The organism is Wolbachia endosymbiont (group A) of Alloplasta piceator (assembly GCF_964028505.1).
GTDB lineage: Bacteria > Pseudomonadota > Alphaproteobacteria > Rickettsiales > Anaplasmataceae > Wolbachia > Wolbachia pipientis.
The window spans coordinates 230,686-1,153,431 of the sequence record NZ_OZ034793.1; the positions used below are offsets into that span (position 1 = coordinate 230,686).

805 protein-coding genes, 20 tRNA genes, 2 rRNA genes, 3 other RNA genes, 76 pseudogenes and 1 riboswitch (1 of these 907 only partly in view) are annotated in these 922,746 nt (G+C 35.1%); of the genes and pseudogenes, 479 read left to right on the forward strand and 427 right to left on the reverse strand.

The genetic code is table 11. The features are described 5' to 3' along the window. The 4 genes and pseudogenes from ABWU31_RS01175 to ABWU31_RS01190 all read right to left on the reverse strand — a co-directional run. Positions 1 to 807 (reverse strand): annotated as a pseudogene (locus ABWU31_RS01175) (IS66-like element ISWen3 family transposase); it reaches 576 nt to the left of the window's first position. An 87-nt stretch (positions 808 to 894) separates the two neighbouring features. Continuing rightward, entirely contained in the window at positions 895 to 1,641 is a 747-nt protein-coding gene (gene lepB / locus ABWU31_RS01180; protein WP_353271404.1) for a signal peptidase I, read from the reverse strand. 950 nt (positions 1,642 to 2,591) lie between these two features. Further along, positions 2,592 to 3,479 carry an aspartate carbamoyltransferase catalytic subunit gene (locus tag ABWU31_RS01185; RefSeq protein ID WP_006280416.1) on the reverse strand — a complete coding sequence of 296 codons (888 nt, stop codon included), beginning with the start codon at positions 3,477 to 3,479 and terminating at the stop codon, positions 2,592 to 2,594. 203 nt (positions 3,480 to 3,682) lie between these two features. Further along, the gene (locus ABWU31_RS01190) at positions 3,683 to 4,708 is read right to left on the reverse strand and encodes a Fe(3+) ABC transporter substrate-binding protein (RefSeq protein WP_006279947.1); all 1,026 of its coding nucleotides are present in this window, start codon (positions 4,706 to 4,708) and stop codon (positions 3,683 to 3,685) included. Positions 4,709 to 5,205: 497 nt separating this feature from the next. Here ABWU31_RS01190 and ABWU31_RS01195 point away from each other — a divergent pair. Further along, positions 5,206 to 5,753 (forward strand): annotated as a pseudogene (locus ABWU31_RS01195) (DUF6444 domain-containing protein); the annotation flags it as partial. Between the two features lie 16 nt (positions 5,754 to 5,769). On the opposite strand, the pseudogene ABWU31_RS01200 reads toward ABWU31_RS01195, so the two are convergent. From ABWU31_RS01200 to rsfS, 3 genes and pseudogenes are all read right to left on the reverse strand, one after another. Continuing rightward, positions 5,770 to 6,591: pseudogene (locus ABWU31_RS01200) on the reverse strand (IS5 family transposase). A 730-nt stretch (positions 6,592 to 7,321) separates the two neighbouring features. Then, complete coding sequence (gene tyrS, locus ABWU31_RS01205; RefSeq protein ID WP_007548582.1) at positions 7,322 to 8,572, reverse strand: tyrosine--tRNA ligase; 1,251 nt, start codon at positions 8,570 to 8,572, stop codon at positions 7,322 to 7,324. 231 nt (positions 8,573 to 8,803) lie between these two features. Next, positions 8,804 to 9,121: a ribosome silencing factor gene (gene rsfS, locus ABWU31_RS01210; RefSeq protein ID WP_006279567.1), complete on the reverse strand. Its 318-nt coding sequence runs from the start codon at positions 9,119 to 9,121 to the stop codon at positions 8,804 to 8,806. 179 nt (positions 9,122 to 9,300) lie between these two features. Here rsfS and ABWU31_RS01215 point away from each other — a divergent pair, with 179 nt between their 5' ends. The 6 genes and pseudogenes from ABWU31_RS01215 (at position 9,301) to ABWU31_RS01240 (ending at position 13,972) form a co-directional block, all read left to right on the forward strand. After that, positions 9,301 to 9,918 (forward strand): AAA family ATPase, encoded by a 618-nt coding sequence (locus tag ABWU31_RS01215; protein ID WP_353271269.1) that lies wholly within the window; start codon positions 9,301 to 9,303, stop codon positions 9,916 to 9,918. A gap of 34 nt (positions 9,919 to 9,952) precedes the next feature. Beyond that, positions 9,953 to 10,399: an RNA pyrophosphohydrolase gene (locus ABWU31_RS01220; RefSeq protein ID WP_007548581.1), complete on the forward strand. Its 447-nt coding sequence runs from the start codon at positions 9,953 to 9,955 to the stop codon at positions 10,397 to 10,399. Continuing rightward, positions 10,396 to 11,163 (forward strand): TatD family hydrolase, encoded by a 768-nt coding sequence (locus tag ABWU31_RS01225; RefSeq protein WP_010082353.1) that lies wholly within the window; start codon positions 10,396 to 10,398, stop codon positions 11,161 to 11,163. Before ABWU31_RS01220 ends, ABWU31_RS01225 begins: the two co-directional genes overlap by 4 nt. Positions 11,164 to 11,249: 86 nt before the next feature. Continuing rightward, a pseudogene (locus ABWU31_RS01230) lies at positions 11,250 to 12,632 on the forward strand (IS66-like element ISWen3 family transposase). A gap of 391 nt (positions 12,633 to 13,023) precedes the next feature. Then, positions 13,024 to 13,353, forward strand: coding sequence for a transposase (locus ABWU31_RS01235; protein WP_007548762.1), 330 nt, complete (start codon positions 13,024 to 13,026; stop codon positions 13,351 to 13,353). Continuing rightward, positions 13,337 to 13,972 carry a transposase gene (locus ABWU31_RS01240; protein WP_082246250.1) on the forward strand — a complete coding sequence of 212 codons (636 nt, stop codon included), beginning with the start codon at positions 13,337 to 13,339 and terminating at the stop codon, positions 13,970 to 13,972. Before ABWU31_RS01235 ends, ABWU31_RS01240 begins: the two co-directional genes overlap by 17 nt. A 246-nt stretch (positions 13,973 to 14,218) precedes the next feature. Here the strand turns inward: ABWU31_RS01240 and ABWU31_RS01245 are convergent, their stop codons facing one another. The 3 genes from ABWU31_RS01245 to ffs all read right to left on the reverse strand — a co-directional run bounded on the left by ABWU31_RS01245 (position 14,219) and on the right by ffs (position 16,267). Beyond that, entirely contained in the window at positions 14,219 to 14,551 is a 333-nt protein-coding gene (locus ABWU31_RS01245) for a YbaB/EbfC family nucleoid-associated protein (protein WP_010963017.1), read from the reverse strand. A 3-nt stretch (positions 14,552 to 14,554) separates the two neighbouring features. Beyond that, entirely contained in the window at positions 14,555 to 16,156 is a 1,602-nt protein-coding gene (dnaX, locus tag ABWU31_RS01250) for a DNA polymerase III subunit gamma/tau (protein WP_077188314.1), read from the reverse strand. Between the two features lie 21 nt (positions 16,157 to 16,177). After that, positions 16,178 to 16,267: signal recognition particle sRNA small type (gene ffs, locus ABWU31_RS01255), an RNA gene on the reverse strand. A gap of 151 nt (positions 16,268 to 16,418) precedes the next feature. Here ffs and ABWU31_RS01260 point away from each other — a divergent pair. Next, positions 16,419 to 16,730: a WPE palindromic element domain-containing protein gene (locus tag ABWU31_RS01260; RefSeq protein ID WP_186809129.1), complete on the forward strand. Its 312-nt coding sequence runs from the start codon at positions 16,419 to 16,421 to the stop codon at positions 16,728 to 16,730. After that, positions 16,727 to 17,380 carry a glutathione S-transferase family protein gene (locus tag ABWU31_RS01265; protein WP_065094500.1) on the forward strand — a complete coding sequence of 218 codons (654 nt, stop codon included), beginning with the start codon at positions 16,727 to 16,729 and terminating at the stop codon, positions 17,378 to 17,380. Before ABWU31_RS01260 ends, ABWU31_RS01265 begins: the two co-directional genes overlap by 4 nt. A 1-nt stretch (position 17,381) precedes the next feature. Here the strand turns inward: ABWU31_RS01265 and ABWU31_RS01270 are convergent, their stop codons facing one another. Beyond that, complete coding sequence (locus ABWU31_RS01270; protein WP_077188316.1) at positions 17,382 to 18,029, reverse strand: O-methyltransferase; 648 nt, start codon at positions 18,027 to 18,029, stop codon at positions 17,382 to 17,384. Between the two features lie 250 nt (positions 18,030 to 18,279). On the opposite strand from ABWU31_RS01270, the gene ABWU31_RS01275 reads away from it, so the two are divergent. After that, positions 18,280 to 18,558 carry a DUF2671 domain-containing protein gene (locus ABWU31_RS01275; RefSeq protein WP_006279425.1) on the forward strand — a complete coding sequence of 93 codons (279 nt, stop codon included), beginning with the start codon at positions 18,280 to 18,282 and terminating at the stop codon, positions 18,556 to 18,558. Between the two features lie 29 nt (positions 18,559 to 18,587). Here ABWU31_RS01275 and ABWU31_RS01280 read toward each other — a convergent pair whose 3' ends face one another. From ABWU31_RS01280 to ssrS, 3 genes are all read right to left on the reverse strand, one after another. Further along, positions 18,588 to 19,292 carry a DsbA family protein gene (locus tag ABWU31_RS01280; protein WP_077188317.1) on the reverse strand — a complete coding sequence of 235 codons (705 nt, stop codon included), beginning with the start codon at positions 19,290 to 19,292 and terminating at the stop codon, positions 18,588 to 18,590. Positions 19,293 to 19,346: 54 nt separating this feature from the next. Continuing rightward, a complete protein-coding gene (locus ABWU31_RS01285) occupies positions 19,347 to 19,826 on the reverse strand; it encodes a type II toxin-antitoxin system RatA family toxin (RefSeq protein ID WP_265029970.1) in 480 nt (159 codons plus the stop codon). A gap of 1 nt (position 19,827) precedes the next feature. Next, a non-coding RNA gene (gene ssrS / locus ABWU31_RS01290) (6S RNA) lies at positions 19,828 to 19,989 on the reverse strand. Between the two features lie 102 nt (positions 19,990 to 20,091). Here ssrS and ABWU31_RS01295 point away from each other — a divergent pair. After that, positions 20,092 to 20,682: a phospholipid-binding protein MlaC gene (locus tag ABWU31_RS01295; RefSeq protein ID WP_186809128.1), complete on the forward strand. Its 591-nt coding sequence runs from the start codon at positions 20,092 to 20,094 to the stop codon at positions 20,680 to 20,682. Next, on the forward strand, positions 20,679 to 21,968 hold the full coding sequence (locus ABWU31_RS01300) for a bifunctional folylpolyglutamate synthase/dihydrofolate synthase (RefSeq protein WP_265029969.1): 1,290 nt from the start codon (positions 20,679 to 20,681) through the stop codon (positions 21,966 to 21,968). Before ABWU31_RS01295 ends, ABWU31_RS01300 begins: the two co-directional genes overlap by 4 nt. On the opposite strand, the gene ABWU31_RS01305 is transcribed toward ABWU31_RS01300, so the two are convergent. After that, complete coding sequence (locus ABWU31_RS01305; RefSeq protein ID WP_077188321.1) at positions 21,936 to 22,898, reverse strand: J domain-containing protein; 963 nt, start codon at positions 22,896 to 22,898, stop codon at positions 21,936 to 21,938. The genes ABWU31_RS01300 and ABWU31_RS01305 overlap by 33 nt on opposite strands. Positions 22,899 to 23,083: 185 nt before the next feature. Here ABWU31_RS01305 and ABWU31_RS01310 point away from each other — a divergent pair. Next, positions 23,084 to 24,095 (forward strand): IS630 family transposase gene (locus ABWU31_RS01310; RefSeq protein WP_353271270.1). Its coding sequence is split into 2 segments (ribosomal slippage): positions 23,084 to 23,545 and positions 23,547 to 24,095, totalling 1,011 coding nucleotides; the frame shifts between segments, so codons are not numbered across the junction. A 36-nt stretch (positions 24,096 to 24,131) separates the two neighbouring features. On the opposite strand, the gene ABWU31_RS01315 is transcribed toward ABWU31_RS01310, so the two are convergent. The 3 genes from ABWU31_RS01315 to ABWU31_RS01325 form a co-directional block, all read right to left on the reverse strand. After that, a protein-coding gene (locus tag ABWU31_RS01315; RefSeq protein WP_353271062.1) for an IS5-like element ISWpi1 family transposase occupies positions 24,132 to 24,964 on the reverse strand; the annotation gives its coding sequence in 2 pieces (ribosomal slippage) (positions 24,132 to 24,595 and positions 24,595 to 24,964; 834 coding nt in all). Between the two features lie 71 nt (positions 24,965 to 25,035). Beyond that, a protein-coding gene (locus ABWU31_RS01320; RefSeq protein ID WP_353271144.1) for an IS630 family transposase occupies positions 25,036 to 26,047 on the reverse strand; the annotation gives its coding sequence in 2 pieces (ribosomal slippage) (positions 25,036 to 25,584 and positions 25,586 to 26,047; 1,011 coding nt in all). A 24-nt stretch (positions 26,048 to 26,071) separates the two neighbouring features. Next, the gene (locus tag ABWU31_RS01325) at positions 26,072 to 28,777 is read right to left on the reverse strand and encodes a peptidase M2 (protein WP_353271271.1); all 2,706 of its coding nucleotides are present in this window, start codon (positions 28,775 to 28,777) and stop codon (positions 26,072 to 26,074) included. 250 nt (positions 28,778 to 29,027) lie between these two features. Here ABWU31_RS01325 and ABWU31_RS01330 point away from each other — a divergent pair. From ABWU31_RS01330 to ABWU31_RS01340, 3 genes are all read left to right on the forward strand, one after another. Continuing rightward, a tRNA-Val gene (locus ABWU31_RS01330) sits at positions 29,028 to 29,100 on the forward strand. A 107-nt stretch (positions 29,101 to 29,207) separates the two neighbouring features. Then, entirely contained in the window at positions 29,208 to 30,023 is an 816-nt protein-coding gene (locus ABWU31_RS01335; protein ID WP_253303571.1) for a cation diffusion facilitator family transporter, read from the forward strand. 52 nt (positions 30,024 to 30,075) lie between these two features. Next, positions 30,076 to 31,896: a hypothetical protein gene (locus tag ABWU31_RS01340; RefSeq protein WP_353271272.1), complete on the forward strand. Its 1,821-nt coding sequence runs from the start codon at positions 30,076 to 30,078 to the stop codon at positions 31,894 to 31,896. On the opposite strand, the gene plsY is transcribed toward ABWU31_RS01340, so the two are convergent. From plsY to recA, 6 genes are all read right to left on the reverse strand, one after another. Further along, positions 31,891 to 32,463 carry a glycerol-3-phosphate 1-O-acyltransferase PlsY gene (plsY, locus tag ABWU31_RS01345; RefSeq protein WP_236514372.1) on the reverse strand — a complete coding sequence of 191 codons (573 nt, stop codon included), beginning with the start codon at positions 32,461 to 32,463 and terminating at the stop codon, positions 31,891 to 31,893. The genes ABWU31_RS01340 and plsY overlap by 6 nt on opposite strands. 147 nt (positions 32,464 to 32,610) lie before the next feature. After that, a complete protein-coding gene (locus tag ABWU31_RS01350) occupies positions 32,611 to 34,077 on the reverse strand; it encodes an alanine/glycine:cation symporter family protein (RefSeq protein WP_077188354.1) in 1,467 nt (488 codons plus the stop codon). Position 34,078: 1 nt separating this feature from the next. After that, on the reverse strand, positions 34,079 to 35,422 hold the full coding sequence (locus tag ABWU31_RS01355; RefSeq protein ID WP_038199325.1) for an alanine/glycine:cation symporter family protein: 1,344 nt from the start codon (positions 35,420 to 35,422) through the stop codon (positions 34,079 to 34,081). A 22-nt stretch (positions 35,423 to 35,444) separates the two neighbouring features. Further along, a complete protein-coding gene (locus ABWU31_RS01360; protein WP_015589351.1) occupies positions 35,445 to 36,215 on the reverse strand; it encodes a CDP-alcohol phosphatidyltransferase family protein in 771 nt (256 codons plus the stop codon). Beyond that, on the reverse strand, positions 36,212 to 36,904 hold the full coding sequence (locus ABWU31_RS01365; protein WP_007548750.1) for a phosphatidylserine decarboxylase: 693 nt from the start codon (positions 36,902 to 36,904) through the stop codon (positions 36,212 to 36,214). The genes ABWU31_RS01360 and ABWU31_RS01365 overlap by 4 nt, the downstream gene beginning before the upstream one ends. A gap of 187 nt (positions 36,905 to 37,091) precedes the next feature. Next, on the reverse strand, positions 37,092 to 38,159 hold the full coding sequence (gene recA / locus ABWU31_RS01370) for a recombinase RecA (RefSeq protein WP_010963008.1): 1,068 nt from the start codon (positions 38,157 to 38,159) through the stop codon (positions 37,092 to 37,094). A 583-nt stretch (positions 38,160 to 38,742) separates the two neighbouring features. Here recA and ABWU31_RS01375 point away from each other — a divergent pair. Next, positions 38,743 to 39,575 (forward strand): IS5-like element ISWpi1 family transposase gene (locus ABWU31_RS01375; RefSeq protein ID WP_353271062.1). Its coding sequence is split into 2 segments (ribosomal slippage): positions 38,743 to 39,112 and positions 39,112 to 39,575, totalling 834 coding nucleotides; the frame shifts between segments, so codons are not numbered across the junction. Positions 39,576 to 39,611: 36 nt separating this feature from the next. Here ABWU31_RS01375 and ABWU31_RS01380 read toward each other — a convergent pair. The 5 genes from ABWU31_RS01380 to ABWU31_RS01400 all read right to left on the reverse strand — a co-directional run bounded on the left by ABWU31_RS01380 (position 39,612) and on the right by ABWU31_RS01400 (position 44,311). Further along, a protein-coding gene (locus tag ABWU31_RS01380; RefSeq protein WP_353271270.1) for an IS630 family transposase occupies positions 39,612 to 40,623 on the reverse strand; the annotation gives its coding sequence in 2 pieces (ribosomal slippage) (positions 39,612 to 40,160 and positions 40,162 to 40,623; 1,011 coding nt in all). Between the two features lie 44 nt (positions 40,624 to 40,667). Continuing rightward, positions 40,668 to 41,120 carry a hypothetical protein gene (locus tag ABWU31_RS01385; RefSeq protein WP_353271273.1) on the reverse strand — a complete coding sequence of 151 codons (453 nt, stop codon included), beginning with the start codon at positions 41,118 to 41,120 and terminating at the stop codon, positions 40,668 to 40,670. A gap of 52 nt (positions 41,121 to 41,172) precedes the next feature. After that, on the reverse strand, positions 41,173 to 42,594 hold the full coding sequence (gene gatB / locus ABWU31_RS01390; protein WP_353271274.1) for an Asp-tRNA(Asn)/Glu-tRNA(Gln) amidotransferase subunit GatB: 1,422 nt from the start codon (positions 42,592 to 42,594) through the stop codon (positions 41,173 to 41,175). A gap of 768 nt (positions 42,595 to 43,362) precedes the next feature. Beyond that, the gene (locus tag ABWU31_RS01395; protein WP_082246250.1) at positions 43,363 to 43,998 is read right to left on the reverse strand and encodes a transposase; all 636 of its coding nucleotides are present in this window, start codon (positions 43,996 to 43,998) and stop codon (positions 43,363 to 43,365) included. After that, entirely contained in the window at positions 43,982 to 44,311 is a 330-nt protein-coding gene (locus ABWU31_RS01400) for a transposase (protein WP_007548762.1), read from the reverse strand. Before ABWU31_RS01400 ends, ABWU31_RS01395 begins: the two co-directional genes overlap by 17 nt. Positions 44,312 to 44,866: 555 nt before the next feature. Between ABWU31_RS01400 and ruvX the strand changes: the two genes are divergently transcribed. Then, the gene (gene ruvX / locus ABWU31_RS01405; RefSeq protein WP_077188502.1) at positions 44,867 to 45,334 is read left to right on the forward strand and encodes a Holliday junction resolvase RuvX; all 468 of its coding nucleotides are present in this window, start codon (positions 44,867 to 44,869) and stop codon (positions 45,332 to 45,334) included. A gap of 44 nt (positions 45,335 to 45,378) precedes the next feature. Here the strand turns inward: ruvX and ruvC are convergent, their stop codons facing one another. The 8 genes and pseudogenes from ruvC to ABWU31_RS01445 all read right to left on the reverse strand — a co-directional run bounded on the left by ruvC (position 45,379) and on the right by ABWU31_RS01445 (position 50,636). Next, positions 45,379 to 45,867 (reverse strand): crossover junction endodeoxyribonuclease RuvC, encoded by a 489-nt coding sequence (gene ruvC / locus ABWU31_RS01410; RefSeq protein WP_015588791.1) that lies wholly within the window; start codon positions 45,865 to 45,867, stop codon positions 45,379 to 45,381. After that, positions 45,868 to 46,695: a cytochrome c oxidase subunit 3 gene (locus ABWU31_RS01415; protein ID WP_006279354.1), complete on the reverse strand. Its 828-nt coding sequence runs from the start codon at positions 46,693 to 46,695 to the stop codon at positions 45,868 to 45,870. Between the two features lie 47 nt (positions 46,696 to 46,742). Next, positions 46,743 to 47,402 (reverse strand): TenA family protein, encoded by a 660-nt coding sequence (locus ABWU31_RS01420; RefSeq protein ID WP_010962391.1) that lies wholly within the window; start codon positions 47,400 to 47,402, stop codon positions 46,743 to 46,745. 44 nt (positions 47,403 to 47,446) lie between these two features. Then, positions 47,447 to 47,584: pseudogene (locus ABWU31_RS01425) on the reverse strand (TenA family transcriptional regulator); the annotation flags it as partial. A gap of 8 nt (positions 47,585 to 47,592) precedes the next feature. Further along, positions 47,593 to 48,604, reverse strand: a protein-coding gene (locus ABWU31_RS01430; protein ID WP_265029767.1) for an IS630 family transposase whose coding sequence is annotated in 2 segments (ribosomal slippage) — positions 47,593 to 48,141 and positions 48,143 to 48,604 — 1,011 coding nt in all. Because the reading frame shifts where the segments join, the coding sequence is not laid out codon by codon here. Positions 48,605 to 48,713: 109 nt separating this feature from the next. After that, a protein-coding gene (locus ABWU31_RS01435) for an IS5-like element ISWpi1 family transposase (protein WP_353271062.1) occupies positions 48,714 to 49,546 on the reverse strand; the annotation gives its coding sequence in 2 pieces (ribosomal slippage) (positions 48,714 to 49,177 and positions 49,177 to 49,546; 834 coding nt in all). 45 nt (positions 49,547 to 49,591) lie between these two features. Then, a pseudogene (locus ABWU31_RS01440) lies at positions 49,592 to 49,687 on the reverse strand (TIGR02217 family protein); the annotation flags it as partial. A 190-nt stretch (positions 49,688 to 49,877) separates the two neighbouring features. Continuing rightward, positions 49,878 to 50,636 (reverse strand): DsbA family protein, encoded by a 759-nt coding sequence (locus ABWU31_RS01445; protein ID WP_236514514.1) that lies wholly within the window; start codon positions 50,634 to 50,636, stop codon positions 49,878 to 49,880. A 426-nt stretch (positions 50,637 to 51,062) separates the two neighbouring features. Between ABWU31_RS01445 and ABWU31_RS01450 the strand changes: the two genes are divergently transcribed. Further along, the gene (locus tag ABWU31_RS01450) at positions 51,063 to 52,943 is read left to right on the forward strand and encodes a DUF3857 domain-containing protein (RefSeq protein WP_236514513.1); all 1,881 of its coding nucleotides are present in this window, start codon (positions 51,063 to 51,065) and stop codon (positions 52,941 to 52,943) included. A gap of 47 nt (positions 52,944 to 52,990) precedes the next feature. Beyond that, on the forward strand, positions 52,991 to 54,469 hold the full coding sequence (locus tag ABWU31_RS01455; protein WP_077188460.1) for a UbiD family decarboxylase: 1,479 nt from the start codon (positions 52,991 to 52,993) through the stop codon (positions 54,467 to 54,469). Between the two features lie 789 nt (positions 54,470 to 55,258). On the opposite strand, the gene ubiA is transcribed toward ABWU31_RS01455, so the two are convergent. From ubiA to ABWU31_RS01480, 5 genes are all read right to left on the reverse strand, one after another. Continuing rightward, on the reverse strand, positions 55,259 to 56,116 hold the full coding sequence (gene ubiA, locus ABWU31_RS01460; RefSeq protein ID WP_077188461.1) for a 4-hydroxybenzoate octaprenyltransferase: 858 nt from the start codon (positions 56,114 to 56,116) through the stop codon (positions 55,259 to 55,261). A 3-nt stretch (positions 56,117 to 56,119) separates the two neighbouring features. Next, positions 56,120 to 56,518, reverse strand: coding sequence for a ribosome-binding factor A (locus ABWU31_RS01465; RefSeq protein ID WP_006279769.1), 399 nt, complete (start codon positions 56,516 to 56,518; stop codon positions 56,120 to 56,122). 9 nt (positions 56,519 to 56,527) lie between these two features. Further along, a complete protein-coding gene (infB, locus tag ABWU31_RS01470; RefSeq protein ID WP_353271275.1) occupies positions 56,528 to 58,852 on the reverse strand; it encodes a translation initiation factor IF-2 in 2,325 nt (774 codons plus the stop codon). Positions 58,853 to 58,861: 9 nt separating this feature from the next. Beyond that, positions 58,862 to 60,433, reverse strand: a complete 1,572-nt coding sequence (nusA, locus tag ABWU31_RS01475) for a transcription termination factor NusA (protein WP_006279771.1) — start codon at positions 60,431 to 60,433, stop codon at positions 58,862 to 58,864. A gap of 88 nt (positions 60,434 to 60,521) precedes the next feature. Then, positions 60,522 to 63,587 carry an efflux RND transporter permease subunit gene (locus ABWU31_RS01480; protein WP_353271276.1) on the reverse strand — a complete coding sequence of 1,022 codons (3,066 nt, stop codon included), beginning with the start codon at positions 63,585 to 63,587 and terminating at the stop codon, positions 60,522 to 60,524. Positions 63,588 to 63,762: 175 nt separating this feature from the next. Between ABWU31_RS01480 and ABWU31_RS01485 the strand changes: the two genes are divergently transcribed. Continuing rightward, positions 63,763 to 64,386, forward strand: a complete 624-nt coding sequence (locus ABWU31_RS01485) for a hypothetical protein (RefSeq protein ID WP_338976932.1) — start codon at positions 63,763 to 63,765, stop codon at positions 64,384 to 64,386. A gap of 9 nt (positions 64,387 to 64,395) precedes the next feature. Here the strand turns inward: ABWU31_RS01485 and ABWU31_RS01490 are convergent, their stop codons facing one another. Then, positions 64,396 to 65,133, reverse strand: a complete 738-nt coding sequence (locus ABWU31_RS01490) for a glutamine synthetase (protein WP_006279775.1) — start codon at positions 65,131 to 65,133, stop codon at positions 64,396 to 64,398. A 326-nt stretch (positions 65,134 to 65,459) separates the two neighbouring features. Here ABWU31_RS01490 and dnaA point away from each other — a divergent pair, with 326 nt between their 5' ends. Then, the gene (gene dnaA / locus ABWU31_RS01495) at positions 65,460 to 66,842 is read left to right on the forward strand and encodes a chromosomal replication initiator protein DnaA (protein WP_338482679.1); all 1,383 of its coding nucleotides are present in this window, start codon (positions 65,460 to 65,462) and stop codon (positions 66,840 to 66,842) included. Between the two features lie 27 nt (positions 66,843 to 66,869). On the opposite strand, the gene ABWU31_RS01500 is transcribed toward dnaA, so the two are convergent. Continuing rightward, positions 66,870 to 68,144: a metallophosphoesterase gene (locus tag ABWU31_RS01500; protein ID WP_353271277.1), complete on the reverse strand. Its 1,275-nt coding sequence runs from the start codon at positions 68,142 to 68,144 to the stop codon at positions 66,870 to 66,872. 190 nt (positions 68,145 to 68,334) lie between these two features. Here ABWU31_RS01500 and ABWU31_RS01505 point away from each other — a divergent pair. From ABWU31_RS01505 to ABWU31_RS01540, 8 genes are all read left to right on the forward strand, one after another. Then, a tRNA-Leu gene (locus tag ABWU31_RS01505) sits at positions 68,335 to 68,422 on the forward strand. Between the two features lie 29 nt (positions 68,423 to 68,451). Further along, positions 68,452 to 69,534 carry a GTP cyclohydrolase II gene (locus tag ABWU31_RS01510; RefSeq protein WP_010082649.1) on the forward strand — a complete coding sequence of 361 codons (1,083 nt, stop codon included), beginning with the start codon at positions 68,452 to 68,454 and terminating at the stop codon, positions 69,532 to 69,534. Between the two features lie 72 nt (positions 69,535 to 69,606). Beyond that, positions 69,607 to 70,287: a type IV secretion system protein gene (locus ABWU31_RS01515; RefSeq protein ID WP_338976936.1), complete on the forward strand. Its 681-nt coding sequence runs from the start codon at positions 69,607 to 69,609 to the stop codon at positions 70,285 to 70,287. Continuing rightward, positions 70,280 to 71,074 (forward strand): P-type conjugative transfer protein VirB9, encoded by a 795-nt coding sequence (gene virB9, locus ABWU31_RS01520; RefSeq protein ID WP_353271278.1) that lies wholly within the window; start codon positions 70,280 to 70,282, stop codon positions 71,072 to 71,074. The genes ABWU31_RS01515 and virB9 (ABWU31_RS01520) overlap by 8 nt, the downstream gene beginning before the upstream one ends. Before the next feature lie 16 nt (positions 71,075 to 71,090). Then, positions 71,091 to 72,551 (forward strand): TrbI/VirB10 family protein, encoded by a 1,461-nt coding sequence (locus tag ABWU31_RS01525; RefSeq protein WP_338482684.1) that lies wholly within the window; start codon positions 71,091 to 71,093, stop codon positions 72,549 to 72,551. Between the two features lies 1 nt (position 72,552). After that, positions 72,553 to 73,545 carry a P-type DNA transfer ATPase VirB11 gene (gene virB11 / locus ABWU31_RS01530; RefSeq protein WP_065094644.1) on the forward strand — a complete coding sequence of 331 codons (993 nt, stop codon included), beginning with the start codon at positions 72,553 to 72,555 and terminating at the stop codon, positions 73,543 to 73,545. A gap of 30 nt (positions 73,546 to 73,575) precedes the next feature. After that, positions 73,576 to 75,579: a type IV secretory system conjugative DNA transfer family protein gene (locus ABWU31_RS01535; RefSeq protein ID WP_077188467.1), complete on the forward strand. Its 2,004-nt coding sequence runs from the start codon at positions 73,576 to 73,578 to the stop codon at positions 75,577 to 75,579. A 121-nt stretch (positions 75,580 to 75,700) separates the two neighbouring features. After that, a complete protein-coding gene (locus ABWU31_RS01540) occupies positions 75,701 to 76,567 on the forward strand; it encodes a P44/Msp2 family outer membrane protein (RefSeq protein WP_353271279.1) in 867 nt (288 codons plus the stop codon). Between the two features lie 156 nt (positions 76,568 to 76,723). Here the strand turns inward: ABWU31_RS01540 and prmC are convergent, their stop codons facing one another. Beyond that, positions 76,724 to 77,563 carry a peptide chain release factor N(5)-glutamine methyltransferase gene (prmC, locus tag ABWU31_RS01545; RefSeq protein WP_077188468.1) on the reverse strand — a complete coding sequence of 280 codons (840 nt, stop codon included), beginning with the start codon at positions 77,561 to 77,563 and terminating at the stop codon, positions 76,724 to 76,726. Positions 77,564 to 78,534: 971 nt separating this feature from the next. Here prmC and rpsL point away from each other — a divergent pair. The 12 genes from rpsL (at position 78,535) to ABWU31_RS01605 (ending at position 94,439) form a co-directional block, all read left to right on the forward strand. Next, positions 78,535 to 78,909, forward strand: coding sequence for a 30S ribosomal protein S12 (rpsL, locus tag ABWU31_RS01550; RefSeq protein WP_006279787.1), 375 nt, complete (start codon positions 78,535 to 78,537; stop codon positions 78,907 to 78,909). A 5-nt stretch (positions 78,910 to 78,914) separates the two neighbouring features. Next, complete coding sequence (gene rpsG / locus ABWU31_RS01555; protein ID WP_007549313.1) at positions 78,915 to 79,394, forward strand: 30S ribosomal protein S7; 480 nt, start codon at positions 78,915 to 78,917, stop codon at positions 79,392 to 79,394. Between the two features lie 21 nt (positions 79,395 to 79,415). Next, positions 79,416 to 81,491, forward strand: coding sequence for an elongation factor G (gene fusA / locus ABWU31_RS01560; protein ID WP_353271280.1), 2,076 nt, complete (start codon positions 79,416 to 79,418; stop codon positions 81,489 to 81,491). A gap of 11 nt (positions 81,492 to 81,502) precedes the next feature. After that, on the forward strand, positions 81,503 to 82,675 hold the full coding sequence (gene tuf / locus ABWU31_RS01565; protein ID WP_253303378.1) for an elongation factor Tu: 1,173 nt from the start codon (positions 81,503 to 81,505) through the stop codon (positions 82,673 to 82,675). A 13-nt stretch (positions 82,676 to 82,688) separates the two neighbouring features. Beyond that, positions 82,689 to 82,761, forward strand: a tRNA-Trp gene (locus ABWU31_RS01570). A 19-nt stretch (positions 82,762 to 82,780) separates the two neighbouring features. Continuing rightward, on the forward strand, positions 82,781 to 82,981 hold the full coding sequence (secE, locus tag ABWU31_RS01575) for a preprotein translocase subunit SecE (protein WP_022626186.1): 201 nt from the start codon (positions 82,781 to 82,783) through the stop codon (positions 82,979 to 82,981). Beyond that, positions 82,971 to 83,807 (forward strand): transcription termination/antitermination protein NusG, encoded by an 837-nt coding sequence (nusG, locus tag ABWU31_RS01580; RefSeq protein ID WP_065094731.1) that lies wholly within the window; start codon positions 82,971 to 82,973, stop codon positions 83,805 to 83,807. Before secE ends, nusG begins: the two co-directional genes overlap by 11 nt. Before the next feature lie 2 nt (positions 83,808 to 83,809). Next, the gene (locus tag ABWU31_RS01585) at positions 83,810 to 84,250 is read left to right on the forward strand and encodes a 50S ribosomal protein L11 (protein ID WP_353271281.1); all 441 of its coding nucleotides are present in this window, start codon (positions 83,810 to 83,812) and stop codon (positions 84,248 to 84,250) included. Positions 84,251 to 84,254: 4 nt separating this feature from the next. Further along, the gene (gene rplA / locus ABWU31_RS01590) at positions 84,255 to 84,908 is read left to right on the forward strand and encodes a 50S ribosomal protein L1 (protein WP_077188473.1); all 654 of its coding nucleotides are present in this window, start codon (positions 84,255 to 84,257) and stop codon (positions 84,906 to 84,908) included. A 12-nt stretch (positions 84,909 to 84,920) separates the two neighbouring features. Beyond that, positions 84,921 to 85,439, forward strand: coding sequence for a 50S ribosomal protein L10 (rplJ, locus tag ABWU31_RS01595; RefSeq protein WP_006279539.1), 519 nt, complete (start codon positions 84,921 to 84,923; stop codon positions 85,437 to 85,439). Between the two features lie 26 nt (positions 85,440 to 85,465). Beyond that, the gene (rplL, locus tag ABWU31_RS01600; RefSeq protein WP_007551887.1) at positions 85,466 to 85,867 is read left to right on the forward strand and encodes a 50S ribosomal protein L7/L12; all 402 of its coding nucleotides are present in this window, start codon (positions 85,466 to 85,468) and stop codon (positions 85,865 to 85,867) included. A 58-nt stretch (positions 85,868 to 85,925) separates the two neighbouring features. Further along, positions 85,926 to 94,439 carry a DNA-directed RNA polymerase subunit beta/beta' gene (locus ABWU31_RS01605; protein ID WP_353271282.1) on the forward strand — a complete coding sequence of 2,838 codons (8,514 nt, stop codon included), beginning with the start codon at positions 85,926 to 85,928 and terminating at the stop codon, positions 94,437 to 94,439. Between the two features lie 6 nt (positions 94,440 to 94,445). Here the strand turns inward: ABWU31_RS01605 and dusB are convergent, their stop codons facing one another. Both dusB and ABWU31_RS01615 read right to left on the reverse strand, forming a co-directional pair. Beyond that, positions 94,446 to 95,408, reverse strand: coding sequence for a tRNA dihydrouridine synthase DusB (gene dusB / locus ABWU31_RS01610; RefSeq protein ID WP_077188475.1), 963 nt, complete (start codon positions 95,406 to 95,408; stop codon positions 94,446 to 94,448). Between the two features lie 5 nt (positions 95,409 to 95,413). Next, complete coding sequence (locus ABWU31_RS01615; protein ID WP_353271283.1) at positions 95,414 to 97,345, reverse strand: Ulp1 family isopeptidase; 1,932 nt, start codon at positions 97,343 to 97,345, stop codon at positions 95,414 to 95,416. A 143-nt stretch (positions 97,346 to 97,488) separates the two neighbouring features. Between ABWU31_RS01615 and serS the strand changes: the two genes are divergently transcribed. Both serS and purD read left to right on the forward strand, forming a co-directional pair. Further along, on the forward strand, positions 97,489 to 98,766 hold the full coding sequence (gene serS / locus ABWU31_RS01620; RefSeq protein WP_353271372.1) for a serine--tRNA ligase: 1,278 nt from the start codon (positions 97,489 to 97,491) through the stop codon (positions 98,764 to 98,766). A gap of 34 nt (positions 98,767 to 98,800) precedes the next feature. Continuing rightward, positions 98,801 to 100,072 (forward strand): phosphoribosylamine--glycine ligase, encoded by a 1,272-nt coding sequence (gene purD, locus ABWU31_RS01625; protein WP_353271284.1) that lies wholly within the window; start codon positions 98,801 to 98,803, stop codon positions 100,070 to 100,072. Between the two features lie 636 nt (positions 100,073 to 100,708). On the opposite strand, the gene ABWU31_RS01630 is transcribed toward purD, so the two are convergent. The 5 genes from ABWU31_RS01630 to ABWU31_RS01650 all read right to left on the reverse strand — a co-directional run bounded on the left by ABWU31_RS01630 (position 100,709) and on the right by ABWU31_RS01650 (position 106,112). After that, positions 100,709 to 102,247 carry a hypothetical protein gene (locus tag ABWU31_RS01630; RefSeq protein ID WP_353271285.1) on the reverse strand — a complete coding sequence of 513 codons (1,539 nt, stop codon included), beginning with the start codon at positions 102,245 to 102,247 and terminating at the stop codon, positions 100,709 to 100,711. After that, positions 102,240 to 103,072, reverse strand: a protein-coding gene (locus ABWU31_RS01635) for an IS5-like element ISWpi1 family transposase (protein ID WP_353271062.1) whose coding sequence is annotated in 2 segments (ribosomal slippage) — positions 102,240 to 102,703 and positions 102,703 to 103,072 — 834 coding nt in all. Because the reading frame shifts where the segments join, the coding sequence is not laid out codon by codon here. The genes ABWU31_RS01630 and ABWU31_RS01635 overlap by 8 nt, the downstream gene beginning before the upstream one ends. Before the next feature lie 71 nt (positions 103,073 to 103,143). Continuing rightward, positions 103,144 to 104,155 (reverse strand): IS630 family transposase gene (locus ABWU31_RS01640; RefSeq protein ID WP_265029767.1). Its coding sequence is split into 2 segments (ribosomal slippage): positions 103,144 to 103,692 and positions 103,694 to 104,155, totalling 1,011 coding nucleotides; the frame shifts between segments, so codons are not numbered across the junction. 206 nt (positions 104,156 to 104,361) lie between these two features. Beyond that, positions 104,362 to 104,757 carry an EndoU domain-containing protein gene (locus tag ABWU31_RS01645; RefSeq protein ID WP_236514435.1) on the reverse strand — a complete coding sequence of 132 codons (396 nt, stop codon included), beginning with the start codon at positions 104,755 to 104,757 and terminating at the stop codon, positions 104,362 to 104,364. Positions 104,758 to 104,924: 167 nt separating this feature from the next. After that, a complete protein-coding gene (locus tag ABWU31_RS01650; protein WP_353271286.1) occupies positions 104,925 to 106,112 on the reverse strand; it encodes a phosphoglycerate kinase in 1,188 nt (395 codons plus the stop codon). 837 nt (positions 106,113 to 106,949) lie between these two features. Between ABWU31_RS01650 and ABWU31_RS01655 the strand changes: the two genes are divergently transcribed. The 7 genes from ABWU31_RS01655 (at position 106,950) to ABWU31_RS01685 (ending at position 116,295) form a co-directional block, all read left to right on the forward strand. After that, a complete protein-coding gene (locus tag ABWU31_RS01655) occupies positions 106,950 to 107,471 on the forward strand; it encodes a cytochrome b (RefSeq protein ID WP_077188404.1) in 522 nt (173 codons plus the stop codon). A gap of 5 nt (positions 107,472 to 107,476) precedes the next feature. Then, positions 107,477 to 108,505, forward strand: coding sequence for an NAD(P)H-dependent flavin oxidoreductase (locus ABWU31_RS01660; RefSeq protein WP_353271287.1), 1,029 nt, complete (start codon positions 107,477 to 107,479; stop codon positions 108,503 to 108,505). A gap of 123 nt (positions 108,506 to 108,628) precedes the next feature. Then, entirely contained in the window at positions 108,629 to 110,029 is a 1,401-nt protein-coding gene (locus ABWU31_RS01665; RefSeq protein WP_353271288.1) for a hypothetical protein, read from the forward strand. A gap of 94 nt (positions 110,030 to 110,123) precedes the next feature. Then, complete coding sequence (locus ABWU31_RS01670; RefSeq protein WP_006279398.1) at positions 110,124 to 110,498, forward strand: hypothetical protein; 375 nt, start codon at positions 110,124 to 110,126, stop codon at positions 110,496 to 110,498. Between the two features lie 44 nt (positions 110,499 to 110,542). Next, positions 110,543 to 112,897 (forward strand): type VI secretion protein, encoded by a 2,355-nt coding sequence (locus tag ABWU31_RS01675; protein WP_077188410.1) that lies wholly within the window; start codon positions 110,543 to 110,545, stop codon positions 112,895 to 112,897. Then, positions 112,878 to 115,688, forward strand: coding sequence for a hypothetical protein (locus ABWU31_RS01680; RefSeq protein WP_353271289.1), 2,811 nt, complete (start codon positions 112,878 to 112,880; stop codon positions 115,686 to 115,688). The genes ABWU31_RS01675 and ABWU31_RS01680 overlap by 20 nt, the downstream gene beginning before the upstream one ends. A gap of 121 nt (positions 115,689 to 115,809) precedes the next feature. Next, complete coding sequence (locus ABWU31_RS01685) at positions 115,810 to 116,295, forward strand: hypothetical protein (RefSeq protein ID WP_236514438.1); 486 nt, start codon at positions 115,810 to 115,812, stop codon at positions 116,293 to 116,295. On the opposite strand, the gene ABWU31_RS01690 is transcribed toward ABWU31_RS01685, so the two are convergent. Further along, on the reverse strand, positions 116,292 to 116,633 hold the full coding sequence (locus tag ABWU31_RS01690; RefSeq protein WP_010082091.1) for an SH3 domain-containing protein: 342 nt from the start codon (positions 116,631 to 116,633) through the stop codon (positions 116,292 to 116,294). The two genes, ABWU31_RS01685 and ABWU31_RS01690, sit on opposite strands and share 4 nt — an antisense overlap. A gap of 220 nt (positions 116,634 to 116,853) precedes the next feature. Here ABWU31_RS01690 and ABWU31_RS01695 point away from each other — a divergent pair, with 220 nt between their 5' ends. Further along, the gene (locus ABWU31_RS01695) at positions 116,854 to 118,218 is read left to right on the forward strand and encodes a pyruvate dehydrogenase complex dihydrolipoamide acetyltransferase (RefSeq protein WP_006280214.1); all 1,365 of its coding nucleotides are present in this window, start codon (positions 116,854 to 116,856) and stop codon (positions 118,216 to 118,218) included. A gap of 156 nt (positions 118,219 to 118,374) precedes the next feature. Further along, positions 118,375 to 119,207 (forward strand): IS5-like element ISWpi1 family transposase gene (locus ABWU31_RS01700; protein WP_353271062.1). Its coding sequence is split into 2 segments (ribosomal slippage): positions 118,375 to 118,744 and positions 118,744 to 119,207, totalling 834 coding nucleotides; the frame shifts between segments, so codons are not numbered across the junction. 23 nt (positions 119,208 to 119,230) lie between these two features. On the opposite strand, the pseudogene ABWU31_RS01705 reads toward ABWU31_RS01700, so the two are convergent. From ABWU31_RS01705 to ABWU31_RS01720, 4 genes and pseudogenes are all read right to left on the reverse strand, one after another. Further along, positions 119,231 to 120,613: pseudogene (locus ABWU31_RS01705) on the reverse strand (IS66-like element ISWen3 family transposase). A gap of 146 nt (positions 120,614 to 120,759) precedes the next feature. Next, the gene (gene ruvB / locus ABWU31_RS01710) at positions 120,760 to 121,734 is read right to left on the reverse strand and encodes a Holliday junction branch migration DNA helicase RuvB (RefSeq protein WP_077188597.1); all 975 of its coding nucleotides are present in this window, start codon (positions 121,732 to 121,734) and stop codon (positions 120,760 to 120,762) included. Continuing rightward, positions 121,731 to 122,303 (reverse strand): Holliday junction branch migration protein RuvA, encoded by a 573-nt coding sequence (gene ruvA / locus ABWU31_RS01715; protein ID WP_077188598.1) that lies wholly within the window; start codon positions 122,301 to 122,303, stop codon positions 121,731 to 121,733. The genes ruvB and ruvA overlap by 4 nt, the downstream gene beginning before the upstream one ends. Positions 122,304 to 123,165: 862 nt before the next feature. Further along, a complete protein-coding gene (locus ABWU31_RS01720) occupies positions 123,166 to 123,495 on the reverse strand; it encodes an SWIM zinc finger domain-containing protein (protein ID WP_077188599.1) in 330 nt (109 codons plus the stop codon). Between the two features lie 297 nt (positions 123,496 to 123,792). Here ABWU31_RS01720 and ABWU31_RS01725 point away from each other — a divergent pair. From ABWU31_RS01725 to ABWU31_RS01735, 3 genes are all read left to right on the forward strand, one after another. Further along, positions 123,793 to 124,625 (forward strand): IS5-like element ISWpi1 family transposase gene (locus ABWU31_RS01725; protein WP_353271062.1). Its coding sequence is split into 2 segments (ribosomal slippage): positions 123,793 to 124,162 and positions 124,162 to 124,625, totalling 834 coding nucleotides; the frame shifts between segments, so codons are not numbered across the junction. Next, on the forward strand, positions 124,622 to 124,903 hold the full coding sequence (locus ABWU31_RS01730; protein ID WP_353271290.1) for a hypothetical protein: 282 nt from the start codon (positions 124,622 to 124,624) through the stop codon (positions 124,901 to 124,903). Before ABWU31_RS01725 ends, ABWU31_RS01730 begins: the two co-directional genes overlap by 4 nt. 202 nt (positions 124,904 to 125,105) lie before the next feature. Next, positions 125,106 to 125,938 (forward strand): IS5-like element ISWpi1 family transposase gene (locus ABWU31_RS01735; protein WP_353271062.1). Its coding sequence is split into 2 segments (ribosomal slippage): positions 125,106 to 125,475 and positions 125,475 to 125,938, totalling 834 coding nucleotides; the frame shifts between segments, so codons are not numbered across the junction. Positions 125,939 to 126,085: 147 nt separating this feature from the next. On the opposite strand, the gene ABWU31_RS01740 is transcribed toward ABWU31_RS01735, so the two are convergent. Then, on the reverse strand, positions 126,086 to 126,292 hold the full coding sequence (locus ABWU31_RS01740; protein ID WP_077188452.1) for a hypothetical protein: 207 nt from the start codon (positions 126,290 to 126,292) through the stop codon (positions 126,086 to 126,088). A 376-nt stretch (positions 126,293 to 126,668) separates the two neighbouring features. Further along, on the reverse strand, positions 126,669 to 130,043 hold the full coding sequence (gene carB, locus ABWU31_RS01745; RefSeq protein WP_236514310.1) for a carbamoyl-phosphate synthase large subunit: 3,375 nt from the start codon (positions 130,041 to 130,043) through the stop codon (positions 126,669 to 126,671). A 242-nt stretch (positions 130,044 to 130,285) separates the two neighbouring features. On the opposite strand from carB, the gene ABWU31_RS01750 reads away from it, so the two are divergent. Further along, the gene (locus tag ABWU31_RS01750) at positions 130,286 to 130,459 is read left to right on the forward strand and encodes a hypothetical protein (protein ID WP_167471214.1); all 174 of its coding nucleotides are present in this window, start codon (positions 130,286 to 130,288) and stop codon (positions 130,457 to 130,459) included. A 124-nt stretch (positions 130,460 to 130,583) separates the two neighbouring features. On the opposite strand, the gene ABWU31_RS01755 is transcribed toward ABWU31_RS01750, so the two are convergent. After that, positions 130,584 to 131,339 carry an SDR family oxidoreductase gene (locus ABWU31_RS01755; RefSeq protein ID WP_006279711.1) on the reverse strand — a complete coding sequence of 252 codons (756 nt, stop codon included), beginning with the start codon at positions 131,337 to 131,339 and terminating at the stop codon, positions 130,584 to 130,586. After that, the gene (locus ABWU31_RS01760; RefSeq protein ID WP_353271291.1) at positions 131,326 to 132,141 is read right to left on the reverse strand and encodes a YihY/virulence factor BrkB family protein; all 816 of its coding nucleotides are present in this window, start codon (positions 132,139 to 132,141) and stop codon (positions 131,326 to 131,328) included. Before ABWU31_RS01760 ends, ABWU31_RS01755 begins: the two co-directional genes overlap by 14 nt. 135 nt (positions 132,142 to 132,276) lie before the next feature. Between ABWU31_RS01760 and ABWU31_RS01765 the strand changes: the two genes are divergently transcribed. Next, complete coding sequence (locus tag ABWU31_RS01765; RefSeq protein ID WP_353271292.1) at positions 132,277 to 132,606, forward strand: TrbC/VirB2 family protein; 330 nt, start codon at positions 132,277 to 132,279, stop codon at positions 132,604 to 132,606. Positions 132,607 to 132,874: 268 nt separating this feature from the next. After that, positions 132,875 to 133,018 (forward strand): hypothetical protein, encoded by a 144-nt coding sequence (locus ABWU31_RS01770; protein ID WP_341810636.1) that lies wholly within the window; start codon positions 132,875 to 132,877, stop codon positions 133,016 to 133,018. A gap of 281 nt (positions 133,019 to 133,299) precedes the next feature. On the opposite strand, the gene recF is transcribed toward ABWU31_RS01770, so the two are convergent. The 3 genes from recF to ABWU31_RS01785 form a co-directional block, all read right to left on the reverse strand. Beyond that, positions 133,300 to 134,397, reverse strand: a complete 1,098-nt coding sequence (gene recF, locus ABWU31_RS01775) for a DNA replication/repair protein RecF (RefSeq protein ID WP_353271293.1) — start codon at positions 134,395 to 134,397, stop codon at positions 133,300 to 133,302. A gap of 16 nt (positions 134,398 to 134,413) precedes the next feature. Next, positions 134,414 to 134,881, reverse strand: coding sequence for a thioredoxin-dependent thiol peroxidase (gene bcp / locus ABWU31_RS01780; protein WP_006279715.1), 468 nt, complete (start codon positions 134,879 to 134,881; stop codon positions 134,414 to 134,416). Between the two features lie 189 nt (positions 134,882 to 135,070). Then, complete coding sequence (locus ABWU31_RS01785; protein WP_353271373.1) at positions 135,071 to 136,489, reverse strand: sensor histidine kinase; 1,419 nt, start codon at positions 136,487 to 136,489, stop codon at positions 135,071 to 135,073. Between the two features lie 66 nt (positions 136,490 to 136,555). On the opposite strand from ABWU31_RS01785, the gene ABWU31_RS01790 reads away from it, so the two are divergent. The 4 genes from ABWU31_RS01790 (at position 136,556) to ABWU31_RS01805 (ending at position 139,585) form a co-directional block, all read left to right on the forward strand. Then, the gene (locus ABWU31_RS01790) at positions 136,556 to 137,731 is read left to right on the forward strand and encodes an aspartate aminotransferase family protein (RefSeq protein ID WP_353271294.1); all 1,176 of its coding nucleotides are present in this window, start codon (positions 136,556 to 136,558) and stop codon (positions 137,729 to 137,731) included. A 14-nt stretch (positions 137,732 to 137,745) separates the two neighbouring features. Further along, complete coding sequence (rimM, locus tag ABWU31_RS01795) at positions 137,746 to 138,252, forward strand: ribosome maturation factor RimM (protein ID WP_006279718.1); 507 nt, start codon at positions 137,746 to 137,748, stop codon at positions 138,250 to 138,252. A 62-nt stretch (positions 138,253 to 138,314) separates the two neighbouring features. After that, positions 138,315 to 138,881: an elongation factor P gene (gene efp / locus ABWU31_RS01800; RefSeq protein WP_006279719.1), complete on the forward strand. Its 567-nt coding sequence runs from the start codon at positions 138,315 to 138,317 to the stop codon at positions 138,879 to 138,881. A gap of 8 nt (positions 138,882 to 138,889) precedes the next feature. Next, the gene (locus tag ABWU31_RS01805) at positions 138,890 to 139,585 is read left to right on the forward strand and encodes an inositol monophosphatase family protein (protein ID WP_006279720.1); all 696 of its coding nucleotides are present in this window, start codon (positions 138,890 to 138,892) and stop codon (positions 139,583 to 139,585) included. Positions 139,586 to 139,703: 118 nt separating this feature from the next. On the opposite strand, the gene hemA is transcribed toward ABWU31_RS01805, so the two are convergent. The 3 genes from hemA to htpG all read right to left on the reverse strand — a co-directional run bounded on the left by hemA (position 139,704) and on the right by htpG (position 145,681). After that, the gene (gene hemA, locus ABWU31_RS01810) at positions 139,704 to 140,912 is read right to left on the reverse strand and encodes a 5-aminolevulinate synthase (protein WP_006279721.1); all 1,209 of its coding nucleotides are present in this window, start codon (positions 140,910 to 140,912) and stop codon (positions 139,704 to 139,706) included. A gap of 64 nt (positions 140,913 to 140,976) precedes the next feature. Next, positions 140,977 to 143,742, reverse strand: coding sequence for a hypothetical protein (locus ABWU31_RS01815; protein ID WP_353271295.1), 2,766 nt, complete (start codon positions 143,740 to 143,742; stop codon positions 140,977 to 140,979). Positions 143,743 to 143,785: 43 nt separating this feature from the next. Next, positions 143,786 to 145,681, reverse strand: a complete 1,896-nt coding sequence (htpG, locus tag ABWU31_RS01820) for a molecular chaperone HtpG (protein WP_353271296.1) — start codon at positions 145,679 to 145,681, stop codon at positions 143,786 to 143,788. Between the two features lie 633 nt (positions 145,682 to 146,314). Between htpG and ABWU31_RS01825 the strand changes: the two genes are divergently transcribed. Both ABWU31_RS01825 and ABWU31_RS01830 read left to right on the forward strand, forming a co-directional pair. Further along, positions 146,315 to 147,326 (forward strand): IS630 family transposase gene (locus tag ABWU31_RS01825; RefSeq protein WP_265029767.1). Its coding sequence is split into 2 segments (ribosomal slippage): positions 146,315 to 146,776 and positions 146,778 to 147,326, totalling 1,011 coding nucleotides; the frame shifts between segments, so codons are not numbered across the junction. A gap of 71 nt (positions 147,327 to 147,397) precedes the next feature. Further along, positions 147,398 to 147,843, forward strand: a pseudogene (locus ABWU31_RS01830) (IS5 family transposase); the annotation flags it as partial. On the opposite strand, the gene ABWU31_RS01835 reads toward ABWU31_RS01830, so the two are convergent. The 3 genes from ABWU31_RS01835 to ABWU31_RS01845 all read right to left on the reverse strand — a co-directional run bounded on the left by ABWU31_RS01835 (position 147,843) and on the right by ABWU31_RS01845 (position 150,795). Further along, positions 147,843 to 148,854, reverse strand: a protein-coding gene (locus ABWU31_RS01835) for an IS630 family transposase (protein WP_265029767.1) whose coding sequence is annotated in 2 segments (ribosomal slippage) — positions 147,843 to 148,391 and positions 148,393 to 148,854 — 1,011 coding nt in all. Because the reading frame shifts where the segments join, the coding sequence is not laid out codon by codon here. The pseudogene ABWU31_RS01830 and the gene ABWU31_RS01835 overlap by 1 nt on opposite strands. A gap of 24 nt (positions 148,855 to 148,878) precedes the next feature. Continuing rightward, entirely contained in the window at positions 148,879 to 149,244 is a 366-nt protein-coding gene (locus ABWU31_RS01840; protein WP_353271297.1) for a transposase, read from the reverse strand. A gap of 276 nt (positions 149,245 to 149,520) precedes the next feature. Next, positions 149,521 to 150,795, reverse strand: coding sequence for an APC family permease (locus ABWU31_RS01845; protein ID WP_010082345.1), 1,275 nt, complete (start codon positions 150,793 to 150,795; stop codon positions 149,521 to 149,523). A gap of 135 nt (positions 150,796 to 150,930) precedes the next feature. On the opposite strand from ABWU31_RS01845, the gene ABWU31_RS01850 reads away from it, so the two are divergent. The 7 genes from ABWU31_RS01850 (at position 150,931) to ABWU31_RS01880 (ending at position 156,654) form a co-directional block, all read left to right on the forward strand. Beyond that, positions 150,931 to 152,397 carry a hypothetical protein gene (locus ABWU31_RS01850; RefSeq protein WP_236514394.1) on the forward strand — a complete coding sequence of 489 codons (1,467 nt, stop codon included), beginning with the start codon at positions 150,931 to 150,933 and terminating at the stop codon, positions 152,395 to 152,397. Between the two features lie 276 nt (positions 152,398 to 152,673). Further along, a complete protein-coding gene (locus ABWU31_RS01855) occupies positions 152,674 to 153,840 on the forward strand; it encodes an aspartate kinase (RefSeq protein WP_077188380.1) in 1,167 nt (388 codons plus the stop codon). Positions 153,841 to 153,931: 91 nt separating this feature from the next. After that, complete coding sequence (locus ABWU31_RS01860; RefSeq protein ID WP_007549940.1) at positions 153,932 to 154,135, forward strand: IS5 family transposase; 204 nt, start codon at positions 153,932 to 153,934, stop codon at positions 154,133 to 154,135. Positions 154,136 to 154,168: 33 nt separating this feature from the next. Further along, positions 154,169 to 154,297 carry a hypothetical protein gene (locus ABWU31_RS01865; RefSeq protein ID WP_255317429.1) on the forward strand — a complete coding sequence of 43 codons (129 nt, stop codon included), beginning with the start codon at positions 154,169 to 154,171 and terminating at the stop codon, positions 154,295 to 154,297. A 17-nt stretch (positions 154,298 to 154,314) separates the two neighbouring features. Then, the gene (locus ABWU31_RS01870) at positions 154,315 to 154,551 is read left to right on the forward strand and encodes a hypothetical protein (protein ID WP_238513961.1); all 237 of its coding nucleotides are present in this window, start codon (positions 154,315 to 154,317) and stop codon (positions 154,549 to 154,551) included. Between the two features lie 187 nt (positions 154,552 to 154,738). Beyond that, positions 154,739 to 155,750 (forward strand): IS630 family transposase gene (locus tag ABWU31_RS01875; protein ID WP_265029767.1). Its coding sequence is split into 2 segments (ribosomal slippage): positions 154,739 to 155,200 and positions 155,202 to 155,750, totalling 1,011 coding nucleotides; the frame shifts between segments, so codons are not numbered across the junction. A gap of 71 nt (positions 155,751 to 155,821) precedes the next feature. Next, positions 155,822 to 156,654 (forward strand): IS5-like element ISWpi1 family transposase gene (locus ABWU31_RS01880; protein WP_353271062.1). Its coding sequence is split into 2 segments (ribosomal slippage): positions 155,822 to 156,191 and positions 156,191 to 156,654, totalling 834 coding nucleotides; the frame shifts between segments, so codons are not numbered across the junction. 36 nt (positions 156,655 to 156,690) lie between these two features. Here ABWU31_RS01880 and ABWU31_RS01885 read toward each other — a convergent pair. From ABWU31_RS01885 to der, 5 genes are all read right to left on the reverse strand, one after another. Beyond that, a protein-coding gene (locus tag ABWU31_RS01885; protein ID WP_265029767.1) for an IS630 family transposase occupies positions 156,691 to 157,702 on the reverse strand; the annotation gives its coding sequence in 2 pieces (ribosomal slippage) (positions 156,691 to 157,239 and positions 157,241 to 157,702; 1,011 coding nt in all). Between the two features lie 109 nt (positions 157,703 to 157,811). Continuing rightward, positions 157,812 to 158,644 (reverse strand): IS5-like element ISWpi1 family transposase gene (locus ABWU31_RS01890; RefSeq protein ID WP_353271062.1). Its coding sequence is split into 2 segments (ribosomal slippage): positions 157,812 to 158,275 and positions 158,275 to 158,644, totalling 834 coding nucleotides; the frame shifts between segments, so codons are not numbered across the junction. 367 nt (positions 158,645 to 159,011) lie between these two features. Continuing rightward, positions 159,012 to 159,554 (reverse strand): demethoxyubiquinone hydroxylase family protein, encoded by a 543-nt coding sequence (locus ABWU31_RS01895; RefSeq protein WP_006279362.1) that lies wholly within the window; start codon positions 159,552 to 159,554, stop codon positions 159,012 to 159,014. Then, the gene (locus ABWU31_RS01900; RefSeq protein WP_077188363.1) at positions 159,529 to 160,050 is read right to left on the reverse strand and encodes a disulfide bond formation protein B; all 522 of its coding nucleotides are present in this window, start codon (positions 160,048 to 160,050) and stop codon (positions 159,529 to 159,531) included. Before ABWU31_RS01900 ends, ABWU31_RS01895 begins: the two co-directional genes overlap by 26 nt. Next, entirely contained in the window at positions 160,047 to 161,372 is a 1,326-nt protein-coding gene (der, locus tag ABWU31_RS01905; RefSeq protein ID WP_353271298.1) for a ribosome biogenesis GTPase Der, read from the reverse strand. Before der ends, ABWU31_RS01900 begins: the two co-directional genes overlap by 4 nt. A 130-nt stretch (positions 161,373 to 161,502) precedes the next feature. Here der and ABWU31_RS01910 point away from each other — a divergent pair, with 130 nt between their 5' ends. Then, the gene (locus ABWU31_RS01910) at positions 161,503 to 161,712 is read left to right on the forward strand and encodes a hypothetical protein (protein ID WP_353271299.1); all 210 of its coding nucleotides are present in this window, start codon (positions 161,503 to 161,505) and stop codon (positions 161,710 to 161,712) included. A 9-nt stretch (positions 161,713 to 161,721) separates the two neighbouring features. Here ABWU31_RS01910 and ABWU31_RS01915 read toward each other — a convergent pair. From ABWU31_RS01915 to ABWU31_RS01925, 3 genes and pseudogenes are all read right to left on the reverse strand, one after another. Beyond that, positions 161,722 to 162,727 (reverse strand): annotated as a pseudogene (locus ABWU31_RS01915) (transposase); the annotation flags it as partial. Between the two features lie 3 nt (positions 162,728 to 162,730). After that, positions 162,731 to 163,742, reverse strand: a protein-coding gene (locus ABWU31_RS01920; protein ID WP_265029767.1) for an IS630 family transposase whose coding sequence is annotated in 2 segments (ribosomal slippage) — positions 162,731 to 163,279 and positions 163,281 to 163,742 — 1,011 coding nt in all. Because the reading frame shifts where the segments join, the coding sequence is not laid out codon by codon here. A 245-nt stretch (positions 163,743 to 163,987) separates the two neighbouring features. Next, a complete protein-coding gene (locus tag ABWU31_RS01925) occupies positions 163,988 to 165,904 on the reverse strand; it encodes an ATP-dependent helicase (protein ID WP_264705275.1) in 1,917 nt (638 codons plus the stop codon). A 392-nt stretch (positions 165,905 to 166,296) separates the two neighbouring features. Here ABWU31_RS01925 and ABWU31_RS01930 point away from each other — a divergent pair, with 392 nt between their 5' ends. From ABWU31_RS01930 to ccmE, 8 genes are read left to right on the forward strand one after another with little or no spacing between them, the layout of a single operon-like run. Continuing rightward, positions 166,297 to 166,884: an NADH-quinone oxidoreductase subunit J gene (locus ABWU31_RS01930; protein ID WP_006279581.1), complete on the forward strand. Its 588-nt coding sequence runs from the start codon at positions 166,297 to 166,299 to the stop codon at positions 166,882 to 166,884. Next, on the forward strand, positions 166,875 to 167,183 hold the full coding sequence (gene nuoK, locus ABWU31_RS01935; protein ID WP_006012916.1) for an NADH-quinone oxidoreductase subunit NuoK: 309 nt from the start codon (positions 166,875 to 166,877) through the stop codon (positions 167,181 to 167,183). Before ABWU31_RS01930 ends, nuoK begins: the two co-directional genes overlap by 10 nt. 4 nt (positions 167,184 to 167,187) lie before the next feature. Next, a complete protein-coding gene (gene nuoL, locus ABWU31_RS01940; protein ID WP_049973600.1) occupies positions 167,188 to 169,035 on the forward strand; it encodes an NADH-quinone oxidoreductase subunit L in 1,848 nt (615 codons plus the stop codon). A 3-nt stretch (positions 169,036 to 169,038) separates the two neighbouring features. Further along, entirely contained in the window at positions 169,039 to 170,481 is a 1,443-nt protein-coding gene (locus tag ABWU31_RS01945) for a NuoM family protein (RefSeq protein ID WP_006279584.1), read from the forward strand. Then, positions 170,478 to 171,842 carry an NADH-quinone oxidoreductase subunit N gene (locus ABWU31_RS01950; RefSeq protein WP_236514391.1) on the forward strand — a complete coding sequence of 455 codons (1,365 nt, stop codon included), beginning with the start codon at positions 170,478 to 170,480 and terminating at the stop codon, positions 171,840 to 171,842. The genes ABWU31_RS01945 and ABWU31_RS01950 overlap by 4 nt, the downstream gene beginning before the upstream one ends. A 17-nt stretch (positions 171,843 to 171,859) precedes the next feature. Then, entirely contained in the window at positions 171,860 to 172,825 is a 966-nt protein-coding gene (locus ABWU31_RS01955; protein ID WP_353271300.1) for a biotin--[acetyl-CoA-carboxylase] ligase, read from the forward strand. Continuing rightward, positions 172,822 to 172,959 (forward strand): hypothetical protein, encoded by a 138-nt coding sequence (locus ABWU31_RS01960; protein WP_006279587.1) that lies wholly within the window; start codon positions 172,822 to 172,824, stop codon positions 172,957 to 172,959. The genes ABWU31_RS01955 and ABWU31_RS01960 overlap by 4 nt, the downstream gene beginning before the upstream one ends. Then, on the forward strand, positions 172,943 to 173,335 hold the full coding sequence (gene ccmE / locus ABWU31_RS01965; RefSeq protein ID WP_006279588.1) for a cytochrome c maturation protein CcmE: 393 nt from the start codon (positions 172,943 to 172,945) through the stop codon (positions 173,333 to 173,335). Before ABWU31_RS01960 ends, ccmE begins: the two co-directional genes overlap by 17 nt. A gap of 74 nt (positions 173,336 to 173,409) precedes the next feature. Here the strand turns inward: ccmE and ABWU31_RS01970 are convergent, their stop codons facing one another. Next, positions 173,410 to 173,586 carry a hypothetical protein gene (locus ABWU31_RS01970; RefSeq protein ID WP_265026908.1) on the reverse strand — a complete coding sequence of 59 codons (177 nt, stop codon included), beginning with the start codon at positions 173,584 to 173,586 and terminating at the stop codon, positions 173,410 to 173,412. 75 nt (positions 173,587 to 173,661) lie between these two features. On the opposite strand from ABWU31_RS01970, the pseudogene ABWU31_RS01975 reads away from it, so the two are divergent. Then, positions 173,662 to 174,107, forward strand: a pseudogene (locus ABWU31_RS01975) (IS5 family transposase); the annotation flags it as partial. On the opposite strand, the gene ABWU31_RS01980 reads toward ABWU31_RS01975, so the two are convergent. Then, positions 174,107 to 175,118, reverse strand: a protein-coding gene (locus ABWU31_RS01980) for an IS630 family transposase (RefSeq protein ID WP_265029767.1) whose coding sequence is annotated in 2 segments (ribosomal slippage) — positions 174,107 to 174,655 and positions 174,657 to 175,118 — 1,011 coding nt in all. Because the reading frame shifts where the segments join, the coding sequence is not laid out codon by codon here. The pseudogene ABWU31_RS01975 and the gene ABWU31_RS01980 overlap by 1 nt on opposite strands. 83 nt (positions 175,119 to 175,201) lie before the next feature. Between ABWU31_RS01980 and ABWU31_RS01985 the strand changes: the two are divergent. The 3 genes and pseudogenes from ABWU31_RS01985 to ABWU31_RS01995 form a co-directional block, all read left to right on the forward strand. Next, a pseudogene (locus ABWU31_RS01985) lies at positions 175,202 to 175,600 on the forward strand (IS5-like element ISWpi1 family transposase); the annotation flags it as partial. A gap of 299 nt (positions 175,601 to 175,899) precedes the next feature. Further along, complete coding sequence (gene mraY, locus ABWU31_RS01990; RefSeq protein WP_353271301.1) at positions 175,900 to 176,880, forward strand: phospho-N-acetylmuramoyl-pentapeptide-transferase; 981 nt, start codon at positions 175,900 to 175,902, stop codon at positions 176,878 to 176,880. A gap of 6 nt (positions 176,881 to 176,886) precedes the next feature. Continuing rightward, positions 176,887 to 177,483, forward strand: a complete 597-nt coding sequence (locus ABWU31_RS01995; protein ID WP_015589381.1) for a ribonuclease HII — start codon at positions 176,887 to 176,889, stop codon at positions 177,481 to 177,483. Between the two features lie 14 nt (positions 177,484 to 177,497). Here ABWU31_RS01995 and virB9 (ABWU31_RS02000) read toward each other — a convergent pair whose 3' ends face one another. The 3 genes from virB9 (ABWU31_RS02000) to ABWU31_RS02010 all read right to left on the reverse strand — a co-directional run bounded on the left by virB9 (ABWU31_RS02000) (position 177,498) and on the right by ABWU31_RS02010 (position 179,241). After that, a complete protein-coding gene (gene virB9, locus ABWU31_RS02000) occupies positions 177,498 to 178,283 on the reverse strand; it encodes a P-type conjugative transfer protein VirB9 (protein WP_338482565.1) in 786 nt (261 codons plus the stop codon). Positions 178,284 to 178,468: 185 nt separating this feature from the next. After that, a complete protein-coding gene (gene mlaD / locus ABWU31_RS02005; protein WP_006280054.1) occupies positions 178,469 to 178,924 on the reverse strand; it encodes an outer membrane lipid asymmetry maintenance protein MlaD in 456 nt (151 codons plus the stop codon). Positions 178,925 to 178,926: 2 nt separating this feature from the next. Next, positions 178,927 to 179,241: an NADH-ubiquinone oxidoreductase subunit NDUFA12 family protein gene (locus ABWU31_RS02010; RefSeq protein ID WP_006280055.1), complete on the reverse strand. Its 315-nt coding sequence runs from the start codon at positions 179,239 to 179,241 to the stop codon at positions 178,927 to 178,929. A 64-nt stretch (positions 179,242 to 179,305) separates the two neighbouring features. Between ABWU31_RS02010 and ABWU31_RS02015 the strand changes: the two genes are divergently transcribed. From ABWU31_RS02015 to purF, 3 genes are read left to right on the forward strand one after another with little or no spacing between them, the layout of a single operon-like run. Then, entirely contained in the window at positions 179,306 to 180,772 is a 1,467-nt protein-coding gene (locus ABWU31_RS02015) for a proton-conducting transporter membrane subunit (RefSeq protein ID WP_065094850.1), read from the forward strand. A gap of 53 nt (positions 180,773 to 180,825) precedes the next feature. Then, positions 180,826 to 181,929: a rod shape-determining protein RodA gene (gene rodA, locus ABWU31_RS02020; RefSeq protein WP_353271302.1), complete on the forward strand. Its 1,104-nt coding sequence runs from the start codon at positions 180,826 to 180,828 to the stop codon at positions 181,927 to 181,929. Positions 181,930 to 181,954: 25 nt separating this feature from the next. Next, complete coding sequence (gene purF / locus ABWU31_RS02025) at positions 181,955 to 183,340, forward strand: amidophosphoribosyltransferase (protein WP_353271303.1); 1,386 nt, start codon at positions 181,955 to 181,957, stop codon at positions 183,338 to 183,340. Here the strand turns inward: purF and ABWU31_RS02030 are convergent. From ABWU31_RS02030 to ABWU31_RS02060, 7 genes and pseudogenes are all read right to left on the reverse strand, one after another. Beyond that, positions 183,322 to 183,623, reverse strand: a pseudogene (locus ABWU31_RS02030) (DNA-3-methyladenine glycosylase); the annotation flags it as partial. The gene purF and the pseudogene ABWU31_RS02030 overlap by 19 nt on opposite strands. Positions 183,624 to 183,644: 21 nt before the next feature. After that, positions 183,645 to 184,503: pseudogene (locus ABWU31_RS02035) on the reverse strand (IS630 family transposase). A 63-nt stretch (positions 184,504 to 184,566) separates the two neighbouring features. Next, positions 184,567 to 184,821, reverse strand: a pseudogene (locus tag ABWU31_RS02040) (DNA-3-methyladenine glycosylase); the annotation flags it as partial. A gap of 107 nt (positions 184,822 to 184,928) precedes the next feature. Next, positions 184,929 to 185,564: a transposase gene (locus ABWU31_RS02045; RefSeq protein WP_082246250.1), complete on the reverse strand. Its 636-nt coding sequence runs from the start codon at positions 185,562 to 185,564 to the stop codon at positions 184,929 to 184,931. Beyond that, entirely contained in the window at positions 185,548 to 185,877 is a 330-nt protein-coding gene (locus ABWU31_RS02050) for a transposase (RefSeq protein WP_007548762.1), read from the reverse strand. Before ABWU31_RS02050 ends, ABWU31_RS02045 begins: the two co-directional genes overlap by 17 nt. Positions 185,878 to 186,068: 191 nt before the next feature. Further along, a complete protein-coding gene (locus ABWU31_RS02055) occupies positions 186,069 to 186,524 on the reverse strand; it encodes a hypothetical protein (RefSeq protein WP_353271304.1) in 456 nt (151 codons plus the stop codon). 1,152 nt (positions 186,525 to 187,676) lie between these two features. Beyond that, positions 187,677 to 188,813 carry a cysteine desulfurase family protein gene (locus ABWU31_RS02060; protein WP_338482438.1) on the reverse strand — a complete coding sequence of 379 codons (1,137 nt, stop codon included), beginning with the start codon at positions 188,811 to 188,813 and terminating at the stop codon, positions 187,677 to 187,679. A gap of 155 nt (positions 188,814 to 188,968) precedes the next feature. Between ABWU31_RS02060 and ABWU31_RS02065 the strand changes: the two genes are divergently transcribed. Then, positions 188,969 to 189,667 carry an alpha/beta hydrolase gene (locus ABWU31_RS02065; protein ID WP_151808056.1) on the forward strand — a complete coding sequence of 233 codons (699 nt, stop codon included), beginning with the start codon at positions 188,969 to 188,971 and terminating at the stop codon, positions 189,665 to 189,667. Positions 189,668 to 189,905: 238 nt separating this feature from the next. On the opposite strand, the gene ABWU31_RS02075 is transcribed toward ABWU31_RS02065, so the two are convergent. Continuing rightward, on the reverse strand, positions 189,906 to 190,580 hold the full coding sequence (locus tag ABWU31_RS02075; RefSeq protein WP_353271374.1) for an ABC transporter ATP-binding protein: 675 nt from the start codon (positions 190,578 to 190,580) through the stop codon (positions 189,906 to 189,908). Between the two features lie 194 nt (positions 190,581 to 190,774). Further along, the gene (locus ABWU31_RS02080; RefSeq protein ID WP_265040754.1) at positions 190,775 to 191,230 is read right to left on the reverse strand and encodes a HesB/IscA family protein; all 456 of its coding nucleotides are present in this window, start codon (positions 191,228 to 191,230) and stop codon (positions 190,775 to 190,777) included. A gap of 47 nt (positions 191,231 to 191,277) precedes the next feature. Here ABWU31_RS02080 and ABWU31_RS02085 point away from each other — a divergent pair, with 47 nt between their 5' ends. The 3 genes and pseudogenes from ABWU31_RS02085 to tnpC all read left to right on the forward strand — a co-directional run bounded on the left by ABWU31_RS02085 (position 191,278) and on the right by tnpC (position 195,043). Continuing rightward, complete coding sequence (locus ABWU31_RS02085) at positions 191,278 to 192,477, forward strand: deoxyguanosinetriphosphate triphosphohydrolase (RefSeq protein ID WP_353271306.1); 1,200 nt, start codon at positions 191,278 to 191,280, stop codon at positions 192,475 to 192,477. Continuing rightward, positions 192,477 to 193,559, forward strand: coding sequence for a bifunctional diaminohydroxyphosphoribosylaminopyrimidine deaminase/5-amino-6-(5-phosphoribosylamino)uracil reductase RibD (gene ribD, locus ABWU31_RS02090; RefSeq protein ID WP_015589162.1), 1,083 nt, complete (start codon positions 192,477 to 192,479; stop codon positions 193,557 to 193,559). The genes ABWU31_RS02085 and ribD overlap by 1 nt, the downstream gene beginning before the upstream one ends. Before the next feature lie 112 nt (positions 193,560 to 193,671). After that, positions 193,672 to 195,043 (forward strand): annotated as a pseudogene (gene tnpC / locus ABWU31_RS02095) (IS66 family transposase). 143 nt (positions 195,044 to 195,186) lie between these two features. Here tnpC and rpe read toward each other — a convergent pair. Together rpe and ABWU31_RS02105 are read right to left on the reverse strand one after the other, a co-directional pair. Then, positions 195,187 to 195,867: a ribulose-phosphate 3-epimerase gene (gene rpe, locus ABWU31_RS02100; protein ID WP_077188290.1), complete on the reverse strand. Its 681-nt coding sequence runs from the start codon at positions 195,865 to 195,867 to the stop codon at positions 195,187 to 195,189. 102 nt (positions 195,868 to 195,969) lie between these two features. Continuing rightward, on the reverse strand, positions 195,970 to 196,398 hold the full coding sequence (locus tag ABWU31_RS02105; protein WP_236515113.1) for a zinc-ribbon domain-containing protein: 429 nt from the start codon (positions 196,396 to 196,398) through the stop codon (positions 195,970 to 195,972). A gap of 75 nt (positions 196,399 to 196,473) precedes the next feature. On the opposite strand from ABWU31_RS02105, the gene dapD reads away from it, so the two are divergent. Next, positions 196,474 to 197,304 (forward strand): 2,3,4,5-tetrahydropyridine-2,6-dicarboxylate N-succinyltransferase, encoded by an 831-nt coding sequence (gene dapD, locus ABWU31_RS02110; RefSeq protein ID WP_077188288.1) that lies wholly within the window; start codon positions 196,474 to 196,476, stop codon positions 197,302 to 197,304. 6 nt (positions 197,305 to 197,310) lie between these two features. On the opposite strand, the gene ABWU31_RS02115 is transcribed toward dapD, so the two are convergent. Further along, positions 197,311 to 197,595 (reverse strand): DUF2610 domain-containing protein, encoded by a 285-nt coding sequence (locus ABWU31_RS02115; RefSeq protein WP_010962783.1) that lies wholly within the window; start codon positions 197,593 to 197,595, stop codon positions 197,311 to 197,313. Next, on the reverse strand, positions 197,596 to 197,967 hold the full coding sequence (locus ABWU31_RS02120; protein ID WP_077188297.1) for a hypothetical protein: 372 nt from the start codon (positions 197,965 to 197,967) through the stop codon (positions 197,596 to 197,598). A gap of 101 nt (positions 197,968 to 198,068) precedes the next feature. Here ABWU31_RS02120 and ABWU31_RS02125 point away from each other — a divergent pair, with 101 nt between their 5' ends. Continuing rightward, positions 198,069 to 199,118 (forward strand): class I SAM-dependent methyltransferase, encoded by a 1,050-nt coding sequence (locus ABWU31_RS02125; protein ID WP_007549412.1) that lies wholly within the window; start codon positions 198,069 to 198,071, stop codon positions 199,116 to 199,118. Positions 199,119 to 199,513: 395 nt separating this feature from the next. Here ABWU31_RS02125 and terL read toward each other — a convergent pair. Then, positions 199,514 to 200,965 (reverse strand): annotated as a pseudogene (gene terL, locus ABWU31_RS02130) (phage terminase large subunit). Between the two features lie 161 nt (positions 200,966 to 201,126). Between terL and ABWU31_RS02135 the strand changes: the two are divergent. Continuing rightward, entirely contained in the window at positions 201,127 to 201,303 is a 177-nt protein-coding gene (locus ABWU31_RS02135; protein WP_155968847.1) for a hypothetical protein, read from the forward strand. 299 nt (positions 201,304 to 201,602) lie between these two features. Here ABWU31_RS02135 and ABWU31_RS02140 read toward each other — a convergent pair whose 3' ends face one another. Then, a complete protein-coding gene (locus ABWU31_RS02140; RefSeq protein WP_006280388.1) occupies positions 201,603 to 203,177 on the reverse strand; it encodes a penicillin-binding transpeptidase domain-containing protein in 1,575 nt (524 codons plus the stop codon). Continuing rightward, positions 203,132 to 203,971 carry a polysaccharide deacetylase family protein gene (locus tag ABWU31_RS02145; RefSeq protein WP_010962787.1) on the reverse strand — a complete coding sequence of 280 codons (840 nt, stop codon included), beginning with the start codon at positions 203,969 to 203,971 and terminating at the stop codon, positions 203,132 to 203,134. Before ABWU31_RS02145 ends, ABWU31_RS02140 begins: the two co-directional genes overlap by 46 nt. Before the next feature lie 122 nt (positions 203,972 to 204,093). On the opposite strand from ABWU31_RS02145, the pseudogene ABWU31_RS02150 reads away from it, so the two are divergent. From ABWU31_RS02150 to ABWU31_RS02180, 6 genes and pseudogenes are all read left to right on the forward strand, one after another. Then, positions 204,094 to 205,602 (forward strand): annotated as a pseudogene (locus tag ABWU31_RS02150) (YifB family Mg chelatase-like AAA ATPase). A gap of 83 nt (positions 205,603 to 205,685) precedes the next feature. After that, on the forward strand, positions 205,686 to 206,138 hold the full coding sequence (locus ABWU31_RS02155) for a hypothetical protein (RefSeq protein ID WP_353271307.1): 453 nt from the start codon (positions 205,686 to 205,688) through the stop codon (positions 206,136 to 206,138). 245 nt (positions 206,139 to 206,383) lie between these two features. After that, positions 206,384 to 207,580 (forward strand): cell division protein FtsZ, encoded by a 1,197-nt coding sequence (ftsZ, locus tag ABWU31_RS02160; RefSeq protein ID WP_010962790.1) that lies wholly within the window; start codon positions 206,384 to 206,386, stop codon positions 207,578 to 207,580. Then, positions 207,580 to 207,978 (forward strand): EVE domain-containing protein, encoded by a 399-nt coding sequence (locus ABWU31_RS02165; protein WP_077188253.1) that lies wholly within the window; start codon positions 207,580 to 207,582, stop codon positions 207,976 to 207,978. Before ftsZ ends, ABWU31_RS02165 begins: the two co-directional genes overlap by 1 nt. A 384-nt stretch (positions 207,979 to 208,362) precedes the next feature. Beyond that, complete coding sequence (ybeY, locus tag ABWU31_RS02175) at positions 208,363 to 208,815, forward strand: rRNA maturation RNase YbeY (RefSeq protein ID WP_010082473.1); 453 nt, start codon at positions 208,363 to 208,365, stop codon at positions 208,813 to 208,815. A gap of 86 nt (positions 208,816 to 208,901) precedes the next feature. Beyond that, positions 208,902 to 209,690, forward strand: a complete 789-nt coding sequence (locus ABWU31_RS02180; RefSeq protein WP_010082472.1) for a succinate dehydrogenase iron-sulfur subunit — start codon at positions 208,902 to 208,904, stop codon at positions 209,688 to 209,690. 3 nt (positions 209,691 to 209,693) lie between these two features. Here the strand turns inward: ABWU31_RS02180 and ABWU31_RS02185 are convergent, their stop codons facing one another. From ABWU31_RS02185 to ABWU31_RS02200, 4 genes are read right to left on the reverse strand one after another with little or no spacing between them, the layout of a single operon-like run. After that, positions 209,694 to 210,830, reverse strand: coding sequence for a hypothetical protein (locus ABWU31_RS02185; RefSeq protein WP_236514561.1), 1,137 nt, complete (start codon positions 210,828 to 210,830; stop codon positions 209,694 to 209,696). Positions 210,831 to 210,872: 42 nt separating this feature from the next. Continuing rightward, positions 210,873 to 211,652, reverse strand: coding sequence for a GNAT family N-acetyltransferase (locus tag ABWU31_RS02190; RefSeq protein ID WP_006280097.1), 780 nt, complete (start codon positions 211,650 to 211,652; stop codon positions 210,873 to 210,875). Continuing rightward, positions 211,642 to 212,124, reverse strand: coding sequence for a phosphatidylglycerophosphatase A (locus tag ABWU31_RS02195; RefSeq protein ID WP_006279290.1), 483 nt, complete (start codon positions 212,122 to 212,124; stop codon positions 211,642 to 211,644). The genes ABWU31_RS02190 and ABWU31_RS02195 overlap by 11 nt, the downstream gene beginning before the upstream one ends. A 19-nt stretch (positions 212,125 to 212,143) precedes the next feature. Beyond that, positions 212,144 to 213,127: an NAD(P)H-dependent glycerol-3-phosphate dehydrogenase gene (locus ABWU31_RS02200; RefSeq protein WP_006280098.1), complete on the reverse strand. Its 984-nt coding sequence runs from the start codon at positions 213,125 to 213,127 to the stop codon at positions 212,144 to 212,146. Positions 213,128 to 213,452: 325 nt separating this feature from the next. Here ABWU31_RS02200 and ABWU31_RS02205 point away from each other — a divergent pair, with 325 nt between their 5' ends. Then, complete coding sequence (locus tag ABWU31_RS02205) at positions 213,453 to 214,223, forward strand: response regulator transcription factor (RefSeq protein ID WP_353271308.1); 771 nt, start codon at positions 213,453 to 213,455, stop codon at positions 214,221 to 214,223. Positions 214,224 to 214,274: 51 nt separating this feature from the next. Here ABWU31_RS02205 and rnpB read toward each other — a convergent pair. The 8 genes and pseudogenes from rnpB to ABWU31_RS02245 all read right to left on the reverse strand — a co-directional run bounded on the left by rnpB (position 214,275) and on the right by ABWU31_RS02245 (position 221,154). After that, positions 214,275 to 214,624, reverse strand: an RNA gene (rnpB, locus tag ABWU31_RS02210) — RNase P RNA component class A. A 247-nt stretch (positions 214,625 to 214,871) separates the two neighbouring features. Beyond that, a protein-coding gene (locus ABWU31_RS02215) for an IS5-like element ISWpi1 family transposase (protein WP_353271062.1) occupies positions 214,872 to 215,704 on the reverse strand; the annotation gives its coding sequence in 2 pieces (ribosomal slippage) (positions 214,872 to 215,335 and positions 215,335 to 215,704; 834 coding nt in all). Positions 215,705 to 215,775: 71 nt separating this feature from the next. Continuing rightward, positions 215,776 to 216,787 (reverse strand): IS630 family transposase gene (locus ABWU31_RS02220; protein WP_265029767.1). Its coding sequence is split into 2 segments (ribosomal slippage): positions 215,776 to 216,324 and positions 216,326 to 216,787, totalling 1,011 coding nucleotides; the frame shifts between segments, so codons are not numbered across the junction. Positions 216,788 to 216,871: 84 nt separating this feature from the next. Continuing rightward, positions 216,872 to 217,219, reverse strand: a pseudogene (locus tag ABWU31_RS02225) (hypothetical protein); the annotation flags it as partial. A 230-nt stretch (positions 217,220 to 217,449) separates the two neighbouring features. Then, a complete protein-coding gene (locus tag ABWU31_RS02230) occupies positions 217,450 to 218,943 on the reverse strand; it encodes a DegQ family serine endoprotease (protein ID WP_077188355.1) in 1,494 nt (497 codons plus the stop codon). 3 nt (positions 218,944 to 218,946) lie between these two features. Further along, positions 218,947 to 219,819 carry a protease modulator HflC gene (hflC, locus tag ABWU31_RS02235; RefSeq protein WP_012673275.1) on the reverse strand — a complete coding sequence of 291 codons (873 nt, stop codon included), beginning with the start codon at positions 219,817 to 219,819 and terminating at the stop codon, positions 218,947 to 218,949. 2 nt (positions 219,820 to 219,821) lie between these two features. Next, positions 219,822 to 220,856 carry an FtsH protease activity modulator HflK gene (gene hflK / locus ABWU31_RS02240; RefSeq protein WP_353271309.1) on the reverse strand — a complete coding sequence of 345 codons (1,035 nt, stop codon included), beginning with the start codon at positions 220,854 to 220,856 and terminating at the stop codon, positions 219,822 to 219,824. A gap of 82 nt (positions 220,857 to 220,938) precedes the next feature. Continuing rightward, entirely contained in the window at positions 220,939 to 221,154 is a 216-nt protein-coding gene (locus ABWU31_RS02245; protein ID WP_006279848.1) for a hypothetical protein, read from the reverse strand. Positions 221,155 to 221,309: 155 nt separating this feature from the next. Here ABWU31_RS02245 and walE1 point away from each other — a divergent pair, with 155 nt between their 5' ends. The 4 genes from walE1 (at position 221,310) to ABWU31_RS02265 (ending at position 224,607) form a co-directional block, all read left to right on the forward strand. Further along, on the forward strand, positions 221,310 to 222,836 hold the full coding sequence (gene walE1, locus ABWU31_RS02250) for an actin bundler (RefSeq protein ID WP_236515162.1): 1,527 nt from the start codon (positions 221,310 to 221,312) through the stop codon (positions 222,834 to 222,836). A gap of 776 nt (positions 222,837 to 223,612) precedes the next feature. Beyond that, positions 223,613 to 223,948 carry a divalent-cation tolerance protein CutA gene (gene cutA / locus ABWU31_RS02255; RefSeq protein ID WP_353271310.1) on the forward strand — a complete coding sequence of 112 codons (336 nt, stop codon included), beginning with the start codon at positions 223,613 to 223,615 and terminating at the stop codon, positions 223,946 to 223,948. Further along, positions 223,939 to 224,013: transfer RNA gene (locus ABWU31_RS02260), tRNA-Gln, on the forward strand. Before cutA ends, ABWU31_RS02260 begins: the two co-directional genes overlap by 10 nt. 135 nt (positions 224,014 to 224,148) lie before the next feature. Next, positions 224,149 to 224,607 (forward strand): hypothetical protein, encoded by a 459-nt coding sequence (locus tag ABWU31_RS02265; RefSeq protein WP_353271311.1) that lies wholly within the window; start codon positions 224,149 to 224,151, stop codon positions 224,605 to 224,607. Positions 224,608 to 224,622: 15 nt separating this feature from the next. On the opposite strand, the gene ABWU31_RS02270 is transcribed toward ABWU31_RS02265, so the two are convergent. Then, on the reverse strand, positions 224,623 to 224,910 hold the full coding sequence (locus tag ABWU31_RS02270; protein WP_007549783.1) for a hypothetical protein: 288 nt from the start codon (positions 224,908 to 224,910) through the stop codon (positions 224,623 to 224,625). Between the two features lie 357 nt (positions 224,911 to 225,267). Between ABWU31_RS02270 and ABWU31_RS02275 the strand changes: the two genes are divergently transcribed. The 3 genes from ABWU31_RS02275 (at position 225,268) to ABWU31_RS02285 (ending at position 226,729) form a co-directional block, all read left to right on the forward strand. Continuing rightward, positions 225,268 to 225,597, forward strand: a complete 330-nt coding sequence (locus tag ABWU31_RS02275) for a transposase (RefSeq protein WP_007548762.1) — start codon at positions 225,268 to 225,270, stop codon at positions 225,595 to 225,597. Further along, positions 225,581 to 226,216 carry a transposase gene (locus ABWU31_RS02280; protein ID WP_082246250.1) on the forward strand — a complete coding sequence of 212 codons (636 nt, stop codon included), beginning with the start codon at positions 225,581 to 225,583 and terminating at the stop codon, positions 226,214 to 226,216. The genes ABWU31_RS02275 and ABWU31_RS02280 overlap by 17 nt, the downstream gene beginning before the upstream one ends. Positions 226,217 to 226,552: 336 nt before the next feature. Further along, positions 226,553 to 226,729 (forward strand): hypothetical protein, encoded by a 177-nt coding sequence (locus ABWU31_RS02285; protein ID WP_155968519.1) that lies wholly within the window; start codon positions 226,553 to 226,555, stop codon positions 226,727 to 226,729. Positions 226,730 to 227,020: 291 nt separating this feature from the next. On the opposite strand, the gene recG is transcribed toward ABWU31_RS02285, so the two are convergent. Further along, on the reverse strand, positions 227,021 to 229,042 hold the full coding sequence (gene recG, locus ABWU31_RS02290; RefSeq protein WP_209472617.1) for an ATP-dependent DNA helicase RecG: 2,022 nt from the start codon (positions 229,040 to 229,042) through the stop codon (positions 227,021 to 227,023). 296 nt (positions 229,043 to 229,338) lie between these two features. Here recG and ABWU31_RS02295 point away from each other — a divergent pair, with 296 nt between their 5' ends. Then, positions 229,339 to 230,169 (forward strand): hypothetical protein, encoded by an 831-nt coding sequence (locus ABWU31_RS02295; RefSeq protein ID WP_353271376.1) that lies wholly within the window; start codon positions 229,339 to 229,341, stop codon positions 230,167 to 230,169. Here ABWU31_RS02295 and miaA read toward each other — a convergent pair. Beyond that, on the reverse strand, positions 230,166 to 231,050 hold the full coding sequence (miaA, locus tag ABWU31_RS02300) for a tRNA (adenosine(37)-N6)-dimethylallyltransferase MiaA (protein ID WP_353271312.1): 885 nt from the start codon (positions 231,048 to 231,050) through the stop codon (positions 230,166 to 230,168). The two genes, ABWU31_RS02295 and miaA, sit on opposite strands and share 4 nt — an antisense overlap. 75 nt (positions 231,051 to 231,125) lie before the next feature. Here miaA and ABWU31_RS02305 point away from each other — a divergent pair, with 75 nt between their 5' ends. The 5 genes from ABWU31_RS02305 (at position 231,126) to ABWU31_RS02325 (ending at position 234,730) form a co-directional block, all read left to right on the forward strand. Beyond that, on the forward strand, positions 231,126 to 231,596 hold the full coding sequence (locus ABWU31_RS02305) for a hypothetical protein (RefSeq protein WP_010082479.1): 471 nt from the start codon (positions 231,126 to 231,128) through the stop codon (positions 231,594 to 231,596). 118 nt (positions 231,597 to 231,714) lie between these two features. Next, entirely contained in the window at positions 231,715 to 232,302 is a 588-nt protein-coding gene (locus ABWU31_RS02310; protein WP_006280292.1) for an L-threonylcarbamoyladenylate synthase, read from the forward strand. A gap of 17 nt (positions 232,303 to 232,319) precedes the next feature. Then, the gene (locus ABWU31_RS02315; protein ID WP_077188393.1) at positions 232,320 to 233,141 is read left to right on the forward strand and encodes an AAA family ATPase; all 822 of its coding nucleotides are present in this window, start codon (positions 232,320 to 232,322) and stop codon (positions 233,139 to 233,141) included. Positions 233,142 to 233,214: 73 nt separating this feature from the next. After that, positions 233,215 to 234,009: a hypothetical protein gene (locus ABWU31_RS02320; protein ID WP_236514295.1), complete on the forward strand. Its 795-nt coding sequence runs from the start codon at positions 233,215 to 233,217 to the stop codon at positions 234,007 to 234,009. 58 nt (positions 234,010 to 234,067) lie between these two features. Continuing rightward, the gene (locus ABWU31_RS02325; RefSeq protein WP_236514296.1) at positions 234,068 to 234,730 is read left to right on the forward strand and encodes a conjugal transfer protein TraJ; all 663 of its coding nucleotides are present in this window, start codon (positions 234,068 to 234,070) and stop codon (positions 234,728 to 234,730) included. Here the strand turns inward: ABWU31_RS02325 and ABWU31_RS02330 are convergent. The 6 genes from ABWU31_RS02330 to ABWU31_RS02355 all read right to left on the reverse strand — a co-directional run bounded on the left by ABWU31_RS02330 (position 234,727) and on the right by ABWU31_RS02355 (position 239,530). Then, on the reverse strand, positions 234,727 to 236,223 hold the full coding sequence (locus tag ABWU31_RS02330) for a proton-conducting transporter membrane subunit (RefSeq protein ID WP_077188396.1): 1,497 nt from the start codon (positions 236,221 to 236,223) through the stop codon (positions 234,727 to 234,729). The genes ABWU31_RS02325 and ABWU31_RS02330 overlap by 4 nt on opposite strands. Before the next feature lie 372 nt (positions 236,224 to 236,595). Continuing rightward, positions 236,596 to 236,967 carry a holo-[acyl-carrier-protein] synthase gene (locus tag ABWU31_RS02335; RefSeq protein ID WP_353271313.1) on the reverse strand — a complete coding sequence of 124 codons (372 nt, stop codon included), beginning with the start codon at positions 236,965 to 236,967 and terminating at the stop codon, positions 236,596 to 236,598. Then, positions 236,964 to 238,232: a proline--tRNA ligase gene (proS, locus tag ABWU31_RS02340; RefSeq protein ID WP_236514297.1), complete on the reverse strand. Its 1,269-nt coding sequence runs from the start codon at positions 238,230 to 238,232 to the stop codon at positions 236,964 to 236,966. Before proS ends, ABWU31_RS02335 begins: the two co-directional genes overlap by 4 nt. 102 nt (positions 238,233 to 238,334) lie before the next feature. After that, complete coding sequence (locus ABWU31_RS02345) at positions 238,335 to 238,727, reverse strand: hypothetical protein (protein ID WP_236514298.1); 393 nt, start codon at positions 238,725 to 238,727, stop codon at positions 238,335 to 238,337. A gap of 30 nt (positions 238,728 to 238,757) precedes the next feature. Next, positions 238,758 to 238,880 carry a hypothetical protein gene (locus ABWU31_RS02350; protein ID WP_255324038.1) on the reverse strand — a complete coding sequence of 41 codons (123 nt, stop codon included), beginning with the start codon at positions 238,878 to 238,880 and terminating at the stop codon, positions 238,758 to 238,760. Then, on the reverse strand, positions 238,877 to 239,530 hold the full coding sequence (locus ABWU31_RS02355; RefSeq protein WP_209472625.1) for a hypothetical protein: 654 nt from the start codon (positions 239,528 to 239,530) through the stop codon (positions 238,877 to 238,879). The genes ABWU31_RS02350 and ABWU31_RS02355 overlap by 4 nt, the downstream gene beginning before the upstream one ends. Before the next feature lie 935 nt (positions 239,531 to 240,465). Here ABWU31_RS02355 and ABWU31_RS02360 point away from each other — a divergent pair. Both ABWU31_RS02360 and ABWU31_RS02365 read left to right on the forward strand, forming a co-directional pair. Continuing rightward, positions 240,466 to 241,298, forward strand: a protein-coding gene (locus ABWU31_RS02360) for an IS5-like element ISWpi1 family transposase (RefSeq protein WP_353271062.1) whose coding sequence is annotated in 2 segments (ribosomal slippage) — positions 240,466 to 240,835 and positions 240,835 to 241,298 — 834 coding nt in all. Because the reading frame shifts where the segments join, the coding sequence is not laid out codon by codon here. Positions 241,299 to 241,330: 32 nt separating this feature from the next. After that, a complete protein-coding gene (locus ABWU31_RS02365) occupies positions 241,331 to 241,966 on the forward strand; it encodes a transposase (protein ID WP_082246250.1) in 636 nt (211 codons plus the stop codon). Positions 241,967 to 242,141: 175 nt separating this feature from the next. Here the strand turns inward: ABWU31_RS02365 and ABWU31_RS02370 are convergent, their stop codons facing one another. Continuing rightward, positions 242,142 to 242,594 carry a hypothetical protein gene (locus ABWU31_RS02370; protein ID WP_338482634.1) on the reverse strand — a complete coding sequence of 151 codons (453 nt, stop codon included), beginning with the start codon at positions 242,592 to 242,594 and terminating at the stop codon, positions 242,142 to 242,144. 140 nt (positions 242,595 to 242,734) lie between these two features. Between ABWU31_RS02370 and ABWU31_RS02375 the strand changes: the two genes are divergently transcribed. The 5 genes and pseudogenes from ABWU31_RS02375 to ABWU31_RS02395 all read left to right on the forward strand — a co-directional run bounded on the left by ABWU31_RS02375 (position 242,735) and on the right by ABWU31_RS02395 (position 247,799). After that, the gene (locus ABWU31_RS02375; protein WP_012673309.1) at positions 242,735 to 243,769 is read left to right on the forward strand and encodes an aspartate-semialdehyde dehydrogenase; all 1,035 of its coding nucleotides are present in this window, start codon (positions 242,735 to 242,737) and stop codon (positions 243,767 to 243,769) included. Between the two features lie 345 nt (positions 243,770 to 244,114). Next, positions 244,115 to 244,947, forward strand: a protein-coding gene (locus tag ABWU31_RS02380) for an IS5-like element ISWpi1 family transposase (RefSeq protein ID WP_353271062.1) whose coding sequence is annotated in 2 segments (ribosomal slippage) — positions 244,115 to 244,484 and positions 244,484 to 244,947 — 834 coding nt in all. Because the reading frame shifts where the segments join, the coding sequence is not laid out codon by codon here. Positions 244,948 to 244,969: 22 nt separating this feature from the next. After that, positions 244,970 to 245,146 (forward strand): annotated as a pseudogene (locus tag ABWU31_RS02385) (integrase core domain-containing protein); the annotation flags it as partial. Positions 245,147 to 245,224: 78 nt separating this feature from the next. After that, positions 245,225 to 246,607, forward strand: a pseudogene (locus ABWU31_RS02390) (IS66-like element ISWen3 family transposase). A 180-nt stretch (positions 246,608 to 246,787) separates the two neighbouring features. Continuing rightward, a protein-coding gene (locus ABWU31_RS02395) for an IS630 family transposase (RefSeq protein WP_265029767.1) occupies positions 246,788 to 247,799 on the forward strand; the annotation gives its coding sequence in 2 pieces (ribosomal slippage) (positions 246,788 to 247,249 and positions 247,251 to 247,799; 1,011 coding nt in all). A gap of 433 nt (positions 247,800 to 248,232) precedes the next feature. Here ABWU31_RS02395 and ccmA read toward each other — a convergent pair. Beyond that, positions 248,233 to 248,856, reverse strand: coding sequence for a heme ABC exporter ATP-binding protein CcmA (gene ccmA / locus ABWU31_RS02400; protein WP_006279892.1), 624 nt, complete (start codon positions 248,854 to 248,856; stop codon positions 248,233 to 248,235). A gap of 3 nt (positions 248,857 to 248,859) precedes the next feature. After that, entirely contained in the window at positions 248,860 to 249,291 is a 432-nt protein-coding gene (locus ABWU31_RS02405) for a hypothetical protein (RefSeq protein ID WP_006279891.1), read from the reverse strand. Between the two features lie 196 nt (positions 249,292 to 249,487). On the opposite strand from ABWU31_RS02405, the gene aspS reads away from it, so the two are divergent. After that, positions 249,488 to 251,290, forward strand: coding sequence for an aspartate--tRNA ligase (gene aspS / locus ABWU31_RS02410; RefSeq protein ID WP_006279890.1), 1,803 nt, complete (start codon positions 249,488 to 249,490; stop codon positions 251,288 to 251,290). Between the two features lie 61 nt (positions 251,291 to 251,351). Beyond that, entirely contained in the window at positions 251,352 to 252,614 is a 1,263-nt protein-coding gene (locus tag ABWU31_RS02415; protein WP_236514771.1) for an MFS transporter, read from the forward strand. A 7-nt stretch (positions 252,615 to 252,621) separates the two neighbouring features. Here ABWU31_RS02415 and ABWU31_RS02420 read toward each other — a convergent pair whose 3' ends face one another. Together ABWU31_RS02420 and pdhA are read right to left on the reverse strand one after the other, a co-directional pair. Then, complete coding sequence (locus ABWU31_RS02420) at positions 252,622 to 253,545, reverse strand: RluA family pseudouridine synthase (protein WP_353271314.1); 924 nt, start codon at positions 253,543 to 253,545, stop codon at positions 252,622 to 252,624. A gap of 408 nt (positions 253,546 to 253,953) precedes the next feature. Further along, positions 253,954 to 254,934: a pyruvate dehydrogenase (acetyl-transferring) E1 component subunit alpha gene (gene pdhA, locus ABWU31_RS02425; protein WP_353271315.1), complete on the reverse strand. Its 981-nt coding sequence runs from the start codon at positions 254,932 to 254,934 to the stop codon at positions 253,954 to 253,956. 55 nt (positions 254,935 to 254,989) lie between these two features. Here pdhA and hemJ point away from each other — a divergent pair, with 55 nt between their 5' ends. Further along, positions 254,990 to 255,418: a protoporphyrinogen oxidase HemJ gene (gene hemJ, locus ABWU31_RS02430; RefSeq protein ID WP_006279885.1), complete on the forward strand. Its 429-nt coding sequence runs from the start codon at positions 254,990 to 254,992 to the stop codon at positions 255,416 to 255,418. 167 nt (positions 255,419 to 255,585) lie between these two features. On the opposite strand, the gene ABWU31_RS02435 is transcribed toward hemJ, so the two are convergent. Then, the gene (locus tag ABWU31_RS02435; protein ID WP_338482257.1) at positions 255,586 to 255,774 is read right to left on the reverse strand and encodes a hypothetical protein; all 189 of its coding nucleotides are present in this window, start codon (positions 255,772 to 255,774) and stop codon (positions 255,586 to 255,588) included. 69 nt (positions 255,775 to 255,843) lie between these two features. On the opposite strand from ABWU31_RS02435, the gene ABWU31_RS02440 reads away from it, so the two are divergent. Then, positions 255,844 to 256,855 (forward strand): IS630 family transposase gene (locus ABWU31_RS02440; RefSeq protein ID WP_265029767.1). Its coding sequence is split into 2 segments (ribosomal slippage): positions 255,844 to 256,305 and positions 256,307 to 256,855, totalling 1,011 coding nucleotides; the frame shifts between segments, so codons are not numbered across the junction. Between the two features lie 71 nt (positions 256,856 to 256,926). Next, positions 256,927 to 257,759, forward strand: a protein-coding gene (locus ABWU31_RS02445; RefSeq protein WP_353271062.1) for an IS5-like element ISWpi1 family transposase whose coding sequence is annotated in 2 segments (ribosomal slippage) — positions 256,927 to 257,296 and positions 257,296 to 257,759 — 834 coding nt in all. Because the reading frame shifts where the segments join, the coding sequence is not laid out codon by codon here. Between the two features lie 174 nt (positions 257,760 to 257,933). Here ABWU31_RS02445 and murB read toward each other — a convergent pair. From murB to ABWU31_RS02460, 3 genes are all read right to left on the reverse strand, one after another. After that, the gene (gene murB, locus ABWU31_RS02450; RefSeq protein ID WP_236515092.1) at positions 257,934 to 258,821 is read right to left on the reverse strand and encodes a UDP-N-acetylmuramate dehydrogenase; all 888 of its coding nucleotides are present in this window, start codon (positions 258,819 to 258,821) and stop codon (positions 257,934 to 257,936) included. Then, the gene (hemC, locus tag ABWU31_RS02455) at positions 258,812 to 259,690 is read right to left on the reverse strand and encodes a hydroxymethylbilane synthase (protein ID WP_265013873.1); all 879 of its coding nucleotides are present in this window, start codon (positions 259,688 to 259,690) and stop codon (positions 258,812 to 258,814) included. Before hemC ends, murB begins: the two co-directional genes overlap by 10 nt. Before the next feature lie 97 nt (positions 259,691 to 259,787). Beyond that, positions 259,788 to 259,940, reverse strand: coding sequence for a hypothetical protein (locus ABWU31_RS02460; RefSeq protein ID WP_353271316.1), 153 nt, complete (start codon positions 259,938 to 259,940; stop codon positions 259,788 to 259,790). Between the two features lie 72 nt (positions 259,941 to 260,012). Here ABWU31_RS02460 and ABWU31_RS02465 point away from each other — a divergent pair, with 72 nt between their 5' ends. The 3 genes from ABWU31_RS02465 to odhB all read left to right on the forward strand — a co-directional run bounded on the left by ABWU31_RS02465 (position 260,013) and on the right by odhB (position 262,990). Beyond that, positions 260,013 to 260,342 carry a transposase gene (locus ABWU31_RS02465; RefSeq protein ID WP_007548762.1) on the forward strand — a complete coding sequence of 110 codons (330 nt, stop codon included), beginning with the start codon at positions 260,013 to 260,015 and terminating at the stop codon, positions 260,340 to 260,342. Next, a complete protein-coding gene (locus ABWU31_RS02470; RefSeq protein WP_082246250.1) occupies positions 260,326 to 260,961 on the forward strand; it encodes a transposase in 636 nt (211 codons plus the stop codon). The genes ABWU31_RS02465 and ABWU31_RS02470 overlap by 17 nt, the downstream gene beginning before the upstream one ends. An 856-nt stretch (positions 260,962 to 261,817) precedes the next feature. Next, the gene (gene odhB / locus ABWU31_RS02475) at positions 261,818 to 262,990 is read left to right on the forward strand and encodes a 2-oxoglutarate dehydrogenase complex dihydrolipoyllysine-residue succinyltransferase (protein ID WP_077188159.1); all 1,173 of its coding nucleotides are present in this window, start codon (positions 261,818 to 261,820) and stop codon (positions 262,988 to 262,990) included. 38 nt (positions 262,991 to 263,028) lie between these two features. Here odhB and ABWU31_RS02480 read toward each other — a convergent pair whose 3' ends face one another. Continuing rightward, complete coding sequence (locus ABWU31_RS02480) at positions 263,029 to 263,730, reverse strand: tetratricopeptide repeat protein (RefSeq protein ID WP_353271317.1); 702 nt, start codon at positions 263,728 to 263,730, stop codon at positions 263,029 to 263,031. Between ABWU31_RS02480 and ABWU31_RS02485 the strand changes: the two genes are divergently transcribed. Beyond that, positions 263,724 to 264,735, forward strand: a protein-coding gene (locus ABWU31_RS02485; protein ID WP_265029767.1) for an IS630 family transposase whose coding sequence is annotated in 2 segments (ribosomal slippage) — positions 263,724 to 264,185 and positions 264,187 to 264,735 — 1,011 coding nt in all. Because the reading frame shifts where the segments join, the coding sequence is not laid out codon by codon here. The genes ABWU31_RS02480 and ABWU31_RS02485 overlap by 7 nt on opposite strands. Before the next feature lie 36 nt (positions 264,736 to 264,771). Here ABWU31_RS02485 and ABWU31_RS02490 read toward each other — a convergent pair. The 3 genes and pseudogenes from ABWU31_RS02490 to ABWU31_RS02500 all read right to left on the reverse strand — a co-directional run bounded on the left by ABWU31_RS02490 (position 264,772) and on the right by ABWU31_RS02500 (position 267,865). Continuing rightward, positions 264,772 to 265,604, reverse strand: a protein-coding gene (locus tag ABWU31_RS02490; RefSeq protein ID WP_353271062.1) for an IS5-like element ISWpi1 family transposase whose coding sequence is annotated in 2 segments (ribosomal slippage) — positions 264,772 to 265,235 and positions 265,235 to 265,604 — 834 coding nt in all. Because the reading frame shifts where the segments join, the coding sequence is not laid out codon by codon here. A 151-nt stretch (positions 265,605 to 265,755) separates the two neighbouring features. Further along, positions 265,756 to 266,484 (reverse strand): annotated as a pseudogene (locus tag ABWU31_RS02495) (IS5 family transposase). A 103-nt stretch (positions 266,485 to 266,587) separates the two neighbouring features. Continuing rightward, positions 266,588 to 267,865 carry an adenylosuccinate synthase gene (locus tag ABWU31_RS02500; protein WP_353271377.1) on the reverse strand — a complete coding sequence of 426 codons (1,278 nt, stop codon included), beginning with the start codon at positions 267,863 to 267,865 and terminating at the stop codon, positions 266,588 to 266,590. 180 nt (positions 267,866 to 268,045) lie between these two features. On the opposite strand from ABWU31_RS02500, the gene ABWU31_RS02505 reads away from it, so the two are divergent. The 3 genes and pseudogenes from ABWU31_RS02505 to ABWU31_RS02515 all read left to right on the forward strand — a co-directional run. Next, the gene (locus ABWU31_RS02505; protein ID WP_410541735.1) at positions 268,046 to 269,155 is read left to right on the forward strand and encodes a hypothetical protein; all 1,110 of its coding nucleotides are present in this window, start codon (positions 268,046 to 268,048) and stop codon (positions 269,153 to 269,155) included. A 19-nt stretch (positions 269,156 to 269,174) separates the two neighbouring features. Next, a protein-coding gene (locus ABWU31_RS02510) for an IS630 family transposase (RefSeq protein WP_265029767.1) occupies positions 269,175 to 270,186 on the forward strand; the annotation gives its coding sequence in 2 pieces (ribosomal slippage) (positions 269,175 to 269,636 and positions 269,638 to 270,186; 1,011 coding nt in all). A 9-nt stretch (positions 270,187 to 270,195) separates the two neighbouring features. After that, positions 270,196 to 270,756, forward strand: a pseudogene (locus tag ABWU31_RS02515) (hypothetical protein); the annotation flags it as partial. Between the two features lie 51 nt (positions 270,757 to 270,807). Here ABWU31_RS02515 and ABWU31_RS02520 read toward each other — a convergent pair. Continuing rightward, on the reverse strand, positions 270,808 to 271,224 hold the full coding sequence (locus tag ABWU31_RS02520; RefSeq protein ID WP_006279634.1) for a GNAT family N-acetyltransferase: 417 nt from the start codon (positions 271,222 to 271,224) through the stop codon (positions 270,808 to 270,810). Between the two features lie 8 nt (positions 271,225 to 271,232). After that, positions 271,233 to 271,943, reverse strand: a complete 711-nt coding sequence (gene ccmC / locus ABWU31_RS02525) for a heme ABC transporter permease CcmC (RefSeq protein WP_006279633.1) — start codon at positions 271,941 to 271,943, stop codon at positions 271,233 to 271,235. Between the two features lie 150 nt (positions 271,944 to 272,093). Here ccmC and ABWU31_RS02530 point away from each other — a divergent pair, with 150 nt between their 5' ends. From ABWU31_RS02530 to ABWU31_RS02560, 7 genes are all read left to right on the forward strand, one after another. Continuing rightward, a complete protein-coding gene (locus ABWU31_RS02530; protein WP_353271318.1) occupies positions 272,094 to 272,924 on the forward strand; it encodes a pyruvate, water dikinase regulatory protein in 831 nt (276 codons plus the stop codon). 49 nt (positions 272,925 to 272,973) lie between these two features. After that, positions 272,974 to 273,102: a type B 50S ribosomal protein L36 gene (ykgO, locus tag ABWU31_RS02535; RefSeq protein ID WP_006279631.1), complete on the forward strand. Its 129-nt coding sequence runs from the start codon at positions 272,974 to 272,976 to the stop codon at positions 273,100 to 273,102. 49 nt (positions 273,103 to 273,151) lie between these two features. After that, positions 273,152 to 273,466 (forward strand): FtsB family cell division protein, encoded by a 315-nt coding sequence (locus tag ABWU31_RS02540; RefSeq protein ID WP_006279630.1) that lies wholly within the window; start codon positions 273,152 to 273,154, stop codon positions 273,464 to 273,466. 79 nt (positions 273,467 to 273,545) lie between these two features. Further along, a complete protein-coding gene (locus tag ABWU31_RS02545; protein ID WP_041573518.1) occupies positions 273,546 to 273,830 on the forward strand; it encodes a transposase in 285 nt (94 codons plus the stop codon). Between the two features lie 147 nt (positions 273,831 to 273,977). Continuing rightward, positions 273,978 to 274,274, forward strand: a complete 297-nt coding sequence (locus ABWU31_RS02555) for an IS3 family transposase (protein ID WP_094189604.1) — start codon at positions 273,978 to 273,980, stop codon at positions 274,272 to 274,274. Between the two features lie 48 nt (positions 274,275 to 274,322). Continuing rightward, the gene (locus tag ABWU31_RS06730; protein ID WP_406722028.1) at positions 274,323 to 274,439 is read left to right on the forward strand and encodes a hypothetical protein; all 117 of its coding nucleotides are present in this window, start codon (positions 274,323 to 274,325) and stop codon (positions 274,437 to 274,439) included. Then, the gene (locus tag ABWU31_RS02560) at positions 274,432 to 274,596 is read left to right on the forward strand and encodes an IS3 family transposase (protein WP_010082072.1); all 165 of its coding nucleotides are present in this window, start codon (positions 274,432 to 274,434) and stop codon (positions 274,594 to 274,596) included. The genes ABWU31_RS06730 and ABWU31_RS02560 overlap by 8 nt, the downstream gene beginning before the upstream one ends. A 100-nt stretch (positions 274,597 to 274,696) precedes the next feature. On the opposite strand, the gene ABWU31_RS02565 is transcribed toward ABWU31_RS02560, so the two are convergent. From ABWU31_RS02565 to ABWU31_RS06735, 5 genes and pseudogenes are all read right to left on the reverse strand, one after another. Next, the gene (locus ABWU31_RS02565; protein WP_236514883.1) at positions 274,697 to 275,779 is read right to left on the reverse strand and encodes an efflux RND transporter periplasmic adaptor subunit; all 1,083 of its coding nucleotides are present in this window, start codon (positions 275,777 to 275,779) and stop codon (positions 274,697 to 274,699) included. Positions 275,780 to 275,992: 213 nt separating this feature from the next. After that, positions 275,993 to 277,004 (reverse strand): IS630 family transposase gene (locus tag ABWU31_RS02570; protein WP_265029767.1). Its coding sequence is split into 2 segments (ribosomal slippage): positions 275,993 to 276,541 and positions 276,543 to 277,004, totalling 1,011 coding nucleotides; the frame shifts between segments, so codons are not numbered across the junction. Between the two features lie 90 nt (positions 277,005 to 277,094). After that, positions 277,095 to 278,177 (reverse strand): Fic family protein, encoded by a 1,083-nt coding sequence (locus ABWU31_RS02575; RefSeq protein WP_353271319.1) that lies wholly within the window; start codon positions 278,175 to 278,177, stop codon positions 277,095 to 277,097. 237 nt (positions 278,178 to 278,414) lie between these two features. Continuing rightward, on the reverse strand, positions 278,415 to 280,163 hold the full coding sequence (gene dnaG, locus ABWU31_RS02580) for a DNA primase (protein ID WP_353271320.1): 1,749 nt from the start codon (positions 280,161 to 280,163) through the stop codon (positions 278,415 to 278,417). A gap of 618 nt (positions 280,164 to 280,781) precedes the next feature. Continuing rightward, positions 280,782 to 280,868: pseudogene (locus tag ABWU31_RS06735) on the reverse strand (WPE palindromic element domain-containing protein); the annotation flags it as partial. Positions 280,869 to 281,063: 195 nt separating this feature from the next. On the opposite strand from ABWU31_RS06735, the gene ubiG reads away from it, so the two are divergent. Beyond that, positions 281,064 to 282,239 (forward strand): bifunctional 2-polyprenyl-6-hydroxyphenol methylase/3-demethylubiquinol 3-O-methyltransferase UbiG, encoded by a 1,176-nt coding sequence (gene ubiG / locus ABWU31_RS02590; protein ID WP_077188583.1) that lies wholly within the window; start codon positions 281,064 to 281,066, stop codon positions 282,237 to 282,239. An 11-nt stretch (positions 282,240 to 282,250) separates the two neighbouring features. On the opposite strand, the gene ABWU31_RS02595 is transcribed toward ubiG, so the two are convergent. Beyond that, positions 282,251 to 282,673 carry a TrbC/VirB2 family protein gene (locus ABWU31_RS02595; RefSeq protein ID WP_338482224.1) on the reverse strand — a complete coding sequence of 141 codons (423 nt, stop codon included), beginning with the start codon at positions 282,671 to 282,673 and terminating at the stop codon, positions 282,251 to 282,253. 157 nt (positions 282,674 to 282,830) lie between these two features. On the opposite strand from ABWU31_RS02595, the gene metG reads away from it, so the two are divergent. Together metG and ABWU31_RS02605 are read left to right on the forward strand one after the other, a co-directional pair. Next, positions 282,831 to 284,456 (forward strand): methionine--tRNA ligase, encoded by a 1,626-nt coding sequence (gene metG / locus ABWU31_RS02600; RefSeq protein WP_353271321.1) that lies wholly within the window; start codon positions 282,831 to 282,833, stop codon positions 284,454 to 284,456. Between the two features lie 105 nt (positions 284,457 to 284,561). Next, positions 284,562 to 285,573, forward strand: a protein-coding gene (locus ABWU31_RS02605) for an IS630 family transposase (RefSeq protein WP_353271270.1) whose coding sequence is annotated in 2 segments (ribosomal slippage) — positions 284,562 to 285,023 and positions 285,025 to 285,573 — 1,011 coding nt in all. Because the reading frame shifts where the segments join, the coding sequence is not laid out codon by codon here. Between the two features lie 36 nt (positions 285,574 to 285,609). Here the strand turns inward: ABWU31_RS02605 and ABWU31_RS02610 are convergent. The 4 genes from ABWU31_RS02610 to ABWU31_RS02625 all read right to left on the reverse strand — a co-directional run bounded on the left by ABWU31_RS02610 (position 285,610) and on the right by ABWU31_RS02625 (position 289,410). After that, positions 285,610 to 286,442, reverse strand: a protein-coding gene (locus tag ABWU31_RS02610) for an IS5-like element ISWpi1 family transposase (RefSeq protein ID WP_353271062.1) whose coding sequence is annotated in 2 segments (ribosomal slippage) — positions 285,610 to 286,073 and positions 286,073 to 286,442 — 834 coding nt in all. Because the reading frame shifts where the segments join, the coding sequence is not laid out codon by codon here. 20 nt (positions 286,443 to 286,462) lie between these two features. Further along, the gene (locus ABWU31_RS02615; RefSeq protein WP_353271322.1) at positions 286,463 to 287,422 is read right to left on the reverse strand and encodes a hypothetical protein; all 960 of its coding nucleotides are present in this window, start codon (positions 287,420 to 287,422) and stop codon (positions 286,463 to 286,465) included. A gap of 38 nt (positions 287,423 to 287,460) precedes the next feature. Beyond that, on the reverse strand, positions 287,461 to 287,841 hold the full coding sequence (locus ABWU31_RS02620; RefSeq protein WP_353271323.1) for a hypothetical protein: 381 nt from the start codon (positions 287,839 to 287,841) through the stop codon (positions 287,461 to 287,463). A gap of 117 nt (positions 287,842 to 287,958) precedes the next feature. Beyond that, complete coding sequence (locus ABWU31_RS02625; protein WP_006279932.1) at positions 287,959 to 289,410, reverse strand: replicative DNA helicase; 1,452 nt, start codon at positions 289,408 to 289,410, stop codon at positions 287,959 to 287,961. Between the two features lie 114 nt (positions 289,411 to 289,524). On the opposite strand from ABWU31_RS02625, the gene ABWU31_RS02630 reads away from it, so the two are divergent. Further along, a tRNA-Leu gene (locus ABWU31_RS02630) sits at positions 289,525 to 289,607 on the forward strand. Positions 289,608 to 289,631: 24 nt separating this feature from the next. After that, positions 289,632 to 290,228, forward strand: a complete 597-nt coding sequence (locus tag ABWU31_RS02635; RefSeq protein ID WP_015589093.1) for an RDD family protein — start codon at positions 289,632 to 289,634, stop codon at positions 290,226 to 290,228. 307 nt (positions 290,229 to 290,535) lie between these two features. On the opposite strand, the gene ABWU31_RS02640 is transcribed toward ABWU31_RS02635, so the two are convergent. Beyond that, on the reverse strand, positions 290,536 to 294,108 hold the full coding sequence (locus ABWU31_RS02640) for a UvrD-helicase domain-containing protein (RefSeq protein WP_353271324.1): 3,573 nt from the start codon (positions 294,106 to 294,108) through the stop codon (positions 290,536 to 290,538). An 81-nt stretch (positions 294,109 to 294,189) separates the two neighbouring features. On the opposite strand from ABWU31_RS02640, the gene ABWU31_RS02645 reads away from it, so the two are divergent. The 12 genes from ABWU31_RS02645 to ABWU31_RS02705 all read left to right on the forward strand — a co-directional run bounded on the left by ABWU31_RS02645 (position 294,190) and on the right by ABWU31_RS02705 (position 301,806). Continuing rightward, the gene (locus tag ABWU31_RS02645; RefSeq protein WP_077188591.1) at positions 294,190 to 295,056 is read left to right on the forward strand and encodes a 4-(cytidine 5'-diphospho)-2-C-methyl-D-erythritol kinase; all 867 of its coding nucleotides are present in this window, start codon (positions 294,190 to 294,192) and stop codon (positions 295,054 to 295,056) included. A gap of 3 nt (positions 295,057 to 295,059) precedes the next feature. Further along, positions 295,060 to 295,416, forward strand: coding sequence for an Mth938-like domain-containing protein (locus ABWU31_RS02650; protein ID WP_006279996.1), 357 nt, complete (start codon positions 295,060 to 295,062; stop codon positions 295,414 to 295,416). 1 nt (position 295,417) lies between these two features. Next, on the forward strand, positions 295,418 to 296,227 hold the full coding sequence (locus tag ABWU31_RS02655) for a metal ABC transporter permease (RefSeq protein WP_049973644.1): 810 nt from the start codon (positions 295,418 to 295,420) through the stop codon (positions 296,225 to 296,227). A gap of 131 nt (positions 296,228 to 296,358) precedes the next feature. After that, positions 296,359 to 296,538, forward strand: a complete 180-nt coding sequence (locus ABWU31_RS02660; protein ID WP_007548716.1) for a hypothetical protein — start codon at positions 296,359 to 296,361, stop codon at positions 296,536 to 296,538. 5 nt (positions 296,539 to 296,543) lie between these two features. Continuing rightward, positions 296,544 to 297,560, forward strand: coding sequence for a DNA polymerase III subunit delta (gene holA, locus ABWU31_RS02665; protein WP_006279994.1), 1,017 nt, complete (start codon positions 296,544 to 296,546; stop codon positions 297,558 to 297,560). 301 nt (positions 297,561 to 297,861) lie between these two features. Next, complete coding sequence (locus ABWU31_RS02670; RefSeq protein ID WP_338482322.1) at positions 297,862 to 298,743, forward strand: Rpn family recombination-promoting nuclease/putative transposase; 882 nt, start codon at positions 297,862 to 297,864, stop codon at positions 298,741 to 298,743. A 384-nt stretch (positions 298,744 to 299,127) separates the two neighbouring features. Beyond that, complete coding sequence (gene dapB, locus ABWU31_RS02675) at positions 299,128 to 299,913, forward strand: 4-hydroxy-tetrahydrodipicolinate reductase (protein WP_006279993.1); 786 nt, start codon at positions 299,128 to 299,130, stop codon at positions 299,911 to 299,913. Beyond that, a complete protein-coding gene (gene pstB, locus ABWU31_RS02680) occupies positions 299,910 to 300,668 on the forward strand; it encodes a phosphate ABC transporter ATP-binding protein PstB (RefSeq protein ID WP_065094809.1) in 759 nt (252 codons plus the stop codon). Before dapB ends, pstB begins: the two co-directional genes overlap by 4 nt. Before the next feature lie 78 nt (positions 300,669 to 300,746). Next, a complete protein-coding gene (locus ABWU31_RS02685) occupies positions 300,747 to 301,010 on the forward strand; it encodes a transposase (protein WP_265030145.1) in 264 nt (87 codons plus the stop codon). 177 nt (positions 301,011 to 301,187) lie between these two features. Further along, complete coding sequence (locus tag ABWU31_RS02695; RefSeq protein WP_410541736.1) at positions 301,188 to 301,484, forward strand: IS3 family transposase; 297 nt, start codon at positions 301,188 to 301,190, stop codon at positions 301,482 to 301,484. A gap of 48 nt (positions 301,485 to 301,532) precedes the next feature. Continuing rightward, positions 301,533 to 301,652 (forward strand): hypothetical protein, encoded by a 120-nt coding sequence (locus ABWU31_RS02700; protein ID WP_353271378.1) that lies wholly within the window; start codon positions 301,533 to 301,535, stop codon positions 301,650 to 301,652. After that, entirely contained in the window at positions 301,642 to 301,806 is a 165-nt protein-coding gene (locus ABWU31_RS02705; RefSeq protein WP_080717614.1) for an IS3 family transposase, read from the forward strand. The genes ABWU31_RS02700 and ABWU31_RS02705 overlap by 11 nt, the downstream gene beginning before the upstream one ends. A gap of 217 nt (positions 301,807 to 302,023) precedes the next feature. Here the strand turns inward: ABWU31_RS02705 and prfB are convergent. From prfB to ABWU31_RS02720, 3 genes and pseudogenes are all read right to left on the reverse strand, one after another. Further along, positions 302,024 to 303,128, reverse strand: a protein-coding gene (gene prfB / locus ABWU31_RS02710; protein ID WP_353271325.1) for a peptide chain release factor 2 whose coding sequence is annotated in 2 segments (ribosomal slippage) — positions 302,024 to 303,052 and positions 303,054 to 303,128 — 1,104 coding nt in all. Because the reading frame shifts where the segments join, the coding sequence is not laid out codon by codon here. A 186-nt stretch (positions 303,129 to 303,314) separates the two neighbouring features. Beyond that, a pseudogene (locus tag ABWU31_RS02715) lies at positions 303,315 to 303,705 on the reverse strand (PCRF domain-containing protein); the annotation flags it as partial. A 186-nt stretch (positions 303,706 to 303,891) separates the two neighbouring features. Further along, positions 303,892 to 304,282 (reverse strand): annotated as a pseudogene (locus ABWU31_RS02720) (PCRF domain-containing protein); the annotation flags it as partial. Positions 304,283 to 304,435: 153 nt separating this feature from the next. On the opposite strand from ABWU31_RS02720, the gene mgtE reads away from it, so the two are divergent. After that, the gene (mgtE, locus tag ABWU31_RS02725; RefSeq protein WP_353271326.1) at positions 304,436 to 305,800 is read left to right on the forward strand and encodes a magnesium transporter; all 1,365 of its coding nucleotides are present in this window, start codon (positions 304,436 to 304,438) and stop codon (positions 305,798 to 305,800) included. 373 nt (positions 305,801 to 306,173) lie between these two features. Here mgtE and ABWU31_RS02730 read toward each other — a convergent pair whose 3' ends face one another. After that, positions 306,174 to 307,634 carry a TrkH family potassium uptake protein gene (locus ABWU31_RS02730; protein WP_236514849.1) on the reverse strand — a complete coding sequence of 487 codons (1,461 nt, stop codon included), beginning with the start codon at positions 307,632 to 307,634 and terminating at the stop codon, positions 306,174 to 306,176. A gap of 141 nt (positions 307,635 to 307,775) precedes the next feature. Here ABWU31_RS02730 and ABWU31_RS02735 point away from each other — a divergent pair, with 141 nt between their 5' ends. Further along, the gene (locus ABWU31_RS02735) at positions 307,776 to 309,029 is read left to right on the forward strand and encodes a hypothetical protein (protein WP_353271327.1); all 1,254 of its coding nucleotides are present in this window, start codon (positions 307,776 to 307,778) and stop codon (positions 309,027 to 309,029) included. 79 nt (positions 309,030 to 309,108) lie between these two features. Here the strand turns inward: ABWU31_RS02735 and ABWU31_RS02740 are convergent, their stop codons facing one another. Continuing rightward, positions 309,109 to 310,125: a substrate-binding domain-containing protein gene (locus tag ABWU31_RS02740; protein WP_353271328.1), complete on the reverse strand. Its 1,017-nt coding sequence runs from the start codon at positions 310,123 to 310,125 to the stop codon at positions 309,109 to 309,111. A 141-nt stretch (positions 310,126 to 310,266) separates the two neighbouring features. Here ABWU31_RS02740 and dcd point away from each other — a divergent pair, with 141 nt between their 5' ends. Continuing rightward, positions 310,267 to 310,824 (forward strand): dCTP deaminase, encoded by a 558-nt coding sequence (dcd, locus tag ABWU31_RS02745; protein WP_006280485.1) that lies wholly within the window; start codon positions 310,267 to 310,269, stop codon positions 310,822 to 310,824. Between the two features lie 276 nt (positions 310,825 to 311,100). Here dcd and ABWU31_RS02750 read toward each other — a convergent pair. Beyond that, positions 311,101 to 312,112 (reverse strand): IS630 family transposase gene (locus ABWU31_RS02750; protein WP_265029767.1). Its coding sequence is split into 2 segments (ribosomal slippage): positions 311,101 to 311,649 and positions 311,651 to 312,112, totalling 1,011 coding nucleotides; the frame shifts between segments, so codons are not numbered across the junction. A gap of 235 nt (positions 312,113 to 312,347) precedes the next feature. Between ABWU31_RS02750 and ABWU31_RS02755 the strand changes: the two genes are divergently transcribed. The 6 genes from ABWU31_RS02755 to ABWU31_RS02780 all read left to right on the forward strand — a co-directional run bounded on the left by ABWU31_RS02755 (position 312,348) and on the right by ABWU31_RS02780 (position 321,205). Beyond that, on the forward strand, positions 312,348 to 315,563 hold the full coding sequence (locus ABWU31_RS02755; RefSeq protein WP_077188104.1) for a glycoside hydrolase TIM-barrel-like domain-containing protein: 3,216 nt from the start codon (positions 312,348 to 312,350) through the stop codon (positions 315,561 to 315,563). Positions 315,564 to 315,620: 57 nt separating this feature from the next. Then, positions 315,621 to 316,487, forward strand: coding sequence for a hypothetical protein (locus ABWU31_RS02760; RefSeq protein ID WP_353271329.1), 867 nt, complete (start codon positions 315,621 to 315,623; stop codon positions 316,485 to 316,487). 183 nt (positions 316,488 to 316,670) lie between these two features. After that, the gene (locus ABWU31_RS02765) at positions 316,671 to 317,834 is read left to right on the forward strand and encodes a multidrug effflux MFS transporter (protein WP_353271379.1); all 1,164 of its coding nucleotides are present in this window, start codon (positions 316,671 to 316,673) and stop codon (positions 317,832 to 317,834) included. A 132-nt stretch (positions 317,835 to 317,966) separates the two neighbouring features. Next, entirely contained in the window at positions 317,967 to 318,833 is an 867-nt protein-coding gene (locus ABWU31_RS02770; RefSeq protein WP_353271330.1) for an ankyrin repeat domain-containing protein, read from the forward strand. Positions 318,834 to 318,853: 20 nt separating this feature from the next. After that, positions 318,854 to 319,687 carry an IS5-like element ISWpi1 family transposase gene (locus tag ABWU31_RS02775; RefSeq protein ID WP_353271068.1) on the forward strand — a complete coding sequence of 278 codons (834 nt, stop codon included), beginning with the start codon at positions 318,854 to 318,856 and terminating at the stop codon, positions 319,685 to 319,687. A 114-nt stretch (positions 319,688 to 319,801) separates the two neighbouring features. Then, positions 319,802 to 321,205: an ankyrin repeat domain-containing protein gene (locus ABWU31_RS02780; protein WP_353271331.1), complete on the forward strand. Its 1,404-nt coding sequence runs from the start codon at positions 319,802 to 319,804 to the stop codon at positions 321,203 to 321,205. Positions 321,206 to 321,220: 15 nt separating this feature from the next. Here ABWU31_RS02780 and tkt read toward each other — a convergent pair whose 3' ends face one another. Next, a complete protein-coding gene (gene tkt, locus ABWU31_RS02785; RefSeq protein ID WP_353271332.1) occupies positions 321,221 to 323,293 on the reverse strand; it encodes a transketolase in 2,073 nt (690 codons plus the stop codon). A 113-nt stretch (positions 323,294 to 323,406) separates the two neighbouring features. On the opposite strand from tkt, the gene rpsD reads away from it, so the two are divergent. From rpsD to ABWU31_RS02825, 8 genes are all read left to right on the forward strand, one after another. Beyond that, positions 323,407 to 324,021: a 30S ribosomal protein S4 gene (rpsD, locus tag ABWU31_RS02790; RefSeq protein WP_010962555.1), complete on the forward strand. Its 615-nt coding sequence runs from the start codon at positions 323,407 to 323,409 to the stop codon at positions 324,019 to 324,021. Between the two features lie 9 nt (positions 324,022 to 324,030). Beyond that, positions 324,031 to 324,117, forward strand: a tRNA-Leu gene (locus ABWU31_RS02795). 30 nt (positions 324,118 to 324,147) lie between these two features. After that, a complete protein-coding gene (gene iscX, locus ABWU31_RS02800; RefSeq protein ID WP_077188100.1) occupies positions 324,148 to 324,348 on the forward strand; it encodes a Fe-S cluster assembly protein IscX in 201 nt (66 codons plus the stop codon). Positions 324,349 to 325,109: 761 nt separating this feature from the next. Then, entirely contained in the window at positions 325,110 to 325,451 is a 342-nt protein-coding gene (locus ABWU31_RS02805) for a DUF721 domain-containing protein (RefSeq protein WP_353271333.1), read from the forward strand. A gap of 37 nt (positions 325,452 to 325,488) precedes the next feature. Then, positions 325,489 to 325,803 (forward strand): 50S ribosomal protein L28, encoded by a 315-nt coding sequence (gene rpmB, locus ABWU31_RS02810; protein ID WP_353271334.1) that lies wholly within the window; start codon positions 325,489 to 325,491, stop codon positions 325,801 to 325,803. Beyond that, positions 325,796 to 326,659 (forward strand): lipoyl synthase, encoded by an 864-nt coding sequence (lipA, locus tag ABWU31_RS02815; RefSeq protein WP_353271335.1) that lies wholly within the window; start codon positions 325,796 to 325,798, stop codon positions 326,657 to 326,659. Before rpmB ends, lipA begins: the two co-directional genes overlap by 8 nt. A 53-nt stretch (positions 326,660 to 326,712) precedes the next feature. Next, positions 326,713 to 327,429: a bifunctional demethylmenaquinone methyltransferase/2-methoxy-6-polyprenyl-1,4-benzoquinol methylase UbiE gene (gene ubiE, locus ABWU31_RS02820; RefSeq protein ID WP_006279624.1), complete on the forward strand. Its 717-nt coding sequence runs from the start codon at positions 326,713 to 326,715 to the stop codon at positions 327,427 to 327,429. Continuing rightward, positions 327,426 to 328,541 carry an FtsW/RodA/SpoVE family cell cycle protein gene (locus tag ABWU31_RS02825; protein ID WP_338482340.1) on the forward strand — a complete coding sequence of 372 codons (1,116 nt, stop codon included), beginning with the start codon at positions 327,426 to 327,428 and terminating at the stop codon, positions 328,539 to 328,541. Before ubiE ends, ABWU31_RS02825 begins: the two co-directional genes overlap by 4 nt. A 194-nt stretch (positions 328,542 to 328,735) precedes the next feature. Here ABWU31_RS02825 and ABWU31_RS02830 read toward each other — a convergent pair whose 3' ends face one another. Then, positions 328,736 to 329,599: an Rpn family recombination-promoting nuclease/putative transposase gene (locus ABWU31_RS02830; protein WP_353271336.1), complete on the reverse strand. Its 864-nt coding sequence runs from the start codon at positions 329,597 to 329,599 to the stop codon at positions 328,736 to 328,738. A 790-nt stretch (positions 329,600 to 330,389) separates the two neighbouring features. On the opposite strand from ABWU31_RS02830, the gene ABWU31_RS02835 reads away from it, so the two are divergent. The 5 genes from ABWU31_RS02835 to ABWU31_RS02855 all read left to right on the forward strand — a co-directional run bounded on the left by ABWU31_RS02835 (position 330,390) and on the right by ABWU31_RS02855 (position 334,920). Continuing rightward, on the forward strand, positions 330,390 to 332,105 hold the full coding sequence (locus tag ABWU31_RS02835) for an ABC transporter ATP-binding protein (protein WP_338482343.1): 1,716 nt from the start codon (positions 330,390 to 330,392) through the stop codon (positions 332,103 to 332,105). 195 nt (positions 332,106 to 332,300) lie between these two features. Then, positions 332,301 to 332,519, forward strand: a complete 219-nt coding sequence (locus tag ABWU31_RS02840) for a hypothetical protein (protein WP_077188094.1) — start codon at positions 332,301 to 332,303, stop codon at positions 332,517 to 332,519. Between the two features lie 95 nt (positions 332,520 to 332,614). Then, entirely contained in the window at positions 332,615 to 334,321 is a 1,707-nt protein-coding gene (gene argS / locus ABWU31_RS02845) for an arginine--tRNA ligase (protein ID WP_077188093.1), read from the forward strand. A gap of 94 nt (positions 334,322 to 334,415) precedes the next feature. Next, positions 334,416 to 334,640, forward strand: a complete 225-nt coding sequence (locus ABWU31_RS02850) for a hypothetical protein (RefSeq protein ID WP_010962565.1) — start codon at positions 334,416 to 334,418, stop codon at positions 334,638 to 334,640. After that, positions 334,618 to 334,920 (forward strand): type II toxin-antitoxin system RelE family toxin, encoded by a 303-nt coding sequence (locus ABWU31_RS02855; protein WP_236717735.1) that lies wholly within the window; start codon positions 334,618 to 334,620, stop codon positions 334,918 to 334,920. Before ABWU31_RS02850 ends, ABWU31_RS02855 begins: the two co-directional genes overlap by 23 nt. A gap of 654 nt (positions 334,921 to 335,574) precedes the next feature. On the opposite strand, the gene ABWU31_RS02860 is transcribed toward ABWU31_RS02855, so the two are convergent. From ABWU31_RS02860 to ABWU31_RS02895, 8 genes and pseudogenes are all read right to left on the reverse strand, one after another. Then, positions 335,575 to 336,586 (reverse strand): IS630 family transposase gene (locus ABWU31_RS02860; protein ID WP_265029767.1). Its coding sequence is split into 2 segments (ribosomal slippage): positions 335,575 to 336,123 and positions 336,125 to 336,586, totalling 1,011 coding nucleotides; the frame shifts between segments, so codons are not numbered across the junction. 24 nt (positions 336,587 to 336,610) lie between these two features. After that, a complete protein-coding gene (locus ABWU31_RS02865) occupies positions 336,611 to 336,754 on the reverse strand; it encodes a hypothetical protein (protein WP_353271337.1) in 144 nt (47 codons plus the stop codon). A gap of 618 nt (positions 336,755 to 337,372) precedes the next feature. After that, positions 337,373 to 337,618: pseudogene (locus tag ABWU31_RS02870) on the reverse strand (PD-(D/E)XK nuclease family transposase); the annotation flags it as partial. 62 nt (positions 337,619 to 337,680) lie between these two features. Further along, entirely contained in the window at positions 337,681 to 339,510 is a 1,830-nt protein-coding gene (gene typA / locus ABWU31_RS02875; RefSeq protein ID WP_353271338.1) for a translational GTPase TypA, read from the reverse strand. Positions 339,511 to 339,615: 105 nt separating this feature from the next. Beyond that, the gene (pyrE, locus tag ABWU31_RS02880; protein WP_006279657.1) at positions 339,616 to 340,212 is read right to left on the reverse strand and encodes an orotate phosphoribosyltransferase; all 597 of its coding nucleotides are present in this window, start codon (positions 340,210 to 340,212) and stop codon (positions 339,616 to 339,618) included. A gap of 3 nt (positions 340,213 to 340,215) precedes the next feature. Beyond that, positions 340,216 to 341,400 (reverse strand): dicarboxylate/amino acid:cation symporter, encoded by a 1,185-nt coding sequence (locus tag ABWU31_RS02885; RefSeq protein ID WP_010082165.1) that lies wholly within the window; start codon positions 341,398 to 341,400, stop codon positions 340,216 to 340,218. Positions 341,401 to 341,598: 198 nt separating this feature from the next. Continuing rightward, a complete protein-coding gene (locus ABWU31_RS02890) occupies positions 341,599 to 342,924 on the reverse strand; it encodes a dihydroorotase (RefSeq protein WP_077188568.1) in 1,326 nt (441 codons plus the stop codon). 122 nt (positions 342,925 to 343,046) lie between these two features. Next, a complete protein-coding gene (locus ABWU31_RS02895) occupies positions 343,047 to 344,288 on the reverse strand; it encodes a hypothetical protein (RefSeq protein ID WP_006279654.1) in 1,242 nt (413 codons plus the stop codon). Between the two features lie 168 nt (positions 344,289 to 344,456). On the opposite strand from ABWU31_RS02895, the gene ABWU31_RS02900 reads away from it, so the two are divergent. Both ABWU31_RS02900 and ABWU31_RS02905 read left to right on the forward strand, forming a co-directional pair. After that, the gene (locus tag ABWU31_RS02900) at positions 344,457 to 346,418 is read left to right on the forward strand and encodes a heme lyase CcmF/NrfE family subunit (RefSeq protein ID WP_006279652.1); all 1,962 of its coding nucleotides are present in this window, start codon (positions 344,457 to 344,459) and stop codon (positions 346,416 to 346,418) included. Between the two features lie 173 nt (positions 346,419 to 346,591). Next, on the forward strand, positions 346,592 to 347,788 hold the full coding sequence (locus ABWU31_RS02905; RefSeq protein ID WP_353271339.1) for a hypothetical protein: 1,197 nt from the start codon (positions 346,592 to 346,594) through the stop codon (positions 347,786 to 347,788). On the opposite strand, the gene ABWU31_RS02910 is transcribed toward ABWU31_RS02905, so the two are convergent. Beyond that, positions 347,763 to 348,596: an IS5-like element ISWpi1 family transposase gene (locus ABWU31_RS02910; protein ID WP_353271068.1), complete on the reverse strand. Its 834-nt coding sequence runs from the start codon at positions 348,594 to 348,596 to the stop codon at positions 347,763 to 347,765. The genes ABWU31_RS02905 and ABWU31_RS02910 overlap by 26 nt on opposite strands. 184 nt (positions 348,597 to 348,780) lie before the next feature. On the opposite strand from ABWU31_RS02910, the gene ABWU31_RS02915 reads away from it, so the two are divergent. Continuing rightward, positions 348,781 to 349,512, forward strand: a complete 732-nt coding sequence (locus ABWU31_RS02915; protein WP_353271340.1) for a hypothetical protein — start codon at positions 348,781 to 348,783, stop codon at positions 349,510 to 349,512. Positions 349,513 to 349,693: 181 nt separating this feature from the next. Further along, positions 349,694 to 350,569, forward strand: a complete 876-nt coding sequence (gene secF, locus ABWU31_RS02920; protein WP_006279649.1) for a protein translocase subunit SecF — start codon at positions 349,694 to 349,696, stop codon at positions 350,567 to 350,569. Positions 350,570 to 350,575: 6 nt separating this feature from the next. On the opposite strand, the gene ABWU31_RS02925 is transcribed toward secF, so the two are convergent. Continuing rightward, entirely contained in the window at positions 350,576 to 351,091 is a 516-nt protein-coding gene (locus ABWU31_RS02925; RefSeq protein ID WP_006279648.1) for a TIGR02281 family clan AA aspartic protease, read from the reverse strand. Positions 351,092 to 351,225: 134 nt separating this feature from the next. On the opposite strand from ABWU31_RS02925, the gene yidC reads away from it, so the two are divergent. The 3 genes from yidC to nusB are packed head-to-tail and all read left to right on the forward strand — an operon-like array spanning position 351,226 to position 353,823. After that, complete coding sequence (gene yidC / locus ABWU31_RS02930; RefSeq protein ID WP_338482753.1) at positions 351,226 to 352,935, forward strand: membrane protein insertase YidC; 1,710 nt, start codon at positions 351,226 to 351,228, stop codon at positions 352,933 to 352,935. After that, on the forward strand, positions 352,913 to 353,341 hold the full coding sequence (locus ABWU31_RS02935; protein ID WP_353271341.1) for a 6,7-dimethyl-8-ribityllumazine synthase: 429 nt from the start codon (positions 352,913 to 352,915) through the stop codon (positions 353,339 to 353,341). Before yidC ends, ABWU31_RS02935 begins: the two co-directional genes overlap by 23 nt. Continuing rightward, positions 353,341 to 353,823: a transcription antitermination factor NusB gene (gene nusB, locus ABWU31_RS02940; protein WP_007549265.1), complete on the forward strand. Its 483-nt coding sequence runs from the start codon at positions 353,341 to 353,343 to the stop codon at positions 353,821 to 353,823. Before ABWU31_RS02935 ends, nusB begins: the two co-directional genes overlap by 1 nt. A 339-nt stretch (positions 353,824 to 354,162) precedes the next feature. On the opposite strand, the gene ABWU31_RS02945 is transcribed toward nusB, so the two are convergent. From ABWU31_RS02945 to yihA, 6 genes are all read right to left on the reverse strand, one after another. Continuing rightward, complete coding sequence (locus ABWU31_RS02945) at positions 354,163 to 354,285, reverse strand: hypothetical protein (protein ID WP_255324039.1); 123 nt, start codon at positions 354,283 to 354,285, stop codon at positions 354,163 to 354,165. A gap of 5 nt (positions 354,286 to 354,290) precedes the next feature. Next, complete coding sequence (locus tag ABWU31_RS02950) at positions 354,291 to 355,619, reverse strand: IS4-like element ISWosp9 family transposase (protein WP_353271380.1); 1,329 nt, start codon at positions 355,617 to 355,619, stop codon at positions 354,291 to 354,293. Between the two features lie 33 nt (positions 355,620 to 355,652). Beyond that, positions 355,653 to 356,228, reverse strand: a complete 576-nt coding sequence (locus tag ABWU31_RS02955) for a hypothetical protein (RefSeq protein WP_236514537.1) — start codon at positions 356,226 to 356,228, stop codon at positions 355,653 to 355,655. Between the two features lie 78 nt (positions 356,229 to 356,306). Then, the gene (gene dut / locus ABWU31_RS02960) at positions 356,307 to 356,768 is read right to left on the reverse strand and encodes a dUTP diphosphatase (protein ID WP_006279458.1); all 462 of its coding nucleotides are present in this window, start codon (positions 356,766 to 356,768) and stop codon (positions 356,307 to 356,309) included. A 400-nt stretch (positions 356,769 to 357,168) separates the two neighbouring features. Continuing rightward, complete coding sequence (gene argB, locus ABWU31_RS02970) at positions 357,169 to 358,080, reverse strand: acetylglutamate kinase (RefSeq protein WP_006279509.1); 912 nt, start codon at positions 358,078 to 358,080, stop codon at positions 357,169 to 357,171. Between the two features lie 4 nt (positions 358,081 to 358,084). Next, positions 358,085 to 358,678 (reverse strand): ribosome biogenesis GTP-binding protein YihA/YsxC, encoded by a 594-nt coding sequence (gene yihA, locus ABWU31_RS02975; RefSeq protein WP_015588868.1) that lies wholly within the window; start codon positions 358,676 to 358,678, stop codon positions 358,085 to 358,087. A gap of 98 nt (positions 358,679 to 358,776) precedes the next feature. On the opposite strand from yihA, the gene prfA reads away from it, so the two are divergent. After that, the gene (gene prfA / locus ABWU31_RS02980) at positions 358,777 to 359,856 is read left to right on the forward strand and encodes a peptide chain release factor 1 (RefSeq protein ID WP_353271342.1); all 1,080 of its coding nucleotides are present in this window, start codon (positions 358,777 to 358,779) and stop codon (positions 359,854 to 359,856) included. A 27-nt stretch (positions 359,857 to 359,883) separates the two neighbouring features. Here the strand turns inward: prfA and ABWU31_RS02985 are convergent. From ABWU31_RS02985 to ABWU31_RS02995, 3 genes and pseudogenes are all read right to left on the reverse strand, one after another. Beyond that, positions 359,884 to 360,156: pseudogene (locus ABWU31_RS02985) on the reverse strand (MFS transporter); the annotation flags it as partial. Positions 360,157 to 360,165: 9 nt separating this feature from the next. Beyond that, positions 360,166 to 361,177 (reverse strand): IS630 family transposase gene (locus tag ABWU31_RS02990; protein WP_265029767.1). Its coding sequence is split into 2 segments (ribosomal slippage): positions 360,166 to 360,714 and positions 360,716 to 361,177, totalling 1,011 coding nucleotides; the frame shifts between segments, so codons are not numbered across the junction. A gap of 109 nt (positions 361,178 to 361,286) precedes the next feature. After that, positions 361,287 to 362,118, reverse strand: a pseudogene (locus ABWU31_RS02995) (IS5-like element ISWpi1 family transposase). 41 nt (positions 362,119 to 362,159) lie between these two features. On the opposite strand from ABWU31_RS02995, the gene ABWU31_RS03000 reads away from it, so the two are divergent. The 3 genes from ABWU31_RS03000 (at position 362,160) to ABWU31_RS03010 (ending at position 364,600) form a co-directional block, all read left to right on the forward strand. Then, positions 362,160 to 363,650 carry a hypothetical protein gene (locus ABWU31_RS03000; protein WP_353271344.1) on the forward strand — a complete coding sequence of 497 codons (1,491 nt, stop codon included), beginning with the start codon at positions 362,160 to 362,162 and terminating at the stop codon, positions 363,648 to 363,650. 112 nt (positions 363,651 to 363,762) lie between these two features. Next, positions 363,763 to 364,026 carry a translation initiation factor IF-1 gene (infA, locus tag ABWU31_RS03005; RefSeq protein WP_007550159.1) on the forward strand — a complete coding sequence of 88 codons (264 nt, stop codon included), beginning with the start codon at positions 363,763 to 363,765 and terminating at the stop codon, positions 364,024 to 364,026. Further along, positions 364,004 to 364,600: a Maf family nucleotide pyrophosphatase gene (locus ABWU31_RS03010; RefSeq protein WP_007550161.1), complete on the forward strand. Its 597-nt coding sequence runs from the start codon at positions 364,004 to 364,006 to the stop codon at positions 364,598 to 364,600. The genes infA and ABWU31_RS03010 overlap by 23 nt, the downstream gene beginning before the upstream one ends. Here the strand turns inward: ABWU31_RS03010 and ABWU31_RS03015 are convergent. The 4 genes from ABWU31_RS03015 to ABWU31_RS03030 all read right to left on the reverse strand — a co-directional run bounded on the left by ABWU31_RS03015 (position 364,592) and on the right by ABWU31_RS03030 (position 371,646). Continuing rightward, positions 364,592 to 367,270, reverse strand: a complete 2,679-nt coding sequence (locus ABWU31_RS03015; RefSeq protein WP_353271345.1) for a hypothetical protein — start codon at positions 367,268 to 367,270, stop codon at positions 364,592 to 364,594. The two genes, ABWU31_RS03010 and ABWU31_RS03015, sit on opposite strands and share 9 nt — an antisense overlap. 339 nt (positions 367,271 to 367,609) lie before the next feature. Beyond that, positions 367,610 to 368,953 carry an alanine:cation symporter family protein gene (locus ABWU31_RS03020; RefSeq protein ID WP_353271346.1) on the reverse strand — a complete coding sequence of 448 codons (1,344 nt, stop codon included), beginning with the start codon at positions 368,951 to 368,953 and terminating at the stop codon, positions 367,610 to 367,612. Positions 368,954 to 369,691: 738 nt separating this feature from the next. Continuing rightward, positions 369,692 to 370,703 (reverse strand): IS630 family transposase gene (locus ABWU31_RS03025; protein ID WP_265029767.1). Its coding sequence is split into 2 segments (ribosomal slippage): positions 369,692 to 370,240 and positions 370,242 to 370,703, totalling 1,011 coding nucleotides; the frame shifts between segments, so codons are not numbered across the junction. Between the two features lie 109 nt (positions 370,704 to 370,812). After that, positions 370,813 to 371,646: an IS5-like element ISWpi1 family transposase gene (locus ABWU31_RS03030; RefSeq protein ID WP_353271068.1), complete on the reverse strand. Its 834-nt coding sequence runs from the start codon at positions 371,644 to 371,646 to the stop codon at positions 370,813 to 370,815. Positions 371,647 to 371,769: 123 nt separating this feature from the next. On the opposite strand from ABWU31_RS03030, the gene ABWU31_RS03035 reads away from it, so the two are divergent. The 3 genes from ABWU31_RS03035 (at position 371,770) to ABWU31_RS03045 (ending at position 372,715) form a co-directional block, all read left to right on the forward strand. Continuing rightward, positions 371,770 to 371,949: a hypothetical protein gene (locus ABWU31_RS03035; RefSeq protein WP_353271381.1), complete on the forward strand. Its 180-nt coding sequence runs from the start codon at positions 371,770 to 371,772 to the stop codon at positions 371,947 to 371,949. A 147-nt stretch (positions 371,950 to 372,096) separates the two neighbouring features. Continuing rightward, on the forward strand, positions 372,097 to 372,312 hold the full coding sequence (locus ABWU31_RS03040; protein WP_245836010.1) for an IS3 family transposase: 216 nt from the start codon (positions 372,097 to 372,099) through the stop codon (positions 372,310 to 372,312). A 238-nt stretch (positions 372,313 to 372,550) separates the two neighbouring features. After that, on the forward strand, positions 372,551 to 372,715 hold the full coding sequence (locus ABWU31_RS03045) for an IS3 family transposase (RefSeq protein WP_081600772.1): 165 nt from the start codon (positions 372,551 to 372,553) through the stop codon (positions 372,713 to 372,715). Positions 372,716 to 373,056: 341 nt separating this feature from the next. Here the strand turns inward: ABWU31_RS03045 and ABWU31_RS03050 are convergent, their stop codons facing one another. The 3 genes from ABWU31_RS03050 to bioB form a co-directional block, all read right to left on the reverse strand. Further along, on the reverse strand, positions 373,057 to 375,552 hold the full coding sequence (locus tag ABWU31_RS03050) for an ankyrin repeat domain-containing protein (protein WP_353271347.1): 2,496 nt from the start codon (positions 375,550 to 375,552) through the stop codon (positions 373,057 to 373,059). A 62-nt stretch (positions 375,553 to 375,614) separates the two neighbouring features. Then, a complete protein-coding gene (locus ABWU31_RS03055; RefSeq protein ID WP_353271348.1) occupies positions 375,615 to 377,342 on the reverse strand; it encodes an ankyrin repeat domain-containing protein in 1,728 nt (575 codons plus the stop codon). 566 nt (positions 377,343 to 377,908) lie between these two features. Further along, positions 377,909 to 378,853, reverse strand: coding sequence for a biotin synthase BioB (gene bioB / locus ABWU31_RS03060; RefSeq protein ID WP_410541737.1), 945 nt, complete (start codon positions 378,851 to 378,853; stop codon positions 377,909 to 377,911). Positions 378,854 to 378,877: 24 nt separating this feature from the next. Between bioB and ABWU31_RS03065 the strand changes: the two genes are divergently transcribed. After that, entirely contained in the window at positions 378,878 to 379,912 is a 1,035-nt protein-coding gene (locus ABWU31_RS03065) for an aminotransferase class I/II-fold pyridoxal phosphate-dependent enzyme (protein WP_353271350.1), read from the forward strand. On the opposite strand, the gene ABWU31_RS03070 is transcribed toward ABWU31_RS03065, so the two are convergent. Together ABWU31_RS03070 and ABWU31_RS03075 are read right to left on the reverse strand one after the other, a co-directional pair. Beyond that, positions 379,869 to 380,880 (reverse strand): IS630 family transposase gene (locus tag ABWU31_RS03070; RefSeq protein WP_353271077.1). Its coding sequence is split into 2 segments (ribosomal slippage): positions 379,869 to 380,417 and positions 380,419 to 380,880, totalling 1,011 coding nucleotides; the frame shifts between segments, so codons are not numbered across the junction. The genes ABWU31_RS03065 and ABWU31_RS03070 overlap by 44 nt on opposite strands. 44 nt (positions 380,881 to 380,924) lie before the next feature. Continuing rightward, the gene (locus ABWU31_RS03075; protein ID WP_353271351.1) at positions 380,925 to 381,062 is read right to left on the reverse strand and encodes a hypothetical protein; all 138 of its coding nucleotides are present in this window, start codon (positions 381,060 to 381,062) and stop codon (positions 380,925 to 380,927) included. 54 nt (positions 381,063 to 381,116) lie between these two features. Between ABWU31_RS03075 and ABWU31_RS03080 the strand changes: the two genes are divergently transcribed. The 6 genes from ABWU31_RS03080 (at position 381,117) to ABWU31_RS03105 (ending at position 390,188) form a co-directional block, all read left to right on the forward strand. Beyond that, entirely contained in the window at positions 381,117 to 381,773 is a 657-nt protein-coding gene (locus tag ABWU31_RS03080) for an alpha/beta hydrolase (RefSeq protein WP_353271352.1), read from the forward strand. After that, entirely contained in the window at positions 381,742 to 382,500 is a 759-nt protein-coding gene (locus tag ABWU31_RS03085; RefSeq protein ID WP_353271353.1) for a methyltransferase domain-containing protein, read from the forward strand. Before ABWU31_RS03080 ends, ABWU31_RS03085 begins: the two co-directional genes overlap by 32 nt. Beyond that, a complete protein-coding gene (gene bioD / locus ABWU31_RS03090) occupies positions 382,485 to 383,096 on the forward strand; it encodes a dethiobiotin synthase (RefSeq protein WP_353271354.1) in 612 nt (203 codons plus the stop codon). Before ABWU31_RS03085 ends, bioD begins: the two co-directional genes overlap by 16 nt. Continuing rightward, positions 383,093 to 384,376: an adenosylmethionine--8-amino-7-oxononanoate transaminase gene (bioA, locus tag ABWU31_RS03095; RefSeq protein WP_353271355.1), complete on the forward strand. Its 1,284-nt coding sequence runs from the start codon at positions 383,093 to 383,095 to the stop codon at positions 384,374 to 384,376. Before bioD ends, bioA begins: the two co-directional genes overlap by 4 nt. 282 nt (positions 384,377 to 384,658) lie before the next feature. After that, positions 384,659 to 385,492 (forward strand): IS5-like element ISWpi1 family transposase, encoded by an 834-nt coding sequence (locus ABWU31_RS03100; protein ID WP_353271068.1) that lies wholly within the window; start codon positions 384,659 to 384,661, stop codon positions 385,490 to 385,492. A 106-nt stretch (positions 385,493 to 385,598) separates the two neighbouring features. Further along, positions 385,599 to 390,188 (forward strand): NB-ARC domain-containing protein, encoded by a 4,590-nt coding sequence (locus tag ABWU31_RS03105; protein WP_353271356.1) that lies wholly within the window; start codon positions 385,599 to 385,601, stop codon positions 390,186 to 390,188. On the opposite strand, the pseudogene ABWU31_RS03110 reads toward ABWU31_RS03105, so the two are convergent. The 3 genes and pseudogenes from ABWU31_RS03110 to ABWU31_RS03120 all read right to left on the reverse strand — a co-directional run. Continuing rightward, a pseudogene (locus tag ABWU31_RS03110) lies at positions 390,179 to 390,476 on the reverse strand (integrase core domain-containing protein); the annotation flags it as partial. The gene ABWU31_RS03105 and the pseudogene ABWU31_RS03110 sit on opposite strands and share 10 nt — an antisense overlap. A 22-nt stretch (positions 390,477 to 390,498) precedes the next feature. Continuing rightward, on the reverse strand, positions 390,499 to 391,332 hold the full coding sequence (locus ABWU31_RS03115; RefSeq protein WP_353271068.1) for an IS5-like element ISWpi1 family transposase: 834 nt from the start codon (positions 391,330 to 391,332) through the stop codon (positions 390,499 to 390,501). Between the two features lie 547 nt (positions 391,333 to 391,879). After that, positions 391,880 to 392,536: an exopolysaccharide biosynthesis protein gene (locus tag ABWU31_RS03120; protein WP_264339068.1), complete on the reverse strand. Its 657-nt coding sequence runs from the start codon at positions 392,534 to 392,536 to the stop codon at positions 391,880 to 391,882. A gap of 379 nt (positions 392,537 to 392,915) precedes the next feature. Here ABWU31_RS03120 and ABWU31_RS03125 point away from each other — a divergent pair, with 379 nt between their 5' ends. After that, the gene (locus ABWU31_RS03125; protein WP_353271357.1) at positions 392,916 to 395,174 is read left to right on the forward strand and encodes a hypothetical protein; all 2,259 of its coding nucleotides are present in this window, start codon (positions 392,916 to 392,918) and stop codon (positions 395,172 to 395,174) included. A 179-nt stretch (positions 395,175 to 395,353) separates the two neighbouring features. Here ABWU31_RS03125 and ABWU31_RS03130 read toward each other — a convergent pair. After that, a protein-coding gene (locus tag ABWU31_RS03130) for an IS630 family transposase (RefSeq protein ID WP_353271382.1) occupies positions 395,354 to 396,317 on the reverse strand; the annotation gives its coding sequence in 2 pieces (ribosomal slippage) (positions 395,354 to 395,902 and positions 395,904 to 396,317; 963 coding nt in all). A gap of 302 nt (positions 396,318 to 396,619) precedes the next feature. On the opposite strand from ABWU31_RS03130, the gene ABWU31_RS03135 reads away from it, so the two are divergent. From ABWU31_RS03135 to ABWU31_RS03190, 12 genes and pseudogenes are all read left to right on the forward strand, one after another. After that, complete coding sequence (locus ABWU31_RS03135) at positions 396,620 to 397,075, forward strand: Hsp20/alpha crystallin family protein (protein WP_141456730.1); 456 nt, start codon at positions 396,620 to 396,622, stop codon at positions 397,073 to 397,075. 197 nt (positions 397,076 to 397,272) lie between these two features. Further along, entirely contained in the window at positions 397,273 to 398,355 is a 1,083-nt protein-coding gene (locus tag ABWU31_RS03140; protein ID WP_264339566.1) for a hypothetical protein, read from the forward strand. Positions 398,356 to 398,739: 384 nt separating this feature from the next. Continuing rightward, positions 398,740 to 398,955, forward strand: coding sequence for an IS1096 element passenger TnpR family protein (locus ABWU31_RS03145; RefSeq protein WP_353271358.1), 216 nt, complete (start codon positions 398,740 to 398,742; stop codon positions 398,953 to 398,955). Positions 398,956 to 399,206: 251 nt separating this feature from the next. Further along, positions 399,207 to 400,169 carry an IS481 family transposase gene (locus tag ABWU31_RS03150; protein ID WP_353271359.1) on the forward strand — a complete coding sequence of 321 codons (963 nt, stop codon included), beginning with the start codon at positions 399,207 to 399,209 and terminating at the stop codon, positions 400,167 to 400,169. Between the two features lie 164 nt (positions 400,170 to 400,333). Beyond that, a pseudogene (locus ABWU31_RS03155) lies at positions 400,334 to 401,968 on the forward strand (phage tail tape measure protein); the annotation flags it as partial. A gap of 184 nt (positions 401,969 to 402,152) precedes the next feature. Then, positions 402,153 to 403,442, forward strand: coding sequence for a hypothetical protein (locus ABWU31_RS03160; RefSeq protein WP_353271360.1), 1,290 nt, complete (start codon positions 402,153 to 402,155; stop codon positions 403,440 to 403,442). Positions 403,443 to 403,470: 28 nt separating this feature from the next. After that, positions 403,471 to 407,691 carry a hypothetical protein gene (locus ABWU31_RS03165; RefSeq protein WP_353271361.1) on the forward strand — a complete coding sequence of 1,407 codons (4,221 nt, stop codon included), beginning with the start codon at positions 403,471 to 403,473 and terminating at the stop codon, positions 407,689 to 407,691. Between the two features lie 35 nt (positions 407,692 to 407,726). Further along, entirely contained in the window at positions 407,727 to 416,873 is a 9,147-nt protein-coding gene (locus ABWU31_RS03170) for an ankyrin repeat domain-containing protein (RefSeq protein WP_353271362.1), read from the forward strand. A gap of 326 nt (positions 416,874 to 417,199) precedes the next feature. Next, positions 417,200 to 418,174 (forward strand): annotated as a pseudogene (locus tag ABWU31_RS03175) (IS66-like element ISWen3 family transposase); the annotation flags it as partial. Between the two features lie 81 nt (positions 418,175 to 418,255). After that, positions 418,256 to 419,267, forward strand: a protein-coding gene (locus tag ABWU31_RS03180) for an IS630 family transposase (protein WP_265029767.1) whose coding sequence is annotated in 2 segments (ribosomal slippage) — positions 418,256 to 418,717 and positions 418,719 to 419,267 — 1,011 coding nt in all. Because the reading frame shifts where the segments join, the coding sequence is not laid out codon by codon here. Between the two features lie 10 nt (positions 419,268 to 419,277). Beyond that, a pseudogene (locus tag ABWU31_RS03185) lies at positions 419,278 to 419,463 on the forward strand (IS66 family transposase); the annotation flags it as partial. A 57-nt stretch (positions 419,464 to 419,520) separates the two neighbouring features. Further along, positions 419,521 to 420,354 (forward strand): IS5-like element ISWpi1 family transposase, encoded by an 834-nt coding sequence (locus tag ABWU31_RS03190; RefSeq protein WP_353271363.1) that lies wholly within the window; start codon positions 419,521 to 419,523, stop codon positions 420,352 to 420,354. A 36-nt stretch (positions 420,355 to 420,390) separates the two neighbouring features. Here ABWU31_RS03190 and ABWU31_RS03195 read toward each other — a convergent pair. Beyond that, a protein-coding gene (locus ABWU31_RS03195; protein WP_353271235.1) for an IS630 family transposase occupies positions 420,391 to 421,402 on the reverse strand; the annotation gives its coding sequence in 2 pieces (ribosomal slippage) (positions 420,391 to 420,939 and positions 420,941 to 421,402; 1,011 coding nt in all). Between the two features lie 81 nt (positions 421,403 to 421,483). Here ABWU31_RS03195 and ABWU31_RS03200 point away from each other — a divergent pair. Next, positions 421,484 to 421,714, forward strand: a pseudogene (locus ABWU31_RS03200) (IS66 family transposase); the annotation flags it as partial. A 147-nt stretch (positions 421,715 to 421,861) separates the two neighbouring features. On the opposite strand, the gene ABWU31_RS03205 reads toward ABWU31_RS03200, so the two are convergent. Then, on the reverse strand, positions 421,862 to 423,184 hold the full coding sequence (locus tag ABWU31_RS03205; RefSeq protein ID WP_077188090.1) for a malic enzyme-like NAD(P)-binding protein: 1,323 nt from the start codon (positions 423,182 to 423,184) through the stop codon (positions 421,862 to 421,864). Positions 423,185 to 423,318: 134 nt separating this feature from the next. Between ABWU31_RS03205 and pgsA the strand changes: the two genes are divergently transcribed. The 14 genes from pgsA (at position 423,319) to ABWU31_RS03275 (ending at position 433,213) form a co-directional block, all read left to right on the forward strand. Beyond that, entirely contained in the window at positions 423,319 to 423,861 is a 543-nt protein-coding gene (gene pgsA / locus ABWU31_RS03210; RefSeq protein ID WP_353271364.1) for a CDP-diacylglycerol--glycerol-3-phosphate 3-phosphatidyltransferase, read from the forward strand. A 111-nt stretch (positions 423,862 to 423,972) separates the two neighbouring features. Beyond that, positions 423,973 to 424,914, forward strand: coding sequence for a hypothetical protein (locus ABWU31_RS03215; RefSeq protein ID WP_265023315.1), 942 nt, complete (start codon positions 423,973 to 423,975; stop codon positions 424,912 to 424,914). A gap of 60 nt (positions 424,915 to 424,974) precedes the next feature. Further along, complete coding sequence (locus ABWU31_RS03220; RefSeq protein WP_236514973.1) at positions 424,975 to 425,682, forward strand: outer membrane protein assembly factor BamD; 708 nt, start codon at positions 424,975 to 424,977, stop codon at positions 425,680 to 425,682. Between the two features lie 59 nt (positions 425,683 to 425,741). Continuing rightward, the gene (locus ABWU31_RS03225; protein WP_006280005.1) at positions 425,742 to 426,476 is read left to right on the forward strand and encodes a YebC/PmpR family DNA-binding transcriptional regulator; all 735 of its coding nucleotides are present in this window, start codon (positions 425,742 to 425,744) and stop codon (positions 426,474 to 426,476) included. A gap of 3 nt (positions 426,477 to 426,479) precedes the next feature. Next, complete coding sequence (locus ABWU31_RS03230) at positions 426,480 to 427,376, forward strand: M23 family metallopeptidase (protein ID WP_006280004.1); 897 nt, start codon at positions 426,480 to 426,482, stop codon at positions 427,374 to 427,376. 7 nt (positions 427,377 to 427,383) lie between these two features. After that, entirely contained in the window at positions 427,384 to 428,229 is an 846-nt protein-coding gene (locus ABWU31_RS03235) for an SPFH domain-containing protein (protein ID WP_353271383.1), read from the forward strand. A 76-nt stretch (positions 428,230 to 428,305) separates the two neighbouring features. Then, a riboswitch (TPP riboswitch) is annotated at positions 428,306 to 428,408 on the forward strand. Beyond that, positions 428,397 to 428,651: a SemiSWEET family sugar transporter gene (locus tag ABWU31_RS03240; RefSeq protein ID WP_353271365.1), complete on the forward strand. Its 255-nt coding sequence runs from the start codon at positions 428,397 to 428,399 to the stop codon at positions 428,649 to 428,651. Its footprint overlaps the riboswitch before it by 12 nt. Before the next feature lies 1 nt (position 428,652). After that, positions 428,653 to 429,222, forward strand: a complete 570-nt coding sequence (locus tag ABWU31_RS03245) for a thiamine diphosphokinase (protein ID WP_353271366.1) — start codon at positions 428,653 to 428,655, stop codon at positions 429,220 to 429,222. Positions 429,223 to 429,249: 27 nt separating this feature from the next. Continuing rightward, positions 429,250 to 430,082, forward strand: a protein-coding gene (locus ABWU31_RS03250; protein WP_353271062.1) for an IS5-like element ISWpi1 family transposase whose coding sequence is annotated in 2 segments (ribosomal slippage) — positions 429,250 to 429,619 and positions 429,619 to 430,082 — 834 coding nt in all. Because the reading frame shifts where the segments join, the coding sequence is not laid out codon by codon here. Positions 430,083 to 430,191: 109 nt separating this feature from the next. Then, positions 430,192 to 431,203, forward strand: a protein-coding gene (locus ABWU31_RS03255; protein WP_265029767.1) for an IS630 family transposase whose coding sequence is annotated in 2 segments (ribosomal slippage) — positions 430,192 to 430,653 and positions 430,655 to 431,203 — 1,011 coding nt in all. Because the reading frame shifts where the segments join, the coding sequence is not laid out codon by codon here. Between the two features lie 3 nt (positions 431,204 to 431,206). Further along, positions 431,207 to 431,662, forward strand: a complete 456-nt coding sequence (locus ABWU31_RS03260; protein ID WP_353271367.1) for a hypothetical protein — start codon at positions 431,207 to 431,209, stop codon at positions 431,660 to 431,662. Between the two features lie 30 nt (positions 431,663 to 431,692). Then, a complete protein-coding gene (pyrF, locus tag ABWU31_RS03265; RefSeq protein WP_006279404.1) occupies positions 431,693 to 432,367 on the forward strand; it encodes an orotidine-5'-phosphate decarboxylase in 675 nt (224 codons plus the stop codon). 49 nt (positions 432,368 to 432,416) lie between these two features. Further along, the gene (locus tag ABWU31_RS03270) at positions 432,417 to 432,698 is read left to right on the forward strand and encodes a hypothetical protein (protein WP_353271368.1); all 282 of its coding nucleotides are present in this window, start codon (positions 432,417 to 432,419) and stop codon (positions 432,696 to 432,698) included. Between the two features lie 38 nt (positions 432,699 to 432,736). Next, positions 432,737 to 433,213 carry a hypothetical protein gene (locus tag ABWU31_RS03275; RefSeq protein WP_353271369.1) on the forward strand — a complete coding sequence of 159 codons (477 nt, stop codon included), beginning with the start codon at positions 432,737 to 432,739 and terminating at the stop codon, positions 433,211 to 433,213. A 593-nt stretch (positions 433,214 to 433,806) separates the two neighbouring features. On the opposite strand, the gene ABWU31_RS03280 is transcribed toward ABWU31_RS03275, so the two are convergent. After that, positions 433,807 to 434,818, reverse strand: a protein-coding gene (locus tag ABWU31_RS03280; RefSeq protein ID WP_265029767.1) for an IS630 family transposase whose coding sequence is annotated in 2 segments (ribosomal slippage) — positions 433,807 to 434,355 and positions 434,357 to 434,818 — 1,011 coding nt in all. Because the reading frame shifts where the segments join, the coding sequence is not laid out codon by codon here. An 81-nt stretch (positions 434,819 to 434,899) separates the two neighbouring features. On the opposite strand from ABWU31_RS03280, the gene ABWU31_RS03285 reads away from it, so the two are divergent. The 13 genes and pseudogenes from ABWU31_RS03285 to ABWU31_RS03345 all read left to right on the forward strand — a co-directional run bounded on the left by ABWU31_RS03285 (position 434,900) and on the right by ABWU31_RS03345 (position 453,144). Continuing rightward, positions 434,900 to 435,732, forward strand: a protein-coding gene (locus ABWU31_RS03285; RefSeq protein ID WP_353271062.1) for an IS5-like element ISWpi1 family transposase whose coding sequence is annotated in 2 segments (ribosomal slippage) — positions 434,900 to 435,269 and positions 435,269 to 435,732 — 834 coding nt in all. Because the reading frame shifts where the segments join, the coding sequence is not laid out codon by codon here. 134 nt (positions 435,733 to 435,866) lie between these two features. Beyond that, entirely contained in the window at positions 435,867 to 436,661 is a 795-nt protein-coding gene (locus ABWU31_RS03290) for a baseplate J/gp47 family protein (protein WP_353271370.1), read from the forward strand. Continuing rightward, the gene (locus ABWU31_RS03295) at positions 436,661 to 437,821 is read left to right on the forward strand and encodes a phage tail protein (protein WP_353271371.1); all 1,161 of its coding nucleotides are present in this window, start codon (positions 436,661 to 436,663) and stop codon (positions 437,819 to 437,821) included. Before ABWU31_RS03290 ends, ABWU31_RS03295 begins: the two co-directional genes overlap by 1 nt. 184 nt (positions 437,822 to 438,005) lie before the next feature. After that, the gene (locus ABWU31_RS03300) at positions 438,006 to 438,731 is read left to right on the forward strand and encodes an ankyrin repeat domain-containing protein (RefSeq protein WP_208571719.1); all 726 of its coding nucleotides are present in this window, start codon (positions 438,006 to 438,008) and stop codon (positions 438,729 to 438,731) included. 33 nt (positions 438,732 to 438,764) lie between these two features. Beyond that, the gene (locus ABWU31_RS03305; protein ID WP_353271051.1) at positions 438,765 to 439,229 is read left to right on the forward strand and encodes an ankyrin repeat domain-containing protein; all 465 of its coding nucleotides are present in this window, start codon (positions 438,765 to 438,767) and stop codon (positions 439,227 to 439,229) included. A gap of 28 nt (positions 439,230 to 439,257) precedes the next feature. Then, entirely contained in the window at positions 439,258 to 439,689 is a 432-nt protein-coding gene (locus ABWU31_RS03310; protein WP_208571717.1) for a DUF2924 domain-containing protein, read from the forward strand. Between the two features lie 2 nt (positions 439,690 to 439,691). Next, the gene (locus ABWU31_RS03315) at positions 439,692 to 441,194 is read left to right on the forward strand and encodes a recombinase family protein (protein WP_353271052.1); all 1,503 of its coding nucleotides are present in this window, start codon (positions 439,692 to 439,694) and stop codon (positions 441,192 to 441,194) included. A gap of 122 nt (positions 441,195 to 441,316) precedes the next feature. After that, entirely contained in the window at positions 441,317 to 444,115 is a 2,799-nt protein-coding gene (locus tag ABWU31_RS03320; protein WP_353271053.1) for a hypothetical protein, read from the forward strand. Continuing rightward, complete coding sequence (locus ABWU31_RS03325) at positions 444,112 to 446,874, forward strand: hypothetical protein (protein WP_353271054.1); 2,763 nt, start codon at positions 444,112 to 444,114, stop codon at positions 446,872 to 446,874. Before ABWU31_RS03320 ends, ABWU31_RS03325 begins: the two co-directional genes overlap by 4 nt. 584 nt (positions 446,875 to 447,458) lie before the next feature. Next, a complete protein-coding gene (locus ABWU31_RS03330) occupies positions 447,459 to 449,372 on the forward strand; it encodes a hypothetical protein (protein ID WP_264706137.1) in 1,914 nt (637 codons plus the stop codon). 240 nt (positions 449,373 to 449,612) lie between these two features. After that, positions 449,613 to 451,877, forward strand: a complete 2,265-nt coding sequence (locus tag ABWU31_RS03335; protein WP_353271055.1) for an ankyrin repeat domain-containing protein — start codon at positions 449,613 to 449,615, stop codon at positions 451,875 to 451,877. Between the two features lie 324 nt (positions 451,878 to 452,201). Then, positions 452,202 to 452,403, forward strand: a pseudogene (locus ABWU31_RS03340) (IS256 family transposase); the annotation flags it as partial. 423 nt (positions 452,404 to 452,826) lie between these two features. Further along, positions 452,827 to 453,144 (forward strand): ankyrin repeat domain-containing protein, encoded by a 318-nt coding sequence (locus ABWU31_RS03345; protein ID WP_353271056.1) that lies wholly within the window; start codon positions 452,827 to 452,829, stop codon positions 453,142 to 453,144. On the opposite strand, the gene ABWU31_RS03350 is transcribed toward ABWU31_RS03345, so the two are convergent. Continuing rightward, a protein-coding gene (locus tag ABWU31_RS03350; protein ID WP_265029767.1) for an IS630 family transposase occupies positions 453,123 to 454,134 on the reverse strand; the annotation gives its coding sequence in 2 pieces (ribosomal slippage) (positions 453,123 to 453,671 and positions 453,673 to 454,134; 1,011 coding nt in all). The genes ABWU31_RS03345 and ABWU31_RS03350 overlap by 22 nt on opposite strands. Between ABWU31_RS03350 and ABWU31_RS03355 the strand changes: the two genes are divergently transcribed. After that, on the forward strand, positions 454,128 to 454,886 hold the full coding sequence (locus ABWU31_RS03355) for an ankyrin repeat domain-containing protein (RefSeq protein ID WP_353271057.1): 759 nt from the start codon (positions 454,128 to 454,130) through the stop codon (positions 454,884 to 454,886). The genes ABWU31_RS03350 and ABWU31_RS03355 overlap by 7 nt on opposite strands. A 289-nt stretch (positions 454,887 to 455,175) precedes the next feature. Then, complete coding sequence (locus ABWU31_RS03360; RefSeq protein ID WP_015589129.1) at positions 455,176 to 456,102, forward strand: hypothetical protein; 927 nt, start codon at positions 455,176 to 455,178, stop codon at positions 456,100 to 456,102. On the opposite strand, the gene ABWU31_RS03365 is transcribed toward ABWU31_RS03360, so the two are convergent. Further along, positions 456,091 to 457,002, reverse strand: coding sequence for an Rpn family recombination-promoting nuclease/putative transposase (locus tag ABWU31_RS03365; RefSeq protein WP_353271058.1), 912 nt, complete (start codon positions 457,000 to 457,002; stop codon positions 456,091 to 456,093). The genes ABWU31_RS03360 and ABWU31_RS03365 overlap by 12 nt on opposite strands. Before the next feature lie 568 nt (positions 457,003 to 457,570). On the opposite strand from ABWU31_RS03365, the gene ABWU31_RS03370 reads away from it, so the two are divergent. From ABWU31_RS03370 to ABWU31_RS03405, 8 genes are all read left to right on the forward strand, one after another. After that, positions 457,571 to 457,855 (forward strand): transposase, encoded by a 285-nt coding sequence (locus tag ABWU31_RS03370; protein ID WP_038198869.1) that lies wholly within the window; start codon positions 457,571 to 457,573, stop codon positions 457,853 to 457,855. A 147-nt stretch (positions 457,856 to 458,002) separates the two neighbouring features. Further along, on the forward strand, positions 458,003 to 458,218 hold the full coding sequence (locus ABWU31_RS03375) for an IS3 family transposase (RefSeq protein WP_245836010.1): 216 nt from the start codon (positions 458,003 to 458,005) through the stop codon (positions 458,216 to 458,218). A gap of 238 nt (positions 458,219 to 458,456) precedes the next feature. Then, the gene (locus ABWU31_RS03380) at positions 458,457 to 458,621 is read left to right on the forward strand and encodes an IS3 family transposase (RefSeq protein WP_081600772.1); all 165 of its coding nucleotides are present in this window, start codon (positions 458,457 to 458,459) and stop codon (positions 458,619 to 458,621) included. Between the two features lie 1,483 nt (positions 458,622 to 460,104). Further along, positions 460,105 to 460,869, forward strand: a complete 765-nt coding sequence (gene coxB, locus ABWU31_RS03385; RefSeq protein WP_353271059.1) for a cytochrome c oxidase subunit II — start codon at positions 460,105 to 460,107, stop codon at positions 460,867 to 460,869. Between the two features lie 15 nt (positions 460,870 to 460,884). Beyond that, positions 460,885 to 462,435, forward strand: coding sequence for a cytochrome c oxidase subunit I (gene ctaD, locus ABWU31_RS03390; protein ID WP_236514833.1), 1,551 nt, complete (start codon positions 460,885 to 460,887; stop codon positions 462,433 to 462,435). Between the two features lies 1 nt (position 462,436). Further along, positions 462,437 to 463,324: a heme o synthase gene (locus tag ABWU31_RS03395; protein ID WP_077188168.1), complete on the forward strand. Its 888-nt coding sequence runs from the start codon at positions 462,437 to 462,439 to the stop codon at positions 463,322 to 463,324. Between the two features lie 175 nt (positions 463,325 to 463,499). Then, the gene (gene rnhA, locus ABWU31_RS03400; RefSeq protein WP_353271060.1) at positions 463,500 to 463,937 is read left to right on the forward strand and encodes a ribonuclease HI; all 438 of its coding nucleotides are present in this window, start codon (positions 463,500 to 463,502) and stop codon (positions 463,935 to 463,937) included. After that, entirely contained in the window at positions 463,930 to 467,079 is a 3,150-nt protein-coding gene (locus ABWU31_RS03405) for an AsmA-like C-terminal domain-containing protein (protein ID WP_236514830.1), read from the forward strand. The genes rnhA and ABWU31_RS03405 overlap by 8 nt, the downstream gene beginning before the upstream one ends. A gap of 412 nt (positions 467,080 to 467,491) precedes the next feature. On the opposite strand, the pseudogene ABWU31_RS03410 reads toward ABWU31_RS03405, so the two are convergent. The 3 genes and pseudogenes from ABWU31_RS03410 to ABWU31_RS03420 form a co-directional block, all read right to left on the reverse strand. Beyond that, positions 467,492 to 468,874: pseudogene (locus tag ABWU31_RS03410) on the reverse strand (IS66-like element ISWen3 family transposase). Positions 468,875 to 469,130: 256 nt separating this feature from the next. Next, positions 469,131 to 470,780 (reverse strand): chaperonin GroEL, encoded by a 1,650-nt coding sequence (gene groL, locus ABWU31_RS03415; RefSeq protein ID WP_010962503.1) that lies wholly within the window; start codon positions 470,778 to 470,780, stop codon positions 469,131 to 469,133. Between the two features lie 100 nt (positions 470,781 to 470,880). Beyond that, positions 470,881 to 471,162: a co-chaperone GroES gene (locus ABWU31_RS03420; RefSeq protein ID WP_338482810.1), complete on the reverse strand. Its 282-nt coding sequence runs from the start codon at positions 471,160 to 471,162 to the stop codon at positions 470,881 to 470,883. Between the two features lie 186 nt (positions 471,163 to 471,348). Between ABWU31_RS03420 and ABWU31_RS03425 the strand changes: the two genes are divergently transcribed. The 3 genes and pseudogenes from ABWU31_RS03425 (at position 471,349) to ABWU31_RS03435 (ending at position 474,335) form a co-directional block, all read left to right on the forward strand. Continuing rightward, entirely contained in the window at positions 471,349 to 472,155 is an 807-nt protein-coding gene (locus ABWU31_RS03425) for a YgfZ/GcvT domain-containing protein (RefSeq protein ID WP_353271061.1), read from the forward strand. A gap of 260 nt (positions 472,156 to 472,415) precedes the next feature. Beyond that, positions 472,416 to 473,444 (forward strand): annotated as a pseudogene (locus ABWU31_RS03430) (IS4 family transposase); the annotation flags it as partial. Positions 473,445 to 473,502: 58 nt separating this feature from the next. Beyond that, positions 473,503 to 474,335, forward strand: a protein-coding gene (locus ABWU31_RS03435; RefSeq protein ID WP_353271062.1) for an IS5-like element ISWpi1 family transposase whose coding sequence is annotated in 2 segments (ribosomal slippage) — positions 473,503 to 473,872 and positions 473,872 to 474,335 — 834 coding nt in all. Because the reading frame shifts where the segments join, the coding sequence is not laid out codon by codon here. A 36-nt stretch (positions 474,336 to 474,371) separates the two neighbouring features. Here ABWU31_RS03435 and ABWU31_RS03440 read toward each other — a convergent pair. After that, positions 474,372 to 475,383, reverse strand: a protein-coding gene (locus tag ABWU31_RS03440; RefSeq protein WP_265029767.1) for an IS630 family transposase whose coding sequence is annotated in 2 segments (ribosomal slippage) — positions 474,372 to 474,920 and positions 474,922 to 475,383 — 1,011 coding nt in all. Because the reading frame shifts where the segments join, the coding sequence is not laid out codon by codon here. An 83-nt stretch (positions 475,384 to 475,466) separates the two neighbouring features. On the opposite strand from ABWU31_RS03440, the pseudogene ABWU31_RS03445 reads away from it, so the two are divergent. Together ABWU31_RS03445 and ABWU31_RS03450 are read left to right on the forward strand one after the other, a co-directional pair. Continuing rightward, positions 475,467 to 475,727, forward strand: a pseudogene (locus ABWU31_RS03445) (IS4 family transposase); the annotation flags it as partial. A 79-nt stretch (positions 475,728 to 475,806) separates the two neighbouring features. Further along, positions 475,807 to 476,064, forward strand: a pseudogene (locus ABWU31_RS03450) (IS256 family transposase); the annotation flags it as partial. A 54-nt stretch (positions 476,065 to 476,118) separates the two neighbouring features. Here ABWU31_RS03450 and recJ read toward each other — a convergent pair. Next, entirely contained in the window at positions 476,119 to 477,858 is a 1,740-nt protein-coding gene (gene recJ / locus ABWU31_RS03455; RefSeq protein WP_353271063.1) for a single-stranded-DNA-specific exonuclease RecJ, read from the reverse strand. A gap of 168 nt (positions 477,859 to 478,026) precedes the next feature. Here recJ and ABWU31_RS03460 point away from each other — a divergent pair. Continuing rightward, a protein-coding gene (locus ABWU31_RS03460) for an IS630 family transposase (protein ID WP_265029767.1) occupies positions 478,027 to 479,038 on the forward strand; the annotation gives its coding sequence in 2 pieces (ribosomal slippage) (positions 478,027 to 478,488 and positions 478,490 to 479,038; 1,011 coding nt in all). A 789-nt stretch (positions 479,039 to 479,827) separates the two neighbouring features. Here the strand turns inward: ABWU31_RS03460 and ABWU31_RS03465 are convergent. The 7 genes from ABWU31_RS03465 to ABWU31_RS03495 all read right to left on the reverse strand — a co-directional run bounded on the left by ABWU31_RS03465 (position 479,828) and on the right by ABWU31_RS03495 (position 488,665). Then, positions 479,828 to 481,087: a cbb3-type cytochrome c oxidase subunit I gene (locus ABWU31_RS03465; RefSeq protein ID WP_353271384.1), complete on the reverse strand. Its 1,260-nt coding sequence runs from the start codon at positions 481,085 to 481,087 to the stop codon at positions 479,828 to 479,830. A 34-nt stretch (positions 481,088 to 481,121) separates the two neighbouring features. After that, positions 481,122 to 482,417: a Na+/H+ antiporter NhaC family protein gene (locus ABWU31_RS03470; protein WP_077188578.1), complete on the reverse strand. Its 1,296-nt coding sequence runs from the start codon at positions 482,415 to 482,417 to the stop codon at positions 481,122 to 481,124. Between the two features lie 289 nt (positions 482,418 to 482,706). Then, complete coding sequence (gene lon, locus ABWU31_RS03475) at positions 482,707 to 485,160, reverse strand: endopeptidase La (RefSeq protein WP_353271064.1); 2,454 nt, start codon at positions 485,158 to 485,160, stop codon at positions 482,707 to 482,709. 15 nt (positions 485,161 to 485,175) lie between these two features. Next, the gene (gene clpX / locus ABWU31_RS03480) at positions 485,176 to 486,453 is read right to left on the reverse strand and encodes an ATP-dependent Clp protease ATP-binding subunit ClpX (protein WP_338482209.1); all 1,278 of its coding nucleotides are present in this window, start codon (positions 486,451 to 486,453) and stop codon (positions 485,176 to 485,178) included. Next, complete coding sequence (gene clpP / locus ABWU31_RS03485; protein ID WP_006280254.1) at positions 486,453 to 487,079, reverse strand: ATP-dependent Clp endopeptidase proteolytic subunit ClpP; 627 nt, start codon at positions 487,077 to 487,079, stop codon at positions 486,453 to 486,455. Before clpP ends, clpX begins: the two co-directional genes overlap by 1 nt. A gap of 11 nt (positions 487,080 to 487,090) precedes the next feature. Next, complete coding sequence (gene tig / locus ABWU31_RS03490; RefSeq protein ID WP_353271065.1) at positions 487,091 to 488,425, reverse strand: trigger factor; 1,335 nt, start codon at positions 488,423 to 488,425, stop codon at positions 487,091 to 487,093. Positions 488,426 to 488,583: 158 nt separating this feature from the next. Next, positions 488,584 to 488,665 (reverse strand) — tRNA-Leu (locus ABWU31_RS03495). Positions 488,666 to 488,805: 140 nt separating this feature from the next. On the opposite strand from ABWU31_RS03495, the gene ABWU31_RS03500 reads away from it, so the two are divergent. Next, positions 488,806 to 489,402 (forward strand): BON domain-containing protein, encoded by a 597-nt coding sequence (locus tag ABWU31_RS03500; RefSeq protein WP_353271066.1) that lies wholly within the window; start codon positions 488,806 to 488,808, stop codon positions 489,400 to 489,402. A 60-nt stretch (positions 489,403 to 489,462) separates the two neighbouring features. Then, entirely contained in the window at positions 489,463 to 490,392 is a 930-nt protein-coding gene (gshB, locus tag ABWU31_RS03505) for a glutathione synthase (RefSeq protein WP_015589118.1), read from the forward strand. Here gshB and murG read toward each other — a convergent pair. Beyond that, positions 490,377 to 491,408 carry an undecaprenyldiphospho-muramoylpentapeptide beta-N-acetylglucosaminyltransferase gene (murG, locus tag ABWU31_RS03510; protein WP_353271067.1) on the reverse strand — a complete coding sequence of 344 codons (1,032 nt, stop codon included), beginning with the start codon at positions 491,406 to 491,408 and terminating at the stop codon, positions 490,377 to 490,379. The two genes, gshB and murG, sit on opposite strands and share 16 nt — an antisense overlap. A gap of 69 nt (positions 491,409 to 491,477) precedes the next feature. Here murG and ABWU31_RS03515 point away from each other — a divergent pair, with 69 nt between their 5' ends. Then, complete coding sequence (locus ABWU31_RS03515; RefSeq protein ID WP_006279962.1) at positions 491,478 to 491,870, forward strand: hypothetical protein; 393 nt, start codon at positions 491,478 to 491,480, stop codon at positions 491,868 to 491,870. Between the two features lie 5 nt (positions 491,871 to 491,875). Here the strand turns inward: ABWU31_RS03515 and lpdA are convergent, their stop codons facing one another. From lpdA to ABWU31_RS03535, 4 genes are all read right to left on the reverse strand, one after another. Then, a complete protein-coding gene (gene lpdA / locus ABWU31_RS03520) occupies positions 491,876 to 493,249 on the reverse strand; it encodes a dihydrolipoyl dehydrogenase (RefSeq protein WP_077188576.1) in 1,374 nt (457 codons plus the stop codon). Between the two features lie 75 nt (positions 493,250 to 493,324). Then, complete coding sequence (locus tag ABWU31_RS03525; protein WP_264703069.1) at positions 493,325 to 493,705, reverse strand: transposase; 381 nt, start codon at positions 493,703 to 493,705, stop codon at positions 493,325 to 493,327. 365 nt (positions 493,706 to 494,070) lie between these two features. Next, positions 494,071 to 494,238, reverse strand: coding sequence for a hypothetical protein (locus ABWU31_RS03530; RefSeq protein WP_153296805.1), 168 nt, complete (start codon positions 494,236 to 494,238; stop codon positions 494,071 to 494,073). A gap of 451 nt (positions 494,239 to 494,689) precedes the next feature. Then, a protein-coding gene (locus ABWU31_RS03535; protein ID WP_353271062.1) for an IS5-like element ISWpi1 family transposase occupies positions 494,690 to 495,522 on the reverse strand; the annotation gives its coding sequence in 2 pieces (ribosomal slippage) (positions 494,690 to 495,153 and positions 495,153 to 495,522; 834 coding nt in all). An 81-nt stretch (positions 495,523 to 495,603) separates the two neighbouring features. Here ABWU31_RS03535 and ABWU31_RS03540 point away from each other — a divergent pair. The 6 genes from ABWU31_RS03540 to ABWU31_RS03565 all read left to right on the forward strand — a co-directional run bounded on the left by ABWU31_RS03540 (position 495,604) and on the right by ABWU31_RS03565 (position 506,921). Beyond that, positions 495,604 to 496,615, forward strand: a protein-coding gene (locus tag ABWU31_RS03540) for an IS630 family transposase (RefSeq protein ID WP_265029767.1) whose coding sequence is annotated in 2 segments (ribosomal slippage) — positions 495,604 to 496,065 and positions 496,067 to 496,615 — 1,011 coding nt in all. Because the reading frame shifts where the segments join, the coding sequence is not laid out codon by codon here. Positions 496,616 to 496,686: 71 nt separating this feature from the next. After that, positions 496,687 to 497,520: an IS5-like element ISWpi1 family transposase gene (locus tag ABWU31_RS03545; protein ID WP_353271068.1), complete on the forward strand. Its 834-nt coding sequence runs from the start codon at positions 496,687 to 496,689 to the stop codon at positions 497,518 to 497,520. Positions 497,521 to 497,812: 292 nt separating this feature from the next. Further along, positions 497,813 to 500,488, forward strand: a complete 2,676-nt coding sequence (locus ABWU31_RS03550; RefSeq protein WP_353271069.1) for an ATP-dependent Clp protease ATP-binding subunit — start codon at positions 497,813 to 497,815, stop codon at positions 500,486 to 500,488. A 26-nt stretch (positions 500,489 to 500,514) separates the two neighbouring features. Next, positions 500,515 to 505,266, forward strand: a complete 4,752-nt coding sequence (locus tag ABWU31_RS03555) for an NAD-glutamate dehydrogenase (RefSeq protein WP_353271070.1) — start codon at positions 500,515 to 500,517, stop codon at positions 505,264 to 505,266. A 4-nt stretch (positions 505,267 to 505,270) separates the two neighbouring features. Next, positions 505,271 to 505,567: a hypothetical protein gene (locus ABWU31_RS03560; protein ID WP_038250226.1), complete on the forward strand. Its 297-nt coding sequence runs from the start codon at positions 505,271 to 505,273 to the stop codon at positions 505,565 to 505,567. Beyond that, positions 505,539 to 506,921: a PleD family two-component system response regulator gene (locus ABWU31_RS03565; protein WP_077188565.1), complete on the forward strand. Its 1,383-nt coding sequence runs from the start codon at positions 505,539 to 505,541 to the stop codon at positions 506,919 to 506,921. The genes ABWU31_RS03560 and ABWU31_RS03565 overlap by 29 nt, the downstream gene beginning before the upstream one ends. Positions 506,922 to 507,065: 144 nt before the next feature. On the opposite strand, the gene recO is transcribed toward ABWU31_RS03565, so the two are convergent. After that, complete coding sequence (gene recO, locus ABWU31_RS03570) at positions 507,066 to 507,788, reverse strand: DNA repair protein RecO (protein ID WP_065094880.1); 723 nt, start codon at positions 507,786 to 507,788, stop codon at positions 507,066 to 507,068. Positions 507,789 to 507,995: 207 nt separating this feature from the next. After that, positions 507,996 to 509,027, reverse strand: coding sequence for a YhcG family protein (locus ABWU31_RS03575; protein ID WP_353271071.1), 1,032 nt, complete (start codon positions 509,025 to 509,027; stop codon positions 507,996 to 507,998). A gap of 171 nt (positions 509,028 to 509,198) precedes the next feature. Between ABWU31_RS03575 and ABWU31_RS03580 the strand changes: the two genes are divergently transcribed. Continuing rightward, complete coding sequence (locus tag ABWU31_RS03580) at positions 509,199 to 509,819, forward strand: hypothetical protein (RefSeq protein ID WP_006279909.1); 621 nt, start codon at positions 509,199 to 509,201, stop codon at positions 509,817 to 509,819. Positions 509,820 to 510,003: 184 nt separating this feature from the next. On the opposite strand, the gene ABWU31_RS03585 is transcribed toward ABWU31_RS03580, so the two are convergent. Further along, complete coding sequence (locus ABWU31_RS03585; RefSeq protein WP_006279908.1) at positions 510,004 to 510,342, reverse strand: outer membrane protein assembly factor BamE; 339 nt, start codon at positions 510,340 to 510,342, stop codon at positions 510,004 to 510,006. A gap of 131 nt (positions 510,343 to 510,473) precedes the next feature. Between ABWU31_RS03585 and ABWU31_RS03590 the strand changes: the two genes are divergently transcribed. The 3 genes from ABWU31_RS03590 to tsaB all read left to right on the forward strand — a co-directional run bounded on the left by ABWU31_RS03590 (position 510,474) and on the right by tsaB (position 513,316). Then, complete coding sequence (locus tag ABWU31_RS03590; protein ID WP_077188563.1) at positions 510,474 to 511,463, forward strand: ribonucleotide-diphosphate reductase subunit beta; 990 nt, start codon at positions 510,474 to 510,476, stop codon at positions 511,461 to 511,463. Between the two features lie 138 nt (positions 511,464 to 511,601). After that, positions 511,602 to 512,732 carry a cation:dicarboxylate symporter family transporter gene (locus ABWU31_RS03595; protein ID WP_049973631.1) on the forward strand — a complete coding sequence of 377 codons (1,131 nt, stop codon included), beginning with the start codon at positions 511,602 to 511,604 and terminating at the stop codon, positions 512,730 to 512,732. Next, entirely contained in the window at positions 512,732 to 513,316 is a 585-nt protein-coding gene (gene tsaB / locus ABWU31_RS03600; protein WP_353271072.1) for a tRNA (adenosine(37)-N6)-threonylcarbamoyltransferase complex dimerization subunit type 1 TsaB, read from the forward strand. The genes ABWU31_RS03595 and tsaB overlap by 1 nt, the downstream gene beginning before the upstream one ends. Here the strand turns inward: tsaB and ABWU31_RS03605 are convergent. Further along, positions 513,311 to 513,934 (reverse strand): hypothetical protein, encoded by a 624-nt coding sequence (locus ABWU31_RS03605; RefSeq protein ID WP_353271073.1) that lies wholly within the window; start codon positions 513,932 to 513,934, stop codon positions 513,311 to 513,313. The genes tsaB and ABWU31_RS03605 overlap by 6 nt on opposite strands. 280 nt (positions 513,935 to 514,214) lie before the next feature. On the opposite strand from ABWU31_RS03605, the gene ABWU31_RS03610 reads away from it, so the two are divergent. The 8 genes and pseudogenes from ABWU31_RS03610 to ABWU31_RS03645 all read left to right on the forward strand — a co-directional run. Then, on the forward strand, positions 514,215 to 514,925 hold the full coding sequence (locus tag ABWU31_RS03610) for a class II aldolase/adducin family protein (RefSeq protein WP_077188560.1): 711 nt from the start codon (positions 514,215 to 514,217) through the stop codon (positions 514,923 to 514,925). A 105-nt stretch (positions 514,926 to 515,030) separates the two neighbouring features. After that, positions 515,031 to 515,165, forward strand: coding sequence for an IS3 family transposase (locus tag ABWU31_RS03615; protein ID WP_007548354.1), 135 nt, complete (start codon positions 515,031 to 515,033; stop codon positions 515,163 to 515,165). After that, complete coding sequence (locus ABWU31_RS03620; RefSeq protein ID WP_007548509.1) at positions 515,162 to 515,296, forward strand: hypothetical protein; 135 nt, start codon at positions 515,162 to 515,164, stop codon at positions 515,294 to 515,296. The genes ABWU31_RS03615 and ABWU31_RS03620 overlap by 4 nt, the downstream gene beginning before the upstream one ends. Positions 515,297 to 515,519: 223 nt before the next feature. Further along, a complete protein-coding gene (locus ABWU31_RS03625; protein ID WP_007548649.1) occupies positions 515,520 to 515,672 on the forward strand; it encodes a transposase in 153 nt (50 codons plus the stop codon). Between the two features lie 86 nt (positions 515,673 to 515,758). Beyond that, entirely contained in the window at positions 515,759 to 515,929 is a 171-nt protein-coding gene (locus tag ABWU31_RS03630; protein ID WP_080717647.1) for a DDE-type integrase/transposase/recombinase, read from the forward strand. 166 nt (positions 515,930 to 516,095) lie between these two features. After that, positions 516,096 to 516,954: pseudogene (locus ABWU31_RS03635) on the forward strand (IS630 family transposase). A 183-nt stretch (positions 516,955 to 517,137) separates the two neighbouring features. After that, positions 517,138 to 518,469, forward strand: coding sequence for a DNA recombination protein RmuC (gene rmuC, locus ABWU31_RS03640; protein ID WP_353271074.1), 1,332 nt, complete (start codon positions 517,138 to 517,140; stop codon positions 518,467 to 518,469). Positions 518,470 to 518,553: 84 nt separating this feature from the next. After that, positions 518,554 to 518,748: pseudogene (locus ABWU31_RS03645) on the forward strand (IS256 family transposase); the annotation flags it as partial. A gap of 760 nt (positions 518,749 to 519,508) precedes the next feature. Here the strand turns inward: ABWU31_RS03645 and ABWU31_RS03650 are convergent. After that, on the reverse strand, positions 519,509 to 520,681 hold the full coding sequence (locus ABWU31_RS03650) for an NADH-quinone oxidoreductase subunit D (protein WP_077188163.1): 1,173 nt from the start codon (positions 520,679 to 520,681) through the stop codon (positions 519,509 to 519,511). Positions 520,682 to 520,956: 275 nt separating this feature from the next. Between ABWU31_RS03650 and ABWU31_RS03655 the strand changes: the two genes are divergently transcribed. The 5 genes from ABWU31_RS03655 (at position 520,957) to folD (ending at position 525,218) form a co-directional block, all read left to right on the forward strand. After that, positions 520,957 to 522,135 (forward strand): aspartate aminotransferase family protein, encoded by a 1,179-nt coding sequence (locus tag ABWU31_RS03655; RefSeq protein WP_353271075.1) that lies wholly within the window; start codon positions 520,957 to 520,959, stop codon positions 522,133 to 522,135. Between the two features lie 89 nt (positions 522,136 to 522,224). Next, a complete protein-coding gene (locus ABWU31_RS03660) occupies positions 522,225 to 523,550 on the forward strand; it encodes an HlyC/CorC family transporter (RefSeq protein WP_338482285.1) in 1,326 nt (441 codons plus the stop codon). After that, positions 523,522 to 523,788 carry a DUF2312 domain-containing protein gene (locus ABWU31_RS03665; protein WP_010082293.1) on the forward strand — a complete coding sequence of 89 codons (267 nt, stop codon included), beginning with the start codon at positions 523,522 to 523,524 and terminating at the stop codon, positions 523,786 to 523,788. Before ABWU31_RS03660 ends, ABWU31_RS03665 begins: the two co-directional genes overlap by 29 nt. Beyond that, positions 523,781 to 524,356 (forward strand): UbiX family flavin prenyltransferase, encoded by a 576-nt coding sequence (locus ABWU31_RS03670; protein WP_006280027.1) that lies wholly within the window; start codon positions 523,781 to 523,783, stop codon positions 524,354 to 524,356. Before ABWU31_RS03665 ends, ABWU31_RS03670 begins: the two co-directional genes overlap by 8 nt. Then, a complete protein-coding gene (folD, locus tag ABWU31_RS03675) occupies positions 524,340 to 525,218 on the forward strand; it encodes a bifunctional methylenetetrahydrofolate dehydrogenase/methenyltetrahydrofolate cyclohydrolase FolD (RefSeq protein ID WP_155968464.1) in 879 nt (292 codons plus the stop codon). Before ABWU31_RS03670 ends, folD begins: the two co-directional genes overlap by 17 nt. A gap of 498 nt (positions 525,219 to 525,716) precedes the next feature. On the opposite strand, the gene ABWU31_RS03680 is transcribed toward folD, so the two are convergent. The 4 genes from ABWU31_RS03680 to ABWU31_RS03695 are packed head-to-tail and all read right to left on the reverse strand — an operon-like array spanning position 525,717 to position 526,767. Further along, positions 525,717 to 525,881 (reverse strand): IS3 family transposase, encoded by a 165-nt coding sequence (locus ABWU31_RS03680; RefSeq protein ID WP_010082072.1) that lies wholly within the window; start codon positions 525,879 to 525,881, stop codon positions 525,717 to 525,719. Then, complete coding sequence (locus ABWU31_RS06740; RefSeq protein ID WP_010082071.1) at positions 525,874 to 526,035, reverse strand: DDE-type integrase/transposase/recombinase; 162 nt, start codon at positions 526,033 to 526,035, stop codon at positions 525,874 to 525,876. Before ABWU31_RS06740 ends, ABWU31_RS03680 begins: the two co-directional genes overlap by 8 nt. A gap of 3 nt (positions 526,036 to 526,038) precedes the next feature. Beyond that, on the reverse strand, positions 526,039 to 526,461 hold the full coding sequence (locus ABWU31_RS06745) for an IS3 family transposase (RefSeq protein WP_182282499.1): 423 nt from the start codon (positions 526,459 to 526,461) through the stop codon (positions 526,039 to 526,041). 21 nt (positions 526,462 to 526,482) lie between these two features. After that, positions 526,483 to 526,767, reverse strand: coding sequence for a transposase (locus ABWU31_RS03695; protein ID WP_041573518.1), 285 nt, complete (start codon positions 526,765 to 526,767; stop codon positions 526,483 to 526,485). Positions 526,768 to 526,871: 104 nt separating this feature from the next. Between ABWU31_RS03695 and ABWU31_RS03700 the strand changes: the two genes are divergently transcribed. From ABWU31_RS03700 to ABWU31_RS03725, 6 genes and pseudogenes are all read left to right on the forward strand, one after another. Next, a complete protein-coding gene (locus ABWU31_RS03700; RefSeq protein ID WP_006280029.1) occupies positions 526,872 to 527,057 on the forward strand; it encodes a hypothetical protein in 186 nt (61 codons plus the stop codon). 361 nt (positions 527,058 to 527,418) lie between these two features. Continuing rightward, complete coding sequence (fsa, locus tag ABWU31_RS03705) at positions 527,419 to 528,060, forward strand: fructose-6-phosphate aldolase (protein ID WP_236515101.1); 642 nt, start codon at positions 527,419 to 527,421, stop codon at positions 528,058 to 528,060. 324 nt (positions 528,061 to 528,384) lie between these two features. Then, positions 528,385 to 529,215 (forward strand): ankyrin repeat domain-containing protein, encoded by an 831-nt coding sequence (locus ABWU31_RS03710; RefSeq protein WP_353271076.1) that lies wholly within the window; start codon positions 528,385 to 528,387, stop codon positions 529,213 to 529,215. Between the two features lie 31 nt (positions 529,216 to 529,246). Further along, a pseudogene (locus ABWU31_RS03715) lies at positions 529,247 to 530,221 on the forward strand (IS66-like element ISWen3 family transposase); the annotation flags it as partial. An 81-nt stretch (positions 530,222 to 530,302) separates the two neighbouring features. Beyond that, positions 530,303 to 531,314 (forward strand): IS630 family transposase gene (locus ABWU31_RS03720; RefSeq protein ID WP_353271077.1). Its coding sequence is split into 2 segments (ribosomal slippage): positions 530,303 to 530,764 and positions 530,766 to 531,314, totalling 1,011 coding nucleotides; the frame shifts between segments, so codons are not numbered across the junction. Positions 531,315 to 531,324: 10 nt separating this feature from the next. Next, a pseudogene (locus ABWU31_RS03725) lies at positions 531,325 to 531,735 on the forward strand (IS66 family transposase); the annotation flags it as partial. 345 nt (positions 531,736 to 532,080) lie between these two features. Here the strand turns inward: ABWU31_RS03725 and ABWU31_RS03730 are convergent. Together ABWU31_RS03730 and lipB are read right to left on the reverse strand one after the other, a co-directional pair. After that, on the reverse strand, positions 532,081 to 533,058 hold the full coding sequence (locus ABWU31_RS03730) for an LD-carboxypeptidase (protein ID WP_353271078.1): 978 nt from the start codon (positions 533,056 to 533,058) through the stop codon (positions 532,081 to 532,083). Beyond that, positions 533,058 to 533,675 (reverse strand): lipoyl(octanoyl) transferase LipB, encoded by a 618-nt coding sequence (gene lipB, locus ABWU31_RS03735; protein WP_077188344.1) that lies wholly within the window; start codon positions 533,673 to 533,675, stop codon positions 533,058 to 533,060. Before lipB ends, ABWU31_RS03730 begins: the two co-directional genes overlap by 1 nt. A gap of 159 nt (positions 533,676 to 533,834) precedes the next feature. On the opposite strand from lipB, the gene ABWU31_RS03740 reads away from it, so the two are divergent. Continuing rightward, entirely contained in the window at positions 533,835 to 535,028 is a 1,194-nt protein-coding gene (locus tag ABWU31_RS03740) for a phage portal protein (RefSeq protein WP_077188343.1), read from the forward strand. Positions 535,029 to 535,082: 54 nt separating this feature from the next. Here ABWU31_RS03740 and ABWU31_RS03745 read toward each other — a convergent pair whose 3' ends face one another. Further along, positions 535,083 to 537,626, reverse strand: a complete 2,544-nt coding sequence (locus tag ABWU31_RS03745) for an AsmA-like C-terminal region-containing protein (RefSeq protein ID WP_077188342.1) — start codon at positions 537,624 to 537,626, stop codon at positions 535,083 to 535,085. 3 nt (positions 537,627 to 537,629) lie between these two features. Further along, a complete protein-coding gene (gene murJ / locus ABWU31_RS03750; RefSeq protein WP_264707423.1) occupies positions 537,630 to 539,117 on the reverse strand; it encodes a murein biosynthesis integral membrane protein MurJ in 1,488 nt (495 codons plus the stop codon). A gap of 150 nt (positions 539,118 to 539,267) precedes the next feature. Here murJ and ABWU31_RS03755 point away from each other — a divergent pair. From ABWU31_RS03755 to ABWU31_RS03810, 12 genes are all read left to right on the forward strand, one after another. Then, a tRNA-His gene (locus tag ABWU31_RS03755) sits at positions 539,268 to 539,343 on the forward strand. 187 nt (positions 539,344 to 539,530) lie between these two features. Then, complete coding sequence (mnmG, locus tag ABWU31_RS03760) at positions 539,531 to 541,453, forward strand: tRNA uridine-5-carboxymethylaminomethyl(34) synthesis enzyme MnmG (RefSeq protein WP_236514382.1); 1,923 nt, start codon at positions 539,531 to 539,533, stop codon at positions 541,451 to 541,453. Positions 541,454 to 541,461: 8 nt separating this feature from the next. After that, a complete protein-coding gene (locus ABWU31_RS03765; RefSeq protein WP_077188339.1) occupies positions 541,462 to 543,129 on the forward strand; it encodes an aminopeptidase P family protein in 1,668 nt (555 codons plus the stop codon). A 121-nt stretch (positions 543,130 to 543,250) separates the two neighbouring features. Further along, positions 543,251 to 543,616: a hypothetical protein gene (locus ABWU31_RS03770; protein WP_353271079.1), complete on the forward strand. Its 366-nt coding sequence runs from the start codon at positions 543,251 to 543,253 to the stop codon at positions 543,614 to 543,616. 809 nt (positions 543,617 to 544,425) lie between these two features. After that, positions 544,426 to 545,070: an alpha/beta hydrolase gene (locus tag ABWU31_RS03775; RefSeq protein ID WP_015589325.1), complete on the forward strand. Its 645-nt coding sequence runs from the start codon at positions 544,426 to 544,428 to the stop codon at positions 545,068 to 545,070. A gap of 5 nt (positions 545,071 to 545,075) precedes the next feature. Further along, positions 545,076 to 545,882, forward strand: a complete 807-nt coding sequence (locus ABWU31_RS03780; RefSeq protein WP_077188304.1) for an SDR family oxidoreductase — start codon at positions 545,076 to 545,078, stop codon at positions 545,880 to 545,882. Between the two features lie 232 nt (positions 545,883 to 546,114). Beyond that, the gene (locus ABWU31_RS03785; protein WP_317051380.1) at positions 546,115 to 546,378 is read left to right on the forward strand and encodes a transposase; all 264 of its coding nucleotides are present in this window, start codon (positions 546,115 to 546,117) and stop codon (positions 546,376 to 546,378) included. Positions 546,379 to 546,555: 177 nt separating this feature from the next. Next, entirely contained in the window at positions 546,556 to 546,852 is a 297-nt protein-coding gene (locus tag ABWU31_RS03795) for an IS3 family transposase (protein WP_094189604.1), read from the forward strand. Positions 546,853 to 546,900: 48 nt separating this feature from the next. Next, positions 546,901 to 547,017 carry a hypothetical protein gene (locus ABWU31_RS06750; protein ID WP_406722028.1) on the forward strand — a complete coding sequence of 39 codons (117 nt, stop codon included), beginning with the start codon at positions 546,901 to 546,903 and terminating at the stop codon, positions 547,015 to 547,017. Next, on the forward strand, positions 547,010 to 547,174 hold the full coding sequence (locus ABWU31_RS03800; protein ID WP_010082072.1) for an IS3 family transposase: 165 nt from the start codon (positions 547,010 to 547,012) through the stop codon (positions 547,172 to 547,174). The genes ABWU31_RS06750 and ABWU31_RS03800 overlap by 8 nt, the downstream gene beginning before the upstream one ends. 214 nt (positions 547,175 to 547,388) lie before the next feature. Beyond that, positions 547,389 to 549,965: a DNA polymerase I gene (polA, locus tag ABWU31_RS03805; RefSeq protein WP_353271080.1), complete on the forward strand. Its 2,577-nt coding sequence runs from the start codon at positions 547,389 to 547,391 to the stop codon at positions 549,963 to 549,965. 49 nt (positions 549,966 to 550,014) lie between these two features. Further along, complete coding sequence (locus tag ABWU31_RS03810) at positions 550,015 to 551,055, forward strand: hypothetical protein (RefSeq protein ID WP_353271081.1); 1,041 nt, start codon at positions 550,015 to 550,017, stop codon at positions 551,053 to 551,055. A gap of 20 nt (positions 551,056 to 551,075) precedes the next feature. Here the strand turns inward: ABWU31_RS03810 and ABWU31_RS03815 are convergent, their stop codons facing one another. The 5 genes from ABWU31_RS03815 to ABWU31_RS03835 all read right to left on the reverse strand — a co-directional run bounded on the left by ABWU31_RS03815 (position 551,076) and on the right by ABWU31_RS03835 (position 554,565). Next, positions 551,076 to 551,855: an exodeoxyribonuclease III gene (locus ABWU31_RS03815; RefSeq protein WP_006279450.1), complete on the reverse strand. Its 780-nt coding sequence runs from the start codon at positions 551,853 to 551,855 to the stop codon at positions 551,076 to 551,078. Then, positions 551,855 to 552,562 carry a uroporphyrinogen-III synthase gene (locus tag ABWU31_RS03820; RefSeq protein ID WP_077188389.1) on the reverse strand — a complete coding sequence of 236 codons (708 nt, stop codon included), beginning with the start codon at positions 552,560 to 552,562 and terminating at the stop codon, positions 551,855 to 551,857. Before ABWU31_RS03820 ends, ABWU31_RS03815 begins: the two co-directional genes overlap by 1 nt. A 129-nt stretch (positions 552,563 to 552,691) precedes the next feature. Next, positions 552,692 to 553,703, reverse strand: a protein-coding gene (locus tag ABWU31_RS03825) for an IS630 family transposase (RefSeq protein ID WP_265029767.1) whose coding sequence is annotated in 2 segments (ribosomal slippage) — positions 552,692 to 553,240 and positions 553,242 to 553,703 — 1,011 coding nt in all. Because the reading frame shifts where the segments join, the coding sequence is not laid out codon by codon here. A gap of 209 nt (positions 553,704 to 553,912) precedes the next feature. Continuing rightward, on the reverse strand, positions 553,913 to 554,410 hold the full coding sequence (locus ABWU31_RS03830) for a hypothetical protein (protein ID WP_077188390.1): 498 nt from the start codon (positions 554,408 to 554,410) through the stop codon (positions 553,913 to 553,915). 70 nt (positions 554,411 to 554,480) lie between these two features. Continuing rightward, a tRNA-Leu gene (locus ABWU31_RS03835) sits at positions 554,481 to 554,565 on the reverse strand. A gap of 62 nt (positions 554,566 to 554,627) precedes the next feature. On the opposite strand from ABWU31_RS03835, the gene tldD reads away from it, so the two are divergent. Next, positions 554,628 to 556,046, forward strand: a complete 1,419-nt coding sequence (gene tldD, locus ABWU31_RS03840) for a metalloprotease TldD (protein ID WP_010962974.1) — start codon at positions 554,628 to 554,630, stop codon at positions 556,044 to 556,046. Positions 556,047 to 556,332: 286 nt separating this feature from the next. After that, entirely contained in the window at positions 556,333 to 557,580 is a 1,248-nt protein-coding gene (locus tag ABWU31_RS03845; protein ID WP_353271082.1) for an IscS subfamily cysteine desulfurase, read from the forward strand. Positions 557,581 to 557,614: 34 nt separating this feature from the next. Here ABWU31_RS03845 and ABWU31_RS03850 read toward each other — a convergent pair whose 3' ends face one another. The 5 genes from ABWU31_RS03850 to ABWU31_RS03870 all read right to left on the reverse strand — a co-directional run bounded on the left by ABWU31_RS03850 (position 557,615) and on the right by ABWU31_RS03870 (position 562,407). After that, a complete protein-coding gene (locus ABWU31_RS03850) occupies positions 557,615 to 558,574 on the reverse strand; it encodes an Rpn family recombination-promoting nuclease/putative transposase (protein WP_353271083.1) in 960 nt (319 codons plus the stop codon). Positions 558,575 to 558,866: 292 nt separating this feature from the next. Continuing rightward, positions 558,867 to 560,030 (reverse strand): 1-deoxy-D-xylulose-5-phosphate reductoisomerase, encoded by a 1,164-nt coding sequence (dxr, locus tag ABWU31_RS03855; protein WP_077188384.1) that lies wholly within the window; start codon positions 560,028 to 560,030, stop codon positions 558,867 to 558,869. An 82-nt stretch (positions 560,031 to 560,112) separates the two neighbouring features. Further along, the gene (locus ABWU31_RS03860) at positions 560,113 to 560,610 is read right to left on the reverse strand and encodes a hypothetical protein (protein WP_353271084.1); all 498 of its coding nucleotides are present in this window, start codon (positions 560,608 to 560,610) and stop codon (positions 560,113 to 560,115) included. Between the two features lie 320 nt (positions 560,611 to 560,930). After that, a complete protein-coding gene (locus ABWU31_RS03865) occupies positions 560,931 to 561,632 on the reverse strand; it encodes an ABC transporter ATP-binding protein (RefSeq protein WP_006279859.1) in 702 nt (233 codons plus the stop codon). Continuing rightward, complete coding sequence (locus ABWU31_RS03870; protein ID WP_015589313.1) at positions 561,625 to 562,407, reverse strand: MlaE family ABC transporter permease; 783 nt, start codon at positions 562,405 to 562,407, stop codon at positions 561,625 to 561,627. Before ABWU31_RS03870 ends, ABWU31_RS03865 begins: the two co-directional genes overlap by 8 nt. A 332-nt stretch (positions 562,408 to 562,739) precedes the next feature. Between ABWU31_RS03870 and rpmF the strand changes: the two genes are divergently transcribed. From rpmF to ABWU31_RS03890, 4 genes are all read left to right on the forward strand, one after another. Next, positions 562,740 to 562,922 carry a 50S ribosomal protein L32 gene (rpmF, locus tag ABWU31_RS03875; protein ID WP_065094662.1) on the forward strand — a complete coding sequence of 61 codons (183 nt, stop codon included), beginning with the start codon at positions 562,740 to 562,742 and terminating at the stop codon, positions 562,920 to 562,922. A 10-nt stretch (positions 562,923 to 562,932) separates the two neighbouring features. Next, the gene (gene plsX, locus ABWU31_RS03880) at positions 562,933 to 563,970 is read left to right on the forward strand and encodes a phosphate acyltransferase PlsX (RefSeq protein ID WP_236515196.1); all 1,038 of its coding nucleotides are present in this window, start codon (positions 562,933 to 562,935) and stop codon (positions 563,968 to 563,970) included. Further along, positions 563,963 to 564,919, forward strand: a complete 957-nt coding sequence (locus tag ABWU31_RS03885; RefSeq protein ID WP_077188381.1) for a beta-ketoacyl-ACP synthase III — start codon at positions 563,963 to 563,965, stop codon at positions 564,917 to 564,919. The genes plsX and ABWU31_RS03885 overlap by 8 nt, the downstream gene beginning before the upstream one ends. A 263-nt stretch (positions 564,920 to 565,182) precedes the next feature. Further along, complete coding sequence (locus tag ABWU31_RS03890) at positions 565,183 to 565,359, forward strand: hypothetical protein (protein ID WP_353271085.1); 177 nt, start codon at positions 565,183 to 565,185, stop codon at positions 565,357 to 565,359. A 251-nt stretch (positions 565,360 to 565,610) separates the two neighbouring features. Here ABWU31_RS03890 and ABWU31_RS03895 read toward each other — a convergent pair whose 3' ends face one another. The 3 genes from ABWU31_RS03895 to mnmE all read right to left on the reverse strand — a co-directional run bounded on the left by ABWU31_RS03895 (position 565,611) and on the right by mnmE (position 568,466). Next, positions 565,611 to 566,627, reverse strand: coding sequence for an NAD(P)/FAD-dependent oxidoreductase (locus tag ABWU31_RS03895; protein WP_353271086.1), 1,017 nt, complete (start codon positions 566,625 to 566,627; stop codon positions 565,611 to 565,613). Positions 566,628 to 566,795: 168 nt separating this feature from the next. Beyond that, positions 566,796 to 566,883: transfer RNA gene (locus ABWU31_RS03900), tRNA-Ser, on the reverse strand. A 47-nt stretch (positions 566,884 to 566,930) separates the two neighbouring features. Beyond that, positions 566,931 to 568,466, reverse strand: a complete 1,536-nt coding sequence (gene mnmE / locus ABWU31_RS03905) for a tRNA uridine-5-carboxymethylaminomethyl(34) synthesis GTPase MnmE (protein WP_353271087.1) — start codon at positions 568,464 to 568,466, stop codon at positions 566,931 to 566,933. A gap of 131 nt (positions 568,467 to 568,597) precedes the next feature. Here mnmE and nuoI point away from each other — a divergent pair, with 131 nt between their 5' ends. The 4 genes from nuoI to infC all read left to right on the forward strand — a co-directional run bounded on the left by nuoI (position 568,598) and on the right by infC (position 571,908). After that, the gene (gene nuoI / locus ABWU31_RS03910; RefSeq protein ID WP_038199316.1) at positions 568,598 to 569,080 is read left to right on the forward strand and encodes an NADH-quinone oxidoreductase subunit NuoI; all 483 of its coding nucleotides are present in this window, start codon (positions 568,598 to 568,600) and stop codon (positions 569,078 to 569,080) included. Positions 569,081 to 569,195: 115 nt separating this feature from the next. Next, positions 569,196 to 569,483, forward strand: a complete 288-nt coding sequence (locus tag ABWU31_RS03915; protein ID WP_264338021.1) for a hypothetical protein — start codon at positions 569,196 to 569,198, stop codon at positions 569,481 to 569,483. Continuing rightward, entirely contained in the window at positions 569,476 to 571,377 is a 1,902-nt protein-coding gene (gene thrS, locus ABWU31_RS03920; RefSeq protein ID WP_353271088.1) for a threonine--tRNA ligase, read from the forward strand. The genes ABWU31_RS03915 and thrS overlap by 8 nt, the downstream gene beginning before the upstream one ends. Positions 571,378 to 571,389: 12 nt before the next feature. Beyond that, a complete protein-coding gene (infC, locus tag ABWU31_RS03925; RefSeq protein WP_006279610.1) occupies positions 571,390 to 571,908 on the forward strand; it encodes a translation initiation factor IF-3 in 519 nt (172 codons plus the stop codon). A gap of 33 nt (positions 571,909 to 571,941) precedes the next feature. On the opposite strand, the gene nuoF is transcribed toward infC, so the two are convergent. Together nuoF and ABWU31_RS03935 are read right to left on the reverse strand one after the other, a co-directional pair. After that, positions 571,942 to 573,192 carry an NADH-quinone oxidoreductase subunit NuoF gene (nuoF, locus tag ABWU31_RS03930; RefSeq protein WP_353271089.1) on the reverse strand — a complete coding sequence of 417 codons (1,251 nt, stop codon included), beginning with the start codon at positions 573,190 to 573,192 and terminating at the stop codon, positions 571,942 to 571,944. Positions 573,193 to 573,211: 19 nt separating this feature from the next. Beyond that, a tRNA-Lys gene (locus ABWU31_RS03935) sits at positions 573,212 to 573,284 on the reverse strand. 341 nt (positions 573,285 to 573,625) lie between these two features. Between ABWU31_RS03935 and ABWU31_RS03940 the strand changes: the two genes are divergently transcribed. The 4 genes from ABWU31_RS03940 (at position 573,626) to ABWU31_RS03955 (ending at position 580,683) form a co-directional block, all read left to right on the forward strand. Further along, a tRNA-Ala gene (locus ABWU31_RS03940) sits at positions 573,626 to 573,701 on the forward strand. 213 nt (positions 573,702 to 573,914) lie between these two features. Then, the gene (locus ABWU31_RS03945; protein ID WP_338482588.1) at positions 573,915 to 575,342 is read left to right on the forward strand and encodes a magnesium transporter MgtE N-terminal domain-containing protein; all 1,428 of its coding nucleotides are present in this window, start codon (positions 573,915 to 573,917) and stop codon (positions 575,340 to 575,342) included. Between the two features lie 27 nt (positions 575,343 to 575,369). Continuing rightward, a complete protein-coding gene (locus tag ABWU31_RS03950; RefSeq protein WP_353271068.1) occupies positions 575,370 to 576,203 on the forward strand; it encodes an IS5-like element ISWpi1 family transposase in 834 nt (277 codons plus the stop codon). Between the two features lie 106 nt (positions 576,204 to 576,309). Continuing rightward, complete coding sequence (locus tag ABWU31_RS03955; protein ID WP_353271090.1) at positions 576,310 to 580,683, forward strand: NB-ARC domain-containing protein; 4,374 nt, start codon at positions 576,310 to 576,312, stop codon at positions 580,681 to 580,683. Here the strand turns inward: ABWU31_RS03955 and ABWU31_RS03960 are convergent. Both ABWU31_RS03960 and ABWU31_RS03965 read right to left on the reverse strand, forming a co-directional pair. Next, positions 580,674 to 580,971: pseudogene (locus ABWU31_RS03960) on the reverse strand (integrase core domain-containing protein); the annotation flags it as partial. The gene ABWU31_RS03955 and the pseudogene ABWU31_RS03960 sit on opposite strands and share 10 nt — an antisense overlap. A 22-nt stretch (positions 580,972 to 580,993) precedes the next feature. After that, the gene (locus tag ABWU31_RS03965) at positions 580,994 to 581,827 is read right to left on the reverse strand and encodes an IS5-like element ISWpi1 family transposase (protein WP_353271068.1); all 834 of its coding nucleotides are present in this window, start codon (positions 581,825 to 581,827) and stop codon (positions 580,994 to 580,996) included. A gap of 121 nt (positions 581,828 to 581,948) precedes the next feature. Here ABWU31_RS03965 and ABWU31_RS03970 point away from each other — a divergent pair, with 121 nt between their 5' ends. Continuing rightward, entirely contained in the window at positions 581,949 to 582,464 is a 516-nt protein-coding gene (locus ABWU31_RS03970) for a gamma carbonic anhydrase family protein (protein WP_236514800.1), read from the forward strand. A gap of 40 nt (positions 582,465 to 582,504) precedes the next feature. Here the strand turns inward: ABWU31_RS03970 and ABWU31_RS03975 are convergent, their stop codons facing one another. Beyond that, positions 582,505 to 583,461 carry a hypothetical protein gene (locus ABWU31_RS03975; RefSeq protein WP_353271091.1) on the reverse strand — a complete coding sequence of 319 codons (957 nt, stop codon included), beginning with the start codon at positions 583,459 to 583,461 and terminating at the stop codon, positions 582,505 to 582,507. A 266-nt stretch (positions 583,462 to 583,727) separates the two neighbouring features. Between ABWU31_RS03975 and ABWU31_RS03980 the strand changes: the two genes are divergently transcribed. From ABWU31_RS03980 to ABWU31_RS03995, 4 genes are all read left to right on the forward strand, one after another. After that, positions 583,728 to 586,208, forward strand: a complete 2,481-nt coding sequence (locus ABWU31_RS03980; protein WP_353271092.1) for a valine--tRNA ligase — start codon at positions 583,728 to 583,730, stop codon at positions 586,206 to 586,208. Positions 586,209 to 586,340: 132 nt separating this feature from the next. Then, positions 586,341 to 587,699: a hypothetical protein gene (locus tag ABWU31_RS03985; protein WP_353271093.1), complete on the forward strand. Its 1,359-nt coding sequence runs from the start codon at positions 586,341 to 586,343 to the stop codon at positions 587,697 to 587,699. Between the two features lie 174 nt (positions 587,700 to 587,873). Continuing rightward, positions 587,874 to 588,794, forward strand: a complete 921-nt coding sequence (locus tag ABWU31_RS03990) for a hypothetical protein (RefSeq protein WP_353271094.1) — start codon at positions 587,874 to 587,876, stop codon at positions 588,792 to 588,794. A 19-nt stretch (positions 588,795 to 588,813) separates the two neighbouring features. Further along, positions 588,814 to 589,825 (forward strand): IS630 family transposase gene (locus ABWU31_RS03995; protein ID WP_265029767.1). Its coding sequence is split into 2 segments (ribosomal slippage): positions 588,814 to 589,275 and positions 589,277 to 589,825, totalling 1,011 coding nucleotides; the frame shifts between segments, so codons are not numbered across the junction. An 84-nt stretch (positions 589,826 to 589,909) separates the two neighbouring features. On the opposite strand, the gene ABWU31_RS04000 is transcribed toward ABWU31_RS03995, so the two are convergent. From ABWU31_RS04000 to ABWU31_RS04020, 5 genes and pseudogenes are all read right to left on the reverse strand, one after another. Beyond that, positions 589,910 to 590,671, reverse strand: coding sequence for an alpha/beta hydrolase (locus ABWU31_RS04000; protein ID WP_236514540.1), 762 nt, complete (start codon positions 590,669 to 590,671; stop codon positions 589,910 to 589,912). A gap of 1 nt (position 590,672) precedes the next feature. After that, positions 590,673 to 591,200: a c-type cytochrome gene (locus ABWU31_RS04005; protein WP_010082469.1), complete on the reverse strand. Its 528-nt coding sequence runs from the start codon at positions 591,198 to 591,200 to the stop codon at positions 590,673 to 590,675. Positions 591,201 to 591,640: 440 nt separating this feature from the next. Continuing rightward, positions 591,641 to 592,896: pseudogene (locus ABWU31_RS04010) on the reverse strand (IS4 family transposase). A 286-nt stretch (positions 592,897 to 593,182) separates the two neighbouring features. Next, a complete protein-coding gene (locus ABWU31_RS04015; protein WP_353271095.1) occupies positions 593,183 to 593,818 on the reverse strand; it encodes a transposase in 636 nt (211 codons plus the stop codon). Continuing rightward, on the reverse strand, positions 593,802 to 594,131 hold the full coding sequence (locus ABWU31_RS04020) for a transposase (RefSeq protein WP_007548762.1): 330 nt from the start codon (positions 594,129 to 594,131) through the stop codon (positions 593,802 to 593,804). Before ABWU31_RS04020 ends, ABWU31_RS04015 begins: the two co-directional genes overlap by 17 nt. A gap of 198 nt (positions 594,132 to 594,329) precedes the next feature. Here ABWU31_RS04020 and ABWU31_RS04025 point away from each other — a divergent pair. Next, positions 594,330 to 595,341 (forward strand): IS630 family transposase gene (locus ABWU31_RS04025; protein WP_265029767.1). Its coding sequence is split into 2 segments (ribosomal slippage): positions 594,330 to 594,791 and positions 594,793 to 595,341, totalling 1,011 coding nucleotides; the frame shifts between segments, so codons are not numbered across the junction. A 36-nt stretch (positions 595,342 to 595,377) separates the two neighbouring features. On the opposite strand, the gene ABWU31_RS04030 is transcribed toward ABWU31_RS04025, so the two are convergent. The 4 genes from ABWU31_RS04030 to ABWU31_RS04045 all read right to left on the reverse strand — a co-directional run bounded on the left by ABWU31_RS04030 (position 595,378) and on the right by ABWU31_RS04045 (position 598,063). After that, a protein-coding gene (locus ABWU31_RS04030) for an IS5-like element ISWpi1 family transposase (RefSeq protein WP_353271062.1) occupies positions 595,378 to 596,210 on the reverse strand; the annotation gives its coding sequence in 2 pieces (ribosomal slippage) (positions 595,378 to 595,841 and positions 595,841 to 596,210; 834 coding nt in all). Between the two features lie 87 nt (positions 596,211 to 596,297). After that, the gene (locus ABWU31_RS04035; RefSeq protein ID WP_353271096.1) at positions 596,298 to 596,684 is read right to left on the reverse strand and encodes a cytochrome c-type biogenesis protein CcmH; all 387 of its coding nucleotides are present in this window, start codon (positions 596,682 to 596,684) and stop codon (positions 596,298 to 596,300) included. Then, positions 596,668 to 597,708, reverse strand: a complete 1,041-nt coding sequence (locus ABWU31_RS04040) for a hypothetical protein (protein ID WP_077188201.1) — start codon at positions 597,706 to 597,708, stop codon at positions 596,668 to 596,670. Before ABWU31_RS04040 ends, ABWU31_RS04035 begins: the two co-directional genes overlap by 17 nt. Beyond that, entirely contained in the window at positions 597,701 to 598,063 is a 363-nt protein-coding gene (locus ABWU31_RS04045; RefSeq protein WP_077188202.1) for a ferredoxin family 2Fe-2S iron-sulfur cluster binding protein, read from the reverse strand. The genes ABWU31_RS04040 and ABWU31_RS04045 overlap by 8 nt, the downstream gene beginning before the upstream one ends. Before the next feature lie 873 nt (positions 598,064 to 598,936). On the opposite strand from ABWU31_RS04045, the gene ABWU31_RS04050 reads away from it, so the two are divergent. The 3 genes from ABWU31_RS04050 to ABWU31_RS04060 are packed head-to-tail and all read left to right on the forward strand — an operon-like array spanning position 598,937 to position 601,370. Next, positions 598,937 to 600,490 (forward strand): Mur ligase family protein, encoded by a 1,554-nt coding sequence (locus tag ABWU31_RS04050; RefSeq protein ID WP_077188203.1) that lies wholly within the window; start codon positions 598,937 to 598,939, stop codon positions 600,488 to 600,490. A 6-nt stretch (positions 600,491 to 600,496) separates the two neighbouring features. Then, positions 600,497 to 601,087, forward strand: a complete 591-nt coding sequence (locus ABWU31_RS04055; protein ID WP_064125504.1) for a COQ9 family protein — start codon at positions 600,497 to 600,499, stop codon at positions 601,085 to 601,087. Positions 601,088 to 601,091: 4 nt separating this feature from the next. Further along, positions 601,092 to 601,370 (forward strand): hypothetical protein, encoded by a 279-nt coding sequence (locus ABWU31_RS04060; protein ID WP_353271097.1) that lies wholly within the window; start codon positions 601,092 to 601,094, stop codon positions 601,368 to 601,370. On the opposite strand, the pseudogene ABWU31_RS04065 reads toward ABWU31_RS04060, so the two are convergent. The 3 genes and pseudogenes from ABWU31_RS04065 to ABWU31_RS04075 form a co-directional block, all read right to left on the reverse strand. Continuing rightward, positions 601,353 to 602,735: pseudogene (locus ABWU31_RS04065) on the reverse strand (IS66-like element ISWen3 family transposase). The gene ABWU31_RS04060 and the pseudogene ABWU31_RS04065 sit on opposite strands and share 18 nt — an antisense overlap. 551 nt (positions 602,736 to 603,286) lie before the next feature. Continuing rightward, positions 603,287 to 605,083: a translation elongation factor 4 gene (lepA, locus tag ABWU31_RS04070; RefSeq protein ID WP_236514878.1), complete on the reverse strand. Its 1,797-nt coding sequence runs from the start codon at positions 605,081 to 605,083 to the stop codon at positions 603,287 to 603,289. Positions 605,084 to 605,158: 75 nt separating this feature from the next. Then, positions 605,159 to 606,562, reverse strand: a complete 1,404-nt coding sequence (locus ABWU31_RS04075; RefSeq protein WP_353271098.1) for a malonyl-CoA decarboxylase — start codon at positions 606,560 to 606,562, stop codon at positions 605,159 to 605,161. Positions 606,563 to 607,027: 465 nt separating this feature from the next. Between ABWU31_RS04075 and ABWU31_RS04080 the strand changes: the two are divergent. From ABWU31_RS04080 to ABWU31_RS04095, 4 genes and pseudogenes are all read left to right on the forward strand, one after another. Continuing rightward, a pseudogene (locus ABWU31_RS04080) lies at positions 607,028 to 608,410 on the forward strand (IS66-like element ISWen3 family transposase). 239 nt (positions 608,411 to 608,649) lie between these two features. Next, on the forward strand, positions 608,650 to 608,979 hold the full coding sequence (locus ABWU31_RS04085) for a transposase (protein ID WP_007548762.1): 330 nt from the start codon (positions 608,650 to 608,652) through the stop codon (positions 608,977 to 608,979). A gap of 1 nt (position 608,980) precedes the next feature. Then, complete coding sequence (locus ABWU31_RS04090; protein WP_353271385.1) at positions 608,981 to 609,439, forward strand: transposase; 459 nt, start codon at positions 608,981 to 608,983, stop codon at positions 609,437 to 609,439. Then, positions 609,402 to 609,614 (forward strand): annotated as a pseudogene (locus ABWU31_RS04095) (hypothetical protein); the annotation flags it as partial. The gene ABWU31_RS04090 and the pseudogene ABWU31_RS04095, both read left to right, overlap by 38 nt. Here ABWU31_RS04095 and ABWU31_RS04100 read toward each other — a convergent pair. The 3 genes and pseudogenes from ABWU31_RS04100 to ABWU31_RS04110 form a co-directional block, all read right to left on the reverse strand. Further along, positions 609,590 to 610,588: a pyruvate dehydrogenase complex E1 component subunit beta gene (locus ABWU31_RS04100; protein ID WP_006279663.1), complete on the reverse strand. Its 999-nt coding sequence runs from the start codon at positions 610,586 to 610,588 to the stop codon at positions 609,590 to 609,592. The pseudogene ABWU31_RS04095 and the gene ABWU31_RS04100 overlap by 25 nt on opposite strands. Before the next feature lie 240 nt (positions 610,589 to 610,828). Continuing rightward, the gene (locus ABWU31_RS04105; RefSeq protein WP_353271386.1) at positions 610,829 to 611,080 is read right to left on the reverse strand and encodes a hypothetical protein; all 252 of its coding nucleotides are present in this window, start codon (positions 611,078 to 611,080) and stop codon (positions 610,829 to 610,831) included. 102 nt (positions 611,081 to 611,182) lie between these two features. Then, positions 611,183 to 611,925 (reverse strand): annotated as a pseudogene (locus tag ABWU31_RS04110) (AAA family ATPase); the annotation flags it as partial. Positions 611,926 to 613,116: 1,191 nt separating this feature from the next. Between ABWU31_RS04110 and ABWU31_RS04115 the strand changes: the two are divergent. Continuing rightward, positions 613,117 to 614,322: an MFS transporter gene (locus tag ABWU31_RS04115; protein WP_244663081.1), complete on the forward strand. Its 1,206-nt coding sequence runs from the start codon at positions 613,117 to 613,119 to the stop codon at positions 614,320 to 614,322. A gap of 285 nt (positions 614,323 to 614,607) precedes the next feature. Here ABWU31_RS04115 and ABWU31_RS04125 read toward each other — a convergent pair whose 3' ends face one another. From ABWU31_RS04125 to ABWU31_RS04150, 6 genes are all read right to left on the reverse strand, one after another. Then, positions 614,608 to 615,576, reverse strand: a complete 969-nt coding sequence (locus ABWU31_RS04125) for an IS110 family transposase (RefSeq protein ID WP_236514440.1) — start codon at positions 615,574 to 615,576, stop codon at positions 614,608 to 614,610. Between the two features lie 407 nt (positions 615,577 to 615,983). After that, positions 615,984 to 616,394, reverse strand: coding sequence for a nucleoside deaminase (locus tag ABWU31_RS04130; RefSeq protein WP_077188051.1), 411 nt, complete (start codon positions 616,392 to 616,394; stop codon positions 615,984 to 615,986). A 25-nt stretch (positions 616,395 to 616,419) separates the two neighbouring features. After that, positions 616,420 to 618,024 (reverse strand): CTP synthase, encoded by a 1,605-nt coding sequence (locus tag ABWU31_RS04135; RefSeq protein ID WP_077188050.1) that lies wholly within the window; start codon positions 618,022 to 618,024, stop codon positions 616,420 to 616,422. After that, positions 618,024 to 618,344 (reverse strand): preprotein translocase subunit SecG, encoded by a 321-nt coding sequence (gene secG / locus ABWU31_RS04140; protein ID WP_010962615.1) that lies wholly within the window; start codon positions 618,342 to 618,344, stop codon positions 618,024 to 618,026. The genes ABWU31_RS04135 and secG overlap by 1 nt, the downstream gene beginning before the upstream one ends. 94 nt (positions 618,345 to 618,438) lie before the next feature. Beyond that, positions 618,439 to 619,450, reverse strand: a protein-coding gene (locus ABWU31_RS04145; protein ID WP_265029767.1) for an IS630 family transposase whose coding sequence is annotated in 2 segments (ribosomal slippage) — positions 618,439 to 618,987 and positions 618,989 to 619,450 — 1,011 coding nt in all. Because the reading frame shifts where the segments join, the coding sequence is not laid out codon by codon here. A 109-nt stretch (positions 619,451 to 619,559) separates the two neighbouring features. After that, a protein-coding gene (locus ABWU31_RS04150) for an IS5-like element ISWpi1 family transposase (RefSeq protein ID WP_353271062.1) occupies positions 619,560 to 620,392 on the reverse strand; the annotation gives its coding sequence in 2 pieces (ribosomal slippage) (positions 619,560 to 620,023 and positions 620,023 to 620,392; 834 coding nt in all). Positions 620,393 to 620,504: 112 nt separating this feature from the next. Here ABWU31_RS04150 and ABWU31_RS04155 point away from each other — a divergent pair. Next, positions 620,505 to 621,320, forward strand: coding sequence for a phage major capsid protein (locus tag ABWU31_RS04155; RefSeq protein WP_353271099.1), 816 nt, complete (start codon positions 620,505 to 620,507; stop codon positions 621,318 to 621,320). A gap of 389 nt (positions 621,321 to 621,709) precedes the next feature. Here ABWU31_RS04155 and ABWU31_RS04160 read toward each other — a convergent pair whose 3' ends face one another. Genes ABWU31_RS04160 through ABWU31_RS04170 form a run of 3 tightly spaced genes read right to left on the reverse strand, consistent with a single transcriptional unit; the run spans position 621,710 to position 623,716 of the window. Further along, positions 621,710 to 622,351 carry an amino acid ABC transporter ATP-binding protein gene (locus ABWU31_RS04160; protein WP_077188144.1) on the reverse strand — a complete coding sequence of 214 codons (642 nt, stop codon included), beginning with the start codon at positions 622,349 to 622,351 and terminating at the stop codon, positions 621,710 to 621,712. After that, positions 622,335 to 622,982 carry an amino acid ABC transporter permease gene (locus ABWU31_RS04165; protein ID WP_077188143.1) on the reverse strand — a complete coding sequence of 216 codons (648 nt, stop codon included), beginning with the start codon at positions 622,980 to 622,982 and terminating at the stop codon, positions 622,335 to 622,337. The genes ABWU31_RS04160 and ABWU31_RS04165 overlap by 17 nt, the downstream gene beginning before the upstream one ends. Continuing rightward, positions 622,982 to 623,716 (reverse strand): substrate-binding periplasmic protein, encoded by a 735-nt coding sequence (locus ABWU31_RS04170; RefSeq protein WP_077188142.1) that lies wholly within the window; start codon positions 623,714 to 623,716, stop codon positions 622,982 to 622,984. Before ABWU31_RS04170 ends, ABWU31_RS04165 begins: the two co-directional genes overlap by 1 nt. A gap of 125 nt (positions 623,717 to 623,841) precedes the next feature. On the opposite strand from ABWU31_RS04170, the gene ABWU31_RS04175 reads away from it, so the two are divergent. Further along, positions 623,842 to 624,297 carry an arginine repressor gene (locus tag ABWU31_RS04175; protein WP_064125001.1) on the forward strand — a complete coding sequence of 152 codons (456 nt, stop codon included), beginning with the start codon at positions 623,842 to 623,844 and terminating at the stop codon, positions 624,295 to 624,297. A gap of 53 nt (positions 624,298 to 624,350) precedes the next feature. Here ABWU31_RS04175 and tatC read toward each other — a convergent pair whose 3' ends face one another. Then, on the reverse strand, positions 624,351 to 625,112 hold the full coding sequence (gene tatC, locus ABWU31_RS04180; protein WP_006279807.1) for a twin-arginine translocase subunit TatC: 762 nt from the start codon (positions 625,110 to 625,112) through the stop codon (positions 624,351 to 624,353). Continuing rightward, complete coding sequence (locus tag ABWU31_RS04185) at positions 625,109 to 626,206, reverse strand: type I glyceraldehyde-3-phosphate dehydrogenase (RefSeq protein ID WP_077188141.1); 1,098 nt, start codon at positions 626,204 to 626,206, stop codon at positions 625,109 to 625,111. Before ABWU31_RS04185 ends, tatC begins: the two co-directional genes overlap by 4 nt. 1,448 nt (positions 626,207 to 627,654) lie before the next feature. On the opposite strand from ABWU31_RS04185, the gene ABWU31_RS04190 reads away from it, so the two are divergent. Next, positions 627,655 to 628,188 (forward strand): HK97 family phage prohead protease, encoded by a 534-nt coding sequence (locus tag ABWU31_RS04190; RefSeq protein ID WP_077188057.1) that lies wholly within the window; start codon positions 627,655 to 627,657, stop codon positions 628,186 to 628,188. Positions 628,189 to 628,323: 135 nt separating this feature from the next. After that, a complete protein-coding gene (locus ABWU31_RS04195) occupies positions 628,324 to 630,087 on the forward strand; it encodes a hypothetical protein (RefSeq protein ID WP_353271100.1) in 1,764 nt (587 codons plus the stop codon). On the opposite strand, the gene ABWU31_RS04200 is transcribed toward ABWU31_RS04195, so the two are convergent. Both ABWU31_RS04200 and ABWU31_RS04205 read right to left on the reverse strand, forming a co-directional pair. Next, entirely contained in the window at positions 630,084 to 631,256 is a 1,173-nt protein-coding gene (locus ABWU31_RS04200) for a CCA tRNA nucleotidyltransferase (RefSeq protein WP_006279937.1), read from the reverse strand. The genes ABWU31_RS04195 and ABWU31_RS04200 overlap by 4 nt on opposite strands. 87 nt (positions 631,257 to 631,343) lie before the next feature. Continuing rightward, positions 631,344 to 632,288 carry a hypothetical protein gene (locus ABWU31_RS04205; RefSeq protein WP_341810499.1) on the reverse strand — a complete coding sequence of 315 codons (945 nt, stop codon included), beginning with the start codon at positions 632,286 to 632,288 and terminating at the stop codon, positions 631,344 to 631,346. Between the two features lie 117 nt (positions 632,289 to 632,405). Here ABWU31_RS04205 and ychF point away from each other — a divergent pair, with 117 nt between their 5' ends. The 5 genes from ychF (at position 632,406) to ABWU31_RS04230 (ending at position 639,565) form a co-directional block, all read left to right on the forward strand. Then, the gene (gene ychF, locus ABWU31_RS04210; protein WP_010962597.1) at positions 632,406 to 633,500 is read left to right on the forward strand and encodes a redox-regulated ATPase YchF; all 1,095 of its coding nucleotides are present in this window, start codon (positions 632,406 to 632,408) and stop codon (positions 633,498 to 633,500) included. A gap of 357 nt (positions 633,501 to 633,857) precedes the next feature. Next, on the forward strand, positions 633,858 to 635,051 hold the full coding sequence (locus ABWU31_RS04215) for an ankyrin repeat domain-containing protein (RefSeq protein WP_077188062.1): 1,194 nt from the start codon (positions 633,858 to 633,860) through the stop codon (positions 635,049 to 635,051). Beyond that, complete coding sequence (locus tag ABWU31_RS04220; protein ID WP_077188063.1) at positions 635,044 to 636,849, forward strand: pentapeptide repeat-containing protein; 1,806 nt, start codon at positions 635,044 to 635,046, stop codon at positions 636,847 to 636,849. Before ABWU31_RS04215 ends, ABWU31_RS04220 begins: the two co-directional genes overlap by 8 nt. Beyond that, entirely contained in the window at positions 636,833 to 637,441 is a 609-nt protein-coding gene (gene gmk / locus ABWU31_RS04225) for a guanylate kinase (protein WP_236515176.1), read from the forward strand. The genes ABWU31_RS04220 and gmk overlap by 17 nt, the downstream gene beginning before the upstream one ends. 282 nt (positions 637,442 to 637,723) lie before the next feature. After that, positions 637,724 to 639,565: an ankyrin repeat domain-containing protein gene (locus tag ABWU31_RS04230; RefSeq protein ID WP_353271101.1), complete on the forward strand. Its 1,842-nt coding sequence runs from the start codon at positions 637,724 to 637,726 to the stop codon at positions 639,563 to 639,565. Here the strand turns inward: ABWU31_RS04230 and sdhA are convergent. Further along, positions 639,537 to 641,342 (reverse strand): succinate dehydrogenase flavoprotein subunit, encoded by a 1,806-nt coding sequence (sdhA, locus tag ABWU31_RS04235; protein ID WP_353271102.1) that lies wholly within the window; start codon positions 641,340 to 641,342, stop codon positions 639,537 to 639,539. The two genes, ABWU31_RS04230 and sdhA, sit on opposite strands and share 29 nt — an antisense overlap. Positions 641,343 to 642,317: 975 nt before the next feature. Then, positions 642,318 to 643,670 carry a glutamate--tRNA ligase gene (gene gltX / locus ABWU31_RS04240; protein WP_353271103.1) on the reverse strand — a complete coding sequence of 451 codons (1,353 nt, stop codon included), beginning with the start codon at positions 643,668 to 643,670 and terminating at the stop codon, positions 642,318 to 642,320. Positions 643,671 to 643,819: 149 nt separating this feature from the next. Here gltX and ABWU31_RS04245 point away from each other — a divergent pair, with 149 nt between their 5' ends. Both ABWU31_RS04245 and ABWU31_RS04250 read left to right on the forward strand, forming a co-directional pair. Then, complete coding sequence (locus ABWU31_RS04245) at positions 643,820 to 644,482, forward strand: ankyrin repeat domain-containing protein (RefSeq protein WP_264724182.1); 663 nt, start codon at positions 643,820 to 643,822, stop codon at positions 644,480 to 644,482. A gap of 61 nt (positions 644,483 to 644,543) precedes the next feature. Continuing rightward, positions 644,544 to 646,619, forward strand: coding sequence for an acetyl-CoA carboxylase biotin carboxylase subunit (locus ABWU31_RS04250; protein WP_353271387.1), 2,076 nt, complete (start codon positions 644,544 to 644,546; stop codon positions 646,617 to 646,619). Here ABWU31_RS04250 and ABWU31_RS04255 read toward each other — a convergent pair. From ABWU31_RS04255 to ABWU31_RS04280, 6 genes are read right to left on the reverse strand one after another with little or no spacing between them, the layout of a single operon-like run. Further along, positions 646,568 to 647,596: a COX15/CtaA family protein gene (locus tag ABWU31_RS04255; protein WP_353271104.1), complete on the reverse strand. Its 1,029-nt coding sequence runs from the start codon at positions 647,594 to 647,596 to the stop codon at positions 646,568 to 646,570. The genes ABWU31_RS04250 and ABWU31_RS04255 overlap by 52 nt on opposite strands. Further along, positions 647,578 to 649,176: a glycosyltransferase family 2 protein gene (locus ABWU31_RS04260; protein WP_320157282.1), complete on the reverse strand. Its 1,599-nt coding sequence runs from the start codon at positions 649,174 to 649,176 to the stop codon at positions 647,578 to 647,580. The genes ABWU31_RS04255 and ABWU31_RS04260 overlap by 19 nt, the downstream gene beginning before the upstream one ends. A gap of 14 nt (positions 649,177 to 649,190) precedes the next feature. Next, positions 649,191 to 649,667 carry a hypothetical protein gene (locus tag ABWU31_RS04265; RefSeq protein ID WP_077188071.1) on the reverse strand — a complete coding sequence of 159 codons (477 nt, stop codon included), beginning with the start codon at positions 649,665 to 649,667 and terminating at the stop codon, positions 649,191 to 649,193. A gap of 8 nt (positions 649,668 to 649,675) precedes the next feature. Continuing rightward, positions 649,676 to 650,155 carry a hypothetical protein gene (locus ABWU31_RS04270; RefSeq protein WP_338482232.1) on the reverse strand — a complete coding sequence of 160 codons (480 nt, stop codon included), beginning with the start codon at positions 650,153 to 650,155 and terminating at the stop codon, positions 649,676 to 649,678. Positions 650,156 to 650,158: 3 nt separating this feature from the next. Further along, complete coding sequence (locus tag ABWU31_RS04275) at positions 650,159 to 650,386, reverse strand: F0F1 ATP synthase subunit C (protein WP_006014985.1); 228 nt, start codon at positions 650,384 to 650,386, stop codon at positions 650,159 to 650,161. A 58-nt stretch (positions 650,387 to 650,444) separates the two neighbouring features. Further along, complete coding sequence (locus ABWU31_RS04280; protein ID WP_022626288.1) at positions 650,445 to 651,170, reverse strand: F0F1 ATP synthase subunit A; 726 nt, start codon at positions 651,168 to 651,170, stop codon at positions 650,445 to 650,447. Positions 651,171 to 651,399: 229 nt separating this feature from the next. Here ABWU31_RS04280 and ABWU31_RS04285 point away from each other — a divergent pair, with 229 nt between their 5' ends. Next, a complete protein-coding gene (locus ABWU31_RS04285; protein WP_077188073.1) occupies positions 651,400 to 651,687 on the forward strand; it encodes a hypothetical protein in 288 nt (95 codons plus the stop codon). Between the two features lie 120 nt (positions 651,688 to 651,807). After that, entirely contained in the window at positions 651,808 to 654,147 is a 2,340-nt protein-coding gene (pheT, locus tag ABWU31_RS04290; protein ID WP_353271105.1) for a phenylalanine--tRNA ligase subunit beta, read from the forward strand. Here the strand turns inward: pheT and ABWU31_RS04295 are convergent. Together ABWU31_RS04295 and ABWU31_RS04300 are read right to left on the reverse strand one after the other, a co-directional pair. Next, positions 654,138 to 656,885: a hypothetical protein gene (locus ABWU31_RS04295; RefSeq protein WP_353271106.1), complete on the reverse strand. Its 2,748-nt coding sequence runs from the start codon at positions 656,883 to 656,885 to the stop codon at positions 654,138 to 654,140. The two genes, pheT and ABWU31_RS04295, sit on opposite strands and share 10 nt — an antisense overlap. Positions 656,886 to 656,939: 54 nt before the next feature. Continuing rightward, positions 656,940 to 660,308: a class I tRNA ligase family protein gene (locus tag ABWU31_RS04300; RefSeq protein WP_353271107.1), complete on the reverse strand. Its 3,369-nt coding sequence runs from the start codon at positions 660,306 to 660,308 to the stop codon at positions 656,940 to 656,942. Between the two features lie 176 nt (positions 660,309 to 660,484). Here ABWU31_RS04300 and ABWU31_RS04305 point away from each other — a divergent pair, with 176 nt between their 5' ends. Next, positions 660,485 to 661,951, forward strand: a complete 1,467-nt coding sequence (locus ABWU31_RS04305) for a peptide MFS transporter (RefSeq protein ID WP_265030161.1) — start codon at positions 660,485 to 660,487, stop codon at positions 661,949 to 661,951. Between the two features lie 139 nt (positions 661,952 to 662,090). Here ABWU31_RS04305 and miaB read toward each other — a convergent pair whose 3' ends face one another. Both miaB and ABWU31_RS04320 read right to left on the reverse strand, forming a co-directional pair. Next, entirely contained in the window at positions 662,091 to 663,410 is a 1,320-nt protein-coding gene (gene miaB, locus ABWU31_RS04310; protein WP_006279599.1) for a tRNA (N6-isopentenyl adenosine(37)-C2)-methylthiotransferase MiaB, read from the reverse strand. Positions 663,411 to 663,960: 550 nt separating this feature from the next. Further along, positions 663,961 to 664,197: a hypothetical protein gene (locus ABWU31_RS04320; RefSeq protein ID WP_353271108.1), complete on the reverse strand. Its 237-nt coding sequence runs from the start codon at positions 664,195 to 664,197 to the stop codon at positions 663,961 to 663,963. Here ABWU31_RS04320 and ABWU31_RS04325 point away from each other — a divergent pair. The 3 genes from ABWU31_RS04325 (at position 664,191) to ABWU31_RS04335 (ending at position 666,219) form a co-directional block, all read left to right on the forward strand. Beyond that, positions 664,191 to 665,202 (forward strand): IS630 family transposase gene (locus ABWU31_RS04325; protein WP_265029767.1). Its coding sequence is split into 2 segments (ribosomal slippage): positions 664,191 to 664,652 and positions 664,654 to 665,202, totalling 1,011 coding nucleotides; the frame shifts between segments, so codons are not numbered across the junction. The genes ABWU31_RS04320 and ABWU31_RS04325 overlap by 7 nt on opposite strands. 191 nt (positions 665,203 to 665,393) lie before the next feature. Beyond that, positions 665,394 to 665,723: a transposase gene (locus tag ABWU31_RS04330; protein ID WP_007548762.1), complete on the forward strand. Its 330-nt coding sequence runs from the start codon at positions 665,394 to 665,396 to the stop codon at positions 665,721 to 665,723. Beyond that, positions 665,707 to 666,219, forward strand: coding sequence for a transposase (locus tag ABWU31_RS04335; protein ID WP_353271109.1), 513 nt, complete (start codon positions 665,707 to 665,709; stop codon positions 666,217 to 666,219). Before ABWU31_RS04330 ends, ABWU31_RS04335 begins: the two co-directional genes overlap by 17 nt. Here the strand turns inward: ABWU31_RS04335 and ABWU31_RS04340 are convergent. From ABWU31_RS04340 to ABWU31_RS04360, 5 genes are all read right to left on the reverse strand, one after another. Continuing rightward, positions 666,194 to 667,027 carry an IS5-like element ISWpi1 family transposase gene (locus ABWU31_RS04340; protein ID WP_353271068.1) on the reverse strand — a complete coding sequence of 278 codons (834 nt, stop codon included), beginning with the start codon at positions 667,025 to 667,027 and terminating at the stop codon, positions 666,194 to 666,196. The genes ABWU31_RS04335 and ABWU31_RS04340 overlap by 26 nt on opposite strands. Before the next feature lie 177 nt (positions 667,028 to 667,204). Next, on the reverse strand, positions 667,205 to 668,137 hold the full coding sequence (locus ABWU31_RS04345) for an Rpn family recombination-promoting nuclease/putative transposase (protein ID WP_265030221.1): 933 nt from the start codon (positions 668,135 to 668,137) through the stop codon (positions 667,205 to 667,207). 315 nt (positions 668,138 to 668,452) lie between these two features. Then, a complete protein-coding gene (gene glmS, locus ABWU31_RS04350) occupies positions 668,453 to 670,273 on the reverse strand; it encodes a glutamine--fructose-6-phosphate transaminase (isomerizing) (protein WP_077188156.1) in 1,821 nt (606 codons plus the stop codon). A gap of 80 nt (positions 670,274 to 670,353) precedes the next feature. Beyond that, a complete protein-coding gene (yajC, locus tag ABWU31_RS04355; RefSeq protein WP_338482310.1) occupies positions 670,354 to 670,725 on the reverse strand; it encodes a preprotein translocase subunit YajC in 372 nt (123 codons plus the stop codon). A gap of 137 nt (positions 670,726 to 670,862) precedes the next feature. Then, positions 670,863 to 670,939: transfer RNA gene (locus tag ABWU31_RS04360), tRNA-Asp, on the reverse strand. Positions 670,940 to 671,130: 191 nt separating this feature from the next. Between ABWU31_RS04360 and rpsB the strand changes: the two genes are divergently transcribed. From rpsB to ABWU31_RS04395, 7 genes are read left to right on the forward strand one after another with little or no spacing between them, the layout of a single operon-like run. Beyond that, complete coding sequence (gene rpsB, locus ABWU31_RS04365) at positions 671,131 to 671,979, forward strand: 30S ribosomal protein S2 (RefSeq protein WP_010962661.1); 849 nt, start codon at positions 671,131 to 671,133, stop codon at positions 671,977 to 671,979. Beyond that, positions 671,960 to 672,820 carry a translation elongation factor Ts gene (gene tsf, locus ABWU31_RS04370; RefSeq protein WP_006279981.1) on the forward strand — a complete coding sequence of 287 codons (861 nt, stop codon included), beginning with the start codon at positions 671,960 to 671,962 and terminating at the stop codon, positions 672,818 to 672,820. The genes rpsB and tsf overlap by 20 nt, the downstream gene beginning before the upstream one ends. Positions 672,821 to 672,836: 16 nt before the next feature. Then, entirely contained in the window at positions 672,837 to 673,574 is a 738-nt protein-coding gene (gene pyrH, locus ABWU31_RS04375; RefSeq protein ID WP_405196809.1) for a UMP kinase, read from the forward strand. 7 nt (positions 673,575 to 673,581) lie between these two features. Beyond that, positions 673,582 to 674,139, forward strand: coding sequence for a ribosome recycling factor (gene frr, locus ABWU31_RS04380; RefSeq protein ID WP_006279983.1), 558 nt, complete (start codon positions 673,582 to 673,584; stop codon positions 674,137 to 674,139). Between the two features lie 5 nt (positions 674,140 to 674,144). After that, positions 674,145 to 674,408, forward strand: coding sequence for a hypothetical protein (locus ABWU31_RS06755; RefSeq protein WP_410541733.1), 264 nt, complete (start codon positions 674,145 to 674,147; stop codon positions 674,406 to 674,408). A gap of 6 nt (positions 674,409 to 674,414) precedes the next feature. Further along, positions 674,415 to 675,110, forward strand: a complete 696-nt coding sequence (gene uppS, locus ABWU31_RS04390; protein ID WP_006279327.1) for a polyprenyl diphosphate synthase — start codon at positions 674,415 to 674,417, stop codon at positions 675,108 to 675,110. Next, positions 675,100 to 675,726: a phosphatidate cytidylyltransferase gene (locus ABWU31_RS04395; protein ID WP_077188153.1), complete on the forward strand. Its 627-nt coding sequence runs from the start codon at positions 675,100 to 675,102 to the stop codon at positions 675,724 to 675,726. Before uppS ends, ABWU31_RS04395 begins: the two co-directional genes overlap by 11 nt. Before the next feature lie 16 nt (positions 675,727 to 675,742). Here ABWU31_RS04395 and ABWU31_RS04400 read toward each other — a convergent pair whose 3' ends face one another. Together ABWU31_RS04400 and coaD are read right to left on the reverse strand one after the other, a co-directional pair. After that, a complete protein-coding gene (locus ABWU31_RS04400; RefSeq protein WP_006279326.1) occupies positions 675,743 to 675,934 on the reverse strand; it encodes a zinc-finger domain-containing protein in 192 nt (63 codons plus the stop codon). 68 nt (positions 675,935 to 676,002) lie between these two features. Then, a complete protein-coding gene (gene coaD, locus ABWU31_RS04405) occupies positions 676,003 to 676,509 on the reverse strand; it encodes a pantetheine-phosphate adenylyltransferase (RefSeq protein WP_006279325.1) in 507 nt (168 codons plus the stop codon). 79 nt (positions 676,510 to 676,588) lie between these two features. Between coaD and ABWU31_RS04410 the strand changes: the two genes are divergently transcribed. From ABWU31_RS04410 to ABWU31_RS04425, 4 genes and pseudogenes are all read left to right on the forward strand, one after another. Further along, positions 676,589 to 676,661 (forward strand) — tRNA-Phe (locus ABWU31_RS04410). A 218-nt stretch (positions 676,662 to 676,879) separates the two neighbouring features. After that, on the forward strand, positions 676,880 to 677,743 hold the full coding sequence (locus tag ABWU31_RS04415) for a gamma-glutamyl-gamma-aminobutyrate hydrolase family protein (protein WP_410541738.1): 864 nt from the start codon (positions 676,880 to 676,882) through the stop codon (positions 677,741 to 677,743). 319 nt (positions 677,744 to 678,062) lie between these two features. After that, positions 678,063 to 678,921 (forward strand): annotated as a pseudogene (locus ABWU31_RS04420) (IS630 family transposase). Beyond that, positions 678,918 to 679,125 (forward strand): annotated as a pseudogene (locus ABWU31_RS04425) (hypothetical protein); the annotation flags it as partial. The pseudogenes ABWU31_RS04420 and ABWU31_RS04425, both read left to right, overlap by 4 nt. A 67-nt stretch (positions 679,126 to 679,192) precedes the next feature. Here ABWU31_RS04425 and ABWU31_RS04430 read toward each other — a convergent pair. The 3 genes from ABWU31_RS04430 to ABWU31_RS04440 form a co-directional block, all read right to left on the reverse strand. Further along, a complete protein-coding gene (locus ABWU31_RS04430) occupies positions 679,193 to 679,357 on the reverse strand; it encodes an IS3 family transposase (RefSeq protein ID WP_081600772.1) in 165 nt (54 codons plus the stop codon). A gap of 238 nt (positions 679,358 to 679,595) precedes the next feature. Then, a complete protein-coding gene (locus ABWU31_RS04435) occupies positions 679,596 to 679,937 on the reverse strand; it encodes an IS3 family transposase (protein ID WP_095866567.1) in 342 nt (113 codons plus the stop codon). Positions 679,938 to 679,958: 21 nt separating this feature from the next. Further along, the gene (locus tag ABWU31_RS04440) at positions 679,959 to 680,243 is read right to left on the reverse strand and encodes a transposase (RefSeq protein WP_038198869.1); all 285 of its coding nucleotides are present in this window, start codon (positions 680,241 to 680,243) and stop codon (positions 679,959 to 679,961) included. Between the two features lie 85 nt (positions 680,244 to 680,328). Between ABWU31_RS04440 and ABWU31_RS04445 the strand changes: the two genes are divergently transcribed. Further along, positions 680,329 to 680,922 (forward strand): hypothetical protein, encoded by a 594-nt coding sequence (locus ABWU31_RS04445; protein ID WP_231115873.1) that lies wholly within the window; start codon positions 680,329 to 680,331, stop codon positions 680,920 to 680,922. Between the two features lie 180 nt (positions 680,923 to 681,102). On the opposite strand, the gene gatA is transcribed toward ABWU31_RS04445, so the two are convergent. From gatA to ABWU31_RS04460, 3 genes are all read right to left on the reverse strand, one after another. Further along, the gene (gene gatA, locus ABWU31_RS04450; RefSeq protein ID WP_353271111.1) at positions 681,103 to 682,572 is read right to left on the reverse strand and encodes an Asp-tRNA(Asn)/Glu-tRNA(Gln) amidotransferase subunit GatA; all 1,470 of its coding nucleotides are present in this window, start codon (positions 682,570 to 682,572) and stop codon (positions 681,103 to 681,105) included. 255 nt (positions 682,573 to 682,827) lie between these two features. Beyond that, a protein-coding gene (locus tag ABWU31_RS04455; RefSeq protein WP_353271112.1) for an IS630 family transposase occupies positions 682,828 to 683,839 on the reverse strand; the annotation gives its coding sequence in 2 pieces (ribosomal slippage) (positions 682,828 to 683,376 and positions 683,378 to 683,839; 1,011 coding nt in all). A 109-nt stretch (positions 683,840 to 683,948) separates the two neighbouring features. Continuing rightward, entirely contained in the window at positions 683,949 to 684,782 is an 834-nt protein-coding gene (locus ABWU31_RS04460; protein WP_353271113.1) for an IS5-like element ISWpi1 family transposase, read from the reverse strand. 212 nt (positions 684,783 to 684,994) lie between these two features. Between ABWU31_RS04460 and mtaB the strand changes: the two genes are divergently transcribed. Continuing rightward, positions 684,995 to 686,221 carry a tRNA (N(6)-L-threonylcarbamoyladenosine(37)-C(2))-methylthiotransferase MtaB gene (gene mtaB, locus ABWU31_RS04465; RefSeq protein WP_077188084.1) on the forward strand — a complete coding sequence of 409 codons (1,227 nt, stop codon included), beginning with the start codon at positions 684,995 to 684,997 and terminating at the stop codon, positions 686,219 to 686,221. Between the two features lie 66 nt (positions 686,222 to 686,287). Beyond that, positions 686,288 to 687,226, forward strand: a complete 939-nt coding sequence (locus tag ABWU31_RS04470; RefSeq protein WP_049973647.1) for a P44/Msp2 family outer membrane protein — start codon at positions 686,288 to 686,290, stop codon at positions 687,224 to 687,226. Between the two features lie 7 nt (positions 687,227 to 687,233). Here the strand turns inward: ABWU31_RS04470 and ABWU31_RS04475 are convergent, their stop codons facing one another. The 3 genes from ABWU31_RS04475 to ABWU31_RS04485 form a co-directional block, all read right to left on the reverse strand. Further along, complete coding sequence (locus ABWU31_RS04475) at positions 687,234 to 688,721, reverse strand: type II secretion system protein GspD (protein ID WP_077188083.1); 1,488 nt, start codon at positions 688,719 to 688,721, stop codon at positions 687,234 to 687,236. Positions 688,722 to 688,855: 134 nt separating this feature from the next. Beyond that, positions 688,856 to 690,220 carry an ankyrin repeat domain-containing protein gene (locus ABWU31_RS04480; RefSeq protein WP_006280021.1) on the reverse strand — a complete coding sequence of 455 codons (1,365 nt, stop codon included), beginning with the start codon at positions 690,218 to 690,220 and terminating at the stop codon, positions 688,856 to 688,858. 766 nt (positions 690,221 to 690,986) lie between these two features. Then, entirely contained in the window at positions 690,987 to 691,661 is a 675-nt protein-coding gene (locus ABWU31_RS04485; RefSeq protein WP_006280020.1) for a septal ring lytic transglycosylase RlpA family protein, read from the reverse strand. Positions 691,662 to 691,687: 26 nt separating this feature from the next. Between ABWU31_RS04485 and murC the strand changes: the two genes are divergently transcribed. The 5 genes and pseudogenes from murC (at position 691,688) to fumC (ending at position 697,694) form a co-directional block, all read left to right on the forward strand. Next, positions 691,688 to 693,202 carry a UDP-N-acetylmuramate--L-alanine ligase gene (gene murC / locus ABWU31_RS04490; RefSeq protein WP_353271114.1) on the forward strand — a complete coding sequence of 505 codons (1,515 nt, stop codon included), beginning with the start codon at positions 691,688 to 691,690 and terminating at the stop codon, positions 693,200 to 693,202. Between the two features lie 193 nt (positions 693,203 to 693,395). Further along, a pseudogene (locus ABWU31_RS06760) lies at positions 693,396 to 693,524 on the forward strand (WPE palindromic element domain-containing protein); the annotation flags it as partial. A 107-nt stretch (positions 693,525 to 693,631) separates the two neighbouring features. Continuing rightward, positions 693,632 to 694,906, forward strand: a complete 1,275-nt coding sequence (gene eno, locus ABWU31_RS04500; RefSeq protein ID WP_006280017.1) for a phosphopyruvate hydratase — start codon at positions 693,632 to 693,634, stop codon at positions 694,904 to 694,906. Then, positions 694,894 to 695,916 carry an Obg family GTPase CgtA gene (cgtA, locus tag ABWU31_RS04505; protein ID WP_353271115.1) on the forward strand — a complete coding sequence of 341 codons (1,023 nt, stop codon included), beginning with the start codon at positions 694,894 to 694,896 and terminating at the stop codon, positions 695,914 to 695,916. Before eno ends, cgtA begins: the two co-directional genes overlap by 13 nt. Before the next feature lie 383 nt (positions 695,917 to 696,299). After that, positions 696,300 to 697,694 (forward strand): class II fumarate hydratase, encoded by a 1,395-nt coding sequence (fumC, locus tag ABWU31_RS04510; RefSeq protein ID WP_077188081.1) that lies wholly within the window; start codon positions 696,300 to 696,302, stop codon positions 697,692 to 697,694. 194 nt (positions 697,695 to 697,888) lie between these two features. On the opposite strand, the gene grxD is transcribed toward fumC, so the two are convergent. Together grxD and ABWU31_RS04520 are read right to left on the reverse strand one after the other, a co-directional pair. After that, positions 697,889 to 698,212 carry a Grx4 family monothiol glutaredoxin gene (grxD, locus tag ABWU31_RS04515; RefSeq protein ID WP_006280013.1) on the reverse strand — a complete coding sequence of 108 codons (324 nt, stop codon included), beginning with the start codon at positions 698,210 to 698,212 and terminating at the stop codon, positions 697,889 to 697,891. Between the two features lie 15 nt (positions 698,213 to 698,227). After that, positions 698,228 to 698,446, reverse strand: coding sequence for a BolA/IbaG family iron-sulfur metabolism protein (locus tag ABWU31_RS04520; RefSeq protein WP_006280012.1), 219 nt, complete (start codon positions 698,444 to 698,446; stop codon positions 698,228 to 698,230). A gap of 129 nt (positions 698,447 to 698,575) precedes the next feature. Here ABWU31_RS04520 and ABWU31_RS04525 point away from each other — a divergent pair, with 129 nt between their 5' ends. Both ABWU31_RS04525 and ABWU31_RS04530 read left to right on the forward strand, forming a co-directional pair. Further along, positions 698,576 to 699,457 (forward strand): P44/Msp2 family outer membrane protein, encoded by an 882-nt coding sequence (locus ABWU31_RS04525; RefSeq protein WP_353271116.1) that lies wholly within the window; start codon positions 698,576 to 698,578, stop codon positions 699,455 to 699,457. 50 nt (positions 699,458 to 699,507) lie between these two features. Then, positions 699,508 to 700,890: pseudogene (locus tag ABWU31_RS04530) on the forward strand (IS66-like element ISWen3 family transposase). 91 nt (positions 700,891 to 700,981) lie between these two features. Here the strand turns inward: ABWU31_RS04530 and secA are convergent. Further along, on the reverse strand, positions 700,982 to 703,642 hold the full coding sequence (gene secA / locus ABWU31_RS04535; RefSeq protein ID WP_353271117.1) for a preprotein translocase subunit SecA: 2,661 nt from the start codon (positions 703,640 to 703,642) through the stop codon (positions 700,982 to 700,984). A gap of 219 nt (positions 703,643 to 703,861) precedes the next feature. Here secA and ABWU31_RS04540 point away from each other — a divergent pair, with 219 nt between their 5' ends. Then, positions 703,862 to 705,484, forward strand: a complete 1,623-nt coding sequence (locus tag ABWU31_RS04540) for an NB-ARC domain-containing protein (protein ID WP_353271118.1) — start codon at positions 703,862 to 703,864, stop codon at positions 705,482 to 705,484. Here the strand turns inward: ABWU31_RS04540 and ABWU31_RS04545 are convergent. From ABWU31_RS04545 to ABWU31_RS04555, 3 genes and pseudogenes are all read right to left on the reverse strand, one after another. After that, positions 705,463 to 706,474, reverse strand: a protein-coding gene (locus ABWU31_RS04545) for an IS630 family transposase (RefSeq protein ID WP_265029767.1) whose coding sequence is annotated in 2 segments (ribosomal slippage) — positions 705,463 to 706,011 and positions 706,013 to 706,474 — 1,011 coding nt in all. Because the reading frame shifts where the segments join, the coding sequence is not laid out codon by codon here. The two genes, ABWU31_RS04540 and ABWU31_RS04545, sit on opposite strands and share 22 nt — an antisense overlap. 109 nt (positions 706,475 to 706,583) lie before the next feature. Continuing rightward, positions 706,584 to 707,416, reverse strand: a protein-coding gene (locus tag ABWU31_RS04550; RefSeq protein ID WP_353271062.1) for an IS5-like element ISWpi1 family transposase whose coding sequence is annotated in 2 segments (ribosomal slippage) — positions 706,584 to 707,047 and positions 707,047 to 707,416 — 834 coding nt in all. Because the reading frame shifts where the segments join, the coding sequence is not laid out codon by codon here. 59 nt (positions 707,417 to 707,475) lie between these two features. Next, positions 707,476 to 708,369 (reverse strand): annotated as a pseudogene (locus tag ABWU31_RS04555) (MFS transporter); the annotation flags it as partial. 463 nt (positions 708,370 to 708,832) lie between these two features. On the opposite strand from ABWU31_RS04555, the gene ABWU31_RS04560 reads away from it, so the two are divergent. From ABWU31_RS04560 to ABWU31_RS04570, 3 genes are all read left to right on the forward strand, one after another. Next, positions 708,833 to 709,762, forward strand: a complete 930-nt coding sequence (locus ABWU31_RS04560; protein ID WP_006279391.1) for an AEC family transporter — start codon at positions 708,833 to 708,835, stop codon at positions 709,760 to 709,762. Between the two features lie 209 nt (positions 709,763 to 709,971). Beyond that, positions 709,972 to 710,106, forward strand: a complete 135-nt coding sequence (locus ABWU31_RS04565; RefSeq protein WP_007548354.1) for an IS3 family transposase — start codon at positions 709,972 to 709,974, stop codon at positions 710,104 to 710,106. Then, positions 710,103 to 710,237: a hypothetical protein gene (locus tag ABWU31_RS04570; protein WP_007548509.1), complete on the forward strand. Its 135-nt coding sequence runs from the start codon at positions 710,103 to 710,105 to the stop codon at positions 710,235 to 710,237. Before ABWU31_RS04565 ends, ABWU31_RS04570 begins: the two co-directional genes overlap by 4 nt. An 85-nt stretch (positions 710,238 to 710,322) precedes the next feature. Here ABWU31_RS04570 and ABWU31_RS04575 read toward each other — a convergent pair. From ABWU31_RS04575 to ABWU31_RS04595, 5 genes and pseudogenes are all read right to left on the reverse strand, one after another. Continuing rightward, a pseudogene (locus ABWU31_RS04575) lies at positions 710,323 to 710,520 on the reverse strand (transposase); the annotation flags it as partial. 29 nt (positions 710,521 to 710,549) lie between these two features. Further along, positions 710,550 to 711,408: pseudogene (locus tag ABWU31_RS04580) on the reverse strand (IS630 family transposase). Positions 711,409 to 711,498: 90 nt separating this feature from the next. Further along, a protein-coding gene (locus ABWU31_RS04585) for an IS5-like element ISWpi1 family transposase (RefSeq protein ID WP_353271062.1) occupies positions 711,499 to 712,331 on the reverse strand; the annotation gives its coding sequence in 2 pieces (ribosomal slippage) (positions 711,499 to 711,962 and positions 711,962 to 712,331; 834 coding nt in all). Between the two features lie 30 nt (positions 712,332 to 712,361). Further along, positions 712,362 to 713,205, reverse strand: a pseudogene (locus tag ABWU31_RS04590) (IS630 family transposase); the annotation flags it as partial. 67 nt (positions 713,206 to 713,272) lie between these two features. Continuing rightward, positions 713,273 to 713,455, reverse strand: a pseudogene (locus ABWU31_RS04595) (transposase); the annotation flags it as partial. A 209-nt stretch (positions 713,456 to 713,664) separates the two neighbouring features. Between ABWU31_RS04595 and ABWU31_RS04600 the strand changes: the two are divergent. Together ABWU31_RS04600 and ABWU31_RS04605 are read left to right on the forward strand one after the other, a co-directional pair. Then, entirely contained in the window at positions 713,665 to 713,817 is a 153-nt protein-coding gene (locus ABWU31_RS04600) for a transposase (RefSeq protein ID WP_007548649.1), read from the forward strand. Positions 713,818 to 713,903: 86 nt separating this feature from the next. Next, the gene (locus tag ABWU31_RS04605; RefSeq protein WP_080717647.1) at positions 713,904 to 714,074 is read left to right on the forward strand and encodes a DDE-type integrase/transposase/recombinase; all 171 of its coding nucleotides are present in this window, start codon (positions 713,904 to 713,906) and stop codon (positions 714,072 to 714,074) included. 651 nt (positions 714,075 to 714,725) lie between these two features. Here ABWU31_RS04605 and ABWU31_RS04610 read toward each other — a convergent pair. The 3 genes from ABWU31_RS04610 to pstC all read right to left on the reverse strand — a co-directional run bounded on the left by ABWU31_RS04610 (position 714,726) and on the right by pstC (position 717,700). Further along, positions 714,726 to 715,070 (reverse strand): F0F1 ATP synthase subunit epsilon, encoded by a 345-nt coding sequence (locus ABWU31_RS04610; RefSeq protein WP_006279902.1) that lies wholly within the window; start codon positions 715,068 to 715,070, stop codon positions 714,726 to 714,728. A gap of 12 nt (positions 715,071 to 715,082) precedes the next feature. Then, a complete protein-coding gene (atpD, locus tag ABWU31_RS04615) occupies positions 715,083 to 716,510 on the reverse strand; it encodes a F0F1 ATP synthase subunit beta (protein ID WP_010962432.1) in 1,428 nt (475 codons plus the stop codon). Between the two features lie 101 nt (positions 716,511 to 716,611). After that, a complete protein-coding gene (gene pstC, locus ABWU31_RS04620; protein WP_338482805.1) occupies positions 716,612 to 717,700 on the reverse strand; it encodes a phosphate ABC transporter permease subunit PstC in 1,089 nt (362 codons plus the stop codon). A gap of 107 nt (positions 717,701 to 717,807) precedes the next feature. Between pstC and rpmH the strand changes: the two genes are divergently transcribed. The 3 genes and pseudogenes from rpmH to ABWU31_RS04635 all read left to right on the forward strand — a co-directional run bounded on the left by rpmH (position 717,808) and on the right by ABWU31_RS04635 (position 718,635). Continuing rightward, positions 717,808 to 717,942 (forward strand): 50S ribosomal protein L34, encoded by a 135-nt coding sequence (gene rpmH, locus ABWU31_RS04625; protein ID WP_006279898.1) that lies wholly within the window; start codon positions 717,808 to 717,810, stop codon positions 717,940 to 717,942. A 67-nt stretch (positions 717,943 to 718,009) separates the two neighbouring features. Beyond that, positions 718,010 to 718,285, forward strand: a pseudogene (gene rnpA / locus ABWU31_RS04630) (ribonuclease P protein component); the annotation flags it as partial. Between the two features lie 86 nt (positions 718,286 to 718,371). Next, complete coding sequence (locus tag ABWU31_RS04635; protein ID WP_077188558.1) at positions 718,372 to 718,635, forward strand: hypothetical protein; 264 nt, start codon at positions 718,372 to 718,374, stop codon at positions 718,633 to 718,635. Between the two features lie 85 nt (positions 718,636 to 718,720). Here ABWU31_RS04635 and rrf read toward each other — a convergent pair. Both rrf and ABWU31_RS04645 read right to left on the reverse strand, forming a co-directional pair. Next, positions 718,721 to 718,827, reverse strand: a 5S ribosomal RNA gene (gene rrf / locus ABWU31_RS04640). Positions 718,828 to 718,893: 66 nt separating this feature from the next. After that, a 23S ribosomal RNA gene (locus ABWU31_RS04645) occupies positions 718,894 to 721,659 on the reverse strand. Between the two features lie 335 nt (positions 721,660 to 721,994). On the opposite strand from ABWU31_RS04645, the gene ABWU31_RS04650 reads away from it, so the two are divergent. From ABWU31_RS04650 to guaA, 3 genes are all read left to right on the forward strand, one after another. After that, on the forward strand, positions 721,995 to 723,071 hold the full coding sequence (locus ABWU31_RS04650) for a methyltransferase domain-containing protein (RefSeq protein WP_353271119.1): 1,077 nt from the start codon (positions 721,995 to 721,997) through the stop codon (positions 723,069 to 723,071). A gap of 58 nt (positions 723,072 to 723,129) precedes the next feature. Next, complete coding sequence (locus ABWU31_RS04655; RefSeq protein WP_353271120.1) at positions 723,130 to 724,914, forward strand: ribonucleoside-diphosphate reductase subunit alpha; 1,785 nt, start codon at positions 723,130 to 723,132, stop codon at positions 724,912 to 724,914. 987 nt (positions 724,915 to 725,901) lie between these two features. Beyond that, positions 725,902 to 727,464 (forward strand): glutamine-hydrolyzing GMP synthase, encoded by a 1,563-nt coding sequence (gene guaA, locus ABWU31_RS04660; protein WP_264339311.1) that lies wholly within the window; start codon positions 725,902 to 725,904, stop codon positions 727,462 to 727,464. Between the two features lie 192 nt (positions 727,465 to 727,656). Here guaA and ABWU31_RS04665 read toward each other — a convergent pair whose 3' ends face one another. After that, positions 727,657 to 728,370 (reverse strand): TerC family protein, encoded by a 714-nt coding sequence (locus tag ABWU31_RS04665; protein ID WP_338482741.1) that lies wholly within the window; start codon positions 728,368 to 728,370, stop codon positions 727,657 to 727,659. Between the two features lie 397 nt (positions 728,371 to 728,767). Here ABWU31_RS04665 and ABWU31_RS04670 point away from each other — a divergent pair, with 397 nt between their 5' ends. The 6 genes from ABWU31_RS04670 (at position 728,768) to ABWU31_RS04695 (ending at position 737,728) form a co-directional block, all read left to right on the forward strand. Continuing rightward, positions 728,768 to 728,950: a hypothetical protein gene (locus ABWU31_RS04670; RefSeq protein WP_006279522.1), complete on the forward strand. Its 183-nt coding sequence runs from the start codon at positions 728,768 to 728,770 to the stop codon at positions 728,948 to 728,950. Positions 728,951 to 729,135: 185 nt separating this feature from the next. Next, positions 729,136 to 729,951: an ankyrin repeat domain-containing protein gene (locus ABWU31_RS04675; RefSeq protein ID WP_077188556.1), complete on the forward strand. Its 816-nt coding sequence runs from the start codon at positions 729,136 to 729,138 to the stop codon at positions 729,949 to 729,951. Positions 729,952 to 730,226: 275 nt separating this feature from the next. Continuing rightward, entirely contained in the window at positions 730,227 to 732,722 is a 2,496-nt protein-coding gene (gene mutS / locus ABWU31_RS04680; RefSeq protein ID WP_353271121.1) for a DNA mismatch repair protein MutS, read from the forward strand. 840 nt (positions 732,723 to 733,562) lie between these two features. Next, a complete protein-coding gene (locus ABWU31_RS04685) occupies positions 733,563 to 734,741 on the forward strand; it encodes a ribonuclease D (RefSeq protein WP_006279667.1) in 1,179 nt (392 codons plus the stop codon). A gap of 311 nt (positions 734,742 to 735,052) precedes the next feature. Then, positions 735,053 to 735,640, forward strand: coding sequence for a dephospho-CoA kinase (gene coaE, locus ABWU31_RS04690; protein ID WP_006280338.1), 588 nt, complete (start codon positions 735,053 to 735,055; stop codon positions 735,638 to 735,640). A 684-nt stretch (positions 735,641 to 736,324) separates the two neighbouring features. Beyond that, the gene (locus ABWU31_RS04695) at positions 736,325 to 737,728 is read left to right on the forward strand and encodes an NAD(P)H-dependent flavin oxidoreductase (RefSeq protein WP_182365528.1); all 1,404 of its coding nucleotides are present in this window, start codon (positions 736,325 to 736,327) and stop codon (positions 737,726 to 737,728) included. A 294-nt stretch (positions 737,729 to 738,022) separates the two neighbouring features. On the opposite strand, the gene ABWU31_RS04700 is transcribed toward ABWU31_RS04695, so the two are convergent. Genes ABWU31_RS04700 through ABWU31_RS04705 form a run of 3 tightly spaced genes read right to left on the reverse strand, consistent with a single transcriptional unit; the run spans position 738,023 to position 738,683 of the window. After that, positions 738,023 to 738,187: an IS3 family transposase gene (locus ABWU31_RS04700; protein WP_010082072.1), complete on the reverse strand. Its 165-nt coding sequence runs from the start codon at positions 738,185 to 738,187 to the stop codon at positions 738,023 to 738,025. Continuing rightward, positions 738,180 to 738,341, reverse strand: a complete 162-nt coding sequence (locus tag ABWU31_RS06765) for a DDE-type integrase/transposase/recombinase (protein WP_010082071.1) — start codon at positions 738,339 to 738,341, stop codon at positions 738,180 to 738,182. The genes ABWU31_RS04700 and ABWU31_RS06765 overlap by 8 nt, the downstream gene beginning before the upstream one ends. Positions 738,342 to 738,344: 3 nt before the next feature. After that, entirely contained in the window at positions 738,345 to 738,683 is a 339-nt protein-coding gene (locus ABWU31_RS04705) for a transposase (RefSeq protein ID WP_353271122.1), read from the reverse strand. On the opposite strand from ABWU31_RS04705, the gene ABWU31_RS04710 reads away from it, so the two are divergent. Further along, positions 738,677 to 739,688, forward strand: a protein-coding gene (locus tag ABWU31_RS04710) for an IS630 family transposase (protein WP_265029767.1) whose coding sequence is annotated in 2 segments (ribosomal slippage) — positions 738,677 to 739,138 and positions 739,140 to 739,688 — 1,011 coding nt in all. Because the reading frame shifts where the segments join, the coding sequence is not laid out codon by codon here. The two genes, ABWU31_RS04705 and ABWU31_RS04710, sit on opposite strands and share 7 nt — an antisense overlap. A 36-nt stretch (positions 739,689 to 739,724) precedes the next feature. On the opposite strand, the gene ABWU31_RS04715 is transcribed toward ABWU31_RS04710, so the two are convergent. Further along, a protein-coding gene (locus tag ABWU31_RS04715) for an IS5-like element ISWpi1 family transposase (RefSeq protein WP_353271062.1) occupies positions 739,725 to 740,557 on the reverse strand; the annotation gives its coding sequence in 2 pieces (ribosomal slippage) (positions 739,725 to 740,188 and positions 740,188 to 740,557; 834 coding nt in all). A 60-nt stretch (positions 740,558 to 740,617) separates the two neighbouring features. On the opposite strand from ABWU31_RS04715, the pseudogene ABWU31_RS04720 reads away from it, so the two are divergent. The 5 genes and pseudogenes from ABWU31_RS04720 to ABWU31_RS04740 form a co-directional block, all read left to right on the forward strand. Then, positions 740,618 to 740,998: pseudogene (locus tag ABWU31_RS04720) on the forward strand (hypothetical protein); the annotation flags it as partial. A 387-nt stretch (positions 740,999 to 741,385) separates the two neighbouring features. Continuing rightward, positions 741,386 to 742,891, forward strand: a complete 1,506-nt coding sequence (locus ABWU31_RS04725) for a hypothetical protein (RefSeq protein ID WP_353271123.1) — start codon at positions 741,386 to 741,388, stop codon at positions 742,889 to 742,891. A 293-nt stretch (positions 742,892 to 743,184) separates the two neighbouring features. Next, entirely contained in the window at positions 743,185 to 743,379 is a 195-nt protein-coding gene (locus tag ABWU31_RS04730) for a hypothetical protein (RefSeq protein ID WP_236515158.1), read from the forward strand. Between the two features lie 41 nt (positions 743,380 to 743,420). Further along, positions 743,421 to 745,529: a hypothetical protein gene (locus ABWU31_RS04735; protein WP_353271124.1), complete on the forward strand. Its 2,109-nt coding sequence runs from the start codon at positions 743,421 to 743,423 to the stop codon at positions 745,527 to 745,529. A gap of 236 nt (positions 745,530 to 745,765) precedes the next feature. Continuing rightward, positions 745,766 to 747,148: pseudogene (locus ABWU31_RS04740) on the forward strand (IS66-like element ISWen3 family transposase). Positions 747,149 to 747,258: 110 nt separating this feature from the next. Here ABWU31_RS04740 and ABWU31_RS04745 read toward each other — a convergent pair. Further along, a complete protein-coding gene (locus tag ABWU31_RS04745) occupies positions 747,259 to 748,200 on the reverse strand; it encodes an Rpn family recombination-promoting nuclease/putative transposase (protein ID WP_353271125.1) in 942 nt (313 codons plus the stop codon). A gap of 89 nt (positions 748,201 to 748,289) precedes the next feature. Here ABWU31_RS04745 and ABWU31_RS04750 point away from each other — a divergent pair, with 89 nt between their 5' ends. Continuing rightward, entirely contained in the window at positions 748,290 to 749,210 is a 921-nt protein-coding gene (locus ABWU31_RS04750; RefSeq protein ID WP_353271390.1) for a helix-turn-helix domain-containing protein, read from the forward strand. Positions 749,211 to 749,259: 49 nt separating this feature from the next. After that, positions 749,260 to 750,153 carry a helix-turn-helix domain-containing protein gene (locus tag ABWU31_RS04755; protein ID WP_353271126.1) on the forward strand — a complete coding sequence of 298 codons (894 nt, stop codon included), beginning with the start codon at positions 749,260 to 749,262 and terminating at the stop codon, positions 750,151 to 750,153. A gap of 80 nt (positions 750,154 to 750,233) precedes the next feature. Here ABWU31_RS04755 and ABWU31_RS04760 read toward each other — a convergent pair whose 3' ends face one another. The 6 genes and pseudogenes from ABWU31_RS04760 to ABWU31_RS04785 form a co-directional block, all read right to left on the reverse strand. Next, positions 750,234 to 751,157 carry a patatin-like phospholipase family protein gene (locus ABWU31_RS04760; protein WP_353271127.1) on the reverse strand — a complete coding sequence of 308 codons (924 nt, stop codon included), beginning with the start codon at positions 751,155 to 751,157 and terminating at the stop codon, positions 750,234 to 750,236. A 20-nt stretch (positions 751,158 to 751,177) separates the two neighbouring features. Then, complete coding sequence (locus tag ABWU31_RS04765; protein WP_151807931.1) at positions 751,178 to 751,405, reverse strand: hypothetical protein; 228 nt, start codon at positions 751,403 to 751,405, stop codon at positions 751,178 to 751,180. A gap of 84 nt (positions 751,406 to 751,489) precedes the next feature. Then, positions 751,490 to 752,002, reverse strand: coding sequence for an ankyrin repeat domain-containing protein (locus ABWU31_RS04770; protein WP_264724068.1), 513 nt, complete (start codon positions 752,000 to 752,002; stop codon positions 751,490 to 751,492). 52 nt (positions 752,003 to 752,054) lie between these two features. Continuing rightward, entirely contained in the window at positions 752,055 to 752,990 is a 936-nt protein-coding gene (locus tag ABWU31_RS04775) for a contractile injection system protein, VgrG/Pvc8 family (protein ID WP_353271128.1), read from the reverse strand. Then, positions 752,991 to 753,200, reverse strand: a complete 210-nt coding sequence (locus tag ABWU31_RS04780) for a tail protein X (RefSeq protein ID WP_038536967.1) — start codon at positions 753,198 to 753,200, stop codon at positions 752,991 to 752,993. Then, positions 753,197 to 753,331, reverse strand: a pseudogene (locus ABWU31_RS04785) (phage tail protein); the annotation flags it as partial. The pseudogene ABWU31_RS04785 and the gene ABWU31_RS04780, both read right to left, overlap by 4 nt. A 79-nt stretch (positions 753,332 to 753,410) precedes the next feature. Here ABWU31_RS04785 and ABWU31_RS04790 point away from each other — a divergent pair. Further along, a protein-coding gene (locus tag ABWU31_RS04790) for an IS630 family transposase (RefSeq protein WP_353271077.1) occupies positions 753,411 to 754,422 on the forward strand; the annotation gives its coding sequence in 2 pieces (ribosomal slippage) (positions 753,411 to 753,872 and positions 753,874 to 754,422; 1,011 coding nt in all). Between the two features lie 8 nt (positions 754,423 to 754,430). On the opposite strand, the pseudogene ABWU31_RS04795 reads toward ABWU31_RS04790, so the two are convergent. Next, positions 754,431 to 754,760: pseudogene (locus ABWU31_RS04795) on the reverse strand (AAA family ATPase); the annotation flags it as partial. An 11-nt stretch (positions 754,761 to 754,771) separates the two neighbouring features. Then, a pseudogene (locus ABWU31_RS04800) lies at positions 754,772 to 754,972 on the reverse strand (hypothetical protein); the annotation flags it as partial. Between the two features lie 62 nt (positions 754,973 to 755,034). Here ABWU31_RS04800 and ABWU31_RS04805 point away from each other — a divergent pair. Further along, positions 755,035 to 755,893 (forward strand): annotated as a pseudogene (locus tag ABWU31_RS04805) (IS630 family transposase). Between the two features lie 28 nt (positions 755,894 to 755,921). On the opposite strand, the pseudogene ABWU31_RS04810 reads toward ABWU31_RS04805, so the two are convergent. Together ABWU31_RS04810 and ABWU31_RS04815 are read right to left on the reverse strand one after the other, a co-directional pair. After that, positions 755,922 to 756,545, reverse strand: a pseudogene (locus tag ABWU31_RS04810) (ATP-binding protein); the annotation flags it as partial. Positions 756,546 to 756,639: 94 nt separating this feature from the next. Continuing rightward, positions 756,640 to 757,134 (reverse strand): sigma-70 family RNA polymerase sigma factor, encoded by a 495-nt coding sequence (locus ABWU31_RS04815; RefSeq protein ID WP_190321275.1) that lies wholly within the window; start codon positions 757,132 to 757,134, stop codon positions 756,640 to 756,642. Between the two features lie 582 nt (positions 757,135 to 757,716). Between ABWU31_RS04815 and ABWU31_RS04820 the strand changes: the two genes are divergently transcribed. The 10 genes from ABWU31_RS04820 to ABWU31_RS04865 all read left to right on the forward strand — a co-directional run bounded on the left by ABWU31_RS04820 (position 757,717) and on the right by ABWU31_RS04865 (position 766,365). Continuing rightward, complete coding sequence (locus ABWU31_RS04820; RefSeq protein ID WP_038228276.1) at positions 757,717 to 758,166, forward strand: crossover junction endodeoxyribonuclease RuvC; 450 nt, start codon at positions 757,717 to 757,719, stop codon at positions 758,164 to 758,166. A gap of 113 nt (positions 758,167 to 758,279) precedes the next feature. Further along, positions 758,280 to 759,503, forward strand: a complete 1,224-nt coding sequence (locus ABWU31_RS04825; protein ID WP_353271391.1) for a DNA modification methylase — start codon at positions 758,280 to 758,282, stop codon at positions 759,501 to 759,503. Positions 759,504 to 759,510: 7 nt separating this feature from the next. Further along, positions 759,511 to 759,990: a hypothetical protein gene (locus ABWU31_RS04830; protein WP_265023917.1), complete on the forward strand. Its 480-nt coding sequence runs from the start codon at positions 759,511 to 759,513 to the stop codon at positions 759,988 to 759,990. 18 nt (positions 759,991 to 760,008) lie between these two features. Continuing rightward, complete coding sequence (locus tag ABWU31_RS04835) at positions 760,009 to 761,511, forward strand: ankyrin repeat domain-containing protein (protein WP_353271129.1); 1,503 nt, start codon at positions 760,009 to 760,011, stop codon at positions 761,509 to 761,511. Further along, entirely contained in the window at positions 761,511 to 763,340 is a 1,830-nt protein-coding gene (locus ABWU31_RS04840; protein ID WP_353271130.1) for a phage terminase large subunit family protein, read from the forward strand. The genes ABWU31_RS04835 and ABWU31_RS04840 overlap by 1 nt, the downstream gene beginning before the upstream one ends. Position 763,341: 1 nt before the next feature. Then, positions 763,342 to 763,575 carry a gpW family head-tail joining protein gene (locus ABWU31_RS04845; RefSeq protein ID WP_143688830.1) on the forward strand — a complete coding sequence of 78 codons (234 nt, stop codon included), beginning with the start codon at positions 763,342 to 763,344 and terminating at the stop codon, positions 763,573 to 763,575. Positions 763,576 to 763,614: 39 nt separating this feature from the next. After that, the gene (locus ABWU31_RS04850; protein WP_143688829.1) at positions 763,615 to 763,902 is read left to right on the forward strand and encodes a hypothetical protein; all 288 of its coding nucleotides are present in this window, start codon (positions 763,615 to 763,617) and stop codon (positions 763,900 to 763,902) included. Between the two features lie 93 nt (positions 763,903 to 763,995). Then, a complete protein-coding gene (locus ABWU31_RS04855) occupies positions 763,996 to 764,193 on the forward strand; it encodes a type II toxin-antitoxin system RelE family toxin (protein WP_353271131.1) in 198 nt (65 codons plus the stop codon). Positions 764,194 to 764,411: 218 nt separating this feature from the next. Continuing rightward, positions 764,412 to 765,244 (forward strand): IS5-like element ISWpi1 family transposase gene (locus ABWU31_RS04860; protein WP_353271062.1). Its coding sequence is split into 2 segments (ribosomal slippage): positions 764,412 to 764,781 and positions 764,781 to 765,244, totalling 834 coding nucleotides; the frame shifts between segments, so codons are not numbered across the junction. A gap of 109 nt (positions 765,245 to 765,353) precedes the next feature. Then, positions 765,354 to 766,365, forward strand: a protein-coding gene (locus tag ABWU31_RS04865) for an IS630 family transposase (RefSeq protein WP_265029767.1) whose coding sequence is annotated in 2 segments (ribosomal slippage) — positions 765,354 to 765,815 and positions 765,817 to 766,365 — 1,011 coding nt in all. Because the reading frame shifts where the segments join, the coding sequence is not laid out codon by codon here. A 36-nt stretch (positions 766,366 to 766,401) separates the two neighbouring features. On the opposite strand, the gene ABWU31_RS04870 is transcribed toward ABWU31_RS04865, so the two are convergent. Then, a protein-coding gene (locus ABWU31_RS04870; RefSeq protein WP_353271062.1) for an IS5-like element ISWpi1 family transposase occupies positions 766,402 to 767,234 on the reverse strand; the annotation gives its coding sequence in 2 pieces (ribosomal slippage) (positions 766,402 to 766,865 and positions 766,865 to 767,234; 834 coding nt in all). A gap of 245 nt (positions 767,235 to 767,479) precedes the next feature. Next, positions 767,480 to 769,000, reverse strand: coding sequence for an HlyD family type I secretion periplasmic adaptor subunit (locus ABWU31_RS04875; protein ID WP_353271132.1), 1,521 nt, complete (start codon positions 768,998 to 769,000; stop codon positions 767,480 to 767,482). Positions 769,001 to 769,266: 266 nt separating this feature from the next. On the opposite strand from ABWU31_RS04875, the gene fabG reads away from it, so the two are divergent. Then, positions 769,267 to 770,001 carry a 3-oxoacyl-[acyl-carrier-protein] reductase gene (fabG, locus tag ABWU31_RS04880; RefSeq protein WP_077188170.1) on the forward strand — a complete coding sequence of 245 codons (735 nt, stop codon included), beginning with the start codon at positions 769,267 to 769,269 and terminating at the stop codon, positions 769,999 to 770,001. Between the two features lie 94 nt (positions 770,002 to 770,095). Further along, on the forward strand, positions 770,096 to 770,431 hold the full coding sequence (locus tag ABWU31_RS04885) for a TrbC/VirB2 family protein (protein WP_236514837.1): 336 nt from the start codon (positions 770,096 to 770,098) through the stop codon (positions 770,429 to 770,431). Positions 770,432 to 770,459: 28 nt separating this feature from the next. On the opposite strand, the gene ABWU31_RS04890 is transcribed toward ABWU31_RS04885, so the two are convergent. The 36 genes from ABWU31_RS04890 to carA form a co-directional block, all read right to left on the reverse strand. Continuing rightward, the gene (locus ABWU31_RS04890) at positions 770,460 to 771,740 is read right to left on the reverse strand and encodes a M48 family metalloprotease (RefSeq protein WP_353271133.1); all 1,281 of its coding nucleotides are present in this window, start codon (positions 771,738 to 771,740) and stop codon (positions 770,460 to 770,462) included. Between the two features lie 71 nt (positions 771,741 to 771,811). Continuing rightward, complete coding sequence (gene ribB, locus ABWU31_RS04895) at positions 771,812 to 772,456, reverse strand: 3,4-dihydroxy-2-butanone-4-phosphate synthase (RefSeq protein WP_007549343.1); 645 nt, start codon at positions 772,454 to 772,456, stop codon at positions 771,812 to 771,814. Between the two features lie 6 nt (positions 772,457 to 772,462). Further along, positions 772,463 to 772,957, reverse strand: a complete 495-nt coding sequence (greA, locus tag ABWU31_RS04900) for a transcription elongation factor GreA (RefSeq protein ID WP_077190318.1) — start codon at positions 772,955 to 772,957, stop codon at positions 772,463 to 772,465. Between the two features lie 9 nt (positions 772,958 to 772,966). Beyond that, complete coding sequence (gene atpA / locus ABWU31_RS04905; RefSeq protein ID WP_012673176.1) at positions 772,967 to 774,508, reverse strand: F0F1 ATP synthase subunit alpha; 1,542 nt, start codon at positions 774,506 to 774,508, stop codon at positions 772,967 to 772,969. Then, complete coding sequence (gene atpH, locus ABWU31_RS04910) at positions 774,505 to 775,065, reverse strand: ATP synthase F1 subunit delta (protein WP_010962742.1); 561 nt, start codon at positions 775,063 to 775,065, stop codon at positions 774,505 to 774,507. Before atpH ends, atpA begins: the two co-directional genes overlap by 4 nt. Before the next feature lie 60 nt (positions 775,066 to 775,125). After that, on the reverse strand, positions 775,126 to 775,476 hold the full coding sequence (locus ABWU31_RS04915) for a YraN family protein (protein ID WP_012673177.1): 351 nt from the start codon (positions 775,474 to 775,476) through the stop codon (positions 775,126 to 775,128). A gap of 23 nt (positions 775,477 to 775,499) precedes the next feature. Beyond that, positions 775,500 to 775,928, reverse strand: coding sequence for a 50S ribosomal protein L17 (rplQ, locus tag ABWU31_RS04920; RefSeq protein ID WP_007550873.1), 429 nt, complete (start codon positions 775,926 to 775,928; stop codon positions 775,500 to 775,502). 7 nt (positions 775,929 to 775,935) lie between these two features. Then, positions 775,936 to 777,003, reverse strand: coding sequence for a DNA-directed RNA polymerase subunit alpha (locus tag ABWU31_RS04925; RefSeq protein WP_077188176.1), 1,068 nt, complete (start codon positions 777,001 to 777,003; stop codon positions 775,936 to 775,938). A gap of 21 nt (positions 777,004 to 777,024) precedes the next feature. Then, positions 777,025 to 777,411, reverse strand: a complete 387-nt coding sequence (rpsK, locus tag ABWU31_RS04930; protein WP_353271134.1) for a 30S ribosomal protein S11 — start codon at positions 777,409 to 777,411, stop codon at positions 777,025 to 777,027. A gap of 24 nt (positions 777,412 to 777,435) precedes the next feature. Beyond that, positions 777,436 to 777,804 (reverse strand): 30S ribosomal protein S13, encoded by a 369-nt coding sequence (gene rpsM, locus ABWU31_RS04935; RefSeq protein ID WP_353271135.1) that lies wholly within the window; start codon positions 777,802 to 777,804, stop codon positions 777,436 to 777,438. Between the two features lie 59 nt (positions 777,805 to 777,863). After that, complete coding sequence (locus ABWU31_RS04940; protein WP_353271136.1) at positions 777,864 to 778,505, reverse strand: adenylate kinase family protein; 642 nt, start codon at positions 778,503 to 778,505, stop codon at positions 777,864 to 777,866. Continuing rightward, entirely contained in the window at positions 778,502 to 779,830 is a 1,329-nt protein-coding gene (gene secY, locus ABWU31_RS04945) for a preprotein translocase subunit SecY (RefSeq protein ID WP_353271137.1), read from the reverse strand. Before secY ends, ABWU31_RS04940 begins: the two co-directional genes overlap by 4 nt. 3 nt (positions 779,831 to 779,833) lie before the next feature. Next, positions 779,834 to 780,304, reverse strand: coding sequence for a 50S ribosomal protein L15 (gene rplO, locus ABWU31_RS04950; RefSeq protein ID WP_006279863.1), 471 nt, complete (start codon positions 780,302 to 780,304; stop codon positions 779,834 to 779,836). A gap of 3 nt (positions 780,305 to 780,307) precedes the next feature. Then, positions 780,308 to 780,820: a 30S ribosomal protein S5 gene (gene rpsE / locus ABWU31_RS04955; protein ID WP_010962748.1), complete on the reverse strand. Its 513-nt coding sequence runs from the start codon at positions 780,818 to 780,820 to the stop codon at positions 780,308 to 780,310. A 12-nt stretch (positions 780,821 to 780,832) separates the two neighbouring features. Further along, positions 780,833 to 781,204 carry a 50S ribosomal protein L18 gene (gene rplR, locus ABWU31_RS04960; RefSeq protein ID WP_006279867.1) on the reverse strand — a complete coding sequence of 124 codons (372 nt, stop codon included), beginning with the start codon at positions 781,202 to 781,204 and terminating at the stop codon, positions 780,833 to 780,835. Between the two features lie 5 nt (positions 781,205 to 781,209). Continuing rightward, positions 781,210 to 781,755, reverse strand: a complete 546-nt coding sequence (rplF, locus tag ABWU31_RS04965) for a 50S ribosomal protein L6 (RefSeq protein ID WP_007551152.1) — start codon at positions 781,753 to 781,755, stop codon at positions 781,210 to 781,212. Between the two features lie 16 nt (positions 781,756 to 781,771). Further along, positions 781,772 to 782,167, reverse strand: a complete 396-nt coding sequence (gene rpsH, locus ABWU31_RS04970; RefSeq protein WP_007551150.1) for a 30S ribosomal protein S8 — start codon at positions 782,165 to 782,167, stop codon at positions 781,772 to 781,774. Between the two features lie 21 nt (positions 782,168 to 782,188). Beyond that, entirely contained in the window at positions 782,189 to 782,497 is a 309-nt protein-coding gene (gene rpsN, locus ABWU31_RS04975; RefSeq protein ID WP_006279345.1) for a 30S ribosomal protein S14, read from the reverse strand. Between the two features lie 16 nt (positions 782,498 to 782,513). After that, a complete protein-coding gene (rplE, locus tag ABWU31_RS04980; protein ID WP_010962750.1) occupies positions 782,514 to 783,047 on the reverse strand; it encodes a 50S ribosomal protein L5 in 534 nt (177 codons plus the stop codon). A gap of 6 nt (positions 783,048 to 783,053) precedes the next feature. Next, on the reverse strand, positions 783,054 to 783,371 hold the full coding sequence (gene rplX / locus ABWU31_RS04985; protein ID WP_006279347.1) for a 50S ribosomal protein L24: 318 nt from the start codon (positions 783,369 to 783,371) through the stop codon (positions 783,054 to 783,056). Continuing rightward, the gene (gene rplN / locus ABWU31_RS04990) at positions 783,371 to 783,730 is read right to left on the reverse strand and encodes a 50S ribosomal protein L14 (RefSeq protein ID WP_006279348.1); all 360 of its coding nucleotides are present in this window, start codon (positions 783,728 to 783,730) and stop codon (positions 783,371 to 783,373) included. Before rplN ends, rplX begins: the two co-directional genes overlap by 1 nt. A 13-nt stretch (positions 783,731 to 783,743) precedes the next feature. Then, positions 783,744 to 783,980: a 30S ribosomal protein S17 gene (gene rpsQ, locus ABWU31_RS04995; protein ID WP_007549925.1), complete on the reverse strand. Its 237-nt coding sequence runs from the start codon at positions 783,978 to 783,980 to the stop codon at positions 783,744 to 783,746. Further along, positions 783,973 to 784,176 carry a 50S ribosomal protein L29 gene (gene rpmC / locus ABWU31_RS05000; protein ID WP_006279350.1) on the reverse strand — a complete coding sequence of 68 codons (204 nt, stop codon included), beginning with the start codon at positions 784,174 to 784,176 and terminating at the stop codon, positions 783,973 to 783,975. Before rpmC ends, rpsQ begins: the two co-directional genes overlap by 8 nt. Positions 784,177 to 784,187: 11 nt before the next feature. Beyond that, positions 784,188 to 784,601 (reverse strand): 50S ribosomal protein L16, encoded by a 414-nt coding sequence (rplP, locus tag ABWU31_RS05005; RefSeq protein WP_010962752.1) that lies wholly within the window; start codon positions 784,599 to 784,601, stop codon positions 784,188 to 784,190. 14 nt (positions 784,602 to 784,615) lie between these two features. Further along, on the reverse strand, positions 784,616 to 785,230 hold the full coding sequence (rpsC, locus tag ABWU31_RS05010) for a 30S ribosomal protein S3 (RefSeq protein ID WP_353271138.1): 615 nt from the start codon (positions 785,228 to 785,230) through the stop codon (positions 784,616 to 784,618). A 39-nt stretch (positions 785,231 to 785,269) separates the two neighbouring features. After that, positions 785,270 to 785,617, reverse strand: coding sequence for a 50S ribosomal protein L22 (gene rplV / locus ABWU31_RS05015; RefSeq protein ID WP_007549821.1), 348 nt, complete (start codon positions 785,615 to 785,617; stop codon positions 785,270 to 785,272). A 5-nt stretch (positions 785,618 to 785,622) separates the two neighbouring features. Further along, a complete protein-coding gene (gene rpsS, locus ABWU31_RS05020; protein ID WP_006279181.1) occupies positions 785,623 to 785,907 on the reverse strand; it encodes a 30S ribosomal protein S19 in 285 nt (94 codons plus the stop codon). Positions 785,908 to 785,910: 3 nt separating this feature from the next. Further along, positions 785,911 to 786,735: a 50S ribosomal protein L2 gene (rplB, locus tag ABWU31_RS05025; protein ID WP_015589143.1), complete on the reverse strand. Its 825-nt coding sequence runs from the start codon at positions 786,733 to 786,735 to the stop codon at positions 785,911 to 785,913. A gap of 1 nt (position 786,736) precedes the next feature. After that, complete coding sequence (locus ABWU31_RS05030; protein WP_353271139.1) at positions 786,737 to 787,024, reverse strand: 50S ribosomal protein L23; 288 nt, start codon at positions 787,022 to 787,024, stop codon at positions 786,737 to 786,739. Continuing rightward, positions 787,021 to 787,635 carry a 50S ribosomal protein L4 gene (gene rplD, locus ABWU31_RS05035; RefSeq protein ID WP_012673183.1) on the reverse strand — a complete coding sequence of 205 codons (615 nt, stop codon included), beginning with the start codon at positions 787,633 to 787,635 and terminating at the stop codon, positions 787,021 to 787,023. The genes ABWU31_RS05030 and rplD overlap by 4 nt, the downstream gene beginning before the upstream one ends. A 2-nt stretch (positions 787,636 to 787,637) precedes the next feature. Beyond that, positions 787,638 to 788,360, reverse strand: a complete 723-nt coding sequence (rplC, locus tag ABWU31_RS05040; RefSeq protein WP_006279218.1) for a 50S ribosomal protein L3 — start codon at positions 788,358 to 788,360, stop codon at positions 787,638 to 787,640. A gap of 9 nt (positions 788,361 to 788,369) precedes the next feature. Then, positions 788,370 to 788,690: a 30S ribosomal protein S10 gene (rpsJ, locus tag ABWU31_RS05045; RefSeq protein ID WP_012673184.1), complete on the reverse strand. Its 321-nt coding sequence runs from the start codon at positions 788,688 to 788,690 to the stop codon at positions 788,370 to 788,372. Between the two features lie 14 nt (positions 788,691 to 788,704). Next, positions 788,705 to 789,877: an elongation factor Tu gene (gene tuf, locus ABWU31_RS05050; protein WP_353271140.1), complete on the reverse strand. Its 1,173-nt coding sequence runs from the start codon at positions 789,875 to 789,877 to the stop codon at positions 788,705 to 788,707. 78 nt (positions 789,878 to 789,955) lie between these two features. Next, positions 789,956 to 790,026 (reverse strand) — tRNA-Gly (locus tag ABWU31_RS05055). Between the two features lie 4 nt (positions 790,027 to 790,030). Beyond that, positions 790,031 to 790,113, reverse strand: a tRNA-Tyr gene (locus tag ABWU31_RS05060). A 114-nt stretch (positions 790,114 to 790,227) separates the two neighbouring features. Continuing rightward, positions 790,228 to 791,319 (reverse strand): glutamine-hydrolyzing carbamoyl-phosphate synthase small subunit, encoded by a 1,092-nt coding sequence (gene carA, locus ABWU31_RS05065; protein ID WP_236514842.1) that lies wholly within the window; start codon positions 791,317 to 791,319, stop codon positions 790,228 to 790,230. A gap of 205 nt (positions 791,320 to 791,524) precedes the next feature. On the opposite strand from carA, the gene ABWU31_RS05070 reads away from it, so the two are divergent. Next, positions 791,525 to 792,007 carry a hypothetical protein gene (locus tag ABWU31_RS05070; protein ID WP_077188183.1) on the forward strand — a complete coding sequence of 161 codons (483 nt, stop codon included), beginning with the start codon at positions 791,525 to 791,527 and terminating at the stop codon, positions 792,005 to 792,007. 24 nt (positions 792,008 to 792,031) lie between these two features. On the opposite strand, the pseudogene ABWU31_RS05075 reads toward ABWU31_RS05070, so the two are convergent. From ABWU31_RS05075 to glpX, 3 genes and pseudogenes are all read right to left on the reverse strand, one after another. After that, a pseudogene (locus ABWU31_RS05075) lies at positions 792,032 to 793,414 on the reverse strand (IS66-like element ISWen3 family transposase). A 200-nt stretch (positions 793,415 to 793,614) separates the two neighbouring features. After that, positions 793,615 to 794,985, reverse strand: coding sequence for a hypothetical protein (locus ABWU31_RS05080; RefSeq protein ID WP_353271141.1), 1,371 nt, complete (start codon positions 794,983 to 794,985; stop codon positions 793,615 to 793,617). A gap of 81 nt (positions 794,986 to 795,066) precedes the next feature. Continuing rightward, positions 795,067 to 795,993, reverse strand: coding sequence for a class II fructose-bisphosphatase (glpX, locus tag ABWU31_RS05085; protein ID WP_338482825.1), 927 nt, complete (start codon positions 795,991 to 795,993; stop codon positions 795,067 to 795,069). Between the two features lie 153 nt (positions 795,994 to 796,146). On the opposite strand from glpX, the gene ABWU31_RS05090 reads away from it, so the two are divergent. Both ABWU31_RS05090 and ABWU31_RS05095 read left to right on the forward strand, forming a co-directional pair. Further along, positions 796,147 to 796,979, forward strand: a protein-coding gene (locus ABWU31_RS05090; RefSeq protein WP_353271062.1) for an IS5-like element ISWpi1 family transposase whose coding sequence is annotated in 2 segments (ribosomal slippage) — positions 796,147 to 796,516 and positions 796,516 to 796,979 — 834 coding nt in all. Because the reading frame shifts where the segments join, the coding sequence is not laid out codon by codon here. Between the two features lie 48 nt (positions 796,980 to 797,027). Then, a complete protein-coding gene (locus tag ABWU31_RS05095; protein ID WP_236514756.1) occupies positions 797,028 to 798,317 on the forward strand; it encodes an ankyrin repeat domain-containing protein in 1,290 nt (429 codons plus the stop codon). Positions 798,318 to 798,387: 70 nt separating this feature from the next. Here the strand turns inward: ABWU31_RS05095 and ppdK are convergent, their stop codons facing one another. Continuing rightward, positions 798,388 to 801,123, reverse strand: coding sequence for a pyruvate, phosphate dikinase (gene ppdK, locus ABWU31_RS05100; RefSeq protein ID WP_353271142.1), 2,736 nt, complete (start codon positions 801,121 to 801,123; stop codon positions 798,388 to 798,390). A 210-nt stretch (positions 801,124 to 801,333) separates the two neighbouring features. Between ppdK and ABWU31_RS05105 the strand changes: the two genes are divergently transcribed. Next, positions 801,334 to 802,185 carry an Rpn family recombination-promoting nuclease/putative transposase gene (locus ABWU31_RS05105; protein WP_077188186.1) on the forward strand — a complete coding sequence of 284 codons (852 nt, stop codon included), beginning with the start codon at positions 801,334 to 801,336 and terminating at the stop codon, positions 802,183 to 802,185. A 106-nt stretch (positions 802,186 to 802,291) separates the two neighbouring features. On the opposite strand, the gene ABWU31_RS05110 is transcribed toward ABWU31_RS05105, so the two are convergent. Then, the gene (locus tag ABWU31_RS05110) at positions 802,292 to 803,647 is read right to left on the reverse strand and encodes a phosphomannomutase/phosphoglucomutase (RefSeq protein WP_338482395.1); all 1,356 of its coding nucleotides are present in this window, start codon (positions 803,645 to 803,647) and stop codon (positions 802,292 to 802,294) included. A 127-nt stretch (positions 803,648 to 803,774) separates the two neighbouring features. Between ABWU31_RS05110 and ABWU31_RS05115 the strand changes: the two are divergent. The 3 genes and pseudogenes from ABWU31_RS05115 to ABWU31_RS05125 form a co-directional block, all read left to right on the forward strand. Continuing rightward, positions 803,775 to 804,349, forward strand: a pseudogene (locus ABWU31_RS05115) (hypothetical protein); the annotation flags it as partial. A gap of 82 nt (positions 804,350 to 804,431) precedes the next feature. Then, a complete protein-coding gene (locus ABWU31_RS05120) occupies positions 804,432 to 804,761 on the forward strand; it encodes a transposase (RefSeq protein ID WP_007548762.1) in 330 nt (109 codons plus the stop codon). Continuing rightward, entirely contained in the window at positions 804,745 to 805,380 is a 636-nt protein-coding gene (locus ABWU31_RS05125; protein WP_353271143.1) for a transposase, read from the forward strand. The genes ABWU31_RS05120 and ABWU31_RS05125 overlap by 17 nt, the downstream gene beginning before the upstream one ends. A gap of 462 nt (positions 805,381 to 805,842) precedes the next feature. On the opposite strand, the pseudogene ABWU31_RS05130 reads toward ABWU31_RS05125, so the two are convergent. Further along, positions 805,843 to 806,701, reverse strand: a pseudogene (locus ABWU31_RS05130) (IS630 family transposase). A 125-nt stretch (positions 806,702 to 806,826) separates the two neighbouring features. Here ABWU31_RS05130 and ABWU31_RS05135 point away from each other — a divergent pair. Further along, positions 806,827 to 807,659 (forward strand): IS5-like element ISWpi1 family transposase gene (locus ABWU31_RS05135; RefSeq protein WP_353271062.1). Its coding sequence is split into 2 segments (ribosomal slippage): positions 806,827 to 807,196 and positions 807,196 to 807,659, totalling 834 coding nucleotides; the frame shifts between segments, so codons are not numbered across the junction. Between the two features lie 109 nt (positions 807,660 to 807,768). Beyond that, positions 807,769 to 808,780 (forward strand): IS630 family transposase gene (locus tag ABWU31_RS05140; RefSeq protein WP_353271144.1). Its coding sequence is split into 2 segments (ribosomal slippage): positions 807,769 to 808,230 and positions 808,232 to 808,780, totalling 1,011 coding nucleotides; the frame shifts between segments, so codons are not numbered across the junction. A gap of 44 nt (positions 808,781 to 808,824) precedes the next feature. Here the strand turns inward: ABWU31_RS05140 and ABWU31_RS05145 are convergent. The 9 genes from ABWU31_RS05145 to ABWU31_RS05185 all read right to left on the reverse strand — a co-directional run bounded on the left by ABWU31_RS05145 (position 808,825) and on the right by ABWU31_RS05185 (position 814,618). Next, positions 808,825 to 809,805, reverse strand: coding sequence for an SGNH/GDSL hydrolase family protein (locus tag ABWU31_RS05145; RefSeq protein WP_010082050.1), 981 nt, complete (start codon positions 809,803 to 809,805; stop codon positions 808,825 to 808,827). Positions 809,806 to 809,945: 140 nt separating this feature from the next. Further along, entirely contained in the window at positions 809,946 to 811,898 is a 1,953-nt protein-coding gene (gene rpoD / locus ABWU31_RS05150) for an RNA polymerase sigma factor RpoD (RefSeq protein WP_012673419.1), read from the reverse strand. A gap of 138 nt (positions 811,899 to 812,036) precedes the next feature. After that, a complete protein-coding gene (locus tag ABWU31_RS05155) occupies positions 812,037 to 812,348 on the reverse strand; it encodes a cation:proton antiporter subunit C (protein WP_182319844.1) in 312 nt (103 codons plus the stop codon). Further along, positions 812,345 to 812,764 (reverse strand): Na(+)/H(+) antiporter subunit B, encoded by a 420-nt coding sequence (locus tag ABWU31_RS05160; protein WP_353271145.1) that lies wholly within the window; start codon positions 812,762 to 812,764, stop codon positions 812,345 to 812,347. The genes ABWU31_RS05155 and ABWU31_RS05160 overlap by 4 nt, the downstream gene beginning before the upstream one ends. Beyond that, positions 812,757 to 813,284, reverse strand: coding sequence for a DUF4040 domain-containing protein (locus ABWU31_RS05165; RefSeq protein WP_006279704.1), 528 nt, complete (start codon positions 813,282 to 813,284; stop codon positions 812,757 to 812,759). Before ABWU31_RS05165 ends, ABWU31_RS05160 begins: the two co-directional genes overlap by 8 nt. Before the next feature lies 1 nt (position 813,285). Beyond that, the gene (gene mnhG, locus ABWU31_RS05170) at positions 813,286 to 813,573 is read right to left on the reverse strand and encodes a monovalent cation/H(+) antiporter subunit G (protein WP_338482585.1); all 288 of its coding nucleotides are present in this window, start codon (positions 813,571 to 813,573) and stop codon (positions 813,286 to 813,288) included. A 6-nt stretch (positions 813,574 to 813,579) separates the two neighbouring features. Further along, entirely contained in the window at positions 813,580 to 813,825 is a 246-nt protein-coding gene (locus ABWU31_RS05175; protein ID WP_007548527.1) for a monovalent cation/H+ antiporter complex subunit F, read from the reverse strand. 28 nt (positions 813,826 to 813,853) lie between these two features. After that, positions 813,854 to 814,261: a DNA-directed RNA polymerase subunit omega gene (gene rpoZ, locus ABWU31_RS05180; protein ID WP_353271146.1), complete on the reverse strand. Its 408-nt coding sequence runs from the start codon at positions 814,259 to 814,261 to the stop codon at positions 813,854 to 813,856. Positions 814,262 to 814,321: 60 nt separating this feature from the next. Then, positions 814,322 to 814,618, reverse strand: coding sequence for a helix-turn-helix domain-containing protein (locus ABWU31_RS05185; protein WP_010081926.1), 297 nt, complete (start codon positions 814,616 to 814,618; stop codon positions 814,322 to 814,324). Between the two features lie 436 nt (positions 814,619 to 815,054). Between ABWU31_RS05185 and purE the strand changes: the two genes are divergently transcribed. The 4 genes from purE to ABWU31_RS05205 all read left to right on the forward strand — a co-directional run bounded on the left by purE (position 815,055) and on the right by ABWU31_RS05205 (position 821,940). Continuing rightward, positions 815,055 to 815,546, forward strand: coding sequence for a 5-(carboxyamino)imidazole ribonucleotide mutase (gene purE, locus ABWU31_RS05190; RefSeq protein ID WP_006280351.1), 492 nt, complete (start codon positions 815,055 to 815,057; stop codon positions 815,544 to 815,546). 7 nt (positions 815,547 to 815,553) lie between these two features. Then, positions 815,554 to 817,371, forward strand: coding sequence for a DNA mismatch repair endonuclease MutL (gene mutL, locus ABWU31_RS05195; protein ID WP_265029890.1), 1,818 nt, complete (start codon positions 815,554 to 815,556; stop codon positions 817,369 to 817,371). Between the two features lie 889 nt (positions 817,372 to 818,260). Then, positions 818,261 to 820,906, forward strand: coding sequence for a 2-oxoglutarate dehydrogenase E1 component (locus tag ABWU31_RS05200; protein WP_353271147.1), 2,646 nt, complete (start codon positions 818,261 to 818,263; stop codon positions 820,904 to 820,906). 245 nt (positions 820,907 to 821,151) lie between these two features. Beyond that, positions 821,152 to 821,940, forward strand: a complete 789-nt coding sequence (locus ABWU31_RS05205; RefSeq protein ID WP_353271148.1) for a hypothetical protein — start codon at positions 821,152 to 821,154, stop codon at positions 821,938 to 821,940. Between the two features lie 130 nt (positions 821,941 to 822,070). On the opposite strand, the gene ABWU31_RS05210 is transcribed toward ABWU31_RS05205, so the two are convergent. Continuing rightward, on the reverse strand, positions 822,071 to 822,556 hold the full coding sequence (locus ABWU31_RS05210; RefSeq protein WP_353271392.1) for a TIGR02217 family protein: 486 nt from the start codon (positions 822,554 to 822,556) through the stop codon (positions 822,071 to 822,073). A gap of 91 nt (positions 822,557 to 822,647) precedes the next feature. Between ABWU31_RS05210 and ABWU31_RS05215 the strand changes: the two genes are divergently transcribed. Continuing rightward, a protein-coding gene (locus ABWU31_RS05215; protein WP_353271062.1) for an IS5-like element ISWpi1 family transposase occupies positions 822,648 to 823,480 on the forward strand; the annotation gives its coding sequence in 2 pieces (ribosomal slippage) (positions 822,648 to 823,017 and positions 823,017 to 823,480; 834 coding nt in all). Between the two features lie 978 nt (positions 823,481 to 824,458). On the opposite strand, the gene ispH is transcribed toward ABWU31_RS05215, so the two are convergent. Then, complete coding sequence (ispH, locus tag ABWU31_RS05225) at positions 824,459 to 825,388, reverse strand: 4-hydroxy-3-methylbut-2-enyl diphosphate reductase (RefSeq protein WP_264329845.1); 930 nt, start codon at positions 825,386 to 825,388, stop codon at positions 824,459 to 824,461. Positions 825,389 to 825,408: 20 nt separating this feature from the next. Between ispH and ABWU31_RS05230 the strand changes: the two genes are divergently transcribed. Further along, complete coding sequence (locus ABWU31_RS05230) at positions 825,409 to 827,253, forward strand: peptidoglycan D,D-transpeptidase FtsI family protein (RefSeq protein WP_353271149.1); 1,845 nt, start codon at positions 825,409 to 825,411, stop codon at positions 827,251 to 827,253. Between the two features lie 2 nt (positions 827,254 to 827,255). Here ABWU31_RS05230 and ABWU31_RS05235 read toward each other — a convergent pair whose 3' ends face one another. Together ABWU31_RS05235 and elbB are read right to left on the reverse strand one after the other, a co-directional pair. Next, entirely contained in the window at positions 827,256 to 827,564 is a 309-nt protein-coding gene (locus tag ABWU31_RS05235; RefSeq protein WP_039963709.1) for a hypothetical protein, read from the reverse strand. A 175-nt stretch (positions 827,565 to 827,739) separates the two neighbouring features. Continuing rightward, positions 827,740 to 828,447 carry an isoprenoid biosynthesis glyoxalase ElbB gene (elbB, locus tag ABWU31_RS05240; protein ID WP_022626165.1) on the reverse strand — a complete coding sequence of 236 codons (708 nt, stop codon included), beginning with the start codon at positions 828,445 to 828,447 and terminating at the stop codon, positions 827,740 to 827,742. A 136-nt stretch (positions 828,448 to 828,583) separates the two neighbouring features. Here elbB and ABWU31_RS05245 point away from each other — a divergent pair, with 136 nt between their 5' ends. Then, a complete protein-coding gene (locus tag ABWU31_RS05245) occupies positions 828,584 to 829,474 on the forward strand; it encodes a hypothetical protein (protein WP_353271150.1) in 891 nt (296 codons plus the stop codon). On the opposite strand, the gene ABWU31_RS05250 is transcribed toward ABWU31_RS05245, so the two are convergent. Further along, positions 829,449 to 830,281, reverse strand: a protein-coding gene (locus ABWU31_RS05250) for an IS5-like element ISWpi1 family transposase (protein WP_353271062.1) whose coding sequence is annotated in 2 segments (ribosomal slippage) — positions 829,449 to 829,912 and positions 829,912 to 830,281 — 834 coding nt in all. Because the reading frame shifts where the segments join, the coding sequence is not laid out codon by codon here. The two genes, ABWU31_RS05245 and ABWU31_RS05250, sit on opposite strands and share 26 nt — an antisense overlap. Positions 830,282 to 830,365: 84 nt before the next feature. Between ABWU31_RS05250 and ABWU31_RS05255 the strand changes: the two genes are divergently transcribed. From ABWU31_RS05255 to rnc, 14 genes are all read left to right on the forward strand, one after another. Continuing rightward, entirely contained in the window at positions 830,366 to 831,274 is a 909-nt protein-coding gene (locus ABWU31_RS05255; protein ID WP_353271393.1) for a sugar phosphate nucleotidyltransferase, read from the forward strand. Positions 831,275 to 831,402: 128 nt separating this feature from the next. Beyond that, positions 831,403 to 832,611, forward strand: a complete 1,209-nt coding sequence (locus ABWU31_RS05260; RefSeq protein ID WP_353271151.1) for a hypothetical protein — start codon at positions 831,403 to 831,405, stop codon at positions 832,609 to 832,611. A gap of 280 nt (positions 832,612 to 832,891) precedes the next feature. Continuing rightward, positions 832,892 to 834,121, forward strand: a complete 1,230-nt coding sequence (locus ABWU31_RS05265) for a lipoprotein-releasing ABC transporter permease subunit (protein ID WP_006279924.1) — start codon at positions 832,892 to 832,894, stop codon at positions 834,119 to 834,121. After that, positions 834,114 to 834,845: a hypothetical protein gene (locus tag ABWU31_RS05270; RefSeq protein WP_038250643.1), complete on the forward strand. Its 732-nt coding sequence runs from the start codon at positions 834,114 to 834,116 to the stop codon at positions 834,843 to 834,845. Before ABWU31_RS05265 ends, ABWU31_RS05270 begins: the two co-directional genes overlap by 8 nt. Next, positions 834,842 to 836,062 (forward strand): hypothetical protein, encoded by a 1,221-nt coding sequence (locus ABWU31_RS05275; RefSeq protein ID WP_006279922.1) that lies wholly within the window; start codon positions 834,842 to 834,844, stop codon positions 836,060 to 836,062. Before ABWU31_RS05270 ends, ABWU31_RS05275 begins: the two co-directional genes overlap by 4 nt. A gap of 198 nt (positions 836,063 to 836,260) precedes the next feature. Further along, on the forward strand, positions 836,261 to 837,133 hold the full coding sequence (gene atpG, locus ABWU31_RS05280; protein ID WP_010081973.1) for an ATP synthase F1 subunit gamma: 873 nt from the start codon (positions 836,261 to 836,263) through the stop codon (positions 837,131 to 837,133). An 18-nt stretch (positions 837,134 to 837,151) separates the two neighbouring features. After that, entirely contained in the window at positions 837,152 to 838,486 is a 1,335-nt protein-coding gene (locus ABWU31_RS05285; RefSeq protein ID WP_353271152.1) for a TldD/PmbA family protein, read from the forward strand. 174 nt (positions 838,487 to 838,660) lie between these two features. Next, on the forward strand, positions 838,661 to 838,912 hold the full coding sequence (locus ABWU31_RS05290) for a cold-shock protein (protein WP_006279919.1): 252 nt from the start codon (positions 838,661 to 838,663) through the stop codon (positions 838,910 to 838,912). A gap of 35 nt (positions 838,913 to 838,947) precedes the next feature. Further along, positions 838,948 to 840,174, forward strand: coding sequence for a DEAD/DEAH box helicase (locus ABWU31_RS05295; protein ID WP_353271153.1), 1,227 nt, complete (start codon positions 838,948 to 838,950; stop codon positions 840,172 to 840,174). A 203-nt stretch (positions 840,175 to 840,377) separates the two neighbouring features. Beyond that, on the forward strand, positions 840,378 to 842,684 hold the full coding sequence (locus ABWU31_RS05300) for an AAA family ATPase (RefSeq protein WP_236514322.1): 2,307 nt from the start codon (positions 840,378 to 840,380) through the stop codon (positions 842,682 to 842,684). A 64-nt stretch (positions 842,685 to 842,748) separates the two neighbouring features. After that, positions 842,749 to 843,645, forward strand: coding sequence for a class I fructose-bisphosphate aldolase (locus ABWU31_RS05305; RefSeq protein ID WP_038228077.1), 897 nt, complete (start codon positions 842,749 to 842,751; stop codon positions 843,643 to 843,645). 5 nt (positions 843,646 to 843,650) lie between these two features. Next, positions 843,651 to 843,722 (forward strand) — tRNA-Cys (locus ABWU31_RS05310). Positions 843,723 to 843,852: 130 nt separating this feature from the next. Then, positions 843,853 to 844,920 carry a quinone-dependent dihydroorotate dehydrogenase gene (locus ABWU31_RS05315; protein WP_077188430.1) on the forward strand — a complete coding sequence of 356 codons (1,068 nt, stop codon included), beginning with the start codon at positions 843,853 to 843,855 and terminating at the stop codon, positions 844,918 to 844,920. Between the two features lie 90 nt (positions 844,921 to 845,010). Then, positions 845,011 to 845,709: a ribonuclease III gene (gene rnc, locus ABWU31_RS05320; RefSeq protein WP_006279914.1), complete on the forward strand. Its 699-nt coding sequence runs from the start codon at positions 845,011 to 845,013 to the stop codon at positions 845,707 to 845,709. A 338-nt stretch (positions 845,710 to 846,047) separates the two neighbouring features. Here rnc and ABWU31_RS05330 read toward each other — a convergent pair whose 3' ends face one another. The 3 genes from ABWU31_RS05330 to ABWU31_RS05340 all read right to left on the reverse strand — a co-directional run bounded on the left by ABWU31_RS05330 (position 846,048) and on the right by ABWU31_RS05340 (position 848,911). Next, entirely contained in the window at positions 846,048 to 846,590 is a 543-nt protein-coding gene (locus tag ABWU31_RS05330) for a hypothetical protein (protein WP_006279913.1), read from the reverse strand. Positions 846,591 to 846,699: 109 nt separating this feature from the next. Next, positions 846,700 to 847,230 carry a phospholipase D family protein gene (locus ABWU31_RS05335; RefSeq protein ID WP_338482623.1) on the reverse strand — a complete coding sequence of 177 codons (531 nt, stop codon included), beginning with the start codon at positions 847,228 to 847,230 and terminating at the stop codon, positions 846,700 to 846,702. A gap of 856 nt (positions 847,231 to 848,086) precedes the next feature. After that, positions 848,087 to 848,911, reverse strand: a complete 825-nt coding sequence (locus ABWU31_RS05340; RefSeq protein WP_022626161.1) for a hypothetical protein — start codon at positions 848,909 to 848,911, stop codon at positions 848,087 to 848,089. A 167-nt stretch (positions 848,912 to 849,078) separates the two neighbouring features. On the opposite strand from ABWU31_RS05340, the gene ABWU31_RS05345 reads away from it, so the two are divergent. From ABWU31_RS05345 to ABWU31_RS05360, 4 genes are read left to right on the forward strand one after another with little or no spacing between them, the layout of a single operon-like run. Further along, positions 849,079 to 849,717, forward strand: a complete 639-nt coding sequence (locus ABWU31_RS05345; protein ID WP_353271154.1) for an HAD family hydrolase — start codon at positions 849,079 to 849,081, stop codon at positions 849,715 to 849,717. Then, complete coding sequence (locus ABWU31_RS05350; RefSeq protein ID WP_077188432.1) at positions 849,717 to 850,211, forward strand: RDD family protein; 495 nt, start codon at positions 849,717 to 849,719, stop codon at positions 850,209 to 850,211. Before ABWU31_RS05345 ends, ABWU31_RS05350 begins: the two co-directional genes overlap by 1 nt. A 59-nt stretch (positions 850,212 to 850,270) precedes the next feature. After that, the gene (gene bfr / locus ABWU31_RS05355) at positions 850,271 to 850,747 is read left to right on the forward strand and encodes a bacterioferritin (protein WP_077188433.1); all 477 of its coding nucleotides are present in this window, start codon (positions 850,271 to 850,273) and stop codon (positions 850,745 to 850,747) included. A 1-nt stretch (position 850,748) separates the two neighbouring features. After that, the gene (locus ABWU31_RS05360) at positions 850,749 to 851,390 is read left to right on the forward strand and encodes an SURF1 family protein (RefSeq protein ID WP_077188434.1); all 642 of its coding nucleotides are present in this window, start codon (positions 850,749 to 850,751) and stop codon (positions 851,388 to 851,390) included. Positions 851,391 to 851,977: 587 nt separating this feature from the next. Here the strand turns inward: ABWU31_RS05360 and ABWU31_RS05365 are convergent. Next, positions 851,978 to 853,696 carry a monovalent cation:proton antiporter-2 (CPA2) family protein gene (locus tag ABWU31_RS05365; protein ID WP_353271155.1) on the reverse strand — a complete coding sequence of 573 codons (1,719 nt, stop codon included), beginning with the start codon at positions 853,694 to 853,696 and terminating at the stop codon, positions 851,978 to 851,980. A gap of 5 nt (positions 853,697 to 853,701) precedes the next feature. Continuing rightward, positions 853,702 to 854,274: a thioredoxin family protein gene (locus tag ABWU31_RS05370; protein ID WP_006279694.1), complete on the reverse strand. Its 573-nt coding sequence runs from the start codon at positions 854,272 to 854,274 to the stop codon at positions 853,702 to 853,704. A 108-nt stretch (positions 854,275 to 854,382) separates the two neighbouring features. Between ABWU31_RS05370 and tmk the strand changes: the two genes are divergently transcribed. Next, positions 854,383 to 854,973 (forward strand): dTMP kinase, encoded by a 591-nt coding sequence (gene tmk, locus ABWU31_RS05375; RefSeq protein ID WP_236515193.1) that lies wholly within the window; start codon positions 854,383 to 854,385, stop codon positions 854,971 to 854,973. Here the strand turns inward: tmk and ABWU31_RS05380 are convergent. From ABWU31_RS05380 to ABWU31_RS05395, 4 genes are all read right to left on the reverse strand, one after another. After that, positions 854,966 to 855,634, reverse strand: coding sequence for a hypothetical protein (locus ABWU31_RS05380; RefSeq protein WP_353271156.1), 669 nt, complete (start codon positions 855,632 to 855,634; stop codon positions 854,966 to 854,968). The two genes, tmk and ABWU31_RS05380, sit on opposite strands and share 8 nt — an antisense overlap. A 155-nt stretch (positions 855,635 to 855,789) precedes the next feature. After that, complete coding sequence (ftsH, locus tag ABWU31_RS05385) at positions 855,790 to 857,628, reverse strand: ATP-dependent zinc metalloprotease FtsH (protein WP_236514318.1); 1,839 nt, start codon at positions 857,626 to 857,628, stop codon at positions 855,790 to 855,792. A gap of 12 nt (positions 857,629 to 857,640) precedes the next feature. Continuing rightward, positions 857,641 to 858,936: a tRNA lysidine(34) synthetase TilS gene (gene tilS, locus ABWU31_RS05390; protein ID WP_353271157.1), complete on the reverse strand. Its 1,296-nt coding sequence runs from the start codon at positions 858,934 to 858,936 to the stop codon at positions 857,641 to 857,643. A gap of 184 nt (positions 858,937 to 859,120) precedes the next feature. Beyond that, positions 859,121 to 859,600, reverse strand: a complete 480-nt coding sequence (locus tag ABWU31_RS05395; protein WP_010081889.1) for an OmpA family protein — start codon at positions 859,598 to 859,600, stop codon at positions 859,121 to 859,123. Positions 859,601 to 859,875: 275 nt separating this feature from the next. Between ABWU31_RS05395 and ABWU31_RS05400 the strand changes: the two genes are divergently transcribed. The 5 genes from ABWU31_RS05400 to ppa all read left to right on the forward strand — a co-directional run bounded on the left by ABWU31_RS05400 (position 859,876) and on the right by ppa (position 866,247). After that, positions 859,876 to 861,297, forward strand: coding sequence for a carboxypeptidase (locus tag ABWU31_RS05400; protein ID WP_077188438.1), 1,422 nt, complete (start codon positions 859,876 to 859,878; stop codon positions 861,295 to 861,297). 23 nt (positions 861,298 to 861,320) lie between these two features. After that, positions 861,321 to 862,397, forward strand: coding sequence for a rod shape-determining protein (locus tag ABWU31_RS05405; RefSeq protein ID WP_236514315.1), 1,077 nt, complete (start codon positions 861,321 to 861,323; stop codon positions 862,395 to 862,397). 316 nt (positions 862,398 to 862,713) lie between these two features. Next, complete coding sequence (gene mnmA, locus ABWU31_RS05410) at positions 862,714 to 863,826, forward strand: tRNA 2-thiouridine(34) synthase MnmA (RefSeq protein WP_006279545.1); 1,113 nt, start codon at positions 862,714 to 862,716, stop codon at positions 863,824 to 863,826. Between the two features lie 564 nt (positions 863,827 to 864,390). Then, a complete protein-coding gene (locus ABWU31_RS05415) occupies positions 864,391 to 865,656 on the forward strand; it encodes a hypothetical protein (RefSeq protein WP_338482664.1) in 1,266 nt (421 codons plus the stop codon). A 75-nt stretch (positions 865,657 to 865,731) separates the two neighbouring features. Continuing rightward, positions 865,732 to 866,247 (forward strand): inorganic diphosphatase, encoded by a 516-nt coding sequence (gene ppa, locus ABWU31_RS05420; RefSeq protein WP_077188435.1) that lies wholly within the window; start codon positions 865,732 to 865,734, stop codon positions 866,245 to 866,247. Between the two features lie 289 nt (positions 866,248 to 866,536). Here ppa and ABWU31_RS05425 read toward each other — a convergent pair whose 3' ends face one another. Both ABWU31_RS05425 and ABWU31_RS05430 read right to left on the reverse strand, forming a co-directional pair. Then, the gene (locus tag ABWU31_RS05425; RefSeq protein ID WP_353271095.1) at positions 866,537 to 867,172 is read right to left on the reverse strand and encodes a transposase; all 636 of its coding nucleotides are present in this window, start codon (positions 867,170 to 867,172) and stop codon (positions 866,537 to 866,539) included. Next, positions 867,156 to 867,485 carry a transposase gene (locus tag ABWU31_RS05430; protein WP_007548762.1) on the reverse strand — a complete coding sequence of 110 codons (330 nt, stop codon included), beginning with the start codon at positions 867,483 to 867,485 and terminating at the stop codon, positions 867,156 to 867,158. The genes ABWU31_RS05425 and ABWU31_RS05430 overlap by 17 nt, the downstream gene beginning before the upstream one ends. A 242-nt stretch (positions 867,486 to 867,727) precedes the next feature. On the opposite strand from ABWU31_RS05430, the gene ABWU31_RS05435 reads away from it, so the two are divergent. The 4 genes from ABWU31_RS05435 to ABWU31_RS05450 all read left to right on the forward strand — a co-directional run bounded on the left by ABWU31_RS05435 (position 867,728) and on the right by ABWU31_RS05450 (position 870,401). After that, positions 867,728 to 867,818, forward strand: a tRNA-Ser gene (locus tag ABWU31_RS05435). A gap of 184 nt (positions 867,819 to 868,002) precedes the next feature. Continuing rightward, a complete protein-coding gene (locus ABWU31_RS05440; RefSeq protein WP_338976901.1) occupies positions 868,003 to 869,148 on the forward strand; it encodes a SurA N-terminal domain-containing protein in 1,146 nt (381 codons plus the stop codon). 97 nt (positions 869,149 to 869,245) lie between these two features. After that, positions 869,246 to 869,866: a hypothetical protein gene (locus ABWU31_RS05445; protein WP_006279429.1), complete on the forward strand. Its 621-nt coding sequence runs from the start codon at positions 869,246 to 869,248 to the stop codon at positions 869,864 to 869,866. Continuing rightward, complete coding sequence (locus ABWU31_RS05450) at positions 869,850 to 870,401, forward strand: 5-formyltetrahydrofolate cyclo-ligase (protein WP_077188443.1); 552 nt, start codon at positions 869,850 to 869,852, stop codon at positions 870,399 to 870,401. The genes ABWU31_RS05445 and ABWU31_RS05450 overlap by 17 nt, the downstream gene beginning before the upstream one ends. A gap of 32 nt (positions 870,402 to 870,433) precedes the next feature. Here the strand turns inward: ABWU31_RS05450 and ABWU31_RS05455 are convergent, their stop codons facing one another. Next, positions 870,434 to 870,646: a hypothetical protein gene (locus ABWU31_RS05455; protein WP_353271158.1), complete on the reverse strand. Its 213-nt coding sequence runs from the start codon at positions 870,644 to 870,646 to the stop codon at positions 870,434 to 870,436. Continuing rightward, a protein-coding gene (locus ABWU31_RS05460) for an IS630 family transposase (protein ID WP_265029767.1) occupies positions 870,643 to 871,654 on the reverse strand; the annotation gives its coding sequence in 2 pieces (ribosomal slippage) (positions 870,643 to 871,191 and positions 871,193 to 871,654; 1,011 coding nt in all). Before ABWU31_RS05460 ends, ABWU31_RS05455 begins: the two co-directional genes overlap by 4 nt. Positions 871,655 to 871,834: 180 nt before the next feature. On the opposite strand from ABWU31_RS05460, the gene ABWU31_RS05465 reads away from it, so the two are divergent. The 3 genes from ABWU31_RS05465 (at position 871,835) to ABWU31_RS05475 (ending at position 874,476) form a co-directional block, all read left to right on the forward strand. Further along, positions 871,835 to 873,448 carry a hypothetical protein gene (locus ABWU31_RS05465; protein WP_353271159.1) on the forward strand — a complete coding sequence of 538 codons (1,614 nt, stop codon included), beginning with the start codon at positions 871,835 to 871,837 and terminating at the stop codon, positions 873,446 to 873,448. A 216-nt stretch (positions 873,449 to 873,664) separates the two neighbouring features. Beyond that, complete coding sequence (locus ABWU31_RS05470) at positions 873,665 to 873,973, forward strand: IS630 transposase-related protein (protein ID WP_353271160.1); 309 nt, start codon at positions 873,665 to 873,667, stop codon at positions 873,971 to 873,973. 191 nt (positions 873,974 to 874,164) lie between these two features. Further along, positions 874,165 to 874,476 carry a transposase gene (locus ABWU31_RS05475; RefSeq protein ID WP_022626381.1) on the forward strand — a complete coding sequence of 104 codons (312 nt, stop codon included), beginning with the start codon at positions 874,165 to 874,167 and terminating at the stop codon, positions 874,474 to 874,476. A gap of 416 nt (positions 874,477 to 874,892) precedes the next feature. Here ABWU31_RS05475 and ubiB read toward each other — a convergent pair whose 3' ends face one another. Together ubiB and ABWU31_RS05485 are read right to left on the reverse strand one after the other, a co-directional pair. Then, the gene (gene ubiB / locus ABWU31_RS05480; RefSeq protein WP_353271161.1) at positions 874,893 to 876,323 is read right to left on the reverse strand and encodes a 2-polyprenylphenol 6-hydroxylase; all 1,431 of its coding nucleotides are present in this window, start codon (positions 876,321 to 876,323) and stop codon (positions 874,893 to 874,895) included. Next, the gene (locus ABWU31_RS05485; protein WP_353271162.1) at positions 876,320 to 877,060 is read right to left on the reverse strand and encodes a metal ABC transporter ATP-binding protein; all 741 of its coding nucleotides are present in this window, start codon (positions 877,058 to 877,060) and stop codon (positions 876,320 to 876,322) included. Before ABWU31_RS05485 ends, ubiB begins: the two co-directional genes overlap by 4 nt. On the opposite strand from ABWU31_RS05485, the gene ABWU31_RS05490 reads away from it, so the two are divergent. Continuing rightward, positions 877,052 to 877,933, forward strand: a complete 882-nt coding sequence (locus ABWU31_RS05490) for a zinc ABC transporter substrate-binding protein (protein WP_012673303.1) — start codon at positions 877,052 to 877,054, stop codon at positions 877,931 to 877,933. The genes ABWU31_RS05485 and ABWU31_RS05490 overlap by 9 nt on opposite strands. Before the next feature lie 38 nt (positions 877,934 to 877,971). Here ABWU31_RS05490 and ABWU31_RS05495 read toward each other — a convergent pair whose 3' ends face one another. Both ABWU31_RS05495 and rpmG read right to left on the reverse strand, forming a co-directional pair. Further along, complete coding sequence (locus ABWU31_RS05495) at positions 877,972 to 878,265, reverse strand: helix-turn-helix domain-containing protein (RefSeq protein ID WP_353271163.1); 294 nt, start codon at positions 878,263 to 878,265, stop codon at positions 877,972 to 877,974. Between the two features lie 25 nt (positions 878,266 to 878,290). Continuing rightward, complete coding sequence (gene rpmG / locus ABWU31_RS05500; protein ID WP_006279743.1) at positions 878,291 to 878,491, reverse strand: 50S ribosomal protein L33; 201 nt, start codon at positions 878,489 to 878,491, stop codon at positions 878,291 to 878,293. A 149-nt stretch (positions 878,492 to 878,640) separates the two neighbouring features. Here rpmG and ABWU31_RS05505 point away from each other — a divergent pair, with 149 nt between their 5' ends. The 5 genes and pseudogenes from ABWU31_RS05505 (at position 878,641) to ABWU31_RS05525 (ending at position 885,528) form a co-directional block, all read left to right on the forward strand. Further along, positions 878,641 to 880,404 carry a ribonuclease E/G gene (locus ABWU31_RS05505; RefSeq protein ID WP_077188334.1) on the forward strand — a complete coding sequence of 588 codons (1,764 nt, stop codon included), beginning with the start codon at positions 878,641 to 878,643 and terminating at the stop codon, positions 880,402 to 880,404. 86 nt (positions 880,405 to 880,490) lie between these two features. Next, positions 880,491 to 882,413 (forward strand): molecular chaperone DnaK, encoded by a 1,923-nt coding sequence (gene dnaK, locus ABWU31_RS05510; protein WP_353271164.1) that lies wholly within the window; start codon positions 880,491 to 880,493, stop codon positions 882,411 to 882,413. 70 nt (positions 882,414 to 882,483) lie between these two features. Then, a complete protein-coding gene (locus ABWU31_RS05515; protein ID WP_077188332.1) occupies positions 882,484 to 882,768 on the forward strand; it encodes a BolA family protein in 285 nt (94 codons plus the stop codon). Positions 882,769 to 882,775: 7 nt separating this feature from the next. After that, positions 882,776 to 884,009, forward strand: a pseudogene (gene metC, locus ABWU31_RS05520) (cystathionine beta-lyase). Next, positions 883,984 to 885,528 carry a UDP-N-acetylmuramoyl-L-alanyl-D-glutamate--2,6-diaminopimelate ligase gene (locus ABWU31_RS05525; protein WP_236515210.1) on the forward strand — a complete coding sequence of 515 codons (1,545 nt, stop codon included), beginning with the start codon at positions 883,984 to 883,986 and terminating at the stop codon, positions 885,526 to 885,528. Before metC ends, ABWU31_RS05525 begins: the two are co-directional and overlap by 26 nt. A 1-nt stretch (position 885,529) precedes the next feature. Here ABWU31_RS05525 and ABWU31_RS05530 read toward each other — a convergent pair whose 3' ends face one another. The 3 genes and pseudogenes from ABWU31_RS05530 to ABWU31_RS05540 form a co-directional block, all read right to left on the reverse strand. Continuing rightward, positions 885,530 to 885,730, reverse strand: a complete 201-nt coding sequence (locus ABWU31_RS05530) for a hypothetical protein (RefSeq protein ID WP_353271165.1) — start codon at positions 885,728 to 885,730, stop codon at positions 885,530 to 885,532. Continuing rightward, positions 885,727 to 886,338: an ankyrin repeat domain-containing protein gene (locus ABWU31_RS05535; protein WP_353271166.1), complete on the reverse strand. Its 612-nt coding sequence runs from the start codon at positions 886,336 to 886,338 to the stop codon at positions 885,727 to 885,729. Before ABWU31_RS05535 ends, ABWU31_RS05530 begins: the two co-directional genes overlap by 4 nt. Before the next feature lie 64 nt (positions 886,339 to 886,402). Beyond that, positions 886,403 to 886,690, reverse strand: a pseudogene (locus tag ABWU31_RS05540) (ComF family protein); the annotation flags it as partial. Between the two features lie 57 nt (positions 886,691 to 886,747). Between ABWU31_RS05540 and ABWU31_RS05545 the strand changes: the two are divergent. From ABWU31_RS05545 to ABWU31_RS05555, 3 genes and pseudogenes are all read left to right on the forward strand, one after another. Next, positions 886,748 to 887,580, forward strand: a protein-coding gene (locus ABWU31_RS05545; RefSeq protein WP_353271062.1) for an IS5-like element ISWpi1 family transposase whose coding sequence is annotated in 2 segments (ribosomal slippage) — positions 886,748 to 887,117 and positions 887,117 to 887,580 — 834 coding nt in all. Because the reading frame shifts where the segments join, the coding sequence is not laid out codon by codon here. A gap of 23 nt (positions 887,581 to 887,603) precedes the next feature. Further along, positions 887,604 to 888,143 (forward strand): annotated as a pseudogene (locus tag ABWU31_RS05550) (IS5 family transposase); the annotation flags it as partial. 364 nt (positions 888,144 to 888,507) lie between these two features. Beyond that, positions 888,508 to 888,642, forward strand: coding sequence for a transposase (locus ABWU31_RS05555; RefSeq protein ID WP_406829215.1), 135 nt, complete (start codon positions 888,508 to 888,510; stop codon positions 888,640 to 888,642). Between the two features lie 537 nt (positions 888,643 to 889,179). On the opposite strand, the pseudogene ABWU31_RS05560 reads toward ABWU31_RS05555, so the two are convergent. The 10 genes and pseudogenes from ABWU31_RS05560 to ABWU31_RS05605 form a co-directional block, all read right to left on the reverse strand. Continuing rightward, positions 889,180 to 889,816 (reverse strand): annotated as a pseudogene (locus ABWU31_RS05560) (hypothetical protein). A 128-nt stretch (positions 889,817 to 889,944) separates the two neighbouring features. Further along, entirely contained in the window at positions 889,945 to 892,461 is a 2,517-nt protein-coding gene (gene leuS, locus ABWU31_RS05565; protein ID WP_077188483.1) for a leucine--tRNA ligase, read from the reverse strand. Positions 892,462 to 892,473: 12 nt separating this feature from the next. Next, complete coding sequence (locus ABWU31_RS05570; protein ID WP_006279879.1) at positions 892,474 to 893,070, reverse strand: murein hydrolase activator EnvC family protein; 597 nt, start codon at positions 893,068 to 893,070, stop codon at positions 892,474 to 892,476. Between the two features lie 45 nt (positions 893,071 to 893,115). Beyond that, positions 893,116 to 893,442: a MerR family transcriptional regulator gene (locus ABWU31_RS05575; RefSeq protein ID WP_006279880.1), complete on the reverse strand. Its 327-nt coding sequence runs from the start codon at positions 893,440 to 893,442 to the stop codon at positions 893,116 to 893,118. Further along, complete coding sequence (locus ABWU31_RS05580) at positions 893,442 to 893,747, reverse strand: integration host factor subunit alpha (protein WP_006279881.1); 306 nt, start codon at positions 893,745 to 893,747, stop codon at positions 893,442 to 893,444. Before ABWU31_RS05580 ends, ABWU31_RS05575 begins: the two co-directional genes overlap by 1 nt. 60 nt (positions 893,748 to 893,807) lie before the next feature. Continuing rightward, positions 893,808 to 894,995 carry an MFS transporter gene (locus tag ABWU31_RS05585; RefSeq protein ID WP_006279883.1) on the reverse strand — a complete coding sequence of 396 codons (1,188 nt, stop codon included), beginning with the start codon at positions 894,993 to 894,995 and terminating at the stop codon, positions 893,808 to 893,810. A gap of 307 nt (positions 894,996 to 895,302) precedes the next feature. Next, positions 895,303 to 895,938, reverse strand: a complete 636-nt coding sequence (locus tag ABWU31_RS05590) for a transposase (protein WP_082246250.1) — start codon at positions 895,936 to 895,938, stop codon at positions 895,303 to 895,305. Continuing rightward, entirely contained in the window at positions 895,922 to 896,251 is a 330-nt protein-coding gene (locus ABWU31_RS05595) for a transposase (RefSeq protein WP_007548762.1), read from the reverse strand. The genes ABWU31_RS05590 and ABWU31_RS05595 overlap by 17 nt, the downstream gene beginning before the upstream one ends. 533 nt (positions 896,252 to 896,784) lie before the next feature. Continuing rightward, complete coding sequence (locus tag ABWU31_RS05600) at positions 896,785 to 898,248, reverse strand: leucyl aminopeptidase (protein WP_353271167.1); 1,464 nt, start codon at positions 898,246 to 898,248, stop codon at positions 896,785 to 896,787. A 135-nt stretch (positions 898,249 to 898,383) separates the two neighbouring features. Next, positions 898,384 to 899,025 (reverse strand): protocatechuate 3,4-dioxygenase, encoded by a 642-nt coding sequence (locus ABWU31_RS05605; protein WP_006279956.1) that lies wholly within the window; start codon positions 899,023 to 899,025, stop codon positions 898,384 to 898,386. A gap of 424 nt (positions 899,026 to 899,449) precedes the next feature. On the opposite strand from ABWU31_RS05605, the pseudogene ABWU31_RS05610 reads away from it, so the two are divergent. Continuing rightward, positions 899,450 to 900,035 (forward strand): annotated as a pseudogene (locus ABWU31_RS05610) (DUF6444 domain-containing protein); the annotation flags it as partial. A gap of 7 nt (positions 900,036 to 900,042) precedes the next feature. On the opposite strand, the pseudogene ABWU31_RS05615 reads toward ABWU31_RS05610, so the two are convergent. Further along, positions 900,043 to 900,453: pseudogene (locus ABWU31_RS05615) on the reverse strand (IS4 family transposase); the annotation flags it as partial. Between ABWU31_RS05615 and ABWU31_RS05620 the strand changes: the two are divergent. The 6 genes and pseudogenes from ABWU31_RS05620 to ABWU31_RS05645 form a co-directional block, all read left to right on the forward strand. Then, a pseudogene (locus ABWU31_RS05620) lies at positions 900,445 to 900,723 on the forward strand (hypothetical protein); the annotation flags it as partial. The pseudogenes ABWU31_RS05615 and ABWU31_RS05620 sit on opposite strands and share 9 nt — an antisense overlap. A 222-nt stretch (positions 900,724 to 900,945) precedes the next feature. After that, positions 900,946 to 901,893 carry a hypothetical protein gene (locus tag ABWU31_RS05625; protein WP_353271168.1) on the forward strand — a complete coding sequence of 316 codons (948 nt, stop codon included), beginning with the start codon at positions 900,946 to 900,948 and terminating at the stop codon, positions 901,891 to 901,893. A gap of 63 nt (positions 901,894 to 901,956) precedes the next feature. Next, a tRNA-Arg gene (locus ABWU31_RS05630) sits at positions 901,957 to 902,034 on the forward strand. Positions 902,035 to 902,116: 82 nt separating this feature from the next. Beyond that, positions 902,117 to 903,235, forward strand: a complete 1,119-nt coding sequence (gene dnaJ / locus ABWU31_RS05635) for a molecular chaperone DnaJ (protein WP_012673045.1) — start codon at positions 902,117 to 902,119, stop codon at positions 903,233 to 903,235. Positions 903,236 to 903,443: 208 nt separating this feature from the next. Further along, a complete protein-coding gene (locus ABWU31_RS05640) occupies positions 903,444 to 905,078 on the forward strand; it encodes a ribonuclease J (protein WP_353271169.1) in 1,635 nt (544 codons plus the stop codon). 5 nt (positions 905,079 to 905,083) lie between these two features. After that, positions 905,084 to 906,346: a protein TolB gene (locus ABWU31_RS05645; RefSeq protein WP_353271170.1), complete on the forward strand. Its 1,263-nt coding sequence runs from the start codon at positions 905,084 to 905,086 to the stop codon at positions 906,344 to 906,346. Between the two features lie 41 nt (positions 906,347 to 906,387). On the opposite strand, the gene gatC is transcribed toward ABWU31_RS05645, so the two are convergent. The 3 genes from gatC to ABWU31_RS05660 form a co-directional block, all read right to left on the reverse strand. Beyond that, positions 906,388 to 906,741: an Asp-tRNA(Asn)/Glu-tRNA(Gln) amidotransferase subunit GatC gene (gene gatC, locus ABWU31_RS05650; RefSeq protein ID WP_006279727.1), complete on the reverse strand. Its 354-nt coding sequence runs from the start codon at positions 906,739 to 906,741 to the stop codon at positions 906,388 to 906,390. Next, a complete protein-coding gene (locus ABWU31_RS05655) occupies positions 906,731 to 907,657 on the reverse strand; it encodes a ribose-phosphate diphosphokinase (protein WP_353271171.1) in 927 nt (308 codons plus the stop codon). The genes gatC and ABWU31_RS05655 overlap by 11 nt, the downstream gene beginning before the upstream one ends. Before the next feature lie 303 nt (positions 907,658 to 907,960). Next, positions 907,961 to 908,827 (reverse strand): ankyrin repeat domain-containing protein, encoded by an 867-nt coding sequence (locus ABWU31_RS05660; protein ID WP_006280296.1) that lies wholly within the window; start codon positions 908,825 to 908,827, stop codon positions 907,961 to 907,963. Between the two features lie 437 nt (positions 908,828 to 909,264). On the opposite strand from ABWU31_RS05660, the gene ABWU31_RS05665 reads away from it, so the two are divergent. After that, entirely contained in the window at positions 909,265 to 910,035 is a 771-nt protein-coding gene (locus ABWU31_RS05665; RefSeq protein ID WP_353271172.1) for a hypothetical protein, read from the forward strand. A gap of 58 nt (positions 910,036 to 910,093) precedes the next feature. Next, positions 910,094 to 910,926, forward strand: a protein-coding gene (locus ABWU31_RS05670) for an IS5-like element ISWpi1 family transposase (RefSeq protein WP_353271062.1) whose coding sequence is annotated in 2 segments (ribosomal slippage) — positions 910,094 to 910,463 and positions 910,463 to 910,926 — 834 coding nt in all. Because the reading frame shifts where the segments join, the coding sequence is not laid out codon by codon here. Between the two features lie 36 nt (positions 910,927 to 910,962). Here the strand turns inward: ABWU31_RS05670 and ABWU31_RS05675 are convergent. From ABWU31_RS05675 to pheS, 8 genes are all read right to left on the reverse strand, one after another. Next, a protein-coding gene (locus ABWU31_RS05675) for an IS630 family transposase (protein WP_265029767.1) occupies positions 910,963 to 911,974 on the reverse strand; the annotation gives its coding sequence in 2 pieces (ribosomal slippage) (positions 910,963 to 911,511 and positions 911,513 to 911,974; 1,011 coding nt in all). A gap of 109 nt (positions 911,975 to 912,083) precedes the next feature. Then, positions 912,084 to 912,917 carry an IS5-like element ISWpi1 family transposase gene (locus ABWU31_RS05680; protein ID WP_353271068.1) on the reverse strand — a complete coding sequence of 278 codons (834 nt, stop codon included), beginning with the start codon at positions 912,915 to 912,917 and terminating at the stop codon, positions 912,084 to 912,086. A 228-nt stretch (positions 912,918 to 913,145) separates the two neighbouring features. Next, on the reverse strand, positions 913,146 to 914,318 hold the full coding sequence (gene metK / locus ABWU31_RS05685) for a methionine adenosyltransferase (RefSeq protein WP_006279561.1): 1,173 nt from the start codon (positions 914,316 to 914,318) through the stop codon (positions 913,146 to 913,148). A 57-nt stretch (positions 914,319 to 914,375) separates the two neighbouring features. Continuing rightward, positions 914,376 to 914,452: transfer RNA gene (locus ABWU31_RS05690), tRNA-Ile, on the reverse strand. Positions 914,453 to 914,461: 9 nt separating this feature from the next. Further along, on the reverse strand, positions 914,462 to 914,731 hold the full coding sequence (gene rpmA, locus ABWU31_RS05695) for a 50S ribosomal protein L27 (RefSeq protein WP_006279564.1): 270 nt from the start codon (positions 914,729 to 914,731) through the stop codon (positions 914,462 to 914,464). 10 nt (positions 914,732 to 914,741) lie between these two features. Continuing rightward, a complete protein-coding gene (rplU, locus tag ABWU31_RS05700; RefSeq protein ID WP_006279565.1) occupies positions 914,742 to 915,044 on the reverse strand; it encodes a 50S ribosomal protein L21 in 303 nt (100 codons plus the stop codon). A gap of 951 nt (positions 915,045 to 915,995) precedes the next feature. After that, on the reverse strand, positions 915,996 to 917,288 hold the full coding sequence (gene glmU, locus ABWU31_RS05705) for a bifunctional UDP-N-acetylglucosamine diphosphorylase/glucosamine-1-phosphate N-acetyltransferase GlmU (protein ID WP_077188522.1): 1,293 nt from the start codon (positions 917,286 to 917,288) through the stop codon (positions 915,996 to 915,998). Continuing rightward, on the reverse strand, positions 917,289 to 918,332 hold the full coding sequence (gene pheS, locus ABWU31_RS05710) for a phenylalanine--tRNA ligase subunit alpha (RefSeq protein WP_338482735.1): 1,044 nt from the start codon (positions 918,330 to 918,332) through the stop codon (positions 917,289 to 917,291). A gap of 146 nt (positions 918,333 to 918,478) precedes the next feature. On the opposite strand from pheS, the gene ABWU31_RS05715 reads away from it, so the two are divergent. From ABWU31_RS05715 to ABWU31_RS05735, 5 genes and pseudogenes are all read left to right on the forward strand, one after another. After that, a complete protein-coding gene (locus ABWU31_RS05715) occupies positions 918,479 to 918,853 on the forward strand; it encodes a hypothetical protein (RefSeq protein ID WP_353271173.1) in 375 nt (124 codons plus the stop codon). A gap of 24 nt (positions 918,854 to 918,877) precedes the next feature. Then, positions 918,878 to 919,889, forward strand: a protein-coding gene (locus ABWU31_RS05720) for an IS630 family transposase (RefSeq protein WP_353271144.1) whose coding sequence is annotated in 2 segments (ribosomal slippage) — positions 918,878 to 919,339 and positions 919,341 to 919,889 — 1,011 coding nt in all. Because the reading frame shifts where the segments join, the coding sequence is not laid out codon by codon here. A gap of 10 nt (positions 919,890 to 919,899) precedes the next feature. After that, positions 919,900 to 921,300: pseudogene (locus ABWU31_RS05725) on the forward strand (hypothetical protein); the annotation flags it as partial. A 181-nt stretch (positions 921,301 to 921,481) separates the two neighbouring features. Then, positions 921,482 to 922,078, forward strand: a complete 597-nt coding sequence (locus tag ABWU31_RS05730; protein WP_010082169.1) for a riboflavin synthase — start codon at positions 921,482 to 921,484, stop codon at positions 922,076 to 922,078. 57 nt (positions 922,079 to 922,135) lie between these two features. Then, a complete protein-coding gene (locus ABWU31_RS05735) occupies positions 922,136 to 922,726 on the forward strand; it encodes a CvpA family protein (protein ID WP_010962383.1) in 591 nt (196 codons plus the stop codon). Positions 922,727 to 922,746: the final 20 nt, after the last annotated feature.

A 922,746-nucleotide genomic window follows, 5' to 3' on the forward strand; every position in this document is an offset into this window, starting at 1 on the left:
TAAAACTTTCATTCCTCTTGACTCTGTAAATTTTACAAAACTTGCCGTATTGCTTGCAAACATCCAACACCAAGCGAGTTTACCTTTGTTATAATGGCTCGTTTCATCAATATGTAGAACTTTACTCCTACTTATCTCTTGTTCGATCTGCTCATACATTTTTTTGCATTTTGAAGCAACTCTATGTTCACTATTTGATATGCTACCGACGCTTATGTTCAAATTGAAGATATCATTTACGACACTCGCTATTTCGCGTTTTGAATTTTTGTAGAATCCGCTGAACGCTGCAATTATTGACTTAACCCTTGGACCAAATGTATCTGGCGTAACACCTTCCGGTAACTTGCTACTTCTTCTCTTTCCGCATCTCCGACAACGGCCATGTTCTAACTGATATTCCACTACATAAGGCTTGATTTCTGGAAGATCAACTTTCTGATGAATATATGGTTTTTCACATATTGCAATTTCTCCTCCGCATTCGCAAGTATTAGGCAACTCTATCTTTACTACTTTATCTGCATCCATGTTGGCGCGAAAACTTCCTTTATGACCAACCTGACCGCCAATATTCCTTTCGCTTTTCGGCTTATTCTTTTTTATTTTATACAACTCTTTGGAACTTGGTATTGATGAATTTTTTGAGCTTAAACCGAGTCTTTCTCTTAACTCAGCATTTTCTATCTTTAAAGCCTTATTTTCTGCTTTTAAACTTTCATTCTCTTTTTCCAATCTTTCTATTTTTGCTTCTAACCTTTCTATTTTTTGCTGTAAATTTTTGCAAAGTTCTAAAAGGTTTACCATATTATTTCACTTTTGCTCTATGATTATCTTTTTAGATCACCTTGTCTACCTTATTCTGCCACTCCGCTGAACGGATACAGAAAAAGCTTACACAACCTTGTGCAATACCCTATTTAACCTCAAGGCAACAGGTAACCTGAAATTAAATGGTAACCAATCGACCTTTCCTAATTTAAATGATAAACCAACTATGCTTACACGCCCAATGATATTTTCCATTGGTACAAAACCAACTTCAGGAAACCTGCTATCCAAAGAATTATTTCTATTGTCTCCCATAACAAAAAATTGATCGTTAGGTACATAATAAACCGGAGTGTTATATGATAGCTTATTAGAAATGTTATCTACCAAAATCTCATGCTCCTTGCCACTTAAAAGCGTTTCTATATATCTTGGTATGTTACGATTCGACTCATAATCAAAAAAACTTTCAATTTGCCTTCGCTCTACTTTCTGATCATTTAGGTATAATTCTCCCTCTATCATTTGCACTTTGTCACCTGGTGTTCCTATTACTCGCTTAACAAACCTGATGCTGTCATTTCTTGTGGGTTTGAAAACTATTATGTCGCCACGCTTTGGAGGGGTATAAAAAATCCTGCCGCTAAAAATGTTTGGAGAAAATGGAAAGGAGTGTTTACTGTAACCGTATGAATATTTACTAGTAAAAATGTAATCCCCTTCAAGTAGGGTGCTTTTCATTGAACCAGAAGGTATATGAAATGGCTCGAATAAAAAACTACGTATTGATAGCGCAATCAACAGTAAAAAAAACAATGAAGATAAAAATCTTCCCGCTCTTATCACCCAGTTTTTGCTTAGTTCTTCCAACTTTTCCAACTTTGTTTTTCTTATAGATTAAGCTTATTATAATACATAAATTAAAAAATGGTAATATGAAATTTTACTTGTGAATGTTATTCCTCTATTCAAAACAATTTTGAAAAGGCGGTTCATTTCTTTCAACGGCGTCATCCAAGTAGCGTGACACATAACTGTACGAACATTGCAATTTGCAGGTGGCAGATGAAAGTAGCTGATGCACATCTGTACGAACATTTGCTTTTGTTAAGGTAATATGGTGTTATGAAAGTAGCTGACACTGGAATGGCTTTGTTGCATCGCTACTTATGAAAGGCTAACTATAGTTAGGATTATAAGCAACCTATTGAAAATCTTGTTTTTTTGCAATCAATCTGATCAAATTTAAGAATAGTAATTTGTTATTTATATTAATAAATTTAATTCTATTGAAAATAGCTAAAGCATTGAAATTCTTGAATTTTAGCCGGATTAGTGAGTGGTAGTGAAATTTCTTTTACTCAAATTTAGGTATTCATTGACCGTTCTTGTTATAAATACCAGAATAATAAGCTACTGATATTCGCTATCTTTTTTTATCTTTAATCCATCATAGCTAGCGATGCAACAAAGCCCACTGGAATCCAGGTTGTAACCATTCACGGATTGTGAGAATGAATAAAGAACTAAGCAGTCGTAACTTTTGGAAGGGATTTTGGCCATTGAGACGTGATGTCAAAAATATCGACAACATTCTTTCCACAAATCTTTCTCCATGTTCCGACCAGGTGAAAAAGCTGTTTTTACGATAGCCGTCTAATTTGCCGTTCTGCAAGGTTGTTGATTGACTTCAGGCTTTCGTAAAAACTTCCACACCATATCCTCGGCCTTAACATCTTAATGGCCATTCTCAAACCATTTACAAGCCTTGTCATTTCATGCCCCCCCTTTTTGCATTAGTTGTGTAGCATCTTTTAATATTAGCAAGGCCTATAATAGTGCAACACTGCCTTACGTATTGCCAATCCAAATTCTACTTGCTGTAAAATAACACAATCTGCTACATCGCTGCTAATCTCAATCCCTCTGTTTATTGGCCCTGGGTGCATAACAATCGCATCTGGTTTTGCGTATGATAGCTTTTGTGAATCAAGTCCATACAAATAAAAATATTCTTTCTCTGAAGAACTATTATTCATGCGCTCTTTCTGCAATCTCAAAAGCATAATTACGTCAGCATCCTTTATACCTTCAATTAATGAATAATGGACTGAATCTACTTCAGGAAAATGCTTACAAATCAAAGTTGGTGGTGCGACCAAGTTTATCTCTGCTCCAAACATTTTTAGCAATCTTATATTTGATCTTGCAACTCTACTGTGCAGAATATCTCCACATATCACAACTTTGAGGTCCTTTATTTGCTTTTTGTGATTGCTGATTACAAGATAGTCTGCAAGAGCTTGAGTTGGATGTTCACTACTTCCATCGCCTGCATTGATTAGCGAGCAGTTAACATACTTTGCCAGTGTATTAATGATACCACTACTTTTATGCCTGATTATTATGTAATCAGGATTCATTGCATTTAATGTTTTGATCATGTCTTTTAGATCTTCTCCCTTGTTAATAGAAGAAGATCTTATTGGCAAAGTTACAACATTTGCTCCAAGGCTTTTTGCTGCTATTTCAAAAGACGCAAGTGTACGCGTTGAATCTTCAAAGAATAAATTTATTACTGTCTTATTTTCCAAGATATGACTATTTGCAACTTCTTTTTTAAGGTACTGGTTGGCCAACTTAGTTATATTTTCTACATCATCGACTGTAAGGTCTGAGATGTTTAACAAATTCCTTCTCTTGTTCATAGTTTCCTTTTCAACTATTTGAACCTATTCTACTTTCTTATTACCTTTTTTCAATAGACTTCTTGTGCAGCAATTGTTTTGGTGAAAGAACGGAAAAAGATAGTAAAGTCAAAATTAAGTTAGAAGGAAGAAAAAGTTCAGCGAGTCAAGAGTAAGGTATATTAGCATAAATCTTTCATCCCAATGTTTAGTGGCGCTGGGGATTACTTCCACTTACACTCATCCGCTATCATAACAGCCTCAAAAAGATGCTTCTCAAGTTCACTTAGAGGCAAATCACTTTGTGAATAATTTCCCCAAGATTTTAGTATATCGGAAGTTTCAACGCCTTCAATAATAGGATATTCTTGGTTTTTTTTAGCGTATAACTCTTGAGCCTGCTTGCTTACTAAAAATTCCAATAAGACTATAGCATTTTCCCTGTTTTTTGCGTTTTTTGTTACTGCTGCACCACTGATGTTTACCATTACACCGTGATCGTTGCGATTAGGAAAAAAAGCCCCTAGCTTGTCTGCAACATTCTTTTTATTTTCTGATGAAAGAATTCTCGCAAAGTAGTAGCTGTTTACTATTGCAACATCTCCCTCACCCGCTGCTACGGCGTAAATTTGATCAGTATCACCACCACTTGGTTTTCTTGCCATATTGCTCACAATTCCGCTTACCCATTCTTTCGTCTTTTCAAAACCATTATTTGCAATCATAAAAGCAATTAACGATCTGTTATATGGACTTGTAGAAGAACGCACTAATATTTTTCCTTTCCATTTTTCATTTGCTAAATCTTCATAAGTACTTAAGTCCTTAGGGTCTACTGACTCTTTATTGTAAACCAATATCCTAGCTCTTTTTGTAAGACCAAACCAATAATCTTCACTGTCTCTAAATCTTGCAGGTATAACACTTTTTAAAACCCCTGAATCTACTTGAGATAAAAGTCCTCTTTTTTTTGCTAGAATTAAGTTGATTGCATCAGCAGTCAAAAATAAGTCAGCTTCACCACCGTTTTCCATTCGTGAAAGTAGCTGAGAATAATCATCAATGATGTAACGTACTTTAATACCTGTATTTTTCGTGAATTCATCAAACAAAGTACGTACTAATTCTTCTTTGCGCGATGAATAAACATTTACCACTTGTGAGTCATTAGTTCCGTCGTTTCTGTATAAATAAGTAATAACTATCAATATAATTGCTATTAAGGATGTGAATATAAAGGCTTTTTTCATATTGGATAAAAAATAACTTCTTTCAGTTAAAGTTACCAAGATGGTACAACTTTAGCAAGTGTAAAGTTCGTTAGATAAATCATAAAAACTTCCTTGACAAGCTTCGCCAGCCCCCTTATTATAACACTGAAGCTATTTATTTATCTTCGCAATCTCTGCAGTGGATTAATGACAAAAAACTTAATGTATTTGGCGTAAATCATGCTTAATTTTTTGCACTATGTGCACCTTATGTCTTTATAAAATTTCTAGGTTTTTACCTAATATAAGCTGAAATGCGCTATTTAAAACATTAAAAAACGCCAACTTAAAAAATGGATAGTGAATAACTAGCTACCCTAGGGTTTCTTTTGCCTTTTTTTCTGTTTAGTAAATTGTATCCGTTCAGCGGAGTGGTAGAATAAGGTAGACAAAGCAAGATAATAAAGATAATCATAGAGCAAAAGTGAGGTAATGTGGTAAACCTTTGAGAACTTTGCAAAAATTTACAGCAAAAAATAGAAAAACTGAAAGCAGAGATAGAAAACTTAAAAGCAGAAAATAAAGCTTTAAAGATAGAGAACGCTGAATTAAAGGAAAGGCTCGGTTTAAATTCAAAAAACTCATCCCTGCCCAGCTCAAAAGAGCTATACAAAATAAAAAAGGACAAGCCAAAAAGCGAAAGGAATGTTGGCGATCAGGTTGGGCATAAAGGAAATTTTCATGCCACAATGGAAGCGGATAAAGTAGTAAAAATAGAGTTGCCTAATATTTGCGAATGCGGAGGAGAGCTTGTAATATGCGAAAAACCTTATGTTCACCAAAAAGTTGATCTTCCGGAAATTAGGCCTTATGTAGTAATTGGAACATGGTCGTTGTTGGAGATGCAGAAAAAGAAAAAGTAGCAAGTTACCAGAAGGTGTTACGCCAGATACATTTGGTCCAAGGGTTAAGTCTATAATTGCAGCACTCAGCGGATTTTACAAAAACTCAAAGCGTGAAGTGGCTAGTATCATAAATGACATTTTTAATTTGAACATAAGTGTTGGCAGCATATCAGAGGTTGTCCACAAACCAGTAAATCAAGCATATTCCCTACTTAACATAACTTTACTCATAGCCAGATATATGAAACTTTCAGTAGATGTTGTAAGTAAATCGTACTCCTTTGATAGCCTTCTATTTCTATTGATCCAAGCAAAAGTCCTCTCTACCACCCACCTTCTCGGCTGTACTGAAAATCCAGGATCCCGTTGTGGCAATAGTTCTAGTGGTGTATCTTTATGCACCCAAAACCTACATGGAGGCCTTTTGACAATTTCAATATCTATCCCATATTCTCTCTTTACGTAATCCTTTAAATCTTTTCCTTGGTATCCCATATCAGCCCACATTTTCTTAATATTGCTGTATTTTTCCTTCATATTGTCCAATGCCATCTTCACCCCATCTCTGTCATTTTCGCTTGCAGCTCCTACATAGCAACCAAGCACAAATCCTTGAGTATCTGTGATTATATGTCTTTTTCTCCCCTTTACCTTTTTCGCACCATCATAACCTTTGCCCCCCTTTTTCCGTGGTTTTTACCGATTGACTGTCCACTATGCATGCGCTCGGCTTCCCATTTTTGACCTACTATATTTAGTGATATCATAGTTCATTTTCTCAAAAATTCCCTGCTTTTTCCATCTTCTAAACTGTTCATGCACAGCCTTCCACGGCGGAAAATCGTGTGGTAAATAGCGCCATTGACATCCTGTGCGCAGTATATAAAGAATTGCATTTACTATCTCACACTTACTGTATTTTGGTGGCCTTCCTCCTTTCTTGTACGATACTCTGAAGTGTTTTTCTATTCTTGCCCATTCCCTTTTACTTAAATCTGTTGGATATTTTTTCCTCATCTCTTACCTCAATATTCTTTCTTTATATACTACGTATTCCTTGGTTTGTGGACAACCTCTTACCAACTTAATAAAATTCCTGGATCCCAGTGGGCTTTGTTGCATCGCTAGCTATGATGGATTAAAGATAAAAAAGATAGGGAATATCAGTAGCTTATTATTCTGGTATTTATAACAAGAACGGTCAGTGAATACCTAAATTTGAGTAAAAGAAATTTCACTACCACTCACTAATCCGGCTAAAATTCAAGAATTTCAATGCTTTAGCTATTTTCAATAGAATTAAATTTATTAATATAAATAACAAATTACTATTCTTAAATTTGATCAGATTGATTGCAAAAAAACAAGATTTTCAATAGGTTGCTTATAATCCTAACTATAGTTAGCCTTTCATAAGTAGCGATGCAACAAAGCCATCCCAGTGTCAAGCACTGGGATGACAAGAAGAGGGTACTTGGATAAGAGGCATTGCCCTCCTGGTAGGCCCAAATTGCAATGTCCGTACAGTTATGGATTCATTCGCGGTATAGATTCCGCTAATGAGTAGCGGAATGACGAATTTGTTGTTTTTCAAATTGTAGGTAAACCTAAGCCACTTTAGCTATATATAATAGAATTTCGCTTTCTACTATCTTTCCAGTTGTTTTATACATAATTCTCGAATTTTGAAAATTTGCTCCATATCTAATTTCTCACTTGTATAAAATTTGTTTTCTTACTTCGAGACCTAATCTACCACAACTTTTATATGGCGTTTCTTTCCTGCAGATAATTTTATAAATGGCTGATCTTTAAAGCTTTCGAAATTTATTACATGATCAATATTGTTTACAACATTATCATTAATCTTGCATCCGTTGCCCTGTATTAAACGCTTTGCAGCGCCTTTTGAAGGTTCAAAACCGGTGTCATGTAGTAGGTCTACTAAGGATATGCCGCTTGCAACTTGTTCTTTTTTTATGATGTAATCAGGAAGTAGTGAGCTATCTTCATTCTCAAAAGCAGAAATTGCAGCAAATTGTGCAAGTTCCGCTTCTTTGTCACCATGACATATTTTTGTCACTTCTGTTGCCAAGACCTTTTTTGCTTCATTTATTTCTTGATCCTTTAAAGACTCTAATTTTCTAATCTCATCAATTGGCACATCAGTGAGCAATCTTAAAAAACGTCCAACATCTTGATCATCAACGTTGCGAAAATATTGCCAGTAGTCGTAAGGCTTTAGCATATTATCATCAAGCCACACTGCTCCACTTTCAGTTTTGCCCATTTTTTTTCCTTGTGCATTTAATAAAAGAGGCATGGTAAGGCCAAATAGCTCAGGTAAATTCAACTTTTTTCCAAGTTCAATTCCGTTTACTATATTTCCCCACTGGTCTGACCCTCCAATCTGCAGACGACAATCATATTTTTTGTTTAATTCAATAAAGTCGTAAGCTTGCAATAGCATGTAATTAAATTCCAGAAAGCTTAAGGTTTGCTCTCTATCCAGCCTGGTTTTCACACTATCAAAACTTAGCATACGATTTACAGAAAAATAAGCTCCTATATCACGCAAAAAATCTATGTATTTTATGTTATCCAACCAATCTGCGTTATTTACTATCATTGCACCAGTCTTGCTGTCATTAAAAGACACCATTTTCTCTAATATTCTCCTTATGCTGGATGTATTTTGATTGATGTTCTCTACAGGCAAGATGCTTCTTGCTTTATCTTTGAAGGATGGGTCACCAATTTTTGTTGTGCCACCTCCAAGTAAGACTATCGGCTTATAACCAAATTTTTGTAGGTGACAGAGCATCATAATCTGAATTAGGTGACCAGCATGAAGACTTGGTGCTGTGCAATCAAACCCAATGTATGCAACTATATAATTGCTCTGCAATAATAATTGATCTAGTCCTTCAATGTTTGTGCATTGGTATAGGTACCCTCTTTCTTGGATGAAATTTAAAAATTCAGATGCGTGTTTCATTTTATAAACCCCAGTCTATCCTGTCATTAATGCCGAAGGTAACCCTAATAGAGAAGCCAGTGCCCAGACACTGGAACTTAATTATAAACAAGCACACTATACAACGTTTTCGATGAAATTGCATGAAAAACTGGATTCCAGTGTCAGCTACTTTCATGACACCACTACCTGTGCAGGAGTTGCCTTCAAAATTACAACGTTTGTGCAATTGTGTACCAGCTATCTGGATAATCAATTCCATAACTCTTCTATTTTATAATACTCCCTTACTTCCGGCCTGAATATGTGAACCATTATGCCTTGAAAATTCAAAACCACCCAATTGCCTTCATCCATACCTTCTACATCTATTTTATCATGTGGCTTGAGGCTTTTTATTACGTGCTCAGCTAAAGCTTTAACGTGACGGCTTGAATCACCAGATGCAATAATCATATATTTTGCAATAACGGTTTTATTCTGCACATCAAAAGTTACTATATCATGACCTTTATTTTGATCTATTATCTCTTCAATTGTACTTCTTATCGATTCCATATCGCTAAGCATTGTTTACAGGTTATATGATTCATTTATAATTATATACTCAAAATTTCTAAATATGAACTATTTTCAACGCAACTACTTGTTAAAGGTATTACCTGCATCTATTTTATCATCATGTTTTTAGTATGTACAATGTATATACTTTTTATATAATTGAAAATAGCTTTTTACTAGTATTCATTATGGGCAAGACTCTCATCTACTTAATCGGCTTTCCAGGCAGTGGTAAGTTTACTACTGCAAAGGAACTGTGTAAAATCATTGGTGCAGTAATAGTAAGCAATAATCTATTCAATAATATTATATTTGATATTGTTAAATTACAAAACGCTGAAGTTCCAGATGACCTATGGGAAAAAATTTTTGCAGTTAGGGAAAATGTATTAGCAATACTGGAAAAACACTACGTAAAATCAAAACATTATATATTTACAAATGAATTGATAGAGGGTGATCCCTATGACCAAAGATTATATAACTCAGTGGTAAATTTAAGTAAAAAAATGGACATGGAAATTTTTTCTGTAGTATTATATTGTAATAATGAAAAACTAGTAAGACGTGTCCAATCAGAAGAGAGATATCAGGAAAATAAAATTACTGATCCGGATTTTGCTATAAAGAAAATTGAAGGGAAAAGGCTATTTATACCTGAGGGTTCGCTTGAAATTGATAACTCGAACTTGAGTGCAAAGGAAGTTGCAAAGAAAATTGTTGAAGAGATGAAGAAAGAAAAAAATGGAAAATTAATTAAAACTTCTGTAACAAATCATTTAAAAACAGAGCGTACTCGTGGTTGAGCAGAAAGATAAGTACCGTCCTTGTGTTGGCATAATGCTATTTAACAGACAAGGACATGCCTTTATTGGAAAACGCTTTGATAGCGATTCTTACTGGCAGATGCCACAAGGAGGTGTTGATGATGGTGAGGAACTGGAACAAGCAGCGTTACGTGAGTTGCTAGAGGAGGTTGGTACTAATAAAGTAAAGGTTATAACTAAAAGCAAGGATTGGATATACTACAACTTGCCTGAAGAAGTTATACCAATATGCTGGAATGGAAAATATTCTGGTCAAAAGCAAAGGTGGTTCTTAATGAAGTTTTGCGGAGAGGATGAGGACATTGATATTAATTATACTGGTCATCCAGAGTTCAAAGAGTGGCGTTGGCAAGGTATAGATAGTTTAGTAGCCAGTGCTATATCATTTAAAAAAGAAGTTTATAAAACAGTGATAGAAGAGTTTTCTTCTATAATAAAAGCCTCAACAATAAGCTCATGATAGTAGATTCTCATTGCCACTTGATTTATTTTTCTGACGATGAAATACCAAAAGTAATTTCAAGGGCAGAGCAAAATGGTGTAAAGGTTTTGCATAACATATGCGTAAGCATTGACGATGTTCCTAAGTTATTAAAAATTTCTTCATCCTATGATCAGGTCTACTCCTCTGTTGGTATACATCCGCTTGATGCTGCTATAGAAAACGGTGAGTGTATACATGTTGATGAATTAGTTGAATTTACCAAGAACCAAAAGGTAATTAGTATCGGTGAAACCGGGTTAGATTTTTATAAATCTGACAACAAAGACAATCAGAAAAAAAGTTTTGCATTACATATAGAAGCGTCAAGAATAACTGGACTACCTTTAGTTATTCACACAAGAAGCGCTGATAATGAGATGATCGATATGTTAAGGTCAGAAATGAAAGCCGGTGCTTTTAGTGGAGTAATGCACTGCTTTGCTTCCTCTAAAGAACTTGCTTATCAATCTATAGATTTGGGGTTATATATTTCATTTTCTGGAATTATTACTTTTAAAAATGCGAGCTTACTCAGAGAAATTGCACAAAATGTACCACGCGAGCGTGTTTTAGTCGAAACTGATGCACCATATCTATCACCTGAGCCTTATAGGGGAAAAAAGAATGAACCAGCAATGGTGAAATACGTTGTTGATTGTTTGGCAGAGTTGTGGAATGAGTCACCAGAACAAGTAGCGAAGGTAACCACAAGCAACTTTTTTAGGCTGTTTGAGCTATAAAGAAGCTCGTATCCGTTCAGCGGAGTGGCAGAATAAGGTAGACAAGGTGATCTAAAAAGATAATCATAGAGCAAAAGTGAAATAATATGGTAAACCTTTTAGAACTTTGCAAAAATTTACAGCAAAAAATAGAAAGGTTAGAAGCAAAAATAGAAAGATTGGAAAAAGAGAATGAAAGTTTAAAAGCAGAAAATAAGGCTTTAAAGATAGAAAATGCTGAGTTAAGAGAAAGACTCGGTTTAAGCTCAAAAAATTCATCAATACCAAGTTCCAAAGAGTTGTATAAAATAAAAAAGAATAAGCCGAAAAGCGAAAGGAATATTGGCGGTCAGGTTGGTCATAAAGGAAGTTTTCGCGCCAACATGGATGCAGATAAAGTAGTAAAGATAGAGTTGCCTAATACTTGCGAATGCGGAGGAGAAATTGCAATATGTGAAAAACCATATATTCATCAGAAAGTTGATCTTCCAGAAATCAAGCCTTATGTAGTGGAATATCAGTTAGAACATGGCCGTTGTCGGAGATGCGGAAAGAGAAGAAGTAGCAAGTTACCGGAAGGTGTTACGCCAGATACATTTGGTCCAAGGGTTAAGTCAATAATTGCAGCGTTCAGCGGATTCTACAAAAATTCAAAACGCGAAATAGCGAGTGTCGTAAATGATATCTTCAATTTGAACATAAGCGTCGGTAGCATATCAAATAGTGAACATAGAGTTGCTTCAAAATGCAAAAAAATGTATGAGCAGATCGAACAAGAGATAAGTAGGAGTAAAGTTCTACATATTGATGAAACGAGCCATTATAACAAAGGTAAACTCGCTTGGTGTTGGATGTTTGCAAGCAATACGGCAAGTTTTGTAAAATTTACAGAGTCAAGAGGAATGAAAGTTTTACAAAATAGTAAATTCTGCAATCGCAATAGCTTGGTAATAACTGACAGGTATGCAGCATAGAATTATTTTGCCGATAAAAACAGGCAAATCTGTTGGGCACATTTATCAAGAGATTTTGAAAGATTAGCACATAGTTGGAATATTGAAGTTAAAGTTCTGGGTTGTTACTTGAGAAACGTGGCCACTGAATTATTTGCACTAAAAAAAGCTTTACTAAAAAGTGAGATAGATGTTTTGAGGTTTGTCAGACGTGCCAGAAAATTAAGAAAACGTACAAAGTATTACTTGAAGGAGATATCTCGTTTACCTGAAGCAATTGGAGCCTCTCGAGTTGCAAAAAATGTTCTGAGATCTGAAAGAATGATGTGGAAATTTTTAGATGACCCAGAAAATATTCCGCTGACAAATAACCACGCTGAACGGCAAATTCGGCATTATGTCGTTTATCGCAAAAACTCATATTTTACACAATCAAAGCGGGGAAATACATTCCTTGAGCGGATAATTTCATTATACTTAACTTGGAAACAAAGGGGTCTCAATCCTTTCCAAAATCTCCTATCTATTGTTTCTTAAACCACTCTCCTGAACGGATACGGCATTTTTGCGTATGAAGGCATATATGTTAAATAGCACTGAAACTGTAGTTCAAATTAAAACTTCTCCGTTTCGTACTCGCTAGTTATGCTATTCTAACTAATGAAGCTACGGTTTGTGGTAATAGGAAAAAACTGGATTCCAGCGTCACGCGCTACCCTATGGGTGCTGCTCGCGTATATTCTTTCTTTCACCATCTCAGTGTTTCTTTCTTATTATGCCAGTACCATTTTCTTGTCATTCAAGTAGCTCCCCTCTTGTCATCCCAGTGCTTGACACTGGAATGGCTTTGTTGCATAGCAACTGAAAAATCTGGTGGCTACTGACAAAATTCATTATAAAATAGCCATTTAACCTTGAAAGAAAAAATATGCCACAAAAAATGAGGGTCAGTAACCATAGCGAATATAACAAATTTCTAGAAAAAAGAGGAAATATTTTTCATTATATCAACGAAGCCATAGAAAAGTGGTACGAGAATGGTCCAAAAATACCAGGTGGCAACAATATTTATAGCGATAAAGTTGTAATTTTGGTGCACATAATAACTTGTTTATTTAGAATAGGCCTGAGGCAAACAGTTGGGTTTATAGCAGGATACCTTGAGCAAATTGGGAAAAATTTGCAAGTTATCAGCTATTCACAATCATCAAGAAGGTTTAAGAAACTCAATATTAAGATCAATGATTGCAGAAAATAATATGGAAGATATCGAAATTGCTATAGACAGTACAGGAATTAGTATATACAACAACACTCCTGGTCATAGCAAAGAAAATAGCGAAGATAGAAAGTATCGCAGCTATGAACAGACAAGAAAATTGCATGTAATGTTGAATACAAACAGCAAAAAAGCCATAGCTGTAAAATACAGTAACGGTGTCTACTCTGATCACTATGGAGCTTGTGATTTGCTAAAAGAAGTCGATTTTCAGTATGTCATAAAAGTACTATATGCAGATAGGGCATATGACAGAGAAAAGCTCTATAAGCTGTGTAATCAATATGGTATAAAAACGAAAATTCCTCCGAAAAACAACGCAGCAGAGCATCCAAAATTGGATTATATGCTTGATAGAAATGCCGCTATTCAGTTAATGAAATTACATGGTGAGAATGGTATAAAAAGATGGAAAGAAGAAGTAAATTACGGAAAAAGATCGTATATTGAAGGATTTTTCTCAAGGTTGAAGCGAATATTTGGGTTTAGTTTTAGGAGCAAATCTGAAATTAATCGTGAGAAGGAACTGCTACTCAAGTGTTATTTGCTTAACAAATTTACTGAAATAGGCATGGCTAAGTTTGAGATAGCTTCATGAATTTATTGTACGTTACCTACTATCCGAAGAGCGATGCAACAAAGCCGGCTGGATTCCAGTGTCAAGCACTGGAATGACATCGTTTACTATGTGATATCGTGCCATATTGCAATGTTTGTACAGTTGTGGAATGAATCACGGTATGACGTAGGGCTATGCTAGTATAGGTACATTATATGAAGAAGTACTAGCGTTGGGAATATTAGAAAAAAAATACTTACACTAAAAGAAACTTCAGTAGTAAATTCAAAAAGGAAGTTTAAACCCAGATGGTAAACCCATCATACCTGCAAGATCAGAAGTTGCATTCGCCATATCTTCTTCTGCTTTTTTAACGGCATCATTAAACGCTGCTGTTACTAAATCCTCTACTATATCTTTTTCCTCATTTCTCATAAGTTCTAAGTCTATGTTCACCTTTTTAGCTTTATAGCTACCTATTTTTATGACTTCCACTAATACAGAAACTTTGCCACCACCAGAAATGCCTTGAAACTCTTTTCCAACATATTTTTCTTGAGCTTCTGCAAGCTTTTTTTGCATCTCTTGCGCTTGTTTCATTATTTGACTAAAATCCACAACTTACTCCTTATTTTCTATATTAACTACTTTTGCACCTTTAAACGTGTCAAGGATATCCTTAACTGCAGGTGCATAATTTAAATTACTCACTTCCCTGTTTATATAACCTGTATCAACTGCAATAACCCACTCTTGCTGAGTTACCTGGCTTAAGTAATTTTTTAAATCATTGCAAAAATTACTATCCAACTTAGATACAGCTTTTAATTTTAAATATCCAGGTTTACAATCTATTAATTGTAGATTATTACACAGTTGTTTGTAAAGATAAATTTGGTTACTCCGCCTTAATAGTTGCAAAATCTTATCAAAATCGTAATTTTGTTGTTTATTTTCCACATGGATCCCAGTGTCAGCTACTCGGATGACAGAGTGGGGTTGTTGTTTACTTTCCACATATTTTTTTGGATCCGAGTAGTCAGCTACTTGGATGACAGAGGGGGAAGGTGCAACAGGTCTGCCCTGTCTATTTCCTTGCTCTACATTCTGTGAAAGAATTTTTTTGATCACCTGTTCTGGAGAAGGTAGATCAGAGAGATAGCAAAGACTAATTAGCATCATTTCAGCAGCAACATCGTTGCATGTTGAAGTTTTTATATCTTGAATACCTTTAAGCAACACCTTCCACAATCTCGAAAAAAATATTAAAGATCTCTTTATACTTAAATCTTTTATCCTATTCTTTTCATGCTCTGTAACTGCACTATCAATCTCTTTCGTAATTAAAAAACGGCATATTAACTGAATTGTTTGCAATAGACCTTCAAAAATACTAAGTGGGTTTGCTGTTTTTATCGCCTTGTCAAACACTGATAGAGCTTTTTGTAAATCACCATCTAATATTGCTCCTAATAGATCGAATATAATATCTTTATCCACTAGGCCAAGTATGTCTGTCACATTTTTAGTGGATATTGCACCATCTTTGCTATATAGCACTGCTTGATTCATCAAAAACAAGGCGTTACGCATTGAATTTCCAGAATGTCGTGCAATTAATTCTAATGCTCCCTTTTCAATGGAATAACTCTCTTTTTGTGCAACATCATTTAAACGTTCCACTATTTTAGCTACAGGAATGTTGTGTAAATCAAATCTTTGACAACGTGCAATAATAGTTATTGGTATTTTTTTTATTTCCGTAGTTGCTAAAATGAACTTTACACTAGATGGTGGCTCTTCTAGGGTTTTAAGTAATGCGTTAAATGCACTGCTGGATAACATATGTACTTCATCTATAATGTAGACTTTGAATTTAGAGCTTATAGGTGAATAGCAAATATCTCCCAGGATTACTTTAATATCGTCAATGCTAGTGTGACTTGCCGCATCGATTTCAATTACATCTGGATGGCTTGAATTTTTTATTGCTAGACAATTTTCACATGATCCGCAAGGTTCAAAAATTGGCCCCAGGGAACAATTCAAACATAAAGCTATTATCCTTGCAGTGGTGGTTTTACCAACTCCACTACTACCAGAGAGCAGTATAGATTGTGGGATTTTGTTTAAAATAAAAGCATTTTCTAATACACGCACTAATATATCTTGACCTACTAGATCTTTGAAGCTACTAGGACGATGTTTTAATGCTATATTCATAGTCTCGGATAAAACAAATAATGAAATAGGTATGCAACCCAAAAAGGTTCTGATATGGCTGCTTCATTTCTGATCTGACCAAATTACAGAGTTTTTGCCTGCATACCTTATAAAATATTATACTTTTTTTTTTATTTAGCAAGGTATATCCTATATTAGTCTTATAATTTATATGTTAGACCTCTTGCAACATTACTTTAAAATAAACGAGAAGTTAGCTGTCATGCAAGTCACTACAAGATTGTCACTCCAATGTTTATTTATGTCATTTCAGCGCTTATTTATGTCATCCCAGTGCCTAGGCATACAGCTGTATGAATGTTGTGATATAAGAGCAATTTTTACCGAAAAGGATGTCATCCCAGTGCTTGACTACTTGGATCCAGAAAACTTAACTGTAAATGAGCGCACTAGGCAATTGTATAACAAGAACTGGATTCCAGTGTCAAGCACTGGAATAACACCACCTGCTACGCAAACTTCTGTGGACTACAAAGAAAGTTCGTACAGTTGTAGGTCAAGCCATAGAGTAACAAAAAAAGGATATTGGTATACCAAAAGAGGAACATTATGATTTTATATCATTTTCCTCTTTGTCCATTTTCACGAAAAGTTAGAGCTTTTCTAAAAGAAAAAAAATTAGGCTGTGATCTAGTGTATGAAAATCCGTGGGAAAAGCGGAATGAATTTATGGAGATCAATCCAACCGGGCAAGTACCAGTGTTAATAGATAATAACTTTGTAATAGCGGATAGTAATGCCATTTGTGAATATATAGAAGAGACTTACAATAGCGACGTCAAATTACTTGGTTCATCCACTATTATTAAGTCTAAAATACGCGCTCTAATCAATTGGTTCGATAACAAATTTTACAATGAAGTTACTAAGTATATTATGAATGAAAAAGTAATTACTAACCGCAGCCCTGACTCTAGATTTCTTCATGCAGCTCAGCATAACCTGCCTTGCCATATGGAATACATCGAACACTTAATTAACAAGAACGTTTGGCTTGCAACTGATAAGTTCACTTTAGCTGATATTACTTTAGCATCGCATATTTCCGTAATGGATTATGTAAGTAGTTTTCCATGGGAAAAAAGTAAAATTTTAAAAGAATGGTACTCCATTGTTAAATCAAAGCCTTGTTTTCGTGAGATATTATTAGAGAGGATTTCTGGTTTAATCCCTCCTAAACATTATGCTGACCTTGATTTTTAACTTATGTTAGCTTTAAAGCTACAGTCATTCCTTCATCAGTTGGAATCAATATAGAGAAATATTTTTTTTCATCTGATAATCTATTATTAAACTCCCTCATGGCATGCCATGATTTTTCTGATACTTCTTTTGGAGGCGATTCTAAAAATACTGTGTTAAACAGTAGAGTGTTATCTGCAACGATTAGCCCATCTTGTTTAATGTATGACTCTGCCCAATCTAAATACTCAGGATAACTACTTTTGTCAGCATCAATAAATATCATGTCAAATGGTGCTTTTGCTGATAATTCATTAATTTTTTCCAGTGCATCGCCTTCTATTAGAGTAATTTTATCACTTAGATTAAAAGCACTAAAATTTTTTTTTGCTATTCTTGAGTGTTGAGGATTATTTTCTATTGTATATATATGACCGTCTTTTAGTAGAGCTTTTGCCATGCAAATCGACGAGTAACCGTATAACGTGCCAATCTCAACAATACTTTTGATTTTTTGGATTTTTATAAATAAACTTAATAGCTTTCCTTCTTCAGGGCCAATTTGAATATGTTGCTTTTTTTCAAGAATACAATATTCTTCTATTTTTTTATATTCTTTTGCAAATAGATTTCTTATGTATGACAATTTTATACTAAAATTATTACGCATATATTATAAATTAGGGAGACTTAATTCATACACAATTTATAAATATAATAATATAGTTTAAAATAATAAAAACATTTATTTTAAGTTATTATTTCATAGTATAAAATTTTAAGTGACAAAAATTATTATATATCGTACTATAGTTAACTAGTATAATAAACAGTCGATTATTATGCTAGAATTAAAGGGATTGTTTATGCGCATTTCTCTTTTTAAAATATAATTTTTATAATCAATTAGAGGGGGTTATATGTCTTATACTATTGCTGGTGAAGTTGAAACGTTAAACAAAAAATCTAACAAGAATGAAGGGGTTATGTTACTACATAATCCAGCTTATCGTGAAAAGTATAAAGAACGTTTTGATGAAGCTCAGAGAAAAGTTATGGATATGGTTCAGTTTTATGATGGGACAATAGTATTAATAGAGAATAAAATCGCTATGTATTACTACACTTGGCACAGTAAAAAAAGAGAGTTTGAGCGTAAAAAACAACAAACAGTAGTGAAAAACAATGACTCAGCATAGAGTCTTTTGTATGGTAAGCTACAGTGGTATTACTTCACTATAGCTTTTCCATATAATTTATCTATCACATTAGTGAAATATTTCAGCTCTTTATACCCTCCATGTTTAACTTTATTATGCTCTATATATGATTTATCATCGTTAAGCTTGATGAAAAATATTGGAGTGGCTGTGATACCAAGTTTATTAATTGCCAGTGATTTATCATTTACGATTTTATCCATTATTTTCTTATCATTAATGCATTGGTTAAATGCATCTTGCTTTAAGTTGCTTAGTGCAGCAATTCTTTGTAGTAAAGTCAAATCACTTAAATTGTAGTAATTCCACGAATCTATTGAGTTAAAAACAGCTTTGTTAAAATTAAAGTAGTCTTCTTGTTTTTCGTAGCAATGACTTAGCATTGCAGCCTTTAGCCCTCTGTAATCCAAAGGAAAATGACGAAATATATATAACATCTTACCTGTGTCTATATATTTCTCTTTAATTTTAGGAAAAACATTCCTATGAAAAAGAGAGCAGTGATAGCAAGTTAATGAAGCATATTCTATCATTAGAATTGGTGCTTTTGGATCTCCTAATAATTTATCATCAGGTAATGGCGATAATAGCTCATTTGATGTTATTTCATTGGGTTTTTTTTGAATGTATTGGCTATCGTATAAATCTTGCTTAACAACTGCATAAGAATTAACACTTATGAAAATTAATAAAAACAATAGTCTAAAAATCATTACAATCTAAACACTTAACTTACTAAAAAAAATTATACATTTATATTAATAATGTCAAGATAACTTTTGTTTAGCAAGGCTTTCAGCCCTATCTTTAAATGCAGCAATTATTTTACTTTGTGTATATTTATATACTGAGTTTAATAGGGTTGAAAATGAGTTGGACTTAAACTTAAACTCTATATAAAACTTTACCATAGTTTTATTTTCATCTATGGGAATGAATTGCCATTTATTGCATAGATGTTTAAATATTCCATTTGATGATACAGCTTTTATCCAACCTTCATTTGTTCTACTTGGAGAAAGAAAGGTTACCTCTGATGTATATCTTCCTTTAATTCCATGAAAAGCTGCTAGAAGGTCCACAACCATTTGATTGTCAATTTTTTCTTTTATATAAACGGCTTTGCACCAAGGAACAAAATCAGGATACCTTTCAACATCAATTACAATTTGGAATACTTCATTAGGCGAACATAGGAAGGTACCTTGTTCTCTGTATTGATGAAGCATAAATTTAGTACCAATCAAAAAAGGATCCGTATCTACCGTCAGCCTTAGTAGATTCCTGAGACCTGAAGTTAAGGTGGGCATCGCATATTAGTTTCAACGAAACCAGCAGAGGCAATTCCCTTCTCTAGAAATTATCGCTCGGGAAATTTAACTTAACTCATAACGCATAGCACAGACCCCTACTTGAATTATAGATGATTTACACAGGGCATGTCTATAGGTATATTAAAAGTCAGCGATTATTATTTAATCTTTATCAAACTTTGCATTTTAAGTATATCTTATGAATATTACTAAAGTTTTAATCATTATTGTTTTTATTGTAATTTCTTCAAGAGCTTACACTAGTTGTACAGATCACAAAATTTTTGTGCATACTATGAAGCAACAAGTAGACAGCATATCTACAAAAGGAAATAGAAAAAACCTAGAGCATGTACACGAAAAGCTTCAGGAGGTCATTCAGAATAATGTTAACCTCAAAGAAATATCTCGATTTGTCATGGGAAAATATGGGGTTTTGACTACCCAGAAGGAAAGGGAAGATTTCTTAAGAGAGTATGAAGTGTATCTTACACGTTTGTGCGTTAAAATTTTATCTAAATACATGAGTAATAGTGAAATGATCATAATGAGTACAAAAGCAGTTGACGATGAAACTTGCTTAATTGGCACAAGGTTCTCTTACGGTGATGAAGAATTTACAAATATTGATTTTAAAGTTACTAAAAATCACAGTTCTTTCTTGATAAGTGATGTTGTAATGAGTGGAATAAGTATTGCTATTAATCAACGTTCTCAATTTAGTGAGAAGATTGACACGCATGGCATAGCAAGTGTGATAGGTGAATTAAAATGTAACAATAATCTATGATATATATGCCTCATTGGCCTAAGCCACTTGGTAGCAGGCCGAATGATTTTTCTCTTGATCGCATAAAAAGCTTTCTTAGTAAACTAGATAATCCCGAGAAAAAAGTGCCTCCCGTAATTCATATAGCTGGAACTAACGGGAAAGGCTCAACACTAGCATTTATAAGATATATAATGCAAGCAGCAGGGTATAAGGTACACGCATACACTTCTCCACATTTGGTGAATTTTAATGAAAGAATAGTTATTGCAGGCAGTTATATCGACGATAATGAATTATATAGCTTGTTAGAAGAATGCCGTGCCGTAATTGCAGAACAACCTATCACTCTGTTTGAAGCTGCAACTATTGCAGCTTTTTTAGCTTTTTCTCGTCATAAAGCCGATATAACTTTAATTGAAGTGGGTATGGGTGGGAGACTTGATACAACAAATGTTATAGATAGTCCGATTTTAACAATAATTACTTCCATTGCACTTGATCATACGGAATATCTTGGCCCTACTGTAGAGACCATAGCAGGTGAAAAGGCTGGAATAATGAAACCTAATGTTCCTTGCGTAATAGCACCACAAGAAAAATCTATAATGAATACACTAGAATTCCATGCAATAAATAAGAAATCTCCTCTGTATAGAGGAGGTTTTGAATGGAATTGCAAAAAAAAGAACAACAAAATGGTTTTCCAATCAGCTATTCAATCAATAGAATTTCCTTTGCCGTCTTTAAAGGGTGATCACCAAATAATCAATGCAGGCAATGCTATTGCAGCATGTAGCATTTTGAGTGGAAAATATGGATTTGATATTGGAGAAGAGGATATCACTTCAGGTTTACAGTGCACTTATTGGCCTGCACGACTGGAGCGTATAAAAGAGGGCAATTTAATTTCTTTACTACCAAAAGATTGGCAATTATTTTTAGATGGTGCGCACAATAATGATGGTGCTAGAGTACTATTTCAGTGGGTAAGAGATAACTTTGCTGAAGGTGTCTATATAATTTTTGGTGTTACTCGTAACAGAAATGTAGAAGAGTTCTTAGAACACTTAAAACCATATATCAAGTTATTATGTGCGGTTTGTGTTAAATCTGAGCCTAAAGCAACAAATACAAACTTGATTAGGGAAAAAGCCAATAACATAGGAATAAAAGCAATGGAGTGTGAGTCAATTGGCGATGCAATATCAAATCACATATTAAAAGCCTCTATCCAAAACGTCAAAACCATACTGATCTGTGGCTCATTGTTCCTAGCTAGAGACTTCGCTATGGAGAATAGCTAACTTTGATGATATTAACTGACCGATGGGGAAATAACTTTGATTGCTCATAGTACTGCTTGGCTTTTCGTTATCGACTTCTATAAACTGATCATCACCTTTAAATTGCTCCTCAATTGAATTTATAGCTGTCTTTTTGAGAATATAATTACTTGCAGCATTTAAAATAGGTGAAGTAACAATTAAAAGCGTGAATGGTAATGAAAGTAATAAGCCGGATAACATCATAGAGTTAGTTATACCAAAGCCGTTGGCAACTAAATCTAATCCCACACCGAAAAACATTAAAGATGTACAGATTGTGTTGCTCAAAATAACTGAATTTTTTAGCCACTTTAATTTAGTCCTATCACTCTTTGAAAAATTTTCGCATTCTTGGTCAAAGTTAAACAATAATAAAATATTAGTCTGATGATTAAACTCTTTCCCATTTCTAGTATAAATGCTCTTAACAGCTAGACTCAAAATAGATCCTGCTAACAAGGGAGCAAGAAAACCTACTGCTATTGGTACATTAGAAGAAATACCATTAATTATTAAAAATGCAATTGATGTGAAGGATACTAAAAGAACTCCTAAGAGATTTGAATAAGAAGAATATTTTACATAAGCAGTTACATTATTGTTAATTGACTGCTGCTTATTATAGAGTTTATTTCTGCACTTATCATCTAAGTATTTTTGCAATTCTTCATAACTGCGACTCCACAACTTACCGCGTAATTCTTTTATTAAATTATTTCTTTTATTGAGACCTTTCTCCAATGGCTCTATTATAAATTCTTCAAAAAATGGCTTATTTAATGCAATAACCTTAAATTTCTCCTCCGCTTCTTTATTGTTTGGGTTTTTATCTGAGTGATATTTTAACGATAATTTACGGTATTGTTGACTAAGCTTTTTCTTAATATTCTTAATGTCAGAATTTACCACATCCTCCTTTTGAATATTAAATGTTAAAAACAACTGCTTTAAAGCGTGGTACTCATTTTCATTCAAAACATTTCTAGCCACATTACACCTACAAATTAACTAATACCAATTCCCATTACAGGGCAAACAGATGGACAATGATGGAAGAAAAGCCATACTGAAGTAAGTAAAATAGCGAGGTTTAAATGGCATTAAGATCAAAATTATTGGATGAAAAAGTAGTAGAATCAGCAAAAGAAATGCTGAAGAAAGTAATGAATAATGCATATGTTTCAAAAAAACTAAATGCTGTAATTGCAGCAAAAAAGTACAGTATAACGGCTGTAGCAAAAATATATTGCATTTCAAGAAGCGCACTAACTTCGTGGGTAAAACTCTTGAAAATTGGCAGAGAAGAAAAACTGTTTGCTCCTTCACAACGTCGTAGAAAAACTAAATTAAATCAGGCTCAACTACAGCAAATTGAAGAGTGGATAGAAGAAAATCCTAATATCACCATTAAAGAAATGAGAATAAGAATCCAGGAAAAGTTCGGATTAAATATCAGCAAATCTACAGTACACCGCCATATGCAAAAGATGAAATTCTCATATATTACACCAAGACCAGTTCATAATGGACAAGATAAAAGCAAACAAGAGGAATTCAAAAAAAAATCTCAATGGAGCTATTAGCAAGTATCCAGAAAAAGAGCTATTTTTCTTTGATGAATCACGGTTTGGCACACATTCAAAAGTTGGACATGGGTGGTTTAAAAAGGGGATTAGAACACAGGTTAAAACAAAATTAGGTAGGCAAAATTTCTATCTCTATAGTGCAGTTAATCCTAGAAATGGAGAGAGTTCTAGCTTATTTGCACCAAATGTCAACACTGATTGCATGAACATATTTCTTGAGCAAATTTCGCAATATCTAGAAACACGAGAGGCTTTTCTCGTTATGGACTGTGCTAGTTGGCATAGGTCAAAAAATTTAAAGGTACCTAAAAATATCGACATTATATACCTACCTCCATACTCACCTGAGCTAAATCCTGTTGAGAGGCTTTGGTTATGTATAAAACAGAACATTTTGCGCAATAAAATATACGATACAATTGCTCTACTTGAGGGTGCTTTGTGCAAATTTATTACTTCTCTTGCCAGCTCCACAATTAAACAACTCTGCAATGTTTCCTATTTGACTGGACAACAATGAGAATTGGTATAAGAGGTTGTCCGGAAACAAGTAAATTCAAGCATATTCCCTCTTTAACATAACCCTACTCATAGCTAGGTATATGAAATTCTCAGTGGATGTTGTGAGTAAATCATACTCCTTCGATAGCCTTCTATTCCTATTAACCCAAGCAAAAGTCCTTTCTACAACCCATCTTCTTGGCTGTACTTTAAACCCTTGTTCTCTTGTTGGTAGTAGCTCAGGTGGCGTATCTTTGTGCACCCAAAATCTACATGGAGGCCTTGTAACAATTTCAATATCTATGTCATATTCTTCCTTTATGTGATTCTTTGAATTTCTTCCTTGGTATCCCATGTCAGCCCACATTTTTTTAACTTTAGTATATTTTGTTCTCATATTGTTTAATGCTATTTTAATACCATCTCTATCATTTTCGTTAGCAGCGCCTACGTAACAACCTAGTATAAAACCCTGAGTGTCTGTAATTATATGCCTTTTTCTACCCTTTACTTTTTTACTTCCATCATAGCCTTTGATCCCCCCTTTTCTGTAGTCTTTACAGATTGACTATCTACTATACAGGCACTCGGCTGCTCATTCCTTCCTATTTTTCTTCTACTATATTTTGTAATTTCATAATTCATTTTCTCAAAAATTCCCTGCTTCTTCCATTGCCTGAACTGCTCATACACAGTCTTCCATAGCGGAAAATCATTTGGTAAATACCGCCATTGACACCCTGTACGCAATACATAGAAAATTGCTTCTAATATTTCTCTTTTGCTATACTTTGGCGGCCTTCCTCCTTTCTTGTATGATACTCTGAAGTGTTTTTCTATTCTTGCCCATTCCCTTTCGCTTAGATCTGTTGGATACTTTTTTCTCATCTTTACCCCGTACTAAAATTTCAGATATTATAGCCTTTTACTTGTTTCCGGACAACCTCTGATACCAATTCTCATTGTTGTCCAGTCAAATAGGAAACATTGCAGAGTTGTTTAATTGTGGAGCTGGCAAGAGAAGTAATAAATTTGCACAAAGCACCCTCAAGTAGAGCAATTGTATCGTATATTTTATTGCGCAAAATGTTCTGTTTTATATATAACCAAAGCCTCTCAACAGGATTTAGCTCAGGTGAGTATGGAGGTAGGTATATAATGTCGATATTTTTAGGTACCTTTAAATTTTTTGACCTATGCCAACTAGCACAGTCCATAACGAGAAAAGCCTCTCGTGTTTCTAGATATTGCGAAATTTGCTCAAGAAATATGTTCATGCAATCAGTGTTGACATTTGGTGCAAATAAGCTAGAACTCTCTCCATTTCTAGGATTAACTGCACTATAGAGATAGAAATTTTGCCTACCTAATTTTGTTTTAACCTGTGTTCTAATCCCCTTTTTAAACCACCCATGTCCAACTTTTGAATGTGTGCCAAACCGTGATTCATCAAAGAAAAATAGCTCTTTTTCTGGATACTTGCTAATAGCTCCATTGAGATTTTTTTTTGAATTCCTCTTGTTTGCTTTTATCTTGTCCATTATGAACTGGTCTTGGTGTAATATATGAGAATTTCATCTTTTGCATATGGCGGTGTACTGTAGATTTGCTGATATTTAATCCGAACTTTTCCTGGATTCTTATTCTCATTTCTTTAATGGTGATATTAGGATTTTCTTCTATCCACTCTTCAATTTGCTGTAGTTGAGCCTGATTTAATTTAGTTTTTCTACGACGTTGTGAAGGAGCAAACAGTTTTTCTTCTCTGCCAATTTTCAAGAGTTTTACCCACGAAGTTAGTGCGCTTCTTGAAATGCAATATATTTTTGCTACAGCCGTTATACTGTACTTTTTTGCTGCAATTACAGCATTTAGTTTTTTTGAAACATATGCATTATTCATTACTTTCTTCAGCATTTCTTTTGCTGATTCTACTACTTTTTCATCCAATAATTTTGATCTTAATGCCATTTAAACCTCGCTATTTTACTTACTTCAGTATGGCTTTTCTTCCATCATTGTCCATCTGTTTGCCCTGTAATGGGAATTGGTATTAGTTTCACTTACTTGCCCTTTTGGACTTTCGGTTTGTTTCTCTTTTGTAAATATTCTCTGATAGTCCGTGTAGCCTCTATTAGTATCACCGATATCGCCACTGCCTTGATCAAAAGTTATTTTTTTACTTCCATTTCCCATATCTTCAATTTCAACTTGAGGAGAAACAGATGCTAGGAAATCGTTGTAACTGTAGTTGTAGTCAGCAGAAAAGAATATTTTCCCTTTGAAGTTATGGAAGTTATTAGATAACATACCAATTTCTTCGTCGCCATCAAACAATTTTACTTTAGTGAAATATGTTTGATCTTTTATTCTAACTATTTCACCGCTAGAGTTTTTTTGTATGTGGTAATCATTTGGGTCGTGCTTTATAGCAAAAAGTTTGCCAGAGCCATATTTCTCTAAGTTTATAAGGCCCACATTTACATGTTTATGGGAATAATCTCTCTTTTCATATTCATGTGCAAATATTGGATCTATGTATCTATATTCGTCTGATATATTTGGCATACCTACTGGATGTTCATTCCCATCTTTCGTCACCGGAACAAGCTTATATGCTCCATCTTTTTCCACTAATTTTAGGTGAGTAATACTTTGTGGTAGTTGAAACCTTACATTTGCTCCATGGTCATGAATAAATAGATCACCTTTCTCAGTAATATAAAAGCCCATATTTTTGAACTCATGTAAGCGCTCGTCTCCTTGCTTTACAACCGCTTCGTGTACATCATCGTCTGTTCTATCTGTTCCCTTATTATCCAATAATTTTCCTTTTTCCACGATTACTCCATTTGCCTTTTGCTCATTAGAATATTGAGCATGTTCTGAATCCTGATGATTCAAAATTTTGGTACCTCTAAGGAGCAGAGAATCTAAATCTTTTTGGATGTGTCCAGTGCTAGGATGCAACAATTCATTTTCATGTAAATGCGCCTCATCAAAGTATTCATCGCGTTCAACTGTTCTGCCATCTATTAGGGAAGCTTTATAATGACCATTTTCTTTTGTAACTGCCATGTAAGCAACGCCTTCGTATGAAACATTTAAGTTGTGTAATATATCCTCAAAAACGAAAGTTTCTTTAGTTTGGCCTTCAACTTGCTTAAAAAATCCTGATTCGCTCAATAATTCTCCAAGCTTTGTATTTCCGTCATATATAGACAGTGCACCCATATCTCCTTGACCATGAGCTTGCATAGAAAAAATCTTACCTTCTTGTAGATCAATATGAGTACCTCTGATTAAGTTTGGATCGATATTGACCAGCCCATCTAATATTTTTGCTGCTTGGGAATTATTTTCAATCTTATCAACAGCTTTGTTTTTTAGTTGATCAAACTTTAAAAATGCTGGTCTGTATTTTGTATTTTCCTCATTACGTAACTCTTCAATAGTAATCTCTCCTTTATGATATTTTTGATACATTTCACCACGTTCTTTATTCAAATTATCAAATTCATCTACCTGATTCTTAATTTCTGTATCATATTTTGATAATATCCTTAAAGCCTGATTTTTATACTCTTGACTGTTTCGATATTCATTACCTTGTTGGTCAGAGTAAGTTAGTTTATCCTGTCCATCGGAAGTTTTTACTACCTTGAGGAAATGATATTCCTTTGATATATCAAGTGTATCATTTGTTGCCCTATTTATAGCACGAGCAACATCATAAAATGCAACGTGTTCTACAGGAGAAAAACTTCCAACGTTTTCTCCATCCATTTTTTCTATATTTGCTTTATAGTAGGATACGTTTTTAATTTCTCCACCCACTATTTCTTGACCAATTGCTATGAAATCTCCTTTTGTAACTTGCAAAGCGTTGAGATGTTCCATTGCAGTTTCTGTATCATTCTCAGCAAGCCAACTTTTGAAGTCAGTATCGTGTCCTTTTATGTCTTTCAAGAAACTTTTTGACTCATCTGAGTTACCTTGACGTAAAGCATCTAGGTAGTCTCTTAATAAACTAGGATCTTTTTCCTGTAAGTACATTATCAACGCATGACCTGTTTTATAAACCAAGCTATTTGCTTCGCTGTCCTTTGAGTATTCTAAACTTAAAATTTTATCTAAATCCAAATTTGCAGCTTCAGTTTTGTCGATACTTGATCCTTGAGAATTGAATTTATGATCTGAATGATGCTCAAAGTAGTCTGCAATTCCTTCCATTAATACTGTAGGTAAAGATTTGCCTCCTGTAGCCAAGTAAGTTAAACCATGTGCAAATTCATGCTGAAGGTTATGAACGCCACCTTGCTGGTAGACGTACATTTCAGCAAAAACGTCAGCTTTCCCTTTGTAGTAACATTTACCACCTTCGTCTCCAAGGTAAGAACCGAAACGCTCGCTTCCGCCAAGGTGAGTGTAATCATCCTTGTCATCAAACATGTAAATTTTAAATGTTTGTTCTGAACTGCCGCGTTCTAACTCGAATGCGTTTTTAAAATTAGTAGCTGTTTCTCTTATCTCACTTTCAATGTTAGCAACTTTACTTGCTCTTAAATTGTGAGAATAAACCTCTACTTTAATATTTAAATCTTCAACTTCTATAACATGTGGCGAATTAAACCCTTTGCCGTTATTGTTGAAATATTCTGCTTTAGTTATATTTTTATTTACTTGTTGACTAATTGTCATAATTTTAACCTCTAATTTGCTGATTTTTCAATATCAAGCATAAAGTAATTTCCCTAAAAAAAATGTAAATCCCTGTATTAATATAATTTATATCTTAATAAATAAAGTATAGATAGTTAACTTAATATGTAAAATTTAGAATATGGCTGAAATTCTATACAGCTATATTCCGGAATCACATTGGACAAGGACAAAAGCAAAGTGGTTTATTGACTTTCATTCCACCAAAGCACTATACTAAAACCACGATGGGTAATTAGCTCAGTTGGTAGAGCACTTGCTTGACGTGCAAGCGGTCGCTGGTTCGAACCCAGTGTTACCCACGTTTTTGTTTATGAAAAGATTTTATATGACAGCAGTGCATAACGGTAAACACTCAGCAGCGCAGTCCAAGCGCTTAATCTATTCCATAATAATAGTTGCGATAACAATGTTTATGGAAATAGTAGGTGGAATAATTTCACATTCGCTTGCTCTATTATCAGATGCAGGGCATATGCTCACTGACCTCTTTGCCTTGGTTTTAAGCTGGTTAGCACATAGGTTTTCAGCTAAGAAATCCGATTTGCAGAGATCATACGGATATCATCGGTTGCAGATAATTGCAGCATTTGTTAATGGTTTAACTCTATTCCTCATTGCAGTAATCATTATAATTGAGTCAATAAAGAGGTTTATTTTTCCAGTCAATGTTGAGTGGAAAGTAATGTTAGTAATTGCTACACTTGGCCTGATCTCTAATATCATAGTCTTTTTTATATTGCATAGTAAATGCGAGAGCAATATAAACATAAAAAGTGCTGTACTACACGTTATAGGAGATATTTTAGGTTCTGTAGCTGCTATACTTGCATCCATAATTATCATGTTTACTGGATGGCAAATGGTGGATCCGATTTTATCGGTATTTGTCAGTGTAATCATTTTGAATAGTGGCTACAAAATTCTAAAGAATTCTTGCCACATACTTCTTGAAGGTACACCTGAAGGGATATCTACTGAGGAAATAAAAAGTAAGATCACATCAGAATTACCTGAAGTGATAGATGTGCACCACATACATGCATGGTCACTGTCTGATAATTATTTTATAATTACCATGCATGCCAAAGTAAAGCAAGATGCACAACACACTGATATTTTGTATGAGATAAAAAAAATACTACTAAATAGGTTCGAGATAGCACACTCTACAGTCGAGATCGAATACGATGAGTGTGCGGATAATAAAATACTTAAACATTGACGTTTTAAATTATTATGCTATTACTAGAGTGTAATGATGTCAAAGGTAGGCTATGATAGGCATTTCTCAAATACAATTTCCTTCAAAGGAATCTAGCAAGCTAAAGTTTGTTAGTTATTTTGCAACTTTTGTTTCTTTAAGCATTATCACTAATCCCGTTAATGTTCTTTTTTCTCTTGGTACTATATTCTTCAGGTCTGAAATTAAAACTCTTTATATCTACAAAGAAATAAAAACGGCAAAACAGCAAAAAATGAGCAAAAGGGAATATTGGGAAATATTTTTTAAGAACAATACAATCAAGGTAGCAGCCTTCCTCTTGTTTTCTGCTTTCATAACATATCTAACTTTCACTACCACTTTCTTGCTTATTTCGTTACTGGGAACTATACCACTTACAATGCTATTAATTTTATTGCAGAGTGAACTAAGGCCAAAAGATTTTAACCCATTTACGCTGCTTAAAGCTTCTATAAATTTCTTTTTGGAAGGTATAAAAGAGAATTTACGTGGTATGGTTAATAGTTTTGATGTTAAGCTTGAACATTTACTGCCCCATCAATTAAATGATGATATCATTAAAAATATTGATAAATTAAAAGATAAGTATGGTGAAGAAGTATCCAAAGACGTTATTAATGATAGGGAATTCAAGCAATTTATTGAATATATAAATGATTTATATGAACTTAATTATCGTCAATTTAGTGATGAAGATAAAGGAAGAGTAATTGCATTTTTAAATGACTTTTGCAAAGATGATCAAAAGCATAGCTCCGGCTTTACAGGTGGACGGATTTTACTTTTAGTTCTGAAAGCCTGCAATGATGGAGACAGAGAAGCTGTAAAAAATAAAAAAGACGCGTTAATTACAAATTTGCTTGATAGCCAAACTTTCTCTAGAAAAGAGCGAGTTCCTAACACTTGCTTCACCGGTATTATCTATAGAATGTTAAGCACGCTAGAGGGTATTCATCCTGATCCAGAAATTAGATTTACTCCTCCAAGGCAAATATTACTTTCAGAAGCACAAAATGAAGCACGTAAGTTCATGTTAGACAGGTTAAAAAACAAGAAAAACAATAAAGAAATTTTTAAGGCTTGGTATGACGTTCAAAATGGTTATGAAGAAGATGAAAGTCAAAAAATAGTTGATGATTTTATTTCAGAAGTAAGTATTCCTTTAATGAGAAAATTATTGAGTATTACTTCTCAATATAGTGAACAAATTGTGCTGACGTTAATGAAAAATATTAGCTCTATAAAGTTAAATAAATTACAATGTTGTGAGCTGGTTCAGCACATGAGAAATAAACTGCAGGAGCATGGTTTAGGTGACCAAGAAAGTTTACTCGAAAACATCGGAAAAAAAGTATTCTTAGAGCTATTAAATCGAGATCTACTCGAGACAGATTTTTCTCTCAAGGATTCATCTTTGGATGGAGCTAAAAGAATAGCTAACAAAATAATAATAGGAGAAGTTGAGAAATTTAGGTCAGAAGCTGCTGAAAAGGCTAGGGAAGTTAACTCTATAGAAGTTCAAGTGGATGTTACATTGCGGGGTCTGTCAACCTTGCCGCGAGAAAAGAAGTGTTGCATTGCATATAGCAGACTAAGTGGCCAGTATGAAGGTGATGAGAGAGAGATAATGGAGAACATCTTACTAAAAAAATTAGAGATAACGAAAAAAGAAATGAATAAGATGCTAGAAGAGAATGATATACGTAAACTAAAATTAGCACTTGATGATGCATGTAAGAAAAGTGGAAAAAACATGGAAGAAATGATAAAAGAAGTAGAAGAAGTAGTCTCAAGTCGTTTCTCGCATGAAGTATCTGTTAGTAATATAGCAACAGAGTCAGCACACTTATAAAAATTTATTTTCCTTACCTTGCAGAAGATTCACAATATTTCTGTGGTGTTTTAGGAAGACCAGTGCTCCTATAATTAGTAATGTTAAGAACAAATTCCTCTGAAAAAAAAAGGACCATGCTACAGCCGTTGAAGTAGCACTGAGTGAAGCAAGGGAAGAGTATTTAAAGGCAAGAAAGACTATTATCCAAATTATTACGAATACTAAAGTAATATCAATGTTAAATGCTATCAGTATCCCTAGAGTGGTTGCAACGCCCTTTCCTCCACTGAATTTTAGCCAAATAGGAAACATGTGTCCTAAAACTGCTAAAATTGCAGATACATATATATAAAAATCGTTATTATCACAAAATTGTTGTGCTATATAAACGGCAATAAATCCCTTAAAGGAATCCAGAAATAATGCCAAAGCAGCAAGAAATTTATTTCCCGTCCTTGCAACGTTTGTAGCACCAATGTTTCCTGAACCTACTTCTCTTAAGTTTATCCCTTTTATTCTTGTAATAATTAAGCTAAACGGTATTGAACCGAGTATGTAGGATAGTGTAAGGACTATAACTAACACAGGTAAAATTTACTGATTAATAATCGCAAAATTTCGTCATCCCGCTGCTTGTTAGCGGGATCTATGCTGAGATACCGCGAATAAATCGCGGTATGACGTAGGGAAATCTTACTTATTATAGCTATACCTCTCCGCATATGCCAAAATTTAATTGATTTTATTATTCCTCAGCCTTTTTAGGTAGCACTGAACTTCCTCGTTAATCTGATTACTAAACAGTATAAGCGCTGTCATGTTGATAAGAGCTAAACAAGAGAATAAAGTTCCGCCAATATTAGCAATAGCCATTATGTCTTTAGAAAGGCCAGAGAAAAACGCCACAATTATTACCGCTATGCGATATATCACTATACTTTTTGCACCAAACAAATATAACCACCCCATTTCACAACAATATACAAATGAAATTACCGAAGAAAATGCAAACAAAGGTGCAGCTATGGTTAAAAGTATAGGAAACCATGGAGAAACTGTCTCAAATGCCTTTTGAGTAATTAATATCCCTTCACCAACACTAGTCTGGTATGCACCTGTTATTACTATTGTTATTCCTGTTAAACAGCAAATTAACATTGTGTCAAAGCATGGTTCTATCATAGCAACAAGCCCAGTTCTTACTGGTTCTTCATCTTTAGTTGTTGCATGAGTAATTGAAGCAGAACCAACACCCGCTTCGCTGGCAAAGATTGCCCTTTGAATTCCAGCAACAAATGCTCCTACCATCCCTCCACCAACAGCATTGAAATCTATCATAGTGGAAAATAATATTTTTAACGTATAACCAAGGTTATGAATATTAAATGCAATAATAATAATACAACTAAAGATATATATAAGTGACATAATAGGCACTAGTGCAGAAGATACTCTAGCTATCCTTTTAATTCCGCCAATAATCACTAGAGCAAGCAGCGCAGAGATTATGGAAGAAAGAAACCAAGAGTGACCATCTACCCAACTTGAATAGCCAGATAATATTGAAACCATTTGATTGGTTTGAAACGCTACACTTCCACCAAGACCTGATAATACAAAGAATACTGCATACATGGCAGCCAGCACAATACCAAGTTTTTTAAATCCAAATTCCTCCAGACCATTCCTTATATACTGAAAGGGACCACTAAACAATTGGTCCTGATCTTCTGTTCTATGTCTAAACGCCAACGTTACCTCAGCAAATTTTGCTGACATACCAAAAAAACCTGTAATCATCATCCAAGGCACCGCTCCTGGCCCTCCCATTGAAACTGCAATTGCGACTCCAGCAACAGTTCCAAGACCTACTGTGCTTGAAAGTGCAGTCATAAATGCCTGAAAATGCGTAATATGACCATCATGGTGATTCGTGTCATATTTTCCACATAAAATAGCAAATGCATGCTTAAACATTCTTATGTTGAGAAATCCAAACCGTAATGTTAGAAACACATAACCAAAAACCAGTAGAAGGATTATAAATGGCACGTAAAGGATCTTGAAAAACAGTACTTCATTCATGAAATTATTTATTCCGTTCAACACAGCGTCATAACTTTCGTAAAAGCCTGAAGCAGCGTACACATCATTAAACAATAGGCAAAATAACACCATACAAAGCAATCTATAAATCATGTTAATACCCTTTAGAATTGTAATAAGAATCTATTGTATTCAAAACTTCCCTTCTTAGTAGATATATTGCAACAGCATTTGGAATCATAAGGCACATAAACAAACTGTCACCTAGATAAGATATAAATTCTATATTCTTTGACATACAGCTGATATACACTGAAACCACTATAAGAATTTGGAACGGTATCAGTATTTTTTTACTACCAAATAAATACAGCAAAGCAACTTCACAGTAGTAACAATAAGCTATTATTGTGGAAAATGCAAAGGAAAACATCATTAGCGGAAAAACTAACTTGCTGAACAAGGGCAAAGCTGTTGAAAATATCGAACTAATTAGTGTAATATCACCCACGTTATCAGTGCTATGCATACCAGTGATAATTATCACAATACCAGTCAAAAATGAGATTAATATTGTGTCTATAAGTGGTGCAATCATTGCAACGCACCCAACTTTAATTGGATCTTCTTCTTTTACAGCTGAATGTGCTATAGCTGCTGTTCCGGTACCTGCTTCGTTAGCAAACACTGATCTTCTCACTCCGGCTATTAATCCGCTCAATACTCCGCTTCCTATAGCTGATTTATTGAAGATATCTTGGAATATTATGGATAGAGCATTCAGCAAATTACTTCCGTTTACATAAATTAAATATATACACATACCCACATATAGCACTATCATAATTGGTGCTAAGCTCGTTGAAACGAAAGCAATGCGCTTTATTCCTCCCAATATTACAATAAAGACAAGCAGGGATATAATAATGGATGCGTTGTATTCTAGGAGGTTATTTGATAGTGCTGCTATTTGATTTGCTTGAAATGGTATACCGCCCAAAATCATTGCAATAAGTAGCATAATCGCATAAGTGAAGGCAAGAAATCTACCAGTTTTTGCAAATCCAATTTTTGCAAGCCCGTACTTCATGTAATAAAAAGCCCCGCCAGTTGTATTTTCAGAGCGATAAGTAAATGCAAGCACCACCTCGGCAAACTTTATCGACATACCAAGTATTCCGGTAATTACCATCCAAAAAACTGCACTTGGGCCCCCTATTGTGATAGCTATTGCAACTCCTGATATTGTTCCAAGACCAACTGTTCCTGAAATTACTGTTGCAAACGCTTGAATATGAGTGATTATGCCATTGTTGCTGTTATTACACTTTAGATTGAATAGCGTCTGTATTCCATATTTAAGTAACCTAAAGTTAATGAATTTGAACTGGGCAGTACAAAAGATTCCAGTTGCAATTACCCAAATAATTATAAATGGAATGTTGAATATCTTTATATACAGAAATGAATTTAATAGTTCACTTATCTTCAAAATCATGCAGTTTTCTATTTTTTGTTAGCTAACGAGTTTTATATGTAAAATATATGTAAAACCCGATGCTTATTGGAATAGTAAGTGTATACACTATACCTAAAATTGGTAGAGTCATCCAGGGCTTACTGATGAAAAATACAATAAGTACTCCAAAAAATGACACAAATATATAGGATAGGCTTTTGGGAATATAAATATATTTTGCAGAGAAAGTTGGAATGTGACTTATCGAAAAAAATGAAATGGCCAGAAAGTAACAAGCTACGTTTCTTGTGTTAAAAAATCGCTCTATGAGAAGTAAGTATTCACTCTCATGAGATTGAAAGGTAATAATTATTGGTAACAAAGAAAGTAAAGCACACACTGGAGCTGGAACACCAGAAAAGAAAAATTTTTCCCAGTATGGTTGTTCTGAGTGTAGCGAAACATTAAATCTTGCAAGTCTTATTGATATGCAGATTACGTATATCATTACTAAAATCCAACCTATGACTTTGATTTCGTTTAGCTTCCAAAAATACAAAAGAAATGCAGGCGCTGCACCAAAATTTAGAAAATCTGCAAAAGAATCAAGCTGGGCTCCAAAATCGCTAGTTGATTTTAGAATTCTAGCTATTCTGCCATCCATTCCATCTATTATTGCTGCAATGATGATAAAAATTACTGAGAATTCCCATTGTTCATTAAATGTAAATTTAAGTGAAGTGAGACCAGAACATAAACCCAATAAAGTTATAAAGTTTGGGAATAATTTAGTAATAGGTAAGAATCTACTGTTACTTCCATCGTTATTCATATAACGTCAAAAGTAAGCTTCTCTTGAACGTTTTCCTTATTTAAGTTTGCTATAATTGTTTCACCACCAATAACAGTTTGCCCTTCTGAAACTCTGACTTCTGTATCAGCAGGAACATAGATATTCACTCTACTGCCAAACCTTATAATTCCAAACCTTTCACCTGCTTTTACGTTCTGGGATATTCCTAAATTACAAACGATACGACGTGCAATTAATCCAGCTATTTGCTCCACAATAATTTCTTTCCCCTTTTCGTATTCAATTACAATAACCTGCTTTTCATTTTCATTACTAGACCTATTGCTCATTGCGGATACAAACTTGCCTTTTTTATAACTCATTTCCTTTATCGTACCAGATATTGGTATACGGTTCACATGGACGTTCAAAACACTTAAAAATATGCTAACAAGCGTAAACTTCTTCTCCTCTCCGTTTTCTGCTGATAAAGGATAATTAACTTCTTCAATTTTTGAAATCACACCATCAGCAGGACTTAGTATAAGATTCTTATTGTTTGGCACAGCTCTTGCTGGATCACGAAAGAAATAAGTACACAATAATGTCGGAAACAAGCACGTAACGCCAAACCCCCAAGATATAGAGAATGCTATACACGTTACTATAAAGGAAACTACTATAAATGAATAACCTTCCCTGTTTATATTAGGTAAACCAAAACACATAATCTTATTAACAATAACCTATTGTTAACAATTTATCATTTATAATTTCTCATGAAAAGCTTTTTTTAACTGCTTCAGCAAAGTCTTTTTGATACAAGGTAACATTACAGATTGTTATATTAGCACATAGAATTACCGTCATACTGTAACAACCCGTCCAACACAAAATCTAATGCCTAAGTTTAGATCAGAAAACTGATTCTTCTAAAAGTTGCTCACTATCCTCGTCTATTATGATAGAATTATCATGATTTCTGAGTAAATCTCTGATTTTCGTTTCTATTTCATTTGCGACTTCTTTGTTTGTTTTTAGGTAAGTTTTTACATTCTCTCTTCCTTGCCCAAGACGTGTGTTGTTATATGAATAGTAAGCGCCTGCTTTTTCAAGCACACCAAGCTTTGCTCCCATATCTATTATTTCTCCGAGTTTTGATATACCTTCATTGTACATTATATCAAATTTCGCTTCTCTAAATGGAGGAGCAACTTTATTTTTTACAACTTTAACTCTTGTTTCATTACCTGTAATATTTTCTTTGTCTTTTATTACACCAACTTTTCTTATATCAAGCCTTACAGAAGTATAGAATTTTAATGCATTTCCACCCGTGGTAGTTTCAGGATTTCCATACACTACTCCTATTTTCATACGAATTTGATTAATAAATATCAATATACAGTTCGCTTTTGAAACGGCAGAGGTTAGTTTCCGTAGCCCATGACTTAGAAGCCTTGCTTGCAGCCCCATATGTTGATCACCCATATCACCTTCAATTTCAGCTCTTGGAGTTAATGCTGCGACAGAGTCAATAACTATCACATCAACCGCACCAGAACACACTAAATACTCAACAATATGCAACGCCTGCTCTCCAGTGTCTGGTTGTGAAATCACTAAATCATCAGTGCTTACCCCAAGTTTACGAGCATATAAGACATCCAATGCATGTTCTGCATCGATAAATGCGCATGATCCTCCTTTTTTTTGTGCTTCAGCAATCACGTGCAAGGCAAGAGTGGTTTTACCAGAACTCTCGGGGCCAAATATTTCAATTATACGCCCTTTTGGCAGACCTCCAACACCTAGAGCCGAATCAAGCGCAATTGATCCTGTGGATATTGTGTCTATTTTTTCTACAGGGTTTTGCTTCAACTTCATTATTGCACCTTTACCGAATGCTTTTTCAATCTGGCTTATGGCGTTATCTAGCGCTTTTTGTTTATCACTATTTCTTTCTTCTGGGTTACTTGCCATAGATCATTTATTAATTTATATAATTCTCTATGATAATCAAACGCGAATAACCTGCCAAGGTTTTTCTAGTATTTATGTATTATTTCAATGAAAAATATTAACGTTTTCATAAAGCAGATATTTGTTTGCCTTCGTTAGTAACACACTATACTTTAGTGTACGAACGTTGCAATTTGCAGCATAGCAGGTGGTGTCATCCAAGTAGCCAACACTGAAATGACTAAATTCGAAATGGCTACATGAATTTATTGTAAATTACTACCGTATAAGGTGCGATGCAACAAAGCCATTCCAGTGTCAGCTACTTGAATGACACCTCTTAGATGGGTCAGCTACTCAGATCTGCCATGAAAACTGCAACCCTAAATGTTGGAGCACTGTCGTACACTAAGCGCTGTAATGACAATTTTAGTCGCTTCATACACTTATCATGCTAGTCATAACAGAAATAATTTTTACCAAAGATATTTATGAAATAATTGACATAGTTTGGAAATATGTATATTATAGAACATTAATAGTTAGAGGTTGTCCGGAAACAAGTAAAAGGCTATAATATCTGAAATTTTAGTACGGGGTAAAGATGAGAAAAAAGTATCCAACAGATCTAAGCGAAAGGGAATGGGCAAGAATAGAAAAACACTTCAGAGTATCATACAAGAAAGGAGGAAGGCCGCCAAAGTATAGCAAAAGAGAAATATTAGAAGCAATTTTCTATGTATTGCGTACAGGGTGTCAATGGCGGTATTTACCAAATGATTTTCCGCTATGGAAGACTGTGTATGAGCAGTTCAGGCAATGGAAGAAGCAGGGAATTTTTGAGAAAATGAATTATGAAATTACAAAATATAGTAGAAGAAAAATAGGAAGGAATGAGCAGCCGAGTGCCTGTATAGTAGATAGTCAATCTGTAAAGACTACAGAAAAGGGGGGATCAAAGGCTATGATGGAAGTAAAAAAGTAAAGGGTAGAAAAAGGCATATAATTACAGACACTCAGGGTTTTATACTAGGTTGTTACGTAGGCGCTGCTAACGAAAATGATAGAGATGGTATTAAAATAGCATTAAACAATATGAGAACAAAATATACTAAAGTTAAAAAAATGTGGGCTGACATGGGATACCAAGGAAGAAATTCAAAGAATCACATAAAGGAAGAATATGACATAGATATTGAAATTGTTACAAGGCCTCCATGTAGATTTTGGGTGCACAAAGATACGCCACCTGAGCTACTACCAACAAGAGAACAAGGGTTTAAAGTACAGCCAAGAAGATGGGTTGTAGAAAGGACTTTTGCTTGGGTTAATAGGAATAGAAGGCTATCGAAGGAGTATGATTTACTCACAACATCCACTGAGAATTTCATATACCTAGCTATGAGTAGGGTTATGTTAAAGAGGGAATATGCTTGAATTTACTTGTTTCCGGACAACCTCTTATACCAATTCTCATTGTTGTCCAGTCAAATAGGAAACATTGCAGAGTTGTTTAATTGTGGAGCTGGCAAGAGAAGTAATAAATTTGCACAAAGCACCCTCAAGTAGAGCAATTGTATCGTATATTTTATTGCGCAAAATGTTCTGTTTTATACATAACCAAAGCCTCTCAACAGGATTTAGCTCAGGTGAGTATGGAGGTAGGTATATAATGTCGATATTTTTAGGTACCTTTAAATTTTTTGACCTATGCCAACTAGCACAGTCCATAACGAGAAAAGCCTCTCGTGTTTCTAGATATTGCGAAATTTGCTCAAGAAATATGTTCATGCAATCAGTGTTGACATTTGGTGCAAATAAGCTAGAACTCTCTCCATTTCTAGGATTAACTGCACTATAGAGATAGAAATTTTGCCTACCTAATTTTGTTTTAACCTGTGTTCTAATCCCCTTTTTAAACCACCCATGTCCAACTTTTGAATGTGTGCCAAACCGTGATTCATCAAAGAAAAATAGCTCTTTTTCTGGATACTTGCTAATAGCTCCATTGAGATTTTTTTTTGAATTCCTCTTGTTTGCTTTTATCTTGTCCATTATGAACTGGTCTTGGTGTAATATATGAGAATTTCATCTTTTGCATATGGCGGTGTACTGTAGATTTGCTGATATTTAATCCGAACTTTTCCTGGATTCTTATTCTCATTTCTTTAATGGTGATATTAGGATTTTCTTCTATCCACTCTTCAATTTGCTGTAGTTGAGCCTGATTTAATTTAGTTTTTCTACGACGTTGTGAAGGAGCAAACAGTTTTTCTTCTCTGCCAATTTTCAAGAGTTTTACCCACGAAGTTAGTGCGCTTCTTGAAATGCAATATATTTTTGCTACAGCCGTTATACTGTACTTTTTTGCTGCAATTACAGCATTTAGTTTTTTTGAAACATATGCATTATTCATTACTTTCTTCAGCATTTCTTTTGCTGATTCTACTACTTTTTCATCCAATAATTTTGATCTTAATGCCATTTAAACCTCGCTATTTTACTTACTTCAGTATGGCTTTTCTTCCATCATTGTCCATCTGTTTGCCCTGTAATGGGAATTGGTATTACACTACTGCCTATATTCAGAAACTCATCTTCTGTGTTCATTCTTGTAAATGAAATTCCCTTATCTGCTAGACTTTCAAAGTCAAAACCGACATTTGTGGCAATAAAAAAATCCTTTATTTCACCCTCAAACTCTCCACTACTTTTGATCTTTAAATAAGCAATGAGATATTTTATTAAGCCAAACGCACCATTCTTTCCCGGTGTTAATAAGTCACCTATGCTGATCTTTTTGTGCCTACCCTGCCTGTGCTTGACTTGTATGAATCTATGTACTATTTTCCCATCTTGTTCATACCGAAGAACAATATCATCAAAATCCTTAGCTGATTTTTTCTCTGTGAATAGGCGGAAAGAATACTCTCTATCTACTGCATGTTTAGGAAACAGCATTAGCCATCTCGCTTGATACATAATACCATGAAAGGTGCGCTTAACTGCCGAGCAGGATAATCTTACAGGCACCTCACTCTAATCTCTCACTCAAAATTGAATTCACCACATCAGGGCTGGCTTTTCCTTTGGTAAGTTTCATAACTTCGCCGACAAAGAATCCGTATAACTTTGTTTTACCGCTTTTGTATTCTTGAACTTTATCTTGGTTGTTATTGACGATTGTGTCGATAACTCCTGATATTTGACCTCTATCGGTTATTTGTTTTAGGTCTTGCTCTTCTATAATTAAAGATGCAGGTTTGCCAGTTTCAAACATACTATCGAATACCTGCTTGCCAAGTTTAGCAGAGATTGTTCCATCAACGATAAAATCTAAGAGTTCGGACAAAGCATTTGCTTTGATTGGGGAGCTCACAATATCAATACCTGCTTTATTTAAACGACCGAAAAGCTCTACAGTTAACCAGGTGACCGCGAGCTTTGAATCATGTTTTTTTATCAATTCCTCAAAGTAATCAGCAATCGCCTTATCGGAAGTAATGACGTTTGCATCGTATTCGTTGATACCCAATTCCTCAATGTATCGCAGCTTTTTTTGATCTGGCAACTCAGGCAAAGATGATTTAATAGAATCGATTTTATCCTGGCTTACCTCAACAGGTAATAAATCAGGCTCAGGGAAGTATCTATAGTCGCTTGCATCTTCTTTGTTTCGCATCACTTTTGTTTTTCCCGAAGCAACATCAAACAATAAGGTATCTTGACTTATTTCTTCCCCACTTTCTAAAATTTCAATTTGTCTTTGTATTTCATAGTCTATAGCTTGCACAATATAACGTATCGAGTTCAGATTTTTTATCTCACAACGAGTGCCAAGTGCGCTACTGCCTTTTAGGCGGACAGAAACATTTGCATCACAACGAAGTGATCCCTTTTCCATATCACCATCACACGAACCAATGTAACGCAAAATCTGCCTCAATTTTTTCATGCATTCTGCAGCTTCCGCAGATGAACGGAGATCTGGTTCTGAAACAATTTCCATTAAAGCAACCCCTGCACGATTTAAATCTACATAAGTTTTGCTTTCCTCATGAACGCTCTTTCCTGCATCTTGCTCTAAATGAATTCTCGCAATTCTTATTTCTTTTTCATTGTCGTTGATAAATACTCTACCGTTTTTAACTATTGGCTCAAAAAACTGAGTTATCTGGTAACCTTGAGGTAAATCAGGATAAAAATAATTTTTCCGATCAAAGTAAGAATACTTATTAATTTCTGCAGAAAGTGCAAGACCAGTGCGTATTGCTTGCTCTATGCAGTAATAATTTAGTATTGGCAGCGTACCTGGCATTGCCGCATCAACTAGAGAAACTTGAGTGTTATGCTCAGCACCAAATTCCGTTGATGAGCTAGAAAATAGCTTCGCATTAGAAGAAACTTGAGCGTGTACCTCAAGCCCAATTACCGCTTCCCAATCCTCTTTCGTCATGTATTTTATTTAAATGATAATCTTAATATTCTGCAAAATTAGCACAAAAAGTCAAAACAAAACTCATGTTAGCTAAGTGGTATGCAGATTGTTTTACCCATAGAAACGGGTTAAATGCAAAAGATTACTTGACAAGCTTCGCCAGCCCTCTTATCATAAAATTGAAGCTATTTATTTATCTTCTCTGTACAGATTAAATGACAAAAAAACTCACGTATCTGGCGTCTCATGTTTAATTTTTTGCACTATGTGCACCTTATGTCTTTATAAAACTTCTACCTACATAAGCTGAAACGCGCTTATAAAGCGTTTAAAACATAAAAAAACGCCAACTTAAAAAATGGATAGTGAATAACTAGCTACCCTAGGGTTTCTTTTGCCTTTTTTTCTGTTTAGTAAATTTCTTAACGTTTATAATTTAGATTAGTTGCGGTTTAAAAGCAACTGAATCGCGGTTATTAAGTGTTTAGAATAAAAAAACGCCATACTTGAAAGTATAATGTAAGTAATTAGCCAACCACGGGGCTTCTTTTGCCTTTTTTTTCGTTTGGTAAATTTCTTAATGTTTGTAGCTAAACGATAACCGTCATCCCGCTACTTGTTAGCGGCCGAGATACCGCGAATGAATCGCGGTATGACGTAGGATTGCTGTCATTCCAGTGCCAAGCACTGGGATCCAGCCTTTATTATTTGGTTGAAATTAAGTCTTCTGGATCCCAGTGGGCTTTGTTGCATCGCTCTTCGGATAGTAGGTAACGTACAATAAATTCATGAAGCTATCTCAAACTTAGCCATGCCTATTTCAGTAAATTTGTTAAGCAAATAACACTTGAGTAGCAGTTCCTTCTCACGATTAATTTCAGATTTGCTCCTAAAACTAAACCCAAATATTCGCTTCAACCTTGAGAAAAATCCTTCAATATACGATCTTTTTCCGTAATTTACTTCTTCTTTCCATCTTTTTATACCATTCTCACCATGTAATTTCATTAACTGAATAGCGGCATTTCTATCAAGCATATAATCCAATTTTGGATGCTCTGCTGCGTTGTTTTTCGGAGGAATTTTCGTTTTTATACCATATTGATTACACAGCTTATAGAGCTTTTCTCTGTCATATGCCCTATCTGCATATAGTACTTTTATGACATACTGAAAATCGACTTCTTTTAGCAAATCACAAGCTCCATAGTGATCAGAGTAGACACCGTTACTGTATTTTACAGCTATGGCTTTTTTGCTGTTTGTATTCAACATTACATGCAATTTTCTTGTCTGTTCATAGCTGCGATACTTTCTATCTTCGCTATTTTCTTTGCTATGACCAGGAGTGTTGTTGTATATACTAATTCCTGTACTGTCTATAGCAATTTCGATATCTTCCATATTATTTTCTGCAATCATTGATCTTAATATTGAGTTTCTTAAACCTTCTTGATGATTGTGAATAGCTGATAACTTGCAAATTTTTCCCAATTTGCTCAAGGTATCCTGCTATAAACCCAACTGTTTGCCTCAGGCCTATTCTAAATAAACAAGTTATTATGTGCACCAAAATTACAACTTTATCGCTATAAATATTGTTGCCACCTGGTATTTTTGGACCATTCTCGTACCACTTTTCTATGGCTTCGTTGATATAATGAAAAATATTTCCTCTTTTTTCTAGAAATTTGTTATATTCGCTATGGTTACTGACCCTCATTTTTTGTGGCATATTTTTTCTTTCAAGGTTAAATGGCTATTTTATAATGAATTTTGTCAGTAGCCACCAGATTTTTCAGTTGCTATGCAACAAAGCCATCCCAGTGTCAGCTACTTGGATGACACCATTCTTTTTCCTGGATTCCAGTGTCTGGGCACTGGAATGACATCCTCCCTTGTGGAGATTGCTCTCAAATCACAATGTTCGTACAGCTATGCAAACACAAAGGTGTCATTCCAGCGCGTGACGCTGGAATCCAGTTGAGCTATTTCAACAAAAATACTGCATTTTGAGATGAACGTCTATTCTCACCAGACTTATTTACAAGTATAACAATTAAAGTCTGGATTCCAGTGTCAAGCACTGGAATGACATCATAGGGGCACTGCCCTTTTGGATGGAAACCAGTGTCAGCTACTTAGATGATACCTTTTTTCTACTTAGTTTGGGTTATGCAAGAAGTCTATTGCATTCCTGAGCAATTTGATTCATTATTCTTTTTGTAAAAAATTTTCTTAACTTTCTCTCCACTTTTTTGGTAAGGTCACTTTAAAGGAAGTCTAATAGATGCTACATAGAAATCCAGATGAGTTTCTAAAGTCTATTCCAAAAGATAAGCGCATAATGTGCCTTGACATGGGAGAAAAGCAAATAGGCATAGCATTTAGCGATAAAACACAGCTCATAGCCACAGCTCATAGCATATATCACAGAAAAAATATGAGCAAAGATTTAGGTTATCTACATAGAATATTCAAAGAAAATGAAGCTGGATCAATGGTAATAGGAATACCATTAAACATAGACGAGCAAGAAACTAAATGGTGTAAAACCATAATCCAATTTGCAAATAAAATAATAAAAAAATATAAAGTAAATATATACTTACAAGACGAGAGCTTATCAACATCTATTGCAACTCATACACTAAAAATCACTGGAATATCAATCACAAAATCGAAAAAAATAGATGATAAAATCTCCGCATGTATTATTTTGCAACGAACGTTAGACAAGATAAATACAATCAAATAGTTTTTCCAGATCTGGAAATCTTCAAACTGAATCCCATATAAAAGTTACTCAACAAAACAAGAACCTTTCGTATAAGCATGACAAATTGCTACAGCAAGAGCGTCAGCAGCATGGTGGCATTTTATACTCAAATTTTTAACTATTTGCTTCACCATAAATATCATCTGATCCTTATCAGCATGGCCATTTCCGGTAATGCTTTTTTTTACATAGTTTGCATCATATTCATTCATAGTTAGCTTTGTTATTTTTAACGCTAAAATTACAACCCCTCTTGCATATCCTAAAGTTAGTGAAGATTTAGGATTTTTATTAACAAAAATTTTCTCCACCGCAGCTTCATTCGGAGAGTATAGGGAAATTACTTTCTTTAATTGTTCAAAAATTGTATGTAGGCGTTCACCTGTACCCAATTTACCATCAGTTGATATGGTACCGCCGCCCAAAAATTCAATATTATTTTTTTCGTTCAGGCTGATAATGGCCCACCCAGTCTTGCTTATTCCTGGATCTAGACCTATTATTTTAACCACTTAATAAACGCTTAACCAATAGACAAACAAAAATAAAAATATCCAGACTACATCTACAAAGTGCCAATACCAGGAGGCAAACTCAAAGCACAAATGGTCCTGAAGTGTAAATTGGCCTTTCCGTGCTCTAAATAAACACACTGATAAAAATATTATTCCTATTATAACGTGTGCGCAGTGAAAACCGGTAATCATATAAAAATTGGATGTATAAATAAGCTTTTCTCCTGTTTCTTGTAGAGAAAAACTCGCTTCATGATACTCTATTGCTTGCACTATTATAAAAAAAACTCCAAGCAATATAGTTATGGACAGCATTTTAATCATGCTCTTTTTATCATTTTTAAGTAAAGAGTGATTTGCCCAAGTAATTGTTGTACCAGAAAGCAATAATATTAATGTATTCATGAATGGTAGTGACCACGGATCAGGTGGCAAAATTCCCTCAGGGGGCCATTCAACTTTTTTTGCAGGAGAAAACGCCTCAAATAAAAAAACTGGATCAAGCCAGGCTTTAAAGAATGAACAAAAGAACACTATAAAAAATACGACCTCCGAGAGAATAAACAAGTACATTGCAAATTTGAGTCCATGTTTTACAATGGCAGTGTGACATTTGTCATAAATGGCCTCCCTTATTACATCTCTCCACCAATAAAACAGCACCCCTGATACTGCGGAGATTCCCAAAACTAAACAAAACATTCCGACAATTTGTTTATGAAGCGCGCCAACTAATCCAAGTGCAAGAATAAGAATTGCTGCTGATACAGCAATTGGCCAAGGGCTTGGATCCACTAAATGAAAATCATGTTCTTTACTTTTCATAGCATTTTAAAAAATACTTATTAAGGATACAAATTAGCTTAAAATTGTCAATGTTCCTTAGGAAATTGATTGAATCTTGAAAAATTATATGCACCGTTCAAAAAATCTAACACAAATTGTGCAGTTATTCTAAACAACTCAAGCATTCTGCTCTTTTCGTTTTCTCTTGCTCTGCTGCAATATCCATCAACAATATTTTCCAAAATAATGCATCCAGACTTTACTGAATCACTGTAACAAAAATTAAACCAATCCCTATATCTATTATTTTTCTTGAATCTATTTTTCATGCTATCAACGACAGTCTCGTATATAAACATGCAAGAATACAAAACCGTCATAGCCTCATAGGTATTACTATGCGAGATGGATAAAAGAAAATTAGTGAAATTAAAACACTCAAGAGATTTCTTTTCGCGACTTATACCGTACATAGTAAAGTAGTAGTCATATAGCATTCTATTAACAGTCACTACTCTTTGGGCTACTTCAGCAAGCGAGATAATACTACTATAATCTTCCATTTTGGATGCAGTAATTAAGGTGGTACGAATATAATCACCTAAGAACAACGTCTTTTGTTGAGCATAGAATTTGAAGTTCTCTATATTTAGGGTGTTATTCGCTAACTCAACATTAAAAGGATGCTCAATTATATCCTTTAAAAGATTTGACCCGTAACAGCTCCTAATTATGCCACTGAACACTGTAGTTATCGATAAAAGATCAAGTTAACGTAAATAATCCGCTGCTAATATTCTTTGCTAGATATATTAGAGTAATATGCCTCATCCCAAAACATTATTTCTAATTCCAGCCCTTTCTTAAAAAACTCATACATCCTCTTTTTTTCACAGTCACTAGCTTTTTTATATAGCTTATTTGTAATACCAATTCTCATTGTTGTCCAGTCAAATAGGAAACATTGCAGAGTTGTTTAATTGTGGAGCTGGCAAGAGAAGTAATAAATTTGCACAAAGCACCCTCAAGTAGAGCAATTGTATCGTATATTTTATTGCGCAAAATGTTCTGTTTTATATATAACCAAAGCCTCTCAACAGGATTTAGCTCAGGTGAGTATGGAGGTAGGTATATAATGTCGATATTTTTAGGTACCTTTAAATTTTTTGACCTATGCCAACTAGCACAGTCCATAACGAGAAAAGCCTCTCGTGTTTCTAGATATTGCGAAATTTGCTCAAGAAATATGTTCATGCAATCAGTGTTGACATTTGGTGCAAATAAGCTAGAACTCTCTCCATTTCTAGGATTAACTGCACTATAGAGATAGAAATTTTGCCTACCTAATTTTGTTTTAACCTGTGTTCTAATCCCCTTTTTAAACCACCCATGTCCAACTTTTGAATGTGTGCCAAACCGTGATTCATCAAAGAAAAATAGCTCTTTTTCTGGATACTTGCTAATAGCTCCATTGAGATTTTTTTTTGAATTCCTCTTGTTTGCTTTTATCTTGTCCATTATGAACTGGTCTTGGTGTAATATATGAGAATTTCATCTTTTGCATATGGCGGTGTACTGTAGATTTGCTGATATTTAATCCGAACTTTTCCTGGATTCTTATTCTCATTTCTTTAATGGTGATATTAGGATTTTCTTCTATCCACTCTTCAATTTGCTGTAGTTGAGCCTGATTTAATTTAGTTTTTCTACGACGTTGTGAAGGAGCAAACAGTTTTTCTTCTCTGCCAATTTTCAAGAGTTTTACCCACGAAGTTAGTGCGCTTCTTGAAATGCAATATATTTTTGCTACAGCCGTTATACTGTACTTTTTTGCTGCAATTACAGCATTTAGTTTTTTTGAAACATATGCATTATTCCTTACTTTCTTCAGCATTTCTTTTGCTGATTCTACTACTTTTTCATCCAATAATTTTGATCTTAATGCCATTTAAACCTCGCTATTTTACTTACTTCAGTATGGCTTTTCTTCCATCATTGTCCATCTGTTTGCCCTGTAATGGGAATTGGTATAAGAGGTTGTCCGGAAACTAGTAAATTCAAGCATATTCCCTCTTTAACATAACCCTACTCATAGCTAGGTATATGAAATTCTCAGTGGATGTTGTGAGTAAATCATACTCCTTCGATAGCCTTCTATTCCTATTAACCCAAGCAAAAGTCCTTTCTACAACCCATCTTCTTGGCTGTACTTTAAACCCTTGTTCTCTTGTTGGTAGTAGCTCAGGTGGCGTATCTTTGTGCACCCAAAATCTACATGGAGGCCTTGTAACAATTTCAATATCTATGTCATATTCTTCCTTTATGTGATTCTTTGAATTTCTTCCTTGGTATCCCATGTCAGCCCACATTTTTTTAACTTTAGTATATTTTGTTCTCATATTGTTTAATGCTATTTTAATACCATCTCTATCATTTTCGTTAGCAGCGCCTACGTAACAACCTAGTATAAAACCCTGAGTGTCTGTAATTATATGCCTTTTTCTACCCTTTACTTTTTTACTTCCATCATAGCCTTTGATCCCCCCTTTTCTGTAGTCTTTACAGATTGACTATCTACTATACAGGCACTCGGCTGCTCATTCCTTCCTATTTTTCTTCTACTATATTTTGTAATTTCATAATTCATTTTCTCAAAAATTCCCTGCTTCTTCCATTGCCTGAACTGCTCATACACAGTCTTCCATAGCGGAAAATCATTTGGTAAATACCGCCATTGACACCCTGTACGCAATACATAGAAAATTGCTTCTAATATTTCTCTTTTGCTATACTTTGGCGGCCTTCCTCCTTTCTTGTATGATACTCTGAAGTGTTTTTCTATTCTTGCCCATTCCCTTTCGCTTAGATCTGTTGGATACTTTTTTCTCATCTTTACCCCGTACTAAAATTTCAGATATTATAGCCTTTTACTTGTTTCCGGACAACCTCTAACAACGTCAGTGGAAAATTCCGGTCCTCCAGTGGAACCATAAGATATATTTTCTGGAAATCTAATTTCTGTGAATGACATATGTCCTCCTGAGAAAGTAAAATAGTTTGGTTGAAGAAAATGTTGTAATTTGAAAGCGTTTCACATAGTAAATGACGCCATGGAAAGTGGATGAGACCACTGAGTTAAACTGCTGTCATACCCACAATTACTATACTCAGGTTCATTTGAGTTGTCAAGCAAAAAAATAAAATTTTATGGCAAATTGAAACTAGCCTTGCTTGTGACTTAATTCATCTACTTTTTTGCGTAATACATTCAAATCAGTTGCTCCTACAAACAGGCTATCTCCAATTATTAAAAAAGGTGTACCACCTACTCCCAAATCTCTTACTAGAAGCCTACTGTTGTTTATCATTTGCTCAATTTTGTCCGCGTTATCTTTTATGGAATCATTAAAATCGTCCTCATCAATCCCTATGTTTTTCACTATATCCAATATGCTTTCGTCTGAAAATTCTCCTTTGTGACTTAAAGCAGCATGGTGAAAATCGAAATATTTTTCTTTATCGAGAAAATAGACAGCTAAAGCACTTTTTGCTGCCTTTAAAGAAGCGTTACCAAGTATTGGAGCATCCCTAAAGATATACTTAATTTTGCCGTCGTTAATTAACTGCTTTATATCATTCTTTATAGCTTTGCAATGTCCACAAGAATAGTCAAGGAAGCCTACAGCTATAACACTACTATTTTCATTTCCGGAGTAAGGATAAGTAAGGTCAAATATTTGATCCTTGTATTGTGAAATTTTACTTTTGGTTACATTATCTCGAGCAGCGTAACTACTTTTAATCGACTCCTCTTTGAGAGTTTTTATGATCTTATCAAAATTTCTACTTATATAATTATCTAATTTCTCACCTATATAATCATCGTTTAGCATTTGGCTGCGATTTGAGAGCCAATTATTTATTATCGGCAAGCTTGCTATTGCTATTATTAAAATTAATAAAAACGATACCCTAGACATACAATTTATTTAAAAACCTACAACATAAAACTTTTAGTATACATTTATCTGTATATTAAAAGAAGCATCTAATGTTAATACATAAAAACATTTGTATCAAGTGTATTTTATAGCCAATTTTGCTGCAAGTACAAACTTTACGTACAATGAAACTCAAGCACATTACCACAAAGTTCATCAGAAGACTTGGTGATGAGGGTGGTGAAACATTTTGGTAGTTGATTATCTTATAACTGCCATGTATAATGCTAACAAACGCGGCGATAAATATTGGTAAAAAAAAGGAAATAGCCATTCTAGGAAGTAAGCTTCTCTTTTTCCCATTTGCTGAGTTTATTGCAGTGTATGGTCGCGTCGTGTGGGTGTAATAAAACAATTTTTCAGTCAATATGCCGATAATTTTAAATATTCTATATGAGTGTCATAATGAAATTTTTAAAAACTCTTTTTAACTTAACATTGTTAGTGTTTTTTATAACTCCTCCAGTTGAAGCAAGGTGGACTAAGTATGAAGATGCTCCCATTGAGATCAAAATTTCTAATAGTACCATTAATATTAATGGGGATGGTACTTATGAATTAGAATCAGAACTCCAAGCAAAAGTACTCAAGGAATCTGGGCGTAGTGCATTCTCCCCATACAGTCTTATTTATAATGGTGATAGTGCAGACCTCACTATTTTAGAAGCTAAAACAGCTTACAATGGGAGGGAATACGTAGTCGCTAAAAACATGATAGAGGACAAGGCGTTGGCTAGTCCTCAAGGTTTCGATCAGCTAAGGCAAGTAACCATATCATTTCCTAAAATGACAATTGGTGCAGAAGTATATCTAAAATATAAACAAATTCATAAAAAAGTTCCTATTGATAATTTTTATGGTTTGCACTTTTCTTATTATGGGCGGTATTTTCAAGCAGAGAATACTAAAATCAATTCTGAGTTGCCTCTAGAGATTAGAGTGAATGATCCAAGAAACGTATTAAAGATCGCTGAGGAGAAAAAGAATGGTGTACATTCTATAAGCATTACTTTAAAAAAGGCAATTTATGAAGGTTTGATAAATGAGCCACATAATGGAATATTGAATTTTAAGCACAATACTTGGGTATCACTGTCAAGCCTATCTAAATGGGAGGATTTAGCAAAAAAATTAGCTCCTGGATATTATAACGTCATTACTCAGCCACTTCCTACAATTTTTACGGCCATAGCAGAATCTGCTGCCAATGAGAGTACTGATGAAGAGAAAATTAACGTTGTTACTTCTTTGTTGAATGAGAAAATTCAATACACGGGAGATTGGCGTACAGTGTCAGGACGATTTTTTCCAAGAGATTTAGAGAAAATTGCTGATTATCAAACTGGAGATTGTAAGGATTTTTCTGTTAGTACGGCTGCTATTTTACAAAAACTTGGTTACAGAGTTCAACCTACTCTAGTTATGAGAGGAATTACTAGCATTCCTAATTCCGAAGCATTACCTAATCTGGGTAATTTTAATCATACGATGCTCAGAGTAACAAATAAAGGTGGAAAAATATATTGGATTGATCCGACTAATAAGGTTAGTATGGCACAAGGTATTTTTCCAGATGTTGCTGACAAAGTTGCTTTAGTATTGGATTCTAAAGAAGTTAGCTACACAAAAATTCCTGCTGTACAAGCTGAAAATTCAAAAATTATATCCCATAGTGAATTAACTATACAAGATAATGTTGTAAACGAACGTGGTCAGCTTACTATGCAAGGGGAGTCAGCTATGAGCTTAGCAAGTGCTGGATTATATTACTCAAACGAGCAGTTAAGAGATTCTGTTTTTTATATAATTAGTGGGGTATATCTTAATGAAAAAGAAAAGAAATTCTTAGAATTGCCTGATCTTACTTCGCGTAATGTAGAGGATCTTACAATTAAGTATGAATTACAACAAAAAAATAAAGTTTTTAGGACGAACCTAGGACTTGTTTTAACTTTAGAAAATAATTTGCTTAATGGTGTCGTAAATACAGTTTCTGACCAAGTGTCAGACATTTTTATAGGTACTCCTCATACTCGTGAAACGCATACGGTAATAAAAGACATTGCGATTAAAAACTGTGCAGAATTGAATTTTGAAATAAATTCTCCATGGTTATATGTAAATAGGTCATGTAAACATCAAAATGGCAGCACAGAATTAAATGATATAGTAGCTATACAGAAAAGCTTTATTACCAATGAAGAGTTAAACACTACTGAATATAAAAACTTAAAAAGCGAGCTGGAGAATAATTTTTCTAGAGCCTCTATAATAATAAGTGAATAGGTTGTGCTGGGAAAAACACTTCTTAAAAGACTTAAAATCTTTAAAATATGTACAACAACTTACGTGACTTCATTAAAGCCTTAGAGGAAAAAAAAGATCTGATTAGGATTAAGGAGGAGGTTTCAACTGTTCTTGAAATGACAGAAATTCACCGCAGAGTTTTGTCAAACAAAGGACCAGCTATCATCTTTGAAAATGTTGTCACAGAAAACGGCAAAAATTCGATTCCAGTTTTAGTGAATTTATTCGGTACTATTGAAAGAATTGCCTTGGGACTGAACATAAATCCTGGTGAGCTAAGAGATCTTGGTAAACTTTTAGCATTTTTGCAATCACCTGAGCCGCCAAAAAACTTTAAAGATGCTATAAAAATGTTTCCTTTGTTGAAAGTCGTGTTATCGATGCGAAGTAAAGTCGTGAGCAAGGCTCCATGTCAAGAGGTAGTGCTAACCGGAGATGAAGTGGACCTAAGTCTACTGCCCATTCAAACATGCTGGCCAAATGAACCTGCACCACTTATTACCTGGCCAATTGTGGTAACGAAAGGACCCACGAAAGAAAAGCAAGATAATTTTAATCTTGGAATATATCGTATGCAGGTTATAGATAAAAAAACAACACTAATGCGTTGGCTTGCACATCGTGGTGGTGCAGGTCACCACAAACGATGGAAAGAGAAGGAACAAAATATGAAATTTCCTGCTGCTGCTGTGATTGGTAGTGATCCTGCAACGATTATTGCTGCGGTAACTCCAGTGCCAGAAACATTGTCAGAATACCAATTTGCTGGACTACTGCGAAAGAAGCCGCTTGAGCTTGTAAATTGTAAGACTGTTCCACTTCAAGTACCAGCTCACGCGGAAATCGTTCTGGAAGGCTATGTGAGTTTGGATAGCTATCAAGACGAAGGGCCATACGGAGACCACACTGGCTACTATAATTCTGTTGAGCAATTTCCTGAGTTTAATATTACTGCAATTACTATGCGCAAAAATCCAATTTATCTCAGCACTTTCACTGGCAAGCCACCTGATGAACCATCGATTCTTGGTGAAGCACTCAATGAAATTTTTGTGCCCATTCTTATTAATCAATTTCCAGAGATAGTGGACTTTTATCTGCCGCCGGAAGGTTGCTCATATAGAATAGCGGTAGTGTCGATAAAAAAATCCTATCCAGGGCAGGCAAAAAGAATTGTTATGGGCATACTTTCTTTTCTAAAGCAGTTTTTATACACGAAGTTTATTATCGTTGTTGATAATGATATAAATGTACGTGATTGGAAGGAAGTAATGTGGGCAATGTCAACGAGGATGGACCCTGTGCGTGATACAATCATGATAGAAAGTGTACCTATTGATTATTTAGACTTTGCTTCCCCTGAAAGTGGACTTGGAGGTAAAATGGGATTTGATGCGACAAATAAAATCCCGCCTGAAACCAAACGAGAATGGGGAAAGAAAATTAAAATGAGTGAGGAAATAGTAAGAAAAGTCACGGAAAAGTGGGAGGAATATATGGACTAGACTTCTTGCATAAAAGCAGAAAAAAGTTTGGCGTTTTTTATAATGCCGTAATTAGCATTAACTGATAATTGTGATTTAAGTTCGTCACAGTGCCCTTTTTTTGTCATCCTATAGCTATACCGCCGCGGTATCTCTTAGCCGCTAACAAGTAGTGGGATGACGAGCTTATCGTCATCCTGCCGCGAACCGTCATACCGCGATTCATTCGCGGTATCTCAGCCGCTAACAAGCAGCGGGATACTTAGGGATGACGGTTGTCGTTTAGCTATAAACATTAAGAAATTTACCAAACGGAAAAAAAGGCAAAAGAAGCCCTGGGGTTATTATCCGCTTTAAAATATTGGCGTTTTTTATGTTTTAAACGCTTGACAAGCGAAATTCAGCTGCTTTTAATTGCAACTAACTTACGCTGCAAATGTTTAAGAAATTTACTAAGCAGAAAAAAAGACAAAGAATCCCCGAGTTAGCTAGTCTTTTACTATCTCTGTCGAGTATTGGCATTTTTTGATGTCTTGTAACGCTTTATAAGCGCGTTCAGCTTATTTAGATAAAAATCTAGATGTAGATGAAGTTTTGTAAAGACATACAGTATCTATATACTGCAAAAAATTGAACATAAGACGCCGATACATTAAGTAATCCTTACCTTTTAATCTGCAGATTGGCGAAAGCAAATACAATAGCTTCAGTTTCATGATAAGAGGGCTGGCGGAGTTTGTCAAGCAAGTTTTTTTGTTTCTGCGGGCTACCTGAGTCTATTGATTTCATTAGAGCCGAAACTCTTGAGACCTAGGTGATAATTCTATCTAAAAGAATGCCGAAAAAGAGCAGCAACCCTACGTAGGAGTTATTTTTAAATATGGACATGCATTGACTGGGATCGTCAGGATTGAAATTTTTGTATTGGCGGTGAAATATGAACCCTACAGCAAGTAGAGCAATATAAAAAATGTTATTTAATGATGATAAAATACCAGCATATAGCCACGTCATAAGAGATATTAAATAAAATCTTTTCAACCAAGATTTTGTTGTATCACCAAAATATAATGCGGTAGATTTCATCCCGAGTTTTTCATCATCTTTTTTATCTTGATGGGCGTATATGGTGTCATAGCTAAGTGTCCAAAAGACGCATCCTATATAAAACAGCAAGGATTCTATACTGATCTGGTTTGTTATTGCTGCTGAGCCCATGAGCGATCCCATATTGAAGGTAAACCCTAAGAACAATTGTGGCCACCAAACATACCGCTTTAATAAAGGGTAAGTAGCTATCATACACATTGAGATTATTCCAAGTATGAGTGTAGTTTTATTAGTTAATAATAAGATTACCAGGGCAATAGACAGTAACAGTGAAAGTAAAGCTAAAGCCTGCTTTATGTTTAATGCACCACTTGCAAGTGGCCTATATTTTGTTCGTTCAACGTGCGCATCTATTTCCCTATCGAAAATGTCATTGATTATGCACCCTGCGGGTCTCATTAAAAATGCACCTATAGTAAACAAAACAAGGAGAAAAAGAACCTGATACGATAGAGAAGTTGAGGCTAAAAGAATACCGCTCAAACTGGGAAATAGCACAAGCCACAAACCCGTTAAACTGTGCAACCTCATTAATGAAAAGTAACGATTGAAATGCATTAATTAAGTGTGATTATGTAATATTTTGCTTACATTAACAAAATTATCGAACGCTAAGTCAGGCTTGAAAACTAGTTCAGGTATAAATCGCAAATCAACATAACACAATATAGATTTACGTATTGACCATGCAGATTGGTTCATTTCATTAACAACAGTATTAATATCACAATTATTCTCAGAAGGATCTCCAGTGCGTCTTTTTTCTGGATCTAAGTAGTCAGCTACTTGAATATTCAATGAAGATAACACAATATATACATCTGCTTTTTTCAAATCTTTACTTAATTTTACGTCAGATACCGCTACATTTTTATTGAACACCTTACCTTCCATTAGGACTCTTGATATCGCTCTATGCAATACCGATGCTATTTTTAGGTTTCTAATTTCCTTTTTCATATCCAGCTACTATAATACCCTTTCTTCTTGCACTAATTGATAAGCTTCTAAAATATCTCCAACTTTAATATCGATATTACCCTCTAGTGATACTCCGCATTCAAAGTTTACACCTACTTCTTTAACATCATCTTTAAATCTACGTAGTGCTTTTAACTTTCCTTCATGCACCAATTTGCCACCACGCATTACCTTAATTAAAGAATCTTTTCTTATGACTCCATCACTTACGTAACATCCAATGATATTACCAGCTTTAGATACGTTAAATATTTGCCTCACAGATGCAAAGCCAACACGAACCTCTCGTGTAACAGGCTTTAACGTTTTAGTTAAATACATTCTCATGTCGTCAATGAGCTCGTATATTATGTTATAAGTATGTATTTCTACACCTTTTTGTTTTGCCAAGTCCCTTATTTTTGAATCCACTTTTACATTAAAAGCTAAAATTACTGCACTTGATGCTTCTGCAAGCAGCACATCTGAATCTGTTATCCCTCCTACTGCTTTGTGTAGGATATTTAATTTCACTTGGTCTTTACCGAGTTTATCAATTGAACTTGATATTGCTTCAATAGAACCAGTTACATCGCACTTTAAAACTACAGATAGTTCTTCTGTTTCGCTGTTACTACGACTGAATATATCTAAATTATTGTCGCCCAAATCTTCTTTCTTTTTCTTGATTAACTCTAGCCTGTATTCAACAATTTCACGCGCCTGCTTTTCAGAATTTATAACAACAAATTTATCTCCAGCATTTGGCACACCATTTAGACCAGTAATTTCAATTGGAGCGGAGGGTAGTGCTGCTTTTTCTCTTTGACCGAGGTGATTAACCATACTACGTACTTTGCTGTATGTTGTACCAACTACCAATATATCACCAACCTTTAACGTTCCTTCCTCAACTATCAATGTGGCTGATATTCCTTTCGCTTTATCTATTTTGGATTCTATTACCCATCCAAGTGCTCGACAATCTTCTATTGCTTCTAGCTTCATTAATTCAGCGATTAACAAAATCGTCTCTTCTAGTTTATCTAAATTAGTTTTCTTTTTTGCTGATACTGGCACAATCATAACATCACCACCAAGCCCTTCAGGGATGAGATCATATTGAGGCAAACTATTAATTATTTTTTCTACATCACCAGGCTCAGATTTATCAATTTTATTAATAGCAACTATAATGGAAACATTTGCTGTTTTTGCATGATTTATTGCTTCAACTGTTTGTTTCATGATTCCATCGTCAGCTGCAACTACTATTACAACTATATTAGTAATATTGGCACCACGTGCACGCATCGCAGTGAACGCTTCATGTCCTGGTGTATCAATAAAGGTAATTTTTTGCTTATCTTTTGTCGTTATTTGATAAGCACCTATGTGTTGAGTTATGCCACCTGACTCTCTTTCTGCAACATTAGATTCACGAAATGCATCGAGCAATGAGGTTTTACCATGATCGACGTGTCCCATAAAAGTGACGATTGGTGGTTTAGGTTTTTTAGGCAGGCTTTCTCTGCCTTCTATAAAAAATAAATCTTTTTCTCTGTTGGTATCGCTCACTCGTTTAGCCATATGATTAAATTTTTCCACTATTTCACATGCTATATCTGGATCCACCAGATCATCTACTCTATAACTCTCACCGACTTCTTCTTTGAACATTTTTAGCACACTCTTGCTATCTTCTGCCATGCGAATAGATAACTCCCTGATAGTTATTTTGTCTGGTATAATAACTTCTCTTGATATATTTTTACCCTTGGTAAACTTTGACTTTCTACTTCTTATACCAAATCTTTGCTTAAATACAGGGGGTTGTTCAGTTTTTTCATCTATTGCCTGTGCAATTACCAGTTTAGAATGCTTAGAATATATATCTTTGTTGACTTTAGAAGACTTTTTATCGTCGCCCTCATAGTCAATATTATCTTCTTTTAGTTCAACTAAGTGAGTATCACTTAAAACTTGCTTATTTATTTCTTTAGATAAAGTGTCCGCTTCATTTTTCTCGTCAATCTCTTTATTGCTGTCTTCTTTTGCTGTTTTCTCTTTTTCTTCTCTCTGATTTTTTTCTTTCAGCAAAGCAGCATTCTGCACAGCATTAATGCGGAAAATTTGTTCTTTCTCTGTTAAAGAACCTAATTTACTCTCGTCAAATAAATTATGTTCTTCTGCATCATGAGATTTTTTTCTTCTTTTTTTTACTATTGTAGCTCCAGTACTTGGGCTAGTTGAAGAGTTTAAATTGAGGTCTAATTTAAGCTTGCTTAAGCCTTGGAGCGTTAATTTTTTATTACTGATATCTTCATTATTCATATTATTTTATTATATTAACCCAAGCTTTTTACGTGCTTCTATGATTATTGAGTCTACTGTATCTTTTAGATTTTCTGAATTCATCTTATTATCAGCTGAGGAAGAGAGTATGCTGCAAAACTCATAACTTGATAAATCTGCTATGTCCTCTAAAGTCTTAATATCATGTTTACTAAGAGCAATTTTATTGTCTATTGATAAAGTTAAATTGATTACATCATCTTCCATACCTAGACTTTTTAGCTCTTCTATTTTTCTATCATTTTCTGCTTTCAGATACTTGTTTGCTCTATTGTGAAGTTCGTTTGCAATATCCTCATTAAAGCCCTCTATTGAAGCAAGCTCTTTAATTGAAGCGCTGGATATATCTTCTACGCTTGAAAAACCTTCTGTCACCAATAGCTGACCCATAATCTCTTCTAAGTTTAAAGCTTCAGCAAATAAAGCTGAACATTGACTAAGTTCTTTACTTCGCCTTTCTGATTCTTGCTGAGTGCTTAATATCTCAATTTTCCATCCAACAAGCTCTGAAGCTAATCTTACATTCTGGCCCTTTTTTCCTATAGCTAAACTCAATTGATCTTCAGCAACTATTAATTCTATGCAATTTTCATTTTCATCAATAATAACCTTCGATACTTCTGCAGGAGTAATGGCTTTAATAACAAATTGACCCAAATCTGAGGAGTAATTTATAACGTCAATTTTTTCACCATTTAATTCGTGTATAATGGTTTTTATTCTATCTCCCTTAACTCCAACACAAGCACCTACTGGATCAATGTTCTTGTCAGGAGAGAAAACAGCAACCTTAGACCTTGAGCCGGCGTCTCTAGCTATACCTTTAATTGTTACTAACCCATCAGCAATTTCTGGTATTTCTTGATTTAATAATGCCTCTAAAAAGCCTTCATGAGTCCTAGAAAGAATAATTTGACGTCCATCATCAGAGCGCTTAACAGTCTGTATATAAGTTTTAACCTTATCGCCTTCACGAAATGATTCACCACCGGTTAAATTTCGTAATGGAAGATATGCCTTAGTGCCATTTATGTCTATAATAAGATCTGAATATTCTACTTGTTTAACAATACCATACCTTATTTCTCCCACCTTATCTTTAAATTCCTCATATTGCTTTTTTGACTCTTCATCTTTAATTATTTGAGCAATTTTTTGCTGGGCAATTCTTGCTGAAGCAAGATCAGTGTTAAGAGAGAGTAATTCACTAACAGTATCTCCAATTTTTGCATCTTCTTTTATTAATTTAGCTTGTGTCAGCGTAATTGATTCATACTCAGTATTCTCTTCTCTATTTGATTCGTCATCAATAACTTTTAGTTTTCTGTATGAAGTAACTTTGCCTGTGTTTCTATCTATATTAACTACAATTTTACTTTTGCTACCATATTTTTGATAAGCCACTGCTTCTATAGCACTTTCTAGTGCCTTTATTACAACATCAAAATCTAAACCTTTTTGAAGTGAAAGCTCTCCTGCTGTTTTTATTACATCAAGGCTTCCAACTATGTTATTCTTGTTACTTTTCTGCTTAACACTGCTTTTACGATTAGCAATCATAATAAATAAATCCAATGTAATTAGTTATAATTATAGCTCCAACGGGGAAAGAACACTATCTTAAATGTTAAATGATTGCTAATTTAAGTCAAGTTTTTTCATGTCTTTGTATAACAAGCAACGCAGGAGTAAAGAATAAAGTTAAAACCGTTGCAACCAATATTCCACTTGCTATGGTTGTTGAAATGTCAACCCACCACTGGCTTGATGGAGCATCATATGTGATTTGTAGCGTAAAAAAATTGATATTTAACCTGGTAATCATCGGTATTAAACCAAGAACTGTGGTTGCAACGGTAAGCAATATTGGCCTAACGCGAGAAATTGCAGCGTTTATTACACATCGCTTGATGTCATTTTTGTGTACCTTAATTTGGTGATGAAAGGCATCAAGTAATAGTATGTTATTATTCACTATAATTCCCGCCAAAGCAATTATCCCCACTCCACACATAACAACTACGAAAACTTGTTGGATAAGAAAGAAAACAAAAAACACACATGTTGTGGATAAAAACACTGCTGTCATTACGATAAATGTATGGTATACATTATTAAACTGTGTCACTAATACCAATATCATTAGTGTAATCGCTAATATAAAAGCCTTTAACAAAAATGCTCCTGATTTTTGTTGATCTTCTTTGTCGCCTTTAAAATCAATTTTTACTCCCTTGTCCCAATCCTGGGCAATAGAATTCTGAATGAACTTTACTCTTTCATCAACAAGATAGCCAGTATCAACGTCAGCAGAGATTGTCACTATGCGTAATCCATCAATCCTGTTTAGTTTGTTTACCTTTTTTTCGGGAGCATATTTTACTATATTGCTCATAGGATACGGGCCATTAACTGTATTGATAAAAAGATTGTCTATAGTCTTCATGTTGCGATCCTTTCCAGGGAAACGGAGTACAATATCGATTTCTTCATCCGTGTTATTTGGTCTATATTTTCCAATCAACACTCCATTTGTAACCATCTTTATAAAATCGCCAATGGTTGCAACACTTACTTCAGAGCTTGTAGCCTTACTCTTATCAACACTCATATTCCACTCTATTTCAGGTGCTGATCTGCTATCTTGAATATTTATAAACCCGGATGAAGGTTGGTTCATAATTTCTAGAATTTTCTCTGCTGCTAAATTCAAACTGGATACACTCCCGCTGAGGTTAATTTGTATTGGCTTGTCAGCCGACGGTCCTGGCTTTTCCTCTTGAACATTAATTATTATTCCTTTCATGTCTTGCACACTGCTCCTTATATCATTTAGTATGTGCTTAGCTTTGCGCCTGAAGCGCCAATCCATAAGTTCTAGTTGTATTCTGGCGATAACGTTGTCTGAAAATGCTCCTGATCTAGCATAAGAAACATGAATTTCTTTTTCAATGCTCAAAATGCGTTCTTCCACTTCTTTGAGTATCAGATCTCGTTCTTTGGCTGATAAGCTTTCTTTTGCTTTAACACTGATTAAAATATTATCTGAATCCACTTTCGGAAAAAACTTTACTCCAGGACCAAAAGTAAAGTACAGCACACTAAATGAAAACAAAACGAATACAGTAGCACATACGAATTTTTTAGGATTATCCAAAACCTTCTCTAGCATGCGTACGTAAGCTCTTATTATAGGCCCAGCATTTTTTATTTCACCACTTTCTATAGCACTCATTTTTTTTATTTCTTTTTTTGAAGTTATCGAAGGCTTACCAAATATTGCACCAAGTGTTGGTATAAAAACCAAAGCCATAATGAGCGATCCAGTCAAAGTTAGAATTATTGTAATTGGTATGTACTGCATGAATTTACCAACAGTATCAGGCCAGAATAATAGAGGAAAAAACACTGCTAATTTAGTTAACGTTGATGATAGAACCGGATAAAACATATCACGAACTGAAGTGTAAAAAGCTTCTACTTTATCCATTCCGCAGATCATCTTTCTATCGGCATATTCGCTGATCACAATTGCATCATCAACCAGCATGCCAACAGCCATAATTAAACTGAAGAGCACAACGATATTTAAGGTTATACCCATAAAGTAAAGAGCTATTATCCCAATGAGAAAGGAACCGGGTATCGAGAGTGCCACAAGAATAGCAATCCTTGTTCCCATAGAAAGCATCATTATGATCAATATTAACAACACAGCAAATATTATGCCGTTTTCCAAGTCATCAAGCACATCGCGGACGTTTTTTGACTGGTCGTTTAAGTACACCACTTTTAAATTTTCAGGTAATTGATCTTTTGCCTTATCCATTAAGTATTTTACTTGATTTACTGTGTCTATTATGTTTTTTCCGTTACGTTTTGAAATTTCTAGCATGACACTAGGTAATCCATTAATGCGAGCAAATCCTTGGTGATCCTCAAACCTAGGGTATACTTTTGCTATATCTTTGATTCTCAAAACTGCATCGCCTTGAGATCTAATAGGAATATTCATAATATCTTCTATATCTTTTAATAACCCTGATATTTTAATCGAATATTTACCGGCCAGTGACCCAGCTCCCACTAGTCTATTATTGCTTGATATAGCTTGGAATATTTCGTTTGATTGAATGTTATATTTTGTTAGAACTGTGGGCTCAATTATAACTTCCACTGTTTCTTTACGAATACCTGCCACTTCAACTTTGAGAACATTTGGCAGAGATTCTATTTCTTTCTTTAACTTGCGTGCTATTTCAGTTAAGGCTCTTTCTGGCAGATTACCAATTAAGCCAACATTTAATATGGGAAATAGACTCAAGTTTATTTCATTTATTATTGGAGATTCCGCTTCAACAGGTAACTTCGATTTTATGTTTGAAAGCTTTGAACGGACATTATCGAGCACTTCTTTATTATCATACTCTGTTCCAAATTCGAGTATCATGTGAGCACCATCATTAGTTGCAAAAGCTCTCAATTCTCTTACACCTTCGATGGATCTTAGTTCATTTTCTACAGGAAGCACTAATAGCTTTTCACTATCTTGAGCAGAAATCCCAGGAAGTCCAACAAACACGCTGATTATAGGAATCTGTATATCAGGATTGCTTTCCCTTGGCATTTTTACATAAACGTATGAACCGAAGATAAAAATTACTATAAGTAATAATACCACCGCCCTGTTTCGCTCTATGAGTAAGCTCTGCATGTTGAATGTTAGCTGAATATGTGTGTTTGTACAATATTATAGTCGAGATACATTGCATATTAATTAATCCTTGTGTAGCTTTAAAACTTTATGCAAATAATTAAAATTTTCGCAAAATTGCAAGTATAAGAAAATTCCTGTATAATAATTCTAGAACAGTATTTGAGAGGTTATTATGGTGGCAATTCTAAATGTAACAAAAGGCAAAAATAAAGTTATTGTGTCTGGATTAGCTGGAGCTTTATCAGCTTTAATATTTTTAACAGCAATCCACATTGCCGCAAAGATAGCCATTATCGTTTCTGCTGCTGCAGTTACTTACTTATTACTTTCGCTGATTCATAAAATAAGAACTAAAGCTGAAATTACTCGTGTTTCAGGAGATAAAGTTTCAGAAGATGAAGGTGAAGAAAAAGATACCGTAAAAGAACCAAAAAGAACTGAAACTGAGCTAGAAGAAGAATTAAAAAATAAAAGAGCAGAAGAAGAAATGAAAAATGGACTACCTAAACATATGGATTTCAAAGGTAATTCACTTTCTAAAAGCGCTGATACTAAAGATAGTCATTCCGTTTCTAGTGCTACAAATATTGTTATGGAACCTTTACCTAAACACATGGATGCGCTTGGTAATCCACTTCCTGAAGGACCAAGTGCAAATATTAGTATAGAATCTAAACCTGAGAGAAAACTATCTCCTGCAGAGTGGCTATTACAGTGCGGGAATGTAAATAATGATGTGAGGGAAGTGCTAAAACAGCCAATTATCCAACAGCCATTTAACGGGTTAGGGTTTTAGATGTAGTTGCTATATCAAACTCTCCATCTTATATTGAGGATCAGATGCAATGCCATACACTCTATTTGGCGGAGCAATTTTGTTCTCTATACCAAAAACTATACCTTCAATTATTGCTGTGAGTACTTTTTCAAGGTTGCAATCTGCTCCAGGAACACGGTGCTCTAGGCGGCATCTTTTGGAATCGTTGCCAAAATAGGGAATTCTTATTGCAGCAGTTCTGTTATTTATTCCCCAACTAATCGTAGTTGGAGTGTGAATATCCGGGTACTGAAATCTTAAATATGAATCATCATTTGGAGCAAAAAACAACATATGTTTTTTCATCATTGCACATAATCCACCAATACTATGAATCAGATAGTCACTGTACTTTTGCTCATTGATATAAAATAAGTTATCGTTATTTGAATTCACGAGATTAACATGCACATTTAATGCACTGCCTGCTCTATCCAAATAGGGCTTTGCTTTAAAAGAAATATTCCCACCTAGTTTTTGTGCTGTTTCAGTAAGTGATTGTTTTGCTAACTCAAAATGCTTAATTAAATTGTCGGAGTTCGTATAACAACCACTTTTTATCTCATACTGATGTGTAGAATTCTCCTTCTCGCAAGAAAATTCAAGAGATGCTATTTTATTTTTGATGCTATTCAGAAATAAGTATTCTTTTTCTATTCCTTCAATGTAAAACTCTAGTTCAATACCGAATACAGCATAACAACTCAAATTACTTAATATAATCATAAATTTGCTTCAGTAAATCTATATTAGGTTAGCTATATTTATATGAATACTTTACTTATTTGCCAGTAAATTTAACATCTTATTTATACATAATGTATTACTGTTTTTAATAGCATGCTTCTAATCCTCGATACAAGCGACATTTACAAATTTTTCATTTTTTTGAAATAAAAATGATCAATTTTAATGTTTTTATACCCTTTACAACCCATCAAAAAATCACCATAATTTTTAGTATGTATTAAGTAGTATTAGCTTTTCATTTTGCAGTAAGCTATTGATTATCTTGTATTTTTCTAATTATTGCTTTTTTCTTGGTGTGGTATATGAACTTAACTAGCCCTAAGGTTTCTACTGTGTTTTTTGATCAGATTATTACAGTAACGGATCACAATGTTACTTGGGAAAAAATCCAAAATTGTCTTTATAATCTTTATGGAGAAGCAACATATAATAGTTGGCTGAGTTCACTAAAATTTGTCAGTAGCAGAAATGGGGAAGTTCTTTTATCCGTGTCAACAAGGTTTATAAAAGAGTGGATTACAGTTCATTACATGAAAAAAATATTATCATTATGGCAAAGCGAAGATAAAAGTATACGTTCTATTGATATTCAAGTAATTGAGGAGAGGAATTCAAATTTTAATGTTATACTAAAAAACAGAGAGGAAAGTAATCATAATCTTGGTTCGCCGCTGGATCCAAGGTTCACCTTTGATAATTTTGTAGTGGGAAAGCCAAATGAATTAGCATTTACGGCGGCAAAGCGTGTGGCAGAATCTATAGATCCAATATTAGGCAGCAATCCTTTGTTTCTATATGGTGGAGTGGGACTTGGTAAAACACATCTAATGCATGCTATAGCTTGGCACATAGTCAATTCCCCATCAGCAAAAAGAAAAGTGGTGTATTTATCAGCAGAGAAATTCATGTACCAATATATTACAGCGCTGCGAAGCAAAGATATTATGTTATTTAAAGAGCAATTTAGATCAGTAGATGTATTGATGGTAGATGATGTGCAATTTATCAGTGGTAAAGATAGTACACAAGAAGAATTTTTTCACACTTTCAATGCATTGATAGACCAAAATAAACAATTGGTTATATCAGCTGATAGGTCTCCTAGTGATCTTGATGGAGTGGAAGAAAGAATAAAATCACGACTCGGTTGGGGGTTGGTGGCAGATATTAATGAAACAACTTTTGAATTAAGGCTTGGTATATTGCAGGCAAAAGTGGAGCAGATGAATATGTATGTTCCGAAAGATGTCCTAGAGTTTTTAGCAAGGAACATAAAATCTAATATAAGAGAATTAGAAGGAGCATTAAATAAGGTTACCCATACCTCATTAATTGGAAGAAGTATGACGGTAGAATCAGCTAGTGAAACCCTAATCGATCTTCTTAGGTCAAATCATAGGTCAGTCACAATAGAAGAAATACAAAAGAAAGTAGCTGAATTTTTCAATATAAAGGTTGCAGATATGCAATCCAATAGAAGGCTTCGCAGTCTTGCAAGGCCAAGACAAATAGCTATGTATTTTGCCAAAAAATTTACGCAAAAAAGCCTACCAGATATTGGGAGAAACTTTGGTGGCAGAGACCATGCTACTGTTATACATGCAGTAAAACAAGTAGAAAATTTTATAAAGACCGACTCAAAATTTGCTGATGAAATCAATCGATTAAAAAAAATGTTTAAGTAGCGTTTTTAAAATAGCTAATAACAAATCCTAAAATGAATCGACTATAGTTTTAATCCGTTTAAGTTTAAAATCTTCTGTTAGCTTCGCAGAATACATTTCCTTATTGTGTTGATTATAGAAGGTAAATTCGTGATCATCTAAATTTAGTATTGCAAAGCCAAAGCCAAAAAAGTTTCTAACCTCGTGTGCTAAGTAGTTTTTACCATTTAAATAGTCAAATTCTACATTTTGATAAACAGATTCTTGATCTTGAGCGTGTAATGATGCACCACCGTTTCCAACTATAATTTGGTCTGGAACATTATCCATTAATAAAATCTGGGCTATATGAATGTGGCCAGAAACTATGGTAGTAACATTGCTTGGAAATTTATCTCCAAAAGCTTCGATTTGTGTAAGATTACCATGGCTTTTTAATGTCAAAAATTCTTTTTTTGGAGATCTCCAAAGCGGTTTATGAGTTAAAAACCACATGGGCTTGTCAGAACTATTTTGTATCAATTTATCAAATTGCCTCTCAAAAGCATCAATTGTGCTTTGGGTTGTAAAAATATCCTCACCGGATGAAGAGTCGAAGATAAAAAATTTCATCGGTCCAGCATCTAAGGACCAACTAGAAACGAAGTTTCCACATTTTTCAGACGAAAAGGGGTATGAATCTAGATACCTGAACCATCCTTCATAAGCTCTATCACAACTCTCATGGTTTCCACGAACAAAAAGGAAAGGGGATTGTGATAAAATATCCTTTCCAGGCTCAAACCAATCAGCGTACCAAACTTCTTTATTATATCCATAAATATCGCCACACTTTTTTGTATTTCTACATTTTGTTTGTCTATAATGATAATCACCAACATGGATAATTAAATCTGGTTTATGAAGGGCGATTGAATCTAAATTTTTTTTTAAAGGCCAGCTATCTACCGAATTACATTCCTGCTGAAATAACATATTTATTCTACAGCCCGTGTCACCAATGAAAGCAATTTTATTAACCTTTTTTGGTAATATAGGAACCCGTAGATCCTCAATACTAATGTTTTTGGCACTTGTTTGTACTGTCAGTTCACAAACTGTTTCGTTATGATCACCATTGTTAATTGAGCTGCGATTCAGCATTTCTGTTTCCTCGCCATCAACATAAACAATGGGACACATGTCATTGTCCGTAATTGCGCGTATGCTTAGTTTATTTTCTGGGATAACTTGAGACCATGTGTATAATATTTGTGCATGGACGAAATGAAAGCTAGTTATAAGAGAGAGAGCTAAAAAAATAAAGATATTAGCTATATTCATTTGTATAAAAACCTAAGTTAAAAATTAGTAGTAAGGTTATCTTAAATGATTAAAATTTATAATCACAAAATTCATAATCAAATTATACAAACAATTTCTAAATTATTCTAGTATCAGATTGACACTCTAGATGAAAAATTCTAAAATGATTAAGTAATTTAAAATAATTATATAAAAACTAGAATATAGTGCGGCCGTGGTGGAATTGGTAGACACGCAGCGTTGAGGTCGCTGTGGCTCATAAGGCCTTGGAAGTTCAAGTCTTCTCGGCCGCACCAGTTTTTATCGCTGTTTAATATGGGTAAAAATGTTTATAGGAAATCAGAGTAGCAATAAGGTAGAAAGAGCTATCAGCGAAATCAGGCGCGGTCGGCCAATTGTAATATATGATGAAAGTAATTACCTATTGTTTGCTGCTGCTGAGGCTTTAGAAAGAGATTTATTTAATCAATACAAGCTTACATCAAGTAATGTATATGTTACTTTAACTTCAAGTAAGGTAAAATACATATCTCAGAATAAAGAACATAACAGCAAACGTCTGTTGGTGAATAATTTTGATGAACTGCTCTATTTAATAAACTGTTCAAAGGAAGATTGCATAAAAGAGTTGCAATGCTCAAAGACAATAGATGAATGTGCTATTGCCTTGCTTAAGTTCTCAGAATTATTGCCATACGCGTTAGTGGCTGATATGACTTTTGAGAATAACCATGAAATGCGAAATTGGTGCGAGAAAAATGACGTTATTGCACTGGACACGTCATTCATAAATAATTTTCAAGAAAATCAGGATGTATATGAAGTGTGCAAAACATCATTATTTTTAAAACAGACTCAAGAAGTAAATATCATATCTTATAGAACCGAAAGTGGTGGAAGAGAACATCATGCAATTATCATTGGCAATCCAGATAAAGATGACGAACCATTAGTGAGAATTCATTCTTCGTGCTATACGGGTGACTTGTTAGATAGCTTGTCATGCGATTGCAGAAGTCAGTTACATCAAGCAATTCAAATGATAGCTGACTCTGGAAGTGGTATTATATTGTATTTGATGCAAGATGGAAGAGGCATTGGTTTAACTAATAAGTTAAGAGCGTACAGTATGCAAAGAGGACATAATCTTGATACTGTTGATGCAAATAGAATATTGGGTTTTGAAGATGATGAAAGGAGTTTTGCTGTTGCAGCTAAAATGCTTAAGAAATTGAACATTAACAAAATCCAATTACTTACAAACAATGATAGGAAATTGTCAGAATTGGAAAGTAGTGGTATAGGAGTTACAAAGTGTCTACCACTTATTGTGGAACGTAATAAATATAACGATTCATATATGGAGACAAAGTTTGGTAAATTAGGCCATAGATTAAGAGTTTTTTAGCTTTTTTGCTGTAACTACTTTGTTAATTTGCTATGTTTATTAACATAAGTTAAGATTTTTAGGAATACTAAAATGCTAAGATTTTTTAAGCGAGAAAAAAATACTGAATCCTTAGATAAGGATATAAATTGGAATTCAAACCGCTACAGCACAGTTATTGCTCAAAGGAATATTCTACTTTTATTTGCATTAATATTATTAGCAACGATCTCTATCAGCATATTAGTCGTATTTAAAATTAGCACAAGTAGCACTATTGAGCCATTTGTTATAGAAATTGACAAGAAATCAGGAATAGTGCAATTGGTTGATCCTGTCACAGTAAAACAGTATTCTGCAGATGAAGCGCTAAACGATTATTTTATTTCAGAGTATGTAAAAGCAAGGGAGGTTTTTGATCCATATCATTATAATTATAACTATTATACAAAGGTGAGGTTGTTTTCCTCACCTAATGTGTATAATGAATTTAGAAATTATGTAGGATCGCAGAATATGGATGATCTTTTTAATTTATATTCAGATACCAAAAGTGAATTTAAAATTCGCTCAATTCAAAAGTTGGGTAACGATGCTCTTCAGGTGAGATTTTTTGTGGAATTTACACGGAAAGATGGAAGTTCTACGAGAAAAAATAAGATAGTTATTATGTCATATAGATATGCATCGCTTGAAATGGATGATCAGCAAAGATATATTAACCCATTAGGATTTCAAGTTATTTCATATAGAGTAGATGATGAATATGTATAGGATATTATTAGTTTTAGCTTTACTTGTAAGTCGCAATTTAAACGCATCCATTAATTATAATGAGCCTATTTCTATAGATAGTAGAATAAAGACTTTTGTGTATAGCCCTAATGAAGTATTTACGGTGGTTTTTAGTCAGGGTTACTATTCTTATATTGAATTTGCGGAAGGAGAAAAAGTTAAAAATATCGCTGTTGGTGATGCATCAAGTTGGAAAATTAATCCTTATGACAATAAATTGCTTATCATGCCATTTGAAGTTAGTAGTCGCACTAACATGATTATTACGACAACTAAAAAAAGAAATTACATTTTTGATTTAATCTCAAGGCCAAACTACGATAAATACCCGGGTACTGATGCTAAGAAAGTGGATCACGATTATTCTGCTGAAAAGGATATATCTTACGTAGTACGTTTTTATTATCCTCAAGAAGAAGGTGAATTTGATGTTGATTTAGATGAGGTTTCTTTACCTACTCAAATGCAATATACTACAGACAAGCTAGAAAAAATAATACAAGAAAATGATACGAAGTACAATTATACATATATTGATGAAGGTGGTAATGCGGATATAGTTCCGATTGAGTTATTTGATGATGGTTATTTAACCTATTTAAAATTTAGAAATAATAATAAAATACCTCAGATTTTTGTAGAAGGGGAGGATAAACCTTGTAAAAGGCTGTTATTTGATGATTATGTTATAATAAAAGGAGTACATAAAAAGCTATTTATGCGTTATGAAGATGGTGAAGTTGAAATTATAAATAGGTCACTTTAGCTGTGGTACATGCAATATGAATAAAGAAAGGCGTAACAATTCAGAAGATGAATCAGAAATAGAGAATAAGGTAGTAACAGTTGGCTCTAATCAAGGTCATAGGGCATTGATGGTCATTATTTTAGTGCTTCTGGTTGGTGGAGTGTATTATCTCTATTTTAGTCCTTCTCCTAAAGAGGGTTCAGAAGTTATTAAAAAAGAGGAAACAAAGCAAAACGTTCAAGAATTAAAAGGAAAGTTGGAACAAGTTCCAGATAATGTAATGGTTCCTGAAAGAATAATAACTGATCACTTACCACCCTTACCTCCTCTTCCTACACCACTAATCATACCAGAAATAAAACAAATTAGAAAAGAAGAAGTGATGAAAAAAGAAGAAGAGAAACCAAAAGAAACTCCTGTGTCAAATATACCTATTTTGCCAAAGCAAAATTTTCCTTCTAGTAATGTTATGGGCAATTTACCTACCTCGTTTCCTACAATAGGGGGTGGCGGTTATCCTAGAGACAGACGTAGTGCACAGATGTTGACAATTTCAGGTGGTAGTGGAGAGAACAAGGCTGCTGATGCTATTTTATCCGACACTTCAGCACAATCGAGCAAAGCTACCAGAGTAGGAAAGCTTGGTTTAATGATTACTCAAGGTAAAATTATTGATGCTGTTCTTGAAACTGCAATAAACTCTGATCTGCAAGGAATGCTGCGTGCTATGGTGAGTAGAGATGTTTATGCAGAAACTGGTGATACAGTTTTAATACCTAAAGGCTCAAGATTGATAGGCAGTTATTCATTTGACTCGAATGTTGCTAAATCTCGTGTAAATATAAACTGGAATAGAGTGATTCTGCCACATGGAATAGATATTGCAATCTCATCACTTAGTACTGACGAGCTTGGTAGAGCAGGAATAGCAGGAATAGTTGATAACAAAATGGTAAGTGCGTTATTCTCTTCAGTGACACTTGCTGGTGTTTCGATTGGTTCTGCTGTTATAGGGCAAAAGGCTTCTAATCTTGTTGATACGCTAACTATCAGAGATGCAGTAAAGTCTATCACTGCAACCGAAATAGATTTTTCTTCTCTCCAACTCATTATTGACCCAGAAAAGAAGATATCTAGTGACAAATGGAAATTAGGCCTTGGGGCTATCGGAAGAATTCGGAGTGCCAAAAGCAGACAAGATTTACTAAAAATAATGAAAGAGGAAATAGCAAAAGCACTAGGAATTGAAGAAGACGAGGTAAATATAAGCCTGGAAATTGTAAATCAACTGTTAGAACAAATTCAAAGAAAAAGCAAGTCTGTTTATGATGAAGCAATCGGGAAATCAATCGAGGATTTTTCTAAAGATATGCGGGATGTAGTGGGCAGATATACAGATAAAAAACCAACTATTTATGTTGATCAAGGCACTGCATTGAAAGTATTTGTTAACCAAGATATAGTATTTCCTCCACAGGCAATATTAAATCAATGAAATGAACTATGCTGCACTTGATACATATTTGGAGCCATTACAAGGCATATTTCAAGAAGAAGGCGTAAATGAAATATCAATAAATAAGCCAAAGGAAGTATGGATTGAAAATCGCGGTGAAATAAGGTGTGAAAAATTAGAAGTATTCGATCTTAACCATTTGAAATCTCTTGGCAGACTGATTGCTCAAGCTACAGAACAAAAACTTAGCGAAGAAGCGCCGTTACTTTCGGCAACATTACCAAATGGTTATCGTATACAGATAGTATTTCCGCCAGCATGTGAACCTGATAAAGTAGTCATGTCGATTCGTAAGCCTTCTAGCATGCAGTTAGCACTCGATGATTACGAAAAAATGGGGGCTTTTTCTGAAACTGTTACAGAAGCAACTGATAATCCAGTTGACCGTCATTTGGATTTATTGTTAAGGCAAAAAAAAATAAAAGAGTTTTTAGAATACGCTGTAATAAGTAAGAAAAATATTATAATTAGTGGTGGAACTTCCACTGGTAAGACTACTTTTACTAATGCTACTTTGCGTGCTATTCCAGCTGAGGAAAGAATTATTACTGTTGAGGATGCAAGGGAAATCGTTTTGAACGATCATCCCAATAAAGTCCATCTAATTGCCTCTAAAGGAGGGCAGGGCAGAGCAAAAGTAACCACTCAAGATTTGATAGAAGCGTGCTTACGTTTAAGGCCAGACAGAATAATAGTTGGTGAGCTCCGTGGAGCGGAAGCTTTTAGTTTTCTCAGGGCGATAAATACTGGTCACCCTGGATCAATATCAACCCTTCATGCAGATAGTCCAACAATGGCCCTTGAGCAAATAAAATTGATGGTTATGCAGGCAAATCTTGGCATTCCTCCAGACCAAATTATACCATACATTAGAAATGTGATTGATATTGTTATTCAGCTAAAAAGAACCGGTGGGGGCAAAAGAAGCATTTCTGAGATATTATTTACTAGATCTGCGAGCGAAAATGCTTAAATTTATACATAAGTTAAGGAAGAGTAGTTTATGAGTAATGGAAATCACCTACGTAATATTCTCATAGGAGGTGTAGTAGCTTTTAGCGTACTTGAGTTTTGCTTCTATCTATCTGGTATATTGTTTGTTCTGTTTGCTGATGGTCCGGATGCTGTGGATTTTAAGGCAATTAATCCTAGTTTGACGCCTTTCCCTCAAGCTCTTTGGCCAACGATTTTTGATCATATACAATATTGTTGGCATCATCCAGAGTTATATAGCCTTGAGCTCAAAATCACATTAATTATATCTTCTGCACTGCCTATCATTGTTTTAATGATTATCTTATGGAATTTAAGAGAAAGGATAATTGAGTGGCGACCATTTAAAAAGAAGGAATCACTTCATGGAGATTCGCAGTGGGCATCAGAGAAAGACATACGAAAAGCAGGATTAAGAAGCAAAAAGGGATTATTGCTTGGTAAAGATAAAAGAGGATACTTCATTTCTGATGGGTTTCAGCATGCATTGTTATTTGCACCTACAGGTTCTGGTAAGGGTGTTGGCTTTGTAATTCCTAATTTATTATTTTGGACTGACTCGGTAATTGTACACGACATAAAATTAGAAAACTATGAAATAACAAGTGGTTGGCGAGAACGACAAGGACAAAAAGTATACGTATGGAATCCAGCGCAGCCAGATGGAATAAGTCACTGTTACAATCCATTACAATGGATTAGTGAAAAACCTGGGCAGATGGTTGACGATGTGCAGAAAATAGCTAACCTAATCATGCCTGAACAAGACTTTTGGCAGAATGAAGCAAGAAGCTTATTTGTTGGAGTGGTATTATACTTACTTGCTGCACCAGAGAAAGTTAAATCTTTTGGTGAAGTTGTGCGTACGATGCGTAGTGATGACGTGGTTTATAATCTTGCTGTTGCTCTTGATACAATGGGTAAAATACTACACCCTGTAGCATATATGAATATTGCAGCTTTTTTACAAAAAGCTGATAAAGAAAGGTCAGGTGTTGTATCAACCATGAACTCATCACTTGAATTGTGGGCAAACCCATTGATTGATACTGCAACTGCGTCAAGTGATTTTAATATTCTAGATTTTAAAAAGAAGAAAATTACAGTTTATGTTGGTTTAACTCCTGACAACTTGACTAGGCTCAGGCCTTTAATGCAGGTTTTTTACCAACAGGCAACTGAGTTTTTATGTAGAAAATTGCCATCGGATGACGAGCCTTATGGCGTATTGTTTTTAATGGATGAGTTTCCTACACTTGGAAAAATGGAGCAATTTCAAACAGGTATTGCATATTTTCGTGGTTATCGAGTTAGGTTATTCTTAATTGTTCAAGATACTGAGCAGCTCAAAGGAATATACGAAGAAGCAGGGATGAACTCCTTTTTGTCAAACTCGACTTACAGAATAACTTTTGCAGCCAATAATATTGAAACAGCTAATTTAATATCGCAACTTATAGGAAACAAAACTGTACAACAAGAATCGTTGAATAAGCCTAAATTTTTAGATTTAAATCCTGCTTCAAGGTCATTACATATCTCTGAAATACAGAGAGCATTGCTATTGCCTCAAGAAGTTATTATGTTGCCACGTGACGATCAGATAATTTTAATAGAGTCGACTTACCCAATTAAATCAAAGAAAATTTTGTACTACAGTGATACCACCTTCACAAGAAGGCTGCTCAAACAAACTCGTGTGCCTACACAAGAACCATATGACCCAAACAAAGTTCTTTCTGCCGCTGCGAGCAAAGATAAGGTTAATAACGAGGGGAATAATGTTCTTGAGGGACCTAATTCAGTTGATTATCCTGCTGAAACTAAAACCGAAGATGCAGTATATGATGAATCAGATGAATTTGCAGACGAAGATATTGATGATGAAGATATCGACGATAAGTTTGAAGATGATGACGAGGAAGATGAGGATAGGAGCGATGATGGGTTTGATGACGAAGAAGAGGAGGATGAATTTGAAGATGAGGATAAATTAAAAAATGACGAGAAGTAAGGTTAACTTTGCCTATTTTTAGCTCAGAAAAGTGCAAGTTATGCAAATAATTAGGTTTTTCATATTAAGCCATTTTTAATTAATTAGTATTAGATTAGCTATTTTAACTAGGGGAGTAGTAATGATTAGTAAAAAAACATTAGCGGTTACAGCACTTGCTTTATTGTTGTCACAACAATCTTTTGCGAGTGAAACAGAAGGGTTTTACTTTGGTAGTGGGTATTATGGTCAATTTTTTAATGGCATGGGTGAACTAAAAACAAGCACTACAGATATCAAAAATTTGTCTATAAATGACAGGGATGCTCGGAACACAAAAGGTCAGTCACTAAGTGAGTATAAAGGAGATTATAATCCACCTTTTGCTGCAAATGTGGCATTTGGTTACACAGGAGAATTGGGTAACAACAGCTATAGAGCTGAATTGGAAGGGATGTATTCTTCTGTAAAAGTGGATAATGTTGGTTTAACAAGTAGTCAAATAACTGTTTCATACCTAAAGGACATTGGTAAGGATGCTGGTAAAAAAACTTATATCTATAGTGCTACAGTTAATCATGACCAAATTGAAAACATGTCTCTAATGGCAAATGTTTATCATCATTGGAAGAGTGACCGTTTCTCTTTTTCTCCTTATGTTGGGGTTGGAGTCGGTGCAACAAGAATGACAATGTTTGAAAAATCGTCAATAAGACCCGCAGGTCAATTAAAAGCTGGCCTTGATTATCACATAAACGAAGATGTAAATATGCATATCGGATATAGAGGTTTTGGTGCTATTGGTGGTGTTATTGGTGATGGTCTTAAACTTACAACGGATGCGCTTGGAGAAATTATAGATGATCCTAATAACAGGGGTAAAAAGAAGCTTGATGATCAGAGTAAACCAGCAAATGCAGCAAAAGAAGATATAAATATAGGTAATACATTGTTTTACACACACGGTATAGAGGCTGGCCTTACTTTCCACTTTGCCAGCAAAGCTTAAACATGTTGCCCTTTTAAAAAATGCATAAAACCGTTCCTGTCATCCTATGCCTTGACCATAGTAAATATAGATCCAAGTAGTCACGCTACTTGGATGACTAGCTAGAGGGTGCTGGGATGACATAGGATAATATGGGATGAAGGAAGAAAACATTAGCTATGTTTTTTGCATAACAATGCACCTCTTCATTCCTGCCAAATCATGTACATATTCCTGAAAAGCTAATTTGTATGAGGGTATTATTTTGTCAATATCATTTTGATCTTCACCTATCTCCAATATTGCAAACCCATTTTTTTTAAGGCACTTTTTCAATATTGGAAAAATACTCAAGTAACAGTTTAAACCATCAATTCCACCATCAAGAGCAATTCTTGGCTCTTTTTGCACTTCGGCTTGTAAGTCTTTTAATTTGCTTCTTTTAATATATGGAGGATTGCTAATTATCAGATCAAATGAACCTCTGCACTCTGTCCATGAGCTTGGAAATATTTTGGCTCTGCTGAGAAGATCATGTTTCTTTGTGTTCTGATAGGCAACTTTGTATGCTTCCAAGCTTTTTTCAAAACCGATACCAACGGCATATTCATACTCACTAAGTACGGATATCAATAAACAACCTGTGCCTGTACCAAAATCTGCAATTTTTAGTCTCTGCTTTTTATTTGGGTAATATTTTAACACTGTTGAGATTAATGTTTCACTATCTGGTCTTGGATCCAAAACATGCTGGTTAACTATAAAATTTTTACTCCAGAATTCACGATTACCTATTATTTGCGATATTGGATATCTTTCCGCTCTTTTTTTTGTTAATTTCCAAAATAAAAGTTCTTTCTCCATCGGCACTTGATCAGCATGGTTCATAATTATGAATGATCTTTCCACTCCAAGTACGTGCTGCATGATGATTTCACAATCTAAATGTGGTGATTCAACTTTATGTGACGATAATAACTCCGATCCTTCTTGAATTAAAGTGCTGATTGTTTTCATTATTCTAAAAATATGTTCCTTTCAGCCAAGAATAGCAAGATGAGCTTCCAGTTTAGGGTAGCTGCACTAAATCCCGGTGTCAAGCACGCAGCTGTACGAACGTTGCAATTTGCAGATCCAAGTAGCTTGACTACTTGGATCCAGCTAAGTTGGTGAGCATAAAAGTATAGCTAACGCGAGCTTTACGTCATACCGCCACGAACCGTCATACCGCGATTCATTCGCGGTATCTTAGCCGCTAACACGTAGCGGAATGACAGCAGTCCACGTCATACCGCCGCGGTATCTCTAGATCCCGCTAACACGTAGCGGGATGACGATTGTCGTTTAGCCATAAATATTTAAGAAATTTACCAAATAAAAAAAAGGCAAAAGAAGCCCCGTGGTTGGCTAATTACTTACATTATACTTTCAAGTATGGCGTTTTTTTATTCTAAACACTTAATAACCGCGATTTGGCTGCTTTTAAACCGCAACTAATCTAAATTATAAACGTTAAGAAATTTACTAAACAGAAAAAAAGGCAAAAGAAACCCTAGGGTAGCTAGTTATTCACTATCCATTTTTTAAGTTGGCGTTTTTTAATGTTTTAAATGCTTTATAAGCGCATTTCAGCTTATATTAGGTAAAAACCTAGAAATTTTATAAAGACATAGAGTGCACATAGTGCAAAAAATTAAACATGATACGCCAGATACGTGAGTTTTTTTGTCATTTAATCTGTACAGAGAAGATAAATAAATAGCTTCAGTTTCATGATAAGGGGGCTGGCGAAGCTTGTAAAGTAATTTTTTCGTTTCTACTGAATGACAGTTGTGGCTTGGGAGGTAGTGCAAGAAGTCTACTGATGGCTTTCAAGGCAGTTGAGCTTAATTATTAGAGTAGTAATGTTTATTTTTATATTGACTATTGAGGTTTATTATTTTATAACTAAAAACCTAGTTATTTTAATGAGCTTGAGTTTATAACATATGCCTACGATAAATCAATTAATACGTAAGGGTAGATTAGGATTGACCCATAAGAAAAAGGTACCAGCTTTGGGAGAAAGCAACCCTCAAAGGAGAGGTGTTTGCACTAAGGTGTATACTACAACTCCTAGAAAGCCTAACTCAGCACTCCGTAAAGTAGCCAGAGTAAAAATTAGTGGGTATGGTGAAGTGACGGCTTATATACCTGGTGAAGGTCATAATTTACAAGAACACTCTGTTGTTTTGATACGTGGTGGGCGGGTTAAAGATTTGCCAGGTGTGCGTTATCACATAATAAGAGGTGCCCTTGATCTGCGTGGTGTGCAAAATCGAAAGAAAGCTCGTTCAAAATATGGTGTAAAGAAATCTGGTTAAATTTTATGGCTCGTCGGAATAAAGCAAAAAAAAGAGAAATAAGTCCTGATTCGCGTTACGGCAGTGTTTTGCTGATGCGTTTCATTAATACAATCATGAAATGTGGTAAAAAATCTACTGCAGAAAAGATTATCTATGACGCTTTGTCTTTAGCTGAAAAGAAAATAGGCGAAGGTGGGTTATCAATTTTTGAGACAGCAGTAGGAAATGTTACTCCTTCTATAGAAGTGCGTTCTCGACGCATTGGTGGTGCAACTTATCAAGTACCTGTTGAAGTTCGACAAGATAGAGCGGTTTCTTTAGCGTTAAGGTGGATTGCTAAAGCAACTTCTGCTGCTCGAAAAAAGAGTGGAAAAACCACTGTTGATTGTTTGCAATCTGAAATACTGGATGCTTATAATAAACGCGGTGGTGCGTTTAAGATGTGCGAAGAAAAATATAAAATGGCTGAAGCTAATAAGGCATTTTCTCATCTTCGTTTTTAATGTTAGCTAATTAATTGTGATATGGAAATTGGAATATCTAAATACAGAAATATAGGGATAATGGCTCACATAGATGCTGGTAAGACTACCACAACAGAGCGTATTTTATTTTATACTGGTAAGCAAAATAGAATTGGTGAAGTGCACGATGGTGCAGCTTCTATGGATTGGATGGAGCAAGAAAAAGAGCGTGGTATTACAATCACATCTGCTGCAACAACATGTTTTTGGAATGATCATAGGGTCAATATAATAGACACTCCTGGTCACGTTGATTTCACTATTGAAGTTGAGAGATCTTTAAGGGTTTTGGATGGTGCAGTTGCTGTATTTGATGGAGTTGCTGGAGTTGAACCTCAATCTGAGACAGTGTGGCGTCAAGCTGATAAATATAGCGTTCCTCGTATCTGCTTTGTTAATAAGATGGATAGAATAGGGGCAAATTTTTATCGATGTGTTGATATGATAAAGACGAAGCTTGGTGCAGCACCTTTAGTTATTCATTTACCAATAGGGAGTGAGAAAGATTTCAAAGGTATAATTGACCTTATTTCTATGAAAGCCATTATATGGAAAGAAGAAACGTTGGGCGCTAAATTTTCTTATGAAGATATTCCTTCTGATTTGCTTGATAAGGCTCAAGAATATCGAAATCTTTTATTAGATGCTGCAGCTGAGATGGATGATGAAGCGATGAATACTTACTTTGAGTCTAATGATCTGCCAGTGGATTTACTGAAAAAATGCGTGAGAAATGGGACCATTAAAGGAAAATTTGTTCCTGTGTTGTGTGGATCAGCTTTTAAAAATAAAGGCGTACAACCACTTTTAGATGGTGTGGTTGACTTTTTACCTTCTCCTATTGATGTTGATGTAATTGTTGGAATTGATCCTAAAGATTCAGAAAAGAAAATTGAGGTCAAACCTTCAGAAAAAGAGAAATTTGTTGCTCTTGCATTTAAAGTGATGACGGATAAATTTGTAGGCAGCTTGACGTTTATCCGTATTTATTCTGGTAAATTAAAGTCTAAATCTACCGCTTCAAATGCGTTAAAAAACGAAACTGAAGGGATTGGCAGAATGTTACTTATGCATGCAAATAACCGAGAAGATATAACTGAGGCTAGGGCTGGAGATATAGTTGCTTTAGTTGGGCTAAAGAAAACAACCACCGGAGATACTTTATGTTCTGTTGATTTTCCTATATTATTGGAGCGTATGGAATTTCCTGAGCCTGTTATTGAAATTGCTGTGGAACCTAAAACCACTTCAGATCAGGAAAAATTAGGTATTGCTCTAAATAGGTTGGTTGCAGAAGATCCTTCTTTGAGAATGTCAGTAAATGCGGAAAGTGGCCAGACTATATTGAAAGGCATGGGTGAGCTCCATCTTGAGATTATTGTTGATAGAATGAAGCGCGAATTTAACGTTGAGGCTAACGTCGGTGCTCCTCAGGTTGCATATCGTGAAACTATCACTAAATCTGTTGAAATTGATTACACTCATAAAAAACAATCTGGTGGAGCTGGTCAGTTTGCTAAGGTTAAAATAAAATTTGAACCTCTTGAGCCTGGTTCTGGGTTTCAATTTGAAAGTAAAATTGTAGGTGGTGCTATTCCAAAAGAGTATATTCCTGGGGTAGAAAATGGCTTGGAGTTGATAAAAGAAGGTGGTATAATTTCGGGATTTCCGTTGATTGATTTTAAGGCTACCCTTCTTGATGGTGCTTTTCATGAGGTTGATTCTAGTCCTTTAGCTTTTGAACTTGCTGCTAAAGGTGCTTTTAAAGAGATGGCAAATAAAGCTGGTCCAAAAATGCTGGAGCCTATAATGAAAGTTGAAATCATTACTCCTGAAGAATATATGGGTGATGTTATGGGTGATATAAATAGTAGAAGAGGAAATGTTGCTGATATGCTCGATTTAGGTAATAATAGTAAAATAATTACTGCTTCGGTACCTCTTGCAAATATGTTTGGTTATATCAACGTTTTGCGTTCTATGTCTCAGGGAAGGGCGCAGTATAGTATGCATTTTTCTTGTTATGAGCAAGTGCCACAATATGTGGTTGATGAGTTAAAGTTAGAGTATAATTAAGGGTAATAATTATGACAGCAGTAGTGGAAGCATTTGGAAAGCCGCATGTAAATGTGGGAACAATAGGACATGTGGATCATGGGAAGACGACGTTAACAGCGGCGATAACGAAGCATTATGGAAATTTTGTAGCGTACGATCAGATAGATAAAGCGCCAGAAGAAAGGAAGAGGGGGATAACGATAGCAACAGCGCATGTTGAGTATCAGACGGAAAAAAGGCATTATGCACACGTTGATTGTCCTGGACACGCTGACTATGTAAAGAACATGATAGTAGGTGCAGCACAGATGGATGCGGCGATATTGGTAGTGTCGGGGGTTGATGGGCCAATGCCACAAACGAGAGAGCATATATTGCTGGCGAAGCAGGTAGGTGTTGGATATATCGTGGTGTATATAAATAAAGCTGATGTTGCTGATGCTGATATGATAGATTTAGTAGAAATGGAAGTGAGGGAATTACTGAGTAAATACGGATTTCCAGGGGATGAAGTGCCTGTGGTGGTTGGTTCAGCACTCAAGGCGCTGGAGGATGACAGCAGCGAATATGGAAAGAAATCAATAGACAAATTGATGGAAAAGTTAGATGAATATGTAGCGGTTCCACCAAGGCCTGTGGATTTACCATTTTTATTGCCAATCGAAGATGTATTTTCGATATCGGGGCGAGGAACAGTGGTAACAGGAAGAATAGAGAAGGGAGAGATAAAGACGGGAGAAGAGATAGAGATAATAGGTCTGCAAGCGACGCAAAAGACGATATGCACAGGTGTTGAGATGTTTAAGAAGTTGCTGGATAAGGGAAGTGCAGGGCTCAATGTAGGAATATTGTTAAGAGGAACAAAAAGAGAAGAAGTGGAGAGAGGGCAAGTATTAGCGAAACCGGGGACGATAACACCGCATAGAAAGTTTAAGGCGGAGGTTTATATATTAAAGAAAGAGGAAGGGGGAAGGCATACACCATTTTTTGCGAATTACCAGCCACAGTTTTATTTAAGGACAACGGATGTAACTGGGAGCATAAAATTGCTAGATGGGAAGGAGATGGTAATGCCAGGAGATAATGTGAGTGTAGAAGTAGAATTGCAAGTACCGATAGCAATGGATAAGGGATTGCGTTTTGCGATAAGAGAAGGCGGTAGAACTGTTGGTTCTGGTGTTGTTTCTGAAATTTTGGAGTGAGAGTTTGAGTTATAGGAGTGTAGCTCAATTGGTAGAGCGCTGGTCTCCAAAACCAGAGGTTGTAGGTTCAATTCCTATCGCTCCTGCATTAATGTTGTGGTGGAAATGTTAAAAAGTTTGTGTGGTTTTTTCTGTGATATAAAGCAAGAAATACGAAGAATTGCTTGGGTAAAGAAACAGGAGGTGTTGTCATCTCTATTTGTTGTAATGATTGTTATATTATGCTTTTCGATTTTCTTCTGTTTTGTGGATTTTATGTCTCTTTACGTAATTAAGGCTTTATTTGGAATTATTTATGGAATGTGAATATAAATGGTATATCATTAAAGTTGATTATGGATATGAGCAAGGTATACGCGAATTGGTAAGTAATGCTGTTTATTTTAAGGAAGTGTTTATTCCTTATCAAACGGTATGTAATTCAAAGTCTGATATAAAAGAATTATGTGAAGTGTATGTATATATGCATCTGTGTGATGAAAGCAAAAATATTTTGAATCAAACGCCTGGATTCTGCAGTGGCGAATCTGGTAATTTTGAGATGATTTTAGATGATGAGATAAGTTTAAAGTGTAAAGAATTTAATAGGTATAAATGGTATATCTTGAGAGTTGCTTCTAATTGTGAAGAGAAAGTGCGCCAACATATATTAGAAAATTCTATGAGATTGGGTGTTAATGATTACTTTAAGGAAGTTTTTATTCCATATGAAGAGCTAAGTGAAGTAGAGTTGAAATCTAAGAAAATTGCTACACGAAGGAAATGCTTTCCTGGTTATGTCTTTTTATACGTGAATTTATGCGATGAAGTATTGAATTTTATCAATAATATACCAAAATCTCTTAAGGTTTATGGATTTTTGAAAAACGGTAATATTCCAAAGGTGATTTTGGATGATGAGATTCACTCAATGTGTAATGCACTTTATAATGCTCAAGAGACAAAGAAGTTAGGTTATGGTTATGAAAAAGGTGAAAAAGTGAAAATTAATGATGGTCTTTTTCAAAATTTTACTGGTAAGGTAAATATGGTAAACGATGAGAAAAAAATTATTAATGTGGAAGTATCGATTTTAGGTAAGCCGACAATAATAGAGCTTGATCTGGCTCAAGTAGAGAAAATAGAGGATTAATTATGAGTGTTATAGTTGCTAAGATTAACTTACTTATGGAAGCTGGGAAAGCAGTTCCAGGACCGAAAATTGCTTCAGTACTTGGTCCACGTGGTATACCTGTTCCTAAGTTTTGTGAAGCTTTTAATAAAGTTACTAGTGCTGCTAACGCTAATTATAAAGTAGGCGATTTAGTAACAGTGCGAATTTCCATAAAGGATGATCGCTCTCATGATTTTACTGTCAGCGCTCCGCCTGTGGCTTATTTACTTAAGCAGGAGGCTAAATTAAGTAAAAGTTCTGGTAATCCTGGTAAAGAATTAGTGGCTAAATTACCTATGTCTGCTATAATTAAAGTAGCAAAGTGCAAGATGGTTGATATGAAAGTGGATAATGAAGATTCAGCAGTGAAAATGGTTGTAGGCACTGCAAAATCTATGGGTATAGAAGTTGTGGAAGGTTAGGTAAATGAATACATATAATGATAATCCTAAGCAGTGTTTGAGGAAGATTGTTGAGTCTGCTTCAGCAAAATTTAATGAATCAGTTGATATTGCGGTCAATTTAGGCGTAGATTCACGTAAATCTGAAGAGCAGGTGCGTGGTACAGTAGTTTTGCCTAAAGGTATCGGGAAGAATATTAAAGTAGCTGTTTTCGCTCAAGATAAACATTTATTAGAAGCTGAAAAAGCTGGTGCTGATATTGCAGGAGGAGAGGATTTAGTTGAAGAAATAAAAAAAGGTAGAAAGTTAGATGTTGATTGGTGCATTACTACTCCTGATTTTATGGCAAAAATCACTCCTATTGCAAAAGTATTGGGTGCTAAAGGGCTGATGCCTAACCCTAAATTTGGTACTGTGACTTCTAACATTGCAGAAGCTATTAAAACCATTAAGTCTGGTCAGGTAAAATTTAGAACAGATAAAAATGGTGTTATTCATGGTAAATTAGGAAATATTAAATTTGATATTGATGACTTGCTAGAAAATTTAAAAGCCTTTCTTAAAGTAATTAAAGATAATAAGCCTATTTCTGCGAAAGGAATTTACTTTAAGGGTGTTTTTTTAAATTCAACTATGGGTAAAGCTTATAAGATAGGCAAAGTGGAAGATATAATTTAAGGGAGTGATACCGTGAAGCGTAAAGATAAGGATGAATTTATACAGAGCACAATAAACGTATTTGTAAATAATGATTTCTTGATATTAGTAAATTTTAAATCTATAAATGCTAATGATTCATTAACTCTGAGGAATAGTCTGAAGTCTATAGCAGGTGGGGTATTAGTAGTTAAAAACACTCTAGCGCGCTTGGCTTTGGAAAGGACTGGTAAATTCTCTTATTTATCAGGCAAATTTTCCGGTCCTGTTGCTATTATATACTCTAGTGGCATAGTAGAAGCTGCAAAATTAATAGTTGATTTTACTAATGCTAACAAAGAAAAAATGTCTGTGATTTGCGCAGCTCATTTAAATGAATTGTTAACAGTGGAAGATGTTAATAAACTGGCTAAGTTGCCTTCTCTGGATGAATTGCGTGTTAAAATTATGCGTTTAATATCTTATGATATTCCTGCTCGGTTAGCGTTGTCTATTAATTCATCTTCTATGAGGCTTATGAGAGTTTTGGATTATTATAGTTCTAAAAAATAAATTTGTTGTTAAGTAAGGTGGTAATTATGAGTAATGTAACAAGTGATTTGGTTGATAAAATATTATCTTTAAACCTATTAGAGGCTTCTGAACTTGTAAAAGTTTTAGAAGAGAAAATAGGGTTGCCTGCTGGTTCTTTTCTTGGTGGAGCTGTTGGTGCTGGGGCGCCTATTGGTGATAATGCTGCTGCTCCTGCTGCTCAAGAAAAAGCTGAGTATAAAGTTGTGATTAAAGAAATTGATGCGAGTAAAAAAATAGGAGTTATTAAAGCTGTGAGAGAGGTTAATTCTACATTGGGTTTAAAAGAAGCAAAAGAGTTGGTTGAATCTTTACCTAAAGATTTGACTGCTAATGTTCCTAAAGACGAAGCAGAAAAAATCAAGCAAAAACTTATTGAAGCAGGAGCAACTAAAGTGGAGCTTGAATAATATTTAATGTATTAATTTTATATTGATATAGCTCTTTTAATTAGTTTGGGGTATTTTAATGGTTGATTCTTCTTATATGTACGCTTCTGGTGCTTTTGTTCCTAGAGTTTCTTATTCTAGGTCGATTGATTTAAAAGATTCTTTATTGGATTTGGTTAAGGTTCAAAAAGAATCATATGATTCTTTTGCTCCTAAGAATAAGGGTAATGAAAGACTTGAAGTTATCTTTCATACAATCTTTCCAATAAATGATCCTTTGCGTAGGGCTACTATTGAGTTTATAAGTTGTAGGGTAGATGATCCTAAGTATGATGAATCTGAGTGTATAAAGCGTGGTGTAACTTTTTCTGCTCAGGTTATTGCTTCTATACGTCTTGTTGTTATGCAGGATGGTATTTCTCTTGATGAATATAAATCGATTAAAGAGAGTGGAGATCATTCTAAACTTGCAACCGTTGTAAAATCTATAGAAGAGCAGAAAGTCCACTTTTGTGGGTTGCCTATGATGACTGATAAAGGCACTTTCATCATTAATGGTGTGGAAAAAGTTATCGTCTCACAAATGCATAGGTCTCCTGGTGTATTTTTTGATAGCGATAAGGGAAAAACTTACAATTCTGGTAAATTGATCTATTCTGCTAGAATTATTCCTTATAGGGGTTCTTGGCTTGATATTGAATTTGATGTTAAAGACCATTTGTATTTTCGTGTTGATAGAAAAAGAAAATTGCCAATTTCAGTTTTATTAAAGGCGTTGGGTCTATCAAATAATGATATACTCGATAGATTTTATGAGAAAATAAAGTATGTAAAACATAAAGATGGTTGGAAAGTGCCTTTTGTTCCTGATAAATTTAAAGGAGTGAGGCTGCCTTTCGACTTAATGGATATTGAAGGTAATGTGCTGCTTAAAGCTAACGTTCGTATTACCTCAAGACTAGCTAAAAAGCTATATGATAATGAATTGAAAGAGTATCTGGTTCCTTTTAATTCTATATGTGGTTTATTCCTCGCAGAAGATTTAATGGATAGTGCTAGCTCTACGAAAATTTTATCTGCTGGTGAATCTATAAAGCTGGAAGACATAAAGAAGCTTGAGTTATTATCTGTAGATGAAATATCAGTGTTGAACATAGATAATTTGTTTGTTGGACCTTATATATTAAATACGCTTTTCTTAGATGAAAACATGTCTTATCAGGATGCACTATATGAAATATATAGAGTTTTGCGTCCTGGTGAAGTTCCTGTTTTAGAGATAGTAGAAGAGTTTTTCCGTAATCTTTTCTTCAGTCCGGAATATTATGATTTGTCTAACATTGGTAGGTTGAAGCTTAACTCTTACCTTGGATTAAATTATGATGAGGATTTAACTGTTTTAACGCATGAAGATATTATTGAAATTGTGAAAAAAATAGTATTGTTACGTGACGGTCAAGGATCTGTAGATGATATTGATCATTTAGGAAACAGAAGAGTAAGATCAGTTGGAGAGTTTATAGAAAATCAATTTAGAACTGGGTTGTTGAAATTGGAACGCGCAATAGTTGATTCTATGTCCACTTCTAGTTTAGATAAAGTTTCTCCATCTGATTTTATTAATCCAAAAGTGTTAACTAATGTTTTAAGAGATTTCTTCAATTCTTCTCAATTATCTCAATTTATGGATCAGACTAATCCGTTATCTGAAATAACACATAAAAGAAGGTTATCCGCGTTAGGTCCTGGCGGTTTAACAAGAGAACGGGCAGGATTTGAGGTGCGTGATGTTCATCCAACTCATTATGGAAGAATTTGCCCTATTGAGACTCCTGAAGGGCAAAATATAGGGTTAATCAACAGCTTAGCTATATACGCGCGTATTAATAAATATGGTTTCATTGAAAGCCCTTATAGAAAAGTAGTCAATAGGGTTGTTACTGATCAAATTGAGTATCTTTCTGCTATAGACGAAGGCTCACATCATATAGCTGACACTAGCGTAAAGCTTGATGAAAATAATTGCTTTGTTGATGACATGCTATACTGTAGATATGCTGGTAGCTTCGTCATGGTAAGTAGCGACCAAGTTAGTTACATTGACGTATCTCCTAAGCAGGTAATATCAGTTGCAGCTTCCTTGATTCCATTTTTAGAAAATGATGATGCTAATAGAGCATTAATGGGCTCAAATATGCAACGTCAGGCCGTACCTTTATTGAAGCCTACCGCTCCTCTGGTTGCTACTGGTATGGAGTCTTTTGTAGCTTCTGGCTCTGGTGCTGTAGTTTTAGCAAAACGCGATGGCATAGTTGATAGTTCTGATAGTAACTCTATAGTTATACGTGCTTTTGATAAAGAAAGGGTTAACTACTTGGACGTAGATATTTATCATCTAAGGAAATTTCAGCGTTCTAACCATAATACTTGTATTAATCAAAGACCGCTAGTGTGCGTAGGTGATTATGTTAAAAAGGGTGATGTAATAGCTGATGGTCCTGCAATTAACAGTGGTGAGTTGGCGCTTGGTAAAAATTTGCTAGTCGCTTTTATGTCTTGGCAAGGTTATAATTTTGAAGACTCTATTATTATTTCTAGTGAAGTTGTTAAAAAAGATCTCTTTACTTCTATTCATATAGAAGAATTTGACTGTGTTGTACATGATACCCCTTTAGGATCAGAAAAAATAACTCGTGCTATACCTGGTGTTAATGAAGAAAATCTATATCACTTGGATGATAGTGGTATAGTGAAAATTGGTACAAGAGTTGGTCCAGGCTATATTCTGGTAGGTAAAGTTACACCTAAACCTTCTCTTTCATTGCCTCCTGAAACGAAGTTATTGATGACAATTTTTGGTGAAAAGTCATTCGATTGTGCGGATTCCTCTTTATATACATCTCCAGATGTTGAAGGGACAGTAATTGATGTACAAGTCTTTACACGCAGGGGGGTTGAAGAAAATGAAAGGGCATTACTCATCAAACAAAAAGAGATAAATGACTTTGAGGAAGAGCGAGATTATATAATCAATGTTACTAGTGAATATTTCTATGATGAACTGAAGAAACTTCTTATTAATTCTGGTTCTCAAGATCGAGAAAAATTTGACTCTATTGAACGTGAGCAATGGTGGGGTATAGGATTAAAAAACCAATCCATTTCTGAGCAAGTTAAGAGCTTAAAAAAAGATTTTGATGAAAAAGTATCACATGCAATAGCACAGTTTAAGCGAAAAGTAGAAAAATTACATGAAGGTTATGACCTGCCTCAAGGTGTGTCGATGTCAGTAAAAGTTTTCATTGCTGTGAAACATAGTCTGCAACCAGGGGATAAAATGGCTGGTAGACATGGAAATAAAGGTGTGATTTCTCGAGTTGTGCCAGTGGAAGATATGCCTTATTTGGAAGATGGTACTCCTGTTGATATTATTCTTAACCCTCTTGGTGTTCCTTCACGAATGAATGTAGGGCAAATACTGGAAACGCATGTAGGTTGGGCTTGTAGAAAATTAGGGGAAAAAGTAAGTAATATTCTCGATGAGATCAATAAGATCAAAAGTGCTTTTTGCAAGGGAATTAGGTCCCTTAACGATGATAATTTTACACAATTTGCAGTAGCATACCTTGATAATAAAAAAATTGAAAATATTGATGATGATGAAATAACGGCTTCTGTTTTAAATACACCTAATAAGAATGCACTAAATGACGAGTTGAATGAGTTAGTAGAGAACTATTTGAACTCTTGTAAAAGTTCATACAGCAATTTACGTAACTTCCTGATTGAGGTTTATAGCTATGGCAGTAACGTATCTATCTGTAATGATATTCGTAATATTAGTGATAATAATCTCATTGAATTTGCACGCAAATTACGTGATGGCGTTCCTGTTGCTGCACCTGTATTTGAGGGTCCAAAAGATGAACAAATAGCAAAATTATTTGAACTTGCTGGTTTAGATAACTCTGGACAAGCTGTATTATATGACGGTTGCAGTGGTGAAAAATTCGACCGCAAGGTTACAGTTGGTTACATGTACATGCTTAAGTTGCACCACTTGGTTGATGGTAAAATTCATGCGCGTTCAGTAGGGCCTTATAGTTTGGTTACTCAACAACCTCTTGGAGGAAAATCTCATTTTGGTGGTCAGCGTTTTGGTGAAATGGAATGTTGGGCATTACAAGCCTATGGTGCTGCTTATACTTTGCAGGAAATGTTAACTGTGAAGTCTGATGATATTAATGGTAGAGTTAAGATTTATGAATCGATAATAAAAGGTGACAGTAATTTTGAATGTGGAATTCCTGAATCCTTTAATGTGATGATAAAAGAACTACGTTCTTTATGTTTAAATGTAGATTTAAAGCAAAATGATGTAGTGATTGAAGATATATCTCACACTAACATTGCACAACCTTTTAATGAGGTTAGCATATCGATTGCTAGCCCTGAAAGTATTAAGCGTATATCTTGTGGTGAGATAGAAGATGTTTCAACTGCAAATTATCGTACGTTCAAAGTTGAGAAAGGTGGATTATTTTGCCCTAAGGTTTTTGGCCCTGTCAATGACGATGAATGTTTATGTGGAAAATACAAAAAAAGAAGACACAGAGGTCGCATATGCGAAAAATGCGGAGTAGAAGTTACATCTTCTAAAGTAAGAAGAGAAAGGATGGGTCATATAGAGCTTGCATCTCCTGTTGCTCATATATGGTTTTTGAAATCGCTTCCTTCAAGAATTGGAGCATTATTGGATATGTCTCTCAGAGATATTGAGAATATTTTATATAGCGATAATTATATCGTAATAGATCCTCTTGTTTCGCCTTTTGAAAAAGGTGAGATTATTAGTGAAAAAGCTTATAATGAAGCTAAAGATAGCTATGGGATCGATAGTTTTGTAGCTATGCAAGGTGTTGAAGCTATAAGAGAGTTGCTAACGCGCCTTGATTTACATGAAATTAGGAAGGATTTAAGACTAGAATTAGAATCTGTTGCTTCTGAGATAAGAAGAAAGAAAATTATAAAGAGATTGCGTATTGTTGAAAACTTCATTAAATCTGGAAATAGGCCTGAGTGGATGATACTTACAACTATACCTATTTTACCACCTGATTTGCGTCCTTTGGTATCGCTTGAGAGTGGTCGTCCTGCAGTTTCTGATCTGAATCATCATTATAGGACTATTATTAATAGAAATAACAGGTTGAGGAAATTGTTGAGCTTAAATCCTCCTGAGATTATGATTCGTAATGAAAAAAGGATGTTACAAGAAGCAGTTGATTCTCTTTTTGATAATAGTCGTCGTAATACTTTGGTAAATAAAGCTGGTGCTGTTGGATATAAAAAGTCCATTAGTGATATGTTAAAAGGAAAACAGGGTCGTTTTCGCCAGAACCTCTTAGGAAAAAGAGTAGACTACTCTGGACGTTCTGTAATAGTTGTTGGTCCAACTTTGAAACTAAATCAGTGTGGATTACCAAAAAGAATGGCTCTTGAACTATTCAAACCTTTTGTTTACTCAAAGCTTAAGATGTATGGTATGGCTCCAACTATTAAGTTTGCTAGTAAGTTGATAAGAGCAGAAAAACCAGAAGTTTGGGATATGCTTGAAGAGGTAATAAAAGAGCATCCTGTTTTGTTGAATAGAGCGCCTACGCTACATAGACTTGGTATTCAGGCTTTTGAGCCAATCCTTATTGAAGGCAAAGCAATACAGCTTCATCCGCTTGTCTGTACGGCGTTTAATGCTGATTTTGATGGTGATCAAATGGCAGTGCATGTGCCAATTTCATTGGAAGCTCAGCTTGAAGCTAGGGTGTTGATGATGTCCACTAATAACGTTTTAAGTCCTTCTAATGGCAGACCGATTATAGTTCCTAGTAAAGATATAGTACTTGGTATATATTATCTGACTTTACAAGAACCTAAGGAAGATAATTTACCATCTTTTGGTGCTTTTTGTGAAGTTGAGCATTCCTTGAGTGATGGTACTTTACATATTCATTCTAGTATAAAGTATAGGATGGAGTATATTAATAGCAGCGGTGAAACTCACTATAAAACTGTTTGTACAACTCCTGGCCGTTTAATATTATGGCAAATTTTTCCTAAGCATGAGAATCTAGGCTTCGATCTAATAAATCAGATATTAACAGTCAAGGAAATAACTGGTATAGTTGATTTGGTATATCGTAACTGTGGTCAAAGTGCTACAGTGGCATTTTCTGATAAATTAATGGTACTTGGCTTTGAGTATGCCACATTTTCTGGTGTCTCTTTTGGTCGTTGTGATATGGTTATACCTGAAACTAAAGCTACACATGTTGATCACGCGAGGGGTGAAATTAAGAAATTCTCTATGCAATATCAAGATGGGCTAATAACTAGAAGTGAGAGGTATAACAAGGTTATAGATGAATGGTCTAAGTGTACGGATATGATAGCTAATGATATGTTAAAAGCAATATCTATATATGATGGAAATAGTAAGTACAACTCAGTGTATATGATGGTTAACTCTGGTGCAAGGGGTTCTACTTCACAGATGAAACAGCTAGCAGGAATGCGAGGGCTCATGACCAAACCTTCTGGTGAGATTATAGAAACACCTATAATTTCTAATTTCCGTGAAGGATTGAACGTATTTGAATACTTTAATTCTACTCACGGTGCGCGTAAAGGTTTAGCTGACACTGCACTTAAAACTGCAAACTCTGGATACTTAACTCGTCGTTTAGTTGATGTATCTCAAAATTGCATAGTTACAAAGCATGACTGTAAAACAAAAAATGGTCTTGTTGTGAGAGCTACAGTTGAAAGAAGTACTATAGTTGCATCTCTAGAGAGTGTTGTGCTGGGTAGAACAGCTGCAAATGATATATATAACCCAGTGACAAAAGAATTATTAGTAAAAGCAGGGGAATTAATTGATGAGGATAAAGTAAAGCAAATCAGCATTGCAGGTCTTGATGTTGTAAAAATTAGATCGCCTTTAACTTGTGAAATAAGTCCTGGTGTATGTTCTTTATGTTATGGAAGAGACCTTGCAACTGGTAAAATTGTTTCAATAGGTGAAGCAGTTGGTGTTATAGCTGCTCAATCTGTTGGAGAGCCAGGTACTCAGTTAACGATGCGTACTTTTCATATAGGTGGAGTAATGACTAGAGGCGTTGAATCCTCGAATATTATAGCTTCTATTAATGCTAAAATAAAGTTAAACAATAGTAATATAATTATAGATAGAAACGGAAATAAAATTGTGATAAGCCGTTCCTGTGAAGTCGTGTTGATTGATAGCCTTGGTAGTGAGAAGTTGAAGCACAGTGTACCTTACGGCGCTAAGCTTTATGTAGATGAGAGTGGGTCAGTAAAAATTGGCGATAAAGTTGCGGAATGGGATCCTTATACATTGCCTATTATCACGGAGAAGACTGGTACAGTGTCTTATCAGGACTTAAAAGATGGAATTTCGATCACTGAAGTGATGGATGAATCTACAGGAATATCAAGCAAAGTAGTAAAAGACTGGAAATTGCATTCTGGTGGAGCTAATTTACGTCCTCGTATTGTGCTGCTTGACGATAATGGTAAAGTAATGACACTCGCAAGTGGCGTTGAAGCATGTTATTTTATACCAATCGGTGCAGTGCTCAATGTACAAGATGGCCAGAAGGTTCATGCAGGTGATGTTATTACAAGAACACCAAGAGAGTCAGTTAAAACTCGTGATATTACTGGTGGTTTACCGAGGGTTATAGAGTTATTTGAAGCACGTCGTCCTAAAGAGCATGCTATTGTTAGTGAGATAGATGGCTATGTAGCGTTTTCTGAAAAAGACCGTAGAGGAAAACGCAGTATATTAATTAAACCTGTAGATGAACAAATTTCTCCAGTTGAATATTTGGTATCAAGAAGTAAGCATGTAATAGTCAATGAAGGTGATTTTGTACGTAAAGGTGATCTATTGATGGATGGTGACCCTGATCTCCATGATATTTTACGTGTGCTTGGGTTAGAAGCTTTAGCGCACTATATGATTTCTGAAATACAGCAAGTTTATAGATTGCAGGGTGTTCGTATAGACAATAAGCATTTAGAGGTGATCTTAAAACAAATGCTACAAAAAGTGGAAATTACTGATCCTGGTGATACTATGTACTTGGTTGGCGAAAGCATTGACAAGCTGGAAGTTGATAGGGAAAATGATGCTATGAGTAACTCTGGCAAACGGCCTACTCATTATCTTCCTATTCTGCAGGGGATTACTAGGGCAAGTCTTGAAACTAGCTCCTTTATTTCTGCTGCCTCTTTCCAAGAGACAACAAAAGTACTTACAGAAGCAGCATTCTGCGGGAAGAGTGATCCTTTAAGTGGATTAAAAGAAAATGTTATAGTAGGAAGATTAATTCCTGCTGGTACAGGTTTGATTATGAATAAGATCAGAGCACTTTCACTTTGTGATAATGTGGATAAATATGAAAAATATTTTGATATTGAAACTTATGACGAGGAATGGTTGATGGATAATGGTTGTCATTTACACTCTGGTGAGGAAGAGAGCGTAGTGGCATACGATCAGTCGAATTGAGTACAGCTAGTGTGTCTCTTGACCAAAAAAGCCAATAATATTTTCTTTCACTTCTGTGCTATCTGTCATGTTATTTACTCTCACACGAAATTCAGATGAGCCTTGAAGCCCGCTACTGTACCAACCTATGTGTTTGCGGGCCATCTTTATTCCTGTGTCATTTCCATAGTACTCAAGAATATTGTCGTAATGCTCGAGTATGATGCTTAATCTCTCTGAAGCTGTTGGCTCAGAAGTTTCACTTCCACTGAGAAAGTTCATTGCTTGATTAATCAGCCAAGGTTTACCGTAGGCACCACGACCTATCATCACTCCGTCTGCTCCAGATTCTTTGAGAGCATTCTGAATATCATTTAAATTTTTAATATCGCCATTTACTATAACTGGGATTTTTACTTGCTCTTTAACATTTCTAACGAATTTCCAATCTGCTTGACCGTTATAAAGCTGTGCCCTTGTTCTTCCATGTACAGTAATCATCTTTGCTCCTAAGTCTTCGGCAATTTTCGCAAGTCTCGGTGCATTGCGATTTTCATCGTTCCACCCGGTGCGCATTTTCACTGTAACTGGCACATTCACTGCCTTGACCACAGCTTCAATTATCTCAGCGGCTTTTTTCTCATCACGCATTAGCGCTGATCCTGCATAACCGTTTACAACTTTTTTAACAGGGCAACCAAAGTTTATGTCTATAATTTTTGCTCCCATGTCCTCGTTTAATTTTGCAGCCTCCGCCATAACATCTGGCTCACACCCAGCAAGCTGCACAGCAGTTAATGCATCGACTTTTGCTTTTTGCAGACTCTGATGAGTTTGCATAATCATAGCTCTGCTTGCAATCATTTCTGAAACTAACAAACTTGCACCAAGTTTCTTCACAATACTTCTAAACGGATAATCAGTCACTCCAGACATTGGAGCTAAAATAACTGGAGAATCAATTGTCAAATTTCCTACTTGTAGGGACATATATTCTATGTGTTCAAACCTAGCGCATTTACACATACTGTTACAACACTTTGTATAGCCGAACTTACTTTTTCCATAAGAGAAGGCTCTACCTCTACTATCTCAGCTCTCTCATAATGACCAGGTGCCAAGTATACCGTTTCTTGTTCTTTATTTCCCCATAGCTCGTTGTTCTTCTGATAACCTTCATTTATCATTCCCGCATTTGGCAGAAACAATGTATTTACATCATTACCATTATTTTTATAGTAGACGTCAATTTCAATATTAGCCAGCGAAGCTAAGATAGAAATTTCTTCTATGAAAACATGGTAACTTTGGCTGCTGATTGCCTCTAGATAAGATCTATAAATGGATTTGCCATTGAGAAAAGAATTTGCTGCAGTATCACTATTATAATTTCTATCATATTTTCTTTCACTAATATTGAGATTACTAGCACTAATGCTTCTTAAATCACCTATAACTTCATTTTCTTTTAATGTCGTAAGACAACATAACTTTTTTATTAATTTATTAGTCTTTTTTTTGATCTTCTCTACCCGTCTGTTTGTATGCTGAACCAAATCTTTTATTGAGTCCGACATACCAATCAAATGATTTGGATTTTCTAAGAATGCACCAAAAACTTTCTGCATCTGTCCCTTCAATAACTCAGGCATCCTTGGATTATTCAAAGAGTTAAATTGACTTAAAAATTTGTGCCATTCCATTCTCATATCTTGTGCTTTTTCAGTTTTATATTGACCAGAGCTATTATCACCAAATACCGCATGGAAAAAGCAGTTGCCATCACCTGTAGTATTATATTGAACAATTTTTGTTTGCTTACTTTCTACTGAATCTAAACTTACTCCGCTATCTTTACGACTTATATTTCCTGGACCACCTAATACAGGGCTTGGCGTGCCAGCCCTGCTTTGTTCATCCTTTTTCAACGCTTTTGCAAATTCTTTTCTCTTCTCTATTAATTGCTCTGAACTAAGTTCATATTTTAGCTGATCATCAATTTCATCAAACGATTTGCCTGCTTTCAGCATATCTGTAATTTTCTTAGCATTCTCTAAGGCAAATATTCCACAATTATACTTATCATCTTGTTGTTTAGCTTTTGAGTTTCTAATACTACTATTGTCTATTCCTAGAGTTTTCTGTAGCGCACTTGATACCTCTTCTGGTAATGGTTCACCAAATGAATCGCAATAGCAAGCTCTAAACTTTTCACTCTTTTCGTCGTAAGAAACACCCAGTGTTACCCAATGGTTTCCATTTAAATTAAGGATTGAAGTGAACACTAAATCACTACCCTCTCGTTCTACTTTATTTTTATATTCTTTTAGTTCTTGCTCTAAAGATGATGTAGAGTCAGGACAAGCAAAAATCACACCTTCAGAAGTATCTTTTAAGCCTTTTTTATTTTTGTGTGCTATCCACCCATATTTGCTTTTTACAATATCTCTAATATCAGTAGTAGTTAATTTGTAATTATAATTCTTTTCTTTCTCTGTTTGATGTAAAAAAGAATTATTATCTATAGCTATTTCCGATGTAATAACACCACTATCCCTATCAGGAGTTTTCGGTCTTGCTTGCTTTTCTGGAGTCTTGCCTTGCAAATCTTGTAGTTCTGTATCTTTTTCTTCACTCTTTTCCCCCTTTGAAGCTCTTTTTCCATTAATATAGTTCTTCGCTAAGTAAAATAAAGGTTCAACAACCATTTTGTATGCTACTGTAAGAATTATTCCCATTAAAACCCAAACTACGGGGTTAGAGATGAGCATAGCAAGTGGAAAGGTCAATAGAGGGGATCCTATTACCGCCCCTAAACAGCCAGCAGCGAATGTGGCTGCTAGGCATACACAAGTAGCGTAGATAACGAATTCCTCACCAGCAAAGTAAGTGCTCTCTTTCTGATTATTTTTTGTAATGCCCAACATACTACACCCTATGAACGCTAAGTTAATTAAATTTTAACAAATTCTAACAAAAAAATCAACCATAATAATTTTAGTAGTATGAGAAAATATTGAATATTAAGAGCTTTTGGAGTACAGTAACAATGTTAGTAATAGCACAATATATGCACGATATAGAATATATACGCAAAAACCCTGAAGGATTTGAAAAGGCAATGAAAAGCAGGGGAATTAGAGAATCTACTGCGGAAGAGATATTAGAAATCGATCACGAGAAAAGATCATTAACCACTAAACTGCAGGATTTGAATAGGCAGCGCAATGAAATCACAGAGGAAATAAAAAAGCTTAAAATGAGCAAGAGCCCCTGTGAAGAGCAAATAGAGTTGTCAAAAAGCATCACAAATGAGATAGAGGCAATCAGCTTAAAAGAACAAGCAGAAAAGGATAAGTTAGTGAATGTTTTATCTAACTTGCCGAATATTCCTGCGCAAGATGTGCCAATAGGCGCAGATGAGAACTCTAATTTAGAGGTGAGAAGATATGGAGGAAAAAGACAGTTTGATTTTGTACCAGAATCTCATTATGAACTCGGAGAAAAATTAGGTTTAATGGACTTCGAACAAGCGGCGAGAATTTCCGGATCAAGATTTACGATATTAAAAGGACAGTTAGCTAAGCTTGGACGAGCGCTAATAAATTTTATGCTTGAAATGCATGTTAATGAATTTGGCTATACTGAGCTGTACCACCCGACTTTGGTGAAAAACGAGGCTATGTATAATGTTGGTCAGCTACCGAAATTTTCTGACGATTCGTATTTAACTACCGACGAATTGAGGTTGATTCCCACAAGTGAAGTGTTTTTAACAAATTTAGTTGCTGACAAAATAATGGAAGAAAAAGAACTGCCTATTCGCTTTACTGCATGTTCGGAGTGCTTTCGTAAAGAAGCAGGCAGCGCAGGGCGAGACACGAGAGGTATGATAAGGCAACACCAATTTGGTAAAGTGGAATTGGTTAGTATCACAACTGAAGACCAATCAAATGATGAACTTGAGCGCATGACGAGTATTGTTGAAGAGATATTAAAAAAACTAGAATTACCGTATAGAGTAATGCTACTCTGTAGTGGTGATATGGGTTTTGCTGCACAAAGGACTTATGACATAGAGGTATGGTTACCTGAGCAAGATAAATATAGAGAAATATCAAGCTGCTCAAATTGTGGTGCATTTCAAGCAAGAAGGATGAACACTAAATACTCTTCAGAAACTGATAAAAAGATGAAAAAATATATTCACACTTTAAACGGCTCAGCTTTAGCTATAGGAAGAACGATTATTGCCATAATGGAGAATTATCAAAATTCTGACGGGTCGATTGCAATACCAAACGTGTTGCAAAAATACATGAGTAATGATACTGTTATAAGCAAATAATAATTTTGACATATAGAAAAGCGAGGAAATAAAGATGAAGGTTCTGGTTATAGGTTCTGGTGGGCGTGAGCACGCTCTACTTTGGGCTCTAAAAAAATCTCCTATCTTGACTGAGTTATATGTAACTCCTGGTCGCCAGGCCATGGAAAATTTGGGAGTTCTTGTGGATGTAAATATTCAAAATTCAGTGGATGTTACACAATTTTGCAAGAGAGAAAATATAGAGTTGGTTGTTATTGGTCCAGAACAACCAATAATTGATGGGCTTGCTGATGATTTAGTTGCAGAGGGAATAAATGTTTTTGCTCCAAGTCAAGCAACTGCAAAACTTGAGGGATCGAAGTCTTTCACCAAGGGACTATGTAAACGATATGGTATACCAACTGCCAAGTACGAGTGTTTTGTTGATGAAGGGTTAGCTAAAGATTTTGTACGTAGCAATAAAATAAAGTTTCCACTTGTAGTGAAAGCAAATGGAATTGCAGCAGGAAAAGGGGTGGTTATATGTAATACAGAAAGCGAAGCTTTTTCAGCAATAAATTCAATGCTAGTGGAGAAAAAATTTGGTGAATCAGGTGAAGAAATAATCATAGAAGAGTTTTTAGTTGGAAAAGAAGTAAGTTTTTTTGCTCTTATTGATGGGTTGAAAGTAGTAACTCTTGGGTGTGCAAAAGATTATAAGAGAGTTGATGAAAGTAATGAAAGCCAAAATACTGGAGGTATGGGGTCGTACTCATCACCTTCAATTATAAGTAAGGACATGAAGCAAAAAATTATCCAAAAAATAATATACCCTACAGCTCAAGCATTGGTTAACATGGGTACGTCTTATAAAGGAGTACTCTTTGCTGGTTTAATGATTTGCAAAGATAGCCCAAAACTTCTCGAGTATAACGTTAGATTCGGTGATCCAGAAACGCAATCTATATTACCTAGATTTGATTCAAATTGCGATTTGTTAAAATTGATGTTGTCAGTTGCAGAAGGAAAGTTAAATGTCAAAATGGTGGAACTTAACAACAAATCTACAGTTTGTGTAGTTGTTGCAAGTAAAGGCTATCCGGGTGATTATCAAAAGGGAGAAGTAATTAAAGGATTAGATAAGATTGAAAGCATTCCTGGTGTGTTGGTGTTTCATGCTGGTACTAAATTCGATGAAAGTGGTAACTTAGTTTCCGATGGCGGAAGAGTGCTAAATATAGTAGCAGAAGGGAGCACTATAGAGGAAGCCAAAAGTAAGGTGTACTCAGCATTAAATTTTTTAGAATGGCCAGGGGGCTTCTTCAGATACGATATCGGTAGTTAATGTTAGCTGTCGGTTAGCAGGTGGTTCACAGAAACGAAAAACTTCCTTGACAAACTCCGCCAGCCCCCTTATCATGAAACTGAGGCTATTGTATTTGCTTTCGCCAATCTGCAGATTAAAAGGTAAGGATTACTTAATGTATCGGCGTCTTATGTTCAATTTTTTGCAGTATATAGATACTGTATGTCTTTACAAAACTTCATCTACATCTAGATTTTTATCTAAATAAGCTGAACGCGCTTATAAAGCGTTACAAGACATCAAAAAATGCCAATACTCGACAGAGATAGTAAAAGACTAGCTAACTCGGGGATTCTTTGTCTTTTTTTCTGCTTGGTAAATTTCTTAAACATTTGCAGCATAGGTTAGTTGCAATTAAAAGCAGCTAAATCTTGCTTGTCAAGCGTTTAAAACATAAAAAACGCCAATATTTTAAAGCAGATAATAACCCCAGGGCTTCTTTTGCCTTTTTTTTCATTTGGTAAATTTCTTAAATATTTATGGCTAAACGACAATCGTCATCCCGCTACTTGTTAGCGGGATCTAGAGATACCGCGGCGGTATGACGTAGGGAAACCTTTCTTGGGTTAGCTATAAAACTAATCAGCATCTTGTTTAGCACATATAAATTAAGTTTCACAAATATAGTGCTAAACCTTGAAAATATGTTATAGCTACTTCTTCCAATTTAGTGGTGGGTTTTGACAGTACACATGTTATTTTACTAGCTACCAACTCAAGTGTCACAGAAGTTGCAATCATTTTAAATGTCACAGAAGTTGCAATCACTGCATTTATATTCTGTACTTTAACATTTACTCTACTTTCTATTAGAGGCTTTACCCCCCTTACATCATTACGTACAGCAGTATGATTTATTTCATTTTCAATTCCACTACTATGCTGCAACAAGATATCCCCATTAACTTTTATTTCAACATTTTTGTCACTACTACCATTGTTAAAATTTAATCCCTCATCTCTTCTACTTTGTCTTTTTTCTTTTAATTTTAATTCAGTTTCTCTTTTATCAAGGGTAGGAAATGGGATGTGAGTTTTTTCCTGACCATCTTGATTTATAGCTCTTGTTGTATTAAAAGCTTCGTTGCTTTTACATGATATTGTATAAGTAAGTGGTGTGTAGATTTTTTCTTCACTATCTGGATATTTTATAGTGATTGTTGCATTAAGAATGTCTTTCAGAATATCGTTTTCTCTAGCTATGTCTAAAATTTCTTGAATAACTTTGCGATCATGTAATGCGGCAAGTAACTTATCAGTTACTTTTTGATTATTTTTATGTTTTATGGTGATTGTTGCATTAAGAATGTCTTTCAGAATACCGTTTTCTTTAGCTACTCTTAACATTTTCTCAACAGCTATACTATCTTTACGTAGTATAGCATAAGCAAGTGGTGTGCAAGTTTCTTCCTGACCATCTGGATATTTTATAGTTGTTGTTGCGTCAAGAATGTCTTTCAGAATACCGTTTTCTTTAGCTACTCTTAACATTTTCTCAACAGCCATACTATCTTTACGTAGTATAGCATAAGCAAGTGGTGTAACAGTTACTCTCCGACCATCTAGACATTTTATAGTTATTGTTGCGTTAAGAATATCTTTCAGAATACTGTTCTCCTTAGAGATTTTTAAAATTTCTTCAATAGCTATACTATTTTCACGCAGTATAGCATAAGCAAGTAGTGTGTAAGTTACTTCCCGGCTATCTGAATGTTTTATAGTTGTTGTTGCGTCAAGAATGTCTTTCAGAATATCGTTTTCTTTAGCTACTCTTAACATTTTCTCAACAGCCATACTATCTTTACGTAGTATAGCATAAGTAAACGGTGCGCAAGTTTCTTCATGACCATCTGGACATTTTATAGTTGTTGTTGCATCAAGAATATCTTTCAGAATACCGTTTTCTTTAGAGATTTTTAAAATTTCTTCAATAGTTTTGCTATTTTTACATGATATAGCGTAAGTAAGCGGTGTGTAAATTTCTTCTTGACCATCTAGATATTTTATAGTTGTTGTTGCGTCAAGAATATCTTTCAGAATACTGTTCTCTTCAGCTGCTACTAGAATTTCTTTAATAATTTTGCCATCCTCCCAGAACATAGCATGAGCAAGTGGTGTGTAAGAGGTTGTCCGGAAACTAGTAAATTCAAGCATATTCCCTCTTTAACATAACCCTACTCATAGCTAGGTATATGAAATTCTCAGTGGATGTTGTGAGTAAATCATACTCCTTCGATAGCCTTCTATTCCTATTAACCCAAGCAAAAGTCCTTTCTACAACCCATCTTCTTGGCTGTACTTTAAACCCTTGTTCTCTTGTTGGTAGTAGCTCAGGTGGCGTATCTTTGTGCACCCAAAATCTACATGGAGGCCTTGTAACAATTTCAATATCTATGTCATATTCTTCCTTTATGTGATTCTTTGAATTTCTTCCTTGGTATCCCATGTCAGCCCACATTTTTTTAACTTTAGTATATTTTGTTCTCATATTGTTTAATGCTATTTTAATACCATCTCTATCATTTTCGTTAGCAGCGCCTACGTAACAACCTAGTATAAAACCCTGAGTGTCTGTAATTATATGCCTTTTTCTACCCTTTACTTTTTTACTTCCATCATAGCCTTTGATCCCCCCTTTTCTGTAGTCTTTACAGATTGACTATCTACTATACAGGCACTCGGCTGCTCATTCCTTCCTATTTTTCTTCTACTATATTTTGTAATTTCATAATTCATTTTCTCAAAAATTCCCTGCTTCTTCCATTGCCTGAACTGCTCATACACAGTCTTCCATAGCGGAAAATCATTTGGTAAATACCGCCATTGACACCCTGTACGCAATACATAGAAAATTGCTTCTAATATTTCTCTTTTGCTATACTTTGGCGGCCTTCCTCCTTTCTTGTATGATACTCTGAAGTGTTTTTCTATTCTTGCCCATTCCCTTTCGCTTAGATCTGTTGGATACTTTTTTCTCATCTTTACCCCGTACTAAAATTTCAGATATTATAGCCTTTTACTTGTTTCCGGACAACCTCTGATACCAATTCTCATTGTTGTCCAGTCAAATAGGAAACATTGCAGAGTTGTTTAATTGTGGAGCTGGCAAGAGAAGTAATAAATTTGCACAAAGCACCCTCAAGTAGAGCAATTGTATCGTATATTTTATTGCGCAAAATGTTCTGTTTTATATATAACCAAAGCCTCTCAACAGGATTTAGCTCAGGTGAGTATGGAGGTAGGTATATAATGTCGATATTTTTAGGTACCTTTAAATTTTTTGACCTATGCCAACTAGCACAGTCCATAACGAGAAAAGCCTCTCGTGTTTCTAGATATTGCGAAATTTGCTCAAGAAATATGTTCATGCAATCAGTGTTGACATTTGGTGCAAATAAGCTAGAACTCTCTCCATTTCTAGGATTAACTGCACTATAGAGATAGAAATTTTGCCTACCTAATTTTGTTTTAACCTGTGTTCTAATCCCCTTTTTAAACCACCCATGTCCAACTTTTGAATGTGTGCCAAACCGTGATTCATCAAAGAAAAATAGCTCTTTTTCTGGATACTTGCTAATAGCTCCATTGAGATTTTTTTTTGAATTCCTCTTGTTTGCTTTTATCTTGTCCATTATGAACTGGTCTTGGTGTAATATATGAGAATTTCATCTTTTGCATATGGCGGTGTACTGTAGATTTGCTGATATTTAATCCGAACTTTTCCTGGATTCTTATTCTCATTTCTTTAATGGTGATATTAGGATTTTCTTCTATCCACTCTTCAATTTGCTGTAGTTGAGCCTGATTTAATTTAGTTTTTCTACGACGTTGTGAAGGAGCAAACAGTTTTTCTTCTCTGCCAATTTTCAAGAGTTTTACCCACGAAGTTAGTGCGCTTCTTGAAATGCAATATATTTTTGCTACAGCCGTTATACTGTACTTTTTTGCTGCAATTACAGCATTTAGTTTTTTTGAAACATATGCATTATTCCTTACTTTCTTCAGCATTTCTTTTGCTGATTCTACTACTTTTTCATCCAATAATTTTGATCTTAATGCCATTTAAACCTCGCTATTTTACTTACTTCAGTATGGCTTTTCTTCCATCATTGTCCATCTGTTTGCCCTGTAATGGGAATTGGTATTAGTTGCAGAAATTATCGGCATGAAGGTTATATGCATATCCATTTGGGCATTTAACTTTCACTTCTCCATCCTTGCCCAAATATTTCATTCCAAATGTATAAACTGGCGGCTTAATATCTGATTTATTGCACAGGATTCCAAATCGCACCTGCCCATTTATCTTCTTGAGCTTCAACATATCTGCCTACAAAATGCATGCCACCTAATTTATCGTTTGGCTCACCACAAAAAATATGTCCAAACCCTATAGTTTCTTTTTCACTTCCACTATTTGTAAACCAAATGTTAGCCAGTTCATCTTTAAATAGCTCCAAATCCGCATCTGGTGTGACAATTTGATGATCAAGCTCATCATATATTTCTTTCACTACTTCTTGATGCTGCAGACAACTAAGTAAAATTTTGAAATCTTCTTTATCTGGATGCGCTCCCCAATCTCCACAAACTTTCAACACTCCTCTATCGAAGTCAGTTAATTCTGGAAATGGTGGCTGGTTGTGAACTGAAAAATGGTTCAAAATTATTTTCTTCTACATAGTCAGTGTGAAAATAATGATCCCTAATATAAAAAATAAATCCTATTATTGGTATTATTAAACACAAAATTAGTTTAACTGTCTTCGACATAATCACGTTCACAAAAAAGCTAGCCTATAAGAAATAATTTAAAAAAGTTTTAATCTAATCATTTTTGCAGAGCAGCAACTCCCGGCATTTCATCGCCACTTAACCAATCTAAAAATGCTCCTCCACCAGTGGAAGCATATGTAAAATCCTTATCGGTAAAGCCTGCAGCACTTATTGCAGATAGACTATCGCCTCCCCCTATTATGCTGGTTAACTTTCCTTTGTGCGTTAAGTCACTTACGATTTTCATTACCCCTATTGTACCACTTGCAAAAGCTGAATGTTCAAAAACACCAATAGGTCCATTCCACAGCAGAGTCTTACTGCTTGCTATTATACTGCTTATTGTACTCAAAGTTTGTGGTCCGATATCCAAAATTATATCACCGTCCAAAATGGACTCAGTTCTTCTTGAAATACTAGTGCTGTAATCAGAGTTTACTGCAACCAGAACGTCTTCTGGCACAACTATTTTGCAATTGTTTTTATTTGCTGTTTCAAGAATATTATGCAGAAGGTCGTCAACACCATTTTGAAAGAAAGATTTCCCTATATTTACTTTGCTAAATGACAAAAAATTATTAGCAATTGCACCTCCGAGAACTAGGTAATCAACCTTTTCTGTTAGCTTTATAAGCATTTTTATCTTAGTTGACATTTTGGCTCCCCCAACTATCGCATTAATAGGTTTAGCTTTAAACGATACAGCTTTTTCAAGATACTTTAGCTCATCTTGCAAGCAAAATCCCGCGTAGGAAGGTAAAAACTCTGTAATGCGTGAAATAGAAGCGTGAGCTCTGTGAGAGCAAGAAAATGCATCATTGACATATGTATCCGCCAGAGATGCTAATTGTCTGGCAAAGTTTGCATCATTCTCCTTTTCACCTTCATAAAATCTTAGATTCTCTAGTAATATTATATCTCCTGCATCCATAGCACTCACTGCTTTTTGCACTTTTTCACCAACGCAATCATCAATGAATTTCACTTTTTTATTTAGTAACTGTGATAAAGTGTCAATTATATTTTTTAGCGACAGATTATTGTCTCTAGCCTTTGGGCGTCCAAAATGCGATATAATAATAATCTTTGCACTCGCATTCACTAAATACTGAATAGTAGGCAATGCTCTCAAAATACGAGTGACGTCACGAATTTCTCCATCTTTTATAGGAACATTGAAATCAACTCTGAGTAAGACGGTTTTATTGTGAAGATCACAATTTTCTATACTAGGTATATTCATTACAAAATTGAAGCTATAAAGTCACTATACAGCAGTTTGATCTAAAGTAAAGTTTTAAGCTTACGAACGTTTAAGGAAATTTGCATGCCAAACGCTTGACACTGGAACCTTATCGTCATGCCATCACGAACCGTCATACCGCCGGGTATCTCTTAGCCGCTAACACGTAGCGGGATACTTGACCTTTACAGGGATGACGATTGTCGTTTAGCCATAAATATTTAAGAAATTTACTAAACAGAAAAAAAGGCAAAAGAAGCCCCGTGGTTGGCTAATTACTTACATTATACTTTCAAGTATGGCGTTTTTTTATTCTAAACGCTTAATAACCGCGATTTAGCTGCTTTTTAATGCAACTAACCTTTAGTCATAAATGTTTAAGAAATTTACTAAACAGAAAAAAAGGCAAAAGAAACCCTAGGGTAGCTAATTATTCACTATCCATTTTTTAAGTTGGCGTTTTTTGATGTTTTAAATGCTTTATAAGCGTATTTCAGCTTGTATAGGTAAAAACCTAGAAATTTGATAAAGACATAGAGTGCACATAGTGCAAAAAATTAAACATGAGACGCCAGATACGTTGAGTTTTTTTGTCATTTAATCTGTACAGAGAAGATAAATAAATAGCTTCAGTTTCATGATAAGGGGGCTGGCGAAGGGTGTCAAGTAAGTTTTGCATTTGATCCGTTTCTATGACTTAGATGCCAGTGCCTGCTACTTGACTCTCGGCTGGGTCGAATTTGTATAGCTACATTGTCGGTAAATCTAAATTGCTTTAATAATTTTGATTGAAAAATAGTTTTTCTATTATATAAATGCTACTTTAGGGTAATCAAAATGGAAGACGATAAATATAGCCTAGGTTTAAGAGTTATCCATTGGTTGATGGCTGTTTTTATTATCGGTATGCTTTGCTCTGGACTTTATATGAAAAGCTTACCACTTAGCAATGAAATTAAGTTCAACATATACGCTATTCATAAGGCTTGCGGTATCACTATTCTTGGATTAATCATAGTACGCATATTTTTTCGCGTCTTTACTTATGTTCCACCACTTCCAGCAAATTTTTCTCGGTTTGTAATCAATACAAGTAAAGCAGTGCACTTTGGTTTATATTCTTTAATGGTGCTAATGCCACTATCTGGCTATGTCATGTCTTCTGCTTCTGGCAAACAGATCAAATATTTTTTCCATATCCCTTTGTTGATTAATCAAAACAAAGATCTAGCTAACACGGCTAACGAGCTACATTCGATGCTTGCATATTTTATGGTACTCTTTATAATCTTACATATACTTGGCGCCTTAAAGCACACATTTATAGATAAGCAAAACATTTTTAAACGCATGATATAGGTTATATGTTAAGTAGCCTCTGGAAAAAAGGAACAGATTTTCTTGGCAGTGAGTTTGCGATAATGGGTGGTGCTATGAGCTGGGTTTCAGAGAGAAACTTGGTTTCAGCAATCTCAAACGCTGGTGGTTTTGGTGTGATTGCATGTGGTGCAATGTTCCCAGACTTACTGGAAAAAGAAATCATAGAGACACAAAAATTAACTAACAAGCCATTTGGTGTAAACCTAATTACTATGCACCCAAAGTTGAGTGAGTTGATAGATGTGTGTATTGAAACGAAAGTGAGCCATATAGTGCTTGCCGGTGGACTGCCAACAAAGCCTAATATAGAAAAAATCAAGGGTGCAGGCATTAAAGTTATGTGCTTTGCACCAGCATTAAGCCTTGCGAAAAGGTTAGTAAAAATGGGAGTAGATGCATTAATAATAGAAGGAATGGAAGCAGGTGGGCATATAGGTCCAGTTAGCACTTCTGTTCTTGCACAAGAGATATTGCCTCATTTTAAAAATGAACAAATACCAGTGTTTGTTGCAGGTGGAATAGGAAGAGGTGAAATGATAGTTAATTACCTGGAAATGGGAGCAAGTGGCTGTCAAATAGGTACATTATTTGTCTGCACTAATGAGTCAATTGCCCACAAAAATTTTAAGGAAGTGTTTATTAAATCGGCCGCACGTAATGCAATACCTTCTGTACAGATAAGTGCTGATTTTCCTGTAATTCCTGTAAGAGCTATAGCCAACAAAGCAAGCGATGACTTCATGAAGCGTCAAAAAGAAGTTATTGATGAATACCAAAAGGGACAGATCTCAAAAGAAGATGGGCAGCTTGAAATAGAAAAGTTCTGGGCTGGAGCTTTAAGAAGGGCAGTGATTGAAGGAGATGTTGAAACAGGATCTTTAATGGCCGGCCAAAGTGTTGGCATGGTTGATAGGGAAAAGCCTGTAAAAGAAGTAGAGGATATGTTAGTTCAACAAGCAAAGAATCATATTAATAGCAAATCTGTAGAAGTAGAAAGCCCAGAAAGCAAATAGTTAAGCGACCTTCCAATAAGCAAGTTGCCGCGATTATTTATAATATGGCATAATTGCCCAGTTTTAATGTAAAATTAACGCTAAAGAGGTATCTATACATTTTATTATGTATGGAGGAATGTTATGCACAGTCCCTTTAAAAAACCTAAGAGTAAGGAAGGAGATATTAACCAACAATTGAGCAACACTATATACAAAAAGGTAACAGCAGAAAATTATCAAGAAAATCAAGATGAGACTTCCAAAGAATGCAAAAGGTTGTTCAAGCAGGGAGCTAGTCCTAAAACATTGGCTGAATTGGAAAAAATACTGAGAGAACGACAAAATGAGCAGGCTATTGCAAAACACTTAGAGTCATCCAAGCAAGGAACTAGTCCTGAAGCATTAGCTGAGTTAGAAAAATCAGTGGGGAAAAAAAGAGAACATTATAATAATTATATCCAACACTTTCTTCCAGCGTTGAAAGCAGAAATAACAGAGTCAAAAAAACTAGACTCAAAAAAAAAGGCAGCAATAGTACAAACAATTTTGGATATTACTAACAGGAGCAGCAGTGTAAGCTCAATACCAAATGCTGTTGAAGAAAATATTGAAGATCAAATGCAGCTAAAACATATTGAAGAGCAAAACAACACACAAGAAACACCCTTGAATGTAGCTGAGAAAAAAAGTGGTGATAATAAAATACTTAGTAATTCAGATGTTACAGAGGAAGTGTTTGAAAAATATAGCAAGGTTGTGAAAGAAATAGAGGAGAAGCAAACTTCTAAACTCAGTAGTGGCAATGACTCAGATAGTGGAATAGACTCACCTGGACTGAGTGAAAAAAACTCGATATCACCAATAAATAGTAGAAAAAACAGTTTAACATCAATAGCAAGCACTTCATCTGAGGAAAGTTTAAACTCAACATTGAGCTCTGTTGAAGGAGATAATGGCTTACAACCAGAGGATGAAGGAGAGACAAAATTAGCACACCTAACTAAAACAAGGTCCAAAGGGCCAAGTGGACGAAGATCTCCTTCTAAATATAATAAAAAGATTGAAGATCAAGTTGAGAAAGAGTCACCACAGGTGTCATCCCAGTGCGTGACACTGGGATCCAGAGAAAAAGAAAGTATGGATACAAATAGTCAAACTACTCAGATGACAGGCAGCCAGGCAAAAGATTCAATGCAACCCGAAGAAAAAAGGGACAGAAAAAACGCCATTACAATCGTGCAGAAATTTCCTTTGAATAAGAAAAAGGGTGAAGATACTCCACTTGAAAAACAACCCAATAACAGAAATCTTCACGTTGCATTTGTAGCAGGTTGTGCTCTCTCCACAATAGGGTGCATTGTTGCAGGAGCAATGACATCAGGATTGATAGGAGCAGGACTACTTGCTATGGTTGCAGTGCTTGCTATAGCAGCAGTAGCTGAATTGCATTCAAACTTCCTATCAAGTAAATTAACATCCATTAATGTGAGTCCTCTTGTTGATGATAAGAGCTTACAGCATGTTCGCAGCGGTAAAAATTAAATATGTGTTACTTGTAGTGGATAAGTGAATTCAGTTCTTGCCTATTGATATAAAAGTTGTTATATTTGAGGAATGTTTAAAAGGTGTTTAGTTGATGCGCATTCAATTGAATAAAGTTTTGGTTTTTATAGCCTTATTAAGTTTCATTTTTGCATCATATTCTAGCGAAGCAAGTTCGGCGAGCGATGAATTAAAGGGTATACAAGAAACGGTAAAAAATTTTATTTCTTCATTTTCAGTTAAAGATACTGTAGAAAATATGAGTCCTTCAACAATCATAGGGTTGTGTATAGCTGCAGTGATACTTGCAGTAGTGTTCAGAGGTCTAATCTTTTTTATGATAATGTTTGGTGTACTGGTCCTGGTGTTCGGTAGTACAGAAAAGGCAACAGACTACTTAAAAGAAAAATTTAACTTTGCAAAAGATATAAAATTACAATCCGATAGCGAAAAAAAAGATAAAAATTAAGATAGTATTTTTATCTTTTTTAATTATCTTTATTGAATACGCATATGCAGTTAAAAGTACCAACAGTTAACTCTAAGCTTAAAAAAAAGAACAACTTAGCATTACTAGAAAGCATTGATTTAGATTTTGTTCCTTATGCTTGTCATTACGATGAAGAAACCATACTAACAAAACAGGGAGAATTGTTAAAAATAATCAAGTTAGAAGATTATTCTTCTGTTGATAACTACAGCGACCTCAGAACTGAAATTAGAAAAAGCATATCAAAAAATATTAATAGCCTGTATTTTACCGTTTGGATTCATACCGTTAGAAAGCGCAATAAACTGAGCTTGAAATGGAATAAAACTGAAGACTTCTCTGACAACCTACATTCAACGTGGTTTAATAAACTAACTGATAGTAAATTACAGTATATAAATGAACTATACATTGTAATATTGTTTAGCGATTTTGGCAAGCATACTAATAATTCGTTTTTTTTCAATAGAATAAAGAATAAGCATAAGTTGTCTTTACAAGAAAGCCATCAGGAGTTGCAAAAGATAACTGACGTAATTCAAAATGATTTAGGACCTTTTGGAGCTAAAAAACTGAGTCTAAGGTTTAGTGAAGGTAAAATATATTCTGAAATGATAGAATTTCTCCACTATATTGTTACATTAACGCACAAAGATTATCCAATACATGAAAGGGACCTGTCGCAATATATTAGAAATTTTAAAATAGCTTTTGGTTTCAATACGTTTCAAACAATATTTGAAAATCAACAGAAATTTGGCTCTATTTTCAGCATAAAAGAATACCGGGAAATCTCTTTAGGTAATATAGATAGATGCTTGCAGCTTGAATCTGAATTTATCATTACAGAAATAATGATATTTACTAGTAATAACAAAGCAATAAAAGAATTTAAAAAACAAATCAACATGCTGCAAATTAGTGAGGATAATACCTTACTTAAAAGCTCAGGAATTGAAGAAATAATAGAGCTTGAAAAGACCTCTAGTATAGACTTCTGCCAACAGAAAATTATTTTTACAATATTTGCAGATGATAGGAATAAGTTAGCTGAAAGTATTAGTGATTTATCTTCTATAATGTCATTAGTTGGCTTCATGATGTTTAGAACTGATTTACATATGGAAAGTCATTTTTGGGCACAACTTCCAGGCAATTTTGCTTTTATTACGCAACCGAAAAATATCTTAACAAAATACGCTTGCAGCTTTGCTATGCTGCACGATTTTACGTCAGGTACATTAAAAGGAAGAAGGTGGAAAGAAGCGGTAATGATTTTTTTCTCAAAAAAAGGAAATCCTTACTTCTTTAATTTTCATGGAAAAAGAAATAATGGCCATACTACGATACTCGGAGCTCCAAATTCAGGCAGAACTTCACTCATTAATTTTCTATTATCAGAATCAAGAAAGTTTAACCCAAGAATTGTCATATTGGATAACACTGGAAAATCAATAATTTTTACTAAAGCAGTGAGTGGTAAATATTACATAATCGATCCAAAATATAAGGACAAAAGCCTAAAATTTAATCCACTAAACATTGAAGATAGTGCTTCCAATCGCAATATGTTGGTTGAACTGATCAGAAGAATGGTAGCCGATACGAGCTTGGTGGACGTAGAAGAAAAGATAAGAAAAATTGTGGATTCTATATTTGCTATACCCAAGGAATCACGTTCTATTTCACAAATTTCTGAGGTGCTCTTGCTCCTTGGGGGTAAGATAAGTAGATGGTGTGACGATGGTGACTTTGCTTACTTATTTCAAGATGGTAATGAATCAGATATTGACTGGGAAACAAAAATTATATCTCTCAACACCGCAAACCTTACAAAACAAAAGGAATGTATGTCCGTGATACTTTACTATTTTTTATATTCTTTTGAGGCAAAATGTGATGGCTCGCCTGCAATACTTGTTTTGGATGAAGCATGGGAGATAAGTAATATTTTTCCTACAGAGAAAGAGTTTGATAACTGGATGCAAAGAATGACGGAACTAAATGTTGTAGTAATCCTAAGTACTGAAAATTTAAATCTCGCATTTGCTAGCAAATTTACTCAATATTTAGATAAACATGTTGATACAAGAATCTTGATGCCGAACGTCAATGCAAATAGATTATACATGAAAGCATTTTCTTTATCAAAAGAGGAGCTGAATATAATTCTGCAGACGCCAACGCAGGAAGGTTTGTTTTTGATAAAACAGTATAAAGGATTAGTAACTTTAAATTTAGATTTAAAGAATATGCAAGAAATACATGTACTTTCAGCTAACAAAGAGACGATAAAGTATATGTACGAGGCAATAAAGGAAAAAGGAGAAGAAGTTAATGAGTGGTTACCGGTATTTTATGAGAAGTGTAAGGCTTAATTTCTTATTGATATTTTTTTTGATACTTGGTCTTTCGTATCAAGGATATGCTGATTGTCCAACATTTGTAGAAAGTAATACTTGGTTGGAAGCAATAGTTGGTGGAGATTGGGTAAAGGAAATTAAGGTGCAAGCAATAAAAGATCAAGGAGTTGATGGTTACTTTAATCCCAAAATTAGAGTATGTGCTTATGATGGACAAAGTTATTGTTATGACTTACAAAGTGGGGAATCCTGCCGCCAGATATATGGAACGCAAGGTACAGGAGCTGGAGTTTCTGCTGCAGCTTTTATTGATTGGGAAGGGGATAAAACAAAAGCTGGAGGAGAAATTGCTCGGGGTCTTAAATGGGAATGGGCAGACGGTGTTACTGATGAGGAAAAAAGAAGATTCGCTAACTCTCCTAAAATATGTGCTTGCAGTCAAAAAGGGGCTTGTACGTCAGGAATTTCTTCATGGGGTTCTAGAGTATTTTCGGGTGAGAATATTTTTCGTCCTGGGGAGATGGAAAAAGTCTGTGATACCTGCTACCAAACGGCAGTAAAATGTGCTCCCCTGCCACTTGCACCTAGTCCCCCTCCATTTTGCGAGCAACTTGCAATTTCACCTCCACAAGTTAGAATTGTTCCTATAACAGATAAAGACAATGATTACTTTAATCCTAAGGTTAAGGTAATCATTGGTGATCTGAAAGGAAGAGACGGAGAGATTGGAGAAAAATTAGATTTCCCTAAAGGGTATGGAGAAAATAAAGCTGAGTGGCGCTCTATTTTAGACAAAGATGGCATCACGTACTACTTCAAAACCTATAGAAAAAAGGGCCAGCTCTGTGCTGAATACCTTGGAACTCAAAGTATAAATGAACAAAATCCACAGTTCGTCCGCTGTTTTCCTGCACCACCTGCTCCAGAACCTGAGATAGTGGAGATAGTAAATAAAAATACATTGAAAGTAGAAATGAAGATGAGTGAGAGCACTTGTGCTAAAGCACATGGAACCTATAGTAATGGTTCCTGTACTTTTAATGTTAATACTGACCTCAACCATCCTATAAACATTGGCCCCCTATCTTTAAAAGTAGTAAAACCAGCAATAGTAGCAAAAACAACTGATAGTAATATTGATAATATTATAGAAGGTATATTAGAAAGTAATCCGCAACAATTTAAAGTTCTGAAAGAATATGGCTATGTTCCTGATGTGCAAATTAAATGTTCTAAAGGCGGAAGTTTTTATAGTTTTAATGATTTTGAGAAAAAGTTAAAAGACAAATCTATTCAATGTGAATTTAATAACTCTGGGCAGCCGGAAATAGAAGTAAAGTATAAAGGAAATTCTAACAGTAAAATGCTTTGTCTTTCTGGATGGCAGCCAGAACCAGAGGAGTTTGTTCTTAAAAGAGAAAATAAAATAATACCACTAAAATTAATGGGAACAAGATATACTAAATACAATGCTGTTTACTCCAAGGAATCAAATCAGTTCTATTATCTTCCAAGCAAGGAAATAGTTTACCCTTTGAAAGAAACTCAAGAGAGGTTGGATAAAATAATATTTAATAAGCAAGAGTATGTTTTCTTCCCTGATGAAAATGAGCAGAAGAAGGGAGAATGCAGTTACTGTGTAAAAAGAAATGATGAGATAGACGATACATTTAAATCTAGTAAAGGACTGAAAGTAGTATACAAATTGACGGATGTAGAGCATAGAGAAAAATGTAATCAAGGTGATGATGGTTGTATCTGCTTTACTGGAACATGCAGCCGTTCAACACGATATGTAGACAAAGAAAACACTCAACCTTTTTATACAAAGATTTCACAAAATACAAATGGCGTTGTCACACAACAAGAAGCACCAATTAAAGCAAACAGAACGGAGGTCTTTTACGCTGATAAATTGTGTAGGTTCGATTTAGAAGGTCTCAAAAAGAAATTAAAAGAAAAATTAAAAGAGATAATCAAGGAACATCTGAAAAATAAGAAACCAGATCTTGAAAAAAATAATGAAAAATCCTATGATCATAAAAATAAAGATGTTTATACAGATGACTTATCAATAAAATTTGATCGTATTAAAATAGAAGCGTGGGGAAGTGGTGAAGCAGGTCATATACAAGGTAGTGGCTGTGACAATCAAAAATGCCATTCTACTGAAAGCAGAGTAGGGATGCCAGGAGATTATATTAAAGCTAAACTGAAAATCGATCCTAATTATCCTATAATTAAGGTGCAAGTCACAGAGGGAGGGGGTAACCAGGAAAGTAACCTCTCAGATAAGGACGGGGGACCTGTTTTCATAGAAATGTGCAATTCGCAGAAGCAACATTGCCAGCAACTGATTACTGTTGCAGGTGGAGGTGAGTATAGAACATACGGTGGTAAGGGTTATGAGGAAACAGTAATTCATAAGCAAGATTTAAAGCTAGAGGAGAAAATTGTAAAGGCAGATAAACTGAAGTCTACACAAGACAATCAAATAGCATATATAGAAAATGGTGAAATCAAGTATGAAACAGTAGAGTGTGGAAGTGGTTTGAGAAGCAGTAGATCTGGTGCAGGTGGCTGCATTAATAAAAGCAAAGGAATTTATGGTAAAGGCTCTCCAGGGTATGTGAAGATTAGACCTATTATAAAGGAATTTGACGAAGAAGAAATAAATGCTGCTATTAAAAAAGTAATAGAGGATCTATACGATCTTGAAACTATGACTGATTTTTGGGTAGGGGATCTTAACGTGAATATAAGTGGGATAATTAAAGAGGAACTCAAAAAAGAATTGTTAAGGTAAAAAGATATAACTCTGAAAATTATGCTCTCGTTTTAATAATTAATTAAAGTAAAGCATGTAGTAAATGGTGTAATTGCTGTATCTTAACAAAAAGGTATAACGAATGTAAGGAGGGTACTTTATGTCTCTAAAGAATAAAATTTCTGAGCTAATAGAACAACAATTTAGCATTAAATACCATGACAATTATTTGGCTTACGCTATACATAAGTGGGCTGCAAGCGAAATATCTAATTCTATTGCTTTTTGCATAATTGGTTGTGGAAATTGCAAGATTGGATATCAAGATGCTGCAAATTCGTTCAACATAACAAAAGAAGAAATTGAACAAGGCAATATTGCAAGCATAGAAAGTAAAATAAAAAATGAAGCTGAAAAATCAGGTAGCGAGTTTTCTGAGTTGATTTCTAGAGTGGATCAATCGCTAAAAGAGCAGAGTGAAAAGTCTATTGTACAAATTTTAGATTCATCCGCTGAGGAGATGTTAAGGAGTTTCTGTGATAACCCTGTACAGTCTCCAGAGCCTCAAGAACCCTCTGCTTCATCTGAAGAGCATGCTACAGAAGGCCCAGAAACTAGTGTTAATTCAGATCTTTTGTCAACCTAATCAACCCCATATATATGTTTTTTTTGTACCCATGCTTTGCGTTTTGGGGTGGAAAGAAAGCACCATTCTTCGTTGCATTTTTCTATCTTCATCACAACAAACTTGTCTATTTTCATAGTAATCTTGCTGTCTACACTCTGTTTTTGATATCCATAAGTATCTTCTTTTACAATCGCGTAGCGCTTATCACTAAGAAGATTGCCTTTTATCCATCCGCAGTCTTCATCTATATCGCAGACCTTTTTCCAACTCTCAAACTCTTCTATCACTTTCAGGGGCAGATTTTTGCAAGTGTATATCCATTTTACAGGATAGTGAAACCCTGGCCCCGTTCTCATGTTGATCTTATTTGATTTGGTTGAAACAAAGTTGTTAGCAAACAAGCTATGGCTAAATAATAAAAACAATAGGATAATAGTACTGAACCAAGATCCCAGTGTCACGCACTGGGATAACGTGAGGGATAGTGTAACAGACTTATTCATCATAATTCACGATTAGGTTGACATAAGATAAAGAGTAAATTAAAAATTGAATAGATCTTTAAATGCGAAATCAATGCCTATAGAAATATTAATGCCTGCTCTTTCACCGACAATGAGCAAAACTGGAGGAAAAATTGTAAAGTGGCATAAAAAAGAACAAGACAAAGTTGAAGTAGGCGACGTAATTGCTGAGATAGAGACTGATAAAGCCATAATGGAGTTTGAATCTATAGATGAAGGAGTTTTAGCAAAAATTTTAGTAACAGAAGGAACAAGTGGCGTGCCTGTAAATCAACCAATAGCTTTAATGCTGGAAGAAGGAGAAGATGAAAGTGCACTTAACAACTATACTTCAACTTCCATCAATAGTGCAGTTAAAAAGGAAGTGACAAAAAGTGCTGTTGATAATCAAAAATCAGAACACCAAGATTTAAACGGAAAGCCAATAAGTCATTCTTCGGTGTCATTCCAGCGCGTGACGCTGGAATCCAACCCCTCAATGTCATCCCAGTGCTTGACGCTGGGATCTAGAAAAGAAGAATGGATCCCAGTGTCAGCTACTCAGATGACAGAGGGTTATGCAGAAGGTAGAACAAAAATAAGCCCATTAGCTAAGAAAATAGCTCAAAATGAAGGGGTTAATGTGCAGCAATTAAAAGGTACAGGACCATATGGTCGCATAATTAAGGCTGATGTGTTGGAGTTTTTAGGCAGTGGTATACATACTGAAAGTCCTGAGAAAGATACCATAGTTGAAGTAAGCAACATGCGCCAAGTGATAGCACAGCGCCTGACTGAATCAAAACAGAATGTTCCACATTTTTATTTAACTGTAGATTGCCAGGTTGATAAGTTAATATCGTTAAAAAACGAGATTAACTCAGCAGATGAAAACAATAAAGTAACAATTAATGATCTAATCATAAAAGCTGCAGCTTTCAGCATGAAAAAATTTCCTGATATAAATTCTTCGTGGATAGATAATAAAATACTGAGATATTCAAATATAGATATTTCAATCGCTGTGGCACTTGAAGATGGGCTAATTACTCCTATAGTAAAAAATGCTGATAAAAAGGGTATTTTATCTATATCAAAAGAAGTGAAAGATTTAGTAAGCAGAGCAAGATCTGGAAAATTGAAACCTGAAGAGTTTCAAGGAGGAGGGTTTACTATCTCCAACTTAGGGATGTTTGGTATAAAAGCCTTCAGTGCTATAATCAATCCGCCGCAATCTTGCATTATGGCAGTTGGTGCATCTAAAAAACAACCAATTGTTATGAATGAGAAAATAGAAATAGCAGAAATAATGACAGTAACGCTCTCTGTTGACCATAGAGCAGTTGATGGGGCACTCGGAGCAAAGTTTTTAAATGCCTTTAAGCATTATATAGAGAATCCTCTGGTGATGCTTATTGAAACTGCGGTAATCTATTAGCATTGTTATTACAAAATTAATACCTCTAAGTTTATACTTTTATTAGTTAATAGGTTTAGAGGTAAAAAAATGGTATCCGTTCAGGAGAGTGGTATAAGAGGTTGTCCGGAAACAAGTAAAAGGCTATAATATCTGAAATTTTAGTACGGGGTAAAGATGAGAAAAAAGTATCCAACAGATCTAAGCGAAAGGGAATGGGCAAGAATAGAAAAACACTTCAGAGTATCATACAAGAAAGGAGGAAGGCCGCCAAAGTATAGCAAAAGAGAAATATTAGAAGCAATTTTCTATGTATTGCGTACAGGGTGTCAATGGCGGTATTTACCAAATGATTTTCCGCTATGGAAGACTGTGTATGAGCAGTTCAGGCAATGGAAGAAGCAGGGAATTTTTGAGAAAATGAATTATGAAATTACAAAATATAGTAGAAGAAAAATAGGAAGGAATGAGCAGCCGAGTGCCTGTATAGTAGATAGTCAATCTGTAAAGACTACAGAAAAGGGGGGATCAAAGGCTATGATGGAAGTAAAAAAGTAAAGGGTAGAAAAAGGCATATAATTACAGACACTCAGGGTTTTATACTAGGTTGTTACGTAGGCGCTGCTAACGAAAATGATAGAGATGGTATTAAAATAGCATTAAACAATATGAGAACAAAATATACTAAAGTTAAAAAAATGTGGGCTGACATGGGATACCAAGGAAGAAATTCAAAGAATCACATAAAGGAAGAATATGACATAGATATTGAAATTGTTACAAGGCCTCCATGTAGATTTTGGGTGCACAAAGATACGCCACCTGAGCTACTACCAACAAGAGAACAAGGGTTTAAAGTACAGCCAAGAAGATGGGTTGTAGAAAGGACTTTTGCTTGGGTTAATAGGAATAGAAGGCTATCGAAGGAGTATGATTTACTCACAACATCCACTGAGAATTTCATATACCTAGCTATGAGTAGGGTTATGTTAAAGAGGGAATATGCTTGAATTTACTAGTTTCCGGACAACCTCTAAGAAACAATAGATAGGAGATTTTGGAAAGGATTGAGACCCCTTTGTTTCCAAGTTAAGTATAATGAAATTATCCGCTCAAGGAATGTATTTCCCCGCTTTGATTGTGTAAAATATGAGTTTTTGCGATAAACGACATAATGCCGAATTTGCCGTTCAGCGTGGTTATTTGTCAGCGGAATATTTTCTGGGTCATCTAAAAATTTCCACATCATTCTTTCAGATCTCAGAACATTTTTTGCAACTCGAGAGGCTCCAATTGCTTCAGGTAAACGAGATATCTCCTTCAAGTAATACTTTGTACGTTTTCTTAATTTTCTGGCACGTCTGACAAACCTCAAAACATCTATCTCACTTTTTAGTAAAGCTTTTTTTAGTGCAAATAATTCAGTGGCCACGTTTCTCAAGTAACAACCCAGAACTTTAACTTCAATATTCCAACTATGTGCTAATCTTTCAAAATCTCTTGATAAATGTGCCCAACAGATTTGCCTGTTTTTATCGGCAAAATAATTCTATGCTGCATACCTGTCAGTTATTACCAAGCTATTGCGATTGCAGAATTTACTATTTTGTAAAACTTTCATTCCTCTTGACTCTGTAAATTTTACAAAACTTGCCGTATTGCTTGCAAACATCCAACACCAAGCGAGTTTACCTTTGTTATAATGGCTCGTTTCATCAATATGTAGAACTTTACTCCTACTTATCTCTTGTTCGATCTGCTCATACATTTTTTTGCATTTTGAAGCAACTCTATGTTCACTATTTGATATGCTACCGACGCTTATGTTCAAATTGAAGATATCATTTACGACACTCGCTATTTCGCGTTTTGAATTTTTGTAGAATCCGCTGAACGCTGCAATTATTGACTTAACCCTTGGACCAAATGTATCTGGCGTAACACCTTCCGGTAACTTGCTACTTCTTCTCTTTCCGCATCTCCGACAACGGCCATGTTCTAACTGATATTCCACTACATAAGGCTTGATTTCTGGAAGATCAACTTTCTGATGAATATATGGTTTTTCACATATTGCAATTTCTCCTCCGCATTCGCAAGTATTAGGCAACTCTATCTTTACTACTTTATCTGCATCCATGTTGGCGCGAAAACTTCCTTTATGACCAACCTGACCGCCAATATTCCTTTCGCTTTTCGGCTTATTCTTTTTTATTTTATACAACTCTTTGGAACTTGGTATTGATGAATTTTTTGAGCTTAAACCGAGTCTTTCTCTTAACTCAGCATTTTCTATCTTTAAAGCCTTATTTTCTGCTTTTAAACTTTCATTCTCTTTTTCCAATCTTTCTATTTTTGCTTCTAACCTTTCTATTTTTTGCTGTAAATTTTTGCAAAGTTCTAAAAGGTTTACCATATTATTTCACTTTTGCTCTATGATTATCTTTTTAGATCACCTTGTCTACCTTATTCTGCCACTCCGCTGAACGGATACAAAATGCCAGTATATGATATTATGCCAATCAATATATAATTGAATTATGGTAGAAAAGCTCTCTAATATTAAAGGCTCAAATACTCCTTTGCTTGGTCAGTTAAAACGCGTCCTCTTGGTGTGCGCTTTACAAAACTAATTTTGATTAAATAAGGTTCTACTGTTTCTTCAATATTGCCAACATCCTCAGATAGTGCAATAGATATAGTGTCAATTCCAACAGGTCCTGAGGTGTTGAATAAAAATCTTAGATAATTCATATCAAGTTTATTGAGTCCCATTTTATCTACACCCAATTTTAGTAATACAGAATCAGCGACTTCATAAGTGATTTTTTTATCATCTTTCACTTCAACAAAATCCCTTATTCTTCTGAGTAACCTCAAAGCAATTCTTGGAGTGCCGCGCGCACGGCAGGCAATTTCCCGTGCTGCATCCTCTTCAATTTCAGCAGAAAGAACTCTTGCGCCTCTTTTTATAATATTAACCAGCTCCTCAAAGGAATAAAACTCAAGATGCAAAGGAATGCCAAAACGATCTCTGAGTGGCGCAGAAAGTAATCCAAGCCGTGTTGTTGCTCCAATTAGCGTAAATGGTGGTAGATCTATCCTTAAAGTGCGAGTAGATGGGCCTTCACCTACTAATATGTCCAGGCAGAAATCTTCCATAGCAGTATATAAAACTTCTTCAATGCTGCGATTTAATCTATGGATTTCGTCGATAAATAGGACATCTTTTGCATTTAAAGTGGTAAGCACTGCGGCCAAGTCTCCAGCTTTACTAAGTAAAGGACCAGAAGTTGCGCGAAAGCTAACTCTTAATTCTTTAGAAACAATTTGTGCTAAAGTTGTTTTGCCAAGCCCTGGAGGACCGTACAATAAGACGTGATCTAAAGCTTCAGTTCTCGTCTGTGCAGCGTTTATAAACACTTTTAAATTTTGTATTAAGTCTTTTTGTCCGACAAAATCATCAAGTTGTTCAGGTCTGATGTTGATATTGCGCGCATCTTCAGTATATTCTTTACCGCACGATATTGATTTCATAATGTTGAGAGCTCCTTAAGCGCCATGCGAATAATATCCTTAGTGTCCAGATTTGGCCTGTATTTTTTTATCGTATCATAAGCTTTCATTTTTTCATACCCAAGATTGATCAATGCTGAAAGGGCATCTTCATTGATTGGATGAAAATTATTGTTATTTATTTCTAGTTTACTCACTTTGCCACTCAATTCAGTGATGATTCGATTTATGAGTTTCAGGCCAAGTCCACTCATCTTGAGTGTTACTTTATCCTCATTCATAATTGCCAAAAATAGCTGTTCTGGAGTTAATTTGCCCAAAATTGACATTGCAGTTTTATAGCTAACGCCGCTTACTTTGACAAGCAACCTCAAGCACTGCTGTTCTTCTTCGCTTATAAAACCATATAGCTGAGCGACATTTTCTCTGTTATTTGCATAGGTTTCGATAAGTAATTTAACTCTACTTCCGATGGAACATGCATTTAAAGTTTTGGCAGAAAGGTGCACTATATAGCCAACATCATTCACGTTCAGGATTATGTGATCACTGCGCACTTCATCAACTATTCCGCTTAGATTTCCTATCATTTTTAGCACTGTATAGGGTTCAGTTTAAATACTCCTGGATCTTAGGTCAAGCAAACGAACATTATAACAGGGAAACTTGGCTAAAAAACCACTTGACAAACTCCGCCAGCCCCCTTATCATAAACACTGAAGCTATTTATTTATCTTCTCTGTACAGATTAAATGACAAAAAAACTCACGTATCTGGCGTATCATGTTTAATTTTTTGCACTATGTGCACCTTATGTCTTATAAAATTTCTACCTACATAAGCTGAAACGCGCTTATAAAGCGTTTAAAACATAAAAAAACGCCAACTTAAAAAATGGATAGTGAATAACTAGCTACCCTAGGGTTTCTTTTGCCTTTTTTTCTGTTTAGTAAATTTCTTAACGTTTATAATTTAGATTAGTTGCGGTTTAAAAGTAGCTGAATCGCGGTTATTAAGTGTTTAGAATAAAAAAACGCCATACTTGAAAGTATAATGTAAGTAATTAGCCAATCATGGGGCTTTTTTTGCCTTTTTTTTCGTTTGGTAAATTTCTTAATGTTTATAGCTAAACGACAACCGTCATCCCGCTGCTTGTTAGCGGGATCTATGCTAAGAGATACCGCGGATGAATCGCGCGGTATGACGGTTCGTGGTGGCATCTCGTCATCCCGCTACGTGTTAGCGGCTAAGAGATACCGCGGCGGTATGACGTCTTAGCCATAGATTACCTGATCTCACCATCTTTCCGGTTGTTTTATACATAATTCTCGGATTTTGAAAGTTCACTTTGAATAAATTGCTCATATTCTTTATCCTCTAGTTCTTCAAAAATCTCAGGATAATGTTTACTGGAACGAGTAATTATTGAAATTAGCTCTTGCTTTGTTTTTCTTAGTAAAACCTTTCAAAGAGAGTCTGTTCATCTGGGCGCGTAGACGATCGATACTCCTTTCTATCAAGTGCAACCAAAGCAAAACCTGTTGCAGCCATATGCTTACATGGATCATAATACACAAATGCAGGACAGGAACATGTTCCACTCAAAAGAGGACCATCGTGCTTTAGTGTTACTCGATATACATTTGATCCAACTACCTTTGATTTAGCTTGAGATTCATTAACAGATATAATCTGTACCTTTCTTTTGTCAAAATAATCCCTTCCTCTGGAGCGGTAGGGTTCTTTGATAAGACCTGTGATATCTTTATAATACAGTCTCATTTTTACCTCCTTTAAAACCCTCAATTTTCTAATATATCCTTTCTTCCATAAAAATTTATTAACTCACCACGACTTTTATATGGCCCTGCGGACAATTTTATAGTGCTATAGCTAACTCAAGAAAGGTTTCCCTACGTCATACCGCGATTCATTCCATAACTGTATGAACATTCATTTTTGAAGGTAAATTGCACAGCAAATGGTGTCATTCCAGTCTGTAATCCAGAAATTTTGCTTAGAGGTTGTCCGGAAACAAGTAAAAGGCTATAATATCTGAAATTTTAGTACGGGGTAAAGATGAGAAAAAAGTATCCAACAGATCTAAGCGAAAGGGAATGGGCAAGAATAGAAAAACACTTCAGAGTATCATACAAGAAAGGAGGAAGGCCGCCAAAGTATAGCAAAAGAGAAATATTAGAAGCAATTTTCTATGTATTGCGTACAGGGTGTCAATGGCGGTATTTACCAAATGATTTTCCGCTATGGAAGACTGTGTATGAGCAGTTCAGGCAATGGAAGAAGCAGGGAATTTTTGAGAAAATGAATTATGAAATTACAAAATATAGTAGAAGAAAAATAGGAAGGAATGAGCAGCCGAGTGCCTGTATAGTAGATAGTCAATCTGTAAAGACTACAGAAAAGGGGGGATCAAAGGCTATGATGGAAGTAAAAAAGTAAAGGGTAGAAAAAGGCATATAATTACAGACACTCAGGGTTTTATACTAGGTTGTTACGTAGGCGCTGCTAACGAAAATGATAGAGATGGTATTAAAATAGCATTAAACAATATGAGAACAAAATATACTAAAGTTAAAAAAATGTGGGCTGACATGGGATACCAAGGAAGAAATTCAAAGAATCACATAAAGGAAGAATATGACATAGATATTGAAATTGTTACAAGGCCTCCATGTAGATTTTGGGTGCACAAAGATACGCCACCTGAGCTACTACCAACAAGAGAACAAGGGTTTAAAGTACAGCCAAGAAGATGGGTTGTAGAAAGGACTTTTGCTTGGGTTAATAGGAATAGAAGGCTATCGAAGGAGTATGATTTACTCACAACATCCACTGAGAATTTCATATACCTAGCTATGAGTAGGGTTATGTTAAAGAGGGAATATGCTTGAATTTACTAGTTTCCGGACAACCTCTTACTCCTTTAACAGTTAGTAATGGTAATATTGATTGCTTGAAACAAAAATTATCTCGTAGAAACCAACTTGTAGAAATAGCAAAAATACAAAAAACCCAAATCCAACAGGTAACTGATACATCTATAATCAAACAAATAGAGGAACTTCTTGCAATTTTACGTAATCAAATTAAAACTTTAGAAGATGAAATGATTACATTTATCGATCAAAACCAAGAGCTTAAAAGAAAATATATATCAATAACTATATAGTAGCGGGATGACGGTTTTTCAAATTGTCGGTAAATCTAAGTCAGTTTAGCTATAGGCAGCAATTTTCTGTATTTATTTTAAATTGAAGAAAGCTCAAATGAAAGATCGTGTTTTGCTAAAAATCACAGAATGCAGTCTGGTTAGAGGTTGTCCGGAAACAAGTAAAAGGCTATAATATCTGAAATTTTAGTACGGGGTAAAGATGAGAAAAAAGTATCCAACAGATCTAAGCGAAAGGGAATGGGCAAGAATAGAAAAACACTTCAGAGTATCATACAAGAAAGGAGGAAGGCCGCCAAAGTATAGCAAAAGAGAAATATTAGAAGCAATTTTCTATGTATTGCGTACAGGGTGTCAATGGCGGTATTTACCAAATGATTTTCCGCTATGGAAGACTGTGTATGAGCAGTTCAGGCAATGGAAGAAGCAGGGAATTTTTGAGAAAATGAATTATGAAATTACAAAATATAGTAGAAGAAAAATAGGAAGGAATGAGCAGCCGAGTGCCTGTATAGTAGATAGTCAATCTGTAAAGACTACAGAAAAGGGGGGATCAAAGGCTATGATGGAAGTAAAAAAGTAAAGGGTAGAAAAAGGCATATAATTACAGACACTCAGGGTTTTATACTAGGTTGTTACGTAGGCGCTGCTAACGAAAATGATAGAGATGGTATTAAAATAGCATTAAACAATATGAGAACAAAATATACTAAAGTTAAAAAAATGTGGGCTGACATGGGATACCAAGGAAGAAATTCAAAGAATCACATAAAGGAAGAATATGACATAGATATTGAAATTGTTACAAGGCCTCCATGTAGATTTTGGGTGCACAAAGATACGCCACCTGAGCTACTACCAACAAGAGAACAAGGGTTTAAAGTACAGCCAAGAAGATGGGTTGTAGAAAGGACTTTTGCTTGGGTTAATAGGAATAGAAGGCTATCGAAGGAGTATGATTTACTCACAACATCCACTGAGAATTTCATATACCTAGCTATGAGTAGGGTTATGTTAAAGAGGGAATATGCTTGAATTTACTAGTTTCCGGACAACCTCTAACACGCATATCTGTATTATTAATATAACGTGAGATGATACTGCAGTCTGTTTTATCAGTTTTTGTAGTAATACCAAGGCTTTTAGCATAGTCTCTCCCACCTTGGTTGAATGACGTACACCTCATAAAGTATAGGCACATAATTTTTCGTATCCACCAGTTGCCTCAAGACCAATTTTGGTTACATTATGCAAACGTAAAAAGTCCAGCATTTCATCAATGGATTGTACATTGTTTTCAAATATTTTATAATGCTCAAGTGGGTGAATGTGGAGATCTAATTTACTTTTGCTAACATCAATGCCAGCAATAATGTTTGATGAATTCATAATTCCTCCGTAATAATAACATATACTGCATTTTCCAGCCTTATATACGAGCCTAAAAGCTCAATCAGTTGTTCGGAACTTTCAGTATAATAAACCAGAGAAGAGAACCTTGCTGAACAACGATTCTTATAATCAAGGGGCGTGACGGTTCCTCTTCTCTGTGTGTCTTTAATATCACTACTTTGATATTTATAAAGACTTGTTCTTAACATATAAGGGAAGTGTCCTCTAGGTAAGATTGTGGAGTATTCGTTGTAGCATTTGGCTGTTCAATTACGCTAGTTGATTCTTTAGGTATACTATTTGCTTCAAAATTTCCATCTTTTTATTATGTTCTCTTTAGCATTTTGAGAGTGAATTATTCTAGTTTTGATATTTAACCGTTTTGTATCTGCTGTAATGATTTCACTTCCAATTTGCTATTCTTTACATATTGAATTGCAAGCACTAACGCTTTACTCCCAGAAGCTGTGGTACTGTAAGCTATATTTTGCAAAATAGCAGTTCTCCTGATATCTTTGCTATCTGAAACTGATTTCACACCTTTTGAGGTATTGATCACTAGATTTATTTTTCCATCTTTGAGCATATCAACTATGTGGGGTCTGCCTTCTCTCACTTTATTTACAGTTTGTGCAGCAATGCCATTATTATTCAGATAAGAAGCTGTACCTTTGGTTGCATATATTTCAAAACTCAGTTCTTTCAACATTCGTACAACAGGCAATATATACTCTTTATCATCATCTTTTACTGAAACCAGAGCTGTTCCTTCTGTTGGTAACTTGTATCCTGCAGCCATGTGCGTTTTTGCAAGTGCAGCTTCAAATGATGAGTCAATTCCCATCACTTCTCCTGTTGATTTCATTTCAGGACCAAGTAGAGTATCAATTCCCGAAAAACGCGTGAATGGAAAAACAGCAGCTTTAACTGCAAAATGATTGAAAGGCTTGTTTTCCTGATTCAATTTTTTACCCAAAATAACCTGAGTGGCAAGCTTTGCAATAGGAATATTGATTACCTTGGAAATAAAAGGAACTGTGCGACTAGCCCTTAAATTCACTTCAAGTATGTATACATCACTAGACCTCTTGCATAACTCGATTTCTGAAGGCAATTTTGTCGTCAAAGCTTGTCTGCGCTCCTCAAATACATTCGAGTATTCTGTGGTGCTCATCTGCACTTTTCCTAAAGATTTCTCATCACAAACAGGTTCTGCAAGAGGTCTATTCTCTTGAACAGCAAACTGAATGTTTATCAGACCTTTCACTTTTAATGCTAATGCTATTCTCTCAGTTTGGAGCTCGATCTCTTTTATTACTTCGTCACTCAATGTATTTGTCGGTATTGAGCATGTTGAATCGCCAGAATGAATACCAGCTTCTTCAATGTGCTCCATGACCGCTGCAATGAAAACTTTTTCCCCATCACATACAGCATCAACGTCAACCTCAACTGCATTGACTAAAAATTTATCAAGAAGCAGCGAACCATGCTCAAAGATTTTAGTTTGATCTAAGACGTACTCTTTAAAGCTCTGAGTATCGTGTCTAATCGACATGGATTGACCACCGAGGACATATGATGGCCTGACTACTAGTGGAAACCCCACCTTTTCTGCATTTGTTAACGCTTCTTCTACTGAATGGCAGATAGAACTTTCAGGTTGTTTTAAATTAAGTTGCAAAGCAAGATTTTTAAACCTCATGCGATCTTCTGCAAGGTCAATAGAATCAAACGAAGTTCCCAGAATTTTGAAACCTCTCTCGTTAAGCACTTTGGCTAACTTTAAAGGTGTTTGACCACCTATTTGAACTATTACACCAACCAGTGTGCCATTTTCTTGCTCTTTGCTTAGTATTTCAAGCACATCCTCTGCAATCAGTGGGGCAAAATATAAACGATCAGCGGTATCGTAGTCAGTTGAAACAGTTTCTGGATTACAGTTGATCATTATTGTTTCATACCCCATTTCTTTGGCGGCAGAAGCTGCATGTACGCATGCATAATCAAATTCAATACCTTGACCAATGCGGTTTGGACCACTTCCTAAAATGACAACCTTTTTTCGGTCAGAAATGTCCGCTTCGCATTCTGTCCTATTTGTAATGTTTCCCTCATAACAGCCATACATATAAGCAGTGCTCGATTCAAATTCAGCTGCACAGGTGTCTACACGCTTATAAACTTGTTTGATGCCAAATTTTTTTCTTGTTTCTTCGATTTGCTCTACTTTCTTATTGCTTAATTTCGCCAATCTTGCATCTGAAAATCCCATTTTTTTCAGCTCTAACATTTCATATGCAGTTCCAGGGAGGCCGTTTTCCTTGATTTTTTGTTCAGCCAAGATGATTTGCTGTATATTCTGCAAAAACCATAAGTCATAACCTGTAATTGAATTTATTTCTTCTATGCTAATTCCGTGGCGCATTGCGTCAGCAGCAATCAGTAATCTGTTTGGTAGCAATTTTGCTAATTGAGATTTTACGTGATCAATATCAATGTTCTCAGGAAACACTTCATCAAGTCCTGTAAGATCAGTTTCAAGTGAACGAAAAGCTTTCTGCAGTGACTCATTAAAAGTGCGGCCTATAGACATTACTTCTCCCACTGATTTCATGGAGGTTGATAGTTCACAATTCGTTCCTTTAAATTTCTCAAACTCAAATCGAGGAATTTTAGTGACGATATAATCAATCACTGGTTCGAATGCTGCTGGTATTATTGGAGCACAGTCGTTACGTATTTCGTCGAGCGAATAGCCAATAGCAAGTTTAGTTACAACTTTTGCAATAGGATAGCCTGTTGCTTTCGAAGCAAGTGCAGAAGAGCGAGAAACCCTTGGATTCATCTCAATCACAACGAGGCTTCCATCTTCTTTAGGATTCACTGCAAATTGAACATTTGCACCACCGGCACTAACATCAATTTCTCTCAGCACTGCTATAGATGCATTTCTCATTTGTTGATATTCAGCATCACGCAGAGTCAAAGCAGGAGCAACCGTAATACTATCTCCGGTGTGCACTCCCATCGGATCAACATTTTCTATCGAACAGACTATTATGCAGTTATCTTTACAATCGCGGATAACTTCCATTTCATACTCTTTCCAGCCGATAATTGATTCATCTATCTGAACTTCATTTATTGGCGAAATTTTGAGAGCACTTTCTGCGATATTGAAAAACTCCTCTTTATTATATGCTATGCCACTACCTGCACCACCAAGAGTGAATGATGAACGAATGATTGCTGGTAATCCAACGTAATCCAAAGCCTTTTTTATTTGTTCTTGATTTTTTATAATGATACTTTTGGGGTATTTCAGTCCTATTTTATCCATGGATTGGCGGAATAACTCTCTATCCTCTGCTTTTTTTATTGCTTCTCTATTTACCCCTATTAATTCTACGTTGTATTTGTCTAACACTCCATCATCTGCAAGTTTTATTGCACAATTGAGCGCTGTTTGCCCGCCCATTGTTGGCAATATTGCGTCTGGCCTCTCCTTAATTATAATTTTCTCTATGATTTCAGGCAGTACCGGCTCAATATACGTCGCATCAGAAAACTCAGGATCTGTCATTATAGTTGCGGGGTTGGAGTTAACCAAAATGACTTTATAACCTTCGCTTTTTAATACTTTACAGCTTTGCGTTCCGGAATAATCAAACTCGCATGCCTGACCTATAACTATTGGGCCTGCTCCTATTACTAATATAGATTCTATATCTGTGCGTTTCGGCATAATTACAATAACGGTCTCTATTCAAGTAATGTTACCAATCTTTCCTGTATATGTGAATTTTTATTAAACCTATTAGCTAATTATAGCTCTTTTTACAATAATCCGAACAGACCGTAATATGCTACTGGCCTGCTATAGCCATAAACACATATCTTATCGCATTCGGACTATTATAAGAAAGGCTATACTTTTAGGCTTGACGCATAACTGTACGAACATTGCAATTTGCGTGGCAGATTCCAGTGCTTGACACACAGCTGTACAAACATTCATTTTTGAAGGTAAATTGCACAGCAAATGATGTCATTCAAGTAGCTGACACTGGTTCCTTTATGACGGCAGTGCCCAGAGGTGTCATCCCAGTCTGGGATCCAGAAAACTTAACTTTAAATAAGTGGCTGCATAATAAAGACTAGATTCCAGACTGGAATGACACCATAGAGGCACTGGGATGACATCCTTCCTAGTGGAGATTACTCTCAAATCACAATGTTCATACAGTTGTGGGCTTAACGGTATCTTTGCAGATACTATGGTAATTTATTCGGGAGATTTGCTGAGCGGTAAGATTTTTCCTGATATGCTGCAGTCTTCAGAAGCTAATTCCACAAATTTATCTGTTAGTTTATCAGGTGACACCAATTCAGATCCAGGAAATGCCTGCTCACTACCCACAGGTCCTTCCGTGTATACAGCATTTACACATAATTTTGTATGTTTTGTCTCAGATGCATATATCTGCACCATTATTTCTAGTGCAACTTTACTTGCAGCATACGGCATCCAATATGGATAAGAGGAAGGAGAAAGTGTCACTTCTGAGGTCATGAATATCGCTCTTCCAGCATTAGACTTTTTTAGCATTGGATCTAAGTTTTTTAGTAAGTACCAATTGGCAGTAAAATTTGTATTCATTACGTTCTGTAGCTCTTCAATCTCACAGTCATGAATGGGGTTCAGTTTGCCTAAAATTCCAGCACACGCAACTAATATATCAAGTGCTCCAGATTCTGATAATTTCAGGCTTTCTATCATGTTTGTCAGTATCTTTACATTCTCAAAGTCTAGAAGATCAAGCTGAATTAGTTTCACAGAGCCTTCTTTAAATTCTTCAAGCTCTTCAATTTCATTATATAGTGGCTTGAGATTATCAAGAGATCTTGAAATCAGAATCACACATGCACCTTCTCTTATAAACCTTTTTGCAACAGCAGAGCCTATTCCACCTGAAGCTCCGGTGATTAAAGCTACTTTACCTTCTAACTTACCCATTTCTTTCTCCTTAGCGAGATCCATTGAAATATTTTAGCTGAAAATTGAATTTTGCTCCATATATAAAAATCAAACTTAGCATATAAAAAAATAGTAATGACACTACCACACCACCTAAACTTCCATATATCAAATCCAGTTGGTCAAAGGAAGCTTTTAAGTATTGCTTAAAAGCTGAAGCAGAAATCGTCCAAAGAATAACAGCTACACAAGATCCAGGAAATACGTCTGATAAATTTTGTTTTATGTTTGGTAACATAAAATATAGCCAAGAGACTACTGTGAAAAGTACAAATTCAATAAGTAAATACCTAGTATAACTTAGCCCCTGATAGGAAAAATCAATTAGCATTGGTACTAGTGTAGAAAACACTATAGTTAGAGTCATAATAAGCGTGATTACTAAAAATTGTAATATACTTAGTACTCTTCTTAATATATAAGGCGGCGAAACCGGAACTTTATAGGCCTTATTGAGTATTGTTCTAAGCCCTTCAATTGTCGATGAAGCGGTCCAAACAGCACCTACAATTGCTAAAGTTAGTAAGCTTTGCGGCGGGCCTGATATTATCTCCCTAATACGCGGCATCAAAGATGATAAAATATCCTGTGGCATGTTATCAATGATAAATACCCAGCCAATGTTGTACTGGTCTAAAAAATTTGCGAATGTTGACGCCACAGCCATTAAAACGATGAGAAAAGGAAATATTGATAACAGAATTAAAAATGATAAATACCCTGCATGCTCCACTCCATCATTATGAATTGTGTCAATCAAAGCACGATAAAGGCAATAAACGATGCTGTAAAATTTCTGTAGCACTGTAATATAAACGAACCAAGAAAAGTATTCTAAATGAAATAAAGGATACTTTTAAGCAAAAAATCCTCACCATTTACTTAAACTTAATCAATGTGATAGATAATCAAATATGAAACAGAAATTATCGGAGGCATAATGAAAAATTTTCTTCTACTTGTAGCTTTAATTCTCTCCTTTGCGTTTGATGCAGGTGCTCCTCCTACAAGTACTACTTTTGTTGATACAAATGATACAACATCATTGGTGATATGCAATATAATAGGCTATACTCATGGCATAGGTGGACCAATGATCACAATAGTGATCATTGGTGCAGCGTTGCTTGCAATATTCGGCAGAATGCCGTGGCCAGCGCTTTTTGCACTCGGTGCATTCACTGCTGTGTTTTTTGGCGCTCCTGTAGTCGTTTCAAAAATAACACCAGGAGGTGTGATTTGTAAAAACGGTGCAGTAGCAGATAAGTAATAGAAATTGTTGGAGGCACAAACGTAGTTTTCTTTACTTGAAAGTGGTAAGTTTTACCACTTTCAGTGTCTATGACTACCTAATAAATTCTCTTTCTGTAATCATATCAGTTAAAGTCTGGATTCCAGCGCCACGCGCTAGAATGACAAGGCTTATCGTCATGCCGCCGCATACCGTCATACCGCGATTCATTCGCGGTATCTCATCAGCTAACAAGCAGCAGGATGACGGTTGTCGTTTAGCTATAAATGTTTAAGAAATTTACCAAATGAAAAAAAAGGCAAAAGAAGCCCCATGGTGGTTGGCTATTTACTATGTACTAAAATATCGGCGTTTTTTTATTCTAAAACGCTTGATTAAGAGCGATTTAGCTGCTTTTAACTTGCAACTAACCTACACCGCAAGTGTTTAAGAAATTTACTAAGCAGGAAAAAAGGCAAAGAAACCCCGTAGTAGCTAGCATTCAAATTCTCCCTTGTCAATTTGACGTTTTTTGCTGTCTTAAACGCTTTGTAAGCGCGTTTCGGCTTATATAGGTAAAAACCTAAAAATTTTTAAAGACATGCGATGCACGTAGTGCGAAAAATTAAACATGAGACGCCAAATACCCTAAGTTTTTTGTCATTAACCTGCACAGATTGCGAAGATAAATAAATAGCTTCAGTTTCATGATAAGAGGGCTGGCGGAGTTTGTCAAGTAGGTTTTGCATTTAATTCATTTGATAATTCAAAAAACTTGAAAGAATAAAGATAGCTATTGAAATTATCTTGATTTACATCAGTTATCCAAGTTTGACATTGAATACTTAACACTTCCTCCATTAACGCCTTTCTGTAATGTTTATCCAGATGAGACATTATATCATCAAGTAGAAGAAGTGGTGCCTTATTGTAATGAATACACCTTGCTTTTACACTGGATAAAATAATAGAAAGCAGTAATAACTTTTGTTCTCCAGTGGAGCACAGATTTATTGGTACGTTTCTTTTTTGACAAAAAACCCGAAAATTATCGTTATGCACACCAAAGGTTACTCTACCAGTCAATGAGTCTTTTTCTCTGTTTTCCTTTAGACGATTCTGAAAATATTCTGCAGTATCGTTCAAAGTTAGCTGGCTGCTGAATTTCAAACTTGCCTTCGGAAAAAGCTCACTGGAATGGTTATCAATTGTGTCTTGTAGTGTCTTTAAAACAGACGATCGCATACGTAAAATACTAACTGCATTAACGGCCATTATGTTTTCAAGACTAGAGAGCCAGTTTTTGTTCAAAATGTTCTCCCTCAATAGTTTACTTCGCTCATGTTTAGCTTTTCTATATTTCATGTAGCAGCAAGTGTAATTTTCCTCAAACAGTGAGACTATACGGTCTAAAAATTTTAATCTGTCACTTGGAGAATTAAGAAGAACATAGTCCATTTGTGGAATCAGCCATATTACATTGGATATCTTATACAAAGATGAATAACTCGATTGCGTTCTTCCATCAATTTGTATTAGTTTCTTATCAAAACTCTTTGCGATACCAATTGAATTAAAATCCATTCCATTAAAAAAATCATAGTGGACTATCCAATCTTCATTACTGAATCTATTTTGTATCTCACTGGCTTTTGCTTTTTTCATTCCATTGCTTTTAGCAAGCAACGAGATTGCTTCAAGTATATTAGTTTTACCAATACCGTTTTTGCCAGTTATTACAACTGAGCTATCATCTGAATCCAGTTCAAAGTTTGAGTGGCTACGAAAATTATGTAATTTCAGCTTTTTTATGTAGCAATGGGTAGCCATTAACCTATTCTTTAGTTTATATTCTCTTTACTTCTTCCAGAACCTCATCAACATGTCCACTAACTTTTACATTTTTCCAGATCTTCACTATTTTACCTTTTTTATCTATTAAAAAAGTAGTGCGTTCTATTCCCATATACTTTTTGCCAAACATACTTTTCTCTACCCAAACACCATATTTTCCCAACATTTCAGCATTCTCATCAGAAACTAAAGAAAACGGCAGAGAATATTTTGCTTTGAAGTTAGTGTGACATCTAACACTATCTTTTGATACACCAATTATCACTGTGTCAAGGAAAGAAAAATCATCTATTTTATCTCTAAAGCCTTTTGCCTCCATTGTACAACCCGGAGTATCGTCTTTAGGATAAAAATAAAGAACTACATTTTTTTTATCAAAAAATTCACTCAGTGATAAATTTTCACCAGAATCTGTTGGTAAGCTAAAATCGGGTGCATTATTTCCTACTGCTAATTCCATACCTTGCTCCATTAATAACACTTCTATCTATAGTAGTATATTGTAGTCAGAGTATCAAATTTTATATATAGCTAACAGATAAGATTCTTGATGGGGGCTTATTGATGAATTTCTGCCTACCTTCTCGGCTTGCCGCTTTTGATAAAGTGTGGTTTTCGTCTGATGTAAGGCCATATCAAATAGATCCTATTAAAAATCAATCGAATCTTCACATGTTTGTTCTTCATAAAAGAAGTTCAATGTTATCGTAGTACCAAGTTTTGCTTCACTTTTAATGTCAAAAGTTCCACCCATTAACTCTACTAATTTCTTGCTTAGCGGCAATCCGATGCCCGTACCTTCGTTTCTATACCCCGAATCTGCTTGGCCAAAAACAGACATAACTTTATATATGTCCTGCTGCATTATCCCTATTCCATTGTCATGAAACTCAATAGTTAATAAGTTTTTTTCTATATTTTCTTTTACCACCATTCTTATTAAACCACCCTTTGGGGTAAATTTGATTGAGTTTGATAATAAATTTATTATAACTTGTTTCATTCTCTTAGGATCTGCAATAACTAATAATTGCTTATTAGGTATCTCTTTTTTTAAATTAATCTCAGTTTCTCTTAATTTAGGTAATAGCATATTTATGCATGAATCAATTATTTTGTTCAGGTTAAACTTCACTTTTTCTACTGTTAAACTACTTGATTCAGCTTTAGAAAAATCGAGCACATCGTTAATTAAAGCAAGTAAATGCGTCCCTGCATTATATATATCGTCTGCATACTCCTTGTATTGAGAGTTATCCATTGAACCTAAAGTTTCATTTTTGATCAACTCTGCAAATCCAATAATAGCATTAAGAGGTGTGCGTAACTCATGTGTAACGCTTGCAAAAAACTTTAGCTTGTTTGCATTTTCTTGCTCTAATGCCTCTTTTATCTGCTGTAATTCAATGTTAGTTTTATGTTGCTTGGCCAGCATTTTGGTATTAGAAAAGTGCAAATAGAACATTATTAATATTAAAATTATTAATAATAAGCCTAAAAATAGGCCATATGCTATAACATAAGAATTATTGTAGCTTCGAAGAATCTTCAAAAAAAACGACGGTTTAGCGCTATTTTCATGGAATATAGGGAAAATAGAAGTTAATGTATTTCCTATAGTATAAAATATTTCTTGGTTACTTAATAGTTTATCAATTTCATCGTTTGTAAGTAACTGTTCATAATCATAATCTTGAGTGTTAAAATTACTGAATATTATTCTGCCGTTTTGATCATACAGTATTAAGCTGAAATCCTTTACTTTGCTCACTGATTGTAATAATTCAGCACGTAGTTTTACTAGTTGGTTTATGTAGTCAAAATTTTTGTATTTAATGTGATGCTTTTCTATTAGTAAATAATGGTATTTTTTTATTATGCCATTTTCCAGTACGCTTTTTAAGTTTACACTTGAATCACGGTAAGAAGAAAGGAAATTACTCCTTAGTAAATAATTACAATATATCACACTGAATAAAATCATAAAAATTGATGAGAATAATGCGATAACTTTTGTGTATTTGTTTTTCCCCAGTGCAGAAAACATTAATTTACCTATCTTATACATATCCTTACTCATTGCGAAACAACGGCTTTTATGTTATTAATAATAAAATTTAGCATATAATATTTTATGACAATTTCTCCTATTTTGCCAGTTTATTCTCCTGTTAATATAAATTTTTCTCATGGCAAAGGTATCTACCTATATGATGTTGATGGTGAGCGCTACGTAGATTTTCACTCCGGAATAGCCGTTAGTAGCTTAGGTCACACTAATTCGCGATTAATTAGTGCTCTTAAATTGCAAGGAGAAAAATTATGGCATATATCAAATACCTATAATATACCTGCTGCCAATAATTTTGCAGAAAAATTAATAAACAATAGTTTCGCTGACACTGTATTTTTCTCAAATTCTGGATCAGAGGCAGTAGAATGTGGACTTAAGATTGCTAGGATCTATCAAAATGGAAAAGGCAATAAAAATCGTCACAGAATTTTAACATTTCATGGTGCATTTCATGGAAGAACCTTTTTAACTTGTGCTACAAACGATAAACAGAAATTTTCTGAATTACTAAATCCCTACATTGATTGGTGTGATAACATCGAGCCCAATATTGAGAGCGTAAAGAAAGCAATTTCAAGTGGTATAGGCGTTATATTAATAGAACCAATACAAGGGCAAGGTGGTATCAAAGTAATGAATGAAGTCTTTATGAAAGAACTAAGAAGGCTGTGTGATGAAAATGACATATTGTTATTTTTTGATTGCGTACAATGCGGTGCTGGTAGGACAGGAAAATTATTCGCATACGAACATATAGGAGTGGAACCTGATATATGTGCTCTTGCAAAGGGAATAGGCGGGGGGTTTCCGCTGGGGGCTTGTCTTGCAACTGAAAAGGCTGCTAAATATATGGCAGTTGGTATGCACGGTTCCACTTTTGGTGGCAATCCGCTTGCAACCTCAGTAGGTAATGCTGTGCTCGAAGAATTGCTCAGCCCCGGCTTTTTGAAAAATGTTGAAATTAGAGGTAAATACTTAAAAAATAAACTAGAAGACTTAGCAAGTAAATTTCCAATAATAGAGGAAGTAAGAGGGAAAGAGTTAATGCTTGGAATAAAAGTGAAAGCAGACAATCAAAAGTTTGCAGAAGAGTTAAGTCATCGCGGCTTGCTTACTGTTGGGGTAACATCAGACAACGTTGTGAGAATTTTACCTCCACTCATTATCACTGAAAAAGAGATTGATGAAGGCATCGAGATTTTGACTCAATATTTATCTGAGAAATCTTCTGATTAGATACTTGCATTAATATGAACGACAATCTGGTATGCTTAGGAATTATTACCTCTCCTCACGGAATTAAAGGAGCTGTTAAAGTAAAAACCTTTACTGAAAAGCCTGAAAATATCTCCTTATATGGTAAGCTAATAAGTGGTGATGAGAATTATAAAATAGACTCAGTATCCGTCATAGGTGATAATTTAGTAATAGCTACAATAAGCGGAGTGAATTCCCGTAATGAAGCAGAGCTTTTAAGGAATAAGAAGCTATATATAGAAAGAAGCAAGTTACCAGAGCTAAATGATGAGGATGAATTTTACCAAAGTGACCTTGTAGATATGGAAGTAAGGCTGAAAAGTAATGAATTATATGGCTATGTAAAATCTGTGTATAATTTCGGCTCAGGGGATATATTAGAAATTTTAGTTATCAGCACAAAAAAACGTATTATGCTGTCTTTCACTAAAGAGATATTTCCACATATAAATATAAAGGGGAGGTATATAGTATTAAATATACCAGAATTTATTGACTAATAAAGACTTTGATATTTATATAAAGCTATTTATAATTATAAGATCAAATTGAAAATGTAATTATGGCAGAAAGAGCTAACGATATCAGACCAGGTCAGGTGTTGGAACATAACGGCGGATTATTTTTGGTTGTAGGTATTATGCATACTCAACCTGGTAAAGGTGGTGCATACATACAAGCCGAAATGAAAAACATCAAAACCGGAGCAAAACACTATGAAAGATTTCGTTCTGATGCAACAATCAGAAGGGCAATTTTAGATGAAGAGGAATATGTTTACCTTTTCACTGAAGGAAACATTGTAAATCTTATGCATCCAAGTAATTACGAGCAAATCACTATAAATTTGGACTTATTGGGAGAAAAAAAAATTTATTTACAGGATAACATGAAAATTAAAGTTGTAGCTTATCAAGACAAAATAATTTCTGCGCATGTGCCTGATTATGTTACACTTGCTGTGAAAGAAACAGAGTCTGTTATTAAAGGACAAACTGCTACTGCTTCTTATAAGCCTGCAATTTTGGAAAACGGAATGCGCGTTAACGTGCCTCAATTTATAAAAGAAGAGGATAAAATTGTAGTATATACTCCAGGTGACAGCTATTATGAAAGAGTGAAAGAGTAAAAGGAAGAATGTCCCTCTCATCACCACGAATTAATGTGATGCTTGATTCTGTGCGTAATGCTTCCAAGCAGCTTATGCGCGATTTTAATGAATTGCAAATTTCTAATGTTAAATCAGCAGACTTTATTAATAAAACTTATTCAAAATCCAAGCAAACCATATACGATTGCTTGCACGACTACAAACGAGACTATGGTTTTATTTTTGAAGATGATACTGATCAAGAAGTAAAAGATAACACTTATACCTGGTTTATTATGCCTATAGAGGGCAGGGAGAACTTTTCTAGTTGCATGGTTTATTTTGCAGTATCAGTCTGTCTCATTCATAAAAATAAAGTTGTGGCAGCTGTAATTGATGCTCCGGCTCTTAGAGAAACTTTTTGGGCAGAAGAAAAGAAAGGTGCTTTTCTTGAGGATTTTAGATCTCGTCATGTAAAAATGCGAGTGAAAAGCCGTGAAGGGGGTCTAATAGATGTAAGTGGTAATTTGTTAAATAAATTGCTGCCTGGCAATAGTAATGTACGCTCCATAGGTTCAACAATTTTAGGCTTTGCATACCTTGCGGCAGGAAGGCACAGTGGAATAATTTACTCTGGAGTTAACAAATATAAAGCCTTGCTCGGTAGACTTTTTCTGCAAGAAAGCGGTGGAAGGCTAACGGAAGACAACGGGCTAATCATTGCTGGAGATATAAAACTATAGCTAAAGTAATTTATGTTTACCTACAATTTGATAAGCGTAAAACTCGTCATTCCGCTACTTGTTAGCGGAATCCATGCTGAGATATCGCGAATAAATCGCGGTATGACGTAGGGCTGTACTAGCTATAGCATAAGCAGGCTACAGAGATAGACAACTTTTCGAAAACTTTTACAAGAGATTCTGTTAAATGCTCTATCATTTCATCGGTATGATAAGGTGTAGGGGTAATACGGAAACGCTCAGTTCCTCTTGGAACTGTCGGGTAATTTATATGTTGAACATATATTCCATACTCATCAAATAATAATTTTGATGCTTTTTTGGATAACTCTGAGTTGCCAATTATTATTGGAATTATATGAGTTTCTGTTGGAATGAAGTTAATTCCTGCATTTCTCAGTGAGTTTTTTACTTTTTCAACGACTTGCTTTTGCTTTTCCCTTTCAATGTTGCTCGATTTTAGGTGCTCAACGCTTGCCTTTGCTGCCGCTGCTAAAACAGGCGACATAGCAGTGGTAAAAATAAATCCTGGAGCGGAACTTCTTATTACATCTACCAAGCTCTTTGAAGACGCTATATACCCACCCATCACTCCAAAAGCCTTTGATAGTGTACCTTGAATAACGGTTATTCTATCCATCAGACCTTCTCTTTCTGCAATTCCGCCACCATGTGAACCATACATGCCAACTGCGTGCACCTCATCCAAATAGGTAATTGCATTATGTTGATCTGCCAGGTCGCATATTTCTTTAAGCGGAGCTACATCACCATCCATTGAATATACGGATTCAAGTGCTATTATTTTTGGTGTCTTTTTGTCTATAGACTTGAGTAACTGCTCTAGATGATTAACATCATTGTGTTTAAATATATGTTTTGGCCTTTTTCCTGATTTTATGCCTTCTATCATCGAAGAATGGTTCTTCTCGTCTGAAAAAATTACTACGCCCGGAATAACAGATGATAAAGTGCTAAGTGTTGTCTGGTTAGCGAGGTAGCCACAAGCAAAAGTTAAAGCAGCCTCTTTTTTATGCAAACAAGCTAAGGATTTTTCAAGTTCAACAACCTCTTTTGTTGTACCAGATATATTTCTTGTTCCTCCAGCACCAACAGATGAATTTTGGATAGCGGCAATTACACTCTCATTTTGTGACATTCCCAAATAGTTATTACTGCACCAGACTATTACTTCCCTATTTCTTTCATAGTCCATAATGTGGGGGAGCCTACCTGGTAATGACGCAAAGTGCGTAAATTCACGGTAGCGCCCCTCATCTTTTATATCTTTTATTTTATTCAAGAATATTTCTTCGTAGTTTACCAAGTCCTTATTTACCGATAATTAACATAATTATAATAAATTATTAAATGGTAAACTACTATATTTATTATACATGTACGGCAGTAGGTACTTTCCCCGTGTTGAAAGATTTTTCAACCTCGTTGTTTTCAACTTGGCTTTTAGGTGTACAGCAGTATATAACTGCAGCAGCAACCAGACAACAAGCTCCAACTGCTATTCCTGCAGCTAGCATTTCCAAATAAACTGCAATAGCTACTCCTGAAACAACTCCAGCTACTGCTAACGTCCATGTAGCTATGGTAGGCCACTTACTCTTTTGCGTATTTTGTGTTGCAGTAATAGAGGTTGATTGATTGTTTATAGCACTAGTTTTTTCTACTGCTGCAGGCTTTTCCTTACTGTTAATAACACCTCCAATTGTAGACACATTGTCAGCATTCGAAGAAACTTCACTTACCCCCAACTTCTTTTCACAACCCGTAATTTCTGGAGTTGTGGTAAGTGTACTATTGCTTCCGGTATTATTAGAACTTGTAGATTGGTCTCCTGAATTTGGCAAATCGTTGTTCAGTGAAATATTAACATTACCTTGTTTTGTATTATGGTTTTTAATTTCTTTTTTAATTTCTTCTACTTTACCCTTAAAGGGACCTTCTTTATTTTTTACATATTGTAGTACAAGAGTAGGAGAGTTACTTTTTAGAATATTTTCGAGTTCTTCTCTTGAGTTAGTACTGGTTTTGCTTATAAGTCCATCAATCTTTTTCTCAACAGGACTGGCAAGTTGCTTAACACCTTTTTTTCCGCTGCCTTTTTTGATTTCACCCTCCTCAAAATTATTAATTAAAGGCTCCTGCGTTGAAACCCCTGTGTTATTTAAGATAGCATTTTCTTCCTCCCCTGCAAGAACATTTTTTTCTGTCTGTTGACTGCCAGCACTTTTGGATTTTGGGTTTCTTTGACTGCTTGGTTGATTGTTATTCTCTTCATTTACTACAGCCGTATCGCCTTTTATAACAGGTGATACTGCATTATCACTGCTGCTTCTTTTATTAACTTGTGTATTCGCTTGTGTCTGTATATTTGCTTTACTGGAAGTATTGATTAATTTACTACTTTCTAACAAATTTCTAATTAGATATAGATGACTCAAAGTATCTCTATTTTTTTGATACTCATTACGAGTCATACTTGGAGAAAGTTCCATACTTATTTTTTCAAGCTGTTCTGCAATTACTGGTAAAGCTTTCTCAAATTCTTCCTTGCATATTGCCTGAAGAGCTGCGAATTTTAGGTCAACATGCTGACATAAGGGTACAACAACTCCATAACTAGCTTCTTTTATTGCATTTCTCAGTATATTTTGTATGGTTTGCCTGACTACTTGCTGTTTATTATTGAGTATGCTTTGATAAATTTGAGCATGAGCTAGAACACTGACTATAATGTCTTGACTTTCAGTATTAGACAATGCAATCAGAATTGATTCATATATTTCATCAAACTCGTTGTTTTTAGATTTATGATCAAGATAATTAATAACATCATTGCTGCATTTAGCACATTTTTCACACAAGTGCTCGATAAATGCAATATTACCAGCATCCAATGCAGTTTTCAGAATTAAATCATAAATTTCTTTTCTGCCACGAGCTCCTATGTTTTTCAGGATTTGTTGCCCTAGTATTGTAATAACTTTATCATCTGCAAATGCTTGTTCATATACATCGTAAATGGCACGATCTGCACTATTAGTGTATCGTTTGCACAGGTATTCAATGACAGATGTGTGTTCCTGGCTTATCGCAGTTTCTAACAAGGTAGCAAAGCTCTTTTTTAATAACTCTTCTGTTGAGGCTTTTTTAGTTAGCTCATTAATATATCTTTCAAATGCATCTAGCACTATCGTGATGAATTCTTCATTTTTGATCAGAGACGCTGTTTCAAGCACACCATACAAAGGATCAGGTTTACTTGTTTTTAACACCTGTCCAAAATCTCTTAAAACGTATTCGACAAAAACTGCATTTAATAATTCTTGCTCTTTTCTTAATGCTATAACTGAGAAAAAGCCAATCTTATTGGATTGGCCAAGTTGTATGGATTGATCTTTTAATTTATCATAAATCCCATCAGTATCATGGAATCTTCCTATAAAAGCTTTAACGTATTCTTGACCACCAACAAGTACAGGTAAAAGACTTAAATTTCCTTCAGCAAAAAGAAAATCCTGATATTGCTCTACTAGCTTGTCATTAGCTGCAATTGCCAATAGTACCAATTCTTTTACTGAATAATCATACTTGAAACCCTCTTGATCAAATTTATATTGTGATAGTACATTTGAATATATATGTTGATGGTTGCTTCCGTTTTGTAACTCCAAATTAAGTTGATTTGAACAGAAATCTTTGAGATTTTCATTATCCAGCGTAATAGACCTGCCTTCATAATCTTCAATATTTTGTACAACCTTGTCTAATTCTTCACAATTATCTTCTTGTATAGCTTGATTTAAGATATTTATAATCTCAGCAAAAGTTAAGTTTTTAGGAATGATACCATATGAATCTTCATCTTTTAACTCTACAGTAAACGACCTATCACAACCATCAGGAAAGTTTGCAAGTATTGCATTCTCTAAACTTAGATCTTCAGGGGGTGTGCTACATGGAGTAGCTGGTATCTCTTGACTTTCGCTATCTAAAACTTCAAACTCTTCTTCAATACCTGAATCTTCAGAATCTGGTTTTTCAAAACCATGCCAACTTTTGATTAATCTTTCAGAATTTGATTGGCCCTGTGAAGTTGTATCTTGTGATACAAAGTCTCTAAAATTGGAACCAAACATGTTTTACCTCCTAACTAGCAGCTAAGCTAAGCTAAGTATAGCATTAAACAGAAATCTTGCCAAGCAAATTATTCAGTCTCTTAGCAAAGCTGCTCGCGTCATCCATCTCTTCGCCTTCCACGATGCAAGCTTGGTAAAACAATAAGTGAACCATGTCCTCCAATGTTGGGTTTTCACCACTTTCAGCATAAGATTTCATTATACTCTTTATTACAGGATGCTTAGTGTTAATTTCAAGCACCTTTGGCGTGCGGTAATTTAGCTGCTTTTGTTCACGCAAAAAACGCTCCATGCGAAGATCCATAGCACCTTCATCAACCGCTAGGCATACGGGACTATCAGTCAATTTTTTGGAAATTTTTACGCTTTTTACTGAATCTCCAAGCACTGTGGTAAAATATTGCAATATAGTTTCCTCAGTTTTTTCTTCATTCGATTTGTTTTCTTCATTTTTCTTATCTTCTTCTGAAGAGAATTTTTCCAAATCAACATCAGCGCGAGTCACAGACTTAAACTTTTGATCTTTATATTCATGAATTACACTAGTCCAGAAATCATCCACTGGATCAACGAACAGAAGAACCTCCAGCCCTTTACTGACGAACCCCTCAAGTTGCGGACTGTTTTTCACTGAATCGAGGCTATTTCCGGTGAGATAATAGATATGTTCCTGCTCAGGCTTCATTCTGCTTATATAGTCATCAATGCTGACTAATTTCTCATCACCAGTACTATGAAATCTGCAAATTGAGAGTAGTGCTTCTCTCTCATCAGTTGGCATAGCTTCACAAAGACCTTCCTTTAAAACTGCACCAAAATTGGTCCAGAATTTTGTATATTCCTCTAAATTCTCTTTTGCTTTTCTACCGAGCTCTGATATCACGCGCTTAGTGAGGGATTTTCTGATCTGCTCAACAACACGATTATTCTGCAACGTTTCTCTGCTGATATTAAGAGGCAAGTCCGGTGAATCAACAATACCTTTCAAGAAACGTAAATACTGCGGTATGATCTGTATGTTATCTTCAGTGATAAATACTTTATTTACATATAACTTCACAGAGCAACGTCTATCTGGATGGAATAAATCAAAAGGTTTAATAGAGGGAACATAAAGCAAATTTGTATATTCTATTGCACCTTCATTTTTATTATGCAATATCATCCAAGGCTCCCCGCCAACGTGGGCAACACTGCGGAAAAAATCGTTGTGCTCCTCTTGAGTAACGTCATTTTTTGGCTTAGTCCAAATTGCAGCCTTACTGTTTAACTTTTCACTTTTTCCTTCTTCATCTATGAATTCAACAGGAAAATTTATATGATCAGAGTAAGTAGTGACAATGTTTTCAACACGAAATTTATCTAAAAACTCACTCTCTTCAGGATGCATAATGAGCGTAATTTTGGTTCCGCGAGGGACTTGATTATCTGATTTACTTATTGAATATTCTCCATCTCCCTTGGATTTCCAGACCCAAGACTCCTCCTCTCCAGCTTTTCTTGATTCTACTATTACTTCTGATGCAACCATAAAGCATGAGTAAAAACCAACACCAAACTTCCCAATCAGCTCCACAGTTTGGCTTGAATCCTTGCTATTCTTAATCGCATCCAAAAACTTTTGCGTACCAGAGCTTGCAATTGTACCAAGATTGTCTATTAAATCCTGTCTATTCATTCCAATGCCATTATCAGTGATATATAGCTCGTTCTTATCTTTATTGGAGCTGATAGTGATTTTTAATTCGTTACTCAAATCTAGCAAATTAGGGTTTAGTTGAGATTCATAGCGCAACTTATCACATGCATCTGATGCATTTGATATTAATTCACGCAGAAAAATGTCTTTATTGGTGTAAAGTGAATGAATCACTATATTCAGTACTTTCCCTACCTCAGCGTCAAATTTTAAATTTTCAGTTTCTTGTACATTATGCATTTTGAGCTCCATTATTTGCCTACTACCCTAATAATTTAAGTATTGAATCACGATCTTTCAAGGTCACGTACACCAAAATTAATGTGGGTGTAGTTATTATGACACCCAATTTATGGGATCTCTTGCATAACAAACTTTTGGCAGCGCATTGGATGAAACGAAAAACTTACTTGACACCCTTCGCCAGCCCCCTTATCATGAAACTGAAGCTATTTATTTATCTTCGCAATCTCTGCAGTGGATTAATGACAAAAAAACTTAATGTATTTGGCGTAAATCATGCTTAATTTTTTGCACTATGTGCACCTCATGTCTTTATCAAATTTCTAGCTACACAAGCTGAAGTACGCTATTTAAAACATCAAAAAACGCCAACTTAAAAAATGGATAGTGAATAATTAGCTACCCTAGGGTTTCTTTGCCTTTTTTTCTGTTTAGTAAATTTCTTAACGTTTATAATTTAGATTAGTTGCGGCTTAAAAGCGGCTGAGTCACGGTTATTAAGCGTTTAGAATAAAAAAACGCCATACTTGAAAGTATAATGTAAGTAATACCAATTCCCATTACAGGGCAAACAGATGGACAATGATGGAAGAAAAGCCATACTGAAGTAAGTAAAATAGCGAGGTTTAAATGGCATTAAGATCAAAATTATTGGATGAAAAAGTAGTAGAATCAGCAAAAGAAATGCTGAAGAAAGTAAGGAATAATGCATATGTTTCAAAAAAACTAAATGCTGTAATTGCAGCAAAAAAGTACAGTATAACGGCTGTAGCAAAAATATATTGCATTTCAAGAAGCGCACTAACTTCGTGGGTAAAACTCTTGAAAATTGGCAGAGAAGAAAAACTGTTTGCTCCTTCACAACGTCGTAGAAAAACTAAATTAAATCAGGCTCAACTACAGCAAATTGAAGAGTGGATAGAAGAAAATCCTAATATCACCATTAAAGAAATGAGAATAAGAATCCAGGAAAAGTTCGGATTAAATATCAGCAAATCTACAGTACACCGCCATATGCAAAAGATGAAATTCTCATATATTACACCAAGACCAGTTCATAATGGACAAGATAAAAGCAAACAAGAGGAATTCAAAAAAAAATCTCAATGGAGCTATTAGCAAGTATCCAGAAAAAGAGCTATTTTTCTTTGATGAATCACGGTTTGGCACACATTCAAAAGTTGGACATGGGTGGTTTAAAAAGGGGATTAGAACACAGGTTAAAACAAAATTAGGTAGGCAAAATTTCTATCTCTATAGTGCAGTTAATCCTAGAAATGGAGAGAGTTCTAGCTTATTTGCACCAAATGTCAACACTGATTGCATGAACATATTTCTTGAGCAAATTTCGCAATATCTAGAAACACGAGAGGCTTTTCTCGTTATGGACTGTGCTAGTTGGCATAGGTCAAAAAATTTAAAGGTACCTAAAAATATCGACATTATATACCTACCTCCATACTCACCTGAGCTAAATCCTGTTGAGAGGCTTTGGTTATATATAAAACAGAACATTTTGCGCAATAAAATATACGATACAATTGCTCTACTTGAGGGTGCTTTGTGCAAATTTATTACTTCTCTTGCCAGCTCCACAATTAAACAACTCTGCAATGTTTCCTATTTGACTGGACAACAATGAGAATTGGTATCAGAGGTTGTCCGGAAACAAGTAAAAGGCTATAATATCTGAAATTTTAGTACGGGGTAAAGATGAGAAAAAAGTATCCAACAGATCTAAGCGAAAGGGAATGGGCAAGAATAGAAAAACACTTCAGAGTATCATACAAGAAAGGAGGAAGGCCGCCAAAGTATAGCAAAAGAGAAATATTAGAAGCAATTTTCTATGTATTGCGTACAGGGTGTCAATGGCGGTATTTACCAAATGATTTTCCGCTATGGAAGACTGTGTATGAGCAGTTCAGGCAATGGAAGAAGCAGGGAATTTTTGAGAAAATGAATTATGAAATTACAAAATATAGTAGAAGAAAAATAGGAAGGAATGAGCAGCCGAGTGCCTGTATAGTAGATAGTCAATCTGTAAAGACTACAGAAAAGGGGGGATCAAAGGCTATGATGGAAGTAAAAAAGTAAAGGGTAGAAAAAGGCATATAATTACAGACACTCAGGGTTTTATACTAGGTTGTTATACCAATTCTCATTGTTGTCCAGTCAAATAGGAAACATTGCAGAGTTGTTTAATTGTGGAGCTGGCAAGAGAAGTAATAAATTTGCACAAAGCACCCTCAAGTAGAGCAATTGTATCGTATATTTTATTGCGCAAAATGTTCTGTTTTATATATAACCAAAGCCTCTCAACAGGATTTAGCTCAGGTGAGTATGGAGGTAGGTATATAATGTCGATATTTTTAGGTACCTTTAAATTTTTTGACCTATGCCAACTAGCACAGTCCATAACGAGAAAAGCCTCTCGTGTTTCTAGATATTGCGAAATTTGCTCAAGAAATATGTTCATGCAATCAGTGTTGACATTTGGTGCAAATAAGCTAGAACTCTCTCCATTTCTAGGATTAACTGCACTATAGAGATAGAAATTTTGCCTACCTAATTTTGTTTTAACCTGTGTTCTAATCCCCTTTTTAAACCACCCATGTCCAACTTTTGAATGTGTGCCAAACCGTGATTCATCAAAGAAAAATAGCTCTTTTTCTGGATACTTGCTAATAGCTCCATTGAGATTTTTTTTTGAATTCCTCTTGTTTGCTTTTATCTTGTCCATTATGAACTGGTCTTGGTGTAATATATGAGAATTTCATCTTTTGCATATGGCGGTGTACTGTAGATTTGCTGATATTTAATCCGAACTTTTCCTGGATTCTTATTCTCATTTCTTTAATGGTGATATTAGGATTTTCTTCTATCCACTCTTCAATTTGCTGTAGTTGAGCCTGATTTAATTTAGTTTTTCTACGACGTTGTGAAGGAGCAAACAGTTTTTCTTCTCTGCCAATTTTCAAGAGTTTTACCCACGAAGTTAGTGCGCTTCTTGAAATGCAATATATTTTTGCTACAGCCGTTATACTGTACTTTTTTGCTGCAATTACAGCATTTAGTTTTTTTGAAACATATGCATTATTCCTTACTTTCTTCAGCATTTCTTTTGCTGATTCTACTACTTTTTCATCCAATAATTTTGATCTTAATGCCATTTAAACCTCGCTATTTTACTTACTTCAGTATGGCTTTTCTTCCATCATTGTCCATCTGTTTGCCCTGTAATGGGAATTGGTATTAATATTGAGTTTCTTAAACCTTCTTGATGATTGTGAATAGCTGATAACTTGCAAATTTTTCCCAATTTGCTCAAGGTATCCTGCTATAAACCCAACTGTTTGCCTCAGGCCTATTCTAAATAAACAAGTTATTATGTGCACCAAAATTACAACTTTATCGCTATAAATATTGTTGCCACCTGGTATTTTTGGACCATTCTCGTACCACTTTTCTATGGCTTCGTTGATATAATGAAAAATATTTCCTCTTTTTTCTAGAAATTTGTTATATTCGCTATGGTTACTGACCCTCATTTTTTGTGGCATATTTTTTCTTTCAAGGTTAAATGGCTATTTTATAATGAATTTTGTCAGTAGCCACCAGATTTTTCAGTTGCTATGCAACAAAGCCCACTGGGATCCAGATTGGGCACTAAGTTGGTAAACACGAAAGCGATTAATCCTTTACAACGTTTTTGATGGAACTGCGCGAAAGAACTGGATGCCAGTGTCACGCACTGGCATGACACCCATTTCTTCCTATAGTTGTCTTTTCTCGTCTACCTTATTTTGCCACTCTGCTGAACAGATACATAACATTTGCTATACAGAAACTCTGCGATACCAAAATAAATAAAGAGGTACGCCACTTGCAGTGAATAAGCTTGCGATCAGCAAGGTATTCACAGAAGTTTCAAATATTACCCAGCAGCAAAAGGTTGTTGCTATACTGCCAATTAAAAATTTGTAACAACTCTTTTCTTGCACAATAACTTTGAGAAAAGCAAGACTGCATGCAAGGTAAACAAATAAAAATGAAACTACAGAAAAGTCGATAATTGATGTGATCTGCTTAGCAAAATTGTTGCTTGAAGTGAGGATTAGTAAAGTTGCAGTTCCAACTGAGCTAGTTGTTATGCCCCAGAAAGGAGAACCGTGCTTGTTTCTTTGAGCAAAAAACTGTGGCATCAGTTTATCTTTTGCAAGGCCAAGGGCCACTTGTCCACTAGCTAGTACCCAAGCGTTTAAAGTACCAACACAAAAAATGAACGCAGTTATAGAAATAATCAAGTGCCAATTGCCAGAGGCCATAATTTTTATTGCGTCAACATATGGTGCTCTTGAACTTGCTAAATCATTGCCATTTATTAATCCCATAATTGCAAGATTGTTGATAAAATACACAACAGCAACAGAGATTGTTCCAAGTACCACAGCTCTTGGTATTGTTCTAGCTGGATTATCAACTGACCCTGCAGGTGCTGTTGCCAATTCAACTCCAATAAAACCCCATAGAGTAATAAGTGTAGAACGGGCAAGAATCTGCGATGTTGTAAGATTTGATATTTCTTCACTTATGATGAAGTTATTTCTATCAAAAAAAAACAATGCTGCTATAGGTATTACAAGCAATACAGAAATTTTTATCACCGTCAATAAAAACTCAACACGTCCAGCAGTAGCTACTCCTCTAAAATTTATTAGTGTAATAATTGTAAGTAATAACATCTCTAAAAACAGATGTACGTTTTGAATATCTTCATGGAAAAATGGTGTAAGATAACCAACACCCACAACTATTACGGCTGTTGTGCTAACCCATGAGATCACCCAATACGTCCAACCAACAAAAAAAGCTGCAGCAGGGCCAAAAGCATGCTTTACATAGACGTGAGGGCCACCCGTTTCCGGAAATTTTGCGCAGAGTGAGGCAAAAACTAAAGCAAGAGATATAGCACCAAGCCCTGATATTATCCAGCTTATAAGGCTATACATGCCATATGGAGCAAGGCTAATTGGAAGCATAAAAATTCCAGAGCCAATTTGGCTGCTAATCACTAAGGCAAAAATAGCCCAAAAACCTATTTTATTTGACACAATAATTCTTATCTAAATAGATTAACAATATACCCTAAACTCAGAAATTTCAATTGATCTTTTAACATAAAAACTTGCATTTTTTTCAATTTATTCCTAAAATAGATTATATTAACAGATTATTAAGAGGGGGTTATGAATCCGAGATTAAAAGCATTTTTGATTGTTTGTAGTATTATTGCATTTTTGATTGCACTTTTGTTTCTCGTGTATTATTTAAATCTTCTTGTTAACTATATCCTTGACCCGATTCTAGTTCGTCCCTTTGAAAGATTATACAAAAACTTAATTGTTGATGGTCTTTATGCCTATTTATCTACAAGCACTTCTAGCCCTGCACTAGCATTTTTGGCTACAGGTTTTATTGTTATTGCTGCGTTTATTTGCCTGAATAAAATGCTTCTTCCCTTGCAAGAGAAGATCATAAACAACTATACCTCCTTTAAAAACAACAATATTGATAGCAATAGCATGTTGTTTGAGGTTTATAAAGATCCAACAATAAAATTAAAGGACAAAATCTTATTCTTCAGTATACACTTGATATATTACCTACAGCTTCCATTTTTGTATATTGCATCAAAGGTATCAGCTCTACGTGGGTTTCTTATATTTAATTTTGGTTTATTATTGTTAAATTATGCACTGCTAATTCCAGTAGCACTTCTTGAGTTAATAAAATATCCATCAGTAAAACTCTTTTCACCTTTGGGTTTGAATGTAAAGCAGCTAAGCTTTTTGTTTAATGTAAGTGATGTGGGTACTAGTAGTCAGAGCGTTCATACTAGAAGTTTTCAGCAAAGCGTTATTGAATGTGCCAAAAAATTAAAGGAAGAACATGGTACGCCGTTAAATGAGTTGGATGAAGAGTTTAAAAGTTATATAAGCGGTTTAACAAGTCAGCAAAAACGAATGATAGAACCTTATCTAAGATTGGATGGTTATGAAACTGGGGAGTGGGTAAATTGGGTAGATTCACAAACCGGATTGACATTGACACAGGCTATAAATTTAGTTTTAATTGCGGCAAGAGAGCAAAATGCAGACGTAGAACTATTGAAATCTATATTACTGGTTCGCTTTGAAGAAAGTAACCGCCAATGTGGTCCTGGAATGCTTCTCCGTATTATTTATGCATTAAGTGGCCTTGAAGCAGAAAACAACTTTGCAGCTCAACTGGAGCCTCAGCTAATGGGGAAGTTGGCTGGTAATGCTACTAAAAGATTTCTTGAGAAATATGTGGATAAGCACTACCATAAAATAAAAGTTTTGAAAGAAAATTTTGATAATTTGTATTCACCAAGTTCTGGGGTGGATTTGAGCAACGTGAGTGATGAAGTAAAGGACGGCATTTCTTATACAAGAGATGCTATAAAAGAATTCGTGTTTAAGGAATTATATGTAAAGTTTTATAACGACTATGGGGAGCATATTCAGAGAGGGCAGATAAAACAAAGGTTAAGGGAGTTAATAACGGATGAAGTCGTAGACGCGGCAATATATTCTAAAATAGATGAAATAGAAATCCCTGCAGAACCACCTACTTATCTTGAAAGAGTAAAAGCATTTTTTGGAGGTCATGCAAGGTCTTCTGCTGCTTAGTGGTTTAGTTCGTGCTATATAGCTAAACTAACTTAGATTTACTGACAATTTTAAAACAACAAATTCGTCATTCCGCTACTAGTTAGCGGAATCTATACCGCGAATGACACCATTTGCTGTGCAATTTACCTTCAAAAATGAATGTTCGTACAGCTATGGAATGAATCGTGGTATGACGCGTTAGCTATAGCTTTGTCTTCCCTTTTCTGAATGGCTTGCAAGCTGCTATCTCTACAAAAACTATATTTTTCTTCAGAAGAGAGTTATATTGTAACTATGGACAAAATAATCATAAAAAAATTTGGTGGGACTTCGCTAACTGATTTAAACCGAGTTGCAAATTTGATAAAAAACGATATTGAGAAAGGTTGTAATGTAATCGTTGTTGTATCTGCTGTTGCAGGATTTACTGACCAAATGGTTTTTCAGGCTAGGCAAATCTCAAATTTAAGTTATAGACAAGAGTTATCAGAGTATGACGTTATGCTTTCAGCAGGAGAACAAATCTCTTGCGGTCTATTAGCTATCACTCTCCAATCGATCGGAGTTAATGCTAAATCGTGGCTTGCCTGGCAGTTACCAATTGTAACTGATGATTTTTATTCTGAGTCTAAAATAAAAACAATAAAGATTGAACGTGTGAAAAGATCTTTTGCTGAGGGTTATACTGCTGCGATCATTGCTGGTTTTCAGGGTATAAATGATGATAGAATCACTACTTTTGGAAGAGGAGGCTCTGATATATCAGCAGTTGCCTTCGCGGTAGCCTTTGGTGTTAGAACTTGCGAAATTTTTACTGATATTGATGGAATATATACAGCAGACCCGAGAATTGTTCCAAAGGCACGCAAGCTCAAATTTATCTCTTACGATGAAATGTTGGAAATGTCGTCATCTGGTGCTAAAATACTGCATAATCGTTCAGTACAACTTGCAATGAAACATAACATTAAAGTGCAAGTGCTATCCACTTTTAAGGAAGTAGAAGGCACCACAGTGCTACACAAAAGGGATGTACTAGAGAGATACTTAATGACTGGAATAACTTATAGCACTAATGAAGCTCTTGTAACTTTCACTAACCTTGCAAATAACTTGCGTACTTTAAGAGATATAGCAGGAGCAAACGTTAAAATTGATATGATACATGGGTCAAGTTTTGTTATCTCCAAATTTGATATTGATTTAATGGAAAAGTTACTGAATAAGAATGAAAATTATGCTATAAACGATAATGTAGCTAAAATTTCAATAATTGGTATTGGTGTTATGTCTAACACTGAAGTGATGCACCGCACACTCAAGGTTTTAAGCGAAAAAAAGATAGAAATACTTGCTATCACAACATCTGAAATCAAAATCAGTATAATTGTTCAAAAAGAATGCGCTGTAGCTTTAGTCAAAGATTTACATACTGAGTATGAGCTTGATATGCAGCACTAGGATAGGCTTGACGTCCAGTTGTCTAAGAGTATGTCTTGAAAAGGAATGAGGAAAAAAATATGATAGTGTAAGTAAAAAATAGGAGGGAAAATTGTATCCAAGTGATATAAGTGATAAGGAATGGGAAATTTTGGAGCCACATGTTGCACAAGGAAAGATAGGGAGGCCAAGAAAGCACAATATCAGAACAATTATTAATGCAATAAGGTATATAATGAGAGGTGGTTGTCAATGGAGAATGCTGCCGAAAGATTTTCCTCCATGGAAGACGGTGTATGACTATTTTCTCAGGTGACGTAGTAATGGCAAATTGGAAAAAATACATAATATGCTAGTAAAAGAGGTAAGAAAAATGTTTGGTAAAAATGAAACACCTTCAGTAGGAATAATTGACAGTCAATCAGTAAAAACCACTCAAAAAGGGGATCCAGAGGATATGATGCTGAAAAAAAAATAAAGGGTAGAAAACGTCATATTGTTGTAGATACAGTGGGCTTAATTATTGCGGCTGATGTTCATAGTGCAAGTGTTCAAGATCGTGATGGTGCTCTAAATCTTTTCACTCAAGCTAAATACAAGGCTCCAACTTTACGTAAGTTTTTTGCTGATCAAGGATACATAGCAAAACCGCTGTTTATTGGAGACAGGATACGATTACCAAGAAAGCTGTTGATGTTACAGGATTTTTCGACAATCTGGACCACAATTTAGCACTGCAGGCTATCAAGAAGCACACAGACTGCAAATGGGTCATACTGTATGTTGAAAGGTGGATGAAATCCCCTATTCAGCAAGCAGATGGCAGTAAGGTAGTTATACCAATTCCCATTACAGGGCAAACAGATGGACAATGATGGAAGAAAAGCCATACTGAAGTAAGTAAAATAGCGAGGTTTAAATGGCATTAAGATCAAAATTATTGGATGAAAAAGTAGTAGAATCAGCAAAAGAAATGCTGAAGAAAGTAAGGAATAATGCATATGTTTCAAAAAAACTAAATGCTGTAATTGCAGCAAAAAAGTACAGTATAACGGCTGTAGCAAAAATATATTGCATTTCAAGAAGCGCACTAACTTCGTGGGTAAAACTCTTGAAAATTGGCAGAGAAGAAAAACTGTTTGCTCCTTCACAACGTCGTAGAAAAACTAAATTAAATCAGGCTCAACTACAGCAAATTGAAGAGTGGATAGAAGAAAATCCTAATATCACCATTAAAGAAATGAGAATAAGAATCCAGGAAAAGTTCGGATTAAATATCAGCAAATCTACAGTACACCGCCATATGCAAAAGATGAAATTCTCATATATTACACCAAGACCAGTTCATAATGGACAAGATAAAAGCAAACAAGAGGAATTCAAAAAAAAATCTCAATGGAGCTATTAGCAAGTATCCAGAAAAAGAGCTATTTTTCTTTGATGAATCACGGTTTGGCACACATTCAAAAGTTGGACATGGGTGGTTTAAAAAGGGGATTAGAACACAGGTTAAAACAAAATTAGGTAGGCAAAATTTCTATCTCTATAGTGCAGTTAATCCTAGAAATGGAGAGAGTTCTAGCTTATTTGCACCAAATGTCAACACTGATTGCATGAACATATTTCTTGAGCAAATTTCGCAATATCTAGAAACACGAGAGGCTTTTCTCGTTATGGACTGTGCTAGTTGGCATAGGTCAAAAAATTTAAAGGTACCTAAAAATATCGACATTATATACCTACCTCCATACTCACCTGAGCTAAATCCTGTTGAGAGGCTTTGGTTATATATAAAACAGAACATTTTGCGCAATAAAATATACGATACAATTGCTCTACTTGAGGGTGCTTTGTGCAAATTTATTACTTCTCTTGCCAGCTCCACAATTAAACAACTCTGCAATGTTTCCTATTTGACTGGACAACAATGAGAATTGGTATCAGAGGTTGTCCGGAAACAAGTAAAAGGCTATAATATCTGAAATTTTAGTACGGGGTAAAGATGAGAAAAAAGTATCCAACAGATCTAAGCGAAAGGGAATGGGCAAGAATAGAAAAACACTTCAGAGTATCATACAAGAAAGGAGGAAGGCCGCCAAAGTATAGCAAAAGAGAAATATTAGAAGCAATTTTCTATGTATTGCGTACAGGGTGTCAATGGCGGTATTTACCAAATGATTTTCCGCTATGGAAGACTGTGTATGAGCAGTTCAGGCAATGGAAGAAGCAGGGAATTTTTGAGAAAATGAATTATGAAATTACAAAATATAGTAGAAGAAAAATAGGAAGGAATGAGCAGCCGAGTGCCTGTATAGTAGATAGTCAATCTGTAAAGACTACAGAAAAGGGGGGATCAAAGGCTATGATGGAAGTAAAAAAGTAAAGGGTAGAAAAAGGCATATAATTACAGACACTCAGGGTTTTATACTAGGTTGTTACGTAGGCGCTGCTAACGAAAATGATAGAGATGGTATTAAAATAGCATTAAACAATATGAGAACAAAATATACTAAAGTTAAAAAAATGTGGGCTGACATGGGATACCAAGGAAGAAATTCAAAGAATCACATAAAGGAAGAATATGACATAGATATTGAAATTGTTACAAGGCCTCCATGTAGATTTTGGGTGCACAAAGATACGCCACCTGAGCTACTACCAACAAGAGAACAAGGGTTTAAAGTACAGCCAAGAAGATGGGTTGTAGAAAGGACTTTTGCTTGGGTTAATAGGAATAGAAGGCTATCGAAGGAGTATGATTTACTCACAACATCCACTGAGAATTTCATATACCTAGCTATGAGTAGGGTTATGTTAAAGAGGGAATATGCTTGAATTTACTAGTTTCCGGACAACCTCTGATACCAATTCTCATTGTTGTCCAGTCAAATAGGAAACATTGCAGAGTTGTTTAATTGTGGAGCTGGCAAGAGAAGTAATAAATTTGCACAAAGCACCCTCAAGTAGAGCAATTGTATCGTATATTTTATTGCGCAAAATGTTCTGTTTTATATATAACCAAAGCCTCTCAACAGGATTTAGCTCAGGTGAGTATGGAGGTAGGTATATAATGTCGATATTTTTAGGTACCTTTAAATTTTTTGACCTATGCCAACTAGCACAGTCCATAACGAGAAAAGCCTCTCGTGTTTCTAGATATTGCGAAATTTGCTCAAGAAATATGTTCATGCAATCAGTGTTGACATTTGGTGCAAATAAGCTAGAACTCTCTCCATTTCTAGGATTAACTGCACTATAGAGATAGAAATTTTGCCTACCTAATTTTGTTTTAACCTGTGTTCTAATCCCCTTTTTAAACCACCCATGTCCAACTTTTGAATGTGTGCCAAACCGTGATTCATCAAAGAAAAATAGCTCTTTTTCTGGATACTTGCTAATAGCTCCATTGAGATTTTTTTTTGAATTCCTCTTGTTTGCTTTTATCTTGTCCATTATGAACTGGTCTTGGTGTAATATATGAGAATTTCATCTTTTGCATATGGCGGTGTACTGTAGATTTGCTGATATTTAATCCGAACTTTTCCTGGATTCTTATTCTCATTTCTTTAATGGTGATATTAGGATTTTCTTCTATCCACTCTTCAATTTGCTGTAGTTGAGCCTGATTTAATTTAGTTTTTCTACGACGTTGTGAAGGAGCAAACAGTTTTTCTTCTCTGCCAATTTTCAAGAGTTTTACCCACGAAGTTAGTGCGCTTCTTGAAATGCAATATATTTTTGCTACAGCCGTTATACTGTACTTTTTTGCTGCAATTACAGCATTTAGTTTTTTTGAAACATATGCATTATTCCTTACTTTCTTCAGCATTTCTTTTGCTGATTCTACTACTTTTTCATCCAATAATTTTGATCTTAATGCCATTTAAACCTCGCTATTTTACTTACTTCAGTATGGCTTTTCTTCCATCATTGTCCATCTGTTTGCCCTGTAATGGGAATTGGTATAAGAGGTTGTCCGGAAACTAGTAAATTCAAGCATATTCCCTCTTTAACATAACCCTACTCATAGCTAGGTATATGAAATTCTCAGTGGATGTTGTGAGTAAATCATACTCCTTCGATAGCCTTCTATTCCTATTAACCCAAGCAAAAGTCCTTTCTACAACCCATCTTCTTGGCTGTACTTTAAACCCTTGTTCTCTTGTTGGTAGTAGCTCAGGTGGCGTATCTTTGTGCACCCAAAATCTACATGGAGGCCTTGTAACAATTTCAATATCTATGTCATATTCTTCCTTTATGTGATTCTTTGAATTTCTTCCTTGGTATCCCATGTCAGCCCACATTTTTTTAACTTTAGTATATTTTGTTCTCATATTGTTTAATGCTATTTTAATACCATCTCTATCATTTTCGTTAGCAGCGCCTACGTAACAACCTAGTATAAAACCCTGAGTGTCTGTAATTATATGCCTTTTTCTACCCTTTACTTTTTTACTTCCATCATAGCCTTTGATCCCCCCTTTTCTGTAGTCTTTACAGATTGACTATCTACTATACAGGCACTCGGCTGCTCATTCCTTCCTATTTTTCTTCTACTATATTTTGTAATTTCATAATTCATTTTCTCAAAAATTCCCTGCTTCTTCCATTGCCTGAACTGCTCATACACAGTCTTCCATAGCGGAAAATCATTTGGTAAATACCGCCATTGACACCCTGTACGCAATACATAGAAAATTGCTTCTAATATTTCTCTTTTGCTATACTTTGGCGGCCTTCCTCCTTTCTTGTATGATACTCTGAAGTGTTTTTCTATTCTTGCCCATTCCCTTTCGCTTAGATCTGTTGGATACTTTTTTCTCATCTTTACCCCGTACTAAAATTTCAGATATTATAGCCTTTTACTTGTTTCCGGACAACCTCTAAGCAAAATTTCTGGATTACAGACTGGAATGACACCATTTGCTGTGCAATTTACCTTCAAAAATGAATGTTCGTACAGTTGTGAACCTGTGGCAGGTATTACATAAGAGCATTTCCCTCTTCTAAATTAAAACGCACTTTTGCCTCCTTTACAGTCTATACTTTAGATGTATTTAATTTACAAATACTAATTATTTATTAATAATGGTGATATGTAAATATAGTTATAAAATAATTGTTACACTTGAATTCCTTCCTGGTTTCTGTTGTTATCAGAACATTTAAAACACTTTAAGAAAGCTGCTTAGTTAAATTAACTTAGACAAGTAAATAGCAGTTTTGCAGCCTGTTTTTATGAATGATGATAAAATGTTGTAGCCAAATGCGCTTTCAGCATTGTGCTGAATTGCAATATCTTTGTGCTCTAACTCCTCGTCGCGAAATTTACTTATAGTTTCTCTTAATTCCCCATCTTCTAAATGTGAAACTTGCTCTTTGTAGTGCTCCCCGATAACTTCTTCAACTGCAGCAGTGCAAGCCATAGCAGCTTTTTTGCCCATAATGGCAGTTGCAACGCCAAGCGACACTCCTAAAACACGCCAAACAGGCAACAAAACAGTAGGACGAACTTTTTGCTCTTTGATTTTCTCATTAAAATAGTGAAAATGCTTTTTTTCCTGCTCTTCCATTTCAATTATTTCATTGATTATAGAAGATTTCTTAAGAATAAATTTTTGACCAGAATAAATGCAAATAGCTCCATATTCTCCAGCGTGATCTACTCTAATTGCCTGTTGCAAGAACTGATTGTTGCTGTACCTTAAATTATTTAGATTTCTTTCTTTCTCCACAATACACCTTACCTGATACGAACAGAGCTACTATGAGATAAATTAGATTCCATGTTGCTAAGGAAACACCTAGAACGTAATGAGGTCTGTCACAAGATGGAGAGTAATTAGGATTTAGTAGATTATTTCTGAGCTCTTCTATACTAACGTTACCACTTGCTTGCTCTGTACAACCTAAAACATCATGAAATAAGTGGAGTTCAAGACCTACATGATAAAAAGATATTACTGCACCTATGAGGTAGCTGCAAAACATTGCATAGATTAGAATTTTGTTGTCTTTAAGCATGCACGCTACTGCAAGTAATCCGGCGATATAGTAAACTATTCGCTCGTATGTACATAACTTGCATGGCAGCATGTTGAAAAAATATTCTAGCACATATGCAAAAATTAGAGCAGCGGCACTCGACAGCAGAAAGATTGCAGGAATTCTGGAATTATTACACATAACTTTAAGTAAATTACCCCTGAAAGTATAAAGCAGAGTATTCATTTTACATAGGGATTTTTATTTTTTTTCAAAAGCAATCTAACTGGCACACCGTCTGCAAAGAAATTTTTTCTGAGATCGTTAATTAAATAGCGTTTGTAACTTTCATCAACACTTTCAGGTATGTTACATATCAAAGAAAAAGCTGGAGGTTTAGTACCAATTTGAGCGATATACTTCATTTTAACTGCTTTGCCTTTTACAAGAGGGTGAGAATGTTTTCCTACAGCATCTATGAGCCACTTATTCAGTTTTGCAGTGCTGATCTTCTTGTTCAAGGATTCACTCACTTCAAGACACTTATCTATCACATCACCGCAGCGCATGCCTTTTAACGCAGAAATTGTTATAGTTGGCACTTCCAAGAATAACCTGGTTACTTCCTGTTGTTTGACAAATTTTATTAACCTGCTTCTGTCATCCTTACCTATTAAATCCCACTTATTTAAAACAACAATAATCCCTTTCCCTCCCTTAATTGCAGCTTCACCAATTGATAAATCCTGCTGCTCAATACCAACTAGGGAGTCTAGCATTAAAACTACCACATGAGAGCGCTTGATTGATTCCATGCTTTTCTCAACAAATCTTGATTCTAAGCCATCTACAACATTCGCCTTTCTGCGGATTCCGGCAGTGTCAATTAGAGTAATTAACTCTCCATCATGATCATATGTAATATCCACAGAATCACGTGTGGTACCTGGCTCTGAACTTGTTATTAGTCTGTTTTCTGCAAGTAAACCATTTAAAAAAGTTGATTTTCCAACATTCGGACGGCCGATGATCGCGATCCTCAGCCTACTCAGTTCATTGTTAGGTAACTCAGTGTTCTCGTTAAAATTTTCAATAACACCAGCTAATGCATCATAAAGATCAACCATGCCAAGATTATGCTCGGCAGAGATATACACCGGGCCAAGAAAATCAAAAAACTGCAAATAATCAACATTTTCGGATTTATGACTCTCGCATTTATTTGCTACTAGTATTACAGGTTTATTTATTTTTCTCTTCAGCCACTTTGCAAACTCTTCATTTCGCTCATTTTGCACTTTTGCATCAACAAGAAAGAAAATTATGTTTGAATTGGATAAAGAAAATTCGATTTGTTCAATAACTTGTAGTGAAAAATTAGTTTGGTCGTTCCATCCTCCTGTATCTATAACTTTAAACTCCAAATCGCTAATTCTCGCCATTCCCTCTCGCCTATCCCTTGTCACTCCTGGAATGTTACTCACTACTGCTGCTTTTCTTCCTACTAATCTGTTGAATAGGGTCGATTTTCCAGCATTTGGTAGGCCTACTATGGCGATTTTTAGCATAATTCAAGGGCATGTTCTATATGAAGTAAATTATAACCGAAACTTTTCAATTTAACTATTGACTTCGTAGATTATATAAGCATACTACAGTTAGAATTTTTTATTTCGTTATGTAAAATATGGGGTAGTTATGCTAGTGTCAGAGCAAATAGAGAGTGTAGATAGAGAAGAATTAAAGCAACAAAATCATATACATAAAGATACAGAGTGTTCGGAAGAGACGACAATATATGGGCATATTAATCAACATATGGAAAAAAACATCTCAAATACATTGCATGAAATGTATGATGCTCTTATGTCATATAACGAATCGGAACAGTCAATGACGTCAACTTAAGAACTTTCATTAGCAAACTCTCCCAAAGACATGATGGCGTTTAGGCTTATCTACTTTATTGCGGCTGTCCCGGTCGGATTTTAACTTTAGCGCGTATACTTAAAAAGGGCTTGAAAGTTTTTTGGTGCAATAAGTACCTGATAGAGTTTCTGTCTCATTACACTAAATAAAACTGAAAAATTTAAACGATACTCAGTAATTTGATCTGGGTTCCAAGGCCCTTGTGCATCACATATATGAAGCGATAATATATTGCACATGACCAAGTTTGCCCAAAATTCTTGTAATACAGCCTCTCCAGAAAAATTCTCTAACTCTGCTCCTACTTTGAGTCGTTTCCTCTATGTGCCACCTTAACACATAAGCTTTGCTCCAAAGTCTCGGTCAAAAACTCTGTTTCTCAGTTGGCTAATGTCAGCACTATAACTCTTACTTTCTGTCCTTTCATTTTATTTTTTAGCTTTTCATTTTCTAATATAAAATCAAAATCTAATTCGCCAGCGTTCCCATAGCTTACTATAATTTCTTTTTTGCAAGCGAAAAATAAAATCTACTTCCAAATCATAATGCTGCTGAATGAATTTTACTGAAGACGATCATAGATAAATAATAATTTCTCTTGATTTAATAAACGCATTTGAGTGATAACTTCGGGTAATTGCTCTGCCGCCAACGTTTGTTCACCTATATTCCAAGCTGCAAGACGAGCACTACAAATCAGCGAAGTACACAAATCAACAAACAAATTGCCAATGGTGCCTGTTGTTCCATTTGGTTCAAACTCGGATACAATTTCCCCAGAGCTGGGTAATCTCATACCAGAACCATCTGCTGCAATAAGTCTATAGCCTCTCCAACTCAGGTTCATCCTGATAGGCTGTTTGGATGCTTAAATTCTTGAAAGCCTGTATGGCAAATCTTATACCTTGCTTTAGAAAAAGCTTGCTTTGAGGGTACATGTCAATGGCTCCATAAGTTCACATTCTATTCCCAAACTTTTTTTAACTAATACCAATTCTCATTGTTGTCCAGTCAAATAGGAAACATTGCAGAGTTGTTTAATTGTGGAGCTGGCAAGAGAAGTAATAAATTTGCACAAAGCACCCTCAAGTAGAGCAATTGTATCGTATATTTTATTGCGCAAAATGTTCTGTTTTATATATAACCAAAGCCTCTCAACAGGATTTAGCTCAGGTGAGTATGGAGGTAGGTATATAATGTCGATATTTTTAGGTACCTTTAAATTTTTTGACCTATGCCAACTAGCACAGTCCATAACGAGAAAAGCCTCTCGTGTTTCTAGATATTGCGAAATTTGCTCAAGAAATATGTTCATGCAATCAGTGTTGACATTTGGTGCAAATAAGCTAGAACTCTCTCCATTTCTAGGATTAACTGCACTATAGAGATAGAAATTTTGCCTACCTAATTTTGTTTTAACCTGTGTTCTAATCCCCTTTTTAAACCACCCATGTCCAACTTTTGAATGTGTGCCAAACCGTGATTCATCAAAGAAAAATAGCTCTTTTTCTGGATACTTGCTAATAGCTCCATTGAGATTTTTTTTTGAATTCCTCTTGTTTGCTTTTATCTTGTCCATTATGAACTGGTCTTGGTGTAATATATGAGAATTTCATCTTTTGCATATGGCGGTGTACTGTAGATTTGCTGATATTTAATCCGAACTTTTCCTGGATTCTTATTCTCATTTCTTTAATGGTGATATTAGGATTTTCTTCTATCCACTCTTCAATTTGCTGTAGTTGAGCCTGATTTAATTTAGTTTTTCTACGACGTTGTGAAGGAGCAAACAGTTTTTCTTCTCTGCCAATTTTCAAGAGTTTTACCCACGAAGTTAGTGCGCTTCTTGAAATGCAATATATTTTTGCTACAGCCGTTATACTGTACTTTTTTGCTGCAATTACAGCATTTAGTTTTTTTGAAACATATGCATTATTCCTTACTTTCTTCAGCATTTCTTTTGCTGATTCTACTACTTTTTCATCCAATAATTTTGATCTTAATGCCATTTAAACCTCGCTATTTTACTTACTTCAGTATGGCTTTTCTTCCATCATTGTCCATCTGTTTGCCCTGTAATGGGAATTGGTATTAGTATAACCTTCTCACTTCTATTGTCTATTTGTTTGTTATGTAATAGAAATTGGTATGAGATTGAAGAATTAAGTGTGAACGGTTACAGAATTTTTGCCAGGAGAAACATATAGTTGAAGTAATTCAGATTTGTAAGATATGTTTATCTGCAATTATAGCTTCAACAGTAGGCAATGTTGCTTTTAATTACCTCAACATTTTCTCTTGGCAATTCTTTAATGAACCGAGAAGTGCGCATCGGTTGCCACTGGTTGTTAATTTCCCTCCTATCTGCACATGAAATGATTAACCTTTCCTTTGCCCTGGTTATGCCAACATATGCAAGTCTTCTTTCTTCTTCTAAAGCTTTACCACTTTTGTCATCAAAAGATCTTTGATGAGGAAATAATCCCTCTTCCCAACCAGGTAGAAACACGCACGGGAATTCAAGTCCTTTGGCTGCATGAAGAGTCATAACATATACGGTGTCATCGTTATTCATATTATCCACTTCCATCACCAGACTTATATGCTCCAAGAAAGTTGTGGCATTATCGAAATTTTTTAAAGATGAGATGAGCTCTTTAACATTTTCTATTCGTGCTAAGCCTGTTACCTCCTCATTTTCAAGCATTTCAATATATCCTGATTGGTTTGCTACGATTTTAACGAATTCATGCAGTGGTTTTACGCTTACTATTTCTTCCCAAGCTTTAATTTTATTTAAAAAATCGTTGAGTGAGAGTTTAATTCTTTCGGTTACCTGATTACTATTAACTAATATTTTTGCTGCCTCAAAAAAAGAAATTTTGTTATCCTGAGCAGTCGTGTATATTTTCTTTAGAGTTGTAGCTCCTATGCTTCTTTTTGGCCGATTTACTATCCTTTCGAAAGCTAAGTCATCGTTATTGTTTGTAACAAGTCTTAAATATGCAATTATATCCCTGACTTCCTGACGTTCGTAGAATTTTACGCCACTTATAATCTTGTAGGGAATTGAATATTTTATAAAATACTCTTCGAGAACTCTAGTTTGAAAAGTGGCCCTTACCAGCACTGCAATGTCACTAAATCTGTATTTATTGAGTTTCAATATCTGTTCGCTTATGAACCTTGCTTCAGCTTTCCCATCCCATAATTTTATTAGATTTACCTTTTCCCCTTCAATGTTTGTTGTCCACAATTTTTTTTCTAAGCGAGTCTTATTGTGATTGATAACATATGACGCAGTTGCAAGTATGTGGGATGTTGACCTGTAGTTACACTCTAGTTTAACGGTTTTTGCATTTTTAAAATCATCAGAAAACTTCAAAATATTTTCAACTTCTGCACCACGCCAACTATATATCGACTGGTCATCATCTCCTACACAGCAAATATTTGAGTGCTCTTTTGCAAGGTATTTTAGCCAAAGATATTGTATCGCATTTGTATCTTGATATTCATCTACCATGACATATTTAAACTTGTTTTGGTAGTAGGACAGAACTTCGGTCTTTTGATTAAAGAGCTGTATGTTATATAGCAATAAGTCACCAAAATCGACAGAATTAAGGAATTTCAACCTTTCCTGATACTGGTGATAGACCTTGAGTGCAGTTACATATACTGGCCTAAATGATTGAATATCTTCCACTTCAGATGGCAATAAGCACTTCTCTTTCCATTGCTGAATAATATTCATAATGGTCTTACATTTTTCTGATAGGTAATCAGGATTTATTTCATTGATAATATTTTTTATTACCTGTAATTGGTCATCCACACCAATGATTGTAAAATTGGGGTTTAAGCCCACAATTTCTGCGTGCATGCGCAAAATTTTTGCTGCAATTGCATGGAAAGTGCCAAGCCATGGTATGTTTGTGCCCGTTAGCTCAAGTACCCTTGATACCATCTCATTTGCTGCTTTATTTGTAAATGTAACTGCTAATATCTCATCAGAATAAGCGTGACCGTTTCTAATTATGTGTGCTATTCTTGAAGTAATCGTTCTTGTTTTTCCCGTCCCGGCTCCTGCCAGTATCAAAACTGGTCCATCTATGTTAGTTACAGCTGATTGTTGTTCTGGATTTAGCAGTGAGAGATAATCGTTCATCGTAGCCCTATAGATTATAACTCCGTAAAGTTAAACCTATGATTGAAATATTGTAAAGGTTTTATTGAATAGAACAGTTAAAGAATGCTTCACTCAAGTACTACATATTTAAACGTAGGTTTTACATCTATTTTGTTTTAGTAGTTTCAGGTGTATGTCGAGTAACAACAACTTGATTTGAGGTATTGGCACCAGAACTTCTGCTTGTTGGGTGGATAAGTGGAGTTTGGAATGGCTTATATGTACGCCTTCATTTCTATTTCTTCAGCTTTATAATAATTTAAAATGGAGCTGGAGCTTTGTAGTACAATGTTTTCAAACGTTTAATATAATATTGACTTTACCACGATAGTCACTTTAAATTAGTAACTATTGTTGCAGTTAAAGTATCGATGCCTTTTTTCTTTTATTTTTTTGCAATTCTCAGCATTTTATCTGCTGTATGCGTAATTAGTGTAAGAAATCCTGTGCATGCAGTATTATTTTTAATTTTCACCTTCGTTAACTCTGCAGTTCTTTTCATTCTCCTTGGAGCTGAGTTCATTGCTATGATGGTGATGATAGTATACATCGGTGCGGTTGCGGTGTTGTTCCTCTTTGTAGTTATGATGCTCGATATTGACTACATAAGGTTGCGCCAGGGTTTTGCAAAGCATTGCACTCTTGGTGCTATGTTGTGTGTTGTGTTTTTTCTAGTCATCAGCTTTGTAATCCGCAGCTCAGCACCGAATATAAGCAATGTTATAAACTATAATACCAATAATGTGAAAGCTATTGGTAATTTGCTGTATACCGACTACATGTACGCTTTTCATCTTTCTGGTATTCTGCTGCTTGTTGCAATTGTCGGTGCAATTGCTCTTACTTTGCAGGACAAGAAAAAAGGAGTTAAAAAACAGAATGTATTAAAGCAATTGACACAATCTTCATCTGTAAAATTGATTAAGGCTAAATTTGGAAAAGGAGTAGAATGGAAATAGGATTAAATCACTTTTTGATAGTTGCTGCTGTTTTGTTCACTATTGGAGTGTGCGGTATTTTCATCAACCGTAAGAGCATAATCAATATATTGTTATCAATAGAAATATTATTGCTGGCAATTAATATCAACTTAGTTGCTTTTTCTGCCTTTATGAATGATATAGTTGGGCAAATTTTTGTGATGTTTGTGTTGACTGTTGCGGCAGCAGAGTCAGGAGTTGGGCTTGCAATATTGGTTGTATATTATAGAAGCCGTGGCAATATAGATGTTGAACAAGCAAATTTAATGAAAGAATGAAAGTATGATGGATATACTGAAATTAATAGTATTTTTGCCACTTTTTGGTTCGCTATTTGCAGCACTTTTTAGAAAAAGTCAGTTAGTTACAACGGCAGGGATTGGAATATCTGCAGTTTTATCTTGGTATGTTTTTCTCACCTTCTCTGAAAATTATCACTTGAGTTTATTTCCTTTGTTTTCATTGAGCATCTTAAAAGTAAATTGGGCAATTAGTGTGGATGCTCTCTCATCCTTAATGCTTATTGTTATTACCACCGTTTCACTGGTAGTACATCTCTACTCTATCGGTTATATGGAGCATGATAAGGGGAAGTCGAGGTTTTTTTCTTACCTATCGCTATTTACGTTTTGCATGATTGTGCTGGTTGTAAGCGATAATTTCGTGCAGCTTTTTTTTGGCTGGGAAGGGGTTGGCCTATGTTCTTATTTACTCATAGGATTTTGGTTCCAAAAATATTCTGCAAATAATGCAGCAATTAAAGCATTTGTTGTGAATAGGGTAGGAGACTTTGCACTATTGATTGGAATCTTTCTTATTTATTATACATTTCACTCTTTGAATTTTACTGAAGTTTTTGACACAACTGATCTTCTTGGCACGCAGAACATTAGGGCATTCTGCTGTGAATTCAAAGTAACTCATATAATATGCATATTACTTTTTATTGGCTGTATGGGTAAATCTGCACAGCTTGGTTTACATGTTTGGTTGCCAGATGCAATGGAAGGGCCAACTCCTGTTTCTGCACTTATTCACGCAGCAACGATGGTAACAGCAGGTATATTTTTAGTAGCAAAGTGTTCTCCATTGTTTGAGTTATCAAATGTGGCACGAGAATTAATAGTTATCGTTGGAGCACTCACTGCTTTTTTTGCAGCCACCGTTGCAATTACTCAGAACGATATAAAGAAAATAATTGCTTATTCAACCTGCAGTCAACTTGGTTATATGTTCATGGCATGTGGGCTTTCTGCTTACAATGTTGCTATTTTTCATTTAATGACACACGCTTTTTTTAAAGCTCTACTATTTCTTGGTGCTGGCAATGTGATTCATGCAATGCATCATGAGCAAAACATTCAGAAAATGGGAAATTGCTGGAAGAAAATCCCTTGCACTTACGCTCTCATGTGGATTGGATCTCTTGCGCTTTCTGGGATATTCCCATTTGCAGGTTTTTATTCAAAGGATTTGATAATTGAACATGCTTATAGCACGGATAGCTTTGCTTTTGTAATAAGCTTAGTTGTTGCATTCTTCACAGCGTTTTACTCTTGGAGGTTATTGCTTCTTGTGTTCCACAGCCAAAAACAAAGTAAAATTAATATACATGAGGCACCAAAGATTATGCTTATACCATTACTGATACTCGCTTTTGGATCAGTATTTTCTGGAATATGGGGAGCAAATATTTTGAACATAACTAGTAATGCGTTTTGGAAATCAAGTTTAGTGATGATTGATGAGCATGGAGTTCATAATTTCTTTATAAAACTACTGCCAACCTTAACAAGCCTAAGTGGAATAGCACTTGCGTACCTAATTTACCAATATCAAGTAATTAGGCAAATTAAGAGTAAATTTTTACTTAAGTTTTTGCAGAATAAATGGTACTTTGATGAGGTGTATGAGTTTGTTATAATTGCACCGATAAGGTTTATATCTAGGCTTCTATGGAAGTTTGATGTTAAGGCCATTGATTCATTTGGACCAAATGGTGTTGTAAGGTTGGTTAATGAATGTTCAAAAAGTTCTATAAAGTTACAAACTGGTTATATATTTGATTATGCATTTATTATGTTTGTTACTTTAATAATCGGTGCTTTATATATTATTGGAATTAAATAGAAGGTGTTGTTACTTAGTATATTTTTGCTTCCACTGATAGGAGCATTGATTTTATCCTTAATCAGGATTAATCATCAATCTATACACTTAAGATTCCTTGCCCTATTTTTTGCTGTACTTCCATTTTTGCTTAGCATTGTAGCTTGTATAGAATTTGATTATAACGATGCGGACTTTCAGTTTGTCAGCTACCCAATTAGAAATGTTGGAATAGGGATAGATGGTATATCGTTGCTTTTCCTTCTGCTTACAACTTTCTTGTTTGTAATTTGTATACTCTACAACTGCAAAATGAGTTATACGACCCTAAAAGCCTATATGGCATTATTTCTACTGCTTGAGAGTGTTGTAGTCGGTTTTTTCGTTTCACTGAATGCTATAAGCTTTTATGTGTTTTTTGAAGCTGTTTTAATACCAATGTTCTTTATTATTGGCATTTGGGGAGGAAAACACAGGGTATATGCAACGTTTAAGTTGTTTCTTTATACATTAACTGGCTCATTATTATTTCTACTTGGATTGGTGTACATCTATAGCACTTTTGGGACGTTTAATATACAAAAATTAGCTACATTAGTGCCAAGCCTTGATCTTGAAGTGCAGTCATTGCTGTGGATTGCATTTTTTATTTCTTTTGCAATAAAAGTACCGATGTTTCCATTTCACACTTGGCTTCCTGATGCGCATGTACAATCACCAACTTCTGGATCTGTGATTTTAGCTGGCTTGCTTATTAAAATGGGAGGATATGGATTTTTAAGGTTTTCTATTCCAATGCTTCCTCAGGCAAGTTTGTATTTTTCAAATTTCGTTGTTGTGCTGAGCATTATTGCGGTGATATATGCTTCGCTAGTTGCGTTTGCTCAAGATGATATAAAGAAGTTAATAGCTTATTCTTCAATAGCACATATGGGGATCGTTACTGCTGGCCTCTTTTCATTTTGTGAGGAAGGAGTACTGGGTAGCATATTTCAAATGATTAGTCATGGCCTTATTTCTGCTGCTTTATTTTTGTGTGTTGGAATGCTATATACTCGAACTGGAACTTTGGAGATTGCAAAATATTTTGGCATAGTAAACACAATGCCAAAATTTGGTTTTATGTTCATTTTATTTTCAATGGCTTCAATAGGGCTACCTGGAACATCTGGATTCATAGGTGAGTTTTTGGCTATGGTTGGAATGTTTAAGAGCATAGGGTTTTTTACAGGATTTATCGCACTTGGCACTATTTTAAGCGCAGTTTATATGCTGAATTTATGTAAGCAAATAATATGGGGGGTTAGCTATTCTAAATTATTAAATAACCGTTTGGATAGCATAGAATTTTCTGTCTTAATTCTGCTTGCAGTGTTTGTTATTTTGCTTGGATTTTACCCAACCCTTGCACTGAATTATTTGAAGCCATGTATGGCAAATTTGTTAGTCAAATATAATGCGCTATGAATTATATACAGATATTGCCGGAAACGTTCTCTATTATCTCCTCGTTCGTGTTGCTGCTGCTTGGGATTATATTTAACCGCCGAACTATCAACTTATTAGCACTTGGCTGCACAGTGGTAACTTTGATTATTTTAATTCTTTCGGCAGAAAACAATGAAATTTTTCTCTTTAATTCGTTGTTAAAACTCAATTTATACATCAGGTCAGCCCAAGGGTTAATTCTCAGCACAGGAATTTTAATACTTTTGATGCTGAATTTATCAAAATATGACTATAAGTATGAATTTTCAATGCTGATTCTTTTTGCGCTATTTGGCATGATAACTTTGGTTTCAGCAAATAGTCTGATTTCTTTTTATTTAGCTTTTGAGTTGATGAGTATATCTTTGTATGTTCTTGCGAGCTTTAATAAAGATTCGATTTATTCATGTGAAGCAGGAGTGAAATATTTTACACTCAGTGCATTATCTTCCTGCATTATGCTATATGGAATGTCGCTGCTTTATGGATATACAGGACAAGTCAATTTCTCTGAGCTCGGTTCATTCTTGCAAAACCATCAGATAACTTATGGAATAGTTTTTGGGTTAGTCTTTGTCCTAATTGGTTTGTGTTTCAAGCTTGCTATTGCTCCTTTTCATATGTGGGCTCCAGATGTCTATCAAGGTGCACCTACCATAGTAACTGCGTTTTTTTCTACGGCCCCAAAAGCTGCACTTGTAACATTTTTAATTCGATTGATGAATGAAGAGTTAGTAAATGTAAAAAGTTATGTTCAGCCTATTTTCTTATACGTTTCAGCATTGTCTGTGCTTATCTCAGCTTTTGGGGCCTTACGTCAGCAAAACTTAAAAAGGCTGCTTGCTTACAGTTCAATTGGTCACATTGGTTTTATATTTGCTTCACTTTCTATTTTTACACAAGCAGGAACAGATAGTGCCTTAATGTATCTGGTGATATATATCATCACAAGCATAGGGCTATTCTCATATCTCGTACAAATTGACGATGACGATTGTGATATTGCAAATTTATCTGGTATAGGGAAGAAACGCCCAATTGTAGCATTTCATCTTTCTGTGCTGTTACTCTCAATGTCGGGAATACCTCCACTTGCAGGTTTTATCGCTAAATTTTTTATATTCAAAAGTTTAATAAATTCTGGCTTTATCAGCCTGTCCTTGATCCTTGTAATAGCAAGTGTTGTATCGTGTTACTATTATCTAAATATCATAAAAGCTATGTATTTTGATAAAGCTAGTGGTAATAAGGTTGCTTATTCTAAGGGTCTATTCATTATCACTTCAGTGGCTTCACTGATCAACCTCGTTCTTTTCTTGTACGTTTTACTCACTCATTGAACTAAAGGACTGACAAGGTGATCCCTGAGGGCTTTCATATTCATCATTACAAAGAAGTTTCAAGCACTAATAAAGAAGCGTTGGATTTAATTGATAAAGGAATATCAAATGAAACTATTATTGTTGCTGATAAACAAACAGAGGGTAGAGGGCGTACCGGAAAAAGTTGGATTTCTCCAGAGGGTAATTTTTATGCGAGTTTGGTAATAAACCTCTTTAACGATTATCTGAATGAAAGCCAGCTTTCGGTGTCATTCCAGCGCGTGACGCTAGAATCTAGAAATCAAGAAGAATGGTCAAGCACACAACTGTACAAACGTTGTGGTATTCCCACCAAGGATGATGTCATCCCAGTGTCACGCACTGGAATGACACCACATACCACCTGCAAATTGCAATGTTCGCATAGTTATGTGTCAAGCACTGGGGAAAGTACTGGGATGATAGAAAGAGGTTTAATGAATCAAGTTAGCAAATTAACAGAATTGACTTTTGTTACTGCTCTTGCTGTTGGAAATGCTATACTGTCATTTATAAATGGTCTAAATCTCCAGTATAAGTGGCCAAATGATGTCCTTATTGATGGCAAGAAAATAAGTGGAATATTACTTGAAAAAAGATCCAATTCGAATTGGATCATTATAGGAATTGGAATTAATGTCAATCATGCACCACTTCCAGGAACAACGTGCATTAGCAATTACGGTGAATCTGTGTCTAACATGGATCTGTTAAAGGAATTAATAATAAATTTTAATAAGCTAAGAAAGCAATGGCTATTTGACGGGTTTTATGCTATAAGAGAAATGTGGTTAAAAAAAGCATTCAAAATGAATGAGCAAATCAGTGTAAAGTTAGCTGACAAATTGTATGAAGGAATTTTTGCTGATATAGATGAAAGTGGTAAATTGGTGTTGCAGCAAAAGGATGGAAGCTTAATTTATTTTGATGCAGGTGAGTTATTTATTGATAATGCATTATGAATACATATGTAATTTTTGCTTACCTTATTAGTTTTACGCTGATTGCTGGAGAGCTAATTTTTACCATTTCTTGCTATACTAAAAGTAGAAAAATTCTAGAAAGCCTGAAAGATAATCATGAAGAAGAAACATAAGCGATTACTTATAACTTCAGGAATTTTCTGCTTTTTAAGCTGCATAGTCTTTTTTATTTTAACAACGCTCAAAGAAAACATCTCATTTTTCTATACAGTAAGTGAGGCAATAGTTTTACAAAATAGTCAAAAACTAATCCGTGTTGGTGGAATGGTTGTTGAAAATAGCGTGATACGGAGCGAAAGTGAAGTAATTTTTCAAATGACAGATTTTAACAAAAGCGTTGTGGTAAAATATCAAGGGATACTTCCACCAATGTTTTCAGAAAAAAGTGGTGTTGTTGTGCAAGGTAAAATGTTTGATAATAGTACTTTTCTTGCAGATACAGTGTTTGCAAAACATGATGAGAACTATATGCCGAAAGTTTTAAAATAGATTTCCTAACTCAGCTATATTAAAATAGCATATGGAGAAGGTAACAGCCTGATATCAGGCTATTACCTTTTTTATTAAAGCAATCCGTTCTCTTCACCAGTAATATGGAGTAATGGAGGAGCTTCTCCAATATCTGGAATCGAATTCCTAAGATCTGCAAGTTCACTATCTATACTACTTGTCTTGCTGTCTATACTATCTATGGTTGATGATAATTGTGTTATTATACCACTTTGAATTGCACTATCCATATTTTCGTCATACTTAGAGGTTGTCCGGAAACAAGTAAAAGGCTATAATATCTGAAATTTTAGTACGGGGTAAAGATGAGAAAAAAGTATCCAACAGATCTAAGCGAAAGGGAATGGGCAAGAATAGAAAAACACTTCAGAGTATCATACAAGAAAGGAGGAAGGCCGCCAAAGTATAGCAAAAGAGAAATATTAGAAGCAATTTTCTATGTATTGCGTACAGGGTGTCAATGGCGGTATTTACCAAATGATTTTCCGCTATGGAAGACTGTGTATGAGCAGTTCAGGCAATGGAAGAAGCAGGGAATTTTTGAGAAAATGAATTATGAAATTACAAAATATAGTAGAAGAAAAATAGGAAGGAATGAGCAGCCGAGTGCCTGTATAGTAGATAGTCAATCTGTAAAGACTACAGAAAAGGGGGGATCAAAGGCTATGATGGAAGTAAAAAAGTAAAGGGTAGAAAAAGGCATATAATTACAGACACTCAGGGTTTTATACTAGGTTGTTATACCAATTCTCATTGTTGTCCAGTCAAATAGGAAACATTGCAGAGTTGTTTAATTGTGGAGCTGGCAAGAGAAGTAATAAATTTGCACAAAGCACCCTCAAGTAGAGCAATTGTATCGTATATTTTATTGCGCAAAATGTTCTGTTTTATATATAACCAAAGCCTCTCAACAGGATTTAGCTCAGGTGAGTATGGAGGTAGGTATATAATGTCGATATTTTTAGGTACCTTTAAATTTTTTGACCTATGCCAACTAGCACAGTCCATAACGAGAAAAGCCTCTCGTGTTTCTAGATATTGCGAAATTTGCTCAAGAAATATGTTCATGCAATCAGTGTTGACATTTGGTGCAAATAAGCTAGAACTCTCTCCATTTCTAGGATTAACTGCACTATAGAGATAGAAATTTTGCCTACCTAATTTTGTTTTAACCTGTGTTCTAATCCCCTTTTTAAACCACCCATGTCCAACTTTTGAATGTGTGCCAAACCGTGATTCATCAAAGAAAAATAGCTCTTTTTCTGGATACTTGCTAATAGCTCCATTGAGATTTTTTTTTGAATTCCTCTTGTTTGCTTTTATCTTGTCCATTATGAACTGGTCTTGGTGTAATATATGAGAATTTCATCTTTTGCATATGGCGGTGTACTGTAGATTTGCTGATATTTAATCCGAACTTTTCCTGGATTCTTATTCTCATTTCTTTAATGGTGATATTAGGATTTTCTTCTATCCACTCTTCAATTTGCTGTAGTTGAGCCTGATTTAATTTAGTTTTTCTACGACGTTGTGAAGGAGCAAACAGTTTTTCTTCTCTGCCAATTTTCAAGAGTTTTACCCACGAAGTTAGTGCGCTTCTTGAAATGCAATATATTTTTGCTACAGCCGTTATACTGTACTTTTTTGCTGCAATTACAGCATTTAGTTTTTTTGAAACATATGCATTATTCCTTACTTTCTTCAGCATTTCTTTTGCTGATTCTACTACTTTTTCATCCAATAATTTTGATCTTAATGCCATTTAAACCTCGCTATTTTACTTACTTCAGTATGGCTTTTCTTCCATCATTGTCCATCTGTTTGCCCTGTAATGGGAATTGGTATTACGTAGGCGCTGCTAACGAAAATGATAGAGATGGTATTAAAATAGCATTAAACAATATGAGAACAAAATATACTAAAGTTAAAAAAATGTGGGCTGACATGGGATACCAAGGAAGAAATTCAAAGAATCACATAAAGGAAGAATATGACATAGATATTGAAATTGTTACAAGGCCTCCATGTAGATTTTGGGTGCACAAAGATACGCCACCTGAGCTACTACCAACAAGAGAACAAGGGTTTAAAGTACAGCCAAGAAGATGGGTTGTAGAAAGGACTTTTGCTTGGGTTAATAGGAATAGAAGGCTATCGAAGGAGTATGATTTACTCACAACATCCACTGAGAATTTCATATACCTAGCTATGAGTAGGGTTATGTTAAAGAGGGAATATGCTTGAATTTACTTGTTTCCGGACAACCTCTTATAACTGAGCTGATAAGCTAAAGGTAATTGTCTTACACTAAAACAAACGTTTTTAATTAAGTTGCATAGAAACAGTGTCTGGGCACTGGGATGACACCCCACTGGTGGTCCAAACTACAACGTTCGTACAGTTGTGGATTCCAGACTGGGATGACACCCTACTGATGGGCCCAAATCACAATGTTCGTACAGTTGTGGGTCAGGCTATAGGATGACAGAAGTTGACTTTATTAGCTATAGGTGGTATGACACTTAGTCAATTTAAGTAAGCAGATGATCTTAGCTACAAAAGTATTTTTTACCTCATTTGTTTTTGGGTTTATTCTTTTTCCCTATTTTATAAAGCTTCTAAAAAAAATAAGCAAAGATGGGCAACCAATTAGATCATGTGGACCAGAAAGTCATTTAATAACAAAAAAGAATGTACCACCTATGGGCGGAATAATAATACTGATTTCTTCTTTATTACCAATTTTACTCTGGGCTCAGTTAACACCAGAAATTTTGCTGCTGATATTGATAACTCTATTTTTTGCTCTACTTGGATTTATTGATGATTATTTAAAATTGAAGACAAATCACTATCGAGGTTTAAGTGCAAAAACCAAAATACTTATTCAGTTTATTGTTGCTCTGGTTGGTGTGTTTATACTTAAGCTATACTCTGCTGAAGGTTTTACAAAAACGTCCCCATTTAAAGGAGTAATAATAGATTTTGGCTATCTATATGTTCCGTTTGCTGCGTTTGTAATTGTCGGCTCTTCTAATGCTGTGAATCTCACAGATGGTTTGGATGGCCTTGCTGCAACTCAAGTTATCACTTCCTTTGCTTTTTTGGGGCTAATTGCATATATAACTCAGGCAGATATGAATATTACTTTATTCTGCATTGCATTTATAGGAGCTATTCTAAGTTTCTTGTGGTTTAACACACATCCAGCAAAAATATTTATGGGTGATGTTGGTAGCTTGTCGGTAGGTGCGGCTTTAGGGTTAACTAGTGTCCTAATTAAAAGAGAAATGCTTTTTGCCATTATTGGAATAATCTTTGTAATAGAGACTCTATCTGTTATTATTCAGATATCATATTTTAAATATACAAAGTTTAAATATGGAGAAGGAAAAAGAGTTTTTCTTATGGCACCAATACATCATCACTTTGAGAAGAAGGGATGGTCAGAAAATGCAATCGTTATGAAATTTTGGATAATTTCTATTATCTGTTCAGTTTTTACTATAACTTTCTTATTATAAAAACCCATGAAATACCCAGACTTTACATTAGAAAATAAATTATCAGGAGTGATAGCAGGAGTGGATGAAGTTGGAAGAGGTCCGCTAGCTGGTCCAGTAATATCCGCAGCCGTAGTGTTTATTGATAGAAATACAATTATTGATGGAATCAACGACTCGAAAAAGTTGACTCCTCAATGTAGGCAAGTCCTATATGAAAAAATAATATCCGTTGCAAAATTTGGTATAGGAATGGCAAGCGTAGAAGAAATAAATTCATACAATATCTTGCAAGCAACAAAACTTTCAATGAAACGTGCGTTGATAGACTTGGACCTAGAGTTAGATTATGTGCTAGTTGATGGTAATCAACCACCTGAAGTGAAATGGCAAGTGAAATCCATAGTAAATGGTGATAATTTGAGTACATCAATTGCAGCAGCTTCAATCGTTGCAAAAGTTACGAGAGATCGGCTTATGCAAGAATTGCACAATAAGCATCCTGAATATAATTGGTATAAAAATAAAGGATATGGGACAAAAGAGCACCTTAACGCTATTGGCCTTTATGGAATTACAGAACATCATAGAAAAAACTTTGCACCCATATCTCGGGCATTATAGCCTTTAGATAGTAATCACTTACCTTTTTTGAAAGGCATGTTTTCATTAAATAGGCAAACTGTACTCGATCCATTCCTTAAGGTAAATACTGAACTTACCCTTTCGATTATCAGATAGGTGTCAACTGTACGGAAATTTACTAAAGACTCATATCCTGCAGAATCAACCATAAAAACTGCCGGGAAATCAGAGTTTATTTTATTGAATTGTAGATATGTAAATTTTCCATCATCAAAAACCTTGATTGGTATTATTGACTGACTGCCTTTAACGTGCGAGATGGAATAATTAAAATTTAAACCCTTCTTTACAACTTCAATATCGTTTATATCAGGAATAATGGTATGACTAGCTTGTTCGAGGATATCACCGTTATTTGTTGTGTAAATCTCATCACTGCTAAATAGTGGATAAAGAAACCTTACTTCATATGCTAATCTTGGATCATCTAGTCCAGTTGCTTCTTCAGCATGAAGTTCAAAGTAATAAACTCTTTTATTGGTAATTATAGTTGCGTTGGTATCGGCAATATCATCTATAGGCTTAATAAACAATCTGTTACCTTGAGGAAGGAGTTGCCAACCAGTTGAATCACCCATTGAAAGGTTTTGTATTACCTCCCCTGGTTCAAACAATATACTGGACTGATAACCATAAAAACCCGTATACTTATGTATAGCCTGTGGGTTATAATTTATTACCTTTATGTGATTATCTCCAGCTATTGAACGTGGCTCCTGTTTTGCAAGTGCATCACTACCACAGAGGAACAATAGTACGGAAAACAGTAAACCAATCATAATATCAAAATGAATTAATCTTCATTTTATCATTAATAGACATGCACTGCAACTGTTAAGGCACTTTCTATACTATAAACCCCAAAGCAAGCGGTAGAAAAGGCAAGAAATAAGGCAAACTCCTAAAATACTTTAGAACTACAGGAGGCTTTACCTGAACGGATATACTTTGAATCCTGCCATTTTCACTTTATAAACATACCAAGAATTCTGTCCATTATTCCACCCATATTTGCTTCAGCTTGAGTATACTCTATTTTACCACCATGCAAGATTAGTTTAATATCTGATCCAGGTGATATATTAACAAATTTACTGCCAACAACTCCACTGCTAGTGATCAGAGCTGAACTATCAATTGGCAATTTTATGTCTTTGCTTATACACATATCGATTCGTGCTACGTAGGTAGCTTTGTCAAGTGATACACCAGTTATGCTTCCAACATCTACACCAGAGATCTTGACACTATCACCAACTCCTATACCGTTAGCGTTAGCAAAAAGACCATATATTTTATAGCAATCCTTATAGTTTTTCTTTATGTAAGATAGCTTATCAATAGCAAAGAAAATCAGAAAAATAGTAAAAATTAATACAAATAATCCAGCGGTTATTTCAAGTATATTTGACCTTCGCATCTTTAGTTATCAGGACTCCAGCTTTTATAGTAATTTTTCACTTTTTGGTTTGGATAGTATGCATTTTTTGTACCCGTTAAATTAGGAGTATGTTTTACTTTTCTTTTTTTATTATTAACTGGTACTACATTATCAGTATAGTGAAGCCATATATGCCATTCCGGAGGCACTGTTGTAGGCTCAGAAACACTGCTATACATAACCCACCTTTTTCCTTTACTTGATTCATAGTAAGAATTTCCATTTTCATCTCTTCCTACAAATTTATCTTCTCTTCGTAATAGGCGTTTTATTGCATTACAAATTTTAGATAACATAAGGGTATTAAAACAAAAAGTATTATATATACTAATACTTTAACGATATATTAACAACAATTTAATGCAATTACCAATCTTACAAGTTATTATCCCAATAATTGCATCAATGTTTTGCTTTCTTGCCAAGAAACACAAGGTATCTTGGTTTATTTCTTTTATTGCAACAACAATCACTCTTATCATTTCATCAATACTACTCATTAAAACATATAAAGGTGAAATTATAACTTATCACCTTGGAAATTGGGCTCCTCCGTATGGAATAGAGTTAAGAATCGACGTGTTAAATTCCTTAATTCTAACCCTAGTGAATTTTATAGCGCTGATTAGTGTGCTTTATAGCTTTTATATTAACGAAAAAGAGATTAGCAAAAACAAAATCACTGGTTTTTACTCTCTATTTCTACTGTGCTTAAGCGGACTGCTCGGGATTCTAGTAACAAACGACATATTTAACCTTTACGTTTTCTTGGAAATTTCATCTCTTTCTTCTTATGTATTAGTTTCAATGGGAAGGGATAAAAAAGCCTTGGTTGCAGCATTTGAATATCTAATTAGTGGAACAATAGGTGCAACATTTTATTTATTTGGCATCGGGCTCTTGTATTCAATGACTGGAACGCTCAATATGTCTGACATGGCTGAAAGAATAGTTCCATTATACGATAACAACATCATAAAACTTGGCACGTTGTTCATTTTTGTTGGTCTCTCAATCAAAATGGCACTGTTTCCATTAAGCAGGTGGCTGGTTAATGCATATAGTGAGGCGCCAAGTTTCATTAGCATATTCTTTTCAGGCACAGTGACAAAAGTGATGATATATGTTTTCATCAGAATCTTTTATACTGTTTTTCATCAAAATTTTTTCTTGTTTAAGCCGCTACTGGACAATGTGATAATTATCCTCGCACTTTGCGCTATTGTATTTGGGTCGATATTTGCAATAACCGCAAAAGACATAAAAAGACTGCTTGCTCACTCTAGTATTAGCCAAATTGGTTATATAATTTTAGCACTGAGTTTTAACTCAAAAACAGGTGTATTTGCAGCAATTCTTCACATAGTAAACCACAGCATAATAAAAACATCTTTATTTATGGCTGCAGGATGTATTTCTTACAAATTTGATACAACAAAAATAGAGAATTTATCGGGACTCAAGAAATCAATGCCTTATACAGCACTTGCGTTCACTCTACTCAGTTTAGCATTAATCGGTGTGCCTTTAACAAATGGCTTTGTAAGCAAGTGGTATATAATGAAAGCAATTATCGAATCTCGCGCGTGGATTTCCCTGATAGCTTTTGCTGCCGGTTCTTTTCTTGCACTAATATACATGTGGAAGATGGTAGAGAAAATGTATTTTGAAAATGATGCAACGTCACGCACTAGAATGACACTAGGCAAAATTAATGATGTGCCATTTCCTATGCTTTTCTGTCTATTGTTTATGGCAGCTTTAACAGTAGTAACTGGAATATATAGCACTCCAATTCGGTTAGTAGTTGAGAAGTTGGTTTTTTGATTTTTATCTTTGTTTCATATTTTACTATACTTTAAGGTTATAAGGTCTTTATTGTGGGTAGGCTGAAGAAGATTCATTGGTTATTAGTCATTAACGTGATAGCGCTGTTTTGCGTTGGCATTGTTGTTCAATACTCTTCTGCTGGAGGAAAGTGGGTGCCATTTGCGATTCACCAACTGGTCATATTTTCCTTCTTTTTCCTACTCGCTATAGCTATGTCATTCATAGAGCTAGATTTTTATTTGAAGTACGCCTACTTTTTTTATATAGCAGAAGCGATTTCACTATTAGCAGTAAATTTTTTTGGCTCACACATAATGGGTGCAACAAGGTGGATAAGAATTGGATCAATTAGTTTGCAACCATCAGAATTTGCAAAAGTAGGCTTAATACTTGCGCTTGCTCGCTATTTTGATAAGCAGAGTGTATATAAAATGATGGAATTTAAAAGATTGCTTAAGGCACTTATAATTATTTTCTTACCCGTGTTCTTGGTGTTAAAGCAACCTAATTTAGGCACAGCTATGATAATGTTATTTATAGGGATGTCAATTATATTCACAGCAATAATAAAAAGATCTCATTCGATAATATGTGGAACGCTTGGCATTTTTGCAGTACCAGCTATTTGGCCTTTTTTACGTCCTTATCACAAGCAAAGGATATTGTCATTTTTGGATTCATCAGTGGATCCACTTGGAATAGGTTATAATGCGCAGCAATCTCAGATAGCTATTGGTTCAGGAGGTTTACTTGGTAAGGGCTTTGTTAACGGAAGTCAAACTCAACTTGGATTTTTGCCGGAGAAACGTACGGATTTTGCTTTTGCAGTGCTGAGTGAGGAGTGGGGCTTTTTAGGTAGCATGGCTTTAATTTTGCTTTATACCTCATTACTTGGAATAATTTTCTCTATCGCTTATAGGTCGAAAAATTATTTTTCTAAGTCGGTATCTATCGGCATTTTCTCCTTTTTTAGTGCTCATTTCTTTATAAACATCGGAATGACAATGGGCCTCTTACCTGTGATAGGCGACCCATTGCCATTTCTGTCCTATGGAGGAAGTACAACTGCCGCAAGCTTAATATGCATAGGATTATTGCTGGCAATAAAAGCAGATGAACAACAAAATGCTTGTATTTTACCTATGCTAAAGTAAAATTAAATTTTACTTAATAGTTTTTATGCTAGATGAAATGCGTGAGGAGTGTGGGGTATTTGGTATAAGTTGCAACCAAAGTGCTGCTTTTAACTCTATACTTGCTCTCCACGCTTTGCAGCATAGAGGTCAAGAGTCTTTTGGCGTAGCAACCAGTAACAACGATAAGCTGCACTCTTATCACTTTCAAGGTCAAGTGAGCAGCGTATTTGATGATATAGATGAAATAAAGAAATCCTTACCTGGAGATTGTGCAATAGGTCATGTTCGATACTCAACAAGTGGTAGTAAATTTGGAGTGCAGCCCATGTTTGGCAAAAGTGGCAAATTTGGGGATTTTGCCATAGCACATAATGGTAATTTAATTAATATTTCTCCGATACGCGAACAATTAATTAAACAAGAGTGTGTTTTTCAGTCAGATATTGACACAGAAGTAGTAGTACATCTGACAGCAAGCGGTGAAAAAGATAGCTTCTTAGAGAGTTTTATATATGCATTAAAGCAAATACAAGGTGCTTATTCTTTTGTGGCAATCAATCAAGAAGTAGTTATTGGAGTACGTGATCCATCTGGAATCAGGCCTCTTGTTTTAGGAAAGTTAAACGGTTCTTACGTTCTTGCATCTGAAACTTGTGCTCTTGATATAGTAAATGCAGAGTTTGTTAGAGAAATAGAACCAGGCGAATTAGTTACCATCAGTTTGGATAGTAAGCTAGCCTCAATGTTTCCTTTCCCACAGCAAAAATCAAGTTTTTGTATTTTTGAATACGTTTACTTTTCGAGACCAGACAGCATAATGGAGAATAGGTCTATATACGATACAAGAAAAGAAATAGGAAGAATACTTGCGAAGGAAAGTCCACCAAAAAACAATGTGGATATGATTGTACCAATACCTGATTCTGGAATACCTGCAGCTATTGGATATGCAAAGCATTCAGGGTTACCTATGGAACTGGGAATAATTCGTAATCATTACATAGGAAGAACTTTTATACAACCAACCGCTGAAGTACGTAAAGTTAGAATAAAATTAAAATTCAATCCTAATAAGCACACTTTGAAAGGTAAAAACATAATTTTAATAGATGATAGTATAGTGCGTGGTAGTACGTTAACAAATATAATAGTTATGCTAAAGGATGCAGGAGTAAAAGAGATTCACCTCAAAATTTCAAGCCCACCAATTAAGCATTCTTGTTTTTATGGAATAGATACGCCAGAGTGCAAAGATTTAATTGCTGCAAATAAATCTGTAGAGGAAATTAAGGAAATTATAGGAGTAGATAGCCTAGCCTTCTTGAGTATTGATGGACTATATCAGGCTGTTAAAGGAGAGGTGCGTAACAATGCTACACCACAATATTGTGATGCTTGTTTCACTGGTGATTATCCGATTGGCAAATAGTCTACGCAAGGTCTTAAGTTTAGAAAATCTTAAACCGCCAAAATTTCTCTTGGCCTTTACTAATTCCGATTCTCGGAGTGCAAATATAACCTGGTTTGAGGTGGGATTCATAAACACAAAATTCGTGGCTTATAGTAAGGTCCTGTTTGTTATGTTCTTTTGTAATATTTAATCTTTTGCACAATATTCCTGGTCCACCTAAATTTGCTTCAAGTGGTTCAATAAGCTTTAATCCCCGTATTAACACTGCTGCTGGGAACCCTTCTGCTTCTGTTATAGCATTTCTCATAATAGTCCGAATAGGTCATAGGAAGGCAGAATCAACAGCACGACGAAAGGATTCGAATAGAGGAATGTTTTTCCTGGCTCTGTTTTTTATAGCAAACCAATGATGCTCAATTTTGTTAAAATCTGGAGAATAAGGCGGCAGATACAAAATTTCTGCACCGACTCCTTTAGCGAGCTTGATAAGCTTATCAGACTTATGAAAAGTAGCATTATCAAGAATGACAGTTTGTCCAGGTTCTAAGATCGGTGCCAAAAATTGCTCAAACCATCCATTAAAAATATCCATATTACAGTGGCCTTCAAATGTTAATGGAGCAACTATCTTTCTTCTACTTAAGGCTGCAACCATGCTGATTCGTTGAGTTTTTTTCCAGATTTTAGGGCATAAAATCGCTGTCCTTTCTGGCAATACCCATATGGATAGTCCTCCGTGTTATCAATCCCAGACTCATCTATATACACTAAGTTTTCTGGTTCTTTTGTTGCTATAATTTTTAAGAATTCAGCACGTTTTTCTTCGTTCCTTTCCTTGTATCCATATGTCTTTTTTTGCGCGTAAATCCAATTTTTCTGAGAGCTCGGTGGATCGTTTGGATACTAACGTTGCCCCAAAGTTTAGCCATTTCCGACAGAGTTTTTCTACCGTGTTTTTTAGCAAATTCGATAAACTTATTCCAGTCGATAATTTTCTGATTGTAACCTCCATTACCGAGTTTTTTTGACTGAAAGTCGCCTGTTTCTTTTTTTCTTTGCTGCCACTCCCACAAAGTAGTTCGTCCAATTTTAAATCTTGCTGCCACTGCTTCTCTGCTTTCCCCTTCGTCTAGTGCTTCCATTGCTTTTTTTCTTAAATCATAACTATATGCTGCCGGCATCCAACCTCCTTATCGCCATCTATCCTTAATCTTATCATATCCGGACTTCTGTGGAAAGAGCTATACAATGTTTAAACAGTAGTACATTCCATATATAAAATATACGTACGAAAACCCCGGCACACCAAACATTACTGAGGTTCGATTAGTATAGCCTCTTGCCGCATGACAAGCTGGGTCATTCATTCCTATATAGGCTTCAACTTCGGTTATTATTCCACTAAAGTTAGAAAATTTCAGCATCTTTCCTAGTAACTCCCCGGCTACAACCAAAGTTGGGCGTTCGTAGAAATTTCTTGGCAGTATTGTGCTACCCATTTTTTATTTTTGTTCTGAGGTTCTATATAGAATTCAGTTTAAGAATTCCTGGATCCCAGTGGGCTTTGTTGCATCGCTCTTCGGATAGTAGGTAACGTACAATAAATTCATGAAGCTATCTCAAACTTAGCCATGCCTATTTCAGTAAATTTGTTAAGCAAATAACACTTGAGTAGCAGTTCCTTCTCACGATTAATTTCAGATTTGCTCCTAAAACTAAACCCAAATATTCGCTTCAACCTTGAGAAAAATCCTTCAATATACGATCTTTTTCCGTAATTTACTTCTTCTTTCCATCTTTTTATACCATTCTCACCATGTAATTTCATTAACTGAATAGCGGCATTTCTATCAAGCATATAATCCAATTTTGGATGCTCTGCTGCGTTGTTTTTCGGAGGAATTTTCGTTTTTATACCATATTGATTACACAGCTTATAGAGCTTTTCTCTGTCATATGCCCTATCTGCATATAGTACTTTTATGACATACTGAAAATCGACTTCTTTTAGCAAATCACAAGCTCCATAGTGATCAGAGTAGACACCGTTACTGTATTTTACAGCTATGGCTTTTTTGCTGTTTGTATTCAACATTACATGCAATTTTCTTGTCTGTTCATAGCTGCGATACTTTCTATCTTCGCTATTTTCTTTGCTATGACCAGGAGTGTTGTTGTATATACTAATTCCTGTACTGTCTATAGCAATTTCGATATCTTCCATATTATTTTCTGCAATCATTGATCTTAATATTGAGTTTCTTAAACCTTCTTGATGATTGTGAATAGCTGATGACTTGCAAATTTTTCCCAATTTGCTCAAGGTATCCTGCTATAAACCCAACTGTTTGCCTCAGGCCTATTCTAAATAAACAAGTTATTATGTGCACCAAAATTACAACTTTATCGCTATAAATATTGTTGCCACCTGGTATTTTTGGACCATTCTCGTACCACTTTTCTATGGCTTCGTTGATATAATGAAAAATATTTCCTCTTTTTTCTAGAAATTTGTTATATTCGCTATGGTTACTGACCCTCATTTTTTGTGGCATATTTTTTCTTTCAAGGTTAAATGGCTATTTTATAATGAATTTTGTCAGTAGCCACCAGATTTTTCAGTTGCTATGCAACAAAGCCCACCCCACTGGTAGGAATTGCTCCCAAACTACAACGTTCGTACAGTTGTGGAATGAATCGCGGTATGACGATTCGCGGCGGTATGACGTCTGGCCTGCACTATAAGCTAATCATCATCTCCAAATATAGAGCTAATTTTTTTGCCCCCAGGAGAAAATTTATTAGTCCAACTGCTTTGCACTTTGGTTACGTCTTTAGTGGCAGTTTTATTGCTGTATTCCTTGATTTCCTTATCTATTCTCTCCATCATTTGTGAATCAAGGTAGCTCTTTTTCCATTGGCCAGTAGCAAGGAACACTTTGTTTAAGTCTTGAGTGCGGATTAAGTATTCTTTATCTTTAGGGTAAACCTCCTGCGCCCAAGCAAATAGCTCAAAATAGCGTGCAAATAATTCAGATGCACGTGATTTTGCAGTTTGATAAGCCTGTATCTCCTTAAATATAACTTGGCCGATAATTTTCTGCACAAGAATATTTGCTTGCTTTAGGTTCTGCTCAATATCCTGGTAAACTTTATGGAGGAATTCCTGCTCCAAATTTAAGTTCAGTTCATTTTCAACCATGTGTGAAAGTTCATGCACTATAATGTATGGGTTTGACTTCCTCAGTACAATAACATATCTATTTACACTGGAAGACCTGATTGTCTTACACACTCCCTCTTCCATATCCACTAATCCCTCTTGGTATATTTCAAATGAGAGCCTATTTTGCTTTATTAGTGATAAAGTGAGGTTTAATGTGTTTCTAAACTTCTCAAATTGATAGAGATATTCGACATACCGTATTGCATTTTCACTGCTTCCTACTTGAGTTGCTTGTTTTATTAAATTCCTGATTAGCATACCTTATTATTAAAGGAATTTTTTTTATACTCAAGAATTGATTGGCTACAAAGTGTTTTTAGGAAGCCTGATTGCATAGCTAAAGTAATTCATGTTTACTGATAACCGTCATACCGCGATTCATTCCATAGCTGTACGAACATTGTGATTTGAGAGCAATTTCCATAAGGGAGGATGTCATTCCAGTGCTTGGCACTGGAATCCAGCCTTTCCATAATCATCAAAACATTGTATTTTAACGTAAAACAGCTATTTTTATGCTCACCAACTTAATAAAATTCCTGGATCCAAGTAGTCAGGGCACTGGGATGACATTACAGGGGCACTGAAATGACACCATTTTCGGTCTCTTAAATTGCTTTAGCCATAAATATTTAAGAAATTTACCAAACGAAAAAAAAGGCAAAAGAAGCCCCGTGGTGGTTGGCTATTTACTATGTACTAAAATATCGGCGTTTTTTTTATTCTAAAACGCTTGATTAAGAGCGATTTAGCTGCTTTTAACTTGCAACTAACCTACACCGCAAGTGTTTAAGAAATTTACTAAGCAGGAAAAAAGGCAAAGAAACCCCGTAGTAGCTAGCATTCAAATTCTCCCTTGTCAATTTGACGTTTTTTGCTGTCTTAAACGCTTTGTAAGCTCGTTTCGGCTTATATAGGTAAAAACCTAAAAATTTTTAAAGACATGCGATGGACGTAGTGCGAAAAATTAAACATGAGACGCCAAATACCCTAAGTTTTTTGTCATTAACCTGCACAGATTGCGAAGATAAATAAATAGCTTCACTGTTATGATAAGGGGGCTGGCGAAACTTGTAAAGGAATTTTTTACATCTAATTTATAGCTCCCTGCATGATATCACGTATTATCTATACCAAGGAGTTCTGCTTGTAGATATTATACCAACAATCCACTATTTTTTTTATGTCTTGTGGTTTAGTTTCTGGACCTATACTGATTCTAATTGAACACTCTGCTTGCTCTTTTGTTGCCCCCATTGCAAGCAAAACATGGGAAGGCTCAACTTTTCCAGAAGAACATGCGGAGCCATTACTAACTGCAATATGATTCAAGTCAAAATGCATAAGCTGCACATCACTCTTTACTCCTGGCATATAAATAAAACTTGTGTTTGGCAGCCTCTTAGAGTTTTTACCGAAGATTCTTATGTCACTGGCAAGATTTAATAATTCACACTCTAATTGATCACGTAGCTCCTTTACTTCATCCATTTTTGATAGAAGGTCTGGAATATTTTGCAGTGCAGCAGAAAGGCCTGCAATCGCAACAATATTTTCCGTACCACCACGAAATCCCTTCTCTTGTCCACCACCTATTATAATAGGTTCTATCGCAAGTTCTTTATTGAATATTAAAACTCCACTGCCTGCTACACCGCCAAATTTATGGGCGGATAAAGTGAGTAAATCCACTCCTAAATCTTCCACATTAACTTTAATTTTCCCAACACTTTGAGCAGTGTCAGTGTGGCAAATTGCTCCAAACTTGTGTACTATTTTAGCTATTTCCTCAATAGGTTGAATAACTCCGGTTTCGTTATTTGCCATCATAACTGAAACTATTGCTTTGTTTCCTTTAAGTTCGCTTAGAATTTTTTCTAGCTCTAAAAAGTCAACAATGCCCTCCTGATTAACAGGTATTATATATGGATTACATGCAGAATTAAGAATTGAAGGATGCTCTATAGCTGAAATTATATGCAGGTAGCCTGCTATTCCTCTCATAACAAGGTTATTCGCTTCAGTTGCACCAGACGTAAAAACTATTTCTTTATCACTTGAAACGCCAATAGCACCACGTACGTTATCTCTTGCATCCTGAAGAATCTTCCTAGCTTCTTGTCCTCTCTTATGTAGTGATGATGGATTGAGCGTTTGTTTTGACAAGACCTCAAATATACTTTTTTTTACATTTTCACTAATTGGAGCAGTTGCATTGTAATCAGCATATACGCAACCACTATTTTCTAAAGAGAATGGATTCATCTGTCACTTAAATAAGTTTACCATCAACTATAGCCATAACTATGTACGTTAGCTTTAACACGATAAAAAATTTATTGCAAAAACAGCGAAATTAATACATAATTAATAACTCACGTCATCAATACCTGTCAAGCAGGTTCTTATTAGGAGTTATCATGGTTGAAGTTTTTTTAAATAATGCAACAAGAAAGATAGAAGGTGAATACCACCAAAGCAAAGATGCCAACGCGCCGGTTGTGCTGGTTTTACATCATCATCCTCAATATGGTGGTAATATGGATAGTAAAATTGTACATAGTACATATACGTCTTTTATCGATAACAATTTTTCTGCATTGAAAATTAACTTTCGTGGTGTGGGAAAATCTACCGGAACTTTTGATAAGGGTATAGGAGAATTAACTGACGCTGCGGTAGCCATTGATTGGCTTCAGGAACATAATCCTAGCAATGTTCCAATTTGGATCGCTGGTTTTTCTTTTGGAGCATGGGTGGCTATGCAGCTAACAATGCGCCGCCCTGAGATAGTGGGTTTTATTGCTCTTTCTCTTCCGGTAACTAAGTACGATTTTTCTTTTCTTTCTCCCTGTCCAGTTTCTGGGCTTATAATACAAAGCAGTAATGATACAATCTCAGAAGAAAGCGATGTAACAGAATTAGCAAAAAGGTTGATAAATTCAGTAAGAAGTGATCACATGAAATACCATATAATAGATGATACTAATCACTTTCTAAAGGATAAAGAAGAGGAAGTGACTCAAATCGTGGACAATTATATAAAACTGCGCTTGAATAGTGCAACTATTTCTTTTCAAAAGGTCAAAAAAGAGGTAAGGGTAAAAGAATATGCCTAATCTTTACAAACAAGAGAAATGAGTGTAGTAATATAAATGAAAAGGTTTTGTTATGTTTAAAAAGCTATTATTTTTTGTTTTAGCTGTGTTTGTGTTATCGGGGTGTTCCCTAAGTAAACAGCGTAAGTTAAAAAGTCCGTGTATAAAAAGCAATGAAAGCATTTCATGCGAGTTGTACTCTGTTAATGATCATTGGTTAGATAAGTATAAGGCATAGAAATTGTGCTATTTTTCCTATTCACAACTTCACTAATGATCGATCTCTCAATTGGAAAATGCAGTCTGCCTTTTCTGCAAGGAGATGATTGTGTGTTACTATAAGCATAGAGCTGTTATTTTCCTTTACGTATGAATGTAGCAGTAAAAACACGTTAAAAGAATTTGTTGGATCTAAGTTTCCTGTTGGCTCATCTGCAAGTAAAAGCTTTGGAGAATTTACAATGCTTCTTGCAATTGCAACTCTCTGCCTTTCCCCACCCGAAACTTCAGATACCATGCTACTTGCTTTGTTTTCCAGACCAAATTTTTCCAACATTGCTTGCGAATTTTTTTTTGCTTCAGCTTTGCTTTTTCCTGCAATGAGTTGAGGAAGCATAATATTTTCCAACACCGATAACTCTTGTAACAAATAGTGAAATTGATAAACAAAACTAAGAAAATTTCTTCTTACATGAGTTTTATGCTTATTACTGGCTTGTGTGCAATTTATTCCATCTATCGTAACTATACCTGAAGTTGGCTTATCCAATAAGCCTGCGATTTGCAATATAGTTGTTTTCCCTGCACCTGAATTGCCAATCAGCGCTACTACTTGCCCTCTTGTAACACTTAAGTTGATATCCTTTACAACAACAGAATTGTCCTTGAAGCTTTTATCTACAGAAGTTAGTTCTAGTGCTATATTACCACCCATGTTTAAAAGACCTATAACCATACAAATGTTGTGCTTGCATAGCAAATGATAGTGCATGACCAGTAAAAAAGAAATAGAAGAATAAACCTCAGTGTCAAGTATACAACTATATGAACGTTGTGACTTGAGAGCACCCTCCACCAGAGAAGAGTGTCATCCCAGTGCTTGACACTGGGATGACATCAAATTTTTGACTAAACTGAGAAGCTGTTGCCACAACCACACTGGGATTTAGCAAAGGCATTCTTTATTTGAAAACCAGAACCACTGAGATCCTCAGTATAATCTATAACTGAGTTATTTAAAAATTTTGCTGAACAATTATCAACCATTAATACAGGATTGCCATTTTCATCATTAATTACTATATCTTTACCTTTTTCGCTAAAACTGGAGTGGCTTCTATAGTCCTCGCTTTCTTCATCATCTTCATCTTCGTCATCAAACTCATCATCGTAATCATCGTCTTCATCATCCAAAGATAGATTTTTATTCATTTGATCCATAAGAAAATTGTATTTGAAGCCAGAACATCCACCACCTGAAACTGCAACCCGTAAAATGGAACTCTTATCCCCTTCCTGCTCTGCAAGAGAGTGGATTTTTTTTAGTGCATTATCAGTTAAGTTGATGTTGTAATTTGTTGACATAGTAACCACCGTTTATTATTGATAACTTATTATAGTAGAAATTTTACATGTCAAACAATAATTTTCTATTAAATTATGCATGTTTTCCAAGCAAAACAAAAGGGAGATACTTCAAAGAGCCAGAAGATGAGAATCGCAGCTGCTTTCAGCGTGATAGGGACCGTATCATTCACTCTAATGCGTTTAGAAAGTTGGAGTACAAAACACAAGTTTTTATCAATTATGAGCACGACTACTATCGCACTCGGCTTACTCATAGCCTTGAAGTTGCACAAATTGCAAGGTCCATTGCGCGTAGACTTGGCTTAAATGAGGATATCACTGAATGCATAGCGCTCGCACATGATCTTGGTCATCCTCCATTTGGTCATGCAGGTGAAGATGCTCTAAAGAAATCAGTTCAAGATTTGAATCTTGATAACGAGAAGTATAAGTTTGATCATAATGTTCAAGCTATAAGGATTTTAACTTATCTTGAACAAAAACATGCTGATTTTGATGGTATGAATCTAAGTTGGGAGGTGATTGAAGGAGTTGCAAAACATAACGGTCCCTTGCTTGGTCAAAACGCGGAGTCTTCTACAAGTAATCAGCTGTTATTAGAATACAACAAAAAATATGATCTAAAACTTGAAGAATTTTCAAGCATTGAAGCTCAAGTTGCTTCAATTGCCGATGATATTGCTTACAGTGTTCACGATCTTGATGATGCACTCAGGGCGAATTTAGTAACCATCGAAGATTTGCTGAATGTTCCTTTAATTGAAAAAATGTTTAAAGACATAAGGAGCAGATATTCAGAATTGCCTCAGAGCAAACTCATACATGAATCACTGAGTGGAACTATAGGAACTATGATAAGTGATGTTGTTTCTCAGACTGAAAGAAATATTGAAGATCACAAAATAAAAAGCGTAGAAGACGTAAGAAGTCTAAATAAAATGCTAGTCACATTTTCACCAGAAGTTGCGAATGCTACAAAAGAAATGAAAAGATTCAACATGGAGAAAATATACAGAAGCTATAAACTGAGTAGAACGATGAACAAAGCAAAACGCATAATACAGGAACTCTTTCAATGTTTTTATGAAAACCCAGGATTACTTCCCACAGAGTGGAGCAAACTCGCTTGTGAATCTCAGCGTTCAGTAATAATATGTGACTATATCTCAGGTATGACAGATAGATTTGCTATACACGAGCACAGAAGAATTTTTGATACCTCATACGAAATGACTTCTTTCTAATGACTGATGATCATTTCATGTCAATTGCATTAAGGCTTGCAGAAAAAAATCTTGGAAATGTTGCACCGAATCCTGCTGTCGGGTGTGTTATTGTAAAAGATGGTACAATTGTTAGTGAGGGATATACAGGGATTGGTGGGCGTCCGCATGCGGAGGTAGTCGCTTTGCAAAACGCTAAAGATTCAACTCATGGCGCAACTATATATATCACTCTTGAGCCATGTTGTCATCACGGAGTCACGGGGCCTTGCACTGCAAAAATCATAAAAGCTAGCATAAAAAGAGTAGTAATTGCAACTATTGACCCAGATAGTAGAGTTTCAGGCAGAGGCATGAAAGCTCTGAAAGAAGCAGGAATTGAAGTTGAGCAAGGTATTATGCAAAAAGAGGCAAAAGAACTGAATGTCGGTTTTTTCACCACTAAAGAATTACATAGACCATTTATAGCTTGCAAAGTCGCAACAACTCTTGACGGAAAAATCGCAACATTTACAGGCGATAGCAAATGGATAACAAGTGAAAATACGAGAAATTGGGTGCATGAGCTTAGAGCAAAATATGATGCAATTATGATTGGCAGCAATACTCTTATTAATGATGATCCACTCTTAACTTGCAGATTACCAGGACTTGGAAGTAGATCGCCAATAAGGCTAATTATAGATAGCCAAGGGAGATTAAAGGAAGAGCATAACATTGCAAAGACTGCAGACAAAGTAATAACTTGGGTCATCACAAATAAAGAAGTAGAGAAAAAAATAAAAAACATTAACTACTTAGTAGTTAATTCAAGTAACGCAGGTAAGGTTTGCCTAAAGGACATGGCATTAAAACTTGTTTCAGAAATTGGTATAACAAGATTATTAGTTGAAGGTGGAGGAGTGTTAATCACAGAACTATTAAAGTGTAATTTAATCGACAGGTTGATAATATGCCGCAGTGGTAAAATTTTAGGCAATGATGCCACTCCTTTTGTAGGAGATTTAGGGATTCAATTCATTAACAACTGTTATCAGTTTAAAAAAACAAAGATAATAGAGTTTAGTGAGGATATAGTTGAGGTTTGGGATAGGTCGTCATAATCCTTACATACTCAAACAGTAAAAAAAAGGTATCCGTTCAGCGGAGCGGTAAAATAAAAAGTAGACAAGGAGTGCTAAAAACATAATATCACAAGTAGTATGTGTGGTAAATATGTCTGATCTACTAGCTAGTCTTCTCAAGCTCTGTGAAAGCTTTAAAATAGAGATAGAGCAACTAAAAGCAGAGATAAAGAGGTTAGAGATAGAAAACGAAAATTTTAGATCTGAGAATAAGGCGCTAAGAATCGAAAATGCTGAATTGAAAGAAAGACTAGGTCTGAATTCACAAAATTCATCGATACCGAGCTCAAAAGAGTTATACAAGCTAAAGAAGAAAAAGAAAAAAAGTGACAGGAAAATAGGGGCACAGATTGGGCATGAAGGAAAGTATCGCCCTAAAATGGAAGCAGATGAAGTGGTGAAAATAGAGTTCTTGCGAGTGCGGAGGAGAAATTGCAATATGTGAAAAACCATATATTCATCAGAAAGTTGATCTTCCAGAAATCAAGCCTTATGTTGTGGAATACCAATTACAGAATGGCCGCTGTTGCAAGTGTGGAAAAAGAAAAAGTAGCAGGCTACTAGAAGGTGTTACTGCGGATACATTTGGTCCAAAAGTTAAGTCAACAATCGCGGCGCTGAGCGGATTTTACAAGAACTCGAAAAGAGAAGTAGCAAATATTATAAAAAATATTTTCAACCTGGACATCAGTGTTGGTAGCGTGTCAAATAGCGAGGCTAGAGTTGCAGAAAAATGCCAAGAAGCATATGAGCAAATCGAGCAAGAAGTAAGTAAAAGTGAAGTTCTGCATATCGATGAAACGAGCCATTATAACAAAGGTAAACTTGGTTGGTGCTGGATGTTTGCCAGTAATACAGCAAGTTTTATAAAATTGACAGAGTCAAGAGGAATGAAGGTTTTACAAAATAGTAAGTTCTGCAATCGCAATAGCTTACGACAGGTACGCAGCATACAACTACTTTGCCGATAAGAACAGGCAAATCTGTTGGGCACATTTATCAAGAGATTTTGAAAGATTAGCACATAGTTGAAGTTAAAGTTCTGGGCTGTTACTTAAGAAACGTAGCCACTGAATTATTTGCACTAAAAAAGGCCTTGCTAAAAAATGAGATAGATGTTTTTAGATTTACCAGACGTGCCAGAAAATTGCGAAAACGTACAAGGTATTACTTGAAGCCGTTTACCTGAAGCAATTGGAGCTTCTCGAGTTGCAAAAAATATTTTGAAATCTGAAAGAATAATGTGGAATTTTTTAGATGACCCAGAAAACATTCCGCTGACAAACAACCATGCTGAACAGCAGATACGGCATTATGTCGTTTATCGCAAAAATTCATATTTTACCCAATCGAAGCGGGGAAATGCATTCCTTGAACGGATAATTTCATTATACTTGACATGGAAACAAAGGGGTCTCAATCCTTTCCAAAACCTCTTATCTATCATCTCTCACACCGCTTAGCTGAACGGATACAACCCAAGAAAGGTTTTTCTACGTCATACCGCCACGGTATCTCAGCATAGATTCCGCTAACGAGTAGCGGAATGACGAATTTGTTGTTTTTCAAATTGTAGGTAAACCTAAGCCACTTTAGCTATATAGGGTCACAACGATGGATTTTTAAGATCATTTACGGCCTTCTTAATATCTTCAGCCTTGAATATCGCCGATCCCGCAACTAAAATATCTGCACCTGCTTTTATTATATCAGCTGCGTTAAAAGAGTTAATTCCACCATCTACTGAAATTTGTGTTTTAAGGTTACGCTCTTGTATCATTTTTTTTATAGTAGATATCTTGTTCAACTGTGAATGAATAAATTCCTGCCCTCCAAAGCCAGGGTTGACTGTCATAATCAGCACAATATCTAGCTCATGTATTATATATTCAAGCACACTTGGGGAAGTTGAAGGAACAATTGAGACTCCAGCTTGAATCGGTTTTTTTGCGTCGTTTACATTTTTGTATGACTTTATCTTTCTTATCAACCTCTCAAGGTGTATCTCTGCTTCTGCATGTACAGTAATAATATCAGCACCAGCATTTATAAAGCTTTCAATGTGGTTACCAGGAGATTTGACCATTAAATGCACATCAAAAGGAAGATTGCTGTATTTACGTATTGCAGAGACAACGCTAGAACCAATTGTAATATTTGGAACGAAATTCCCATCCATAACGTCTATGTGTATGTAATCTACACCTAAATCGCTAATTTTTCTTACTTCTTCTCCTAATTTTGCAAAGTCTGCTGAAAGTATAGAAGGTGCAATTTTAATACTCATGAGCTGCCTTTTTTACTAAAAAATAACTTATTTTTAAACTCTGTCACCCTAAACACCATCTAAGTAGCTAGAGAAGCTGGATACCGATATCGGTATGCCTATTTAACTAGATCTTAAATTAGATAAAAAAAGGTAGTCTTGATAAAACTTATTTACAGCAAGTTTTTTTACATTTGGACTTTCTGTTTGTTCTTTTTTGTACCCTAATTTATAGCTTATTGAATCCTTGTATAAACTGATCGTTTTGTATGCTTTGTTCATCTCTCTAGGAAAGATGCCATTAGCAATTACAATGCATAACCCTGTAGCTGTTGCAAAAGCTAGAGTGGTAAATGCTAGATTTTGTAAAAAATTCCTTCCACTAACTTTTTTTTCCTGTATATTAGCAGAGTGCTGTTTGTTTGACACTTCTTCTAGATATTCATGCCATATGTGATTGCAGTGCGTACACTTTACCTTTCTTCCAGATGCACCAATTTGCTCGGGGGATACTAAGTAAGTTTTAGTACAACTATTACATTGTATTTTCATAGCACTTACATATAAAGTAGTAACAAGCTCAAATGATACAGAGCTACAAATTTAATATCAATATATATATAACAAATGGAAGGTTTGCAACTAAAAAAAACACAGAGTGAGATAGAAAATATTTGGAAAAATAGAGAAAAATTTAATGACTGTAATCTAAAGAAAACAGCAAGAATAGCAATTAAAGAGGTAATTGAGCTCCTTGATAGTGGCAAAATTAGAGTAGCAGAAAAGCTATCAAGTGGAGAATGGGTAGTACATAAGTGGATAAAGCAGGCAATATTATTACATTTTCTCACCGAAGAAAATAAAATAATAGATAATACTAATTGCTGGTTTGATAAGATCGGTAACAAGTTTAGTGAATGGAATGAGGAGAAATTTCGCCGGTTAAAAATTAGAGCAGTTCCTGGGTGTTTTGTTCGCCGATCTGCTTATATAGGTACAAATGTTGTTCTAATGCCAAGTTTTATCAACGTTGGTGCATATGTTGATTCAGGAACAATGATAGATACCTGGTCAACGATTGGTAGCTGTGCGCAAATAGGAAAAAACTGTCATATTTCCGGTGGAGTGGGAATAGGTGGAGTTCTTGAGCCTATTCAAGCTTCACCTGTCATTATAGAAGATAATTGCTTTATTGGAGCACGTAGCGAAGTGGCCGAGGGTGTGGTAGTGAGAGAAGGATCAGTCCTTGGCATAGGCGTGTTTATTGGGGCATCAACAAAGATTATTGATAGAGAAACTAGCAAGGTATTTTACGGCGAAGTGCCACCTTATTCTGTAGTGGTACCAGGGTCTATTCCATCTAAAAATAATATTTCAACCTATTGTGCAGTCATAGTAAAAAAAGTGGATGAAAAGACGAGATCGAAAATCTCTATAAATGAAATATTGAGGGATTAAACTATCTTACTCCTTGTCGTCACTTTTTTTATCATTATTACTAACCACAGTAATGGCATACGCGCATAACTCTGAGAAAGAGACTCCATTTTCTTGAGATAGTTTATATAATTTTTGTAGACTTTCTTTTACTTTATTAGGAATATTCCCTCCACGTTCTTTTACAAGCCAGGAATCTTGATGATGAATTGGATGAGCATCACTTTTTGGATTTCCTATGTATATTGCAAAAGGTGAACTTTGTCCTTTGAAGTCACATTGTACAGTAAATTTTTTTATAGATTCAGCCATCTAAAGACCTCTACTTTTCTTTTTGGTCGATTTTATAGCAGGTGGAAGAGGTGGTTTCTTTATAAAATCTTGTCTATTGACAACACTTTCTCTACCTTCCAAAGCTCGGCGAACATCAGCTCTGCTTAATTGCGACTCTTTTGCTACCTTCATTCCATGCTTTGCCATAATATTAGCATATGCTAGTACTTTTTTTACCAATGCTAGATCACCATCTAGCATTTGAACTAGCACTTGAAACACTTCCGCTAAAGTTAGCCCATCAGCATTTATAACCTTGTTTTCTATAAAATTGACAGCTTCTTCAAATTTGTATTCAATACTATCATCTTGAGCTATAAGGGCAACATAATCGGTGTTTTTGTCGTCCATAACTGAAGCACTATTACTCACAAACTTAAGTGTATACTATATATATAAATACTCTACTATTTTATATTATGGCACGCTATAGTTAAACATTTATTAATAACATGCTCACTTATATACACGAATTAATTGACAAAAGTCAAGGATCAATATCCATCAGTGATTTCATGAATGCCGTTTTGTACCATGAAAAATACGGCTATTATACAAGTAAATTACCGCTTGGTAAGGATGGTGATTTTACTACCGCACCTGAGATCAGCCAATTATTTGGTGAAGTAATTGCAGTTTGGATAATGCATACATGGGAAAAATTAGGAAAGCCATCAAAATTTTCTCTAGTTGAACTTGGGCCAGGCAAAGGAACACTCATTCACGATATAATAAGAGTCACTAAAAAATACAGCAGCTTTTTTAATTCGATGTTGATCCACTTAGTTGAAATAAGCCCTACTTTACGGAAGATACAAAAGGAAAAATTAAAAAGCTTAGATGTTAATTGGCACAAAAATATTGACAACCTACCAGAACAACCAACCATTTTTTTAGCAAATGAGTTCTTTGACGCTCTTCCGATAGATCAGTTTGTATATCATGATGAGGGGTGGTATGAAAATATGGTGACAAAACAAGATGATGGCAGTCTCTTGGTGTCATGCCAGTGCGTGACACTGGAATCCAGAAAAAAAGAATCATGGATTCCAGTGTCAGCTACTCAGATGACAAATGGAAAATTTTTTAATGGTGCAGTGGTGGAAATATGTTCAGTTGGGGTTGAAATATTAAAAAAACTTGAGAAGAAGATATATAATAATAAAGGAGCTGCTTTGATTGTAGATTACGGTTATGTATACCCCGCATATAAGAGCACTTTGCAATCGATAAAACAACATAAGTATGCTAATTTTCTTGAGAATGTTGGTAATAGTGATATTACCGCACTTGTGAACTTTCAAGCGTTAAGAGATTCATTAAAGCATGTAGATTGTGAGATTTTAACTCAAAGGGAATTTTTATATCTTTTTGGCATAAAAGAAAGAACCCAGGCTTTAATGAAAAGCGCAAGTGATGAACAAAAGAATAGGATCTTTAGTGAATTCTTAAGGTTGACTGAAAATATGGGCACTCTTTTTAAAGCAATGCTATTGATATAGCTAACCCAAGAAAGGTTTCCCTACGTCATACCGCCGCGATATCTCAGCATAGATTCCGCTAACGAGTAGCGGAATGACGAGCTTATTGTCATGCCGCCGCGAACCGTCATACCGCGATTCATTCGCGGTATCTCATCAGCTAACAAGCAGCAGTTCTACGTCATACCGCCGTGGTATCTTTTAGCATAGATCCCGCTAACACGTAGCGGGATGACGAGCTTATCGTCATGCTGCCGCGAACCGTCATACCGCCACGAACCGTCATACCGCCACGAACTGTCATACCACCACGAACCGTCATACCGCGATTCATTCGCGGTATCTCTAGATCCCGCTAACAAGCAGCGGGATGACGGTTGTCTCCTAGCTGTCATCCCAGTACTGGTAGACTCAAATCACAATGCTCGTATAGCTGCAACCCTGGAGGTACTGTTTCTCACCCACTGGAGATATTGCACGGTACTATCTACTTGATCATCGTGTCAAGTTTCAGGAAACATTAAAATCTCATACTCAAAATCGTTCAGCCATACTGCTTGATGTGGCAGAAAAACCTTGCCAGACTCTATAATCGGAACAATTTGATGAAATCGAGTGAGCTTGTCATCATGTGGCACTATTTCAATAATCGGTAAATCACTGTTTGTCTTTAGCTCTTGCACCAATTGTTGACCACTTGTTTTTGCTTCGATTAAAATTGCGTGTGGCGTCCATCTTGCAGCTAGTGACAAAACCTGTTCTTTAAGCTTTGGATACTCAAGCTTTGCGCGATATACGTCGAGTAAATAGAATTTATTATCTATTTTTGCCCAGGTGGTGCAGACACTAAAGTTGCTCATGTTACTTGTTGAAACCGCAGTATCCCAACTTTGTGTTATATGCGAGAGATTATCAGGAAATTTTTTATAGCGTTTCAACCACTCTGGTTTAATTATACCACTTGAAAGCGGCAGAGGGTTTTGTTGATATTGAGCAGCAAAAGCGTAACTCCCAAGTTCAGCTTTTATTATCTCAACTTCTTCTTTTCCTCCATCGAGGGGATATAACAACTGACCTTCTTCTCTTGAATATAATATCCTTACAGGTGACGCTGGTTTATTATATAATCGCCTGGTCGCACAGTGCTGAGCTACTCGGATGATAGGAACGGGAGGTATTGGCTTTTTGATTGAATAAATAACCTGCTTATTTTCAGAAATCATTGGCAAACAAATATGATGCCATATGTTTTTTGGCTTGGAGAGAAGGTGTCCAGTTAAGTCCTCCTGGTGTAGCCTGTGCATTACAAGAACGATGACTCCTTTTTTTCTATCGTTCAGCCTGGTTACTAAAGTCTGATCAAACCAGTTTGTGGCACGCTTTCTAAGCGTTTCACTCAAAGCTTGAGCAGAACTGAGCGGATCGTCCACAATGATAAAATCACCACCTTCACCAGTTAGTGTTCCACCAACTGATGTTGCGATTCTGTATCCTCTCTGCACTGTTTGAAATTTATATTTGGTATTCTGGTCTTTGGATAGTTCTATCTCTGGAAATAGCGCTCTATACCAACTAGACTGCATCACGCACCTGGTGTCGAGCGAGTGCTTTTCGCTGAGCCGCTGAGAATAACTTGCAACTATTATTCTCGCAGTTGGTTGGTTTCCCAGTATCCATGCGGGCCACGCAACACTAGCGCACAGGGATTTCATTGAACGCGGAGGCATATTGAATATTATTCGTTTCACTTCACCAGCGCTCGCTGCTTCCAGCCTGTCTGCTATGACTTTTATATACTGATAATCGTTATACTCACACCCCGGCACTACCGTTTGAAAGCATAACTCAATGAATTTTAGAAAGTTCATGATATAATGTTGAAACCAACGCGTGACGCTGGGATGACAAAAAAAGGAGCACTGAAGGCTATAGGTGAGACGTCGCGGTATCTCTAGATCCCGCTAACAAGCAGCGGGATACTTAGGGATGACGGTTGTTGTTTAGCTATAAATATTAAGAAATTTACTAAATGAAAAAAAAGGCAAAAGAAGCCCTGGGGTTATTATCCGCTTTAAAATATTGGCGTTTTTTATGTTTTAAACGCTTGACAAGCGAAATTCAGCTACTTTTAATTGCAACTAACTTACGCTGCAAATGTTTAAGAAATTTACTAAGCAGAAAAAAAGACAAAGAATCCCCGAGTTAGCTAGTCTTTTACTATCTCTGTCGAGTATTGGCATTTTTTGATGTCTTGTAACGCTTTGTAAGCGCGTTCAGCTTATTTAGATAAAAATCTAGATGTAGATGAAGTTTTGTAAAGACATACAGTATCTATATACTGCAAAAAATTGAACATAAGACGCCGATACATTAAGTAATCCTTACCTTTTAATCTGCAGATTGGCGAAAGCAAATACAATAGCTCCACTATCATGATAAGGGCGCTGGCGAAGGGTGTCAAGTAAGTTTTTTCGTTTCTATTCCCAATAAAAGTTTGTTATATGGTTATGCAAGAAGTTTAATACTCATAGTTTCAAGCATATACTGAAATATTTCATTAGCTATAGCAACATCTTGGCGTGGGGCTTTGCCGTGTTCTATAAACACAGAGATTGCATAGCGCGGGTTATGGTAAGGGCCATAGGCGATAAATAACTTATGACTTTCGCCCTTAGAGTTTATCTCTGGTGTACCGGTTTTACCGGCAATTTGTATACCGCTTAGCCCTTTCTTATAGGTTCCAGTTTTAGAATTCACCACATCAAACATAGCTTTTCGAACTATGCTAAGATGCTCACAATCCACATCAATATCGGGAAAATCTTGTATCGTTTCATTCATCTTAATGCGGGGAATTACCTCTTTTCCTGTTGCAATCCTCGCTGCAAGAACTGCAAGCTGTAGTGGTGTTGTAAGCATATACCCTTGTCCTATAACTAAGTTGATAGTGTCACCTAAATACCACTGCGAATATAGCTTTCGTGTACGCCAATCTCTATCTGGCAACAACCCTGGAGCTTCTTCTTTAAACGTTCCAATCAGTGGCCCACTTCCAATACCAAATTTTCTGGCCATTTCTACTAGAGAGTCTACACTTATTTTTTTCCCTATATTATAAAAGTAAGTGTTGCATGATAATGCCATTGCCTCATTTAAAGATACATACCCATGGACTTTGCTTTTCAGACAACGAAATTTCCGCTCACCTATTTTCATATAGCCCTTGCACGAGAATTTCTCTTCTGGTGTTATTATCCCGTCTTTTAAACCCGCAAGCGCAACTATTACTTTAAATATTGAACCAGGTGGAATTTGATATGATAACGCACGATTCACGAGCGGCAATGAAGGAGCATTCAAGCTCTCCCAAGTCTCATTTGATAGCCTGCTAGCAAAAAGATTATTATCGTAAGAAGGTGAATTATATAATGCTAAAATTTCTCCATTATTTACATCAATTACCACTGCGGAGCCTTGGTGATCTTTAAATACCTCTGCGGTTTTCTCTTGCAGATTAATATCAATTGTCAGTTGTACATCTTGTCCGTCTTGTTGTGGTATGCTTGATAATTCTTTTATGACGCGTTTTTTAGAATTTATTTCCTGCTCAGATTTTCCTGACTTGCCTTTCAATATATGATCATATGTATATTCAATACCGCTGATTCCTACTTCGCTTATGCCTTGCTGTCTTTTTGTATATCCGATTACATGAGAACACATTGAACCAAACGGGTAATAACGTTTATAAAGAGCAGTTATTTTTTCTGACGATTTTGCTATTTTAGACTCGACTTCTGATAATGTCTGCAAATCAACTTCCTTACCAGAACCATCAAACAAAACAACATACGAAATTTTGTTTACCGCAAGTTCAATGCTATTCCTATCTAAAATTTTGCCCCGCTTAGGCATAATAGTAGCAACTCTTATTCTATTACTATTAGATAGTGCTTCGTACTTTTGTCTGTTTCGTATTTGTAAATTATATAACCTGCAACTAAAAACCGCAGAAATGGTAAGCTGAATACCACCTAATATGAATGCTCTGCGGTTAAAGACTTTGTTTTTTGTCCACATAACATTCCTTCAAAACACACTTTTTTCCCCTCTTTTATTGTTACACTTCTGGCTTTTACCGTATTACAAACCCTTTTTTCCCACTCACTTAAGGTCACAAACTTATAACCTGATTTTTTTAGTATTTTAATAATATGAGGTAAAGCTTCAATTGTGTTTGACCTGTTATTGTGATCATGAAACAGTATAACTGCTCCATTATGTACATTACTTAAAACTCTTTCAACTAAAGTTTCTGGCTTATCACCTTGCCAATCTAGCGAATCAACTGTCCATAATATTGAATACATATTTAATTGATCAGTATTTTCAATCAGATTATCGTCATAACATCCATATGGCGGACGAAACCATTTTACATCTTGTTTTATTGCATTTTTAATTGCTGTATTTGTCTTTTCCAATTCTTGCAATTGTTCCTCACTTGAAAGTGATGTCAACTTCCTATGCGACCAAGAGTGATTGCCTAACTCATGACCTGATTCATGAATTTTCTTTACTATTTCAGACGTTTTTTCATTTATACGTTCACCAAGCACAAAAAATGTTGCTTTTGCTTCATAGCTTTCCAGAACATTAATAATATCGTTTACTCTATTGTTAGACGGTCCATCATCAAACGTAAGCGCAACAAACTTATCGTCGTTATTCAATAATTTTTTTATATTACTTAAATTTCTATATGATAGATCTAGATTACAACTGAGCCCACAGTATGGTAAATTAAAATTACAATCACTACAAAAAGCCGTACTTGAATATAGTAAGAAAAAAGTGATTATCCTTATAAACATTTGTAATCAGCAAAGTGATAGAATACTACACTTTTTTGCTAAGTTAAGCCATCTTTAATTGCTGTAGCCTTTACTTCATCGCTTCTTTAATATATTGTATTAACAATTTTATATAATATATTATGATTGCAAATATAAATACCGTTGCGCTTCAGGGAATTAGCACAGTAAATGTCAATGCACAAATTCATATGGCAAATGGTATTCCAGCTTTTAATATTGTTGGCTTGCCGGATAAAACTGTTGCAGAATCCAGAGAGCGCATCAGAGCAGCGTTAAATTCAATCAATCTACTACTACCTCCAAAAAGAATTACAGTTAATCTCTCCCCTGCGGATTTGCTGAAAGAAGGCAGTCATTATGACTTGGCTATTGCTATTGGACTACTTGTTGTAATGAATGTGATACCAGTTGAAAAAGTTCAGTCTTATATCATTATGGGTGAGCTTGCCCTTGATGGCAGAGTTATTCCAGTTTCAGGAGTGCTGCCAACAGCAATTAATGCAAAAAAGGACAATAAAGGAGTAATTTGCCCGAGAGGAAATGGTGTAGAAGCTGTATGGGTGAAGAATGTTTCAATTCTGGCTATAGAGAAATTAACTGATATTATCAGACACTTTAAGGGTGAGTAATTAATTCAGCCAGTAATTTTTAATTATAGTGATGCACCCAAAGAAAAAAGATTGGTTCCCGATATGAAGGATATCAAAGGCCAAGTTGTTGCAAAAAGAGCAGCTGAAATTGCAGCAGCAGGTGGGCATAATATGCTTCTTGTTGGCCCTCCTGGTACTGGAAAATCAATGCTTGCTAAGCGCTTTATAGGATTGCTGCCTGATTTAACCGAACAGGAGATGATTGATGTTAATATTATTTCCAGCATAACAAAAACTGGTAATGAAATATTCAAAGTAACTCGTCCCTTTCGTGAACCTCATCATTCATGCTCTATGCCAGCGATGATAGGGGGAGGAAAGAATGCAAAACCTGGAGAAATTACCATGGCTCACAATGGCGTGTTATTCCTTGATGAGTTGCCAGAATTTCCAAGACTTGTGCTTGATTCTCTGCGCCAACCACTTGAAGATAGAAAAGTTACCGTTGCAAGGGCAAATGCTCACATAACCTACCCTGCAAATTTTCAACTGATTGCTGCAATGAACCCTTGCAGGTGCGGTTATTTAGGTGATGCAAGCAGATCGTGCAACAAAGCTCCAAAGTGTGGCACAGATTACAAAAACAAAATATCAGGCCCATTGCTTGATAGAATAGACATATGCATTGAAATGCCAAACGTTAGCATACTCTCTCCTGAAATCTCTGTGGAGGGAGAAAGTACTAAAATCATAAGAGAAAGAGTGATAGCAGCAAGAAAAGTTCAAACTGAGCGCTATAGTGAATTAAATATTCGTTGCAATTCAGAAGTAAGCGGTGAAGCATTTAATAAATTTACTGAACCAGATCAGGCAGGGTTAGAATTGCTAAAATACGTACTGAAAGAAAATTACATTTCCAATCGAGGCTACACACGCGTATTAAAAGTTGCAAGAACTATTGCAGATCTTGCAAAAAGTGAAGAAGTAAAAAGAGCACACATTGCTGAAGCGCTCAATTACAGAATAAAGGTATATTAAAAAATTAGTTTACTTGACAGGCAATTTTTTTTACTATATGCTTCCTTAATGAAATTTTAACATTCTATTTAAGGAGTAGAGTTATGGCATTAACAAATTATAAGTATGGAAAAGGGGATAGCATTTTTCATGCTATTTCAGAAGGATATATACGAGCTGAAAAATACTGGGGAATTCCTGGTGCTGCTGGTGGAGCTGGTCAGTACGCTATGCATAATAAAGGGAGAACAGCATTATTTCCGCTTGCAGTTGCAAGTGTTGTCTTTACAGCAATGCATATGAAAGCAGGCTTTGTTAGTGCAGCAGAAGCTTCTGGGTTTCTTGCTAAGACTGCCAGTTACTTTGTTGGAACAAATCAAGCAATAGCTGCTTCATTACCTGGATTTATCGGAACAGGTGTTGCTGGTCAGATAGTTGCGGGTGCCATAATGGCAATTGCTGCAGTTGCTGCTGTTTATGGAACATATCAAGTTGCCTCAAAATTAAAAGATGTTGCAGTTGAAGCATCGAAAGGGAAAGATCAGGAAGTACAATAATCTTCAACAAAATAAAAAGGGATAGGTTTCTTTCCCTTTTTATAAACATTTTCTATTTTTTGCATCGGTTAAGTGATGTCATTTAAGAATCTAGTTATTATAATTAACGGCACTTATTAGTATAAATGTTAAGAATAAGTAAATCCCGTTTACTGTTTACGCCTATAGAAGTGAAAAGTATTTGCATATTATTAAAAAAGCGGTAACTTATTATCAAGTGAATTCGCTAAATTTGAGTAATTTAAATGTCTATTGATCTTAGTCTCCCGGAGTTGCCTATATTACACCCAAGGATTACCGTTGTGGGAGTGGGTGGTGCTGGTGGAAATGCTGTGAATAACATGATCCAATCTAATTTGCAAGGAGTGAATTTTGTTGTCGCAAATACCGATGCTCAAGCACTAGAAAAGTCGTTATGTGATAAAAAAATTCAGCTTGGCATTAATTTAACTAAGGGGCTTGGTGCTGGTGCTTTGCCTGATGTTGGCAAAGGTGCAGCAGAAGAGTCAATTGATGAGATTATGGAGCATATAAAAGATAGTCATATGCTTTTCATCACAGCAGGAATGGGCGGTGGTACTGGAACCGGTGCAGCACCGGTAATTGCAAAAGCAGCCAGAGAAGCAAGAGCCGCAGTTAAGGATAGAGCGCCAAAAGAAAAAAAGATATTGACTGTTGGAGTTGTAACTAAACCGTTCGGTTTTGAAGGTGTGCGCCGTATGCGCATTGCAGAGCTTGGACTTGAAGAACTGCAAAAATACGTGGATACACTTATTGTCATTCCAAATCAGAATTTATTTAGAATTGCAAATGAAAAAACTACATTTTCTGATGCATTTAAACTTGCTGATAATGTTCTGCACATTGGCATCAGAGGAGTAACTGACTTGATGGTCATGCCAGGGCTTATCAATCTTGACTTCGCTGATATAGAAACAGTAATGAGCGAGATGGGCAAAGCGATGATCGGCACCGGAGAGGCAGAAGGAGAAGATAGAGCAATTAGCGCTGCAGAGGCTGCAATATCTAATCCATTGCTTGATAATGTATCAATGAAAGGTGCGCAAGGAATATTAATTAACATCACTGGTGGCGGAGATATGACTCTGTTTGAAGTTGATGCTGCAGCCAATAGAGTGCGTGAAGAAGTAGATGAAAATGCAAATATAATATTTGGTGCTACTTTTGATCAAGCGATGGAGGGAAGAGTTAGAGTTTCTGTTCTTGCAACTGGCATTGATGGTCGCAATAATAAATCAGAAACTTCACCTATAAGTCAGAGCGAAGACTCAGAGAAAGAGAAATTTAAGTGGCCATATAGTCAAAGTGAAAGTACGCAAGACAAAACACTGGAAACAAAACCAGCTGAACAGGTAAGCGAAGGAGCTAAGTGGGGCAGCAATATCTATGATATACCAGCTTACTTAAGAAGAAAAAAATAATGCAATTTTGGCTACTCAAGTCAGAGCCAAGTGAATACTCATGGCAAAAAATGGAAAAGGATCAGGTAGTTGAGTGGGATGGTGTGCGCAATTATCAAGCTCAAAATTACATGAAAATTATGAAAGCAAGCGATCTTGCGTTTTTTTATCATACAGGTAAAGAGAAAGCAATACTTGGAATCGTTGAAGTATTTAAAGAGTATTATCATGTTAATGATCCCAAGTTCGGATTAGTGAATGTAAAGTTTTTGAAACCTTTAAATAACCAAGTAACGTTAAATAATATAAAACAAAACCCACTTTTGAAAAATATGACTATATTAAAACAACCACGTTTATCAATTGCCCCAGTTTCGGAAATTGAATGGAATGAAATAATAAGGATGAGTGATGTGTAATACCTGTCATTTCAGTTCCTAAATGATGTCATCTCAGCACACAACGCACAGCTGTATGAATATTTGTCTCGAAGGCAGTGCATTAAACGTTATAGCCGATTTTGCATCAAACACAAAGGTGTCATTCCAGTGCTTGACACTGGAATCCAGCCTTAATGCAACCACATTAAAGCCGTTGTGTTTTAATATAAGATTAGCTACTTTTATATTCACTAACTTGATGTCTAATCGAAATTCCTGGATCCCAGTGTCTAGGCACTGGGATGACATCCTTCTAGTGTACAATATTCGTACAGTTGTGTACATGACACAAGGGTCTATAACTCTTCTTTTTTGGATTCCAGTGTCAGCTATTTGCATGACACCCTTACTGATGTGTCACTCATGTTAGAAGTAAATATTCTTGACAAGAAATGGTGCAGCATTATAGAAAATCCTAAAAATTTTGTATTAGGTGTCATCAATGCTTCTCTAAAAGAATTAAAAATAGACCACTATAAACCAAATATATCAATAGCTCTGGCTGATGATGACTTGCTACATCAACTTAATTTAAAATTTAGAGAAATGGATAAGCCAACTAACGTACTATCATTTCCGTATGAACAATTGTCTAATGAGTGCGATTTAGGAGACATAGCAATTTCAATAGACACAATAAAAAGAGAATCGCATGAGTATTATATACCCATTCTTGCTCACATTGCACACATGTTAGTGCATGGATTACTGCATTTACTTGGTTATGATCACCAAAAAAAAGATGAAGAAATTATAATGAAAAATCTAGAAAGAGAGATTTTAGCTTCGCTTGGCTACAATATGTGTGCGATTTAAAAGGAATTTAATAAAAATATAGTAGATGATAATAAAATATGTTATCTACAAAGGGTTTTAGCTATAAACAATAAAAGGTAAGTGATATGGTTCAGTTTTCTTTGCCAAAGAATTCTAAAATTAATCAAAAGGGCAAAATTTATCCTATTCCTGCTAGAGCAAAAAACATCAGAAGATTTCAAATTTACCGTTGGTCTGCTGATGACGAGAAAAACCCTAGAATAGACACATTTTTTATTGATATGGATAGTTGTGGCCCTATGGTACTTGATGCATTAATAAAAATAAAGGATGAAATAGATTCGACTTTAACTTTCAGACGTTCTTGTAGAGAAGGCATATGTGGATCTTGTGCAATGAATATTGACGGAACCAATACTCTTGCATGTACTAGATCTATACATGATATAAAAGGTGACGTAAAAATATATCCATTACCTCACATGTATGTAATAAAGGACCTAGTCTCGGATTTGAGCCAATTTTATGAGCAATACAAATCAATTAAACCTTGGTTACAAGCAGATAAGCCTGCCCTACCAAATAAAGAATACTCTCAATCTTCTGAAGATAGAAAAAAATTAGATGGCTTGTCCGACTGTATATTATGTGCTTGCTGTTCGACTGGTTGCCCAAGCTACTGGTGGAATAGTGATAAATTTTTAGGACCAGCAATACTATTACAAGCTTACAGATGGATTGCTGACAGCCGTGATAATAAGACAGGTGAAAGACTTGATGTTTTAAACGACCCATTCAAGTTGTATCGTTGTCATACAATAATGAATTGCACAAAAACTTGTCCTAAAGGACTTAATCCAGCAAGAGCAATAGCGAAAGTAAAACAGCTCATGGTAGAGAGAGAAGGAGTTTAAGTATTATCTTTTGCATTCTTCGTAAGAGAACAGCAAACCTTCCGAAGCGTAGGGTATTGTTAATACCCTGAACGCTTTTCCATTCGTGAAATGCATCGTATCATCATACGATTCAAATAATTTTTTGAACAACTCATGTCTTTGATTACTAATAGTTTGAAAATCCTCTTTTTCTAAAAGCTTTTTAGATTCGCAGAGGTAAAGCATAACTTCATGATAAGTTGGGTAAGATGCCAAAAATTTTGGGTCAAATTGAAAGGTTTTTATAAAAGCATTATTATAAAATTTTAGCTTTTGATTCTTACTATATATTACTATAGCAACCGGTAACCTCTCAAGCAAATTTTTCTGTGTAGCTAAATAACTGTTTAATTCAGTATATAATTTCTCTGCATCACTAACATCTTTCCCATACATTACTATGCTACCAGAACCTTGTATTGGAATTTTAACAAAATCGAAAACCTTAGGTTCGTTCTTATAAGTTATGACATGTCTTCCTGGTTTTGTGCTATGAGCGCTACCGGTAATAGCAAATTTCTTAGAACCATCTACATATTTATCATAAAACAAGTTATAAAATTCCACCTTTCTACTCTTGTTATATCTTAGTATTGGAAATGGTAAAGAGTTGAAAACGTTTTTATAGCTCTCCACTTCCTGTGTAAGCTTACTATTTTCTAACTCAAGTCCGTTAGCCTTTATCTTACAGTCTGAGACATTCCTTATCCATAACAGCACACCTATCACATTGTTAGAATCATCTATTATGCTTCTACCGTAACATATGCAATAAACCTCACTGTCTTTTGACTTTAAATCTAGAGTAAAAGATTTATTTATTTCCTTTGCCTCAACAAAATTTTTGATTAAGCTTTCTGATTGCTCAAAAAAATTCACAAACTCATTAAATGAGTAAAAAACAGTATTAAGCAAAATTAGTAAATTGGGAGAGAACTTTTCTATACGTTTTTTTGCATCCCAAATATAAAACCCATCATTCACAGTATCAATTAAATTATTTATGATAACATTTTGATGCTGTAAGTTCTTAATCTTATTACTAATTTTTAATTTAGAATAAGAGAGAAAGAATAATATTAGAATCAATATTAAAACCACTTCATACAAAAAAAACATAGCACTTTTAAAACAAATGTAAAAATTTGTAACCGCTCAGAATTATGCTGAAGAGGTATATAAGTAAAGATTGCCTAACATTTGAAAGCCCAATCTCTTATAAAGGTTCACAGAAGATTTCATACAATGTGCTACTATATATTTGCATTCAAGCTGTTTAGCTATCTTTATTCTTTCTAAAACCATTTGGGTACCTATTCCACGATTCCTGTAAATTGGTAAAACTCCATCACTATAAAAACCAGCTACGCTATCTTGAACATAAAGACCGCATGTCCCAATAATTTCATTATTTAGTGTTACAAGAAAAAATCTTAATCTTGAGTTCTTATCATCATAATTTGATAATCCGCGAAAAAATGTGCTGACAATTCCAACGCCATGATAAAAAATTTTAGAAGTGTGTAGATCTAACTGTTCTAAGAGGTTGCTACCATTCACAGCATTTAACCTCAAGTTTGGAATAACATCAGCAGGTAAAAAGTAATTTTTCATATTAAGTAAAGCTTTTTTTGGTGTGCTAACGTGTTTTATTTCACACTTTTCTAAAATATCTCTTATTTTCATATGTGAATTTATTACCCATGTTGCTTCTATATCTCTTGTTCTGAGATAATCTAGAGTTTTTTGTATAGAAAGCTCGGTACATTGATCTCCACAGAACACAAAATTAAATAATGACTCCCTGGTACCATTTATTGTAAATATGATGTTATCAAATTCATCGTGTACTTCCCACTCAGATAAATTCGCTGTGTACAGTATATAATCCTTTAGATTTTGAACAATTAAGCTTGAATAATAAATTTTTTTATCCTGCATACACCAACAATAAACAATAAAAGGCTCCTATAAGAACACAGGCTAAAATTGCAGCTATAACGTCATCTAGCATAATACCTAAAGGACCTTTGGTATTTTTATCGATTAAATTTATAGGCCACGTTTTTATTATATCAAAAAACCTAAAAGAAAAAAAGCACAACAACAATGAAGAACAATTCATCTCTTGGCTTAACAATATCGAAACTAAAAGTATCGTCAGCAATTGACCAACCACTTCGTCAATTACTACCTCTTTTGGATCACATGAAGTCTTGTAATGTTTTATATAATTACCTGTAGACCATAATCCAATTAAGAATAAAAAAGAAATAATTGCTGCACCTAAAATTTTGTTGCTCAGGATTACAGGAACAAGCGGAAAAGAAGCCAAACTACCCACAGTACCTGGCATTTTTTTTACTGTTCCAGACAGCCACCACGTTGATATTAATTTATATAAAAATTTCACAATATATCCAAATACAAAATTAACTTATAAGAACAGAAATAGTATCCTCTATAGAGGCGCTTTCATACAATAATCTATAGACCGCTTCACATATAGGCATTTTTATCTTTAGCTTTCCTGCTAAATTAAATATGGACTCAGCAGTGCTAAAACCTTCAATCACTGACTTGCCTTCTGACAAAATCTGCTGAACATTAAAGCCATTGTCACTATTACCTATTTTAAACCCAAAAGATAAGTTTCTTGAATTCAAGGATGTGCATGTCATAATTAGGTCACCCAGACATGCTGGCCCAAGTAGTGTATTTATATCCACACTACCGTCACCAATTTTTGCTGAGTATAAAGCCTTAATTTCGCTCATACTTTTCGTAATCAATGCTGCATGAGCATTAAACCCAAGTTTACTACCTAGAACAATCCCACACGCTATAGCAAAAACGTTCTTTAACGCTGCACAAATCTGTACTCCTATAATGTCGTTACTAAACTCCAATTTAACATTTTCTTGTTGCAGCTCTGATACTAGCTTTGAACCTAATGTGTTATTTTGGCATGCAAGAACCATTGAATAGGGTAATTTTCTTGCAACTTCTACAGCAAAGCTAGGACCTGAAAAAATAGCAATAGGATTGTTAGGTAAAATTTCATTTACTATTTCACTAGGTAATTTTAATGTAGACTTTTCTATTCCCTTACAAGCTAAAATTATTGCTACATCTTTTTTCAGATTACAATTATGCAATTGCTGACATACCTTCCTCAGAGACTGAGTGGGAACAGCGAGGATTGTTACTGAAGCATTAATTGTGTCTTCAATAGCCAATTTTACTGACACATTATCAGAAATTCGACAACCGGGTAGCTTGTCACTTTCTCTTTTCCCGTTGATTGATTCAAATGTAGTTTCATTGCGAGTCCACAAAATCACATCTTTCTTACTACCTAATGAAATTGCGATTGCTGTACCCCATGCACCAGCACCTAAAATTGATATTGCCACACAATATTCCTGAAAATATTACTTATACTTTAAAATAGTAGGATAAGTAAATTAAAAATATAACACAGACATATAGAATAGTTAAATATTTATTAACCGAAGTATTCTTTTAATAATAGTAACTTTAATTCAATATTTACTAAAAATATTATTACTATCATGGTATGTCTATTATATTTTAGATCTATTTATATAACTTTGGAACAATATATTTACTATTAATTAATAAGTGTAATTTTGATCATTTGTTAATAAAAATTTGATTTATTACTTTCCTTAGTTATATATATTACTAAAATTATAAATTATTTATGGGGTGTAAAATATGCGTATATTATTAATTGAAGATGATCAAGTAAGTGCAAAGACTGTGGTTAACGCCTTAACTTCTGATGGACATTTCTGTGACGTTGTTACTTCTGCACAAGATTATAACAATAATATGGTTTCCTCAAACGGAGATTACTATGACCTAGTTATTTTAGATATACACTTGCCTGGTGATATTGACGGATATGATATATTGCTAAGACTAAGAAGTGCAAAAATCAAAGTTCCTGTCTTAATACTTTCATGTATATCCGCTGTCAATCACAAAGCTAAAGGACTCGGTTATGGTGCCGATGATTACTTAACCAAACCATTTCATAAAAGTGAGTTATTAGCTCGAATTAAGGCCATAGTGCGTCGTACTAAAGGCCATCCTGAATCGGTGATAAAGATTGGTAATATAAATATCAATTTTGATCGCAGGATTGTTGAGGTGAAAGGTAAAACGGTTCACCTTACTAATAAAGAGTATTCTATGATAGAATTGCTAGCACTGCGTAAAGGAACAGTATTAACAAAAGAAATGTTCTTAAATCATCTTTACAATGGCTTAGATGAACCTTCAGATAACAAGATAGTTGATGTTTTTATGTGCAAATTACGTAAGAAACTTGAAAGTGCAAATGATGGAAAAAGCCACATAGAAACCGTTTGGGGCAGAGGGTATGTTCTGAAAGAGTATATTGATGATGATGAATATTCTAATGTTAATGTAGGCGAAAGTAGTGATGGCTATCAAGCAGAACAAGTGAAGGACAACGCATGAAATGCCTACACATTTAAATATAGCATGGCTTATATCGCACGTATCATGTGAACGCCTAGGTGAAATATAAGCCGAGTTCTGTTTATGTAGCTATTTATCTGGAGTAAATGTTACCATTTACCGCATGCGATTTACCCGAGTAGATATGAGGAAAACATAAAATCTACTTCTATTTAATCTTGCTCCTAGTGTTGGTTACTCGACTACCAATGTTGCCATTGCCATGGTGTGCTCTTACCACACCTTTTCACCCTTACCTAAAAATATTTTAGGCGGTAATTTTCTGTAGCCCTATAACTGGAGTTACCTCCGGCGGGCATTACCCGTCACTATTTTTCCTTGGAGCCCGGACTTTCCTCTGCTATGTTTATCACACAACAGCAGCTACTTATTTCACCTAGGAATTATACTTTAACATGAAAATCACAAAAGCAAAAGACAATTTCCTAACAGTCTACATATTAAAAACATTTAGACAAATAGCTAAAGGTGATATTCCGGCACATCATCACTATCCCAAGATAAGCTTTTTTCACTTTTAGACTCCGCTTCAGTTAGTCAAGAGCCTGGTCCACCGCTTGAAGACGATGAGCTACTTCTTGATCGACTACTACTTTCTACTGAGAGGTTGTCCGGAAACTAGTAAATTCAAGCATATTCCCTCTTTAACATAACCCTACTCATAGCTAGGTATATGAAATTCTCAGTGGATGTTGTGAGTAAATCATACTCCTTCGATAGCCTTCTATTCCTATTAACCCAAGCAAAAGTCCTTTCTACAACCCATCTTCTTGGCTGTACTTTAAACCCTTGTTCTCTTGTTGGTAGTAGCTCAGGTGGCGTATCTTTGTGCACCCAAAATCTACATGGAGGCCTTGTAACAATTTCAATATCTATGTCATATTCTTCCTTTATGTGATTCTTTGAATTTCTTCCTTGGTATCCCATGTCAGCCCACATTTTTTTAACTTTAGTATATTTTGTTCTCATATTGTTTAATGCTATTTTAATACCATCTCTATCATTTTCGTTAGCAGCGCCTACGTAACAACCTAGTATAAAACCCTGAGTGTCTGTAATTATATGCCTTTTTCTACCCTTTACTTTTTTACTTCCATCATAGCCTTTGATCCCCCCTTTTCTGTAGTCTTTACAGATTGACTATCTACTATACAGGCACTCGGCTGCTCATTCCTTCCTATTTTTCTTCTACTATATTTTGTAATTTCATAATTCATTTTCTCAAAAATTCCCTGCTTCTTCCATTGCCTGAACTGCTCATACACAGTCTTCCATAGCGGAAAATCATTTGGTAAATACCGCCATTGACACCCTGTACGCAATACATAGAAAATTGCTTCTAATATTTCTCTTTTGCTATACTTTGGCGGCCTTCCTCCTTTCTTGTATGATACTCTGAAGTGTTTTTCTATTCTTGCCCATTCCCTTTCGCTTAGATCTGTTGGATACTTTTTTCTCATCTTTACCCCGTACTAAAATTTCAGATATTATAGCCTTTTACTTGTTTCCGGACAACCTCTGATACCAATTCTCATTGTTGTCCAGTCAAATAGGAAACATTGCAGAGTTGTTTAATTGTGGAGCTGGCAAGAGAAGTAATAAATTTGCACAAAGCACCCTCAAGTAGAGCAATTGTATCGTATATTTTATTGCGCAAAATGTTCTGTTTTATATATAACCAAAGCCTCTCAACAGGATTTAGCTCAGGTGAGTATGGAGGTAGGTATATAATGTCGATATTTTTAGGTACCTTTAAATTTTTTGACCTATGCCAACTAGCACAGTCCATAACGAGAAAAGCCTCTCGTGTTTCTAGATATTGCGAAATTTGCTCAAGAAATATGTTCATGCAATCAGTGTTGACATTTGGTGCAAATAAGCTAGAACTCTCTCCATTTCTAGGATTAACTGCACTATAGAGATAGAAATTTTGCCTACCTAATTTTGTTTTAACCTGTGTTCTAATCCCCTTTTTAAACCACCCATGTCCAACTTTTGAATGTGTGCCAAACCGTGATTCATCAAAGAAAAATAGCTCTTTTTCTGGATACTTGCTAATAGCTCCATTGAGATTTTTTTTTGAATTCCTCTTGTTTGCTTTTATCTTGTCCATTATGAACTGGTCTTGGTGTAATATATGAGAATTTCATCTTTTGCATATGGCGGTGTACTGTAGATTTGCTGATATTTAATCCGAACTTTTCCTGGATTCTTATTCTCATTTCTTTAATGGTGATATTAGGATTTTCTTCTATCCACTCTTCAATTTGCTGTAGTTGAGCCTGATTTAATTTAGTTTTTCTACGACGTTGTGAAGGAGCAAACAGTTTTTCTTCTCTGCCAATTTTCAAGAGTTTTACCCACGAAGTTAGTGCGCTTCTTGAAATGCAATATATTTTTGCTACAGCCGTTATACTGTACTTTTTTGCTGCAATTACAGCATTTAGTTTTTTTGAAACATATGCATTATTCCTTACTTTCTTCAGCATTTCTTTTGCTGATTCTACTACTTTTTCATCCAATAATTTTGATCTTAATGCCATTTAAACCTCGCTATTTTACTTACTTCAGTATGGCTTTTCTTCCATCATTGTCCATCTGTTTGCCCTGTAATGGGAATTGGTATTAGTGTTCTGGTCTTTGGATAGTTCTACCTCTGGAAATAGTTCTTTATACCAATCAGATTGCATTATGCACCTGGTATCGAGCGAATGTTTTTCACTAAGCAACTTAGAATAACTTGCAACTATTATTCTTGCAGTTGGCTGATTTCCCAGTATCCATGCGGGCCACGCAACACTCATACATATGGACTTCATTGAACGCGGAGGCATATTGAATATTATGCGCCTTACTTCGCCAGCATTCGCTGCTTCCAGCCTGTCTGCTATGACTTTTATGTACTGATAATCATTATACTCACATCCCGGCACCACTGTTTGAAAGCACAGTTCAATGAATTTTAGAAAGTTCATGTTAGACCTCCTATAGTATCACCCAAGTAACCCCTATGGTGTTATCCAAGTGGCCGACACTGGTTCCTTTATGACGGCGTCATGCAAGTAGCTGACACTGGAATGACATCCTTTGATTTTTTATATGGTTATGCAAGAAATCTAGTGTAGATTTTTATTTATTTTATAAGATTGAAGTGTTACAGTAGCGAGCTTACAACACTACTGTTTTGTAAATTTAGTGAATAAAATTACTTCTTTAACTTTATTGAAGCGAAAAATTGATTTCCATTGCGGTAAATGAGCAACATTATTGAATCTTTACCGTTTTTCTTTACTGCTAAATCAACTTGTTTTTGAAAATCGTTAGTATTTTCTATATCAGTTCCATCCAATTGGATAATGATGTCCCCTTTTTTAATACCACGCAGCGTGGCATTACTGTTACTATCTACATTGGTAACTATCACACCTTTTGTAGGTACATTATTTTTACTTTCTTTTGATTCTTTTGGCAGATTTGAAACAGTTAAACCGGTTACATAATCAGATGTTGATTTATTTTCTTCTTGATTGTTATCTTGGCCATCATTTGTAGATTCTCCGATCACAACTTTAATATTAACCTCTTTGCTCTTTCTAAGTAACTTAACTTGCACTTTTTTCTCAGGTCCAGCTCTTGAAACCATTTGAGGTAATTGTGTCATTCTATCGATTTTTTTACCGTCAAATTCTAATAATATATCACCTACTTTAATCCCACCTTTTTCTGCAGGACTATCCTTTACTATACTTGCAACCAATGCGCCTTTTATATCTTTTAAACCCAAGGACTCAGCAAATTCTTTCGTTATAGGCTGAACTTGCACACCAAGCCAACCATGTTTTATTTTTTTGCCACTTTTTAATGTGTCAATAATTGACATAGCTAAATTAGATGGTATGGCAAAACCTATACCCACGTTGCCGCCAGACTCAGATGGAGAATAGATAGCAGTATTAATACCTATAACTTTTCCATTTAAATCAAATAACGGTCCTCCAGAGTTACCCCTATTAATTGCAGCATCAGTTTGAATAAATTCATTCATAGTGCCAATACTAATGTCCCTGGACCTTGCAGATATAATTCCTGTGCTTACAGAGCCACCCAAACCAAATGGGTTACCTATTGCCATAACCGTATCACCAACCCTTGCTTTATCAGAATCACCAAATGCAACAGAAGAAAGATCTTTATCAGAATTAATCTTAAGCACAGCAAGATCAGTTCTTGCATCATAGCCTAAAACTTCTGCTTTGAAATAAGTATTATCGTTCATAGTAACTGTGATATCTTTGGCGTTTTTAATAACGTGATAATTGGTTACTATAGTTCCACCTTTATCTATAATAAACCCAGAACCAAGCAACACCACCTCTTTGTTAACACTAGGGCCCCTATCCATAAAAAACTGATCAAAATGCTCAAAAAACTCTCTAAAATCATCAAAAAAATTATTTCCTGGCATAGATGGAACTCTAGTTCTGCTGTTATTTTCTTGTTTGATGATTTGTTCGCTTGAAATATTTACAACCGCAGGAATGAGTTCTTCCACTAAATCGGCAAGTCCTTGATTACAGTTGCATGCAGTAGTGCTAGCATCAACGACCTTTTTTGCATTCCAATCAAACATATTAGCATACGAAGAAAACGCAATTAGAAAATATGCAAATATAGATAAAATAAATGCCTTACTTTTCATAAATTATTTCCATCCTTTATTTAAAATATCTAAAAAGTTATTGTTTGGTGAAAGTACAAATTTAGTATTATTTTCGGCAAATGATTTACTGTAAGCGCTCATAGAGCGATAAAAGTTAAAGAACTCTTCATCAACCTTAAATGCCTCATTATAAATTCTAGTTGCTTCAGCATAACCACGGCCCCTTATTTCGTACGATTCTTTTACTGCACTGGAGATAATTTCCCTTTTTAATTTATCAGCTTTTGATCTAACTTCCTGCCCAGCTTGCTCTCCTTCTGCTCTGATTTCTTTTGCTTCTTTTTCCCTTTCAGTTTGCATACGGCGAAATATTGCAGAACTATTTTCTTCTGGTAAATCTGCTCTCTTAATTCTTACGTCTATTATTTCTATGCCAAATTTTTCAGCTTCAGAATAAACTCCACGCTGAATCAATTGCATAACCTCTGATCTTTTTTCATTCAACAAGCTAATCAACGAAAATCTGCCTATATTTTCTCTTATGTGAGCTTCTATAACCGGATATAATCTTCTAACCAGACCTGATTCATTCCTCACAGCCTGGTAAAAAGTAACAGGATTTGTTATTTTATATTTTGCATACGCATCTACTATAATACGTTTTTGATCCGCTGTTATCACTTCCCTTGGGATCTTATCAGGACTTAAATCTAAAACTCTTTTATCAAGAAACTCTACACTATTTATGAATGGTAACTTAAAATATAAGCCACTTTCCCTAACATCCCTTACAACTTTACCCAGTTGTATAACTATTGCTTGCTTTGTTTCTTGCACAACAAATATTGAATTAGATAAAACAATCAATAAAACAACAAATACAGAAACAAAAACAATTTTAATATTACTACTCATGGTTATTTTCCTAAATTTGTAAGAGGTAAATAAGAAAACATACCTTTCAGATCATCAGTTACAACAACTTTGTCTACCTTACTGAAAATATTTTCCATAGTTTCAAGATAAATACGATTCTTAACGAGAGAAGGATTCTGTCTATATTCCTCATAAAGAGATAAAAAGCGATTTGCATTACCTTTTGCTTCATTTATTACTTCATTTTCATATGCTTGTGCATCTAATTTTATCTTTATCGCTTCACCCTTTGCTCGAGGTATAATATCATTATTATAAGCATATGCTTCGTTTATAGTACGCTCTTTGTCTGCACGAGCACTTTGTACATCTCTAAACGAACTGATTACTTTTTCTGGTGGATCAATTTTTTTCATTTGAACAGATAAAATCTCTATGCCCATTTGGTATCCATCAAGAATCTGCTGCAATAGAATTCTAGTATCTCTAGAAATTTCTGGTCTGCCTTGACCAAGTGCAAAAGAGATCGTGTTTTTACCTATTATTTCTCTCATGGCACTCTCAGCAGCATTTTTAACACTGAAACCGGGTTTGTAATCCCGCACTTTGAATAAATAGTCCTTAGCATCTCTAACGCGCCATTGAACCTCGAAGTTAACGTTGACTATATTTTCATCTCCAGTTAGCATCACGCCTTCACCGCGATCTGTATCTCGCCCATAAGAACTACTTACCCCAATTTCTTCACGATTTACTTCCTTAACGTTCACTTTAAAAACCTTGCCAATAGGGTAGGGGAAGTGATAACGCAAACCAGGTGTTTCTGTATTAGAATATTTACCAAAGGTAAGTTCTATACTTTCTTCACTAGGATGGACAATATAAAAGCCAGTGCAAGCATAGAACAGCAAAATAATGAAAATGATGAAATAAGGTTTTTCGCCCCTGTTTCTGGTTAATCCATTAAGAAAGAACCTTATATCAGATACAGCTTTACTTAAAATATCTTCATTATTAGGAGTTTTGTTCCCTACCGGTTTCTTTCCCAGATTCCAAGGATTATTATCATCAAACATAATGATTGATTCTATAATTAATACGCTAATATTACTTCTTTAATAAGAAAATGCAAACATAAATTGCTATTTTATTTACAAATTAATCATCAGGATGGAAAACATGATCGTACACTTCCTTTTCTCTATGTAATATGGTCGACTCTATGGAATTTTCTGGCTTTTTTTTGAATTCTTTGTTGTCACTCTTTAAGTGCACTACGTCTTTGTGAAAATGGGAATTATACCTAAATAGTAAAGCTATTATTATTAAAGTTATAACAGCCAAAAAGATGAGTGTTCTTTTTCTATACTTCATAAATGCTGCAGCTTCTTGACCTAATTTTCCACACTATCAAAAAACACGTCAAGCGAAATTATTTGAAGACAAATAAATACTGGCAATCAATTTAACACTAACTTAAGAATCAAGGAATACAATTATAATATATTTAATTAATAGTGAGGTTAAAAATGTTACCTAATAAAAAAAGTTTAAATTCTGTTGAAACTGAAATAGGCCTACAACAAGAAGGTAGTCTTGATTTGAATAAAACTATGCAAAATCTATCAAATTCAGATATTGCTAATGATCACAAGAAGCTAAAAGAAAGAATGACTGACCTGTTAAAAGGAGATACAGAATTCTCTAAGATGAAACAAGGAGATAAGATTCTTGTAGTAAGTACAGCAAGTGGGTTATTTACGGCAGTACTACCACTTTTGGCAGTTGGTGCAACACTTGCTATACCGGGTGCTATAGTTGGTCTTGCTTTATATTTCGCTGTAAAAGTCGCTGTAAAAGCAGTTCAATCTGGATATAAAGGGCTCAAGTGGTCAGCAGAAAAAACAGTTGATGGGGCGAAATATACTGCTGGGAAAGTTAAGGACGCATCAACATACGCTGCCGGAAAAGTTAGAGATGGTGCTATGCATGTTAAAGATAAGGTGAAAGAAGGTTATGAACATTCAGTAGATTCACTGAAAAAAGGCGCTAGTTTTGTAGGCGAAGGAGTGGCAAATAAGTTCCATAAGGCATCTGGTGAGACGGACTATTTAGATAAGGTAAAAAGGTTTACTCCAGATGCAATTAAGAAATCTGACGAAATAAGAAATGATATGAAAGCAATTTTTGCTGATAAAGGAAATAATTCTGGGTTAGTGAAAAATATACTTTCTGGAATATCGTCAGAAATTGATTTAAAAATGGCAGAGAAGGCAAAATCAGGGGAGATTGAACATACTTCTGGATGGCAAGTACAGAAAGAATTCATTAATAATTTAAATGAAAAAAGCTTGCATAACTTGTTAACACAAAGGTCATTACCTAAAGGTAGTTATTTCATCGACAGTGTTTTCTCTGAACATCACGATGAAATTAAGAAGGTTATTAAAGAATGTAGAGAAAATCATTTGTACTCAAGCGTAAGCAATATGTTTGACAGAGCAGAGAAAAAAGCTAACAGGCCTTCTGTCAAAAGTTTAACTAGGTCTGTGTCATCATCATTCTCTTCACTGGGAAGAAAAGGCTCTGAACAATCTAACAGCTTGTCAAAAAGCAATTCACTAAATTCTATAGGAACTGAAAGTACTGCTACTGTCTCTGATTCAGATTCTCAGAACTTTGCAACAGTCCGTAGAAGCAATTCATCTAGTAGCTTAACTCCTAAGCTTACTCCAGTTGCTCCACCAGAACTACCTAGAAGCGCCTCATTGACTAACTTAAATGGACAAAGTTCTTTCAGTGAAGATGTTCTCAGTGATCCTATTGTGGAGCAAAACCTGGATAGTTTGAGTAACAGAACTCTCACTCACAGTAATTCTACTGATAGTGGAATGGGTTCTGGTTCTTCTACGCTAACAAGAAAACAAGTTCTTCCTTTAAAAGAAGAATTTGACAGAGAACTCGAAGAAAAGTTGGCAAAACGACGCGCATCTCTAGATCAACCTAGTGCAGAACCTGTCAACTCAAGAGCTACAGCAACTCCAGGAACAGTGTAATAAGTAAAACTTCTACCTTCTCCAAAAGGATGTTACTCAATGAGTAACGTCCTTTTTTTGTTTTTAAACTATAGAAAAATCCTAGATCCCAGCGGTATGCGTACAACCGTATGAACATTGTGATTTCTCTGCTAGGAAAGGTGTCATCCGAGTAGCTGACACTGGGATGGCTTTGTTGCATCGCTACTTATGAAAGGCTAACTATAGTTAGGATTATAAGCAACCTATTGAAAATCTTGTTTTTTTGCAATCAATCTGATCAAATTTAAGAATAGTAATTTGTTATTTATATTAATAAATTTAATTCTATTGAAAATAGCTAAAGCATTGAAATTCTTGAATTTTAGCCGGATTGGTAAATGGTAGTGAAATTTCTTTTACTCAAATTTAGGTATTCACTGACCGTTCTTGTTATAAATACCAGAATAATAAGCTACTGATATTCCCTATCTTTTTTATCTTTAATCCATCATAGCTAGCGATGCAACAAAGCCCACTGGGATCCAGGAAAGTTTGCTTGTTTACAAGCAAACTAGCATAGAAAGTGGTTACAACGTTTTCGATGAGATTATATGGAAAACTGGATTCCAGTGTCAAGCACTGGAATGACATCACAGGGGCACTGGGATGACACCTTTACGTTTGAGGCAAACTAGCTATAACACTTAACATACTACCTTTGCAAACAAATGTTCATACAGTACGCGCTGGCGTTATTTTCTCTTGATGAATAAATCTCGGTAGAGTATAGTAGCAATGCATTTATGTAGCTACTAATGAATAATTTAGTTTTGGTTTATACAACTTTTTCAAATTTTGGGGAGGCTAAAACTGTTTCTGAAGAATTGTTAAACGAGAAATTAATTGTATGTGTAAATATATTTCCCGAAGTGAATTCTCTGTATTTATGGGAAGGTAAAATTAGTAATAGTTGTGAAGTAGTGGCAATTATGAAGAGCAGGAATGATCAAGTTGATAAAATTGTAGAAAAAATCGAAGCAATGCATTCTTATGATCAGCCAGCTATTGCTGTGATGCCCATAGAAAAAGCAAATAAATCTTTTACTAATTGGGCTAATAGTGTTATTGATGTAAGTAGTATTGGGGTGTAGCCAAGTGGTAAGGCAGCGGTTTTTGATACCGCCACGCGAAGGTTCGAATCCTTCCACCCCAGCCATATTGAAGTGGGTGTGAAATGATATCACTTTTCTATAAATTAAGATTATTGAATTATATATTAGGTAGTCTCAAAGATATAATTGTGAAACTGTTTCTCTTCACAATGTATCTTTACACATTCAGCATTGTGCTCATGTTTCTCAGCAATGGTTTTTGGTATGCTGTAGAATTTTGCTCTTTCAAAAATGCGTTTTACCGTTTGTTTCAATATTGCAAGTGGTATTATGAAAATAGGGAAGATCTCGGTTACGGAATTTCTATTCGAATATTAGTGGCGTTTCTTACTCCGCATTTTCTCTATAAATTATTACTTGGCACAGGCTGGAAGTCCTTTTTAAAGGAAAAGATAATACAGATACTCAACACAAGAAGAAAAAAGGGTGGTGAGTTCAGTAACAGTAGCAAACCAAGTGGCAGTAGTTATAGTGATAAGAATAATTACAGCAATAACAGTGGTAACAATGAGCGTCAAGCTCAAGATGCAAAGCGAAAAGTAAACATGATAAAGCAGCTATTAATCAAAGATATAGAGGCAACTATAGATAGGAGATTGAATTATATTTTTTTCGGTAAAAGGAGTAAACCTCATTAAGTATATAAAAAGGCTTTATCTAGTAAGGCTTTTTAAGGTTGGCTGTATTTTATTTTTTACGTATACCGGATCACAATCAGCCAATATACATGTGTGCACAAAATCTTGACTAAAGTCTGATAACCAAGAAATTGCCTTACGTTTTTCTACCAAGCTTTCTGTTTTTTTGCAGTGACTTGCTGCATCAATCATTGCCTGCGCTATTACTGATTTCCACAGCAAATAATACCTTTGTATATCATCTGACGTACTATTTGTTTCATAGTGGTTAAAAAATTCTTTAAAATTGAAGTTGTTTGACATAATGATACCTCTTTGGATTGAAATTTGAAATGATTTGAGTTTATGTCGCCACAGCAGATTCCGCTAACAAGCAGCGGGATGACGAGCTTATCGTCATCCCGCCACGAACCGTCATACCGCGATTCATTCGCGGTATCTCTAGATCCCGCTAACAAGCAGCGGGATGACGGTTGTCAGGCCAGCGCCCCTATGATGTCATTCAAGTAGCTGACACTGGTTCCTTTATGACGGCAGTGCCCCTATGGTGTCATCCCAGTGCGTGACACTGGGATGGCTTTGTTGCATAGCAACTGAAAAATCTGGTGGCTACTGACAAAATTCATTATAAAATAGCCATTTAACCTTGAAAGAAAAAATATGCCACAAAAAATGAGGGTCAGTAACCATAGCGAATATAACAAATTTCTAGAAAAAAGAGGAAATATTTTTCATTATATCAACGAAGCCATAGAAAAGTGGTACGAGAATGGTCCAAAAATACCAGGTGGCAACAATATTTATAGCGATAAAGTTGTAATTTTGGTGCACATAATAACTTGTTTATTTAGAATAGGCCTGAGGCAAACAGTTGGGTTTATAGCAGGATACCTTGAGCAAATTGGGAAAAATTTGCAAGTTATCAGCTATTCACAATCATCAAGAAGGTTTAAGAAACTCAATATTAAGATCAATGATTGCAGAAAATAATATGGAAGATATCGAAATTGCTATAGACAGTACAGGAATTAGTATATACAACAACACTCCTGGTCATAGCAAAGAAAATAGCGAAGATAGAAAGTATCGCAGCTATGAACAGACAAGAAAATTGCATGTAATGTTGAATACAAACAGCAAAAAAGCCATAGCTGTAAAATACAGTAACGGTGTCTACTCTGATCACTATGGAGCTTGTGATTTGCTAAAAGAAGTCGATTTTCAGTATGTCATAAAAGTACTATATGCAGATAGGGCATATGACAGAGAAAAGCTCTATAAGCTGTGTAATCAATATGGTATAAAAACGAAAATTCCTCCGAAAAACAACGCAGCAGAGCATCCAAAATTGGATTATATGCTTGATAGAAATGCCGCTATTCAGTTAATGAAATTACATGGTGAGAATGGTATAAAAAGATGGAAAGAAGAAGTAAATTACGGAAAAAGATCGTATATTGAAGGATTTTTCTCAAGGTTGAAGCGAATATTTGGGTTTAGTTTTAGGAGCAAATCTGAAATTAATCGTGAGAAGGAACTGCTACTCAAGTGTTATTTGCTTAACAAATTTACTGAAATAGGCATGGCTAAGTTTGAGATAGCTTCATGAATTTATTGTACGTTACCTACTATCCGAAGAGCGATGCAACAAAGCCCACTGGGATCCAGGAATTTTGATTGGACACTGGGTTGGTAAGCATAAAAGTGTTATGTAAAATACAACGTTCTTGATGGGATTGCATGAAATGCTGGATCCCAGTGTCTGGGCACTGGGATGACACCATAGGAGGCTGCTTGGATGACAAAAAAAGGAGCACTGGAATGACAGCAATCTACGTCATACCGCGATTCATTCGCGGTATCTCAGCCGCTAACAAGAGATCCCGCTAACAAGCAGCGGGATGACGGTTGTCGTTTAGCCACAAATATTTAAGAAATTTACCAAATGAAAAAAAAGGCAAAAGAAGCCCCGTGGTTATTATCCGCTTTAAAATATTGGCGTTTTTTATGTTTTAAACGCTTGACAAGCGAGATTCAGCCGCTTTTAATTGCAACTAACTTACGCTGCAAATGTTTAAGAAATTTACTAAGCAGAAAAAAAGACAAAGAATCCCCGAGTTAGCTATTCTTTTACTATCTCTGTCAAGTATTGGCATTTTTTGATGTCTTGTAACGCTTTATAAGCGCGTTCAGCTTATTTAGATAAAAATCTAGATGTAGATGAAGTTTTGTAAAGACATACAGTATCTATATGCTGCAAAAAATTGAACATAAGACGCCGATACATTAAGTAACCCTTACCTTTTAATCTGCAGATTGGCGAAAGCAAATACAATAGCTTCAGTTTCATGATAAGGGGGTTGGCGAAGGGTGTCAAGTAAGTTTTTTTGTTTCTGCGGGCTACCTGGTTTTTCTACTGAAATTTTGAAAAATGTAATCTACTCCTATATTCAAATATATCAAGCAGTAATTCAAAATCAGCCATTGCGCCTTTTGCGTTATTATACGCGAGATTGAGCAGCTCTTTGTCCTGATATAAATCAGCAAATTTAAATTCCATACATCCTGATTGTTTTGTGCCTAAAATATCTCCACTGCCTCTTAGCATCATATCCCTTTCAGCAATGTAAAATCCATCTTGTGACTCACACATGATCTTTAACTTTGAAGATGAGCTTTTACTTAAATTATCGTATAATAATACACAAAAAGATGGCTTGTTTCCTCGCCCTACTCTGCCTCTTAACTGATGCAATTGTGATAACCCAAATTGCTCTGCATTTTCTATAATCATGATGGTTGCATCTGGCACATCTATACCAACTTCTATCACAGTGGTTGCAACAAGCAGAGAAAATTCATTCCTTTTGAAGGAAAACATAACTTGATCTTTCTGCTCCTGAGTCAATTTTCCGTGTATTATCCCGACTTTATCAAGAAATGTTTTTTGTAATTCCTGAAAACGCATCTCTGCTGCAGCAATATTGGTCTCTTCGTTTTCTTCTATATATGGACAAATCCAATATGCTTTTTCGCCCCTGTTTATAGCACCTTTTAGCTTTTCAATAACATCTGGCACCCTACTAATGTTCATAGTTACAGTTTTTATTGGCAATCTGGATTTTGGTTTTTCTTTCAAAATTGAACATTCAACATCACCATACATAGCTTGCTGCAAGGTTCTTGGAATGGGAGTTGCAGTAACGAAAAGTATATCGGCATTTTCTCCTTTTCCTACCAAGCGATTTCTCTGCATCACTCCAAATCGCTGTTGCTCGTCTATGACTGCAAGCCCTAAATTTTTAAATGTAACGTTAGCTTGAAATAGTGCATGAGTGCCAATCACTATATTTAAAACACCACTTGCAAGTTCGTTCATGATAATCTTTCTTTCCTTGCGCGAAGTTTTACCAGTAAGCAGCGCAACTTTTATATCGGTACAGGATAAAACTTCCTCAATCCAATTATAATGTTGCTCCGCCAAGATAGTAGTCGGTGCCATTAGAGCTGCCTGCATGTTGTTTTCTACCACATTTATCATTGCAAAAAGTGCAACTACGGTTTTGCCACTACCAACATCACCTTGCAGCAAGCTTATCATGCGATACTTGGATTTTTGTCTCTCTGAGATCTCATCTATTGCACGAGTTTGATCATTTGTTAATTGAAACGACAATTCATTTAAAACTTGCTCTTTGTATTTACTCAATATTATAAATTCTCTTCCCCTTTCTTTCACATGATTTTTTCTTGCAAGTTTCAGCGCTAGCTGATACGCAAACAATTCATCATAAGCAAGCCTTTTTCTACAAACCTCAGCTTCCGCCAATGAGCTTGGTCTGTGCAACTTTATGATGCTTTCCCTCCAACTTAACCATTTTTTTTGCTTGATTAATGTATCATCTATCCACTCTGGTAAATCAGGCAATTCCTTTAGATTAGAGCTTATTATGTTCCCAATGCGCTTATTGGTAATGCCACGGCATAATTGGTAAACTGGCTCTATGCAAGCTATTTCTTTAAATTGGTTGATGTCAAGCGACACGTAATCTGGATGAGTAATTTGCCAATGTTCAGCAAATTTTTCGAGTTTGCCACTGATGATCACATTCGCTCCAATTGGAAATAGTTTATATAAATACTTAACTGAGTAATTAAAAAAGACTATGAATATATACTGACTCTCACTTTCAACGACTATTTTATATGGTCTACCTCTAAAAGTGGGCGACTGATGTTCATAAACTTTTGCAATGAAAGTTGTAAATTCTCCAACTCGAGCATCAGATAGTAACTTGCTTCTATCCACATAACTAAGTGGCTTATAAAACAGCAGATCCACCACCTTGTCCCCACCACAAAGTTTAGGTAATATTGCGGAATGAAATTTAGGTATATTCTCCAGCCTGCTATTTAGAAAAATCTGATTGCTCATTGAGATTCATACATGTGTAAAACTGTTATAGAGCCTTTTTAAAATCTTGTCACCTTATGGTCAGGTATGCACTATAGCTAGCACAGCTCTCTAACGTTATACCGCGATTCATTCGCGGTATCTCAGCCGCTAACACGTAACGGAATGACGAATTTGTTGTTTTTAAAATCGTCGGTAAGCCTAAGTTACCCCTAACTATATTTGCTATCATAGGGCTTATAGTAGGTATTTTATTAACTTATTAATCATTTTTATGTGTTATTATACCATTAGCAGTCTATATCAAGGTGTTAATGATGAACAGCTCTACACCAAAAGAAAAGGAAAACCCAGTAGTTACATTAAGAGCTCAAGCAGAAAAGTTTGGTTTTAGCAAGTTAAGAGCTGGTAAAGACAATGCTGAAGCGAATTCTGGTAATACAGCGTTCTTAGATTTTCAGAGAATGGATTTTGTTATTAACGGCAAAAGTATAAGTAGAGATTTGATTGCCGAGCTATACAAAGAACATGATAGTTTACTGCCAAAAAGTGAAGGTAAAAATGAAGACTACCGCCCATTTGCAAGAAAAGTTTTTAAGGAGATGTTCAAATACGCTAAGGCAGAAGTTCCAAGTGACTCTATCTTGGAAGAATTAGTTATCAATTGTAATCAAGCAGGATATGAAGCTGGTGTACATATAGAGTTTCAAGGTGCACTTAGCCAGCATTCATTCATAATGGAAAGCCCTGAAAAAGTGATAAGTATTGACTGTGTTAGCCAAAATAATGTGAGTGTTAAATCTGATATGACATTACCAATATTTTTCCAAAGGAGTGACGGTACATTCGGTGACAAGGTGTGTGATCTATCCAGCTCACTAGAATTCACGCTTAAGTCTCAAGATGATAAAAATGTAACATACACAAATGGTAACTTGTCACTTACTGTTCCTGAGAGACTGAAGGACTATAATATAGGTGATAAAAGCTTATTTGACATTATAAAAGAATACTTTCAGAAATTGTGCGAGAGGCTTGGATTTTTTAAAATAAAAATAGAGCATGGTTTAGGCGATCCACTAGAAGTAAGCGACCATCTGGAAAATATGGAACCCCCTATTCGTAGTAATGAGCACGGCCTGAATTAAAATATCTTGAGCTTGTTTGCACAATCAATCACTTCAGCATTTAGAAATTGTTTTTTAAACCAGGTATACTGACGTTTCGCGTAGTGTCTTGTGTTTGTTTGAGCAATTTGTATCGCTTCGTCTAAAGTAATCTCACCTTTCAAGTACTTTATAATTTCTGGCACTCCGTGTGCTTTCATAGCTGGCAAATGTGGGGCTAGGTTCATGCTAAGTAGCTTTTTTACTTCATCAATTGCTCCATTTTCAATCATTGTAATGAAACGAGAATTTATTTTTCGGTATACATCTTCACGTTTAGGCAGAATTGTATATATCTTAAAATTATTGAATAAAGGAGGCTGTCTATTCTCTTGCCATACAAAAATTGACTTGCCAGTTTCAGTGATAACTTCAAGTGCCCTTGAAAGGCGGTGCGAGTCATTCATGAACACTTTACCTTGAATCCTTGGATCTTTGCTTAGCGCTAATTTGTAAAACTCCTCTTTACTTAAATTTTTCCTGAGCTCACTTACGTTTTTTCTCACTTTCTGACTTATTTGTGGCATTGATGATAAGCCTTTGATTAAACTGCTGATGTAAAGCCCGCTTCCTCCAGTGATGATAGGTATTTGAGCATTTTCTAATGCGTGATTAACTTCTTTTTCTAAATCTTCTAACCATAGACCCACGGAATAATTTTCTTTTGCTGAAACATAACCATATAGTTTATAAAATACTTCTTGCTTTGGTGGTTGAGCAGTAATTATGGGAATTTCTTCATATACCTGCTTTGAATCACAATTTATTATACTAATATTTCCATATTTTTCTATCAGGTTATCGCATAATTCTGATTTACCTGAGGCCGTAATTCCTATAATAATTACTATATTATTTTTCATTTATATTAATTTAATTAACATATGATAAAGTGTAGTAAAAGTTTGGATTCTACAATCTAAAGTTTGGAGATTTTTATGGCAGAAAACAACGACAATAATTCATTTACTAAGCGTTTCACAAACAGGACTCCTGGCGGTACAGGGGAAGGTTTTTCCAGTAAGTATTCGTCTCAAAACACCAAAGAACGGGCATTAGGGGAAAAAGGAAAAATTTCTGAATTAGCAGGCAAAAAAACCGAATCCAAGGAAGCTTTTTCTGAAAGTGGCGGCATAAAAAGTAAAAGCAGAACTGTCAATGAAAGATCTTTTGCTGATGCAACAAAAAGAAGTAGGTCAGATCTTATATACTTAGTCCGTGGTAAAGATCGTGGAAAATCAGCGTGGCATTATGTATTAGTTGATAAAGAGAAAAGAGAAATGTTTCTAGCAAAAAGCAGAACTGGCTCTATAGATGTTGCGGACTATGGAGAGATTTTGTATTCAGGATGGGGAGAGGATCCACCACAGGCAATAATTGATAAAGTCAATGAAGAGTTTGGGTTGTAGCAAATCTGCATAACAAATGGTAAGCTGCGTTGCATTACGTTTACAAAAACTAGCAGTTACTATATAAGATACAGTGCAACAAAACTGATCTAGTTGTTATGAATAAGTTTTTAGCTATATGGTATCTAAAATAATAAATGCAATACAGAACAATTTATTAGTGTGTTTTCCAACAGAAACAGTGTATGCTCTTGCTTGTAATGCACTAGATAATGAATCTATAGGAAAAATATATCAGATAAAGAAACGCTCTCAAAATAAACCACTGTCTATATTTGTTAGTGATATTTACAATTTGACAAAAATAGCAAAGGTAAAGGAAAGATATATTGATTTAATAAACCACTTTTCTCCTGGACCAATTACCTATATTTTACCACTTAAAAACAACAACATATTGCCAAACGAATTCTTTAAAGATAGTATAGGTATCAGAATTCCTGAGCATCCTATTGCAATTTCAATACTAAACAAACTGAAAGTTCCAATAGTTGCAACTAGTACAAATATTTCAGGAAAAGAAAGTGTATGTAAGGCAAACGATATACCACAATCCATTAAGCAACATTTATCTGTAGTGATTGAAGATGACGAACTAGTTTCTGGTATAGAATCTACTATTATTGACTTAACCGAAGATAAGATTAAGGTTTTAAGGGAAGGTGCAATTTCATTACAAACAGTAAACAACGCATTTTCAAACTAAAATCTATAGGAGAAAGAATGAAAAAAGTAATAGGCCACAACCAAGCCAAAAAAAAAATAATGAACAACTTATCTGTTCAGTCTTGGCTGATCTGTGGTAAAAAAGGTATAGGAAAAGCAACACTTGCAAAATCCTTCTCCAATTGGTTACTCATAAAAAACTATAATGAAGTAGCATTGGACTTACACATTGTTGAAGGTGATACTATCGGAATAGAAAAAGTCAGAGAAATGAAAAACTTTCTACACTTAAGTCCCATTCAATCAGAACACAAAATAGCTATAATAGATAGCTTAGAGGCAATGACTAATAACGCTAAAAACGCAATATTGAAAATATTAGAAGAGCCGCCAAAAAATTCTAAGATATTTATAATTAGCCATAAGCCATATGATATACAAACCACTATCTTGTGTAGGTGCTTTCAGCTAAATTTACTCCCATTAACTTATGATGAAACAAAGCAAGTTGCTTCATCTCAATGTAAATTTGATAATCAAACGTTTGACGAAATGATTACTTTATTTCCTGGAATGCCAGGAATGATAATAAATACAATAAGTAGTGATGCTTATGAAGCATACAAATGCTTTTATAAATTTCTTCATGATTTAAAGAATCCCAATATGATTAATAAAGTAATTAATAGCGAAATCGAACTAGAACTAGCATCATATATAATTCAGGCCTTCATTTTAGAAAGCATAAAGAGAGAGGTAAATGGTGTTGAAATTCTGCTAAGTCAGTGGAAAAAAATAGATGAACTTTTCGTTGTTGCTAAGCAACTTCACTTAGATAAAAAGCATGTTTTAGCTAATGTAGTTAATATCATGACATAAGTTTACGAAGTATAATACTTTTAACATAAATTCATGATAAAATTCTGTTAATTTAATACTCGAAGTATATAATTTGACTGATAATAAATTAACTGTATGGCAATCAATAGAAGTTTTGACGAAAGCCATATTGAACATGCAGAAAAAATTAAGCTTAATTAAGAATATAGCTTCAGATCAAGACGTAACCCTAGAAAAAGGAAAGGAGTTGTTAAGTGGCATTTATGAAGCAAATTTTAAGCTAAACAAGACAATCAATATAGCTACTTTGCCAAAAATTGGCTATCATATGCTAAATGGTGAGCTTGTTGTACGTAATCATATTACGGAAGAGGAAGTAAAGATTCCTGGAGATTTTCATTACCTTAAAGTCGTTAAATCCGATCATGATAATTATAAATTAACGTTTTGTAATTTTTTAGGTAATGAGTTTTTTGAATATAAAAAGTATGATCCACAATATTCTGGCGTTTCAGATGAATATAAATTTGTGGATTTTGGTAGTGTAAAAAAGACTCATAATCTAAAATTTAAGGAATATGTTGGTCATGCACCTAAGTTTTTTGCTGCAGAAGGTCCTATTGAGCCTGGATCTCAAAACCATGCAATTGATCTATTTAGGCTAGTCAAAGATGGTAAAGGTAGCAAAGTGGGAACCCTCGCTGATGAATTTGGTTATTTTGATGATCAAAATAAATTACATTATTATAATTATCACAAAAGTGCTGAAAGTAATATTTACAATCCTGAAAATTTCAGTATAAAAATGATAAATATAGATGTGAGCAAAATCGACAAATTCTACCTTATTGCGGAACAAGGTGATATAATCATTCATCCTATTTTGGAAAATTTAGACATATTTTAAAGTTTTTTAGAGTATCTAATCTTGTTGTTATTATAATTGGATTTGGTAGCATTGTGTTATGGAAGATAAATTGCTTGAATCAGTAAAAAACAAAAGTTATTTCAGTAAAGCAGTCGAATGGTACTGCCATAGGTATCTGTTTTGTGTAGCAGAAAGATCTTGGATGGCATTAATAGTATCGCTTCTCCTAGTATGCTTATGTTTATTAACATTAAACATATACCTGTTATTTCCTATTAAAAAAGATTTAAATTTTGTGAAGTATATGAACCACACAGAAGATGAGTTCTCTGCAATGCATAAGCTTAGTTTCAGTAAAAAGGAAGATGAATACACTTCCACAGCGAGGTACTTAATAAGTAAATACATTGAAATATACGAGTCCATTAAGATCGTTGAACCGAAGTACCAAGAAAATTTTATAAGAAACAATTCTATACATAAAATCTATCAATGCTTTCAGGAAAAAACGAATAATGAAGCTGGTAATTTGTCTTTATCTAAAAGAAAAATCGCCAACATAAATGTAATAACATTATCTATTGATCGATCGACCAAGGACTTAGTTACATTTGCTGGAAATGCTACTGTAGTTTTTACAACCGAGCAAAATAAGGAGGATACTGTGGAGATTAGCTTCACTTTGTCGAATATAAAAGCAACTCTGGCTGGTATAATACCATTTAAATTTATTGTTAATGGTTATAAATACAGATTTTAAAATATTACTTGGTAGCTAAAAAAAATAACCAAAGTGCACATAGCAGTAATAACTAGAGGTAAAACTAGAAGAATTGGTGTTTTTTTAATAAAGTAATTCTGAGAAGGTTTTAAGAAAAAGGCATTGTAAATTATCGGTAAAAAGTACAGAGCGTTGAGTATAGTACTAACAATTAACACTAGAGTTACAAACACAGAAAGTATTACATTGCCAGAGTTGAAAACAGCTTGAAAAATGAGAAATTTACCCCAAAAAGTCGGAGCAGGCGGCACCCCTATCATAGACAATGCACCTATAGCAAATGCTGTCATGCTAATTGGCATACTGCGTCCTATACCGTAAATCTTATCTATATATTTCTCACCTGCTCTCGTTATTATTGCTCCGGCAACGAAAAACAAAGTGATTTTTGCAAATGCGTGGCAAACTAATTGAAAAATTGCAACCCTCATGCTGAGATCACTAAAAATTGAAGCGAATAATATAATATACGACAATTGAGAGATGGTAGAGTAAGCAAGCAACTTCTTTAATTCTTTTTGCTTTAGTGCAATCAATGATGCAGTAATAATAGTAAATCCAGCAGCGTACGGAAGCCACCCTCCAGCAAACCAATTTTGCTGCACAAAACGTTGCATATTATCGACGCCGAAAGTGTATAATATAACTTTTATGATGATGAAAACTCCGGATTTCACAACAGCAACAGCATGCAGTAGTGCACTCACAGGAGTTGGTGCAACCATTGCTTTTGGTAACCAAAAATGCATTGGCATTAATGCAGCTTTTCCTATTCCGTAAATTAGCATAGCAAAACACACTGCAATAAAAGTGATGAGTGAAGTATCAAATTTGAATATTCCACCACTTACAAAGTCTAAAGTATGAAATTCATTATATAAAAGGCCTATTGCAGGAAAAAATAATACCAAAGAAGAGAAAAATAGCACGCCAAAGTAATAGCGTCCTGCAATCATTGATTCATTTGTTGAGTTGTAAGTAACCAGAGGGTATGTACTAATAGTTAGAAGCTCATAAAAGACAAATGTAGTGAGCAAATCTCCAGAAAAAGCAATAAACATTGCACAGCTAATCGATATTGAAAAAAAGCATAGAAAACTTGAGTGATTGCTATCAGCATAGTTATTCTGCATATAACATATTGCATATACACTGGTTAGTATCCATAAAAACGATATCAATAAACTGAATATTACTCCGGTAGACTCTAGCTTTAAACTAATGTGCAAATTATTACCAAAATCCATGAGGATAAATTGAGAATGATCACCGTACACCCAATATAAAGTGCACAGACACGTATACGCAAATAGAAGTACAGAAGAAGTGACAGTGATACTATTGTTCACTCTGGGCCATTTACCAGTAAAAAAAATAACTAACGCACTTAAAAGTGGAATCAACGCAGTAATTAATAAATAATTCTCGGTAATTGAAAATGGTAAGGAAAGAGACGTTAAAACACAGTCCATTAAATAATTCATCTTTTTGTTTAGGTAAAGCTAGAATTATACTAAAATCATAGAAAAACCGCTATGTTTTTTTAGTTGTTTGTGTATGCTATAGCTATACTGCGATTCATTCCACAACTGTACGAACATTTGTTTTTGTTAAACACAACAAAGATGTCATCCCAGTGCCCTGACTACTTGGATCCAGGAAAGTTTGCTTGTGAGCAAGCAAACTAGCATAGAAAAACGTTTTCGATGAGATTGCAGAAAGCCAGTGTCTGGGCACTGGGATGACAAAGGAGGACAGTGTCAAGCACTGACCATTTGCTGTGCAGTTTACCTTTAAAAATGAATGTTCATACAGTAAGCCATAGGATGACAAAAGAGTAAACTTTATCTGTGTGAGCTATAGACGCAAATTACAACAAATGCAGCAGCGTAATCTCCATCGTCACTTAGAGAAAGATGAATTTTGGAGATAAAATCCTTGCTAACGGTAAGATATGGCTTGCCTCTTACATCATTGTATATTTCTATATCTTTCATTATAATACCCTGACCACTACCTCGTGCTTTAACAAAAGCCTCCTTTGCTGCAAAGCGTTTAGCAAAATACCTTGCTCGCATTTCTTGACTATTATACTTTCTACTTAGCTCTATTTCTTTTTCAGTGTAGATTCTATTGAGAAATTTTTCCCCGTATTTTTGTAATATCCTCGATACTCTTGGTATATATACTATGTCAGTGCCGATACCGTGTATCATTTTGTGCTAAAGTGATTTATTGCTTCTTCAATCTGCATTTCCTTTACCTCTCCAGTTGCTCTATTTTTTACTTCAACTATCTTTTCATCTATTGCCTTTTTTCCGACAATTATTTGCCACGGCAAGCCTATCAGATCCATTCTAGAAAATTTTACTCCTACACTCCCTTCCGTATCATCGTAAAGCACTTCATCGCTTTTCAAAGCTTTATATATTTTATCTGCAGCCTCCGTTACTTTCGGTTGTAAATTGATTAAACCAATTCTGAAAGGAGCTACCGATTCTGGCCAGATAATTCCTTTATCATCATGAAAAGCTTCTATTATTGCACCAACAAGTCTTGAAACCCCAATGCCATACGAACCCATATGTATATTGACATTTTTTCCATCTTGAGAAGTAACACTTGCCTTCATAGGCTTCGAATATTTATCACCAAAATAAAAAATATGCCCTATTTCAATACCCTTACTAACATTTAACTGTTCTTGTGATATAGGGCAAGTCTCAGGATCATGCATATCATCTGCAACTGCATATATACTCTTTAAACTTTCAATATCTTCACTCTCTAGTAGTTCAGAAAATTTATTGTCATAATATAAAGTGCTCTCACCAGTGTTTGCCAATATATGAAACTCGTGGCTCAAATTTCCTCCAATTGGCCCCGTATCAGCTCGAACTCCAATTGGAGTAAATCCCATGCGTTTGAAGATTTTTATGTAAGTTTTGTACATCAAATTATATGAATTCAGTGCACCTTCGTAATCTACATCAAAACTGTATGCATCCTTCATCAAAAATTCCCTGCCCCTCATAACACCATAACGTGGTCTTACCTCATCACGGAATTTCCATTGAATTTGGTATAAACAAAGTGGCAAATCTTTGTAACTTTTTACCACATCTCTAATTAAATCAGTTGCTATCTCCTCATGCGTTGGACCAAAAAGCATATCTTCCTCATGCCTATCCTTTATGCGTAGCATTTCCTTACCGTAATCATCGTAACGCCCTGATTCTCGCCAAAGACTTGCTGGTTGCACACAAGGCATTAATGCTTCAATAGCACCGGATTTGTTCATTTCATCTCTGATAATATCTTCAATATTCTTAAGCACTAAGAGACCAAGTGGTAACCACGTATAGATGCCAGATGCTATCTGCTTTATTAAACCTGCACGCAAAGAATATTGATGGGAGATAATTTTAGCATGGGCAGGCTTTTCCTTTAGAGTTGGCAGGTAATATTTGGATAAACGCATATAATAGATCTGATTGTATTAAGTAATCTTAATACAATCAGACCTGTAGGTAAACTTATTTTGAAAAGGAAGGAAAGTGCATGGCTGACCATTTCATAGTTATCATAGTCCTTGTACAACATTTTCCTTTTGGCATCGCAACGCTTTTCCACCAAACTGTGCTATGCGATCCTCAACAGAAAGAGGAGGTGAATCTTGCACCTCATTATCCACTGAGTCAACATTATTTACTTGTGGTGAATCAACACACGAACTTGGCGGTACCGGTGACTCCTCTGTTTCTTGTTCAGGATGTATCGGAGATGTGGCTCTAGATCCTATACCACTGTCAAGACCCCCGCTTCCTTCTTCCTTGCTTGATGGGGAATTTGTGTGTTTTGTCTGCTCCTCTTTTTCCTGCTCTATCTCTTTTTGTTTGTCTTTGCTTTCATCTGTAGTCCAATCTGAATCGCTAATAGAATCAGAATGCTCACTTTCACTATCTGAGAATTGCATGACTGCTACTCTCTCCTTAAGTCTCTTTGTCTAATCTGAATCATTATCATCCGACTTCTTTCTCTCTGCTTGCTCCCTATCTATTCTTGCAGCAAACTCTTCTGGTGTTTCTTTTTTGTCAGTGCCCCCACTACTTTCTAATTTTGCTTTCAATTCATTTGTAAAATTTTGTTGCTGCCCACTCTTTTTAACGTAGTACCTCCTCTTATCTGTTCAAACAGAGTAGAATGATTATTATTCTCAGGTTCACCAGCCTTCTTCGGTGCATCATTCTTAGGTTGCTCCGTACGCTTGGAAGCTGTAAAAAAATGCGGAGGCGGAGGTGGTAGTGCAGCATCTTGTGGCAATGGAGGAGGTGGCGGCGGTGGTACACTGACACTTGGATTTGGTTGTGTTCCAAACGTTACTGGAGGTGATTGAGGAGTAGGTACATTTGATTTATTCTCCAGATTAGTACAATTTTTACACACAAATTTTTGTGGTTCTTGAGATGGAGTATGGCCGAATTTCTGTCCATTAAGACCTACTTCTTTCTTATTATCATCTCTAGAAATAGCCAGTTTAACAAGATATGTCACTGAAATAAGTGCAACAACCGTAGAAACAGCAAAAATTGCTAAAGGAACTGCTGCAATAGGACCAGAACCAGAAACTGCTATAATAACATAAGGAAGATATTGACCAGATATGAAACTAAATATAGATAATAATGAAACAGCAATTAAAGGTTTCCATATAGTCTGCTTAGTTTTAGTAAGCTCCTGACTATCTTTTAGCAATGAAGAATTATTGGATATCATCATTTCTTTGCCTCACTTGTTAACGATAATTTAATAATAACCCAATTAATAATTTCTGTCAATAATTAATTATGAAAAACAAAGTTGCAATTTGAATAGATAAGCTATAAGTAATATACGACCAGCAATAGCCATACAATAGACTTCTTGTATAACCCACACTAAGTAGAAAAAAGGTGTCATCCAAGTAGCTGACACTGCTCTCCTTTGTCATTCCAGTGCTTGACACTGGTTTCCATCCAAAATGGTGTCATTCCAGTGTCAAGCACTGGAATGACACCGAAGGGGCTACTGCCGTCTTGGATGGAAACCAGCGTCAGAACTAGTTAACCATGGGGCTTCTTTTGCCTTTTTTTCCATTTGGTAAATTTCTTAAATATTTATGGCTAACATGAAGCTAAGTACGAACTTTGTTAAACATAACAAATGGTGCCATTCCAGTGCTCCTTTTTTTGTCATCCCAGTGCTTGACACTGGGATGGCTTTGTTGCATCGCTACTTATGAAAGGCTAACTATAGTTAGGATTATAAGCAACCTATTGAAAATCTTGTTTTTTTGCAATCAATCTGATCAAATTTAAGAATAGTAATTTGTTATTTATATTAATAAATTTAATTCTATTGAAAATAGCTAAAGCATTGAAATTCTTGAATTTTAGCCGGATTGGTAAATGGTAGTGAAATTTCTTTTACTCAAATTTAGGTATTCATTGACCGTTCTTGTTATAAATACCAGAATAATAAGCTACTGATATTCCCTATCTTTTTTATCTTTAATCCATCATAGCTAGCGATGCAACAAAGCCCACTGGGATCCAGTTTTCCATATAATCTCATCGAAAATGTTGTAACCACTTTCTGTGCTAGTTTGCTTGCTTAGAGGTTGTCCGGAAACAAGTAAAAGGCTATAATATCTGAAATTTTAGTACGGGGTAAAGATGAGAAAAAAGTATCCAACAGATCTAAGCGAAAGGGAATGGGCAAGAATAGAAAAACACTTCAGAGTATCATACAAGAAAGGAGGAAGGCCGCCAAAGTATAGCAAAAGAGAAATATTAGAAGCAATTTTCTATGTATTGCGTACAGGGTGTCAATGGCGGTATTTACCAAATGATTTTCCGCTATGGAAGACTGTGTATGAGCAGTTCAGGCAATGGAAGAAGCAGGGAATTTTTGAGAAAATGAATTATGAAATTACAAAATATAGTAGAAGAAAAATAGGAAGGAATGAGCAGCCGAGTGCCTGTATAGTAGATAGTCAATCTGTAAAGACTACAGAAAAGGGGGGATCAAAGGCTATGATGGAAGTAAAAAAGTAAAGGGTAGAAAAAGGCATATAATTACAGACACTCAGGGTTTTATACTAGGTTGTTACGTAGGCGCTGCTAACGAAAATGATAGAGATGGTATTAAAATAGCATTAAACAATATGAGAACAAAATATACTAAAGTTAAAAAAATGTGGGCTGACATGGGATACCAAGGAAGAAATTCAAAGAATCACATAAAGGAAGAATATGACATAGATATTGAAATTGTTACAAGGCCTCCATGTAGATTTTGGGTGCACAAAGATACGCCACCTGAGCTACTACCAACAAGAGAACAAGGGTTTAAAGTACAGCCAAGAAGATGGGTTGTAGAAAGGACTTTTGCTTGGGTTAATAGGAATAGAAGGCTATCGAAGGAGTATGATTTACTCACAACATCCACTGAGAATTTCATATACCTAGCTATGAGTAGGGTTATGTTAAAGAGGGAATATGCTTGAATTTACTAGTTTCCGGACAACCTCTAAGATCAATGATTGCAGAAAATAATATGGAAGATATCGAAATTGCTATAGACAGTACAGGAATTAGTATATACAACAACACTCCTGGTCATAGCAAAGAAAATAGCGAAGATAGAAAGTATCGCAGCTATGAACAGACAAGAAAATTGCATGTAATGTTGAATACAAACAGCAAAAAAGCCATAGCTGTAAAATACAGTAACGGTGTCTACTCTGATCACTATGGAGCTTGTGATTTGCTAAAAGAAGTCGATTTTCAGTATGTCATAAAAGTACTATATGCAGATAGGGCATATGACAGAGAAAAGCTCTATAAGCTGTGTAATCAATATGGTATAAAAACGAAAATTCCTCCGAAAAACAACGCAGCAGAGCATCCAAAATTGGATTATATGCTTGATAGAAATGCCGCTATTCAGTTAATGAAATTACATGGTGAGAATGGTATAAAAAGATGGAAAGAAGAAGTAAATTACGGAAAAAGATCGTATATTGAAGGATTTTTCTCAAGGTTGAAGCGAATATTTGGGTTTAGTTTTAGGAGCAAATCTGAAATTAATCGTGAGAAGGAACTGCTACTCAAGTGTTATTTGCTTAACAAATTTACTGAAATAGGCATGGCTAAGTTTGAGATAGCTTCATGAATTTATTGTACGTTACCTACTATCCGAAGAGCGATGCAACAAAGCCATCCCAGTGTCACGCACTGGGATGACAAGAAAGGGAGCACTGGAATTTTTGTTTCAATATTTGTACATAAGCCATGCATCTGAACAGATACAATGTTATAACTAGAGATAATTTTTAAATGATTGATATTTATGAACTACGACTTTTCTTGTTGTCCACTTGTTCAACATTACCCTTCTCAAGTTTACTATCTACTTCTTTTGTGTGTTCATCATCTATACTAGTTTCATCTTTTATCTTACTAGGGTAATCTTCCTGCGATTTTTTATATGCTTCCATGTTGTCATATATAGGGTTACTGATGATTTCTATTTTTTCAGGTGTGAAAATCCTTGCTAAAAATCTCCTTATTATTGGTATTGACCTTAAGAGATCTCTTAGCTTTGAAGATTCTTGTCTTTTGTTTAGAGACTGTTGGTCTATTTTAGAGGTTTTTACACCATACTTTTTATCATCAAAATTTATTGTAGGCTTTCTTTTATTCGAAAGAACACTTTGGGCCTTTGATCCATTGGCTCCTTCAGGCCCTTGAGGTGTAGAAATTGCAGGTTTAACCTTAGTTTCATCGTATTCCTTACTCATCTTTCATTTCATTATGTAATATTACTAATATTGCATAATAATAGCTAAATTACAATTAATTGCAAGGTAAAAATATTAAAACAATTGTAAATTTTGTCAGTAAAAATATAATAGAACTTTGAAATTAGAGGTTCATCTATATGGGATACAAAATTGCTGTTATTGGAGCAACCGGAAGAGTAGGGCGTGAGGTATTAAGCACGCTTGCTGAATTTCAAGATGAGGCGATAGATTGCGTTATTGCACTTGCATCGAAAAAATCAGAAGGGAAGAAGGTGAGCTTTGGTGACAAAGAGTTAACAGTTTTATGCCTTGAGGATTATGACTTCGTTGGAACTAATGTAGCCATTTTCTGTGCTGGATCTCATGTTTCTGAAGAGTATGTACCAATTGCAACACAGGCTGGATGCATCGTGATAGATAACAGTTCCCATTTTAGAATGAAAGAGGGTGTGCCACTCATTATTCCAGAGATTAATAAAGAAAAAATTATGGAATATAAAAACCACAACATAATATCCAATCCAAACTGTACTACAATACAGATGCTGCTAGTACTACATCTATTACACCAAAAAGCAAAAATAAAGAGAATCGTTGCTTCAACTTATCAATCAACTTCTGGTGCAGGCAAAGCAGCAATGGATGAGCTCTATGACCAGACAAAAAAAATCTTTATGAACGAAGCTAAAAAACCCAAGATATTCTCTAAGCAAATAGCATTCAATTGCATTCCCCATGTAGGAGAATTCATGGAAAATGGTTCTACAGAAGAGGAATGGAAAATGCAAGAGGAGACAAAAAAAATTTTAGAGGAAGATATAAAAGTTACTGCAACTTGTGTAAGGGTACCCGTCTTTATCGGTCACGCTATGGCAGTAAATGTGGAATTTGATCAACATATCACTGAAGAACAAGCTCGTGAAGTGCTAAGTGAAGCCGAAGATAGTGGAGTTTTAGTGTACAACAGGCGTGAAGATAGTGAATACATAACTCAAATTGATGTTGTACAGGAGAATGCTGTATATGTATCGCGTATTAGAAGAGACAATACTGTTGAGCACGGATTAAATATGTGGATAGTGGCTGACAACCTGCGCAAAGGCGCAGCATTAAATATAGTGCAGATTCTTGAGATTTTGATAAGAGAGCATTTGTCAATCAAGTGCATATAGAGCGCACGTACGTTGTAATTCGAAGGAAATTTGTATACCACATGGCAGCGCGTGACGCTGGAGTGGCTTTGTTGCATCGCTCTTCGGATAGTAGGTAACGTACAATAAATTCATGAAGCTATCTCAAACTTAGCCATGCCTATTTCAGTAAATTTGTTAAGCAAATAACACTTGAGTAGCAGTTCCTTCTCACGATTAATTTCAGATTTGCTCCTAAAACTAAACCCAAATATTCGCTTCAACCTTGAGAAAAATCCTTCAATATACGATCTTTTTCCGTAATTTAGAGGTTGTCCGGAAACAAGTAAAAGGCTATAATATCTGAAATTTTAGTACGGGGTAAAGATGAGAAAAAAGTATCCAACAGATCTAAGCGAAAGGGAATGGGCAAGAATAGAAAAACACTTCAGAGTATCATACAAGAAAGGAGGAAGGCCGCCAAAGTATAGCAAAAGAGAAATATTAGAAGCAATTTTCTATGTATTGCGTACAGGGTGTCAATGGCGGTATTTACCAAATGATTTTCCGCTATGGAAGACTGTGTATGAGCAGTTCAGGCAATGGAAGAAGCAGGGAATTTTTGAGAAAATGAATTATGAAATTACAAAATATAGTAGAAGAAAAATAGGAAGGAATGAGCAGCCGAGTGCCTGTATAGTAGATAGTCAATCTGTAAAGACTACAGAAAAGGGGGGATCAAAGGCTATGATGGAAGTAAAAAAGTAAAGGGTAGAAAAAGGCATATAATTACAGACACTCAGGGTTTTATACTAGGTTGTTACGTAGGCGCTGCTAACGAAAATGATAGAGATGGTATTAAAATAGCATTAAACAATATGAGAACAAAATATACTAAAGTTAAAAAAATGTGGGCTGACATGGGATACCAAGGAAGAAATTCAAAGAATCACATAAAGGAAGAATATGACATAGATATTGAAATTGTTACAAGGCCTCCATGTAGATTTTGGGTGCACAAAGATACGCCACCTGAGCTACTACCAACAAGAGAACAAGGGTTTAAAGTACAGCCAAGAAGATGGGTTGTAGAAAGGACTTTTGCTTGGGTTAATAGGAATAGAAGGCTATCGAAGGAGTATGATTTACTCACAACATCCACTGAGAATTTCATATACCTAGCTATGAGTAGGGTTATGTTAAAGAGGGAATATGCTTGAATTTACTAGTTTCCGGACAACCTCTAATAGCATATATGAAAGATTTCATAGAATTATACAAGATGAGCGTTACAACATTAGTTCTTTGAAAGATCTACAGGTTGATGTTGATCTTTGGTTGCGTTCTTATAATCAAACAAGACCTCACTCAGCGAATACTTCTACACCTATACAAACATTTTTTGACAGTAAACATATTGTATCCGTTCAGCGGAGTGGCAGAATAAGGTAGACAAGGTGATCTAAAAAGATAATCATAGAGCAAAAGTGAAATAATATGGTAAACCTTTTAGAACTTTGCAAAAATTTACAGCAAAAAATAGAAAGGTTAGAAGCAAAAATAGAAAGATTGGAAAAAGAGAATGAAAGTTTAAAAGCAGAAAATAAGGCTTTAAAGATAGAAAATGCTGAGTTAAGAGAAAGACTCGGTTTAAGCTCAAAAAATTCATCAATACCAAGTTCCAAAGAGTTGTATAAAATAAAAAAGAATAAGCCGAAAAGCGAAAGGAATATTGGCGGTCAGGTTGGTCATAAAGGAAGTTTTCGCGCCAACATGGATGCAGATAAAGTAGTAAAGATAGAGTTGCCTAATACTTGCGAATGCGGAGGAGAAATTGCAATATGTGAAAAACCATATATTCATCAGAAAGTTGATCTTCCAGAAATCAAGCCTTATGTAGTGGAATATCAGTTAGAACATGGCCGTTGTCGGAGATGCGGAAAGAGAAGAAGTAGCAAGTTACCGGAAGGTGTTACGCCAGATACATTTGGTCCAAGGGTTAAGTCAATAATTGCAGCGTTCAGCGGATTCTACAAAAATTCAAAACGCGAAATAGCGAGTGTCGTAAATGATATCTTCAATTTGAACATAAGCGTCGGTAGCATATCAAATAGTGAACATAGAGTTGCTTCAAAATGCAAAAAAATGTATGAGCAGATCGAACAAGAGATAAGTAGGAGTAAAGTTCTACATATTGATGAAACGAGCCATTATAACAAAGGTAAACTCGCTTGGTGTTGGATGTTTGCAAGCAATACGGCAAGTTTTGTAAAATTTACAGAGTCAAGAGGAATGAAAGTTTTACAAAATAGTAAATTCTGCAATCGCAATAGCTTGGTAATAACTGACAGGTATGCAGCATAGAATTATTTTGCCGATAAAAACAGGCAAATCTGTTGGGCACATTTATCAAGAGATTTTGAAAGATTAGCACATAGTTGGAATATTGAAGTTAAAGTTCTGGGTTGTTACTTGAGAAACGTGGCCACTGAATTATTTGCACTAAAAAAAGCTTTACTAAAAAGTGAGATAGATGTTTTGAGGTTTGTCAGACGTGCCAGAAAATTAAGAAAACGTACAAAGTATTACTTGAAGGAGATATCTCGTTTACCTGAAGCAATTGGAGCCTCTCGAGTTGCAAAAAATGTTCTGAGATCTGAAAGAATGATGTGGAAATTTTTAGATGACCCAGAAAATATTCCGCTGACAAATAACCACGCTGAACGGCAAATTCGGCATTATGTCGTTTATCGCAAAAACTCATATTTTACACAATCAAAGCGGGGAAATACATTCCTTGAGCGGATAATTTCATTATACTTAACTTGGAAACAAAGGGGTCTCAATCCTTTCCAAAATCTCCTATCTATTGTTTCTTAAACCACTCTCCTGAACGGATACTGTCGTTTAGCCATAAACATTAAGGAATTTACCAAATGAAAAAAAAAGGCAAAAGAAGCCCCGTGGTTGGCTAATTATATCAATTCCCATTACAGGGCAAACAGATGGACAATGATGGAAGAAAAGCCATACTGAAGTAAGTAAAATAGCGAGGTTTAAATGGCATTAAGATCAAAATTATTGGATGAAAAAGTAGTAGAATCAGCAAAAGAAATGCTGAAGAAAGTAAGGAATAATGCATATGTTTCAAAAAAACTAAATGCTGTAATTGCAGCAAAAAAGTACAGTATAACGGCTGTAGCAAAAATATATTGCATTTCAAGAAGCGCACTAACTTCGTGGGTAAAACTCTTGAAAATTGGCAGAGAAGAAAAACTGTTTGCTCCTTCACAACGTCGTAGAAAAACTAAATTAAATCAGGCTCAACTACAGCAAATTGAAGAGTGGATAGAAGAAAATCCTAATATCACCATTAAAGAAATGAGAATAAGAATCCAGGAAAAGTTCGGATTAAATATCAGCAAATCTACAGTACACCGCCATATGCAAAAGATGAAATTCTCATATATTACACCAAGACCAGTTCATAATGGACAAGATAAAAGCAAACAAGAGGAATTCAAAAAAAAATCTCAATGGAGCTATTAGCAAGTATCCAGAAAAAGAGCTATTTTTCTTTGATGAATCACGGTTTGGCACACATTCAAAAGTTGGACATGGGTGGTTTAAAAAGGGGATTAGAACACAGGTTAAAACAAAATTAGGTAGGCAAAATTTCTATCTCTATAGTGCAGTTAATCCTAGAAATGGAGAGAGTTCTAGCTTATTTGCACCAAATGTCAACACTGATTGCATGAACATATTTCTTGAGCAAATTTCGCAATATCTAGAAACACGAGAGGCTTTTCTCGTTATGGACTGTGCTAGTTGGCATAGGTCAAAAAATTTAAAGGTACCTAAAAATATCGACATTATATACCTACCTCCATACTCACCTGAGCTAAATCCTGTTGAGAGGCTTTGGTTATATATAAAACAGAACATTTTGCGCAATAAAATATACGATACAATTGCTCTACTTGAGGGTGCTTTGTGCAAATTTATTACTTCTCTTGCCAGCTCCACAATTAAACAACTCTGCAATGTTTCCTATTTGACTGGACAACAATGAGAATTGGTATTACTTACATTATACTTTCAAGTATGGCGTTTTTTTATTCTAAACGCTTAATAACCGCGATTTAGCTGCTTTTTAATGCAACTAACCTTTAGTCATAAATGTTTAAGAAATTTACTAAACAGAAAAAAAGGCAAAAGAAACCCTAGGGTAGCTAATTATTCACTATCCATTTTTTAAGTTGGCGTTTTTTGATGTTTTAAATGCTTTATAAGCGTATTTCAGCTTGTATAGGTAAAAACCTAGAAATTTGATAAAGACATAGAGTGCACATAGTGCAAAAAATTAAACACGAGACGCCAGATACGTGAGTTTTTTTGTCATTTAATCTGTACAGAGAAGATAAATAAATAGCTTCAGTTTCATGATAAGGAGGCTGGCGGAGTTTGTCAAGTAAGTTTTTATTTCTAGCGGTTGTTGCCAAAAACTATACAAGAAGTCTATTGAAATCGCGTATATCAATCGTTGTAAAATCACACAATTGCTCTGTAGAGCTATGCCCTGTAATAATTACTATACCATTTTGCTCAGAGCGTATTGAGATTAGGTTCAGCACTAATTCACACGTTGCACTATCAAGATTACAAAATGGTTCATCTATCAGCCAAACGCTTGCATTAGAAATCAAGAGGCGAGCAAGTGCAACTCTTCTTCTCCAGCCTGCAGAAAGTTCGCCATATCTAATATTAAGTACAGGCTGCAACTGCAAACAACAAATAGCTGCCACAATCAGTTCTCTAGTATTTCGTATTCCTGCCCAGAATTCTACGTTTTGAGCAACAGTTAAGCTGTCCTTGCAGGCATTCTTATGGCCTATATAGACCATAGAAGATATATAGGATTTTGGATCATCATATATATCTTTTCCGCAGTGCCTTATATTGCCTGATACCGGCGGTAAAAGTCCAGATAAACTTCTAATTAAGCTGGTTTTACCACTACCATTTGGACCAGTGATTAGAATCTTTGATTTTAGCTCAGCTTTAAAACTGAGATTTTTAAATAATACTTTGTTATTACGAGCGCAGGATAAATTTTCACATTCAAGCATGGATTATCTGCCCTTCCCCTTATGTTTACCTTGAGTTGAAGCCTGAGCTTTAACAAACAGCTCCCAAAATCCTTTCTGTCCGCCTTCTCTATGTATCAATTGTGCAAAACGCTGCATTAAACCATTACCCATCATAACCATCTTTGTCCATTTACCTACCGGTTTTGCTATGTCAACTATTTCTGGATCTTCTTTATAAACTTGCACATCTTTTTGTTTCTCGCGTAGCGTTTCTTGTTGTTTCAGCAACTCTTTTTGCTTATTTTTTTGATATAATTCATTGAATTTTCTGTCTTCTTCCCACTCTTCTTTAAAAACTTTTCTAGGAAATATGATTTTTCTAATGCGATTTTTGTATATTTTTCTCAAAAAGAGAAATACTGCAGCTACAGCAAGTAATGTTACGCTATATAATATGATCTGTGTAAGTGGCATTTCCTGTATCTAATTCATTAAAAACACCCTTGCTATTATACCATAATTATAGAAATTGTGCAATTTTTTTGCGGGTAAAGACAATATAAAAGCAGTACTGCTCTATTTCGAAAATTGCGCAAATATCTGACGAACGGGCTTGTATGTAATAAGGTTTATTTCTATACTTCTTAAAGAATTTAGAAGTAAAACAAATATGAACTGCTGTAAAACTCATACGTGCAATGAACTGAGGAAGAACGACGTAGAAAAGGAAGTTACCCTTTCTGGATGGTTATATCGTAAGCGCGACCATGGTAACCTAATTTTTGTTGATTTAAGGGACTTCTACGGAATCACTCAGCTAGTATTTAATAATGACAAAGACTTTTTTGATGAGATATCAAATTTAAAATTGGAGAGTGTAATTACTGTTACAGGAATAGTTGAAGCTAGAACTGAAGATACGGTAAACAGCTCTATTTCTACCGGAGAAATCGAGGTGATAGTCAACAATTTGCGCGTTGAGTCGGAAGTTGAGTTCCACTTTGATGAAGAAATAGCAAAAGAAGAAAGAAGTATATTGGCAAGCATTACCGGCGAGCAAGAATACCCAGAAAACATGAGATTTAAATATCGATTTCTTGACTTAAGACGTGAAAAAGTCCGCAACAATATTATTTTGCGCTCACAAATTATTGCAGAGCTCCGCAAGCTCATGATAGAGCGAGGATTTTTAGAGATTCAAACTCCAATACTCACTGCTTCCTCTCCTGAAGGAGCACGCGACTACCTAGTGCCAAGCAGGCTAAATCCTGGCAAGTTCTATGCATTGCCACAAGCTCCGCAGATTTTCAAACAGTTGCTCATGGTCTCAGGGTTTGATAAATATTTCCAAATCGCACCGTGTTTTCGTGATGAAGATGCAAGGGCTGACCGCTCTCCTGGGGAATTTTACCAGCTAGACCTTGAAATGTCTTTTGTGACTCAAGAGGACATATTTGACGTTATTGAATCTGCTTTATATAAAGTGTTCGCCAAATTTTCTCGCAAGTCTGTCGATAAAGATTTTCCACGCATTACATACAAAGAGGCAATGCTTAAGTATGGTTCTGACAAGCCAGATTTGCGTAATCCACTATTAATCAGCGATGTTACAGAAATTTTCCGTGATTCAGGGTTCAATATTTTCAAAAGCAATATTGAGCGTGGTATGGTAGTGAGAGCCATCCCTGCACCTAAAACAGCAGAGGAACCACGCAGCTTCTTTGATAAAAAGATAGAACATGCGCAAAAAGAATTCGGTGCTAAGGGTCTCGGATATATAACGTTTGATAAAGATGGAACTGCGAAAGGCCCAATTGCTAAATTTCTTGATGAAAATAGGCTAAACCACATAAGAGAAGCAACAAACATAGAGCCAGGAGATAGTGTATTTTTTGCTTCTGACAAAGAGAATGAGGCGGCAAACATTGCAGGAAAAGTACGCACTCTTTTAGGGTCAGAACTCAGTCTTATAGATGATAATATCTTCAAGTTTTGTTGGATCATTGATTTTCCATATTTTGTATATGACGATAAAAGTAAAAAAATAGATTTCTTTCATAACCCATTTTCTATGCCACACGGTGGTCTGAAAGATTTAGAGGAAAAGAATCCACTCGATATCCTTGCTTACCAGTATGATCTTGTTTGCAATGGAATAGAACTATCAAGTGGGGCAATTCGCAATAACAAACTGGATATCATGTATAAAGCTTTCGCCATTGCAGGCTATAGTAAAGAAGAAGTTGATACAAAATTCGGTGCACTTGTACGTGCATTCAGATTTGGTGTTCCTCCTCATGGTGGAATAGCACCAGGGGTTGATAGAATAGTTATGCTGCTTGCTGATGAGCCAAATATTCGTGAAGTAATCTGTTTTCCTATGAACCAGCAAGGTGAAGATGTTCTAATGGGTGCTCCTTCCAAGGTGGAGGATAAGCATTTACGTGAATTATCCTTGAAGGTTATTGAATGAAAAATTTTATAGCAAGGAGCACCGGTTAATGATATATTAGGTTATGTTAAATTGAAAGACCATGAATAATATCCAAAAAGCAATACTATCGGGCATGATCTGTAACATGATTGTGTGGTATGAACTCACTCTTTTTGGAGTATTAACAGATACAATCATCAACGTTTTTTTCCCATCAGAAGATCATTATTTGAGTACACTCAAATTCCTTGGTGTTTTTGCAATTGGTTTTGCGTTTAGACCAATTGGTGCAGTAATTTTTGGTTATATGGGAGATAAGTATGGCAGAAGAAAGACTTTACTTACTTCAGTAATATTAATTTCAATATCATCCACAATTATGGGAATTATACCTGGGTATAAAGAAATAGGGTTGCTTTCACCTGTATTGCTTGTGTTTTGTAGAATAGTGCAAGGAATAACTGCAGGAGGTGAAACAAGCATTAATACAGCATTTACGATAGAGCATTCAAAAGATAAAAAAAATCTAGGTTTCTTAGGAAGTATGAAGCCCTTTAGCGGAGCCCTTGGAACGCTCTTATGCATAACAATGATATTTATCTGCAAAAGAGTTACAGGTGAGAACTATGAAATATGGGGATGGAAGTTGCTTTTTTATTTTTGCTTTTTTTTGGGGACAATAGGTTTTTTAACTAGGTACATATTAAAAGAAAGCTTAGCATATAAAACTAATAAGTACGCTAATAATTTAGCACATTCACCATTGTTAGAACTAGTAAGAAACTATAAAAGACCGCTTATTATTTCAATCAATCTGGGAATTGCTCAGAATGCAATTGTCTACGCAGCAATAATGTTTTATAATATATCAATAAAAGAGCTAGTTATTTTATCTATTAGTGTTAAAGATTTAATGAGGATAGTAGTACAGGTTGTATTTGCAGCATCTGCGGTACTTTTTGCAATTTTATCTGATAAAGTTGGAAGAAAACGCGTAATGATTCCTGTACTGATTATGCTATCTCTGATTGGTACATGTGTATTACCATTATTATCTTCCGTTAACCACTATGTCGTAATAATAACTTACTTATTGATTACTATACCAGTAGGTGCATCTTTTGGAATATATGGCTCTGTTATTTGTGAACTGTTTCCAACAAAAGTAAGATGCACTGGCGTAAGCTTAGCAAATAATATATCTGCAGGAATTTTTGGTGGCCTTTCTCCATACATATGCATGTGGCTTATAGAAAAAACCGAAACAAAACTTGCAGCAGGCATTTATCTTACTGCCTGCGCATTAATTAGCCTAATATCTGTGCTTCAAATTAAAGCCAAAGACAGAAAAGTTGATTGGTGAAATCGTTTCAGTCGAAAAATAGCGCTTCAATGGATTTTTCGATGTGTTTAGTGATAGGAGCGGTGATAGTGATTTTTTTATTGTTTGGCAGTTTTAAAGATAAAGAATGCGAATGAAGGTGAATTTTATTTGCTATCCCATCAATAAAAGCTTTTTTACCACCATATTTACCGTCACCAAGAATAGGGCAATTTATATGAGCTAAATGTGCACGTAACTGATGGGTTCTGCCGGTAATTGGTTGTAATTTTAAATAAGCAACATTGTGTTTGGATTTTGCTATAATTGAAAAATGCGTAGTGGCATTCTGAGGTGAATTTTCATCAACGACCACTTTTTCTTGACCTGAAACATATTTTTTCACCAATGGATAGTCTATTGTTCCACTATCCTTGCTCGGTATGCCAGAAGTTAATGCTAAATAAGTTTTTTTTACTCTTCGTCCTTTAAATTCTTCCATAAGGTATCTGGCAACATTAGCGTTGCGTGCGAATATTATCACTCCACTCGTATCTCTATCTAGCCTATGGACAATTTTAAATGTTTCTCCCTCTCTTATTTGGTCAAGCAAATCACTCATGCTAATCTTTACTTTTACGCCACCTTGAACGATGACCCCTGCGGGTTTGTTTATAGCTAGTATATATTCGTCTTCATATAATATGTTCTCTCTTAGTAGATTCACTAACTTTTCATTATATTTGCGATCAGAATTAGCGTTTTCAATATAATTCAAGTGCTTCAGCGTTATAGTTTGCCCAGAATTTACTCTATCACTGGACTTTGCTTTGCAATCATCAACTTTGATTAATCCTTTCCTTAAAGATTTTTCAATTACAGATTGCTTTAGATCAGGAAAGATTCTTCTGATGTACCTATCCAGCCTAACGTTATCGTCTTCTATTAATATGGTTTTTATACTTTGTAGCATTCCATTATTTATAATGAATATCTAGTGAAATGTCAATTATTGGTGTCATTCCAGTGTCAAGCACTGGAATGACACCGAAGGGGCTACTGCCGTCATAAAGGAACCAGTGTCAGCTACTCGGATGACAGGAGAAGGAGACTACTGAGATGACAGCTAGCCTGACAACCGTCATCCCGCTGCTTGTTAGCGGGATCTAGAGATACCGCGAATGAATCGCGGTATGACGGTTCGCGGCGGCATGACGTAGAGCTTGCGTTAGCTATACTTTTATACTCACCAACTCAGCTGGATCCAAGTAGTCGGAGCACTGGGATGACAAAAAAAGGAGGGCACTTGGATGACGGGAGAAGGAGCTATTTGGATGACATCGTTTACTATACAATGTTTGTACAGTTCTGGATAAAAAAATTAGCTAACAAATTTATAAACATCAGTATACAGCTCATCAACGCTTGGTTCTTTACTATTTTTGGCAAAATCTTCCGACTTTTTTACTAAATCACGTATTTCCTTATCAATTACTTTGCACTCTTCTTCTGAAGCCATTTTATTATCTGTCATGTATTTCTTTAAAGTGCTTATAGGGTCATGATTTTGCTTCATATCTTCAACTTCTTCTTTTAAGCGATAAGTAGCAGGATCTGACATTGAGTGACCGCGATATCGATATGTCTTCATTTCAAGCAGGATAGGCCCTTTTCCGCTGCGTGTGTGTTCCGCTGCTTCGCTTGTAGCCTCATAAACAGAGAAAAAATCCATTCCATCAACTTGTTTTCCAGGAATACCAAAACTTTCTCCTCTTTTATATAACTCTGTTACTAAAGTTGATCTTTGCACGGAGGTTCCCATTGCGTATTCATTATTTTCTATGATGTAAACCACAGGCAACTCGCACAAAGATGCCATATTAAACGATTCATATACTTGTCCTTGATTTGCAGCACCGTCGCCAAAATATGTAAATACCACATTATCTTTTTTCTTATATTTATTAGCAAATGCTATTCCTGTGCCAATTGGAACTTGTGCTCCCACTATTCCATGCCCGCCGAAGAATTTTTTTTCAACGTCAAATACGTGCATCGAACCACCTTTACCTTTCGAGCATCCTGTTTCTTTGCCGGTAAGCTCTGCCATTACAACATTTGGATCAGAATCACATGCGAGCATTAAGCCATGGTCTCTATAACTTGTGATAAAAGCGTCACCTAATTTTGATGCAGCTTGAGTTCCAACTGCAACTGCTTCTTGTCCTATTGATAGGTGACAGAACCCGCCTATTAATCCCATCCCATATAATTGTCCTGCTTTTTCCTCAAATCTGCGTATGAGTAGCATTTTCCTGTAGAATCCAATTATCTGTTCTTTAGTGAAATTTTCTGCTTTCATATCGATTTCTTTTTCATTAAACTAACACAATACCAGGAATTTTAAATTTTTGCTAATGAACTATTACCACTGGCTTGAGGCTTTTCATGTTATCTCTGTTATCATGTGGATGGCAGGTATGCTTTATTTACCCAGGCTTTATGTCTACCATGCAACTGTAAAACCGGGATCGGAAAATGATAGCTTGCTTCAAACAATGGAAAAGAGGCTACTTAGACATATCATAAACCCTGCAATGCTTTTCTCACTTGGTCTTGGAATTACACTAATGGTTATTAGGGAAGCATATCGTGAAGGATGGTTTCATGTAAAAGCATTTGCAATACTTTTGATGTTAATTATTCATATGCTACTTGCAAAATATAGGAAAAATTTTGCAATGGGTTCGAATAAGAAGTCACATATTTATTTTCGCGTTTTAAATGAAGCAGTTACAGTATTGATAATAGTTATAGTTATTATGGTTGTTGTAAAACCTTTTTGACTGACCTTACCCAAAAAAAAGCAGAAAGCTCGTATCTGTTCAGATGCATGGCTAATGTACAATACTGAAATAAAAATTCCAGTGCTCCCTTTCTTGTCATCCCAGTGCGTGACACTGGGATGGCTTTGTTGCATCGCTCTTCGGATAGTAGGTAACGTACAATAAATTCATGAAGCTATCTCAAACTTAGCCATGCCTATTTCAGTAAATTTGTTAAGCAAATAACACTTGAGTAGCAGTTCCTTCTCACGATTAATTTCAGATTTGCTCCTAAAACTAAACCCAAATATTCGCTTCAACCTTGAGAAAAATCCTTCAATATACGATCTTTTTCCGTAATTTATACCAATTCCCATTACAGGGCAAACAGATGGACAATGATGGAAGAAAAGCCATACTGAAGTAAGTAAAATAGCGAGGTTTAAATGGCATTAAGATCAAAATTATTGGATGAAAAAGTAGTAGAATCAGCAAAAGAAATGCTGAAGAAAGTAAGGAATAATGCATATGTTTCAAAAAAACTAAATGCTGTAATTGCAGCAAAAAAGTACAGTATAACGGCTGTAGCAAAAATATATTGCATTTCAAGAAGCGCACTAACTTCGTGGGTAAAACTCTTGAAAATTGGCAGAGAAGAAAAACTGTTTGCTCCTTCACAACGTCGTAGAAAAACTAAATTAAATCAGGCTCAACTACAGCAAATTGAAGAGTGGATAGAAGAAAATCCTAATATCACCATTAAAGAAATGAGAATAAGAATCCAGGAAAAGTTCGGATTAAATATCAGCAAATCTACAGTACACCGCCATATGCAAAAGATGAAATTCTCATATATTACACCAAGACCAGTTCATAATGGACAAGATAAAAGCAAACAAGAGGAATTCAAAAAAAAATCTCAATGGAGCTATTAGCAAGTATCCAGAAAAAGAGCTATTTTTCTTTGATGAATCACGGTTTGGCACACATTCAAAAGTTGGACATGGGTGGTTTAAAAAGGGGATTAGAACACAGGTTAAAACAAAATTAGGTAGGCAAAATTTCTATCTCTATAGTGCAGTTAATCCTAGAAATGGAGAGAGTTCTAGCTTATTTGCACCAAATGTCAACACTGATTGCATGAACATATTTCTTGAGCAAATTTCGCAATATCTAGAAACACGAGAGGCTTTTCTCGTTATGGACTGTGCTAGTTGGCATAGGTCAAAAAATTTAAAGGTACCTAAAAATATCGACATTATATACCTACCTCCATACTCACCTGAGCTAAATCCTGTTGAGAGGCTTTGGTTATATATAAAACAGAACATTTTGCGCAATAAAATATACGATACAATTGCTCTACTTGAGGGTGCTTTGTGCAAATTTATTACTTCTCTTGCCAGCTCCACAATTAAACAACTCTGCAATGTTTCCTATTTGACTGGACAACAATGAGAATTGGTATCAGAGGTTGTCCGGAAACAAGTAAAAGGCTATAATATCTGAAATTTTAGTACGGGGTAAAGATGAGAAAAAAGTATCCAACAGATCTAAGCGAAAGGGAATGGGCAAGAATAGAAAAACACTTCAGAGTATCATACAAGAAAGGAGGAAGGCCGCCAAAGTATAGCAAAAGAGAAATATTAGAAGCAATTTTCTATGTATTGCGTACAGGGTGTCAATGGCGGTATTTACCAAATGATTTTCCGCTATGGAAGACTGTGTATGAGCAGTTCAGGCAATGGAAGAAGCAGGGAATTTTTGAGAAAATGAATTATGAAATTACAAAATATAGTAGAAGAAAAATAGGAAGGAATGAGCAGCCGAGTGCCTGTATAGTAGATAGTCAATCTGTAAAGACTACAGAAAAGGGGGGATCAAAGGCTATGATGGAAGTAAAAAAGTAAAGGGTAGAAAAAGGCATATAATTACAGACACTCAGGGTTTTATACTAGGTTGTTACGTAGGCGCTGCTAACGAAAATGATAGAGATGGTATTAAAATAGCATTAAACAATATGAGAACAAAATATACTAAAGTTAAAAAAATGTGGGCTGACATGGGATACCAAGGAAGAAATTCAAAGAATCACATAAAGGAAGAATATGACATAGATATTGAAATTGTTACAAGGCCTCCATGTAGATTTTGGGTGCACAAAGATACGCCACCTGAGCTACTACCAACAAGAGAACAAGGGTTTAAAGTACAGCCAAGAAGATGGGTTGTAGAAAGGACTTTTGCTTGGGTTAATAGGAATAGAAGGCTATCGAAGGAGTATGATTTACTCACAACATCCACTGAGAATTTCATATACCTAGCTATGAGTAGGGTTATGTTAAAGAGGGAATATGCTTGAATTTACTAGTTTCCGGACAACCTCTAACTTTGCTATTTTTCTCTCTAGATTCTTGCAAAGTTCTACAAGATTAACCACATTACCTCACGTTTTCTCTATGATTATTTTTTTAGATTACTTGTCTACCTTATTTGCCGTTCTCCTGAACGAATATACATAAGCTATAAAAACTATCTAATAGCTACCCAAAACCCTTATTTCCCACTCAAGTTCAACATTAAATTTATCCTTTACTGCATCTTTTACTTTGTTGCCAAGGTTTTCCAAGTCAGATGCAGTTGCATTATCGTAATTGAGCAAGAAGTTACAATGTTTCTTAGAGATTCTAGCTCCACCAATATTTAACCCTAGGCAGCCAGATTTATCAATTAACTCCCATGCTCGGTAGTTTTTTGGATTTTTGAATATGCACCCAGCAGTTTTTCCTCTTATTGGCTGGCTTTTATTTTTCCTCTCAATAACTTCCTTTAACCTTTGCAGTATAAGCTCATACTCTGAGTTTACTCCTTTAAACTCAGCTTCAACAAAAATCCAATTTCCTTTTAGGCTATGTCCACGGTAAAAATACCCCATTTCTTCGCTGGAGAACTCATATAGGTTTCCATCCTCTAGATTCACTGCTTTTATGGATTGTACAACGCTTGCGATGTCACTACCATACGCACCTGCATTCATTTCTATTCCGCCACCAACTGTTCCTGGAATTCCAACTAGAAACTCAAGTCCACTAATTTGTTGCTCTCCTGCAAAGTAAGCAAGGTTCCTGAGCAGCGCAGCACCACCTGCAACAATGGAGTTGTTACCTTTACTTTTTATATATGAAAATTCCTTACCCAATTTTACTATTATTCCTCGAATGCCACTATCCCGCACTATTATGTTGGATGTTGCACCGATAACGTTGATTGGCAACTCAGTGTTTTTAATCAAGCATGTTAAATCTTCAATATCACGTGGTTTAAATAATATATCAGCTCGTCCACCGACATTTAACCACGTTGCTTTAGACATTAAGATGTCATAACGATAGACTCCACGTACTTTAGGTAAGCTTATAAGCATTTTGATTTCAACTCTAACCCTGCATCCATACCCATTTTCTCCGCATCTTCTATAAATGAAGTGCGCTCAGTGAAGTATATATTTTTTTCATCTGCCAACATACAACGAAGATGTAGCATATTTTCGCTCACATATTCAGCCAAAGCTGCAAGTGGTGTAAAACATGAACCATTCACTGTCTTCATAAAACTGCGCTCTGATTTCACTCTTATAAAAGACATATTATTATTAATTTTCTCTAAAAGATCGATAATTTTTACATCATTCCTTCTACATTGAATACAAATCGCTCCCTGTCCCACTGCACTTAACATAACTTTTGGTGGCAATACCTCTGTAATTAAGTGATGTTTTTCTAATCTTATGAGCCCTGCTTCAGCTAAAATTATTCCATCAAAACTTTGATTTTGCAATCTAGTTGTTACATTTCCACGTAACGGTACTATATTTAAATCTGGTCTAAAATTTAGTAACTGAACTTTTCTTCTTATTGCAGAAGTGGCAATAATAGCCTGTTGTGGCAAAGACTCAAGGCTATTGTGTTTATGAGAAATAAACGCATCGCATGGACTTAGCCTTTCTAAAACACAAGGAATTGTTAAGCCCCCTGAGAAAAACGCAGGCACATCCTTTAACGAATGAACTGCCATATCTATATTATTTTCGAGCAATTCAGCCTCAATTTCTTTAATGAATAATCCTTTACCTCCTATTTCAGCAAGATTTGCGTTTGCATACTTATCTCCAGAAGTTTTTATCTTAACAATTTCAATAGATAAGTTAGGAAAAGAGTCCAGCAACTTTTGTTTTGCTTCCAAAGCCTGGGCAACTGCAAGCTTGCTTCCTCTGGTACCTATTTTGACTAGCATATGTACGACTGTTTGAATACCAAACCTTAACCTAATTAATTATTTAAACACTTTGGTAACGTGTATCGCATGAACTTCGGCTAGCCTCTCTCTGATGTCATCCGAGTAGCTGACTACTTGGATCCAGTTTATATGAGCCTTTGCATTTATTGTACTTTAACTTAAAACCAAAAGCAACTTTGCCTTTACAAAATAATAACCTTTTATATGCATAAATAAGCTTACTGGATTCTAGTGGGCTTTGTTGCATAGCAACTGAAAAATCTGGTGGCTACTGACAAAATTCATTATAAAATAGCCATTTAACCTTGAAAGAAAAAATATGCCACAAAAAATGAGGGTCAGTAACCATAGCGAATATAACAAATTTCTAGAAAAAAGAGGAAATATTTTTCATTATATCAACGAAGCCATAGAAAAGTGGTACGAGAATGGTCCAAAAATACCAGGTGGCAACAATATTTATAGCGATAAAGTTGTAATTTTGGTGCACATAATAACTTGTTTATTTAGAATAGGCCTGAGGCAAACAGTTGGGTTTATAGCAGGATACCTTGAGCAAATTGGGAAAAATTTGCAAGTTATCAGCTATTCACAATCATCAAGAAGGTTTAAGAAACTCAATATTAAGATCAATGATTGCAGAAAATAATATGGAAGATATCGAAATTGCTATAGACAGTACAGGAATTAGTATATACAACAACACTCCTGGTCATAGCAAAGAAAATAGCGAAGATAGAAAGTATCGCAGCTATGAACAGACAAGAAAATTGCATGTAATGTTGAATACAAACAGCAAAAAAGCCATAGCTGTAAAATACAGTAACGGTGTCTACTCTGATCACTATGGAGCTTGTGATTTGCTAAAAGAAGTCGATTTTCAGTATGTCATAAAAGTACTATATGCAGATAGGGCATATGACAGAGAAAAGCTCTATAAGCTGTGTAATCAATATGGTATAAAAACGAAAATTCCTCCGAAAAACAACGCAGCAGAGCATCCAAAATTGGATTATATGCTTGATAGAAATGCCGCTATTCAGTTAATGAAATTACATGGTGAGAATGGTATAAAAAGATGGAAAGAAGAAGTAAATTACGGAAAAAGATCGTATATTGAAGGATTTTTCTCAAGGTTGAAGCGAATATTTGGGTTTAGTTTTAGGAGCAAATCTGAAATTAATCGTGAGAAGGAACTGCTACTCAAGTGTTATTTGCTTAACAAATTTACTGAAATAGGCATGGCTAAGTTTGAGATAGCTTCATGAATTTATTGTACGTTACCTACTATCCGAAGAGCGATGCAACAAAGCCATTCTAGTGTCAAGCTACTTGCATGACAAGGTATAAACCTTATCGTCATACCACCGCGAACCGTCATACCGTCACGGTATCTCTAGATCCCGCTAACACGTAGCGGGATGACGAATTATTTAACCGTCATACCGCGATTCATTCGCGGTATCTCTAGATCCCGCTAACAAGCAGCGGGATGACGGTTGTCGTTTAGCTATAAATATTAAAAAATTTACCAAGCGAAAAAAAAGGCAAAAGAAGCCCCGTGGTGGTTGGCTATTTACTATGTACTAAAATATCGGCGTTTTTTTTATTCTAAAACGCTTGATTAAGAGCGATTTAGCTGCTTTTAACTTGCAACTAACCTACACCGCAAGTGTTTAAGAAATTTACTAAACAGGAAAAAAGGCAAAGAAACCCCGTAGTAGCTAGCATTCAAATTCTCCCTTGTCAATTTGACGTTTTTTGCTGTCTTAAACGCTTTGTAAGCGCGTTTCGGCTTATATAGGTAAAAACCTAAAAATTTTTAAAGACATGCGATGCACGCAGTGCGAAAAATTAAACATGAGACGCCAAATACCCTAAGCTTTTTGTCATTAACCTGCACAGATTGCGAAGATAAATAAATAGCTTCAGTACCATGATAGGGGGGCTGACAAAGCTTGTCAAGGAATTTTTATGGCCTAGCGTCACGTGCTGGAATGACATTTGGGAATATGTTATCCGTTTGTCACTTCTAAATGATAAGAGCCTCAATGAATTTATTAGTTTATTACATGTCTCTTTTCATGTATAAATCTATAGAAAGTTTTATACGGAAGTTGTTTTATGAGCAAAATTATAGAAATCAGAGCACCAAAAACTCTTGGTGGTGAATCAGTTACAGAAGGTATAGTAAAAATAAAGAAGGGTATTGGAGAAGCAGTAAAAGTAGATGACTTGATCTTTGAAATTGAAACTGACAAAACAGCACTCGAATTAACTGCAGAAGCTTCAGGGCAAATAACTGAATTTCTTATAAAAGAAGATGATGTAATAAGTCCTGATCAATTGTTAGCAAAGCTTTCCATGGGAGAAGTAAAAGAGGAAGCGAGAAAAGAAGATAAAAGCGAAAGTGCTGCTAAAAAAGATGCTCCATCAGCTCGTAAAATTATGGAAGAAAATGCAATCAGTGCAGAAAGCGTCAAAGGAACTGGCATGGGAGGCAGAATAACAAAAGCAGATGTGATAGGCCATATGAACAAAGCTGAACAACCTGCAATAAAACAATATGAATTGCCAAAAAGTGTAGTAAATGGAGAGCAAAGAGAGGAACGAGTAAAAATGAGCAAAATAAGGCAAGTAATTGCCGCTCGTTTGAAAGCATCGCAAAATACTGCTGCAATACTGACCACGTTCAATGAAATTGACATGAAAAATGTCATGGATCTAAGAGCAAAATATAAGGACGCCTTTGAAAAAAAATATGGAATAAAACTTGGTTTTATGTCGTTTTTTATAAAGGCAACGGTGCAAGCATTGAAAGAAATTGCTGAAATTAACGCTGAAATCTCAGGCGATGAAATCATATATAAACATTACTATGACGTAGGTGTTGCTGTTGGCACCGATAAAGGTCTTGTTGTACCAGTTATTCGGGGTGCCGATCAGATGTCATTTGCAGAAATTGAGTTGACTTTGGTTGCTCTTGGCAAAAAAGCTCGCGAAGGTAAATTACAAGTATCAGAAATGGAAGGTGCAACATTCACTATCTCAAACGGCGGAGTATACGGTTCGCTTCTTTCTACTCCGATAATAAACCCTCCGCAATCTGGAATACTTGGAATGCATTCAATACAAAACAGGCCAGTTGCTGTTGGTAATGCAGTAGAAATCAGACCTATGATGTACATTGCTCTCTCTTACGATCACAGAATAGTTGACGGCAAAGGAGCAGTAACTTTCCTCGTTAAAATAAAAAATTATATAGAAGATCCAAATAGATTAGTTTTGGAAGTGTAGCTCAAATGAATTGTTGTTAATCCAGTATTGCTAAAAACCTAAATGTCATCTAGTTCTGCCAGCAGTTTAGCAACTTCCGGATGATCAGGGCCATAATGTTTCTCAAAAATAGGCAAGGCCTGTTCAAGCAATTTCTCTTGTTTCTTGTGATCGCCCAAAGCGCCATAGGCAATACCAAGATTTGCCAGTAGTTTGGCAACTTGAACATGACCAGAGCCATAATGTTTCTCAAAAATAGGTAAAGCTCGTTCAAACAACTCTTTTGCTTTCTGATGATCGCCAAAAGTGCCATAAACGATACCGAGGGTTGCCAGTAATTTAACAACTTCAAAATGGTCGAGGCCGTAATGTTTCTTTCGAATTGCTAGAGCCTGTTCAAGCAACTCTTTTGCCTTCTGGGGATTACCTAAAACCCTATAAGAATTACCGAGGTTTGCCAGTGTTCTAGCAACTTCAAAATGGTCAGGCCTGTAATGTTTCTTTTTGATTGCTAAAGCCCGTTCAAGTAACTCCTTTTGTTTTTTATAGTCACCTAAATCCACATGAGAGATACCAAGGTTTGTCAGAGTAATAGCGACTTCAAAATAATCGGGGCCATAATGTTTCTCTTGAATTACTAAGGCTCGTTCAAGCAACTCTTTTGCCTTCTGATACCAATTCCCATTACAGGGCAAACAGATGGACAATGATGGAAGAAAAGCCATACTGAAGTAAGTAAAATAGCGAGGTTTAAATGGCATTAAGATCAAAATTATTGGATGAAAAAGTAGTAGAATCAGCAAAAGAAATGCTGAAGAAAGTAAGGAATAATGCATATGTTTCAAAAAAACTAAATGCTGTAATTGCAGCAAAAAAGTACAGTATAACGGCTGTAGCAAAAATATATTGCATTTCAAGAAGCGCACTAACTTCGTGGGTAAAACTCTTGAAAATTGGCAGAGAAGAAAAACTGTTTGCTCCTTCACAACGTCGTAGAAAAACTAAATTAAATCAGGCTCAACTACAGCAAATTGAAGAGTGGATAGAAGAAAATCCTAATATCACCATTAAAGAAATGAGAATAAGAATCCAGGAAAAGTTCGGATTAAATATCAGCAAATCTACAGTACACCGCCATATGCAAAAGATGAAATTCTCATATATTACACCAAGACCAGTTCATAATGGACAAGATAAAAGCAAACAAGAGGAATTCAAAAAAAAATCTCAATGGAGCTATTAGCAAGTATCCAGAAAAAGAGCTATTTTTCTTTGATGAATCACGGTTTGGCACACATTCAAAAGTTGGACATGGGTGGTTTAAAAAGGGGATTAGAACACAGGTTAAAACAAAATTAGGTAGGCAAAATTTCTATCTCTATAGTGCAGTTAATCCTAGAAATGGAGAGAGTTCTAGCTTATTTGCACCAAATGTCAACACTGATTGCATGAACATATTTCTTGAGCAAATTTCGCAATATCTAGAAACACGAGAGGCTTTTCTCGTTATGGACTGTGCTAGTTGGCATAGGTCAAAAAATTTAAAGGTACCTAAAAATATCGACATTATATACCTACCTCCATACTCACCTGAGCTAAATCCTGTTGAGAGGCTTTGGTTATATATAAAACAGAACATTTTGCGCAATAAAATATACGATACAATTGCTCTACTTGAGGGTGCTTTGTGCAAATTTATTACTTCTCTTGCCAGCTCCACAATTAAACAACTCTGCAATGTTTCCTATTTGACTGGACAACAATAAGAATTGGTATAAGAGGTTGTCCGGAAACTAGTAAATTCAAGCATATTCCCTCTTTAACATAACCCTACTCATAGCTAGGTATATGAAATTCTCAGTGGATGTTGTGAGTAAATCATACTCCTTCGATAGCCTTCTATTCCTATTAACCCAAGCAAAAGTCCTTTCTACAACCCATCTTCTTGGCTGTACTTTAAACCCTTGTTCTCTTGTTGGTAGTAGCTCAGGTGGCGTATCTTTGTGCACCCAAAATCTACATGGAGGCCTTGTAACAATTTCAATATCTATGTCATATTCTTCCTTTATGTGATTCTTTGAATTTCTTCCTTGGTATCCCATGTCAGCCCACATTTTTTTAACTTTAGTATATTTTGTTCTCATATTGTTTAATGCTATTTTAATACCATCTCTATCATTTTCGTTAGCAGCGCCTACGTAACAACCTAGTATAAAACCCTGAGTGTCTGTAATTATATGCCTTTTTCTACCCTTTACTTTTTTACTTCCATCATAGCCTTTGATCCCCCCTTTTCTGTAGTCTTTACAGATTGACTATCTACTATACAGGCACTCGGCTGCTCATTCCTTCCTATTTTTCTTCTACTATATTTTGTAATTTCATAATTCATTTTCTCAAAAATTCCCTGCTTCTTCCATTGCCTGAACTGCTCATACACAGTCTTCCATAGCGGAAAATCATTTGGTAAATACCGCCATTGACACCCTGTACGCAATACATAGAAAATTGCTTCTAATATTTCTCTTTTGCTATACTTTGGCGGCCTTCCTCCTTTCTTGTATGATACTCTGAAGTGTTTTTCTATTCTTGCCCATTCCCTTTCGCTTAGATCTGTTGGATACTTTTTTCTCATCTTTACCCCGTACTAAAATTTCAGATATTATAGCCTTTTACTTGTTTCCGGACAACCTCTTACTACATGTTTATACTGCTGTCTTGCATAATAGACTATTCGAAGTTACACAAGTATTTTTTTTATTAGATAAGAGTTAGTAAGAGCCTGTTCATAATTTTTTCAGAAGTAAGGCAGTGAAAGCCAGAACGACCATTTGTAGGCTAGTATTGAGTTTTCGCTCACAATTTTTCCACAATCTTCTACATTTTTCTAACCAAGCAAAAGATCGCTCCACAACCCATCTTTTGGGCAATACAACAAAGGAACGTAATTCATTTCTTTTGATCACTTCAACGGTTGCACCAATAATCGTTTTTATTTGAGTTACAAAATTCTCTCCAGTATAGCCTGCATCAACCAGTACATTTTTAACTCCCGAGAGGTTTTCTTTTGCATTTTCGACCATTCTCACAGCACTGCTACGGTCAGTTATCTCTGCTGTTGTTGTATAAATTGCATGCTTGCGTATCTACTGTAATACGGCCCTGAAATCTTCTTGCCTGCATCATAGCTTCAGCAGTATCTGCATTTTTTATACTCTGTGCATCAATTATACAGAAGCTTTTCCGACCATTGTTTTGTCGCAATTATTTTTTTTTAATACCAGCTCCAGAACACTTTCTTTATTTGCATCTGGTTTTTCACTCCACTTCTTAAAATAGTCGTAACAATTGCGCCATTTTGGGAACTCTTTTGATACCATTCTCCACTGGCAACCACTTTTTAACACGTATAACACTCCACAAAATACATCATGTAAATCAAGTGTTCTTGGTTTTGTCTTCTTTCTGCAAGATTCCAGATCTGCTACAATAATCTCAAACTTTTCTCGACTTATGTCACTTGGTTATAAACTTCGCATATCCTACTTTATATACTTTATCCTCTCACTTTATCTCTTTTTTGAGATTACGTACAGGCTCTAAGATACAAAGACGTTTTCAGAAATCTTTAAGCTTAATAACATCCTCTCTCTTTGGACTAGTTGAAATTAGATGAATTGGTACACCTATTAATTTTTCTAACCTGTCTATATATTTTATTAAATTGATAGGCAATGCTTTAATTGACCTTTTACCTTGAATGTTTTCTTTCCAGCCAGGAAACTCTTCATATATTGGCTCTAATTCCCCTTGTATTGAATGCGATGCGGGTAAATAATCATACATTTTTCCGCTATACTTGTAACCAGTGCATATTTTAATTGTATCAAAAGAATTAAGCACATCTAATTTGGTTAATACAATGCTTGAAACTCCAGAGAGTTGTACGGCCTGGCGCACTAAAACTGCATCGAACCATCCGCAACGCCTTCTTCTATTGCTCACTGTTCCAAGTTCCTTACCTATAGTAAACAAGCTATCTCCTACTTCATTTTTCTGCTCAGTAGGAAATGGGCCATTGCCCACTCTTGTTGTATAAGCTTTTACCACACCAATAATGTAAGCATTGGAGGATAACCCTGAGCCTGTTATTGCTTGCGATGCTACAGTATTACTTGAAGTAACAAAAGGGTAAGTTCCGTGGTCGATATCTAAAAATGCGCCTTGGGCACCTTCAAATATTATTTTCTTACCTTCTTTCATCAAGTCATTTAATATCTTCCACACAGGTTTTTTATATGAAAGAATTTTTTCTGAAATCTCTTGAATTTCCTTTAATATTTCTTCTTTTTTAACCACCTGGTAGTTAAGGCCTTTCCTGATAGCATTGTGGTAATTCAAAAGAGTATCCACTCTTTTATTGAGCTCATCTGCGTTTTCTAAGTCACAAAGGCGTATAGCTCTCCTTCCAACTTTATCTTCATAACATGGCCCTATCCCTTTGTTTGTTGTACCAATTTTGTGATTTCCATTTAAATCTTCAAATAGCTTTTCCTTGTCCTTATGTATGCTAAGTATTAATGGACAGCTCTCGGATACCATCAAGTTGTTATAGTTTACGTCTACTCCTTTAACTTTCAATGACTCTATTTCTGAGATTAGAGCGTGTGGATCAAGAGCAACGCCATTTCCTATGATAGATATTTTGCCTGGCCTCAAAACAGCAGAGGGCAGTAAATTTAATTTATAAACCTCATCATCTACTACTATAGTGTGCCCTGCATTATTTCCTCCCTGAAATCTCACAACTACATCTGCATTCTCAGAAAGATAATCTACTATTTTACCCTTGCCTTCGTCACCCCATTGCAGACCAACAATTACAATGTTATTCATCATTATTTTCTAGATTAATACATAAATATTAATGCAGTACGCTACAAATGGAAAGAGAAATCTACGCCTTTCCTACACCTCTTAAATAAAGAAATATACTGTCGATTTTCTTAATATATTACCAAATTATTCATCATTATATGATATAACTTACAGCATATTTGCAGTAAGGTGTTATTTATGAAAGAGACAAAAGGAAAAAATAATAAGAGTCCAGTAGTTAGATTAAAGGCCACAGCTAAAGAGTTCAATTTTAGTAAATTAAGAGCAGATCAAGATAATAAATTAGCGAATTCCGGTGAAACAATGTTCTTAGATTTTCAAAGGATGAATTTTATTATTAACGGAAAAGAAATAGATAAAAATCTTATTATTGCATTTAAGGAAGGAGCTAAGCACCGCAGAAGCGAACTTTTTAATAGTGATGATATATATAATGACGAAATATTTAACAAAAAAGGAACAAGAGAAATAGATACGGATCGTGGCAAAGCTTTTGTTGCTTCAGTACTCGAAGATATTGAGAAAGAGCTTGTAAGTGACGCATTGGGTGAGCTGTGGAAAAATCACTGCGAAGATCCCAAAACTACTGATCATCAAAAAACTGATTCATATAAGAAAGAATTTGAAGAATTTTACAATGCTGGCCAAAGGTATATCCATCTATTACCAACAGAGAAAGATGAAAACAAGGATTACCGTTCCTTTGCAAAAGAAGTTTTCAAAAAAATGTTCAGATACGCTGGGGCAGAAGTTCCAAGTGATGCTATTTTAGAAGAGCTAGTTACCAATTGTAATCAAGCAGGGTATGAGGCTGCTCCATTTATACAAACCCAACTTGCACTTGGACAGTCGTTCATAGTAGAAAATACTAAAAAAGTAATAAACATTGATTGTGCTAACCAAAATAATGTGAGAATTAGATCTGATATGAGGCTACCAATACTCTCTGTTAAAAATCAAGTTATGCATGGCGATAAGATATGTAATCTGTCTAGTTCATTGGAATTTACAATTGAATCTCACAATGGTGAAGACTTTGTAACATACAGAGATGGTAAATTGTCACTTACTATTCCTAAAGAGTTAAAAAATTATAAAGATAATGGCAAGAGCTTGTTTGACATTATTAAAGAATATTTTCAGAAATTCTGTGCAAAATTAGGATTTAAACCTGAGACAAAAATACAAATAGAGCATGGCTTCGGTGCTCAAAGTAACTATTTATACCAATTCCCATTACAGGGCAAACAGATGGACAATGATGGAAGAAAAGCCATACTGAAGTAAGTAAAATAGCGAGGTTTAAATGGCATTAAGATCAAAATTATTGGATGAAAAAGTAGTAGAATCAGCAAAAGAAATGCTGAAGAAAGTAAGGAATAATGCATATGTTTCAAAAAAACTAAATGCTGTAATTGCAGCAAAAAAGTACAGTATAACGGCTGTAGCAAAAATATATTGCATTTCAAGAAGCGCACTAACTTCGTGGGTAAAACTCTTGAAAATTGGCAGAGAAGAAAAACTGTTTGCTCCTTCACAACGTCGTAGAAAAACTAAATTAAATCAGGCTCAACTACAGCAAATTGAAGAGTGGATAGAAGAAAATCCTAATATCACCATTAAAGAAATGAGAATAAGAATCCAGGAAAAGTTCGGATTAAATATCAGCAAATCTACAGTACACCGCCATATGCAAAAGATGAAATTCTCATATATTACACCAAGACCAGTTCATAATGGACAAGATAAAAGCAAACAAGAGGAATTCAAAAAAAAATCTCAATGGAGCTATTAGCAAGTATCCAGAAAAAGAGCTATTTTTCTTTGATGAATCACGGTTTGGCACACATTCAAAAGTTGGACATGGGTGGTTTAAAAAGGGGATTAGAACACAGGTTAAAACAAAATTAGGTAGGCAAAATTTCTATCTCTATAGTGCAGTTAATCCTAGAAATGGAGAGAGTTCTAGCTTATTTGCACCAAATGTCAACACTGATTGCATGAACATATTTCTTGAGCAAATTTCGCAATATCTAGAAACACGAGAGGCTTTTCTCGTTATGGACTGTGCTAGTTGGCATAGGTCAAAAAATTTAAAGGTACCTAAAAATATCGACATTATATACCTACCTCCATACTCACCTGAGCTAAATCCTGTTGAGAGGCTTTGGTTATATATAAAACAGAACATTTTGCGCAATAAAATATACGATACAATTGCTCTACTTGAGGGTGCTTTGTGCAAATTTATTACTTCTCTTGCCAGCTCCACAATTAAACAACTCTGCAATGTTTCCTATTTGACTGGACAACAATGAGAATTGGTATTAGATGGTACAATATCAACCACAGGATCAGATGCAAATGAAGAATTTATCAATCTTTTAAGCGAAAATCTCAGAGAGAGGTTATTGGGGTCAGGAGTTGCTCTAGAAGATGAAGATGTTGATGATATTGTTGAAGTCAGAGTATCTACCGTTATAGATCTATTGAGTGATTATGCTAAATTGGAAGATAATAAAGAACACAGAGAGTTATTAATAAGTAAAGTAGCAGATAATTTAGGACTTTCCACTCAAGATAAAACAGCACCAGAAGTATTGATGGAATTAGGCTCTTTACCTTCTTTGATAAAAGGTCAGGTTAATCATAATCAAGTGCAGTCTGTTGTAAATACTTTTATTAAGTTAATTATTGAAGGGAAAAGCGAAGTATACAAAAAAGGAGGTGCGATTAATGCAATTGATGCAATTCATAAGGAGATAGATAAGGCAATTGTTGAGCAAGAAAAAAAAGCAACCAACAAACAAGATATAGAAAATGATAAATGGACAGATAGAATCAAAAAACAGAATTATTCTGCGGAATCACATGAACATTTACCTTAAAGATATTAGTAGGCTCTTTAAATATTTTAGAGTTCATGGTTACAACGGTTGCTATTTTACAGTGCATCTCACAACACTTTCTTCAAAAATATACATGTTAACATACCCTGGACGTACAAGATCACACTTATACCCAAGCTTTTCATAAAATACTTTCGCTTTTTGAAAATTCATGGTTGCAACGGTTGCTATTTTACAGTGCATCTCACGACCATAATCATGAACTTCTTCCATTAGCTGCTTTCCCATACCTTTTCTTCTATAATCAGAATGTACCCAAAGCAAGTCAGTGTAAATTGAACCATAGATAACAAAACCGCTACAACCTGCAATAATTTGTTCAGTATCATCGCGAATAAAAAAAGCAAATGGGTTACACGTACCTTTATCAACGGTTTCTTCATTAATCTTTTTGAGTAGGAATTCAATGTCTTTGCTACTTGGTGATGTGGTGTGTTCTATTTTCATCCCTCGGCCTAATACCGCATACTGATTTCTCTCTTTATCTTATATAAATTAATTAAGTAAAGTGAATACAGTATCCACACTACTAAAAAAAATGTGGCACAAAACATAAACATTGCAACCAGTGGCAACAGCAGGGAACTTTCTATTGCTATTCCACCTTTTCTCAAAATGCTTGCTGGCTGATGGAGAGTGGACCATAAATTCACGGAAAATTTTACTATAGGAATATTTATAGCACTAAAGATGGCAAATACTGCTGCTGATTTTTCTGCCCTCGCTTCATTATCAAAAGCGCTCCACAATGAAAGGTAGCCAACATATAGGAAAAGTAAAATCAGCATTGAAGTAAGCCTTGCATCCCATACCCACCAAGTGCCCCAGGTTCCTTTTCCCCAGATGCTGCCTGTGATTAAGCATATTGCCGAAAAGATTGTCCCTGCAGGAGCAGCAGCATGTGCCAAGACACTAGCAATGCTATTGTTCCATACCAATGAAATGAAACTGAGTGATGCAATTAATCCATATATTCCAAGAGCAAGCCATGCAGAAGGCACATGAATGTACATGATTCGTACAATTTCTCCTTGTTTATAATCTTCTGGAGAGAAGAATAACGCCAAAGACATTCCAATTAAAAAACATGCGAAACAAATAACCCCAAGCCAAGGTAGAGCTTTCTTAGAAAAATAAGAGAAATTTGTAGGCTTTAATAAAAACATTCGTTTTGAGAATAATTGTGTTAAGAATTTACCAATTAGTTTGAGTTTTATCAACAGGATAGTTTTTCTATATTTACGTAGGTCAACAAATTAGCATAATTTCAGTAGCAGATTGCTAGCCATTATTTTTAGTATAACACTATATAAAACATGACCATTAAAAAGCTTAATCTACACTTAGTATCAGATTCAAGTGGTGAAACTGTTATATCAGTTGCAAAATCAGCTCTGAAACACTTTCGTTCTATAGAAACGATCGAATATGTTTGGTCTTTTGTGAAAAAAGAGGAGCAGATTGACAAAATTCTGGAGGAAATTAATAGGAAAAGTGATGAGCATAATTTTGTTATATGCACTATTACTGATGATGAGCTAAGAAAATATTTAAAAGATAACTGTATAAAGTTGAAAATTCCCTATAGAGCAATATTATCACATATTATTAGAGAAATTTCGTCCTATCTTAAAATTGAAAAAGACGAAAAGCTTGACTTGCATACTGAGATAAATAACGAATATTTTCAGCGCATTGAGGCAATAAACTACACTATTAATCATGATGATGGACAAAATATTCAAGATATTGATAAAGCAGATATAATTTTGGTTGGAGTTTCACGTACATCAAAATCTCCCACCAGTACGTATTTAGCTTACCGAGGCTATAAAGTTGCAAATATTCCTTTTGTTAGTGGAGTACCCTTTTATGTTGACTTGGCAAAATTAAAAAATAAACTAACGATAGGGGTAACAATAGACGTAAGTAGGCTAATAGAAATACGCAAAAATAGACTTACTTCAATTAACAACGAAGATAATAATATATATGCTAACCCTGAGAAAGTAGAAAAGGAAATTAAAGAAGCAGAGGAGCTCTTTAAACAGAATAACTGGCCAGTTATCGATGTCACGCAAAAGTCGATCGAAGAAGTATCAGCAACAATTATACAATATTTTAATAAAATGTTATCAATTGACTAACTCTTGATAAGTGATTATAATGTAAAGTAATTTAATTCTTACTATAGATATGAAAGTCAAAGGGTCCCTAAAATCTCATCGTAACAGAGATAAAAATTGTAAAGTTGTGAAAAGGGGTGGTAAGATTTACATTATAAATAAGGTAAAGCCAAGGTGTAAAGCGCGTCAAGGTTCTTAGCTTTTTGTTCACCTTTTCATGTTATATATTTTTTATATGTGAAAGTACGGTGCTTATATCTAAAAAGAAGCAAAAATTACTGTGTTTAAGCGTAACCTTACTCATTTCTTCTCTTACATTATATTTCAGCATTAGCACAATTACAGGTAAACGTGGCTTATTGACGTTAATCGATTTAAAAAAAGAAATCGAGTACAATGAACTTTTGCTAAAGGATGTCTCTTCTGAAAAGGAAAAGTTGGACAACAAAGTATTTGGCTTATATGAAAAAAGCTTAGATTTAGATCTGCTTGATGAGCAAGCAAAAAATGCTTTAGGTTATGTGAACCCTAATGAACTTATGGTTGTTCTTGACGTGGAATAGCAGTAGTGACCTTACCCAGAAAAAGTGGAGAGAAAGAAAAGAGTTTTTTTGGGTAAAATAAAATTTTGGAGGATTAGAAATGGTAAGAGAATATACAGCAGAATTCAAATTGGAAGCTGTTAAACTGGCAAATGAACAAAGAAAGGTAGGTCAACCAGTTGCAAAAGTAGCAAGAGATCTAGGAATAAGGGATAGTGTATTAGGAAAATGGATGAAGAAATATAACGAAAAAAAGTCAGCGGCAAATGCATTTCCAGATGTAGCACCTTATGACAAAGAGAGATTTGATTTACAGAAAGAGTTAGCAAAAGTAACAAGAGAAAGAGACATTTTAAAAAAAGCCCTGGCCAGTCAAAAAGAGTAAAATATTTTTTTATAAAAGAGCATAGTAACTGCTATAAAGTACAGGAATTATGTAGGATTTTCTGCTAGTGGCTACTATAAGTGGACCACAAGAAAAATAAGCAGTAGAGAATCAGCAAATAAAGAGCTACTCGAAGCTATTCAAAAAATATATCAAGTTTCTAAATGTAGATATGGAGCTCCTAAAATTCATGCTGAATTGAAGGCTTTGGGTAAAAGTTGCAATTTGAAAACGGTGCAAAGTATTATGCAGAAAAATGACATCAGGGCTATACTGAGAAGAAAGTTTAAAATTAAAAAACAACAAACAGATAATAGAGCTGTAGCTCCCAATATACTAGATCAAAACTTTATTGTTGATCAACCAAATAAAGTATGGGATTACTTACATCAAAACCAAGGAGGGATGGCTATATTTGGCAGCAATAATTCTCACGTATGGTAGTTAATGAGTAGTGCAATAAACAAACAATTGGTTATGAACTCTTTATTAATGGCCATTAATAGGCGTAAACCTGTTAAAAATCTACTGCTGCACAGTGACCAAGGTTCACAATATACTGCGCAAGGGTATCAATATCTCTTAGCTGTAAAGAATATAGATGAGTAATAAAGGCTGTTGTTACGACAATTCTGTTGCAGAAAGCTTCTTTAGCTCATTGAAAAGAGAAATACTTATTGATACTTCACAACACTCTGCTCAACAAACTAGAACTGCAATATTTGAATACATAGAAATTTTTTATAACAAACAACGTCACTATTAACTATTGCATTCCAGAACAATTTGATGCATCATTCTTTTTGTAAAAAACATTCCACACTTTCTCTCCACTTTTTCTGGGTAAGGTCAAAGGATCTTGTGTCTTAAACCTTATCACCAGGCTTAACAAATAGGTGGCCCAATACTATTAACTTTATGGGTTTACCTTCGTTATTTGCTACTATCCAAACCCCATCGCTCTCATGATCAACAATTTCTATTGGTGCAAATACTACATAATTATTATCATCAACAATCTTTATTCCAAGAGCACCTTCGTCACTTAAGCTCAGGGCTGAAGAAGGAACTTTATATGCAAATCTTTCGCCTGAAGGTAGCCTTACGTTGGCAGTTAGTCCCTGCAAGGATATCATTTTATTATTAGTTACCTTTACTTCTACCCTATAAGACCCAGTTTTAGGCTCAGCAATTTTACTAATAAAACTTACTTCACCTGCCAATTCTTTTCCGTCCAGCAAATTAATTTGAGCTGTGCTGCCTAGCTCTATTTTATTTACTTCATTTTCCGAAACGTATAACACTACAAGAATTTGATCGAAATTAACCACGTCAGCTATTTTTTGCCCAGCATTAACAAAATCCCCTTCGTTTGCATTGATTTTATCAATATAACCATCTATAGGAGATGTGACTGCAGTATTTTCTAAATCCAATTCTAGCCTTTTTAGGTCAGCTTTTGCACTTTGTAACGCAGTAAAAGCTGCTTCTACTTGTATTTGTGCCCCATAGCCTTTTTTATTCAGTTTGTGAGAGGAATCATACTCAATTTCACGCTGCTTTAATAAAGCTTTGGCTTTCTGAGCTTGCTCAATCCTGTCATAATCTTCTATCTTTAACACTACATCATCTCTTTTTACCTTTTCACCATCAGGTAAATAAATAGCAATAATCTTACCACTTATTTTTGAGACAAGGCTAGCTCTATGTAAGGGATTTACTGTACCAGAAAAATTTAAATATATAGTGCGGTTTTGCGGCGCACATTCTTGAGTTTTTACTGAAAAGTTACTAGTTGCATTATCACTATGAACCGCCTGATCTTTTTTTAAAAATGCACTGCTGATAAAAAACAGTAGAATAAAAGCAATACTGGAAATGATGATTACTTTATTTCTCATCTTTAAACAATAGAATTTGTTAACTAATTTTGTTAGAAACAACTGCATAAATTTTCGAATCAGAAATGTAAGTATAATACATGCACCATTGTCACTCCATAAATAATTTTATATGAGAACAAACACAAGATTTTCCTACAATAAGTAAGTTTTCTATTGCAAAAATGCAATTTTGAATCGAATAAAAATGTAAAATTGCAAATAAAGTTGTGCATAAAACTGGATTTAAAAAAATCTCGAAAAACATACTAATACCAATTCTCATTGTTGTCCAGTCAAATAGGAAACATTGCAGAGTTGTTTAATTGTGGAGCTGGCAAGAGAAGTAATAAATTTGCACAAAGCACCCTCAAGTAGAGCAATTGTATCGTATATTTTATTGCGCAAAATGTTCTGTTTTATATATAACCAAAGCCTCTCAACAGGATTTAGCTCAGGTGAGTATGGAGGTAGGTATATAATGTCGATATTTTTAGGTACCTTTAAATTTTTTGACCTATGCCAACTAGCACAGTCCATAACGAGAAAAGCCTCTCGTGTTTCTAGATATTGCGAAATTTGCTCAAGAAATATGTTCATGCAATCAGTGTTGACATTTGGTGCAAATAAGCTAGAACTCTCTCCATTTCTAGGATTAACTGCACTATAGAGATAGAAATTTTGCCTACCTAATTTTGTTTTAACCTGTGTTCTAATCCCCTTTTTAAACCACCCATGTCCAACTTTTGAATGTGTGCCAAACCGTGATTCATCAAAGAAAAATAGCTCTTTTTCTGGATACTTGCTAATAGCTCCATTGAGATTTTTTTTTGAATTCCTCTTGTTTGCTTTTATCTTGTCCATTATGAACTGGTCTTGGTGTAATATATGAGAATTTCATCTTTTGCATATGGCGGTGTACTGTAGATTTGCTGATATTTAATCCGAACTTTTCCTGGATTCTTATTCTCATTTCTTTAATGGTGATATTAGGATTTTCTTCTATCCACTCTTCAATTTGCTGTAGTTGAGCCTGATTTAATTTAGTTTTTCTACGACGTTGTGAAGGAGCAAACAGTTTTTCTTCTCTGCCAATTTTCAAGAGTTTTACCCACGAAGTTAGTGCGCTTCTTGAAATGCAATATATTTTTGCTACAGCCGTTATACTGTACTTTTTTGCTGCAATTACAGCATTTAGTTTTTTTGAAACATATGCATTATTCCTTACTTTCTTCAGCATTTCTTTTGCTGATTCTACTACTTTTTCATCCAATAATTTTGATCTTAATGCCATTTAAACCTCGCTATTTTACTTACTTCAGTATGGCTTTTCTTCCATCATTGTCCATCTGTTTGCCCTGTAATGGGAATTGGTATAAAACTTTTAAATAATAACTTTATATCTAGTGGCTTTGCCTTCTCCAAGACGCTGTAAGTATTTCATCCCTAGCAGTTTCTTTGTAATTGCCTCTACTGTTCTTGGAGGAAATCCTAGAGCTTCTATAGCATCTTTTCTACTAAATTCTTTATCTGCAAGGCTAAGTGCCCACTCCCAGAAGAATAATTGTTTTCTTGATAATAAATATTCAGTATTCTCCCTCTCAAGAATATAATGCCCCTCATTTGCTTGCGTTTTGAGCACATTAAGAAAAAATATTAACCATGGGGAAATATCTTCTTTGCCACTTTTCCAGCTACTTTGTGTTTTATTAAGCGCTAAATAGTAATCAAGTTTGTTAGTTTCAATTATCTTTTCATGTGATACAATAGATACAAAATCATAACCCTGCTGCAACAGCATTAAATTAGTCATCAATCTACTAGTTCTGCCATTCCCATCTTGAAAAGGGTGTATTGCCAGATACTCAAAAACAAAGTTAGCAATAATAATAAGAGGATGCTTAAATTTATTATTTAAGGACCAGTGATACCAATCAATAAGCTCTTGTACTTCCTTTCTAACAAGGTAAGGTGGTGTGGGATCAAAAATTATACCAACAACTTTTCCATTCTGATCTTTTGCCTCAACTCTATTAGAACTTGCTTTGTATTTTCCTCTATGATACAAATCTTTTTCACTATAAAGTAGCATCTGGTTGTTAATGTGCAATATTGATGACTCACTAATTGGAATATCCGTATAATCATGAAATATTAGTTTAAGCATTTCTAAGTAGCCAGCAATTTCTTGCTCATCTCTATTTTTAAATTTTTTGACACGTAGGTTTTTATATAGATCCTCAACTTCTTTATCGGTTAGACGATTTCCTTCAATACGGTTAGAAGCGCCAGAAGATGTAACAATAACTGAATGAGTTAATCTTTCAATTGTTTGTGGTAGTAGTTTTTTCGTTACCTGCCAGCTATTTTTAACACTATCAACTGCAGTAATTAACTCGTACACTTGCTCAATTACAGGCCCTTCTAGGTTGAGACGTGTACTAAAACGAAAATTCTTCCAGTTCATATTCTTCTCACATGCATATTATGTGAGATAATGTGAGATAATGTGATAAAAGTCAATAGTAAGCTTTATATGCATAGCAGAGCTAACTACAAAAATTATACATTTTTAAGTGATCCTAACCATATCAAAAACTACAGGGCAAAGCTGTTAGAGGAAGGCTTAATTAGTTAAAAATTTCAATCTTATGTAAAATATTGTCTTATTTTGTAATTTTCTTGTTGACTAACGAGACGATATCTACTTTTCAATAAACTCCATTTGCATTTCTTGTATACTGCTTTCTATTTGCTTTATTTGTTCTATCAACCTTTCCTCTAAGTCAAGATTACCGCTCAGCCTCGCTTCGGTTCTTTCTTTTCGTAATGCATTTAACTCTTTTAGTAACACTATATTATTCCACACAATTTCTGCAGATTTTCTCTCGTTCAGTTGGCTATTTAGTACACTAGTTTTTTCAAATACATACTTTATAACGTTAAACTGTTTCAATTCTTGTAACAAAGCCTCTTTATCGAGTTTGCTTTTGTTACTTATTACATCAATTACACGCTGTTGTAATCTTTTCATCTCATTAGTAAATTCAAAATGAGAAAATTGCTCAAAAAATATAGGACGGTTCAAGATTTCAGGAAATTCTACGGCTATACGCAAAATTACGGCCTGATTTTGCTCTGCTTCAATTAGCTCTGGAGATTTGTTATGAAGATACTCACCTTTTGTTGCTCCAGTTTTACTATTAAAAATCTGTTTTTTGAAGCTACTTCTTAGTTCACTAGCCTTATTGTAAAAATAATCTCTGTAATACCTTCTAATACTGCTGTTGCTAATAGTATTTACATATTCCATGAACTTGTGCTCAAGAATTGAATATTTTTCCGGAGCAAGTTTTTCATAATTTTGCAAATTGCTATCGATTATGTGATGCCATAAATATTCAGAATGCAGTTTTGTTGAATGGTCAAGAGCAGTCAATACGTCTTCTTTCTTGTATTCCAGTTCGTTACATATATCGTATGGATCTTTATTACTCGGCAAAGTCACAAACTTTAACGTGTATCCAGGCTCTAATATTAGCAGAGCAAGTTCTGCAACTCGAGTAGCAGCATGACGTCCAGCACTATCGCCATCCATACAGATGGAGATTTCTTTAGCAAATTTCCATAGATTTTTTATCTGTTCTGCAGAAATTGCAGTACCAAGCGGAGCAACTGTATTGCTAATTTCCGCTTGATGTAGTGCTATCACGTCCATATATCCTTCAACAACAAATATGTGCTGTTTTTTACGTATTTCGCTTAAAGCAAAGTTTAATCCGTATAAATTCTCCCTCTTCTTGAAGAGCTGACTCTCTGGACTGTTTAAATATTTCGGCTGTTGCTCAGAACTTAGCGCACGTCCGCCAAAACCAATAACTCTCCCTGCAATGCTCTGTATAGGAAATATCAGCCGGTCATAAAAATAATCATGAAAATTTTTGTTTACTAATCCAATATCAATTAAAATTTTGTCTTCAATACCTGAAGAGTTTAAATACTCTTTCAAACCAGAGCTTGGTGCATAACCTATCTTAAATTTATCTATGATTTTAGGTGAAATCTTACGCTGCTTTAAATAATCTACAACACTTTGATTTTTTTGTGCAAACCAATTTGCAGCTAAATCAAGCGCTAAAAATAGTTTATTGTTCTCTTTTGTAATACTAAGATTTTTGGGCAGTTCAACACCTGTAACCGATGCTAATTTTTCCAATGCTTCTTTAAAGCTTAATCCTTCAGTTTGTGAAATAAATTCAAATGCATCACCACTAGCTAAGCAACCAAAACAGTAATATAACCCCTTAGTATTGCTCACCGAAAAAGATGGGGTTTTTTCGTTATGAAATGGACAGAGCCCAACAAAACTATCTCCTCTTTTTATTAATCTGACTTTTTTACCTACTATGTCGGATAATAATAATTTTGATTTTATAATATCTGTGTGATCCATCTTATTGAATTAGTAGTAGGATAAAAATTATATAGAATTTATACACATCTGACTCGAAATTTATTTCTATAACTAAAGCAATTTAGATTTACCGACAATGTAGCTATACAAATTCAAGAGCAATCCTGTCATCCAGGTAGCCCACAGAAACAAAAAACTTCCTTGACAAACCTCGCCAGCGCCCTTATCATGAAACTGAAGCTATTTATTTATCTTCTCTGTACAGATTAAATGACAAAAAAACTCAACGTATCTGGCGTCTCATGTTTAATTTTTTGCACTATGTGCACCTTATGTCTTTATCAAATTTCCGGGTTTTGACCTACACAAGCTGAAATACGCTTATAAAGCATTTAAAACATTAAAAAACGCCAACTTAAAAAATGGATAGTGAATAACTAGCTACCCTAGGGTTTCTTTTGCCTTTTTTTCTGTTTAGTAAATTTCTTAACGTTTATAATTTAGATTAGTTGCGGCTTAAAAGCAGCTAAATCGCGGTTATTAAGTGTTTAGAATAAAAAAACGCCATACTTGAAAGTATAATGTAAGTAATTAGCCAACCACGGGGCTTCTTTTGCCTTTTTTTTCGTTTGGTAAATTTCTTAATATTTATACAGAAGGTGTCATTCCAGTGCTTGACACTGGAATCCAGTTCTTATTATACAGCTATCTGGTGTACTTATTTAAAATTAAGTTTTCTGGATCTCAGTGCCAAAGCACTGGGATGACACCCTTCCTGGCGGAGATTATTCTCAAATCACAATGTTCGTACAGTTGTGGAATGAATTGCGGTATGACGTAGGAAAACCTTAGCTATAGCTTTAGAACTCCCAAAAGGTCAGAAGCATTGAATGACTTGACAGAAAGTTCAAACCCATATAAAATGTCCTTATTTCTTATATGTTAGGTATAGTATCAATTGCCTCAGATCATGCTGGTTATGAATTAAAATCAGAAATAAAACCTTACCTGGAAGCCCTAGGTTACAGAGTAGTAGATCAAGGCTGCACTGTTAAGCAAAAGTGTGTAGATTACCCAAACTATGCTGTTAAAGTTGTAGAAGATATAACAAGCAAAAAAGCAAATTATGGGATATTAATTTGTGGTACAGGTTTGGGCATGAGTACTGTGGCAAATCGTTTTGAAGGAATCTACGCTGCTTTATGTAACAGTGTTGAGATCGCAAAATTAGCTCGCGAGCATGGCAACGCAAATGTACTGTGTCTTGGTGCAGGGTTTACTGCGAGTGGATTAGCAAAAGACATAGTCAAACAATTCCTCGAAACAGAATTTTCAAAAGAAAGCAGACATAAAAAACGCCTTGATAAACTCAGCAATATAACCTCTAAGAAAAAAAAAACAAAAACTTATAACGAAGATGAAATATCAAAATTCGCTAAAATGGCAGGCCAGTGGTGGGATGAGAACGGCAAATTCAAACCATTGCACATGATGAATCCTGTTAGAGTATCTTACATTATTGAGAAAATAAAAGAGTTAAAAAAATGCAATTTGAAAGAATTATCATTGCTTGATGTTGGATGCGGTGGTGGCATTTTGTCAGAGTCAATGGCACGCGTTGGCATTAACGTTGTGGGAATAGATGTATGTGAAGAAAACATAAAAGTAGCGCATTCACATGCAAAAAAAGTAGGGTTAAATATAGAATATATACACACCAGCATTGAAGAGCTAAGCAATGACAAGAAGTACGACGTGGTTCTGCTGATGGAAGTAGTTGAACATGTGGATAATTTAGAGCTTTTCATGAAAAAAGCGATAGAACTGCTAAAACCGGAGGGGTTAATCTTTATATCCACAATAAATAGAACTATTAAATCCTTTTGTCTTGCAATAATTGGTGCAGAGTACATATTAAATTGGCTGCCAAAAGGTACACATAACTGGAATAAATTTCTCAAGCCGTCAGAAATTGCAAATCACTTAAGAGAAAATAATGTAACGCTGCAAAACATGGCTGGCATGGAGTACAACGTAATAAAGCGTGAGTGGAATCTAACTAAAGGCGTGGATGTTAATTATATACTCTGCGGTTTGTTAGATTTAACTCTATAAAAGCACCATTTTCACTTCCAATACTTTGAAGGATCTTGGCCAGCTTTTATACAGTAGCCTTTATTAGTTAGCGCCCAACCGGAACGACAAGCATAACCTGTACCTACACGTTCATATCCAGGAGCAGCAACACACTTTCCATTCTCCAAGGTTTGACCTTTAAAAAGACAACAAACTTCTTTTTCTGTTACCTTTGTTACAATTTGAGGAGCACCAAAAAACACAGCAACAAACATACCCAGTGCGAAAAGTGCAGGCCAAGGCATTCTGCCAAATATTGCAAGTAAGCTTGAACCAATTATTACCACTGTAATCATTGGTCCACCTATTCCATGAACGTAACCTATTACATTACACATTACATCTGTTGCTCCATCAGCGTGTGCATCAAATGCATAGAAAACTATAAATAGAATTACAAGAAAATTTCCCATTGTTCTTTCAATAATCATGCCTGATTGTTTCTTATTTTTATAAAATTTCAGTAAATCGCTTTTTTCAAAAATTATGCTTAACCTAATCAATATTTATTTATTACTGCCTTTTTAATACTATAATTAACTCAGTTGATTTTTATCAAAATGCTAAACCATGGAACAATTCGAGAACTTTTACATCACCACGCCAGTATATTACGTAAACGATAAGCCACATATTGGTCATGCATACACTTCTCTCTTGTGTGACGTGGTGGCAAGGTTCATGAAACTAGCTGGGAAAAATGTCAAATTTACCACCGGTACAGATGAACATGGACAAAAAATAGAAAAAGCAGCTAAAGCAAAGGAAATGCAGCCAAAAGAATTTACAGATGAAGTGAGCGTTTCATTTAAAGAATTGGCTAAGTTCATGAATTTTGAGTATGACGATTTTATTCGCACTACGGAGGAACGTCACAAAAAAGCAGTTATAGCTTTATGGAATAGACTTGAAGAGAGAGGGCAAATATATTTGGATTCCTATTCGGGTTGGTATTCAGTTCGTGATGAAGCATTTTATCAGGAATCAGAGCTGATAGATGGCAAAGCACCAACAGGCGCAGAAGTTCAGTGGATAAAAGAAGAGAGCTACTTTTTTCGCTTGTCAAACTGGCAAGACAAATTACTGGAACTCTATAAAAATCAGCCAAGTTTTATCTTTCCTGAGAGCAGAAGAAATGAAGTGATATCGTTTGTAAGATCAGGGCTCATTGACCTCTCAATCTCTCGCACTAGTTTTAACTGGGGAATAAAAGTACCAGGTAATGACAAACACGTAATCTATGTCTGGATAGATGCATTAACCAATTATCTTACATCAATAGGTTTCCCTAGTACTGAAGGTGAGGAATATAAGAGGTTTTGGGCAGAATCTAAAACGCAGATTCCAGCGTCACGCGCTGGAATGACACCAAACCAAGGGAAAACGCAGATTCCAGTGTTACGCGCCGCAAACCTAGCTGACAGCTCTTTCAACGTTCATGTAATTGGTAAAGACATATTGCGCTTTCACGCCGTATATTGGCCGGCAATTCTCCTTGCAGCAGATTTGCCACTACCAAAACAAATTGCAGTTCATGGTTGGTGGCTAAACGAGGGAGAAAAAATATCCAAGTCCCTTGGTAATGTCATAGATCCAATTGGCCTCGCTCAAGAGTTTGGTGTTGATCAACTACGCTATTTTCTCCTTCGAGAAGCAAGTTTTGGCCAGGATGGTAACTTTAGTAAGAAAAATATGATCAGCCGGATAAATTCAGAACTGGCAAACAACATAGGCAATTTAGTACAAAGAACAATTTCATTTTTACACAAGCAATGCTCTGGAATTGTACCAACAATTGATCGAGATTTACTTAGAGGTGAAGAAAGTCTGCCAAATTGCAAAGCTATACTAGGTCAAGTGATGGACCATTTATCAAAGTATGAATTTAACCAGATTATGCTTCTAATTATCAACATCTCTTCTGAAGCAAATGCCTACATAGACAAAAGTGCACCCTGGACATTAAGCAAAACTGATAGAGAACGCATGAATTTAGTAATTTACAAGTTACTGGAATATATCAGGATAATTGGCACTTTATTGCAACCGATTGTTCCAAAGTCAGCAGAGATGATACTAAATCAACTGCAAATTCCGAAAGAACAACGAGATTTAAAATCTTTGTACGACACGTGCGTAAGTTCAGGCATTACGCTGCCTAAACCTACGCCGGTTTTTTTGAGGGTTGATGTTTAACCAAGGAAGCATTCAGGTAGTAATACCAATTCCCATTACAGGGCAAACAGATGGACAATGATGGAAGAAAAGCCATACTGAAGTAAGTAAAATAGCGAGGTTTAAATGGCATTAAGATCAAAATTATTGGATGAAAAAGTAGTAGAATCAGCAAAAGAAATGCTGAAGAAAGTAATGAATAATGCATATGTTTCAAAAAAACTAAATGCTGTAATTGCAGCAAAAAAGTACAGTATAACGGCTGTAGCAAAAATATATTGCATTTCAAGAAGCGCACTAACTTCGTGGGTAAAACTCTTGAAAATTGGCAGAGAAGAAAAACTGTTTGCTCCTTCACAACGTCGTAGAAAAACTAAATTAAATCAGGCTCAACTACAGCAAATTGAAGAGTGGATAGAAGAAAATCCTAATATCACCATTAAAGAAATGAGAATAAGAATCCAGGAAAAGTTCGGATTAAATATCAGCAAATCTACAGTACACCGCCATATGCAAAAGATGAAATTCTCATATATTACACCAAGACCAGTTCATAATGGACAAGATAAAAGCAAACAAGAGGAATTCAAAAAAAAATCTCAATGGAGCTATTAGCAAGTATCCAGAAAAAGAGCTATTTTTCTTTGATGAATCACGGTTTGGCACACATTCAAAAGTTGGACATGGGTGGTTTAAAAAGGGGATTAGAACACAGGTTAAAACAAAATTAGGTAGGCAAAATTTCTATCTCTATAGTGCAGTTAATCCTAGAAATGGAGAGAGTTCTAGCTTATTTGCACCAAATGTCAACACTGATTGCATGAACATATTTCTTGAGCAAATTTCGCAATATCTAGAAACACGAGAGGCTTTTCTCGTTATGGACTGTGCTAGTTGGCATAGGTCAAAAAATTTAAAGGTACCTAAAAATATCGACATTATATACCTACCTCCATACTCACCTGAGCTAAATCCTGTTGAGAGGCTTTGGTTATGTATAAAACAGAACATTTTGCGCAATAAAATATACGATACAATTGCTCTACTTGAGGGTGCTTTGTGCAAATTTATTACTTCTCTTGCCAGCTCCACAATTAAACAACTCTGCAATGTTTCCTATTTGACTGGACAACAATGAGAATTGGTATAAGAGGTTGTCCGGAAACAAGTAAATTCAAGCATATTCCCTCTTTAACATAACCCTACTCATAGCTAGGTATATGAAATTCTCAGTGGATGTTGTGAGTAAATCATACTCCTTCGATAGCCTTCTATTCCTATTAACCCAAGCAAAAGTCCTTTCTACAACCCATCTTCTTGGCTGTACTTTAAACCCTTGTTCTCTTGTTGGTAGTAGCTCAGGTGGCGTATCTTTGTGCACCCAAAATCTACATGGAGGCCTTGTAACAATTTCAATATCTATGTCATATTCTTCCTTTATGTGATTCTTTGAATTTCTTCCTTGGTATCCCATGTCAGCCCACATTTTTTTAACTTTAGTATATTTTGTTCTCATATTGTTTAATGCTATTTTAATACCATCTCTATCATTTTCGTTAGCAGCGCCTACGTAACAACCTAGTATAAAACCCTGAGTGTCTGTAATTATATGCCTTTTTCTACCCTTTACTTTTTTACTTCCATCATAGCCTTTGATCCCCCCTTTTCTGTAGTCTTTACAGATTGACTATCTACTATACAGGCACTCGGCTGCTCATTCCTTCCTATTTTTCTTCTACTATATTTTGTAATTTCATAATTCATTTTCTCAAAAATTCCCTGCTTCTTCCATTGCCTGAACTGCTCATACACAGTCTTCCATAGCGGAAAATCATTTGGTAAATACCGCCATTGACACCCTGTACGCAATACATAGAAAATTGCTTCTAATATTTCTCTTTTGCTATACTTTGGCGGCCTTCCTCCTTTCTTGTATGATACTCTGAAGTGTTTTTCTATTCTTGCCCATTCCCTTTCGCTTAGATCTGTTGGATACTTTTTTCTCATCTTTACCCCGTACTAAAATTTCAGATATTATAGCCTTTTACTTGTTTCCGGACAACCTCTAACACATCATATTTATTACTTATTTTAACTGCATACACTATAGGTTGTTCTACTCGTGCTTGTTTTCTTTTTCTTCTTGCGGCTCCACTTCTTTTATTTTTACCGTCTTCTTTCGTATTGTTTATGCTGTTGTCCCTTTGAAGATTTGGCTTTTGCTCTGCTTGCTCTTCTGGCTTTTGAGCTTCTTTATTTATAACCTCTTCTTGTGGTACATTAGCCAAGGTGTTTTTATGTTGAGCATGCAACAGATTAGTACCTAGTACATAACTATTTTGTACACCACTCCAAAAGCTGGTAAATTTCCCTTTTACTAACTCATATACAACAGAAATTCTTGACTGAATTTTTGTTTTATTGTTTTCATCCAACTGCTCTTTCAGGCTAGAAACCTCAGTATCTTTTTCATCACCAGATTCTGCATCATAAAATACATCCTGATCCTCAGAAAGACTCATTAAATCACTTTTAGCAGCATCAACATTTAAATGATCAGGTTGCTTAGGAACGTTATCAATATTTAAATAATCCAAACTATTAGCTCGTTGCTTTTGCTCACTGGAAAGAACCTCAAGATTTAAATAATCCAAACGAGTTAGTTCTTGCATGCTAGGTTTAGATCCATCTTCACGCTTAAACTGCTCTTCCGGACTAGAAACCTTAGTACAATAAATCCTACTGTACAAGCTGCTTCCAACGCTGTTAAGTGCTCCTCTTACAGATGCAATTGACGCATCATAAGTATTTTTCAAGCCACCTCCAATACCACTAAGTGTTCCTTTTGTAGACTCAGTTGATGGCACATAATTATCGTAAGCATATTTGCCAGAATACAAGACACCATTAACTGCTTCTTTTGCAAACCAAACAGCGCTATTAACTGTTCCTTTTGCAAGCTGAACAGTGCCATCAGCAATTGCCACTTTTAATTTGTCTTCTTCTATCTTTTTATTTTTTTCAGCTAGTTGAGTTTTTGCTCAGAATTTTTCTGCTTTTGAGTGCGTACTTGATCTTTTAACTTAGAATTTTCTTCCTCTTTAGCTTTTACTTCCGCTTCTTTTTTAGCTAGTTGAGTTTTTTGCCCAGAAATTGTTTGCTCTTGAGCTTTCATTTTATTTTTTAACTCAGAATTTGTTTTGTTCTCACTAATTGCTTTATACGAAAGTGCAATAGTTACAACAGAAAACACAGCATAACCAATAATAAATGGCAAGCCAACACTTAATGCTGCAACTGGAGCTAAGAAACCAATATAAGGAGCTGCAGCAAACACTTCAGATGCTAATAAAGTTGCAGTAGCCAGAGCACCAGCTATAAGATAGGGTACATTGTTTTTATTCATCATCTCACGTATTATAAAATATAATACCATTATAAAAGGATTTTTAAGAAATTGTCAAGCTATCTTTACATAAAAAAAATAATCAATGAACTTGGGAACAAGAAGATTGCTGCCAAGCTATGAACTATGCCTTTCTGTGTAATCTTTAAACGAACCTCTGTTAGAGTCAAAATATAGCTTCACACTGCCAATTGGTCCATTTCTCTGCTTTGCAATAATGAGCTCTGCAATGTTTCTAATTTTTTCCATTTTCTCTTGCCATTCCCGATGTTTATTGTTTCCTTCATTTGGCTGTTTTCTTAGTTCATAATACTCTTCTCTATAGAGAAACATTACTATATCTGCGTCTTGCTCTATGCTCCCTGAATCACGTAAATCAGAAAGTTGTGGTTTTTTATCATCCCTCTGCTCAACAGAACGAGAGAGCTGAGATAGTGCAACAATGGGAATATTTAGCTCCTTTGCAATTGCTTTCAAACCCTGCGTCACTTCCGAGATTTCTTGCACTCTATTTTCATTACTCCTTTTTGTTGTTCCTCTGATTAGCTGCAAATAATCAATGAATACCACTTCTACATTATATAATTGATACAGCAAGCGTATTCTGGTGCGAAGGGCACTAATTGATAGCGCAGGGGTGTCATCTATGATGAAAGGCAGTTCAGATAATTCTGTACTAGTATTGATAAATTCATGCAATTCAAAATCACTAATTCTCCCGGTTAATGCCTTATAATAACTAATCCCTGAATCTATAGTGATCAGCCTTGCAGTTAATTGCTCTGCTGACATTTCAAGCGAGAAAAACGCTACATAGTGTTGCTTATCTGCTCTTTTTTGCAACATCTTACAAGCATTGAGTGCGATGTTTAGCGCCAATGCTGTTTTTCCCATAGAAGGCCTTGCAGCTAAAATTAATAAATCAGATTTTTGTAGACCACCAAGAAGCTGATTTAGATCTTGAAGTCCGGTTGTAACGCCTAGCGCTTCTGGATTATTTTTCAGTGTGCTGATCTTCTCAACTACATCTTTAATTGAACTTGCAAGTTTTATATATGTTTTCTCACCTTGTTTTTTTACTGCCAAATTGAACAATTTTGTCATTGCTTGTTCAATTTGCGCCTGTGCAGGATTTTCAATATCGTAGTTGTAGCTATCACCAACTATTTCTTGCCCGAGCTTAATTAAACATCTCCTTAAGTAAGTATCACGGATTATTCTAGTCAAACTATAGATATCAAGCGCAATACTTGCCTTCGCTGCAAGCTTTGCTAAGTACTCTACCCCACCACATTCGGTAAACGCTTGGTCGTTCTCAAAAAACATTTTGAGGCTCAGTTCATTGGCAATTATGCCATGTTTCCTGGTTTTGGATATTTGCGTAAAAATACTTTGATGTAATGGATCATAGAAATTCTCCGCTGTGATTGTGTCTTCAACCGCATCACAGATTCTATTATCACGAATCATTGCACCAATAAGCATCTGTTCAGCTTCTAGGTTATGCGGTAATTTACATATTTCCTTGTCTACACTTCTTGAACCCAAGAGACTAGCTAATTCATTCATTTTAAGTTTTGAGAGTAACTGTTGATTATTGTAGAATATTTAGTCCTCATTTGAAAGATGTAAAGGCAAAAAAATTTGACTAATTCCGTGTTGCCTATAGCATTAAAACTTAATGCCCCTGTGGTGGAATGGTAGACACGGCAGACTCAAAATCTGTTGCTTGCAAAAGCATGCTGGTTCAAGTCCGGCCAGGGGCACGTTAAATATTGGAAAGTATATATATGTTACATAAATTTTTTAATCGTTTATTTTCTATTTTTTCTTCTATAAATGTTATTCAAAAGGTAAAGAAAGATGAAAATGGGATATGTTATGTAACGGGCCTCAGGCGCTATATATCAGTATTGCTTGATTTGATTATTATCGTTTTGTTCTTGCAGTTTTGCAGCCAAGCCTTAAATCAGCTCTTTATGAACTCAGAGGATAGCAAAATATTAAGTCAAATTGCTGCAAAATCCCCAATGCAAGCACCGCTGTCTGCGGAAGAAAAGACAACGCAGAGTAGACTTATAAAATTACTAATCCTAAATCAAATAGTCCAGTTTATTATGCTCTTTTGCTATGTAATATATATGTGGGTAAAGTTTGCTACTACACCTGGAAAACTATTATTTGGGCTTAGAGTTGTGGATGCACAAACTTTCGAAAAGATGACCCTAAAACAAGCAACAAAGAGATTTTTTTCCTTTATATTGTCAGTTGCACCATTGTTCTTGGGCTTTTTATGGTCAAATTTCAACAAACGCTGTCAAACTTGGCACGATAAGATCGCAGGCACAGTGGTTGTCACGAGTAAAAGCCTTAGAAGGCAGAGCTAAAAACTACTTGACACCCTTCGCCAGCCCCTTTATCATGATACTGAAGGTATTCATTTATCTTCAATCTGTGCAGATTAAACGACAACAGTATTACGTATTGGCGTCTTATTTTTAATTTTTTGCACTATGTGCATGCACTGGGATGACACCTCTGGGCACTGCCGTCGTAAAGGAACCAGTGTCAGCTACTTTCATGACACCCTTCTGGTAGGCCCAAATCGCAATGTTCGTACAGTTGTGGAATGAATCGCGGGATGACGGTTCGCGGTGGTATGACGTAGTAGCTATTTCTTGCAATCAAGTTTCGTTAAAAGTCAGATTGAATGGTTAAATCTTCCACCCAAATAACCACGCACTCTACTTGCTTGTTTGGATATATTTCTTGTACTAAGGTTTTATAGGTCAACATTTGCTTTTTTATTTCATTTAATGAGGAAACAGAAACGTTACGGTGTGACTTGTAGTCAATTATGATTGCTTTATCTTGCGTTATGCATAGCCTATCTAGTCGTACTAATACTGACTTGCCATCAATTGTTCCACTCAGTGTAATCTCTGATTTGCCTTCCAAGTCAAACAAATAGCCATATTTTTCATTAAAGGCTAATATTTTACTGTAAATTTCATCCTTATCTTCGCTGATGTTATCAAGGTATTTTCTGACCCAATTTTTTCTCCTTTCTTTTTCTATCTTGGGCATATACTGCAATATGCTGTGAATAATCAGGCCTCTTGCATAACCATCTGTCATCCCAATGCTCCTTGTTGTCATTCCAGCACTCTCATCTGTCATTCCAATACCCATGTCTGTCATTCTAATACCCCTATTTGTCATCCCAGTGCTTGACACTGGGATCCAGGCCTTTTTTTCTCCAGGTTCCAGCGTCACGCGCTGGAATGACGAAAGAGAGTGCTGAAATGATACCGAAGAGTGAGCTGACACTTGTTCTCCTTCTTTTTTACTGGATCCCAGTGTCAAGCACTGGGATGACAGGGGAGAGCGAGTAGCTGATGCTGGTTCTCCTTCTTTTTTACTGGATTCCAGTGTCAAGCACTGGAATGACATTGATAGGTTTGGTGGAAGGGAAATGACCGGAACGTCAAAGTAATCACGTTTTTTATAAATGTAAGGGTAGTTTGCATTCACGCATAATACTTCAACTTTTTCTTTAAATATTGGCCGTAAATCCCTTTGTTTCTTTTTATATGGTTCTCCGTACTTAGTGATTAGATCATACCAAGAGCCCTTTTGCACTGGCTCTTTACTTAAGATGTATAACTCATCTTCAGCACGTGTGAGTGCTACGTATAATAAACGCAAATATTCATTATAATCCTCTAGTTTTTTCTCTCTTTTTACTTGATCGCAATAAGCGTTGTTGTTTTTTCCACACCAAAATGGCACTTCTGTTCCATCAAAGATAATGCTTTCACTGTTTCTTGGCACTGTGTTTGTATCAACCAAAAATACTATGGGAGCTTGCAGACCTTTTGATTTATGAATTGTCATTATTCGCACAGCATTGCGTTCTGATTGCATATCATTCTTAATCTCCGGGTTATTCTCCTTGATCCACTGAACAAACGCTTGAAGAGATGGGTTTTCAAATTGCAACACGAGGTTCATAAATTCGTCTAGAACCTCAAAGCACTCAAGACCTAGCCTTGCAGCAAATTTCTTCTTACCTGTACGCAATATATGTGTGAATAGTTCAAGAGGAGACTCTGTGCGAGATAAGTTAATGAGATAGTTTAATTCACTGTAGATAACCACAGAATAATCCTGAATTCTTTCCCATAGTGAATGCTCTTTACGATCATATGCAATGTTAAATAAATCATCCTCGGTAAAATTGAATAACGGTGATTTTAAAGCATTTGCAAGAGCTAGATCATTTGCCTGGAGGAGTAAAAATTCGGCCAAAGCTATTAAGTCCTGCACGGCTATATAGTCCATAATTCTAAAATAATCTCGGCCTACAACTGGCACGTTTGCTTTTTTAAGTTCGCTTATTATGTAATCAACCAATACGTTTCGTTGTCGTACCAGAACCATAATGTCTCTTGGTTCTATATGGCGATCTTTAGCAACTAAAATCCGCCCTTCGTTTAACCAATTGTGAATTTTGTGGGCTATTGCCTGAGCAAGTAATCGATCTGCTATTGTATAACCTTCCTTACATATCAGAGGAATTTGTAAAGCTTGCTGTTCTTCCTCTTTACACTTTGGTAACGCTGGCCAAATTTCAATATATCCTTGATCATTTTCTCTATGTGGAACATGTTTTATTTCATTATCAACAAAAGATATTTCTGCGCGGAAGTTGTTAAATATTCTATCTACAAGCATCAAAACTTCTGGAGTTGAACGAAATGACTTTTCAAGTTGGCATGATATCCAATCTCTACCACCAGTTTTCGTATGAAAGTATTGTTGCATATAGTTGAATAGATGGGGATTTGCTCCTTGAAATCTGTATATGGATTGTTTTACGTCACCAACTACAAATAAGGTTCGCTTTTCATCATTACCGGCAAAAAATTCATCGCAGAGATTTGTTATAATTTTCCACTGGCTGATGCTATTGTCTTGTGCCTCGTCAACAAGGATGTGATCTATTTTTTGATCCAAGTTAAACAATATCCAATCTTTATAGTTTGGATTGCTAAGAAGATTTGTTGCTAAGTTGATTATATCATTGTAGTCAAGCAGTGCATTTTTTGATTTTTCACTATTATACAAATCAACATATACTTTAAATACACCAAGTAAGCTACTGGTTCTCTTGAATATTTGATAAGAGTTCATGTCTCTTATATGGGTAAATACTACATTCTGAACGCTCTCTATTATTTGCTCTGCATCTTTGAATTTCTCCAAAATACTTTTTGTTGCAATGGATGATATGCTCTTTTTTTCGTGCGATTCTGATTTGAGAAATACCTTGGCTAGGTTTTCTATTTTGGTGTCATTCCACTTTATTCCGGTGTCATCCGAGTAGCTGACACTGGTTCTTTTTTTCTGGATCCCAGCTGGGATGACAGTAGAATAAAGTATTTCACTATAACTCTGATCTCTTTTACTGCCTTCACTTAATATCTCGGCTAGTCTTCCCACGTGCTCAGTCGTTTCACTCTGTAAATCATGAATTCCATCTGGAGCATTGAGTTTTTCTTTGATGTATTCTGAATCATTTGCTGACATCGATCTTTTTACACATAAAGTATAAAGCAAATCGCGTAGTTTATTTTCATCAATTTCAGTTGCAATAAGGTTGATATCATCCTGCACAGTTTCGTTATGAAGCACTTTATTGAATATGATGGAATGTAATTCTTTACATTCACTCAGCGTGCAATTTGGAGCAATGCCAGCTTCTATAGGAAAGCTGGAGATTAATTTGTAACAGAAAGCGTGTATGGTTTGTATAGTTAGACCAAGATTTTCCAGTTCAGAGAAAAGCCTTCTTGCTCTTGTTAAGTGACGATCAAGTGCTTCATTTTTTCTGGATCCCTCCGTTATCCCAGCACTCTCCTTTGTCATCCCAGTGCTTGACACTGGGATCCATTCTTCCTTTTTTCTGGATTCCAGCGTCAAGCACTGGAATGACACCGATTCCTCACTTAAATGCAAGAGGTCTAGTTGTTCCAGATCCATTATTAATTCACTCTCTGAGCATATTGCCCACTTACTGAGTATGCTGTGAATGCGATTCTCCATTTCGTTTGCTGCAGCATTGGTGAATGTTAAGCAAAGAATATTTCTTTTGTTTTCTAATAAAAGTCTCAATACTCTGTCTATTAAGATTTTTGTTTTGCCTGTACCAGCGGACGCATTTACCCACACAGAGAAATTAGGATTTATGGCATTTGATCTCATCAGAAGTTCGAGAACCTTATAGAAGTTGACTAAAATAGCATTATACATATAATGTAAAAATAGTGTTAGTGAAGATATATAATGAAAAGTTTTTGTGTAAAGGCGCCTGCAAAAATCAATCTTTTTTTGCATGTTGTAAATAAGAAGGAAACAGGATATCACTTGATTGAGGGTTTGTTTGTCTTTGCTAATCTCTCTAATTTTTTGGAAATAAAAGTAGGTGAGAAGGATTCTAGATACGATAACTCTACAGTTGAATTTATAAACTCCGAGTCTAGAATAAATAACCAGTATAACACTGTAATGAAAGCGGTTAATCTGCTGCTTAGGCATGCTCCTGTACGCACTAAAGTCACTGTAAAGGTTGTAAAAAACATACCAATTGCTGCAGGACTTGGTAGCGGATCCTCAGATGCTGGAGCTGTGGTACGTACGCTAGGGAAGCTGTGGGAGATTGATAGGACGATTTTAAATGAAATAGCCTTAAACGTTGGTGCTGATGTTCCTGCAAGCGTAGATAGCAAGCCAGTTTTTGTTAGAGGTATTGGCGAAGAATTATGCCACATTAAAAAATTCTCTTTATCTACAAATGTGGTGCTTGTGAAACCGAAAAAAAGGTTTTTGAGTACACCAGAGGTATTTTCCAAACATGAAGGAAAATTTTCTGAGCCAATTAAATGGAGCGATGACGCTGAAAAGGATTTGTTGAAGCTTCTTAAAGAGACGAGAAACGATCTTCAAGAAATAGCAATAAGCTTTGTACCTGAAATTAAGGATGTGATATCAACACTTGAGTCACAAGAAGGCTCTATACTTTCTCGCATGTCAGGCAGTGGTGTATCATGCTTTGGAATATTCGATAGTGAGGAAAATGCAAAAGCTGCTGCAGTTAATATCGGAAAAAAGCAACCAGAATGGTGGGTATGTGACACTCAATTAATAGTTTGACTTATGCCCTTAATTTCCGAGAATAAAAATCTTATAAATGGTTACAGGGAAGGAAAATTTTTGGTGAATAATAGAGAATATTGCGGCTCAATTATAATTTTTCCTGAAAAGGTGATTAAATTGAAAGAAAGTGATATAAATAGCAAGGAACATTTTAAATCTTTTTTAACAGAGGAAATAGAAATTTTGATAATAGGTACTGGTAAAACACGCAATATACTAAGTTCTTCAGTGAAGTCCTATCTTATGGAACAAAAAGGTTTAAATTTTGAATTTATGACAACAGGTTCTGCATGCAGAACCCATAATATTCTGATATCCGAAGATAGATTTGTTGTCAGTTATCTAATAGCCATATAGCATGTTTGAAATGTTTACCCAGGATTTTTTCATCAACAGTCTAGTTGCAGTAGTTGTAATTAGCCTAGTAACAGGCGCTTTAGGATCGTTTATGATATGGCAAAGGTTATCTTATCTTGGTGATAGTTTGTCCCATTCTTCGTTGCTTGGTGTTGCACTTGCTTTAATCTTTAAGATTAGCCCATCGCTTAGCATAATGCTCATTGCAATTACATTTGCTATACTACTTTCTCTTAATTTTAACAGATTATATTCTGCTGATACGATATTGAACATTGTTACCAATGTAGTTTTATCATCGAGTTTAATACTTATGTCTTTTCTTCCATCTGGCAATAATAGTATTATTAGCTCACTGTTTGGTGATATATTAACGCTCGATCAAAGTGATATAGTATTGATTTTTTTAACCTCTGCAGTAGTTACTTTGATATTAATATTTAGATGGCGTTATTGGTTAATGATTTCAATTAATCAAGATTTAGCAGTAGTTGAAAAAATTAATGTTACCTTTGTTAGACTAGAATTTTTAATCACTCTTGCTATATTTATAGCAATTGCTGCCCAATTAATAGGAATATTACTTATTGCTGCATTTTTGCTAATACCAGCAGCATCTGCAAGGCTCATTTCGAAAACTCCGATGCAGATGATTATTGTTGCAACAGTTTTTTCTGTGATCTCTGGGATATCAGGTCTCATGTTATCTGCAAGTTTTGATTTGTTAACTGGACCTGCAATTATACTTGTTGCAGCCGTATATTTAATTATCGCTTATTTTATAAGGCTAGTATTAAGCAGGTTGGCTTAATTTTAATCTCGAATGTTAATAATTTTGTAATATACTCATTATAAAACATCACTATCTTAGCACAAAATAGTTTTTGCTATACTATTATTTATATGCTAATGATAAGTTGTTAATTTTATGGAGTAAGCAATATGAGCGAAGAGGGATTTTTTTCCAAATATATATCTCAACCTGTGAAAAAATTTTATAATTATATTACAGGAAAAACAGAAGAGTCGGATAATGTGCAGAGTACGGCAGATGATATTGTACAAGAAAGCTCAGAGTCTTTGGACACTCATGTACAATCAAATGAGAATGATATCATATAGGTGGCATGAGGGTTACACCATCCAAAGTTAAAAGATTCCTAGAGAAACCTGATGCTTTACGTGGTGTGTTAATTCATGGAAGTGATAACAGTAGGGTTGATTTTTATGTACAAGAAATAATTGCCAGTTTGGATGAGTATTCAGTTCAGGTGATGGATTTTGCAATAGTGAATAAGTCACCCGGTTTACTATTTTCTGAATTGGCAAACATTTCGATGTTTACCAGCAAAAAATTAATTAAACTGATAAATGTGAGTGGAGGTATATCCAAAGAGTTAAAAAACGTATTGGATTATAATGCAAGTGGTCATTATGTAATGATGACAGCAACTGATCTTCCACACAATTCTGCAACCAAAAGTTATATGGAGAGTTCAAAAATTTTTGGTGTGATTGCTTGCTATAAAGACAGCAACAGCAATCTTTATGATATTATATCAAGTTACTTAAAACAAAATGATATAAAATGCACAAATGAGATAATCTACCATTTGCAATCTTACTTTAATCATAGCAAGCTGCCTATATGTTCAGAACTTGAGAAGTTAGTTTTATACTTAGGGGAGAGAAAAGACCTAAAACTTACTGATATAGAATTATGCTTTTCAACTTCCGGCAACGACTATGCTACACTTGATGATCTATGCTCTGCCATAGCAAGTAAAGATATGTCGCGTTTCATTAGAATTTCTGATGCATTGATATCGCAAGAAAATTTTTCACCGATAGCACTAATTCGCATTATATCAAATTATTTCCTACGCCTTGAAACCGTTTTGCTGTCAGTGCAAGGTGGAATGAGTGAGCAGGCTGCGATTGATCAGCTAAGCCCTCCATTGTTTTTTAAACAATTGCAGAGTTTTAAATCTCATTTGAAAAGTTTGCAACTTTCAGAACTTAAGAAGATCTTGGAAAAATTGATAAGCTTAGAAGTTACCTGTAAAAAAACTGACTTGGATCATAAAATGATTTTTCAACAGGTGATTTGTCATATTACAAATACAGTTACTTGCTATAGCTAACAAAGATAAGGTGTAACCAGACTGCATTCTGTGATTTTAGCAAAACACGATCTTTCATTTGAGCTTTCTTCAATTTAAAATAAATACAGAAAATTGCTGCCTATAGCTAAAGTAACTTAGGTTCACCGACAATCGTCATCCCGCTACTTGTTAGCGGAATCTATGCCGAGATACCGCGAATGAATCGCGGTATGACGGTTCGTGGCGGTTATGACGTGTTAGCTATAGCTATCTTCAAAAATATGGTTGAATAATTGTTAATAATAGTGTATAATTATTAATATTTTTAAGCACTTTGGCTATGGCTCTTTCAAAATTTCTCGATCCTCGCAATGATTTGTGTTTCAAAAAAATCTTTGGAACGGAAAAAAATAAGAATATCCTTATTCACTTTTTGAACGATATTTTAGGGTTTACTGAGATAAATGCAATACAAGAAGTTGAATTCCTCAGTACTATTATGGATCCCGAAGTTGCCTCTGATAAACAGAGTATTGTTGATGTTCTCTGCAAGGATTCTATTGGTAATAGGTTTGTGATTGAGATGCAGCTTGCTCGTGATAAAGGTTTTGAGAAACGTGCCCAACTGTATGCTGCTAAGGCTTACTCAAGACAATTAGATAAATCTGGCAACTACATTGATTTAAAGAAAGTCTTCTTTATTGCTATTTCCAATTGTAACTTACTTCCTGAAGAAGTTGATTATATCTCTACTCATAATATACGTGATATAAAAACCAACGGCCATTACTTAAAAGATTTGCAATTTATCTTTATAGAATTGCCCAAATTTTCAAAAAGTAAAGTAGAGCAGCTAGAAAGTACAGTAGAAAGGTGGTGTTTCTTTTTTAAATACGCAGAAGAAACAACAGAAGAGGACTTAAAAGAGATAGCAGAAAAAGCACCAATAATAAAGCTAGCATATGATGAATTAGACAAGTTTCGTTGGAACGAAAAAGATTTAGTAGCTTACGAAGAAAGGATAATGGATCTACGCAAAAAAGAAGCCATTCTTGAATACAGACTTGATCTTGCTGAAGAGAAAGGTAGAGAGGAAGGTAGAAAAGAAAGGGAAATTGAAGTCACAAAAGCAATGCTGGCTAATAATGTTGATGTCAACACTATTGTCAAGTTTACTGGCCTTTCTATTAGTGAGATTGAAGAATTAAGTGGAAATCTGTGAACGGTTACACTTGGAAAACCTTTGTGGCATAATTTAAGTGGGCAGCGTAGTCTACGATTACCGCATAATTTACTATATAGATATTCCAGAACATACAGACTTCAATTGAACACAGAAAAGATTCTTATCAAAGTTAATTACCCTTATTATCAATAACTATTAGCTACAGACCAGTTCTTGTTAAGTTACAGTAAAGAAATGAGTCATATATAGCTAAACTGACTTACGACAATTTGAAAAAACATCATTCCGCTACGTGTTAGCGGGATCTATGCCGAGATACCGCTAATGAATCGTGGTATGACGTGTTAGCTATAGAATATAGATCAGAAGTGACAGAGCTTAAAAAAAGGCCTAACATTCTTAATAAACGTAAAAAGCTTTATGAAAATCAGAGTTGGAGTAATAGGCTGCTTAGGCAGGATGGGCAAGAAAATACTCAATGAATTAATTACAAATACCAAAGTGGAAATAGCAGGTGCTGTTGCCCGTTCAGGCAGTAAGTACATAGATTCAGATATTGGACCAATTATAGCCAATCTAGGAATTAAAGTTACAAGTTCTATTAGTGGCATATTTGAGTTATCCGACGTTGTAATAGATTTTACAACTAAAGAATGTATGTTAGACTGCCTTAAAGCAGCTGTAAAATTTAAAACACCGCTGGTTAGTGGCACAACTGGAATAGAAGGTGTCGATTTGAAAGAATATGCTGCTGAAGTTCCAATATTATGGTCAGCAAATATGAGTGTTGGGGTTAATGTGTTGCTGAAATTGGTAAAAAAAGCTGCTGAGCTTTTAGGTAATGAATATGACGTTGAGATTTGGGAAATGCATCATAACTTAAAAAAGGATTCACCATCTGGAACAGCTATAGAACTTGGCAAAACAATTGCTAATGCTTCAAAAGTGGATTTTCAATCCAATCAATATTTACATAGTGGTTCAAACATAAGAAAAAAGGGGGGAATAGGTTTTGCGGTATCTCGTGGAGGTGGAGTAATAGGAGATCACAGCGTGATGTTTGTCAATTCTGATGAACGGATAGAACTAAACCACAAAGCAATTGATCGCACAACATTTGCTAGAGGAGCTGTTCAAGCAGCAGTATGGCTATACGAAAATAAAAGAGAAATTCCGGGGCTCTATTCAATGCAGGATGTGATATGAGCAATACACGTGCCTCTGTTAAAGATTTAAATCTCTGGTACGGCTCTAAGCAAGTTTTATTCGATATAAATTTGAATATTTATAAAAGAAAAGTTACTACTTTTATCGGACCATCCGGGTGCGGTAAATCAACATTTTTGCGTTGTTTTAATCGTATGAATGACTATGTACCTGGATGCAAAACTGTTGGTGAATTAGATATCGATGGGCTGGGTGATATATATTCACGCGATATGGATGTTGTGCTACTCAGAGCAAAAGTTGGCATGGTATTTCAAAAGCCAAATCCTTTTCCAAAATCAATATACGACAATGTTGCTTATGGACCAAAACTGCATGGTATGGCGAAGGATAAGCAAAAATTGAATGAGATGGTGGAAAATAGTTTAACCAAGGTTGGTTTATGGGAAGAATTGAAAGACAGATTGCAAGATAGTGCACTCAATTTATCCGGTGGCCAACAACAGAGGCTATGCATCGCTCGCGCAATTGCAGTGAAGCCAACTATTTTATTAATGGATGAACCGTGCTCTGCTCTTGATCCAATGGCAACCAATGCAATCGAAAATCTTATACAAGAGCTGAAATTAAGATTTACTATAATTATGGTGACTCATTCAATGAAGCAAGCTAAAAAGTTATCTGATAGTGTAATTTTCTTTCATAATGGCAGAATTGTTGAGTCTGGAAGCACTCAAGAAATATTCGAAAATGCTCAATCTCCCTTAACAAAGGAGTATATCCTGGATCATTAAATTTCTGACCTTACCCAGAAAAAGTGGAGAGAAAGAAAAGAGTTTTTTTGGGTAAAATAAAATTTTGGAGGATTAGAAATGGTAAGAGAATATACAGCAGAATTCAAATTGGAAGCTGTTAAACTGGCAAATGAACAAAGAAAGGCAGGTCAAACAATTACAAAAATAGCAAAGGATTTAGGAATAAAGGGTGGTTTATTAGGAAAATGGATAAAGAAACACAACGAAAAAAAGTCGGCAGCAGATGCATTTCCAGGTAGAGATAACATGGCTCCTTACGACAAAGAGAGATTTGATTTACAGAAAGAGTTAGCAAAAGTAACAAGAGAAAGAGACATTTAAAAAAAAGCCCTGGCCAGTCAAAAAGAGTAAAATATTTTTTCATAAAAGAGCATAGTAAACACTATAAAGTGCAGGAATTATGTAGGGTTTTCTGCTAGTGGCTACTATAAGTGGACTACAAGGAAAATAAGCAGTAGAGAATCAGCAAATAAAGAGTTATTAGCAGATATTCAAAAAATATATCAAGCTTTTAAATGTAGATATGGAGCTCCTAAAATTCATGCTGAATTGAAGGCTTTGGGTAAAAGTTGCAATTTGAAAACGGTGCAAAGTATTATGCAGAAAAATGACATCAGGGCTATACTGAGAAGAAAGTTTAAAATTAAAAAACAACAAACAGATAATAGAGCTGTAGCTCCCAATATACTAGATCAAAACTTTATTGTTGATCAACCAAATAAAGTATGGGATTACTTACATCAAAACCAAGGAGGGATGGCTATATTTGGCAGCAATAATTCTCACGTATGGTAGTTAATGAGTAGTGCAATAAATAAACAATTGGTTATGAACTCTTTATTAATGGCCATTAATAGGCGTAAACCTGTTAAAAATCTACTGCTGCACAGTGACCAAGGTTCACAATATACTTCGCAAAGTTATCAATATCTCTTATCCATAAAAAACATAGATGAGTCATAAAGGTTGTTGTTACGACAATTCTGTTGTGGAAAGCTTCTTTAGCTCATTGAAAAGAGAAATACTTATTGATACTTCACAACACTCTGCTCAACAAACTAGAACTGCAATATTTGAATACATAGAAATTTTTTATAACAAACAACGTCACTATTAACTATTGCATTCCAGAACAATTTGATGCATCATTCTTTTTGTAAAAAACATTCCAAACTTTCTCTCCACTTTTTCTGGGTAAGGTCACTTCTTTATTAACTGTACTTAATATTTCTTCCCATTGCTTATAGTTCATTGCAATAACTTTACCTCTAATTTTAAATAGTATTTTTAATTATCACCTATCACAGCAAGTAAAGTCAACTCCAAATGAATTCTTAATTTTGCTTAGTAAGCACACTAACTATGAAACAATCTATATTACCATCAAAAACAGAATTTATATTGCCCACTTCATGTCCGGTTCTTAAATCCTTCACCATTTGATATGGATGCATAACGTACGATCTGATCTGATTGCCCCAGCCTATATCGCATTTTTTACCATATTCTTCAGCCATCTTTTGTTCTTTCTTTTCCAGTTCAATTTGGTATAAACGTCCTTTAAGTAATTTCAATGCCTCATCTTTATTTCTGTGTTGAGAACGACCATTTTGGCATTGAACTACAACACCAGTTGGAATATGCGTAATGCGTACTGCACTTTCAGTTTTGTTCACATGCTGACCGCCTGCTCCGGAAGCACGATAGGTGTCGATCTTTAGATCCTTTTCATCCACAGCAATATCAATTGAATCTTCTATCACTGGAGTTACTCCTACACTTGCAAAACTGGTATGACGTTTACCATTTGCATCAAATGGCGATATTCTAACCAGCCTGTGAATTCCACTTTCACTTTTTGCCCACCCATAAGCTTTTTCTCCAACGATTTTTATCATTGCAGACTTTATACCAACTGACTCTCCTTCTAATTTTTCTACAACTTCAACTTTAAAGTTGTGATAAATTTCTGCCCACCTTATATACATGCGCATCAGCATTTCAGCCCAATCATTGCTCTCGGTTCCGCCAGCTCCTGAGTGGATTTCTAAAAAGCAGTTATTATTATCTGCTTCACCAGTAAATAAGGACTCTGTTTCTTTATACTTGATTAATTTCTCTAGCTTAGCTAATTCATTTTCAACTTCAGAGAAAAATTCTTCATTATTTTCATCAATAGCAGACTTCATTAAGCTGATGGCATCGTTGTAATCGCTTTCCAGCTTTAAAAACGACTCTACGTCATTCTTAATTTTAGAACGTTCTTTTAAAACTTCTTGTGCTTTTTGGTTATCTTGCCATAGGTCATCATTCGACGCTTGGGAGTCAAGCTCTTCAAGACGCAACTTTAATTTTTCTATGTCAAAGACACCTCCTGATAAGAGAAATACTTTTATTTAAGCTTTGAAAGTGTTCAAGAATTTCTGGATAAGTTTTCATTATACTTTAGATTTTAATATATTTACTATCAATAACAATAACAGTAAACAAAATAGAAATTTAACCATATGATAGTTAATTTAAATAATTTCATTATACTTTAATGTTTAAGGAAATCAAGCGCGTATATTTATTAAAAAACAAGGTAAAGTAATGAATATTGAAATAAGTTCCCATTATGGTTTAGACAAAGCAGTTATTATTATCTGCTTCACCAGTAAATAAGGACTCTGTTTCTTTATACTTGATTAATTTCTCTAGCTTAGCTAATTCATTTTCAACTTCAGAGAAAAATTCTTCATTATTTTCATCAATAGCAGACTTCATTAAGCTGATGGCATCGTTGTAATCGCTTTCCAGCTTTAAAAACGACTCTACGTCATTCTTAATTTTAGAACGTTCTTTTAAAACTTCTTGTGCTTTTTGGTTATCTTGCCATAGGTCATCATTCGACGCTTGGGAGTCAAGCTCTTCAAGACGCAACTTTAATTTTTCTATGTCAAAGACACCTCCTGATAAGAGAAATACTTTTATTTAAGCTTTGAAAGTGTTCAAGAATTTCTGGATAAGTTTTCATTATACTTTAGATTTTAATATATTTACTATCAATAACAATAACAGTAAACAAAATAGAAATTTAACCATATGATAGTTAATTTAAATAATTTCATTATACTTTAATGTTTAAGGAAATCAAGCGCGTATATTTATTAAAAAACAAGGTAAAGTAATGAATATTGAAATAAGTTCCCATTATGGTTTAGACAAAGCAGTTATTATTATCTGCTTCACCAGTAAATAAGGACTCTGTTTCTTTATACTTGATTAATTTCTCTAGCTTAGCTAATTCATTTTCAACTTCAGAGAAAAATTCTTCATTATTTTCATCAATAGCAGACTTCATTAAGCTGATGGCATCGTTGTAATCGCTTTCCAGCTTTAAAAACGACTCTACGTCATTCTTAATTTTAGAACGTTCTTTTAAAACTTCTTGTGCTTTTTGGTTATCTTGCCATAGGTCATCATTCGACGCTTGGGAGTCAAGCTCTTCAAGACGCAACTTTAATTTTTCTATGTCAAAGACACCTCCTGATAAGAGAAATACTTTTATTTAAGCTTTGAAAGTGTTCAAGAATTTCTGGATAAGTTTTCATTATACTTTAGATTTTAATATATTTACTATCAATAACAATAACAGTAAACAAAATAGAAATTTAACCATATGATAGTTAATTTAAATAATTTCATTATACTTTAATGTTTAAGGAAATCAAGCGCGTATATTTATTAAAAAACAAGGTAAAGTAATGAATATTGAAATAAGTTCCCATTATGGTTTAGACAAAAAGGCTATTGATGACTTAATAGAGTCACTTGATAACGAGGAGCTAGAGAATGTTCGTAATATTGTAAAAACGATAGACAGTGTTCAGTTAGCTTATTTTTTATCTACTTCGATCAGTGATCACAGGGAGAAATTAGTTAATATCCTCGATCAACATTTGTTAAGTGATGCCCTAGTGCATGTAGTGCCAGATTTACAAATAGAGATCATAGAAACATTGGGAATAGAAAATACAGCAAAGTTACTAATGCTCCTTGATGTAGAAGATATAGTAACCATAGTGAAAGATTTAGATAGAAAGTCTGTAGAAAATATACTTTACTATTTGCCCAGCAAAACTCAGAAATCGGTAGAGGAGTTGCTGTCATATCCAGAAGAAAGTGCAGGAAGGTTAATACATAAAGATATGGTTATAGCTCCATATTATTGGACAATAAATCAACTGACAGAATTTGTGTGCAACTATAAAAAAATACCAGAAAAATTTCACCAGATATTCATTATCAACTCAAAATTAGAGCCTATAGGCAGTGTTAATTTAAATAAGGTAATATCTCACTCAGGAGACACAATAATAAAAGAGATAATGGATCATGACATAAAAATCATTAAAACTGGAATAGACCAAGAGGAAGTAGCAAGAATATTTAAAGATTACTCTCTATTATCGGCTCCGGTAGTAAATAAGAATGGTAAAATTATTGGTGTGATCTTAATTGAAGATGTGATAAAAGTTGTTCAACAAGAAACAGAAGAGGATGTACTCAAAATAAGCGGTGTATCTTCTAAAGCCGATATAAATGCCCCTATACATAAAACTATAATTAAAAGGCTACCTTGGTTACTGTTTAACCTCTTAGCTGCAACAATGTGTTCCATAGTAGTTGGCTTTTTCGATGATGTAATAAAAAGTTTTATAGTGCTGCCAATAATCATGCCGATAATTGCATCAATGAGCGGAAATGCAGGATCCCAAACAGTAACGCTAACCATCCGGGCAATCGCAACAAAATATCTAACTGAGCAAAATGCAAAAAGAATACTGATGAAAGAATTTTTAATAGGTCTTATAAACGGGGTGATCTTATCTACTATTTCATTAGTAGTGTTAGCAATAAGGTTTCACAACTTCAAAGTGGAGATGATTTTTGTGGTCTCCATGATTATGATGTCAATTATTGCAACGTTCATCGGAACTTTCATTCCTATAATGCTTCATCGCTTAAAGTCTGACCCTGCCGTTTCTTCTTCAATCCTAACATCGGCAACAACTGATATTCTCTCAGCTTTTATATTTCTTGGTTTAGCTACGATCTTTTTATTATAGCCTTTCTTATAATAGTCCGAATGCGATAAGATATGTGTTTATGGCTATAGCAGGCCAGTAGCATATTACGGTCTGTTCGGATTATTGTAAAAAGAGCTATAAATAGCTAATACTATCTATAGCTATACCGCCGCGAACCGTCATGCCGCGATTCATTCGCGGTATCTCTTAGCATAGATCCCGCTAACAAGTAGCGGGATGACGAGAAAGGGGCTACTTGGATGACATTCTTCCTGGTGTGCCCAAATCACAATGTTCGTACATCTGTGGATTTATTCGCGGTATAGATATCGCTAACGAGTAGCGGAATGACGGTTTTTCAAATTGTCGTAAGTCAGTTTAGCTATAATATCAAATTTCACAACTTCACCAACTATTTCTTTCTATTAAATAAGAATAAATTACCTATACAAAAATAGATTGGCAATATTTCAAGTCTGCCAAGCAGCATTAAAAACGATAGAAATAATTTTACTTCATTACTGAAAGAGGAATAATTACCCGAAGGGCCTATTAAATTACTAAATCCCGGGCCAGAGTTTGTAAGCGTTGCAGAGACTGAACTGATGCTAGTTATAAAGTCTGCATTGCTTAAGTAAGACATCACTATTGATGAAATGGTAAACGTTAACATGAAAATTGCAAAAAATATAAAGACAGAGTGAACTTCATCATTCTCCAGAATTTTTCCATTGAATTTTACTCCATTGTCTGCATCAGGGTTTAATAAAAGGTAAAAGTAATTTCTTATAGACCTTAAAAGAACAATCAAGCGGAAGATTTTGACACCACCACTTGAAGAACCACTACATCCACCAACAAAGGTTAGAAAAAAAGCTAAGACTGAAATGAAACTCCAATCTATATGATTACAGATTGCATAACCAGTTGACGTAATTAAAGAGGTGATGGTAAATGTGCTGCATCTAAATGATAATGATACTCCTAAATCAACATTTTTATACAACCAAAAACAAGCAAATAAAGATGAAACAATAGCTATCTTAACAAAGTAAGAGACCTGTTCATCATAGCAAATGTCTAATCGTCTTATAATTTTTAAATAGCTAAGAAAAGGCAGAGAACCCAAAATCATAAAAATGATCGTTATGACTTCTAACATAGGGTTATTGTAGTGCCCTATAGAATCGTTATAGTTAGCAAATCCACCAGTTGATACAGAGGACATTCCGTGGCATATTGCATCAAATAGTGGCATACCAGCTAGATAATAGGAAAATATGCATAACAAAATTAAGCCATAATATATTGCCGTAACATGAATCACTACGCTTCGCGTGTTCGGCAACTTCCTTTTGGTAGCATCTGAATATTCAGAATAAAGTAAATTATTTAGGCTGAGAACCTTAAACATAGGAAAAACTGCAATTCCTAAAGTGATTACACCAAAACCCCCCATGCCATGTAGCATTGCTCTCCATAGCAGTATTCCTGGAGATTGTTTTTCAATATCATTAAATATAGTTGCTCCTGTGGTTGTGATGCCAGATATCGTTTCAAACAATGCATCAACATAGCTCAGATTATCAAAATAGAAAGGAATAGCTGCAAACAGAGACAAGGCAATCCAGGTGCAACTAGTAATCGCAAAAATTGCTGGCATTCCATGCAATCTACTTAATTTACCGAGTAAAATAAAAATTGCGCCAGATGTGCAGGTAATTATGAATCCAGCGAGGAAATTTTTCCATTCGTAGCTGAGATACTTATTGGTAATAGCAGGAATAAGCATTGCTAAGCTAAACAGCAATAGGAATATTCCCACAATAAATACAATTGAACGCAAATTTTGTAAACGTTGATGATTTTTCATAGAGTTACTTCCTCGCTATACAAAGCCATAAAAGCTACTCTAACGTCAAGCATTTTGTTGGCCTTTATTAACAGTTATTAACAACATACTTGATTTACTTGTAAATATGTGTGATAATTAAATTTTTATTAGAGGTAAGATATGGTTGAATTAACTGATGCACAAGAAAAAATTCTAGGTTCATTAAGACAGGCAGTCTGGGATGGCAATTTTCAAAAAGTCCAGGACATATTCAACAATGGTGAACATAATGATATACAAGCAGTTTTGAACCACGAGGGGACTTTGACTAGTAACAAAGGTACCATTTTAGATTTTGTTATTGACTGTTCTGAAGCTAGCGTTAACACTAAAGTCGAGATCATTGAACTAATTTGGGAGGAAGCTGATCAAAAAACTCGTGATTTTTTGTGTGATTACAAGGTAACAAAATCTTTTGAAGATCAACCATATTTTACGGATACAATAGATGATCTTAAACGCTTTCAAGGAAAATTTGACCCTCATAGCACAGAATATTTTGCTCTTGTACAAGTTGTTCAAAAAATAGAAGATCACAAGTGGGTAATGGATCTTGATTCCAACTTACAAGAAGCAATAGAAAACCTTGATATTGATCAAGTTAAAGCAGCATTAGAGAATTGTGGTGAAGATGTAGAAAGGGTTTTAGAGCGAGAGGTATATTGGAGTAGTGGAAGAGTAGATGCCCTTTTAGTTTATCCTCTGAAAGTTGAATATAGTGAAGAATTGAACCAAGAAGATGTGGAAAAGATAAAAGAAAGCTTTAAATTAATGTTTGATGCTTCTCCTCCAGGGCTCCTTGGGTTCGAGCCCAATGGAAATAACTATGTAATGGATAAACTTACACGTGCACAAAAACGTTTTGCTAAAATACCTGGAGTAGGTGAGCAATGCTTTCAAGATTTGATTCAAGAATTTGAGGAAAAACTTAGTAAAAATGAACTAGATAATGCCAAGATTAATGATCAGATAGCATGGGATAAAGAGTATGGGACTCGATTTTCACAAGAAATCAATCAGGATCCGTCTGAGAATGATGATCTTAACTTTATAGATGACACTGATCTAGATCAAAACACCGTAAACTCTGCACCAACTGCAGACAACAAAACCCCAGAAAAAAACGATACAAACTTCTGGAGTGAACACAAAGGGAAGATCGCTCTGGGCGTTGTTGGACTATGCGTAGTTGGTGCTATTGCAGCCTATGTGCTGGCATATCCTGTAGTTGCATTAGTTTTAGAAGTTTTAGCAGTTTCAGCATTGGCTGTACTAGCTTATATTGGAGGAGTTTGTGAGAAATCAGAAAGCCCAAATACGAAAAGCTCGGACCCGGTTGTTTCTGGGGTGTTGCAACAACGCAGAACTGTCTAATTAGTAATCCATTGTCATCCCAGCGCGCCGCGCTGGGTCTGACTACGCTAGAACAAAGAATATAAAAGAAACGTTGCCGTCACGTTATATCATAAACCTTTGCTGAAGCTTTCTTTATATCTTCACTTGAAAGTGGAATTAGACCAAGCCTAGATAGGTACCCATCTTCAATGCCGATCGAATCTATAATTTCTTTTATGAATTCTCTTAATCCATCAACAGTATCCAGGTGTTCTTTCTTTATATAAAGGTATAGAGGTCTTGCTAATATATATTTTCCCGATGATATATTTTCGTAAGTTGGCTCAATTCCTGCAATTGTGCTCCCTTGTATTTTATCTTGATTCCTCATTAAAAAGCTAAAACTAAATATCCCTAAAGCGTTCTTGTTACTTTTCAATTTTTGTATTATTATGTTTTCATTAATTCCAACTTCTATATACCTTCCGTCATCCCTTATATTACCACATGCTTTCTTTCTTTCTTCCTGATCTTTATAATTCTCTTTGAAAATTCTCGAGTTCATGCATGAATATTGATCAAGCATAATAGAATTAACCAAAGTTTCGTATGTGCCTGTATTTTGATGTGGACCATAAATTTCAATTTCTGTTTTTGGTAAGGCTTGATTTACATCAGACCAAAACTTCTTATTATTTTTTACTAATTTATCATTTTCTTGAGAATATGCAGATAAAGTTTCAAATAAGTCCTTCTTTGTGAAATCAAATCTATGGCTTTGATTTGAATTTGCAATGACAATTCCATCATAGCCAATGATGATCTCTATCACTTCATTAATTTTATTTCTTTTACATAGTTCTCTTTCTACTTCCTTCATAGGGCGAGATGAAGTGGTGATGTCTGGAGTGTCTTCCCCTATTCCTGAGCAAAACATTTTGAATCCTGATCCACTTCCTATCGATTCCACAACTGGAGTCTTAAAGGAGAATACACGATTGAACTCCTCGGCTATAAATGAGATAAAAGGAAAAACAGTTGAAGACCCAACAATTCTGATGTATTTCCTGGCATCAGCATTTGACAGCGGCATGAATAATACGAATACAAAAATCAGGAGAAAGTTTCTAAGCATTATTTTTAGTTAAGAACATAAATCTAATTATTGTAACAAAAAATCAAACTGAAAAGCTTTAATTGCATGACAAAAGCTACAGTTTACATTTAAATTTTATTTTATATTATTGTAAGTATTACACAACTTTAAGGGGCAATTATGGCAGTTATGCCAGATAAATGGATAAGAGAAAAAGCTGAAAATTTTGGAATGATAGAGCCTTTTGTGAATCACAAAAGCAGCAAAGGTGTCATATCTTTCGGACTATCATCTTATGGTTACGACGCAAGAGTGGATAATAAATTTAAGATTTTTACTAACGTTAATTCAGCCATCGTGGACCCTAAAAATTTCTCTGAGAATAGTTTTATAGATAAAGAAACAGACGTATGCATAATTCCACCAAATAGCTTTGTGCTTGCAAGTACAGTGGAATATTTCCGTATACCAAGGAATGTACTGGTCATTTGTGTTGGTAAATCAACTTACGCAAGGTGTGGAATTATAGTAAACGTTACTCCCTTAGAACCTGGATGGGAAGGTCATGTCACACTCGAATTCTCAAACACCACTCCACTTCCTGCGAAAATTTACGCTAATGAAGGCGCATGCCAATTCGTATTTTTAAGCGGCGAAAGTGAATGCGAGAAATCATATGATGATATGAAAGGAAAATATATGAATCAGCATGGTATCACTTTGCCGCTGGTGAAGTGATTGCCATGAGAGTGGTAATTTTTCACTTCCGTACTTTTTCATTGTTGCTTACAATAATTATAGCTACACCATGTGCTTTTCTTAATTAAAAACTTCAATTATTCATTGTAAGTTGTTGAATTTCTTATCATAGTATCTGTTATCCGAGTAGCCCCTTTCTTGTCATCCAAGTGCCTTGACTACTTGGATCCAGCTTTCTATGTGACCTCATCAAAAATGTTTATTTTTCAGCCATTTTTATACTTATCAACTCAGTGTGCTTGCTTATACCAATTCTCATTGTTGTCCAGTCAAATAGGAAACATTGCAGAGTTGTTTAATTGTGGAGCTGGCAAGAGAAGTAATAAATTTGCACAAAGCACCCTCAAGTAGAGCAATTGTATCGTATATTTTATTGCGCAAAATGTTCTGTTTTATATATAACCAAAGCCTCTCAACAGGATTTAGCTCAGGTGAGTATGGAGGTAGGTATATAATGTCGATATTTTTAGGTACCTTTAAATTTTTTGACCTATGCCAACTAGCACAGTCCATAACGAGAAAAGCCTCTCGTGTTTCTAGATATTGCGAAATTTGCTCAAGAAATATGTTCATGCAATCAGTGTTGACATTTGGTGCAAATAAGCTAGAACTCTCTCCATTTCTAGGATTAACTGCACTATAGAGATAGAAATTTTGCCTACCTAATTTTGTTTTAACCTGTGTTCTAATCCCCTTTTTAAACCACCCATGTCCAACTTTTGAATGTGTGCCAAACCGTGATTCATCAAAGAAAAATAGCTCTTTTTCTGGATACTTGCTAATAGCTCCATTGAGATTTTTTTTTGAATTCCTCTTGTTTGCTTTTATCTTGTCCATTATGAACTGGTCTTGGTGTAATATATGAGAATTTCATCTTTTGCATATGGCGGTGTACTGTAGATTTGCTGATATTTAATCCGAACTTTTCCTGGATTCTTATTCTCATTTCTTTAATGGTGATATTAGGATTTTCTTCTATCCACTCTTCAATTTGCTGTAGTTGAGCCTGATTTAATTTAGTTTTTCTACGACGTTGTGAAGGAGCAAACAGTTTTTCTTCTCTGCCAATTTTCAAGAGTTTTACCCACGAAGTTAGTGCGCTTCTTGAAATGCAATATATTTTTGCTACAGCCGTTATACTGTACTTTTTTGCTGCAATTACAGCATTTAGTTTTTTTGAAACATATGCATTATTCCTTACTTTCTTCAGCATTTCTTTTGCTGATTCTACTACTTTTTCATCCAATAATTTTGATCTTAATGCCATTTAAACCTCGCTATTTTACTTACTTCAGTATGGCTTTTCTTCCATCATTGTCCATCTGTTTGCCCTGTAATGGGAATTGGTATTACAATTAAAATTCCTAGATCCCAGTGTCGGAGCACTGGGATGACAAAGGAGGAAGCACTGGGATGACAAGGTTATAGGTGTCATCCAAGTAGCGTGACACTTGGATCTTTTCTCAACAATTTCAAAAAAATCTATCAAAAGGAGGATTACCATGTCTACAATAATTTTATCATCAATTTTTGGTCAAGCAGGCAGCATTTTTGGTCCAATTGGCCGGATTATCGGCTCAGAACTCGGTGCTCTTCTTGGTGCACAGCTAGATGGGGCAATGTTCGGCCTTGATGCCGAGCAAAAAGTAACGCATGGTGCGAGACTAAAAAATCTGCAAGTTCAAACCTCAACCTACGGCAGAACGATTCCAATTATCTATGGCACTGCTCGTGTTGCAGGGAACATTATTTGGTCACAGCCAATAAAAGAAGAGGCGATAACCACCAAAAGCAAAATTGGAAGAGGTATGAACGTTACATATAATTACTACGCAACGCTTGCAATTGCGATCTGCAAGGGGAAAGTAGAAAAATTAAACAGAATCTGGGCAGATACAACATCACTTAGCTTTGATGAAATAGATTATACTTTTTACAGCGGCAGAGAAGACCAAAATCCTGATCCATTTATGTCATCAATTGAAGGAGAGGGGAATGTGCCGGCTTATAGGGGAATATCTTACATAGTCATCAAGAATTTTCCTTTAGCAGACTATAATAATCATGTTCCGGTATTTACGTTTGAAGTGCAAACTGCAGTAAAGTCAAATGAATTTTCAGTAGCAAAAAATATTCGGAATATCAATATCATACCAGGTTCAGGTGAGTTTGTATATGATACAAAAATACAGAAGAAAATCGCGCAAGAGAAAATAAGCAGCAACCAATATATCCCATATGGGCTGGCGCAAAGGGTAAATCACAACAACCACACTAAAAAGAGCGATGCAATGCTTTCTTTGGATCAATTAAAGGGAGATTTACCAAATGTTGAGTGGGTATCGGTAGTAGTCAATTGGTTTGTGAATGATCTGAACATTAAAGATTGTAAAATATATCCTGCAGTTGAATTTCAAGATGATTCCGCAATATTACCTGATGATTGGCAAGTAGGGGGTGTAACCAGAGATAATGCTCAGCTAATTTCAAAAGATGCGAGTGGAAACCCAAGGTATGGTGGCACAGTTAGTGATGCAGCGTTGATAAGATATATAGAAGAGCTACACAGCAGAGGCTACAAGGTGATGCTCTATCCAATGCCCTTACTTGATACAAAGAACAAAGAGTGGCGAGGAAGGTTGAGCGGGACTCCTGAAGATATAAGTGATTTTTTTAAGAATCAGTACAACAAATTTATAGAGCATTATGCAAGCATTGCCAAACAAACTAAAGTGGAAGGGTTTATCATTGGTTCTGAATTTGCGCAACTTACCAAAATCAGGGATGAACAAGGGAATTACCCTGCCGTTATAGAGCTGGTCAAGCTTGCAAAGCAGATAAAACTTAATCTTGGAAAAGAAGTAACAGTTACCTACGCTGCAGATTGGAGCGAATACCATTCATATGATGGTTGGTATAATATGGATGAACTGTGGTCTTCAGAGTATATCGACGTTGTTGGCATAGATGCTTATTTTCCACTGACTGATGGTCCAGAGCCTCCTTTTGGTTATTCCGCGGAAGATGTAATGGGTGGTTGGAGCAGTGGAGTGGGGTATGATTATTTCTATGATTACTCAAAGGGTGAGCCTGAAAGAGTAAAGTATAACGACAGCAGGTATGCGTGGAAAAACATAGCAAAATGGTGGAGTGAAACTCACATAAATCCAGGTGGTAGTAAAACGAAATGGCAACCAAAAATGAAAAAAATATGGTTTACTGAGTATGGATTTCCCAGTATGAACGGCTGCACTAATGAGCCAAATGTGTTTGTTGACAAAGGCAGCATAGAGAGCAAATATCCACGATATTCAAACGGAGAGGTGAGCTTTCTTTCGCAAAAAATTGCAATTGAAGGAACGCTAAAAAAGTGGCAAAGTTCAGAAATGGTAGAAAAAATGTTTCTCTGGGCATGGGATGCAAGGCCATTTCCTTACTTTCCCAATTTATGTGATGTGTGGGCTGACTGCCATAATTGGCAGACAGGACATTGGATTCAGGGAAAGCTTTCACAGCTTAATATTTCCGATGTTTTATCGGATCTGTTACAAAAAACAGGTTTAAAAAGCGATCAGTTCGATACAAGCAACGTCAAAGGGTTATTGTCTGGGTATGTGATAAACGACCAGCAATCGGTACGTTCAATTATTAAAATGCTGCAAAGTTGCTATTTTTTTGATGTGGTTGAACAGGACTCTAAACTGAAATTTGTCCAAAAGGGCAGGGGAGTTACGACTGGAATACCAATTGGTGAAATGGTTTTCAGTAACAATTCAAAACTTGCTAATATCAGTCAATTAGATTTAAACAATAAAGTTAACGTCGTTTATTTTAATCGCAATTTTGGCTATCCAATTGATGTTAAATATGCTGAGTTGCCAAAGCAAGGCGCTGCTATAACAGTTGAAATACCGCTCATTATGGAGGAGGGAGAGGCGCAAAATATAGCTGAGGTTTTACTTTATTCTTCGTGGCAAGAGAGAAATATATACAATTTCAAGCTGCCGATAAAATATGCGTGGCTTGTGCCAAGTGATGTAATAACGATTTTAGACGGTGAGAAAAAGCATACGGTGAGAATTATAAAAACAAAATTCGAAAGCATGTCCATTCAAGTAATTGGCGTTGGTTATGATCACTCTATATATAAGCTTTCTTTTCCTTCAACAAGGTCACTTATGCTGAAGGAATACCCTCCCTCTCACATTAGCAAAACCATCGTAGAAATGATAGATTTACCGGATATTAAAGGTAATAGTGCAAGCTTTACTTTAATTAGTGAGGAAAAGAATTGGAAGGGAGCAACACTCTTTATTTCGTACAACGATAAGGATTATAAGCCTATTGCAAGCACAAACAAGCAGTCTACTTACGGATATGTAATGGAATCTACCGACGAGGGGCTTATAGTAGTGTTACGTTTTGGAAACATAACTTCAATTGCGGACTCAAATTTAGCACTAGTTGGAAAAGAGATAGTGAAATTCCAGAATGCTGAACTTATAGATAAAAATAAATATAAGCTTAGTAACCTAATCAGAGGACAAGAAGGTACTAAAGAGTATCAGCACACTGCAGGTGAAAAATTTGTTCTACTTGATGATTCAATAATATCTTTCGAAGTGCAAAGGGGAAAAAAGTTTTACCTAAAAGCAGTGACTTACGGTGACTCGCTGGAAAATACGGAAGTGAAAGTGATAAATTCATTTAGTAATTGAAATTTAATAAAGTAAGTGCTAGAATTAATATACAGGTATTAATGGTAGAGATATAACATGTCAAAGGAAATGGTCAATGCGTTGAAAGCTGAAGTGAAGAAGCTCAAATATGCTGATTTCAAAGCTAACACTGGGGACGAAGTAATTTCTGGTGAGGGAACATATAAGGATCTTAATAGAACACACGGCCTTGCTATTAACGGACAAAAAATAACTAACGAATTTATTAACGATCTGTATTCAAACCATAAAAATCTAATTCTACGGGATGAAAACGGAAAAGGGAATTATCGTCCATTTCTCAGACAAATTTTTACAGAAATGTTTAAACACGTTGGTGCAACAATTCCCAATAACTCTATTATTGAGGAGTTAATAAATAACTATTATCAGGGCGGATATACTCATTTTCTTCCTAATGATATGAGTCACGCTCTTGGATCTTTTCATTTGTTAACGCAAAGCAACTGTATGACAAGAGAGTATATTATGGATTGTCGTGAACCCAATTGTATAAAGCTTAGTTTTAGCATGAAATATACAAAAATGCTTAACTATGATGATTATACATATATCGAAACACCAGGTTTTTGCAGTTCAGCGGAGTTTAAACTAAAATGTGAAGGTGAAAATGTGGTATATGAAGATGGTAAAGTACTTCTTACCATTCCTAAAGAGTTAGAGAACTATAAAGCTGGTGATGACGGTTTGTTTGATAAGCTTACTTATATTATAAATAAGCTTATTGAGTATTTCAAAAAACTTTGTGAGAAATTGGGCTTTGAGTTTGATACAAGAATAGAGTACGATCCTGAGCATAATATAAAAATAGAGCATAATCTTGGTGAACCACTAAAGGTAGTAAGTGAGGCAAATGCATCTTCTGTTGAAGACTTAAAGCTTAAAGTGAATAATTCAAGATAAGATATTGAAATTCGTGCTTTTTATGATTTTAGCTTAAGATTTCAGTGTCCGCTACTCGCATGACATCGTTTACTATGTAACATTGTACTTATACTAATGAAAAAAATACATTATAATTAAGCATATTTACCAATAAATCATTAAGTGAAAACAGCTCTTTCGCAAAATATCATCTCTCTTATTATGATATTGTCTGTAGCAATTGTCGATATGGCAACTGACCTATACTCAGTTGCACTACCAAGCATTGCCAATTATTTTAAAGTAGAAGGCAGTGTAGTGCAGCTTACAATTAGCTTGAATCTAGTTGGATTTGCGGTGTCTGGATTAATTTATGGTCCATTGTCGGACCATTATGGTAGGCGTCCAATGATGCTGATTGGTATGACAATTTTTACTTTGGCAAGTGTCATGTGTTATATAGCCGACAGTATTGCGCTCTTGATACTAATTCGCTTCATACAAGGAACAGGGGCTGGTGTTGCAGGTGTTGTTGGGTATGCAGCAATAAGGGATATGTACTCGGGTAGTGAATACTCGAGAGTCATTTCAAAATTAAATATGGTTGTGGCACTCTCACCTGGAATAGCTCCAGTGGTGGGCAGTTATATAATTTCACATGGGTATAGTTGGAAATTTTTGTTTTTTATTATATCACTTGCAGCAATTGCTATACTTATTTTTATCTACTTTAAGTTACAAGAAACACTCACTGTAAATAAAAATGAAACCAGTATAACTAACATAACTACTAATATCTGCAAGCAATATATATCAATATTTAGAAATTATCGTTTCCTTGGGTTTTCAGCCATTCATGGATTAACTTTCATGTGGCTTTGGGCATACATTGCTAACTACCCGTTCATATTTGAATCGATGGGCATTGAAGTACAGTATTTTGGCTACCTCATATCGATCATAGTCATATTTTACATAATTGGAACTTTAATTAATAGAAGGTATGTACCAAAAGTAGGGGTTAGCAAAATGCTAATAATAGGTTTGGTGTTACCGATAATATCCGATAGTTTATTGGTATATTTGTATTTCGCGGACAAGTTAAATATATTAATTCTTCAAACTGTTTGGATTCCAGCCAATATCGGACTTGCATTAATAATAAGCAATAACGTAACTTCTGCTTTAGAAACGATCAAAGGTATAGGGCTTGGTAGTGCAGTTCTCTCATTCTGCAATATGATGTTTGGGGCTATTGGAATATATATAGTAGGAAAATTTTTTCGCTATGGTATTTTACCAAATTTACTATTAACAATAGCATGCTCTACAATTGCAATTCTTATGTACAGCCAGCTCAAATGTACTGAAAAACACAGGGAATAACCATTATTTGCGTGATCCAGAGCTCATGGGTTATTAATGACTTTATCATGATAATATAATTTTACAGGGGGTGAGAGCTCATAGATTATTAACGACTTTATCATAACAATATAGTTTTACAGGAGGTATGGGATGAGCAATTCAAACAGAGATATAAATGCTGAATTACGTAAGGCTGCTCTAGAAGGTAATATTGAGAAAGTAAAAAGTCTAATAAGTGAAGGAGCAGATGTTAATGCAGTAGATGTACATAACAACACTCTTTTACATTATGCTGCTGGAAATGGCTATGCAGAGATAGTAAAAGATCTATTGGATAATGGGGCAAATGTTAATGCAGTAGGATTTGCAAATATGACTCCTCTACATCGAGCTGCTGAAGAGGGCCGTAAAGAGGTAGTAGAAGTTTTACTAAATAATAGGGCAAATGTTAATGCAATAGATGAACATAACAGCACTCCTTTACATAGGGCTGCTGAAGAGGGCCATCAAGAAGTAGTAGAAGCCCTACTGAAAGTAAATGGGATCGATGTTAATGCACAAGATAAATATGAAGGTACTCCTTTACATTTTGCTGCTGCACATGGCCATAAAGAGGTAGTAGAAGCCCTATTGGACAAAGGGGCAAGTGTTAATATAACAGATCAAAATGGAAAGACTCCTTTACATCGGGCTGCTGAAAATGGCCATGCAGAGATAGTAAAAGATCTATTGGAAAAAGGGGCAAATGTTAATGCAACAGATCAAAATGGAAATATTCCTTTAGGTTTAGCCGCTGATGAAGAAATAAAAACTCTATTGCAATCCGCAGAAGAATCTGATGATGCTAGTCCAGTATTGCAAAATGATGAAGAAGAAAGCCAAGTTCCACAAAATGCTGCTTTACTTGAGGCTGCTAAAAGTGGTGATATTAATGAAGTAAAGCGTCTAATAAAGGAAGGAGCAGATGTTAATGCATTAGAGGTTGTCCGGAAACAAGTAAAAGGCTATAATATCTGAAATTTTAGTACGGGGTAAAGATGAGAAAAAAGTATCCAACAGATCTAAGCGAAAGGGAATGGGCAAGAATAGAAAAACACTTCAGAGTATCATACAAGAAAGGAGGAAGGCCGCCAAAGTATAGCAAAAGAGAAATATTAGAAGCAATTTTCTATGTATTGCGTACAGGGTGTCAATGGCGGTATTTACCAAATGATTTTCCGCTATGGAAGACTGTGTATGAGCAGTTCAGGCAATGGAAGAAGCAGGGAATTTTTGAGAAAATGAATTATGAAATTACAAAATATAGTAGAAGAAAAATAGGAAGGAATGAGCAGCCGAGTGCCTGTATAGTAGATAGTCAATCTGTAAAGACTACAGAAAAGGGGGGATCAAAGGCTATGATGGAAGTAAAAAAAGTAAAGGGTAGAAAAAGGCATATAATTACAGACACTCAGGGTTTTATACTAGGTTGTTACGTAGGCGCTGCTAACGAAAATGATAGAGATGGTATTAAAATAGCATTAAACAATATGAGAACAAAATATACTAAAGTTAAAAAAATGTGGGCTGACATGGGATACCAAGGAAGAAATTCAAAGAATCACATAAAGGAAGAATATGACATAGATATTGAAATTGTTACAAGGCCTCCATGTAGATTTTGGGTGCACAAAGATACGCCACCTGAGCTACTACCAACAAGAGAACAAGGGTTTAAAGTACAGCCAAGAAGATGGGTTGTAGAAAGGACTTTTGCTTGGGTTAATAGGAATAGAAGGCTATCGAAGGAGTATGATTTACTCACAACATCCACTGAGAATTTCATATACCTAGCTATGAGTAGGGTTATGTTAAAGAGGGAATATGCTTGAATTTACTAGTTTCCGGACAACCTCTTAGATACAAATCTAAATAATTCTTTATATTGGGCTGTTAAAAATAATCACTCTACTACAGCAGAAGTTCTATTAGATAATGGAGCAGATTTGCATACTTTCGACCCTAGTCGAGAACGCGACGTGTTGAGTAGATACCAAGAAATAGAAACTGAACATAGCAAGAATTCTTTACATCTGGCTGCTAAGCTTGGCAACTTGGAAGCAGTACAAGATCTATTAGGGAAAGGGGCAAATGTTAATGCACAAAATGACACAGGAAAGACTCCTTTACATTGGGCTGCTAGAGAAGGTCATAAGCAAGTGGTGCAAGCCCTATTGGACAAAGGAGCAAATGTTAATGCAGAAGATCAAGATGGAGAGACTTCTTTAGATTTAGCCACTAATCAAGACATAGAAACTCTATTACGAAACACAGCTAAATTACTTAAGGTTGCTAAAAGCGGTGATATTCAGGAAGTAAACAGTCTAATAAATAAAGGAGCAAATGTTAATGCAACAGATCAAGATGGAAAGACTCCTTTACATTGGGCTGCTGTAAAGGGCCATGAAGAGGTAGTAGAAGCCCTATTGGGAAAACATGGAATCGATGTTAATTTAGCAGATAAGAATAAAGATACTCCTTTACATTCTGTTCTTAAAAAGGACAACATAGATATAAATGTATTGAACGCTCTACTGAGAGCAGAAGGAATCAATGTTAATACACAAGATGGAGATAACAGGACTCCTTTGCATTTGGCTGCTAAAAAGGACAACATAGATATAAATGTATTGAACGCTCTACTGGGAGCAGAAGGAATCGATGTTAATGCACAAGATAAAGATAACAGGACTCCTTTACATTGGGCTACCGGTAGGGATAATGTGGAAGTGGTTAATGTTCTAATAATAAAAGGAGCAGATGTTAATGCACAAGATAAAGATAACAGGACTCCCTTACATTTTGCTGCTCAAAATAACAACAAAGAAATAGTAGACGCCCTAATAAAAGCAGGAGCAGATGTTAATATAAAAGATGAAGATGGAAAGACTCCCTTAGATTTAACTACTAACGAAGAAATAAAAACTCTATTGCAACCCGCAGAAGAATCTGATGATGGTTCAGTGGGTGAGCCAGCGACAGATAGTGAAGGGGGTCAAGAGGAAGAGGAAGAGGAGGAAGATTCAAATCAATCACAGAGAGAGCAAGACATCAATGGAGAAAAAGGAGCTGATGTACAAGACAACGATGTAGGTCCTGTTGCTTCCACAGAACCTGCACAAACAGAAGAACAGCCGAGCTCTTTTTTTGGTAGTTTGTTTAGTATACTTATGAAGCCTTTTTCATTAATAGGATCATTTTTTAGTGATTTTTTTTCATGGTTATTTGGGTCTAACACTGATGAATCTACATCGCAAACCGATGCTAGTGTTTCTTTACTTAGATCCGATTCATTAGACGAAGAAGATAGTAGTGGTGGTCATTATAGTGCAATGAACACAGATGTGTAGAGTAATGCAAGAAGTCTACTCAATGTAAACCAGTTTCTCACACACACATTTTACTACGTGATCAGCACTGATATTAAAATGCTCATAAAGTGTTTTATAAGGTGCTGATTCTCCGAAGCTTTTCATGCCAATAAATATACCGTTTGAACCTATGCATTTATGCCAACCCATTTCACTTCCGGCTTCAATTGCAACTTTAATGCTGTCATTATTTAATATTGCCGCTTTATATTCATCGCTTTGCTCGTCAAAAAGCCTCCAGCATGGCATAGAAACAATCCTTGTACCTATACCCTTTTCCTGCAATTTCTCCCTTGCTTCAACTGCAATTTCAACCTCGGACCCCGTAGCAAATATCGTCACTTTTAATTCTTTTGAACATTCACACAAAATATATGCACCAAACTTCGATAAATTAGCAGATTGATCGATATCAGAGTAGAACTTGCGCATGTAACTTACGTTTTGCCTTGAGAGCGCAAACAGTGCTGGAGATTCTTTCTTTTCGAGTGCAATGCTAACACACTCCAGAGTTTCAACTGCATCGGCTGGCCTAAAAACATATAGATTTGGTATAGCACGCAAAGAGGCTAAATGCTCTATTGGCTGATGAGTTGGGCCATCTTCTCCCACTCCAATTGAGTCGTGAGTCATGACATACATAACCTGCTGCTTCATCAGAGCTGAAAGACGTATAGCAGGACGACAATAGTCGGAAAATACCAAAAAAGTGCCGCCATAAGGAAGAATCGCGCCGTGAAGTGCCATACCATTCATACATGCTGCCATAGCGTGCTCTCTCACTCCATAGTGGACATAAGAGCCACTATAATTATTGCTATTTATTACCTGCATGTGCTTATATTTAGTGCAATTTGACCCAGTAAGATCAGCAGAACCGCCGATTAATTCCGGCATAGACTCAGTTAAAAGTTCCATTACTCTGCCGAAAGAAGATCGAGTAGCTTCGTTTGGCATTAGCTCACATATTTGTTTCTTCAGGTCAGCTAAAACACCAGCGATATTATCTGGTAGATGTTTATCTAACCGTCTTTGAAGTTCTGCATGATACCCTGTCATCCCAGCATTCTCTTCTGTCATCCCAGTACTCTCTCTTGTCATCCCAGTGCTTGACACTGGGATCCATTCTTTTTCTTCTTTCCTGGATTCCAGCGTTACGCGCTGGAATGACATCGTGTAGTTTTGTTTTGCTCTCTCAACAGTTTTCTTCCAGGCATTTTTCACATCTTCTGGTACATGGAATGGTTCATAATTCCAGTTTAATTTCTCTCTCATCTGTTTTATGTCTTCCTCCGAAAAAGCACCACTGTGAGCAGAGGATGTGCCAGCACGGCTTGAAAATTTTCCGATAATGGTTTTGCAGCAGATCATTGTAGGTTTACCAGACTTTTTTGCTTGCTCTATTGCAAAGGATATGGCATCAAAATCGTGGCCATCAATTTTGTCAACATTCCATCCATACGCTAAGAAGCGTTTCTCTACATCATCAGAGCAGGAAAGGCAAGTAGCGCCATCTATAGAGATATCATTATCATCAAAAAGAGCTATGAGCTTATTCAATTTAAGATGCCCAGCAAGTGATGCTGCTTCATGGCTTATTCCTTCCATAAGACAGCCATCCCCTAGCATCACGTAAGTGTGGTGATTGATTCTGAATTGCTTTTTAAGGATTGATTCAGCAAGTGCCATGCCAACAGCAGCGGCAAACCCCTGACCGAGCGGGCCTGTTGTTGCCTCTACCCCGGAAGTCAAGCCGAACTCTGGATGACCTGGGGTCTTGGATCCCATTTGCCTGAAGTTTTTTAGCTCATCTATGCTAATATAACCTGTCAAATATAATATTGAGTATAGTAACATTGACCCATGACCGTTTGATAAAACAAAGCGATCTCTATTGAACCATTTAGAATCATCAGGATTATGATTCAGATATTTAGCAAACAAAACAGTTGCAACATCTGCCATGCCAAGTGGCATACCTGGGTGTCCAGAGTTTGCTTTTTGTACTGCATCAATTGATAAAAAACGGATGGCGTTTGCCATAGATTTTAAATGTGAATGATTCATGTGTTAATAGAAAAACTTAAAAATGAAGTATAAAAGATTATATCAGCAAAAACAAGTTGACACTGAGTGCTAAAATCCTTAATAATCTAAAGTTAAATCGTGAGAGTTTTTATATGACAACTGTTATCACTAGAAAGTATAGGATTAGCCGTAGACTTGGTGTAAATTTATGGGGTAGAGCTAAAGACCCAGTAAACAAAAGGAAATACCCTCCAGGTCAACATGGTATTCTTGGATTCAAGAAGTTATCCGACTTTGGTAAGCAGTTTGCTGCGCATAAGAAATTTAAGTTTTACTATGCGATTTCAAGTAAGCAGCTTAGACGTACATTTTTAGATGCTTATAACAGAAAGGGTTATACGGCTGATAATTTTATCGGTATCTTAGAATCGAGATTAAGTTCTGTTTTATACCACTCTGGTCTTGTTCCAACAATTTACTCAGCAAAGCAGCTCATATCTCATAAGCACGTTACAGTTAATGATAAGGTGGTTAACATATCGAGTTATCGAGTGAAGCCAGGTGATATAATAAAAATAAGAGAAAGGGCAGCAAAAATCCCTGTAGTAGTAGAGGCTGAACAAAAACAAGAGCGCAAGGCTCCGGATTATTTAGAAGCAGATAGTAAAGAGCATTCAGTGAAGTATTTGAGGTCACCTCAATATTCTGAGGTTCCTTATTCAGCAGACATGGAAGTCAATTTAGTAGTAGAGTTTTACTCTAGATAGATAAAAAAAGCCTGTGTGGCGGAATCGGTAGACGCAGCGGACTTAAAATCCGTGGGTTTTGCGACCTTGGGAGTTCAAGTCTCCCCATGGGCACCAATTTAACTTAGCAGATAAATACAAAAAAGTATGAAATGGTTTGATATAGAAGATATTGTAGAAGCTCTGGAGGAAAAATTTCCAGATGAGAATATAATTAGTATCAGATTCACTGAGCTTAAAAAAAAGGTCTTGAGTTTAGAGGAATTTGATGATGATGAAAAACGCTGTAACGAAAAAATACTCGAAGCTATTCAAGCAGCTTGGATTGAGGAAAGATTAACCGCATAGCAATAAACCATACGCAAACGTGATTTCTATTACAATTTGCATATTGATTATGCTATTTTTTGGATCTAGCCTGGCAAATTAATAATAATTTAACCAATTACAATTAAAACAGCTATAAGGTTAATTATGAGGCAAAACAAAAATTTTTGAATGGAACGACTTACTTGACAAGTGCTACGTTGAGATAAATTTTACATAAAAATACTGCTTTTATGGTGTGAGGCTAGAGGTTTGTAAAGCAGTTAGAAGGTTGTCATCCCAGTTTCAGCTACACAACTGTACGAACATTTATTTTTGTTAAACACAGCAAATGGTGTCATTCCAGTCTGGCATCCAGCTTTTGATCGAAAATGTTGTATAGTGCACAATCAATTTTTCTGGATCCAAGTAGTCTGAGCACACAACTGTACGAACGTTGTAGTTTAGGAGCAATTCCCACCAGTGGGCCAGTGCCCAGACACTGGTTCTATGCAACTTAATTAAAAACGTTTATTTTAGCGTAAGACAACTACCTTTAGCTCATCAGCTCAGTTATAAGCAAAATTTCTGGATTCCAGACTGGAATGACACCATTTGCTGTGCAATTTACCTTCAAAAATGAATGTTCGTACAGCTATGTGTCTGGGCACTGGGATGACATCCTCCCTGGTGGACTCAAATTACAATGTTTGTGCAGTACGCACTGGAATGACAGGGCTTTAAGAAATCCAATGTAGTGGTAAACCTTACTTATTTAGTTATACTAGAAACAAAACAGAAAAATGCTCAAACACAGCGGTCCAAAAAAATTAAAGTCTATAATTGAAAACTATGCATTAAAATGCATGAAAAATAAGATTAGTAAAAATGAAATACGTCTGATTTTAAACTGGCGAAATATAGTAGGGAAAGAAATAGCAGAGTGTACAAAACCGAAAAAGATCTCATATGCACAGAATATAAATTCGGGTGTGTTGCATCTGGTAGTAACAAATGGCAGCAAAGCATTGGAAATTCAGCATATGATTTCTCTTATAATAGAAAAAATTACGATATTTTTTGGCTATAAAGCAGTATATGGTATAAAAATTAAGCAAGAGAGTATTGACTATTTGATTATATAAGGTAATCTAAGTACATAGAATAATTTGGTATATTGAAGTGAGTAGAGTTTGTGAATTAACAAATAGAAAAAAATCTTTTGGTAATAAGGTATCACATTCGAATCGTAAAACAAAGCGTACCTTTCTTTTAAATTTACATAAGGTTACGTTGACAAGTGATATATTAAATAAAAAGTTTAGATTTCGTGTGGCAACAAGAACTTTGAGAACTATAGATTACAAAGGTGATTTAGATGCTTTTTTGCTCAACACAAGAACGATTAAACTAAGTGAGAAAGCGCAGAAGATAAAAAGAAGGTTGAAAAAAGTTTTAGTAAAGCAAGAGGTAGAGTTAGCCTTTTCAGATGCATAACAAACCTCAATGGCTCAGAGCAAAAGCTCCGACCGGTGAAGTATTCAATGAGACCTTAAACATCGTTAAACTGCATAACTTGCATACAGTGTGCGAAGAGGCTGCATGTCCAAACATTGGTGAATGTTGGAATAAACGTCATGCTACTGTAATGATTCTCGGTTCTGTTTGCACTCGTGCTTGTGCATTTTGCAACGTTGCAACTGGCATTCCTGATAAACTAGATCCTCATGAACCAGAAAATTTAGCAAAAGCAATAAAAAAGTTAAACTTAGAGCATGTTGTTATTACTTCCGTTGATCGTGATGATTTGCCAGATGGTGGCGCAAATCAGTTTATACAGTGCATAGAAGAAATTAGAAAGATAACTTCAGAAACAACAATAGAGATTTTAACTCCTGATTTTTTAAATAAGAAAGGAGCATTTGAAGCAATCGCTGTTGCATCACCTGATGTCTATAACCACAATATTGAAACAGTGCCGAGATTGTATGCAAAAATAAGACCACGAGCTCGCTATTTTCATTCACTATATTTACTGAAGATGGTAAAGCAGATTAATCCCAAAGTTTTCACAAAGTCAGGGCTTATGGTCGGTCTTGGAGAAACAAAAGAGGAAATACTGCAGGTTATGGACGATTTGCGCAGTGCTGAGGTTGATTTTATTACAATTGGTCAATATCTACAACCAACTCCAAAACATGCAAAACTTGATAGGTATGTTACCCCAGAGGAATTTGAGCATTATAAATATATCGCTTACTCCAAAGGGTTCCTAGTGGTTGCATCAAGCCCACTAACTCGGTCATCATACCACGCTGAAGAAGATTTTAACAGGCTCAAGGCCTGTCGTTGACATTTGTGTTAATTCAAATTAATTTTTGCTAATTATAAAGGAGTTTTTACGTAATGTCTACTATAAAAATCGAGAAGAAATCACAATTAGTTAAAGAGGTATTCGATTCCGTGGCAAGTCGCTACGACACCATGAATGATATAATGAGCCTCGGAATGCACAGATTATGGAAAGATAAGATGGTAAATAGTGTGCATTTTACAAAAAACTCTCAGGTTTTAGATGTTGCTGGAGGAACTGGAGATATAGCAATAAGAGTAGTAAGAAAAGAGCCAAGTGCTAAGGTTACAGTATGCGATATAAATCAAAACATGCTAAACAGAGGACGTGATAAAGCTATAAATTCAAACCAAATTAATTTTGATTGGGTATGTGCAAGTGCAGAAAGTTTACCATTTGAAGACTCCGAATTTGATTATTGCACAATAGCTTTTGGTATTCGAAATGTTTCTGACCGCAAGAAGGCTTTAAATGAGGCGCACAGGGTATTAAAACCACATGGGAAATTTATCTGCTTAGAATTTGCCCCTATGCACTATCAAAATGAGATATTTACCAAACTTTATGACTTATATTCATTTAAAGTAATTCCTAAAATTGGCAGCATAGTTGCTAAAGACAAGAGTTCTTATGAATATTTAGTGAAGAGCATTAGAGAGTTTCCAACTCAGGCTGATTTTAAAATGGAAATTGAAGAGGTAGGTTTTAAGAATGTTGAGTTTCATAATATGAGCTATGGAATAGTGGCATTACACATTGGAACAAAATGAATATTAAACTCTGGTATAGAACGCTGGATTATTATTTCATCCTTCCAGTGTTTTTTTTGCTCACTATAAGCTTCATTCTTGTTTATTCAGCAAGCCCTGTAATTGCGCAGCGTCTTTCTTTACCACAAGATTATTTTATACGGCGCCATACAATTTATATAGTCCTGTCACTAATTACCTTGGTGACATTTTCTTTTCTCAACACAAGAACTATACTTAACCTCTCATTCGCAGGTTTCGCTTTATTTACTATTCTAGTAGCAACTGCGATAATACTTGGTATAGAGGTAAAAGGTGCGAAACGATGGTTACATATTGTCAAAATTTCAGTTCAACCATCTGAGTTCGTAAGGCCATTTTTTTCTGTTGTTATAGCTAGTATCTTGGCCAGCGAAATGAAGTTTAAAATACACATATCAATCATAATATTTCTGTTAGTTTTTGTGTTGTTACTTTTGCAACCTGATTTCAGTATGTCTATGCTTTTAACATATTCTTTTATTGGTCAAATGTTTATTGCATGTATACCACTTTTATACTTTCTATGCATAATAGGAATGGCCACAACTGGAACTACAATAGCTTACTTATGCCTCCCACATATAAAGCAAAGGATTTACAATTTTGTCTTTTTTACGCAACGCGATAACTTTCAAGTCACAAAATCATTAGAAGCATTCAAAAGAGGTCAATTAACTGGAGTTGGACCTGGTGAAGGTAGCGTAAAAGCCTCTCTTCCTGATTGCCATACAGATTTTGTGTTTTCTGTTTTAGCAGAAGAATTTGGTTTGATTACGTGCTTAGCCACATTGATGTTATTTGGCATCATTTCCGCCCGCTTGCTTTACATTGCATATAGGGAAAATGAATTATTTAATCTGTTGGTGATTCTCGGTATCTCAATTCAATTCATCACACAATTCATAATAAACATAGGGGTAACATTGAGTGTTTTTCCAACCACCGGCATAACCCTGCCATTACTTAGCTATGGTGGTTCTTCTCTTTTATCTTCGAGCATCGCACTTGGCATAATGCTGTCTTTCAGTAGAAACCAAGCTATCGCATTAAAGTTTCGTGAGCGTGTTATGCTTGGAAGGTATATGGACTAAACTTGTACCGCTCACAACTATTATTGGTATCCCTCCAAAATGGGTATCTGTTCAGATGAGTGGCAAGAGATATTATGAAATCTGAAAGAGTTATGTGGAAATTTTTCAGAAAATATTCCACTGACATGCTGAACAACAAATACATCACTATGTCGTTTATCGCAAAAACTTATATTTTTCGTAACCATTCACACTTAATTCTGCAATTCTTTGATCTCACTCATAGAAAGACCAGTAGTTTGAGCTATAATATTAAAAGAAACACCTGCTTTAAGTAGATTCTTTGCGACTTCAATTTCCCTCTCTTTTCTACCTTCCTCTTTAGCAAGATCAAGTCTGTATTCAAGAATGGCTTCTTCTTTGCGCAGATCCATTATTCTTTCTTCATAAGCTATTAGATCTTTTTCATTCCAGTGAAACTTATCTAATTCATCATATGCTAGCTTTATTATTGGTGATTTTTCCGCAATTTTTCTGAGATCTTCGTCCGTTGTTTCATCTGCATATTTGAAAAAAAATAGCCAACGGTCTACTACACTTTCTAGTTGTTCTGCTCTACTCTTAGGAAATTTTGGCAGCTCTATGAAGATAAATTGAAAATCTTTTAAGTCATGTTCATTGGTTTTCTCATCTCTTATGGTATGGCTAGATATATAGTCAAGCTTATCAGGGAATAAGGTACAATTTGAAATCGCGATAAAGAAAATCTTCTTTAAATCAACGTATTTACCAGATTTATCAGCTTGTCTTGAGTAAGCCTTAGCAGCATAAAGTTGTGCGCGTTTTTCAAAGCCTTTATCACGAGTGAGCTGCATCTCAATTATATAACTGTTCCCACTAGAATCCCTGCAAAGAACATCAACAATGCTTTGTTTATCAGAAGCAATTTCAGGGTCCATAATGGTGCTTAAGAATTCTACTTCTTGTATAGTGTTGACTTCAGTACATCCTAAAATATCGTTCAAAAAATGAATAAGAATATTCTTATTTCTCTCAGTACCAAATATTTTTTTAAATGTTAGGTCCAATTTTGGATCGAGAAATTTAGAAAGAGCCATAGTAAAAATACTGAGAAAAGATTAATAATTATACACTATTATTAACAACTATTCAACCATATTTTAAAGTATAGCTATACCGCCGTGGCGCTAACACGTAGCGGGATGACGAGGTTATCGTCATACCACCGCAAACCGTCATACCGCCGCGGCGCTAACAAGAGATCCCGCTAACACGTAGCGGGATGACGGTTGTCGTTTAGCCATAAACATTAAGAAATTTACCAAACGAAAAAAAAGGCAAAAGAAGCCCCATGGTGGTTGGCTATTTACTATGTACTAAAATATCGGCGTTTTTTTTATTCTAAAACGCTTGATTAAGAGCGATTTAGCTGCTTTTAAATGCAACTCACCTTAGTTTAAATGTTTAAGAAATTTACTAAGCAGAAAAAAAGGCAAAAAAAACCCCGTGTTAGCTAGTTGTCACTCTCTAATCCTGCAAATTGGCGTACTATACTGTCTTAAACGACTTATAAGCGCGTTTCAGCTTATATAGGTAAAAACCTAGAAATGTTGTGAAGACATAAGGTGCACATAGTGCAAAAAATTAAAAATAAGACGCCAACTACGTTGTTTTCTTGCTGTTTAATCCGCACAGATGAAGATAACTGAATACCTTCAATACCATGATAAGAGGACTGGCGGAGTTTGTCAAGCAAGTTTTTCGTTTCTGCGGGCTACTACCCTTTCTTGGTGGACTATAACAGCTGCAGAACCTAAATTGCTTCATACTACACCTTTCCCCTGAAACTAAAATCTATATACTTAACTTTAGAAACTTTAAAATAAGATGCGATCTAATATTAGGCAGTTATTTTACTATATAAAGCCTAATCTATCCTATTTTGTCATAGCTTTTATTGCAGTTTTATTTTCAGCCTTAACGATCCTCCTCTTTGGCAGAGGCTTAAGCAATATAATTGATTCTGGCACAGAGCACGATTTTACTACCAAACTATTAGTTGCAATACTTATAGTTTTAGCCATTTCTCTCACTGCATTTACTCGGTTATATTTCATTGGCATTGGCAGCGAGAAAGTTATCGCAAGAATCAGATATGACTTATATAGCAGTATCACTAACTTGCAACCAAGTTTCTTTGAGAACACAGGCGTACAAGATGTTATCTCAGCGTTAATTACTGATACCTCTGTGCTGCAATCAATAATAAACAGCAGCTTACTAACCATATTACGAAATTTTGTGATTCTGATTGGCAGTGTTGCTATGTTATTATATACAAATATACAACTAACTGCATATGCAGCCGCAATAATACCTATACTACTCATTATCATGACCTCACTTGGAAAAAAAGTGCGTAGCTATGCACGCTTTGCTCAGGATAAATTAAGTGAGCTTGCGTCATTTAGTGAGGAAAATTTTAGATCTATAGTGACTATCAAATCGTTTGTACTCGAGGAAAACGAAAAAATCCGTTTTAAGGAACATTTAAACTCAGTATCAAAATCATACGTAAAATTAGTACTCTTGCGTGCTATTTTAGTAACTCTAGTTATCACGTGTGTGATAGGTTCACTAGTTGTTTTGCTCTTTTTTGGTATTAAAGAAGTCTTAAGCAATAATATAACTATTGGAGAACTCTCCTCATTTGTGTTTTATTCAGCGCTCGCAGCAGGAGCTATAAATAATTTGAGTGATAATATCAGTGATTTACAACGAGGTCTTGGAATAGTAGAGCGTTTATTTGAATTTAAAAATATGAAAAGCTCTATAGCAGATCCCGATGATCCTATAAAAATTTGTAGTGTTCAAAAAGGAATTTCGTTTAATGGTGTAACATTTTTTTATGAATCTCAGTCTGATAAGCCAGCGTTAAATAACGTATCATTTTCTATAGAGGCAGGTCAAGCAGTATCAATTGTTGGACCATCTGGCAGTGGTAAAAGCACCATTTTAAAGCTTCTGCTCCGTTTTCATGATCCAAACAAAGGTAGCATTACTATCGATGGGCACAACATTAAGTCAATTGCGCTAAATGACCTCAGATCGTTGTTTGGCTTAGTGCCACAAGATCACATGATATTCTCTTGCTCAATAATGGAAAATATACTATATGGCAAACCAGGTGCCGAATATGAGGAAGTGAAGCAAGCAGCCATCAGCGCTTATGCGATGGAATTTATTGATAAGCTGCCTGATAAATTTGATACATTTGTAGGAAAAAGAGGATTAAAACTTTCTGAAGGACAAAAACAACGTATTGTAATAGCAAGAGCCATACTCAAAAACCCTCAGGTTTTAATACTGGATGAAGCAACCTCTGCCCTTGATTACAAAAGTGAGAACCTCGTGCAAAAAGCATTGAGCAAGTTAATGCAAAACAGAACAACAATCGTAATTACACACAGGCTATCAACCGCACTCAAGACTGACAAGATTATAGTAATTAATCATGGAAAAGTAGAAGAAGTAGGCACTCATGACTCTCTAATAAGTAAAGACGGGCTATATGCAAAACTGGCGAAGATACAGTGGAATTGAAAGAAAATTTAAATCATACCGTTAGTTGATATGCTAGATTTATAATTAAAATTATTAAATTTTTAATTTTATTATTTTATAATGGTTCCATAGTTATCCGGAAATTTCGTGATCTGTAGTTTCTTTCATTCACGTTATATTCATAGCTTGTTCTATCTTAATGTAATTCCAATTTTGACTGTATAGGAGGTCTCTATGTTAAAACATAACTATAGTGATAAAATCAATAATCGCTATTCATATACTAACAAATTTTCTTATAGTGATGAGGGTGTAGACGAGACGATCAAGGATAAAATCACAACTGAAGATCAGGTAGTAACTGATGATGTTAAAGAACCTGATGCTGGTAATGATGGTTACAGTGAAGGTATGGCTTTCTCTTACCATGGTTACGGCAACGACTTAATATAAACTCTGATCCAGGAAGATAAAATAGTTAAGATAAACCTTCAACTAGCCCCACTTATTCGCTATATTGTTGGAGGTTTTCATAGTTTTTCTAGTTGATGAACATTTTCAAAAGGGCTTCTTCCTTAATTTTGAGTAAATTAAACGAGTTGAAGCAAAGGGGTATTATAAATACAGATACAACAAACTTTATCGTAGAACCCCCAAGTAACAGAGCACATGGAGACATTTACACAAACGTTGCTATGGTGCTCGCAAAGCATGAAAAGAAGAATCCCATTGAAATTGCAGAGGTTTTAGCCAAAGAATTTGAACTTTTTGATGAAGTTGCAAAAGTGGAAATAGCGGGCCCTGGTTTCATCAACATACACTTAAAAATAAAAGTATGGCATGGGATTTTAAAACAAATAAATGAGCTAAAAACAGAGTTTGGCACCCTAGATATAGGGAACAATCAGGCCATTAATGTTGAATTTGTATCTGCAAATCCAACTGGTCCACTGCATATTGGTCATGCAAGAGGGGCAGTATTTGGTGACGTTCTGGCAAATTTATTGAAAAAAGTTGGTTATAAAGTTACTAAGGAATACTATATTAACGATGCTGGAGCGCAGATAGATACACTAATAAAGTCAGTGTATCTTCGATATAAAGAAGCTCTGGGAGAGAAGATTAGCATCGAAAAAGGTTTATACCCAGGTGAATATTTGAAACCGATAGGGGAGGAGTTGGCTAAAAAATATGGCAAGGAGCTTCTAAAAAAGCAAGATAATCAGATAATTAGAGACTATACTTTAAGTTCTATCTTAGAACTCATAAAGGAAGACATGAACTTACTTGGAGTAAATCATGATGTTTTTACTTCAGAGTATGAGCTACAAAAAAGTGGCAAAATCGAAGAGAGTATAAAGATATTGTCTGACAAGGGTCTAGTGTATGAAGGGTACCTGGAGAAACCAAAAGGCAAAGAAAGCGAAAATTGGACTTCCAGAAAAGAGATGCTATTTCGCTCTACAAAATTTGGTGATGACGTTGACCGTGCATTGAAGAAAGAGGACGGCAGTTGGACTTATTTTGCCTCGGATATCGCTTACCATTTTGATAAGATATCACGTGGTTTTAACAATATGATCGTAGAGCTTGGTAGTGACCACGGCGGTTATGTCAAAAGACTTAAAGCAGTCGTCTCTGCGCTCAGTGATGATCAAGCAAAAATAGAGGTAAAACTGCATAATATTGTGAATTTTTTCGAGAACGGCAAACCTGTTAAGATGTCCAAAAGATCAGGAAACTTCCTAACAGCAAGAGATGTAGTGGAAGAAGTTGGCAGGGACATAACTCGTTTTATAATGCTAACACGCAAGAATGATATGGTCTTGGACTTTGATTTTGCTAAAGTTAAAGAACAGTCAAAAGACAACCCTATTTTTTACGTGCAATATGCGCATGCTCGTGCTCATTCGTTAATGCGTAATGCTCCAAAAGAGCTCCCAACAGCAGATCCTTCACTTTTAAGGACAGGTGGAGAGCTCTTCCTCATAAAAACCTTAGCAAAGTGGCCAGATGTGGTAGAAATTGCAGCAAGGCTTTGTGAGCCACACAGAATTACTTTCTACTTACTTGAAGTTGCAGAAGCGTTTCACGTTTTATGGGGGTATGGCAAGAGTGATTTAAACATGCGTTTCATACTGGAAGACAACTTAAACCTCACCGCTGCAAGAATGTTTCTCGTGCAGGCCTTAGCACACGTCATCGCTTCTGGACTTTCTATCTTCAATATAGAGCCTTTGGAAGAGATGAGTTGATTTTTTTATGCAAGATTGTTTTTTCAACGAATAGAGAAGTTGACAAAATTAAGTAAAAATGTTATAGTTTATAGTAGTATTTTCTGGTTAATATATGGCTCACAGTCAAAAAAAGCTCAATGTTAATGTAAGTTTTGACAGTAAATTGGCTCAGTATCTTACAGAAATGGCAGAGACTCAAAATAAAACTATTCCTGAAGTTTTAGTAGATTTAGTGGAAGAAGAGTTCGAAGAAGATGTAGAGCTATCCAAAATAGCTGACGATCGCCTCTCTGAAGGTGAAGAAGAAGTAGAGGATGATGAAAACATCTGGAAATAAAACTTACACTATAAAATTCTTAAAAAATGTTATTGAAAAAGAAATTCCAGCTCTTCCGGCAAAGATTAAATTAATGGTTCAGGAGGCCATAAAGAAACGCCTTACAGTTGATCCTTTTAATCTAGGAAAGCCTTTATGTCATAGCTTTAGAGGGCAATATAGGATAAGGGTTAGCAACTACTGTATAATTTACAGCATAAATCATTCAGAGCGCAGAGTACTTATTACTGCAGTGGGGCATAGAAAAAACATTTACAAACACAGGAGATTACACAATTAAAAATATAAGAAGACAACTTAAACCTTACCGCTGCAACTTGTCCAAGCCTTAGCACACGTCATTGCTTCTGGACTTTCTATCTTTAATATAGAGCCGTTAGAAGAAATGAGTTGATTTTTTTTTGTTACAATATGTAATGATCAAAATATTATTCAAAGTAGGGTAAAGTTATGACAATCAGTTTTAGGGAGTATTCAACTGTATTCACTGAAGTTGCGGAACAGACAGATTTAAATGGAAATAACATAATTGAAAGAATAAAAGGGCATTAGCATAGATCCCGCTAACAAGCAGCGGGATGACGGTTGTCAGGGTGTCAGGCTAGTACCTTCTCTTGTCATCCCAGTGCCCAGACACTGGGATCCAGAAAAGTTTGCTTGTTCACAAGCAAACTAGCATGGAAAGTGGTTACAACATTTTCGATGAGATTATATGGAAAACTGTATTCCAGTGTCAAGCACTGGAATACATCACAGGGGCACTGGAATGACACCCTTTACGGGCTCTTAAATTGTAACTATAAATGTTTAAGAAATTTACCAAATAAAAAAAAGGCAAAAGAAGCCCCATGGTGGTTGGCTATTTACTATGTACTAAAATATCGGCGTTTTTTTTATTCTAAAACGCTTGATTAAGAGCGATTTATACCAATTCTCATTGTTGTCCAGTCAAATAGGAAACATTGCAGAGTTGTTTAATTGTGGAGCTGGCAAGAGAAGTAATAAATTTGCACAAAGCACCCTCAAGTAGAGCAATTGTATCGTATATTTTATTGCGCAAAATGTTCTGTTTTATATATAACCAAAGCCTCTCAACAGGATTTAGCTCAGGTGAGTATGGAGGTAGGTATATAATGTCGATATTTTTAGGTACCTTTAAATTTTTTGACCTATGCCAACTAGCACAGTCCATAACGAGAAAAGCCTCTCGTGTTTCTAGATATTGCGAAATTTGCTCAAGAAATATGTTCATGCAATCAGTGTTGACATTTGGTGCAAATAAGCTAGAACTCTCTCCATTTCTAGGATTAACTGCACTATAGAGATAGAAATTTTGCCTACCTAATTTTGTTTTAACCTGTGTTCTAATCCCCTTTTTAAACCACCCATGTCCAACTTTTGAATGTGTGCCAAACCGTGATTCATCAAAGAAAAATAGCTCTTTTTCTGGATACTTGCTAATAGCTCCATTGAGATTTTTTTTTGAATTCCTCTTGTTTGCTTTTATCTTGTCCATTATGAACTGGTCTTGGTGTAATATATGAGAATTTCATCTTTTGCATATGGCGGTGTACTGTAGATTTGCTGATATTTAATCCGAACTTTTCCTGGATTCTTATTCTCATTTCTTTAATGGTGATATTAGGATTTTCTTCTATCCACTCTTCAATTTGCTGTAGTTGAGCCTGATTTAATTTAGTTTTTCTACGACGTTGTGAAGGAGCAAACAGTTTTTCTTCTCTGCCAATTTTCAAGAGTTTTACCCACGAAGTTAGTGCGCTTCTTGAAATGCAATATATTTTTGCTACAGCCGTTATACTGTACTTTTTTGCTGCAATTACAGCATTTAGTTTTTTTGAAACATATGCATTATTCCTTACTTTCTTCAGCATTTCTTTTGCTGATTCTACTACTTTTTCATCCAATAATTTTGATCTTAATGCCATTTAAACCTCGCTATTTTACTTACTTCAGTATGGCTTTTCTTCCATCATTGTCCATCTGTTTGCCCTGTAATGGGAATTGGTATAAATAGAATAAAGTTCTTTTGTTAGTATTGTCCTTTTTGTAAAAAATATTCCTAATTTCTTCATCATTTCTGTGGGTAAGGTCATCTGCTTCTCTACCTCAAGTGGTTAACAAAGTTTCTTGTCACGAGGGACCAAATGGAAATCTGCTCGTTTTCACGCGAATTAATGTTACAAATTCTATACATTTCGTTACAAAATGGCATTCGCTTTCTCCATTATCCTTTACCTGCATTTTCATCAGCGTTCCTTGCGGTTTGCTTGCCATATAGGAGGAAATACAGGCTTACCCTGTTCCTTCTGTCATACAACAGTGGGTTAGGTGACTTCTCTATACCGGTGATTTGCGTACATCCAGAAATGAAAAATGTCACATTACCTTTTGGTCGGAGCTTATCAGCATCTTTAGCTCTTTAATCGTTACGATACTTATGAAGCTTCACTTACGTTCACCATACCACTAAGCCTAGCTCTCCAACCACATGATGCTTGTAGTTTATGCTCTTTTCACGATTGAGCATCTTCTTTTTCAAGAGGAGGTTCATTGTCCGCATCGCTTGGCACCAACCGGTTACCCGATTCGCATTGATGCGTAGACTCAGATGGCAAAACATCTGGTTTAATAAGTTTTAGAACTCTTTTAGTTTCTTTCTGAAGGAATTCCTCTCCTTTTAAACAATATGACCGAAGACTTTCAGGTCGCACCATTTCAATAATTAGCTGGGTTCCAGCAGAATCAGTACAGAAAACATCAACAATACTTTGTTTTTTAGAGGCAATCTCAGCATCCATGATAGTGCTGAGAAATTCTATTTCTTCTATTTCATCTTTGCCAGCGAAGCCCAATATATCATTGAGAAAGTGAATGAGAATATCTTTATTTTTCTCAGTGCCAAATATTCTCTTGAACGCGAAATTGTTTTTTGGATCGAGAAATTTCGAAAAGGCCATAATTAAATACAATTAGGAGACGAATAATTATACACTATTTTTCGCAAATGTTCAACCTCTGATTACTCCTTATTCTTTGCCCTTCCTGCACGCTTACGTTCATTTGGATCAAGGAATTTCTTGCGTAAACGTATAGATTTTGGAGTTACTTCCACCAATTCATCATCATCTATATACGCTATCATATCCTCCAGTGTCATTATCTTTGGTGGAGTGAGCTTTATAGCTTCATCACTACCTGAAGCTCTTACGTTTGTTAATTGCTTACCCTTTAACACATTTATCTCCAAATCATTGTCACGGCTATGCTGGCCGACAACCATGCCACAATATACCTTATCCTGTGGCTTAATAAACATAATTCCCCTGTCTTGCAAATTGAAAATTGCATATGCCACAGCCTCACCCTTATCTGTAGAAATTAAAACTCCATTGCGCCTTCCAGAAATTGGACCTCTATGTGGAGCATAACTGTGAAATAAACGGTTAATTATGCCTGTGCCACGAGAATCAGTTAAAAACTCTCCTTGATAACCGATTAATCCTCTTGATGGCACTAAAAACGTTAATCTTGTCCTGCCATTACCAGAAGGTCTCATGTCAGTTACTTCACCTTTACGGAAGCTGAGTTTTTCCATGATGATTCCACTATATTCATCATCTACATCAATTACTACTTCCTCTATAGGTTCAAGTTTTTTGCTATCTTCTTCCTTAAATAGCACTCGAGGGCGTGATACCGAAAGCTCAAAACCTTCTCTCCTCATATTTTCAATTAACACCCCAAGCTGTAGCTCACCACGTCCACCTACTTCAAACGCTTCACCGCTTGGTGCTAAAGTCACAGTAATTGCAACATTTGTTTCTGCCTCCGCGTATAAGCGATCCTTTATAGCAGTTGAGGTAAGCTTTGTACCTTCTTGCCCGGCAAAAGGTGAATCATTAACACTCAGAGTAATCGCCATTGTCGGCGGATCAACTGGAGTTGAGCTTACTGCAGTTGTAACCTCTGGTGCTGCTATAGTGTCTGAAACTGAAGCTTCCTCAAGCCCTGCAATTGCAATTATGTCTCCTGCCACAGCTTGTTCTACTGGAATGCGTTTCAAGCCAGAAAATGAGAGCAACTTAGTTAATCTTCCTCGTTCAATTACTTTGCCATCGAGGTCAAGCACCTTAAGATCTGAATTGACTTTTGCAATGCCCTGATAAACCTTTCCTGTCAATATTCTGCCAAGAAACTTATCAGACTCAAGTAGAGTGACCAACATAGCAAAAGGTGCATTTTGATTATAAACAGAAGGTTTTATATAATCTATAACCGTTGAAAATAATGGGCTTAAATCTTTTCTTTCATCAGAAAGCTCCTTAGCACACCAGCCATTTCTACCTGAAGCATACAACACTGGAAAATCTAGCTGCTCGTTGGTTGCATCAAGGTTAAAAAATAACTCATATATTTCATTTAATACTTCATCAATTCTGCTGTCTGGTCGATCGACCTTATTGATTATCACAATTGGCTTCAAATTTGCTTTTAGTGCTTTTGAGAGCACAAATTTTGTTTGTGGCATGGGACCTTCTGCAGCATCAACCAGCAGCAACACGCCGTCTGCCATGCACAATACCCTTTCTACTTCTCCACCAAAGTCTGCGTGCCCTGGCGTATCAATAATATTGATTTTTTCATCACCCCACATTATTGATGTGCATTTTGCAAGTATTGTAATCCCGCGCTCACGTTCTTGGTCGCCACTATCCATCACTCGTTCTTGAACTTCTTGATTCTCGCGGAATGTGCCACTTTGTTTTAACATGTTATCAAGTAAAGTAGTTTTACCGTGGTCAACGTGTGCGATTATTGCTATATTTCGGATCGATTTAAATTCGTTCATTTTCTATCATTTCAAAATTAATTTAGTAATAAGTATACATAAAATACACTTGGAGTAAATAACTAAAGCTGTGTATAAATGCTGTGTTTCCAAGATATTATAGGATTACTTTGTTAAATATTCCCTACTCCCAGGTTTTGTTATGGGTAGTTGTTTTAATTCACTTGGAAGTTCTTCCTCGCTGTAGTTTTTGATGTTCAGTTCAATCAAAGATATGACAGGAAAAGGCAGTTTCGTTTCACTATTTCTCTTTATCAAAGAAGCTTCAGCAACAACTTTACCTCCTTCCCCTTCTGCACATTCCACTGCTTCAAGTGAAGATTTACCTGTGGTTATTACATCTTCAATGAGCAATATTTTCTCACCCTTTTTGATCTTAAATCCACGGCGTAATTCAAACTTACCATTAACGCGCTCGCAAAACATTGTCTTTATTCCAAGCTGCCTGCCAATCTCATAACCCACAATTATTCCACCAATTGCAGGAGATAATATTAAATCTATGGAGCTATTTAATTCTTTTTTTATTTTATCTGCTAATAATGCGCAAACTTTCATGGCTCTGCTTGGATTTTCAAAAATCTTCGCACACTGTATGTATGTGTCACTATGCAGCCCGGATGATAAAACAAAATGCCCATGCAAAATTGCTTCTGCTTCTTTAAATTCTTTTATTATTAGGTTATTTTCGTCTAATATCATTTTTTAAGTTTCACTATTACATTCTTTATTAATTATCTGAGTGATACAAACATCAGACCACACATTTATTGCAGTTTCAAACATATCGATTATTGTATAAATAGGCAAAATCAGTCCCATAATATGCAGAGGAACATTCATCGACATGAGATAACTGGTTGCCATAAAATAGCACCCCATCGGCACTCCAGCGTTACCAATTGCAGCCCCTGTAGCTAAAAAAATCCATATCAACATTTCGCTTAAGGAAAATACGTATCCGTTCATTTCTGCAACAAACATTACAGTGATTAGTATAAATGCAGCACATGCATTCATGTTAATTGTTGTGCATATTGGTAAAATAAAAGACGATAATTTCTTTGGCACCTTTAGCTTGTTCTGCACACATTCTATAGTTGTTGGCAATGTTGCACTGGATGATTTAGAAAAAAACGCAAGTGTGAGTGCTGGCATAACCCCTTTCAGCGTTTGAATTGGTGATATGCCTTTATACCACATAAATAGCGGTAAAATCAGAAATGCCTGCACAAAATTTGCAGACATTATGCAAACAAAATACCATAAAAGATTGTAGAACTCACTACCGCCTTTTAATTCATGCAAAAAACAAGTAATAAAAGACCAAACAGCAAGCGGAATAAATTTTAATAACCCTTGAGCAATTTTAAGTAGCGTATCAAAAAGTGCAGAGAATACTTGATATAATATATCCTGCTTTTCTTTTGAAAGTGAAACAATAGCTCCACCCATCAAAAAAGCGATTAATATGCTACCAATCATATTATTTTCAAGAAAAACTTGCACAAAATTAGAAGGAATGAGTGATTTTAAATATGAAAAATAACTGTGGTTATTGCTGTTAATACTCCCTATTGTATTACTTATGAAATTTTTTCTTGCTGGATCTATTAACAAATAAAACGATAATGCAACAAACGCAGCTATAATAGTTGTAAGCAGAGTATAAAATAGTGTTTTCTTAACTAAGACTTTGATTTCAATTGAGTCTTTGAGCCCGGAAATTGTGGAAACTATGGATAAAAAAACCAGAGGTAAGCTTATTAATTTGAGCAAGCTGATAAAGATATCACTAAATAGCTTTGCTATTTCAAATATGATTTCATTGTTTAGGTAGTAAGCAACTATTGCAAGCAGTATAGAAAAAAGTATTGCAAACTTGTGCATTGAAAATAAAACTTCAAAGTAACATTATACAATAATTTTGCTGTTTTGGAATCAGATTGATAGACAAAATAACTTTACAGATTAGGGAAAGATAAGAGGATGTGTTTATTCGGAGACAGTGTAAGATTTCTTAATTTAAATTTAGGTGCACTTAGCCCATTCTGGTGATAACAAATTGGAATAGATAAGATATGATAACTAACTCTTCTGCGAGTATATAGTTTTGCCGGACACAACAGTACGTACTACGTGTCCTTTTACTTTGCGACCATCGAAAGGAGAATTCTTTGATTTACTAGCAAAGTTGTCAGTTTTAATTTCCCATTCATGATTGAGGTCAACTAAAATTAAGTCTGCAGCAAGGTTTTTTTGTATACGACCACGTGGTATGTGTATTATATCTGCAGGCTTATATGTCAATTTTGCAAGCACATCAAGTAGACCCATTTGCCCACTGTGATAGAGTTCAAGTGAAAGGGGCAGCATTGTTTCAAGACCAACAATACCAAATGCAGCATTTTCAAGTGGTAGATCTTTAGAACTACGATCATGCGGAGCGTGATCAGTTGCAATGCAATCAATCACACCTGTCTTTAAACCTTCAACCATAGCTAAACGATCTTCTTCAGTGCGAAGCGGCGGATTCATTTTTGCAATTGCCCCATGTTGTTTTACTATATCTTCAGTCAAAGTGAAGTGATGAGGGGTTACTTCGCACGTAACATTTAATCCCAAATCTTTTGCACGTTTAATAGCATCAAGTGAATCTTTTGAAGAGACATGTAGAATATGGTAGTGCACATTTTCCATATCCTTCATTAGCAGTATATCACGATTTACCATAACCGATTCTGACGCACTCAAGATCCCCTTTACTCCCAATTCTTCAGAAATTTTACCTTCGTTGATTGCGCCACCAGCAGATAAATTTAAATCTTCTGCATGTTGAGCAATAGGGACATTCAGCATACTTGAATAAAGCAGTGCCTGTCTCATAATCATTGGGTTCATAACTGGCATGCCATCATCAGTGAACCCAACCGCACCTGCTTCCTTTAAAAGTGCCATTTCAGTCAACTTTTCTTCCGAAGTGGTGATTTTAGCGTAAAATTCAACGTTTACATGTGAAGTTTCAAGTGCTCTATATTTCAAATATTTAGCCAAAATAACGCTATCAATTGCTGGAACAGTGTTTGGCTGACAAACTACAGTTGTAACTCCCCCCGCAGCTGCAGATTTGCTGCCTGTATATATAGTTTCTTTATGTTCCTGGCCTGGTTCACGAAAATGTACGTGAATGTCAATAAGGCCTGGCATTAGAACAAGCCCTTTACAGTCTATTGTTTCATCAACTCCACTTGTTGAAAATAATGATTCACCAAAGTCAACAATTTTATCCCCTTCAGTCAATAATGAACCTTTTATATCAAGTTTAGTTTCCGGGTCGATAATACGAGCATTAGTATACGCAATTTTATAGCCTTCCTTTTGCCCTGTTTGCAACAAATCCCAAGTTTGAGTCATTATATTTGAGTATCGATTATAAAATAAATCTAAAGTTTTTTTAATAAAATACAACCAAATTAAAACACAGACTAAGAGCTGTCTTGAATTAAAGTGCTTTCATTATCCTAAAGATTTGGTTCTTATAACCTAGTTAGCTCAGTTTTAACGTTAATGTGTGAAGCTCTGAGTTCTGTTGAAGGATTTTCCAGCTGAATATCTAGCTCATTCTGTATGTTCGATAAACAAATTAAAGCTGAATCAAAAATTTCATCACACTGCTTTGCTTCATGTATATCATCAATTATTTCCTCGAATTCTTCCACATCATCCATTTCTTGCGGCGCACTTTTTAATATCGCTTTTATTTGGTTTAAGTTTTGACGAATTTTCTCCTGATATCCAACAATTCTCTCTTGATATATATCAATCATTTTTTGACATGCGTTGCCTCTAAATGGATGTTCTTTTTTCTCTTTTATGTAAGAATTTTGAAAGTCTTTACAGTTAAGGATTGCTTCTCTATGTTTTTTTATGTCATTAATTGCGCTGATTATCGACTTATCTATTTTCTTTAAATTTTCTTCCCGTTCTTCTCTTTTAATTATACTTTTGGATTCATTTTTTATCTGGTTCATTTTGTCATACAGGTTTCTGCATCCTTTGTAAGATGCCATTGGTTGTAACATTCCTTCTTTTACACCTTTATTGTAAAAATTCTTCAACTCATCACTTGATAGTATTGTTATAGCATCTTCCCTTTTACCTTGTGATTTAGGATACTTTTTATTCAATAAACTAACATGATTTAACAAGAAATCTCTAACTAGCCCTTCTTTTTTTACTTCGGATAATCTTTCTAGTGTTTCTATATATTTCAGAGTTTCCGCAAAGAGCTGTCCACCAGAGGGAGCAAATCCTTGAAGTGATTTACTCTGTGCTTTACAAAAATCGGTTTGTAAAAAATCTTCAGCTTGTTTTTTTATTACTGAAAGTTCATTAAAGGCTTTTTCTGGATTGATTTTTCTCAAAATACTAATAGCTTTTCTAATCGCTTTTTCTCTCTTTTTATTATCTTGCTTTTCATTTAATATGAGATGTTCAGTTTTGGTAAAAGCATTACCTTGATCACTCTTTGCAATGTTACAAACGATGTTTTTTACAACTTCTTCGGTTGCTGCATAATCTATTTCTTTTGCAAAGCAGTCAACAAATGATTGCCAAACTTTTTTATTAACAAGTTTACTTGTCTTATTTTCAAAATCTTCTATATCTTTGAATCCTAAAATAGTATAGAGATTTTTTTCGATTATTGGTTCGGCATGTTGTTTTGCCACTTTACCTTTTATATTGAATGGAAATTTACTAATCTTAGTTGTACCCACAATGTTACCTCAATATTAACGCTATCTATAAAAGTATAAAGATTTAATATTTAATTTTTAATTAATACTAGCACAGCTAACTACGGGAGCATTATGCTAGCATCAATTAACACTTTAACTTCTTACTTGTCATCAGTAATATTGTTTATATAAAAACTATAATTTTTTATGCCTGAACTTGGGAATATATTGCTATTGCTAGCCTGCTTATTGTCTTTGACATATTTGTTTTTACCGCTTAGTTCTTGTCGGTTTATTACCACTGCCATATTTTTTTGTGTATCAGCGTCAATGGCTATTTTGATCTACTGCCACATTACAAATGATTTTTCACTTGAAAACGTATACTACCACTCACACACAACAAAACCTTTGATCTACAAGATTTGTGGTGTTTGGGGAAATAAAGAAGGGTCCATGTTGCTTTGGGCATTAGTGCTTACCTTTTACCTATTTCTGATGGATATTTTTACTGATAACGACAGTAAATTGAAGAAAGTATCCTTGATCACCCAAGGCTTGATTTGCTTTTGTTTTTTACTGTTCACTTTACTTGAATCCAGCCCCTTCACTAAAATGCCAAGCGTTGAAAAAGATGGTCTTGGTTTTAATCCGATATTGCAAGATATAGGCCTTGCTATTCATCCACCGATATTATATTTGGGGTACCTTGGGTTTAGCGTTCCTTTTTCGCTCTCTATAGCTGGATTAATTGCAAAAGTTGAAGGAAATGTTTGGGCTAAAATTGTCAGGCCTTGGGTACTTATTTCTTGGTCGCTGCTCACTTTGGGCATCAGCTTGGGTAGCTGGTGGGCATATCGCGAACTTGGGTGGGGTGGATTTTGGTTTTGGGATCCAGTGGAAAACGTTTCTTTGATGCCGTGGCTAATTGCAGTAGCGCTGACACATTTGTTGCTCGTGGTACGGAATTTCAATGTTTTAAAGAACTTTGCTATTTTACTTACGCTTACAACTTTTATATTGAGTGTGACTGGAACATTTCTAGTCCGCTCAGGAATACTCACCTCAGTGCACACGTTTGCAGATGATCCAAGGTATGGACTGTATATATTAGCTCTACTTGGTGTAATTACAGTCAGTAGCTTAGTAATATTTGTAGTATTTACGAGAAAAAATCACACGTCTGCGATGTCATTCCAATGCTTGACACTGGAATCTGAAAAGAAACCTGCTACTCAAGTGACAGAGGGTAGAAGATTCTTTTCACGCCTTACGATGATGCTGATGAACAATTTATTATTCATCACTGCCTTTTTCATTGTGTTCGTTGGCACTTTATACCCTACAGTGCTCGAATATTTAACCGGTGAATTAATTTCAGTTGGAGCACCATATTACAATTCTTTATTTAATCCTATTGCACTGGCTATTCTAGCCCTCACGATAATTGGGCAATACTGCAGTTGGCAGGGAAATAGTCTATTGCCAATATTCCGTGAATATAGATTTTCATTTTGTAGTGCTGCAGCTATTTTGCCGTTTATTTTTCACATGGAGCTAATAATTGTGCTATCAATTACTATCTCCATAGCATTATTAATCTTTGTTTTAGAAGCATACAGTAAAAGAATTTGTTTATTTAAGGTAGCATTTGGTGAATCAATTTTATTAGCAAGAAAAGTTTCTAAATCCTACTATGCAATGATGGCAGCTCATGCTGGAGTGGCAATTCTAGTGCTTGGTATAGCATATTCGGTTGGTTGGCAGGAGAAAAAAGAAAATTACTTAAAAATAGGGGATAGCATAACAGTCAATAAATTTAAAGTTACTTTACGAAATATTGAGCTAATAAAAGAAAAAAATTTCCATGCAGTGAGAGGTACAATGTATATCAGGAATTTGCTGAATAATAAGATATTAGGTGAGATGACCCCTGAATATAGATTTTACCTTGCGGAAGGTCAAAAAAATGTTGAAAGCAGTATCTACCACAATTTGCTTTCTGATATTTATGTTGTAATTGGAGAGATTGATAAGAGTAAGAGCAAAATTGCAGCTAAAGTGCACTATAAACCTGGAATGTCTATAATCTGGCTTGGATCCTTTCTCATCGCTTTTGGTTCGCTCTTTGCTGCTTTTCCTTTTAGTAAACGGGCGAAGGTTGTCTAGCTGTCGTGGATTTATTAACAACGCTCCTAGGTCCAGAGTGCAATATATGAGAAATTACCGGGCTATAGATACTGATTTGCAAAGGTTAGAACCAAAGAAAGTTATATTTTTTTATTGACAGACCTATATATTACGATATTCACTAAGGGATTAGTGAGTAATGGTTATACAATATGAATGGTGGGGTATCAGGCAAGGAAAAAGTTATACGCACTGCTTTCGATTTTAAGGAGCCTTACAGCGATTGGCGTCAAATTTTTAAACGTCCTAATCAACGGTATAACCCTTCCAACTATGATTCGTCGAGCGAAATAAATGAACACGATATAGAAACTCAAAAGATTAAAGAAGGTGATGGCCATGATTCAGGTATTAGTTCCGATGATGAGGATGACCGGACAACTTATACAGCAGTACAATTAACTAATGATTCTCTTGATAGCCAAAGATATACAGGAATATATATTCCAACAACAACTGATGGTTGGGTAGGTGAAAATAATCATCAGACTGGTTTATCAGGTAATTTGCCAGACGGAAGTAATAATCCACAAATTTTTGAAAGTACTGATTCAGTAGAGCATAATTCTACCTGCAATGATCATGTAATTTGTGATTCAGGTCACAATTCTGACGATGAGGATCAGTTTAAACTGTTGTACGAAAAGGAGAAAATAGAAGCACAAAATAATCAAAAATATACAGAAAATGTATGTAATCCAACAAATGGTGGTTTGTTAGGTGAAAGTGATAATCAACAGATTTCTGAAGATACAGAAATAACTTCTGATTGTAATCCAGATGATTCAGATCCAAAAGGGAATGAGGGCTATGGTTCAGATGGTTCTTGTGAAAGTAAAGAAAATTTGACAAAGGGCGCTGGTGGTAGTAATCAGACTTTTGAAGGTGAACAGAAAAGCTCAGAATTTCCGAAAGTTGACAATTGGTTAGATAGTGATGGGAACTCAGAAGATAGTTCGGACTCAAAAAAGGGTTCGTACTATAGCTCAGGTAATTTTGATTCAATGGAGTTAACAGATGATTTGGATTCAGAAGATGATAATCCTTTTCTAAAAGACTCACTTTTTATGAAACTAAAAATGTCGTTAACTCAAAGTAAACAGGATCTGATTGATAAATGCTGTGGGGAGGTGAGAGGTATAACAGAACAAAATGAACAAAAAGATATAAAAAATACTCCAGAAAGTATTAAGTGCATAGTAGCTAAATACTTAGAAAAAGAAGTAATGTTAAATTTAAAATGTAGTTGTTGTAACAAAACTGTAACAAATACAGTATTTGAAGAAATAAAAGATCTAAGAGGTTGTCCGGAAACTAGTAAATTCAAGCATATTCCCTCTTTAACATAACCCTACTCATAGCTAGGTATATGAAATTCTCAGTGGATGTTGTGAGTAAATCATACTCCTTCGATAGCCTTCTATTCCTATTAACCCAAGCAAAAGTCCTTTCTACAACCCATCTTCTTGGCTGTACTTTAAACCCTTGTTCTCTTGTTGGTAGTAGCTCAGGTGGCGTATCTTTGTGCACCCAAAATCTACATGGAGGCCTTGTAACAATTTCAATATCTATGTCATATTCTTCCTTTATGTGATTCTTTGAATTTCTTCCTTGGTATCCCATGTCAGCCCACATTTTTTTAACTTTAGTATATTTTGTTCTCATATTGTTTAATGCTATTTTAATACCATCTCTATCATTTTCGTTAGCAGCGCCTACGTAACAACCTAGTATAAAACCCTGAGTGTCTGTAATTATATGCCTTTTTCTACCCTTTACTTTTTTTACTTCCATCATAGCCTTTGATCCCCCCTTTTCTGTAGTCTTTACAGATTGACTATCTACTATACAGGCACTCGGCTGCTCATTCCTTCCTATTTTTCTTCTACTATATTTTGTAATTTCATAATTCATTTTCTCAAAAATTCCCTGCTTCTTCCATTGCCTGAACTGCTCATACACAGTCTTCCATAGCGGAAAATCATTTGGTAAATACCGCCATTGACACCCTGTACGCAATACATAGAAAATTGCTTCTAATATTTCTCTTTTGCTATACTTTGGCGGCCTTCCTCCTTTCTTGTATGATACTCTGAAGTGTTTTTCTATTCTTGCCCATTCCCTTTCGCTTAGATCTGTTGGATACTTTTTTCTCATCTTTACCCCGTACTAAAATTTCAGATATTATAGCCTTTTACTTGTTTCCGGACAACCTCTTACTAGTGGTAGTCATATAAGTAACAGAAGTAACACTTTTGTATTTGATAACTTTCCCTATCAAAGTAAAGATAAAAACTGTAACAAAGAAAGTGAAGATCAAAACTGTAACAAAAAAAATGAAGTGTCCGAAGAGGACATTATCAAAAGCATTGTTAGTAATTTATTGTTAGAAGGTGGGAAGGTAAAACGCCATAATTTTTTCGATGGGAATGAGTTTGAGCAGATAGTTACTTGTAATGGATTTGATGATGGTCTTTCTGAGAAATGTAAGGAAATTGAAAGCAAGCTAAAAGGTTTAGCATATGAAAGTATTGTAAACAAAAGCAAGCAGACTCAAAATGTATTAGGAGTAGACAAGGATAATAGATATTTTTGTATAGAGTACTCGCAAGATAGTATTGTTGAAGTTGCAGAAATCCTAAACAATGAAAAAGCCAAAGACTTAAATTTAAGAGTTGGCATACTCAAAATTGGAGAAAGTATAGTAAGAGTTGAAAATGTAGAAGAAATAGGGGGAAAAAGAAATTACATGGATGTCTCAAAAGGTGGTATTGAAATGTCTTTTACTACTGAGGTAGGAGAGATAAGTATTTATCTAAGTCCTAGTGAGAAAGGCAGCAATAAAATAAAAGTGGAGATTGATGGGGAAAACAGAGCAAGGCTTAATGAGTTAAAAAATAGGGGAAAAAGTTTAGGGGAAAACTGTCTTTTAGGAGGAAAAAGTGTTGAGGAAGCTATAGAGCATGAAAGTTTTGAAAGATATGGCAGTGTACCTAACACTGCTATGAAGGAACCTAGCTTAGGTTGCGTTGCTAACATAGCAAGGGGGGATAAGCTTGCAGAGATAAAATGATGGGCCAAATTGGCGGTATTTTGCTCTTGTAATGTACTTCAAAATTGCAAAGTTTGCACTAGATAGAACTTAATTGACAGACAAGAATCAACTGACAGAAAAATTTACATAGTCAAACAATCACAGAATAAACTAGTGAATTTTTTGAAAAGTATATAAAATTCAAGTTTAAGTAAATAGCATGGCACTTAGACTCATTCCAGATAACCTCAATATAAAATTTAGTAAATATAGGGATTTGACTGCATTAATTAGCATTATTCTTATCATCTTTTCAATATTCACTGTTGTGCTGCGTGGAGTGAACTTAGGCATAGACTTTGCAGGCGGAATTTTGATAGAGATAAAATCTTCAGATGAGAATCACTCTATTCTCGATGCATTAAAAGAAAATGGTTTTACAGTGCAGAGTTCAAAAGCGGGTGATAATTTAGTCATGCGTTTTAAAGATGAAGGAGATGAAGATAAAATCAAAAAGATAAAAAGCATACTAGAAGAAAAGCTGGGGAGCTCAATAAGCTATCGTAAAATAGACTATGTTGGCCCACAAATAAGCTCAACACAAATATTTGAAGGAATGTTATCCATGTTGATCGCAATTGTTGGAATATTTTTTTACGTTTGGTTTAGATTTAATTGGCAATGTGGATTCAGTGGAATAACAGCACTGATTCATGACGTGATTTTAACTGTTGGTTTTATTAGCCTAACTGGCATTGAGTTTAATATTTCATCAGTTGCAGCTCTTCTCACTGTCATTGGTTATTCAATCAATAACTCAGTAATTATATACGATCGGATTCGAGAGTATTGCAAGAGTGGTAAAAGTGGGCGGATGAGTGAGATAGTAGATGCAAGTATCAACGCTACATTATTTCGCACTATATTAACCTCGGGTACAACCCTTCTTGCTGCTCTTCCTTTGGCATTAATCTGCACAGATGCAGTGAAAGACTTCAGCTTGATCATTTTTTTTGGTATTTTGATTGGCACTTGTTCTGCAATATTTATTTCTGCTCCTATATTAACCTACAGAGCTTTGATAAGTAGATTGTAGAAGTGTTTAGTCGCGGTATAATATCAACTTATTATCTCTTATAGTGAAATGAAAATACCTTAAAAAGCTCATTCCAAGTAGTGAATGAGACATAGAATGAGTGTTAACGCTTGCCTGTACATCATTAATCAAAAAATTTCCTATTTTAACTTGAGGTATTTGAACCACTCCAGCTTTTATTTGACCTTTCGCAGTTTCATATATTTTAAAATCCTGAACATTTTGTAAGTTAATACCAACATGTAATGCGTCTTTTTGTGATAGAACAATATCGGTTGCTCCAGTATCAAGCAAAAACGTTATATTGCGATCATTGACTTGAGCCTGAATATAAAAGTGTCCATCATATGACTTCGTAAATTCAATACTTCCACTATTCTGACCGCTATTTTGAATTCTTCCTTTATATGGTAAAAAAGTACTGAGAAATCTGTCGCTTAGTTTGTCCCTTTGTGAATCAATAAGCATTGCAGTAGTGGCTATTATTAGCAACCAAATAACTAGATTTTTCACCGCGTTCATATTGTTAAAATTTGAAGCTATTAAAATAAATTTTAAAGATCAGCGTTAAAAGTTATTATTAAAAATAAGTAAATTTCATTGTTTTAGTACAATATTTAGTATACACTTTAAGAAGATATGTTTGATTTAATTTCATGTCAGAAGCAAAAAGTTTAATTTTGGCAGCTATCCTTTCCATGTTAATCATGGTGTCTTGGCGTATTATTTATGATAATTTTTTTAGTACAAACCAAAACCAGCCATTGATTGAAAATATTGAACATATCGAATCTTTTAACGACCTTGCTCCTATAATATACCAAAATCGTTCTGAAATTATTAATTCTACTCGAGAACAGAGGGTTAGTTTAACCAATAACATGATTAAAGGATCAATTTCTCTGAAAGGTGCAAGGTTTGATGACTTAATTTTAACTAATTACCACTTAGAACCGAGTTCTTCTTCTCCACAAGTGGTGTTACTGTCACCTGCAGAATCAAAAGATGTATATTTTGCAGAATTTGGGTGGCTCGATCCGAGTAACAAGATTAAAGTTCCAGATTCTAAAGCAGTCTGGCGAGCAGATAAACTTAATCAAAAAGAGGTCAATTTATCTTGGGACAATGAGAATGGCATTTTATTTAGAATGAAAATTAACCTCGACGATAATTACATGTTTAAAGTTGAGCAAGTTGTTGAAAATAATACAAAGGATAATGTAGTTTTGGTTCCTTATGGTAAAATTAACCGTAAACGTGACAATATCAACGAATCTTATTGGATATCCCATGAAGGAGTACTGGGTGCATTTGATAATAAACTAGAGGAGTGGACATATAAGGATATTTCCAAAAAACATTTAATAAAAGCAAGCACGAGTGAAAAAAATTGGTTTGGTTTTGCTGATAAATACTGGCTCACAGCCATCATACCTGAAAAATCTGATAAAATAAATGTAAGCATTAAACATACTAACGCTAATGATATTGATAAATTTCAAGTAGATTTTGTTAAGTCTTATAAGAGTATACTTCCTGGTGCAAGCACTTCTAATGTGAATTATTTTTTTGCTGGAGCAAAAAAGTTGAATTTACTGGATTCTTATAAGGATACTCTCAATATACCTTTGTTTGATAAAGCTGTAGATTTTGGTGTTCTTTACTTTATAACTAAACCAGTGTTTTTACTGCTTGAATACTTTAACTTCGTTTTAAAGAATTTTGGCTTAGCAATATTATTGCTGACTTTAGTAATCAAACTTTTGATGCTTCCCTTATCTAATAGATCATATGTTTCAATGTTCAAGGTGAAAAGCTTGCAGCCTGAGCTAACTCGTGTAAAAGAGTTGTATAAAAATGACAGCTTAAAGCAGCATAAAGAGACAATTGCATTGTTTAAGAGAAACAACGTAAATCCAATGTCGAGCATTTTTCCCATGCTAATACAAATACCGGTATTTTTTGCTCTATATAAAGTATTATTTGTTACTATAGAGATGAGGCATGCTCCTTTTTTTTTATGGATTAAGGATCTTTCAGCTCCTGACCCAACGAACATCTTTACATTATTTGGGTTGTTTAATTATAACTTTCCTGTTTCTATAGGCATTTTACCTATAATTTTCGGTGCCACCATGATAATTCAGCAGAAGCTAAGTGAGAAAGATCAAACCAGTAAAGATGATATTCAAGTAAATGTTATGAAGTTTTTACCTTACATTTCTGTCTTTATTTTTTCTTCTTTTCCTGCCGGCCTGGTAATATATTGGATATTTAGTAATATTATAACTCTAATTCAACAGTCATTAATAAAGTTGTTTTTAACAAAAAAAGTGGTAGTAAATGTCGAGAATACTAATAGTTAATTCGATTTATTATACTGAAATAGCGAACCTTTTGCTTGAAGGTGCAATTGATAAATTAAAAGGCAGTAATGCCAGTTACGATGTAGTTGAGGTTCCTGGTACATTTGAGATACCAGCTACAATTCTTTTTGCAGTCAAGAGTGGGCATACTCATTATGATGGTTATTTAGCTCTTGGGTGCGTAATTCGCGGTGAAACCGATCATTATCAATATGTTTGTAAAGGAGTAATTGAAGGCTTAAATGAGGTTGTTATGCATTATGCAATACCCCTTGGTATGGGTGTAATTACCGCTGACAGCAAAGATAAAGCACTAGTTAGAGCTGATAAAAACAAAAAGAACGTTGGTGGCCATGCAGCCTCAACTGTTTTGCGTATGATAGATTTACACAATAAATTAAAATAATGGAGGAAAAACCAGTAGATAAAAAGTGGCGCATAAAAAGAAGCACGGCAAGATTTCTTGCTGTACAAATTGCTTATTCAAATATTTTCGTAGGTTACAACAAAAGCACTTTTAAACTGGAAAATTGTGAGCTTAAGGACTACATAAATAAGTTGAAAGATATATTTGAATGTGAAGAATTTGAACATCAGTTCTTAGAAAACTTGTTATATAAGGTTATAAAAAGCAGTGAAGAATATGATAAAATAATAGAGTCTTATTTACACCCAAGTTGGTCCCTTTCACGGTTAAATCTTATAAGCTTATCTATTTTGCGTGTTGCAATATGTGAGTTAGCTAATTGTGATACGCCAGTTCCAGTTGTCATTAATGAATATACTAACATTGCATCTGATTTACTTGATAAACCAAGCGAAATTGGTTTTATTAATGGGTTATTGGATAAGGCAAAAGATGCAGTTAAATTAAATAAAAATCCTTAGCAATTATAGCCAGCAAGCACAAGGTGTCATCCGAGTAGCTGCTGTATGAACATTGTCTACCAGATCCCAGTGTCAGCTACTTGGATGACAAGAAAGGGAGCACTGGAATGACATTATCTGTTGTGCAATTTACCTTCAAAAATGAATGTTTGTACAGTTATGTGTCAAGCACTGGGATGACAAGAAAGGGAACACTGGAATTTTTGTTTCAGCATTAGCCATGCATCTAAACAGATACGTTGCCTTGAGAATCGCAACATCCATGCAGTTATGCGCGTAACACTAAAAATCAAAAAAAACAAAGAGGCAGACTTAATCTACCTCTTTTATTTCACTTGGCTATACTGTCTGTTGTTGAGAAGCAACTTGTTCAACAATAAGCGAGCCTAAATAAGTGTTAACCTCTTTAGCACCCTCTTTTTCTAAACCTAATGTTTTATTCCATTCTGTTTTATCTACCATACGCGTCAAGTTAAGGGATGTAGAGAGCTTAAAGTAGATACCCTGGTCTTCCTATATCTGTCTTTCAAAGAAAACTTTGACCAGATTATAGTAAGCTTTTTTAGAAAAATTTTTAAATTATTGACAATATTGTTTAATATCAAAAAGAGCTCTCTAACCCGCCTTTTCAATTCAATAAATGCCTTTGTTAAACTGAGCTCCGTGTTCTTTTTTAGTTTTACACAGCCAATCATTCCGTGAAATACGAGAATAGCACATAATTTTGCGTATAGCTCGCACAATACTCTAAATGGATTTGTCTTTCCTTTTAGTTTATCAAGATTGATATGACTTTTATATAGTTTAAATAGTAATTCGATTTGCCATCTTACTCTATAAACCGTCAATATTTGTTCAGCATTAATTTTACTCTCTGGAACATTAGTTATAAATATTGACCAATCTAATAACTTTTGATTCTTTTGAGAAGATGTATATCCATGTGACTTTGCTAATTTATTAGCCTTTCTTCTTCTAGCCATAGACTGTTCTTCAGTTAGCTTTTGACATATAATTCTTACCTTAATTTTTACTTCCTTTCCTAATAATACTTCTTTTTCTGAAGATAATTGACCTTCCAAATACTCTAATAGCTCTATTTTTTGATTTGTTTCTATATCATATATATTGGTATCAGACTTATAACGACTAACAAAATATGCACCTGCTTCATCAATCTGTTTAAAAGAACTAGGCACAAAGTAGCCCAAGTCAAATATTAGCAAATCATTGGCTGATAAACCGTTCAGATAATCCCTATAACCTTGATCCGACCTTATTCCTTCCATAAAATTTAACTTATCTAGCGCTTGATTCAGGTAATCAAAGACTAACTGTAGCTTTATTCCTGATTTGGTATTATTCTCACAATCTCTATAGCTACTGCCATATCCTTTGTACATATCTTCCATGCTACTGGGCAGGCTAATGTAGCTGCTATCCAATAATTTAACGCTTCCAAATTGCTGTAAAATTTTGCAATCAATCTGTAGACTTTTTTTAAATAAACACAAAGCTTCGTTATACATTTTTTTCATGAACTCAACTGCTTCTTCACTAAACCTAAAATCTAAACCCTGTTTTGTAATTTCTATCGAGTCTTCATTTAGCAATTGGCACACTGTTTCTATGCTGCAATCATCAACTCCTATGTTACCAAAAACCATAGCTTTTATGAATGATGAGCCATTAAGTTTTCTCTTTCTTTTTATAAAACCTACTGCAATTGATATTTCGTCTGCTTTTTCATTAAAGAATTCATTGAGGTCTTTTGATAAGCAAGCTATTCTGTCCATTGTAAGTTCTCTCATTCATATATCCAAGAGAATTTATACCTTATTATTTTCCTTCACTCTATCAACTTTACTTACACTTTTCCTTAACTTGACGCGTATGGTTTTATCTACTGTCTCGAACTTACCTTCTTTGTTTTTCACTTCTAGTGAATCTATCTCGAAGAGTGAAGTATTGCCTAGCTTATTGGTAAACTGATTAATATCAACAATAATACGGTAGTTCTTGCCTTCTAAGCTGAAGTCTATATAATATTTATCCTTTTCTACCTTACCTTCTTCATCTTTAACTTGGTTATTCCTTGCAATTTCCCTAAATGCGTCTTCTGTTACTAGCAACCCATCCTTAATAACCTTCAGAGCTTTCAACTCAGATATTTCGTTATTTTTGCTGATAGCATATATTGCTAAATAAGTCAGCGCAGCAGCAACAAATGCTAAAACGCCCATTCCAAGTGGTGTAGCTGCAAAAGCTGCTAGCTTGCAAGTTGAAGGCCTCCAAAGCGGTGTTGAAAGTATTGCTAATCCACCTATAACGTATATAGCAGTAAATGCAACAAATACAGTGTTTGCTTTGTGGAGCTGGCCACAATGATTTTTGAAAGTTAGCATAAACGACTTCATTTAATAAAATATTAATATGCTTAAATTGTGTATAAAAGAACTGTCATAGTCAAGCTTTTTCGTAAGCTACCTGCCGCTTGAGCCAAAGCCCCCTGCATTGCGACCGGTTTCTTCTGCGCAGAATTCTTCTCTGTCATCCCAAATTACCTGAGATACAGGAGAAATAAGGATTTGTGCGATTCTATCTCCTCTTTTTATTTCGTATGGCTGATTACTTAGATTAATTAGACAAATTTTAACTTCACCTCGATAATCAGAGTCTATAGTGCCCGGAGAATTTAAGACAGTGATTCCATGTTTTGCAGCAAGACCAGAACGTGGGCGGATTTGCCCCTCAAAACCGTTTGGTATTGCAATCACAATTCCAGTTGGAACAAGTAATCTTTCAAGTGGATTTAAAACAGCAGAATCATTCAATGCAGCATAAAGATCCATGCCAGCACTCTGCGTAGTTGCATAACATGGAAGAGACAAGTCTTCTCCGTGTGATAATCTTTTTATTTCTACTTTAATTTTACTTCTTTGCACTCCAATTTACCATCTATGAAGACTCAATTATAGCATGTAAATTGTATCTGCAAAAGTGATAAATGTTACATCGTAAATGATGTCATTCCAGCGCGTGACGCTAGGCCATAAAATTCCTTGACAAGTTCAGTGCTCCTTTTTTTGTCATCCCAGTGCCCCTATGATGTCATTCCATTCTGGAATCTAGTCCTTATTATGCAGCCACTTGGTTGAAATTAAGTCTTCTGGATCCCAGTGTCTGGGCACTGGGATGACACCCTGACAACCGTCATCCCGCTACTTGTTAGCGGGATCTAGAGATACCGCGAATGAATCGCGGTATGACGTGGATTGCTGTCATTCCAGTGTCAGCTACTTGAATGACACCCTCTTGGTATTCGTGTGGTTGTAAGCAGTATAGCTATAAATCACTCACAATCAATATGCTTGAATTACTCTCAGTAAATAAATCAAGCATAATGTTAGGTATTCTACCATCAACTATGTGAACAACTCCAGCACATTCCTCCGCCATTTTAACGTATGCCATAAGCCTTTCAATAAATTTTTCCCCTTTAATTTTCCCACAATCAATCGATGCATTTAAATTTTTAACAGATATCTTCCTGCCACCAATTTTATCTATTTCTTCATCTGTGTCACTCAAGATTATCATTTTAGATGCAGAAACTGCAATTGCAATTGCGCTTGCAGTGCTATCGGCATCAATATGATACGTTTCCCCATCTTTTCCATGACCAATTGGTGCAATAACTGGTATAAAATCTGATTCTTCAATAAAAAATAATATATCAGGATTGATTTCAGTGGGTCTACCGATGAACCCCATGTCTAATATCTTTTCGATATTATTTGATCTATCTTCTCTAAGCGTAGCGGTTATTTTTTCGGCTTTAATTAAGTGACCATCTTTTCCACATAATCCAATAGCTGAACCACCAGCAGAATTTATATACTGAACAATTTTTTTATTAACTGAACCACACAGTGCCATTTCAATGATTTTCATAGTGTCTTTGTCTGTAAGTCTGATACCATTCACAAACTTACTGTTCATATCCAGCATTTTTAACACTGAGTTAATTTCATATTCTCCGTCATGAATTATTACCGGATTTATACCAAGCTGCTTCAACAAGACAACATTATGCACAAAAGTATTAAATAGTGTTTCATCTAAGATTATTGTACCACCGCATTTAATGACAAAAGTCTCGCCTACAAAGCTAGGTATGTTAGATAGCACTTCAAGTAATATTTCTGCTTTTTGTTCAAATGATACCTCACCCTTTAAAAATTCACTACTCTTCATTTTTTTATCTTGTAAACTTGAAAAACTCATCTCTTACCTTGGTTATTTTATGCTTAACACGGATGCTCATTTGATGAATTGACACATTCTCATTATTAATCCATTTTTGAATATCTTCTATAACAGCACCTAAGCTTTTTTGACTTACTTTATCTATTTTTGTTAGCACAATGTTAAAGTTAATGTTATTATATATTAACCAATAAATGAAGTCTTTGTCTATTTCTTTTAATCCTACCTTGCTATCTATCAACACAAACACTCTTCTTAGATTTCTTCTTTGAATTAGATAATACTCAATTAAGTTTAAATATTGTATAATTTCCTCCTTACCTGCATGAGAATAACCATACCCTGGCAGGTCAACAAGCCTGAACTTATCATTGTACATAGAGTAAAAATTTATTTGTCTAGTGCATCCAGGTTTAGAGGAAACTCTGGCAGCTTTTTTGCTGTTTATCAGTAAGTTAATCAGACTGGATTTTCCTACATTTGATCTACCAGCAAACGCAATCTCTGGAGCCGATTCATCTGGTAATGTTTTTATGTCCGAAGCTCCAAATATGAAATTGCAGTTTGATGTTATCTGTTTTGCCATTATATTCAACTAGAAGGTAGTAGGTATATTATAGTGTTATTGCTTGATATAAGAAATTTTTTATTTCAGTATATATTACTTAGCTAGATCTGTGCTATATGGATATGGAAAATAATTTACAAGACTTAAAGAAAAAATTTAATGATATAGAGAGGAATTTGGAAAATCCTACCAATTTAAGTCAAAAAGAATTCATTACCCTTTCAAAGGAATACTCTGAGCTCAGGCCAATAATCAAGATAATTGATGAATATAACACGCTGAAAGAGGAAATTTCAGACTTAGAAGAAATAATGAAAGATGAAAACAGCGAAGGTGATATAAAAGAGTTAGCAAAAGAAGAATTTTTCGAAAAGCACAAGGTATTATTACCAAAAATAAAAGCAAAATTAAAGTTAGCATTATTGCCCAAAGATGAAGATGACTCAAGAAATGCAATATTAGAAATTAGAGCAGGTACAGGCGGAGAAGAAGCAGCATTATTTGCAGCAATGTTATTTCGTATGTATCAAAAATATGCAGAAAGAAGAAATTGGAAGTTCGAGCCAATAAGCATTTCTAATACAGTTATAGGTGGCTATAAGGAAGCTTCTGCACTCATTAATGGAACAGAAGTTTTTGCAAGGTTGAAATTTGAATCAGGGGTGCACAGAGTACAGAGAGTGCCAGAAACTGAATCCTCAGGAAGGTTGCATACCTCTGCCGCTACTGTTGCGATATTACCTGAAGTAGAAGAAGTTGACTTTAAAATAGAAGAAAAAGACTTACGAATAGATGTTTATAGATCCAGTGGTCCTGGAGGGCAATCAGTGAATACAACTGACAGCGCAGTAAGGGTCACCCACTTGCCAACAGGGATAGTTGTGATACAGCAAGATGAAAAATCGCAGCACAAAAATAAAGCTAAAGCGCTCAAAGTATTGAGGGCAAGGCTATACGAAATTGAAAGACAAAAAAAAGAAATGGAAAGGTCAACAATGAGGAAAAGCCAAATTGGCTCTGGTGATCGTTCCGAGCGCATAAGAACATATAACTTTCCACAATCAAGAATAACAGATCATAGAATTAATCTAACTTCACATCGGTTAGAGCAGATTATAAAAGAAGGTGAACTAGATGAATTTATTGAGGCATTAATTTCACGCAATGAAGCAGAAAGATTGGCCGGGGAAAGTTAGCAGCCTACAATGGAATATCTTTATTAATTACATAGGATCTTTTAAACGCAATAGATAGACAGTAAAAACAAGTTCTAGTACTATCGCGGATAAAACAAGAACAGCTACACTAATTGTTTGACCATTGTAAATGTAGCTTGTTAAGCCGATAAAAATAGCCATGATAAAAGCTCTAATGAACGAGACTGCAGAAGAAGCTGTGCCTTTAATTTCAGGGAAAACATTTATTGATGCATTAAAAATCACTGGCTGGAAAATTGCACAACCGATAGAAAAAATAATCATAGACAGTGTTACTAATACCAATTCTCATTGTTGTCCAGTCAAATAGGAAACATTGCAGAGTTGTTTAATTGTGGAGCTGGCAAGAGAAGTAATAAATTTGCACAAAGCACCCTCAAGTAGAGCAATTGTATCGTATATTTTATTGCGCAAAATGTTCTGTTTTATATATAACCAAAGCCTCTCAACAGGATTTAGCTCAGGTGAGTATGGAGGTAGGTATATAATGTCGATATTTTTAGGTACCTTTAAATTTTTTGACCTATGCCAACTAGCACAGTCCATAACGAGAAAAGCCTCTCGTGTTTCTAGATATTGCGAAATTTGCTCAAGAAATATGTTCATGCAATCAGTGTTGACATTTGGTGCAAATAAGCTAGAACTCTCTCCATTTCTAGGATTAACTGCACTATAGAGATAGAAATTTTGCCTACCTAATTTTGTTTTAACCTGTGTTCTAATCCCCTTTTTAAACCACCCATGTCCAACTTTTGAATGTGTGCCAAACCGTGATTCATCAAAGAAAAATAGCTCTTTTTCTGGATACTTGCTAATAGCTCCATTGAGATTTTTTTTTGAATTCCTCTTGTTTGCTTTTATCTTGTCCATTATGAACTGGTCTTGGTGTAATATATGAGAATTTCATCTTTTGCATATGGCGGTGTACTGTAGATTTGCTGATATTTAATCCGAACTTTTCCTGGATTCTTATTCTCATTTCTTTAATGGTGATATTAGGATTTTCTTCTATCCACTCTTCAATTTGCTGTAGTTGAGCCTGATTTAATTTAGTTTTTCTACGACGTTGTGAAGGAGCAAACAGTTTTTCTTCTCTGCCAATTTTCAAGAGTTTTACCCACGAAGTTAGTGCGCTTCTTGAAATGCAATATATTTTTGCTACAGCCGTTATACTGTACTTTTTTGCTGCAATTACAGCATTTAGTTTTTTTGAAACATATGCATTATTCCTTACTTTCTTCAGCATTTCTTTTGCTGATTCTACTACTTTTTCATCCAATAATTTTGATCTTAATGCCATTTAAACCTCGCTATTTTACTTACTTCAGTATGGCTTTTCTTCCATCATTGTCCATCTGTTTGCCCTGTAATGGGAATTGGTATAAGAGGTTGTCCGGAAACTAGTAAATTCAAGCATATTCCCTCTTTAACATAACCCTACTCATAGCTAGGTATATGAAATTCTCAGTGGATGTTGTGAGTAAATCATACTCCTTCGATAGCCTTCTATTCCTATTAACCCAAGCAAAAGTCCTTTCTACAACCCATCTTCTTGGCTGTACTTTAAACCCTTGTTCTCTTGTTGGTAGTAGCTCAGGTGGCGTATCTTTGTGCACCCAAAATCTACATGGAGGCCTTGTAACAATTTCAATATCTATGTCATATTCTTCCTTTATGTGATTCTTTGAATTTCTTCCTTGGTATCCCATGTCAGCCCACATTTTTTTAACTTTAGTATATTTTGTTCTCATATTGTTTAATGCTATTTTAATACCATCTCTATCATTTTCGTTAGCAGCGCCTACGTAACAACCTAGTATAAAACCCTGAGTGTCTGTAATTATATGCCTTTTTCTACCCTTTACTTTTTTACTTCCATCATAGCCTTTGATCCCCCCTTTTCTGTAGTCTTTACAGATTGACTATCTACTATACAGGCACTCGGCTGCTCATTCCTTCCTATTTTTCTTCTACTATATTTTGTAATTTCATAATTCATTTTCTCAAAAATTCCCTGCTTCTTCCATTGCCTGAACTGCTCATACACAGTCTTCCATAGCGGAAAATCATTTGGTAAATACCGCCATTGACACCCTGTACGCAATACATAGAAAATTGCTTCTAATATTCTCTTTTGCTATACTTTGGCGGCCTTCCTCCTTTCTTGTATGATACTCTGAAGTGTTTTTCTATTCTTGCCCATTCCCTTTCGCTTAGATCTGTTGGATACTTTTTTCTCATCTTTACCCCGTACTAAAATTTCAGATATTATAGCCTTTTACTTGTTTCCGGACAACCTCTTAGAATTAATAAAGCAAAACGATGAATTATATATTCAAGGTCTCTCCTTATATGATGCTGTACTAGAAAAAGGTAAGGCTGCTGATGTTGTACCTACTGCTAATAATAATTTTCAAAATGAGTCTATAGCGGCCTATCGCGAGGAACCAGAGGGGGAATTAGACCCTAAAGTTGATGCTGACAATAGCCTTCCTCCTTCTATTAATAGCAATGCATCAACTCAAACGGAAGTCAATTTACAACACACTGAAACTCAAACAGAAGTTGCTTCACAACAAATTGAAACTAAAACGGAAGTCAATTTACAGCACACTGGAACTCAGACAGAATTTGCTTCACAACAAATGGATGAATTGATTTTAAATAATCAGATGCTGTCCGAAAAAAACGTTGAATTGAAGCAAGAAATGTCAAATTTGAAAAAAGAAGCTGTTGAATTGAAGCAAGAAATAGAAGCAGGGTTGCAAGTGATAAATAAAAAGCACCATGAATTAATACAAGAAAATCAGCGACTACAGGAGAAACTAGAAACAACCCAAGCAGAAGCTAATCAAACAATTGTAAAGTTAGAGAAGCAGAATAGCAATTTACAAGACAGGTTTGAAAAAGAGGAGCAAAAAAACACGGAATTGCAAACTGAACTGGCACAAAAAAATGAAGAATTAGCAGGTGTGTTAAAAGAGCTACAAAGGAAAGCACAAGAACTTAAAGGTGTATATGAAGAAAAAAGAAAGCTAAAGGAAGAGCTGAAAATTGTTAATGCAGGAAAGAAGAATTTGGAAAAAGAGCTAAATCAAGCACGAGAAGATGCGGAACAGATAATGGTTGAACGACGCCAGCAGAAAGAGCGCTTGAAAGATCAGCTAAGAGAATTAGATCAGGAATATAAGGTACAAGTAGAAATTGGGCAAAAGATTAAAGAATCAGATAGGCAGGATAGCAATTTACAAGATACACTTGGAGAAGAGAGACTAAAACTCAACATTGAAGAGCTAGAAAACGAGTACGAGGAATTTCCAGGAGATAAGGTGCTTACACTTGAACTCACTAAAGATGAAGATAAAGTCGAAGAGTTAAGAAACGAGCTAGAGCGTGAGAAAGAAAAGTGTAAACAATTATTAGAAGAAGAAAATGAATGGGGTGATGAATTGGTAGGAATGCTTGATGGACTGGAAGAAAAAATTCGTGCTGATGAACAAAGGAGCTTCAACAATCAATTAACGGGAGAAATTTCTAATGAGTCTGGTAATGCTCCACGACAGAAGAAAAGGTTATCCAAATCTTCAAGCGTTGATAATGAGTCTTATGTTCCACTGAGAGAGAAGACAACATTACTCAGATCTTTAAGCGTTGATAGTGGACTTGATAGCGATGAAGAAAATTGTGATAATGATTTATCTTTCAACATAAGTCCTATAAGTTCTATTGAGAAGGTGGCAGAGAGTAGAAACGTAGGTAGGGTATCATTGTGAAGATGGTTGGGGTTAAGTTGCAACTTAAGTGGGGCGCAAAAGGTCTTTTGTGTTGATAATAATTTAAAATCTATAGTAGACTAAAAAAGATTATTAAATTATAATATAACATATGATAAAAGACGAGAAATCGAAAACAATTTTTGAAGTGGAAGGGGCAGTAACTGCTTTACTACCTGCAGCAGAATTTAGAGTGAAACTGGACAATGAACATGAGATTATCTGTCATGTATCAGGGAAAGTGAGAAGAAGTAAAATACGCATCATTATAGGGGATAGGGTGTTAGTTGAGATGAGCATTTACGATAGGAATGCGAGAAAGGGTAGGATCATTAGAAGGCTTAAAGGTACAAGTGACAGAACGATCTCTAAATAATCTTATTCTTGCTTCATCATCGAAAAGGCGTATAGCTTTACTAAAACAAATAAACATTGAGCCAGGTTTAATTTTGCCAGCAGATATAGATGAAGCCCCTTTAAAAAAGGAACTTCCGAAGGATTACTCAATCCGTATGGCAAAAAGTAAAGCGGAGAAAATACAAAGCTCAAATCCAAATTACTTTGTGCTTGGTGTTGATACAGTTGTTGCTTGTGGTAGAAGGATATTGCTCAAAGCTGAAAACGTTGAGCAAGCAGAAAAATGTATCCGCTTGTTATCAGGAAGAAGGCATAGAGTATACACCAGTGTATGTCTATTAACTCCCGATCAATCTAAACAACATATCAGGACTGTGGTTACAATAGTGAAATTTAAACGTCTCAGTGAACAAGAAATTAAGTATTATTTAGCATCAGAAGAGTGGAAAAATAGGGCGGGGGGATGCAATATACAAGGCCTAGCTGGAGTGTTCGTATTGTTCTTACGCGGCTCCTACTCTTCCGTTATAGGGTTACCATTACATGAAACCTATTGTTTGCTAAGCAATTATTTTAACTTCAATTTATATTGAAATACCTTTATTAGTATCTTTTTTTTGTTGTGACTCAGCAACCTGTTTAGCCCAATCTAGTGGTCTTTTATTTCTGTTAGCTAATGCAATTCTATTGCGATCATAACCATCAGTGTGTTCTGTTAAAGTATCTCCTCTTTCTTCTTCTATTACTCCAGCTTTCAGTTGTGCTTCATCTTTCTCTAGTAATTTATATAGTTCGCTATTTTTATCTACAGTTGGATTAGTGTCATTATTTTCTCGTTCTGCCACTGTTTTTTCTAACCACTTACGTATAGGGTCATATTGTTTACCTTCTCCTATCTTTTCTAAAATGTTTTCTGAGAATGAATCTTTAGGAATATTTTCTTTAGTAGCCTGTTGTGCCGGTTCTCTTAACCCTTTATCCGGGTTTCCCAATGCTCCTTTTAACTCACTCGTATCTCCGATTTCTTTTGGTTCAATGTTTTCTAAGCTCTTCTTTAACTGTTCAGGATTTACTTGAGATTGTTCATTATTGTCATGAGTTGGAGATGAATAGCCCGAATCGTTTGCTTTTATGTCTGTTGAGCTGTCTTTTAGCAACCCAACTTCTCTCAAGCGTTTTTTAGTTTCTTCGCTAATCTGACTCTGATCAGCTGGTTTTAACCCGAGATTTTCTTGACCTAATGTATTTTTAAGTTCTTCAAATAGAGTTAGATTACTTTGTCTAATATGTTCTTCTAATTTCCTTCCTACCTGTTTTAAACCTGTTTGAGATTTACTATCACTATTAGTTGGAGATATATAGCCTGAATCACTTATACTATTTGGTGTTGAAGCAGAGACACTAACAGTTGGACCTTCCACTATTTTTACATCTGCTAAATCGTCTTTTTGCAATCCATCTTCTTTATCTTGTGACAGTTTATCAGTAGGATCAACTTGCCTTAATCCTCTATTATCCTGCTGTGATCTATCTCTGATTTCTTTAAGAAGATTTTCAGGTGGAGTTTGATCACTTTGTTCAATGTTCTCTAAGCTCTTCTTTAACTGTTCAGGATTTACTTGAGATTGTTCATTATTGTCATGAGTTGGAGATGAATAGCCCGAGTCACTTTTATTATTGAGTGCTGTAGCAGAGAGCGGCTGTTCACTTTCTTTCCACTTAGCATCACTAGCATCTTGGTTATCACTGTTATCTGGAGAAGATGAATAAGGAATTATGTCCTTTAATGTCTCTAACGGTGATGGGTTATTTTTTCTACTTCCTGCAATTGATGCTTTTCTATCATCAACATCAATGTGCCGTAAGTTGTTTTTCTTGAAATTTCTGATGTCTTGTAACAGATCGCCTTTGCTATTTCCTTCTTGTTGCTGGGTTTTAGGTTGTTGCTGATCATTAGGTGTTTGCTCACTTCTATCTGGTTTTTGGCTTCCAGGTACAGCATGTCCAAATGTAGGATTGTCATACCGTTCATCTTCTTGCCTATTATCTTGATTGTGGCTTACAGACTTGGTGAAAGTAGAACTATCTGAAGAATCAGAAGTTGCACCTTTTTGCTGATTATTAGGTGTTTGCTCATTTTCGCGCAAGTCATCTGGTTTTTGGCTTCCAGATTTGGCTCCCCCTTGCTCATCGAAAACACCTTTTTTAGGTGGTAGTGAACTAGTTCTAGGTGGAAGTGGCGGAGGAGTTTTTTTGTTCTGAGGATTCTCCTCAAAAAGCGATTGTAGGTTATAAACTTGACCTCCCGAATTTGCTTCTCGTGCTGCTTGTCTAAGCTCACGCTTTTCTTTAGCCTCCTGAGAATTAATTTTATCGTCAAAATCTTTTCCAATTCCGCTATCGTAAGACTGCCTTCTGCTGTTAGATTGTAGTCCAAAATGTGAATGGTGGTCTTCTTTTTTTTGAGTTATATCAGTAGCTTGAACGCTAACACCTCTATTAACATCAATTCTTGTTGTAGTTTCAGATGATAGCTCGTTACTGTCTTTATTATGTTGCATCTCATTCGCTTTTCCTTGTCCTTTCTCCCTGAATTGTATTTCATGCAAGAATAAACCACCTATTTTTACATCTCTGTTTACTTCTAACCGTTCTAGAGAAAAATCATCACCTTTAACAAGGTCTACACCGTTAGCATCAATCTTAATTTTGATCTTACATTCCTTCCCCTCCGCATACCACTTTAAAGTCATTTCATATGAACCATCAGTTACGACATAATGTCTTATTTTTTTCCCTTCTTCCTCGGCAACAAAACCATGCATTCCGCTCTTTCCATCACTATGCAATGTTGAAAATCCCGAGATTTCATTCTTCTCACAAAAATCACTGTTTAAAAATTCGCTGATTTTAAACTCTTTTTTGTTATTTCCCAGCGTAATACTTGCGTGATTACCGTATATTGAAACTCCTGCAACATCATCAACATACTCTTTCAACCTTTCTTTAACTTTACTTTCAAGGTCTTGTCCAGCTTTCTTTGTCTTGTCGCATTTCTGAAGAATAACTCCATATGCTTTATCTTTGTTTTCTTCTTCGTCCCAATTCCAGTTGGCGTGTTTTGTTAAAAACTTTACTGTGTTAAAATCAACTCTAGCATTATAAATTGGGTCGTCTTCCTTTTTTATTTTATCAAATAAAGGAAAAATTTCTTGAATGCGCTCATTATAAATGTGTTCTTGTTGTGTATCGTTAGTGCCCATATATCCCTCACTAATAACCCTCTGCCTTTAGTTCTAGCTAATACTAGCTAATATAATTATCACAAGCATTGGTTGAATTTTTATTAAGGAAGGTTGTGTTACTAATGTGATGACACAAGCTATTTTATGGTAACATCAAACGATTTAAGTTGTCATTCCATTCTGGAATCCAGCCTTTCACGAACCCCATCAAAAATGTTGTGTTTTAACATAAGATTAGCTACTTTTATGCTCACTAACTTAGTGCCCAATCTGGATCCCAGTGTCTGGGCACTGGGATGACATCCTTCTTGGCGGAAATCACTCTTATATCACAACAGCTGCACAGCCTAAATTGCTTTAGCTATAGCTCTGTTTTTGCAACTTCAAATATCTGCTACTCATAGTAAACACTTCTGGATCTTGAGAGGTTAGCTTGAGTATAGCGAGTATGTTGATAAACAACAAAGCAGCAATCGAGATATCAGCAACATCCCATAGCAACCGGACTTTACCTATCGCACCAAGCGGAATGATCATGGTAAAAATTACAATCCAGATTTTAGTGTATTTATTATCCATAGACACATAGCTTATTGTCTGTTTTGAGCAAAAAAACCAAGTAAAAATAGTAGTAAAAGCAAAACAAAACATTATGGCCATAATTAAATAGTCAATATAAGGCCAATTCATTGCCTTTCTAAAAGCAAATATGCACATGTTAGTGCTCTCTAAATCAGTGACCCAAGAATCTGTGACAAGCAGTACCATTGTTGTAATAAACACTATAAACGCAACTATAAAAGGCGATATTATCGTAATTAGACTCTGCTCAATAATAAATTTATTATTATTTTTCTTAGGAACAATTGAAGAATGTACGATTCCTTCAAGGCCAAGCCCTATATCTGTTGCAAAAATACCTCGCAAAGTTCCGACTTGAATAATAGTCAACATTTCTAGAATCAAACCTAGAGATAAACCAGAGTTAAAGCTACTGGTTGTAAAAAAACTGCTTGTTATTAGTTTTAGAGAAGGAAGAATATTTTCACTAAATTTAAATAATATGATACCGCAAAGTGTGAGGTAACTTACCGTCATTATCGGTATCATAGCCGATATAAAAATTTTAATTTTTTTTAAGCTGAGAGCTGCAACAACAAAAAATATTATGGCCATTACAATGCCACCAACAACTACAGGCACATCTATCATATTAAGTGGTATTGATAGAGAATTTACCTGAACAAGGTTACCAACTGTTATTGAAACCATCATCATGATAACTAGAAAGACAATTGTGGCCTTCCTAGAGTTAAACGCATCAGTCATGTAGGCTACAGGGCCACCTATAAACCTTTCGTTCTTTTCCTTTCTGGTTTTTATACTTAGATAACAAGTGACATATTTTATCACAGAAGTGATAACAATAATTATTGCCATCCATAAAATAGAGCCCGGTCCTCCGGTTTTTAGAGCAACAGCAGTTCCTGAAATATTTCCTACTCCTAAATTTCCCCCTAAAATTGTAAACAGAGCGGCTATAGAAGAAAATTTATTTTCTCCTTTTTTAGCTCCAAGGAGTGAAAGGGCGTATGGTAATCTAAATACCTGTAGCCATTTTAGTTTAATCGATAGGTAAACACCAGCAACTAGCATGAGTAATATTGTTGGCAGTAATAAAACAAACTTTACTGTATCCATCTGTAAAAGTGAGATTTTTATTTGAGTATACAACAAAAATTGAAAATACCTAACCTATTTTCTATGTATGACTTCGTTTCCGTCATTCTAGAAACCTTTTCTTGTCATCCAAGTAGCGTGACACATAACTGTACGAACATTGTAATATGGTACAATGTTAAGACGATGTCATTCCAGTGCTTGACACTGGAATGGCTTTGTTGCATCGCTAGCTATGATGGATTAAAGATAAAAAAGATAGGGAATATCAGTAGCTTATTATTCTGGTATTTATAACAAGAACGGTCAATGAATACCTAAATTTGAGTAAAAGAAATTTCACTACCATTTACCAATCCGGCTAAAATTCAAGAATTTCAATGCTTTAGCTATTTTCAATAGAATTAAATTTATTAATATAAATAACAAATTACTATTCTTAAATTTGATCAGATTGATTGCAAAAAAACAAGATTTTCAATAGGTTGCTTATAATCCTAACTATAGTTAGCCTTTCATAAGTAGCTATGCAACAAAGCCATTCCAGTGTCAAGCACTGGAATGACATCACAGGGGCACTGGAATTTTTGTTTCAATATTTGTACATTAGCCATGCATCTGAACAGATACTGTAAATTAGCTATATTACATTAGCCCATCAGATGAGTTGTAATGGTTATAATTGTCTGATAAGTGATCTCTAACATCGTGACCTAACTCATTGGCATCAGGCTTAACTTCGTGATCTAATACCAATTCTCATTGTTGTCCAGTCAAATAGGAAACATTGCAGAGTTGTTTAATTGTGGAGCTGGCAAGAGAAGTAATAAATTTGCACAAAGCACCCTCAAGTAGAGCAATTGTATCGTATATTTTATTGCGCAAAATGTTCTGTTTTATATATAACCAAAGCCTCTCAACAGGATTTAGCTCAGGTGAGTATGGAGGTAGGTATATAATGTCGATATTTTTAGGTACCTTTAAATTTTTTGACCTATGCCAACTAGCACAGTCCATAACGAGAAAAGCCTCTCGTGTTTCTAGATATTGCGAAATTTGCTCAAGAAATATGTTCATGCAATCAGTGTTGACATTTGGTGCAAATAAGCTAGAACTCTCTCCATTTCTAGGATTAACTGCACTATAGAGATAGAAATTTTGCCTACCTAATTTTGTTTTAACCTGTGTTCTAATCCCCTTTTTAAACCACCCATGTCCAACTTTTGAATGTGTGCCAAACCGTGATTCATCAAAGAAAAATAGCTCTTTTTCTGGATACTTGCTAATAGCTCCATTGAGATTTTTTTTTGAATTCCTCTTGTTTGCTTTTATCTTGTCCATTATGAACTGGTCTTGGTGTAATATATGAGAATTTCATCTTTTGCATATGGCGGTGTACTGTAGATTTGCTGATATTTAATCCGAACTTTTCCTGGATTCTTATTCTCATTTCTTTAATGGTGATATTAGGATTTTCTTCTATCCACTCTTCAATTTGCTGTAGTTGAGCCTGATTTAATTTAGTTTTTCTACGACGTTGTGAAGGAGCAAACAGTTTTTCTTCTCTGCCAATTTTCAAGAGTTTTACCCACGAAGTTAGTGCGCTTCTTGAAATGCAATATATTTTTGCTACAGCCGTTATACTGTACTTTTTTGCTGCAATTACAGCATTTAGTTTTTTTGAAACATATGCATTATTCCTTACTTTCTTCAGCATTTCTTTTGCTGATTCTACTACTTTTTCATCCAATAATTTTGATCTTAATGCCATTTAAACCTCGCTATTTTACTTACTTCAGTATGGCTTTTCTTCCATCATTGTCCATCTGTTTGCCCTGTAATGGGAATTGGTATAAGAGGTTGTCCGGAAACTAGTAAATTCAAGCATATTCCCTCTTTAACATAACCCTACTCATAGCTAGGTATATGAAATTCTCAGTGGATGTTGTGAGTAAATCATACTCCTTCGATAGCCTTCTATTCCTATTAACCCAAGCAAAAGTCCTTTCTACAACCCATCTTCTTGGCTGTACTTTAAACCCTTGTTCTCTTGTTGGTAGTAGCTCAGGTGGCGTATCTTTGTGCACCCAAAATCTACATGGAGGCCTTGTAACAATTTCAATATCTATGTCATATTCTTCCTTTATGTGATTCTTTGAATTTCTTCCTTGGTATCCCATGTCAGCCCACATTTTTTTAACTTTAGTATATTTTGTTCTCATATTGTTTAATGCTATTTTAATACCATCTCTATCATTTTCGTTAGCAGCGCCTACGTAACAACCTAGTATAAAACCCTGAGTGTCTGTAATTATATGCCTTTTTCTACCCTTTACTTTTTTTACTTCCATCATAGCCTTTGATCCCCCCTTTTCTGTAGTCTTTACAGATTGACTATCTACTATACAGGCACTCGGCTGCTCATTCCTTCCTATTTTTCTTCTACTATATTTTGTAATTTCATAATTCATTTTCTCAAAAATTCCCTGCTTCTTCCATTGCCTGAACTGCTCATACACAGTCTTCCATAGCGGAAAATCATTTGGTAAATACCGCCATTGACACCCTGTACGCAATACATAGAAAATTGCTTCTAATATTTCTCTTTTGCTATACTTTGGCGGCCTTCCTCCTTTCTTGTATGATACTCTGAAGTGTTTTTCTATTCTTGCCCATTCCCTTTCGCTTAGATCTGTTGGATACTTTTTTCTCATCTTTACCCCGTACTAAAATTTCAGATATTATAGCCTTTTACTTGTTTCCGGACAACCTCTAAGCTGGCAAATGAACAAAGAAAGGTAGGTCAACCAGTTGCAAAAGTAGCAAGAGATCTAGGAATAAGGGATAGTGTATTAGGAAAATGGATGAAGAAATATAACGAAAAAAAGTCAGCGGCAAATGCATTTCCAGATGTAGCACCTTATGACAAAGAGAGATTTGATTTACAGAAAGAGTTAGCAAAAGTAACAAGAGAAAGAGACATTTTAAAAAAAGCCCTGGCCAGTCAAAAAGAGTAAAATATTTTTTCATAAAAGAGCATAGTAAACACTATAAAGTGCAGGAATTATGTAGGGTTTTCTGCTAGTGGCTACTATAAGTGGACTACAAGGAAAATAAGCAGTAGAGAATCAGCAAATAAAGAGTTATTAGCAGATATTCAAAAAATATATCAAGCTTCTAAATGTAGATATGGAGCTCCTAAAATTCATGCTGAATTGAAGGCTTTGGGTAAAAGTTGCAACTTAAAAACAGTGCAAAGTATTATGCAGAAAAATGGTATTCAGGCTATATTGAGAAGAAAATTTAAAATTAAGAAACAACAAACGGACAGTAGCTCCCAATATATTAGACCAAAACTTTATTGTCGATCAACCAAATAAAGTATGGGATTACTTATATAAAAACCAAAGAAGGATGGCTATATTTGGCAACAATAATCGATCTATATTCACGCATGGTAGTTAATGAGCAGTTCAATAAATAAACAATAGGTTATGGACTCTTTATTAATGGCCGTTAACAAGCGTAAACCTGCCAAAAATCTACTATTACATAGTGATCAAGGTTCACAATATACTGTGCAAGGTTATCAATATCTCTTATCCATAAAAAACATAGATGAGTCATAAAGGTTGTTGTTACGACAATTCTGTTGTGGAAAGCTTCTTCAGTTCTCTAAAAAGGGAGTTACCAATAGACACCTCTCGGCACTCTAAACAGCATATCAAAACTGCTATATTTGAATATATAGAAATTTTTTATAACAAACAACGTCACTATTAACTATTGCATTCCTGAGCATTTTGATTCATCATTCTCTTTGTGAAAAACATTCCAAACTTTCTCTCCACTTTTTCTGGGTAAGGTCAATACCTTTAAGCCCAACACCAAGCTCGAGAAAGTAGAAAGTGTGGAGCAGCCTATTCAGTCTTCTTTGAATCTAACATGAAAGGCTATGCTCAAAAAACTATAAGCGTCCAAGTAATTTTTTAAATAAGATAACTCCTTTAGAATATCTCTTAAGCTATTAACTTAACATCACCATAGGATTTAAAACATTCCCCAAAAAATGTTAAAGCTATTTTAGTAAAATACTCAAAACTTGACCCTAAGCAACTTTGAGTTCATGCTCCTGGTACTCTTGCTTTACCTTCCTGCATAATCGCTTTTGGAGGAAATATATTACTGGATGAAGAACTCACTATATCACCACACTTTAAACCTTTTACCGCTGCTTTGACTCCTTCTGAGACTTTTTTAGATAGACTAATTGTTTCAAAAGATTGACAAAGTTTTCCAGACCTTTCAAAATATCCCTGTTTAATAGCATCGTAGACCCAATATCCACCAAGCGAGCAATTCTCACCTAATTCTTCTTTACAATTTTTGAACTTTTCCAGTATTTCCTCTTTGTTACTAACTTCTACTATTATTTTATCTTGCTTGTCAGGGTACAAATTAACTTCTAATTCTCCTAAACTAGTAGAGAAAGTTAACACTATATTACTATTGTCTGCAAGATTAGTGTAATGCCTTATGCCATTTTCCGTTATAATTTCTACCTCACTTTTACCGATCTTTACTATATCTCTTCCGTATTGTACACCTTCCTGAGTGATACCTAAACCCCTTGCTCCATTTGTAATCTTTGCAACATCTACTTTACTATCCTGTGAATATTCAAGACAGAGAGTAGAGTTGTCGATTTTTACGTCTCTTACCTTACCACTTGTTGCGCTTTGAACGATTGTTATGAAATCTAAAGCACGATTCTCATAATCTGCATAAGCGTTTTTCATATTAGCTTTGTGGCTTTCAAACTCTTCCAGTTCGTCAATTACATATATACTGCTTATGTTGTACAAAATTGCCCCTTTTGATATCAATTGACATACTATACCACTAGCAACCTCTATATTCCTTGAACCTTCGGAACTCTTTCTTAATTCACTAATCTTTCTTATCACAAAATCTGTAAAACTATATTCCTTTTCATATACCTTTCCGTATATACTACCCTGGTTAGGAAAGTTCAGCCTTACCCCAAGTTCTATAGCTTCGTTTACAACGCGTTTTAACTCATCTATATCTTTGGATTTATTTACCCTACCCAAAAATATTTTCAACTTTTCCGACTGATCTAATATTAAATCATCCCATAGAGTTCTAAGCTTAGGCAAACGTTTTTTGTCCTTCCACTCTTCGTAATCAATCGCTCCTGCTTCTAGCAGCAAGTTTTTTGCTTCTTTGAAATGAGTTTCATTACCATAACAAGCCTCCCTAATCTTTTGAAAAACTCGAGACTTTCCTTCGCAATCACGGAGATTGAGAATCTCTTTAAGACCTTCATTTCCTTTGTGCTGATTGAAAAACTTTCTTAGTCGATTAGTGTTAAAGCTATGACCGCAAACACCTTCTAAATCATTTTTTGCTTCCAATTGCTCCTGAGTTAAAAAGATCTGTTCTAAAAGATTCACTTCAAAAGGTTTTTTGTTAATAATTACAATGTCTAGAGGAGTTTTTCCTTGTCTGTCAGGTTGACTACGTGCTCCTTTTTTCAGAAGTAAAGGTATATTTAAAGTATTATAATAAGCAGCATAGTGCAAAGGTGTTTGCCCTTTACTGTTAACTATGTTAGGATCAGCACCAGATTTTAAAAGTAAAGTCATAAATGCACTAACTGCACAACCTATGTCTTTTTCCACTGCTAAATACTCCATACCTTGTATTACATGTAGTATTGTCAATTTGGATTCTCCCCTTTGAAGATTGAGAACAGCTTTTAGATCATCACCTTTGTTATCGTGTAAAAAGTCCTCAAACCTTGTAATGTCACAAAATGGAAAGTCTGTAAGAAGATTTAACAGTGCCTTATTCAAATTTTTTTGGTTATCTTTTAAATCAGGTACGTTGAAAGACCAATCAGATATTAAATTTTTGAATTTTTCCCTTTTAATAATAGAGGTCAAAGAGCTGTTATCACTAAGCAGCAACGAGTATTTAATTGACTCATACTTATCATCTACCCGCCCCTCCTTCTGTTCTACCTTTACCTCCTTTAAATATTCTGTATCATCATCTTTAATGCGTTTAGCTAGATCCTTTAAAAATTCAATATCTCTGTTTTCCAGTAAAGGTAATGCCCCCTTCTTCATGAGAATCGAGACCATTTTTGTACTTCGTCCAGCTAAGTATAATGGAGTGCGCCGTTTTTCATCTAACGCATTAACATCAGCTCCATTGTTTATAAGATACTCTACTATTTTTATTTTTTGGCTCAAGACAGCATGATGTAGAGGAGTGCTTCCGTCATTATACTTCTTATTAACACTTGCTCCATTTTTTATTAGGATCTCTACCATTCTTGTGTTCCCTTGTGAGATAGCATAATATAATGGATCACGATTGTACGCATCAATTGTGTTAACATCAGCTCCTCCTTTTATAAGGGTTTCTACCATTTGTTTGTTGTTTTTTAAAACAGCAAAACTTAATTGGCACAATGTACCTGGATCTACTTGCTTTAATCTCTCTTCTATTTTACTAACTACATTACTCTTACTGAAACCAACATCAGCGTTAGCAGAATTTAATACTTCCTGCAATTTATTCAATTCCATAACTCCACCTCGGTTAAAAATACTACACACCATTTTCACACGCATGACATAAAATGCAAGAACTAATATGACATGCAACATTCGTCCTTAGGCATTTGAGGTAAGCTTTGCCTATTCACTTCACATTCATTTAGCCTACTATTAGGCTTTAATACTGCATATGTAATGCCACCAGCAATGGCCCCAACAATCAATGCAGCAGTAGCTGATATTGATAAACTAAGATGAATAGCAATACATCCAATAGCTACACTTGTCAACATGGTCATTATGCCTACACAGAAACTGGTCTTTATTGCTCTATTAGTTATAGTTAGGTGTTTATTTTCTGTCACTTTTTGATACTGTATCACATTTTTATCGTCAGCCAGACTTCCCGAGGTTTTGGGACACTCCCTTACTCGAAGACTAAGATACTTAACTATATCTTTGTAACCATTGGAATCCGCCAAATCGGAAGGAGTCTCACCTCTAAAGTTTTTTACATCAATAGTAGCCTTTTCTTCCTCTACAAGATATTCAACTATATCGTAGCGATTCATTCTAGCAGATTCATGTAATGGAGTATCGCCATTTTTTTCGCTTGCTACATTAACATCAGATCCCTTTTCTAACAGAGCTTTAACTATGCCTAAACAGCCCACCTCACAAGCAATATGCAAAGCAGTGCATCCTTCTTCGTTTCGTGCTTCAAAACTAGCTCCTTTGTCTAACAAAAATTGAACTACTTCCAAACGACTACATCCAGCAGCTTCATTTAAAGCAGTATCGCCTTCATAGTTTGTTGCATTAATATCAGTACCTTTGTCTAATAGAGCTTTAACGATTTCTAAGTAACCCTCTCGAGCAGCAATATGCAATACACATTTGAAACTATTCTTTCGTATGTCAGCATTATTCATTTGGCCCAATAGAGCTTTAACTATTTCTAAGTGGTCCTTGCTAGCAGCAATATGCAAAGCAGTACAGTCTTCGTTGTTTCGTGCCTCAACACTGGCTCCTTTTTCTAACAGAAATTGAACTACGTCTAAGTGACACATTTCAGCGGCAATATGCAAAGGAGTGTCATTATCATCGGTTGCTTGGTTAATATTGATTTTTTCTTCACTTATAAAGTACTCAACCACTTTTAATTTACCCATTTCAGTAGCAGAATGAAGAGCAGTGCATCCTTCTTCGTTTCGTGCCTCAACACTAGCCCCTTTTCCTAATAGAACTTGAACTACTTCTAAGTGGCCTGCTTTAGCAGCAATATGTAAGGCAGTGTCACCATTATCTTTTTGCGCATCAACATCAGCACCATTATCTAATAGAACTTGAATTACGTTTAAGTGACCCATCTGAACAGCGATATGCAGCGGAGTAGCTTCTTCATTGTTTATTACCTCAACAGTAGCTCCTTTTTTTAACAGGGTTCCAACGATTACGAAGTGGCCCCTGCCAGCAGCAAGATGCAAAGGCGTGTTACCATTGTTGTCTTTTATCTCAACACTAGCTCCTTTGTTTAATAGATCTTGAACTTTCTCTAAGGAACCATGAAAAGCAAAATTAAGTAAGTCAGTATGTATATTACTTTCGTGTACACAATGCTCATCTGTTTTTAAGTGACTATCGAGCGTAGCTAAATATGAATACGTAATATTTTGATTAACTTGATAAATTGGTATGGTCTGTGTTGCATAAAAACCTTGTTCTTTTGACCGCTTTTCTATTCCATCAACCATACTGTTCTCTTCTAAATCTGCTTGAATATTTATTGGACTAGATACTTCTTCCAATTGATTACCCACGACACTACCTTAACTTAAAAACTTATGTTTTAATTATTACACAATTATTATAATTAGCAATAGTTTTATATTTTTTTCAGAATTACAAATTTATTGTATTCAGATATAGGAAAATACCTTTTGTCTCTAAAAAACATTGCAACCAAGTATTACAAAGATTTCAATTATTTACTTCTTCAAAGATCCCAAAAAGATCGTATCTTTGTGAGAACAAGCTACGTAAAAGTAGGGTTATGAAAATAGGAACTTGCAATCTTTGCAACAAAGTCAGGGAAATTAGTTCGTATGTGGATTTAGCGAAAGTGAGCCAATGTAGCTGGTTTTGGCATATAATAAAATTATAATATAAAAAAGTTCGCACAGATCATTTGGTAGTCCAATCCATCCCAAAACAAACTCTTCTCACGTTCCTTGGTTTTGAATGCTGGAAATGGTTATTTTACTTGAGATTTTAATATTATATAATGCTAAATTAACAGCAATCTATCCGAGGATGAAAAAAAATTAAGGCAAAATTATAATAAGGAATAGATCTTTTTTCTGTCAATGCAGAAATTCCTTTAATTTCATATATGAAGTTTTCGTAGCCCCAATCTTTGAAATAGGTGATTGTCTTGCTCAGGTACTGGATTTTGAGCTGTAAGTAGCTTTTCACCGTAAAAAATTGAATTAGCACCTGCAAGGAAACACAATGCTTGCAATTCATCTGACATTTTTTCTCGCCCAGCTGATAAACGTACATAAGATTTTGGCATCATAATTCTTGCTATTGCGATAGTACGAACAAAATCAAACGGATCAACGTCGGCCACATCCTCAAGTGGAGTTCCAGGAATTTTTATCAGCATATTAATTGGTACTGATTCTGGAGGATTACCCAAATTAGCAAGGAGAACTAGCATTTTTATTCGATCCTCATTAGTCTCACCCATACCAAGAATACCACCACAACAGACCTTAATCCCAGATGCACGTACATGTTCTAACGTTTTTAAGCGATCTTGGAGAATACGTGTAGTTATGACTTTATGATAATATTCTTCAGATGTATCAATATTATGGTTATAAAAATCTAAGCCAGCTTCCTTTAGCATATTTGCTTGGTAATCTTTTAACAACCCAAGAGTCACACACGTTTCAAGGCCCAATTTTTTCACCTCTTTGACCATTTCGCAAACAATTGTTAAATCTTGATCACGTGGACCACGCCAAGCTGCTCCCATACAGAAACGACTACTTCCAGCCTCTTTTGCACATTTTGCTGCTTCAATTACCTCAGCAATTTCTAACAAAGGCTCTTTTTGTAACCCGGTGTTATAGTGTGCTGATTGGGGACAGTAAGAACAATTTTCTGGGCAGCTACCTGTTTTAATACTTAAAAGTGTACTAATTTGCACTCCACTAGGATTAAATTGCTTCCTATGTTCTGTTTGTGCTTTATAAATTAACTCGGGAAATGGAAGATGAAAGATTTGTTCTGCCTTGGCAAAAGCCCATTCTTCTGTCATAATTTAATACCTTTTAATAAATAAGTTGTGTATAAACTATATGAAAAATATCATAATATACTAAAGAGTAAAGGAAAATATCGTCAATTGCCAAAAGCTATCCTGGGGAGTTTTATCAACTTTTCTACCAACGATTACCTTGGCCTAAGTCAGTCAGAGGTACTGTTTGATGCAGCAAAGCTTTCTGGAGTAGAGTTTGGAGTAGGATCCACTGGTTCTCGGTTGCTTTCAGGTAATAAAAAAATATTTGAAGACCTTGAGAAGAGGATTGCCCAAGACAAAAGAACTGAGTCAGCTCTTATCTTTAATTCAGGTTTTCAGGCCAATATAACGGTTCTTGCAAGCTTATTAGATCAATCAGTGTTGGGTAACAAGCCTATTGTCTTTTTTGATAAATTAAATCATGCAAGTTTATATCAGGCTGTATTTTTAAGTGATGCTGAGCTTGTACGGTATCAACATAACGATATGAATCACTTGAGTAATTTACTTATAAAATTTAAAAATGACTTAAGATCGAAGTTCATTGTTACTGAAACAATTTTCGGTATGGATGGAGATATTGTATCAATAGAGGAAATCTTTGCTCTTAGTAAAGAATATGAAGCTTTTCTATATTTAGATGAAGCACATGCAACAGGCATTATTGGTCATAATGGGTATGGCTTATCTACCTACATTAACCTTCAGGAAGTTCCACATCTAGTTTTGGGTACTTTTAGTAAGGCTTTAGGGTGCTTTGGTGCGTATGTTGCTTGTTCTAACATTATAAAGAACTATCTCATCAATAAATGTTCAGGGTTTATCTATTCAACCTCTCTTTCTCCAATGATAATTGGCGCAGCAGCTAAAAGTTGGGATTTAGTACAACATCTTACTGATCAACGTCAGGCTTTATCCTTTAAGGCTGCAAATTTGAGAAACAACCTGCAAAATCTTGGATTTAACACAGGTGATTCAGTTACACACATTATACCAATAATTCTATGTGATGAGGATACTGTAATGATACCAACTCTCATTGTTGTCCAGTCAAATAGGAAACATTGCAGAGTTGTTTAATTGTGGAGCTGGCAAGAGAAGTAATAAATTTGCACAAAGCACCCTCAAGTAGAGCAATTGTATCGTATATTTTATTGCGCAAAATGTTCTGTTTTATACATAACCAAAGCCTCTCAACAGGATTTAGCTCAGGTGAGTATGGAGGTAGGTATATAATGTCGATATTTTTAGGTACCTTTAAATTTTTTGACCTATGCCAACTAGCACAGTCCATAACGAGAAAAGCCTCTCGTGTTTCTAGATATTGCGAAATTTGCTCAAGAAATATGTTCATGCAATCAGTGTTGACATTTGGTGCAAATAAGCTAGAACTCTCTCCATTTCTAGGATTAACTGCACTATAGAGATAGAAATTTTGCCTACCTAATTTTGTTTTAACCTGTGTTCTAATCCCCTTTTTAAACCACCCATGTCCAACTTTTGAATGTGTGCCAAACCGTGATTCATCAAAGAAAAATAGCTCTTTTTCTGGATACTTGCTAATAGCTCCATTGAGATTTTTTTTTGAATTCCTCTTGTTTGCTTTTATCTTGTCCATTATGAACTGGTCTTGGTGTAATATATGAGAATTTCATCTTTTGCATATGGCGGTGTACTGTAGATTTGCTGATATTTAATCCGAACTTTTCCTGGATTCTTATTCTCATTTCTTTAATGGTGATATTAGGATTTTCTTCTATCCACTCTTCAATTTGCTGTAGTTGAGCCTGATTTAATTTAGTTTTTCTACGACGTTGTGAAGGAGCAAACAGTTTTTCTTCTCTGCCAATTTTCAAGAGTTTTACCCACGAAGTTAGTGCGCTTCTTGAAATGCAATATATTTTTGCTACAGCCGTTATACTGTACTTTTTTGCTGCAATTACAGCATTTAGTTTTTTTGAAACATATGCATTATTCCTTACTTTCTTCAGCATTTCTTTTGCTGATTCTACTACTTTTTCATCCAATAATTTTGATCTTAATGCCATTTAAACCTCGCTATTTTACTTACTTCAGTATGGCTTTTCTTCCATCATTGTCCATCTGTTTGCCCTGTAATGGGAATTGGTATGAGTACAAAAGAAAAGCTTTTGAAACAAGGGTTGGTTGTTTCTGCTATACGTCCACCTACTGTTCCTCCTGGAACATCAAGATTACGTATTGCACTCAATGTGAATCATACTGAAAGCAACCTAGACTGTTTAGTGCATGTTCTTCAGCAAATATGAACTATCACTTTGTATTTTGTCACGGTTGGGGGTTTGATTATAAGTTCTTTCAACCTCTTATAAATAAATATTTCTCTAAAATTCCTTACGATTGTTTAGATCTTGGTTATTTTGGAGAAGAAAACCTAAACTTACCAGAAGATGGTGTACTTATTGGTATTGGACATTCTCTTGGACTAATAAAACTAGCTTCCTTAAATGTAAAGTTTAATGGAATTATTGGTGTACAAGCTTTTGTCAATTTTTTAGGATTTGATTTACGATTACACAAAAAACGCAAGTTAGAGTTGAAAAAGATTATACAGCATTTTCAAATGGATCCAATAAATACCCTGATATCCTTTTATAAAAGTTGTGGTGTTAATTTGATAGACCACAACTCTTTTAATTATCTGAATAAAGCAAAATTAATGCAAGATTTAGAACTATTGACTATAGTACATCAGTTGCCGCATACACCACTATTAATATTAGGTGCAACGAATGATACAATTGTGCCACGAAAACTTATCTATGATAATTTCAAAAAAGGTATTAAAGTTATTATGCACAATAAGGGGTACCACAGTCTAGGTCTATGTGAGCATCATTTTGTGCAGGAGCAAATTATAAGTTTTTGTGATGGAATTAGAAGAGAGATACATACAGGATAATTTTAGTAGAGCAAGCTCGTCTTATGATAATGTAGCTTTTGTTCAAAAAGAATGTGCTGCAAAACTAGTAAATCTATTAAAAAGTTGTTTTCCTGAATTTTATCCACAATCTATTTTAGATTTGGGTACAGGTACAGGCTACATTCCAGAAATTTTGTTTGTTTTTTTTCCAGAAAGCAAATTTACTTTAAACGATATATCGCCTGATATGCTAGAAAAAACAAGAGAAAAATTAGCAGGTTATAAGGAGATTGAATTCATCTTAGGTGATATGGAAATACTAGATTTCGGTTTTCAAGACCTTATCATTTCAAATCTAGCACTTCAATGGGTGAGAAATTTAAAAAAGATGATAAAGAAGTCATACAATAATTCAGATATTTTTGTTTTTTCATGTTTACTGGATGGTACGTTTAATGAATGGTCCAGTATTTTTACGAAATATTTACTACCTGTACCAACTTATTGTTACCCATCTAAGCAGGAATTGGAAAATTATCTACTTTACCTAAAACCAAAAAAATATTTTTTCAGTTCACAAGAATTTACACTGTGTTTTCCAAGTGCAAGTGAATTTATCAGGTATCTTAGAAATTTAGGGGCAAATCAAGGTAGCCAGAAAATTTTTCTACCTGATCTGAAGAGGATAGTTAAGAGCTATACAGACAAGATTAACATCACTTATGAAGTATTTTTTGGAATTTTAAGTCAATGCAGATCTTTATAACAGGAACAGATACCGACGTTGGTAAGACTACTATAAGTAGCTGGCTTTGTCTCCACACTGGATACTCGTATTTTAAGCCTATTCAGACTGGAAGTATTTTAGGTACAGATAGTCATCAAATAAGTAGTTTGACTAACACCAATGTTTGTAAAGAAAATTTTGTTTATAAAGAACCTTTATCTCCTCACTTGGCAGCATCGCTGGAGAATGGCAGTATTGATATTAATAAGATCGATTTACCTAAAGTGCATAACTTAATTATAGAAGGTGCTGGAGGAGTTTTGGTTCCAATTAATCAAACCACATTAATGGTTGATTTAATCAAAAAACTTGCCATTCCAACAATTTTAGTTGTTAGATCTACAGTTGGTACTATTAATCACACATTGCTAAGTCTAGAAGTACTGCGTGACAGAAATATTCCTATTTTGGGAGTAATCTTAAACGGACTACCTAATCAAGATAATCTTGAAGCAATAGAATTTTATGGTAGGGTACAGGTCTTAGCATCAGTACCCAGACTGCAAAAAGTTGATAGAGAACATCTAATGCAAATACCACTCTCAAATCGATTAAAAGCTATCTTGGAACAATGAATTTAAGCGAACGTGACAGAAAAATCATATGGCATCCTTTTACGCAAGAGAAAGTAGCCAAACTTCCAATTGCAATTAAGAAAGCTCATGGGTCATATCTTTATGATGAGAGTAATAAACCATACCTCGATCTGATTTCCAGTTGGTGGGTAAATCTGCACGGTCACGCTCATCCTAAGATTGCTCAGGCTATATATGAGCAAAGCATAACTTTAGAACATGTAATTTTTGCAGGCTTTACTCATGAGCCTGCAGTAACGCTTTGCGAAAAGTTAAAAACTCTACTACCAGACAAATTATCCAGATTTTTCTTTTCAGACAATGGTTCAACTGCTGTTGAGGTATCACTAAAAATGGCCTATCAGTACTGGTGGAATCAGGGTAACCGTGAAAGAACTACTTTCCTGAGTTTTGAAGGAGGGTATCATGGAGATACATTTGGTGCGATGAGTGTAGGTGCTAAGTCCGGCTTTCATGATACATTTTCAAACCTATTATTTTCTATTTTAACAATACCTTTCCCGGAAATCCAGGATGAAGATGAAGAAATAGAAAATAAAGAAAAACATTCTCTAGAAGTGTTAGAAGGTTACTTATGTGTTGGTTCTCACAAAATTGCCGCATTAATTCTAGAGCCTTTAGTACAAGGAGCCAGTGGTATGAGGATGTGCCGTCCAGAGTTCATTAGAAAAGTTGTTAATTTAGTACGCCAGCATGGGATTTTGATAATTTGTGATGAAGTTATGACCGGTTTTGGACGTACTGGTACTTATTTTGCTTTTGAACAAACTCAAATTATACCAGATTTTTTATGTATCTCCAAAGGATTAACAGGAGGTTTTCTTCCACTTGCTCTCACAGTTGTTACCGAAGAAGTCTACTCAGTATTTTTAAGTGAACATTTTACTAAAGCGTTTGCTCATGGTCATTCCTATACTGCCAATCCTTTAGGTTGTGCGGCCGCAATTGCTTCTTTAGAATTATTAATTAAGCCTGATACCATGGAGTCAATTAAGAGGATTCATAGTATACATAAAAAGGAATTAGTAAATTTATCTGAAGCTTGTGAGAGTGTTAAGCATACACGCGTTACTGGTACAATAGCAGCTTTTGATGTTCACGGGGCACAAACATTAAAGATAAAATTTTTAGAGCAAGGACTTTTAATCAGACCAATTAACAATTCAGTTTATTTATTACCACCCTATTCAATAAGTACTTCAGAGCTTGAGGAAGCTTATAACAAGATCAGAAATGTTATTAGGATTTTTTCATATTGACTTTACCAGACCAATGTATTCAAAAACGAAAGATTCTCACAGTTGTTGGTTTTGAGCGCTGGAAATGGTCATATTACTTAAGTTTTTAGCAATAAATGTTGTAATTTAGTAATAATTTTTGAGACTAGAAGGAATTTAGAAAACTACTCATTATATTTATTTTTCAGGAAGTTTTTATCTAAAGTAAGACAATTTTTCTGGTGGAGTATATAACACTTGCTCAGAGGTTGTCCGGAAACAAGTAAAAGGCTATAATATCTGAAATTTTAGTACGGGGTAAAGATGAGAAAAAAGTATCCAACAGATCTAAGCGAAAGGGAATGGGCAAGAATAGAAAAACACTTCAGAGTATCATACAAGAAAGGAGGAAGGCCGCCAAAGTATAGCAAAAGAGAAATATTAGAAGCAATTTTCTATGTATTGCGTACAGGGTGTCAATGGCGGTATTTACCAAATGATTTTCCGCTATGGAAGACTGTGTATGAGCAGTTCAGGCAATGGAAGAAGCAGGGAATTTTTGAGAAAATGAATTATGAAATTACAAAATATAGTAGAAGAAAAATAGGAAGGAATGAGCAGCCGAGTGCCTGTATAGTAGATAGTCAATCTGTAAAGACTACAGAAAAGGGGGGATCAAAGGCTATGATGGAAGTAAAAAAAGTAAAGGGTAGAAAAAGGCATATAATTACAGACACTCAGGGTTTTATACTAGGTTGTTACGTAGGCGCTGCTAACGAAAATGATAGAGATGGTATTAAAATAGCATTAAACAATATGAGAACAAAATATACTAAAGTTAAAAAAATGTGGGCTGACATGGGATACCAAGGAAGAAATTCAAAGAATCACATAAAGGAAGAATATGACATAGATATTGAAATTGTTACAAGGCCTCCATGTAGATTTTGGGTGCACAAAGATACGCCACCTGAGCTACTACCAACAAGAGAACAAGGGTTTAAAGTACAGCCAAGAAGATGGGTTGTAGAAAGGACTTTTGCTTGGGTTAATAGGAATAGAAGGCTATCGAAGGAGTATGATTTACTCACAACATCCACTGAGAATTTCATATACCTAGCTATGAGTAGGGTTATGTTAAAGAGGGAATATGCTTGAATTTACTAGTTTCCGGACAACCTCTAAGACTGATTTAGAAATAAAATATTTGCATTTCTAATTTTGACTTGTACAATTAAAACACTTAGATTTATGTGGGGGAATTATGATTAGTTTGAGAAGAAGCGATCAACCAGGCACTTCAAGGGAAAGTGCTGAAGTAGTTTTTGTTCATCAACCGCCCATGGAGGTAGGGAGGAAATTATTTTTTTTTGCAGAATCTTTTATGAGTAATGCTTACATCTTATTCGAATCAGCTAAATCTCACCAGATGTCAAAAAGGGGATTTGCTAAAAAAGTCTTAAAAGAATTTCCGGTTTCATTCGCTGGGGCGATGGCAGGTTGTGCAGTTACCGGTTCCTTTTTAGGAGCTGCACCTTCAGCGACATTATTTACCAGAAACGTTACTAGTACGGTTATTAGTAGTCTGTCTAGGAGAAAAAGAAAAGCTGACAAAATTGTTGAAATTTTTGAATCCAAAGCTAAGATTGCTTCCGATCTAATCTTATTGGAAGCTGGAATTAAAATTTTCCAAAGTTTTGAAAAGCAATTTATAGAATTGACAGGTAGTCGACTTAATACTCCAGTCCTGTCAAAGCTATCATTATGTGCTGTCCTTAGAGCAGTATACTATGCTTGTGAAAAATTGGAGGATTTATCGGTTGATTCGATAATAGAAGGTGTTCTTTTAGGTGACATTGAAGGATTAGATGAGTCTTCAATTAGCTTTAAGCACAATGGACGATATGTGTCTTCTAATAAAGTATACAATCAAACGGGTATAATTATAAAGGAAGAATCAAACTCTGTGTATTTACAATTTTGCGGAACTTCTGGCGATCAATACGGCTACAGACATCCTTTAAGCTTTGAGGAAGAAGGGGTTGGCGCTATAATGAAAAAGCGAAAAACAGTCCACGTGAATCGCAATTCAACTGTCCAAGAAGATGAGTATCAATATACTTTAGGAGGAATAAATTTAGAAGAGAAAGCTCAGGAAATACTAGAACAAATCAAAATCAAAGGAATAGCTCAGAAAGGTGATATTGCTTCTCTTAAAAGTGAAATAAATAGTATAAAGGATTTGATTATAAATCAAGGTCCAGGAGGTGGACAAGGTCCAGGAGGTGGACAAGGTCCAGGAGGTGGACAAGGTCCAGGAGGTGGACAAGGTCCAGGAGGTGGACAAGGTCCAGGAGGTGGACAAGGTCCAGGAGGTGGACAAGGTCCAGGAGGTGGACAAGGTCCAGGAGGTGGACAAGGTCCAGGAGGTGGACAAGGTCCAGGAGGTGGACAAGGTCCAGGAGGTGGACAAGGTCCAGGAGGTGGACAAGGTCCAGGAGGTGGACAAGGTCCAGGAGGTGGACAAGGTCCAGGAGGTGGACAAGGTCCAGGAGGTGGGGAAAGTAGACAATCAGAAGGTTCTAGTAGTGATAATAGTCCAATAGCAATGCTACGTTGTTTGTCACTTCGTCGAGGTGACACCAGAGTTTCTTCAGATAACTCAAGTGGAACTGGTGGAACTCAATCAGCTTTAGAATATGCTGAATATGAGAAAGCCATTTTAAAGGCAGTGAAGAAAGGAAATTCAAAGCCGATTTGGTTTGAAGTAAAAGGTCCAGTGGCATTATTTACTGGAAGAGAAAAAGAATTAAGTGATTTACATAGTAGGATACAAAGTTCAGAAAAAACGTCAGTGATATCACAAATGGTGTCTATTGTTGGGTTGGGTGGCATAGGCAAAACTGAGTTAGCTAGGAAGTATGCGCAAAAATATTTCAGGGATTACGACGAAAATGTAATATGGATAAATGCTGGGGGCAAGGCAGAGCTTGTACGGTCTTTTCTTGGATTAGCTAGAGATAATAGGTTGGGGATTAATCTTGATTGCAGAGATGGAAAGAAAAAGACTGCAGGAGATATTGTGAAAGAAGTATATAGTTTTTTTGCAGATAGGAAAAGTCTCTTTATTTTTGATAATGCTTGGAATGTTAAGTGTCTAAAGGAGTTTTTACCATTGTACTCTCTAAAATCTAGTGATAACAAGCCTTATATTTTAATTACTTCTCGTGATCGAGAATTGGAAGGAATAGGATGTATAGAACTAAAAGGGTTGTTATCAGATGATGCGTTGCAATTTGTAAAAAAAGGACTGGAGATAAAGGATGATTCTCAAGACGAAGAAATAGAAGAATTGGTAAGTATAGTGGAATCTTTTCCCTTAGCTCTACGACAAGCAGTGTCACATATTCTAGATCAAAGGTCAGGTAGGTTTGGTCTTAGTAATTATTTGAATCAATATAACAAAAAGAAAAAGGAACTGCTTGGTTCTGATGTGTTTATGGGTGTTGATAATACTTATACTAGTACAACTTTTACGACGTGGAAGGTTACACTTGATATGATATTAAGTAATAAAGAACATGGATGTCTGGCTTTAGAGATTTTGGACATTGTGTCTTATCTTGAACCTCGGAATATCGATAGGAGAATGTTTTTAAATTTAGCGGGAGGTGATGAGAATAAGTTGGAGTTAGCTATTCGTTTGCTTACAAGATATTCTATGGTGAACGGTAAACAAGAACAAAGCACACTAAATGTTCAAAGATTGGTTCAAGAAGTAATCCGATTACAATTAGATGATCAGAAAAGAACGAAAGAGGTTATCAAAAAGACTTATGAATTACTAAAAAGTCTTTTCCCTGTTGGTATTGAAGGTGTGGAAGACTATGATAGGAAGGAACAGTTGTCACCACACTTAGAGGAGTTTTTGTTTCATGTAGAGAGTTGGGCAGCAAAGGATCCTGAAAGTGCATCAGATGTAGAAAGATGTTATGTACAGCCTTTATTATGGTTATTGGCTGAAGCATATTCCGACCTGGAAATAGCAGAAAATGAAGTATCAGTGCTTACAAAGCTCTTGAGGATTGAATCCCGACTTGGTGCAACTCAGGTGAAGGTGGCTAAAGTATTTATAAAACTTGGTAATGCTACTGGATTTTTACAAGACGATATTGGAAAGATCTTATATCTTGAAAAAGGTATAGAAATTTTAAAAAATTATCCTGGTTGTGCTTCTGAAACAGCTTATGCACTATTAAATCTTGCTGATGCTCAGCGAAATTTGGGAGAAAATGTTGCAGAAATCAATAGTCTTGAGAAGAGCATAGAGATTTTTAGAGAGCTTTATAGAAATCAGGGTTCTCCTTATGATCATGAAGTATCTGGAGCTTTTGTAAAACTGGTTGATGCTTGTCATACTTTGGGCTCTTATGTGGAAGAAACTAGTTTCATTTTAAACGAGGATTTACTGTCTACAGTTTACGAATGTTATTATCATAAGGATGAATTGTCATTAGCCAAGGTTCTGTTAGCTGTTGCTAGGGTTGGGAGTAACCCACATATAAAGAAGGTTCTAATTAAAAGAGCTATGTCCATTTTTTTAGACAAGCACGATTCTTCTCTTTCAACATCTAGATATGTCATGGAATGTTGTGATCTTGAGAATGAACTGGAGTATTCTATAGCAGAACAAGAGTTTTCTGATAAACTTATTAGCTTTGTTTTTGAGCAAAATTCTTTTTTGAGTAAATACCAAGCAACTGATTTACTATTAGAAATAGCTCAACATTATAAAGAACAAAATAATATTTATTATGAGATGATTGCGCTTGAAAATGCCTTTGTTACTTGTGTTTTTTTTAATCCGAGTGGTGATTTTGCCTATCACAAATTGATTGACCTTTTGTGCAGAATTGCTAGTGCTCATAGGGATACTGACAATTATTATGAAGAAGTCGATTGTCTTGAGGAAGCCTTGAGTTATTATGAACAACTTTCTACTAGCGATCTTGATACAATGTTAAAAATAAGATTAAGACTCGGTATTGGTTATAGAGATTTAGAGAATTATGATATGCAATATTATAATCTTGATATGGTATTAAAGACTTTAAAAGGTTCATTTAGTATCAATAATGCAAAATATCATACAATAGTAGCTGAAGCGCTAGAAGGCTTTATTGATACTTGCTTATATTTTAAAAAATATAAGCAAGTATTTAGCTACGTTAGTCAGAGCTCGGAAGTTATTAGTTTAGTTGATTATTCTGACGAATATCAGGCTTCTACTGTACACAGAGTGCTATTAATGCTTGAAAAAGTTTATAACATTTTAGGTGAGCATGCTAAAGGAAGATCCTGCAAGGAGAAAGCTTTGTTGGTTATGGAAAGATTAAATGAAGTGGATTTCCAAACATCAATTGGTATACTAGAGGAGTCTAGTGGTGTGCATGCGTATCCAAGAAAAGAACAGGGGGGTGGAGAGGTCTCATCATCTGGGTATTCGTTAAATAAGAAAGCAAGGGAAAGAGGAAGTGTAGAAATTGCTCACAAGGATTCATTGGATAAAGAAGAATTTACAGGGAAAAAAAGGAAGTTATTAAATGCTGATGATAGAATAAAAAGAGTAAAGAGTACTGGAAAATTTAGTAGTCAGGTTGCCGAATTTTCTAAGCAAGTGTCTGAGAACAGAACTATGGATGTTGAAGAAGCACTTATTGCAGAGATTAAAAATGTAGATCCAAATGCGGTAGGTTCAAGAATTATGAATGTTGCAAAGAAGTTTAAATCGTTACCCAATAATTATCTTAATGAGGTATCGGTTGTTAGTAACTCGACTGGATTTCAGAAATAATATGTAATATCTTCTTTAAAAGACAAGATTTTATCTGACACAGAAGAATTGATGTAGTAAAAATTAATATAAGACTCTTGTCTAATCCTACCAATGTTTTTCTGAAAAGCAAATATGTTTACTGTCAAAAAATGTTTGTATAGGTGTAGAAGTATTCGCTGAGTGAGGTCTTGTTTGATTATAAGAACGCAACCAAAGATCAACATCAACCTGTAGATCTTTCAAAGAACTAATGTTGTAACGCTCATCTTGTATAATTCTATGAAATCTTTCATATATGCTATTAGAGGTTGTCCGGAAACTAGTAAATTCAAGCATATTCCCTCTTTAACATAACCCTACTCATAGCTAGGTATATGAAATTCTCAGTGGATGTTGTGAGTAAATCATACTCCTTCGATAGCCTTCTATTCCTATTAACCCAAGCAAAAGTCCTTTCTACAACCCATCTTCTTGGCTGTACTTTAAACCCTTGTTCTCTTGTTGGTAGTAGCTCAGGTGGCGTATCTTTGTGCACCCAAAATCTACATGGAGGCCTTGTAACAATTTCAATATCTATGTCATATTCTTCCTTTATGTGATTCTTTGAATTTCTTCCTTGGTATCCCATGTCAGCCCACATTTTTTTAACTTTAGTATATTTTGTTCTCATATTGTTTAATGCTATTTTAATACCATCTCTATCATTTTCGTTAGCAGCGCCTACGTAACAACCTAGTATAAAACCCTGAGTGTCTGTAATTATATGCCTTTTTCTACCCTTTACTTTTTTTACTTCCATCATAGCCTTTGATCCCCCCTTTTCTGTAGTCTTTACAGATTGACTATCTACTATACAGGCACTCGGCTGCTCATTCCTTCCTATTTTTCTTCTACTATATTTTGTAATTTCATAATTCATTTTCTCAAAAATTCCCTGCTTCTTCCATTGCCTGAACTGCTCATACACAGTCTTCCATAGCGGAAAATCATTTGGTAAATACCGCCATTGACACCCTGTACGCAATACATAGAAAATTGCTTCTAATATTTCTCTTTTGCTATACTTTGGCGGCCTTCCTCCTTTCTTGTATGATACTCTGAAGTGTTTTTCTATTCTTGCCCATTCCCTTTCGCTTAGATCTGTTGGATACTTTTTTCTCATCTTTACCCCGTACTAAAATTTCAGATATTATAGCCTTTTACTTGTTTCCGGACAACCTCTTATAGCTCTTTTTACAATAATCCGAACAGACCGTAATATGCTACTGGCCTGCTATAGCCATAAACACATATCTTATCGCATTCGGACTATTATAAGAAAGGCTATAATTTATTAATATACTATTAAGATCTCAAGTAACACAACCATTTCCAGCGCCCAAAACCAGTAAGCGTGAGAACAAATTTCTTTGGGATCGTATGAACTTCCAAACGATACATACGAACTTTTTTATATGGTGATTTTATTATACGCTGAAATCACCTATATTGGCTTACTTTCGCTAAATCTACATATGAACTGTTTTGCCTAACTTTGTTGTAAAAATTCCAAGCTTTTACTTTTAAAACGCCGCTTTTGTTTAAATTGTTCTCACAACAGTACGTACTTTTTTATGCTTTTGAGACACAAACAGTAAACAAAAGAATTTGCTTCCACACTGGTTGCCATGGTATTTCTATAGAATATCTAATTTGCTAATAGCTCAAGATTAACCGTATGCAAAACTCTTGAGAAAAGAAAACGCACTAATTATAAGCTGTGGACCTTTTACTATTACAATAAGAGCAAATAATATTCCACACAAGGATACCAACACTCCAAGTATCGAGACAAGCCCGTCTTTATTCATAATACCAAGTGAAATAAGAGTCGTACCGATTGCTGGAATGAAGTGAGTCAACGGAAGCGGATTGGCTATCACCAATACGCAAACCAGCATTATAAATGCCAAAATCTTTTCACCTGGCCCACAGAAGATAAAAGACATTCTCGGTTTCATGAACTTTTCTATTTTTTTTAATGCAGGTAAAGTTTTTTTAACCACAAGGGCTAATGTTGAACGTTTAAAGGATTTCCTTTCCAACCAACGTGGCATCCAGGGAGAATGAAACCCAAGCAGAAGTTGTAATGAAAACAAGATTAAAGGTATAGAAAGAATAGTTGTATAACCAGGTGGAACCGGTATAGGCACCGATAGCGGCAAGGAGAAGATGATTATTAAAATACCAAAACCACGTTCTTGTAAAGCTGTTTTAATGTCAAACAATGTCACTTTATCACTATCAGCAGTACCAGTACCTGCAACCTCTTTTAGAATATCAGATGCTAATTTTTTATCTTCAGTCAAATTCTTACCCCTTTTCACAATTACCTTTTAACCAAACGACCCAATAATTAGCATAATCACTACTATAACACAACATCTATTCTTGATTTAACTGATTCATTCCTCTTTGAATTTCATACTTATGGTCTTATCTGTTTCGATACAAATTTTCGTTATTAGAAGATAAATGAGGTATATTATGAATTTGCTTAAACTCTTCAATTATAGGCAAAAAGGCCCTTTATACTGTACTAATAATGGTATTAGCTACGTGCTTTAACGTTATTATAATATTTTGCATATAAACCTATTTTATAAAAATTCACAATATGAATTAGTAAATAAATTATGTTTAAATCAGTTGCGTATATAGTAAATATAATGCATTGTGTGCCTTTGTTAATAGAAAGGTATAAGTATGCCTAGTTCAAGGCAGGTAGTACAATATAACTCATTTGATAGTAATAACCTTGAAGACACTACTTTGCCTTGCGTATTTAAAGATTTTACGATTACTTCTGAAGAGATATTTGAGATTGGTAGTGAGGGTAACCAAGTAATAGATAATTCAGATGGTGAAATAGAAAGGCTGCAACAAGAAAACTTTGATCTCAAGAAAAATGAAAAGCTCTTGGAATGCTATAAAGGTATAGCGGAAGAGTATGATCAAGAAGTGAGAGAGCTCAGCAAGAAAAATCAGATCCTAGAAAAGAAAATTAAAGATCTTGAAGCTCAATTACAAAGAAAAACAAGAGAATTAACTAAAAATGGCCAAGAAATTGAACAGCTAAAACAAGAAATAGAAAAAGTATTATTGGACGTGAAGAATAAAAATGACATAATAGGGAACTTGGACAGCAAATTAGAAGATATGAAGAGTGAAATACAGATGATAGACAAAAAAAATGAAGAGTTACAGCAAAGGTTAAATTTGGTTGAATCTAACTCAAGTGGACTAAGAAAAGAAAGTGTAGTGCTGGTAGACAGTATAGAGGATTTGAAGAGTAATTATGAAAACCAGATATTAGAAAAAGATAAGGAACTTAATGATGTAATAGGCCAGCTCTATGTTTATTTATCAGAGCGTGAAGAACTGTTTGCAGAATTTAGTTCATTGCAGAATGAAAATGAGAGTTTAAAACAGAAAAACTTCTATATTAGTAATGAAGTGTCTCTTGAAGATGAATTAAACAAAGAAAACGTAAGAAAAGAAATAGTAAGACCTCAGTCTACAACAAAAGTGGAAATGAGGCGTATCAATGATAATGATGACCAGGAATCAATATGGCTATATAGAGAAGCAGAAGATTATCAAACAGGTGAAGATAAAAAACCTAAAAATACTAACTACGACATTGGAGTATGGAATGAAGATGACGATGAAAGTAGCGATGATCAAAAATCAACCTGGCTGTACGAAAAAGTAGAAAACAATCAAGATTATCGAACAAGTGAAGACAAAAACCTTGAAAACACTGATTACGATATTGAAGTATGGAATAAAGATGACGATGAAAGTAGCAATGATCAGGAATCAACTAGTGAAAGTGACTATAATGTTAGCTATTGCTTTGATTATGATGAAATTGTTGGTAGGACCTACGGTCAACTAGTCTACAATGCAAACATAATACGTAAAAAAGATTCTTTTTCCTTAGCAAAAGTAAAATTAAGAGAAAGAGAAAGAGAAAAATATGAAAGTATTTGGCAAAAAATAGATAATATTCATGATGAATTGGATGCTTTGGGTAACTATGGTAATGAAGAGGATTATGAAGAGTGCAATAAAAGACTTGATAAAATTGTAAGCGAGGCGCTGAAACAAAGAGTAATGTTCACTCTTCCGTATAAAGCTAATATATCTTTAGTGGATCGCATAATTGATACATTGCAAAAGCTATATTTTTCTTACGATACTACCCGAATTTATGGATTTTTAGATGAGAAAAAGATATTGCAAATAGTATCAAGAGGTGCGTCTTTAAATAGATTTAGCGATGAAGAACATGGCGATTTCGTGAACATAATTTGCTCAGATAGATACGCTCTAGATCAACGAGAAAAAATACTTTTAGAACTTAAGGACTTGGTGTACAAAAGTATCGTAGACGTAAGTGTAAAAACTGATGATCATGATTTTGAGTTAGAGATGGACAATGGACACTTTTGTATAAAATATCCAAAAGATAGTGTTGTCGAAGTTGCAAGAATATTCAACAATAAAAAAGCTAAAAATTTAGGTCTGGAAATTGGTATGCTTCAAGTTGGAGAAAGTATAGTTAGAGTTGAAAATGAAGAAGGAGTTAGGAATTACACCGACATTTCGGAGGGTAGAATTGAAATGTCTTTTACTACTTACTTTGGGAAGGTCAGTGTTTATTTATCTCCTAGTGATAGAGATAATAATAAAATAGAAGTAAAGCTCGCCAACGAAGAAAGCATAGCACGTTTTAGTAAGTTGGAGGATAAATCAAGTTTAGGGGGGAGCTGTCTTTTAGGAGGAAAAAATGTTTCTATAGGCATAGAAGATGGTTATTTTGAAATAAACAGTGACGTTTCTGAAGAGTTAGCTAAAACTATGAAACAGTCAGATTGTACAATAGAAAAATCATATGTTCCATCTAGCTTTATGAAAGAAGCTTATTGCAATCAGTTAGTAAATGAAAGGGGAATTTAAAAATCAGGCTCAAATATTTCAAAAATAACCATTCAAAGCAGCATTTTTTATACAACTTCGTTTTCAATCTATCTGGAAAGAAGATATCAAGTATTCAAAGTCCAATTCGACAAATCCATAGTCCATTCTTCCTCTAGCTTTTTTATCACTCATCCAAAATTTAGGTATAATACCAAATATCATAAATAAGTAGGCAAATAACTCACAGAACAAATAGTTTTGATCGAACTTTCCGTAATATTACGAATGAATGCACATATAGTATCCTCCAATAAACTAACAGAGTCATATATTCTATTTTTAATGAGATTGTCTTTCAAATATTGCCATAAACGCTCTACTGGATTTAACTCTGGTGAATATGGAGGTAAGTAGATTAAGGTAATATTTTGTGGTATTTTTAAACCTTTGGATCTATGCCATCCTGCACAATCCACAATAAGAAATGCCTCCCTTGTTCCTAAATATTGTGACATCTGCTCAAGGAATATATTCATACAATCAGTATTGACGTTTGGTGCGAATAAACTAGAAGTCTCTCCATTTCTAGGATTAACTGCACTATAGAGATAAAAGTTTTGCCTACCTAATTTCACCTTAACCTGTGTCCTAATGCCTTTTTTAAACCACCCGTGTCCAATCTTTGAATGTGTGCCAAACCGCGATTCATCGAAGAAAAATAGCTCTTTTTCGGGATACGTGACAATAGTTTCATTAAGATTTTTTTTTAAACTTTTCTTGTTTATTTTTGTCCTGTTTATTGTGCACAGGCCTTGGAGTAATATACGAAAAACCTAACTTTTGCATCAGTCCATGTGCTGTAGACTTACTTACCTCAATAGAAAACATTTTCTCAATTATGATTTTTAATTTCTTAGCCGTTAGGTTGGCTCCTTCTTCTGCTATGACATTTTTAATTTCTTCTTGCTGCTTGTAGCTCAACTTCGGCTTTACTCCACGTCCTGGTTGTATTTTAAACGCATCGACTCCTCGTTCCTTAAATCTTGTAATCCACTTCATCAATGTAGTTCTAGTAATTCGGTATATTTGAGCAACTTTTGTTATTCCATATTCTTTTCCAGATATTATTGCCTGTAATCTTCTTCCTATCTCTCCTCTTATTCCGTGCTTCTTTAATTCCAGGTTACACTTATTATATCATTCTTCTCCTATTGCTTTACTTTTTCCTGCCATAACTCCTCACTAATTCTTAAATTGTTCTATTTTAGAAATTTTTCTTTATTTGTCTATTTATTTTTAGGAATTGGTATTAGTTTATTGGAGGATACTATATGTGCATTCATTCGTAATATTACGGAAAGTTCGATCAAAACTATTTGTTCTGTGAGTTATTTGCCTACTTATTTATGATATTTGGTATAAGGTATTGAAACTAACAAGTGGAATGATTACATAATGCACATATTAGTGAAAGGAGGTACAACATGAGTAATATAGTTCATTCAAATAAAAACAATAACCGTGATAACTTTAGTGTAAGAGGGTTACAAAGGGCCGTTGATGACATATTTGATAGCTTCTTTACAGGATGGAATCCAGAGCTTTCCAGAAGAAGCAACAGTCTATTACCAGCTTGTGACTTTTATGAAACAAAGGAAAGCTATTGCCTCTCATTAGAGTTACCAGGTATTTCCAAAGAAAGCATAGATATTAGTATATCTGGCGATAGCTTAATAGTGAAGGGTGAAAAGACATGTGATAACGAGTCAAAAGATAAGCAGTTTTATCATCGAGAAAGGTACTATGGCTCTTTCTATAGGTCTATTCAGCTTCCAGTAAATGTGGAGCGAGATAAAGTATCTGCTAGTTTTTCAGATGGAGTATTACATGTAACCATACCTAAGTCAGAGAAACACATCAAGAAGATTGATGTAAAGTAACCAGTAAGTGGTAGCAGGCTTCTAGTTTGAGGCTTGCTATTTTGAATCATTATAGATAGAATATAATAAAGTTCTATTGTCTTTGCGTATTTGTTGTACAGATGGTGTAAGGCCTTTGTTGCGTTTAGGTGTTGTTAATAATCTATTAATGGTTCTTATGTTATAATCAAGCTTAGGGGCTTTAATAAGTACGGACTATGACAGAAGCAAATCCAATAGTTACGTTGAAGGTTAAAATTAAAGAATTTAGCTTTAGTAAATTAAAGGCTGGCGAGAGCAATAAATCAGCACACTCTGGTGAAACAATGTATTTCGATCTTCCAAGAATGAACTTTGTTATTAATGGAAAGATTATAGATACAGTTTTAACCTCTGTGTTAATGGAAGGAGCGAAATATCGCAAAAGCAACCTTTTTAATAGTTATGATATATATAGCGCTGAAGCCGCAAGCAAAAAACAAAGAGAAATAGATAAAGATCATGGCAGGGCTTTTGTTAATTCAGTCCTTAAGGATCTTGAAAAAGAACTTGCATATAACGCGTTAAGTGAATTGTGGGAAAGTCATTGTGAAAATCCTGAAATTCCTGATTATCAGAAAACCAATTCGTACGGTAGAGATTTTGAGAGATTTTACAATGCTGGAAGAGAGCATATGCATCTATTACTCAAAGTAGGAGATGAGAATAAGAACTACCGACCATTTGTAAAGGAAGTTTTTAAGGAAATGTTTAAATATGCTGAAGCAGAAGTTCCGAGTGCCCCTATCTTAGAAGAACTAGTTACTAATTGTAATCAAGCAGGATACTTAGCAGGTATATTTATTGAATATCACTCTGCACTTAGCAATTATCGATTAACAACGCAAGACCCTGACAAAGTAATGAATATTGATTACACTGACCATAATAACATAAGAGTAAAGTCTGATATGGAAATACCTGTAATCAAATTTGATAATCCAGGGGAAAAAATATGTGGTCTATCCACCTCACTGGAATTTACACTTGAGTCTCAAGATGGAAAAGATGGTGTAACCTATAAAGACGGTAAATTATCACTCACTGTTCCCAAGGAATTAAAAAATTATAAAGAAGGAGATAGAAACTTGCTCTCTATTATTAGAGAATACTTTCAAAAATTCTGTGAAAAATTGGGATTTAAATTTGAGATGGAAACACAAAAAATAGAGCATGATTTAGACGATTTGCCGAAAGTAAACAGTCATCTTCAAGGCCTAAGAACGCCTATTTCCAGCAACGACCATATCATCGGTCATTAAAAGTAAGTATGTGTTGTCAGAACGAATGAAAGTTCAGTTAAGCTTTTTCTAAAGTATAGCATTTCTCCTAATAGTCCGAATAGGGTAAGATATGTGGGTAAGGTTATGTTTGACTTGTGTTGTTTTTTTGCTATTGGTTAATTTAATGTAAGTTAAAGATAAATTAAGTGGATAAGAAAAAGAAAGTATACTTATTTAAAGTTTCTCTAGACAAAAAAATCTACCGTGAGATGGAATTGAAAGCTGTCTTTATAAATTTGCAGAAACTATCATAAAGGTCTTTAGTTTTGAGTTAGATCATTAATTTGGTTTTTATAGTAACATAAACGATATTTATGAAAGTAATGAAGTATACACTTTATTTTATAATACTGATTATAGTTTATGCCTAATGAAAAAAGCGTCAAAAATTCTTATATCTACAAGGTTTTTGAGCCAGATAAAAAAATGATTTTTCTTTTTGATTATGGCGATAATTGGGAATTTTTAGTAGAATGTTGTGGCATTATTGAAGCAGAAGCTGGAACAAGATATCCAAAAGTTACTAAAAAGCAAGGAGAGGCTCCTCCACAATATCCTGACTATGACGATGAGGAGTAACCACAGCAGGTAAAAGTTAAGCAACCTCTTTATATTTTGATGACAGTGATGTTAAAATAGGCACAATATCGTTAATCTAGCAGGTGTAGCCAATTAAAAGCAGAAGCGTAGCAGCATCAATAGACTCCTTTCAAAATTGAGAGAAGGAGTGTAAGATCAAATATCTGAAGGTGAAATATAAGGAAATAAAAGAGTTGATGTATGGTCCCAGAGAGTGATGGTATACTATCATCATCATTTAAGGAGTCATTATGGGACAGATATTACATGGGTGCGCCAAAACAACACAGACGATTCGTAGAGCAATACAAAATAGAAAAGAGAGCATAGCAAAACTCTCCAAGCATTATAACCTTAATCCAAAAACTATTATTAAGTGGAGAAAACGTTCATTTACGAAAGATGCTGATATGGGTCCAAAGCATCCAAGATCAACTGTTTTAACGCTAGAAGAGGAAGCTATAATAGTTACATTTCGCAAGTATACACTACTGCCACTAGATGATTGCCTTTACGCTCTGCAGTCTACAATTCCGCATTTGACTCGCTCTAGCTTGCATCGTTGTTTACAAAGACACAACATTAGCAGATTACCAACTGTTGATGGAGAAGTTAAGTCAAAAAAGAAATTCAAACAATATCCTATCGGTTACTTTCATATTGATATTGCTGAAGTTAGAACTGAGGAGGGCAAATTACATTTGTTTGTTGCTATTGATAGGACATCCAAATTTACCTATGTTGAGTTGTGTAACAGTGCTACAAAACCCATAGCTGCTGAGTTCTTACGTAATTTGATTAGAATTTTACCGTATAAAATCCATACTATTTTGACAGATAACGGTATACAATTTACAAACCAGAAGCGTCATAAGTATGCTTTCCAACATATATTTGATAGAGTTTGCGAAGAGAATGTTATTGAACATCGTTTGACAAAAGTTAGCCATCCTTGGACGAATGGGCAAGTCGAGCGTATGAATAAAACTTTAAAGGATGCTACAGTTAAGAAGTATTACTATCAATCGCACCAGCAACTTAAAGAACACCTTTATAACTTTGTTATGGCTTATAATTATGCAAAGAGACTCAAAACTCTTAAGGGTCTTACTCCTTATGAATTTATATGTTATCAGTGGACACAGTCTCCAGAATTATTTATACTAAATCCACACCATCACACTCTGGGACCATACACAGTTTCAGTACTGTAATAAAAGGAAGTAGCAGTCAACTTACTCATCTTGGTGAGAATATAAGAAAGCTTGACTCATCTTTAAAATCAGTATCAAAGTTTAAGCAGTTAGGTCATGATGTTTTGACTAGCAAGAGGTCATGGAAAGGCTTTGAAGATCAAGTAAAATCTTTAGCTAAACAAATGAAGGCAATAGAGAAACCGAGCAAAACTTTAAAAGCAGAATTTGACAAGGCCAAAACCTCTGCAATAAAAGCAAAAGAAGCATATTTGAAAAAGAGAGATGCTTTGCATTCATTTAATGAAGAAGTAAGAAAAAGTGGAAGAAATATTAAGTACTTAGTAAGTGACCAACATAAACTTGGCTCTTCTATTGAAGTATTAAAAGGTAAGTATGGTAAGCTTGGATCTGCAATACGTAGTCACCAAAGTTTTTTAGCAAGCAAAGCACATTTTAAGTCACAAATTATAGAGACTATTGGGCTAGGGCTAACGCTTGCAGCTCCAGTTAAAGTTGCAATTGACTTTGAAAGTGCTATGGCTGATGTTACAAAAGTGGTAGATTTTAAAAAAGGAACGGATGAAGCAACTAAATTTGCAAAGAAGTTAAAAGAGATGTCACGTACTATACCATTATCAGCCGCAGAACTGGCACAAATAGCTGCAAGTGGTGGTCAACTTGGTATCAAGAAAGAAGATCTTTTTATGTTTACAGAAACAGTGGCAAAAATGTCTACAGCATTTGATATGTCTGCAGAGCAAGCAGGTGATTCTATAGCTAAACTCTCTAACGTTTATGGAATTGATGTTAGTAAAATGGAATACGTTGGTAATGTAATCAATCACTTATCAGATAACACTGCTGCCAAAGCAAAAGATATGGTTGAAGCTCTAGCAATAGTTGGTGGTACTGCAAAACAATTTGGTCTTGACATCAAGGAAACAAGTAGTTTAGTAAATGCCTTCGTTAGTTTAGGTAAACAACCAGCAAAAGCTGCAACTGCTATAAATGCTCTACTTAGTAAACTTCAGACTGCTGAAGAACAAGGAGGGGATTTTAAAGCAGCATTAGAGCAAATGGGCATAACTGCAGAAGAAATAGTACAAAGAATAAGCGAAAACGGCGAAGAAGCATTACTCTACTTTTTTCAAGCTCTAAAGAAAATGGATAACCAGGAACGTTCTACAATCCTTATGAAACTTTTCGGTCAGGAATATCAAGATGATATTGCATTATTAGCTGGAAGTTTTAACAAATACGAAGATGCTATAAGGTTACTATCTGACACAGAAGAGTACAAGAGCTCGTTGCAGAAAGAATTTCAAAACCGTGTAGACACCACAGCCAGTAAATTACGACTTCTTCGCAACGCAATAGCTGAAGTTGGTATGAACCTGGGTTCAGTGATGCTGCCTACTTTAAAATCTATAGCTGAATTTTTACAAGAAAAAACTAGAAGCATAGCGTTATTTGCAGAAAAATATCCAACTTTAACCAAAGCAATCATGGGTACTGTAGCAGCCTTGATAAGTTTAAAAGTTGTAGCAGTGGGACTAGGATACGGATTTACATTGCTAGGAAGTACGATTTTTAGTCTGAAAGCAAACCTACTTGGAGTATTTTCATTTTTATCAGCTACAGTTTTTCCTGCAGTAGTAACAGGACTAAGAGCAGTAACACTCGCTATAATGAGTAACCCTATAGGACTTTTAATTACTGGACTTGTCACTGGCGCAGCACTTGTTATAACTAACTGGCAAAAGGTAAAAGACTTTTTCTCTAGCTTTTGGAAATCGATAATAAAACCCATAAATAAAATGTCATGTATTGAGTCTATTAAGGGTCTTTTGCCTAAAACTACTTTGGGTTAGAAAATTTTTCTATACATAATAGTAATTGACAAGTTTTAAAGGTGGGATAATATACCTAGAATATATTGGACTTATTCATTATGGTACGTGAAGAATACAATGTTCTTTCGTTGTTCAAAAGGAGGTAATTATGGACCGTCGGGATATTTCAGAAGTTTTGTTTTCATCTATTAAGGAAGATGATCCTTATAGGGCATCTAAGCTCCTTCAGATTGAACGTTGGTGCTATACACATTCGAAAATAATTGAAAGAAGTGGTCAAAAAGGACACAGTCTTATTGCACAAGTGTTATCTGATAAGGAGTCTTGGGAGGAAGTAGGAGGATTACATGGAGTCAAGCTTAATAGACGGGAGGTAGGTAAAAGGCTTACTATACTACCAGATTCAGATAATGCTTTTGGCAGGGCAAGTAGATACAAAATTGCATGTGAGTGTTGTTTGGAGGATGAAATACGAGCTATATTTGAGGAAAGAAAAGAGGAATTGTCGGCTCAAGGTAATGATAGCTTGCTTGAGTATCATCACTTAGTTAGGTGTTGTGGAGAAGGTCCTATAGCACAGTTTTGGTCACATCTTATTAGTGGGTACCTTGATAAATTGGATTTAAAAGGCCGTCATCCATATGAGTATGGGCTTGATTGTGCGGTAGATTGGAAAAGAGTAGAAGCAGTTGAGTTCTTTTGGAATAAGATAAAATCTTTGCCTGAAGATGAAATAAGTGTTCAAAAGAAGGATGAGATCTTGATGAAAAATGCAGCTTGTACGGCAGGACCTAGTTTTCGCATTTATCCTGATATATTTGAGTTTTTCCTGAGTCAGGTAAGTCCTAATAGATATCCAGAGCTTTTAAGAAGAGATTTAGAGAAAAATCGTCATTATGGATCTTTGAATAAAATGAAAGACATGCCCAATTTTGGTAAATTTCAGGAATTGTTTGATTGTTTAGAATCAAGTGAAATTTCAGAAGATGATTACTCTCTTTGGTTGAAATTCATGATAAAGGACTGTCCAGAGCATTATTTAGGTGCTGGTGTGGAAGTTTTTATGCATATGTGGAAAAAAGAAGGATTTGATAATCATCGTACTTTCACATTGGACGAGGAAATGATGGAAGATTCTTCTTTTCAAGGAAAATTTTCAGTGCATTTGGTTGAAAAAGGTTTTACGGAGCCAGTATGGGCAATGTTAGATAAGGCTAGTTCTAGACAAATCAAGGAGTTCATGTCTTCCGAAAAAGCAAATGATATACGTTCTATATTAGAGCAAGGAGATAATGAATCATTAAGTAAGTTTTTAGCCTATGGTAAGTCTGCTGATAAAGGGCTTGATAAAAAGAACAAACCTGGTCCAAGTGGTGATTTAGTTGAAGTAGAAGTTAGAAAAACGTATGGTAAGTCCAATGTAAGACTAGGCAAGTAAAAAACATTATATATTGTTGGAGGATTTTGTGCCAAATCAAGAGAAACCACAAGGTTTTGAATTAATAGAGTTGTTGATTCGAGAAGCAGGTTCAAATGCAGGAGCTAGCCCAAGTACTTCAACTCAACAAGGAAGTGATTTTGAATCTTTCAAAGCAAGGTTTCAGTCATATATCGATCAAATTCCATCATATTTACATTCAGTAGGTAAAGAAGGGTTTTTTCCGCATTTCTTTTTAGGAAGCTTTTCTACTTTGATAGATACAGAGATTGCGAAAAAGCTAGATATTGAAAAAATATATTTTAGTTTTGATGGTTCGAAAACTCTGAAAGTGGCTGTTATAAGAAAAGGTGGTATTACAAATCAGAAAAGCGCGATTGAGAAGGTAAATCTTTTTGTGATTTCAGAGTTTGGTAAGAATGATAGTAAGAGTAAAAAATTTACCTATGGTGAGCTAGAAGAGATACTGGGTCAATCAAATTTACCTGCACAGAATGAACATGTGAGAAGTGCTAAAGATGATCTTAAAGTTAAATTAGTAAAAATTGTTAAAGCCACAGGGGAAATATCTGTTGAAGTAAAAGATGACAAGTTGGATAAGAATACTTCTGCAACACATGAGTTTAAGGAAATAAAAAAGGGGTTATGGAATAATCCAGAAAGTGATATAGCTAAGCTGACTAATCCTGATGTGGAAAAAGTGAAAAAGCCTGTTGAAAATATTCTAAAAAAAGTTAGTAAAATTCACTCTGAATATAAGAATTCACTTGCCTATGCTCAAGGAACAAGAGAAGCAGCACATCATGGGTTTGTAGCGGGTGCTTTAGTGAATTTCCGCTACAGACACAATCTTAGGGTTTATCTAGAGCAGTTTGCAGGAAGAGGTTACGCTGATATTGTTTTAGTGCCACGTGGTAAGGATAGGTCATTAAATGCTATTCCTATTATTATAGAGATGAAGGCTGCTACTAAAGCAGAGCTAAAAGAAGGTAAAATAGGGGAAAAGAGTGGAACTACACCAGCTGCTGCTTTAAAGCAAGCTGAGGATTATACAAAAGGTTTTCAACCGAATGTAATGAGAGTTTTAACTACTGCAAATGACATGCTATGCGTTGGTTTAAACCTTGACCATCCATTTCCTGTTTCGAATATCGTTGCTAAGTCACGTGATCAAGAAATCACTCCTCTTTTTAATGAAATATTGATATCTATTGATGGACGAAATAATGGTAGAGTTAATGAAGAGGGTCTGAAAGAGAAAGTTCAGAATAATATAGAACGTATCTATCACACATTTCCTGGTACAGGAGAGAAGGGAGATAATCATTATTTTAGTAGGTTTTTGTTAGGGCAGTCCCTGTTATTAAATGAAGTTCAAGTTTTAGAAAGCAGTTTTAAAAAGCACGTTTTTATTTATGGAGAAAATATACCTACCGAAGCTCAACCTGAACCTAAATCTCAACGTCTTAAAGATCAGAAAAGTAAAGGGCAAGGTGCCGGTCAACCATCTCACTTGGATCAAAGCCATGGAGTTGTGACAATGGTATTGATTCCAAGCAATGATCAAAAATCCGTTTATGTGATGAATATTGTTGAAACAGATGGAAGGACTGAAGTATTTAAAAAAGGCATTCCTCTTGATCAACTTAAGCAAAAAGTAGGAAATAGAGAAATAGTCGAACTAGACCTCAATTTCAACATTAATGAAAAGTCAGATTTTAAAAAATATTTTAGTATGGAGGTTAGTGAGCCTATTTCTCTAGGAGAGTATAATGGTAAAAAATCTGATAAGTTTAAAGGTGGTTTTAAGAATATTCCTTACCCTGTCGAATTAAAGGAAACATTTGATGAGGTATTGAAGTCTCAGCTTGCTTCTTCACAAGATCAATCTCAATCAATAGGCAAATATAAGGAGTTATTTGGAAAAGTAGGTGAGGCAATGCTGCCTTTTAAAGATTTAATAAAAAAAGAAGCACATACCCAAGCTGTGTTTCATGGAGCATTTAGCCACTATAGTGATATAAAGCTAGGAGGATCACAAGAAAACAGGGCGTTAGTATTAACAGAGTTTCAAACTGGAAGGGGAAAACGTATTGATATGCTAGTTCATGGTATTAAGTTCGCAGGTGATGATAGCAATGCTAGGGAATATACTCCCGTAGGGTTAGAGCTCAAAGGACCAAGGGAAGGTAAGACAACTGATGCGTTAAAAGATGAGGCAAATAGACAAATCGCTGATGAGTATACGAAGGGTGTTACTTATAAAACGCTTACAGATGGGAATGAAGTGGATTTTATGGGTGTTGTATTCGATAAAGGAGCAAATAGTGCAAATTCTCTTATTCTGGGAAGCAAAGATGAGTTCACTCCTGTTATAGTAGTGCACAGTTCTGTACATGTGATTCCTACTGATCAAGTAGCACAATCTATTGATATATCTAAGGGAGAACATTTAAGAGGAGGACAAGAAGTAATCCAGAAGTTGAAAAATCTTGGTATACAAGAGGAGAATCTACGTACATTAGAATCTGCAACAGCAGAAAAAGATTATCACTATTGGCTTCAACAACATGATATAGCTGATATTGCAAGAATAAAATACGATTATGGAATTGACACATTATTTGAAATAGTGGGATCACCAGAACATATAGTTAACCAATTGCAACAGTTTCAGAATAGCGTAAGAGGTGGTGAAAAAAGGCCATTAACTTTAATTGTTAATTTGAATAATAATCACTGGGTTACGTTAGTCATTTCCCATCAAAATGGGCAATATAATGGATATTATGTAGACTCATTGGGTAGTAATGTTCCAGATAATATTCGTCAAGTTTTACAGAAGGTTCAAATTACTGTTCATGATGTTTCTGTTATTCAACAAAGAGATGGTTATAATTGCGGCTTATGGGCGTTAGAAAACGCTAGAGATATTAATACCGTGTTGCAAGGAAATAGATTAAGTAATATTCCTGATGAAATACGTAACCATTTGCGAATTCAAAGAAGAGAAAATAATTTTATACGTATGAGAGAAGATATTTCAAACATATTAAGTATAGATCCACAACGTATAGCTAACTTAGAGGCTGTACTTGCTGGGACACAAGCACCTAGAAAGAAATTTGACCTGAATAATTGTGTAAAACAAGGTAGTAGAAAAAGAAGAAGTATTAATCCTTGTTTATTTTCATTGGATGATGTAAAAAAGTTTATTAAGGGAAGGGTAGATGAAAATAATATAGATAAGATTATAATTGATAGTGAAAAGTTCCTAACTTATGTCAAAAGTAGTCAAGGTGAAAAGAAAAATGCTCAGCTAGTAGAGTTTGTTGGAGACAAAAATATCGAAGGTAATCATAAGTACTTATTTGATAAGGTAGTTGAAGATCAAGGGTACGGACGTTATATTGAAAATGAACGTATTAAGAATTTGCACGGTGACATTTCACAGCAAAATAGTGGTTTAATAAAAAGCCCGAAATTAAAAAGCAGATTAATGAATGCTGCAGGTGGGATACAATTAATAAGAGGAATCCATGGTGCCATTGTGTCTTGTAAGGATGGAACAGCAACAGATTGTGGATTAAATTTAGGTGGGATAGGATGGTCTTTTGCGTCTCAACCAATTGAGAATGTAATGGTTAAAATTACTCCAAAAGTTGTAGCATCAGCTGAAAAGGTTGCAGGAAAAATTGTATCAGGCACTCTGGGTAAACAGACAAAATTTGCTATTCGGATTGCAGGTGTAAAGTTTGGAAGTACAATAGCAAAAGGTACGGCAGGAGCTATAGCTGGTGTTTTTGATATTATTGATATAGGTATGTCAGCAAGTAATCTTGTTGATTGTAAAAAAAGAGAGGATAGTGATAATCCATGTGGAGAAAAGGAAATAAGAGATAATATAGCATCTATATCTTTTTCTGGTGTGTCATTTGTTTCTGGTGTTGCTCTTACAGCAGCAAGTATGCCGGTAGTTGGTATTGCAGTTGGGTTTGGGCTCATGGTAGGTTATGGAATTTATAGTGGTGTTAGCAATATCGTGGAGTACGAGAAAAAGTATGATACAACCCATGATGAAAATTGGCGTATTTTTTGGCATACATTTGTTTTTCAACCTGTACCACAAGATGTACAACATCTTGCAGCAAGAAAGGAAATGGTTAATAGTCTAGCTAAAGGAGCTTGGAAAGCTTTAAATAATGACCCTAGTAATGTTGTTGCTATGGTATTGGTCTTGGAAAAATAAACGGTAATACTCTTCGTCCAGATTATGCAACGATTATGATGAATAGGAAAAATGCCAATACACAAGATCTTTCGCGTGTTATACCTGATTATATTGAAGGTGCTAGCATGATTTGTTTGCCACACAGTACTAGTCAAGATTACGAAAAGGGTATTAAAAGCTCAGTTCCATCGGCTAAGTACTATTGTGATAATGCAATGGTTATTAGCCATGATAAGAGAGTAAATATGATGCAAAAGGACAAAACAATTATTTATGATTTAAGCAATGTGGACAGAGGTACCGTCGTTGGAAGTAACGAGTGGAACAATAATTTTCTAATTGGCTCAGGTACAGCAAACATAACTGGTGGTAGTAATAAGGTAGTAAATAGGTTTGTTGTAAATAACGTTGACTTCTCAGGTAAAATTATTGGTGAAAGTAACTCTGTTAATATACTTGATTTGAGCCAATTGAAAGATACAGTTATAGGAGTGAATGTTAACTATCGTTTTAAGCCTAGTGCCTCTGGGTCATTAAAGGCAAGAGTAAATGGTCGTTGGCTAATCAATGATCAAATTGATAATAATGGCATCTTTAATTACTACTATGTTGGAAGAAAGAACAAGGTGGATGAGATTTCGTGCATGGGTTACTCTGAACACTTTACAGGAATCGATGATCGTGACGTTATCATAGATAGTAGTGGTGGTTCTAATAAAAATGAGAAAGATGTAGTTGAAAATTGTAAAAAAGTAATTATTTTGCCGTATACTACAGTTAAGGGTGGAAAGAGCAATTATACTTTTTACGTAAAAGCTGCAGACTACAAAGGTAAGGGTTTATATTCAGAAATTGATGTAGATGGAACAGGAACTGTAATTTTTCCGGAAATTGATTTATTAGGTGATTGTGATCAAATAACTTACTCTACAAATAGTAATACTTTATCTTTAAAAATAAATTTTAGTCAAAACAATCAATTTACTCTTGATGTAAAAAATTATGTCGAGCAAAGCAGTAATAAACCTCACTTTGCACTAATAGACAAAAATGGTAGTAATATTGTTCCTAAGATTGAAAGATCAGACTCATCAACTATAAAAATTACTTCATTTGAATTACATTCAGAACATTCCTTAGATAATTTTGACGATGTTGCAAGTTATTATAAGAAAATTCTAAACAATAACAAGGATTACAAAGTCTTTAGTGTTATCAGAGATAGAGTACAGAATCAGGGTAATAGTGCAGTTCTACATATGGTTTTTGGTTCTCTGGAAGATGATGTAATAAACTTCGATCAAGGAACTATGTTTGCTAGGGGAGGAGGAGGAAGTGATGTGTATTTTATTAGCAATGATATAAATAGTAGAGAAGTTAAAATTGATAATAACTCAAGTGATAAAAAACTAGATACACTATTTATGTCGGCAGTTGAGAAAGATTTTTCAATCCAGCAATGTGATCTGTATTTAAAATACAATAATAGTAACATTCGAGTGAAAAATTACTTTCAAGATCCTAATTATAGGCATCTTATAGTTATGAACAAAAAAGGAGAAACTTTTATCCCCAATATACAATCAATGTTTTGTTCTCCCTCTTCTTCGGGAAAGGGTAAATTAGTTCCTTTTTTCCACTCTACACAAGCTCAAAACATGTTTGTGTTACCTAAAGATTTTCAAGATGATCATGTAGTGATAGATTCCCGTCTTGAAGATATTGAAAAATATAAAGATAAAGATGACCTTTTATTAATAAGAGAAAGTGAAATTCCTTTTATTATTAGAATAGAAGGGTTTTATACTAACCGAAATAAATGGAAAAATATTTCTTATTCTTTATGGAATAATAATGACCTTTTCCTATCTTCTGGCTTATTAGAAAATGTTGGTAATGTAGTGGAGTATAAGGATAAACTTAGAGGTGATTATGAAAGAATTGTAAAAGAATATATTGAAGACTTTAGTGATTCTACTAGTATCATTCAGCACAATCAAAAATTAGAAAAAAATATCTCTATTTCTGTAGGACAAGATGGGGAACGAATAGGAGTAATGGTACTAAAAAATATTACTCCGGATCAGGTTGAAGTTTCTAGTAGTGGTACAGATCTGATATTTCGTGATAAGAAGTCTAATCATACGATCAACATGAACAATTGGAATAATTCTGAATCTTATAGAATTTCTACGTTGGAGTTTGATCTAGGTTTAGAACCAATAACGCTCCGTAGATTAGATAGGTTTAGTTTATCTGAGGTAAGAAAAATACAAGCTTTAATTGATAAAGCTTCAGAAAATTACCAAAATAGAAGTAAATATACTCCTAAAGTAGAAAATGACTTTAAATGTTTAATATCAGTTGACGATTTTGAAAGAGAAAATAGAGACCCAGCACATCAATGTCTTGGTTTTCCTTCACTGCAAGACCGGGTTAGCTTTACAGAAAGTTCCTGTAATTTAGAACAAATTGAGGAATTAAAAAATAAAACGCCAAGTAGTAATCAGATTTTAACATTGCTTGAAAAGTTAGAAAATGATCTTTTGCTGAATGGTTATGATTCAGACATAATAGATCAGTGCAATAAGCGGATGATAACTTCAGGATTGGGGGTATTAAAACCATTGGTAAGCACAGCAGTTTATGAAGGTAAAGAGGATGAAGTTAAAGTTCTTCTTGATAAAGCTGCTAAAAAAAGTACTGCTGATGTTGAACATAAAAATCAGTGTTCACAGAACTGGACAGCTTTGAATTATGCTGTTTACAACGGTAATGTGAAATTAAGCAAAAGTGTATTTAAATCATTTTTAGAGAAGAAAGGTGACATTAATGCCTTAACTAGTTGCAACGATGATAATTGGGCACTTTTACACTATGCTGTTCATTACAGCAACTTTGATATGGTTAGTTTTCTTGTAGATAAAGGTGCTAACATTGAAATTAGAAGTAAGGAGGGTCAGACACCCCTGCATTTGGCTGTTGAAGAAGCCAAGCAAAATATAATTAATCTTCTTCTTGATAGAGGTGCTGATATCGAGGCTAAAAACAACGATGGTAGAACACCTCTGTACTTAGCTGCTTACAATAATGACTCAGGTGTAATTGAACTTCTTTGTAACAGGATCAAGACTAAAAGTAATGACGCATCTAAAATGATAAAACAGGTTGGATTTTTAAAGAAGGAAGTTGTTAACCAAGCAAATATTCCATCTAATGCAAAAAGATTGGTAGAGTCTTGTATAAGTAGTTTAAGAGATTCAATAAAAAGTGCAGCCAAAAAGGTGCTAAAGGAGGGTATACTGCATAGTCGTAGTGCTTCGACTATTGAACTCATAGATAAGGTTTATAATTTCGATGAAAGGTTGTTTAATGAAGCAATTAAGGAAGCTGTAAATGACACATACGCGGGTGTAGGTATAGAAGGAATATTAAGGTTTATACGCAGTCACCATTATATTGGTCAGTTTATTCCAGGTTATATAGCTGCGTTTGACAAAATACCAAAGAATGATGGTGCAATGTTCAAATTAGCTTACTCTATTAGAGAGACCATGACAACGCCTAGCGTCAATTCAGAAGAGAAATCTGATCTTGAAAAGCTAAAAAACAAATTACCAGAATCAGTGAGAAATGCAGTATTTTCTTCAGAGATATGTATTAAAAATGTTGAGTATGGAAGGTACTTGTACTCACCTAATAATGATTGCATGTACCACTTAAACAAGTGTGACAGGGATAGGCGGTATGTGTTCACTTGGCCTTCAAATGGAAATAGTGATAAATTTAAGTGGAAGGTTGAGCTCAATGGCGATAATGTGTATTTAAAGAATGTTGAGTATGGAAGGTATTTGTATTCGCCTAATGATGATTGTACATACCACTTAAACGATTGTGACAGGGGTAGGCGGTATGCGTTTACCTGGCCTTCAAATAGCAATAGTGATAAATTTAAGTGGAAGGTTGAGCCTAATGGTGATAGTGTGTATCTCAAGAATGTTGAGTATGGAAGGTACTTATATTCACCTAATAGTGCTTCTACTTTCCAAGTTGACAATAACAGGCGGTATGTGTTTACCTGGCCTTCAAATGAAGAGGGTGGTCAATTTAAGTGGAAAATTGAAAATTGTGGATCTACTCGCAAGAGACGTAGCATACGAGAATTAAATGGTTATAATCAAACTGCAGTGGACTATCAGTTAATATTAACTGAAGAAAATAGTCAGCAAATAGCAAGTAGAATATCTGCTATAGTGGAAGATGTTGAAAGGCATACCTTTTTAAATCAGTCAAAAAATAAGTTATATTTAGATAGTTATTTAAATAATAGAGGGAGAAGCAATGCTGCGGATTCTATGAGGAGAGATGTATGTAATGAACTCAATGCAAGTGAGAGAAGAAATATTGTTCTAAGCGGAAACGATGTATGTGCAATTACTTCAGGTTATGAAACACTTGATATTGAAAACTTCCCTATTCAAGAAGTAGTGATTAATGATGATGTCAATGGAAAGAAAAGTTTAAGAAGTACATTAGACCTACATCAGTTGGTGCAGCAGATAAATAGGGATTTGAGTATAAAACCGATACCAACAGTTATTAAAGGCAAAAGTGATTTATTAATTAAGTTATCTATATCAGCTACCGGCTTGCAGCAAAATGTAATAACAGTCAAGCTGAAAGATGCACTTATAAATAAGTGGTGTAAAAAATTACAAATTATTTTTGATAATGCCCCTGTGGAAATAGATGATAAATTAGATTTAAAGTCTTCATTCTTTATTTCTGATGAGAAAATTATTGTAGTAACACCTCAAGACGTGGAAGAAAAGAATAAACTAATCATATCTAAAAAAGTAGGGCAGTATACCTATCTTCATGATAAATATGATTTGATAGTTACCAATGCCTTTAATGCTGATATAGAGGCAAGTGAGTTGTGTATTATACGTTTTAAAGATTTCTATAAAGAACCTAAAATGGAAACATTATCTATAAAATTTGCTGACAAAGAAATATTATTAAGTAACGAAATAGATAAAATACGTAATTCAGATAGTATTGATGAATTAAATAATGTGAGTTCTATTATTAATTCACAAAAGAATTCTATACCTTTAGAGGCTCCAAACAGTGGAGACATAAATGCTCAAGGTAAACTTGGTAGGACATCTTTGCATCTTGCTTCTGGAGCTGGTGAATGGGATAAGGCCAAACTTCTTCTTGACAGAGGTGCTAATACCGAAGTTCAAGACGAGTTTGGTTACACACCAATATTTCTTGCTACTCAGTCAGGTAAATGTAGTATAGTAAAACTACTCCTTGATAGAGGTGCTAATATTGATGCTCAAGATAAGGAAAGTAAAACACTTTTACACTTTGCTGCATCAGGAAATAATTTGGATATGGTTCAATTCCTTCTTGACAGAGGTGCAAGTATCGAAGTTCAAGACGGGCGTGATTGGACACCGATACTTTATGCTGCTCAGTCAAGTAAATGGAATGTGGTAAAACTTCTTGTTAGTAACGGTGCTAAATTTAATAATGAAATAACATATCAGGGAACACCTTTACATTTTGCTGTTCAAGAGGGTAATTTAGATATGGTCAGATTTCTTCTTGATGAAGGTGCTGACATTGAATCTCAAGACAAAGATAATAAAAAGCCTTTGCATCTTGCAGTTGAAGCAGGAAGGTTGAACGTAGTAAAACTCCTTCTTGATAGAGGTGCTAGTGTTAATGCTAAAGATAAGAATAACAAAACGCCTTTAGAATTGGCTGCTAAAGGAAATATGATAGAAATTTTGAAGAAGGCAGAGTTGGATCAAGGGTTATTAATTAATGCAAGGGGTGGTAATCTTGATAAAGTAAAAGATCTTATCGCTCAAGGTGCCAATTTAGAGACTAAAGATAATACTGCTCTACATAATGCTTGTAGTAATGGTCGCTTGAAAGTAGTGGAATATCTTATCGAAAAGGGAGCTAGTTTAAAGGCTAAAAACAAAGATGGAAAAACACCTTTAGAGTTGGCTGAGCAAAAGGGTTACACAGATATAGTAGAAATTTTAAAACAAACACAATTAAATCTGGACAAGGAGTTATTGATTGCTGTAGAAAAAGAAGATCTTGGCAAAGTTAAAGACAATCTCAGACGAGGTGCTAATGTTAATGCTCAAAGTAGGCTGGGTTGGGCCTCTGTGTTCTGGGCAATTCAAAAGAATAATTCAAATATAGTTAAACTTCTCGTAAATAATGGTGCTGATATTAATGCCAAAGATAATGAAAGTTGGATGCCTCTTCATTGGGCTGTTCAATTGGGTTCATTAGATGTAGTTAAGTATCTTGTTGAGAGAGGTGCTAATGTTAATGCTTTAACTGCCGACGGTAGAACACCTTTAGACTTAGCTGCTCAAAAGAATCGCGTAAATGTAATAGAATTTTTGAAAAAAGCACAGTTAGATTTGGATAAAGAATTATTGACTGCAGTGCAAGATGGAGATCTCAATAAAGTTGAAGGCCTTGCAAATCAAGGTGCTGGATTGAATACTAAAGGTAGTAATGATTGGACACTTTTACACTTTGCTGTTTTTAGCAACAAGTTCGACATAGTTAAGTTTCTTCTTGATAAGAACGCTAATATTAAAGCTAAAGATGTGTATGGTAATACACCTTTACATGTGGCTGCTCAGTATGATAGTAAGCTTGAAATAGTTGAATTTCTTTTAGATAGAAATGCTAGTGGCATTAATGATGTAAATAATAACGGTTCAACACCTTTACATTTAGCTATACAAGGAAATAAACCAAGTACAGTCAAACTTCTTCTCAATAAAGGTGCTAATATTAACGCTAAAGACAAGGATGGTAAAACACCTTTGGATTTGGCTGTGCAAGAAGGTTATACAGATATAATACAAATAATAGAACAAGTACAGTCAGATTTAGATAAAGAATTGCTGACTGCAGTACAAAATGGCGATCTCAATAAAGTGAAGAGTCTTATTAGTCGAAATGCTAATGTTAATACTAGAGATAAGTACAGCTGGACACCACTACATTGGGCTGCATACAAAGGTCATTTAGAAGTTGCAGAGTTTTTGGTAAAGAAAGGCGCTGATATTAATGCTGCAGATAAAGGCCCTTATGGTAAAAAGTCTATACATGTTGCTGCTGAGAATAATAGTAAAGATATCATAGAGTTTTTTCTTAGCAAGGGAGTAAGTATTAATGATACTGATAAACAAGGTTACACACCACTGCACTATGCTGCATGGAGAGGACGTTTAGAGGTTGCAAAGTTTTTGATAGAAGAATACGCTAATTCAATATTTAAATACAATAATGGTAGCACTCTTCCATGTAATGCTTCTTTAGGTAATCATTTAGATATAATTAAATGTTCTATGGGTGAGAAAAATATTTTAGAAATCAGAGATAATAGTGGCAGAGTTCCCCTGCACTGTGCTGCTTCCAACGGTAAATTAGATATAGTAAAATATTTTATAGATGAAGAGAAAGTCGATGTTAATGTTAAAGATAACAATGATGATACCCCTCTGCACCTTGCTACTGGTTATTTGGATGTAGTAAAGTACCTTATAAGTAAGGGAGCCAATATTAATGCTAAGTGCAAGGCTGGTAAAACACCGCTAGATATTGCTGCCTATCAAAAACTTAGTGATGTTGTAGAATATTTGAAGCAAACGCAATTAGACTTAGATAAAAAATTGTTGATCGCAGCAAAAGGTGGTGATCTTAATAAGGCTATAGATCTGATAAGCAAGGGAGCTAATGTTAATGTTAAAGATAACAATGATGATACCCCTCTGCACCTTGCTGTTGGTTATTTAGATGTAGTAAAATACCTTATAAGTAAGGGAGCCAACATTAATGCTAAGTGCAAGGCTGGTGCAACACCGCTAGATATTGCTGCCTATCAAAAACTTAGTGATGTTGTAGAGTATTTGAAACAAACACAATTAGATTTAGATAAAAAATTGTTGATCGCAGTAAAAAGTGGTGGTCTTAATAAAATTATAGATCTTTTTAATCGAGGTGCCAATATTAATGCTGAGAATGAATATGGCAAAAATCCTATACATATTGCTGCTGAAAGCGATTACAAGAATATTATAGAATTTCTTCTTAGCAAAGAGGGAGTAGGTGTTAATGATACTGATGAGCAAGGTCATACACCACTGCACTGGGCTTCTTGGAGTGGTCATTTAGGTATGTTGGAGTACCTAATAGGTAAGGGGGCCAACATTAATGCTAAGTGCAAGGCTGGTAAAACAACGCTAGATATTGCTAGAGATAAAGGATATAATAATATTGTGGAATACTTAGAGGGAAAACTCAAGGAAGAAAGAGAAAAACCTGCACAACGTAAACGCCGTCATCACCATGGAGATCATGATCATCATCGTAGTCACTTATCACGTAATCTTCTTGCTATAGATTCAAGTGGTCAACCTGAAATAGCAGCAAGTAGTAGCACAAGACCATCTTCATGGATAAATGATTTGTTTAGTTGGGTGAAAAGTTCTGTAGGTGGGTTTAGAGCTGCTTTACCTGAGGAAACATTAAGTACTACAAGTTCAATCTCACAAGTTGATGCACCAATAGATGTAAATGGTACAATAATGTTGCTTGACGTGCTTGTAAGAAAGTTTACGGGTAAAAAATATATATCTGAAGTAGATCAATCTATACCTTTATTAGAAGCAAGAGGTTATGCACTCAATATTACAAAGGGATTTGAGAAAGTAGTAGAGCAAGCTGGATTAAAAAGTGGTGTATCAATGCATCGATTAAATATTGATTTTGTGGAAATATATAAAGAAGTTACAGGAAAAATCATGAGTGGTAAATTTGATGAGATCTCAGGAGTTTTAAGTTCGTATTTAGAGAAAGCATGTCCTAGTAGAGAAGCAGGATGTCCTGGTAAGTTAAGTTCGAAGAAGTTTGACAAGTTTATGGTAGAGTTTAATAGCAGGCTAAATGTTGTACTAAATCGATCAATACAACGGATATTACACAACGGAGATGGTAGATTAGAAGTTGATGGTGCAAAGCAAATGAATTTAGAGCCTCAAAGTTATTTAAGTAATGCTTCCGTTCAAGGCCATTCAAAGGACAAAGTATCAACTTGTCTTTCTGAGATAGGAGTAACCAAGCTTGGAGGTAATCTCAATAGGTAGGTTATAATATAAGAGGTAATATGCCAAGTAGTGGAAAATTTAAAGTGAGGGTAGCCAAAATAATTAGGGAAACCAGTAGCAAGTTTGATGATCCTAATACTAAAATGGATGAAGTAGACATTAAATGCTAAATGTTTGATGTGTTTTCCATATTGAGCTTACAGCACGTAGCTTTGATGTAGAAGTTTGGGTAACGTTATGATAGTAATTTATATAATTCTGTGTGCTATCTTTATAGCTGTTTTAGAGTATCCGTTCAGCGGAGTGGCAGAATAAGGTAGACAAGGTGATCTAAAAAGATAATCATAGAGCAAAAGTGAAATAATATGGTAAACCTTTTAGAACTTTGCAAAAATTTACAGCAAAAAATAGAAAGGTTAGAAGCAAAAATAGAAAGATTGGAAAAAGAGAATGAAAGTTTAAAAGCAGAAAATAAGGCTTTAAAGATAGAAAATGCTGAGTTAAGAGAAAGACTCGGTTTAAGCTCAAAAAATTCATCAATACCAAGTTCCAAAGAGTTGTATAAAATAAAAAAGAATAAGCCGAAAAGCGAAAGGAATATTGGCGGTCAGGTTGGTCATAAAGGAAGTTTTCGCGCCAACATGGATGCAGATAAAGTAGTAAAGATAGAGTTGCCTAATACTTGCGAATGCGGAGGAGAAATTGCAATATGTGAAAAACCATATATTCATCAGAAAGTTGATCTTCCAGAAATCAAGCCTTATGTAGTGGAATATCAGTTAGAACATGGCCGTTGTCGGAGATGCGGAAAGAGAAGAAGTAGCAAGTTACCGGAAGGTGTTACGCCAGATACATTTGGTCCAAGGGTTAAGTCAATAATTGCAGCGTTCAGCGGATTCTACAAAAATTCAAAACGCGAAATAGCGAGTGTCGTAAATGATATCTTCAATTTGAACATAAGCGTCGGTAGCATATCAAATAGTGAACATAGAGTTGCTTCAAAATGCAAAAAAATGTATGAGCAGATCGAACAAGAGATAAGTAGGAGTAAAGTTCTACATATTGATGAAACGAGCCATTATAACAAAGGTAAACTCGCTTGGTGTTGGATGTTTGCAAGCAATACGGCAAGTTTTGTAAAATTTACAGAGTCAAGAGGAATGAAAGTTTTACAAAATAGTAAATTCTGCAATCGCAATAGCTTGGTAATAACTGACAGGTATGCAGCATAGAATTATTTTGCCGATAAAAACAGGCAAATCTGTTGGGCACATTTATCAAGAGATTTTGAAAGATTAGCACATAGTTGGAATATTGAAGTTAAAGTTCTGGGTTGTTATACCAATTCCCATTACAGGGCAAACAGATGGACAATGATGGAAGAAAAGCCATACTGAAGTAAGTAAAATAGCGAGGTTTAAATGGCATTAAGATCAAAATTATTGGATGAAAAAGTAGTAGAATCAGCAAAAGAAATGCTGAAGAAAGTAAGGAATAATGCATATGTTTCAAAAAAACTAAATGCTGTAATTGCAGCAAAAAAGTACAGTATAACGGCTGTAGCAAAAATATATTGCATTTCAAGAAGCGCACTAACTTCGTGGGTAAAACTCTTGAAAATTGGCAGAGAAGAAAAACTGTTTGCTCCTTCACAACGTCGTAGAAAAACTAAATTAAATCAGGCTCAACTACAGCAAATTGAAGAGTGGATAGAAGAAAATCCTAATATCACCATTAAAGAAATGAGAATAAGAATCCAGGAAAAGTTCGGATTAAATATCAGCAAATCTACAGTACACCGCCATATGCAAAAGATGAAATTCTCATATATTACACCAAGACCAGTTCATAATGGACAAGATAAAAGCAAACAAGAGGAATTCAAAAAAAAATCTCAATGGAGCTATTAGCAAGTATCCAGAAAAAGAGCTATTTTTCTTTGATGAATCACGGTTTGGCACACATTCAAAAGTTGGACATGGGTGGTTTAAAAAGGGGATTAGAACACAGGTTAAAACAAAATTAGGTAGGCAAAATTTCTATCTCTATAGTGCAGTTAATCCTAGAAATGGAGAGAGTTCTAGCTTATTTGCACCAAATGTCAACACTGATTGCATGAACATATTTCTTGAGCAAATTTCGCAATATCTAGAAACACGAGAGGCTTTTCTCGTTATGGACTGTGCTAGTTGGCATAGGTCAAAAAATTTAAAGGTACCTAAAAATATCGACATTATATACCTACCTCCATACTCACCTGAGCTAAATCCTGTTGAGAGGCTTTGGTTATATATAAAACAGAACATTTTGCGCAATAAAATATACGATACAATTGCTCTACTTGAGGGTGCTTTGTGCAAATTTATTACTTCTCTTGCCAGCTCCACAATTAAACAACTCTGCAATGTTTCCTATTTGACTGGACAACAATGAGAATTGGTATTACTTGAGAAACGTGGCCACTGAATTATTTGCACTAAAAAAAGCTTTACTAAAAAGTGAGATAGATGTTTTGAGGTTTGTCAGACGTGCCAGAAAATTAAGAAAACGTACAAAGTATTACTTGAAGGAGATATCTCGTTTACCTGAAGCAATTGGAGCCTCTCGAGTTGCAAAAAATGTTCTGAGAGGTTGTCCGGAAACAAGTAAAAGGCTATAATATCTGAAATTTTAGTACGGGGTAAAGATGAGAAAAAAGTATCCAACAGATCTAAGCGAAAGGGAATGGGCAAGAATAGAAAAACACTTCAGAGTATCATACAAGAAAGGAGGAAGGCCGCCAAAGTATAGCAAAAGAGAAATATTAGAAGCAATTTTCTATGTATTGCGTACAGGGTGTCAATGGCGGTATTTACCAAATGATTTTCCGCTATGGAAGACTGTGTATGAGCAGTTCAGGCAATGGAAGAAGCAGGGAATTTTTGAGAAAATGAATTATGAAATTACAAAATATAGTAGAAGAAAAATAGGAAGGAATGAGCAGCCGAGTGCCTGTATAGTAGATAGTCAATCTGTAAAGACTACAGAAAAGGGGGGATCAAAGGCTATGATGGAAGTAAAAAAAGTAAAGGGTAGAAAAAGGCATATAATTACAGACACTCAGGGTTTTATACTAGGTTGTTACGTAGGCGCTGCTAACGAAAATGATAGAGATGGTATTAAAATAGCATTAAACAATATGAGAACAAAATATACTAAAGTTAAAAAAATGTGGGCTGACATGGGATACCAAGGAAGAAATTCAAAGAATCACATAAAGGAAGAATATGACATAGATATTGAAATTGTTACAAGGCCTCCATGTAGATTTTGGGTGCACAAAGATACGCCACCTGAGCTACTACCAACAAGAGAACAAGGGTTTAAAGTACAGCCAAGAAGATGGGTTTTAGAAAGGACTTTTGCTTGGGTTAATAGGAATAGAAGGCTATCGAAGGAGTATGATTTACTCACAACATCCACTGAGAATTTCATATACCTAGCTATGAGTAGGGTTATGTTAAAGAGGGAATATGCTTGAATTTACTTGTTTCCGGACAACCTCTTATACCAATTCTTATTGTTGTCCAGTCAAATAGGAAACATTGCAGAGTTGTTTAATTGTGGAGCTGGCAAGAGAAGTAATAAATTTGCACAAAGCACCCTCAAGTAGAGCAATTGTATCGTATATTTTATTGCGCAAAATGTTCTGTTTTATATATAACCAAAGCCTCTCAACAGGATTTAGCTCAGGTGAGTATGGAGGTAGGTATATAATGTCGATATTTTTAGGTACCTTTAAATTTTTTGACCTATGCCAACTAGCACAGTCCATAACGAGAAAAGCCTCTCGTGTTTCTAGATATTGCGAAATTTGCTCAAGAAATATGTTCATGCAATCAGTGTTGACATTTGGTGCAAATAAGCTAGAACTCTCTCCATTTCTAGGATTAACTGCACTATAGAGATAGAAATTTTGCCTACCTAATTTTGTTTTAACCTGTGCTCTAATCCCCTTTTTAAACCACCCATGTCCAACTTTTGAATGTGTGCCAAACCGTGATTCATCAAAGAAAAATAGCTCTTTTTCTGGATACTTGCTAATAGCTCCATTGAGATTTTTTTTTGAATTCCTCTTGTTTGCTTTTATCTTGTCCATTATGAACTGGTCTTGGTGTAATATATGAGAATTTCATCTTTTGCATATGGCGGTGTACTGTAGATTTGCTGATATTTAATCCGAACTTTTCCTGGATTCTTATTCTCATTTCTTTAATGGTGATATTAGGATTTTCTTCTATCCACTCTTCAATTTGCTGTAGTTGAGCCTGATTTAATTTAGTTTTTCTACGACGTTGTGAAGGAGCAAACAGTTTTTCTTCTCTGCCAATTTTCAAGAGTTTTACCCACGAAGTTAGTGCGCTTCTTGAAATGCAATATATTTTTGCTACAGCCGTTATACTGTACTTTTTTGCTGCAATTACAGCATTTAGTTTTTTTGAAACATATGCATTATTCCTTACTTTCTTCAGCATTTCTTTTGCTGATTCTACTACTTTTTCATCCAATAATTTTGATCTTAATGCCATTTAAACCTCGCTATTTTACTTACTTCAGTATGGCTTTTCTTCCATCATTGTCCATCTGTTTGCCCTGTAATGGGAATTGGTATGAGATCTGAAAGAATGATGTGGAAATTTTTAGATGACCCAGAAAATATTCCGCTGACAAATAACCACGCTGAACGGCAAATTCGGCATTATGTCGTTTATCGCAAAAACTCATATTTTACACAATCAAAGCGGGGAAATACATTCCTTGAGCGGATAATTTCATTATACTTAACTTGGAAACAAAGGGGTCTCAATCCTTTCCAAAATCTCCTATCTATTGTTTCTTAAACCACTCTCCTGAACGGATACCCAAAATCTCCTATCTATTGTTTCTTAAACCACTCTCCTGAACGGATACGCAACCATTACCAATAGGTTTGGCATATATGGCTTAGAGTTTGGGTTGGTTTATCACTTTTAACTTTATCCAATAAATTACATATGTGAAGATAGTAAATTCAGCGTGCTGAGAACATTAGAAAGACGAGATTTTAATTGATTTTCATATTTACTCCAATCTTGTATTGCCTTTCTTGCAACACCTGAATCAACTGCGGCTTTTGCAACAGCAGGAGCTACTATAGAAATTAATCTTGGGTCAAATGGAGTAGGTATTATATATTCACGTCCATAGCCCATTTTACGACCGCCATAGACTGCAGATATCTCACCTGGTACTGGCTCACGGGCAAGCTTTGCTATTGCATCTGCAGCTGCAATTTTCATTTCATCATTTATTGTTGTTGCATGTACATCAAGTGCCCCTCTAAATATATAAGGAAAACCCATTACGTTGTTGACTTGGTTGTTGTAATCTGACCTACCAGTTGCAATTATTGCATCTGGCCTCACAGATTTTGCAAACTCAGGCCTTACTTCTGGATCGGGATTGGCAAGAGCAAAAATAATCGGGTCTTTGCCCATACTCTTTAACATCTCTTCATTTAACACATCTTTTGCAGATAGTCCGATGAATACATCAGCGCCTTTTATTGTATCAAGTAGAGAACGTTCGGAAGTATCAATTGCATACTTTTCCTTCCACTCATTCATATCCTCGTTTCTACCTTTGTATATTACTCCTTGCTTATCACACAGCACTATATTTTTAGCGCCCATGGACTTTAGTATTTCTAAACATGCAATACCGGCTGCTCCAGCACCATTCATAATGATCTTAACGTCCTCTAATTTCTTTTCAACAATATCAAGAGCATTTTCTATGCCAGCTGCAACAACCACCGCAGTTCCATGCTGGTCATCATGGAACACTGGAATATCCATCAGTTCATTCAGGCGTTTCTCTATTATAAAACAATCGGGAGATCTTATATCTTCTAAATTTATCCCCCCCCAACTTGGCCCAAGATACCTTACTGCATTGATGAAATCTTCTATATTTTCTGTACCAACTTCTATATCAACTGCATCAATATCAGCAAAACGCTTAAATAAAACAGCTTTGCCTTCCATGACAGGTTTTGCAGCAAGAGGACCGATATTACCAAGTCCAAGCACTGCAGTGCCATTTGAAATGACAGCAACACAGTTGCTTTTTGCTGTATAATCATAAACAACCTCAGGATTTTTAGCTATTTCAAGGCACGGAGCTGCAACACCAGGGGAATAAGCAAGTGACAAATCATACTGGGTAGATAAAGGTTTTGTTGGCATGATTGAAATTTTACCAGGGTTACCACCTCTGCTGTGATACTTAAGCGCTTCTTGTTTTGTGGTACTATCTAAATCATCGTTCATCATTACATCCTTATATTTTAAGCTTGTATTTTTTAAGTATATGGAGTTTTTATAAATGTTCAATTGTAAACTATTAACTTGTGAACTCTGTTGTACTTCTGTATAAGTTTACCTATTACGTAAGATGATATTACATGCTTAAAAAAAACGTGCCTAATTTGCTTACAATTTCTCGTGCACTTGCAATACCAGCAATAATATTAAGTTTTTATATAGAAAATAAATATGCAGGCCTGATAACAATATCAATCTTTGTGTTTGCGTGCATTACGGATTTTTTTGATGGTTACCTGGCGCGTGCGTGGAAAGTCCAATCAAAGTTTGGCAAGCTATTTGATCCAATTGCTGACAAATTAATAGTGGTTTCAACGATAATTATGCTAGTTTATAAGCATAAGATAAATGATTTTACAATAGTACCATCGATTATCATCATCTGTCGGGAGATATTAGTCTCGGGTTTACGGGAGTTTCTGATAGCTACAAATGTTAGTCTACCTGTAAGCAAAGCTGGAAAAATTAAAACATTTTTGCAGATGGTTGCTGTAGTAGCGCTAATAACGAACGATTATTATATGATTCAATATACAGGTGCGATTTGTTTATGGGTTGCAGCTATTATAACTATGTGGTCAGGCTATAATTATATCCTAGCCGGCATCAAACAGATTGGTTAAATCTCCTAGGAAATAGTTAATAGACAAGAGTAGTTAATATCTTAGTGATATTGACTCAGAAAGCAAAAAGGTGTATAATTGTATTAACTTACAACTAATTAGGTTAATATTATGAAAATACCTAGTGGCAAATTTTCTTCTACTAAAAAGGTTCCAGGAAAGAATAAGAAAAAAAGAGATTTTGAACCATTAGAAGAGTTTTTTTGGGATTTTTGGCCAACAGTTGATAAAGAAGTCAAAAGAGAAAGGCTAGAACAAGAACTATTAGCACTAAAAAAAAGAGAGCTATATAGAAAATGTGCATCATTGGCAACAATGGTCCCATTTACATTGCTGATGGCGATTGAACTGGAAAAAACATATAGCGATCAGGTATTACTTGGCGTGATAAGTGGCGCGCTAAGCCACACTATATTACCTTTTACAGTCTTATCTCTTATTTGTACGCTATATTTAATTTACAATAATAGGAAGATAGCACAAAAAGAACGAGAGTTGGAGATTATTGAAAATGGAGAGGAAGTAAAGGAAAAAGAGCACAATATTTCTGATATAGGTCAGTGTTTGATCTATATTGAGGCTATAACAACTGCACTGGTTATTGTAGGTATGATAATGGGTGAAACATCTTCACTTGAAGCAGCAGAGGATGCAATTTTATTTCTTGCCAATGCAATTGCTTTTCTTGCAACTCTTGTTTCTTATATTGATAAGCATGAAAAAAATAAGAAAAAGGAAACAGAAAAGTCTGATCTTGATGAGAAATCTAGCAAGAAAACTAGCAATATATCTGTAGCCGGATTGGCGCTTGCTGGTTCTTCTGTATTTTTAATAAGAAGGATAATGTTAATAGCATTAGCATCGTCCTTAAATCCTGCTGTTGGACCTACTTTAGGCTTGATAGGTATTGCAATTTTTATGGCTGTACAGGTCTTAACTATACATTCCTACAGTAAGACGCTGAAAGATCCAAAAGTGGAAGGACGAGGTGAATCAAGAAATGCAGGTAGTTCTGACCGTAGTTATAAAGAAGAAGGGCCGGCTATTGCCTAAGAAATTTATTTATTTAAGTAATATTTAGGTCTATACTTTATTTTGATCGAAAAAAATCTTATGTATAAGACTTTAATCACGTGCTTTATTTTCCTAATTTGCTCCTTTACACAATCGTATGCGGATGATCTTGAAAAAACTGAAACTGAACTATATGAAGAAGCAGTTGAACTTTTTGACCAGAAAAAATATAAACAAGCGATTAGGGCATTTCATAAGATAGAGGATTTGTATCCTTTTTCTTATTGGGCAATGAAAGCAAAATTATTATCTGGGGTCTCTCACTATAATATGGGTAACTATAGCAGTGCTGCAAGTGATATGGCTGATTATATATATGTTTATTCAAATGGTGAAGATTTACCATATGTATACTACTTAAGAGTATTATCTTATTACATGCAAATTAATAAAGTGCAACTTGGACAGCAAACTGCATATAAAACTTTAGAGCTGGCTACAGAATACATTAATCTCTTTCCAGGCAGCGAATATGTAGGCGAGATAAAGGAAAAAGCAAAGCTAATCACAGAACATATATCAACAAAAGAGTATTCTATCGGTAAATTTTACTTGAAGCGTGGTGAATATTTAGCAGCAATTAAGCGTTTCCAGAATATAGCAAGCTATAAAGATTCTAAATATTTTTCTAAGTCTATTAACTATTTAATAGCAGCCCATTCAGCTCTTGGCCTTGACTTAGAAGTTGAGCAGTATGAAAGTATGTTATTAGCAGAAAACCTGCAAGATGCCAAGCCAGAGGCTTGAAAATTTGCTTTAGCTTTTTCTATGCTTTGATATATAATTAGGTTTTTAACTATTTGAATATGGCTGGTCATTCACAATTTTCAAATATAAAACATCGGAAAGGCGCTCAGGATGCAAAGCGCTCTCAAAAATTTACGAAGCTGATCAGAGAAATAGCAGTTGCTGCAAAGCAAGGGCTACCCGAACTCAACCCGCGCCTTCGCTCTGCTATATTTGCTGCACGCAAGGAAAATCTACCAAAAGATAAAATAGAAACAGCAATAAAAAATGCAACTGGTAACGTTGCTGGAGAAAATTACGAGGAAATACAATATGAAGGTCATGGGCCTTCTGGCACTGCACTCATTGTCCATGCCTTGACTAATAACCGCAACCGTACTGCTTCTGAGGTACGTTATATATTTTCTCGCAAGGGTGGAAACTTGGGAGAAACAGGAAGTGTTAGTTACCTTTTTGATCATGTAGGTTTAATTGTCTATAAAGCAGAGGGTGTGAATTTTGATGATTTATTCAGTCATGGAATCGAATTAGAAGTATTGAATGTTGAGGAAAATGACAAAGAAGGATTACACGTTATAACTTGTGAAATAAAAGATTTTGGTAAAGTACGCGATGCCTTTTATGCAAAATTCGGAGAACCAGAACTTGCTCGTCTTTCACGGCAGCCAAAAGATCTGATTGAAATTAGCGATAAAGAGTTAATTGATAAATTATCTGCATTGGTTGAAGAACTAGAAGATAACGACGATGTACAGTATGTGGAAGGTAATTTTACTTTTGTTGATGCTGTTTAAATGATGAAGCTGTTTATATTTATACTGTTTTATATTTTACCAATATTTAATATACACGCCCTTAAGACTCCAGATAACAGTAAAGAGACTTTTTTAATATCCAGTACCATAAAATCTTCCTTTTTTGCCACGGGAATTGAGCAAGGGTTGGCGCCAAATACAGTGGTGAAATTGATCAACATATATAAAGATTTCGGTGTTGATTTTAAAAAAGACATTGTGCCGAAGAGTAAATTGGAAGTTCTTTTTGAGAGATTGCCTAATAATCAGAAGACTGAAGAAAAAATTTTATATGCTTCACTGACAATAAACAAGAAAGCTATTAGTTTATATCATTATAAATCGCAAGACGGCAAAGAAAGGTATTTTAATAAAGAAGGAATAAGCTTAAAAAATGGCGAAATTTTTGCAAATCCTTTAAATGGAGATTATCGCATATCCTCAAAATTTGGCAATAGAAAGCATCCTGTTCGCGGTAAAATTGCTTTTCACAAAGGAGTGGATTATGCAGCTAAACTTGGCACTCCCATATACGCTGCTGCAGAGGGTGTGATAGAATATATAGGAAAGAATGGTGGCTATGGAAATTACATCAAAATAAAACACAAAAATGAATATTCAACCTGTTACGCGCATATAAGTAGATTTAGTGGCGATATAAAGTTAGGCTCTAAAGTAAAGCAGGGGCAGATCATCGCTTATGTTGGTAGCACTGGTGTTGCAACAGGACCTCATTTACATTACGAAGTTATATATAACGGCAAACACATCGATCCGCTTACGATAGCGCATAAAACTGAAGTAAAATTGCCTGATCATGAATTAAGAGAGTTTAAACTATTTGTAAATAAGATAAATAAAACGATCAACAGAGAGGGTTCAAGTGAAAAAGAAGTTTAAAGACAATATGGATAAGAATACGATAAACGATAGAAATTTAAGTCAACTCCGGTTTTTTCCTGTACTAATAGCGCTAGGATTAATTTTATCGCTGCTTTTTTTGGCATATGACAGCACAATTGCACTTGGAGTTGCTGCCGTTTCAATTTTGACTTTTCTTCAAGGATTTTTTATTAATGACCCTAATGAAGCAAGAGTGATAGAATTGTTTGGTCATTATATTGGAACTTATTTTAAGTCTGGAATATGTGTAACGCTTCCCTTTTCAAGCAAATATATAGTTTCCCTAAAATTTCAGAATATTAACACAGAAAAAATAAAAGTTAATGATGCAAATGGAAGTCCAATAGAGATTTCTGCAGTAATTGTTTGGAGAGTGAGCAGTCCTGCAAAGGCGTATTATAATGTTAACAACTATCACGAATTTGTTTTTGTACAAAGTGACTCGGTAATTAGAGAATTGGCGAGCAATTATCCGTATGATAGCGAAAGCGATGAGGAATCTTTACGTAAAAATTCTGATAAAATTTCAGATGAATTGCGGTCAATGTTACAACAAAGATTAGATATTGCAGGAATTGAGATTACAGAAGCAAGAATATCGCATTTGGCGTATTCGTCCGAGATTGCACAAGCAATGTTAAGGCGTCAACAAGCACATGCTATCACTTCGGCAAGAAGGCATATAGTGCAAAATGCAATAGGAATTGTCGAGGAAGTAATAGCTCATTTTGAAAAAAACAAAAGCTTACAATTAGATGGCAAGCAAAAGGTTCAATTGATAAATAATTTGTTGGTTGCCCTAATCTCTGAGCAAGATGCACAACCGACGATTAGTTTAGATAATAATTAGCATAGAAGCCGATTGGGTTTCATAAATGCAAGTCACTATTAATTTCTTGATTAATAGACTAAATGATGTTATAAATTACACGCATTAGGGGTGCTCTAGAAAAGCTGAGAGTACATAAAGTACAACCCTTTGAACCTGATATTGTTAAAGCAAGCGTAGGAAAATGTATGTATATAAATATTGAAGAATGCTTCGGCTTCATTGCGTTAATTGCATCTCTAATTGGATTATCACCTCAAGTATATAAAGCATATATCACTAAAGTTACTCGTGATGTATCGATGTTAATGTTAGTAAACTATCTTATTTGTTCATTGTCTTGGATTGGCTATGGTCTTTACCAGAGCTCAATTTTTGTGGTGCTTAGCAATATTGCTGGATTAGTGATTAGCATAATATCAATTATTCAAAAATGTTACTAAGATGCAAAACCTGCACCATGATCATGTGCTGCACTGCAGTACACAACAACAATATCGTTCTATTGTAGTGCTAAATGGAAAAATACCGAGCTCATCGTTTTTTAAACGAGATATACCTATTATTGCTGTAGATGGAGGAGCAAACAAGCTTCTATCAATTGGCGTAAAACCTGATCTTGTAGTAGGAGATTTGGATAGCGTAAATCTGGATTTACGTGCTAATTTGAATACGATATATCTACCTGATCAAGATTATTGCGACTTTTCTAAAGCAATGGCTCACTTAAAAACAGTAAAGTTATTGCCATCAATAGTAACGGGTATTACTGGAGGAGCAATTGATCACATACTACAGAATATTAACATTTTTCTAAGTACGGGCAGTATCTTTTACACACCTTCACCTCCCATGGTAGGTTACACTTTACGAAAAGGTATTACCCATTTTTTTTCTTTGCCAAAAAATACTAAAATATCTTTACTTGGTATACCGAGAGCTCAAATATCAACCAAAGGATTAAAATGGGAACTGCATCTTAGAGGTTGTCCGGAAACAAGTAAAAGGCTATAATATCTGAAATTTTAGTACGGGGTAAAGATGAGAAAAAAGTATCCAACAGATCTAAGCGAAAGGGAATGGGCAAGAATAGAAAAACACTTCAGAGTATCATACAAGAAAGGAGGAAGGCCGCCAAAGTATAGCAAAAGAGAAATATTAGAAGCAATTTTCTATGTATTGCGTACAGGGTGTCAATGGCGGTATTTACCAAATGATTTTCCGCTATGGAAGACTGTGTATGAGCAGTTCAGGCAATGGAAGAAGCAGGGAATTTTTGAGAAAATGAATTATGAAATTACAAAATATAGTAGAAGAAAAATAGGAAGGAATGAGCAGCCGAGTGCCTGTATAGTAGATAGTCAATCTGTAAAGACTACAGAAAAGGGGGGATCAAAGGCTATGATGGAAGTAAAAAAGTAAAGGGTAGAAAAAGGCATATAATTACAGACACTCAGGGTTTTATACTAGGTTGTTACGTAGGCGCTGCTAACGAAAATGATAGAGATGGTATTAAAATAGCATTAAACAATATGAGAACAAAATATACTAAAGTTAAAAAAATGTGGGCTGACATGGGATACCAAGGAAGAAATTCAAAGAATCACATAAAGGAAGAATATGACATAGATATTGAAATTGTTACAAGGCCTCCATGTAGATTTTGGGTGCACAAAGATACGCCACCTGAGCTACTACCAACAAGAGAACAAGGGTTTAAAGTACAGCCAAGAAGATGGGTTGTAGAAAGGACTTTTGCTTGGGTTAATAGGAATAGAAGGCTATCGAAGGAGTATGATTTACTCACAACATCCACTGAGAATTTCATATACCTAGCTATGAGTAGGGTTATGTTAAAGAGGGAATATGCTTGAATTTACTAGTTTCCGGACAACCTCTTATACCAATTCCCATTACAGGGCAAACAGATGGACAATGATGGAAGAAAAGCCATACTGAAGTAAGTAAAATAGCGAGGTTTAAATGGCATTAAGATCAAAATTATTGGATGAAAAAGTAGTAGAATCAGCAAAAGAAATGCTGAAGAAAGTAAGGAATAATGCATATGTTTCAAAAAAACTAAATGCTGTAATTGCAGCAAAAAAGTACAGTATAACGGCTGTAGCAAAAATATATTGCATTTCAAGAAGCGCACTAACTTCGTGGGTAAAACTCTTGAAAATTGGCAGAGAAGAAAAACTGTTTGCTCCTTCACAACGTCGTAGAAAAACTAAATTAAATCAGGCTCAACTACAGCAAATTGAAGAGTGGATAGAAGAAAATCCTAATATCACCATTAAAGAAATGAGAATAAGAATCCAGGAAAAGTTCGGATTAAATATCAGCAAATCTACAGTACACCGCCATATGCAAAAGATGAAATTCTCATATATTACACCAAGACCAGTTCATAATGGACAAGATAAAAGCAAACAAGAGGAATTCAAAAAAAAATCTCAATGGAGCTATTAGCAAGTATCCAGAAAAAGAGCTATTTTTCTTTGATGAATCACGGTTTGGCACACATTCAAAAGTTGGACATGGGTGGTTTAAAAAGGGGATTAGAACACAGGTTAAAACAAAATTAGGTAGGCAAAATTTCTATCTCTATAGTGCAGTTAATCCTAGAAATGGAGAGAGTTCTAGCTTATTTGCACCAAATGTCAACACTGATTGCATGAACATATTTCTTGAGCAAATTTCGCAATATCTAGAAACACGAGAGGCTTTTCTCGTTATGGACTGTGCTAGTTGGCATAGGTCAAAAAATTTAAAGGTACCTAAAAATATCGACATTATATACCTACCTCCATACTCACCTGAGCTAAATCCTGTTGAGAGGCTTTGGTTATATATAAAACAGAACATTTTGCGCAATAAAATATACGATACAATTGCTCTACTTGAGGGTGCTTTGTGCAAATTTATTACTTCTCTTGCCAGCTCCACAATTAAACAACTCTGCAATGTTTCCTATTTGACTGGACAACAATGAGAATTGGTATTAGATGAAGCAAATGGTTTAATTAAAAATCAATCTTTTGAGTTAGATGGGATAAGAAAAGATTGTAATAATGAAGTAAAAAGTTTAAGAAATTCACTTTTAGAACGAGACAGTCAAATAGAAGATTTTTTGAAAGAGAAAGAAAAACAAGTGAATTTTGCGCAACTGTTGATAAGATGCGTAACAGACAATATAGAAGAACCAATAAGAAATAATGATGGAAAAGCAATATTAGATACGATTCAAATATTAAAGTCTGCGTTACAAGGAGAAATTGCACGGCTTTTGCCAGACGAAACGCCTTCTTCTTCGCTGGAAGATCTTGGATATGAATCATTATTTGTCAGTCGCTCATCCACCCCGACCAAGTTGCCAAATTCACTATTGACAGAATCTTATGAACGCAGTCAGTTCAATCAGAGTGAAAGTATTTGCAAAACACAACAATGAGTCTTATTATAAGATAAATCATGCAAGATAATGAACCCAATAATATGCGCACTGGATACACAAGACTTAAATAAGGCTATTTCTCTAGCTAATGCTCTGCGTGGTAAAGTTGGCATGGTAAAGCTGGGATTAGAATTTTTTGCTGCTCAAGGTCTTTCTGGAGTGCAAGAAGTTGCAAAATGCAATGTACCAATTTTTTTAGATCTGAAATTGCATGACATTCCAAACACTGTAGCCAAAACAGTTGAAGTAATAAAAGTTCTGAACGTTGAAATGTTAACTCTGCACATCAGCGGTGGGACAAAAATGCTTGAAGAAGCGCTAAGTGTAGTGCAAGGCACAAAAATAAAGCTGATTGGAGTGACAGTGCTAACTAGTATGAGCAATGAGGATTTAAACGAGCTTGGAGTAGCAAGAGAGGCAAAATCACAGGTAATTTTGCTTGCAAAGCTTGCAAAAAAGATTGGACTCCATGGAATAGTCTGTTCTGCACTAGAAGCTCAAGAAGTGCGCCGAGAGTGCGGTGAAGACTTTAAAATTATTACTCCAGGAATTCGTATAGATCCAGGTCATGACGACCAAAAAAGAACAGCAACGCCAAAAGAAGCAATAAATTCAGGAGCTGATTATATCGTCATTGGCAGACCCATTACAAAAACTACAAGTAGTGCGGAGCTAATATTGAAATCCATGAAAGAATTTTAATATAATAACTTAATTTATAAAAATACTAACATATTAATTAGGAATAAGCATGAGTAATATCAATAGAATAATACGCGAAGTAATCAAGGAATTCCGCTCAAAATTACCAGATAAGGAAATAGAGGAATATTCTGGCAAATTGAATAAGCTACATATCTACCAGTGCAATAAGCATATAATAGAAAATAAGAAGCTATATCATTATACAATAAATGGGAAAACCCATGCTATGGATCAGCATGGGCATAATTTTGTCAAGAGTTTAGAAGTTATCTTGAGGAATAAGCCACAAATTTCCTTAGAAGAGGTAATTGATTTTATGGAAAAATAATTAATTTTGGTCTTGATAGTTGTTATGGAGCATTTGAGATGATATTTGAATCTCGCTCTGGTGTTACAATAGATGATGCAGTTAATTTTGTAAAAGATAGCTTATCTAGTAAATTTTATAGATTCCATGGCAGTGGGATTTTCAAAGTAATATTAGAACTTAATCCAGAGAGCTCTCTTGAAGAGATAGAGAAACAATTTAGCAAAGTAGTAGATCCTTACTTTCTTAATGCTTGGAGTCGAGAAAGTGAAAGGGCTTTTGCTAAGATATGTAGGTTATGTAGAGAAGGACATGTGGAGAATATGCAGAAATTTGATTTTAGCAATTTTAATTTAGATCAAGATAGTGCTGGAGCATTAAGAGCACTGTTACAGTATTGTGTTGACGTTTCTAATCAAAAAGCTTTAGGTGATTCACATGAATTGCATAGAGAAGAGATGGAGGGGATATATAAATTTGATGATAATTACGATTTAAATTTAGATCGTGATCATAATGATAGTATCTGGCATTGAAATTATACTACAATAATAAAATAACTGGATAAAAATTATCACCAAAAAAATTCAAAAAAGTGCTTGACATAAAAGAACGAACATTATATAGTGTCATTATCTTTTATTTTACCTCGCTTAATTCAATTACTGGATTAAGCTTACAGTGCTAAGCGTGGCACAAAGTGCCACGCTATTTTTCGGTTTACATTTTCAACAGATAAAAAATGATGCCATTTCAGTGCCAAGCACATAACTGTACGAACATTCATTTTTAAAGGTAAATTGCACAACAGATGATGTCATTCCAGTGCTTGAAACTGGAATGGCTTTGTTGCATCGCTAGCTATGATGGATTAAAGATAAAAAAGATAGGGAATATCAGTAGCTTATTATTCTGGTATTTATAACAAGAACGGTCAGTGAATACCTAAATTTGAGTAAAAGAAATTTCACTACCACTCACTAATCTGGCTAAAATTCAAGAATTTCAATGCTTTAGCTATTTTCAATAGAATTAAATTTATTAATATAAATAACAAATTACTATTCTTAAATTTGATCAGATTGATTGCAAAAAAACAAGATTTTCAATAGGTTGCTTATACCAATTCTCATTGTTGTCCAGTCAAATAGGAAACATTGCAGAGTTGTTTAATTGTGGAGCTGGCAAGAGAAGTAATAAATTTGCACAAAGCACCCTCAAGTAGAGCAATTGTATCGTATATTTTATTGCGCAAAATGTTCTGTTTTATATATAACCAAAGCCTCTCAACAGGATTTAGCTCAGGTGAGTATGGAGGTAGGTATATAATGTCGATATTTTTAGGTACCTTTAAATTTTTTGACCTATGCCAACTAGCACAGTCCATAACGAGAAAAGCCTCTCGTGTTTCTAGATATTGCGAAATTTGCTCAAGAAATATGTTCATGCAATCAGTGTTGACATTTGGTGCAAATAAGCTAGAACTCTCTCCATTTCTAGGATTAACTGCACTATAGAGATAGAAATTTTGCCTACCTAATTTTGTTTTAACCTGTGTTCTAATCCCCTTTTTAAACCACCCATGTCCAACTTTTGAATGTGTGCCAAACCGTGATTCATCAAAGAAAAATAGCTCTTTTTCTGGATACTTGCTAATAGCTCCATTGAGATTTTTTTTTGAATTCCTCTTGTTTGCTTTTATCTTGTCCATTATGAACTGGTCTTGGTGTAATATATGAGAATTTCATCTTTTGCATATGGCGGTGTACTGTAGATTTGCTGATATTTAATCCGAACTTTTCCTGGATTCTTATTCTCATTTCTTTAATGGTGATATTAGGATTTTCTTCTATCCACTCTTCAATTTGCTGTAGTTGAGCCTGATTTAATTTAGTTTTTCTACGACGTTGTGAAGGAGCAAACAGTTTTTCTTCTCTGCCAATTTTCAAGAGTTTTACCCACGAAGTTAGTGCGCTTCTTGAAATGCAATATATTTTTGCTACAGCCGTTATACTGTACTTTTTTGCTGCAATTACAGCATTTAGTTTTTTTGAAACATATGCATTATTCCTTACTTTCTTCAGCATTTCTTTTGCTGATTCTACTACTTTTTCATCCAATAATTTTGATCTTAATGCCATTTAAACCTCGCTATTTTACTTAGAGGTTGTCCGGAAACAAGTAAAAGGCTATAATATCTGAAATTTTAGTACGGGGTAAAGATGAGAAAAAAGTATCCAACAGATCTAAGCGAAAGGGAATGGGCAAGAATAGAAAAACACTTCAGAGTATCATACAAGAAAGGAGGAAGGCCGCCAAAGTATAGCAAAAGAGAAATATTAGAAGCAATTTTCTATGTATTGCGTACAGGGTGTCAATGGCGGTATTTACCAAATGATTTTCCGCTATGGAAGACTGTGTATGAGCAGTTCAGGCAATGGAAGAAGCAGGGAATTTTTGAGAAAATGAATTATGAAATTACAAAATATAGTAGAAGAAAAATAGGAAGGAATGAGCAGCCGAGTGCCTGTATAGTAGATAGTCAATCTGTAAAGACTACAGAAAAGGGGGGATCAAAGGCTATGATGGAAGTAAAAAAGTAAAGGGTAGAAAAAGGCATATAATTACAGACACTCAGGGTTTTATACTAGGTTGTTACGTAGGCGCTGCTAACGAAAATGATAGAGATGGTATTAAAATAGCATTAAACAATATGAGAACAAAATATACTAAAGTTAAAAAAATGTGGGCTGACATGGGATACCAAGGAAGAAATTCAAAGAATCACATAAAGGAAGAATATGACATAGATATTGAAATTGTTACAAGGCCTCCATGTAGATTTTGGGTGCACAAAGATACGCCACCTGAGCTACTACCAACAAGAGAACAAGGGTTTAAAGTACAGCCAAGAAGATGGGTTGTAGAAAGGACTTTTGCTTGGGTTAATAGGAATAGAAGGCTATCGAAGGAGTATGATTTACTCACAACATCCACTGAGAATTTCATATACCTAGCTATGAGTAGGGTTATGTTAAAGAGGGAATATGCTTGAATTTACTAGTTTCCGGACAACCTCTTACTTCAGTATGGCTTTTCTTCCATCATTGTCCATCTGTTTGCCCTGTAATGGGAATTGGTATTACCAAGCGGGAAAAACATTCATTTTGATGAAATTGTAGTTTAAAGATGCAGCAGCTAAATATTGTAGAAAAGCTAAGTTATGAAGAAATCTTTTCGAGAATGAAGGAAGAGTTAGTCCGTAGAGATGAAACCTTTTCAGCATTAGTTGAAAGTGATCCAGCGATAAAGATTCTTGAGGTAGCAGCATGGCAAGAACTTTTGCTTAGAGAAAGAATAAACGAAGCAATAAAAAGTAATTTACTTAAATTTGCGACAGGAGAAGATCTTGATAATTTAGCTGAGTTTTATGGAGTGGAGAGGCAGAAAGAAGAAGATGATGAACGATTTAGAAAAAGAATTAAAGCAAAGATAATAGGTTGGAGCACATGTGGGAGCAAGGAGTATTATAGGTATCATGCACTGTCAGCAGATAGTAGAGTAAAAGATGCATTAGTAGAATCACCTATACCAGGGAAAGTACAGATCTCGATTTTATCAACACAATTATCCACAACTGGCATGGCGTTAGAAGAGCTACTTGAAATTGTAAAAAAGCAGGTTAATAGAGATGATATAAGAGTTTTAACCGATACAGTAACAGTAATTGGCTGCAATATTATGGAAATAGATATCCACAGCAGAATCAGCACGAATTATATAACATCAGAGGAAGAAATCAAGAAGCAGTTTATTAAGAAGTTTGAAGCAAGTAAAAGGTTGGGATGGAACGTTACAAAATCTTGGATAATAGCGAATTTATTTGTAGATGGTGTAGAAAACGTGGAATTAATCGAGCCAAAAGAGGATGTTGTGGTGCTAGGTAATGAGTGTGCAAGTTTGAGAAATTTAAAGGTTGAGTAATGTTACTGCCACCAAATGCAACCAAACAAGAAAAAGCGCTAGTAGAAGCAATCGACTACAAAGTTAATCCAAGTTGCATCAAGGAATTTAAATTTAGTCTTAGAGATGAAATACTGCAGTGGATAATAGAAGAATATGGTTTAGAAGAGATACTGCGTTGGGTAAAAAATAAAAGAAGAGCTATAGTAGAAGGAGTAAAATTTCAGCGTTTAAGAGGAACCCCAGCATCACTCAAAATAGCGCTCAAATGGGCAAATATAGAAGATATTACAATTATTGAAGAGCCACCCGGTAAACACTTTTTTGAGTTGCAGGTAGGGATAAGAGACGTACCAAATGATTTCTTTGTTGATGCAGTAGTAGAATTAGCAAAACTATCACTACCTGCAAGATCGAGACTAATGAGGATTTTTAACGATTATTATAATGCGCAGAGATTTATATTGGATGAGAGTTTATTTGGAGATCTTCTTTCTGACTATTCGGGGGTAAAAATAGAAAAAGATGGCCCAGTGTTATCATTTGGAAGAGTAAATTTTTTCATGTCTCATGGTCCAGTTATTAGGATTGTAGAAAACTATCTACGCGATCATTATGAACGAGCTTTAAGCAATGATATATATCGGTTGGATGTAGCAATCCTTGGAGAAACCGAACCTCACACAAAGAATTATAACGGTATTTATGAAAGAAATCATGTGTGGTATAACTTCAAAGCGCTATATCCGCTACCACAGAGCTTATTACCGGCAATTAAGTTTGCGAAAGCGCAAGTTATATTATCGGATAGTTGGGATTTAGGAGACATAAATGCGTGCTTTCCAGTTAGTAGAGTAGAAGAAAGAGGAAATAAATTTGTATTGGGAAGTAGCAAACTATCTGAAGAACTGTGGAATTTAAAATACAAGCCAATTTTAGAAAGATTTTTTGCCGTTCACCACTATCAAGTAAAGAATTTCTCTACCCCCAAAATAATAAGATTTAGCGTAGCAGAACACTGCATTCATTTTGAAAACGAATTGGATTCAAAGCAAAAGGATGCAATACAGGAGTTAGAAAATTACATTTTAGTGTTTTACCCAGGTGTACTAACATGGCACGAACATCGACATTTGAACAGAAGTTGGAAAAATAGCCAAGTAATATCTATAATAAGTTAAGTACTTATATTTATATCCTCATATATTATATTAATAATAGGTTAAAGTGTATGAAATAAACAGAAAAAGACTTGCTTTTTCATGCCAAAACGCACATAACTTAAATAGTAGCAAGTAAACAAAAAAAATTGATCTTGCACTAAAGAGAGCGAAATTGGCGTATGTTTTTATAGTGAGGTATGTAATGAGGTTTAGCAAGGAAAAGAGAGAAGCTTTTAATAAGTCATTTTATGAATTATTAGAGAACTCGTTTAAGAATATTAATGAAAAAGATGAAAAAGGGGAAACAGTATTGCACCATGCAGTAGAAATCTCCGATTGCAAAACAGTGAAGTTATTAATAACAAAAGGAGCGGACATCAATGCAAGAGATAAAAAGGGTTATACACCACTGCACTGCGCAGTATTTGCGAGAAGTTTAGAAAATGTAAAAGTGCTGATAAGGGGAGGAGGAGAAATAAATGCCACTAAATATATCAACGGATGTACGCCACTGCACTCTGCATGTAGGCTAGGGGCAGGTATTGCAATAATAAAAGAGCTAGTAAAAGCGGGAGCTGCAGTTAATCAACTGGATAAATATGGTGCAACACCAATGTATTATATATGGGAGAGTGAAAGGTATGGCCTATGGGATAATGGAGAGAATGAAAAGGCGAGGAAATTTCTGGGAAAGCAAGGTGGAATAACAAAAAGTAGAAAACTGACGTGCTATGGAATAGAGGGTCTAGTGGGAGAAATAGCAGATATGTTGGATAGGAGCTATTTACCTGAGTTAAAAATAATAGAGATAGAAGAAATAAGAAAGAGAGATAAGGGGCTAATAAGGGAAGAGTGTAAAAATGTAGCGAGCAAGATAATGAGCCAAGTGAATGAAATGATAGATGAGGTGGTGAGAAGGAAGGCTTAGGGGTTTAAATTTAAAGAAAAGGTGAGGTAAATTATGAGTAAAAAAGAGAAAGAGAAGTCAGCAAAAGAATTATTAGAGAACTCATGTAAAAATATTTATGAAAGAGACGAGAATGGAAGAACAGCTCTACATTATGCAGTAGAGGTAAAAACAGTGGAGTTATTAGTCGAAAAAGGAGCGAATGTGAATGCAGCAGATGTGAAAGGATACACAGCACTGCACCTAGCGGTAACGGAGAAACGTCTAGAAATCGTGAGGGAATTGATAAAATCAGGAGCAGACGTAAATGCTGAGGAATATGGAAATAAATGCATACCTCTACACCTTGCGTGCATGGTAGGTGAAAAAGAAATAGTGGAGGAGCTGGTAAAAGCTGGAGGAGAAATAGAACAAGAGGATGAATGTGGGATGAAAGCAATAGATTATGCAAAAAATAGTAAAGAAGTAACTGAAGTATTGAAGAAAGAAACGGACAGAATTGAAAAGTTATTTGAATAAATAGAACCTTCTATGAGAGGCTGAAAATATGGAGGAAGAAACAGAAAAGAAAGTAATGAATTTAGAGAGAAAACCTTTGGATGAGCTGAGAAAAATATGGAAGAAGGTATATGGAGAAGAAGTGCCTAGATACTCAAAGAAATATCTGATACCAAGATTAGCTTATAGAATGCAGGAAAAAGCGTATGGAGAAATGTCAAGAAAGGGGACAAAAAGACTAGAGTATCTGGCAGATCGGATAGAGAAGGGAAAAAGAATAAGTAGCGATAAATTACCAGTAGAAGGTACAGAATTAATACTAGAGAGAGGTGAGGAAACGCATGCGGTAATGGTAACAGATAAGGGTTTAATCTACAGAGAAGAATTTTACACATCATTATCAGCAGTAGCCGGAAAAATAATGGGAATGAGCTACAACGGACCTTTATTATTTGGGATGCGTGATAAAAATGGAAGTTGAAAATGCTAAAAGAAGTAAGATGTGCGATATATACAAGAAAATCAAATGAAGACGGACTAGAACAAAAGTTTAACAGTCTTGATGCCCAGCGAGTAGCATGTGAAAAGTACATAAAGAGCAGAGAAGGCTGGGTAGCATTGGCCAAAAGGTACGATGATGGAGGTTTCTCAGGAAAGAATTTAGAAAGACCAGCAATAAAGGAATTATTTGAAGATGTAAAGGCAGGAGAAGTAGATTGTGTAGTAGTATATACATTAGACAGGCTCTCAAGGGAAACAAAAGACAGCATCGAAGTAACGTCATTTTTTAGAAGGCACCGAGTAAACTTTATAGCAGTAACGCAAATATTTGACAATAATACGCCAATGGGAAAGTTTGTACAAACAGTGTTATCAGGAGCAGCACAACTAGAAAGAGAAATGATCGTAGAAAGGGTAAAAAATAAAATAGCAACATCAAAGGAGCAGGGATTGTGGATGGGGGGAACTTTGCCGCTTGGATATGATGTAAAAGATAAAGAATTAATAATAAATGAAAAAGAAGCGAAAATAGTAGGGCACATATTTGAAAGATATTTGGAGCTAAAATCAATGGCAGAGTTGGCAAGGGAGTTAAATAGTCAAGGTTACCGTACGAAATCAGATATCTTTAAGAAAGCGACGGTGAGAAGAATAATAACAAATCCAATATATATGGGAAAAATAAGGCATTATGAGAAAGAGTATGAGGGAAAGCATGAAGCAATAATAAAAGAGGAAAAATGGCAAAAAGCGCAGGAATTGATAAAGAATCAACCATATAGAAAAGTAAAATATGAGGAAGCGCTGCTTAGGGGAATAATTAAGTGCAAGAGCTGTAGTGTAAACATGACGCTGACCTATGCAAAAAAGGAGAATAAAAGGTACCGATATTATGTATGCAACAATCACCTAAGGGGAAAAGATTGTGAATCAGAAAACCGAAATGTAATAGCAGGAGAAGTGGAAAAAGAAGTAATAAAGAGAGCGGAATGCTTATATGAGAATTGGGAAAAAGGGGCAAAAAAAGAAAAATGGGAAAATTTAAGTTTCAGAGAACAGAAAGAAGTAGTGAAAAAATTAATAAAGGGAGTAATGGTGAAAGAAGATGGAATAGAGGTGCATTCTGAGTCAGAGAAGACATTTATAGCAATGAATTTAAAGAAGAAAGGAAACAAATGCACAGCAGTAGAACCAGAAGGAAAAACAAACAATGCGCTACTGAAAGCAGTGGTGAGAGCCCATCTGTGGAAACGGCAACTAGACGAAGGAAAATATAGAAGTGTGAAAGAGCTGAGCGTTAAAATTAATATAGGTACAAGACGTATACAACAGATTTTAAGGTTAAATTATTTAGCACCAAAGATTAAGGAAGATATAATAAATGGGAGACAACCGAGAAGTTTAAAGCTAGCTGATTTAAGAGAAATACCGATGCTGTGGAGTGAGCAGGTGAAGAAATTTTATGGTCTTAATTATACCATTTAGTAACTAGATGAAGTTCCGGTAGTGTGTACGTTCGACAAGTAGTTCAAGAGATTATGTAAAAGATATTGACTTATAAAGTCATGACAATTAAGATATGCTTAGTCTATAGCTAGAGAGGTCATATGCCGAGTTTTTTTGATAAACCGTTTGCAGAACAAGTAGAAGAAATAATGAGAACGGGGGATCTAAAATTACTGCAGGCACTGATTGGTACAAGGGCACCAATTGGGTTATCATTATATTGTTCTAGCTTTTTTCTTACTAGAACAGTTATTGCACAAGCAAAGTATCAAGCATATAGTGCTCTACTTAACGTGCTAACTGAATATCAAAAAGCAGAAAAAGAGATTTTTGTAGACAACATAAAAAGGGATATAGAAAGACAAATAAGCGGTAATGAGGATAGATTACGCCAAAAAGCACTTTTGCCATCGTCAAGTAATAATTTAAAATCTCTAACTAATAATAGTTGCTCTGATTTAGAGAGTTATGTTCAGGAAACAGATGTATCAAGTTTGTGTACTTTTAACTTACAAAAAGTAATTGAAATTTATCATAACTATATTTCTCGTGAAGAGATAAAAAACTTAGAGAAAGTAATATTAAAAGGTAAAGAAATGGAAGATAGGTACTCGTATATAGAAAGTCAAAAAACAAACTTACAGTATAATAGCAAAAGAGAAAAAGCACGTAATACAGTAAAAGATAATGAACCTCTATTACTCAAAATAAAGGACAAGACCTTTTTTGATAGCTGGTATAAAAAATTATTGTACGAAGTTCTTTGTGAAGCAGAAATGAATAAGAAACATATACTACATGAAGAAATAGTAAAGAGCAGTTCTCCCTATATGAAAGATAAAATTAATAGTGCAAAAAGCAAGCTAGGTACTTCCTTTAATAAAGAAGCAGTTAGAAGAGTAATAAATAAATTAGTGAATGATTACATTAAGATTTTACCAACTAGTTTTGGAGTAAAAGAATCGTTATTGTCCTACATGAAATGTGTTGATATTGATGATTATAGAGGAAGAATGAATTATGAGGCAGTAAATCATAGGATTATTAGTAGAGCCAATGAGGTGATCTTAAGTGAGTCAATTGTACAAAATAGTTTGAGTGATGATGTAGAAAGGGGTTTACAGTACATAGTGGACAGAATGGATGTATCTCTTCTTACTGCAGTAGAGCAAGAGATGCTAAATGAAATAGCAGAAAGAGCAGCAAGTTATAGGGAAAGAGACAATAAGAAGAAAGATTTAGAGTTGCTATCTATATGCAATGGAGGAGAATTTGAAGATAAACTTTCTTTACCAACGGACTTGAGTTTTTCAGAGATTGAGCGTTTATATAAAGATATGCTCTCAATAGAGTTTAAAGAGCAAGGGGAATTTGAGTCACACAAGCTATGCGAGAGGTTACCATTGTTAGAATTGGAAGAAATAAAAGAAGCCTTTCCTGCTTCTATCACTGAAGATATTTTAAAGAGTATGGTAGAAAGCCTGAACAAGTATGTAGAGATAGTAAAGAAGGTAAAAAAGGACATAGTTGATAAAGTTTTTGGAAAGCAAGAAAATTTAGAGAAGTTATATAAATTGGAGCAAGAACTGGAGTTTAGTTTTATGCAAAGGCTTTTCCACCCTATTTATTATGGACAGTATAAAGAGATAAAAAGTTTTGTTGAATGTAAAAGCTTTATTCACGATAACATCAAAAGCGAGAAAGATGTAACATTCCGTGAAAGACTTGAAGAGCAACTAAGAAAACTAGATAAACCAAAGCGTGAAGAATTGGAAAGATTGTTATTATCCTCAATAGATAATGAATTTCAAGGATTGGTAAATCAGTTAATTTTTTGTAAAGATGAATTAGAAAAGAAAGCTAGAAAAGAATTTCGCTTGCCAAAATTGTTCCATCCTTCTTATTGCGAATCTTATATAGAAAGAGAGAATCATAGTCTTAAAATATGTGAGGAGGCTTTGAAGAAAAGTGTTGCTACAGGAGATGATGAGTTGTTCTATCAAGCAGTAGAAGATATCAAGAAAAACTCTAATTATATGTGGGTATTTCAGGTAAATAAAGCATTGTTTGACGGTGTATACAAAACTCAACATGATTCAAGAAAAAAGACGTTATCATTTAGAGAGCTAGCAGAAAAATTTATTGGGAATCGTAAAAAGCACATAGCTGATCAACAAGATGAGTATAAGATAAGAAAAGCAACTGCAGAACAGCGTCAAGTCAATGTGGAACTTGCTGGAAAAGACATAATTAATCAAGAAGAACTTCATGCTATGGCAGCAAGTAATGAAATACTAGGAAAAAAAGCAGAGGAAGCAGAAGCAAGAGCTGAAGAAGAAAGAAGAGCTAAAGAGGAAGAAAGAAGAGCTAGAGAAAAAGCAGAAGCAAAAACAAAAGCGATTGACCTACTATATGATGAGGCAGATGATCATGGCATATCAACGAAACGAATAAAACAAAACGAGGATGTACAAAAGTTTTTAAAATGCCAATATACTTTTCTGGTTTTAAACGAAGATTGCATAACAAAATTTAAGGGTCTCTGTAGAGAGTATAGGAACTTAAGGAGAGAAATAAAAGAACCTAACTTTGAAAGGTTATCAGAACTTGCAAATGAGTTTGATAGACTAAGCAGCAGTTTTGCTGAAAGAGAAAGAGAAGAGGAAGAATCAAGAGAGAATGTACCAGGATGTAATGACCAGAGTATTGATAGGTTAAAGCTCAGTATAGTAACGAGAGTAGTACAAGGAAGAGATGTAGCGGAGAGAGAGAAAAGAACAGTGGAAAAAGAAAAAACTGAGGTGGAGGAGATAGTAAAACGACTGCAAATGCAAGCACCAAATTCTGCATTCAGTAGTGTAAGTCATGAGCTAGTTGCAGGAACATCTCAGCAAATATGAGAGCAGAGGAATTTATTGACTTTTTAGAAAAGGAAAAGCTGAAGAGCATTATATATAAAAGGTTAAAGTGGAGGGAGAGTTACATACCGAAAAGCTCTGAAGAATTGAATGCTCTAATTTACGAGTTTGGCAGGCTGAAGATAATTTGGTGGATGCCAAGCGTAGCTGATTGTAGTAAAGGTAAAAGATTTGCTAAAGGGCAAGTAGTATTAGCTCTTTTTTTTATAGGACTATCATCGTGTTGTTTGTCTAAAGAATATAGATTAATGTCAGCTTTGTGTCTAGTGGCGTTATCTTGTTATGTAATATGCTCTTTTCTACTGTATGCAAGGTATATTACAGATTATGTTGATATTTATAAAGGAGAGATTATGCCTTTTTTTTCTTATACGGGAGTAGAAGAGTGTGTTGAAGGGGATTACATTGAATCAATAAAGGGAATAGTAAGCAGTGCAGAGTTTAGTATGCATGTGTGCTATTTATTAAACATGGAAGATGAAGGGTATGAAGACGACGATGGAATATATCATACAGGGTTTAACGACTATGTATCACAATTAAGAAGTAGTAATAGATTTAAGACTGAACTTGAAAAAAGTGTAATAGAGAAGTTTTTAAGTTATGTAGAGGTTAAAAGGAAAGATAGAAAAGGTTTTGAACAGGATATAAGAAGCCTGCGTTTTTGTGATGAAAGAAATGATGAGCAAGGTATTAAGAAAGCATACGAAAAGTTGTTTAGATGTACAAAAAAGTTGCTTTGGCATATAGAGCCTTATAAGTTGCAAGATGATAAGCCAATAGATGTGTTCTATAAAAGAGTAAAACACCTTAATGAGAACTTATCACTGGAGAAGTCTTTAGAGAGGGTGTGCATTTTATATGATAACCCTGATCAAATACTAAGGGAATTGAAGGGCTTATTAGTTATGTATCATCCAGATAAAAATATACATGAGGATGCAAGAAAAATATATGAAAAAGTTGAGTTGGTATATAAGGCAGTAAGCACGATATTAAAAGGCTATGAAAGGCATTTTGGTGACACTATATTCTGTAACTTTAAAATGTTTTTAGGGAAGAAATTGCAGGATATTGATGAGAATAGTGTATACGAAGAAATTGTTTCAACGTACAAAATTTTAAGAATGAAAGAGTACTCAAAAAAGAAAGATAATATTGCAAATATAAGAGATGAGATGCTAGAAAAATATAGGGTATTAATATACTGGGAAGATATAATTTTAGAGAAAAGGATAACTTATCCTAATCCAAAAAGATACAAAGGAACTCAAGAAAAAAAAACGGAATTGAAAGAAGAATACAAAGACCAGGAAAAGACGATAAGAGAACTTTCTAAACGAAAAAAGGAAATAATTGAAGAGTTAGAAAATTTGAGTAAGAAATTAGGGCTGGAAATTGAGGAGATGTCAGAGATATGTTCTACAATAAAAGAGAGGTGTAATAACGAAATAGAAAGACAAAGCCTTGTTTTTGCTGATAATGCTTTTAGTAAGTACTACAGTCAGAAGAAAATAGATGGTTTTAAAGCAATGTTAGAAAAGCTAGATAAAGAACAAAAAGAAATGAAGGCTTTTTTAATAAGGTTGAAAGGCAAGAGCGTTTTAAATATGGTAAAAAATGTGGATGTTAAGGAGCTACTTAGCTCTAGTAAGAGTGGAATACAAAGTGCGTTAAACAACAGTTATAAAACAGTGAAGAAGAGGGGAATGATAGGTACATTAGAAAGTGGTTACGAAACAGTAAGGAACATATTCTCTTTAGAGACAGAGTACGACTATATAGGGTATTATTCTGATCTTCATGCAAAGTACTTGTTGGTGGAAGAAGAGGTAAAGGATTGTGAGGTGAAATCCGACGAGAACGGCAAGTTTATTTTTTATAGAAAAGTGTACGAAAGGCAAGAAGGCTTATGCTCTGATTGGCCAAGTGATGTAGTTAAAGTAGAAACGGTAGATTTTGATGCCAAGTTAAAGAATCTAAGATGGGAGAATGATCGGCTGAGTAAGGCATTTAAAACGCAGCAAGAACTGGAAAAGGAATACAAAGATAACTTATTAGTAACTAAGAACATGAAGAAGAAATCAGTAGAAACGAGAAAAAAAATTGAGCAGTTAAAGAATGAAAATGAAATATCAGAAAAAAGAGTAGAAGAAGCAGAAGCAAGAGCTGAAGAAGAAAGAAGAGCTAAAGAGGAAGAAAGAAGAGCTAGAGAAAAAGCAGAAGCAAAAACAAAAGCGATTGACCTACTATATGATGAGGCAGATGATCATGGCATATCAACGAAACGAATAAAACAAAACGAGGATGTACAAAAGTTTTTAAAATGCCAATATACTTTTCTGGTTTTAAACGAAGATTGCATAACAAAATTTAAGGGTCTCTGTAGAGAGTATAGGAACTTAAGGAGAGAAATAAAAGAACCTAACTTTGAAAGGTTATCAGAACTTGCAAATGAGTTTGATAGACTAAGCAGCAGTTTTGTTGAAAGGGAGAAGGAAGAGGAAGAGTCAAGGGAGAATGTACCAGAATGTAATGAACAGAATATTGATAGGTTAAAGCTCAGTATAGTAACGAGGGTAGTACAAGCAAGGGATGTAGCAGAGAGAGAAAAAAAGATGGTAGAAAAAGAAAAAACTGAGGTGGAGGAGATAGTAAAACGACTGCAAATGCAAGCACCAAATTCTACATTTAGTGGTGTAAGTCATGAGCTAGTTGCAGGACCTTCTTGGCGAATATAAGAGTTTTGGAGTTTCTATAGTGTGAAAGGTTTGAATTTGTAAATATTATTTTATATAGCCTTTCTACCATAGAGGGTGTCAAAAAATTACTTTTTATAAAAACACAAGTTTATTAGCGTCGCAAAAAAATTAGATATTTACTTTCCCCAAAACCGCAAAAAAGTACCTACCTTCGTGAGAACACGTTGCATAAAAATAGGGTTGTGAAAATAAAAGTTTAAAATTATTGCAATAAAGTTAGACAAGTTGGTTCGTATGTAGATTTAGCAAAAGTGAGCCAATATAGCTGATTTTAGCGTATGTTAAAATTATTATATTAAAAAGTTCGTATGTATCATTTGGTAGTCCAATCCATCCCAAAACAAACTCTTCTCACGACCCTTGGTTTTGAATGCTGGAAATGGTTGTGTTATTTGAGTTAGTGGTAATTAATGTTAAAGAGTGAAAATTAGTTTATTTGGAAATAAAAGGAAAATTCATTGCAATTCTATATTTAAAATAGAATAAAGCTCTTTTTGCATCATGTATTAATAAAAAAATATATTTTTTTGCGTATCCTTTCGTTTTAATTAATATGAAGTGATATGACACCTAATGTAGAGTTTAAAGATAATCACGGCACATCAATATCAAATTTGGAAAATGTTAAAATTATAACCTTGAGCGATGAGAAAGGTAATAAGTATACTTTAGATGCAAGCAATGGTAGTCTGGAATTAAAATATAAACAAGATGGTCAAGGTGAAATAAGCTATAAAGTAGGAGGTTTAGCGGCAGCTTTTAAAAGTCTACTTGATATGAAAAGTACTAACAATGATGAACATACAGTACTTGAAGAGAAGTTAGCAGAAAAGTCCATAGTGGAGGCGATATTTTATGCAAAAGATTTTGATAAGGGTGATAGAATCTCTAACTTGATACTAGATAGTACATTTTCTAGGCGAGATGTTCTGCCTGCTTACCTAAATAAAAAGGCTGATGTTGAAAATGTATATACTAAGGAAGAAGTAGATGAAGGATTAAATAAAAAGGTTGATGTTGAAAATGTATATACTAAGGAAGAAGTAGATGAAGGATTAAATAAAAAGGTTGATGTTGAAAATGTATATACTAAGGAAGATACAGATAGAGGATTTATTTCTCGTGACAGTGACGGAATCAATAGATTAGCAAGGGAATTATTTTATAAACATGATCCCAATGCAACTTCAATTTTAGTTAATACATTAGGGAAGCTTCTTGATGAAAAATATGAAATATATGGTGATAATAAAACAGCAAAAGATTTTTTGGCAGAAAAGGGTAATTTTGCTAAAGCTGATGGTTCTAATATAAAAATTTTAGAATTCACGAAAAAAATACTTGATGCAACAGAGGATATAGGAGATGGGAAAAAGAAATCAATTTTAGTGGAGAAATTAGGCAGATTTCTTGATCAAACTGCTGATAACGAAAATGCTTATGATGGTAAGATAGCAAAAGCTTTTTTAGGAGACAAGGGGGTGCAGGGATCAAAAGGTGCAGATGGTCCTCAAGGTCCGGCAGGTAGAGATGGAAAAAGCCCATCAATTGAGGAAGTCGCTGTACAGCTACTTACTGATGAAAATAAAGATATATTGGGAAAAACAGTACTTGATATAACTGATAGCACTGGTCAAAATCTTGCTACTCATGTTGCTAATAAAATAAATCTTAATTCGCAGGATTTTATAAATAAAGCTGATCCAATAAAACTCGCTGAGTTGCTTTTTAATAAAAGTAACTTAGATCAACTTGCAGCCAAAAAGATTGCCGAAGATAAAGTTAGCTCGTATAAGATTTCTGAACTAGTATTTAACGATGCTAAGAATGCACTAGCAGAGAATTATCAGTGGGATCAAAAGAGCTTTATTGAAGATATAATAAAAAATGTCGGCACTTCTAGGTTAGCTGAGTTGTTATTTAATGCTGGCAGTATAGAGAAAGGTGAAGCAAAAAGAATTACTGAAGGGAAGGTTAGCCCTGAAAAATTAGCTGAATATTTGTTTAATGCAAGTGGCTTAGGCGATAATATAGATGAGTCGAAGACGTTAGTCAATAACGTAACTCAGCACCTTTTGAATACCAAGGTAGATGAAATAGGGAAAGCGGTTGTGAAGGATAATGAAAATAGAGAGATCTTAGCAGGTAGTCGTATTTTGCAGGAAGGAGTGGCAGAAAAATTAATTAGTAGCAACACAAATAAATTGGGACAAGCTATTCTGAATGTGAAAAACAAATTTGGTAATGACGCAAAACCTGTGCTGGAAACTCATCTTGCCAATAACAGCAGCTTTCAGGAAGCTGTGGCAGGAAATCAAGATTTAAGGACTGCAGTAACAGCTAATTTTGGGAGCAATAGAGATTTTTGCAATATTGTAACAAGAGATCTTAGTAGAGATGAAGAAAGTCTGTTAATTGATAGGCTGCCTTTTTATGAAATTCCAGATGATCCAAATGCTCCGCTTTCTTGGAATTAGTAATGTAATTTTTGCTAGACCAACCGATTCCAAGAAAAATTGTTCTCACGCTTGCTGGTTTTGGGTGCTGGAAATGGTTATATTGTTTAGGTTTTTAACAGTATATATTGCTAAATTAGTAGCAATATATTAAAGACTTTCATCAAAAATTATTCCATAAAAAATTTCTAAATAGGGGTTGATAAGTTTTAAAAATGGAGTATTGTGCTGAGTAGGAAAATAGTTTTTTTTATATAGTTTATGAAAGATCAAACGAGCCTTACAACGGATTTTACGCATGCTATAGAAAATGACGACTTTAAACGGTTGGAGGAATATATTGATCAACATATTGATAAATATAATGTTAATCGTGAACTTTTAGATAAGTTGCCTTTGCTGTCCTGGGCTGCCTGTAAAAATAGTGTAAATGTAGCTCAACTTCTTCTTAGTATTGGTGCTGATATTGACATTAGAGGTGACCAAAATTGGACACCTCTACACTATGCTGTTAGTGCAGGTCAATACGATATGGTTAGATTTCTTGTTGATCAAGGTGCCAGCATTTTAGCTAAGGATAATAATGTTAAGACACCTTTACGCATAGTAAATGAGCTTGGTAACACAGAAGTAGCAAACTTTTTGAGAGCAAAGCTAGATAAATATTTATTTTCTGCTATAGAAAGAAAAGATATTAGAAAGGTTAGTGATTTTCTTGATGGAGGTGCTAATATTGAGGCTAAAGGTATAAACAATCAAACGCCTTTGTGTGTAGCTTCTTGTAAGGGTAATTTGTATGTCCTTAAACTTCTTCTCAGTAGAAATGCTAAGGTTAACGTTCAAGATGATAGTAGAAAAACACCTTTACATTATGCTGCTAGGGAAGGTCATTCAGATGTAGCTGAACTTCTTCTTGGCCGTGGTACTATGATTGATGCTGAAGACTGTTTTGGTATGGCTCCTCTACACTATGCTGCTTACCACAATAGAAAAAATATGGTTAGCTTTCTCATAAAACAAGATGCCAAAATTGAGGCCGTGGATAAAGAAGCTAAAACACCTTTACATTATGCTGCTGGGGAAGGTCATTTAGATGCAGCTAAACTTCTTCTTGACCATGATTCTATAATTAATGCTAAAGACCGTTTGGGTATAGCTCCTCTACACTATGCTGCTTACTACAATAGAGAGGGTATGGTTAGCTTTCTTATAAGCCAAGGTGCTAAAGTTGAGGCCATGGATGAAAAAGCTAGAACACCTTTACATTATGCTGCTAGGGAAGGTCATTTAGATGTAGCTAAACTTCTTCTTGAATGTGATGCTATAATTGATGCTAAGGACTGTTATGATCGGGATCCTTTATATTATGCTGATTCGTATAATAAATTAGATGTAGTTAGACTGCTTGAAGGTAGGAATGGTGTGAACACTTGTAACCCTCTTACTAATTTTTTAAGTGCATGTATCCATTCCCCTATTGCTCGTTACTTCGGAAGTGTTTGCGTAGAAGGAGCGCCAATTTTATACAGAAGGCAACGTGCCTCTGTAATTGATCACAATGCTTTGGAAGGTAGTTTACGACTCTTCAGTATCTGTAAAGGAGGAAGAGAAGGTATAGATAAAACACGTTTCAATAAAGAGATTAGTTATCTACATGAAAATGCTTATTTGTATGATGTTTTACTGTTACAAGATGAGGAAAATCAAAACACACTTTTGCATGTGGTTATTAAAGAAAATCAGGTTGATCTTGTAAAAGAACTTTTGTGTATTCTTAAGGAGCCATATCGTTCGAATAAGGTGTATAAGTGCAAGTATTTTGAAGATAAGCAAGAAAATGAAAAGCCGCTTTCTAAAGTTATTAATTCTAAGGATAAAGACGGAAAAGATGCAATTACTCTGGCTATTGAAGGTAATGACCCAGAATGTATTTCGGCTCTTTTCAAGTATTTAACTTATGAAAATATTAACAGAAGGAAAGATGTTAAAAGCGATTACACACCTCTACATGAAGCTGTGCGTTCTAGAAGTAGTAACGCAATTAGTGCGCTTCTAAAATCAGAGCATGTAAACGTTGAGCTCATAGATGGAAGATCTTACAGAGCATGGAAATATGTTAATAATGAAGAAACAAAACAATTGTTTATTAGGTATTATAGTGATAAAATTAATGATTTGCGTAAAGAATTAGCACATTGCAATGAAAAATTAGCGCAAGTCGAGTATTTCCTGTGCAGAACAAAACTTGCTTTTGTATGCTCTGCAGCTTTTGGCTCTTGTCTTAATATGTATAAAAATTTTCATGATGCAAGAAGTGGAGATATGCCAGGTGTTACCATTCATCCTCTCTTGTTGTTATTTTCTAGTGCTACAGGTCTAATAGTGTTGTGTAATCATTTTATCGATTTAACACTTTCAAAGTATAAAGAAGAAAGTGTTAGCTTGCAAAAAAAATTGGACAGTTTTAGAGAAGCAAGAGATAAGTTGGAAAATAAATTACTTCATTTTCAAGAAGGTACATCTTAGGGTATTAGGACGAATTCAATTTCTACGCAACTATCTGATTATGATGACGTACCTGGAACATTAGAATCACCTACCTCTATAAAGAGCTTTGAAAGCTCAGCAAAGGTATCCGTTTATAACCTGCCTAAGGAATTTAAGTAGCCTAATTTAGTAAGTACATAGAAGTAATCATATTAAAGAAGATATTGGTTTTTGAAGTAAGAGGAGAAAGCTCATAATCTTTGCTCATATGTCTAAATTGGAGAGCCAAGCAAAAGTTTGTTCCACAATAGAGATGTTCAAAAAAGTGTGTCAAATCAAAAAGAAAGTAATAAATTGATATAAAAAGGTGAAATAGAAAACCACTTATTGGCTGAAAGTGAAGAAAATAATAGAAAAAATGGGAGAAATGCAAAGGCTTTACGTACAAGTGCAGATTTATTTGAACTTTTAACACCAAGAGATAGAGAAGGAACCCCAAATAGTCAAAAAAAGGCAAACAAACTTACATCCAGGGCTTGAAACGAAGATTTTAAGCACATTTGCAATACCAATCGATTTCCAAAAAAATCTTCTCATGCTAGCTAGTTTTTATTGCTGAAAGTGGTTGTATTATTTAGGTTCTTAGTAATATTTAATATTAAATTAATAGTAATTCATTAAAAATTTTCATCAAAAATTATTTCAAAAAAATTTTAAATTAGGGGTTGACAAGTTTTAAAAGTGGAGTACTATTCCTGAAATACATTAGATTGCTAATTTTTTATGGTATGTAAGTGTGTGATGGCTAAGGTAATTTTACGTTTGTGAGTGGGCTATGTTATGTGAAGGCATTCCAGAATTCTTGTTTGAGGGAAGATGGTCCTTTCTGTGTTGCTTGAGGAAAGAAAAAAGCTCAGGGTGAGAGTGGCTTGTTATAGTGTGATTGCTTAGTTAAGTTAGGTAAGTTTTTATAAATGTGGAGGGACAAATGACTTTAAACAATGATGATTTATTAGTTAGTGCTGCAGGAGTAGGACGCCTTAGTGACGTTAGAGAACTTCTTGAGAAAGGGGCTAATATTGAAGCTAGAGATAGTGATGGTTACACATCTTTGCATAGGGCTGCTGAAGGAGGTCATTTAGAGATAATTAGATTTCTTATAGATAAGGGGGCCAACATTGGAGCTAAAAATAAGGATGGTAAAAACCCTTTAGATGTAGCAAATGACCTTGGTAAAACAGAAGTAGTAAACTTTTTAGGACCAAAGCAAAGTGATACCAATTCTCATTGTTGTCCAGTCAAATAGGAAACATTGCAGAGTTGTTTAATTGTGGAGCTGGCAAGAGAAGTAATAAATTTGCACAAAGCACCCTCAAGTAGAGCAATTGTATCGTATATTTTATTGCGCAAAATGTTCTGTTTTATATATAACCAAAGCCTCTCAACAGGATTTAGCTCAGGTGAGTATGGAGGTAGGTATATAATGTCGATATTTTTAGGTACCTTTAAATTTTTTGACCTATGCCAACTAGCACAGTCCATAACGAGAAAAGCCTCTCGTGTTTCTAGATATTGCGAAATTTGCTCAAGAAATATGTTCATGCAATCAGTGTTGACATTTGGTGCAAATAAGCTAGAACTCTCTCCATTTCTAGGATTAACTGCACTATAGAGATAGAAATTTTGCCTACCTAATTTTGTTTTAACCTGTGTTCTAATCCCCTTTTTAAACCACCCATGTCCAACTTTTGAATGTGTGCCAAACCGTGATTCATCAAAGAAAAATAGCTCTTTTTCTGGATACTTGCTAATAGCTCCATTGAGATTTTTTTTTGAATTCCTCTTGTTTGCTTTTATCTTGTCCATTATGAACTGGTCTTGGTGTAATATATGAGAATTTCATCTTTTGCATATGGCGGTGTACTGTAGATTTGCTGATATTTAATCCGAACTTTTCCTGGATTCTTATTCTCATTTCTTTAATGGTGATATTAGGATTTTCTTCTATCCACTCTTCAATTTGCTGTAGTTGAGCCTGATTTAATTTAGTTTTTCTACGACGTTGTGAAGGAGCAAACAGTTTTTCTTCTCTGCCAATTTTCAAGAGTTTTACCCACGAAGTTAGTGCGCTTCTTGAAATGCAATATATTTTTGCTACAGCCGTTATACTGTACTTTTTTGCTGCAATTACAGCATTTAGTTTTTTTGAAACATATGCATTATTCCTTACTTTCTTCAGCATTTCTTTTGCTGATTCTACTACTTTTTCATCCAATAATTTTGATCTTAATGCCATTTAAACCTCGCTATTTTACTTACTTCAGTATGGCTTTTCTTCCATCATTGTCCATCTGTTTGCCCTGTAATGGGAATTGGTATGAGTATGATAGACTTTTATTTGCTGCTGTAGAAAGTGGGAATGTTAGTGAAGTTACAAATCTTCTCAATATTGGAGCTAACATCGAAGCTAGAGGTGCAAAAAATGAAACGCCTTTATGTGCAGCTTCTCGTATAAACAAATTGGATGTACTTGAACTTCTCCTCAGTAGAAATGCTAATGTTAACGTTCAAGACGATGATCGAAGAACACCTTTACATCACGCTGCTTACCTTGGTAAGGGAGTTGAACTCATCCTTGATAAAGGTGCTAATATTGAAGCCAAGGACATAAACGATTGGACGCCTTTGCACTATGCTGCTTGGGGAGGTCAATCAGATACAGTTAAAACGCTTGTAAATAAGTGGGCTAACATTGGAGCTAAAAATAAGGATGGTGGAAAACCTTTAGATGTAGCAAATACCTCTCGTCAGTCAGAAGTAGTAAACTTTTTAGGACCAAAGCAAAGTGAGTATGATAGACTTTTATTTGCTGCTGTAGAAAGTGGGAATGTTAGTGAAGTTACAAATCTTCTCAATATTGGAGCTAGTATTGAAGTTAAAGGTGTAGAAAATGCGGAGTTTAGGTTAGCCCGTTATGTAAAAAGAATTATGGAGATGAGTAATTACCATAATGTTTATTCGGAAAAAAATCTGAGCTTGAAAGGATAAAAGGAGAATTACCAGAGTCAGTAAAGAATGCAGTATTTTCATCGGAGGTATGTATTAAAAGTGTTTACTATAGTAATGAGTATTTATATCCTGCTAGTGATTATCTTAGCCATGATAGGGATAGAAGGAGAGTATTTACTTGGAGGCCAGGGGGCAAAGATAGTTCATGTCAATGGAAATTTGAACCTGAAGGTAACAACATATATATAAAAAGCACTTATTTTAATGAGTATTTATATCCTGCTAGTGATTATCTTAGCCATGATAGGGATAGAAGGAGAGTATTTACTTGGAGGCCAGGGGCAAAGATAGTCCATGTCAATGGAAAATTGAGGATTGTGGATCTACTCGCAAGAAGCGTGATGTACAATATAGTATTACAAAAGAAGCTAAGTGTGATCTATCTTATGATAATGCATCAGACAATTCATCGCAAAGTGACGAAATAGGCTATAACAAAATAGGAGCTACAAGCGGAGCAAGTAAGCCGTCTTCATGGATAGATGCTGTTAAAGGTGTTTTTCAGTTTATCTCTTCCCCTTTAAGGGCTGCGTTGCCTTCATTTTCAGAAAATAGCTCTAGCCGTTCTGGTACAGCAGGAAGTAGCTCCAATCATTCTGATACAGTAAGAAACCCAAATATCCAATATACTAGCCAATTTAGTCGTGAAGTTTGTGCGAGTAATAATGCTAGCTTGATGTTTTTCTTGTTACAAGCTTTTCTAGATAAAAAGTGTCCTCTTCCTAAGTTTTCTGATGTTAATCCTGTAAAGGCTCTTTTTTACACATCGGATATTATAAAGTCGTTCAAGGAAGTATTAGAGAAGCAAGCTGAATCGAAAGGTGGTATAAAAATGCACCGCTTAGATATTAATTTTGAGAAATTATTTGAGAAGATTAATGAAAAAATTAGGAGTGGTGAATTTAATGAAATTTCAGGGATTTTAAAATCATACGCAGAGGAAGCATTGCCTGGTAGAGAACCCGGAGATCCCGGTAGATTAAGTCCGAAAAAGTTTGATAAGTTTATGGCTGAATTTAATAGAAGAATAGACCCAGTAATAAATCAATTAATGCAACAAATGTTAAGCAGATTAGAAGTGAGTGACGTAAAAGAACAACAAATAAGCTTGGAGCCTAAAAGTTATCTAAATAATACTTCTGTTCAATGTCATTTAACTCAAGCTAGAGGTCAAGGTAAAGTATTAATTCCTTAATTTTTGAATTTCATCTATCGAAAGGCCGGTAATTTGAGCGATAACATCAATAGAGACACCGGCCTTAAGTGAGTTCTTTGCCACTTCGATTTTCTCTGCTTTTCTGCCTTTTTCATGTCCGATTTGGATGCCTTCTTCTCTACCTTCTTCTCTACCTTTTGCAGTAGCATCATCAAGTTTTTGAGCGAGGACAGCCTGTTCATCAAGAATACGTTTTATTTCCTGTTCATAGGCAATAAATTCTTTTTCTGACCAGTTGAATCTATTTAGCTCTTCATAGGCCTTTTTAATTATTACATCACTACCTATTATTTTTTCCAGCTCTTCTTCACTAGTCTCATCTGCATATCGAAAAAAATAAACCCATTTTTCAACTATATTTTCCAACTGATCTTCCTTATTCTTTGGAAATTTTGGCAACTCAATAAATATAAAATAGAAATCTTTTAGATCATGCTCATTGGTGTCTTCATCTCGAATAGTATGCTTTGATTTGTACTCAGATTTATTAGGAAACAGTACACAATCTGCTATAGCAATGAAGATAATTTCCTTAAGGTTATGATACTGGTCACCTTTATCAGCTTGCCTTGAGTAAGCTTTAGCAGCATAGTATTGGGCACGTTTTTCAAAGCCTTTAGTTTTAGCGACCTGCATCTCGCAAATGTATTGAGCACCTGTAGAATCTCTACAGAGAACATCAACAATACTTTGCTTTTTAGCGGCGATATCGGGGTCTTGAATAGTACTTAAAAACTCTATATCCTTTATTTCATCTTTGCCAGTGAACCCCAAAATATCATTGAGAAAGTGAATGAGGATGTCTCTATTTTTTTCAGTACCGAAGATACGCTTAAACGATACATCATTTTTGGGATCAAGAAACTTAGAAAAAGTCATAAGAAAGAACCTTAAAAAGCATTAATAATTATACACAATTCTGAAGAAATGTTCAAGTTTTTTATTTTTTTAAGTTTTGAATGCGTTGATGAAAAAAATGTCTCCCATAGATGGCTTTAGAATGCTACTACGCACCTTAGACGTCCTTTTTACATCTTTTATCAACCCTTCTATAAAGCGCCTTAAAAGGCCGGCAAATGGATGCTATGAGTTTGGAGCTGTAGGAGACATCAAAGATACCCTTTTTGGTGTATAAAAATACGAATCTACGACAACATCGTTTAAAGAAATTAGCAGCTATTAATATCTTCTACCTTTTCATAAAAAAATAAACAAAAAAAATTGAAAATTTGATTTGACTTCACCCAAAAGCTATGGCTTTATGCCAATACTACTAAGAAAATAACAGTAAACATTTAAAAATAATTTATTATTAGTGAAGGGTATATTATATGAACAATAAGAATAAAAGTAAAGATCGTAAAAAAGAAATAGTGACCTTACCCAGAAAAAGTGGAGAGAAAGAAAGGAGTTTTTTCGAGTAAAATAAAATTTTGGAGGATTAGAAATGGCAAGAGAATATACGGCAGAATTCAAATTGGAAGCTGTTAAGCTGGCAAATGAACAAAGAAAGGTAGGTCAACCAGTTGCAAAAGTAGCAAGAGATCTAGGAATAAGGGATAGTGTATTAGGAAAATGGATGAAGAAATATAACGAAAAAAAGTCAGCGGCAAATGCATTTCCAGATGTAGCACCTTATGACAAAGAGAGATTTGATTTACAGAAAGAGTTAGCAAAAGTAACAAGAGAAAGAGACATTTTAAAAAAAGCCCTGGCCAGTCAAAAAGAGTAAAATATTTTTTCATAAAAGAGCATAGTAAACACTATAAAGTGCAGGAATTATGTAGGGTTTTCTGCTAGTGGCTACTATAAGTGGACTACAAGGAAAATAAGCAGTAGAGAATCAGCAAATAAAGAGTTATTAGCAGATATTCAAAAAATATATCAAGCTTCTAAATGTAGATATGGAGCTCCTAAAATTCATGCTGAATTGAAGGCTTTGGGTAAAAGTTGCAACTTAAAAACAGTGCAAAGTATTATGCAGAAAAATGGTATTCAGGCTATATTGAGAAGAAAATTTAAAATTAAGAAACAACAAACGGACAGTAGCTCCCAATATATTAGACCAAAACTTTATTGTCGATCAACCAAATAAAGTATGGGATTACTTATATAAAAACCAAAGAAGGATGGCTATATTTGGCAACAATAATCGATCTATATTCACGCATGGTAGTTAATGAGCAGTTCAATAAATAAACAATAGGTTATGGACTCTTTATTAATGGCCGTTAACAAGCGTAAACCTGCCAAAAATCTACTATTACATAGTGATCAAGGTTCACAATATACTGTGCAAGGTTATCAATATCTCTTATCCATAAAAAACATAGATGAGTCATAAAGGTTGTTGTTACGACAATTCTGTTGTGGAAAGCTTCTTCAGTTCTCTAAAAAGGGAGTTACCAATAGACACCTCTCGGCACTCTAAACAGCATATCAAAACTGCTATATTTGAATATATAGAAATTTTTTATAACAAACAACGTCACTATTAACTATTGCATTCCTGAGCATTTTGATTCATCATTCTCTTTGTGAAAAACATTCCAAACTTTCTCTCCACTTTTTCTGGGTAAGGTCAAAAAAAACGCCGATATTTTAGTACATGGTAAATAGCCAACTACCACGGGGCTTCTTTTGCCTTTTTTTTTATTTGGTAGATTTCTTAATGTTTATGGCTAAACGACAATCGTCATCCCGCTACGTGTTAGCGGGATCTAGAGATACCGCGGCGGTATGACGGTTCGTGGCGGTATGACGATAAGGTTTATACCTTGTCATCCCAGTGTCAAGCACTGGGATGGCTTTGTTGCATCGCTAGCTATGATGGATTAAAGATAAAAAAGATAGGGAATATCAGTAGCTTATTATTCTGGTATTTATAACAAGAACGGTCAGTGAATACCTAAATTTGAGTAAAAGAAATTTCACTACCACTCACTAATCTGGCTAAAATTCAAGAATTTCAATGCTTTAGCTATTTTCAATAGAATTAAATTTATTAATATAAATAACAAATTACTATTCTTAAATTTGATCAGATTGATTGCAAAAAAACAAGATTTTCAATAGGTTGCTTATAATCCTAACTATAGTTAGCCTTTCATAAGTAGCGATGCAACAAAGCCCACTGGGATCCAGGAATTTTATTAAGTTGGTGAGCATAAAAATAGCTGTTTTACGTTAAAATACAATGTTTTGATGATTATGGAAAGGCTGGATTCCAGTGTCAAGCACTGGAATGACACCATAGGGGCACTGCCATCATAAAGGAACCAGTGTCAGCTACTTGAATGACATCATAGGGACACTGCCCTGACAACCGTCATCCCGCTACTTGTTAGCGGGATCTATGCTTTGAGATACTGCGAATGAATCGCGGTATGACGGTTAAGTAAGGGATCTATGCTAAGAGATGCCAAAGACCTTCATGAAACTTTGCCCATTTGGCTTCTCTAAAGATTTCGTTTACAGAATCTAGTAACTCAGCTATGCAGAATGAAAAAAGTTTGTATGGTATATAAATAGTGTGTTTTTTTTGTAATTATTTTCTATAATACGCAAACCTTTGGTTCAGTAAATGCTACCATAGGCATTAAAAGTTAATTAACAAACTGCAATGTATAATGAAATAAAGACACTTGCAAGATTTTGATCTTGCAAATCATAAACTTATCATAAAGTTTAATAGTGTCTGTTACTGCTTTTAGGTGTGAGGCTAGAGGGTTATTAGCAGTAACAGACACTATTAAACTTATTATAGAATTTACTTAAAGTAAATACTTAATTTAAAATATTATAATACTTTTACTTACAATAGATTTATGTAAATGCTTTTTTCCTCAAATTAGTATTGTACTATTATACTTGTTGAATGCTAAAAAATTATTAACCATCACTAATCTCTATTTGCATAGTAAGTTTATATATACTATTATACAGTATATCACTTAGTTTTATAGCAAACAAACAAAAGATATGGTGAAGTTATTTGCACTATTGATAATATTTTACTCAAATATATCTGTTGCCTCTGCTCCTACTTCCTGGCAATTTGGATTTCCTGCTCCTGCAACTGAAGTAATGGAGGCTGTAGTTAGGTCACATTCGTTTGTGATGCTTGTGATGGTTACAATAATGCTTTTTGTGTGGGCGCTGCTTGCTTATATAGCGTTTCGCTTTCATAAAAGCAAAGTAACAAACATAAGTAAAACTACCCATAGTGTTCCTTTAGAAATTATTTGGTTTGTTATACCAACTATCATTGTTGGAATATTAGCCTTTGAAAACGCTAAATTACTGAAGCTACAGGAAGAAATACCGAAAGCTGACATAACACTAAAAGTTATTGGCCATCAATGGTATTGGAGCTACCAATATCCAGAATATCAAGGTGTGTCATTTGATAGTTATATTAAGGGAAAAGAAGACTTTATCGAAGGAGATTTAAAGCTATTCTCTGTTGATAACAACATCATTTTACCCGTTAATACTAACGTTCGTTTACAAGTTACAGCAGGAGATGTGATACACAGTTGGGGAGTACCGGCTTTTGGTGTAAAAATTGATGCGATACCAGGTAGGCTGAATGAGGCGTGGTTTAATATCAAAAAGCCTGGTGTTTATTATGGGCAGTGCTACGAATTGTGTGGTCAAGGCCATGGATTTATGCCAATTGTTGTTGAAGCAGTAAGCAAAGAAGATTTTAATAAGTGGATTGAAAATAGAAAATTAGTGAGTTAAATTTGGAGTATAGATATGAGTGACGTACCAAAGGGCATAAAGCGTTGGTTGTTTTCCACCAATCATAAAGATATAGGGACACTGTACATTATTTTTTCCATATTAGCTGGAATTATTGGTGGATTATTATCGGTGATTATTCGCACTCAGCTAATGCACATTAATATACTTAACAATAACTATCAATTATATAACGTAATGGTTACAGGGCATGCGTTGATAATGGTGTTTTTTATGATAATGCCAGCCCTCATGGGAGGATTTGGTAACTGGTTTGTACCTCTCATGATTGGCGCACCAGATATGGCGTTTCCTCGTATGAATAATTTGAGTTTCTGGTTATTAGTGTCATCTTTTATTTTGCTCATTCTCTCAGTGTTTATTGGTGAAGGTCCAGGTACAGGTTGGACTTTATATCCACCTTTATCACAGGTAATGTCCCATCCAAGTGCAGGAGTTGACATTGCTATACTTGCACTTCATGTTGCTGGTATGTCGTCAATTGTTGGGGCGATCAACTTTATAGTTACTATATTTAACATGCGCACAAAAGGAATGTCATTAACTAAGATGCCACTGTTTGTTTGGTCTGTCTTGCTAACAGCATTTATGTTGATTGTTGCCTTACCAGTGCTTGCCGGTGCTATAACTATGCTTCTTACTGATCGCAATATTGGTACTTCCTTTTTTGATCCTGCAGGTGGTGGTGACCCTGTGTTATTTCAACATTTATTTTGGTTTTTTGGTCATCCAGAAGTTTACGTAATTATTTTTCCTGCATTTGGCATCATAAGTCAGGTTGTATCAACTTTTTCTCACAGACCTGTATTTGGTTACATAGGGATGGTTTATGCAATGATAGGTATAGCAGTATTTGGCTTTATGGTTTGGGCTCACCATATGTTCACTGTTGGGCTTAGTGCTGACGCTGCTGCATTTTTTAGCACCACCACAATTTTTATCGGTGTTATAACTGGTGTAAAAGTCTTTAGTTGGATTGCAACTATGTGGGGCGGAGCAATTGAGTTTAAGACCCCTATGCTATTTGCACTAGGTTTTATTTTTATGTTTGTTGGCGGTGGCATAACGGGAATAATTCTTTCTCATGGTGGAATAGATAAGCTCCTGCACGACACCTATTATGTTGTTGCTCACTTCCATTATGTCATGTCACTTGCTGCATTATTTGGAGCTTTTGCTGGCTTTTATTATTGGATTGGTAAAATGTCGGGTAAACAATATAATGAGCGCTTAGGTCAAATCCACTTTTGGCTTACTTTTATTAGCACCAATATCACTTTTTTACCTCAACATTTCTTAGGATTAGCTGGTATGCCAAGGCGTATACCTGATTATCCTGATGCGTTTATCCCTTGGAATTATATATCCTCAATTGGTTCGTATATGTCCTTTGTTTCAGTTATGTTTTTTGTGTTTATAGTTATACATCTTTTTAAATGGGGCAAGAAAGCTGGAGATAATCCTTGGGGAGGTGACACCTTGGAATGGACGGTATCTTCACCACCGCCTTTTCATACTTTCGAAAAACCACCAGTGGTAAAATAGAATGTACACAAGTGTTTTGCTAAATGTTGAATCAACAATACTGGATTTTTGGCGTTTGCTGAAGCCAAGGATAATGTATCTTGTGGTATTTACTGCAGTTGCTGGTATGGTTACTGCACCAGGTAGTATGCACCCTTTTCTAGTACTAATATCTCTTATATGTGTTGCTCTTGGCTCAGGATCTGCAGGTGCTATAAATATGTGGTATGACAGAGACATAGATCTGCTCATGGAAAGGACAAAAAACCGCCCTATACCTTCAGGTAGAGTTTCTGCAGAAAGCGCGCTTGAATTTGGTATAACTCTTGGAATATTGTCAGTATTTATCATGGCAATAGCAGTAAATTATATTTCTGCTGCTTTGCTTGCAGTTAGCATATTATTTTACGTTTTCGTATATACAATTTGGCTAAAAAGGCGTACTCCGCAGAATATCGTTATCGGTGGTGCAGCAGGTGCTTTTCCTCCAATGATTGGCTGGGCAGCTGTAACTAATTCTGTCAGTTGGGAAAGTTTCATTTTATTTTTAGTAATTTTTATGTGGACTCCGCCACACTTTTGGGCCCTATCTTTAAATAAGTCTGAAGACTATGCAAAGGCATCGATTCCAATGTTCAATATTGTTTATGGTCCGGAAAAAACAAGAAAATATATATTAATTTATAGTGTCTTGCTGGTGCTAACTAGCTTGCTTCCAGCTCTATTCTTGAAAAAGGCTTTACTTTATCTAAGCATGGCAATTTTTGCAGGTTGCATCTTTATTTGGTACGCTATATCAATTCTCAGATTCAAGAACCACAACTCACAGAAACAAATGTTTTCTTACTCAATTTCTTATCTATTTTCCCTATTTGCCAGTATTATTTTTTGTTCTATTGATTTATTTTAGTTATGAAAGAACGGCAGAAACATAAAAACTATTTTTTCCTTTTCCTTTTGGTAATGCTCGTTGTCACACTTTTTTTTGTTTCTATAATAAAATTTAAAGGTGCAGCTTAAACTACCTTTAGAAATTGTGCTTTCATAAAAGCAACTATATACTTTGTTAACCGATATAAACAAAGATGAGTAAAAAAGAAGTGACAATATATACGGATGGGGCGTGTTCTGGTAATCCTGGAGCGGGAGGATGGGCAGCTATCATATTATTTCAAGATTACAGAAAAGACATTTATGGTAGAGAAGAAAATACCACAAACAATAAAATGGAGTTAACAGCGGTGATCAATGGGCTGAAAGTATTGAAATTTTCTTGTAATATTAATTTATATATGGATAGTCTTTATGTTAAACGTGGCATAACAGAGTGGATAAATAAGTGGAAAATGAATGGCTGGAAAACAAGTAATAAAAAATCAGTAAAAAATATGGAATTGTGGAAAGAGCTAGACAACGTTGCTTCACAACACGAAATTGATTGGAAGTGGGTTAAAGCACACAGTGGCGATAAGTATAATGAGGAGGCTGATAGTTTAGCAAGAAAAGCAATAATCGATGCTTAAAAAAATCACTATATCACTTTCCATAGTTCTATTGTTTGTATTCTGCTTATTTGTCTTTTTTAAGGGTGAGAGTCCTTTAGAAATCAATATTAATTATATTAATTTTTATGTTAAACATAAAATATCAAAGATATTTGTTGGCTCAAGCGTTAATATGGAGAATACCTCAGTTGTTTGGCAGAAAGGTAGTAAAGATCCGTATTTAGTCATTACAGATTTGGCAATAGCAAATCCTAATTTTACTATAAAAGTTCCTGAGCTTTTTGTACATTTTAAGTTAAGTTCCTTATTTAAAGCTAGCACAAATCTCTCTCAGGTTTCAGCTGATAATGTGCATGTATATATCAAGAGAGAAGAAACTAATGTTAATCCGCAAAACTCATTAGACCTTTTGGATAATCATTATTTAAGTAATAACCGCCTTCCTTCGGTGTCATTCCAGCGCGTGACGCTGGAATCTAGAAAAAAAGAAACCTGGATCCCAGTGTCAAGCACTGGGATGACAGGAAAAAAAGATATTGGGATGACAGGAAAAAAAGATACTGGGATGACAGGGAAGAATTTCAAGATGACAGAAAGCAGTGCAAAAAATCTATTAAAAACAATAAGGGAATTTTTTTTTGACTTAAATGCGGATTCAAAAATTGAATTTACTAACATCGCTATTGATAAAAGCACAGAAGATGAATTTTTTATTGATAAATTATATATAGGGAAGGGGGAAGATTTTAATGTTTTAGATATTCATGTGAATACAAAAGATGGAAAGGGATTTTTGGATGATTTATCAATTACGATAAAAAATCGCAACAATTTGCTAAATGTGTACGGGACATTTTATGATCTAAAATTGGGACTATTGAGCAAGTTTTCTACATTAGTTAAAAGCTACAATTTGGACAAAAATATAGGATTCAAAGGAAGCTTCTCAGTGAAAATTAATAAAAAGGATGAAATTGTAGATGGAAATATATACGTATTAAATACAGAAAATTATTTGAACAAAAATTTGGCCTTAACTAATGTAAATATAAATTTAACATATAGTAATGGAATTATTAGTGTAAAAAACTTCCATTTTAAGTTAAATGACACGTATCTCTCTTTAATAGGCAAAATGAACTTTAGTACAAGTCATGCTTTGCTTAGAATTAATATTAGTAAGTTTGCTGCAAAGGATTTATGTACTTATATACCAGATAGTGTAGTAAATAGTAAATTTAAAAGCTGGTATTGTGATAATATCGAAGGGGATGTTTTAAATACCATTGTAAGTTTCAATGGCAAAATTAACAATTTGGTTGATGACGATCTGTCAGACATTGTAATTGTTGCTGATATAGAAAACGGTAGCGTAAAATTTGATGAAGATTTTGAGCAAGTAAAGGAATTAAAGGGTGATTTGATCATCAAGAATAACGATCTTGAAATTACTGTAAATAGCGCTAAGTTTCAGAATTTCACTGTTAATGGTGGTGATATTGAAATGAAATCTCTAAATAAGGAAGATTCAGTTCTAACCATTAATGGCAAAGCTGTAAGTGATGCGTATGGTTTATATGAGCCTATAAGATTTAAGCTGGATGATGTGGTGAAGGTTGAAAGGGATAAAGTAAGTGGAATGGCAAAATCCGTATTTAATTTTCGCATTTTTAATCTAAATGCTGATGACAAAAAAGTAGACTTCTCAGCAAATTTTCATTCTGAAATTGACAATTTGGCCGTCTATAATGCAAGTCTTGGTAAATATGATATTAAGCTTAGTTTTGGCAGTGACTTTATAGATTTAAATGGTAGTGGTATGGTGAATAACACACAGCTATTATTTGACCTGAAAAGTAGCAATAGGAATGAAAGTTTCGCCTGGAATTTGACCGGAGATTTACCCGCTCAAATACTTAATTTTGATGAAAATATAGGTGGCTATGTCAATACAAATATAGAATCGGTGATAAATCAAGATAAGACGGGGCATGTTAATGGTAATATGGATTTATCAGAGCTTGAATCACGTTCAAGTTATTTAGGATGGAAAAATCGTTTTGAAGATCACAATAAAATTTTGTTTTCTACAAGGTTAAAAGGAGCAGGTGAATTGTTAATAGACAAATTAGATGTTGTAGGAAATGACCTAGATATAAAATTCAGCGGAAGAGTAGAAAATGGAAATTTATATTTAAATTCTAGTAGTTTTAAATTGCCTGATAATGATTTTAGTATAGAAATTGAATCAGGTAAGGAAAAAAATGCCATAACTATTTATGGTGAGGAAATTAACTTAAGTGATATTTTAGGCTTGCTTGGCAAAAACAGTAATGGATTAAACAAAGATATAGAGATTAGTATGAATGTTGACAATGTAATCATGAAAGAAGGCATCGTTATCAAAAATGCTAAGCTGAATGTAACCTGTACTAAAGGTAATTGCGATGGAAGTCAATTTACAGGACAGTTTCTAGAAGATAGCAGCAACATACTAGCGGAATACAGTGGAATAGGGCTCGAAATATATGCGGATAATGCAGGTATACTTTCGCGTTCCTTAGGCATTAGTAAATCAATTAAAAACGGCAAATTGTCTTTTTATATCTCTCCTCAGAGAGAAAGTGGAGAACATTATGGTACGTTATCCATTAGCAATTTCTACATCAAAGATGCTCCACTACTTACTACTTTATTGTCGATGTCTTCATTGCCTGGTATCGTAAATGCCATAAAGAACGAAGGTGTATACTTTTATAAATGTAATGCACCTTTCTCATACAAAGATGGCACTATTGAAATTGAAGAATCTTGGCTTGAAGGGGCGGAGTTAGGTATTAGCACTGGTGGTAAGCTCGATATTAAAGATTATAAATTCCAGGTTGCAGGACAAGTAATACCAGCATATTCAATTAATAAATCTTTGTTAAAAATTCCTATAATTGGAAAACTTCTTACTGGTGGGAAAAGTAGGGGAATCGTTTCAATAGACTATAAAGCAAGTGGTGATGACAAAAACAATAACGTATCTGTTGATCTTATCTCTTCGCTAACTCCAAACCTATTAAAGAGGTTATTGGGAGTGTTTGATCGCATTATGACAAAAACTAACGAAAGTGGCTTAAAAGGTGGTGTGAAAAAGAAATTTGGTTCGATATGACCAAAAGGGAAGTTATTTAACAAAATTATGGACAAAAATGCAAGAATTTCAGAATGATCTACCTGGTTTTTTATTTAGTTGTTTAAGTAATACCACTCCCTTTAACCTCTCTATATTTGCTGAACAACTAAAAAGGGTAGGGGGTGGTTGTAAATTGTATCTGTTCAGCAGAGTGGCAAAATAAGGTAGACGAGAAAAGACAACTATAGGAACAAATGGGTGTCATGCCAGTGCGTGACACTGGTTTCCATCCAAAAGGGTGTCATTCCAGTGTCAGCTACTTTCATGACATCGTTTACTATGTGCCATATTGTAATGTTCGTACAGTTGTGGAATGAATCGCGGTATGACGTGTTGCTTGGGTCAGCTATAGTATAAATATACTAGGGGTGTATCCGTTCAGGAGAGTGGTTTAAGAAACAATAGATAGGAGATTTTGGAAAGGATTGAGACCCCTTTGTTTCCAAGTTAAGTATAATGAAATTATCCGCTCAAGGAATGTATTTCCCCGCTTTGATTGTGTAAAATATGAGTTTTTGCGATAAACGACATAATGCCGAATTTGCCGTTCAGCGTGGTTATTTGTCAGCGGAATATTTTCTGGGTCATCTAAAAATTTCCACATCATTCTTTCAGATCTCAGAACATTTTTTGCAACTCGAGAGGCTCCAATTGCTTCAGGTAAACGAGATATCTCCTTCAAGTAATACTTTGTACGTTTTCTTAATTTTCTGGCACGTCTGACAAACCTCAAAACATCTATCTCACTTTTTAGTAAAGCTTTTTTTAGTGCAAATAATTCAGTGGCCACGTTTCTCAAGTAACAACCCAGAACTTTAACTTCAATATTCCAACTATGTGCTAATCTTTCAAAATCTCTTGATAAATGTGCCCAACAGATTTGCCTGTTTTTATCGGCAAAATAATTCTATGCTGCATACCTGTCAGTTATTACCAAGCTATTGCGATTGCAGAATTTACTATTTTGTAAAACTTTCATTCCTCTTGACTCTGTAAATTTTACAAAACTTGCCGTATTGCTTGCAAACATCCAACACCAAGCGAGTTTACCTTTGTTATAATGGCTCGTTTCATCAATATGTAGAACTTTACTCCTACTTATCTCTTGTTCGATCTGCTCATACATTTTTTTGCATTTTGAAGCAACTCTATGTTCACTATTTGATATGCTACCGACGCTTATGTTCAAATTGAAGATATCATTTACGACACTCGCTATTTCGCGTTTTGAATTTTTGTAGAATCCGCTGAACGCTGCAATTATTGACTTAACCCTTGGACCAAATGTATCTGGCGTAACACCTTCCGGTAACTTGCTACTTCTTCTCTTTCCGCATCTCCGACAACGGCCATGTTCTAACTGATATTCCACTACATAAGGCTTGATTTCTGGAAGATCAACTTTCTGATGAATATATGGTTTTTCACATATTGCAATTTCTCCTCCGCATTCGCAAGTATTAGGCAACTCTATCTTTACTACTTTATCTGCATCCATGTTGGCGCGAAAACTTCCTTTATGACCAACCTGACCGCCAATATTCCTTTCGCTTTTCGGCTTATTCTTTTTTATTTTATACAACTCTTTGGAACTTGGTATTGATGAATTTTTTGAGCTTAAACCGAGTCTTTCTCTTAACTCAGCATTTTCTATCTTTAAAGCCTTATTTTCTGCTTTTAAACTTTCATTCTCTTTTTCCAATCTTTCTATTTTTGCTTCTAACCTTTCTATTTTTTGCTGTAAATTTTTGCAAAGTTCTAAAAGGTTTACCATATTATTTCACTTTTGCTCTATGATTATCTTTTTAGATCACCTTGTCTACCTTATTCTGCCACTCCGCTGAACGGATACCTAGGGGTTATAGTTTTCCTATGCTGCCTTTTTGTTATTAGACAACCACAATATAAAGGAGTGAAACGGATGCAAACAGTAGTGCATTTCTGCACCAAACGTATTACCTTTAACGAATAGTAAAATGTGAGATTTTTTGGAACTACCGTGGAGCAATTGCTCCACGGTTTCATTCTACTTAGAATCCACCCATGCCACTCATTTCTCCTGCACCCATAGGAGATGAAGCATTTTCTTTGCTTGGTACATCAACTATCATAGATTCAGTAGTTATCAGCACACTCGCAACAGATACCGCTGTTTCAAAAGCAATACGCACCACTTTTGCTGGATCAATCACACCAGCTGTAAACGCATTAGCATAATTCATAGCCTCAACGTTGTATATAAGCTCTTTATCATTCTGCTTAATCAAATAGTCAATTATAACAGCAGATTCAAGACCAGCATTTTTGACTAACCTTCTAATTGGAGCACTGAGAACTTTCTTGATAATGTTTATGCCTATTTGTTCCTCGTCACTTGCACCTTTTAATTTGTCGAGAACAGATGAAGCATAAAGAAGCGCAACCCCACCACCTGGAACTATACCTTCTTCAATTGCAGCTCTTGTTGCATGCAGCGCATCTTCGACTCTATCTCTACGTTCTTTAACTTCCACTTCAGTTGCTCCACCAACTTTGAGCACAGCAACGCCACCTGATAATTTCGCTAAACGTTCTCTTAGCTTTTCTTTATCATAATCAGAAGTTGAAGTTTCAATTTGAGATTTAATCTGCTCGATTCTAGCTTTCACACTGTCAGAATCGCTATTTTCGCTGACAACTGTGGTATTATCTTTAGTAATTTTAACATTTTTAGCCGTACCAAGATCATCAAGCGTGAGATCTTCCATCTTGATTCCAAGTTCATCTTTTATGACGTACTTAGCACCAGTTAAAGTTGCTATGTCTTCGAGCATCTCCTTTCTTCTGTCACCAAAACCTGGAGCTTTTACTGCAGCAACTTTTAAACCACCACGCAATTTATTGATAACTAAAGTGCTTAATGCTTCACCTTCGATATCCTCTGCAATAATAACCAAAGGTTTACCAGATTTAACAATAGCTTCAAGAATAGGAAGTAAAGGTTGAATAATATTTAATTTTTTCTCTGTAATTAATAGATAAGGATTATCAAGCTCCACGATCATTTTTTCATTATTTGTAATAAAATACGGAGAGAGATAACCGCGATCAAATTGCATGCCAGTAGTCAGCTCAACTTCTAACTCTTTTGAACCTTTACTCTCTTCAACAGTTATCACACCCTCTTTTCCAACTTTTTTCACGGAATCAGCGATACTGTTACCTATATCCTTATCACCATTTGCAGAGATTATTGCAACTTGTGCCACTTCGTCTATTTTCTCTAGAGAAATTGTACGAGACATTGACGCAATTTCCTTTAATATTACATCTTTTGCCTTCTGTATTCCGTTTTTAATACCAACACGATCGTTTCCAGCAGCAATTGACTTTGAAGCTTCCATTATCATGTTGCTAGTTAGTATTGAGCACGTTGTTGTACCATCACCAACTTTATCGTTACATTGAGAACAACTTTGTGCAAAGATGCTTGCTATCGCAGCGTTTAATGGTTTTTCAGGCTTGATACCCTTCATCACCTTATAACCATCTTTTGTAATTTCTGGTGCTCCATAGGGCTTATTAATCCCTACTGTTTTTCCTCTAGGTCCTGCAGTTATTGCTACCGTTGAATCCACTATTGCTGCAACTTCACGAAAGGCTTCTTGCAACTGCTCACCTGATACTACTACATTAGTCATTTTTATCACCTCTTGTTAATAAAAAATTTAGAAAACTATAATAAAATCATTTACAATGCGCTATGTTGCGCTTTGTTTCAGTTTAGTAAAATAAAGACTGCTACTTAATGACAGCAAGTATATCGGACTCTTTCATCACGATAAGCTTCTCATTATTATGTTCTATTTCTGTACCAGACCATTGGCGATAGAACACTTTATCACCAGCTTTCACAGTTAAAGTTACGCGTTCGCCACTTGAATTGCGTGAACCTTCACCAATTGCTATAACTTCACCTTTAGTAGGTTTCTTTTCAGCACTTGATGGAAGCACAATTCCACCTCGCTTTTCTTCGCTAATAGGCTTGACCAGCACGCTATCATCTAATACATTTAAACTTATACTTGACATTTGTTTTTCCTCATCAACAAATTAACTTATAAGTTTATATATATATACTCGTAAGTTAGATTTCAAGGGCTGGAGCTTGTAAAATATGCACGCCATTATAAAATATGCACGCTAAAAGCAGTTTCTAAAAGAGCCTAATGTTATATAATAAAATTTAGATTTATTTATAGAGATTTCATGAGTTATATACCATTTTTAAGTCGTGGTGTGATAGTGCTATATGGGCCTGACACTAGAGATTTTCTGCAGGGTATTATAACCAATGATATTAATAAGTTGGATAGCCAAAAAGCCATTTACTCTTTATTGCTTAGCCCTCAGGGAAAATATCTATATGATTTTTTTCTTATTGAATATGGTAAATACACCCTCTTAGAGTGCGAAAACATACACTTGCAGCAAATAATCGAGAAACTAGATTTACTTAAAACTTATTTGAGGGTAAAGATTAAAGACGTTAGTGCACTATATAAGGTTGGGGTTTTGTTTAATACTAATTTGGCGGAGTGTAGTAGTAAGTCACAAGTTATTTTTCAAGATCCAAGGCACAAGCTGCTAGGAATGAGGATCATACATAAAGATGAAATAAAAGAGCCGGTTGGGGATTTTACTCAGTATGAAAAAGTCAGAATTCAAAATCTCGTTCCAGATGGAGCGAAAGATATGGTGCAGAATTCATCGTTTCCGCTGCAATTTTTAATCGATAAGGTAAACGGTATAAGCTTTAATAAGGGGTGTTATATAGGTCAGGAAGTTGTAAATCGAATGAGCAGACAAGAAATATTCAGAAGAAAACTTTACCTTGTTGAGGGGGATAACGCACTTCCAGATATTGGCACTAAAGTGACAAATGAAAACAATGAGGAAATAGGGGAACTGCGCTCTAGTGTAGACAACATTGGATTTGCATTGCTTAATACTGGAAAGAGCCATGCAAATTTATATGCAGATGGAGTTAGGTGCGTTAAGACGTTGAAGTCTTAAGGTAGCACATATAGAAACGAAAAACTTGCTTGACACCCTTCGCCAGCGCCCTTATCATAACAGTGAAGCTATTTCATTTAACTTCGCAATCTGTGCAGATTAAAACGACAAGGACTCCTGATATAATGTTGAACATTTTTTTTCTGCATTTCCGGGAATGTTCAAAAAAGCATACGCGTCAAGTTAAGGAAATAAAGGTATGAAAGAGATAGAATAATAAGGTATAAGTTCTCCCAGATATACTTTTAGTGAGAGAACCAATGAATAAAATAACTTGCTTATCAAAAAAGCTCAAAGAATTTTTTAATGAAAAAGCAGAGAAAATCTCAATTACAACAAGGTTTATAAAAAGAAAGAGAAAGCTAAAAGGTTCATCATTCGTAAAAGCCATGGTCTTGGGTAATATAGGAGTTGATAATTGTAGCGTAGAAACAATGTGTCAATTACTAAACGAGGACTCGATAGATATAACAAAACAAGGTTTGGATTTTAGATTTACTGAAGAAGCAGTGGAATTTATGAAAAGGATGTATAATGAATCTGTGGTTCTCTTTAAAAATATCTTGCAAGTTGATTGCAAAATCTTACAGCAATTTAATAGTGTTAAATTATTGGACAGTAGCTATATTACTCTACCTAACAGTATGGAAGAGATGTATAAAGGTTATGGTACTAGCTACAGTGGCTATGAAAGCAATACTAAGTCTGGAATAAAGTTACAATTAGTTTTCGATTACATGAATCAGATAATAGACCAACTTAATTTAACGGAGGGAATAAGATCAGACCAGGGATATAGGAAACATTTAAGTAATATATCAAGCAATGATTTGCTAATATCTGATCTCGGTTATTTTGTGCCAAGTTCTTTTAAACAAATCAATGAAATAGGAGCTTATTTCATAAGTCGTCGATACCAACGTATATGATGTAGAAACAAATCAAAAAATGGAGTTATTAGAATGTTTAGAGGATAAGTTATTTTTAGAAAACGAGGTATTGTTAGGAAAAGAAGCAAAAATTAGAGTAAGAATTATATGTCAGAAACTAACTGAAGAACAGTCTATAGCCAGAAGAAGGAAAGCTAATAGATTAGCAAGATCGCAGGATCCTCTAAAAGAAATCAAAAATTGTTGAATTGGTATAACTAATGTTCCAGAAAATAAAATTAGTGCTGAGCAAGTATTACAGAGTAAGGTGGCAAATTATTTAAATTGTATAAAAGTCATATCAGGCTTGATAAGCTAAAAGGAAAGCCATGCAGAGTATTATGTGAACTATATGCTAAGAGGTTGTCCGGAAACAAGTAAAAGGCTATAATATCTGAAATTTTAGTACGGGGTAAAGATGAGAAAAAAGTATCCAACAGATCTAAGCGAAAGGGAATGGGCAAGAATAGAAAAACACTTCAGAGTATCATACAAGAAAGGAGGAAGGCCGCCAAAGTATAGCAAAAGAGAAATATTAGAAGCAATTTTCTATGTATTGCGTACAGGGTGTCAATGGCGGTATTTACCAAATGATTTTCCGCTATGGAAGACTGTGTATGAGCAGTTCAGGCAATGGAAGAAGCAGGGAATTTTTGAGAAAATGAATTATGAAATTACAAAATATAGTAGAAGAAAAATAGGAAGGAATGAGCAGCCGAGTGCCTGTATAGTAGATAGTCAATCTGTAAAGACTACAGAAAAGGGGGGATCAAAGGCTATGATGGAAGTAAAAAAGTAAAGGGTAGAAAAAGGCATATAATTACAGACACTCAGGGTTTTATACTAGGTTGTTACGTAGGCGCTGCTAACGAAAATGATAGAGATGGTATTAAAATAGCATTAAACAATATGAGAACAAAATATACTAAAGTTAAAAAAATGTGGGCTGACATGGGATACCAAGGAAGAAATTCAAAGAATCACATAAAGGAAGAATATGACATAGATATTGAAATTGTTACAAGGCCTCCATGTAGATTTTGGGTGCACAAAGATACGCCACCTGAGCTACTACCAACAAGAGAACAAGGGTTTAAAGTACAGCCAAGAAGATGGGTTGTAGAAAGGACTTTTGCTTGGGTTAATAGGAATAGAAGGCTATCGAAGGAGTATGATTTACTCACAACATCCACTGAGAATTTCATATACCTAGCTATGAGTAGGGTTATGTTAAAGAGGGAATATGCTTGAATTTACTAGTTTCCGGACAACCTCTGATACCAATTCTCATTGTTGTCCAGTCAAATAGGAAACATTGCAGAGTTGTTTAATTGTGGAGCTGGCAAGAGAAGTAATAAATTTGCACAAAGCACCCTCAAGTAGAGCAATTGTATCGTATATTTTATTGCGCAAAATGTTCTGTTTTATATATAACCAAAGCCTCTCAACAGGATTTAGCTCAGGTGAGTATGGAGGTAGGTATATAATGTCGATATTTTTAGGTACCTTTAAATTTTTTGACCTATGCCAACTAGCACAGTCCATAACGAGAAAAGCCTCTCGTGTTTCTAGATATTGCGAAATTTGCTCAAGAAATATGTTCATGCAATCAGTGTTGACATTTGGTGCAAATAAGCTAGAACTCTCTCCATTTCTAGGATTAACTGCACTATAGAGATAGAAATTTTGCCTACCTAATTTTGTTTTAACCTGTGTTCTAATCCCCTTTTTAAACCACCCATGTCCAACTTTTGAATGTGTGCCAAACCGTGATTCATCAAAGAAAAATAGCTCTTTTTCTGGATACTTGCTAATAGCTCCATTGAGATTTTTTTTTGAATTCCTCTTGTTTGCTTTTATCTTGTCCATTATGAACTGGTCTTGGTGTAATATATGAGAATTTCATCTTTTGCATATGGCGGTGTACTGTAGATTTGCTGATATTTAATCCGAACTTTTCCTGGATTCTTATTCTCATTTCTTTAATGGTGATATTAGGATTTTCTTCTATCCACTCTTCAATTTGCTGTAGTTGAGCCTGATTTAATTTAGTTTTTCTACGACGTTGTGAAGGAGCAAACAGTTTTTCTTCTCTGCCAATTTTCAAGAGTTTTACCCACGAAGTTAGTGCGCTTCTTGAAATGCAATATATTTTTGCTACAGCCGTTATACTGTACTTTTTTGCTGCAATTACAGCATTTAGTTTTTTTGAAACATATGCATTATTCCTTACTTTCTTCAGCATTTCTTTTGCTGATTCTACTACTTTTTCATCCAATAATTTTGATCTTAATGCCATTTAAACCTCGCTATTTTACTTACTTCAGTATGGCTTTTCTTCCATCATTGTCCATCTGTTTGCCCTGTAATGGGAATTGGTATAAATTGTGCGCAATTCTTATATTTTACGGCATAGTTGGTTGCACAGAAGTGAAAAAGAATACAGAACTTAGCTTAACAAAGGCATTTATTGAGCTAAAAAGGCGGGTTAGAGAGTTATTTTTAGTATTAACCAAGATTAATAGTTTAAAAGCATTTCTTAAAAAACTCACTATAACTTGGTCGCGATTTTCATTAAAAGACAAACGTAGAAGGGCTAGAGTATCCACTTTAACCTCTCTAAATTTGCTCACAATCTCTTAACTTGACGCGTATGGTTCAAAAAAGTGTGTCAAACCGAAAAAAAAGTAATAAATTGATATAAAAAAATGGAGGTTTGACAATGAGTCAGAAAGTAGTAAACAGAACTACCGGTTTGGTAGATTACAAAGAACTGGAAGCAAATATACTGTCATCAATAAGGGAAGGCAGACCATTAACAGGAAGGGATGGAGCATTTACACCATTTATAAAAAAGCTGCTGGAGGCAAGTTTGGAAGGTGAAATAGAAAATCACTTATTAGCTGAAAGTGAAGAGAATAATCGAAGAAATGGGAGAAATGGAAAGACTTTACGGACAAGTGCACACTCACTTCTTCTTGATTTTTTGGTTTATCTTGTCTACCTATTTTGCCACTCTGCTGAACAGATACACTCAACTAATGGTCAATACATCTTCTATTAAAAATTGTACAAATTCATTGCCATTCCAGTAATTCATAGAGATTTTACCCAAAATAGCTTTAACATTACCCTGCATGATAGCAGAGCCAAGATGAGTATTTGCAGAACGAAATGCAATAGCTCTTACCATAACATTATCATCAGCAATAAAACATTTTATATGGTCAACTCCTATAACTTCAGGCTTTCTTATCTTTGCTCCTTGGATAATAAACCTTGGTTCAGGATTTCCAACTCCAAATGGTCCCAAGCGTTGCAATTGATTCCGTAAAGACAAATTTATTGCTTTAGCAGTTACTATACTATCAGCTTTTAAAGTTTTCTCATTTATAGAATTTGAAAATCTTTCAGTAAAAAAATCATGCAAATCATTTATTTTGTCTTCTTTAATTGAAAATCCTGCCGCCATACTATGGCCACCACCTTCAATAATCAAATTTATAAACTTTGCGGAAAGGACTGCAGCACCGATATCAACTCCCAAAATTGATCTACAGCTTGCTTTTCCTATTCCATTATTTAAAGATATCACTACTGTTGGCAAGTGAAACTGCTCCTTTAGCCTTGATGCAATTATACCAATTATTCCCTGGTGCCAATTGCCACTTATCATTATAAAATTCGCACCTGATTGGGCAGACTTTTCCGCTTGTGCTGTAGCTTCCAAGAGAGCCTCATTTTCTAACACTTTTCTTGCATTATTCAAATCTATTAATTTTAGCGCGATTGAATGTGCCTCTTCATCATCATCGGTGGAAAGCAACCTTGCACCAAGCGATGCTTCTCCAATTCTTCCTCCAGCATTTATGCATGGCCCAATACTAAACCCTAATCGAGAAACACTTGGTTTTTCAAGGATTCCCAAAGCATCAAATAAAACACGCAAGCCAACGTTTTTTCTTGTTGACATAACTTTTAATCCTTGTGAGACAAGTGCTCTATTGAGGCCTGTGATCTGCATAACATCACAGACAGTTCCCAGGGCAACCAAATCCAACAGATCAAATAAATCTGGTTCTTTTTTGTTGGTAAAAAATCCTTGCTCACGTAGGCTTTTATTAAGAGCAACAATTAGCAGAAATGACACTCCAACTGCTGCTAGGTTATTATAAGGAGAGCTCTCATCAAGGCGGTTTGGATTCACAACTGCTACGGCGCTTGGTAATTTTTCCGTACCAAGGTGATGGTCAACAACTATAATATCAAGACCAAAAGCCTTTGCATCTTCTATTGGTTGATATGCAAGCGTACCACAATCAACGGAAATACATAAATCAATTCCATTCTTTTTAAGTTGTAATAAAGCATCTGTGTTTAATCCATAACCCTCATCAACACGATCTGGAATGTAGATTATAGAGTGTATATCGATTGCTCTCAGGTACCTGTTAATCAATGCTGACGACGTTGCACCATCAACATCATAGTCACCAAATATTGCAAGGTTTTCATCATTTTTTATTGCCCATATTATACGAGAAACAGCTTTATCCATATCAAGAAGGTGAAAGGGATCTGGTAATAGCGATCTGATTAGTGGATATAAGAAGTCGCTTGCATTTTCTATGTTAACACCACGAGTAACCAATATTCTTGCTAATATTTCTGGTAACTCAAATCTCTGTGTAAGAGTTAAGATTTGCCTTTGATCTGCTTCTTGCAACTTCCACAATGCATTTGTTATGCTGCGCTTTTCAATTTCAAGTAGCATATTCTTTCTTTGTAAATAAAACTACTTTACCAGAATTTTTAAGCTTGTTCTATAATTGTATTAGACTTCTGCATAACCTAAACTAATACCAATTCCCATTACAGGGCAAACAGATGGACAATGATGGAAGAAAAGCCATACTGAAGTAAGTAAAATAGCGAGGTTTAAATGGCATTAAGATCAAAATTATTGGATGAAAAAGTAGTAGAATCAGCAAAAGAAATGCTGAAGAAAGTAAGGAATAATGCATATGTTTCAAAAAAACTAAATGCTGTAATTGCAGCAAAAAAGTACAGTATAACGGCTGTAGCAAAAATATATTGCATTTCAAGAAGCGCACTAACTTCGTGGGTAAAACTCTTGAAAATTGGCAGAGAAGAAAAACTGTTTGCTCCTTCACAACGTCGTAGAAAAACTAAATTAAATCAGGCTCAACTACAGCAAATTGAAGAGTGGATAGAAGAAAATCCTAATATCACCATTAAAGAAATGAGAATAAGAATCCAGGAAAAGTTCGGATTAAATATCAGCAAATCTACAGTACACCGCCATATGCAAAAGATGAAATTCTCATATATTACACCAAGACCAGTTCATAATGGACAAGATAAAAGCAAACAAGAGGAATTCAAAAAAAAATCTCAATGGAGCTATTAGCAAGTATCCAGAAAAAGAGCTATTTTTCTTTGATGAATCACGGTTTGGCACACATTCAAAAGTTGGACATGGGTGGTTTAAAAAGGGGATTAGAACACAGGTTAAAACAAAATTAGGTAGGCAAAATTTCTATCTCTATAGTGCAGTTAATCCTAGAAATGGAGAGAGTTCTAGCTTATTTGCACCAAATGTCAACACTGATTGCATGAACATATTTCTTGAGCAAATTTCGCAATATCTAGAAACACGAGAGGCTTTTCTCGTTATGGACTGTGCTAGTTGGCATAGGTCAAAAAATTTAAAGGTACCTAAAAATATCGACATTATATACCTACCTCCATACTCACCTGAGCTAAATCCTGTTGAGAGGCTTTGGTTATATATAAAACAGAACATTTTGCGCAATAAAATATACGATACAATTGCTCTACTTGAGGGTGCTTTGTGCAAATTTATTACTTCTCTTGCCAGCTCCACAATTAAACAACTCTGCAATGTTTCCTATTTGACTGGACAACAATGAGAATTGGTATAAGTAGAAAAAAGGTATCATCTAAGTAGCTGACACTGGTCTCCATCCAAGAGGGCAGTAGCCCCTTCGGTGTCATTCCAGCGCGTGACCAGGTCTTTTTAGCTATCATAGGATGACAGAAGCAGACACTCCACTTTGTCGTTCCAGTGCCTCCTTTTTTTGTCATTCCAGTGCCTTGACTATTTGGATCCAGGAAAAAGAATGGTGTCATCCCAGTGCCCCTATGATGTCATCCAAGTAGCCTCCCTCTCCTGTCATCCCAGTGCTCCTTTTTTTGGGGTTCCAGCGTCACGCGCTACCTTCCGTATAAATATTAAAAAATTTACCAAATGAAAAAAAAGGCAAAAGAAGCCCCGTGGTTGGCTAATTACTTACATTATACTTTCAAGTATGACGTTTTTTTATTCTAAACGCTTAATAACCGCGATTTAGTTGCTTTTAAGCCGCAACTAATCTAAATTATAAACATTAAGAAATTTACTAAACAGAAAAAAAGGCAAAAGAAACCCTAGGGTAGCTAGTTATTCACTATCCATTTTTTAAGTTGGCGTTTTTTTATGTTTTAAATGCTTTATAAGCGTATTTCAGCTTGTGTAGGTAAAAACCTAGAAATTTTATAAAGACATAAGGTGCACATAGTGCAAAAAATTAAACATGAGACGCCAAATACGTTGAGTTTTTTTGTCATTTGATCTGTACAGAGAAGATAAATAAATAGCTTCAGTTTCATGATAAGGGCGCTAGCGGAGTTTGTCAAGTAAGTTTTTTCGTTTCTATGGGTCAGTTGGTACGCGCTTTGCCTTTTAACAGATGTAAAAGCACAATTATTACGAACAACATTCCACCAACAACTGATATAGCGCCACCTATAATGAAGCACGTGCGTGCTAACATTGATGAAATACTTGGCAGATCTGCAACCTTCCTTAAAGCACCATACCCACCAAGCCAAACAAGGCCATTAATATGGAGAAAATGCCCTACACTGTAGGCATAAATCTGTAATCTTACCATGGAGTTTTTTACCTCTTTAAAGTTTAATTTGGGTAACAGCCAATAAATGAAATTCATAAAAGCTATAGTGATCCCAACTACAGAACCGTGATAATGAGCGGGAATGGTGACATTCCCTTCAATAGTCAACACTCCGAGCACATCTCCATAAGTGAACAACAAAAATGAATGTAATAAATAGTTGCTTTTATCATTAATAAAAGTTCTGATGTTGTAGCACACTAATATTATCAAAAAGCACGGCAAAACTGCTCCAGCAATCCTCATATGCCAAGTAAAAAACTGTATTAACTTGGCACTATCAACTGGATAAACAAAATATACAAACGGTGCTCCTACAGCTAAAATCGTGTTTATAAATAGTGGTAAAATAGTAATTTTATTGTTTGAAGCTAAACTAATATCATTGGAACTTAGCATTATTAAATAGACTAAAAACATTCCTTGAGTAAAAGCAAACTGCAATAAATGTCCGCCTCCCCAAAAGAGATATTCGTAAAATAAATTATTATCTGAGTGATATAGACCTGGAGGCATATTATTATATGCTAAAACAAAGCAAAGAAATGACGATACAAGTATAATAACTAGCCCAATTTGTCCAACAGAGAGAAATGAAACCTCTTTTTTTGATGTGTATGCTAGCATTGTATTTACTAATATACTGGCAATAAATAAACTGAGTCCAAGTAAAAATAATTTGTTTTGTAATACGGGAATATAGTTACTTTTGATAACTTCAGTGTTTGGAACGAATGCAGATATAAACATGAGCAGCATCGAAAGGGTTGATAGAACCCATGAAAAGTTAAACCAACTATTGGTATTTTGTAGGTTTATGATAAAGAGCAGAGATATTATAGAGCACATCCACACTAAAATTGACAAGTTCACGTGTATTACCAGCGCATTATCAAAAATATATTGTGCAGAAGGAACAAGAGAGGAGATAAAAGGCAATCGTAGAAAAATAACAATTATTGACAGTAACCCAGAGCAAGCAAGAGCACATACTGCCAAGAACATCCATTTTCTACAGAGCGGAGCGTTGTCTTGTATATTAAGCACAATCTTTTTTCTCAATTTTGTTCAATACAATATATAACACTGCAATAATACCTAAAACATAGCAATAGTATACGTGTGGCACGACTGCCAAAGGTGAAACTCCAGCAATAGTGCTAGCCAAAAGCAATTGAGCGCCATACGGTATTAATCCTTGAAATACACAAGAAAATATGCCTAGCCATGCTGCACTATAGTGAGGCGGTATTTCATATTTCTTAGCAATATCTCTAGCAATTTCACCACTAAAAATTATAGCGATGGTGTTATTTGCAAGTAAAATATCAAATATGCTGACTATTTTTGCAATAAATAATTGCGCAGTTTTTTGTCCACCACGTTGTATCATAACCCAAGATGAAAGTTTATCTGCAAACTCCTTAGAATTTTTACCTACCAGTCCTGAAAGCCCGCCAACCATCAATGACAGTAGCATAATTTCATGCATACTCATAAACCCCTTAGTGATGTTTTGGCTTAAAAACAATAAACCATAATTGTTGTTATTTATAAATCCAATGATTCCAGCAAAAGTTATGCTTAAAACCAATGCCGTAAATACATTTATTCCAAAGTTTGCAAGCAATATAAGTATGATGTAAGGAGCCACAAGCAATAAAGAATACTCCTTAACTGAAATAGCAGCACTATTGCTTGAGCTATAAAATAATATAATTATTGTGAATATAGAAGCAATTAGTGCCACTTTTGCATTCAGTTTTAATTTTTTCTTTATATCAGCCTTTTGAGACATCACAGATGCAATTGTAGTATCAGAGATAATAGATAAATTGTCGCCAAACATTGCTCCTCCTACAACGGTTGCCACTCCTAAGGAAGGAGAAATCCCAGCTTGTGTCAGTTCAACTGCAACAGGAGCAATTGTTGCAATGGTGCCCATTGATGTACCAATAGCAGTGGAGATGAAAGCTGCTACAAAAAATAATCCTATGAGTAAAAATTGTGTTGGTATAAATGAAAGAGCCAAATTAACTGTGGCATCAGCACTACCGATTGCTTTAGTTACTTCACTGAATGCACCTGCAAGTAAGAAAATGATACACATAGTGATAATATTACGATCTCTTACCCCATCTAGAAAGGCATACATTTTTTCTTCAGTATTGCCCTTGTATAAAATCCAGCCCAGAGCTATGGCAGGAGCAATGGCTACCAGTGGAGATAACTGATAAAAAGCATTTGACACGCCAAGAACAGTAAAATATATACCACTTCCTACAAAAAGAAATAGGAACAGTAAAATAGGCAAAAAATTTGTAAGATAAAACATACCTCTACTCCAGCTCTGATAAACGCAAATCAACTATGATATGATTTATATTATTATAAACCACAGTTAGCACCTTGAACAAGGTTTTTCTAGAAAGCAATCTACCAGAAAAGGTTTCCATGAAAAGGACTATTATAATATATCATCTACTTGAATAAAACTGGGAGATAGAATAAGTAAAAAATATGAATGACATAACAACAAAGCAAGTCATATCCTTATGGGACACACAAGTTGGTGGGTTTTTGCCGGATAAAAGAGAAATGGAGATTGATAATATTTTTTTAATCTAATGCTTCAATGTTTCCGACATAGGAAAAGTATCATCTTTATTTTCTATAGAGGAAGGCACACTATTTTGATTATCATCACCATTAATTGGAGTAGTAGGGTGCATTAAAGCAACTTTCATAACTTCATCAATATTCTTAGCAAAAACTACGTTGATCCCTTCTTTGATGCTTGCCGGAATTTCTTGCATATCTTTCTCATTTTCACTTGGTATAATCACAGTTTTGATTGATCCTCTGAGCGCTGCAAGCAATTTTTCTCTCAAGCCCCCGATAGCTAAAACTCTACCACGCAATGTCACTTCGCCTGTCATAGCAACATTTTTGTTAACTGGTATATTTGTCATAAGAGAAACAATAGACGTACATACCGCGCCGCCAGCAGAAGGGCCATCTTTTGGTACTGCACCCTCAGGTACATGTAAATGTATATCATTATTTTGGAATTTTTCGGGCTTTATACCAAAAAACAAACAATTTGATCGAATATAACTATACGCAGCTTTTATAGATTCTTGCATAACCTCTCCAAGCTTTCCTGTGTATTTTATTTCTCCCTTGCCCGGAATTAGGACTGATTCTATCATCAAAATATCACCACCTGTTTCAGTATAGGCGAGCCCAGTTACTATTCCTACTAAACTCTCATTTTCCGCAATGCCAAAGGTATATTTACGTACCCCTAAATAATCTTGTAAATTGTCAACCCCTACGGATATTTTCTTATTTTTATCAGTCAATATTTCTTTAACTGCCTTTCTCATGAGCTTTGCAAGCTCCCTTTCCATACTCCGCACACCACTTTCACGTGTATATAAACGTATCAACTCGTATAACGCCTCATTAGTTATGTCCCATTCCTTCTGATACAAACCATGCTCCTTCTTTAACTTCGGAATAAGGTGGTGTGTAGCAATACTGATTTTTTCATCTTCAGTATACCCGGACAATTGTATAATTTCCATCCTATCACGCAAAGGATGTGGTAAATTTAAGCTGTTTGCCGTAGCTACAAACATTACACTTGAAAGATCAAACTCAACTTCCAAGTAATGATCCGTAAAGTGTTTATTGTGCTCAGTATCTAAAACCTCAAGTAATGCAGATGCAGGATCGCCACGCGAATCAGAACCCATCTTATCTATTTCATCAAGCAGAAAAAGCGGGTTGCATGAATTAGCTTTTTTCATGTGTTGAATGATTTTACCAGGCATTGAGCCAATATAAGTTTTCCTATGCCCTCGTATCTCAGACTCATCACGCACACCACCAAGAGCTATGCGAACAAAATCTCTTCCTACTGCTCTTGCCATAGACTTAGCTAAAGAAGTTTTACCAACACCTGGCGGTCCAACTAAGCAAAGTATAGGACCTTTTATCTCTTTTACTCTTTTTAATACCGCTAAAAATTCTATTATTCTATCTTTTACTTTCTCTATGCCATAATGATTTTCATCTAAGATTTTCTTAGCTGCATTTAAGTTAATTTTTGCATCTTTGTACTTTCCCCATGGCAACTCAAGCAACCAATGCAAGTAACTAGATATAACTGTAGCTTCAGGAGAAATGGGATTCATTTTCTTGTATCTCTTCAAATCAGTTATAGCTTTCTCTCTTGCTTCCTGAGAAAGCTTTGTTTCATTTATCTTTTTTTCAAATTCATTGAGTATATTCCCTTCATCACCATTCTCAAATTCGCCTAATTCTTTCTGTATAGCTTTCAATTGTTCGTTAAGGTAGTAAACTTTCTGAGTGCTTTCAACTTGCGATTTAATTGTCTTATATAAACGGTTTTGTGCGTTCAAAATACTCATTTCTCTCTCAATAAAAGCAAAAGCTTTTTTTAAACGCTCTTCTGGGTCATAAGCCTCAAGTATGCTTTGTTTATCTGATACTTTTATATTTAAATGTGAAGCTACCGTGTCTACAAGTTGATCAACTTCTTTGATTTGATCAATGGAGTTAATGGCAACCTCGGGCTGATTTTTCTTGTTTAGCTTACACCAGCTATCGAACGCTTCTACAACAGACCGCCTTAAAGCTTCTAAATCAATATTGTCTTCATCTTCTTTATAATGATTGTCTAACTCTACCCTGGCTTGTAATAAAGTATGAGAGCTAATATATTCTACAACTCTTCCCCTTCTTATCCCCCGGATTATAACTTTTACTGCATTGTCAGGTAATTTTATTAACGGTTGTACAATGCTTGCTAACACACCTACTTCATAAAGATCTTCAGGCTCTGGATTATCAACAGAGCCATCTTTCTGTGCTACAAGAAAAATCTCATTTTGGTGATTACTACTACTTATTGCATACTCTAGTGCATTAACAGATTTTTCTCTGCCTATGAATAAAGGCACCATTATATTTGGAAAAATTACTACATCTCTTAAAGGTAATACTGGCAATGCAGTAAAACTAGAGCTTACAGCACGTTCAATGTTCATAATATATGCCTCAAATTAATCATTACCCGTTATAACATTGCCATTGTTATTATGATTAACCGTTGCTTTTCCTAATTCTACCATTTTCTTAGTGATTACTATAGTGCTACCTTCAAAGCCTCCGTTTCCAGATGTATACATAATGTCAAGCAAAAGTGACTCCAAGATAGCACGTAACATTCTTGCACCTGTTTTGTAGCTTATAGCCTTTTTAGCAATAGCTGATATTGCTTCATCTGAAAACTCAAGGTTTACTTTGCTAAACGCAAGCAATGCTTTGTACTGTTTTATTAGTGCATTCCTTGGCTCTGTCAACACATGTATTAAATCTTCATGATCCAGCTCATCTAAAACAGCAGTTATTGGAACCCGCCCTACAAATTCGGGTATTAAACCGAATTTGATTAAATCTTCAGGTTGAACATCATGTAAAGCATTCTTTTTCTTTTGCTCTTTAGACTGACTTATATCTGCTCCAAAGCCAACTGACGTTCCCTTTTTTCTCGCTTCAATAATTTTATCGAGGCCTTCAAAAGCTCCTCCACAAATAAACAGTATGTTACTAGTATCCACTTGTATAAACTCTTGTTGTGGGTGTTTTCGCCCTCCTTGTGGCGGAACATAAGCAACTGTACCCTCCATAATCTTAAGCAGAGCTTGCTGGACCCCTTCACCTGAAACGTCACGGGTTATTGAAGTGCTTTCAGATTTTCTTGTAATCTTGTCTATTTCATCTATAAACACTATACCACGCTGTGCTTTTACAACGTCATAATTTGCAGCTTGTAATAAACGCGACAACACGCTTTCTACATCATCACCCACATAACCTGCCTCAGTTAAAGTTGTCGCATCAGCCATAGCAAATGGCACATCTGAAACTTTAGCAAGTGTTTTGGCTAGCAAAGTCTTACCAGAACCAGTGGGACCAATAAGCATTATATTTGACTTCTCGATTTCAATATCACTTATAGCATGAAATTGTACCATGGATTGACAATGGTTATACATAGCTACAGATAAAACGTGTTGCGCGTGTTCTTGACCTACAACATGCTTGCTGAGAAAGTTTTTTATATCCTCAGGTTTCTTTAGTAATAGCTTCATATCAGATATACGATCTGAATTAAAAGATCTATCTTTCTTTTGACTTATTGCTTTATGAGATAATTCTATGCACTCATTACAAATAAACACCTTTAAACCATCCGAAGAGTTAGTAATCAATTTATCTACTTCATCTTGCGCCTTGTTGCAAAAAGAACAGTAGTGTAAATCATTATTGTTATCCATTAACCCACCTTTTGTTTAACTTTAATATTTTCAATTTCAATATCTGTACGCTCAGCTATCACCCTGTCAATTAAGCCAATTTTCCTTGCTTCTTCAGGATCCATGAATTTATCTCTTTCCATCATTCCTTCAATTTTCTTCAGTGAATTTCCAGTATGTTTTTCATAAATTTGATTTAGTTTTTTCTTAACCCGCAAAATTTCATTAGCATGTATTTCTATATCAGTTGCTTGACCATGATAACCACCAGATGGCTGATGTATCATAATTCTTGAATGAGGTAGAGAGTAGCGCTTACCTTTTGTACCAGCTGCAAGCAATAAAGAACCCATAGATGCAGCTTGACCTATACATAAAGTTGAAACGTCTGGGTTTATATACTGCATTGTATCGTAGATCGACAAACCAGCAGTTACAACACCACCTGGTGAGTTGATGTACATACAAATGTCTTTATCGGGATTTTCCGATTCTAAAAATAAAAGCTGTGCTACTATTACACTGGCCATATTGTCTTCAATAGGACCTGTTACAAAAATTATTCTTTCTTTCACTAGTCTTGAATATATGTCATAAGCGCGCTCACCGCGACTAGTTTGTTCAACTACAATTGGTATAAGAGTCATACCTTTTCCTATTAAATATTATCAAATAATTCCTTTAATTCTTTCACAGAAACAATCTGCTCTTCTTTACTAACTTTTTCTATTATATAATCTGTCACTTTATACTCAAGCGCTTGCCCTCTAACTAATTCTTGAAATTGTTTATTTGATTCAAAATGCTTAAGTACTCTGTCAAATTGCACATCTTTACTGACATATTGATTTACAATAACACTCAAAACATCATTTTGAGTTAATGATATTTTATGTTCTGCACTAAATTTCATAAATAACATAGCAAGCTTTACACGTTTTTCAGCTTCTTTACGAGAATCATTTTGAGCACCCAATTCTCCTTCCATTCTTTGTTGCTCCTGTTTTACTATGTCTGTGGGTAAATCAAAACTATAATTAGCATCCAAATAATCAAACAGCTCCTTTTTAATTAAGAGATTTCTCATTTCGGTGCACTGATCACCAATCATTTTTTTTGCATGATTTATTAGCAAAGAATAATCTTTAAACCCAATACTCTTAGCTATTTCATCATCATTTTCAAAATCTTTGGCAATTTGAATCTCATTAACTCGCACAGAAAAATCAGCTTCCTGTCCTGCAAGGGAAATGGCTTGGTAATTTTCAGGAAATTTCAACTTAAAGTTCTTTGTTTCTCCCTTTTTCATACCAGTTAATTGATCTTCAAAACCATTAATAAATGTGCCAGACCCTAAATTAACGGCAAAATTTTTGCTACTTCCACCTTGAAAGAGCTTATTCCTAATCCGCCCTTCAAAATCAATTATCAATTTATCCCCATCTTTCGCTTGATAAGAAGCATCATCAACAGAGGCGAAATTGGGGAACTTTGTTTTAATAGAATCAATAAGTTCTTTTATATCTTCCTCTTCAATCTTTGCTTCAATTTTCTTTAAGTTTATTTTGTCAAGATCTATCACTGGTACTTCAGGCATCGACTCAAAAGATAGCTTGTATACAAAATTGCCCTCCTCATTTTCTTTGCCCAGATCTGGTAATGATATAACATCAACCTTAGGATAAATGTGAGACTTGACTTCAATTTTTTTCATCAAATCACTTGAGCAATAATCAATTGTATTATTTATCACATATTCCAAAGCCTCGTTTTTATAATTTGCAACAACAAGGTCATAGGGCATCTTTCCAGCCCTAAACCCAGGTGATTTTGCATTTTCTGCTATCTCTTGCAACCTGGAATTTACCTTTTGTTTTATATAATCACTACCAACTGTGATTTCATACTCATACTTTAGTTTATCTATACTAAGCTCTTTGTAGGTATATACGCTACTTACTTCGACTCTATTTTGAGGTATATTATTAGACATCATAATTCATTTATTAACATTTTAATTCATATCTTAATAGAGTCATTTTACCAGAATTTAAGTTAAACACAATCCTTAAGAACAGGTTTTTACACAAACAAAAGTGTATTTAGTGATTATAAATTTTCCCTTAAAACCTAAGTTACATGACTTTAAAGTGCGGATAGAGGGACTTGAACCCCCACGAGCAAGCTCACCAGGACCTAAACCTGGCACGTCTACCAATTCCGCCATATCCGCAAGAAATTTTCAGTACCCTATTATAGGTATTCCATTAAAAATATTCAAGGTTTAAAGTCTTACTTAATTTATGGTATTTACACAATCAAAAAAGCTTATTAACATTTCTTAATGAAAGCTCTAAACCATGAAAATCAATAATGAGATTAATAACAAGCTTCTTACTCGCAATTTTTTTGATTACACAAAGTGGTTGCACAACCCTTATAATAGGTGGTGTGGTGGCTACAGCGACAGCAACAGCAATAACAATGCAGGACAAATCCTTGGGAAATATCATTGATGATACGACTATGGTCATCAGAATTAATAAGGGGCTCTTAAAACATGGGCTATTTTCATCCATAAAGGTTAAAGTAAGTGAAGGAAGAGTATTGCTCATTGGAAGTGTTGACACTCCTGAAAAACAACTTGCAGCAGAAAAAATAGCTTGGCAGCAAAAAGAAATTAAAGAAGTGATAAATGAAATAAGAGTAATACCAATTCAAATGGCTTCCATGCTAGACACCACTGTAGATGGCATGATAACAGCGGAAATAAGAACAAGACTCCTGGGAAAAAGAAATATTAAGTCAATTAATTATAGCGTTAATACGGTTGATAGAGTTGTTTATTTGATGGGTATAGCCCAAAATAAAGCGGAATTAAAAGCTGTAATAGCAATTGCAAGAAAAGTAAAGGGAGTAAAACAAGTTGTAAGTTATGTACGATACAGGTACAGTAAGTTACGCCATTAGGCAAAAATCGCTTTCAAATTATAACATTTGTACAGTTGTGACAATAGGTAGAGAACATAAATGAAAATTGCCTTTCAGATGGATGAAAATATAAATTTTGAAACTGACACTACATTCGTGCTAATAAAGGAAGCACAAAGGAGGAAGCACGAAGTTTTTGTCTATGCTCCTAACAATTTAGCACTAAAGCTAAACCATCCAATTGCTCTGGCTCAGAAAGTCAGCGTTGATGATTTTAGTTTTATCTCTAAAGAGGATGTAGCAATCAACTTGAATGAAATGGACATCATATTTATCAGACAGGACCCACCCTTTGATATGCGTTATATTACAACAACATATATCTTAGAAAAAACCAGCGCATTGGTAATTAACAATCCAACAGAAATAAGAAATTGTCCTGAAAAATTGATAACTTCATTATTTCCAGAGCTAATTCCGCCAACTTTGATTACTGAAAATATATCAATGATTAGAGATTTCTACTACAACTATCAAGATATTATTCTGAAGCCATTGTATAGTTATGGAGGAAACGATGTGATAAGAATACAAGATGAGAATAGTATTCAAGTAGTAGTGGATCTCATGATAGCAAAATACGAATGCCCTGTGATTGCACAATCATTTTGTAAAAACATAGATAAAGATAAAAGAATATTGCTACTTTATGGCCAACCAATTGGTGTAATGAAACGAATTCCAAAAATCAGTGGAGAGATCAGAACAAACATGCGACTTGGAGCAAGTTTTGAGCCCGCTCAAATGAACGATAGAAACAATGAAATATGTAACAAAATTGGTCCTGAATTAAAGAAAAGAGGGCTAATATTTGTTGGTATTGATATTATAGATGACTTCCTGCTCGAAATTAACACAACTTCACCCACGGGAGTAGTTTATATCAATAAATTGTATAATATATCGCTAGAAAAGGATCTTTGGGACGTGTTTGAAGAAAAAGCAAGCAGCCATCAACTAAACCTGTGAACAATCACCTTAACAAACTCAGTAGTCCCATTCTTTATCCCTGTTTTTTCTGTACTATTGGTCATATCACGCAATTTTTGAGAATTATTTAATAGATCAAATAGTACCTCTGTTAGATTTTTTTTTGCTTCACTATTCTGCTCAACTATTATAGCTGCTCTCGAGTCTTCAATATATTTTGCGTTATAAAATTGGTGATTATCTTTTGAGTAAGGGTAAGGAATATATATAGCAGAACGCCTAGCAAGAGTGATCTCTGCTATTGAAGTTGCTCCTGCTCTGCTAATTACCAAGTGAGCATTGGCCAGTCTATTCTCCATATCATCAAAAAATTCACTCAATTCACAATCGATCTTTTCACTTTTGTATAGACTTTTGACCTTGTTTACATTTTTCTTCGTACATTGCTGCGTCACTCTAATTTTCTTTTTCATTTTAATAGGTAAATCACAAATTACGCTGCTTACTACATCATCAAAAAAATTTGCACCTTGGCTGCCTGCTATGACCAATATATTTAGGATTTTCTCAGTGCTAGAATGGCTCTGTGCTTTTATATCAACAAAATTTCCTGTAAAAATACATTTATTGCCCTCTGCATATTTAGTCTCCGGAAAGCTGGTTGCAATTAATTTTGCACTCTTGAAAAAGAATCTATTTACTCTCCCTAAAACTGTGTTTTGTTCATGTAAAATTATAGGTATAGAAAGAACTCTTGCTGCAAGAAGAGTTGGAAAAGAAGCATAGCTACCAAAACCAATGACCGATTTTGGTTTTAATTTTCTTACTTGATACAGTGCTAACATAGAGCTGTATATCAAGAAAAGGAAAAACTTAAATTTGTTGCTGCTTGGTCTACGTAATGGTAAGGTGTAGCTTTCTATGTCGGTATTTTTATTTGTTTTTTTATCAGTGAATAATATGCAATGGTATCCTTGTGTCTTTAGTGCTTTTGCTAAAGCTATGGCCGGAAAGATATGCCCACCTGTGCCACCTGTTGCTAAAATAATATCCATCTGTAAATAATAAATCCTAGATTGTTAACTGTTATTTAACAATTTGCACGTAGAATTTTATTAAGCGTTATGATAGTTGAGTTAAAAATGCCTAAAAGTAATAGTAAAAAAGAACCTAATGAGAAAAATAAACCTCAAGAACAAAGAGAAGGCAGAAGCGGAGGTTTTTTAGAACTGCTAAAAAATATAATAAAAATTCTTTTCAATTCGGTCGTTGACCTACCTGAGCACGAGCAGCATAATAAAATGAAAAGCACTAATCTACAACAAGGTTTGGATACTAAAGGAAAAGGCCCAGAAGATCTTCATCCAAAGGCAAAGCTTGAAGTTAAAGAAGCAGCTAAGGGATTGAAAGAAGAGTTACAGAATTCTGATGCTGGTGGTAATCAATCTATTGAAACTAAAGTGCCTAATCAAACTACTACTCAAGACATTGACAACTCTAAAACGATGGAACGTTAGTTCAACTATTTAACATCTGCAGCAAGCACTGATTCATGTATCATCTCTGAAATGGTTGGATGAGGAAAAATCGTAGATTTTATGTCGAAGTCTGTTCCTTCTAGTTGCTTTGCAAGAGCAAAATTGCTAATTAACTCCGTTACTTCTGCACCTATCATGTGGCTACCCAGAATTTCTCCGGTTTTTTTATCTATAATCGTTTTCACTAACCCTTCAGTTTCACTGAGTGCAACAGACTTACCATTAAAGTTAGAATGAAATTTTCCTATTTTTATATCATACCCACCTTTTATTGCCTGTTCCTCAGTAAGGCCGATGCTCGCTATTTGTGGATGAGAATAAGTGCAATTTGGTATGCACTCTTTTTTTAACGCATGAGTACCTTTACCAGCAATCTTTTCAATGCAGATCACGGCTTCATGGCTCGCTTTATGTGCTAAACATGGTGGGCCAGCTACATCACCTATTGCATACACATTTGATTCACTAGTTTCATACCATTCATTTATTTCAATAAAACCAGAAGGGCTTAATTTAATTTTTGTATTTTCTAAACCTATATTTTCAGTATTTGCCTGAATGCCAACCGCAACAATCACCCTATCAAATTCTTTGCTCTCACCACTACTTAGTAGCACTTGAGCAGAGTCTTTATTTTTAGTCAAAGCTTTTACGCTACTATTTGTATATATTTTTATCCCCTGTTTTGTGAATATTTCTTGTGCTAAATCTGAAATGTCTTTATCCTCCAGCGGCAAAATAGTGCTCTTTATCTCTATGATTGTTACATCAACCCCCAAAGTACTATAAAAACTTGCAAATTCTATTCCAATTGCACCAGACCCTATAATTAGTAGTGATTTTGGTAATTTGCCCGGCATCATAGCATGCTGCGCATTCCATATTAAATCTCCATCTGCCTCTATTCCAGGCAGATTCCGTGCCCTCACGCCTGTTGCTAAAATGATATGCTTGGAAACAATTTCTTGTTCTTCCTTATCGCCAGCAACTTTTATAGTACCATTGCCTGCAAGTTTACCAAAACCTTGATGAACTTTGATATTATTTTTTTTCATCAAATATGCAACACCGCTTGACAATTTATCAACAACGTTTCTTGAGTATTTCACTATTGATTGTATATCAAAATTCGCTCCCTTTACTTCTATACCAAACTCTTTTGATCTTTTTATTAGCCTATAAACCTCAGATGCTCTAAGCAGTGATTTTGTTGGTATACATCCCCAATTTAAGCATATACCGCCTAAATTTTTTTCTTTTTCCACAATTGCAGTTTTAAACCCAAGCTGTGCCGCCCTAATTGCCGCTATATAACCACCAGGACCGCTACCTATAACCGTAATATCATACTCATTCATCAGTTTTCTTCGTATTCAAAAAGATTATATATAACAGATGGAACCCATACAATCAATGGTCTGTCATCTACCGTCTTAAGAGTCAAGATAAAAGTTGTTATTTTTTATCATGGCATTTAAACAAACGATAATTTTTCTCATGACAGCAACTAATGCAACCTTAGCAGCTTTGCCAGAATCAACCAAACGCTGATAAAACGCTTTCATTTTTCTGTTGTGGCGCATAGCAACAAGAGCTGACATGTATAGTGCTTTCCTTGCATAAAACCTGCCTCCTTTGATTTGAGCTTTGCCAACTTTTCTTCCACTTTCACTAGTTTTAGGTGCAACTCCAACTAAGCATGCAATTTCTCTATTCTCTAATCTACCAAGCTCAGGCACCTCTGTCAGTAGAACGCTCGCCGTCTTTGATCCAATACCTTTATAGCTGATTAAAAGCTCATTTTTTCCTTTCAATTCAGCTATTGCGTCTTCTATGTCTTGCCTAATTTCTTTCAATTGTTTTTCAGCAAACCCTATCTGTCTTTCTATGTATTCTCTAGCTTTTCCCGTCGCACTTTGCAGGCGACACTTGTTTGCATGAATTGCATCATTTAAATTACGCTCAACTGCCCCCAGCTCCTTTAATTCCTCTTGCTTTTGTGAAATTATACATCCTTTTACTTCACCGTCTTTACTGACAAATTCAGCGTATTTTTCCAGTAATTTAGCATCTAACTTGTCAGTTTTTGCAAAATGATTGCAAGCTTTGGCAAATGCATATACCCGATTCGGGTGAGCTTTATGGACAGTTATCTTGCAACAATTTTATAATGAGCTTTTCATAGCCACCAGTTTACATATAACTTGATGGGTAAATCGACTATATTTGTTTCTATAAACTTAGATATAGCATCACTCACGTTTGCTATGCGCTTATGCTTGCCATTAATTGAGATGTCCAATGCTTCCTTGGAAACATCTACTCCCATGAAAATTATTCTAGCCATTTTTGTACCTATAAATATAATCAAACAATAATGCAAAATGCTGTATACAGGATTGTAATTCGATCTTTTAGATCCACCTACCGTTCGTACTACATTTTGCTTTAAGCCTTACTATTACCCACAAATAAAAACATAGTATTGTATTTACTCAAATAATTTAATTTTATTAACCTGAAAGCTTATTAGATTAAAATTATTAAACTAAGAGTTATAATTTTAGCAACTAAAAGCTGTAAATTGCACCATATAAACAGTTATTTCAAGCAAAAGTTATGCCATTAAGAGCTATGCAACAAACATTTATATTTGTGGGTAATAGTAAGATCTAAATCCGATAGAGCATTGTTGGCACACCATCAAAAGTCGCCTCAGACCTCTAATGCATCAATGTACAGACTTACACCTTTTAGTTGGTAATACCATTTTAGAGGTTGTCCGGAAACTAGTAAATTCAAGCATATTCCCTCTTTAACATAACCCTACTCATAGCTAGGTATATGAAATTCTCAGTGGATGTTGTGAGTAAATCATACTCCTTCGATAGCCTTCTATTCCTATTAACCCAAGCAAAAGTCCTTTCTACAACCCATCTTCTTGGCTGTACTTTAAACCCTTGTTCTCTTGTTGGTAGTAGCTCAGGTGGCGTATCTTTGTGCACCCAAAATCTACATGGAGGCCTTGTAACAATTTCAATATCTATGTCATATTCTTCCTTTATGTGATTCTTTGAATTTCTTCCTTGGTATCCCATGTCAGCCCACATTTTTTTAACTTTAGTATATTTTGTTCTCATATTGTTTAATGCTATTTTAATACCATCTCTATCATTTTCGTTAGCAGCGCCTACGTAACAACCTAGTATAAAACCCTGAGTGTCTGTAATTATATGCCTTTTTCTACCCTTTACTTTTTTACTTCCATCATAGCCTTTGATCCCCCCTTTTCTGTAGTCTTTACAGATTGACTATCTACTATACAGGCACTCGGCTGCTCATTCCTTCCTATTTTTCTTCTACTATATTTTGTAATTTCATAATTCATTTTCTCAAAAATTCCCTGCTTCTTCCATTGCCTGAACTGCTCATACACAGTCTTCCATAGCGGAAAATCATTTGGTAAATACCGCCATTGACACCCTGTACGCAATACATAGAAAATTGCTTCTAATATTTCTCTTTTGCTATACTTTGGCGGCCTTCCTCCTTTCTTGTATGATACTCTGAAGTGTTTTTCTATTCTTGCCCATTCCCTTTCGCTTAGATCTGTTGGATACTTTTTTCTCATCTTTACCCCGTACTAAAATTTCAGATATTATAGCCTTTTACTTGTTTCCGGACAACCTCTAAGTAAAATAGCGAGGTTTAAATGGCATTAAGATCAAAATTATTGGATGAAAAAGTAGTAGAATCAGCAAAAGAAATGCTGAAGAAAGTAAGGAATAATGCATATGTTTCAAAAAAACTAAATGCTGTAATTGCAGCAAAAAAGTACAGTATAACGGCTGTAGCAAAAATATATTGCATTTCAAGAAGCGCACTAACTTCGTGGGTAAAACTCTTGAAAATTGGCAGAGAAGAAAAACTGTTTGCTCCTTCACAACGTCGTAGAAAAACTAAATTAAATCAGGCTCAACTACAGCAAATTGAAGAGTGGATAGAAGAAAATCCTAATATCACCATTAAAGAAATGAGAATAAGAATCCAGGAAAAGTTCGGATTAAATATCAGCAAATCTACAGTACACCGCCATATGCAAAAGATGAAATTCTCATATATTACACCAAGACCAGTTCATAATGGACAAGATAAAAGCAAACAAGAGGAATTCAAAAAAAAATCTCAATGGAGCTATTAGCAAGTATCCAGAAAAAGAGCTATTTTTCTTTGATGAATCACGGTTTGGCACACATTCAAAAGTTGGACATGGGTGGTTTAAAAAGGGGATTAGAACACAGGTTAAAACAAAATTAGGTAGGCAAAATTTCTATCTCTATAGTGCAGTTAATCCTAGAAATGGAGAGAGTTCTAGCTTATTTGCACCAAATGTCAACACTGATTGCATGAACATATTTCTTGAGCAAATTTCGCAATATCTAGAAACACGAGAGGCTTTTCTCGTTATGGACTGTGCTAGTTGGCATAGGTCAAAAAATTTAAAGGTACCTAAAAATATCGACATTATATACCTACCTCCATACTCACCTGAGCTAAATCCTGTTGAGAGGCTTTGGTTATATATAAAACAGAACATTTTGCGCAATAAAATATACGATACAATTGCTCTACTTGAGGGTGCTTTGTGCAAATTTATTACTTCTCTTGCCAGCTCCACAATTAAACAACTCTGCAATGTTTCCTATTTGACTGGACAACAATGAGAATTGGTATCAGAGGTTGTCCGGAAACAAGTAAAAGGCTATAATATCTGAAATTTTAGTACGGGGTAAAGATGAGAAAAAAGTATCCAACAGATCTAAGCGAAAGGGAATGGGCAAGAATAGAAAAACACTTCAGAGTATCATACAAGAAAGGAGGAAGGCCGCCAAAGTATAGCAAAAGAGAAATATTAGAAGCAATTTTCTATGTATTGCGTACAGGGTGTCAATGGCGGTATTTACCAAATGATTTTCCGCTATGGAAGACTGTGTATGAGCAGTTCAGGCAATGGAAGAAGCAGGGAATTTTTGAGAAAATGAATTATGAAATTACAAAATATAGTAGAAGAAAAATAGGAAGGAATGAGCAGCCGAGTGCCTGTATAGTAGATAGTCAATCTGTAAAGACTACAGAAAAGGGGGGATCAAAGGCTATGATGGAAGTAAAAAAAGTAAAGGGTAGAAAAAGGCATATAATTACAGACACTCAGGGTTTTATACTAGGTTGTTACGTAGGCGCTGCTAACGAAAATGATAGAGATGGTATTAAAATAGCATTAAACAATATGAGAACAAAATATACTAAAGTTAAAAAAATGTGGGCTGACATGGGATACCAAGGAAGAAATTCAAAGAATCACATAAAGGAAGAATATGACATAGATATTGAAATTGTTACAAGGCCTCCATGTAGATTTTGGGTGCACAAAGATACGCCACCTGAGCTACTACCAACAAGAGAACAAGGGTTTAAAGTACAGCCAAGAAGATGGGTTGTAGAAAGGACTTTTGCTTGGGTTAATAGGAATAGAAGGCTATCGAAGGAGTATGATTTACTCACAACATCCACTGAGAATTTCATATACCTAGCTATGAGTAGGGTTATGTTAAAGAGGGAATATGCTTGAATTTACTAGTTTCCGGACAACCTCTTAGAATATAAAGTTACAATAAATTTTCCTGTCATCTCCAAATAAATTACATTAACTTAGTATTGTATATTGTTAATAACTTAAATAATACAACCATTTTCAGCAACAAAAACCAAAGGTCTTGAGATACAAGATATTTGTATGGTTACTATGATAGTTCCTTTTTTAAGAAAGTTTTAAATTTCATACCTAACAATAAACAACTTTAGGTTTAAATTTATGAAATCAGTTGTTATATACATCAGCAAATACGAATTTAACTGGTGTTATGGACTTAAATAAATTTACCGAAAAAGCAAAAAGTCTAATTCAAAGTGCTCAAATGAAAGCGTTGGGAGCTGGGCATCAGATTTTTATGCCTGAGCATTTACTAAAAGTGATGCTTGAAGATGAATCAGGTTTAGTTCAGGATTTGATAAACGCTTGTGGTGGAAGTGTGCAAAGTATTTCTGATGCTGTGGATAGCGCAATAAAAAAGTTGCCAGTAATTGAAGGTCCAGGAAGTGGTGGCCTTCAACTTTCAAGAGAAATAGCAAAAGTTTTTGAAGATTCAATTGGTATTGCAAGAAGAAATAAAGATTCATTTGTTGCTGTTGAGCGTTTACTACAGGGCCTCACTGCACAAAAAGATGATACTGTAGGCAAAATTCTGGCAGAGAATGGTGTGACTCTACAAAAACTGAACTCAGTTATTGCAGAAATGAGAAAGGGCAGCAGTGCGGACTCGCCAAACAGTGAGGAAAAATTAAACGCGGCAAAGAAATATACAAAAGATGTTACAGAGCTTGCTATGCAAGGAAAGCTTGATCCTGTAATTGGTCGTGATGAAGAGATCAGAAGAACTATGCAGGTATCACTGAGGCGGACAAAAAATAATCCAGTGCTGATCGGTGAACCTGGTGTTGGAAAAACTGCAATAGTTGAGGGGCTTGCAAATAGAATTGTTGCAAACGATGTGCCACTTGGTTTGCATGATGCAAAGGTCTTAGCTTTGGATCTTGGAGCACTAATTGCTGGCACTAAGTTTAGAGGAGAGTTTGAGGAAAGGTTAAAAGCAGTGATTAATGAGATTTCGAGAGCGGAGGGAAAAATTATATTATTCATCGATGAATTGCACACTTTAGTTGGAGCAGGAGCAACAAGTGGTGCAATGGATGCCTCGAATCTGCTGAAGCCTGCTCTTGCGCGTGGAGAAATTCGCTGTATAGGAGCCACAACTTTAGATGAATATCGTCAGCATATAGAAAAAGATCCTGCACTTGCAAGGCGTTTTCAGCCTGTGTTTATCTCTCAACCAACTGAAACTGATACCATTTCAATACTCAGGGGTTTGAAGGAAAGATATGAGGTGCATCATGGTATAAGAATTACAGATGGTGCAATAATTGCTGCTGCAACGTTGTCCAATAGATATATAACAGATAGGTTTTTACCTGATAAAGCAATTGATTTGATTGATGAAGCAGCAAGCAGGGTGAGAATTGAAATGGATAGCAAGCCTGAAGTTATTGATGAACTTGAGAGAAAGGTTATACAGCTAAAGATTGAAGCAGAGGCTTTAAAAAAAGAAAGTGATGAAAATTCTAAACAGCGTTTAAAAAAGATAAATGAAGAGATCGAAAATCTAAACAGTAAATTTGCTGACTTGAACAGCAAATGGCAGATGGAAAAGAATAAAATAGCTAGAATACAAGAAACAGCCGAAAAATTAGATAACGCTAGAAAAGAGTTGGAATTAGTTCAGCGTAGTGGGAATTTGGGAAGAGCAGGAGAGCTGATGTATGGTGTGATTCCTCAGCTTGAGAATGAATTAAAAAATCAGGAAAAGGTTACTGATAGTTTCTTAAAGAAAGAAGTGACTGGAGATGATATTGCAAACATTGTTTCAAAGTGGACAGGAATTCCAGTTGATAACATGATGCACAGCGAAAAGGAAAAACTTCTCAACATGGAGAATGAAATAGGAAGAAGAGTAATAGGGCAGAAAGATGCAATAGAAGCGATAAGTAATGCAGTTAGGCGCTCTCGCTCTGGTGTGCAAGATACTAATCGACCTTTTGGTTCATTCTTATTCTTGGGTCCAACCGGAGTTGGAAAAACAGAATTGGCAAAAGCCCTTGCTGAATTTCTGTTTGACGATCAATCAGCGCTTTTGCGTTTTGATATGTCAGAATATATGGAAAAACATTCTGTTTCAAAGTTAATTGGCGCGCCTCCAGGGTATGTTGGCTATGAACAAGGTGGCAGATTAACTGAAGCAGTGAGGAGAAGACCATATCAGGTAATCTTATTTGATGAGATAGAAAAGGCAAATCCTGATATATTTAACCTATTGCTACAGATCTTGGATGAGGGTAGACTCACTGATAGTCATGGCAAATTAATTGATTTTCGCAATACCATACTGATTTTAACTTCTAACCTTGGTGCTGAGATAATGCTTAAAGGAGCAAAAGAAAATAGCCCTCTTGAAAATCCCTCTGTCATCCAAGTAGCTGACACTGGGATCCAGGAAAAAAAGTGGATTCCAGCGTCACGCGCTGGAATGACATCGGAAGGAGGAGTTGCTAACTCTGTAAAAAGCGAAGTGATGCAAATAGTTAAATCAACATTTCGTCCAGAATTTTTAAACAGACTGGATGAAATTATTATATTTCACAGTTTAACCAGAAATGACATCTATAAAATTATAGATGTTCAATTTTCTTATTTACAAAAAACACTTGCTAAGCGTAAACTGAGTATAAGTTTGTCGCAGGAAGCTAAAGAACTAATAGCACAAACTGGCTATGACCCTGAATATGGAGCAAGGCCCCTAAAAAGGGTGATACAAGAGTGTATTCAAAATAATTTAGCTAAATTAGTTTTATCAGGGGAAGTAGTAGAAAATGATGAACTAATAGTGTACGCTCTTGATAATGAAATCTTAGTTAAAAAGGTTTAAGTTCACTGTGTATTTTTGTTAAAAAAATGTGTATAGATCATAATGTTGACACTGAGTCTTTATTTAAGTTAGCTGATCAAGAAAATCAGCAAGATAAAGAAAAAATTAAAAAATTTATTAAGTATTTTTATAGTTTTGTTTATAAAAGCGACCTAAAAGCCAATGATAAGTTTTTGCTATATATTGTAAACGATGCTTACAATTTTGTTTCTCAAAAAGAGAAAGATGAAAGTAAGTTAGTAGTAAGTAATATAGATGATATACCAGGAATAGAAGGCGATTTTACCACGATTAAGATAACAAACGATGATATGCCATTTTTGGTTGACTCCGTTATTGCAACTATTAAGTCGCACGATTTAACCATATGCTATTACAGCAACAGCATAATTAACATTAAAAGAAAAGATGGCCTAATAGATGAGATTTACCCTTTGGAAGAAAGTAATGGAATAAAAGAGTCAGTTATATATGTAATTATCAAAGGTATAAGTGACAGTTTTGTTGATACATTAAAAGAATCTCTACAAAAAACGCTGAAAGCAGTTAATTGTGTTGTGAAAGATTGGCACTTAATGCTTAAGAAACTTGATGAGGCAAGTCTTTCTGTCATCCCAGTACTTGATACTGGGATCCAGGAAAAGGACACGTGGATTCCAGTGTCACGCACTGGAATGACACCAGACCGAAATCAAGAGCAAAAAGATTTTCTAGTTTGGTTAAAGAATAATAATTTTGTATTTCTAGGTTATCAAGAATATATTGCTGGTAAAGATGAAAAACTCGTCTGTGATGGCAAAAAGGACCTTGGCCTGATGAGAGTAGGTCAAAGTACGTTGATTCCTTCTGCAAACCTTGATTCCCTATACATATTGAGATCAGATCTAATCTCAATAGTCCATCGGCGTACATACATGAATTGTATAGGAGTAAAAGAATTTGATGACCAGGGTAATGTAGTAAAGGAACGGCGTTTTTTCGGGCTATTTACTTCTGTAGCGGAGGTCCAAGATATTCGAACTATTCCAATAATAAAAGATAAAGTTAAAGTTATAGAAAAAAATGCAGGATTTGTAACCGGGGGCCACAACAATAAAGCTTTGATTTCTATTTTGCAAGTGTTCTCTTGTGATGAATTATTCCAATCAAATGAAGACGAATTATTTAAAATTTGCATTTCGATCATGTCTCTTGCGATTAGGCCAAGGGTCAGATTATTTTTAAGAAGAGTCGGGGATTTTATTAGTTGCATAGTGCTGATACCGATGCGTTATGCTAGCGCTAGGCTAATGTTCAAGATACGTGACATATTGAAGGATGAGACAAGTGCAGGAAGTTCAGATATTTATAACAATCACATTATCAATGAATATGATTTGATGAAATTGCATGTAGTGCTAAAGGCTAAAAACGCTAGTGTTCCTGATGATGAAGTTTTGCGTATCGAAAACAAATTAAGGAACATTACGGAAAAATGGGAAGATCGTTTTATAGACAATTTATATAATACTTTTAGCACTGTTGAGGATATATTCATCCGTTATTGCAAGGCATTTCCAATAAGCTATCAAGAGAGTTTCGAACCTCATGACGCATATTACGATATGAAAAAATTGGAGATAGTGAGGAAAAAAAGAGTTAGCGAGGTCGATTTAAGACTTACTCGTGACAATCTTAATTATCAATTAAAGGTTTACACTTCGAGCAATGGAGGTCTTGAATTATCGAAGATATTAAGAATTACTAAGAATTTGGGAGCTAAGATTCTATCTCATAATGGCTATTACATAGAAATTAACGGCGGAATATGGATACACCATTTTGTGTTGTCAAGAGTCGATGAATTAATAGACAACATTACTCTAAAAGAGCAATTTGAAATAACACTTGCGAAAGTGTTTAGCAAGGAAATTAAAAATGACTATTTCAATAGTTTGATCATTATTGCTGGGCTCAAGTGGAAAGAAGTGCTTCTGGTTAGAGCGTTAAGTGCTTACCTAAAGCAGACGTCATTTAACTACAACCCAGAATATATCCAAAAGGTAGTCTCAGAGTATCCAAAAGTAGTAAAGTATTTGATACAACTATTTCATGCAAGATTTGATCCTAACATAGACATTGATAGAGCAGAAACTACGGACATTGTCAGAGAAAAAATTGAGGAACTTCTAAAAGAGATCAGCAATGTTTCACATGATTACGTTTTACGCTCGATATTTAACTTGATAATGGCTATTTTAAGGACCAGTTATTATCAAGACGATAAACCATATTTATCTACAAAATTTGACTCAAGTAAAATAAATGGTTTGCCTGATCCTCGTCCGTATCGCGAATTGTATATTTATTCAAACCTTTTTGAGGGAATACATCTAAGAGGAGGGAAATTAGCCCGTGGTGGCTTAAGGTGGTCGGATAGGACGGAAGATTTTCGCACTGAAGTTTTGAGGCTCATGAAAGCTCAGATGACAAAAAATGCGGTTATTGTCCCTGTTGGTGCAAAGGGTGGATTTGTAATAAAGCAAGCTTATAAAGATAAGAATATTTTAAGAGAGAAAAGTGTTGAGTGCTATAAGAGTTTTATTAGAGGAATGCTTGATATTACTGATAACGTGGTTGATGGTGAAATAATTCCACCAGAGAATGTGATTAGGTATGATGAAGACGATCCATACTTGGTAGTTGCAGCAGATAAAGGCACTGCTTCATTTTCTGATTATGCCAACCAGATAGCCTCTGAATACAATTTTTGGCTTGGCGATGCATTTGCATCTGGTGGATCAGCAGGTTATGATCACAAAAAAATGGGTATTACAGCCAGAGGTGCATGGATTGCAGCACAGAGGCATTTTTGGAAAATGAATAAGGATATTTACCAGGATACAACTGTTATTGGAATTGGAGATATGGCTGGCGATCTATTTGGAAACGGTATGCTGCTTTCAAAAAATATACATTTAATCGGCGCATTTAACCATATGCATGTTTTTGTTGACCCAAACCCTGATGCAGAAAAGAGTTTCACAGAGCGTAAACGTCTCTTTGAGTTACCATTTTCAACTTGGATGGATTATAATAAAGATTTGATTTCTAAGGGTGGAGGAGTATTTGAGCGTAGCAGCAAGCAAGTAAACATTTCTCAAGAAATAAAAGAATGCTTTGATATAACAGAAGATATGCTACCTCCAAGTGATTTGATTAGATATCTGTTGAAAGCAAAAGTGGACTTCATATGGAATGGAGGAATTGGCACGTTTGTTAAGGCAAAGAGTGAAAATCATAGCATGGTCGGTGACAAAGCAAACGATGAGCTGAGAGTAAATGGTAAGGATATTAGAGCTTCTATGTTTATAGAGGGTGGAAATCTTGGTTGTACACAGCTTGGAAGAATAGAATATGCTGAAAAAGATGGATATATCAATGCAGATTTTGTTGATAATTCAGCCGGAGTGATATGTTCGGACCTTGAAGTTAACATTAAGATTGCATTTGTTTCAGCTATGAAAGCAGGGGGTATTTCTTTAGAAAAAAGGAATGAAATACTGGCAAGTATGGTGGATGAAGTTGCATCCAAAGTGCTTGAGAACCACAACAAAATTGAAACAAAAGCATTACTTCTTGAGTGTTTGCAAGCTAAAGAGAGATTGGAGCAGCACCACAGGTTACTGCTCAGTTTAGAAAAATCTGGGCTGTTAAACCGAAGCGTAGAATTTCTTCCAACTGAAGAAGAGATAGCAAGGATGTTAACTGGTGCAGAAGGTTTCAGTTCTCCTCAGCTCTCTGTTCTAATGTCTTATGCTAGAACAGCAATAAAAAATGAAATTATACATTCCGATCTGTCTGAAAAAGATCTTATATCTCATGACTACTTGCTAGGTTATTTTCCTAAAAAGATGGTAACAAAGTTTAAGGATTTCATATTAAAACACCAACTTCGTAGAGAAATTATCTCTACTTGCATTGCAAATGATGTAGTGAATAGAATGGGCTGTATATTCATCAATAATTTGGCTGAGAACACTGGAATTAAGATACAAGAAGCGGTTAACATATATATTGTTGTTAACCACCTGTATGATTTAAACAGCCTGTGGCAGAAAATTGATGAATTGGATGGAAAAATTGATGTTAACTCATACTTACAAATAGTGAGGAACGTGCAGAAATTTATTGGCAGAGTATCATTTTGGCTAGTGAAAAATCTTGGCAAGCTTAGCTTTGTAGAATTGGATGATGTTACAAAATTTAAAGATGCAATTGAAACTTTAGGCCAGAACTTAACTGATGTTTTAGATGAACACCTATTAAAGATCTATAGCCATGGATCAACTTCTTTAGTAGAACTTAATATAAATAAAGATCTAGCAAAAAAAGTTGCTGATCTATGCGTTCTTGCTTATGCACTGGACATTATATCTGTTGCTGAACAGACATCTTTGTCCATTCTTGATGCTGGTAAAATATACTTTGAGTTAAAGTCGCTGTTAAGATTCGATCTGATTAGAACAATTGCCATCAAGATGAAAAGCCGCTCTTCTTATTGGGATCGCAGCTTAGTTAATGATTTATTGGACGATTTAAGCAATTACCATCACAAGCTAGCTGTTAAAGTCATAAAAGCTACTGATAACCCTGAAGATAAGGTTCAAACCTGGGCTTGTAATGATAAGGACTACATAGAACGTTATAATAGTTTTTTAGATGAGATGGTTGCTTCTAAACTTGATTTAAGCAAATTAATATTTATAATCAGAAGGATTAAAGTACTTGCTTCATAGGAAAATGTTCAATATAGGTCTTTCAGAAATTTTAGTTGTAGCTTTAGTGAGCATAATTGTTCTTGATAAAAATAAGGTGCCTGTATTTATTGATCTTATTAGGAATGTGTATAAGTATCTTATGATTATAAAATCAAAAGCTAGGAGGTTATTGAAAGACGCAGGAGTTGAAGACTTATATAAAGAATGTAATGCTGAGAAAGTAAATTACATAATTGGTAAAAATGGTAAGCTTTATCCTACTTATGATATAGATAATACATCTAAAGATAATGACAGCAAAGATTCTGGTAGTAGATGATGTACTATCTAATGTCAAGCTTTTAGAAGCTCGACTAAAAGCAGAGTACTATACGGTTATCGTAGCTCATGATGGTGAAGAAGCTATAGATTTAGTAGCAAAGCAGCAGCCCGATATTATATTACTTGATATCATGATGCCAAAGATGAATGGCTTTCAAGTTTGTAAGGAGCTAAAGAGTGATCCCTTGACAACCCATATTCCAATAATTATGGTAACTGCGCTGCATGATACTCATGATAGAGTGCAAGGTATTAATGCTGGCGCGGATGATTTTCTGACTAAACCAATAAACGAAACTGCTTTATCTGCACGAATTAAGTCTCTCACACGCTTAAAGATGATTATTGATGAATTGCGTTTGAGAGGAGAAACTAACGCTGAGATTGGTGGAGTCGCAGGAAACAGTATTATGGATTATTCCAATCAGATTTTTGATGCTAACATACTTGTTATAGATGAGGATGTTCATCAAGCAGAGCAGATATATAATATATTAAAGCAACGCTTTAGGTCAATTAAAATACTGAGTGATCCAATGGAAGCATTGAAGGTTGGTATTGAGAATGGTTACGACCTGATCATTTCTGATATGCAATTTTCAAAAACTGACGGCTTGCGTTTGTGTTCTGAGTTTCGTAGTAAGGTGGAAACACGTTATACACCAATTCTGATTCTTTCTGAGGATTATGATAAAAACAATTTAGTAAAAGCACTTGATGTAGGTGCTAATGATTATTTAACAGTACCTTTGGATGAGGGTGAGCTAATAGCAAGGGTTAATTCGCAAGTAAAACGCAAAAGATATCAAGATGCCTTGAGAATGAATTTATTTAATAATGCGGAAATGTCTATAAAGGACCCATTAACTAACTGTTATAATAGAAGATATTTTGATGCACACTTAAGAAACATTGTTAAGGACTCTGTGGAAAAGGATAGAAGGTTGTCTCTTATGATACTTGATATAGACTATTTTAAGATAGTGAATGACAGTTTTGGGCATAGTGCTGGAGATGAACTTTTAAAGCAAATACAGAAAAGAATTTCTGAAAATATCAGAGTGACAGATTTACTAGCTAGGTTTGGTGGTGAGGAGTTTGTTGTTGTAATGCCAGATACCAATGTATCAGATGCGTATACTATTGCGGAGAGAATACGAAAAATTATTGCTAAAGAACCTTTTGTACTTGCGGATAAAAATACAACCCATAATGTAACTGTGAGCATTGGAATTGCAGAAATGCAAGGATCTGACTTTGATGATATTAAAAAATTTATAGTACGTGCTGACAGATATTTATATAAAGCAAAAAACAGTGGTAGAAATAGAGTGGTTACTGGCTATAGCTAAAGTGGCTTAAGTTTACCGACAACCGTCATTCCACTACTCGTGAGCGGAATCTATGCTGAGATACCGCGAATGAATCGCGGTATGACGTGTTGCTTGGGTTAGCTATAGATTTCTGAAATGATTTCAAAAAAATGATAACTAAGATTAAAGCGACAACATGAGGTTTCTCAGCTCTGGAAATTTCACGTTTAACTGCAAAAATAGATACTTATTTAAAAAATATCCTGTGACTTTCAGTCCTAACTGAAATTCTTGGAATGAGTAGCTGTTTTGTAGGGTATTATTGTATACATCATGCAACATTTGTGGAAAAGGTAGGAGTTTATCTGCATAATAATCTCCTACTTTTTTTGACACTGCTCTACCAGTTTTTGGAGAAATAAATTGCAGATTTTCCTTAACACCTGTTACAGCGCATTTGGATAAGTCTAACTTGAATCCCAATTGCGTAAGAAGCAGAAGCTCTAAGTTAAGATAATGGCTTTGCCAAGACTGATTGTTGTGTTTAATTACATCGATGAAATATCGAAAATTGTCATACAGCATGGCACAGGGTTCACTTTCTGGAAGCACTTTTTCTAAAATAGAGGAGAAAGAAACAATAGTAATGCTTTTTAACCTATCTTGAAAGAAATGATGGAATGGAGATTCGATTAATTCGCACTTAAAAAAACCTAGATTTTCAGGTAACTTAGCACTCCATTCTGCATGTAATAGATTACTTATCTGAAACTTATAATTGCTATTGTTTGTTAGCTTAGTTAATCCCCTGCGCTTTCCATGATTTTTTGTAAACAGAGAGAGAATTAAGTTTTTATCGCCGTATTTTTTAGCAGCTATAATGATGCCTTCATCTTTCCATCTCATTTAGAGTATATTGACCGTATGATATTATAGGATAGTACACCTAGAGCTTGTAATCCATAAAAATCACTTACTCCGTTACTGTCTGCTTCCAAAGTTTCAAGGCTATGAGAGAGTAAGGTATTGGCTGCCACCCTTCTTCCTGAGCCTCCATGCTGAGCTTTTGGTTTTTGGTTTGCTAAATAATTGTTTGAATGATTTTAGTAACCATTACTTTTCCTTATCTGAAATTTTGGATAATTCAGCTTCTAATTCTTCTATCGTCGGTAAAGCTGTTTTTATGTTCTCTGGTAGATTTTCAGTTATTCGATATTCCGCTAATCCTATTGGTTTATTTATGTCTTTGAGTGTATATTTAGCAAGTACATCGTCTTTAGATTTACATAAGATTAACCCTATAGAAGGTTGATCTGTCGAGTGCTTAAGTAAATCATCAACTGCAGAAAGATAAAAATTCATTTTACCAGCATATTCCGGCTTAAAATCCTTATCTTTTAGTTCAATCACTACGAAGCAACGTAACTTTAAATGATAGAATAATAAATCAATATAAAAGTCTTTATTACCAACATCTAAATGAAATTGTCTACCAACAAATGCAAATCCTTCACCGAGTTCTAACAGAAATTTTTCCATATGCCCTACGAGTCCTTTTTCTACTTCTCTTTCATGAGCATCCTTACCTATACTTAAAAAATCAAAAATATACGGATCTTTTAATGTGTAATGTGCTAGATCGGATTGTGGAGATGGTAATTTTTCTTTAAAATTAGTTATTGCTTTTCCTTGACGTTTATGTAGTCCAAGTTCTATCTGCATCACCATAATGTTACGTGACCAGCCATGTTCAATAGCTTTTTTTACATAAAATAATCTTATTTCATGACTTTCTATTTTTTCCAAAAGAGTGATATTGTGATACCAAGTTAATTGTGCAAGAGGCTCCTGCACAAATTCAACATCAGGATATTCTTCGGCAAACTTACGCATATACTTCAGATTTCTCGTGCTAAAGCCTTTCATTTCTGGAAATGTACTTCTCAAATCCTTACTTAATTGATCAATTACCTTAGCTCCCCAGGTATGTTCTTTTTGGCGTTTTAGGATCTCTGTACCAATATTGTGGTAAAGCAAAATAAGCTTACTATTTACTGCAAGTGCTGCCTTATAACGGTTTGTTGCAATACGATCTTTCAACTGCTCTAAAAGTTCTGTATATTCTTTTCCTATAATTTTTGTCATACGGTCCCTTTTAATCCATTATACAATTCTTTGTCTGTCGAGAAGACAATCTTTCGCTTGCCTGCAACTTTGAAGGGATTCCTTATTGACTTCAAAGTTGTCCATCAACTAAAATATATTGACTTTATGTGCAATATTAGCTTTAAACCAGTAAAACAAGCTGCTTAACATATGCGTTTTTTCTATTCTAATTATATTCTTTTTTTGTCTTTATGTTGTTTTCTGCTTTTTTCGTTACCTTCAACAAAAGCCCAAACGAATGATACGTCAGTTGTTCCTATACCACAAAGGAAAAAAGAATTGGTTGAGCACACTGTTGTAGCACAACCGAGGCAAATTATCGAAATGCAAGAAGAAGTCATTATTAACGAGGGTAAAGAATTCATTCCAATTCCAAAAAGAAAAAAAAGTGTAGAGAAAAAACTAAGAAGGGATGTTAGAGGGGCAAAAAATGAAATAGGAAACGAAAAAAGCGTTGAGAGCAAAAAGGATGAATTAGTTGTAACAGAAATTATTAACTCTATAAGAGACAAGCTCACAAAATGCTGGAGCATTCCTGAAAGCATAGCTTACAAAGAAAATTTTAATATAAAAATTAACTTATTGTTATCCAGTCAAGGCGAGATAATTATGGCGGATGTAGCAGACAGTGATTCCTATCGAAATAATCCACTTTTCAGGTCGATAGCAGATAACGCAATGCGTGCAGTATATAAATGTAGCCCATTAACCGGCTTGCCTACTCAGCACCACCACATTTGGCGTGAAGTAACACTAGACTTTATTCTATAGCTAAAGTAATTCTATAATTTAATAAGCCCACTGTATCCGTTCAGGATAGCAGCAAGGTAGTATAACCATAGAGTAAAAGTGAGTTTACAACAAATGGTGTCATCCCAGTGCTTGACACTGGGATGACGTTATACGGTTCTTGGATGCAAAGAAGAGTGAGAAAAACTCCATAGTTAGCAAACTTTCAATCAGAAACAGCCAAAGATCTCTCTAAGATGTCAGTTTCTTTTGTATCTTCAACTTTACCGTCCTGGTCGAATGAAATTTGCAGAGACTTACTACTATACTTCCTTTTTCCTAAAAAGTTGGCTTGTTTAATTTTATATGAGACATAGTACCAAACATTGTCATCGAACTTTGATACTAATGTTGGTGATCCTAAAGTGTGAACCACTTTTTCTTTATCGTCACCTACTTTTATCTTGCTCCACAATTCAACACTAATGCCAGGAGCTCCGTGATTGTGAATAGTGTGAGTGCAGCTCACTGTAAATAATAAAATAAAAGATATTAATACTCGCATTTCTGTTGATAAATTACTTGAAGCTATAATACACTAATAAATTATCTGCCGTCAAATTTCAAAAAAGTTAAATTGACTGATTCTCAATATCACTTAATATAATATTTACTTTAGAAAATAATAGGTGTCTTATGTCATTGTTAGAAGCAGATCCAATATACAAACCTTTTAATTACCCTTGGGCGTATGATGCGTGGCTGCAGCAACAAAGAATCCATTGGATACCTGAGGAAGTTCCACTTGCTGATGACGTAAAGGATTGGAAAACTAAACTTTCAAGTGTAGAAAAAAATCTACTAACCCAGATCTTTAGATTTTTTACTCAGGCAGACATTGAAGTAAATAACTGCTACATGAGGCATTATTCAAATATATTTAAGCCAACGGAAATATGCATGATGCTTGCAAGCTTTTCCAATATGGAAACTATACACATTGCAGCTTATTCTTATCTTTTAGACACAATTGGCATGCCAGAAAGCGAGTATCAAGCATTCTTAAAGTATGATGCTATGAGAAAGAAGTATGAATACATGTTAGAATTCGAGGAAAGCAAAAAACACGATAAAAAACATGTAGCTAAAACTCTAGCGGTGTTTGGTGCATTTACCGAGGGGTTGCAGTTATTCGCATCATTTGCAATTTTGCTCAATTTTCAACGCTTTGGAAAAATGAAAGGCATGGGACAAATAATTGCCTGGTCAGCCCGTGATGAAACTTTGCACACCAATTCAATTATCATGTTGTTTAATACATTTATTAAAGAAAATAATGAAATTTGGGACGACGAGTTTAAAGAGGAATTATATTCTGCATGTCGCACCATTGTTGAACTTGAGGATGAATTCATAAAGCTTGCTTTTGATTTCGGAGACGTTGAAGGACTATCCGCAGAAGAAGTGCGCAATTACATACGCTACGTAGCAAACAGACGGTTAATGCAATTAGGTCTTGAGTCCATATATGATGTTAATGATAATCCTATTCCGTGGCTTGATGAAATACTAAATGGCGTGGAACATACGAATTTCTTTGAAAATAGAGTAACAGAGTATAGCCGTGCAGCAACTCAAGGCACATGGGAGGAGGCTTTTACTGAAAACGACACGAATAATAAGTGAGTGCTAATTTCACTCTTCTTTGTCATTCCAGTGTCAGCTACTTTCATTACACCATTTGCTGTGCAGTTTAGACAGTTTTGCTTTACTTAACAACTAACTTACCATATATATGTCCATAGGACATTGGTATATAAGAACGTGCTACAACTATTAATCTTACTCACGGTCATCACTTCAGTTGCATTCTTTGGTCATTTAGTTCCAATGGAAGCAAAAACCTTCTTGTACTCAACGAGCCTGAGTATAAAAGAGGTTTTGCTATTTATAATGCCTTTTATTATTTTTGCGTTAATCTTTAGCAGTGTTAACAATCTTAAGCAGTCAGCTATAAAGTTCATATTGTTACTTATTATAATGATCTTCTTGTCAAATCTGGCTTCAAGTTTAATAGCTTATTCTGTTGGGCATTTCATCATACAAAACACTCATTCAATACAAGATATAACGTATGAAGAAACAATTGTTCCCTTATGGTCGTTTAGGCTGCCTGCATTGCTTTCTAATTTTTATGCCCTTGCCTGTGGATTTGTGTCCAGCATAGTAGTGTCCACACTGCTACCCAAGAAAAGCAAAGAGCTTTCGAACAAAATGTTAGATTTAACTCTCTTTATTTTGAAGACGTTTTTGACGCCGATTATTCCAATATTTGTACTTGGGCTTGCTTTAAAAATGCAGCATGATCAAGTTTTATCTATAATATTTAAGGATTACTCAATAATTTTCATTATTATAGCATCTGCAACCTACCTTTATGTTTTCCTCTTATATGGAGCAGCAAATTCATTCAAGATCACAAGCTGGATAGCTAGTATAGGCAATATGATACCGGCATTTATTACTGCGATGAGCACAATGTCTAGTAATGCAACTATGCCTCTTAGTCTTGAAGGAAGCAAAAAAAATGTAAAGCAACCTGACATAGCATCGTCTGTTGTGCCAATAACTGCTAGCTTTCATTTAGTAGGTGATTGCTTTTTTATCATAATATTATCAATGATAATTGCCTCCGGTTATTCATTGTGCACAACAGACTATGTAACTTTCCTTCTCTATTTTTTGTTATTTAAGTTTGCTATCGTTGCAGTGCCGGCAGGAGGAATTATGGTAATGCTACCTATTCTTGAGAAATACCTCAAATTTTCTCCAGAAATGCTTTCGTTAATCACAGCATTGTATATAGTGTTTGATCCAATAATCACTTCAGCAAATGTTATGGGTAATGGTGCCTTTACTATGATATTTTCAAAACTCTATGATAAGCTTAAGTAATGTCTATTTTAGCGATTGATACTGTAGGTATTGGTAGTTCAATAGCAATAGTTGATTATGATGGTAACTGTTTTGTAGAGCACAATTCCACCAGCAATAGTCATGCAGAATCATTTTTTCAAATACTAAGTACTTTATTTGATAAGCACAACTATAATTATGATAAAATAGATCATTTGGCGGTAGTAGTTGGACCAGGAAGTTTCACTGGAATTAGAGTTGGTATATCAGCTGCACAAGGTATAAATCTTGCTACAAATAAGCCGTTATACGGGGTTAGTGCGCTGGAAGTTCAAGCCTACGCAATATCTTTGCTTTGTGCAAATAGCAAAAAAAATATCAGAGCTATAATCAAAAATGCTCAAGGGTTTTATACACAGTTATTTGATTTCAATTTATTGCCGCTGTCTGGTCCAACTGCAGCATGTGACCCTGGTCACGCTACAAGCAGTACACATATGGATTGCAATTTAAATGCTAGCCATGGAGGGCTATTAGTTCATTATAGACTAAAGAACAAGCAAAAATTAAATGAAGTTGAAGCTCTATATTTAAATGAGCCTCAGTATATGAAATTGCTATAGACTATTTTTTTGTATACACGCAATTTGGCTAAGCTTGTGCATCTGGTTTACTATCTCTTGAGCTACTTCTTTTATACTCATATTTGAATTTTCTATCTCTATAGCACTCGGTGGTGTAAATAAATTGTTAATCCTACATTGCTCTATCATGCTATTTAGATTAATCACCTTCCTATTTTTTCTTTGCCTTTTTAATGCAATACGCTTTTGTAATGTCGGTAGATCACACCTAAGTACCACAGGAAGGATTTCTGTGTTCATTTTTTTACTAAGCCTTACTATTGAATCATACATCCTCATGTTCTGGTCATTATTTTCCATCAACTCATCAATAAATATGTAATTTTTTGAGTGAATCGGATAATTTTCTATTACCTGAAGCATAATTTGCATAATGCCATATATTCTATCTTGAACTTCTTTAGGTATTTGATCACGTTCAAAGACACCATCGTATATAGAGCAAGCTTGAACATTGTTATAGAACTTACTATTTACAATTAATGCGTTTATCATATTAGATAATTCTATTGCTGTGGAAAGTTTACCACTTCCCGAAAGACCAGAGAGATATATGAAAAATCCTGCTGGCTGTTTTTTTGTGTTAATATTTACCATATTATTTTCAATCTTGAAACTTACATTTATAATAACATAAAAATGAAGCTTTAAAACATATGAAATATTATATAGAAAATTATTTTTGTAGTTAAGATATTATGTAATTTAAAAACATAAATTCTGTATATAAACTCTATAATAACGATAACTATTTTTAAGCAAGCTACAACACAAAAGTGTTTGGTATTCAGAAAGCAAGACAGAGTGGCATAGACTTATTAGTTTACTACAAGTCTCTTTTCGCGTATAAACCTTCAGAAGATTCTAACAGAGGATTGTGTTGTTAACAAAGAGCAGAGTAAAAAGGGATCTAGTCTATGCCTATCAGATTTTGTCCTACCTTAAGTTCGATGATCATACATATACTCACCTTTCAGTGCGTTCTGAAGATCAAAAGTCGTTTTATATTTATCCGTTTGGTATGCGTTTTGATGAAGTAGATGAACGTTCGTTAATGAAAGTATCATTTGATGGAGATGTAATTGAAGGCAAAGAATATCAATATAATAGAACTGGCTATATAATTCATGGTTTTATTTATCAAGCAAGGAAAGATATTCAAGCAATTTTTCACTTGCATACACCTTCTATTGTAGCGGTTTCTTCTCTCAAAGATGGGCTGCTTCCTATAAGTCAATGGGCACTGCACTTTTACAATAAAATCTCTTACCATAATTATAATTCCCTAGCACTTAGCGATACAGAAGGAAAGAGGTTAATAGCTGATCTGAAAGAAAATTTTGTCATGTTAATGCGTAATCATGGATCTATAACGTGTGGTCGGACTATACAAGAAGCAATGTTTTACACGTATCATTTAGAACAAGCGTGCAAAACTCAATGTTTAACGTTAGCAATGAATAAGGAGTTATCAATTCCAAGTGAAGAAATTTGCTCAAAAGCTGTAAAGGATCTCCTATCTTTTGAAAGCAATCTTGGTGAGAGGGATTGGCACGCATGGGTTAGACTAATTAAAAGTAAGTTGTAAGAGACTTTCGCACTACTATCTGTCATCCAAGTAGTGACCTTACCCAGAAAAAGTAGAGAGAAAGTTAAGACGTTTTTGGAGTAAAATAAAACGTTTTTTCAAAATATGACAAATAGAAGAGAATATACAGCAGAATTCAAATTAGAAGCTGTTAAGCTGGTTAAAGAAACAGGTCAAGCAAGTACAAAAATAGCAAAAGATCTAGGTATAGATGGCAGTATGTTAAGTAAGAAAATATGATGGAAAAATGTCTGGAGCATACGCATTTCCAGGCAAAGGCTCCTTATGACAAAGAAAGATTTGATCTAAAAAAAGAGCTAATAAGAGAAAGAGACATCTTAAAAAAAGCCCTGGGCAAAGAAAAAGAGTAAAGTATTCTTTTATATAGAAATTGCTATAAAACACAGGAACTATGTAGGGTTTTGTACTGGTGGTATGGGTTGCTAAGGAAAAAAGCAGTAAAGAATTAGCAAAAGAAGGGCTTCTAGCAGATATTCAAAAAATACATCAAGCATTCTAAATGCAGATATGGAGCCCCTAAAATTCACGCTGAATTAAAAGCTTCAGGCAAAAATTAAAACAGTACAAAGTGTTATGCAAGAAAATGGCATTAAAACCAAGCTTAGACGAAGGTTCAAAAATAAAAAACAGCAAATAAGCAACCGAGTTGTGGCTCCTAACACATTGGATCAAAATTTTACTACTGATCAGCCAAATAAAGTTTGGGATTACCTACATAAAAACTAAAGAAGGTTGTTGGCGGCAATAATTGACCTATATTCACGCATGGTGGTTAATGAGTAACATGATAATTAGTTATAGATTCTTTATTGATGGCCGTTGATAAACGCAAACCCGATAAAAATCTGCTGTTACATAGCGATCAAGGGTCACAGTATACCTCTCAAAATTACCAATTTCTATTGAATACAAAAAACATCATTTCCAGCATGAGCCATAAGGGCTGTTGTTACGATAACTCTGTTGCAGAAAAGTTCACTTAAAAGGGAGCTGCTTATTGATACTTCTCGCTCAACAAACCAGAACTGCCATATTTGAATACATAGAAATCTTTTATAACAAATAACGTAGACATTCTACTATTAATAGCTCTTTCCACAGAAGTCCGGATATGATAAGATTAAGGATAGATGGCGATAAGGAGGTTGGATGCCGGCAGCATATAGTTATGATTTAAGAAAAAAAGCAATGGAAGCACTAGACGAAGGGGAAAGCAGAGAAGCAGTGGCAGCAAGATTTAAAATTGGACGAACTACTTTGTGGGAGTGGCAGCAAAGAAAAAAAGAAACAGGCGACTTTCAGTCAAAAAAACTCGGTAATGGAGGTTACAATCAGAAAATTATCGACTGGAATAAGTTTATCGAATTTGCTAAAAAACACGGTAGAAAAACTCTGTCGGAAATGGCTAAACTTTGGGGCAACGTTAGTATCCAAACGATCCACCGAGCTCTCAGAAAAATTGGATTTACGCGCAAAAAAAGACATATGGATACAAGGAAAGGAACGAAGAAAAACGTGCTGAATTCTTAAAAATTATAGCAACAAAAGAACCAGAAAACTTAGTGTATATAGATGAGTCTGGGATTGATAACACGGAGGACTATCCATATGGGTATTGCCAGAAAGGACAGCGATTTTATGCCCTAAAATCTGGAAAAAAACTCAACGAATCAGCATGGTTGCAGCCTTAAGTAGAAGAAAGATAGTTGCTCCATTAACATTTGAAGGCCACTGTAATATGGATATTTTTAATGGATGGTTTGAGCAATTTTTGGCACCGATCTTAGAACCTGGACAAACTGTCATTCTTGATAATGCTACTTTTCATAAGTCTGATAAGCTTATCAAGCTCGCTAAAGGAGTCGGTGCAGAAATTTTGTATCTGCCGCCTTATTCTCCAGATTTTAACAAAATTGAGCATCATTGGTTTGCTATAAAAAACAGAGCCAGGAAAAACATTCCTCTATTCGAATCCTTTCGTCGTGCTGTTGATTCTGCCTTCCTATGACCTATTCGGACTATTATGAGAAATGCTAAACTATTGCATTCCTGCACAATTTATTCTCATGATAAAAACGTCTTAACTTTCTCTCTGCTTTTTCTGGGTAAGGTCACCTCTTTAGGTGCTCCTTTTTTCTTTCTTATACACACAAAAATCATATAGAATTGTAAATACAGCTTTTTTATTCTGATGCTTTTCAATTCTATAGCTCTGGTTGTCTCTCTATTACTATTTTTCTACATTATCGTAAAAAAACTGAGCGAAAAGAAAGCAAACCTTGAGGGTAATTTATGTAAATTAGAGCAAGAACTTCAAGAAACAAAGCAAACTTTGCTTACGAAGAATGAAGAAATAGTTGATTTAAGGGTCAAAAGAGCAGAACTTGAAGTAACTCTGCAAAAAGAACGTGAGGAAAAGAAAAAGGAAATAGAATTACTAACAAAAGCAGAGGAGAGATTAACAAACACTTTTAAAGCGCTCTCTCTTGATGCTTTGCAAACAAATAACAATAATTTTCTGAACTTAGCAAAGGAAGTAATCGATAGTAAATTAAAAGAAACGGAAAGCGATTTCAAAAAAAGACAATCAACGATCAACGAAGTTGTAACTCCAATAAAAGAAAAATTAGAAAAATTCGATAATGAAATACGTGAGCTAGAAAAGGAGAGGGTAGTGGCCTATGAAGGTTTAAAGGAGCAAATTGGAGCGCTGATGAACCAAACTTCCAACCTTGCTAATGCCCTGAGGAAACCTCACATTAGGGGCAAATGGGGTGAAATGCAACTCAAAAGAGTGGTAGAAATGGCAGGAATGATTGAGTATTGCGATTTTTTTACTCAGCCGTCAGTGATTGATAAAAACGAGGATAATTTATTGCGTCCTGATTTAATAATCAAAATGCCATCTGGAAAGCAAATAATAATAGATGCTAAAGTGCCGCTTGATTCTTACATGGATGCTATATCACAAAATGATTTGCAAATACAAAAGGAGAAATTAAAGAACCATTCCCTGGCAATAAAAAAACACATAAATGACTTGGGTAAAAAAGAGTATTGGAATCAATTTGAAAATACGCCAGAACTTGTGGTGCTTTTCTTAACAGGGGAGGGGGTTTTTAGCGCAGCACTGGAATATGAGCCTGCTTTGATAGAGATTGGAGTGGAAAAAAAAGTGATCATTGCAACACCGATCACTCTAATTGCGTTGCTGAGAGCAATAGCGTATGGATGGAAGCAAGAGATGATAGCTGAAAACGCAAAGAAAATCAGTGAACTAGGTCATATTTTATATGAGCGCATTTGCACAATGGGTGAAAACTTTGATAATTTGCGCAGGAGCTTAAAAAGTGCTGTTGATCATTATAATAAAACTGCTGGCTCTCTTGAAGCAAGGGTGTTTCCTGCTGCTCGAGAATTCAATAAGCTTGGTATACATGCAAAAAATAAAAGTTTAAGTGCTGCAAAGGAATTAGAGTCTTTACCACGCAGTTTACATACTGAGGAGCTGAAAGTAGATTAGGCATCTTAACAGGGAATGTTCAAAAAAGTGTGTCAAACCAAAAAAAAAGTAATAAATTGATATAAAAAAAATGGAGGTTTGACAATGAGTCAGAAAGTAGTAAACAGAACTACCGGTTTGGTAGATTACAAAGAACTGGAAGCAAATATACTGTCATCAATAAGGGAAGGCAGACCATTAACAGGAAGGGATGGAGCATTTACACCATTTATAAAAAAGCTGCTGGAGGCAAGTTTGGAAGGTGAAATAGAAAATCACTTATTAGCTGAAAGTGAAGAGAGGGTTTGGTTGGAAGAAGTGGAGTAGCGAATGGATATACAAAACGCTGGGTCTATATTCAGACTACAGAATAAGGTATTACAAACCGAAAGCATCACCAGCACAATATGTTATAAACTTTGGTAAAGAATCTGCTAGGAAAGCGTAGTGCGGATGCTGCGTTTGACGAGGCGGGAGCTGGAAACGTTAACATGGGAATTTGGATTGAGGCCTATTGTGAAAACAATGGATCAGCCACCAAACCCTAAAGTAGGCGCGCCAGTTCTTGACCCTACATATTTTTTTGAAGGTTAAATCCAGCTTAGGGTCGAGAAACTTAGATAAAGCCATAGCCAAAGTGCTTAAAAATATTAATAATTATACACACAATTATTCAACCATATTTTTGAAGATAGCTATGCCGCCGCGGTATCTCTTAGCCGCTAACAAGTAGCGGGATGACGATTGTTGGTAAATCTAAGTCAGTTTAGCTATAGGCAGCAATTTTCTGTATTTATTTTAAATTGAAGGAAGCTCAAATGAAAGATCATGTTTTGCTAAAAATCACAGAATGCAGTCTAACAGTGAACGGTTACGCTTTTGATCAAAAATGTTGTATAGTACACAATCAATTTTTCTGGATCCAAGTAGTCAAGGCACTGCCTTTGTGTTTGAGGCAAAATCGGCTATAACACTTAACATACTGCCTTTGCAAACAAATGTTCGTACAGTTATGTGTCAGCTACTTGCATGACGCCATTGCCTGAACGGGTACCAATGATTACCTATCAATCTCACCAAAAACTATATCGAGTGAGCCAATAATTGCTGCAACGTCAGCAAGCATGTGTCCTTTTGCCATAAAGTCTAAGGCTTGTAAATGCGCAAAGCCAGGTGCTCTTATTCGGCACCTATAAGGTCTATTGGTACCATCTGAAACTATATACACTCCAAACTCACCTTTTGGTGCCTCAACAACTGCGTAAGCCTCACCTTCTGGTACGTGATATCCTTCTGAATAGAGCTTAAAATGGTGAATCAGAGCTTCCATAGATTTTTTCATCTCTGCTCTTGACGGTGGAGAAATTTTTCTATCTTCAGTTTTTATTTGCCCTTCAGGCATTTTCTCTATGCACTGCTTCACCAAACTGATAGATTGCCTAATCTCTGCCATTCTAACTAGATAACGGTCATAACAGTCGCCATTTTGGCCGATCGGTATATCAAAATCTAGTTGATCATATATCTCATATGGCTGGCTTTTTCGCAAATCCCAAGCAAGCCCAGCAGCGCGCAACATTGGGCCACTAAAGCCCCAATCAAGTGCCTGTTTAATTGATATTGCACTAATTCCTACAGTGCGTTGCTTCCATATCCTATTTTCTGTTAAAAGTTCATCAACATCGTCTATATATTTTGGAAATTGCTCTATAAACTTTGCAATATCCTCAATCAAATCTTCTGGAACATCTGCTGCAATTCCACCTGGCCTGATGTAAGCTGCGTGAAACCTTGCACCTGAAGCTCTTTCGTAAAATTCCAGTATTTTTTCTCTTTCTTCAAAGAGCCATAAAAGAGGAGTCATTGCTCCAACATCAAGTGCTTGAGAAGAAACGTTCAGTAAATGATTTAGTATTCTCGTCAGTTCACAAAACAAGACACGTAAATACTTTGCCCTAATTGGCACTTCACATTGCAACAATTTCTCCACACAAAGTGAATATGCATGCTCTTGTGACATTGGTGATACGTAATCAAGGCGATCAAAATAAGGCAAAGCTTGAAGATACGTTTTATGTTCTATTAATTTTTCAGTACCGCGGTGCAAAAGCCCAATATGGGGATCTGCCCTCTCGATCACTTCACCATCCATCTCTAAAACAAGACGCAACACTCCATGTGCAGCTGGGTGCTGAGGTCCAAAATTTAACATCATTGTCTTTAGATCGGGCATGTCCAGTAGTTTAAGATATTAAAATTGTATAGGCTAAAGTGCGCTCAAAGTCAATAAACTTCTTGCATAGGCTACAACTATCATTCAATAGAAACAAAAACTTTTACAATGGCTAATAAGTGTTGGTAAAACCAAGTCACTTTAGCTATAGAATGACAAAAAAGGTTTGCATTAGCCAAATTTTTAGTTGAAGTAGCATAAGAGGTTAAAGGAAAAGCTTTGTGTTAATGGATTCATTTCAGGTATAGTATAGATAATACCACAATACTTATAAAATGGATCATGTTGTTAATGCGTATAATAGACTTGACACTCCTATATTCAGGGGAGAAGGGGCATATCTTTTTGATAAAGATGGTAAAAAATATTTAGATTTTGCTGCAGGTATTTCTACAACTTCTTTAGGGCATTGTCATCCATACATTACAGATAAGCTGAAAGAGCAATCGAGCTCATTATGGCACTGCTCTAACATTTTCACTATTCCCGAGCAAGAAAGGCTTGCCGAGCGTTTAACAACCCTTACTTTTGCAGATAAAGTTTTTTTCTGCTCAAGTGGGCTTGAAGCAACAGAAGCTGCAATTAAGTTTATTCGTCGTTACTTTTATTCAAAAGGGCAAGCAAAACGTAATCGTATTATTACAATTGAAGGAGGCTTTCATGGCCGCAGTATTGCTGCAATTTCTGCTGGAGGCAATGAAAAATCACGCGAAGGTTTTGCTCCGCTCCTTTCTGGTTTTGATAAAGTGCCAAGAAATGACATTAAAGCATTAGAAGAAAAAATCAACAATGAAATAGCTGCTGTATTTTTAGAGCCCATACAAAGCGAAGGTGGAGTATATCCACTAGACGTAGAATATCTTCAAAAAGCAAGGGAAATAACAAAAGCTCAAGGAATAATTTTGTGCTTTGATGAAGTGCAGTGCGGATATGGACGCATCGGTTCTTTATTTCATTATCAAAATGTCGGCATTGAACCTGATATGCTAACCTGTGCAAAAGCTATGGGTAACGGTTTTCCTTTAGCTGCATGTTTAGTGAAAGATTATATAGCAGAAGCAATCACTCCAGGAACTCATGGATCAACCTATGGTGGCAATCCACTTGCCATGACTGTTGGTAATGCAGTGCTCGATATAATGCTAAAAGAAGGCTTTTTTGATCATGTTAAAAAAATTAGTAAAGATTTAAAAGAAAAGCTGTTGCTTTTAGCTAAAGAATTTCCTGAGATGATTTTAGAAGTTCGTGGAGAAGGGTTACTAATGGGAATAGAACTAGCAACTCCTGTAGCTGATAAAATTATTAGTCGATCTCTTGATAAAGGTTTAATAATAACTAGGGTTTTAAACAACAAAGTAGTAAGGGTAACCCCACCACTTATCATTGAGGATGAGCATGTGAACGCAGCGTGTAATATGCTTTATGATTTGTTTTTTAAGATTAAAGGTATATAAAATTCGGCAATATAAATTCAGGCATTGCAAATGCCTCTCATAACATGTAAAATTAATTTTATTTTTTATCACAATAACATCGTACTTTAATGGATTGGTTATTGGTCTTAGTATCATCAGCAATTTTTGTTTTGTTAGTTTTATCGTTTTTGTTCTCAGGAGCAGAAATAGGCTTAACCTCAATTAGCCGTTCTCGAGTTAATAAGCTAAAGCTAGACGGTAACAAAAAAGCCAGGGTAATAGATCGCTTATTAAATAGGAAAGAATTGACAATAGGAACGGTATTGCTCGGCAATACAATTATTAATATTACTTGCTCTGCTTTATTTACAGCAATATTTATCAATCTTTTTGGAAATGAGGGCATTCTCCTATCAACAATTATAATGACATTTTGTATTTTATTGTTCTGCGAAGTTCTACCAAAAACTTATGCTATTCAAAATCCTGAAAAATTTGCATCATTTTCTGCTTATTTTGTATTGTTTTTTGTAAAGATTTTTTCTCCATTGACACTAGGTATTCAATTTATTGTTAACCTCATCCTAAAATTATGTGGGCTGCATAAAGATAAGGAAGTGATATCTGCAGCGGATGCAATGCGTAATATGATTACTCTTCACCGCAGTGAAGGAACTATGTTGCAACAGGATTTAGATATGCTAAGCAGCATACTTGATTTGGCTGAGACAGAGATATCACAAATTATGACCCATAGAAGAAACCTATTTTCTCTTGATATAGATCGGAATAAAGAAGAGTTAATAAGAGAGATTTTAACCAGCAGTCACAGTAGAGTACCTTTATGGCAGAAGGAACCAGATAACATTGTAGGTGTAATTCACGTGAAAGCTCTAATAAATGCTTTGCGTGAAAAGAATAATAAAGCGGAAGAAGTTGACATTACCCAAGTTATGTCAAGGCCTTGGTTCATACCAGAAAGTACACCGCTCAGCGTGCAACTTCACAACTTCCGTAAGAACAGGAAACACCTTGCATTTGTTATTGATGAGTATGGAGCACTGCAGGGAATTGTAACTCTTGAGGATATACTGGAAGAAATAGTTGGAGAAATTTCGGATGAACATGATTTGATTACGGAGAATTTTATAAAGAAAATATCTGATAATATGTATCACATAGAAGGAAAATCTACTATTAGGGACATTAACAGGCAGTTATACTGGAATCTCCCTGATGAAGAAGCTACAACTCTAGCAGGTATGATTGTAAATGAAATAGAGCGCATTCCTGACGAAGGCGAGGAGTTTTCCATGTATGGGTTTCGCTTTAAGATTTTAAAAAAAGATAAAAATATTATTACTGTTGTTGAAGTGCAAGTAAAAACTGGTAATACTAGTAGCAGCAATCAATTAGTGGAGTTTCATGGAAGATACAGTAAAAATAACGGCTGAAGAGTTAAAGGGTTACATAGAGAGAATCGAAAAACTTGAACAAGAAAAGAGGGATGTGCAAGATCACATTCGTGATGTATATGCAAAAGCCGCAGATGAAGGTTGGGATATAAAAGTGATGAAACAAATTATTAGGCTGAGGAAGATGGATGATGATGACAGAGAGGAACAAGAAATATTGCTTGATACCTATAAACGTGCATTGGGAATGAGCTACGAAGAAGAGTTAAGTGAATAGCAGAATTGTAATTGGAATAAGTGGAGCATCTGGTTCTATTTACGGTGTGCGTATTTTAGAAGCGTTGAAAGACGTCGATTATGAAACTCATTTAGTGATAAGTCGTGCTGGGAAAATAACTTTAGCTCACGAGATTAAAGAAAAACTTGAAGATATTACATCACTTGCAGATTTTTACTATTCTGAAGAAAAGATTGGAGAAAAAATAGCAAGCGGCTCATTTAAAACCTCAGGGATGATTGTAGCACCATGCTCTATGAAGACAATGTCTGAAATCGCATCAGGTGTTACTTCCAATCTATTGACAAGGGCTGCAGATGTAACGCTAAAAGAAAGAAGAAAGTTAGTTCTTATGGTGCGAGAGTCACCACTGCATCTTGGGCATTTACAAAATATGTTAAAATTAACGGAGATGGGAGCAATTATTGCTCCACCAGTGCCTGCTTTTTATATTAAACCGAAATCGTTGGATGATATTATTAATCATTCTGTTGGCAAAGTATTGGATTTATTTGATATCAAATTACCCGACTTTAAGGAGTGGCAAGGAAGTGACAATTATTATTGATGGTAAAAAAATAGCAAACGACCTATGTGAGAGGCTATCACAAAAAATTGATATTTTAAAGAGAGAGTATAACATTTTTCCTTGCCTGAAAGTAATTCTCGTGGGCAGCAATCCAGCAAGTCAGGTTTATGTTCGCAACAAACAGAAAAAAGCAGAATCAATAGGCATAAGTTCTGAGACCATTGTTTTGCCTGATAATATTTCAGAAGATGAATTAATTGAAAAAATCAATGAATTAAATGAAGATCCATCTGTGCATGGCATTTTAGTGCAATTGCCTTTACCAAATCATATTAGTGCAAGCAGAGTAATTAACACAGTAAGTGTTGAAAAAGATGTAGATGGCTTTCATGATGAAAACGTTGGCAAATTAGTTAAAGGTGAAAAAAACTGCCTTATACCTTGCACTCCTAAAGGTTCTTTGCATTTAATTAAGTCAATTGAAGAGAACCTTTCCGGTAAAAACGCAGTGGTAATTGGTAGGTCAAATATCGTGGGCAAGCCAATGTTTTACCTGCTATTGCAAGAAAACTGCACTGTCACCATCTTGCATTCACAAAGCAAGGATTTAGCTGAATATTGCTCTAAAGCGGATATAGTAGTTGCAGCAGTCGGAAAGCCAAATTTTGTTCAAGCAGACTGGATAAAGAAAGGTGCAATAGTGATCGATGTTGGCATAAATAGCGTTAACGTAGGAAAGCTTGTAGGTGATGTTGACTTTGAAGGAATAAAAGGGAAAGCCAAAGCTATGACCCCAGTACCCGGGGGCGTTGGCCCAATGACCATTGCATTTCTAATGATGAACACTGTTATTGCTGCTTGCTTGCAAAAGGGAGTTGATGCTTCTGATTTCATTAGTTGAGGTATGAAGAGGAAAGCTATATGAAGATAGAATGTACCATATCACAATTAATAAAAAATTGAGATTTTTGAAATTCCTCAGTAGTCAAATTTATTAAATATTTAGGATCATCATCTATTCTTTTTTCTCTACAAGTATAGCTAAAGTGGCTTAGGTTTACCTACAATTTGAAAAACAACAAATTCGTCATTCCGCTACTCGTTAGCGGAATGACGTAGGGAAACCTTTCTTGGGTTAGCTATAGTTAGTGGAATTGCAAAGTTTCTAGGCATAAAAAGCTTTGAACCTAATATATGAGCCAAACTTGATTTTCCAACCGTAGATACACCTGTAATAAAAATAATAGTCTTCATTTTGTGAATTTACTTGCTATATGAACTATCGGAGAAATTTTTTTATAGTTTATAGTATCTGACCTTACCCAGAAAAAGTGGAGAGAAAGTGTGGAATGTTTTTTACAAAAAGAATGATGCATCAAATTGTTCTGGAATGCAATAGTTAATAGTGACGTTGTTTGTTATAAAAAATTTCTATGTATTCAAATATTGCAGTTCTAGTTTGTTGAGCAGAGTGTTGTGAAGTATCAATAAGTATTTCTCTTTTCAATGAGCTAAAGAAGCTTTCTGCAACAGAATTGTCGTAACAACAGCCTTTATTACTCATCTATATTCTTTACAGCTAAGAGATATTGATACCCTTGCGCAGTATATTGTGAACCTTGGTCACTGTGCAGCAGTAGATTTTTAACAGGTTTACGCCTATTAATGGCCATTAATAAAGAGTTCATAACCAATTGTTTGTTTATTGCACTACTCATTAACTACCATACGTGAGAATTATTGCTGCCAAATATAGCCATCCCTCCTTGGTTTTGATGTAAGTAATCCCATACTTTATTTGGTTGATCAACAATAAAGTTTTGATCTAGTATATTGGGAGCTACAGCTCTATTATCTGTTTGTTGTTTTTTAATTTTAAACTTTCTTCTCAGTATAGCCCTGATGTCATTTTTCTGCATAATACTTTGCACCGTTTTCAAATTGCAACTTTTACCCAAAGCCTTCAATTCAGCATGAATTTTAGGAGCTCCATATCTACATTTAGAAACTTGATATATTTTTTGAATAGCTTCGAGTAGCTCTTTATTTGCTGATTCTCTACTGCTTATTTTTCTTGTGGTCCACTTATAGTAGCCACTAGCAGAAAATCCTACATAATTCCTGTACTTTATAGCAGTTACTATGCTCTTTTATAAAAAAATATTTTACTCTTTTTGACTGGCCAGGGCTTTTTTTAAAATGTCTCTTTCTCTTGTTACTTTTGCTAACTCTTTCTGTAAATCAAATCTCTCTTTGTCATAAGGTGCTACATCTGGAAATGCATTTGCCGCTGACTTTTTTTCGTTATATTTCTTCATCCATTTTCCTAATACACTATCCCTTATTCCTAGATCTCTTGCTACTTTTGCAACTGGTTGACCTACCTTTCTTTGTTCATTTGCCAGTTTAACAGCTTCCAATTTGAATTCTGCTGTATATTCTCTTACCATTTCTAATCCTCCAAAATTTTATTTTACCCAAAAAAACTCTTTTCTTTCTCTCCACTTTTTCTGGGTAAGGTCAATATACCAGTGCCGAAAATAGTTGACAAAGATTGTGTATACTTATTACAATTGTTTGGGTACCAGAAGTTTTTACGGCAACAAAGTATGCACTAACTATAAGTAAGGAAGACTTTAAGCAGGCAATAAAAAAAATGAAGGAACGTTTAAAAGAGATTAAAGGAGAGAAGAAAAAGGTAAAAGGGAATACGGCAGAAAATGAATCTTATTACAAATAGCATAAAGGGCTTTTATTCTAGTGTTAAATCGGACCTAGATTGGCAAGCCAAACGTAGTCTTATTAGGACATTAGTAAAAGAAGTCAACATTGATCTTGATAAAGTAGATGTAGTATTTAAGATCAAAGAACTTGAAAACCCCGCCCAGAATGGACAAAATCAAAAGATGGTACATTGTCTAAGGGGTCTGGGCACTGGGATGACATCTTTTTTCTTGGTACAAATTACTCTTATGTCTCAATATTTGTACAGTTGTGTTATCGGCCGTTTGATGTTTACAACGCAGGAAGTTCATACGGTTGTAAGTCAAGCGGTAGGATGACAAGATTTTGCAAGGGTATTTTTTTTATAGGAGATTAATATGGAAATTTTTCTTGATAGCGTTGATTTAAATGAAATTAAAGAACTAAAGGAGTTCATTGACGGCATAACAACTAATCCTTCTTTAATAGCAAAGTCCGGGCGTAAAGATAAATACGAGGATTTAGTGCGTGAAATATGCTCTATTATAAAAGGGCCTGTTAGTGTTGAAGTTGTTGCAGATAGCCATGAAGAGATGATCACAGAAGGTCTGAATTTAGCAAAAATTGCTGATAATGTTGTGATCAAATTACCTCTTACACATGAAGGATTAATTTCTTGTAAAAAGTTATGGACAGAGCATAAAATACCTGTTAACATCACATTATGTTTTTCTCCTGGACAAGCACTGCTTGCCGCTAAGGTCGGTGCTTGTTTTATTTCCCCCTTTATTGGTCGCCTTGATGATATAAGCTATGATGGCTTATCGCTAATAGAAGATATATGTACTATATATTCTAATTACGGTTTTGATACTAAGGTTCTTGTTGCATCAGTGAGAAGCCCAGCGCATGTAATAGAAGCTGCAAGGCTTGGTGCTGATTCAATTACTGTGCCAGCAAAAGTACTTAGACAATTAATTAATCACCCACTTACTGACCAAGGACTAGCAATATTTGAAAAAGACTGGGGTGTAAAATAATAAACGGTTACAAATGAACATAAAAATTGGCGTATCCGTTCAGGCAATGGCGTCAACTTAAGAGCCTTCATTAGCAAACTCTCCTAAAGACATGATGGCGTTTGCTACCTTATTGCGGCTGCCCTGGTCGAATTTTAACTTTATAGCTAACCCAAGAAAGGTTTCCCTACATCATACCGCCGAGGCGCTAACGAGTAGCGGAATGACGAATTTGTTGTTTTTCAAATTGTAGGTAAACCTAAAGCTATAGAAAAAAAGAAGAACCAGTTTCTTAGTTTTTCATTGACATAATCCACTCCATATGCCATAATAAAATTTTATATCTTGGAGAAGGAAATGACATTAAGGTTAACACTACAAGAAGTCAACAGTAGTCCAGATCTGAGTAAGGAAAATTTAATTGATAGAATTAAAGATAAGCTGCAGCAGGAAAATCAACTTACATATGATGAGTGGAAAAAAAACGAATTTGATATAAATTACACGTTTATAGTGCTCAAGTGCAATTTATTACTTATAGCAGCTGAAAATGGCTATGAAAAAGTAGTAAGATACTTAACAAAAAACGGAGCTAATGTTAATGCACAAAATGAAGATAAAGGGACTCCTTTGCATTATGCTGCTTATAGTGGTCATATAGAAGTAGTAAAACATCTTATAAAAAAAGAGGCAGATGTTAATGTAGTGGACAGATATGGAAGAAGTCCTTTACATTATGCTGCTGAGAATGGATACACACAAGTAGTAGAAGTTTTGCTAGAAGAGGGAGCAGACGTTAATGCACAAGATAAAGACGGAAGAACTCCTTTATATTATGCTGTTTATTACACTCATGGTGAACATCCAAGACTAAATTATCAACATCCAAAAGTAGCGAAACTTCTGCTAAATTATGGTGCAGATCCATCATTTATTCATAGACCTGAAGCTATAACAGCAGGAATTACTGTAGGTATATTAGCTGCCATTGTTGCTCCATTAGCACTCATTTATGCTACTGCATTACCTGCACTAGCAATAGTTGGAATTACTGTGGCATCTGCACTGATCGTTGGTGGAATTTCCTATGGGGTTGCATATAAGTCATCAGAGCATTCATTAAACAGTAGTATCCGTTCAGCGGAGTGGCAGAATAAGGTAGACAAGGTGATCTAAAAAGATAATCATAGAGCAAAAGTGAAATAATATGGTAAACCTTTTAGAACTTTGCAAAAATTTACAGCAAAAAATAGAAAGGTTAGAAGCAAAAATAGAAAGATTGGAAAAAGAGAATGAAAGTTTAAAAGCAGAAAATAAGGCTTTAAAGATAGAAAATGCTGAGTTAAGAGAAAGACTCGGTTTAAGCTCAAAAAATTCATCAATACCAAGTTCCAAAGAGTTGTATAAAATAAAAAAGAATAAGCCGAAAAGCGAAAGGAATATTGGCGGTCAGGTTGGTCATAAAGGAAGTTTTCGCGCCAACATGGATGCAGATAAAGTAGTAAAGATAGAGTTGCCTAATACTTGCGAATGCGGAGGAGAAATTGCAATATGTGAAAAACCATATATTCATCAGAAAGTTGATCTTCCAGAAATCAAGCCTTATGTAGTGGAATATCAGTTAGAACATGGCCGTTGTCGGAGATGCGGAAAGAGAAGAAGTAGCAAGTTACCGGAAGGTGTTACGCCAGATACATTTGGTCCAAGGGTTAAGTCAATAATTGCAGCGTTCAGCGGATTCTACAAAAATTCAAAACGCGAAATAGCGAGTGTCGTAAATGATATCTTCAATTTGAACATAAGCGTCGGTAGCATATCAAATAGTGAACATAGAGTTGCTTCAAAATGCAAAAAAATGTATGAGCAGATCGAACAAGAGATAAGTAGGAGTAAAGTTCTACATATTGATGAAACGAGCCATTATAACAAAGGTAAACTCGCTTGGTGTTGGATGTTTGCAAGCAATACGGCAAGTTTTGTAAAATTTACAGAGTCAAGAGGAATGAAAGTTTTACAAAATAGTAAATTCTGCAATCGCAATAGCTTGGTAATAACTGACAGGTATGCAGCATAGAATTATTTTGCCGATAAAAACAGGCAAATCTGTTGGGCACATTTATCAAGAGATTTTGAAAGATTAGCACATAGTTGGAATATTGAAGTTAAAGTTCTGGGTTGTTATACCAATTCCCATTACAGGGCAAACAGATGGACAATGATGGAAGAAAAGCCATACTGAAGTAAGTAAAATAGCGAGGTTTAAATGGCATTAAGATCAAAATTATTGGATGAAAAAGTAGTAGAATCAGCAAAAGAAATGCTGAAGAAAGTAAGGAATAATGCATATGTTTCAAAAAAACTAAATGCTGTAATTGCAGCAAAAAAGTACAGTATAACGGCTGTAGCAAAAATATATTGCATTTCAAGAAGCGCACTAACTTCGTGGGTAAAACTCTTGAAAATTGGCAGAGAAGAAAAACTGTTTGCTCCTTCACAACGTCGTAGAAAAACTAAATTAAATCAGGCTCAACTACAGCAAATTGAAGAGTGGATAGAAGAAAATCCTAATATCACCATTAAAGAAATGAGAATAAGAATCCAGGAAAAGTTCGGATTAAATATCAGCAAATCTACAGTACACCGCCATATGCAAAAGATGAAATTCTCATATATTACACCAAGACCAGTTCATAATGGACAAGATAAAAGCAAACAAGAGGAATTCAAAAAAAAATCTCAATGGAGCTATTAGCAAGTATCCAGAAAAAGAGCTATTTTTCTTTGATGAATCACGGTTTGGCACACATTCAAAAGTTGGACATGGGTGGTTTAAAAAGGGGATTAGAACACAGGTTAAAACAAAATTAGGTAGGCAAAATTTCTATCTCTATAGTGCAGTTAATCCTAGAAATGGAGAGAGTTCTAGCTTATTTGCACCAAATGTCAACACTGATTGCATGAACATATTTCTTGAGCAAATTTCGCAATATCTAGAAACACGAGAGGCTTTTCTCGTTATGGACTGTGCTAGTTGGCATAGGTCAAAAAATTTAAAGGTACCTAAAAATATCGACATTATATACCTACCTCCATACTCACCTGAGCTAAATCCTGTTGAGAGGCTTTGGTTATGTATAAAACAGAACATTTTGCGCAATAAAATATACGATACAATTGCTCTACTTGAGGGTGCTTTGTGCAAATTTATTACTTCTCTTGCCAGCTCCACAATTAAACAACTCTGCAATGTTTCCTATTTGACTGGACAACAATGAGAATTGGTATTACTTGAGAAACGTGGCCACTGAATTATTTGCACTAAAAAAAGCTTTACTAAAAAGTGAGATAGATGTTTTGAGGTTTGTCAGACGTGCCAGAAAATTAAGAAAACGTACAAAGTATTACTTGAAGGAGATATCTCGTTTACCTGAAGCAATTGGAGCCTCTCGAGTTGCAAAAAATGTTCTGAGATCTGAAAGAATGATGTGGAAATTTTTAGATGACCCAGAAAATATTCCGCTGACAAATAACCACGCTGAACGGCAAATTCGGCATTATGTCGTTTATCGCAAAAACTCATATTTTACACAATCAAAGCGGGGAAATACATTCCTTGAGCGGATAATTTCATTATACTTAACTTGGAAACAAAGGGGTCTCAATCCTTTCCAAAATCTCCTATCTATTGTTTCTTAAACCACTCTCCTGAACGGATACTTAGAAGCAGCTAAATCGCTCTTAATCAAGCGTTTTAGAATAAAAAAAACGCCGATATTTTAGTACATAGTGAATAGCCAACCACCACGGGGCTTCTTTTGCCTTTTTTTCGTTTGGTAAATTTCTTAACATTTATAGCTAAACAATAACCGTCATCCCGCTGCTTGTTAGCGGGATCTATGTTAAGGTATGACGGTTCGTGGCGGTATGACGGTTCATGGTGGTATGACGATAAGCTCGTCATCCCGCTGCTTGTTAGCGGGATCTCTTGTTAGCGGCTGAGATACCGCGGCGGTATGACGTAGAGCTTCGTTAGCTATAAGATTAGCTAACATTTTGCACATCCATAAAAAACAAACCTTCTTTTTCGTCTTGAACGCTAATAATAGCGTGAGTGTTAAAAGGTAAAGGATCATTTGTATGTCCATGGCCTACCCCTTTCATTGTAAATACAGGAAAGTTAACACTTTTTGCAAACCTTTCTTTTATAACTTCAACAAGGTTATCGTTATAGCAGTTAACGAAATCCCCAAAGATTACTGCATGTACTCCATCAAAGATGTGGGCTTGTTTTAGGTGATCTAAACTGCGCTCTATTGCGTATGGGTAAACTCTTATGTCCTCTAAAAATAGAATTTTACCTTTCGCATTTATTTGCCAAGCGGTTCCTATACTATTTTCAACTAGAGTCATATTACCACCGATGATTTTAGACTCTAATCTGCCATCTTTTAGTCTAATGCCATTATTTATCGTCTTTAGGTTATCAAATCTGATAGAATCCCGCTTGTTAAGAATTAACTCTTTCAATTTTTCAACAGAGCTTTCAGAAACGGAGTTATTTACTATCATTTCCAACATGGTGCCGTGAAGAGTTTGCCAATCATATTTAGCTTGTAGATGGATGTGCAAGGCAGTTATATCGCTATAGCCTATGAGGATCTTTTTGTTTTGAGCAATCCTTTCTTTTTTATCATTGGGTAACTTTTCTAGATAGGGAATTAACCGAGAAGGCCCTTCTCCTCCTCTGATACACCAAATTATTTTACTATCATTAGTTAGTGCACTAATCAAATCATTTGCTCTGAATTCATCAGAGTTGGAATAAAATGGATTATCATTACTATATATTTTCTCCGAAATATGGGGATTAAAATCCAAAGCTTCTACATATTCTTTTATAGTAGTCAGATCTGATTCTTTTCCCTTCGAAGAAGGAGCAATAATATCAACTTGGTCGATTGCATGAATACTTGTGTTAGCACATAAAGTGAGAATGAAATATAAAAGATAAACAATCATTAAAATATCTTATAAAACTCTTTTTTTAGTATATCATCCAATTCAGAGAGTGGAACTTTCACTCCTAGTTCTTCCATTGACGTGACGCCATAACCTTGCAACCCACAAGGAATAATACCCTTATAGTGAGAGAGGTCTGGAAAGACGTTAAGCGCTATGCCATGATAAGTTACCCATTTTCTTAAACGGATACCAAAAGCTGCAATTTTTTTTTCTACTCCGTTATGGTTTACCCAAATGCCTATTCTATCCTCTTTAAATTCTCCAAGTATATTAAATTGCTTTAAAACATTTATTATCCACTTACTTAGGTCTCTAATATATAGCTTTATGTCGCATTTATTTCTTTTTTTAAGGTTTAACATTAAATATATGATGCGCTGTCCTGGACCATGATATGTGTGTTTACCACCCCTTCCTGTTTTATATATAGGAAATAATTTTTCAACAACGTCGTCATCTGTTGCACTGATTCCTGCAGTATAAAGTGGAGGGTGCTGGAGTAGCCATACTAATTCGTCTGCTGAATTATTGTGAATTTGTTGAATTTTCTCTTCCATAGATTTTACAGCGCAGTTATAATCAATAAGCTGATTAGATATTAGCCATTCTGTCATGTTCAATTTCTTTTCTTTTTAGTATAGCAGTGCGTTCTTTTCCTGTCACCCAAGTGCTTTCCTTCCGTCATCCCAGTGCGTGACACTGGGATCTATGTCTTAGTTTAACTACAGAATCTAAAACACTTTTAACTTTTAAACATCTTTCATGAGGCACATATGAATTTCAACATCTTTCAAAGAAAAAAAAGCGCAGTATTTACTAAATATTCTGCTTTGCAGCTAATGATGGAGCCAAGTTGGAGTAAGCGTGATTATGTAAGTTTTGCTGAGGAAGGTTACATAAAAAATGTTATTGCCTTTCGAGCAATCAATATGATTGCAAGTGCTGCATCTTCGGTACCTTTTACTCTCTGCCAGCTTACTGAACAGGGAAAATCGCAACTAAAAGCCCATCCATTACTGAAATTACTTTATTCTCCTAACCCAATGACATCAAAATCGGAATTTATTGAGGGGATTGTAACTTATCGGTTAGTTAACGGCAATTCTTATATATTGATGATTGAGTCACAGAATAGTAGAAAACCACCAACAGAGCTTTATCTTCTGCGCCCAGATAGGGTTGAAATTGTTCCAGGGAGAAATAACGTTCCTTATATCTATCGTTATACCATAAATAACAACAGTTATGACTTTAAAGTTGATAAACTAACCGGACGTTCAGCAGTGTTGCACCTAAAGACCTTTAACCCTTTGAATGATTGGTATGGGCTATCACCGATTGAGGCAGCTGCATATAGCATAGATCAGCATAATCAGGCGGGTGCTTGGAATCAAGCGATGTTGCAAAACGGAGCAAGACCAAGTGGTGCAATAGTTGTGAAATCAGCAAAGGACGGGAGTGGTGGAAGTTTAAGTCAAGAGCAGTACCAACGCTTAAAAGCGCAGATAAATGATCATTATTCAGGTTCTATAAACGCTGGAAGACCGATATTGCTTGAAGGAGGCTTGGAGTGGAAGGAGATGAGTCTTTCGCCGAGGGATATGGATTTTATTGAGTCCAAACACAGTTCAGCTCGTGATATTGCCCTGGCTTTTGGCGTTCCGCCTCAGTTGCTTGGCATACCAGGTGATAACACTTATAGCAATTTAGTCGAAGCACGCTTATCCCTCTGGGAGCAGACGGTTTTACCAACGCTAGAAAATATTATCTGTCACCTGAATTCTTGGCTGACACCAAGATTTGGTGAAGATCTGTGCTTGTCGTACGACAAAGATGCAATAGAAATTCTCATGGAAAAGAGACAAAAGTTGTGGAAATACGTAGAAAACGCAAGCTTCATGACGCTCAACGAAAAGAGAGAAGCATTTGGCTTGCCACCACTGCCAGGTGGTGATGAGTTAGGTTAAGTTTGTATCCGTTCAGATGAGTTTATTGTCCCCTAAACCGTACACCTAAGTAAATTAACTATTTTTCTTGCCAACCAGAGCGATGAAGATTTGGTCTACATCAAAACTCATCTTAGGACGCCAAATAGGGCCATCCAAGTGCATATCGATATAGATTGGATTACTATAGTTTGGTGGTATGAAAAAGAACCTGAATATAGAATTTAAAGTGAAGTTAGATAAGGTTAAATTAGAAGAGATCGACCCTGATGCTTGATCAATCCCGAACTGTAAACTAGTTGAACATATACCACTCTTAATACTTGCTTTTCCGCTAATATTTTCAAAAAATGTTTTACCATTATATATATCAATATAAGCAAGTGTGGAGATTTCAGACTTATTATTACTGCTTAACAAATTAGTGATAAATGAATTGAAATCTACATTAGTAACTTCTATTCCTTGCGCTTGTAAGTTTACATCTCCTGATAAGTTACTAGCCCAATCATGAAAACTTTTTCCTTGAGTTTTGATTTCACCATTTAAGCTTACCTGACCATTTACATTGTCAATTCCTATAACCTTACCAATCTTTTTAGTGTCCAAATTTACAATAGAAAATCTTGTATTTATTGAGTCTGATCTTAAATAACCCTGAAAAAACACTTGCCCGCGTTCTAATACGTAACTTGCCTGCCTGATAGTGATAGTGTTGTTTCTCATTACCGCATCCAAATTAAAATCTTTTAAAACATTCTGCTCGGTTTTAAATTCTGCAGTATTGATTTGCACATTTGCATCAAAGCCTTCTTTATCATCCAAAAAATCAAGCTGCTTTGTTGACCATTGAATTTGATCTATCTCATTTCTTGAATTTCTTTTCGTCTCTACTAAATTTGGTAATGTAATAATTTTTCCATTAAATTTACTGCCCGTAAGGTTAACATCTAATAAAGGTTTGGCGTATTTTTGATCTGCTAATATTTTTGCATTACCGGTAATATCGAAATCTTCTCCAGATAGTTTTATTTTATCTGCAACTAGCTTACCTTTTTCCATTTTCAGCAAAAAATCCAAATTTTTAATTTTCGTATCATTCAATGTAAGGTTATTAACACGGGCCTTTATATTTGTATCATACTGAAAATTTTTCAGCCATTGCATTTTAGGTAAACTGCTAAATAATGAATGATCATATTTATCTGCATCAAGATTATGCATGCTAAATTCACCATTGACCACATTGTGTTTTTTTGTATGGCTTACTCTAATTGACCCTTGCAAGGATTCCTTATTATTTAGCAGTCTAATGTCTGAGATAGATAATATTCTTGGTGCAAGGTGCAGTTTAGAACTTAGTGTAAATTGATTTTTCTGGTTTTCTTTCATCTTTATAGAAGGGAAAAAACATGAAATGAATGACTCAAAATCATTTCCTTCGACTAATAAATCACCGTTGAATTCAGATAGGACATTATTGTTTGAGATCTCTCCTGATAAGTAAGATATATTATTGATTCCAGGAAATTTAAGAAGCGTATTAACTTTTACTTTGCCATCAGTGGATTTTAGTACAGCACGGAAATTGTCCAATATTTTGTTTTGATATTGAATGTTAGAAGCTTCTATATTAAAATTTAAGCTCAAGTTCTTTGGCACAACTGCTCTAAAGCATTCCAGAAGGTCTTTTATATTTGTTGTTTTTTGTGAATCATTTTGTATGGAATCTAAGTCAACTTTACTGAAGCTAATATTGAGATTAGTGTGATCGCTTTTTCTATCGTTTTGTATTGTACCACTGGCTTGCATGCTTTTGGAATCAATTTTTAAGTCAGTTACCGTAAACTCACTTTCGTTAAGACTTATATTGGATGATATCTTGATATTTTCGCTAGGAATAACACAAGGGAGAAAGCTAAGATTAATGATTTTTGCTAAATTACTCACAGAACCGGAACTATTATTAATCGTTAGTGTTAAATTACCCTGGAGTTCTTCTTGATTTCTATTACCTGTAAATAGCAAATTTACAAAATTTGATTCAACACTAATGTGTACGTCCCTTTTTGTGATATCAACCTTTCCTGAAAAATCGTAATTATTATCACCTACCTTTACTTTACCAGAGAATTGCCTATTTTTTTTTACAGCAACCTCCTTTATGTTAACAATATCAGCGAAATCACTCTTAAAACTTACTTGGCTGTCTTTTATTACTATATCAACTATGTTACCACTGGCTTTTGCATTTATAATATTAAGTAAATTTTCTTTATTGCTTTTCATGCCAAACAATGTGATTGACTTTGGTTGCAATGAGAATAAAAGCAACGATAGGAACGATGGCCTTATTTCAATTTTTCTTACACTAATTAAATCTGATAACTTTTGCTCTTTATTCTCGTTGTATTGTATATATACATTATAGATAGTGAGCTTTGGGGTAATCAACGAAACTTTAATTTTTCCTCCAATATGCACTTTAGCATCATACGTCTTCTCCAACTCTTTTATAACATATCCTTTGTAGCCACTCCAATCCTTAAAAGTTGCAGCAACATGCATGAGAATTAATAGCAGCGAGATTGATAATATAGCATATAAAGAAAGTCTCATAATTTACACATGCTTAAAGTTTCCCTTAAATATTAAATAGAGAATACCAAAATAAACAATAACACTCAAAGCTATTAAAGTCGTTAAATAAACAATACGAGCCAACATTTTATCAAAAAATAATCCTGCCAACAAAGAATTAAAAATATAAAGGGCTATTGACATGACTGCCGTTGCTACAAAAATTTTCATGACATTTAACAATAACGCTTGGCTAACCTTATACATTTTATTTATTGTTAAATAACTAATTAATAGAATGGAGTTTATCCAAGTGGAAACGGAAGTAGCAATAGCAATCCCCGTATGCTGATACTCGTTCATTAACAAAAGGTTTAGCACTACATTAATTCCAAGACACATTAGCGAAAATATGGTTGGTATTTTCAGATTGCCTTTAGCAAAAAATGTAGGTAGCAATACTTTATTTATAATAAATGCAGGTAAAGAAAGAGAAAATGCTATTAAAGTGGGAACAGTTTGCTGCACTGCATAATGATCAAACCGGCCGTAAGAAAAAAGCGTAAGTAAAATTATGTCGGGAATAATGATAAAGGCAGCAGTTGTTGGCATAATTAACATTAATCCTATGTTGAGAGCCTTGTTCTGTATTTTGACTATATTTTCAGTATTATCCACCTGTTTTGAAATTAAAGGAAGAAGCACTGTACCAATTGCAGTACCGATTATTCCCTGCGGTAGTTGATTTAGTCTATCGGCATAATATATATAGGACACCGCATTTGGTATAAAACTCGCCATGATTGTATCAATCCATAAGCTTATTTGAGTTACACAATTATTGATAATTGCAGGTACCACACGCTTAAAAAATAACCTTACTTCATTGCTTAATTCAAGGCTAAAAGAAAAAGCTGCCTTTAATTTATATGCACTAAATAGCATCAGCAACAACTGAAAAACTCCTCCTATCAGCACAGCTATAGAAAGGTTGTGCGCTGAGGTTTTTACGTAAGGCACAAACAAACTGATGATTAAACAAAGATTCAAAACGATTGGTGCAATAGCTGTTGAAGCAAAATGCTGCTTTACTTGCAGCATTCCACCAATAAGTGATGCAATTGAAACAAAGATTATGTAGGGCATCATAATTCTTGATAAAGTAACAGTAAGGGTAAACTTACTTTGGTCAAATCCAGGAGCAAAAATTTGAATCATATAAGGGGAGAAAGTTTGCATAATAAGGCAAAAAATTACTAAGATAATAAACGTAATGGATATTACACTACTTGCAAAATTAAATGCCTTTTTATCATCGTGTGATTCTGTTGAATATAACGGTATAAAGGACGTGGTAAATGCTCCTTCTGCAAAAAATGCTCGAAATAGATTGGCAAAGCGAAACGAAGAAAAAAATATGTCTGCAAGAGAGTTTGCGCCAATAACCGTAGCAATTAATACATCCCTTATTAACCCTGAGATCCTTGAAATAGCCGTAAAAAAACTAAATGTGAAAATACTTTTAAACATACCACTACTTCATTAGTGTCAATACAATTAACTATAATGGTAAAAGTATCAATGAAAATATTTATTGGCTAAACTTAAAACCCTCTGCAAAAAGAGAGTTAAATAATCAATTGACTATTTGCGCTCTTATGTTAGAAATTTTATATCTTGGCGGGCGTAGCTCAGTTGGTAGAGCGTCAGTTTGTGGTACTGAATGTCGCCAGTTCGATCCTGGTCGCTCGCCCCACTAAAACCCGATAATTTGAAAAACCGTCATCCCGCTGCTTGTTAGCGGGATCTAGAGATACCGTGACGGTATGACGTGAGTTAGCTATACATTGGCCACTGATGATTGAAATAGTTAATTACTGTAAAATTTGACATTAACCGCTAATAGTGAGAATATTAGTAGAGTAAGAATTACTCAAGAAGGCATGCATAAATATGATGTAGTAGTAGTAGGTGGTGGTCATGCAGGGTGCGAAGCTGCTGCTGCTGCAGCTCGCCTTGGTGCAAACACGCTGCTTATAACTCATAAAATTTCAACTATAGGGGAAATGTCCTGCAATCCAGCAATCGGAGGAGTTGCAAAGGGCGTTGTAGTCAGGGAAGTTGACGCTCTTGATGGAATAATGGGAAGAGCAATCGATCAAGCAAGTATACACTCAGTCATTTTAAATAGCAGCAGAGGTGCAGCAGTATGGGGCCCGCGTGCACAGGCAGACCGAAAATTATACAAGCAAGCAATACAGGAAATTATTCTAAATTATAATAATTTGACGGTAAAAGAAGAGTCGGTTGACGATTTTCTTATAGAGAGTAATAACAATGGAGAATTGTGCATTAAAGCTGTAATAACAAGCTCAGGGGAGCATATACTGACAAGTAAAGTCGTTCTAACTACAGGGACTTTTCTGCGGGGTGTGATTCATATAGGAGAGCAGGTAACTCCTTCAGGGAGAATGGGAGATAAGCCTGCAGTAGAACTTGCAAATACGTTGAAGAAATATAATTTTAAATTAGGTAGATTGCGCACCGGAACTCCGCCAAGGCTTGATCGTGGCACTATAAACTGGTCAATATTGCAAGAACAAGTGGGTGATAATCCACCTGTGCCGTTTTCTTATCTCACAGAAAAAATTAACCAACCTCAGGTATCATGCTTTATTACCCATACTAATGAAAACACGCATAAAATAATTCGAGAGAACCTTCACAGGTCAGCTTCTTCATATTTGGATGATATTATAGCACCAAGATACTGCCCATCAATTGAAGTTAAAGTTAAAAAATTTGCAGAAAAAAGTAGCCACCAAATATTTTTAGAACCAGAAGGGCTGGATGATGATACTGTATACCCAAACGGAATTTCAAATTCATTGCCTATTGAAGTGCAGCGTGAAATGATAAAGAGTATCAAGGGACTTGAAAATGCAGAAATACTAAGACCTGGATATGCAGTTGAGTATGACTATATTGACCCACGAGAGCTGTTTCATACTCTTGAAACCAAGAAAGTCAAAGGCCTATATTTTGCTGGCCAAATTAATGGCACCACTGGATATGAAGAAGCAGCAGGGCAAGGAATTATCGCCGGAATTAATGCAGCACTCTCTGCATTTGAAAAAAAAGAAAGCTTTGTTCTCCATCGTACAGATTCGTATATCGGTGTAATGATAGACGACCTGGTCACCAAAGGGGTGATCGAGCCTTATAGATTATTTACCTCACGTGCAGAATATAGGCTAGCTATCAGGTCAGACAATGCAGATAGAAGATTAACACAAAAAGGTTATGATATTTCCCTTGTTTCGCATGAGAGATACTCTGTTTTACAGAATAAACTTGAATCCATTAAGCAGCTTGAAGAGAAGTTAGGGAGTCTGACGATTACTCCTGAGCAGCTTAGGTCTTATGGTATCAAAATATCTTATGATGGGATAAGAAAAACGGCACTAGATTTACTTAGCTATCCAAACATCGACTGGAATAAATTACAAGAAATATGGCCGGAGTTAAGCAGCATCACGCGCTGGGATGGCACCGCAATGGGTAGCATAACTAAGAATGAAATATGCGAAGCGGTTGAAATTGAAGCAAAATACAAACCTTATCTAATAAGACAAGAAGCGGATATGAAGTTTTTACGAGAGGAAATTAACACTCAAATTCCAATTGATTTCAACTATTCACAAGTTAAAGGCCTGTCAAGTGAAGTAATAGAAAAGTTGCAGACGATAAAACCAGCAACAATTGGCATTGCAAAGCAAATACAAGGCATCACTCCTGCAGCGATAGTTAGCATATTAGTGTATTTGAGAAACAGGAAAACGAAAGTGGCTGCTAATTTTGTATGAGGTGTTCTATGTCAAAAATCGAAGAATTTCGTTCTTTTATGCACGAGATAAACGTTGATGCATTTATGTTGCATACTAAAGATGAATATTTAAATGAGTATTCAGAGGAGCTAACAAAGCTGTGTGGCTTTACAGGAACAAATGGGCTACTTATCGTTACAAAAGACAACAAGTGCCCATTTTTTACGGATGGACGCTATATCACACAAGCTCGCAATCAGCTCGATCGGGGCAATTTTCAAGTATATAATATACAAGAAGAGGATCCACGCGAATGGATAAAAGCAAACTTAACATCGACTGCCTCACTAGGTTATTATTTGCAATATTTTACCATAGAAGATATAAGAAAGTATGAGAATATCTGTAAATTAATACCCTGTTTAGCTGGAAAAAAAAGTGACTATCGAAAACAAGCAGTGGTTTTACATTCTATTGAATATGCTGGTGAAAGTAGTAAGGACAAATGTGAAAAAGTCGCTAAAAGTATAGATAAAGAAGCTGAAGTAGTGCTTTTAACTGATCCAAATTCAATTTCATGGTTATTAAATTTAAGAAACGAAAATGCTAAATATACTCCATGTATATTGGGCCGTGCTATATTGTATAAAAGCGGTAATGTTGATTTGTTTATTCAAGATAAAGAACATTCAACTATAGAAGCAAATTTAGGCAATCATATAAATATTTTTGATATTAGTGAGCTAGAAAATTCGCTGCACAAGCTAAATTCAATAGTTATAGATCCAAACACAACTCCAATGAGTATCATGGCTGTAATAAAAGATAAACAGGTAGCTGAAAGAGAGGATCCTTGTTTAATTCATAAAGCAGTAAAAAATCAAACTGAAATAGCTGGGGCTATAAATGCGCACATCAGAGATGGAGTGGCAGTTACAAACTTTCTACATTGGCTTGAAAATAATGTTGGTACAGAGCTTGAAGCTGAAGAGAAACTCTTAGAATACAGAAAAGAGCAGAATTTGTTTAAGCAACTAAGTTTTCCAACAATTTCAGCATTTAATGAGAATGGAGCAATAATTCACTATCGTGCAAGCAGTAAGACGAATAAAGTAATTCAGAAAGATGGACTGTATTTGATTGACTCTGGTGGCCAGTACCTTGACGGCACAACTGATGTGACAAGAACTGTAGCAATTGGCAATCCAACTGATGAACAAATAACCCACTATACAATAGTACTCAAAGCTCACATTGCTATAGCAAGTGTCATCTTTCCTCCTGGCACTACTGGTGGAGAATTGGATATATTAGCACGTACGCATTTATGGAAATTTGGAATGGACTATATGCATGGTACAGGGCATGGAGTAGGAAGTTACCTATCAGTACACGAAGGACCACAAGCAATATCAAAGGGAAATAAAGTGAAACTCACGCCAGGCATGATACTATCCAACGAACCTGGCTATTACATTCCGGGAGAGTATGGAATAAGGATTGAAAATCTGATGTATGTTGATAAACATAAAAATGGTTTCTTGGGATTTAAACAACTAACCTCTATTCCATATGATAGAAGACTAATAAGTGTGCAAATGCTTACTAAGGATGAAATTGAATGGATAAATGGCTACCATCAATTTGTCTATAAAAACTTAGAAAATAGCGTAAAAGATAAGGAATGGTTAAAGAAGGTATGTGACCCTTTATAAGCAAAGGAGCATTTTTTATTATTTAAAAAGTATTAATGCAATTGTGACAGGTATTTTGTATTGTTTTTAATTTTAAAATAATATATAACAAAGAACACGTATTTTTAGGTAGGTTATAATTATGATAGACAAAGGGCAAGAAGATGAATTTATGAAGCAGTATATTGATACTTGCAAAGAGCAAATAGAAAAATTAGCCAAGGATCCTGAATTGCTTAATCAGACTTTAAAACCATTTATGCAAATGTCTCAGCAGCTTATGGCTGGCGGTATGTTAGAAGGGGCTATGCCTGGCATGATACCTGATTTGGGCAGTATGGATGTTAACAAGATGATTGCTCAGATGAAGGAAATGATTGACTACATAAGAGGTAACTATAAGGAACTAATGAAAGAGCACAGCTCGCAGATTCAAGAGCTTGATGAATCCAGTAAAAAGCTAAGAGGCTTAGTTAAAAAATTGATAGAAAAGATCGAAAGTAAGTAAATAACATCTGGATTTCTGTCATTCTATATACAACTTTCTAGTTGGACGGTAAGTCGAGGTCAATTATTGATGTCATGAAAGTAGCTGACACTGGTTCCTTTATGACGGCAGTGCCCAGAGGTGTCATCCCAGTGCTTGACACTGGGATGGCTTTGTTGCATCGCTAGCTATGATGGATTAAAGATAAAAAAGATAGGGAATATCAGTAGCTTATTATTCTGGTATTTATAACAAGAACGGTCAGTGAATACCTAAATTTGAGTAAAAGAAATTTCACTACCACTCACTAATCTGGCTAAAATTCAAGAATTTCAATGCTTTAGCTATTTTCAATAGAATTAAATTTATTAATATAAATAACAAATTACTATTCTTAAATTTGATCAGATTGATTGCAAAAAAACAAGATTTTCAATAGGTTGCTTATAATCCTAACTATAGTTAGCCTTTCATAAGTAGCGATGCAACAAAGCCATTCCAGTGTCAAGCACTGGAATGACAGCAATCCTACGTCATACCACGATTCATTCCATAGCTGTACGAACATTGTCTAGCAGGAGGGTGTCATCCCAGCGCCCCTATGATGTCATCCCAGTGCTTGACACTGGGATCTAGAAAAATTGATTGTGCACTATGCAACATTTTCGATCAAAAGCTGGATTCCAGTGTCAGCTACTTTCATCTGCCACGCGAATTGCCTGCAAATTGCAATGTTCATACAGTTATGAGCTAGTGTACATAATTGCACATTGGTTTTACAAATTTGAAAATTAGTGTTAAATAAAAATATAAACGCAAAAGGAAAAGAAATGATTGAACTTAAAGGCCCAGAAATTTGTGCAGGCGGAAATAAGAAAAATTTGATTATTTTTTTACATGGTTGGGGCTCAAGTGGCGATAATTTTATTCACCTTGCCAAAGTTATGAGCAAGTTTTTACTGGGTTCATATTTTGCAGTACCCAATGCTCCGTTTGAGAGAGAAATAGGTGATGGTTATCAGTGGTTCAGTTTGGAAGATCGTAGTGAGGAAGCGCTATATAATGGAGTAAAAAATGCTACATCAATTGTAAATCATTTCATTGATACAAAATTAAAGGAGCTTAATTTAAAAGATACGCAACTTTCTTTAGTTGGATTTTCTCAAGGAGCAATGCTTGCAATACATACAGCTCTCACCCGCTCTCAATCCTGTGCATCAGTTGTTGCATACTCTGGTAGATTTCTTTCACCTTCAAAAACTGCACCAGAGATCAAGTCAAAACCTAACATATGTGTTATCCATGGTGATGCTGACGACGTGGTACCTTTTTCGTCCCTCGACTTAGCGGTTAAAGCTCTGAAAGAAAATGGAGTAAATGTTGAAGGACACCCAATTCATGCATTAGGGCATATTATTAATGAAGAGGGAATAAAATTAGGAGTAGAATTTATCAAGAAGAATTTTAAAAATTAATTTTCATGCACTTGTTTTGCTTTGGTTATGGATATGTAGCTAAATTTTTATCGAAAAAATTACTGAACTTAGGTTGGAAAGTCAGTGGCACATCAAGAAGTAAAAATATACAAGATGTAATCCTCTTTAATTATGAGAAAGTTAGTCAAGATCTGCTTAAAAGCGCAACGCACGTTTTAATTTCTATTCCTCCAGATGGTGATGATGTTGTGGAGAGATACGGTGATTGCCTGCAAAATGTTAAATGGCTTGGTTATTTGTCTGCAACTAGCGTCTATGGTGATCACTCTGGTAATTGGGTGGATGAGGAATCTGAAACAAGACCTATAGAAATCAGAGGAGAAAAGCGCCTTAAATCTGAAAAGAAGTGGCTAAATAGCAAACTGCCTGTACATATTTTTCGTTTAGCTGGAATATACGGCCCTAGTAGGAACGTGTTAATTGACTTGCAGCTTGGCAAAGCAAGAAATGTGAAAAAAGAAGGGCATTTTTTTTCTCGTATTCACGTTGAAGATATATCAAATATTTTATTTTCTTCCATGCAAAACATAAAACCTGGTGAAATATACAATTGTGCAGACGATTTACCCACTACACAATCTGAAGTGGTAATGTATGCTGCCAAACTTCTCAATGTTAGCCCTCCAGAGCCAATTGAGTTACCAGATTATGCACAGAGTTTTTATTTAGGATCAAAGAGAGTAAGTAATGTTAAAATTAAAAAAGATCTTAATGTCTCTCTAATTTATCCTAACTACAAGGTGGGATTAGAGAGTTTGCACGTAAACAAAACTGAAATCACATCAGAATGATAGATATGCTTATTGTCACTGCCATTAAGTTAAGGAAAGAATGGTTAAAAACTGAACTAAAAAGTCAGAAATAATTAAGGATTTATGACAAATGCTGAAACAGAATAGAGTAAACTTTAAAGCAGATAAACTCTGAAGTGTAAATTACTTAAGAAATAGTGACCTTACCCAGAAAAAGTGGAGAGAAAGAAAAGAGTTTTTTTGGGTAAAATAAAATTTTGGAGGATTAGAAATGGCAAGAGAATATACGGCAGAATTCAAATTGGAAGCTGTTAAGCTGGCAAATGAACAAAGAAAGGTAGGTCAAACAATTACAAAAACAGCAAAGGATTTAGGAATAAAGGGTGGTTTATTAGGAAAATGGATAAAGAAACACAACGAAAAAAAGTCGGCAGCAGATGCATTTCCAGGTAGAGGTAACATGGCTCCTTACGACAAAGAGAGGTTTGATTTACAAAGAGAGTTAGCAAGAGTAACAAGGGAAAGAGACATTTAAAAAAAAGCCCTGGCCAGTCAAAAAGAGTAAAATATTTTTTTATAAAAGAGCATAGTAACTGCTATAAAGTACAGGAATTATGTAGGATTTTCTGCTAGTGGCTACTATAAGTGGACCACAAGAAAAATAAGCAGTAGAGAATCAGCAAATAAAGAGCTACTCGAAGCTATTCAAAAAATATATCAAGTTTCTAAATGTAGATATGGAGCTCCTAAAATTCATGCTGAATTGAAGGCTTTGGGTAAAAGTTGCAATTTGAAAACGGTGCAAAGTATTATGCAGAAAAATGACATCAGGGCTATACTGAGAAGAAAGTTTAAAATTAAAAAACAACAAACAGATAATAGAGCTGTAGCTCCCAATATACTAGATCAAAACTTTATTGTTGATCAACCAAATAAAGTATGGGATTACTTACATCAAAACCAAGGAGGGATGGCTATATTTGGCAGCAATAATTCTCACGTATGGTAGTTAATGAGTAGTGCAATAAACAAACAATTGGTTATGAACTCTTTATTAATGGCCATTAATAGGCGTAAACCTGTTAAAAATCTACTGCTGCACAGTGACCAAGGTTCACAATATACTGCGCAAGGGTATCAATATCTCTTAGCTGTAAAGAATATAGATGAGTAATAAAGGCTGTTGTTACGACAATTCTGTTGCAGAAAGCTTCTTTAGCTCATTGAAAAGAGAAATACTTATTGATACTTCACAACACTCTGCTCAACAAACTAGAACTGCAATATTTGAATACATAGAAATTTTTTATAACAAACAACGTCACTATTAACTATTGCATTCCAGAACAATTTGATGCATCATTCTTTTTGTAAAAAACATTCCACACTTTCTCTCCACTTTTTCTGGGTAAGGTCATATGTGTACATCCCCATCATGAATGCTATTTTCGGTAAAATCTCTTACAACGCTCAAAAGCAGAAAAACAAAAACTTGATTTTCTCAGCTAAATAGTGGACCATCAAAAGCACGCATAAATATCTACAATGAAAGAAAAAACTTTCACAATCATCGATGGCTATGGTTTTCTTTTCAGAGCTTACTATGTACTACCTCACTTAATTACCACAACAGGAATGCCAATAGGTGGTGTATATGGCTTTCTGAATATGGTTCTTAAGTACATTGCCCATTCGGACTACTTAACTATAGCACTTGATGCAGGGAAAAAGAATTTTAGGCACAATTTATATCCTGAGTACAAAGCGAACAGAGTAACGCCTCCTGAGGATCTAACTCCACAGTTCACCATACTGAGGGAAGCGGTAGAAGCTTTTAACCTCAGCTATGAAGAGATTGAAGGTTATGAAGCAGATGATATAATTGCAACACTAGCTGCAAAATACGCCAACCACCAAGACTTTAAAGTGGTAGTCGTTTCATCAGATAAAGATTTATTTCAACTCTTGAACCACAATATTTTAATATTCGACCCCATTAAAAATATATATATAGATGAAAAACAAGTAATAGAAAAATTTGGCGTAAACTCACACAAGCTTCTTGATTTATTTTCTCTAACTGGTGATGCATCTGACAACATTCCAGGCGTTCCGGGAATAGGTCCGAAGACTGCAGCTAAATTACTAGATGAATTTGATTCATTGAATAATATTATAGAGAACATTGATAACATCGAGCAAACGAGGATTCGTAATATTCTTGCTGAACATAAGGAAAAAGCGCTAATTTCAAGAGAACTTTTATCACTATGCGAAAAAGTAGACCTTCAACATGATATTGCAAAATGTGAAGTTCGCCCTCCAAATATGGAAAAACTATTATCCTTTTTAAAGAAGTATGAATTCAATTCTTTAATAGGTAAAATGGAAAAGCTTTTTTCCTATAATGGGTCTAGCACAAAAGAGAAAATAGGATATAGTAGTGAAGAGTTAGAGAAATTTTTGGAGCATTGTAGATATGAAGGCAGAATTGCAATTCATTGCCACTTTGAAGACAACTTATTAAATAAAATTTCCTTATCTTATAGCGAAAGTAATATTTTTTATATAGAGCAAGACAGCATACAAGATGCACTCATTATAATTAACTCAACTTTACTCTCAAATGGGGCGCTTAAAATAATACATAACATTAAAGAAATCAGGAAAATCTTCCCTACAGTAGAGAAGATGCTAGATTCAGTTGATGATTTGATGATAATGTCGTATAGCTTGGATACAGGAAAACACGATCACAGTATTCCAAACATAGTTGCGCATAATTTGAGTGAAAATGCAGAAATTTTCTCGGCAAAAACTTTAATAGCAATTCATGAAAAGCTAAAGCAAAGGTTATTTCAGGAAAAATTGTTCACAATTTACGAGCGCTTCGATAAGCCACTTATGAAAGTAATATTTGATATGGAGAAAAATGGGATATTACTGAACATACAAAAATTACAGGAGCTGTCCGATAAATTTCAGCAGGTAATTGCCGTGCTTGAAGATGAGATATATAATTTGGCAGGAGAAAGATTTAATATTGCTTCGCCAAAACAATTAAGTGATGTTTTATTCAACAAAATGGGGCTTAATAAAAAGAAAAAGTCAAAAAAATCTGGATCGTATAGCACCAATTATGAAGTTCTAGAGGCACTCGAAGAAGAAGGGGTGGAAATCGCAAGTAAAATCTTAAATTGGCGACATTTAAGTAAATTAAAAGGCACCTACACTGATGCATTAATAAAGCAAGTTGATCCACTTGATGGTAGAATACACACAAGCTTTTCAACGACTGCAACTGCAACTGGAAGGCTGAGCTCCAGCAATCCTAATTTACAGAATATTCCTATCAGAAGCGAAGAGGGAAATCTTATCAGACAAGCATTTATTGCGCCAAAAGGGCATAAGATAATTTCTGCTGACTATTCGCAAATAGAATTAAGACTCCTGGCACACGTTGCAAACGTTGCAGCATTTAAAGAAGCTTTTGCAAACGGACAAGATATTCATGAGATCACCGCAAGGCAAGTTTTTGGAGTGCAAGAAATAGATGAGCAATTAAGACGCAAAGCAAAATCCATCAATTTTGGAATTATATATGGCATTAGCCCATTTGGTCTTGCAAAGCGGCTTGGAATTACCATTGCGGAAGCTGCTGAATACATTAATTACTATTTTTCCTGTTACCCAGAAATAAAGGCCTATATGGAAAAAGCAGTGTCTATCGCAAGATTGCATGGTTATGTAGAAACTTTGTTTGGCAGGAGATGCTTTGTAAGAGACATAAACAATACAATTCCTTATATAAGACAATTTGCAGAAAGGGCAGCAATAAACGCACCACTGCAAGGAACCGCTGCTGATATAATAAAACGTGCGACAATTCAGCTTTTTGACCAATTGAAAGTAGGTAAAATAATCCTCCAGGTTCACGATGAACTACTGGTTGAAGTAGAGGACGAAAAGGTACAAGAAACAGCAAAACTTATGAAAGATATAATGGAAAATGCAATAGAAATTTCTGTACCACTTGAAGTAGAAATAAAAGTTGGCGACAACTGGGCTCTTAATTATGACTTAAACATCGTGGATTCTAGGAGTATAAATCATTTGAACTAATACGAAAAATATGTTAGAATAAAACATAGCAAATGCAAATAGGTCAGCCATGACAGGCCCACAAGTAAAAAGTTCAAAACCTCCAAAGTTACCTACTCAGGTAACTAACGAAGATGAGAAAATTTTTGAAAAAGAGGAACATCAGGTAATCCATGATGCCTTTATACAATTGCTAAAAAACAAAGTACAACCTAAAGAATTAAAGGAAGATGACGAGGCAGTACTCGCTTTCATGCTAAGTCAGAATCAAATTATATTCAATAATGTCAAGCTAGAAGATGTAGAACCACTCAGTGAAGAGAATTTTTCTCAGTTTTTACTTTCCGTATTTGAGAAAATTAGAGAGAAAAAATTAGCTAATGAAGAGAATTTAGAAAATGGTAAAATAAAAGAAGTAGTAGATGACTGTGTAGCTGATATACGCGGTACAGAAGCTAAAGATTCATCCATAAAGTTTGTATTGGAAATGCTGCTGCTAATTGGAGGGATCAAAATAGACCCGAAAAATATTTCTGGCTCCTTTATGGATGGGATGAAAGAAAAAATACCATTCTTAGGTAAAGATAAAAAAGAAGAGGATGAACCACCACTCAGTGATGAAGAGATGGTAACAACGTTCTTAAGCAAGATCTTTTTTCCTGTCCTTCTTTCCACTATTCCAATGTTAATTTTTGGTCCTACTACACTCGGAGTAGTTCTTACTGCTATCGGCACAATATTTGCCATAAAAGGAGGAGTGGAGGTTCTTTTTTCAAATAACAAAAAAGGTACTTTGTATGACCCTAACTCACAAGATAAAAATGATACAGAAAAGAGAGAAAAACTGAATGGAAAAATTCTCGAGGGCATTGATGATATTTTAAAAACCCCAGTTACAGAAGTTGAGAAAGGCACCTCTGTTTCTGAACAAATTTCCCAAGGAAAAGAAAAGAGTGAACAACAGCCTGTTCCTGAACAAATTTCCCAGAGAAACAACAGGGAAAACGAAAAGAGTGAGCAGCGCGATCAATCTTGGACAGGAAAGGAAAACAAACGAAGGGAAGAACCACAGAGCAGCAAAGGTAAGACTACTCAGGTTTGCCAAAAGTGAATTGTGTAAGAGATCTGCTATTATTCTATAGCACATACAACAGGAGTATGGTCAGACGGATTTTCTAGCTTACGCAATCTATCATCTATGTAGCATGTTTCCAATTTATCTACAGCTTGTGGTGATAACAGCATATAATCTATTCGCATTCCTTGATTATTTCTGAGTGAATTGCCTTGATAATGCCACCAAGTGAATTGTTGCAAATTTGGGTGAGATATTCTAAACGCATCTTTAAACCCAAGATTCAAGATCGCTCTTAACTTCTCACGTTCTCTTATATGAAAGCACACTTGGCCATTCAATAAGTTTGAATCAAAGACATCAATTTCATCCGGTGCAACATTATAATCGCCAGCTATAATAGTTAACTCTTCATTCTTTAACAAAGTGCTCATCCTTTCATATAGATTATCAAAAAACTTGAGTTTATATTCAAATGCTTGAGAGTCCGGGCTTTGACCGTTTGGAACGTATACACTTCCCACCCTTACCTTCTGATTATTGTGCTTTATTATGCACTCTATATAACGCGCTTCTTGATAACCTTCTACGATATCAATCTTAAACTTCTCCAGTATCGGATATTTAGATAAAACACAAACGCCATTTCTTGCAACTTGTCCATAGACAGCACATTCATATCCCAGCTTCTCTATCTCTGCATAAGGAAATTGCTCTTCCATACATTTTATCTCTTGCAGCAAAATTATATCTATCTGACTATCAACTATAAAACTACAAAGTTGGTTAACTCTTTTACGTATGGAGTTTACATTCCAAGTTGCAATCTTTAGCATCAACAATCCTTATTAATTATATCAATTAAACTCTCCCCAGTAGGCAACCTCGATGTTATAATTTTTTTCCATTTGATTAACTTTAAACTATCAGCAATGTTTTTACTCATAGTATATGCAACTGTATTATTCATCACATGAGATAGCCCACTTTTTAGAACTAATGAACAAAATACCCTTGCTGTCTGTGAGGAAAAAAAAGCAACACTACCAATTTTACCATCCAACAGTAAATTTTTACACCTATTAGTTAGACTCCTTTTAATGATTGTTTTATAGAGTACAACTTCTCTTACGTTAAAATCTTCTTCAGATAATCTCTTTTTTAGGTCACATGATACTTCTTGTCCCCTTATATACAAGAACTTTATTGCGTTTGAATAATGAGCTTTTATGAATGATATCAGACCATCAACGTTGCTGTCTGCTGAGATTATATCAGAAAATCCCAAATTTTTTGCAGCCTGCATGGTTGAATTACCAACTGTAATAATCGGAAAGTCATCCTCTTTGCATATTTGACTAAAAGCCTTTACACTGTTTTTACTTGTAGATATCACAACGTCAAATTCGTACGCAGATATATCAGGATTTAAGTACTTTATTGTGAATACTGGTTCTATAAAAACTTTGTATCCATACTTTCTCAATATATTTCTTGTATTGAACGAGTCCAATAAAGGCCTCGTTAATAAAATAGACTTCATTCTGATTTATTTCACTACTAGTAAAATAGTACCCTTTATACACAAATTACTGAATAAAAACTTTTATTTTGATAGCTTGAGCAATTATTCAAGTAATTGATGTGGAAGTAGGAGTACTAATACCAACTCTCATTGTTGTCCAGTCAAATAGGAAACATTGCAGAGTTGTTTAATTGTGGAGCTGGCAAGAGAAGTAATAAATTTGCACAAAGCACCCTCAAGTAGAGCAATTGTATCGTATATTTTATTGCGCAAAATGTTCTGTTTTATATATAACCAAAGCCTCTCAACAGGATTTAGCTCAGGTGAGTATGGAGGTAGGTATATAATGTCGATATTTTTAGGTACCTTTAAATTTTTTGACCTATGCCAACTAGCACAGTCCATAACGAGAAAAGCCTCTCGTGTTTCTAGATATTGCGAAATTTGCTCAAGAAATATGTTCATGCAATCAGTGTTGACATTTGGTGCAAATAAGCTAGAACTCTCTCCATTTCTAGGATTAACTGCACTATAGAGATAGAAATTTTGCCTACCTAATTTTGTTTTAACCTGTGTTCTAATCCCCTTTTTAAACCACCCATGTCCAACTTTTGAATGTGTGCCAAACCGTGATTCATCAAAGAAAAATAGCTCTTTTTCTGGATACTTGCTAATAGCTCCATTGAGATTTTTTTTTGAATTCCTCTTGTTTGCTTTTATCTTGTCCATTATGAACTGGTCTTGGTGTAATATATGAGAATTTCATCTTTTGCATATGGCGGTGTACTGTAGATTTGCTGATATTTAATCCGAACTTTTCCTGGATTCTTATTCTCATTTCTTTAATGGTGATATTAGGATTTTCTTCTATCCACTCTTCAATTTGCTGTAGTTGAGCCTGATTTAATTTAGTTTTTCTACGACGTTGTGAAGGAGCAAACAGTTTTTCTTCTCTGCCAATTTTCAAGAGTTTTACCCACGAAGTTAGTGCGCTTCTTGAAATGCAATATATTTTTGCTACAGCCGTTATACTGTACTTTTTTGCTGCAATTACAGCATTTAGTTTTTTTGAAACATATGCATTATTCCTTACTTTCTTCAGCATTTCTTTTGCTGATTCTACTACTTTTTCATCCAATAATTTTGATCTTAATGCCATTTAAACCTCGCTATTTTACTTACTTCAGTATGGCTTTTCTTCCATCATTGTCCATCTGTTTGCCCTGTAATGGGAATTGGTATAAGCGCTCCTACCCCAATAAGCCCACAATTTCTGCTTACACTTTTTTGACGCTAATTACATCGAACTCTTTTGAATGGCTTCCTTCAGTGGAATTATATAGCTAATATTCCTGTATAAGTTAATACTTAAGCTTGTACTCTTGTAGTATTTGAAGAGAGATTCTCAAGGACGTTTTTTGTCTGTGGTTCACTAATCATAGTTTGAACGATATTAGCTGCCATAATAACACAGCCTAGAATAAAAAAAGGCGTAGAAACAAAATAAATAACAGAAGACTCAAAAAGCGACATAGATGCAATACCTCCTATTAGAAATGAAGCACTGGATGCTATATCAAGATAGATCTTTGTTAACTTTTTTTGTCCTGGAGTGTTTTTTATGCCAGATTTCTTATTAAGATTCTGTTGTCGGGAATGATCATTTAGTGACCATATATTTAAAGCAAACGAAAGTGCACTGAATATAGTGCCGGCAATACTAAAATACAGACTTAAGACAGGAATATTCAAGACCAATGCCGCTATGTATCCAATGAAAGAGATAGTAGATAGTGTAGTAACTAAGCGTTTCGAGTAAGTTCGTACCTTCTTTCTGCAGGCTAACTTATTTTTTTCACTATACATAGCATGAATATTACCTAATATGTTATATTATAACATTAATTAATTCAATAAGCAATATGGAAGCTAAGAGTGCCCGAGAGAAGACTTGAACTTCCACAACTTAAAAAGTTACTAGCACCTGAAGCTAGCGCGTCTACCAATTCCGCCACCCGGGCTTTTTATAGTTTACTATGTTAAAGTTAAATAATATACTTAAACAATTTTTAGTTCAAAGGTAATGCCAAATCTAGATCAAATATTTTTTGCTCAAAACAATGTTAATATTAATAACGTGTATAAAATAGTCAATAACGCTTTGAGCAATAGCGATGGTGGTGAGCTGTTTCTAGAATTTTGCCAGTCGGAGTCCCTGGTTTTTGAGGATAACATATTAAAACACATGGACTTGAATACTAGAAGGGGATTTGGTTTAAGGTCTTTTTGTGAAGATAGTACATCTTTCGTTTGTTCTTCTGAGATCAGCGAAAAAGAAATTAGTAATGCTGCTTCTATGGTAAAAAGCTCAGTGTCTTTAAACAAGACAAATTCAATAAATTTAAACGAAGAGACAAAAAGCCTATATTCGAGGATTAACCCTATAAATGAAATGGATCTGAATTCAAAGATTAAGCTACTCAATGAGGTTAATGAGTATGTAAGGTCCAAAAATAACTGCGTGAAGCAAGTAAAAATAACTCTAAGTGGAGAATGGCAAGTTGTACAAATAATAAAGGGTGATCACAGATTAAGCGATATCAGGCCTCTGGTACGTTTTAATGTGCTAGTCATTGTAGAAAAAGATGGCCGTACCGAAAGAGGTTCTGCAGGGCATGGTGGAAGGGACTCTTATAGTAAGTTTATTTCTGAGAAAAAGTGGAAAGAAGTTGCAAACCAAGCGTTAGAACAAGCACTGGTAAATCTTGAAGCAATTCCAACTCCAGCCGGAGAAATGACAGTCGTTTTAGGTCCAGGCTGGCCAGGAATATTGTTACACGAAGCCGTGGGTCATGGACTTGAGGGCGACTTCAATCGCAAAAAAGTCTCAGCATTTTCAAATTCTGTGGGTAAACAAGTAGCAGCTAGTGACATCACAGTAGTTGATGACGGAACTCTGCCCAATTTGCGCGGTTCTATCAGCGTAGACGATGAAGGCACTCCACCCAGTTATAATATATTGATAGAGGATGGGATCCTAAAAGGATACATGCAGGATCATATGAACGCTAAACTCATGGGTGTAAGCCCAACTGGTAATGGTAGAAGAGAAAGTTATAAAGAAGTTATTATGCCGCGCATGACAAACACCTATATGTTGCCCGGAAAGTATACACCGAAGGAAATAATATCTAGCGTAAAGAAAGGTCTATATGCAGTAAATTTCGGTGGTGGGCAGGTTGATATAACGTCAGGAAAATTTGTTTTTTCATCTTCGGAAGCTTACCTAATAGAAAATGGCAAAATTACACAGCCAGTCAAAGGGGCAACACTAATTGGTGACGGTCCAACAGTGTTGAAAAAAGTATCTATGGTTGGTAATGACTTAAAGTTAGATCCTGGTGTTGGCACATGCTCGAAAGATGGACAAAATGTGCCCGTTGGAGTTGGTCAGCCGACACTCAAAGTCGACGCAATAACTGTTGGTGGAACTGAGATATAGATAAGGGCTAAAACGGATTCCAGCACACGGCGCACAATTGTACAAACATTGTGATTTGGAAGCAATTGCCACCAGTAGGGTGTCATCCCAGTGTTTGGGCACTGCCTTTGTGTTTGAGGCAAAACTGGCTATAACATTTAACACACTGCTTTCGCAAATAAATGTTCGTACAGTTATGTGTCAGCTACTTGGATGACACTTTTGTACTTGATGCAAGATTATATCTTGAAAAAATTAAGTTTTAGTGCTATTAAATGGTTGTAAATTTTGTCTCTGTGGTAGCTTTATGAATGTTGAAAGTAAAAAAATACATGATGCTAAAATAAAATTACCAATATTTCTTGATTATCAATCTACTACTAAAGTGGATCCCCGTGTTTTAGAGGTGATGATACCTTACTTTGGTGAGTTCAGCAATGCACACTCTCGCAGCCATTCATTTGGTTGGACTGCTGAAGAAGCAGTGGAAAAAGCAAGGAAACACATCGCTGATCTGGTGAACGCAGATAGCAAAGAAATTATCTTTACCTCAGGTGCAACTGAGTCAAATAATACAGCAATCAAGGGCGTTACTCACTTTTATAAAAATAAAGGAAATCATATAATCACTGTCTGCACGGAGCATAAGTGTGTTTTGGATTCTTGTCGGCATCTGGAAAATGAAGGCTTTAAAGTTACATATTTGCCTGTTAAGCAAAACGGAATTATAGATTTATCAAAGCTTGAGGAAGCAATTACTGATCAAACAATCCTGGTTTCAGTGATGATGGTAAATAATGAAATCGGAATAATTCAGCCTGTCAAAGAAATTGGTGCAATATGTAGAAAGTATAATATATTTTTCCACACAGATGCAGCTCAAAGCTTTGGAAAAGTTCCAATTGATGTTAATGAGATGCGCATTGATCTTATGAGTCTCTCTAGCCACAAAATTTATGGACCTATGGGAATAGGCGCATTATACGTTCGTAAAAAGGGCTCTCGTGTTAGATTGACACCATTGATCAGTGGTGGTGGACAAGAAAGAGGTATGCGTTCTGGAACAGTTCCAACTCCCCTTGCAGTCGGTTTTGGTGAAGCAGCACGTATTGCTAAAGAAGAAATGGAACCAGAAGCAAGCAAATTGGAAGGACTGAGAGATATTTTGTACAATAAGATAAAAGAAGCATTTCCTGATGTTGTTTTAAATGGTGACTATGAAAATAGGATTCCTGGCAACCTAAACTTGAGCTTTCCCTATGTTGAGGGTGAGTCTCTCATCATGGCAATCAAGGATTTAGCAGTAAGTTCTGGTTCTGCGTGCACATCTGCGTCTCTTGAGCCTTCCTATGTCATACGGTCGTTAAATAATGGCCATGACCTTGAGCATTCATCAATTAGATTTGGCCTAGGCCGATTTACAACCAAAGAAGAAGTTTTGTACGCAACAGATCTTATTACTAAAAATGTTGGCCGACTGAGAGAAATGAGCCCACTTTGGGAGATGGTACAAGAAGGAGTAGATTTGAACACCGTGAAATGGGACTCTCATTAAATGTATCCGTTCCAACTGCAAATGCACTTTGAAATTACTCTGTACCGTTCACACTTAATTCTTCAATCTCACTAATAGAAAGGCCAGTAAACTTGACAATAGTGTTAACATCAACATTATTAGCCAGCATTGCTTTTGCAACTTCAATTTTCCCTTCAATTTTCCCTTCAATTTTCCCTTCAATTTTCCCTTCAATTTTCCCTTCCTCTTTACCGATTTTGATGCCTCTTTCTTCGCCAATTTGGATGCCTTTTTCAGTAGCAAGGTCAAGTCTGTATTCAAGAATGGCTTCTTCTTTCCGTAGATCCATTATTCTTTCTTCATAAGCTACTAAATCTTTTTCATTCCAGCTAAACCTGTCTAATTCATCGTAGGCTAACTTTATTATTGGTGCTTTTTCTGCTATTTTCCTTAAGTCTTCTTCCGTAGTTTCATCTGCATATTTGAAGAAAAATAACCAACGATCCACTATGCTTTCTAGCTGTTCTTCCTTATTCTTAGGAAATTTAGGTAGTTCAATAAATACAAATTGAAAATCTTTTAAGTCATGCTCATTGGTTTTCTCATCTCTTATAGTGTGGCTGGATATATAATCAAGCTTATCAGGAAATAAATTACAATTAGAGATAGCAATAAAGAAAACCTTCTTTAAATCAATGTACTTATCAGATTTATCAGCTTGCCTTGAGTAAGCCTTAGCAGCATATAGTTGAGCTCGTTTTTCGAAGCCTTTATCGCGAGTGAGCTGCATTTCAATCACATACCTAGCCCCACTAGAGTCCCTGCAAAGAACATCAACTATACTTTGCTTATCAGAGGCAATTTCAGGATCCATTATAGTACTGAGGAACTCCACTTCTTGTATAGTATTTATCTCGGTAAACCCTAAAATATCATTCAAAAAATGTATGAGAATATTCTTATTTTTTTCAGTGCCAAAGATTCTTTTAAAGGTTAAATCCAGCTTAGGGTCGAGAAACTTAGATAAAGCCATAGCCAAAGTGCTTAAAAATATTAATAATTATACACTATTATTAACAATTATTCAACCATATTTTTGAAGATAGCTATGCCGCCGCGAACCGTCATACCGCCGCGGTATCTCTAGATCCCGCTAACAAGCAGCGGGATGACGAATTACTTAACCGTCATACCACCGCGAACCGTCATACCGCGATTCATTCGCGGTATCTCGGCATAGATTCCGCTAACTAGTAGCGGAATGACGATTTTGTATCGTGCTTTGCTAAAAAAAAAATCACAGAATGCAGTCTGGTTACATTACTCTAGCTATACGCAACAACTTTACTTTCAACAATTTTATTAGCAATAATACGACTTTCACAATCAATATTTATTATATCAGATAGTGAATTAATATCAGTATAACTATCAAAACTTTCTATTGTTGATTCCACTATCTCTACTATTTTTAAAAAGCCAATTCGTGACTTCAAAAATTCATTAACAGCTATTTCATTTGCAGCATTGAGCACAATACTATTTGCTTGTGGAGCAGAAGAGTTTAACACTGCCATGCTAAGCTTTAGCGCAGGAAAACGTTTATGGTCTGGTTCTTGAAAGGTCAATTTTCCTTGCTCTGTTAAATCTAGTCTACAATTTAAAGCTGATCTTTCCGGCCAAGACAAAGCATATGAAATGGGAATTGCCATGTCAGTCTCTGCAAGCACAGCAAAGTTGAACCCATCCTTATAAGTTACAATTCCATGTACTATTGACTCAGGATGCACTATTGCTTCAATTTTATCCGGGCTGATGTTAAACAAGTTATGTGCTTCTATTATCTCTAGTGCCTTATTCATCATTGTTGCGCTATCAACCGAGATTTTCTTTCCCATATTCCAAGTGGGGTGACTAAGCGCCTGATCTACCATGACATTTCTTAATTGCTCAGAACTATAATTTAAGAATGGTCCACCAGAAGCAGTAAGTATGATCTTTTCTACGCATTTGTCGTCATTTTGCAAAATTTGAAAAATTGCATTGTGCTCAGAGTCAATAGGGATTATTTGTACATTTTTTTCTTTAGCTTTTTTGAGTAATAACTTTCCACCGCAAACAATGCTTTCTTTGTTTGCCAATGCAATGACTTTGGTACCGCTTTCTATAACCTCCATAACTGGCTCAAGGCCTGCAATGCCAACTATTGCAACAACTGAGAGATCAACAGGTATGGTAGCAATATTTGTAGCACCAATTGCTATTTTTACATCTGTACCAAGTAAACTTTCTTTCAAATCTTTGTAAAGCCTTTCATCGGAGATAGCAACATATTTTGCATTTAGCAGTTTTGCTTGGTGTGCCAGTAGAGCAAAGTTCGAATGGGCACTTAGTGCTTCCACTTGGTATTCTTCTTTTCTCTTTGAGAGCAAATCTACAGTCTTTTTTCCAACACTTCCTGTTGACCCTAAAACTGAAACCTTTTTCACTAAGACAAACTCATGTTAATTATAACAACAGCAACTTTTCTTATTAGGCCTTCTCGCATACTATTCAGCAGTTTTTAAGCGTTTAACCAAGTTCATGCCCGTGGTCATCACCAACAGATGGTGAAGGACCAGGTGAAAAAGATTGACCATGGTGATCACCTGCATCATGCATGTCTTGCAAACCATCAGCATTATGAGCCATTTCATTATTGGCATGAGGGTAATCATCTGAGTGAGGTCCCTCATCACCATGAGCCATATCCATTCCTTCTGATGGCATATCTTTCCCACCTCCACCTGAAAAATATTCTGCAAGGCCTTCAAGAAATTTTATGCCAAACATATTACCTGATTTTCCAAACAGCGTTACTAGACTACTACCACTCACCAAACCTTCAAACACGTTACTATAAGCAGCAATTGCTCCTTCATGAAAGTTGAACAACCATTTCATTCCATCGACAACTGTTGAAACAGAGTCACTATGACCAAGACCAAAACCACTTTTCTCACCAGCAGCCTCTTGGTGTTGCTGCTGCGCTTGCCATTCTGCAATGTTTGGACCTTGAGCTTCACTCATAAATTTTTACTCTCAACCTTAAGCTATTATTTTATCACAAATATTGCAAAATATCAATAGAGCTTTTGAATATAGCTAATACAAACAATTTCTGTCATCCTATACATAGCTAAACTGACTTACGACAATTTGAAAAACGACAAATTCGTCATTCCGCTACTAGTTAGCGGAATCTATGCCGAGATACCGCGAATGAATCGCGGTATGACGTGTTAGCTATAGGATCCAGTTTGAAAAAAATCTGAATTCCAATGTTCACTACCTTTTACAAAGTTAAAACTTAAAAATATGACTGTTAGCAATAGTGTATATATCTTTAGCTATATATAATGAATGAATTTTTTTATATATTCGTTATTAGTATTTTGTATTTCCTGAACAGTTCCATGGGAAATGATCTCCCCTTCATATAATACTGCTATTTTATCAGCTATTTTAAATGCGCTATGAATATCATGTGTAATCGTGATAATTGTAGGGTTAAGATCTCTAGATAATTTTATTATTATCTCGTTTACTATATCTGACATAATTGGGTCCAATCCTGAAGTTGGTTCATCCAAAATAATGATTTCTGGGTTGTGTGCAATCGCCCTTGCAAGTGCCACTCTTTTTTTCATTCCACCTGATAGCTCTATTGGAAACATATCTGCTATGCTTTCCTCCAGTCCAACATCATTTAACTTCTCGATTGCTAGCTGTTTTGCCTCTTTTTTGCTGATATTAAAGCGCTTTTTATAATTAAAAGATATATTTTCCCACACTGTAACGTAGTCAAATAAAGCGGAATTTTGAAATAAAACCCCAAATTTATTTTTGCTTTTACTATTTATTTTAACAGACCCTGAGTCTGGAGCAAGCAAGCCGATAATTGTTTTTGTTAATACAGATTTGCCGCTTCCTGAGCCACCAAGTATGACTAATGATTCCCCTTTTAATATATCAAAATTTAGATCTTTTAGTACTGTCCTATCATCAAAAGATAAGCTTAAGTTCAATATTGATATTATGGGGTTACGCATGTATCAAAGTAATCATGTAGTTTGCTAAAATGATCAGTATGGACGATAAAACAACAGTTGATGTTGTAGCAACACCTACTCCTCGTGCACCTTCTTTGCAATGGTAACCGTAATAGCAGCTTGAGACAGAAATTATGGCGCCAAATACAGTTGCTTTTATTAGCCCAGTTATAAAATCATACGTATTAAAGAACTGAGCTGTGTGTTTAATGTATATATTTAAATTGTGGTTAAATTCGAAGACTGCAGTGATACATCCTCCAAATATTCCTATTAAATCTGCACATACTGTAAGTATGGGAAATACTATGATTGACGCTAAAATCCTTGGTGCAATTAAATATTTGAAAGGGTTGATGTTCAAAGTTGTAAGGGCATCTATTTGCTCGGTGATGCGCATCGTACCAATTTCTGCTGCAACTGATGATCCAACCTTTCCTACCATTATTAAGCTGATCAAAACTGGTCCTAACTCTTTAATGATAGTGATCGTAACAAGTTTGGGTATTATCTGTTCTTGGTTAATTAATGGGTCACTCAAGCTACTTTGTAAAACTATTGCCGCTCCTATAAAAACTCCAGTGAGCCCAACAATTGGCAGAGAGAAAAAGCCTATCTCTATAATTTGTCTTGCTATGTTGCTAAAATAATATGGTGGCACAAGGCAGTGGTATAGAGATTGAATAAAAAATATGAATGCACTACCAAGCCTTAACAAAAAATTGATAAAGTACCTACCAATTATTCTAACACTATTTATATCAAAAAAGCTCACTTTGTATTCATTTTAGCTGGAGTTACTGATTTTATTAAAATTTTTATTAACTTTATCGCAAAGTATAGCTGAGATATGTTTTAAGTTCAATATACTTGATGTTTTAATTTAAAGCTTAACCCAAGAAAGGTTTCCCTACGTCATACCGCAATTCATTCGCGGTATAGATTCCGCTAACGAGTAGCGGAATGACGGTTTTTCAAATTGTAGAGCCACTTTAGCTATAGAACTCAATTACATAAGCAAACCTTACTTATTTTACTATCCCTGTTTACTTCCTGTAAAAAACATGTTACTAATGTATTGTATTTTGTAGTAGAATGGAGGAAATTTTGGCAGTTCCAAAAAGAAAAAAGTCAAAGTCAAGGCGTAATATGCATCGTTCTCATCATGCTATTCAGCCTAAGAATATTGTGGTGTGTTCAACAACTGGGGAATTCATGTTGCCTCATAACGTAGCAGTTGATGGCAGTTACAAAGGAAAACGGGTTTTCATTAAGCAACAGGCGGAGTGACTATTATGATATGTTACCTACGGTCAATAATAATATAGTTATTGCACTTGACGCTATGGGGGGCGATTTTGCGCCTCTTTCCGTAATTCAGGGTGCTGGTTTTTTTTTAGACAACCTTGTTGACCCAGGCATTAAAGTTTTTTTTCATATTTATGGAGATAAGGAAGAAGTATCTCCTTTGCTTTTGAAATATAAAAAAGTAAGTAACAATTCTGAATTTACTCATTGTTCTGACAATGTCCTTGCAAATGATAAGCCATCTTTTGCGCTGAGACATCGTAAAGACTCAAGTATGAAAGCTGCAATTGTTGCAGTGAAAGAAGGTAAAGCTTTCGGAGTGGTGTCTTCAGGCAACACCGGAGCATTGATGGCAATTTCCAGATTTATTTTAGGAACATTACCAAACATTTATCGTCCTGCTATTGTCTCTATCTGTCCAACTAAAACAAAAAGCTTTGCTTTGCTTGACCTTGGTGCAAATGTCGATTGTAATGCCGACTCATTATTTCAATTTGCATTAATGGGAAATATATTTGCAAAAGTAGCGCTAAAAATTGATAATCCTGAAGTTGCTTTGCTAAATATCGGCACAGAAGAAGTTAAAGGTAATGACTCAGTGCGCGGCGCTTTTGAGTTGCTTAAAAACGCTCCAGGCATTAATTTCAAAGGGTATATAGAGGCAAGTGAATTTTTAGAGGGCAATATAGATGTGATTGTTGCTGATGGTTTTGTTGGCAATGTAATGCTCAAAACGGCTGAGGCAACCGCTAATACTTTTATCAATCTAATAAAGCAGGAAGTACTGAGCTCATGGGCAACAAAGATGCTTGTTGGTATGTTGTTAAAATCCAAACTAAATAGAGCTTTAACACGTTTTAATCCCAAAATTAGAAGTGGAGCTATGTTTTTAGGGCTGAATGGTATCATCATTAAAAGTCATGGAAATTCTGATGCTATTTCTTTTGCCCATGCCATAAAATTTACAGTGAATGCAATTAGTGAAAATTTAAATCAAAAGATAATTAACGGGGTAAGTCATATTGAATAAAAGTTTCATATTAAGCACTGGATCTTACCTACCAAGAAAAATGTTGAGTAACAACGAAATTGCATCGATAGTTGAGACGAGCGATGAATGGATAAGGCAGAGAACAGGAATAGTTCAAAGGCATATAGCAGATGAAGGAGAACTAACGTCAGATCTAGCTGTAAATGCAGCAAAAAGTGCTATAGAAAAAGCTAAAATTTCAGTAGATGAAATTGATTTAATCATAGTTGCCACAACAACGCCTGATAAAACTTTTCCTAGCTGTGCAACGATTGTACAAAGTAAGTTAAAATGTAAAAACGCATTTGCTTTTGATGTACAAGCAGCATGCTCTGGTTTTATATATGCAGTTACAATCGCAGACTCGCTTATCAAATCTAACAATAGCATTAAATATGCACTAGTTATAGGTGCTGAAATAATGTCTAGGATTGTTGATTGGGAAGATAGATCAACTTGTATACTCTTTGGTGATGGTGCTGGTGCAGTGGTGATGAAATCAGAAATGGGTAGAAGCGGCATCATATCAACAAACTTACACTCTGATGGCAATTTGGACATACTATGTACGAACGGAGGGGTATCCTCTACTGGTGATTCTGGAAAAATATACATGAATGGAAGAGAAGTGTTTAAACATGCAGTGGATAAGTTAACAGCCTTAATAGAGGAAACTCTGAAATGCAATAATTTGAAAATTACTGATATTGACTGGCTCATTCCCCATCAAGCAAATATTCGTATTATTGAAGCAGTAGTAAAGAAGTTAGATTTCCCTATAGAGAAAGTGATTAATACCGTTGATCAACATGCAAATACCTCAGCAGCATCAATCCCACTAGCACTTGATTATGCAATACAAAAATCAAAAATAAAATTAGGAAACCTGGCACTGCTGATTTCAATAGGTGCAGGCCTGACCTGGGGTTCCGTGTTGCTGCACTATTAGACTTCCTGCATTACCTCCTGTCATCCCAGTAGCCCCTTCGGTGTCATTCCAGTCTGGAATCCAGTTCTTATTGTACATTCACCTGGTGTAAAGTTAAGTTTCCTGGATCCCAGTGTCAGCTACTCGGATGACAAAAAAAGGAGCACTGGAATGACAGCAGTCCTACGTCATACCGCGATTCATTCGCGGTATCTCTAGATCCCGCTAACAAGCAGCGGGATGACGGTTGTCGTTTAGCCACAAATATTTAAGAAATTTACCAAATGAAAAAAAAGGCAAAAGAAGCCCTGGGGTTATTATCCGCTTTAAAATATTGGCGTTTTTTATGTTTTAAACGCTTGACAAGCGAGATTAAGCTGCTTTTAATTGCAACTAACTTATGCTGCAAACGTTTAAGAAATTTACTAAGCAGAAAAAAAGACAAAGAATCCCCGAGTTAGCTAGTCTTTTACTATCTCTGTCGAGTATTGGCATTTTTTGATGTCTTGTAACGCTCTGTAAGCGCGTTCAGCTTATTTAGATAAAAATCTAGATGTAGATGAAGTTTTGTAAAGACATACAGTATCTATATACTGCAAAAAATTGAACATAAGACGCCGATACATTAAGTAATCCTTACCTTTTAATCTGCAGATTGGCGAAAGCAAATACAATAGCTTCAGTTTCATGATAAGGGAGCTGGCGAGGTTTGTCAAGGAAGTTTTTCTTTCCCGTGAATTCCCTTTGAAGTTGAATATTGAAAATTGACTGGAGAATTGTGGATTACTTTGTATATGTTATGACAAGCCATTGCGCTCTCAGCAAAACCATTTAGTATTAATTTTAGTTTGCCTGAATAAATAGCTATATCTCCGATTGCATATATCCTATCTCTACTGGTTTTAAGTGTAGCTGGGTCGACAGTTATGCGGCCATGTTCTAACTGTATACCCCAATTGTTTATTGGACCAAGATTCATTGACAGTCCAAAAAATGGCAGCAAAAAATCAGCGGATATTTCTTTTTCTTCCTTAGAGGCAATGTTTTTTACTATCACTGCGCTCAACTGCCCATTACTTCCTGCTAGTTCGTGTAATTGATATGGCACTACCAGTTCTATTTTTCCATCAATTTCAAGTGATTCTAATTTATTTCTAGTTTCAGGAGTGCAGCGAAATTCCTTTCTCCTATGTATCACATAAATTTTCTTTGCAACTTGAGAAAGTTCTACAGTCCAATCAGCCGCAGAATCACCCCCCCCTGCAATGACTATAGTTTTATCCTGAAAATCAGAAATTTTATTTACACTGTAAAATACAGATTTATTTTCATATTCTAATATACCACTTAAGGGTGGACGGTTAGGTTCAAACATTCCATTACCTGCAGCAACAATAACCGCCTTACATTTTACCTCTGTACCTATGCTCGTTATGATAGTAAAGTTTTCACCTTCGTTATTTGAAATCTTTTCTACTTTTTGACTTAAATGGTAAATAGGCTTAAATGGCGAAGCTTGCTCCATTAGCTGCTCAATTAATTTTTGGGCAGTAATTACAGGATAACCAGGTATATCGTATATTGGCTTTTCTGGGTAAAGAGCTGTGCATTGTCCTCCTGCTTGATCCAAAACATCTATTATATGACATTTCATATCAAGCATTCCCGCTTGAAAAGCAGTGAATATTCCAACAGGTCCTGCACCTATTATTACTATATCGGGTTCCATATTCAGATGGTGATCTATTTATAGATATTAGCTTTCTTCGCTAACAAGGTCAATTTACAAAGGGATGTATTTTTAAAAGATGTGGCTAGATTAGATAAGATTTCCAGCGTTATGAACCACATAGTCCAAATAAGCTCTAAAAATCAGCTAGCATAGCGAGATGCTGTGCGGACGGAATGGGATTCGAACCCATGGTACGCTCATCACGTACGTCAGTTTTCAAGACTGGTGCCTTAAACCGCTCGGCCATCCGTCCATTTCTTTTCTATCACAACATTTGATTTTAAGCAATCTATAAAAGCTTTACTTGCCCACGCAAAAGTTGCTAAACACACTACTCAATATTTCCTCAACATTAATAATCCCAATCACTGCACCAAGTTCAAATGCAGCAAGCCTCAAATCTTCAGATATCAACTCAATTGGATTATCGATATTAAAACGTTGTAAATGTTCCAGTGCTTTCTTCATGTGATTCCTATGTCTTTGCCGAGTGATTACAGGAGTGTCTCTATCATGCCCAAATTTTTCCTCTGCCTTCTCTTTTATGAGAGAGATCAATTTGTTTGTACCTATTTCCTTTAGAATAGAAATGGGTAAAAGATCTATGCCATTAATTTTTATATTGTGATTATTGATAACATCGTCAGCTTTGCTCAATACATAAATGGTGTCATTTTGGTCTGATGTCATGCAAGTAGCTGACACTGGTTTCCAGCTTATCTCATCATGAACATTGTTTTCAGCACATGTTTCTAGAATCCATTGTCTATTGCATAATTTGCAAGTATTTTTATATCTGGATCCCAGTGTCAAGCACTGGGATGACACCGTTTGTTGATTACAATATTTGCATAGTTGTGTGTCAACGACAGATGGTATATTGCCTGTGGCTTGATAATTGACATCGTGTCGTTGTTCAAAAGGAAATAGCTCTATTCTTAAATCAGCTTCAAAAGACCTCTTTTTCGCTCGACTTATACCTTCTAATTCTATTGGATCTGAACTTTCACGAATTCCAGCAGTATCAGAGAGAATGATTGGGTATCCGCCAATGTCAATATGAGCTTCAAGTATATCTCTTGTTGTGCCTGCATATTCAGAAACAATAGCAATATCACGCTTGGCTAAGAAATTAAACAGAGTTGATTTACCGACATTTGGTTCACCAGTTATTACAATATGTAAACCCTCACGCAACCTTTCGCCCCGTCTATTATCATTTAAATGCTCTTGTATCAACTGCACGAGAGATTGCACTTCATTATTAATTTTTTCCAATTCACTTTTTTCTGCCCAAATGTCCTCTGGAAAGTCTATATATGCTTCGATTTTGGATTGTATCGTTATTAATCTTTGCCTCCAATTGCTGTATAGTCTCTCCAATTCTCCTGATATCTGCTTAATCGCTTGTTTAGCTTGCATTTTCGTCTCAGCATCAATTAAGTCTGCAATCCCTTCTATTTGCGTTAAGTCAAATTTACCATTTAGAAAAGCCCTAAGTGAGAATTCTCCAGGCTTGGCCATAACGAAAACTTTTGATAATTCCTCCAAGATGATTTTTATAACTGCCTTGCTTCCATGCACTTGTAACTCTATAACGTTCTCGCCAGTGAAACTGTTTGGAGCAGGGAAATAGATGATTATTCCATTATCTATCAATTGACTGGAATCATCATATAGATCAACTAAAGTAGCAAATCTTGGTTTAATTTCTTTCTTAATATGAAAATGATTTAAAGCTTTAAGCGCGTAGTTGCCTGAAATTCTGATTACTGCAACTCCTGACTTACCAAATACGGTCGATAAAGCGAAAATAGTTTCATTTGTGTTTGTCATTATTTATATAAACTACTTAGCAATATTACACTTAAGAAACCAAAATACCTAAAAAGTCACCCAGGTGAAAATATTTATTTTGAAAACTGATAATATGATTTATAATGACTGACACAAGTTTTAAATATTTTATGCTCAAGAAATTAGCTTGGTACTGGTCTTTTGTAGAGTTAATTAAAGGGTTTGTTATTACATTAAAATATATGTTTAAGCCAAAGGTTACTTTGAGGTATCCTATGGAGAAGGGCCCTTTAAGTCCAAGGTTTCGTGGTGAGCATGCGTTGCGTAGGTATCCAAACGGTGAAGAACGATGCATAGCTTGTAAATTATGTGAAGTTATCTGCCCTGCTCAAGCAATAGTTATTGAAGCAGAGGAAAGAGAAGACGGTAGTCGCCGCACCACGCGCTATGATATTGATATGACAAAATGCATATACTGCGGACTTTGCCAAGAGGCATGTCCAGTTGATGCAATTGTTGAAGGTCCTAACTTTGAATTTGCTACTGAAACAAGAGAGGAGCTAATGTACAATAAAGAAAAGTTATTGCGTAATGGTGAAGTTTGGGAAGACGCAATTGCACTCAGGTTAAAAAAGAATAGGCCTTATTATTAATGTTCAGAGCTTATAACCCTGTTATCCATTATGATTTAGGGGCAGTGCCCACTAGGGGTGGTGTCATCCCAGTAGCTGATACACAACTGTACGAACATTTGTTTGCGAGGGCAGTATGTTAAATGTTATAGCCTGTTTTGCCTCAAACACAAAGGTGTCATTCCAGTGCTTGACACTGGGATCCAGTAAAATTGATTGTGAACAAGCACACTATACAACATTTTCAATGAAATTACAAAAAAGCTGGATTCCAGTGTCAAGCACTGGAATGACACCATTTGCTGTGCAATTTACCTTCGAAAATGAATGTTCGTATGGCTATGTGCGTGACACTGGGATGACACCGTTGGAAGAAGCAAACCGCCTTCAAGCTACATGTCCGTATAGGTTTATTTATGGTTAGGATTACTTTTTCAACCGAACAAAAAGTAAAAGAATACAGTGGTAAAGTCATTGGCTTTGATATATTACAACCAGATGCTTTGAAAGAAGCAATTGCCTTTAAGGTAAATGGTGAGTTGCATGATCTCTCACGTGAAATTGAAGCTGATGCAGAGATAGAGGTGATACAACTGAGTGACGAAGCGGGTTTAGATATAATAAGGCATGATGCTGCTCACATAATGGCACAGGCAGTGAAAGAGCTATTTCCTAATACTCAGATTACTATCGGCCCAACAATTCAGGACGGTTTTTACTATGATTTTGCTACAGGTCGTACCTTCACTACGGACGATCTTACCGCAATAGAAAAGAAAATGAAAGAGATTGTAAAAAGTAACCACAGATTTGTTCGAGAAGTTTGGACTCGCAAGCAGGCAATTGATTTCTTTAGTGGTATAGGCGAAAAATATAAGGTTGATATTATCTCATCCATACCAGAGGGTGAAAACCTAACTGTTTATAGGCAAGGTGATTTTATTGACCTATGTCGTGGTCCGCACTCACCATCAACCGGCAGAGTTAAAGCGTTTAAACTTATGAAAGTAGCGGGTGCATACTGGCGAGGTGATGCAAAGGGCCCAATGTTGCAGCGAATATATGGTACAGCATGGAGAAATAAGGATGAATTAAACGCTTACCTTGAGTGCCTCAAAGAAGCAGAAAAACGTGATCACCGCAAAATTGCTAAGGATATGGATTTATTTCACATTCAAGAGGAAGCTGTTGGGCAGGTTTTTTGGCATGAACAAGGATATATTCTATATAATGTTCTTGAGTCTTACATCAGAAAGAAGCTAATAAATAATGGCTATTTTGAGGTAAAAACTCCTATTTTAGTAAGTAAAGAGCTGTGGGAAAGATCTGGACATTGGGATAAGTTTCGTGAAAATATGTTCGTTGTTGACGAGTCTGAAAATAAAAAGTTAGCAATAAAGCCTATGAATTGCCCTTGTCATGTGCAGATTTTTAATTCTCACACCAGAAGCTATCGTGATTTACCGATACGTATGGCAGAGTTTGGCATATGCCATAGAAATGAAAGCTCAGGCTCATTGCACGGACTGATGCGAGTGCGTGGTTTTACGCAAGACGATGCACACATTTTTTGTATGGAAGAACAAGTGAATTCTGAGACTATAAAGTTTTGTGACCTTTTAAAAGAAGTATATTCAGAGCTTGGATTTAATGAAATTTCTGTGAAATTTTCAGACCGTCCAGATATTAGAGCAGGTAATGATGAAGTATGGGATAGAGCTGAAAAAGCGCTGCTTGAAGCCGTTAAAGAAGCGGGCTTAAGTTATGAACTGAGCCCTGGTGAAGGTGCATTTTATGGTCCAAAGCTAGAGTTTGTTTTAAAAGATGCAATAGGCAGAAGCTGGCAATGTGGAACATTACAAGTTGATTTCATTTTACCAGAACGTCTGGGAGCTTTTTATATAGGGGCAGATGGACACAAGCATCACCCTGTCATGTTACATAGGGCAATTCTTGGAACTTTTGAACGTTTTATTGGAATTTTGATAGAAAATTATGCAGGAAAATTTCCAGTTTGGCTTGCTCCAACGCAACTTGCTATTCTGACCATTATAAATGAAGCTGACGGTTACGCCACAGAAATTAGCAATATTTTAAAAGAACAAGGTGTGAGAGTCAAGACTGATTTGACCAATGAAAAAATTAGTTATAAGATACGTTTGCATAGTCTAAACAAGGTTCCTATATTGTGGATTGTAGGCAAAAATGAAGTTACAAGTAAAACTGTGTCAGTAAGAAATTTAGGATCGGAAAGACAGGAGTCTTTTTCTTTGGAAAAGGCTAATGAATCGCTGTTAAAAAGTATTAATTTGAATTAAGGGAGTTAAAGTTTGCAAGTTAAAAAGAACAATAAAAACAGAATTAATGGATTTATCACAGCTAAGGAGGTACGCTTAGTTGATCATAGTGGTGAAATGGTCGGAATCGTGCCAATAGAACGAGCTTTGGAATTTGCACAGGGTGTTGGTTTAGACTTGGTGGAAATTGCACCTGATTCAACCCCTCCAGTATGTAAAATTCTGGATTATAGCAAGCAAAAGTATGATATAAAAAAGAAAGCAAGTGAAGCAAAAAAGAAACAAAAAACATTAACTATAAAAGAAATTAAACTGGGTCCCAATATTGGTGATCACGATTACGGAACAAAATTGCGTCAAGCAAGAGACTTACTTGCCCACGGACATAAAATTAAAGTCACAATGAGATTTAGAGGGAGAGAGCTTATAAACACTGAAGTTGGACTGGAAAAATTAGAACGGCTAATTCGAGACACTGAAGATATCGCAAAGGTAGAATTGGCACCTAAAAGAGAAGGGAATCAATATTTTTTAGCTCTGGTTGCTAAGTAGCAAAACGGCTTAAGAAGTATAAGTAAGGTTAAATTATCGCTCTCTCTCTTTGATAACATGGCGAAAATGTCTTATTAATCCTTGAATCGGCCAAGCTGCAGCATCGCCAAGCGCGCAAATTGTATGTCCTTCTATTTGAGTTGTAAGGTCAAGCAGCTTATCTATTTCATCAGGCTTAATATCTCCTGCCACCATCCTCTTCATAATCCTCCACATCCATCCAGTACCTTCACGGCATGGTGTGCATTGTCCACAGGACTCATGCATATAAAAGTGTGATAACCTCTCTATTGCAGCTATTATATCAGTTGATTTATCCATCACTATTACAGCAGCAGTACCAAGCCCTGATTGTGCAGTTCTTAATGAATCAAAATCCATTTCAATAGTATCGCATATAGATTTTGGAATTAATGGCACTGAAGACCCACCAGGTATTACAGCAAGTAAATTATCCCAACCCCCTCGCACTCCACCTGCGTATTTTTCAATCAATTCACGTAGTGGAATTCCGAGCTCTTCTTCAACATTACACGGGTTGTTTACATGTCCTGAAATACAAAAAATCTTAGTACCAGTATTATTTGGTTTACCAAGAGATGCAAACCATTCTCCTCCGCGATTTAGAATATCTGGAACCATGGCTATAGTTTCAACGTTGTTTATTGTGGTTGGACAGCCAAAAAGTCCAACACCTGCGGGAAATGGAGGTTTCATGCGAGGAAAGCCCTTTTTTCCTTCAATTGATTCAAGTTGAGCTGTTTCTTCTCCACATATGTAAGCTCCTGCACCCCTATGGATAAATACATCAAGATCATAACCTGATTTGCAGGCATTTTTTCCAATTAAGTTTTCTTTATAGGCTTCCTCAAGTGCTTTTTTCAGAACTAAATATTCATTATAAAATTCACCCCTGATGTAAATATACGCAACTGATGCGCTGATCGCTTTGCCGGCTAGGAGAATTCCCTCAAGTAACTTATGTGGCTCATATCGCAATATATCTCTATCTTTACATGTACCAGGTTCTGACTCATCTGCATTGACTACTAAATATGCTTTTGGAAGATTCTTGGGCATAAAGCTCCACTTAAGGCCGGTGGAAAATCCTGCACCCCCTCGACCTCTCAAACCAGATTTCTTTACTTCATCAATGATCTTTTCTGATCCTAAATCCAGTAATTCCTTTGTTTTTTGCCAGCTACCACGTTTTTTTGCACCCTCAAGTAGTGGAGTTCCTTTACCATTTAGGTTGGTGAATATTTTGTCTTGTTCTTTTAGCATGTTTTTCAAAATTTGTGAGTGATCCCGACGCGATTCGAACGCGTGACCCACTGATTAAAAGTCAGTTGCTCTACCGGCTGAGCTACGGGATCATTTCATTTTTCAGCTATACTAAACATCAATACAGTTTTTATCCGTTTTAATCAAACTAAAATTTTCATGTGTGGTTAAATAAATTATATAATATACTGCGTTAGTGATAATTTAGTTAAAAAATCTATGAATAATTTAAAAAAATTTCCAAAGGAAAACTTCTTGTTAATTTTCAGTTCACAGATTTATTTGGATGGTGTGACGTATAACGCTAAGGAGACAAAAAAATAGAGAAGTGTGTACACCCTGCAGAATTTGTACGCTATTTAGCAATAGCCTAATAGATAAATATTTCTTGCATTTCAGCCTGAGTGATTTATGCTTTAAGCAAGAATTACCTGGGGGTATAGCTCAGCTGGTAGAGCATCTGTTTTGCACGCAGAAGGTCAGCGGTTCGATCCCGCTTGCCTCCACCAGTCTATATTAGCTCTAGCCGCCACAAAACCTGTCAAAGCAGCTTATTTTAATCTATGAGGATTTTATACTACTTCCCTGAAAATCCCTATTTCTTTTCGTAACTTTTCTCTACACAAGTAATGTTGGTTATTACAATTGTAATATATACCAACTTAACAATAAATTAACCAATAAATGTTAGAATACTAACAATTAATTTATTGGTAACGCCTATGAGTGGAAAAAAGCATGTTTTTAAGATGGTACCTGGAAAAGAGGTGTTTAGAAAAACCCCGACTAAATTGATAAAGTGGCCTGAAGGTTATGATCCTACAATGTCTATTAAAAAAGTTGAGCTTGTATCGCTGGATGATAAAAACGATGTAGCACTAGGCTTATTACCTATAAAACTTTGCGGCAGTTCTTGCCTAGACAGTTACATATGTCTGGAGGAAGAAAATGAAGGAAATCTGGTAGCCAAAGATTATAAAAGTGATTCTAACTTAGATTATGTAAAAAGTAACCATACATTTGTATATTACGGTAATGAGTTGGCTAAGTTATCATATACAAGAGAACTTGTGCAGCCTTTCAAAACTATGTGTAGCAGTTCTATTAAATCAAAAAAATTGGAATACAAATATGTAACATGGGAAGATTCAGATACTGGCAACAATAAATATTATTTTTCAGACGAAGCAGGAAATATAATCGATTCACCTGACAATGAGGTATTACAAGACATTATGTTATACTACGGTGAGAGACATATAAGAGATGTGCTACTGTTGCTATCAAGCACGTTTACCAAAGTTTTTATTCAGGGCCTAACAGACGACCAACTAAAAACTCTTACCAATACTTTTAGTAACGAGCAACTGCAAAAAATCATTCCTGAACTGAGTTCAAACCAGTTGCAAGCTTTAGTAGATCATCTAACCAATCACCAGCTAAAAACCCTCGCTCAGGAACTAAATCCAGAAAAGTTACAAATAATTGTTCCTATTTTAAATGATACTCAGCTTGAAGCTCTAGTGAGAAAATTAAATTCAGAGCAAGTAAAAGAAATTTTACCTCACTTAAAAGTGGATCAGTTCAAAGCACTTATTAAAACTTTAAATGACGAGCAATTTACAGTGCTTGCAAAAGACTTAGCTGAGCACCACTTGACAATACTCTCCAAAGAATTAGAAGGTGATCAGTTGAAAGCTTTAGTAAATAGTCTGCAAGAAGACCAACTGAAAGACTTAGTTAATAAGCTTGATCATGATAAACTTGGCATAATTGCTCAGGATTTAACTGATTCTAATAGGATTCAGATTATCATTAAGTCTTTAGCTGACAACCCAGAAAAACTTCAAGCTTTTGCTCGCAATATGTCTAATGAGCAGTTTAAAGAACTTTTGGATAACGTAGGTGCAGAAGAGCTTAAAGACATCATTCACAAACTGCCTTATGAGAAAGTAACAGCTGTGATTGGTGATCTTGGCAATCAAGATCAGTCTAAAGCTATTATTGATGCATTAAAAGGGAAACTTGACGAGCAGAGTAAACAGAACAAGGAAATGATTGAAATGCTCAAGCAAATCAAGGACGATATGCCATATTCTGCACATGACCTAATTCTTAGAGGTTGTCCGGAAACAAGTAAAAGGCTATAATATCTGAAATTTTAGTACGGGGTAAAGATGAGAAAAAAGTATCCAACAGATCTAAGCGAAAGGGAATGGGCAAGAATAGAAAAACACTTCAGAGTATCATACAAGAAAGGAGGAAGGCCGCCAAAGTATAGCAAAAGAGAAATATTAGAAGCAATTTTCTATGTATTGCGTACAGGGTGTCAATGGCGGTATTTACCAAATGATTTTCCGCTATGGAAGACTGTGTATGAGCAGTTCAGGCAATGGAAGAAGCAGGGAATTTTTGAGAAAATGAATTATGAAATTACAAAATATAGTAGAAGAAAAATAGGAAGGAATGAGCAGCCGAGTGCCTGTATAGTAGATAGTCAATCTGTAAAGACTACAGAAAAGGGGGGATCAAAGGCTATGATGGAAGTAAAAAAAGTAAAGGGTAGAAAAAGGCATATAATTACAGACACTCAGGGTTTTATACTAGGTTGTTACGTAGGCGCTGCTAACGAAAATGATAGAGATGGTATTAAAATAGCATTAAACAATATGAGAACAAAATATACTAAAGTTAAAAAAATGTGGGCTGACATGGGATACCAAGGAAGAAATTCAAAGAATCACATAAAGGAAGAATATGACATAGATATTGAAATTGTTACAAGGCCTCCATGTAGATTTTGGGTGCACAAAGATACGCCACCTGAGCTACTACCAACAAGAGAACAAGGGTTTAAAGTACAGCCAAGAAGATGGGTTGTAGAAAGGACTTTTGCTTGGGTTAATAGGAATAGAAGGCTATCGAAGGAGTATGATTTACTCACAACATCCACTGAGAATTTCATATACCTAGCTATGAGTAGGGTTATGTTAAAGAGGGAATATGCTTGAATTTACTAGTTTCCGGACAACCTCTAAGACTGATTTAGAAATAAAATATTTGCATTTCTAATTTTGACTTGTACAATTAAAACACTTAGATTTATGTGGGGGAATTATGATTAGTTTGAGAAGAAGCGATCAACCAGGCACTTCAAGGGAAAGTGCTGAAGTAGTTTTTGTTCATCAACCGCCCATGGAGGTAGGGAGGAAATTATTTTTTTTTGCAGAATCTTTTATGAGTAATGCTTACATCTTATTCGAATCAGCTAAATCTCACCAGATGTCAAAAAGGGGATTTGCTAAAAAAGTCTTAAAAGAATTTCCGGTTTCATTCGCTGGGGCGATGGCAGGTTGTGCAGTTACCGGTTCCTTTTTAGGAGCTGCACCTTCAGCGACATTATTTACCAGAAACGTTACTAGTACGGTTATTAGTAGTCTGTCTAGGAGAAAAAGAAAAGCTGACAAAATTGTTGAAATTTTTGAATCCAAAGCTAAGATTGCTTCCGATCTAATCTTATTGGAAGCTGGAATTAAAATTTTCCAAAGTTTTGAAAAGCAATTTATAGAATTGACAGGTAGTCGACTTAATACTCCAGTCCTGTCAAAGCTATCATTATGTGCTGTCCTTAGAGCAGTATACTATGCTTGTGAAAAATTGGAGGATTTATCGGTTGATTCGATAATAGAAGGTGTTCTTTTAGGTGACATTGAAGGATTAGATGAGTCTTCAATTAGCTTTAAGCACAATGGACGATATGTGTCTTCTAATAAAGTATACAATCAAACGGGTATAATTATAAAGGAAGAATCAAACTCTGTGTATTTACAATTTTGCGGAACTTCTGGCGATCAATACGGCTACAGACATCCTTTAAGCTTTGAGGAAGAAGGGGTTGGCGCTATAATGAAAAAGCGAAAAACAGTCCACGTGAATCGCAATTCAACTGTCCAAGAAGATGAGTATCAATATACTTTAGGAGGAATAAATTTAGAAGAGAAAGCTCAGGAAATACTAGAACAAATCAAAATCAAAGGAATAGCTCAGAAAGGTGATATTGCTTCTCTTAAAAGTGAAATAAATAGTATAAAGGATTTGATTATAAATCAAGGTCCAGGAGGTGGACAAGGTCCAGGAGGTGGACAAGGTCCAGGAGGTGGACAAGGTCCAGGAGGTGGACAAGGTCCAGGAGGTGGGGAAAGTAGACAATCAGAAGGTTCTAGTAGTGATAATAGTCCAATAGCAATGCTACGTTGTTTGTCACTTCGTCGAGGTGACACCAGAGTTTCTTCAGATAACTCAAGTGGAACTGGTGGAACTCAATCAGCTTTAGAATATGCTGAATATGAGAAAGCCATTTTAAAGGCAGTGAAGAAAGGAAATTCAAAGCCGATTTGGTTTGAAGTAAAAGGTCCAGTGGCATTATTTACTGGAAGAGAAAAAGAATTAAGTGATTTACATAGTAGGATACAAAGTTCAGAAAAAACGTCAGTGATATCACAAATGGTGTCTATTGTTGGGTTGGGTGGCATAGGCAAAACTGAGTTAGCTAGGAAGTATGCGCAAAAATATTTCAGGGATTACGACGAAAATGTAATATGGATAAATGCTGGGGGCAAGGCAGAGCTTGTACGGTCTTTTCTTGGATTAGCTAGAGATAATAGGTTGGGGATTAATCTTGATTGCAGAGATGGAAAGAAAAAGACTGCAGGAGATATTGTGAAAGAAGTATATAGTTTTTTTGCAGATAGGAAAAGTCTCTTTATTTTTGATAATGCTTGGAATGTTAAGTGTCTAAAGGAGTTTTTACCATTGTACTCTCTAAAATCTAGTGATAACAAGCCTTATATTTTAATTACTTCTCGTGATCGAGAATTGGAAGGAATAGGATGTATAGAACTAAAAGGGTTGTTATCAGATGATGCGTTGCAATTTGTAAAAAAAGGACTGGAGATAAAGGATGATTCTCAAGACGAAGAAATAGAAGAATTGGTAAGTATAGTGGAATCTTTTCCCTTAGCTCTACGACAAGCAGTGTCACATATTCTAGATCAAAGGTCAGGTAGGTTTGGTCTTAGTAATTATTTGAATCAATATAACAAAAAGAAAAAGGAACTGCTTGGTTCTGATGTGTTTATGGGTGTTGATAATACTTATACTAGTACAACTTTTACGACGTGGAAGGTTACACTTGATATGATATTAAGTAATAAAGAACATGGATGTCTGGCTTTAGAGATTTTGGACATTGTGTCTTATCTTGAACCTCGGAATATCGATAGGAGAATGTTTTTAAATTTAGCGGGAGGTGATGAGAATAAGTTGGAGTTAGCTATTCGTTTGCTTACAAGATATTCTATGGTGAACGGTAAACAAGAACAAAGCACACTAAATGTTCAAAGATTGGTTCAAGAAGTAATCCGATTACAATTAGATGATCAGAAAAGAACGAAAGAGGTTATCAAAAAGACTTATGAATTACTAAAAAGTCTTTTCCCTGTTGGTATTGAAGGTGTGGAAGACTATGATAGGAAGGAACAGTTGTCACCACACTTAGAGGAGTTTTTGTTTCATGTAGAGAGTTGGGCAGCAAAGGATCCTGAAAGTGCATCAGATGTAGAAAGATGTTATGTACAGCCTTTATTATGGTTATTGGCTGAAGCATATTCCGACCTGGAAATAGCAGAAAATGAAGTATCAGTGCTTACAAAGCTCTTGAGGATTGAATCCCGACTTGGTGCAACTCAGGTGAAGGTGGCTAAAGTATTTATAAAACTTGGTAATGCTACTGGATTTTTACAAGACGATATTGGAAAGATCTTATATCTTGAAAAAGGTATAGAAATTTTAAAAAATTATCCTGGTTGTGCTTCTGAAACAGCTTATGCACTATTAAATCTTGCTGATGCTCAGCGAAATTTGGGAGAAAATGTTGCAGAAATCAATAGTCTTGAGAAGAGCATAGAGATTTTTAGAGAGCTTTATAGAAATCAGGGTTCTCCTTATGATCATGAAGTATCTGGAGCTTTTGTAAAACTGGTTGATGCTTGTCATACTTTGGGCTCTTATGTGGAAGAAACTAGTTTCATTTTAAACGAGGATTTACTGTCTACAGTTTACGAATGTTATTATCATAAGGATGAATTGTCATTAGCCAAGGTTCTGTTAGCTGTTGCTAGGGTTGGGAGTAACCCACATATAAAGAAGGTTCTAATTAAAAGAGCTATGTCCATTTTTTTAGACAAGCACGATTCTTCTCTTTCAACATCTAGATATGTCATGGAATGTTGTGATCTTGAGAATGAACTGGAGTATTCTATAGCAGAACAAGAGTTTTCTGATAAACTTATTAGCTTTGTTTTTGAGCAAAATTCTTTTTTGAGTAAATACCAAGCAACTGATTTACTATTAGAAATAGCTCAACATTATAAAGAACAAAATAATATTTATTATGAGATGATTGCGCTTGAAAATGCCTTTGTTACTTGTGTTTTTTTTAATCCGAGTGGTGATTTTGCCTATCACAAATTGATTGACCTTTTGTGCAGAATTGCTAGTGCTCATAGGGATACTGACAATTATTATGAAGAAGTCGATTGTCTTGAGGAAGCCTTGAGTTATTATGAACAACTTTCTACTAGCGATCTTGATACAATGTTAAAAATAAGATTAAGACTCGGTATTGGTTATAGAGATTTAGAGAATTATGATATGCAATATTATAATCTTGATATGGTATTAAAGACTTTAAAAGGTTCATTTAGTATCAATAATGCAAAATATCATACAATAGTAGCTGAAGCGCTAGAAGGCTTTATTGATACTTGCTTATATTTTAAAAAATATAAGCAAGTATTTAGCTACGTTAGTCAGAGCTCGGAAGTTATTAGTTTAGTTGATTATTCTGACGAATATCAGGCTTCTACTGTACACAGAGTGCTATTAATGCTTGAAAAAGTTTATAACATTTTAGGTGAGCATGCTAAAGGAAGATCCTGCAAGGAGAAAGCTTTGTTGGTTATGGAAAGATTAAATGAAGTGGATTTCCAAACATCAATTGGTATACTAGAGGAGTCTAGTGGTGTGCATGCGTATCCAAGAAAAGAACAGGGGGGTGGAGAGGTCTCATCATCTGGGTATTCGTTAAATAAGAAAGCAAGGGAAAGAGGAAGTGTAGAAATTGCTCACAAGGATTCATTGGATAAAGAAGAATTTACAGGGAAAAAAAGGAAGTTATTAAATGCTGATGATAGAATAAAAAGAGTAAAGAGTACTGGAAAATTTAGTAGTCAGGTTGCCGAATTTTCTAAGCAAGTGTCTGAGAACAGAACTATGGATGTTGAAGAAGCACTTATTGCAGAGATTAAAAATGTAGATCCAAATGCGGTAGGTTCAAGAATTATGAATGTTGCAAAGAAGTTTAAATCGTTACCCAATAATTATCTTAATGAGGTATCGGTTGTTAGTAACTCGACTGGATTTCAGAAATAATATGTAATATCTTCTTTAAAAGACAAGATTTTATCTGACACAGAAGAATTGATGTAGTAAAAATTAATATAAGACTCTTGTCTAATCCTACCAATGTTTTTCTGAAAAGCAAATATGTTTACTGTCAAAAAATGTTTGTATAGGTGTAGAAGTATTCGCTGAGTGAGGTCTTGTTTGATTATAAGAACGCAACCAAAGATCAACATCAACCTGTAGATCTTTCAAAGAACTAATGTTGTAACGCTCATCTTGTATAATTCTATGAAATCTTTCATATATGCTATTAGAGGTTGTCCGGAAACTAGTAAATTCAAGCATATTCCCTCTTTAACATAACCCTACTCATAGCTAGGTATATGAAATTCTCAGTGGATGTTGTGAGTAAATCATACTCCTTCGATAGCCTTCTATTCCTATTAACCCAAGCAAAAGTCCTTTCTACAACCCATCTTCTTGGCTGTACTTTAAACCCTTGTTCTCTTGTTGGTAGTAGCTCAGGTGGCGTATCTTTGTGCACCCAAAATCTACATGGAGGCCTTGTAACAATTTCAATATCTATGTCATATTCTTCCTTTATGTGATTCTTTGAATTTCTTCCTTGGTATCCCATGTCAGCCCACATTTTTTTAACTTTAGTATATTTTGTTCTCATATTGTTTAATGCTATTTTAATACCATCTCTATCATTTTCGTTAGCAGCGCCTACGTAACAACCTAGTATAAAACCCTGAGTGTCTGTAATTATATGCCTTTTTCTACCCTTTACTTTTTTTACTTCCATCATAGCCTTTGATCCCCCCTTTTCTGTAGTCTTTACAGATTGACTATCTACTATACAGGCACTCGGCTGCTCATTCCTTCCTATTTTTCTTCTACTATATTTTGTAATTTCATAATTCATTTTCTCAAAAATTCCCTGCTTCTTCCATTGCCTGAACTGCTCATACACAGTCTTCCATAGCGGAAAATCATTTGGTAAATACCGCCATTGACACCCTGTACGCAATACATAGAAAATTGCTTCTAATATTTCTCTTTTGCTATACTTTGGCGGCCTTCCTCCTTTCTTGTATGATACTCTGAAGTGTTTTTCTATTCTTGCCCATTCCCTTTCGCTTAGATCTGTTGGATACTTTTTTCTCATCTTTACCCCGTACTAAAATTTCAGATATTATAGCCTTTTACTTGTTTCCGGACAACCTCTAAGTATGTATTTACTGCTTACCTTATTTTGATTAACATATGCATAAGACTTTGGGCTTAATATGTATCACATTTTAAAATATAAAGATTATGAACCAAAAATAGACGAAAGTGCTTTCATCGCAGGTGGTTCGCATATCATAGGCAAGGTTGAAATAGGAAGAGATGCAAGCATCTGGTTTAATTGTGTAATCAGAGGGGACGTTGGATCAATAAAAATAGGTGATGGAACAAATATTCAAGATGGAACGGTAATTCATGTGGATAGAAACCCAGGTGGTGACACAATTATTGGCAGCATGGTAACAGTGGGACATTTTTGTGTGTTGCACGCATGCACGGTGCATGATAAGGCGTTTATTGGTATGGGCTCTACCGTGATGGACCATGCAGTTGTGGAGCCTGAAGCTATGGTAGCTGCTGGCTCACTGGTAACACACGGAAAAGTGATAAAAAGTGGGGAAATATGGGCTGGCAGGCCAGCAAAATTCTTCAAAAAAATGTCGAATGAAGAAATTAAACATATTACACAATCAGCACAAAATTATATTATGCTAATGAAGGAATACAAAAACTGAAGTTCGCGTCAAGTGTTTTACTTGACACGTACATTTCGGCTTAACCCTTGTTACTTCTTTTTCCCATCTCATTTACTTCTTGTTCTTTTGCCCCATCTACTTGAGTACTAGGTAATACTGCATATGTAATACCACCAGCTACGAGTGCAGATGTTACTGCTATACCAATTATTACTAACATCTCTAACCTAACTGTATGTTCAAGTGCAGTAAATGCTATCAGTCCAGCAGCAAGACCAACACCAACAGTAGCGGTGTACTTCGCTCCATTGGCTTGTTTTGGTTGCTCAGTTGTTTTGCTTTTATCTTCTAATGTTTGTTTTTCCTTCTGTAATTTATCAACAAGACTTTTACTCTCTTCTAATTGTTTATTTAACTCCACAACTTCAGCATTTTTAGCTTGCAACTGCTGAACTTGAGCTTTTAATTGTGTTATTTCCTCATCTTTAGCTTGTAACTGAGCAGCACTTGGTCGGTTGTTTAGCTGTTCTTGTAAATCTTTTATTTCATCGTCTTTAGCTTTTAACAGAGTAGCATTTGGTTGGTTGTTTAGCTGTTCTTGTAAATCTTTTATTTCATCGTCTTTAGCTTTTAACTGTTGCTCTAAGCTGTTAACAAGCTCTTTACTCTGTTGTAGTCTTCTACTTGCTGATCTTCTTCTTTTTTTTGACTCAGTAACATCTTCTTGCTCATTAACAGAACCTTCACTTAACGGCGTGCTATCACTAGAAACAACACTTCGATTACCTTTATTGCCCGACGTAACCTCATTATCATCGGCAACCTGCATTGTATCATTAATCCCTTCAGACACAGGCGTGCTACTCGCATCAACATAATCATTTAAAGAATCTTGATTACCAACTGAAGAACCTTGTAACGACTGCTCTGTTCCTGATTCAATAGAGTTTTTATTTATAGTTCCTTCTTGATCAGATGTTATATCAGTGGGTGAAGTTGCTCCAGGTGAAGAATTTTGATTTTCATTTGGGTTCAACATATTAAACCTCAATATATATAATTAACATTACATAATACCCTTAGAACCTAAGGTCAAGTAATATTCTTATCATAGCATAGAAAATTTATGTTCGTAAACAAAAAATTTTGGCGTAAAATTGCCGTATTTGCTTAATTGTGCTATAGCTAAAGTAATTTAGGTTTACCGACCATCGTCATCCCGCTGCTTGTTAGCGGGATCTATACCGCGAATGAATCGCGGTATGACGTTGCTAGCTTAAGGTTTAAAATTGAGAAATATTTATGTTAAAAGAAAAATACGGCTTTAAAGAAATTGAAGACAAATGCAACATATTATGGGAAGGCAGTAAAGTTTATAAATGGAATGGTGAAAAGGATAACACTTTCACTATAGACACGCCTCCACCGACAATATCGGGAAAACTCCATATTGGCCATATATTCAGCTATTGCCATACAGACTTTATTGCAAGGTTTCAGCGCATGCTGGGAAAAGATGTGTTTTATCCAATTGGGTTTGATGATAATGGGCTTCCCACTGAAAGATTGGTTGAACAAACCTATAAAACCCGTGCAAAAGAAGTTGGCAGAGAAAAATTTATAGAGATGTGCCATGAGGTTATTGAAAAATCAAAGCAAGAATTCAAGGAACTATTTAAATCGGTCGGCATTAGTTATGACTGGGATTTGGAATATCACACGATCAGCAAGGAAACTGTGACGCTTTCACAGATGTCGTTTATTGATCTATATAACAAGGGATATGCATATAGAAAAATGCAGCCTATCCTTTGGGACCCGGTTGATAAAACAGCAATTGCGCAAGCAGAAATAGAAGATAAAGTTTTTGAGTCATCCTTAAACACGATAGTTTTCTCTACTCAAGAAAATGAGCAGATCAATATTGCAACTACGCGACCTGAACTACTTCCAGCATGCGTTGCAGTTTTTTGTCATCCAGAGGATACGCGCTACACTCATCTGATCGGAAAAACAGCGGTAGTGCCAATAACAGAGGAGAAAGTTCCAATAATAGCAGATGATAAGGTTAAAATAGATAAAGGCACCGGGCTTGTTATGTGTTGTACATTCGGTGATGAACTCGACATATATTGGCAGCAAAAGCATAACCTGCCGATGAAAATTATCATCGATCAGGATGGGAGGATGAACCTAGATGATGTCATTCCACCACACCCCGGCGTCATGAAAGTAGCTGAAACTGGAATCTACGATGAAATAAATGGATTGAAAGTTACAGCAGCAAGAAAGAGGATGATTGAAATCTCGAGTGGAAAAGGACTTTTGATAGAAAGCACTAACATTTCTCATTCTGTTAAGTGCGCAGAAAGATCTGGTGCACCACTTGAGATATTACCTACTTATCAATGGTTTATCAAGACCTTAGAGCAAAAAGCTCAAGTATTAGATAAAGTAAAAGAATGCAATTGGCATCCAGCTACTATGCGTAAACGTATGGAAGTGTGGATAGAAGGGCTAAATTGGGACTGGTGCATCTCAAGGCAGCGCTATTTTGGTGTGCCATTTCCAGCGTGGTATTCTAAACGTAAGGGAGAAGAAGGTAAAATTATTCTAGCTGAAGTAAACGCCCTACCTATTGATCCACTCAAAGATTTGCCAAAAGGGTATAGCAAAGAAGAGATTATCCCAGATCAAGATGTAATGGATACTTGGGCCACAAGTTCAATTACTCCTCAACTGAGTGCACTGGCAGTAAACAGTGAGTTTAGTTTACCAAATCATCGCTATGATACGATATTTCCTGCAGATCTGCGCAGCCAGAGCCATGAGATAATCAGAACTTGGGCTTTTTATACTATTTTAAAGGCACATTATCATGCAAATTCTTTACCTTGGAAAAACATTATGATCAGCGGTTGGTGTTTAACCGATGATAAGAAAAAGATGAGTAAATCAAAGGGTAACATCATCACTCCTCATGTAATACTTGAAACTTATGGAGCTGATGTAGTGCGCTATTGGGCAGCGAACTCAAGGCTTGGAGTTGATACAGTCTACTCTGAAAATACATTCAAAATTGGCAAGCGCCTCGTTACAAAACTTTGGAACGCTAGCAAGTTCGTTTCCATGTTCATGGAAAAGCATCAAGTGATGAGCATAAATTCTGCTCACGAGACAATGGATAAGTGGATATTGTCTAAGTTATACAAAGTTATAGAAAGAGCAACGAACAACCTATTACAGTTTGAATACTGCGAAGCTTTGAGTGCAGTAGAAGAATTTTTTTGGAAGGATTTTTGTGATAACTACTTGGAACTAGCAAAAAAGCGCGCATATGGAGATAAAGTAGACAGCGAAACAAACTTAAGTGCAAAGCAAAGTTTGGCATATGTACTGAATATTATTTTGCGGTTATTTGCACCTTTCTTGCCTTACATTACAGAAGAGATATACCACCAGTTGTATAGTTATAATTCTGTACACAATCAAAGTAATTGGCCGAGCAAAGAAGAACTTATCTACGATAAATATTCAGAGGAAATGGGAGATAATGTTATTCAGATATTAAACATTATCAGAAAGATAAAGGCAGATAATAATGTATCAGTTAAGCATCTGATAAAAAAGTTGATGATAAAAGCAGATCTACGAGAGGATAAATTGAATCAATCTGCACAGGATGATTTGCAGGCAGTTTGCAATGCGGAAACGATAGAGTGGATGCAGTCTGAGCTTGAAACTGAAGACGGAAAATACATAGTGAATATAGACTTATACTGATTTTTATAGCTTTACTTCCTTTAATATCCATGCTATTGTAATCATTATTAGTATGAAGGAATAATAATCGGGGATTTATATAATAAAGCCAATCCACCTTATCTTATAGCTGGTGCTCTTGCTACTTTGGTATTGCTTGCCTCTGGGACACTTGCTGTTGCCCCTTATGTTAAGTTCTTGTCTTCAGTTGCAGCCTTTAATGTAGCTCTTCCTGTTGCTTTGAGTTTGTCTATACTTTCTGTTCTGGTGCTTGTACTTTCATGTAAAATAATTAGTAATAATAAAAAAATAGAGGTTGAGAGAAATAAATTCGCTCAGAAAGAGCAAGAGTTAGAAAGCGTAAAACAACAATCAGAGAGTAGGGTACAAGAGTTAGAAAGTAAAATAGCTCTGGGAGAAAAAGCTAAAGAAGCTGTAAATAAAGAAGTGAAGGAATTAAAAGATCAATTAACTCGAGAAAAGCAAGATTTGGAAAGCGAAATTGCAGGGTTAAATAAGGAAATAGAGCAGTTAAAGAAACAACAAGATGATGCACAGCAAAAATTAGATGATGCTACAAAAGAGTTAAATAATAAAGGTAATCAAATCCGAGAATTAGAGGGTAAGATAGGTGCCCTTAATAATAAGAACAAAGATTTACACGATGAAAATACAGAATTGAGTGCAAAAGTAAAAGGTCAGTTAAAACATAAGGAGGAGATGCTTTCTCTTGAATACCAAGAGTTACATGATGAAAATGTAAGATTGAATGAAAGAGTGGATTCTTTAATGGAGGAATTATCTCAACCTCAAAAAGAAATAGATTCCTTAAAAAGGCAGTTAGATGAATTAAAATATGAAGGAATTTTAGCTCTTTTATTAAAAGAAAGAATAACAGAATTGGAAACATGTTTAGAAAAGAGAAGGAAAAAAGTAGGAGAATTAGCAGTGCAGTTAGAAAAAGACAAAACTTCTTGTTTAAAATCTGAATTAGGGGAAGTAGTAAAAAGAGAAATACGATTGAAAGAAAAGTTAAGTAAAAAAGTGCAAGAAACGATCCAGCTAGCTAAAGATTTAGAACAAAAAGAAAAACTATGCAAGGAATTAGAAGAGGAAAAAACTAAAAATCTTGATAAGATCAGAGAGTTAAAAAAACTTAATGAAAAGTTGCGCGATAATAACAGTCAGTTGAAAAGTAGCGAAAAAGATTTGGATGACGAATGCAGTAAATTAAGAATACGTAATTCTGATTTGGAAAGAAAAGTTAAACGTCTGCAAGCAGTAATTGAGCAGGAAGACGAGCAAAGTCATTCCATTTCTTCAGATATAAGCAGTGAACATTTATCAGAACTTGAAGGAATAGGTGAAAATGAGTCTGTTAATAAACAGTTCCCGAAACCAAAACCACCTTATATATCCACTCCAATAAGATCGCCATGTAAAAAGCTGAATGATGCTTCACGTGATTCTGATATACCAGTATATGTTCTACCCCGATCAATAGCTAACTAGACATTATAAGTACAATGGTACACTCGATACACAAGGTCTAAGTCATTTTTTAGCTAGCAGGCTGAAAAAGGAAAGTTTGTTGTAGGTGCAGCACTATAATTCCTCCACAGATAAGAGAATTTTAATAAATATATACAAGACTGCTGGAGTTTTGTCCGTTGTGGGAGGGGAGTAATGAGCAATTTGCTTAGTGAGGCTAATGCATTTTATTTTGTAGCTAGTTCCTTAGCTACTCTTACGTTACTTACATCTTTAGCGCTTATTGTAACTTCTAATGTGCCTCTTCCTCTAATTCTTGCTTTAGCTACATTATCTATTTTGGTGCTTGCACTTTCGTATAAAATAATTAGTAATAATAAAAAAATAGAGGTTGAGAGAAATAAATTCGCTCAGAAAGAGCAAGAGTTAGAAAATAAAATAACTCTGGAAAAAGAAGCTGAAGAAGCTGCAAACAAAGAAGTGAAGAATCAATTACATGAATTAACTAGAGAGAAGCAAAATTTAGACAAGAGAGCAAAAAGATTGGATCAGAAAGCAAATGAGTCAGAAGCTGAGAGAGAATCTCTTCTTGAAGAAAAAAAATCTTTAGAGAAAAAATTAGAAACAGCAAAGAATCGTACGTTTGAAATAGACAATGAATTGGACAAAACAAGAAATGAGCAGGAAGAGAAATTAAAACTTGAAATCTCATGTTTGAAGAAACAGTTGGAAGAAAGAAGTAGATTTATTGCAAAGCTGAAGATGGAAGTGGATGATAATAAACATTTAGAGCTAGAGAATAAGGGGTTGAATGATAGAATAGAAACGTTACGTGAAGTACAAAAGGCACTACGTGAGAAAAAACATGAACTTAGTGAAAAAGTAGAGGCATTGAATAAGGAAAAAAATAAACTTTCTAAAGAAGTAGAGGAATTACGTGAAGAACAAGAAAGGCTGCATGCAAACTTAGATAAGCTACAATGTAAAATTAAAGAGGTCAACAAAGAAAAGAAAAATTTATCTAAAGAATTAAAAGAGAAATTTGAAGAGTTATACCAATTCCCATTACAGGGCAAACAGATGGACAATGATGGAAGAAAAGCCATACTGAAGTAAGTAAAATAGCGAGGTTTAAATGGCATTAAGATCAAAATTATTGGATGAAAAAGTAGTAGAATCAGCAAAAGAAATGCTGAAGAAAGTAAGGAATAATGCATATGTTTCAAAAAAACTAAATGCTGTAATTGCAGCAAAAAAGTACAGTATAACGGCTGTAGCAAAAATATATTGCATTTCAAGAAGCGCACTAACTTCGTGGGTAAAACTCTTGAAAATTGGCAGAGAAGAAAAACTGTTTGCTCCTTCACAACGTCGTAGAAAAACTAAATTAAATCAGGCTCAACTACAGCAAATTGAAGAGTGGATAGAAGAAAATCCTAATATCACCATTAAAGAAATGAGAATAAGAATCCAGGAAAAGTTCGGATTAAATATCAGCAAATCTACAGTACACCGCCATATGCAAAAGATGAAATTCTCATATATTACACCAAGACCAGTTCATAATGGACAAGATAAAAGCAAACAAGAGGAATTCAAAAAAAAATCTCAATGGAGCTATTAGCAAGTATCCAGAAAAAGAGCTATTTTTCTTTGATGAATCACGGTTTGGCACACATTCAAAAGTTGGACATGGGTGGTTTAAAAAGGGGATTAGAACACAGGTTAAAACAAAATTAGGTAGGCAAAATTTCTATCTCTATAGTGCAGTTAATCCTAGAAATGGAGAGAGTTCTAGCTTATTTGCACCAAATGTCAACACTGATTGCATGAACATATTTCTTGAGCAAATTTCGCAATATCTAGAAACACGAGAGGCTTTTCTCGTTATGGACTGTGCTAGTTGGCATAGGTCAAAAAATTTAAAGGTACCTAAAAATATCGACATTATATACCTACCTCCATACTCACCTGAGCTAAATCCTGTTGAGAGGCTTTGGTTATATATAAAACAGAACATTTTGCGCAATAAAATATACGATACAATTGCTCTACTTGAGGGTGCTTTGTGCAAATTTATTACTTCTCTTGCCAGCTCCACAATTAAACAACTCTGCAATGTTTCCTATTTGACTGGACAACAATGAGAATTGGTATCAGTTTAGCTATAGGCAGCAATTTTCTGTATTTATTTTAAGTTGAAGAAAGCTCAAATGAAAAATCGTGTTTTGCTAAAAATCACAGAATGCAGTCTGGTTACAAAATTCTCTAATGGTCTTAAATAAAACTTCCAGTGAATGATTGTCAGACATATTGTGCTCTGCTGATTTTATTAAGTGTACTTCAACATCGGTTGACTTAATTTTTTCAGCTAAATTCAATGAAGTTTGATAAGGAACATCTTTATCATTAATGCTATGCAGCAAGCGCACAGGACAGTTTATCTCTATTGTCTTTTTGTTTAAAAGAAGGTTCTTTCTGCCATCTTCGATCAAATTTTTAGTTATTTTGTATGTACAATGCTCTGAAGTAAAATCTATTACACCTTTAGAATCTAGTTCTTCTTTTTGCTTGCCTGACAATTGCTTGAATATCAAATCTTCAGTAAAATCGGGAGCAGACGATATACCAATTAGTGCTGCAATTTTTTCTGGAAATTGAAGGGCAGTGAGCAACATCAGCCATCCTCCCATACTTGAACCTATAATTATTTGTTTATCGCTAGTTAATTCACTCATTACTTTAGCACAATTTTTTTGCCAATCACTTATCGTGTAATCAATAAAATTACCACTTGAATGACCGTGACCAAAATAATCAAATAGCACAAGTGCTACGTCATTTTCTTGGCAAAATTTGTAAATAGCAGTTGCTTTAGTTCCATCCATATTGGATGCAAATCCACCGAAAAAAACTACAGAAGCTTTCTTTCCTTGTAGCTTTCGATATGCTATGTGACCATTATTTCCATCAAACAATTTACAATAATCCATACTACTTTGGCAAAGCAACCGGGCTATCACTCAATTGATGCAAATAACTAACTAGATCTGCAATTTCTTGTGGATTGGAAATACCTGCAAATGCCATACGTGTACCTTTTATATAGGCTTTTGGGTTCTTTAAAAAGGCAAATAGCTCCTCATACCCCCATTTTCCACCTCTTTCAAGCACTGCTTTTGAGTAATTGAATGAGTTACCAAGATGGGCCTTTTTATTTCCAACTATGTTCCATAAGTTTGGTCCTACTTTATTCATTCCACCTTTCTCAAAACTATGGCAGGCTATACATTTTTTTGCTGCTGATTTACCTTTCTCAAAGCTAGCATTCTGCATGAGCGCTCCAATATCAAGCGCCACTTGCTCGATTTTTTGCTGGAACTCATTGCTGCCAGCAGCTACTATCGTTTGGTGTTCAATCTTATATTCTTCTGGACTGTAAAGCATATCAACTACATTACTAACTATCATAATGATTAGCCCAGAAAGTAAAATCGATGCTGCAATCTTATTAAGCTCCATAGTTAATTTTTATTAAGTAATGTTACTTAAATTATGCGAATATTTTCGCAAATAGCAACCAATTACCTTGAAGCTCGCTAAAGATGAGAGTCTCTATAGCTGACCCAAGAAAGGTTTTCCTACGTCCATACCGCCGCGAACCGTCATACCGCGATTCATTCGCGGTATCTCAGCCGCTAACAAGAGATCCCGCTAACAAGTAGCGGGATGACGAGGTTCACTGCCATTAAGTTAAGGAAAGAATGGTTAAAAACTGAACTAAAAAGTCAGAAATAATTAAGGATTTATGACAAATACTGAAACAGAATAGAGTAAACTTTAAAGCAGATAAACTCTGAAGTGTAAATTACTTAAGAAATAGTTTGTTTAGAAGTCATTTTACAGGAGCTATGGCAATAAGCTACCCAGTTATTATCAGAAGATATGAATACTACCTCTAGTCAAAATATGTGTGTTCTAACCCTTTTTTGGTAATTGAACGAACGAAGATAAGGTACCTTATGACGATCAACTTTCCTTCCCTTTCTTACCGCCAAAGTGTTCATCAAAAATAGCTTTGATAATTGATCCATAATGCAGTCAGTATCTGATTCCGTAGCAAAAATGTCGAAAGCCAAGTTTTTGATCGCGTTAAATGAGACAGATTTGTTAATGCTCCTCTTAAGCTTATCATCGGTTAAGTCCATATTCAACGCTTCTTCTACATCTTCTGTCATAACACTTTCTAGGTTGCTAATAAAGATAGCTGACCAAAAATCCTGTTTAACAGACTCAACACTTTTTCCTGTAAAATTTTCTAGACTTAGTCTTCCTTTGAGTTTTGCAAAAAATGTCTCAACTCCCCAGCGTAAAAAATATAACTCCTTAAATCCTCCAGTTTGAAACTTTTGTTCATCCATTAATGATGTAGCTAACACTTCAATTTCACCAGATGGCAGTACCACTTTGAAGCGTTATTCCACTATTTTCTTGTTTTATCTTACGCTGAGCACATATGGTAACCTCAACACTAGATGGGCTTTTTTCTTCAAACATAGCATTCACTTCATTAAAAGATGATCTGGGACATCGAATGACATAAGCAATTTTTCTTTTTGTAAGGCTAGAAAGAAATTTATAAGATAAATATACAAATCAGTAAGTCATTAGTATTTACAACTTTAAGCATTTCATCTGCTAAGTTAATTTCATGAGTGTTACCTCTATCTAACACTGACCTTATGGCAACATTATTTAGCACATCTTAACAAACCGCAAAGGTTGCACTTGCATAATCACCTAAATCTTTTGGTTTTTGGTTACGTATTTTTCTTGAGCCAAATTCATTTTTTATTTCAACGCTTGTTGGTAAAATGATTTTGGAGGCATCAAGAGCTAACACTCTAAAGCCAAAACAAGTTTTAAATTTTTGGTCTTGGTAGTACAAGGAAACCACACCTTCGTTAATTTCTGAAAATGCACTGTGTTTCATTTTTTTTCTTGCTTGACTAAAAGCACTAGCAGTAACGGTATAGTCTTTTTTCCTATATAAAATAAATTCGTTTAGTATTACTTGCAGCGACTTTACACTTTTTCTTAAAATTAAGATAAATATGTCAATAAAAGATAACTTCCTCTTTCTCATAAAATCTTTTGAAGATGATTTATGGGATTCTATAAATTCTAGACTTGCCAATTCATTTTGAATAAATTTTATTACTGCCTTTTTTACTCATACTACCTTTAAACTTATTGGTATACATCATTATCCCATAAAATCTATCTTTTTTCCTTAACTTAATGGCAGTGAGACGAGGTTATCGTCATGCCGCCACGAACCGTCATACCGCGATTCATTCGCGGTATCTCTTAGCCGCTAACAAGTAGCTGGATGACGATTGTCAGGGTGTAATCCCAGTGTCCCTATGATGTCATCCCAGTGCCCAGACACTGGGATGGCTTTGTTGCATCGCTCTTCGGATAGTAGGTAACGTACAATAAATTCATGAAGCTATCTCAAACTTAGCCATGCCTATTTCAGTAAATTTGTTAAGCAAATAACATTTGAGTAGCAGTTCCCTCTCACGATTCATTTCAGATTTGTTCCTAAAACTAAATCCAAATGTCTTTTTTAATCGCGAGAAAAAACCTTCTATATAAGATCTTTTTCCATAACTCATCTCTTTTTTCCACTTCTTTATACCATCTTCATCATATGACTTTATGAGCTTGACTGCAGAATTTCTCTCAGCCATATAGTCTAACTTTGGATGCTCTGCTGCGTTGTTTTTCGGAGGAATTTTCGTTTTTATACCATATTGATTACACAGCTTATAGAGCTTTTCTCTGTCATATGCCCTATCTGCATATAGTACTTTTATGACATACTGAAAATCGACTTCTTTTAGCAAATCACAAGCTCCATAGTGATCAGAGTAGACACCGTTACTGTATTTTACAGCTATGGCTTTTTTGCTGTTTGTATTCAACATTACATGCAATTTTCTTGTCTGTTCATAGCTGCGATACTTTCTATCTTCGCTATTTTCTTTGCTATGACCAGGAGTGTTGTTGTATATACTAATTCCTGTACTGTCTATAGCAATTTCGATATCTTCCATATTATTTTCTGCAATCATTGATCTTAATATTGAGTTTCTTAAACCTTCTTGATGATTGTGAATAGCTGATAACTTGCAAATTTTTCCCAATTTGCTCAAGGTATCCTGCTATAAACCCAACTGTTTGCCTCAGGCCTATTCTAAATAAACAAGTTATTATGTGCACCAAAATTACAACTTTATCGCTATAAATATTGTTGCCACCTGGTATTTTTGGACCATTCTCGTACCACTTTTCTATGGCTTCGTTGATATAATGAAAAATATTTCCTCTTTTTTCTAGAAATTTGTTATATTCGCTATGGTTACTGACCCTCATTTTTTGTGGCATATTTTTTCTTCAACAGTTAAATCGCTATTTATAATGAATTTTGTCAGTAACTGCCAGTTCTTTTCACTTGAGCGATGCAACAAAGCCCACTGGGATCCAGGAAAGTTTGCTTGTAATACCAATTCCCATTACAGGGCAAACAGATGGACAATGATGGAAGAAAAGCCATACTGAAGTAAGTAAAATAGCGAGGTTTAAATGGCATTAAGATCAAAATTATTGGATGAAAAAGTAGTAGAATCAGCAAAAGAAATGCTGAAGAAAGTAAGGAATAATGCATATGTTTCAAAAAAACTAAATGCTGTAATTGCAGCAAAAAAGTACAGTATAACGGCTGTAGCAAAAATATATTGCATTTCAAGAAGCGCACTAACTTCGTGGGTAAAACTCTTGAAAATTGGCAGAGAAGAAAAACTGTTTGCTCCTTCACAACGTCGTAGAAAAACTAAATTAAATCAGGCTCAACTACAGCAAATTGAAGAGTGGATAGAAGAAAATCCTAATATCACCATTAAAGAAATGAGAATAAGAATCCAGGAAAAGTTCGGATTAAATATCAGCAAATCTACAGTACACCGCCATATGCAAAAGATGAAATTCTCATATATTACACCAAGACCAGTTCATAATGGACAAGATAAAAGCAAACAAGAGGAATTCAAAAAAAAATCTCAATGGAGCTATTAGCAAGTATCCAGAAAAAGAGCTATTTTTCTTTGATGAATCACGGTTTGGCACACATTCAAAAGTTGGACATGGGTGGTTTAAAAAGGGGATTAGAACACAGGTTAAAACAAAATTAGGTAGGCAAAATTTCTATCTCTATAGTGCAGTTAATCCTAGAAATGGAGAGAGTTCTAGCTTATTTGCACCAAATGTCAACACTGATTGCATGAACATATTTCTTGAGCAAATTTCGCAATATCTAGAAACACGAGAGGCTTTTCTCGTTATGGACTGTGCTAGTTGGCATAGGTCAAAAAATTTAAAGGTACCTAAAAATATCGACATTATATACCTACCTCCATACTCACCTGAGCTAAATCCTGTTGAGAGGCTTTGGTTATATATAAAACAGAACATTTTGCGCAATAAAATATACGATACAATTGCTCTACTTGAGGGTGCTTTGTGCAAATTTATTACTTCTCTTGCCAGCTCCACAATTAAACAACTCTGCAATGTTTCCTATTTGACTGGACAACAATGAGAATTGGTATCAGAGGTTGTCCGGAAACTAGTAAATTCAAGCATATTCCCTCTTTAACATAACCCTACTCATAGCTAGGTATATGAAATTCTCAGTGGATGTTGTGAGTAAATCATACTCCTTCGATAGCCTTCTATTCCTATTAACCCAAGCAAAAGTCCTTTCTACAACCCATCTTCTTGGCTGTACTTTAAACCCTTGTTCTCTTGTTGGTAGTAGCTCAGGTGGCGTATCTTTGTGCACCCAAAATCTACATGGAGGCCTTGTAACAATTTCAATATCTATGTCATATTCTTCCTTTATGTGATTCTTTGAATTTCTTCCTTGGTATCCCATGTCAGCCCACATTTTTTTAACTTTAGTATATTTTGTTCTCATATTGTTTAATGCTATTTTAATACCATCTCTATCATTTTCGTTAGCAGCGCCTACGTAACAACCTAGTATAAAACCCTGAGTGTCTGTAATTATATGCCTTTTTCTACCCTTTACTTTTTTACTTCCATCATAGCCTTTGATCCCCCCTTTTCTGTAGTCTTTACAGATTGACTATCTACTATACAGGCACTCGGCTGCTCATTCCTTCCTATTTTTCTTCTACTATATTTTGTAATTTCATAATTCATTTTCTCAAAAATTCCCTGCTTCTTCCATTGCCTGAACTGCTCATACACAGTCTTCCATAGCGGAAAATCATTTGGTAAATACCGCCATTGACACCCTGTACGCAATACATAGAAAATTGCTTCTAATATTTCTCTTTTGCTATACTTTGGCGGCCTTCCTCCTTTCTTGTATGATACTCTGAAGTGTTTTTCTATTCTTGCCCATTCCCTTTCGCTTAGATCTGTTGGATACTTTTTTCTCATCTTTACCCCGTACTAAAATTTCAGATATTATAGCCTTTTACTTGTTTCCGGACAACCTCTAAGTCACTTTAGCTATATATAAAAGGTTTAAGTGGTTGTATTGATGTATCTTTGTATTAAAAAACACCCAATAAGCAGAGTTGTAAGTGGAATAAACCACAAAATGTAAGTGCTAGATTTTATAGGCGGTACGATTATAATTGAATTGCCGTAAGAATTTTTTAACTCTGAGATTATCTCTTCATCTGTGTATCCATCATTGATTTTTTTACGAATTGCTTCTCGCATATCATACGCGATCTGAGATCCAGATTCAGACAATGATTCGCCAGAACATATTGGACACCTTATTATTTCAAATAAACTTGTTGCTCGTTTTTCCATGCTTTTATCTCTGAGTTTATTATCCAGAGTAAAAGCGTTTACGCCTGAGTGGAATATCAATACGAAAAGTAAACTAACTACTGCTCTCATCCTTGGTTAATTGGGTTATTTTACTGAGCTGGTTCATAAAATCAGTGGTGGATAACTTTCCAATAAAACTTGACCCTACATCATCATCGTACTTTATTGAAAATTGAATGCCATCATCAGTTGTTTTTTCTGATAAGGAAGACATTAATTTTTCAAACGCATCTGAAGTTTTTGAGTCACCAATCATAAACGAGATTAATTCTTTATAATTTGATATAGCCACGTTGATTTTGTCTTTAAATGAATAAGTAACTAAGTTGTAATTGTTTACCCCACCATCTGCAGCAAAAGAAAAATTATTACTTTGAATCAAAAATTTCTCTATATTGAAATTAATTCTGGAAGCCGAGATGTCGTTTACAAATTCATAATCAAATTTAGTATCGATACTAAGGTAACTTTCAGGACTTGCAGTATTTTTATACCGATAAGTATACAAATCAAATCCTAGCTTAGCATTTCCACTCAGTTCTTTATCGAGGTAAAATTGAATGTAATTACTTTTATCATTCACTTCAGTTATAACACTTTGCTGATTTTCTGAAACATCACATTTTAATCCATAATCTTCGTAACGAAGTGTACCTATATAGTCTATCACGGTACTATTTCTGTTGAATCGCAATGAAGATGGTAAATCGTTTAGTCTAACAACAAAGTGGCTGCTATCGTTTGTGTGGCATTTTATATTCTTTTTCTCATCATCATGAACAGCAATGTTGACTTCATTGCTTGGTATGTAGATATATACTGATTTATCAAACAATCTATTTTTTATCAATAAAGCATCAGATGAGATGGTTAATTGCTCATTGGAAAATTTTGGGTTTGTCACACGGAAAATTAGGTTAGTAGGAAATCCACTAAAATCATGTGAAATATCAAATTTTTCGTCGTTAATGTATAGTATTGTTTCAGCTAAAAGATTTTTTACCTTACATGCAGAAAAATACCAAAAACCACTATACGCTACAGGAATAAACAAAAGTAAAGAGATGATAATATAGATAAAAATCTTACGCATGATTCCCCTGTTTATCTAATGATATGTTTCTTGTACCCCTTGGTATGGTTACACACAAGCCGTCGATATCTTTTGTGATTTTTATTTGGCATCCAAGCCTCGACGTCTCTGTTAAGCCGAAAGCTAGGTCTAACATATCATTTTCCTCATCAGATATAGGGTTATGTATTTCTACAGCATTATAAAACTTTGGATCAACAATTACATGGCATGTAGAGCAAGCAAGAGAACCTTCACATGCACCTTCAAGCAGATCTGGATCACTTCTGTGGGCTAAATTGAGCAGAGTTTCTCCCTCTGCAGCTTCATAGCTTTTCTTACTCCCATCAGGTAAAATAAAAGTAACAGATGGCATATTATTCCTATTAAAATCCTTACTAATTTCTCTATATCCTACAGGTAATAACTAATATTTGCAAACTCTTTACAATTCCAGTACCTATATTTCTTGTTATCCAAGTGGCTCTTTGTTGTCATCCGAGTAGCTGACACTGGTTCCTTTATGACGGCAGTGCCCTCTTCTTGTCATCCCAGTGCCCTGATTACTTGGATCCAGAAAAAAGAATGGTGTCATGCAAGTAGCCTCCTTCTCCTGTCATCCGAGTAGCTGACACTGGGATGACACCCCACTTAACCGTCATACTGCCGCGGTATCTCTTAGCCGCTAACAAGCAGCGGGATGACGATTGTCGTTCAGCCATAAATATTAAGAAATTTACCAAATGAAAAAAAGGCAAAAGAAGCCCCGTGGTTGGCTAATTACTTACATTATACTTTCAAGTATGGCGTTTTTTTATTCTAAACGTTTAATAACCGCGATTTAGTTGCTTTTAAGCCGCAACTAATCTAAATTATAAACATTAAGAAATTTACTAAACAGAAAAAAAGGCAAAAGAAACCCTAGGGTAGCTAGTTATTCACTATCCATTTTTTAAATCGGCGTTTTTTGATGTTTTAAATAGCGCATTTCAGCTTATATTAGGTAAAAACCTAGAAATTTTATAAAGACATAAGGTGGACATAGTGCAAAAAATTAAACACGGGACGCCAGATACGTGAGTTTTTTTGTCATTTAATCTGTACAGATAAGATAAATAAATAAATAAATAGCTTCAGTTTCATGATAAGGGGGCTGGCGGAGTTTGTCAAGGAAGTTTTTTGTTTCTATTGAATGACAGTTGTAACCTACGAAAGAAGTCTGTTGTAATTTGTACGATATCTTTATAAAATGGTTCGCATAAGTTATCTAGCAGTGCAACTAAACAAATACAAAAATCAAAACGTCGCGGTTTTTGGTCTTGGTAAAACTGGTTTATCCGCCATTAACGCTCTAACAAAGAGTGGTGCAAGAATATATGCATGGGATGATCATGAAGAGCAAATAGCAAATGCAAAAATGATGAATAAAAAATGTAATTTTATTCATCCCAAGGAATACAATTGGCATGAGATCAGTGCATTGGTTTTAAGCCCTGGAGTGCCAACAGAGCCACATTGGATAGTAAAACTTGCAAGGAGATTTGATTGCAAAATAAAATCAGACATTGAGCTATTTCTTGAAGCTAAAACTACGAACCAGAAGGTAATAGGCGTCACAGGAACAAATGGTAAATCAACCACTACATCACTAATAGGGCACATATTAAAATCTGCAGGGAAAAAAGTAGCTATTGGTGGAAATTTAGGCGTTCCTGTTTTGGATCTAGAAAGAGATGCAGAAATTTATGTAATCGAACTCTCCTCTTTTCAATTGGAGTTGATGAATGAAATTAACGTGGACATTTCAGCACTGCTCAATATTACACCAGATCACATAGATAGGCATGGAAGTATGGAGAACTACATAGCAACTAAATTAAAACTGATAAACGGTAGTGAGGTTGCCGTAATAGGATGTGACAATGAGATTACTGCTGATATATTCAACAAATTCACTGGAGACAAAATTCCAATCTCAGTAACATATTCCCCGATGTCATTCCAGCGCGTGACGCTGGAATCCAGAAAAGAAAAACCATTGCCAACTACTCAGATGACAGAGGGTGGTGCAAGAGATCTAATATCATTGGCAGGTAACAATTTGCTTGATTATAGTGAACAGATTACTGGTATAGATCGAAATTATCTGGATCCCAGTGTCAGCTACTTGGATGACAAAAGGGGCACTGGGATCCAGAAGATCTCGTTAAAACTAGAGAATCATAGCTTATCAGTAAGCGACGTGAAAATAAACCTAATATCCAACGCAGAAAACATAGCAGCCACATATGCCGTATGTAAGGTACTTGGAGTAGATAGCAACACTATTATCAATGGAATCAAGTCCTTTTCAGGACTGAGGCATAGGAATGAACTGCTTGGCAAAATAAGAAATGTGTTTTTCGTGAACGATAGCAAAGCAACTAATGCAAAATCGAGCGAAAAGGCGATCTTATCTTATGAAAACATAAATTGGATCGCTGGTGGAAGAAGCAAAAAAGGTGGAATAGAATCATTAAGCAAGCATTTTACAAGGGTTAGAAAAGCTTTTCTTATTGGAGAATCAACCGAAGCTTTTGCAAATGTTATGGAGAATAAAGTAGATTATGTTAAATGTTGCAATCTAGAAGATGCATTCAGATTGGCTTTTGAAGAGGCCTTAAATAGCGCAGAAGAAGTAACAATATTACTTTCTCCCGCGTGTGCTTCTTTTGATCAATGGAAAAATTTCGAGGAACGTGGTGAAGCATTTTGTAGAATGTTTGAAAATCTCAGGTACAATCACACATGCTGTTTAGTATGATGTTGCGTGGAACAAAAGTTAATAATAGATAAGCTAATTAGGGTTATTCCATTTGAAGGGATAAGCGATGAAACCCTATTAAAGGTGTGCACTGACCTTAATCTAGCTAATAGCTTTTGCAAATTTCAGAATGGAATATATAGCGCTTTGGAGCACATAGCAGAGGACTTAAATAGCTCAATGGAAGCTGAACTAAGGAATTCTAATTTAGAAGATATGAAAGTGCGAGAGCGAGTAAAGTTAGCCATTCAAATACGCCTTTCAAATTACGCTAAGCTACCAAATTATAGAGAACTTTTAAAAAATGTTTTATTATTCTCTGTATCACCAAAAAATACATATTTTTCTAGTAAACTTTTATACAGAACTGTTAGTGCGATTTGGTATGGCATTTATGACCAATCAACAGATTTTAACTACTATACAAAAAGAGCAATATTAGCTGGAGTGTACTTAAGTACGATACTTTTTTTTATCAATGATTATTCAGAAGATTTTGTGGATACTTTATCGTTTCTTGATAACCGTATCAACAATGTCATGACATTTCAAAAATTCAAAACTCGCTTAAAAGGAATCATAGGAAATTTCTTATAAGCTATTGATTGTTGGTAGAAAAGTACTTGAGCACGATCCTGAAAAGGTTTGTGAAAATAAAAATATTCATGCTGATCATAAAGAACATTTAGTTTATCGTGAGGATAATAATGGTACAACAAAATACACCAGTTACGAAGAAAAAGAAAATAAATTTATTGAAGAAGCACATGAATATTTAATAGACTCTGAATTTAATAAAAATTTTGATCTAGGGCAGTACAGAATAAGTAATTTCTCCGGAGTATCCGTTCAGGAGAGTGGTTTAAGAAACAATAGATAGGAGATTTTGGAAAGGATTGAGACCCCTTTGTTTCCAAGTTAAGTATAATGAAATTATCCGCTCAAGGAATGTATTTCCCCGCTTTGATTGTGTAAAATATGAGTTTTTGCGATAAACGACATAATGCCGAATTTGCCGTTCAGCGTGGTTATTTGTCAGCGGAATATTTTCTGGGTCATCTAAAAATTTCCACATCATTCTTTCAGATCTCAGAACATTTTTTGCAACTCGAGAGGCTCCAATTGCTTCAGGTAAACGAGATATCTCCTTCAAGTAATACTTTGTACGTTTTCTTAATTTTCTGGCACGTCTGACAAACCTCAAAACATCTATCTCACTTTTTAGTAAAGCTTTTTTTAGTGCAAATAATTCAGTGGCCACGTTTCTCAAGTAACAACCCAGAACTTTAACTTCAATATTCCAACTATGTGCTAATCTTTCAAAATCTCTTGATAAATGTGCCCAACAGATTTGCCTGTTTTTATCGGCAAAATAATTCTATGCTGCATACCTGTCAGTTATTACCAAGCTATTGCGATTGCAGAATTTACTATTTTGTAAAACTTTCATTCCTCTTGACTCTGTAAATTTTACAAAACTTGCCGTATTGCTTGCAAACATCCAACACCAAGCGAGTTTACCTTTGTTATAATGGCTCGTTTCATCAATATGTAGAACTTTACTCCTACTTATCTCTTGTTCGATCTGCTCATACATTTTTTTGCATTTTGAAGCAACTCTATGTTCACTATTTGATATGCTACCGACGCTTATGTTCAAATTGAAGATATCATTTACGACACTCGCTATTTCGCGTTTTGAATTTTTGTAGAATCCGCTGAACGCTGCAATTATTGACTTAACCCTTGGACCAAATGTATCTGGCGTAACACCTTCCGGTAACTTGCTACTTCTTCTCTTTCCGCATCTCCGACAACGGCCATGTTCTAACTGATATTCCACTACATAAGGCTTGATTTCTGGAAGATCAACTTTCTGATGAATATATGGTTTTTCACATATTGCAATTTCTCCTCCGCATTCGCAAGTATTAGGCAACTCTATCTTTACTACTTTATCTGCATCCATGTTGGCGCGAAAACTTCCTTTATGACCAACCTGACCGCCAATATTCCTTTCGCTTTTCGGCTTATTCTTTTTTATTTTATACAACTCTTTGGAACTTGGTATTGATGAATTTTTTGAGCTTAAACCGAGTCTTTCTCTTAACTCAGCATTTTCTATCTTTAAAGCCTTATTTTCTGCTTTTAAACTTTCATTCTCTTTTTCCAATCTTTCTATTTTTGCTTCTAACCTTTCTATTTTTTGCTGTAAATTTTTGCAAAGTTCTAAAAGGTTTACCATATTATTTCACTTTTGCTCTATGATTATCTTTTTAGATCACCTTGTCTACCTTATTCTGCCACTCCGCTGAACGGATACAAAAAAAGGCAAAAGAAGCCCCGTGGTTGGCTAATTACTTACATTATACTTTCAAGTATGGCGTTTTTTTATTCTCAACGTTTAATAACCGCGATTCAGTTGCTTTTAAGCCGCAACTAATCTAAATTATAAACATTAAGAAATTTACTAAACAGAAAAAAAGGCAAAAGAAACCCTAGGGTAGCTAGTTATTCACTATCCATTTTTTAAGTTGGCGTTTTTTTATGTTTTAAACGCTTTATAAGCGCGTTTCAGCTTATGTAGGTAGAAGTTTGATAAAGACATAAGGTGCACATAGTGCAAAAAATTAAACATGAGACGCCAGATACGTGAGTTTTTTTGTCATTTAATCTGTACAGAGAAGATAAATAAATAGCTTCAGTTTCATGATAAGGGGGCTGGCGGAGTTTGTCAAGTAAGTTTTTTCGTTTCTAACGGTTGTTGCCAAAAACTATACAAGAAGTCTTTTAAGATCAATCACTTATCTTCAAGGCTTGAATAAAAGCATTCTGTGGAATATTTACGTTCCCTATAGAATGTAACCTTTTTTTACCCTTCTTTTGCTTTTCAAGTAGTTTCATTCTTCGCGTTACATCTCCACCATAGAGTTTAGCTGTTACATCTTTTCTGTATGGGTTAATCGTTTCTCTGGCAATAATTTTTCCGCCCACTGCCGCTTGAATCGCGATTTTGTATTGCTGACGTGGTATTAAATCCTTCAAGCGTGCACATATTTCACGCCCCCTTTTTTCTGCCCTACTTTTGTGAACGATACAAGCCAGTGCATCTACGGGCTCTCCATTAATTAAAAAGCTTAATTTATCTATTTGGCTTACCAGATAGCTGGAAATTTCCCAATCTAAGCTTGCATATCCTTTGGAAATTGATTTTAATCGATCATAAAAGTCAAAAACAACTTCAGACAGTGGTAATTTATATCTTAACAATGCTGTTGTTGTGTTACCAATGTAAGATAAATCCTCCTGTTCTCCCCTCCTTTCTTCACATAGAGATAGAATCTCTCCCAAGTATTGATCAGGAACCATTATGGTTGCGGTAATCCATGGTTCTTCCACAATTTCAATTTTCGTTGGATCTGGCATATCACTTGGGTTATGAATATTCAAAATTTCACCACTTCGTGTTGTAACCCTATATATAACACTTGGCGCAGTTGCTGTTAGGTCTAAATCAAATTCTCTCTCGAGCCTTTCTTGAATAACTTCAAGATGCAACATTCCCAAAAAACCACAACGAAATCCATAGCCTAGTGCATTTGAAGTTTCAGCTTCGAAGGTAAAACTTGCATCATTTAAATGTAACTTCTCTAGAGCTTCCCTTAGATATTTAAAATCATCCGTTTTGTGAGGGAAAATGCTACAAAATACCACAGGATGCACTTCTTTAAATCCAGGAAGTGCTTCACTACAAGGTCTCTTTTCCTCAGTGATAGTGTCCCCTACCTTGCAGTCTGCTACTTCCTTCATTGAAGCAGTTATAAAACCAACTTCACCCGCTGAAAGTTCACCCGTCATCACTTTTTTAGGGGTGAAAATACCGATATTATCTATCTGGTATGTAGCATTATTAGACATCATAACAATTCTCATGCCTTTTTTTAGCACTCCATTTTTAACTCGCACTAAAATTACCACTCCTAAGTAAGTGTCATACCAACTATCAACTAAAATTGCTTGCAGTGGAGCATTTACATCACCTTGAGGAGCTGGAAGTTTTGCCACTATTGCTTCAAGTACATCTTTTATTCCAAGTCCAGTTTTTGCTGATATTAAAACTGACTCACTTGCGTCAATACCGATTATTTCCTCAACCTGGAGTTTTACCCCTTCTGGATCTGCAGCAGGAAGATCAACTTTATTGAGCACAACTATTATTTCATGATTGTTGTCAATAGCTTTATATACATTTGCAAGGGTTTGTGCTTCAACGCCCTGGCTACTATCCACCACTAAAAGTGAACCTTCGCACGCTGCTAAGCTTCGACTTACCTCGTAAGAAAAGTCAACGTGACCTGGGGTGTCCATGAGATTTAGGCAATATTGATTACCGTCGTTTGCCGTATAATTGAGTTTTACCGTCTGTGCCTTAATTGTAATCCCACGTTCGCGTTCTATATCCATTGAATCGAGTATTTGATTGGTCATTTCTCTTGCTTCAAGGCCGTTACATTCCTCTATTAAACGGTCAGCAAGCGTTGACTTACCGTGGTCTATATGCGCTATTATTGCAAAATTTCTTATGTTGTTCATTTATGGCTATTTTACTTAAGTAGAACCATTTTACATTTTAAGTGTTGTGAGGGCAATCCTTTATTAAGAGACTATTTACTCCTTCAACATAGACGACACTTTTTTCGAGCAGGAAATCACTTTATTAACCATATAGTTTTCATGATTATTATCTATTTTAGGCAACTCATATAGATAATTTACCATCATCCCGGCTGACTGACTAATACCCTTTTCAGAAGTATCCGCCATCCAGTTTAATTGTTTTATCGATGCACCATTGCTTAAATGAAAATGCGCCACCGGGTCATAAGCATCGCCACTATTGTTCTTAACTTTTAGTAAATAATATGCACATAGTTTAAGCATGCATTGTTTAGTTTCATTTGTACATTCAACATTAGTTTTTAATTGCTCTGCACTTTCTAAAATTTCTGCACTAGATTGTTTTATATTTAGTTTGCCCAATAAAGTGACATCTTGGTTTAGATTGTTTTTTAGCCATTTCGTAAAGCCAGGTATTGGAGAAAGAGTTGCATATGTTTTTATACTTTTAAACTCCTGTGATAGCTTTTCTACAACCCTTTTGATCAAAAAATTACCAAGGCTGATTCCAGATAACCCTGCTTGAGTGTTTGATATTGAATAGAATATAGCAGTGCTTGCATTACTCGGATCATTTGAAGGTACTGACTCATCTAAAAGGTGTTGAATGCTATCTGCAATCTTATCCACCAATGCAACCTCTACAAAAATTAGAGGTTCGTTTGGTATCTTGTAATGAAAAAAAGCAAAACAGAGACGATCAGAATCTAGTCTGTTTTTTAGGTCGCCCCAAGAGGAAATTTTATGCACAGCTTCATATTTTATAAGTTTTTCTAGCAATGATGCAGGTGAATCCCAAGTGATTTGACGAAGATCGAGTAGATCAACATCAACCCAAGTATAGAGTATATTTTTTAATTCCCTCTCTAGTGGATTCAAGCTTCTATATTGGTTCTTTAGCTTAAGCACATCAGAACGCATATCAACAATAAACTTAAGGCCTTCTGGTAAAGAAATAAATTGCTTCAATATTTTAGAACGTGGTGATTCAAGAATTTTTATTAAATCCTGTTCAAATTTATAGTTTAACTCGGGATCTTGGTTTTTCTTATACTCTCTAATTTTCTCATCTATTTCCGCTTTATTCGGATTAAATTTTTCTGCCAGGGTTTGTAGAAATTTTATTTTACCTTTCTCTGATAAGCTTAAGTACAAGTTACCAAGAGATACAGCGTTTTTACGTGCTGAAACCTCCCCTCCCTTTGGATTTAAGCGCTCGTTCATCTTCAAGACTAAACTATCGATATCGCGACTGTTGCTTAAATCAGGACTGATGTTACCAATCCACGATCTTACAGCATCTGCCACTCCACCTAGTATTTTAAAAAAGCTTCTTACCGCTTTTTTGTCTTCAACTTTCACTATATCAGTTTTTACCAATGATTCTTTTGTCATAGATTCCCTTTATTATACATGGCTAATGCAAGTCAGGGTCATACCGCCGCGGTATCCCGCTAATAAGCAGCGGGATGACGAATTTATCGTTTGTCAAATCGTCGGTAAACCCAAGTTATTTTAGCTACATATAGCTTAAGTTAAAGGAAAATTTTAGCTACATAGCAGGCACTATTACTAGATTATTAATAATTCAGTAATACAATAGACTTCTTGCACTACCTCCCAAGCCACAACTGTCATTCAGTAGAAACAAAAAAACTTGCTTGACAAACTCCGCCAGCCCTCTTATCACTGAAGTGAAGCTATTTTATTTAACTTCGCAATCTCTGCAGCAGATTAAAATGACAAGAAAACTTGTATTTGGCGTACTATTGTTTAATTTTTGTATCCGTTCAGCGGAGTGGCAGAATAAGGTAGACAAGGTGATCTAAAAAGATAATCATAGAGCAAAAGTGAAATAATATGGTAAACCTTTTAGAACTTTGCAAAAATTTACAGCAAAAAATAGAAAGGTTAGAAGCAAAAATAGAAAGATTGGAAAAAGAGAATGAAAGTTTAAAAGCAGAAAATAAGGCTTTAAAGATAGAAAATGCTGAGTTAAGAGAAAGACTCGGTTTAAGCTCAAAAAATTCATCAATACCAAGTTCCAAAGAGTTGTATAAAATAAAAAAGAATAAGCCGAAAAGCGAAAGGAATATTGGCGGTCAGGTTGGTCATAAAGGAAGTTTTCGCGCCAACATGGATGCAGATAAAGTAGTAAAGATAGAGTTGCCTAATACTTGCGAATGCGGAGGAGAAATTGCAATATGTGAAAAACCATATATTCATCAGAAAGTTGATCTTCCAGAAATCAAGCCTTATGTAGTGGAATATCAGTTAGAACATGGCCGTTGTCGGAGATGCGGAAAGAGAAGAAGTAGCAAGTTACCGGAAGGTGTTACGCCAGATACATTTGGTCCAAGGGTTAAGTCAATAATTGCAGCGTTCAGCGGATTCTACAAAAATTCAAAACGCGAAATAGCGAGTGTCGTAAATGATATCTTCAATTTGAACATAAGCGTCGGTAGCATATCAAATAGTGAACATAGAGTTGCTTCAAAATGCAAAAAAATGTATGAGCAGATCGAACAAGAGATAAGTAGGAGTAAAGTTCTACATATTGATGAAACGAGCCATTATAACAAAGGTAAACTCGCTTGGTGTTGGATGTTTGCAAGCAATACGGCAAGTTTTGTAAAATTTACAGAGTCAAGAGGAATGAAAGTTTTACAAAATAGTAAATTCTGCAATCGCAATAGCTTGGTAATAACTGACAGGTATGCAGCATAGAATTATTTTGCCGATAAAAACAGGCAAATCTGTTGGGCACATTTATCAAGAGATTTTGAAAGATTAGCACATAGTTGGAATATTGAAGTTAAAGTTCTGGGTTGTTACTTGAGAAACGTGGCCACTGAATTATTTGCACTAAAAAAAGCTTTACTAAAAAGTGAGATAGATGTTTTGAGGTTTGTCAGACGTGCCAGAAAATTAAGAAAACGTACAAAGTATTACTTGAAGGAGATATCTCGTTTACCTGAAGCAATTGGAGCCTCTCGAGTTGCAAAAAATGTTCTGAGATCTGAAAGAATGATGTGGAAATTTTTAGATGACCCAGAAAATATTCCGCTGACAAATAACCACGCTGAACGGCAAATTCGGCATTATGTCGTTTATCGCAAAAACTCATATTTTACACAATCAAAGCGGGGAAATACATTCCTTGAGCGGATAATTTCATTATACTTAACTTGGAAACAAAGGGGTCTCAATCCTTTCCAAAATCTCCTATCTATTGTTTCTTAAACCACTCTCCTGAACGGATACCTTTTTTTTCATTTGGTAAATTTCTTAATGTTTATGGCTAAACGACAACCGTCATCCCGCTACTTGTTAGCGGCTGAGATACCGCGGCGGGATGACGTAGGACTGCTGTCATTCCAGTGCTTAACACTGGGATGGCTTTGTTGCATAGCAACTGAAAAATCTGGTGGCTACTGACAAAATTCATTATAAAATAGCCATTTAACCTTGAAAGAAAAAATATGCCACAAAAAATGAGGGTCAGTAACCATAGCGAATATAACAAATTTCTAGAAAAAAGAGGAAATATTTTTCATTATATCAACGAAGCCATAGAAAAGTGGTACGAGAATGGTCCAAAAATACCAGGTGGCAACAATATTTATAGCGATAAAGTTGTAATTTTGGTGCACATAATAACTTGTTTATTTAGAATAGGCCTGAGGCAAACAGTTGGGTTTATAGCAGGATACCTTGAGCAAATTGGGAAAAATTTGCAAGTTATCAGCTATTCACAATCATCAAGAAGGTTTAAGAAACTCAATATTAAGATCAATGATTGCAGAAAATAATATGGAAGATATCGAAATTGCTATAGACAGTACAGGAATTAGTATATACAACAACACTCCTGGTCATAGCAAAGAAAATAGCGAAGATAGAAAGTATCGCAGCTATGAACAGACAAGAAAATTGCATGTAATGTTGAATACAAACAGCAAAAAAGCCATAGCTGTAAAATACAGTAACGGTGTCTACTCTGATCACTATGGAGCTTGTGATTTGCTAAAAGAAGTCGATTTTCAGTATGTCATAAAAGTACTATATGCAGATAGGGCATATGACAGAGAAAAGCTCTATAAGCTGTGTAATCAATATGGTATAAAAACGAAAATTCCTCCGAAAAACAACGCAGCAGAGCATCCAAAATTGGATTATATGCTTGATAGAAATGCCGCTATTCAGTTAATGAAATTACATGGTGAGAATTGGTATGATAATAGGTGCAGCTTTGCTTGCGATATTTGGTAGAATGCCATGGCCAGCTCTTTTTGCACTCGGTATATTTTGTGCTGTATTTTTCGGTGCTAAAACTATCGTCATAAAAGTAATGGGTGGTATAGGCGGCACTGGAAATACTTCTTTGATGGACCAATGTGGAACAGGAGACACAAAAAAGAACTATTTTTTTCTAAAACAGACCTGATGTACGGCTTTAACTATATCTTCCACTTGTGGTAATGCTTTTTTTTCTAGATTTGCAGCGTAAGGTAAGGGGATGTCCTTGCCAGTTACGCGTACAACTGGAGCATCAAGGTAGTCAAATCCTTGTTCCATAACAACGGCTGACAGCTCTGCTCCTATTCCTGCAAATGGCCATCCTTCTTCTACACTAACTAACCTATTAGTCTTCTGAATAGAGTTAATAACAGTTTGAGTGTCAAGTGGTCTTAAGGTTCTGAGGTCAATAACTTCAGCTTCTATACCTTCACTCGAAAGTAAATCTGCTGCATTTAAGGCATCCATTAATTTTAATGAAAAAGCAGTGATAGTTACATCCTTTCCTTCCCGTATAACAGCAGCTTTGCCTATTTCAAGTAGATAATCTTTGTTTGATAGCTCAGAGTCAGAAACTTCATGCTCATGTCCATAAGCTATTTCGTTTTCTAGAAATATTACCGGATTAGGGTCACGAATTGCAGCTTTAAGCAGACCTCTGCAATCGGAGGCAAAATAGGGTGCTATTACTTTTAACCCCGGTATATGCGAATACCAAGCTGCAAAGCATTGAGAATGTTGTGCAGCAACTCTTGCTGCAGCGCCATTTGGTCCACGAAATACTATAGGGCATCCAAGTTGTCCGCCTGACATATAATTTGTTTTTGCTGCGGAATTCACAATTTGGTCAATAGCTTGCATAGAAAAATTAAAAGTCATAAACTCGACTATTGGCTTTAATCCAGCAAATGCCGCTCCAACAGCAAGGCCAGCAAATCCATGTTCGGTAATAGGCGTATCAACTACTCTGTTTTCTCCAAACTCTTTCAGTAATCCTTTCGTTACTTTATAAGCACCATCATACTCTGCAACTTCTTCACCCATGATAAGCACATCAGAGTCGTTTTGCATTTCTTCTCTAATTGCTGTGCATAAAGCTTCTCTTACACTTAAGGTTGCCATTTATAAACTTTTATAGACTTTAACTAAAGTAACTATATCAGAATTACTGGGGGTAAGTAAAGTGTACAAATTAAGTTTTACAAACATCATGACCAACTCATTCCAAAAAAAAATCTTCTCACGCTTGCTGTTTTTTGTTGCTGGAAATGGCTGGATTATTTAAGCTTTTAGTAATGTATGTTGTTAAATTAATAGCAATTTATTTGGAAATAACAGAAAAATTTATGATAGTTTTATACTCTAAATAGAATAAGATACTTCTGTCTGTGTCTCCACGTTTGAAACTAACCTTATTCTATCTCTTTCTTGTTCTGGACTTAACCTGTGAAGCGCGTAACTGAAATCTTCCTCACTCACTATAAGCCGTCTTTGCGCACCAGCGCTAATTTTTGCTTCATTCACTAATTGCTCTAATTCAGCCCCAGAATAGCCTTCAGTCTTGTCTGCAATGTCTTGGAGGTTTAGCTTTTCATCAGTTTTTGTACCTCGCATATAAAGTTCCAATATCCTTTGTCTCACCTCTATGTTTGGATTAGGGACATAAACCTTCTGACCTAAACGTCCAGGTCTAATAAGTGCTGGATCTATACCACCGATAAGGTTAGTTGCACCAATTACTATTATATCTTTTCTGCTCTTAAATCCATCTATTTCAGTTAACAACTGTGTTAAACTCTCTCGACAATGGTAAGCTGAGTTATTAGCGGTACTTCTTTTTTGAGCAACTGCATCTATTTCATCTATAAAGACTATACAAGGAGAAATTTTTTTGCTATTTTAAAAAGCTCGCGTACAGCATGTGCACCATGACCAATATATACTCCAATAAGTTCAGGACCTGAGATGCTTATGAAATTCATATTTGATTCACCTGCAATTGCACGAGCGATAAGTGTTTTACCATTTTCAGGAGGGCCATGTAATATGTAACCTCTTAGTGAATTAATACTTTTATTTCCAAACAGCTTGCGCATTTCTTCTGTCATTTGGTCACAGCAAATCATCTGCAACCGTTGTTTTAAGGAGTCATCAATTATAGCATCAGCAAATGTTATTCTTTTATCATCTGAATCAGCTAATTCTATCGATATAGGCAGCTCTACTTCCTTTAGTTTGCTGAATATTTGATCATATATAAACCAAGCAATAAAAAAGAAAACGACAAGTAACACAAAAGGCATAGCTTCACTAACATAATGTGCAGCTAACTCATACCCTTTACTGAGCAACGTTGTATGCATATAGGCAAACAAAAAAGCGATAGAGATAATAGTTGCCACGCATAGTAAACAGATTGAAATTCTTTTTAGTAATTCTGAAATTTCAATTTTTTTCATCTTAATACCTTATACCAATTTTAAACTAAGAATAATTTTATCTAGCCTACCTATTTTAGCTTGATTAGAGCGTTCCGAAAAATTATCAAGTACGTACTTTAACTTATTAAATACTAAAAACAATATATCCCCATGTTGTCACATACATCTTTAAAGTTTACCAAATTCATTTTCAAAAAACAAGATTTTATTATTAACCCGAATTCTGGATTAGATTTTAGGTAAATTATTGAAAGTCTTGAATTTTACTAAATTAGTAACTAGTCTTAAAATGCTTACTGCTTTATCGTAAATGCTAAAACAATAAGCTATTGATATTCTTGTTTTTTTTAATCTCCAATCCAGAATTCGGGTTAAAAACGCTAACTTGTATCTTCAAGAAGTAAGACATAATAGCTCTAAAATGTCTTGCAAGGAAAGGTAAAGCTGAACGCTAACTTATGCCAGAAAAATACCGTCTTGTTTGCCTTTTTGAGTAGTATCATCTTATTTTTCCTGTAAATTTTGTTTATAACGCCTAAGATTTACGATATTTTAATCCCGGTAGAATATCTTATAAAATCAGATTATATGTTATACCTATGGAAATAGATAACTTTCAGCAATATTACAACCAAGAAGAAATGAAGACAGTAACATTAGCTCAAATTTATAAAGACTTGGTAATAAAGATATCCGATATAGCCACAAGCAAAATGTAAGCTACTATTAATGGTATTATGGAAATAGCACCAACGATACCACCTACTATACCTACTACCAGAGGTGACGGAGTAGTAAGGCTTAATATAATAAGTGGGAGAGATATAATTGATAGTATTATAGAAATTACACCTACTGTTTTCAGAAGAGATAGAAATCCTTTTGAATCTAAGTGTTCTTTTTCCCTTAAATAATATAAAGAAAATGCTTATACACATTATAGCACAAAGTATTACTGCTGCTATTTTTATTATAGCTGCTGCTATAAGTGCTGCTAAATAAGCTATATTCATTATAACTTTACCACTAAACTTAATAACACTGCAATTATCACACACCATAATAAAAAAGTCAACTCCATATGTTTAGGTTGTAAAATCCCAAAAAGCAGCCAGAATAGAATAAGCAAACATTTACGAATTGAATTTAGTGCAAACAAGGGTGTTGATATCAACCATACTCTGCAGAATCGCAATATGGTATGACTACATGCTTTTTATTGATTTGATTAACATAATCAGCAGAGAGTTTTGTTTTGCAAAAGATGTCTACAGTAACATACTGCAATTATTTGGAATTGTAGGGCTAGGTGCAATTGTAAGGCCACTTGGTGCATTCATATTTGGTCACGTTGGTGACAGGTATGGAAGGAGGATAGCATTAATAATTACTATCTTGCTAATATCGATACCATCAAGTCTCATTGCATTTATTCCAAGTCACAATCAAGTAGGTATAATTTCTACTATATTGCTTCTTGCAATCCATATAACACAAGGAATTGCACTTGGTGGTGAACAAGGAAGTTCTGTTTATCTTATAGAGCATTTATCCAGTAGGAAAGAGAACTTAGGGATGTATTTTGGAATGATGGGTTTTGGTCGCTCCATTGGCGTCTTGCTTTCTGCGGTGATAGTGATTATCTGCAAAAAAACTACTGATTTTTGTACCTGGGGTTGGAGATTGCCATTTATTTTCTCAGCTATTTTAGGATTAATTAGCGCGTATAGCATATACACATTGGGAGAAACTCCAGCATATGAAAAAAATCGAAAACAAAGAAATTTACCTGATTTGCCAATAATAGAGCTTATAAAACGCCACAAGAGAGCTCTTATACTTGCTATTTTAATATCTGTACCTGTTAATGTTGCTGTTGGATTTACCATATTTCTTCGAACTCTCGCAAAGGAAATAGCATCAGTGGATGTTTATGTAACAACATATATCAACGAAATTGTATTGATTATAACCAGTGTATTAATGCCGATATCTTCAATAGCGTTTGGAATGTTGGCTGATAAAGTTGGAAAAGAGCGCACTGCAATCTTATTTATAGCAATTACAATGGCACTGTGTTGTCCTGCGTTATCTATTGCATATTACTATAAAAATTATCTTGTGATTGCGTTGAGCGTAATGGTTCTCTCTATAATAGAAAGGGGTATAGTTCCCATAGGAATAGTTGCATCTGAACTCTTTCCTACCAATGTTAGATTTAGTGGTGTGAGCTTATCACGCAATATCTCTTATGCGTTACATGGAGGATTTACTCCTATGGTTTGTATTTGGTTGACTGTAACATTTCCTCAAACAAACCTTGCTGCTGGGCTTTATATAGTCTTCTGCTTGTTGATCAGTGTGGTAGCAATATTGCAAATAAAACCGCAAGATAAGAAATTTGATTGGTCTTAGTTTTCTCCTATGTGATTTGATAGACCGGGAAAGGGTTTCATCTAAGTAGCTGACACCCTGACAACCGTCATCCCGCTGCTTGTTAGCGGGATCTAGAGATACCGTGACGGTATGACGTAGGACTGCTGTCATTCCAGTCTGAAATCCAGAGAAAAGGATGATGTCATCCCAGTGTCCCTGTAATGTCATTCCAGTGCTTGACACTGGAATCCAGCCTTTATTATGCAGCCACTTGGTTAAAATTAAGTTTCTGGATCCCAGATACTGTCTCTGCTGTCAAACAAATTATCCAACAAAATTACAATTAAATGGTTGATTATTTTTAAGAATACCAAAAAAGACATGCATTAATTTTCGCATTAACGCAAGAACTATGACTTTTGGACATTTGCCTTTACTTGCTAGACGCTGACAAAACTTTTGAAAATGATTATTATGGTTTTTGACTACTATAGCTGGCATATAAAGAGCTTTTCGAATACGCTCAGATCCTATTTTGCATATGCAACTTCTCTTACTTACTGACGATCCCGATTGATAATGTCCTGGATTTAGACCAGCAAAAGCTGTAAATTGTTTAGCATTGTCAAAGTTATCAACTGATGGCATTTCTGCGACAACAGCAACAGCAGTAAGATATCCTATACCTTTTATAGTCTTAAGGTTTTCCACCATATTTTTTAGATGTGGATAGTTATTTATATGCTCATTAATTTCTTTTTCGAGAACAATAATTTGCTCCTCTATTGCCAAAATTACTTTAGATATAGCTTCTTTGCAACTGGAATGCATATTTTTGTTTTCCAAGCGATTTGTCTGTTGCACCTTATCATCTTTTAGCGATTGCATGCAACGGTAAAGCTCCCTCAAATGCCTCATTTCAGGTGCAATGGGCTTCCAAAGAGCAGGTTTGTTGGCGATACAAAATCTAGCTATCATAGCTGCATCTGATTTATCTGTCTTATTTCTGAGCAGCTCACTTTTGCCAAAAGCTTTGATTTGGGCTGGGTTTACTATACTGACATTATGTCCTAAATCGTGCATAAAAGTAGCCAAATCTTCTCCATACCAACTAGTTGCTTCAAGACATAAATGAGTAAGATTTGCTCCATGGCCATTGCACCAAACTACAAGTTTTGCAAAACCATCTTGATTATTTTGAAAGACTTTGTGTCGTTTTTTACTGTCCACTAACAAACAAACATCAAATTTCTTTTTTGAAATATCCACACCCAAAATAGCATTTACTTGCATAAAATTGCCTCCAAGACTATAAATAAACTGAGAGTTTAGACTAACCTTGTAATACGGGATATAATTCCAAAAGATACTGTTCAGTCTTTAACTCTATGGGAGGGAAGCAAAGTCTGGCTTAATGGCATTAGTGTCGCATCAGCTTCACCCTCCCTGTGAGGTATTTTAGCTCTAATGCCTCACATCATAAAGATACAAGTGTCTAGGCACTGGGATGACAAAGGAGGGCAGTGTCAGCTACTCGGATGACACCCTGCTGGTGGACAATGTTTGTATAGTTGTGCGTCACGCGCTGGAATGACGAATTACTTAACCGCCATAGCGTCACGGTATCTCCTAGCATAGATCCCGCTAACACGTAGCGGGATGACGATTTTGTATCGGAAAACAAGTAGCATGACGATTTATCAAATGTTCCTTAGTTTCTCAAAAAAATCCTTTAACAAAAAAGAGCATTCTGTTTCTAATATTCCACCATAAACTTCAGGTATATGGCTGCAAAATTGAAATATCTTAGCACCATTTTCAATTCCTCCACCTTTTGGATTATAAGCTCCAAAGTACAATCGTTTAATTCTGGCAAAGGAAATAGCTTGAGCACACATCGGACATGGTTCTAATGTTACGTACATATCAGCATCACAAAGCGTGGAAGTTGAAAATGCTTGTCTGATCGCTAACATCTCTGCATGTGCAGTTGGATCGTTAGATATATTGTGTGCAGAAGAAATGATATTGTCTCCACTCACTATTACAGCACCTATGGGCACCTCATCATTTTTTTGAGCGAGTTTGGCTTGCTCTATGGCAAGCTCCATATATTGATACTTAAACACTAGGCACTTATTTCTTATCAATTGCTGCTTTAACGAACGACACGAAAAGAGAATGAGGAGAAAACGGCTTTGATTGAAATTCTGGATGAAACTGCACACCAATAAACCACGGATGACTCTCTAACTCCACTGCCTCTATGCACGTTCCATCTTCTGATATGCCACTGCATAGCAGCCCATTTTTTTCCAAATCATCTTTATAATCTGAATTGATTATGTATCTATGCCTGTGTCTTTCTGAAATAGTAGTGTTACTATATGCATCCATCATTTTAGAGTTTGCATTTATATTACATTTGTATGCCCCAAGTCTCATGGTTCCACCAAGATCGTCATCTTGATCGCCAGCTAACTTAACGATTGGATGTTTACAGTTACGAAATTCTTCAGAGTGTGCATCTTCAAGCTTAACAACATTACGAGCAAATTCAATAATTGCAAGCTGCATACCAAGGCAAATTCCGAAAAATGGGATATTATTTGTACGGGCATAATTTATTGCTAATATTTTACCCTCTACTCCGTCATCACCAAACCCCCCTGGAACAAGGATTGCATGAGAATTCTGTAATTTCTCTCCTATAAGTTTTTCATTTATAGGTTTTTCTTCCTTCTCTCTTGAGTTAACCCAATTTATCTTTACTTTGACTTTATTACTAATCGCACCATGATTTAATGCTTCAATCAGTGATTTGTATGCATCAGGGAATTCGGTGTATTTTCCCACTATAGATACAGTAACTTCCTGTGTTGGGTGCCTTATGGAATGCACTATTTGATCCCATTCAGTCAAGCTTGGTTTTGGCTTACTTAAATGAAAGTGCTCCAAAATTTGCGTATCAAGCCCACATTGGCTATACAACACCGGTAACTCATATATATGACTCACATCAGGGGCAGGTATTACATTGGATAAAGAAACATTGCAAAGCTTAGCTATTTTCTCTCTTTGATTATCGAAAATTTCTTTCTCACTGCGGCATAATATAATATCTGGTTGTAACCCCGCGGAATTTAACTCTCGAACTGAATGCTGCGTTGGTTTTGTCTTTAATTCTTGCGCTGCGGTAAGATATGGTATTAAAGTTAAGTGAATCAGGATAACTCTTTGTTTTCCTAATGTGTAGTTAACTTGGCGTATAGCCTCCAAAAATGGTTGGCTTTCAATGTCACCTACAGTTCCGCCTATTTCACATATTACAAAATCTAAACCTTCCGTACCATTAAAAATGAACGATTTGATCAAATCTGTCACATGAGGAATGACTTGCACAGTTTTGCCCAGATAATCACCACGCCTCTCTTTCTTCAATAACTCATGATATATCTTACCAGTTGTTATATTGTCATCTTTTGTTGCTTTAATTCCAGTAAAACGCTCATAATGCCCAAGATCCAAATCAGTTTCAGCACCATCTTCGGTAACAAACACCTCTCCGTGCTGAGTTGGGTTCATTGTCCCAGGATCAATGTTGAGATACGGGTCAAGTTTTCTGATACGGATCTTAAAACCGTGAGCTTGAAGAAGCGCACCAACGCTTGAAGCAACTAAGCCTTTACCAAGCGACGATACAACTCCACCTGTAACAAAGATAAATTTAGCTTCCTTCATTAATTTTCAAATGGAACAGAAGTAGGTTCACTTTCTTGCTTTTTTTCTAATATAATTTTCTCTGCAATCGATTTTTTATGTACGTCTTTTGAATATAATCCTGACAATAGCAATGTGTTTATAATAAACAATCCAGCAACAATAGCCGTTATTCTGCTGAGCGGGTTTTCAGAAGATTTCACCGGAATCATCGAATTGACCCCCTGTTGTGTATTACTAAAACCACTTAATGAACTACTCCCAGGTGGCTGCAAGAGCACTAAAATTACTAACACAACAACCAATATTATTTGAAATATACTTAATACCGCTACTGACATTATAGATAGGGCTGAAAATAAAAATCTTAGCAGTACAAAGCACGTAAGTCAAGAACATCTGTCACCCAAATAACTTGAAATCTAATACCAATTCTCATTGTTGTCCAGTCAAATAGGAAACATTGCAGAGTTGTTTAATTGTGGAGCTGGCAAGAGAAGTAATAAATTTGCACAAAGCACCCTCAAGTAGAGCAATTGTATCGTATATTTTATTGCGCAAAATGTTCTGTTTTATATATAACCAAAGCCTCTCAACAGGATTTAGCTCAGGTGAGTATGGAGGTAGGTATATAATGTCGATATTTTTAGGTACCTTTAAATTTTTTGACCTATGCCAACTAGCACAGTCCATAACGAGAAAAGCCTCTCGTGTTTCTAGATATTGCGAAATTTGCTCAAGAAATATGTTCATGCAATCAGTGTTGACATTTGGTGCAAATAAGCTAGAACTCTCTCCATTTCTAGGATTAACTGCACTATAGAGATAGAAATTTTGCCTACCTAATTTTGTTTTAACCTGTGTTCTAATCCCCTTTTTAAACCACCCATGTCCAACTTTTGAATGTGTGCCAAACCGTGATTCATCAAAGAAAAATAGCTCTTTTTCTGGATACTTGCTAATAGCTCCATTGAGATTTTTTTTTGAATTCCTCTTGTTTGCTTTTATCTTGTCCATTATGAACTGGTCTTGGTGTAATATATGAGAATTTCATCTTTTGCATATGGCGGTGTACTGTAGATTTGCTGATATTTAATCCGAACTTTTCCTGGATTCTTATTCTCATTTCTTTAATGGTGATATTAGGATTTTCTTCTATCCACTCTTCAATTTGCTGTAGTTGAGCCTGATTTAATTTAGTTTTTCTACGACGTTGTGAAGGAGCAAACAGTTTTTCTTCTCTGCCAATTTTCAAGAGTTTTACCCACGAAGTTAGTGCGCTTCTTGAAATGCAATATATTTTTGCTACAGCCGTTATACTGTACTTTTTTGCTGCAATTACAGCATTTAGTTTTTTTGAAACATATGCATTATTCCTTACTTTCTTCAGCATTTCTTTTGCTGATTCTACTACTTTTTCATCCAATAATTTTGATCTTAATGCCATTTAAACCTCGCTATTTTACTTACTTCAGTATGGCTTTTCTTCCATCATTGTCCATCTGTTTGCCCTGTAATGGGAATTGGTATAAGAGGTTGTCCGGAAACTAGTAAATTCAAGCATATTCCCTCTTTAACATAACCCTACTCATAGCTAGGTATATGAAATTCTCAGTGGATGTTGTGAGTAAATCATACTCCTTCGATAGCCTTCTATTCCTATTAACCCAAGCAAAAGTCCTTTCTACAACCCATCTTCTTGGCTGTACTTTAAACCCTTGTTCTCTTGTTGGTAGTAGCTCAGGTGGCGTATCTTTGTGCACCCAAAATCTACATGGAGGCCTTGTAACAATTTCAATATCTATGTCATATTCTTCCTTTATGTGATTCTTTGAATTTCTTCCTTGGTATCCCATGTCAGCCCACATTTTTTTAACTTTAGTATATTTTGTTCTCATATTGTTTAATGCTATTTTAATACCATCTCTATCATTTTCGTTAGCAGCGCCTACGTAACAACCTAGTATAAAACCCTGAGTGTCTGTAATTATATGCCTTTTTCTACCCTTTACTTTTTTACTTCCATCATAGCCTTTGATCCCCCCTTTTCTGTAGTCTTTACAGATTGACTATCTACTATACAGGCACTCGGCTGCTCATTCCTTCCTATTTTTCTTCTACTATATTTTGTAATTTCATAATTCATTTTCTCAAAAATTCCCTGCTTCTTCCATTGCCTGAACTGCTCATACACAGTCTTCCATAGCGGAAAATCATTTGGTAAATACCGCCATTGACACCCTGTACGCAATACATAGAAAATTGCTTCTAATATTTCTCTTTTGCTATACTTTGGCGGCCTTCCTCCTTTCTTGTATGATACTCTGAAGTGTTTTTCTATTCTTGCCCATTCCCTTTCGCTTAGATCTGTTGGATACTTTTTTCTCATCTTTACCCCGTACTAAAATTTCAGATATTATAGCCTTTTACTTGTTTCCGGACAACCTCTTACTCCGCATATTGTAAAACGCATAAACAAGCGCGTAACTGATTCGTCCCCAATGCGACAAATATGCTCCAGTCAAAGAATCTCTACTGAAACATTGGATTACATTATAGAAGATTTTGACCGCGCCGGTGCAGGTTGGAGCAGTGAAACAGTAGATGATGAGGACGGTGGCAATAAGTCTAAGTATGATTTTGCAAAAGATACGGACACGCCCAAAATCCAAAAGATTTCCGTCACAACTTACGAGTTATATGCTCAACCACAAATATCACAAAAGTTACTCGATGATGCGTTTGTCGATGTTGAGAGTTGGCTGGTGGAAAAGATTGCCGAGACTTTTAGTAAGGAAGAAAGCGAAGCCTTCATTAAGGGTGAGGGCACTTTTCAACCAAAAGGAATTTTAGCTTATGAAAATGGAAACAGTTATAATAAAATAGAGCAAGTTAAAACTGAAAAATTAGATAGTGATTCAATAATGATGTTGTATTACTCTCTGGACGAATATTATTCCAAAAATGCGTCATTTTTGATGAACAGGAGTACGTTGAAGGACATTAGGCTACTAAAAGCTCAAACAGGTCAATATCTCTGGCAACCAAGTTTGTCGCTTAAAGCCCCAGATACCTTAATGGGAATACCAGTATATCAATCTGCCGATATGCCACCAGCGCCAAACAATCAGCTACCAGTAATTGCGATGGCAGATTTCAAACAAGCTTATAAGATTGTAGATAACAGAGGAATGAGAATATTAAGAGACCCTTATACGAATAAACCTTATGTGAGGTTTTTTGTCACTAAGCGTGTCGGCGGAGAGGTTGTAAACACCAGTGCTATTAAATTGTTGAAAGTTGCGAGCAAGTACTAAAAACTTCCGCAGCATCATCTTTATAGCTGATCAAAGCAACACGTCATACCGCGATTCATTCCATAACTGTACGAACATTGTGATTTTGGCCCATCAGGAGGGTGTCATCCCAGTGCTTGACACATATAGCTAAACTGACTTAGATTTACCGACAGTTTGAAAAACAAAAATTCGTCATTCCGCTACTTGTTAGCGGAATCTATGCTGAGATATCGTGGCGGTATGACGTAGGAAAACCTTTCTTGGGTTAGCTATAGTTTGCTATATTATGTGATTTTATTTTTAGCGTTGCTTCTTATATTGTGTAATTTATTTTCCATAATATACATTATGTAATTTTCGATGCTAAGATCTGTTATAGCTCTCAGTATGATATGAGTGATTCTCTTTTAATAATTATTTTTTAAATAGTTTGTTGGTTCATCAATTTCTTTAGGATTGATATCTACAATTATTTTTCCGTTTTTTAACAGAATAATCCGATCTGATATTTTTGTTAAAAAATCCAAATTGTGAGAAGCGATAATCATAGTAATACCCATATCTCTAACTGATTGTAGTAGTTCCACAACGTCGACTATTGTTGCTACATCTAAACCAGACGTTGGCTCATCGCATAATAGAATCCTTGGATTCATCATTAAGCTTCTGGCAAGCGCAACCCGCTGTTTTTGCCCACCGGATAGATTACTAGGGTAATCATTTTTTTTAGAGGCAATACCCAAAGACTCAAGTAGTGAATCACTTTGATCCTGAGTTTTGTTTTTAAGTTTGGGAGCATATGTAAGATTTTCCCAGACAGTCATATGTGGGAAAAGTTGAAAATCCTGAAATACAAAACCAGTACTATCATTGCATTCAATGCTACCAGAATCTAAAACTTCGAGTTTTTGTATACAACGTAACAATGTTGATTTACCACTACCAGAAGGACCAGCAAGACCAACTATAGATTGTTCTATAATCAGGTTAATATTATTAAGTACTGGAATATTATTAAATAATTTACAAACATTATGCATTTTTATCATATATACCTTTCTGTTCAATCTTTTTGCCTATATATTCAATTAGTAATACAAGAGCGTAATAATAAGCCCCAGCAAGACAAAGTGGTATAAAATAAGTAAATTGTTCTGCTGCAAGCATTTGCGCAGAGCGCATAATATCAACACCACCAATAGTAGAGATTAATGCCGTTTCTTTAAGGAGTGCAATGATCTCATTTATCATTGCAGGAAGAATATTTTTAATAACTTGTGGTAATATAATATCTCTCCACATATAGAAACTAGGTATTTGTAAAGTTTTAGCTGCTTCAAACTGGTTTTTTGATATAGTTTCAATACCAGCTCGTAAAATCTCAGCAATATAAGCACAGCTATTTAGACCAAATGCTATAATGCCAGCACTAAATATGTTTAATTTAGTTCCTGCAATGGTTGGAGTCATAAAATAAACAACACTTAACTGTAATATAAGGGGGGTGCCACGTATTACAGATATAATTCCATTAATTAATGGAATACAGATCTTATTATATCTGAGTACTGAAAATAACCCTCCTAGACTCATACCTAAAAGCAGTCCTCCAATCAATAATTTTAAAGTAAAGGCAAGGCCTGTTCCAACAAACAAGAAATTAGAAATTAATTCTTGCATCAGTTATCTCCTAGCCATTTTTCTGCTATCTTTTGTATTACACCTTTACTTTCTAAACTTTTTAACGCCTCGTTTATTTTATCCTTTAAATCAGATCCTTTATTCACAGCAATAGAATAACCATTATCTGACTTAGCGATGGCTGACCATGATAGACCAGGATTTTTTTTGCTAAATACTTTACCTTGGAATTCATCAATTAGGACGCTATCAACATGACCAGACTTTAATGTTTCTACAGCTTGATTATTATTGTCTATAGCAATAATTTGAGCTGTTGTAGGAACATGCTCTTTTAGCCAAATTTCCATGACAGTTCCTAGTTGAACGGCTATCTTCTTGTGAGTTAAGTTGTTTATACCGGCTATGGGTTTATTTTTGTGATATAGAATACCAAATTCCCCTGTATAATAACTATTTGAAAAATCAAAATTTTTTTCACGCTCTTCTGTGCTACCAATAGTAGATATAGCAGCATCTACAGAATTACTTTGCAATGCTGCAAATATAGTACTAAACTGCATATCTTTAAATATCGCTTCTTTACCTAACTCTTTTGCTACTAATTGAGCAAGCTCAATGTCAAAGCCAGTAAATTTACCATTTTCATAATATTCAAAAGGTGGATAATCTGCAGAAATTGCAAATCTAATGATATTATCGTGTTTATCTTCCTTGCATCCTGTTAATAGAATACTTATCGCTATAATAGCATTTAAAATGTATTTTTTCATATTACTAATTTATATTCATATTTTATTCATCTTGTGAATATAGACATTAAAAATTGAATAGTCAAGAAATAATGAATATAATTTCAAATATACTTATTACATATTCAATATGAGGAAAATGCATAATGCATGACAACACACTAGGTGAACATATTTTAAATATTATTCAAAATCATGAAATTTTAGAACAGAGCGATTTACAGACCTTACTCAAAAAAAGAGGGTATAACATTTCTCAGGCTACTTTATCAAGAAAATTGAAAGAACTTAAAATTGCCAAAGTTGCTGGTATGTATAAAGTAATTGACATCAACCAATATCGATTACCATTAATACTTAATATGCAAATTTCGGATTTTGGTTTAATAGTACTACACACTCAACCAGGACAAGCTAGCAGTCTGGCTTACTTTCTAGATCAGAAATATGTTATTTATTCATTAAATAATAGCAAAAACATAGGAATTATAGGAACTATAGCAGGTGATGATACAGTATTATTGATCATCAAAAGTAAGGCTGAACTTAACAAAGTATTACAATCAATTTATGAAACATTTCCATATTTAAGTCCTGAATAAGAATGTTGTAAGTTAAAAATGTGATATAAAGGAGATAAGAGGGATTTCTTTGTTTAAATCTTTGTCTTCTTTTTTTCAATATACCTACATATCAGAATGGACAATTCATATAGAATCAGCATAGGTATTGCAAGCCCTACTTGGCTTAATACATCAGGTGGAGTTAAGATTGCAGCAATAATAAAAATTACCACTATTGCGATTCTACGTTTATTTGACAAACTTTGTGCAGTCAGTAGCCCAACTCTCACCATTAATGTGAGTATGACTGGAATCTGAAATGCAGTGCCAAATGCAAACATAAATTGGAGAACGAGGTCTAAATATTCGCTAACTGATGGCATAAACTCTATCGGTATATCGAAGGATTTACCACTGTGTTCGAAGTTGATAAAAAACTTCCAGGCTAAAGGAAATATATAGTAATAGACTACAGTAGCTCCCGTTACAAATAAAACCGGTGTTGCAATTAAGTATGGCAACAACACTGCCCTTTCACTTTTATATAACCCAGGTGCTAAGAACATATAGAATTGCCATGCAAACACAGGAAAAGAGAGCAAAAGTGCACTCATCATTGCAACTCTAAGATACACAAAAAATGCCTCTGTTAAGTCTGTGTAAATTAAAGAAAAACCTTCGCTACCTTTTGTTGCTTCTATTAAAGGTGCGAGTAAAAAACGGTATATATTTTCCTTAAAGTAATAACAAAAACCAAAAGCAACGCAAAAAAATAGAAAGCAAAAGATAACTCTTTTTCTGAGTTCCGCAAAGTGCTCATAAAATGAGGCGTATTTGTTTGAGTTCCAGTTCATACTTTACTATAGCTCAATAATACTATGTCTAACATTCTCAGCGAAAAAGCCCACTCATTGTCATACCACGCTGCAACCCTGCATATATCACCTGTAACATATGTACCAGTTAAATCCACAATTGCACTATAAGGGTTATGCACAAAATCTATTGAGACTAAAGGTTCCTCGCATATAGAAAGTACATTTGACATTGGATAACCCTCTGTCATCCTAGTACCCTCTGATGTCATCCGAGTAGCTGACACTGGGATCCAGAAATTAGATTCCAGCGTCACGCGCTGGAATGACGTAGAGGAGAGAGCTGCATCCTTAAATATTTCATTGATTTCTTCAACGGTCGCTTTCTTATCAGTCGTAAATTTAAAATCAACCATAGAAACATTGCTAACTGGAACTCTGACGGAAGTGCCATCTAGTTTTCCTTTTAATTCATGGATGACAGAACCAATTGTTTTTGCTGCCCCGGTTGTAGTTGGCACCATAGATAATCCGCAAGCCCTTGCTCTACGCAAATCTTTATGATTACCATCAAGAACATTTTGATCATTCGTGTAGGCATGTATAGTAGTCATAAAACCGCTTTTTATGCCTAAACTAGAATGTAGGACTTTCACAATCGGAGCAAGGCAATTTGTAGTGCAAGAACCTGCTGATATCACTTTATGCTCTTTTTCGAGCATATCGTTATTCACACCATAAACTATAGTGACATCAGCATCTGGAACTGGAGCAGAGACAATTACTTTCTCTGCATTGTGCCTTATTGCTTCTTCACGTTTGTTGAATGCACCAGTACATTCAAGTATTACATCAACATTCCAAGGAATATTTTCAGGGCTCCGTTCTCTATACAAAGAAAACTTTCTGCCATTTATGGATAGCCAATTTTGAGACTCATTAAAATCAATATCACCACTGAATTTGCCATGAACAGAATCATATTTAATCAAATGTGCATGCTGCTTTGCACTGAGCGATCCATTGATAGCTACAACTTCTATTTGTTTGCTATATTCTTCTATTTCGAAAATAGCACGCAATACGCCTCTGCCTATTCTACCCAGACCATTAATTCCTACACGAATCGTCATCTCTTCATTCAAAAAATTTAATTATAGAGGATATCACTTGATATTTCATTTTATTCTTTTGCTTTTCTATCGATATGAACATTATAGCAAGGAGACAGGGCTAAAAACTTGCTTGACAAACTCCGCCAGCCCCCTTATCATAGAATTGAAGCTATTTATTTATCTTCGCAATCTGCAGATTAAAACGACAAAGGGAACTTTGTATTTGGCGTAAATCATGCTTAATTTTTTGCACTATGTGCACCTCATGTCTTTATAAAACTTCTGGGTTTCTACCTATACAAGCCGAAACGCGCTTATAAAGCGTTTAAGACATCAAAAGACGTCAAATAGAACAAGGGAGAATTTGAATACTAGCTACCCTAGGTTTTCTTTGCCTTTTTTTCTGCTTAGTAAATTTTTTAATGTTTATAGCTAAAAGTTAGTTGCAGTTTAAATGCAGCTGAGTCGCGGTTACTAAGTGTAAAAAACATAAAAAAACGCCAATACTGAAAATAGACAATGACTAGGGTTTCTTTTGCCTTTTTTTCGTTTGGTAAGTTTCTTAATATTCATGGCTAAAGATTGCACGAATGTTGCAATTACAAAAGCGTTTCTACTAGGAGGGTGTCATCCCAGTGCTTGACACTGGGATGGCTTTGTTGCATCGCTACTTATGAAAGGCTAACTATAGTTAGGATTATAAGCAACCTATTGAAAATCTTGTTTTTTTGCAATCAATCTGATCAAATTTAAGAATAGTAATTTGTTATTTATATTAATAAATTTAATTCTATTGAAAATAGCTAAAGCATTGAAATTCTTGAATTTTAGCCGGATTGGTAAATGGTAGTGAAATTTCTTTTACTCAAATTTAGGTATTCATTGACCGTTCTTGTTATAAATACCAGAATAATAAGCTACTGATATTCGCTATCTTTTTTATCTTTAATCCATCATAGCTAGCGATGCAACAAAGCCCACTGGGATCCAGGAATTTTATTAAGTTGGTAAGCATAAAAGTAGCCATTTTACGTTACAATACAATGTTTTGATGATTATGGAAGGGCTGGATCCCAGTGTCACGCACTGGGATGACAAAAAAGAGGCTACTCGGATGACAAGAAAGGAGCACTGCTATTATAGAGTGAAATGAGATCCCAGTGTCAAGCACTGAAATGACATCATAGGGGCTTGCATGACATCATTCTTTTTCTTGGATCCAAGTAGTCAGGGCACTGGGATGACATCATAGAGGCACTAGGATGACACCTTGACAATCGTCATTCCGCTACTTGTTAGCGCCGCGGTGGTATGACGTAGAATTTTATAACCCAGTGTCCAATCTGGATTCTAGTTAGCGTTTTTAGTAACTAAGAAAAGTGCTTCCCCCTTTTAGAGCACTGCATATAATAGAATTATATCGCAGTGCATTGCGAAACAAAATTCCCAATACTACAGGAGGCTTTATGAATAAGAAATTTCTCTATTCACCATTGTCAATAAAAAGTATAGAAGAAAACGGTGTATTTTCTGGTTATGCTAGCGTTTTTAATATAGTTGATAAACAAAATGATCTGATATTGCCTGGAGCATTTAAGGAAAATTTAAACAGAAATAAAATAAAACTCCTTTGGCAGCACAATCCAGGTGAGCCTATAGGTAGCATCATAGATATTTGCGAAAATGATGTTGGCCTGTATATAACCGCACACTTACTTTTGGGCATCCAAAAAGCAAAGGAAGCGTACTTAATGCTCAAAACTGGAGTAATCAATGGACTTTCCATCGGCTATATACCTATAGAGTATGATGTTGATCATAAAAGCGGAGCTAGAGTGTTAAAACAAGTGGAATTATGGGAAGTCAGTTTGGTCACTTTTCCTGCAAACTTGGCTGCTCAGGTAATCAATGTGAAAAATCAGAACAATGAACAGGAAGTGTTAGCAAGAGCGATAGAAAAAGCAAATGCTGTACTTGCAGACATGTACATTTCTGCTTAAAGTGTATTAGGCGGGCAAAGACTTTACCATAATTTTACACCTGTGTTAGTATTTATTTAACATTTATACTAATATATATAACTTTATTACTATTAAAATTTTCTGTAAATTAAAGTTAAAAAATGAGGTAATTTTATGCTAAATATTAATAATAAGGTTAATTATGAAATTAATATTAAGCGAAAGGAAAAAAAATACAGCTGGTCTACTGTATTTGCTTGGTTATATCTAAAAACGATTGGACGAATATTGCCCAAGAGATGGAATAGATGGGCAGAAAATATTTTGTACTACGATAAAACTACTGCAAACAATGAAGTTCAAACTGATGCTTTTAAGACAATAGATGGAAGTGTTCAAGTTGACTTAAAACCTGAAGTTGTAGAGAAAGAGAGCCAAAGTGTAGTGATAAACAAAGATGGAGGGGTTCAGACTGATGGAGTAGCATTGATAACAGAGGAAGATGATGAAGCATTAGAAGAACAGCTGGAGGGCATAAATCAGGAATTAGAACTTGAACGTTTACAAAATGCTTCCTTAAAAGAAGAAAATAGAGAATTACGATCTGCAATTGAAGGACTTGAAAAGAGTTATAAGGGACTTACAGAAGATGCAGGCGAACGAGAAGAGGAACTAACCAAATACAAACAAGATAAAAAAGCAATGCAGGATAAAGTTGATGAACAACAGAAAACTATATTTGATCAATACATGATAATAAGAGAGCAAGGAGAAGAAATTGAAGCTACTAGGAAAGATAATGAAAGTCTGCAAGCACAAATAATAGAACTTAAGAGTAGGTTAAAGGACAAGGAGGATAAATTAATTGAATTGAATCAACAATGGCAAGCTAGCAAATTAGTGGCTTTACTTAAATCACAGACTGATAAATTGTGTCAGGCTAAAGACAAAAATACTGAATTAGAAAATAAAGTCAGTGACTTAGGTCATGAAAACAAAGCTCTACGATTAAGTGTGAATACATTGACTGCTCAATTGGGTGAAATGGAGAACTTGGGGAAGCAATTACAAAGTGTTCAAGAATCTAAACAACAATTGGAGATTGATTTAGAAGGTCAATTGAAAGCTGACACTAAGAAACTACAGGAAGCAAAAGAAGGTCAATTGGCTAAAAAGGCAGGTGCAGTGAGTACAGTATCTACTGCAAAATCAACTCTTTCAAAATTACGAAACTTGCCCAATAAGCTTTCTAGGGATAAGGGTCTCAATAACTTTTTATCTGGGAAAAACGAGGAGTTAAAAAAAGGTTTTCCTGAATTTAAAGAGAAACACTTTTGCCATAACGTGCTTAATGAAACTATAAAGTCTCTATCAAATCAAGATGATGGCAAATTTGAAAGCAGTAAGCTGCTTGAATTATTAGAAAGTAATTTGAAACAATCCGCAAGGGAGATCATAGAAGCTAAGGTTAAAGAAGTTGTCAACGAACATTGTAACATTGGAAAAAATATGGGTAAAGAACTACGAGATGACACGTTAAAAGCCAAGTTGTCACCTTCTGTTAGAAAATGCGTAAAAAAATTAGAATTTAACAAACAAGAAGGGGTAAATAAGATTGTAGACTCTATCTTGCACAGCTTTAATAGCAAGAATAATAATAATAACGACTCAGTAGAATTACTTAAAGAAATTGTTGTGAAAGAGCTAGTAGAAGCTAGAATGAGATTTTTTTTAGATAAGATTCAAGAGTTACAACTGACATCAAGCATAAGAGATAAATTTTTATCTACAGATCAGGGAATATGTAATCAAACTCAAGGAGGAGTAAACGAATACCAATTAACAGAAAAAGCTAAAAAAGAATACACACCTAATTCCTCGATGAGTCACACTAATACTGTAAGCATACATTCATTGAACAGTCGGAAAGCAAGTTAAAGTAGGCTCTTAGCATAAAGCACCAGCTCCTCTTTTGTTAAAGTGTAGGAGCTGTCTTCCCAATGTTGTTTTAGCAATTCTAAGTTTTTACCTAAACTTTTTCCTGGCTGGTGACCTATACTTATTAAATCATCGCCAGATAAAGGAAATTTTGGAATATTGAATGTATTAGCAAATGAAATGTATTTGTCAATATTTTCTCCAGACTCAACACCACAAATTTTTATTAAATCACAATATAGTTCTCTACCAAATAAAGATATGTACTTTTTTTGCTCTTTTTCCGAAAGCTCTGTTTTGATATCGTTGGATAGTAAAAATAGCAGCTTTTTCTTTTGCTTGTTCGAAAGACGTAAAAATTTGCTTACATATTCTCCAAGACTTAGCCTGTCATTTTTGGTGGTCCTAAGAAGTAACGCTAATTTTACTAGTGCATCAGTGCCCAAAAGAAGTGACGAAGACAGAATTTCGCATTTTACTTCTTTTGGGATAATCTTTTGCAAAACATCAGATTCTTGCATGCTCTTAAGTGTTGGAAAAGGATCATTGCACTCCAGCAATTTAAGTATTTCATCTCTTATTCTCTCTCCAGAGAGGTTTTGAATCATATGCGAATGCTTTTTGCATACGCTTAGTATTTCATCACTCAAATCTCCGGCACATATTTTTGCATGAAAACGAAATGCTCTTAAAATACGTAGATAGTCTTCTTTAATTCTATCTTCAGCGTTGCCTATAAAGTTTAACCTTCGCGCTTTTAAGTCCTCTATACCACCAAAGTAGTCATATATATGGCCATGCTTATCTGCATACAGAGCATTAAATGTAAAGTCGCGCCTTGAAGCATCCGCTTGCCAATTATTGGTAAATTCTACTTTTGCATGCCTACCATCACATTTCACATCATGCCTTAGTGTTGTGATCTCAAAAGATCTTTGATTTAGAACCGCAGTGATAGTTCCATGTTTTAAGCCAGTTGGAATAGTTTTTATATTACGGAGTTTTAGCGCTTTAATCGTTTGATTGGGAAGCAAATTAGTAGCTAAATCGATGTCGTGAACATCACGCTGCAAAATTGAGTCTCTCACACATCCGCCGACAAGCCTAGCCTCACCGCCAAATTCCTCTATGGCATCAATAATTAAACTAGTCTCATGGTCAACTTGCATTTAGGTTAGTACGTACTGCAAGTTCATATTATATGAAATGCTTGCAAAAGCCCTATATAAAAATATACAGAGCTATGAAGATTTATTTTACACTTCCAATTGTGATATTTGTTGTTGATGAAATGTTTTTTCTGTTCTTGATTCCTCCATACTACATCTTGGTGAGCTTGAAGGGTTTTGCTTCTCAGAGCGCTCTATGCGCTGCTTTATATCACTAACGCACTGCCCTACAACATCACCAATTTTTCCATCAGCATTTTCTGCCAATAACTTATCAAATCCCTTTTCAACCTCTGCTCTCTCAGAGATATCCTTTGAAAGGTTACAATATTCTAAGATCTCGTCTAGCTGCAGTTTTTTTGCTAATAGGAAATCTTCTTGTTCTTGCTCTTGTTTAAGTTTGGTTTCCTCTTGCAGTTGTTTTGCTAAACTTTTATTTCTATCAAGCAATGGTTCGAAATGCAATCCGCCTTTGTTTATTATATGCACAATACTACTATCATCATAATCAACTTTATTGTATTCACCTGCACTTTTTGAACCTGAATTGTCTATTAATTCATGCAAAGACAGATCTTGGTTATCAACAGTCTGGTTCTCTATAACATGTAGCTTTACCTTATACTTTTCACAAAGTATTCTGCCTTCAACGTCAGGATCACCCCACCTACTGTTACGCATAATGTCTGCTGTATAATCATCTACAGTTTCACTACGGTGCTGGCCATTGTTATCATGACTATTGACAATTGCATTTGTAAACCACTTTGGCGGATTCTTTTGCGCAAATTCCCTACAATCATTTCTTAATTTTTCGACAGTAACTTGCTCTCCTGTCTGTTGTTCTAGACTTTGCCTGAACGAGTCAAAAAAACAGCTTCCATTACCAATTGCTTGTCCTACATAGAAATTGTCAGGGTAAGGGTTACTATTTAAAAGAGTTATTTCTTGCCCTGAGATCCTGGGCCTTTTTATTCCAACCTCAACATCATGAAAGTCACTTGGTAGTTTCCGTTTCTTAGCTGTAGTCATAGTTTTACCTCAATTTAAGCTATATATTACTATACCAACAAAATTGTCAATAAGCGACTAATTAAGTATAGCAGAAATTTTTAAATTATGCAATAGTTATAATTTTACATAGCAAATATGAGTTTTAACTGCGGTATAGTTGGGTTACCAAACATAGGAAAATCAACCTTATTTAATGCGCTTACAGAGTCAAGTGCAGCCGAAGCTGCAAATTATCCTTTTTGCACAATCGAGCCAAATATAGGCAAGATTTCGATAAAAGATCAACGTTTGAAACAAATCGCAGCAATTGCAGGCTCAGAGAAGGTAATCTACAACCAATTAGAAGTTGTAGATATTGCAGGTCTGGTAAAGGGTGCGAGCAAAGGCGAAGGGCTTGGCAATAAATTTTTAAGCCATATCAGAGAAGTTGATGCCATCGTTCATCTGCTCAGGTGCTTTACGGATGACGATATCAGCCATATACACAGTAAAATAGATCCAATATCAGATGCTGAAGTGGTAGAAATGGAATTAATCCTAGCTGATATTGATAGCATAGAAAAAAGGCTTCCTCAATTGGAAAAGAAAGCAAAGCAAGGTGATAAAGAGCTAAAGAGACAACTTGAATTAATGCAAGAGGTATTAGCTACTTTAAAATTAGGTAAACCTGCAAGAAGTTTGGAGAATATCAATGAAGATGAGATGAAGTTGCTTCAATTGCTGACAACAAAGCCCGTTATGTACGTTTGCAATGTTGAAGATACAAATGTTATAACTGGCAATGAATTATCTAAAAAGGTAGAGAGGATGGCGGAGGAAAATAAAAGCAAATTTTATTGCATTTCAGCAAAACTCGAAGCAGATATTGCAAATCTTGATAGTGAAGAGGAAAAACAGAGTTTTTTATCAGAATTTGGCTTACAAGAATCAGGCCTTGATGGAGTAGCGCGTATTATGTATGAAGTGCTGAGTATGATAACTTTCTTTACTGTGGGCCCCAAAGAAGCACGGGCATGGCCAGTAAAAATAGGGTCAACAGCCGATAAAGCAGCAGGTGTAATCCACACTGATTTTGAGAAAGGCTTTATAAAAGCAGAGACAATAAGCTTTGCAGACTACATAAAGTATGGAAGTGAATCAGCTTGCAAAGACGCAGGAAAAATTCGCTTTGAAGGCAGAGATTACATCGTGCAAGATGGTGATATAATGCACTTTAGGTTTAATGTGTAGTTTATTATGCAGCCACTTATTTAAAGTTAAGTTTTCTGGATCCCAGTGTCTGGGCACTGGGATGACAGGAGAAGGAGGCTACTTGCATGACACCATTCTTTTTTCTGGATCCCAGTGTCTGGGCACTGGGATGACGAGAAAGGAGCACTGGGATGACATCCTCCCTAGCGGAGATTGCTCTCAAATCACAATGTTCGTACAGTAAGCACTGACCACTTTGCTTCAATATTTGCGATGCCCCTGAACAGATACAAAAAATCTATTGTTTTTTATAAATTAAATCCTAAGGCATTTTTTACTGTAGATTAATCATTTGATTATAGTATCATTTTAATTAAGCTTATGCTTGGGATATTTATGAAAAATATTTTATATTTTATATTATTAGCTGTTGTATTCGGATCACTGAGCCTATTTGCTGTAGAGCAATTTGAAGAAAAGAAAATTGAATCAGTTCATAAAAACGAAAATGTAGGTGTAAGGAAGCAAGATAGCACAAATCAAAAAGATGAGTTAAAAAGCAACGTCGATGCTAAACAAACACAAGAGGCTGAGAGCAAAAGATTAGACGGCACTACCGATAAAGAGAAACTGCAACACAACGAGAACAAAGCTTTCGTGGTTGAAAAAACTATAAGTGAAGGTGAAAGGATTGATAAAGATTTGCCAAATGACCAGCTAGAAGGAAGCACAGACAAATTTGCTCAAAATTTACCAAATGTGGCCAATAAAGAAGTGAATAAAGATTTGAAACCAGAGCCTTTGCCTTTAAGTGCTGATTTAAATGAGAATACAGCTAACCCGCAAAAAAATCTACAAGCTGATCAGAAGATTGATATAAAAGATAATGAACTTTCAAAAAGTGATGCGAGTCAATTATTAGAGGGAAAAAAAGAAAAAGTAGAGAATCAGTCTGAAGAAAAAAAAGTGAAAGAAACAAACAGTAATTCCAAGGACCGCAATAGAGTAAAACCTATAACTAAAAAAGATGAAGAAGAGCAAAGTGAAAAGAAAAGTTTACAAAAATGGACAAAGCTAAACAGAGAACCAATAAAAGAATGGGGTCATAAAGACATACAAAGCAAGTCAATATATAAACGACAATATGATAGCCTTAATGAGCATCTTCCTACAACTGTGTTTATTGATGATTACAGTAAGCAATTTTTTTACTGCATTAAGAAGAACAACTTAACTTGCTTAAGAGGAGTAATAAGTAAGCTAGAAAAAATTGGATTAACAATTCAAGAGATACTAAGGTTTAGAAATAAATTGGGTGATACTCCTCTCATTTATTCAGTTAAACAAGGTGAGGTAGACATAGTGCGCTTTCTCTTATTACAAGGTGCTGATCTTAGAGTAGTTAACAATAATTTTCAATCCCCAATTGATATAGCAATCGAAAAAAAGCAGATCAATATAATAAATGCGATTGCCGAAATGATGCCACATCTTTTGGAGGATAGAAAAATAGACAATAAAGAAAGCTCAGCAATGTACGATTGGGCTGTGAAAACGAAAGAAATACAGTGCGATAAGCAAGATGATTAGATTTTTGATATTAATTTTAGTTGGTCATTTATGTTATGGAAACGAAACAAATGATGAAAAAAATCAGATTAGTGATTTTTTAAACGCTTTGCGTGATGCAAAATACGTATCTTACAGTAAAAAAGACTTTGCTGAATTTTTGGTGCAGTGCCACAAAGAGGGCGTGCCAGAAGATTTTAAGAAAGGTTTTGGTTCTAACTTAAATGGAGCTAATTTTAACCAACTGTACCTAAGTAAATCTGTTTTTGATGGAGTAAGTCTGATTGGTGCTGATTTTTCTAACACCGATTTATCCGACGTGTCTTTCATTGATGTTGATTTACGTGGTGCTAATTTCTCCAATGCTAATTTACATGGCATTAAAATAAAAGGTACAAATTTGAGTTTTACAAAATTTGTTTCTGCAAACTTAACAGATATCGTATTTGATCAGTCTAATGTTAGTTATGCTGATTTTATCAGTTCCGATCTCAAAAAAGTGAGTATGCACAACGTAATTGGTTTGCATACTAATTTCTCGAATGTGAAAATGAATTTCTCCAACTTATCAAACTCGAATGTTAGCCACGTAAATTTTAGTGATAGTGAAATAAACGATACTGTTATGCAGAAAAACAACCTTGATAATGCAAGTTTCTTTGGAGTGGATGCATATAAATTGAAGATACAATTTTCTTCATTAAAAAATGCTAACATATATGGTGCAGAGTTAAAAGAATCAGACTTTACAGGTAGCAATCTTTCCGCTGCCTACCTTAATTCTTCTATCATAATTAACAGTAACTTCGACGAAACTAATTTAAGCAACACACAAATTTCCTATGTGAATGACGATAATTCAAGTTTTGTTCAATCTATACTAAATGGTTCCAAGATAAAGCATACATATGTTTCTGAAGCAAATCTTCAGGATGCTGATTTATCCAATATTGATTTTAGTTTTAGTGAACTGCATCAAGTTAATGTCTCTAATGCTGACATTCGTCACGGAAAGTTTCATAATACTAAAGTTGCGAATTCTAACATGAATGGCTCATTTTTTGACCATTCACTATTCACCTCTGCGAAGATAGAAGATTCAGACCTTTCTACAACTTCAATGTATAAGATAAAAATCCAAGACTCTCAAGTTTATAACAGTACACTTTCTCGCCATAATATTGATTCCAGTGAAATAGAAAATTCAACATTCTTTAATTTATTAGCTGATAATTCAAGCTGGTCTAATTTAAAAGTAACTAATTCAAATTTTATTGAAAGCGATTTCAGATCTTCTTTGCTTCACGCTAATGCCTTTAGGAAAACTAGCTTTTTTCTTAGCAATTTGAGCAATTCAACAATTAGTGATATGTCTTTTCTCTCTTCAAGCATATATAAAAGTTCAGTTGTTGATGCTCACTTAACAGGTTGCAAATTTGATAATTCAATTTTGATTGACAATAAAGGACAGAAAAAACTTGCAGGTTCAGAAAATGCTATAACTTCGATTAAAGATTTGCAAGAGAAAATATCACAGGGTGAAAAATTTAATGTAAATTATTCTTACTTTGAATTTAAGAATATGAATTTAGAAAATGCCGATTTTTCTAATTCAACATTAAGTAGAGCAAAGTTTGTAAACGTTAATTTGAATAAGGCAAATTTTGAAAAGACCGATTTGCGCTATACTGTCTTTGATAACTCTTCTCTCATTGGCACCAACTTATCAAATTCTAATTTAGAAGGTTCTAGCTTTTTAAACTCTGATCCAAAAAGCACCATGTTAAAAAATGCAAAGAAAAATGACCATAAAAAGTGAGGGCGTATTATTGGTTCTATCCTCCCCTTCTGGAGCTGGAAAAACTACTATATCAGCAAAATTACTTGAGCGATCAACTAATTTAGTTAGGTCTGTTTCTATGACTACGCGCAAGCCTCGCCCCGGCGAAATAAATGGAAAAGACTATTTTTTCGTTACCGAAGAAAAATTTCACGAGTTATGCAAAGCTGGCCAAATGCTTGAATACGCCAAAGTTTTTGAGAATTTTTATGGTATACCAAGAAATTTTATAGAGCAAAACTTAAGCAATGGAATAAGCGTTTTACTCAGCATAGACTGGCAAGGAGCATTTCACTTATTCAAGCTCATGAGAAAAAAAGTTGTAAGTGTTTTTATACTTCCCCCTTCAATGGAAGAGCTTAGGTTGCGTTTGCAAAAGCGTAATAGTGATGATGCAAGCGAAATAGAGCGCAGATTAGCCGAAGCTCAAAAAGAGATAAGCAAACGTGATAAATATGATTATGTAATAATCAATGATGATATTGATAAAAGTGTAGAAGAGATAAGCTCCATACTAAATAAAGAAAGACTTAAAAAATCAGAAGAAAAACCAAGCCTGGAAGATTTATAAAAAATCAATTTGGATATTTGCAGCTATAGTTTCTTATCCTATTTTAGCCAATAGCACGTTTCACAGTTTAGCTATATTTATTATTTTTTAAGATTAAATGGTTAAAATAGTAGCAACTGTTCAAGTGAGGATTTGACTATGATAACAGATTTTCTAATAGAAACTAGTTTTCTGCCTTTCCACCTATACATATACAACGTTTAGCTCAATTTAAAAGTCAAACTTCTTGGTTGTTAGTTTAGTGCTGACAACTTAAATAGCTTTTAATATTGAGGTTTTAGTATGGGTATAGATATAACTGCACTAACTACTAATGCAAAAAAATTAGATGAATACATAGATAAAAATGAAAAGCAAGAGCGGGATAGAAAAGACGAACAATTGTATGGCATTATAGAGAGAAAGGTAAAAAAAGAAGAACACAAGCGTGAAAAACCAAGAGGTCAAGATGGAGCTCTCAAGGAGTGTAAAAGGTTATTCAAGGAAGGTGCTAGCCCTGAAGTATTAACTAAATTAGAAGAATCACTTAGAGAACAAGAAAAATATTATAGGTATTATGTCCAATGCTTTCTTCCAGTGCTAGATGAAGTAATAGAACGATCGAAAAAAATACCAAATGAAACAAAAGAGCGAGTAAAGCAAGTAATTTTTAAAATTACTTGTAATAGCAGATATTGTAACCAAAATGATCGTAGGAATAGTGAAGCAGAAAGTGGCTACGGCAGTGATGTTGAAGATGATCATAAAATAAACGGGATAACGAATAATAATGTTCAATTACTAAAAGCGATCAAAAATGGAAATAACAGGAAATTTAAAAAATATCTAAAAGATTGTACGAATGTTAACGGCATAAAAGATGAAAAAGGAAATAATATTTTACACCTTATCGTGCCATTGGAAAAGAAACAGAAATGCAAGTTTCTAGGTACCCTAATAAAAACGGTCACCGAGGAAGATTTAGCACAACTCATTAATAGTGAAAATCAGGAAGAACAAACACCTCTTCATCAGCTGCTTCAGCATATAAAAGGAAAGAATGAGGATCGATCATGTACAGATAGAAAATTTGAAAAAACTAAAAGGTATGAAACCCTAGAACTATTGCTAAAAAACGGTGCAGATATTACTGTGCAAGATAAAGATGAAAAAAATGCTCTGCACTATATTGCTTCATTCAAAGGAGAACAAAAAGTTACATGTTTGGAATTGATTTTAGGTTTAGTAAAAAATGGAACAATATCTAAAGATAAATTAGGTAAAGCTATAAATGCTAAGAATGGAGAAGGGAACACACCCCTAGAATTGGCATTAAAGAAAAAAGCAGAAAAAAGAAGTATCGAATACCTACCGCAAGGAACAATTTTTGATACAGCAACTGCTTATGACAATACAACAAAATTTTGTACAATGCTGCTAGAAATAGGCGCTGATCCCTGTTCTCTGGAGCTGAAAGATCCAAAATTCCATACTAAAAAGTACTATTTAACTTTACGAGATCTAAAAGATTATTCAGGGACTCCACAGAAAGCACAGGAGAAAGCTAAAGAACTAAAAGAGAAGCTTGAAGAAAAATACCACTGTAAAACTGCTTCAAAAAAATGCAAGTCTGGCATTAAAGAAGCAGGTTCTGGTATAAAAAAAGGAGTATCTGCTGTAGCAGGATTCATAGATCCAGCAAAAAGGACCCGCGAACTGTTAGCAATCACGATAACGATTACTGTTATTGCAATGGTAACATTTGCTTTCTTTCAGGGTCAAATGGCAATTGGAGCAGCCATTCCTATCATAGCTGTTGCTGGAGTTATATGCCTTACTTTAACTTTAGGATTTAGTGGTATTAAGAAACTTTTTGAAAAATCAACCAACAAAGCACAGGACACATTTAACGACAAAAACCGCTCTAATTCAACAACAGAGCAGAATCAAGCTTCGAAGAACCTTGTTAATAATGATCAACAGAATTTAAGAAATGAGACTAAAAATCAAGCAGTACAAGAGTCACCAAATCAACCAGAGCATACAGAAAACCCAGCTACTAAAATGAGCGATGTATCAATACTACGTCAATTCATGAATAAGCTAGATGGGCTGACTAATAAACCCTCTTCTCTGGCGCTATGAAATCAATCTCACCGCTCAGAGTTTTTTCAGCCACTTTTTTATAATCAATTTTTACGTTAATTTGCCCTTTCTTTTCTTCAAGCCACGCTATAGTGTGCTTCATCCAGTTTTTGTCATCACGTTCAGGAAAGTCTTCACGAGCATGGGCACCTCTGCTTTCCTCGCGATTAGCTGCGCATTCCATGGTAATAACCGCTTGTGGGATCATGTTAGCAAGCTCCAGTGCTTCAACTAAATCACTATTCCACATCATACTGCGATCCTCAAGTGAAATATCAGGCATCATTTTTGCTACCTTTTTTATAGCTTTTTTGCCTTCTTCTAAAACTTCAGCAACACGGAAAACTGATGCGTATTTTTGCATAGTGTTCTGCATTTCACTGCGTATTTTTGCTACTTTTAGCCCACCAGAAGCAAATCGCATTTTACTGAATCTATCTACTATCCAGTCTGTGCAGTCTGAATGCAATTTTTTATGTGGTGTACCGGATTTTAGTTTCTCTCTTGCTCTGAGCGCTGCAGCTCTGCCAAAAACCACAAGATCAAGAAGCGAGTTAGAACCAAGTCGATTTGCACCGTGCACAGAGACGCACGCAGCTTCTCCAATTGCAAATAGTCCATCTACCACTTCTTCCTTACCTTGCTTCAGCGTAATCACTTCTCCATGATAATTGGTTGGAATGCCGCCCATGTTGTAGTGAACAGTCGGAATGACCGGTATTGGATCTTTAGTGACATCAACTCCAGCAAAAGTTCTTGCGGTTTCGCTGATGCCCGGCAATCTGAGTTTTATTACTTCCGGATCAAGATGCGCTATAGTTAAATACATGTAATCTTTTTTCGGTCCAACTCCCCTTCCCTCTCTAATTTCAATTGTTATTGCGCGACTTACCACATCACGGGAAGCTAAATCTCTTGCTTTTGGTGCGTAACGTTCCATAAACTTCTCGCCCTGAGAATTAACGAGGTACCCCCCTTCACCACGGCATCCTTCTGTCATCAGGCACCCTGAGCCATATATTCCTGTTGGATGAAATTGTACAAATTCCATATCTTCAAGTGGTAATCCAGCCCTTACTACCATGCCATTACCATCACCTGTGCAGGTATGCGCACTTGTTGCAGAGAAATAAACACGTCCATATCCACCTGTTGCTAACACCACTCTATGCGCACGAAATCTATGTAATGTGCCGTCGCATAGCGACCAAGCAAGAACTCCGCAGCATGCTCCGGTTTCGCTATCCATAATTAAATCAATCACAAAGTATTCAACAAAAAATTCAGCGTTGAATTTAAGACACTGCTGATATAGAGTGTGAAGGATTGCGTGCCCAGTTTTATCTGCCGCCGCACAAGTGCGTTGAGCTGATTTTCCTTTACCAAAGTGAGTTGTCATTCCACCAAAGGAACGCTGGTATATTTTGCCATCTTCTGTACGAGAAAAAGGTACGCCAAAATTTTCAAGTTCAATAACAGCTTTAGCAGCGTTTTTACACATATATTCTATTGCATCTTGATCACCAAGCCAGTCTGAACCTTTTATTGTGTCATATGCATGCCAGCGCCAATCGTCTTCACCGATATTACCTAAAGCTGCACTAATTCCGCCTTGTGCTGCAACTGTATGACTTCGTGTAGGGAAAATTTTAGAAATGCAGGCAACTGAAAAATTAGTTGCAGCCATCCCAAGCGTTGCTCTGAGCCCTGCTCCACCTGCACCTACTACTACCACATCATACTCATGTTCTATGATCTCATACGCTGACTTATCCATATTTACTTATTTTATCATTACAGGCTTATGATATCACAGAAGTAGAAAAAATCTATACAAGTTTTCTGTAGCTATATCGCTGCGGTATTTCATAATAGATCCCGCTAACACGTAGCGGGGTGACAGCAGTCCTACGTCATACCGCCGCAGTATCTCAGCCACTAACACGTAGCGGGATGACGGTTGTCAGGGTGTCATCCCAGTGCTTGACACTGGGATGGCTTTGTTGCATCGCTAGCTATGATGGATTAAAGATAAAAAAGATAGGGAATATCAGTAGCTTATTATTCTGGTATTTATAACAAGAACGGTCAGTGAATACCTAAATTTGAGTAAAAGAAATTTCACTACCACTCACTAATCTGGCTAAAATTCAAGAATTTCAATGCTTTAGCTATTTTCAATAGAATTAAATTTATTAATATAAATAACAAATTACTATTCTTAAATTTGATCAGATTGATTGCAAAAAAACAAGATTTTCAATAGGTTGCTTATAATCCTAACTATAGTTAGCCTTTCATAAGTAGCGATGCAACAAAGCCATCCCAGTGTCAAGCACTGGGATGACACCCTACTTAGCCGTCATACCGCGATTCATTCGCGGTATCTCTAGATCCCGCTCACAAGCAGCGGGATGACGATTGTCGTTTAGCTATAAATATTTAAGAAATTTACCAAATAAAAAAAAGGCAAAGAAAACCTAGGGTAGCTAGTATTCAAATTCTCCCTTGTTCTATTTGACGTCTTTTGATGTCTTAAACGCTTTATAAGCGCGTTTCGGATTGTATAGGTAGAAACCCAGAAGTTTTATAAAGACATGAGGTGCACATAGTGCAAAAAATTAAGCATGATTTACGCCAAATACAAAGTTCCCTTTGTCGTTTTAATCTGCAGATTGCGAAGATAAATAAATAGCTTCAGTTTCATGATAAGGGGGCTGGCGAAGGATGTCAAGTAATTTTCTTATTTCATTTAAATTGCTTGTAACCTTCTTATACACTCATCTTTACCAAGAATCACCATGATATCAATGATTCCAGGTGCATCCATTACTCCAGTTATAGGGGCGCGTAATGAGTGGTATACATCGCTTATTTTCATATCGTGCAATTTTGCACATTCCTTGATCTGAGAAGATAAAAAACCCTTATTCCAATTTTCATCACCGATCTTTGACAGAAATGATGCGAGTAACTTAATTATATTGAGGTTAGATTTGACAATTTGACAAGCTTCTTCACTTAAATCAAGTGGCGGATCTTGAATATAAAATTTTGCTAAATCCAATAATTCGGTCAGGTAGTTTGCTCTTTTTTTTAGCTCTGTCAGTCCCTGCAGTAAATAGCCCTTTTTTTTGTCAGTTAGAGTATTTTCTCTAAGCATTAGAGTCAGAATATCTTCATTGCTCATATTACTAATATAGTGGTTATTCAAATGCTCCAGTTTTTTGAAATCGAGCCGTGCAGGTGAACGACCAATGCTTTCTAAATTAAACCACTCTATTGCTTGCTCATCGCTAATAATCTCATCGTTGCCGTGACTCCAGCCAAGTCTCAGCAAGTAATTACGCATCGCTTTTGGCAATATTCCCATCTTTTCATAATCGCAAACGCTTGTGGCACCATGCCTTTTGGATAGCTTATTCCCATCTTCCCCATGGATAAGCGGCACATGTGCAAAGCGTGGAATGTCAAAATCAAGAGCCTGGTATATTAGCAGATGTTTAAAGGTATTAGTGAGATGGTCAGAGCCACGTATTATATCAGTTATTCCAGCATCATGATCGTCAACTACTACGGCAAAAATATATGTTGGAGTGTTATCAGAGCGTAAGATCACTATATCATCAAGCTGCTCGCTACTTACTTTGATTTGGCCGTATATTTTATCATCAATGACGATCTCTTGCGAGTCTGGCACTTTAAAGCGGACAACAGGCTTTACGTTTGATGTCACACTAATACATTTGTGCTTATATATTTTTCCTTCTTCTCTCGCTTTTATTTTCCTTTCTGTCTCAGGGCAATAACAGTGATACGCCCTACCCTTCTCAACTAAAAGGTTTGCTACTTCTTTATGCCACTCTATTCTTTTTGACTGATATACTATTTCCCCATCATAGCTCATACCGAGCCATCTTAGCCCTTCTATAATTGCATCAATTGCTTCTTGCGTTGAACGTTTTCTGTCGGTGTCTTCAATTCTCAGCAAAAACTTGCCACCATGATGCTTTGCATAGAGCCAATTAAATAACGCAGTGCGGGCCCCTCCAATATGCAAAAACCCTGTGGGTGATGGAGCGAATCTAGTGACTACGTCTGGCATATTTGTCTATTACAGTAATATAAATGATGATAGCTAAAATTTATGTTTGTAACAATTTAGAATTTATTTATTCTGAGAGATAAAATCTACTTGTTTTTCGTAAGTTATGTTGTATAATTTAGTGTTGGTTAAATATAGCGAGGTATGTTATGGCTGACTTATTTGAAGTTGCAAAAGCAAGAAATAAAGATGAATTTGTCAGAATTTGCACAGAGAATGTTGCTTATGCAGCTAAGCATAGGCTTGATGAAAATGGGAACCCATTTCATATAGCAGCAAGTCAAGAAATTCTGCTACCTGCACTCAAAGAGATTATGAGAAATTTGGAAGAAGGTACTAAGAGTAAGGTTAAAAAAGCAGAAGAAGCTAAAAATTGGAAAGAATCAGAAAGATTAAAAGAGAAACTTAAGGATAATAAGAGATATATTAAAGAAGCACTCTGTGATAAAAGCTGCATTCTTCATGGGAGAGTAGCGGTAGCTCCTCTTTATTTTTTAAATGCTGCAGAACGGGAAGAAGCTAAGCAAATTGCAGGTATAAAGGGCGGTTTTATATGTAATAGCAAATTTCATTTGTGCTTATACATAATAGGAGCTATAGCGTGTATTGCTGCCTTATGTTTATCCTTGTACTTTTTATTTTTGGTTTCTCAATCTCTTGCACTAGCTTCAGTAGCTACAATAGCTTCTGGAGGATCTACATGTTTGTTGTTTAAGGCATGTAACGGGATATACGGCTTGTATGATGAAAGTACTATAGTGACAGATCCTGATGTTATGCAACTTTTAAATAGTGATTTAGCTGTAGCATGAAGCTAAAAATTACTTGCAGGCAATAATTTACTTTCTCAACTTAAGAAAGTATACTCATACGATGACGGAAAAGAAGTACAGTAAGATTTTAATAGCAAACAGAGGAGAGATTGCCTGCAGGATTATCAGAACTGCTCGTAGGATGGGTATATCTTGTGTATGCATATATTCGGATGCAGATGTAAATTCTGTGCATGTAAGACAAGCAGATGAGTCAAGATATATCGGCCCTTCGCCATCTTGCCTCAGTTACTTAAACATTGAAAAAATATGTGAAGTAGCAGTTGAAACAGGTGCTGAGGCGGTTCATCCTGGCTATGGTTTTTTAGCAGAAAATCCAGATTTTCCACGTGCTCTTCAAAAACATAATATAGACTTCATCGGCCCCAGTGCAGAAACAATAGAAGTTACAGCCAACAAAATAACAGCAAAAGAAGCTGCAAAAAAAGCTGGAGTGAATGTAGTGCCAGGATATATGGGTAAGATCAGCGATGCTGCCCACGCAGCTCAAGTTGCTAAAGAGATCGGTTTTCCCGTTATGCTTAAAGCTGCATCAGGCGGTGGTGGCAAAGGAATGCGAATTGTAAACTCCAAAAAAGAAATTGAACTAGCATTTACATCAGCCACAAATGAAGCAGAGAAAAGTTTTAAGGATGGCAGTATCTTTATAGAGAAATATATAGAGTTGCCAAGACATATTGAAATACAAATCATAGCAGATAAATATGGCAATATAGTTTGTCTTGGAGAAAGAGAATGCTCGATACAAAGGAATAATCAGAAAATAATAGAAGAAACGCCAAGTCCATTCATTAGTGAAGAAGTAAGACAAAAAATGTATGTTCAATGTGTTTCTCTGGCAAAGCAAGTTGGCTATTTTTCAGCAGGCACTGTTGAGTTTGTTGTAGATAAAGACCAAAACTTCTATTTTCTTGAGGTAAATACGAGATTGCAAGTTGAGCATCCAGTAACAGAATTTATAACTGGAATAGACATAGTAGAAGAAATGATTAGAACTTCCTGTGGAGAGAAATTGAGATTCAATCAGGATGATATTAAACTTACTGGTTCTGCAATAGAAAGTAGAATTTGCGCTGAAGACCCATCGAAGAAATTTTTCCCTTCCAGCGGAAGAATAAAATATTACGATAAACCGGGTGAAAATGATTATGTAAGAATAGATGATGGAGTTGCTGCAGGTTCAGAAATTAGCATGTTCTATGATTCGATGATTGCCAAAGTGATAACATATGGAAAAGATAGAGTAGAAGCGATCAGCAGAATGCAAAAAGCATTGTCTGAATGCTATATAGAAGGAGTAACAAATAATATAGAATTTCTAGAATCCATCTTCCATCACCCAAATTTTATCGCAGCAAAGCTCCATACGAGATTCATTCCAGATCATTACCCTAGTGGGTTTCACGGCGATTTTGTTACAGAGGAGTATATTAAAATATTTATTTTCACTGCGTTATATGTTCATTTGGAAAATGAAGAAAGGTACCATCATAAAGCAGTGAATGAAACATCTCAGGTGTCATTCCAGTGCGTGACACTGGAATCTAGTAAAAAAGAAGGGGCACCAGTATCAGCTACTCGGATGGCAGGTGACCGTGCAAGAGATTTATTCATAGTGAATATAAATGACAATGAGTACTCCGTAAATGCAAAATACCAAGATAATATATTAATAACGGTATATAATCACAATAAATACTCCGTTATAGGCAAGTGGAAATCAAGTTATAGATTGCTATATATCACAATTAATGACGATACCAATATAGCACTTAAAATAGAAAGACAAGGCAGCAAGTACTTCATAAGACATGCAGGTATGAAAGCTGAGTGTTGTATATTAAAACCTCATGTAGCTGAATTAAGTAAGTTAATGCTAAATAATGAAACAGAAGGGATTTCAGCAGATGCTGTAAAATCCCCAATATCTGGTTTATTAGTTAAATTGCACGTAAATGTAGGAGATCAGGTGGAAATAGGACAACCTTTATTTGTGGTGGAGGCAATGAAAATGGAAAATATCATATGTGCTGAAGCAGCAATGGTGATAAAAAATATTCCCGTTCAAGAAGGAAAAAATGTGCAGATTGGTGATCTAGTCTGCTTCCTTAAATAACACAAGAAGTATAAACTTGACCCAAACAAGATAAATGAAAACACTTGATGAGCTATGGCAATGGCTATCGGTATGTGCAATAATAGAGTAATTACACCTAAAATGATCTGAATGACGACGGAGAGCAGCATAATATATACCGGTTTTATGCTAGCATTTTTTATTGTGAGTATTACTACCAAAGTTAGTATTAGCAATGCCAGTGCTCGATGTATAAATTGCACTGTCGCTCTGTTCTCAAAGATATTCAGCCATATAGGCTGTAAGAAAAATAAATCTTCTGGAACGATTTGTCCGTCCATTAGTGGAAAGGTATTGTAAATCAAACCAGCATTTAATCCTGCAACAAATGCACCGAAAATTATTTGTATTACAATTAGGACCAAAATCATCCTTGCGTAGTATATAGTGTTACCACTAACCTTAAGTTTTGTTTGTTGTGGCCTTATCTGATAATCAAAAAATTGATATGACAATAATGCAAAGATAACTAATGCTAATAATAAGTGAAGTGCGAGCCTATAGTGGCTAACATGAGGCTTGGCTACCAAGCCGCTTTTTACCATATACCAACCAGCAAAAGCTTGTAAAGCTCCAAATAATAATGCCACACATAGCTTTATTACTACCTTTTTAGATATTTTTCTTCTTAATATGAAATATATAAATGGCAGGACAAAAACTAAACCTGTTAGTCTTGCAACCAATCTGTGTACATATTCTATTAAGTATATAGCGCGAAACTCCTCCATACTAATACCATAGTTAAGTGCTTTATATTCAGGTGTAGCTTCGTATTTTAATTTTTCTTGTAGCCAGTCTTGTTCACTCAGTGGTGGTAATGTTCCAGTAATTGGTTTCCACTCTGTGATTGACAATCCTGCTTTTGAAAGTCTGGTAAATCCACCAATCCCTACCATGAGAATTACCATGACCGAGCAGAGAAAAAGCCAAATAGCTACAGGTTTTGCTTCCATAAACCATGCTGAGTTTTGTTCCATCGCTCAGGGTAAAGAATAAATTCCCATAAGGCAAGAAAAGCTGCAACACTATGTAGCAGACTATAGACCGGAAAAAATATCGATACTATATAAAAATAAAAAGGCATCTTTTGCTGTTTGACAGCTATTACCAAAAGAATCAGGTTAGTAACGTATACCACTACAAAGTAGTACAAAAATAATTCATTTAAAACTTTAGTTAATATCAATGAAAGCAGTAAAAATGGAGTAGTAAAAAATATAAAAGCTGCAGAGCCAACAAAAAGATTCAATAGCAAAATTCCCTTAAATCCAGTGTGTTTATAAAGTGACTTTATATTTTTTAAATGAACAATATAAGTTTGCATATAGCCTTTGATCCAGCGCGCTCTTTGCTTAATCCAAGCAAATACAACAATTGGTGACTCTTCCAATGTTTCTGAGTCAATCATCCTGGTTTTATATCCCATTTGCGCAAGTCTCAAACCGAGGTCAGCATCTTCGGTAACACTGTAAGCATCCCAGAAAAACACTTTTTTTAGAATTTTTACTGAAAAATGATTACTGCTACCACCCAAAGGCATCGGCATGTTCATTTTTTGGAATCCAGGCAATAAGTATTGAAACCAGTTCATATACTCCAGAGAAAAGAATTTTGTGAGAAAATTATAATCACAATTGTAGTAATTTAATTTCGCCTGTACACAGGCAAGCTTATCGTCGTCCTTATTAAATTCAATCAGTGCTTTTTTTAACTGCAATGGGTCTGGTTTATCGTCCGCATCATATATTACTGCATACTTTCCTCTAGCAAAGCTCATAGCATAATTGCATGACTTGGCTTTTGTTCTAGGCAAAGAATGAGGCACTTTTATTACTTCAAAATACTGCGGTAAAGTGTACTTTTCTATAGCTGCTAGCGTTTCTTGGTCATCACTTTCTACCTGAAGCTTCACATCTAATTTTGATTTTGGATAATCCAAACTTTCAATGCTTTCGATCAATTGCTCTATCACTGCACTTTCTTTAAAAGCAGGCAATAAAATAGTATATATAGGAAAATCTTCTTCATTCAGCTTACTATAATCCACTTTTTGGTTGGAGGTTTCACATAAGCTAAAAACTGTAGCTATAAACTTGAATAAATAACTAGAACATCCGATTATAAATATCAACATCAAAGCAAAATATGTATATTTCTCTGTTAGTGTTAAAATTGAAGTGACAATAAAGAAAGAAGCAAAAAATATTGAGCTTAGTTTAATGCTTTTAGCTGAAAAATTAGGATTCTTGTAATATAAGTAGTTGCTTGCAAATTCTGAAATACCAAAGTGCGAGTTAAGAAGATTTAAAATCTGTTCGCTATCCACTTTTATTAATACATAGTCAATACCGTAATGAGCTTCGACCCAACGGTTGATATCTCGGCTTGTGTCTTCAACCATAAAAAAAGTAGTATTATTTAATTTTTGCCAAGGAATTATATTAAATTTATAGTAAAAAAGTTTCTCTGGCTCTTTGCACAAACTAGAATCAAACTTAATTTTTTCTACATTATCAGCTTGAAGTATAGGCAATTGTTGCATTGAACCTAATGCAATTTTTTATTTAAGTCACGTGAAAATGAAGATATGACCTCGCTACTACGCTTATCATCTTTACGTTCATGCATTATTTTTTTTACAGCATCAGCAGCTATATTCACTGTGTTAGTCTGTAAATCCCCAAGAGCTTTTTCAACTTGGTCAGTGACTTTCTTCAAGTTAGAATGGGCATTGTCATCTAATGTCTGATCTAGCTGCTGTCTATTGTGCTTAATGATACTATTAGCTTTATCAAGTGCTTCATTCATCATTTTATTAACTTCTGCATCTAATTCTTTGTATTTTTTAGAAGATTTTTTGTAATACTCCAACATATCTTTCCTGAATTTTTCAGTTTCTTCACTTGAAAATTTGCTTTTGTTACGCTTATTGTTAAGCGCATTTTTTATCACTTTCTTTAGCAATTTATACGAAAGGACAAAACTTACCAAGAAGGCAAGACCGATAATCAGTGATGTAGACATAAAAACCCCTAAAATTCTTTGGACACCAACTCAGCAATAAATTCCTCTTCAATTTCAGAATTAGTCAATTTAGTATAATAAATTAAAGCAATACTAGTAGCCATTTGTTTTAACTGATCAGTATATTCAGATTTAAATTCTGCCACTTTTTTTTCAATAAGCTTGCTCTTTTTTTTGTCTTCCTCTTCTAATATATTCTTAACATTAGCTCTCATTTCTTCTACCTGAGCAAGTGCATCATCTATGATTTTTTTTGCCTGTATTCTAGCTTGGTTTAAAGCGGCATTATACTTGGCAATCTGCTCTTCCGTGAGTCTTAAAAGATGAACAGAACTATTAAAAGAACCCAATACTTCTTTACTTCTAGTGCTTATTATTTTATCTAACTTTGGTAAAAATAAACAACTTACCACGAAAAAAAGTGAAGAGAAAAAAATTAAAAACCAAAAAACTTGAGAAAAGAAGGTTGAAACATCAAGCTGTGGCATCTGTTAAGCAGCAAATATTAATAACATTGCAAGTACAAACGCAAGCAATCCCATGATTTCAACCATGGCAGCACCAATATAAACATAACTTTTCATTTTACCTTCTGATTCAGGGTTTCTCGCAATCCCATTTAACATAGCAGAAAAGATATTAGCTATACCTAAACCAGCACCGAGCATTCCAAACACAGCTAAACCAATTGCTATAAACTTTAAAGCTACTAAATCCATATATTACCTTTAATTTTTCTTTATAATATAATTGTAAAATATTCTACAAGGAAGTCAATTACTTTACTGCATCTGACAAATATACACATGTTAATATAGTAAATATATAAGCTTGTAAAATTGCAACAAATACTTCAAATCCTATCAATGCAATTATGAACAAAAACGGCGCAGGAGTGAAAAATATGTTCATATTTACAATAAACCCTGCTATCACTTTGATGATTGTATGACCAGCAATCATATTTGCTGCAAGCCTTATTGATAGGCTAACCGGCCTTACTAAATAAGCAAACAACTTAATAATAATTATTATAGGTGCAAGCCACGAAGGAGTTCCTTTTGGTAGCAATATGCGTAAAAATTCTACTCCCCTTTCTTTAAATCCAACAATCGTTATATAAATAAAAACCACCATCGATAAAGCGAAGGTGACTATCACATGACTTGTGACCGTGAAACTATAAGGAAGAACACCAACTAAATTACACGATAAAATGAAAATAAATACTGTGAATATCAATGGAATGTGCTGCAAGCCTTTGCTTCCAGTGTTATTTTCTATTATTGAAATAACAAAATCATATACATACTCAACTGCAGCTTGCAAATATCCTGGTATTACTGACCCCTTCTTTATTCCAAAAAGCAAAAAGAGTATCATCAATATCACCGAAATCATCGTGAAAAAAGATGAATTGGTAAAGCTTACGTCATACCCAAATAACCTAGGTAACTCTATTATTGTATATACTTTAAATTGCTCTAGCGGATTTAACGCCATTTTGACCCTATGTACTTGAACTATAACAGTAAATAAAGTATGAATTTTATAGGACAAAGTCAAGGGTTAAGATAAGGCTCTGTGTTATTATAACATTGATACATTAACAAAATATGTAATTAGAGTGTTAATTACAGTCAGCTCTGTATTTTAAAATTTACTAATCTTATTAAATTATTTAACTTAACATCTTATTTTAATTATAATTTAATTTTTAGTGAGGTATATAATGAACGAAATAGATTTTATTAACGCTAATCATCCTTTAAATTTAGAGCAGGAATTTGGTAACGGATACATCAAATTGACAGATGGTTCCTTTAACGAATATACTGGCCATTATCAAATAGGAAGCGAAATACTAGATGAAAGCCATAATATGATAGGAGACTTAACTATAGATGGCTACATTCATAGCTTCCATGCAGATACCCACAATATGAATCTTAAATCCTTTACGGAGATAGATTTAAAAGGTGATATAAAGAAGATAAATTCTCTTTACAAGAAGATATAAAGTTACAAAAACTTCTGCATCATTGCTTGTGATACAGAAGTCACTTTTCATTCCACTACAATAAGCTTTAAAATCACTACATTTTACATTACAATAACTTTTTCACTTCTTTTTAGGTCCATGAAATTCACATTATCTTGGTTATTAGAACACTTAGAAACCAATGCTAGTTTAGAAGAAATTACCGATAAATTAACTCACATAGGGTTAGAAGTAGAAGATGTGATCGATAATTCCAGATTGACTGGGTTTATTGTTGCAGAGGTATTAGAAGTCGTACCTCATCCAAATGCTGATAAATTAAAATTATGTAAAGTAAATGATGGAAGTAAAATTCTACAAATAGTCTGTGGAGCAAACAATGTTAGAGAAGGTATGAAAACTGTACTTGCATCTCTTGGTAGCACGTTGCCAGAAAGTGATCTCACAATTAAGTCCACAAAAATACGAGGAATGCTAAGTGAAGGGATGCTCTGCTCTGCTTCTGAACTTGCGCTGGTTCAAGAGGAAAGTGAAGGAATAATCGAGCTTTCCGATGATTATAAAGTAGGGGATAAATTTTTCAATTGTGACCCTGTAATTGATATAAATGTTACTCCAAACCGTGGAGATTGCTTAGGCATTTATGGAATAGCTCGCGACCTTGCTGCAACTGGAATTGGGACATTAAAGACTTTAAGCATTCCACAACTTACCAGCTCCATAAATTCACCAATCGATGTTGAAGTTACTGACGGGGAAAGTTTTATTAGTGGAATATACATCGCCAATGTAAAAAATCAAGAAAGCCCAAAATGGTTAAAAGATAGGCTGGAATCGATAGGAATGCGCTCCATTTCTGCAATAGTTGATATCACGAACTATATTATGATATCTTTCAGCCGCCCAATGCACGCGTATGATGCAAAAAAAATAGAAGGAGAGCTCACAGTACGCAAAGCAAACGACGGAGAAAAATTTGCTGGTTTGAACGGTAAAGAATACTTATTAAACAAAGACATAAGCGTTATTGCAGGTGATAAAAATATTCATGGAATTGCTGGAATTATAGGTGGTAAGTGCAGTGAATGTACTCTTGAAACTACTGATATCTTTTTAGAGTCTGCTTGGTTCGATCCCATCTCTATTACTAAATCTTCAAGGCAGCTCGGCATCTCCACAGACGCTAGTTACAGATTTGCACGTTCAGTTGATCCTGGATTTACTTTTGATGGACTCAACCTTGCAGCTAAAATGATTCTGGACTTATGTGGTGGAGAAACCTCAAGCGTAGTGTCTGCTGGCAGTTTAGATAGTGCTGACACCAAGGTGAGCTTTGATTATCAGGATGTGAACAAGTTTGGAAGTGTGTCTGTATCGCCTGATGAGGTGCTTGATATCTTAACGAAACTAGGGTTTAGTATTGATAAAAAAACCGAAGGCAATTGGAATGTACAAGTACCAAGCTGGAGACCGGACGTGACAATACCTGCTGACCTAATCGAAGAAGTAACAAGGATATACGGCTATGACAAAATAAAAGAAGAACCACTACCAAATAATGTTGAAGAAGTAGATAGTACATACGACAATTTGCGTATTTTGATGACAAACAGAGGGTTTCATGAAGTGCTAACCTGGTCGTTTATGAGTGAATCAACAGCTGAAAAATTTGGTTACTCGAATAAGTTATTTATCATCGATAATCCGTTTAACAATAGCTTTAATATAATGAGACCAAGTATTATGCCAAATTTATTGCAAGTTACTGCTGATAATATTGCCCATGGAATATCTGATCTTGCAATCTTCGAAATTGGGCCGATTTACGATGGTGAAGCTCGGTCTAAACATGTTTTAAGTGGGATAAGAACAGGAAATAATTTACCGCGAAACCATTATAATACTGATAGAAAAGTAGATGTTTTTGACGCAAAGGCTGATTGCATAGCAGCTTTGGAGTTTTTTAACGTCAATTGTGATAATTTAACGATAGAGAGAGCAGAAAAAGAACATTATCACCCAGGAAAGTCAGGCACTCTCTCTTTTAAGAATAAAGTAGCAGGTTATTTTGGAGAGTTGCATCCTAATATATTAGATCTTTTTGATATCAAGCAAAAAGTTGTAGGTTTTGAGGTGATATTAGAAAATATTGAAAATTTACCTGTAAGTAGAAAGAAATTTATCGATTATAAATACCAAAGTGTAAAACGTGATTTTGCATTTATTGTAAATAAGGATGTGAAAGTAGGTAACATAATCAATGTGGTAAAAAAAAGCTCAGAGCTCATCACAGAAGTTTTAGTATTTGACGTATACCATGGAAATAATATAGAATCGAATAAGATGTCTATAGCATTGTCAGTTACTTTCTGCTCTCCAACTCACACTTTAACTGAAAAAGAGATCCAAAAAGAATCAAGTGCTATAGTTAATTTAGTATGTGAAAATACCGAAGGAACTTTGAGAACTTATTGTTGAGTCACAATCATAGTTTCCTGCCGTTGCTGTGTCACACTTACTTCATCCAATTTATTTCCAATATTGAATTCAATATCCTTGAAAAATCTATCCCACATTCCATGCAAATGCTCTTCTATTTTAGGCCACACATCATTTTTAAATGTTACCCCATCATCAGAAAATAAATTACCTAAAAAGGCTCCAATACCTTCATAATTTGACTGAAAACATTGAAGAAATGTCTCTCCTTCTTTATAAGTATTATGTGCCACATTTAACGCTTTTCTCTCTGTAGTCTCTTTATAAACATTTGATGCTCCAATCTTTATTGCACCAAACATAACTTTACTCCAGTTCTTAACTTTCTGTATACAACCTTCACTATTTCCTGGTATATTATTTATTATATCTTTTGTCAAATTATCTATCAAAGGAGACAATAAACCTTGATAAAAGTGCTTGATATTATTTTTTGTTTTTATCACAGGACTTTTTATGCATTTTTCTGCCAAATAGTATTCAAGTTCCGCTTCCTCTAACAACTTCTTAACTGCTTCTTCGTTAAAAGTTTCACGCTCGAACTCCTTCAGTAAATCATCCTCTATTATTGCAAACTTTATTTTTTCGCGAGATTCTAGTTCTTCTATATAATCATTTTTTGTTTCTTCATTTATCAACAATCCTTTTTCTTCTAATTCTAACTGTTTTAATGCTTTGAGAATTTCTTGGTTATTTTTCAAATGCTTCTCTATTAATTTTGTACTTGGATGCTGTTCTCCTTTCCTATTTCGCTCACCTTCTAAATATTTGTTTAAATCCTCATTTTCTTCTATTACTTTCCTTAACGATATAGGTTGCTCTAAGCATTCTGCAATTTCCGCTCGGTGCGCATTAATCCTCTGTACTAAATCCGGCTCCTTTTCCTCTAACAGCTTACATGAATCCTCTATACCCTTTGCTTGGCCTTTGAGTACATTTTGTTTTTTGCATTTCGTTATTTCTAAATATATCTTTGCTACAAAAGCATTTACTTTATCTGAAGGTTCTTTTAAATTCTCACTCAAAGAACCTTTTATCTCCTTTTCTAAATCCCGAAACTGGTCTATTAAGCTGAGCATGCCTAATAGGCCTAACTCACCCTTGGCTTTTTTCATTACTGATTTTACTAGCCTTTGCTCAACTTCTTGATCATCATACTCGAACTTAAAAAGACCTTCTAACCTTCTTCTTAAAACATCACCTGCTAAATTATTCTTTTTTACATCTCCATATATTTCTTTCAATTTTTCATGTATCCTAATATATCTTTTTTGTCCTTCTTTTTTTAAAAGATTAATCTCTTCTTTAGCATTACCTAGAGCTGTCTCTGTTTCTCTACTATGTATATATTTATAAACATCAATAATTGTTCTCTTAGCTATCTTCCCTTCTTCTTTAAGCCGCTTCCATTCTGCTTTAAATATAGGAAGCTCACTATCATCTAAAACATCCGGTACTTTTGCTCCTGCTTTTTTCAGATCTCTTATTATCACTTCTTTCTCACCTGGTAATTCCTTACCTTGACTCTCTAATTCCTGTCTCATTAAAGAATTTTTTATCTCATCTTCCAGTGAAAAACCTTCTTTCCGTCTATCCAGCTGAAACCTAACTGCTTGTATAAAGGCAACTTGATAGGCGTTGTATATTAAGTGAGTTGTCAACTTAAAATCTATGCTACTTACCACTTTTAACCTGAATTCGTCCAACAATTCCTTCAATTTATCATATGTAATCTCTTTCTTTTCTAGCTTTATCAGTTCTTCCATAGTCTTCGCAAATTCTTGAATAGAAGTTGCAAGCACATCCTTGATTTCATTGCGTAAGGGCTTAAGACCATTTTTTAAATTGATGTTAGTTGACAATTTCAGTACGATGCTATGCTCTGAATCCCGCGTCACATCAAACCACTTGTTATTTTCATTTTCATACAAATCTCTAAGCAATCGTTTAAATTGCGGTGGAAATTCTATTTCCATATCCCACGCAATATTTGGTCCAGTAACTTCCTTTTCATGAAAAGACACCTCAATATTTTGATGCTTATTAGAATACCGCCCCATACTTATTTTAAGAGCAGTAACTAAAGAGTGAGATAAATCTCTATTTAAAAGATAAAAAGTAGCCAAAGCAATTGTTGCAGGAATAAGTAATGCTGCAAGCATAGCTATATTAACAAGAATCACTATTGCAGCAAGAACACCATATGCCAGTCTTTTTGCTGTACTTTCACTTACTTCACTTTTTTTTGTTTTATTCTCCTCTGAACTGATTTGTGTCTTATCATTTGTTTTTAATTTATTATATACGGCTAATCCTAACGCAGTGAAAACTATATAAGGAAACATTAAAACTGATAGAGCTAAATTTAATACTTTCTTCCCCGGGCAAGCTCGATTTACCTCTTTAAATATTCTACTTGATATATTATACCAAGAAGTAAAAAAATCAGAGTTATAATCTTTATAATGAAATATACTGAGTGGAACGTTAAAATTAGCTAACGGCTCTTGTTCTTCCACAGCATCAAAAAATTCTTCTTCCTCTTCTGAAGTAGCAAGACCTAAATCATTCCCTTCTTCTACATTAGAAACAGCTTCCATAGCATCAAAAGACTCTTCCTCTTCCAAAGTAACATTGGAAATAGATTCTACTTTACCTAAATCATCACTATTGTTATTTAAGTCAACAACTTTCTTACAATCTACAACAGCATTCATACCATAACCTTATCCAATTACCTTAAGTATAGCACAAACACTGACGATTTTCAACTACTGACAATCTAACTTAATACCAACACTTAAATCCTGATATTCCTTAGAATAAAAGTTAGTTCCAATTTCTGTATTAATTTCTAAAGATAAGGAAAGAGTCTGCTCTTTTATGTATTCACTCCATTTACTTGTCGCTTTCCTAATTTTCTCATCTTTTGTTTTTATGATCACCTTAATTCGATCAGATATATGAAAATCAGCTTGTTTCCTAGTTTCCTGAATAAGTCTCACGACATCTCTTGCAAGCCCCTCTAGAATTAATTCATCATTTAAAGTGGTGTTCAGAATCACAATTCCTCTGTTATTATCAAACACGGAGGAAAATCCACTGTTTGCTTTTAACAATAGTTCATATTCGCCTTTTTTTATAGTATAGTTCTCTGTTTCATCTCCGAGGAATATTTGCTCATTTTCAACTTGCCACCATTTCCCCTCTTTGACATATTGAACTAGTTTCTTAATTTTATCTGGAACTCTTCTTCCAAGCACAGGAAAATTTAATTTTAACTCTAGTGATGCAATACCTTCGAGCCTGTTTACTAACTCTAGCTTTTTTACATTTACCTCATCTTTTATCATCTCCTGGTACTCATTTGAATCTGCAGCACACTGGATCCCAGTGTCAGCTACTTGGATAACAGGAGAGAACTCTGGGATGACAGAAAGCGGTTCACCTTCAGGAAAACTACAGGAAGACTGATGATAAATGATCATACTGCCAAGCGGCTGTCTGATACGTATATTAAAAGTGTTTCTGATCGAAAGTGCAGAGTTGCACACCTCTCTCACTAGATCCATCTTGGCAATGAGCTGACTATCAAACTTCTCTAATTGTGGAAAATTAGCCAAATGAACAGATGTTTCTTCATACTTAAGCCCTTGCCATATATTCTCTGTTATAAGTGGCAACAAAGGAGCTGCAGCTCTTAGTATGTAATAAAAAACCGTATATAGAACATTATAAGCATCAGTTTTATCCTGATCCAAATCACTTTTCCAAAAACGCTCGCGACTGCGACGAATATACCAATTATTTAGCACTTCAAAAAAGTTCATTAAAATTTTGCAAGCCTCTTGGGAGTTATAGCTATTCATAGAAGCTTGGATACTTTCTATAGCTTCAAAACATTTGGAAATCATGTAGTGATCAATAGTACTTTGATAATCCTTACAAACTTCAGCTTTAATTCCATCTGCATTTGCATACATAGTAAAAAAGTGATAACTGTTCCAAATAGGTTTTATTACGTTTTTCAGAACATCTCGTATTGAGTTTCCCTCTTTATCAAGCAGCAAATTACCACCACAAACAATAGATCCAGAAAGCATAAGAAAACGCAGTGCATCAGAACCATATCTATCAAAAACCTCCATTGGATCTGCATAGTTATTCAAACGTTTGGACAACTTTTGCCCTTTTACATCCAAAACAACACCGTGGCATATGCAGTTCTTAAATGGTTCCCTATCAAACAAAGCAGTGGACAATACAAAGAGCGTATAAAACCACCCCCTGGTTTGCGCTATGTATTCAGTGATAAAATCCGCAGATTCAAACCACTCCTTATTTTCAAACGGATAGTGGATTTGCGCAAATGGCATCGAGCCAGATTCAAACCAGCAGTCAAACACGTCAGGTACACGGCGCATAACTGATTTTCCTGTTGGATCATCAGGATTTGGTCTTGTTAAAGTATCGATAAATGGTCTGTGCAAGTCGTCTATTTTAACATTAAAATCTCTCTCCAGTTCTTCTATTGAACCATATACATCTACTCTTGGATATCTCGCATCATCTGATTTCCATACAGGGATTGGCGTACCCCAGAATCGATTGCGTGAAATTGACCAGTCGTGTGCCCCTTCAAGCCATTTTCCAAATTGACCATCTCTAATGTGGTTTGGTATCCAATTAACTCTCTTATTTAGCTCTACCATTCTGCTTTTGAATTTTGTAACAGCAACATACCAAGAAGGCATAGTGCGATAGATCAAAGGAGTGTCAGTTCTCCAGCAGTGTGGATAATTGTGAATATATTGTTCAGTTTTAAACCAATTCCCTTGCTCTTTTAATTTTTTTATTACTGTATCATTGGTATCAAAAACATGAACCCCTGCCAAATCTGAAATTTCAGCAGTAAATTTTCCACTGTTATCAATTGGACAAATAACTGGAATATCATGACTTTGGCAAAGGTAAAAATCTTCCTCACCAAATCCAGGAGCAGTGTGTACAACGCCAGTACCATCTTCTCCTGTAACATAATCAGCAACAAAAACACGGAATGCATTCTTTGTATCTTTAAAGTAATCAAACAGCGGCTTATAGGAAAGATCTACAAGATCATCTGCTTTAAATTTTATATTGCAGTTTTCATATGGAATATTGCTTTGTTCACAGTGGCTGAAAAATTTCCCTAAATAACTTTCAGCGAAGATGTAAACTTCATCGTTAACTAGATCTTTTGCATTATCCCCTGTCATCCCAATAGCCCCCTCCCCTGTCATCCCAGTGCTTCGACACTGGGATCCAGAAATAGATTCCAGCGTCACGCGCTGGAATGACATCAAAGGGTGGACTGACACTGCACAATACTTAATATCTTTTCCTATTGCTAAAGCCAAGTTGCTCGGCAACGTCCAGGGAGTTGTAGTCCAAGCAAGTAATTTACACTTTCGTTTAACACTTTTAAACTGCTGTGGGTTTTCTAAAAGCTCAAATGCAACAGTTACAGCTTTGCTAGTCTTTTCTCTATACGCGTTATCTAGTCTTGTTTCAAAATTAGACAATGGAGTTTCGCACGCCCAGCTATATGGAACAACGCGCACTGATTCATACACTAGACCCTTATCATAAAGCTGCTTGAATGCCCACATGACCGACTCCATGAATGATTTATCCATGGTCTTATAGTCATTGTGAAAATCTACCCATCTTGCTTGTCTATTGACATATTTTTCCCACTCTGATGAAAATTTCATCACAGAAGTACGGCAATGATCGTTAAATTTATCTATACCAAACTTCTCTATCTCAGTTCTACCAGATATTCCAAGTTCTTTTTCTGCACCCATCTCAGCCGGCAATCCATGGCAATCCCAGCCAAATCTACGTTCAACCCTTTTTTGAAGCATAGTTTGATATCTTGCAAATGCGTCTTTGATGAAACCAGTGAGTAAATGTCCATAATGCGGAAGTCCATTTGCAAACGGAGGCCCATCGTAAAAGACAAAACAATTATCCTTGGAACGTTCTTCAACTGACCGCTCAAAAACTTTGTTTTCCTGCCAAAATTTTATGATTTCCTTTTCTAACGATGAAAAATCAGGACTACTTACTGTATCAGGATAATGCTTTGACTTCATGTTCGCTATGTAAAACTAAAGAATATAGGGCTTTCTGAAAAATTACAAATTCAAAAATATTTCCGTAGCTCACACCCCAACAAACTATTCTGCCGAGTTTCCAATACCTTTTTTTAAGTTTTACTTGCAGTTTTTATTGTTTTACTTAACATTAACCCAAGCTTTAGGGGTATTTTATGGATCAGAAGACAGATAAGTTTCCACAATTTTTAAAAATGTTGTGCTTTGTTGAAATGTGGGAACGTTTCTCTTACTATGGAATGAGGGCACTTTTGGTCCTATTTTTGACTTCTCACTTAGGTTTCACTGATGAGAGGGCCTTTACTATTTACTCATTATTTGCTGCAACAGGTTATGCTATACCAATACTTGGAGGTTTTTTAGCTGATAAGTTGATGGGATTCCGCAACATGGTATTGCTTGGAGGGATAGTGATGATAGCAGGTCATGCCTGCATGTCATTGGTTGAGTTTGAACCAGGTTTATTATATTTAGGTTTATCTCTAATAGCCGTAGGTACTGGTATGTTTAAAGGAAACGTAACTAACTTACTTGGTTCATGCTATGGCAAAGACGATCCTGAACGTAGCAGAGGCTTTACTTTATTTTATGTAGGTATAAACCTTGGAGCAATATTGGCTTCTATTTCATGTGGTTATGTAGCCCACTTATTTGGTTGGCACTACGGCTTTGGTTTAGCTGGCATTGGGATGTCTATAGGGCTAATCTTTTTTCTCAAATTTCAGAGTCTTTTAGGAGATAGCGGCCTTTCTCCTTATCCAGAGCTTATGAATAAGCGCATATTAGGGATTAAAATCTTTGGTATAGTATTGATAGGAAGCTTTCTGTCATCATCAATAATTGCTAAAATGCTTATACATAGTGAATTTTTTACTAATATGCTCATATTTGTTGGAATAACAGCTCTAGGCATATTTATTTATATAATATCTAAATTATCAGCAGAACAAAGACGAAAATTAGTGGCATTATCTATTCTTGTGGTATTTTTCTTGTGTTTTTTTGCTTTAGAAATGCAGCTTGGCTCTTTGGTTAACTTATTCACCGAAAGAAACGTTATTAACAATGTATTGGGTATAACAATTCCAGCTTCAGTTTCTCAAGCCATAAATCCTTTATCAATTATAATACTTGGCTTTCTTTTTGGAACATACATGAAGTTTAAGCAAAAATATGCAACTTCCATGTTTACCCTTGGCCTTCTGACAATGGCTATGTGTTTTTTCACACTGTACATAGGATGTTTAAACTCTAACAGCGAAGGTAAAGTAGAATACTTATATTTAATAATTGCTATCTCCTTTATGGGACTGGGAGAATTATGCATTGCTCCCTTAGTTTTAGAACAATCAACTGCACTAGCTCCCCCAAATTTTAAAGGAGTAGTAATGGGTATAACAACGATGTCGTTAGCATTTTCTAACCTAGCCGGAGTTGCAATATCAAAATTTATGTCAGTTCCTTCAGTAAACGGTAAAATAAATTATTTAGAATCTTTAGAAATATATAAAGAGGGTTTTTTAAAGGTGGGAATATTTAATTTAATGCTCGTTATTGTATTTTTATTCTTCTTCAATTTTATACATAAAGTTGTTACTAACTCATCTTGTACAAAAAATTGATATAGGTAAGCTCAAATTTGTAGGTTTAAGGTACCCGTTCAGCAGAGGTAGCAATTAAACTTTGTAACTTTTGAAAAAGATTATGATTGCATTTTTTCAATACTCTTTGCTTAAGATTTATATTTAACGCTGCTTAAAATCAGTGAAATGCACACCCCAGCAAACTACTCTGCCGAGCTTCCAACACTTTCACATTTACTATTTTGTCCCTGTATTTATCTTCAGAATCATCAATGCACACTGATTGCATATATGGGCTTTTACCAATAATTTGGTTTTGGTGTTTACCTTTTTTATCGCTAAACAGAACAGGTATAGTTTTACCTACCATACTCTGGTTAAACTCAAGTTGTTGCTTACTAATTAATTTCTGTAAACGAAGAAGGCGCTCTGTTTTAACCTCTTCTGGTACTTGATCTTTTCTTTCCGCTCCCGGTGTGCCTGGTCTTGGGCTGTATTTAAAACTATAAGCCTGAGCATATCTAACTTTTTCTACTAATTTCATAGTTTCTTCAAAATCTTTTTCGGTTTCTCCAGGAAAACCAACAATAAAATCAGAAGAAAATTCGATTTCAGGTTTCAATTTGCGAAATCTGTCTATTATTTCCAAATACTCCTCTGCAGTGTGTTTCCTGTTCATCGCGTGCAATATTTTATTCGAACCAGACTGCACAGGCAGGTGAACAAACGGCATGAGCTTTGGCTCTTCCGCATGTGCCAAGTAGAGAGATTCATGCATATCTCTTGGATGAGAAGTTGTATAACGAATCCTCTCTAGCTTTTCAATTTTAGCAATATGACTAATTAATTTTCCTAAATCCCACACTTCCCCTTCGCACTCCCCATGGTAAGCATTGACGTTCTGACCAAGCAAATTGATCTCATTTGCCCCATTTGCAACTAATTTCAATGCTTCATGAAATATTTCATTCACTGGCCGTGAATACTCAGCTCCACGAGTATAGGGCACTACACAAAACGTACAAAATTTATCACAACCCTCTTGTATGGCAAGAAACGCAGAAGACCCCTGGCTATTGCCATAGCATTCATCTGGCAATTTATCAAACTTTGCAACTTCAGGAAAATCAGTGTTTATTACATGACCTTTACTTCTGCTTGCTTTGACTATCAGCTCCGGTAAGGTAGCGATACTCTGCGGACCAACAACAATATCAACAAAAGGAGCCCTTCTGAACACTTCTTCTCCCTCTGCTTGCGCTACACACCCAGCCACCACTATAGTCATTTCTTTTCGTAACGAATGAATCTTCCCAAGCTCTGAGTAAAGTTTTTCTGCTGCCTTCTCTCTAATGTGACAAGTATTCAGTATCACTAAATCGGCTTTCCCTGCATCACTAACAACGTTGAACCCCAAAGGTTTAATTACATTTTCCATTAAAACGGAGTCATAAACGTTCATCTGACAGCCGTAAGTTTTAATATATAGGCCTTTCATATTTGGTATGTCTTTTTCAAAATTTCTTCACCCTACACGTAAATGTCTAACAGACCAGCGCGTGACGCTAGTGAACTTGCTAGCACAATAGATTTTGACAAAATTATACGAAAAACTGGATCCCAGTGTCAAGCACTGGGATGACAAGTTCTCGGCAACCCCTACGTCATACCATCACGGTATCTCTAGATCCCGCTAACAAGTAGCGGGATGACGGTTGTCAGGGTGTCATGAAAGTAGCTAACACTGGCTTCCATCCAAGAGGGCAGTGCCCTCTTCTTGTCATCCCAGTGCTTGACACTGGGATGGCTTTGTTGCATCGCTACTTATGAAAGGCTAACTATAGTTAGGATTATAAGTAACCTATTGAAAATCTTGTTTTTTTGCAATCAATCTGATCAAATTTAAGAATAGTAATTTATTATTTACATTAATAAATTTAATTCTATTGAAAATAGCTAAAGCATTGAAATTCTTGAATTTTAGCCGGATTAATGAGTGGTAGTGAAATTTCTTTTACTCAAATTTAGGTATTCACTGACCGTTCTTGTTATAAATACCAGAATAATAAGCTACTGATATTCTCCATCTTTTTTATCTTTAATCCATCATAGCTAGCGATGCAACAAAGCCCACTGGGATCCAGGAAAAAGAATGGTGTCATCCGAGTAGCTTGACACTGGCATCCAGGAAACTTATACCAATTCCCATTACAGGGCAAACAGATGGACAATGATGGAAGAAAAGCCATACTGAAGTAAGTAAAATAGCGAGGTTTAAATGGCATTAAGATCAAAATTATTGGATGAAAAAGTAGTAGAATCAGCAAAAGAAATGCTGAAGAAAGTAAGGAATAATGCATATGTTTCAAAAAAACTAAATGCTGTAATTGCAGCAAAAAAGTACAGTATAACGGCTGTAGCAAAAATATATTGCATTTCAAGAAGCGCACTAACTTCGTGGGTAAAACTCTTGAAAATTGGCAGAGAAGAAAAACTGTTTGCTCCTTCACAACGTCGTAGAAAAACTAAATTAAATCAGGCTCAACTACAGCAAATTGAAGAGTGGATAGAAGAAAATCCTAATATCACCATTAAAGAAATGAGAATAAGAATCCAGGAAAAGTTCGGATTAAATATCAGCAAATCTACAGTACACCGCCATATGCAAAAGATGAAATTCTCATATATTACACCAAGACCAGTTCATAATGGACAAGATAAAAGCAAACAAGAGGAATTCAAAAAAAAATCTCAATGGAGCTATTAGCAAGTATCCAGAAAAAGAGCTATTTTTCTTTGATGAATCACGGTTTGGCACACATTCAAAAGTTGGACATGGGTGGTTTAAAAAGGGGATTAGAACACAGGTTAAAACAAAATTAGGTAGGCAAAATTTCTATCTCTATAGTGCAGTTAATCCTAGAAATGGAGAGAGTTCTAGCTTATTTGCACCAAATGTCAACACTGATTGCATGAACATATTTCTTGAGCAAATTTCGCAATATCTAGAAACACGAGAGGCTTTTCTCGTTATGGACTGTGCTAGTTGGCATAGGTCAAAAAATTTAAAGGTACCTAAAAATATCGACATTATATACCTACCTCCATACTCACCTGAGCTAAATCCTGTTGAGAGGCTTTGGTTATATATAAAACAGAACATTTTGCGCAATAAAATATACGATACAATTGCTCTACTTGAGGGTGCTTTGTGCAAATTTATTACTTCTCTTGCCAGCTCCACAATTAAACAACTCTGCAATGTTTCCTATTTGACTGGACAACAATGAGAATTGGTATTAATTGCAAGTAATGCATTGAGTTTGGTGAGTATGGGTTTTGCGTTATAGAATGAAGCACTTTTGGTGAATTTGTAAAGAAAGCTGGATCCCAGTGGGCTTTGTTGCATAGCAACTGAAAAATCTGGTGGCTACTGACAAAATTCATTATAAAATAGCCATTTAACCTTGAAAGAAAAAATATGCCACAAAAAATGAGGGTCAGTAACCATAGCGAATATAACAAATTTCTAGAAAAAAGAGGAAATATTTTTCATTATATCAACGAAGCCATAGAAAAGTGGTACGAGAATGGTCCAAAAATACCAGGTGGCAACAATATTTATAGCGATAAAGTTGTAATTTTGGTGCACATAATAACTTGTTTATTTAGAATAGGCCTGAGGCAAACAGTTGGGTTTATAGCAGGATACCTTGAGCAAATTGGGAAAAATTTGCAAGTTATCAGCTATTCACAATCATCAAGAAGGTTTAAGAAACTCAATATTAAGATCAATGATTGCAGAAAATAATATGGAAGATATCGAAATTGCTATAGACAGTACAGGAATTAGTATATACAACAACACTCCTGGTCATAGCAAAGAAAATAGCGAAGATAGAAAGTATCGCAGCTATGAACAGACAAGAAAATTGCATGTAATGTTGAATACAAACAGCAAAAAAGCCATAGCTGTAAAATACAGTAACGGTGTCTACTCTGATCACTATGGAGCTTGTGATTTGCTAAAAGAAGTCGATTTTCAGTATGTCATAAAAGTACTATATGCAGATAGGGCATATGACAGAGAAAAGCTCTATAAGCTGTGTAATCAATATGGTATAAAAACGAAAATTCCTCCGAAAAACAACGCAGCAGAGCATCCAAAATTGGATTATATGCTTGATAGAAATGCCGCTATTCAGTTAATGAAATTACATGGTGAGAATGGTATAAAAAGATGGAAAGAAGAAGTAAGAGGTTGTCCGGAAACTAGTAAATTCAAGCATATTCCCTCTTTAACATAACCCTACTCATAGCTAGGTATATGAAATTCTCAGTGGATGTTGTGAGTAAATCATACTCCTTCGATAGCCTTCTATTCCTATTAACCCAAGCAAAAGTCCTTTCTACAACCCATCTTCTTGGCTGTACTTTAAACCCTTGTTCTCTTGTTGGTAGTAGCTCAGGTGGCGTATCTTTGTGCACCCAAAATCTACATGGAGGCCTTGTAACAATTTCAATATCTATGTCATATTCTTCCTTTATGTGATTCTTTGAATTTCTTCCTTGGTATCCCATGTCAGCCCACATTTTTTTAACTTTAGTATATTTTGTTCTCATATTGTTTAATGCTATTTTAATACCATCTCTATCATTTTCGTTAGCAGCGCCTACGTAACAACCTAGTATAAAACCCTGAGTGTCTGTAATTATATGCCTTTTTCTACCCTTTACTTTTTTTACTTCCATCATAGCCTTTGATCCCCCCTTTTCTGTAGTCTTTACAGATTGACTATCTACTATACAGGCACTCGGCTGCTCATTCCTTCCTATTTTTCTTCTACTATATTTTGTAATTTCATAATTCATTTTCTCAAAAATTCCCTGCTTCTTCCATTGCCTGAACTGCTCATACACAGTCTTCCATAGCGGAAAATCATTTGGTAAATACCGCCATTGACACCCTGTACGCAATACATAGAAAATTGCTTCTAATATTTCTCTTTTGCTATACTTTGGCGGCCTTCCTCCTTTCTTGTATGATACTCTGAAGTGTTTTTCTATTCTTGCCCATTCCCTTTCGCTTAGATCTGTTGGATACTTTTTTCTCATCTTTACCCCGTACTAAAATTTCAGATATTATAGCCTTTTACTTGTTTCCGGACAACCTCTTAGCTGAACGGACACTATTGTTATACTATATCTTATATACAATTGTGCAATATGGATAATGGCAACAAATTTACTAACGAAATTCAGTGACTTATGATTGATAATTAAAGTTCTTAATTAGTAATTGTTCACACTTAATTCTTCAATCTCACTAATAGAAAGGCCAGTAAATTTGACAATAGTGTTAACATCAACATTATTAGCCAGCATTGCTTTTGCGACTTCAATTTTCCCTTCAATTTTCCCTTCAATTTTGCCTTCCTCTTTACCGATTTTGATGCCTCTTTCTTCGCCAATTTGGATTCCTTTTTCAGTAGCAAGATCAAGTCTGTATTCAAGAATGGCTTCTTCCTTACGTAGATCCATTATTCTTTCTTCATAAGCTACTAAATCTTTTTCATTCCAGCTAAACCTGTCTAATTCATCGTAGGCTAACTTTATTATCGGTGCTTTTTCTGCTATTTTCCTTAAGTCTTCTTCCGTAGTTTCATCTGCATATTTGAAGAAAAATAACCAACGATCCACTATGCTTTCTAGCTGTTCTTCCTTATTCTTAGGAAATTTAGGTAGTTCAATAAATACAAATTGAAAATCTTTTAAGTCATGCTCATTGGTTTTCTCATCTCTTATAGTGTGGCTGGATATATAATCAAGCTTATCAGGAAATAAATTACAATTAGAGATAGCAATAAAGAAAACCTTCTTTAAATCAATGTACTTACCAGATTTATCAGCTTGCCTTGAGTAAGCCTTAGCAGCATATAATTGAGCTCGTTTTTCGAAGCCTTTATCGCGAGTAAGCTGCATTTCAATCACATACCTGGCCCCACTAGAATCCCTGCAAAGAACATCAACTATACTTTGTTTATCAGATGCAATTTCAGGATCCATTATAGTACTGAGGAATTCCACTTCTTGTATAGTATTTATCTCAGTAAACCCTAAAATATCATTCAAAAAATGTATGAGAATATTCTTATTTTTTTCAGTGCCAAATATTTTTTTGAAGGTCAAATCCAGCTTAGGGTCGAGAAACTTAGATAAAGCCATAGCCAAAGTGCTTAAAAATATTAATAATTATACACTATTATTAACAATTATTCAACCATATTTTTGAAGATAGCTATGCCGCCGCGAACCGTCATACCGCCGCGGTATCTCTGGATCCCGCTAACAAGCAGCGGGATGACGAATTACTTAACCGTCATACCACCGCGAACCGTCATACCGCGATTCATTCGCGGTATCTCGGCATAGATTCCGCTAACTAGTAGCGGAATGACGATTGTGTATCGTGTTTTGCTAAAAATCACAGAATGCAGTCTGGTTACCTTAATTAGAAGTTTAGCTTTAACTTTAAATGAACTACTCAACCGTGACAGACTTAGCTAAATTTCTTGGACAATCTGCATCTAACCCTTTTTTTGCTGCAGTAAAGTAAGCAAGGAATTGCATAGCAACACTGTAGATGATTGGAGAGATAAAGTTATCAGTGTCTGGAAGTTGCACCACATCTGCGCAAACTCCCCTTAGGAATGGCGCTCCTTGTTTATCACTGAAGGCAATTACTTTGCCTTTTCTTGCAATAATCTCTTGTATATTAGATAGCGTTTTAAAGAATAAATCATCATAAGGGATAATTGCTATAACAAGCACAGTAGAGTCTATTAAAGCAATAGAACCATGCTTCATTTCTCCCGCTGCAATACCAATGGTATTGATGTATGAAAGCTCTTTTATTTTCAATGCGCCTTCCATTGCAACTCCGTATGAACTTCCTCTGCCAATTAAAATAACGTTATTGTGTTCTAATATGCTGCCTGATATATGTTGTATTTTCATCACATTTAAAACATGCTCAACATACTTGGGAATAGAGTTAATAGCGTTGCTTAGCTGTTTTATTCTCTCTCCACCCAGTATACCTTTTATTTTTCCAAGCTCCGCGGCAAAGCATGCTAAAGTTGCAAGTTGCGCAGAAAAGGTTTTTGTTGAAGCAACACCAATTTCTTGCCCAGCAAGAGTATGTAACACAATATCTGAGATCTTTTCAATGCTGCTGCTAAATGTATTAGTTATACTTATGATTGTTTGCTTCTGTGATTTCGCATAACGCAGCGCTTCTATGGTATCTGCAGTTTCGCCAGATTGAGAGATAAATAACCCAATGCTGCCTTCTTCCAGCTTGACGTTGCTATACCTAAATTCTGATGAGATTTCTAGATATACTCGAACTTGAGCGACATTTTCCAGCCAATACTTTGCTATTAGCCCAGCAAAATAAGATGACCCGCATCCAACTATAGTAATGTAACTCAGCTCAGAAAACAATTTTTTGTTAGCAAATATTACCTCTTTATATTGCTTGTAAAATTGATTTATTGTTTTGTTTAATGCACGCGGTTGCTCAAAAATCTCTTTTAACATGAAGCTAGGGTAACCATTTTTGCTAATTAGAAAATCACTTGGACTACTATTTTCTATACTGCGTTTAACTTGTGTACCATTGTTGTATATACTAACTCCACTAGATTTTATCACTGCAATGTCATCATCTTCCAAATGCGATATTTTTTCCACAAATGCACTTAAAGCATTAGAGTCAGATGCAGCAAACACTGTGTTACAGTTATAGCCTATTGCTAAAGGCAAATTTCTCTTCGCAACAAATAAGGCGTCTGGATATTCTGCAAATAATAAGACCAAGGCAAATGAGCCGTGTAGGTTGTTTAAACACTTAAATAGAGAATCAACTGGCGACAATCCTTCATCGAGATATAAGGTTAGCATGTTTGGTATGATCTCTGTGTCAGTGTCAGTATGGAATGACATGCCCCTTTCTTCTAGGCCCTTTTTTAGCAGATTGTAATTCTCAATTATGCCGTTATGAGCAACAACAACGTTATTTGTACGAATGGGGTGAGCATTTTTAAGGCCTGGGACTCCATGTGTAGCCCAGCGAGTATGTGCTATACCAACTGTACTGTGAGACATCTTGCTGTCATCAACAACTTCACATAACCTTTCGACTTTACCTTCTGATTTTTTGACTTCTATCTTACCTTCGTTATTTATGATTGCTATACCTGAGGAATCATATCCCCTATATTCCAATTTTTGTAACCCAGTTAGTAAGGTTGGTATTACTGAATCACCGCTACTTACTACACCAAATATTCCGCACACAAATGGATCACCAAACAAACTTTTTTCTAAACATGTTAAGCATTTTTGCCTTTATTACTGGTTGATTTATATTCTTTTTATCATTCTTTCGATTTTACCTTTTTAATTGGTTTAGCTGCTACTTTTTGAGTTTCTTTGCTTAAAACCTGAGATATAGCGGACTTTAGAACTTTTATCTCAACTTTTGGTGCTATTTCTATTATAAATTGTGCATTTGCCTCATCAACTTTATTAACTTCACCTATTATTCCACCAGAAGTAATGACTGTATCACCACGTTTTATTTGATCTATCATCTTTCTATGTTCTTTTAGTTTTTTTTGTTGCGGGCGAATAATGAGAAAATAAAATACCACAAATATTAAAATCAATGGAGTAAAACTAGCAAAAGATGCGCCGATACTTGATGTATTGCTAGTTGCATCTGCTGCAAAAACTTCAGAAATGAGCATATTTAATCCTAATTGTTAATGATAAAAACAAACCTATTTAAGTATTAATTACAACACCATGCCATGTCAAGTTTGGTGAAGGCGTTTCTCAATACCGGCAATAATACTGCGAATTCTAAGTTATGCTAAAACTAATATGGCGGGAGTGATGAGACTTGAACTCACGACCTCATGCGTGACAGGCATGCGCTCTAACCAACTGAGCTACACCCCCCTAATTTCTTTTTAGCGTTTTCGGGCTTCAACTTTAAAGCTAATAAACATGTTGCCCTTTGTCAATATTTTTTGTTTGCGCTTTGCTGTCTTTTCTATTACTATGTAGATAATTTAATTTCACACATGGCTTGTACAAGTAGTCCCATTAGGGTTATGCCATGGAAGATAAACTATTTGGAGGAATGATATATGACAAATTTGCCTAAAGTCACTGTGCGTGATTTAGCTGAATCTGGTGTACATTTTGGTCACAAAATTAGTCGCTGGAACGCAAAAATGGCTCCATACATATATGGAGTGCATCAAGAAAATCGTATACATATAATTGATTTGCGAAAAACACTACCATTGCTACAGGTGGCCATGAAGGCTTTATATGACGTTGCATTTCAAGGTGGTCGCATTCTATTTGTTGGTACAAAGTTTCAAGCTTTTGATATTATTGCAAGTGAAGCGATTCGTTGTGGTCAATATTATGTGAATCATCGTTGGCTTGGTGGTATGCTTACTAATTGGGGCACTGTTTCTTCTTCGATAAAAACCTTGATGCAATATGAGAAAATATTAAATGACGAGGATAGCATTTTAACAAAGAAAGAATTGGGAAACATTGAAAAGAAAAAGCAAAAGCTTGATAAGGCGCTTGGCGGTATTAGAGAAATGGGAGCAATTCCTGATATCTTATTCATCATTGATACTAATAAAGAGCATATAGCGGTTAAGGAGGCTAAGAAGTTAGGAATTCCAATAGTTGCAATACTTGATACTAATTCTGATCCAGATGGTATTACTTATCTAATACCTGGAAATGATGACTCAAGAAAATCAATAGAGCTCTATTGTAAATTAGCTACCGACTCTATATTAGCTGGAATAGAGTCTAGTCTAGCAAAATCTGGAGTTAAGATTGATGATATAAGGGGTGATGAGTTTATTCAAGAAAAAGAAGATGGTATTGTGCAAACTAAAAGGAGACGTAGTAAAGTTTACAAAGAAGAAGAAAGGGAGGTAGTAACAAATGAAGATGAATCCAGATGATATAAGAGAATTACGTGATAGAACAGGGCTTGGCTTAAGTGACTGTAAAAAAGCATTAGAAGAATGTGATGGTGACATTAAGAAAGCCGTTGATAAGTTACGTACAATAGGTCTTGCTAAAGCTGACAAAAAATCTGATAGAGTAGCTTCAGATGGGCTCGTTGCTATGTGTTTGACTGAAAATTGTGGTGTATTGATTGAACTCAATTGCGAAACCGATTTTGTCGCAAGGAATGAGAAATTTATAGAGTTAGTTTTAAATTTAGCATCAATTGCTCATCAAGAACGCTGTACTAGCGTTGATGAGTTAAAAAATGCCAAGTATGAAAGCATTGGCACAGTGCAGGAAGCTATTATGAATGGTACGTCAGTTCTTGGTGAGAAGCTAGAGTTAAGCAAGCTTTGTTACTTAGAAGCTAAGGATGGAGTTATTGCTGGCTACGTACATGGTGATGCGCATGGCTTAGGTAAGATTGGTGCTTTAATTGCATTGCAATCATCTGGTGATAAGGCGAAGCTACAAGAGATTGGGAAACAAATAGCTATGCATGTAGTTGCTATGAAGCCTGAAGCCTTGTCTATAGATGATTTAGATCAAATGAAGTTGAACAACGAACGTTCTATAATTGAAGAGCAAGTGAGGAGCTTAAATAAACCTGAAGAAGTAGCAAAAAAAATAGTAGATGGACGAATGGCTAAGTACTATGAAGAAGTTGTTTTACTGGAGCAAAAATTTATAAAGGATGATAAGATGAAGATTTCTGATTTTATAAAATCAAGCGAGTTGAGTGCTGTTAAACTCTCTAATTACAAGTTACTTGTTTTGGGTGATGCAGATTAAATAGCAAAAAATGTTTATTTCAACAAATGAAAAAAGCGAAATAAAATATTCCAGGGTGTTATTTAAAATCTCTGGTGAGGCTTTGATGGGATCAAAGCAATTTGGTCACGATATGGAGACTATAGGTGAGTTATCTAAAGGCATAGTTGAAGTTTGTAATCTTGGAGTTCAGGTATGTATTGTTGTTGGTGGTGGTAATATCTTTCGTGGCACATCTGCGTCTTTAAGTGGTTGTGAAAGAGCAAGCAGTGATTATATTGGAATGCTTGCAACTATAATCAATGCTTTAATTTTACAAAACTTTTTAGAAAAAAATTTAGTAGCTTCTAGGGTATTATCTGCAATACCCATGGCCACTGTATGCGAACCTTACATCAGAAGGAAAGCTATTCGTCATTTAGAAAAAGGTAGAGTGGTAATTTTTGCAGCAGGCACAGGCAACCCATTTTTTACTACAGATACAGCTGCAGCCTTACGTGCTGTTGAAATGAATTGTGATGTTATTCTAAAGGGTACGCAAGTAAATGGTGTATACTCCGCTGATCCGAAAAAAAATGAGGATGCTGTAATGTATGATAGGCTTTCTTACACGGATTTATTGACTCGTGATTTAAAAGTTATGGATGCATCAGCAATTTCACTTGCTCGTGAGAATTCTATTCCAATTATAGTTTTTTCTTTGAAGGGAGAAAAAATAGTCAATATTATTAAGGGTCAAGGTACTTATACTATAGTTTCAGATTGTAAACATTAGGTAATTTATGTTAAATGAAATAAAAGCTAAAACAAAAGAAAGAATGCTAAAAACTATTCAGTCCTTTCATGATGATATTAAAGGCGTACGCACTGGTAGAGCTAGCGCATCGTTGCTTGATGGTATAGTTGTAAATATCTATGGTGGACATCAAAAGTTAAATCAGGTTGCAGGTGTTTCGGTTATAGATAACAAAACTCTATCAATTAAAATTTGGGATATTAATGTTGTCGGTGAAGTGAAAAATGCTATATTAAATGCCAACTTGAATTTAAATCCTGTTGTTGAGGGCAATACCATACGTATAGCTCTTCCGGACTTGACACAAGAAACCCGTGAAAAATTAGTGAAATTATTGCATCAGTTTGCTGAAAATGCACGGATTGCCATTAGAAATATACGTAGAGATATTATGGAAGAAACAGAAAAAATGAAGGAAAATAAAGAAATCTCAGAAGATGATTTTCATGGTGCTAAGAAGGAAATACAAAATATTACTGATGATAATATAAAAAAGATTGATGGTGAATTGTCCATCAAAGAAAAGGATATACTGAATCACTAAATGATATGGAGAAAGCTTACATAGCAAATGATGTCATTCCAGTGTTTGACACTGGAATCCAGCCTTTACTATACAACTATCTGATGCACTTGTTTGAAATCAAATTTCCTGGATCCCAGTGTCGGAGCACTGGGATGACACCAATTTTGCATTCAAGGATCAACTATTGGTGTCACTACAGTAACTCTCTTCCTGTCATGCAAGTAGCTGACACCTTCCAGGTGTCCATTGAAATCCAAAAAATTTCACTCAAGTCAAAATTAGGTTAAATTTAAATGTTGAATCAAGAATCTTTACCGAAACATTTAGCAATTATTATGGATGGTAATGGTAGATGGGCAAACAATCAAGGAAGAGTAAAAATTGATGGTTATAAAAAGGGCAGTGAAGTTGCATACGATATTGCCAAGTATTGTACGGACTTAACTATACCCTACTTAACTTTGTATGCATTCTCTATGGAGAATTGGCTTAGACCTAAAAACGAAACTGACTGTCTATTTGATTTATTTTACTCCGTTTTAACTAATGAAGATAAAGTCAATTTCATTTACAATTGTAACATTAAGTTGAATTTTATTGGCAATTTAAGTCTGTTACCCAGTAAAATATTGGATCAAATTAAAAAAGCAGAAGAAATGACACATAAGAACGATGGTTTATTACTCACTGTGGCAGTCAGTTACGGAGCAAAGCAAGAAATTACACAAGCTATAAGCAATATTATAAAAGAAAATATTGCTTATGTATCAGAAGAGGAATTTGAAAAATTTCTATATACTAAAGATTTGCCAAAATTGGATTTATTAATTCGCACTGGTGGCGAAAAAAGGTTAAGCAACTTTTTATTATGGCAAGCAGCTTATGCTGAATTGTATTTTTGTGATACTTTATGGCCTGATTTTTCTTGTCAAGATTTGAGTAAAGCATTAGAAGATTATACAAAAAGAGAGAAAAAATATGGTAGATAATAATTTTATAATTAGAATGTTGTCCTCAATAGTAATATTATTCATATTTTCCTTTGCTACATATTTCAGTGATTTATCGTTTTACCTATTGATTTTTTCAATAGCAGTTTTATCTTCTTTTGAATGGTATAATCTAACCCAAGGAAATAAAATTTTATACGTTTTTGCATTATTATTGATTGCACTACCAAGCGCCTCATTAATATATTTATATAATCTACCACAAGGAAAATACGCATTAGTATGGTTCGTCTTAACCATTTGGGGAATTGACGTTACTGCCTACCTATTTGGTAAGAATTTTGGTGGAGCTAAAATTTGCCCAATTCTTAGCCCTGGAAAAACTTGGGCAGGACTTCTTGGTGCGATTTTAGCTGGAGTAGTGTGCACAATTTTTGGATCAATATTTTTTGGTCTATTTTCAATTTTTTATTCTCCAATCATTGGCCTTGCAATTGCTATTCTAGCGCAACTTGGCGATTTCACTGAGTCGCTTGTTAAAAGAGCTTACGGTGTTAAAGATAGTGGAAATATGATACCTGGCCATGGGGGAGTGCTCGACCGTATGGACAGTTTCATTTTTACTGCCCCTCTTATTGCTATTTACATAAGCTAAGTCTGCAGAAGTGCCATTAGAGCTCATCCCTAGTCAGCTCCCCAACCGCTTCTACAGTGCAGTCATGGACAAACGTCTTTTCACAATAAGGGCAGGCTATTTCCTCTTCTTCTCCCATATCTAAATATATTAATGGATGGCCGGAACCCTCATCATTCTCATCACCATGACAACAAACTTTTCTATTATTAACCCTCACTTTTGACATGCTGCTCCTTTAGCTTATAACATTTTATATATTGAATATACCCATTCAGAAATAAAAAACAACAAGCACTATTCTCCATTTTTTATCCTATTCAGGTTAATCAATTCGTTTTGAACACCTTTTGATACAAATTTGCTAACATCTTCTCCTAATCTTGCTATTTCCTTTACAAAGCTTGATGAGATAAATTGAGTATCTTCAGAAGCAGGAAGAAATATGGTTTCGATTTCAGGAAGAAGTTTATAATTTACCCAGCTCATTTGAAACTCGTAATCAAAATCCGATACTGCTCTTAATCCCCTAATAATAACAGAAGCATTCTGCTCTTTGGCAAACTTCACTAGCAACCCATTAAAAGATATAACATCTGCATCAATTCCTAGTCCTTTAATTTCATTTTCAGCCATGCTTGTGCGTAGCTTTGTGTCAAAGGCAGTATGCTTATTAACGTTTTCTGCAACCCCTATTATTAATTTATCGACTAGTTTACACGCTCTTTTGATTATGTCAAGATGCCCAAAAGTTATAGGGTCAAATGTGCCAGGGTAGATTCCTATTTTGTCATTAATGTTCATCCTTTATTTTTATAAACTACTTTAAAAACTTTTGATAGACATAATAACATTTTTTATCTAAAAATAAAAGTATACAGTTGGCCTGATAGCTCAGTTGGTAGAGCAAAGGACTGAAAATCCTTGTGTCGCTGGTTCGATTCCTGCTCAGGCCACCTTCTCTTTCTTGGCGAACTTGCCTTTTTGTTATAAAATACTCTATATCGTAATATAAATATTAGGGAGGCAAGTCATGGTATATAAATATTATAATAAACTATTTAATATCTTATTAATTATAGTTCTATTATTAAGCAATATTACTTATGCTGGCGTTAGTGAAAAACCGGCATCTCAACATGTAACCAGAAAAGAAGAACCAGCGTCAACTGTCTTGACGGCAGAAAATACAGTAAATAATGACATAGTTGTTGGTTTGTTGAAAACGGAAGAAGCACATGAGCTTGGGCTATCTCAAAATATCTACGAGATGTTTAATAACTTTGGAGTTAAAAACGTACTCATTGATTACAATAAAATAATTAACTTAAAAGAAATCCAAGAAAAGTCGCTTATCTTTGCAAAACAAGATGAAACATTGGCAAAGAAGCTAACATTAGACCGAATAAAAGTTGAAGTTGCAAAGTTTGTTAAAGAGCACAAAATAAATAGAATATTTATTCCGGATAATTTACACTCAGCACCCACTCCTTGTCGCCAGCTTGTTACTGAAGCAATTGTAAAAATAGTGGATGATAACCCTGTAATTCATTTGCTTGGCATATGTGAAGGCATAATGAATGCAAAGGGAATTGAAGTAGTTAGTGTTGTGAGTGATGAAGAGAAACGAAGATCTCATTTAAAATCAGCACCTAATCCACAGAAAGAGGATGTACCTCTCCAGCAGATAAAGATCGTTCCAAATGGTCGTTTAGCAGAAGTAGTAGCCAAATTCCTAATACCTAATGAAAATGGCTGGTTTTCAACATATTTTCCAGATGCTCATTCAGGAGCAGTAAGTAATACACCAGAAAATAGAAGAAAATTGGAGTCACTTGGATATAAAGTTGCAGCATTTTCCAGTGAGGGGGTAATAGAGGCTATTGAAGATAAGCATGGTAATGTTCACTTTCAAAGTCATCCAGAAGCCCTTGTTGTGAAGTCAGATAAAAACCTCTATTTATCAAATCACAAGGAACGTCAAGTGTCTACACTAGTTGCTATAGCGATTATGAATGATTTTCTTTATCGTGCTTAATGGCTATAGCTTTAGGCTTACCGACGATTTGATAAACGATAGATTTGTCATGTATCCGTTCAGGCAATGGCGTCAACTTAAGGAAAAATATCAGCGATAGTGTATAAAATTTCTCTCCAAATTTTTTATCATTAAATTATCCAAAGAGTGCAAGGGACAGCACTTTTGTTTCTATTTTATTGCAACAAAAAAGTTTAAAATGTGTCTTTTTTAGGTGAGGCATGCAAAAAGGAAAAGATCTTATCTTACAAATTAATAGCTCTTTCCACAGAAGTCCGGATATGATAAGATTAAGGATAGATGGCGATAAGGAGGTTGGATGCCGGCAGCATATAGTTATGATTTAAGAAAAAAAGCAATGGAAGCACTAGACGAAGGGGAAAGCAGAGAAGCAGTGGCAGCAAGATTTAAAATTGGACGAACTACTTTGTGGGAGTGGCAGCAAAGAAAAAAAGAAACAGGCGACTTTCAGTCAAAAAAACTCGGTAATGGAGGTTACAATCAGAAAATTATCGACTGGAATAAGTTTATCGAATTTGCTAAAAAACACGGTAGAAAAACTCTGTCGGAAATGGCTAAACTTTGGGGCAACGTTAGTATCCAAACGATCCACCGAGCTCTCAGAAAAATTGGATTTACGCGCAAAAAAAGACATATGGATACAAGGAAAGGAACGAAGAAAAACGTGCTGAATTCTTAAAAATTATAGCAACAAAAGAACCAGAAAACTTAGTGTATATAGATGAGTCTGGGATTGATAACACGGAGGACTATCCATATGGGTATTGCCAGAAAGGACAGCGATTTTATGCCCTAAAATCTGGAAAAAAACTCAACGAATCAGCATGGTTGCAGCCTTAAGTAGAAGAAAGATAGTTGCTCCATTAACATTTGAAGGCCACTGTAATATGGATATTTTTAATGGATGGTTTGAGCAATTTTTGGCACCGATCTTAGAACCTGGACAAACTGTCATTCTTGATAATGCTACTTTTCATAAGTCTGATAAGCTTATCAAGCTCGCTAAAGGAGTCGGTGCAGAAATTTTGTATCTGCCGCCTTATTCTCCAGATTTTAACAAAATTGAGCATCATTGGTTTGCTATAAAAAACAGAGCCAGGAAAAACATTCCTCTATTCGAATCCTTTCGTCGTGCTGTTGATTCTGCCTTCCTATGACCTATTCGGACTATTATGAGAAATGCTATAAAAATGCAATATACTCGAAAACTTTTCAGAAAATCCATTGTGTTGAGTTTTACACGAACAAGAAAACTTCCTTTTTCGACAGTATTTTCTATGATTTTAAAGTTAGTTAAAAAAAGTTTGGGAATAGAATGTGAACTTATGGAGCCATTGACATGTGACCTTACCCAGAAAAAGTGGAGAGAAAGTTTGGAATGTTTTTCACAAAGAGAATGATGAATCAAAATGCTCAGGAATGCAATAGTTAATAGTGACGTTGTTTGTTATAAAAAATTTCTATATATTCAAATATAGCAGTTTTGATATGCTGTTTAGAGTGCCGAGAGGTGTCTATTGGTAACTCCCTTTTTAGAGAACTGAAGAAGCTTTCCACAACAGAATTGTCGTAACAACAACCTTTATGACTCATCTATGTTTTTTATGGATAAGAGATATTGATAACCTTGCACAGTATATTGTGAACCTTGATCACTATGTAATAGTAGATTTTTGGCAGGTTTACGCTTGTTAACGGCCATTAATAAAGAGTCCATAACCTATTGTTTATTTATTGAACTGCTCATTAACTACCATGCGTGAATATAGATCGATTATTGTTGCCAAATATAGCCATCCTTCTTTGGTTTTTATATAAGTAATCCCATACTTTATTTGGTTGATCGACAATAAAGTTTTGGTCTAATATATTGGGAGCTACTGTCCGTTTGTTGTTTCTTAATTTTAAATTTTCTTCTCAATATAGCCTGAATACCATTTTTCTGCATAATACTTTGCACTGTTTTTAAGTTGCAACTTTTACCCAAAGCCTTCAATTCAGCATGAATTTTAGGAGCTCCATATCTACATTTAGAAGCTTGATATATTTTTTGAATATCTGCTAATAACTCTTTATTTGCTGATTCTCTACTGCTTATTTTCCTTGTAGTCCACTTATAGTAGCCACTAGCAGAAAACCCTACATAATTCCTGCACTTTATAGTGTTTACTATGCTCTTTTATGAAAAAATATTTTACTCTTTTTGACTGGCCAGGGCTTTTTTTAAAATGTCTCTTTCTCTTGTTACTTTTGCTAACTCTTTCTGTAAATCAAATCTCTCTTTGTCATAAGGTGCTACATCTGGAAATGCATTTGCCGCTGACTTTTTTTCGTTATATTTCTTCATCCATTTTCCTAATACACTATCCCTTATTCCTAGATCTCTTGCTACTTTTGCAACTGGTTGACCTACCTTTCTTTGTTCATTTGCCAGCTTAACAGCTTCCAATTTAAATTCTGCCGTATATTCTCTTGCCATTTCTAATCCTCCAAAATTTTATTTTACCCGAAAAAACTCCTTTCTTTCTCTCCACTTTTTCTGGGTAAGGTCAGTATGGGAAAAGGTGAAAGATGTACTAAAAAACCCAGAGATGATAAAAAAGGAATACCAACGTAGAGTATTAGAAAATAAAAATGATGAATCATCAGAGAAAAAGTTTGCAAGAAGAGAAAATCAAATAAAAGAAGGTATCGAAAAATTAATGGAAGATTATTATAGTCAAGAAAATGCAGGAGAGAAAGGATATATAAGCGAGGAAGAATTTAAACAGACAATGAGAAAAATGAAAGAACGCTTACAAGGGATAGAAGAAGAGAAAAAAAAGGTAGTTGATCAGAAGGCAGTAGAAAAAGGAATAAGTCTTATTATAAATAGCATAAAGAATTTTTATTCTAGTGTAAAATCGAACCTGGAACAGCTAGATTGGCAAACTAAGCGCGGCATTATTAAAGCATTAATAGGACAAATTAACATTGGTTGTGATCAGGTAGAAGTAGGATTTCAGATCGAAGAACCAGCACAGGATGGGGGAATTCTTAATTTGTATCATTGTACTACACATCGTAATAAGGGGGTTGGCAAAATGTGTCAAGCAAGTTTTTTCGTTTCTATAAATCTGGATTTCAGCGTTATGCGCTGGAATGACAACGTGAGGTAAATTTTTCAACATCCCAAAATTACAGAATTCAGTCTGTTTAATTAAGTGTGAACTGTTACACGAAAATTTTGTAAACAGATTAATATACCCTGTTTTTGCTATTCATCTAAAAATGGAACCATAGAGTACGTTGAGGAGCGTAAGCAAATTTTAATGCAAAAATTACTATCAAAAAATAGATTATGCAAGAGGTCTAATTATTCTGCCGCAATTTTGCTCTATCACACTTGCCACATTTAATATTCCAGCTTCATCATAATAATTTCCAATCACTTGCAAGGCAAGTGGTAAACCCTCATTGGAGAGCCCAACAGGAACAGAAATAGCAGGCAATCCTGCCAGACTTGCCGGCACAGTAAACACATCATTGATGCACATAATTAGCGGATCTGGCTTTTCATTTAAGCCAAAAGCTTCTGTTGGAGCAGATGGCACAAGTATGTAATCTATTTTTTCAAACGCTTTTATAAAATCATTTCTGATTAATGCCCTAATGCACTGCGCTTTTTCGTAATATTCATTATAATGACCTGAAGAAAGCGCATAAGCGCCAATTAAAATTCTTCTTTTCACCTCTTTACCAAAACCTTCTGCTCTTGTTAGTGAATACATTTCTTCAAGGGTATCAGCATCAACCCTTAATCCATAACGCACACCATCGTAACGAGCAAGATTGGATGAAGTTTCAGCAGAACAGATTAAATAATAGACTGGTATTGCATATTTAGTATGTGGCAGAGTAATGTCAACAACTTCAGCGCCATTTTCTTTTAAATAGGAAGCAACTCTTTCCCAATTATGAACTATTTCCTCTGAAATTCCATCCATCCTATATTCTTTTGGTATACCAATACACTTACCCTTGACATCACCATTTATAAAGCTAGAAAATTTAGGCACTGGCTTTTCGCTCGATATTGAATCTTTTGTATCATAGCCACAAATTGCTTCCAGCATTAATGCTGAATCAGAGACAGAACGAGTAATGACTCCTGCTTGATCCAGAGAACTCGCAAATGCAATCATACCAAAACGCGAGCATCTTCCATAAGTTGGCTTTATTCCAACTACTCCACAATAAGCTGCTGGTTGGCGTACAGATCCACCGGTGTCGCTCCCTAACGCTCCAGCGCATAAAAATCCAGCAACCGATGCTGCAGATCCACCAGATGATCCACCAGGAACAACTTTTTCCCCATCGCTTTTTCTAATCCACACATTTTCAACAGGGCCAAAATAGCTATTTGTGTTCGCAGAACCCATAGCAAATTCATCCATATTAAGCTTACCGAGCATGGCTGCTCCACTTTTTAAAAGCAAGTCAGACACCGTAGATTCGTAAGTCGGAACGAAATTTTCCAGCATTTTTGAGCATGCTGTTGTTTTTATTCCTTTTGTACAGAATAGATCTTTGATGCCAACTGGTACACCCATGAGCGGCGAGATTAAATCATCCTTTTGCCTAGAGAAATGTTCATCTGCAGCTTTAGCAGCTTTTATTGCTATCTCTGGGGTTTTTGTTATAAATGCATTTAATTTCTCATTTTCAACCGCACTGATGTGCGCCTCTACGAGTTCAACGGCAGAAAAACTCTTTTTTTTGAGCCCGTCATGCATTTGTGTAATACTTAACTTTCTTAGTTCATTCATCAATATTTAATTTTTAGCAAGACGTTAATTATAACATGGCACGATAAAAAATCCATACATTTATAGTTACAGCTAGAAATGTAGCTAAGGTAACTTAGATTCACCGACAATCGTCATCCCGCTACTTGTTAGCGGCTAAGAGATACCGCAGCGGTATGACGTAGAAGCTATACTTTTATACTCACCAACTCAGTATCCAATCCGGATTGTATCTTAAAAAGGTCAAAGGTCAAAAGACTATAATAATACCAATTCTCATTGTTGTCCAGTCAAATAGGAAACATTGCAGAGTTGTTTAGTTGTGAAGCTGGCAAGAGAAGTAATAAATTTGCACAAAGCACCCTCAAGTAGAGCAATTGTATCGTATATTTTATTGCGCAAAATGTTCTGTTTTATATATAACCAAAGCCTCTCAACAGGATTTAGCTCAGGTGAGTATGGAGGTAGGTATATAATGTCGATATTTTTAGGTACCTTTAAATTTTTTGACCTATGCCAACTAGCACAGTCCATAACGAGAAAAGCCTCTCGTGTTTCTAGATATTGCGAAATTTGCTCAAGAAATATGTTCATGCAATCAGTGTTGACATTTGGTGCAAATAAGCTAGAACTCTCTCCATTTCTAGGATTAACTGCACTATAGAGATAGAAATTTTGCCTACCTAATTTTGTTTTAACCTGTGTTCTAATCCCCTTTTTAAACCACCCATGTCCAACTTTTGAATGTGTGCCAAACCGTGATTCATCAAAGAAAAATAGCTCTTTTTCTGGATACTTGCTAATAGCTCCATTGAGATTTTTTTTTGAATTCCTCTTGTTTGCTTTTATCTTGTCCATTATGAACTGGTCTTGGTGTAATATATGAGAATTTCATCTTTTGCATATGGCGGTGTACTGTAGATTTGCTGATATTTAATCCGAACTTTTCCTGGATTCTTATTCTCATTTCTTTAATGGTGATATTAGGATTTTCTTCTATCCACTCTTCAATTTGCTGTAGTTGAGCCTGATTTAATTTAGTTTTTCTACGACGTTGTGAAGGAGCAAACAGTTTTTCTTCTCTGCCAATTTTCAAGAGTTTTACCCACGAAGTTAGTGCGCTTCTTGAAATGCAATATATTTTTGCTACAGCCGTTATACTGTACTTTTTTGCTGCAATTACAGCATTTAGTTTTTTTGAAACATATGCATTATTCCTTACTTTCTTCAGCATTTCTTTTGCTGATTCTACTACTTTTTCATCCAATAATTTTGATCTTAATGCCATTTAAACCTCGCTATTTTACTTACTTCAGTATGGCTTTTCTTCCATCATTGTCCATCTGTTTGCCCTGTAATGGGAATTGGTATAAGAGGTTGTCCGGAAACTAGTAAATTCAAGCATATTCCCTCTTTAACATAACCCTACTCATAGCTAGGTATATGAAATTCTCAGTGGATGTTGTGAGTAAATCATACTCCTTCGATAGCCTTCTATTCCTATTAACCCAAGCAAAAGTCCTTTCTACAACCCATCTTCTTGGCTGTACTTTAAACCCTTGTTCTCTTGTTGGTAGTAGCTCAGGTGGCGTATCTTTGTGCACCCAAAATCTACATGGAGGCCTTGTAACAATTTCAATATCCATGTCATATTCTTCCTTTATGTGATTCTTTGAATTTCTTCCTTGGTATCCCATGTCAGCCCACATTTTTTTAACTTTAGTATATTTTGTTCTCATATTGTTTAATGCTATTTTAATACCATCTCTATCATTTTCGTTAGCAGCGCCTACGTAACAACCTAGTATAAAACCCTGAGTGTCTGTAATTATATGCCTTTTTCTACCCTTTACTTTTTTTACTTCCATCATAGCCTTTGATCCCCCCTTTTCTGTAGTCTTTACAGATTGACTATCTACTATACAGGCACTCGGCTGCTCATTCCTTCCTATTTTTCTTCTACTATATTTTGTAATTTCATAATTCATTTTCTCAAAAATTCCCTGCTTCTTCCATTGCCTGAACTGCTCATACACAGTCTTCCATAGCGGAAAATCATTTGGTAAATACCGCCATTGACACCCTGTACGCAATACATAGAAAATTGCTTCTAATATTTCTCTTTTGCTATACTTTGGCGGCCTTCCTCCTTTCTTGTATGATACTCTGAAGTGTTTTTCTATTCTTGCCCATTCCCTTTCGCTTAGATCTGTTGGATACTTTTTTCTCATCTTTACCCCGTACTAAAATTTCAGATATTATAGCCTTTTACTTGTTTCCGGACAACCTCTAAGCAAAGGAGTGATACTGTGTCTGAGTGAAAATCGTTGAGATCCCAGTGTCTGCTGCTTGCATAGCATTTATTTACAAAAAAATAGTCATGCAAGAGACTTTGCTTGGATATTTGATATAATTTAGGTCTATTAAAGCAAAAAATACTAACATGAATGAAGTGATAACATTTGGTTGTCGTCTAAATTTTTACGAGAGCGAGTTAATCAAAGAAGCATTAAAAAAAGCAAAGAGAGAAAATGTTGTTGTGGTGCATAGCTGTGCAGTGACAAACGAAGCAGAACGTCAGGTAAAGCAAAAGATACGTAAGATTTACAAAAATGATCCAAATAAAGAAATTATCGTAGTTGGTTGTGCTGTTCAGTTGGATCCAGAAGTTTACAGTAGCATTCCTGGTGTAAGTAAAGTGCTCGGTAATCAAGATAAGCTAAAAGCTGAAAATTACTTACTAAATGACGATAAAATCTTGGTCAGTGATAACCAAGTAGAACCTGTTCTAATTAATGGATTTGAAGATAAGTCAAGGGCATTTATTGAAATTCAAAATGGTTGTAATCATAGCTGCACATTTTGTTCAATTACTGAGGCAAGAGGGAATAATCGATCTGTGCCAATAAACAGTATTATAGAGCAAATCAGGATCTTTGTAGAAAATGGATATCAAGAAGTAGTGTTTACAGGGGTTGATATTACTGACTTTGGTACAGATTTGTTGGGTAAGCCATCACTTGGTTCAATGATTAGGAGAGTTTTAAAGGATATACCAGAGTTGAAGAGGCTAAGACTTTCCTCTATCGATGTTGCTGAAGTTGACGACGAATTAATGGATTTAATAGCTAATGAGTCAAGACTTATGCCTCATTTACATTTGAGTTTACAATCTGGTAATAATTTAATACTAAAGAGAATGAAGCGTCGTCACAACAGAGAACAAGTGATAGAATTTTGTCATAAAATGAAGAGCTTGAGGCCTAATATAGCATTTGGCGCTGATATTATTGCTGGATTTCCAACAGAAACTGATGAAATGTTTCAGGATACAGTTGATTTACTGAAAAAAACAAATATAGTTTACCTACATGCTTTTCCATATTCAGAGCGGAAAAATACACCTGCTGCACGAATGCCACAAGTACCAGAGAATGTGCGTAAAGAACGAGTAAAAAATTTAAGAGAAGTAAATAAAGAAATTATGAGCAGTTTTTGTCAATCCTTGATCAACACTAAGCAAAGTGTTCTGGTTGAGCAAAATAATGTCGGTAGAGCAGAAAATTTTGCATTAATAAAGCTTGAATCAAGAGCGCAAGCTAAAAGTATTGTGAAAGTTAATGTTACAGGCGTAGAGAATAATTATTTAATTGGAAATACTCTTTCTTAATTTTTGTACATTAAAGAAATATATGATATGATGGTTGTACTATAAATGATAATTATGGGTTCATTTGTGATAACTAAAAGATCTATTACTTTATTTTTGATTTTAATTTCATGTGTCTATTTTTTTATTACTTATATCGGTAATTATGTACACGTTGAACAAGTTATTGGAACACAACTCTTAAAACTAGAAACGGACAATAATGAAGATGTAATGCATTCTAAAGAGGTTACTGAAAAAGAAGTACTAACAGAGGATTTAAAATATCAAGAACCTGAAAATAGTCCTATTGAACAACCTTCTATTCTCCAAGTAGCTGATCAGAAAAATATGTGGTCACGTATTGCAGATCAAGCTGAGCCTACAAAAGAAAAATCAAAAAAACTTGATTTTTATGTTAGCGCTAACGGTGGTAAGGTATACCATGATAATTCAGAAACATTTGTAAAGGGTATAAAGGCAATAGGGGAGAGAGTCCTAACTTTAGTTGAAAGTCATTATGGTTTTATAATAAAAAATATAGTGGCAGATGAAATTAAAAGTATACAGCAATTTGATGGTAAAATTGATTTCCAGTGGTTTAGCAGCATGTCTTTAGGTTACTATGCTGGAGAAAATGGTAAAATTGATTTTGAAGCCGCGTATTCTATAGCCAATATTGAAGATAGTAATTCTCCTCCGGTATTTGATAAATCAGCAAGTATATTTGCGTTTTTGTTAAACTTCTATTATAATCCCAGCGTTCAGGATACACAATTTGCTCCGTACATCGGTCTTGGTATAGGACCAACAGTTTTTAGATTAAAAAGGATTAATGGGTCACCCCAAAATTCAATGCCACTGAATGTTCCTTGGTTTGCTTATCAAATAAAACTTGGTGTTGATTATTCAATAATCCCAGAAATCAAAACCTTTCTCGGCTATCGTTACTTTAGCGTTCCGATACCTGTTGCAGATGACATATCTACTCACAATATTGAAGTTGGTTTGATATTTAATTTTTAGTGATAATTTAATATATATATAAATTCTTATCTTTTCTATCTAACAAACCAAATGTTGGTACGATTGTTGCTTTTAAAAAAATGACAGTTTCTACTGTTCTAATATTATTCGCTAGCCTTTTTGATTTCTGATGCAATAAGCTTTGCTTATCTTCTCTATGTTCTATAAGCCCGCCGATTACCATAATTTCACCGCTCTTAATTTTTAACATAGAGTTCATTTCTCTGATTTCAACAATTGGAATGTCGCTATTTAATTTCATTTTACTCTGCTGTGCGACGTACTCTATATCTGGATCTTTAGTGTAGCCGTTAATTCTTGATAAAGTTGGATGTATATCCATGAATATTTCACTAGTATCAATGTTAATGCTTGGGTGGATTATTAGCACAACACCTATTGGGACGCTATTCATCTTCGTAATTAAGGTCTGATTAGAGTTTCTAGTATCTTTTTGTATATCGGAGGTAAAATAAATATGGTTTTTAGTAAATGAAATCATCGCTTGCTGATTATTTATAGCATGTACTCTGGGGCTTGAAATTACAGTTGAAGTGCCAAATTTGTCTAAATTTTTTACTAAATCTCCTAGATCATTTGCACCAAAGTTCATTGCTAGGTTAATAATGGAGTTATCTTGATTTATTATAGACTTAGTTCCATCTTGTAAGTCATTTAAGTTCATACCAGAAAGGTATTTGTCATCTAGCACAACTTCAACTATTTTTGCCTCTATCATTACTTGAGAAGACGCTAACTTCTTAACCTTATTAATATATTCTTCAACAGCTTTGTGGACATCTTTTCTAGCATTCAAAATAATAACACCAGCTTCTCTGTTGGATGAAAGGAATTCGCCATCATCCACCCCGTTAACATCCATTATTGCATTCAAGCCTTTTTCTAATGAATTCCATAAGTCACTACTGTATTGAGACTTCATAACATTGTTATAGTCCCTATCAACGTTACTTCCATCACTGTTAGTAATATTGTTATTAATAACGAAACTGCTTTGAGCAGAATGTTGAATATTGATGAAGTCTACGTAATAATTTTGTGCGTATGGCAAGTCCTGCTCAATTCTAATTACACCATTACTTGTTGAGTAACGCAGTTTGGCGCTATTTGCTATACTCTGAATTACTTCGTTTATATCCTTATCTTTTAGCTTTAAAATAATATTACCTGATATTTTTGGGTCCATATCCAAGTTAACGTCAGAAAGTTTTCCTATCTCAATCAGCAAATCCTTTACTGATACTTCTTCACTAACATTAATAGAAATAAGCTGATTACTGATTGTGAGATCGGGAAACTCTATTGGTAAAGGCATAATTTCTGGTATTGCCGGTTCATTAATCTCCAAAGAGGTGTTATATTGTTGCAACGGATAATCGTGCTTATAATTGTCTATGTTAATAGGATATTGCTTGGTAGGTAGATGTGTGCAAGAAATAATGAAGAGGAGTATTAAGCATTTAAAAATAGCCATTAGAACAGCATACAAAATCTATACTAATAGATTTCTATAAAAATATTAAAAATGTATTTAATCTCATTTTCATCGAGCAGATAATTGTCGTGTATTAGCTTTGGCTATTTATTTTTTGTATACTCTTCTTGTACTTAAATGTAGACCAGCATAGCCCTAATTTTTTTATATATTTTACTTCTTTCTCTGTATTTAATAATAGGCTTGAAAATAAATGGTAAGCCTATAATTGTTAAGCTTAGAGCTAGGGTTGAAAGTATACAACAGGCTTTGTGTTTACTATGTAGCTCTTTCAGGTAAAGCATCAAAAATCTACAAAATTTTTTGTAATTTTCTTCGATGTTTTTTTTGCTATGAGCCTTGCTAATGAACATATCTATTGCGGTATGACCGTTATTGCACTTAATGTTAAGGTCTGCACCTTTTTCTGTTAACAACTGAGCTATATCAAAATAATCCTTTTGAACAGCAAGATGTAGAGGTGCAAAACCTTGTTGCTCACAAATGTTCATATTGGCTCTAACTTCCAATAACATTTTCACAATTTGTGTATGGCCTTTTTTAACTGCGAGTAGCAAGGGAGTTCTGTTACATTTAGTAACAGCATTAATGTTTACCTTAAGCCTCAATAAGAGCTTAACTGTTTTAGTGTTACCATTATGGCTAGCTTTATGCAGCCTGGCGTTGCCATTAAAATCTTGATCATTTGCATCTATTCCTTTTGATACAAGAAATGTTACCATTTTTCTATTATTATGCTCAATAGCGCAATCTAATGCATCAAAACCATGGTTATTTTTTGTGCAAAAAAACTCTTTAAGTTTAATTTTATCGTTACTTGCTTGCTGTTTTTTTGCAATAAGCTTTACTATTTGCATTTTGTTGTTATACGCTGCTAGGAAAAGCGTAGTGTTATTTTCTGCATCTTTGGCTTCTATATTTGCACCTTTCTTTATCAGATATTCTATAATTTCTGCTCTGCTGTCATAATGTGCGGTGCATTGATAAATGGTTAAAAACAAAGGAGTACGAAAATTGTTATCTTCACATTCGAGATTTGCTCCGCTATCAATTAAAATTTGAACACTTTTTTTAGAACCGTATAGTGAAGCTATATGAAGAGGAGTATAGCCCTCTTTGACATCTTTTTCATTAATTTTTGCGCCTTTTATTATCAAAAAATCTATTAATTCCGTGTCATCTTGTAGTGCAGCAAGGTGCAGTGGAGTGAATCCATTTTTATCCTTGGAATTAATTGTCAGTTGGTTAACAAAAAGTTTAGCAACTTTCTTGTGTCCATGCATAATGGCGTAATGCAGAGGGTTTCTATTTTCGTTGTCTACGACATTGAAATCAGCTTCGTGCTCTAGTAATGACTTTACTCCAACTAAATCGCCTTCTTTTGTGAACTTATGCAAGAGAGTGATTCCACTTGCATCTTTTGAGTTAATATCAAATCCATTTTCTACTAATTGGTTTATATCTTCCTCACGCGCCATATCACTTAAATCTCTAATTAAACTCTTTTCGCGTTAATAATACTCCTACTTGATTAAGTTTAAATGAATCTGTGAGAAATGGCTAGTGCATTCTTGCATAACAAACTTTTGGCAGCGCATTGGATGAAACGAAAAACTTACTTGACAAACTCCGCCAGCCCTCTTATCATGAAACTGAAGCTATTTATTTATCTTCGCAATCTCTGCAGTGGATTAATGACAAAAAACTTAATGTATTTGGCGTAAATCATGCTTAATTTTTTGCACTATGTGCACCTCATGTCTTTATAAAACTTTTAGGTTTCTACCTATACAAGCCGAAACGCGCTTATAAAGTGTTTAAGACAGTAAAAGACGTCAAATAGACAAGGGAGAATTTGAATACTAGCTACCCTAGGGTTTCTTTGCCTTTTTTTTTATTTGGTAAATTTCTTAACATTTGCAGCTAAACGACAACTGTCATCCCTGTAAAGGTCAAGTATCCCGCTACTTGTTAGCGGGATCTAGAGATACCGTGACGGTATGACGTAGGATTGCTGTCATTTCGCTACTTGTTAGCGGCTGAGATACCGCGAATAAATCGCGGTATGACGGTTAGCGGTGGCGTGACGATAAGCTCGTCATTCCGCTACGTGTTAGCGGCTAAGAGATATCGCGGTGGTATAGCTATAAATTGTTGATATCTTTTTTATATCACATTTTTAACTTACAATAGTTAGCCAGCGTTCCTTACATTAACCAAATCTTTCAAATTCTGCACTCACCACTACCTATAACTCACTTTCACGCAATATTGATCGTTCTTAAAAAGCAATCTAACATTTTTTATTCCTTGATTGCGAAGCTTTGATGCAGCTGACTTAGCAGCCTGAGCACTTTTAAAAAATGCAACATATCCCTTACTTTCTGCATTGTCTTGTTTTGGGTGACGTTTCTGTATTTCTTTTTCATACTGCTTTCTATAATGAGGAGTATTTTGTATCAATTGTTCTGACATCTTTCTTAGGTATTGAACTTTTACTTTTGCAAGCCCAGATTTATGAAATCCTAAGACTTGAGCTGCTTTTTCTGATAAGTCTATTATTCTGCCTTCAATAAAAGGCCCTCTATCGTTAACCCTTGTAACAAGCTTTCTTCCATTTTCTAAATTAGTGACAAGAACAAAGCAGGGTAAGGGCAAAGTCTTATGCGCTGCAGAGATCAAGTGACGGTTAAACGCTTCACCATTTGCTGTAAGTGTGCCATGATCTTCTATTCCATACCACGATGCTATCCCTATCTCTTCATAGTGTTTACAGTTTTTTGGATAATAAGTTATACCATTTATTGTGTAGCTGCTGCCAATTTTATAATGACCTGCAGTGCAGTTAAACCTGTTGCTAACACTGCAGCTACTTATCAAAACAAATATTAGGCATAGAAAGGTTAGGTTTTTTATCATTGTATTCGGTAAGAGGGTTCGATACTATGAGGATTTTAAATTATACTATAATAAATTTAGTAATGAGTAAACATCTACTGCTAAATATTAACAAAACTCAAAAAGGAATAATACATATTATTGGTATAGGTGGAATCGGAATGAGCGCTATTGCTGAAATTCTTCACAATTCCAATTACAAAGTTCAAGGCAGTGATGCACAATCAAACGACAATATAAATAAGTTACAAAAGCTAGGTATAGAGGTTTATATTGGTCACAATGCTAATAATATAAGCCAAGCTCAAATAGTTGTACATTCTTCTGCAATAGAATCTGATAATGTGGAGTTAATTGCGGCAAAAAATAACAATAAAACCGTTTTGCATAGATCAGACATACTTGCTGAAATTATGAAAGGTAAATATGTGATAGCGGTTTCAGGTTCAAGCGGAAAGACAACAACAACGGCTATGATTGCTTCCATTTTTGATCATTCTAATATTGATGCAACTGTAATTGTAGGAGGAATACTAAATTCGTATCAGAGTAATTCAAAACTTGGAAAGAGTGACACTTTTCTGATCGAGGCTGATGAGTCTGATGGAACTATGCTAAAAATCCCTGCAAAGATTGCTGTCATAACAAGTATCAACAATGACCACATAGATTATTACGGCACATTTGATAATATCAAAAATGCATTTTCCCAATTCGTGAATAATGCAGGTTCTGCAGTTTTACCTGATTCTGTAGACATCGATTATGATGCGAGTAATTCTATAACGTTTGGGTTTGAGAATGGTAGCATAAGAGCCAGCAACATTAAACAGCATGCTAACAGCATAGAATTTGACGTGTTGAACAACTGGATTCCAGCATCAGCTACTTGCATGACAAAAAAGCAGGTGTCATCCCATCACCCTCTGTCATCCCAGTGCGTGACACTGGGATCCAGCCCTTTAAAAAACATAGTACTATCAAACGCAATAGGTATTCACAAAGTAAGCAACGCCTTGGCTGCAATATCAGTTGCGATAAAACTCGGGATTAGCGATGCAGATATTAAAAAAGGCCTTTTGGAATTTCAAGGAGTAGCAAGAAGATTCTCTTTGATTGCCAATATTAAAGGTGTTAAGTTAATTGAGGATTATGCCCATCATCCAAATGAAATATATGCAACTTTAACGGCTGCACGTTCGATTACTAAAGGAAAAGTAATAGGAATTATCGAACCACTTCGTTTTGCTCGCATTCATAATTTTTTTGATGAATTCATACGAATTTTCATGATGTTTGATTATGTCATCCTTACTCCTGTTCATCCTCCAGAAGATAAGCCCATTCCTGGTTGTGGAATTGATGATATACAAAAAGCTTTAATCAGTAATGGATTTAATAACACAAAAATTATGAATGATGCTTTGCTCATTTCACATTTTATTAGTGATTCGACAAGTCCAGGTGATATAGTATTATTTATTGGTGCTGGTAGTAATATAGCTAAATTGGCAAAGGAAGCTGCAAAGCTCATAGCAGAAACTATACAAACATCTAGTTAAACGATAGAATAAATGCAAGTACTGGTGTCATGCAAACTGGAATCTAGTCAATTATATATATGGAAAATGAATTTAATTGAGAAAAAGAATCCGGACTGGGAGGATTTATATGATAAAATTGTGTAATAAGGCTGGATCCCAGTGTCGAAGCACACAACTGTACGAACGTTGTGATATGGGGGTAACTTCCACTAAGAATGATGTCATCCCAGTGCCCAGACACTGGGATCCAGAAAACTTAATCGTAAATGAGCACACCAGGTGGCTGTATAGTAAAAGCTGGATTCCAGTTTGCATGACACCATCCGCTACTCAAATTACCTGTATATTGCAATGTTCATACACTGAAATGTTACAGCGCTGGGATAACATCTTCCGAGACAGAACGTTCCGTGCACACAATTGTGAATCTAGTAAAGGGTTAATGTAATGAATAAGATAATCAACAATGTATTTGCAAGAGAAATTTTAGATAGCAGGGGTTACCCTACTGTTGAGGTGGAAATTGAACTCTGTGATGGAGTAATAGGTAGAGCATCTGTACCTTCTGGAGCTTCAACTGGTAAATTAGAAGCCTTGGAACTCAGGGACCAAGATGAGAAAAGGTATTGTGGTAAGGGAGTGCTGAAAGCTGTTCAAGCTGTAAATGGGATAATAGCAGATGAAATCTTTGGAATGAATGCAGCGGACCAAAATGCAATTGATAAAGCATTAATTGAACTGGATGGAACAAAAAATAAATCTAAACTTGGAGCAAATGCAACTTTGGGTGTGTCTCTTGCGGTTGCAAAAGCAGCAGCAAACAGCTTCAATATGCCGCTCTACAGATATTTGGGAGGAGAGCAGATGAGTGTTATGCCGGTTCCACTCATTAACATAATTAATGGTGGAGTACATGCAGACAATAAGCTCGATTTCCAAGAATTCATGATTCTTCCTGTCGGGGCTGAGACTTTCAGTGAAGCAATCAGAATGTCTGCGGAGGTGTTCCACAACTTACGTAGCATTCTTAAGAAAAAAGGTTATAGCACAAACGTAGGAGATGAAGGTGGTTTTGCACCAAATATTGAAAGTACTGAAGAAGCACTTGACTTGATCATATACGCTATAGAATCAGCAGGTTATTCAGCGCAAAGTGATTTTGCACTAGGCCTTGATGTTGCTTCATCTACTTTTTATGAAGATGGAATTTACAAATTTGAACACAGAGATCTTACTTCAGAAGAGTTGACTGAATATTATTGTAATCTTGTGGAAAGATATCCAATAATTTCTATAGAAGATGCAATGAGTGAAGACGACTATGAAGGTTGGAAATTACTTACTGCAAAATTGGGGAGTAAAATTCAATTGGTTGGGGATGATTTGTTTGTTACAAATTGTGAACTGATATGCAAAGGAATAGAGGAAAAAATGGCAAATGCTGTACTGATCAAGCCAAATCAAATAGGGACGTTAACAGAAACTTTTGCTGCTATTGAAATGGCAAAATCAAATGGCTATAAAGCTGTTATTTCTCATCGCTCAGGTGAAACAGAAGACACAACAATATCCCACATAGCAGTTGCATCAAATTGCGGGCAAATAAAAACCGGGTCGCTATCGCGTTCTGATAGACTCGCGAAGTATAACGAGCTAATCAGAATAGAAAGCGCATTAGGAAAGGATGCTAAATATTATCGTGGGTTAGCATGGGTTTTATAGACGAAGTAAAATTGTGTTTAAAAGCTGGTGACGGTGGTGATGGCTGTACAAGTTTTCGTCGAGAAAAGTTCGTTGAATTTGGTGGTCCAAATGGTGGTAATGGAGGAAAGGGTGGAAACATAGTTTTCATCAGCGACGCTAATCTCAACACTTTGCTTCATTTTCGTTATAGAAGACACATTAAAGCAGATAGTGGAAAAAATGGTGCAGGCAGGGATAGATCTGGCACAGCAGGGAAAGACGTTATACTTAAAGTTCCAGTCGGTGCACAAATAATTGATGAAGAAAGTGAAGAGATAATAGTAGACCTTGACAAGCCTGGTATGGAATTTCAAGTAGCACAGGGTGGAAAAGGTGGACTTGGAAATACTAATTTTAAATCTTCTACTAATAAGGCACCAAGACATTTTACTTACGGTCAGCCTGGCGAAGAAAAACATGTATTATTAAAACTAAAAGTTTTATCAGATGTTGGAATTATTGGCATGCCAAACGCAGGTAAATCAAAATTTTTGACTCGCTGCTCAAATTCCGATACAAAAGTAGGCGATTATCCATTTACCACCGTAAGACCTCATTTAGGCATGGTAAAAGTGGATGATAGCGAAGTTGTAATAGCAGATATTCCTGGAATAATTACTGATGCTCACCTTGGAGTTGGGCTCGGGCATAAATTTTTAAAGCACATAGAAAGGTGTCAAATTTTACTTCATTTAATCGATGTAACTCACGATGACGTTGTTTCGGCTTATAGTTGTATCCATAATGAATTGGAACTTTACAATAGTGATCTTGTTGAAAAAGAAGAGATTGTAGTATTAAACAAATGCGACTTATTGAGGGAAGCAGAAATTCTGGAAAAGAAGAATCACCTAGCTAATTATCTCAATAAAGAAGTGCTGTGCTTATCAATTAATGGTGATTTACAGCCTATTTTAAGATTATTAAGTGAAAAATTGAAAAAGAGTAATTCTAAGGAAATCGATGTATATGATCCTTTTAAAGCGTAAATTTTCTATTTATGGATGTACAAGAATGGTAGCGTGCAACCAGAACTAAGCGTACAGCTGTGCAAACATCGTGATTTGAGTCCACCAGAAGGGTGTCATCCCAGTCTGGGATCCAGGAATTTTATTAAGTTGGTAAGCATAAAAGTAGCCGTTTTATGTTAAAATACAACGTTTTGATGATTATGAAAAGGCTGGATTCCAGACTGGAATGACACCATCATAAAGTGAATCAGTGTCAGCTACTTGCATCTACCATGCAAGTTACCTGAAAATTGCAATGTTCGTACACTTGACTACTTGGATCTAGTATGATTTAATTAACCAAGAAGTAGGCATGAAAAAATTATGTAGTGAACCAGTTTGCATAACACCAGGAGGAAAATATGGATAGAAAGACGAGAATAGAATCAGACAGCTTAGGGGAAGTAAAAGTACCAAGTGAACATTACTGGGGAGCGCAGACTCAGCGTTCTTTAGAAAATTTTAAGATTGGCACAGAAAAAATGCCAGAGCCTCTGATTAAAGCATTAGCAATAGTAAAACTTGCAGCAGCGCGTGTTAATATGAAACATGGTGTTATAGATGATAGGGTAGGGGACGCAATTTGCACAGCCGCGAGGGAAGTAATAGATGGCAAATTTAATAATGAATTTCCGCTTGTTGTTTGGCAAACCGGATCCGGAACGCAGACTAATATGAATATGAATGAAGTGATCAGCAATCGTGCAATAGAGATTTTAGGTGGTAATTTGGGTAGTAAATCTCCAATACATCCAAATGATCATGTGAATTATGGTCAGTCGTCAAATGACACCTTTCCAACAGCAATGCATATAGCAGCAGCAGACCAGATAAACCGCTTGCTTATTCCAAATCTTGAAAAATTGCATAAGGTGCTGGATAATAAGGTTCAGGAATTTAAAGATATAATAAAAGTAGGACGTACTCATCTGCAAGATGCAACGCCCCTAACACTAGGACAGGAGTTCTCTGGCTATGCAGTCCAGATTAAAAAGGGGATAGAGAGAGTAAAATCAACTTTAAGTGATATATATGAGCTTGCACAAGGTGGCACTGCAGTTGGCACGGGACTCAATACTAAAAAGGGTTTTGCTGAAGATTTTTCAAGCCAAGTTGCAGAAATTACTAACCTTCCATTTACTTCAGCAGGCAATAAATTTGAAGCGCTAGCAGCAAATGATGCTTTAGTTGAGCTCAGTGGAACACTCAATACAGTAGCAGTCAGTTTAATGAAAATTGCAAATGATATAAGGTTGCTTGGTTCTGGTCCAAGATGCGGAATTGGGGAAATAATGTTACCGGAAAATGAGCCTGGTTCTTCAATTATGCCAGGTAAAGTGAATCCAACTCAGTGTGAAGCGGTGACTATGGTATGCACTCAAGTTATGGGAAATCATGTTGCTGTAACCATTAGTGGTTCAAACGGTCATTTTGAATTGAATGTGTTTAAGCCAGTGATAATTTACAATGTTTTGCAGTCTATAAGACTTTTAGCTGACGCAAGTTTAAATTTTACAGAAAAATGTGTAGTTGGTATTAAAGCAAATGAAGAGAGGATAAAAGATTTACTGAATCAGTCGTTGATGTTGGTCACTATATTAAATACGCATATAGGGTACGACAATGCAGCAAAAATAGCGAAGCTTGCTTATAAAGAAAATATCACTCTAAAAGAAGCAGCAGCAAAACTTCAACTGCTCACTGAGGAAGAGTTTGAAAGGATAGTGAAACCAGAAGAAATGGTAAATTATTTGTAACCGCTCACACTTAATTCTTCAATCTCACTAATAGAAAGGCCAGTAAACTTGACAATAGTGTTAACATCAACATTATTATCTTGCTTTGTCTACCTTATTTTGCCGCTCCCCTGAACGGATACGGTTTAAGACATAAGATCCTTTTTCATAGCTATACTACGTTATCCAGCGTCTGGGCACTGGTTTCTTGGTACTTATTCCGCAATAATTTTTTTTTCCTTCAATAAACTTTGCAGTTCGCCTTTTTCGTACATCTCGCGAGTGATGTCGCAACCACCAATAAACTCTTCCTTTATATATAATTGTGGAATTGTTGGCCAATCAGAAAACTTTTTTATAGATTCACGTATTTCATCATTCTCCAACACGTTAATATACTTAAACTTCACGTTCAATTTTTTTAGGATTGACACGACGAGTCCAGAGAATCCGCATTGAGGAAAATCAGAAGTGCCTTTCATATACAATACCACATCATTTTCTGTTATATCTTTTTTTATTTGTTCAAAATTGCTCATAAATTCACCTTATTTTTAAGTATTAGTTTCCAGTTGCAAGGCGTGTATAGACTGACCTTCCAGAGCTTTATATACCATTTTATGCTGTTCTATTTTTGTCTTTCCAAGAAAACACTTGGAGTTTATTTTTAAATGATAATGGTCATCATCTCCAGCAAGATCATGAATCTTTATATCAGCGTCGGGGAACGATTGTTTGATGATTCTCTCTAATTCGTGAATTGCAATAGTCATTGATTTGCTTTAAATTACAATACTTTCATTATAAATCTAAAACGATTGAGCGCAATAAAAAGTTGCTATCATAAAAAATAGAAGCATACTATAATAATGGAATGACAAGTTATGCAGGGAGGCTTTGTGGTGGGCGAAAGATTTAAATTCACATATCTATTGGTTTTGCTAACTTTTTCATTTAGGTGCTTATCTTACGATGATAAAATAAATAACTTAGAGAATGTTTACATCAAAGCTAACTATTTTGGAGCATTCTTCAATGCAATAGGTTCTCTAGAAGGAAAAGAAGATGCAGGTGACAATATAACAGAGGGGGTTTTTAGTTTTAATAAGAAGGAGCGAATTGAAGCTGGATACAGTCCTAAATATGTTCCAGGGTTTGCCGTTAGTGCTGCAATAGGGTATTTATTCAAAAATATGAGAGTTGAGTTTGAAGGCTTATATTCTCAGACTAACTTATATGATGAAGATTATTCAGATAAGAAAAAAGCAAGATATATTGAACTTCTTCGTCACAATGATGCGTCTACTGGAGCGGAATGCAATTCACCTTGGAGAAGTGGAAAGGTTGATATTCACATTCAAGAAAATTGTAGTGTTGAAGCAGAGTTCAGAGCTGCATTTAAGATGAAAAATGAAGGTTTTAATAACTTAGCTGGAATGGTCAATGTATATCGTGATTTTAATATAGCAAAAATGCCATTCACCCCATATGTTGGTATTGGTGCAGGTGTAACTAGGGTTAAATTTCTAGGAAAAACCAGATATGCCTTGGCTTACCAAGCAAAACTTGGTATCAATCACCAACTTACAGCACAAACTCAAGCATTTGCTGGTTTACGCTATTTTGGTATCCTTGATAACCAATTTAAAGATATTGTACCAGGAATAAAGATACTAGCTGGTGAAGGATATATTCCTGCCGGTGGAGGAAGTAAAGTTGATGAAACTGCACGTGTTGAATCAACAACTGCAACCATGTATCCGTTCAGCGGAGTGGCAGAATAAGGTAGACAAGGTGATCTAAAAAGATAATCATAGAGCAAAAGTGAAATAATATGGTAAACCTTTTAGAACTTTGCAAAAATTTACAGCAAAAAATAGAAAGGTTAGAAGCAAAAATAGAAAGATTGGAAAAAGAGAATGAAAGTTTAAAAGCAGAAAATAAGGCTTTAAAGATAGAAAATGCTGAGTTAAGAGAAAGACTCGGTTTAAGCTCAAAAAATTCATCAATACCAAGTTCCAAAGAGTTGTATAAAATAAAAAAGAATAAGCCGAAAAGCGAAAGGAATATTGGCGGTCAGGTTGGTCATAAAGGAAGTTTTCGCGCCAACATGGATGCAGATAAAGTAGTAAAGATAGAGTTGCCTAATACTTGCGAATGCGGAGGAGAAATTGCAATATGTGAAAAACCATATATTCATCAGAAAGTTGATCTTCCAGAAATCAAGCCTTATGTAGTGGAATATCAGTTAGAACATGGCCGTTGTCGGAGATGCGGAAAGAGAAGAAGTAGCAAGTTACCGGAAGGTGTTACGCCAGATACATTTGGTCCAAGGGTTAAGTCAATAATTGCAGCGTTCAGCGGATTCTACAAAAATTCAAAACGCGAAATAGCGAGTGTCGTAAATGATATCTTCAATTTGAACATAAGCGTCGGTAGCATATCAAATAGTGAACATAGAGTTGCTTCAAAATGCAAAAAAATGTATGAGCAGATCGAACAAGAGATAAGTAGGAGTAAAGTTCTACATATTGATGAAACGAGCCATTATAACAAAGGTAAACTCGCTTGGTGTTGGATGTTTGCAAGCAATACGGCAAGTTTTGTAAAATTTACAGAGTCAAGAGGAATGAAAGTTTTACAAAATAGTAAATTCTGCAATCGCAATAGCTTGGTAATAACTGACAGGTATGCAGCATAGAATTATTTTGCCGATAAAAACAGGCAAATCTGTTGGGCACATTTATCAAGAGATTTTGAAAGATTAGCACATAGTTGGAATATTGAAGTTAAAGTTCTGGGTTGTTACTTGAGAAACGTGGCCACTGAATTATTTGCACTAAAAAAAGCTTTACTAAAAAGTGAGATAGATGTTTTGAGGTTTGTCAGACGTGCCAGAAAATTAAGAAAACGTACAAAGTATTACTTGAAGGAGATATCTCGTTTACCTGAAGCAATTGGAGCCTCTCGAGTTGCAAAAAATGTTCTGAGATCTGAAAGAATGATGTGGAAATTTTTAGATGACCCAGAAAATATTCCGCTGACAAATAACCACGCTGAACGGCAAATTCGGCATTATGTCGTTTATCGCAAAAACTCATATTTTACACAATCAAAGCGGGGAAATACATTCCTTGAGCGGATAATTTCATTATACTTAACTTGGAAACAAAGGGGTCTCAATCCTTTCCAAAATCTCCTATCTATTGTTTCTTAAACCACTCTCCTGAACGGATACAAACAGTAAGCTAAGTGAGGTTAGCTGCAGTAATGTTGATGGAAATAAACAAACTGTACAACCATAATTATTAATTCACCACAGTAACCGCGCCGTGGCAGTGTTTGTACTTCTTTCCAGAATTACAAGGGCACTTGTCGTTTCTTGAGACTTTGGGAAGTCTGCTATTTCTAGCAGAATGTAACCTATTGCCTATCTCTTGGTTATCTGCCAACTTAAAGTGCGCTAGGCGGTGAATGGTGAGTTCCTTCCATTTTTCAAGCATTGACTCAAACATCAAGAAAGCTTCGCGTTTAAATTCATTCAGTGGATCTTTCTGCCCCATGGCACGTAGGCTTATGCTTTGTCTTAGGCTCTCTAGAACTGAAAGGTGTTCCCTCCATAAATGATCAAGTGTCATTATCATCATTTGCTTCACGATCGTATTCCACAAATCTGTAGTGTGCTGACTGTTGAAATATTTTTCTTTCTCAGTAAAAAATTCTTGTATCTTATCATTTATATAATCCAAAGCTTCTTGTTTGTTTAAAAACTTTGCTAAATCTTCTTTATCAAGCTTTATTCCATACCTTGTATGGAATTCTTTGACTATATCTTCAATATAATCCTCATAATAGCCACTTTGGACTATACCTTCTATTACGCTCTCATTTACTTCGCTATATACTTCAAGTAAATCATTAATTTCGTTGCCTAAGATATTGTTTCTCTGCTTAAAAATAACTTTACGTTGGTTGTTGATTACGTCATCAAACTTAAGTAGAGATTTCCGCACGTCATAGTTTCTAGCTTCAACTTTCTTTTGTGCTTTCTCGAGTGCCTTATTGATCCATGGATGATGAATAGCTTCGTTATTCTTTAGCCCTACTTTTTGTAAAAAACTTCTCATTCTATCAGAGCCAAATATTCTCATTAGGTCATCTTCGAGCGATAAAAAGAACTTAGAAAGTCCAGGATCCCCCTGACGACCAGAACGGCCGCGTAATTGATCATCTATTCTCCTGCTTTCATGTCTTTCGGTTCCAACCACACATAAACCACCAGCTTTTATAGCAATTTCCTTATCTTTTTTTACTCTTTCAACTATTTCTTGGTATTTTTTTTCTCTTTCATCAGCATTTTTTATCTTCTTTAGCTCCACCTTTGCAATCATTTCAGCATTTCCACCAAGCTGAATATCAGTTCCACGTCCTGCCATGTTAGTTGCTATAGTGATACTACCTGGCACTCCAGCTTGCGCTATTATGTACGCCTCTTGTTCATGATAACGAGCATTTAATACTGAATGCTTAAGAGAATGGCTTTGCAAAAGCGCAGAAAGCTTCTCAGAGTTTTCGATGCTCACCGTGCCAACAAGGACCGGTTGAAGGCGTTTGTAGCATTCTTCTATAAACTTCAACACAGCATTAAATTTTTCCTTTTCTGTACCGTAAATTTCATCATCAATATCAACTCTTTTTACAGGTACATTGGTTGGAATTTTTACTACATTTAATCTGTATATATCACGAAACTCTTCTGCCTCTGTTGCTGCTGTTCCCGTCATTCCGGAAAGTTTATTGTACATACGAAAGTAATTCTGAAATGTGACCGATGCTAAAGTTTGGTTTTCATGCTGAATTTCAAGATTCTCCTTCGCTTCAAGTGCCTGATGAAGACCATCGGAATATCTCCTGCCCTCCATCATACGCCCAGTAAATTCATCAATAATCACTACCTTGCCATCCTTTACTATATAATCTTTATCAGCAGTAAACAGCTTATATGCACGTAATGCTTGGTCTATATAATGAGTCATTATCATGCTGTCAGTATCATAGAGCGAGGAATTTTCAGGAATGAGATTGTATGACCTTAGTAGTTCCTCCACTCGTGAAATACCATCTTCAGTCAAGAATACCGTTCTACCTTTTTCATCTACTTCATAATCGGAGTCAACTAATTTGGTTACTATTTTATTGATATGCTTATATATCTGATTGTTTTCCTCAACCGGGCCAGAAATAATAAGCGGAGTGCGAGCTTCATCAATGAGTATTGAGTCCACTTCATCAACTATTCCGTAGTGAAAGCCTCTCTGAACCATGTCTTCTTGAGAAAATTTCATATTGTCTCGCAGGTAATCAAAGGCAAGCTCGTTATTTGTGGAATACACGATATCTGCACTGTAAGCCTCTTTCCTCTCTTCGTCTGTCAAGTTATTCGTAATAAACGCAACAGAAACCCCAAGAGAATTATATAATTTGCTCATCCACTCTGTGTCTCGTTTTGCAAGATAGTCGTTAACAGTTACGACATGTACGCCTTTCCCTTCTAAGGAATTTAGATATGCTGCTAAAGTTGCAACGAGTGTCTTTCCCTCTCCTGTTTTCATTTCTGATATCATGCCATTGTGGAGCACCATTCCACCAATCAGTTGAACATCAAAGTGCCTCATGTTAAGAAACCTTCGAGAGGCTTCACGCACAACTGCAAATGCAGGTACGAGAAGATCATTTAACGTTTTCCCATTTTTCAATTCTCGATTGAATTCTTCAGTTTTACCAGCAAGCTCCTCATCAGATAAGCTCTGCATTTCTGTTTCTAATGCATTTATTTGCTGAACAATTTTCCTAAAGGATTTTATTATCTTCTTGTTTGTTGATCCAAATATCTTTCTTATAAAAAAGAATGACAACGTAAAAATAAAAAATATAAGAATGGCTGTCAAAATTAGCGGAGAATCTAGCATAAACTTAAGTAAAGTCTTATTTGATATGAGATTATATTACTAAATGCAGCCTACAGCAATGACATATTAGATTCGGGGAATCTTTATGCTTAAGACAGCAAACAAAATTGACCCTGTTCGGCACTGTTATTACAATGTTAAAGAATCTGTTGCATTATCTTAGGCACTTGGTGACTTTAATTTTTTATAGAAAGAAGTTATTCGTAGGTTTAGTAGGGTATGAATGTAGAAAACAAACAGTCTGAAGTACTTAGTAATCGTACATTTAAGAAGAGAGATGGCACATCAACAGGTGATCATGGTCGCAAGTATGAAGTAAAATTATTAATGCTGTATCTACTTCATGGGTTAAGTAGTAAAATTGACTTTTGGTTAGCATCAAACATAGAAGGTTTTGGAGCCTTTGATGATATTTTTTTTGAGTATAAAGATCAGAAGAACAAATCGAGAATTATCTTGGTTCAAGCTAAGCACTGCAATACACATCGCTCTTCGAAGAATATTACTTTTGAGGATTTGTTTATTGATGGAAATGATAGAAAGCAACAGAAAGAAGATTTCGGGTTAAACAAATATTTTGAATCTCATCCTGAGATTAAGCAAAACCCTGAGTGTAAGAACAGTGATATTACGCTTGTCATTCATACTAATGTCAATGTGAACCTAAAAAAAGGTACAGAGAAGCAAGGAAGCGTAGAAACATTAGAGAAGTATCTGGAAGAGTCAAAGTTAACAAATGATAACACTTTAAATATTTATGAAGGTCAAAAAGGAACGTGCTACAAAATAAAAAATCATACTGAACTGAAAAAATACTTCAGTTGTGGTAGTGACGATGAAATAGAAGATTTTTTACTTAGAATAAGGTTTGTAGTTGATCAACCTAATCATTCAAAATTAGATGATATTATTAAGAAAGAAATAGGGAATATATACAAAATATCAGGGGAAGAAGATATTGATACGGTTTTTGTCCGTGTATTTGACAAGGTAGAGAAATGGTGGGCACAAAAGGGTAGCAAAGTTTCTTATCTAACAAGAAAAGACGATTATTTTAGGGAAGCTATAGAACATCTTTATAGTCTCAAACCTAGAGAAGATCTATTTGAACGGTGGAACATTCCACCTAAAATAGCTAGTGGAAATTTCATTGAACGAGAATATCTCAATGAAGAAATAGTAAATCATCTAAAGACAAAAAATGAGCCAGTTATATTAACTGCTTTGTACGGGTTAGGTGGAGTAGGTAAAACACAGTCAGTGCTAGATTTTATTCAAAAACATGGGAAAGAATACAAGGCAATATGTTGGTTTAATGCAAAAGATGAAGATCAACTACTCAGTGAATATGTTAATTTAGGAAGAAAATTAAATATTATTCACGATGAAGACAACATTTCTATTGCACAGCGAGCTTATTATGTGAAAAACTGGCTAGAAGATTCTAAACGTGAAGGCTGGTTGTTGATTTATGATAATGTATCAAATTATGAAGTCATTTCTAAGCTCAGACCTACAAAAGGCGGCAAAATAATAGTTACGTCTCGTAATACTGAATGGCCACAAGGGAGTATAGGTGTAGACGTTTTTACTCCTCCAGAATCAGAATTATATGTTAAGAAAATTCTAGGCCAGGTTTCAGAAAGCGATAGGCCAAATATAGGTATATTGGCAGAAAAGTTAGGTAGATTACCTTTGGCATTAGCTCAGGCTTGCGCTTACATCAAAGAAAACAAAATGACTATCTCACGTTACTTAGAAATTTATGCAGAAAGGAAGCTTTATTTATTATCTCATAAAACACTACCTAATACCAATTCTCATTGTTGTCCAGTCAAATAGGAAACATTGCAGAGTTGTTTAATTGTGGAGCTGGCAAGAGAAGTAATAAATTTGCACAAAGCACCCTCAAGTAGAGCAATTGTATCGTATATTTTATTGCGCAAAATGTTCTGTTTTATATATAACCAAAGCCTCTCAACAGGATTTAGCTCAGGTGAGTATGGAGGTAGGTATATAATGTCGATATTTTTAGGTACCTTTAAATTTTTTGACCTATGCCAACTAGCACAGTCCATAACGAGAAAAGCCTCTCGTGTTTCTAGATATTGCGAAATTTGCTCAAGAAATATGTTCATGCAATCAGTGTTGACATTTGGTGCAAATAAGCTAGAACTCTCTCCATTTCTAGGATTAACTGCACTATAGAGATAGAAATTTTGCCTACCTAATTTTGTTTTAACCTGTGTTCTAATCCCCTTTTTAAACCACCCATGTCCAACTTTTGAATGTGTGCCAAACCGTGATTCATCAAAGAAAAATAGCTCTTTTTCTGGATACTTGCTAATAGCTCCATTGAGATTTTTTTTTGAATTCCTCTTGTTTGCTTTTATCTTGTCCATTATGAACTGGTCTTGGTGTAATATATGAGAATTTCATCTTTTGCATATGGCGGTGTACTGTAGATTTGCTGATATTTAATCCGAACTTTTCCTGGATTCTTATTCTCATTTCTTTAATGGTGATATTAGGATTTTCTTCTATCCACTCTTCAATTTGCTGTAGTTGAGCCTGATTTAATTTAGTTTTTCTACGACGTTGTGAAGGAGCAAACAGTTTTTCTTCTCTGCCAATTTTCAAGAGTTTTACCCACGAAGTTAGTGCGCTTCTTGAAATGCAATATATTTTTGCTACAGCCGTTATACTGTACTTTTTTGCTGCAATTACAGCATTTAGTTTTTTTGAAACATATGCATTATTCCTTACTTTCTTCAGCATTTCTTTTGCTGATTCTACTACTTTTTCATCCAATAATTTTGATCTTAATGCCATTTAAACCTCGCTATTTTACTTACTTCAGTATGGCTTTTCTTCCATCATTGTCCATCTGTTTGCCCTGTAATGGGAATTGGTATAAGAGGTTGTCCGGAAACTAGTAAATTCAAGCATATTCCCTCTTTAACATAACCCTACTCATAGCTAGGTATATGAAATTCTCAGTGGATGTTGTGAGTAAATCATACTCCTTCGATAGCCTTCTATTCCTATTAACCCAAGCAAAAGTCCTTTCTACAACCCATCTTCTTGGCTGTACTTTAAACCCTTGTTCTCTTGTTGGTAGTAGCTCAGGTGGCGTATCTTTGTGCACCCAAAATCTACATGGAGGCCTTGTAACAATTTCAATATCTATGTCATATTCTTCCTTTATGTGATTCTTTGAATTTCTTCCTTGGTATCCCATGTCAGCCCACATTTTTTTAACTTTAGTATATTTTGTTCTCATATTGTTTAATGCTATTTTAATACCATCTCTATCATTTTCGTTAGCAGCGCCTACGTAACAACCTAGTATAAAACCCTGAGTGTCTGTAATTATATGCCTTTTTCTACCCTTTACTTTTTTACTTCCATCATAGCCTTTGATCCCCCCTTTTCTGTAGTCTTTACAGATTGACTATCTACTATACAGGCACTCGGCTGCTCATTCCTTCCTATTTTTCTTCTACTATATTTTGTAATTTCATAATTCATTTTCTCAAAAATTCCCTGCTTCTTCCATTGCCTGAACTGCTCATACACAGTCTTCCATAGCGGAAAATCATTTGGTAAATACCGCCATTGACACCCTGTACGCAATACATAGAAAATTGCTTCTAATATTTCTCTTTTGCTATACTTTGGCGGCCTTCCTCCTTTCTTGTATGATACTCTGAAGTGTTTTTCTATTCTTGCCCATTCCCTTTCGCTTAGATCTGTTGGATACTTTTTTCTCATCTTTACCCCGTACTAAAATTTCAGATATTATAGCCTTTTACTTGTTTCCGGACAACCTCTAAGTAGAAAGAGTGGGGTACAATTATACTGAATATTACAAGCAATAGAGACCCAATAGCACCCACGCTCGTACCAGAAATTACACACTTTATTGCTCCAAGTTTCTGCAAGATTTTGCCAGCAAATAGACTGATGAGTGAGAAGCACCCAACTATTGCACCTTGATGTAGTGCATAAATAGTGCTAGATAAACCAAAAGTCTTCATATACAGAAAAGGTCCACAAGTAATGAATGACATATACGCAGCAGAAAAGAGGCTTGACATCAAAGACAACGTAACAAACCTCGGACTAGATAGTAGTTTTCTGTAATCTTTCATCATTTTTTTCAAACTGAAAATATCGCGGTCCTTTTTTGTTTCTGGTAACGCTAAAAGCAGCAAAACCCAAGAGATTAAACAAAGTATTGCAACAGTTGCATAATTACCACGCCATCCTACAATTTCATTGATGAAACTGCCTAACACTGGCGCAATTGCCATGACAACTGTAAGAACAGAATTCATGATTCCAATAAATTTCACCGCTTCGTCGCCTTTGTAGCTGTCTGCAACGATTGCAAACACAACTACAGATGTGCTAACACCAATGCCCTGAACAAAGCGAGAGATTAAAAGCCAAAAAATCGACGGTGCAAAAACACAACCAACAGCGCCGATTAATAACAAAGTGTTACCTATGATCATAATTCTCCTTCTGCCATAGCATTCAGACAATGGACCAAAAAACAACCCTCCTATGCAAAAGCCTAGGAAATTATAAGCAATAGTTAATTGAATTATGCCTTCCGGTACGTTAAAATAGTGCACCATATAAGGAAAACTAGGTACGGAAATGTCAATTTCAATGAACTTGGCAATGAGAGACAGGATTAACAGAAATGGTAGTAACATTTGAGATTTTTAATTAATGAATAAAAATATCACATTTAAAGCGTTGAAAGAAAACATTTTTTACTGTTATTAAAATGGTTAGAAACACCTCATGTGAAGGAATGGTGGATAAATTGGACACTAGGGTTAATTAAAGAAAAATATGACAACTATGTTAAAGCTCTTACTCTCTGTCCTAACTTTACTTATTTCCTCTTACTTTTTCAACAGTCCGTCTAAATTACTACAAGCAGTTTAATTTTTAGTAAATATGTCATTATTCAAAAATATGCAAGAAGCTTTACAGAAACTTAACATAATTTAATCATACAAATGTCATTCTTAAGTCCTATGTAAAAACAAATTTTGGCACTAATTTAATTAACTATGAGCTGGATAAATTGGAAAATAAATTTTGTTTACTTTTACAACACCTTAAGATCTAATGTCACTTTATCAATCAAAAATATTACAATAGGCTAGTATGTTCCTTACTCTTTTTCTCAAAATATTACCTATTTATATTACAATATTTATTGGTTACTTAGCAGGAAAATATCTTAAAATTGATAGAAACACTATATCTCAAATACTTTTTTATATAGCTAATCCAATAGTGATTTTATATGGAGTCTCTCATACAGAAGTTAACTTAAAAGTAATTTCTCTGCCGATTTTGATATGGTTTATAGGTAGCACTATGTCCTTATCAGTGTATTATCTTTCTTCTTTTTTATTTAAGGATAACACAAGAAACATATTAGCATTTAGCTCGGGCAGCACAAGTATGGGTTATTTTGGCCTGCCGATTGCCATGGCTTTATTTGATGAAGATTCAGTATCTGTATATGTTGTTTGTTATATAGGAATGGCGCTATTTGAAAACAGCTTAGGATTTTACATAGCTGCAAATGGTATTTATACCGCAAAAGAATGCATATTAAAGTTGTTCAAACTTCCTTCGCTTTATGCGATGGTTCTGGGCTTCTTTTTAAGTATATACGATATACAAATACCTACTTTTTTAACAGATGTTATGATGAATATTAGAAGTACATTTGTCACATTAGGAATGGTGCTACTTGGAGTGAGCATTGCGAATATTGCAAGCTTTAAAATAGATTGGAAGCTTGCTTTGATCACTATTACAGCAAAGTACGTATTCTGGCCACTGTTTGTTTTAGGAATTGTCCTTTTAGACAAGCATGTTATAGGTATATACGATGAGAGCATATATAAAGCACTGATGTTGCTAGCTATTATTCCAGTTTCTGGGTCCAGTATAATACTTGCTAATATTTTGAATTATCAACCAGATAAAGCTACTCTATTGCTTCTAATCAGTACTGCAGTGGGACTGTTTTATGTTCCACTAATAATATCATTATTTTTTACTAAACTTGTTCCTTTTTGATCAAAAAATTAAGCGCTTGCACAACCATTATTTGGGTAACAACACAAGACATTGATAAAACTTGAATTTATAGCTAAAGCAACTTCTACAATTTGGTAACCCGTCATCCCGCTACTAGTTAACGCCGCGGCGGTAAATTGACCTTACCCAGAAAAAGTAGAGAGAAAGTTAAGACGTTTTTGGAGTAAAATAAAACGTTTTTTCAAAATATGACAAATAGAAGAGAATATACAGCAGAATTCAAATTAGAAGCTGTTAAGCTGGTTAAAGAAACAGGTCAAGCAAGTACAAAAATAGCAAAAGATCTAGGTATAGATGGCAGTATGTTAAGTAAGAAAATATGATGGAAAAATGTCTGGAGCATACGCATTTCCAGGCAAAGGCTCCTTATGACAAAGAAAGATTTGATCTAAAAAAAGAGCTAATAAGAGAAAGAGACATCTTAAAAAAAGCCCTGGGCAAAGAAAAAGAGTAAAGTATTCTTTTATATAGAAATTGCTATAAAACACAGGAACTATGTAGGGTTTTGTACTGGTGGTATGGGTTGCTAATACCAATTCTCATTGTTGTCCAGTCAAATAGGAAACATTGCAGAGTTGTTTAATTGTGGAGCTGGCAAGAGAAGTAATAAATTTGCACAAAGCACCCTCAAGTAGAGCAATTGTATCGTATATTTTATTGCGCAAAATGTTCTGTTTTATATATAACCAAAGCCTCTCAACAGGATTTAGCTCAGGTGAGTATGGAGGTAGGTATATATAGCATTTCTCATAATAGTCCGAATAGGTCATAGGAAGGCAGAATCAACAGCACGACGAAAGGATTCGAATAGAGGAATGTTTTTCCTGGCTCTGTTTTTTATAGCAAACCAATGATGCTCAATTTTGTTAAAATCTGGAGAATAAGGCGGCAGATACAAAATTTCTGCACCGACTCCTTTAGCGAGCTTGATAAGCTTATCAGACTTATGAAAAGTAGCATTATCAAGAATGACAGTTTGTCCAGGTTCTAAGATCGGTGCCAAAAATTGCTCAAACCATCCATTAAAAATATCCATATTACAGTGGCCTTCAAATGTTAATGGAGCAACTATCTTTCTTCTACTTAAGGCTGCAACCATGCTGATTCGTTGAGTTTTTTTCCAGATTTTAGGGCATAAAATCGCTGTCCTTTCTGGCAATACCCATATGGATAGTCCTCCGTGTTATCAATCCCAGACTCATCTATATACACTAAGTTTTCTGGTTCTTTTGTTGCTATAATTTTTAAGAATTCAGCACGTTTTTCTTCGTTCCTTTCCTTGTATCCATATGTCTTTTTTTGCGCGTAAATCCAATTTTTCTGAGAGCTCGGTGGATCGTTTGGATACTAACGTTGCCCCAAAGTTTAGCCATTTCCGACAGAGTTTTTCTACCGTGTTTTTTAGCAAATTCGATAAACTTATTCCAGTCGATAATTTTCTGATTGTAACCTCCATTACCGAGTTTTTTTGACTGAAAGTCGCCTGTTTCTTTTTTTCTTTGCTGCCACTCCCACAAAGTAGTTCGTCCAATTTTAAATCTTGCTGCCACTGCTTCTCTGCTTTCCCCTTCGTCTAGTGCTTCCATTGCTTTTTTTCTTAAATCATAACTATATGCTGCCGGCATCCAACCTCCTTATCGCCATCTATCCTTAATCTTATCATATCCGGACTTCTGTGGAAAGAGCTATAAGAGGTTGTCCGGAAACTAGTAAATTCAAGCATATTCCCTCTTTAACATAACCCTACTCATAGCTAGGTATATGAAATTCTCAGTGGATGTTGTGAGTAAATCATACTCCTTCGATAGCCTTCTATTCCTATTAACCCAAGCAAAAGTCCTTTCTACAACCCATCTTCTTGGCTGTACTTTAAACCCTTGTTCTCTTGTTGGTAGTAGCTCAGGTGGCGTATCTTTGTGCACCCAAAATCTACATGGAGGCCTTGTAACAATTTCAATATCTATGTCATATTCTTCCTTTATGTGATTCTTTGAATTTCTTCCTTGGTATCCCATGTCAGCCCACATTTTTTTAACTTTAGTATATTTTGTTCTCATATTGTTTAATGCTATTTTAATACCATCTCTATCATTTTCGTTAGCAGCGCCTACGTAACAACCTAGTATAAAACCCTGAGTGTCTGTAATTATATGCCTTTTTCTACCCTTTACTTTTTTACTTCCATCATAGCCTTTGATCCCCCCTTTTCTGTAGTCTTTACAGATTGACTATCTACTATACAGGCACTCGGCTGCTCATTCCTTCCTATTTTTCTTCTACTATATTTTGTAATTTCATAATTCATTTTCTCAAAAATTCCCTGCTTCTTCCATTGCCTGAACTGCTCATACACAGTCTTCCATAGCGGAAAATCATTTGGTAAATACCGCCATTGACACCCTGTACGCAATACATAGAAAATTGCTTCTAATATTTCTCTTTTGCTATACTTTGGCGGCCTTCCTCCTTTCTTGTATGATACTCTGAAGTGTTTTTCTATTCTTGCCCATTCCCTTTCGCTTAGATCTGTTGGATACTTTTTTCTCATCTTTACCCCGTACTAAAATTTCAGATATTATAGCCTTTTACTTGTTTCCGGACAACCTCTAATGTCGATATTTTTAGGTACCTTTAAATTTTTTGACCTATGCCAACTAGCACAGTCCATAACGAGAAAAGCCTCTCGTGTTTCTAGATATTGCGAAATTTGCTCAAGAAATATGTTCATGCAATCAGTGTTGACATTTGGTGCAAATAAGCTAGAACTCTCTCCATTTCTAGGATTAACTGCACTATAGAGATAGAAATTTTGCCTACCTAATTTTGTTTTAACCTGTGTTCTAATCCCCTTTTTAAACCACCCATGTCCAACTTTTGAATGTGTGCCAAACCGTGATTCATCAAAGAAAAATAGCTCTTTTTCTGGATACTTGCTAATAGCTCCATTGAGATTTTTTTTTGAATTCCTCTTGTTTGCTTTTATCTTGTCCATTATGAACTGGTCTTGGTGTAATATATGAGAATTTCATCTTTTGCATATGGCGGTGTACTGTAGATTTGCTGATATTTAATCCGAACTTTTCCTGGATTCTTATTCTCATTTCTTTAATGGTGATATTAGGATTTTCTTCTATCCACTCTTCAATTTGCTGTAGTTGAGCCTGATTTAATTTAGTTTTTCTACGACGTTGTGAAGGAGCAAACAGTTTTTCTTCTCTGCCAATTTTCAAGAGTTTTACCCACGAAGTTAGTGCGCTTCTTGAAATGCAATATATTTTTGCTACAGCCGTTATACTGTACTTTTTTGCTGCAATTACAGCATTTAGTTTTTTTGAAACATATGCATTATTCCTTACTTTCTTCAGCATTTCTTTTGCTGATTCTACTACTTTTTCATCCAATAATTTTGATCTTAATGCCATTTAAACCTCGCTATTTTACTTACTTCAGTATGGCTTTTCTTCCATCATTGTCCATCTGTTTGCCCTGTAATGGGAATTGGTATAAATACCGCCATTGACACCCTGTACGCAATACATAGAAAATTGCTTCTAATATTTCTCTTTTGCTATACTTTGGCGGCCTTCCTCCTTTCTTGTATGATACTCTGAAGTGTTTTTCTATTCTTGCCCATTCCCTTTCGCTTAGATCTGTTGGATACTTTTTTCTCATCTTTACCCCGTACTAAAATTTCAGATATTATAGCCTTTTACTAGTTTCCGGACAACCTCTAAGGAAAAAAGCAGTAAAGAATTAGCAAAAGAAGGGCTTCTAGCAGATATTCAAAAAATACATCAAGCATTCTAAATGCAGATATGGAGCCCCTAAAATTCACGCTGAATTAAAAGCTTCAGGCAAAAATTAAAACAGTACAAAGTGTTATGCAAGAAAATGGCATTAAAACCAAGCTTAGACGAAGGTTCAAAAATAAAAAACAGCAAATAAGCAACCGAGTTGTGGCTCCTAACACATTGGATCAAAATTTTACTACTGATCAGCCAAATAAAGTTTGGGATTACCTACATAAAAACTAAAGAAGGTTGTTGGCGGCAATAATTGACCTATATTCACGCATGGTGGTTAATGAGTAACATGATAATTAGTTATAGATTCTTTATTGATGGCCGTTGATAAACGCAAACCCGATAAAAATCTGCTGTTACATAGCGATCAAGGGTCACAGTATACCTCTCAAAATTACCAATTTCTATTGAATACAAAAAACATCATTTCCAGCATGAGCCATAAGGGCTGTTGTTACGATAACTCTGTTGCAGAAAAGTTCACTTAAAAGGGAGCTGCTTATTGATACTTCTCGCTCAACAAACCAGAACTGCCATATTTGAATACATAGAAATCTTTTATAACAAATAACGTAGACATTCTACTATTAACTATTGCATTCCTGCACAATTTATTCTCATGATAAAAACGTCTTAACTTTCTCTCTACTTTTTTTGGGTAAGGTCAAACATGCAATACCAATAATGCTAATATATTTTATAATTTTTCTCATAAGATATTTTACAATGCTTCTAATAATATTAGATATCATCTATAAAATTAAAAAATCCATGAAAGGGGATGAAAATATGTAAAAAAGTATTATTGATTAATTAAAAACAGATTTTGATTTGATAATACTAATAAAATCGATTTATCTTAAATTTACGTTGATTTTTACCTGTTATTTTTTGTAGTTTATCCAACGTAAATTCCAGGTAAAACAAAGTCGTTATCTCCAACCTTTACAACCAACTCTCCTTCTTTAATTTTTATTTGATTAGGTGTATGGTCCCATACCATCACACTCTGGGATCATACACCTAAAGTACTCCGACACTGGGATGACACCCCGGGGTTTCTGGGATGACAAAAAAGAGCCCCCTGAGCAAAAATCTTATAGCCACTTGAATGATAATTGACTTTTTGCCTAAAATAACTAAGAAAGAAACTTCTCATCAAGATAACTTAAATATATACTAATTCTCTTATTTTTAAACGATTTCTCATCATGAATTGCACGATCAAAAACCTGAATTTGACTTGTTATAATGCTACAATTATTATTTGCAACTTCTAATACGCCACTATCAATTACAACCTTCTTTTCTGTTTGGTTACTCATTTTAACAGTAATCATACCAGGCAATAAATAAATTAAGTAAGGAGCATGGTGAGCTAAAATCATAAGCTCCCCTTCGAGCCCAGTTACTGAAAGAGAAACCACTCCACTGAATGAAATTTGATCATCAGGAGAGAAAAATTGCACTTTAAAAGTATTCATAATCTTTAACTTTTATTTAGCTTCAGCTTGTATTAATTCAGCCTTTTTTATTGCTTCATCTATATTCCCCACCATATAAAAAGCAGCCTCTGGTAAGTGATCATATTTGCCTTCAACAATCCCTTTAAAACTGGAAACAGTATCAGAAAGTGAAACAAATTTACCAGGCATGCCAGTAAATATTTCTGCAACGTGAAAAGGTTGAGAAAGAAATTTCTGAATCTTACGAGCCCTATCAACAATAATTTTATCTTCATCAGATAGCTCATCCATACCAAGTATTGCGATAATATCTTGCAGTGATTTATAAGTTTGCAATATACGTTTCACCTCAGAAGCTACATTATAATGTTCTTCACCAATGATTTCAGCAGATAAAGACTGAGAAGTTGAATCAAGTGGATCAACAGCAGGGTATATTCCCATTTCAGCTATTTGCCTTGACAACACTGTGGTTGCATCAAGGTGAGAGAATGTAGTTGCTGGGGCTGGATCAGTCAAATCGTCCGCAGGAACATATATAGCTTGCACAGAAGTAATAGAGCCAGAAGTTGTTGAAGCTATTCTTTCTTGCATTGCACCCATATCAGTTGCAAGGGTTGGCTGATAACCAACAGCTGACGGTATTCTTCCAAGTAAAGCAGAAATTTCAGAACCAGCTTGTGTAAATCTAAAGATATTATCCACAAAAAATAGAACATCTTGGTTTTCACGGTCACGAAAATACTCTGCCATAGTAAGTGCTGTTAAAGCAACTCTAGCCCTTGCTCCAGGAGGCTCATTCATCTGACCATAAACCAAAACAGCTTGAGATTTTTCATGCTCATTTATATTTATTACATTTGAAGTGATCATCTCGTGATAAAGATCGTTACCTTCACGCGTTCTCTCCCCTACCCCGGCAAACACAGAAAATCCTTTATGAGCTTTTGCTATATTATTAATTAATTCCATTATTAGGACTGTTTTACCAACACCGGCTCCACCAAATAAGCCAATTTTTCCTCCTTTAAGATAAGGTGCAAGAAGATCTATAACTTTTATTCCCGTAACTAAAACTTCTTCCTGTATTCTCTGTTCAGTAAAACTTGGAGGTGCTCTGTGTATAGGCTCTAAGTTATACTTTCCCTTCAGTGGACCACACTCATCTATAAGCTCTCCAACAACATTAAAAATCCTTCCTAAAGTTGAACGCCCAATTGGCACCGATATTGGTGCACCTGTATCAACAAATTCATCCCCCCTTGACATGCCATCTGTGCTATCCATAGCAATACAACGAACTATATTGTCACCTATATGCTGCGAAACTTCTAAAACCAGCTCCTTATCCTTATATTTTAGTTTGCTTTTTAAAGCATTAAATATTTTAGGCAATTCACCTTCAAATTTTATATCAACAACTGCTTGAGTTACCTTAATCGCTCTACCTATATTCATCTCTTTATTTTTATCACCTAACACTATAATTCCATAAAAGAACTTCTAAAGAAAATAAATTTTATATTATTAATAGAAATTTTGCAACATTAAAACGCTTACTAGTTACGCTTCATTACAAACAATGCAAATGCATTTAATAGCCAAGTAATAATAAACAATACTAAACTAAGCGCATAAGCAGCAAGAGTTTGTACACTATTGAAATCCTGATCTCCGGTAAGTAATGTAGCGATCTGCACGGTAATGGTAGTAACTGAATTAAGAGGGTTAAAAGTCAAATTTGCGTTGATTCCCACAGCCATTAGCACAATCATTGTTTCACCTATCACTCTTGAAATTGACAATAAAATTGCACTTAAAATTGTAGGCATTGCATAAGGTATTGTTATATGCCATATAGTTTCCGCTGGAGTTGCACCAAGTGCCATGAAGCCATAACGCAAGCTTTTTGGAACAGATCTTATGGCATCTTCGAGTAAAGAAATAATAAAAGGAAGAATCATTATCCCAATCGATAAACCGGCAACTAAGGCACTTTCTGAGTGTATACTTAAACCAAAAAAATTTGCTACCTGCTTTATAAAGAAAGACAAAAACACAACCGCGAAATATCCATATACAACCGTAGGAATAGCAGACAAAACTTGCAAAGTTGTATTAACAATATAACGCACTTTCTCACTCGCATATTCACTAATATATATTGCAGAAAATAAACCAAGCGGAACGACAACTAACATTGCTATAATAGTTATAAGTAATGTACCAACTAAAAGCGGCGCTATACCAAAACATCCTATCTTCTCTTTATTGATAGTGACTACATTGTGGCCCCATTTCAAGCAAAACAAGAATTCTGAAATAGCTACTTTATTAAAAAAACTAATGGATTGAATAAAAATAGACAGCATTATAAATAAAGTGATAAAAAATGATATGGCCAAAGCCACAAATAACGAAAGTTTTATTATCTTATTTCTTTTATTTTTAAAGATAAAAGCAAGCATGAAAAAAAGTAACGCTATAGAAATAAAAGTTACAAAACAATTATTATAGAATACTAACAACCAAGTTAGCATCCATACACAACTAAGATATAGATAAGATTTAACCTTATTTACTTCTTGAAACCTACTAAAACAAAATAAAAGGATTAGTAAGACAGGTATGACTATCACCGAATTCATTCTTCCATGCATCAAATTTTATTCTACGAAAATGTCATACAAGTTCACCATTATTTGACAATAAAGTAAAACAATTTAAAATAAATAATTATATTAATATAAAAACAATGAAGAGAACATTTCAACCAAAAAATTTGATAAGAAAGCGCAGACACGGATTTCGTTCACGTATGGCAACAAGAGCTGGAAGAAAAATCCTTAATAGGCGCCGTTCATTAGGGTGTAACAAATTATGCGCATAGTAAGTATAAAAAAAAAGATTTTTCTTCTGCTTTCAAAAATAAGTTAGCACTCAACAGTCTTTTTTATCGTGGGCTTTATATATCACTGTACGCTATAAAAGAAAGAGAACCTGAAAAGTACATTCATACTATTAGAGTAGGTCTGGCTATCAGTAAAAAAACCGGAAAAGCAGCAAAAAGAAATAAAATAAAAAGGCAACTACGAATGCTTGCTAAAATTAGCATTTTAAATATAAGTAATATAGGGCACTACTACATAATACTAACTCATAGAAACATTATGCAAGCAAGTTATAAAAATTTACAAAAAGATCTAACTATTTGCTTAAAAAAGATAAAATAAAAAAAAATCTCAATTAAGGTATTTACAACTATATTTTTTATGATAATATAGGTAAAATTTTTAAAAATAGTTAATGGGTGTGGTGAATGGTAGAGCATATAAAAGAGGTAAATAACACAGGCTTTGGTCAGATGTATCAATTCTTATTTCTTCCTAAAGGAACAGGAACAGATTGGAGGTCAGCATTTCGCCAACAAGAAGAATTATTTAAAAAAGTGGGAGGTAATGTAATATTACCAGAAATCAGTAATTCTCCTTCAAAAGGGAATCAATTAGGGGAAGTAGGAACAATGCTAAATAATGTAGAAAATGACCAAGAACATATAAGAAAAAAAAGATATCGTAGTTAAAGTAAAAACTTAAAGAATAGTAACAAAACAAGAAAGTTAAAATATAAGTATACCTACTGTCTAATTAACAAAGAAATTTTTATAAACTTGGCGGCGACCTACTCTCCCTTTTCAAGTACCATCAGCGCTAAAAAGTTTCACTTCCGAGTTCGAGATGAGATCGGGTGGTTCATTTTTGCCATAGCCACCAAGTCAATAAAAATTTCTAACTTAACAATTTTAACTTAATATTTAACACTGCATACACACATATAGAAAGCAAATAAATCAATCAGGCTATTAGTACTAGTTAGCTTCACATGTTACCATGCTTCCACACCTAGCCTATCAACGTGGTAGTCTTCCACGGCCTTAATTGGGAAATCTTTTTGAAGAGGGTTTCTTGCTTATATGCTTTCAGCAATTATCCCATCTATACATAGCCACCCAGCGATGCTATTGGCATAACAGCTGGTACACCAGAGGTATATCCATCTCGGTCCTCTCGTACTAGAGTCAGACCTTCTCAAATTTCCTTCACCCACGGCAGATAGAAACCGAACTGTCTCACGACGTTCTAAACCCAACTCACGTATCACTTTAATCGGCGAACAGCCGAACCCTTGGGACCTTCTTCAGCCCCAGGATGTGATGAGTCGACATCGAGGTGCCAAACGGTGTCGTCGCTATGAACGCTCGAACACCATCAGCCTGTTATCCCCGGCGTACCTTTTATCCGTTGAGCGATGACCCTTCCATACAGAATCACCGGATCACTATGACCGACTTTCGTCTCTGCTTGGCTTGTCAGCCTCGCAGTCAGGCAAGCTTATGCCATTATACTATCAAGCTGATTTCCGACCAGCTCTAGCTTACCTTCGCACGCCTCCGTTACTTTTTAGGAGGCGACCGCCCCAGTCAAACTACCCACCATACAATGTCCTAGCTCCAGATAATGAAACATAGTTAGATATCAAAAGTGTAAAGGGTGGTATCTCAAGGTTGACTCCATTATAGCTAGCGCCATAACTTCAAAGTCTCCCACCTATCCTGCACATCACACTTTTAATAGCAATGTAAAGCTATAGTAAAGGTGCACGGGGTCTCTTCGTCTAACCGCGGGTACCCCGCATCTGCACGGGGAATTCAATTTCGCTGAAGTGATGTTGGAGACAGTGGAGAAATCGTTACGCCATTCGTGCGGGTCGGAACTTACCCGACAAGGAATTTCGCTACCTTAGGACCGTCAGTGTTACGGCCGCCGTTTACTGGGGCTTCAATTCGGAGCTTGCACCCTTCCTATTAACCTTCCAGCACCGGGCAGGCGTCAGACCCTATACTTCCACTTACGTGTTTGCAGAGTCCTGTGTTTTTAGTAAACAGTCGCTACTCCCTATTTTGTGCCACCTACTCATAGTTGCCTAAAAGCAGGTTACCCTTCTTCCGAAGTTACAGGTATAATTTGCCGAGTTCCTTCAACATCATTCTTTCAACACCTTAGTATACTCTACTCATCCACCAGTGTCGGTTTGCGGTACGGCCTCATAAATATAAGTGCTATTTCCTGGAGCTTCTTTTAAGCATAGATCAATCCAATAAGATCTATACAAATACGAAACCCGTCACACTTAAGAGGTTTAGGAATATTAACCTAATTGCCATCGACTACTCCTTTACGGACTCGCCTTAGGAACCGACTAACCCTACGCAGATTAACTTAACGTAGGAACCCTTAGATTTTTGGTGAGAGTGTTTTTCACACTCTTTTACGCTACTTATGTCAGCATTCTCACTTCCGATATCTCCAGCAGTTTTCACAAACCACCTTCACAGACTTACGGAACGCTCCGCTACCGCGCCTATTGATCGAAATCAATAAGCACTCACATCTTCGGTATACAGCTTTAGCCCCGGTACATTTTCGGCGCAGAAAAACTTATTTAGACAAGTGAGCTGTTACGCTTTCTTTAAAGGATGGCTGCTTCCAAGCCAACCTCCTGGCTGTAATGGTTTTTCTACTTCCTTCCCCACTTAGCTGTAATTTTGGGACCTTAGATAGTGATCTGGGTTGTTTCCCTCTTCACCACGGACTTAGCACCCGTAGTGTGCCTGCTGTATAATTAATTGTTGGTATTCGGAGTTTAGTTAGATTTGGTAAGACGGTGAATCCCCCTAGTCTATCCAGTGCTCTACCCCCAACAACATACATACAACGCTCTACCTAAATAGATTTCGCGGAGAACCAGCTATTTCCAAGTTTGATTGGCCTTTCACCCCTAATCACAACTCATCCAATAATGTTGCAACATTAACTGGTTCGATCCTCCAGTGTGTTTTACCACACCTTCAATCTGGTCATGACTAGATCACTTGGTTTCGGGTCTAATCCATAAAACTAAAACGCCCTATTCAGACTTGCTTTCGCTACGCCTACACCTAACGGCTTAAGCTTGCTTCATAGATTAACTCGCTGACCCATTATGCAAAAGGTACGCTGTCACTCTAAATATCAATAAATTGATATAGAGCTCCAACTGTTTGTAAGCACTTGATTTCAGATTCTATTTCACTCCCCTCCCGGGGTTCTTTTCACCTTTCCCTCACGGTACTTGTTCACTATCGGTCGTTAAGGAGTATTTAGGCTTGGAGGATGGTCCCCCCATATTCAAACAGGATTTCACGTGCCCCGCTCTACTCAAGGATTTAAAAACTTTCTACTTATACAGGACTATCACCTTCTATGGTTACTATTTCCAGAGTATTCTAATTCTTATTCTTAAATCACTAGCCTTTTCCGCTTTCGCTCGTCACTACTAACAGAATCTCGGTTGATTTCTTTTCCTTTGGCTACTTAGATATTTCAGTTCACCAAGTTTGCTTTACATACTTAGTACGTAATAACTAGCTAAACTAGTTGGGTTTCCCCATTCGGAAATCTGCGGATCAAAATTTGTTGACAATTCCCCACAGCTTATCGCAGCCTGCCACGTCCTTCATCGCCTCTTAACGCCAAGGCATCCATCAAGTGCTCTTAATAATTTATTTATCCGACTATATGCAGAATATGCAGAGTTAAATATTATTAAAATTGAATTGAGATTAAATTAATCTCTACCATAAAACTTGTCAAACATCTAAAAACTAAATTGATCTTTTATATATTATAACCTAATAAATAATATGTCAACGCCTTTTTGCACAAAACATTTACTTATATTATCAACAACAATATACTAGCAATCCTAAACAGTATAATCTGAGAAATATGTGGTAAACTTATATATACAGTAAAAATTGATAAAAAAGATATTTTGTAAGATAAAATGTGTTAAAATCAATTGCCTAAAAATGATAATAAACATTCGGAGTATTTCTAACGTATGAAAAGTAATCTCTCTTTTATAAAAAACGTTGCTTTAAATTGTATGTCTAAGCTCATTGGCGTATTAAATATTAAGAAAGTAAAACACTTCATTGTGAATAAATATAATACTCTTCATAAAGAAATGACAGTGCTTCTTAAAAAATCTAAGAACCTGTTAAACACCAACATTGAAATCGGTTTATATCACTTTTATAAAGGTAGCATATCAGATGCAAAGTTACGATTTTGGTTAATTAGCATATTTTACCCCCATTTACCTATAGTCTGGTATAACATCGGAAGGTGTCATTTTGCGGTAGGGAATACTAACAAAGCTTATAATTATTTAACAAGGGCACTAAAATTAGATAATGACCACGAGGAGGCGTCTTACTATATAAAAAAAATGACAAACTCAGCGCCTATTACAGAATTGCCAAAAAACCTCATAAGACAATATTGTGATTACACAGGTGAATATTTTGTTGAGCATTGGTTGATTGCCAAACAATATAGAGGGCATGAACTTGTACACATGATAATTACAAAAATCTTCAACAACTCCACTTCTGAGCTCAATATACTCGACCTTGGTTGTGGAACTGGAATATGTGGTCATTTCTTGAAAATAAATAGTATTGGAAACCATATAACAGGAATTGACATTTCAAGTAGAATGCTAAATATCGCAAGAGGATGCTTTATAAAAGGTAAGCCTGTTTACAATGAATTAATACATATGGAAATGAAAGAGTTTCTTAAACAAGAGAAAAACCAGCAGTATGATGTAATTATCTTTGCTGAAGTGCTACATTATCTACATGACTTTCAAGAAGAATTGGAATTAGCAAAAAGATCTACGAGCAAAAAAGGGGTTATTGTATGTTTAATAAGAAGAAAGGAAGGTGAAGGTATTGACTTTGTAAATAAAGGAGACTATTTTCGTCACTCAGAAAGTTATGTTCAACATGTTGCAAAAGAAATAAATATGCAAATAAGTTATATGAGTTACTGTAAAATATATGGCAGTCAGGTTGACGGTATCTTGTTTGCATTACAGCATCAACAAGAAAGTCCGAAAAACCTAACTTAAAAATCGCTCAAAATGACTTTTAAGTATCTATATATAATAAAAGAATAAAAGGAACTTTATGAATAACATTACCATTAATTACGCAAAGGACAGCAAATTAACCGACTTTGGAAAAGCAGTTCTATCAGACAGGTATTTAATAGAAAATGAAAGTTATCAAGACCTCTTTGCACGTATTGCTAATTACTATTCTGATAATAAAGAACATGCGCAGCGTCTTTATGACTACATGAGCAACTTGTGGTTCATGCCTTCAACACCAATACTCAGCAATGGTGGCACTAAGAGAGGGTTACCTATCTCTTGCTTTCTTAATGAAACCGAAGACAGCTTGCAGGGAATAGTTGATCTATGGAACGAAAATGTTTGGCTTGCTGCACGTGGAGGAGGCATAGGTAGTTATTGGGGAAATTTACGCTCAATAGGCGAAAGCGTAAAGGGTAGCGGCAAAACATCAGGAATTGTTCCATTTATTGTAGTGCAAAATGCTCTAACGCTTGCAATTAGTCAGGGATCCCTAAGGCGAGGAAGTTCAGCAGTCTACCTTCCTGTATCTCATCCGGAGATAGAAGAGTTTCTAGATTTACGCAAGCCAACAGGCGGTGACCCAAATCGCAAAGCGTTAAATATACATCATGCTGTAATAGTAACAGATAAATTTATGCAGGCTGTTGAGAATGATCAAGAATGGAATTTAATAAGCCCTCACAACAATAAGGTTATTTCAACTGTAAAAGCGCGGGATATATGGATCAAAATATTAACAGCAAGAGTTGAAACTGGAGAACCTTACATTATTTTCCTTGATGCAACAAATAACAATAAGCCAGAATCTTACAAAAAGCTCAACTTAGACATCAAGATGTCAAATCTATGCAGTGAAATAACTTTAACCACAGGTTATGATCACCTGAATAAGTCACGCACTGCTGTGTGTTGTCTATCATCCGTAAACCTTGAGTACTACGAAGAATGGAAAGACAATAAACTCTTCATAGAAGATATAATGCGCTTTCTTGATAATGTATTGGAAGATTTCATAAATAAAGCACCGAATGAAATGCAGCGAGCAAAATATTCTGCAGCCAGAGAACGCAGTATTGGTCTTGGTGTGATGGGCTTTCATTCATTTTTACAAAGCAAAATGGTTCCTTTTGAATCAGTAACAGCACAACAATGGAATAAAAAAATATTTAAGTATTTACGCGAGCAAGCAGATATAGTTTCTAAAAAATTAGCAGAAGAAAAGGGAGCATGTCCTGATGCCAAAGAAGTTGATCTAATGGAAAGGTTTACACACAAACTCGCTATTGCTCCTACTGCCTCGATCTCCATTATTGCAGGTAATACCTCCCCTGGAATAGAACCATACGCAGCAAACGTATTCATACAAAAGACACTTACAGGCTCATTTGTAGTGCGAAATAAATTCTTGCAAAAACTATTAGCAGAAAAAAATCAAGACAATGATAAAATACGGTCTTCAATTTCAACAAACGAGGGTTCCGTTCAGCATTTAGATTTTCTTAGTGAGCATGAAAAATTGACATTTAAAACAGCGTACGAGCTTGACCAAAGATGGATTATAGAACATGCAAGTAATAGAACTTCGTATATTTGTCAATCTCAATCAGTAAATCTGTTCTTACCTGCCAACGTACATAAACGTTACTTGCACAAAATACACATGCTTGCTTGGAAAAAAGGATTGAAGAGCTTATATTACTGCAGATCACAATCAATGCAGAGAGCCGATAAGGTCTCGCATGACATATTCAAAAAAAGTGAAATATTGCAACAAAAAACAGATATTGACTACGATGAATGTCTGTCATGCCAATAGCGGCCTTACTCAGAAAAAGTAGAGAGAAAGTTAAGCAAATGGGTAAATAGACTTCTTGCATAACCATATAACGCACTTTTATTGGGAATAGAAACGAAAAAACTTTCTTGACAAACTCCGCCAGCCCTCTTATCATAAAATTGAAGCTATTTATTTATCTTCTCTGTACAGATTAAATGACAAAAAAACTCACGTATCTGGCGTCTCATGTTTAATTTTTTGCACTATGTGCACCTTATGTCTTTATCAAACTTCTACCTACATAAGCTGAAACGCGCTTATAAAGCGTTTAAAACATAAAAAAACGCCAACTTAAAAAATGGATAGTGAATAACTAGCTACCCTAGGGTTTCTTTTGCCTTTTTTTCTGTTTAGTAAATTTCTTAAACATTTATAGCTAAGGTTAGTTGCATTTAAAAGCAGCTGAGTCGCGGTTATTAAGCGTTTAGAATAAAAAAACGCCATACTTGAAAGTATAATGTAAGTAATTAGCCAACTACGGGGCTTCTTTTGCCTTTTTTTTCATTTGGTAAATTTCTTAAACATTTATGGCTAAACGACAATCGTCATCCCGCTACTTGTTAGCGGGATCTATTGCCAAGATACCGCGAATGAATCGCGGTATGACGGTTCTCGGTGGCATGACGATAAAGTTTATACCTCGTCATCCCGCTGCTTGTTAGCGGGATCTCTTGTTAGCGGCTGAGATACCGCGAATGAATCGCGGTATGACGGTTCGCGGTGGTATGACGGTTCGTGGCAGCATGAAGATAATCCCGCTACTTGTTAGCGGCTGAGATACTGCGGCGGTATGACGTAGATTGCTGTCATTCCGCTACTAGTTAGCGCCGCAGCGGTATGGTGTAGGAAAATTAGCTATATAGCTAACTTGTACCACGCGTTAAAGCTTTTAAACAGGTCTTGGTTTACTTACTCCATTATTTTCTTTATTATCAGATATCATTTTAAATAATATGGAGGAGCAAATTGTCAGCAATTGCCATTATTGATTTTGGTTCACAGTTTACACAGCTTATCGCAAGACAAGTAAGAGGAATGGGTGTTTATTGTGAGATATTTCCAAGCAACATCAGTTTTGAAACAATATCAAAATTCAATGGGTTTATTCTCTCTGGAGGACCACAATCTGTAAATGATGATTGTTCTGAAACAAGTAGAGTAGTACATGAAATTATAAAACTTAATGAGGCAACAAGCGTTCCTATACTTGGAATATGCTATGGACAGCAACTCATTTGTCATTATTTTGGAGCAAAAGTAAAAGAGAGTTTCAAACAGGAGTTTGGTAGAACTAAAATCAAGATACTAAAAGAATCCCCCATTGTAAAGGATACCTGGGATGTTAATTCTGAAGTGGATGTATTAATGAACCATGCGGACAGTGTTGATACTATACCACAGGGATTTACTGTTATCGCATCAGGTGTGATAAATCAAACAATTGCAATGATTGTCAACGAACAGCGGAAGATTTACTGTACTCAGTTCCATCCTGAGGTTAAGCCCACAACAAATGGCAGTAAATTGCTCTCTAACTTCTTGGATATTGCAAATTGCAAAAGAGACTGGACAATGAAGTCGTTTATTGAGGAGCAAAAGGAAAAAATCAAAAATGTAGTAGGAGAGAAAAAAGTAATCGCTGCAGTAAGTGGTGGGGTTGATTCAAGCGTTGCAGCGGCTCTCACACATAAAGCTATAGGAAAACAATTGAACTGTATTTTTATCGATACTGGGTTGTTACGCAAGAACCAAACCATCGCTATGTTGAAAGAGATTCCGATAAATTACGTTGATAAATCAAATTTATTTTTGAGTAGGTTGAAGGGAATAACTGATCCAGAAGAAAAGCGAAAAATTATCGGTAACACTTTTATTGAAGTGTTTGAAGAAGAAGCAAAAAAAATAGGTGATGTGGATTTTTTGATGCAAGGTACCATCTACTCTGATGTAGTTGAGTCAGGGCATGCCTCAAACAACACTAGTACAATTAAGTCTCACCATAATGTTGGTGGGTTGCCAGAAAAGATGAACCTGAAGCTAGTGGAGCCTTTACGCTACCTCTTTAAAGATGAGGTAAGGCTACTTGGAAAAGAAATTGGGCTTTCAGATGAGATAATATTTCAACATCCATTTCCTGGACCTGGACTTGCAGTGAGGATTATAAGTGAAGTCGATGAAGAAAAGGTGCGAATATTGCAAGAAGTAGATGAAATATATATTAATACGATGAAAAATTACGATCTATATGATAAGATATGGCAAGCTTTTGCTGTATTATTACCAATAAAAACTGTAGGCGTTATGGGAGATGGTCGTACGTATGGATATGTTTGTGCTTTAAGGGCTGTAACATCATCTGATGGTATGACAGCCGATGCATTTCCATTTGAAGATAAGGATCAACACTTGCTAGTATTTTGGGATTTTTTACGCAATGTCGGCAGTATAATTGTTAATAATGTTCCCGGAGTAAATAGAGTTGTTTATGATATCACTTCTAAACCACCCGCAACTATTGAGTGGGAGTAAATCAAAAAGATCCCGCTGCTTGTTAGCTGGATCTAGAGATACCGCGAATGAATCGCGGTATGACGGTTCGCGGCAACATGACGATAACCTCGTCATCCCGCTACGCGTTAGCGGGATCTAGAGATACCGCGAATGAATCGCGGTATGACAGTTCGCGGCAACATGACGATAACCTCGTCATCCCGCTGCTTGTTAGCGGCTGAGATACCGCGAATGAATCGCGGTATGACGGTTAATTTTCTTTATTTTGCTTATAATTTCCACAAGCAGTGCAAACATAAATGAAGAATACAAATATCCTTTTGGTAATTCTATATGAAATCCATGAAGTATGAGGTACACACCGACAAATAAAATAAATAAAATGGCGATTATTTTTAACCCTGGGTTAGATTTGATTAACTGGGCGGTATAACTTGATAAAAACAGCATTGCTAGCATGGAAAATGTAAATGCTGTAGCAATTATTACCATGTTATAAGTTAGTGCTATAGCAGTTAATATCGAATCAACCGAAAAAACTAAATCTATTAATATAATTTGTAGCACAACTAAAAAAAATTTTGATTTAACGTTTGCTTTCTTTTTATTTTTCTTACATACAAAGATGTCATCCCGTAACTCCATAGAGCTCTTAACAATAAGGAATAATCCCCCTGCGATCATAAGTAAATCCCTTGCTGATGCAGTGTGAAATATAGGTTTTTGCATTGATAATATAGATGATGTAAAAAATAGTATTACAAAACGCATTAATAGTGCTAATCCAAGGCCCATAAGGCGCACTCTTTCTCTCAGCGCATTTGGTACCTTATCTATTGCTAGAGAAATAAAGATTAAATTGTCTACACTAAGTATAGTTTCAAGTAGTGTAAGTGTCAGTAAAGTCCAAGCATCAGTTAGCATTTTTGTTTCAAATTCGGTTCTTCTTACTCTACAATAGATGTGTAAAAATTAAGTGACTTCACTCAGAAGTTTTATAGCAGTTCTCCAGAAAAACAGGATATATAAAGTTCAGCAGCTTCTTCTATTTTCGTTTTTGAGCAAAATCAATAATAAGAGAGTTTCTTATTTTCATGCACGCAAATAAGATAAAGCCTTATTTTCATTTTTGACTTTATTTGAAAATAATATATACTATAAAAATAGTGTGCTCGGTTGAATGAATGTATATTAAAGGATCACCATCAGGCAAAGTATTCGCTGGTTATCAGGCATTTATACCAAGCCCCTTGCCACCAAAATTTGAATGGGACAATGATTTAGTTAATAGTCTTTAAACCCTTACTTTACTATAAGGAAAGTGGTTGAAAACTTAGGTGTCGTATTTACAACAGCCCAAAGAGCAATCGTAAAGCTTGAAGATTTAGGCATCGTTTCACAAACTTCTCAAGGAAAGAGAGATCGGGTTTATTGTGCAACTGATATTTTGAATATTCTAGAAGAACCAACTAAGATTACAGAGAACTTCGATAGCACATTGTAGCTATTGTGATGAATAAATTCAGCAAACAGCAAGCTTAAAGAGTCTGATCCAATGGACATGCTGAACAAAAAGTAAGGAGCTCCTTTTGGAGGATTATATTAACTTATTAATTAATTGCTTGACTTTTAGCAGGATTTATTATATTATTTACTAATGAGTAATGCAATCAAACCAAGGAGGATAGCATGATAAATAATTTGGATTCAATAATTCTTGGAATAAAAGATGGTGAAAAGGCGATTGAAGATTTAAGGGTTGTTCTTAAAAAAAGAAAAGAAGAAGTTATTACTACACAGACATTTAATTACGCTTTACGATGCCCAAAAACTACAAAGGAAGCGATAGTACACGAAATTCTGCTTCATTTTATACAAAATCCTGGCGAGCAATCACTAGAACAAGTGATACAATGCTTAGATAGAGCAATACAATCTGGGATATATGCAAAAAACAACCCAATAAGAAATCTAGATGAAGAATTTCGTACTCATATAAACTTTAAAGATGAAGAGGGAAATACATTACTACATCATGCAGTTATAGGTAATAAAACTGAAGAAATAACCACCCTTCTTGTTACATATAGTGCAAATCCTTTGATACAAAACGCGGATAATAAAATTCCTTCAGATTTAGCTCAAGGAAAAACAAAAGAAGTGCTTATTAAAAGTATGAAAAAACAAGCTCATACGAAAAAAGAAAGCGCTATGATAGGCAGTTTAGTGCCTGGCGTAATAATTGGTGGTTTTCTTGGTGTTGTACTTGGAGCTGGTGTGTATGTTGCAGTAAGTCTTTCTGGTGGTATGATACTAGGTGTAATGATAGCATCTGTTCTTGTTGCTAGTATAGCTGTTGGACTGGCCATGTATTTTTTGAGTCAAGACTATGAACAGGCTAAAGCGATAGAAAAAACTATTAGCACTGTTAGCTCTGTTAGCTCTGAAATATCTGTTGGTGCTGCAAATGGTAAAAATGATAAAGAAGGGCAACAACTTATATAGAAAAAGCTATAGTATTTTTCAAACTAAATAATAAACCTTGTAATTAGGATATTCTGGATTCCAGCGTCACGTGCTGGAATGACAACTGCGTTTTTTGTTTTTTTGTCATCAAATACTCCTACTCTTTATGTCATCCAAGTGTCCTGACTACTTGGATCCAAGAAATTTAATTGTTTTAAATTTTTCCCTCTATACACCTATTTAAATTTTATATTATCCACATGTACAATATAATCTATAATAACGTTTATCAATACAATATATTAAAAAATATTATGAGCTTCGTAAAAGAAAAAAACACCCCTGTGATGGAGCAGTATTTGAACCTGAAAGCTCAATACAAGGATCATCTGCTATTTTATAGGCTAGGAGATTTTTATGAGTTGTTTTTCGATGATGCTATTAAAGCTGCGAAATTGCTGAATATAGTGCTCACTAAGAGAGGTAATTCGTGTGGGCAAGAAATACCAATGTGTGGAGTGCCAGCACACAGTAGTGAATCTTACCTACACAAGCTAATAGATTTAGGATTCAAAGTAGTAATCTGTGACCAATTAGAAACTGCTGATGAAGCAAAAAAGAGGGGCTATAAATCCATAGTAAAACGTGATGTAGTGCGAGTTGTAACTCCAGGTACAATTATAGAAGATTCACTACTGGAGGATAAAAGCAATAATTATCTCGCGTCCATAGTTGAACAAAATGACGAATATGCTATTAGTTGGCTTGAATTATCGACGGGAAAATTTTTTCACACTTTAACGAGTTTGAAAGCTCTAGATAGTGATTTATTGCGTATATCACCAAGAGAATTATTAATTTCTGAAAAATTCACTGAGGATGAAAAAATTAGATCGGTTTTAAAAAATTATAAAATATCAATTACGCAACACGCACAGAGCTTTTTTGAGTATAGTAAATCTCACAGAACGTTATGCGAGTTTTATAAAATCAGGGAACTTGGGAGTATAGGAAATTTCAGCAAAGTAGAAATCATGGCGTGTGGTGCACTGCTTGAATATGTCAGAGTAACGCAAAGGGGCTCCATTCCAAGGCTTGAATTCCCAAAAACCTATAAGCAACAAAATTTCATGCTTATTGATGCTTCAGCAAGGAGAAATCTTGAGTTGTTTTCAACTCAATTTGGTGAAAAGAAAGGTTCACTAATTTCAGTTATTGATCATACAGTTACAGCTTCTGGTGGACGCCTGCTCAAACAAATGCTCGCTTCACCCCTTGCTTGTTCTAAGGCGATTAACCTAAGGCTCAGTACCGCTCAATTTTTTGTAAATAATCATGATTCACGCAAAAAAATACGAGAGATATTATCTAACATTCCGGATATTGAAAGGTCTTTATCGCGCTTAATACTAGGGCGTGGTTCACCAAAGGATATGAACCTATTAAAAATAGGCCTAGGAAAAACTTTAGAGTTGTCTGAGTTCTTATGTAAAATTGAATCAGGTGAAAATGGATCTCTCCCACAACAATATGTCATCCAAACTGAGATCCAGCCAGCGTCACGCGCTGGAATAACAGTAAAATCAGACGAGAGTGAACTAAGCACAATACATAAAAGCCTTGGCAATCATAAAGACCTATTTGAACTGTTAAATAGTGCTATACTCGATAATAACCTCAGTTCCGTGAAAGAAGGAGGATTTATTCACTCAAAATACAACTCAGAATTATCTGAGTTATCCTACATATTAAATAATAGTAATAAACTAATAACCAAACTCCGTGAATCTTATCGCGACCTAACTGGCATTGCCGCACTCAAAATATTACACAACAACATACTTGGTTATTACGTTGAAGTGTCGGCAAATCACAAAATAACTTCGGATATATTTATTCATAGGCAAAGCTTAGCAAATAGCATGCGCTACACTACTAATGAATTGAAAGAACTAGAAAATAAAATTCTTACGGCACGTGATGCTGCAATCGGCTTAGAAATGAAAATTTTTAGTGAACTGTGTAGTGAAGTTGCTAAAGAGTCTGAAAAAATTGCTCTTGCTGCAAATGCTTTGGCAAAACTTGATATTAGAACCGCATTTGCAGAGCTTGCAGTGCAAAATAATTACGTAAAACCCATTATTGATGACAGCAAAGAGTTCAATATCTGTAGCGGAAGACATCCAGTGGTTGAAGTTAACGATAAATTCATTGCAAATAGCATCAATTTAGCTGGTATACATCTAATTACTGGTCCTAATATGGCTGGAAAAAGCACTTTCTTGAGGCAAAACGCTCTCATTGCAATTTTAGCTCACATGGGGTCATTTGTGCCAGCAGAGAGTGCACATATTGGAGTGATTGACAAGATATTCAGCAGGGTTGGCGCAACGGATAATATAACAGCTGGTTATTCTACCTTCATGGTAGAGATGATCGAAACAGCAACGATAGTAAATCAGGCAACGGACCGTTCCTTGGTGATACTTGATGAAATTGGTAGGGGCACAGGGGTGTATGATGGATTATCTATTGCACAGGCGGTGATTGAACATATTCACAATGTAAATAAGTGCCGCGCCATTTTTGCAACTCATTATCATGAATTAACTAAAGTAAGCAAATACTTGAAGAACGTGAAATGTTTTTGTGTAAAAATAAGAGAGTGGAACGGAGAGGTTATTTTTCTACATGAAGTCATTGAAGGCATTGCAGATGAGTCATATGGAATACATGTAGCAAAACTTGCTGGTTTTCCTGATTCTGTTTTAAATAGAGCAAGTGAAGTGTTTGAGGAGCTGAAGGCTTGAATCATTATTATAAGTGAAGAATTACCTATACAATCGTGGTGGTAGCTATAGAAACGAAAAACTTACTTGACACCCTTCGCCAGCGCCCTTATCATGATAGTGGAGCTATTGTATTTGCTTTCGCCAATCTGCAGATTAAAAGGTAAGGATTACTTAATGTATCGGCGTCTTATGTTCAATTTTTTGCAGTATATAGATACTGTATGTCTTTACAAAACTTCATCTACATCTAGATTTTTATCTAAATAAGCTGAACGCGCTTATAAAGCGTTACAAGACATCAAAAAATGCCAATACTCGACAGAGATAGTAAAAGACTAGCTAACTCGGGGATTCTTTGTCTTTTTTTCTGCTTAGTAAATTTCTTAAACATTTGCAGCGTAAGTTAGTTGCAATTAAAAGCAGCTTAATCTTGCTTGTCAAGCGTTTAAAACATAAAAAACGCCAATATTTTAAAGCGGATAATAACCCCAGGGCTTCTTTTGCCTTTTTTTCCGTTTGGTAAATTTCTTAATGTTTATAGCTAAACGACAATCGTCATCCCGCAGCGGGATCTAGAGATACCGCGGCGTTATGACAGTTCGCGGCGGTATGACGTAGAGTGCTGTCATTCCAGTGCTTGGCACTGGAATCCGGCCTTTATTATGCAGCCACTTGGTTGAAATTAAGTCTTCTAGATCCCAGTGTCAGCTACTTGGATGACAGGAGAAGGAAGCACTGGGATTGGGATGGAAAAGGCTATTTGTGTGATGCCAATGAGTGATAGAAAGTTCTGCAAGAAGTCATTAATTGCAAAAATTTAATATAAGTGGTAAAGTAGAACCACTGAATAAAAAACATATGTTAATTAATACAACGTCGGAGCTGGAGGACATATGTGAGGGGTTGATAGCAAAAAAGCCAAAATTTATAGCAGTTGACACGGAGTTCATTAGAAATAATTTAATCTACTACCCAAAATTATCGTTAATTCAAATTTCTTACGGAGAGAAGAGTTTTATTGTAGACGCATTAGTGCCAGAAATTGATTTATCATTCATTAAGAAAATAATGCTAAATCAGGGGATAACCAAAGTGTTTCATAGCTGCCGGCAGGATATAGAATCCTTACTCACTGTGTTTAAATGTATTCCCACTCCCATTTTTGATACCCAAGTTGCTGCTATGTTTTGTCATTATTATCATGACTTTATTGGTTACTCAAAAGTAGTGGAGCAATATCAAGGAATAGCACTGGATAAAATTAAAGCTAAAAATTCAGATTGGTTAAGGCGTCCGTTGTCCGAAGATCAGTTAGATTATGCAGTAAACGACGTGGTACACCTATATGACCTATACCAAATATTGTGCAATAAACTTGAAGAAAATAATAGGATGGGTTGGTTTCAAGAAGAGATGGAATCAATAGTTGATATAAATAAGTATTTACATAGCCCAAAAGATGCATGGAAGAGGATTAAATTTAATTATGAAGTAAATCCAAGATTGATACTAACTGTTAAAGCAGTTAGTGAGTGGCAAGAAACCTTAGCACAGCGCTATAATATGAACCGTAATAAAATAATCAATAATGCTGTAATAGCTGATTTTATTGAAAAAAATGTAGAGCATGTTGATGAGATTTTAGATGATCTCAAGAGGAATACAAAAAATATAAAAGATGCGGATTTACTAGAGTTTGTGAATATTTTTAATGAAAATGAGAGAAATTGGATGCAGCAAAACAACACCTTATCGAGTAATTATGATAAATCTGTACTTGATATACTCTCAATTATTTTAGATAGTAAATGTAAAGAAAGTAACATATCAAGGAAATTAGTTTCTTCAAAAGATGAGTTAACCGGGTCAATATCTGGACAGACAGATAAATTATTCAAGGGATGGAGATATGATTTTTTTGGCAGGTCAGTTGAATCATTTTTGAACACAAGCTCAAAATTTGAGATTTCAGCAGTGAAATCCGCAAATAATATAACCAAAATTCAGAGTAATTTAGTGGAGAATAACTGTTGCTAAAGTAACTTAGATTTATCGACAATCGTCATCCCGCTACGTGTTAGCGGCTAAGAGATACCGCGGCGGTATGACGGTTAAGTAGGGTGTCATCCCAGTGCCTTGACTACTTCGATCCAGGAAAATTGATTGTAAACGAGCAAACATTTTCGATAAAATTACCAAAAAGCTAGATCCCAGACTGGGATGACACCACCTACAAATTGCAATGTTCGTATAGTTATGTGCTTGACACTGGGATCTAGAAAATCTAGTTAATATATATAGAGAAACCTTAGCTATAGTTTCAAAAGAAGTCGAATGTATTTTGTTATATGATTATAAGTCTAACAGGCGGAATTGGGGTAGGAAAGAGCTTTGTAGCTAATTGCTTTCAAGAGTTTGGTGCTGTTGTATTTGATGCTGATTCTGTTGTACACCAACTTTATAAAGTGGATAAAAGCATAATAAGTTATGCAGAGAAAAATTTTCCTGGAGTGGTAGTAAATGGTGAAATAGATAGAACAGTACTGTCTAAATATTTCTTAGCCTACGATGAAAATTGGAAACAATTTCAATCTTTGGTTCACTCTGCTGTGCTGCGTGAATTAGAATTTTTTATTGCCAAGGAAAAAAAGATCGATAGAAAACTTTTAGTTTTAGATGTGCCACTTCTATTAGAAACAAAATTTTATTTATATTGCGACCTTATTGTTTTTGTTCATGCAGATAGCGTTGTGCAAGCTCAAAGACTTAACGAACGCAACATAGATAAAGAAAAGCTTAATCTAATCTCCGATGTTCAGTTATCTATTGAGGAGAAAAGGAAGATGAGTGACTTTATTATCGATACCAGTGTAAGCAAAGAGTATGTTTTTTCTCAAGTAAAAGATATAGTGGATTCATTAAACCTAAACACGTAGCTCTACGTCATACCGCCGCGGTATCTCTAGATCCCGCTAACAAGCAGCGGGATGACGGTTGTCAGGATCCCAGCAGCCTCCCTCCCCTGTCATCCAAGTAGCCCCCTATGGTGTCATCCCAGTGCCCAGACACTGGGATCCAGGAAAATTGATTGTGCACTATAGCAACATTTTTGATCAAAAACTGGATTCCAGTGGGCTTTGTTGCATCGCTACTTATGAAAGGCTAACTATAGTTAGGATTATAAGCAACCTATTGAAAATCTTGTTTTTTTGCAATCAATCTGATCAAATTTAAGAATAGTAATTTGTTATTTATATTAATAAATTTAATTCTATTGAAAATAGCTAAAGCATTGAAATTCTTGAATTTTAGCCAGATTAGTGAGTGGTAGTGAAATTTCTTTTACTCAAATTTAGGTATTCACTGACCGTTCTTGTTATAAATACCAGAATAATAAGCTACTGATATTCCCTATCTTTTTTATCTTTAATCCATCATAGCTAGCGATGCAACAAAGCCATTCCAGTGTCAAGCACTGGAATGACACCCTTCCGATGGGAACTGCTCTCAAACTACAACAGCATGAGTAGCTACAGAAGCTTTAATGATACAAGAAAAAATAAACAGCTATCATTTTTTTAGTAATTAAGTAAAATAGAGTGAAAGATTGCGAGGAAGTTTTGAAAAATAAGATAAAAAAGATAGTAATTTCAGGAAAGGAAGTGTGGCCAATCATCGAGGGCGGCAAAGGCATTGCAGTTAGTGATGGAAGATCAAGCGGAGCATTTGCTGCAGCAGATGCTGTGGGTACATTTTCTGGTGCAAATGCTAAGCTTATTGATGATAATGGCGAGTTAGTGCCACTAATTTATAAAGGCAAAACAAGAAATGAAAAGCATAGTGAATTGATTGAGTATAGTATTGAAGCTGGAATTAGTCAGGCAAGAATAGCAAATGAAATATCAAAAGGTCATGGAAGAATACACATGAATGTACTTTGGGAGATGGGAGCAGCAGAACGCGTGCTTCATGGCATATTAGAAGGAGCGAAAGGTTTGATTCATGGTATTACCTGCGGTGCTGGTATGCCTTATAGGCTTGGAGAAATTGCAGCTAAATATCAGGTTTATTATTACCCTATTATCTCATCGGTGCGTGCTTTTAAAGCATTATGGAAGCGTGCTTACCAAAGAATATCTTCCTATTTGCTTGGTGGAGTAGTGTATGAAGATCCATGGCTTGCTGGAGGGCACAATGGACTGAGTAACAGTGAAGACCCAGAGCTACCACAGGCTCCATTTGAAAGAGTTGCAGAGCTTAGATCTTTCATGAACGAGATCGGTCTTTCAGAAACACCAATTGTTATGGCAGGAGGAGTGTGGCATTTGAAAGATTGGGAACATTGGTTTGACAATCTGCAAATTGGACCAATAGCTTTTCAGTTTGGCACTCGTCCACTTTTGACGAAAGAAAGCCCAATTTCTGCAGAGTGGAAAAAGAAGCTACTCACTTTAGAAGAAGGTGATGTATTTTTAAATAAATTCAGTCCAACAGGGTTTTACTCATCTGCAGTAAAAAATAACTTCATACGTGAGTTGCAGGAACGGAATTCACGTCAAATAAAGTTTTCAGAAAATGCTAGCGAAGAATTTAATAATGAATTTGCAATGGGTAGCAGAGGTAGAAAGATCTACCTTACTGCAAAAGACAAAGAACTGGCAAATACATGGACTAAAGCAGGGTATACAGAAGCAATGAAAACTCCAGATACAACTGTTATTTTTGTGACGCCAGGCAGGTTTGCAGAGATAAGACAAGATCAAATCAATTGTATGGGATGCTTAAGTCATTGTTTGTTTAGCAATTGGAAAGATCATGGTGACCATTCAACAGGACGAAAGCCAGATCCGCGTAGTTTTTGCATACAAAAAACACTGCAAAACGTTATACACGATGGTGATATTGAGAACGAACTCATGTTTTCCGGGCACAATGTGTACAAATTTAAGCAAGATCCATTTTATGAGAATGGCTACGTACCGGCAGTAAAAGAACTGGTGGAAAGGATATTGACTGGGTATTGAGTCAGCAGTGGCCTGAAAAGTCCATTTTTCACTTTATAAAATGTTTATATTTTACTACCTACTTTATTTGAATAAGTTCTTCTGCCACACTTGAACGAATATCAAAAAAGATTGAATATTTGTATAGAATAGTGTATAATTATTAATCTTTTCTCAGTATTTTTACTATGGCTTTATCTAAGTTTCTCGACCCTAAGCTGGATTTAACTGACCTTACCCAGAAAAAGTGGAGAGAAAGTGTGGAATGTTTTTTACAAAAAGAATGATGCATCAAATTGTTCTGGAATGCAATAGTTAATAGTGACGTTGTTTGTTATAAAAAATTTCTATGTATTCAAATATTGCAGTTCTAGTTTGTTGAGCAGAGTGTTGTGAAGTATCAATAAGTATTTCTCTTTTCAATGAGCTAAAGAAGCTTTCTGCAACAGAATTGTCGTAACAACAGCCTTTATTACTCATCTATATTCTTTACAGCTAAGAGATATTGATACCCTTGCGCAGTATATTGTGAACCTTGGTCACTGTGCAGCAGTAGATTTTTAACAGGTTTACGCCTATTAATGGCCATTAATAAAGAGTTCATAACCAATTGTTTGTTTATTGCACTACTCATTAACTACCATACGTGAGAATTATTGCTGCCAAATATAGCCATCCCTCCTTGGTTTTGATGTAAGTAATCCCATACTTTATTTGGTTGATCAACAATAAAGTTTTGATCTAGTATATTGGGAGCTACAGCTCTATTATCTGTTTGTTGTTTTTTAATTTTAAACTTTCTTCTCAGTATAGCCCTGATGTCATTTTTCTGCATAATACTTTGCACCGTTTTCAAATTGCAACTTTTACCCAAAGCCTTCAATTCATACCAATTCCCATTACAGGGCAAACAGATGGACAATGATGGAAGAAAAGCCATACTGAAGTAAGTAAAATAGCGAGGTTTAAATGGCATTAAGATCAAAATTATTGGATGAAAAAGTAGTAGAATCAGCAAAAGAAATGCTGAAGAAAGTAAGGAATAATGCATATGTTTCAAAAAAACTAAATGCTGTAATTGCAGCAAAAAAGTACAGTATAACGGCTGTAGCAAAAATATATTGCATTTCAAGAAGCGCACTAACTTCGTGGGTAAAACTCTTGAAAATTGGCAGAGAAGAAAAACTGTTTGCTCCTTCACAACGTCGTAGAAAAACTAAATTAAATCAGGCTCAACTACAGCAAATTGAAGAGTGGATAGAAGAAAATCCTAATATCACCATTAAAGAAATGAGAATAAGAATCCAGGAAAAGTTCGGATTAAATATCAGCAAATCTACAGTACACCGCCATATGCAAAAGATGAAATTCTCATATATTACACCAAGACCAGTTCATAATGGACAAGATAAAAGCAAACAAGAGGAATTCAAAAAAAAATCTCAATGGAGCTATTAGCAAGTATCCAGAAAAAGAGCTATTTTTCTTTGATGAATCACGGTTTGGCACACATTCAAAAGTTGGACATGGGTGGTTTAAAAAGGGGATTAGAACACAGGTTAAAACAAAATTAGGTAGGCAAAATTTCTATCTCTATAGTGCAGTTAATCCTAGAAATGGAGAGAGTTCTAGCTTATTTGCACCAAATGTCAACACTGATTGCATGAACATATTTCTTGAGCAAATTTCGCAATATCTAGAAACACGAGAGGCTTTTCTCGTTATGGACTGTGCTAGTTGGCATAGGTCAAAAAATTTAAAGGTACCTAAAAATATCGACATTATATACCTACCTCCATACTCACCTGAGCTAAATCCTGTTGAGAGGCTTTGGTTATATATAAAACAGAACATTTTGCGCAATAAAATATACGATACAATTGCTCTACTTGAGGGTGCTTTGTGCAAATTTATTACTTCTCTTGCCAGCTCCACAATTAAACAACTCTGCAATGTTTCCTATTTGACTGGACAACAATAAGAATTGGTATAAGAGGTTGTCCGGAAACAAGTAAATTCAAGCATATTCCCTCTTTAACATAACCCTACTCATAGCTAGGTATATGAAATTCTCAGTGGATGTTGTGAGTAAATCATACTCCTTCGATAGCCTTCTATTCCTATTAACCCAAGCAAAAGTCCTTTCTACAACCCATCTTCTTGGCTGTACTTTAAACCCTTGTTCTCTTGTTGGTAGTAGCTCAGGTGGCGTATCTTTGTGCACCCAAAATCTACATGGAGGCCTTGTAACAATTTCAATATCTATGTCATATTCTTCCTTTATGTGATTCTTTGAATTTCTTCCTTGGTATCCCATGTCAGCCCACATTTTTTTAACTTTAGTATATTTTGTTCTCATATTGTTTAATGCTATTTTAATACCATCTCTATCATTTTCGTTAGCAGCGCCTACGTAACAACCTAGTATAAAACCCTGAGTGTCTGTAATTATATGCCTTTTTCTACCCTTTACTTTTTTACTTCCATCATAGCCTTTGATCCCCCCTTTTCTGTAGTCTTTACAGATTGACTATCTACTATACAGGCACTCGGCTGCTCATTCCTTCCTATTTTTCTTCTACTATATTTTGTAATTTCATAATTCATTTTCTCAAAAATTCCCTGCTTCTTCCATTGCCTGAACTGCTCATACACAGTCTTCCATAGCGGAAAATCATTTGGTAAATACCGCCATTGACACCCTGTACGCAATACATAGAAAATTGCTTCTAATATTTCTCTTTTGCTATACTTTGGCGGCCTTCCTCCTTTCTTGTATGATACTCTGAAGTGTTTTTCTATTCTTGCCCATTCCCTTTCGCTTAGATCTGTTGGATACTTTTTTCTCATCTTTACCCCGTACTAAAATTTCAGATATTATAGCCTTTTACTTGTTTCCGGACAACCTCTGAATATAAATTCCAAACAGTGCAGAGAGGATTTAGAATCGCAACATCAGTTGGAGGAACATTAACCGGTGAAGGTGGTGACTTTATTATTGTGGATGATCCGCTTAACCCTGCTCAAACTTTGAGTGAAACATTTAGAAAACGTGCCACAAACTGGTTCGATCAGACTTTAGTAACGAGACTCAACGATAGAAAAAAAGGAGTAATTGTGCTTGTGATGCATAGGCTCGACCTGGAAGACTTAACTGGGCACCTCTTATCTAAGCCAAAAAACATATGGCATCACATTTGTTTGCCAATGATTTCTGAAAATAAGGAGGTTATTTATTCAATTAATAACCATACTGGTGTCATTCCAACCCCCCCTCCTGTCATCCCAGTGCCCAGACACTTGTATCTTGTATCTGGGATCTCGTTCCTTAACTTTATAGTGTAAATTATTTCAAATTGTGTCTAGCTGCAAGTATAATAATTTCCATTTATAGATAAAGTATGTTGCAAATGTTATGCCAAAGAGTATAATAAAATCTATATCAAATACTTTACAAGAAAAAGTGGGATAGAGGCAAAAGCAAATATTAATAAGGATAATTTAAGAAAAGCGCATGCTAGAGTTTGAAGAAGCAGTAAAAATAAAAAATATTATTGAAAGGTTAAATAGCACATGATATAATATATATATAGTGTAAAAATGTAAATAATTTTATTGACATCTTTACATTAATAGTTCTTAAATATTTAGTACCGTAGAATTAAATTATTAAGTTTTATGAAGGAAGTAAAAATGGTGGAAAGCTTCTCAGATAATAATAAAGATAGTAATTTTATCGAGGGGGCAAAAATAATGGAAAATTTTTCAGATAATAACGGAAACGGTAGCTCGATCTTCCAAGGAAAAATCAGGGAGCAAGATTTCTCTGCAGAGCAGAAGTTAAATGAACTAAAAGCAGCCATAGAGGAGCTCACCAGACAAGATTTGCTCAGGAGGCTCGAGTGTGAGCGTCAGGCTTCTAGTTGTATCGATGAAATATCATCTCAAGCAGAGCTACATATCGGAGAAGGTGATGATGAGGATTACTTCACTGGTGAAAAAGGAAGAGTACTCGGAGATTTCTGGAATTTCTTTGAATCTCTCTTCAACCTTTTTGAAGTAGATGTAGATGATCCGAAAATCTACCAAATGCTCAAGGAGAAGAAAGAAAAAAATTGGCTTCTTTCGATAATTAAGTTTTTGCGTGATAAGCTTAAGGAGTTAATCAAGAAGATTTTTGCACGCGATTTAAGTTTCGATCAGAGGTTGGACAAAGAGATAAAAGAATTACAAGAGAAATTAGGCAGTGGTGAGTTATCAGAAGAAGAGTTTGCAAGGGCGTTAGAAAGATTAACTGCATTGCAAGATCTGAAACTCAGGTTACAAATGGCTGTTGTCGGATGGATTGTTACAATGTTCGCAGAAATGTTTGGAGTTGAGTTGGCGGCTGCGGTAGAGGCATCTACAGAAAAAGAAGATAAAAAAGCAGAAAAAACATCATTAAAGGAAGAAGCAATTAAAGAAGTTCATAAAGACGTAGAAATCAAGGTAGATGAAAGAGAAAAGCCTAAAGTGCCAGTTTTCCTTTTTGAAATTTTACCAGGATTTGTAAGGCCAATTCCTCTGAGCAAACCAGAGCTTGATCTTTTGTCGAATTCTCTGAAAGATCGAGTGCCTTTTGTGCAAACACATGATAGAGGTAAGGAGGATATTGAGAATTTGCCAAAACAAGAAGTAAATAAAGAAGACACAAAAGCGAAGCCGAAGAAAGGGGTGTGTCCACCTGATCCAAAGACTGCAACGAATACGACGGGGAAGGTACAAAATCGGAGAGTGCAAAGATGCAATAGTGATTGGCAAATAAGAAAAAACCTAGAGACCCACGGAAGCACTCCAAGCCGGCCTGCTCAAAGCTCTATTTCCAGCAAAGAAGCTTCGAATCAATCTGCTGAGAGTTCTATTCCTAGCGGAAGTGCTTCAGGACAATCTGCTCGGGAATCTGCTTCTAACAGAGAAGTCCCAGAGCAATCTAATCAAGCTAACAGAAGAGCTCCGAATCAATCTGTCAAAAGTTCTGTTGCTGATTATGAATACGATTTTATAGTTGGTGTTTGGAATGATGCTGAGAATGAAGGTTCTGTAAGTAATGCTCAGCCAGCAAGCGAATGTAGTAATGTAAAAGTTAATAATCATGTGGATTCAATGGGAAAGGCACCAGAAAGAGCACCATCAAGGGGATACTAGTGTAGCTTTAGATGACAAAAAGACTAGATCCCAGTGTCTGGGCACTGGGATGACACCCTTCTTAGTTGGGATGCCATTCTATGTTAGAATGGCTACTAAGGCGACAAGAAAAAGGAATTTTACTCTTTTTGGTACCTCTTTCTTGTCATTCCAGCGCGTGACGCTGGAATCTAGAAAACTGAATTTTATGAAAAAGAGTGAATAAAATTTTTTGAAAAAAAATATAAAAAAGTGCTTGCACTTAATTTTATTTTTAGTATATTAATTACATAATATTTTTACTGGAGGGCAATATGCCAAATGATAATGGTAAGGAAAGGTTCAAGGGAGAAAAAGAATGGGATGAGCGGAATAAGGGACCAGGTGGTGGACAATTGCTGGGAGTTAAAGGAGCAAGGCTTGATGATCATCGTGAAAAAGCCAAGGAGATAGAAGAAAGGAGGCGTCAGTCTGAGCAAAAAAATAATCCCGGTGGTCCTAGACGTTAAGTAAAGAGTAGCTGTTGTAATTTAAAAATGGGGAGGTTGGTATGCCTAATACAAAAACAGTAAGAGCATTGGTTAGTGCTTTTAATGTACATAATTATGCTCGTAATACAGTTAAAACTAATTTTACGCTGCAAAGCAGGTACGGGAAGGACTGTATCGTAGTCTCATTTGATAAAGGTATGGAGGATTATCAGTGTAGCGAATATCTTTACAATATAAAAAGGAAGATAGTAGGTGAGTTCTACGGTATTGAAGAAGGAGATACGGATGAGGTAGTGTTAAATACAGCCAAGTTAATTTTTGATGTTAAATCTTTTCCATTTAACGACTATAAAGGAGACTGGTCTGTAGGTAAACAAGGTAGGATTGAGTTTGTAGCACCTATAGATCAAGGTGTAATTTTTAATTTGAAGTCTCATTTGGCTTCTTCACTTGTAAAGGATGTTTTAGAAGATATGCCAACTTGTAGCATAGTTACTAACTCATTCAACAAGGAAAAATATTTGTGTCATTCTAAATTTCCTAATAAAAAATTACGCAAGGAATTTGAGCGTGAGTTTTTATCAAGGATGAGGGAAAGATATAAGAATGCTCCTAAGAACCCTCTGGGGGGTGGAGACAATAGTGTATATATCAGGGACGTTTTTGATGACGCTCGTTTTATTGATAGTGTAACACGGCGTGCCGCATGGCTTATAGGCCGTGATCTTCAAGCTGATAGCAAAAGTCGTAGTGATGTAAGGGCATTTAAAGATTTGATAGTGGAAGTTCTTGATCCATCAACACGTGTGGTGACAAGTGCCTTTTTGTGTGCCTCTCCTTTGAATAGAGAGGAAACCTCAATTCTTATACCTGTTATACTAAGTAATAGAGGAACTAGGTTTTTAACAAAGGAAGAAGCACGTGATATAAATCATAAATTTAATAATCCTGTACTTGATGATATGAGTGATAAAACTCAAGCAACATTCAAAGTAAATGGAAGCAGTGGGGTATATGGCATAGACTTTTCTAATAAAGAAATTTCTCACTGTATGATAACTAAAATTATAGAAAGCTCTGTAATCAATGCAAAACATGAACTGTCCATTGACCATGAGCTTCCTCGAACGCTATTAGCTGAAGCATCACCGACACGGGAGTTTCCCAAGCGAAGTCGTGGTGAAGGGTTAGAGAAGCATCCCAGGCGAAGATCAAAAAAAGAGGAAGAAACAGAGCCTTTTCGGGGGGTGCTGGGGGAAATAGATCCAAGTCAATCCACTTGTGATCAATCACAGCTATCTTTAGGTGCTTATGAAAGTATGCTAATAGAGATTCGGGGTCAGCAAGTGAGATATAGGCCATCATCGATTCCTTCTCCTAGAGCATGGGATAATTCAATATTCTTAAATCCTGGGGTTTCTAATGAGGAACCTGAAAAACAGCAAGTTACTGATAAAAGTGATCGAAAAAGTAGTGATGAGTGTTCTGAAGCAAAGTCACAAGAGAGTGAATCTCCGGAGAAGAAACGTGGGGGTGGTCCTTTGTGTAGTAATTCGTTTATAGGTAGTGTGTGGTCAAAACTAAAAGGCAATGTGCCACCTTCTCTTGAGCGAAATAACAGAGAACGTAGTTCGGTGTGTTCGATATCTTCGAGTGTAAGTGCTCCTGTAACTCCTGTAACTGAAAAACCACCTGTGTCTAAGTCATCTTCTTCATTCCCAGGTAGAATAAGAGCAGAAAGTAATCCACCCTCAGAAGTGACTTCTCCTACGCATGAAGGTGGATCAGAGTGGCAACAACGTCTTAATCCTGATCAGAGAGAGGAACTACACCCATTTCTTTCTCCTGAGGAACAAAAGAAGCTAGACTCCAACTCTTTCTCCCCTGGGAAGGAGCAGCATTTATATTTGACGCGTACTCCTGAGGGGAAAAGGGAGCTAAGCAGATCTCTATGTGAGAGTGAAGAATCACAGTTACGGCGACTTGCAGAAGCACAATTATCGTCACCTGATAACTCTAGTTCTAAAAAAGTTGATAGAGATAGTGGTTTTTGTTCTATGGGTTCTCCTGCTGCGCAACATAAGGGAAGTGTCCCTTCAAAGGAAAGTGTCCCTTCAGAGGTTAAAGAGTGTGAGGTAGAGCCTGTATCAGAGGCTTTGAGAAAATAAATTTAGGTTTTTAGATATCCACCCAAGTGTTTTATTAGGGTTGGAGCCAAAATCCCTGACCCTGAAAGCACTGGTGTTAATTTTTCTCATCCATTGCAGATATTGCACGGTACTAAATATTTAAAAAGTATTAATATAAAGATATCAATAAAATTATTGTATCCGTTCAGCGGAGTGGCAGAATAAGGTAGACAAGGTGATCTAAAAAGATAATCATAGAGCAAAAGTGAAATAATATGGTAAACCTTTTAGAACTTTGCAAAAATTTACAGCAAAAAATAGAAAGGTTAGAAGCAAAAATAGAAAGATTGGAAAAAGAGAATGAAAGTTTAAAAGCAGAAAATAAGGCTTTAAAGATAGAAAATGCTGAGTTAAGAGAAAGACTCGGTTTAAGCTCAAAAAATTCATCAATACCAAGTTCCAAAGAGTTGTATAAAATAAAAAAGAATAAGCCGAAAAGCGAAAGGAATATTGGCGGTCAGGTTGGTCATAAAGGAAGTTTTCGCGCCAACATGGATGCAGATAAAGTAGTAAAGATAGAGTTGCCTAATACTTGCGAATGCGGAGGAGAAATTGCAATATGTGAAAAACCATATATTCATCAGAAAGTTGATCTTCCAGAAATCAAGCCTTATGTAGTGGAATATCAGTTAGAACATGGCCGTTGTCGGAGATGCGGAAAGAGAAGAAGTAGCAAGTTACCGGAAGGTGTTACGCCAGATACATTTGGTCCAAGGGTTAAGTCAATAATTGCAGCGTTCAGCGGATTCTACAAAAATTCAAAACGCGAAATAGCGAGTGTCGTAAATGATATCTTCAATTTGAACATAAGCGTCGGTAGCATATCAAATAGTGAACATAGAGTTGCTTCAAAATGCAAAAAAATGTATGAGCAGATCGAACAAGAGATAAGTAGGAGTAAAGTTCTACATATTGATGAAACGAGCCATTATAACAAAGGTAAACTCGCTTGGTGTTGGATGTTTGCAAGCAATACGGCAAGTTTTGTAAAATTTACAGAGTCAAGAGGAATGAAAGTTTTACAAAATAGTAAATTCTGCAATCGCAATAGCTTGGTAATAACTGACAGGTATGCAGCATAGAATTATTTTGCCGATAAAAACAGGCAAATCTGTTGGGCACATTTATCAAGAGATTTTGAAAGATTAGCACATAGTTGGAATATTGAAGTTAAAGTTCTGGGTTGTTACTTGAGAAACGTGGCCACTGAATTATTTGCACTAAAAAAAGCTTTACTAAAAAGTGAGATAGATGTTTTGAGGTTTGTCAGACGTGCCAGAAAATTAAGAAAACGTACAAAGTATTACTTGAAGGAGATATCTCGTTTACCTGAAGCAATTGGAGCCTCTCGAGTTGCAAAAAATGTTCTGAGATCTGAAAGAATGATGTGGAAATTTTTAGATGACCCAGAAAATATTCCGCTGACAAATAACCACGCTGAACGGCAAATTCGGCATTATGTCGTTTATCGCAAAAACTCATATTTTACACAATCAAAGCGGGGAAATACATTCCTTGAGCGGATAATTTCATTATACTTAACTTGGAAACAAAGGGGTCTCAATCCTTTCCAAAATCTCCTATCTATTGTTTCTTAAACCACTCTCCTGAACGGATACGTTTTAGACAGTTCATTAGACTCTTAATTATGGGGTATGTTTAACTTAAGAAAGGTTTTCATAAATGTTGAAGTGAATAAGTAGGAATATTATGTTTTTTCTTTGAGTTGTGAAATTTCAGAATGAGAAAAACCTGTAGTTTGTGATATGATATCAGTAGAGACACCAGCTTTAAGTAGGTTTTTTGCCACAGCTATTTTAGCTTGTTTTTCTCCCTCTTCCCTACCTTTTTGATGGCCGATTTGGATGCCTTCTTGTCTACCTTCTTGTCTACCTTCTTGTCTACCTTCTTGTTTAGCATCATCGAGTTTTTGAGCAAGGACAGCCTGTTCATCACGAATACGTTTGATCTCTTGTTCATAGGCAATAAATTCTTTTTCTGACCAGTTGAATCTATTTAGTTCTTCATAAGCTCTTTTAATTATTAGATCACTTCCTATTATTCTCTCTAGCTCTTCTTCACTAGTTTCGTCTGCATATCTAAAGAAGTAGATCCATTTCTCGACTATACTTGAAAGCTGATCTTCCTTGGTTTTTGTAAATTTAGGTAACTCAATAAATATAAAGTAAAAATCTTTTAGATCATGTTCATTAGTATCTTCATCACGAATAGTATGCTTTGATTTGTACTCAGACTTATCAGGAAATAAAATACAATCTGCTATAGCAATAAAGATAATTTCCTTAAGGTCATGATATTGATCACCCTTACTAGCTTGTCTTGAGTAAGCTTTAGCTGCGTAATATTGGGCACGTTTTTCAAAGCCCTTAGTTTTAGCGACCTGCATTTCGACTATGACTTGCAGCCCATTTTCATCCCTACAAAGAACATCAACAATGCTTTGCTTTTTAGAGGCAATATCAGGGTCTTGAATAGTACTTAAGAACTCTATATCCTTTATTGTACTTTTGCCAGTGAAGCCAAGGATATCATTAAGGAAGTGAATAAGAATGTCCTTGTTTTTTTCAGTGCCAAAGATGCGCTTGAACGATATATCATTTTTTGGATCGAGAAACTTCGAAAGAGCCATGACGGGTTAACCTAGAAAACATTAGTAATTATACACAATTTTGAAGAAATGTTCAACAATTTTGATTTATGTTAACTTGTATAATATCTATGACAAATATCTCGATAAGGTACAAAATAGCGCAAAAAGTAAGGAGCTGGAGGTTAAAGCGAGGTTATACTCAAAAAGATTTAGCGGGAAAAATTGGCGTAACGTATCAAATAGTACTACAATATGAAAAAGGAACACGTAAAATTTCGATTGAAAAATTGTATGCTATAGCAGAGATATTGTCGATTGGTATTGTAGACCTAATTCCTGTATCAAATGAAAAAATCTGTTTTGAAGATGAGGGAGAGAAAATATTAAATCTAGTAAGAAAATATAAAACGATTAATGATCAAGAGTTGCGCAAGGTGTTTTACTTGCTAACAAAATTTACCCGAGTTGGTGAGAAAAGTAGTAAAAAAGCAGAGAAAGTAAAAATTGCAAAGGGCCTGGTTAAAGCAGGGATTTCTGTTGATATTGTTTCACAAGTAATTGGCCTCTCTGCTGATGAATGTGTTGAAGAAAAAATAGGTTCTATATACTGCAAAATAGGAAAGAAGATAAAAGAATGGAGACTGGTAAGAGAGTGCACTCAAAAGGATTTAGCAGAGAAAATGACTACAACACGTGATGAAATAAGTAACTATGAGCAAGGAAGGGTTGCTGTTCCACTTGATAAATTATATGAAATGGCAGAGGCGTTATCGATTAATATCGTGGATCTACTTGAACCAGCAGAAGATGCAGATGAAAGAGTAGGAAATGAATTACCGAATTTAATTGAAGAATACAAAAAGATTGAAAATCAAGAACTACGTAATGCACTAATAAAATCTATGTTTGAGGGAATACGTATTTGTGAGGAGAAAGTGAGAGAGATAGAAAGGATTAAAGTTGCAAAGGATCTAGTAAAAGGTGGAATTTCTATTGATATTATTTTGCAAGCGGTAGGTTTACCTGTTGATGTAGTTTTAGATGGATAGCTCGTAAAAAAATTACAGCAATAAAGTTTTTTTCTTAAATGGAGGATAAATGTTTGTTTCTGCAAGCAATGTTAGTTACGGAATAGGGCAAAGAATAGAAAATTGTAGGTTAATGCGAGGGCATACTCAAATAGGATTAGCAAGTCAAATAGGTTTAACATACCAAGAAGTAAACAGCTATGAAGATGGGTATATTCCTATTCCAATTGAAGTACTATATATAATAGCAAGAGTATTATCAGTTGACGTTGTAGATTTATTACCTGAACCAGTAATAGTAAGGGAAGACAGCTATGAAGACGAGGAAATACTCTATCTAACGAAAATATACGAGAATCAAAAGTTAGGCAAAATAGTACCTTCATTAATCAGGTTTGTTCATATTAGCGAGAAAATCAATCAAGAGGAGGCAAGATTAGAAGTAGCAAAAAATCTAGTTAAAGAAGGAGTTTCAGTTGACATAATTTCCCAAGCAACCGGCTTATCTATTTACGAGTATGATAATACAGAGAAAGAAGTCTGCACTGATTCTATATACTACAGAGTAGGGCAAAGAATAAGAGAATGGAGATTGATAAGGAGATACACTCAAAAAGATTTGGCGGATAAAGTTGGTTTAACACTCAAGGAAATACACGACTATGAAAGAGGGTATACTGCTATAACATTTGATAAATTATATGAAATATCAGATGCATTATCAGTGAATATTAAAGTTCTGCTACCTAAAACAAGAGAAAGCAAAAAGCTATTGAGTTTAATGGATGAGTACGGAGAACAAGAATCATTAGTCAAATCTCTATCTGAAGATATGAAAAGTGGCAAGGAAAAAGTTAAAAAAACAGAAAGGATCAAGGTTGCAAAAAATCTAGCAAAGGAAGGTGTTGCTATTGATATTATTGTGCGAGCAAGTGGCCTAACTGCTGATGAGTGTAAAAATTGAATTGCGTTTAAGATATAAGTAAAAATGGTTAATATATTATCTATTCTAAATCCTTATTTAGCTCTGCAGAATTTGACGTATCAAGATATAATATTACAGAATTTTTCTATCACTTTCTGATTGTCCTCTATCATTGCCTTTGCCTCTTGCTGAAGAGATTTGATATTTTTTGATGTAATATTATCCATGTCAGGTGATGCTACTTTTAATTGCGATTGTATACGTATATATTTATCAGCTATAACTTGATCAAGTTGGTAATTTACTGCATCTAAACTTGAGGCAAACATCACATGTAGTAGTGGCTTTATCCAGCCTATTTTTCCCAATCTCTTTGAATTGGCTATGCTTCTATCTGTTCTGCCAGTACCTACCGATAACAGTAGAATATCATCATTTGGAAATAATCTCTTACCACTTGCATATGCACAAGCCGCTGGATTATTGGCAAAAACCCCGCCATCCACTAATACCATTTCCTTGTGGTTGATTTTAAGATATTTAGGTGCAAAGTAAGTAGGTGCAGCCGTTGCAGCTCTGAGTGCATCTTTCAATTTGATAAAATTTCTATCTTCTCTCCAGCTCTTAAAAAAGAAAGGGCAATTATTGTGAACATCGTAACTTGCAATCAGTACATTATTTAAGGTGTTTTGTAAAGTATCATCACCAAAATATTTATCCAGTACAAATTCAATATTTTTATGTGGGTATTGTGCGCAATTAAGCCAAGAAAATATTGATCTTCTCAAAAATGAAGATTTAAAAATATATGCTCCGTACTTTTGGTAAAACTCAACTAGGTCGTTGGCTGAGTATTGGGGATTTCCTCGTTCATCTTTTCTACATAATCCCGCTACAACAATTCCACCGGTTGAGGTTCCTGCCATAAGATCAAAGATTTCAGCTACCCTCTTTCTTGTTCTTTTTTCTATTTCTACTAGAATAATGGCAGGAATGATTCCTCTAATTCCACCTCCATCAACGGATAAAATATATTTAATCATTATGAATTTAGGTAAGGGTATTAAGATTTAATTTTTCCGCCTAGAACGTGTAATTTAAACTCATCCAATTCCTCAGAAAGATTTTTTACCCTTTCCTCAAGCACTAACACTTTTTCCATTAAACCATATTCAATAAGTTTATCGTGAAATTGTACCCTTGAGTCTAACTTGGATAACCACCATATCAATGCTACGGTTTGGATTAATATGGTAATAATTACCGTAATTGGGATTTTTTGCTTTTTCATGTGAAAATATTAACTTGTTATGGATAATTTTAGAAGTTTATATACAGATTATAGAAAACTTACAGCTTTAGTGATTACTTTTTGTTATCGGCCCTCTGCTTCTGCAAGTAGCTTTATTATTTGATCGTAGGGCTTGTCTTTGTTTTGCCTTGATTCTATTACAGCTACATCTCGAGGGTTTTTTCCACTTCTATCTCTAACATCAGGATTTGCACCTCTTTCCAGTAAAAAACTCACTACTTCTAAGTGCCCTTCTAATGCAGCAAAATGTAATGCTGTCCATCTTTCATTTTCACCTAATGCACTAATGTCAGCTCCTTGGTATACTAAAAATTTAGTAACTTTCAAGCATCCTGAATCAGATGCATGATGTAATGCTGTTAATTTAGGAACTCGTGTGTTAACACTTAATAAATTTTCTACTGAAAACTTTACTACATCTAAGTTACAATTTTGAGAAGCAATGCGTAGTATCGTTTTATAATTACCTTCAGCTTTTGCCTTCATGTAGGAATAGGTAGCAATAATACATACTATTACTGTTATAAGCCACCAAAAATGCAGCTTGTTTTTTGTGTATTGACCCAATTTATCCATATTCAACATCTTTTTAATATTAAATAGATCATTTACTCATTTTTTCTTAACATTACTTACTAAAAGATGCCGACAACATAGTAAGGTAACCTGAGCTATTTAGAGTATGCTCCGCTCTATTAACTATCCATTCACCATCTACTGCTTGATTAAAATCTATAAGATTAAGCTTTGCTTCTGCAAATAACTCTGGATTACCAGGCATAGTTATATCTAAAGTTTCATTGTTACGCTTCAATTGTTTCAATTTGGCATTTGCTGCACTTAGCGCTGACTCTGCATTTGGGTAAATTTCTAGCATAATATAACTTGGTTCGCCGCTACCAACTATTTCTTTAATAGTCTCACCCTTTTCATAGCTGTGCCATTTTGCTACTACTGAATTGTATTTATCGCGTACGGTAAAATGCACTTTCCAATTAATTGTGTCTTGAGGTCTAATAGTCGTTGTTCCTAAAGCTTTTCCTGTGGCTGATTTTGCCATGTTTTTTGAAATAAATAATATATACCCACCAGCTAATTTTGCCATTGCTTCACGCTCTGTTGCGATCTTTGTTAACAGACTTATATCACTTTCATCTGCCTGATTAATATGGGGTATCAATACATTCTTAAATTCCTCAGCAACTTTATGTCCATATCCATGTTTTTGGGCTATTTCTTTCACTAAGTTTTCTATGGTAATTTGATGCCATTCTTTTGATACCTTTGCTTTTAAAGATATTCTTAAATTTGTTGCATGAGCTTTTATTAGTAGGGTCTTAGGTGGGCCTTGTATCGTAACTTCATTGACTGTATATACACCCATTGGAAAGATTCCCGTTTCCTTATGACCTAGTGCTATGTTCAATTCATTTGGAATTTCTACATTTTCATTGCCATAATCAACACATACCTCTGCGACATCATCTATAGTACCAGATTCATCAGTAAGATGCACCGATATTACATGATCTTTTATTCCTTCAATGCTAAATTCAGGTTTCATTTATTCCCACACTTTTAACTTCGATTTTTTTAATTGCTCTTGTATTCTAGGTAACCTGATCTTTAATCCTGTAGGCAAAAAACTTCCATACTCTGCAAGACCAGGATTAGCCTCCAATACTATTTCTACTGCTCCAGAGCTATATCCATAGTGCTTAAAACATATGTAATCTAACATTTCATTTTCTCGGGTTATATAATGTACTGTCATACATAACTCCTTAAACTTAAGCTAAATTCAACCTTTTTTGGTAATCCACATGGAAAATACGACGTTTGCTTTTCTTCTAACCGCACAATAACAAATCTTCCCAAAACATTCCCTAAATTGTCTACTAATACCAATTCCCATTACAGGGCAAACAGATGGACAATGATGGAAGAAAAGCCATACTGAAGTAAGTAAAATAGCGAGGTTTAAATGGCATTAAGATCAAAATTATTGGATGAAAAAGTAGTAGAATCAGCAAAAGAAATGCTGAAGAAAGTAAGGAATAATGCATATGTTTCAAAAAAACTAAATGCTGTAATTGCAGCAAAAAAGTACAGTATAACGGCTGTAGCAAAAATATATTGCATTTCAAGAAGCGCACTAACTTCGTGGGTAAAACTCTTGAAAATTGGCAGAGAAGAAAAACTGTTTGCTCCTTCACAACGTCGTAGAAAAACTAAATTAAATCAGGCTCAACTACAGCAAATTGAAGAGTGGATAGAAGAAAATCCTAATATCACCATTAAAGAAATGAGAATAAGAATCCAGGAAAAGTTCGGATTAAATATCAGCAAATCTACAGTACACCGCCATATGCAAAAGATGAAATTCTCATATATTACACCAAGACCAGTTCATAATGGACAAGATAAAAGCAAACAAGAGGAATTCAAAAAAAAATCTCAATGGAGCTATTAGCAAGTATCCAGAAAAAGAGCTATTTTTCTTTGATGAATCACGGTTTGGCACACATTCAAAAGTTGGACATGGGTGGTTTAAAAAGGGGATTAGAACACAGGTTAAAACAAAATTAGGTAGGCAAAATTTCTATCTCTATAGTGCAGTTAATCCTAGAAATGGAGAGAGTTCTAGCTTATTTGCACCAAATGTCAACACTGATTGCATGAACATATTTCTTGAGCAAATTTCGCAATATCTAGAAACACGAGAGGCTTTTCTCGTTATGGACTGTGCTAGTTGGCATAGGTCAAAAAATTTAAAGGTACCTAAAAATATCGACATTATATACCTACCTCCATACTCACCTGAGCTAAATCCTGTTGAGAGGCTTTGGTTATGTATAAAACAGAACATTTTGCGCAATAAAATATACGATACAATTGCTCTACTTGAGGGTGCTTTGTGCAAATTTATTACTTCTCTTGCCAGCTCCACAATTAAACAACTCTGCAATGTTTCCTATTTGACTGGACAACAATGAGAATTGGTATTAGCAGCTACATTCAAAAGTTCATTATCAAGTTGTTGCAAACGTTCTTTCATATATTCATATTCAATTTCAGTTTGCATGTAGAAAATTTTTAAAGGTCTATTTGAAGCCATACCAAGAAAAGAAACACCTGCAGCCATATGAACGAGCCATGAAATCAAAAAGTCGCTTTTGCCGATTTTAGGTGGGCCACCCAGTACCAATAAGCCTCTTTTTGTTAAAATTCTTGGTGAGATTATATCCTCTGGTGTTGGCGATCGATCGTCCAAGTATTCTTTCACACTGAAAAAAGGAATTTTTTGACCAATAGTTAAAAAGTTTTGTAGCATATAATAACCTCCTATATGTTGGGCGTGACAGGTTGAATTGCAAAAGCTTTAGTTTTAATTTTTGTAAGAAGTTTTCCTAGATGCGGTTCTTCAACCATATTAAGGCAACCACTTCGATCTTTAGCAGGATATCCCCAAGAATTAATCGTCTGACAGACAAATGAACGAACCTCTGTACCATCATCTTTCTTGATTCCAACCATACTAATTATAGCTCTTTCCACAGAAGTCCGGATATGATAAGATTAAGGATAGATGGCGATAAGGAGGTTGGATGCCGGCAGCATATAGTTATGATTTAAGAAAAAAAGCAATGGAAGCACTAGACGAAGGGGAAAGCAGAGAAGCAGTGGCAGCAAGATTTAAAATTGGACGAACTACTTTGTGGGAGTGGCAGCAAAGAAAAAAAGAAACAGGCGACTTTCAGTCAAAAAAACTCGGTAATGGAGGTTACAATCAGAAAATTATCGACTGGAATAAGTTTATCGAATTTGCTAAAAAACACGGTAGAAAAACTCTGTCGGAAATGGCTAAACTTTGGGGCAACGTTAGTATCCAAACGATCCACCGAGCTCTCAGAAAAATTGGATTTACGCGCAAAAAAAGACATATGGATACAAGGAAAGGAACGAAGAAAAACGTGCTGAATTCTTAAAAATTATAGCAACAAAAGAACCAGAAAACTTAGTGTATATAGATGAGTCTGGGATTGATAACACGGAGGACTATCCATATGGGTATTGCCAGAAAGGACAGCGATTTTATGCCCTAAAATCTGGAAAAAAACTCAACGAATCAGCATGGTTGCAGCCTTAAGTAGAAGAAAGATAGTTGCTCCATTAACATTTGAAGGCCACTGTAATATGGATATTTTTAATGGATGGTTTGAGCAATTTTTGGCACCGATCTTAGAACCTGGACAAACTGTCATTCTTGATAATGCTACTTTTCATAAGTCTGATAAGCTTATCAAGCTCGCTAAAGGAGTCGGTGCAGAAATTTTGTATCTGCCGCCTTATTCTCCAGATTTTAACAAAATTGAGCATCATTGGTTTGCTATAAAAAACAGAGCCAGGAAAAACATTCCTCTATTCGAATCCTTTCGTCGTGCTGTTGATTCTGCCTTCCTATGACCTATTCGGACTATTATGAGAAATGCTATACTTCGTCAACTATCCCAGGAATTTCACTTGCAGTTTTAGCTCCTTCACATTGAGGTAGCCAAGTCGAGCGATTGAAATCATCGAGGTATTGTCCAAGAGTTCCAACTGTAATGATGTCTTTATTTGGAATATGTTGAAACTGATTGAGCCAAGCCATCATTTCTTGAGCAAGTAACCCGTAAGCAGCTCTCATATCTTGTTTTCCTGATCTTTCAGAAAAAGCTTCAGGTTGCATTTTTGCCCATAATAGACATAAACGAGAGGCTACTGTAATACTATCGATAAAAACACATCGATACTTGAGAAACTCTGAAGAAAGCTCTTTGTATTTACTGGATACATGCTCATAGTGTCTTTGGCTATACGCTGAGTCAGATTTTAACGCAGGATTAGGACCACCTATGAGACATGCAATATCTCTTGCCTCATTCCAAGTACGAATACTTACAGAATCCCCTTGCCAATCTTGAACAGCAAGTAAACCTGCCTCAAAATCAAGACAAAGTGTTGGTTCATTTATGGTCTTTAAGAGACTAGTTTTACCTATACCATAAGGACCAAAGATGACCATTTTTATACCTGTTTGAACTTTTAGCCGTTCATTGCTGTTCATTATTTTCATTTTTCTCCCAGTACCTAAATATATATGTACGATGACCTAGGCAATTCGTCCGCAATTTGCAAAAAAAAATTTTTGAGCAAATATAATCGAGAGCTTATAACTTCTCTAAAACTGAGAATTTATTGCGTATTCGTTCTAGTGTGCGATAGATAGTTGTCTTTGGTATTTTGGTTATTACAGAAACTTCAGTAATAGTAAATACCTTAAGTAATTGACATAAATTACTATCTTTTTCAGACAAAGTTGAAATTATATTATTTATATCAGTGCGAATTATCGCTTCGATTTCCGAGTTCCTATGATCTGGAATATCGTCGTTTATATCATCAAAAGTTATATTACGTTTTAGACATAACTGATTGCGTAACATATTGCGAGCACAATAATTAGCTAATCTAGCAACGAAAGTACTAAAACTACTTCTTTTCTCATCGTGCCGGTTAAGATATTGCCAAACCTGACAAAAAAGCTCTTGTTCTATATCTTCGAGACTTTCGTTAATAAAACAGCTTTTGGATTTAAGGCGCGAAGCTTGAAATCTCACATGTTTAACAATTGTAGAATCGATTCCTTGATAAGAATTCTTCATAAAAACTCCAAAAGTTTCATGAATAGAGATTTTTACCAAGACTTTGTATGACTAATTTATTATAAAAAAGCAGTAATAATTTTTTTATCTAAAAGAATAAAATCTTTAAAAATTAAAATAAGATTTAAACGTTTTGATACACTACTGAAGCTACTTTTTCATAGGTAAAAAACTACCAATTTCGTACCTAATTTCTGAATTACTAATTAGTATTTCAGAAAGCAGTAATCGTTAAGTTATTGATAATATTGTCTTTTTTATGTTCTATTCCTAAAAGCCGTTTCTAAAGTTAAGTGGCTAAAATCGGCCAGTGAAGAGGATTTACGGATTACTGAAGTCTTATATATATTATATATATATTTAAATACAGGTAAAATATAATATATGATAATATAATAATATAAATATTGGCGTAATATAAGTTATGTAAAATAGTTATTAAGATAAGTAAAAACTCAAATGGCAGGATATGAAATTTTTTTTAATTTTTTTTCAAAATTGCGGACGAATTTGCGAGTCATCGTACATATATATTATACAGGGCATTGAACTTTAATTACACAAAGGAGTTTTTGTACGTCAATCTTAACGCTAGATCTCGGCAAGCAAACAGGCTGGGCAATTCTAACAGATGGAATAATTGAAAGTGGGAGCAAAAGCTTTCATGGTAGTCGTTTCAGCGGAGGTGGAATGTGTTTCTTAAACTTTTGCAATTGGCTCAATTCTTTGAAAGACATTTCTGCAGTGTACTTTGAGGAGGTGAGAAGACATTTAGGAACTGATGCAGCCCATTGCTACGGTGGGTTTCTTGCAGTGCTGTCTGCTTGGTGTGAAGAGAACAATATTCCCTACCAAGGTGTTAATGTTAAAACTATAAAACGCTTTATAGCAGGCAAAGGCAATGCAAGTAAGAGTGAAGTTATTGAAGCGATACGTGAAAAAAGTTTTTCACCTAGAGATGATAATGAGGCCGATGCTTTGGCATTAATGTTCTATATTAGTAAAGATATTAATAAGACGAAAAATCCATAAAAAGTGGGTCCTTTCAGCCAGAATGGCGGATTTGGTGGGTTCAACCCCAGGCCTTCTTTAGCGTCAGAGATATTTTGAATATTAACTTTTTAATTATTAAGGATTTAAATTATATGAATTTAGCAATCCACTACTATCCTGTTGAAAACCTCGTCGAATATAAGCGTAATCCTCGTAAAAATGATGATGTAGTAAATAGAATGTGTGCTTCAATCAGGGAATTTGGCTTTCGTATACCAATAGTTGCAAAAAGCGATGGAACTGTGGTTGATGGTTATTTAAGACTTAAAGCAGCAAGAAAACTTGGTATGGAGAGTATTCCAGTGGTCTTAAGTGATAATTTAAATGAACCACAAACTAAAGCTTTTCGGTTACTGGCAAATCAATCAGCTAACTGGGCAAAGTGGGACGATGAGCTTTTGAAAGTGGAAATTCAAGAGTTAGAAGATTTGCAGTTTGATCTTAAAATGACTGGATTTGAATTGGAAAAAGTTCAACGTTTTCTCGATGATTTTGATGGAAAAGAAGAAGTAGAAAGAGGAGTTTTGGAGTTAATTGATAAAAAGGTAGAAATAGCAAAACCAGGGGATTTATGGATTTTAGGTGATCATAGAATCTATTGCGGTGATAGCTGCGTAGTTGAATCATTTAAAGCAGTATTAGATGATAAAATGGCAGATATTACTGTTTGTGATCCTCCATATAACGTTGATTATGGTAGTAGCCAGGAGAGAGAAGATAAAAAAATATTGAATGATAATCAAGGTGAAAAGTATGAGCTTTTTCTCTACGACATCTGTTCCAATATTTTAGCATATACGAAAGGAGCAATTTACATCTGCATATCATCATCAGAGTTTTCAACGCTGCAAAAAGCATTTGAGGAAGCAGGAGGAAAATGGTCAACATTTATCATTTGGGCAAAGAATCATTTTACGCTAGGCAGGTCTGATTATCAAAGACAATACGAAGCAATGCTCTATGGATGGAAAAGCGGCAATAAACGTGAGTGGCATGGAGGTAGAAATCAAAGTGATCTGTGGTTTTATGATAAGCCAACACATAACTCATTACATCCAACGATGAAGCCAGTAGAGCTAATGGAGAGAGCAATAGTAAACAGCAGCAGATCAGGAGACATAGTACTTGATCCATTTAGCGGTTCTGGCAGCACACTGATTGCATGTGAGAGAACAGGAAGAATTTGCAGAACAATAGAGCTAGATTCAAAATTTGTAGATGTAACGATAAAACGTTGGCAAGTATACACAGGTAGGGAGGCAATTTTAGCCGGTACTGGTAAAACCTTTTCACAAATTCAAGAAGAAAAACAGTAAGAAAAAAGTGGAAAAGATAACGCAAACAGAATGGGCAAAAGAACAAGGATTTTCAAAGCAATATGTCTGTTATTTAGTAAAAAAAGGAATAGTTAAGTTGGAGGATGGTTTGATCGACCGAGAACAAGCAAATGAAGCAGTAGCGGCAATAAGAGATCCAAGTCAGCCACTGAGGAGGAAAAATCCAGAAAATACAAGTAACCTTTCCACGATGTTGCTAAAAACTAGAATAAAAAATGAAATGGAACGAGGTAAACTGCTTGAGGCAAAGGCAAAAGCTGAGATTGGTGAACTTGTAGCAGTAGAGGAAGTAAAGCGCGAAGCATTTAATGTAGCAAGAGTTGTCCGTAATAATTTGCTTAATATTCCAAATAGAGTTTCAGCGCTGCTTGCATCACTGAGTGACACTGAAAAGATTCATGGAACATTGACTGAGGAAATTACAAACTCACTTGAAGAATTATCTAACACTAAATTTCAAATGTAAAAAGATTTTGAATATAAAATGGCTGATAACCTAAGTTTGGAGTTAATAAAGTGCCTCATTAATCAACCAGGGGTAGATATAAACATTAGAGGATCAAACGGAAAAACCCCACTACATTGCGCTATAGAGTTTGATGAATTAAGTATGGTAGATCTGTTACTCACGAAAAAGAACATTAATCCTTTTGTAGAAGATAATGATGGTAAAACATCTCTTGATTACGCCAAAGAAGGGAAAAAAGCAGAAATATTACAAGCGCTAATTAATAACAAGTACGGGTCAGAACAAGATAGCTTACTTCATTTAGCTGCAATGATAGGTGAAGTTAATGCAGTTAGATATTTGATAGGAAAAGGTATTGACGTTAATGTACGAAATGCTTTGCATCATACGCCATTACATCTAGCAGCAGGAATAGGACATGCAGAAGTTGTAAAGATTTTGATAAGAGAAGGAAAAGCTGAAATCGAGGTTTTTGATGCACGAAATCAGACACCGATGCACTATGCAGTTAATAACAAAAAGTTGGAGATAGTAAAGTTACTGCTAAAGCTAGGAGCAGATGTAAATAGCGCACGTGTAGGACAAAACTCGATGAAATTATCACCTGTTCATATAGCTGTAAGTAATACTAATTACGATGAAAGAGACTTATGTCTTGATATCCTCAAATCCTTAATAAAGGAGCCTAATGCTCAAGTAAATTTGCAAGACTACGAAAATAAAACACCACTACATTATGCTGAAAGACTAAAAACAATAGAAGTTTTACTAACGCGAGAAGATATAGACCCTCTGGTAAAAGACGATAGCGGTAAAACACCATTTGATTACGCTAAACCTGAGATAAAGAAGACTTTGATGAGCAATAAGTATGGTTCTGAAAAGAATAGTCTACTCCATTTAGCTGCACAAAGAGGAGAAATTGAGATTGTAGATGCAATTTTAAAAGAAGAAATCGATATTGATATTGTAAATAATAAAGGTCTATCACCGATTTACCTTGCTGCGGAAAAAGGGCATTTACATGTAGTAAAGTTATTGCTGAAAAAAGGAGCAAATTATACACCTGTTTTACATTTAGCAATTAAATCAAACAATTTAGAGTTACTTAAAGTTTTATTTACTGAAAAAAATGGTGCATTGCTCTGCAGAGATACCGTTATTAATTTTCCAACCCTTCATAATAAATATATAGCACAGAGAGAAATAGCAGATAAAAGGACGAAAAAACATAATAATATTATCTGCATCTGTATTACAGTTAGTGCAGTAGCAATGGCAGCATATATAGGTTTAACAGCAGCAACAATAAGCAGTGCAATCATTTTTGCAACAGCAACAGGGATATTTGCGCTTATTATAGCAATAATGGTAAGTGAGATGAGCAAAAGATATATAGAAAACGAATTTCAGAAAAAGATGTTTATGGAATTAGAAGGGCAAAAAGGGACAGAAAGTGTCAGAATTGATAGTGTTGAAGTAGAAAGTTTACACAACAGTTGTTTGAGTGGAGTATAATGATCTACAGTGCCAGTTTTTATTCAGGATTAAAGCCAGATCCCCAGCTTAAAGTATCAGAGTGGGCGAATGAGTATCGAGTTTTAGCGCCAACTGCAGCATCAGAGCCAGGAAAATGGAGAACAGAGAGAACTCCTTATTTAAAAGAAATCATGGATTCACTTTCTCCTTCTTCACCGGCTGAAAAAATAGTATTCATGAAAGGAGCGCAGATTGGAGGAACAGAAGCAGGAAATAATTGGATTGGCTATATCATAGATCAAACACCAGGTCCAATGCTAGTAGTACAGCCAACAGTTGAAATGGGAAAACGTTGGTCAAAAGGAAGATTTGCGCCACTGATTGAAAGTACACCATGTTTAAAAAGTAAAGTAAAAGACCCAAGATCAAGAGATTCAGGCAATACTGTACAAAGTAAGGAATTTCCAGGTGGAATAGTAGTAATAACCGGAGCAAATAGCAGTGTAGGACTTAGATCCATGCCAGTAAAGTATCTCTTTCTTGATGAAATAGATGCATATCCAGGAGATTCAGGAGGAGAAGGAGATCCAGTACTGCTCAGCATAGCTCGAACCAATACATTTGCACGACGAAAGATTTTTTTAGTATCAACACCAACGATTCATGGAATAAGCAGAATTGAGAAGGAATTTGAAGCAACAGATAAGCAGTACTTTTTTGTACCATGTCCGTATTGTAATTACTATCAAGTTCTAAAATGGTCACAAATAAAATGGGAAGATAAAAATCCAAGTACAGCACACTATATATGTATAGAATGTGGTGAAAAGATAGAAAATCATCAAAAGACAGAGATGCTTGAACGTGGAGAATGGAGAGCTACAAATCCAATGAAAGGTGAGAAAAAAGGATTTCATCTTTCAAGTCTTTATAGCCCAGTTGGGTGGTATAGTTGGCAACAAGCAGTAGAGGATTTTCTGCATGCAAAGGAAAGTGAACAATTACTGAAAGTTTGGATAAATACTACGCTTGGAGAAACTTGGGTAGATAAAGGAGAAGTACCTGATTGGAAGCAATTATTTAACAGGAGAGAATTTTTTCAGATTGGCACAGTACCAAAAGGCGAAGTAGTTCTCACAGCAGGTGTTGATGTCCAAAAAGATCGTTTAGAAGTAGAAGTTGTAGCATGGGGAAAAAGCCGTGAAAGTTGGTCAATAGACTACCAGGTATTTGAAGGAGATACTGGAAGTAGAGAAGTATGGGGAAAGCTTTCGGAGCTTCTGAGTCATCATTTTATCGGTGAAAATGGGCTTGAATATATGATAAGCATGATGGCGGTAGATGCTGGATATGCAACGCAAGAAGTATACAACTGGGTAAGAGGTCATCAAGGATCTGGAAGAGTAATGGCAGTCAAAGGTGTAAATAAAGCCCTAGTGCCACTGAGCAGCCCAAGTAGAGTAGATATAACAGTTGGTGGTCAAAAGCTAAAGAGAGGAATAAAGCTCTGGCCAGTGGGAGTATCGATATTAAAGTCAGAGCTTTTTCAATTACTTAATATTTTGAAAGAAGAAGAGGGAAAAGCTCTACCTGGATATTGTCATTTTCCGGAGTATGCACCTGAATATTTTAAGCAGCTAACGGCAGAGCAATTAGTCAGCAAGGTAGTAAAAGGATACACCAAACAGGAGTGGCAAAAGGTAAGAGAAAGAAATGAAGTATTAGACTGTAGGATTTATGCAAGAGCAGCATCGATAGCACTGGGAATAGACAGATGGCCAGAGAGTAAGTGGAATAGTTTGAGTGGAAAAATGGAAAGTAAAAAGCCTAAAAAAGTGAGACAAAGTAAATGGTTGAATGAGAAGTAAAATGTACAATCAGGAATATTTAAGTCAAGTCGAAGAAGCGATAAAAAAACTGCAAAGCGGAGAGCGAGTAGTATCAATTGCATATGGTGACCATGTGGTGAGATATGCTGAAGTTCAGATAAATGACCTGCTGAATCTACGGCAACGTATTAAGGCTGAACTGAAAGTTGCAGGTGTGAGACCGAAGAGAAGAATTGTGATTGCGACAAGTAAGGGAATTGACAAAATTGTGTAAAAATGTTATAGTTTAAAATTGGTATTTTCTAGTTAAAATATGGATCAAAGTCAAGAAAGGCTTAATGTTAATGTAAATTTTGAGGGGGAATTTGCTCACTACCTTATAGAAATGGCAAAAGTTCAAAATAGAACTATAGAAGAGGTTGTAAAGGACCTAGTGGAAGAAGAAATTGAAGCAAGTAAATTATCTGAAGAAGATGATGAAATAGATGAAGTAGATATAAAGTTGGCTAAGCTTTCTCTTGAGCGTGATGCTAGAGGTGATGAAGAAATTAGAAGTGAGGATGTAGATTGGAATAGAATATTATCTGCAAAAACAGTCTAAAGGTGGAGATACAAGCTGAGATACGATATTATCTATTCAAAAAAAGTTCTTGAGGAAGACTTTCTTGCATTACCACCAACGATAAGATCTAGAGTGAGAAGAGCTGTAGATAGTCGTCTTGCAACCAACCCTAAAGCAATAGGTAAAGCATTATCGCATGAATTCAAAGGGTATTTTAGGATACGAGTAAGTGATTATCGTGTAATTTATAGGATAAATTACTCAAAACACACAGTAACTATTACTGCAATGGGACATCGGAGGGACATTTATGAACGCAGCCCAGAATAAGCGTTGGTATTTGTGCAAGAGCCTCATGCATAATTTATAAAGTGTTAACAGCCAGACTCTCCAGCAGCTTGCTGTAATTTTTTAATGTCAAATTGCGCAACAAACTGCTGCATAATCAAAGAGGCAAAATGCTATTAAAATCGTTCAAACAACTATTTAGAGGTTGTCCGGAAACAAGTAAAAGGCTATAATATCTGAAATTTTAGTACGGGGTAAAGATGAGAAAAAAGTATCCAACAGATCTAAGCGAAAGGGAATGGGCAAGAATAGAAAAACACTTCAGAGTATCATACAAGAAAGGAGGAAGGCCGCCAAAGTATAGCAAAAGAGAAATATTAGAAGCAATTTTCTATGTATTGCGTACAGGGTGTCAATGGCGGTATTTACCAAATGATTTTCCGCTATGGAAGACTGTGTATGAGCAGTTCAGGCAATGGAAGAAGCAGGGAATTTTTGAGAAAATGAATTATGAAATTACAAAATATAGTAGAAGAAAAATAGGAAGGAATGAGCAGCCGAGTGCCTGTATAGTAGATAGTCAATCTGTAAAGACTACAGAAAAGGGGGGATCAAAGGCTATGATGGAAGTAAAAAAGTAAAGGGTAGAAAAAGGCATATAATTACAGACACTCAGGGTTTTATACTAGGTTGTTACGTAGGCGCTGCTAACGAAAATGATAGAGATGGTATTAAAATAGCATTAAACAATATGAGAACAAAATATACTAAAGTTAAAAAAATGTGGGCTGACATGGGATACCAAGGAAGAAATTCAAAGAATCACATAAAGGAAGAATATGACATAGATATTGAAATTGTTACAAGGCCTCCATGTAGATTTTGGGTGCACAAAGATACGCCACCTGAGCTACTACCAACAAGAGAACAAGGGTTTAAAGTACAGCCAAGAAGATGGGTTGTAGAAAGGACTTTTGCTTGGGTTAATAGGAATAGAAGGCTATCGAAGGAGTATGATTTACTCACAACATCCACTGAGAATTTCATATACCTAGCTATGAGTAGGGTTATGTTAAAGAGGGAATATGCTTGAATTTACTAGTTTCCGGACAACCTCTTATACCAATTCCCATTACAGGGCAAACAGATGGACAATGATGGAAGAAAAGCCATACTGAAGTAAGTAAAATAGCGAGGTTTAAATGGCATTAAGATCAAAATTATTGGATGAAAAAGTAGTAGAATCAGCAAAAGAAATGCTGAAGAAAGTAAGGAATAATGCATATGTTTCAAAAAAACTAAATGCTGTAATTGCAGCAAAAAAGTACAGTATAACGGCTGTAGCAAAAATATATTGCATTTCAAGAAGCGCACTAACTTCGTGGGTAAAACTCTTGAAAATTGGCAGAGAAGAAAAACTGTTTGCTCCTTCACAACGTCGTAGAAAAACTAAATTAAATCAGGCTCAACTACAGCAAATTGAAGAGTGGATAGAAGAAAATCCTAATATCACCATTAAAGAAATGAGAATAAGAATCCAGGAAAAGTTCGGATTAAATATCAGCAAATCTACAGTACACCGCCATATGCAAAAGATGAAATTCTCATATATTACACCAAGACCAGTTCATAATGGACAAGATAAAAGCAAACAAGAGGAATTCAAAAAAAAATCTCAATGGAGCTATTAGCAAGTATCCAGAAAAAGAGCTATTTTTCTTTGATGAATCACGGTTTGGCACACATTCAAAAGTTGGACATGGGTGGTTTAAAAAGGGGATTAGAACACAGGTTAAAACAAAATTAGGTAGGCAAAATTTCTATCTCTATAGTGCAGTTAATCCTAGAAATGGAGAGAGTTCTAGCTTATTTGCACCAAATGTCAACACTGATTGCATGAACATATTTCTTGAGCAAATTTCGCAATATCTAGAAACACGAGAGGCTTTTCTCGTTATGGACTGTGCTAGTTGGCATAGGTCAAAAAATTTAAAGGTACCTAAAAATATCGACATTATATACCTACCTCCATACTCACCTGAGCTAAATCCTGTTGAGAGGCTTTGGTTATATATAAAACAGAACATTTTGCGCAATAAAATATACGATACAATTGCTCTACTTGAGGGTGCTTTGTGCAAATTTATTACTTCTCTTGCCAGCTCCACAATTAAACAACTCTGCAATGTTTCCTATTTGACTGGACAACAATGAGAATTGGTATAAGAGGTTGTCCGGAAACAAGTAAATTCAAGCATATTCCCTCTTTAACATAACCCTACTCATAGCTAGGTATATGAAATTCTCAGTGGATGTTGTGAGTAAATCATACTCCTTCGATAGCCTTCTATTCCTATTAACCCAAGCAAAAGTCCTTTCTACAACCCATCTTCTTGGCTGTACTTTAAACCCTTGTTCTCTTGTTGGTAGTAGCTCAGGTGGCGTATCTTTGTGCACCCAAAATCTACATGGAGGCCTTGTAACAATTTCAATATCTATGTCATATTCTTCCTTTATGTGATTCTTTGAATTTCTTCCTTGGTATCCCATGTCAGCCCACATTTTTTTAACTTTAGTATATTTTGTTCTCATATTGTTTAATGCTATTTTAATACCATCTCTATCATTTTCGTTAGCAGCGCCTACGTAACAACCTAGTATAAAACCCTGAGTGTCTGTAATTATATGCCTTTTTCTACCCTTTACTTTTTTACTTCCATCATAGCCTTTGATCCCCCCTTTTCTGTAGTCTTTACAGATTGACTATCTACTATACAGGCACTCGGCTGCTCATTCCTTCCTATTTTTCTTCTACTATATTTTGTAATTTCATAATTCATTTTCTCAAAAATTCCCTGCTTCTTCCATTGCCTGAACTGCTCATACACAGTCTTCCATAGCGGAAAATCATTTGGTAAATACCGCCATTGACACCCTGTACGCAATACATAGAAAATTGCTTCTAATATTTCTCTTTTGCTATACTTTGGCGGCCTTCCTCCTTTCTTGTATGATACTCTGAAGTGTTTTTCTATTCTTGCCCATTCCCTTTCGCTTAGATCTGTTGGATACTTTTTTCTCATCTTTACCCCGTACTAAAATTTCAGATATTATAGCCTTTTACTTGTTTCCGGACAACCTCTTAACAGCTTCCAATTTGAATTCTGCCGTATATTCTCTTGCCATTTCTAATCCTCCAAAATTTTATTTTACTCGAAAAAACTCCTTTCTTTCTCTCCACTTTTTCTGGGTAAGGTCAAGAAGCCTATTGTCTAATTATGTACCTAAATTTTATTACGGCACTTTCACTACTACTTTAACGAGTGAGCTACCTTTCTATAAAAGACCTATCGACTGTTGCAATTATAGGCGTAAACAAGAATGATAAAAGAGTACGAGATTGAGTAACTATGTACACTTCTGCTGGCATACCAGGGTATAGGTATACGTTTTTAAACTGAGCAAGCTCTGGTTTTGGTATCACTACACGTACTGAATAATAACGCCCTAGACTTGGATCATCAAGGGCATCGGGAGAAATATTGCTTACTATACCATTAATTAAACTTAAACGACGTGCACTGTAAGCACTTAAACGAACTTTAACCTTTAGCCCTTCTAGCCCATCAATAGAGACTATATTGCTATCTTTCTTTTGTGCTGACAGTATCTCTTCTATGTTTCTGGTCTGAATTTTAGCATCTATTATTAGGTCATCATCCGATGGCACTACGCTCATGATCGGAACTCCAGATTGTATAACACCACCTTCAGTATGGTATCTTATATCTGTGACTATCCCATCTTGAGGCGATTTAATTATTGTACGTGCTAATGAATCTTCAGCAACCATCAGTCTCTCTTTCAAGTCTGCAATAGACGTACTAACTTCCTTAAGTTCAGCGTTTGCTCTTTCTTGAGAATCATTTCTCACGTTTATAATTTCTAATTCGTTCTCTCCAATTTTTTGCTGCACTTGAGATATTGCAGAACGGTAATGTCCAACTCTGCCTTCAATTTCAGCAAACTGCTTTTCTAAAGCTAAAATGTGTGGTTTGCTTATATGGCCACTATCAAGTAACTGTCTTTTTGTTTCCAACTCCTCAGTTATCAAGTCATATTGCTTATGAGCTGCATTTAGTTGAAAGTTTAGCCCCGCTAATTCATCATTTAACTGCTTTATACGTTGTTGCAGTATGTCTGTTTTTCCCAATATGCTCTTTCTCTGAGAGTTGAACAACTTTACTTGATTCTTTATCGCTTTATTTACAAGTTCATCGTGAGATAATTTTTTAACCTCATCAGGAAACTCGAGCGTGTCCAAATCTACTCTGATTGCAAGAAGCCTTGCTTCTGTTGCTAAAAATGATAAGAGCTTCTCTTTGATGATACTTAAATTCGCCTTCTCGTTAACATCACTCAACAAAACTAGAGGCTCATCTTTTTTAACTGCTTGACCCTCTTTTACTAAAATTTTGCTTATTATTCCTCCGCCCAAGTGTTGAACTATTTTTCTATTTGAAGATACAATAACTTCTCCACTTGCATGCACCGCACCGTCAATTGGAGCTATAGCCGACCAAATACCACCTATCCCAAAAAAGATGAGTATTACTACCAGACCAAAAAATAGTGGTCCCCATGTTACTTTCAGGACTTCATTTACGTTATTACTTTCGCGTTTTAAAATAAAATTTATCACTGCATCAATCAATGCAAACGTCTTATCCAAAAATTTTGGGTACTTCTTCTTTTTATTTTTTGCTCCTTGCATATTTATATTATCACCATGGCCAATCAAGCCTGTCAAAGAAAATCCAGCGCTAAGCTTTTTTAACTTACTTATCATAATACTACTGTGAATTTGTGTTAACTCAAGATAACACACAAAAACAAAGAATCTATAATTTAAGCATTCCATTTAGACTGTAGGGCACCAGAATAAACTATTTAGTAACAATTCCTGCATCAACTATGTTTTTAAAATTTTTTGACGTTTAACTTTATTATAACTTTTTCTTTACTTTGTGAATATCTGAGTTACTTATATTATGTAAGAAATCTATTGCCAACTAGTCAATATTCTGTTAGGAATTAAGGTAATATAAAGTTATTATGCTTAAATTGGAAAGCAGAAAGTTCCTGATTACTGGCGCATCAGGCGGAATAGGGCAAGCAATTGTAAAAATTATGCACAAAGCCGGAGCAACTTTATGTATTTCTGGCACAAAAAAAGAAGTGCTCGAAGAAGTTGCTAAACAATATGAAAAAAATATGCACGTACTCCCTTGTGATTTATCAAATGCTGAGGAAGTAAATCAACTAGTAAACAGAGCAAGTGAGTTGATGGAAGGCTTTGACGGGCTTGTATGCAACGCGGGCATTACGCAAGACAGTTTATTATTGAGAATGACAGATGAAGCATGGCAAAAAGTAATTGATATTAACTTGAGCTCTATATTTAAGCTGAGTAGAGAAGCATGCAGGAAACTAATTAAGAATAATTGGGGAAGAATTATAAATATTTCCTCAATAATAGGGCTAACAGGAAACGCCGGGCAAGCAAATTATGCAGCGTCTAAAGCTGGAATAATAGCCATGAGCAAATCTATAGCAAAAGAAGTTGCAAGTCGTAATATAACAGTAAATTGTATTGCTCCTGGGTTTATAGATACTAAAATGACTGAAGTTTTAAATGAAGGACAAAAGGGAAAAATATTAGATAATATTCCAATGAAAAGAATGGGAACAGGGGAAGAAATAGCAGCAGGGGTCTTGTTTTTAGCAAGTGATGAAGCAAAATATATAACAGGGCATGTGCTCAATATTAATGGTGGGTTATTTATGTAGCAACACTTATGTATGGACAAATTATAATTTTTACTTTAAAATAAAAAATGTGTAGGTTTAGGTTTACGTTAATTTATTACTTAGAGGCAAAAAAATGAGCTCTATAATAGGATTTTTTGGTGTCTTGTGTGTAGTATTGCTTTTCTCTTTCTCAGGTTACGCAGCTATCACTGGTCCTGATATGGATGATACAACACAAGTAATATGTAATATTATTGGTTATGTTTGGGGGATAGGCGGTCCACTTATGACGGTAGTAATAATTGGTGCAGCTTTGCTTGCAATATTTGGCAGGATGCCGTGGCCAGCCCTCTTTGCTCTAGGCGTGTTTTGTGCTGTATTTTTTGGCGCTAAGACGATTATAATAAAAGTTATGCCCAATGTAAGCGATGAAGCAAAAGCTATGTTGGAAAAGTGTGGAAAGAAATAACCCATAAAAGTACAGAAATGCTTTTTTGTTATCCATTAAATCGCTTCATATCTTCAACTTGCAACAAATAAGGGCTATCTTTTGGTAAAGTTTTAACAGCTAGCTCAGCATATTTTGTAAATTGCTTTAAATCACCTTCAATACAAGCCTTTTTTGTCAAGGCAAAATAATGCATTGCCGTATCAGCTTCACATTTATATGCAATGCTTAAATACTTCCAGACAAAAGCGTTATTTGGTTCTATATTCAAAATCTGCTCCAGGTAAAAAATCGCCTTTTTTGCATCACCGTGTAATAATAAAGTATGAGATAATGCAAGTTTCACTAAATAACTGTTTTTCTCAGATAAATACCTAAGCGATTCCTCATACATTTTTATTGCTTCACTTAAATTTCCGGCCTTGTATAGCATTTCTGCTTTTAATTCATATAGGTATGGGTCATTGCGTGACTCTTGAATCAATGAATTAACTTTAGCAATAGCCTCTTCTATCTTTCCTTGCCTATAGCAAACTATAGCATTTACATACTCAGAATTATTTTCATATTTATTAGATAACACATGAATAGGAGCAAAGAAAGAGTCTAGCTTGGCAACCACACGCTCAAACTTTAGTAACTTATCCGCAAAAATTGGTTTTACGTTGTTTTTAACCTTATAATTTTGTACAGCAAACATACGTTTCTCACTAAGTGGGTGAGTGCGGAAATATTCCTCGGTGTTCTCATGCTCAATACTTTTAAAATAATCAAAAATCTCTTTCATACCTGAATTATCATAGCCAGATTCATCAAGATACCTTAAAGCATAGCTATCTGCTACACTTTCTTGCTCTTGAGAATAGTTAAAAAATAGCCTTGAACTAAACGCTACACCACTAAGCAAAATTGCACCAGCAACCTGAGGGTTAATGATAATACTAGAAACTAATCCTACCATATAACTAATCATTGCTATCGATTGAAAATAACCCATAGCACTAATCATTTGCAATATATGACCAGCAGATATGTGAGCAATCTCATGTGCTAATATACCAAGCAGGACATAAGGTTTAGCCGAATATTGTAAAAGTCCTAAATGAATGAAAATACTGTTATTGTTAATTACAAAAGCATTAATCGAATTGTCATTAATTATAAAAACTTTTATTTGCTCATGATCAATATCCGCAGCAGAAAATAAAGGTTGCGCTAGCTCTTTCACTATTGCTTCCACTTCACTATCTCTAATAATGTTAATAGAGTAAGCATTATTATAATATGCAAAAAAGAACAATAAGGTCAAAAACTTAGCAACTCTAAACATGAAAATTCTGTGCTTGTATAATTTATAGAAATTCTATATTTTAACACTTAAATTATACAAATTTATAAACGCTAGTTTAAATTTTTAACGTAACTGATAAGTTTGTCGATGGTAGTTAACTTAATTTTATGTTGTTCAGCAAATTTAAGTAACTGAGGTAAGCGCATCATAGAGCCATCATCATTCACTAATTCACAAATAACTGCTGAATGATCAAACCCTACTAACTTCGCCATTTCAACACTCGCTTCAGTATGACCAGCACGTTGTGCCACCCCACCTTTATGTGCAATTACAGGAAAAACATGACCTGGAGTTATGATGTCATCCTGAGTACCATCCTTGTTGATAGCAGCATGTATAGTTTTCGTTCTATCCTCTGCTGAAACACCGGTTGTAATGCCATAACGTGCATCAATTGATGTAGTAAATGCGGTATGATTTTCACCAATATTTTTCTTTTCCATGAAATTAAGGCCCAACCTTTTCATGTGAAATTTAGTCATTGCTAAGCAAACAACCCCTGTACCGTACCTAACCATAAAAGCCATATGTTCCGGCTTTATTTTCTCAGCTAAGACAATCAAATCGCCTTCATTTTCTCTATTTTCATCATCAACTAAAATGAATAATTTACCGGAACGAGCATCCTCTAATACATCTTCCACAGAAGAAATACCTGGTAGACTCATTGAAGCATAAGTGGCCTGTACCATAATAATTTACTTAAATTCAATCTTAACTATTTTATACAATTTCTCTCCATTTGGCACTGTCACTTCCACATATTCACCGACTTTTTTGCCGATTAAGGCACTCCCAAGTGGTGAACTAGTAGATATTAACTGCTTTGAAACATCAGCTTCATATTCGCCTACAACCTTATAAACATATTCCACTTCACCGTTATTATCACTTAACATGCTTAATGTCACAGTTGCACCAAACATTACTGAATCACCAGACAAATTTTTTACTTCTATTACTTCCGCATGTGAGAGCTTACTTTCTATCTCCATTATACGGCCTTCAATAAAACCTAACCTTTCCCGTGCTGCATGATACTCTGCGTTTTCAGACAAATCACCTTGATCACGAGCATCAGAAATAGCCTGTATCACAGAAGGTTTTTCTTCCTTTAATTTTTCAAGTTCGGCTTGCATATTCTCAAAACCTTCACTCGTTATAGGAAATTTATTAATAATGGATGAAGCCATAATCACCACCTAAACGCAATTAAATTGAGTAACGAAATTACTCACAATGTTAAAAATATCACCCTTTATATCATCACTCATGTCATTTGACAACTTTTTTAAAACCCCAGGATGCACAGTATGAAAATAATTAATAAGATCATGTTCAAATTTATTAATGTAACTTATTTGTATTTTACTTAACTGATTATATAGGTTAGAAAAAATATACATCAGCACTACTTGTTCTTCTATTGACATAGGTAAATGTTGTTTTTGCTTTAATAACTCGACAAGATATTTACCCTTATTCAAGGATAATTGAACACTAGCATCAAGATCAGAACCAAATTTTGCGAAATCTTCTAATTCTCTATACTGAGCTAAGCTTAGCTTTATAGAACCAGCAACTTTCTTCACAGACTTTAGTTGTGCAGCAGAACCAACCCGTGAAACTGACAAACCTATATTTACTGCAGGTCGAAATCCTTTATAAAATAATTCAGACTCAAGAAAGATCTGCCCATCGGTAATTGAAATAACATTTGTTGGCACATATGCAGATACATCACCAGCTTGAGTTTCGACAATTGGCAAAGCAGTTAAAGAACCCTGCCCTTTTTTATCAGACATTTTAGCAGCTCTTTCAAGCAAGCGAGAATGTACATAGAATATATCTCCAGGGTAAGCTTCACGACCAGGAGGACGTCTGAGCAATAAAGACATCTGCCTATATGCCACAGCATGCTTGGATAAATCATCATATATAATCAAACAATGCATTCCATTGTCACGGAAAAATTCCCCAATAGTGCAACCAGCATAAGGTGCTAAAAATTGCATAGGCGCGCAGTCAGATGCACTAGCCACAACTACAGTTGTATACTCTAATGCTCCGCTTTCTTTCAGCTTATTTACCACTTTTGCTACTGTTGAAATTTTTTGCCCAATAGCAACATAAACACAGTAAACTTTTTGATTTTCGTTTACCTCATCGTTAATCTTCTTCTGATTGATAATAGTATCAAGCGCAATAGTAGTTTTACCAATTTGTCTATCACCAATAATTAATTCACGCTGCCCTCTACCTATTGGAATTAGCAAATCTATAATTTTAATTCCTGTTTGCAGTGGCTCATGCACAGACTTACGATCAATAATGCCTGGCGCTTTAGATTCTATATCCATTCTGTTTTTGGCTCTAATTTCCCCACCGTCGTCCATAGGATGGCCCAACGCATTTACAACTCTCCCTAACAATTCATGCCCTACAGGCACCTGCACAACATCACCACTACATTTTACAACGTCCCCTTCTTTCACATCACGGTCATTACCAAGCACAACTATTCCAGCCGTATCATGATCTAAATCGAGAACTATTCCTTCTACACCACTTGCAAAAAATACCTTTTCACCGAATTTTGCTTTTTCCAGCCCATAAACCAATGCGATACCATCTGTTACTGAAATTACTTCACCTATATTTTCCCGCTTTATAGGATTATCAAACGTCTCAACCTTTTCTCTTATTATACTTGCTATCTCAGAAACATTCATACTGTTCTTCATACAAAATTCCTTACTTTTAATATTTCCATTTTACTTAAGTCAACTAACCTATCCAAGTAACTTTTTAGCGAAGCATCGATCAAATTAAAACCATACCTAACTACGAAGCCACCTAGTATAGAAGGGTCAACCACATTGCTTACTTTTATTATTTTACCAAGAAAGCTCAAAGATTCAGTAATTATTTTTATATCAGATTCCTTTAAAGTTTCTGCTGACTTTATAGTAATTTCGAATTCATTTTCATTTTCTCTTGCAAGACTTAAGAATTTTTCTAATATAAGGATCAATAAACTAGAGCGTTTATTTGCAAATATAACCATAATAAATTTTACTAAATTCTCACTCAAGTGCTCATTTATAGAAAGCATCACTTCTTTTTTGTGTGCAAAAGAAATCATAGGATGAGATAGGTACACAAAAACATCACGTTGATCCTTAAAAAAAGCCAACAAAAATTCTACTTCTTTCCTTATAATACCTAACCTGCTTCCTGAGACATGAAATAGCACTCTAGCGTAAGATGAAACTAAATTATTGTATTGGGTCTTTTTCATATTAAATCCAGTAAATCTAATTAAATCCAGTAAATCTAAATTAATTCAGCTACAAATCTTTCATTCTTCAATCCAAGCATTTTTTATATAAACAGGTCTTCTCTTTAAGGAAAGAAAATATAAATCATATCTGACTGAATAATCTAAAAAACTAAGGTTTTTACTTAAGAAATACTTAGAAGAATTTATAATAGACTGACATTGAAGATGAGATATCGGTATTTCTTTTCCAAGTAAACTTGTTTTAACTTCTATAAAAATCAGCTCCTTTTTTTTAGATACAATCAAGTCAATTTCACCGAACTTACAACGGTAACGGCGTTTTATAACATTATACCATTTCAGTTTTAAATATACTAAAACTAATAACTCGCCAAAGTAACCTACAAAGTAGCGTAACCTACTTACCACAAGAAGAACAATTATGATAACAATTAACTTTGTGTAACTACTTTGCCTCCTTCTTTATTTTTACTATAAACCTTACCTCTTGCTGCAATATCCCTATCAACCAGTTCTATCACTGCCATTGAAGCGCAATCACCCTTTCGAGTGCTAAATTTTATTATTCTAGAATACCCACCTTTACGATCTTGATAACGGCTGGCTAAGACGTTTAATAACTTATCAACTGCTAACTTACTATTATGAAGGCGTGAAAGCAAAAGTCTTCTACCATGTAAAGTATTCTTATTCTTAGCAATTGTAATAAACTTTTCGACATATGGACGAAGTTCCTTAGCTTTTGGTAAAGTAGTTACAATCTGCTCATGGTTAATTAATGAGATAGATAGATTCTTTAACGTCGATAATCTATGTTCAGTACAACGAGATAGTTTACGTTTTTTTATTCCATGTTTCATATATCACCTAATCTTCATCAGTATGTTGTTTAGCCAACTCATCTATATCCTTAGGTGGCCAGTTTAGCACATTCATACCCAAAGACAAGCCAAAATTAGTCAAAACTGCCTTAATCTCATTCAAAGACTTTCTGCCAAAATTAGCAGTTCTTAACATTTCACCTTCTGTCTTTTGCACAAGATCACCTATATAAGTGATGTTTTCGTTTTTCAGACAGTTATGAGACCTGACAGATAATTCCATTTCATCTACCTTACGCAATAAGACAGGGTCATAACCCAAATCTTTAGCACCACTAGACGAAGAAACCTGCGATTTTTTATAACTTACATCAGAACTAATAAAGGGCTGAAGTTGCTCCTGTAATATTCTTGCAGCAGAGTCAACAGCTTGACTCGGAGAAATTGTACCATCAGTTTCAATTGACAATATCAGCTTATCCTTATCAGTCACTTGGCCAACACGACTGTTCTCTACCCTGTACGAAACCCTGTTGACAGGGCTATACAAAGCATTAACTGGAATAAAACCAATTAAATCCTGTTCACTCATAAGCTTCAAAAGTTCGTTTTCTTTATACTTAATTACAGGAAGATAACCTTTTCCGCTAGCCACATATATGGTCATGTTAAGCTCTACATTTTGCCCCAGCGTACATATTAATAAATCCTTATTCACAATAGAGCATTGATCATCAGTTTCTATCATCCCAGCTAATACCTGGCAAGGCCCTTTAGCGTTTAAATTTAAGCATTTATTAGAAGCACCATTTAATTTACACCTCAACATACCCATATTTAATACTATATCAGTTACGTCTTCTCTCACCCCTTGAATTGAAGTGAACTCATGAGTTACACCTTCAATTTTTATTCCATAAACAGCACTACCTTTAAGAGAAGATAACATTACACGTCTTAATGCATTACCTAATGTTAAAGCAAAACCACTTTCCAACGGTTCTAGCACTATATCACTTTTTTCACTTGAATCATCTGATATTACCTTAACTGAACTAGGTTTAATCAATTTATCTAAATTGCTACAGAGAGAAACATCATTATTATAATACATAAAACAACCTTTTCAAATATCCTATACTCTTCTTTTTTTTCTTAACCTGCACCCATTATGAGGAATTGCGGTTTTATCTGCAATTGAAGTCACAGTCAACCCACAGCTCTGAAGTGCTTTAACCGCAGCTTCGGTACCAAAGCCAGGACCGCGAATTATTACAGAGACAACCTTCATACCAAATCTCTCCATTGCGTTCTTCGCAGCAGACCCCGCAGCCTTACCTGCAGCATAAGGTGTGGATTTTCTCGAACCTGAAAAACCACATGCACCCACAGAAGTTTGACATAGCGTATTACCATGAACATCAGTTACATTTACAAAAGTATTATTAAAAGTTGCACGAATATGGACAACACCAGTAATAAACTCCTTCTTACTCTTACTAACCGTTTTGACTTTTTTCATTAAAACTCACAATAATAATAAATTTTATTTTTTCCCAGCAATAGGCAACCGAGATCTACCTTTACGAGTCTTAGCATTAGTATGAGTCCTTTGCCCTCTCACAGGTAAACCTTTTCTATGTCTCACCCCTCTATAGCATCCCATTTCCACTAAAGATTTTATGTTCATAGCCACTTCTTTTCTGAGCTCACCTTCTATAATATAATTTTGTCTAATGAAACCGCTGATCTTTTCTATATCTTCATCTCGTAATTCTGAAACACGTTTGCGCTTATCAACTTCGCAAGCGTGACAAATTACATTCGCAGTAGCAATACCTATACCATATATATAAGTTAATGCAAAAGGAACACATTTCCTCACTGGAATATTTATGCCTGCAATACGTGCCACTGGTACCTCGATACTTTATTAATAACAACTCTTAATTTATACCATAAAACAACTCAGAGTCAAACCAAATTACAAGAAATTTTACTTTCAATCTCTTGCGTTACCTCATCAACACTCAAATTAGCGTCAATTGTTAATAATTTGCCTTTATAATACTCGCGTAAACCTTTCATTTGAAGGTGATATTCACTTATTCTCTTATTAATTGCAGACATATCAGCATCATCAATTCTTTTCTCTAACCTCGTACTTTTACATTTAGCACAAGTAGTACTCTTAAAAGAAGATACACTATATATGCTTTTACAGTCCAAACACGCGAGACGATCTTTTAACCTATCGATTGCAATATTATCGTCAAGCTGCAGCTCAACTACAATGTCAACATCCCTATTATATTTTTCTTGCAAAACTTGAGTCAAAAAATGAGCCTGGTTTAAATTTCTCGGAAAACCATCTAATAAGCAATTATCATCCACTAATGCAATCTGGTCACGTAATAATCCACATATAATTTCATCTTGAATTAAATTACCAGATTCCACGGTACCCTTTATTTTTTTACCTAACTCACTACTGCTGGATATAATATTCCTTAATAAATCCCCTACTGAAATTAATTTTAAATTATATTTTGCTATTAACAAGCTTGACTGAGTACCTTTACCAGAACCTGGAGGACCAAAAATCGTAATGATCATCTTACTTTCCTCGTTTTAGACTCATATTTCTTTATCCAGTTGTCGTACCTATTTGAAAAAATATAAGATTGTATTTGCATAATAGTATCAGTAATAACGTTCACTATAATCAGTAAGCTCGTCCCACCAAAAATAAATGGTATATCATAATAATATCTCATAACTTCAGGTACAGTACATATGACTACCAAATACGCAGAGCCAATGAATGTCAACTTAAAAACTATATCTTGAAGGTAATCAGAAGTATGTTTCCCAGGCCTTCTACCAGGTATAAAACCACCATTTTTTTTAAGAAAATCTGCGTTTTCCTCTGGATTAAATATAAAATTGGTATAGAAAAAATTAAAAAATACTATCAGCACCAAATAGGCTACAATATATACTACTTTATTTGCCATAAAGTAATTCAAAATAAAATCAGAAAAAGCGTGCCCCTTATAGAAATTTGCAATTGAAATAGGTGTCAATAAAATTGCATTAGCAAAAATGGTTGGTACTACACCAGATAAATTAATCTTCAATGGAATATAAGTAAAATCGTCATTATGTAATCTTTTAAATTGCTTTTTAGGATGTTGAACAATAACCTTTCTATAAGAAGACTCTACAAAAATGACTAAGAGTAGCAGCAAAAAAAACAATACCAAAACAAAAAGGATAATAAATAACGATACGCTACCGTTTTTATTTAACGTTAACAAAGATGACAAAGCGCTGTGTAACTCTGATATTATACCCGTGAAAATGATTAATGAGATACCATTGCCTATACCGCTAGCGCTGATTCGTTCACCAAGCCATATTAAAAGCATAGTTCCACCTAAAAGGCTGAAAACACCTATTGTACGAAACATAACACCAGGTTCGATTACAACCAATACCCCTTCCCTATTCATCCCTTCCAATCCAACCAAAATTGGAATTGATTGAAATACACAAATTACTATGGTCAGATAGCGTATATAAGAATTCATCTTTCTACGGCCTGACTCTCCATCATTCTTAACTTCCTTCATTCCTTTAATCGCAGAAGAAAGTAACTGAATAATGATAGAAGCCATTATATATGGCATAACGTTCAATGCTAGAATTGTCATTCTAGCCAATGCACCACCAGAAAATAAATTAAATACTCCAAAAACGCCTGAGCCATCTTTGGGAAATATATCATTAATTACATCAAGATTAATTCCAGGAATAGGCACATAAGTACCCAAGCGATAGGAAATTAAAGCTATTAGCGTAAAAAATATACGCTTTAATAAATCGCCTTTATATAACAACGTAGGATCCAAGCTATTAAATGCTGATTTATTGCCCATGACTTACGATAGTATTTCCACACTACCACCAACTGAAGCTACAGATTTTTTTGCAGCTTCTGACGCAAAATCAACATGAAACACAAATTTTTCGCTCAACTTACCTTTATTAAGAAGTTTAATTTTATCCTTAATAGACTTTATAAAACCTAATTTATACAGCCTCTCCTTATCTATAACAGAGTCTTTCACTATTTTTTTAGCTTCCATTAAGCGCTGTATATCGCCAACATTAATTATAGAGTATATGCTCCTACGTATAGGCTTAAAACCTCTTTTAGGCAAACGAGTATATATAGACTGTTGTCCACCCTCAAAACCATTTATAGAAACTCCACTTCTAGCCTTCTGCCCTTTATGCCCTCTACCGGATGTTTTACCTTTACCACAACCGATACCTCTACCCAGCAACTTAGGCTTCTTTTTCTTAGATAATTTAGTAAATATAGAGTTTAATTTTACAGCATTATTCATACTTTACCTGTTTCCAACTATCTCGCTAATCTTTTTGCCTCTTTTGCTTGCTACCTGACGAGGAGATAACATACTATCAAAAGCCTTAAACACCGCACATATAACGTTATGAGGATTATTTGATCTAGTGGATTTAGCTACCACATCCTTTATACCTAACACCTCAAAAACTGATCTAATCGCTCCACCAGCAATAATACCTGTTCCGGCTCTTGCGGTTCTTAAAACTATCTCACCAGAACAAAATTTAGCTTTAATATCATGATGCAAAGTTCTACCTTCACGCAAGTACACTCTAATCATTGATTTCTTTGCAGCATTTACAGCTTTGACTCTTGCTTCAGCAACTTCTGCGTGCTTACCTATTCCACACCCTACCCTACCCTTCTCATCGCCAACAACAACCAAAATTGAAAATGAAAATCTTCTACCACCTTTGGTAACCGTTGTCACTCTTCGTACCGAAACTAAAAGCTCTGATAAATCATTATTATTTTGTAAATTCTTTATAGCCATATTCAAAACCTTCTAAAATTCAAATCCAGAACTTCTTAAAGCCTCAGCAAATTGAGAAACTAATCCTGTGTATTTATACGCTCCACGATCAAACGTAAGCTGCTGCTCTAATTTCATGCCAGACAGACGCTCAACCATTAAAGAAGAAACCTGTTTTATAGTTTCAGCGTTGACTTTCCCTTTACATACATCCTTAATTTTAGCATCCAAAGTAGAAGCTGAAGTGAGAGTTATTCCTTTTACATCATTAATTAACTGGACATAAAAATGCCTATTAGATTTAAATATGGATATACGTAAACGTTCAGCGCTCTTGTCAAGCTTCGCTCTATTACGTAACTTCCTTTTTTCAGAATTACTTAAAAAATTATACGATCTTTTCATTTTTATTACTTCTTTTTACTTACAACCTTACGCAGCATAAATTTGCCTTTTATTACAACACCCTTACCTTTATAAGGATCATATTTTCTAATTTTGCATATATCAGACGCCACCATATAGACCTTCTGCTTATCCATACCACTAACTACTAAGTGAGTTGGCTTTATGCACTTAATCTCAACATCTTTAGGCACTTTATATTTAACATTATGGCTATAACCAAGATATAAAGTCAAATACTTACCATCACACTCTGCCTTATATCCCACACCGTTAATCTCAAGATTAACAGAAAAACCATCAACCATGCCGTTAATGATATTATTAATATTACTCCTATAAGTGCCCCACATAGGCTTTATTTTATCATAATTATCTTTATCTTGATCAACAGAAAGCAATAGCTGATTATCAATAATCTGACACACAACATCCCTGATCAAGCTAACTTCCTTTTCAGCCTTAGCACTCTTTATTAACATACTACCATTATTATATTCAACTGAAACACCAGCAGGAATATTGATAGGAGCAGCACCTATACGAGACATGAATTTCTCCTATTATTTAAAACACACGACACAAAACTTCTCCACCAACCTTTAACTTATGTGCATTATAATCAGTCATCACTCCTTTGGGTGTCGATATAATAAAAATACCAAGACCATTATATGCTTTAGAAATGTCCTTATACTTAGAATAACGACGACAACCAGGCTTTGACACCCTAACTATGTCACTAATTACAGGTGACTTCTCATAATACTTCAATTTTACAATGAAAGAAGGTAAATTATCTACAACTTGCTTTTCATAATCAAGGATATACCCTTCCTCTTTTAAAATCTCCAATATAGAAGAATTCATCTTAGAAAATAGTACCCTTGTTGCCCTATGCATTGCCAATTGAGCATTACGTATCCTTGTTAAAAAATCACCAATACTATCAGATAACGCCACAATATACTCCTTATATTATATTTACCAACTAGACTTTGTAACTCCTGGAATTTGCCCAAAAGAACATAAATCACGCAAAACAATTCTACATAAACCAAATTTTCTATATACTCCTCTTGGTCTCCCAGTTAAAGCACACCTATTTCTAATTTTGGTTTTAGAAGAATTTCTAGGCAATTTTTTAATTAATTTATTTTGAGCTGTAAACCTTTCTACAATAGACAAATTCTTATTATTTATTATAGATTTCAATTTTTCTCTTTTTTCTTTATATTGATCGCACAACTTTATTCTGCGAAGATTTCTTTCTATCATAGATTTTTTTGCCATATATTTCTCCTCTCAATTAATCAAAAAAAGGAAATTTAAGAGCCAGTAATAATTCCTTTGCTTCCTTATCACTAACTGCACTTGTTATAATATTAATATCCATACCTCTAATTTTACTTATTTTATCATAGTCTATTTCTAAAAACGAGATATGTTCCTTTATACCAAAGGAAAAATTACCATTACCGTCAAATTGCTTCACACTAAATCCTCTAAAATCTTTTTCCCTTGGCAAAGCAATATATATCAATCTTTCTAAAAACTCATACATTTTATCTCTACGCAAAGTTACTTTGCAACCTACTGTAGCACCTTTTCTGATCTTGAAGCCAGAAATAGATTTTTTTGCAAAAGTTGATAAAGGCTTCTGCCCAGCAATCAAATATAGGCTATCAAGTGGTTCATTTATTGCTTTACTATCTGTAGCAGCATCTCCAACGCCCATATTGATACACACCTTGACAAGTTTAGGCACTTGCATTATATTGCCGTAATTAAACTTATCCTTCAAGGACTTTACTATGCTATCTTTATACAATTCTTTAAACATATCAACCTAATCTATCACTTCTCCAGAAACTTTTGCAAAACGCACTTTTCTACCGTCTATAACCTTAAACCCCACTCTAGTTGGAGTTTTATATTTAGGGTCCAATGTTGCAACGTTGGATATATCAATAGCTAACTCTTTATTTAATATACCACCACTACTACCAGCTTTTGGTTTAGTATGTCTCTTATGCACATTCACTCCAGAAACAATTACTTTCTTTTTAGCATCACGTGCTATAACTTTGATTACCTTACCAATTTTTCCCTTATCTTTACCAGTTAAAACTATAACGTCGTCACCACTTTTTATTTTAGCACTCATTATAAAACCTCAACAGCTAATGACATTATCTTCATAAAAGAACCAGATGATAACTTTTTTACCGGACCAAACACCCGAGTGCCAAGTGGTTCACCTTGATCGTTAATCAAAACTACAGCATTGCTAGAAAAACGAATTACAGAACCATCAGATTTTCTAATAGGGCTTTTCACCCTCACCACAACTGCTCTATATACTTTTCCCTTCTCAACTTTCCCTCTTGGAGTAATAGATTTAGTAGATACAATAACTGTGTCACCTATAGATGCAGACTTTCTACCACCCAATAAACCAATACAAAGCACTGCACGCGCGCCAGAATTATCAGCTACTTCCAACAATGTATTTTTTTGAATCATATAAATATCCTATTCAATGTGAGCTATTAACAATAACCCATTTTTTAGTAGTAGAAATAGGCTTGTGTTCTTGTATTAAAACCTTGTCCCCTTCTTTACAACTATTATTCTCATCATGTGCTGTATACTTCTTGTATTTTTTTATAACCTTTTTATACAGCTCATCCTTATACACTTGTAATACCGAAACCTTTACAGTCTTATCACACTTAGCCTTAGTTACAGTACCACAAAAAACCTTTTTAGGCATTCTTTTCCTCTCTTCTTCTTTTATTTAATGTAGTTAAAATACGAGCTATGCTCTTTCTTATTAAGCTAAAACGCGAAATATTGTTGCACTGGCCCAGCTTCTTTTGAAAAACCAAATTAACAAACTCTTTTCTCAAATTCACAAGAATTTCATGCAATTCCTGCGAGGACCTCGATTCAATGTCAGCTATATCCATTGCAACTCCATTTAATTATGATTAGATACAAATTTACACTTCATAGGAAGCTTAGCAGTTGCCTTTTCAAGCGCCAATCTTGCTAAATGCATGGGAACATCACTGCTAATTTCAAACAACATTCTACCGGGCTTAGCTTTAAATACCCAAAACTCAACACTACCTTTCCCTTTACCCATACGCACATCCGCCGGCTTTTTACTAACAGGGGTATCAGGAAAAATTCTTATCCACACTTTACCAGAGCGTTTTAATGTTCTAGATATTACACGCCTTGCAGTTTCAATATGCTTAGATTGAATCCTACCTGCTTCCATAGCCTTTAGACCATAATCTCCAAAAGATAATGTGCTACCACCTTTCGTGTTACCCTTAATTCGTCCTTTAAATACTTTTTTATATTTACTTTTTTTAGGAATAAACATTTCAATATACCTAATTAGTTACCAATATAAACCCAGACCTTAACTCCTATGATGCCATATATAGTTTTTGCTTCAGCAAAAGCATAATCTATATTAGCACGTAAAGTATGCAAAGGCAAACGGCCTTCTTTATACCACTCAGTACGAGCTATCTCAGCTCCGCCAAGGCGCCCAGAACAACTTACTTTAATACCTCTAGCACCCATCCTCAAACAACTTTGAATAGCTTTTTTCATCGCTCTTCTAAATGAAACCCTTTTTTCTAACTGCTGTGCAATGCTGTTTGATATTAAAACTGCATCTATTTCAGACCTTTTAACCCCTACTACATTCACTTCCACATTATTTTTTACTTTTTCAGCTATCTTTTGCTTTATCTTCTCAATATCCGAGCCTTTCTTACCTATTATCACTCCAGGTCTAGAAGAATGTATTATTACAGATACCAAATCGATCGTACGCTCTATAATTACTTTAGAAACACCAGCATGCTTAAAAGATTCATTTATATAACTGCGAATAGATAAATCTTGATGCAACCCTTGTTTATAACCCTTCTCAGCATACCAAATAGATGACCAAGTATTAACTATTTTTAACCTAAATCCTTTAGGATTAACGTTTCCCATATTTTTGCACTTTCCTTATTAATTTTCTATTTTTATGAATCATATAATTTCCCCCAATTTTACAGTTATATTACTATAACGTTTACTAACTCTATTAGCTCTACCCATAGCTTTTGGACATACCCTACGCAAAGTAAGAGACTTACCTATTAAAATTTCTTTTATATATAAATTATCGATATCCAATCCATAATTTTGAGCATTAGCAATCGCAGAATTTAATACCTTCCTTATAAGACCTGCAGCTTTCTTTTCACAAAATCTTAATTGCACAGTGGCAAAAGAAACTTTTTTATTACGTACTAAACCAGCAACCAAATTCAATTTACGAGGAGTTGATTTTAAAACCCTAGAACCAGCTTTAACTATTACATCTCTGTTTTTCATATCAATTACCTTCTTGTCGCCTTTTTATCACCACTATGCCCAGTAAATTTACGAGTGGGTGAAAACTCACCAAACTTATGACCTATCATATTCTGATCATTAACATTCACAGGAATGTAATCCTTACCATTATAAACAGCAAACTTTAAACCTAAACAATTAGGAAGAATTACAGAAGCCCTGGAATGAACTTTTATAGCCATGTTAACAAACCCCTTGTTTAAAGCATTATTCACCGACTTTAATATAGAAGGATGACAAAAAGGAGGCTTCCATGCAGATCTACTCATAAACTAACCTTTCAATTGTTTTATATACTTATCACTAGATTTATTTCTCCTTCGAGTTTTCTTTCCTTTTGTTGCAACACCCCAAGGAGTAACAGGATGACGACCACCAGAGGTTTTTCCTTCCCCGCCTCCATGAGGATGGTCAACCGGATTCATTGCAACTCCACGTACAGTAGGTCTAATCCCAAGCCACCTACTTCTCCCAGCTTTACCCAACTTTCTATTCTTATGGTCAGGGTTAGATACTACACCAATAGTAGCCTTGCAAGAAGATAAAATCAACCTAATTTGACCAGACCTGAGTCGTAATAAAACATATTGGCCATCACGACCAACGATTTGTGCATAACAACCAGCAGCTCTAGCAATCGCAGCACCATTACCTGGCTTCAGCTCAACATTATGAACGAAAGAACCAACAGGTATATGCTTGAGTAGTAAACAATTCCCTGGCAAAATATCAGCATCATTCCCAGCTGTAACAACATCACCTGGCTTCATACCTTGAGGAGCTAATATATAAGACTTAATATCATCTTCCTTATATGATATTAACGCCAAAAACCCACTTCTATTTGGGTCATACTCTATTTTTTCAACTATACCTTGACCACTTCTATTACGCTTAAAATCTATCACTCTATACTTCTTTTTGTGACCACCACCCCTATGACGAGTTGTAATTCTACCATGATTATTTCTTCCACCACTGGACTTTTTACCGGATGTAAGAGACTTTTCTGGCTCATCTTTTGATAAACCAACTTTACTTACTAACACAGTCCCACGAGAAGACGGAGTAACAGGATTAAAAAATTTCATACCCATACTAAACGCTCATTATATCTAATTTTTGACCATACATCAAAGAAAAATAAACTTTCTTTTTCTGTTTTTCACAACCAATCACACCCCTAAAACGCCTATATTTAGGCTTAATTCTAACAACATTTATAGAAGAAATTTTAACATCAAATAGAGACTCTATTGCCAACTTTATTTGACGCTTATTTACATTTACAAAAACATACAAAGAATATTTATTAAACTTCTCCCTCAAAAAAGAGGCCTTTTCTGTAATTATAGGAGATTTTATTATATTATTATATTTGATCATAACAATCTACCTTCAAGATGCTTTAAAGTATCCTTTGTCAACATCACGCATTCGTGATTCAATATATCAAAAACATTTAACCCAATAGGTTTGATTAAGTCTACATAGTGCAAGTTTTTAGCCGCACGCAACAAATCATCTCCATAATCACCAACTATCAAAAAGGAAGAAAATTTAAAATTTTTAATACATTTACACATTTCAGACGTTTTCTTCACATCAATATTTAAATTATCCAGAATAATTACTTGATTATTTAAATACTTTAGAGATAAAGCAATTTTTAAACCAAATTTGCGTACCTTCTTATTAAGAGAATAAGTATGACTCCTCACAACAGGGCCGAAAATAATCCCACCACCTCTAAATTGAGGAGATCGCAAGCTCCCTTGTCTTGCCCTACCGGTACGTTTTTGACCATAAGGTTTAGCTGTTGTACCAGAGACATCACTAATACCTTTTGTTTTATGAGTACCAGCTCTTCTCTTCGCTAATTGCCATCTCACTATATCATGCAAAATACTCAATTTTTGCTTAGCAGAAAATATCAAAGGATTGAGCTGAGCAGTACCTACATTATCATTAGATAGATTAACTAAATTACATTCCATAACTAACTTACCAAATTACTAGCATCATCATTTACATCTAACAGTAAACCCACCGGAAAAGGAACATCTTTATGTAAAGATTTTTTAACTGCATCTCTTACAAAAACATAGGAATTTTTAAACCCAGGAACATTATTACCCTTCACAGCAATTATACTATTTTCATGATCAATGGATAATATCTTCATATTTTGTGCAGTTATCCTGCTGTTACCTAAATGACCAGCCATTTTCTTTCCTTTGAATACTCTACCAGGATCCTGACATTGGCCAGTGGAACCTTGTGATCTGTGAGCAATAGAAACACCATGAGATGCCCTAAGCCCACTGAAATTATGCCGCTTCATCACACCAGCAAATCCTTTACCTATAGAATAACCCGTAATATCAAGATATTGACCAACCACAAAATGATTGATTCCCACTTTTTTACCACATTCTATTCCCGACAGGTCATTTAATCTACTTTCGTATAACTTACATTTATTATTTATACCCTTTTTCTTTAAATATTCCAACTGAGGTTTTGCTATATTTTTAAAATCTCCTGTGCCTAAAATGACTGAATTATAGCCACATTTATCTTGTCCTTTTATATCAATAATATAAGTTTCGCTGAGATGCAATAAAGTTACAGCCATGCGACTATTGTCAGAATACATAGCAGTATGACCAATATTCATCATTAGTAAACCAATTCTCCTCAGCGAATTTATTCTCTTCATTTCCTTCTCCTAAACCTTAACTTCCTTGACTTTTAAATCCACTTCTACGCCAGCAGAAAAAGATAAACCTGTAAGCATCTGCATCATAGTAGGAGTAAGATCATGTAAAACAATCAAACGCCTAGAAGTTCTCATTTCAAACTGTTCACGAGATTTTTTATCAACGTGAGGAGATCTATTAACAATAAATTTAGAATCTTTCCTTGGCAACGCAATCGGACCAGATAATTTTGCACTGGACCGCTTTAATTCATCAACAAATTTTCGAACACACTCCTCCAATAAAGAACAATCGAAAGCCTTAATGTTAATATATATATCTTGCTTCATCTTAGTTACTACACTCACTCCAAAATTTCAGAAACAACACCAGAACCAACAGTTCTACCACCTTCTCTTATCGCAAAACGCAATCCCTTATCCATCGCTATCGGTACTTGCAATTCTACTTCTATACTCACATTATCTCCTGGCATTACCATCTCCTTCCCATCTAGCAATTTTACGCTCCCAGTTACATCTGTTGTCCTTAAATAAAACTGTGGCTGGTAATTCGCAAAAAACGGTGTATGCCTTCCTCCTTCCTCTTTCTTTAATATATAAACCTCCGCCTTAAACTTTCTATGCGGTGTTATCGTCCCCGGTTTCGCTAATACTTGCCCTCTCTCCACTTCTTCTCTTTTTGTTCCTCTTAACAATATTCCTACATTGAGTCCTGCACTTCCCTTATCCAGCAACTTCTTAAACATCTCAACACCTGTGCATATCGTCTTTTGCGTCGCTTTCAGACCTATTATCTCTATCTCTTCTCCCGTCTTTATCTCTCCCTTCTCTATTCTTCCTGTTACCACTGTTCCTCGCCCCGATATCGAAAATACATCTTCGATTGGCAATAAAAATGGTAAATCCACAGGCCTTGGTGGAACCGCCACATATTCATCTAACTTTTCCATCAATTTATCTATTGATTTCTTTCCATATTCGCTGCTGTCATCCTCCAGCGCTTTCAATGCAGATCCCACTACCACAGGAACTTCATCCCCTGGAAATCCGTATTTATTCAGCAATTCCCTCACTTCCATTTCTACTAAATCTATCATATCAGCATCAGCAACATCAGCTTTATTTATATACACCACGATATATCCAACACCTACCTGCTTCGCCAGCAATATATGCTCTCTCGTTTGTGGCATTGGCCCATCAACCCCTGACACTACCAATATCGCCGCATCCATCTGTGCTGCACCTACTATCATGTTCTTTACATAGTCAGCATGTCCAGGACAATCAACGTGTGCATAATGCCTTTTTTCCGTCTGATATTCAACATGCGCTGTTGCTATCGTTATCCCCCTCTTCCTTTCTTCTGGCGCCTTATCTATCTGATCATACGCTACAAAATTTCCATAATGCTTTGTTATCGCCGCTGTTAACGTTGTCTTCCCATGATCCACATGTCCTATTGTTCCCACATTTACATGCGGCTTTCCAAATGCTTCCACTATTGCTGTCATAATTTAAACTTTTCCACCTAAAATACAAATACATCAATAAATAATATGTTGATTTTATAAAAATACAACAAAAAAAAGAGCGGATAGTGGGAATCGAACCCACGTCACTAGCTTGGAAGGCTAGAGCTCTACCATTGAGCTATACCCGCACAATGGAGGAGGTAGGATTCGAACCTACGTACGCTCACGCGGACAGATTTACAGTCTGTTACCTTTAACCACTCGGTCACTCCTCCGCAAAAATTTGTTAAGAGAATACTATTTTAGCATCTTAACTTAAGCTCTTATTGTATTTAATACTAAACGCCTAAAATTAAAAAATCAAGCAATAAAACCTACCCTGATTAAAATCACGCAGATTTCATTTTATACAACACAATATTGTCAATAAAACGTTTAAACAAATAATGCGAATCATGCGTACCTGGCGCTTCTTCTGGATGGTATTGCACAGAAAAGACTGGGTAATCCTTCATCATTATTCCCTCTACACTATTATCAAATAGAGAAATGTGAGTAATTTCAACATTACTTAGAAGAGAAGCTGAATCAACAACGAAACCATGATTTTGGCTAGTGATCTCAACTTTTCCACTAATTACATCATAAACTGGATGGTTACTCCCTCGGTGACCTATATCCATCTTGATGGTCTTTGCCCCCAAAGTAATCGCAAGTAATTGATGGCCCATGCATATGCCAAAAATTGGTATTTTAGATTTTATAATAATGTCTATTTCTGAAACTACACTTTCTCCTATTTCTTGCGGATCACCAGGACCATTTGAAAGCACTATACCATCTGGATTCATACTCAACACTTTTTGAGCAAAACCTGTGCTTGGTCTGATTAATTCAACTGTACAACCAAGTTCTATTAAGCGTGAAACTATACTGATTTTTACGCCAAAATCAACGATTACAACCCTATATTTTGCATTAAGGTCTCTTTTAAAATTACTATGCAAGCTAACTTTATTGGTTATTTCTATCCCATTTACAGGTTTGTATTTCTTCAATTCATCCAACACATGCGTCTCGCTTGACGGGTATATCATTCCATTTTGAGATCCATGTTCTCTCAAATGTCTCGTTAAAGCTCTAGTATCAACTCCTGATATCCCAATCACGTTATTTTTCTCTAACCAATCATTTAAACTGATATATGAAGAAGAGTGGGACATAGAAGAAAGTTCACGCATAACCACACCACTTGCAAAAATTTTCTTTCCTTCATTATCTTTATGGTTTACTCCAATGTTACCAATATGAGGAAAAGTGAACGTTATAATTTGATCGGCAAAAGAAGGATCAGTTATAGTATGCTGATACCCGGTCATACCAGTGGTAAAACAGATCTCACCTATGCACTTGCCTTTTTTACCTACTGATTTTCCCCAAAAGCATTTACCATCTTGTAAAATTAAAACTGCGTCCTGCACTTCATTATCTATTTAACTGATTCAAAACAGTATACAAGAATTTCAAATAATACGTAACTCTTTCTAAAACTCCAAATTCAACCATAAGGCGGCGAAGAACAATATGAAAAAAATTTTTAACACGCCCTTCCATAAAATATGTTGACTATCTCCGTATTTTATATTAGATATATTTAGTAGTTAAAAAATAGAAAGGTTAGTTATTATGCTAAGTGGGTTTCAGTCTAAAAATAAGTTACTAATTGCAGGAGCTGGTTTACTATTCTTTACGATGGTGTTGCCATCATTTTTTCTCTTAGCAAAAATAGCCATAGGATTAGCTATGACCGCAATTGCAATAATCGCGGTAAAAATTGTCTCAAAAATAATATCAAACGTTCTTGAAGAGAAGGAAGCAGGTCAAAATCAGGAAGCACAACAAACAACACAAAGTAAAATTATAAACCTGGCTATTGGATTAACATCTATATTGGTAGGAGGATTATCAATGCTCATTATAGCAAAAACTGGCTTGATTGCAGCATGTGCAGCTATAACTGCTTTAGCTCTACACGAATATGTTAAAAATGAAGAAATAGGAAAAGATATAAACAATAAATTCGATAAGGTAGCTGACGGTATCACTGACTTTATTGTTAGCAGTGTTGAAAAACTTATTCCAACAAAGCCGCCAGGCATAACAGCCTAAACTGTCTCCGTTCAGCAGAGTGGTTTAAGAAACAATAGATAGGAGATTTTGGAAAGGATTGAGACCCCTTTGTTTCCAAGTTAAGTATAATGAAATTATCCGCTCAAGGAATGTATTTCCCCGCTTTGATTGTGTAAAATATGAGTTTTTGCGATAAACGACATAATGCCGAATTTGCCGTTCAGCGTGGTTATTTGTCAGCGGAATATTTTCTGGGTCATCTAAAAATTTCCACATCATTCTTTCAGATCTCAGAACATTTTTTGCAACTCGAGAGGCTCCAATTGCTTCAGGTAAACGAGATATCTCCTTCAAGTAATACTTTGTACGTTTTCTTAATTTTCTGGCACGTCTGACAAACCTCAAAACATCTATCTCACTTTTTAGTAAAGCTTTTTTTAGTGCAAATAATTCAGTGGCCACGTTTCTCAAGTAACAACCCAGAACTTTAACTTCAATATTCCAACTATGTGCTAATCTTTCAAAATCTCTTGATAAATGTGCCCAACAGATTTGCCTGTTTTTATCGGCAAAATAATTCTATGCTGCATACCTGTCAGTTATTACCAAGCTATTGCGATTGCAGAATTTACTATTTTGTAAAACTTTCATTCCTCTTGACTCTGTAAATTTTACAAAACTTGCCGTATTGCTTGCAAACATCCAACACCAAGCGAGTTTACCTTTGTTATAATGGCTCGTTTCATCAATATGTAGAACTTTACTCCTACTTATCTCTTGTTCGATCTGCTCATACATTTTTTTGCATTTTGAAGCAACTCTATGTTCACTATTTGATATGCTACCGACGCTTATGTTCAAATTGAAGATATCATTTACGACACTCGCTATTTCGCGTTTTGAATTTTTGTAGAATCCGCTGAACGCTGCAATTATTGACTTAACCCTTGGACCAAATGTATCTGGCGTAACACCTTCCGGTAACTTGCTACTTCTTCTCTTTCCGCATCTCCGACAACGGCCATGTTCTAACTGATATTCCACTACATAAGGCTTGATTTCTGGAAGATCAACTTTCTGATGAATATATGGTTTTTCACATATTGCAATTTCTCCTCCGCATTCGCAAGTATTAGGCAACTCTATCTTTACTACTTTATCTGCATCCATGTTGGCGCGAAAACTTCCTTTATGACCAACCTGACCGCCAATATTCCTTTCGCTTTTCGGCTTATTCTTTTTTATTTTATACAACTCTTTGGAACTTGGTATTGATGAATTTTTTGAGCTTAAACCGAGTCTTTCTCTTAACTCAGCATTTTCTATCTTTAAAGCCTTATTTTCTGCTTTTAAACTTTCATTCTCTTTTTCCAATCTTTCTATTTTTGCTTCTAACCTTTCTATTTTTTGCTGTAAATTTTTGCAAAGTTCTAAAAGGTTTACCATATTATTTCACTTTTGCTCTATGATTATCTTTTAGATCACCTTGTCTACCTTATTCTGCCACTCCGCTGAACGGATACATCTTTTCTGCTTTTAAACTTTCACTCTCTTTTCTATTTTTTGCTGCAAATCTTTGCAGAGTTCTAAAATATCTTACCTCACTTTTTCTCTATGATTATCTTTATTATCCTGTTTCGTCTACCTTATTTGCTACTCTCTTGAACGGACTCTCTCTTGAACGAACACTCTACAGTTACTCTTTCATCAATAGCTGAGCGAGGTGCACCGGAACCAGGTACAACAATATTTTCGTGCGATTGCGTACTCTTCTTTTCCTCATATGGTATTTGCTTAATGAAATGTGCTGCTAAAACTTCATGTAAAGCTTTACCTTTTATAAGCACAGCCTCGTTTTGCTTAGCTAATTCTAAAATTTCCTTTGGTTCAACATCTTTACCGTCAATAGTTGATTTTTTAATACTAACTTGACCTAAATTTATATTTAGAACAACAGCGCAGTTAAGGTCTTTTCCAGATTCATCTTTTGCACCGCAACTAATTTCGATGTCACATATTGCAAATTCTGTAAAGGAGTAGTTCCTCTGTTGTTTCTCATTCTTCTCAATTGTTACTATTCTTTTATCATTACTGTATATTTTTACTCTTTGTACCTCATTTTTAATTGTTTCCATCCTTTTAGTCTTTTCGCTAAAAAGACGACTAGTTTCTAAACTCTGTCCAGGTTTAGTAATGTTGATACTAAGATTATCATAATGATTAACAAGATGTCCTGCCTTTTTGTCTGGCCAATAACATCCATCAAAGAAACCAATTAGATCATATTTGTTTAGAAATTCTTTTGCATCATTCATTCCTTCGTCAATTCGAAGAAGATATCTACCCAACCTTCTTTTAAAATTTTCTTTTAACTCCTCCTGATCTTTAGAAGTAAGCTTCTTATCCAATATATCCATTATTTCTCTTTGCTTACTTAATACCACATAGTTAAAAAGGAAAATGCTCTCCTTCTCCCGTCGATAATAGTTTACTATTTTGTCAAATGGATCTGCTGGCCGGCCGTTATTATAATTTACAGAATCAGAAGAATCTTGACATTTATTATCCTTAAAATTGAAATTCAATTTTTCAAAATCTGATAACACTTCTTCTGCCCTATCTTTAAAAGACCGAAGTCTATCTTGAAGTTCTTTTCCATAACTCATTCCTTTGTCAATTTGAAAAACATATTGACTATATTTCTTTCTAAACTCCTCCTGTTCTTCGAGAAGAGGAAGATTCCTATCTAATATATCAATTATTTCTTTCCGCTTATTCAATATCACGTAATTAAAGAGGGAACTCTTCCCCTTCTTTTCATAATCGTCTGCTATTTTGTCAAAACACTTATTATCCTTAAACTCCAATTTCTCAAAATCTGAGAGCACACTTTGTACCTGAGTCTCATCGAATTGAAGATTTGCTTGAGGAGATAGAAGAGTCAACTTTTCTTCACTTTCCTTGGTACTCGAATTTTTGTAAAAACCATTCAATAGATTTACAGTACTAGAAAACATTTCACACCTCTATTGTTATAAGTAAACTTAATTATATCTTAATGCTAAATGTTGTAAAGCTAAAATTAGAAACTAAAAAAGCTAACATAAGTTCTGCATTGTTTGCAGCTTTATCAGCCTATTAGGCAGAATTATTAAAGAATTAGTTGAATAGGTATTATGATTCAATTTAACTCCATCCACAAGTTCTCCGCTTGTTACTCCAGTTGCAATGAACACTGATTCACCTCTTGCCATATCTTTTACGGCGTAGACTTTTTCTGGGTCATCAATATTTAAATTTTTTGCTCTTTCTCTTAACTGATCCGTATCAAGTACTAATCTTCCCTCCATCTGTCCGTCGATAGAGCTTAGCGCTGCAGCCGCAAGCACTCCCTCTGGTGCTCCTCCTATACCGATATACATATCATGATTGCCATTTATTAGTGAAACTATGGCCGCAACATCACCATCATCTATTAGTTTAATTTTTGCTCCTAATTTCCTGATTTTCTCTATTAATTCACTATGCCTTTCACGTTTAAGTACAGTTACCACGAGATCATTCACTTTGCACTTTTTTGCCTTGGCTAAATTGTCTAGATTCTTTTCAATGCTATTTTTTAGTGAGACTACACCCTCTGGAAGATTTTTTCCTGCCGCTATTTTTTCCATATAAACATCAGGTGCATGTAAAAAATTACCTTTTTTCGTTGCAGCAAGAACAGACATTGCCCCTGGTTTGTAATGAGCACAAATCGTAGTGCCCTCAAGTGGGTCAACGGCAATGTCGATTTCAGGACCATTTCCAGTGCCAACCTTCTCGCCAATATATAGCATCGGCGCTTCATCTCTCTCACCTTCACCAATTACGATAGTACCATTTATTTCCATTGAATTTAATACTGTACGCATTGCATCAACTGCAACCTGATCAGCCCTTTTTTCATCACCAAAGCCTGCCAATTTATACGCAGCAAGTGCTGCAGCTTCGGTCACTTTAACTAATTTATAGGCTAAATCTTCCATCATTTGCTTTAAGAACTATATTCAATATATATCATGCTGCTTGAAACTGCAATATGTCTTGACTGGTTGTGGGAAAGTTGCTATAATAAACTAAGAGGTTGTCCGGAAACAAGTAAAAGGCTATAATATCTGAAATTTTAGTACGGGGTAAAGATGAGAAAAAAGTATCCAACAGATCTAAGCGAAAGGGAATGGGCAAGAATAGAAAAACACTTCAGAGTATCATACAAGAAAGGAGGAAGGCCGCCAAAGTATAGCAAAAGAGAAATATTAGAAGCAATTTTCTATGTATTGCGTACAGGGTGTCAATGGCGGTATTTACCAAATGATTTTCCGCTATGGAAGACTGTGTATGAGCAGTTCAGGCAATGGAAGAAGCAGGGAATTTTTGAGAAAATGAATTATGAAATTACAAAATATAGTAGAAGAAAAATAGGAAGGAATGAGCAGCCGAGTGCCTGTATAGTAGATAGTCAATCTGTAAAGACTACAGAAAAGGGGGGATCAAAGGCTATGATGGAAGTAAAAAAGTAAAGGGTAGAAAAAGGCATATAATTACAGACACTCAGGGTTTTATACTAGGTTGTTACGTAGGCGCTGCTAACGAAAATGATAGAGATGGTATTAAAATAGCATTAAACAATATGAGAACAAAATATACTAAAGTTAAAAAAATGTGGGCTGACATGGGATACCAAGGAAGAAATTCAAAGAATCACATAAAGGAAGAATATGACATAGATATTGAAATTGTTACAAGGCCTCCATGTAGATTTTGGGTGCACAAAGATACGCCACCTGAGCTACTACCAACAAGAGAACAAGGGTTTAAAGTACAGCCAAGAAGATGGGTTGTAGAAAGGACTTTTGCTTGGGTTAATAGGAATAGAAGGCTATCGAAGGAGTATGATTTACTCACAACATCCACTGAGAATTTCATATACCTAGCTATGAGTAGGGTTATGTTAAAGAGGGAATATGCTTGAATTTACTAGTTTCCGGACAACCTCTAACATATAGTAGTAGGGTTAGTTATGATATATAGTAATGATGATATTAGAGAGTTGTATCTAAATATAAATGAGACTGTAAAACAGAAGCCTCAAGCAAGTCTTGAAGAATTAAGTAAAGAGCTAAATGCAAGAATTGATCTAAAGCAAAAATTTCATAATGGCTGTGTGTTGGGAGATTTACTATTAGCACTTGCAATTGAAAAAAGTAATCTAGATTTTATAAAATTTCTCTTTAAAAATGAGCTAAAAATTATTAGTATCATTTCCCAACAAGAAGAAACATGCCATATTCCCAAAACTATAAATGGTCAATCTATATTAAATTATGCTGTCCATTTTGGTAATACCGAAATTTTAGATCTACTCTTACAAAATGTTAACGCAGAACAATCAAAGCTAATACCTAAAAGCAAGCTGTACAAGTTGTGTCAACAATTAAAGAGTAATGCGTTAGATAAGGCTATAGACAAAAACAATGAAAAACTTGTTACGTTACTCGTGTCAGCGATAGAGGAGAAACAAGAAAAGCAAAAAATATCTAATGAGGAAATTAAAGTAGGATCTGGCAGTAATAGTAATGCCACTAGTAAATCTATAGCAACATCAACAAAAAAAACAAATCCAACTACTGTACCAAATAGTGGTAACGGTAGGAGTGTTATTAATAAACCAGTATCTCCTGTAGTATCAACAAACGCCGGCACATCCGCTATGTCAAGCGGTAATGATAAGTCTAGTAATATAAGAACTCACGGCGATGGTCTATCAAATCATACTATTACACCAAATAGTGGTAACGGTCAGCATCATAATAACAAAAATGAAACGCCTGTAGTAACAGTGCCTTCTATATTAACAAAGAAGACAAATACCAATCAAACTGTTACACCAAATAGTGGTAACGGTCAGCATCATAATAACGAAAATAAAACGCCTGTAGTAACAGGGATTGACCAAACTGCCACACCAAATAATGATAATAAAGCTAACGGCTTTGTAGATGCTCAATTTTCTATGCCAAATGAACAAGAAACTAAATATAAAGAGAGCAAAAAGGATTTTTACACCTCATTGACAAAAGATGTTGTTGGAGTTGTTATTACAGGATTATTCATTACTGCTGCTGTGATGGTTCCATTTGTAGCTGGTGCAGTAGTTTGCAGTGTCATAGCTGCTTTGATTGCAATATATACCGGGTTGCATGTAAAAAATTCTACATTACCAAGTTATAGGGAGATGAGAGAGAATGAAGTTGAACATGTAACAGGATGTCATCCCAGTGCCCAGACACTGGGATCCAAAAGGCCATAATAAAAACTAGATTCCAGCGTCACCCTCTGGTGGGCTCAAACCATATGAGTAGCCAACACTGCCACTATACTTACCTAGCAAATTTAGATCTAACACTAAACTGTGCTGCCACTAACTTTGCAACCGGTACTCTATAGGGTGAGCATGAAACGTAATCCACCCCTGATTCGATGAGAAACTCTATGGATTTTGGATCTGCTCCATGCTCTCCACATATACCCAGTTTTATTTCTTTTCTGGTTTTTTTGCCTCTTTCAATGGCTATCTTGATTAACTCCCCTACCCCTTCGATGTCCAGCACTTCAAATGGGTCGTTTCCGAATATGTTGCTTTCCTTATAAGAATCGAGGAAATTAACTGAATCATCTCTTGAAAGTCCCATGGTTGTTTGCGTTAAATCATTAGTGCCAAAACTAAAAAACTCTGCATGTTTTGCTAACTTATCAGCAATCAGTGCCGCTCGTGGCAGTTCTATCATCGTTCCAATTGAATAAGCCTTGTCTGGTGTCATTCCAGCGCGTGACGCTGGAATCCGCTTCTTGATCCTAGCTGAGATGACAGAAAATTCTTTCTTCACTAGCTCGCATATCAGAACAAACTCTTTCTCACTCATGATAAAAGGAATCATGATTTCAGGCTTAACTTCTACCTTTTTCTCTTCCTTCAGCTCATTTGCAGCACTAAGTATTGCCCTGATTTGCATGCTATATATTTCAGGATGAGAAATGGCAAGTCTACAACCTCGATGGCCAAGCATTGGGTTCTTTTCTGATAACTGTGCTATTTTATTTTTTACTGATTCAACTGACTTACTAAGCGATTTGGCGATTTTTTCTATAGTAGACTGATTATTGGGTAAAAATTCATGCAAAGGTGGATCAAGCAAACGTATAGTGACTTCCCTGCCCTCCATAATAGAAAATATTTCTTTGAAATCAGACTTTTGCATTTCTTCCAGTTTAATGAGCGCATTTGCCCTTTCATTTTCATCGTCAGCTATTATCAACTTTTGAATGAATTCGATTCTATCACTAGCGAAAAACATATGTTCTGTGCGACATAAGCCTATACCTTCTGCACCGAATTCTTTTGCAATTTTTGCATCTTTTGGAGTATCAGCGTTCGCTCTCACTTTGATCGTTTTGATTTCATCTATCCAGTTGATTATCGTTTTGAATTCTTGCGATAATTCAGGTGAAATTGTAGGAAGAATGCCAAGCATAACCTCCCCTGTTCCTCCGTTGATGGTAATTGGTTCACCTTTATTTACTTTTGTATCCCCTACAGAAAAGAAAGTTCCATCTTTATCGATATAAAGTCCACTCACACTGCAAATGCATGGCTTACCCATTCCACGGGTTACAACAGCAGCATGCGAGGTCATCCCTCCCCGTGCTGTTACCATGCCACTTGCAGCATTCATTCCATTAATATCTTCAGGACTCGTTTCTGACCTTACTAAAATCACTTTTTTACCCTGCTCTGCAGCTTTTTCAGCATCACTTGCACTAAACACTACATATCCAGAAGCAACCCCTGGAGAAGCCGGCAGTCCCTTCCCTATTACTTTCTGGTCACCCTTAACGTCAAGAACTGGATGCAATAAATTGTCAAAGGTTTTTGGATCAATTCTCAATATTCCTTCTTCTTTTGTAATCGTTCCTTCGTTTACCATATCAACTATTATGCGAATAGCAGCTTCAGCCGTGCGCTTGCCAGACCTAGTTTGCAAAATCCATAACTTGCCGTCCTGTACAGTAAATTCGATATCCTGCATGTCTTTATAATGCCTTTCAAGTTTTTCACATACCACGCATAATTCTCGGTAGACACTTGGCAGCAACTTCTCCATGGTGTTTTTTTGCTCTCCGTCAATTGGCATAGGAGTATAAACACCAGAAACCACATCCTCACCCTGAGCATTAACCAAAAACTCACCAAAAAGCTTTTTTTCTCCAGTTGAAGGATTTCGTGTAAATATCACACCAGTTGCAGAATTATCATTTAAATTACCAAAAACCATTGCTTGCACGTTGACCGCTGTTCCAAGGTTTTCAGGAATATTATGTATTCTTCTATAGGAAACAGCCCTATCATTTTTCCAAGAAGCAAATACTGCATTCACTGAGCTGAGCAATTGCTCTTCAACGTTCTGCGGAAAATGTTTTCCTGTTTTTTCATGTACTATCCTTTTGAAATTGTTAACAATTTCTTTTAAAACATCAACATCAAGATCAGCTAAGCTTTTTGCTCCACTCTTTTGCTGCTTATTATCAACAACATCTTGAAATAGGTGATGATCAAGCTGTAGTACAACATTGGAGTACATCATGATGAAACGGCAGTAGCTATCGTAAGCAAAACGTTCGCCACTTTTTTTTGCAAGCCCAACAACGGTTTCATCATTTAGACCAACATTTAAAATAGTATCAAGCATGCCCGGCATTGAACTAACACTACCAGAGCGTATTGAAACTAATAAGGGGTTATTTAAATCCCCAAATTTACAACCGATGTCATTTTCGAGCATCGCCATGTAGTTTTTGATTCCACTACATATGTCATTCCAGTGCGTGACCACATTTTTTTCTGGATCCGAGTAGTCAGCTACTTGGATAACAGAAGATCTATTGTCTTGATAATAGACTTCGCAAGCAGAGGTGGAAATTGTGAAACCAGGTGGAACAGGAATGCCAACATTGCACATTTCTGCTAAATTTGCCCCCTTTCCTCCCAGCAGATTTTTCATTTCTGCATTGCCTTCGCATTTACCCTGGCTAAAGTAATGTATTAACTTTTCCCCCATCATTTTCTCCGGATTTTCACTGATAAACACATTGTACATATAGTTCCAATAAACCTGTGAGAACTTGAAACCTTAGGATAATAAATTTTACAAAATTTTGCAACAACGTTCCTTCTGGCAACATCAGTAAAGTTAACAAAAAAGATGACAAATTATTGAATTATTATCAATAAGAATATATAATATAAAGATACATTTAAAAATTTTTTTATGGCTCTTTCTAAATTTCTCGACCCCAAGAATGATGTTGCGTTCCGGCGTATTTTTGGTACTGAAAAAAATAAAGACATCCTCATTCACTTTCTCAATGATATTTTGGGGTTCACTGGCAAAGATGAAATAAAAGAAATAGAATTCCTCAGCACTATTCAAGATGCTGAAATTGCCTCTAAAAAACAAAGTATCGTTGATGTTCTTTGCAGGGATGAAAATGGGGTGCAAGTAATAGTCGAAATGCAAGTTGCCAAAACTAAAGGCTTTGAAAAACGCGCTCAATATTACGCTGCTAAAGCTTATTCAAGGCAAGCTGATAAAGGTGATCAATATCAGGATCTTAAAGAAATCATTTTTATAGCTATTGCTGATTGTATTCTCTTTCCTAATAAATCTGAGTATAAGTCAGATCATGTAATGTTAGACAAAGATAGCTATGAACATGATTTAAAAGATTTTTATTTTACATTTATCGAGTTACCAAAATTTCCTAAAACTAAAGAAGACCAATTGGAGAGTATAGTTGAAAAATGGATCTATTATTTTAAATATGCAGATGAAACTAGCGAAGAAGAATTGGAAAAGATAATAGGTAGTGATGTAATAATTAAAAAGGCATATGAAGAACTAAATAGATTCAACTGGTCAGAGAAAGAATTTATTGCCTACGAACAGGAAATAAAGCGTATTCGTGATGAACGGGCTGTTCTTGAACAAAAACTTGATGATGCTAAAAAGGAAGGAAAAATTGAAATTGCAAAAACAATGCTGGCTAATAATGTTGATGTCACCACTATTGTTAAGTTTACTGGCCTCTCCATGAGTGAGATCAAAGAATTGCAGAATTAAGTGGACCCGCAAACGGTTACACGAAATAATGCTGCAGCCTGACCAGGTGATAAGTACATTTAGCCTATTTATCTTTATACTTTCATGTCAATTTTATAAATCAAATTTATTTCTGTGAGTAGCTACAATTTAAAGACCTTGCTTCATCAATGTAATGGAACAAAACCTTTTTAGTAAGTTCAAAACCCTCTAAAGTCTCTCCTTCGCATCTTGCTGTAATGCAGTTTTGCGTATTTGATACCCTAAGAAGCCACCAACCTTTATTATCGGTTACCTTAACACCATCAAGATCTGAAAATACAATATTTTGCTTCTCCAGTGTTTTCTTTATTGATTCAATTATTTGAAATTTTTTCTCATCTTTCACTACAATCTTTACTTCATGAGTGATATATAACTTCGGTAAATCCTCAATTACCTGAGATAGGCTTTGGTTTTTCTTAAGCAAAATGTCAACTGCTTTAACAGCAGAATATAGCCCATCATCAAAACCTAGCTCAGAAAAGAAGAAGTGCCCGCTTAATTCACCAGCAAACTTTGCCTCTTCCTCTACCATCTTCTTCTTAACTAGTGAATGTCCAGTAGCGCAGGTAATAACTTGCCCTCCTAACTTACTAACAAAATCATGCACTTTCATACTCATTTTTACGTTGGCAATAACTTTGCTTTCTGGATATTCCTCCAACACTTCACGTGCAAAAATTATAAATAAATGGTCATTGGAAACAACGTTGCCTTTATTATCAATTAAGCGCACCCTATCGCTATCGCCATCTAGCGCAATGCCAAGATCACATCCATACTCCTTCACAACGTCAATTAATTGAGCGAGATTTTTTTCCTCTATGGGATCTGGATCATGCAGTGGAAATGTCCCATCTATAGAATTATTGGTTACGATGTGCGTATGACCAGGCAAGATCTTTTCAATATACCTTATGATTCCACTTGCTGGACTATTTCCACAATCCCAGGCTATTTTTAATTTCTGTGTAGTATTATTCTTCACTGCACTTTTTAATATGCGAATGTACTCACTATATATATTTATGTTAATTAAGCTTCCAATTCTTGTGCTGTTTTTAATTGGACTGCTTATAATTTCCTTTATCTCTTGATCTGAGAAGACTTTTTTATTACTAAAAAATTTAAAGCCATTATATTCGCTGGGGTTATGAGAGGCAGTTACTATGATACCAAGATCCGCCTGTGTGATTTGTGTTGCAGCGTAAAGCATAGGTGAAGAGCATAGTCCAACGCGTATAACATTTGCACCGGATAAAGTTAAGCCCCTAATTAATTCTCTTTCTATACCTGGTGAATCTATTCTGCTGTCGTAGCCGACACAAACACTAGCTACGGTTTGGCCAAACTTTCTACCTATCTCGTACCCATCATTAATCTGTAAGTCTTTGCCTATTATACCTCTAATATCGTATTTTCTTATAATGGTATTGTCCATACTGTACTTCTTGAAGTGACTACTATATAACATTTTGGCCAAATGCTCAAGTTTATTTATCCAACAATTAGTTGACTTTTTAAAGAAATCTGTTAATATTATAGTATATTTTTTAAAATGTAAAATTATGCCACAGGAAAACGAAAATGTATTTATAGCTGAAAGTCAAAGTTTAGATGTAGATGAACAGCAGAAAAAGGATATTTTAGATGTGATTGAATCTTGTAGCAGCTTTCAAGAGACTATAAAACAATTGGAGGAAAAAATTTAATCTGGTATTTTATTGGCCCTTTACGCAAAGATGAGAACATTACAGGACAGATAAATTTAAAGTGGGAAAAGGAGTTCCAAAAATTTGAGCAATCAATAAATGAAACACATAGAGAATTTGAAGCATCTTTACCAAATCAAAATTTCTTAGTGTATCCAACAAAGGATAATGACTTAAAAATTAGATTTGAAAATGAAGAAAAACCAATAGAAATTAGCAATATTTTAAGGACCAGCAGTGAAGGTAAGGTTTATAATATATCTTTAGGGAAAGATAGTCAAATAACCGCAAGCAAGAAAAATGGCAATGAGAGGCACTATGATTTTACTGGTTCAAGCTCATGTGAAATGACCATTAATTGGCAGGCTAAGGATTCTGAAGGTAACAGCATAGACTGTAGCATGACCGTAAAATTGGATTCTGGTGGGCTTTGTTGCATCGCTCAAGTGAAAAGAACTGGCAGTTACTGACAAAATTCATTATAAATAGCGATTTAACTGTTGAAGAAAAAATATGCCACAAAAAATGAGGGTCAGTAACCATAGCGAATATAACAAATTTCTAGAAAAAAGAGGAAATATTTTTCATTATATCAACGAAGCCATAGAAAAGTGGTACGAGAATGGTCCAAAAATACCAGGTGGCAACAATATTTATAGCGATAAAGTTGTAATTTTGGTGCACATAATAACTTGTTTATTTAGAATAGGCCTGAGGCAAACAGTTGGGTTTATAGCAGGATACCTTGAGCAAATTGGGAAAAATTTGCAAGTTATCAGCTATTCACAATCATCAAGAAGGTTTAAGAAACTCAATATTAAGATCAATGATTGCAGAAAATAATATGGAAGATATCGAAATTGCTATAGACAGTACAGGAATTAGTATATACAACAACACTCCTGGTCATAGCAAAGAAAATAGCGAAGATAGAAAGTATCGCAGCTATGAACAGACAAGAAAATTGCATGTAATGTTGAATACAAACAGCAAAAAAGCCATAGCTGTAAAATACAGTAACGGTGTCTACTCTGATCACTATGGAGCTTGTGATTTGCTAAAAGAAGTCGATTTTCAGTATGTCATAAAAGTACTATATGCAGATAGGGCATATGACAGAGAAAAGCTCTATAAGCTGTGTAATCAATATGGTATAAAAACGAAAATTCCTCCGAAAAACAACGCAGCAGAGCATCCAAAGTTAGACTATATGGCTGAGAGAAATTCTGCAGTCAAGCTCATAAAGTCATATGATGAAGATGGTATAAAGAAGTGGAAAAAAGAGATGAGTTATGGAAAAAGATCTTATATAGAAGGTTTTTTCTCGCGATTAAAAAAGACATTTGGGTTTAGTTTTAGGAGCAAATCTGAAATTAATCGTGAGAAGGAACTGCTACTCAAGTGTTATTTGCTTAACAAATTTACTGAAATAGGCATGGCTAAGTTTGAGATAGCTTCATGAATTTATTGTACGTTACCTACTATCCGAAGAGCGATGCAACAAAGCCCACTGGAATCCAGTTATTTGGATTTTGACTCTCATATAAAGACCAAGAGACTAGGCAGTATTTCTAAAGCTTATACAAAGCATAAAATGGGTTTACTGTTGCATAGTGCCTAGCAAAGACGGATTACCTTTAGGTCTATCTTCCCAACAATGTTGGGCGCGTTCTATTAGGGAAGAAGAAACGGCACAAGAAAAAGCAAACAGAAAATACCGTACCTCCATAGAAGAAAAAGAAAGTTATAAGTGGATAACAGCTCTCAAAGAAACTATAAACAACCTTCCTCCAAATGTACAACTTGTTACCCTTGGTGATAGGGAAGCAGACATCTTCAAATTTTTATGGGTGGCTGAGACGTTAGGTAGTTTTTATGTAATCCGCAATCGAGCTATAGCATTTCTCATAATAGTCCGAATAGGTCATAGGAAGGCAGAATCAACAGCACGACGAAAGGATTCGAATAGAGGAATGTTTTTCCTGGCTCTGTTTTTTATAGCAAACCAATGATGCTCAATTTTGTTAAAATCTGGAGAATAAGGCGGCAGATACAAAATTTCTGCACCGACTCCTTTAGCGAGCTTGATAAGCTTATCAGACTTATGAAAAGTAGCATTATCAAGAATGACAGTTTGTCCAGGTTCTAAGATCGGTGCCAAAAATTGCTCAAACCATCCATTAAAAATATCCATATTACAGTGGCCTTCAAATGTTAATGGAGCAACTATCTTTCTTCTACTTAAGGCTGCAACCATGCTGATTCGTTGAGTTTTTTTCCAGATTTTAGGGCATAAAATCGCTGTCCTTTCTGGCAATACCCATATGGATAGTCCTCCGTGTTATCAATCCCAGACTCATCTATATACACTAAGTTTTCTGGTTCTTTTGTTGCTATAATTTTTAAGAATTCAGCACGTTTTTCTTCGTTCCTTTCCTTGTATCCATATGTCTTTTTTTGCGCGTAAATCCAATTTTTCTGAGAGCTCGGTGGATCGTTTGGATACTAACGTTGCCCCAAAGTTTAGCCATTTCCGACAGAGTTTTTCTACCGTGTTTTTTAGCAAATTCGATAAACTTATTCCAGTCGATAATTTTCTGATTGTAACCTCCATTACCGAGTTTTTTTGACTGAAAGTCGCCTGTTTCTTTTTTTCTTTGCTGCCACTCCCACAAAGTAGTTCGTCCAATTTTAAATCTTGCTGCCACTGCTTCTCTGCTTTCCCCTTCGTCTAGTGCTTCCATTGCTTTTTTTCTTAAATCATAACTATATGCTGCCGGCATCCAACCTCCTTATCGCCATCTATCCTTAATCTTATCATATCCGGACTTCTGTGGAAAGAGCTATAAGAGGTTGTCCGGAAACAAGTAAAAGGCTATAATATCTGAAATTTTAGTACGGGGTAAAGATGAGAAAAAAGTATCCAACAGATCTAAGCGAAAGGGAATGGGCAAGAATAGAAAAACACTTCAGAGTATCATACAAGAAAGGAGGAAGGCCGCCAAAGTATAGCAAAAGAGAAATATTAGAAGCAATTTTCTATGTATTGCGTACAGGGTGTCAATGGCGGTATTTACCAAATGATTTTCCGCTATGGAAGACTGTGTATGAGCAGTTCAGGCAATGGAAGAAGCAGGGAATTTTTGAGAAAATGAATTATGAAATTACAAAATATAGTAGAAGAAAAATAGGAAGGAATGAGCAGCCGAGTGCCTGTATAGTAGATAGTCAATCTGTAAAGACTACAGAAAAGGGGGGATCAAAGGCTATGATGGAAGTAAAAAAGTAAAGGGTAGAAAAAGGCATATAATTACAGACACTCAGGGTTTTATACTAGGTTGTTACGTAGGCGCTGCTAACGAAAATGATAGAGATGGTATTAAAATAGCATTAAACAATATGAGAACAAAATATACTAAAGTTAAAAAAATGTGGGCTGACATGGGATACCAAGGAAGAAATTCAAAGAATCACATAAAGGAAGAATATGACATAGATATTGAAATTGTTACAAGGCCTCCATGTAGATTTTGGGTGCACAAAGATACGCCACCTGAGCTACTACCAACAAGAGAACAAGGGTTTAAAGTACAGCCAAGAAGATGGGTTGTAGAAAGGACTTTTGCTTGGGTTAATAGGAATAGAAGGCTATCGAAGGAGTATGATTTACTCACAACATCCACTGAGAATTTCATATACCTAGCTATGAGTAGGGTTATGTTAAAGAGGGAATATGCTTGAATTTACTAGTTTCCGGACAACCTCTTATACCAATTCCCATTACAGGGCAAACAGATGGACAATGATGGAAGAAAAGCCATACTGAAGTAAGTAAAATAGCGAGGTTTAAATGGCATTAAGATCAAAATTATTGGATGAAAAAGTAGTAGAATCAGCAAAAGAAATGCTGAAGAAAGTAATGAATAATGCATATGTTTCAAAAAAACTAAATGCTGTAATTGCAGCAAAAAAGTACAGTATAACGGCTGTAGCAAAAATATATTGCATTTCAAGAAGCGCACTAACTTCGTGGGTAAAACTCTTGAAAATTGGCAGAGAAGAAAAACTGTTTGCTCCTTCACAACGTCGTAGAAAAACTAAATTAAATCAGGCTCAACTACAGCAAATTGAAGAGTGGATAGAAGAAAATCCTAATATCACCATTAAAGAAATGAGAATAAGAATCCAGGAAAAGTTCGGATTAAATATCAGCAAATCTACAGTACACCGCCATATGCAAAAGATGAAATTCTCATATATTACACCAAGACCAGTTCATAATGGACAAGATAAAAGCAAACAAGAGGAATTCAAAAAAAAATCTCAATGGAGCTATTAGCAAGTATCCAGAAAAAGAGCTATTTTTCTTTGATGAATCACGGTTTGGCACACATTCAAAAGTTGGACATGGGTGGTTTAAAAAGGGGATTAGAACACAGGTTAAAACAAAATTAGGTAGGCAAAATTTCTATCTCTATAGTGCAGTTAATCCTAGAAATGGAGAGAGTTCTAGCTTATTTGCACCAAATGTCAACACTGATTGCATGAACATATTTCTTGAGCAAATTTCGCAATATCTAGAAACACGAGAGGCTTTTCTCGTTATGGACTGTGCTAGTTGGCATAGGTCAAAAAATTTAAAGGTACCTAAAAATATCGACATTATATACCTACCTCCATACTCACCTGAGCTAAATCCTGTTGAGAGGCTTTGGTTATATATAAAACAGAACATTTTGCGCAATAAAATATACGATACAATTGCTCTACTTGAGGGTGCTTTGTGCAAATTTATTACTTCTCTTGCCAGCTCCACAATTAAACAACTCTGCAATGTTTCCTATTTGACTGGACAACAATGAGAATTGGTATTACTATTTAAAAGGATATGTTCAAAAAAACTGTGTCAAATCAACTCATACACTTCATTACCAACTTCATGATGAAGTTCCGCAGTTGGATGGAAATAATCAAAAAAGAAATAATCCTTTAGTGTTTCTTTGCTACACCCAGGGTTATAGTGAACGTCAAGTTCCCCTTTAAATATCAACTTTAAGAGTATTTTTATATTTTCTTTAAATCTCCCAACTTGGTCTGCAATGTTCGATGTGCATGCATCTTGACAATTTAAACCTTTGCTCTTGTATTCGCTAAACATACTTCTCATTTTAGAGTTAAGATCAAATGCTTTTATTTCAAGATTTGTGCTTTTCTTCATATAATCTAAGCCTTTAGCCAGTTTTGCATTGAAACTCTCCGTGAGCTTTGTAGCTAGTTCCCTTGCTTCTTCATCTCTATTAAAAGCTGGTATTGAGCCAACTTCAGGTGCATTTGCAACAACTACATGCTTAACACCATGTTCATTTAGAACCTTAAGTGCATTACATATTTCACTCACTGCTTGTTCCAACACTTCTTCCGCTTTAGTATCGTCATAAGCAGTGGCAACCATAACATCATTTCCGCCGATTATGATGCAAAATAAATCTTCTTTACCTATATCTGGATGATGTTTAATTACCGCATCTAGCTGGTTAGCTAAACGAAATTTATTGAAGAAATAAGAAAAAATAGGGTCAAAAATTTCAGATGCTGTTGCATATGAAACTGCGTAATTCTGACCTTGCTGTTCGTGGCATCTCCCAAAAAATGAATAACTCCACCCAGGTTTAAATTCATCTAAATCTAAATATTTTGCTATATATTCAACAGCAGTAGGGCCATTGCTAAAAGATCTTCCTTGATAAAAAGGATCATCAAATTTTACGCTTTTTGCAAAGGATAAATTATTTAAAATTCCAATGATTGCGCCATTATCGGATAAGCTATCACCCAGAACATAAAAATTTCTATACTTTGAATTAGAATTGTCATTTTTGTTTGTCATAATATTTACCGTAGATTAGCATGTTGTTTCACTAGATTCATAGAAAAAGAAAAATAGCGGTGAAATTATACAACTTTGGCCTAACTTGCTCTCCACTTTTTCCGGGCAAAATCAGCTTTTTCTTAACTTGACACGTATACTTAAAAGAACCCTCTAAGTTTTCTAGCACGGCTTGGATGTTTCAACTTGCGCAGTGCTTTTGCCTCTATTTGCCTAATTCTCTCACGTGTTACATTAAAAATTTTTCCTACTTCTTCTAAGGTATGTTCCTTCCCATCTTTACCAAGGCCAAAACGCATTCTTAAAATTCTTTCTTCCTTTGGTGTTAAAGTTGCAAGAACATTGGTTGTAATGCCACGCAAGTCAGCAAGTATTGCAGCATCCTCTGGCCTGGAGACTCGCTTGTCTTCTATACAATCACCAAAGGTACTACTATCATCTTTTCCTGTTGGAGCTTCAAGACTTACTGGATCCCTTGCTATTTTCATAACTTTGCGTATTCTTTCCAGTGGCATTGTCAGTTCTACACTCAATTCCTCTAACGTCGGCTCTCTTCCCATCTCATGAGTCATCTTTCTTAATGCTCTGTTGATTTTACTGATAATTTCCACCATATGAACTGGTATTCTAACTACTTTAGACTGCTCAGGTATTGCTCTAGTGATTGATTGTCTTACCCACCAAGTGCCATAAGTTGAAAATTTATATCCACGTTTGTAATCAAACTTATCCACGGCCTTCATAAGACCAATATTGCCTTCTTGTATCAAATCAAGCAGATCAAGGCCTCTTTTTGAATACTTCTTAGCAATGGAAACTACTAGCCTTAAGTTAGCCTTAATCATTTCTTGCTTTGCTTCAGAGACTTCTCGTTCGTGTTTTTGTATTCTCTTGATTAGCTCCTTAAATTCTTGTACGTTATCTTCCTGTATATGCTGCTTAATACCGTTCAAGGTACTAGCTATATGTTCAGAGTTATCGTCTATAAACCTTAAAAATTTGTTTTTTAATTCACCTGTAAAAGAGGACTGATTTTCATTGATCTTTAAAAGACTTATCTTTTTCAATTCGTGCTTTAAAAGCACGTCATCATAAACTTTATAGAAACTTTCTCTATCGATATCGTATTTTCTAGCCTCAGCAATAAGATTAGCCTCTTCAAGCGTAATGGATCTATTTATCTTATAAAGTTCTTGTGTAATTCTGGCAACAGCAGCATCACTTAACTTAATTTGTAATGCTATAGACCATATTTGATTATACAAATTTTCTAGCTCATTAGAGAAATTTTTAGAATTTTTTCTTAATATCAACGCTTCATTTGTTAAAGTAATTATCTCATCCAATGCAACTATGACCTTTGGCAATAAGTCACTTTCCATTTCAAGAATAGAAACATTTAAATTGACTGAACTTATATCTTCATTATTACCGTCTTTCTCATCATCACTTTTTTTACTATCTTTCTCATCATCACTACAGTACTCAGCATCTTCAGAAACATCCTCAGAATCCTCAACATCTTCAGCACTTTCTTCACTCTCTTCACTTTCTTCTTTGGGTACCACATTAAAATCAGAGTTATAAATTGCATCCAGATCTATAATTTCTCTCAGTAAGAGAGCTCCATTACTTAAATCATCACGCCATACTTTTATCACCTTTAATGTTACTGATGTTTCAATTATTGCACGTAACATGTTATGCTTTTCAGATTCAATTTTTTTTGCTATCTCGATTTCATCTGCCCTTGATAAAAGCTTTACGGAGCTCATGTCTTGTAAATAAATCCTCACTGGATCATCATTTTGTACTAAAGTTGCAGTAACATTTGGCGATGTGTCATCATCATCAAGTTTACTATCATCACTGTTGGAAGGAATATCTTCTTCATCTTCGCTACTTTCAAGCACATTAATTCCGGAATCCTGCAATAAAGATATAGCATCATCTATAAAGTCAGACGAAAAATTTTCATCTGATAATTTATCATTTATATCATCAAAGGTGATAAAACCACCCTTTTTTATACTCTTAGTTACCAGATCTTTGATAATTTTTTTCTTATCTTCTGCATCATTAATAGTTGACATCATTACCTTTATAGTTTATAACTTTATTTCTTATTAACAAACAAACTTACAACGAGCAAGTCTATAATTTTACTTTTAAATTGTGGCTATTTGTTACTTCATATAGTTTAAGATACTGTTAATTTATGTACACTTGTCTTAATCGATTGTTCCATACTTTTCTTCCATTTTTACTGCTATGGATAATCCAACTGAAAATGTTGCAATTCCAACCACTATAGCAGTAAGCATTAAAACATGGGGTATAGGATTGCTATATGAATAAAAATTTGAAACCAATATAGGAGGCAAGGAATTTTTTATATATCCTAGAGATATGTAAAATAACAAAACAGATGCTTGGAAGACGCTTACCCCTATCATTTTCTTGATTAAATTTTTATCGTTTATAATAATATATAAACCTAGCACCATTAATACAATAATAATCGTATAATTATATAAAGTCATTGTTTTTTCCTACGAGCAAAATTTATATATATAATTAACATAGAGGAGCAGACAGTAAATGCTACACCTAATTCCACCAAAAAAATACCTAATTTTTGACCGTTTCTATTATTGGTTAACAAGATATCATAAGATAAAAAATTTTGGCCAAGTAAAGTTGTTGCAACGCCCGTTCCTCCATAAATTAAAATACCTAACACGTTAGTCAATCTAATCACAGAATAAGGTATTGCTTTTAGAGTTGTAGATACACCAAATAGCATTGAATATAATATTATCCCGGAGGCAATAATTATTCCTGCTTGAAAACCTCCACCCGGGGTGTAATCACCGTGAAATTGTATGTATAAACCAAATAAAATGATAAAAGGTATCATCAAAAATGTTACTGCATTTAATATCGGATCTTTAATCATTTTCTTTTTCTTCTTTTAATATCAACGTTATACAAAGCGCAGCAGTAAAAACTACTATAGTTTCTCCAAACGTGTCATAACCACGAAAGCTTGCCAAAATAGCTGTCACTATATTAGGAATACCGGTAGCTTTTTCGGTATTTTCCACATAATAAGGAGCAACATGCAAGTGGATCGGAGCATTGTGGCTGCCAAAATCTGGCAATTGAATCATAAAATATGACAAACATACAGCCAGAAATAACATAAAAAAAAGCGTTATAGGGTTATGAGATAGATTTACTTTATGATTCTTTATCAAGGAGAGTGCTGCAAACGTAAAAACTGTACTGAGCCCCGCACCAACAGAAGCTTCAGTAATTGCAACATCAGGTGCATTCATAATTAAGTGTATAAGCGCAATCAGTGAACTAAATACACACATTAGAACAGCACTTACGACTAAATGTCGCGAGAAAACTATAAAAACCGTAACTGTTAGTAACAACAAAAGTAACACTACATTTAATATTTCTAACACCTTAGCCTTCTTTAACAGTTTTTTTCTTAACTTTATAATGAGTGCGCGCTAAAATATAGCTATTAGTTGAGTTAGCTAACCATATTATAAAAATTAATAATACTATTTTAACAGTATTGATTGAAAATCCATTCTGCAAAGCAAAACCAATTAACAATAACGTTGCACCGCTAGAATCTGTAATACCTGCTGCATGTAACCTAGTATAGAAATCAGGAAATCTGATCACCCCTATATTTGAAATAATTATCAAACAAATACCTAAAAATATGAAAATGGATCCTATCATAAATTATCAAAACAACATTAATCTCATTAGTGCTATAGTTGATATAAAGCTAACGCTAGCATACAACAATGCTATATCAATTAAAAAAAAATTATTCAGGATGATTGATATTGCTGTTATAAGTACAACTACTTGCGTTGAGAAATTATTGAACGCTAAAACCTTATTGTACACATCATTTGACTTAGACACTATGCAACACAACATTACACTCATACAGAACAACAGTGTATAGATAGCAATGCAAATCATTTAAAGACTATGTAACTTCAGTAGATTTCTAAACGGATACTTCTTCATCGCCATCTTGATCATTTATTTCATCATCTATTTCACCATCCACTTCATAATCTTGGCTTTCTTGACTTGCATCAAGGTCTGTGTTATCAGAAAAATTTAATAAATTCGCTAGCTTACTTGTATTACTGCTGTAAACATTATTCATATTTCCTTTCATGTATTCCTTGCATCTACCTACCAAAAGGCTAAACAGCTCATGAGTATCCACCTGTTTTCCTGCTATTTCATGTAAGGAAACTATGGTATTTTTATGACCTTTAAACTTAGCTGCTTGAATTGGATTACTTGCCCCTGTATTTAAATCATGTGTTCTTTGACTTGCCAACAGAACCAATTTGAAACGGTTACTTACCCGTTCTATACACTTTTCTATAATAGACTCAGCCATAAGATACTACCTTAATAAGTTTTATACTATATCACAAAAAACAAGTTGTCAACTTTGTATCTATTGCGATTCAACTTCATGTTTTACTTTTTCTGCCTCAGATTTTATTTCTTGGCTTTCTGTCATCGTGATTGTTATCTCATGATCAAGTTTTTTTAGAAATCCTAACAATCGCTCTAAAGAAAAACCATCTATTTTACCATTTTTAATTTGCGATACCTTTGGCTGATCAATACCAAGTTTCTCAGCTGCAAAAGCCTGAGTCCAAGCATTTTTTTCTATAATTTTATTTATTATATAAAGCAACTTTGTTTTTATTCCTGCACTGTCTAAGTTATTTAACGATATTATTTCCATAATTCTTACACTCACATATCAATTAACTTTATTAAATATTATAACATAATATTTAATATACCAAGATATTAATATCATGTAACTTGTCAATAATTATATGATATCAATATTTAAAACTTTAAGTTGATTATATATTAATATTTTTATCAAATTTCTAGTAATTTTAAATTACCATTTTACCATCAGTCTATCTGAAAAAACCATTTATAGAAAGAACAAGCTAAGATTACAAAGCTTGAAATACAAAAATAATTATTTTATAAATTTATCTTACATAAGAAGTTTATATCTCTATATCTTAATATAAATATTTATTTAAATTTTTAAAATTTCTATTTTAACGAGAATTCTATATATTATATTTATAATATAATTTAAATATTTGTTGCTTTTTAGCTGGAACATTATTTAGTTAGTAAGTAAAATTGTGTTGAATATGACAAAAATAAAAAAAGATGTTGCTGTTATTATGGGAAGTGAGTCAGATTACACCACTATGGTCCATACTGTTGATATGTTAAAAGCATTAGAAGTTTCACATGATATATTCATAATATCTGCACATAGAACACCAGAAAGGCTCTTCAATTTTGCTAAATCTGCACAAGAAGAAGGTTTTAAGGTTATTATAGCTGGTGCAGGAGGTGCAGCTCATTTACCTGGTATGGTTGCGTCACTAACTTGTTTACCAGTTATCGGCGTTCCTGTGCATAGTAAACAATTAAATGGGCTGGACAGTCTACTCTCTATAGTTCAAATGCCAAAGGGTGTTCCAGTTGCAACCATGTCTATAGGAGAAAATGGAGCATATAATGCTGCCATTACTGCCGTATCTATATTGTCAATTTCCAACAGTGAAATTGCAGGTAGGTTAAAAAAGTGGAGAGAGAAACAGACCAAAGAAGTAAAAGAAAAACCAGTTTCATAATAAATCTATGGCAATAATTCTTTTAGACACAAAAACCATAAACCGTATAGCAGCGGGGGAGGTGATAGAAAGGCCAGCAAGTGTAGTAAAGGAATTAGTGGAAAATGCAATAGATGCTGGAAGTTTAGAAATAGAGATCAAAATAGAAAGTGGTGGGCGTAACCTTATTATTGTGACAGATGATGGTAACGGAGTAGAAAAAAACGATTTAGAACTTGCGTTTATGCGCCATGCTACTTCAAAATTGAGCGACAATGAGTTGATAGAAATCAAGCATCTTGGCTTTAGAGGAGAAGCTCTGCCTTCAATAGCAGCAGTAAGTAGGATAAAATTATCGTCTAAGGCAAGAGAAGCAAATGAAGCATGGTCTATAAGTTATGAGGGTGGAGAGAAAATAGGGGAGCTGATTCCTTACTCTTTATCACAAGGGACACATATTGAAGTACGAGATTTATTTTTTGCCACTCCAAATAGACTAAAATTTCTAAAAACCGAAAGAGCAGAAACTCAAAGCATTGTTGATATTGTAAATAACCTAGCAATGATTAACTATCATATAGGGTTTACTCTCACTTCAGGTAATAAAAAGCTCTTAAAATACGCTAAGCAGACTTCGTTATTTCATAGATTGTGTGAAGTAGAAGAAGAATTTCAGGGCAGTTCTCTGGAGATTAATGAAGAAGAAGACGGCATTAAACTTACGGGACACATCTGTAAACCGACCGTCAATCGTGGTAAGTCAACTCAGATCTATACGTTTGTTAATGGAAGGCCAATCAAAGATAATCTACTTATTGGCGCAGTTAGGTATGCATATCATGATTTTATTCCAAGCGATAGGTATCCTTTCGCAGCGTTACATTTAGAGATACCTTATGATCAAGTAGATGTAAATGTGCATCCAAATAAGTCAGAAGTAAGGTTTCAGAATAAGAAGCTCATATATGAGATAGTGACAAGAGGATTAATTAAAGCATTGTCAAGAAGGATAGGCACCTTTCTAGCGCATGACCAGAAAATGGATTCAACATTGCCAGATCCTTTTGATAAACCTAATGTTCAAAATGAAAGAAGGCCAAGTCCTTTTGAAAATCAACTAATAAAAGAATTTGCTTCTCCAAATGAAAGAGTAAAAAGCTTATCAGAACAGTCAAAATCGTTTGATTATACCGGCATACAGAAATTACCATCACAAGCGGAGACTATGGTTCTAGAAAAAAAGGTGTTAGAGCAAGTTGATTTGATAGAGAGCCACCCGCTCGGGTTTGCACGCTGTCAGGTCTATAATACTTACATTATTGCCGAGGTAAGAGACAAATTGATTATAGTCGACCAGCATGCAGCCCACGAAAGGCTAGTATATGAATGCTTAAAACAAAAATCAAGTGTAAAAAGACAAAAACTACTTCTTCCTGAAACGGTTGAAATCAAAAATCAAGCCGGAATGGAGATGATTGAAGTTTATAAAGATAAGTTATTTGAAATGGGTTTTGATATTGAGATCAAATCAGAAAATAAAGTGATAGTAAAAGAAATCCCTGCAATTTTGGGAGCAATAGATGTGAAAGAGATGCTAATTAATATAGTCGATAGATTAACGGAAATAGAAGATACATTGCCAGTAGAAGATAAAGTGAACAAAATATTGGCCACTATCGCTTGTCATGGATCAATTAGAGCGGGTAGAAAAATGAGGTTAGATGAAATGAATGAGCTGCTGAGACAAATGGAAAAAACCCCATATTCCGGGCAATGCAACCACGGAAGACCAACTTATATAGAAATGAAACTCAGTGATATTGAAAAACTTTTTGAGCGTAGGTAATGAGGTTGCCATAAATATGTAAGTGCTCCTTTCTCGTCATCCAAGTAGCTCATAGAAACGAAAAAACTTCCTTGACAAACTCCGTCAGCCCCCTTATCATGAAAGTGAAGCTATTTATTTATCTTCTCTGTACAGATTAAATGACAAAAAAACTCACGAATCTGGCGTCTCATGTTTAATTTTTTGCACTATGTGCACCTTATGTCTTTATAAAATTCTAGGTTTTTACCTAATATAAGCTAAAATGCGCTTATAAAGCATTTAAAACATAAAAAAACGCCAACTTAAAAAATGGATAGTGAATAATTAGCTACCCTAGGGTTTCTTTTGTCTTTTTTTCTGTTTAGTAAATTTCTTAAACATTTATGACTAAAGGTTAGTTGCATTAAAAAGCAGCTAAATCGCGGTTATTAAGCGTTTAGAATAAAAAAACGCCATACTTGAAAGTATAATGTAAGTAATTAGCCAACCACGGGGCTTCTTTTGCCTTTTTTTTCGCTTAGTAAATTTCTTAATGTTTATAGCTAAACGACAACCGTCATCCCGCTACGTGTTAGCGGGATCTCTTGTTAGCGCCGCGGCGGTATGACGTCTCGCTTGCAACCTATAGCTTTGTCATTCCAGTGCTCCTTTTTTTGTCATCCCAGTGCCTTGACTATTTGGATCCAGAAAACTTAGCTTCGAGTCAAGTAGGCTGCAAATAAAAACTGGATTCCAGCGTCACGCGCTGGAATGACACCCTGACAATCGTCATCCCGCTACGTGTTAGCGGGATCTATGTTAAGAGATACCGCGAATGAATCGCAGTATGACGTATAGAAACTAAAAAAGTTCTTTTTTAAAAAACTTAAGTTATACTTATAAGTATTTGATACTTTTTATAGTGATTATGTCGAGTTTAAGCTGCCTTTATGGTGATAATGCAGAATTTGTGGAAGAAATGTATAGCCGTTATTTGCAGGGTGATAAATCAATCGGGGAGGATTGGTATAGAATTTTTTCAAGCAATTTAGAAGTTAATAAAGCGGAGACCTGCGGTGCACAGCGTGCAACTAAGGTGGATGATTCAGTTTCTAGTTTAGCAAATTTTTTCAGATCTTACGGTCATTTTTTTGCGGATCTTAATCCGTTATCACCCAATGTGAATAAGGAAGTAGATTATCAGAAATATTCGAATCTCTCTCCTATGGGCGACACTAGAATCTATAGAGATATTTACTGCAAGAACATCGGTTTTGAATTTATGCATATTTCCTCTTATGAGGAGAGAGAGTGGCTGCAGGAAAAGATCGAAAATCAAACCTATACGCTGAGTTCACAAGATAAAAAGGAAATACTGAGGCACTTGATCGAATCTGAGATGTTCGAGCAATTTCTCCATATGAAATTTCCTGGATATAAACGTTTTTCTATCGAAGGTGGAGAATCAGCTATTGTTGCAATTGAAAAAATTATTAGTGATTCCGCTGGTTATGGTATTGAAGAAGTAGTTCTTGGTATGGCTCATCGCGGACGGCTCAATGTTCTAACCAAAGTTATGGGAAAAGAATATGCGGCAATGCTATCTGAATTTCAAGGCAATCTCGCACACCCAAGTGGTCTTGAGGTGTCCGGTGATGTTAAATATCACCTTGGTTATTCTTCTGATCGAGCACTTTCAGGTGGCAAAAAAATACATTTAAGTTTATGCCCTAATCCATCTCATCTTGAAGCGGTAAATCCGGTTTTGGCTGGAAGAATAAGAGCAAAACAGAATATAAGATCTGTGCTTGGCATATCAATTCATGGTGATGCGGCTTTCATCGGTCAAGGAGTGGTTGCTGAAACCTTGAGCCTAAGCAATATTGAAGGCTATAAGGTGGATGGCATTGTGCACGTTGTCATTAATAACCAAGTTGGTTTTACTGCTAATCCGTGTTGTGCGCGGTCCTCTTTTTATTGCACTGATGTAGCAAAATCAATAGAAGCTCCAGTGTTTCACGTTAATGGAGATAACCCTGAAGCTGTGAGTTTTGTTGCGAATTTGGCGATGGAATATAGGCAGAAATTTAAAAAGGACGTAGTGATTGACATAATATGTTACCGCAAATATGGCCATAATGAAGGTGATGAACCGAATTTCACTCAGCCACTCATGTATAAGGTGATATCAAAGCATAAAACTCCTGGAACATTGTATGAAGAAAAATTGACTGCAGAGAAAGTATTAAGTGGTGATGAAGTAAATAAATTACGCAGTGAATTCAGGGCAAAATTAGATAAAAGTCTTGCTGAATCAGTGACTTACACTCCAAAAAAAGCTGACTGGTTTTGTGGAGTATGGTCAAAATTAAGAAGGGCAAGGTTGAACGATTTGAGCGAATACTATACAGATTCTGGTGTTCCGCCAGATGAGTTGAAAAAATTAGGTGTGTATATAAATAGCAATATCCCAAGTAGCTTTAACATTAATAATAAGGTTAGAAAAATACTTGATGGCAGAATAGACAGTATAAATTCCGGCAGTAATATAGACTGGGCAACTGCCGAAAGTCTTGCATTTGCGTCACTGCTTACAGAAGGAATAGAAGTGCGTTTATCAGGCCAAGACTCTGGCCGTGGCACTTTTTCGCACCGTCATTCAAGGCTTGTTGATCAGGTAACAGAAGAAGCGTTTATTCCGCTAAACAATATAAATGAAAAGCAAGCTCACTTTGAGGTCATAGATAGCGCTTTATCAGAGTATGCTGTAATGGGCTTTGAATATGGCTATAGTCTTGATTCCCCGTATTCACTGGTGCTCTGGGAAGGACAATTTGGTGATTTTGCAAACGGTGCGCAAATTATGATCGACCAGTTTATCGCATCTGCAGAAACAAAGTGGTTGCGATCAAGCGGTCTAGTTTTATTGTTGCCCCACGGTTATGAAGGGCAAGGACCTGAACATAGTTCTGCTCGTATAGAGAGGTTTTTACAACTCTGTGCAGAAGATAATATGCAGATAGTTAATTGCTCCACTCCGGCAAATTACTTTCATGTTTTACGTCGGCAAATTCATCGAGACTTTCGTAAGCCTTTAGTAGTGTTTACACCTAAATCGCTATTGCGTCACAAAAGAGCAGTTTCTAACCTATCTGACTTTGAAGGAAAATTCCTCACGGTGATTCCAGAATATAGAACAGATTTAGTTTCGAATGATAAAACACGTAAAGTTGTAATATGCAGTGGTAAAGTTTATTACGACATATGTGAAGCACAAAAAATAAACGATATAGCAGTAATACGTTTGGAGCAATTCTATCCGTTTCCTGCCGATAAACTAAGTATTGAACTTGAAAAATACAAAAGCGCTGAAATTATATGGTGTCAAGAAGAACCAAAAAATATGGGAGGATGGTTTTTTGTCAACCCATTGATAGAAGAAGTGTTATCCAATCTCAATATTCAAGCAAAAAGACCTAAGTGCATTGCAAGACTTGCTGCTGCATCTCCTGCATGTGGTTATGCTAGTGTACATGCTCAGCAACAAGAGGAGATTTTAAGACAGATCGCTTAGTATTTACAGTTATTGAAGCAGAAGTGGTGCTATAAAAGTAGCTGACACTTGAATCCGGTTGCATCACGCGCTGCGGCCAGGCGCAATAGAAAACGCATTACACCAATAAAGCCCTTTTGGTACTCAAGCAAATATAAAAGATTTTTATTCTATTAAAAAAAATTTAATTTTTATTAAAATTTTCATTTATTTTTATTTAAAAAGTAAACATTATTAATATTTACTTTAACTAATATAGGATATATATGAATACAAAAATATTTGAGATGTTAATAAGGAGAACTGGTCTACGCAGAGATAGCAAAGCTGAGATCATACAGTTAAATAGAAATGAAAAAGCTTTCGTAGATGAGGATAAAGAATCTATCGAATTAGCTGAGGCCATTTTTGAAGAGAATAATATGTTTCATTTCCGCAAACCAGGTCCTGCTATGGATTACATTTTGCACAAATTAATAAATGATAGGAAGCTTTTCGAGGAAATGAAAGATAGAGGTACAAGTATAATACGTCTTTTTTCTTTGTTATCAATGTATCATGGTCGTCTCAATTGCTGTGTTATAAGAAAAGAAGGGTGTATTACTGAGTGTGGCATACTTGATTACGCTGGCACCTATCCAGAACTAGTGCCTTTAGAGGACTTTATACTTATTGAGCCTTCCTCGTACCTCGAGTATATTGTGTTTGACAATGAGAATATCAGAAATAGGTTAGCTGAAGACTTAACTGAAGATAAAACAAAATTAGATATCTTTTTGAATGGAATTTTAGCAACAAAGAATTCGGATTTAGTATTATCTTGTATTAACAAGATAGAGGTTCTTAATGAGGGAGATAGATATTTTGTTAATCTCTTACAGAAAAACGGCATGCTAGACTACATCTTAAACAAAGATGATACAACACTTGCAAAATCAACTCTAAAGGAGTTGTTGAAGCTTTCTATTTTGCAGGAAGAAAAAAGCACTGAGTTAGAATCTCCCCAAGCTTCAAGTGTAAATGTTAGCAAAGCTCAGCAACATTGTAGTATATAGCTGGTGATAAAGTTTAAAATAATTGCATATACTGAGGCTCATTTAGGTATAGAGCCTCAGTGGTGCTTAATTTTTCAATTTATGGTAGACTAGTAGCCCTACTATGATGTGGATCTATGCTCGCTTATAACTAAAATTTCACTTCCACCAAGGGGATATTATTCCAGCTATTGCTTCCATAGTCATCAATCGAAGCGTTTAAGTAATCTGTATCAAAGCATACGGGCACATCAAATTCGAAGCTCGCAGTGATTATCGCATCTTTTACTGGTGGCTTCATAAATGTTATTTCTCCCGTTGAATAATTTACTGAATATTCACTCTCTTCTTTACCATTTAAATAAATCTTTACTGTCCCATGTACTGGCTTTTTGATCATACGTATATGCTTATCTTCCCCACTTACATAAGTTTTGATTAGCTGAAAAGTCGTTTTTTTGTTATCTCCTATACCAATCTCTTGATTAATGGCTATAAAATCCGACCAATCCTTAAAACGAAACCCTATTGCTTTACCTTTTCGTGCATGAAAAAATGTTATTAGTTCTAGTAGCTGCTCGTTTGATCTGACCCCGTAAGCTATGTTGTATCTAGTGCGTGCATGAGACCAATTGATGTTGCGCTGTTCACAACCATTGTGAGTTGTTAGAGGTTGTCCGGAAACAAGTAAAAGGCTATAATATCTGAAATTTTAGTACGGGGTAAAGATGAGAAAAAAGTATCCAACAGATCTAAGCGAAAGGGAATGGGCAAGAATAGAAAAACACTTCAGAGTATCATACAAGAAAGGAGGAAGGCCGCCAAAGTATAGCAAAAGAGAAATATTAGAAGCAATTTTCTATGTATTGCGTACAGGGTGTCAATGGCGGTATTTACCAAATGATTTTCCGCTATGGAAGACTGTGTATGAGCAGTTCAGGCAATGGAAGAAGCAGGGAATTTTTGAGAAAATGAATTATGAAATTACAAAATATAGTAGAAGAAAAATAGGAAGGAATGAGCAGCCGAGTGCCTGTATAGTAGATAGTCAATCTGTAAAGACTACAGAAAAGGGGGGATCAAAGGCTATGATGGAAGTAAAAAAGTAAAGGGTAGAAAAAGGCATATAATTACAGACACTCAGGGTTTTATACTAGGTTGTTACGTAGGCGCTGCTAACGAAAATGATAGAGATGGTATTAAAATAGCATTAAACAATATGAGAACAAAATATACTAAAGTTAAAAAAATGTGGGCTGACATGGGATACCAAGGAAGAAATTCAAAGAATCACATAAAGGAAGAATATGACATAGATATTGAAATTGTTACAAGGCCTCCATGTAGATTTTGGGTGCACAAAGATACGCCACCTGAGCTACTACCAACAAGAGAACAAGGGTTTAAAGTACAGCCAAGAAGATGGGTTGTAGAAAGGACTTTTGCTTGGGTTAATAGGAATAGAAGGCTATCGAAGGAGTATGATTTACTCACAACATCCACTGAGAATTTCATATACCTAGCTATGAGTAGGGTTATGTTAAAGAGGGAATATGCTTGAATTTACTAGTTTCCGGACAACCTCTAACTAGCCAACCATCGGGCTTTTTTTGCCTTTTTTTTCGCTTGGTAAATTTTTTAATACTTAGATTAGTTGCAATTTAAGAGACCAGAAATGGTCAGTGCTTGGCACTGGAATAACGTCCTCCTTTGTTATCCCAGTGCCCAGACACTGGGATCCAGGAAACTTAATTGCAAGTAATGCATTAGATTTGGTGAGTATGGGTTTTATGTTATAGAATGAAACACTTTTGGTGAATTTGTAAAGAAAACTGGATCCCAGTGTTTGGGCACTGGGATGACACCATTCTTTTTCCTGGATTCCAGACTGGAATGACACCATTTGTTGTGTTTAACAAAGTTCGTACTTAGCTTCATATTAGCCGTAAATATTTAAGAAATTTACTAAACGAAAAAAAAGGCAAAAGAAGCCCTGGGGTTATTATCCGCTTTAAAATATTGGCGTTTTTTATGTTTTAAACGCTTGAAAAGCGAGATTCAGCCGCTTTTAATTGCAACTAACTTACGCTGCAAATGTTTAAGAAATTTACTAAGCAGAAAAAAAGACAAAGAATCCCCGAGTTAGCTAGTCTTTTACTATCTCTGTCGAGTATTGGCATTTTTTGATGTCTTGTAACGCTTTATAAGCGCGTTCAGCTTATTTAGATAAAAATCTAGATGTAGATGAAGTTTTGTAAAGACATACAGTATCTATATACTGCAAAAAATTGAACATAAGACGCCGATACATTAAGTAATCCTTACCTTTTAATCTGCAGATTGGCGAAAGCAAATACAATAGCTTCACTATCATGATAAGTGGGCTGGCGAAGTTTGTCAAGTAAGTTTTTTCGTTTCTATTTCCAATAAAAGTTCGTTATATGGTTATGCAAGAAGTCTAATGAATCGCGGCATGACGTCTTAGCTATAGATGCTGGTCTGTGTGATTTCAAGAGAAGCTTAGTAGATAAGTTGTGTTTTAAACCAGATTCGGTATTTTAAACTGAACATTTTCAATAATACCACCTGGCATAACTGAAATTTTTACACTCAGGTTTACTTTTAGGTAGTCCATTAATTCATCAACCAATATGTCAGGAGCGGAAGCACCTGCAGTGATTCCTATCTTTTCTACGCCCTGGAACCAGCTTTTATTTACACATCTGTAATTATCAATCAAGTAGGCTCTTTTTCCTCTAGCAGTGCACAGATCTAATAAGCGGTTTGAATTTGAGCTATTTTTACTTCCTACAACTAATACCATGTCTACAATTTCAGCTAGCTTTTTAACAGCATTTTGTCTGTTTTGCGTTGCATAGCATATGTCCTTTAAATCTGGACCTGTTATGCCTGGAAACCTTAATTTCAAGGCAGCAATAATGTCACGGGTATCGTCGATGCTTAACGTAGTTTGTGTAACATAAGACAAATTATCTGGATCTTTAACCTTTAAATCATATACATCCTGCAAAGTTTGCACTAAAGTGATAGGATTGTTTACTCTTCCCCTAATTCCCTTAACTTCTGGATGGTTTTCATGCCCAATGAGAATTAATTCTTTACCACTGTTTTCATACCTTTTTGCTTCTTTATGCACTTTGTTGACTAAAGGACATGTTGCATCAATCACTTGAATACCCTTTCTTTTTGCCTCATCTTCTATATTTTTTGATACTCCGTGCGCGCTGAAGATCAGTATTCCTTCATTATCTTCAATTTCCTCGATACTGCTTACAAAAACCACTCCTTGTTTCTTAAAGTCCTCTACTATATATTTATTGTGAACAATTTCGTGTAGCACATAAACTTGGCGCTCGTTTTTGTATTTTTCTAAAGTAATAGCTAATATGTCCACAGCTCTTTTTACCCCGGCACAAAAACCTCGTGGTTCAGCTAAGATGATTTCCATTTTTGTCAAATCAAGTAAATATGCAAGCATTACTTAAAAATAAGCTCCGCTCACTGTGTTTTATAGTACCATTATTTATATTTTATATAATAATTATTTTTCGCATATTCTCTTTAACATTTGATCAACTTACTACTTCAGAAAATTTTAGAAAAGATAATATAGTACATAAACAACCTGATATTTTAGATAGAAATGGAGTGGTAATAGCAACAAATGTGCCCACAACATCACTATATATAGATGCAACCAAAGTAAAGAATCCGGAAAGTATAGCAGCACAACTGTGTTCTACTTTGCATGACCTCGAATACAAGAACTTATATAGAGTACTTACTTCAGAAAAGAAATTTGCTTGGATAAAGCGTCACTTGACTCCAAAAGAATTACTAGCGATCAAAAACGCTGGTGTACCAGGAGTAAATTTTTATGACGACATAAAGCGTATATATCCTCACAGTAATTTATTTTCACACGTGCTTGGTTATACTGACATAGATGGCAACGGTATTGCAGGAGTTGAGGCATATATAAGTAAAAACAAACAACATTCTGTTATCCAAGTACCTGATATACAGTTGTATGAATGTTGCAACTTGAAAGCAATTCCTGCACAACAATTCCCCACACAACAGATGGTGTCATCCCAGTGCGTGACACTGGGATCCAGATATAAAAATACTGACAAATTACGTGATGAACAACGGATTCCAGAAACATATGTCAAAAACAATGTTTGTGATGAAATTGCGCATAAAACTGGATTCCAGTGTCAGTGCACTGGAATGACACCAGACCAAGCTTCTGCACAATCTTCTGTCATCCGACAGGGATGGTCACGCTCTGCTGATCAATATGTTCAACTATCCTTAGATACACGAGTGCAAAGCATAGTGCATGAAGAGCTAACTAAAGCTGTAAGCAGATATCAGGCACTTGGCGGAGTAGGAATTGTTTTAAATGTGAGAAATAGTGAAGTCATCTCGATGGTCAGCCTACCTGATTTTAATCCCAACTTACAGAATAAGGCAGAAGACGTACAAAAGTTTAATCGCGCCAGTCTTGGGGTATATGAGATGGGGTCGGTATTAAAATACTTTACAATAGCCGCAGCGCTTGATGCGAACGCTACAAAAACTAGCGATTTATATGACGTATCAACACCAATCACCATTGGAAAGTATAAAATTCAGGATTTTCATAAATCTAAAATTCCAAAAATTACTGTGCAAGATATATTTGTAAAATCATCCAACATTGGTGCAGCAAAAATTGCAGTCAAACTAGGTATTGAAAAACAGGTAGAATACTTTAAAGCTATGAAGCTATTTTCTCCTTTGAAAATAGAAATACCAGAAAAATCCACACCGATAATCCCGGATAAATGGAGTGAAAACACTTTAATAACAGCATCTTATGGTTATGGCATAGCTGTAACTCCTATACATCTTGCACAAACTGCAGCAGCATTAATCAACAATGGGATATTTCATAACGCAACCTTGATGTTGAATAAAAGAAGTATAGGAGAGCAAATTATCTCAAGAAGAACTTCCAGGGAAATGAGAAAATTATTACGTGCAGCAGTAACAGATGGCACTGGCAGAAAAGCAAAAATAAAGGCATATTCAATAGGAGGAAAAACTGGATCGGCGGAAAAAGTTGTAGATGGTAAATATAGCAAAGATGCAAACATAGCATCATTTATAGGAGTGCTAACTATGCTTGACCCAAGGTACATAGTGCTAATTGCTACTGATGAGCCTCAAGGGATGCACCATACCGGGGGAGTAATTGCTGCGCCTATAGTAAGAAACATTATAAATAGAGTAGCACCTATACTAAATGTTACACCTGAGATGTAAAATTATGATTGCTTTACTATAATTTCAAATTTATCATTACCAAAATCCTTATTAATATACCAAGAACCATCATCTTTAGTTACAAATTCAAGACCTTTAAGGTCTTTTTTTATTGTCTTTCCATTTTGACCATCAATAGCGATATTAATATCGAATGTAATAATGTCTAGATTTATCATAGCTTCTTTCCCGCTGCACGAATTTAGACTGAACTTGCCTAACATGACATCATTAAAACTCACTTCCCCTGTATAGACATCACACTGACCGTCCACACAACACGTAGTTTCAATATAGAAAAGATCTGACATACAAAATACCTTAAAAAAAAGAACTAAACATATATGGCCACTACACCACACCGCTAACAAGTAGTAAAGCGTCGATAAACCTAAGTTACTTTAGCTACGTAGCCATAATACAGCTAGAAATGTAAAATTCAACAGTTAATTGTGTGATTAATAGAGAAGTCTTATTTAGTACACCTTATAGGAATGGCTGTTTAGTTTTTTTGTTAATCTTTTTTACCATGCTGTCAATCATATGCTTTATCCCTTGATATACAGAGTATGTACTTTCGTCGCTACGCATATAAGCAGAACAGGAAAATACATTATGTTCTTCGTCTTCTATTGATAACTCTGTATCGCATTTTATGTGCTCGCCGCCAAGCCTTTCTATCAACTGTTCTCTGTCATCTCCTATAGTTACCTTAACCTTACTTTCTTCTTTACCTATCTTGCTACTTAAAATTGAAACAATGATGGCTGGAGATATGCATATCGCTCCTATTGGCTTTTTTGTAACAAAAAATTCTGAAACTAATCTTTCAAATTCAGGCATTACTGTCACCATGTCTTTACTTTCAGCTAAGTCAGATAAATTTTTCGCAACCCCGTATCCACCAGGTACAACTAGCATGTCAAAATTTTCAGCTTTGGCTTCTTTTAAGTCATATATTTCGCCTCTTGCGATTCTTGCTGCTTCCACAAGTACATTCCTTTTTTCTTTTGTTGCCTCTTTTGTTCTATGATTCATAACTTGTGTGATATTGATATCAGGTGCAAAGCATTTAACATCCACTTCCTGCTGATCAAGCACAAGCAAACTTAAAACCGCTTCTCTTACCTCTGCACCGTCAAGGTGACCACACCCTGATAAGACCACAGCAGCTTTTAATTTTTTTTCACCCATAAAGTACCTTGATTTCATATAATCTAGATATTTTAATACAAATTCTATATTTGGAAAGGGGTATGTTATATCAATTATAATATAATTAATGATTAGTATGTATAATTAGGCATATTTATAATCAACGAAGCTGAATATGGAATCTAGCAATAGTATGTTTTTTGACACTGACTATCCAGAACTAAGAAAAGCTATTTCAGATATAATAGAAAGTATTGCACAATCCTCACAAGAGGGGAAAAAAGAGTTATTTACAACCCTATCAGAACAAGTTAAAGGGATGAACCTCAAAGATTTAGGTTTAGCGATTAATGACCAAGGCTTGCAAAAGGAAGTAAATAAAGAATTATTTATAAAACTCATTGAAGAAGCACTTAAAGGGTTAACTTCTGAAAACGTTGACTCAAAAATAATAGAAGAGGCGTTAAAATCTGTTAATCAGCAAGCAATAAGTAATGTTATAAATAATAATAAAGGTCCGCTGGACAATCTAGTCAATTATTTTAAATCAGCATCTGCAAATGAAAAAATAGGAATAGCTTCTGCTGGAATGGTATTAGGAGCAGCATTTTCTCCGCTTATTGTGCTTGCTACATTAATAGCGCTTGTAGCTATTGGAGCACGTTATGTAGGAATAGGTATAGGAAAGGCAGGGGGAAAAATAAAAGAAGGTGCGATTGAAACAGGAAAAGCAGTAAAAAGTTCATATAAGGATTTAATAGATAAATTACCTACGATTCAAGACAGAGAGAATAACTTTAGTAGATTAAGAACAAACGTGCTTGAAACTATTGCAAACATTAGTCTTAAAGATAACGAAGGCGTTGACGCTAAAAAAGGTTTTGATGATGGGAAAAAAATATTAGAAATGCTTCAAAATGAAAGGCAGCGATCTGCTATACAAGAGTTAGTAAAGAATGGAACCATTCAAAATTTTTCAGAAGATGATATGAGCAGACTTCTGGAAAAGGGCCTCAGAGGTTGTCCGGAAACTAGTAAATTCAAGCATATTCCCTCTTTAACATAACCCTACTCATAGCTAGGTATATGAAATTCTCAGTGGATGTTGTGAGTAAATCATACTCCTTCGATAGCCTTCTATTCCTATTAACCCAAGCAAAAGTCCTTTCTACAACCCATCTTCTTGGCTGTACTTTAAACCCTTGTTCTCTTGTTGGTAGTAGCTCAGGTGGCGTATCTTTGTGCACCCAAAATCTACATGGAGGCCTTGTAACAATTTCAATATCTATGTCATATTCTTCCTTTATGTGATTCTTTGAATTTCTTCCTTGGTATCCCATGTCAGCCCACATTTTTTTAACTTTAGTATATTTTGTTCTCATATTGTTTAATGCTATTTTAATACCATCTCTATCATTTTCGTTAGCAGCGCCTACGTAACAACCTAGTATAAAACCCTGAGTGTCTGTAATTATATGCCTTTTTCTACCCTTTACTTTTTTACTTCCATCATAGCCTTTGATCCCCCCTTTTCTGTAGTCTTTACAGATTGACTATCTACTATACAGGCACTCGGCTGCTCATTCCTTCCTATTTTTCTTCTACTATATTTTGTAATTTCATAATTCATTTTCTCAAAAATTCCCTGCTTCTTCCATTGCCTGAACTGCTCATACACAGTCTTCCATAGCGGAAAATCATTTGGTAAATACCGCCATTGACACCCTGTACGCAATACATAGAAAATTGCTTCTAATATTTCTCTTTTGCTATACTTTGGCGGCCTTCCTCCTTTCTTGTATGATACTCTGAAGTGTTTTTCTATTCTTGCCCATTCCCTTTCGCTTAGATCTGTTGGATACTTTTTTCTCATCTTTACCCCGTACTAAAATTTCAGATATTATAGCCTTTTACTTGTTTCCGGACAACCTCTAAGTTAGCCTCTGAAACTAACTCTATAGTCACTTTTGGGGTTAAGCCTCATGAATTCAATTCTGAATACGGCTATATAAATGCAGTATATGATCAGAAAGAAAAATGTCATATAGTGAAAGATTTTACAGAAAAGCCCGAGCGTAAGTTAAGTAACGATCATTATTGGAACTCTGGAATATTTGTGTTTAAAGCAAAACGCTACATAGATGAGATTAAAAAATCTGCCCCGAATCTTTACAATTTATGTTTTAAATATTTCACACCGCAAGAGAGATTTCTGTATTTAAAACAACGAGATTTTGCAGGAATTGAAGGCATATCCATTGATTACTTGGTGATGGAGAAAGCAAAAAACGTTGCAATGATAGAAGCTAATTTCGATTGGTTGGATGTTGGAACTTGGAATTCAGTTTTAGAATTGAGTGAGAAGTTTAGTAAAGAACCGGCATCATTTCAGCATGTGATTAGAGAAAAAGAACCAGTTTCAACGACAGAAAGTAATAAAAATTTATTGAGTGGAGCTTGTAAGCAACCAAACAAAAGTCTAATTTCATTTATTCATAAAGTTAAGAAAGTAAAGGTGATAAGGAAAGAAGTTAAACCATGGGGATTTTGTAGTATAATTTTAATGAGCGAAAATTTTCTTATAAAATATCTTTTTATCAATCCATTAAGCTGCACTTCTAAGCAATTCCATCACTATAGAGATGAATACCATATAGTGCTATCAGGAGTTGGATATGTTAGTTTAGAAGACAAAGAATATGCTATAGCAAAGGACCATATGATAGAAATCCCAAGGGAAGTTTCCCATAGGATTGAAAATAGAAGCACAAGCTTTCCACTTGAAATAGTTGAATTTCAGATAGGAGAGCATTTATCTGATAATGATATAGTGAGATTGGATGATGTATATGGAAGAATATGGTAACGCCATAAATGCATTTGTTGGCAATTTATAATATGGGTATAGCTGCTTTATGTAAAAAATAATATTTACTAAATCTTAATATTTTAAACCTATACCCATATTTTAATAAATAATGAGTTGTAATTAATATGAAGGATCCATTTAAAAGTGACAATTATAGAGAAAATCTCGGTTTCCTTAAAGAAGCTATAAAAGCAAGAGATGAGTTAGTAACTATTAGACATTATAATAAAACGGTAAGGGATTTATCTCAGGCATTAAAGCGTTTTACAGATAAGGCAGAAGATGTAGCTAAGTTTGTTATACGTAGTGACTCAATTGATTATGTAAGATCGATGAATGGAAAGCCATCAGGTCTTAAGATATTAAAGGAAATATTGAATAGAATCTCGGGAAGAAATGTTCCAGTTAAGAATATAAGTAGTTTTATTGATAAATTACCTCCTCCTACTTCAATGACAATCTTTGAATATCTAGAGGCTTATCGTAAAATTTCAGGTTTGGAGCAAGTTGAAAGAGGAAATATTGCAATAGCTCCAGAAAAGCCAGAACGCAGTTTTCTAAAAGAAGATAGACAAGTAGAAGTTAATTATAATGATTCAGGCCATGGAAATTCATTAGATGAAAAGCCTGGATACAAAGAGATATCAAATTATCAAGAGAAGAAGAGTAAAATTTTAACAGAAAATTCACAAAGTTCAAAATCGCCTAGAGAAGAGCTAATTTATGTAACAGTTCCTAAAGAACATATGGAAGCAAAAAGAGAACTTAAACAAAAACAACAATCTAAACCTCCAATATTGCCAAAATCATCAATAGCACCCCCATTGCCAAAAAAAATGTTTACTGCTGGTCAAGAAGTTAGACAAAAACCAAAAGTAGTAGGAACTGTTCCTAAATCAACTAAAGATAAACCTGAATTACCACTAAAACTTAAAAAGTTAGGTCATACTGATCAAAAATCAAGCACAAAGCTAGAAATGGTAGTATCTTCTATGGAAAAAGAAATTAATTATAATATCGATATTAAAGTACAAGAGATAAGAAAAAAATTCAAACAAAATCAAGCAAAAGAAAGTCCTAATGCGCAAACTATTGAAAGCAGGACCCCTCCTGTTGCACAAGTGAATATAGATGTGGAGAAAAAAACTAGGCCATCACCAAAAGTTGCTTCCCAATCTCGCTTATTTCCAATGAGGGATGAAATATCTCAGATGAATCCCTTATCAGCAAAATCTGATCCGAGACCTCATGTTAGCAAAAATGCTCTTCTCACAGATGTAAATGTAAAGCAACTAGTTGTACAATTTGAAAATTATGGAAGGAAAGAATTATAACTTATTGAATAAACCCAATAATATTCTTGATTTTTTCTATGTTATAAAAGCACAAGCTCTCCACTTGAAATAGTTGAATTTCAGATAGGAGAGCATTTATCTGATAATGATATAGTGAGGTTGGATGATGTATATGGAAGATTTTGAAATTCTAATGTTAAAGATACTCTATAAGTCTGCTAAATTTAAGGAAGCAAAAATCTCTAGTTTTTAAATAAAGAAAAGTCTACAATTATACGAACTTTCAAAAATATAATGTCTAACCTCAAAATATTTTGTAATGTCCATTGCCTTTGAAATTACTATGGCTGCTTGCTATTTGCGAGCAAGAAATGCCAGATTTTGCTCTATAATGACTTTGTTCTCTATTATCGGCATTGCCCTTGGAGTTGCAACACTAATAGTGGTGATGTCTGTGATGAACGGATTCAGAGCAAAGTTGCTTGACTCAATACTTGGCATTGATGGCCATATTAACGTTTATTTTGATAGGAACATAAATTCAGATTACTACGCAGTTTCAAAATCTATTGAGAGAATTCCTGGTATATTAAAAGCTACTCCTATGACCAATGATCAAGTTATTATTGTAGCAAATGGTAAAATTGCAGGTAGCGTAGTGCGAGGTGTGTCAACTAAAGATTTGCTTGATAGTACTGCCGTTACAAATAATGTAATTATAGGTGATGTAAAAAAATTTGATGAAGGGATAATAATAGGAGCACGCTTAGCAGAAGTTTTGAACATTGACTATGGCGACGAAATTACGTTTATATCATCTGAAGAATTTGATGCATTACTTGGTGAAATGCCGCGAATGAAAAAATATAAAGTTATAGCAATATTTGATATGGGTATGTTTGAGTATGATAATACCTTGATATATATGCCTCTAAAATCAGCACAAGCCTTTTTTAATTATAAAAATAGCATAAAAAATATAGAAGTACTTGTAGACGACGTTACTAGAGCTGATAAGCTGGCAGATGCTATAGAAAAAGAAATAGGAATGGAAGCTGAAAGTTGGCAATCACAGCAAAGCCATTATTTTAGTGCTTTAAAAACTGAAAGAAATGTGATGTTTTTAATTCTCACTTTGATTATAGTTGTAGCAGCGTTTAATATTATCTCAAATTTAATGATGATAGTGCAAGAAAAGAAATCCGCGATTGCAATTATGCGTACATTTGGTGCAACAAGTGGAAGCATTATGCGTATATTTTGCGCTTGTGGTCTATTAATCGGTTTTACGGGAACTTGTCTTGGCTGTATTATAGGTGTCGTTTTTTCTCTCAATATCGAAAGCATTAGAGTGTTTTTAGAAAACATTACTAACGTCAAGCTGTTTGATCCTATGATATACTTTTTTTCAAGTTTGCCAATGATATTAGTTCCTCAAGATGTAGTGAACATTTCTGCACTTGCATTATTCTTATCATTTTTAGCGACAATTGCTCCTGCATTGCAGGCAGCTGCACAAGATCCTGCGGAGATACTACGTTATGAATGATACTCAGCAAAAGTACATAGGTTGGTTCTTAATTGTATTGTTATTTACCGGTTACATCACAATAAATAACATAATCTTTTTAAAAATAAATCAGCAAGAGAGTGAAAACAATGTGAAAGCTTTAACGGAAAACATGGATGAATTTAGAATGTTGCTTGAAGTTAATCAATCTAGAATAGAAAAAAAGATATTTGACCTCAAGAGAAGTCAGCATACTCAATGTGAGCAAGGTGATAATAACTCAAGATGTAAGAACCTTGCAAAATTGCTATTACTTGTGGTTAAAATGAAGAATTCGTTATTGCGAGAAGCAAAATTTGATAACCATATAAATTCAATAAAGCCTTTGATATCAGAGCTTGACGATCCAGAGATAGAAAATGCAGTAGATGAATTAGAAAATTTGAAAGAGATAAATACCTTACACGAATTGAAGTTATCTTTTGAAAAAACTATTGATACTATCGATTACAACAAAAGTACATTGTCTAAAAAAATCATTTCAAACTGGATAAAGGTAGACGACCGAAATGATCCATTAAGAGTAAAATTCGCAGAAATTGAGGAGTCAATAAATGATAATGATTGGCAAAATATAACTGTTACAGTAAGCAATTTAACGCATTCAGAATTCAAGCCATGGCTGAATAAATTGAATGGTTTTATTGTAGCTTCTAAGAATATTTCAACAATATATCATCACTTATTACAATATATCTCATGATTTATTTTATAATTTTCGCTTTTTCGTTTTTATTTGGTATATGGGTCAAGGTAAGTGGTGAAGTAATAAAATTGGAATTAGGCAATTACACTATAAGTATTGATCTATATTTCATTATTTTTACTTGTGTAGTTTTATTATTTTTATTAATTACACTTGTACGCTTTTTTTCCTCCATTTCATCAACATTTGCCAACATAAGAAATAGAAGAAGGGATAGGGAAGAATTGCTTCTCTTTGAAGCTTTCTTTAGCATAGACTTAGACAATATAGAGAATGCCCAAAAGCTAGTTAAAAGTCTGAGTGAGGAGAGCGATAGGTTGTCTTTAATAAAGCTCTTTAACTCAGGTAAGACGGGAAATTACAGCTTTTTCAGTAACGGTTTAACAAATATTGCAAATAAAAATCGTAACTTAGCTCTACTTCTAGCCAATAAGCTGATTGTCCACCTCAAACAAGAAAAAGTAGTCTTTCAAAAATTTATAGAATATTGCTCTAGTTCAATTAACGATAAAATGCTATCTATTCCCTTTCAAATAGAGCATGGCATATTGAAAGAAGATTGGATTAATGCAATTTTGAGGTTGAAGGAAGCAGTTAAGTCCAATATTTTTCTCCCCTTTGATCATAAAGAAATGTTTGCAGTGTTTTATTGCGCTTTAGCAAAGCAATATGAAAGTAAAGGAAATTTTAAGGAGGCTATAAAGTCTTTATTTAGAGCACAACGTTATAGTGCAATTTTTCAGCCCATCAATTATTTAAAGGCAGAATTATATATTAAACTTGGAAAAATCAGAAAAGCTTCTGCAGTGCTAGAGGCAGAGTATACAGTAAATCCTACTCCTCAGTCAGCTAAAATGTACATCAATTTAAATAGTAAAGGTGCTGAAAGACTATACAACTTACGCCCTGATTATTATTTTAGTTACTGTTTACTTGCTTTGTCCTCAATGAGTTCAGGTAAATATGATCTTGCAAGTCAATATTTAGACACTGCTATGAAAAAAGCTAATTACATGTCAATCTACTTTATTGTAATACAACTCAAGGTTACATTGCAAGAACACGACAAGGTAATTTATTGGCTAAACAAGATGGGCTCAGAAGCTTTACCTGATCCAGGCTGGAAATGTAAAAATTGTAACAGGGAACTAGAACAATGGGATCATAAGTGTTCAAGTTGTAATAGTTTTAATTGTGTTTATTATATATTATAAAATTCCACAAAGTGTAGAAATTACCATTAGGCTACTTTCACATTGATATTGCTGAAGTTAGAGCACTTTCTTAATATAATCCTTATCTCCAAACAATAAACCTGCAAGTTTCTTAGCTAGACTTGGTTTTAATGTCAAAAAAACTTGCTTTTAGACACTAACAGTTATATATTTTAATAAATCAGGGTTGTATACAAAATGAAGAGCTTAAAGGAATTATCCTTAAGAATTAAGAATATTAGGTCTGTACAGAAAACCACGAAAATAATGCAAATGGTTTCTGCAGCAAAGTTGTTACAAAGCCAAAAGAAGTTATTAAATTCAAAATTATATGTATCTAAGCTGCATAACATTATTTTTTCATTAATGCTATCAGTTGATCAAGAATTACTGGCAAAAATTCTAAATGTCAGTAACGACGGTTCTTACCTAGTATTCATTATTGCGTCTGATCGTGGCTTGTGCGGCAACTTTAACTCTTCTATTGTCAAATTTAGTCAAGAGCGTGTAAATAAGTCAATCGCAAATGGCAAAAAAGTAGATATTGTATTTCTTGGTAAAAAAGCTTTTGATGTAGGTAAAAATAGATTTGACTCTAAAAGTATCTTAAAAATTGAAAATAGTAAGGGAATCACGTTAAAGCACGTAGAAGCTTTGGTTGATGGTATAGATTTAAGTAAATACGATAAAGTTAAAGTTTTTTATAGTAAATTCTATAATACCTTCACGCAAAAACCAATGTTGGAAACAATAAAACCATGGAGTAAAGACTCATCCTTGATTGATAGCTCTCTGGCTGGTCCAACAACAGATTACGGCTATGAGTATGAACCACAAAATATTGAATTTATTTTAAAATCTTTGGTTCAAGATTACGTTGTAATTGCTCTTTACTCTGCTTTACTTGAAAGTGCAACGAGTGAGAATAGTGCTAGAATGGTTGCTATGGAATCAGCAAACAGAAACACTAAAGAGATACTGAACAAATTAGCATTGCTTTATAATCGTTCTCGTCAAGCAGCGATTACGACTGATTTAATTGAAGTTATAGGTGGTGCAGAATCTTTATAGAAATCTAAGGAATAGAAAATGAATATATTAAATATTGCAGCAGATATTACTAAACTAATAAAAAAGCAAAATCAAGATGCGGAAGTTACAATATATGAAACTAATAAGACTTCAGTTTCTCAGCGTCTATCAAAAATTGAGCAAATATCACAATCTAAAAATTGCACTGTAGGAATCAGAGCTATAGCAGGTAAAAACAAAGCTGCGTATATTTCTACAAACGATTTGAATAATCTGAGTGATACAGTAAGCCAAGTGGTAGAAATGGCAAAGAATGCGCCAGAAGATCCTTGCATTAATTTTGCTGTAAATGGTAGTAATTATATCTCTTCTGCAGATTTAAGTATCTCAGATAATAATGTTGTAACCGTTGATAACCTAAAAGAAATTGCTGAAGCTGCAGAAAATTCAGCCCTTGCACATAAGAGTATCACTAATTCTGAAGGAGCCTCTTCTTCATACGCTTTAGTGAATACAGTATTATCGACTGTTTCTGGTTTTATTGGCTCGTTTAGTAAATCAACCTTTGCTAATCAGGTCTCTGTTGTTGCTGGAAGAGACAGTGAAATGAAGGTTGGTTACGATTATGATATAGCATGTAATTTTAGTGATTTAAAGTTGCCAGAGTTAATGGGAAAAGAAGCAGCAAAAAGAGCAGTTGATCAATTGAATTCACGTACAATGAAAACTGGTAAATTTCCAGTTATTTTTGAAAAAAGAGCAGCAAAAGGGCTAGTAAAAAGTTTTGCTTCTGCTATAAATGGGAGCAGTATTATAAGCAACAGTTCTTTCTTGAGGGGTAGTTTAAACGCTCAGATTTTTAACGATAGAATTAATATTATCGATGATCCATTGTTGCCAAGAGGCATAGCATCGAGACCATTTGATGGAGAAGGGATAACTAGCAAGAAAAATATATTTGTAAAAAACGGAATATTACAAAATTGGATTTTAGACTTATACTCGGCTAGAAAATTAGACTCAGAAACAACCGGAAGTGCAACTCGTGCAAGTAATGCTGCAGTTATTCCTGCAGCTAGTAACCTCTACATTGAGAATGGTGATGTATCGTTTGAAGAATTAATTCAGGAAGTGAAAGAGGGAATATATGTAACTGATTTATTTGGTTTTGGTGTCAATTTAATCAATGGCGATTACAGCCAAGGCGCTTCCGGATTTTTTATAGAAAATGGAAAAATAACGTATCCAATACATGAGATTACCATTGCTAGCAATTTGAAGGATATGTTTAGCAATTTAGTCGTTGCAGATGATCTAACTTTTTGTGGGCAATTTAATTCACCAACGATTAAAGTTAGCGAAATGACGGTTGCAGGTTCGCTTAACGATTAAAAAATTTATTTGCATCAAGTACAACAATTGTGTATTATTGTCATGTAATGTTAAGAATAGACTATGGAGTATAAAGGTTTAGTTTCAATAGCTAAGCTTAAAGCATTCTCAATCGTAATTTCAAAGTTTTTCATCACATTAGTAATGTTAGTTAATAATTTAGGAGTTGTTTAAATGGAATTTGGTAATGTAAAATGGTTTAATGCCGAAAAAGGCTATGGTTTCATCAAGCCAGAAGGTAAAGGGGGTGACGTTTTTGTACATATTAGCACATTGGAACGTTCGGGAATAAGACCTGAGGCACTTAAAGGAGAGAATAAAGAGAAGGGAATAAAAGGAGAAAGGGTGAGTTATGAGGTTAAAGAGGAGCGCGGTAGAAACGGAGAAGATAAAAAATCTGCAATAAATTTAAGATTGGAAGATTAATCTATTATGAAGTCTTTTAACAGGATTAACGTATTGTGAATAATTTTCATGAGATGGGTCTCCCAGCTTCGCTTAGACAAGCTCTAGATAAAAATAATCTTTTCGTCCCAACTCCGATTCAAATACAAGCGATTCCCTTAGCGCTACAAGGTAAAGATATTCTCGGATCTGCTCAAACGGGGACTGGAAAAACTTTAGCATTTGCTATTCCGTTGGTTGCTAAGTTGCTGAATGAGCCTAACACTGGTTCAGCTTTAGTCATCGTGCCAACCAGAGAGCTTGCGCATCAGGTAACAAATGAGATAAGAAAACTCTTATCTCAAAATTCTGCACTAAGGGTCGCTTTGTTGATTGGTGGTGAGCCTATTTTTAGGCAGCTAAATCAGCTTCAGAAAAAACCACAAATTGTAATAGGTACTCCTGGTCGTATTATAGACCATATTGAGCGTAAAACTTTGATTACTCGCAATGTTAGCGTTCTTGTGCTTGATGAAACGGATCGTATGTTTGATATGGGCTTTGGAGTTCAGATTGAAGAAATTATGAAGCATTTGCCTAAAATAAGGCAAACTCTTATGTTTTCTGCAACTCTTCCTGGAGATATAGTAAAACTTGCTGAGAAGTACCTTAATCGACCAGAACGTATTTCTGTTGATTGTGAGGCTACAACTTCTGTAAAAATTAAGCAAGAAATTGTTTATGCATCAGAATCAGAAAAATATGAAAAGCTTGTTACACAACTATGTCAGCGCGAAGGATCAATCATTATCTTTGTCAAAACAAAGCGAGGAGCGGATCAGCTAGCTAACAGATTGCACAAAGATGACTATAGCGCTTTAGCAATTCATGGTGATTTAAGGCAGCACAAGCGCGAAAGGGTCATTAATTCTTTTCGTCGTCGCCGTAATCAAATCATGGTTGCAACAGATGTTGCTTCTCGCGGCCTTGATATTCCCCACATTCAACATGTTATCAATTATGATGCACCACAATCGCAAGCTGACTATATTCATCGTATAGGTAGAACTGCACGCGCTGGAGCTGAAGGGTATGCGCTGTCTTTTGTTACACCTCAAGATAAGAGAAGACTGCCTGCACTGGCAGACAAAGAAGGAGAGCTAAATTTTGATTGTAGTGTGCAATTTAAAAAACGTAACAGCAAAAAGGTCTTTAAAAGGCCAAGTACGTTAAAGACTAAATACGGTAGAAAAAAGATCAATGCATTTAAGAAGAAAAGCAGAGTACTAGAAAAAGCGTATTAAATAGGATTTACCTACAATTTGATAAGCGTAAAACTCGTCATTCCGCTACTCATTAGCGGAATCTATGCTGAGATATTGCGGTGCTATGACGTAGATCCAGAGTGGGATTCAAATTGGCTACAGCGAACTGCTGGATTTCAATTTTTTTAATAATTGTGTGCTATTCATTATATATGAGTTCCCACTTTTAAAGAGAATAGGAGATGATTTCCAAAAACTTAGAGGCAAGTTTGAATAGAGCACTATTCATTGCTTCTAATTTTAATCTTAAATATGCGAAAGTAGAACATTTATTGCTGGCGTTAACTAAAGACGTGGATGTAAATTACGTTTTATCAAGATGTAATATCAGAGCCGATGAAATCATCAGTATGGATAACATTCTATCAAGATGCAATATTAAGGCTAATGATTATAATAATAATATAAAAGGGTTTTTACAAAGCAGTTCTGAATTGATTATCAGTGGAGTTAAACCTAGCTCAATGTTTCAATGCATAATACACAGAGCAATAATACGGGCTCATAGCTTGGGGAAAAAAGAAATAAATGGAGCAAGTGTTCTAGTAGAAATTTTGTCTGGGCAAGATTTATACGTTGAAGATCTATTGCAGAAACAAAGTGCGAAAGATTCCAATTTGATTTACCACATATCTAACATGAAATATTCTAACGATATAGATGAATACACCACTAATCATAAAGTAAAACTTGATAAAAATAATGATGCTCCTACTACAGTAAATAAAGGTGAGCTACTAAAAGATGAGGAAATTCTACAAAGTTATTGTAAAAATTTAAATGACTATGCAAGAAGCAAAAAAATAGATTATGTTATTGGTCGTGATTATGAATTAAATCGCACTATAGAAATATTATTGAGGCGTAGAAAAAACAACCCTTTATATGTTGGAGATCCAGGTGTTGGCAAAACCACAATAGTTGAGGGTTTGGTACTCAAAATCATTGAAAACAGTGTTCCAAGTGCGCTCAGGTCCAGTATAATTTATGCTTTGGATTTAGGGTCACTCCTTGCAGGGACACGCTATAGAGGTGATTTTGAAGAGAGAATAAAATCTATAATAAAAGCGATTGAGGCAAAACCAGGTGCTATCCTTTTTATTGACGAAATACACACTATCATTGGAGCAGGTTCTACAAGTGGTAGCTTTCTTGATGCAGGTAACCTACTCAAACCTGCGCTTGCAAGAGGTACACTGCGTTGTATAGGTGCAACCACATATAGAGAATACAGCGCTAGTTTTGAAAAAGATAAAGCACTAGCGAGAAGGTTTCAAAAAATTAATGTTAAAGAATCTTCTGTTAATGAAACGATAAAGATACTAGATGGTATAAAGCACTACTATGAAGGGTATCATGGAGTATATTATACAAAGAATGCCATTAGGTCTGCGGCTGAACTTTCGCATAAGTATATTACTGGGCGAATATTACCTGATAAAGCGGTTGATGTTATTGATGAGGCAGGGGCATATTGTAAATTGCTAAGAAACAGGGGTAAAATTGTAAATAGTAGAGATATTAAGAATACCATTACTAGAATTACAAATGTGCCTTGCGGATCTGAATCTGATGATTTGCAGAAAGTAAAGTCTTTAAAAGCTAATCTAGAGAAGGTGATTTTTGGCCAAGAGCAGGCAATAGAATCTCTTGTTAATTCTATTAAAATTGCTAAATCTGGGTTGAGAAATTACAATAAGCCTTTAGCAAATTATCTTTTTGCAGGGCCAACCGGTGTTGGTAAAACCGAGCTAGCAAAACAATTAGCAGAAAGCATGGGCATGAATCTTATACGCTTTGATATGTCCGAATATATTGAGTCTCATACGATATCAAGGATGATTGGTTCTCCTCCTGGATATGTAGGTTATGATCAGGGTGGATTACTCACAGAGTCTGTATCTAACAATCAATATAGTGTTGTGTTGCTTGATGAAATTGAAAAGGCCCATAGCGATATCTATAATATATTGCTACAAATTATGGATTATGGTTGTGTTACAGACACTTACGGACGTAAAGTTGACTTTTCCAATATAATCTTAATTATGACAACTAATGCAGGAGCAGCTGAACGCAGCAAAAGTTTTGTTGGCTTTGGGCATAAAAAATTTAACACTGGTGATAGTGAAAAAGCGATAGAACAGGTTTTTAGCCCTGAATTTCGTAATCGTCTTGATGCGATTATTTCTTTTTCCGACTTAAGTACGGATGTGATTTTGCATATTGTGGATAAATTTATCCTAGAACTGAAAAAGCAACTGACGCAAAAAGGCATAAACTGCTTAGTAGAGGATGAAGTGAAATCTTATCTTGTACAAATGGGTTATAGTAAGGAAATGGGAGCACGTCCGATAGAGAGACTTATTGAAAAAGAGATAAAAAGTTACTTAGCGGAAGAAATACTGAATCGTAAATTAATAAAAGGAAAGAAATTAAGAATCTATATGAATAAAGTAAAAAATAAAATTGCTTTTGATATAGTTTAAAATCCTTGTATTGAACTTCATCTTTGTTACAATCTATAACTTAAATTCAATTTGAATTATAGTGATAAGTGATAAAGTAAAACAAGTCCTAAGCTACTACGAAAGTGAAAACCCTGGGGTAAAAGCAAATCTTACTCGTATTCTCATGCATGGAAAGCTTGGCGGCACTGGCAAGTTAGTGATTCTGCCAGTAGATCAAGGATTTGAGCATGGTCCAATTAAAAGTTTTGAAGTTAACCCTGATGCTTATGACCCACATTATCATTTTCAGCTTGCGGTTGATTCGGGAGTAAGTGCATATGCTGCTCCACTTGGTATGATTGAAGCTGGTGCTGCAACTTATGCTGGAATGCTCCCACTTATTTTGAAACTTAATAGTTCCAACTCTTTACATTCAAAGGATCTAACCTCTGATCAGGCAATAACCTCTTCTGTGAAAGATGCGCTGCGTTTGGGATGCTTAGCTGTCGGATTTACTATATATCCTGGTTCTGCTAAGTGTTTCGATATGATGGAGGAAGCCCGTGGAATCATAGCTGAAGCCAAATCTTATGGACTTGCAGTAGTGCTATGGTCTTATCCACGCGGTGAAGGGATTTCCAAAGAAGGTGAAACAGCAGTTGATGTTATTGCCTATGCTGCGCACATGGCAGCTTTGCTTGGCGCTAATATAATAAAAGTAAAACTTCCAACTAAATATTTGGAAAGGGAGAAAATAGAAACAGAAAATATTGAATCATTATCTAAAAGAATTGAATATGTTAAAAGGTCTTGTTTTGCAGGGAAAAGAATAGTAGTTTTTTCTGGTGGTGAATCGAAGGAAGTAGATAACATATACAATGAAGCGAAAGAAATTAAGCAGGGTGGCGGTAATGGTTCAATCATTGGACGTAACACTTTTCAACGCAAAAGGGAGGAGGCTTTATCTATGCTAAAAGATATAATGGATATCTACACATAAAAAACGGCTGGGTGGCAGAATGGCTTATGCGGAGGACTGCAAATCCTTTTATACCGGTTCAATTCCGGTCCCGGCCTCTTTCATTCTCTATATCTTGTAAAAGTTGCTCAATTCAACAGTAGCTTTAAGTGTGTAACCTATAGAGAAAGCTTATCCATAGTAAAATCAATTTCTTTTCAAGTTATGGTTATACTCTTATAGCGTTTCATGGTAAAAAATAAACTAAAAATAAGCAAAGTGTTTTACAAACGTAATTTACTATTTTTACTACCGCCCGAAGTTGCTCACTCTTTGGCAATTATGGCATTAAAGAAAATACCTTATAAGAATCCTATAGAGCTACCAGAATCTTTGAGTGTGAATTTTTTTGGTAATAAGCTCAGAAGCCCCGTAGGTCTGGCTGCAGGTTTTGACAAGAATGCAGAAGTTATAAGGCCTATGCTCTCATTTGGTTTTGGGTTTATTGAAACTGGTACTGTAACTCGTAATCCACAATATGGAAACAAAAAGCCAAGAATTTTTCGGTTAATTAAAGATCAAGGGGTAATTAACAGATTGGGATTTAACAATAAAGGAATAGACTATTTTCTTAAACAAATAGATGAAACCAAGCTTGATGACTGCATTTTTGGCATCAACATAGGAAAAAACAGTACATCAAAGGACCAAATCAGCGATTATGTTGACTTAATAAAGATAGTATATGGAAAGAGCAATTATATAGTGCTGAACATCTCATCCCCAAACACGCCTAATTTACGCAATCTGCACAATAAGCAAGAATTATCGGAATTGTTGAAATCCGTAACTCTAACCCGAAAATCAATTGATAATTCTAAATCCATACCAATAATATTAAAAATCTCACCAGATGTAGATCAGCAAACGAAAGAAAATATCGCTGAGCTTGCGTTGGAATATAAGATTGACGGATTAACAGTAAGCAACACTACGGTAAGTAGAGATAATCTGCATTCTCACCATAATGAGAGTGGTGGGTTGAGTGGCAAACCGCTGTTTAAACTTTCAACCGAGTTATTGGGCGATATGTACAAATTTACTAAGGGCAAAATATTATTGATAGGGTGCGGAGGAATCTCAAGTGGTGCTGATGCATATAAAAAAATAAAGGCAGGAGCTTCTTTGGTGCAGTTGTACACTGCTCTCATATACCACGGACCTCAAGTTGTAAACAAAATTAATCTAGAACTTGCAGAACTAATAAGGAGAGATGGATTTAGTAACATTAGTGAGGTGGTGGGTTGTATACATTAATTTTGGAAGTTGGTGGTATTATTTTAATAAAATAAAACTAATTCTCTGGTATAAAGGTGGTAGAAAGTGCTTTTCTTTTAAATAATGGGTATGAAGAGTTTGAATGATGCAATATCTAAGATCATTGATTATAAATTTACAAATTATGCAATATTAGAAGAGGCACTAACTCACCCAAGCGTAAATAAAAGGAATAGCAAAAACCAGATTGTAAGCTACGAAAGACTAGAGTTTTTGGGCGATAGTGTTTTGAATATGGTTGTATCTGCCACACTGTTTAAACTATTTCCTGAAGAAAAAGAAGGAGCATTGGCAAAAAGAAAGACGGATTTAGTTTGTGGCAACACCATTGCTAATGTTGCTAAAGAAATAAAATTAGGCAGCTTTATCATCATGAATAATAGTGAACGCTGCAATGGAGGGAGATGTAACTTAAAAAATTTAGAAAACTCGCTTGAAGCACTAATAGGTGCAATTTATATTGATGGCGGGCTTGAAAATGTTGAAAAATTTATTATCCAATATTGGGAAAAGCTAGCTAAAGGCATGCTTGACCCCCCTCAAGATCCTAAAACCTCACTGCAAGAGTGGACTCAGAAAAACAAATTGCCTTTACCAGAGTATGAGCTTGTAAAACAAACTGGACCAGCGCACAATCCTGAATTTACTATATCAGTTTGCATAGAAGATTATGGTAAAGTTTCTGCATGCGCTTCTAGTAAAAAGATTGCTGAACAAAAAGCTGCTGAGTTGATGCTAGAAAAAATTGGAAAAGACGCTTCAGTTTAGGCAAAATAGGCATTAATGTAAATTTTAAGGAAGCTAATAGCGTTTAGGGTAAATGGTCAATTTAAGGAGAAGCATAGTATTATTCATAAAAAAGTTGATCTACCAAAAATCAAGCCTTATGTAGTGGAATATCAATGGCTGTTGTCGGAGATGCGGAAAAAAAGAAGTAGCAAGTTACCAAAAGGTGTTATGCCAGATACATTTGGTCCAAGAGTTGTTTTGTGAAGTTGACAGAGTCAAGGAGAATGAAAGTTTTAAAAAATAGCATATTTTTTAATTATAAAAATTTGATATTAACTGTTGTTGGTTGATTGAGTAAAAACCAGTGAATGGTCACGTTAAAACATATTTTTAAATTTCTGCCAAAATCCTGGTTTATTATCATTAACCTTTGTAAATGTTATATTTAAACTGTATTTCGGATCATTTGGCACGTCGTATTTTATGCTAAATGTTGAAACTTTATCGTTATTGTAAATATGTACATCATCATATGATAGCTTTGTTGTGTAACACTTTACATACTTTTGCTTATCATGCACTAAATCACCTGACTCCCTTTCTAGTTCCACAAATTTCGTTTTTTTCTGACATTCCTTCATTTTTATTAAATCCTTATCTAGTGATATTGAAACTGGCAACGTATTTCCAGCATATTCTTTAGCTAAAAGTTCACTTTGAGGATACATTTTTATTTCCCTGCCAAAATGTGAGTCTATGAAATTATTACTCCAAAATTTATCGCCAGAATGCACGTACTCATCAGTAGCATACGGCACCCCACCATAATTGCATTGAACTTTGTAATCTCCAACACCGTTGTTTTGAAAAAAATCATGAATAGCAGTGTAGCTACCGGCAGCATCATTTATATAATCCATTACTTTATTCCTTAAATTTTTAGTTCATTATATCATAATCATTATGCCAATCAATCAAAAAAGCTCTCCCTTGCTGTTTTTAAAACTGATTTTGAGCAAGCGCTCTCGATTAGTTGGGAGCGTATTTGTAAGATTGTGACATTCGTGCCTCCCAGTTTTTCACATACTGCTGAATCAATTTAGGATAATCTGTAATAATTAATAAATTTTCAGCATTTCCTTTTTTAGCTGTCTTACTAAGGTTAAATGACCCTGTGATGACTTTTTGATTGTCAACAATCATTATCTTATTATGAGCAATCTTTGGCTTATCATCGATCCAAATTGGTACTCCACCTGAAAATAATTCATTTATAACACTATATTTTGAGTAGAGTTGCGATTTATCTAAGATGACTTTAACATCAACACCGCGTTCTTTAGCATTAATCAAAGATTTTGCAACTGTTCCAAGAGTAAATGTATATTCTTGAACTAAGATAGATTTTTTAGACTGATCTATTACGTTGATTATCGGTACAGCACAATCTTCTCCAGGTGAAAAGCAAACCGTAGCTTTTGGGCAGGGCGAAAATATAAAACCCGCATAGTAATACAGAGAAAAACACATTAACAAGAATAAAAAGTGAAAAACCCTCACAACAACCCACCCCCGGATATACGGCGATAGGCTACATTATAATTTAATCACCTGTCAATAGACTTCTTGCATAGTTTTTGGCAACAACCGTTAGAAACGAAAAAACTTACTTGACAAACTCCGCCAGCCCCCTTATCATGAAACTGAAGGTATTCAGTTATCTTCATCTGTGCAGATTAAACAGCAAGAAAACAACGTAGTTGCCGTCTTATTTTTAATTTTTTGCACTATGTGCACCTTATGTCTTCACAATATTTCTAGGTTTTTACCTACACAAGCTGAAACGCGCTTATAAGTCGTTTAAGACAGTATAGTACGCCAATTTGCAGGATTAGGGAGTGACAACTAGCTAACACGGGGTTTCTTTTGCCTTTTTTTCTGCTTAGTAAATTTCTTAAACATTTAAACTAAGGTGAGTTGCATTTAAAAGCAGCTAAATTGCAGTGTTTAAGACTTAAAAAACGCCAATGTTCTAAAATAGATATTAGCTGGGGCTTCTTTTGCCTTTTTTTCGCTTGGTAAATTTCTTAATGTTTATAGCTAACATGAAGCTAAGTACGAACTTTGTTAAATACAACAAATGGTGTCATCCCAGTGCTCCTTTTTTTGTCATCCGAGTAGCTGACACTGGGATCTATTTTGCATGTAACTCCAATTGTGTTTTGGCATAAAACGCGACGCGTATTAGACTTATTTGCAAGCAAAGCTTGCTAGATCCAAGTAGTCAGGGCACTGGGATGACATCATAGGGACACTGGGATGACACCCTGACAATCGTCATCCCGCTACTTGTTAGCGGATGAGATACCGCGGCGGTATGACGGTTCGTGGCGGTATAATGAAGCTTGAAAGCGGATCACCTTTCACGACCCGTGTTTACTTCATTCACTTTAGGAGTATTAACAGGCGTTATTGCCGGGTTCTCAAGCTTTGTTGCCTGCTTCAAACCCTCGCTTACACTTTTGTCCTTTAAAATTTCATCAAGCTGCTTACTCTTTTGTTGCTCTTCGTTATTTGACGTATCTCTTTGAGCATCTTCTTTCATGCCACGAGCATTCTCTACATCCTTTTCACCTTCACCTAAAAATTTTTCTAATATTTTCTTAACAAAGCGCTTCAGAAGACTCAAAAACCCTTCTTCTTTTTGATTTTCTTGTGGTTGAGGCGTGTTATCTTTTTTGTCCGGCTCAGTGTTGAGCTTCTCTTTTACAGAACTCTTGCTCACTGAGGGATTAACGGTTTGTGAATCGTGCTCTGATGCTGTTTGCACAGAAGCTTCAGTAGTCTTTTTTTGTGTATTATGTTCAAGGTCTTTAACTGCTGTTGTAGTTTTTCTCGGAGTGTCTTGGAGTTTTTTGTCACTTTTTGGCTCTGCAACTTTTTCACTTGTGAAGATGCCCTTCCCTTTATATTGTTGGTCAAGCTCAGCAATTCTTTCAAAATCTTGACGTACTTTTTCATCTGCACGTCCTTTTTGACTTTCAAATTTCTGACTCAATTCTGCAACGTTTTTCATTTTGTTCTCAAGCTCCTTACTTTTCACAGCTTTTAGAGCCTCTGTTCCTTTTGCGATATAATTAACCTTCTTTTCTAATGAGGTACCTTCTGGAAAAGCACCTGGAGAACGTTCAAAAACATCTTTAAACTTTTTTTCAACACTTTCTTTAGATGTCTGGGCCATACCTGTTACCTATTAAAACATATCATATAATCAGTATATTAGCTAATTATATAAAAAACAGTTAACATAACTTGTGGTAAAAAGTGTTTATCAAGGGCGTCCTATTTATATCTTTTTCATTAAAATGCTATTTACTTATTAAGTTAAAATGTATAATTATGTAAGAAATGAAAGATAGCCCATTAGTAGTAGTATTCGATTGGGATAATACCTTAGTTGACACTCAAGATAACATTTTTAATGCTATTAAGCATACCATAAACTCAATGGGGTATAGTAATAAAGCTGCTGATAGAAATTCCCATGAGTCGAGAAAGAGCTATATGGTCAATTTGTTTGGCGATCAGTGGAAAAAAGCAAATCACATATATCAACAATACTTAGATAATGCGCTATTACAAAACATTGCTCTGAATCAAGGAGTAGAGGAAATGTTGCAGACACTGAAAAGCCACAATGTTTATCTAGCAATAGTAAGTAATAAGAAAAATACTAATTTACGTGAAGAAGTTACCTATTTTAAACTAGATTCTTACTTTGAAAGAGTGGTTGGGTCATGCGATACTACAGAAGATAAACCATCTGCAACCCCACTGCTATTTGCATTAGAAGAGAGTACGTTGCCTATAAATAGAGAAAATGTGTTTTTCGTTGGTGATAGCATCACAGATGTTCTGTGTGCACAAAATGCCAATTGTTTACCTATTATATACGGTCAATCAATAAGCGGTTATGAAGATTTGTTATGTTTTCAACATTTTGATAAACTTACAGATTTTGTAATAAAGTATTTAGAAGATAGGTAATGACCGCTGTTACAGAGATTGCCAGTATAACAAGACGCTTTTGCGCGTATTTAATAGATGTAGCAATTTTATTAATTCCAACTTTATTAATTATACTGCTATTAGAGGATTCTCCGTTGATCTTACATCTATCATACATGTGTGTAAATTGTAGTTACTTCACATATTTTATATCTTCAAAGGCCCAAGCAACTCCCGGTCAACAGTTAATGAATATGTATACTATCAATTTAGATAATTCTAAAATAGACTTGAATTTAGCGTTTGACAGAAGCTCCTCCCAGTTTTTTCTTCCTTTGTTAAACAGTGTAGTAGTTGTCCTTACTGAATTTTTGCGAGATCAGGAAGTATTAGTGAATGTCTTGAGTGCATTGAAAGTAATTATAGTGCTACTCACTCTCTGCTGGTATCTAGTTGCTTGCTTCTCTAAGAAAAAACAGACATACCACGACATGCTATTTAATACGGTTGTTATCAAAGGAACTATTAAATGAGTTGCTATAACTATCGTTATCATATAAATTATGCTGATGAATTGAACTAAGGGAAGATTATGAATGAAGAGATAGTAAAACATTTGAACAAATTATTGACCAATGAGCTGACTTCTGTACGCCAGTATCTTTTGCATTTTGCGATTCTCAAAAACAATGGAATTAATAGACTTGCAGAAAAGGTAAAAAATGAGCTTAACGAAGAACTTGAACATGCAAACAAGTTGGCAGAAAGAATTTTGTTATTTAAAGGAGTCCCAAATTTTCAGGATACAAACGAAATATCAAAGTATGATGGAAAGTTTACAAAAGACACAATACGGAAAATCTTAGAAGCTAATTTGAAATTAGAGGGAAAAGGTATTAAGGATATCAAAGAAACGATTTCTATCGCTGAGAAAGAAAAGGATTTTGTTAGTGTAATGTTATTAGAAGAGATGTTAAAAAATGAAGAAGAGCACTTTCATTGGATTGAGAAACAGATCGATCTTATTGAACTAATGGGTGTTGAAAACTATTTAAGAACACAAATATAGAGTGTTAAAAAAGATAGTATTTATTTTAATTATACCTTGCTCACTTCTTTTTTTATTAGGGTTATGGCAAATATTCAGATTGAACTGGAAGAATAATATTATTAAAAGTATGAGTCTTCCAGTGGTTCATCTATTGCCCAATAACGACCTTGAAAAATTTAACTATAGGCATGTCAAGATTGATGGGATTCTAAGTGATATAGAACTATATGTTTTTGCAGGGCAACACGGCTATCACGTGCTGTCTCCTATGTTGCTCACCACTGGACGTTACATGTTGGTGAATAAAGGAATAGTTAGAGAAAAAAAGGAGAAAAAAGTAAAAATTGAAAAAGTAGTTGCAGATGGAATTTTATATTGCGATAGCAATAAAAGTAAAAATTGGTTTATCAAGAACGATACTGCTTCGAATACATGGTTTACCCTGAGTACAGAAGAAATTTCCAATGAGTTAGGTATTAAGCTAGAGAAGTGTGTATTGTGGCCGAACAATTTTGGCAGCAAAGTAGCTATACAGCCAATGAAGCATTTGGAATATGCAATCACTTGGTTTGCACTTTCCTTAACTTGGTTGATTATGTGCGTAATTTACTATAGGCAAAACCTCAATGTATCTGTTCAGCAGGGTGGCAAAATAAGGTAGACGAAAAAAGACAACTATAGGAACAAATGGGTGTCATGCCAGTGCGTGACACTGGCATCCAGTCCTTTTGCACAGTTCCATCAAAAACGTTGTAAAGCGCTTTCGTGTTTACCAACTTAGTGCCCAATCTGGATCCCAGTGGGCTTTGTTGCATCGCTACTTATGAAAGGCTAACTATAGTTAGGATTATAAGCAACCTATTGAAAATCTTGTTTTTTTGCAATCAATCTGATCAAATTTAAGAATAGTAATTTATTATTTACATTAATAAATTTAATTCTATTGAAAATAGCTAAAGCATTGAAATTCTTGAATTTTAGCCGGATTAGTGAGTGGTAGTGAAATTTCTTTTACTCAAATTTAGGTATTCACTGACCGTTCTTGTTATAAATACCAGAATAATAAGCTACTGATATTCTCCATCTTTTTTATCTTTATCCATCATAGCTAGCGATGCAACAAAGCCATCCCAGTGTCACGCACTGGGATGACAAGAAAGGGAGCACTGGAATTTTTGTTTCAGCATTAGCCATGCATCTGACCTCAACAAAGCTTGAAGCTTTCTGTACATAAAATTAGAGAAGTAGTTATTCATCTTTATCACTACCAAGGTCTTTTAACATACTATAATTGCCTTTTCTAAATCTACTTTTTAAAGACGTAACTCCACTTTCGCTAATACCACTAAGGCTCAGTGCAGCTCCACCTAGCTGCAATCCTATCTCAGGTGTTTCAGGAATAATTTTACTAGCTCCTAGATCTCTATAAACCTCCACATTACTCAGATCTGGTAAGCGTATTACAATATTTACATGCGGAAAATTTGCTGCAACTAAAGAAACAACTTTTTTTATAGTAACTTCATTCTTTATTGAAATAACGAGAGCTTGAGCTCTTTCTATTCCTACCGATTTTAAAATTTCACATCTTGTAACATCTCCAAGATATATAGGAAAACTATCACTTTTTCCTTCTTTGACTATTTTCGATTGAATATCTACAACAACGTAACTTAAATGCTCTGCAGTAAGCATTTTTGTTACCATATATCCCACTCTACCAAATCCAGCAACTATCACATGGTTATAAAGATCTTGTGTATCTGTTTCAACAGCTTCATCATCTAATATTGTTTTCTCAGTGCTAAATGAGTTTGCTATCCAATCTCCAAGCCCCGATAAAAGAGGAGTGAAAGCCATGGTTACTGTAGTTACCATCATAAGTACTTGAGCGATTTCACTTGGTAGCACATTTAGCTCATCTGCTAAGCGAAATAAAATAAACGCAAATTCACCGCCTTGTGAAAGCAGTAACCCAGCTTGTATAGCAGGTGCACTCTTAAACCCAAAAAATCTACACAATATATATATGATAGATGTTTTTAAAACGATAAGGATAATCGATAATAAGGTGATTAGTGGTAACTTATTGAGTAAAAGTTCGGTATTGATGGACATACCAACAGTCATGAAAAATAAGCCAAGAAACAAATCTTTAAATGGTAGTACCGCGTGTTCCACTGAGTGTCTGTATTCTGTTTCTGCAACTAACAATCCAGCGACAAATGCACCTAATGCCAACGATAAATGGAATTGCTCAGTAATAAATGCTGCTCCTAATACTATTAAAAGCGTTGTTGATATAAAGACCTCATTACTTTCCATTTTAGCAATAACCGAAAATAAAGGTCTAAGCAATAATCTACCAGTTATAAATATCAGCACTAATGCAATAGCTGCTTGCACCAATGAACCTGCCAATGAGCTTATCAGGCTGTGCTCAGAATTGCCAGTAAGTAAAGGTACCAATACTATTAATGGTACCACTGCAAAATCTTGCATTAATAGCACTGCTATCGACAATCTACCAACCTGACTTGCTTGAGAACCTTTTTCTTGCAGAACCTGCAACACTATTGCTGTTGAGGATAGCGCAAGCCCACCACCAATAACTGTTGCTATATTCGTATTCACTCCGAAAGCAAGAGCGATGCACCATATTGCTACCATGGTAACTATAACTTGAAGAGAACCGAACCCAAATACATGAATACGCATAGCGATCAGGCGTTCAAATGTCAATTCAAGGCCTATAATGAATAATAGAAAAACTACACCAAATTCTGCAAGATTATCCATTGCTTCAGCTGAGTGTATCAGATTAAATCCGTGAGAACCAATAACTGCACCTGCAACGAAGTAACCAAGCACTGGACTAATATTCATTTTCCAAAATGCTATGACTATAAACACAGCAGCAGAAAGTAAAATTATAATATCAAACAAATGCTGAGAGCCACTGTGCATGATATTTAACCTGTAGAATTAGACCATTTAATTGAGCAGCCAATACTTGATTTTTGGTCAATTGGAGAATTACCAGTTTCTGCAATAAATTTCATAGCTTGAAATAAGTCACTACTTCCTACTTCATAGCTTTGAACCTTTTCTTTTTTTGTGTCGTTAAAACGTCCACGATAGCAAAGGTTTAAATTGGAATTAAAGCCGAAAAAGTCAGGAGTGCAAACAGCCCCGTATTCTTTAGCTATTTTCTGTGTACTATCAATTAAATATGGAAATGTAAACTTATTTTCCTTGGCAAAATTAATCATATTTTCAAAGGAATCTTCTGGATATTCATTTACATCATTTGGCATTATTGCAATGGTGTTTACCTGATAATCTTTTTTCAATTGATCAACATCGCTTACCAGATTGCTAATAATTGACTGAACGTAAGGACAGTGATTGCATATAAACATTATAATAAGACCATTTTTTCCACAACAGTCACTTAATGCATAATATTTATTGTCTACTCCCAAAAGATTAAAATCTTTTGCAGTAAAACTAAAATCAACTTTAGGAGTATTCAGAGCAACCATAGACTATTATTATACCACATGTAATTTACGGTCTTATTATTTAAATGTCAAACGGTTTCTATGTATACTGTTTGCATATTCTTTTTTAGTATTATAATTATAAAACTTATGTTCATAACTTTCGAAGGAATAGACGGCTCTGGTAAAACAACACAATCTAAGCTACTTGCAAATCATTTTAAGCAAATTCGCGGCGAAAATAATGTGGTATTGACTCGAGAACCAGGTGGCACTAACTTTGCAGAGAAGGTAAGAGGAGTATTGTTAACGAATAATATTGATTCTATTTCTGAACTCTTGCTACTTATCTCGATGAGGCGCGAACATATGAAAAAATTAATATTACCAGCTCTTGCAGAAGGAAAAATAGTGATTTGTGATCGGTTTATTGATTCAACTATTGCATATCAAGGATATGGGTTTGGAGTTGACTTAGGGCTAATAAGGGACTTACATAAGCTAGTGGAAATTAAATGTCCAGATATTACATTTATTCTAGATATTGATGTTAAAGTTGGGTTAAATAGAGCAAAAGACAAGAATAAATATGAAGAAATGGATGTTAATTTTTACAATAAGGTCAGAAAAGGATTTCAGGAAATAGCCATAAAAGAGCCCGTTAGGTGCAGTGTTATCACTGGAATTGAAACAAAAAATGATAATCACGTACACAATGAAATTATTGATAAAATCACCTAGCTTGTGATAGAAAATTATCAATTTCAGGTAACATTATTTCATATGAATAACTTTTTGTTTGAGTAGCTAAAAAATCCTGTATTTTGTCTGGATCTTCTTCACTTATCATCTTATATGCCCTTGCGAGGTTCATTAATTCACTTCTATTTTTTTTATTGCTTACTTCAGTAATAGTAAAAAATTGATCAAAATGGTCTAAGAGGTCTTTATTTTTTATTGAAGACACAATATCGTCAATTTCTTTCACATATAATGCAAGTTTGTGTGCTTTACTACGATCTTCAAAACAAAGATTAACAAGCACGTTGCGAAACCTATCTTTCGTAGTACTTCTCACTTCTGCTAATAAGTACTTAATATTTTCTTGGCAATGCACTCTCTTTACCGATTCAGCCGGTTCAACCATACCAAGAACATTCTTTACCAAAGATTTTTCTTCACAACTAAATATGAACATGTAATAACCCATCGATAAAGTGAAGAGCAAGAACATAGCCGGAAGTAAAAACGGAGCTAATACATTTTGTGACGCAGGGAAAATAAACCAGGTAACAGTTGCTATTGACACAGTTACAAATAATCCTGATAAACATAATTGTGCTTTTCTTCTATAATTCTGATCAATAACTGTACTTACACCAATAGAAGCTATATCAATCATTACTCACACCTCATTAAACATTAATACTAACTGAATGATAGCATTACTGTGATGAAAATGCAATATTATGAATATTTTAATACAATTTATATTGACAGTTACAATTCTAAATTGTTTTATTGCAGCGTTAGCTGATTAACATTTTTAAGATGAGGTCAACTCTCATAGAGAGAGGATTTTTTTATTTTCTCATTCTTCTCATTTTCCTCTCTAACAATTTTTTTTCCATTTAATATGTCCTTTATTTCATCTCCTGTTAAAGTTTCAAACTCCAGTAGATTTTCGGCAATGAGATCTAAGCCTTTCTTATGCTTGGTCAAAATCTCTTTTGCTTTTTCATAGCAAGAAGACACAACTTTCTTCACTTCTTCATCTATAAGTTTTAACGTATCTTCAGAAATTATCTCAGAACCATGCATGGTTTGTTCGCGATTGTGATAGATCGGACCTATTTTGTCACTCATTCCCCATTTTGTTACCATAGCGCGTGATAAATCAGATGCTTGTTTTATATCCGAAGATGCACCGCTTGTGACTTTATCGTAGCCAAAAATTAGCTCCTCTGCCACTCTTCCACCCATAGCAACAGTAATATCTGCTATCATCTTTTCTCTTGTGAGGGACACTCTATCTGTTTCTGGTAGTCTCATAACTAAACCGAGTGCTCTACCGCGTGGAATAATTGTTGCCTTGTGTATAGGATCAGAAGCAGGCATATTAACAGCAATTATCGCATGACCAGCTTCATGGTATGCAGTCAGTCTCTTTTCCTCTTCTGTCATAATTAGGGATCGTCTTTCTACGCCCATCATCACTTTATCACGTGCATATTCAAAATCGTCCATGGTAACAATCTTCTTGTTTCTTCTTGCAGCAATAAGTGCAGATTCGTTCACTAAATTTGCTAAATCAGCTCCAGAAAAGCCTGGTGTTCCTCTTGCAACTGTTTTCACGTTTACATCTGGTGCTATTGATATTTTCTTTATATGAGTATTTAATATCTTTTCACGCCCATTTATATCGGGTAAAGAAATAGTAATCTGTCGGTCAAAACGACCAGGTCTAAGCAGTGCTGGATCTAAGACATCCGGACGGTTAGTCGCAGCAATTATTATTACACCTTCATTAGACTCAAAGCCATCCATCTCAACTAATAACTGATTTAATGTTTGTTCTCTTTCATCATTGCCGCCACCAAGACCAATGCCACGATGTCTACCCACCGCATCTATTTCATCTATAAAAATTATACAAGGAGCATTTTTCTTGCCTTGATCAAACATATCACGAACACGACTTGCACCAACACCCACAAACATTTCAACAAAATCAGATCCAGAAATACTAAAGAATGGCACATTAGCTTCTCCTGCAATTGCACGAGCAAGTAAAGTTTTACCAGTTCCAGGAGAGCCAATCAAAAGGCACCCTTTTGGTATTTTTCCACCTAATATTTGAAATTTTTGCCTTTGTTTAAGAAAATCAACGATCTCTACTAGCTCTTCTTTTGCTTCATCAATTCCGGCAACATCATCAAATGTTACTTTTTTTCCACTAGTAATGAGTCTAGCCCTTGACTTGCCAAAGCTTATAGTTCTGTTGCCCCCCGCTTGTGTTTGTTTAAGAAAGAATAGCAAGAAGCCAATAAAGATAAATGTTGGGACCCATGAGATAAGTAATCCACCAATTACGTTCATGGCAGAATCTCCAGTTGAAAAGGAGAATCTCACTTTTCTATCATGTAAATTTTTTATTAGGTCGCTATATATGACACCGCTTGAATTGAAACTTGAACCGTCCCTGAACTTGCCTTCAATGCTCTGGTTTTTTATGACAATATTTTCTACATCATTGTCTTCTAATCTAGTTAAAAATTCCGAAAAAGGTATAATTGTTTTACTTTTACCTACATTTCCGCTGAACTGAATATAAGCAACTGAAATAAGAACAATAATTACTAACCAGATCAATAAGCCTTCTAAAAATTTTTTCATTTCTATTTCTAACTAAATACTAATCAAGCTTACCAAATTTTGTTTTATCGTGCTATTAATAATGCATTGAACCTTATCGTCATTGGTATTTTTTCCGTTATAATTTACATCAGGATAAGCAAGCACCTTTCCATCTTTTAGCACTACAGGCAAAGAATAGAAAACTTCAGGGCAGCAGTTGTAATCCTTCAGAAATTCAGGAACTTTTTGTGTTTTTTTTAATGGAGCGATGATAACTGAACACTCTTGATTTCCGAGTATTGTGCAGCTAAATCTGTTATCCCATTGAGTAGATTCATTTAAAGGTAGGTTTAAGGTAATTTCTTGTATCTTTGACGATTCTCTAATTATCAAGATATTTTCTCCATGTTTTCTTATTTTACACCCAGAAAGTGTACAGTTAACATTACTATCCTTTTGCAATATTTTATTAAATATTACGATAAGGCTGTTGTACCTTGGTTTATAATGTTTACTGGCAATTGCCATTATGGAGTAAAGAAGAAGCCTCAAGGCTATTTCCTCTGGCAATTGATAAAACTCACTTAGTTCAATTTCAATATAACCAAGATCATGCACATTAACGCAGTCATTAAACGCAAGGCGTGTGTAGTGCATCAACGCTTTTGCAGCTCTTTTCATATGAAGGGCTGTGAGGCATATTCGCTCTGTTAAAATCTCTTGATTATCACTTGCTTTAAGTAAGTTACGGTATAAAGTTCGCCTGTATTTTAAGTCATAGTTGCTTCTATCTTCGATCCATTTTAACCGATGAAGCTTAGCGTACTTTTCTATTTCACTACGACTAAAATTTAACAATGGCCTAAATATATAAATACCATTTAGGAAAGACTTGTAGTCCATTGATGATAATCCATCTACGCCACTACCTCGCTCTAATCTTAACAAGAACGTTTCTGCTTGATCATCTTTGTGATGAGCAACAAGTAAATATTTAACATTATTATTTTTACACCACTCTGCTAGTAACTTATACCGTGCTTTTCGTGCCTGTAACTGAATATTGCCTTTAATATTTTGCTTCTCCCAATTTAATATGAACGATTCCTTTGCTCCAAGTTCCTTTGCATAACTTACAACAAAATCAGCTTCTTTTTGAGACTCTGGACGTAACCCATGATTTACTGTTAATGCTGTAGGAAGTGAAAGCTTGTTTTTTTTTGCCCAGTTAGTCATTAAGTGCAGTAAGACTATACTATCTACACCACCTGATACTGCAACTGCAACTTGATTGTTATAGAAAGCAAAACTATTAACCACATTTTGAAATAATAACTCTAATTCCATTATGTCTCTTGATGGCCATACAGGTCAGATCTCTTACGTCATACCGCGACTTATTTGTGGTATATATAGATCCCGCTAACAAGCAACGAAATATGACAAGTTTGTCCTTTTTTGTCTACCCCAGTGCCCTTTCTTTATGTCATCCCAGTGTTTGACACTGGGATCCAGGTTTTAATGCAAGAAACTATTTCTTTATTCCAGAAAATGAAAATTCCACTCTACGATTTTTAGCATGCTCTTTTTCATATTTAGAATTTCTAGAATCATCTTTTACATTAACCAAAGGCTCAGTTTCACCTTTAGAAGCAGTTTTTATTCTGTTTTCTATGTAGGGTGTACAACTAACCATAAATTTTTTAGCTGCATCTGCCCTTCTAGCGCCTAGCGCAAGATTATATTCATGAGAACCACGGTTGTCAGTGTGACCAGTTAAAGTAACCTTCGCGTCAGGGTTATCTTGTAACACCTCCATTACGTCAAGTAATGCATCTGCACTTACTTCAGCAATACTAGATTCATCATAACCAAAGAAAACTCTTTTATCACCTATCTGCTTAACAACAGAATTTATTTTATTTGTTGTATTTGCTCCTTTTTTTGGGCAAGAACTTACACCAGTAAGTAATAAACAAAAACAGCACATTATAACCAGTCTACTCCACATTACTAAACCTCCATAAATTTTAAATAGTGCGTAACTTTAATTTCAGTAGCTAATATCTCTCCATATTGTAATATAGTCAAGAGAAATAAAATACTAAATACTTTTTCTACAACCTTACAATTAATTTTCCTATAATATGCTGGACTCTGAGTAGAAAAATCCAATAAAAGAATAAAAAGTACAATTTTTTATTGTACTTTAAGCAAATATACTTTTAACTTTATTATTAATCTATTACGGTATTAAACAGATGTTTTCTAAAATAATGAACAAATATGCAATCTTATAAGTTTTTAGAGGAAGTATTATATAGGGTAAAGAATATCGAAAATACGCTAAAAGTACTAAACCAAAGCCAATTGAATATAGAGGACAAAGTTGAACAAATGAGCCTTCTAGAAGAAATCAGACATGAAATTATCTCTCATGACGTAATAAAGGAATCATTAGCAGATGCTCTTGGTAACAAAAAAAGTGCAAATACTCAGCAGCTAAAGTTAATAGAGAGAATACATAAGAGCAACAGTGCTGTTCCTATTGATTTAGTAAAATCTTTGTCCAAAGCTAAAGTTGAATGCCAAAGTTTATGGAGGCTAACCAATTCTGAAGCCAGTAACTTGGAAAAACTAAAAGAACGTTTTACTGATTTAATCAAACTCATTCGCGAAGTAGCTTCTATAAAATCGCAGCAATTAAAATGCTCAAAATACGACTCACTGCTTGCTGACTATGACTCTGATATCACAGAAAAGAATATAAAGGAAATATTTCCCAAGGTAGGCAAATTCTTTAGTGGAAATGTAGATAAAATAATTGAAAAGCAGAAAAAGGATAAGGTTACTAATATACAAAAAGTTGCTACTCAGAAGCAGATTGAACTTGGCTCGTCATGTTTACAGCAAATGGGTGTCGCACTGCATGAGGTTCGTACTTCTTATTACTACCCTATAGATTATGATGAATCTGACTTTTGTTATGGTTTATTTTCTCTTTTACGGCATAGTGGTTATGCAATTTATCAAAAATGTTTAGCGCAAAATTCTATAAGTAGCCCAATTACGAGACATGTTATGTATGAAACTCAAGGGTTATTCATGGAAAGGATGATTGGAACATCCAGAGAATTTATTGAGTTTATTCAACCACACATAAAAGAGAAATTTGCTATAAAAGGCAAAACTAACGAGAAAGTTAGCAGTGTTGAAAATTTGTACTTGATTTTCAATGAAATAAACCTTTCTTCTTTTTTAAAAAATGCAGATGAATTTAGTCTGTTAGCTCATATTATGTTGAGAACTAGGTTAGAACAAGATATAATAAATGGTACATTGGAAGTCAAAGACCTGCATGATGCGTGGCTGGAAGGTATGAAGCACTATAAAATTCCAGTAAAAGCTGAAAATGAGCTAAACACTTATTTTCAAGATGAATATTGGGCAAGCGGTGTTATGGGCTACTTTCCTATAAAAATTATTGCTTTAATTGCTGCTGTGCAGATTTTCTCTTGCGTTAAAAAGAATCATTACGAATCATTAAGTGCTATAATAAAAGGAGATTTTAGTTTACTTATCAGTTGGTTATCTCAAAATATATACAGTGCAAAGTGTGGCCTGGAACTGCTAAAAAAAGTAACAGGTAAGGGTTTAGACGTTGAGTGCTGCATTAGCTACTTATCTGGAAAGTATAATTTGTCTTAATAAATGATTTTCTTGAGTTGCGTATGAATTTTGTTCGAAAATTAACCGAAAAGTTTTGTAGTCTTTTCACTTTCAAAGGTTTATTTGCTAGCGATATTGCTATAGATCTTGGCACTGCAAACACTTTAGTTTATCAGAAAAATCAGGGAATAGTGCTTGATGAGCCTTCAGTTGTAGCAAGAATAAAAGAAAAAGGAAGCTACGTTCCTTATGCTTTTGGTAAAAAAGCTAAAATGATGCTTGGAAAAACGCCTGGAGAAATAGAGGCGATAAGGCCCTTAAAGGATGGAGTTATTGCTGATTTTAAAAGTGCGGAAGAAATGCTAAAATATTTCATACGCAGTGCAAACACAAAATTCACTGTTAATAAACCTAATATTATCATATGCGTTCCATCTGGATCCACGCCAGTTGAAAGGCGTGCTATACAAGATGCAGCAGAAAGTGCTGGTGCAAATGAAGTATTTTTAATTGAAGAACCAATGGCTGCAGCAATCGGAGCTGGGCTCCCGGTTACTGAACCTGAGGGTTCTATGATTGTTGATATAGGAGGCGGTACAACTGAAGTTGCAATTATTTCTTTAGGCGGAATTGTTTATTCACGTTCTGCCAGAGTAGGTGGCGATATTATGGATGAAGCAATAAAATCATATATTCGTGAAAATCATAAGTTATTAATCGGTGAAACAACCGCTGAGAAAATTAAGAAAAGCATAGGTTCAGCCAGTCTGCCAGGTGAAAATAACAAAGAGGGAATGATAATTAAAGGCAGGGATTTAGTGAGTGGCATGCCAAAAGAAATGCTTTTATCAGAATACCAAGTTGCAGAGAGTTTAATAGAGCCTGTACATCAGATAATTTCTGCTATTAAGACTGCGCTGGAGAGCACTCCACCTGAACTTTCTTCTGATATAGTCGATAGAGGAATAGTTTTATCCGGTGGTGGTGGATTATTACGTAATCTAGGTAAAGTTATCAGTGAAACAACAAAATTACCGGTTCGTGTTGCAGATGACCCACTTTGTTGTGTTGCCTTAGGTAGTGGAAAAGTGCTTGAAAACATGGATTATTTTGGCCATGTTTTATTCAAGCAAGATTAAATTATTTTTGAAGGTAGTTTATCGAATTGTTTTGATGGAATTATGTAATATAAATGAGATCCCAGTGTCATGCACCAAGTAATTTGAAGGCAACTTCTAGCAGAAAAGGGTGTCATCCGAGTAGCTAACACTGGGATCCAGGAAACTTGATTACAAATAAATATGCTGTTTTAATGAATTTGTGTAATAGAAGCTAGATTCCAGTGTCAGCTACTTTCATGAGATTATCTACTATGTAAATTGCCCCCAAATCAAAACGTTTGCACAGTTGTATGTTGGAATGACACAAGATTTGCGTTTATAAATTAAGGCGGTTATGCTAAAAGAATTTGAAATTGAACCTCTGCTAAAAGATAAAACTCCGCACCAGACTAAGGCTGTTGTTGCAATGTCCGGGGGAGTTGATAGCTCGGTTGCTGCAGCACTGCTACATAACCTTGGGTACCAGGTGATAGGTGTGACTCTTCAACTCTATGGCACTGACGGTAATGCTAACGCAAGAAAGGGTGCATGCTGCGCTGGACAGGATATTTATGACGCTAAGCGTGTAGCTGAAAGTGTTGGCTTTCCTCACTATATTTTAAACTATGAGGAAATATTCAAAAAGGAAGTAATAGAGGATTTTGCGAGTACCTATATGCGTGGGGAAACTCCCATACCATGCGTGAGATGTAACCAAACGGTAAAATTTCGTGATCTATTACAAGTTACAAAAAATCTTGGTGCGGATGTGCTCGTAACAGGACATTACGTGAGAAGGTTAGAAAAAAATGGTGAGGTAAAGTTGTGCAGAAGCATTGATAAAAGTAAAGATCAAAGTTATTTTTTGTTTGCTACAACTCAAGAGCAATTGAAGCTTTTGCGATTTCCACTAGGTGGGTTCTATAAAAGTGATATAAGAAAATTAGCAAAGTATTTCAGCTTACAAATTTCTGAAAAGCCGGACAGTCAAGATATATGCTTTGTTTCCGAAAGCTATAGTAAAACAATAGCTAAATTAGCTCCACAATCTGTACAGAAAGGTAAAATAGTGGATGTTAATGGAAAAGTGCTAGGCGAGCACAGTGGCATAGTAAATTTTACAGTGGGGCAAAGAAAGGGCTTGGGTATCGCACACAATGAACCTCTTTATGTGATAAAAATTAATACAGAAAATAATGAGGTTATAGTAGGTCCGATCAACGTATTAATGCAAAAAAAAATATTGATCAAGGAGTTAAATTGGTTAGAACAACCAAAGGAAGGTATGGAAGTAACTGTGAAGCTGAGATCATCACATGCGGGAAGTTTAGCAACAATACATTCAACTGACGAAAAAAATAAAGCCTGTGTCATTTTAAACGACGATTACTTTGGCATCAGTCCAGGTCAAGCCTGTGTAGCGTATAAAGATGAGCAAGTTATCGGCGGTGGATGGATATGCTCTTAACTAAAAGCTTTAATGCAGAGTGTAAACATACAATAGACTTCTTGCATAACCATATAACATTGGGAATAGAAACAAAAAAACTTGCTTGACAAACTCCGCCAGCCCCCTTACCATGAAACTGAAGCTATTTATTTATCTTCTCTGTACAGATTAAATGACAAAAAAACTCACGTATCTGGCCTCTCATGTTTAATTTTTTGCACTATGTGCACTCTATGTCTTTATCAAATTTCTGGGTTTTTACCTACACAAGCTGAAATACGCTTATAAAGCATTTAAAACATTAAAAAACGCCAACTTAAAAAATGGATAGTGAATAACTAGCTACCCTAGGGTTTTTTTTGCCTTTTTTTCATTTGGTAAATTTCTTAATGTTTGTAGCTAAACGACAACCGTCATCCCGCTGCGTGTTAGCGGGATCTCTTGTTAGTGGCTGAGATACCGCGGCGGTATAGCTATACCTTTTTCTACTTAGTTTGGGTTATGCAAGAAGTCTAATAACATTTATTGCTATTTTGCCATGTATCCCTTATACTATAAAGTAGAACATTATAGGTTTTAGCAATGGTTAAAGAAGTTGAAGAATTAATAAAAATTGTTGGCAAGGGCAATTTATTAGAGGCTTTGTTTATTCGTTGGGGCAGTTATCAACATGCTGGATTAAAATGGAGAGATCATAGAAATCATTTTGGTTTGCCTGAATTCATTGGAAAAGAAAAAGAACCATTAGATAAGTATTTTAACTTAAAGTTTAGTCTACAAGGGCTATTCTTAATTTATGCTCAAGCTTATAGAATTCTTATAGAAAATGTTCAGCTCAATACTCAAGAAGTAATCGACAAGATATATATGTCAGTTAGCAAGGGTGAATTAGAGGAACAGTTAAGTTCAATAATTAGTGGTGAGCAATCAACAGAAGATCAAAAAAAATTAAAGCTTCTTAATATTTTAGCGAATCCAAAAGGCAAAACTTTATTTAACAATAATAATGATTTTGAGAAACAAGTACTTAATAATGTTAAAAAGTTACTAAAGATAAATTATGCAAATGAATTTGATAAAGAATTTAGCTTATGTAAAGAAGTAATCGATCACTATTATTCTATCCACAATATAAAAGTAGATAAAGATATAGCATTACTATTTTCTAGTTATGGCATATTTTCTATACATACCAAAGATAATGATATTTCCAAAGATAAAGATATTTTATCGCTTAATCAATATATTAATGAGAAAGCTAAAATGATCAATACACCACTGTATTTTGATTACATTGTGAGATTATCACAAATGTTAAGCAAAATCGAGTTACTAAGTAGAGATGGAACCATCAAATATACAGCCGACTGTGAAAATATGGATTGGCAAGAGGAAGAATTGAAAATGAATGGATTAATATGTCCTATAAATAGAAAAAACACCCTAGAGCAACTGTTAAAAAACCAAAATAGTGATGAATTTGAACAATTAATAACGAGCCCTGAGAATATATACTACTCAGTGTTGCCAGAAGAGAATGAATATAGGCCAGATCTCATTGTCAGCAAGAAAAAAGAAAAGGACCATAAAAACACAGTCTGTAAACTTATTTTAGGTATGTTTGTATTATCTGTTGGGTTATATGTTGCTGATTATTTCTTTATGGAGCAAAAATTGTTCAACTCAATAAAAAATGTTTTGCCACAAGACAACCTTACTAACCTGATAGTTGGTGCGGTGCTTACTATTGTAATAGTATATGCTTTATTTCAATTATCACAGAAACCACCACTTTCAACAGTCGATGATGTGCAGAATAAAAAATTAGAACCGCTCCATGCAAAATAAGCTTAGAACTACATAAATGTAGCAACTTAAAAGCACATATTGTATAATGCTTATTCTTAAGTTAAGAGGTAATTTATGGATTTAAGTAAAATAACAGCGGGACCAAATGCGGTGAATGTGGTAATTGAAATAAGTGCAAATGCTGAGCCTGTAAAGTATGAATTTAATAAAGAGCTTGGGTTGTTACAAGTTGACAGATTTTTATCTACCTCAATGACTTATCCTTGCAATTATGGATTTATACCAAATACCTGCGCAGGTGATGGTGACCCTGTGGATGTTTTGGTGCTAACTCAATTTCCCTTAGCATCTAGTGTTTTAATATCGGTACGTCCAATAGGCGCATTACTCACTAAAGATGAAAAAGGAGAAGATGAGAAAATATTAGCAGTGCCTGTTTCCAGTGTTGATAGCTATTATGACAATATAAAGAACTATTCTGATTTATCTAAAAATCTACTAGATAAAATTACTCATTTCTTTTCTCATTATAAAGATCTAGAAAAGGGAAAAACAGTAGCAGTTGGAGAATGGGTTGGTGTAGAAGAAGCAAAACAAATTGTTGCAAGCTCTATTAAAAGCGGAAATTAGTTTTTGTTGATTTATAGCTAAAGTGGCTCTACGATTTGAAAAACAACAAATTCGTCATTCCGCTACGTGTTAGCTGATGAGATACCGCCCACAACTGTACGAACATTGCAATATGGCACATAGTAAACGATGTCATCCCAGTGCTTGACACTGGGATCCAGACTTTCCGTAAAAACGTTATATTTTAACATAACACTTATATGCTCACCAACTTAGTGCTAATCAAAATCCTGGATCCCAGTGGGCTTTGTTGCATCGCTCTTCGGATAGTAGGTAACGTACAATAAATTCATGAAGCTATCTCAAACTTAGCCATGCCTATTTCAGTAAATTTGTTAAGCAAATAACATTTGAGTAGCAGTTCCCTCTCACGATTCATTTCAGATTTGTTCCTAAAACTAAATCCAAATGTCTTTTTTAATCGCGAGAAAAAACCTTCTATATAAGATCTTTTTCCATAACTCATCTCTTTTTTCCACTTCTTTATACCATCTTCATCATATGACTTTATGAGCTTGACTGCAGAATTTCTCTCAGCCATATAGTCTAACTTTGGATGCTCTGCTGCGTTGTTTTTCGGAGGAATTTTCGTTTTTATACCATATTGATTACACAGCTTATAGAGCTTTTCTCTGTCATATGCCCTATCTGCATATAGTACTTTTATGACATACTGAAAATCGACTTCTTTTAGCAAATCACAAGCTCCATAGTGATCAGAGTAGACACCGTTACTGTATTTTACAGCTATGGCTTTTTTGCTGTTTGTATTCAACATTACATGCAATTTTCTTGTCTGTTCATAGCTGCGATACTTTCTATCTTCGCTATTTTCTTTGCTATGACCAGGAGTGTTGTTGTATATACTAATTCCTGTACTGTCTATAGCAATTTCGATATCTTCCATATTATTTTCTGCAATCATTGATCTTAATATTGAGTTTCTTAAACCTTCTTGATGATTGTGAATAGCTGATAACTTGCAAATTTTTCCCAATTTGCTCAAGGTATCCTGCTATAAACCCAACTGTTTGCCTCAGGCCTATTCTAAATAAACAAGTTATTATGTGCACCAAAATTACAACTTTATCGCTATAAATATTGTTGCCACCTGGTATTTTTGGACCATTCTCGTACCACTTTTCTATGGCTTCGTTGATATAATGAAAAATATTTCCTCTTTTTTCTAGAAATTTGTTATATTCGCTATGGTTACTGACCCTCATTTTTTGTGGCATATTTTTTCTTCAACAGTTAAATCGCTATTTATAATGAATTTTGTCAGTAACTGCCAGTTCTTTTCACTTGAGCGATGCAACAAAGCCATCCCAGTGTCAAGCACTGGGATGACAAGAAAGGGAGCACTGGAATTTTTGTTTCAGCATTAGCCATGCATCTGAACAGATACAAATATTGCAATTAAAAGCATTAGACAGGCGGTAGAGGTCTTGGTATTATGTAATCTTTAGGTTCTAAATTTGGAAGGGTGGCCGAGCGGCTGAAGGCGGCGGTTTGCTAAACCGTTATACGACCCAAAAGTCGTATCGAGGGTTCGAATCCCTCTCCTTCCGTATACTGTTTTGAGCACGGTCTAAATTCGCTATATTAGCATGTTTTTAGCCTATTTACCAGCGTACCTGATTTTGTTGCAATGGTTTTTATTTCCATTGTCACTGAGATCACTATTAAAAAGTTGGCTAGCATTGACTCAGTATTTATTATAGAATTGGTTATTAACTAAACAACTTTACTTGTATGTATAAAATACTAATCTTACTGTTGATAGTGTTGCCACTTAGGTTGCTTGCAACCGAGATTGAAATTGTTGCAGATATAAATGGTGAACCAATTTCAAATTTAGATATCGAAAAACGCATCAACTTTATAAATTCATTGTTTGGCACTCAAAGTGTTAATCAAAAAGAAGCAAAGCCTCAAGTGCTTAGGGAGCTAATAGACGAAATTATCATTATCAATGAAGCACAGAGGCTGAATATAAAATTGAGCAACGAGGAGTTAGATAATGCTATTATGTTATTTTTAACCCAAAGTTTTAAACTTAAGGCTAATGAAGTTGATCAATACATAGAGAAGCATAATATAGATCTTGGTATTTTAAGAAAACAAATAAAATGTCAGTTACTGTGGAGCAAAATTATTGAAGTAAGAATTGTGCCATTTATTAATATAAGCGATAAAGAAGTAGATGATGTAAAAAGGCAAACAGAAAAGCCGGATTATCTTATCACGTTCCAAGAGTTTATAATTCCTGATCAAAAAGACAAGGACGTTTATGGTATAGCTGAAGATTTAGTAAAAAAATTACGCAACAGTAATAACCCAGAATCTCCAATAAAGATGCGTAAAGCAACAGTTAATTTAAGTCAGCTAAAAGGAAAACTCAAGAGCGTTTTAGAAGGATTAGAAACCAGCGACATAGCAGGTCCATTCAGTTTTAGTGAAGGTTACTCTGTTATAAAAGTAATAGATAAAGTACAACTTAATCATGCACTGCTGGAAAGCACTTTAAAATTAAAACAGATTGTGGTTGAAGGTTCAGAAAGTTTATTAGATAATCTCAAGGAGCAAAAAGTTAATTGTTTAAATTTTGATAAATTGGCAGATAATTTTAAGTTGCCAAACGCAAAGGAATTTGAAATAAAAATGCGAGATTTAAATCCTGATTTACAGATTTTATTTAGTAAAACAAGTGTGAATGAAATAGTAGAATTGAGAGAAAATGGCACTGCAAAGTTGATGATGTTGTGTGATATCAAGAGTAATGTAGCGGGTATAGAAGCAATCAAACAGAAAATGTACCAACAAAAGATTATGATACAAAGCAACTTGTTATTAGATGATATGCGTAAAAATGCAGCTATCAGTTATCGGTATAGTTGAAGTCAGAGAGTGTCCTTGTCTTTGTGTATAGAACTATATAAATTACTTTGTTCTATAAAATTTCAAAAAATTTGAACAAATGCAGTTAAAATAGCACATGAAGAATATAATGCTAATTGGTGGTGGAGTTGGAAATGCAGTGTTATTTTCGATAGGGAAGGCATGTCTTGAAAATAATAACAAGGTTTTGTACTTTGCTGGCTATAAGAAGTTAAGTGATGTATTTAAACGAGCACTGATAGAGCGTGCATCAAATGCAGTAGTTTGGGCATGTGAAGAAGGATTGATAGAAACAAGCAGAGATCAAGATAAATCCTTTCATGGTAATATAGTTGATGCAATAGTCTCTTATCAACAAGGAAGATTAGGTATTAATTTGAACGTTATAGATAAAATTATCACTATTGGTTCTGACAAAATGATGAAAGCTGTGAATGAAGCTAGAAAAACAATTTTAAAGCCATATCTGAAATCAGGCCACATAGCGATATCATCAGTTAATTCTCCTATGCAGTGTATGATGAAAGAAATCTGCGCTCAGTGTGTGCAGCAACATATAAATGCGAAAACAGGAGAAAGGAGTTTTGTTTATAGTTGCAGTAATCAAGACCAGGATATGGGGTGTGTTGACTTTGACTTTTTAAGTGAGCGCTTGAAGCAAAATAGTTTACAAGAAAAACTTACTGCAAAATGGATAGATCATGTTCAAAGATATTAAACAGCACAAAAAGGAAATAAGAGAGCAATATAGAGCTATAAGAAAAGATATTGATGAAAGTTATTCCAGCTATGCGGCAAATTCCCTTATTAATCTCTTTAATCAGAACTTAAGCTACGTTAAAGGCAAAACAATAGCAGCTTACATTCCAATGGATGAGGAAATAGATGTTGTGCCTTTGATGCATAGTTTACTCGATTTAGATTATAAAGTAGCAATTCCTAATAAAAATAAGTTACTAAAATTTGAGGAATGGAACGAAACAAATGAAGATGTAATTCCCGACACAATCATTACTCCTGTTATTGCTTTTGATGATCATTTTAATAGATTAGGTTTTGGCGGTGGTTGGTATGATACAATGATAGAAAAACTGCGGCCACTTGGAAAAATATTTATAGGTGTAGCCTATGAGAAACAATATTGTAAAGATTTACCTGTAGAAAAACATGATCAAAAATTGGATATTATAATCACTGAGATGTGTGTTAGATGTGGAAGTGGATTGCTCAAGAAAGTGGATAGAAAGGAGTAGATCCCTATCTTTCCCATTCCCTCCCCAAGCCATCAGAGGGTTTTATTTTCTTCTTCACTCACTCGTTCAGTACTTGAATCACCTAATTGAGAATCTGGCTCCATTTCCTGAGCTTTCTCATTAACTTTTTGTTCTACATCTTCTATTTTACCGTTACCAATAGCCATAATTGCAGGTTGAAATTTATTTATAAGATCATTAAGTGCTTTCATATCTGCTACATGAGTACTGATACCAATTCTCATTGTTGTCCAGTCAAATAGGAAACATTGCAGAGTTGTTTAATTGTGGAGCTGGCAAGAGAAGTAATAAATTTGCACAAAGCACCCTCAAGTAGAGCAATTGTATCGTATATTTTATTGCGCAAAATGTTCTGTTTTATATATAACCAAAGCCTCTCAACAGGATTTAGCTCAGGTGAGTATGGAGGTAGGTATATAATGTCGATATTTTTAGGTACCTTTAAATTTTTTGACCTATGCCAACTAGCACAGTCCATAACGAGAAAAGCCTCTCGTGTTTCTAGATATTGCGAAATTTGCTCAAGAAATATGTTCATGCAATCAGTGTTGACATTTGGTGCAAATAAGCTAGAACTCTCTCCATTTCTAGGATTAACTGCACTATAGAGATAGAAATTTTGCCTACCTAATTTTGTTTTAACCTGTGTTCTAATCCCCTTTTTAAACCACCCATGTCCAACTTTTGAATGTGTGCCAAACCGTGATTCATCAAAGAAAAATAGCTCTTTTTCTGGATACTTGCTAATAGCTCCATTGAGATTTTTTTTTGAATTCCTCTTGTTTGCTTTTATCTTGTCCATTATGAACTGGTCTTGGTGTAATATATGAGAATTTCATCTTTTGCATATGGCGGTGTACTGTAGATTTGCTGATATTTAATCCGAACTTTTCCTGGATTCTTATTCTCATTTCTTTAATGGTGATATTAGGATTTTCTTCTATCCACTCTTCAATTTGCTGTAGTTGAGCCTGATTTAATTTAGTTTTTCTACGACGTTGTGAAGGAGCAAACAGTTTTTCTTCTCTGCCAATTTTCAAGAGTTTTACCCACGAAGTTAGTGCGCTTCTTGAAATGCAATATATTTTTGCTACAGCCGTTATACTGTACTTTTTTGCTGCAATTACAGCATTTAGTTTTTTTGAAACATATGCATTATTCCTTACTTTCTTCAGCATTTCTTTTGCTGATTCTACTACTTTTTCATCCAATAATTTTGATCTTAATGCCATTTAAACCTCGCTATTTTACTTACTTCAGTATGGCTTTTCTTCCATCATTGTCCATCTGTTTGCCCTGTAATGGGAATTGGTATTATTATAGCTATAGTTCTACATGAATTACAAAAGTAACATTTACTAGATCTTAATATTTTAGATCTATATTTTAATAAATAATGAGCTGTAATTAGTATGAATAATCCATTTAAAAGTGAGAACTATAAAAAAAATCTCGATTCTCTGATCAAAGCTGTAAAGCTAGGAAATGCAGAGAAACAATATAACAAAACGTTAAGGGATTTATCTCATGCATTAGAAGGTTTTACAGGTGAGGCAAAAGGTATAGCTGAGTTTGTTATATATACTGACTTGAACAATTATGTAGAACAGCCATTAGGTCTTTTTAAAACATTAATGAATAGAATTTTGGGAAAAAATTTTCCAACCAAGAACAGTAGTATAAGTAATTTTTTAAATGATGAGTTGTCAAGTTTCACTTTAGAAACAGCAGCTAAGTATACAAGAATTTTAAAAAAAATTGATCTCTTGGAACAATTAGAAAAAGATTTCAGAAAAAATAATATTTTAAAAGATTCTTTAAATTTAGAACAAAGTGAAAAGAGTCAAGGAAAAGATAGATCACACGAAGTGAGTTTGGAAGGTAGAAAGCAAAAGGAAGGTACTTTTGAGCTGCGAAAAGAAGAACAGCCGAAAGAAAAATTAGGTGGTAATCGCATGAGGCAAATAAAGCGACCAACAACAGCACCTCCGGCTGCTCCAGATTCGAGGAAGGTACGCTTTAAATCAGAAATATCCTCAGATGGAGAAAGCAAGGCAAAGTCTACATCTTCTTTACTAAAAGGAGCTAATAGTTTTAGTATGCCTGATGCTAAGGAAAATCCTTCTGAGGATTCAGGCTATGAAAGTTCATTAGATCAGGGGTCTGAATATGAAGACATATCAAATTATCAAGAGAAAAAGCAAAAGGAAAATCCTTTATATGAGCAGAGAGAAGATTCAGGCTATGGAAGTTCATTAAATGAAGAGTCTGTATACAAAGAGATATCAAATTATCAAGAGAAGAAGAGTAAAATTTTAATAGAAAATTCGCAGAGTTCAAAATCGCCCAAAGAAGAGCCAATTTATGCAACAGTTCCTAAAGAACATATAGAAGCAAAAAGAGAACGTAAGCAGAAACAACAACCTCAATCCCTCGTACCACCAAAACCACCGCAAGTGCCAAAAAAAATGTTTACTACTGGTCAAGAAGTTAGACAAGAATCGAAAGTGGTAATCAAAGATAAACCTGCAGTACCGCCAAAGCCTAAAAATCTAAGCCGTGCTAATCAAAAAGTAAGCACAGAGCCAAAAGTAGTAGGAGTAATTCTTAAAAAATCAGCTGAAAGAGTACCACTAAAATCTGAAAATCAAGACAATAGGAAATCAGCACAAAAAGCTGCTGGTAAGGCGATACCAAAAGTAGCAGCAGCTACTATGAAAGGAGGAGCTAATCGCGAGATGGGCAGTAAAGTAAAGGCATTAAAAGAAAAATTTGAGCAAAATCAAGCAAAAGGAAATGCTAATGTACAGCTTGCTGAAAGCAAAACCACTCCAGCAGCACAAGCGGATATCGGTGTGAAGAAAAAACAATCTCATTCATTTCTAACAGAGAATAAAAGATCTGCAACGAAACACGTAACAGCAAAATCTGATCCAAAATCTCATGTCAGCAAAAATTCCCTTCTCACGCATGCAAATGTAAAGGAAATGGTTGCACAAATTGAGAAAGGAAAAGGAGGAAGATAGTAACATTTGGGAAAAAAACATATGTGTCAAGTCAAGAGATTGTGAGCAAATTTAGGAAATTATAGCTAAACTGACTTAGATTTACCGACAATTTGAAAAACCGTCATTCCGCTAACTATAGTATTTTCGAAAGCGAATGATAAAGGTATAATATGTTTTTTTAAAGTAGGGAAAGCGATGGTATATAGTGTAGATTTAAGGGAAAAAGCAGTGTCTTTGGTAGAAAAAGGAAAGTCAAAGGTTGAAGTTGCAGAGGTTTTTGAGATAGGGATAGCAACACTATATAGATGGCTAAAAAAGAAAGCTACTGGCCAAGGTCTCAAAGCGGTAAAAAGTACTGGTTTTATTCGAAAAATAGATCCAGAAATACTCAAAGAATATGTCAAAAAACACCCAGATCACACACTAGCAGAAATGAAACAAAACCTTGGCTTTGGGATAAGTGCAATTTGTTATAGATTAAGACAGCTAAAAATAACCTTTAAAAAAAGTCACATTCTATCAAGAGCGCAATCAAGAAGATAGGCAGCAATTTATCGATAAAGTCTCAAAAATAGACCACTGTAGCATTTTATATATAGATGAAGCAGGAGTTGATAATAGACTATACCGAGAATATGCACGAGCTCCAAGAGGAGAAAAAATATATGCTGATGTTCCAGGAAAAAAGCGGGAAAGAGTGAGTATAATAGGTGGATGAGAAGTTTATTGCACCAATGACCTTCACAGGAGGGTGTAATAAAGATATATTTAATGTATGGTTAGAGCGAAGATTACTTCCACAATTACAGCGTGATACAACCATAGTTATGGATAATGCTACATTCCATAAAACTCCCAAAACAAAGTCATTAATAGAGTCTTTTGGCTGTCATTTGCTTTATCTTCCAACATATTCACCTGATCTAAATCCGATAGAGCATTGTTGGCACACCATCAAAAGTTGCCTCAGACCTCTAATGCATCAATGTACAGACTTACACCTTTTAGTTGGTAATACCATTTTAGACGTTTATCATTCGTTTTAGAAAATACTATAGTTGAAATAGCACAGTTACTCACCCCATAAATTTGGTGCTCTCTTTCAATCAAAGGTGTCTTGCTGCTTGAAATGTTTTCTTTGTAAAAATTTGGCTTATCTTTATATCATCTCATTCAAACAGCATTAACATAACTTATGCCTTTTTTAGATGTAGAAATTTTCTAGGAATTGTCTTTTTGAATTCTATGGTATTTTGTTTAACATTGAAACAAGAGGCCAGTGTCACGCACTGGCATGACACCCATTTGTTCCTATAGTTGTCTTTTCTCGTCTACCTTATTTTGCCACTCTGCTGAACAGATACATAAAGAAAGTGGAAAATTGGACATTCTCAACTCGGCTCCTGCAGATTAAAAATTAAGTTGAATAAAAATTGGATTTGACGCAGTTTTTTCCCATAGTTTAAGAAATTAAAAGTTTAACGATTAGAATTATAATTATAAACCACAATAAAAAATAGACTTTTCCATTTGATTTATTTTTAATTTGGATGTTTTCTAATTTTTTATCAGCTATTAGGTTTAATTTTTCTATAAGGCTAAATATCCCTTGGATTGTTTTTACAGGATAAGAACTTCTAATTTTTTCCCTATACCCTATTTTACTTTCATGTTGACTGCTTATCCACGCTTCAACTACTTTCCACATATTGATTTCTGGGTAGATCTTTCTACATGTCCCTTCCAGTAAAATCATAGTTTTCTGCAGCAATAACAATTGTGTTTGAACTTTCATATCAAAATCACCAGTTATTTTTAATAGCTGAGCAAGTAAACTAGCAAATGAAATCTTCTGTATAGGCTGCCCAATAATGGGTTCACCTATTGCCCTGCAAGCTGTGACAAAATTTCTATGCTGTGATGAAACGTAACCAGCTTTAAAGTGCATTTTTGCAACGTGATCATAATCCCGATTTAAAAAGCCTTTGAGTATCTCTATAACGTAATAGCATGTCTCACGATCTATTCTACCCATGATTCCACAATCCAGAGCAATAATATTGTTATTACTATCAACCATTAGATTTCCAGGATGCATATCAGCATGAAAAAAACAATCCCTGTATACCTGATTACAAAACGATTCTATAAGATTGATAGCTATTTGCTTATGATTATTCAGTTTTTCAACTTCGTATATTGGCGTTGCTTCTATCCATTCTAATGTTAAAACCTTTTTTGCAGTTCTATTCCAATCTATTTCAGGTACATAAAAACCTCTGTCATTTTTTGTGTTTTTCTTTAGTTCCGAAGAGTGAGCAGCTTCAAAACGTAGATCTAACTCTAATCGGCAAATTTCAGCAAAAGTTTTAACTAATTCAATTGGCCTCAGCCTTTTTGATTGTTCGCTAAATTTTTCTGCAATTTCTGCAAGCCAAGAAAGCATTTTTATATCTCTTGAGAATGTTTTCTCAATATTTGGCCTTAAAACCTTCACAGCAACTTCCTTACCCTCAGTTGTAACCGCTCTATGCACCTGAGAAATCGATGCTGCTGCAATTGGCTTTTCAGAAAAGCTTGAAAAAATGTCGCTCAATTTACAATTAAACTCACTTTCTATAGTTTTAACTGCTATTTTATGTGAAAATGATGGCAATCTATCACATATCAATAACAAGTTATTTGTTATATCTTCATTTAAAACATCAGTACGTGATGAGATAGACTGCCCAAACTTAATGAACACCGGACCTAATTTTTCAAGAGCACACTTTAGCTTGTGGCCTTGTATTTTATTTATTGATTTTTTTGATGGTGGAAGTAAATAAGGTAATATATTGTAACGCGTCAGCACCGTAGTTATGTGCAGAAGACGCAAAATATTTTGAATCATTTCGCTGCGTAACTGCTAAATATTTCATTTAGGGTTCTATTTTTCATAATCTCATCAGGCTTGCCTTGGCAATAGATAGTATTATTTATACAAATTATGTAATCTGAGGATGGTAGAGCAGAGTTAAGATCATGAGAAGTCATAAGAATCGATACCAATCGTTTTTTTGCTATTTTATTTATAATATCATAAAATTTAGCCCGCGCGTTAATATCCATTGCACTAACTGGTTCATCTAGAATGATCAAGTCAGGCTCTGCAATTAAACAACGTGCAAGTAGCAATAATTGTGTTTGCCCTGCAGAAATTTCTAACACTTGATTCTTCAAAATGTTACCGATACCAACCAACTCTATCGTTTCTGTAATAATGGATTGATTTTTCTTTAGTCTTTTCAAGGAGCTATTTAAAAGGAAATATTCAACTGTTATTGGCATCAAATTACTAATACTAAAATTTTGCGGCATATAGCCAATTTTTATGTTGTCAGCAAATACGATATTACCGGTACAGCTTTTATTTATGCCAGCAATTGCTTTCACTAAAGAGGTTTTACCTCCACCATTTGGACCAAGTATTGTAATTATGTCTCCTCTTTCCATGGACATATTGATATTGTCAAGGATTCTTTTACCATCATATGTGAGAGCAAGATTTTCTATTTTTAGAACACGATTATTGACATTATTCAATTTATTGACAAAATTTAACTTCTTCTCAACGTTTATATGAGACATTTACTGACTTTTTTTCTATTACTTTCATTTACACTATACTATAATATCGCCTTTTCATCCAATTTAAAAGTTGTAGCTACAATCAAACCTATCCACTCACTTGTAGCTTCTATTACAGAAGGGATTTTAGAACCGGAATTGCTTGGCTATGCAACATCTGCGCATAATTATATATTAAAGCCATCTGATGCGAGTAATTTAGAATCAAGTGACGTTATATTTTATGTTGACGATAACTTAGAGACGTTTGTTCAAACTTTCGCCAAAAATAATAAAGAACTAGTGCAATTGTCAAAGGCAATCAACCTACTTCCTACTCGGCCACATTCATTTTCTAGAAAAATTACTCACATTAAAGATGAAAAAGATTTACACATTTGGCTGAGTCCCGAAAATGCAAAGAGCATGATACTTTCTGTAAGTGCAACATTGTCTAACATAGATAAAGAAAATTCCCATCGATACAACTCTAATGCAACAAAAGCTATAAAAAAAATAGACCAAGAAGTAAAAGAAATCATGAAAGAACTGAATGATTTTAAAAATCAAAAATATATCGTCACTCACGATGCTTATCAATATTTTGAAAAATATTTTGGTTTAAATCACCCAAGCGCCATTCTTTCCATAGAAGAGGATTCTTACATAGGTATGAGGAGTTTAATGAAGCTAAAAAAGATAATGAAGGAAGAAAACGTTAAATGTATATTTGCTCATTCACAGGAAGACAGCATAAAGCCTAATGCTCTTTCTAATGACGCAAAAATGGTAGTTCTTGATCCTATTGGATCAGACATAGAGCCTGGAAAAGATGCATATCTAGCTATAATCAATAACATTGCACAAAATTTTAAGTCTTGTTTTGTTGAGTAATAAGTTCCCTTTTAGCTTACTGTTTTATTGTTCTGCATTTATTTGTCCTTTACATATTGTGCAGGTTTAGAATTATGCTTTATTCTTACGTTTATGTCTTGGCCCAATACAATCAATAAGTTAAGCAAGTATCCTAAGGAGAACCCTTCGATTTTTGACCTATTGATTTGAGATACTTTAGGCTGATCAATCTTTAGAGCGTTTGCTGCTTTTTTCTGTGTTGTGTATCTCTTACCTATTAATTGTGCAATGACCTTTATTAATTTCAGTTTTGTATCCTTTACATTGTCCAACTCTATTATTACAGGATAACTTAATTGTAAATTTTGCATAATAATAAACTTTCCTATAAAAAAACTACTTTAATTTTTCTTCTTTAAATAGCACATGCCTTCTGACTACTGGGTCATACTTTCTAAACTCCAGTTTTCTGGTGAGCTTTTTTGGATTACGCTTTTTTACATAAAAATAGCCTGTTGATTTTTCTTCACCAGCTCTTGTTGTCTTGATTGCAGTGCTGACTAACTTAACAAGCAAAGAAGCATTTTTTTTCGCCATACTTATAATGATATAATAAATTCTATGCGAGTTTATTACGCAAAATACTAAAAGTCAATCGAATAATGCAGATTGCAAAATCCTTGACAATCAACAGTGCATTAAGTAGCATAAAGTTAACTTCAGAATAAAAAGCAAACGGTAAATAAGTGATAAATAGTGGTAAAAGGGTATTATTGATAGAAAATTCTATCTGTTCTAATGAGGTAAGAGTTGCCTTGTCAATTAATAACAAGGTTGTAGAATTTGAACAAGAATTCAAGGAAAAAAAACAATTAAGAGGTAATATATACGTTGCTTATATAAAGCGTATAGAGCCTTCTTTGCAAGCCGTATTTATTGAATATGGAAAAAATAAGCAAGGTTTTTTGTCTTTTTCCGAGATATCTCTAGATTACTTCAACATTCCAGAAAAAGAAAAGGAAACTATCTTTGAGGGCTACTCAAATGACGATTGTATAGAAGAAGCCTCAGCAAATGTTTCTTCAGATTCTGCAGCTAGTAAGAATGTCAACGAATCAGGTAGTGGTTTTGTAAGAGAGGTACCTTTATATAAAAAATACAAATTACAAGATGTTATTTCAGTAAATCAAAAAATATTGGTTCAGCTAACTAAAGAGGAACGAGGCAATAAAGGAGCTTCATTTACAACATACATAACTTTAGTGGGTAGATACTGTGTTTTCATGCCAAATTCCATGAGCAAAGGTGGAGTGTCCCGCAGAATTGAAGATGCTAATGTCAGAAAGCAGTTAAAGGATATACTAAATTTAATAAACTTGCCAAAAAGATCAGGTTTAATAGTAAGAACTGTTGGTTCAGGAAAAAGTAAGAAAGAAATTGAGCAAGATTACAATTACTTATCCTCATTATGGCAGAGCATTCAAAAAAATGCCTTCTCTGTAAATGCTCCATCATTAATTTACAACGAAGCAGATGTAATTATGAGATCTGTTCGTGATTTTTGTAGCGATGGTATAGAAGTTATAGTGTCTGGAAAGGAATCTTTTGAAGCAGTTAAGCAATATGCTAACAATGCACTAAAAGGTAGTAAGTTGCGCTATAGATTGTATAGAGGTTATGCTCCGATCTTTACTTACTACGGAATCGAAGATCAAATTTCTGAGTTATATAGCAATAGAGTAGAATTGCCATCTGGTGGGTCTTTGATAATAACTTTAACTGAGGCGTTTGTTTCAATAGACGTAAATTCAGGAAAGATGACAGGAGAAGATAGCATAGAAGAAACAGCTTATAGAACCAACATGGAAGCAGTACCTGAAATATCAAGACAGGTGAATCTTAGGGGCCTATCAGGATTAATAGTAGTCGATTTTATTGATATGTTGAAATATCAGTATTGCAGAGCTGTTGAGTCTGCTATAAAGCAAGCGTTTAAAGACGATAAAGCTAAAGTTCAATTTAGCTACATAAATGACTTTGGTTTAATGGTATTTTCAAGACAAAGAATTAAACCAAACATACAAGAAATTAATACTACAGAATGTTTACACTGCAAAGGTACTGGAAGAATAAAATCAAACGAAGTAATTGTTTCATCAATACTAAGGGACTTACAACATATTGCTAACAAGAATCGAAATAAGTCTTTTGATTTAGTAGCACACAGTGCAGTTATAGCGCACATTTTTAATAACAAACGCAATACAGTTTCTACAATCGAAAAAGAGTTTAATATTACATTGAACGTTAGTATTGATAACAGTTTAGATGTAAATACATTTGTTTTAAAACAAGGAGATGATGTTAATTTAAACGGTTATAAGCCATTACAGAACTCTGGATACCAAATTGGGGATAGCAGCAATGAAGAAGCTGATAATTCAAATAAACTACGAGGCAATTTTTGGCTGACTAAGTGGCTTTCGCGCCTTTTAAGTTCTAATAACTAATTAGAAACCTAAATTGGGCTTGTAATTAATGAGCCCTATACTTATATATTCTTATATCAGATAATATTTACAATGGGGTACTCATTATGGGAAGAGCAATAGGCATAGATCTCGGAACAACAAATTCTTGTGTTGCAATAATGCAGGGCAAAGATACAAAGGTAATAGAGAATAAAGAAGGAGCAAGAACTACTCCATCTATAGTTGCATTTACTTCTTCAGGAGAAAGGTTGATTGGTGCTCCAGCAAAAAGGCAAGCAACCACCAATGCAAGTAATACCTTTTTTGCTACTAAGAGATTAATAGGCCGTCAATATAGTGATCCTGAGATGAAAAATCTAAGTGTACCATACAAAGTATTTGCAGCAAAAAGTGGTGATGCATGGGTTAAAACAACTGATAATAAAGAATATTCTCCTAGTCAAATTGGTGCATTTATACTACAAAACATGAAAGAGGCAGCAGAAGCTTATCTTGGAGAGGAAGTAAAAGATGCTGTGATAACAGTGCCAGCATACTTCAACGACTCTCAACGTCAAGCAACAAAAGATGCAGGAAAAATTGCCGGATTAAATGTACTCAGAATAGTAAATGAACCGACTGCTGCAGCACTTGCTTATGGTCTTGATAAGAAACATGGGCACACAATAGTAGTATATGACCTTGGTGGTGGTACATTTGACGTTTCAATACTTGAAATAGGTGATGGAGTTTTCGAAGTGAAAGCAACAAACGGTGATACCCATCTTGGAGGTGAAGACTTTGATAATGGAGTAGTGAGTTATTTACTAGATGAATTCAAGAAAAGTAATGGCATTGATTTGAAAAATGATCCAATGGCTATGCAAAGAATCAAAGAAGCTGCTGAAAAAGCGAAAATTGAATTATCAAGTGCAATGGAAACGGAAATAAATCTACCGTTTATTACAGCTGATGCGAGTGGTCCAAAACACTTAAATATGAAATTAACGAGAGCAAAACTTGAAAGCTTAGTGAATGATTTAATCGAAAGAACTATGGCTCCTTGTAAAAAAGCTCTTGAGGATGCTGGTTTATCTGCTAGTCAAATTGGCGAAGTGGTTCTTGTTGGTGGCATGACTCGTATGCCAAAAGTCATAGAGAAAGTTAAAGAATTCTTTGGCAAAGATCCACATAGAGGAGTTAACCCTGATGAAGTTGTAGCAATTGGAGCTGCAATACAGGCGGGGATCATTCAAGGTGATGTAAGAGATGTGTTACTACTTGATGTGACCCCACTTTCTCTTGGTATTGAAACTCTAGGAGGAGTATTCACTCCACTTATTGAGCGTAATACTACAATTCCTACTAAAAAATCTCAGGTGTTTTCAACTGCAGAAGATAACCAAACAGCTGTTACAATTAAGGTGCATCAGGGTGAAAGAAAACTGGCAGTTGATAATAAGCTACTCGGTCAGTTTAGTTTGGAAGGGATACCTCCTGCTCCGCGCGGAAGGCCACAAATTGAAGTGACATTTGATATAGATGCAAATGGAATAGCACACGTTTCTGCAAAAGATAAAGCTACTGGAAAAGAGCAAAAAATACGCATTCAATCTTCAGGTGGTTTATCTGATGATGAAATAAATCGCATGGTAAAAGAAGCTGAAGAAAAAGCGCAAGAAGATGAAAAGCGCAAAAAGTTTATTGAAGTGAAGAATCAAGCGGATAGCTTAGTCCATTCTACAGAAAAGTCTCTGACAGAGTATGGTGATAAAGTTTCACCAGAAGATAGATCTGCTATTGAAAATGCAGTTAACGAATTAAAAGAAGTTAGTAAATCTGATAACATTGATGACGCTGATTCAATACAGCAGAAAGTCACTAATCTTTCTCAATTATCTATGAAACTTGGAGAAGCTATGTATCAAGCATCTCAACAAAATAGTGCTGAAAATGGCTTTTCATCAGAAGGAAATCCAAATGATAAAGAGGAAAAAGTAGTAGATTCTGATTATCAAGACGTAGATAATAAAGAAGAGAATAAGTAATTGCGATTGTCATCCAAGTAGCTGATACTGGGATGACAAGAAGAGCATATTGTTGCTTAAAGAAACCATTATGGATATTATTAAAACAATAGAAGAAAAGATACGCGATTCGATAGATGTAATTGATATCAACATTATCGATGAATCAGCAAAGCATGCTGATCATTATTTTGCTTCATCTTCAACATTACCTTCGCACATTAAATTAATATTAATATCTGACGGCTTTATTGGAATGAGCGTTCTAAAAAGACACAAGTTGATTTATGAGTTATTGAAGGGTGAGATAGAGCTAATACATGCAATTTCTCTTCACTTGTATACGCAAGATGAGTACAATTTAAAAAATAAATAATAAAAATGTGAAGGAAGAGTCTATATTAGTTAAAGCAGGAAGAAAATTTAATGACTATAAAGGTTCCATGAACCCGCCAGTTTATCATTCTTCTACCATATTATTCCCTACTTACAAGGACTACTTAAATGCAGCAAATGGAGAAAGTATATACGATGTAATCAACGATGGTGTTGCAAGGGATTATAGCTACAGTAATGTTGGTACTCCTACTGTTCATTATCTTTCAAATGCACTGGCTGAAATTGAAGGGAGTGGACAAGCGCTTATTTATCCTTCCGGACTATTTGCACTTACTTTTGCTATTCTAACTTTCGCTAAAGCAGGCTCGCACGTTTTAATTCAAGATAATAGTTATTATAGGCTTAGGAGGTTTGCAGAAAATGAGCTACCAAAAAGAGGAACAGAAGTAACTTTTTATGATCCAACACAGGATATAACTGATTTAATTCAGAGTAATACTTCATTGATAATGATCGAGACTCCTGGTTCTGTAACGTTTGAGATTTCGAATATAGAGCATATAGTAAAAGTTGCTAAAGAACGTGGAATTGTAACCGTTTGTGACAATTCATGGGCCACTCCTTTGTTATTTAAGCCGCTTGATTATGGAGTTGATGTTGCACTATATGCGGTGACAAAGTATCTAGCCGGTCACTCAGATTTAGTGATGGGAGCTATGGTTGCTGAAGGTGAAACTTTTAAATTGCTTTATGAGAGCTATAAAAATTATGGAGTAACCATTCAATCGCACGACTGCTACCTTGCACATAGGGGACTAAGAACACTGCATGCACGTATGGCAAGGCACCAAAATACAGCAATGGAAGTGGCAAAGTGGCTAGAAAAACATTCAAAAATCAAAAAAGTTTTGTATCCAGCACTTCCCTCCCATCCTCAACACGAATTATGGAAAAGTTACTTCAAAGGAGCAAGTAGCGTATTTAGTATAATACTGGATAGAGAATATTCATGTGAAGAACTAAGCTGCATGGTTGATCATATGAAAATTTTTAGTATTGGTGCTTCTTGGGGAGGGTGTGACAGTTTGATATTACCAATAGATCGTAGATCTATGTCAAGATCTGTAATGAATTCAGATTATGGTGGAAGTTTCATGCGGATATTTTGTGGACTAGAAGATTCTGAGGATTTGATCTCTGATTTAAATGCTGCACTAGCAAGACTGCCATGTTTGAATATCAAAGCTGGCAGATGAAACTGAGAGAATTACTGCATAACATTATTGATGTTAACTTTGATATTGAAATCAAGGGCGTTACATGTAATCCCAAGAGAGTCAAGGAAGGTTATCTTTTTGTTTGTGTGTCAGAAAGGAGTAAAGAATACGCAACATGCGATACTGGAATCCATATCCTTCCTACTGAATCACAGTGTTACGTACACAACTGTGTAGACGTTGTGATACAAGGGGCCAAGAAAGATGTCATCCCAGTGCTTGACTACTTGGATCCAGAAAATTTAATTGTAAATGAACACACTAAGCAATTGTATAATAAAAACTGGATTCCAGTGTCAGCTACTTGCATGACAAATACTCCGGGTTTTGCAGTGCTTGAACACCTAAACCCTCAAGAAATATACAGTGAAATAGTCAGCAGGTTTTATCAATTCAAACAGCCCAAATATGTTGCTGCTGTAACTGGTACAAATGGTAAAACTTCAGTAGTAGAATTTTGCCGCCAGATCTGGCAAAACTCTGGCTATAATGCTGCGTCTATTGGAACACTTGGAACATGCATCAATAATGGCAGAAAAGGTAATAGCAACAGCCTTACCACTCCAGGTGCAGAAGACCTTTACGCAACATTGCGTGGTATAAGTGTAGAACACTTAGTGTTGGAATCATCAAGTCATGGGATTGATCAATACAGAATCCATGGATTAAAGTTGAGTGCTGCAGCTTTTACTAATTTCTCGCAAGATCATTTAGATTACCATAAAAGTCTTGGTGGATATTTAGAAACTAAAAAAAGGTTATTTTACGAAGTATTACCAGAAGGAAAAACAGCGATTTTAAATGCGGATATAGATGAATATGGCGCATTGCTTAAAATAGCTGAAAAACGCAGTAATAAAGTTGTGACTTATGGAAAAAAAGGCTCTGATATTACTTTATTAGAGCAAACATCAACCCCTAATGGTCAACATCTTACAGTAAAAATTGATAACCAAATTTACAATACATTTTTCCCAGTTTTAGGAAAATTTCAAGCATATAATCTGCTATGTGCAATTGGTATATCTGGATTAAATTACAGAGAAATATGCGTAGAAAAACTCGTTTCTCCACCAGGAAGAATGGAAAAAGTGAAACCTTTTGCATTCGTGGATTACGCTCATACTCCAAGTGCGCTTAAACAAGCCCTATTGTCTTTAAAATGGCATATCAACAAAAAAATAATTCTAGTTTTTGGATGCGGTGGAAATCGCGATCAGACGAAACGTTCAGAAATGGGCAAAATAGCACAAATGTATGCAGATAAAGTAATAATTACAGATGATAATTCGCGTGATGAAGATCCGGCAAAAATTCGCCACGATATTTTGCTACATTGCCCTGATGCACTGGAGATAGGAGGTAGGAGAGAAGCTATAGAGAAAGGCGTAGATATTGCCTATAACGAGGGTATGATTCTGCTAGTTGCAGGAAAGGGAAATGAGAAATTTCAAATTATAGGCAACCAAACTTTTGAATTTAGCGATGTTGAGGTTATTAAAAATAAAGTTGCATCTTGACCTATATATTCTGGCCAACTTTCTGCACAAAACTCTCTGTTTCTTCCATTTTAGTGTTAGGTTTTGACATTACGTACGCAATGCAAACAGATACTAATGCAATGGATACAGATATACCAATAGTTACTAGTATAGGTAATTCAACAATGTATCCAATACCCGCCACTATCAATGCAGTTGCAATACCACCTACAGCAATCATTTTGCTTGCCTTTTTTTCTTACATTCCATTTCTCTCTTATGTTTTTCTTCTTCTGCTTTCTCCAAGACAGCAATCACCTCTTTGTCTGTAGCAAACATACTGGGAATGGAATTATTATTATCTAGTGCTAAAGGACTAGCTCCTTTATTTAACAGGCACCTCACTGCATTTATATGATTATTAGTAGCAGCAAAATGCAGCGGTGTTGAGCCAAGTTTAGAACATGAGTGAATATATGCTCCTTGCTCCAGTAGTAATTCTATTATTTCCGTATTACCGCTGTTAGCGGCACAATGCAGAGCAGTGTGTCTACCACCATCGCGTGTACTAACCTCTGCACCTTTCTCCAGTAGACGTCTTACTGTTTTTACTAAGCCTTTATGAGCAGCAATATTTAACGCAGTAGTATAATACCTAGAAGCATGGGTAATCTCTTGCCGTATTTCAAATAAATGATCTATGTGAAAATTAAGTCTTTTCCACTGATTGTATGTATCTTGGTTACATACGAGCAGCTTTTGCTTAATTTCTTCAATTATGTCACTTTCTTTTGATTCTTGCTCTATTTCTTGGAATATGGCATCAATTTCTTGCTCTTTTATACTCATAAGCTCTCCAACAACTATTTGCTATAAGTTATTTTATAGATAAAACAAAAACAAGTCAAGATTTTTACGTAATAGTTTCACAATCATTTACCGTTCTTGCAAGTGATAGCACTCTCACTTCTTTTGCACCGGAGTTTAAAATTTCCTGAGAGCAAGATCTTACAGTTGCTCCGGTTGTTACCACATCATCAACTAATATCACGATTTTATTTTTGATAATTTTCTTGTTGCTTGTTTTAAAAGCCTTCTTTAAGTTTTTTTCACGCTGTTTAAGTGAAAGACCAGCTTGAGGCACAGTATGGCGAAGGCGTTTTATTGCAAATGGCGTATAGGATAAATTGGACAACTTAGAGGTTGTCCGGAAACAAGTAAAAGGCTATAATATCTGAAATTTTAGTACGGGGTAAAGATGAGAAAAAAGTATCCAACAGATCTAAGCGAAAGGGAATGGGCAAGAATAGAAAAACACTTCAGAGTATCATACAAGAAAGGAGGAAGGCCGCCAAAGTATAGCAAAAGAGAAATATTAGAAGCAATTTTCTATGTATTGCGTACAGGGTGTCAATGGCGGTATTTACCAAATGATTTTCCGCTATGGAAGACTGTGTATGAGCAGTTCAGGCAATGGAAGAAGCAGGGAATTTTTGAGAAAATGAATTATGAAATTACAAAATATAGTAGAAGAAAAATAGGAAGGAATGAGCAGCCGAGTGCCTGTATAGTAGATAGTCAATCTGTAAAGACTACAGAAAAGGGGGGATCAAAGGCTATGATGGAAGTAAAAAAGTAAAGGGTAGAAAAAGGCATATAATTACAGACACTCAGGGTTTTATACTAGGTTGTTACGTAGGCGCTGCTAACGAAAATGATAGAGATGGTATTAAAATAGCATTAAACAATATGAGAACAAAATATACTAAAGTTAAAAAAATGTGGGCTGACATGGGATACCAAGGAAGAAATTCAAAGAATCACATAAAGGAAGAATATGACATAGATATTGAAATTGTTACAAGGCCTCCATGTAGATTTTGGGTGCACAAAGATACGCCACCTGAGCTACTACCAACAAGAGAACAAGGGTTTAAAGTACAGCCAAGAAGATGGGTTGTAGAAAGGACTTTTGCTTGGGTTAATAGGAATAGAAGGCTATCGAAGGAGTATGATTTACTCACAACATCCACTGAGAATTTCATATACCTAGCTATGAGTAGGGTTATGTTAAAGAGGGAATATGCTTGAATTTACTAGTTTCCGGACAACCTCTAAATGCAATTCTTTATATACTGCGCACAGGATGTCAATGGCGCTATTTACCACACGATTTTCCGCCGTGGAAGGCTGTGCATGAACAGTTTAGAAGATGGAAAAAGCAGGGAATTTTTGAGAAAATGAACTATGATATCACTAAATATAGTAGGTCAAAAATGGGAAGCCGAGCGCATGCATAGTGGACAGTCAATCGGTAAAAACCACGGAAAAAGGGGGGCAAAGGTTATGATGGTGCGAAAAAGGTAAAGGGGAGAAAAAGACATATAATCACAGATACTCAAGGATTTGTGCTTGGTTGCTATGTAGGAGCTGCAAGCGAAAATGACAGAGATGGGGTGAAGATGGCATTGGACAATATGAAGGAAAAATACAGCAATATTAAGAAAATGTGGGCTGATATGGGATACCAAGGAAAAGATTTAAAGGATTACGTAAAGAGAGAATATGGGATAGATATTGAAATTGTCAAAAGGCCTCCATGTAGGTTTTGGGTGCATAAAGATACACCACTAGAACTATTGCCACAACGGGATGGCTTTGTTGCATCGCTACTTATGAAAGGCTAACTATAGTTAGGATTATAAGTAACCTATTGAAAATCTTGTTTTTTTGCAATCAATCTGATCAAATTTAAGAATAGTAATTTATTATTTACATTAATAAATTTAATTCTATTGAAAATAGCTAAAGCATTGAAATTCTTGAATTTTAGCCGGATTAGTGAGTGGTAGTGAAATTTCTTTTACTCAAATTTAGGTATTCACTGACCGTTCTTGTTATAAATACCAGAATAATAAGCTACTGATATTCTCCATCTTTTTTATCTTTATCCATCATAGCTAGGGATGCAACAAAGCCCAACGGGATCCTGGATTTTCAGTACAGCCGAGAAGGTGGGTGGTAGAGAGGACTTTTGCTTGGATCAATAGAAATAGAAGGCTATCAAAGGAGTACGATTTACTTACAACATCTACTGAAAGTTTCATATATCTGGCTATGAGTAAAGTTATGTTAAGTAGGGAATATGCTTGATTTACTGGTTTGTGGACAACCTCTAACTATTGCATTCCAGAACAATTTGATGCATCATTCTTTTTGTAAAAAACATTCCAAACTTTCTCTCCACTTTTTCTGGGTAAGGTCAATTGATAACTGTCCACTTTCTATTCCCATGGATTCATATTTTTTGCCTTGACCAAGAAAAAATTCAGCTATTGCCTTACTTTCTCTTGCAACAACTTCTTCCTTAACAATTTTTCCTTTCTCATCAACGATACTTATAAAAGTTTCTTTTAGTGAGATCGCTATAATATTCCATGAGACTGCTCCTACTAATAAAAGTTTAAATTATTTTTGAAGAACTTATTCTACTGAATTCGTTACTTCGTGCTAAAATAATGGACTCCATCATTCAACAGCAATTACAGTATGTTTACCCTTTTTCTTGTTATTTTTCTAATCTATAGCTAGCGTTCAAAACCATATTCGAAAATACGTTTTCGGATTTTTTTTAATGCTGTTTATTTCATCCTCAACATCGTCTCTACCTTTATGAACTAAGTAGCAGCATTAAAAATTATAACGTACCCCTATCTCTAGAGTTGCATCTGGTATTTGTTTTGCTTTTATACCACTTAGTTGCCCACCCACGGTCATACCAACTGCACCAATTATCTGCGGAGTAATTTCATAATCAACACCTAACTTTAGTTTATAGGAAATAGAACTCAGTATTTTATCTACTACAGATGAACCAGCAGCTTCACCACCTGATTCTGGAGCACCTTGTGTTTCTTCTTCCTTTTCTTTTTCTTTCTTGTGAACTATTGTCATCACCATCAACTGTATCACTAACACCAAAGCCAAAAGGTGTTATTTGGAGATATCCTCCTAAACCTCCGCTGACATATAGTTTAACGGGATCAATATCAAGGTCAGGATAGAAGCGGTAGTTTGCCAATAAGCTAGCTCCTATGCTCTTTAATGACTTAATATTACTGAGAACCTCAAGTTCAAATTTAGAGTTTTGGTCATAATGGTAACCAAGAACAACACCAGGTTTCATTTTAAAGCCACCACCCCAACCAGCACCAAAGTTTAAACCTGCATAGTACTTATCTTCTGACTTACTTGCACTATTACTAGCTGCACCTGCTAGAGATGAAGTAAGCAACACAGCCAAAACGCACAATCTCTTTATTTTCATATAACTCCTCATACAAAAAAATATATAATGCATAAGTATATATCCTTTATATTAAAAAAGATATAACTACATGTCAAAAAAAGTATAGCCATAAAATCAGATTATATAAAACGTACTACTCAGGTCTTTTATATAACTATATTTACTATCTTATTTGGTACAGCATATACAGTGCGAACTTTGCTTTGATCGATCTTACTGGACACAGAGTCTATCGCTATTTTCTTCAATTCTTCTTGAGGTAAGTTAATTGCCACCTTGATTGTTGTACGTAATTTTCCATTGATTTGCACTGCTATAGTTACCGTATCGTCAACTAATAATGATTCATCAGCTTTTGGCCAAGGTTGACCTCCTATTTCTTGCCATAGGCTTTCAGCTAGATGTGGTATGAATGGTTCGATTACTCTGATTAATATACATATACCTTCATCAATAAGAGATTTTCCAGTTTTTACGTCTATTTCAGCTATTAAATTCGTCATCTCACGAAATTTTGCCACTACACAGTTTAATCTGCAGTTTTCCAAGTCATCTGTAAGTCCGTGTAAGAGTTTATGAATTTTTTTTCTGTACTCTAGAAGTCCACCCGTAACATTTTCATTATCATAGTGTATATTTACAGGTCTTAGCTGCATGACCATACGCCACAATTTATTTACATAACGAGAACAACCTTCCACGCCATCATCGGACCATTCCATATCTTTCTCCGGAGGAGTGTCGGACAACACAAACAAGCGGGCAGTATCAGCACCATACTTTTCTATGATAAAATTTGGATCAACTGTGTTCTTTTTCGATTTGCTCATTTTCTCGACTTTTCCAACTTGAACCTTAGCTCCTTGTGCAATCAACTCTTTTGCTTCTGCGGGAAATAGCCACTTACCATTTTCGTCTTTATAAGTTGCATGGCAGACCATTCCTTGAGTGATTAAAGTAGAGAAAGGCTCTTTAATATCAAAATAGCCACATTTGGTTAAAGCACGGCAGAAAAATCTTGAATAAAGCAAATGCAGAATTGCATGTTCTATCCCACCTATATAATAATCAACAGGCATAAAACGATTACATGCATCTTTGTCTATTGATTTATCTTCACTACAGAATGCAGCAAAATACCAGGAAGATTCAAAAAAGGTGTCGAATGTATCAGTTTCACGCTCTGCTTGCTTTCCGCACTTTGGACAATCAACAAATTTCCAAGTTGGGTGCTTATCCAGCGGATTGCCACCACTTGTAAATTCTACATCTATTGGTAGAACTACAGGAAGGTCTTTTTCTGGCACTGGAACAGTTCCGCAATCTTTGCAATATATGATAGGTATAGGGCATCCCCAATAACGCTGCCTTGAAACTCCCCAATCGTGCAAACGATAGTTTATTGTTTTTTTGCCTATTTTTTTTTCTTCAAATTTTTTAACTATGGCTTCCTTTGCTTCACTAACCATTAATCCGTTTAAGAATTCGGAGTTAAACATTGTCCCGTCTCCAGTATACGCCTCCTTTGTCATCTGAGTAGCTTGACACTGGGATCCATTGTAAGAATTCTGGTCACGCGCTGGAATGACACCTAAGTGGGCTGAAGAAATAACGGGAATTATCGGCAAATTATATTTCTGTGCAAATTCAAAGTCACGCTGATCATGTGCAGGGCAACCAAAAATCGCGCCTTCCCCATATTCCATCAACACAAAATTCGCTATGTAAAGCGGCAATTCCTTATCAAGAAATGGATGTTTGACGTTTAATCCGGTGTAAACTCCTATTTTTTCATCGTTCTCTCTTTTCGATTTTATTTCCTGGATCCCAGTGTCAAGCACTGGGATGACAACAGAAGAACCATTCTTTAAATCCTGCACAATAGGATGCTCTGCTGCCACTGCACAAAAAGAAGCCCCAAACAAAGTATGAGGATAAGTTGTAAAAACTTTTAATTTCTTATTCAGGCCAACTACTTCAAACTCTATAGTTGCTCCTTCAGATTTTCCTATCCAACGCTCCTGCATTGTTTTGACTTTTTCTGGCCAATTTTTCAAACTTTGCAGGCACTTGAGTAAATCTTCAGCGAAATCAGTAATCTTTAAAAACCATTGGGACAACTTACGTTTTTCAACAACTGCACCTGATCGCCATCCTTTTCCATCAACCACCTGTTCATTTGCAAGCACTGTTTGGTCCACTGGATCCCAGTTAACCCATGATTCTTTTCGATAGGCAAGCCCATGCTTTAAAAAATCCAGGAAAAATTTTTGTTCGTGTTTGTAATAATCAGGCTCACATGTGGAGAGTTCACGCTCCCAATTATAAGAAAGACCTATAGATTTCAACTGTGTACGCATATTATCTATATTCTCTTTTGTCCATGTTTCGGGGCTAATATTGTTATCCCTTGCTGCATTCTCAGCTGGTAATCCAAACGCATCCCAGCCAATTGGATGCAAAACCTCAAATCCATTAGCTCTCTTGTAACGCGCTATCACATCCCCTATTGCATAGTTACGTAAGTGTCCCATATGAATTTTACCAGATGGATATGGAAACATTTCCAACACGTAACACTTTTCTTGTTTACCACTCTTGCTTACAGAAAAATCCCATTTATCTTGATAAAATTTTTCAACACTTTTAAAATCATATTTCATATAAATCCAAATTCAATTACAGTTCATATGCATCAAAGGATCAACCGCTTGGCCATTATGTCGTATTGTGAAACACATCTGTGGATCTTTATCTTGTGTGCTTGATTTACCTGCAGATCCAATTACTTGACCTTGCTTTACTTTATCGCCAATTTCAACATGTATGTTTTTTAAATAGGAGTACACAGTCATGTAATTATCTTTGTGTTCCACTATAATTAAATTCCCATACCATCTCAGCCCTTTGCCTACATATATCACTTTGCCTGGTGCAGAGGAAACTACGTTCGTTCCATTTTGAGCAGCAATTTTTATGCCATCCTTACACATTTCATCAGAAGAGGTAGCTGAACCTTTAACTGGCATTACAAATTTACAATTTACCCCCACATTTTGTGTATTATTGTTATCTTTGTATATCCTATTTATGATGGCTTTTCTACTTTCTTTTTGCACTGAAGGCTCCCTAATTAAATGGTACTCTCTTGTATATTCCAGATCTCTTTTTCCGTAAAATTCTTCGCCTTTAAGCAGCACAGGTGCAGGTTTTTGCAGGCCACAGCCTATTAATATTGCTAATAACATAAGAAATGAGGCTATATGCCACATTTTAAACTCTCACAAAACTCCAAAATTTTAGCGAGACGTAGTGTTTCACGCCTGCTTGTTACTTTCCTCGTTATTTATTTTACTAGTTAAATAGTCCCTCAAATCGGTGAGTTCTTGCAACAAATTCTTTGTGACTTTTATATCATTACCAAATTCTTTTTGCACTCCTTTTATTGTATATCCTTTATCATATAGCATGTATTTTACTTTCTTTATGGCCTCTATACACTTGCGATCATATAGCCTTCTTCCTTTACGCTTTGTAGGCTTAATTTGATGAAATTGACCTTCCCAAAATCTCAAAACATGCTGTTCCAAATGTAGCTCTTCAGCTACTTCCCCAATCGTATAAAATAATTTTTCCTTGTTCATTAATTATTGATTGATTTTTTTATAATTTTTGAAGGCCTAAAAGAAACTGAATTTCTTGCCTGAATCATCACTTTCTCCGATGTATTTGGTATATTTCCTGGTCTTTCCTTCTTTTTCTTAACCAAGAATGTTCCAAATGACGATATTTTTACTATTCCATCCTTTACCAAGCTTGTCTTTATTTCGTCCAATATATCATCTATTATCGAAACAGAGTCTTCCTTTGATAATCCTATTTCTTGGTTTATATCTCCAGCTATCGTTGCCTTAGTTACTGTTGTGTCTTTTGTTGTAACGTGATCCATTATTGATAAATATTACAATACGTAAATATAATATAGCAATCGACTCGAGATTCAGCTACTTTATTTTTTAGAGTATGTCTCTTTTGTTGCATAATTTAAAATACCGGCAACTATCAATATCGCAAATATTGCAAAAAGTGCCATTTTATGATCTGTAAAAAGTGCTAACATTGACACTATAACTCCACTGCCAATAAACATAAATCCATTGATAATGGATGATGATGTGCTGATGTATTTTCGTTTCACAATCTCGCTGCCGACAGTAAAATTAAGCATATGTCCTCCCGCAAAAAACCCGAACATTAACATACAAAAGTACACAACGTGGACTGTTAAATGGCTGTATAGTAAAATAATAATTGAGACGCCTTGCAATAAAGCAAAAGCAGAAATTACATGTTTCCTATTTTTAAATAAGTTTGAGATTCGATCTGCAATTGGAGCACCAACTGCAAGACCAAGCCATAGTATTGCAGTTGCTATACCTGACTCCATTGCATTGAGTTCTGAGTTGCCCAGTAACCTTGGAGCCCACAAGGTATTAAGTGCTAAAAATGTTCCAAAAGTAATAGCACCCACCACTGAAGTTATCCAGATATCTCTTAATTTTAGCACTGTTAATATAGAGCACATTACTGTCTTCATAGAGCTTTTTATTGTGCGCTTTTCTGAGCTGCTTTCTGGAAGTGTGTTTGGACAAAAAAGCGTAAGTACAAATATCAACACACCAAATAGTATTATGCATACAATCAGATTTTTCCAATATGCATCTTCGGCAAGCAAGTTAGAGAACAGTATTTGAATTACCAAAGCAGAAAGGCTTGAAATTGTCTGCACTAGTGAAAACATTAGTCCAAATTGGGCAGCGGAAAAACATATGCTACTTGTGTGAGCAGCACCAATAAAACCAAATGATGCTCCAGTTGCAATCAACACTTGAGACAAAATCAAATGGGAGAAATTGTCACTATTAATAAGGACAAAAAACCCCAAGATCATAGTTGATAACGAGAAAAAATAAATTTTTTTACTGGAAAAAACATTAAACGTTGCTCCACTAAAAAATTGTAAGATGGCGAAAGTCCAAGTATATACTGAATTAGCCAGTGCAACTTGCGCGATTGTAAGTCCAAGTTCCTTTTCGAGATTTACACTTATAAAGGTATAAATTATCTGCATGTTGCTGAATATAACAACCAAGTTACTAATCAGCCAAATGAACCAAGCCTTAGCTCTGCTTTCCATAAGATTTATTTTTATAAGTAATCTATTAGAAATTTAACACTAAGTCTCTTTTTAAGCTATTGTTTCCTGACTACTGTTATAGCTAACCCAAAAAACGGTTTCCCTACGTCATGCCGCCGCGGTATCTCTTAGCCGCTAACAAGCAGCGGGATGACGATTGTCAGGGTGTCATCCTAGCGCCCCTATGATGTCATCCGAGTAGCCAACACTGGTTTCCATCCAAGACGGTGTCATTCCAGTGCTTGACACTGGAATCCAGCCGGCTTTGTTGCATCGCTCTTCGGATAGTAGGTAACGTACAATAAATTCATGAAGCTATCTCAAACTTAGCCATGCCTATTTCAGTAAATTTGTTAAGCAAATAACACTTGAGTAGCAGTTCCTTCTCACGATTAATTTCAGATTTGCTCCTAAAACTAAACCCAAATATTCGCTTCAACCTTGAGAAAAATCCTTCAATATACGATCTTTTTCCGTAATTTACTTCTTCTTTCCATCTTTTTATACCATTCTCACCATGTAATTTCATTAACTGAATAGCGGCATTTCTATCAAGCATATAATCCAATTTTGGATGCTCTGCTGCGTTGTTTTTCGGAGGAATTTTCGTTTTTATACCATATTGATTACACAGCTTATAGAGCTTTTCTCTGTCATATGCCCTATCTGCATATAGTACTTTTATGACATACTGAAAATCGACTTCTTTTAGCAAATCACAAGCTCCATAGTGATCAGAGTAGACACCGTTACTGTATTTTACAGCTATGGCTTTTTTGCTGTTTGTATTCAACATTACATGCAATTTTCTTGTCTGTTCATAGCTGCGATACTTTCTATCTTCGCTATTTTCTTTGCTATGACCAGGAGTGTTGTTGTATATACTAATTCCTGTACTGTCTATAGCAATTTCGATATCTTCCATATTATTTTCTGCAATCATTGATCTTAATATTGAGTTTCTTAAACCTTCTTGATGATTGTGAATAGCTGATAACTTGCAAATTTTTCCCAATTTGCTCAAGGTATCCTGCTATAAACCCAACTGTTTGCCTCAGGCCTATTCTAAATAAACAAGTTATTATGTGCACCAAAATTACAACTTTATCGCTATAAATATTGTTGCCACCTGGTATTTTTGGACCATTCTCGTACCACTTTTCTATGGCTTCGTTGATATAATGAAAAATATTTCCTCTTTTTTCTAGAAATTTGTTATATTCGCTATGGTTACTGACCCTCATTTTTTGTGGCATATTTTTTCTTTCAAGGTTAAATGGCTATTTTATAATGAATTTTGTCAGTAGCCACCAGATTTTTCAGTTGCTATGCAACAAAGCCCACTGGAATCCAGACTTTAATTGTTATACTTGTAAATAATCTGGTGAAAATAAACGTTCATCTCAAAATGCAGTATTTTTGTTGAAATAGCTCAACTGGATCCCAGTGTCTGGGCACTGGGATGACACCATAGGAGGCTACTTGGGTGACAAAAAAAGGAGCACTGGGATGACAGCAGTCCTACGTCATACCGCCGCGGTATCTCTAGATCCCGCTAACAAGCAGCGGGATGACGAGCTTATCGTCACGCCGCCACGAACCGTCATACCGCGATTCATTCGCGGTATCTCAGCCGCTAACAAGTAGCGGGATGACGGTTGTCAGGGTGTCATGAAAGTAGCTGACACTGGAATCCAGAAAAAAAGAAATATGTATCAGCTACTTTCATTTGCTGCGCCTCGAAAATAAACGTTCATGTAGCTAAGCCATAAATCCAGTATAAAGACCTTTAATCATTGGCTTCGTAGTACTTCTCAACCAACTTATTAAGTAACCTTACACCAAAACCTACTGCTCCTCTTGGACAAATGTCAGTACCTTTCTCGTGCCAAGCAGTGCCTGCGATATCTAAATGTGCCCAGCAAGTTTCATTCACAAAACGCTGTAAAAACTGTGCAGCCATTATGCTATCTCCACCAGAGCCTGCAGGAGCGATGTTTTGAACATCAGCAATCGGTGAATCAATAATTTTGTCATAAGTTTCATTCATAGGAAAACGCCATAACTTCTCATTTACTTCATTTCCTGCATCAATCAGACGGTTTGCTAATTCATCATTATTTGAAAAAAGACCAGCATATTCGTTATTTCCAAGTGCAACCACTATAGCACCAGTTAAAGTTGCAAGATCAATCATAAATTTTGGTGAGAATCTATCTTGCGTATACCATAAAGCATCTGCAAGTATGAGCCTTCCTTCTGCATCGGTGTTCAACACTTCTATTGTTTTTCCAGACATTGAAGTTACTACATCACTTGGTCTTTGAGCATTACCACCCACTGCATTTTCTGCAAGTGCGACCACGCCAATTGCATTTACTTTTGCTTTTCGTCCTGCTAAAGCATGCATCACCCCAACCACAGTAGCAGAGCCTGCCATGTCATATTTCATCGACTCCATACCACGTGAAGGTTTGAGTGATACTCCACCAGTGTCAAACGTTATACCTTTACCAACAAAAGCTATAGGCTTTTGTTCTTTAGAAGCCCCATTCCATTTTATCACTACTAATTTTGGTTCTTTACTACTTCCTTGTGCAACTCCAAGCAAGGCTCCCATTTTTTTCTCTTCCATCTGCTTTTTATCAAGCACCTCGATTTCAAGGCCAAGCTTAGTAAGTTCTTTTTTTATATGATCAGCATAGGATTCTGGATATAGAATGTTAGGAGGCTCTGTTATAAAAGAGCGCGCAAGGAATATACTCTCACCTTCTTGCCTTAAGTGCTCAAATGATCTTTCAGCATTACTTAATTGTTCATCTTTTACTAATACGGTAATCTCCTCTACCTCTGTAATTTTCTCATCCTTTTTAGTTTTATACTTATCAAACTTAAAACTACGCAGAAACGCACCATATGCAACATTTGCTGCACTACCTTCGATTAAAACCGCTGCTTTTTTAATTTTTAATCTGCTTAGCTCACAATATATTTTACCACCAATATTTAATTCTTTATTTTCATTCCATTCATCCTTCTTACCCAGTCCAACAACTATAACATTTTTTTCTTCTGGCAAAGCAGTAGAGAAAAATTCACCAAAACTTCCATTGAAATCGCTAAATTGCTTTATATTATCTATGACCTGTTTTCCTTGCAAAACTCCGCCATCATTTACGGTTTCGTTGTCTTCAAATAAACCCATTACTATTGTTTTAAAATCGGGCGAAATTTTAGAAATTGTTATTTTCATTGCTGGTATCTCCGTTGCAAATAATTGTAAACTGTACATAAAACATAGCAAAAACATCAGTAAGATATTTTTCATATACATCCTAAGTACAATAACACTTAAGTTTACTATGGACTCCCTTACATGCAAGGTTTTTTATCTTTTATTAGAGAACTTATTATATCCGCCCAAGGTAATGTTAAACGTATAGGTTTTTATGACCTGATCACTGTAAGTAAATGGTGTTATGAGAAGGCTTGCAAGCCCATTACTAACAAAATCTTCAAGAACAGGATCAGCGCAATTATCGCAATTATGGTCAGCAAAAAACATTTGCGTTGTGAATTCTGGAAAATCCGGATGTTGAACTAGAAAGTTGATATGTGGAGCTCTATCACCAATTTTACCAGGTGCTATCGTAATAAAATTATAATAGCCAAGATTATTCACTACAAACCTTCCTGATCCAGCAAAATTCGGATCATCCTCTATATTCTTATCGTAATGGTTCACGCCGCGTGAATTCGCGTGCCATATAGAAACTACAGCATTTTGTATTGGTAAACAGTTTATATCAGTAATTCTACCCACTATGTGTATTAATTCTCCTGTTGCACTATTTGGAGAACCAGGTTTCCTTCTTAAATTGTTTGAAGAGCTAAAATTTTTTGGCCTTGCATCAAGGTCATATATTTCTGGAGTTTCAATGCAGTTGAGCAAAACAGGATCAGCTGCAAATAGCGGCAAACTGAATACCATTTGTACTAAAAACGCTAATAAGATATTTTTCACATTCATTTCATTTATAATAGACTTCTTGCATAACCATATAACAAACTTTTATTGGAAATAGAAACGAAAAAACTTGCTTGACACCCTTCGCCAGCCCCCTTATCATAAAACTGAAGGTATTCAGTTATCTTCATCTGTGCAGATTAAACAGCAAGAAAACAACGTAGTTGGCGTCTTATTTTTAATTTTTTGCACTATGTGCACCTTATGTCTTCACAATATTTCTAGGTTTTTACCTACACAAGCTGAAACGCGCTATTTAAAACATTAAAAAACGCCAACTTAAAAAATGGATAGTGAATAACTAGCTACCCTAGGGTTTCTTTTGCCTTTTTTTCTGTTTAGTAAATTGTATCCGTTCAGCGGAGTGGTAGAATAAGGTAGACAAAGCAAGATAATAAAGATAATCATAGAGCAAAAGTGAGGTAATGTGGTAAACCTTTTAGAACTTTGCAAAAATTTACAGCAAAAAATAGAAAAGTTGGAAGGGAGGATAGAAGAGTTAGAGGCAGAAAATAAGGCCTTGAGGATTGAGAACGCTGAGTTGAAAGAGAGGCTTGGTTTAAACTCGAAAAATTCATCTCTACCGAGCTCTAAAGAATTGTACAAAACAAAAAAGGACAAGCCAAAAAGCAAAAGGAATGTTGGCGATCAGGTTGGGCATAAAGGAAATTTTCATGCCACAATGGAAGCGGATAAAGTAGTAAAAATAGAGTTGCCTAATATTTGCGAATGCGGAGGAGAGCTTGTAATATGCGAAAAACCTTATGTTCACCAAAAAGTTGATCTTCCGGAAATTAGGCCTTATGTAGTAATTGGAACATGGTCGTTGTTGGAGATGCAGAAAAAGAAAAAGTAGCAAGTTACCAGAAGGTGTTACGCCAGATACATTTGGTCCAAGGGTTAAGTCTATAATTGCAGCACTCAGCGGATTTTACAAAAACTCAAAGCGTGAAGTGGCTAGTATCATAAATGACATTTTTAATTTGAACATAAGTGTTGGCAGCATATCAAATCTTACTATTACCCACAAATATGAGGTTCGTGAGCAAGTCGCCATCCTTCTGCTAAATCAAAGAGACGTTTATATCCTTTCCAAAGAGTAATTGGTCCTGGTTTTGGGTCATTTTTTCTTGCTAAATGGCCTCCAAGTTCATGAAACAGCTTCTTTTATGTTGGGAACTACACTTGGACATGGTTTTCTGTGTATTTTAACGTATAAAACTTTCCATTCTTCTTCAGCTAATAAAGTAGTACATGGTAATGTTGGGTTAGCTCTTGCAATTGATGTAATAAAGAAGATCCTCCAAGCAATAATACTCACAACTGTTAGATATCTCATTAGTCTTTCTGCTATTCCAAGCCTACATTCTTCAACTTTGAGACCGAATTTAAAATTTTATGTAATATCTCTATTTTCCATCTAAGGCAATAGCAGAAAAAGCACCAATAATAAAGTTAGCCTACGATGAATTAGACAGGTTTAGCTGGAATGAAAAAGATTTAGTAGCATATGAAGAAAGAATAATGGATCTACGTAAGGAAGAAGCCATTCTTGAATACAAACTTGAGGAAGGTATAGAGAAAGGAAAAATCGAAGTTGCAAAAAATTTACTTAAAGCTGGTGTATCTGTTAATTTAATAGCTGAATCCACTGGCCTTTCTCAAGCTGAAATTGTACAGCTTAAGCAAGAAGTGGCCTAAGTATCACGGTTTTTAGGGCTTTTTTAGCTCGGCAGTGGTCTGAAAAGTCCATTTTTCACTTTATAAAATGTTTATATTTTACCACCTACTTTATTTGAATAAGTTCTTCTGCCACACTCTGAACGGATATTTGAATCAGGCTCAAGTTGACAAGTAGATGTTATCTTGTTATAATAAGTAAGTAAGTATTTATTAATTTAATCTTAACTTAAGAGGGTATTTATGGTAGCAAGTGATAGTGTTTTAAAAAGGTATGCGTTAGCCTATATAAAGGAATCTGGTAGTAACAGTGATGTTAAAGAGTTTTTACAATTTTGTAATACGCAAAATACCACAAATTGGAGTGAGGAGAATTTTAAAAATGCGTGTGAAAAATTTACACATCCAAATTCAAGCAATAGGCACGATACAGGAAGCAGAAATGATCAATATAACGCAGGGAATAACGCACAACCTACAGGCTCTCAGATTACACATATACATGTACACAATAGAGGTTTAGACTTTTGGGATTATTTGCTATTACAATGCTGGATGGATTCTTTATTCGGTGGACGTGGTCACACTACGGTTAATAATATAACGAATATTAACAATGGTAATACCACTCATCAAGGGAGAAAAGAGAATAAAAAAGAATCAGAAGACAGTAGAAAGCTATTAGCTTTGGGTATAGTAGCTGCAGTTGTGTGTGTTGCTTTCCATGCTGGTATGTGTTTTTGGTATAACAGCAGCAGAAAAGTGGCTAGAAAAGAAGAAAAAATGGATTACCTGGATAGTAAATTTAAAACGTTCAGAAATATAGAATTTGCGGTTGGCGTTATTTCTTTGGCAGCTTTGGTAGCTTGTGCTGTTTACCCAGTCTTACCAGTGTGGGGTTTAGCTATCCTTGGCGTTAATTCTCTCGTATGTTTTGCTGGTGGTTTAGCTTTTCATATGAAGCATGAGGAAGAATCAGAAAATATCGAGAAAGCTAAAGGAGCGGTAGATAGCTGTCTTAGACAAGGGCATGGTTATGGAGATCCTTCTCGTTATGATGCACCACCTCCTTACTTTTCTCAAGATCCTAATACTACTCCAACTGCTCCTCCTTGTAGTGAATTTGATAATCCTAATGCGAAACGGCAGTCTGAGAATTGTGAGGGGTTCACGTATGATAGAAATGAATAGTTTTATTTTTAGCCAAATTAATTGAATCAAGCTACAAAACCTGCTAAAGTTAACTTTGTGAAAGCACCCTTAGCTCAGTTGGATTAGAGCATTTGACTACGGATCAAAAGGTCGGGCGTTCAAGTCGCTCAGGGTGCACCACATTTTATAGGAAACAGAAGTCATACTTGAAATTAATATATGTAATACCTATCTTTAAGGGTTAAGCACTAAACTATTATATATGAGCAAAAAAGACTACTATGATCTGCTGGAAGTAGGCAGAAATGCCAGTATTGATGAGATAAAAAAAGCGTATAAAAAATTAGCATTAAAATATCATCCTGATAGAAATCCTGGCAATCAAGAAGCAGAGGAAAAATTTAAAGAAGTAACAGCTGCATATGAAGTTCTGTCTGACTCTGAGAAAAGGGCAGGCTATGACCGTTATGGCCACGAAGGTGCTTCTGGTGGATTTCAAGGCTTTAGCTCTGCAGGAGATTTTAGCGACATATTCAATGACTTCTTTGGTGGAGGATTCGGTGGTGGTGCAAGTAGATCGAGAGCAAAAAGAAGTACAACAGGAGTATCTGGAGCAGACCTACGTTATGATCTTGAAATTACCTTAGAAGATGCATTTAAAGGAATACAAGCGCCTATACATTATGTGACAAATGTAAAATGTGATACATGCCAAGGCACAGGTGGCGAAGGAGCAATTAAACCAGTTCAGTGCCACACATGCCAGGGAAGCGGTAGGATTAGAACTCAACAAGGCTTTTTTACCATCGAAAGAACATGTACTACATGCTATGGGGAAGGAGAAATAATACAAAACAAATGTAAGAAATGTGGTGGAAGTGGACGTAGAAGAGATGAAGTAAATATATCCGTTTCAATTCCAAAAGGCATAGAAGAAGGAGCTAAGGTAAGGATAAGTGGTAAAGGAGAAGCTGGAACAAAAGGTGGAAAAAGTGGAGATTTATACGTATACGTGAAAATAATTTTCCATAAAATCTTTGCTAGAAATAAAGCAGATTTACACTGTAAAGTGCCTATAAGAATGACACTAGCAGTGCTTGGTGGTGAAATCGATATTCAATCAATTGATGGAGCTAAAATAAAAGTAAAGGTCCCTGAAGGCACTCAAACTGGTACCAAACTACGTTGTAGGGAAAAGGGTATGCCATATATGAACTCACATGCTCGTGGTGATTTATACGTACAGGTAATAGTTGAGACTTTAAATCCAAAAAATTTAACTAAAAAGCAAATTGAACTATTAAAAGCGCTTGAAGAAGAGGAAAATGCAAGTGTACAACAGCAATCTGAAGGGTTTTTTAGTAAAGTAAAAAAAAAATAAGAAATCTGCTAAATGACATAAAGGGGTAACTGTTTACGGGTTTTCATTTAATCCTGCAATTCTTTGACCTTATTAATGGAAAACTTAACAATAGTGTTATTATTAGCCAACAGAAACTTCTTAGTTCCTTAAAACTATGTAAAAGCAATAAATTTCTTTATTTAAGGTCGAAGTTTTGCTATTCTCAGGTTTTAATAATTTAAATTTAATGAATATAAACAAAAATGAGTTTTTATTTCTTCCGCTTGGGGGAGTAGGAAGAATCGGGATGAATGTTAGCCTATATCATTACCAAGGTAAGTGGATTATGATCGACCTTGGTGTTGGTTTTGCAGATGAAACTATGCCAGGTGTTGAGCTGCTCATTGCTGATATAGATTTTATTGCTCAAAGAAAAAAAGATTTACTTGGAATAATAATTACACATGCACATGAGGACCACTGCGGTGCAGTGCCCCACTTGTGGGAAGAGTTGCAGTGCTCCATATATACAACAAAGTTTACGGTTAATTTTCTTAAAGAGAAACTAAAAGAATTTCGATTGGAAGGTATAGTGCCTGTGAAAGAGGTAGACATAAATGGCAGCATAAATTTGGGTCCTTTTACCGTCGAGTTTATAAATGTAACTCATTCAATTCCTGAGGCAAATTCAATATTAATTAGCACTGAAATGGGTAGTGCACTCCATACCGGAGACTGGAAATTTGATCCAAAACCTGTTGTTGGATTAACTTCTAATATGGAGCGTCTAAAAGAAATTGGCGATAAAGGTGACCTGCTTGCAGCAATTTGCGATTCAACCAATATATTAAGCAAGCATCACCCTGAGTCAGAAGGTGAAATTTATAATAATATTTATAACATAATAAAGCGGTCTAAAAAATTAGTTGCTGTTTCGCTATTCGCTTCAAATGTGGCACGAATTGAAACGATAAGCCAAGCTGCAAAAGCACTAAATAGAAAAGTAGTTTTACTTGGTAGATCTTTATGGAGAATAGTGAAAGTTGCGCAAGATAGTGGTTATTTAACTGATTCTCCTCAGTTTCTTGAAGCAAAGGAAGCAGTAAATTTTCCAAGGGAAGAACTGGTGCTACTTTGCACAGGTTGTCAAGGTGAGCCACTGGCAGCTACCGCAAGACTTGCTGTTAAGAGTCATCAAGCATTTAAAATGCAGCAAGGTGATACCATGATCTTTTCGTCAAAAATCATTCCTGGAAATGAAACTCGTGCGCACAACATGCTCAATGCCTTTATTGAGATGGGGGTAGAAGTTATTACTGAAAAAACAGAGCATGTTCATGCTTCTGGGCATCCAACAAGAGAAGAGCTAAAGGAAATGTATTCCTTAATAAAACCGAAGATGTCTATTCCAGTTCACGGCGAATATATTCACACGCATGCACATGTAAAATTTGCTAAAGAGTGCGGTGTGGCAAAAGCAATAATGATTGCACCAGGTGATATTGTTAATTTGGAGAACGGAGAAAAGGTTGATTCAATTGATGTTGACTACTTTGGTATTGATGGTATGTTGCTACGTCATCCGGAGAGCAGTGTTATAAAAATGCGTAAAAGAATGAGAGATGCCGGAGTTATTGTGGTAACAGCAGTTGTAAACAAGAAAAATAAATTGCTTGCTAAACCAAAAGTATTTGTACCTGGTGTTTTTGAAGTGCTAGAAGATGCAGCTACCATACAGAAAATTGTCAAGAAAGTTGAGTCGTTGTTTAGTTTGCAGCCAACAAAAAAAATTAAAAATAAGATTGAAAGTTCAATATTGAGTATCTTAAAGGAATATTTACTAAAAAGACCTATAATTGAGGTTCAGATAGAACAGGTATGAAATGAATGAAGCTATTCGTTCATCTGGTGTTATTTATTTCGTTATTTATTCCTTATTTTACAAAAGCTGCTTTATATGTTGATATAAAAAAAAGCAGTGTTGGTAACATTGGTCTTGTTGTATCTAAATGTACATGTAAAACAGCGTTGGAAAGCGAATTAAGCGAAAATATTGCAAAGGTAATAGGAACAAATTTATCTAATTGTGGCTTATTTAATGTAAAACGTGGCGCGGAAGCTGAATCTAAATCTTGGAAAAGCGATACTGTAGTCACAGTAAGTTTAAGCGAAATATCTGGTAGTGCATTAGAGCTATCATTTCGTTTATTTGACGCTTTTACAAAAAGAGAATTACTTACTCAGTCAGTTGTTTTTCCAGCAAAAGACTGGAGAAAAATTGGTCACCTCGTTTCGGATGTGATACATGATAGATTGATTGGTGAGAAAGGGCACTTCAACACAAAAATCACGTATATCGCTGAAGAAAAAGATAGCAACTACAAATCTGTGCGTAAAATTGCTGTGATGAATCAAGATGGAAGTAATATAAAATACTTAACAAATGGCGATAGATTTGTGTCAACACCGAGATTCTCACCAAATGGAAAGGGTATTGTTTATATCTCGCACGCAAATGGTAAAAGTTATATAATATTAAAAAATTTAAAAGATAACACTGAATCAATAATCAGCGCATTTGAAGGAGTTGTTTCTGCACCAAGATTTTCTCCTGATGGTAAATCTCTTTTAATTTCCCACTCATTGGGTGGTGAAACGAATATATTATCTTTAGATTTAAGTAGTAAACGGACAGAAAAAATTACTAAAGGTTCAGCTATAAGCACTTCTCCCTCTTTTTCTCCAGATCAAAAGTATATGGCTTTTAGTTCTGATATAAGTGGGAGTCAGCAACTGTACGTTATCGATTTTACTAACAAAAGTAAAAAACCTAAAAGAATTAGTTTTGGAAGTGGAAGATATGCTACGCCTGTTTGGTCGCCAAAAGGAGATCTGATAGCTTTTACAAAGATTCAGTCAGGAAAATTTTACATAGGAGTTATGAAGCCAGATGGCAAAGAAGAACGTCTGCTTTCAGAGGGGCATAAAATTGAATCCCCGGCATGGCTACCAAATGGTAGAGAAATCATTTTTACAAGAACAGAATCACCAAGCAACTCTAAACTATATTTAGTAGACTTAGTAAAGAAAAATCAAAAAATGGTTTCCACTCCCACAAATGCTTCTTTACCGGATTGGTCTTATTTTTGAAAGTAGATCTATTATAGGTTTGATATGAGCCTTATTTTACTTTAATCGCTTATAACCTTTGGCACTACAAAATACCCATGCTCAGGTTTTGTATTGGACAATATCTCTTCTTTAATATTTTGAGAATTTATAACATCATCGCGTACATGAATGTCCTTGTCTATACTGCCATAACGCATAGGAGAAACACCTTCAGTATTAACTTGCAATAAAGTATCGTGTATCCAATCCAGCATTGTCAGTTCTTTGGAGTAGTGATCAATCTCGTCATTTGATAACTTAATCCTTACAAGCTGTGCAATTTTAAGCATTTCTTCCTTGGTAATTGTTATTTTTCTCTTATTTGCAAATTCTATTAGTGAAGTAATAACGTCTTCTGTTGACTTAGCTGGCATCGTTACCTCCTTGGATAAAGTGAGTTAAAATATCTACGACCGAAACAACTTCTATTTTACCAGTTTTTTCAAATTTGTGAAGTATGGTATCCGTAATCACTAATTTATCTAAAGAAGAGGAAGAGATTTTCTCAACTGCACTTCCTGAAAGCACACCGTGTGTGATGCATGAAGTTACGGACTTTGCTCCGTAACTTTTTAAAGCAAGAGCTGCATTACACAATGTTCCACCAGAGTCAACTATATCATCAACAATGACACAATTTTTGTTTGCAACTTCTCCTATTATGTTCATTACTTGAGATGTGCCTGCTTTCTCCCTATATTTATCTACTACAATAATCTTATCACTTAACCCTATCTTGTACTTTTCCTCTAAAGTCTTTGCAAAAGCACGTGCTCTACCAATTGCTCCAACATCAGGTGCAACAATTGCCAAATTTTCCGTGTGTATAGAGTCAACAAATGCTTCAAAGCAGTTCAAATTAGTTATCGGTACATCAAAGAATCCTTCAATTTGACTTGAGTGCAAATCAATAACTGCAACACTACTTGCACCTGCAGTTTGAATAAGATTTGCAACTAATTTGGCACTTAAAGCAGACTGCACATTATTGTTCTTGATAATTCTATCTTGCCTGCTATATCCATAATAAGGGATAATTACTACTATCCTTTTGGCTCCTAATCTATTTACTGCATCAATTATGAGCAGAAGCTCCATAAGGTTATCATTCACAGGGGGAGAAAGAGATTGTATTATATATACTTCTTGATTATATAGATCATTTGCTACTTCTACATTTACCTCGCCATCGGTAAACTTTGATATCCAAGCAGAGGATGGTTGAACATCTAGCCGGTTAACTACTGATTCCCCTAATTCCTTACTAGCATTACCTATTATTATCTTCATAACGCACTAATTGAGTTTTTAAGATTATACAGAAATTGTGAAATAATTGAAATGTAAGTGTCTTTATCTAGCATTCTTGTCGGTGAATTAGGTACCTCTTGTACAATGACCTGTCATTTTCACGCGTTGTTTCAATATACAGACCCAAATTGAAACAACTATACAAAATCCTGCTTATGTTTCAAGATAAATGACTTTAATGAAATATAATTTATCTAGTCATTTGTATCTGCTAACATACTACACTTCCCATTGTAGAGCCTCTGCAACTTACTGAAATTTATAATCGCTTTATAAAAAGCTTTATACTCTTTGCTTAATTGGAGGCGCTACCTCTGCACTTTCTGCTCTGTCTAGGGTACTACTTGGTTTTTCTGCAGTAATTTTTTGAATGCTACCATCTACCTTATTCTTGATATCTGCTCCATATGATCTTAATACTTCAATAGCTTTCTCGTTTCCACTATTCAGCGCAATATCCAAAGCATCCATTCCATCATTATTTTTGTGGTTGATAAAATTCTCTAACTCAAAGATTTTTATATATTGCTCAATGATGAATTCTACCACTTTTCCAGGGCAATTATTAGCGGCAGGAAAGAGTACTGCATTGTTATTATTGTCTTTCTTTGTTACATCTGCTTTGAGCTTGTCTATCAAATACTTGATAATTTCTATTCTGCTATCATCTTCTGCTTCAGTGCACTGCCTAGCAGCTAAAAACAGAGCTGTTCGCCCATTATTGTCCACATCTTCAATATCTTGTCCCTTATCAATTAAGGCTTGTATTATATTTTTGTTCCCATATAAAGCAGCAAAGTGAAGAGGAGTATACCCTTCGGTACTTTCTCTTTCATTAATCAATGCACCATGGCTAGCTAGTAATTCTATAAATTCTGGCGTATTTGCAAAAACTGCAAAGTGCATTGGTGTTAGATCATCTTTACCATGATTTTGAGTTTTTGCATTAACGTTTGCTCCATTTTTTATCAGCAATTTTGCTATTTCTAATTGTTTGCGTCCGATGGCAATATGCAGTGGCGTACGATTGCGTTCATAATGATCATTGACGTTTGTGCCACATTTTATTAGTAGTTCTGCAGCTTCAATATTACCTTCCTGAATTGCAACGTATAAGGAAGCATATCCATCTTTTGTTTCCTCTGTCATACGAAATTGCGAACATGTTAGTTCATATATTATTAAGGATTATTATTAAGTTTTTATTAATACAATATTAATGTAGCGGGATGACGAGCTTATCGTCATCCCGCCGCGAACCGTCATACCACTGCGAACCGTCATACCGCCGCGGTATCTCTAGATCCCGCTAACAAGCAGCGGGATGAAGGTTTTTCAAATTATCGTAAGTCAGTTTAGCTATAGCTACAAGTTTCATTCTTCCCTTACAAATAACTTTACTGCGTCCTTTTTTCGGATTCAGAATTAGCAAGAAACGTTCTTGTAAGGTGGTCTACTAAAATTTTGCTTTATAAAACAATGTCTGAACTATGCAATTAATACATTATCAACACAACTGATTCATAAAAGCAAATATTATAACCACGAAGAGAGAAAATGTTATGCTTAGTTTAATAAGAAAGACCTTGAGAAAAAAAATGACTCATCAGGTAAACGATTCGAAATTGAAAGAGAAAGATGAAAAAAGTATTTTAAAATTAGCATCAAAAATAAAAGGCAAAAAAAGTAGCATTGCTGAAGAACTAGAAAAAATATCTAAAAAGGAAAAACAAAGGATTCTTACTACGGAAGTAAGCAAACATCGGGGTAAAGAACCAACTATTATATCACTTGCTTATGCTATACTACGTAAAGATAGTATAGCTGTTGAGAAAATGTTAAGAGTAGCTAAAGAAAACGGTATTCTGAAAGACATTCTTGACGCAACAACAACTATAAAATATCCAGATGGTCGGAGAGCAACTGTTACACCACTTGCTTATGCTATACTATATGAAGATAGTATAGCTATTGAAGAAATTTTAAAAGTCTCTAAGGAGAACGGTATTCTGAAAGATATTCTTAACACAACAGCAACTATAAGATATCCAGATAACAAGGAAGTGACTTACGCGCCACTTGCTTATGCTATGTTCTGGAAGGATAGCAAAGCTATTAAAGAAATTCTAGTAGCAGCTGAAGAGAACAGTATTCTGAAAGATATTCTTAACACAACAACAACCATGAAATATCTAGACCGGGAAGTGACTTACACACCACTTGCTTATGTTATACTACGTAGAGATAGTATAGCTGTTGAGAAAGTGTTAAGAGTAGCTAAAGAAAACGGTATTCTGAGAGATATTCTTGACACAACAATAACTATAAAACATTTAGATAGCCGGGAAGTGACTTAGAGGTTGTCCGGAAACAAGTAAAAGGCTATAATATCTGAAATTTTAGTACGGGGTAAAGATGAGAAAAAAGTATCCAACAGATCTAAGCGAAAGGGAATGGGCAAGAATAGAAAAACACTTCAGAGTATCATACAAGAAAGGAGGAAGGCCGCCAAAGTATAGCAAAAGAGAAATATTAGAAGCAATTTTCTATGTATTGCGTACAGGGTGTCAATGGCGGTATTTACCAAATGATTTTCCGCTATGGAAGACTGTGTATGAGCAGTTCAGGCAATGGAAGAAGCAGGGAATTTTTGAGAAAATGAATTATGAAATTACAAAATATAGTAGAAGAAAAATAGGAAGGAATGAGCAGCCGAGTGCCTGTATAGTAGATAGTCAATCTGTAAAGACTACAGAAAAGGGGGGATCAAAGGCTATGATGGAAGTAAAAAAGTAAAGGGTAGAAAAAGGCATATAATTACAGACACTCAGGGTTTTATACTAGGTTGTTACGTAGGCGCTGCTAACGAAAATGATAGAGATGGTATTAAAATAGCATTAAACAATATGAGAACAAAATATACTAAAGTTAAAAAAATGTGGGCTGACATGGGATACCAAGGAAGAAATTCAAAGAATCACATAAAGGAAGAATATGACATAGATATTGAAATTGTTACAAGGCCTCCATGTAGATTTTGGGTGCACAAAGATACGCCACCTGAGCTACTACCAACAAGAGAACAAGGGTTTAAAGTACAGCCAAGAAGATGGGTTGTAGAAAGGACTTTTGCTTGGGTTAATAGGAATAGAAGGCTATCGAAGGAGTATGATTTACTCACAACATCCACTGAGAATTTCATATACCTAGCTATGAGTAGGGTTATGTTAAAGAGGGAATATGCTTGAATTTACTAGTTTCCGGACAACCTCTGATACCAATTCTCATTGTTGTCCAGTCAAATAGGAAACATTGCAGAGTTGTTTAATTGTGGAGCTGGCAAGAGAAGTAATAAATTTGCACAAAGCACCCTCAAGTAGAGCAATTGTATCGTATATTTTATTGCGCAAAATGTTCTGTTTTATATATAACCAAAGCCTCTCAACAGGATTTAGCTCAGGTGAGTATGGAGGTAGGTATATAATGTCGATATTTTTAGGTACCTTTAAATTTTTTGACCTATGCCAACTAGCACAGTCCATAACGAGAAAAGCCTCTCGTGTTTCTAGATATTGCGAAATTTGCTCAAGAAATATGTTCATGCAATCAGTGTTGACATTTGGTGCAAATAAGCTAGAACTCTCTCCATTTCTAGGATTAACTGCACTATAGAGATAGAAATTTTGCCTACCTAATTTTGTTTTAACCTGTGTTCTAATCCCCTTTTTAAACCACCCATGTCCAACTTTTGAATGTGTGCCAAACCGTGATTCATCAAAGAAAAATAGCTCTTTTTCTGGATACTTGCTAATAGCTCCATTGAGATTTTTTTTTGAATTCCTCTTGTTTGCTTTTATCTTGTCCATTATGAACTGGTCTTGGTGTAATATATGAGAATTTCATCTTTTGCATATGGCGGTGTACTGTAGATTTGCTGATATTTAATCCGAACTTTTCCTGGATTCTTATTCTCATTTCTTTAATGGTGATATTAGGATTTTCTTCTATCCACTCTTCAATTTGCTGTAGTTGAGCCTGATTTAATTTAGTTTTTCTACGACGTTGTGAAGGAGCAAACAGTTTTTCTTCTCTGCCAATTTTCAAGAGTTTTACCCACGAAGTTAGTGCGCTTCTTGAAATGCAATATATTTTTGCTACAGCCGTTATACTGTACTTTTTTGCTGCAATTACAGCATTTAGTTTTTTTGAAACATATGCATTATTCCTTACTTTCTTCAGCATTTCTTTTGCTGATTCTACTACTTTTTCATCCAATAATTTTGATCTTAATGCCATTTAAACCTCGCTATTTTACTTACTTCAGTATGGCTTTTCTTCCATCATTGTCCATCTGTTTGCCCTGTAATGGGAATTGGTATAAGAGGTTGTCCGGAAACTAGTAAATTCAAGCATATTCCCTCTTTAACATAACCCTACTCATAGCTAGGTATATGAAATTCTCAGTGGATGTTGTGAGTAAATCATACTCCTTCGATAGCCTTCTATTCCTATTAACCCAAGCAAAAGTCCTTTCTACAACCCATCTTCTTGGCTGTACTTTAAACCCTTGTTCTCTTGTTGGTAGTAGCTCAGGTGGCGTATCTTTGTGCACCCAAAATCTACATGGAGGCCTTGTAACAATTTCAATATCTATGTCATATTCTTCCTTTATGTGATTCTTTGAATTTCTTCCTTGGTATCCCATGTCAGCCCACATTTTTTTAACTTTAGTATATTTTGTTCTCATATTGTTTAATGCTATTTTAATACCATCTCTATCATTTTCGTTAGCAGCGCCTACGTAACAACCTAGTATAAAACCCTGAGTGTCTGTAATTATATGCCTTTTTCTACCCTTTACTTTTTTTACTTCCATCATAGCCTTTGATCCCCCCTTTTCTGTAGTCTTTACAGATTGACTATCTACTATACAGGCACTCGGCTGCTCATTCCTTCCTATTTTTCTTCTACTATATTTTGTAATTTCATAATTCATTTTCTCAAAAATTCCCTGCTTCTTCCATTGCCTGAACTGCTCATACACAGTCTTCCATAGCGGAAAATCATTTGGTAAATACCGCCATTGACACCCTGTACGCAATACATAGAAAATTGCTTCTAATATTTCTCTTTTGCTATACTTTGGCGGCCTTCCTCCTTTCTTGTATGATACTCTGAAGTGTTTTTCTATTCTTGCCCATTCCCTTTCGCTTAGATCTGTTGGATACTTTTTTCTCATCTTTACCCCGTACTAAAATTTCAGATATTATAGCCTTTTACTTGTTTCCGGACAACCTCTTACAATTACGTTGTACAGTTCTCCTTCTATTTCGTTATACACTTTATAAGCCTCACAATAAAAATTGAATATAAAAATTATTACTAATGCGGTATAATTATTATGAAAAAGCGTGCTATGCTTTAACAATAAGCTAGTATATAAATATGGGGCTGTAAATCAAAAATTTTAGCAATCTAAAGAAATTTTACTATTACCTTCTATATTGAATTCTCTACGAAGATCAGCAGACAAGTTTATGCTTTCCCAAGAAAATCCACCGTCACTTTCTGACTCTTTACCAAAATGTCCATAACAGGCTGTACGTTTATATATAGGGCAATTAAGCGATAAATGCTTGATTATGCCTTTTGTTGATAAATCTATATTATTCTCGATAAACTTTTTAATTACTCTTTCCTCTACCTTATTCGCACCAAATGTATCAATATAGAATGAAGTAGGTTTTGATACACCAATTGCATAAGAAAGTTGCACAAGACAACGTTCAGCCAAACCTGCAAAGACAATATTTTTAGCAAGATATCTTGCCATATAAGCCGCAGATCTATCAACTTTGGTTGCATCTTTTCCGGAAAACGCTCCTCCACCGTGTGGAATATAACCTCCATAAGTATCAACCATAATTTTTCGTCCGGTTAATCCACAATCACTAACCGGTCCACCAATAACAAATCTACCAGTTGGATTGACTAAGAGATTTTCCTCAGAACACATCCATCCTTCAGGTAAAGATGAAACTATGTAAGGGTAAATTATTTCTTTTACTTTTGATTGATCCAAATCCTCAGGGTGCTGTATTGAGACAATAATACTTTCAGCACGTACCGGGAGGTTATTCTCATATGCCAAAGTGATTTGTGACTTTGCATCTGGACCAAGTTTTGCTTCTTTAACTGCGCTCATGATATTTTTCAGAATCGAGTGTGCATAAAAAATGGGTGCCGGCATAAGGTTTTCTGTCTCTGTTGTTGCATAGCCATACATTATGCCCTGATCTCCAGCACCTTGATCCAACCCTATTGCAATGTCATTTGATTGCTCATGCAGCAATATATTTACTTTCACTTTTCTCCAGTGGAACCCATCGTGCTTGTAACCAATATCTTTTATTGTATTCCGTACAATACTTTCAATCCTGCTATTTTTGATGTTAGGCCCAAACACTTCCCCAGCTATAATAACGTTATCTTTGGTGACTAAAGTCTCTATTGCAGCTCGCGCAAAAGGATCAGTAAAAAGGTACTCATCAAGTATTGCATCTGAAATTTGATCTGCTACTTTATCTGGATGACCAGCCGCCACTGATTCACTGGTTACTAAATTTTTATATAAACTCATGTTTTTGCTTATACAATATCAAAACCGCTATAGAAAACACAGTTAGTAACTACTAAATGGTGGGTCTGGGAAGAGTTGAACCTCCGACCTCACGCTTATCAGGCGTGCGCTCTAACCACCTGAGCTACAGACCCATGATTTATTCAAGCTGAAGCTTTCATATTATCTGTAGGCACGATATCAATAAAAGTCTTTTTATTTGCTGATCTTCTAAAGCTGACCCAGCCTTCTATTTTAGCAAAAATCGTATGATCTTTACCTATACCAACATTCTTCCCAGGATGGAATTTTGTGCCTCTTTGGCGCACAATTATGTTACCAGGAATAACCTTCCCATTCTTCTTTATTCCTAACCTACGACCCGCTGAATCTCTACCATTACAGGAACTACCACCTGATTTTTTAGTTGCCATATCTTACCTCTTACTTTTGAAGACTAATTTCATTTATACGAAGAACAGTTATATACTGCCTATGACCAGTTTTCCTACGGTAATTTTTTCTTCTTTTCTTCTTAAAGATTATAATTTTTTCCCCCCTGCACTGCTCCAACACTTCAGCTTTAACAGTAGCATTAGATGAATAAGATAAGCCATTATTTGAAATACAAATCACCTTATTGATTTCCACCTCTTTTTTTTCTTCAGCTTCTAACTTCTCTACCTTTATTATACTACCTTCTTTTACTAAATATTGCTTTCCACCAGTCTCAATTACTGCAAACATGATAAATATAAATTATTGTTATTAACTTTAATCGTAAACGATGTCATATACGCTGTCAATATAAATAAAAAGCATGACTTAACGTTCTTTTTGAGCTACTAAAATACTTCTATCTGTTTTCATCTTTTATCTACCTTTTCTCAGACAGTAGACTTCTTGCATAACCTAAGCAGAAAAAAGGCAAATAGTTATTATAGCTCTAAGTTTACCGACACCGTCATGCAAGTAGCCCCTTCTCCTGTCATCCGAGTAGCTTGACACTTGTTCCTTTATGACGATGTCATCCAAGTGTCAAGCTACTCGGATGACAAAAAAAGGAGCACTAGGATGACACCCTACTTAACCGTCATACCGCCGCGGTATCTCTAGATCCCGCTGGGATGACGATTGTCGTTTAGCCATAAATATTTAAGAAATTTACCAAATAAAAAAAAGGCAAAAGAAACCCTGGGGTTATTATCCGCTTTAAAATATTGGCGTTTTTTATGTTTTAAACGCTTGACAAGCGAAATTCAGCTGCTTTTAATTGCAACTAACCTACGCTGCAAGTGTTTAAGAAATTTACTAAGCAGAAAAAAAGACAAAGAATCCCCGAGTTAGCTAGTCTTTTACTATCTCTGTCGAGTATTGGCATTTTTTGATGTCTTGTAACGCTTTATAAGCGCGTTCAGCTTATTTAGATAAAAATCTAGATGTAGATGAAGTTTTGTAAAGACATACAGTATCTATATACTGCAAAAAATTAAACATAAGACGCCGATACATTAAGTAATCCTTACCTTTTAATCTGCAGATTGGCGAAAGCAAATACAATAGCTTCACTGTTATGATAAGGGGGCTGGCGGAGTTTGTCAAGGAAGTTTTTTTGTTTCTATTCCCAATAAAAGTTTGTTATATGGTTATGCAAGAAGTCTAATATTAAAAATGACACAACAACATAATTAAATTAGACTACTTTATTCTCTTAGTTACTTGCTTTTCTCTTGCTATTGCAAGGCTTTTTTCTGGTACATCCTCAACTATAACACTACCTGCTGCAATTACAGATTCATCATGAATATTAAGCGGCGCAATTAGTGAGCTATTGGCGCCAACAAAGCAATTGCTCCCTATATTCGTTTCATGTTTATTTTTCCCATCATAATTACAAACAATAGTGCCTGCTCCTATATTACTCTCCTGCCCTACTTTAGCATTTCCTATATAACTTAAGTGTTTTATTCTAGTGTTTTGACCAACTTCACTTGTTTTCACTTCCACAAAATTTCCTATTTTTGCCTTATTACCAATTGTTGTGTTTCCGCGTATTCTGGTAAATGGACCGACCTCAGCATTACTTTTAATTAAGCAGTTTTCTAAATGCGAAAATGGCAGTATTTTCGCACCAGACTCTATTTTCACTCCAGTACCGAAAAAAACATATGGGTAAATAACTGAATCTCTGGCAATTTGCGTATCAAGAGAAAAGAAAACAGTCTCTGGTGCAACAAGCGTTACTCCGGAGTCGGTAAAAACTTTTCTTTTATTTTCTTGAAAGTAAAATTCAGCTTTTATAAGGTCATTTCTGTTATTTATTCCCGTTGCTTCTTCTCCACCGGTAATAACGTAACCGACATTTAAATTACTCTTCACTGCAATGGAAACTATATCGGTCAAGTAATATTCATGAGTTGAGCTATTGCACTCTATTTTCTCCACCAATTCACGTAAATTCTTTGCACATGCAACCATTATTCCAGCATTTGCAAGAAATTCTTCATGATTATTTTTATCACTCTTTGCTTCTACGATTTCTCTTAAGGAACCATTCTCAATAATTAACCTACCGTATTCTTTATTGCTTGTCCTAAAACCTAGGCAAACTAGAGCCTTGCCTTCTAAATAACTAATCATTTTAGTTATTGTGCTGCTTTTTATGAGCGGAGTATCCCCATACTGCACAACAACTATGCTTGAATCTGGCAATTCTCTTAGGTTTCTCATCGCAGTTTTGACCGCATCTCCCGTGCCAAGTGTTAATTCTTGTGTAATTAACTGTATATCCTTAAAGCACTTTAGTCTTTCAATTAAAGGCAGATCAACTACAACAGCAATATTTTCAGGATTTAACTGTTTTGCATTGTAAATGACATGCTGAAGCATGGAAAAATTGCCTATTTCGTGCAGAACCTTAGGCAAATCTGAATTCATCCGCCTGCCATGCCCGGCAGCAAGTATGATAAAAGTATGAGCTTTATTTATCACTTATCTTAAAGATGAAAAATGAAAACCATAATGATCAAGCCAACTGATTTTGTTATCGTAAAAGCTTCTTAGGTCGCTGATTTGATATTTTAGCATCGCAAGCCTTTCTATACCAATGCCAAACGCAAAACCGTTGTATTTAGTATGGTCTATTCCAACATTTTGAAAGACATTTGGATGCACCATACCACATCCAAGCACTTCTATCCATTTACTACCTTTATAACTTATGTCCACTTCCGCAGAGGGTTCAGTAAAAGGAAAAAAACTATTACGAAAACGTATCTTCAGCCCTTTATCTCCAAAAAACTTATTAAGGAAGTGATGAATAGTAAATTTTAACTGGCCCATATTGACGTTTTCATCGACATATAACCCTTCTATCTGGTGAAACATAGGAGTATGAGTTGCATCAAAGTCATTTCTGTATACCCTACCAGGGGCTACTATTTTAATTGGGCATTTTTTTGTTTTTTCCATGGTTCTAATCTGTACAGATGAAGTGTGAGTGCGCAGTACCATTCTTTTATCGTTTATTTTATTCTTTAAGTAGAAGGTATCTTGCTCCTCTCGCGCAGGATGATGACTTGGAGTATTCAGTGCATCAAATACATGAAATTCATCTTCAATATCAGGGCCATCAACTGCTTTAAAACCCATATGTGCAAAAATAAGCTTTACTTCATTTATAACCTTACTGAGTGGATGGACCTTGCCCATTTTTTCTGGTCTAACGGGCAACGTGATATCAACCGCCTCGTTCTGCAATTTAAAGTTAACTTCTTCTGTTTTTAGCACATTTTCCCTATTCATGATAAGATGATCTATCTTATCACGTAAAGCGTTAATCACTGCACCTAAATCACGCTTTTTCTCTGCATTTTCTATCTTTTTTAAGTTATCAAAATACGCTCTAACTACACCCTTTTTTCCCAAATATAATAGCCTAACTTTTTCTAAATCTTGCAAAGAAGAAGCATTCTCAATTTCGGAAACTGCTTTATCTTCAAGTGAAAGTATGTCATCTAATAACTCTTTATTCATCTTAAAAACGCTGGCTTAAACTTTCATTATAGTGAAATTTTAAATATCATCAACAATCCGAAAAATTGCCCTATTCTGATTATTAATTTATTGACTGATTAATCTTTTTTATTTACCTTTGCGTTGATGAATTTGCTGTATCAACTATGCACAACAGTAATACTGAAACTAAGAATAAGTATAAAATAGAGGATTTACCTAAGCTCTTTAAGGAAAAATCCAGAAACATAAGTAAAGCATTTTCTAGCGAAACAATTAAGATCAGTACTATTCGCTCGAGAAGTATTGAAAGTAATATACAAGAATTTTCATTTGAGCTAACAGCAACAGATAAAGACACCTTTAATATAGGATTATTTCGAATAAACCCTTTAATTGATTTTTTCAAAATCTGCCTTTCCCGGGAAAAAAAATTTACAGCCAACATAAAAGTGCCCAAAGAAAGCAGTGAACTATATAATAATACCAATTCCCATTACAGGGCAAACAGATGGACAATGATGGAAGAAAAGCCATACTGAAGTAAGTAAAATAGCGAGGTTTAAATGGCATTAAGATCAAAATTATTGGATGAAAAAGTAGTAGAATCAGCAAAAGAAATGCTGAAGAAAGTAATGAATAATGCATATGTTTCAAAAAAACTAAATGCTGTAATTGCAGCAAAAAAGTACAGTATAACGGCTGTAGCAAAAATATATTGCATTTCAAGAAGCGCACTAACTTCGTGGGTAAAACTCTTGAAAATTGGCAGAGAAGAAAAACTGTTTGCTCCTTCACAACGTCGTAGAAAAACTAAATTAAATCAGGCTCAACTACAGCAAATTGAAGAGTGGATAGAAGAAAATCCTAATATCACCATTAAAGAAATGAGAATAAGAATCCAGGAAAAGTTCGGATTAAATATCAGCAAATCTACAGTACACCGCCATATGCAAAAGATGAAATTCTCATATATTACACCAAGACCAGTTCATAATGGACAAGATAAAAGCAAACAAGAGGAATTCAAAAAAAAATCTCAATGGAGCTATTAGCAAGTATCCAGAAAAAGAGCTATTTTTCTTTGATGAATCACGGTTTGGCACACATTCAAAAGTTGGACATGGGTGGTTTAAAAAGGGGATTAGAACACAGGTTAAAACAAAATTAGGTAGGCAAAATTTCTATCTCTATAGTGCAGTTAATCCTAGAAATGGAGAGAGTTCTAGCTTATTTGCACCAAATGTCAACACTGATTGCATGAACATATTTCTTGAGCAAATTTCGCAATATCTAGAAACACGAGAGGCTTTTCTCGTTATGGACTGTGCTAGTTGGCATAGGTCAAAAAATTTAAAGGTACCTAAAAATATCGACATTATATACCTACCTCCATACTCACCTGAGCTAAATCCTGTTGAGAGGCTTTGGTTATATATAAAACAGAACATTTTGCGCAATAAAATATACGATACAATTGCTCTACTTGAGGGTGCTTTGTGCAAATTTATTACTTCTCTTGCCAGCTCCACAATTAAACAACTCTGCAATGTTTCCTATTTGACTGGACAACAATGAGAATTGGTATAACTACTGTAAAACTAACAGTTATAAAACTGTAGAAGAATTCGTAAATAGTGCTCCGCCTCAAATCCTTCTGCAGGGCACAACGATAACGCTACAAACAGACGTTGAAAACATTAACCTGGACAACTTGTACCAAATCGAGTTATTTCTAAATGAAAAGCTACAACATGCAGAAAAAACTGAAAATGAAGACAAAAAAGAACAGAGTGAAACTAACCAAAAAAATGCACAAAATAAACAAATCGTACCAGTTACAGGCCTGTTTGGCTATAATTTAACAAGTAGTAAAAAGCAAGTGATGCGGGTTCCAATAGTTGTTGCTGCAATGCGTGACAATTTTTTTTGGTTTGGATCTTCTTTTCGGCTATCCAATTTTTTTAATACAATACAATTCTTCTTTCAACAGCCACCAAAACTGTCCATACGAAACCAGAGGGCTTTGACTTACCATCCAACACTTCAAGAGACAAAACAGGACAAGGTAACACAAAAAGATGGAATCGACGAAAGAAGAATAGAAGACGTCACAATGCTTATTTCTGATTTCGGTCAAACTACTTCGCACACAGAGTATTTTAAGGCTAACAGAAAAAAGAAGTCAAAAAAGCAGACCAAAGAACTATCAGAGAAAGAAAAACCATTAGCCATAAAACAAGCACAAAATGATGCTAGAGTAGCTATGATAGATAACCAAATTGAGCACAGGGGGAAAAAACTCGATAAAATATTTATTGAAGTGATGAGTGGATACAAAAATCAAGATCCAGAAACATTTTGCAATATTTTCAGCTCAGTATTCAATATTGTTTACTTTCAAGATAAACAATTACATGCAATATTAGAGCCAGGCGAAATATCAGAAGTATTACAGATACTCGAAAGGCCACAACCTCTTAGTAACTCACTTTTAGGTAAAGAATATTTACAAAAACAAGTATATAGAAAAAAAGAGCAATTGCTTAAATTAGTTTCAGGTGTTTATATACAACAACCTTCTCCACAACATGAAAATACTCCTCATAAATCTACAAACCCTTTACCAATTAAAGATCTTTCACCAGCAACAAATGAAGCTAAAACTCTACCACCTACTAACATTACACTCAAATCATCATTAAAAACTGTATTTTCCTCAAAAAAGGCTTATTTTTGTCTATTTATAATAGTAGCATCTGCATCAACACTTTGCTTACGGCATTTTCCGTTAGGAAAAGTGTCAATGTTAAAAGGATTAGTGCCACCAGAAAAAAGAGAAAGTATTGGGCTAGCATTGAACATAGGGTTACCAATATTAACTGCATTATGTGTTCTGAGTTTGGCTTATTTCATATATTCTGAATATTCTATAGAATCTATTGAACAAGTAAGTGAAAACGATCCCCTTTCTCGCGCCTATAGCTAGTGCAGGCTCAGTTTTCCTACGTCATACCGTCACGGTATCTCTAGATCCCGCTAACACGTAGCGGGATGACGAATTTGTCGTTTTTTAAATTGTCGGTAAACCAGAATTACTTTAACTATAACAAAATAGAAATAAGTTGTTGTAAAAAATTTTTCATGGTAAAATTATTTATTTTCACCATATGTTTAAAGGAATTATCACGGATATCGGGACTATAACTGATACTACCACTCACTCCAACTCTGATCAAATTTTCCATATCAAGACACAAAATTTATCCTCTATAAATAAAGGAGATTCAATAGCTTGCTCTGGTGTGTGTTTAACTGTTGTTGATATAATGAGCGATACATTTACAGTCCAAGCATCTCAAGAAACTATGAAGGTTGCTAACTTAAATACGTGGAGAATAGGAAAAAAAATAAATCTCGAACAAGCAATGAGATTAAGTGATAAGATCGATGGCCACCTAGTTCAGGGTCATGTTGACGGGATAGTAAAATTTTTAACAATTAATCAAAATTTAGATTCTCATGAAATCAAACTATCGTGCCCACAAGAATTAATTAAATTTGTTGCAAAAAAAAGCTCCGTTACACTAGATGGGGTTTCCCTCACAGTGAATTCAGTTATTAATCAGGAATTTACAGTAAATATCACTCCCTATACATGGGAAAATACAACTTTTCAGTACAACAAAGTAAATGATTATTTGAATTTAGAAATTGACATGATCGCTAGGTATTTAGATCAATTGATGCAGCATAAATACAATTAATTTTACAACCTTGTTATTTACAACTATTATATCTTGAAAACCATATAGATATAAAACATGCTTTTCGATAGCCTAATTATCTTCATTGTTGTTCTATGCGTAATAATCTCGGTAACTAGAGGCTTTATAAAAGAGCTATGCGCACTAATGTTTCTATTTTTATCGGTCTTTCTGACAGCTAATCACTATGATTTTTTCGCTCCAAATTATAGTAAATATTTTGATTCTAAAGTTACACTAAACATACTTTCTACAATCTCTGTATTTATTATACTTAATCTTATATTCATGATAATAAATAACTGGCTAATGTACATATTATCACCCATAAGGTTGGGGTTTATCGATAGAGTTACTGGAATCTTTCTCGGAGTGCTTAAAGGAATATTGCTCTCTTATGTATTATTTTTTGCTGTGCACTTATATTGCTACACAGTATATGACAAAAAAGAGGGAGAGTATAAAATAGAAGCAGAAGACATATTGCCTAATTGGATAATAAATTCACACTCTTATCAGGCTTTATTTGTGACAGCAGAAGAAGTAATTGACATGTATGTACCAGAGTCGTTGATACTAAAAATAAAAGAGATCGGTGGAGAAATGGTTGATCAAGAAAAACCTAAAAACAATAAAAAAGAAGAGTAAATATTTATTTATAAATATTT

Excerpts from the sequence above, each read along its gene's own strand:
- ABWU31_RS03545 (WP_353271068.1), top strand. The coding sequence starts at position 496,687 with ATGAGAAAAAAGTATCCAACAGATCTAAGCGAAAGGGAATGGGCAAGA.
- argB (WP_006279509.1), bottom strand. The coding sequence starts at position 358,080 with ATGAAGAGTAGTGAATTTTTAAAGGGTGAGGTATCATTTGAACAAAAA.
- ABWU31_RS01660 (WP_353271287.1), top strand. The coding sequence starts at position 107,477 with ATGTTAAGTAGCCTCTGGAAAAAAGGAACAGATTTTCTTGGCAGTGAG.
- ABWU31_RS05345 (WP_353271154.1), top strand. The coding sequence starts at position 849,079 with ATGAAAGATAGCCCATTAGTAGTAGTATTCGATTGGGATAATACCTTA.
- ABWU31_RS01525 (WP_338482684.1), top strand. The coding sequence starts at position 71,091 with ATGAATAAAGAAAGGCGTAACAATTCAGAAGATGAATCAGAAATAGAG.
- ABWU31_RS01765 (WP_353271292.1), top strand. The coding sequence starts at position 132,277 with ATGAAAAATTTTCTTCTACTTGTAGCTTTAATTCTCTCCTTTGCGTTT.
- ABWU31_RS05440 (WP_338976901.1), top strand. The coding sequence starts at position 868,003 with ATGTATAAAATACTAATCTTACTGTTGATAGTGTTGCCACTTAGGTTG.
- mraY (WP_353271301.1), top strand. The coding sequence starts at position 175,900 with ATGATCTTAGCTACAAAAGTATTTTTTACCTCATTTGTTTTTGGGTTT.
- gshB (WP_015589118.1), top strand. The coding sequence starts at position 489,463 with ATGAAAATTGCCTTTCAGATGGATGAAAATATAAATTTTGAAACTGAC.
- ABWU31_RS03650 (WP_077188163.1), bottom strand. The coding sequence starts at position 520,681 with ATGCCCGATCTAAAGACAATGATGTTAAATTTTGGACCTCAGCACCCA.
- ABWU31_RS01785 (WP_353271373.1), bottom strand. The coding sequence starts at position 136,489 with ATGTATAAGATAGGTAAATTAATGTTTTCTGCACTGGGGAAAAACAAA.
- mutL (WP_265029890.1), top strand. The coding sequence starts at position 815,554 with ATGGCAATAATTCTTTTAGACACAAAAACCATAAACCGTATAGCAGCG.
- ABWU31_RS03820 (WP_077188389.1), bottom strand. The coding sequence starts at position 552,562 with ATGAAGTCTATTTTATTAACGAGGCCTTTATTGGACTCGTTCAATACA.
- ABWU31_RS03780 (WP_077188304.1), top strand. The coding sequence starts at position 545,076 with ATGCACTTGTTTTGCTTTGGTTATGGATATGTAGCTAAATTTTTATCG.
- ABWU31_RS04050 (WP_077188203.1), top strand. The coding sequence starts at position 598,937 with ATGGTTCGCATAAGTTATCTAGCAGTGCAACTAAACAAATACAAAAAT.
- ABWU31_RS04130 (WP_077188051.1), bottom strand. The coding sequence starts at position 616,394 with ATGGAGCTTGCCATAGAGCAAGCCAAACTCGCTCAAAAAAATGATGAG.
- ychF (WP_010962597.1), top strand. The coding sequence starts at position 632,406 with ATGAGTTTTAACTGCGGTATAGTTGGGTTACCAAACATAGGAAAATCA.
- ABWU31_RS05455 (WP_353271158.1), bottom strand. The coding sequence starts at position 870,646 with ATGAGAATTGGTATCAGTACTCATGTAGCAGATATGAAAGCACTTAAT.
- bioA (WP_353271355.1), top strand. The coding sequence starts at position 383,093 with ATGAATTTAAGCGAACGTGACAGAAAAATCATATGGCATCCTTTTACG.
- ABWU31_RS03740 (WP_077188343.1), top strand. The coding sequence starts at position 533,835 with ATGAATTTCAACATCTTTCAAAGAAAAAAAAGCGCAGTATTTACTAAA.
- proS (WP_236514297.1), bottom strand. The coding sequence starts at position 238,232 with ATGCGTTTATCCAAATATTACCTGCCAACTCTAAAGGAAAAGCCTGCC.
- ABWU31_RS03205 (WP_077188090.1), bottom strand. The coding sequence starts at position 423,184 with ATGAACGATGATTTAGATAGTACCACAAAACAAGAAGCGCTTAAGTAT.
- ABWU31_RS03330 (WP_264706137.1), top strand. The coding sequence starts at position 447,459 with ATGACACCTAATGTAGAGTTTAAAGATAATCACGGCACATCAATATCA.
- ABWU31_RS02375 (WP_012673309.1), top strand. The coding sequence starts at position 242,735 with ATGGGATACAAAATTGCTGTTATTGGAGCAACCGGAAGAGTAGGGCGT.
- ybeY (WP_010082473.1), top strand. The coding sequence starts at position 208,363 with ATGTTAGAAGTAAATATTCTTGACAAGAAATGGTGCAGCATTATAGAA.
- ccmE (WP_006279588.1), top strand. The coding sequence starts at position 172,943 with ATGAAGAAGAAACATAAGCGATTACTTATAACTTCAGGAATTTTCTGC.
- ABWU31_RS05260 (WP_353271151.1), top strand. The coding sequence starts at position 831,403 with ATGAAGGATCCATTTAAAAGTGACAATTATAGAGAAAATCTCGGTTTC.
- ABWU31_RS05535 (WP_353271166.1), bottom strand. The coding sequence starts at position 886,338 with ATGAGTATAAAAGAGCAAGAAATTGATGCCATATTCCAAGAAATAGAG.
- ABWU31_RS02625 (WP_006279932.1), bottom strand. The coding sequence starts at position 289,410 with ATGAATGAATTAGCTAGTCTCTTGGGTTCAAGAAGTGTAGACAAGGAA.
- ABWU31_RS02645 (WP_077188591.1), top strand. The coding sequence starts at position 294,190 with ATGAAAAGTTTTTGTGTAAAGGCGCCTGCAAAAATCAATCTTTTTTTG.
- ABWU31_RS04230 (WP_353271101.1), top strand. The coding sequence starts at position 637,724 with ATGGGTATAGATATAACTGCACTAACTACTAATGCAAAAAAATTAGAT.
- murC (WP_353271114.1), top strand. The coding sequence starts at position 691,688 with ATGAGGATTTTAAATTATACTATAATAAATTTAGTAATGAGTAAACAT.
- ABWU31_RS02530 (WP_353271318.1), top strand. The coding sequence starts at position 272,094 with ATGACCATTAAAAAGCTTAATCTACACTTAGTATCAGATTCAAGTGGT.
- ABWU31_RS02775 (WP_353271068.1), top strand. The coding sequence starts at position 318,854 with ATGAGAAAAAAGTATCCAACAGATCTAAGCGAAAGGGAATGGGCAAGA.
- ABWU31_RS04040 (WP_077188201.1), bottom strand. The coding sequence starts at position 597,708 with ATGCGTAAGATTTTTATCTATATTATCATCTCTTTACTTTTGTTTATT.
- tatC (WP_006279807.1), bottom strand. The coding sequence starts at position 625,112 with ATGAACTGGAACTCAAACAAATACGCCTCATTTTATGAGCACTTTGCG.
- ABWU31_RS02460 (WP_353271316.1), bottom strand. The coding sequence starts at position 259,940 with ATGCAACAAAGCCCACTAGAATCCAGTAAGCTTATTTATGCATATAAA.
- ABWU31_RS01185 (WP_006280416.1), bottom strand. The coding sequence starts at position 3,479 with ATGAACAAGAGAAGGAATTTGTTAAACATCTCAGACCTTACAGTCGAT.
- ABWU31_RS03245 (WP_353271366.1), top strand. The coding sequence starts at position 428,653 with ATGCAAAACCTGCACCATGATCATGTGCTGCACTGCAGTACACAACAA.
- ABWU31_RS04135 (WP_077188050.1), bottom strand. The coding sequence starts at position 618,024 with ATGAAGGAAGCTAAATTTATCTTTGTTACAGGTGGAGTTGTATCGTCG.
- ABWU31_RS01630 (WP_353271285.1), bottom strand. The coding sequence starts at position 102,247 with ATGCTTGAATTTACTAGTTTCCGGACAACCTCTTACACACCACTTGCT.
- fumC (WP_077188081.1), top strand. The coding sequence starts at position 696,300 with ATGGATAGAAAGACGAGAATAGAATCAGACAGCTTAGGGGAAGTAAAA.
- ABWU31_RS05370 (WP_006279694.1), bottom strand. The coding sequence starts at position 854,274 with ATGGTTGCTCTGAATACTCCTAAAGTTGATTTTAGTTTTACTGCAAAA.
- pdhA (WP_353271315.1), bottom strand. The coding sequence starts at position 254,934 with ATGAAAGCAGAAAATTTCACTAAAGAACAGATAATTGGATTCTACAGG.
- ABWU31_RS03695 (WP_041573518.1), bottom strand. The coding sequence starts at position 526,767 with ATGGTAAGAGAATATACAGCAGAATTCAAATTGGAAGCTGTTAAACTG.
- ABWU31_RS01190 (WP_006279947.1), bottom strand. The coding sequence starts at position 4,708 with ATGAAAAAAGCCTTTATATTCACATCCTTAATAGCAATTATATTGATA.
- ABWU31_RS06765 (WP_010082071.1), bottom strand. The coding sequence starts at position 738,341 with ATGAGTAGTGCAATAAACAAACAATTGGTTATGAACTCTTTATTAATG.
- ABWU31_RS04480 (WP_006280021.1), bottom strand. The coding sequence starts at position 690,220 with ATGGCGCGTGAGGAAGATATAAACCAATTAGTAGAAAATGGATTTGAT.
- sdhA (WP_353271102.1), bottom strand. The coding sequence starts at position 641,342 with ATGGATAAGTCAGCGTATGAGATCATAGAACATGAGTATGATGTGGTA.
- ABWU31_RS02370 (WP_338482634.1), bottom strand. The coding sequence starts at position 242,594 with ATGAGTAAGGAATACGATGAAACTAAGGTTAAACCTGCAATTTCTACA.
- ABWU31_RS04815 (WP_190321275.1), bottom strand. The coding sequence starts at position 757,134 with ATGAAGAATTCTTATCAAGGAATCGATTCTACAATTGTTAAACATGTG.
- ABWU31_RS01900 (WP_077188363.1), bottom strand. The coding sequence starts at position 160,050 with ATGAATACTCTGCTTTATACTTTCAGGGGTAATTTACTTAAAGTTATG.
- ABWU31_RS02285 (WP_155968519.1), top strand. The coding sequence starts at position 226,553 with ATGAAAAAAAAGGCAAAAGAAGCCCCGTGGTTATTATCCGCTTTAAAA.
- ABWU31_RS03275 (WP_353271369.1), top strand. The coding sequence starts at position 432,737 with ATGATATTTGAATCTCGCTCTGGTGTTACAATAGATGATGCAGTTAAT.
- dcd (WP_006280485.1), top strand. The coding sequence starts at position 310,267 with ATGGCAGTTATGCCAGATAAATGGATAAGAGAAAAAGCTGAAAATTTT.
- ABWU31_RS04475 (WP_077188083.1), bottom strand. The coding sequence starts at position 688,721 with ATGGCTATTTTTAAATGCTTAATACTCCTCTTCATTATTTCTTGCACA.
- ABWU31_RS01770 (WP_341810636.1), top strand. The coding sequence starts at position 132,875 with ATGAAAAAAAAGGCAAAAGAAGCCCCATGGTGGTTGGCTATTTACTAT.
- ABWU31_RS02265 (WP_353271311.1), top strand. The coding sequence starts at position 224,149 with ATGTTTCTCAGCAATGGTTTTTGGTATGCTGTAGAATTTTGCTCTTTC.
- ABWU31_RS05515 (WP_077188332.1), top strand. The coding sequence starts at position 882,484 with ATGGATATTATTAAAACAATAGAAGAAAAGATACGCGATTCGATAGAT.
- ABWU31_RS02925 (WP_006279648.1), bottom strand. The coding sequence starts at position 351,091 with ATGAACGCGGTGAAAAATCTAGTTATTTGGTTGCTAATAATAGCCACT.
- tkt (WP_353271332.1), bottom strand. The coding sequence starts at position 323,293 with ATGAATCATTCACATTTAAAATCTATGGCAAACGCCATCCGTTTTTTA.
- ABWU31_RS02335 (WP_353271313.1), bottom strand. The coding sequence starts at position 236,967 with ATGATACACGGTATCGGCACTGACATAGTATATATACCAAGAGTATCG.
- metG (WP_353271321.1), top strand. The coding sequence starts at position 282,831 with ATGGAACAATTCGAGAACTTTTACATCACCACGCCAGTATATTACGTA.
- ABWU31_RS03850 (WP_353271083.1), bottom strand. The coding sequence starts at position 558,574 with ATGGCTTTATCTAAGTTTCTCGACCCTAAGCTGGATTTAACCTTTAAA.
- ABWU31_RS03140 (WP_264339566.1), top strand. The coding sequence starts at position 397,273 with ATGACAGAAGCAAATCCAATAGTTACGTTGAAGGTTAAAATTAAAGAA.
- ruvA (WP_077188598.1), bottom strand. The coding sequence starts at position 122,303 with ATGATAGGAAATCTAAGCGGAATAGTTGATGAAGTGCGCAGTGATCAC.
- ABWU31_RS02830 (WP_353271336.1), bottom strand. The coding sequence starts at position 329,599 with ATGGCTCTTTCTAAATTTCTCGATCCAAAATTGGACCTAACATTTAAA.
- ABWU31_RS02855 (WP_236717735.1), top strand. The coding sequence starts at position 334,618 with ATGATGAAAACATCTGGAAATAAAACTTACACTATAAAATTCTTAAAA.
- ABWU31_RS02205 (WP_353271308.1), top strand. The coding sequence starts at position 213,453 with ATGCGTATATTATTAATTGAAGATGATCAAGTAAGTGCAAAGACTGTG.
- ABWU31_RS05525 (WP_236515210.1), top strand. The coding sequence starts at position 883,984 with ATGAAACTGAGAGAATTACTGCATAACATTATTGATGTTAACTTTGAT.
- ABWU31_RS02185 (WP_236514561.1), bottom strand. The coding sequence starts at position 210,830 with ATGTTTTTTTTGTATGAAGTGGTTTTAATATTGATTCTAATATTATTC.
- plsX (WP_236515196.1), top strand. The coding sequence starts at position 562,933 with ATGTTACCTACGGTCAATAATAATATAGTTATTGCACTTGACGCTATG.
- lipA (WP_353271335.1), top strand. The coding sequence starts at position 325,796 with ATGCATAACAAACCTCAATGGCTCAGAGCAAAAGCTCCGACCGGTGAA.
- ABWU31_RS04485 (WP_006280020.1), bottom strand. The coding sequence starts at position 691,661 with ATGATAAAAAACCTAACCTTTCTATGCCTAATATTTGTTTTGATAAGT.
- ABWU31_RS02835 (WP_338482343.1), top strand. The coding sequence starts at position 330,390 with ATGCGATCTAATATTAGGCAGTTATTTTACTATATAAAGCCTAATCTA.
- htpG (WP_353271296.1), bottom strand. The coding sequence starts at position 145,681 with ATGCATAATGTACAAGAAACTGAAAATTTAAAATTTGACGCTGAGGTA.
- nusG (WP_065094731.1), top strand. The coding sequence starts at position 82,971 with ATGGAATGTGAATATAAATGGTATATCATTAAAGTTGATTATGGATAT.
- ABWU31_RS02145 (WP_010962787.1), bottom strand. The coding sequence starts at position 203,971 with ATGTTTATAAGGATAATCACTTTTTTCTTACTATATTCAAGTACGGCT.
- ABWU31_RS03170 (WP_353271362.1), top strand. The coding sequence starts at position 407,727 with ATGATGAATAGGAAAAATGCCAATACACAAGATCTTTCGCGTGTTATA.
- ABWU31_RS01925 (WP_264705275.1), bottom strand. The coding sequence starts at position 165,904 with ATGAACGATTATCTCTCACTGCTAAATCCAGAACAACAATCAGCTGTA.
- virB9 (WP_353271278.1), top strand. The coding sequence starts at position 70,280 with ATGTATAGGATATTATTAGTTTTAGCTTTACTTGTAAGTCGCAATTTA.
- holA (WP_006279994.1), top strand. The coding sequence starts at position 296,544 with ATGAGGGTTACACCATCCAAAGTTAAAAGATTCCTAGAGAAACCTGAT.
- ABWU31_RS02850 (WP_010962565.1), top strand. The coding sequence starts at position 334,416 with ATGGCTCACAGTCAAAAAAAGCTCAATGTTAATGTAAGTTTTGACAGT.
- coaE (WP_006280338.1), top strand. The coding sequence starts at position 735,053 with ATGATTATAAGTCTAACAGGCGGAATTGGGGTAGGAAAGAGCTTTGTA.
- ABWU31_RS05315 (WP_077188430.1), top strand. The coding sequence starts at position 843,853 with ATGGTAAAAAATAAACTAAAAATAAGCAAAGTGTTTTACAAACGTAAT.
- ABWU31_RS04335 (WP_353271109.1), top strand. The coding sequence starts at position 665,707 with ATGATTGCAGAAAATAATATGGAAGATATCGAAATTGCTATAGACAGT.
- ABWU31_RS02415 (WP_236514771.1), top strand. The coding sequence starts at position 251,352 with ATGAATAATATCCAAAAAGCAATACTATCGGGCATGATCTGTAACATG.
- ABWU31_RS03845 (WP_353271082.1), top strand. The coding sequence starts at position 556,333 with ATGAATGTTGAAAGTAAAAAAATACATGATGCTAAAATAAAATTACCA.
- ABWU31_RS01655 (WP_077188404.1), top strand. The coding sequence starts at position 106,950 with ATGGAAGACGATAAATATAGCCTAGGTTTAAGAGTTATCCATTGGTTG.
- ABWU31_RS05230 (WP_353271149.1), top strand. The coding sequence starts at position 825,409 with ATGCAAGCATTACTTAAAAATAAGCTCCGCTCACTGTGTTTTATAGTA.
- ABWU31_RS04115 (WP_244663081.1), top strand. The coding sequence starts at position 613,117 with ATGCTTTTTATTGATTTGATTAACATAATCAGCAGAGAGTTTTGTTTT.
- ABWU31_RS01650 (WP_353271286.1), bottom strand. The coding sequence starts at position 106,112 with ATGAATATACCTAGTATAGAAAATTGTGATCTTCACAATAAAACCGTC.
- ABWU31_RS03015 (WP_353271345.1), bottom strand. The coding sequence starts at position 367,270 with ATGGGCACTAACGATACACAACAAGAACACATTTATAATGAGCGCATT.
- ABWU31_RS04295 (WP_353271106.1), bottom strand. The coding sequence starts at position 656,885 with ATGAATGCTGTTGTAGATTGTAAGAAAGTTGTTGACTTAAATAACAAT.
- mlaD (WP_006280054.1), bottom strand. The coding sequence starts at position 178,924 with ATGCGAAGGTCAAATATACTTGAAATAACCGCTGGATTATTTGTATTA.
- ABWU31_RS01720 (WP_077188599.1), bottom strand. The coding sequence starts at position 123,495 with ATGAGACTGTATTATAAAGATATCACAGGTCTTATCAAAGAACCCTAC.
- ABWU31_RS02055 (WP_353271304.1), bottom strand. The coding sequence starts at position 186,524 with ATGGTTGAAAATGAACTGAACTTAAATTTGGAGCAGGAATTCCTCCAT.
- ABWU31_RS03515 (WP_006279962.1), top strand. The coding sequence starts at position 491,478 with ATGATAGTTGAGTTAAAAATGCCTAAAAGTAATAGTAAAAAAGAACCT.
- ABWU31_RS05185 (WP_010081926.1), bottom strand. The coding sequence starts at position 814,618 with ATGGAAATAATATCGTTAAATAACTTAGACAGTGCAGGAATAAAAACA.
- ABWU31_RS04345 (WP_265030221.1), bottom strand. The coding sequence starts at position 668,137 with ATGGCTTTATCTAAGTTTCTCGACCCTAAGCTGGATTTGACCTTCAAA.
- ABWU31_RS04705 (WP_353271122.1), bottom strand. The coding sequence starts at position 738,683 with ATGCCATTTAAACCTCGCTATTTTACTTACTTCAGTATGGCTTTTCTT.
- ABWU31_RS02900 (WP_006279652.1), top strand. The coding sequence starts at position 344,457 with ATGCCTGAACTTGGGAATATATTGCTATTGCTAGCCTGCTTATTGTCT.
- eno (WP_006280017.1), top strand. The coding sequence starts at position 693,632 with ATGAATAAGATAATCAACAATGTATTTGCAAGAGAAATTTTAGATAGC.
- ABWU31_RS04650 (WP_353271119.1), top strand. The coding sequence starts at position 721,995 with ATGAAAAGTAATCTCTCTTTTATAAAAAACGTTGCTTTAAATTGTATG.
- ABWU31_RS04835 (WP_353271129.1), top strand. The coding sequence starts at position 760,009 with ATGGCTGATAACCTAAGTTTGGAGTTAATAAAGTGCCTCATTAATCAA.
- pstB (WP_065094809.1), top strand. The coding sequence starts at position 299,910 with ATGAGCAATACACGTGCCTCTGTTAAAGATTTAAATCTCTGGTACGGC.
- yidC (WP_338482753.1), top strand. The coding sequence starts at position 351,226 with ATGTCAGAAGCAAAAAGTTTAATTTTGGCAGCTATCCTTTCCATGTTA.
- ABWU31_RS01515 (WP_338976936.1), top strand. The coding sequence starts at position 69,607 with ATGCTAAGATTTTTTAAGCGAGAAAAAAATACTGAATCCTTAGATAAG.
- infB (WP_353271275.1), bottom strand. The coding sequence starts at position 58,852 with ATGAATAATGAAGATATCAGTAATAAAAAATTAACGCTCCAAGGCTTA.
- ABWU31_RS03775 (WP_015589325.1), top strand. The coding sequence starts at position 544,426 with ATGATTGAACTTAAAGGCCCAGAAATTTGTGCAGGCGGAAATAAGAAA.
- mtaB (WP_077188084.1), top strand. The coding sequence starts at position 684,995 with ATGAATGAAGTGATAACATTTGGTTGTCGTCTAAATTTTTACGAGAGC.
- ABWU31_RS03800 (WP_010082072.1), top strand. The coding sequence starts at position 547,010 with ATGAGTAATAAAGGCTGTTGTTACGACAATTCTGTTGCAGAAAGCTTC.
- frr (WP_006279983.1), top strand. The coding sequence starts at position 673,582 with ATGTTAAATGAAATAAAAGCTAAAACAAAAGAAAGAATGCTAAAAACT.
- ABWU31_RS05490 (WP_012673303.1), top strand. The coding sequence starts at position 877,052 with ATGAGACATTTACTGACTTTTTTTCTATTACTTTCATTTACACTATAC.
- ABWU31_RS05080 (WP_353271141.1), bottom strand. The coding sequence starts at position 794,985 with ATGTTTTCTAGTACTGTAAATCTATTGAATGGTTTTTACAAAAATTCG.
- ABWU31_RS02730 (WP_236514849.1), bottom strand. The coding sequence starts at position 307,634 with ATGAAAAATCATCAACGTTTACAAAATTTGCGTTCAATTGTATTTATT.
- ABWU31_RS02305 (WP_010082479.1), top strand. The coding sequence starts at position 231,126 with ATGGCAGAAAACAACGACAATAATTCATTTACTAAGCGTTTCACAAAC.
- ABWU31_RS04635 (WP_077188558.1), top strand. The coding sequence starts at position 718,372 with ATGGTAGAGCATATAAAAGAGGTAAATAACACAGGCTTTGGTCAGATG.
- secE (WP_022626186.1), top strand. The coding sequence starts at position 82,781 with ATGTTAAAAAGTTTGTGTGGTTTTTTCTGTGATATAAAGCAAGAAATA.
- clpX (WP_338482209.1), bottom strand. The coding sequence starts at position 486,453 with ATGGATAACAATAATGATTTACACTACTGTTCTTTTTGCAACAAGGCG.
- ABWU31_RS01950 (WP_236514391.1), top strand. The coding sequence starts at position 170,478 with ATGAATTATATACAGATATTGCCGGAAACGTTCTCTATTATCTCCTCG.
- ABWU31_RS03105 (WP_353271356.1), top strand. The coding sequence starts at position 385,599 with ATGATTAGTTTGAGAAGAAGCGATCAACCAGGCACTTCAAGGGAAAGT.
- ppdK (WP_353271142.1), bottom strand. The coding sequence starts at position 801,123 with ATGGGGGAAAAGTTAATACATTACTTTAGCCAGGGTAAATGCGAAGGC.
- ABWU31_RS02435 (WP_338482257.1), bottom strand. The coding sequence starts at position 255,774 with ATGGGAATTGGTATAAATTACGGAAAAAGATCGTATATTGAAGGATTT.
- infA (WP_007550159.1), top strand. The coding sequence starts at position 363,763 with ATGATAAAAGACGAGAAATCGAAAACAATTTTTGAAGTGGAAGGGGCA.
- pheT (WP_353271105.1), top strand. The coding sequence starts at position 651,808 with ATGAAATTCACATTATCTTGGTTATTAGAACACTTAGAAACCAATGCT.
- ABWU31_RS03020 (WP_353271346.1), bottom strand. The coding sequence starts at position 368,953 with ATGGATACAGTAAAGTTTGTTTTATTACTGCCAACAATATTACTCATG.
- ABWU31_RS03575 (WP_353271071.1), bottom strand. The coding sequence starts at position 509,027 with ATGACAAAAATTATAGGAAAAGAATATACAGAACTTTTAGAGCAGTTG.
- ABWU31_RS01365 (WP_007548750.1), bottom strand. The coding sequence starts at position 36,904 with ATGTGTTTTGGTTTACCTAATATAAACAGGGAAGGTTATTCATTTATA.
- ABWU31_RS01335 (WP_253303571.1), top strand. The coding sequence starts at position 29,208 with ATGTTTATGGAAATAGTAGGTGGAATAATTTCACATTCGCTTGCTCTA.
- ABWU31_RS02520 (WP_006279634.1), bottom strand. The coding sequence starts at position 271,224 with ATGAAAATAGAACACACCACATCACCAAGTAGCAAAGACATTGAATTC.
- der (WP_353271298.1), bottom strand. The coding sequence starts at position 161,372 with ATGCTAAAAATCGCCATAGTAGGCCTACCAAATGCTGGAAAATCGACC.
- ABWU31_RS01480 (WP_353271276.1), bottom strand. The coding sequence starts at position 63,587 with ATGCAGAGCTTACTCATAGAGCGAAACAGGGCGGTGGTATTATTACTT.
- ABWU31_RS04300 (WP_353271107.1), bottom strand. The coding sequence starts at position 660,308 with ATGAAGTCAAAGCATTATCCTGATACAGTAAGTAGTCCTGATTTTTCA.
- ABWU31_RS01445 (WP_236514514.1), bottom strand. The coding sequence starts at position 50,636 with ATGTCTAGGGTATCGTTTTTATTAATTTTAATAATAGCAATAGCAAGC.
- ABWU31_RS03955 (WP_353271090.1), top strand. The coding sequence starts at position 576,310 with ATGATTAGTTTGAGAAGAAGCGATCAACCAGGCACTTCAAGGGAAAGT.
- ABWU31_RS03655 (WP_353271075.1), top strand. The coding sequence starts at position 520,957 with ATGGATCATGTTGTTAATGCGTATAATAGACTTGACACTCCTATATTC.
- ftsZ (WP_010962790.1), top strand. The coding sequence starts at position 206,384 with ATGTCTATTGATCTTAGTCTCCCGGAGTTGCCTATATTACACCCAAGG.
- ABWU31_RS04255 (WP_353271104.1), bottom strand. The coding sequence starts at position 647,596 with ATGGAAGCAAAACCTGTAGCTATTTGGCTTTTTCTCTGCTCGGTCATG.
- ABWU31_RS01665 (WP_353271288.1), top strand. The coding sequence starts at position 108,629 with ATGCACAGTCCCTTTAAAAAACCTAAGAGTAAGGAAGGAGATATTAAC.
- ABWU31_RS02655 (WP_049973644.1), top strand. The coding sequence starts at position 295,418 with ATGTTTGAAATGTTTACCCAGGATTTTTTCATCAACAGTCTAGTTGCA.
- ABWU31_RS01865 (WP_255317429.1), top strand. The coding sequence starts at position 154,169 with ATGCTAGTAAAAGAGGTAAGAAAAATGTTTGGTAAAAATGAAACACCT.
- ABWU31_RS04395 (WP_077188153.1), top strand. The coding sequence starts at position 675,100 with ATGGTAGATAATAATTTTATAATTAGAATGTTGTCCTCAATAGTAATA.
- ABWU31_RS03665 (WP_010082293.1), top strand. The coding sequence starts at position 523,522 with ATGGAAGATACAGTAAAAATAACGGCTGAAGAGTTAAAGGGTTACATA.
- ABWU31_RS04005 (WP_010082469.1), bottom strand. The coding sequence starts at position 591,200 with ATGGAGCTTAATAAGATTGCAGCATCGATTTTACTTTCTGGGCTAATC.
- ABWU31_RS02065 (WP_151808056.1), top strand. The coding sequence starts at position 188,969 with ATGGTTGAAGTTTTTTTAAATAATGCAACAAGAAAGATAGAAGGTGAA.
- ABWU31_RS01815 (WP_353271295.1), bottom strand. The coding sequence starts at position 143,742 with ATGTTTGGTTCCAATTTTAGAGACTTTGTATCACAAGATACAACTTCA.
- ABWU31_RS05605 (WP_006279956.1), bottom strand. The coding sequence starts at position 899,025 with ATGAATGTGAAAAATATCTTATTAGCGTTTTTAGTACAAATGGTATTC.
- ABWU31_RS04520 (WP_006280012.1), bottom strand. The coding sequence starts at position 698,446 with ATGACTATTGCAATTCACGAATTAGAGAGAATCATCAAACAATCGTTC.
- ABWU31_RS02620 (WP_353271323.1), bottom strand. The coding sequence starts at position 287,841 with ATGAATAAAAACAATGTACCCTATCTTATAGCTGGTGCTCTGGCTACT.
- ABWU31_RS02345 (WP_236514298.1), bottom strand. The coding sequence starts at position 238,727 with ATGCAATTCTCAGATAGTGAAAGTGAGCATTCTGATTCTATTAGCGAT.
- ABWU31_RS05155 (WP_182319844.1), bottom strand. The coding sequence starts at position 812,348 with ATGACTTTATATAATTATACGATTATTATTGTATTAATGGTGCTAGGT.
- ABWU31_RS05575 (WP_006279880.1), bottom strand. The coding sequence starts at position 893,442 with ATGAACAAGGAAAAATTATTTTATACGATTGGGGAAGTAGCTGAAGAG.
- ABWU31_RS02480 (WP_353271317.1), bottom strand. The coding sequence starts at position 263,730 with ATGCCATTTAAACCTCGCTATTTTACTTACTTCAGTATGGCTTTTCTT.
- mnmE (WP_353271087.1), bottom strand. The coding sequence starts at position 568,466 with ATGACAAACACAAATGAAACTATTTTCGCTTTATCGACCGTATTTGGT.
- ABWU31_RS02770 (WP_353271330.1), top strand. The coding sequence starts at position 317,967 with ATGAGCAATTCAAACAGAGATATAAATGCTGAATTACGTAAGGCTGCT.
- ABWU31_RS04270 (WP_338482232.1), bottom strand. The coding sequence starts at position 650,155 with ATGCCACAGCTTGATGTTTCAACCTTCTTTTCTCAAGTTTTTTGGTTT.
- ABWU31_RS05350 (WP_077188432.1), top strand. The coding sequence starts at position 849,717 with ATGACCGCTGTTACAGAGATTGCCAGTATAACAAGACGCTTTTGCGCG.
- ABWU31_RS04285 (WP_077188073.1), top strand. The coding sequence starts at position 651,400 with ATGAACGAAATAGATTTTATTAACGCTAATCATCCTTTAAATTTAGAG.
- ABWU31_RS02060 (WP_338482438.1), bottom strand. The coding sequence starts at position 188,813 with ATGAATCCATTCTCTTTAGAAAATAGTGGTTGCGTATATGCTGATTAC.
- ABWU31_RS03915 (WP_264338021.1), top strand. The coding sequence starts at position 569,196 with ATGTTAAATGTTATAGCCTGTTTTGCCTCAAACACAAAGGTGTCATTC.
- ABWU31_RS02595 (WP_338482224.1), bottom strand. The coding sequence starts at position 282,673 with ATGGGAAATTTTCTTGTAATTCTATTTATAGTTTTCTATGCATTTGAT.
- ABWU31_RS01540 (WP_353271279.1), top strand. The coding sequence starts at position 75,701 with ATGATTAGTAAAAAAACATTAGCGGTTACAGCACTTGCTTTATTGTTG.
- ABWU31_RS05600 (WP_353271167.1), bottom strand. The coding sequence starts at position 898,248 with ATGAAAATAACAATTTCTAAAATTTCGCCCGATTTTAAAACAATAGTA.
- ABWU31_RS02660 (WP_007548716.1), top strand. The coding sequence starts at position 296,359 with ATGAGCGAAGAGGGATTTTTTTCCAAATATATATCTCAACCTGTGAAA.
- ABWU31_RS04780 (WP_038536967.1), bottom strand. The coding sequence starts at position 753,200 with ATGACAGTACATTATATAACCCGAGAAAATGAAATGTTAGATTACATA.
- ABWU31_RS03615 (WP_007548354.1), top strand. The coding sequence starts at position 515,031 with ATGACAAATAGAAGAGAATATACAGCAGAATTCAAATTAGAAGCTGTT.
- secY (WP_353271137.1), bottom strand. The coding sequence starts at position 779,830 with ATGGGCAATAAATCAGCATTTAATAGCTTGGATCCTACGTTGTTATAT.
- rpoD (WP_012673419.1), bottom strand. The coding sequence starts at position 811,898 with ATGTCAACTATTAATGATGCAGAAGATAAGAAAAAAATTATCAAAGAT.
- ABWU31_RS05245 (WP_353271150.1), top strand. The coding sequence starts at position 828,584 with ATGGAATCTAGCAATAGTATGTTTTTTGACACTGACTATCCAGAACTA.
- ABWU31_RS05570 (WP_006279879.1), bottom strand. The coding sequence starts at position 893,070 with ATGTGGCATATAGCCTCATTTCTTATGTTATTAGCAATATTAATAGGC.
- ABWU31_RS05475 (WP_022626381.1), top strand. The coding sequence starts at position 874,165 with ATGACCTTCACAGGAGGGTGTAATAAAGATATATTTAATGTATGGTTA.
- ABWU31_RS03785 (WP_317051380.1), top strand. The coding sequence starts at position 546,115 with ATGGCAAGAGAATATACGGCAGAATTCAAATTGGAAGCTGTTAAGCTG.
- ABWU31_RS04875 (WP_353271132.1), bottom strand. The coding sequence starts at position 769,000 with ATGATAAGTAAGTTAAAAAAGCTTAGCGCTGGATTTTCTTTGACAGGC.
- ruvX (WP_077188502.1), top strand. The coding sequence starts at position 44,867 with ATGCTACATAGAAATCCAGATGAGTTTCTAAAGTCTATTCCAAAAGAT.
- ABWU31_RS04440 (WP_038198869.1), bottom strand. The coding sequence starts at position 680,243 with ATGGCAAGAGAATATACGGCAGAATTTAAATTGGAAGCTGTTAAGCTG.
- ABWU31_RS01265 (WP_065094500.1), top strand. The coding sequence starts at position 16,727 with ATGATTTTATATCATTTTCCTCTTTGTCCATTTTCACGAAAAGTTAGA.
- ABWU31_RS02765 (WP_353271379.1), top strand. The coding sequence starts at position 316,671 with ATGATATTGTCTGTAGCAATTGTCGATATGGCAACTGACCTATACTCA.
- ABWU31_RS01695 (WP_006280214.1), top strand. The coding sequence starts at position 116,854 with ATGCCTATAGAAATATTAATGCCTGCTCTTTCACCGACAATGAGCAAA.
- ABWU31_RS05380 (WP_353271156.1), bottom strand. The coding sequence starts at position 855,634 with ATGATTGATATAGCTTCTATTGGTGTAAGTACAGTTATTGATCAGAAT.
- ABWU31_RS05160 (WP_353271145.1), bottom strand. The coding sequence starts at position 812,764 with ATGATTAAAGATCCGATATTAAATGCAGTAACATTTTTGATGATACCT.
- rplD (WP_012673183.1), bottom strand. The coding sequence starts at position 787,635 with ATGGAATGTAATTTAGTTAATCTATCTAATGATAATGTAGGTACTGCT.
- ABWU31_RS03580 (WP_006279909.1), top strand. The coding sequence starts at position 509,199 with ATGCGTTTTTTCTATTCTAATTATATTCTTTTTTTGTCTTTATGTTGT.
- ABWU31_RS06750 (WP_406722028.1), top strand. The coding sequence starts at position 546,901 with ATGGCCATTAATAGGCGTAAACCTGTTAAAAATCTACTGCTGCACAGT.
- dnaX (WP_077188314.1), bottom strand. The coding sequence starts at position 16,156 with ATGAATATAGCATTAAAACATCGTCCTAGTAGCTTCAAAGATCTAGTA.
- ABWU31_RS04280 (WP_022626288.1), bottom strand. The coding sequence starts at position 651,170 with ATGGCGTTAAATCCGCTAGAGCAATTTAAAGTATATACAATAATAGAG.
- ABWU31_RS03765 (WP_077188339.1), top strand. The coding sequence starts at position 541,462 with ATGTCAAAAATCGAAGAATTTCGTTCTTTTATGCACGAGATAAACGTT.
- ABWU31_RS03730 (WP_353271078.1), bottom strand. The coding sequence starts at position 533,058 with ATGATTGTTTATCTTTTATATTTCATTCTCACTTTATGTGCTAACACA.
- ABWU31_RS03530 (WP_153296805.1), bottom strand. The coding sequence starts at position 494,238 with ATGGCTAGAATAATTTTCATGGGAGTAGATGTTTCCAAGGAAGCATTG.
- ABWU31_RS02140 (WP_006280388.1), bottom strand. The coding sequence starts at position 203,177 with ATGTGGACAAAAAACAAAGTCTTTAACCGCAGAGCATTCATATTAGGT.
- ABWU31_RS04185 (WP_077188141.1), bottom strand. The coding sequence starts at position 626,206 with ATGACGATTCGTGTAGGAATTAATGGTCTGGGTAGAATAGGCAGAGGC.
- ABWU31_RS03630 (WP_080717647.1), top strand. The coding sequence starts at position 515,759 with ATGGCCGTTGATAAACGCAAACCCGATAAAAATCTGCTGTTACATAGC.
- ubiB (WP_353271161.1), bottom strand. The coding sequence starts at position 876,323 with ATGATTCAAAATATTTTGCGTCTTCTGCACATAACTACGGTGCTGACG.
- recG (WP_209472617.1), bottom strand. The coding sequence starts at position 229,042 with ATGAGCAATCAGATTTTTCTAAATAGCAGGCTGGAGAATATACCTAAA.
- gatC (WP_006279727.1), bottom strand. The coding sequence starts at position 906,741 with ATGCCAGCTAAGTCAACAGAAGACGTTATTACTTCACTAATAGAATTT.
- ABWU31_RS01680 (WP_353271289.1), top strand. The coding sequence starts at position 112,878 with ATGAGAAGTGTAAGGCTTAATTTCTTATTGATATTTTTTTTGATACTT.
- leuS (WP_077188483.1), bottom strand. The coding sequence starts at position 892,461 with ATGAAATATGATTTTAAAAGTGTTGAAAAATTTTATCAAGATAAATGG.
- ubiE (WP_006279624.1), top strand. The coding sequence starts at position 326,713 with ATGTCTACTATAAAAATCGAGAAGAAATCACAATTAGTTAAAGAGGTA.
- ABWU31_RS01485 (WP_338976932.1), top strand. The coding sequence starts at position 63,763 with ATGGTGGCAATTCTAAATGTAACAAAAGGCAAAAATAAAGTTATTGTG.
- ABWU31_RS04215 (WP_077188062.1), top strand. The coding sequence starts at position 633,858 with ATGAAAAATATTTTATATTTTATATTATTAGCTGTTGTATTCGGATCA.
- ABWU31_RS06740 (WP_010082071.1), bottom strand. The coding sequence starts at position 526,035 with ATGAGTAGTGCAATAAACAAACAATTGGTTATGAACTCTTTATTAATG.
- ABWU31_RS01275 (WP_006279425.1), top strand. The coding sequence starts at position 18,280 with ATGTCTTATACTATTGCTGGTGAAGTTGAAACGTTAAACAAAAAATCT.
- hemC (WP_265013873.1), bottom strand. The coding sequence starts at position 259,690 with ATGCTAGTCAAAATAGGTACCAGAGGAAGCAAGCTTGCAGTTGCCCAG.
- rplN (WP_006279348.1), bottom strand. The coding sequence starts at position 783,730 with ATGATTCAAAAAAATACATTGTTGGAAGTAGCTGATAATTCTGGCGCG.
- ABWU31_RS04205 (WP_341810499.1), bottom strand. The coding sequence starts at position 632,288 with ATGACTACAGCTAAGAAACGGAAACTACCAAGTGACTTTCATGATGTT.
- rpsN (WP_006279345.1), bottom strand. The coding sequence starts at position 782,497 with ATGGCAAAAAAATCTATGATAGAAAGAAATCTTCGCAGAATAAAGTTG.
- ABWU31_RS04220 (WP_077188063.1), top strand. The coding sequence starts at position 635,044 with ATGATTAGATTTTTGATATTAATTTTAGTTGGTCATTTATGTTATGGA.
- gmk (WP_236515176.1), top strand. The coding sequence starts at position 636,833 with ATGACCATAAAAAGTGAGGGCGTATTATTGGTTCTATCCTCCCCTTCT.
- ABWU31_RS03950 (WP_353271068.1), top strand. The coding sequence starts at position 575,370 with ATGAGAAAAAAGTATCCAACAGATCTAAGCGAAAGGGAATGGGCAAGA.
- ABWU31_RS02010 (WP_006280055.1), bottom strand. The coding sequence starts at position 179,241 with ATGTTATCTAAAATTTGTAATGCAATAAAACGCCTATTACGAAGAGAA.
- ABWU31_RS03965 (WP_353271068.1), bottom strand. The coding sequence starts at position 581,827 with ATGAGAAAAAAGTATCCAACAGATCTAAGCGAAAGGGAATGGGCAAGA.
- tig (WP_353271065.1), bottom strand. The coding sequence starts at position 488,425 with ATGTCTAATAATATACCTCAAAATAGAGTCGAAGTAAGTAGCGTATAT.
- polA (WP_353271080.1), top strand. The coding sequence starts at position 547,389 with ATGAAAGAAAAAACTTTCACAATCATCGATGGCTATGGTTTTCTTTTC.
- ABWU31_RS02760 (WP_353271329.1), top strand. The coding sequence starts at position 315,621 with ATGTCAAAGGAAATGGTCAATGCGTTGAAAGCTGAAGTGAAGAAGCTC.
- ABWU31_RS01325 (WP_353271271.1), bottom strand. The coding sequence starts at position 28,777 with ATGACAATTAGTCAACAAGTAAATAAAAATATAACTAAAGCAGAATAT.
- ABWU31_RS05275 (WP_006279922.1), top strand. The coding sequence starts at position 834,842 with ATGATTTATTTTATAATTTTCGCTTTTTCGTTTTTATTTGGTATATGG.
- ABWU31_RS04000 (WP_236514540.1), bottom strand. The coding sequence starts at position 590,671 with ATGGATTATTGTAAATTGTTTGATGGAAATAATGGTCACATAGCATAT.
- efp (WP_006279719.1), top strand. The coding sequence starts at position 138,315 with ATGGCAGAAAGAGCTAACGATATCAGACCAGGTCAGGTGTTGGAACAT.
- ABWU31_RS04035 (WP_353271096.1), bottom strand. The coding sequence starts at position 596,684 with ATGAGAGCAGTAGTTAGTTTACTTTTCGTATTGATATTCCACTCAGGC.
- ABWU31_RS03305 (WP_353271051.1), top strand. The coding sequence starts at position 438,765 with ATGAGTAAAAAAGAGAAAGAGAAGTCAGCAAAAGAATTATTAGAGAAC.
- ABWU31_RS02545 (WP_041573518.1), top strand. The coding sequence starts at position 273,546 with ATGGTAAGAGAATATACAGCAGAATTCAAATTGGAAGCTGTTAAACTG.
- ABWU31_RS04195 (WP_353271100.1), top strand. The coding sequence starts at position 628,324 with ATGCTAAATATTAATAATAAGGTTAATTATGAAATTAATATTAAGCGA.
- ABWU31_RS05735 (WP_010962383.1), top strand. The coding sequence starts at position 922,136 with ATGCTTTTCGATAGCCTAATTATCTTCATTGTTGTTCTATGCGTAATA.
- ABWU31_RS03345 (WP_353271056.1), top strand. The coding sequence starts at position 452,827 with ATGACTTTAAACAATGATGATTTATTAGTTAGTGCTGCAGGAGTAGGA.
- groL (WP_010962503.1), bottom strand. The coding sequence starts at position 470,780 with ATGACTAATGTAGTAGTATCAGGTGAGCAGTTGCAAGAAGCCTTTCGT.
- ABWU31_RS05465 (WP_353271159.1), top strand. The coding sequence starts at position 871,835 with ATGAATAATCCATTTAAAAGTGAGAACTATAAAAAAAATCTCGATTCT.
- ABWU31_RS04940 (WP_353271136.1), bottom strand. The coding sequence starts at position 778,505 with ATGATCATTACGATTTTTGGTCCTCCAGGTTCTGGTAAAGGTACTCAG.
- ABWU31_RS05395 (WP_010081889.1), bottom strand. The coding sequence starts at position 859,600 with ATGTGGAGTAGACTGGTTATAATGTGCTGTTTTTGTTTATTACTTACT.
- ABWU31_RS05415 (WP_338482664.1), top strand. The coding sequence starts at position 864,391 with ATGGTTAAAGAAGTTGAAGAATTAATAAAAATTGTTGGCAAGGGCAAT.
- ABWU31_RS03240 (WP_353271365.1), top strand. The coding sequence starts at position 428,397 with ATGTATATAAATATTGAAGAATGCTTCGGCTTCATTGCGTTAATTGCA.
- ABWU31_RS04245 (WP_264724182.1), top strand. The coding sequence starts at position 643,820 with ATGGCTGACTTATTTGAAGTTGCAAAAGCAAGAAATAAAGATGAATTT.
- ABWU31_RS02180 (WP_010082472.1), top strand. The coding sequence starts at position 208,902 with ATGGTTCAGTTTTCTTTGCCAAAGAATTCTAAAATTAATCAAAAGGGC.
- serS (WP_353271372.1), top strand. The coding sequence starts at position 97,489 with ATGCACGATATAGAATATATACGCAAAAACCCTGAAGGATTTGAAAAG.
- ABWU31_RS05095 (WP_236514756.1), top strand. The coding sequence starts at position 797,028 with ATGATATATAGTAATGATGATATTAGAGAGTTGTATCTAAATATAAAT.
- ABWU31_RS04675 (WP_077188556.1), top strand. The coding sequence starts at position 729,136 with ATGATAAATAATTTGGATTCAATAATTCTTGGAATAAAAGATGGTGAA.
- nuoF (WP_353271089.1), bottom strand. The coding sequence starts at position 573,192 with ATGCTAAAAGAACAAGACAAAATATTCACCAACCTAAATGGTAAAGGA.
- tuf (WP_353271140.1), bottom strand. The coding sequence starts at position 789,877 with ATGACAGCAATAGTGGAAGCATTTGGAAAGCCGCATGTAAATGTGGGA.
- ABWU31_RS05590 (WP_082246250.1), bottom strand. The coding sequence starts at position 895,938 with ATGATTGCAGAAAATAATATGGAAGATATCGAAATTGCTATAGACAGT.
- ftsH (WP_236514318.1), bottom strand. The coding sequence starts at position 857,628 with ATGAAAAAATTTTTAGAAGGCTTATTGATCTGGTTAGTAATTATTGTT.
- murG (WP_353271067.1), bottom strand. The coding sequence starts at position 491,408 with ATGGATATTATTTTAGCAACAGGTGGCACAGGTGGGCATATCTTTCCG.
- ABWU31_RS02330 (WP_077188396.1), bottom strand. The coding sequence starts at position 236,223 with ATGGACTGTGTTTTAACGTCTCTTTCCTTACCATTTTCAATTACCGAG.
- atpH (WP_010962742.1), bottom strand. The coding sequence starts at position 775,065 with ATGAAAAAGACCCAATACAATAATTTAGTTTCATCTTACGCTAGAGTG.
- rnc (WP_006279914.1), top strand. The coding sequence starts at position 845,011 with ATGAAGAGTTTGAATGATGCAATATCTAAGATCATTGATTATAAATTT.
- iscX (WP_077188100.1), top strand. The coding sequence starts at position 324,148 with ATGAAATGGTTTGATATAGAAGATATTGTAGAAGCTCTGGAGGAAAAA.
- ABWU31_RS01360 (WP_015589351.1), bottom strand. The coding sequence starts at position 36,215 with ATGAATAACGATGGAAGTAACAGTAGATTCTTACCTATTACTAAATTA.
- ABWU31_RS03080 (WP_353271352.1), top strand. The coding sequence starts at position 381,117 with ATGAACTATCACTTTGTATTTTGTCACGGTTGGGGGTTTGATTATAAG.
- ABWU31_RS04735 (WP_353271124.1), top strand. The coding sequence starts at position 743,421 with ATGCCTAATACAAAAACAGTAAGAGCATTGGTTAGTGCTTTTAATGTA.
- ABWU31_RS01605 (WP_353271282.1), top strand. The coding sequence starts at position 85,926 with ATGGTTGATTCTTCTTATATGTACGCTTCTGGTGCTTTTGTTCCTAGA.
- lpdA (WP_077188576.1), bottom strand. The coding sequence starts at position 493,249 with ATGAATGAGTATGATATTACGGTTATAGGTAGCGGTCCTGGTGGTTAT.
- rpe (WP_077188290.1), bottom strand. The coding sequence starts at position 195,867 with ATGAGTATTAAAATTGCACCTTCTATACTTTCAGCAGACTTTGCAAAA.
- argS (WP_077188093.1), top strand. The coding sequence starts at position 332,615 with ATGAACATTTTCAAAAGGGCTTCTTCCTTAATTTTGAGTAAATTAAAC.
- ABWU31_RS03295 (WP_353271371.1), top strand. The coding sequence starts at position 436,661 with ATGTTACTGCCACCAAATGCAACCAAACAAGAAAAAGCGCTAGTAGAA.
- ABWU31_RS02905 (WP_353271339.1), top strand. The coding sequence starts at position 346,592 with ATGAATGGTGGGGTATCAGGCAAGGAAAAAGTTATACGCACTGCTTTC.
- ABWU31_RS03235 (WP_353271383.1), top strand. The coding sequence starts at position 427,384 with ATGGATAAGAATACGATAAACGATAGAAATTTAAGTCAACTCCGGTTT.
- ABWU31_RS01970 (WP_265026908.1), bottom strand. The coding sequence starts at position 173,586 with ATGGATAGTGCAATTCAAAGTGGTATAATAACACAATTATCATCAACC.
- ABWU31_RS05595 (WP_007548762.1), bottom strand. The coding sequence starts at position 896,251 with ATGCCACAAAAAATGAGGGTCAGTAACCATAGCGAATATAACAAATTT.
- ccmA (WP_006279892.1), bottom strand. The coding sequence starts at position 248,856 with ATGCTTGAATGTGAAAATTTATCCTGCGCTCGTAATAACAAAGTATTA.
- recO (WP_065094880.1), bottom strand. The coding sequence starts at position 507,788 with ATGAGATGGAAAGATGAAGGCATCATTATAGCTGCTAAAAAATACGGC.
- recF (WP_353271293.1), bottom strand. The coding sequence starts at position 134,397 with ATGGCTACCCATTGCTACATAAAAAAGCTGAAATTACATAATTTTCGT.
- ABWU31_RS04175 (WP_064125001.1), top strand. The coding sequence starts at position 623,842 with ATGCATGACAACACACTAGGTGAACATATTTTAAATATTATTCAAAAT.
- ABWU31_RS01535 (WP_077188467.1), top strand. The coding sequence starts at position 73,576 with ATGAGTAATGGAAATCACCTACGTAATATTCTCATAGGAGGTGTAGTA.
- rplA (WP_077188473.1), top strand. The coding sequence starts at position 84,255 with ATGAATACATATAATGATAATCCTAAGCAGTGTTTGAGGAAGATTGTT.
- ABWU31_RS02085 (WP_353271306.1), top strand. The coding sequence starts at position 191,278 with ATGTCAAACAATAATTTTCTATTAAATTATGCATGTTTTCCAAGCAAA.
- dnaK (WP_353271164.1), top strand. The coding sequence starts at position 880,491 with ATGGGAAGAGCAATAGGCATAGATCTCGGAACAACAAATTCTTGTGTT.
- ABWU31_RS03895 (WP_353271086.1), bottom strand. The coding sequence starts at position 566,627 with ATGGAACCCGATATAGTAATAATAGGTGCAGGACCTGTTGGAATATTC.
- ABWU31_RS03145 (WP_353271358.1), top strand. The coding sequence starts at position 398,740 with ATGCCTAATGAAAAAAGCGTCAAAAATTCTTATATCTACAAGGTTTTT.
- ABWU31_RS02155 (WP_353271307.1), top strand. The coding sequence starts at position 205,686 with ATGGCATTAACAAATTATAAGTATGGAAAAGGGGATAGCATTTTTCAT.
- ABWU31_RS05425 (WP_353271095.1), bottom strand. The coding sequence starts at position 867,172 with ATGATTGCAGAAAATAATATGGAAGATATCGAAATTGCTATAGACAGT.
- ABWU31_RS05030 (WP_353271139.1), bottom strand. The coding sequence starts at position 787,024 with ATGATCAAATATAATAATATAATAAAATCTCCTATAATTACAGAAAAG.
- ABWU31_RS03355 (WP_353271057.1), top strand. The coding sequence starts at position 454,128 with ATGCCATTTAAACCTCGCTATTTTACTTACTTCAGTATGGCTTTTCTT.
- ABWU31_RS03990 (WP_353271094.1), top strand. The coding sequence starts at position 587,874 with ATGAGCAATTTGCTTAGTGAGGCTAATGCATTTTATTTTGTAGCTAGT.
- mnmA (WP_006279545.1), top strand. The coding sequence starts at position 862,714 with ATGCTAAAAGAATTTGAAATTGAACCTCTGCTAAAAGATAAAACTCCG.
- ABWU31_RS04265 (WP_077188071.1), bottom strand. The coding sequence starts at position 649,667 with ATGTCTACATCACTGATTATCGGTCTTGCCTTCTTGGTAAGTTTTGTC.
- ABWU31_RS05110 (WP_338482395.1), bottom strand. The coding sequence starts at position 803,647 with ATGGACAATACCATTATAAGAAAATACGATATTAGAGGTATAATAGGC.
- rplU (WP_006279565.1), bottom strand. The coding sequence starts at position 915,044 with ATGTTTGCAGTAATTGAGACTGGTGGAAAGCAATATTTAGTAAAAGAA.
- ABWU31_RS04045 (WP_077188202.1), bottom strand. The coding sequence starts at position 598,063 with ATGCCATCTGTTACTTTTATTTTACCTGATGGGAGTAAGAAAAGCTAT.
- recJ (WP_353271063.1), bottom strand. The coding sequence starts at position 477,858 with ATGCTACTTGAAATTGAAAAGCGCAGCATAACAAATGCATTGTGGAAG.
- ABWU31_RS02165 (WP_077188253.1), top strand. The coding sequence starts at position 207,580 with ATGCAATTTTGGCTACTCAAGTCAGAGCCAAGTGAATACTCATGGCAA.
- ABWU31_RS02135 (WP_155968847.1), top strand. The coding sequence starts at position 201,127 with ATGAAAAAAAAGGCAAAAGAAGCCCTGGGGTTATTATCCGCTTTAAAA.
- ABWU31_RS03620 (WP_007548509.1), top strand. The coding sequence starts at position 515,162 with ATGATGGAAAAATGTCTGGAGCATACGCATTTCCAGGCAAAGGCTCCT.
- ABWU31_RS03030 (WP_353271068.1), bottom strand. The coding sequence starts at position 371,646 with ATGAGAAAAAAGTATCCAACAGATCTAAGCGAAAGGGAATGGGCAAGA.
- ABWU31_RS05205 (WP_353271148.1), top strand. The coding sequence starts at position 821,152 with ATGAATACAAAAATATTTGAGATGTTAATAAGGAGAACTGGTCTACGC.
- ABWU31_RS03590 (WP_077188563.1), top strand. The coding sequence starts at position 510,474 with ATGTCATTGTTAGAAGCAGATCCAATATACAAACCTTTTAATTACCCT.
- pstC (WP_338482805.1), bottom strand. The coding sequence starts at position 717,700 with ATGAATTCGGTGATAGTCATACCTGTCTTACTAATCCTTTTATTTTGT.
- ABWU31_RS02505 (WP_410541735.1), top strand. The coding sequence starts at position 268,046 with ATGAAAGAGACAAAAGGAAAAAATAATAAGAGTCCAGTAGTTAGATTA.
- rplR (WP_006279867.1), bottom strand. The coding sequence starts at position 781,204 with ATGAAAAGATCGTATAATTTTTTAAGTAATTCTGAAAAAAGGAAGTTA.
- ABWU31_RS04600 (WP_007548649.1), top strand. The coding sequence starts at position 713,665 with ATGCAAGAAAATGGCATTAAAACCAAGCTTAGACGAAGGTTCAAAAAT.
- atpA (WP_012673176.1), bottom strand. The coding sequence starts at position 774,508 with ATGAAGAACAGTATGAATGTTTCTGAGATAGCAAGTATAATAAGAGAA.
- rplX (WP_006279347.1), bottom strand. The coding sequence starts at position 783,371 with ATGAGTGCTAAAATAAAAAGTGGTGACGACGTTATAGTTTTAACTGGT.
- ABWU31_RS03310 (WP_208571717.1), top strand. The coding sequence starts at position 439,258 with ATGGAGGAAGAAACAGAAAAGAAAGTAATGAATTTAGAGAGAAAACCT.
- ABWU31_RS04840 (WP_353271130.1), top strand. The coding sequence starts at position 761,511 with ATGATCTACAGTGCCAGTTTTTATTCAGGATTAAAGCCAGATCCCCAG.
- nuoL (WP_049973600.1), top strand. The coding sequence starts at position 167,188 with ATGATGGATATACTGAAATTAATAGTATTTTTGCCACTTTTTGGTTCG.
- ABWU31_RS03550 (WP_353271069.1), top strand. The coding sequence starts at position 497,813 with ATGGACTTAAATAAATTTACCGAAAAAGCAAAAAGTCTAATTCAAAGT.
- ABWU31_RS05625 (WP_353271168.1), top strand. The coding sequence starts at position 900,946 with ATGGTAGCAAGTGATAGTGTTTTAAAAAGGTATGCGTTAGCCTATATA.
- ABWU31_RS05450 (WP_077188443.1), top strand. The coding sequence starts at position 869,850 with ATGTTCAAAGATATTAAACAGCACAAAAAGGAAATAAGAGAGCAATAT.
- ABWU31_RS03270 (WP_353271368.1), top strand. The coding sequence starts at position 432,417 with ATGAGTAATATCAATAGAATAATACGCGAAGTAATCAAGGAATTCCGC.
- ABWU31_RS02650 (WP_006279996.1), top strand. The coding sequence starts at position 295,060 with ATGCCCTTAATTTCCGAGAATAAAAATCTTATAAATGGTTACAGGGAA.
- miaA (WP_353271312.1), bottom strand. The coding sequence starts at position 231,050 with ATGAAAAATAATATAGTAATTATTATAGGAATTACGGCCTCAGGTAAA.
- ABWU31_RS01260 (WP_186809129.1), top strand. The coding sequence starts at position 16,419 with ATGTCATTTCAGCGCTTATTTATGTCATCCCAGTGCCTAGGCATACAG.
- ABWU31_RS01670 (WP_006279398.1), top strand. The coding sequence starts at position 110,124 with ATGCGCATTCAATTGAATAAAGTTTTGGTTTTTATAGCCTTATTAAGT.
- ABWU31_RS05070 (WP_077188183.1), top strand. The coding sequence starts at position 791,525 with ATGCTAAGTGGGTTTCAGTCTAAAAATAAGTTACTAATTGCAGGAGCT.
- ABWU31_RS02935 (WP_353271341.1), top strand. The coding sequence starts at position 352,913 with ATGTCGAGAATACTAATAGTTAATTCGATTTATTATACTGAAATAGCG.
- rpmH (WP_006279898.1), top strand. The coding sequence starts at position 717,808 with ATGAAGAGAACATTTCAACCAAAAAATTTGATAAGAAAGCGCAGACAC.
- ABWU31_RS04845 (WP_143688830.1), top strand. The coding sequence starts at position 763,342 with ATGTACAATCAGGAATATTTAAGTCAAGTCGAAGAAGCGATAAAAAAA.
- ABWU31_RS03560 (WP_038250226.1), top strand. The coding sequence starts at position 505,271 with ATGTTCAATATAGGTCTTTCAGAAATTTTAGTTGTAGCTTTAGTGAGC.
- ABWU31_RS05445 (WP_006279429.1), top strand. The coding sequence starts at position 869,246 with ATGAAGAATATAATGCTAATTGGTGGTGGAGTTGGAAATGCAGTGTTA.
- ABWU31_RS04560 (WP_006279391.1), top strand. The coding sequence starts at position 708,833 with ATGTTCCTTACTCTTTTTCTCAAAATATTACCTATTTATATTACAATA.
- ABWU31_RS02565 (WP_236514883.1), bottom strand. The coding sequence starts at position 275,779 with ATGCAGTTGTTTCTAACAAAATTAGTTAACAAATTCTATTGTTTAAAG.
- ABWU31_RS05715 (WP_353271173.1), top strand. The coding sequence starts at position 918,479 with ATGCACAACAGTAATACTGAAACTAAGAATAAGTATAAAATAGAGGAT.
- ABWU31_RS01840 (WP_353271297.1), bottom strand. The coding sequence starts at position 149,244 with ATGCCACAAAAAATGAGGGTCAGTAACCATAGCGAATATAACAAATTT.
- ABWU31_RS04155 (WP_353271099.1), top strand. The coding sequence starts at position 620,505 with ATGCGACAAATATGCTCCAGTCAAAGAATCTCTACTGAAACATTGGAT.
- ABWU31_RS03890 (WP_353271085.1), top strand. The coding sequence starts at position 565,183 with ATGAAAAAAAAGGCAAAAGAAGCCCTGGGGTTATTATCCGCTTTAAAA.
- ABWU31_RS03315 (WP_353271052.1), top strand. The coding sequence starts at position 439,692 with ATGCTAAAAGAAGTAAGATGTGCGATATATACAAGAAAATCAAATGAA.
- ABWU31_RS05330 (WP_006279913.1), bottom strand. The coding sequence starts at position 846,590 with ATGGATTATATAAATGATGCTGCCGGTAGCTACACTGCTATTCATGAT.
- ABWU31_RS01850 (WP_236514394.1), top strand. The coding sequence starts at position 150,931 with ATGAATCCGAGATTAAAAGCATTTTTGATTGTTTGTAGTATTATTGCA.
- ribD (WP_015589162.1), top strand. The coding sequence starts at position 192,477 with ATGACTGATGATCATTTCATGTCAATTGCATTAAGGCTTGCAGAAAAA.
- ABWU31_RS05640 (WP_353271169.1), top strand. The coding sequence starts at position 903,444 with ATGAATATAAACAAAAATGAGTTTTTATTTCTTCCGCTTGGGGGAGTA.
- rplP (WP_010962752.1), bottom strand. The coding sequence starts at position 784,601 with ATGTTTATTCCTAAAAAAAGTAAATATAAAAAAGTATTTAAAGGACGA.
- nusB (WP_007549265.1), top strand. The coding sequence starts at position 353,341 with ATGGAGGAAAAACCAGTAGATAAAAAGTGGCGCATAAAAAGAAGCACG.
- mnmG (WP_236514382.1), top strand. The coding sequence starts at position 539,531 with ATGCATAAATATGATGTAGTAGTAGTAGGTGGTGGTCATGCAGGGTGC.
- ABWU31_RS05585 (WP_006279883.1), bottom strand. The coding sequence starts at position 894,995 with ATGGAAAGCAGAGCTAAGGCTTGGTTCATTTGGCTGATTAGTAACTTG.
- mutS (WP_353271121.1), top strand. The coding sequence starts at position 730,227 with ATGAGCTTCGTAAAAGAAAAAAACACCCCTGTGATGGAGCAGTATTTG.
- ABWU31_RS01685 (WP_236514438.1), top strand. The coding sequence starts at position 115,810 with ATGTCTCTAAAGAATAAAATTTCTGAGCTAATAGAACAACAATTTAGC.
- rplO (WP_006279863.1), bottom strand. The coding sequence starts at position 780,304 with ATGAATAATGCTGTAAAATTAAACTCTATATTTACTAAATTATCTAAG.
- hflC (WP_012673275.1), bottom strand. The coding sequence starts at position 219,819 with ATGAGTAGTAATATTAAAATTGTTTTTGTTTCTGTATTTGTTGTTTTA.
- ABWU31_RS02405 (WP_006279891.1), bottom strand. The coding sequence starts at position 249,291 with ATGCCACTTACACAGATCATATTATATAGCGTAACATTACTTGCTGTA.
- ABWU31_RS01220 (WP_007548581.1), top strand. The coding sequence starts at position 9,953 with ATGCTATTTAACAGACAAGGACATGCCTTTATTGGAAAACGCTTTGAT.
- ABWU31_RS02470 (WP_082246250.1), top strand. The coding sequence starts at position 260,326 with ATGATTGCAGAAAATAATATGGAAGATATCGAAATTGCTATAGACAGT.
- ABWU31_RS04765 (WP_151807931.1), bottom strand. The coding sequence starts at position 751,405 with ATGAAAAAGCAAAAAATCCCAATTACGGTAATTATTACCATATTAATC.
- ABWU31_RS04775 (WP_353271128.1), bottom strand. The coding sequence starts at position 752,990 with ATGAAACCTGAATTTAGCATTGAAGGAATAAAAGATCATGTAATATCG.
- rplL (WP_007551887.1), top strand. The coding sequence starts at position 85,466 with ATGAGTAATGTAACAAGTGATTTGGTTGATAAAATATTATCTTTAAAC.
- ABWU31_RS01755 (WP_006279711.1), bottom strand. The coding sequence starts at position 131,339 with ATGGATCTCGCTAAGGAGAAAGAAATGGGTAAGTTAGAAGGTAAAGTA.
- dapD (WP_077188288.1), top strand. The coding sequence starts at position 196,474 with ATGGAAGGTTTGCAACTAAAAAAAACACAGAGTGAGATAGAAAATATT.
- ABWU31_RS04885 (WP_236514837.1), top strand. The coding sequence starts at position 770,096 with ATGAGCTCTATAATAGGATTTTTTGGTGTCTTGTGTGTAGTATTGCTT.
- ABWU31_RS03660 (WP_338482285.1), top strand. The coding sequence starts at position 522,225 with ATGGATTGGTTATTGGTCTTAGTATCATCAGCAATTTTTGTTTTGTTA.
- dnaA (WP_338482679.1), top strand. The coding sequence starts at position 65,460 with ATGAACTTAACTAGCCCTAAGGTTTCTACTGTGTTTTTTGATCAGATT.
- ABWU31_RS05495 (WP_353271163.1), bottom strand. The coding sequence starts at position 878,265 with ATGCAAAATTTACAATTAAGTTATCCTGTAATAATAGAGTTGGACAAT.
- ABWU31_RS03325 (WP_353271054.1), top strand. The coding sequence starts at position 444,112 with ATGAGAGCAGAGGAATTTATTGACTTTTTAGAAAAGGAAAAGCTGAAG.
- ykgO (WP_006279631.1), top strand. The coding sequence starts at position 272,974 with ATGAAAGTCAAAGGGTCCCTAAAATCTCATCGTAACAGAGATAAAAAT.
- pheS (WP_338482735.1), bottom strand. The coding sequence starts at position 918,332 with ATGAATAAAGAGTTATTAGATGACATACTTTCACTTGAAGATAAAGCA.
- ABWU31_RS04570 (WP_007548509.1), top strand. The coding sequence starts at position 710,103 with ATGATGGAAAAATGTCTGGAGCATACGCATTTCCAGGCAAAGGCTCCT.
- ABWU31_RS03745 (WP_077188342.1), bottom strand. The coding sequence starts at position 537,626 with ATGAGACTTTCTTTATATGCTATATTATCAATCTCGCTGCTATTAATT.
- ABWU31_RS04610 (WP_006279902.1), bottom strand. The coding sequence starts at position 715,070 with ATGAATACTTTTAAAGTGCAATTTTTCTCTCCTGATGATCAAATTTCA.
- ABWU31_RS01465 (WP_006279769.1), bottom strand. The coding sequence starts at position 56,518 with ATGAAAAAGGAAATTAGAAACCTAAAAATAGCATCGGTATTGCATAGA.
- lon (WP_353271064.1), bottom strand. The coding sequence starts at position 485,160 with ATGAACATTGAACGTGCTGTAAGCTCTAGTTTTACTGCATTGCCAGTA.
- ABWU31_RS04340 (WP_353271068.1), bottom strand. The coding sequence starts at position 667,027 with ATGAGAAAAAAGTATCCAACAGATCTAAGCGAAAGGGAATGGGCAAGA.
- atpG (WP_010081973.1), top strand. The coding sequence starts at position 836,261 with ATGAAGAGCTTAAAGGAATTATCCTTAAGAATTAAGAATATTAGGTCT.
- rplF (WP_007551152.1), bottom strand. The coding sequence starts at position 781,755 with ATGTCTCGTATAGGTGCTGCTCCTATCAATATTCCTGCTGGTGTTTCA.
- rpsL (WP_006279787.1), top strand. The coding sequence starts at position 78,535 with ATGCCTACGATAAATCAATTAATACGTAAGGGTAGATTAGGATTGACC.
- ABWU31_RS04200 (WP_006279937.1), bottom strand. The coding sequence starts at position 631,256 with ATGCAAGTTGACCATGAGACTAGTTTAATTATTGATGCCATAGAGGAA.
- ABWU31_RS04105 (WP_353271386.1), bottom strand. The coding sequence starts at position 611,080 with ATGCGAGGTACAAAAACTGATGAAAAGCTAAACCTCCAAGACATTGCA.
- ABWU31_RS01690 (WP_010082091.1), bottom strand. The coding sequence starts at position 116,633 with ATGAGAACGGGGCCAGGGTTTCACTATCCTGTAAAATGGATATACACT.
- ABWU31_RS02355 (WP_209472625.1), bottom strand. The coding sequence starts at position 239,530 with ATGATGATATCCAATAATTCTTCATTGCTAAAAGATAGTCAGGAGCTT.
- ABWU31_RS05730 (WP_010082169.1), top strand. The coding sequence starts at position 921,482 with ATGTTTAAAGGAATTATCACGGATATCGGGACTATAACTGATACTACC.
- recA (WP_010963008.1), bottom strand. The coding sequence starts at position 38,159 with ATGGCAAGTAACCCAGAAGAAAGAAATAGTGATAAACAAAAAGCGCTA.
- ABWU31_RS03160 (WP_353271360.1), top strand. The coding sequence starts at position 402,153 with ATGGACCGTCGGGATATTTCAGAAGTTTTGTTTTCATCTATTAAGGAA.
- ABWU31_RS01355 (WP_038199325.1), bottom strand. The coding sequence starts at position 35,422 with ATGATTTTGAAGATAAGTGAACTATTAAATTCATTTCTGTATATAAAG.
- ABWU31_RS03810 (WP_353271081.1), top strand. The coding sequence starts at position 550,015 with ATGACAGGCCCACAAGTAAAAAGTTCAAAACCTCCAAAGTTACCTACT.
- ABWU31_RS02125 (WP_007549412.1), top strand. The coding sequence starts at position 198,069 with ATGCTCACTTATATACACGAATTAATTGACAAAAGTCAAGGATCAATA.
- fusA (WP_353271280.1), top strand. The coding sequence starts at position 79,416 with ATGGAAATTGGAATATCTAAATACAGAAATATAGGGATAATGGCTCAC.
- ABWU31_RS04170 (WP_077188142.1), bottom strand. The coding sequence starts at position 623,716 with ATGAAAAAATACATTTTAAATGCTATTATAGCGATAAGTATTCTATTA.
- ABWU31_RS02735 (WP_353271327.1), top strand. The coding sequence starts at position 307,776 with ATGGTTGAATTAACTGATGCACAAGAAAAAATTCTAGGTTCATTAAGA.
- ABWU31_RS03425 (WP_353271061.1), top strand. The coding sequence starts at position 471,349 with ATGAGTTATATACCATTTTTAAGTCGTGGTGTGATAGTGCTATATGGG.
- coaD (WP_006279325.1), bottom strand. The coding sequence starts at position 676,509 with ATGAACATTAATGACAAAATAGGAATCTACCCTGGCACATTTGACCCT.
- ABWU31_RS02115 (WP_010962783.1), bottom strand. The coding sequence starts at position 197,595 with ATGGCTGAATCTATAAAAAAATTTACTGTACAATGTGACTTCAAAGGA.
- dnaG (WP_353271320.1), bottom strand. The coding sequence starts at position 280,163 with ATGGATCACACAGATATTATAAAATCAAAATTATTATTATCCGACATA.
- rpmC (WP_006279350.1), bottom strand. The coding sequence starts at position 784,176 with ATGGATATAGCTGACATTGAATCGAGGTCCTCGCAGGAATTGCATGAA.
- ABWU31_RS04685 (WP_006279667.1), top strand. The coding sequence starts at position 733,563 with ATGTTAATTAATACAACGTCGGAGCTGGAGGACATATGTGAGGGGTTG.
- ABWU31_RS04430 (WP_081600772.1), bottom strand. The coding sequence starts at position 679,357 with ATGAGTCATAAAGGTTGTTGTTACGACAATTCTGTTGTGGAAAGCTTC.
- ABWU31_RS02230 (WP_077188355.1), bottom strand. The coding sequence starts at position 218,943 with ATGAAAAGTAAGGCATTTATTTTATCTATATTTGCATATTTTCTAATT.
- ABWU31_RS01910 (WP_353271299.1), top strand. The coding sequence starts at position 161,503 with ATGCTAGTGTCAGAGCAAATAGAGAGTGTAGATAGAGAAGAATTAAAG.
- ABWU31_RS04760 (WP_353271127.1), bottom strand. The coding sequence starts at position 751,157 with ATGATTAAATATATTTTATCCGTTGATGGAGGTGGAATTAGAGGAATC.
- ABWU31_RS03370 (WP_038198869.1), top strand. The coding sequence starts at position 457,571 with ATGGCAAGAGAATATACGGCAGAATTCAAATTGGAAGCTGTTAAGCTG.
- ABWU31_RS02840 (WP_077188094.1), top strand. The coding sequence starts at position 332,301 with ATGTTAAAACATAACTATAGTGATAAAATCAATAATCGCTATTCATAT.
- ispH (WP_264329845.1), bottom strand. The coding sequence starts at position 825,388 with ATGGAAATCATCTTAGCTGAACCACGAGGTTTTTGTGCCGGGGTAAAA.
- purF (WP_353271303.1), top strand. The coding sequence starts at position 181,955 with ATGCTAGATGAAATGCGTGAGGAGTGTGGGGTATTTGGTATAAGTTGC.
- ABWU31_RS01415 (WP_006279354.1), bottom strand. The coding sequence starts at position 46,695 with ATGAAAAGTAAAGAACATGATTTTCATTTAGTGGATCCAAGCCCTTGG.
- rpsG (WP_007549313.1), top strand. The coding sequence starts at position 78,915 with ATGGCTCGTCGGAATAAAGCAAAAAAAAGAGAAATAAGTCCTGATTCG.
- clpP (WP_006280254.1), bottom strand. The coding sequence starts at position 487,079 with ATGACTCTTATACCAATTGTAGTTGAACAAACTAGTCGCGGTGAGCGC.
- tsaB (WP_353271072.1), top strand. The coding sequence starts at position 512,732 with ATGTCTATTTTAGCGATTGATACTGTAGGTATTGGTAGTTCAATAGCA.
- ABWU31_RS05680 (WP_353271068.1), bottom strand. The coding sequence starts at position 912,917 with ATGAGAAAAAAGTATCCAACAGATCTAAGCGAAAGGGAATGGGCAAGA.
- ccmC (WP_006279633.1), bottom strand. The coding sequence starts at position 271,943 with ATGTTTTTATTAAAGCCTACAAATTTCTCTTATTTTTCTAAGAAAGCT.
- ABWU31_RS03860 (WP_353271084.1), bottom strand. The coding sequence starts at position 560,610 with ATGAGTGAAGCTCAAGGTCCAAACATTGCAGAATGGCAAGCGCAGCAG.
- rpsS (WP_006279181.1), bottom strand. The coding sequence starts at position 785,907 with ATGAGTAGATCTGCATGGAAGCCTCCTTTTTGTCATCCTTCTATATTA.
- ABWU31_RS03680 (WP_010082072.1), bottom strand. The coding sequence starts at position 525,881 with ATGAGTAATAAAGGCTGTTGTTACGACAATTCTGTTGCAGAAAGCTTC.
- ABWU31_RS02420 (WP_353271314.1), bottom strand. The coding sequence starts at position 253,545 with ATGCTACAAAGTATAAAAACCATATTAATAGAAGACGATAACGTTAGG.
- ABWU31_RS02310 (WP_006280292.1), top strand. The coding sequence starts at position 231,715 with ATGGTATCTAAAATAATAAATGCAATACAGAACAATTTATTAGTGTGT.
- ribB (WP_007549343.1), bottom strand. The coding sequence starts at position 772,456 with ATGGTACAGGCCACTTATGCTTCAATGAGTCTACCAGGTATTTCTTCT.
- ABWU31_RS03320 (WP_353271053.1), top strand. The coding sequence starts at position 441,317 with ATGCCGAGTTTTTTTGATAAACCGTTTGCAGAACAAGTAGAAGAAATA.
- dapB (WP_006279993.1), top strand. The coding sequence starts at position 299,128 with ATGAAAATCAGAGTTGGAGTAATAGGCTGCTTAGGCAGGATGGGCAAG.
- ABWU31_RS06730 (WP_406722028.1), top strand. The coding sequence starts at position 274,323 with ATGGCCATTAATAGGCGTAAACCTGTTAAAAATCTACTGCTGCACAGT.
- ABWU31_RS01805 (WP_006279720.1), top strand. The coding sequence starts at position 138,890 with ATGTCCCTCTCATCACCACGAATTAATGTGATGCTTGATTCTGTGCGT.
- ABWU31_RS04305 (WP_265030161.1), top strand. The coding sequence starts at position 660,485 with ATGGATCAGAAGACAGATAAGTTTCCACAATTTTTAAAAATGTTGTGC.
- ABWU31_RS02670 (WP_338482322.1), top strand. The coding sequence starts at position 297,862 with ATGGCTCTTTCAAAATTTCTCGATCCTCGCAATGATTTGTGTTTCAAA.
- ABWU31_RS05365 (WP_353271155.1), bottom strand. The coding sequence starts at position 853,696 with ATGCACAGTGGCTCTCAGCATTTGTTTGATATTATAATTTTACTTTCT.
- ABWU31_RS05125 (WP_353271143.1), top strand. The coding sequence starts at position 804,745 with ATGATTGCAGAAAATAATATGGAAGATATCGAAATTGCTATAGACAGT.
- ABWU31_RS01455 (WP_077188460.1), top strand. The coding sequence starts at position 52,991 with ATGTACAACAACTTACGTGACTTCATTAAAGCCTTAGAGGAAAAAAAA.
- gltX (WP_353271103.1), bottom strand. The coding sequence starts at position 643,670 with ATGCCAGACGTAGTCACTAGATTCGCTCCATCACCCACAGGGTTTTTG.
- ABWU31_RS05285 (WP_353271152.1), top strand. The coding sequence starts at position 837,152 with ATGAATATATTAAATATTGCAGCAGATATTACTAAACTAATAAAAAAG.
- ppa (WP_077188435.1), top strand. The coding sequence starts at position 865,732 with ATGGATTTAAGTAAAATAACAGCGGGACCAAATGCGGTGAATGTGGTA.
- rmuC (WP_353271074.1), top strand. The coding sequence starts at position 517,138 with ATGCTTTTCAATTCTATAGCTCTGGTTGTCTCTCTATTACTATTTTTC.
- ABWU31_RS02015 (WP_065094850.1), top strand. The coding sequence starts at position 179,306 with ATGCAATTACCAATCTTACAAGTTATTATCCCAATAATTGCATCAATG.
- ABWU31_RS04100 (WP_006279663.1), bottom strand. The coding sequence starts at position 610,588 with ATGGCAACCTTAAGTGTAAGAGAAGCTTTATGCACAGCAATTAGAGAA.
- ABWU31_RS05235 (WP_039963709.1), bottom strand. The coding sequence starts at position 827,564 with ATGTCAGATCTTTTCTATATTGAAACTACGTGTTGTGTGGACGGTCAG.
- miaB (WP_006279599.1), bottom strand. The coding sequence starts at position 663,410 with ATGAAAGGCCTATATATTAAAACTTACGGCTGTCAGATGAACGTTTAT.
- ABWU31_RS02825 (WP_338482340.1), top strand. The coding sequence starts at position 327,426 with ATGAATATTAAACTCTGGTATAGAACGCTGGATTATTATTTCATCCTT.
- ABWU31_RS01270 (WP_077188316.1), bottom strand. The coding sequence starts at position 18,029 with ATGCGTAATAATTTTAGTATAAAATTGTCATACATAAGAAATCTATTT.
- lepA (WP_236514878.1), bottom strand. The coding sequence starts at position 605,083 with ATGAACAACATAAGAAATTTTGCAATAATAGCGCATATAGACCACGGT.
- pgsA (WP_353271364.1), top strand. The coding sequence starts at position 423,319 with ATGCTTAAAAAAAACGTGCCTAATTTGCTTACAATTTCTCGTGCACTT.
- rplB (WP_015589143.1), bottom strand. The coding sequence starts at position 786,735 with ATGGGTATGAAATTTTTTAATCCTGTTACTCCGTCTTCTCGTGGGACT.
- nusA (WP_006279771.1), bottom strand. The coding sequence starts at position 60,433 with ATGATTGCTAATCGTAAAAGCAGTGTTAAGCAGAAAAGTAACAAGAAT.
- ABWU31_RS02245 (WP_006279848.1), bottom strand. The coding sequence starts at position 221,154 with ATGAAGTATAGAAAAAGAACACTCATCTTTTTGGCTGTTATAACTTTA.
- rpsJ (WP_012673184.1), bottom strand. The coding sequence starts at position 788,690 with ATGAAGCAAGATATATATATTAACATTAAGGCTTTCGATTGTTCTTTA.
- ABWU31_RS02635 (WP_015589093.1), top strand. The coding sequence starts at position 289,632 with ATGTTACATAAATTTTTTAATCGTTTATTTTCTATTTTTTCTTCTATA.
- ABWU31_RS06755 (WP_410541733.1), top strand. The coding sequence starts at position 674,145 with ATGGAGAAAGCTTACATAGCAAATGATGTCATTCCAGTGTTTGACACT.
- ABWU31_RS01615 (WP_353271283.1), bottom strand. The coding sequence starts at position 97,345 with ATGTTGGGCATTACAAAAAATAATCAGAAAGAGAGCACTTACTTTGCT.
- ABWU31_RS03585 (WP_006279908.1), bottom strand. The coding sequence starts at position 510,342 with ATGCGAGTATTAATATCTTTTATTTTATTATTTACAGTGAGCTGCACT.
- aspS (WP_006279890.1), top strand. The coding sequence starts at position 249,488 with ATGAACTGCTGTAAAACTCATACGTGCAATGAACTGAGGAAGAACGAC.
- greA (WP_077190318.1), bottom strand. The coding sequence starts at position 772,957 with ATGGCTTCATCCATTATTAATAAATTTCCTATAACGAGTGAAGGTTTT.
- murB (WP_236515092.1), bottom strand. The coding sequence starts at position 258,821 with ATGCTTATAAGCTTACCTAAAGTACGTGGAGTCTATCGTTATGACATC.
- ABWU31_RS03565 (WP_077188565.1), top strand. The coding sequence starts at position 505,539 with ATGACAGCAAAGATTCTGGTAGTAGATGATGTACTATCTAATGTCAAG.
- ABWU31_RS02270 (WP_007549783.1), bottom strand. The coding sequence starts at position 224,910 with ATGTCAAACAACTTCAATTTTAAAGAATTTTTTAACCACTATGAAACA.
- ABWU31_RS02275 (WP_007548762.1), top strand. The coding sequence starts at position 225,268 with ATGCCACAAAAAATGAGGGTCAGTAACCATAGCGAATATAACAAATTT.
- ABWU31_RS03215 (WP_265023315.1), top strand. The coding sequence starts at position 423,973 with ATGAAAATACCTAGTGGCAAATTTTCTTCTACTAAAAAGGTTCCAGGA.
- ABWU31_RS05290 (WP_006279919.1), top strand. The coding sequence starts at position 838,661 with ATGGAATTTGGTAATGTAAAATGGTTTAATGCCGAAAAAGGCTATGGT.
- ABWU31_RS02945 (WP_255324039.1), bottom strand. The coding sequence starts at position 354,285 with ATGGTAGATAAAACAGAATGGAATAAAACATTAGGTTTAGAAAAAGAG.
- tldD (WP_010962974.1), top strand. The coding sequence starts at position 554,628 with ATGCCAAATCTAGATCAAATATTTTTTGCTCAAAACAATGTTAATATT.
- yihA (WP_015588868.1), bottom strand. The coding sequence starts at position 358,678 with ATGGCAAAACAGATAACATCAAACTGCAATTTCATATTTGGAGCTTCG.
- ABWU31_RS02325 (WP_236514296.1), top strand. The coding sequence starts at position 234,068 with ATGGAAGATAAATTGCTTGAATCAGTAAAAAACAAAAGTTATTTCAGT.
- ABWU31_RS02740 (WP_353271328.1), bottom strand. The coding sequence starts at position 310,125 with ATGCTTAGAAACTTTCTCCTGATTTTTGTATTCGTATTATTCATGCCG.
- ABWU31_RS03555 (WP_353271070.1), top strand. The coding sequence starts at position 500,515 with ATGTGTATAGATCATAATGTTGACACTGAGTCTTTATTTAAGTTAGCT.
- fabG (WP_077188170.1), top strand. The coding sequence starts at position 769,267 with ATGCTTAAATTGGAAAGCAGAAAGTTCCTGATTACTGGCGCATCAGGC.
- fsa (WP_236515101.1), top strand. The coding sequence starts at position 527,419 with ATGGAAATTTTTCTTGATAGCGTTGATTTAAATGAAATTAAAGAACTA.
- hflK (WP_353271309.1), bottom strand. The coding sequence starts at position 220,856 with ATGTTTGATGATAATAATCCTTGGAATCTGGGAAAGAAACCGGTAGGG.
- tmk (WP_236515193.1), top strand. The coding sequence starts at position 854,383 with ATGTTCATAACTTTCGAAGGAATAGACGGCTCTGGTAAAACAACACAA.
- ABWU31_RS05340 (WP_022626161.1), bottom strand. The coding sequence starts at position 848,911 with ATGGCCCAGACATCTAAAGAAAGTGTTGAAAAAAAGTTTAAAGATGTT.
- ABWU31_RS04320 (WP_353271108.1), bottom strand. The coding sequence starts at position 664,197 with ATGCCATTTAAACCTCGCTATTTTACTTACTTCAGTATGGCTTTTCTT.
- ABWU31_RS03770 (WP_353271079.1), top strand. The coding sequence starts at position 543,251 with ATGATAGACAAAGGGCAAGAAGATGAATTTATGAAGCAGTATATTGAT.
- ABWU31_RS03815 (WP_006279450.1), bottom strand. The coding sequence starts at position 551,855 with ATGCTAAAGATTGCAACTTGGAATGTAAACTCCATACGTAAAAGAGTT.
- ABWU31_RS03050 (WP_353271347.1), bottom strand. The coding sequence starts at position 375,552 with ATGGAATTGAATAAATTGCAGGAAGTATTAAATTCTGCTAACGCTGAT.
- ABWU31_RS02365 (WP_082246250.1), top strand. The coding sequence starts at position 241,331 with ATGATTGCAGAAAATAATATGGAAGATATCGAAATTGCTATAGACAGT.
- ABWU31_RS01510 (WP_010082649.1), top strand. The coding sequence starts at position 68,452 with ATGTTTATAGGAAATCAGAGTAGCAATAAGGTAGAAAGAGCTATCAGC.
- ABWU31_RS05175 (WP_007548527.1), bottom strand. The coding sequence starts at position 813,825 with ATGATTTGCATTGCTATCTATACACTGTTGTTCTGTATGAGTGTAATG.
- ABWU31_RS03045 (WP_081600772.1), top strand. The coding sequence starts at position 372,551 with ATGAGTCATAAAGGTTGTTGTTACGACAATTCTGTTGTGGAAAGCTTC.
- ABWU31_RS03465 (WP_353271384.1), bottom strand. The coding sequence starts at position 481,087 with ATGTTCTTGGCAGTATGTGCTCTTGCTTGCTCTGGGTTACTGTCAATA.
- secA (WP_353271117.1), bottom strand. The coding sequence starts at position 703,642 with ATGCTAGATTCTCCGCTAATTTTGACAGCCATTCTTATATTTTTTATT.
- ABWU31_RS02045 (WP_082246250.1), bottom strand. The coding sequence starts at position 185,564 with ATGATTGCAGAAAATAATATGGAAGATATCGAAATTGCTATAGACAGT.
- ABWU31_RS04850 (WP_143688829.1), top strand. The coding sequence starts at position 763,615 with ATGGATCAAAGTCAAGAAAGGCTTAATGTTAATGTAAATTTTGAGGGG.
- pyrE (WP_006279657.1), bottom strand. The coding sequence starts at position 340,212 with ATGATATTAGACGAAAATAACCTAATAATAAAAGAATTTAAAGAAGCA.
- ABWU31_RS03290 (WP_353271370.1), top strand. The coding sequence starts at position 435,867 with ATGCAGCAGCTAAATATTGTAGAAAAGCTAAGTTATGAAGAAATCTTT.
- ABWU31_RS01450 (WP_236514513.1), top strand. The coding sequence starts at position 51,063 with ATGAAATTTTTAAAAACTCTTTTTAACTTAACATTGTTAGTGTTTTTT.
- mnhG (WP_338482585.1), bottom strand. The coding sequence starts at position 813,573 with ATGATAGGATCCATTTTCATATTTTTAGGTATTTGTTTGATAATTATT.
- ABWU31_RS04190 (WP_077188057.1), top strand. The coding sequence starts at position 627,655 with ATGAATAAGAAATTTCTCTATTCACCATTGTCAATAAAAAGTATAGAA.
- ABWU31_RS02865 (WP_353271337.1), bottom strand. The coding sequence starts at position 336,754 with ATGACCTTACCCACAGAAATGATGAAGAAATTAGGAATATTTTTTACA.
- ubiA (WP_077188461.1), bottom strand. The coding sequence starts at position 56,116 with ATGCATTTCAATCGTTACTTTTCATTAATGAGGTTGCACAGTTTAACG.
- dusB (WP_077188475.1), bottom strand. The coding sequence starts at position 95,408 with ATGTCCCTACAAGTAGGAAATTTGACAATTGATTCTCCAGTTATTTTA.
- ABWU31_RS02885 (WP_010082165.1), bottom strand. The coding sequence starts at position 341,400 with ATGCACAAGTTTGCAATACTTTTTTCTATACTGCTTGCAATAGTTGCT.
- purE (WP_006280351.1), top strand. The coding sequence starts at position 815,055 with ATGACAAAAATAAAAAAAGATGTTGCTGTTATTATGGGAAGTGAGTCA.
- ABWU31_RS02910 (WP_353271068.1), bottom strand. The coding sequence starts at position 348,596 with ATGAGAAAAAAGTATCCAACAGATCTAAGCGAAAGGGAATGGGCAAGA.
- ABWU31_RS02950 (WP_353271380.1), bottom strand. The coding sequence starts at position 355,619 with ATGGACAGAATAGCTTGCTTATCAAAAGACCTCAATGAATTCTTTAAT.
- ABWU31_RS05400 (WP_077188438.1), top strand. The coding sequence starts at position 859,876 with ATGCAATCTTATAAGTTTTTAGAGGAAGTATTATATAGGGTAAAGAAT.
- ABWU31_RS05655 (WP_353271171.1), bottom strand. The coding sequence starts at position 907,657 with ATGAAGATAATAATAGGTAATGCTAGTAAGGAATTAGGGGAATCAGTA.
- ABWU31_RS02700 (WP_353271378.1), top strand. The coding sequence starts at position 301,533 with ATGGCCATTAATAGGCGTAAACCTGTTAAAAATCTACTGCTGCACAGT.
- ABWU31_RS03135 (WP_141456730.1), top strand. The coding sequence starts at position 396,620 with ATGAGTAATATAGTTCATTCAAATAAAAACAATAACCGTGATAACTTT.
- ABWU31_RS03405 (WP_236514830.1), top strand. The coding sequence starts at position 463,930 with ATGCTTAAAAAAATCACTATATCACTTTCCATAGTTCTATTGTTTGTA.
- ABWU31_RS05430 (WP_007548762.1), bottom strand. The coding sequence starts at position 867,485 with ATGCCACAAAAAATGAGGGTCAGTAACCATAGCGAATATAACAAATTT.
- ABWU31_RS01295 (WP_186809128.1), top strand. The coding sequence starts at position 20,092 with ATGAATATTACTAAAGTTTTAATCATTATTGTTTTTATTGTAATTTCT.
- ABWU31_RS04755 (WP_353271126.1), top strand. The coding sequence starts at position 749,260 with ATGTTTGTTTCTGCAAGCAATGTTAGTTACGGAATAGGGCAAAGAATA.
- ABWU31_RS04015 (WP_353271095.1), bottom strand. The coding sequence starts at position 593,818 with ATGATTGCAGAAAATAATATGGAAGATATCGAAATTGCTATAGACAGT.
- ABWU31_RS03980 (WP_353271092.1), top strand. The coding sequence starts at position 583,728 with ATGTTAAAAGAAAAATACGGCTTTAAAGAAATTGAAGACAAATGCAAC.
- rpmG (WP_006279743.1), bottom strand. The coding sequence starts at position 878,491 with ATGGCGAAAAAAAATGCTTCTTTGCTTGTTAAGTTAGTCAGCACTGCA.
- ABWU31_RS05300 (WP_236514322.1), top strand. The coding sequence starts at position 840,378 with ATGATTTCCAAAAACTTAGAGGCAAGTTTGAATAGAGCACTATTCATT.
- gatB (WP_353271274.1), bottom strand. The coding sequence starts at position 42,594 with ATGACGAAAGAGGATTGGGAAGCGGTAATTGGGCTTGAGGTACACGCT.
- ABWU31_RS04400 (WP_006279326.1), bottom strand. The coding sequence starts at position 675,934 with ATGTCAAAAGTGAGGGTTAATAATAGAAAAGTTTGTTGTCATGGTGAT.
- ABWU31_RS02050 (WP_007548762.1), bottom strand. The coding sequence starts at position 185,877 with ATGCCACAAAAAATGAGGGTCAGTAACCATAGCGAATATAACAAATTT.
- ABWU31_RS02190 (WP_006280097.1), bottom strand. The coding sequence starts at position 211,652 with ATGCAGGATAAAAAAATTTATTATTCAAGCTTAATTGTTCAAAATCTA.
- rpoZ (WP_353271146.1), bottom strand. The coding sequence starts at position 814,261 with ATGGCTGAGTCTATTATAGAAAAGTGTATAGAACGGGTAAGTAACCGT.
- ABWU31_RS04565 (WP_007548354.1), top strand. The coding sequence starts at position 709,972 with ATGACAAATAGAAGAGAATATACAGCAGAATTCAAATTAGAAGCTGTT.
- ABWU31_RS01995 (WP_015589381.1), top strand. The coding sequence starts at position 176,887 with ATGAAATACCCAGACTTTACATTAGAAAATAAATTATCAGGAGTGATA.
- typA (WP_353271338.1), bottom strand. The coding sequence starts at position 339,510 with ATGAACGAATTTAAATCGATCCGAAATATAGCAATAATCGCACACGTT.
- ABWU31_RS01400 (WP_007548762.1), bottom strand. The coding sequence starts at position 44,311 with ATGCCACAAAAAATGAGGGTCAGTAACCATAGCGAATATAACAAATTT.
- rpsK (WP_353271134.1), bottom strand. The coding sequence starts at position 777,411 with ATGAAAAAAGTCAAAACGGTTAGTAAGAGTAAGAAGGAGTTTATTACT.
- ABWU31_RS01300 (WP_265029969.1), top strand. The coding sequence starts at position 20,679 with ATGATATATATGCCTCATTGGCCTAAGCCACTTGGTAGCAGGCCGAAT.
- ABWU31_RS05660 (WP_006280296.1), bottom strand. The coding sequence starts at position 908,827 with ATGACAGAGGAAACAAAAGATGGATATGCTTCCTTATACGTTGCAATT.
- ABWU31_RS02080 (WP_265040754.1), bottom strand. The coding sequence starts at position 191,230 with ATGTCAACAAATTACAACATCAACTTAACTGATAATGCACTAAAAAAA.
- ABWU31_RS05270 (WP_038250643.1), top strand. The coding sequence starts at position 834,114 with ATGAATGATACTCAGCAAAAGTACATAGGTTGGTTCTTAATTGTATTG.
- ABWU31_RS01930 (WP_006279581.1), top strand. The coding sequence starts at position 166,297 with ATGCCTTTTTTCTTTTATTTTTTTGCAATTCTCAGCATTTTATCTGCT.
- thrS (WP_353271088.1), top strand. The coding sequence starts at position 569,476 with ATGGTTAGGATTACTTTTTCAACCGAACAAAAAGTAAAAGAATACAGT.
- nuoK (WP_006012916.1), top strand. The coding sequence starts at position 166,875 with ATGGAAATAGGATTAAATCACTTTTTGATAGTTGCTGCTGTTTTGTTC.
- tsf (WP_006279981.1), top strand. The coding sequence starts at position 671,960 with ATGAAGATGAATCCAGATGATATAAGAGAATTACGTGATAGAACAGGG.
- ABWU31_RS02560 (WP_010082072.1), top strand. The coding sequence starts at position 274,432 with ATGAGTAATAAAGGCTGTTGTTACGACAATTCTGTTGCAGAAAGCTTC.
- ABWU31_RS04605 (WP_080717647.1), top strand. The coding sequence starts at position 713,904 with ATGGCCGTTGATAAACGCAAACCCGATAAAAATCTGCTGTTACATAGC.
- ABWU31_RS01500 (WP_353271277.1), bottom strand. The coding sequence starts at position 68,144 with ATGAATATAGCTAATATCTTTATTTTTTTAGCTCTCTCTCTTATAACT.
- ABWU31_RS04730 (WP_236515158.1), top strand. The coding sequence starts at position 743,185 with ATGCCAAATGATAATGGTAAGGAAAGGTTCAAGGGAGAAAAAGAATGG.
- ABWU31_RS04020 (WP_007548762.1), bottom strand. The coding sequence starts at position 594,131 with ATGCCACAAAAAATGAGGGTCAGTAACCATAGCGAATATAACAAATTT.
- ABWU31_RS02280 (WP_082246250.1), top strand. The coding sequence starts at position 225,581 with ATGATTGCAGAAAATAATATGGAAGATATCGAAATTGCTATAGACAGT.
- rnhA (WP_353271060.1), top strand. The coding sequence starts at position 463,500 with ATGAGTAAAAAAGAAGTGACAATATATACGGATGGGGCGTGTTCTGGT.
- carB (WP_236514310.1), bottom strand. The coding sequence starts at position 130,043 with ATGCCGAAACGCACAGATATAGAATCTATATTAGTAATAGGAGCAGGC.
- prmC (WP_077188468.1), bottom strand. The coding sequence starts at position 77,563 with ATGAAAACAATCAGCACTTTAATTCAAGAAGGATCGGAGTTATTATCG.
- ABWU31_RS04085 (WP_007548762.1), top strand. The coding sequence starts at position 608,650 with ATGCCACAAAAAATGAGGGTCAGTAACCATAGCGAATATAACAAATTT.
- ABWU31_RS03300 (WP_208571719.1), top strand. The coding sequence starts at position 438,006 with ATGAGGTTTAGCAAGGAAAAGAGAGAAGCTTTTAATAAGTCATTTTAT.
- ABWU31_RS03500 (WP_353271066.1), top strand. The coding sequence starts at position 488,806 with ATGAGATTAATAACAAGCTTCTTACTCGCAATTTTTTTGATTACACAA.
- ABWU31_RS02120 (WP_077188297.1), bottom strand. The coding sequence starts at position 197,967 with ATGGACGACAAAAACACCGATTATGTTGCCCTTATAGCTCAAGATGAT.
- ABWU31_RS03115 (WP_353271068.1), bottom strand. The coding sequence starts at position 391,332 with ATGAGAAAAAAGTATCCAACAGATCTAAGCGAAAGGGAATGGGCAAGA.
- elbB (WP_022626165.1), bottom strand. The coding sequence starts at position 828,447 with ATGGGTGAAAAAAAATTAAAAGCTGCTGTGGTCTTATCAGGGTGTGGT.
- ABWU31_RS02805 (WP_353271333.1), top strand. The coding sequence starts at position 325,110 with ATGCTCAAACACAGCGGTCCAAAAAAATTAAAGTCTATAATTGAAAAC.
- ABWU31_RS04330 (WP_007548762.1), top strand. The coding sequence starts at position 665,394 with ATGCCACAAAAAATGAGGGTCAGTAACCATAGCGAATATAACAAATTT.
- prfA (WP_353271342.1), top strand. The coding sequence starts at position 358,777 with ATGGATATGGAAAATAATTTACAAGACTTAAAGAAAAAATTTAATGAT.
- ubiG (WP_077188583.1), top strand. The coding sequence starts at position 281,064 with ATGTTAGGTATAGTATCAATTGCCTCAGATCATGCTGGTTATGAATTA.
- ABWU31_RS05120 (WP_007548762.1), top strand. The coding sequence starts at position 804,432 with ATGCCACAAAAAATGAGGGTCAGTAACCATAGCGAATATAACAAATTT.
- ABWU31_RS03395 (WP_077188168.1), top strand. The coding sequence starts at position 462,437 with ATGTACACAAGTGTTTTGCTAAATGTTGAATCAACAATACTGGATTTT.
- ABWU31_RS02685 (WP_265030145.1), top strand. The coding sequence starts at position 300,747 with ATGGTAAGAGAATATACAGCAGAATTCAAATTGGAAGCTGTTAAACTG.
- ABWU31_RS04665 (WP_338482741.1), bottom strand. The coding sequence starts at position 728,370 with ATGCTAACTGATGCTTGGACTTTACTGACACTTACACTACTTGAAACT.
- bfr (WP_077188433.1), top strand. The coding sequence starts at position 850,271 with ATGAATGAAGAGATAGTAAAACATTTGAACAAATTATTGACCAATGAG.
- lipB (WP_077188344.1), bottom strand. The coding sequence starts at position 533,675 with ATGACAGAATGGCTAATATCTAATCAGCTTATTGATTATAACTGCGCT.
- ABWU31_RS01395 (WP_082246250.1), bottom strand. The coding sequence starts at position 43,998 with ATGATTGCAGAAAATAATATGGAAGATATCGAAATTGCTATAGACAGT.
- ABWU31_RS03865 (WP_006279859.1), bottom strand. The coding sequence starts at position 561,632 with ATGCGTAACCCCATAATATCAATATTGAACTTAAGCTTATCTTTTGAT.
- ABWU31_RS03830 (WP_077188390.1), bottom strand. The coding sequence starts at position 554,410 with ATGTATAGTGAAAAAAATAAGTTAGCCTGCAGAAAGAAGGTACGAACT.
- ABWU31_RS02500 (WP_353271377.1), bottom strand. The coding sequence starts at position 267,865 with ATGAATAACATTGTAATTGTTGGTCTGCAATGGGGTGACGAAGGCAAG.
- rpsE (WP_010962748.1), bottom strand. The coding sequence starts at position 780,820 with ATGGCTATAAAGAATTTACAAAATAATAATGATTTATCAGAGCTTTTA.
- rplQ (WP_007550873.1), bottom strand. The coding sequence starts at position 775,928 with ATGAAACATGGAATAAAAAAACGTAAACTATCTCGTTGTACTGAACAT.
- ABWU31_RS04925 (WP_077188176.1), bottom strand. The coding sequence starts at position 777,003 with ATGTATTATAATAATGATGTTTCTCTCTGTAGCAATTTAGATAAATTG.
- ABWU31_RS03220 (WP_236514973.1), top strand. The coding sequence starts at position 424,975 with ATGTATAAGACTTTAATCACGTGCTTTATTTTCCTAATTTGCTCCTTT.
- walE1 (WP_236515162.1), top strand. The coding sequence starts at position 221,310 with ATGTTACCTAATAAAAAAAGTTTAAATTCTGTTGAAACTGAAATAGGC.
- uppS (WP_006279327.1), top strand. The coding sequence starts at position 674,415 with ATGTTGAATCAAGAATCTTTACCGAAACATTTAGCAATTATTATGGAT.
- ABWU31_RS04825 (WP_353271391.1), top strand. The coding sequence starts at position 758,280 with ATGAATTTAGCAATCCACTACTATCCTGTTGAAAACCTCGTCGAATAT.
- rsfS (WP_006279567.1), bottom strand. The coding sequence starts at position 9,121 with ATGCTTAGCGATATGGAATCGATAAGAAGTACAATTGAAGAGATAATA.
- ABWU31_RS01790 (WP_353271294.1), top strand. The coding sequence starts at position 136,556 with ATGACAATTTCTCCTATTTTGCCAGTTTATTCTCCTGTTAATATAAAT.
- ABWU31_RS05645 (WP_353271170.1), top strand. The coding sequence starts at position 905,084 with ATGAAGCTATTCGTTCATCTGGTGTTATTTATTTCGTTATTTATTCCT.
- ABWU31_RS05200 (WP_353271147.1), top strand. The coding sequence starts at position 818,261 with ATGTCGAGTTTAAGCTGCCTTTATGGTGATAATGCAGAATTTGTGGAA.
- dnaJ (WP_012673045.1), top strand. The coding sequence starts at position 902,117 with ATGAGCAAAAAAGACTACTATGATCTGCTGGAAGTAGGCAGAAATGCC.
- ABWU31_RS02705 (WP_080717614.1), top strand. The coding sequence starts at position 301,642 with ATGAGTCATAAAGGTTGTTGTTACGACAATTCTGTTGTGGAAAGCTTC.
- ABWU31_RS01855 (WP_077188380.1), top strand. The coding sequence starts at position 152,674 with ATGGACAAAATAATCATAAAAAAATTTGGTGGGACTTCGCTAACTGAT.
- yajC (WP_338482310.1), bottom strand. The coding sequence starts at position 670,725 with ATGCTCATTTCTGAAGTTTTTGCAGCAGATGCAACTAGCAATACATCA.
- ABWU31_RS01225 (WP_010082353.1), top strand. The coding sequence starts at position 10,396 with ATGATAGTAGATTCTCATTGCCACTTGATTTATTTTTCTGACGATGAA.
- ABWU31_RS03380 (WP_081600772.1), top strand. The coding sequence starts at position 458,457 with ATGAGTCATAAAGGTTGTTGTTACGACAATTCTGTTGTGGAAAGCTTC.
- hemJ (WP_006279885.1), top strand. The coding sequence starts at position 254,990 with ATGAACTATTACCACTGGCTTGAGGCTTTTCATGTTATCTCTGTTATC.
- ABWU31_RS04890 (WP_353271133.1), bottom strand. The coding sequence starts at position 771,740 with ATGTTTAGAGTTGCTAAGTTTTTGACCTTATTGTTCTTTTTTGCATAT.
- ABWU31_RS04745 (WP_353271125.1), bottom strand. The coding sequence starts at position 748,200 with ATGGCTCTTTCGAAGTTTCTCGATCCAAAAAATGATATATCGTTCAAG.
- rpsQ (WP_007549925.1), bottom strand. The coding sequence starts at position 783,980 with ATGCCTAAAAAGGTTTTTTGTGGTACTGTAACTAAGGCTAAGTGTGAT.
- ABWU31_RS02955 (WP_236514537.1), bottom strand. The coding sequence starts at position 356,228 with ATGCTAACTTTCAAAAATCATTGTGGCCAGCTCCACAAAGCAAACACT.
- tyrS (WP_007548582.1), bottom strand. The coding sequence starts at position 8,572 with ATGAAACACGCATCTGAATTTTTAAATTTCATCCAAGAAAGAGGGTAC.
- ABWU31_RS02075 (WP_353271374.1), bottom strand. The coding sequence starts at position 190,580 with ATGGGTGGTAATATAGCACTAGAACTAACTTCTGTAGATAAAAGCTTC.
- ABWU31_RS03335 (WP_353271055.1), top strand. The coding sequence starts at position 449,613 with ATGAAAGATCAAACGAGCCTTACAACGGATTTTACGCATGCTATAGAA.
- ABWU31_RS05580 (WP_006279881.1), bottom strand. The coding sequence starts at position 893,747 with ATGGATCACGTTACAACAAAAGACACAACAGTAACTAAGGCAACGATA.
- bcp (WP_006279715.1), bottom strand. The coding sequence starts at position 134,881 with ATGGAATTAGCAGTAGGAAATAATGCACCCGATTTTAGCTTACCAACA.
- ABWU31_RS05530 (WP_353271165.1), bottom strand. The coding sequence starts at position 885,730 with ATGATTGCTGTAGGTGGTATTGCAACTGCATTGATAGTGGCGGGTATT.
- ABWU31_RS01675 (WP_077188410.1), top strand. The coding sequence starts at position 110,543 with ATGCAGTTAAAAGTACCAACAGTTAACTCTAAGCTTAAAAAAAAGAAC.
- ABWU31_RS04250 (WP_353271387.1), top strand. The coding sequence starts at position 644,544 with ATGACGGAAAAGAAGTACAGTAAGATTTTAATAGCAAACAGAGGAGAG.
- ABWU31_RS04750 (WP_353271390.1), top strand. The coding sequence starts at position 748,290 with ATGACAAATATCTCGATAAGGTACAAAATAGCGCAAAAAGTAAGGAGC.
- rplC (WP_006279218.1), bottom strand. The coding sequence starts at position 788,360 with ATGAAGAGAATAAATTCGCTGAGGAGAATTGGTTTACTAATGATGAAT.
- bioD (WP_353271354.1), top strand. The coding sequence starts at position 382,485 with ATGCAGATCTTTATAACAGGAACAGATACCGACGTTGGTAAGACTACT.
- ABWU31_RS01740 (WP_077188452.1), bottom strand. The coding sequence starts at position 126,292 with ATGAATTCATCAAACATTATTGCTGGCATTGATGTTAGCAAAAGTAAA.
- grxD (WP_006280013.1), bottom strand. The coding sequence starts at position 698,212 with ATGAGCAATTTTGAACAAATAAAAAAAGATATAACAGAAAATGATGTG.
- mgtE (WP_353271326.1), top strand. The coding sequence starts at position 304,436 with ATGAATATTGAAATAAGTTCCCATTATGGTTTAGACAAAAAGGCTATT.
- ABWU31_RS02755 (WP_077188104.1), top strand. The coding sequence starts at position 312,348 with ATGTCTACAATAATTTTATCATCAATTTTTGGTCAAGCAGGCAGCATT.
- ABWU31_RS02640 (WP_353271324.1), bottom strand. The coding sequence starts at position 294,108 with ATGAGATCAAATGCCATAAATCCTAATTTCTCTGTGTGGGTAAATGCG.
- ABWU31_RS02575 (WP_353271319.1), bottom strand. The coding sequence starts at position 278,177 with ATGAACTGGAAGAATTTTCGTTTTAGTACACGTCTCAACCTAGAAGGG.
- ABWU31_RS03970 (WP_236514800.1), top strand. The coding sequence starts at position 581,949 with ATGTATCACATTTTAAAATATAAAGATTATGAACCAAAAATAGACGAA.
- cgtA (WP_353271115.1), top strand. The coding sequence starts at position 694,894 with ATGGGTTTTATAGACGAAGTAAAATTGTGTTTAAAAGCTGGTGACGGT.
- ABWU31_RS04075 (WP_353271098.1), bottom strand. The coding sequence starts at position 606,562 with ATGACAAAAGAATCATTGGTAAAAACTGATATAGTGAAAGTTGAAGAC.
- ABWU31_RS04165 (WP_077188143.1), bottom strand. The coding sequence starts at position 622,982 with ATGCAAGAATTAATTTCTAATTTCTTGTTTGTTGGAACAGGCCTTGCC.
- ABWU31_RS04540 (WP_353271118.1), top strand. The coding sequence starts at position 703,862 with ATGAATGTAGAAAACAAACAGTCTGAAGTACTTAGTAATCGTACATTT.
- ABWU31_RS01215 (WP_353271269.1), top strand. The coding sequence starts at position 9,301 with ATGGGCAAGACTCTCATCTACTTAATCGGCTTTCCAGGCAGTGGTAAG.
- rplE (WP_010962750.1), bottom strand. The coding sequence starts at position 783,047 with ATGTTTAAAGAATTGTATAAAGATAGCATAGTAAAGTCCTTGAAGGAT.
- ABWU31_RS04160 (WP_077188144.1), bottom strand. The coding sequence starts at position 622,351 with ATGATAAAAATGCATAATGTTTGTAAATTATTTAATAATATTCCAGTA.
- rpsB (WP_010962661.1), top strand. The coding sequence starts at position 671,131 with ATGACAAATTTGCCTAAAGTCACTGTGCGTGATTTAGCTGAATCTGGT.
- rplV (WP_007549821.1), bottom strand. The coding sequence starts at position 785,617 with ATGAAAAACAGAGATGTAATAGTTAAAGCTGGTTCTAGGGTTTTAAAA.
- ABWU31_RS05485 (WP_353271162.1), bottom strand. The coding sequence starts at position 877,060 with ATGTCTCATATAAACGTTGAGAAGAAGTTAAATTTTGTCAATAAATTG.
- ABWU31_RS05105 (WP_077188186.1), top strand. The coding sequence starts at position 801,334 with ATGGCTCTTTCTAAATTTCTCGACCCCAAGAATGATGTTGCGTTCCGG.
- nuoI (WP_038199316.1), top strand. The coding sequence starts at position 568,598 with ATGCTCAAGAAATTAGCTTGGTACTGGTCTTTTGTAGAGTTAATTAAA.
- odhB (WP_077188159.1), top strand. The coding sequence starts at position 261,818 with ATGAGCAAAATTATAGAAATCAGAGCACCAAAAACTCTTGGTGGTGAA.
- ABWU31_RS03100 (WP_353271068.1), top strand. The coding sequence starts at position 384,659 with ATGAGAAAAAAGTATCCAACAGATCTAAGCGAAAGGGAATGGGCAAGA.
- ABWU31_RS01490 (WP_006279775.1), bottom strand. The coding sequence starts at position 65,133 with ATGATTATATTAAGTAATTTGAGTTGTTATGCTGTATTCGGTATTGAA.
- secF (WP_006279649.1), top strand. The coding sequence starts at position 349,694 with ATGGCACTTAGACTCATTCCAGATAACCTCAATATAAAATTTAGTAAA.
- ABWU31_RS02105 (WP_236515113.1), bottom strand. The coding sequence starts at position 196,398 with ATGAAAATACAATGTAATAGTTGTACTAAAACTTACTTAGTATCCCCC.
- virB11 (WP_065094644.1), top strand. The coding sequence starts at position 72,553 with ATGAACTATGCTGCACTTGATACATATTTGGAGCCATTACAAGGCATA.
- ctaD (WP_236514833.1), top strand. The coding sequence starts at position 460,885 with ATGAGTGACGTACCAAAGGGCATAAAGCGTTGGTTGTTTTCCACCAAT.
- ABWU31_RS03225 (WP_006280005.1), top strand. The coding sequence starts at position 425,742 with ATGGCTGGTCATTCACAATTTTCAAATATAAAACATCGGAAAGGCGCT.
- ABWU31_RS04460 (WP_353271113.1), bottom strand. The coding sequence starts at position 684,782 with ATGAGAAAAAAGTATCCAACAGATCTAAGCGAAAGGGAATGGGCAAGA.
- ABWU31_RS05405 (WP_236514315.1), top strand. The coding sequence starts at position 861,321 with ATGAATTTTGTTCGAAAATTAACCGAAAAGTTTTGTAGTCTTTTCACT.
- tuf (WP_253303378.1), top strand. The coding sequence starts at position 81,503 with ATGACAGCAGTAGTGGAAGCATTTGGAAAGCCGCATGTAAATGTGGGA.
- tilS (WP_353271157.1), bottom strand. The coding sequence starts at position 858,936 with ATGGAATTAGAGTTATTATTTCAAAATGTGGTTAATAGTTTTGCTTTC.
- ABWU31_RS03945 (WP_338482588.1), top strand. The coding sequence starts at position 573,915 with ATGAGTGGAAAAAAGCATGTTTTTAAGATGGTACCTGGAAAAGAGGTG.
- ABWU31_RS03230 (WP_006280004.1), top strand. The coding sequence starts at position 426,480 with ATGAAGCTGTTTATATTTATACTGTTTTATATTTTACCAATATTTAAT.
- ABWU31_RS04770 (WP_264724068.1), bottom strand. The coding sequence starts at position 752,002 with ATGGATAAATTGGGTCAATACACAAAAAACAAGCTGCATTTTTGGTGG.
- ABWU31_RS01240 (WP_082246250.1), top strand. The coding sequence starts at position 13,337 with ATGATTGCAGAAAATAATATGGAAGATATCGAAATTGCTATAGACAGT.
- rpmA (WP_006279564.1), bottom strand. The coding sequence starts at position 914,731 with ATGGCAACTAAAAAATCAGGTGGTAGTTCCTGTAATGGTAGAGATTCA.
- ABWU31_RS05265 (WP_006279924.1), top strand. The coding sequence starts at position 832,892 with ATGTCCATTGCCTTTGAAATTACTATGGCTGCTTGCTATTTGCGAGCA.
- ABWU31_RS01960 (WP_006279587.1), top strand. The coding sequence starts at position 172,822 with ATGAATACATATGTAATTTTTGCTTACCTTATTAGTTTTACGCTGATT.
- coxB (WP_353271059.1), top strand. The coding sequence starts at position 460,105 with ATGGTGAAGTTATTTGCACTATTGATAATATTTTACTCAAATATATCT.
- ABWU31_RS03605 (WP_353271073.1), bottom strand. The coding sequence starts at position 513,934 with ATGGTAAATATTAACACAAAAAAACAGCCAGCAGGATTTTTCATATAT.
- ABWU31_RS02465 (WP_007548762.1), top strand. The coding sequence starts at position 260,013 with ATGCCACAAAAAATGAGGGTCAGTAACCATAGCGAATATAACAAATTT.
- ABWU31_RS01350 (WP_077188354.1), bottom strand. The coding sequence starts at position 34,077 with ATGATTTATAGATTGCTTTGTATGGTGTTATTTTGCCTATTGTTTAAT.
- murJ (WP_264707423.1), bottom strand. The coding sequence starts at position 539,117 with ATGTTTAAAAGTATTTTCACATTTAGTTTTTTTACGGCTATTTCAAGG.
- rimM (WP_006279718.1), top strand. The coding sequence starts at position 137,746 with ATGAACGACAATCTGGTATGCTTAGGAATTATTACCTCTCCTCACGGA.
- ABWU31_RS03190 (WP_353271363.1), top strand. The coding sequence starts at position 419,521 with ATGAGAAAAAAGTATCCAACAGATCTAAGCGAAAGGGAATGGGCAAGA.
- ABWU31_RS04655 (WP_353271120.1), top strand. The coding sequence starts at position 723,130 with ATGAATAACATTACCATTAATTACGCAAAGGACAGCAAATTAACCGAC.
- ABWU31_RS03125 (WP_353271357.1), top strand. The coding sequence starts at position 392,916 with ATGCCTAGTTCAAGGCAGGTAGTACAATATAACTCATTTGATAGTAAT.
- purD (WP_353271284.1), top strand. The coding sequence starts at position 98,801 with ATGAAGGTTCTGGTTATAGGTTCTGGTGGGCGTGAGCACGCTCTACTT.
- ABWU31_RS04725 (WP_353271123.1), top strand. The coding sequence starts at position 741,386 with ATGAAGGAAGTAAAAATGGTGGAAAGCTTCTCAGATAATAATAAAGAT.
- ABWU31_RS01385 (WP_353271273.1), bottom strand. The coding sequence starts at position 41,120 with ATGTATCAAGCGAGATGGCTAATGCTGTTTCCTAAACATGCAGTAGAT.
- ABWU31_RS03085 (WP_353271353.1), top strand. The coding sequence starts at position 381,742 with ATGGAATTAGAAGAGAGATACATACAGGATAATTTTAGTAGAGCAAGC.
- ABWU31_RS04700 (WP_010082072.1), bottom strand. The coding sequence starts at position 738,187 with ATGAGTAATAAAGGCTGTTGTTACGACAATTCTGTTGCAGAAAGCTTC.
- ABWU31_RS03470 (WP_077188578.1), bottom strand. The coding sequence starts at position 482,417 with ATGTTTTATCTTACAAATTTTTTGCCTATTTTACTGTTCCTATTTCTT.
- ABWU31_RS01340 (WP_353271272.1), top strand. The coding sequence starts at position 30,076 with ATGATAGGCATTTCTCAAATACAATTTCCTTCAAAGGAATCTAGCAAG.
- glpX (WP_338482825.1), bottom strand. The coding sequence starts at position 795,993 with ATGGAAGATTTAGCCTATAAATTAGTTAAAGTGACCGAAGCTGCAGCA.
- secG (WP_010962615.1), bottom strand. The coding sequence starts at position 618,344 with ATGTCAGTAGCGGTATTAAGTATATTTCAAATAATATTGGTTGTTGTG.
- ABWU31_RS04275 (WP_006014985.1), bottom strand. The coding sequence starts at position 650,386 with ATGGATTTAGTAGCTTTAAAGTTTATAGCAATTGGTTTAGCTGTGTTT.
- ABWU31_RS04125 (WP_236514440.1), bottom strand. The coding sequence starts at position 615,576 with ATGCAAGTAAATGCTATTTTGGGTGTGGATATTTCAAAAAAGAAATTT.
- ruvB (WP_077188597.1), bottom strand. The coding sequence starts at position 121,734 with ATGAAATCAATATCGTGCGGTAAAGAATATACTGAAGATGCGCGCAAT.
- ABWU31_RS02295 (WP_353271376.1), top strand. The coding sequence starts at position 229,339 with ATGAACAGCTCTACACCAAAAGAAAAGGAAAACCCAGTAGTTACATTA.
- ABWU31_RS02315 (WP_077188393.1), top strand. The coding sequence starts at position 232,320 with ATGAAAAAAGTAATAGGCCACAACCAAGCCAAAAAAAAAATAATGAAC.
- virB9 (WP_338482565.1), bottom strand. The coding sequence starts at position 178,283 with ATGATTGGTTTACTGTTTTCCGTACTATTGTTCCTCTGTGGTAGTGAT.
- ABWU31_RS03365 (WP_353271058.1), bottom strand. The coding sequence starts at position 457,002 with ATGACTTTTTCTAAGTTTCTTGATCCCAAAAATGATGTATCGTTTAAG.
- cutA (WP_353271310.1), top strand. The coding sequence starts at position 223,613 with ATGAATAATTTAGTTTTGGTTTATACAACTTTTTCAAATTTTGGGGAG.
- ABWU31_RS01585 (WP_353271281.1), top strand. The coding sequence starts at position 83,810 with ATGAGTGTTATAGTTGCTAAGATTAACTTACTTATGGAAGCTGGGAAA.
- rpsC (WP_353271138.1), bottom strand. The coding sequence starts at position 785,230 with ATGGGAAACGTTAATCCTAAAGGATTTAGGTTAAAAATAGTTAATACT.
- ABWU31_RS04090 (WP_353271385.1), top strand. The coding sequence starts at position 608,981 with ATGGAAGATATCGAAATTGCTATAGACAGTACAGGAATTAGTATATAC.
- pyrF (WP_006279404.1), top strand. The coding sequence starts at position 431,693 with ATGAACCCAATAATATGCGCACTGGATACACAAGACTTAAATAAGGCT.
- ABWU31_RS03625 (WP_007548649.1), top strand. The coding sequence starts at position 515,520 with ATGCAAGAAAATGGCATTAAAACCAAGCTTAGACGAAGGTTCAAAAAT.
- ABWU31_RS03150 (WP_353271359.1), top strand. The coding sequence starts at position 399,207 with ATGGGACAGATATTACATGGGTGCGCCAAAACAACACAGACGATTCGT.
- metK (WP_006279561.1), bottom strand. The coding sequence starts at position 914,318 with ATGAGTTTATATAAAAATTTAGTAACCAGTGAATCAGTGGCGGCTGGT.
- ABWU31_RS02890 (WP_077188568.1), bottom strand. The coding sequence starts at position 342,924 with ATGACTCAAACTTGGGATTTGTTGCAAACAGGGCAAAAGGAAGGCTAT.
- ABWU31_RS05145 (WP_010082050.1), bottom strand. The coding sequence starts at position 809,805 with ATGACAAACAAAAATGACAATTCTAATTCAAAGTATAGAAATTTTTAT.
- ABWU31_RS01280 (WP_077188317.1), bottom strand. The coding sequence starts at position 19,292 with ATGATTTTTAGACTATTGTTTTTATTAATTTTCATAAGTGTTAATTCT.
- gatA (WP_353271111.1), bottom strand. The coding sequence starts at position 682,572 with ATGAATGAACTAAGAAAGTTAAGTATTACACAAATGCATGACGGGCTC.
- rpsD (WP_010962555.1), top strand. The coding sequence starts at position 323,407 with ATGACAACTGTTATCACTAGAAAGTATAGGATTAGCCGTAGACTTGGT.
- atpD (WP_010962432.1), bottom strand. The coding sequence starts at position 716,510 with ATGAATATAGGTAGAGCGATTAAGGTAACTCAAGCAGTTGTTGATATA.
- ABWU31_RS01235 (WP_007548762.1), top strand. The coding sequence starts at position 13,024 with ATGCCACAAAAAATGAGGGTCAGTAACCATAGCGAATATAACAAATTT.